This is a genomic window from Ralstonia sp. 25C (genome assembly GCF_051904805.1).
Classification (GTDB): Bacteria; Pseudomonadota; Gammaproteobacteria; order Burkholderiales; family Burkholderiaceae; genus Ralstonia.
Genome location: NZ_CP196737.1, coordinates 1,412,914 through 2,328,777, shown reverse-complemented (window position 1 = coordinate 2,328,777; position 915,864 = coordinate 1,412,914). Strand labels below are relative to the sequence as shown.

At 64.0% G+C, this 915,864-nt stretch carries 829 protein-coding genes, 12 tRNA genes, 6 rRNA genes, 6 pseudogenes and 4 riboswitches (2 of these 857 cut by a window edge); of the genes and pseudogenes, 484 read left to right on the top strand and 369 right to left on the bottom strand.

Going from position 1 to position 915,864, the window contains the following annotated elements; all coding sequences use genetic code 11:
- Positions 1–290, bottom strand: the 5' end (the start) of a protein-coding gene (locus tag ACS7SF_RS10830) for a polyphosphate kinase 2 family protein (protein WP_439889793.1). 538 nt of this gene lie to the left of the window's left edge; 290 of the gene's 828 nt are visible here — the first part of the coding sequence; the start codon lies at positions 288–290; its stop codon lies off the left edge, out of view.
- A gap of 52 nt (positions 291–342) precedes the next feature.
- Positions 343–1,221, bottom strand: a complete 879-nt coding sequence (gene dapF / locus ACS7SF_RS10825) for a diaminopimelate epimerase (RefSeq protein WP_439889792.1) — start codon at positions 1,219–1,221, stop codon at positions 343–345.
- Between the two features lie 185 nt (positions 1,222–1,406).
- Here dapF and ACS7SF_RS10820 point away from each other — a divergent pair, with 185 nt between their 5' ends.
- Positions 1,407–2,312 (top strand): 2OG-Fe(II) oxygenase, encoded by a 906-nt coding sequence (locus ACS7SF_RS10820; protein ID WP_439889791.1) that lies wholly within the window; start codon positions 1,407–1,409, stop codon positions 2,310–2,312.
- Here the strand turns inward: ACS7SF_RS10820 and ACS7SF_RS10815 are convergent.
- Positions 2,275–3,168: a lipid A biosynthesis lauroyl acyltransferase gene (locus ACS7SF_RS10815; protein ID WP_439889790.1), complete on the bottom strand. Its 894-nt coding sequence runs from the start codon at positions 3,166–3,168 to the stop codon at positions 2,275–2,277. The two genes, ACS7SF_RS10820 and ACS7SF_RS10815, sit on opposite strands and share 38 nt — an antisense overlap.
- Before the next feature lie 13 nt (positions 3,169–3,181).
- The gene (locus ACS7SF_RS10810; protein ID WP_439889789.1) at positions 3,182–4,030 is read right to left on the bottom strand and encodes a lysophospholipid acyltransferase family protein; all 849 of its coding nucleotides are present in this window, start codon (positions 4,028–4,030) and stop codon (positions 3,182–3,184) included.
- A gap of 246 nt (positions 4,031–4,276) precedes the next feature.
- Here ACS7SF_RS10810 and metK point away from each other — a divergent pair, with 246 nt between their 5' ends.
- Positions 4,277–5,467: a methionine adenosyltransferase gene (gene metK / locus ACS7SF_RS10805; protein WP_439889788.1), complete on the top strand. Its 1,191-nt coding sequence runs from the start codon at positions 4,277–4,279 to the stop codon at positions 5,465–5,467.
- A gap of 53 nt (positions 5,468–5,520) precedes the next feature.
- Here metK and ACS7SF_RS10800 read toward each other — a convergent pair whose 3' ends face one another.
- Together ACS7SF_RS10800 and ACS7SF_RS10795 are read right to left on the bottom strand one after the other, a co-directional pair.
- Positions 5,521–6,078 (bottom strand): hypothetical protein, encoded by a 558-nt coding sequence (locus ACS7SF_RS10800; protein WP_439889787.1) that lies wholly within the window; start codon positions 6,076–6,078, stop codon positions 5,521–5,523.
- The gene (locus ACS7SF_RS10795; RefSeq protein WP_439889786.1) at positions 6,075–7,151 is read right to left on the bottom strand and encodes a hypothetical protein; all 1,077 of its coding nucleotides are present in this window, start codon (positions 7,149–7,151) and stop codon (positions 6,075–6,077) included. The genes ACS7SF_RS10800 and ACS7SF_RS10795 overlap by 4 nt, the downstream gene beginning before the upstream one ends.
- Positions 7,152–7,422: 271 nt before the next feature.
- Here ACS7SF_RS10795 and ACS7SF_RS10790 point away from each other — a divergent pair, with 271 nt between their 5' ends.
- Positions 7,423–8,304, top strand: coding sequence for an AraC family transcriptional regulator (locus ACS7SF_RS10790; protein ID WP_439889785.1), 882 nt, complete (start codon positions 7,423–7,425; stop codon positions 8,302–8,304).
- A 148-nt stretch (positions 8,305–8,452) separates the two neighbouring features.
- Here ACS7SF_RS10790 and ACS7SF_RS10785 read toward each other — a convergent pair whose 3' ends face one another.
- The gene (locus ACS7SF_RS10785; protein ID WP_439889784.1) at positions 8,453–10,438 is read right to left on the bottom strand and encodes a phosphatase PAP2 family protein; all 1,986 of its coding nucleotides are present in this window, start codon (positions 10,436–10,438) and stop codon (positions 8,453–8,455) included.
- A gap of 249 nt (positions 10,439–10,687) precedes the next feature.
- Here ACS7SF_RS10785 and ACS7SF_RS10780 point away from each other — a divergent pair, with 249 nt between their 5' ends.
- The gene (locus ACS7SF_RS10780; protein ID WP_439889783.1) at positions 10,688–11,839 is read left to right on the top strand and encodes an HPP family protein; all 1,152 of its coding nucleotides are present in this window, start codon (positions 10,688–10,690) and stop codon (positions 11,837–11,839) included.
- Positions 11,840–11,844: 5 nt separating this feature from the next.
- Here the strand turns inward: ACS7SF_RS10780 and ACS7SF_RS10775 are convergent, their stop codons facing one another.
- On the bottom strand, positions 11,845–12,459 hold the full coding sequence (locus tag ACS7SF_RS10775; RefSeq protein WP_439889782.1) for a glutathione S-transferase: 615 nt from the start codon (positions 12,457–12,459) through the stop codon (positions 11,845–11,847).
- 196 nt (positions 12,460–12,655) lie between these two features.
- Here ACS7SF_RS10775 and ACS7SF_RS10770 point away from each other — a divergent pair, with 196 nt between their 5' ends.
- The 8 genes from ACS7SF_RS10770 to ACS7SF_RS10735 all read left to right on the top strand — a co-directional run bounded on the left by ACS7SF_RS10770 (position 12,656) and on the right by ACS7SF_RS10735 (position 24,520).
- On the top strand, positions 12,656–14,845 hold the full coding sequence (locus tag ACS7SF_RS10770) for a response regulator (RefSeq protein ID WP_439889781.1): 2,190 nt from the start codon (positions 12,656–12,658) through the stop codon (positions 14,843–14,845).
- 73 nt (positions 14,846–14,918) lie between these two features.
- Positions 14,919–15,818: an RNA polymerase sigma-70 factor gene (locus ACS7SF_RS10765; RefSeq protein ID WP_439889780.1), complete on the top strand. Its 900-nt coding sequence runs from the start codon at positions 14,919–14,921 to the stop codon at positions 15,816–15,818.
- Between the two features lie 140 nt (positions 15,819–15,958).
- Entirely contained in the window at positions 15,959–16,429 is a 471-nt protein-coding gene (locus ACS7SF_RS10760) for a carboxymuconolactone decarboxylase family protein (RefSeq protein ID WP_439889779.1), read from the top strand.
- A 240-nt stretch (positions 16,430–16,669) separates the two neighbouring features.
- Positions 16,670–18,181 carry a lactonase family protein gene (locus ACS7SF_RS10755; RefSeq protein ID WP_439889778.1) on the top strand — a complete coding sequence of 504 codons (1,512 nt, stop codon included), beginning with the start codon at positions 16,670–16,672 and terminating at the stop codon, positions 18,179–18,181.
- A 313-nt stretch (positions 18,182–18,494) separates the two neighbouring features.
- Positions 18,495–19,475 carry a hypothetical protein gene (locus ACS7SF_RS10750; protein WP_439889777.1) on the top strand — a complete coding sequence of 327 codons (981 nt, stop codon included), beginning with the start codon at positions 18,495–18,497 and terminating at the stop codon, positions 19,473–19,475.
- Entirely contained in the window at positions 19,468–22,608 is a 3,141-nt protein-coding gene (locus ACS7SF_RS10745) for a toxin VasX (protein ID WP_439889776.1), read from the top strand. The genes ACS7SF_RS10750 and ACS7SF_RS10745 overlap by 8 nt, the downstream gene beginning before the upstream one ends.
- 8 nt (positions 22,609–22,616) lie before the next feature.
- The gene (locus ACS7SF_RS10740) at positions 22,617–23,765 is read left to right on the top strand and encodes a hypothetical protein (protein WP_439889775.1); all 1,149 of its coding nucleotides are present in this window, start codon (positions 22,617–22,619) and stop codon (positions 23,763–23,765) included.
- 20 nt (positions 23,766–23,785) lie between these two features.
- Entirely contained in the window at positions 23,786–24,520 is a 735-nt protein-coding gene (locus ACS7SF_RS10735; protein WP_439889774.1) for a hypothetical protein, read from the top strand.
- 85 nt (positions 24,521–24,605) lie between these two features.
- Here the strand turns inward: ACS7SF_RS10735 and ACS7SF_RS10730 are convergent, their stop codons facing one another.
- From ACS7SF_RS10730 to ACS7SF_RS10695, 8 genes are all read right to left on the bottom strand, one after another.
- Positions 24,606–25,544 carry a bestrophin family protein gene (locus ACS7SF_RS10730; RefSeq protein WP_439889773.1) on the bottom strand — a complete coding sequence of 313 codons (939 nt, stop codon included), beginning with the start codon at positions 25,542–25,544 and terminating at the stop codon, positions 24,606–24,608.
- Between the two features lie 318 nt (positions 25,545–25,862).
- A complete protein-coding gene (locus ACS7SF_RS10725) occupies positions 25,863–26,135 on the bottom strand; it encodes a fucose-binding lectin protein (protein WP_439889772.1) in 273 nt (90 codons plus the stop codon).
- A gap of 366 nt (positions 26,136–26,501) precedes the next feature.
- A complete protein-coding gene (locus ACS7SF_RS10720) occupies positions 26,502–27,239 on the bottom strand; it encodes an amino acid ABC transporter ATP-binding protein (protein WP_439889771.1) in 738 nt (245 codons plus the stop codon).
- On the bottom strand, positions 27,226–27,879 hold the full coding sequence (locus tag ACS7SF_RS10715; protein ID WP_439889770.1) for an amino acid ABC transporter permease: 654 nt from the start codon (positions 27,877–27,879) through the stop codon (positions 27,226–27,228). The genes ACS7SF_RS10720 and ACS7SF_RS10715 overlap by 14 nt, the downstream gene beginning before the upstream one ends.
- Positions 27,876–28,601 carry an amino acid ABC transporter permease gene (locus ACS7SF_RS10710; RefSeq protein ID WP_439889769.1) on the bottom strand — a complete coding sequence of 242 codons (726 nt, stop codon included), beginning with the start codon at positions 28,599–28,601 and terminating at the stop codon, positions 27,876–27,878. Before ACS7SF_RS10710 ends, ACS7SF_RS10715 begins: the two co-directional genes overlap by 4 nt.
- Before the next feature lie 68 nt (positions 28,602–28,669).
- Positions 28,670–29,509, bottom strand: coding sequence for a transporter substrate-binding domain-containing protein (locus tag ACS7SF_RS10705; protein ID WP_439889768.1), 840 nt, complete (start codon positions 29,507–29,509; stop codon positions 28,670–28,672).
- On the bottom strand, positions 29,506–30,270 hold the full coding sequence (locus ACS7SF_RS10700; protein ID WP_439889767.1) for a FadR/GntR family transcriptional regulator: 765 nt from the start codon (positions 30,268–30,270) through the stop codon (positions 29,506–29,508). Before ACS7SF_RS10700 ends, ACS7SF_RS10705 begins: the two co-directional genes overlap by 4 nt.
- A gap of 308 nt (positions 30,271–30,578) precedes the next feature.
- Positions 30,579–31,328, bottom strand: coding sequence for an SDR family oxidoreductase (locus tag ACS7SF_RS10695; RefSeq protein ID WP_024977326.1), 750 nt, complete (start codon positions 31,326–31,328; stop codon positions 30,579–30,581).
- A 194-nt stretch (positions 31,329–31,522) separates the two neighbouring features.
- On the opposite strand from ACS7SF_RS10695, the gene ACS7SF_RS10690 reads away from it, so the two are divergent.
- A complete protein-coding gene (locus ACS7SF_RS10690) occupies positions 31,523–32,440 on the top strand; it encodes a LysR family transcriptional regulator (RefSeq protein ID WP_439889766.1) in 918 nt (305 codons plus the stop codon).
- A gap of 118 nt (positions 32,441–32,558) precedes the next feature.
- On the opposite strand, the gene ACS7SF_RS10685 is transcribed toward ACS7SF_RS10690, so the two are convergent.
- Entirely contained in the window at positions 32,559–33,758 is a 1,200-nt protein-coding gene (locus tag ACS7SF_RS10685; RefSeq protein WP_439889765.1) for a DUF2252 family protein, read from the bottom strand.
- Positions 33,759–34,068: 310 nt separating this feature from the next.
- Here ACS7SF_RS10685 and ACS7SF_RS10680 point away from each other — a divergent pair, with 310 nt between their 5' ends.
- Positions 34,069–36,102 carry a glycoside hydrolase family 30 beta sandwich domain-containing protein gene (locus ACS7SF_RS10680; RefSeq protein ID WP_439889764.1) on the top strand — a complete coding sequence of 678 codons (2,034 nt, stop codon included), beginning with the start codon at positions 34,069–34,071 and terminating at the stop codon, positions 36,100–36,102.
- A 75-nt stretch (positions 36,103–36,177) separates the two neighbouring features.
- Here ACS7SF_RS10680 and ACS7SF_RS10675 read toward each other — a convergent pair whose 3' ends face one another.
- Positions 36,178–36,918, bottom strand: coding sequence for a hypothetical protein (locus tag ACS7SF_RS10675; RefSeq protein ID WP_439889763.1), 741 nt, complete (start codon positions 36,916–36,918; stop codon positions 36,178–36,180).
- Between the two features lie 323 nt (positions 36,919–37,241).
- Here ACS7SF_RS10675 and ACS7SF_RS10670 point away from each other — a divergent pair, with 323 nt between their 5' ends.
- From ACS7SF_RS10670 to ACS7SF_RS10660, 3 genes are all read left to right on the top strand, one after another.
- Positions 37,242–37,913, top strand: coding sequence for a HEAT repeat domain-containing protein (locus tag ACS7SF_RS10670; protein WP_439889762.1), 672 nt, complete (start codon positions 37,242–37,244; stop codon positions 37,911–37,913).
- A gap of 40 nt (positions 37,914–37,953) precedes the next feature.
- A complete protein-coding gene (locus ACS7SF_RS10665; protein WP_439889761.1) occupies positions 37,954–38,955 on the top strand; it encodes a MerR family DNA-binding transcriptional regulator in 1,002 nt (333 codons plus the stop codon).
- 226 nt (positions 38,956–39,181) lie between these two features.
- Complete coding sequence (locus tag ACS7SF_RS10660) at positions 39,182–41,332, top strand: LamG-like jellyroll fold domain-containing protein (protein WP_439889760.1); 2,151 nt, start codon at positions 39,182–39,184, stop codon at positions 41,330–41,332.
- Positions 41,333–41,415: 83 nt separating this feature from the next.
- Here the strand turns inward: ACS7SF_RS10660 and ACS7SF_RS10655 are convergent, their stop codons facing one another.
- From ACS7SF_RS10655 to ACS7SF_RS10645, 3 genes are all read right to left on the bottom strand, one after another.
- Positions 41,416–41,901, bottom strand: a complete 486-nt coding sequence (locus ACS7SF_RS10655; protein WP_439889759.1) for a hypothetical protein — start codon at positions 41,899–41,901, stop codon at positions 41,416–41,418.
- A gap of 118 nt (positions 41,902–42,019) precedes the next feature.
- Positions 42,020–42,433, bottom strand: coding sequence for a hypothetical protein (locus ACS7SF_RS10650; protein ID WP_439889758.1), 414 nt, complete (start codon positions 42,431–42,433; stop codon positions 42,020–42,022).
- Positions 42,430–42,915 (bottom strand): hypothetical protein, encoded by a 486-nt coding sequence (locus ACS7SF_RS10645; protein ID WP_439889757.1) that lies wholly within the window; start codon positions 42,913–42,915, stop codon positions 42,430–42,432. The genes ACS7SF_RS10650 and ACS7SF_RS10645 overlap by 4 nt, the downstream gene beginning before the upstream one ends.
- A 303-nt stretch (positions 42,916–43,218) precedes the next feature.
- Between ACS7SF_RS10645 and ACS7SF_RS10640 the strand changes: the two genes are divergently transcribed.
- Complete coding sequence (locus ACS7SF_RS10640; RefSeq protein WP_439889756.1) at positions 43,219–43,587, top strand: 5-carboxymethyl-2-hydroxymuconate Delta-isomerase; 369 nt, start codon at positions 43,219–43,221, stop codon at positions 43,585–43,587.
- Between the two features lie 74 nt (positions 43,588–43,661).
- Here ACS7SF_RS10640 and ACS7SF_RS10635 read toward each other — a convergent pair whose 3' ends face one another.
- From ACS7SF_RS10635 to ACS7SF_RS10620, 4 genes are all read right to left on the bottom strand, one after another.
- Positions 43,662–45,185 (bottom strand): hypothetical protein, encoded by a 1,524-nt coding sequence (locus ACS7SF_RS10635; RefSeq protein WP_439889755.1) that lies wholly within the window; start codon positions 45,183–45,185, stop codon positions 43,662–43,664.
- Between the two features lie 153 nt (positions 45,186–45,338).
- On the bottom strand, positions 45,339–45,734 hold the full coding sequence (locus ACS7SF_RS10630; protein WP_439889754.1) for a hypothetical protein: 396 nt from the start codon (positions 45,732–45,734) through the stop codon (positions 45,339–45,341).
- A gap of 255 nt (positions 45,735–45,989) precedes the next feature.
- Positions 45,990–47,024: a hypothetical protein gene (locus tag ACS7SF_RS10625; protein ID WP_439889753.1), complete on the bottom strand. Its 1,035-nt coding sequence runs from the start codon at positions 47,022–47,024 to the stop codon at positions 45,990–45,992.
- Between the two features lie 383 nt (positions 47,025–47,407).
- Positions 47,408–47,683: a hypothetical protein gene (locus tag ACS7SF_RS10620; RefSeq protein ID WP_439889752.1), complete on the bottom strand. Its 276-nt coding sequence runs from the start codon at positions 47,681–47,683 to the stop codon at positions 47,408–47,410.
- 442 nt (positions 47,684–48,125) lie between these two features.
- On the opposite strand from ACS7SF_RS10620, the gene ACS7SF_RS10615 reads away from it, so the two are divergent.
- Together ACS7SF_RS10615 and ACS7SF_RS10610 are read left to right on the top strand one after the other, a co-directional pair.
- Entirely contained in the window at positions 48,126–49,052 is a 927-nt protein-coding gene (locus tag ACS7SF_RS10615; RefSeq protein ID WP_439889751.1) for an HNH endonuclease, read from the top strand.
- A gap of 566 nt (positions 49,053–49,618) precedes the next feature.
- Positions 49,619–50,089 carry a hypothetical protein gene (locus ACS7SF_RS10610; protein ID WP_439889750.1) on the top strand — a complete coding sequence of 157 codons (471 nt, stop codon included), beginning with the start codon at positions 49,619–49,621 and terminating at the stop codon, positions 50,087–50,089.
- A gap of 75 nt (positions 50,090–50,164) precedes the next feature.
- Here the strand turns inward: ACS7SF_RS10610 and ACS7SF_RS10605 are convergent, their stop codons facing one another.
- The 5 genes from ACS7SF_RS10605 to dnaA form a co-directional block, all read right to left on the bottom strand.
- Positions 50,165–51,265: a hypothetical protein gene (locus ACS7SF_RS10605; protein WP_439889749.1), complete on the bottom strand. Its 1,101-nt coding sequence runs from the start codon at positions 51,263–51,265 to the stop codon at positions 50,165–50,167.
- Positions 51,262–51,792, bottom strand: a complete 531-nt coding sequence (locus ACS7SF_RS10600; protein WP_439889748.1) for a hypothetical protein — start codon at positions 51,790–51,792, stop codon at positions 51,262–51,264. Before ACS7SF_RS10600 ends, ACS7SF_RS10605 begins: the two co-directional genes overlap by 4 nt.
- 230 nt (positions 51,793–52,022) lie before the next feature.
- Entirely contained in the window at positions 52,023–54,560 is a 2,538-nt protein-coding gene (gyrB, locus tag ACS7SF_RS10595) for a DNA topoisomerase (ATP-hydrolyzing) subunit B (RefSeq protein WP_439889747.1), read from the bottom strand.
- Between the two features lie 131 nt (positions 54,561–54,691).
- A complete protein-coding gene (gene dnaN / locus ACS7SF_RS10590) occupies positions 54,692–55,807 on the bottom strand; it encodes a DNA polymerase III subunit beta (RefSeq protein ID WP_439889746.1) in 1,116 nt (371 codons plus the stop codon).
- A gap of 278 nt (positions 55,808–56,085) precedes the next feature.
- A complete protein-coding gene (gene dnaA, locus ACS7SF_RS10585) occupies positions 56,086–57,705 on the bottom strand; it encodes a chromosomal replication initiator protein DnaA (RefSeq protein ID WP_439889745.1) in 1,620 nt (539 codons plus the stop codon).
- A gap of 601 nt (positions 57,706–58,306) precedes the next feature.
- On the opposite strand from dnaA, the gene rpmH reads away from it, so the two are divergent.
- Genes rpmH through yidC form a run of 4 tightly spaced genes read left to right on the top strand, consistent with a single transcriptional unit; the run spans position 58,307 to position 60,914 of the window.
- On the top strand, positions 58,307–58,441 hold the full coding sequence (rpmH, locus tag ACS7SF_RS10580) for a 50S ribosomal protein L34 (RefSeq protein ID WP_003262958.1): 135 nt from the start codon (positions 58,307–58,309) through the stop codon (positions 58,439–58,441).
- Between the two features lie 59 nt (positions 58,442–58,500).
- Positions 58,501–58,935 carry a ribonuclease P protein component gene (gene rnpA / locus ACS7SF_RS10575; protein WP_439892741.1) on the top strand — a complete coding sequence of 145 codons (435 nt, stop codon included), beginning with the start codon at positions 58,501–58,503 and terminating at the stop codon, positions 58,933–58,935.
- Complete coding sequence (gene yidD, locus ACS7SF_RS10570; RefSeq protein ID WP_439889744.1) at positions 58,932–59,246, top strand: membrane protein insertion efficiency factor YidD; 315 nt, start codon at positions 58,932–58,934, stop codon at positions 59,244–59,246. Before rnpA ends, yidD begins: the two co-directional genes overlap by 4 nt.
- A 6-nt stretch (positions 59,247–59,252) precedes the next feature.
- Positions 59,253–60,914 (top strand): membrane protein insertase YidC, encoded by a 1,662-nt coding sequence (gene yidC / locus ACS7SF_RS10565; RefSeq protein ID WP_439889743.1) that lies wholly within the window; start codon positions 59,253–59,255, stop codon positions 60,912–60,914.
- Between the two features lie 65 nt (positions 60,915–60,979).
- Here the strand turns inward: yidC and ACS7SF_RS10560 are convergent, their stop codons facing one another.
- Positions 60,980–61,378 carry a VOC family protein gene (locus ACS7SF_RS10560; protein WP_439889742.1) on the bottom strand — a complete coding sequence of 133 codons (399 nt, stop codon included), beginning with the start codon at positions 61,376–61,378 and terminating at the stop codon, positions 60,980–60,982.
- A 59-nt stretch (positions 61,379–61,437) separates the two neighbouring features.
- On the opposite strand from ACS7SF_RS10560, the gene mnmE reads away from it, so the two are divergent.
- The 6 genes from mnmE (at position 61,438) to ACS7SF_RS10530 (ending at position 66,068) form a co-directional block, all read left to right on the top strand.
- Positions 61,438–62,883 (top strand): tRNA uridine-5-carboxymethylaminomethyl(34) synthesis GTPase MnmE, encoded by a 1,446-nt coding sequence (mnmE, locus tag ACS7SF_RS10555; protein WP_439889741.1) that lies wholly within the window; start codon positions 61,438–61,440, stop codon positions 62,881–62,883.
- 200 nt (positions 62,884–63,083) lie between these two features.
- Positions 63,084–63,410 (top strand): EthD family reductase, encoded by a 327-nt coding sequence (locus ACS7SF_RS10550; protein ID WP_439889740.1) that lies wholly within the window; start codon positions 63,084–63,086, stop codon positions 63,408–63,410.
- A 230-nt stretch (positions 63,411–63,640) separates the two neighbouring features.
- On the top strand, positions 63,641–64,267 hold the full coding sequence (locus tag ACS7SF_RS10545) for a hypothetical protein (RefSeq protein ID WP_439889739.1): 627 nt from the start codon (positions 63,641–63,643) through the stop codon (positions 64,265–64,267).
- Between the two features lie 21 nt (positions 64,268–64,288).
- Positions 64,289–64,684 (top strand): NUDIX hydrolase, encoded by a 396-nt coding sequence (locus ACS7SF_RS10540; protein ID WP_439889738.1) that lies wholly within the window; start codon positions 64,289–64,291, stop codon positions 64,682–64,684.
- Positions 64,685–64,688: 4 nt separating this feature from the next.
- Positions 64,689–65,036 (top strand): low molecular weight protein tyrosine phosphatase family protein, encoded by a 348-nt coding sequence (locus ACS7SF_RS10535; protein WP_439889737.1) that lies wholly within the window; start codon positions 64,689–64,691, stop codon positions 65,034–65,036.
- A gap of 177 nt (positions 65,037–65,213) precedes the next feature.
- Positions 65,214–66,068 (top strand): metallophosphoesterase, encoded by an 855-nt coding sequence (locus ACS7SF_RS10530; RefSeq protein ID WP_439889736.1) that lies wholly within the window; start codon positions 65,214–65,216, stop codon positions 66,066–66,068.
- Positions 66,069–66,092: 24 nt separating this feature from the next.
- Here ACS7SF_RS10530 and ACS7SF_RS10525 read toward each other — a convergent pair whose 3' ends face one another.
- Entirely contained in the window at positions 66,093–66,344 is a 252-nt protein-coding gene (locus ACS7SF_RS10525) for a hypothetical protein (protein WP_439889735.1), read from the bottom strand.
- Between the two features lie 434 nt (positions 66,345–66,778).
- Positions 66,779–66,991, bottom strand: a complete 213-nt coding sequence (rpsU, locus tag ACS7SF_RS10520) for a 30S ribosomal protein S21 (protein ID WP_003262970.1) — start codon at positions 66,989–66,991, stop codon at positions 66,779–66,781.
- A gap of 225 nt (positions 66,992–67,216) precedes the next feature.
- On the opposite strand from rpsU, the gene ACS7SF_RS10515 reads away from it, so the two are divergent.
- The gene (locus ACS7SF_RS10515) at positions 67,217–68,302 is read left to right on the top strand and encodes a DNA topoisomerase IB (protein ID WP_439889734.1); all 1,086 of its coding nucleotides are present in this window, start codon (positions 67,217–67,219) and stop codon (positions 68,300–68,302) included.
- Between the two features lie 31 nt (positions 68,303–68,333).
- Here ACS7SF_RS10515 and ACS7SF_RS10510 read toward each other — a convergent pair whose 3' ends face one another.
- From ACS7SF_RS10510 to ACS7SF_RS10500, 3 genes are read right to left on the bottom strand one after another with little or no spacing between them, the layout of a single operon-like run.
- Positions 68,334–69,875, bottom strand: a complete 1,542-nt coding sequence (locus ACS7SF_RS10510) for an efflux transporter outer membrane subunit (RefSeq protein WP_439889733.1) — start codon at positions 69,873–69,875, stop codon at positions 68,334–68,336.
- A 2-nt stretch (positions 69,876–69,877) separates the two neighbouring features.
- On the bottom strand, positions 69,878–73,030 hold the full coding sequence (locus ACS7SF_RS10505; protein ID WP_439889732.1) for an efflux RND transporter permease subunit: 3,153 nt from the start codon (positions 73,028–73,030) through the stop codon (positions 69,878–69,880).
- Positions 73,031–73,045: 15 nt separating this feature from the next.
- Positions 73,046–74,305 carry an efflux RND transporter periplasmic adaptor subunit gene (locus ACS7SF_RS10500; protein WP_439889731.1) on the bottom strand — a complete coding sequence of 420 codons (1,260 nt, stop codon included), beginning with the start codon at positions 74,303–74,305 and terminating at the stop codon, positions 73,046–73,048.
- A 581-nt stretch (positions 74,306–74,886) separates the two neighbouring features.
- On the opposite strand from ACS7SF_RS10500, the gene ACS7SF_RS10495 reads away from it, so the two are divergent.
- The 4 genes from ACS7SF_RS10495 to ACS7SF_RS10480 all read left to right on the top strand — a co-directional run bounded on the left by ACS7SF_RS10495 (position 74,887) and on the right by ACS7SF_RS10480 (position 78,950).
- Positions 74,887–75,546, top strand: coding sequence for a TetR family transcriptional regulator (locus tag ACS7SF_RS10495; RefSeq protein WP_439889730.1), 660 nt, complete (start codon positions 74,887–74,889; stop codon positions 75,544–75,546).
- Entirely contained in the window at positions 75,543–76,436 is an 894-nt protein-coding gene (locus ACS7SF_RS10490; RefSeq protein ID WP_439889729.1) for a patatin-like phospholipase family protein, read from the top strand. The genes ACS7SF_RS10495 and ACS7SF_RS10490 overlap by 4 nt, the downstream gene beginning before the upstream one ends.
- Before the next feature lie 80 nt (positions 76,437–76,516).
- Complete coding sequence (locus ACS7SF_RS10485; protein WP_439889728.1) at positions 76,517–77,935, top strand: dihydrolipoyl dehydrogenase family protein; 1,419 nt, start codon at positions 76,517–76,519, stop codon at positions 77,933–77,935.
- 109 nt (positions 77,936–78,044) lie between these two features.
- A complete protein-coding gene (locus ACS7SF_RS10480) occupies positions 78,045–78,950 on the top strand; it encodes a DODA-type extradiol aromatic ring-opening family dioxygenase (RefSeq protein ID WP_439889727.1) in 906 nt (301 codons plus the stop codon).
- A 22-nt stretch (positions 78,951–78,972) separates the two neighbouring features.
- On the opposite strand, the gene ACS7SF_RS10475 is transcribed toward ACS7SF_RS10480, so the two are convergent.
- On the bottom strand, positions 78,973–80,001 hold the full coding sequence (locus tag ACS7SF_RS10475; protein ID WP_426396238.1) for a D-2-hydroxyacid dehydrogenase family protein: 1,029 nt from the start codon (positions 79,999–80,001) through the stop codon (positions 78,973–78,975).
- A 412-nt stretch (positions 80,002–80,413) separates the two neighbouring features.
- On the opposite strand from ACS7SF_RS10475, the gene ACS7SF_RS10470 reads away from it, so the two are divergent.
- The 3 genes from ACS7SF_RS10470 to ACS7SF_RS10460 all read left to right on the top strand — a co-directional run bounded on the left by ACS7SF_RS10470 (position 80,414) and on the right by ACS7SF_RS10460 (position 84,564).
- Positions 80,414–82,282: a phosphoenolpyruvate carboxykinase (GTP) gene (locus ACS7SF_RS10470; RefSeq protein ID WP_439889726.1), complete on the top strand. Its 1,869-nt coding sequence runs from the start codon at positions 80,414–80,416 to the stop codon at positions 82,280–82,282.
- Positions 82,283–83,142: 860 nt separating this feature from the next.
- Positions 83,143–83,985: a winged helix-turn-helix domain-containing protein gene (locus ACS7SF_RS10465; RefSeq protein WP_439889725.1), complete on the top strand. Its 843-nt coding sequence runs from the start codon at positions 83,143–83,145 to the stop codon at positions 83,983–83,985.
- Positions 83,986–84,057: 72 nt separating this feature from the next.
- On the top strand, positions 84,058–84,564 hold the full coding sequence (locus ACS7SF_RS10460; protein WP_439889724.1) for a DUF3617 domain-containing protein: 507 nt from the start codon (positions 84,058–84,060) through the stop codon (positions 84,562–84,564).
- Between the two features lie 70 nt (positions 84,565–84,634).
- Here the strand turns inward: ACS7SF_RS10460 and otnI are convergent, their stop codons facing one another.
- The 6 genes from otnI to ACS7SF_RS10430 form a co-directional block, all read right to left on the bottom strand.
- Entirely contained in the window at positions 84,635–85,429 is a 795-nt protein-coding gene (gene otnI / locus ACS7SF_RS10455; protein ID WP_439889723.1) for a 2-oxo-tetronate isomerase, read from the bottom strand.
- 32 nt (positions 85,430–85,461) lie between these two features.
- Positions 85,462–86,772: an MFS transporter gene (locus ACS7SF_RS10450; protein WP_439889722.1), complete on the bottom strand. Its 1,311-nt coding sequence runs from the start codon at positions 86,770–86,772 to the stop codon at positions 85,462–85,464.
- A gap of 163 nt (positions 86,773–86,935) precedes the next feature.
- Positions 86,936–87,580, bottom strand: a complete 645-nt coding sequence (otnC, locus tag ACS7SF_RS10445; protein WP_439889721.1) for a 3-oxo-tetronate 4-phosphate decarboxylase — start codon at positions 87,578–87,580, stop codon at positions 86,936–86,938.
- Positions 87,577–88,890, bottom strand: a complete 1,314-nt coding sequence (gene otnK, locus ACS7SF_RS10440; protein WP_439889720.1) for a 3-oxo-tetronate kinase — start codon at positions 88,888–88,890, stop codon at positions 87,577–87,579. The genes otnC and otnK overlap by 4 nt, the downstream gene beginning before the upstream one ends.
- Complete coding sequence (ltnD, locus tag ACS7SF_RS10435) at positions 88,887–89,798, bottom strand: L-threonate dehydrogenase (protein WP_439889719.1); 912 nt, start codon at positions 89,796–89,798, stop codon at positions 88,887–88,889. The genes otnK and ltnD overlap by 4 nt, the downstream gene beginning before the upstream one ends.
- 14 nt (positions 89,799–89,812) lie before the next feature.
- Entirely contained in the window at positions 89,813–90,529 is a 717-nt protein-coding gene (locus ACS7SF_RS10430; protein WP_439889718.1) for a FadR/GntR family transcriptional regulator, read from the bottom strand.
- Positions 90,530–90,656: 127 nt separating this feature from the next.
- Here ACS7SF_RS10430 and denD point away from each other — a divergent pair, with 127 nt between their 5' ends.
- The gene (denD, locus tag ACS7SF_RS10425) at positions 90,657–91,640 is read left to right on the top strand and encodes a D-erythronate dehydrogenase (protein WP_439889717.1); all 984 of its coding nucleotides are present in this window, start codon (positions 90,657–90,659) and stop codon (positions 91,638–91,640) included.
- Positions 91,641–91,651: 11 nt separating this feature from the next.
- Here denD and ACS7SF_RS10420 read toward each other — a convergent pair whose 3' ends face one another.
- Together ACS7SF_RS10420 and ACS7SF_RS10415 are read right to left on the bottom strand one after the other, a co-directional pair.
- The gene (locus ACS7SF_RS10420; protein ID WP_439889716.1) at positions 91,652–92,284 is read right to left on the bottom strand and encodes a response regulator; all 633 of its coding nucleotides are present in this window, start codon (positions 92,282–92,284) and stop codon (positions 91,652–91,654) included.
- A complete protein-coding gene (locus tag ACS7SF_RS10415) occupies positions 92,281–93,717 on the bottom strand; it encodes a cache domain-containing protein (RefSeq protein WP_439889715.1) in 1,437 nt (478 codons plus the stop codon). The genes ACS7SF_RS10420 and ACS7SF_RS10415 overlap by 4 nt, the downstream gene beginning before the upstream one ends.
- Before the next feature lie 337 nt (positions 93,718–94,054).
- Here ACS7SF_RS10415 and ACS7SF_RS10410 point away from each other — a divergent pair, with 337 nt between their 5' ends.
- Both ACS7SF_RS10410 and ACS7SF_RS10405 read left to right on the top strand, forming a co-directional pair.
- Positions 94,055–96,109, top strand: a complete 2,055-nt coding sequence (locus ACS7SF_RS10410; protein ID WP_439889714.1) for a carbon starvation CstA family protein — start codon at positions 94,055–94,057, stop codon at positions 96,107–96,109.
- Positions 96,110–96,117: 8 nt separating this feature from the next.
- Entirely contained in the window at positions 96,118–96,312 is a 195-nt protein-coding gene (locus ACS7SF_RS10405; RefSeq protein ID WP_439889713.1) for a YbdD/YjiX family protein, read from the top strand.
- A 90-nt stretch (positions 96,313–96,402) separates the two neighbouring features.
- On the opposite strand, the gene ACS7SF_RS10400 is transcribed toward ACS7SF_RS10405, so the two are convergent.
- The 6 genes from ACS7SF_RS10400 to gabT form a co-directional block, all read right to left on the bottom strand.
- Positions 96,403–97,116 (bottom strand): tetratricopeptide repeat protein, encoded by a 714-nt coding sequence (locus ACS7SF_RS10400; RefSeq protein WP_439889712.1) that lies wholly within the window; start codon positions 97,114–97,116, stop codon positions 96,403–96,405.
- Between the two features lie 136 nt (positions 97,117–97,252).
- The gene (metW, locus tag ACS7SF_RS10395; protein WP_439889711.1) at positions 97,253–97,900 is read right to left on the bottom strand and encodes a methionine biosynthesis protein MetW; all 648 of its coding nucleotides are present in this window, start codon (positions 97,898–97,900) and stop codon (positions 97,253–97,255) included.
- Positions 97,897–99,120: a homoserine O-succinyltransferase MetX gene (gene metX / locus ACS7SF_RS10390; RefSeq protein ID WP_439889710.1), complete on the bottom strand. Its 1,224-nt coding sequence runs from the start codon at positions 99,118–99,120 to the stop codon at positions 97,897–97,899. The genes metW and metX overlap by 4 nt, the downstream gene beginning before the upstream one ends.
- 246 nt (positions 99,121–99,366) lie before the next feature.
- Positions 99,367–100,752 carry a GABA permease gene (gene gabP / locus ACS7SF_RS10385; protein WP_439889709.1) on the bottom strand — a complete coding sequence of 462 codons (1,386 nt, stop codon included), beginning with the start codon at positions 100,750–100,752 and terminating at the stop codon, positions 99,367–99,369.
- A 110-nt stretch (positions 100,753–100,862) separates the two neighbouring features.
- Positions 100,863–102,356: an NAD-dependent succinate-semialdehyde dehydrogenase gene (locus tag ACS7SF_RS10380; RefSeq protein ID WP_439889708.1), complete on the bottom strand. Its 1,494-nt coding sequence runs from the start codon at positions 102,354–102,356 to the stop codon at positions 100,863–100,865.
- A 4-nt stretch (positions 102,357–102,360) separates the two neighbouring features.
- Positions 102,361–103,659, bottom strand: a complete 1,299-nt coding sequence (gene gabT / locus ACS7SF_RS10375) for a 4-aminobutyrate--2-oxoglutarate transaminase (RefSeq protein ID WP_439889707.1) — start codon at positions 103,657–103,659, stop codon at positions 102,361–102,363.
- Between the two features lie 165 nt (positions 103,660–103,824).
- On the opposite strand from gabT, the gene ACS7SF_RS10370 reads away from it, so the two are divergent.
- The 6 genes and pseudogenes from ACS7SF_RS10370 (at position 103,825) to ACS7SF_RS10345 (ending at position 110,619) form a co-directional block, all read left to right on the top strand.
- Positions 103,825–105,366 (top strand): PLP-dependent aminotransferase family protein, encoded by a 1,542-nt coding sequence (locus ACS7SF_RS10370; protein WP_439892740.1) that lies wholly within the window; start codon positions 103,825–103,827, stop codon positions 105,364–105,366.
- A 36-nt stretch (positions 105,367–105,402) separates the two neighbouring features.
- Positions 105,403–106,104: a two-component system response regulator CreB gene (gene creB, locus ACS7SF_RS10365; RefSeq protein ID WP_439889706.1), complete on the top strand. Its 702-nt coding sequence runs from the start codon at positions 105,403–105,405 to the stop codon at positions 106,102–106,104.
- Between the two features lie 10 nt (positions 106,105–106,114).
- Positions 106,115–107,569 (top strand): two-component system sensor histidine kinase CreC, encoded by a 1,455-nt coding sequence (creC, locus tag ACS7SF_RS10360; RefSeq protein ID WP_439889705.1) that lies wholly within the window; start codon positions 106,115–106,117, stop codon positions 107,567–107,569.
- Between the two features lie 123 nt (positions 107,570–107,692).
- Positions 107,693–109,134, top strand: a pseudogene (gene creD / locus ACS7SF_RS10355) (cell envelope integrity protein CreD).
- A 37-nt stretch (positions 109,135–109,171) separates the two neighbouring features.
- The gene (locus ACS7SF_RS10350) at positions 109,172–109,807 is read left to right on the top strand and encodes a metal-dependent hydrolase (RefSeq protein ID WP_439889704.1); all 636 of its coding nucleotides are present in this window, start codon (positions 109,172–109,174) and stop codon (positions 109,805–109,807) included.
- A 5-nt stretch (positions 109,808–109,812) separates the two neighbouring features.
- Positions 109,813–110,619, top strand: coding sequence for an N-acetylmuramoyl-L-alanine amidase family protein (locus tag ACS7SF_RS10345; protein WP_439889703.1), 807 nt, complete (start codon positions 109,813–109,815; stop codon positions 110,617–110,619).
- Between the two features lie 48 nt (positions 110,620–110,667).
- Here ACS7SF_RS10345 and slmA read toward each other — a convergent pair whose 3' ends face one another.
- From slmA to argB, 3 genes are read right to left on the bottom strand one after another with little or no spacing between them, the layout of a single operon-like run.
- Positions 110,668–111,327 carry a nucleoid occlusion factor SlmA gene (gene slmA, locus ACS7SF_RS10340; RefSeq protein ID WP_439889702.1) on the bottom strand — a complete coding sequence of 220 codons (660 nt, stop codon included), beginning with the start codon at positions 111,325–111,327 and terminating at the stop codon, positions 110,668–110,670.
- A gap of 45 nt (positions 111,328–111,372) precedes the next feature.
- On the bottom strand, positions 111,373–112,239 hold the full coding sequence (locus tag ACS7SF_RS10335; protein ID WP_439889701.1) for a pyrimidine 5'-nucleotidase: 867 nt from the start codon (positions 112,237–112,239) through the stop codon (positions 111,373–111,375).
- A complete protein-coding gene (gene argB, locus ACS7SF_RS10330) occupies positions 112,239–113,165 on the bottom strand; it encodes an acetylglutamate kinase (RefSeq protein ID WP_439889700.1) in 927 nt (308 codons plus the stop codon). Before argB ends, ACS7SF_RS10335 begins: the two co-directional genes overlap by 1 nt.
- Positions 113,166–113,338: 173 nt before the next feature.
- Here argB and ACS7SF_RS10325 point away from each other — a divergent pair, with 173 nt between their 5' ends.
- Genes ACS7SF_RS10325 through ACS7SF_RS10315 form a run of 3 tightly spaced genes read left to right on the top strand, consistent with a single transcriptional unit; the run spans position 113,339 to position 114,392 of the window.
- Positions 113,339–113,932 carry a sigma-70 family RNA polymerase sigma factor gene (locus tag ACS7SF_RS10325; protein ID WP_439889699.1) on the top strand — a complete coding sequence of 198 codons (594 nt, stop codon included), beginning with the start codon at positions 113,339–113,341 and terminating at the stop codon, positions 113,930–113,932.
- Between the two features lie 35 nt (positions 113,933–113,967).
- Entirely contained in the window at positions 113,968–114,180 is a 213-nt protein-coding gene (locus ACS7SF_RS10320; protein WP_439889698.1) for a zf-HC2 domain-containing protein, read from the top strand.
- A complete protein-coding gene (locus tag ACS7SF_RS10315; protein ID WP_439889697.1) occupies positions 114,177–114,392 on the top strand; it encodes a cysteine-rich CWC family protein in 216 nt (71 codons plus the stop codon). Before ACS7SF_RS10320 ends, ACS7SF_RS10315 begins: the two co-directional genes overlap by 4 nt.
- Before the next feature lie 9 nt (positions 114,393–114,401).
- Here the strand turns inward: ACS7SF_RS10315 and ACS7SF_RS10310 are convergent, their stop codons facing one another.
- Together ACS7SF_RS10310 and ACS7SF_RS10305 are read right to left on the bottom strand one after the other, a co-directional pair.
- A complete protein-coding gene (locus tag ACS7SF_RS10310) occupies positions 114,402–114,626 on the bottom strand; it encodes a hypothetical protein (protein WP_439889696.1) in 225 nt (74 codons plus the stop codon).
- Between the two features lie 45 nt (positions 114,627–114,671).
- The gene (locus ACS7SF_RS10305) at positions 114,672–115,184 is read right to left on the bottom strand and encodes a copper chaperone PCu(A)C (protein WP_439889695.1); all 513 of its coding nucleotides are present in this window, start codon (positions 115,182–115,184) and stop codon (positions 114,672–114,674) included.
- Between the two features lie 152 nt (positions 115,185–115,336).
- On the opposite strand from ACS7SF_RS10305, the gene ACS7SF_RS10300 reads away from it, so the two are divergent.
- Positions 115,337–116,683: an ATP-binding protein gene (locus ACS7SF_RS10300; RefSeq protein ID WP_439889694.1), complete on the top strand. Its 1,347-nt coding sequence runs from the start codon at positions 115,337–115,339 to the stop codon at positions 116,681–116,683.
- 45 nt (positions 116,684–116,728) lie between these two features.
- Positions 116,729–117,307 (top strand): response regulator transcription factor, encoded by a 579-nt coding sequence (locus ACS7SF_RS10295; RefSeq protein ID WP_426396181.1) that lies wholly within the window; start codon positions 116,729–116,731, stop codon positions 117,305–117,307.
- Between the two features lie 28 nt (positions 117,308–117,335).
- Here ACS7SF_RS10295 and ACS7SF_RS10290 read toward each other — a convergent pair whose 3' ends face one another.
- The 20 genes and pseudogenes from ACS7SF_RS10290 to gatC form a co-directional block, all read right to left on the bottom strand.
- Positions 117,336–117,539, bottom strand: coding sequence for a CsbD family protein (locus ACS7SF_RS10290; protein ID WP_426396179.1), 204 nt, complete (start codon positions 117,537–117,539; stop codon positions 117,336–117,338).
- 71 nt (positions 117,540–117,610) lie between these two features.
- Complete coding sequence (locus ACS7SF_RS10285; protein ID WP_439889693.1) at positions 117,611–118,216, bottom strand: hypothetical protein; 606 nt, start codon at positions 118,214–118,216, stop codon at positions 117,611–117,613.
- Positions 118,217–118,433: 217 nt separating this feature from the next.
- Positions 118,434–119,765: an ATP-dependent protease ATPase subunit HslU gene (gene hslU / locus ACS7SF_RS10280; RefSeq protein ID WP_426396176.1), complete on the bottom strand. Its 1,332-nt coding sequence runs from the start codon at positions 119,763–119,765 to the stop codon at positions 118,434–118,436.
- A 39-nt stretch (positions 119,766–119,804) separates the two neighbouring features.
- Positions 119,805–120,341, bottom strand: coding sequence for an ATP-dependent protease subunit HslV (hslV, locus tag ACS7SF_RS10275; RefSeq protein WP_439889692.1), 537 nt, complete (start codon positions 120,339–120,341; stop codon positions 119,805–119,807).
- A gap of 135 nt (positions 120,342–120,476) precedes the next feature.
- Positions 120,477–122,066: an ABC transporter substrate-binding protein gene (locus ACS7SF_RS10270; protein ID WP_439889691.1), complete on the bottom strand. Its 1,590-nt coding sequence runs from the start codon at positions 122,064–122,066 to the stop codon at positions 120,477–120,479.
- A 99-nt stretch (positions 122,067–122,165) separates the two neighbouring features.
- The gene (gene zigA, locus ACS7SF_RS10265) at positions 122,166–123,473 is read right to left on the bottom strand and encodes a zinc metallochaperone GTPase ZigA (RefSeq protein WP_439889690.1); all 1,308 of its coding nucleotides are present in this window, start codon (positions 123,471–123,473) and stop codon (positions 122,166–122,168) included.
- 86 nt (positions 123,474–123,559) lie between these two features.
- Positions 123,560–123,979 carry an RNA polymerase-binding protein DksA gene (dksA, locus tag ACS7SF_RS10260; RefSeq protein WP_426398888.1) on the bottom strand — a complete coding sequence of 140 codons (420 nt, stop codon included), beginning with the start codon at positions 123,977–123,979 and terminating at the stop codon, positions 123,560–123,562.
- Positions 123,980–124,400: 421 nt separating this feature from the next.
- Positions 124,401–125,480, bottom strand: coding sequence for a CobW family GTP-binding protein (locus ACS7SF_RS10255; protein ID WP_439889689.1), 1,080 nt, complete (start codon positions 125,478–125,480; stop codon positions 124,401–124,403).
- The gene (locus tag ACS7SF_RS10250) at positions 125,468–125,986 is read right to left on the bottom strand and encodes a Fur family transcriptional regulator (protein ID WP_439889688.1); all 519 of its coding nucleotides are present in this window, start codon (positions 125,984–125,986) and stop codon (positions 125,468–125,470) included. Before ACS7SF_RS10250 ends, ACS7SF_RS10255 begins: the two co-directional genes overlap by 13 nt.
- A gap of 87 nt (positions 125,987–126,073) precedes the next feature.
- Entirely contained in the window at positions 126,074–127,321 is a 1,248-nt protein-coding gene (locus tag ACS7SF_RS10245; protein ID WP_439889687.1) for a lactonase family protein, read from the bottom strand.
- Between the two features lie 14 nt (positions 127,322–127,335).
- Complete coding sequence (locus ACS7SF_RS10240; RefSeq protein WP_439889686.1) at positions 127,336–128,862, bottom strand: FAD-dependent oxidoreductase; 1,527 nt, start codon at positions 128,860–128,862, stop codon at positions 127,336–127,338.
- Positions 128,863–128,993: 131 nt separating this feature from the next.
- On the bottom strand, positions 128,994–129,512 hold the full coding sequence (locus tag ACS7SF_RS10235) for a metal-dependent hydrolase (RefSeq protein WP_439889685.1): 519 nt from the start codon (positions 129,510–129,512) through the stop codon (positions 128,994–128,996).
- A 79-nt stretch (positions 129,513–129,591) separates the two neighbouring features.
- The gene (locus ACS7SF_RS10230) at positions 129,592–130,785 is read right to left on the bottom strand and encodes a class I SAM-dependent rRNA methyltransferase (RefSeq protein WP_439889684.1); all 1,194 of its coding nucleotides are present in this window, start codon (positions 130,783–130,785) and stop codon (positions 129,592–129,594) included.
- Positions 130,786–130,824: 39 nt separating this feature from the next.
- Complete coding sequence (xerC, locus tag ACS7SF_RS10225; RefSeq protein WP_439889683.1) at positions 130,825–131,814, bottom strand: tyrosine recombinase XerC; 990 nt, start codon at positions 131,812–131,814, stop codon at positions 130,825–130,827.
- A gap of 11 nt (positions 131,815–131,825) precedes the next feature.
- Positions 131,826–132,524 carry a DUF484 family protein gene (locus ACS7SF_RS10220; RefSeq protein WP_426398887.1) on the bottom strand — a complete coding sequence of 233 codons (699 nt, stop codon included), beginning with the start codon at positions 132,522–132,524 and terminating at the stop codon, positions 131,826–131,828.
- Between the two features lie 14 nt (positions 132,525–132,538).
- Positions 132,539–134,005, bottom strand: coding sequence for an Asp-tRNA(Asn)/Glu-tRNA(Gln) amidotransferase subunit GatB (gene gatB, locus ACS7SF_RS10215; RefSeq protein ID WP_439889682.1), 1,467 nt, complete (start codon positions 134,003–134,005; stop codon positions 132,539–132,541).
- A 77-nt stretch (positions 134,006–134,082) separates the two neighbouring features.
- Positions 134,083–135,048: a dienelactone hydrolase family protein gene (locus tag ACS7SF_RS10210; protein ID WP_439889681.1), complete on the bottom strand. Its 966-nt coding sequence runs from the start codon at positions 135,046–135,048 to the stop codon at positions 134,083–134,085.
- Positions 135,048–135,561 (bottom strand): annotated as a pseudogene (locus ACS7SF_RS10205) (hypothetical protein). The gene ACS7SF_RS10210 and the pseudogene ACS7SF_RS10205 overlap by 1 nt, the downstream one beginning before the upstream one ends.
- A 24-nt stretch (positions 135,562–135,585) precedes the next feature.
- Positions 135,586–137,085, bottom strand: coding sequence for an Asp-tRNA(Asn)/Glu-tRNA(Gln) amidotransferase subunit GatA (gene gatA / locus ACS7SF_RS10200; protein ID WP_439889680.1), 1,500 nt, complete (start codon positions 137,083–137,085; stop codon positions 135,586–135,588).
- A 108-nt stretch (positions 137,086–137,193) separates the two neighbouring features.
- Positions 137,194–137,493, bottom strand: coding sequence for an Asp-tRNA(Asn)/Glu-tRNA(Gln) amidotransferase subunit GatC (gene gatC, locus ACS7SF_RS10195; protein WP_426396149.1), 300 nt, complete (start codon positions 137,491–137,493; stop codon positions 137,194–137,196).
- Positions 137,494–138,000: 507 nt separating this feature from the next.
- Here gatC and ACS7SF_RS10190 point away from each other — a divergent pair.
- The 5 genes from ACS7SF_RS10190 to rodA all read left to right on the top strand — a co-directional run bounded on the left by ACS7SF_RS10190 (position 138,001) and on the right by rodA (position 144,466).
- Complete coding sequence (locus ACS7SF_RS10190) at positions 138,001–139,044, top strand: rod shape-determining protein (RefSeq protein WP_045785428.1); 1,044 nt, start codon at positions 138,001–138,003, stop codon at positions 139,042–139,044.
- A gap of 210 nt (positions 139,045–139,254) precedes the next feature.
- Positions 139,255–140,304 (top strand): rod shape-determining protein MreC, encoded by a 1,050-nt coding sequence (gene mreC / locus ACS7SF_RS10185; protein ID WP_439889679.1) that lies wholly within the window; start codon positions 139,255–139,257, stop codon positions 140,302–140,304.
- A gap of 15 nt (positions 140,305–140,319) precedes the next feature.
- Positions 140,320–140,832: a rod shape-determining protein MreD gene (mreD, locus tag ACS7SF_RS10180; protein ID WP_439889678.1), complete on the top strand. Its 513-nt coding sequence runs from the start codon at positions 140,320–140,322 to the stop codon at positions 140,830–140,832.
- A gap of 36 nt (positions 140,833–140,868) precedes the next feature.
- Positions 140,869–143,292, top strand: a complete 2,424-nt coding sequence (gene mrdA / locus ACS7SF_RS10175) for a penicillin-binding protein 2 (protein WP_439889677.1) — start codon at positions 140,869–140,871, stop codon at positions 143,290–143,292.
- A 22-nt stretch (positions 143,293–143,314) separates the two neighbouring features.
- On the top strand, positions 143,315–144,466 hold the full coding sequence (rodA, locus tag ACS7SF_RS10170; RefSeq protein ID WP_374704190.1) for a rod shape-determining protein RodA: 1,152 nt from the start codon (positions 143,315–143,317) through the stop codon (positions 144,464–144,466).
- 46 nt (positions 144,467–144,512) lie between these two features.
- On the opposite strand, the gene ACS7SF_RS10165 is transcribed toward rodA, so the two are convergent.
- Complete coding sequence (locus ACS7SF_RS10165; RefSeq protein ID WP_439889676.1) at positions 144,513–146,201, bottom strand: AMP-binding protein; 1,689 nt, start codon at positions 146,199–146,201, stop codon at positions 144,513–144,515.
- A 452-nt stretch (positions 146,202–146,653) separates the two neighbouring features.
- Here ACS7SF_RS10165 and ACS7SF_RS10160 point away from each other — a divergent pair, with 452 nt between their 5' ends.
- Entirely contained in the window at positions 146,654–147,592 is a 939-nt protein-coding gene (locus tag ACS7SF_RS10160; RefSeq protein WP_439889675.1) for a LysR family transcriptional regulator, read from the top strand.
- 83 nt (positions 147,593–147,675) lie between these two features.
- On the opposite strand, the gene ACS7SF_RS10155 is transcribed toward ACS7SF_RS10160, so the two are convergent.
- Together ACS7SF_RS10155 and ACS7SF_RS10150 are read right to left on the bottom strand one after the other, a co-directional pair.
- Positions 147,676–150,318, bottom strand: coding sequence for a DNA topoisomerase III (locus ACS7SF_RS10155; protein WP_439889674.1), 2,643 nt, complete (start codon positions 150,316–150,318; stop codon positions 147,676–147,678).
- Positions 150,319–150,571: 253 nt separating this feature from the next.
- The gene (locus ACS7SF_RS10150; protein WP_439889673.1) at positions 150,572–150,952 is read right to left on the bottom strand and encodes a thioredoxin family protein; all 381 of its coding nucleotides are present in this window, start codon (positions 150,950–150,952) and stop codon (positions 150,572–150,574) included.
- Positions 150,953–151,254: 302 nt separating this feature from the next.
- Here ACS7SF_RS10150 and ACS7SF_RS10145 point away from each other — a divergent pair, with 302 nt between their 5' ends.
- On the top strand, positions 151,255–153,783 hold the full coding sequence (locus tag ACS7SF_RS10145) for a type VI secretion system Vgr family protein (protein WP_439892739.1): 2,529 nt from the start codon (positions 151,255–151,257) through the stop codon (positions 153,781–153,783).
- A gap of 6 nt (positions 153,784–153,789) precedes the next feature.
- Here ACS7SF_RS10145 and dprA read toward each other — a convergent pair whose 3' ends face one another.
- The gene (gene dprA / locus ACS7SF_RS10140; protein WP_439889672.1) at positions 153,790–154,998 is read right to left on the bottom strand and encodes a DNA-processing protein DprA; all 1,209 of its coding nucleotides are present in this window, start codon (positions 154,996–154,998) and stop codon (positions 153,790–153,792) included.
- Positions 154,999–155,029: 31 nt separating this feature from the next.
- Entirely contained in the window at positions 155,030–156,214 is a 1,185-nt protein-coding gene (locus tag ACS7SF_RS10135) for a LysM peptidoglycan-binding domain-containing protein (RefSeq protein ID WP_439892738.1), read from the bottom strand.
- Positions 156,215–156,466: 252 nt separating this feature from the next.
- On the opposite strand from ACS7SF_RS10135, the gene def reads away from it, so the two are divergent.
- From def to ACS7SF_RS10070, 13 genes are all read left to right on the top strand, one after another.
- The gene (def, locus tag ACS7SF_RS10130; RefSeq protein WP_439889671.1) at positions 156,467–156,982 is read left to right on the top strand and encodes a peptide deformylase; all 516 of its coding nucleotides are present in this window, start codon (positions 156,467–156,469) and stop codon (positions 156,980–156,982) included.
- A gap of 10 nt (positions 156,983–156,992) precedes the next feature.
- The gene (locus ACS7SF_RS10125; RefSeq protein ID WP_439889670.1) at positions 156,993–159,017 is read left to right on the top strand and encodes an ArnT family glycosyltransferase; all 2,025 of its coding nucleotides are present in this window, start codon (positions 156,993–156,995) and stop codon (positions 159,015–159,017) included.
- Between the two features lie 48 nt (positions 159,018–159,065).
- Entirely contained in the window at positions 159,066–160,049 is a 984-nt protein-coding gene (gene fmt / locus ACS7SF_RS10120; RefSeq protein WP_439889669.1) for a methionyl-tRNA formyltransferase, read from the top strand.
- A gap of 36 nt (positions 160,050–160,085) precedes the next feature.
- Positions 160,086–160,748, top strand: coding sequence for a LysE family translocator (locus ACS7SF_RS10115; protein ID WP_439889668.1), 663 nt, complete (start codon positions 160,086–160,088; stop codon positions 160,746–160,748).
- A gap of 119 nt (positions 160,749–160,867) precedes the next feature.
- The gene (htpX, locus tag ACS7SF_RS10110) at positions 160,868–161,728 is read left to right on the top strand and encodes a zinc metalloprotease HtpX (RefSeq protein WP_439889667.1); all 861 of its coding nucleotides are present in this window, start codon (positions 160,868–160,870) and stop codon (positions 161,726–161,728) included.
- Positions 161,729–161,827: 99 nt separating this feature from the next.
- Positions 161,828–163,183 carry a 16S rRNA (cytosine(967)-C(5))-methyltransferase RsmB gene (rsmB, locus tag ACS7SF_RS10105; RefSeq protein WP_439889666.1) on the top strand — a complete coding sequence of 452 codons (1,356 nt, stop codon included), beginning with the start codon at positions 161,828–161,830 and terminating at the stop codon, positions 163,181–163,183.
- 13 nt (positions 163,184–163,196) lie between these two features.
- On the top strand, positions 163,197–163,955 hold the full coding sequence (locus ACS7SF_RS10100) for a DUF4390 domain-containing protein (protein ID WP_439889665.1): 759 nt from the start codon (positions 163,197–163,199) through the stop codon (positions 163,953–163,955).
- Positions 163,952–166,396, top strand: coding sequence for a sensor histidine kinase (locus tag ACS7SF_RS10095; RefSeq protein WP_439889664.1), 2,445 nt, complete (start codon positions 163,952–163,954; stop codon positions 166,394–166,396). Before ACS7SF_RS10100 ends, ACS7SF_RS10095 begins: the two co-directional genes overlap by 4 nt.
- A gap of 36 nt (positions 166,397–166,432) precedes the next feature.
- The gene (locus ACS7SF_RS10090) at positions 166,433–167,146 is read left to right on the top strand and encodes a response regulator (RefSeq protein ID WP_439889663.1); all 714 of its coding nucleotides are present in this window, start codon (positions 166,433–166,435) and stop codon (positions 167,144–167,146) included.
- 67 nt (positions 167,147–167,213) lie between these two features.
- A tRNA-Phe gene (locus tag ACS7SF_RS10085) sits at positions 167,214–167,289 on the top strand.
- A 287-nt stretch (positions 167,290–167,576) separates the two neighbouring features.
- Entirely contained in the window at positions 167,577–168,326 is a 750-nt protein-coding gene (locus ACS7SF_RS10080; RefSeq protein ID WP_439889662.1) for a hypothetical protein, read from the top strand.
- Positions 168,327–168,568: 242 nt separating this feature from the next.
- Complete coding sequence (locus ACS7SF_RS10075; RefSeq protein ID WP_439889661.1) at positions 168,569–169,432, top strand: hypothetical protein; 864 nt, start codon at positions 168,569–168,571, stop codon at positions 169,430–169,432.
- A 314-nt stretch (positions 169,433–169,746) separates the two neighbouring features.
- Positions 169,747–171,117 carry a hypothetical protein gene (locus ACS7SF_RS10070; RefSeq protein ID WP_439889660.1) on the top strand — a complete coding sequence of 457 codons (1,371 nt, stop codon included), beginning with the start codon at positions 169,747–169,749 and terminating at the stop codon, positions 171,115–171,117.
- A gap of 52 nt (positions 171,118–171,169) precedes the next feature.
- Here the strand turns inward: ACS7SF_RS10070 and ACS7SF_RS10065 are convergent, their stop codons facing one another.
- Positions 171,170–171,514, bottom strand: a complete 345-nt coding sequence (locus tag ACS7SF_RS10065; protein WP_439889659.1) for an H-NS histone family protein — start codon at positions 171,512–171,514, stop codon at positions 171,170–171,172.
- 675 nt (positions 171,515–172,189) lie between these two features.
- Here ACS7SF_RS10065 and ACS7SF_RS10060 point away from each other — a divergent pair.
- Together ACS7SF_RS10060 and ACS7SF_RS10055 are read left to right on the top strand one after the other, a co-directional pair.
- The gene (locus tag ACS7SF_RS10060; protein ID WP_439889658.1) at positions 172,190–173,368 is read left to right on the top strand and encodes a hypothetical protein; all 1,179 of its coding nucleotides are present in this window, start codon (positions 172,190–172,192) and stop codon (positions 173,366–173,368) included.
- An 81-nt stretch (positions 173,369–173,449) separates the two neighbouring features.
- Positions 173,450–174,721: a hypothetical protein gene (locus ACS7SF_RS10055; protein WP_439889657.1), complete on the top strand. Its 1,272-nt coding sequence runs from the start codon at positions 173,450–173,452 to the stop codon at positions 174,719–174,721.
- A gap of 127 nt (positions 174,722–174,848) precedes the next feature.
- On the opposite strand, the gene ACS7SF_RS10050 is transcribed toward ACS7SF_RS10055, so the two are convergent.
- The 3 genes from ACS7SF_RS10050 to ACS7SF_RS10040 all read right to left on the bottom strand — a co-directional run bounded on the left by ACS7SF_RS10050 (position 174,849) and on the right by ACS7SF_RS10040 (position 176,878).
- Complete coding sequence (locus ACS7SF_RS10050) at positions 174,849–175,160, bottom strand: hypothetical protein (RefSeq protein WP_439889656.1); 312 nt, start codon at positions 175,158–175,160, stop codon at positions 174,849–174,851.
- A gap of 787 nt (positions 175,161–175,947) precedes the next feature.
- Positions 175,948–176,235 carry a hypothetical protein gene (locus ACS7SF_RS10045; protein ID WP_439889655.1) on the bottom strand — a complete coding sequence of 96 codons (288 nt, stop codon included), beginning with the start codon at positions 176,233–176,235 and terminating at the stop codon, positions 175,948–175,950.
- 217 nt (positions 176,236–176,452) lie between these two features.
- On the bottom strand, positions 176,453–176,878 hold the full coding sequence (locus ACS7SF_RS10040) for an HU family DNA-binding protein (RefSeq protein WP_439889654.1): 426 nt from the start codon (positions 176,876–176,878) through the stop codon (positions 176,453–176,455).
- A 146-nt stretch (positions 176,879–177,024) separates the two neighbouring features.
- Between ACS7SF_RS10040 and ACS7SF_RS10035 the strand changes: the two genes are divergently transcribed.
- The 3 genes from ACS7SF_RS10035 (at position 177,025) to ACS7SF_RS10025 (ending at position 179,110) form a co-directional block, all read left to right on the top strand.
- Entirely contained in the window at positions 177,025–177,576 is a 552-nt protein-coding gene (locus ACS7SF_RS10035; RefSeq protein WP_439889653.1) for a metal-dependent hydrolase, read from the top strand.
- 105 nt (positions 177,577–177,681) lie between these two features.
- Positions 177,682–178,056 carry a PHA-granule associated protein 4 gene (locus ACS7SF_RS10030; RefSeq protein WP_439889652.1) on the top strand — a complete coding sequence of 125 codons (375 nt, stop codon included), beginning with the start codon at positions 177,682–177,684 and terminating at the stop codon, positions 178,054–178,056.
- Positions 178,057–178,405: 349 nt separating this feature from the next.
- A complete protein-coding gene (locus ACS7SF_RS10025) occupies positions 178,406–179,110 on the top strand; it encodes a hypothetical protein (RefSeq protein WP_439889651.1) in 705 nt (234 codons plus the stop codon).
- A gap of 95 nt (positions 179,111–179,205) precedes the next feature.
- On the opposite strand, the gene ACS7SF_RS10020 is transcribed toward ACS7SF_RS10025, so the two are convergent.
- The 4 genes from ACS7SF_RS10020 to ACS7SF_RS10005 all read right to left on the bottom strand — a co-directional run bounded on the left by ACS7SF_RS10020 (position 179,206) and on the right by ACS7SF_RS10005 (position 183,178).
- The gene (locus ACS7SF_RS10020; protein WP_439889650.1) at positions 179,206–179,460 is read right to left on the bottom strand and encodes a hypothetical protein; all 255 of its coding nucleotides are present in this window, start codon (positions 179,458–179,460) and stop codon (positions 179,206–179,208) included.
- 197 nt (positions 179,461–179,657) lie between these two features.
- Positions 179,658–180,566, bottom strand: a complete 909-nt coding sequence (locus ACS7SF_RS10015; protein ID WP_439889649.1) for a toxin-antitoxin system YwqK family antitoxin — start codon at positions 180,564–180,566, stop codon at positions 179,658–179,660.
- Positions 180,567–180,713: 147 nt separating this feature from the next.
- Positions 180,714–182,642 (bottom strand): cell wall anchor protein, encoded by a 1,929-nt coding sequence (locus ACS7SF_RS10010; protein WP_439889648.1) that lies wholly within the window; start codon positions 182,640–182,642, stop codon positions 180,714–180,716.
- Between the two features lie 158 nt (positions 182,643–182,800).
- Positions 182,801–183,178 (bottom strand): hypothetical protein, encoded by a 378-nt coding sequence (locus tag ACS7SF_RS10005; protein WP_439889647.1) that lies wholly within the window; start codon positions 183,176–183,178, stop codon positions 182,801–182,803.
- Between the two features lie 67 nt (positions 183,179–183,245).
- Between ACS7SF_RS10005 and ACS7SF_RS10000 the strand changes: the two genes are divergently transcribed.
- A complete protein-coding gene (locus ACS7SF_RS10000) occupies positions 183,246–183,503 on the top strand; it encodes a helix-turn-helix domain-containing protein (RefSeq protein ID WP_439889646.1) in 258 nt (85 codons plus the stop codon).
- A gap of 3 nt (positions 183,504–183,506) precedes the next feature.
- Here the strand turns inward: ACS7SF_RS10000 and ACS7SF_RS09995 are convergent, their stop codons facing one another.
- The 10 genes from ACS7SF_RS09995 to ACS7SF_RS09950 all read right to left on the bottom strand — a co-directional run bounded on the left by ACS7SF_RS09995 (position 183,507) and on the right by ACS7SF_RS09950 (position 192,500).
- The gene (locus ACS7SF_RS09995; protein WP_439889645.1) at positions 183,507–183,815 is read right to left on the bottom strand and encodes a hypothetical protein; all 309 of its coding nucleotides are present in this window, start codon (positions 183,813–183,815) and stop codon (positions 183,507–183,509) included.
- 107 nt (positions 183,816–183,922) lie between these two features.
- Positions 183,923–184,732, bottom strand: coding sequence for a DUF4942 domain-containing protein (locus ACS7SF_RS09990; protein WP_439889644.1), 810 nt, complete (start codon positions 184,730–184,732; stop codon positions 183,923–183,925).
- A gap of 10 nt (positions 184,733–184,742) precedes the next feature.
- Positions 184,743–184,973, bottom strand: coding sequence for a hypothetical protein (locus ACS7SF_RS09985; RefSeq protein ID WP_439889643.1), 231 nt, complete (start codon positions 184,971–184,973; stop codon positions 184,743–184,745).
- 412 nt (positions 184,974–185,385) lie between these two features.
- A complete protein-coding gene (locus ACS7SF_RS09980) occupies positions 185,386–186,414 on the bottom strand; it encodes a hypothetical protein (RefSeq protein ID WP_439889642.1) in 1,029 nt (342 codons plus the stop codon).
- A 103-nt stretch (positions 186,415–186,517) separates the two neighbouring features.
- Positions 186,518–187,549 (bottom strand): hypothetical protein, encoded by a 1,032-nt coding sequence (locus tag ACS7SF_RS09975; protein WP_439889641.1) that lies wholly within the window; start codon positions 187,547–187,549, stop codon positions 186,518–186,520.
- A 117-nt stretch (positions 187,550–187,666) separates the two neighbouring features.
- Positions 187,667–188,701, bottom strand: coding sequence for a hypothetical protein (locus ACS7SF_RS09970; protein ID WP_439889640.1), 1,035 nt, complete (start codon positions 188,699–188,701; stop codon positions 187,667–187,669).
- A complete protein-coding gene (locus ACS7SF_RS09965) occupies positions 188,698–189,618 on the bottom strand; it encodes a recombination directionality factor (RefSeq protein ID WP_439889639.1) in 921 nt (306 codons plus the stop codon). Before ACS7SF_RS09965 ends, ACS7SF_RS09970 begins: the two co-directional genes overlap by 4 nt.
- A 12-nt stretch (positions 189,619–189,630) precedes the next feature.
- Positions 189,631–190,629, bottom strand: coding sequence for a YqaJ viral recombinase family protein (locus ACS7SF_RS09960; RefSeq protein WP_439889638.1), 999 nt, complete (start codon positions 190,627–190,629; stop codon positions 189,631–189,633).
- A 78-nt stretch (positions 190,630–190,707) separates the two neighbouring features.
- Positions 190,708–191,673 (bottom strand): DUF932 domain-containing protein, encoded by a 966-nt coding sequence (locus ACS7SF_RS09955; protein WP_439892737.1) that lies wholly within the window; start codon positions 191,671–191,673, stop codon positions 190,708–190,710.
- Between the two features lie 110 nt (positions 191,674–191,783).
- Positions 191,784–192,500: a hypothetical protein gene (locus tag ACS7SF_RS09950; protein WP_439892736.1), complete on the bottom strand. Its 717-nt coding sequence runs from the start codon at positions 192,498–192,500 to the stop codon at positions 191,784–191,786.
- 240 nt (positions 192,501–192,740) lie between these two features.
- Here ACS7SF_RS09950 and ACS7SF_RS09945 point away from each other — a divergent pair, with 240 nt between their 5' ends.
- Positions 192,741–192,890, top strand: coding sequence for a hypothetical protein (locus ACS7SF_RS09945; RefSeq protein ID WP_439889637.1), 150 nt, complete (start codon positions 192,741–192,743; stop codon positions 192,888–192,890).
- A 352-nt stretch (positions 192,891–193,242) separates the two neighbouring features.
- On the opposite strand, the gene tssE is transcribed toward ACS7SF_RS09945, so the two are convergent.
- From tssE to tssB, 8 genes are all read right to left on the bottom strand, one after another.
- Entirely contained in the window at positions 193,243–193,668 is a 426-nt protein-coding gene (gene tssE, locus ACS7SF_RS09940) for a type VI secretion system baseplate subunit TssE (RefSeq protein ID WP_439889636.1), read from the bottom strand.
- A 10-nt stretch (positions 193,669–193,678) separates the two neighbouring features.
- Positions 193,679–196,393: a type VI secretion system ATPase TssH gene (gene tssH / locus ACS7SF_RS09935; RefSeq protein ID WP_439892735.1), complete on the bottom strand. Its 2,715-nt coding sequence runs from the start codon at positions 196,391–196,393 to the stop codon at positions 193,679–193,681.
- A 139-nt stretch (positions 196,394–196,532) separates the two neighbouring features.
- The gene (locus tag ACS7SF_RS09930) at positions 196,533–197,018 is read right to left on the bottom strand and encodes an Hcp family type VI secretion system effector (RefSeq protein ID WP_021193806.1); all 486 of its coding nucleotides are present in this window, start codon (positions 197,016–197,018) and stop codon (positions 196,533–196,535) included.
- Positions 197,019–197,113: 95 nt separating this feature from the next.
- Complete coding sequence (locus tag ACS7SF_RS09925; RefSeq protein ID WP_439889635.1) at positions 197,114–198,748, bottom strand: OmpA family protein; 1,635 nt, start codon at positions 198,746–198,748, stop codon at positions 197,114–197,116.
- Positions 198,749–198,852: 104 nt separating this feature from the next.
- Positions 198,853–199,602, bottom strand: a complete 750-nt coding sequence (locus tag ACS7SF_RS09920) for a DotU family type IV/VI secretion system protein (RefSeq protein WP_439889634.1) — start codon at positions 199,600–199,602, stop codon at positions 198,853–198,855.
- On the bottom strand, positions 199,599–200,951 hold the full coding sequence (gene tssK, locus ACS7SF_RS09915; protein ID WP_439889633.1) for a type VI secretion system baseplate subunit TssK: 1,353 nt from the start codon (positions 200,949–200,951) through the stop codon (positions 199,599–199,601). Before tssK ends, ACS7SF_RS09920 begins: the two co-directional genes overlap by 4 nt.
- A gap of 151 nt (positions 200,952–201,102) precedes the next feature.
- On the bottom strand, positions 201,103–202,641 hold the full coding sequence (gene tssC / locus ACS7SF_RS09910) for a type VI secretion system contractile sheath large subunit (protein ID WP_439889632.1): 1,539 nt from the start codon (positions 202,639–202,641) through the stop codon (positions 201,103–201,105).
- Positions 202,642–202,711: 70 nt separating this feature from the next.
- Positions 202,712–203,224 (bottom strand): type VI secretion system contractile sheath small subunit, encoded by a 513-nt coding sequence (tssB, locus tag ACS7SF_RS09905; RefSeq protein ID WP_439889631.1) that lies wholly within the window; start codon positions 203,222–203,224, stop codon positions 202,712–202,714.
- Positions 203,225–203,868: 644 nt separating this feature from the next.
- Between tssB and ACS7SF_RS09900 the strand changes: the two genes are divergently transcribed.
- The 16 genes from ACS7SF_RS09900 (at position 203,869) to ACS7SF_RS09825 (ending at position 224,332) form a co-directional block, all read left to right on the top strand.
- Positions 203,869–206,220 carry a type VI secretion system Vgr family protein gene (locus ACS7SF_RS09900; RefSeq protein WP_439889630.1) on the top strand — a complete coding sequence of 784 codons (2,352 nt, stop codon included), beginning with the start codon at positions 203,869–203,871 and terminating at the stop codon, positions 206,218–206,220.
- Complete coding sequence (locus tag ACS7SF_RS09895) at positions 206,217–207,197, top strand: DUF4123 domain-containing protein (RefSeq protein WP_439889629.1); 981 nt, start codon at positions 206,217–206,219, stop codon at positions 207,195–207,197. Before ACS7SF_RS09900 ends, ACS7SF_RS09895 begins: the two co-directional genes overlap by 4 nt.
- The gene (locus ACS7SF_RS09890) at positions 207,190–208,032 is read left to right on the top strand and encodes a DUF3304 domain-containing protein (protein ID WP_439889628.1); all 843 of its coding nucleotides are present in this window, start codon (positions 207,190–207,192) and stop codon (positions 208,030–208,032) included. Before ACS7SF_RS09895 ends, ACS7SF_RS09890 begins: the two co-directional genes overlap by 8 nt.
- Positions 208,025–210,274 carry a hypothetical protein gene (locus ACS7SF_RS09885; RefSeq protein ID WP_439889627.1) on the top strand — a complete coding sequence of 750 codons (2,250 nt, stop codon included), beginning with the start codon at positions 208,025–208,027 and terminating at the stop codon, positions 210,272–210,274. The genes ACS7SF_RS09890 and ACS7SF_RS09885 overlap by 8 nt, the downstream gene beginning before the upstream one ends.
- Positions 210,275–210,322: 48 nt before the next feature.
- The gene (locus ACS7SF_RS09880) at positions 210,323–210,580 is read left to right on the top strand and encodes a PAAR domain-containing protein (RefSeq protein WP_439889626.1); all 258 of its coding nucleotides are present in this window, start codon (positions 210,323–210,325) and stop codon (positions 210,578–210,580) included.
- 3 nt (positions 210,581–210,583) lie between these two features.
- Complete coding sequence (locus ACS7SF_RS09875) at positions 210,584–211,864, top strand: hypothetical protein (protein ID WP_439889625.1); 1,281 nt, start codon at positions 210,584–210,586, stop codon at positions 211,862–211,864.
- Complete coding sequence (locus ACS7SF_RS09870; protein WP_439889624.1) at positions 211,861–215,343, top strand: ImcF-related family protein; 3,483 nt, start codon at positions 211,861–211,863, stop codon at positions 215,341–215,343. Before ACS7SF_RS09875 ends, ACS7SF_RS09870 begins: the two co-directional genes overlap by 4 nt.
- Positions 215,343–216,932 (top strand): type VI secretion system protein TssA, encoded by a 1,590-nt coding sequence (gene tssA, locus ACS7SF_RS09865; RefSeq protein WP_439889623.1) that lies wholly within the window; start codon positions 215,343–215,345, stop codon positions 216,930–216,932. Before ACS7SF_RS09870 ends, tssA begins: the two co-directional genes overlap by 1 nt.
- A complete protein-coding gene (locus ACS7SF_RS09860; RefSeq protein WP_439889622.1) occupies positions 216,929–217,507 on the top strand; it encodes a hypothetical protein in 579 nt (192 codons plus the stop codon). The genes tssA and ACS7SF_RS09860 overlap by 4 nt, the downstream gene beginning before the upstream one ends.
- A gap of 12 nt (positions 217,508–217,519) precedes the next feature.
- Complete coding sequence (gene tssF / locus ACS7SF_RS09855; RefSeq protein WP_439889621.1) at positions 217,520–219,328, top strand: type VI secretion system baseplate subunit TssF; 1,809 nt, start codon at positions 217,520–217,522, stop codon at positions 219,326–219,328.
- Entirely contained in the window at positions 219,325–220,422 is a 1,098-nt protein-coding gene (gene tssG, locus ACS7SF_RS09850) for a type VI secretion system baseplate subunit TssG (protein WP_439889620.1), read from the top strand. The genes tssF and tssG overlap by 4 nt, the downstream gene beginning before the upstream one ends.
- A 13-nt stretch (positions 220,423–220,435) precedes the next feature.
- Positions 220,436–220,969: a type VI secretion system lipoprotein TssJ gene (gene tssJ / locus ACS7SF_RS09845; RefSeq protein WP_439889619.1), complete on the top strand. Its 534-nt coding sequence runs from the start codon at positions 220,436–220,438 to the stop codon at positions 220,967–220,969.
- A 115-nt stretch (positions 220,970–221,084) separates the two neighbouring features.
- A complete protein-coding gene (locus tag ACS7SF_RS09840; RefSeq protein ID WP_439889618.1) occupies positions 221,085–221,393 on the top strand; it encodes a hypothetical protein in 309 nt (102 codons plus the stop codon).
- Between the two features lie 2 nt (positions 221,394–221,395).
- Positions 221,396–222,496: a DUF746 domain-containing protein gene (locus ACS7SF_RS09835; protein WP_439889617.1), complete on the top strand. Its 1,101-nt coding sequence runs from the start codon at positions 221,396–221,398 to the stop codon at positions 222,494–222,496.
- Positions 222,497–222,551: 55 nt separating this feature from the next.
- Complete coding sequence (locus ACS7SF_RS09830) at positions 222,552–223,322, top strand: murein hydrolase activator EnvC family protein (protein ID WP_439889616.1); 771 nt, start codon at positions 222,552–222,554, stop codon at positions 223,320–223,322.
- Positions 223,323–223,387: 65 nt separating this feature from the next.
- Positions 223,388–224,332 carry a hypothetical protein gene (locus tag ACS7SF_RS09825; protein WP_439889615.1) on the top strand — a complete coding sequence of 315 codons (945 nt, stop codon included), beginning with the start codon at positions 223,388–223,390 and terminating at the stop codon, positions 224,330–224,332.
- Between the two features lie 385 nt (positions 224,333–224,717).
- On the opposite strand, the gene ACS7SF_RS09820 is transcribed toward ACS7SF_RS09825, so the two are convergent.
- On the bottom strand, positions 224,718–226,082 hold the full coding sequence (locus ACS7SF_RS09820; RefSeq protein ID WP_439889614.1) for a tyrosine-type recombinase/integrase: 1,365 nt from the start codon (positions 226,080–226,082) through the stop codon (positions 224,718–224,720).
- Positions 226,083–226,573: 491 nt separating this feature from the next.
- On the opposite strand from ACS7SF_RS09820, the gene ACS7SF_RS09815 reads away from it, so the two are divergent.
- The 5 genes from ACS7SF_RS09815 (at position 226,574) to ACS7SF_RS09795 (ending at position 231,150) form a co-directional block, all read left to right on the top strand.
- The gene (locus tag ACS7SF_RS09815; RefSeq protein WP_439889613.1) at positions 226,574–226,879 is read left to right on the top strand and encodes a hypothetical protein; all 306 of its coding nucleotides are present in this window, start codon (positions 226,574–226,576) and stop codon (positions 226,877–226,879) included.
- 180 nt (positions 226,880–227,059) lie between these two features.
- Positions 227,060–227,968 (top strand): MurR/RpiR family transcriptional regulator, encoded by a 909-nt coding sequence (locus ACS7SF_RS09810; protein WP_439889612.1) that lies wholly within the window; start codon positions 227,060–227,062, stop codon positions 227,966–227,968.
- A 16-nt stretch (positions 227,969–227,984) separates the two neighbouring features.
- Complete coding sequence (locus tag ACS7SF_RS09805) at positions 227,985–229,337, top strand: aspartate aminotransferase family protein (protein WP_439889611.1); 1,353 nt, start codon at positions 227,985–227,987, stop codon at positions 229,335–229,337.
- Positions 229,334–230,170: a 3-keto-5-aminohexanoate cleavage protein gene (locus ACS7SF_RS09800; protein WP_439892734.1), complete on the top strand. Its 837-nt coding sequence runs from the start codon at positions 229,334–229,336 to the stop codon at positions 230,168–230,170. Before ACS7SF_RS09805 ends, ACS7SF_RS09800 begins: the two co-directional genes overlap by 4 nt.
- A gap of 83 nt (positions 230,171–230,253) precedes the next feature.
- Positions 230,254–231,150 (top strand): glutamate/aspartate ABC transporter substrate-binding protein, encoded by an 897-nt coding sequence (locus tag ACS7SF_RS09795; RefSeq protein ID WP_439889610.1) that lies wholly within the window; start codon positions 230,254–230,256, stop codon positions 231,148–231,150.
- A gap of 15 nt (positions 231,151–231,165) precedes the next feature.
- Here the strand turns inward: ACS7SF_RS09795 and ACS7SF_RS09790 are convergent, their stop codons facing one another.
- The 4 genes from ACS7SF_RS09790 to ACS7SF_RS09775 all read right to left on the bottom strand — a co-directional run bounded on the left by ACS7SF_RS09790 (position 231,166) and on the right by ACS7SF_RS09775 (position 236,507).
- The gene (locus ACS7SF_RS09790) at positions 231,166–232,398 is read right to left on the bottom strand and encodes a multifunctional CCA addition/repair protein (protein ID WP_439892733.1); all 1,233 of its coding nucleotides are present in this window, start codon (positions 232,396–232,398) and stop codon (positions 231,166–231,168) included.
- A 50-nt stretch (positions 232,399–232,448) separates the two neighbouring features.
- Positions 232,449–233,138 (bottom strand): glutathione S-transferase family protein, encoded by a 690-nt coding sequence (locus ACS7SF_RS09785; protein ID WP_439889609.1) that lies wholly within the window; start codon positions 233,136–233,138, stop codon positions 232,449–232,451.
- A gap of 224 nt (positions 233,139–233,362) precedes the next feature.
- Entirely contained in the window at positions 233,363–234,370 is a 1,008-nt protein-coding gene (locus ACS7SF_RS09780; RefSeq protein ID WP_426396103.1) for a complex I NDUFA9 subunit family protein, read from the bottom strand.
- A 172-nt stretch (positions 234,371–234,542) separates the two neighbouring features.
- On the bottom strand, positions 234,543–236,507 hold the full coding sequence (locus ACS7SF_RS09775; protein ID WP_439889608.1) for a transglycosylase SLT domain-containing protein: 1,965 nt from the start codon (positions 236,505–236,507) through the stop codon (positions 234,543–234,545).
- A gap of 45 nt (positions 236,508–236,552) precedes the next feature.
- On the opposite strand from ACS7SF_RS09775, the gene ACS7SF_RS09770 reads away from it, so the two are divergent.
- Positions 236,553–237,158, top strand: a complete 606-nt coding sequence (locus ACS7SF_RS09770; protein WP_439889607.1) for a 5-formyltetrahydrofolate cyclo-ligase — start codon at positions 236,553–236,555, stop codon at positions 237,156–237,158.
- Positions 237,159–237,176: 18 nt separating this feature from the next.
- On the top strand, positions 237,177–237,791 hold the full coding sequence (locus ACS7SF_RS09765; protein WP_439889606.1) for a pyridoxamine 5'-phosphate oxidase family protein: 615 nt from the start codon (positions 237,177–237,179) through the stop codon (positions 237,789–237,791).
- A gap of 4 nt (positions 237,792–237,795) precedes the next feature.
- Here the strand turns inward: ACS7SF_RS09765 and ACS7SF_RS09760 are convergent, their stop codons facing one another.
- The 6 genes from ACS7SF_RS09760 to ACS7SF_RS09735 form a co-directional block, all read right to left on the bottom strand.
- Positions 237,796–238,230, bottom strand: a complete 435-nt coding sequence (locus ACS7SF_RS09760; RefSeq protein WP_439889605.1) for a TfoX/Sxy family protein — start codon at positions 238,228–238,230, stop codon at positions 237,796–237,798.
- Between the two features lie 12 nt (positions 238,231–238,242).
- The gene (metF, locus tag ACS7SF_RS09755) at positions 238,243–239,073 is read right to left on the bottom strand and encodes a methylenetetrahydrofolate reductase [NAD(P)H] (protein ID WP_439889604.1); all 831 of its coding nucleotides are present in this window, start codon (positions 239,071–239,073) and stop codon (positions 238,243–238,245) included.
- A gap of 10 nt (positions 239,074–239,083) precedes the next feature.
- Positions 239,084–239,428: a phage holin family protein gene (locus ACS7SF_RS09750; protein ID WP_439889603.1), complete on the bottom strand. Its 345-nt coding sequence runs from the start codon at positions 239,426–239,428 to the stop codon at positions 239,084–239,086.
- A 64-nt stretch (positions 239,429–239,492) separates the two neighbouring features.
- Complete coding sequence (gene ahcY / locus ACS7SF_RS09745) at positions 239,493–240,917, bottom strand: adenosylhomocysteinase (protein ID WP_439889602.1); 1,425 nt, start codon at positions 240,915–240,917, stop codon at positions 239,493–239,495.
- A 123-nt stretch (positions 240,918–241,040) separates the two neighbouring features.
- A riboswitch (S-adenosyl-L-homocysteine riboswitch) is annotated at positions 241,041–241,114 on the bottom strand.
- A gap of 176 nt (positions 241,115–241,290) precedes the next feature.
- Positions 241,291–242,082, bottom strand: a complete 792-nt coding sequence (locus ACS7SF_RS09740; protein WP_439889601.1) for a hypothetical protein — start codon at positions 242,080–242,082, stop codon at positions 241,291–241,293.
- Positions 242,083–242,189: 107 nt separating this feature from the next.
- Positions 242,190–242,939, bottom strand: a complete 750-nt coding sequence (locus ACS7SF_RS09735; RefSeq protein WP_439892732.1) for an AAA family ATPase — start codon at positions 242,937–242,939, stop codon at positions 242,190–242,192.
- A gap of 147 nt (positions 242,940–243,086) precedes the next feature.
- Between ACS7SF_RS09735 and ACS7SF_RS09730 the strand changes: the two genes are divergently transcribed.
- The 8 genes from ACS7SF_RS09730 (at position 243,087) to ACS7SF_RS09695 (ending at position 250,919) form a co-directional block, all read left to right on the top strand.
- Positions 243,087–243,344 carry a metal/formaldehyde-sensitive transcriptional repressor gene (locus ACS7SF_RS09730; protein WP_439889600.1) on the top strand — a complete coding sequence of 86 codons (258 nt, stop codon included), beginning with the start codon at positions 243,087–243,089 and terminating at the stop codon, positions 243,342–243,344.
- Between the two features lie 48 nt (positions 243,345–243,392).
- Complete coding sequence (locus ACS7SF_RS09725; protein ID WP_439889599.1) at positions 243,393–244,502, top strand: S-(hydroxymethyl)glutathione dehydrogenase/class III alcohol dehydrogenase; 1,110 nt, start codon at positions 243,393–243,395, stop codon at positions 244,500–244,502.
- Positions 244,503–244,578: 76 nt separating this feature from the next.
- Entirely contained in the window at positions 244,579–245,415 is an 837-nt protein-coding gene (gene fghA / locus ACS7SF_RS09720) for an S-formylglutathione hydrolase (protein WP_439889598.1), read from the top strand.
- 156 nt (positions 245,416–245,571) lie between these two features.
- Positions 245,572–247,029 carry an alkaline phosphatase gene (locus tag ACS7SF_RS09715; protein ID WP_439889597.1) on the top strand — a complete coding sequence of 486 codons (1,458 nt, stop codon included), beginning with the start codon at positions 245,572–245,574 and terminating at the stop codon, positions 247,027–247,029.
- A 16-nt stretch (positions 247,030–247,045) separates the two neighbouring features.
- Positions 247,046–248,440 carry an alkaline phosphatase gene (locus tag ACS7SF_RS09710; protein ID WP_439889596.1) on the top strand — a complete coding sequence of 465 codons (1,395 nt, stop codon included), beginning with the start codon at positions 247,046–247,048 and terminating at the stop codon, positions 248,438–248,440.
- 75 nt (positions 248,441–248,515) lie between these two features.
- The gene (locus tag ACS7SF_RS09705) at positions 248,516–249,220 is read left to right on the top strand and encodes a hypothetical protein (protein ID WP_439889595.1); all 705 of its coding nucleotides are present in this window, start codon (positions 248,516–248,518) and stop codon (positions 249,218–249,220) included.
- A 405-nt stretch (positions 249,221–249,625) separates the two neighbouring features.
- Complete coding sequence (gene thiD, locus ACS7SF_RS09700) at positions 249,626–250,537, top strand: bifunctional hydroxymethylpyrimidine kinase/phosphomethylpyrimidine kinase (protein WP_439889594.1); 912 nt, start codon at positions 249,626–249,628, stop codon at positions 250,535–250,537.
- A 25-nt stretch (positions 250,538–250,562) separates the two neighbouring features.
- A complete protein-coding gene (locus tag ACS7SF_RS09695; RefSeq protein ID WP_439889593.1) occupies positions 250,563–250,919 on the top strand; it encodes a DUF4369 domain-containing protein in 357 nt (118 codons plus the stop codon).
- 65 nt (positions 250,920–250,984) lie between these two features.
- Here the strand turns inward: ACS7SF_RS09695 and ACS7SF_RS09690 are convergent, their stop codons facing one another.
- The 6 genes from ACS7SF_RS09690 to thiC all read right to left on the bottom strand — a co-directional run bounded on the left by ACS7SF_RS09690 (position 250,985) and on the right by thiC (position 256,862).
- Complete coding sequence (locus tag ACS7SF_RS09690) at positions 250,985–251,464, bottom strand: VOC family protein (RefSeq protein WP_439889592.1); 480 nt, start codon at positions 251,462–251,464, stop codon at positions 250,985–250,987.
- A gap of 137 nt (positions 251,465–251,601) precedes the next feature.
- Entirely contained in the window at positions 251,602–252,756 is a 1,155-nt protein-coding gene (locus ACS7SF_RS09685; RefSeq protein ID WP_439889591.1) for a thiamine phosphate synthase, read from the bottom strand.
- Positions 252,753–253,580 carry a thiazole synthase gene (locus ACS7SF_RS09680; RefSeq protein ID WP_439889590.1) on the bottom strand — a complete coding sequence of 276 codons (828 nt, stop codon included), beginning with the start codon at positions 253,578–253,580 and terminating at the stop codon, positions 252,753–252,755. The genes ACS7SF_RS09685 and ACS7SF_RS09680 overlap by 4 nt, the downstream gene beginning before the upstream one ends.
- 9 nt (positions 253,581–253,589) lie before the next feature.
- Entirely contained in the window at positions 253,590–253,805 is a 216-nt protein-coding gene (gene thiS / locus ACS7SF_RS09675) for a sulfur carrier protein ThiS (protein WP_438931101.1), read from the bottom strand.
- A complete protein-coding gene (locus ACS7SF_RS09670; protein WP_439889589.1) occupies positions 253,802–254,941 on the bottom strand; it encodes an FAD-dependent oxidoreductase in 1,140 nt (379 codons plus the stop codon). Before ACS7SF_RS09670 ends, thiS begins: the two co-directional genes overlap by 4 nt.
- Before the next feature lie 25 nt (positions 254,942–254,966).
- Complete coding sequence (thiC, locus tag ACS7SF_RS09665) at positions 254,967–256,862, bottom strand: phosphomethylpyrimidine synthase ThiC (protein WP_439889588.1); 1,896 nt, start codon at positions 256,860–256,862, stop codon at positions 254,967–254,969.
- A 91-nt stretch (positions 256,863–256,953) separates the two neighbouring features.
- Positions 256,954–257,055, bottom strand: a riboswitch (TPP riboswitch).
- A gap of 219 nt (positions 257,056–257,274) precedes the next feature.
- On the opposite strand from thiC, the gene ACS7SF_RS09660 reads away from it, so the two are divergent.
- The 3 genes from ACS7SF_RS09660 (at position 257,275) to ACS7SF_RS09650 (ending at position 261,429) form a co-directional block, all read left to right on the top strand.
- Complete coding sequence (locus ACS7SF_RS09660) at positions 257,275–258,459, top strand: NAD(P)H-dependent flavin oxidoreductase (RefSeq protein WP_439889587.1); 1,185 nt, start codon at positions 257,275–257,277, stop codon at positions 258,457–258,459.
- Positions 258,460–258,537: 78 nt separating this feature from the next.
- A complete protein-coding gene (locus tag ACS7SF_RS09655; protein ID WP_439889586.1) occupies positions 258,538–260,199 on the top strand; it encodes an acyl-CoA dehydrogenase family protein in 1,662 nt (553 codons plus the stop codon).
- A gap of 333 nt (positions 260,200–260,532) precedes the next feature.
- On the top strand, positions 260,533–261,429 hold the full coding sequence (locus tag ACS7SF_RS09650; RefSeq protein ID WP_439889585.1) for an amino acid ABC transporter substrate-binding protein: 897 nt from the start codon (positions 260,533–260,535) through the stop codon (positions 261,427–261,429).
- A 289-nt stretch (positions 261,430–261,718) separates the two neighbouring features.
- Here ACS7SF_RS09650 and ACS7SF_RS09645 read toward each other — a convergent pair whose 3' ends face one another.
- Positions 261,719–263,449, bottom strand: coding sequence for a GMC family oxidoreductase (locus ACS7SF_RS09645; protein ID WP_439889584.1), 1,731 nt, complete (start codon positions 263,447–263,449; stop codon positions 261,719–261,721).
- Positions 263,450–263,627: 178 nt separating this feature from the next.
- Here ACS7SF_RS09645 and ACS7SF_RS09640 point away from each other — a divergent pair, with 178 nt between their 5' ends.
- Positions 263,628–264,515 (top strand): LysR family transcriptional regulator, encoded by an 888-nt coding sequence (locus ACS7SF_RS09640; protein WP_439889583.1) that lies wholly within the window; start codon positions 263,628–263,630, stop codon positions 264,513–264,515.
- A 63-nt stretch (positions 264,516–264,578) separates the two neighbouring features.
- Here the strand turns inward: ACS7SF_RS09640 and ACS7SF_RS09635 are convergent, their stop codons facing one another.
- Positions 264,579–264,854, bottom strand: coding sequence for a hypothetical protein (locus tag ACS7SF_RS09635; RefSeq protein ID WP_439889582.1), 276 nt, complete (start codon positions 264,852–264,854; stop codon positions 264,579–264,581).
- Between the two features lie 685 nt (positions 264,855–265,539).
- On the opposite strand from ACS7SF_RS09635, the gene ACS7SF_RS09630 reads away from it, so the two are divergent.
- Positions 265,540–266,220, top strand: a complete 681-nt coding sequence (locus ACS7SF_RS09630; RefSeq protein ID WP_439889581.1) for a hypothetical protein — start codon at positions 265,540–265,542, stop codon at positions 266,218–266,220.
- 466 nt (positions 266,221–266,686) lie between these two features.
- Here ACS7SF_RS09630 and ACS7SF_RS09625 read toward each other — a convergent pair whose 3' ends face one another.
- From ACS7SF_RS09625 to ACS7SF_RS09615, 3 genes are all read right to left on the bottom strand, one after another.
- Positions 266,687–266,911, bottom strand: coding sequence for a hypothetical protein (locus tag ACS7SF_RS09625; RefSeq protein ID WP_439889580.1), 225 nt, complete (start codon positions 266,909–266,911; stop codon positions 266,687–266,689).
- A gap of 109 nt (positions 266,912–267,020) precedes the next feature.
- Complete coding sequence (locus ACS7SF_RS09620; RefSeq protein WP_439889579.1) at positions 267,021–267,461, bottom strand: acyl-CoA thioesterase; 441 nt, start codon at positions 267,459–267,461, stop codon at positions 267,021–267,023.
- Positions 267,462–267,528: 67 nt separating this feature from the next.
- Positions 267,529–268,326 (bottom strand): IclR family transcriptional regulator, encoded by a 798-nt coding sequence (locus ACS7SF_RS09615; protein ID WP_439889578.1) that lies wholly within the window; start codon positions 268,324–268,326, stop codon positions 267,529–267,531.
- Between the two features lie 205 nt (positions 268,327–268,531).
- On the opposite strand from ACS7SF_RS09615, the gene ACS7SF_RS09610 reads away from it, so the two are divergent.
- The 7 genes from ACS7SF_RS09610 (at position 268,532) to ACS7SF_RS09580 (ending at position 274,924) form a co-directional block, all read left to right on the top strand.
- Entirely contained in the window at positions 268,532–269,293 is a 762-nt protein-coding gene (locus ACS7SF_RS09610) for an ABC transporter substrate-binding protein (RefSeq protein WP_439889577.1), read from the top strand.
- A 14-nt stretch (positions 269,294–269,307) separates the two neighbouring features.
- Complete coding sequence (gene ehuD, locus ACS7SF_RS09605) at positions 269,308–269,979, top strand: ectoine/hydroxyectoine ABC transporter permease subunit EhuD (protein ID WP_439889576.1); 672 nt, start codon at positions 269,308–269,310, stop codon at positions 269,977–269,979.
- A gap of 2 nt (positions 269,980–269,981) precedes the next feature.
- A complete protein-coding gene (locus tag ACS7SF_RS09600) occupies positions 269,982–270,743 on the top strand; it encodes an amino acid ABC transporter ATP-binding protein (protein WP_439892731.1) in 762 nt (253 codons plus the stop codon).
- On the top strand, positions 270,740–272,050 hold the full coding sequence (locus ACS7SF_RS09595; protein ID WP_439889575.1) for an NAD(P)/FAD-dependent oxidoreductase: 1,311 nt from the start codon (positions 270,740–270,742) through the stop codon (positions 272,048–272,050). Before ACS7SF_RS09600 ends, ACS7SF_RS09595 begins: the two co-directional genes overlap by 4 nt.
- A gap of 76 nt (positions 272,051–272,126) precedes the next feature.
- Positions 272,127–272,921 carry a COG4705 family protein gene (locus ACS7SF_RS09590; protein ID WP_439889574.1) on the top strand — a complete coding sequence of 265 codons (795 nt, stop codon included), beginning with the start codon at positions 272,127–272,129 and terminating at the stop codon, positions 272,919–272,921.
- A gap of 18 nt (positions 272,922–272,939) precedes the next feature.
- Positions 272,940–273,605, top strand: coding sequence for a response regulator transcription factor (locus ACS7SF_RS09585; RefSeq protein ID WP_439889573.1), 666 nt, complete (start codon positions 272,940–272,942; stop codon positions 273,603–273,605).
- Positions 273,581–274,924 carry an ATP-binding protein gene (locus tag ACS7SF_RS09580; protein ID WP_439889572.1) on the top strand — a complete coding sequence of 448 codons (1,344 nt, stop codon included), beginning with the start codon at positions 273,581–273,583 and terminating at the stop codon, positions 274,922–274,924. The genes ACS7SF_RS09585 and ACS7SF_RS09580 overlap by 25 nt, the downstream gene beginning before the upstream one ends.
- A 10-nt stretch (positions 274,925–274,934) precedes the next feature.
- Here ACS7SF_RS09580 and ACS7SF_RS09575 read toward each other — a convergent pair whose 3' ends face one another.
- Complete coding sequence (locus ACS7SF_RS09575) at positions 274,935–275,207, bottom strand: metal/formaldehyde-sensitive transcriptional repressor (protein WP_439889571.1); 273 nt, start codon at positions 275,205–275,207, stop codon at positions 274,935–274,937.
- Positions 275,208–275,310: 103 nt separating this feature from the next.
- Here ACS7SF_RS09575 and ACS7SF_RS09570 point away from each other — a divergent pair, with 103 nt between their 5' ends.
- Together ACS7SF_RS09570 and ACS7SF_RS09565 are read left to right on the top strand one after the other, a co-directional pair.
- Positions 275,311–276,423 carry a nickel/cobalt efflux protein RcnA gene (locus ACS7SF_RS09570; protein ID WP_439889570.1) on the top strand — a complete coding sequence of 371 codons (1,113 nt, stop codon included), beginning with the start codon at positions 275,311–275,313 and terminating at the stop codon, positions 276,421–276,423.
- Positions 276,424–276,656: 233 nt separating this feature from the next.
- Positions 276,657–276,965, top strand: coding sequence for a hypothetical protein (locus ACS7SF_RS09565; RefSeq protein WP_439889569.1), 309 nt, complete (start codon positions 276,657–276,659; stop codon positions 276,963–276,965).
- Between the two features lie 62 nt (positions 276,966–277,027).
- Here ACS7SF_RS09565 and ACS7SF_RS09560 read toward each other — a convergent pair whose 3' ends face one another.
- Positions 277,028–277,924: a LysR family transcriptional regulator gene (locus ACS7SF_RS09560; protein ID WP_439889568.1), complete on the bottom strand. Its 897-nt coding sequence runs from the start codon at positions 277,922–277,924 to the stop codon at positions 277,028–277,030.
- A gap of 97 nt (positions 277,925–278,021) precedes the next feature.
- Here ACS7SF_RS09560 and tam point away from each other — a divergent pair, with 97 nt between their 5' ends.
- Positions 278,022–278,804, top strand: a complete 783-nt coding sequence (gene tam, locus ACS7SF_RS09555) for a trans-aconitate 2-methyltransferase (protein WP_439889567.1) — start codon at positions 278,022–278,024, stop codon at positions 278,802–278,804.
- Between the two features lie 11 nt (positions 278,805–278,815).
- Here the strand turns inward: tam and argC are convergent, their stop codons facing one another.
- Positions 278,816–279,742: an N-acetyl-gamma-glutamyl-phosphate reductase gene (gene argC, locus ACS7SF_RS09550; RefSeq protein ID WP_439889566.1), complete on the bottom strand. Its 927-nt coding sequence runs from the start codon at positions 279,740–279,742 to the stop codon at positions 278,816–278,818.
- A 115-nt stretch (positions 279,743–279,857) separates the two neighbouring features.
- Here argC and ACS7SF_RS09545 point away from each other — a divergent pair, with 115 nt between their 5' ends.
- The gene (locus ACS7SF_RS09545; protein WP_439889565.1) at positions 279,858–280,742 is read left to right on the top strand and encodes a LysR family transcriptional regulator; all 885 of its coding nucleotides are present in this window, start codon (positions 279,858–279,860) and stop codon (positions 280,740–280,742) included.
- Between the two features lie 15 nt (positions 280,743–280,757).
- On the opposite strand, the gene ACS7SF_RS09540 is transcribed toward ACS7SF_RS09545, so the two are convergent.
- Together ACS7SF_RS09540 and ACS7SF_RS09535 are read right to left on the bottom strand one after the other, a co-directional pair.
- Complete coding sequence (locus ACS7SF_RS09540) at positions 280,758–281,273, bottom strand: RNA polymerase sigma factor (protein ID WP_439889564.1); 516 nt, start codon at positions 281,271–281,273, stop codon at positions 280,758–280,760.
- A gap of 3 nt (positions 281,274–281,276) precedes the next feature.
- Complete coding sequence (locus tag ACS7SF_RS09535; RefSeq protein WP_439889563.1) at positions 281,277–281,507, bottom strand: YgaP family membrane protein; 231 nt, start codon at positions 281,505–281,507, stop codon at positions 281,277–281,279.
- A gap of 276 nt (positions 281,508–281,783) precedes the next feature.
- Here ACS7SF_RS09535 and ACS7SF_RS09530 point away from each other — a divergent pair, with 276 nt between their 5' ends.
- The gene (locus ACS7SF_RS09530; protein WP_439889562.1) at positions 281,784–283,076 is read left to right on the top strand and encodes an MFS transporter; all 1,293 of its coding nucleotides are present in this window, start codon (positions 281,784–281,786) and stop codon (positions 283,074–283,076) included.
- 36 nt (positions 283,077–283,112) lie between these two features.
- Here the strand turns inward: ACS7SF_RS09530 and ACS7SF_RS09525 are convergent, their stop codons facing one another.
- The 3 genes from ACS7SF_RS09525 to ACS7SF_RS09515 all read right to left on the bottom strand — a co-directional run bounded on the left by ACS7SF_RS09525 (position 283,113) and on the right by ACS7SF_RS09515 (position 285,727).
- Positions 283,113–283,541: an SRPBCC family protein gene (locus ACS7SF_RS09525; protein ID WP_439889561.1), complete on the bottom strand. Its 429-nt coding sequence runs from the start codon at positions 283,539–283,541 to the stop codon at positions 283,113–283,115.
- A 205-nt stretch (positions 283,542–283,746) separates the two neighbouring features.
- The gene (locus ACS7SF_RS09520; RefSeq protein ID WP_439889560.1) at positions 283,747–284,184 is read right to left on the bottom strand and encodes a carboxymuconolactone decarboxylase family protein; all 438 of its coding nucleotides are present in this window, start codon (positions 284,182–284,184) and stop codon (positions 283,747–283,749) included.
- Between the two features lie 85 nt (positions 284,185–284,269).
- On the bottom strand, positions 284,270–285,727 hold the full coding sequence (locus tag ACS7SF_RS09515; RefSeq protein WP_439889559.1) for a PLP-dependent aminotransferase family protein: 1,458 nt from the start codon (positions 285,725–285,727) through the stop codon (positions 284,270–284,272).
- A 233-nt stretch (positions 285,728–285,960) separates the two neighbouring features.
- Here ACS7SF_RS09515 and dinD point away from each other — a divergent pair, with 233 nt between their 5' ends.
- The 4 genes from dinD to ACS7SF_RS09495 all read left to right on the top strand — a co-directional run bounded on the left by dinD (position 285,961) and on the right by ACS7SF_RS09495 (position 289,889).
- Entirely contained in the window at positions 285,961–286,830 is an 870-nt protein-coding gene (gene dinD, locus ACS7SF_RS09510; RefSeq protein ID WP_439889558.1) for a DNA damage-inducible protein D, read from the top strand.
- A gap of 146 nt (positions 286,831–286,976) precedes the next feature.
- Positions 286,977–287,384: a DUF2795 domain-containing protein gene (locus ACS7SF_RS09505; protein WP_439889557.1), complete on the top strand. Its 408-nt coding sequence runs from the start codon at positions 286,977–286,979 to the stop codon at positions 287,382–287,384.
- 29 nt (positions 287,385–287,413) lie between these two features.
- Positions 287,414–287,956 (top strand): DUF4142 domain-containing protein, encoded by a 543-nt coding sequence (locus tag ACS7SF_RS09500; RefSeq protein ID WP_439889556.1) that lies wholly within the window; start codon positions 287,414–287,416, stop codon positions 287,954–287,956.
- 259 nt (positions 287,957–288,215) lie between these two features.
- Positions 288,216–289,889 (top strand): S-layer protein, encoded by a 1,674-nt coding sequence (locus ACS7SF_RS09495; protein WP_439889555.1) that lies wholly within the window; start codon positions 288,216–288,218, stop codon positions 289,887–289,889.
- Between the two features lie 27 nt (positions 289,890–289,916).
- On the opposite strand, the gene ACS7SF_RS09490 is transcribed toward ACS7SF_RS09495, so the two are convergent.
- Together ACS7SF_RS09490 and ACS7SF_RS09485 are read right to left on the bottom strand one after the other, a co-directional pair.
- Entirely contained in the window at positions 289,917–291,374 is a 1,458-nt protein-coding gene (locus tag ACS7SF_RS09490) for a sensor histidine kinase (protein WP_439889554.1), read from the bottom strand.
- Positions 291,352–292,032: a response regulator gene (locus ACS7SF_RS09485; RefSeq protein ID WP_439889553.1), complete on the bottom strand. Its 681-nt coding sequence runs from the start codon at positions 292,030–292,032 to the stop codon at positions 291,352–291,354. The genes ACS7SF_RS09490 and ACS7SF_RS09485 overlap by 23 nt, the downstream gene beginning before the upstream one ends.
- Before the next feature lie 157 nt (positions 292,033–292,189).
- Between ACS7SF_RS09485 and ACS7SF_RS09480 the strand changes: the two genes are divergently transcribed.
- A complete protein-coding gene (locus tag ACS7SF_RS09480; protein WP_439889552.1) occupies positions 292,190–293,251 on the top strand; it encodes an ABC transporter substrate-binding protein in 1,062 nt (353 codons plus the stop codon).
- Positions 293,252–293,260: 9 nt separating this feature from the next.
- Here the strand turns inward: ACS7SF_RS09480 and ACS7SF_RS09475 are convergent, their stop codons facing one another.
- A complete protein-coding gene (locus ACS7SF_RS09475; RefSeq protein ID WP_439889551.1) occupies positions 293,261–294,388 on the bottom strand; it encodes a porin in 1,128 nt (375 codons plus the stop codon).
- A 293-nt stretch (positions 294,389–294,681) separates the two neighbouring features.
- Here ACS7SF_RS09475 and ACS7SF_RS09470 point away from each other — a divergent pair, with 293 nt between their 5' ends.
- A complete protein-coding gene (locus ACS7SF_RS09470; RefSeq protein WP_439889550.1) occupies positions 294,682–295,116 on the top strand; it encodes a PaaI family thioesterase in 435 nt (144 codons plus the stop codon).
- A 26-nt stretch (positions 295,117–295,142) separates the two neighbouring features.
- Positions 295,143–295,733: a hydrolase gene (locus ACS7SF_RS09465; RefSeq protein WP_439889549.1), complete on the top strand. Its 591-nt coding sequence runs from the start codon at positions 295,143–295,145 to the stop codon at positions 295,731–295,733.
- Between the two features lie 11 nt (positions 295,734–295,744).
- Here ACS7SF_RS09465 and ACS7SF_RS09460 read toward each other — a convergent pair whose 3' ends face one another.
- Positions 295,745–296,590: a helix-turn-helix transcriptional regulator gene (locus ACS7SF_RS09460; RefSeq protein ID WP_439889548.1), complete on the bottom strand. Its 846-nt coding sequence runs from the start codon at positions 296,588–296,590 to the stop codon at positions 295,745–295,747.
- Positions 296,591–296,714: 124 nt separating this feature from the next.
- Between ACS7SF_RS09460 and ACS7SF_RS09455 the strand changes: the two genes are divergently transcribed.
- Together ACS7SF_RS09455 and ACS7SF_RS09450 are read left to right on the top strand one after the other, a co-directional pair.
- Positions 296,715–298,193, top strand: a complete 1,479-nt coding sequence (locus ACS7SF_RS09455) for an MFS transporter (RefSeq protein WP_439889547.1) — start codon at positions 296,715–296,717, stop codon at positions 298,191–298,193.
- Between the two features lie 134 nt (positions 298,194–298,327).
- Complete coding sequence (locus tag ACS7SF_RS09450) at positions 298,328–299,122, top strand: aquaporin (RefSeq protein WP_439889546.1); 795 nt, start codon at positions 298,328–298,330, stop codon at positions 299,120–299,122.
- A 13-nt stretch (positions 299,123–299,135) separates the two neighbouring features.
- Here the strand turns inward: ACS7SF_RS09450 and ACS7SF_RS09445 are convergent, their stop codons facing one another.
- The 22 genes from ACS7SF_RS09445 to ACS7SF_RS09340 form a co-directional block, all read right to left on the bottom strand.
- On the bottom strand, positions 299,136–299,783 hold the full coding sequence (locus ACS7SF_RS09445) for a response regulator (protein ID WP_439889545.1): 648 nt from the start codon (positions 299,781–299,783) through the stop codon (positions 299,136–299,138).
- 11 nt (positions 299,784–299,794) lie between these two features.
- Positions 299,795–299,971, bottom strand: coding sequence for a hypothetical protein (locus ACS7SF_RS09440; protein WP_439889544.1), 177 nt, complete (start codon positions 299,969–299,971; stop codon positions 299,795–299,797).
- 161 nt (positions 299,972–300,132) lie between these two features.
- The gene (locus tag ACS7SF_RS09435) at positions 300,133–301,347 is read right to left on the bottom strand and encodes an EAL domain-containing response regulator (protein ID WP_439889543.1); all 1,215 of its coding nucleotides are present in this window, start codon (positions 301,345–301,347) and stop codon (positions 300,133–300,135) included.
- A 938-nt stretch (positions 301,348–302,285) separates the two neighbouring features.
- A complete protein-coding gene (locus ACS7SF_RS09430; RefSeq protein ID WP_439889542.1) occupies positions 302,286–303,092 on the bottom strand; it encodes a MetQ/NlpA family ABC transporter substrate-binding protein in 807 nt (268 codons plus the stop codon).
- 141 nt (positions 303,093–303,233) lie between these two features.
- Positions 303,234–306,050: a DUF4118 domain-containing protein gene (locus ACS7SF_RS09425; RefSeq protein ID WP_439889541.1), complete on the bottom strand. Its 2,817-nt coding sequence runs from the start codon at positions 306,048–306,050 to the stop codon at positions 303,234–303,236.
- A gap of 600 nt (positions 306,051–306,650) precedes the next feature.
- Positions 306,651–307,265, bottom strand: a complete 615-nt coding sequence (gene kdpC / locus ACS7SF_RS09420; protein ID WP_439889540.1) for a potassium-transporting ATPase subunit KdpC — start codon at positions 307,263–307,265, stop codon at positions 306,651–306,653.
- A gap of 15 nt (positions 307,266–307,280) precedes the next feature.
- The gene (gene kdpB / locus ACS7SF_RS09415) at positions 307,281–309,476 is read right to left on the bottom strand and encodes a potassium-transporting ATPase subunit KdpB (RefSeq protein WP_439889539.1); all 2,196 of its coding nucleotides are present in this window, start codon (positions 309,474–309,476) and stop codon (positions 307,281–307,283) included.
- 34 nt (positions 309,477–309,510) lie between these two features.
- Positions 309,511–311,283 (bottom strand): potassium-transporting ATPase subunit KdpA, encoded by a 1,773-nt coding sequence (kdpA, locus tag ACS7SF_RS09410; protein WP_439889538.1) that lies wholly within the window; start codon positions 311,281–311,283, stop codon positions 309,511–309,513.
- 19 nt (positions 311,284–311,302) lie between these two features.
- Positions 311,303–311,392 carry a K(+)-transporting ATPase subunit F gene (gene kdpF / locus ACS7SF_RS09405; RefSeq protein ID WP_004628487.1) on the bottom strand — a complete coding sequence of 30 codons (90 nt, stop codon included), beginning with the start codon at positions 311,390–311,392 and terminating at the stop codon, positions 311,303–311,305.
- Positions 311,389–311,514: a hypothetical protein gene (locus ACS7SF_RS09400; RefSeq protein ID WP_439889537.1), complete on the bottom strand. Its 126-nt coding sequence runs from the start codon at positions 311,512–311,514 to the stop codon at positions 311,389–311,391. Before ACS7SF_RS09400 ends, kdpF begins: the two co-directional genes overlap by 4 nt.
- 35 nt (positions 311,515–311,549) lie before the next feature.
- Positions 311,550–312,347: a TorF family putative porin gene (locus ACS7SF_RS09395; RefSeq protein WP_439889536.1), complete on the bottom strand. Its 798-nt coding sequence runs from the start codon at positions 312,345–312,347 to the stop codon at positions 311,550–311,552.
- A 289-nt stretch (positions 312,348–312,636) separates the two neighbouring features.
- Positions 312,637–312,903 carry a hypothetical protein gene (locus tag ACS7SF_RS09390; protein ID WP_439889535.1) on the bottom strand — a complete coding sequence of 89 codons (267 nt, stop codon included), beginning with the start codon at positions 312,901–312,903 and terminating at the stop codon, positions 312,637–312,639.
- A 783-nt stretch (positions 312,904–313,686) separates the two neighbouring features.
- Entirely contained in the window at positions 313,687–314,124 is a 438-nt protein-coding gene (locus ACS7SF_RS09385) for a hypothetical protein (RefSeq protein ID WP_439889534.1), read from the bottom strand.
- Complete coding sequence (locus ACS7SF_RS09380) at positions 314,118–314,720, bottom strand: peptidoglycan recognition protein family protein (RefSeq protein ID WP_439889533.1); 603 nt, start codon at positions 314,718–314,720, stop codon at positions 314,118–314,120. Before ACS7SF_RS09380 ends, ACS7SF_RS09385 begins: the two co-directional genes overlap by 7 nt.
- A 23-nt stretch (positions 314,721–314,743) precedes the next feature.
- Positions 314,744–315,226: an Hcp family type VI secretion system effector gene (locus tag ACS7SF_RS09375; RefSeq protein WP_439889532.1), complete on the bottom strand. Its 483-nt coding sequence runs from the start codon at positions 315,224–315,226 to the stop codon at positions 314,744–314,746.
- Between the two features lie 94 nt (positions 315,227–315,320).
- Complete coding sequence (locus ACS7SF_RS09370; protein ID WP_439889531.1) at positions 315,321–315,578, bottom strand: hypothetical protein; 258 nt, start codon at positions 315,576–315,578, stop codon at positions 315,321–315,323.
- 446 nt (positions 315,579–316,024) lie between these two features.
- Entirely contained in the window at positions 316,025–316,342 is a 318-nt protein-coding gene (locus ACS7SF_RS09365) for a hypothetical protein (RefSeq protein ID WP_439889530.1), read from the bottom strand.
- A gap of 157 nt (positions 316,343–316,499) precedes the next feature.
- Positions 316,500–317,009: a pyridoxamine 5'-phosphate oxidase family protein gene (locus ACS7SF_RS09360; protein ID WP_439889529.1), complete on the bottom strand. Its 510-nt coding sequence runs from the start codon at positions 317,007–317,009 to the stop codon at positions 316,500–316,502.
- 233 nt (positions 317,010–317,242) lie between these two features.
- Positions 317,243–318,070, bottom strand: coding sequence for a hypothetical protein (locus tag ACS7SF_RS09355; RefSeq protein WP_439889528.1), 828 nt, complete (start codon positions 318,068–318,070; stop codon positions 317,243–317,245).
- 57 nt (positions 318,071–318,127) lie between these two features.
- Positions 318,128–318,529, bottom strand: coding sequence for a hypothetical protein (locus tag ACS7SF_RS09350; protein ID WP_439889527.1), 402 nt, complete (start codon positions 318,527–318,529; stop codon positions 318,128–318,130).
- A gap of 221 nt (positions 318,530–318,750) precedes the next feature.
- Positions 318,751–319,080 carry a hypothetical protein gene (locus ACS7SF_RS09345; RefSeq protein WP_439889526.1) on the bottom strand — a complete coding sequence of 110 codons (330 nt, stop codon included), beginning with the start codon at positions 319,078–319,080 and terminating at the stop codon, positions 318,751–318,753.
- Between the two features lie 64 nt (positions 319,081–319,144).
- Positions 319,145–321,118, bottom strand: coding sequence for an APC family permease (locus ACS7SF_RS09340; RefSeq protein ID WP_439889525.1), 1,974 nt, complete (start codon positions 321,116–321,118; stop codon positions 319,145–319,147).
- Positions 321,119–321,623: 505 nt separating this feature from the next.
- Here ACS7SF_RS09340 and ACS7SF_RS09335 point away from each other — a divergent pair.
- Positions 321,624–322,049, top strand: a complete 426-nt coding sequence (locus tag ACS7SF_RS09335; protein ID WP_439889524.1) for a universal stress protein — start codon at positions 321,624–321,626, stop codon at positions 322,047–322,049.
- 1 nt (position 322,050) lies between these two features.
- Here the strand turns inward: ACS7SF_RS09335 and ACS7SF_RS09330 are convergent, their stop codons facing one another.
- From ACS7SF_RS09330 to ACS7SF_RS09285, 10 genes are all read right to left on the bottom strand, one after another.
- Positions 322,051–322,605 (bottom strand): GNAT family N-acetyltransferase, encoded by a 555-nt coding sequence (locus ACS7SF_RS09330; protein WP_439889523.1) that lies wholly within the window; start codon positions 322,603–322,605, stop codon positions 322,051–322,053.
- A 133-nt stretch (positions 322,606–322,738) separates the two neighbouring features.
- Positions 322,739–323,005 (bottom strand): PAAR domain-containing protein, encoded by a 267-nt coding sequence (locus ACS7SF_RS09325; RefSeq protein WP_439889522.1) that lies wholly within the window; start codon positions 323,003–323,005, stop codon positions 322,739–322,741.
- Positions 323,006–323,028: 23 nt separating this feature from the next.
- Positions 323,029–325,290, bottom strand: coding sequence for a T6SS effector phospholipase Tle3 domain-containing protein (locus ACS7SF_RS09320; RefSeq protein ID WP_439889521.1), 2,262 nt, complete (start codon positions 325,288–325,290; stop codon positions 323,029–323,031).
- Positions 325,291–325,295: 5 nt separating this feature from the next.
- Positions 325,296–326,069, bottom strand: coding sequence for a T6SS immunity protein Tli3 family protein (locus ACS7SF_RS09315; RefSeq protein ID WP_439889520.1), 774 nt, complete (start codon positions 326,067–326,069; stop codon positions 325,296–325,298).
- Between the two features lie 4 nt (positions 326,070–326,073).
- Entirely contained in the window at positions 326,074–326,889 is an 816-nt protein-coding gene (locus ACS7SF_RS09310; protein WP_439889519.1) for a T6SS immunity protein Tli3 family protein, read from the bottom strand.
- A gap of 5 nt (positions 326,890–326,894) precedes the next feature.
- Positions 326,895–327,683: a T6SS immunity protein Tli3 family protein gene (locus ACS7SF_RS09305; RefSeq protein ID WP_439889518.1), complete on the bottom strand. Its 789-nt coding sequence runs from the start codon at positions 327,681–327,683 to the stop codon at positions 326,895–326,897.
- 39 nt (positions 327,684–327,722) lie between these two features.
- On the bottom strand, positions 327,723–330,374 hold the full coding sequence (gene vgrG / locus ACS7SF_RS09300; RefSeq protein ID WP_439889517.1) for a type VI secretion system tip protein VgrG: 2,652 nt from the start codon (positions 330,372–330,374) through the stop codon (positions 327,723–327,725).
- A 293-nt stretch (positions 330,375–330,667) separates the two neighbouring features.
- The gene (locus ACS7SF_RS09295; RefSeq protein WP_439889516.1) at positions 330,668–330,967 is read right to left on the bottom strand and encodes a hypothetical protein; all 300 of its coding nucleotides are present in this window, start codon (positions 330,965–330,967) and stop codon (positions 330,668–330,670) included.
- 8 nt (positions 330,968–330,975) lie between these two features.
- The gene (locus ACS7SF_RS09290) at positions 330,976–331,893 is read right to left on the bottom strand and encodes an alpha/beta fold hydrolase (protein ID WP_439889515.1); all 918 of its coding nucleotides are present in this window, start codon (positions 331,891–331,893) and stop codon (positions 330,976–330,978) included.
- A gap of 467 nt (positions 331,894–332,360) precedes the next feature.
- A complete protein-coding gene (locus ACS7SF_RS09285) occupies positions 332,361–332,843 on the bottom strand; it encodes a lysozyme inhibitor LprI family protein (protein WP_439889514.1) in 483 nt (160 codons plus the stop codon).
- A gap of 154 nt (positions 332,844–332,997) precedes the next feature.
- Between ACS7SF_RS09285 and ACS7SF_RS09280 the strand changes: the two genes are divergently transcribed.
- Complete coding sequence (locus ACS7SF_RS09280; RefSeq protein ID WP_439889513.1) at positions 332,998–333,990, top strand: lysozyme inhibitor LprI family protein; 993 nt, start codon at positions 332,998–333,000, stop codon at positions 333,988–333,990.
- A gap of 53 nt (positions 333,991–334,043) precedes the next feature.
- The gene (locus ACS7SF_RS09275) at positions 334,044–334,862 is read left to right on the top strand and encodes a hypothetical protein (RefSeq protein WP_439892664.1); all 819 of its coding nucleotides are present in this window, start codon (positions 334,044–334,046) and stop codon (positions 334,860–334,862) included.
- An 18-nt stretch (positions 334,863–334,880) separates the two neighbouring features.
- Here the strand turns inward: ACS7SF_RS09275 and ACS7SF_RS09270 are convergent, their stop codons facing one another.
- On the bottom strand, positions 334,881–335,279 hold the full coding sequence (locus tag ACS7SF_RS09270; RefSeq protein ID WP_439892663.1) for a nuclear transport factor 2 family protein: 399 nt from the start codon (positions 335,277–335,279) through the stop codon (positions 334,881–334,883).
- A gap of 45 nt (positions 335,280–335,324) precedes the next feature.
- On the opposite strand from ACS7SF_RS09270, the gene ACS7SF_RS09265 reads away from it, so the two are divergent.
- Together ACS7SF_RS09265 and ACS7SF_RS09260 are read left to right on the top strand one after the other, a co-directional pair.
- Positions 335,325–336,281 (top strand): LysR substrate-binding domain-containing protein, encoded by a 957-nt coding sequence (locus tag ACS7SF_RS09265; protein ID WP_439892662.1) that lies wholly within the window; start codon positions 335,325–335,327, stop codon positions 336,279–336,281.
- Positions 336,282–336,438: 157 nt separating this feature from the next.
- Entirely contained in the window at positions 336,439–336,744 is a 306-nt protein-coding gene (locus ACS7SF_RS09260; RefSeq protein WP_439892661.1) for a panthothenate synthetase, read from the top strand.
- A gap of 118 nt (positions 336,745–336,862) precedes the next feature.
- On the opposite strand, the gene ACS7SF_RS09255 is transcribed toward ACS7SF_RS09260, so the two are convergent.
- The 6 genes from ACS7SF_RS09255 to ACS7SF_RS09230 form a co-directional block, all read right to left on the bottom strand.
- Complete coding sequence (locus ACS7SF_RS09255) at positions 336,863–337,657, bottom strand: hypothetical protein (RefSeq protein WP_439892660.1); 795 nt, start codon at positions 337,655–337,657, stop codon at positions 336,863–336,865.
- Between the two features lie 57 nt (positions 337,658–337,714).
- Positions 337,715–338,587 carry a hypothetical protein gene (locus ACS7SF_RS09250; protein WP_439892659.1) on the bottom strand — a complete coding sequence of 291 codons (873 nt, stop codon included), beginning with the start codon at positions 338,585–338,587 and terminating at the stop codon, positions 337,715–337,717.
- A gap of 287 nt (positions 338,588–338,874) precedes the next feature.
- Complete coding sequence (locus tag ACS7SF_RS09245; protein ID WP_439892658.1) at positions 338,875–339,432, bottom strand: TlpA disulfide reductase family protein; 558 nt, start codon at positions 339,430–339,432, stop codon at positions 338,875–338,877.
- Positions 339,422–340,483, bottom strand: coding sequence for a transporter (locus ACS7SF_RS09240; protein WP_439892657.1), 1,062 nt, complete (start codon positions 340,481–340,483; stop codon positions 339,422–339,424). The genes ACS7SF_RS09245 and ACS7SF_RS09240 overlap by 11 nt, the downstream gene beginning before the upstream one ends.
- A 128-nt stretch (positions 340,484–340,611) precedes the next feature.
- Entirely contained in the window at positions 340,612–341,019 is a 408-nt protein-coding gene (locus ACS7SF_RS09235) for a DUF2946 domain-containing protein (protein WP_439892656.1), read from the bottom strand.
- 242 nt (positions 341,020–341,261) lie between these two features.
- Positions 341,262–342,251: a dienelactone hydrolase family protein gene (locus ACS7SF_RS09230; protein WP_439892655.1), complete on the bottom strand. Its 990-nt coding sequence runs from the start codon at positions 342,249–342,251 to the stop codon at positions 341,262–341,264.
- On the opposite strand from ACS7SF_RS09230, the gene ACS7SF_RS09225 reads away from it, so the two are divergent.
- A complete protein-coding gene (locus ACS7SF_RS09225) occupies positions 342,250–342,393 on the top strand; it encodes a hypothetical protein (protein ID WP_439892654.1) in 144 nt (47 codons plus the stop codon). The genes ACS7SF_RS09230 and ACS7SF_RS09225 overlap by 2 nt on opposite strands.
- A 25-nt stretch (positions 342,394–342,418) precedes the next feature.
- Here the strand turns inward: ACS7SF_RS09225 and ACS7SF_RS09220 are convergent, their stop codons facing one another.
- Together ACS7SF_RS09220 and ACS7SF_RS09215 are read right to left on the bottom strand one after the other, a co-directional pair.
- On the bottom strand, positions 342,419–343,381 hold the full coding sequence (locus tag ACS7SF_RS09220; RefSeq protein ID WP_439892653.1) for a mannuronate-specific alginate lyase: 963 nt from the start codon (positions 343,379–343,381) through the stop codon (positions 342,419–342,421).
- 181 nt (positions 343,382–343,562) lie between these two features.
- The gene (locus ACS7SF_RS09215; protein WP_439892652.1) at positions 343,563–345,659 is read right to left on the bottom strand and encodes a TonB-dependent receptor; all 2,097 of its coding nucleotides are present in this window, start codon (positions 345,657–345,659) and stop codon (positions 343,563–343,565) included.
- A 536-nt stretch (positions 345,660–346,195) separates the two neighbouring features.
- Here ACS7SF_RS09215 and ACS7SF_RS09210 point away from each other — a divergent pair.
- Complete coding sequence (locus tag ACS7SF_RS09210; RefSeq protein WP_439892651.1) at positions 346,196–349,483, top strand: autotransporter family protein; 3,288 nt, start codon at positions 346,196–346,198, stop codon at positions 349,481–349,483.
- A gap of 80 nt (positions 349,484–349,563) precedes the next feature.
- On the opposite strand, the gene ACS7SF_RS09205 is transcribed toward ACS7SF_RS09210, so the two are convergent.
- Together ACS7SF_RS09205 and ACS7SF_RS09200 are read right to left on the bottom strand one after the other, a co-directional pair.
- Positions 349,564–350,919, bottom strand: coding sequence for an ABC transporter ATP-binding protein (locus ACS7SF_RS09205; protein ID WP_439892650.1), 1,356 nt, complete (start codon positions 350,917–350,919; stop codon positions 349,564–349,566).
- Positions 350,920–350,954: 35 nt separating this feature from the next.
- Positions 350,955–352,730 (bottom strand): ABC transporter permease, encoded by a 1,776-nt coding sequence (locus ACS7SF_RS09200; RefSeq protein WP_439892649.1) that lies wholly within the window; start codon positions 352,728–352,730, stop codon positions 350,955–350,957.
- A gap of 304 nt (positions 352,731–353,034) precedes the next feature.
- Here ACS7SF_RS09200 and ACS7SF_RS09195 point away from each other — a divergent pair, with 304 nt between their 5' ends.
- A complete protein-coding gene (locus tag ACS7SF_RS09195; protein WP_439892648.1) occupies positions 353,035–353,322 on the top strand; it encodes an acylphosphatase in 288 nt (95 codons plus the stop codon).
- A gap of 53 nt (positions 353,323–353,375) precedes the next feature.
- Here the strand turns inward: ACS7SF_RS09195 and ppk2 are convergent, their stop codons facing one another.
- The 3 genes from ppk2 to ACS7SF_RS09180 all read right to left on the bottom strand — a co-directional run bounded on the left by ppk2 (position 353,376) and on the right by ACS7SF_RS09180 (position 355,641).
- Positions 353,376–354,278: a polyphosphate kinase 2 gene (gene ppk2, locus ACS7SF_RS09190; RefSeq protein WP_439892647.1), complete on the bottom strand. Its 903-nt coding sequence runs from the start codon at positions 354,276–354,278 to the stop codon at positions 353,376–353,378.
- A 114-nt stretch (positions 354,279–354,392) separates the two neighbouring features.
- Positions 354,393–355,103 (bottom strand): Imm52 family immunity protein, encoded by a 711-nt coding sequence (locus ACS7SF_RS09185; RefSeq protein WP_439892646.1) that lies wholly within the window; start codon positions 355,101–355,103, stop codon positions 354,393–354,395.
- A 112-nt stretch (positions 355,104–355,215) separates the two neighbouring features.
- Positions 355,216–355,641 carry a phospholipase D-like domain-containing protein gene (locus tag ACS7SF_RS09180; RefSeq protein ID WP_439892645.1) on the bottom strand — a complete coding sequence of 142 codons (426 nt, stop codon included), beginning with the start codon at positions 355,639–355,641 and terminating at the stop codon, positions 355,216–355,218.
- A 416-nt stretch (positions 355,642–356,057) separates the two neighbouring features.
- Here ACS7SF_RS09180 and ACS7SF_RS09175 point away from each other — a divergent pair, with 416 nt between their 5' ends.
- A complete protein-coding gene (locus ACS7SF_RS09175) occupies positions 356,058–357,266 on the top strand; it encodes an AVRPPHE avirulence protein (protein WP_439892644.1) in 1,209 nt (402 codons plus the stop codon).
- A gap of 27 nt (positions 357,267–357,293) precedes the next feature.
- On the opposite strand, the gene ACS7SF_RS09170 is transcribed toward ACS7SF_RS09175, so the two are convergent.
- From ACS7SF_RS09170 to minC, 5 genes are all read right to left on the bottom strand, one after another.
- Positions 357,294–358,151: a 23S rRNA (adenine(2030)-N(6))-methyltransferase RlmJ gene (locus ACS7SF_RS09170; RefSeq protein ID WP_439892643.1), complete on the bottom strand. Its 858-nt coding sequence runs from the start codon at positions 358,149–358,151 to the stop codon at positions 357,294–357,296.
- Between the two features lie 72 nt (positions 358,152–358,223).
- Positions 358,224–359,621 (bottom strand): CoA transferase, encoded by a 1,398-nt coding sequence (locus ACS7SF_RS09165; protein ID WP_439892642.1) that lies wholly within the window; start codon positions 359,619–359,621, stop codon positions 358,224–358,226.
- Between the two features lie 5 nt (positions 359,622–359,626).
- Positions 359,627–359,881, bottom strand: a complete 255-nt coding sequence (gene minE / locus ACS7SF_RS09160) for a cell division topological specificity factor MinE (protein ID WP_039598220.1) — start codon at positions 359,879–359,881, stop codon at positions 359,627–359,629.
- A 14-nt stretch (positions 359,882–359,895) separates the two neighbouring features.
- Positions 359,896–360,714 carry a septum site-determining protein MinD gene (gene minD / locus ACS7SF_RS09155; protein ID WP_439892641.1) on the bottom strand — a complete coding sequence of 273 codons (819 nt, stop codon included), beginning with the start codon at positions 360,712–360,714 and terminating at the stop codon, positions 359,896–359,898.
- 44 nt (positions 360,715–360,758) lie between these two features.
- Complete coding sequence (minC, locus tag ACS7SF_RS09150) at positions 360,759–361,535, bottom strand: septum site-determining protein MinC (RefSeq protein ID WP_439892640.1); 777 nt, start codon at positions 361,533–361,535, stop codon at positions 360,759–360,761.
- Between the two features lie 233 nt (positions 361,536–361,768).
- Between minC and plcR the strand changes: the two genes are divergently transcribed.
- The 4 genes from plcR to ACS7SF_RS09130 all read left to right on the top strand — a co-directional run bounded on the left by plcR (position 361,769) and on the right by ACS7SF_RS09130 (position 366,944).
- Complete coding sequence (plcR, locus tag ACS7SF_RS09145; RefSeq protein ID WP_439892639.1) at positions 361,769–362,404, top strand: phospholipase C accessory protein PlcR; 636 nt, start codon at positions 361,769–361,771, stop codon at positions 362,402–362,404.
- 55 nt (positions 362,405–362,459) lie between these two features.
- Positions 362,460–363,812, top strand: a complete 1,353-nt coding sequence (locus ACS7SF_RS09140) for a pectin acetylesterase-family hydrolase (protein WP_439892638.1) — start codon at positions 362,460–362,462, stop codon at positions 363,810–363,812.
- A gap of 242 nt (positions 363,813–364,054) precedes the next feature.
- Positions 364,055–366,127, top strand: coding sequence for a bifunctional 2',3'-cyclic-nucleotide 2'-phosphodiesterase/3'-nucleotidase (locus ACS7SF_RS09135; RefSeq protein ID WP_439892637.1), 2,073 nt, complete (start codon positions 364,055–364,057; stop codon positions 366,125–366,127).
- Positions 366,128–366,140: 13 nt separating this feature from the next.
- Complete coding sequence (locus ACS7SF_RS09130; RefSeq protein ID WP_439892636.1) at positions 366,141–366,944, top strand: tetratricopeptide repeat protein; 804 nt, start codon at positions 366,141–366,143, stop codon at positions 366,942–366,944.
- Positions 366,945–366,966: 22 nt separating this feature from the next.
- On the opposite strand, the gene ACS7SF_RS09125 is transcribed toward ACS7SF_RS09130, so the two are convergent.
- The 3 genes from ACS7SF_RS09125 to ACS7SF_RS09115 all read right to left on the bottom strand — a co-directional run bounded on the left by ACS7SF_RS09125 (position 366,967) and on the right by ACS7SF_RS09115 (position 369,310).
- Entirely contained in the window at positions 366,967–367,944 is a 978-nt protein-coding gene (locus tag ACS7SF_RS09125; RefSeq protein ID WP_439892635.1) for a 2-dehydropantoate 2-reductase, read from the bottom strand.
- 4 nt (positions 367,945–367,948) lie between these two features.
- Positions 367,949–368,887, bottom strand: a complete 939-nt coding sequence (locus ACS7SF_RS09120) for a DUF2272 domain-containing protein (protein WP_439892634.1) — start codon at positions 368,885–368,887, stop codon at positions 367,949–367,951.
- A gap of 144 nt (positions 368,888–369,031) precedes the next feature.
- Positions 369,032–369,310, bottom strand: a complete 279-nt coding sequence (locus ACS7SF_RS09115; RefSeq protein ID WP_004628548.1) for an HU family DNA-binding protein — start codon at positions 369,308–369,310, stop codon at positions 369,032–369,034.
- Between the two features lie 647 nt (positions 369,311–369,957).
- Here ACS7SF_RS09115 and ACS7SF_RS09110 point away from each other — a divergent pair.
- On the top strand, positions 369,958–370,503 hold the full coding sequence (locus ACS7SF_RS09110; protein WP_439892633.1) for an SET domain-containing protein: 546 nt from the start codon (positions 369,958–369,960) through the stop codon (positions 370,501–370,503).
- Between the two features lie 29 nt (positions 370,504–370,532).
- Here the strand turns inward: ACS7SF_RS09110 and ACS7SF_RS09105 are convergent, their stop codons facing one another.
- Positions 370,533–372,185 carry a sensor histidine kinase gene (locus ACS7SF_RS09105; protein WP_439892632.1) on the bottom strand — a complete coding sequence of 551 codons (1,653 nt, stop codon included), beginning with the start codon at positions 372,183–372,185 and terminating at the stop codon, positions 370,533–370,535.
- 40 nt (positions 372,186–372,225) lie between these two features.
- Complete coding sequence (locus ACS7SF_RS09100; RefSeq protein ID WP_439892631.1) at positions 372,226–372,936, bottom strand: response regulator transcription factor; 711 nt, start codon at positions 372,934–372,936, stop codon at positions 372,226–372,228.
- A gap of 86 nt (positions 372,937–373,022) precedes the next feature.
- Here ACS7SF_RS09100 and ACS7SF_RS09095 point away from each other — a divergent pair, with 86 nt between their 5' ends.
- Positions 373,023–373,250 (top strand): DUF3717 domain-containing protein, encoded by a 228-nt coding sequence (locus ACS7SF_RS09095; RefSeq protein WP_439892630.1) that lies wholly within the window; start codon positions 373,023–373,025, stop codon positions 373,248–373,250.
- An 18-nt stretch (positions 373,251–373,268) separates the two neighbouring features.
- Here ACS7SF_RS09095 and ACS7SF_RS09090 read toward each other — a convergent pair whose 3' ends face one another.
- Both ACS7SF_RS09090 and phhA read right to left on the bottom strand, forming a co-directional pair.
- Positions 373,269–373,574, bottom strand: a complete 306-nt coding sequence (locus ACS7SF_RS09090) for a 4a-hydroxytetrahydrobiopterin dehydratase (RefSeq protein WP_311529918.1) — start codon at positions 373,572–373,574, stop codon at positions 373,269–373,271.
- Between the two features lie 47 nt (positions 373,575–373,621).
- Complete coding sequence (gene phhA, locus ACS7SF_RS09085) at positions 373,622–374,566, bottom strand: phenylalanine 4-monooxygenase (RefSeq protein ID WP_439892629.1); 945 nt, start codon at positions 374,564–374,566, stop codon at positions 373,622–373,624.
- A 139-nt stretch (positions 374,567–374,705) separates the two neighbouring features.
- Here phhA and ACS7SF_RS09080 point away from each other — a divergent pair, with 139 nt between their 5' ends.
- The 4 genes from ACS7SF_RS09080 (at position 374,706) to ACS7SF_RS09065 (ending at position 378,022) form a co-directional block, all read left to right on the top strand.
- The gene (locus tag ACS7SF_RS09080) at positions 374,706–375,182 is read left to right on the top strand and encodes an Lrp/AsnC family transcriptional regulator (RefSeq protein WP_439892628.1); all 477 of its coding nucleotides are present in this window, start codon (positions 374,706–374,708) and stop codon (positions 375,180–375,182) included.
- A gap of 96 nt (positions 375,183–375,278) precedes the next feature.
- Positions 375,279–376,052: a lysoplasmalogenase gene (locus ACS7SF_RS09075; RefSeq protein ID WP_439892627.1), complete on the top strand. Its 774-nt coding sequence runs from the start codon at positions 375,279–375,281 to the stop codon at positions 376,050–376,052.
- Positions 376,053–376,087: 35 nt separating this feature from the next.
- Positions 376,088–377,089, top strand: a complete 1,002-nt coding sequence (locus ACS7SF_RS09070) for a delta(1)-pyrroline-2-carboxylate reductase family protein (RefSeq protein ID WP_439892626.1) — start codon at positions 376,088–376,090, stop codon at positions 377,087–377,089.
- 204 nt (positions 377,090–377,293) lie between these two features.
- On the top strand, positions 377,294–378,022 hold the full coding sequence (locus ACS7SF_RS09065; RefSeq protein WP_439892625.1) for an OmpW/AlkL family protein: 729 nt from the start codon (positions 377,294–377,296) through the stop codon (positions 378,020–378,022).
- A 68-nt stretch (positions 378,023–378,090) separates the two neighbouring features.
- On the opposite strand, the gene ACS7SF_RS09060 is transcribed toward ACS7SF_RS09065, so the two are convergent.
- Complete coding sequence (locus ACS7SF_RS09060; RefSeq protein WP_439892624.1) at positions 378,091–378,291, bottom strand: heavy-metal-associated domain-containing protein; 201 nt, start codon at positions 378,289–378,291, stop codon at positions 378,091–378,093.
- A 147-nt stretch (positions 378,292–378,438) separates the two neighbouring features.
- Here ACS7SF_RS09060 and ACS7SF_RS09055 point away from each other — a divergent pair, with 147 nt between their 5' ends.
- The 5 genes from ACS7SF_RS09055 to ACS7SF_RS09035 all read left to right on the top strand — a co-directional run bounded on the left by ACS7SF_RS09055 (position 378,439) and on the right by ACS7SF_RS09035 (position 384,577).
- Complete coding sequence (locus ACS7SF_RS09055; protein WP_439892623.1) at positions 378,439–380,643, top strand: heavy metal translocating P-type ATPase; 2,205 nt, start codon at positions 378,439–378,441, stop codon at positions 380,641–380,643.
- Entirely contained in the window at positions 380,640–381,074 is a 435-nt protein-coding gene (gene cueR / locus ACS7SF_RS09050) for a Cu(I)-responsive transcriptional regulator (RefSeq protein ID WP_439892622.1), read from the top strand. The genes ACS7SF_RS09055 and cueR overlap by 4 nt, the downstream gene beginning before the upstream one ends.
- 98 nt (positions 381,075–381,172) lie before the next feature.
- Positions 381,173–381,895, top strand: a complete 723-nt coding sequence (locus ACS7SF_RS09045; RefSeq protein WP_439892621.1) for a fimbria/pilus outer membrane usher protein — start codon at positions 381,173–381,175, stop codon at positions 381,893–381,895.
- Positions 381,896–382,014: 119 nt separating this feature from the next.
- A complete protein-coding gene (locus ACS7SF_RS09040; protein WP_439892620.1) occupies positions 382,015–382,896 on the top strand; it encodes an alpha/beta hydrolase in 882 nt (293 codons plus the stop codon).
- 67 nt (positions 382,897–382,963) lie between these two features.
- Positions 382,964–384,577 carry a GMC family oxidoreductase gene (locus tag ACS7SF_RS09035; RefSeq protein WP_439892619.1) on the top strand — a complete coding sequence of 538 codons (1,614 nt, stop codon included), beginning with the start codon at positions 382,964–382,966 and terminating at the stop codon, positions 384,575–384,577.
- Positions 384,578–384,611: 34 nt separating this feature from the next.
- On the opposite strand, the gene ACS7SF_RS09030 is transcribed toward ACS7SF_RS09035, so the two are convergent.
- Both ACS7SF_RS09030 and ACS7SF_RS09025 read right to left on the bottom strand, forming a co-directional pair.
- Positions 384,612–385,604 (bottom strand): hypothetical protein, encoded by a 993-nt coding sequence (locus ACS7SF_RS09030; protein WP_439892618.1) that lies wholly within the window; start codon positions 385,602–385,604, stop codon positions 384,612–384,614.
- A complete protein-coding gene (locus tag ACS7SF_RS09025) occupies positions 385,601–388,279 on the bottom strand; it encodes a hypothetical protein (RefSeq protein WP_439892617.1) in 2,679 nt (892 codons plus the stop codon). The genes ACS7SF_RS09030 and ACS7SF_RS09025 overlap by 4 nt, the downstream gene beginning before the upstream one ends.
- A 443-nt stretch (positions 388,280–388,722) precedes the next feature.
- On the opposite strand from ACS7SF_RS09025, the gene ACS7SF_RS09020 reads away from it, so the two are divergent.
- From ACS7SF_RS09020 to ACS7SF_RS09000, 5 genes are all read left to right on the top strand, one after another.
- Complete coding sequence (locus tag ACS7SF_RS09020) at positions 388,723–389,493, top strand: ABC transporter ATP-binding protein (RefSeq protein WP_439892616.1); 771 nt, start codon at positions 388,723–388,725, stop codon at positions 389,491–389,493.
- Positions 389,494–389,577: 84 nt separating this feature from the next.
- Positions 389,578–390,318 carry an ABC transporter ATP-binding protein gene (locus ACS7SF_RS09015; protein WP_439892615.1) on the top strand — a complete coding sequence of 247 codons (741 nt, stop codon included), beginning with the start codon at positions 389,578–389,580 and terminating at the stop codon, positions 390,316–390,318.
- A 75-nt stretch (positions 390,319–390,393) separates the two neighbouring features.
- Positions 390,394–391,602, top strand: coding sequence for an ABC transporter substrate-binding protein (locus ACS7SF_RS09010; protein ID WP_439892614.1), 1,209 nt, complete (start codon positions 390,394–390,396; stop codon positions 391,600–391,602).
- Between the two features lie 80 nt (positions 391,603–391,682).
- A complete protein-coding gene (locus ACS7SF_RS09005) occupies positions 391,683–392,567 on the top strand; it encodes a branched-chain amino acid ABC transporter permease (RefSeq protein ID WP_439892613.1) in 885 nt (294 codons plus the stop codon).
- A gap of 8 nt (positions 392,568–392,575) precedes the next feature.
- Positions 392,576–393,568: a branched-chain amino acid ABC transporter permease gene (locus ACS7SF_RS09000; RefSeq protein WP_439892612.1), complete on the top strand. Its 993-nt coding sequence runs from the start codon at positions 392,576–392,578 to the stop codon at positions 393,566–393,568.
- A gap of 261 nt (positions 393,569–393,829) precedes the next feature.
- On the opposite strand, the gene ACS7SF_RS08995 is transcribed toward ACS7SF_RS09000, so the two are convergent.
- The gene (locus tag ACS7SF_RS08995) at positions 393,830–394,048 is read right to left on the bottom strand and encodes a hypothetical protein (protein WP_439892611.1); all 219 of its coding nucleotides are present in this window, start codon (positions 394,046–394,048) and stop codon (positions 393,830–393,832) included.
- A 137-nt stretch (positions 394,049–394,185) separates the two neighbouring features.
- On the opposite strand from ACS7SF_RS08995, the gene ACS7SF_RS08990 reads away from it, so the two are divergent.
- Positions 394,186–394,623, top strand: a complete 438-nt coding sequence (locus ACS7SF_RS08990; protein WP_439892610.1) for a hypothetical protein — start codon at positions 394,186–394,188, stop codon at positions 394,621–394,623.
- A gap of 35 nt (positions 394,624–394,658) precedes the next feature.
- A complete protein-coding gene (locus ACS7SF_RS08985; RefSeq protein ID WP_439892609.1) occupies positions 394,659–395,417 on the top strand; it encodes a sulfite exporter TauE/SafE family protein in 759 nt (252 codons plus the stop codon).
- Here ACS7SF_RS08985 and ACS7SF_RS08980 read toward each other — a convergent pair.
- On the bottom strand, positions 395,407–395,784 hold the full coding sequence (locus ACS7SF_RS08980) for a cupin domain-containing protein (protein WP_439892608.1): 378 nt from the start codon (positions 395,782–395,784) through the stop codon (positions 395,407–395,409). The two genes, ACS7SF_RS08985 and ACS7SF_RS08980, sit on opposite strands and share 11 nt — an antisense overlap.
- A 170-nt stretch (positions 395,785–395,954) precedes the next feature.
- Between ACS7SF_RS08980 and ACS7SF_RS08975 the strand changes: the two genes are divergently transcribed.
- Positions 395,955–396,506, top strand: coding sequence for a phosphonate degradation HD-domain oxygenase (locus tag ACS7SF_RS08975; RefSeq protein ID WP_439892607.1), 552 nt, complete (start codon positions 395,955–395,957; stop codon positions 396,504–396,506).
- Here ACS7SF_RS08975 and ACS7SF_RS08970 read toward each other — a convergent pair.
- Positions 396,492–397,448: an SDR family oxidoreductase gene (locus ACS7SF_RS08970; RefSeq protein WP_439892606.1), complete on the bottom strand. Its 957-nt coding sequence runs from the start codon at positions 397,446–397,448 to the stop codon at positions 396,492–396,494. The genes ACS7SF_RS08975 and ACS7SF_RS08970 overlap by 15 nt on opposite strands.
- 103 nt (positions 397,449–397,551) lie before the next feature.
- Here ACS7SF_RS08970 and ACS7SF_RS08965 point away from each other — a divergent pair, with 103 nt between their 5' ends.
- The gene (locus ACS7SF_RS08965; RefSeq protein ID WP_439892605.1) at positions 397,552–398,451 is read left to right on the top strand and encodes a LysR family transcriptional regulator; all 900 of its coding nucleotides are present in this window, start codon (positions 397,552–397,554) and stop codon (positions 398,449–398,451) included.
- Positions 398,452–398,568: 117 nt separating this feature from the next.
- Entirely contained in the window at positions 398,569–399,069 is a 501-nt protein-coding gene (locus tag ACS7SF_RS08960) for a C39 family peptidase (RefSeq protein WP_439892604.1), read from the top strand.
- A gap of 43 nt (positions 399,070–399,112) precedes the next feature.
- On the opposite strand, the gene ACS7SF_RS08955 is transcribed toward ACS7SF_RS08960, so the two are convergent.
- The 4 genes from ACS7SF_RS08955 to crgA all read right to left on the bottom strand — a co-directional run bounded on the left by ACS7SF_RS08955 (position 399,113) and on the right by crgA (position 401,403).
- Positions 399,113–399,325 carry a DUF3820 family protein gene (locus ACS7SF_RS08955; protein WP_295496773.1) on the bottom strand — a complete coding sequence of 71 codons (213 nt, stop codon included), beginning with the start codon at positions 399,323–399,325 and terminating at the stop codon, positions 399,113–399,115.
- Positions 399,322–399,870, bottom strand: coding sequence for a hypothetical protein (locus ACS7SF_RS08950; protein ID WP_439892603.1), 549 nt, complete (start codon positions 399,868–399,870; stop codon positions 399,322–399,324). Before ACS7SF_RS08950 ends, ACS7SF_RS08955 begins: the two co-directional genes overlap by 4 nt.
- A 140-nt stretch (positions 399,871–400,010) precedes the next feature.
- A complete protein-coding gene (locus tag ACS7SF_RS08945; protein ID WP_439892602.1) occupies positions 400,011–400,433 on the bottom strand; it encodes a DUF3995 domain-containing protein in 423 nt (140 codons plus the stop codon).
- A 73-nt stretch (positions 400,434–400,506) separates the two neighbouring features.
- Positions 400,507–401,403: a LysR family transcriptional regulator CrgA gene (gene crgA, locus ACS7SF_RS08940; protein ID WP_439892601.1), complete on the bottom strand. Its 897-nt coding sequence runs from the start codon at positions 401,401–401,403 to the stop codon at positions 400,507–400,509.
- A 107-nt stretch (positions 401,404–401,510) separates the two neighbouring features.
- Here crgA and ACS7SF_RS08935 point away from each other — a divergent pair, with 107 nt between their 5' ends.
- Together ACS7SF_RS08935 and ACS7SF_RS08930 are read left to right on the top strand one after the other, a co-directional pair.
- Complete coding sequence (locus ACS7SF_RS08935) at positions 401,511–402,116, top strand: short chain dehydrogenase (RefSeq protein ID WP_439892600.1); 606 nt, start codon at positions 401,511–401,513, stop codon at positions 402,114–402,116.
- 154 nt (positions 402,117–402,270) lie between these two features.
- Positions 402,271–403,428 (top strand): ABC transporter substrate-binding protein, encoded by a 1,158-nt coding sequence (locus ACS7SF_RS08930; RefSeq protein ID WP_439892599.1) that lies wholly within the window; start codon positions 402,271–402,273, stop codon positions 403,426–403,428.
- 66 nt (positions 403,429–403,494) lie between these two features.
- Here the strand turns inward: ACS7SF_RS08930 and ACS7SF_RS08925 are convergent, their stop codons facing one another.
- Positions 403,495–404,508 carry an aldo/keto reductase gene (locus ACS7SF_RS08925; RefSeq protein ID WP_439892598.1) on the bottom strand — a complete coding sequence of 338 codons (1,014 nt, stop codon included), beginning with the start codon at positions 404,506–404,508 and terminating at the stop codon, positions 403,495–403,497.
- Positions 404,509–404,593: 85 nt separating this feature from the next.
- On the opposite strand from ACS7SF_RS08925, the gene ACS7SF_RS08920 reads away from it, so the two are divergent.
- The 14 genes from ACS7SF_RS08920 (at position 404,594) to ACS7SF_RS08855 (ending at position 418,034) form a co-directional block, all read left to right on the top strand.
- Positions 404,594–405,532, top strand: coding sequence for a LysR family transcriptional regulator (locus ACS7SF_RS08920; RefSeq protein WP_439892597.1), 939 nt, complete (start codon positions 404,594–404,596; stop codon positions 405,530–405,532).
- A gap of 172 nt (positions 405,533–405,704) precedes the next feature.
- Positions 405,705–407,654, top strand: a complete 1,950-nt coding sequence (mnmG, locus tag ACS7SF_RS08915; protein WP_439892596.1) for a tRNA uridine-5-carboxymethylaminomethyl(34) synthesis enzyme MnmG — start codon at positions 405,705–405,707, stop codon at positions 407,652–407,654.
- Complete coding sequence (gene rsmG, locus ACS7SF_RS08910) at positions 407,654–408,322, top strand: 16S rRNA (guanine(527)-N(7))-methyltransferase RsmG (RefSeq protein WP_439892595.1); 669 nt, start codon at positions 407,654–407,656, stop codon at positions 408,320–408,322. Before mnmG ends, rsmG begins: the two co-directional genes overlap by 1 nt.
- Before the next feature lie 21 nt (positions 408,323–408,343).
- Positions 408,344–409,129 carry a ParA family protein gene (locus ACS7SF_RS08905; RefSeq protein ID WP_439892594.1) on the top strand — a complete coding sequence of 262 codons (786 nt, stop codon included), beginning with the start codon at positions 408,344–408,346 and terminating at the stop codon, positions 409,127–409,129.
- Positions 409,130–409,145: 16 nt separating this feature from the next.
- Positions 409,146–410,060, top strand: coding sequence for a ParB/RepB/Spo0J family partition protein (locus ACS7SF_RS08900; RefSeq protein ID WP_439892593.1), 915 nt, complete (start codon positions 409,146–409,148; stop codon positions 410,058–410,060).
- A gap of 480 nt (positions 410,061–410,540) precedes the next feature.
- Positions 410,541–410,969, top strand: coding sequence for an ATP synthase subunit I (locus ACS7SF_RS08895; protein WP_439892592.1), 429 nt, complete (start codon positions 410,541–410,543; stop codon positions 410,967–410,969).
- Between the two features lie 225 nt (positions 410,970–411,194).
- Entirely contained in the window at positions 411,195–412,076 is an 882-nt protein-coding gene (gene atpB / locus ACS7SF_RS08890) for a F0F1 ATP synthase subunit A (RefSeq protein WP_439892591.1), read from the top strand.
- Positions 412,077–412,156: 80 nt separating this feature from the next.
- Positions 412,157–412,423 carry a F0F1 ATP synthase subunit C gene (gene atpE, locus ACS7SF_RS08885; RefSeq protein ID WP_003262709.1) on the top strand — a complete coding sequence of 89 codons (267 nt, stop codon included), beginning with the start codon at positions 412,157–412,159 and terminating at the stop codon, positions 412,421–412,423.
- Positions 412,424–412,529: 106 nt separating this feature from the next.
- Positions 412,530–413,000, top strand: a complete 471-nt coding sequence (locus tag ACS7SF_RS08880; protein WP_048935665.1) for a F0F1 ATP synthase subunit B — start codon at positions 412,530–412,532, stop codon at positions 412,998–413,000.
- 2 nt (positions 413,001–413,002) lie between these two features.
- Positions 413,003–413,539 carry a F0F1 ATP synthase subunit delta gene (locus tag ACS7SF_RS08875; RefSeq protein WP_252683590.1) on the top strand — a complete coding sequence of 179 codons (537 nt, stop codon included), beginning with the start codon at positions 413,003–413,005 and terminating at the stop codon, positions 413,537–413,539.
- Between the two features lie 61 nt (positions 413,540–413,600).
- Positions 413,601–415,142, top strand: a complete 1,542-nt coding sequence (atpA, locus tag ACS7SF_RS08870; RefSeq protein WP_439892590.1) for a F0F1 ATP synthase subunit alpha — start codon at positions 413,601–413,603, stop codon at positions 415,140–415,142.
- A gap of 64 nt (positions 415,143–415,206) precedes the next feature.
- Entirely contained in the window at positions 415,207–416,082 is an 876-nt protein-coding gene (atpG, locus tag ACS7SF_RS08865) for a F0F1 ATP synthase subunit gamma (protein WP_439892589.1), read from the top strand.
- A 42-nt stretch (positions 416,083–416,124) separates the two neighbouring features.
- On the top strand, positions 416,125–417,528 hold the full coding sequence (gene atpD / locus ACS7SF_RS08860; RefSeq protein ID WP_439892730.1) for a F0F1 ATP synthase subunit beta: 1,404 nt from the start codon (positions 416,125–416,127) through the stop codon (positions 417,526–417,528).
- Between the two features lie 89 nt (positions 417,529–417,617).
- Positions 417,618–418,034 carry a F0F1 ATP synthase subunit epsilon gene (locus tag ACS7SF_RS08855; protein WP_021197165.1) on the top strand — a complete coding sequence of 139 codons (417 nt, stop codon included), beginning with the start codon at positions 417,618–417,620 and terminating at the stop codon, positions 418,032–418,034.
- A 99-nt stretch (positions 418,035–418,133) separates the two neighbouring features.
- Here the strand turns inward: ACS7SF_RS08855 and ACS7SF_RS08850 are convergent, their stop codons facing one another.
- Positions 418,134–420,581: a DUF6600 domain-containing protein gene (locus ACS7SF_RS08850; protein ID WP_439892588.1), complete on the bottom strand. Its 2,448-nt coding sequence runs from the start codon at positions 420,579–420,581 to the stop codon at positions 418,134–418,136.
- A 560-nt stretch (positions 420,582–421,141) separates the two neighbouring features.
- Here ACS7SF_RS08850 and ACS7SF_RS08845 point away from each other — a divergent pair.
- The 4 genes from ACS7SF_RS08845 (at position 421,142) to ACS7SF_RS08830 (ending at position 424,239) form a co-directional block, all read left to right on the top strand.
- The gene (locus ACS7SF_RS08845) at positions 421,142–422,284 is read left to right on the top strand and encodes a DUF3298 domain-containing protein (RefSeq protein WP_439892587.1); all 1,143 of its coding nucleotides are present in this window, start codon (positions 421,142–421,144) and stop codon (positions 422,282–422,284) included.
- A gap of 14 nt (positions 422,285–422,298) precedes the next feature.
- Positions 422,299–422,760, top strand: a complete 462-nt coding sequence (locus ACS7SF_RS08840) for a CoA-binding protein (protein ID WP_439892586.1) — start codon at positions 422,299–422,301, stop codon at positions 422,758–422,760.
- Positions 422,761–422,839: 79 nt separating this feature from the next.
- Positions 422,840–423,244 carry a hydroxyisourate hydrolase gene (gene uraH / locus ACS7SF_RS08835; RefSeq protein WP_439892585.1) on the top strand — a complete coding sequence of 135 codons (405 nt, stop codon included), beginning with the start codon at positions 422,840–422,842 and terminating at the stop codon, positions 423,242–423,244.
- 47 nt (positions 423,245–423,291) lie between these two features.
- Positions 423,292–424,239, top strand: coding sequence for an alpha/beta hydrolase (locus tag ACS7SF_RS08830; RefSeq protein WP_439892584.1), 948 nt, complete (start codon positions 423,292–423,294; stop codon positions 424,237–424,239).
- 28 nt (positions 424,240–424,267) lie between these two features.
- Here the strand turns inward: ACS7SF_RS08830 and ACS7SF_RS08825 are convergent, their stop codons facing one another.
- Positions 424,268–424,471, bottom strand: coding sequence for a DUF3562 domain-containing protein (locus tag ACS7SF_RS08825; RefSeq protein ID WP_439892583.1), 204 nt, complete (start codon positions 424,469–424,471; stop codon positions 424,268–424,270).
- A 172-nt stretch (positions 424,472–424,643) separates the two neighbouring features.
- Entirely contained in the window at positions 424,644–425,705 is a 1,062-nt protein-coding gene (gene pstS / locus ACS7SF_RS08820) for a phosphate ABC transporter substrate-binding protein PstS (protein WP_439892582.1), read from the bottom strand.
- 174 nt (positions 425,706–425,879) lie between these two features.
- Here pstS and ACS7SF_RS08815 point away from each other — a divergent pair, with 174 nt between their 5' ends.
- Genes ACS7SF_RS08815 through ACS7SF_RS08805 form a run of 3 tightly spaced genes read left to right on the top strand, consistent with a single transcriptional unit; the run spans position 425,880 to position 427,403 of the window.
- Entirely contained in the window at positions 425,880–426,200 is a 321-nt protein-coding gene (locus tag ACS7SF_RS08815; protein ID WP_439892581.1) for an ArsR/SmtB family transcription factor, read from the top strand.
- 10 nt (positions 426,201–426,210) lie between these two features.
- A complete protein-coding gene (locus ACS7SF_RS08810) occupies positions 426,211–426,705 on the top strand; it encodes an arsenate reductase ArsC (protein ID WP_439892580.1) in 495 nt (164 codons plus the stop codon).
- 5 nt (positions 426,706–426,710) lie between these two features.
- Entirely contained in the window at positions 426,711–427,403 is a 693-nt protein-coding gene (locus ACS7SF_RS08805) for an aquaporin (RefSeq protein WP_439892579.1), read from the top strand.
- Here ACS7SF_RS08805 and gstA read toward each other — a convergent pair.
- Positions 427,392–428,021: a glutathione transferase GstA gene (gstA, locus tag ACS7SF_RS08800; RefSeq protein WP_439892578.1), complete on the bottom strand. Its 630-nt coding sequence runs from the start codon at positions 428,019–428,021 to the stop codon at positions 427,392–427,394. The genes ACS7SF_RS08805 and gstA overlap by 12 nt on opposite strands.
- 109 nt (positions 428,022–428,130) lie before the next feature.
- Here gstA and ACS7SF_RS08795 point away from each other — a divergent pair, with 109 nt between their 5' ends.
- The gene (locus ACS7SF_RS08795; protein ID WP_439892577.1) at positions 428,131–429,012 is read left to right on the top strand and encodes a LysR family transcriptional regulator; all 882 of its coding nucleotides are present in this window, start codon (positions 428,131–428,133) and stop codon (positions 429,010–429,012) included.
- A gap of 41 nt (positions 429,013–429,053) precedes the next feature.
- Here the strand turns inward: ACS7SF_RS08795 and ACS7SF_RS08790 are convergent, their stop codons facing one another.
- Positions 429,054–430,001, bottom strand: coding sequence for a sterol desaturase family protein (locus tag ACS7SF_RS08790; RefSeq protein ID WP_439892576.1), 948 nt, complete (start codon positions 429,999–430,001; stop codon positions 429,054–429,056).
- 93 nt (positions 430,002–430,094) lie between these two features.
- Positions 430,095–430,568, bottom strand: a complete 474-nt coding sequence (locus ACS7SF_RS08785; RefSeq protein ID WP_439892575.1) for a hypothetical protein — start codon at positions 430,566–430,568, stop codon at positions 430,095–430,097.
- A 182-nt stretch (positions 430,569–430,750) separates the two neighbouring features.
- Here ACS7SF_RS08785 and ACS7SF_RS08780 point away from each other — a divergent pair, with 182 nt between their 5' ends.
- The 4 genes from ACS7SF_RS08780 (at position 430,751) to ACS7SF_RS08765 (ending at position 435,997) form a co-directional block, all read left to right on the top strand.
- Entirely contained in the window at positions 430,751–432,553 is a 1,803-nt protein-coding gene (locus tag ACS7SF_RS08780; RefSeq protein WP_439892574.1) for a methyl-accepting chemotaxis protein, read from the top strand.
- A gap of 131 nt (positions 432,554–432,684) precedes the next feature.
- A complete protein-coding gene (locus ACS7SF_RS08775) occupies positions 432,685–433,842 on the top strand; it encodes an ATP-grasp domain-containing protein (RefSeq protein WP_439892573.1) in 1,158 nt (385 codons plus the stop codon).
- Complete coding sequence (locus ACS7SF_RS08770) at positions 433,839–434,966, top strand: hypothetical protein (RefSeq protein WP_439892572.1); 1,128 nt, start codon at positions 433,839–433,841, stop codon at positions 434,964–434,966. The genes ACS7SF_RS08775 and ACS7SF_RS08770 overlap by 4 nt, the downstream gene beginning before the upstream one ends.
- Positions 434,963–435,997 (top strand): Rieske 2Fe-2S domain-containing protein, encoded by a 1,035-nt coding sequence (locus tag ACS7SF_RS08765; protein WP_439892571.1) that lies wholly within the window; start codon positions 434,963–434,965, stop codon positions 435,995–435,997. Before ACS7SF_RS08770 ends, ACS7SF_RS08765 begins: the two co-directional genes overlap by 4 nt.
- 23 nt (positions 435,998–436,020) lie before the next feature.
- Here ACS7SF_RS08765 and ACS7SF_RS08760 read toward each other — a convergent pair whose 3' ends face one another.
- Complete coding sequence (locus ACS7SF_RS08760) at positions 436,021–436,368, bottom strand: GFA family protein (RefSeq protein ID WP_439892570.1); 348 nt, start codon at positions 436,366–436,368, stop codon at positions 436,021–436,023.
- A 150-nt stretch (positions 436,369–436,518) separates the two neighbouring features.
- On the opposite strand from ACS7SF_RS08760, the gene ACS7SF_RS08755 reads away from it, so the two are divergent.
- From ACS7SF_RS08755 to ACS7SF_RS08725, 7 genes are all read left to right on the top strand, one after another.
- A complete protein-coding gene (locus ACS7SF_RS08755) occupies positions 436,519–437,004 on the top strand; it encodes a cupin domain-containing protein (protein ID WP_439892569.1) in 486 nt (161 codons plus the stop codon).
- A gap of 93 nt (positions 437,005–437,097) precedes the next feature.
- Entirely contained in the window at positions 437,098–438,192 is a 1,095-nt protein-coding gene (hemE, locus tag ACS7SF_RS08750) for a uroporphyrinogen decarboxylase (protein ID WP_439892568.1), read from the top strand.
- Between the two features lie 582 nt (positions 438,193–438,774).
- Entirely contained in the window at positions 438,775–441,081 is a 2,307-nt protein-coding gene (locus ACS7SF_RS08745) for a primosomal protein N' (protein ID WP_439892567.1), read from the top strand.
- Between the two features lie 185 nt (positions 441,082–441,266).
- Positions 441,267–445,262 (top strand): trifunctional transcriptional regulator/proline dehydrogenase/L-glutamate gamma-semialdehyde dehydrogenase, encoded by a 3,996-nt coding sequence (putA, locus tag ACS7SF_RS08740; protein ID WP_439892566.1) that lies wholly within the window; start codon positions 441,267–441,269, stop codon positions 445,260–445,262.
- A 130-nt stretch (positions 445,263–445,392) separates the two neighbouring features.
- The gene (locus ACS7SF_RS08735) at positions 445,393–446,526 is read left to right on the top strand and encodes a branched-chain amino acid ABC transporter substrate-binding protein (protein ID WP_439892565.1); all 1,134 of its coding nucleotides are present in this window, start codon (positions 445,393–445,395) and stop codon (positions 446,524–446,526) included.
- Between the two features lie 197 nt (positions 446,527–446,723).
- Positions 446,724–447,947: a cation:proton antiporter gene (locus ACS7SF_RS08730; protein ID WP_439892564.1), complete on the top strand. Its 1,224-nt coding sequence runs from the start codon at positions 446,724–446,726 to the stop codon at positions 447,945–447,947.
- Between the two features lie 5 nt (positions 447,948–447,952).
- On the top strand, positions 447,953–449,086 hold the full coding sequence (locus tag ACS7SF_RS08725) for a YbdK family carboxylate-amine ligase (RefSeq protein WP_439892563.1): 1,134 nt from the start codon (positions 447,953–447,955) through the stop codon (positions 449,084–449,086).
- Between the two features lie 23 nt (positions 449,087–449,109).
- Here ACS7SF_RS08725 and ACS7SF_RS08720 read toward each other — a convergent pair whose 3' ends face one another.
- The 8 genes and pseudogenes from ACS7SF_RS08720 to ACS7SF_RS08685 all read right to left on the bottom strand — a co-directional run.
- On the bottom strand, positions 449,110–451,161 hold the full coding sequence (locus ACS7SF_RS08720) for an OPT family oligopeptide transporter (protein ID WP_439892562.1): 2,052 nt from the start codon (positions 451,159–451,161) through the stop codon (positions 449,110–449,112).
- Positions 451,162–451,836: 675 nt separating this feature from the next.
- The gene (locus ACS7SF_RS08715; protein WP_439892561.1) at positions 451,837–453,213 is read right to left on the bottom strand and encodes an L-serine ammonia-lyase; all 1,377 of its coding nucleotides are present in this window, start codon (positions 453,211–453,213) and stop codon (positions 451,837–451,839) included.
- A gap of 146 nt (positions 453,214–453,359) precedes the next feature.
- Positions 453,360–456,299, bottom strand: coding sequence for an aminomethyl-transferring glycine dehydrogenase (gene gcvP, locus ACS7SF_RS08710; RefSeq protein ID WP_439892560.1), 2,940 nt, complete (start codon positions 456,297–456,299; stop codon positions 453,360–453,362).
- Positions 456,300–456,365: 66 nt separating this feature from the next.
- A complete protein-coding gene (gene gcvH, locus ACS7SF_RS08705; RefSeq protein WP_439892559.1) occupies positions 456,366–456,746 on the bottom strand; it encodes a glycine cleavage system protein GcvH in 381 nt (126 codons plus the stop codon).
- Positions 456,747–456,790: 44 nt separating this feature from the next.
- Complete coding sequence (gcvT, locus tag ACS7SF_RS08700) at positions 456,791–457,918, bottom strand: glycine cleavage system aminomethyltransferase GcvT (RefSeq protein WP_439892558.1); 1,128 nt, start codon at positions 457,916–457,918, stop codon at positions 456,791–456,793.
- A gap of 126 nt (positions 457,919–458,044) precedes the next feature.
- A riboswitch (glycine riboswitch) is annotated at positions 458,045–458,175 on the bottom strand.
- A 13-nt stretch (positions 458,176–458,188) separates the two neighbouring features.
- Positions 458,189–458,286, bottom strand: a riboswitch (glycine riboswitch).
- A 178-nt stretch (positions 458,287–458,464) separates the two neighbouring features.
- A complete protein-coding gene (locus ACS7SF_RS08695) occupies positions 458,465–458,791 on the bottom strand; it encodes a hypothetical protein (protein ID WP_439892557.1) in 327 nt (108 codons plus the stop codon).
- A gap of 231 nt (positions 458,792–459,022) precedes the next feature.
- The gene (locus ACS7SF_RS08690; RefSeq protein ID WP_439892729.1) at positions 459,023–461,524 is read right to left on the bottom strand and encodes a YadA family autotransporter adhesin; all 2,502 of its coding nucleotides are present in this window, start codon (positions 461,522–461,524) and stop codon (positions 459,023–459,025) included.
- A gap of 219 nt (positions 461,525–461,743) precedes the next feature.
- A pseudogene (locus ACS7SF_RS08685) lies at positions 461,744–461,830 on the bottom strand (ESPR domain-containing protein); the annotation flags it as partial.
- A gap of 511 nt (positions 461,831–462,341) precedes the next feature.
- Here ACS7SF_RS08685 and ACS7SF_RS08680 point away from each other — a divergent pair.
- Together ACS7SF_RS08680 and hemN are read left to right on the top strand one after the other, a co-directional pair.
- On the top strand, positions 462,342–464,474 hold the full coding sequence (locus ACS7SF_RS08680; RefSeq protein ID WP_439892556.1) for a UvrD-helicase domain-containing protein: 2,133 nt from the start codon (positions 462,342–462,344) through the stop codon (positions 464,472–464,474).
- Positions 464,475–464,583: 109 nt separating this feature from the next.
- Entirely contained in the window at positions 464,584–466,068 is a 1,485-nt protein-coding gene (gene hemN / locus ACS7SF_RS08675) for an oxygen-independent coproporphyrinogen III oxidase (RefSeq protein WP_439892555.1), read from the top strand.
- 6 nt (positions 466,069–466,074) lie between these two features.
- Here hemN and pyk read toward each other — a convergent pair whose 3' ends face one another.
- The 5 genes from pyk to gcl all read right to left on the bottom strand — a co-directional run bounded on the left by pyk (position 466,075) and on the right by gcl (position 473,244).
- The gene (gene pyk / locus ACS7SF_RS08670; RefSeq protein ID WP_439892554.1) at positions 466,075–467,553 is read right to left on the bottom strand and encodes a pyruvate kinase; all 1,479 of its coding nucleotides are present in this window, start codon (positions 467,551–467,553) and stop codon (positions 466,075–466,077) included.
- Positions 467,554–467,733: 180 nt separating this feature from the next.
- Complete coding sequence (locus tag ACS7SF_RS08665; RefSeq protein WP_439892553.1) at positions 467,734–469,053, bottom strand: glycerate kinase type-2 family protein; 1,320 nt, start codon at positions 469,051–469,053, stop codon at positions 467,734–467,736.
- A 65-nt stretch (positions 469,054–469,118) separates the two neighbouring features.
- Positions 469,119–470,030: a 2-hydroxy-3-oxopropionate reductase gene (gene glxR / locus ACS7SF_RS08660; protein WP_439892552.1), complete on the bottom strand. Its 912-nt coding sequence runs from the start codon at positions 470,028–470,030 to the stop codon at positions 469,119–469,121.
- Between the two features lie 612 nt (positions 470,031–470,642).
- Entirely contained in the window at positions 470,643–471,425 is a 783-nt protein-coding gene (gene hyi, locus ACS7SF_RS08655; RefSeq protein ID WP_439892551.1) for a hydroxypyruvate isomerase, read from the bottom strand.
- Positions 471,426–471,468: 43 nt separating this feature from the next.
- The gene (gcl, locus tag ACS7SF_RS08650; RefSeq protein ID WP_439892550.1) at positions 471,469–473,244 is read right to left on the bottom strand and encodes a glyoxylate carboligase; all 1,776 of its coding nucleotides are present in this window, start codon (positions 473,242–473,244) and stop codon (positions 471,469–471,471) included.
- Positions 473,245–473,593: 349 nt separating this feature from the next.
- Here gcl and ACS7SF_RS08645 point away from each other — a divergent pair, with 349 nt between their 5' ends.
- The gene (locus ACS7SF_RS08645) at positions 473,594–474,505 is read left to right on the top strand and encodes a LysR family transcriptional regulator (protein ID WP_439892549.1); all 912 of its coding nucleotides are present in this window, start codon (positions 473,594–473,596) and stop codon (positions 474,503–474,505) included.
- 6 nt (positions 474,506–474,511) lie between these two features.
- On the opposite strand, the gene ACS7SF_RS08640 is transcribed toward ACS7SF_RS08645, so the two are convergent.
- The 4 genes from ACS7SF_RS08640 to ACS7SF_RS08625 all read right to left on the bottom strand — a co-directional run bounded on the left by ACS7SF_RS08640 (position 474,512) and on the right by ACS7SF_RS08625 (position 477,986).
- Positions 474,512–475,198 carry a hypothetical protein gene (locus ACS7SF_RS08640; RefSeq protein WP_439892548.1) on the bottom strand — a complete coding sequence of 229 codons (687 nt, stop codon included), beginning with the start codon at positions 475,196–475,198 and terminating at the stop codon, positions 474,512–474,514.
- 113 nt (positions 475,199–475,311) lie between these two features.
- Positions 475,312–475,896, bottom strand: coding sequence for an IMPACT family protein (locus ACS7SF_RS08635; RefSeq protein WP_439892547.1), 585 nt, complete (start codon positions 475,894–475,896; stop codon positions 475,312–475,314).
- A gap of 6 nt (positions 475,897–475,902) precedes the next feature.
- The gene (locus ACS7SF_RS08630) at positions 475,903–476,598 is read right to left on the bottom strand and encodes a GntR family transcriptional regulator (RefSeq protein ID WP_366170762.1); all 696 of its coding nucleotides are present in this window, start codon (positions 476,596–476,598) and stop codon (positions 475,903–475,905) included.
- A gap of 47 nt (positions 476,599–476,645) precedes the next feature.
- Entirely contained in the window at positions 476,646–477,986 is a 1,341-nt protein-coding gene (locus ACS7SF_RS08625; protein WP_439892546.1) for a C4-dicarboxylate transporter DctA, read from the bottom strand.
- A 334-nt stretch (positions 477,987–478,320) separates the two neighbouring features.
- On the opposite strand from ACS7SF_RS08625, the gene alc reads away from it, so the two are divergent.
- The 4 genes from alc (at position 478,321) to arsC (ending at position 481,751) form a co-directional block, all read left to right on the top strand.
- Positions 478,321–479,331: an allantoicase gene (gene alc, locus ACS7SF_RS08620; RefSeq protein WP_439892545.1), complete on the top strand. Its 1,011-nt coding sequence runs from the start codon at positions 478,321–478,323 to the stop codon at positions 479,329–479,331.
- Complete coding sequence (locus tag ACS7SF_RS08615) at positions 479,328–479,867, top strand: ureidoglycolate lyase (protein WP_439892544.1); 540 nt, start codon at positions 479,328–479,330, stop codon at positions 479,865–479,867. The genes alc and ACS7SF_RS08615 overlap by 4 nt, the downstream gene beginning before the upstream one ends.
- Before the next feature lie 94 nt (positions 479,868–479,961).
- Positions 479,962–481,239 (top strand): M20/M25/M40 family metallo-hydrolase, encoded by a 1,278-nt coding sequence (locus tag ACS7SF_RS08610; protein ID WP_439892543.1) that lies wholly within the window; start codon positions 479,962–479,964, stop codon positions 481,237–481,239.
- A gap of 161 nt (positions 481,240–481,400) precedes the next feature.
- Positions 481,401–481,751, top strand: coding sequence for an arsenate reductase (glutaredoxin) (gene arsC / locus ACS7SF_RS08605; RefSeq protein ID WP_439892542.1), 351 nt, complete (start codon positions 481,401–481,403; stop codon positions 481,749–481,751).
- Between the two features lie 129 nt (positions 481,752–481,880).
- Here the strand turns inward: arsC and ACS7SF_RS08600 are convergent, their stop codons facing one another.
- The 3 genes from ACS7SF_RS08600 to ACS7SF_RS08590 all read right to left on the bottom strand — a co-directional run bounded on the left by ACS7SF_RS08600 (position 481,881) and on the right by ACS7SF_RS08590 (position 483,843).
- A complete protein-coding gene (locus ACS7SF_RS08600; RefSeq protein WP_439892541.1) occupies positions 481,881–482,144 on the bottom strand; it encodes a hypothetical protein in 264 nt (87 codons plus the stop codon).
- 302 nt (positions 482,145–482,446) lie between these two features.
- On the bottom strand, positions 482,447–483,190 hold the full coding sequence (locus tag ACS7SF_RS08595; RefSeq protein WP_439892540.1) for an exonuclease: 744 nt from the start codon (positions 483,188–483,190) through the stop codon (positions 482,447–482,449).
- Complete coding sequence (locus ACS7SF_RS08590; RefSeq protein ID WP_439892539.1) at positions 483,187–483,843, bottom strand: MBL fold metallo-hydrolase; 657 nt, start codon at positions 483,841–483,843, stop codon at positions 483,187–483,189. The genes ACS7SF_RS08595 and ACS7SF_RS08590 overlap by 4 nt, the downstream gene beginning before the upstream one ends.
- 200 nt (positions 483,844–484,043) lie before the next feature.
- Between ACS7SF_RS08590 and ACS7SF_RS08585 the strand changes: the two genes are divergently transcribed.
- Positions 484,044–484,772, top strand: a complete 729-nt coding sequence (locus ACS7SF_RS08585; protein WP_439892538.1) for a septal ring lytic transglycosylase RlpA family protein — start codon at positions 484,044–484,046, stop codon at positions 484,770–484,772.
- A gap of 27 nt (positions 484,773–484,799) precedes the next feature.
- Here the strand turns inward: ACS7SF_RS08585 and rsmI are convergent, their stop codons facing one another.
- Complete coding sequence (gene rsmI, locus ACS7SF_RS08580) at positions 484,800–485,702, bottom strand: 16S rRNA (cytidine(1402)-2'-O)-methyltransferase (protein ID WP_439892537.1); 903 nt, start codon at positions 485,700–485,702, stop codon at positions 484,800–484,802.
- A 35-nt stretch (positions 485,703–485,737) separates the two neighbouring features.
- On the opposite strand from rsmI, the pseudogene ACS7SF_RS08575 reads away from it, so the two are divergent.
- From ACS7SF_RS08575 to ACS7SF_RS08440, 28 genes and pseudogenes are all read left to right on the top strand, one after another.
- Positions 485,738–486,135 (top strand): annotated as a pseudogene (locus ACS7SF_RS08575) (YraN family protein).
- Positions 486,136–486,197: 62 nt separating this feature from the next.
- A complete protein-coding gene (locus tag ACS7SF_RS08570) occupies positions 486,198–487,010 on the top strand; it encodes a BON domain-containing protein (protein WP_439892536.1) in 813 nt (270 codons plus the stop codon).
- 131 nt (positions 487,011–487,141) lie between these two features.
- Complete coding sequence (locus ACS7SF_RS08565; protein WP_439892535.1) at positions 487,142–487,498, top strand: c-type cytochrome; 357 nt, start codon at positions 487,142–487,144, stop codon at positions 487,496–487,498.
- Positions 487,495–488,790, top strand: a complete 1,296-nt coding sequence (locus ACS7SF_RS08560) for an FCSD flavin-binding domain-containing protein (RefSeq protein ID WP_439892534.1) — start codon at positions 487,495–487,497, stop codon at positions 488,788–488,790. Before ACS7SF_RS08565 ends, ACS7SF_RS08560 begins: the two co-directional genes overlap by 4 nt.
- 117 nt (positions 488,791–488,907) lie before the next feature.
- Positions 488,908–489,807, top strand: coding sequence for an EamA family transporter (locus ACS7SF_RS08555; RefSeq protein ID WP_439892533.1), 900 nt, complete (start codon positions 488,908–488,910; stop codon positions 489,805–489,807).
- Between the two features lie 418 nt (positions 489,808–490,225).
- Complete coding sequence (locus ACS7SF_RS08550) at positions 490,226–490,573, top strand: c-type cytochrome (RefSeq protein WP_439892532.1); 348 nt, start codon at positions 490,226–490,228, stop codon at positions 490,571–490,573.
- 8 nt (positions 490,574–490,581) lie between these two features.
- Positions 490,582–491,052, top strand: a complete 471-nt coding sequence (soxY, locus tag ACS7SF_RS08545) for a thiosulfate oxidation carrier protein SoxY (protein ID WP_439892531.1) — start codon at positions 490,582–490,584, stop codon at positions 491,050–491,052.
- A 21-nt stretch (positions 491,053–491,073) separates the two neighbouring features.
- Entirely contained in the window at positions 491,074–491,385 is a 312-nt protein-coding gene (gene soxZ / locus ACS7SF_RS08540; protein WP_439892530.1) for a thiosulfate oxidation carrier complex protein SoxZ, read from the top strand.
- 15 nt (positions 491,386–491,400) lie between these two features.
- Complete coding sequence (locus ACS7SF_RS08535) at positions 491,401–491,856, top strand: DsrE family protein (RefSeq protein WP_439892529.1); 456 nt, start codon at positions 491,401–491,403, stop codon at positions 491,854–491,856.
- Between the two features lie 85 nt (positions 491,857–491,941).
- Positions 491,942–492,706: a sulfur oxidation c-type cytochrome SoxA gene (gene soxA / locus ACS7SF_RS08530; RefSeq protein ID WP_439892728.1), complete on the top strand. Its 765-nt coding sequence runs from the start codon at positions 491,942–491,944 to the stop codon at positions 492,704–492,706.
- Between the two features lie 21 nt (positions 492,707–492,727).
- Positions 492,728–493,372 (top strand): sulfur oxidation c-type cytochrome SoxX, encoded by a 645-nt coding sequence (gene soxX, locus ACS7SF_RS08525; RefSeq protein WP_439892528.1) that lies wholly within the window; start codon positions 492,728–492,730, stop codon positions 493,370–493,372.
- Between the two features lie 4 nt (positions 493,373–493,376).
- Positions 493,377–493,886: a TlpA family protein disulfide reductase gene (locus tag ACS7SF_RS08520; RefSeq protein ID WP_439892527.1), complete on the top strand. Its 510-nt coding sequence runs from the start codon at positions 493,377–493,379 to the stop codon at positions 493,884–493,886.
- Positions 493,883–495,595 (top strand): thiosulfohydrolase SoxB, encoded by a 1,713-nt coding sequence (gene soxB, locus ACS7SF_RS08515; RefSeq protein WP_439892526.1) that lies wholly within the window; start codon positions 493,883–493,885, stop codon positions 495,593–495,595. The genes ACS7SF_RS08520 and soxB overlap by 4 nt, the downstream gene beginning before the upstream one ends.
- Before the next feature lie 47 nt (positions 495,596–495,642).
- Positions 495,643–495,718: transfer RNA gene (locus ACS7SF_RS08510), tRNA-Ala, on the top strand.
- A 173-nt stretch (positions 495,719–495,891) separates the two neighbouring features.
- Positions 495,892–497,103, top strand: coding sequence for a tyrosine-type recombinase/integrase (locus ACS7SF_RS08505; protein ID WP_439892525.1), 1,212 nt, complete (start codon positions 495,892–495,894; stop codon positions 497,101–497,103).
- A gap of 531 nt (positions 497,104–497,634) precedes the next feature.
- The gene (locus tag ACS7SF_RS08500) at positions 497,635–498,249 is read left to right on the top strand and encodes a helix-turn-helix domain-containing protein (protein WP_439892524.1); all 615 of its coding nucleotides are present in this window, start codon (positions 497,635–497,637) and stop codon (positions 498,247–498,249) included.
- 206 nt (positions 498,250–498,455) lie between these two features.
- Complete coding sequence (locus tag ACS7SF_RS08495; RefSeq protein ID WP_439892523.1) at positions 498,456–498,746, top strand: helix-turn-helix transcriptional regulator; 291 nt, start codon at positions 498,456–498,458, stop codon at positions 498,744–498,746.
- Between the two features lie 11 nt (positions 498,747–498,757).
- Positions 498,758–499,138: a hypothetical protein gene (locus tag ACS7SF_RS08490; RefSeq protein ID WP_439892522.1), complete on the top strand. Its 381-nt coding sequence runs from the start codon at positions 498,758–498,760 to the stop codon at positions 499,136–499,138.
- A gap of 12 nt (positions 499,139–499,150) precedes the next feature.
- Positions 499,151–499,432, top strand: coding sequence for a hypothetical protein (locus ACS7SF_RS08485; protein WP_439892521.1), 282 nt, complete (start codon positions 499,151–499,153; stop codon positions 499,430–499,432).
- 147 nt (positions 499,433–499,579) lie between these two features.
- Positions 499,580–501,076, top strand: coding sequence for a YfjI family protein (locus ACS7SF_RS08480; RefSeq protein WP_439892520.1), 1,497 nt, complete (start codon positions 499,580–499,582; stop codon positions 501,074–501,076).
- A 1,342-nt stretch (positions 501,077–502,418) separates the two neighbouring features.
- Entirely contained in the window at positions 502,419–503,447 is a 1,029-nt protein-coding gene (locus ACS7SF_RS08475) for a hypothetical protein (RefSeq protein WP_439892519.1), read from the top strand.
- A 46-nt stretch (positions 503,448–503,493) separates the two neighbouring features.
- Positions 503,494–505,431, top strand: a complete 1,938-nt coding sequence (locus ACS7SF_RS08470) for a hypothetical protein (protein WP_439892518.1) — start codon at positions 503,494–503,496, stop codon at positions 505,429–505,431.
- Between the two features lie 104 nt (positions 505,432–505,535).
- Complete coding sequence (locus tag ACS7SF_RS08465; protein ID WP_439892517.1) at positions 505,536–505,862, top strand: hypothetical protein; 327 nt, start codon at positions 505,536–505,538, stop codon at positions 505,860–505,862.
- Positions 505,863–505,957: 95 nt separating this feature from the next.
- The gene (locus ACS7SF_RS08460) at positions 505,958–506,923 is read left to right on the top strand and encodes a DUF932 domain-containing protein (RefSeq protein ID WP_439892516.1); all 966 of its coding nucleotides are present in this window, start codon (positions 505,958–505,960) and stop codon (positions 506,921–506,923) included.
- 77 nt (positions 506,924–507,000) lie between these two features.
- Positions 507,001–508,005, top strand: a complete 1,005-nt coding sequence (locus ACS7SF_RS08455) for a YqaJ viral recombinase family protein (protein ID WP_439892515.1) — start codon at positions 507,001–507,003, stop codon at positions 508,003–508,005.
- Positions 508,006–508,022: 17 nt separating this feature from the next.
- Positions 508,023–508,937: a recombination directionality factor gene (locus tag ACS7SF_RS08450; RefSeq protein WP_439892514.1), complete on the top strand. Its 915-nt coding sequence runs from the start codon at positions 508,023–508,025 to the stop codon at positions 508,935–508,937.
- On the top strand, positions 508,934–509,863 hold the full coding sequence (locus tag ACS7SF_RS08445; protein WP_439892513.1) for a hypothetical protein: 930 nt from the start codon (positions 508,934–508,936) through the stop codon (positions 509,861–509,863). Before ACS7SF_RS08450 ends, ACS7SF_RS08445 begins: the two co-directional genes overlap by 4 nt.
- 105 nt (positions 509,864–509,968) lie before the next feature.
- Positions 509,969–510,268, top strand: coding sequence for a hypothetical protein (locus ACS7SF_RS08440; protein ID WP_439892512.1), 300 nt, complete (start codon positions 509,969–509,971; stop codon positions 510,266–510,268).
- 14 nt (positions 510,269–510,282) lie between these two features.
- Here ACS7SF_RS08440 and ACS7SF_RS08435 read toward each other — a convergent pair whose 3' ends face one another.
- The gene (locus ACS7SF_RS08435; RefSeq protein ID WP_439892511.1) at positions 510,283–510,630 is read right to left on the bottom strand and encodes a helix-turn-helix domain-containing protein; all 348 of its coding nucleotides are present in this window, start codon (positions 510,628–510,630) and stop codon (positions 510,283–510,285) included.
- Between ACS7SF_RS08435 and ACS7SF_RS08430 the strand changes: the two genes are divergently transcribed.
- The 13 genes from ACS7SF_RS08430 (at position 510,629) to ACS7SF_RS08370 (ending at position 526,999) form a co-directional block, all read left to right on the top strand.
- The gene (locus tag ACS7SF_RS08430) at positions 510,629–511,408 is read left to right on the top strand and encodes a DUF4339 domain-containing protein (RefSeq protein WP_439892510.1); all 780 of its coding nucleotides are present in this window, start codon (positions 510,629–510,631) and stop codon (positions 511,406–511,408) included. The genes ACS7SF_RS08435 and ACS7SF_RS08430 overlap by 2 nt on opposite strands.
- An 85-nt stretch (positions 511,409–511,493) precedes the next feature.
- Entirely contained in the window at positions 511,494–511,952 is a 459-nt protein-coding gene (locus ACS7SF_RS08425; protein ID WP_439892509.1) for a hypothetical protein, read from the top strand.
- 93 nt (positions 511,953–512,045) lie between these two features.
- A complete protein-coding gene (locus ACS7SF_RS08420) occupies positions 512,046–512,390 on the top strand; it encodes a hypothetical protein (protein ID WP_439892508.1) in 345 nt (114 codons plus the stop codon).
- Positions 512,391–513,266: 876 nt separating this feature from the next.
- A complete protein-coding gene (locus ACS7SF_RS08415) occupies positions 513,267–513,659 on the top strand; it encodes a hypothetical protein (protein WP_439892507.1) in 393 nt (130 codons plus the stop codon).
- A gap of 176 nt (positions 513,660–513,835) precedes the next feature.
- Positions 513,836–514,504, top strand: coding sequence for a PIN domain-containing protein (locus tag ACS7SF_RS08410; protein WP_439892506.1), 669 nt, complete (start codon positions 513,836–513,838; stop codon positions 514,502–514,504).
- Positions 514,505–515,204: 700 nt separating this feature from the next.
- Positions 515,205–516,998, top strand: coding sequence for a DUF262 domain-containing protein (locus tag ACS7SF_RS08405; RefSeq protein ID WP_439892505.1), 1,794 nt, complete (start codon positions 515,205–515,207; stop codon positions 516,996–516,998).
- Positions 516,995–519,385: a GmrSD restriction endonuclease domain-containing protein gene (locus ACS7SF_RS08400; protein WP_439892504.1), complete on the top strand. Its 2,391-nt coding sequence runs from the start codon at positions 516,995–516,997 to the stop codon at positions 519,383–519,385. Before ACS7SF_RS08405 ends, ACS7SF_RS08400 begins: the two co-directional genes overlap by 4 nt.
- 180 nt (positions 519,386–519,565) lie before the next feature.
- Entirely contained in the window at positions 519,566–519,748 is a 183-nt protein-coding gene (locus ACS7SF_RS08395) for a hypothetical protein (RefSeq protein ID WP_439892503.1), read from the top strand.
- Positions 519,745–521,343 carry an Eco57I restriction-modification methylase domain-containing protein gene (locus ACS7SF_RS08390; RefSeq protein WP_439892502.1) on the top strand — a complete coding sequence of 533 codons (1,599 nt, stop codon included), beginning with the start codon at positions 519,745–519,747 and terminating at the stop codon, positions 521,341–521,343. The genes ACS7SF_RS08395 and ACS7SF_RS08390 overlap by 4 nt, the downstream gene beginning before the upstream one ends.
- Positions 521,340–522,257 (top strand): XamI family restriction endonuclease, encoded by a 918-nt coding sequence (locus ACS7SF_RS08385; protein ID WP_439892501.1) that lies wholly within the window; start codon positions 521,340–521,342, stop codon positions 522,255–522,257. The genes ACS7SF_RS08390 and ACS7SF_RS08385 overlap by 4 nt, the downstream gene beginning before the upstream one ends.
- Positions 522,258–522,877: 620 nt before the next feature.
- Positions 522,878–524,749 carry an ATP-dependent nuclease gene (locus ACS7SF_RS08380; protein ID WP_439892500.1) on the top strand — a complete coding sequence of 624 codons (1,872 nt, stop codon included), beginning with the start codon at positions 522,878–522,880 and terminating at the stop codon, positions 524,747–524,749.
- Positions 524,746–526,605 carry an ATP-dependent helicase gene (locus tag ACS7SF_RS08375; protein WP_439892499.1) on the top strand — a complete coding sequence of 620 codons (1,860 nt, stop codon included), beginning with the start codon at positions 524,746–524,748 and terminating at the stop codon, positions 526,603–526,605. Before ACS7SF_RS08380 ends, ACS7SF_RS08375 begins: the two co-directional genes overlap by 4 nt.
- 85 nt (positions 526,606–526,690) lie before the next feature.
- Positions 526,691–526,999: a hypothetical protein gene (locus ACS7SF_RS08370; RefSeq protein WP_439892498.1), complete on the top strand. Its 309-nt coding sequence runs from the start codon at positions 526,691–526,693 to the stop codon at positions 526,997–526,999.
- 315 nt (positions 527,000–527,314) lie between these two features.
- On the opposite strand, the gene ACS7SF_RS08365 is transcribed toward ACS7SF_RS08370, so the two are convergent.
- From ACS7SF_RS08365 to ACS7SF_RS08355, 3 genes are all read right to left on the bottom strand, one after another.
- Positions 527,315–528,130, bottom strand: a complete 816-nt coding sequence (locus tag ACS7SF_RS08365) for a hypothetical protein (protein ID WP_439892497.1) — start codon at positions 528,128–528,130, stop codon at positions 527,315–527,317.
- Positions 528,131–528,195: 65 nt separating this feature from the next.
- Positions 528,196–529,206, bottom strand: a complete 1,011-nt coding sequence (locus tag ACS7SF_RS08360) for a hypothetical protein (RefSeq protein ID WP_439892496.1) — start codon at positions 529,204–529,206, stop codon at positions 528,196–528,198.
- Positions 529,207–529,863: 657 nt separating this feature from the next.
- A complete protein-coding gene (locus ACS7SF_RS08355; RefSeq protein WP_439892495.1) occupies positions 529,864–530,901 on the bottom strand; it encodes a DUF4238 domain-containing protein in 1,038 nt (345 codons plus the stop codon).
- A gap of 139 nt (positions 530,902–531,040) precedes the next feature.
- On the opposite strand from ACS7SF_RS08355, the gene ACS7SF_RS08350 reads away from it, so the two are divergent.
- The 3 genes from ACS7SF_RS08350 to ACS7SF_RS08340 all read left to right on the top strand — a co-directional run bounded on the left by ACS7SF_RS08350 (position 531,041) and on the right by ACS7SF_RS08340 (position 534,164).
- Entirely contained in the window at positions 531,041–531,952 is a 912-nt protein-coding gene (locus ACS7SF_RS08350) for a hypothetical protein (RefSeq protein ID WP_439892494.1), read from the top strand.
- Positions 531,953–531,987: 35 nt separating this feature from the next.
- Complete coding sequence (locus tag ACS7SF_RS08345; RefSeq protein WP_439892493.1) at positions 531,988–533,271, top strand: glycine-rich domain-containing protein; 1,284 nt, start codon at positions 531,988–531,990, stop codon at positions 533,269–533,271.
- Between the two features lie 617 nt (positions 533,272–533,888).
- Positions 533,889–534,164 carry a hypothetical protein gene (locus ACS7SF_RS08340; RefSeq protein ID WP_439892492.1) on the top strand — a complete coding sequence of 92 codons (276 nt, stop codon included), beginning with the start codon at positions 533,889–533,891 and terminating at the stop codon, positions 534,162–534,164.
- Between the two features lie 534 nt (positions 534,165–534,698).
- On the opposite strand, the gene ACS7SF_RS08335 is transcribed toward ACS7SF_RS08340, so the two are convergent.
- A complete protein-coding gene (locus ACS7SF_RS08335; RefSeq protein WP_439892491.1) occupies positions 534,699–536,066 on the bottom strand; it encodes a diguanylate cyclase in 1,368 nt (455 codons plus the stop codon).
- Positions 536,067–536,369: 303 nt separating this feature from the next.
- Here ACS7SF_RS08335 and ACS7SF_RS08330 point away from each other — a divergent pair, with 303 nt between their 5' ends.
- Positions 536,370–536,969 (top strand): undecaprenyl-diphosphatase, encoded by a 600-nt coding sequence (locus tag ACS7SF_RS08330; protein ID WP_439892490.1) that lies wholly within the window; start codon positions 536,370–536,372, stop codon positions 536,967–536,969.
- A 10-nt stretch (positions 536,970–536,979) separates the two neighbouring features.
- Here ACS7SF_RS08330 and ACS7SF_RS08325 read toward each other — a convergent pair whose 3' ends face one another.
- On the bottom strand, positions 536,980–538,455 hold the full coding sequence (locus ACS7SF_RS08325) for an MFS transporter (RefSeq protein ID WP_439892489.1): 1,476 nt from the start codon (positions 538,453–538,455) through the stop codon (positions 536,980–536,982).
- A 104-nt stretch (positions 538,456–538,559) separates the two neighbouring features.
- Between ACS7SF_RS08325 and ACS7SF_RS08320 the strand changes: the two genes are divergently transcribed.
- From ACS7SF_RS08320 to ACS7SF_RS08310, 3 genes are all read left to right on the top strand, one after another.
- On the top strand, positions 538,560–539,168 hold the full coding sequence (locus ACS7SF_RS08320; RefSeq protein ID WP_439892488.1) for a TetR/AcrR family transcriptional regulator: 609 nt from the start codon (positions 538,560–538,562) through the stop codon (positions 539,166–539,168).
- A 330-nt stretch (positions 539,169–539,498) separates the two neighbouring features.
- The gene (locus ACS7SF_RS08315) at positions 539,499–540,200 is read left to right on the top strand and encodes a response regulator (protein ID WP_439892487.1); all 702 of its coding nucleotides are present in this window, start codon (positions 539,499–539,501) and stop codon (positions 540,198–540,200) included.
- The gene (locus tag ACS7SF_RS08310; RefSeq protein ID WP_439892486.1) at positions 540,197–540,913 is read left to right on the top strand and encodes a response regulator; all 717 of its coding nucleotides are present in this window, start codon (positions 540,197–540,199) and stop codon (positions 540,911–540,913) included. The genes ACS7SF_RS08315 and ACS7SF_RS08310 overlap by 4 nt, the downstream gene beginning before the upstream one ends.
- 23 nt (positions 540,914–540,936) lie before the next feature.
- Here ACS7SF_RS08310 and ACS7SF_RS08305 read toward each other — a convergent pair whose 3' ends face one another.
- Complete coding sequence (locus ACS7SF_RS08305; RefSeq protein ID WP_439892485.1) at positions 540,937–541,431, bottom strand: MarR family winged helix-turn-helix transcriptional regulator; 495 nt, start codon at positions 541,429–541,431, stop codon at positions 540,937–540,939.
- A gap of 294 nt (positions 541,432–541,725) precedes the next feature.
- Between ACS7SF_RS08305 and ACS7SF_RS08300 the strand changes: the two genes are divergently transcribed.
- The 5 genes from ACS7SF_RS08300 (at position 541,726) to ACS7SF_RS08280 (ending at position 549,640) form a co-directional block, all read left to right on the top strand.
- The gene (locus tag ACS7SF_RS08300; protein WP_439892484.1) at positions 541,726–542,514 is read left to right on the top strand and encodes an SDR family NAD(P)-dependent oxidoreductase; all 789 of its coding nucleotides are present in this window, start codon (positions 541,726–541,728) and stop codon (positions 542,512–542,514) included.
- 90 nt (positions 542,515–542,604) lie between these two features.
- Entirely contained in the window at positions 542,605–545,325 is a 2,721-nt protein-coding gene (locus ACS7SF_RS08295) for a hypothetical protein (RefSeq protein WP_439892483.1), read from the top strand.
- A gap of 99 nt (positions 545,326–545,424) precedes the next feature.
- Entirely contained in the window at positions 545,425–547,425 is a 2,001-nt protein-coding gene (locus ACS7SF_RS08290) for a methyl-accepting chemotaxis protein (protein WP_439892482.1), read from the top strand.
- A gap of 180 nt (positions 547,426–547,605) precedes the next feature.
- Positions 547,606–548,190 carry a response regulator gene (locus tag ACS7SF_RS08285; protein WP_439892481.1) on the top strand — a complete coding sequence of 195 codons (585 nt, stop codon included), beginning with the start codon at positions 547,606–547,608 and terminating at the stop codon, positions 548,188–548,190.
- A 391-nt stretch (positions 548,191–548,581) separates the two neighbouring features.
- Entirely contained in the window at positions 548,582–549,640 is a 1,059-nt protein-coding gene (locus ACS7SF_RS08280) for a porin (protein WP_439892480.1), read from the top strand.
- Between the two features lie 76 nt (positions 549,641–549,716).
- Here the strand turns inward: ACS7SF_RS08280 and ACS7SF_RS08275 are convergent, their stop codons facing one another.
- From ACS7SF_RS08275 to ACS7SF_RS08265, 3 genes are all read right to left on the bottom strand, one after another.
- Positions 549,717–550,529 (bottom strand): ferritin-like domain-containing protein, encoded by an 813-nt coding sequence (locus ACS7SF_RS08275; RefSeq protein ID WP_439892727.1) that lies wholly within the window; start codon positions 550,527–550,529, stop codon positions 549,717–549,719.
- A 184-nt stretch (positions 550,530–550,713) separates the two neighbouring features.
- Positions 550,714–551,973 (bottom strand): MFS transporter, encoded by a 1,260-nt coding sequence (locus ACS7SF_RS08270; RefSeq protein WP_439892479.1) that lies wholly within the window; start codon positions 551,971–551,973, stop codon positions 550,714–550,716.
- Positions 551,974–552,069: 96 nt separating this feature from the next.
- The gene (locus ACS7SF_RS08265; RefSeq protein ID WP_439892478.1) at positions 552,070–552,762 is read right to left on the bottom strand and encodes a Crp/Fnr family transcriptional regulator; all 693 of its coding nucleotides are present in this window, start codon (positions 552,760–552,762) and stop codon (positions 552,070–552,072) included.
- A 208-nt stretch (positions 552,763–552,970) separates the two neighbouring features.
- On the opposite strand from ACS7SF_RS08265, the gene ACS7SF_RS08260 reads away from it, so the two are divergent.
- The gene (locus tag ACS7SF_RS08260) at positions 552,971–553,594 is read left to right on the top strand and encodes an HD domain-containing protein (RefSeq protein ID WP_439892477.1); all 624 of its coding nucleotides are present in this window, start codon (positions 552,971–552,973) and stop codon (positions 553,592–553,594) included.
- On the opposite strand, the gene ACS7SF_RS08255 is transcribed toward ACS7SF_RS08260, so the two are convergent.
- A complete protein-coding gene (locus ACS7SF_RS08255) occupies positions 553,591–554,586 on the bottom strand; it encodes a 2-hydroxyacid dehydrogenase (RefSeq protein WP_439892476.1) in 996 nt (331 codons plus the stop codon). The genes ACS7SF_RS08260 and ACS7SF_RS08255 overlap by 4 nt on opposite strands.
- A 57-nt stretch (positions 554,587–554,643) precedes the next feature.
- A complete protein-coding gene (gene adhP / locus ACS7SF_RS08250; protein ID WP_439892475.1) occupies positions 554,644–555,666 on the bottom strand; it encodes an alcohol dehydrogenase AdhP in 1,023 nt (340 codons plus the stop codon).
- 156 nt (positions 555,667–555,822) lie between these two features.
- On the opposite strand from adhP, the gene sbcB reads away from it, so the two are divergent.
- A complete protein-coding gene (gene sbcB / locus ACS7SF_RS08245; protein WP_439892726.1) occupies positions 555,823–557,262 on the top strand; it encodes an exodeoxyribonuclease I in 1,440 nt (479 codons plus the stop codon).
- 68 nt (positions 557,263–557,330) lie between these two features.
- On the opposite strand, the gene ACS7SF_RS08240 is transcribed toward sbcB, so the two are convergent.
- Positions 557,331–560,891: an indolepyruvate ferredoxin oxidoreductase family protein gene (locus ACS7SF_RS08240; RefSeq protein WP_439892474.1), complete on the bottom strand. Its 3,561-nt coding sequence runs from the start codon at positions 560,889–560,891 to the stop codon at positions 557,331–557,333.
- A 679-nt stretch (positions 560,892–561,570) separates the two neighbouring features.
- On the opposite strand from ACS7SF_RS08240, the gene ACS7SF_RS08235 reads away from it, so the two are divergent.
- Positions 561,571–562,437: a hypothetical protein gene (locus tag ACS7SF_RS08235; RefSeq protein ID WP_439892473.1), complete on the top strand. Its 867-nt coding sequence runs from the start codon at positions 561,571–561,573 to the stop codon at positions 562,435–562,437.
- Positions 562,434–563,123, top strand: a complete 690-nt coding sequence (locus tag ACS7SF_RS08230) for an N-acetyltransferase (protein ID WP_439892472.1) — start codon at positions 562,434–562,436, stop codon at positions 563,121–563,123. The genes ACS7SF_RS08235 and ACS7SF_RS08230 overlap by 4 nt, the downstream gene beginning before the upstream one ends.
- On the opposite strand, the gene ACS7SF_RS08225 is transcribed toward ACS7SF_RS08230, so the two are convergent.
- Positions 563,101–564,567 (bottom strand): PLP-dependent aminotransferase family protein, encoded by a 1,467-nt coding sequence (locus ACS7SF_RS08225; protein WP_439892471.1) that lies wholly within the window; start codon positions 564,565–564,567, stop codon positions 563,101–563,103. The genes ACS7SF_RS08230 and ACS7SF_RS08225 overlap by 23 nt on opposite strands.
- Positions 564,568–564,659: 92 nt before the next feature.
- Between ACS7SF_RS08225 and ACS7SF_RS08220 the strand changes: the two genes are divergently transcribed.
- On the top strand, positions 564,660–565,343 hold the full coding sequence (locus ACS7SF_RS08220) for a pyridoxamine 5'-phosphate oxidase family protein (protein WP_439892470.1): 684 nt from the start codon (positions 564,660–564,662) through the stop codon (positions 565,341–565,343).
- A 557-nt stretch (positions 565,344–565,900) separates the two neighbouring features.
- On the opposite strand, the gene gspF is transcribed toward ACS7SF_RS08220, so the two are convergent.
- The 12 genes from gspF to gspG all read right to left on the bottom strand — a co-directional run bounded on the left by gspF (position 565,901) and on the right by gspG (position 579,183).
- Positions 565,901–567,112 (bottom strand): type II secretion system inner membrane protein GspF, encoded by a 1,212-nt coding sequence (gene gspF, locus ACS7SF_RS08215; protein WP_439892469.1) that lies wholly within the window; start codon positions 567,110–567,112, stop codon positions 565,901–565,903.
- 16 nt (positions 567,113–567,128) lie between these two features.
- Positions 567,129–568,871, bottom strand: coding sequence for a DUF4153 domain-containing protein (locus ACS7SF_RS08210; protein WP_439892468.1), 1,743 nt, complete (start codon positions 568,869–568,871; stop codon positions 567,129–567,131).
- 88 nt (positions 568,872–568,959) lie between these two features.
- Complete coding sequence (gene gspE / locus ACS7SF_RS08205) at positions 568,960–570,519, bottom strand: type II secretion system ATPase GspE (RefSeq protein ID WP_439892467.1); 1,560 nt, start codon at positions 570,517–570,519, stop codon at positions 568,960–568,962.
- 6 nt (positions 570,520–570,525) lie between these two features.
- On the bottom strand, positions 570,526–572,943 hold the full coding sequence (gene gspD, locus ACS7SF_RS08200; RefSeq protein ID WP_439892466.1) for a type II secretion system secretin GspD: 2,418 nt from the start codon (positions 572,941–572,943) through the stop codon (positions 570,526–570,528).
- Between the two features lie 36 nt (positions 572,944–572,979).
- Positions 572,980–573,840 carry a type II secretion system protein N gene (locus ACS7SF_RS08195; RefSeq protein WP_439892465.1) on the bottom strand — a complete coding sequence of 287 codons (861 nt, stop codon included), beginning with the start codon at positions 573,838–573,840 and terminating at the stop codon, positions 572,980–572,982.
- A gap of 12 nt (positions 573,841–573,852) precedes the next feature.
- Entirely contained in the window at positions 573,853–574,425 is a 573-nt protein-coding gene (gene gspM / locus ACS7SF_RS08190) for a type II secretion system protein GspM (RefSeq protein ID WP_439892464.1), read from the bottom strand.
- A gap of 10 nt (positions 574,426–574,435) precedes the next feature.
- A complete protein-coding gene (gspL, locus tag ACS7SF_RS08185; protein ID WP_439892463.1) occupies positions 574,436–575,851 on the bottom strand; it encodes a type II secretion system protein GspL in 1,416 nt (471 codons plus the stop codon).
- Positions 575,852–576,012: 161 nt separating this feature from the next.
- On the bottom strand, positions 576,013–577,083 hold the full coding sequence (gene gspK / locus ACS7SF_RS08180) for a type II secretion system minor pseudopilin GspK (protein ID WP_439892462.1): 1,071 nt from the start codon (positions 577,081–577,083) through the stop codon (positions 576,013–576,015).
- A 1-nt stretch (position 577,084) separates the two neighbouring features.
- Positions 577,085–577,813 carry a PulJ/GspJ family protein gene (locus ACS7SF_RS08175; RefSeq protein ID WP_439892461.1) on the bottom strand — a complete coding sequence of 243 codons (729 nt, stop codon included), beginning with the start codon at positions 577,811–577,813 and terminating at the stop codon, positions 577,085–577,087.
- On the bottom strand, positions 577,794–578,198 hold the full coding sequence (gspI, locus tag ACS7SF_RS08170) for a type II secretion system minor pseudopilin GspI (RefSeq protein WP_439892460.1): 405 nt from the start codon (positions 578,196–578,198) through the stop codon (positions 577,794–577,796). The genes ACS7SF_RS08175 and gspI overlap by 20 nt, the downstream gene beginning before the upstream one ends.
- The gene (locus ACS7SF_RS08165) at positions 578,195–578,683 is read right to left on the bottom strand and encodes a GspH/FimT family pseudopilin (protein WP_439892459.1); all 489 of its coding nucleotides are present in this window, start codon (positions 578,681–578,683) and stop codon (positions 578,195–578,197) included. The genes gspI and ACS7SF_RS08165 overlap by 4 nt, the downstream gene beginning before the upstream one ends.
- Before the next feature lie 29 nt (positions 578,684–578,712).
- Positions 578,713–579,183 carry a type II secretion system major pseudopilin GspG gene (gene gspG, locus ACS7SF_RS08160; RefSeq protein WP_439892458.1) on the bottom strand — a complete coding sequence of 157 codons (471 nt, stop codon included), beginning with the start codon at positions 579,181–579,183 and terminating at the stop codon, positions 578,713–578,715.
- 176 nt (positions 579,184–579,359) lie between these two features.
- Between gspG and ACS7SF_RS08155 the strand changes: the two genes are divergently transcribed.
- Both ACS7SF_RS08155 and ACS7SF_RS08150 read left to right on the top strand, forming a co-directional pair.
- Positions 579,360–580,046 (top strand): type II secretion system protein N, encoded by a 687-nt coding sequence (locus tag ACS7SF_RS08155; protein WP_439892457.1) that lies wholly within the window; start codon positions 579,360–579,362, stop codon positions 580,044–580,046.
- A 147-nt stretch (positions 580,047–580,193) separates the two neighbouring features.
- Positions 580,194–580,796, top strand: a complete 603-nt coding sequence (locus ACS7SF_RS08150) for an EF-hand domain-containing protein (protein ID WP_439892456.1) — start codon at positions 580,194–580,196, stop codon at positions 580,794–580,796.
- A gap of 126 nt (positions 580,797–580,922) precedes the next feature.
- Here the strand turns inward: ACS7SF_RS08150 and hppD are convergent, their stop codons facing one another.
- Positions 580,923–582,029, bottom strand: a complete 1,107-nt coding sequence (hppD, locus tag ACS7SF_RS08145; RefSeq protein WP_426395619.1) for a 4-hydroxyphenylpyruvate dioxygenase — start codon at positions 582,027–582,029, stop codon at positions 580,923–580,925.
- A 167-nt stretch (positions 582,030–582,196) separates the two neighbouring features.
- On the opposite strand from hppD, the gene ACS7SF_RS08140 reads away from it, so the two are divergent.
- From ACS7SF_RS08140 to ACS7SF_RS08130, 3 genes are all read left to right on the top strand, one after another.
- The gene (locus ACS7SF_RS08140) at positions 582,197–582,685 is read left to right on the top strand and encodes an Lrp/AsnC family transcriptional regulator (protein ID WP_366170931.1); all 489 of its coding nucleotides are present in this window, start codon (positions 582,197–582,199) and stop codon (positions 582,683–582,685) included.
- Positions 582,686–582,832: 147 nt separating this feature from the next.
- The gene (locus ACS7SF_RS08135; RefSeq protein ID WP_439892455.1) at positions 582,833–583,369 is read left to right on the top strand and encodes a hypothetical protein; all 537 of its coding nucleotides are present in this window, start codon (positions 582,833–582,835) and stop codon (positions 583,367–583,369) included.
- Positions 583,370–583,937: 568 nt separating this feature from the next.
- Positions 583,938–584,207: a hypothetical protein gene (locus ACS7SF_RS08130; protein ID WP_439892454.1), complete on the top strand. Its 270-nt coding sequence runs from the start codon at positions 583,938–583,940 to the stop codon at positions 584,205–584,207.
- A gap of 41 nt (positions 584,208–584,248) precedes the next feature.
- Here ACS7SF_RS08130 and ACS7SF_RS08125 read toward each other — a convergent pair whose 3' ends face one another.
- The 6 genes from ACS7SF_RS08125 to ACS7SF_RS08100 form a co-directional block, all read right to left on the bottom strand.
- A complete protein-coding gene (locus tag ACS7SF_RS08125) occupies positions 584,249–584,683 on the bottom strand; it encodes a hypothetical protein (RefSeq protein WP_439892453.1) in 435 nt (144 codons plus the stop codon).
- 268 nt (positions 584,684–584,951) lie between these two features.
- Positions 584,952–585,341 carry an SgcJ/EcaC family oxidoreductase gene (locus tag ACS7SF_RS08120; RefSeq protein WP_439892452.1) on the bottom strand — a complete coding sequence of 130 codons (390 nt, stop codon included), beginning with the start codon at positions 585,339–585,341 and terminating at the stop codon, positions 584,952–584,954.
- Between the two features lie 34 nt (positions 585,342–585,375).
- Positions 585,376–585,813 (bottom strand): hypothetical protein, encoded by a 438-nt coding sequence (locus tag ACS7SF_RS08115; protein ID WP_439892451.1) that lies wholly within the window; start codon positions 585,811–585,813, stop codon positions 585,376–585,378.
- A 32-nt stretch (positions 585,814–585,845) separates the two neighbouring features.
- Positions 585,846–586,259 (bottom strand): hypothetical protein, encoded by a 414-nt coding sequence (locus ACS7SF_RS08110; protein ID WP_439892450.1) that lies wholly within the window; start codon positions 586,257–586,259, stop codon positions 585,846–585,848.
- A 188-nt stretch (positions 586,260–586,447) separates the two neighbouring features.
- Entirely contained in the window at positions 586,448–586,951 is a 504-nt protein-coding gene (locus ACS7SF_RS08105; protein WP_439892449.1) for a cupin domain-containing protein, read from the bottom strand.
- A gap of 199 nt (positions 586,952–587,150) precedes the next feature.
- Positions 587,151–587,846, bottom strand: a complete 696-nt coding sequence (locus ACS7SF_RS08100; RefSeq protein ID WP_439892448.1) for a GNAT family N-acetyltransferase — start codon at positions 587,844–587,846, stop codon at positions 587,151–587,153.
- A gap of 412 nt (positions 587,847–588,258) precedes the next feature.
- On the opposite strand from ACS7SF_RS08100, the gene ACS7SF_RS08095 reads away from it, so the two are divergent.
- Positions 588,259–588,807 (top strand): NAD(P)H-dependent oxidoreductase, encoded by a 549-nt coding sequence (locus tag ACS7SF_RS08095; RefSeq protein ID WP_439892447.1) that lies wholly within the window; start codon positions 588,259–588,261, stop codon positions 588,805–588,807.
- A gap of 13 nt (positions 588,808–588,820) precedes the next feature.
- Positions 588,821–590,761, top strand: a complete 1,941-nt coding sequence (kefC, locus tag ACS7SF_RS08090; protein WP_439892446.1) for a glutathione-regulated potassium-efflux system protein KefC — start codon at positions 588,821–588,823, stop codon at positions 590,759–590,761.
- A 66-nt stretch (positions 590,762–590,827) separates the two neighbouring features.
- Here kefC and ACS7SF_RS08085 read toward each other — a convergent pair whose 3' ends face one another.
- The gene (locus tag ACS7SF_RS08085; RefSeq protein WP_439892445.1) at positions 590,828–591,622 is read right to left on the bottom strand and encodes a DUF1835 domain-containing protein; all 795 of its coding nucleotides are present in this window, start codon (positions 591,620–591,622) and stop codon (positions 590,828–590,830) included.
- A gap of 185 nt (positions 591,623–591,807) precedes the next feature.
- Here ACS7SF_RS08085 and ACS7SF_RS08080 point away from each other — a divergent pair, with 185 nt between their 5' ends.
- From ACS7SF_RS08080 to ACS7SF_RS08065, 4 genes are all read left to right on the top strand, one after another.
- The gene (locus ACS7SF_RS08080; RefSeq protein ID WP_439892444.1) at positions 591,808–593,118 is read left to right on the top strand and encodes a M20/M25/M40 family metallo-hydrolase; all 1,311 of its coding nucleotides are present in this window, start codon (positions 591,808–591,810) and stop codon (positions 593,116–593,118) included.
- Between the two features lie 161 nt (positions 593,119–593,279).
- The gene (locus ACS7SF_RS08075; RefSeq protein WP_439892443.1) at positions 593,280–594,032 is read left to right on the top strand and encodes a 2Fe-2S iron-sulfur cluster-binding protein; all 753 of its coding nucleotides are present in this window, start codon (positions 593,280–593,282) and stop codon (positions 594,030–594,032) included.
- Positions 594,033–594,041: 9 nt separating this feature from the next.
- Positions 594,042–595,058 (top strand): FAD binding domain-containing protein, encoded by a 1,017-nt coding sequence (locus ACS7SF_RS08070; RefSeq protein WP_439892442.1) that lies wholly within the window; start codon positions 594,042–594,044, stop codon positions 595,056–595,058.
- Entirely contained in the window at positions 595,055–597,253 is a 2,199-nt protein-coding gene (locus ACS7SF_RS08065) for a xanthine dehydrogenase family protein molybdopterin-binding subunit (protein WP_439892441.1), read from the top strand. Before ACS7SF_RS08070 ends, ACS7SF_RS08065 begins: the two co-directional genes overlap by 4 nt.
- 122 nt (positions 597,254–597,375) lie before the next feature.
- Here ACS7SF_RS08065 and ACS7SF_RS08060 read toward each other — a convergent pair whose 3' ends face one another.
- Positions 597,376–597,660 carry a hypothetical protein gene (locus ACS7SF_RS08060; RefSeq protein ID WP_439892440.1) on the bottom strand — a complete coding sequence of 95 codons (285 nt, stop codon included), beginning with the start codon at positions 597,658–597,660 and terminating at the stop codon, positions 597,376–597,378.
- 500 nt (positions 597,661–598,160) lie between these two features.
- Between ACS7SF_RS08060 and ACS7SF_RS08055 the strand changes: the two genes are divergently transcribed.
- Positions 598,161–599,291 (top strand): porin, encoded by a 1,131-nt coding sequence (locus tag ACS7SF_RS08055; RefSeq protein ID WP_439892439.1) that lies wholly within the window; start codon positions 598,161–598,163, stop codon positions 599,289–599,291.
- 121 nt (positions 599,292–599,412) lie between these two features.
- Positions 599,413–600,396, top strand: coding sequence for a Bug family tripartite tricarboxylate transporter substrate binding protein (locus ACS7SF_RS08050; RefSeq protein WP_439892438.1), 984 nt, complete (start codon positions 599,413–599,415; stop codon positions 600,394–600,396).
- A 17-nt stretch (positions 600,397–600,413) separates the two neighbouring features.
- Here ACS7SF_RS08050 and kdpE read toward each other — a convergent pair whose 3' ends face one another.
- The 4 genes from kdpE to ACS7SF_RS08030 form a co-directional block, all read right to left on the bottom strand.
- Positions 600,414–601,118: a two-component system response regulator KdpE gene (gene kdpE, locus ACS7SF_RS08045; RefSeq protein ID WP_439892437.1), complete on the bottom strand. Its 705-nt coding sequence runs from the start codon at positions 601,116–601,118 to the stop codon at positions 600,414–600,416.
- A gap of 71 nt (positions 601,119–601,189) precedes the next feature.
- Positions 601,190–601,501: a high-potential iron-sulfur protein gene (locus ACS7SF_RS08040; protein WP_147219071.1), complete on the bottom strand. Its 312-nt coding sequence runs from the start codon at positions 601,499–601,501 to the stop codon at positions 601,190–601,192.
- A gap of 269 nt (positions 601,502–601,770) precedes the next feature.
- Entirely contained in the window at positions 601,771–602,838 is a 1,068-nt protein-coding gene (gene hisC, locus ACS7SF_RS08035; RefSeq protein ID WP_439892436.1) for a histidinol-phosphate transaminase, read from the bottom strand.
- A 129-nt stretch (positions 602,839–602,967) separates the two neighbouring features.
- Positions 602,968–603,043: transfer RNA gene (locus ACS7SF_RS08030), tRNA-Arg, on the bottom strand.
- Positions 603,044–603,422: 379 nt separating this feature from the next.
- Here ACS7SF_RS08030 and ACS7SF_RS08025 point away from each other — a divergent pair.
- Positions 603,423–604,310, top strand: a complete 888-nt coding sequence (locus ACS7SF_RS08025; protein ID WP_439892435.1) for a c-type cytochrome — start codon at positions 603,423–603,425, stop codon at positions 604,308–604,310.
- 173 nt (positions 604,311–604,483) lie between these two features.
- Entirely contained in the window at positions 604,484–604,909 is a 426-nt protein-coding gene (locus tag ACS7SF_RS08020) for a surface-adhesin E family protein (protein ID WP_439892434.1), read from the top strand.
- 10 nt (positions 604,910–604,919) lie between these two features.
- Here ACS7SF_RS08020 and ACS7SF_RS08015 read toward each other — a convergent pair whose 3' ends face one another.
- Positions 604,920–605,993: a DUF2993 domain-containing protein gene (locus ACS7SF_RS08015; RefSeq protein WP_439892433.1), complete on the bottom strand. Its 1,074-nt coding sequence runs from the start codon at positions 605,991–605,993 to the stop codon at positions 604,920–604,922.
- On the bottom strand, positions 605,990–607,099 hold the full coding sequence (locus ACS7SF_RS08010) for a hypothetical protein (RefSeq protein WP_439892432.1): 1,110 nt from the start codon (positions 607,097–607,099) through the stop codon (positions 605,990–605,992). The genes ACS7SF_RS08015 and ACS7SF_RS08010 overlap by 4 nt, the downstream gene beginning before the upstream one ends.
- A gap of 377 nt (positions 607,100–607,476) precedes the next feature.
- Here ACS7SF_RS08010 and ACS7SF_RS08005 point away from each other — a divergent pair, with 377 nt between their 5' ends.
- Complete coding sequence (locus ACS7SF_RS08005) at positions 607,477–608,286, top strand: MerR family transcriptional regulator (RefSeq protein ID WP_439892431.1); 810 nt, start codon at positions 607,477–607,479, stop codon at positions 608,284–608,286.
- Positions 608,287–608,377: 91 nt separating this feature from the next.
- Here ACS7SF_RS08005 and ACS7SF_RS08000 read toward each other — a convergent pair whose 3' ends face one another.
- The 6 genes from ACS7SF_RS08000 to ACS7SF_RS07975 all read right to left on the bottom strand — a co-directional run bounded on the left by ACS7SF_RS08000 (position 608,378) and on the right by ACS7SF_RS07975 (position 618,301).
- Positions 608,378–609,274: a metal-dependent hydrolase gene (locus tag ACS7SF_RS08000; protein ID WP_439892430.1), complete on the bottom strand. Its 897-nt coding sequence runs from the start codon at positions 609,272–609,274 to the stop codon at positions 608,378–608,380.
- Positions 609,271–610,311: an alpha/beta fold hydrolase gene (locus ACS7SF_RS07995; protein WP_439892429.1), complete on the bottom strand. Its 1,041-nt coding sequence runs from the start codon at positions 610,309–610,311 to the stop codon at positions 609,271–609,273. Before ACS7SF_RS07995 ends, ACS7SF_RS08000 begins: the two co-directional genes overlap by 4 nt.
- Positions 610,312–610,321: 10 nt before the next feature.
- Positions 610,322–611,212 (bottom strand): SDR family NAD(P)-dependent oxidoreductase, encoded by an 891-nt coding sequence (locus ACS7SF_RS07990; protein ID WP_439892428.1) that lies wholly within the window; start codon positions 611,210–611,212, stop codon positions 610,322–610,324.
- 306 nt (positions 611,213–611,518) lie between these two features.
- Positions 611,519–613,126 (bottom strand): flavin-containing monooxygenase, encoded by a 1,608-nt coding sequence (locus ACS7SF_RS07985; protein ID WP_439892427.1) that lies wholly within the window; start codon positions 613,124–613,126, stop codon positions 611,519–611,521.
- A gap of 149 nt (positions 613,127–613,275) precedes the next feature.
- Entirely contained in the window at positions 613,276–617,628 is a 4,353-nt protein-coding gene (locus ACS7SF_RS07980) for an ATP-binding protein (protein WP_439892426.1), read from the bottom strand.
- Between the two features lie 4 nt (positions 617,629–617,632).
- Positions 617,633–618,301: a response regulator gene (locus ACS7SF_RS07975; protein ID WP_439892425.1), complete on the bottom strand. Its 669-nt coding sequence runs from the start codon at positions 618,299–618,301 to the stop codon at positions 617,633–617,635.
- Positions 618,302–618,531: 230 nt separating this feature from the next.
- Here ACS7SF_RS07975 and ACS7SF_RS07970 point away from each other — a divergent pair, with 230 nt between their 5' ends.
- Positions 618,532–619,680 (top strand): cation diffusion facilitator family transporter, encoded by a 1,149-nt coding sequence (locus ACS7SF_RS07970; RefSeq protein WP_439892424.1) that lies wholly within the window; start codon positions 618,532–618,534, stop codon positions 619,678–619,680.
- A 10-nt stretch (positions 619,681–619,690) separates the two neighbouring features.
- On the opposite strand, the gene ACS7SF_RS07965 is transcribed toward ACS7SF_RS07970, so the two are convergent.
- A complete protein-coding gene (locus ACS7SF_RS07965) occupies positions 619,691–620,899 on the bottom strand; it encodes a hypothetical protein (protein ID WP_439892423.1) in 1,209 nt (402 codons plus the stop codon).
- Positions 620,900–621,164: 265 nt separating this feature from the next.
- On the opposite strand from ACS7SF_RS07965, the gene ACS7SF_RS07960 reads away from it, so the two are divergent.
- The 4 genes from ACS7SF_RS07960 (at position 621,165) to ACS7SF_RS07945 (ending at position 622,846) form a co-directional block, all read left to right on the top strand.
- Positions 621,165–621,374, top strand: a complete 210-nt coding sequence (locus ACS7SF_RS07960) for a hypothetical protein (protein WP_366171005.1) — start codon at positions 621,165–621,167, stop codon at positions 621,372–621,374.
- A gap of 57 nt (positions 621,375–621,431) precedes the next feature.
- Positions 621,432–621,659 (top strand): hypothetical protein, encoded by a 228-nt coding sequence (locus ACS7SF_RS07955; RefSeq protein ID WP_439892422.1) that lies wholly within the window; start codon positions 621,432–621,434, stop codon positions 621,657–621,659.
- A gap of 350 nt (positions 621,660–622,009) precedes the next feature.
- Complete coding sequence (locus ACS7SF_RS07950) at positions 622,010–622,432, top strand: hypothetical protein (protein WP_426395548.1); 423 nt, start codon at positions 622,010–622,012, stop codon at positions 622,430–622,432.
- A gap of 39 nt (positions 622,433–622,471) precedes the next feature.
- Positions 622,472–622,846: a hypothetical protein gene (locus ACS7SF_RS07945; RefSeq protein ID WP_439892421.1), complete on the top strand. Its 375-nt coding sequence runs from the start codon at positions 622,472–622,474 to the stop codon at positions 622,844–622,846.
- Between the two features lie 42 nt (positions 622,847–622,888).
- Here ACS7SF_RS07945 and ACS7SF_RS07940 read toward each other — a convergent pair whose 3' ends face one another.
- Entirely contained in the window at positions 622,889–623,605 is a 717-nt protein-coding gene (locus tag ACS7SF_RS07940; protein ID WP_439892420.1) for a glutathione S-transferase, read from the bottom strand.
- A gap of 124 nt (positions 623,606–623,729) precedes the next feature.
- Between ACS7SF_RS07940 and ACS7SF_RS07935 the strand changes: the two genes are divergently transcribed.
- Complete coding sequence (locus ACS7SF_RS07935; RefSeq protein ID WP_439892419.1) at positions 623,730–624,980, top strand: MFS transporter; 1,251 nt, start codon at positions 623,730–623,732, stop codon at positions 624,978–624,980.
- Positions 624,981–625,095: 115 nt separating this feature from the next.
- Entirely contained in the window at positions 625,096–627,360 is a 2,265-nt protein-coding gene (locus ACS7SF_RS07930) for a mechanosensitive ion channel family protein (protein ID WP_439892418.1), read from the top strand.
- 281 nt (positions 627,361–627,641) lie between these two features.
- Here ACS7SF_RS07930 and ACS7SF_RS07925 read toward each other — a convergent pair whose 3' ends face one another.
- Positions 627,642–628,691 (bottom strand): porin, encoded by a 1,050-nt coding sequence (locus ACS7SF_RS07925; RefSeq protein ID WP_439892417.1) that lies wholly within the window; start codon positions 628,689–628,691, stop codon positions 627,642–627,644.
- Between the two features lie 265 nt (positions 628,692–628,956).
- On the opposite strand from ACS7SF_RS07925, the gene ACS7SF_RS07920 reads away from it, so the two are divergent.
- Positions 628,957–629,820, top strand: coding sequence for a MurR/RpiR family transcriptional regulator (locus ACS7SF_RS07920; RefSeq protein WP_439892416.1), 864 nt, complete (start codon positions 628,957–628,959; stop codon positions 629,818–629,820).
- A 52-nt stretch (positions 629,821–629,872) separates the two neighbouring features.
- On the opposite strand, the gene ACS7SF_RS07915 is transcribed toward ACS7SF_RS07920, so the two are convergent.
- Positions 629,873–630,625 carry a PepSY-associated TM helix domain-containing protein gene (locus ACS7SF_RS07915; RefSeq protein WP_439892415.1) on the bottom strand — a complete coding sequence of 251 codons (753 nt, stop codon included), beginning with the start codon at positions 630,623–630,625 and terminating at the stop codon, positions 629,873–629,875.
- A gap of 92 nt (positions 630,626–630,717) precedes the next feature.
- Positions 630,718–631,608 carry a helix-turn-helix domain-containing protein gene (locus ACS7SF_RS07910; RefSeq protein ID WP_439892414.1) on the bottom strand — a complete coding sequence of 297 codons (891 nt, stop codon included), beginning with the start codon at positions 631,606–631,608 and terminating at the stop codon, positions 630,718–630,720.
- A 166-nt stretch (positions 631,609–631,774) separates the two neighbouring features.
- Between ACS7SF_RS07910 and ACS7SF_RS07905 the strand changes: the two genes are divergently transcribed.
- Positions 631,775–632,719 carry an alpha/beta hydrolase family protein gene (locus ACS7SF_RS07905; protein WP_439892413.1) on the top strand — a complete coding sequence of 315 codons (945 nt, stop codon included), beginning with the start codon at positions 631,775–631,777 and terminating at the stop codon, positions 632,717–632,719.
- On the opposite strand, the gene ACS7SF_RS07900 is transcribed toward ACS7SF_RS07905, so the two are convergent.
- Positions 632,707–633,516 (bottom strand): MipA/OmpV family protein, encoded by an 810-nt coding sequence (locus ACS7SF_RS07900; RefSeq protein WP_439892412.1) that lies wholly within the window; start codon positions 633,514–633,516, stop codon positions 632,707–632,709. The genes ACS7SF_RS07905 and ACS7SF_RS07900 overlap by 13 nt on opposite strands.
- A gap of 193 nt (positions 633,517–633,709) precedes the next feature.
- Between ACS7SF_RS07900 and ACS7SF_RS07895 the strand changes: the two genes are divergently transcribed.
- Together ACS7SF_RS07895 and ACS7SF_RS07890 are read left to right on the top strand one after the other, a co-directional pair.
- Entirely contained in the window at positions 633,710–634,450 is a 741-nt protein-coding gene (locus ACS7SF_RS07895; RefSeq protein WP_439892411.1) for a response regulator, read from the top strand.
- A 3-nt stretch (positions 634,451–634,453) separates the two neighbouring features.
- On the top strand, positions 634,454–635,752 hold the full coding sequence (locus tag ACS7SF_RS07890) for an ATP-binding protein (protein WP_439892410.1): 1,299 nt from the start codon (positions 634,454–634,456) through the stop codon (positions 635,750–635,752).
- Here ACS7SF_RS07890 and ACS7SF_RS07885 read toward each other — a convergent pair.
- Positions 635,749–636,561: an AraC family transcriptional regulator gene (locus tag ACS7SF_RS07885; RefSeq protein ID WP_439892409.1), complete on the bottom strand. Its 813-nt coding sequence runs from the start codon at positions 636,559–636,561 to the stop codon at positions 635,749–635,751. The genes ACS7SF_RS07890 and ACS7SF_RS07885 overlap by 4 nt on opposite strands.
- Positions 636,562–636,782: 221 nt before the next feature.
- Here ACS7SF_RS07885 and ACS7SF_RS07880 point away from each other — a divergent pair, with 221 nt between their 5' ends.
- A complete protein-coding gene (locus ACS7SF_RS07880) occupies positions 636,783–637,946 on the top strand; it encodes an ABC transporter substrate-binding protein (protein WP_439892408.1) in 1,164 nt (387 codons plus the stop codon).
- Positions 637,947–638,510: 564 nt separating this feature from the next.
- On the opposite strand, the gene ACS7SF_RS07875 is transcribed toward ACS7SF_RS07880, so the two are convergent.
- Both ACS7SF_RS07875 and ACS7SF_RS07870 read right to left on the bottom strand, forming a co-directional pair.
- On the bottom strand, positions 638,511–639,812 hold the full coding sequence (locus ACS7SF_RS07875) for an MFS transporter (protein ID WP_439892407.1): 1,302 nt from the start codon (positions 639,810–639,812) through the stop codon (positions 638,511–638,513).
- Between the two features lie 12 nt (positions 639,813–639,824).
- The gene (locus ACS7SF_RS07870; RefSeq protein WP_439892406.1) at positions 639,825–641,075 is read right to left on the bottom strand and encodes an AGE family epimerase/isomerase; all 1,251 of its coding nucleotides are present in this window, start codon (positions 641,073–641,075) and stop codon (positions 639,825–639,827) included.
- 214 nt (positions 641,076–641,289) lie between these two features.
- Here ACS7SF_RS07870 and ACS7SF_RS07865 point away from each other — a divergent pair, with 214 nt between their 5' ends.
- Both ACS7SF_RS07865 and ACS7SF_RS07860 read left to right on the top strand, forming a co-directional pair.
- The gene (locus ACS7SF_RS07865; RefSeq protein WP_439892405.1) at positions 641,290–642,915 is read left to right on the top strand and encodes a glucan biosynthesis protein; all 1,626 of its coding nucleotides are present in this window, start codon (positions 641,290–641,292) and stop codon (positions 642,913–642,915) included.
- Between the two features lie 68 nt (positions 642,916–642,983).
- Positions 642,984–643,436, top strand: coding sequence for an ankyrin repeat domain-containing protein (locus ACS7SF_RS07860; protein WP_439892404.1), 453 nt, complete (start codon positions 642,984–642,986; stop codon positions 643,434–643,436).
- Between the two features lie 64 nt (positions 643,437–643,500).
- On the opposite strand, the gene ACS7SF_RS07855 is transcribed toward ACS7SF_RS07860, so the two are convergent.
- Positions 643,501–644,124 carry a DUF1415 domain-containing protein gene (locus ACS7SF_RS07855; protein ID WP_439892403.1) on the bottom strand — a complete coding sequence of 208 codons (624 nt, stop codon included), beginning with the start codon at positions 644,122–644,124 and terminating at the stop codon, positions 643,501–643,503.
- Positions 644,125–644,320: 196 nt separating this feature from the next.
- Between ACS7SF_RS07855 and ACS7SF_RS07850 the strand changes: the two genes are divergently transcribed.
- Positions 644,321–644,686, top strand: a complete 366-nt coding sequence (locus ACS7SF_RS07850) for a hypothetical protein (RefSeq protein WP_439892402.1) — start codon at positions 644,321–644,323, stop codon at positions 644,684–644,686.
- Between the two features lie 67 nt (positions 644,687–644,753).
- Here the strand turns inward: ACS7SF_RS07850 and glpK are convergent, their stop codons facing one another.
- From glpK to glpD, 8 genes are all read right to left on the bottom strand, one after another.
- The gene (glpK, locus tag ACS7SF_RS07845) at positions 644,754–646,250 is read right to left on the bottom strand and encodes a glycerol kinase GlpK (protein ID WP_439892401.1); all 1,497 of its coding nucleotides are present in this window, start codon (positions 646,248–646,250) and stop codon (positions 644,754–644,756) included.
- A gap of 111 nt (positions 646,251–646,361) precedes the next feature.
- Positions 646,362–648,098: an ABC transporter substrate-binding protein gene (locus ACS7SF_RS07840; protein WP_439892400.1), complete on the bottom strand. Its 1,737-nt coding sequence runs from the start codon at positions 648,096–648,098 to the stop codon at positions 646,362–646,364.
- A gap of 145 nt (positions 648,099–648,243) precedes the next feature.
- Complete coding sequence (locus ACS7SF_RS07835; protein ID WP_439892399.1) at positions 648,244–648,525, bottom strand: DUF2160 domain-containing protein; 282 nt, start codon at positions 648,523–648,525, stop codon at positions 648,244–648,246.
- Positions 648,526–648,547: 22 nt separating this feature from the next.
- Positions 648,548–649,375, bottom strand: coding sequence for a carbohydrate ABC transporter permease (locus tag ACS7SF_RS07830; protein WP_439892398.1), 828 nt, complete (start codon positions 649,373–649,375; stop codon positions 648,548–648,550).
- On the bottom strand, positions 649,368–650,258 hold the full coding sequence (locus tag ACS7SF_RS07825; protein ID WP_439892397.1) for a carbohydrate ABC transporter permease: 891 nt from the start codon (positions 650,256–650,258) through the stop codon (positions 649,368–649,370). Before ACS7SF_RS07825 ends, ACS7SF_RS07830 begins: the two co-directional genes overlap by 8 nt.
- Positions 650,255–651,364, bottom strand: coding sequence for an ABC transporter ATP-binding protein (locus tag ACS7SF_RS07820; protein ID WP_439892396.1), 1,110 nt, complete (start codon positions 651,362–651,364; stop codon positions 650,255–650,257). The genes ACS7SF_RS07825 and ACS7SF_RS07820 overlap by 4 nt, the downstream gene beginning before the upstream one ends.
- Positions 651,351–652,469: an ABC transporter ATP-binding protein gene (locus ACS7SF_RS07815; protein ID WP_439892395.1), complete on the bottom strand. Its 1,119-nt coding sequence runs from the start codon at positions 652,467–652,469 to the stop codon at positions 651,351–651,353. Before ACS7SF_RS07815 ends, ACS7SF_RS07820 begins: the two co-directional genes overlap by 14 nt.
- Positions 652,470–652,555: 86 nt before the next feature.
- The gene (gene glpD / locus ACS7SF_RS07810; protein WP_439892394.1) at positions 652,556–654,133 is read right to left on the bottom strand and encodes a glycerol-3-phosphate dehydrogenase; all 1,578 of its coding nucleotides are present in this window, start codon (positions 654,131–654,133) and stop codon (positions 652,556–652,558) included.
- 141 nt (positions 654,134–654,274) lie between these two features.
- Here glpD and ACS7SF_RS07805 point away from each other — a divergent pair, with 141 nt between their 5' ends.
- From ACS7SF_RS07805 to dsbD, 63 genes are all read left to right on the top strand, one after another.
- Complete coding sequence (locus tag ACS7SF_RS07805; protein ID WP_439892393.1) at positions 654,275–655,039, top strand: DeoR/GlpR family DNA-binding transcription regulator; 765 nt, start codon at positions 654,275–654,277, stop codon at positions 655,037–655,039.
- Between the two features lie 106 nt (positions 655,040–655,145).
- The gene (locus tag ACS7SF_RS07800) at positions 655,146–656,006 is read left to right on the top strand and encodes a CHAD domain-containing protein (protein WP_439892392.1); all 861 of its coding nucleotides are present in this window, start codon (positions 655,146–655,148) and stop codon (positions 656,004–656,006) included.
- A gap of 494 nt (positions 656,007–656,500) precedes the next feature.
- A 16S ribosomal RNA gene (locus ACS7SF_RS07795) occupies positions 656,501–658,038 on the top strand.
- 60 nt (positions 658,039–658,098) lie between these two features.
- Positions 658,099–658,175, top strand: a tRNA-Ile gene (locus tag ACS7SF_RS07790).
- A 36-nt stretch (positions 658,176–658,211) separates the two neighbouring features.
- Positions 658,212–658,287: transfer RNA gene (locus tag ACS7SF_RS07785), tRNA-Ala, on the top strand.
- Between the two features lie 266 nt (positions 658,288–658,553).
- Positions 658,554–661,432 (top strand): 23S ribosomal RNA (locus tag ACS7SF_RS07780).
- 117 nt (positions 661,433–661,549) lie between these two features.
- Positions 661,550–661,662 (top strand): 5S ribosomal RNA (gene rrf / locus ACS7SF_RS07775).
- The 16S, 23S and 5S rRNA genes sit together here with 5 tRNA genes alongside, the layout of an rRNA operon.
- Positions 661,663–662,162: 500 nt before the next feature.
- Positions 662,163–662,248: transfer RNA gene (locus ACS7SF_RS07770), tRNA-Tyr, on the top strand.
- Between the two features lie 60 nt (positions 662,249–662,308).
- A tRNA-Gly gene (locus ACS7SF_RS07765) sits at positions 662,309–662,382 on the top strand.
- A 19-nt stretch (positions 662,383–662,401) separates the two neighbouring features.
- Positions 662,402–662,476, top strand: a tRNA-Thr gene (locus ACS7SF_RS07760).
- A gap of 43 nt (positions 662,477–662,519) precedes the next feature.
- On the top strand, positions 662,520–663,728 hold the full coding sequence (tuf, locus tag ACS7SF_RS07755; RefSeq protein WP_104658052.1) for an elongation factor Tu: 1,209 nt from the start codon (positions 662,520–662,522) through the stop codon (positions 663,726–663,728).
- 89 nt (positions 663,729–663,817) lie between these two features.
- A tRNA-Trp gene (locus ACS7SF_RS07750) sits at positions 663,818–663,893 on the top strand.
- 59 nt (positions 663,894–663,952) lie between these two features.
- Positions 663,953–664,333, top strand: coding sequence for a preprotein translocase subunit SecE (secE, locus tag ACS7SF_RS07745; RefSeq protein ID WP_426395499.1), 381 nt, complete (start codon positions 663,953–663,955; stop codon positions 664,331–664,333).
- Between the two features lie 12 nt (positions 664,334–664,345).
- The gene (gene nusG, locus ACS7SF_RS07740; protein ID WP_439892391.1) at positions 664,346–664,930 is read left to right on the top strand and encodes a transcription termination/antitermination protein NusG; all 585 of its coding nucleotides are present in this window, start codon (positions 664,346–664,348) and stop codon (positions 664,928–664,930) included.
- A 184-nt stretch (positions 664,931–665,114) separates the two neighbouring features.
- A complete protein-coding gene (gene rplK, locus ACS7SF_RS07735; RefSeq protein ID WP_004634453.1) occupies positions 665,115–665,546 on the top strand; it encodes a 50S ribosomal protein L11 in 432 nt (143 codons plus the stop codon).
- Positions 665,547–665,548: 2 nt separating this feature from the next.
- Positions 665,549–666,244 carry a 50S ribosomal protein L1 gene (rplA, locus tag ACS7SF_RS07730; protein ID WP_439892390.1) on the top strand — a complete coding sequence of 232 codons (696 nt, stop codon included), beginning with the start codon at positions 665,549–665,551 and terminating at the stop codon, positions 666,242–666,244.
- A 372-nt stretch (positions 666,245–666,616) separates the two neighbouring features.
- Positions 666,617–667,123, top strand: coding sequence for a 50S ribosomal protein L10 (gene rplJ, locus ACS7SF_RS07725; protein WP_426395495.1), 507 nt, complete (start codon positions 666,617–666,619; stop codon positions 667,121–667,123).
- A gap of 75 nt (positions 667,124–667,198) precedes the next feature.
- Complete coding sequence (gene rplL, locus ACS7SF_RS07720) at positions 667,199–667,573, top strand: 50S ribosomal protein L7/L12 (RefSeq protein ID WP_426395494.1); 375 nt, start codon at positions 667,199–667,201, stop codon at positions 667,571–667,573.
- 459 nt (positions 667,574–668,032) lie between these two features.
- A complete protein-coding gene (gene rpoB, locus ACS7SF_RS07715; RefSeq protein WP_426395492.1) occupies positions 668,033–672,139 on the top strand; it encodes a DNA-directed RNA polymerase subunit beta in 4,107 nt (1,368 codons plus the stop codon).
- Between the two features lie 117 nt (positions 672,140–672,256).
- Positions 672,257–676,492, top strand: a complete 4,236-nt coding sequence (gene rpoC / locus ACS7SF_RS07710) for a DNA-directed RNA polymerase subunit beta' (protein WP_439892389.1) — start codon at positions 672,257–672,259, stop codon at positions 676,490–676,492.
- A gap of 220 nt (positions 676,493–676,712) precedes the next feature.
- The gene (locus ACS7SF_RS07705; RefSeq protein ID WP_439892388.1) at positions 676,713–678,578 is read left to right on the top strand and encodes a DUF2138 domain-containing protein; all 1,866 of its coding nucleotides are present in this window, start codon (positions 676,713–676,715) and stop codon (positions 678,576–678,578) included.
- Positions 678,575–679,279: a DUF1175 domain-containing protein gene (locus tag ACS7SF_RS07700; protein WP_439892387.1), complete on the top strand. Its 705-nt coding sequence runs from the start codon at positions 678,575–678,577 to the stop codon at positions 679,277–679,279. The genes ACS7SF_RS07705 and ACS7SF_RS07700 overlap by 4 nt, the downstream gene beginning before the upstream one ends.
- 8 nt (positions 679,280–679,287) lie before the next feature.
- Positions 679,288–684,048 carry an alpha-2-macroglobulin family protein gene (locus ACS7SF_RS07695; protein WP_439892725.1) on the top strand — a complete coding sequence of 1,587 codons (4,761 nt, stop codon included), beginning with the start codon at positions 679,288–679,290 and terminating at the stop codon, positions 684,046–684,048.
- A 17-nt stretch (positions 684,049–684,065) separates the two neighbouring features.
- Positions 684,066–685,787 carry a DUF2300 domain-containing protein gene (locus tag ACS7SF_RS07690; protein ID WP_439892724.1) on the top strand — a complete coding sequence of 574 codons (1,722 nt, stop codon included), beginning with the start codon at positions 684,066–684,068 and terminating at the stop codon, positions 685,785–685,787.
- A gap of 8 nt (positions 685,788–685,795) precedes the next feature.
- Entirely contained in the window at positions 685,796–686,587 is a 792-nt protein-coding gene (locus tag ACS7SF_RS07685; protein WP_439892386.1) for a YfaP family protein, read from the top strand.
- A 5-nt stretch (positions 686,588–686,592) separates the two neighbouring features.
- A complete protein-coding gene (locus ACS7SF_RS07680) occupies positions 686,593–687,432 on the top strand; it encodes a YfaP family protein (protein ID WP_439892385.1) in 840 nt (279 codons plus the stop codon).
- 25 nt (positions 687,433–687,457) lie between these two features.
- Positions 687,458–688,048 carry a class I SAM-dependent methyltransferase gene (locus ACS7SF_RS07675; RefSeq protein WP_439892384.1) on the top strand — a complete coding sequence of 197 codons (591 nt, stop codon included), beginning with the start codon at positions 687,458–687,460 and terminating at the stop codon, positions 688,046–688,048.
- A gap of 111 nt (positions 688,049–688,159) precedes the next feature.
- Positions 688,160–690,073, top strand: a complete 1,914-nt coding sequence (recQ, locus tag ACS7SF_RS07670) for a DNA helicase RecQ (RefSeq protein ID WP_439892723.1) — start codon at positions 688,160–688,162, stop codon at positions 690,071–690,073.
- Between the two features lie 477 nt (positions 690,074–690,550).
- Complete coding sequence (gene rpsL, locus ACS7SF_RS07665) at positions 690,551–690,928, top strand: 30S ribosomal protein S12 (RefSeq protein WP_426395468.1); 378 nt, start codon at positions 690,551–690,553, stop codon at positions 690,926–690,928.
- Positions 690,929–691,127: 199 nt separating this feature from the next.
- Positions 691,128–691,598 carry a 30S ribosomal protein S7 gene (gene rpsG, locus ACS7SF_RS07660; protein ID WP_048935976.1) on the top strand — a complete coding sequence of 157 codons (471 nt, stop codon included), beginning with the start codon at positions 691,128–691,130 and terminating at the stop codon, positions 691,596–691,598.
- Between the two features lie 113 nt (positions 691,599–691,711).
- Positions 691,712–693,838 (top strand): elongation factor G, encoded by a 2,127-nt coding sequence (gene fusA, locus ACS7SF_RS07655; RefSeq protein WP_439892383.1) that lies wholly within the window; start codon positions 691,712–691,714, stop codon positions 693,836–693,838.
- Positions 693,839–693,919: 81 nt separating this feature from the next.
- Positions 693,920–695,128, top strand: a complete 1,209-nt coding sequence (gene tuf, locus ACS7SF_RS07650; RefSeq protein WP_104658052.1) for an elongation factor Tu — start codon at positions 693,920–693,922, stop codon at positions 695,126–695,128.
- A gap of 107 nt (positions 695,129–695,235) precedes the next feature.
- Positions 695,236–695,547 (top strand): 30S ribosomal protein S10, encoded by a 312-nt coding sequence (gene rpsJ, locus ACS7SF_RS07645; protein ID WP_004634473.1) that lies wholly within the window; start codon positions 695,236–695,238, stop codon positions 695,545–695,547.
- Between the two features lie 287 nt (positions 695,548–695,834).
- The gene (gene rplC / locus ACS7SF_RS07640) at positions 695,835–696,488 is read left to right on the top strand and encodes a 50S ribosomal protein L3 (RefSeq protein WP_048935284.1); all 654 of its coding nucleotides are present in this window, start codon (positions 695,835–695,837) and stop codon (positions 696,486–696,488) included.
- 11 nt (positions 696,489–696,499) lie between these two features.
- A complete protein-coding gene (rplD, locus tag ACS7SF_RS07635) occupies positions 696,500–697,120 on the top strand; it encodes a 50S ribosomal protein L4 (RefSeq protein WP_021197584.1) in 621 nt (206 codons plus the stop codon).
- Entirely contained in the window at positions 697,117–697,431 is a 315-nt protein-coding gene (rplW, locus tag ACS7SF_RS07630) for a 50S ribosomal protein L23 (RefSeq protein ID WP_021197583.1), read from the top strand. The genes rplD and rplW overlap by 4 nt, the downstream gene beginning before the upstream one ends.
- A gap of 2 nt (positions 697,432–697,433) precedes the next feature.
- Complete coding sequence (gene rplB, locus ACS7SF_RS07625; protein ID WP_021197582.1) at positions 697,434–698,264, top strand: 50S ribosomal protein L2; 831 nt, start codon at positions 697,434–697,436, stop codon at positions 698,262–698,264.
- Positions 698,265–698,285: 21 nt separating this feature from the next.
- Positions 698,286–698,561, top strand: coding sequence for a 30S ribosomal protein S19 (gene rpsS / locus ACS7SF_RS07620; protein WP_048935285.1), 276 nt, complete (start codon positions 698,286–698,288; stop codon positions 698,559–698,561).
- A 9-nt stretch (positions 698,562–698,570) separates the two neighbouring features.
- The gene (gene rplV / locus ACS7SF_RS07615; RefSeq protein WP_004634479.1) at positions 698,571–698,900 is read left to right on the top strand and encodes a 50S ribosomal protein L22; all 330 of its coding nucleotides are present in this window, start codon (positions 698,571–698,573) and stop codon (positions 698,898–698,900) included.
- A 9-nt stretch (positions 698,901–698,909) separates the two neighbouring features.
- The gene (rpsC, locus tag ACS7SF_RS07610; protein WP_311530543.1) at positions 698,910–699,698 is read left to right on the top strand and encodes a 30S ribosomal protein S3; all 789 of its coding nucleotides are present in this window, start codon (positions 698,910–698,912) and stop codon (positions 699,696–699,698) included.
- 2 nt (positions 699,699–699,700) lie between these two features.
- The gene (gene rplP / locus ACS7SF_RS07605) at positions 699,701–700,117 is read left to right on the top strand and encodes a 50S ribosomal protein L16 (protein WP_003264123.1); all 417 of its coding nucleotides are present in this window, start codon (positions 699,701–699,703) and stop codon (positions 700,115–700,117) included.
- 12 nt (positions 700,118–700,129) lie between these two features.
- Positions 700,130–700,324: a 50S ribosomal protein L29 gene (gene rpmC, locus ACS7SF_RS07600; RefSeq protein WP_004634481.1), complete on the top strand. Its 195-nt coding sequence runs from the start codon at positions 700,130–700,132 to the stop codon at positions 700,322–700,324.
- Positions 700,321–700,590 carry a 30S ribosomal protein S17 gene (gene rpsQ, locus ACS7SF_RS07595; RefSeq protein ID WP_004634482.1) on the top strand — a complete coding sequence of 90 codons (270 nt, stop codon included), beginning with the start codon at positions 700,321–700,323 and terminating at the stop codon, positions 700,588–700,590. Before rpmC ends, rpsQ begins: the two co-directional genes overlap by 4 nt.
- A gap of 266 nt (positions 700,591–700,856) precedes the next feature.
- Positions 700,857–701,225 (top strand): 50S ribosomal protein L14, encoded by a 369-nt coding sequence (gene rplN, locus ACS7SF_RS07590; protein ID WP_003264129.1) that lies wholly within the window; start codon positions 700,857–700,859, stop codon positions 701,223–701,225.
- Positions 701,226–701,236: 11 nt separating this feature from the next.
- Complete coding sequence (gene rplX / locus ACS7SF_RS07585) at positions 701,237–701,545, top strand: 50S ribosomal protein L24 (RefSeq protein ID WP_439892382.1); 309 nt, start codon at positions 701,237–701,239, stop codon at positions 701,543–701,545.
- A gap of 26 nt (positions 701,546–701,571) precedes the next feature.
- A complete protein-coding gene (gene rplE, locus ACS7SF_RS07580; protein WP_009241894.1) occupies positions 701,572–702,114 on the top strand; it encodes a 50S ribosomal protein L5 in 543 nt (180 codons plus the stop codon).
- 9 nt (positions 702,115–702,123) lie between these two features.
- Positions 702,124–702,429 (top strand): 30S ribosomal protein S14, encoded by a 306-nt coding sequence (rpsN, locus tag ACS7SF_RS07575; protein WP_004634486.1) that lies wholly within the window; start codon positions 702,124–702,126, stop codon positions 702,427–702,429.
- A gap of 27 nt (positions 702,430–702,456) precedes the next feature.
- Complete coding sequence (rpsH, locus tag ACS7SF_RS07570; RefSeq protein WP_426395456.1) at positions 702,457–702,852, top strand: 30S ribosomal protein S8; 396 nt, start codon at positions 702,457–702,459, stop codon at positions 702,850–702,852.
- A gap of 12 nt (positions 702,853–702,864) precedes the next feature.
- On the top strand, positions 702,865–703,398 hold the full coding sequence (rplF, locus tag ACS7SF_RS07565; protein WP_252684645.1) for a 50S ribosomal protein L6: 534 nt from the start codon (positions 702,865–702,867) through the stop codon (positions 703,396–703,398).
- 10 nt (positions 703,399–703,408) lie between these two features.
- On the top strand, positions 703,409–703,765 hold the full coding sequence (gene rplR / locus ACS7SF_RS07560; protein WP_009241896.1) for a 50S ribosomal protein L18: 357 nt from the start codon (positions 703,409–703,411) through the stop codon (positions 703,763–703,765).
- 21 nt (positions 703,766–703,786) lie between these two features.
- Positions 703,787–704,305, top strand: coding sequence for a 30S ribosomal protein S5 (gene rpsE / locus ACS7SF_RS07555; protein WP_013211230.1), 519 nt, complete (start codon positions 703,787–703,789; stop codon positions 704,303–704,305).
- Between the two features lie 22 nt (positions 704,306–704,327).
- A complete protein-coding gene (rpmD, locus tag ACS7SF_RS07550; RefSeq protein ID WP_003264137.1) occupies positions 704,328–704,510 on the top strand; it encodes a 50S ribosomal protein L30 in 183 nt (60 codons plus the stop codon).
- 18 nt (positions 704,511–704,528) lie between these two features.
- Positions 704,529–704,960: a 50S ribosomal protein L15 gene (gene rplO / locus ACS7SF_RS07545; protein ID WP_426395452.1), complete on the top strand. Its 432-nt coding sequence runs from the start codon at positions 704,529–704,531 to the stop codon at positions 704,958–704,960.
- A gap of 57 nt (positions 704,961–705,017) precedes the next feature.
- Positions 705,018–706,340 carry a preprotein translocase subunit SecY gene (secY, locus tag ACS7SF_RS07540; protein ID WP_021197573.1) on the top strand — a complete coding sequence of 441 codons (1,323 nt, stop codon included), beginning with the start codon at positions 705,018–705,020 and terminating at the stop codon, positions 706,338–706,340.
- Positions 706,341–706,367: 27 nt separating this feature from the next.
- On the top strand, positions 706,368–706,586 hold the full coding sequence (gene infA / locus ACS7SF_RS07535; protein WP_003264140.1) for a translation initiation factor IF-1: 219 nt from the start codon (positions 706,368–706,370) through the stop codon (positions 706,584–706,586).
- Between the two features lie 30 nt (positions 706,587–706,616).
- A complete protein-coding gene (rpmJ, locus tag ACS7SF_RS07530) occupies positions 706,617–706,733 on the top strand; it encodes a 50S ribosomal protein L36 (RefSeq protein WP_003264141.1) in 117 nt (38 codons plus the stop codon).
- 21 nt (positions 706,734–706,754) lie between these two features.
- The gene (gene rpsM / locus ACS7SF_RS07525; RefSeq protein ID WP_045785041.1) at positions 706,755–707,120 is read left to right on the top strand and encodes a 30S ribosomal protein S13; all 366 of its coding nucleotides are present in this window, start codon (positions 706,755–706,757) and stop codon (positions 707,118–707,120) included.
- Positions 707,121–707,144: 24 nt separating this feature from the next.
- Positions 707,145–707,546, top strand: a complete 402-nt coding sequence (rpsK, locus tag ACS7SF_RS07520) for a 30S ribosomal protein S11 (protein ID WP_021197571.1) — start codon at positions 707,145–707,147, stop codon at positions 707,544–707,546.
- A 201-nt stretch (positions 707,547–707,747) separates the two neighbouring features.
- The gene (gene rpsD, locus ACS7SF_RS07515) at positions 707,748–708,371 is read left to right on the top strand and encodes a 30S ribosomal protein S4 (protein WP_439892381.1); all 624 of its coding nucleotides are present in this window, start codon (positions 707,748–707,750) and stop codon (positions 708,369–708,371) included.
- Positions 708,372–708,608: 237 nt separating this feature from the next.
- Positions 708,609–709,589: a DNA-directed RNA polymerase subunit alpha gene (locus tag ACS7SF_RS07510; protein ID WP_004634508.1), complete on the top strand. Its 981-nt coding sequence runs from the start codon at positions 708,609–708,611 to the stop codon at positions 709,587–709,589.
- 140 nt (positions 709,590–709,729) lie between these two features.
- Positions 709,730–710,128, top strand: coding sequence for a 50S ribosomal protein L17 (gene rplQ, locus ACS7SF_RS07505; RefSeq protein WP_252684657.1), 399 nt, complete (start codon positions 709,730–709,732; stop codon positions 710,126–710,128).
- 159 nt (positions 710,129–710,287) lie between these two features.
- The gene (cutA, locus tag ACS7SF_RS07500; protein ID WP_439892380.1) at positions 710,288–710,626 is read left to right on the top strand and encodes a divalent-cation tolerance protein CutA; all 339 of its coding nucleotides are present in this window, start codon (positions 710,288–710,290) and stop codon (positions 710,624–710,626) included.
- Positions 710,627–710,644: 18 nt separating this feature from the next.
- Positions 710,645–712,483 (top strand): protein-disulfide reductase DsbD, encoded by a 1,839-nt coding sequence (dsbD, locus tag ACS7SF_RS07495; RefSeq protein WP_439892379.1) that lies wholly within the window; start codon positions 710,645–710,647, stop codon positions 712,481–712,483.
- Here dsbD and hemB read toward each other — a convergent pair whose 3' ends face one another.
- Together hemB and yihA are read right to left on the bottom strand one after the other, a co-directional pair.
- Positions 712,484–713,479, bottom strand: a complete 996-nt coding sequence (hemB, locus tag ACS7SF_RS07490) for a porphobilinogen synthase (RefSeq protein ID WP_439892378.1) — start codon at positions 713,477–713,479, stop codon at positions 712,484–712,486.
- A 150-nt stretch (positions 713,480–713,629) separates the two neighbouring features.
- The gene (gene yihA / locus ACS7SF_RS07485) at positions 713,630–714,343 is read right to left on the bottom strand and encodes a ribosome biogenesis GTP-binding protein YihA/YsxC (RefSeq protein ID WP_439892377.1); all 714 of its coding nucleotides are present in this window, start codon (positions 714,341–714,343) and stop codon (positions 713,630–713,632) included.
- Positions 714,344–714,598: 255 nt separating this feature from the next.
- Here yihA and ACS7SF_RS07480 point away from each other — a divergent pair, with 255 nt between their 5' ends.
- The 8 genes from ACS7SF_RS07480 to msrQ all read left to right on the top strand — a co-directional run bounded on the left by ACS7SF_RS07480 (position 714,599) and on the right by msrQ (position 722,532).
- Positions 714,599–715,258: a c-type cytochrome gene (locus ACS7SF_RS07480; protein ID WP_439892376.1), complete on the top strand. Its 660-nt coding sequence runs from the start codon at positions 714,599–714,601 to the stop codon at positions 715,256–715,258.
- 109 nt (positions 715,259–715,367) lie between these two features.
- Positions 715,368–717,581, top strand: a complete 2,214-nt coding sequence (locus tag ACS7SF_RS07475) for a cytochrome c biogenesis protein ResB (RefSeq protein ID WP_439892375.1) — start codon at positions 715,368–715,370, stop codon at positions 717,579–717,581.
- 7 nt (positions 717,582–717,588) lie between these two features.
- Complete coding sequence (gene ccsB / locus ACS7SF_RS07470; RefSeq protein ID WP_439892374.1) at positions 717,589–718,788, top strand: c-type cytochrome biogenesis protein CcsB; 1,200 nt, start codon at positions 717,589–717,591, stop codon at positions 718,786–718,788.
- Between the two features lie 118 nt (positions 718,789–718,906).
- Positions 718,907–719,332 carry a COG4315 family predicted lipoprotein gene (locus tag ACS7SF_RS07465; RefSeq protein ID WP_439892373.1) on the top strand — a complete coding sequence of 142 codons (426 nt, stop codon included), beginning with the start codon at positions 718,907–718,909 and terminating at the stop codon, positions 719,330–719,332.
- A gap of 25 nt (positions 719,333–719,357) precedes the next feature.
- Positions 719,358–719,897, top strand: coding sequence for an RNA polymerase sigma factor (locus ACS7SF_RS07460; RefSeq protein ID WP_439892372.1), 540 nt, complete (start codon positions 719,358–719,360; stop codon positions 719,895–719,897).
- A gap of 8 nt (positions 719,898–719,905) precedes the next feature.
- Complete coding sequence (locus ACS7SF_RS07455) at positions 719,906–720,775, top strand: anti-sigma factor family protein (RefSeq protein ID WP_439892371.1); 870 nt, start codon at positions 719,906–719,908, stop codon at positions 720,773–720,775.
- 97 nt (positions 720,776–720,872) lie between these two features.
- Positions 720,873–721,868, top strand: coding sequence for a protein-methionine-sulfoxide reductase catalytic subunit MsrP (msrP, locus tag ACS7SF_RS07450; RefSeq protein WP_439892370.1), 996 nt, complete (start codon positions 720,873–720,875; stop codon positions 721,866–721,868).
- Positions 721,869–721,875: 7 nt separating this feature from the next.
- Positions 721,876–722,532, top strand: coding sequence for a protein-methionine-sulfoxide reductase heme-binding subunit MsrQ (gene msrQ, locus ACS7SF_RS07445; protein WP_439892369.1), 657 nt, complete (start codon positions 721,876–721,878; stop codon positions 722,530–722,532).
- Between the two features lie 65 nt (positions 722,533–722,597).
- Here msrQ and lysA read toward each other — a convergent pair whose 3' ends face one another.
- Entirely contained in the window at positions 722,598–723,857 is a 1,260-nt protein-coding gene (lysA, locus tag ACS7SF_RS07440) for a diaminopimelate decarboxylase (protein WP_439892368.1), read from the bottom strand.
- Positions 723,858–723,923: 66 nt separating this feature from the next.
- On the bottom strand, positions 723,924–724,154 hold the full coding sequence (gene lptM / locus ACS7SF_RS07435) for an LPS translocon maturation chaperone LptM (RefSeq protein ID WP_439892367.1): 231 nt from the start codon (positions 724,152–724,154) through the stop codon (positions 723,924–723,926).
- A gap of 114 nt (positions 724,155–724,268) precedes the next feature.
- Here lptM and cyaY point away from each other — a divergent pair, with 114 nt between their 5' ends.
- On the top strand, positions 724,269–724,613 hold the full coding sequence (gene cyaY, locus ACS7SF_RS07430) for an iron donor protein CyaY (RefSeq protein WP_439892366.1): 345 nt from the start codon (positions 724,269–724,271) through the stop codon (positions 724,611–724,613).
- A 63-nt stretch (positions 724,614–724,676) separates the two neighbouring features.
- Here cyaY and ACS7SF_RS07425 read toward each other — a convergent pair whose 3' ends face one another.
- Positions 724,677–727,094, bottom strand: coding sequence for a penicillin-binding protein 1A (locus tag ACS7SF_RS07425; protein ID WP_439892365.1), 2,418 nt, complete (start codon positions 727,092–727,094; stop codon positions 724,677–724,679).
- Positions 727,095–727,542: 448 nt separating this feature from the next.
- Between ACS7SF_RS07425 and pilM the strand changes: the two genes are divergently transcribed.
- The 9 genes from pilM (at position 727,543) to ACS7SF_RS07380 (ending at position 736,431) form a co-directional block, all read left to right on the top strand.
- Positions 727,543–728,613, top strand: coding sequence for a type IV pilus assembly protein PilM (gene pilM, locus ACS7SF_RS07420; RefSeq protein WP_439892722.1), 1,071 nt, complete (start codon positions 727,543–727,545; stop codon positions 728,611–728,613).
- Positions 728,614–728,622: 9 nt separating this feature from the next.
- Positions 728,623–729,261: a PilN domain-containing protein gene (locus tag ACS7SF_RS07415; RefSeq protein ID WP_439892364.1), complete on the top strand. Its 639-nt coding sequence runs from the start codon at positions 728,623–728,625 to the stop codon at positions 729,259–729,261.
- Positions 729,262–729,263: 2 nt separating this feature from the next.
- Positions 729,264–729,923 carry a type 4a pilus biogenesis protein PilO gene (locus ACS7SF_RS07410; RefSeq protein WP_439892363.1) on the top strand — a complete coding sequence of 220 codons (660 nt, stop codon included), beginning with the start codon at positions 729,264–729,266 and terminating at the stop codon, positions 729,921–729,923.
- A complete protein-coding gene (locus tag ACS7SF_RS07405; RefSeq protein WP_439892362.1) occupies positions 729,920–730,465 on the top strand; it encodes a pilus assembly protein PilP in 546 nt (181 codons plus the stop codon). The genes ACS7SF_RS07410 and ACS7SF_RS07405 overlap by 4 nt, the downstream gene beginning before the upstream one ends.
- 2 nt (positions 730,466–730,467) lie before the next feature.
- Positions 730,468–732,624, top strand: a complete 2,157-nt coding sequence (pilQ, locus tag ACS7SF_RS07400; protein ID WP_439892721.1) for a temperature dependent type IV pilus secretin PilQ — start codon at positions 730,468–730,470, stop codon at positions 732,622–732,624.
- 139 nt (positions 732,625–732,763) lie between these two features.
- Positions 732,764–733,336: a shikimate kinase gene (locus ACS7SF_RS07395; RefSeq protein WP_439892361.1), complete on the top strand. Its 573-nt coding sequence runs from the start codon at positions 732,764–732,766 to the stop codon at positions 733,334–733,336.
- Positions 733,333–734,439: a 3-dehydroquinate synthase gene (gene aroB / locus ACS7SF_RS07390; protein ID WP_439892360.1), complete on the top strand. Its 1,107-nt coding sequence runs from the start codon at positions 733,333–733,335 to the stop codon at positions 734,437–734,439. Before ACS7SF_RS07395 ends, aroB begins: the two co-directional genes overlap by 4 nt.
- Positions 734,440–734,458: 19 nt before the next feature.
- Positions 734,459–735,625, top strand: coding sequence for a deoxyguanosinetriphosphate triphosphohydrolase (locus ACS7SF_RS07385; protein WP_439892359.1), 1,167 nt, complete (start codon positions 734,459–734,461; stop codon positions 735,623–735,625).
- Positions 735,626–735,705: 80 nt separating this feature from the next.
- Positions 735,706–736,431 carry a carbonic anhydrase gene (locus ACS7SF_RS07380; RefSeq protein WP_439892358.1) on the top strand — a complete coding sequence of 242 codons (726 nt, stop codon included), beginning with the start codon at positions 735,706–735,708 and terminating at the stop codon, positions 736,429–736,431.
- 143 nt (positions 736,432–736,574) lie between these two features.
- Here ACS7SF_RS07380 and ACS7SF_RS07375 read toward each other — a convergent pair whose 3' ends face one another.
- Positions 736,575–737,249: an OmpW/AlkL family protein gene (locus ACS7SF_RS07375; RefSeq protein WP_439892357.1), complete on the bottom strand. Its 675-nt coding sequence runs from the start codon at positions 737,247–737,249 to the stop codon at positions 736,575–736,577.
- A gap of 271 nt (positions 737,250–737,520) precedes the next feature.
- Here ACS7SF_RS07375 and ACS7SF_RS07370 point away from each other — a divergent pair, with 271 nt between their 5' ends.
- From ACS7SF_RS07370 to tatC, 28 genes are all read left to right on the top strand, one after another.
- Positions 737,521–738,246: a transposase gene (locus tag ACS7SF_RS07370; protein WP_439892356.1), complete on the top strand. Its 726-nt coding sequence runs from the start codon at positions 737,521–737,523 to the stop codon at positions 738,244–738,246.
- Between the two features lie 260 nt (positions 738,247–738,506).
- Positions 738,507–743,228 carry a glutamate synthase-related protein gene (locus ACS7SF_RS07365; protein WP_439892355.1) on the top strand — a complete coding sequence of 1,574 codons (4,722 nt, stop codon included), beginning with the start codon at positions 738,507–738,509 and terminating at the stop codon, positions 743,226–743,228.
- A 124-nt stretch (positions 743,229–743,352) separates the two neighbouring features.
- Positions 743,353–744,816, top strand: coding sequence for a glutamate synthase subunit beta (locus ACS7SF_RS07360; RefSeq protein WP_439892354.1), 1,464 nt, complete (start codon positions 743,353–743,355; stop codon positions 744,814–744,816).
- 206 nt (positions 744,817–745,022) lie between these two features.
- Entirely contained in the window at positions 745,023–746,003 is a 981-nt protein-coding gene (locus ACS7SF_RS07355) for a tripartite tricarboxylate transporter substrate binding protein (RefSeq protein WP_439892353.1), read from the top strand.
- 230 nt (positions 746,004–746,233) lie between these two features.
- The gene (locus ACS7SF_RS07350) at positions 746,234–747,067 is read left to right on the top strand and encodes an ABC transporter ATP-binding protein (protein WP_439892352.1); all 834 of its coding nucleotides are present in this window, start codon (positions 746,234–746,236) and stop codon (positions 747,065–747,067) included.
- Positions 747,064–747,831, top strand: a complete 768-nt coding sequence (gene mlaE, locus ACS7SF_RS07345; RefSeq protein WP_366172784.1) for a lipid asymmetry maintenance ABC transporter permease subunit MlaE — start codon at positions 747,064–747,066, stop codon at positions 747,829–747,831. Before ACS7SF_RS07350 ends, mlaE begins: the two co-directional genes overlap by 4 nt.
- Positions 747,832–747,869: 38 nt before the next feature.
- Positions 747,870–748,394: an outer membrane lipid asymmetry maintenance protein MlaD gene (gene mlaD, locus ACS7SF_RS07340; protein WP_439892351.1), complete on the top strand. Its 525-nt coding sequence runs from the start codon at positions 747,870–747,872 to the stop codon at positions 748,392–748,394.
- Between the two features lie 3 nt (positions 748,395–748,397).
- Positions 748,398–749,201 (top strand): MlaA family lipoprotein, encoded by an 804-nt coding sequence (locus ACS7SF_RS07335; protein WP_439892350.1) that lies wholly within the window; start codon positions 748,398–748,400, stop codon positions 749,199–749,201.
- A gap of 156 nt (positions 749,202–749,357) precedes the next feature.
- The gene (locus tag ACS7SF_RS07330) at positions 749,358–749,993 is read left to right on the top strand and encodes an MlaC/ttg2D family ABC transporter substrate-binding protein (protein WP_439892349.1); all 636 of its coding nucleotides are present in this window, start codon (positions 749,358–749,360) and stop codon (positions 749,991–749,993) included.
- Between the two features lie 74 nt (positions 749,994–750,067).
- Complete coding sequence (locus ACS7SF_RS07325; protein WP_439892348.1) at positions 750,068–750,382, top strand: STAS domain-containing protein; 315 nt, start codon at positions 750,068–750,070, stop codon at positions 750,380–750,382.
- A 217-nt stretch (positions 750,383–750,599) separates the two neighbouring features.
- On the top strand, positions 750,600–751,556 hold the full coding sequence (locus tag ACS7SF_RS07320) for an ABC transporter ATP-binding protein (protein ID WP_048935321.1): 957 nt from the start codon (positions 750,600–750,602) through the stop codon (positions 751,554–751,556).
- Positions 751,553–752,341 carry an ABC transporter permease gene (locus ACS7SF_RS07315; RefSeq protein WP_439892347.1) on the top strand — a complete coding sequence of 263 codons (789 nt, stop codon included), beginning with the start codon at positions 751,553–751,555 and terminating at the stop codon, positions 752,339–752,341. The genes ACS7SF_RS07320 and ACS7SF_RS07315 overlap by 4 nt, the downstream gene beginning before the upstream one ends.
- 58 nt (positions 752,342–752,399) lie before the next feature.
- Positions 752,400–752,636, top strand: a complete 237-nt coding sequence (locus ACS7SF_RS07310) for a BolA family protein (protein ID WP_021197529.1) — start codon at positions 752,400–752,402, stop codon at positions 752,634–752,636.
- Positions 752,637–752,734: 98 nt separating this feature from the next.
- Positions 752,735–754,000, top strand: a complete 1,266-nt coding sequence (gene murA, locus ACS7SF_RS07305) for a UDP-N-acetylglucosamine 1-carboxyvinyltransferase (RefSeq protein ID WP_439892346.1) — start codon at positions 752,735–752,737, stop codon at positions 753,998–754,000.
- Positions 754,001–754,019: 19 nt separating this feature from the next.
- Positions 754,020–754,709, top strand: coding sequence for an ATP phosphoribosyltransferase (gene hisG, locus ACS7SF_RS07300; RefSeq protein WP_366172771.1), 690 nt, complete (start codon positions 754,020–754,022; stop codon positions 754,707–754,709).
- Positions 754,706–756,040: a histidinol dehydrogenase gene (hisD, locus tag ACS7SF_RS07295; RefSeq protein WP_439892345.1), complete on the top strand. Its 1,335-nt coding sequence runs from the start codon at positions 754,706–754,708 to the stop codon at positions 756,038–756,040. The genes hisG and hisD overlap by 4 nt, the downstream gene beginning before the upstream one ends.
- Before the next feature lie 16 nt (positions 756,041–756,056).
- Positions 756,057–757,178: a histidinol-phosphate transaminase gene (gene hisC / locus ACS7SF_RS07290; protein ID WP_439892344.1), complete on the top strand. Its 1,122-nt coding sequence runs from the start codon at positions 756,057–756,059 to the stop codon at positions 757,176–757,178.
- Positions 757,175–757,765 (top strand): imidazoleglycerol-phosphate dehydratase HisB, encoded by a 591-nt coding sequence (hisB, locus tag ACS7SF_RS07285; protein ID WP_048935327.1) that lies wholly within the window; start codon positions 757,175–757,177, stop codon positions 757,763–757,765. Before hisC (ACS7SF_RS07290) ends, hisB begins: the two co-directional genes overlap by 4 nt.
- 67 nt (positions 757,766–757,832) lie before the next feature.
- Complete coding sequence (locus ACS7SF_RS07280; protein ID WP_439892343.1) at positions 757,833–758,456, top strand: MarC family protein; 624 nt, start codon at positions 757,833–757,835, stop codon at positions 758,454–758,456.
- An 11-nt stretch (positions 758,457–758,467) separates the two neighbouring features.
- A complete protein-coding gene (gene hisH / locus ACS7SF_RS07275; protein ID WP_366172761.1) occupies positions 758,468–759,121 on the top strand; it encodes an imidazole glycerol phosphate synthase subunit HisH in 654 nt (217 codons plus the stop codon).
- Between the two features lie 86 nt (positions 759,122–759,207).
- Positions 759,208–759,951 (top strand): 1-(5-phosphoribosyl)-5-[(5-phosphoribosylamino)methylideneamino]imidazole-4-carboxamide isomerase, encoded by a 744-nt coding sequence (hisA, locus tag ACS7SF_RS07270; protein ID WP_004634607.1) that lies wholly within the window; start codon positions 759,208–759,210, stop codon positions 759,949–759,951.
- Positions 759,952–759,987: 36 nt separating this feature from the next.
- The gene (gene hisF, locus ACS7SF_RS07265) at positions 759,988–760,764 is read left to right on the top strand and encodes an imidazole glycerol phosphate synthase subunit HisF (protein WP_439892342.1); all 777 of its coding nucleotides are present in this window, start codon (positions 759,988–759,990) and stop codon (positions 760,762–760,764) included.
- Positions 760,761–761,183 (top strand): phosphoribosyl-AMP cyclohydrolase, encoded by a 423-nt coding sequence (hisI, locus tag ACS7SF_RS07260; RefSeq protein WP_027680226.1) that lies wholly within the window; start codon positions 760,761–760,763, stop codon positions 761,181–761,183. The genes hisF and hisI overlap by 4 nt, the downstream gene beginning before the upstream one ends.
- Positions 761,176–761,550: a phosphoribosyl-ATP diphosphatase gene (locus tag ACS7SF_RS07255; protein WP_439892341.1), complete on the top strand. Its 375-nt coding sequence runs from the start codon at positions 761,176–761,178 to the stop codon at positions 761,548–761,550. The genes hisI and ACS7SF_RS07255 overlap by 8 nt, the downstream gene beginning before the upstream one ends.
- A 48-nt stretch (positions 761,551–761,598) precedes the next feature.
- Positions 761,599–761,970, top strand: coding sequence for a DUF4870 family protein (locus tag ACS7SF_RS07250; RefSeq protein WP_439892340.1), 372 nt, complete (start codon positions 761,599–761,601; stop codon positions 761,968–761,970).
- A gap of 63 nt (positions 761,971–762,033) precedes the next feature.
- Complete coding sequence (tatA, locus tag ACS7SF_RS07245) at positions 762,034–762,285, top strand: Sec-independent protein translocase subunit TatA (protein ID WP_366172754.1); 252 nt, start codon at positions 762,034–762,036, stop codon at positions 762,283–762,285.
- Positions 762,286–762,305: 20 nt separating this feature from the next.
- Entirely contained in the window at positions 762,306–762,821 is a 516-nt protein-coding gene (tatB, locus tag ACS7SF_RS07240; RefSeq protein WP_439892339.1) for a Sec-independent protein translocase protein TatB, read from the top strand.
- Between the two features lie 61 nt (positions 762,822–762,882).
- Positions 762,883–763,683, top strand: coding sequence for a twin-arginine translocase subunit TatC (tatC, locus tag ACS7SF_RS07235; RefSeq protein ID WP_439892338.1), 801 nt, complete (start codon positions 762,883–762,885; stop codon positions 763,681–763,683).
- Positions 763,684–763,753: 70 nt separating this feature from the next.
- Here tatC and ACS7SF_RS07230 read toward each other — a convergent pair whose 3' ends face one another.
- From ACS7SF_RS07230 to ACS7SF_RS07210, 5 genes are all read right to left on the bottom strand, one after another.
- Positions 763,754–764,830 carry an ABC transporter ATP-binding protein gene (locus ACS7SF_RS07230; protein WP_439892337.1) on the bottom strand — a complete coding sequence of 359 codons (1,077 nt, stop codon included), beginning with the start codon at positions 764,828–764,830 and terminating at the stop codon, positions 763,754–763,756.
- Positions 764,823–766,634 carry an ABC transporter permease gene (locus ACS7SF_RS07225; protein WP_439892336.1) on the bottom strand — a complete coding sequence of 604 codons (1,812 nt, stop codon included), beginning with the start codon at positions 766,632–766,634 and terminating at the stop codon, positions 764,823–764,825. The genes ACS7SF_RS07230 and ACS7SF_RS07225 overlap by 8 nt, the downstream gene beginning before the upstream one ends.
- Positions 766,635–766,720: 86 nt before the next feature.
- Positions 766,721–767,836 carry an ABC transporter substrate-binding protein gene (locus ACS7SF_RS07220; protein WP_439892335.1) on the bottom strand — a complete coding sequence of 372 codons (1,116 nt, stop codon included), beginning with the start codon at positions 767,834–767,836 and terminating at the stop codon, positions 766,721–766,723.
- A gap of 115 nt (positions 767,837–767,951) precedes the next feature.
- The gene (locus ACS7SF_RS07215) at positions 767,952–769,496 is read right to left on the bottom strand and encodes a sensor histidine kinase (protein WP_439892334.1); all 1,545 of its coding nucleotides are present in this window, start codon (positions 769,494–769,496) and stop codon (positions 767,952–767,954) included.
- Positions 769,493–770,206 carry a response regulator gene (locus ACS7SF_RS07210; RefSeq protein ID WP_366172740.1) on the bottom strand — a complete coding sequence of 238 codons (714 nt, stop codon included), beginning with the start codon at positions 770,204–770,206 and terminating at the stop codon, positions 769,493–769,495. The genes ACS7SF_RS07215 and ACS7SF_RS07210 overlap by 4 nt, the downstream gene beginning before the upstream one ends.
- 94 nt (positions 770,207–770,300) lie before the next feature.
- Between ACS7SF_RS07210 and ACS7SF_RS07205 the strand changes: the two genes are divergently transcribed.
- Together ACS7SF_RS07205 and ACS7SF_RS07200 are read left to right on the top strand one after the other, a co-directional pair.
- Positions 770,301–771,455 (top strand): ABC transporter substrate-binding protein, encoded by a 1,155-nt coding sequence (locus tag ACS7SF_RS07205; protein WP_439892333.1) that lies wholly within the window; start codon positions 770,301–770,303, stop codon positions 771,453–771,455.
- 332 nt (positions 771,456–771,787) lie between these two features.
- Positions 771,788–772,894 (top strand): porin, encoded by a 1,107-nt coding sequence (locus ACS7SF_RS07200; RefSeq protein ID WP_426395352.1) that lies wholly within the window; start codon positions 771,788–771,790, stop codon positions 772,892–772,894.
- A 427-nt stretch (positions 772,895–773,321) separates the two neighbouring features.
- Here the strand turns inward: ACS7SF_RS07200 and ACS7SF_RS07195 are convergent, their stop codons facing one another.
- Positions 773,322–774,533 (bottom strand): Do family serine endopeptidase, encoded by a 1,212-nt coding sequence (locus ACS7SF_RS07195; RefSeq protein ID WP_439892332.1) that lies wholly within the window; start codon positions 774,531–774,533, stop codon positions 773,322–773,324.
- A gap of 19 nt (positions 774,534–774,552) precedes the next feature.
- On the opposite strand from ACS7SF_RS07195, the gene ACS7SF_RS07190 reads away from it, so the two are divergent.
- Positions 774,553–775,299, top strand: a complete 747-nt coding sequence (locus tag ACS7SF_RS07190) for a Nif3-like dinuclear metal center hexameric protein (RefSeq protein ID WP_439892331.1) — start codon at positions 774,553–774,555, stop codon at positions 775,297–775,299.
- 12 nt (positions 775,300–775,311) lie between these two features.
- Here ACS7SF_RS07190 and mscL read toward each other — a convergent pair whose 3' ends face one another.
- Positions 775,312–775,743 (bottom strand): large conductance mechanosensitive channel protein MscL, encoded by a 432-nt coding sequence (gene mscL / locus ACS7SF_RS07185; RefSeq protein WP_439892330.1) that lies wholly within the window; start codon positions 775,741–775,743, stop codon positions 775,312–775,314.
- A 245-nt stretch (positions 775,744–775,988) separates the two neighbouring features.
- On the opposite strand from mscL, the gene petA reads away from it, so the two are divergent.
- The 7 genes and pseudogenes from petA to ACS7SF_RS07150 form a co-directional block, all read left to right on the top strand.
- Entirely contained in the window at positions 775,989–776,597 is a 609-nt protein-coding gene (gene petA / locus ACS7SF_RS07180) for a ubiquinol-cytochrome c reductase iron-sulfur subunit (protein ID WP_439892329.1), read from the top strand.
- Positions 776,597–778,000 (top strand): cytochrome b, encoded by a 1,404-nt coding sequence (locus ACS7SF_RS07175; protein WP_439892720.1) that lies wholly within the window; start codon positions 776,597–776,599, stop codon positions 777,998–778,000. Before petA ends, ACS7SF_RS07175 begins: the two co-directional genes overlap by 1 nt.
- Positions 778,001–778,037: 37 nt before the next feature.
- Positions 778,038–778,790, top strand: a complete 753-nt coding sequence (locus tag ACS7SF_RS07170; RefSeq protein ID WP_439892328.1) for a cytochrome c1 — start codon at positions 778,038–778,040, stop codon at positions 778,788–778,790.
- 149 nt (positions 778,791–778,939) lie between these two features.
- Positions 778,940–779,551, top strand: coding sequence for a glutathione S-transferase N-terminal domain-containing protein (locus ACS7SF_RS07165; RefSeq protein ID WP_004634649.1), 612 nt, complete (start codon positions 778,940–778,942; stop codon positions 779,549–779,551).
- Positions 779,552–779,611: 60 nt separating this feature from the next.
- Positions 779,612–780,109, top strand: a complete 498-nt coding sequence (locus ACS7SF_RS07160) for a ClpXP protease specificity-enhancing factor (RefSeq protein ID WP_426395343.1) — start codon at positions 779,612–779,614, stop codon at positions 780,107–780,109.
- 29 nt (positions 780,110–780,138) lie between these two features.
- A tRNA-Thr gene (locus tag ACS7SF_RS07155) sits at positions 780,139–780,214 on the top strand.
- Between the two features lie 97 nt (positions 780,215–780,311).
- Positions 780,312–780,578, top strand: a pseudogene (locus ACS7SF_RS07150) (site-specific integrase); the annotation flags it as partial.
- Positions 780,579–780,637: 59 nt separating this feature from the next.
- On the opposite strand, the gene ACS7SF_RS07145 reads toward ACS7SF_RS07150, so the two are convergent.
- Both ACS7SF_RS07145 and ACS7SF_RS07140 read right to left on the bottom strand, forming a co-directional pair.
- Positions 780,638–781,636 (bottom strand): hypothetical protein, encoded by a 999-nt coding sequence (locus tag ACS7SF_RS07145; RefSeq protein ID WP_439892327.1) that lies wholly within the window; start codon positions 781,634–781,636, stop codon positions 780,638–780,640.
- Between the two features lie 71 nt (positions 781,637–781,707).
- Complete coding sequence (locus ACS7SF_RS07140) at positions 781,708–782,457, bottom strand: alpha/beta fold hydrolase (RefSeq protein WP_439892326.1); 750 nt, start codon at positions 782,455–782,457, stop codon at positions 781,708–781,710.
- A gap of 247 nt (positions 782,458–782,704) precedes the next feature.
- On the opposite strand from ACS7SF_RS07140, the gene ACS7SF_RS07135 reads away from it, so the two are divergent.
- The 20 genes from ACS7SF_RS07135 (at position 782,705) to ACS7SF_RS07040 (ending at position 810,313) form a co-directional block, all read left to right on the top strand.
- On the top strand, positions 782,705–783,319 hold the full coding sequence (locus ACS7SF_RS07135; protein ID WP_439892325.1) for an acyl-homoserine-lactone synthase: 615 nt from the start codon (positions 782,705–782,707) through the stop codon (positions 783,317–783,319).
- A gap of 7 nt (positions 783,320–783,326) precedes the next feature.
- Positions 783,327–785,510, top strand: coding sequence for an AMP-binding protein (locus ACS7SF_RS07130; RefSeq protein WP_439892324.1), 2,184 nt, complete (start codon positions 783,327–783,329; stop codon positions 785,508–785,510).
- Positions 785,497–785,775: an acyl carrier protein gene (locus ACS7SF_RS07125; RefSeq protein WP_439892323.1), complete on the top strand. Its 279-nt coding sequence runs from the start codon at positions 785,497–785,499 to the stop codon at positions 785,773–785,775. The genes ACS7SF_RS07130 and ACS7SF_RS07125 overlap by 14 nt, the downstream gene beginning before the upstream one ends.
- The gene (locus ACS7SF_RS07120; protein ID WP_439892322.1) at positions 785,772–786,875 is read left to right on the top strand and encodes a Rieske 2Fe-2S domain-containing protein; all 1,104 of its coding nucleotides are present in this window, start codon (positions 785,772–785,774) and stop codon (positions 786,873–786,875) included. Before ACS7SF_RS07125 ends, ACS7SF_RS07120 begins: the two co-directional genes overlap by 4 nt.
- Positions 786,876–786,902: 27 nt before the next feature.
- Positions 786,903–788,498, top strand: a complete 1,596-nt coding sequence (locus tag ACS7SF_RS07115; RefSeq protein WP_439892321.1) for an aminotransferase class I/II-fold pyridoxal phosphate-dependent enzyme — start codon at positions 786,903–786,905, stop codon at positions 788,496–788,498.
- An 8-nt stretch (positions 788,499–788,506) separates the two neighbouring features.
- A complete protein-coding gene (locus tag ACS7SF_RS07110) occupies positions 788,507–790,156 on the top strand; it encodes an amino acid adenylation domain-containing protein (RefSeq protein ID WP_439892320.1) in 1,650 nt (549 codons plus the stop codon).
- Positions 790,153–792,612 (top strand): polyketide synthase, encoded by a 2,460-nt coding sequence (locus ACS7SF_RS07105; RefSeq protein ID WP_439892319.1) that lies wholly within the window; start codon positions 790,153–790,155, stop codon positions 792,610–792,612. The genes ACS7SF_RS07110 and ACS7SF_RS07105 overlap by 4 nt, the downstream gene beginning before the upstream one ends.
- Before the next feature lie 9 nt (positions 792,613–792,621).
- On the top strand, positions 792,622–793,797 hold the full coding sequence (locus ACS7SF_RS07100; protein ID WP_439892318.1) for an acyl-CoA dehydrogenase family protein: 1,176 nt from the start codon (positions 792,622–792,624) through the stop codon (positions 793,795–793,797).
- A complete protein-coding gene (locus ACS7SF_RS07095; RefSeq protein ID WP_439892317.1) occupies positions 793,794–796,637 on the top strand; it encodes an aminotransferase class III-fold pyridoxal phosphate-dependent enzyme in 2,844 nt (947 codons plus the stop codon). Before ACS7SF_RS07100 ends, ACS7SF_RS07095 begins: the two co-directional genes overlap by 4 nt.
- A complete protein-coding gene (locus ACS7SF_RS07090) occupies positions 796,634–797,800 on the top strand; it encodes a hypothetical protein (protein ID WP_439892316.1) in 1,167 nt (388 codons plus the stop codon). Before ACS7SF_RS07095 ends, ACS7SF_RS07090 begins: the two co-directional genes overlap by 4 nt.
- Positions 797,801–797,811: 11 nt before the next feature.
- Complete coding sequence (locus ACS7SF_RS07085; RefSeq protein ID WP_439892315.1) at positions 797,812–798,663, top strand: outer membrane lipoprotein-sorting protein; 852 nt, start codon at positions 797,812–797,814, stop codon at positions 798,661–798,663.
- Between the two features lie 9 nt (positions 798,664–798,672).
- Positions 798,673–800,106 (top strand): ABC transporter permease, encoded by a 1,434-nt coding sequence (locus ACS7SF_RS07080; RefSeq protein ID WP_439892314.1) that lies wholly within the window; start codon positions 798,673–798,675, stop codon positions 800,104–800,106.
- Positions 800,103–801,395: an ABC transporter permease gene (locus ACS7SF_RS07075; protein WP_439892313.1), complete on the top strand. Its 1,293-nt coding sequence runs from the start codon at positions 800,103–800,105 to the stop codon at positions 801,393–801,395. The genes ACS7SF_RS07080 and ACS7SF_RS07075 overlap by 4 nt, the downstream gene beginning before the upstream one ends.
- Entirely contained in the window at positions 801,388–802,134 is a 747-nt protein-coding gene (locus ACS7SF_RS07070) for an ABC transporter ATP-binding protein (RefSeq protein ID WP_439892312.1), read from the top strand. Before ACS7SF_RS07075 ends, ACS7SF_RS07070 begins: the two co-directional genes overlap by 8 nt.
- Positions 802,135–802,402: 268 nt before the next feature.
- Entirely contained in the window at positions 802,403–803,428 is a 1,026-nt protein-coding gene (locus ACS7SF_RS07065) for a hypothetical protein (protein WP_439892311.1), read from the top strand.
- Between the two features lie 65 nt (positions 803,429–803,493).
- Positions 803,494–804,519, top strand: a complete 1,026-nt coding sequence (locus ACS7SF_RS07060; RefSeq protein ID WP_439892310.1) for a class I SAM-dependent methyltransferase — start codon at positions 803,494–803,496, stop codon at positions 804,517–804,519.
- Positions 804,520–804,576: 57 nt separating this feature from the next.
- Complete coding sequence (locus ACS7SF_RS07055) at positions 804,577–807,417, top strand: PEP/pyruvate-binding domain-containing protein (RefSeq protein ID WP_439892309.1); 2,841 nt, start codon at positions 804,577–804,579, stop codon at positions 807,415–807,417.
- A 9-nt stretch (positions 807,418–807,426) separates the two neighbouring features.
- Positions 807,427–807,741: a hypothetical protein gene (locus ACS7SF_RS07050; RefSeq protein WP_439892308.1), complete on the top strand. Its 315-nt coding sequence runs from the start codon at positions 807,427–807,429 to the stop codon at positions 807,739–807,741.
- Positions 807,742–807,772: 31 nt separating this feature from the next.
- On the top strand, positions 807,773–808,483 hold the full coding sequence (locus tag ACS7SF_RS07045) for a 4'-phosphopantetheinyl transferase family protein (protein WP_439892307.1): 711 nt from the start codon (positions 807,773–807,775) through the stop codon (positions 808,481–808,483).
- Between the two features lie 57 nt (positions 808,484–808,540).
- Positions 808,541–810,313 carry an acyl-CoA dehydrogenase family protein gene (locus ACS7SF_RS07040; RefSeq protein WP_439892306.1) on the top strand — a complete coding sequence of 591 codons (1,773 nt, stop codon included), beginning with the start codon at positions 808,541–808,543 and terminating at the stop codon, positions 810,311–810,313.
- A gap of 2 nt (positions 810,314–810,315) precedes the next feature.
- On the opposite strand, the gene ACS7SF_RS07035 is transcribed toward ACS7SF_RS07040, so the two are convergent.
- Positions 810,316–810,999 (bottom strand): autoinducer binding domain-containing protein, encoded by a 684-nt coding sequence (locus tag ACS7SF_RS07035; RefSeq protein ID WP_439892305.1) that lies wholly within the window; start codon positions 810,997–810,999, stop codon positions 810,316–810,318.
- 968 nt (positions 811,000–811,967) lie between these two features.
- Between ACS7SF_RS07035 and ACS7SF_RS07030 the strand changes: the two genes are divergently transcribed.
- The 7 genes from ACS7SF_RS07030 (at position 811,968) to ACS7SF_RS07000 (ending at position 820,178) form a co-directional block, all read left to right on the top strand.
- Positions 811,968–813,407 (top strand): carbohydrate porin, encoded by a 1,440-nt coding sequence (locus tag ACS7SF_RS07030; RefSeq protein WP_439892304.1) that lies wholly within the window; start codon positions 811,968–811,970, stop codon positions 813,405–813,407.
- Between the two features lie 236 nt (positions 813,408–813,643).
- On the top strand, positions 813,644–813,850 hold the full coding sequence (locus ACS7SF_RS07025; RefSeq protein WP_426395302.1) for a hypothetical protein: 207 nt from the start codon (positions 813,644–813,646) through the stop codon (positions 813,848–813,850).
- Positions 813,851–813,893: 43 nt separating this feature from the next.
- A complete protein-coding gene (locus ACS7SF_RS07020; RefSeq protein ID WP_439892303.1) occupies positions 813,894–815,546 on the top strand; it encodes an Nramp family divalent metal transporter in 1,653 nt (550 codons plus the stop codon).
- A 633-nt stretch (positions 815,547–816,179) separates the two neighbouring features.
- On the top strand, positions 816,180–817,166 hold the full coding sequence (cyoA, locus tag ACS7SF_RS07015) for a ubiquinol oxidase subunit II (RefSeq protein WP_439892302.1): 987 nt from the start codon (positions 816,180–816,182) through the stop codon (positions 817,164–817,166).
- A gap of 9 nt (positions 817,167–817,175) precedes the next feature.
- The gene (gene cyoB, locus ACS7SF_RS07010) at positions 817,176–819,155 is read left to right on the top strand and encodes a cytochrome o ubiquinol oxidase subunit I (protein ID WP_439892301.1); all 1,980 of its coding nucleotides are present in this window, start codon (positions 817,176–817,178) and stop codon (positions 819,153–819,155) included.
- Between the two features lie 3 nt (positions 819,156–819,158).
- A complete protein-coding gene (gene cyoC, locus ACS7SF_RS07005; RefSeq protein WP_439892300.1) occupies positions 819,159–819,809 on the top strand; it encodes a cytochrome o ubiquinol oxidase subunit III in 651 nt (216 codons plus the stop codon).
- Entirely contained in the window at positions 819,810–820,178 is a 369-nt protein-coding gene (locus tag ACS7SF_RS07000; RefSeq protein WP_439892299.1) for a cytochrome o ubiquinol oxidase subunit IV, read from the top strand.
- 162 nt (positions 820,179–820,340) lie between these two features.
- Here ACS7SF_RS07000 and ACS7SF_RS06995 read toward each other — a convergent pair whose 3' ends face one another.
- On the bottom strand, positions 820,341–823,388 hold the full coding sequence (locus ACS7SF_RS06995) for an autotransporter outer membrane beta-barrel domain-containing protein (RefSeq protein WP_439892298.1): 3,048 nt from the start codon (positions 823,386–823,388) through the stop codon (positions 820,341–820,343).
- Positions 823,389–823,648: 260 nt separating this feature from the next.
- On the opposite strand from ACS7SF_RS06995, the gene ettA reads away from it, so the two are divergent.
- Positions 823,649–825,316 (top strand): energy-dependent translational throttle protein EttA, encoded by a 1,668-nt coding sequence (gene ettA, locus ACS7SF_RS06990; protein ID WP_439892297.1) that lies wholly within the window; start codon positions 823,649–823,651, stop codon positions 825,314–825,316.
- A gap of 117 nt (positions 825,317–825,433) precedes the next feature.
- Here ettA and ACS7SF_RS06985 read toward each other — a convergent pair whose 3' ends face one another.
- From ACS7SF_RS06985 to ACS7SF_RS06965, 5 genes are all read right to left on the bottom strand, one after another.
- Complete coding sequence (locus ACS7SF_RS06985) at positions 825,434–825,655, bottom strand: CDGSH iron-sulfur domain-containing protein (RefSeq protein WP_439892296.1); 222 nt, start codon at positions 825,653–825,655, stop codon at positions 825,434–825,436.
- A 29-nt stretch (positions 825,656–825,684) separates the two neighbouring features.
- On the bottom strand, positions 825,685–826,173 hold the full coding sequence (locus ACS7SF_RS06980; protein ID WP_439892295.1) for an aminoacyl-tRNA deacylase: 489 nt from the start codon (positions 826,171–826,173) through the stop codon (positions 825,685–825,687).
- A gap of 164 nt (positions 826,174–826,337) precedes the next feature.
- Positions 826,338–826,649 (bottom strand): hypothetical protein, encoded by a 312-nt coding sequence (locus tag ACS7SF_RS06975; protein WP_426395285.1) that lies wholly within the window; start codon positions 826,647–826,649, stop codon positions 826,338–826,340.
- Positions 826,650–826,851: 202 nt separating this feature from the next.
- Complete coding sequence (gene mdoH / locus ACS7SF_RS06970; protein ID WP_439892294.1) at positions 826,852–829,422, bottom strand: glucans biosynthesis glucosyltransferase MdoH; 2,571 nt, start codon at positions 829,420–829,422, stop codon at positions 826,852–826,854.
- Positions 829,395–830,921 carry a glucan biosynthesis protein G gene (locus ACS7SF_RS06965; protein ID WP_439892293.1) on the bottom strand — a complete coding sequence of 509 codons (1,527 nt, stop codon included), beginning with the start codon at positions 830,919–830,921 and terminating at the stop codon, positions 829,395–829,397. Before ACS7SF_RS06965 ends, mdoH begins: the two co-directional genes overlap by 28 nt.
- Positions 830,922–831,286: 365 nt before the next feature.
- Here ACS7SF_RS06965 and ACS7SF_RS06960 point away from each other — a divergent pair, with 365 nt between their 5' ends.
- Together ACS7SF_RS06960 and ACS7SF_RS06955 are read left to right on the top strand one after the other, a co-directional pair.
- Positions 831,287–831,994, top strand: coding sequence for a hypothetical protein (locus ACS7SF_RS06960; protein WP_439892292.1), 708 nt, complete (start codon positions 831,287–831,289; stop codon positions 831,992–831,994).
- 121 nt (positions 831,995–832,115) lie between these two features.
- On the top strand, positions 832,116–832,286 hold the full coding sequence (locus tag ACS7SF_RS06955) for a hypothetical protein (protein WP_004634685.1): 171 nt from the start codon (positions 832,116–832,118) through the stop codon (positions 832,284–832,286).
- A gap of 12 nt (positions 832,287–832,298) precedes the next feature.
- On the opposite strand, the gene ACS7SF_RS06950 is transcribed toward ACS7SF_RS06955, so the two are convergent.
- The 6 genes from ACS7SF_RS06950 to hemA all read right to left on the bottom strand — a co-directional run bounded on the left by ACS7SF_RS06950 (position 832,299) and on the right by hemA (position 837,378).
- Positions 832,299–832,922: a UbiX family flavin prenyltransferase gene (locus tag ACS7SF_RS06950; RefSeq protein WP_439892291.1), complete on the bottom strand. Its 624-nt coding sequence runs from the start codon at positions 832,920–832,922 to the stop codon at positions 832,299–832,301.
- Positions 832,923–832,961: 39 nt separating this feature from the next.
- The gene (gene grxD / locus ACS7SF_RS06945; protein WP_439892290.1) at positions 832,962–833,273 is read right to left on the bottom strand and encodes a Grx4 family monothiol glutaredoxin; all 312 of its coding nucleotides are present in this window, start codon (positions 833,271–833,273) and stop codon (positions 832,962–832,964) included.
- Positions 833,274–833,341: 68 nt separating this feature from the next.
- Complete coding sequence (prmC, locus tag ACS7SF_RS06940) at positions 833,342–834,244, bottom strand: peptide chain release factor N(5)-glutamine methyltransferase (RefSeq protein WP_439892289.1); 903 nt, start codon at positions 834,242–834,244, stop codon at positions 833,342–833,344.
- Positions 834,245–834,341: 97 nt separating this feature from the next.
- Positions 834,342–834,710, bottom strand: a complete 369-nt coding sequence (locus tag ACS7SF_RS06935) for a hypothetical protein (RefSeq protein ID WP_439892288.1) — start codon at positions 834,708–834,710, stop codon at positions 834,342–834,344.
- A gap of 181 nt (positions 834,711–834,891) precedes the next feature.
- The gene (prfA, locus tag ACS7SF_RS06930; protein ID WP_439892287.1) at positions 834,892–835,974 is read right to left on the bottom strand and encodes a peptide chain release factor 1; all 1,083 of its coding nucleotides are present in this window, start codon (positions 835,972–835,974) and stop codon (positions 834,892–834,894) included.
- A 96-nt stretch (positions 835,975–836,070) separates the two neighbouring features.
- A complete protein-coding gene (hemA, locus tag ACS7SF_RS06925; RefSeq protein ID WP_439892286.1) occupies positions 836,071–837,378 on the bottom strand; it encodes a glutamyl-tRNA reductase in 1,308 nt (435 codons plus the stop codon).
- Between the two features lie 221 nt (positions 837,379–837,599).
- Here hemA and ACS7SF_RS06920 point away from each other — a divergent pair, with 221 nt between their 5' ends.
- Positions 837,600–837,842 carry a GlsB/YeaQ/YmgE family stress response membrane protein gene (locus ACS7SF_RS06920; RefSeq protein ID WP_439892285.1) on the top strand — a complete coding sequence of 81 codons (243 nt, stop codon included), beginning with the start codon at positions 837,600–837,602 and terminating at the stop codon, positions 837,840–837,842.
- Between the two features lie 37 nt (positions 837,843–837,879).
- Here the strand turns inward: ACS7SF_RS06920 and ACS7SF_RS06915 are convergent, their stop codons facing one another.
- The 7 genes from ACS7SF_RS06915 to ACS7SF_RS06885 all read right to left on the bottom strand — a co-directional run bounded on the left by ACS7SF_RS06915 (position 837,880) and on the right by ACS7SF_RS06885 (position 846,612).
- Entirely contained in the window at positions 837,880–839,838 is a 1,959-nt protein-coding gene (locus ACS7SF_RS06915; protein WP_439892284.1) for a response regulator, read from the bottom strand.
- A 27-nt stretch (positions 839,839–839,865) separates the two neighbouring features.
- The gene (locus ACS7SF_RS06910; protein ID WP_439892719.1) at positions 839,866–840,333 is read right to left on the bottom strand and encodes a response regulator; all 468 of its coding nucleotides are present in this window, start codon (positions 840,331–840,333) and stop codon (positions 839,866–839,868) included.
- Between the two features lie 26 nt (positions 840,334–840,359).
- Positions 840,360–842,648, bottom strand: a complete 2,289-nt coding sequence (locus ACS7SF_RS06905) for an ATP-binding protein (protein WP_439892283.1) — start codon at positions 842,646–842,648, stop codon at positions 840,360–840,362.
- Between the two features lie 444 nt (positions 842,649–843,092).
- Positions 843,093–844,187: a redox-regulated ATPase YchF gene (gene ychF, locus ACS7SF_RS06900; protein ID WP_439892282.1), complete on the bottom strand. Its 1,095-nt coding sequence runs from the start codon at positions 844,185–844,187 to the stop codon at positions 843,093–843,095.
- A gap of 93 nt (positions 844,188–844,280) precedes the next feature.
- Positions 844,281–845,114 carry a DMT family transporter gene (locus tag ACS7SF_RS06895; protein WP_439892718.1) on the bottom strand — a complete coding sequence of 278 codons (834 nt, stop codon included), beginning with the start codon at positions 845,112–845,114 and terminating at the stop codon, positions 844,281–844,283.
- Positions 845,115–845,181: 67 nt separating this feature from the next.
- The gene (locus tag ACS7SF_RS06890) at positions 845,182–845,997 is read right to left on the bottom strand and encodes a DUF2182 domain-containing protein (RefSeq protein ID WP_426395220.1); all 816 of its coding nucleotides are present in this window, start codon (positions 845,995–845,997) and stop codon (positions 845,182–845,184) included.
- A 12-nt stretch (positions 845,998–846,009) separates the two neighbouring features.
- Positions 846,010–846,612 carry a DUF1326 domain-containing protein gene (locus ACS7SF_RS06885; RefSeq protein WP_439892281.1) on the bottom strand — a complete coding sequence of 201 codons (603 nt, stop codon included), beginning with the start codon at positions 846,610–846,612 and terminating at the stop codon, positions 846,010–846,012.
- A gap of 411 nt (positions 846,613–847,023) precedes the next feature.
- On the opposite strand from ACS7SF_RS06885, the gene ACS7SF_RS06880 reads away from it, so the two are divergent.
- The gene (locus ACS7SF_RS06880; protein WP_439892280.1) at positions 847,024–847,401 is read left to right on the top strand and encodes a flagellar protein FliT; all 378 of its coding nucleotides are present in this window, start codon (positions 847,024–847,026) and stop codon (positions 847,399–847,401) included.
- A 34-nt stretch (positions 847,402–847,435) separates the two neighbouring features.
- On the opposite strand, the gene ACS7SF_RS06875 is transcribed toward ACS7SF_RS06880, so the two are convergent.
- The 3 genes from ACS7SF_RS06875 to ACS7SF_RS06865 are packed head-to-tail and all read right to left on the bottom strand — an operon-like array spanning position 847,436 to position 848,687.
- The gene (locus ACS7SF_RS06875) at positions 847,436–847,906 is read right to left on the bottom strand and encodes a lytic transglycosylase domain-containing protein (protein WP_439892279.1); all 471 of its coding nucleotides are present in this window, start codon (positions 847,904–847,906) and stop codon (positions 847,436–847,438) included.
- A gap of 27 nt (positions 847,907–847,933) precedes the next feature.
- Entirely contained in the window at positions 847,934–848,272 is a 339-nt protein-coding gene (locus ACS7SF_RS06870) for a hypothetical protein (protein WP_439892278.1), read from the bottom strand.
- 10 nt (positions 848,273–848,282) lie between these two features.
- Positions 848,283–848,687, bottom strand: coding sequence for a hypothetical protein (locus ACS7SF_RS06865; RefSeq protein WP_439892277.1), 405 nt, complete (start codon positions 848,685–848,687; stop codon positions 848,283–848,285).
- A gap of 366 nt (positions 848,688–849,053) precedes the next feature.
- On the opposite strand from ACS7SF_RS06865, the gene ACS7SF_RS06860 reads away from it, so the two are divergent.
- The 4 genes from ACS7SF_RS06860 (at position 849,054) to ACS7SF_RS06845 (ending at position 855,361) form a co-directional block, all read left to right on the top strand.
- Positions 849,054–850,337 carry a UbiH/UbiF family hydroxylase gene (locus tag ACS7SF_RS06860; RefSeq protein ID WP_439892276.1) on the top strand — a complete coding sequence of 428 codons (1,284 nt, stop codon included), beginning with the start codon at positions 849,054–849,056 and terminating at the stop codon, positions 850,335–850,337.
- 48 nt (positions 850,338–850,385) lie between these two features.
- Positions 850,386–851,132 carry a DsbC family protein gene (locus tag ACS7SF_RS06855; protein WP_439892275.1) on the top strand — a complete coding sequence of 249 codons (747 nt, stop codon included), beginning with the start codon at positions 850,386–850,388 and terminating at the stop codon, positions 851,130–851,132.
- A gap of 134 nt (positions 851,133–851,266) precedes the next feature.
- A complete protein-coding gene (locus ACS7SF_RS06850) occupies positions 851,267–853,123 on the top strand; it encodes a M61 family metallopeptidase (RefSeq protein ID WP_439892717.1) in 1,857 nt (618 codons plus the stop codon).
- Positions 853,124–853,141: 18 nt separating this feature from the next.
- Positions 853,142–855,361 (top strand): FUSC family protein, encoded by a 2,220-nt coding sequence (locus tag ACS7SF_RS06845; protein ID WP_439892274.1) that lies wholly within the window; start codon positions 853,142–853,144, stop codon positions 855,359–855,361.
- A 76-nt stretch (positions 855,362–855,437) separates the two neighbouring features.
- On the opposite strand, the gene ACS7SF_RS06840 is transcribed toward ACS7SF_RS06845, so the two are convergent.
- The 6 genes from ACS7SF_RS06840 to xapA all read right to left on the bottom strand — a co-directional run bounded on the left by ACS7SF_RS06840 (position 855,438) and on the right by xapA (position 861,767).
- Positions 855,438–856,679, bottom strand: coding sequence for a nucleoside deaminase (locus ACS7SF_RS06840; RefSeq protein WP_439892273.1), 1,242 nt, complete (start codon positions 856,677–856,679; stop codon positions 855,438–855,440).
- Positions 856,680–856,808: 129 nt separating this feature from the next.
- On the bottom strand, positions 856,809–858,092 hold the full coding sequence (locus ACS7SF_RS06835; protein ID WP_439892272.1) for a nucleoside permease: 1,284 nt from the start codon (positions 858,090–858,092) through the stop codon (positions 856,809–856,811).
- Between the two features lie 19 nt (positions 858,093–858,111).
- On the bottom strand, positions 858,112–858,855 hold the full coding sequence (locus ACS7SF_RS06830; RefSeq protein ID WP_439892271.1) for an outer membrane protein OmpK: 744 nt from the start codon (positions 858,853–858,855) through the stop codon (positions 858,112–858,114).
- Between the two features lie 54 nt (positions 858,856–858,909).
- On the bottom strand, positions 858,910–860,139 hold the full coding sequence (locus tag ACS7SF_RS06825; protein WP_439892270.1) for a phosphopentomutase: 1,230 nt from the start codon (positions 860,137–860,139) through the stop codon (positions 858,910–858,912).
- Positions 860,140–860,149: 10 nt separating this feature from the next.
- Positions 860,150–860,905 carry a deoxyribose-phosphate aldolase gene (gene deoC, locus ACS7SF_RS06820; RefSeq protein ID WP_439892269.1) on the bottom strand — a complete coding sequence of 252 codons (756 nt, stop codon included), beginning with the start codon at positions 860,903–860,905 and terminating at the stop codon, positions 860,150–860,152.
- Between the two features lie 34 nt (positions 860,906–860,939).
- Complete coding sequence (gene xapA / locus ACS7SF_RS06815; RefSeq protein WP_439892268.1) at positions 860,940–861,767, bottom strand: xanthosine phosphorylase; 828 nt, start codon at positions 861,765–861,767, stop codon at positions 860,940–860,942.
- Positions 861,768–862,075: 308 nt separating this feature from the next.
- On the opposite strand from xapA, the gene ACS7SF_RS06810 reads away from it, so the two are divergent.
- Positions 862,076–862,999, top strand: coding sequence for a LysR family transcriptional regulator (locus tag ACS7SF_RS06810; protein ID WP_439892267.1), 924 nt, complete (start codon positions 862,076–862,078; stop codon positions 862,997–862,999).
- A 19-nt stretch (positions 863,000–863,018) separates the two neighbouring features.
- Here ACS7SF_RS06810 and ACS7SF_RS06805 read toward each other — a convergent pair whose 3' ends face one another.
- The 9 genes from ACS7SF_RS06805 to rpe all read right to left on the bottom strand — a co-directional run bounded on the left by ACS7SF_RS06805 (position 863,019) and on the right by rpe (position 870,709).
- Positions 863,019–863,810 (bottom strand): uracil-DNA glycosylase, encoded by a 792-nt coding sequence (locus ACS7SF_RS06805; RefSeq protein WP_439892266.1) that lies wholly within the window; start codon positions 863,808–863,810, stop codon positions 863,019–863,021.
- Complete coding sequence (locus ACS7SF_RS06800) at positions 863,807–864,472, bottom strand: CYTH domain-containing protein (protein WP_439892716.1); 666 nt, start codon at positions 864,470–864,472, stop codon at positions 863,807–863,809. Before ACS7SF_RS06800 ends, ACS7SF_RS06805 begins: the two co-directional genes overlap by 4 nt.
- Before the next feature lie 8 nt (positions 864,473–864,480).
- Complete coding sequence (gene trpC, locus ACS7SF_RS06795) at positions 864,481–865,284, bottom strand: indole-3-glycerol phosphate synthase TrpC (protein WP_439892265.1); 804 nt, start codon at positions 865,282–865,284, stop codon at positions 864,481–864,483.
- Between the two features lie 12 nt (positions 865,285–865,296).
- A complete protein-coding gene (trpD, locus tag ACS7SF_RS06790; RefSeq protein WP_439892264.1) occupies positions 865,297–866,334 on the bottom strand; it encodes an anthranilate phosphoribosyltransferase in 1,038 nt (345 codons plus the stop codon).
- 13 nt (positions 866,335–866,347) lie between these two features.
- Complete coding sequence (locus tag ACS7SF_RS06785; protein WP_439892715.1) at positions 866,348–866,773, bottom strand: lysozyme inhibitor LprI family protein; 426 nt, start codon at positions 866,771–866,773, stop codon at positions 866,348–866,350.
- The gene (locus ACS7SF_RS06780; protein ID WP_439892263.1) at positions 866,770–867,339 is read right to left on the bottom strand and encodes an aminodeoxychorismate/anthranilate synthase component II; all 570 of its coding nucleotides are present in this window, start codon (positions 867,337–867,339) and stop codon (positions 866,770–866,772) included. Before ACS7SF_RS06780 ends, ACS7SF_RS06785 begins: the two co-directional genes overlap by 4 nt.
- A gap of 17 nt (positions 867,340–867,356) precedes the next feature.
- Entirely contained in the window at positions 867,357–868,898 is a 1,542-nt protein-coding gene (trpE, locus tag ACS7SF_RS06775) for an anthranilate synthase component I (RefSeq protein ID WP_439892262.1), read from the bottom strand.
- A 357-nt stretch (positions 868,899–869,255) separates the two neighbouring features.
- Positions 869,256–869,984, bottom strand: a complete 729-nt coding sequence (locus ACS7SF_RS06770; protein ID WP_439892261.1) for a phosphoglycolate phosphatase — start codon at positions 869,982–869,984, stop codon at positions 869,256–869,258.
- Positions 869,984–870,709 (bottom strand): ribulose-phosphate 3-epimerase, encoded by a 726-nt coding sequence (gene rpe, locus ACS7SF_RS06765; protein ID WP_439892260.1) that lies wholly within the window; start codon positions 870,707–870,709, stop codon positions 869,984–869,986. Before rpe ends, ACS7SF_RS06770 begins: the two co-directional genes overlap by 1 nt.
- 140 nt (positions 870,710–870,849) lie before the next feature.
- Here rpe and apaG point away from each other — a divergent pair, with 140 nt between their 5' ends.
- On the top strand, positions 870,850–871,224 hold the full coding sequence (gene apaG, locus ACS7SF_RS06760) for a Co2+/Mg2+ efflux protein ApaG (RefSeq protein WP_439892259.1): 375 nt from the start codon (positions 870,850–870,852) through the stop codon (positions 871,222–871,224).
- Here the strand turns inward: apaG and ACS7SF_RS06755 are convergent, their stop codons facing one another.
- On the bottom strand, positions 871,225–871,455 hold the full coding sequence (locus tag ACS7SF_RS06755) for a hypothetical protein (RefSeq protein ID WP_439892714.1): 231 nt from the start codon (positions 871,453–871,455) through the stop codon (positions 871,225–871,227).
- A gap of 99 nt (positions 871,456–871,554) precedes the next feature.
- Here ACS7SF_RS06755 and mltA point away from each other — a divergent pair, with 99 nt between their 5' ends.
- Positions 871,555–872,697, top strand: a complete 1,143-nt coding sequence (gene mltA / locus ACS7SF_RS06750; RefSeq protein WP_439892258.1) for a murein transglycosylase A — start codon at positions 871,555–871,557, stop codon at positions 872,695–872,697.
- Positions 872,698–872,706: 9 nt separating this feature from the next.
- On the opposite strand, the gene paaK is transcribed toward mltA, so the two are convergent.
- The 3 genes from paaK to paaG form a co-directional block, all read right to left on the bottom strand.
- Positions 872,707–874,011: a phenylacetate--CoA ligase PaaK gene (paaK, locus tag ACS7SF_RS06745; protein WP_439892257.1), complete on the bottom strand. Its 1,305-nt coding sequence runs from the start codon at positions 874,009–874,011 to the stop codon at positions 872,707–872,709.
- Between the two features lie 74 nt (positions 874,012–874,085).
- Positions 874,086–874,547, bottom strand: coding sequence for a hydroxyphenylacetyl-CoA thioesterase PaaI (gene paaI, locus ACS7SF_RS06740; RefSeq protein ID WP_439892256.1), 462 nt, complete (start codon positions 874,545–874,547; stop codon positions 874,086–874,088).
- Positions 874,548–874,560: 13 nt separating this feature from the next.
- The gene (gene paaG / locus ACS7SF_RS06735; protein ID WP_439892255.1) at positions 874,561–875,349 is read right to left on the bottom strand and encodes a 2-(1,2-epoxy-1,2-dihydrophenyl)acetyl-CoA isomerase PaaG; all 789 of its coding nucleotides are present in this window, start codon (positions 875,347–875,349) and stop codon (positions 874,561–874,563) included.
- Positions 875,350–875,432: 83 nt separating this feature from the next.
- Here paaG and ACS7SF_RS06730 point away from each other — a divergent pair, with 83 nt between their 5' ends.
- The 6 genes from ACS7SF_RS06730 to rrf (ACS7SF_RS06705) all read left to right on the top strand — a co-directional run bounded on the left by ACS7SF_RS06730 (position 875,433) and on the right by rrf (ACS7SF_RS06705) (position 881,982).
- Positions 875,433–876,209 (top strand): enoyl-CoA hydratase, encoded by a 777-nt coding sequence (locus ACS7SF_RS06730; protein WP_439892254.1) that lies wholly within the window; start codon positions 875,433–875,435, stop codon positions 876,207–876,209.
- A 611-nt stretch (positions 876,210–876,820) separates the two neighbouring features.
- Positions 876,821–878,358 (top strand): 16S ribosomal RNA (locus ACS7SF_RS06725).
- A 60-nt stretch (positions 878,359–878,418) separates the two neighbouring features.
- Positions 878,419–878,495 (top strand) — tRNA-Ile (locus ACS7SF_RS06720).
- Positions 878,496–878,531: 36 nt separating this feature from the next.
- Positions 878,532–878,607 (top strand) — tRNA-Ala (locus ACS7SF_RS06715).
- Positions 878,608–878,873: 266 nt separating this feature from the next.
- Positions 878,874–881,752 (top strand): 23S ribosomal RNA (locus ACS7SF_RS06710).
- Positions 881,753–881,869: 117 nt separating this feature from the next.
- A 5S ribosomal RNA gene (gene rrf / locus ACS7SF_RS06705) occupies positions 881,870–881,982 on the top strand.
- A gap of 149 nt (positions 881,983–882,131) precedes the next feature.
- Here rrf (ACS7SF_RS06705) and ACS7SF_RS06700 read toward each other — a convergent pair.
- A pseudogene (locus ACS7SF_RS06700) lies at positions 882,132–883,323 on the bottom strand (M20 aminoacylase family protein).
- A 383-nt stretch (positions 883,324–883,706) separates the two neighbouring features.
- Between ACS7SF_RS06700 and ACS7SF_RS06695 the strand changes: the two are divergent.
- The 6 genes from ACS7SF_RS06695 to argE are packed head-to-tail and all read left to right on the top strand — an operon-like array spanning position 883,707 to position 890,495.
- Entirely contained in the window at positions 883,707–885,257 is a 1,551-nt protein-coding gene (locus tag ACS7SF_RS06695) for an ABC transporter substrate-binding protein (RefSeq protein ID WP_439892713.1), read from the top strand.
- Between the two features lie 33 nt (positions 885,258–885,290).
- Complete coding sequence (locus tag ACS7SF_RS06690) at positions 885,291–886,268, top strand: ABC transporter permease (RefSeq protein WP_439892253.1); 978 nt, start codon at positions 885,291–885,293, stop codon at positions 886,266–886,268.
- A 1-nt stretch (position 886,269) separates the two neighbouring features.
- Positions 886,270–887,184: an ABC transporter permease gene (locus ACS7SF_RS06685; protein WP_439892252.1), complete on the top strand. Its 915-nt coding sequence runs from the start codon at positions 886,270–886,272 to the stop codon at positions 887,182–887,184.
- On the top strand, positions 887,181–888,200 hold the full coding sequence (locus ACS7SF_RS06680) for an ABC transporter ATP-binding protein (protein WP_439892251.1): 1,020 nt from the start codon (positions 887,181–887,183) through the stop codon (positions 888,198–888,200). Before ACS7SF_RS06685 ends, ACS7SF_RS06680 begins: the two co-directional genes overlap by 4 nt.
- On the top strand, positions 888,197–889,264 hold the full coding sequence (locus tag ACS7SF_RS06675) for an ABC transporter ATP-binding protein (protein WP_439892250.1): 1,068 nt from the start codon (positions 888,197–888,199) through the stop codon (positions 889,262–889,264). Before ACS7SF_RS06680 ends, ACS7SF_RS06675 begins: the two co-directional genes overlap by 4 nt.
- A 31-nt stretch (positions 889,265–889,295) precedes the next feature.
- Positions 889,296–890,495, top strand: coding sequence for an acetylornithine deacetylase (gene argE / locus ACS7SF_RS06670; RefSeq protein WP_439892249.1), 1,200 nt, complete (start codon positions 889,296–889,298; stop codon positions 890,493–890,495).
- A 73-nt stretch (positions 890,496–890,568) separates the two neighbouring features.
- Here the strand turns inward: argE and ACS7SF_RS06665 are convergent, their stop codons facing one another.
- The 4 genes from ACS7SF_RS06665 to ptsP all read right to left on the bottom strand — a co-directional run bounded on the left by ACS7SF_RS06665 (position 890,569) and on the right by ptsP (position 897,160).
- Positions 890,569–891,738 (bottom strand): ABC transporter substrate-binding protein, encoded by a 1,170-nt coding sequence (locus ACS7SF_RS06665; RefSeq protein WP_439892248.1) that lies wholly within the window; start codon positions 891,736–891,738, stop codon positions 890,569–890,571.
- Between the two features lie 161 nt (positions 891,739–891,899).
- Positions 891,900–893,606 carry a PTS fructose transporter subunit IIC gene (locus ACS7SF_RS06660; protein WP_439892247.1) on the bottom strand — a complete coding sequence of 569 codons (1,707 nt, stop codon included), beginning with the start codon at positions 893,604–893,606 and terminating at the stop codon, positions 891,900–891,902.
- A gap of 33 nt (positions 893,607–893,639) precedes the next feature.
- Positions 893,640–894,614, bottom strand: a complete 975-nt coding sequence (gene pfkB, locus ACS7SF_RS06655; protein ID WP_439892246.1) for a 1-phosphofructokinase — start codon at positions 894,612–894,614, stop codon at positions 893,640–893,642.
- Positions 894,611–897,160 (bottom strand): phosphoenolpyruvate--protein phosphotransferase, encoded by a 2,550-nt coding sequence (gene ptsP, locus ACS7SF_RS06650; protein ID WP_439892245.1) that lies wholly within the window; start codon positions 897,158–897,160, stop codon positions 894,611–894,613. Before ptsP ends, pfkB begins: the two co-directional genes overlap by 4 nt.
- Before the next feature lie 216 nt (positions 897,161–897,376).
- On the opposite strand from ptsP, the gene ACS7SF_RS06645 reads away from it, so the two are divergent.
- The 4 genes from ACS7SF_RS06645 to ACS7SF_RS06630 all read left to right on the top strand — a co-directional run bounded on the left by ACS7SF_RS06645 (position 897,377) and on the right by ACS7SF_RS06630 (position 903,502).
- Positions 897,377–898,366, top strand: a complete 990-nt coding sequence (locus ACS7SF_RS06645) for a LacI family DNA-binding transcriptional regulator (RefSeq protein ID WP_439892244.1) — start codon at positions 897,377–897,379, stop codon at positions 898,364–898,366.
- 70 nt (positions 898,367–898,436) lie between these two features.
- A complete protein-coding gene (locus ACS7SF_RS06640) occupies positions 898,437–900,533 on the top strand; it encodes a molybdopterin-containing oxidoreductase family protein (RefSeq protein ID WP_439892243.1) in 2,097 nt (698 codons plus the stop codon).
- Positions 900,534–900,543: 10 nt separating this feature from the next.
- Positions 900,544–901,632: an aminopeptidase gene (locus tag ACS7SF_RS06635; RefSeq protein WP_439892242.1), complete on the top strand. Its 1,089-nt coding sequence runs from the start codon at positions 900,544–900,546 to the stop codon at positions 901,630–901,632.
- Positions 901,633–901,792: 160 nt separating this feature from the next.
- Positions 901,793–903,502: a long-chain fatty acid--CoA ligase gene (locus tag ACS7SF_RS06630; RefSeq protein ID WP_439892241.1), complete on the top strand. Its 1,710-nt coding sequence runs from the start codon at positions 901,793–901,795 to the stop codon at positions 903,500–903,502.
- A gap of 48 nt (positions 903,503–903,550) precedes the next feature.
- Here the strand turns inward: ACS7SF_RS06630 and ACS7SF_RS06625 are convergent, their stop codons facing one another.
- On the bottom strand, positions 903,551–904,666 hold the full coding sequence (locus tag ACS7SF_RS06625) for a DJ-1/PfpI family protein (RefSeq protein ID WP_439892240.1): 1,116 nt from the start codon (positions 904,664–904,666) through the stop codon (positions 903,551–903,553).
- A gap of 241 nt (positions 904,667–904,907) precedes the next feature.
- On the opposite strand from ACS7SF_RS06625, the gene ACS7SF_RS06620 reads away from it, so the two are divergent.
- Positions 904,908–905,861 (top strand): GlxA family transcriptional regulator, encoded by a 954-nt coding sequence (locus tag ACS7SF_RS06620; RefSeq protein WP_439892239.1) that lies wholly within the window; start codon positions 904,908–904,910, stop codon positions 905,859–905,861.
- Between the two features lie 63 nt (positions 905,862–905,924).
- On the opposite strand, the gene trhA is transcribed toward ACS7SF_RS06620, so the two are convergent.
- The gene (trhA, locus tag ACS7SF_RS06615) at positions 905,925–906,542 is read right to left on the bottom strand and encodes a PAQR family membrane homeostasis protein TrhA (protein WP_439892238.1); all 618 of its coding nucleotides are present in this window, start codon (positions 906,540–906,542) and stop codon (positions 905,925–905,927) included.
- A gap of 59 nt (positions 906,543–906,601) precedes the next feature.
- On the opposite strand from trhA, the gene arfB reads away from it, so the two are divergent.
- Positions 906,602–907,036, top strand: coding sequence for an alternative ribosome rescue aminoacyl-tRNA hydrolase ArfB (gene arfB / locus ACS7SF_RS06610; protein WP_439892237.1), 435 nt, complete (start codon positions 906,602–906,604; stop codon positions 907,034–907,036).
- Positions 907,037–907,042: 6 nt separating this feature from the next.
- Here the strand turns inward: arfB and ACS7SF_RS06605 are convergent, their stop codons facing one another.
- Positions 907,043–908,359: an MFS transporter gene (locus ACS7SF_RS06605; protein WP_439892236.1), complete on the bottom strand. Its 1,317-nt coding sequence runs from the start codon at positions 908,357–908,359 to the stop codon at positions 907,043–907,045.
- A gap of 160 nt (positions 908,360–908,519) precedes the next feature.
- Positions 908,520–909,695, bottom strand: a complete 1,176-nt coding sequence (locus ACS7SF_RS06600; RefSeq protein WP_439892235.1) for a porin — start codon at positions 909,693–909,695, stop codon at positions 908,520–908,522.
- 387 nt (positions 909,696–910,082) lie between these two features.
- Here ACS7SF_RS06600 and coq7 point away from each other — a divergent pair, with 387 nt between their 5' ends.
- The 6 genes from coq7 to ACS7SF_RS06570 all read left to right on the top strand — a co-directional run.
- A complete protein-coding gene (gene coq7 / locus ACS7SF_RS06595) occupies positions 910,083–910,718 on the top strand; it encodes a 2-polyprenyl-3-methyl-6-methoxy-1,4-benzoquinone monooxygenase (protein ID WP_426395150.1) in 636 nt (211 codons plus the stop codon).
- Between the two features lie 372 nt (positions 910,719–911,090).
- Positions 911,091–911,519 carry a division/cell wall cluster transcriptional repressor MraZ gene (gene mraZ, locus ACS7SF_RS06590; protein WP_024979191.1) on the top strand — a complete coding sequence of 143 codons (429 nt, stop codon included), beginning with the start codon at positions 911,091–911,093 and terminating at the stop codon, positions 911,517–911,519.
- A gap of 9 nt (positions 911,520–911,528) precedes the next feature.
- Positions 911,529–912,488 (top strand): 16S rRNA (cytosine(1402)-N(4))-methyltransferase RsmH, encoded by a 960-nt coding sequence (gene rsmH, locus ACS7SF_RS06585; RefSeq protein ID WP_439892234.1) that lies wholly within the window; start codon positions 911,529–911,531, stop codon positions 912,486–912,488.
- 18 nt (positions 912,489–912,506) lie between these two features.
- Complete coding sequence (gene ftsL / locus ACS7SF_RS06580) at positions 912,507–912,839, top strand: cell division protein FtsL (protein ID WP_439892233.1); 333 nt, start codon at positions 912,507–912,509, stop codon at positions 912,837–912,839.
- A complete protein-coding gene (locus tag ACS7SF_RS06575; RefSeq protein ID WP_439892232.1) occupies positions 912,836–914,623 on the top strand; it encodes a peptidoglycan D,D-transpeptidase FtsI family protein in 1,788 nt (595 codons plus the stop codon). Before ftsL ends, ACS7SF_RS06575 begins: the two co-directional genes overlap by 4 nt.
- Positions 914,620–915,864, top strand: partial view of a UDP-N-acetylmuramoyl-L-alanyl-D-glutamate--2,6-diaminopimelate ligase gene (locus tag ACS7SF_RS06570; RefSeq protein ID WP_439892231.1) — the 5' portion only. 300 nt of this gene lie beyond the right edge of the window; only the first 1,245 of its 1,545 coding nucleotides appear in the window; the start codon lies at positions 914,620–914,622; the stop codon falls past the right edge of the window. Before ACS7SF_RS06575 ends, ACS7SF_RS06570 begins: the two co-directional genes overlap by 4 nt.

The window sequence follows — 915,864 nt, the reverse complement described above, 5'->3', positions numbered from 1 at the left end:
ACCACGCGCAGGCCTAGCGGATCCATCTCGCGGAACACGCTGCGCACGGTGCCGTCCTTGCCGGAGGTGTCCATGCCCTGCAGGACCACCAGCACCTTGCGGCGGTGCTCGGCGTAGAGAACGTCCTGCAGCGTGTCGAGCCGGGGCCCAATCTCGGCGAGCCGCTCCAAGTCGCCAGCCTTGCTGCCCGTGGAGAACGGCTTGGCCGAAGCATCGGCCTTGGCGATCTTGAATTTGCTGCTGCCGTCGTAACGCCACTCGCCAATCGAAGTCTTGCCGTTGGATGCCACGGTATCTCCTTGTTGTTGTTCTGACGGATGCGGCCACCGGCCGCGCGGTTTGTTAGTGCGAGGCGGTCAGCTTCAGCGCATCCAGATCCAGCGTGCCTTCGAAAACGGTCGTGGCGGGGCCCGTCATCATTACCGGCTGGCCCTCACCAGCCCATGCGATGGTCAGGTCGCCGCCATGCGTGGCCACCTTCACGGGCGAATCGAGCAAGCCACGGCGGATACCGGCCACCACGGCCGCGCATGCACCGGTGCCGCAAGCCAGCGTTTCACCCGCACCGCGCTCGTACACGCGCAGGCGCACGGAATGGCGATCCACGATCTGCATGAAACCCGCATTCACGCGGCGCGGAAACACGGCGTGCGATTCGATCAGCGGGCCGTCTTCCAACACCGGGAAGGCTTCGGTGTCGTCCACCACCTGCACGGCGTGCGGGTTGCCCATCGACACGGTGGACAGCCACTCGGTGCGGCCGTTGATCTGCAGGGCGTGGAGCGTATCGTCGCCTTCGGTGCGCGTGGGCAAACCTTCGGGCAGGAACGGCAGGCGTGCTGCCTCGAACACGGGCGCGCCCATGTCGACGGTGACTTGGCCATCGTCCTGCATCGTCAGCGTGGCAATGCCGTTCATGACTTCCACACGCACGGTGCGCTTGTCGGTCAAACCTCGGTCGGTGACGAACTTGACGAAGCAGCGTGCGCCGTTGCCGCAGTGCTCCACCTCGCCGCCATCGTGGTTGAAGATGCGGTAGCGGAAATCGACGTCGGGCCGCGTCGAGCGCTCGACCAGCAGGAGCTGATCTGCGCCCACGCCAAAGTGGCGGTCGGCAATGGCAGCCCATTGTTCGGGCGTGAAATCGATGGGGGTCTGGATGCCGTCGAGCACGACAAAGTCGTTGCCCGCGCCGTGCATCTTGGTGAAGTGCAGTTTCACGGTGGAAAGCCGCCGATGCTGGCATCCGGCAGCAATGTGGAATCGGAAAACGCCGATTCTAATGGTTGGGCGGCCAACCGTGGCGCCCACGCTCGGGAACGCCACCCCGCAATGCAACATTCTATGAATCTGCGGCACCCCGGGCTTCCACGATGCTCCCATCAAGCATTTGCTCGGAGCCCCTCATGCAGATCACCTCGCCACTATCTGCCGAATGGCACGCCTGGATTCTTGAAAATCTCGCGCGCGGCTGCACCCCAGAATCCATGATCGATGCCATGGTGGCGGGCCAGATCGACCCGCTGCTCGCCCGCGCCACAGCGTACGCGGCCGCGTACGCCCATGCCAGCGGTGCCAGCCCGGCCTATGAGCCGGAACCACCGCGCGTGCCAACGGTTGGCAACCACATCGACATTGACGGTCAACGCATCCGCATTGCGGCTCGACTGAATGCGCCGTGCGTCATCGTGTTCGACAACGTACTGAGCGAGGCCGAGTGCGATGGCCTGATCGCCCTGGCGCGCGAAAAAGTGCGCCGCTCGACCGTGGTCAACGATGACGACGCCACCAGCGAGGGGATGGTCCACGCGGCACGCACCAGTGCCAACACCTTCCTCGCCAATGGCCATGATCCGCTGCTCGATCGCGTCAATGCACGCCTTGCCACGCTGATGGGTCAGCCGGCCACGCACGCCGAGCCGCTCCAGGTGCTGCGCTACCAGCCAGGCGAGGAATACCAGCCGCACTTCGACTACTTTGCGGCCGACACGGCAGGCGCCAGCCGGCACCTCAATCACGGCGGCCAGCGCGTCTCTACCCTGGTGCTCTATCTGACGGATGTGGAAGCAGGCGGCGAAACGGTGTTTCCGGAAATCGGCCTGTCCGTGGCACCGCGCAAGGGGTCGGGCGTCTACTTTGAATACGCCAACAGCGCCGGCCAACTCGACCCCCGGACGCTGCATGGCGGCGCGCCGGTGCAACGCGGCGAAAAGTGGGCGGCGACCAAGTGGTTTCGCCAGGGCCCGTTCGGCACCGCAGCGAACGCAGCGGCGGTCAGTAAATCCCAGGCAGCCCCGGAGGACGGTGCTTGAAGCGCTTGTGCACCCAGTAGTACTCGGTGATGCGCGGGCGGATGGCGTCTTCAAAGAACGCGTTCATGCGGCGCGTGTCGGCAGTCAGGTCGCCGGTCGGGTAGTTCTCCCACGCGGGCAGGATGCGCAGCGCGTAGCCTTCGTAGTTCGGCAGGATCTCGGTGTACATCGGCACGACCTTGGCGCCGGTCATCGACGCCATGCGGGGGATGGCGTTGAGCGTGAGCGCTGGCACACCAAAGAACGGCACGAACTCCGAGTCGCGCTCGCCGAAATCCATGTCGGAGATGAGCTGCAGCGCCTCGCCGCGCTTGATGGTGCGCATGATCTGGCGGATGTTCTCGTTGCGCGAGACCATGGTCGCGCCAAAGCGGCTGCGCAGCGCCTTGATGGCATCGTCCAGCGCCGGGTTGGCCATGCGCGTGTACAGCGAGCAACCCGCGTTGCCAACGTTCTTGCGCAGATAGTCCGTCAGCGCCAGCGCGCCGATCTCCACACCCGACAAGTGCAGCGTCACAAGAATGTGCGGCTGACCATGCAGTGCCGGCAGATTGGCCTGGTCATCGATCTTGACCACGCGGTTCAGGCGCTTTTCCGATGCAAACCACGCAAACGAGCGCTCGGCAAAGCTGCGGAACACTTTGCGAAAGACCTCGTGCGCCATGACCTCGCGCTCGGCGTCGGACTTCTCAGGAAAGCACGCCTTCAGGTTGGCTAGCACCACGCGGCGGCGGCCATTGGGAATGCGATACAGCAGCCCGCCCAGCCCCTCGCCAAAACGCGCGACGAAACCGTACGGGAAGAAAGACAGCAGCCACAAAAAGCCGAGTCCGAGTTTGGCGGAGAAACGTTCCATAAAGGCAGCGGTGTCAGACGGCGGGCGGCGCGTCCGCGCCCTTGGGGCGCTTGTAGCGGTTATAGCCCCACAGATATTGCGTCGGCGCCACGGCAATCAACTGTTCGATGGCGGCATTGATGCGGGTGGCAGCCTGCGTTGCGTCTCCAGGCAAATCGCCGATGTCGTGCACGTGCAGGCGATAGCCGCCGCCGCGCGGCAGGCGCTCGGCAAACAAGGCGACGACGTGCGCGCCCGTCAGCCGATGCAGGCGGTGCACCAGCGTCATCGTGTAGGCGGGCTTGCCGAAAAACGGCGCCCAGACGCCTTCGCCGGCGGTGGGGGTCTGGTCAGGCAGGATGCCGACGGCCTCGCCGCGCTTGAGTGCGCGCACCAGCATGCGCACGCCACGCGGGTCGGCCGGCGCCATGGACATGTTCGGTCCCGCGCGCATGGTTTCAATCCACGTGCGCAGACTTGCCTTGCGGGGCGGCTTGAACAGCGAGGTGACGGGATGCTCACGCGCGTAGGCCTGCGGCAGCACTTCAAAGCAGCCCAGATGCGGCGTCAGAAAGATCAGGCCGCGCCCATCGGCAAGCGCGCGCTCAATGATCGGGCGGCAGGTGTTGAACAAGTGCGGAGCAACATCCGCTCCGTTCTTGCGCACCCAGAAGTACGGCATCTCGAAGACCATGCGGCCGGCGGAACGGCCCGCCTCCTTGAGCATGGCGGGCGTGGCATCGGGATACGCGTGGCGGAAGTTGGCGATGAGCCGGTCGTGATAGCGGCCGGGCACCTTGGCCGCCAGCGCCCCCAGCCAGCCGCCCAACGCCTGCAGCGCGGATAGGGGCAAGCGTGAAAACAGCCAGAACAGGAAGGTCATGCGTGCGGTCGCAGCAATGTGTTGGTCGCAGTCGACAGAGGAGCAGGGTCTTGGCAGGCCGTGCTGCGGCCCGAAAAAGTGCCGCGTATAATAGCGCGATTCGCCGAGTTAACTGACAACTTGCGGGGCGAATCCTTGTCGGGTCACAAACCTGGGCAAGGTTACTAAATACCGCTAAAGCGTCGCCGGCCGTGGCTCAAACGGATGGCGCGTAATAGCAAGTTCGCCATTCTGGAGCTTACAACCGTGTCAAACGACTTCCTCTTCACCTCGGAATCCGTCTCCGAGGGCCATCCCGACAAGGTCGCCGACCAGATTTCCGACGCCATCCTGGACGCTATCCTCGCCCAGGACAAATATGCGCGCGTCGCTGCAGAAACGCTGTGCAACACCGGTCTGGTGGTGCTCGCGGGTGAAATCACCACGACGGCCAATGTGGATTACATCCACGTGGCGCGCGAAACCATCAAGCGCATCGGCTACGACAACACCGACTACGGCATCGACTACAAGGGCTGTGCCGTGCTCGTCGCTTACGACAAGCAATCGCCGGATATCGCCCAGGGGGTCGACCGCGCCTCGGACGACTACCTGAACCAGGGCGCCGGCGACCAGGGCCTGATGTTCGGCTACGCGTGCGATGAAACGCCCGAGCTGATGCCCTTCCCGATCTACTACGCACATCGCCTGGTCGAGCGCCAGTCGCAACTGCGCCGCGACGGCCGCCTGCCCTGGCTGCGTCCGGACGCCAAGTCGCAAGTGACGGTGCGTTATGTGGACGGCAAGCCGCACAGCGTGGATACCGTGGTGCTCTCCACCCAGCACGCGCCGGAAATGTCGCAAGAGGCCATCCGCGAAGCCGTGATCGAAGAGATCATCAAGCCGGTGCTGCCCTCGCACATGCTGGCCGACACCAAGTACCTGGTGAACCCGACCGGCCGCTTCGTCATCGGCGGCCCGCAGGGTGACTGCGGCCTGACCGGCCGCAAGATCATCGTCGATACGTATGGCGGCGCAGCTCCGCACGGCGGCGGCGCGTTCTCGGGCAAGGACCCGTCGAAGGTGGACCGCTCGGCAGCGTACGCAGCGCGCTACGTGGCCAAGAACGTGGTGGCCGCTGGCTTGGCACGCCAATGCCAGGTGCAGGTGAGCTACGCGATTGGCGTGGCGCGCCCGATCAACATCACCGTGTACACGGAAGGCACCGGCGTGATCCCGGACGACCAGATCGCCAAGCTCGTGCACGAGCACTTCGACCTGCGTCCGAAGGGCATCGTGCAGATGCTGGACCTGCTGCGCCCCGTCTACGAAAAGACCGCTGCCTACGGTCACTTCGGCCGCGAAGAGCCGGAGTTCAGCTGGGAAGCCACCGACAAGGCCCTGCTGCTGCGCGAAGCGGCTGGCCTGGCGGGGGAGCCGGTGAAGGCGTTGGCCTGAGCTTGCGTTGCTGCAAAAAGAAAACCGCCCCTCGGGGCGGTTTTTTGTTGGCGCTAACGAGGGCAGCGCGCGCTGAGGTCGACGGCAATCTGCTGCTTCAGGTCATCCAGGGCTTGATGGAACGCCAGTTGGACCTCGGCCTCGCCGTTTGCCCAATTGAGGCTGTTGTCTACGCCGCGGTAGACCTTGGACCACGCCGGCTCGCCGCTCACGACAGCGTCCTGAACGCGCACGACAAGGTGGGCTGACTTCAGCGTGGTCAGGCCGTAGACATATGCTTTGAGCACGGTCACGCGCACGTGCCGGGCCGCAATGCTGTCTGCGGTCTGGCCGGGCAAACCCTTCAGGCCATCGGCCAGCCAACGCATGAAGCCATCGTCGGTGACGGTTGTGCGCCCAAGATGCCCCAGACCGGCCGCGTCGCGATGGTCGTCCACGCGATCAATCGTGAATGGACAACTGCGCATATCGGCCGTTGACATCACTACCGAGGCAGGCGTGCGCAACGGCGGTGCCGGCACCCCCGGCACGCGCCCTGGGGCGCAGCCGGTGAGGATCGCCACCAGCGCGGCACCACAAGGCAATGCCGCGCGGCGGCGGCCCGATCTCACTGCGTCGCCTTGTCTGCGACGGGTGCAGCCGGTGCGGCCGGTGCCACAGCTTGCGCAGATGCCAGGGAGGTCGCCGGTGCCTGGCGCGTTGCGTCGAAGCTCGCTACGGCGACATCGAGGTTGGCGGTAAATTGCAGCGAACCATCAGGAAAGCGCAGCAGCGACCCGGTGTCTCCCGTCGAGATTCGGCTGGCGAGGATGCCGTTATCCCCCTTGACCTGCTCGATGCCTTGCTTGGCTTCGTGCTTGCGCTGCAGATTCTCGGCCAGCAGACGGCCCATCTGCGTGATGCCGTCACGCATGGCTGCCTGCAGCAGGCGGCCATCGCCTTCCTTCCATGCGGCAACGTTCTGCGCCGCCTCTTTGCTGGGCTTCGCCAGCTTGGCGCGGTACGTGATGCTGGCTCGGTACACCGCGTTCTTCGGCGCTACGGCCAGTTCGTTGTTCGGCGTCGTCGCCTCGACAGTCTGCGGCTGCTTGGCGGCAACGCGAGCCTTGGCGCCACGTGGGAACAGCAGGCTGCGCGTCGACAAGATCAGCGTGGAAAAATCCGGCGACAGGTGATAGTCGACATTCACGAACATCACGGAGCCGGATTGCGAGGCGATGAACAGATCGTTGTAGGCCTTGTCCGTGACCTCTTTGGTCAGCTCAGTGCGCTCGACTTGCATGTCTGGCACGCCTTGAAGCGAGCGCGATACCGACTCACGCATCTGCTGGTTGAAGTCGAGATCGACCAGTTGGTCTTTGAGAGGGCGCACCGTTTCTTCCGCAGTCTTGGCAAGCGTGGCATTGATGCCGGCATCTACCGCGCCCAGGGCGCCGCCGCAGGCAGCCGCCAGCAGGATACCGATGCCGGGAATCGCACCACAGGTCGCGGCGGCAGCCTGCCCCGTTCTCGACGGAACGAAGTCCGCATACAACTCCGGTTGCTTGATGCCAACCCGGACGTTGACCGGTTGCATGGCGGTCAGGGTCTCATGCTCCACCGGCTGCGTGAGTGGCATCGGCGCACACCCGGCCAGCACCGCGAGCCCGGTGAACACGGCTGCAAAGCGTACTTTGCTCAACACGAAAACTCCGCCCGAAAACTTGCTGTTGTTGTTTTGCATACCCTGATTCTTCTTATGAGAGATTCACTCGGATACGTCAGCGCAGGCGATCGACATGTCGCCGTGCCCCCGCGGACGGTGCCCCCGATGGGGCTCGGCGATGCTATCAAAGCAGCCGCAACCTCCACGCCCCTTTGAAGTGGGGTGTTGCAACAGCACAATCGAGCAATTGCGGTCAGGCACGCATGCTATTGCCCCCGCTACCGTATCGCCACCCAGGAGCCCCTCTGAATTGACCACCGCCACCGACCACTACCTCGCCCGCATGCGCGCCGTACTGGCGCATATCGACACGCACCTGGAAGACGCGCTCGACGTGGAGCAGTTGGCGGAGGTGGCCGCATTCTCGAAGTACCACTTCCACCGCCAGTTCACGCTGCTGTTTGGCATGAATGTCGGGCGCTATGTGCAGTTGCTGCGCCTGAAGCGCGCTGCGCATCAGCTTGCGTATCGCGACGCTGCGCGCATCACTGACATTGCGCTGGCATGTGGGTACGAGGCGCCGGAAGCCTTTACGCGCGCGTTCCGCAAGCAGGCGGGGCAATCGCCGACGGATTTTCGGGTCACGCCGCAATGGGGCACCTGGGCAGCCGATCTACACGCGCTACGCGCCCTTAGGAGCCAACACATGCGCACACAACCGCAAGCCCGATCCGTCGACATCGTTGAACGCGAAGACGTGCCTGTTGCTGCCATCGAACATCATGGCGACCCGGCCGGCCTGGGCCAGACCATCCGTACGTTCATCGCCTGGCGCCGCGAGCACCGGCTGCCCCCGAGCGTTTCTGCCACGTACAACATCGTCTACAACAACCCCGACGACGTGCCGCCCGACGCGTTTCGCATGGACATTTGCGCGGCCACACGTGATGCAATTACGCCGAATGCAGCGGGCGTGCTGCCGAAGACACTGGCCGGCGGGCGCTACGCCGTGCTGCGCCACACCGGCTCCGATGACACGCTCGACCAGAGCGTCGCGTATCTGTACGCCGATTGGCTGCCCGCCAGCGGCGAGACTTTGCGCGACGCGCCGCTGCTGTTCCAGCGCGTGCGCTTCTACCCCGACGTGCCCGAGCACGAGGCCGTGACGGACGTGCTGCTGCCGCTCAAGTAAGCGCTCGGAACGTGTTCACGATCCGTAGCGAGCGGCCCTCAGCGGGGTGAAGAGCAGCGCAGGAACCGGAATGTACTCAAGTACATGAGGATTCCGAGCAGCGCATGAGCCCCGATCAGGGCCGCGCAGTAGGATCGTGAACACGTTATCAGGCGTCCAGGTGGATCTGGATACCGCTGGCCGTGTAGATGGCCGTGGCCTTGAAGCCGTCCACCACCACGGAAGAGAACTGGCGATTGCTGCCCGCGCCATCCACCACGGCGATGGTGTCGCCCACCTTTGGCGTGTAGCCGTTTGCGAAGGTCACGTGCAGCGTGCCGCCGGCAATCGTCGTCAGGCCGGCCACGCTGAGCTTGCCCTGGCCGTTCGGGCCGATCGCGAGGTTCAGCGTCGTGCCCTGCAGCTGCGTGAACTTGCCGGCAATGGCCACCGCCGTCGGTGCATTGACGGCCAGCGTGCCGGCACCCAGGTACACATCGCCCGTACCGAATGCGTTGGCGGAATCGGCTTCCAACACCCCTCCGGCGATTTGCGTGCCGCCGGCGTAGGTGTTGGCGCCCGCCAGACGCAGCGTGCCCGTGCCCTGCAGCGTGAGCTTGCCCGCGCCCGAGATGGCATTGCGCCACGTGTCTGCCGCGTTGAAACCGCCCTGGCTGGCGTCCATCGACACGACCACGTTGCCGTTGAAGGCGCCGTAACCATCAGCCGCAGCAAACAGGTTCAGGCGGCCCCAACCTTCAGCATCGTCGAGCACGGGGTAGCCAGAAGCCAACTCCGTCGTCTTGAGCACCACGCGGCGCTGGTCTGCACTCAGGTACGGGAAGCGCGTTTCCAGCAGCACCTCGGCGCCCTTGGGCACCACGGGCGCCAGGGCGCCGCTGTTGATCTGCGTGAAGCCGAACGTCATGCGGCGCGTGAAGTTGGCCTGGTTGGTGACGTAGTCGGCAAAGCGGTCGGTGGCGGGCGTGCCGGATTGCGCGAGCGCCGGAAAGCTGGTGGCGTCGGTGCCCGTCTGCGCCATCAACGCGGTGTGGGCTTGCGTAAAAGCGGTGGCCTTGAGCGTGGCGTTGGCCGGGTCGTTCAGGTTGGCGGCCACGGCGGCAATGCCGAGCATGCGCCCGGACATCACATCCAGCGGCGAATGCATGCCGGCCAGAATGCGGTTCTCGCCCAGTTCCGTGCCGCGCGTGAGCATCTGCTGGAAGCGCTCGGGCACCAGGTACGCCATCGCCACGGCATCGCGCATGGCTTCGGCGGAGTGGCCGCTGATGAAGCCACCGTCGGTGCCCGGGGTCGCGCTTTCGGCCGGCACCAGTGTCGGCACCACGACCACGCTGCTGCTCCAGCGGTACGGGCGCGCGTATTTGTAGAAGCGCTTGGCCGGCTCGGTGGAAGCGTTGTTGCCCATCGTGTTGATCAGGTCGACCACCTTGCCGAACGTGGCGTTGCCGCCCGAGGTGCCGACGCCCGTGTTGTTGCCACTGTCGTTGTAGAGCACGGTGGTGGCATCGGCCGGCACGGTGGTGACGCTGGTGGTCTGCTGCGTGAGCGTGCGCCACGCGGTGGTGAGCGGGCCCATGCCGTCGGTCACGCTGTAGCCCTTGCCGCGGCGGTCATCAAAGTAGGCGGCATCGGCCTGGGCCGGCGTGCGGTTGGTGGTGGCATTCACCACGTATTGAATGTTGGCGTTCAACACCGGCAGATTGAGCTGCGTGCCGCCCGCCGTGCCGTCGTTGGGCAGGCCCGTCCAGGTGGACGCCACCACCGCCGGAAACGCCCCATTGGCCGGCGCTGACACACCCGCATCGACGATTTCCGTCAGTGGCTGCCAGAGATCCAGAAACCGCGTGAACAGGCGCACACCGGCATTGGTGCCGAGCGTGGCGTAACGCGCATCGCCGCGCTGGTTGGTGGCGATGTTGTCGACGAACGCCGGCACGCCGGTGGCAACCCCCGCCGTGTTGACAAAGCCCGGATCTGCCGGCGGCGCCGGAATGGCCTGTGTGGTGGCCACCGGTGCGGTGGCGGTGTCATCGCCGCCGCCGCACGCGGTCAGGGCAAGCGCGCCAAACAGGGCAACGAGGCTGGCGCAAACGCGCGGGCGGGCAAGAACGGGACGGGCAAAAGCAGACATGGGGCAAGTGGGCCGAAGCCCATAGAGGCGCTGGAAAAGTCCCGCAGTCTCGGCCTGCGCCATGAAATTCGCGTGACGGTCGCGTTACAAAACGCAAACGCTTGCGCCCCATTGTTGGGCACGTCGGGCAGGCGTGTCGTGGGGAGTGCCGCGCCCTGCCGTTATGTCACAGCGTGATAGAATTCGCGCCACAATTCTTGACTCTGGTGAAGCCTCAGCCGTGTTCGCGGGCCATCGCCGTCCGTCGACATGTCCGCCCCACCGCTCCAACGCACCACCCTGCGTCGCTGGCTCCACAGCTTTGTCCCGGCCCCTGTCACCGTTCGCTGGCGCGAGCGGGTGCGCTCTGCCGCGGGCGCGCTTGTCGGCATTCTGTTGACCGGCACGATGATGAAGCTGGTACCGGGCGCATCGACGCTGATCCCGCTGCTGGTGGCGCCCATGGGCGCGTCGGCCGTGCTGCTGTTTGCGGTGCCGGCCAGTCCGCTGGCACAGCCGTGGTCGATCATCGGGGGCAACCTGGTGGCGGCCACGGTGGGCGTAACCTGCGCGCTGCTGGTACCGGACCCGGTGCTGGCCTCCGCGCTGGCCGTATCGATTGCCATTGCCGGCATGTTTGCGCTGCGCTGCGTGCACCCGCCATCGGGCGCGGTGGCGTTGACGGCGGTGATCGGCGGGCCGGCCGTGCATGCACTGGGGTATCGCTTTGTGGCCGAGCCGATCCTGATCCAGTCGGCGTTGCTGCTGGTGGGTGCGCTGGTGTACCACGCGGCCACGGGCCACCGGTATCCGCACGCACAGCGTCTGCCGGCTGCGGAGCGCCCACCCACCACCGCCGGCTTTACGCGTGCCGACATCGTCGCCGCGCTGCGCCGCCAGAGCGAACTGCTCGACATCGACCCCCAAGACATCGAAGCCGTGCTGCGCGAGATGCAGCTCCAGGTTTACACACGCACCTTCCAGGCGCTCACCTGCGCGGACATCATGTCGCAGCCGGTGATTGCTGCCACGCCAGCCACGTCGATCCCGCGTGCGTTGCAACTGCTGCGTCAGCACAGCATCAAGGCGCTGCCGGTGGTGGATGCCGGGCAGCGCGTCATCGGCATCGTCACGCGTGCGGATCTGCTCGGCCTGAACCCGCGTGACTTTCGCCAGACGCTGCACCATTGGTTCAGCATCGGCGCGCTCACCCCGCCGCGCGTGGCCGACCACATGAAGACGCATGTGCAGACCATTGCCGCCACTGCGCCCATGTCCGACCTGGTGCCGCTGTTTGCCAGCGCCGGGCACCATCACATTCCCGTGATTGACGCCGACGGCCAGTTGGCCGGCATCATCACCGAATCGGACCTGGTAGGCGGGCTGTACCGCCAGGCCACGATCGAACCGCAAGCTGCGTAGCGCCGTCAGGTTGCGTCGATGGGGGTGTTACGAAAGACGCCCAACTGTTCCGCCGCCACCGAATACGCCACCAGGCGCGGGTAGTCCGCCGCCGGCACCCGATCCGCCACCATCAGTTGGATAAAGGCCCACGCCACGGCCACCGTCACACCGGCCTGCGTCAGCTCGCCCGCCTCTACCGGCAGCGGCACGTCTTTCCACTCGGTTTCCAGCGCATCCACCGCCGCCAGCAACTGGCCTTGCACGCGGTCGAGCCACGGTGCATGCACCTTCTCCGCCGGCCGCAGGTTGTGCTCGTAGACGATCTGCACCGCCTTCTCGCACGCCGCCAGCGCCAGACCGATCGCGCGCAATTCACGTTGACGCGCGGCAATCGGCGCGGGTAGCAGACTGCGCCCGGCCACGGCCTCGGCGTAATCGATGATGAGCGTGGAATCCATCAGCACCGTGCCGTCATCGCACACCAGCGTGGGCGCCTTGACCACCGGGTTGACGGCCTGGAACTGCTCGAAATGCCGGAAAACCGACACCGACGCATGCTCGAACGGCAGGCCGAGCAGCTTGAGCGAGATGGCGGTACGGCGCACATAGGGGGAGTCGAGCATGCCGATCAACTTCATGGGGTCTCCTGGGTGAGGGCAAGGTGAGGCGCCATAGCGAGCCATGGGCGCGCGGACGTTCATGATAGTCAGCCCGCGCCGAGCGTGCAGGCGGCCTTGGGCATGTTTTCTGCGTGCCCCCGCTTGTTTGCTGGGACGCCAAACGGGCGGGCGGTTTTCTAGAATGACCAGCACCTCGGTCCACACAGGAGATCCCATGCCGTTTCTCGCGCATCACCACGACTGTTCCGGCTGGAACGGTGAGATGGCGCAGCGCATCCTCGCGTTCGACTGGTCGGCCACCGAGCTTGGGCCCGTCACCGCGTGGCCCCACAGCCTGCGGGCCGCCGTGCAAACGTTGCTGGCCTCGCCTGTGCCGCTGGTCATGCTGTGGGGGCGGCAAGGCTACATGGTCTACAACGACGCCTACGCCGAGTTTGCTGGCGGGCGGCACCCGTATCTGCTCGGCTGCCCGGTCGAACTCGGCTGGCCCGAGGTGGCGGATTTCAACCGCCACGTCATGGACACCTGCCTGGCCGGCGGCACGCTGTCGTACCGCGACAAGGGGCTCGTGCTGTTGCGCAACGGCCGCCCCGAAGACGTGTGGATGGACTTGTATTACAGCCCCCTGCCCGACGATGAGGGGACGCCGGCCGGCGTGCTCGCCATCGTGGTGGAAACCACCGAACGCGTGCAGACCGAGCGCGAACGCCAGAGCGCTGAGCGGGCCCTGCGCCAACTGACGGAAACGCTCGAGCAGCGCGTGGCCGATGCCCTCTCTGCCCGGGCCGAGGTGGAAGCGCAACTGCGTCAGGCGCAAAAGATGGAAGCCATCGGCAGCCTGACCGGCGGCGTGGCGCACGACTTCAACAACGTGCTGCAGGTGATCGCCGGCAACTTGCAGATGCTGTCTGTGGAAATGCCCGGCAACGCGCGCGCCGAGCACCGCATTGCCGCCGCCACGCGCGCGGTGCAGCGCGGCGCCACGCTGGCCGCGCAACTGCTCGCCTTTGCCCGCCGGCAGCAGTTGTCCCCCGCCGTGGTGGCACCGGCACGGCTGGTCGCCGGCATGAGCGAAATGCTGCACCGGGCGCTGGGTGAAACCATCAAGGTGGAAACCCAGCTCGCCCCCGATCTGTGGAACGTGCTGGCCGACCGCAACCAGCTCGAAAACGCGCTGCTGAATCTCGCCATCAATGCGCGCGATGCGATGCGCGGTGGCGGCAGGCTCACCATCACCGCCAACAACGTCACGCTGGATGCAACGCAGGCGCACGAGCACGACGCGCTGCCGCCGGGCGACTACCTGGTGTTTTCCGTGGCCGACACCGGGGTGGGCATGCCGCCCGAGGTGGTCGAACACGCCTTCGAGCCCTTCTTCACCACCAAGCCCGACGGGCATGGCACCGGCCTGGGCCTGAGCATGGTGTTCGGCTTCGTCAAGCAGAGCGGCGGGCATGTCAGCATCCGCAGCGCGGTCGGCCAAGGCACCACCGTGCAGCTGTACTTTCCGCGTTGCACCGAAGCCGCACCGGCCGATGCCGCCGACCTGCGCCACACCACCGCCACGCCCATCGGCGGCCGCGAGACCATCCTGGTGGTGGAAGACGACACCGACGTGCGGCTGACCGCCGTCGACATGCTGACCCAGCTCGGCTACCGCGTACTCACCGCCACCAACGGCGACGCCGCGCTAGAGCTGATCAACGGCGACACCCCCATCGACCTGCTCTTCTCCGACGTCATCATGCCCGGCACGCTCAAGGGCGGCGAACTGGCCGCGCACGCCGCCCGGCGCGTGCCACCGCTGCCGGTGCTGCTGGTGTCCGGCTACACCCGTGACGAACTCACCCATGCCGAAGGCGTGCCACCGGGCGTCGTGCTGCTGGGCAAACCGTATCGGCGTGATGATCTCGCACGCACCGTGCGCAGCGTGCTGGATCAGCATCGCAAGGCCGCCTTACCGCAGAAGACCACGCCAACCCTCACGCAGACCACCACACCGGCCAACACGCGAAGCACCGACCCCGCCAGCCTGCTGCTGGTGGAAGACGACGCCCTCTCGCGCGAAGCCATGCACGCCATGCTGACCGCCTTCGGCCTGCGCTGCACCGCCGCCGCTAACGCCGAAGATGCCCTCGCCCTGACCGGCACGCAGCGCTTTGACGTGCTGCTGACTGACCTCACGCTGCCCGGCCAGTCGGGTGCCGATCTGGCGCGCACCCTGTTGCGTGCGCAGCCGCATCTGCATGTGCTGCTCATGTCGGGCTACGGCGCGCACGCCGAGATTGGCGAACCCATTGCCGGCGCGTGCCTGCTGGGCAAGCCGATTGCGCTGCCGGCCCTGCAGCAGGCACTGGCGCCATGGCTGCGCGCCAGCACGCAGGACGTGACGCGCGCGGCATAAACTGGGCAGGTTGTCACAAACCCACCCCCGGCTCCGTCTAGAGAGATCGCCCCTCAGACGACCACTGCCCGCCATGGCCAGCGCTTCCCGCACCGATACCCAAGACGCCGCCTTCACCGCCGCGCGCCCGCGCCTGTTTGCGATTGCCTACCGCATGCTCGGCAGCCGCGCCGATGCCGAAGACGTGCTGCAAGACGCGTGGATGCGCTGGCACCAAGCCGATCAAGCCGCGTTGCAATCCGCCGAAGCGTGGCTGGTGACCGTGGTCACGCGTCTGTCCATCGACCGTCTGCGTGCCGCCAAGGCCGAGCGCGAAGCCTATGTGGGCTGGTGGCTGCCCGAACCCTTGGTCGAAATGGAGGTGGCATCCAACACGCCCACGCCCGAGGCCGCCGTGGAGTTGGCGGGCGATTTGTCGATGGCCCTGCTGTGGGTGCTGGAGCGCCTGTCGCCCGAAGAGCGTGCGGCGTTCCTGATGCGCCAAGTGTTCGACCAGGATTACGCAGACATCGCCGCGCTGCTGGGCAAAACCGAAGCCGCGTGTCGGCAGATGGTGCATCGCGCATCGGACCGCGTGCAGCAGGAGCGCCCCCGCTTTGACGTGTCGCACGATGCGCACCGCGATTTGCTGGCGCGCTTTGCCGAAGCCTCGCGCACCGGCCAGCGCGACGCCATCCGCGCCCTGCTGGCGGACGACGCACAACTGGTGGGCGACGGCGGCGGCAAGGTGCCCTCGTTCACACGCATCATTCAAGACGCCGCGCAGATCACAAAGATCTACTGCGAACTCGTCCAGCACATGGGCGAGGTGCGCTACCAGCACGCGCGCGTCAATGGCGAACCCGGCCTGCTGCGCTATGTGAATGGCGCGCTGGAGTCGGCGCAGTCGTTCGTGATCGAAGATGGGCGCATCGTCGCCATCTACGTGGTGCGCAACCCGGACAAGCTCGCCCACATCGGCAGCGGCGCGTAAAAACAAAAATATTCGGGCGCGCTGTCACAACGCGGCCACGCCGGGCGTCTTGAGGGTATGGAGCGACGCTGCACGCAACGACGCAAGCTGCGCAACGTGTGCAATCGCTCCGGATATCCCACCACCTCAAGGAGCCCATCATGTCGCACGCCCCGCGCATCGCCTATTACCAACTCGCGCCGAAGGCCTTCAACGGCCTGCTGAACCTGTCGAACAATCTGCGCAAGGATCTGCTCGGCGCGCGCCTGGTCGACCTCGTCCTGCTGCGCGTGTCGCAGATCAACGGCTGCGCGTACTGCATCGACATGCACTGGCGCGATCTCATCAAGATGGGCGAAGACCCGCGCCACCTCAACGCCGTGGCCGGCTGGCGCGAGGCGCCGTTCTTTACCGAACGCGAACGCGCCGCGCTGCGCTGGGCGGAGCTCGTCACCAACACGCCGCACAGCGACACCAGCGATGAGGAGTTCGCCCAGCTGCGCGCGCATTTCAGCGATGAAGAGATTGCCGAGCTGAGCTTCGTCATCGTCGTCATCAACAGCTGGAACCTGCTCAACGTGAGCCTGCGCAACCCGGTACCGCTCAAGGTGCCGGCCGCCGAGGCAGCATGAGCCTAGGCACGTAGGCGCGGCGCTTACACAGGCAAACGATGTCCTTGCAACGGCAGTGAACGATACCCCCACCGTTCGCCGCCGTTGCTTGCCGTATCAAGCGGTGCGCGCTGCATGTCTGCATCCATGAGGCCGAGGGCTTTGTCCGTCAATTGGCCTATGTCGGCGTGTGGGTGCGGGTTTCTATGCTTCCGGAAAACGCAGGCCACCGCTTGCGCCAATCCAGAACGAGGGGAAGCCATGGCCGAGCTGTCGATCGCCCAAGCGCCGCGTGCCGGTTGCACGCCATCACAACCGACACCCGCGCCCCTTCCCCCGCATCGGCATGGCGCCGCGCTGGTGATGGCCGCTGCGTTGTCGCTGGGGCTCACCGCGTGCGGCGGCGGCGACGATGCCGGCACCGGCACGACGCCACCCACCACCAACGTCACGCCCGCGCCGACACCAACGCCGTCCCCTTCACCGGCGCCCGCACCTGCGCCCGCACCTGCGCCCACCTACACCGTGGGCGGCACCGTCAGCGGACTTTCAACCGGCACATCCGTCACGCTGCTCGACAACGGCGGCGATGCGGTCACGGTCAGCGCCAACGGCAGCTTCCACTTCCCGACCAAACTTGCGCAAGGCAAACCCTATGCGGCCACGGTGAGCAAACGGCCTTCGGGTGAGAACTGCACTGTCACCAATGGCAGCGGTACGGTGGCCACCACCAACGTCACCACCATTGCCGTCGCGTGTGCGCCGCGCCCGCTGTTTGCGTATGCCGTCAACTCCAACGACGGCACAGTCTCGGCCTACACGCTGAACCTGACCACCGGCATGCCGACTGCCATCGGTGCAACAGCCGTGAAGGTGGGGCAAGGGCCGCTGTCGCTCACCATCGACCCGGCGGGCAAGTACGTGTACGTAGCCAATGCGGCCGACAACACCATCACCACGCTGTCGATCAACGCAGACACCGGCCTGCTGACAGTCATGGGCTCTCCCACCGGCACAGGCGTCCAGCCCTTCAGCATCACGCGCACGCCCAGCGGCAAGTTTGCGTACACGGCCAACTTTGGCGACAACACGCTGTCGGCGTTCTCGGTGAATACCGGCACCGGCGCACTCACGGCACTGGCGCCCATCACCGCAGGCAACAACCCCTACGACATCAAGCTCAACAGCGCCGGCACCTTTGCCTATGTGGTGAATGCCGACACCGCCAACGCCACCGGCACCGTCATGGCCTTCGCCGTCAACAGCAGCACCGGCGCACTCACGCAGGTGGGCAGTGCGCTCACTGCCGGCAGCGTGCCGCAGTTCATCGCGCTGAGCCCCAACGGCAGCTACGCCTACGTGGCCAACAGTGGCGACAACACGCTGGGCGTGTACAGCATCAACAGCACCACGGGCGCACTCACCGCGGCGGGTGCGGCCGTGCCCGCAGGTACCAACCCCTACGGCATGGCCATCGGACCTTCCGGCGGCTTCCTGTATGTGGCCAACATACTGGGCAACTCCGTTGACGTCTTCAGCATCAACCCGTCCAACGGCGCACTCACGAAGGTCAACACCACCGCCACCGGTGCCAACCCCGTGACGATCGTGCTCAACTTTGCGGGCACCTTTGCCTATGTGGTCACGGCCAGCGACAACACCGTCACCGCATACAGCATCAACGGCACCACCGGCAAACTGACGGCCGTACCGAGCGGCACTGCAGCCACCGGCAACATTCCGCGTGGGATGGCGGTGGTGGCGGTGCCCTGAGGCAACCGAAACCGCACAGTAGATGTGCAAAGCCCCTCGGCGAGGGGCTTTTTGCATGTCGGCGTTCACCTCGGCACTCCTCTATCAGACTCCGCCGCGCGTGAAAGGCGCATTTTCTGCGGTTTATTAACACCTCTTAATCCAGCCCGGCGCGCGATTCCAATACCATCGCCTAGCCCAGGCCGGCGGCAACTCAAAAGATGCTTCCATTTGAGGGATGCACGAGCACCGGCACAGCGTGTTCGCGATACCGCTGCCCATCTTGTTGACCCACTCGACGACATGGGAGCGACGCCCCCCAAGGAACCGTAACGTGGCCAACAGCATCCTGCAGGAACTGGCACAGAGCATGGCGGCGCGCCCGAGCCCGCAGCGCACTTTCCTGGCCGATGCCACCACGCTCCAACACCTGCGGGACCACCTGTTTGCGCAAGTCAACCCGCTGCTAGACGGCCCGCCGCGATCGTCACTGTGGGTACTGATCTGCCCGCAGATTACCGATCCGCTTGGCAACGCACGCCGGCACAGCGAAGCCGTACCACTCCCCTTCGAGCCCGACATCATGCGGCCCGAGCAACGCCCCTACCTGCTTCCGCTGGGCGATTTCGGCCGCGATGACACGATCGATTTCACGCTCGATCTCGCCTGGGCCGAAGCCACCCGCCATCCCGAGAGAGAGACACGCGGCACATCGGTTTGCGCATGGCTGGTCTTTCCCGTGGAACAGGCTCGACACATTGCGCACAAGATGGCCGCGCTCGCCAAGCACCGCTGGCCCGGATCACGCGCACGCTACCTGCGCCTGTGGGACCCACGCGTGTTTGAACTGCTCGCCGACCTGGGCGATGCCGAACTACCTGGGCACTACGCCCCCGCCTCCAATGGCGTGTGGTGGCTGAACCGTGCAGGTGCGTTGCAGCGCTACGCGGCGCCTGCGCCGAGGACTGCATTGGCCGACGCAGGATGGCCGGAGACCGCCAAGGCGATGCTGCGCAATAGCGGCACCATCAACGCCGTACTGAATGCACTACAGGACGCCGAACACAACGTAGTGCAGCCTCCGTTGGCGGCAACCATTCTGTCGTTGGTCGAGCGCGCAAGCAGCGCATGGAGCCTCACCAACGAGTTGGACCGCATCATCTACGCCTTGTACGGCGTTCTGATTTCGCCGCAGTTCGATCAAGACACCACCGTGCGCGAGGCCATGCTCGCCGCGCGTGCCCAGGGAGACTCACCCGTTGCGGCACTCGCCAGCTTCGACGCGACGTTCTGGGAACAACACAGCCATGTCTGAGCACGCCAAACTCCAAAAGGCCATCGCAGCGGCCAAAGAGAACAACCTGCCGGGCGAGCAATCCAAGTGCCCGAGTTGCGACAAGTCGGGCCTGACGATGCTTGTGACACTGTATGCCGCCCTGCCGCCGCAGTATTTCCGACCGGGAGAATCCGACTGGATACAGCAGGCCGACATGCTCGATCAGCAGGGTTACCTGGCTGGCCGACCATTGGAAGCATCGCAATACGTGCTGCGCCGCATGCGGGCTGGGTGGCTCTATGTTTACTACCCCGAAGACCCGTCGTGGGAAATCTACACCGTACAGCCCGACGGGCGTATGCAGCGCATGGCGCCCGACCTGGCCGGCGCCATGGGCGGTCATCCCGCAACATGCTCTCGCTTGGCCAACACCCCCGATGCGCTGCTGCTCACCATCGCCGAGCCCACGAAGCGCCCCACCGCCTGGGTGGGGTTTTCGGATGCACGCTGGACGAAGAGCGTGCGTGACAACGTGGCCAAGGACCCCGCCGCCTTCCATATGAAGAAGATCACGCCCAAGGCGGTGTGCGAATCGACCGTGATGGCCAACATGGGCTCGTTGAGCCAGATTGGCGACGGCGTGCTAAAGAACCAGGTGATGGGGTTTCAGCAGCGCGTTGATCGCCGCACCTTGCTCGTGGAGGCTTACAGCCGGCCCGCGCCGTGCACAGAAGCTTCGCTCATGAACGTCATGAAGCGCAACAACGCTCCGTACAAGATCGGGGGCCTCCTGTTGCCGCTGGAAGATGACATCGGCATCGCCACGCAGTTGAACTACTACCGCAACTGCGCGCTTGCCGACATCATGGGGAATACGGACGGAAAGGGAAAGCCGTACACCGATGCCGAGCGCGATCTGATGGCAACGTCGGGCTTGATTGAAGGCACGCCATTCGGCGACCAGAAAGAAAAAGTTGAAAGCAAGCTGAACAAGGACAAGTACGCCAACTACCTCTCCAAGTACCGCCGTTGCATCGACGCCGCTGCCGACTTCGACAAGCGATCCGCCGACTACGTTGCATGGATGCAGTTTCTGCCCACCCGGCGCCACCCGGAGGTGTTCGACGCCAAGGACACGACGATGGCCACGCACCTGGGCCATTGCGTTGCCAACCTGTTTGAAGGCTGCGGCATCAACAACGACGAATTCCAGAAGGTTCTGCTGCCACAACTCAAGCTGGACACCATCGATAGCCAGCGGCTTTTCTGGCGCGGCGTAGCCGCCAATCAGGAAGACTTGCTCGACAAGCTGCTGCCTCATAAAGGAAAGGTTGGTGAAGGCAGCAAGATGTACATTGAAGCGCGCGACCAGATTGCCTATCTCAAGGAAATTCGCGAACTCAAGAACGAAGCTGCACATCTGAACTCAGAAAATGCAAAGCGCCTGATGCAGGTCGTCAGTGGCCGCATGCGCCAGTTGCTCAAGGCGGACCCCAAGCTGTATCGGCAGACATTCCGGCGTATACAAGCCGTCGCATTGACCGCGGAAGACGTGGCCATCCTGCAAGTCAAGGTCAAAGGAGGTGCGGCAGGTTTCCTTGCCCACTTGCGACGCACCAACGGCGACAGCAAGGGCCTGAGTGTCGGAACGGACAAGACCGCCTACAACCGACCGCTTCCCGCAGAAACGCTGCCCGACAACCTAAAGGGCAAACCCGGCGGCAAGGTGATGACGACGGTTCCCAAAACGGCCAGGCAACTGGACGAGTACCTAGAGGTGCTCGGGGAACAATGGCCCAAGGGCAAACCTATGCCAGCGCAATTCGGCAAGGTGGCCGAACTCGCGGACGCAACGCATGCGATACCCGAGAGCGAGATCCTGAAGTTTGAGGAAGCGCCCTCGTTGAAAGGCGTCAAGGGTTACGGTGCGTTCTCTGCGGGTCTTGCCGCATTGCGAATCTCCTCGCTCGGCCAAAGCCTGAATGAGCTTGGCGTGGATATCAGCGAGGCCCAGCATGGAGACGCCAACTGGGGGCGTCTCGTCAAAGACATCTCGGAAGCCTCGGCATCTGCGGTTGCCATCTGGCAGGCGAGCTATGAGCTCAGGTATGTGGCCAGCCAGATCGCCAACAAAGGGGTAAAGACGGCGGAGTTCTACCGACTGACCGCCGCCGCAGGCCGGCTGGTGATGGCCGTCTCCATCATCGAAGGCAGCCTGGGCATCTGGGATGCCACCAAGCTCTGGAAAGATGGTGACAGCGGGGCCGCCAAGGCGAAAGCCGCCTCCGGCGTGGCTGGCATCGCAAGCGGCGTTGCCTACTACGCCTACACGCGCATGGTAGCCAAGGCCGCGTTGGAGGGCCTGGCCAAGCGCGCGGCAACCACGGCCGCAGGTGAAGTTGCCGCAGGGTTGGCTGTGGCCGGAGAAACCGCCGCAGTCGGCGCGGAAGTCTCTGCTGAAGTGCCACCGATTGCCATGTGGATCGGTATCGCCTCCGGCGTGCTGACCGTAGCGTCGTGGGGCTTCGGCTTCTGGTCGGACCACCTTGTCACCAGTCCGTTTGCGAAATGGGCCGACCGTAGTCTGCTCGGCGGCCACTCGGGCAACTGGGGCGCCGCCTATTCCAACACGCGCCAACAACTCGACGCACTGCTACGCCTGTTCTATTCGGTCAAACTTGAGAAGGCCTCGGCGTTTGGCAACCCCGACGCCATCAAGATCGAAATTCCGGTGTTTGGGGATGCCTCTGAGATGGACATTCAGATCAGGGCACCAAAGTCGTCCGGCCAAGGAGTGATTGCCCGATACCTGCTCAATGGCGCAGGGCGATCCAAAGTGACCGCCAAGGAATTCCATCTGGAAAACGTGATCCATACCGAAGCCGCCAAGCAGGTGCATGCCCGCGGAAGCGTGGAAGGCGAAGGCCTCTCAGTCCTGATCTGGTTTGGTGGCGGCGACGACTATGAAGCCGGCCGATGGAAGAATGCCATCACAGACGTCCTGGTGCCTGGCGCCGGCCTCTTCCGGACAGGTAAGGCACTGATCCAAGGCCTGCCCGACGCCGAGGTGCAGTACTGGCCCAACCGGGCCGCATACAAAGACTTTGTCGTGGACGGCCGTTCCGCCGACGAGGTTGCTGAAGCCAAAGAGAAGGAGGCCACCCATGGTTGAAAGGTGGCATGCGTAACCCGCCTCACCCGTCGCCGCATCAGCCGGCGGCCTCCAACACAGCCGGCGGCGCCGAAACGTTGCTGCAAGGCGAGTTGCCCCGACATAGCAATGCAGTGCCCGAGGCGCCCCCGCGCAGCATCGTCAAACTCGATATGCGCTCCATGGTCTGGGCCTATGACGAGATTGCGTCCGATGTGGAAGCACTCAGCCCATTCATGGCGCTCGCGCTATTGTTCGGGTTGTCCGTTCTTGTACCGATGACGGTGCTTGGCTTCTTTGACAAAAACGAACCGCTGTCCGGGCAGGTCCTCACGGGCGTGATATCGGCTGTGCTGATTCCGGGGTGCCTTGTCGGCATCGTCTACCTGCTCAGGATCAGTCTGTTCAGTCGGTACGCCAATCTGCACTTCAACCGCAAGGCGCGCAGCATCTACACGCAGGAAGGCAAGGTGGCTGTCCGGCTCGACTGGAACCATGTGCGCCCGTTTGCATCGGCCATGCCCGGCCCGTTGACGATGGGCGCGACGCTGGCCTGGGCTTTGGTGCTGGTGGAATTCAGTACCGGGCCAGCACCTCGACCGATACAACGCATGCGTGTACAGGGCATCCTGCCCAGCCGGGACGCATGCCAACGTCTATGGGAACTCATTCGCTGCTACATGGATGAGGCGCCTGACGCGTTACCCGAACTCGAGGTCGTCCCCGGAGCACGCACGTGGCAGAGCGCCTTGCTAGACTTCGGCCCGATGCGGGAAATCAGTCCCACCGATTCGTCAGAAGACATCGCAGCGGGTGTCATCGGCCGCTTGCGCAAGCGCAACTGGTGGCCGGCCATCGGGCCGTTCCGCATCTTCTGGTGGATCATTTTCTGGCCCGGCCCGCTGTCGACCATTCTGTACGAGCGATTCCGCCGCGAAGCACAGTTACCCCCAGCGTGGACAGCCGATGAAACACCCGCCGCCGATGAAGCCAATCCATATCGCATCCGCAGCAAGGCGCCCAACGAGCGCACGGGACGACGCAAGGCGACCTGGATCATCGGTATCGTCTGCACCGTATGCATTTCGCTGGGCGCGAGCGCTTGGGCATTCGCCTTCCACATTGCCTTCCAGTCGTTCCTGGTCAACATCTGGGGCGAACTCTTTCGCAAACTCTAAGAACACATACGACACGCACCATGGACGCGCTTTCCAACCCACCCTCCCGCCAACCCACGCGCCGGTATGGCGCCGTTGTCGCCCTGCTCCTCGTCATCGGCGGTCTGTGCCTCGCACTTGGCCAGTCCAAAGACATCGGTTGGTTGGCTGGACTGAACTGGCATCTTGGTTATGACGCTGCGGGTACGGCATTGCTGTGGCTGGGCGGATTGCTGATGCTGCCGCAAATCACTTATTCGCTATGGGTGACGCGCGGCCCGGGGGCGCGCGGCGTGATGTACCGGCAGGTTGGCGTTGCGCTTGCTATGGCAGTCGCGCTGCTGGTGCTGGCCATCGCGCCAGACAACGTGAGCATTGCGCACGATCACCCCAGAGACTCCGGGGCCAACACAAGCGGCGACCAGGAACCGGTTGGTACCACGGAAGAGACCACCTACGCGTTCCACGGATTCCGAGCGCTGCCCGGCGCCCGCATCGAGCGGGATGCCGCGTCCGCACCCACTCGATCCGTGGAAGGCAGGCCGAGCCGCGTTGTCTGGCGCGGCGATCACAGCGCCCTGACGGGCACGCTGGATACGTTTGAAACCTATGCACCGGACGACACCCAGCCGAAAGGGTATGAGTGTCTGACACGAACGCAGCGCTACTTCGGGCCGTTTTCGGTACTGCATCTGTCCAACGTGCGGGACACGGCAGAGGCCGCAGCACGGTTGGAATGCAAACCCATCACACATGCGGAGGAGTCTCAGCAGTAAAAACCAGACGGCCTCCCGGCCTGAGGGGGCATAGCCCCCTGCCTAGCCGCTGGGCACCACCGCCATGCAGCCCAGCGTGGCGGGGCTAATCCAGAATCACCCCCCTGCGCGCATGCGCAGGCGGCGGCAAGCTCGGCTCGCCCACCATGTCACGCACGGCATCTTCGATGATGCTGGACAGCGCATTGAGCGCGAGGTCGTTGTCTTCCGTGCCGAACGGGTCTTCCAGCTGCGAGGCAATGGCTTCGTGCGCCATGAAGGTGTAGGCCACAAACACCGAGAACACCGGCGTGAAATTGCCGATGCTTTCCACCAGCCCGAACGGCAGCGCCGCGCAGAAGAAATACACCGTGCGGTGGATCATCACCGAGTACGCAAAGGGCAACGGCGTACTGGCAATGCGTTCACACCCGCCGATGGCGTTGGAGAGCTCGTTCAGGTTGCGGTCAAACGCCAGCGCCGCCCAGTCGCCGATCGTCTTGTCATGCGTGCGCTGGCCCACCCATTCGCCCAGCCACTGCAGGAGGATGGCGGGCCGGTAGCGCGCCGCCATCACGCGGTCGAGCAACGGTGCCGGCAGACGGGCAGCGAGGTCTTCACGCGGGTCGGTATGGCGCAATTGATGGCGCAGCGCATGCGGCAGCGCGCCCAGCACGCGGACGAACGCGTGCACATCCGACTCGGACACACCGTCGCCCTGCCCGCCCCGGCGCGGCAACGTCGTGGCCTGCCGCGTGAGTGAGCGCGCAGCGATGAGTACCTGCCCCCAGAGCTTGCGCGCCTCCCAGTAGCGGTCGTAACTGGCGTTGTTGCGAAAGCCCAGAAACACCGCCAGCGCAATGCCGACGAGCGAGAACGGCGTGGTGCTGAGGTTGACGCGGATGGGCAGCCAATGCGCGTGCACCGCCAGCGCCACCATCGAGATACCGAAGATGAGGAACAGGCGTGGCAGCAACTGGGGCAACACCGAGCCGCGCCACGCAAGCAGCATGCGGAACCAGTGCAGGTGGGGGCGGACGACCATGAGGCAGACGCGTGCGCGTGTCAGGTGGGGTGCGGAATTATCGCAGACACCCTGGTGGCCCAGCGCACAACAGCACCTTGCGCGACGGTGCAAGCTGTCTACGCGAACCGAATTACCGACTGCTGGCCCGCGTTATTTCTCTTTCTTGTTGGGCCGATTTTCATTAGCACAACAAACCCACACAAGAAACAAAACGGAATAGAAATAGAAAGACAAACCCTCTCTAAAAATACAAACACAAATCGGCATAAAACGAATTGCCCCGTTTTACGCCGATTTGCGTGCGGAGCCAGAAAGCCCCGCATTGCTCAACCCGGATTAAACCGTGGTGTAAGCGCCCTTCGACCAGCCGTTGCCATCCCAGCACCACTCCGTGGTGTTGGTGCCGGTGGTGGCATACACGCGGATGTGGATGGTGTTGCCAACCAGCCAGCTGGTGACGGACACGTTATCGCCGGGCTCGGCGAACGCGCCCGTGTACCAACCTTTCCCGTCCCAGCAACGCTCGGTGATCTTGCCGCCGTTGGCCGTGTAGACGCGGATGGAAGGCACCGTGCCCCACGAAGTTGCGGCAGTCTGAACGTTCGACATGTTTTATCTCCATATGAAGTGAACGAGCTGGATCATTCTGTGATTCCAGTCTCAGCCAATCAATGCGGCATATTGTGTTGCCGCATTAACGACGCCCCGGGTTCAGGGCTTCGCTAGCATAAGCAAATAAAATTCGTGACGCCGCTGAGAGATATGAAGAGCAGATGGAGAATAAATTTACTGAACAGATTACCGATTTTCCATACACAACCATTGTGTTGAGTGCATCCGCAAAATAACCGTGACGCCATTGGCGCGGGTAATCAGGAACGGTCTACACCGAAATGGCTGCAAGTGGTGGCATAGATGCGGCCCGCCGTGGCTCGCAGGTAGGCGCCGACGGCGGGACACGTCGCGTGGGCGGGCTTACTGCACCGCGCCGATGAACGCTGCCAGCTCCGCCGTCTTGGGGTTGGCAAACACGTCCTTGGCGGGGCCGCGTTCATGGATCAGCCCCTGGTGCATGAACACGAGCTGGTCGCCCACGTCGCGGGCAAAGCGCATCTCGTGCGTGACCATGATCAGCGTCATGCCCTCGGCGGCCAGTTGCTTGACCACGGCCAGCACCTCGTTGACGAGCTCCGGGTCCAGCGCGGAGGTGATCTCGTCGCACAGCAACACCTTCGGCTGCATGGCGAGTGCACGCGCAATGGCCACGCGCTGCTGCTGGCCGCCGCTGAGCTGATCCGGATATGCGTCGAACTTATCGGCGAGGCCCACCTTGGCCATCATCTGGCGCGCGAGGTCATTGGCGTCGGCCTTCTTCATGCCCTTGACCACCACGGGCGACAGCGCGACGTTCTCGCCCGCCGTGAGGTGCGGAAACAGGTTGAACTGCTGGAACACCATGCCCACGTTCAGGCGCAGCGCACGCAGTTGCGCAGGCGTGGCCTGCGAGCCCTTGAGCACTGCGTTGTCGACCACGATCTGGCCGTCGTCGATGGCCTCGAGCCCGTTGATGGACCGCAGCAGCGTGCTCTTGCCCGAGCCGCTGCGCCCGATGATGGCGACCACCTGGCCGCTTTCGACGCGCAGGTCCACGCCCTTGAGCACATGGTTGTTGCCGTAATGCTTGTGTACGGCGCACAGATCAACGAGCGGCATAGAGCTTCTTTTCCAGATGAGAGGCACAGAGCGACAGCGGCCAGCACAGCGCAAAGTACGCAACGGCCACCAGCCCATAGATAAGGAACGGCTGGAACGTGGCATTGGCCAGCACCGAGCCCAGCTTGGACAGATCTTCAAACCCGATGATGGAGGCCACCGCCGTGCCTTTGACGATCTGCACGGAGAACCCCACCGTGGGCGCAATCGACAGGCGCACCGCCTGCGGCAGCACCACATGCCGCATCTGCTGGAAGTAGCCCATCGCCAGGCTGGAAGACGCCTCCCACTGCCCGCGCGGAATGGCTTCCACACAGCCACGCCACACCTCGGCCAGATAGGCGCTGGTGTACAGCGTCAGGCCGATGGCGGCGGCCGTCCACGGCGACATCTCGAACCCCGCCATGGACGCACCGAAGAACACGATGAACATCTGCATGAGCAGCGGCGTGTTCTGGAAGAGCTGGATGTACGCCTTGCTCACGCGCTGCAGGCCAACGTTGCGCCCCACGCGGGCAAACAGCACTATCAAGCCCGCCGTGCCGCCCAGCACAAAGGCCATGAGCGACAGCATGAGCGTGGCAAGCAGCCCTTCCCCCAGCTTGAGGAGAATCGGCAACAGAGGAATGTCGGCGATCATGCAGTGGTCTCCGCAGGCGTGGGGTTGACCGTGCGTGCAGCCGCCGATGCCACCGGCGCACGGCGGCCGACAACAAAGCGCTGCCCCACCCAGGCCAGCAACTGACGCAGCAACAGCGCGAGCGCAAAGTACAGCGCGGTGACGATCAGATAGGTTTCAAACGCGCGGAAGTTGCGCGACTGGATAAAGTTGGCCGCAAAGGTCAGATCCTGCGCGGCGATCTGCGAGACCACCGACGTGCCCAGCATCACGATCACGATCTGGCTGCTCAGCGCCGGCCACACCTTCTGCAACGCAGGCCGCAGCACCACGTGCCGGAAGATCGCCCAGCGGCTCATCGCCAGCGCGTTGGCTGCTTCCAATTGACCACGCGGCGTCTCTTGAATGCCCGCACGCACGATCTCCGTGATGTACGCGCCGAGGTTGACCACCGCCGTGAGCAGCGCGGCTTGCCATTCATTGATCTGCACACCCAGCGAGGGCAAGCCGAAGAACACGAACATCAGTTGCACCAGGAACGGCGTATTGCGGATGCCCTCCACATACACCTTGAACAGCGCGTTGAACGGCGCAATGCGCCAGGCGCGGCACACGCCCCCGGCGATGCCGATGGCACCACCGAGCACCGCGCCCGCCGCCGTGAGCGCTAGCGTAAACGCCGCGCCCTGCGCCAACTGGCCGCTGTAACTGAAGACAGCGCCAAAATCGAATTGATAAGCCATGGAGGTCATCCGTGGCCCGGCACGCCAACGTGGGTACCGGGCCTGTGTTGCGAAGGCGTGTGGGCCGCTTACAGCTTGGTAGGCAACGGCATCTTGATCCAGCGCTGCGACAAGTCGTTCAGGCGTCCGTCCGTCTTCAGCTTGGTGATGGCAGCGTTCACCTTGTCGAGCAGCGCGGGCTCGCCCTTGGCCACACCCACATAGCAAGGCGTGTCTTCCACGGGGAACTTCAGGTCCAGCTGGCGCAGCTTCGTGCGCTCGTTCACCGCGTTGGCCACGATGTTGCCCACCGTCACCAGCTGCACCTGACCGATCAGGTAGCTCTGCGCGGTGGCGTTGTTGTCTTCATAGCGCTTGATGGTGGCCGAGGCCGGTGCCACGGCCGAGAGGGCCAGGTCTTCCGTCGAGCCGCGCGTCACGCCAATCGTCTTGCCGGCCAAGTCCGCCGGCGTCTTGATCGACACATCCTTCGGGCCGTACACGCTCTTGGGGAATGGCGCATACGCCTGCGTGAAGTCGATCACCTTCGCGCGCTCGGCGTTCTTACCCAGGCTGGAGATCACGACATCCACCTTGCCCGTGGTCAGGAACGGAATGCGGTTGGTGCTGGTGACGGGCACGAGCTCGGCCTTCACACCGAGCTCCTTGGCGACGAGGTTGGCCATGTCGATGTCATAGCCCTGCAGCTTGAGGTCCGGGCCGAGCGAGCCGAACGGCGGGAAGTCGTTCGGAATCGCCACGCGGATCACGCCGGCTTTCTGGATGTTGGCCAGCGTGTCGGCGTGGGCCGCGCGGCCCGGCAACAGCGCAACCACCGCGCTGGCCGCCATGGCGGCGAGGAGGATAGTGCGGCGGGAGGTTTGGCCCAAAGTTTGGTGCAGGGCATGGCGAGCAGTGATGCGGGTCATTCAAGAACTCCTTCAGAAATCGAGACGAGGCGAAAGGAAACCGGTTCGGGTTGCATGGATTCGGATGCGGTGGGCGGGGCGTTCAGGTCGATCCCGCTGCGGCGCGCGGCCGAGAGAAGGTGGGCGCGCATGGCCTCTGCGCTGGCGGCGGCATCGCCCGCGGCAATGGCCTGCACGATGGCGTCGTGCTCGTGTGCGGGGTGGTCGTCTGCACCATTGCGGGCAAAGGGCAGGCGCAGGCTGTGACCAATGGCGTGCTCCAACTGGGCCGCCATCGCCATCAAACCCGGGTTGCCCGACTGCTGCGCCAGCAGCAGGTGGAAGTGCAAATCCGCCTCGGCCGCGCTCAGCAAGTCATTGCGTTCCAGCGCATGCGCCAACTGCTGCTGCAGCCATTGCAGGTGGCGCAGGCCGGCGGCGTGCATGCGCGCAGCGGCCAGCGCTGTCCAACCGGGCTCCAGCACCAGACGCAGCTCAATCAACTGACGCGGCGACAGCGTGCCCAGCGCCGGCGTGGCAAACGGGCGATGCATGCGCTCGGCACTGGCCTGCGGACCTCGCACCACCACGCCCCGGCTGGGCAGGATATCCACCAGGCCCAGCGTCTCCAGCACCGTCAACGCCTCGCGCAACGACGCGCGGCTCACGCCCAGGCTTTCTGCCAACTCACGCTGCGGCGGCAGGCGGCTGCCGCTGGGGTAATCGCCGCGGAGGATGCCTTGCTGGAGTGCTTGCGCAACGGAAGATGGAATGCTGTGCATGGGCCGACATGGAGAAAGACACGGTCGTGGTCTGACCGGTCGCCCACCGCTTATGCGAGTTTTGTGCCATGCAGCAATGCGCAGCGTTTTGTGGGGGTTGGAGGAGGGTTAATTGCCCTGGCGTGAGGCAGGCGCTGCCGGATGGGGCACCCATGGGGCAGCGGCAGCTTGGAGTTGGTGCGTGGTGGCACCGATTTGGGACGCCCTGGCGCGAACGCAGCAGTTGGGGCGCCCCACATGGAATGCGCAGGCACATGACTGCCCCAGGGCTGCGCTGAAGCCCCGGGTAGTGCCGAGCGCCGGCGTTGTCAGACCTGCGCCATCCCGCCGTCGACGAACAACTCGATGCCATTGATGAAGCTGGCCGCATCGGAGGCAAGAAAGGCGACGGCCTTGCCCACTTCGGCGGGCTCGCCAAGGCGACCCAGCGGCACCTGCGCGGCGAGGAAGTCGAACAGCCCCTGGCGCGTCTCATCCGAAGCCAAGCCGCCAAGACCCGGTGTGCGGATGGGACCAGGGCTCACCACATTCACGCGGATGCCGCGATCCTTCAGATCCATCACCCATGACCGGGCGAAGTTACGCACCGCCGCCTTGCTGGCGCTGTAGACGCTGAAGTTGGCTGTGCCCTGAACCGACACCGTGGACGATGTCAGGATGATCGATGCGCCGTCCGTCAGCAGCGGCAAGGCCTTCTGCACGGTGAACAGCACGCCGCGCACATTGGTCCCGAAAATGCGATCGAAATGCTCTTCAGTGATGGCGCCCAGCGGCATCATGTCGCCGCCGCCAGCATTGGCGAACAGAATGTCCAGCTTGCCGGCCACCTTTGCGATCTGTGCATAGACGGCGTCGAGGTCCGACAGCACCGACGCATCGGCCCGCAATGCGGTAGCACCAGCACCGATTTCTGCGACTGCCGCATCCAGTTCTGCCTGACGGCGCCCGGTGATGAACACCCGCGCCCCCTGGGCTGCCAGTTCCTTGGCGGCGCCAAGACCGATACCGCTGCTGCCACCGGTGACCAGGGCGATCTTGCCTTCCAGTTGCTTGCTCATGATGTGCTCCATGCTGTGATTTCAGGTTGGAATGAATGACCTTGCGACGGGCTGCTTCTTGTTCTGCGCTGCCCCATCGCGCTGGGCATGGACACACTGTAGGGCGCCGCCTATTTTCGAAAAAGCGCAGTAAATGGAATTACTATCTACAACCATAGATAATCAAAGACCGCGACCGCGGCGCGCCCATTCGGATGGATCAACTACTGGCAATGCGCTCTTTTGCGCGGGTGGTGGAGGCTGGCAGCTTTACGCGGGCGGCAGACTCGCTGGACATGCCCATTGCAACGGTCAGCAAGCAGGTGCAGGAGCTGGAGGCCCACCTGGGCGTGCGGCTGCTGCAGCGCACGACCCGACGTGTCACCGTGACGCCCGAAGGTCAGGATTACTACGCGAAGAGCACGCGCATCCTGCGTGACCTGGAAGACATCGACAGCGCGTTCAGTCTCGCGCGTGCGCGGCCGCGCGGTTCCTTGCGTATCGATGTCGGCGGCTCGACGGCGCGCGACGTGCTCATTCCCCTGCTACCGGATTTTTTGGCGCGCTATCCGGACATCAGGATCGATCTGGGCGTGTCGGACCGCTCGGTCGACCTCATTGCGGACAACGTCGACTGTGTCATCCGGGGTGGGCCCTTGGACAGTGCGTCTCTGGTTGCGCGCCGCCTGGGCGATGCACCGCTGATCACCTGCGCCGCCCCGGGGTACCTGAAGCAGTATGGAACGCCGGCCTACCCCGATGAGTTGAAGAATGGCCACCGGCTGGTGAGCTACGTTGTCAGCCAGAGTGGTCGCGCGGTGCCCTTCCGCTTTGAGCGCGATGGAGAAAAGACCGAGATCAAGGTCGAGCATCGCATCGGCGTGAACGAGAGCAATGCGCACCTGGCCGCCTGCGTAGCGGGCCTGGGCATTGTGCAGACCTTCGGTTACGCGGCTGAAGCTGCGATCAACGACGGCGCCCTGGTGGAAATCCTGAAGCCATGGCGGCCAGCGCCCTACCCCTTCCACGTCGTGTATCCGCAGACGCGCCATGTCACGCACCGCCTGCGAGTCTTCATTGACTGGCTGGTGGAATCGTTTCCGGCACGGCTTGAGCGGTGTCCGGCGAAGTAGCCCGGCACGGCATGCACCAACGGCAGAACTGCGGGGCTCTATTGCTCACCACAACGGTGACTTGGCTGCCGGGCTATCGATTGGATGGGCGCCACGGCCGCTAGGTCGAACACTGCGCCTACCGCGCCCACGCCCGGCAATGCTCCAGATACTGCCGTTCGTGCAGGCCGATCAAATCGACAATGGACGTCCAGAGCCAGAACGGCGCGTCGATGGATTTGCCGTGCCGGGCTTTCAGATCGCGGCGCCACGCCAGCGCGACATCGCGCGGCATCTGCTGCCCGTGCGCCAGGCCCACCACGTGGCCGAGGTAGGTGGCCAGCGATACGGCGTCTCGGGTGCCCAGGGTTTCGACGTCGAGCTTGAGGTCTTGCGGCAACAGCTCGCGCACGAAGAAGGTCGTGCCCAGCATGCGGACCCACGCCATGCGGTTGCCCAGCTCTGGGCAGACGTGGCGTGCGCCGGTGACCACGCGTTCACCGTTGTGCCGTGGCATGTCGGCCTTCGGTGCGCGCGGTGCGGCGGGTGCCGCGGCTTCTTTGAAATCGAGCAAACGATAGGGGCGTTCGGCGCACCCTCTTGCCGACAGCAACACGGCATAGCGCCGCTTGCCGAGCGAGCTGCAGCCCTTGACCCAATAGGCCGCATCGACGATTTCCGCATCGTCCCGATGACTGCCGTAGAGATGCCCGACCAGCTCCAGCAGGCCGGGCTGCTGCGTCAGTTGCTTCAGTGCGCGCTGCTCTTCGCGCGCGAGCGGCCAGAAGCGCTTGCCCAGCGGGATGGTCGGCGATGCATCTTCCAGCCGATCGCGGGCGAGCTGCTTCCACGTGCGGGCCGTAGCGGCCTTCATGGCGGTATGCACTGCGGAGGGCCGCTCGGGCAGCGACATGCCACCGTCCGGGTTGATGCCATCCAGGTAGCCCGTCATCAGGCCTTCCACCATGCGTGCCGTGACGATGCCGGGCAGGTCTGAGCCACGCGCCGCCGTGGCCAGCGAAACGCCCAACCGGATGAGGTCGTGCGCCGGGTTGCCGATGACCGTCTGGTCAAAATCGCGGATCTGGACGCTCGTGCTGCCCCGCATGTCGCCAATGGGGCCGAGGTTGCCGACATGGCAATCGCCGCAGATCCAGATGTCAGGCCCCTCGGGCAGCAGGTGCGGCTGCACCGCCGCCAGCCATTCATAAAACTTCTCGGTACTGCCGCGCACGTAGGCGTGCACGGACTTGGCCATCTTCGCCTGCCGCAGGCGCATGAGCACCGGGCCGCGGTCTTTGGGCTTGACGGTTTTTGCGGAGGGTTTTTGTTTGGCCATGCCTGCCTCCTGTTTTGCGACCGCAACGGTCGGTGCACGTTGGTCTGCCCATGCCCTAGCAGCAAAGAGGCCTGCCAGGTGCAAGGGCAGCCCGTCATCGGCACAAAGGCACCGACCCCACCCAGATATTCAAGAACTCTCACCAACCCCGCGCTTGCCTTGACGCGCGCAGAGGCGACATGGGATACCGCGTGTGCAACACGGCGCACCCCTCTTTCGTAGGGGGTCCTGCCGTATCCACCCATCCCAAAAAATGAGCCCAGCAATGTCGTCGACGTGGAAAAGAACAAGCGCACCGCGCGCGCGCAGCATGGTGATCGGTCTGCTGAGCCTGTGGCTGGCGGCTTGCGGCGGCGGCGCGTCCGACACGCCTGCCGACACCTCCACGACCGCAACGACCGCACCCGTGTCTGCGTCCAACCCCGGGGAGCGCCCGCCGCCGTCGCCGGCGCCCACCCCCGGGTCAAGCCCCGCTGCGCCGACCCCTGCGCCCGCTCCGACGCCAACACCAACCCCGGCGCCCGCGCCAACGCCAACTCCGGCGCCCACTCCAACGCCGACGCCCACCCCGGCACCGAGCCCCACGCCCGCCGCGACGATCAGCTGGGCCACGCCCGCATCCATCGGATGGGGCACGGCGCTCAGCACGGCGCAGTTGAACGCCACGGCCAATGTGCCCGGCACCTTCGTCTATTCGCCGGCGGTTGGGACCAAGCTTGAGGTCGGCACGCAAACGCTGTCGGTCACCTTCACCCCGCAAGACACGAGCAAGTACGCCCCCACCACCGCCGTGCGCACGCTCACCGTCAACAAGGCCGAGCCGCCGGTGCGGTGGGACCTGCCCAACGCCGTGCTGCAGGGTTCCGCCCTCACGCCCGCGCAGGTCAGCACCACGCCCTACTCGCTGTATGGCATCCAGGGCACAGTGGACCCAGCGTCGTACACCACGGCAGATGGCGCACCGCTGAGTGCCTCCACCACCAGCACGGCTGGCAGCGTCATCCTGCAGGCTACGTTTGTGCCGCGGGACAGCGCGCACTATCGGTCGGCGCTGGTCAGCACGGCGCTGACGGTCAAGCCCGCCGCCACGGCCGCCGCCATCAACTTTGGCAGCGCAAAGCAAACCATCCAGGGCTTCGGCGGATCGGCGGCCTGGTACTACAGCAAGATGGCGGACGACCGCGTGAACGCGCTGTTCGGCACCAGCCTGACCGACAGCCTGGGGTTGTCCATCCTGCGGCTGCGCGTTGCGCCCGCCGAGTGGAACACCACCACCCAGACGGCCGACACCACCCAATGGACCGCCGAGCTGGCGAACGGCGCCGCCGCCCAGGCACGCGGCGCCCTCGTCTTTGCCACGCCGTGGACGCCCCCGGCCAGCATGAAGATCGTCAACACCAGCCGCAGCAACCCGCTCTACAGCGGCCGCCTGGACCCGGCGCGCTATGCCGACTACGCCAAATACCTGAACAGCTACATCCGGTACGCCGCCACCCGCAACGTCAACCTCTACGCCATTTCCACGCAGAACGAGCCGGACTGGGACCCGGCCACCTATGAGTCCTGCCTGTGGAGTCCCGACGAAATGACCACCTGGGCCGCCGGCTATGGCGCAGCGGCCGTTGCCGGTACATCGGCCAAGCTGATGGCGCCCGAATCGTTCTACTTCTCGCAGGCTACGGTCAACACGATGCTGGGCAACACCAATGCCGCCGGCAACCTCTCCATCATTGGCGGCCACCTGTACGGCGGCGTGCCGGCCTATTCGGCCTCGGCCCGCAGGCTGGGCAAGGACGTGTGGATGACCGAACACTTCCTGGATTCCGTCAACAAGGCCGACAACAAAACGGCCTGGCAGACCAGCATCGACGATGCCATTGCCCTTGCGAAGGAAATCCACGACGGCTTTACGCTGGGGCAGTACAACGCATACGTGTACTGGTGGCTGGTCAACTCCAACGATGCCCAGCCCACCGGCCTGATCGGCTCGGACAACAAGCCCACCTACTTCGGCATCGGCCTGAAGCACTTCTCGTACTTCATCCGCCCGGGCTACGTGCGCTACGACACCACCGTGTTGCCGCAGAAAGGGGTGCGCGTTTCTGCGTTCGGCACGCCTGCGGGCGCGAGCGACAACAAGGCCGTGGTGGTGTTGGTGAACGAGAACGCTACGGACGTCACGCTCACCGCATCGATCAACCCTGCGGGCCGCGCGTTGACCAGCCTGACGCCCTACCTCACCACCGCCACGGCCACGTTTGCGCAGCAGCCGGCGCTGGGTGTGAGCGGCAATACGTTCACCGTGACGTTGCCGGCGAAGAGCATTACGACGCTGGTGAACTAAGCGCCGCGATTGCGGCATCGGGCATCGGCCGCCTTGGCGCGGCCGTCGTGGCCATGTGGTGACCACGCTTTCCCATCAGGGCTCAGCGCGCCCGTGTAGCCAACGGCGCGCCCTGGACAACCAGCCCGTGGGTGCGGGCTCGGCCAGAGGCGTCTGCGCAGGCCCCACCGCTTGGTTGGCGACGCTGATCTCCAACGCGCCACGCGCCTTCAGCGTACGCAACAGCAAGCGCGCCTCTTCGAGCTCAAGTGCACCGTGATGGGTCAGCTCATCCAGGCTGACAGCGCGCGCGGCCATGTCCTCCATCGCCACGCGAAAGCGCGGTTCCGCAAAGCGCGCATCCAGCGCGACCGGCCTCAGCAAGCGGTACGTGGGCTTGTCGTTCGCGGCGGTGTCGATATCGGCGTCGGTACGGATGAACGGGGCATCGCTGGCGTCGGGAGCGTGGGTCACGTCGGTCGGCTGCCTGCGACTGTCCATCAGCCGCAGCGCAATCAGGTCCAGTGCACCCCAGAGCATGGGTGTACTGAAGGCGCGTGGCAGCGTGAACACGTCATCGCCAAACACGTCGGGCGCGGGTTGACCCAGCCATAGCTTGAAGGGCGCTGCCGTGCGCACGTCGGCTGGCTCGCCCTCCAGCACCAGCACGTCCGCCTGGTGCGGCGCGACTTCATCCCATTGATAGAGCGAGCGTGCTGCGATCGCCCGGATGCTGGCACGCACTCGGTGCTGCTGGCGCTCATCGAGATACTGCAGCGAAATGCGGCCACGCCGGTTGTCCACCAACGGCACCGCGGATGGCGTGTGAGACTGCATGCGGCTTCCCCTTCATCACAAAGCAAAGGCCACTGACCGTGCAGGGCCAACGCAGTGCCGAGGGAGGTCCTCACACCTAGGGCGGACTGGCGATGACCCGTTCATGCCAAGCCGCGCACTGCGCTTTTTATTGTCGGCTGTGCAGGGCTTGCGCCTGACACGCCGTATCAGGCCGGAAACTACCATCTGCACGCGCGCCATCCGCGTGCCTGAGAAAAGTTGAGCATCGGCACGGTAGCCAAGCCCATGCGATTTTTCTCCTCGCCAAACCCGTTGACCTTGTCACGATGACAAGGTGTTCACTGCCGGGTGAGGAGGCGTTCATGACCCATCACACATTGACCCAAGCGCTGGCGCACCCGGATGCTTCACGGCGCCTTTCTGCGGCGCTGGGTGCCGGCATGGCGCCCGATCCGGGCAATATCGTGCCGCTGATAGAGCGTTGCCGCGCCGAGCCGGATTTCTTCGTCCGCGACATGCTCACCTGGGCCCTCACCCGGCATGCGCAGGAGCTGACCGTGCCGTTGCTGCTGGACGAGCTGCGCTCACCGCTGGCACAAGCGCGTAGCCAAGCGCTGCACACGCTCTCAAAGATTGGCGACCCGGCAACGTGGCCGGCGATCACCAGCGCGCATCTGCATGACCCTGATCCGGAAGTCGCGCGCACGGCGTGGCGTACCGCAGCAGGTCTGGTGCCGACCGGGCAACGCACGGCGTTGGCACACGAACTGGTGCGCGAGCTGGGCCGCGGCGACAAACACCTCCAGCGCAGCCTGAGCCGAGCGTTGCTCATGCTCGGAGACGACGCCGTAGCCCCGCTCGAAGCGGCCGCGGCTCACCACACGGACCCAGCAGTTCGCATTCACGCCTGCGCCAGTCTCAGGCTACTCGCCGACCCGGAGGGTGCGTTTGTGCTCGATTCGGCCGATGCCGAGCGCGCGGGTGCTCCATTGCCAGATGCCGATGCATCGGCAAGTTGCCCACCACCGCTTTGATAGAATTTTTTCGGCACCCAGACGACACCGGAGACACCTAATGCGCATCAGCGAGTTGGCCAAGCGCTCCGGCGTGAGCGCGCGCATGCTGCGGCACTACGACAGAATCGGACTGATCAGCCCATCCGGGCGTACCGAAGCGGGATACCGCGCGTATTCGGAAACCGATGCCTGGCGCCTGTTCCAAGTGGAAAGCCTGCGAGCGTTGGGCCTTGGCCTTGCCGAGGTGCGCGAGGCACTCAGCCAGCAAGCACCCCGCCCCGATGTACTCATTGGTGCGTTGATGGCACGCAGCCGCGAACGGTTGACCGCAGAGCAAGCGTTGCTTTCCCGGCTGACTGCCGTGTCCGCCGCGTCCCCCGAGGATTGGCCCGCCGTGCTTGACGTCGTGCAGTTGCTGAAAGGACTGGACTCGACGCATGCGCCTGAGCGGCAGCGTGCTGCGTTGGACGCCGTATCGAGTGATGCCCCGCTGGCAGAACTCATCGCCCACGCACTGCTGCAGGAGCAAGAGCCGAATGTCGCGGGGGCGTTGCGCTGGGCGTTGGGAAGAACCGAAGGCAGCGGCGCCAGCGTACTCGGCGCGGCGCTTCAACAGCCGGATCCGGCCATGCGCGAAAGGGCCGTCCTCGCGCTGGCGAAACTCGGCGGCGCCGACGCGGTGGCGATGTTGCGTGGCGCCTTGCGCGACCCCGCAGAGCACGTGCGATACCGCGCTGCGCGGGTGCTTGGCGAATGGGGCGTACGCGACGCCATTCCCCTGCTGATCGAGCAGGTTGTCGTCGGGGCACACGATGTTGAGGCGGCTGATGCGCTGGCCGACTTGGCGGAAGACCCGGTGATCGCGCAGCAGATTGTCGAGCGTTTCGAAGCCGCGATCTCGGACGGGCATGCCGATGCTCCGGCCCGTGTGCGCATTGGTCAGGCGCTTGCGGAGATCAACGAAGCGGCATCGGCGCTGCTTGCGCGGCTGGCTGATGATGCGGACCCGGCGGTGGTGCGCACCGCGCGTTATGTGATGGGGATTCGCAGAAACGACTGACAGGTCCACCCAACGCGCCATTTCCTCAACAATTCTCAGAATTGCAGCAGGCTCGCCCGGACTAATGGCACCGTAACCCTATTGATCTCCGCCTCGCCTAGGACGACGCGGGTCTTACGCGGTTTATGGAGCCAACTTGGACAAACCATCCCCCCCACAAACAGATTCCCTCATGCTGAAATGGCCCGAAGGTGAGGCTATTTCCCGCCGGTCCATGCTGCTTAGCATGCTGGCACTTGGCTTGTCGGCTTGCGTCGGTTCCGGTGACGGTGGCGTGGGCGGCGCCTCTGCCGGTGGCAGTGTCCCGGCCGGTGGCAGTACCGGTGGCGGTGGCGGTGCCCCGGCCGATGGCGGTACCGGTGGCAGTGGCGCCCCGGCAAATCCGGTGCGTGCGTTTGTGCATCCGGGAGGCTTTCACACCCAGGCCGACTTTGCCCGCATGAAGGAAAAAGTGGCCGCCAAGGCATCGCCCTGGATCGACAGCTGGAACTTGTTGATCGCCGACGGACGTTCCCAGCTGGGTTACACCCCGAACCCGCAAGTCGTCGTGCACCGCGGCGACCCGCCCTATGGCGACAACGTCTATTGGTTGTGTACCGATATATCCGCCGCTTACGCCTGTGCCTTGCGCTGGAAGATTTCGGGCGATCAGCACTATGCCGACAAGGCCGTGCAGATCATGAATGCCTGGTCTTCGACGCTGACCAAGATCGGCTGGAGCGACGGCCACTACGACGGCTTTCTCGCGGCGGGATTGCAGGGATACCAGTTTGCCAATGTGGGCGAGATGATGCGCGACTACCCGGGCTGGGCGGCGGCGGATTTTGCGCGCTTCCAGACCATGATGCGCAACGTGTTCTATTCTTCGATGCTCTCTGGCCTGCTGACCAATCCGAGTAGCCTGGCGGTCTATTCCAGCTGGGATCTGTGCACGATCGCAGCCATCCTGTCCATCGCCATCTTGTGCGACGACCGCGCGGTATTCGACGCCGCGATCAATTACTTCAAAACGGGTCTCGGCAACGGCGGCGTGTTCAACACCGTGAACTACATCCACCCCGGCTATCTTGGGCAAACGCAGGAATCCGGGCGCGATCAAGGCCACAACACGCTCAGTGTGGCGCTGCTTGCGACCATCTGCGAAGTGGCCTGGAACCAGGGCGAAGACTTATACGGATTCGCCAACAACCGCGTGCTGGCCGGTGTCGAATATGTTTCCAAGGGCAACCTGACCGACCCAGCAACGGGGGCGTTGTATGTGGTGCCGTTCGCCCCCTACACCAACGGCGGCGCGCCCGACACCGCGTTTGCCGTCGGCACGCAGGGCGCGCGGCGCATCGGCTGGGCATCGCTCTATCACCACTACGTCAACCGCAAGGGGCTGTCCGCGCCCTACACGGGCCAATACATGCTGGCGACCCAGCCGGAAGGCGCTTCGGTAGGCGACGAGCTCGGCTACGGCACGCTGACCTTCACACGCGACCCGATCGCCTCCGGCGTGCCGCCCAGCGGCCTGACTGCCTACGTCACCGGCGGCAGCGTGGTGCTGTCATGGTGGGGCACAGCCTATGCGACGAGCTACACCGTCAAGCGCAGCACCACCCAGGGCGGCCCCTACACCACAGTCGCCACCGGCATCGTCGATCCGCGAACGTATACCGATCCCTCTCCTGCGGCAGGAACGTACTACTACGTCGTAACCGCGACGACGCCCAGCGGCGAGACGGCGATCTCCAACGAGGCGAAAGCAATCACTGCCGTGCAACTGCACACCCACCTCGCCTTCGATGAAGGCAGCGGAACGCAGGCGGCGGACAGCAGCGGCAACCTGCACAACGCCGTGCTGGTGAACGGCGCATGGGGCGCAGGCAAAACCGGCAGCGCCGTGTCACTGAACGGCAGCAATGCCTATGTCAGCCTGCCCGACGACTTGGTGACCGACTTGGCCGACTGCACCATCGCGGCCTGGGTGTACTGGAACGGCGGCAATGCCTGGCAGCGCATCTTCGATTTCGGCGCGAGCATGGGTCGCTACATGTACCTCACGCCCGGCACCAACACCGGCACCCTGCGCTTCGCCATCACCACCAACAACGGCGTGGGGGAACAAGGCTTCACCACGTCCACGGGGCTGCCCGTCAAACAATGGGTGCATGTTGCGGTGACGCTGGCCGGAGCGACCGCCACGCTCTACGTCAATGGCGTCGCCATCGGCAGCAACAACACGATGACCACCGCCCCGTTCCGCATGGGCCCCACCAACCAGAACTGGCTCGGCCGATCGCGATACCCGAACGACCCGTATTTCAACGGCCTGATCGACGACTTCCGCATCTATCACGGTGTGCTGACGCAGGGGGAAATTGCGGCGCTTTAGATCGTGCAATAAGGGGCAGACCCAATGCTGTTCGGTTAATGTCCCATCACGGGAATGCGTCAATCAAGGGGCGGTCGGGGCAGTCAGCGATGCCCTGACACCACAGTGAACTGCCCGCTGCAGTCGCGGACGACATAGACGTGATGCGAGTCGGGTAGATCGGGCAGCACGATAGGCGTCTCGTTCCAGACATCGTCTTTCGAGAACGTCGGAGAGTCGAAGTCAAAGTCGAAGTTCGTCGAGATATCGAAGCAGGCGTCTCCAGTGCTTGGGGTCATGGTGATGCCCCATACAGCCATGCGCGCCCCTTCCCGTTGCGACATGTCGTGCTGGCGCCAGAACTCCGGAATGAGTGCTCGAGAGTGGTCCTCGGCCATGGCGACAGCGTCCGGCATTGCAGCCCATATGTGGGGCAACAACGCGTCTGCTTGATCCACACACGGTTGGCAACCGATGTGATGCCGGCAGACGACCCAGACGAGCGTGGTGCCGATTTGGTATTCCGACCGGAAATCACCATTGCGGTCGGCATAGGTGCCGAGCGGGCTTTGTTTGAGTGAAGGGTGCATGTAGGAACGGAGCCTGTAGCGTCTTAGCGCAGCCGGCTGAGCAACATGAGGTGCCGCTCTGCCGGCTCATTGAGGTGGCAGGCGCGAGCCGTATGGATGCGGTCTCGCCCTTGCATGCCTATGGTGTGATCACACACACGAGCGATGCGGGCACCAATTGCCCTTTAACAGCATGGAACCGGATGGTCGTTGATGCCACGTCCTCGCCGTTGGCATGCGTCATCGCAACCTCGCATTCTTGTCGACCTGTGTTGGCTTTGCACGCACCGCTTACCACGTTGGTTCCGTCCGACAGATACGCAAGACGGTAAGCGAAGACGTCGCCAATCTTGGCTGGCCCTTTTTGCGTGGGCGAAAACGCACCGTCGCACGATGAACCCGCTGGCACCGACTTGCCATAGGAAGCCAGCAAGATGGCCAGCGCGCCATACGTCTTGTCTGGGTCGGGGCTGTCAATCACCGTCGCGGCGTTGGCGGATGCAGCCACCATCAATGCGACAGCCAATGCGGTCTTGAGCAGATGATGCTTCATGTGGGGATGACTCCGTAGTAGAGCGATACGTCTTTATAGCGGCTGTATGCCCGCTTGAACTTCTCGTGGAAGGATTCCACCGAGGGATCGGTCACCACCTTCTTTTGCGAGTTGGAGTAGTGGTAGACCTTTCCACTTGCAAGAATGCCAACGTGCTTCTGTGGGATCGGTGACATCCGCCCGTTGTTCACTGCAGAGGCACTGAGAACAAAGACCAACACCGGCCCGGCCGGGCACGGGTTATCCGCCCATTCGCCCTTGCGGGCCAGCCCGTTATATAGCTCGTCGCATCGTATGGATGCGCCCGTCCCGCGCGTGGCGAACTTCATGTTGCCGCAGATCATGCCGATCTTGAGCCCCAACGCGTGGCTAACAAAATGGGCGCAGTGGTTCTCGTTTGGACTCGAGAAATCATTGGTGCAGACGCTGGCGATGGTTTTGCCAACGTAGCTGTCCAGCTCTTTTGTTGCGATACAGACCATGTGTGTCTCCATAACGTAGTGGGCCACAGAACCCCACATCGGCGTCGCATCTGCTCTTTGACGAGATCGCGCGCGATGATTGGCGAAGCGTCTTGCCTCGCGCAAAGGAGGGGGTAACTTAAGGCCTGAATCGCTAGGAGGCGGGAGGCTTCTCACAAAATGACATGCTGGTGACTGCTTGCGCGGGCTGCAGCCGTTCTCTGAATTCCCCACTGTGGAAATCGGCGTTGGCCCCGGGGCCTACTGCTTGCATCACAATCAGACCGCACTCATCCAACAACCGCCGTGCAGCACGGCCACGCCATGCCCCATCTCACACTGGAATACTCTGCAAACCTCCACGCCTTTGACGCCCAATCGACCCTGCTCGCCGTCAATACGGCCCTTGCCGCCACCGGGCATTTTGTTGAGGCGGACATCAAAAGCCGAAGCCACCGGTGCGATACGTTTGCCGTGGGCACCTCCAGCGAGCCGCGCGCATTCGTACACGCAGACCTCGCGATCTTGAGCGGGCGACCGCTTGAGACCCGGCGCGAACTGTCGTCAGCTGTGTTGGCGGTCTTGCAAGCGCAGTGCAGCGCGCCGGCGGGCGTGCACCTTCAGCTTTCTGTGCAAGTGCTTGAGATTGAGCGCGATTCGTATGCGAAGGTGAGCATCGAGGCGCACGCTTGATGGATGGGCACCCCGCCCGTCTCGGGGGACCGTGTTGCTGTTGTTATTGGCTTTCGCCAGCGAGCCTCCTGAACTCAGTCGTATAAGCCTTGAAGCTCCTGGAGGTTTCGGCTCCTTGCCAACTGAATAACCGTCTCATCGTACGCAAAGCTTAGATCGGCGTTATAGAAGTCTTTGAATGACTTGACTCTATCGTCGATCCAACGACCATCCTTGGCTCGAAAGCTCACTTGAATATACGGAACGGTCGCCCGGTCATCTGCAATCAGTAGGAGCGAGCCTGCAGCAGTGGTGGAATCGATCACACCGAATGCCTCGCCGACCAGGGCTGCAGAATTCATCACGACCCTCACACCAAATATTTCGCCGCGGCGTCCCTTCGTAGTGAGAGCTCGAATAAAAATTTCTGGAGGAACATTTGATGAGGATGCGGCCTTCGCCATAGCGGAAAGGAGCTTCTTGCTTCCCTCAAACAGAGACTCTGGCTGATGAAACTGAGCCTTGCCGTCAGTTTTAAATCCGACATCTACTCGAGGGTAGAAGGTATCGCTGTAGTTGAGCTTAGCCCCTTTAGAAATTGCGGAAACCATGAGATTGGAGACACGCTCAGTAATCCACGTCTGATTGGTATTATCGAAAGTCGTGAAGGAAATGCGGGAGGCTAGACTATCAGCGAGCATTACTCGAGCTTCAATCCCCTCACCCAGGCTGCTCTTCTTGGCTAGCCATTGGTCGACGAGCGACACTGCGCTCTGCTCATCGGCGAGAAATTTAACCTCCGCAACTTGAAGGGGAACGTATTGCTCCTCCGAAAGATGCGTCAACGCGTACTTCTTTGCAGCCTCCCCGAATAGATTCGACAATGCCGAAAAGGCAGCGTAACGAAGATCGTTTGGGACGTCCGGCGTCGCTAAAATGCGGTTTGCATACTGACCAGTGCCTTGATACCTCTGTAGATTCTCCAGTAGAACACGCGGCCTGTAGCTGTCCGCCTGGAAACGCGCCATCGTTTTTTCCAGCAATTCATCAAGCTTGCTATCAGCTGCAGCATAGAAGATGCCAACGTGAGCCCCAAGAATTCGTGCACCATCACGAAAATCCATCTCCGACGTGTCAGGAGCTAGCATGTAAGCCACCAGTCTGGATTTTTCCGCAACACTAAGGTCCATGTGACCCCGATATGCCCCAGAGATGCTCGATCGCGCCATTCGGGTGACGAGACCATCCAAAACCACTCGCATCCGAATATCTTCCAACGACTCTTTGAGGAGAGCCCCTTTCTTGTCAAATGAAAGCCAGTCTGTGATCTTGGTCTCGATTGTTTGTCGTGCAACAGAATAGATCTGATACGCACTAAGACCAACGAGAGCGCCCCCTAACAAAATGCATAAGCCCGCCCAAAGTCGGAACTCGGCAAATGCTTTCGACATTTTCTCTACAGCCTGATCGCCTATTTGAACTTTGGCGTCAGCGACCTGCTGAATCAAGCCGGATTTGAAGGCCTCAAGCTCGGCTCTAGCGCTTGACAACTCGCCCTTCATACGCTCGATGTCGCGCTCGTTTGACAAACGCAAAACATCTAATTTCTGTGCATCCACGATCTCAATCCCTCCGAAAATAACGAATTCCGATTTTAAAAAAGAATGCAATATAATCCGGGGGATCGATTGTTGTATGAGCCTTCTCGTGAGAACCACGTATAGGTCACCGTCGAGCCAACCTCGTTTGTCATCATCAGACAGCCGCCCCCGTCAGCGTGGTGCCGTCACGTGGCTGGGCGGCAGTTGCCGCTCGACCCACTCTCCGTCGAGCATGAAGCTCGCCACGAACACCACGATGCCCGCCACAAACGTCACCGCGACCCGTATGCGAATGGCTGGCCTGCGAACAAGCGCGAAGACAACCAACGGTAGCTGGACCATCGTGAGCGAGGCCGCGATAAACAGCGCCAATCCGGCATAGAAGATCGGCGCCCCAGTCCTGACTGAAGCCAGATCAACATGCACAAACAGCGCATAGACGAAGAACACCACGCTAGCCGCCATCAGTAAGCCGGTCAGCACATTGATTGATAGCAGCAACTTCGAACGACTCACCCCACCGATGGTGGTGCGATCGCCCACCACGGCTACTGACCGCGTTGCCAAGTCTTGCTCCTCGTTCGGTGCGAGCGCCCGCGCGCGACGCGCCGACACTTTGCAGGGCCGCACTGACATTGGCTATTCAAGCTTCTTCAGACCAGCCCTGAGAAAAATGAAGCGGGCTCAATCCTGTTGAAGTTGCCCGTCGCCACGCCAAGGGATGAGGAGCGATGTACCGGCACTACCACCCGTCATGGAAATGCGTCGGTCTAGCAATTGGCTTTCGCCAGCCCGCTCTATGGCGGCACGGCTAGCAAACGACTAGCGCAGAGGCCGGCCGATTCTGGTGTGCCGGTCAAAAGAGTAGACGTGCTCCCGTGGCTGCTCCGAACACCGCCCAATTAGCCGCCCAGGAAACTCCTTTTTTCCGTCGGCCAAGTGCACGGTCTCACCGCAGACGGCGCATTTGGCCGAGTAGCGCACCAGCCGCATCACGCGAAACGGCTCCTCATCGGCGGGCCTCTCGCGGGCGAGTTCCAGTTGAACATTGAGCTCGGTGAAGCCGACCATTACGTCCGGGGCCATGATGAGGCGAAGGTCTGCCAAGTCGGAGAACGGCTTCAAGATCGAATAGCCGATCCAAGACATCATCATTGCGAACAGCATCCAGACGGCGACGTCTTTTGCAGACGACGACACCCTGGGGTTGTTCAGCGCGATCCATGTCAGCAGGAGTACGCCGCCCACGGCTAGAAGGACGGCAACGCCAAAAGCGATAAAGGCCGTGCGTCGCCATCCCTTCAAGGGAAACCCTTTCCTGAACAGCGGACGTGCCCAGAACGCTGGCTTCAACGTTAGCTCTTGGACGTAAGTGATCTCGCCTGGGAGGGGTGTGACAACCGGGGCCTCGCCCTGGGGCAGTGGTAGAAACTCAATGCTGTATTCCGAGCTATTGCCCGCGCCTCCCGCGCCCGGGGTCTTTTTGGGCCACGCGTAGATATCGGCGCCGGCTTGCCGTGCTACGTCTTGAATGCCCCTTCGGCGCTCTTCAAGTGTTTGTTCCAGCCCCTTCCAAACCTTCGACAACCACGCCGTTGCACCATCTGGCCCCACCTTCTGCCCGACCAAGTCAGCGATATTTGCCGAGTTGTACTTGGCGATCTGATGCCCATTTTTGAGCCGCTCCAACGAGGCTTGGGCGAGAGCGCGAGCCACCGCGAGCGCCTTCGTCTCACGACCGAACTGCTGGTGGAAATCCAGAAATGCCCGAAGCGCGGCGATCTGCTCAACCGGCGCCCTTTCGCTCAACTCATTGATTTCAAAGCCGGAATTTCCCTGCGCCAGTGTTTCGTTCATGGTTGGAGAGTGTTTTTTGCGCCCGACGGCTCCTAGCCTGACCCCCGTCATTCACACGGAGGTCAACATGTTGCAAGGAAATGGGCAATGGCTGTTTTTCATTCTAGGGGTGCCTGTTCAGGCTCGGGATTTACCGCTCAATAACATGACGGTGTCCCACCCCTATAACGAAGCGGTTCGCGGGATTATCGAGCCGATTTGCAGGGGCCGAGGTTACTGGCGCGCAGAGTACAAAAACTGGCTCATCTTCGATCCATTTCGGGAGGTCGTGCTTGAAGAGCTAACGAGGGTCGAACGATCGTAGAAAGCAATTGTGTGAACCGGGGTGCTGGTGTTTCTCAAGTGCTGGCATCCCCGCCCGTCTCGGGGATACGTCAATCTAGTTATTGGCTTTCGCCAGCCCGCTCTATGGCGGAAAGGACTTCCCACGTTTCAGGGTTGATCTGACAACCCTCCAACACCATCGACACGAAGGCGCCGATGCCATCCAGAAAGCCCGCTCGATATTCCGGCGCGTGGATGCTGGTGTGTGCCAGTGCCAAGCGCAGGGTGTCGGGGCGGAGTTCACGATGGATGCGCAGATCGGCTTGCGTGCGACGAAGGTAGTCGCGCGCGGCCAGGGCGCCGGTCAGGTAGGTTCGGCGTTGGGTGGGGGTCATTGATGCTCCCCTGACGCGTGAGCAGGTGGGGGATGCTGGGGCGGGGATGGGTATGAAGCAATTGGCATGAAGCCTCCAGAGAGTGTTGGAGGCCCACCAACTTGTCGCCAGACGAGGTGGCGGGCCTGACGGCGGGGCTGGCGAACCGGTTCTCTGGAGCACCGGCAGACCCGGAGGTCTCCCCACCCGGCCCGCCATAGTGCGTGCGTGGGTGTGCAGAGCCAACGCGCGAAGCGTTGTCTCTCCAGAGCTACCAGAACAGGTCGCCAGACCCGGCTGCCGTTGGTGCGGCAGCGGTGGGGATTATACGAAATGACGCAGCAAAAACCGGTGCATTTGTTGGCACCTGAGTCGCGGCCTGCCTTGATTGCACTGGGCTGAACAGCCTAGCAAGGTGGCATAGAATGGGCACAAAAATTAACAGCCAATCCGGGGGGATTGCATGCTGCCCAATGTTGACGAAGGCGCCGCTCCGGCTGCTGATGCGCTACCAATCGAGATTCCCAACTTCGTTGTTGGGAAGTCCTACAGCCGCCGAGAAGAGATCACCGGGAAATTTGGGGGAAGCGCCCAAAGCGGCATTGCGCCATCTCGGCAATCACCGGCGATCTTCCTATTTTTCGGCAACGGTGCGCAGCACGGCTACCACGACGCGTTTGATGAGCTTGGTTATCTGAGCTATGTCGGCGAAGGCCAGCTTGGTGACATGAAGATGACCAAGGGCAACCTCGCCATCGCGTCACACGCAAAAGACGGGCGTGCGCTGCATGTCTTTGAAATGAAGGGCAAAGGCAAGCCCTGCGAATACAAAGGGGAATACTCCTGTGACTCGCACACTATCAAGCGAGGCCTAGATCGCAATGGATCGGAGCGCAACGTAATCGTGTTCCGGCTGATCCCTGTGTCGAGCACGCTGCGACGCGAACTCGACGATATGCCGGACGCGAGCGATGAATCTGCGACGACAGACAAAGCGGGGTACGCCGATTTTTCGAAACTTAGGGGAGCCGCGATTGCGGCTTGTCAGCCAGGCGCCCCCATCCCAGACCCGAAAGAGACGGTTCGTATTGCGTACCAGCGCAGTGCCCAAGTGAAACGCTACGTGCTGGCGCGTGCGCAAGGACACTGTGAGCTCTGCGAAAAGCCCGCACCGTTCAATCGCAAAAGCGACGGCTCGCCATATCTCGAACCTCACCACATCAATCGCGTCTCCGACGGGGGTTTGGACCACCCGAAGTACGTTGGAGCCATCTGCCCCACGTGCCATCGGCTCATTCACTTCGGTGTGAACGGCCGACAGCGAAACGACGAGCTCCGAGGGCGGATTGCGGCCAAGGAAGCGGGGCTCGGCGGAGAAGATTCTCTGTAGTTGCTCCGGATACGCCCTCAGTTGAATAGCAGTGGCCGATGTGTCGTGGTTTGAGACTCACGTGCGGACCTCAAACACTCGATTTCGAAACTTTGTCCGCGGCACTGCGCTCTTTGACAGCCAGAGTCGGCGCTGTGCGACCCGCATTCCGGTCTCCGACGGCCGACAAGTCGGTAGTTTCAGGGCCACCCTCCGGCATCGAACATCCGAAATCGCCAAGTCGAAACTCAAGCTCGGTCGTCAGACAATCGAAATCGTCGGTCTGAGGTCCAAACTTTCGACCTCAAACACTTGAATGCGTCGGTTTGAGGTCCGCATCCCACTCTCGACGACTTGAGCTCCGAAACCGAAAGGCCAGCTTCGAGACTTTGACGCGGGTGATTGGCTATTTCTGCTTCGCTTTCCGACCTCAAACATCGGAGCGTGGCAAGCGATCCCCGCCAAACGTGGGGGACTCGGCTTCTGTCAAAAGTGGTGTCCAGCCTTGCTATGGGTTTCGTGGCAACCCAATCTCGTCCGGTCGCGCCACCCGGCGCGATCTTGCCAACCCCTAGATAAGGATTGCAATGTCACAGAACCTGATTTCGCTTCAACTCAGCGCGACTGATCTGACTGCGGTGGATGCTGCGCTCAAGACCTTGGAAGAGAAGTTTGCTGGCCTGATCGATCTGTCGATCGAACAACGCAGCACGATCACGAAGATGGGCGACAAGTCCGAAGCGTTTTGCCGCAAGGCGGTGGAAGTGCTGAACAACAACCCCGGCGTATTGGCGGTCAACTACAACCTTGCTGAAGTTAAGCGCGACCTGGCCGCCTTTGATGCCCTGCGCCCTCGCCTGCTCCGCGTTGGAAAGCTCTACGAGAAGATGCAGGACTCGCAGATGGCGCTGGGTAGTGACTTGATGACGGCTTCGCTGGAGGGGTATGCCTTCCTTAAGGTGGCTGGCAAGGGAGAGGCGTTGGATACGGCTCGGGCGGCGTTGTCGGTGCGGTTTAGCCGGGGGCCGAGGAAGAAGGTGGAGGAAACTGCGCAGTAGGTTGATTGGTTGTTGATGGTTTGGACAAAGCCGCCCTTGGGCGGCTTTGTTTGTCTATGCGAGGAACCTCAAGACTCACTCTTTGGACTTGCCCTGCTCCCTATATAAATCGAGCATGCCAGCCTTTTCAAACGCCGCAACGCGCTGTATTCGCGTTAGAAGTGCCATTAAAACCTTGGTCGAAACGACGACATTCGGCGAGTATTCATTCAGCAGCGCAACCTCCTCCTCAATGCCGAGAGTGCTTGCGATACTTGATCCACTGCTTTTCAAAAACGATATGTTATCGCGCGACAACGGAAGCTTGTCATCCGAACTGGACGAAAGATCAGCCTTTCTCAACATATTTGAGTTTAGCAGCTGATTTATCATCCTCTCCGACTCTACTAAAGCATCTTGATTTTTTATGTAACCACTAACCGCATTAGCAATATTAACACCAACAGATTCTAGCGCCTCAATCCTTATTTCCCCAGGGGAAGCGTAGCTAATCTTCTTTATTTCAAGATCGTGCAGAGATGGGATATTCTGTTTCAGCGCCTCAAATAAATTCACTCGACTATACCCCCCTGTCCAAGGCGCAGAAAGATACCGACGCATGCGCTCCCCGATATTCCTAACAAATCGGGGCTTCGTGCAATAAAAGAATGCATAAAGCTGCGCATACACTTTGGAGAATGAGTCCAAATCGGAGAAGAACCATTTCCCATCAATAGGAACATCAAACGTTGTCGGGTTAATTTCCTTGGTGAGCGAAATATCCGGAGCCAACTCAGCATCAAAAATGGATTCTTCAGATGGAAGACAATCTGCCAGCTCGTCCAAATTTGGCAATTTCTTAACTACCCGACTCTGAGCGCGCCCGGTAAACTCACCATTGCCGTCATAAGTGTTTCGATAACTTACATCGACAGCGTATCGCTCTTCAGAAGTTAGAACTACGTCCCGAAGAGTGCTTTCCCCGGTGAGGTATGCAACCAACGCTGCTCTGGCGACAGGAAAAACTAACCAACGCTGCTTCTCCACGCCGTCGGTGTCGCACCAAAAATAGAGCCAATTCCGCCTAGCATCTCTAAAGAGGCAGAGTAGCGGCCCCTCAGCGTAAATGAGGTCGCATACATAGGCGTGCTTTTCAAGAATTGATGTGGCGACCCTGATTCCCGTAAGTTTGTTCACAGCGGCAACCTATCGTGTCGCACCACCGATTTTTGGCCGGCATATGATGTAGCCTCAAAGAAATCAAAGTGGCCGGTGGCGTTAGGGGATGTACGAACACCTTCACTTCCGGATACACCGATCTTGACGTAATGGTCACCAACCAAACGCAAAAATTTTGGATTGTTGACTAATATCTTTTTCGCCTTTCGAACCAAGTTCTCAAGCGAATCAAAAGCGGACAAGGAAAAGGCCGTGCAACATTGAGCCACGGGCCTCCCGCTAATAATTCGCTCCGGCTGAATTCGCGCAATTGGCAAATAGTTACTGGTGTGCGCGAGATCAGAAAAGGCAAAACGGAACCCCTCAAAATCTTCACTAAGGACTTCCGTGGGTGGGCAACATGCAATTGACGTGATCTCTTGCGCGTAGCGTAAGACCACGTTCGCCTGAACCCCACTGGCGGCGGAGGCGGGAGGCAGGTTAGCTGACGATTGGCTTGAGTTACTGCGACCGTCCATGTTCATAGCTTGTACGTTATCGCTCATTTCCTTCGCGGCGCACAGAAGAGATATACCCTCAATGCAAGCCTTCCCCCCGAGATGTTTCGTCTTAGTATATTAAAGTCACCTCAATAAAACAGCGCCCCTACTCTAGAGGGGCGCTTTTCATTTGTCGAGCCAACGAATGGCTCAAAATCATCCGCCCAAATGACTAGGTCAATTATTCGACGTTGCCGTTTGGCGGGCGGAATCACAAGTTTTCGAACTACCTACCCTCAAACATCAATATTCCGCGCCACCAACGCATTGCTCTCGATGAAGTTCCGGCGCGGTTCCACGTCGTCGCCCATCAGCGTGGTGAAGATCTGGTCCGCGGCAATGGCGTCTTCAATCTGCACGCGCAGCAGGCGGCGCTGGGTGACGTCCATGGTGGTTTCCCACAGCTGCTCGGGGTTCATTTCGCCCAGGCCCTTGTAGCGCTGGCGGCTTACGCCGCGCTCGGCTTCGGCCAGCAGCCACGTCATGGCGGCGTGGAAGTCGGCAACGTTCTGCTCGCGCATCTTGTCGCCGGTGCCGCGGCGTACCTTGGCGCCGTCGCCAATCAGGCCCTGGAAGGTGGCGGCGGTGCTGGATAGCGCTGCGTAGTCTGCGCCGGCCACGAAGTCGGCGTCGATGTGGCTCAGGCGCTGGTTGCCGTGCTGGCGGCGCACAACCATCACGCGGTACTTCTCGCTCTTCTCGTCGTACTGCATGAAGGCGTCTGCGGTAGCGCCGCCGTTGGCGCTGCTGGCGTTGCCTTGCATTTCCAGCAGGCGGGCCTTGAGCGTGCGGGCGCTGGCTTCTGCGGCGGCTTCGTTGCTCAGGTCCAGGGACACGCCTTCGGCAATGGCGCGCAGGGCGTCGGCGTCAATCACGCGCGAGAGGCGCTCGACCACGTTGCGGCTGAACTGGTACTGGCGTGCGAGTTCGGCCAGGGCGTCGCCGGCAATCTCGGTGCCGTCTGGGCGCACCAGCACGGCGGTGTCCAGCGCCTGGCGCACGAGGTAGGCGGCCATCTCGGTGTCGTCTTTGATGTAGCGCTCTTCCTTGCCGTGCTTGATCTTGTAGAGCGGCGGCTGGGCGATGTACACGTGGCCGCGCTCGATGATCTCGGGCATCTGGCGGTAGAAGAACGTGAGCAGCAGCGTGCGGATGTGCGAGCCGTCCACGTCAGCATCGGTCATGATGATGATGCGGTGGTAGCGCAGCTTGTCGAGGTTGTAGTCGTCCTTGCCAATGCCGGTGCCCATGGCAGTGATGAGCGTGAGCACTTCCTGGCTGGAGAGCATCTTGTCAAAGCGCGCGCGCTCGACGTTCAGGATCTTGCCCTTGAGCGGCAGGATCGCCTGGAACTTGCGGTCGCGGCCCTGCTTGGCGGAGCCGCCTGCGGAGTCACCCTCGACGATGAAGAGTTCAGACAGCGCGGGGTCTTTCTCCTGGCAGTCGGCCAGCTTGCCGGGCAGGCCCATGCCGTCGAGCACACCCTTGCGGCGCGTCATTTCGCGGGCCTTGCGGGCGGCTTCACGCGCGCGGGCGGCTTCCACGATCTTGCCGCAGATGATCTTGGCGTCGACCGGCGTTTCCAGCAGGAAGTCGGTCAGCGCCTTGGCCACGACTTCTTCCACCGGCAGGCGCACTTCGGAGGACACGAGCTTGTCCTTGGTCTGCGAGCTGAACTTGGGCTCCGGCACCTTGACCGACAGCACGCAGGTCAGGCCTTCGCGCATGTCGTCGCCCGAGGTGTTGACCTTGGCCTTCTTGGCGATCTCGTTGTCGGCGATGTACTTGTTGATGACGCGCGTCATCGCGGCGCGCAGGCCCGTGAGGTGGGTGCCGCCGTCGCGCTGCGGGATGTTGTTGGTGAAGCAGAGCACCTGCTCGTTGTAGGCGTCGTTCCACTGCATCGACACTTCCACGGCCACGCCGTCTTTCTCGCCCGCGGCAAAGAAGATGGTCGGGTGCAGCACGGTCTTGTTCTTGTTGATGTACTCAACAAAGCCCTTCACGCCGCCCGAGAAGGCGAAGTCTTCTTCCTTGCCGGTGCGCTGATCGGTCAGCTTGATGTGCACGCCGTTGTTCAGGAACGAGAGCTCGCGAATCCGCTTGGAGAGGATCTCGTAGTGGTACTCGACGTTGGTGAAGATCTCTTCGTCGGCCAGGAAGTGCACTTCGGTGCCGCGCTTGTCGGTCGTGCCCGTCACGTGCAGCGGGGATACCTCCACCATCGTGCCGTCCGGCGCTTGCACCGTTTCGATCAGGCGATTTTGCGGAATGCCCTGCGCAAACTCGATGTGGTGCACCTTGCCATTCTGGCGGACCGTCACCTTCATCCACTTCGACAGGCCGTTCACGCACGACACACCCACGCCGTGCAGGCCGCCCGACACCTTGTAGCTGTTCTGGTTGAACTTGCCACCGGCGTGCAGCTCGGTCATGGCGATCTCGGTCGCGCTGCGCTTGGGCTCGTGCTTGTCGTCAAACTTGATGCCGGTCGGGATGCCGCGGCCGTTGTCGATCACGGAGATGGAGTTGTCCGTGTGGATGGTGACCTGGATCTCGGTGCAATGCCCGGCCAGCGCCTCATCGATGGAGTTGTCCAACACCTCGAACACGAGGTGGTGCAGGCCGGTGCCGTCGGACGTGTCGCCGATGTACATGCCCGGCCGCTTGCGTACCGCCTCCAGGCCTTCCAGGATCTGGATCGAGGCGGCATCGTAGCTGTTGGAGCTGCTGGCCTCGGCGGGGGTGGATTGCGGTTTCTGCTCTTCGGTCATGTCGTTCTGCTCACTGCCATGGGCACGGAAATGGTGGCTTCAGTGCACACAGCGGGGTTGCTTAAAAACGGCGAAGGGGCGGATCGTCCCGATCCAGCCCCTCGTCTTGCTCTGGGTGCCGCGGTGCTGCGTTAAATGCGCATCGGCATGACGACGTACTTGAAGGTGTCGTCTTCGGGCAGGGTGATGAGCGCGCTCGAGTTGGAGTCGCCCAGGCTCACCTGCACCTTTTCGGCCTTGAGGTTGGCCAGCACGTCCAGCAGGTAGGTGACGTTGAAGCCGATATCCAGCGCGTCGCCCTGGTAGTCGATTTCGAGTTCTTCCTGCGCTTCTTCCTGGTCAGCGTTGGTGGAGCTGATCTTGAGGACGTTGGTGTCGAGCATGCAGCGCACGCCCTTGAACTTGTCGGTGGTCAGGATGGCCGTACGTTGCAGTGCGCTCTGCAGGAACGTGCGGTCGATCGTGAAGCTGTTGCGGTAACCCTTCGGGATCACGCGCTGGAAATCGGGGAACTTGCCCTCGACCAGCTTGGAGATCAGCTCGATATTGCCGAAGCTGAACTTGACCTGGTTCGACGCCAGTTGCACCGAGACGGGATCGTCCACGTCTTCCAGCAGGCGTTGCAGTTCAAGGATGGTCTTGCGCGGGATGATGACTTCGTGGCGGCCGCCGGCGCCTGCCGGTTGCTCGCCCGTTTCCACGCCGCAGTAAGCGAGGCGGTGGCCGTCGGTGGCGACAGCCATGACTTGCTTGCCGTCCACCACCAGGAGCATACCGTTGAGGTAGTAGCGGATGTCTTGCTGGGCCATCGCAAAGTGCACCATCGCCAGCAGGTGCTTGAGCGTCTTCTGCGGCACGGTGATGCGGGCACCGAAATCGGTCGCTTCTGCGACGGTCGGGAATTCTTCGGCGGCCAGCGTCTGCAGCGCAAAGCGGCTCTTGCCGGATTGCACCGTCATGCGCTTGTCGTTGAGCGTCAGCGCCACTTCGCCATCGGGCATCGCGCGCAGGATGTCGACCAGCTTGCGGGCGGCCACGGTGGTGGCGATATCGCCGGCGCCGGCGCCGCAATCGGCGTGCGTGGTGATCTGGATTTCGATGTCGGTGGACAGGAAGGAAACCCGTTCACCCTTCTTGGTGATGAGCAGATTGGCCAGGATGGGCAGCGTGTGACGGCGTTCCACGATGCCGCTCACGATTTGCAGCGGACGCAGCAGGTTGTCTCGCGAGGTTTTGACCAATTGCATGAAGGCGATCCTTGCAGTTTGAGGTGACACCGCGCGCGCCCCTCATGGCCTGTGCCTGCAGGAGCATTCGCGATTAACCCCAAAGTTGTTGTAAATCAAGGGGTTAATCACAAATTATACCGCAAAGAAGGGGGCGCTGGATAGCGTCGCGCGCGCGGAAAATATGTCTATTGTGCATGAAAAGACGCCCGCATTGGAGCGGGCGCCGATCAGCCGAATGAGCGAGGGTGGATTCAGAGCGAATGGCGCTGCCATGCGCTCTGGTGGCAATCCAGCCATCAACCCTTGAGCGTTTGCTCCAGCACGTGCAACTCGTGGTTGAGCTGGGCGTCCTTGGTGCGCTCGTCGGCGATCTTGCGCACGGCGTGCAGCACCGTGGTGTGATCGCGTCCGCCGAAGAGTTCGCCAATTTCCGGCAGGCTCTTCTGCGTGAGCTCCTTGGCCAGATACATGGCGATCTGGCGCGGGCGCGCGATGTTGGCCGGCCGCTTTTTGGAGTACATGTCCGCGACCTTGATGTTGTAGAAATCCGCGCAGGTCTTCTGGATGTTCTCCACCGAGATCTGGCGGTTCTGCACGGTCAGCAGATCCTTCAGCGCCTCGCGCGTGACTTCGATCGTGATCTCTTTGCCGTGGAAGTTGGAGTACGCCAGGATCTTGCGCAGCGCACCTTCCAGTTCACGCACGTTCGAACGCAGATGCTTGGCCACGAAGAAGGCCACCTCTTCCGGCACGGTCACATTCTCGGCCTGCGCCTTCTTCATCAGAATCGCGACGCGCATTTCCAACTCGGGCGGCTCGATGGCCACCGTCAGGCCGGAGTCGAAGCGCGAGATCAGGCGATCATCAATACCGGTGATCTCCTTCGGATACGTGTCGCTGGTGATGATGACCTGCGCGCGGTTGGCGATCAGCGCCTCGAACGCATAGAAGAACTCTTCCTGCGTGCGGTTCTTGCCCGAGAAGAACTGAATGTCATCGATCAGCAGCAGATCGAGCGAGTGGTAGTAGCGCTTGAAATCATCAAACGCCTTGCGCTGATACGCCTTCACCACGTCAGAAACGTACTGTTCTGCGTGGATGTAGCGAATGCGCGCACGCGGGTTCTCCATCAGCATGAAGTTGCCGATGGCGTGAATCAAGTGCGTCTTGCCCAGGCCCACGCCGCCGTACAGGTACAGCGGGTTGTACGACTTGCCCGGGTTGTTGGCGACCTGGATGGCCGCGGCGCGCGCCAGCTGGTTGGCCTTACCGGTGACGAAGTTGTCGAACGTGAGGATCTGGTTCAGGCGCGAGCGCTCGTGCACGGAGTCGTCCACAGGGGCTTGCGGCGGCGTCGCCAGGCCAGCTGCCACAGCGGGTGCCTGCTGCGGCATGCGGTACGACTGGGCGCGCACCTCGGCGGCATCCATCACGGGCACATCGATCTCGGCCACAGCATGACCCACCCCCGCCCCATGGCTGGCCGTGGCGAGCGTGGTTTCGCGGTACGCCGCAGGCGCCGGGCGCATCGCCGACGTGTCGTGCGTGATGCCGCCAGCGGCAGGCATGGCAACCGGCATGGCCGGGCGGGGCTGAATCGATTGAGATGCAGGTGCTTGCATCTGCGCCGGAGCAAATGCCGGCTGCTGGGCCGCCTGACGCTGACCGGCGGCCGGGTCGAGCACGAACTGCACGTCGACCTGCATCTCCCAGTAGTCGCACGCGAGCGACTGGATGCGGCCCGAGAACTGGCTCTTGACCCAGTCGAGCTTGAAGCGATTGGGCGCAGCGATCCGCAGCGTGCACGCCTGCTCGTCAAACGACAGCGGCGTGAGCGGCTTGATCCACGTCTTGAATTGTTGCGGCGTCAACTCACTCTCGAGCTGGGCTGATGCCGCATGCCAGAAATCCTGCATCGTTATCGTTAGGTGTTTGACCGGCGCCACACACACGTCATCGACGACGTCCCCGGGTGGGCCGGCCGCCACCGCCTCTGACACAAGCCAGAAACCGGGCGGCATTCGTTATTGGACCGGGATTGTACCCCCGACCGAAAGTTATCCACAAAGGATAAGTCTGTGGATAACCTGTGGACCTGCTGTGAGTAGCGGTGGACAACTCATTTTGACCACCTCCCGCAAACCCAGTCCCGACAAGCGTTTCCGCCGAGCGACTCAAGCCGCACAACGCGTTGGGGACAACTCGCTGCGGGGTGGATTATTGTCACCGAGCGCGTTTTATCCCCAGCCAAGGAGGCTTGACAGATTCGGCAAATATCGTTTAAATGGCGGGTTCTGCGATGCGCGGCAGGGGAGCGCACGCTGGTTCGCGTCAGACGCGGCGTCGGGAGTCATCCCGGCGCGAGTCAACCGGCTTGATGCCCAAGACCTGAACAACACAGCGCACGGCGGTCTGCGTGGGCGATTTCTCCTACTGAATCGACACCAGGCCGTGGGGCAGCCCTAGGCCCGGCGCGTGCGGCAGCGTCCGCACCACCCATTAACAAGAGAGTGCATCATGAAGCGTACCTATCAACCTTCCGTTACCCGTCGCAAGCGCACCCACGGTTTCCGTGTCCGCATGAAGACTCGCGGTGGCCGTGCCGTGCTGAACGCACGCCGCGCCAAGGGCCGCAAGCGCCTGGCCATCTAAGAGTGCCACGCCGGGTGGCGGCTCTGGCCGTTGCCCACGGCGTTAGCGGCACGCTGGCGATGGGCCCGCACGCCTACCCCAAGGCCGCAAGGCTGACAAAAACGGATGAGTTTTCATCCGTTTTTGCTTTGCGGCCAGTCCGGCGTAGTCGTCACTTCGTGCTGTATGTACGCGCCAACGGGCACCCGCAGGCGCGTCTGGGCGTGGTGATCGGCAAGAAATTCGCCAAGCGCGCCGTCGAGCGCAACCTCATCAAGCGCCAGTGCCGCGAGCTGTTCCGCCTGCGGCAACCCGTGCTGGGTGGCCGCGATGTGCTGATCCGCCTGCACAGCAAGTTCCCACGCCAGGACGTGCCCACCGTGGCCGCGTTCAAGCGTATCTGCCGTGAAGAGCTGTCTCATTTGTTTGAGATTGCGACGCGTCCGCTGCCAGCAACGCCAAAACCAGCACCCGTTACGACACCTTCCGCGCCCGCTGCCGGGAGCACGCCATGACGCGCGTGCTGCTGTTTCTGCTGCGCATCTACAAAGTGGCATTCAGCCCCTTCGTGGGCGCGCAATGCCGTTTCCTGCCCACCTGCTCCGACTATGCGCGCGACGCCGTGCTCACGCATGGGCCCGGGTACGGCAGTTATCTTGCGGCAAAACGCCTATGCCGCTGCCATCCGTTCGCACAAGGCGGGTATGATCCTGTGCCGCCCGCCGCTGGCAGCGCTGCGCCCCGCTCCACCGATCCCGCATCGACCGACGCGACCGCAGCTGACGCTCAGGCTGCGCGGCCGTCGATTCACCTTCCCAGACCGTAATCCGACATGGATATCAAACGCACCATTCTCTGGGTGATCTTCTCGCTGGCGGTTGTCCTGCTGTTCGACAACTGGCAACGCGCGAATGGCCACCAGTCGATGTTCTTCCCGACACCGCAGACGGCCACCACCGCCAGCAGCGCCCCGGGTAGCACACCCGCAGGCGATGTGCCGAAGAGCGCCGCAGCCGCAGCACCGGGTTCGCAGGCCGCTCCGGCCACGGGCGCCGCCGCGCAGGCCCCGGCTTCGGAAAAGATCGTCATCTCGACCGATGTACTGCGCGCCACCATTGACACCGACGGCGCCATCGTCACCAAGCTGGAGCTGCTCGACCAGAAAGACCACGACGGCAACCCGATGGTGCTGTTCGACCGCAGCATGGAGCGCACCTACCTCGCACGCTCGGGCATCATCGGCGGCGATTTCCCGAACCACACGACGGCGTTCACGGCATCGGCCGGCCCGCGTGATCTGGGCGCAGGCAACGACGTCTCCATCACGCTGACGGCCGACAAGGGCGGCGCCAAGCTGGCCAAGACGTATGTCTTCAAGCGCGGCAGCTACGTGATCGACACGCGCTTCGACGTGACCAACGACGGCACGGCACCGATCAACCCGACGCTGTACCTGGAACTGGCCCGCGACGGCGGCGCGATTGAGCAATCGCGCTTCTACAGCACGTTCACCGGCCCGGCCGTGTACACCGACGGCGACAAGTTCCACAAGATCACCTTCGCCGACATCGACAAGGGCAAGGCGCAAGTGCCGGCTCCGACCGACAGCGGCTGGGTGGCGATGGTGCAGCACTACTTCGCCTCGGCGTGGATTCCGGCGAACAACGTCAAGCGCGAGTACTACGTCAACCGCGTGGACACCAACTTCTACCGCATCGGCATCCAGGAGCCGCTGGGCACGATCGCACCGGGCGCCAGCGTGTCGGCCACGGCACGTCTGTTCGCCGGCCCGCAGCAAGCGCGCATGCTTGAGGCCATCACCCCGGGTCTGGATCTGGTGAAGGACTACGGCTGGCTGACCATCGTCGCCAAGCCGCTGTTCTGGCTGCTGGAGAAGATCCACGCGCTGCTGGGCAACTGGGGTTGGTCGATCGTGGCGCTCACGGTGCTGATCAAGCTGGTGTTCTTCCCGCTGTCGGCCACGAGCTACCGTTCGATGGCCAAGATGAAGGACCTGCAGCCGCGCATGACGGCCATCCGCGAACGCCACAAGGGCGATCCGCAGAAGATGAACCAGGAAATGATGACGCTGTACCGCACCGAGAAGGTCAATCCGCTCGGCGGCTGTCTGCCGATCGTGATCCAGATTCCGGTGTTCATGGCGCTGTACTGGGCGCTGCTGTCGTCGGTCGAAATGCGCGGCGCGCCGTGGATCGGCTGGGTGCACGATCTGTCCGCACCGGACCCGTTCTACATCCTGCCGGTGCTGATGGCCGTGTCGATGTTCGTGCAGACCAAGCTGAACCCGACCCCGCCGGACCCGGTGCAGGCCAAGGTGATGATGTTCATGCCGATCGCGTTCTCGGTGATGTTCTTCTTCTTCCCGGCCGGCCTGGTGCTGTACTGGGTGGTGAACAACTGCCTGTCGATCGCGCAGCAATGGTCGATCAACCGCATGCTGGGCACCAACAAGAACGCCGCGCCCGCCAAGTAAGGCGAACGCGCTTCAGCAAAAAGGGCACCTTCGGGTGCCCTTTTTTCATACCTGCTTCACGTGCTTCAAGCCGGTGTGTGGCAAACCGCCTCGATGTTGTGGCCATCCGGATCGCGCACAAAGGCACCGTAATAGCTCGGGTCGTAGTGCGCACGCAGGCCGGGCGCGCCATTGTCAGCGCCACCGGCTGCCAGGGCCGCAGCGTGGAATGCCTCCACCTCGGCACGCGACTCGACGCGAAACGCCACATGCAGCGGCGGCTTGTTCGGCGTCTGCCCAGCCATCGCGGCCGAAATCCAGAACTCCGCCTTGCCCGGCGGGCCGAAGCCGGCCACATCGGTGTGGCCCGTCACGGCCGCCGAAAACTCCAATACCTTGACGAGACCGATGGCGCCCAGCGCCTGCTCGTAGAACCGCTTGCTGGCGTCGAAGTCGCTGACGACAACGCCGGTGTGATCAATCATCCGAATCTCCTTGGTGGGAAACTGGCGCGCAACGGCGCGGCTGCCGCACAATACCGCCCATGACCGCCGCTGACCACCCCACGACCTTGCCGAACACTGCCGACGCCTCGCGCGCGCCCATCCGCACCCTCCCCATCGCGGCGATTGCGACCGCGCCGGGGCGTGGCGGCATTGGCGTGGTGCGCGTGTCGGGCCCCGATGTGCGCGCCGTCATGCAGGCCGTCTGCGGCCGTCTGCTGACGCCGCGTCAGGCGACGTATCTGCCCTTTCTCGATGCCGACGGAAACGCCATCGATCGCGGCATCGCGCTGTGGTTTCCGGCGCCGCATTCGTACACGGGCGAAGACGTGCTCGAGCTGCAGGGCCACGGCGGCCCGGTCGTGATGCAACTGCTGCTGCAGCGCTGCCTGGCGGCCGGCCGCGACATCGGCCTGCGCGTGGCCGAACCCGGCGAGTTCACACGCCGCGCGTTTCTGAATGACAAGATGGATCTGGCGCAGGCCGAAGCCGTGGCGGATTTGATCGAAGCCAGCACCGAAGCCGCCGCGCGCTCAGCGGCGCGCTCGCTCGATGGCGCCTTCTCGCAGGCGGTGCATGCGCTGGTCGAGCGCGTGATCCATCTGCGCATGCTGGTGGAAGCGACGCTGGATTTTCCTGAGGAAGAGATCGATTTTCTGGAAGCGTCCGACGCGCGTGGCCAGTTGGCTGGCATTCGCTCGGCCGTGGATGGCGTGCTGGCGCAGGCGCGCCAGGGGGCGCTGCTGCGCGAGGGGCTGCATGTGGTGTTGGCCGGGCAACCGAACGTGGGCAAGTCGTCGCTGCTCAATGCGCTGGCCGGCGCGGAACTGGCCATCGTCACACCCATCGCCGGCACCACGCGCGACAAGGTGCAGCAGACCATCCAGATCGAAGGCATCCCGCTGAACATTGTCGATACGGCCGGCCTGCGCGATACGGAAGATGAGGTGGAACGCATCGGCATCGAACGCACCTGGGCCGCCATCGCGCGTGCGGACGTGGTGCTGCATCTGCTCGATGCGGCGGACTATCGCGCCAACGGACTATCGGCCGAAGACGCCGCCATCGACGCGCGTATTGCCAGTCACGTACCGGCGGGCGTGCCGACGCTGCGCGTCGTCAACAAGATCGATCTGACGAGTGTGGGCGTCGCGGGCCGCGTGGACACCGAGCCGCCCGAAGTCTGGCTGTCGGCGCGCGACGGTGTGGGCGTTGAGTTGCTGCGCGCGGCCTTGCTGGAGATTGCCGGCTGGCAGGGCGGCGGCGAGGGCTTGTACCTGGCACGTGAGCGCCATCTTGCTGCCTTGCGCGCGGCCAAGGAACACCTGGCGCTCGCGGCCGAGCATGCGGATCAGCAAGCGCAATCGCTGGACCTGTTTGCCGAGGAACTGCGGCTGGCGCAGGAGGCGTTGAACAGCATTACGGGGGCGTTTTCGAGTGATGACTTGCTGGGGGTGATCTTCAGTCGGTTCTGCATTGGAAAATAATTGGCTACCAAGGTCACCCAGAATTGTTCGACAAGCCGTTGTTTTAAGAGGGGCACCGTGAAGACTCACCGGGTACTGATAGTCGGGAAAATGAGTACGCCGATTCTGAAAGAACCCCTGATCACGCCCTATGTCGGAGACTTCGATGTCGTCGTCGCATGCGGCGGCGTCTCAATTAACGTGCAGCAACAGGGCAATCAATGATCAAAGTCAGTGTCATGTACCCGTACGCCCCAGGCGCGCGATTCGATCACACCTACTACAGCGAGAAGCATCTGCCGATGGTGAAACATCGACTCGGCGATGCATGCCTGTACTACACAGTGGACAAGGGCGTCGCAGGTGGCGCTCCGGGAACTGACCCTGTTTACGTGGCCAAGGCCGACCTCATCTGCACTTCTGTCGAAGCGTTCGAGACAGCCCGCGCCCCGCATGCGCAGGAGATCGTGGGAGACGTAGCCAACTACACGGATATCCAACCCGTGCTGCAAATCAGTGAGGTGGTAGTGGAGCGCTCGGAAATCTGACCAAGGCTCGGATATCGCCAAGCACCACATCCGCGCATGGCGTAACAGCCCCCCCCTCACACGCCCACCCGAACCGTCATCTTGCCGACGTGCTGCCCCTGACTGCAGATAGCCATAGGCAGCCAGCACCTCATCAAAGCGGCAGACACCAGGCGCTCTCGACGAGGTGCCTCGCTTGCTGGCGCAAATCTGAGCTGCAAAACCCAACCCATTCACCCACGGAGAAACCGGTGCGCAAGTACCGCAACCGCTTGAACAACAACATCGTTCTGGGCCTAACGTTGCTCGGCCTCTCGGGCTCTGCTGCCGCGCAAGCCGGCTACACGCTGATGCCCGTGCACAACGGGGTCAACGCGCTGAAGCTGCGCGGCTACGACGCGATCGCCGTGCGCGCGTGGCGCGAGAACTTCAACGCGCACGGCTTTGATGTGGTGACCTTCTTTGTGCGCGATGGCGCGGCGGGCCGCGCGCAGCCCTGGAGCCTCGTACCGGTATTCCGCCGCGGTGAGCGTGGCGGCAATGGCGAGCAGGAGCAGTTGCACATCACAGCCAGCGGCGGCGCCGACTGTCTGCTTCACGACTTCCGGCTCATGCTCGCGCAAGGCGGCAAGCCCGCCATACTCATCCTCGCCAACCGTGAAGCCGGCACCAGCTATGCCGCCGATGCCAACGTACGTTTCGACTACTACGTGCTGACGGAGAACACCGACGGCACACCGGGTTATCCGAAGCTGTCGTTCCGCTGGCAAAAGTCGCAGCAAGCACGCGCGCAATACTGCGACGTGAACCGCGCCTTCGATCAGGAGCTGCATCTGGGCACGTCCAGCGGCACCGCCAACGTGGCGGATGGCCCCTAATCGACGCAACCGCTGATCGCCATGCCTTCCATGCCCACCTATCCTGTCTCCGTCAAAGGCGTTCTGCGCGCGCCTGGCGGCGAGGTCGTCCTGCTGCTCAACGAACGCGAAGAGTGGGAGCTGCCGGGCGGCCGTATCGAGCTGGGTGAATCGTCCACCGAATGCCTTGCCCGCGAGATTGCGGAAGAGTTGCACCTGGCCGTGCAGGTCGGCGCACCACTCGATACGTACCTGTTCGAGGTCGTGCCAGGCAAGCATGTGTTTATTGCCACATATCGCTGCACGCTGATCAGCGCGTTCGAGCCGGTGCTCAGTCATGAGCACAAGCGGCTGGGGCTGTTCCTGCCAGATGCGCTCCCGGACAACCTGCCGGCGGGATACCATGCGTCGATCGCGGCCGCATCCCGCAGCACCTGACACCATGAACGCCCTGTTTATCTGTAGCCGCAACCGGCTACGCAGCCCCACGGCGGAGACCGTGTTCGCGCAGTGGCCGGGTGTGGAGACGGACTCGTCGGGCCTCGCCCCGGACGCTGACGTACCGCTTGATGCCGAGCAGCTCGACTGGGCCGACATCATTTTCGTGATGGAGCGCAGCCACCAGCGCCGCCTGACTCAACGGTTCAGCCAGCAACTGCGCGGCAAGCGTATCGTGTACCTCGATATTCCCGATGACTATGCGTTCATGCAGCCGGAGCTCGTTACGCTGCTAGAGCGGCGCGCCGGCCCGCACTTGAAAGTGGCGCAGCACGTCGAGCGGCGCCGATAGGCCACCAGCGCGAGACGCGGTCTTCGGTCACGCCCGTCAGATCTTGCACAACATGGCGGACTCCGGTGGCGGAGTCGATAATCTGGCCATTCTGGCGGTGGACAGGCGCGGCGTGTTTTATGAGCGCAAGCGCCCCATCGGCAGTCCGCTCGCATCCTTTTCGTTCCATCTCCAACCATGGGCCGAGGCCGGTACTACACCTGGTGGCGCAAAGCAGGCGAATCTGCCGAGGCGTTCTTCTATGCAAACGGCTGGGCCGCCCGCATCGCACATGCGCTGCGGCTACAAGGTCGACTACACGTCGATCGCCGCGACGTCATGCTGCCTCTGGGCGCGTCATGGGCGCAGCCGCTGAAAATCGCGTTCGCCTCCGACTTTCACGCTGGCCCGCTCACCGACCCACGCTTGCTGGACGCCGTGCGCGATGCGATCGCAGCCTTCGCGCCGCACCTCCTGCTGCTCGGCGGCGACTTCATCTCGCTGCATCACCGTCACATCACAGGGCTCGCGGCACGCCTGCGCGAGGTGGACGCCCCCGCAGGCAAGTTCGGCGTCTTCGGCAATCACGATCTGTGGGTAGATGAGGGGTTCATCCGGACGCAGATGGAAGCCGCTGGCGTGCGGATGCTGGTCAACGAGGCGGTGCGCCTGCCCGCGCCCTACGACGCACTCCACGTCTGCGGGCTCGATGAGCCCGGCGTCGGGCACCCGGATGCCGACCGGACATTTGCTGATGCCGGGCCACGTCGGTTACTGCTCATGCATTCGCCGCTGGGGCTGCGGCACGTAACGGCCCACCCGTTCGATCTGGCGTTCTGCGGACATACGCACGGCGGACAGATCGCGCGCCCAGACGGACGCCCCATCGTGCTGCCCTCAGGCTCGGGCGATCCGCAATTCGCCAGCGGCTTCTTTGCGCTGCCAGACGGCGGTCAGCTACTCACCAGCCGGGGAGTCGGCATGAGCGATGTGCCAATCCGGTTGTTTTCGCCATCCGAGGTGCATCTGTACACCGTGCATGCCGCGCCTTAGCACGAGGACCGGGGAAGGGCTCAGTCAGCCCTTTCCCCACCGCCAGCGCGGCGGCTCGCCCTTCCACCAGCACACCAGTATCAGCAACACGCTCAAGCCTGCGACGTACAACACGAAACCCGTCGACGAACGCCCCGGGTGCAGCCCGGCGATGCCCGCCGCCAGCAGCACAGCGTAGATGGCCAGCACCACCCAGCCCTGCCAGCGCGCAGGCAAACCCCATCCCCAGCCATACCGCTTGGCGGGGAACCAGTAGTCCTTGGAATCGATTGGCATGATGGGAAGGCGCGATGCGGCAGCAGTAGAGGTACCTGCAGCGTAGGGCAACGCCCATCAAAATGGCGTAAAGAGAGGGCGACGACGCGTGTGATTGGCGTCGATGGCAGCGCGCGGGGCAGGGAAGGCCTAGCCTGGACGGCAAACGCCAACAGCCAGCCGGTCGATCACCGCTGGCGGAAGTCGTTTGCTACAGAGAGGGCGCACGCAGGCGCGCCGAAGCAGCGGAGAATGGCACTCAGGCCATCAGCCACGTCTTGCTAGCTTCTGTATCGGAGAGTGGAGCGTTGGCTGAATCCGGAAAGGGCTTCCGGGTGCGCCTGAACGGCGCAACAAGCCAAGCTCGGCGGAACGGAGATCGATTGACAGGAACCGACTCACTTCTACCGCCAACGGCAGCACCCAGTTGGTGCTACCGGAACAATCGCGCGATCTTAGTAGAGCTTCTTCGGCAGCATTTGCGAGCGCAGGCGTTTACGCGTACGCGACACGGCAGCAGCCTTCTTGCGCTTGCGCTCGGTCGTCGGCTTTTCGTAGGCGGTACGGGCGCGCAGTTCCTTGATCAGGCCGGTGCGCTCGATTTCACGGCGGAAGCGGCGCAGCGCGACTTCGACCGGCTCGTTTTCTTTCAGGCGGATGGTGGTCATCGGGTCCCTTGCTAGTATTCGGGTGGACGGCGAAACAGCGGATTATATACCGCCCAGAGGGCGTGCAGTGTAGTTGAATTGGTTTACCGATGCAAGACCATTGGTTGCCGCGGCGAAAAGCGCATTCTCTGTCACTTTTCTACGCCGCGGCGTGGCCTTGATGCGACGTTGGAGGGCTGAGGAACATCGCTTGCTCTGGGCCGGCATATCCCTTGGACTTCCGCCGTGGAACGCGCTCCCGAACCCGCCCCTGCGCCCGCCGCCGCCTGCCTACCCGCCGCCCTTGATGTGCTGCCCGAGGCGCTGCGCTACGTAGACGACACGCGTCCCGGCTACACCCGCCGCCGGTTACGTGGGCGTTTCGTCTATTTCGATACACATGGCGAGCGCATCCGCGATCCGGCTGTCATCGCGCGCATCAACAAGCTGGCGATTCCGCCCGCGTACACCGACGTGTGGATTTGCCCGCACGCCAGCGGCCACCTCCAGGCCACGGGGCGGGATGCACGCGGGCGCAAGCAGTATCGGTATCACCCGGACTGGCGCGCCTTTCGCGATGCCGACAAGTACGGCCGGCTGCTCGCTTTTGGCGCGGTGCTGCCGCGTGTGCGGGAGGCCATCACCGCGCAGTTGGCGGCGCCAGGCCTCTCGCGCGAGAAGATGCTGGCGACCGTGGTCTATCTGCTCGACGTGACGCTCGTGCGCGTGGGTAACGCCGCGTATGCACGCGAGAACCGCTCGTACGGCCTGACGACGCTGCGCAATCGGCACGTGGAGGTGCGCGGCAATACAGTGCGATTTCACTTTCGCGGCAAGAGCGGGGTGGAGCACGACGTGTCGGTGTCGGACCCGCGCCTGGCGCGCATTATTCGGCGCTGCGTGGATCTGCCGGGGCAGGAGCTGTTCCAGTACATCGACGAAACCGGGGAGCGACGCGCGGTCGATTCCACCGATGTGAATGCGTACTTGCAAACGATCACCGGGGCGGATTTCACGGCCAAGGACTACCGCACCTGGGCCGGCAGCGTGCTGGCGCTGGATCTGCTGCGCGGTCGCACGTCGAGCAGCGCGACCGAAGCACGCCGGCAGGTGGTGGAAGCGATTGCCGCGGTCGCCCAGCGCTTGGGCAACACGCCGGCGGTCTGCCGCAAGTGCTATGTACACCCCGCGGTGATCGACGCGTTCCTGGCAGGCGAGTTGATTGCGCTGCCGCCCGCCCGAGCGCGCAAGGGACTGCGGCGCGAGGAGGCTGCCTTGCTGCGCTTTCTCGAACGCGCAGCGCAGAACGCGGGCGAAAAAAAGCCCGCCTGAGTGGCGGGCTCCGGGTACCGCAAACGCGCGCTTATTTGCTCTGCGGCGTCATGTCCGGCGTGGCGGGCGCAACGCCCGGTGCAGCCGTCGGCTGGGCCTGCTGCGCGGCCACCGTGGTGCTGCGCTCCTGCATGCCGCCGCCCAGCGCCGTGTACAGATCGATGGCGTTGGTCAGGCGAGCCAAGCGCGTCTGCACCAGGGACTGGTCGGCGCTGAACAGATCGCGCTGCGCGTCGAGCACGTCGAGGAAACTTGACACGCCGTTGCGGTAGCGCTGATCCGACAACGTCAGGCGATCCGCCGTGGCATCGCGGAAGCGCTTCTGCGCAGCCACCTGCTCTTCCAGCGTGCCGCGCGCCACCAGGGCGTCAGACACTTCGCGGAAGGCCGTCTGGATCGTCTTCTCGTAGTTGGCGACCGCGATCTTCTGGTTGGCCTTGGTCAGGTCCAGATTGAAGATGTTGGTGCCCCAGTTGAAGATCGGCAGCATCAGGTTCGGCACGAACGACCACAAACCTGTACCGCTCTTGAACAGATCATGCAGCGCCGTGCTGGCCGTGCCCACATTCGACGTCAGCCCGATGCTCGGGAAGAACGCCGCACGTGCCACACCGATGTTGGCGTTGCGAGCGATCAGCTGCTGCTCGGCCTGGCGGATGTCAGGGCGCTGTTCCAGCAAGTCTGACGGCAGACCCGGCGGAATGTCCGCCACGATCTTCTCCGACGACACCGTGGTCGGCGGCGGCAGATCAGCCGGCAGCGGCGCACCCACCAGCAGCACCAGGGCGTTGGTCGCCTGGGCGTACTGGCGTGTGAGCTGTGCCACCGACACACGCACCGATTCCACCAGCGTCTCGGTCTGACGCAGATCTAGCGCCGACGAGGCACCCACGTCAAAGCGTTGCTTGGCGAGCTTGTAGTAGTCCTCGCGGCCCTTCAGGGTCTGCTGGGCCAGTTCAAGCTGCTCGGCGTAGGCGCGCTCGTTCAGATAGGCCTTGGCGACTTGCGAGATCAGGCTGATCTGCGCGGCGCGGCGGCCTTCATCGGTGGCCAGGTAGCTGGCGCGCGCCGATTGCGTGACATCGCCCACGCTGAACAGGTTGACCTGGTAGTTGCTGATGCCAACGCCCAGTTGGTACTGCTTGGTGTAGATGTCACCGCCGGTTTGCGAGATCGACGGCGGCGTATGGCTGCGCGTGTACGTGGCCGATGCGTTGACCGGCGGCAGCAGGTCGGCGACCTGCAGGCGATACTGCGCACGTGCGGCCTCGACGTTGAGCATGGCCACGCGCAGATCGCGGTTGTTCTCCAGCGCCAGGCCGATCAGCTTCTGCAAGCGCGCGTCGGGGAAGAACTCGCGCCAGCCGAGGTCGACGGCACGGGGTGCGTTTTCGCCCGGCTTCGCGCTGTCAGCCGGCACGGCATAGCCGGCCGGTGCCTGCGGATACGTACTCGTGACCGGCGCATCCGGGCGCTCGTAAGTCGGCGCCATCGAGCAGCCGGACAACACGCCGGCCGCCAGCAAGAGCGCCGGCAACAGCGCGGGGGTTCTGAAAGTCATCTTGTTCTGCATGTTCAGATTTCCTCGTCCAGCGGGCGATGTGCGGCATCCAGGCGGCGTTGACGCTCGCTGCCCTTGAAGATGCGGCGGACCACCACGAAGAACACAGGCACCAGCACCACGGCCAGCACCGTCGCGGTAATCATCCCGCCCATCACGCCGGTACCGATGGCGCGCTGGCTGGCGGAGCTGGCACCCGTGGCAATCGCCAGCGGCAGCACACCCAGGATGAACGCGAACGACGTCATGATGATCGGGCGGAACCGCAGGTGCACGGCTTCCAGCGTGGCCTCGATGAGGCCCTTGCCTTGCGCCTGCAAGTCCTTCGCGAATTCGATGATCAGAATCGCGTTCTTGGCGGATAGACCCACCACCGCAATCAGGCCGACCTTGAAGTACACGTCATCGGGCATCGCGCGCAGCGTCACGCCCAGCAGCGCGCCGAGCACGCCCAGCGGCACCACCAGAATCACCGCCGCCGGGATCGACCAGCTTTCATACAACGCCGCCAGCACCAGGAACACCGCCAGCAGCGACAGCGCATACAGCGCCGGCGCCTGCGAGCCGGAGGCCTTTTCCTGCAGCGACTGACCCGTCCACTCGTAGCCGATACCTGCCGGCAGCTTGGCGGCCAGGCGTTCCATCTCGGCCATGGCGTCACCCGAGCTGGCACCCGGCGCGGCCGCACCCGACAGGCGAACCGCCGGATAGCCGTTGTAGCGCACGAGCTGCACCGGGCCGACGATCCAATGGCCCTTCGCGAACGTCGACATCGGCACCATGTTGCCCTGCCCGTTGCGCACGTACAGGTTCATGATGTCTTCGGGCTGCATGCGGTTGATCTTGTCCGCTTGCACAATCACGCGTTGCTGACGGCCGTAGTTCGGGAAGTCGTTCGCATACGCCGAACCCAGCGCCGTCGACAGCACGGCATTGATGTCGGTGAACGACACACCCAGCGCATTGGCCTTCTCGCGGTCGATATCCACCTGGTACTGCGGCGAATCTTCCAGACCTTCCGGGCGCATGCCCGTGATGATCTTGCTTTGCGACGCCATCCCCATCAGTTGATTGCGGGCCGCGATCAGGGCGTCATGCCCAAGGCCACCACGATCCTGTAGGCGGAAGGTAAAGCCGGTGGCGTTACCCAGTTCCGGAATCGGCGGCGGGTTCAGCGGGAACACGATCGCATCACGAATGCCACCGAACAGCGCACCGAAGGCACGGCCGGCCACCGCATCGGCGGTTTGATCCTTGCCCTTACGCTCGCTCCAGTCCTTGAACGGGGTGAACACGATACCGGCGTTCGGCCCGTTGCCCGAGAAGCTGAAGCCCTGCACAGCCACGATGTTCTCGACGGCCTTTTCCTGCTTGTAGTAGTTCTCGACCTGCTTGATCACTTCCAACGTGCGGTTGGCCGATGCACCCGGCGGCAACTGGATGTTGGTCACGATGTAGCCCTGGTCTTCGGTCGGCAGGAACGAAGACGGCAGGCGCATGAACAGGAGCACCACCGCCGCGATCAGCGCTACGTAGATGACCATGTAGCGGAAGGTCTTCTTCAGCATGCGCTCCACGAAGCTTTGATAGCGGTTCGTGGTGCTCGAGAACATGCGGTTGAACCAGCCGAAGAAGCCCGTCTTCTCGTGATGCGAACCCTTCTCGATCGGCTTGAGCAGCGTCGAGCACAGTGCCGGCGTCAGCGTCAACGCCATGAGTGCCGAGAAGAAGATCGACGACACCATCGACAGCGAGAACTGGCGATAGATCGCGCCCACCGAACCCGAGAAGAAGGCCATCGGGATGAACACGGCCATCAGCACCAGCGTAATCCCGATGATGGCGCCCGTGATCTGGCCCATGGCCTTGCGGGTCGCTTCGCGCGGGGGCAAGCCCTCCTCGCTCATGATCCGCTCGACGTTTTCGACCACCACGATGGCATCGTCAACCAGGATACCGATCGCCAGCACGAGGCCGAACATCGTCAGCACATTGATCGAGAAGCCCAACGCGTTCATCACGGCAAACGCGCCCAGCAGCGAGATCGGCACCACGATCGACGGTACCAGCGTGTAGCGGATGTTCTGCAGGAACAGCAGCATCACCAGGAACACCAGCACCATGGCCTCGAACAGCGTCTTGACCACTTCTTCGATCGAGATCTGGACGAACTTCGAGGTGTCGTACGGCACCTTGTATTCCACGCCCGCCGGGAAGTACTTCGACAGTTCTTCCAGCTTGGCCTTCACGGCCTTGGCCGTGCCCAGCGCATTACCCGTGGGCGAAAGCTGCACACCAATGGCTGAGATCGGCTGGCCGTTGATGCGGGCAGATGTCGAGTAGGTCTGGCCGCCCAGCTCCAGGCGCGCCACATCCTTCACGCGCACCAGCGAGCCGTCGGGCTTGGACACCAGCACAATGTTGCCGAACTGCGCTGTGGTCGTGAGCTGGCCTTCCACCACGACCGTTGCCGCGAGCGGCTGGTCGGAGACGGACGGCAGATCGCCGATCGTACCGGCCGAGACCAGCGCGTTCTGCGCGCGGATGGCGTTGTAGACGTCGGTCGGGGTCAGCTTGTAGCCAACCAGCTTGGCCGGATCGATCCAGACGCGCATGGCGCGTTCCGTACCGAACAGCACCGCTTGACCCACACCCGGCACGCGCTTGATTTCGTTGAGCACGTTGCGCGAGATGTAGTCGCCCAGCGCCACCGGGTCCATCTTGCCGTCGGTGGAAGCCAGCGTGGCGAACAGCAGGAAGTTCGAGCGGGCCTTGTCGACCTGCACGCCTTGCTGTGTCACCTGCGAAGGCAGACGCGCTTCCACGCGCTTCAAGCGGTTCTGCACGTCCACCTGCGCCAGCGCAGGGTCCGTACCGGCCTTGAACGTCACGGTGATGGTGGCCTGGCCGTTACCGCCCTGGCTGACCGACTCCATGTAGAGCAGGCCGTCCGCGCCGTTCATTTCCTGCTCGATGATGCTGGTGACGGATTCGTCCAGCGTCTTCGCGTTCGCACCCGGATACGTTGCCGTGATGATGACCGACGGCGGCGCAATGGTCGGGTACTGCGAGATCGGCAGTTGGGTGATCGAAATCGCCCCAGCCAGGATGATGAACAGCGCGAGCACCCAGGCAAAGACTGGGCGATCGATGAAAAACTTTGCCATGCGATGGCTCCTTGTTTACTGCTTGGCTGCCGGCGAACTGGCAGCGGGGGCGCTTGCTGCTGGGGCGCTGGCCGCAGGTGCTGCGCCCTGACCTTGCTTGGCTTGGCCCTGACCTTGGCCCGGTGCCGCGCCCGGCTGCCACGGCACGGCCTTCACCGGCGCGCCCGGGCGAACCTTCTGCAGACCGTCGACGATGACCTTGTCGCCCGCCTTCAGGCCGCTGGAGACGATCCACTCCGTGCCGGTCGAGCGGTCCGCCTGAACCGGGCGCACTGCCACCTTGCCGTCGGCATCCACGATCATGACCGTGGCGCCATCCGGGTTGCGCGTCACGGCCTGCTGCGGCACGGTGATGGCCTGCTCGTCCACGGCCTGCTCCAGACGGGCACGCACGTACATGCCCGGCAGCAGCGTGCGGTCGGCGTTCGGAACAATCGCGCGCAGCGTGATCGTGCCGGTGGCCGGGTCCACCGTCAGGTCAGAGAAGTACAGCTTGCCGGGCTGCGCATAGGCGCGGCCGTCTTCCGTGACCAGCGTGACCTTGGCGGCATCGCCGCCGGCCTTGGCCAGCTTGCCGGCCTTCAGCGCTTCCTGCAGGCGCATCACCTCGGTGCTCGACTGCGTGAAGGTCAGGTAGATCGGGTCGATCTGCTGCACGGTCGTCAGCAGTGTCGCCTCACCCTGGCCGACCAGCGCGCCTTCGGTGATCTGCGCCAGGCCGGCGCGGCCCGCGATCGGCGAGGTCACGCTGGCGTAGCCGACATTCAGCTTGGCGGTTTCCACGGCGGCGCGAGCAGCGGCCACATCGGCGGTGGCCTGCTTTGCGGCGGCCACGGCATCGTCGTAGTCCTGCTTGCTGATGGCGTTGGTGGCCACCAGCGGCTTGTAGCGCTCGGCCTTGATCTTCGCCTGGCTCTGCGTGGCTTCCGAACGCGCCAGTTGCGCCTTCGCGCTGTCGAGCGACGCCTGATACTGCGCGGGGTCGATCTGGAACAGCTGCTGGCCGGCCTTCACGTCGCTGCCTTCGGCATACGTACGCTTGAGCACAATGCCCGCGACCCGCGCCCGCACCTGCGCCACACGCGTAGCTTCCAGGCGGCCCGGCAACTCGCTGGTCAGGCCAACGGCGTGCGGCTGCACGGTGACGACGCCGACTTCGGTCGGAGGCATGCCGGCGCCGCCCGGCCCTTGTGCCTGCTTGTTACCGCAGGCTGCAAGTGCCGCCACCATGAATGCGGCGGCAGCGAGTTGGTGATAACGGCGGGTGTTCGTCATAGATGACCCCATGTGGCGATAAGCGGATGCCGGCGGATACCAAGAGACCTGGCGCCACGCAAACGAATGCGGCGCCGGCAAACCGTCAGCGAAACCAAAAAAACACAAAAACGAAAACGTCCGATGCTAGCCGCATCTGGCGGCATGCGATATGGCCTGTGCGACGAAGTCGCAACAGCGCAGGCCGGAATGCTGAGAAACAGGAGCGATCGGCGAACAGTCTCCGACGTTCTGGGCGCCGACGACACGGTGTCGGCCCCAAAGCGCAAGCCCAGCCCGGATGTGGTGCGTACGACCATGGGCAAGCGACGGAGTGCGCGCTATTATAGATACGTTCACGCATGTATGTAAAAAGGGTCCTTCGCGAGCGAAGGGCCTTTATTGCAACTTTTGCGCACTTCGTTGCAATGGCGGAACGGCGCGGGATCGCGGCACTGCACAACAAATTCCGGGCCCTGTCACCGCAACGGGCAGGTGCAGCGTTGTGCAGTATGAAACACTGCGTTGCGCGTATTTGTGCATCGCACAAAAGCAAAACGAAAGAACGTCTGCGGGGTGTGCAGGCGTTCCTCTGGAACATCATGGTCAGACGAACCAAGGAAGAAGCCCTTGAAACACGCAACCGCATCCTGGATGCGGCCGAAGACGTGTTCTATGCGCGCGGGGTGGCGCGCACATCACTATCCGATATCGCTCAAGCCGCGGGGGTCACGCGCGGCGCCATCTACTGGCATTTCCGTAACAAGGCCGACGTGTTCGCCGCCATGTGCGAGCGCGTGAAATTGCCGATGGAGACGCTGTGCTCGCCGCCGGATGTGGAATCAGACGACCCGCTGGGCGAACTGCGCATGGTGGCCAACTTCGTGCTACGGCAATTGGTGGAAGACGCGCACTGGCGCAAGGTCTTCGACATCATGTTCAACAAGTGCGAGTTCGTGGAGGACACGAGCCCGATTCTCAAGCGCCAGCAAGAATCGTTTGAAGAAGGCCTGGGCCGGCTGAACAACATGATCGGCCAGGCCGCACGGCGCGGCCAACTGCCGGCTGACTTGGACGTCCCGCTGGCGGTGGCGCATTTCCACGCATCGTTTGGCGGCATCATGGGCGACTACCTGTTCTACCCGGATGCCTCCAGCCTCGCCACCAAGCGCGAGCGCTTTGTCGATGCGTGCATCGATACGCTCAAGTACTCGCCCGCCCTACGACACGCGCAACCCGAGCGCGCGGCGGTCAACGCATGACCGCGCCGATGTTCGATCAGATGGTGTTTGCCGGCGGCGGCAACCGATGCTGGTGGCAAGCCGGCTGGTGGGATGTCGTGCAGCCGGAATTGGGCCTGGCGCCGCGCGTGATTGCCGGCATCTCGGCGGGCGCATCGACGGCGTGCATGCTGCACGCATGGAACTCCGCCGACCTGATGGACTACTACGGCGAAGCCCTGCGCCACAACACCCGCAACGCCCACTGGGGCAACCTGCTGCGCGGTGAGCGCGTGTTTCCGCACTACGGCATGTATCGCACGGCGCTGCTGACCGTGTTCGGGGAAGGCCGCTTCGCACGGCTGGAGCAGGCCCCCGAGATCCGCATCGGCGTCGCGCACATTCCGCGCTGGATGGGTGCGCGGACCGCCGTGGCAGCCGGGCTGATCGCATACAACATCGAAAAGCACGTCCGCAAGACGCTGCACCCCACGTTGGGCCGGCGACTGGGCTTTACGCCCGAGTTCGTGCGCGCGCAGGATTGCGCCTCACCGGAAACGCTGGCCGATTTGCTGTTGCAATCGGCCTCCACGCCACCGTTCACGCCGGTGCTACGCCGCGCAGGGCGGCCGGTGCTGGATGGCGGCATGGTCGACAACGTACCGGTGCATGCGCTCGACCCCACGCCGGGCGATGTGCTGGTGCTGGTCACGCGGTTGTATCCGCGTCCCACCTATTTCCGCCTGGACACACCCGTGCCAGACGGCCTACAGCGCCGCTTCTACGTCCAGCCTTCGCGCAAGGTGCCGATTTCAAGCTGGGACTACACCCGCCCGGGCGCCATGCGCGACGCCTATGCGCTCGGCCGTCATGACGGCGAAACCTTCCTGCGCGAACTTCCACGCGGGTTCGCCACTCCAGCGGCTGCATAGCCATCGCCACTGCGCGGGCGGCGAGCCCGCCGGTGCGCCGCCATGGCCGTCCGGCCAACGCTTGTTTGACGGACACCGCCATGCCCGCACGCGCGACCACTCCCTTTGACCTGATCGTGATCGGCGCCGGCTCAGCCGGCCTGGCTGCCGCGCATCGCGCCGCGCAATTGGGCGCACACACCTTGCTCGTCGATCGCGCCGAGGTGGGCGGCACGCGCGTCAACCACGGTTGTGCAGCCAAGAAGCTGCTCAGCTACGGCGCAAGCTGGTCGCAGGCCGTTGCGCGCTGCCTGCGCGTTGCGCAACCCGCCGAAGCCTGGGCCGATGCCATCGCCCGCACGCGCGCCGAGGTGGCGCGACTGCGGGAAACCCATCTCGCCCACTTGGCCGCGGCGGGCGTGCAATGGTTGAGCGGCATGGCGTCATTGCGCGGGCGCGGCATCATTCGCGTGCACGGCGAGCACGGCAAAACCACGCTGCGCGGCCGGCAGATCGTGCTGGCCACCGGCGCGCATGCCACGCCGCTATCGGTGCCCGGCGGCGAACTCGCCGGCACACCAGACGACGTGTTGAGTTGGGACACGCTACCCGCCTCGCTCATCATCCTCGGCGGGGGCGCGGCGGCGGTGGAACTGGCCTCCACGCTGGCGCGCTTCGGCGTGCGCGTGACCATGGTCGTACGCGAAGCGCGGCTGCTGCCCGACTTCGATGCGGCGATGTCGGAAGCGGCAGCCCTGTCACTGGCCAACTGCGGCGTCGAACGCATCATCAACGCCGACGTGGTGCGCGTGGAGCGCGATGCCATCCACGGCGATGGTGTCGCGGTCTATGTGAGCGGACTCGGCGACGACACGCCGCGCGTGCTGCGCGCGCAGCGTGTGCTCAGTGTCGTCGGTCGTACGCCCAACACCGCTGGACTGGGTCTGGACGCGGCCGGCGTCTCGCTCGATGCGCGTGGCCGCATCGCCGTGGATCGCCACTTCCGCACGCGTGTGCGTGGCGTCCATGCCGTGGGCGACGCCAGCAGCGCCATCCAGCTCACGCCCGTGGCGGCCGCACAAGGCCGCTACGTCGCCGAACGCTTGTTCGGCAAGGGCGCCAAGCTGCCCGACATGGACACCGTGCCAATGGCGGTGTTCTGCGACCCGGCCATCGCCGCCGTGGGCCTGACCGAGACCGAAGCCCGTACGCGCTGGCCCGAGCTGGGCAAACGCGCCGCCGAGGCCGACAAACGCGCCACCGCCGAGCGCATCGACGTAGTGGTCCGCCGCTTCGTTTCGCTGGAGCAGCGGTTTGCAGGCACCGGCATGGAATCGCTGATCAAGCTGGTGTGCAACGCGCGCAGTGGGCGGGTGCTCGGCGCGCACATCGTCGACAACGCTGCACCCGAGATCATCCAAACGTTGGCCGTGGCCGTGCGCATGGGCGTGCGGCTCAAGCATTTGCGCACGACGGTCGGCCTGCACCCGACTGTGGCCGAAGAACTGCTGGGTGTTTGAGCGCCCGGGCGCACTCATTCAACTTTCCTGATGCCCATCGGCAAATCCATGCACGCTGCCTGAACGCCGCGGGCGCAGAATGATAGGCATATTCTTCAGGAAATTTGACATGCTTCCCGTGCTCTATCTTTCTCATGGGTCGCCCATGCTGGCGGTTGACCCGGGCCCCGTTGGACAGGCATTCGCCGCGCTTGGGCAGGAGATGGCTGCGCTCGCACCCCGCGCCATCGTCGTCGTGTCACCGCATTGGATGACACGCCGTCCAGCCGTCACGGCCCGCGCGCAACAGGAGGCGTGGCATGACTTTGGCGGTTTCCCGCCGCAGCTTTACGCCTTGGAATATGCCCCGCCCGGCGCGCCGGAGTTGGCCGAGCGCATTCGCGCGCTGATCGACGGCCGCGTCGTGCCCGGCCTGGAGGAACAAGCCTCCACCGTGCTCGACCCGCGCCAGCCGCTGGACCATGGCGCGTGGATTCCGCTGATGATGATGTTTCCCGAGGCGAAGATCCCCGTGGTGCAGGTGTCGCTCATGCCGGGCCTGTCGCCCGCGTGCCAGATGGGAGTGGGGCGCACGCTGGCGCCGCTGCGCGACGAGGGCGTGCTGATCGTCGGCTCGGGCAGCTTCACGCACAACCTGCGCGCACTGATGCGCGGCCCCGGCATGGCGCAACACGGCGTGCCGGTCGAGTCATGGGTCACGGCATTCCGCGAATGGATGATCGAGGCGATGACCGAAGGCATCCGCACGGGCGACTTCGCTGCCTTCTGCGACTACCGCGCTCAGGCGCCGAACGCCGCCCACGCCCACCCGACCGATGAGCACCTGATGCCGCTGTACGTGGCACTCGGCGCCGCCATGGGCCAGCCGAGCCAGGCCACGCTAGGCGGCGTGCAGGCTCAGCATGTGGTCGATACGGTAACGTACGGCTCGCTGGCGATGGACAGCTTCCGCTTTGACGGCGCGGGTGCCAATGTGGCCAACCGCGGCGAACCGCAGCACCGCGCTGCGGCTTGATCGGCAGGTATGACGGCCGGCGCTACGCGCGAATCAGCGCGGGCGCCAGTGCCGTCGGGTTGACCACGCTGTCGACATTGCCCTGCAGGACATCGAGGATGTTCTGGAACGCGACGCGGAAGTACATCTCGTAGCTGTCGCGCTCGACATAGCCGATGTGCGGCGTGCAGATGCAGTTCTCCATGCGCAGCAGGGTGTGGCCCTGCAGGATGGGTTCCGTTTCAAACACGTCGATGGCGGCCATGCCGGGGCGCCCCCGATTCAGCGACGTCACCAGGCCGTTTTCTTCCACCAGCTCGGCGCGGCTCGTGTTGACGAAGAGGGCGGTCGGCTTCATGCGCGTGAGGTCGGCCACCGTCACGATGCCGCGTGTCTCGTCATTCAGGCGCAGGTGGACGGACAGCACGTCGGACTGCTCGAACAGCGCTTCCTTCGATTCGGCCACGGCATGGCCGTCAGCACGGGCGCGCTCTTGCGAGCCCTCACGGCCCCACACCAGCACGTTCATGCCGAACGCGCGGCCGTAGCTCGCCACGAGCTGGCCGATCTTGCCGTAGCCGAAGATGCCGAGCGTCTGGCCCTTCAACACGCGGCCGATGCCGAAGTTGGGCGGCATCGTGGTCGATTTCAGCCCCGACTGCTGCCACGCGCCGTGCTTGAGGCTCGCCACGTATTGCGGAATGCGGCGCTGCGCGGCCATCACCAGCGCCCAGGTCAGTTCGGCCGGCGCGACCGGCGAGCCCTTGCCCTCCAGCACGACCACGCCCTTGTCGGTACAGGCATCCAGATCGATATGGCTGCCCGAATCGCGCGATACGCGACCGGTCTGACTGATGATCTTGAGTTTGGGCAGGCGATCGAGCAACTGACGCGTCACACGCGTGCGCTCCCGGATCAACACAATGGCTTCAACGTCCGCCACACGTGCGGCCAATTGCCCCACGCCTTTGACGGTGTTGTTGAACACTTTGACTTCGTGGTCTTGGAGCAGGCTGAAGCAATCCAGCTTGCGAACGGCGTCTTGGTAGTCGTCCAGTACGGCAATCTTCATCGACATCTCACTTCGGACAATGGTGCGCAGCAAAAAACAGCGATCCCTCGCGGTGGTATTCTTCCCATCCCTCGTCGCCCGACAATCCGCGCGACGTTCGGAATTGCCCGCCGCGGGCACGCAAATTGCGCAGCCACGCTGGTGACGAGTCCTTATTTTTAACGTCCCGTCACTTTAGCGCACGCGGCCCCCGTCGCCCGGAAAAACCCACCTTCCGGTGGCGCACCGCTTTGTAACTGAATGTGAAATCAGCACGGCTACCGTCCCTCTGCCTGCGTTGCCCCTCTCTCTGGAAATCGCGGATCCGGCGCACGCTCCTCGCGCCGTCGATCGCTTTCCAACCCGCCGCCAGGCGCGGCCGCCGTGCTGATCTGTCGCCGATTTCTTTTTCACTTCCATTGGAGTTTTGGTCATGAATCAACCCGTGATGCAGGGCGTGCCTGCATTGAACGTGCCCGAGTACGTCAAACACCCGCGCCTGATTGCGTGGGTCGGCGAGATTGCCGCGCTCACCAAGCCCGAGCGCGTGGTCTGGTGCGATGGATCGCAAGAGGAATACGACCGCCTGTGCGCCGAGATGGTCGCCGCCGGCACGATGAAGCAGCTCAACCCCGCCAAGCGCAAGAACTCGTTCCTGGCCCTGTCGGACCCGTCGGACGTGGCGCGCGTGGAAGACCGCACCTTCATCTGCTCGCAGAAGAAGGAAGACGCCGGCCCCACCAACAACTGGACCGCCCCGGCCGAGATGCGCCAGACGCTGAACGGCCTGTTTGACGGCAGCATGCGCGGCCGCACGCTGTACGTGGTGCCGTTCTCGATGGGCCCGCTGGGTTCGCCGATCGCGCACATTGGCGTGGAGCTGTCGGACAGCCCGTATGTGGCCGTCAACATGCGCATCATGACCCGCATGGGCCGCGCGGTGTACGACGTGCTGGGCACCGACGGCGACTTCGTGCCGTGCGTGCACACCGTCGGCAAGCCGCTGGCCGCTGGCGAGAAAGACGTGCCGTGGCCGTGCAACCCGACCAAGTACATCGTGCACTTCCCGGAAACGCGCGAAATCTGGTCGTTCGGCTCGGGCTACGGCGGCAATGCGCTGCTGGGCAAGAAGTGCTTCGCGCTGCGCATCGCTTCCACCATGGGCCGCGACCAGGGCTGGCTGGCTGAACACATGCTGATTCTGGGCGTGACGTCGCCGGAAGGTCAGACGTATCACGTGGCGGCGGCTTTCCCGTCGGCTTGCGGCAAGACCAACTTTGCGATGCTGATTCCGCCGGCCGGCTTCAACGGCTGGAAGGTGACGACCATCGGCGACGACATCGCCTGGATCAAGCCGCGCCAGGACGCCAACGGCCAGACCCGCCTGTACGCCATCAACCCGGAATCGGGCTTCTTTGGCGTGGCACCAGGCACGGGCGAAAAGACCAACCCCAATGCAATGGCGACGCTGAAGGAAAACGTCATCTTCACCAACGTGGCGCTGACGGACGACGGCGACGTGTGGTGGGAGGGCATGACCGACGCCATCCCCGCGCACCTGACCGACTGGCAGGGCCAAAGCTGGACGCCGGAGATTGGCAAGGAAACCGGCCGCAAGGCTGCGCATCCGAACGCCCGTTTCACGGCACCGGCGGCGCAATGCCCGTCGATCGATCCGGAATGGGACAACCCGGCCGGCGTACCCATTGATGCGTTCATCTTCGGCGGCCGCCGCTCGACCACCGTGCCGCTCGTCACCGAAGCGCGCGATTGGACTGAAGGCGTGTACATGGCCGCCACGATGGGCTCGGAAACCACCGCTGCGGCCGCTGGCCAGCAGGGCGTGGTGCGCCGCGACCCGTTCGCCATGCTGCCGTTCTGCGGCTACAACATGGCCGACTACTTCGCACACTGGCTCAAGCTGGGCGACCAGCTCGCCAAGAGCGGCGCCACGCTGCCGAAGATCTTCTGCGTGAACTGGTTCCGCAAGGACGAGAACGGCAAGTTCGTGTGGCCGGGCTTCGGCGAGAACATGCGCGTGCTGAAGTGGATGATCGATCGCCTCGAAGGCCAGGCGCAGGGCGATGCGCATGCCTTTGGCGTGTCGCCCCGCTATGAAGAACTGCGCTGGGATGGGCTGAACTTCACGGCTGAGCAGTTCGCCAAGGTGATCTCCGTCGACGCTGCCGCGTGGCAGCAGGAACTGGCGCTGCACGATCAGCTGTTCACGCAGTTGGCGCATGGCCTGCCGCAGGCGCTGCCGGAGGCGAAGGCGCGCCTGGAGGGGCGTCTGGCAGGGTGACATCTGCCCGCTAGTACAAAAAGCCCGCGTTACGCGGGCTTTTTTTCGTCCGTACGCGGCAGTCACTGCCCAAACAATGAGCAGTAATCCTAAAGTTTTAAATCGCGCGATTTACCCCTATCCACAAAACGGTCGCTTGATTTAAATGCCGCAATATTCAGCTGTAAAAAACACAAACATCAAAAACCAAGATGTCATTATGCCATCAACAACATAATGAGCGCTGAATTATGCCAACAACGAATCATCAGCGGCACCCCATCACGCCAACCCCTTGCCTGGCATAGCTTTGTGAAGCATGCATGTCAATCGAGCGTGCACGAAAAATTCGGCGTCGTCTAAATTTCCAAATTTTAAAAATCCCGCGTGACGAATTCCGGCGGGATTCTTATAATCCGGCAAAACAGAATTCCTTTTCCTTGAGCCGGAGAGGGGGTTCACTAGAGGAAACGAGAAAGGCAACAAGCCAATGCATCAAGGAAGGAGGGGTACCCCCTCTTCTCCACGGCGCTCGGGGGGGCGTCGGCTCGGTTTTGCGTGCATGCGGTGTCGAACTTTGTGCAAACGATTGCATAAATCAGGCCCCGAATCGCAGCGCCGAGGCTTGTGAACCCATCTCAACACCACACACCCTGGAGTAATCCGGGGGCTCCGCTGGGGATCGTCCGACCGGGAACGGCAGTACACGACGATCGGCGCCAGGCCTGTCCGGCCGGGCGGCAGCGCCCGCAAGAACGACATGCGAGCAAACGCGCAACGCTCGCATGGCACTCATAACAACGCGCACCGCAGACAGAAGAGCGCGGCCGCAAGGCTGCGCGCCGGAGTGTGTCGGCTGGTTAGACGGGAGGTATCACAAAGTGGGTATTCAGATCATGCTGGTCGAACAGGACCAGGCAGAGGGGGAGCGTCTGTCGTTTTCCCTGCGTGACGGTGGACACGACGTTCAACGTGTCGGCAATCCAGGGCAGGCACAGGCGGCCATCCAGGTCGCCATGCCGGAACTGCTGCTCATGGAGTGGACATGGCCCGAGCGCGAGTCGATCGATATGCTGTTGGCCTTGCGCGCCAACATGCAGACGCGCGGCCTGCCGGTCATCGTGCTGTCTCGCCACGGCGATGCGCGCGCCAAGATCGCCGCGCTTGACGCCGGTGCCGATGACTACGTCGTCAAGCCGTGCGACACGGGCGAACTGCATGCCCGCATCCGCGCGGTGCTGCGCCGCCGGGCGCCGCAGCAGCATGGCGATGACGTGCTGCAAGTCAACGGCTTGCGCCTGGATCCGCTCACCTTGGGCGTGATGGCGCAAACGGAAACCGGCCCGCGCGCCATCCCGCTCAGCCCGCTGGAATTCCGTCTGCTGCACTTCCTGGTGGCGCATCCGCAACGCGTGCATTCGCGCACGCAACTGCTGGATCGCGTGTGGGGCAATCACGTGTTCGTTGGGGAACGTACCGTTGACGTGCACGTGCGCAAGCTGCGCGTGGCACTGGCAGGCACGCCGTGCGATGGCCTGATCCAGACGGTACGCGGCGGCGGCTATCGCCTTGTGGTGGGCGCTAGCGGCGCGACGGCCGCGCACACCGCCGACACCATCAGCATGCAGCTCGAAGCCGCCACCCGCAAAGCCGAACTGCCGTCGTACGGGCCTATCCCAACGGGCCGCTCGCTGGGCAAAGGGCCGGTACATATGGGCGCCTGAGCCCCGGGTCGATCCGGCCTCATCTCGTTCTCCACCTGACGACCATCCTGCCCCGCATTGCGCGGCGATCGGATGGTCGTGCCATCTCAAGCCATCAAGGAATCGAACATGAAGCTGTGGTGCAGCGGTGTACTGCTGACCGCTCTGGCTGGATCAGCCCTGGGCGTACACGCACAGGAAGTTACGCCGGGCCTGTGGGAAAGCACAACCAGCATGACTCTGAACGGCAAGCCGTTGCCGCACGTTGACGAGCAAGGCCGCAAAGTCTCTAGCCGGCCCGAGCGCGGCTGCCTGAGTGCAAACGACGCCAGCGATATCCGGGCCACGTTCGAGCGCAATATCCGCAGAGACCACGAAAGCTGCTCGCTCACGCGCTGGAACTACGCCATGGGCACGCTGAAGGTCTCGCTGTCGTGCACAGACCCGCAGGGCGGCAAGGGCGTGCTCGAAGCCAGCGGCCCGCTCACACCCACCACGTTCAACATCACGGGCAATGGCCAGTACCAGCACCCGCAGTACGGGCCGATGAAGAGTGGCTTCCACTACCAGGGGCGCTACCTCGGCGCGTGCAAGTCGTAAGCGGGTCATCAAGCAAAAACGGCCGGACTGCAGATGCAGTGCCGGCCGTTTTTGTTTGGGGTAACGCCGATCAGCGCTGGCTGTCGCGCCAGCGCTTAAGCCAGCCCAACCCTTCACTTGTACCGGCACGCGGGCGGTATTCGCAGCCGACCCAGCCGTCGTAGCCGAGCGTGTCCATCAGCGCAAAGAGGTGCGGATAGTTCAGCTCACCTTCGTCCGGCTCATGGCGATCGGGTACGCCGGCAATCTGCACGTGGCCGACACCGCCCTCACCCACATACCGTTTGAGCTTGACCGACAGATCGCCCTCCATGATCTGCGCGTGGTACAGGTCGAATTGCACCTTCACGTTGGGCGCACCCACCTCCTTGCAGACGGCATGCGCCTGCGCCTGATGCGTGAGGAAAAAACCCGGCATATCGCGCGTGTTGATCGGCTCCAGCACGATGGTGATGCCCGCGCCAGCCGCCTCGCGTGCGGCGTAGGCGACGTTGCTCACGTAGGTCGCGTGATGGCGCGCGCGGTCGGCATCGGCGGGTAGCAGACCCGCCATCACGTGCAGACGCGTGTTGCCGAGCACCTGCGCATATTCCAGCGCCGTCGCAATGCCGCGCTTGAATTCCTCTTCACGTCCCGGCAATGACGCGATGCCGCGCTCGCCGGCGGCCCAGTCGCCCGGCGGCGCATTGAACAACGCCTGCTTGAGCCCGGCATCGTCGAGACGCGCGCGGATCTCGGCTTTGTCAAAGTCATAGGGGAAGAGAAACTCCACGCCCTCAAAGCCGTCCTTTGCCGCGGCGGCAAAGCGGTCGAGGAAGGCGTGTTCCTGGTACATCATGGACAGGTTGGCGGCAAAGCGCGGCATGTCAAACCCTCTGGAAACAGTTGCTTGGTTGCTTATTTATTGACCAGCTTGGCAGGCGTGCGCAACACGGCGATGCAGCCGAGCACCAGCACGCCGGCCAGCGCGTACATGCCCGTTGCAGTGCTGCCGGTCATGTCCTTGAGCGCACCGATCATATAGGGGCTGACGAAGCCGGCCAGGTTGCCCACCGAGTTGATGGCGGCAATGCCCGCAGCCGCAGCGGTGCCTTGCAGGAATGCGGTCGGCAACGACCAGAACAACGGCGCGCAAGTCAGCACACCAGCCGCCGCCAGCGACAGGAACACGATCGACAAGGCCACGTTGTTGCCCGCCGTGGCGACCACCGCAAAGCCGACAGCCCCCATCAGCGCCGGCACAACCAGATGCCAGCGGCGCTCTCGGCGCGCATCGGCACTGCGGCCGATCAACACCATGGTGATCGCCGCGCAGAGGTACGGAATGGCCGACAGCACGCCCACCATGAGGGTGTCCTTCACGCCGGCGTTCTTCACCAGTGTCGGCATCCAGAACGTCAGCCCGTACTGGCCCATCACAAAGGCAAAATAGATCAGGCTCATGCCCCACACGCGCAAGTCCGAGAACACCTTGCCGATGCCGGGGTGTTCGGCCTTGCCCTTGTTGTCGACGGCGATGTTGGCTTCGAGAATCTGCTTCTCGTCTTCGCTCAGCCACTTGGCTTTGCGGATGCTGTCATCGAACTTCCACAGCACCAGCAGGCCAACCAGCACGGCGGGCACAGCTTCGATCACGAACATCCACTGCCAGCCTTGCCAGCCGCCATTGTCATGGAAGGCGCTCATGATCCAGCCCGACAGCGGATTGCCGAAGATGCCCGAGATGGGAATCGCCGCCATGAACATCGCCACGATGCGCGCGCGGCGGTGCGACGGATACCAGTACGTCAGATACAGGATGATGCCGGGGTAGAAACCGGCCTCCGCCAGGCCCAACAGGAAGCGCATCACATAGAACTGCGTGGGCGTCTGCACGAAGGCGAACGCGCCCGAGATCAGCCCCCACGTGATCATGATCCGCGCGATCCAAATGCGCGCGCCGATCTTGTTCATCAGCAGGTTGCTCGGCACCTCGAAGAGGAAGTAGCCGATGAAGAAGATGCCGGCGCCCAGGCCGTACACCGTCTCGGAAAAATTCAGCGCCTGCGACATCTGCAGCTTGGCAAAACCCACGTTCACGCGATCGAGATACGCGACCACGTAACACAGCATGATGAGCGGAACGATGCGGCGCGACACGCGTGCGTAGACGCTGTCCTCCTTTGAAACGGCGTGCGAAGGCAGCGCCGCCGTGGTGGCGGTGTTCATGTGGTGGTCTCCAATCTAGGTTTTATAGGGGCCGTAGGCTTGGAACCTGTTCACGGTCCGTAGCGAGCGGCTCGAGGTTGGCCCGAGAAGCGCAGCCGTACACGGGTACGGCGAGCATCGCAGGGGCAAGATCGGGCTGCGCAGTAGGACCGTGAGCAGGTTCTTACCAGCGGGCTCCGAACGTCTGTCGCAATTCGTCGATTTGCGCATCGGACAGCGGTGCGGGCTTCGGCTCCGTCATCAGCCAAAGCTTGGCGGTTTCTTCCAGTTCTTCCAGCGCGTAGGCCGCGCTCGATACCGAGCTGTGCCACACCACGGGGCCCAGGCGATCGAGCAACACAGCGCGCACGTCTGTCGCCAGTGCGGCAATCTGTGCGGCCACATCCGGATGACCCGGGCGTTGGTATTGAATGAGCGGCACATGGCCAACCTTCATCACGTAGTACGGCGTGATCGGCGGCAGCACGTCGGCCTCGCGCCAGACACCGGCCAGCGTGAGCGCCACCAGATGCGTCGAGTGCGTGTGCACCACCGCGTGTGCCTCGGCATTGCGGTCGTAGATGCCGCGATGCAGGGCGAGCGTCTTCGATGGCTTGTCGCCGCTGACCCACTCGCCCGCCGTGCTGACCTTGGCGATGCATGCCGGGTCCAGCGTGCCGAGGCAGGCGTCGGTGGGCGTGATGAGCCAGCCGTCCGGCAAGCGCGCGCTGATATTGCCCGCTGTGCCCACCGTGTATCCACGCGCATACAGGCTCTGGCCCACGCGCGCGATTTCTTCGCGCAGCGCGTTCTCGGTGGCGGCGGTCATGCGACCGACTCCGTCGTGGCCTGCGCCAATTGCGCCAGCGCTTTCTCGAAGAAATCGACCGTGCCGAAGTTGCCGGACTTCAGCGCCAGCGCCACGGGGTCATCGCCAATAGTGGCCGTCCAAGGCACGCCCGGATCGATCTGCGGGCCGATGCGCAACGCGCGCACGTCGAGCGCCTGCACAACCGCACCCGAGGTCTCGCCGCCGGCCACGACGAAGCGGCGCACGCCATCGGCATGTAGCGCACGGGCGATGCGGCCGAGGGCTTCTTCGACCAGCTTGCCCGCGCGTTCCACGCCCAGCGTCTTCTGCACCTGGGCGACGTGTTCTGGCGCGCTCGTCGCATAGACCAGCACGGTTTGACCGGCGTGGCGCTGCACGAAGTCCAGCGCCTCGACCACCACCGGCTGGCCTTCGGCGAGTGCGAGCGGATCAATCTGAAACGCCGGACGCGACGCACGCCAGTGCGCCACCTGCGCGTTCGTCGCGCGCGAGCAACTGCCCGACAGCACGACGGCCGAATCCGCCACGGACGGCAGTTGCGCCGCGTCACCGTGCTCGGTGATGAGGCCAGCGCGGCGGTATTGCGCGGGCAGGCCGAGCGCCAAACCCGAGCCGCCCGTGAGCAGCGGCAGATCGGCAAACGCTTCGCCCAGTACGATCAGGTCGTCGTTGGAAATGGCATCCGCAATCGCCAGCTTCACGCCGTCGGCACGCAGTTTCTGCGCCTGGTCGCGCGCGGCTTGCGCGCCGCGCGTCACCGTGTCGTAACGCAGCAGGCCAACCTTGCCCACGCTCTGGCGCGCGAGCACCGGCACGAGGTTCGGATCGCGCATCGGCGTGAGCGGATGGTGTTCCATGCCCGAGGCATTGAGCAGCACGTCGCCCACGAACAGATGACCACGGAAGATCGTGCGGCCGTTCTCGGGAAACGCCGGGCAGGCCAGCGTGAAATCCGTGCCCAGTTCCGCCATCAACGCTTCAGCCACGGGGCCAATGTTGCCGTCGTCGGTGGAATCGAACGTCGAGCAGTACTTGAAGAAGAAGCGCGAGCAGCCTTGCGCCTGCAGCCAGTGCAGCGCGGCGAGCGACTGCTGTACGGCATCGGCCGCCGGAATCGTGCGCGACTTGAGTGCGACGACGATGGCGTCCGCATCGGCGGCAATCGCCTCATCGCCGGCTTGGGGCACGCCGATGGTCTGCACGGTGCGCATGCCCGCGCGCACGAGCATGTTGGCGAGGTCGGTTGCGCCCGTGAAGTCATCGGCGATACAACCGAGCACGGGGCGGGAGGTTTGCGCTGCGCTCATTTCGATTGGCCCTCCGGCAGCGTGATGCCCGGGAAGATCTTGATGACCGCGGAGTCGTCTTCCTTCGCATAACCGGCAGTGGATGCCTGCATGAACATCTGGTGCGCGGTGGCGGCCAGCGGCAGCGGAAACTTGGTCGCGCGCGCGGTATCGAGCACGAGGCCAAGGTCTTTCACGAAGATGTCGACGGCGGACAGCGGTGTGTAGTCGCCGGCCAGCACGTGGGCCATGCGGTTTTCGAACATCCAGCTATTGCCCGCGCTATTTGTGATGACTTCGTACAGCGCGTCGGCGGCCACGCCTTCGCGCAAGCCCAGTGCCATGGCTTCAGCGGCGGCGGCGATGTGCACGCCGGCCAGCAGCTGGTTGATGATCTTGACCTTGCTGCCCGCCCCGGCCTTGTCGCCCAGGCGGTAGACCTTGCCCGCCATGGCGTCGAGCACGTGCCCTGCAGCGGCATAGGCGGCGGGCGTGGCGGAGGTCATCATCGTCATCTGCCCCGAGGCGGCCTTGGCAGCGCCGCCGGAAATGGGGCCATCCACGTACAGGATGCCCTGCTGCGCCAGGCGCGCTTCCAGCGCGATCGACCAGTTCGGATCCACGGTCGAACACATGACGAAGGTGCTGCCCGGCTTCATTGCAGCGGCCGCGCCGTTCTCGCCAAACAACACGGATTCGGTCTGCGCGGCATTGACGACCACAGAGACGATCACGCCCGCACCAGCAGCTACCTCGGCTGGCGTTGCACAGGCCACGCCGCCTTCCTTGGCGAAATCTGCGGCGGCGCCGGGGCGCGCGTCGCATGCGAAAACGGTGTAGCCGTTGTGGCGTAGCGTCTTGGCGATGCCCAGGCCCATTGCGCCGAGGCCGATCACGCCAACCTTCCAGTCAGCCGTCGATTGCGTCATGAAGTGCTCCTGAATCAGTCTTGCGCAACGTCCCGGCCCTCGGCCAGGCGACGTGCGGCATTGAACATGTGGGTCTGCGCGGCGTTGCGCGCGGCCAGCGCGTCATGCGCGCGGATGGCCTCGACCATTGCGCGGTGCTCGTCGCGCACCTGGCGGGCGAAGTCTTCGCGTCGCGCTTCGTTGCTGCGCGTCACGCCAATCGCTTCTTCCAGGTACTGGCTGAAGAAGCCCAGTGCCTGCACGAGGAACGGGTTGCCGCTGGCGGCCGCAATCGCGTGGTGAAAGCGCAGGTCTTCGGCCACGCCATCCCCACCTGCAGCAACGGCCGCGTCAATGCCATCGAGCGCGGCGTCGATCTCGACCATCTGGGCGTCAGTGCGGCGCTGGGCGGCCATCGCGGCACCTTCGGCTTCCAGCGCCCGACGCAGCTCGATGATGTGCAGCACGGCATCGATTGATCCGGCCTGCGCGGCATCGATGCGCAACGGCTTCAGGCCGGCCTGCTGCGTGACGTACACGCCGCTTCCCTGGCGCGCTTCGACCACGCCCTCATGGCGCAGGCGCGAAATGGCTTCGCGGATCACGGTGCGGCTCACGCCAAATTCCTGGCCGAGCACGGTTTCCGACGGCATGCGTTCGCCGCGGCGCAGCTCGCCAGCGTCGATCTTGTCCATCAGGGTTTGGGCCACGCGGTCGGATAGGGAGGGTGCGGCGTCGAGTTTTTCAAACATGGTGTGTCGCTTGGCAAGCTTAAATTCGTCGTGTCATCATACAAGTTGAGTCGCAGAGCTTCATCCCCGTTTACCCTAGGCATCGATTAGATCGCCGGGCGATCCACGTTCGGCACAAGGAGACACCATGAACATCGTCATCACCGGCGGCGCCGGTTTTCTGGGCCAGCGCGTGCTGGCGGCATTGCTCCAGCAACCGGGCCTGCCAGTCGCGGACGGGACGGTCCAGCCGGTCAACACCTTCATCGTGCTGGATCAGGTGGCCGGCCAGATTGCCGACCCGCGCGTGCGCTATGTGACGGGCGATGCATCGGACCCCGCCCTCATCGCCCAGGTAATCGACGAAAACGTGGGCGGCGTATTCCATCTGGCCGCGGTGGTAAGCGGCACGGCCGAGGCCGATTTCGACCTCGGCATGCGCGTGAATCTGGACGGCACGCGTGCGTTGCTCGATGCGCTGCGTGCGCAGCAGGCCAAGACGGGGCGCGCGCCACGCGTGCTGTTCGCCAGCTCGGTGGCAGTGTTCGGCGGCCAACTGCCGGCGGTCGTCACCGATGACACGGCGGCCACGCCGCAAGCCTCGTACGGCGTGCAGAAGCTGATGGGCGAATTCCTAGTGGGCGAGTATTCGCGCAAGGGCTACATCGATGGCCGCGCGGTGCGCATCCCGACCGTGTCCGTGCGCCCCGGTAAGCCGAACGGCGCGGCGTCGAGTTTTGCCAGCGGCATCATCCGCGAGCCGTTGGCGGGCGAGGAGGCCATCTGCCCGGTGGAGGCCGAGACTGAGCTGTGGCTGGCCTCGCCGCGCCAGGTGGTGGCTTCGCTGTTGCATGCGTACACGCTGCCGGCATCGGCGTGGGGCAATCGCCGTTCGCTGAATCTGCCGGGCATCACGGTGCGTGTGGGCGAGATGGTGGAAGCGCTGCGCAAGGTGGCGGGCGATGCGCCGGTCTCGCGCATCCGCTGGGAGCCGGACGCGCGCATCAAGGCCATCGTGCAGAGCTGGCCCGCACGCTTCGATACCGCACGCGCGGATGCGATGGGCTTTGGCCGCGACACCTCGTTCGAGACGATGGTGCGCGAGTACGTGGACAGCGTGAAGGCGCGCTGAAGGTTGAGCGCCTAGCGCCCCTTTCCCAACTCCACCGCAAATTTCACCAGTTCCGCCTGCCCCTCGATGCCGAGCTTGCGCTTGAGGTTCAGGCGGTGCGATTCCACAGTCCGCACGGACAAGCCGAGTTCATCCGCAATGCGCTTGTTGGCGTAGCCCTTGGCAATGCCGTCGAGGATGTCGCGCTCGCGTGGTGTGAGCGCCTCCACCGGCGTGGGCATGACGGCCTGCTCGGCCATGCGCATCGCCAGTTGCGCGCTGTAGAACGGGCGGCCGACCAGCACGGCATCAATGGCTTCGACCAGTTCGCTGGCGGGCGCATCCTTGAGCACGTAGCCGCGCGCTCCGGCGCGGATCACCTGGCGCACGTACTCCAGGTTGTCGTGCATCGACAGCACCAGCACGGCGATCTCGGGAAATGCCTCGGCAAACTTTTCGGTGAGTGCGATACCGTTCATGCCGCGCATGCCGATATCCATGAGCACCAAGTCGGGCGCCAGCGTGCGCGCGGCTTCCAGCGCGCCTTGCGCATCGCCCGCTTCGCCCACCACTTCGAAATGCGGCACGGCTTCCAGCCGCACGCGCACGCCATCGCGCACCAGCGGGTGATCATCAACAAGCAGCAGTTTGACGGGCGCGTTCATACGAGTGAAGACGTGGCGGCCGAAGCCAGTTGAGCGATAACAGCATGTGGCAGCACGACGCACACTTCGGTGCCGTGCCGCGTGTCGTCCATGCTGGAAACGATGGTACAGGTGCCACCCAGCGCGGCCACGCGTTCGCGCATGTTGCGCAGGCCGATGCCGTGTTCGGGGTCCACCTGCACGGACTCGACATCGAAGCCGGGGCCGTTGTCGCGAATGGATAGCCGCACGGCATCGACATTGTTCTCCAGCAGCACGCTGATACGGGTGGCTTGCATGGCATGGCGTTCGATGTTGGAGACGGCTTCCTGCGCGATGCGGAACAGCGCCGTGTTGCAGGCGTCCGGCAACTGCACCGGCGGGCCGACACGTTCGAGTGCAATGGCAAGACCGGGCTGGCGGTCTTCATGCGCCTCGCGTGTTTCGCGTACGAGCAACTCCAGTGCCGCAGCCAAACCCAAATCATCGAGCAGCGCCGGGCGCAGGTTGTGCGACACGCGCCGCACTTCACCCAGCGCGCTGTTCAGGCGATCCAGCGCGCGGCGCAGCATGCTGGCTGCCCGTTCGATTGACACCGCCGGCGCAGATGGCGTTTCGAGATGACCGTGCGCCGTCTCAAGCAGCAGCTTGGTCAACACCAGCACCTGGCTGATCCCGTCGTGCAATTCACGCGAGACACGCGCCCGCTCGTCTTCCTGAGACCGCACCACTTGCTGCGCAAGCTGCCGCAACTTGGCGTCGGCCTCGCGGTGGTCGCTCACGTTCAGCGCCAGGCCGCTGCCGGCCACCAGTAGGATGCTGATCGCGGCAATACCCACCACCCAGGCCAGCGTCTGGTCGATATTGGCTTGCGCGCGTTGGTCGATCTCGCGCAGGGTCTGTTCGATGTCGTCCAGGTAGAGCCCGGTGCCGACCATCCAGCCCCATTGCGGAATCGGTTCCACATAGCCCAGCTTGGGTACGCTCTGGTGCGTGGAGGGCTTGTCCCACATGTAACGCACGAAGCCGCCGCCGTTCTGGGCCGCCGCCACCAGCTTCTGGATGGTGGGCTGGCCACGGGCATCGGTGAGGTCCCACAAGTCACGGCCGACAAGTTCCGGCTGACGCGGATGCATGAGATTGCGCCCGCGCAGGTCGTAGAGGAAGAAGTAGCCGTCGGTGCCGAAGTCGAGGCGGGCGAGGGTGCGCATGGCTTCGTCGCGCGTCGCCGCATCATTCTTGCCGGAGGCCAGCAGCGGGGCGATGGCGCTCTGCGCGAGCTTGACGTAGGCGCGCAGCTCCGTCTCCTTGGCTTGCAGATAGGCGGATTCCACCAACTGCCGCTCGTGCTTGGCCAGCGCAATCGACTGGTGCCGCACGGTCAGCATGATCGCCAGCATGGCGATGGTCAGCGGCGCAACGGCGAGCAGCAGGATCTTCTGGCGGAGCTTCATGGCGGAGCGCGGCATCTTGCGTTGCAACATCGCAAGGTGGGACGCAATTTCGATTGGAAGTCGCATCAACTGCGTAGTACTACGGACATGCACTGCGTAGTCCTCCGCTTGTGGCGCGGGGCAGGGCTGGCAAATACTACACGCCCCTGTCACGGGGCAGGACGTAGAGCCGCTAACCAAACTGACCTGGCTAGGCGTGCCGACGCAGACAGTACAAGTGGTACGGCAAGTCGGCGCAACGACGCCAGGGCGGTTTGGTTAGCGGCTCTTACAACAGGGATGAATCCACATCCCGCATTCAGCACATAACTTCGACCAAGGTTCGAGGAGACCGACCATGAGCTTCGTCAGGCAACACCTGATCTGGCTGGTCGTCGCCATTCTTGGCGCGTCTGCCTTTGCCACCGTTGCGCTTGCGCGCGGCGAGGCAGTCAGCGCGCTGTGGGTGGTGGTGGCCGCCGTGTGCATCTACCTGATTGCATACCGCTATTACAGCCGCTTCATTGCCGACAAGGTGCTCGGCCTGGACGGCACCCGCAAGACACCCGCCTGGGTGCACAACGACGGGCTCGACTACGTCCCGACCAACAAGAACGTGCTGTTCGGCCACCACTTCGCGGCCATTGCCGGTGCCGGCCCGCTGGTCGGCCCTGTGCTGGCCGCACAGATGGGCTATCTGCCCGGCATGCTGTGGATTCTCGCTGGCGTGGTATTTGCCGGCGCGGTGCAGGATTTCGTCGTGCTGTTCATCTCCAGCCGCCGCGACGGCCGCTCGCTGGGCGATCTGGTGAAGAGTGAGATGGGCACGGTGCCCGGCGTGATCGCGCTGTTTGGCGCGTTCCTCATCATGATCATCATCCTGGCCGTGCTGGCGCTGATCGTGGTGAAGGCACTGGTCGGCTCGCCGTGGGGCACCTTCACGGTGGCCGCGACGATTCCCATCGCGCTGTTCATGGGCGTGTACGTGCGCTACATCCGCCCGGGCCGCATCGGTGAGATCTCCATCATCGGCTTCGTGCTGCTGATGCTCGCCATCGTGGGCGGCCAGATGGTGCACGAGAACGCTGCCCTGGCGCCGCTGTTCACGTTCGACGGCAAGGCCCTCACGTGGATGCTGATCGGCTACGGCTTTGTGGCCTCGGTGCTGCCGGTGTGGCTGCTGCTGGCCCCACGCGATTACCTGTCGACGTTCCTGAAGATCGGCACGATCCTCGCGCTGGCCATCGGCATCCTGATCGTCGCGCCGCAGATGCAGATGCCGCAACTCACACAGTTTGCGGCAGGCGGTGGCCCGGTGTGGTCGGGCAACCTGTTCCCGTTCCTGTTCATCACGATTGCGTGCGGCGCGGTGTCGGGTTTCCACTCGCTGATCTCGTCGGGCACCACGCCCAAGCTGCTGGAAAACGAAACGCAGGCGCGCTTCATCGGCTACGGCGCGATGCTGATGGAATCGTTCGTCGCCATCATGGCGCTGGTAGCCGCGTCGGTCATCAACCCGGGCGTGTACTTTGCGATGAACAGCCCGGCAGCACTCGTGGGTGCCACGCCCGACGCGGTGGCGCAGACGCTGTCCACCTGGGGCTTCGTCATCACGCCGGACGTGCTGATCCAGACCGCTAAGGACGTCGGCGAGAACACTATCCTCGCCCGTGCGGGCGGCGCACCAACGCTGGCCGTCGGCATGGCGCACATCCTGCATCAGGTGGTGGGCGGCCAAGCCATGATGGCCTTCTGGTACCACTTCGCGATTCTGTTCGAGGCGCTGTTCATCCTCACCGCGGTGGATGCAGGCACGCGTGCCGGCCGCTTCATGCTGCAAGACTTGCTGGGCACGTTTGTGCCGGCACTCAAGCGCACGGATTCGCTGGTCGCCAACCTGATCGCCACGGCCGCGACCGTCGCGCTGTGGGGCTACTTCCTGTATCAGGGCGTGGTCAACCCGCTGGGCGGCATCAACACCCTGTGGCCGCTGTTCGGCATCTCCAACCAGATGCTCGCCGCGATTGCGCTCACGCTGGGCACCTGCGTGCTGGTCAAGATGAAGCGCGACCGCTACGTGTGGGTGACGCTGCTGCCAACCGCTTGGCTGCTGATCTGCACACTCACGGCCGGCTGGCAGAAGCTGTTCGATCCGGACCCGAAGATCGGCTTCCTGGCCCACGCCAACAAGTACGCCGGGGCAATCGCTGATGGCAAGCTGCTGGCGCCGGCCAAGTCGATGGCGCAGATGCAGCAGGTGGTGCTGAACGACCGCATCGATGCCTTCCTGTGCGGCCTGTTCATCCTCGTCGTGGTCAGCATCGCCTGGTACGGCGTGCGGACGGTGCTCAAGGCGCGCGCCGCCAGCCGCCCGACCGCCAACGAAACGCCGTACGAAGCGCTCGGCGCCTGAGCACCACCATGCGCGAAGAACTCGAAACCTTCGGCCGCTACCTGGGCCAGACCCTGCGCCTGATGGTGGGCGTGCCGGACTACGACACCTACGTGCGCCACATGCAGGCAACCCACCCGGATCAGCCCGTCATGACGTACGAAGACTTCTTCCGCGAACGCCAGGACGCGCGCTACGCCGGGCGCGTCGGCCGCTGCTGTTGATGCACGGCTGAATACGCTCCAAAACAAAACCGCCGGTGCATGCGAATGCCCGGCGGTTTTTTTGTTTGTGTTCGTGTGCGTGTGGACTAGCTACATGGACTGCCGTGCCGTCGAGGGCGGGTCGCCATGCTTGGCGCGGTACGTTTTCTCCACCAGCTCGCGTAGCTTGGCCAGCGCCCCCGCGTCGCCCTGCGCTGCCGCCTTGCCGTACCAGGTCTTGGCCTGCTCGATATCCTGCGGCACCACGCCGGGCTCGCCCCGCTCGTAGTAGCTGCCCACGATGTACTGCGACGGCCCATCGCCGCCCTCAGCCGCTTTCTTGTACCAGGCGAAGGCGCGCTTGTAATCGCGCGGCACGCCACGACCGGTGAAGTAGTTGGTGGCCAGCGCGCGCTGCGCCTCGACATGCCCGCCCGTGGCGGCGCGCTCGTACCACTTGTTGGCGTCTTCCAGCGAGCGCGGCACCAGCTCGCCGCGTTCGAACAATTCGCCGTAGGCAAACTGCGCGTGGGTCATCTGATTGTCGGCGGCGCGGCGCAGCCATTTGACGGCCTCTTCAGGCCGGGCGACGGTGCCCTCGCCGCGCATCAGCATCATCGCGTAGTTGAATTGCGCGAGGCGATTGCCACGCTGCGCGGCCTCGGCAAATTCGTCGAGGGCGTGGCCGAAGTCGTTGTGCTCGTAGTGCGCGATGGCGATCTGGGTGAGGGCGGCGGCATCGCCCTGAGCGTCTTTCGGTGACGGCGCGGCGAGCGCAAGCGAGGTTGCCGCGCTCATCGCAAACGCCAACATTGCCTGCAGCATGTGCGGACTTCTGCGCCGGGTCTGTCTGCTCATCGCGCGCTCCTCATCGGAAGATGGCCCAGTGTAGCGCGCCCACCTGCCGCGCGTGGGTGCGCTCAAACCGCCACACCTGAGTCGCGCATGGATGCCAAGGCAATCAGCCCGCGCGCACCCGATACACCGCCACACTGCCGCGCCAGTTGGCACCCCAGCGCACCACATCGCCATCGTGCAGCACCACGCGATCCAGAATCACCAGCCCCACCTTAGGCGCCAGCGCTTCAAAGTCGCGGATGGTCAGCACGCGCACGTTGGGCGTGTTGTACCACTCGTACGGCAGCGATTTGGACACCGGCATGCGCCCGCGGAAGATCGACAGCCGGTGCGGCCAGTAACCAAAGTTCGGGAACGACACGATGCACTCGCGGCCCACGCGCAGCATCTCGCGCAGCACTTGCGCGGTGTTGTGGATGGTCTGCAAGGTCTGCGAGAGGATGACCGTATCGAAGCTCTTGTCTTCGAACAGCGCCAGGCCGCCTTCCATGTTCTGCTGGATGACGTGCACGCCCTTTTGCGTGGAAGCAAGCACACCCGCATCGTCGATCTCGATGCCATAGGCCAGCACGTCGAGTTCATCCTGCAGCACGCGCAGCAGGCTGCCGTCGCCGCAACCCAGGTCGAGCACCGTGGAGCGCGGCTCGATCCAGCGGGCGATGGCGCGGAAGTCCGCCCGGTCCGCCAGAATGTTGGGCACCGCCGACGCAGCGGCGGGGGCGGCGATGGCGTTCAGCGTTTGCGTGGTCATACGCCAATCTCCTGGGCAATGCGTTCGTAATAGGCGCGTACCAGCGCGTGGTAGCGCGGGTCTTCCAGCAGGAAGGCGTCGTGGCCGTGCGGCGCGTCGATCTCGCCGTAGGTGACGGGCCGCTTGTTGTCGAGCAGCGCCTTGACCAGCTCGCGGCTGCGCGCGGGCGCGAAACGCCAGTCGGTCATGAAGCTGACGACAAGGTAGTTGGCCTTGGTGTGTGCAACTGCCTTCGTGAGGTCGCCGCCGTAAGCCAGCGCCGGGTCAAAGTAATCGAGCGCACGCGTGATCAGCAGATACGTGTTCGCGTCGAAGTACTCCGCAAATTTGTCGCCCTGATAGCGCAGGTAACTCTCGACCTGAAACTCGACGTCGAACGAGAAGCGGATGTCTTCGGCCTTCAGTTCGCGGCCGAATTTCTCGGCCATGTCCTCATCCGACAGATACGTGATGTGGCCGATCATGCGCGCCACGCGCAAGCCGCGCTTGGGCTTGACGTTGTGCGCGTAATAGTTGCCGCCGTGGAAGTCGGGGTCAGACAGGATCGCGCTGCGCGCCACTTCGTTGAAGGCGATGTTCTGCGCCGACAGCTTGGGCGTGGACGCCACCACCACGCAGTGCCGCAGGCGATCGGGGTACATCAGGCTCCACGCCAGCGCCTGCATGCCGCCGAGGCTGCCGCCCATCACCGCGGCGAATTGCTGGATGCCGAAGCGATCGGCCACGCGCGCTTGGGCGTTGACCCAATCCTCCACCGTCACCACGGGAAAGCGCGCGCCGTACGGTGCGCCCGTCTCCGGGTGCGGGCTCATCGGGCCAGTCGAACCGAAACATGAGCCGAGGTTGTTCACCCCGATGACGAAGAAGCGGTTGGTATCCACCGGCTTGCCGGGGCCGACCATGTTGTCCCACCAGCCGACTTCGCCTTCGGCATGCACGCCAGCCACGTGGTGCGAGGCGTTGAGCGCGTGGCAGATCAGCACGGCGTTCGAGCGATCCGCATTGAGCGTGCCGTAGGTTTCGACCATCAGGTCGTAGCCGCTGATCTGCGAGCCGTTGCGCAACTGCAGCGGCTCGGCAAAGTGCATGCGCTCGGGCACGACCAGGCCGAGGGCGTTGGCCGGCTTGGTTTTCTGTGCCGTGGAGGGAGGCCGGGTATCGGTACTGACCGTCGCCGCGGTGTCTGCGGCGACGGTGGGGTCAGCCTGGATGTCTGTCATGGCGCCAAAGAAAAAGCCCGACCGGCAACGCTGACAACGCAACCAATCGGGCTCTGTGTGGCGCACGTGGGGCGGTGACTTCTCCCAACCCCGCGTTCTGACCGAACCTCTTTAGCCGCATTTGTAATGAGAGCCCAGGGCCACATTCGTGTGACAAGGACTCCCGCGCGCCCGCAAGCCAGTCGTCAAATCGGCGCGCCAGAGATTGGAGATTATAGATCAGGCCGCGGCCGATGTGATGCTGGCCTAGGCACGGGCACCGGCAGGGTGTGGCGCCGCCATCCGTGCCCGCCTGTTCAGCCATGCCGCCGCCATGATCAACAGCGCCAGCAACGCGGTGGCGCCTACTTCCGAGCGATGGCCCGGCAGCATCATCATGGTGATCAACACACCGCAGATGAACAGGATGACCGCCCACGTCAGCCACGGAAACAGCCACATGCGCAACGGCATCGCGCTGGAGGACGCGCCCGCCTTGGCACGCATGCGCAACTGCGAAATCGCAATGACGAGATAGACCAGCAGCGCAATCGCGCCCGACGTGGCCAGCAGGAAGGCAAACACCTGCTCGGGCATCACGTAGTTGGCAACGACAGTCAGAAAGCCGAACGCGGTGGACGCCAGCACGGCCGCGCGCGGCGTGCCGCTGGCATCGGTGCGGCGCAGGGCGGCCGGCGCATCGCCGCGCACCGACAGCGAGAACAACATGCGCGACGCCGTGTACAGCGCCGAGTTCAGGCAACTCGCTACCGACACCAGCACGATCACATCGACGATGGCCTTGGCATGCGGCACGCCAATCAGCTCCAGCGTGCGCTGGTACGAACCGTGCGCGGCCAGCAGCGGATCGTTCCACGGCACCAGCGCCGTCACCACGAAGATCGAACCCAGGTAGAACAGGCAGATACGCCAGATGACGGAGTTGGTGGCACGCACGATCTGCCGCGCCGGGTCAGCCGATTCCGCCGCTGCGATGGTGACGATCTCGGTGCCGAGGAAGGTGAACATGGTGGTGAGCAATGCTGCCAGCACCGCACCGAAACCGTTGGGCATGAAGCCGCCGGTATCCATCAGCCGCGCCGCGCCCGACACACCCGAGCCTGGCAACAGCCCCAGCACCGCCGCGCCCCCGACGGCCAAGAAGATGACGATGGCCACCACCTTGATGAGCGCGAACCAGAATTCGAATTCGCCGTAATTCTTGACGGAGAACAGGTTGGTGAGCGTGAGCACGAACGTCACGCCCAACGCAAACACCCACGTGGCCACACCCGGAAACCACGTGTTGAGGATCAACGCCGCGGCGGTGGCCTCGATGGGAATCACCAGCACCCAGAACCACCAGTACAGCCAGCCGATGGTGAAGCCCGCCCAGTGCCCGATGGCCCGGTCGGCGTAGGTGGAAAACGAGCCGGTATCCGGATGCGCCACGGCCATCTCGCCCAGCATGCGCATCACCAGCACCACCAGTAAGCCGGCGATGCCGTAGGCGATGAGCGCGGCCGGCCCGGCCTTGGCAATCGCGTGCCCCGAGCCAACGAACAACCCCGCGCCGATCACGCCTGCAATCGACAGCATGGTCACGTGGCGCGGCTTCAGGCCGGAGCTGAGGCCCGTCTTTGTTCCTGTCATGTCTCTTCCTTGTTCCTGTCTTGGTGCTTCCCGCCCCCAACGGGTGCTGGAAAAAACGACGGCCGGATTCTAGGGTCCGGCCTGTCGTGAGGGGTGCAGCCTACAAGGCTTTAGCCGAGTCCGGCCATGTTGATGTACTTGATCTCCAGGTATTCGTCGATGCCGTACTTGGAACCTTCGCGGCCCAGACCCGATTGCTTGACGCCGCCAAACGGCGCTTCCGCCGTCGAGATCAGCCCCGTGTTGACGCCGACCATGCCCGACTCCAGCGCCTCCGACACGCGCCATGCGCGGCCCAGGTCGCGCGTGTAGAAGTACGCGGCGAGGCCGAACTCGGTGTCGTTGGCAGCGGCGACGGCTTCGTCTTCGGTGTCGAACGGAATGAGCGCGGCCAGCGGGCCGAAGGTTTCCTCATGTGTGAGCAGCATGCCAGGTTTCGCATCCACCACGACAGTCGGCTCGAAGAACGCGCCGCCCTGTGCGGACAGCGCGTGCGGCTTGCCACCGACCAGCACGCGTGCGCCTTGGGACACAGCGTCGTCTAGGTGTTGCTGCACCTTCTCCATCGCACGCATGTGGATCAGCGGGCCCTGCTGCACGCCGGTCTCCGTGCCGTTGCCCACGCGCAGCGCGCGCACGGCGTCAGCCAGCTTGGCGGCAAACGCGTCATAGATGCCGCGCTGCACGTAGAAGCGGTTGGCGCACACGCAGGTCTGGCCCGCGTTGCGGTACTTGGCGACCATCGCGCCTTCCACAGCCGCACCGACATCGGCATCGTCGAACACGATGAATGGCGCGTTGCCGCCGAGTTCGAGCGAGAGCTTCTTGATGTCGTCCGCGCACTGACGCATCAGCAGGCGACCGACCGCAGTGGACCCTGTGAAGCTGAGCTTGCGCACGATCGGGTTGGAGGTCAGCTCACCGCCGATCGGCTGCGAATCACCGGTGATGACGGACAGCAAGCCAGCCGGCACACCAGCACGCGCGGCCAGTTCGGCGAACGCGAGCGCGGAATAGGGCGTCTCCAACGCAGGCTTGACCACCATCGAGCAACCGGCGGCCAGCGCCGGCCCGACCTTGCGCGTCAGCATGGCGATGGGGAAATTCCACGGCGTGATGGCCGCCGTCACACCAATCGGCTCCTTCTGCACGACGATGCGGCGATCGCCCTGCGGCGAGGGGATCGTATCGCCGTAGATGCGGCGCGCCTCTTCGGCAAACCACTCGATGAACGACGCGGCATAGGCGATCTCACCCGCAGCTTCGGGCAGCGGCTTGCCTTGCTCGGCCGTGAGGATGGCGGCGAGGTCCTGCTGGTGCTCCATCATCAGGTCGGCCAGCTTGCGCAGGATCTTGGCGCGATCACGTGCCGGCACCTTGCGCCACGCGCGCTGTGCAACCTGCGCGGCTTCGATGGCGCGGCGCGTTTCAGCAGCGCCCATGCCGGGCACGGTGCCGATGGTGCGGCCCGTGGCGGGGTCGGTGACGTCGCGCGTGGCGCCGTCATCGGCATCGGCCGACGTGCCGGCGAGGAACGCCTGCGTGCGCCACAGGCCTGGGTCTTTCAATGCAATCGGTGCGCCCGGCAAATCGGTGCGGGTCATGGTGTCAGCCCTCCAGTGCGCGTTGCAGGATGGCAAGGCCCTCTTCGAAGATCGCGTCTTCAATCGTGAGCGGGAACAGGAAGCGGATCACGTTGCCGTACACGCCGCACGACAGCAGGAGCAGACCGGCTTCGAGCGCGCGTTGCTGCACGAGCTTGGTGAAGTCGGCGTCGGGCTTGCCGTCCGGCGTATTGAATTCGACAGCAACCATCGCGCCCACGCCGCGCACTTCGGCGATGCGCGGTTGCGTTGCCTTCGCAGCGTTCAATGCATCGACGAGACGTGCGCCCAGCGCGGCGGAACGCTCACACAGCTTCTCGTCGGCAATGATGTCGAGCACCGCATGTGCGGACGCAACGGCCAGCGGGTTGCCGGCGTAGGTGCCGCCCAGGCCACCCGGCGCCGGTGCGTCCATGATCTCCGCACGGCCGGTGACGGCGGACAGCGGCAGGCCGCCGGCCAGGCCCTTGGCCATCGTCATCAGGTCGGGCAGCACACCGGTGTGCTCCATGGCGAACAGCTTGCCGGTGCGGGCAAAGCCGGTCTGCACTTCGTCGGCGATCATCACGATGCCGTGCTCGTCGCACAGCGCACGCACGGCGCGCACGAAATCAGCGGGCATTTGGTAGAAGCCGCCTTCGCCCTGCACCGGCTCGAAGATGATGGCCGCGACTTGGCGCGGATCGATGTCAGCCTTGAACAGACGTTGAATCGCGTCCAGCGAATCCTGCGTGCTCACGCCATGCAGCGCGACCGGTGCCGGCACGTGATAGATGCTGCCCGGGAACGGCCCGAAGCCCGTCTTGTACGGCACCACCTTGCCCGTGAGCGACATGCCCATGAACGTGCGGCCGTGAAACGCGCCCGTGAGCGCAATCACGCCCGGGCGGCCCGTGTGCGCACGGGCGATCTTGATGGCGTTCTCGACAGCCTCGGCGCCGGTGGTGAAGAACGCGGTCTTCTTGGCGTGCGTGCCCGGCGTGATCGTGTTCAGGCGCTCGGCCAAGTCCACCGCAGAGCCGTAGGGCACGATCTGGAAGGCAGTGTGCGTGAAGTGGTCGAGCTGCTCGCGCACGGCCTGCACCAGACGCGGATGACGGTGGCCGGTGTTAACCACGGCAATGCCGGCCGCAAAGTCAATGTAGCGACGGCCTTCCACGTCCCAGAACAGCGCGTTCTCAGCACGCTCGGCGTAGCGATCGGTCATCACGCCAACGCCGCGCGGCATCGCGGCCAGGCGGCGGGCATTCCATTGGGCGTTAGCGTTTTGTTGCGGCGCTTGTTGCAGATCTCGGGCGTTCATGGCGGTGGGCTGTGTTCGGTCAAAGAAATGTGCGATGCGAGGCAGTGTGGCAGCCATTGGCCCCGTACAATGAGACCCAATCGTGTTTTTCTAATGGAGCCACTTTGGCTCTCTTTGGCTCTATCGCCCGCCATGGCCGACCATTCCCCCACCCACCGCGCCAGCATGTTGGTGGACTACCTGCAACGCCGTTTCGATCGCAGCGACAACGCCGTCCCGGGCGGCGAGCCCGATCACCGTCGCCTGTATCGCGTGCTGCAGGAAGGCATCCTGCGTGACGAACTGCAGCCCGGTACACGCCTGCCGTCATCGCGCCAGTTGGCCACCGAGTTGGGCATCGCCCGCAACACGGTCATCCACGTCTACGAACAGTTGGGCGTGGAGGGCTACGTCTCCGCAGGTGTGGGCAGTGGCACGTTCGTCGCTGATACCGCCCCGGACCGGCTCGACACAGCGCCACCCCCGAGTGCACCCGTTGCTGCGCCGATCACCGAAGCGGCCACGCCCTCCGCGCCGATGCTCTCCACGCGCGGTCGGGCGCTGGTGCGTGATGCTGGGGCCAGTTCACGCCAGTGGGGCGCCTTCATGCCGGGCGTGCCGGAGGTGCGGATGTTTCCCGCGCGGATCTGGTCGCGGCTGCATAACCGGCTGCTGCGCAAACCGTCGCCCGCGCTGCTGACGTATCCGGTGGGCGCCGGCTACCTGCCGCTGCGCACCGCGCTGGCGGATTACCTGCGCACCGCGCGCGGCGTGCGCTGCGAGCCGGAGCAGATCATCATCACCGCGGGCATCCACCCGTCGTTGCAACTCATCGCGCAATTGCTGTGCGATGCGGGCGACAGCGCGTGGATTGAAGACCCCGGCTACTGGGGCGTGCGCAGCGTGCTCACCGCGGCGGGCGTACGCACCGTACCGCTGCCGGTGGACGACGAAGGCATGCGTTTCGACGTGCCCACCACACGCGGACGTCAGCGCAGCAAACCACCAAAGCTGATGGTGGTCTCGCCCTCGCACCAGTACCCGCTCGGTTCGGTGATGAGCTTGGCGCGACGCCGCGCGCTGCTGGCCACCGCATACGCCACCGATGCGTGGATCGCTGAAGACGACTACGACAGCGAATTCCGCTACGGCAGCCGCCCGCTACCGTCGCTGCAGGGCCTGGACGAAGGCGGGCGCGTGCTCTACATGGGCACGTTCTCGAAGGTGCTGTTCCCGAGCCTGCGGATCGGCTACCTGGTCGTGCCGCCCGCGCTGGCTGATGCGTTTGCGACGGGCCTGTCGGAGATGTTCCGCGGCGGGCAGATCCTCACGCAGGCGGTGCTGGCCGACTTCATTGCGGAGGGGCACTTCGTCTCGCACATCCGGCGCATGCGCGGCGTGTATGCGGAGCGGCGCGAAACGCTGCTTGCCTCCATCGCCAAGGAGTTCGGCGATGCGCTGCCCGTGCATGACGGCGCATCGGGCCTGCATCTCGTGCTGGGATTGCCGCCTGGCACCAATGATGTGGCCGTGGTGGAACAGGCGCTGGCCAACGACGTCGTCACGCGCCCGCTCTCGCGCTATTACCAGGACGATGCGCGCCGCCAGCCTGGCCTCTTGCTCGGCTATGGCCATGTGGAAACCGACACCATTGCCGCGCGCTTTCATACGCTGGCGGAAGCCATCCGCACGCAGTGCCGCCCCGACACCGGCGCGGCACCTTTATGATGTGCAACCGCTGAGACAGCACCCGCAAGCCCCCGCATGACCACACCGCGCATCCTCGTCATTGAAGACGAACCCGCCATCGCAGACACCCTGCTCTACGCGCTGTCGACCGATGGCATGACGGCCGAGCATTGCGCCCTCGGCGGAGACGGCCTCGCCCGCCTGCGTGCGGCGGCGTTCGATCTGGTGATTCTCGATGTGGGGCTGCCCGACATCAACGGCTTCGAAGTCTGCCGTACCCTGCGCACGTTCAGCGATGTGCCGGTCATCTTCCTCACCGCGCGGCACGAAGAAATCGATCGCATCGTCGGCCTGGAGATCGGCGCCGATGACTACGTCATCAAGCCGTTTTCGCCGCGCGAGTTGGCCGCGCGTGTGCGGGTGATCCTGCGCCGCGCCGGCGCGCGTACCCCGGCACCCGCAGCAGCGCCGGCGCCCAACCCGGCCACCTCGGCCATCTTCACGCACGATGCGGAAGGTGCGCGCCTGGCGTACCTCGGCCAGTGGCTCGATCTCACGCGCTACGAATACCAGCTGCTCGCGCTGCTGCTGCGGCATCCGGGGCGCATCTACTCGCGCGCGCAACTGATGGAGCTGGTCTGGCACGACGCGGCGGACACCATCGACCGCACCGTCGACACCCACATCAAGACCGTGCGCGCCAAGCTGCGTGCCATCGATGCGCAAGCCGACCCCATCCGCACGCATCGCGGCATGGGCTACTCGCTCGAGACCTGAGCCCCGCGCCATGCACATCGGTCTGCGCATCTTCTTCGGCTTCTTTTTGATCGTCGGCCTGGCCGCCTTCCTGACACTGCGCGTGTTCGTGCAGGAGGTCAAACCCGGCGTGCGGCAAGCCATGGAAGACACGCTGGTCGATACCGCCAACGTGCTGGCCGTGCTCGCCACCGAGGACATGAAGCAAGGCCATATCGCCAATGGCGCATTCGCGCGCCGGCTCGCCAAGCTCCGCAATGCTCCCACCGAGGCCAACATCTGGGGCCTCGCCAAGCGCGACCTCGGCTACCGCGTCTACATCACCGACGCCAAAGGGATCGTGCGTTTCGACACGGCCGGCACCGCGGTGGGCAGCGATTACTCGAAGTGGAACGATGTGTACCTGACGCTGCAAGGCAAGTACGGCGCCCGCAGCACACGCGCCATCGAAGGCGATGACAGCAGCACCGTCATGCACGTGGCCGCGCCCATTCGCGATGGCGACCGCATCATCGGCGCGCTGACCGTGGCCAAGCCCAACCTGGCGATGGCGCCCTTCATCGAGCGCAGCCAGCGCAAGATTCTGCTGCATGGCTTGCTGCTGATGGGCGTGGCGTTTGCCATCGGCATCGGCTGCACGCTGTGGCTGGTGCATGGTCTGCGTCAGCTGCAGCGCTATGCACGCGCGGTGGCCGTGGGCGAGCGCGCCGAGATGCCGCTACAGGGCGCGAACGAACTGGCCGAACTGGGCCGCGCGGTGGAAACGATGCGGCTGCGGCTGGAAGACAAGCAGTACGTCGAGCACTACATCCACACGCTCACGCACGAGATGAAGAGCCCGCTGGCCGCCATTGGTGGCGCTGCCGAACTGCTGCAGGAAGACATGCCGGCCGCCGACCGCGATCGTTTCGTCACCAACATCCAGCGCCAGACGCAGCGGCTCGAACAGATGATCGGCAAGCTGCTCGCGCTGGCCAGCGTGGAGCAACGCCAGCGCCTCGAAACACGCGAGCCTGTCGCGCTGGTTCCGCTGCTGAGCCAATTGCTGCGCGAGCTGGAACCGCGCGCCCGGCAACGCGCGCTGACGTTCTCGCTTCGCCCTGGGGACGATGCCTCGTCCGCCTTTTCTGTGCAAGGCGACCCATTCCTGCTGCGACAGGCCTGCGCCAACCTGATCGAGAACGCGCTCGACTTCGCCCCGGCGGGCAGCACGATTGATGTGACGGTCACGCAAGCCGGTGATGCAGAAACGCGGGCGCTCGTCGTTGAAGTCGGCGATCGTGGCCCGGGCATTCCTGACTACGCATTGCCGCGCCTGTTCGAGCGCTTCTACTCGTTGCCGCGCCCCGAGGGTCGCGACAAGAGCACGGGGCTCGGCCTGTGCTTCGTGCGCGAAGTGGCGATGCTGCACCACGGCGCCATCGTGCTCGCCAACCGCAGCGACGGCGGCACGCTCGCCACGCTGACGCTGCCCACCACCGGCTGACGCACACTTCACACCGGCTTCACACAGGCGCGGTGCCGGCACACATTGGGCACACGGTCGCTTCGTCGTCCACACACATCGGGCACCTACGCTGGCGGCATCCACACTCTCGTGCCCGCCGCTATGAACCGAGCCTTGCTGTACAAGTCCCTGATCACCGGATTCCTGATCCTGCTGATCCTCATTCCGCTGCAGATGGTCGGCGGGCTGGTGCACGAACGCGCCAGCTACCGCGATGAAGCCGAGCAGAGCATCTGGAGGAGCTATGCCGGCCCGCAAACCCTCACCGGGCCCGTGATCGTGCTGCCGTACAAAGAGGTCACCACGCAGAAGGTCTCTGAGGGTACCGACACAGCGGCGGAAGCCAGCGCCAAGCGCGCGGGAGCCGGTGATTCGGCACGCAGCTCGGTACGCACCACCACGCAATGGACCACCACCGACCACAAGCTGCTGATCTTTCCGCAAACGCTGCACGTCAACGCGGAGGTCACGCCCAGCGAGCGCTATCGCGGCATTCACAAACGCTCGTCTACGAAATGCAGAGCCACTGGACGGGCACCATCACGCTACCCTCGTCCAATGGCCTGACGAAATCAGCAGGCCACGTCCGCTTTGAGATCGGCAAACCCTACGTTGTGCTGGGCATTGCCGATACACGCGGGATCCTCACGCCCCCGGTGCTGGAGCTTGACGGCAAACGGCTCACGCTGGAGCAAGGCTCGCAGCTGGACAGACTGCCCCAAGGGCTGCACGCCGCAGTCGACCTGTCGCCCGGCGATGACCGCACCGTACCCTTCTCGCTCACGCTGCCGCTATTGGGCGCGCAGTCACTTGCCTTCGCGCCCATCGGTGACGAGAACGATATTTCGATCCACTCTCCATGGCCGCACCCGAGTTTCGACGGCAGCTTCTTGCCGCACACCCGTACCGTGGAGGCCAGTGGCTTTCGCGCCAACTGGAAGGTCACGGCCTTCAACACGAAGGCCCCGTCCCAACTGGCCGGCAGTGCACCGATGGACACCGGCGTGATGGACACGGTTTCGGTCAAGCTGATCGATCCGGTCAACGTCTACCTGCAGACCGATCGCGCGGTGAAGTACGGCCTGCTGTTCGTGCTGCTGACCTTTGCCGGCTTCTTTGTGTTCGAACTGATCAAGCAATTGCGCATCCATCCGATCCAGTACCTGCTGGTGGGCCTGGCGCTGGCGCTGTTCTTCCTGTTGCTGCTGAGTTTGTCCGAGCGCATCGCGTTCTGGCAGGCGTACCTGGGCGCCAGTGTCGCGTGCATTGGGCTGCAGGGCTTTTATCTGTCTGCCGTGCTGCATAGCTGGCGACGCGGGCTCACGTTCGCAGCGCTGCTCTCTGCGCTGTACGGTGCCCTCTACGGCCTGCTGCTCTCGGAAGACAACGCGTTGATGCTGGGCTCGGCCCTGCTGTTTGTGATCCTGGCCGCCATCATGGTGCTGACACGCCGTATCGATTGGTATGCGGCAAGCGCCGACCTGCTGCCTACTGCCAAGACCGTGGCCACGGCGGAACCGGCGGCGCATAACCCGCAAGCGTAACGCCGCATCTACATCAACAAGACGAGAGAACCGCACCATGCCCACTTACCTCCATTGCGCGCCGCCGGTGGCCCTCGCTGCCACGCTGGGCCGCCACCGGGTGCCCGTGAGCCTGTTGTTGACCGGCGTGGTCGCCAGCGTGCTGCCCGATATAGACATGCTCAACGTCTGGTATGGCGGCGCGCGCTACGGCGCCTTGCTGGGTCACCGTGGGCTGACCCATTCGATCGGATTCGCGCTAGGGCTCGGCGTGCTGGCGGCGCTTGCCGCCCGCCGCTGTGGCTGGCGCGCCGGCATCGCGTTCCTGTTCGTGGCGGCCAGCACCGTGTCGCATCCGCTACTGGACCTATTGACCGACCGCGGTATCGGCACGGCGCTGTTCTGGCCGTTGTCTGACCAGCGCGTCACGCTGCCATGGCGCCCACTGCCCCTGACGCACGCGGGCCTGTTCGGTACAACACGGTTCTGGTTGGAGTGCCGGTGGATCGGACTACCGCTCGCGGCAATGGCTGCGATAGGCGTGTTGATACGCTGTTGGGTTGACGCAGCAACCCGATCCCAGCACGCGCGCGTATGCACGCCCTCAAACAGCCGGAGTGCATCAAAGTCCTCCTCCAACCGGCAACCCGATGCTAGATTCACGCGACCATTTCATTCTGTTGAACGTCGCTGATCCCCATGAAAACCGTCCGTTCCACCCTCATGCACGGCCGACGCGGCGCGCTGCGCCACCTGGCCAAGCTCGGCGGCCTGTTGCTCACGGTGGCGCTGCCCTGGCTGCCACCCGCGCATGCGGGTGAGGCCAGCGCGGCAGTGCCGTTGCGCATCGCAGTCGATCCTGGCCACACGCCCGCACAGGGTGGTGCCATCGGTATCCGCGGGGTGCGGGAGGTCCGCTACAACGATGCCTTTGCCGCCAGACTTTGCGCGGCGCTGGAAGCCGCCGGCTTTCCAACGCTGCTGACGCGCGCGCCGAACCAGGAGATGACCCTGGATGCGCGTGCGGCGCGGGCCAACGCCTGGCATGCCGATCTGTTTCTTGCCATCCACCACGATTCGGCACAGCCGCAGTATCTGGAGACAATCCAGGCCGGCGCGCTGGAGGCCTATCGCACGCGCCAACCCATCGCCGGCTACTCGCTGTTCGTTTCCAAGCGCAATGCCCAGTTCTCGCGCAGCTACGCGTTCGCAGAACGCCTGGGCGATGCGCTGCGCCCGCTTGGGCGAGCCCCGGCGCAGCATCACGCTGAGCCGATCCCGGGAGAGAACCGGGAATGGCTCGACCGCCAACGCGGCATCTACCGCTTTGACGACTTGGTGGTACTGCGAAAAACGGAGATGCCAGCAGTCCTGCTGGAAGTGGGGGTGATCGTCGATGCCGGGGACGAAGCCGATGTCAGCGACGACGCTCACCGGCAGCGCATGGTGGAAGCCATCGTCAAGGCGGCGCGGGCCTATGCCGCAGACGGCATCGCAAAGAAATAACGCTGCCAGTCCAGCCCTGGGCTAAACACCCGACCGGGCTGGATGACCTTACATTGCGGCGAGCAACACCCGCAGCTGCGCCTCCACACCCTCCATCGGCGACTTGCGGAAGCCGCTCTTGGCATACCGATGCCAGCGCCCCAGCACCGCGCAAACGATCAGGTTGGCACGCGAAGCAATGTCTGCATCCGCGGGCCACGCGCCCTGCGTGACGGCCACGCGCAAGCTCTGCTTGAACGACGCCTCGATGCGATCCAGGCACTGCGCCATGCGCTCAGGCAGGCGTTCGTCTTCGCCGACGAGCGCGTCGCCCACCAGCACGCGCGTCATGCCGGGATTCTTGTCGGCAAACGACAGCAGCATGTGCGCGATGGCATGCGCCTGACGCAGGCCATGTTCTTCGCGCAGGGTGATCTGGTTGATGAGGCCGAAGACAGTTTGCTCGATGAACTCGATCAGGCCCTCGTACATCTGTGCCTTGCTGGCGAAATGCCGATAGAGCGCCGCCTCCGACACATCCAGCTTGGCGGCAAGCCCAGCCGTAGTGATCTTTTCAGCACGCGGGTGTTCCAGCATGCCCGCCAGCGTTTGCAGGATCTGCACGCGGCGCTCGCCCGGGCGCGGGCGCTTGCGGACGGGTGGCGGTGCTTCCATGACGGCTTCCGCGGCCAATTCAGCCGTGGAAAACCCGGTTTGCGCGTTGCTCATGACTTCCTGGCCCCTCTCCCGTTCCAAACGCGGAGTGATTCCTGCCTAGCCGCGTCGAACAAGCCTTCGTTTTAGTTGAAGCACCGATTTTACTTTCACGCTCACATAGCCGGGCCGGTTGGCGAACAAAATCGGCGTAGCGGCCGGCGGATGTGGTGAATTTGCACGCGCGCCCATTGCGGTCGCTTGCATTGGATGCAAGGCATCTGCAGCCGGCGTCGGCAACACGCCAGAGGCCACCCTGCGCAGATAGCCCGTCACCCAGACGGTGCGGATCCCCAGGCGCCGATAGCGTTTGAGGTGAGACAGCGTGTCTTCGACGAGGATGGCCCGCGAAGGCGCAATGCGCTCACGTGCCAGCAGCCGGCGCAGCATCAGCGGATCGGGCTTGGGACGCAGACGGCGGTGCACCCACATGTGCTCAACAGCGATTTCGCGCATGAAGGCGCGCTTCAGGCCAATGAGCTTCACCACCTCGCGCGCATAGGCGACGGGCGCGTTGGTCAGCAGGATCTTGCGCCCCGGCAGGGCGCGCAGCAGCTGGGCAAGGCCGCGTTCGGCGCGCACCATGGCGCGCAGATCATCAAAGGTATGTGCGTGGGCAAGGAAGTCCGCCGGGTCCACACCGTGATGGCGCACGAGACCGAGCAGCGTTGCGCCATAGCGGCGCCAGTAATCCACACGCACCTGGCTCGCCGTGGCTTCATCGGTGCCGAGGACGCGCGCCATGTAGGCCGTCATCAGCCGATTGATCTGCGGAAAGATCGCGTGCGAAGCGTGGTGGAGGGTGTTGTCGAGATCGAATAGCCAGACCGGCTGCCGGGCGGGCGCATCAGACGATTCGCCCGCCGGCACCTCGCGCGGCCAAGTGCGCGCAGCATGGCGCACCCGGGCCGCTCGGGTATGTCGCATCAGTGCGAGCGGATCATCGTGCCGAACGCCTGTTCGGTCAGGATTTCCAGCAGCAGCGAGTGCTCGATGCGGCCATCGACGATGTGCACCGAATTGACGCCGCTCTTGGCCGCATCCAGCGCCGACGAGATCTTCGGCAGCATGCCGCCCGAGATCGTGCCGTCGGCAAACAGCTCATCGATCTCGCGCGCCGACAGGTCGGTCAGCAAGTTGCCCTGCTTGTCCATCACGCCGGGGATGTTGGTCATCATGACCAGCTTCTCGGCCTTCAGGATCTCGGCCATCTTGCCGGCCACCACATCGGCGTTGATGTTGTAGGCCTGGCCTTCGTCAGAGAAGCCGATGGGCGAGATGACGGGAATGAACGCGTCGTCCTGCAGCGCCTTCACCACGGCCGGGTTGATCGTCTCGATGTCGCCCACGAAGCCGATGTCGATGAACTGGCCCGGCTTCTCGCGGTCCGGCATCTTCAGCTTCTTGGCGCGGATCAGGCCGCCGTCCTTGCCGGTCAGGCCGACCGCCTGGCCGCCGTACTGGTTGATCAGCATGACGATGTCCTGCTGGACTTCGCCGCCGAGCACCCATTCGACCACTTCCATGGTCTCTTCATCGGTCACGCGCATGCCCTGGATGAAGGTGCCTTGCTTACCGACCTTCTTCAGGGCTTCGTCGATCTGCGGACCGCCGCCGTGCACTACCACCGGGTTCATGCCGACCAGCTTGAGCAGGATCACGTCGCGCGCGAAACCGTGCTTGAGCTTCTCTTCCGTCATGGCGTTGCCGCCGTATTTGACGACGATGGTCTTGCCGTGGAACTTGCGAATATAGGGCAGAGCCTGCGCGAGAATTTCGGCCTTCAGCGCCGGCGCAATATGCGCGAGTTCGGGGGCGAGGCCAGCAGGGTCGGGGGCAGCAGAAGCGGTCATGACGGTGACATCCGGTTGGGCAGGTATGATGGAACGCCGAATGTCGCCTGCAACACAAAAAACGAAGCAGCCCATTTTCGGCAGGCGCGATTTTACAAGAAAAGCCCGTACGGTCCTGGCCGCAGCTTGTGTGCCCGTCAAACCGTTGCAAGCGAAGAACACCCTGGGGAAACATGGCCATCGCACCCGAGCAACTCAACGCCCTGCGCCCGCATCTGCTGCGCTTTGCGCAATTACAGTTGCGCGACAGCGCCCTGGCTGAAGACACCGTCGCCGACACGATCCTGGCGGTGCTCGAACACCCCGAGCGCTTTGCCGGCAACGCGTCGCTCAAGACGTATGTGATCGGCATCCTCAAGCACAAGATCATTGATGCGATCCGCTCGGGGCGGCGTGAAGTGCGTGTCTCGTTACTCGCCGGAGGTGAATCCGATGATGCCGACCAGCGCTCGGACGAGGCCGTCTTCGACAGCTTGTTCGCCGCCGACGGCCATTACGCCAGCCCGCCCTCCGACTGGGGCAACCCGGATGCAGCGCTGTCACGGCGCGAGTTCTTCGACGTGCTGCAGATGTGCGTTGACCGCCTGCCGCCGCGCGTGGGCCGCGTGTTCATGATGCGCGAGTGGCTGGAGCTGGAGACAGACGAAATCTGTCAGGAATTGGAGATCACCGCGACCAATGCCTGGGCACTGCTTTACCGTGCCCGCATGCGACTGCGCGAGTGCCTCGACCTGCACTGGTTCGGCAATCAGCCGGCCAGCGCCTGAACCGCAGACGCCAGAGTCGCATTACCGAGACCAAGATGCCGAACCGCTGGGGATTGCCCACCTGCCGAGAAGCCCACCGCATGCTGGTGGCCAAGATGGACCGCGAACTGCCGACGGCAGAACGCCTGCGCCTGCGTCTGCACCTGTTTGCGTGCGATGCGTGCACCCGGTTCTCACACCAGATGGGCGTGTTGCGCCAGGCCATGCACAAGCTCGGCCAGGACGATGATGGAGGCGGCCGCCCGTGAGCGGGTCAGCACCGAATACGGTCTGCGCGGTCTGCGGCGCCGAGTTGCGCTGTGGCGCCATCGGTGATGGCAAGCAGCCGGACGCGACGTGCTGGTGCATGGAAGAACCGCAGCTACCTGCCGGCGCGCTGCGTCCCGGACAGGGGTGCCTCTGCCCGCGTTGCCTGCGCGAGGCAATTGCGCAGACACGTGCTACGTCCGAACCTGACTAACTAGCCCAACTAGTCTTTGTCTTCGTCCAGCTTGCGCAGTGCGCGACGGACATCGGCCCGCCCGCGCTGGCGCTCCGCATGACCGCCTTCGGTGTGGGCTCCGGCCTTGCGGCCCCGGGCCAGCGGCACGAGGAAATTGCGCGGGCGCGCGCTGCTTGTTCCCGTTCGAGCCTTCGTTGAAGGCTCCATGCGGAAGGTGAGTTTCTGGCGGGTGCCGAGCGTTTTGTTAGCCATGGAATCGTTCCTTGCGTGGCTCGCAGCAACACCCGCCGCCAGCCATCAATGTTTGTGTTCGCCGCCGCTTTGGTCATGATCGTGCTTCATGGCAGGCATGTTGCCGGCCGTCAGGTCGCGCACCTTGGCGTCAACCTTCTGCTCGACGACGCGCTTGTCGGCGAGTTCCACCTTGAGCGTGAGCGGCACGGTGGTGTCCTTGGCCAGCGGCTGCTTCAGGTCCATCAACATCACGTGGTAGCCGCCCGGCTTCAGTTGCACGGTCTGGCCCTTGGGCAGGTCGAGCGACTGGACGGCGCGCATGCGCATCACGTTGCCTTCCATCTTCATCTCGTGAATCTCCGCCGTACCGGCCACCGGCGTCGACACGCCCACCACCTTGGCGCCGTCGGCGGCTTGCAGCGTCATGAACGCGCCGCTGGCAGTCTGGCCCGGCACCGTACCCCGCACCCACGCGTCCTGTACCGTCACTTGCGCGAACGCGGCGGCGCTGGCGAGCAGGCCGGCCCCCAGCAAGGCCAGACGGACAGAAGTACGGATCGATCGGGACTGCGTCATGAGAGGGCTCCTATCGAGGACTATCGGGAAAAACGTGCTGCGCATTAAAGCACAGGGGTCTTTGGAAGGGTCGTTGGGTGCACAATTGTGCGGCTGATTGACGCATCGTACGGGCCAGAACCGCGCGGTGTGCACGTTTACACTTGTCCGCCATGCTTTCCACCCTGTCTCTTGCCGCCCCGCTGCTGGATACGTCCAGTCTACGCCGCCTGTTTTGGCTGCGATGGAGCCTGCTGGCCACGCAGCTCGTGCTGATGCTGCTGGCGCCCATGGTGTTTGGCGTGCAGCTGCCGGTGGTGCCGCTACTCAGCGTGATGGGCATGCACGCCCTGTTCAACCTCGCCACCGGCCTGCGCATGCGCAGCGAACGGCCGGTGCGCCACATCGAGATCACCATCCAGCTGCTGGTGGACTTGAGCGCGCTGTCCGCCCTGCTGTACTTCACGGGCGGTGCGACCAACCCGTTTGTCTCGTTCTACCTGCCCGCGCTGGCGATTGCTGCGGCCATGCTGCCGATCGTGCACGTGATTGGCCTGACGCTGTATGCGCTGGCCGCCTACAGCATGATGCTCGGCCACTACGTCCCGCTGAAACTGCTGAACCAAGCCGATGCGGTGCCCTATCACCTGGCCGGCATGTGGATCGACTTTGTGGCCAGCAGCGCGATGATCGCCGGCTTTACCGCACGCCTGTCCGCCGCGCTGCGCGAGCGCGACGCTCAACTGACCGAAGCCCGTGAACGCCTGCTGCGCGACCAGCGCATCGAGGCGCTGATGTCGCAAGGCGCCAGCGTCGCGCACGAAATGGGCACGCCGCTGTCGACAGTGGCGGTCATCACCGGTGAGCTGCAGCACGATGCACGGCAACCGTCGTCCCCGCTGGCACCGTACCGCGAAGATTTGCGCGCCATCGAGCAGCAACTGGAACTGTGCCGCGCCGCGCTCGCCCGCCTGCAGCGCAAGCCCAATGACGGCGCATCCGAGCCGCTGGGCCAATGGCTGCCGGAGTTCACGCAGACCTGGCAATTGCGCCATCCAGACATCCGCCTGCACACCGAGATGTCACCGGCCGCGCAGGCCGTGGAGTTGGATGCGGTCAACGTCGGCCAGATCCTGACCATCCTGCTGGATAACGCCGCCCGCAGCCAGCAGCATGCGGGGCGCGATCTGGTGCCGCTGCTGCTGAGCGCCAAGATCGACGCAACGCAGGACGTATTGCGCGATGCGCCCCCGCAGATCGTGCTGTCCGTCGTCGACACGGGCCTTGGACTGCCGGAGGATTTGCGCGCGTCGCTGGGCCGCACACCCGTGCCGAGCCGGCATGGTGGTCACGGCATCGGCGTGTACCTGGCCGCCACCACGGCGCGCCGGCTGGGCGGCACGGTCGTGCTGCGCCCCAATCCACCGCAGGGTGCCATTGCCGAACTCCGCCTGCCGCTCGGCGGTCCCAAAGAACATGCGGCGCCGCCCATCATGGGCGCACCCACCCTTTTCACATAAGCGACCGCGTGGGTCATGTCACCCCCGCGGCTCGGAGAGAACACCATGCAACAACCCGCCCCCTTCCTGATCCTCGACGACGACGATGTGTTTGCGCAGACGCTGGCGCGCGCGCTGACGCGTCGCGGCTTCGCCCCGCAGATCGCGCATACCGGCGGCGAAGCGCTGGCGCTCGCACGCCAGACGCGCTTCGCCTACGTCACCGTCGACCTGCACCTCGCCACCAGCGACAAAGGTCTGATGCCACACGGCGGCACAGATTCCGGCCTGCACTGGATCGCCCCGCTGCGCCAAGCGCTGCCCGACGCGCGCATGCTGATCCTGACGGGCTACGCAAGCATCGCAACCGCCGTGCAAGCGGTGAAGCTGGGCGCGGATGAATACTTGGCCAAGCCGGCCAACGTGGATTCGATCCTGCTGGCGCTCCAGGTGGGTGTGTCCGAAGCGGTCGCAGAACAAACGATGGAAAACCCCGCGCCATTGTCGGTCGCGAGGTTGGAGTGGGAACACATTCAGCGCGTGCTGGCCGAGCACGGCGGCAACATCTCCGCCACGGCGCGCGCGCTGAACATGCACCGGCGCACGCTGCAGCGCAAGCTGGGCAAGCGGCCGGTCGCCAAGTAAGTCTTAGTCTTCCAAGTAAGTCTTAGCCTTACCAGCGCGTATCGCGCTCCCAGGCCTTGAGTTCGTCTTCGGCGCGCTCCTTGGTGTAGCCGTAGCGCTCCTGGATCTTGCCGGCGAGCTGGTCGCGCTTGCCGCGGATCACGGTCAGGTCATCGTCGGTGAGCTTGCCCCACTGCTCCTTGACCTTGCCCTTCGCTTGATCCCATTTGCCTTCGATCTGGTCCCAGTTCATCGCGTCCTCCGTATCGTTGAGACAAAAGTGGGGCGACCCGCGGGCCGCCCGTGTGGAAATTTGCGTGCGACTTACTTCTTGTACTTGGCGGCCACGTCGTTCTGGCACTTCGTCTTGGCGTCGCCCGACATGGCATCGCAGCGCTCCTTGGCGGCCTTGTAGTTGGCGTCGTTGGTGTCCTTGACGGCATCACGGCGCGCTTCGCTCACGTCCTTGGCGTTGCCCGTGGCCTTGGCATGGCTCACCTCTTCACCACCCTTGGCGCGCGTGTAGGCGGCCTTGGCGTCCTTCACACAGGTGTCCTTGTCGTTGCCCTTGAGCGCATCGCACTTGGTCTTGGCGACGTCGTAGTCAGCTTCGGCCTTTTCCTTGGCAGCGCGGTCGCGGGCAGCCTCGGTGCCATCACGTTCGGCCTTGGCATTGGCCTTGGCGACGTTGTAATCGCCCTTGGCCTGCGCGCGGCAGACATCGCGGTCGTTGCCCTTCATGGCGTCGCACTTGTCCTTGGCGACCTTGTAATCGGAATCGGCCTGCTTGACGGCGTTGTCATACGCCGCGCGTTTGGCGTCAGGGGGTGCGGAAGCACCGGTAGGCGCAGGCGTGAGCTGAGCGTGCGCCAGCCCCAACGGGGCGCAGGCGAGCACGCAACACAGGGCCAGGCGTTGGATCGGTTTCATTCGCGTTTCTCCTTGTCGTGGTGTTGGAGTCGCGCACGCGAGGTGCGCGGCGCGCATTCTTTTGCGGCACCACGCTCTTCAGCAGATAACGGACCTGACCCGGCCGGAGCCTGAGCAAACCCTTGTCGCCATTGGCTTGGCGGGCGCCCAAACAAAACGGGCCGCATCGTTTCCGATGCGGCCCGCTGGGCGCCGTAGGGCGTTGAGGTTGTCGAGATTACAGCACGTAGCGCGACAGATCTTCGTTGCCCGACAACTCGTTCAGACGCTCGTCAACGTATGCGGCATCAATGGTCACCGTCTCACCCGACGATTTGTGCGCGTGGAACGACAGGTCTTCCAGCAAGCGCTCCATCACCGTGTACAAACGACGTGCGCCGATGTTCTCGACCTTCTCATTCACCGAACATGCAATCTCTGCCAGGCGGTGAATGCCGTCTTCCGCGAAGACGAGGTCCACACCTTCGGTCTTCATCAGCGCCTGGTACTGCTTGGTCAGGCTCGCATCCGTTTGCGTCAGGATCGCACGGAAGTCTTCCACCGACAGCGAATCCAATTCCACGCGAATCGGGAAGCGGCCCTGCAGTTCTGGGATCAGGTCGCTCGGCTTGGACAGATGGAACGCGCCCGACGCAATGAACAGGATGTGATCGGTCTTGATCATTCCGTACTTGGTGTTGACGGTCGTGCCCTCCACCAGCGGCAGCAGGTCACGCTGCACGCCCTGGCGCGACACCTCGCCGCCACCGTGTTCGCTGCGGCTGGCAATCTTGTCGATCTCGTCCAAGAACACGATGCCGTTCTGCTCAACGTTGGCCACCGCCTTTTGCTTGAGCTCGTCTTCATTCACGAGCTTGGCGGCCTCTTCGTCGATCAGCAGCTTGAACGCCTCGGCCACCTTCATCTTGCGGCGGTTCTTCTTGCCCTGGCCCAGGCCCTGGAACATCGAGCGAATCTGCTCGGTCATGTCTTCCATACCGGGCGGGCCCATGATGTCCATGCTCGGCACACCGGCCGACACTTCCAGCTCGATCTCCTTGTCGTCGAGCTGGCCTTCACGCAGCTTCTTGCGGAAGGTCTGGCGCGCGGTGGAATCCTTCTCTTCCGGCTGCGCAAAACCGATGTCGCGCGGCGGCGGGATCAGCACGTCGAGGATGCGGTCTTCCGCGGCGTCTTCCGCCTTGGCGCGCACCTTCTTCATCTCGGATTCGCGCGTCTGCTTGACGGCCATCTCGGCCAGATCGCGCACGATGGTGTCCACATCACGGCCGACGTAACCCACCTCGGTGAACTTGGTCGCCTCGATCTTGATGAACGGCGCGTCGGCCAGCTTGGCCAGGCGGCGTGCGATCTCGGTCTTGCCCACGCCGGTCGGGCCGATCATGAGGATGTTCTTGGGCGTGATTTCCTGGCGCAGCGGGTCACCCACCTGCTGGCGGCGCCAGCGGTTGCGCAGCGCCACGGCCACCGCCTTCTTGGCCTTGTGCTGGCCGATGATGTGCTTGTCGAGTTCGGAGACGATCTCCGACGGCGTCATGGTTTCAGACATGGGAATCCTGTCGATGCGAGTTTGCGAGAGACGGCGCGGTTATTCGAGCGTCTCGATCACGAAATTGGTGTTGGTGTAGATGCACAACTCGCCGGCGATGCGCAGCGATTTTTCCACCACCTCGCGCGGAGCGAGATCGGTGTTCTCCATCAGCGCCTTGGCCGCCGATTGCGCGTACGAACCGCCCGAGCCGATCGCGGCAATGCCGCCTTCCGGATCGAGCACATCGCCGTTACCCGTGATGATGAGGGTGGCTTCGCGGTCGGCAACGATCAGCATCGCTTCCAGGTGGCGCAGGGCGCGGTCGGTGCGCCAGTCTTTGGCAAGGTTGACGGCGGAGCGCAGCAGGTTGCCCTGGTGCTTTTGCAGCTTGGCCTCGAAGCGGTCGAGCAGGGAGAAGGCATCGGCGGTGGCGCCGGCAAAACCGACCAGCACCTTGCCGTCGTAAATGGCGCGCACCTTGCGGGCGGTGCCCTTCATCACGATGTTGCCCAACGTGACTTGACCGTCGCCGCCGAGCGCGACCTGGTTGCCGCGCCGCACGCTGACGATGGTGGTGCCGTGATACTGTTCCATGCGCTTGTTCCTAGGGTCCGACCGACCCAACGTGGGCCGGCCAAAGAACTTCATACTTGGCGCCAGCCCCGAGGATTTCAAGCGCGATTTCGGCGCGGCGCACTGATTTTGTGCGCCGCAAATCGCTTGGTCGTGTCAGCGCGTGACGTCAAAGGCGTACGTGCGCTCATCCAGACGCGGCGTCACCGTATACCCCTTACGGGCCGCCCACACGTTGATGTTGAAGTACAGCGGGATCACACCGTTGTCGCGCATGCCGATCTCCGTGGCTTCCTGCAAGAGTTTCTCGCGCTTGGCGTCGTCGATGGTCTGCAGCGCTTCGGTCAGCTTGGCGTCCAGCGCGGAGTTGGAATAGCGCCCACGGTTGGATGCACCCCAGCCGCGCGCCGGGTCATAGGTCGCCAGCAGGGCCTTCAGACTGGAGCTGGCTTCACCGGTATCCGCGCCCCAACCTGCCAGCATGAGCGAAAACTCCAGCTTGTTGGCACGCGTAAAGAAGGTGGCTGACGGCATGGCCTCCACCTTGGTCGCAATGCCCACGCGCGACAGCATGGACGCGACAACCTGCGCAACGCGGTCATCGTTCACGTAGCGGTTGTTGGTCGCATGCAGGGTGATAGCGAAACCGTCGGGATAGCCGGCCTGGGCCAGCAGCTTCTTGGCGGCAGCCGCATCGGCCACCGGCGCCTTGAGGCCCGGCACATGGCCGAACAGCGCGTTGTTGACGAGCTGACCGGTCGGCTCGGCGGCGCCTTCCATCACGCGGTCCACAATGGCCTGGCGCGAAATCGCCAGAGAAATCGCCTGCCGCACGCGCGGGTCCTTCAGCGGATTCTTCGCCAGCGGCTTGCCCGCCTTGTCGGTCACGAACGGCGAGACATCGCGGTTCGAATCCAGGTGCAGATACATCAATCGGAACACGGGCATCTTGAACACCGACACCGCCGGGTCACTCGACAGCTTCTTGATGTCGGAGGTCGGCACGTTCTCAATGACCTGCACATCGCCGGCCAGCAATGCAGCCACGCGCGACGGGTCGGCGGTCAGGATGCGCAGCGTTACGCGATCCCACTGCGGCTTCTTGCCCCAGTAGCCATCAAAACGCGCCAGCTCCACCCGGTCGCCCTTGGCGAACGAGACGAACTTATACGGCCCCGTCCCGACCAGCGCGCGGCCGTTGTTGAAATCGTCGGGGCCGGCTTTTTCTGCCACCTTTTTCGACACCATGTCGATGGTCGACAGATCGTTCGGCAGCAGGGGATACGGGCCGTTGGTGGTGATGCGCACGGTCAGCTTGTCGACCGCCGTCACCTCCTTGAAGCCGCGCGTGTAGATCGTGAACGGCGACGGGCTGTTCTTGATGGTGGCCGGCCGCGCCAGCGAATACACGACATCGGCCGAGGTGAACTCGCTGCCATCATGGAAATGCACGCCGGGGCGCAGCTTGACCTCCCACACCGTGTCGCTCACGGCCTTCCACGAGGTGGCGAGGCCGGGCTTCATGCGCATCTTCTCGTCCTTCGCGATCAGCGTTTCGAACATGTGCTCGGCCACATTCGAATTGGGCGTGACGTTATGGAAGTGCGGATCGAGCGAGGTGATATCGCCGGACATCCCCACGACGAGCGTGGTCGGCGTCTGAGCCTGGACGGCAACCGGCACAGTGGCCGTGAAGGACAGCACAGCGGCCACACTCGCGGCGCGCAGCAAACGCAGAACCGGCATGACAACTCCCGAAAGTTCGTGACGAAAACAAAACGTTCGGGGATTGTCCGGACCGGAGGATGCCGGTGTCAACGGCGGTGAAGCAGGGTGTTGCGATGCTCAGTGGTGGTGCCCGCAGTCGCAGTCGTCACCGTGTTGGTGATCGTGGTCGCCATCCCCGTCTTCGTCATCGTGATCATCGAAGGCCCAGGCGGGGAAGGGATCGGGCAGTGCGGCCCACGCGTCGGGGCCGGCCGCCATTTCGGCGTCGGTCAGCAGGCAGGCGTCGAGCTGCGCGATGAGCGCAGCTTCATCCAGGTCGGTGCCGATGAAGACGAGCTCCTGGCGACGGTCGCCCCACGGCGCAGGTGCACTGTTGTCGTGCAGCTTGTCCATGATGTCAGCGCGGGCTTCTTCGTCGTCCGGCCATTCGGCCTCATCGACTGCTGCCCACCACGCGCCCGCGCCGCCATGGCGCATCACGCCGCCGGCCTGGCCCCAACTGCCGGCCGTGTCCATGCGCGACGCCAGCCAAAAATAGCCCTTCGAGCGCAGCACGCGACCATGTTCGCGCAGCCATTCGGTGTGCATTAGATCCCACAGGCGCTGCGGGTGGAACGGCACGCGGCGGCGATAGACGAAGCTGCGGATGCCGAGCGCCTCCGTCTCGGGCACGTGTTCGCCGCGCAGTTCAGCCAGCCACGCGGGCGCCGCCGATGCCGCATCAAAGTCGAAGCGGTGGGTGTTCAGAATGGCGTCCAGCGGCACCTTGCCGAACGACGCCGGCACGATGTGCGCACGCGGGTTCAGCGAATGCAGAATGCCCGCCAGGCGCGCACGCTCGGCGTCGCTCACGAGATCGATCTTGTTGAGCACGATCACGTCGCAGAACTCCACCTGCTCGATCAGCAGATCGACCACGGTGCGGTCGTCGTCTTCATCGCGAGCCTGGCCGCGGTCGGACAGGAAATCCGCAGCATCGTAATCGGCCAGGAAGTGCTGGGCGTCGACCACCGTCACCATCGTGTCCAGGCGTGCAAGGTCGGACAGCACGTCGCCTTCGGCATCTTCAAACGTGAAGGTCTCGGCGATCGGCAGCGGCTCGGCCACGCCGGTGGATTCGATCAGCAGGTAGTCGAAGCGGTCTTCCCGTGCGAGGCGGGCGATCTCGTCGAGCAGGTCTTCGCGCAGCGTGCAGCAGATGCAGCCATTCGACAGCTCGACCATGCGCTCGTCGGTGCGCGAAAGCTGGGCACTGGTGGCCGTACCGTCGCCGACGAGCTGCGCGTCGATGTTGACGTCCGACAGATCGTTGACGATCACGGCCACGCGCTTGCCCTCGCGGTTGGCGAGCACGTGGTTGAGCAGCGTGGTCTTGCCGGCGCCCAGGAAGCCGGACAGCACGGTAACGGGAAGCGGACGGGACATGATCGGTGACCCTGATTTGTGGCCAAACAAAGCAAACAGCCCGGTGGGCAACCGGGCTGCAGATTCAAACAGATGCGACGCGTGCGTCAGTCACCCATCAACTTCTGGCGCTTTTCGCGGCGCTCTTGCGCCTCCAGCGACAGGTTGGCGGTGGGGCGTGCAAGCAAACGCGGAATGCCGATCGGCTCGCCGGTTTCGTCGCAGTAGCCGTAGTCGTTGGCGTCAATGCGGGCGATCGACTGTTCGACCTTCTTGAGCAGCTTGCGCTCGCGATCGCGCGTACGCAGCTCCAGCGCGTGCTCTTCCTCGATGGTGGCACGGTCAGCCGGGTCCGGCACCACGACGGTCTCGCGCAGGTCGCTGACGGTCTGGTTGGCATTCGCGAGAATTTCGTCGCGCATTTTTACAAGCCGGTCCTTGAAGAAGGCGAGCTGCGCCTCGTTCATGTAATCCTTGTCGCTCATCTTCAGGATTTCGGCTTCGGTGAGTAGTTTCTTGCTGCTCATGGTTGCTGCAGATGATCCTGGTAAATCGCGCGCCGTGTCGGCTGTCGCGTCGTCCTTGCGCGGGGATGCGTTGGACTCATTCTGGCTGGCGGCGGACTTGCCGCCTCGCGCGCCTCCTTTTGCCTCTCCCGCAGCGGCGCCCCCTGCCGCTTTTCTACGGGTGGCTGGCGCAGCCTGGGCTGCTGCCGACTCCGTTTTGGACTGCCCGGCACCGCCGTTGGCGCCGCGCCCTTCCTTGGTCTTAGTCACCATCGCCTGCTCTCCTGTCGGACGTGCTTCGGACGACGTGCTTCTGAATCGACCTATTGTAGCTGAACGATATTAACCGAACTATCGGAGAAACACGGACAGGAAATCCGGCCCGGATTCTGCCCGAAAGCGCCCGGCGAGGCCACCCGAAAGAAGGGGAAAAGCAGCCAAATCAGGCCAGACAGTTCTCCAATCCTTTCAGAATCGTTTCGCGCGGCAAGTCTACGCCGATGAACACCATGCGGTTGGAAGGGGTCTCGCCGTCCCATTTGCCGCCCACGTCGCTGCCCATGAGCTGGTGCACGCCCTGGAAGACGACCTTGCGGTCGACGCCTTCCATATACAGCACGCCCTTGTAGCGCAGCAGCTTCTCGCCGTAGATGTTCAGCACGCCGGAGAGGAACTCCTCCAGCTTGGTGTAGTTGAAGGGCCGGTCGCTGCGGAAAACGAACGAGGCGATGCGGTCCGTATGGTGGGCATGGCCGTGGTGATGGTGATGGCCGTGACCATGGTGGTCATGATCATGGTCGTGATCGCAGTCGGCCGAGCAGGCGTGGTCATGCCCGTGGTCGTGATCATGATCGTGGCCATCTTCGCGCAGGAAGTCCGGGTCGATCTCCAGCTTGGCGTTCAGGTTGAAGCCGCGCAGGTCGAAGATGGTGTCAATCGGCGCCTCGCCAAAGTTGGCGGTGCGGATCGGGGCGCGCGGGTTCATGTGCAGCAGGCGGTGGCGCAGCGCGTCCACATCGTCGGCCGACACCAGATCGCTCTTGGTGATGAAGATGGCGTCGGCAAAACCCACCTGGCGCTGTGCCTCTTCCTGCTTGTCGAGCTGCATGTTGCCGTGCTTGGCGTCGACCAGCGTGATGACGGCATCCAGCAGGTAGCGGCTGGCGATCTCGTCGTCCATGAAGAAGGTCTGCGCGACGGGGCCGGGGTTGGCCACGCCAGTGGTCTCGATGACGACGCGGTCGAACTGGACCTCGCCCTTGTCGCGGCGCGTGAGCAGGTCGGACAAGCCCTTCACCAAGTCACCGCGGATGGTGCAGCAGATGCAGCCGTTGCTCATCTGCACGATCTGCTCGTTGCCGTCCTGCACGAGGATGTCGTTGTCGATGTTTTCTTCGCCGAACTCGTTTTCGATCACGGCGATCTTCATGCCGTGGTGCTCGTTCAGGATGCGCTTGAGCAGCGTGGTCTTACCGCTGCCGAGAAAGCCCGTCAGGATGGTGACCGGGATCATTTTGGACATGGTGCGTTTCCTTGTGGCGAGCCGGCGCCGCAATCGGCGCAGCAGCCCTTGATGGTGAGTTCGGCATGGTCAGCCGCGAAGCCGGCGGGAAGGGCGGCCTTCGGCATCACAGGCGGTTCGGCCGCTTCCAAGCAGAAGTCGCGCCCGCATTGCATGCAATGAAAGTGGCTGTGCGAGCGGTGCGCCGCTTCCCGCGCGGCATCGTGCTCGGCCAGGCTGAAGCGGAAGACGCGATCGGCGCCGGCCGTCTTGTGGACGATGCCGCCGGCCACCAGCCAGTCGAGCACGCGGTAGACCGTCACGCGGTCGATACCGGAGTCGTCCGGTAACGCGTCGCAGACGGCCTGGTGCGAGAGCGGCTCGGCGCCCTCCATCAGCACGGCCAGCACGCGCACGCGGGGCTCGGTCACGCGGCTGCCCAAGCCGCGCAGGCGCGCGCGGGCCATCGCCTCGGGCGAATCGGCTTGAGATGTGATGGAGGCGTCGCGTGTAGCGGGGGTGTTCATGCGCGGGATTGTCCCACGGCCGAACGGTTACTGCAATTGAGTTGCAACTGGGCGGCCTTGCACCGCCCAGGGTTTCTGTTCTAGCGACTACGTCGCAAACACCAAACACACCGGCGTCGGCAGCTTCGCCACCACCACCGGCTGGTCCAGCTTGCCGGTCTGCCCGTCGATGCGCAGCCGCAGGATCGTGTCGCCCTTTTGGTTGAGCACGTAGAGGTAGCTGCCGTCGGCGGACATCGTCATCGCGCGCGGGAAGCGCACGCCTTCGCTCCAGTACTGAAGCGGCGCGAGTTTGCCCGAGGCGTCGACGCTGAACGCGGCGACGCTGTCGGCCAGTGGGTGGTCGGACTTCAGCTTGCGGTTGCTCGCATAGAGGAAGCGCCCGGACGGGTGCATCAGGATCTCGGCGCCGCTCTTCTGGCCCGTGTAATCCGCAGGGGTGGTGGAGATGCGCTGGCGCTCTTCCGACACATGGCCGGTGGCCGGGTCGTAACCGTGGCAGGCGACGGAGCCTTCCAGTTCGTTGATGACGTAGAGCAGCTTGCCTTGCGGATGCAGGGCCAGATGGCGCGGACCGCTACCGGGCTTGAGCTGTGCGCGGTCACGCGGGGCGAGCTTGCCGTTTTCAATGGCGAACACATTGATGCGGTCGGTGCCCAGGTCGGTGCCGATCACGTGGCCGCCGGTGGTGTCGAACAGCATCATGTGCGCGTGCGGCGCTTCCTGTTCGGGGCGTGGGCCGGAGCCGGTGTCCTTGAAGATGCCGGTCACGGTGCCGAGCTTGCCGTCCTCGCCGATCGGCAGGAGGTTGTACGCGCCGCCGCTGTAGATCGACACGCATAGGTGTCGCCCGTCCGGCGAGACCACCACATGCGCCGGGTTCGTGCCCGACAGCGACAGCGGTTGCCGGTTGAGCAGCGTCAGCTTGCCGTCGTGCGGGTCGATGGCATAGGCCTCGGCGCTGCCGTTCGGGCGGCCTTCGTAGACTTCGAGTTCGTTGATGGCGTACAGAAAACGCTGATTCGGGTGCACGGCCAAAAACGACGGGTTGGCGCTCTCGACCACCTGCACCTGCGTCCACGCATCGCCGCGCGGGGCGAGCACGTAGATACCGCGTGCGGCCGGCCCACCGGCGGTGCCGCCCGGCGCGTTGAACGTGTAAGTGCCGACATAGGCGAAGCGCGGCGGGCGCATGGCGGCAGCAGGCTGCGCGCCGGACGCGGCGGGCTGTTCACCGGCTTGCGCCAGCACGGTTTTGGGAAGAGCGCCCAGCAAGGGCAGGCTACCGGTCCACTGCATGAAGGTTCGACGCGTTGGGGATTGGCGATTGGTCATTGGGTGGCTCCTCCTCACGCACGCACGGACATCGCGTGGTGGAAGATGTTGTTCGGATCATACCGGCGCTTCACATCCTGCAGAAACGCGTACAGGTCACCACTGCCGTAGTAGAGCTGCGGCCAGAACGGGTAGGCGAGCATGTCGACGTCGGGGTAGTTGATGTAGCAGCCCTCATACCGGTCGCCGGGGTAGGGCGTGCCGCTGTGCGGGGCGGGCACGTCGGGGGCGCCGTAGACGTCGCGGTAGAAGTCGTTGATCCAGCGGAGGTGGCCGGCGTCGTCAGCAGCGGACGCCCAATAGGTCTGGTATTGCAGCTTCATGATGGACGCGCGCTGCGCCACCGCGGTATCGCCGATACGCTCTGTCTTGTTGACGGCGCCGCCGTACGAATCCACTTGCAGCAGCGATTGGCTCAGGTCCACGCCGGGCATCGTCCGCGTGAGATGCGTGTAGATGCGCTGTGCCTCGTGCGTCGTGAAGCCGCGCTTCATGTAGGCCGATTTGTACTTGCCGCGCTGATTGGCGCCCGAGCCGTTCAGGTACTGCGTGGCCGTCAGCCAGTCGTACTGCACGATGGTGTGCGGCTTGGAGCAGAGCAACTGCCCCACGCCCTGCTTGTGCGCGGGCCCATAGCCGGGCGGGCGACCCTTGACCGGCGTCGGCGCACAGGCCTGGAAGCGGCTCAAAAAATCGTTAAGGACAGAGAGATCGCGGCACGTGCCATCGAGGTTGCAGAACTGCGTGAGCAGCACGATCTGCCCGGCCGATTTGTGCGTGAGTTTGAGCAGCGAGAACATGCCCCAGGTGTCCGGGTCCTTGCCGCGCGTTTCCCAGTACTCGCCATAGATGTGCAGCAGTTCGGCAAAGCGCTGCGGTGTCATGGTGGCCCAATCGAACGCGACCGTGGCCAGTGCCACCTCCTGCGGCGCTGCGGGCAGCTTGGCGAAGGTGTAGCCGGTGATGACACCGAAATTGCCGCCGCCCGCGCCGCGGCACGCGCGAAAGAGGTCCGGATCGTGCGCCGCATCCACGGTGCGTGCAACCGCCTTGCCCGTCTTGTCGACAGTGACAATGTCCACGGCCGAAAGCCAATCCACCGTCAGCCCTTGCAGCCGCGAGAGCAGCCCATACCCGCCGCCGCAGATATGCCCGCCCGCGCCCACCGAGTAGCACGAGCCGCCGGGCAGCGTCACGTTGTGGCGCTTGTACAGCTCGAGGTAGCCGTTCCAGTTCTGCGTGCCGGCGGGAATGCGCACCGAGCCGTCGGCGCGCACCTCGGGCGTAGCGAGCAGGCTCAGATCGACAATCGTGCCGTCGGGGTTGTTGGAGACGAAGTCCTCATAGCAATGCCCGCCGCTGCGTACCGTCGGGCGCTGGCCCGCGTTGATGATGCGCTGCACGGCGGGCACCACGTCGTCGGCTTTCTCAATGAGGGCGATGCGGCCGGCGGCCTGCGCATCGGTGGCCGGCCAGCGCAGGTTGAAGCCATGTTTGAGCGTGTTGTAGCGCGGGTCCTGGCGCGTCACATCCAGTGTCATCAGCGACTCCCATGAAGGGCGTTTGCGCAAGCATTGCGCAAACAAAGTTGGGTTCGGACGTTGTGGCGTCCGGCGGTTCCAACTTAGTCGCTCGCGCGCCCGGCTTCCATTCGATGGAGCGCGATGCTGGCTCAGCGCATCTGATGCGCAAGCCACGCCACAACGCGTGCGGCTGTCGGCTCCCATAGCGGACGCACCAACCAGCCAGCGGCCACCCAGGCGAGCGCCACGACGATGAGGTCGCAGCGACCGCTCTTCCACAGGTTCAGGGAATGGCGCCCCCAGATCCAGGGCACGCCCAGGGGGTTCGGCCAATCGGCCAGCAGGTGCATCAGCCCGCCGCAGGCAAAGCCGAACAGCAGCGGCGCCCACAGGTGGCCATGGCCGAGCGCTTGATACGACAGCACCAGCGCCGCAATCCAGCCAATGCCCCAGTGCGTGGCGGTACGGTGCGTGATCCAGAGTCGTCGTGCTGGGCTCCACCACGCGACCTCCATCCAGTCAGGCGCCGTGCTGCCAGCCACCGCCGCGCAAAACGCGACGATCGGGCCGAGATGTTCGAGGGAAGTGTGGGAAGCCTGTGCGACGAAGGTGGCGGCAATCACACCCGCCGCCCAGCCCGTCGCATGATGGGCAGCGTTGGAAGCCATTGCCGTGATGCGGAAAACGAAGGGTCCGCATCTTCGCAATTGAGGCTTGCCGGGACAAGCCAAAAATTGCGACAAATTGCTAGCTGATCTGCAGCAGCAGACCCTTGAGGTATTCGCCCTCCGGGAAGCTCGTCAGCAGCGGGTGGTCCACGCCACCGGCCAGCCGGCGCTGAATGCGCGCCGTCACCTTGGCATCGGCCGCCGCACCGGCCACGATCTTCTGGAACAACTCCGCGTCGATCGCGCCCGAGCACGAATACGTGAACAGCAGACCGCCCGGTCGCAGCAGTTGCATGCCGACCAGGTTGATCTCCTTGTACGCCCGCGCCGCGCGATCCACCTGCTGCGCCGACGCCGCAAACTTGGGCGGGTCCAGCACGATCAGATCGAACTGGCGGCCTTCCGCGCGGAAGTTGCGCAGCGACTTGAAGACATCCGCATCGAGCCACTCCGCGCGGGCCGGATCGAAGCCATTCAGCGCGACGTTGCGCTCAGCCACCGCCAGCGCTTCGCCCGACGAGTCGATCGACACGACGGACTTCGCGCCACCCTTGAGCGCCGCCAGCGAAAAACCGCCGGTGTAGCAGAAGCAGTTGAGCACATCGCGGTCTTTCGCCAGCGCGCCGACGAGTGCACGGTTGTCACGCTGATCGACGTAGAAGCCGGTCTTGTGGCCCTCGCGCACATCCACGTAATAGCGCACGCCGTGCTCGGTGGCGGACAGGTCTGCGGGCGGTTCGGCGCCGGCCAGCACGCCGGTCATCTGCTCCAGGCCTTCGCGCTCGCGCACGCTCACATCGGAGCGCTCATACACGTTCGGGCAGCCGGTTTCCTTGATGAGCGCGGCGACAATCGCTTGCTTCCAGTGCTCGACACCCGCAGCGCTGAACTGGCAGACGAGCTGGCCAGTGTCGCCCGTGCCGTACTGATCGACGATCAGGCCCGGCAGGCCGTCGGCTTCGCCCATGATGAGGCGCACGGCGTCGGTGTCGTGCACCCACGCGCGGCGGTAGGCCACAGCGGCGGCGATGCGGCGCTTGAAGAAGGCGTGATCAACGGGCTCGGCTTCATCGAAGGACCACACGCGGGCGCGAATCTGCGAGACCGGGCTGAACGCGGCGCGCGCCAGAAACTGGCCGTTGGCGGCACGCACAAGCACCGTCGCGCCGGAGGCCGGCTTGCCTTCCACGCGATCGATGGCGTTGGCGAAAATCCACGGGTGCCGGCGCAGCAGCGAGCGCTCCTTGCCGGGCTTGAGAATCAGGGTTTGCATACGACTGGGGTGGGTGCGCCCGAATGGCCGGGCTGTGCGCTACTTCTTTTTTGCGCGGGGATGCGCCTGATCGTAGATCTTGGCCAGGTGCTGAAAATCGAGCGAAGTATAAACCTGCGTGCTGGCGATGCTGGCGTGCCCGAGCAGTTCCTGCACGGCACGCAGGTCACCGGACGACTGCAGCATGTGCGTTGCAAACGAGTGCCGCAGCACGTGCGGGTGCACATCGGCCGGCACACCGGCAGCGATGGCGTTGCGCTTCATGCGTAGATGAATCTGTCGCCGCCCGAGCCGTTTGCCGCGCGGCGAGATGAACAGCGCGTGCGCATCCTCCATCGCAGCATCGGGCTGCGCGAGTTGGGGCCGCGCGGCCAGCCACGCAGCCAGCGCCTCAGCGGCCTTGCTGCCCACCGGCACGCTGCGGCGCTTGTTGCCCTTGCCGAGCACCACCACCTCTCGCGCGTCCAGGTCCAGCCAGCTTGCAGATTCGTATCCGCCCGTTCTTACGTGGCGCAGGTCCAGGCTCACCAGCTCGGAAACACGCAATCCACACGAGTACAGCAGTTCGTTGACAGCACGGTCGCGAATGGTCTCGGCATCCTCACCAGGCACGTGCTCCATCAGCGCGACAGCATGTTCAACGGACAGGGCTTTCGGCAGCTTCTTGGGGCTCTTCGGCGCACGCACCCCGTCGACTGGGTTGGCGGTGACTGCCGCATCGCGTAACGCCATCCACTTGTACCAGCCGCGCCATGCCGACAGCGCGCGCGCAATGCTGCGGCCCGACAGGCCATCACCATGCAGCTGCGCCATCATGCGGCGGATGTGATGCGCCTGCAGTTGCGTGAGATCGATGCCGGCGGCGTGCTGCGCCGCCAAGCGCTGCAACACGGCCAACTCGTGCGCGTAGCTGCTCAGCGTGTGCGGCGAGAGCTGGCGCTCGAACTTCAGTGCATCAAGATAGGCCGCAATCTGCGGATGCGGCGGCGCGGGTGCGTCGCGATCCTCGTTGTGAGCAGATTGCGGCATGGGGGCTGCGCTCAGTCGCGCAGGCGGTTGAGCGCAGCAGCCGCGAGTTCGCCGATCTGCGCGAGGTAGGTCGTGCCCATACCGTCATGGAAGCGGCGGGCATCCGGCGAGCCCAGCACCAGCAGGCCGAAGGCGGGCGCGCTCGCGGCATCCGCATCGCCGCCGGATGTGGAACGAACGGGCACGCGCAGCGTGACGATCGCTACGGACTGGATCGCTTCGCCCGTCTCCGACGTATCCAGCCAACCGGCTGCCTCGAAGCCCGCGTTCTCGCCGCAATACGGTGCACGCAGCCCAGACGCAAACACGCGCACGTCTTCGCTCACGCCCTGCGCCACTTCCAGATGCGAGAACTCTTCGCCCACCTGCCAGACGCGCAGCGCCACGGCCGGCACTTCAAAAATCTCGCGCAGACCGTTCTGCACGGCATACGGCAGCGCATGCGTATCGGCCTCGCCCAGCAGGCGCGTCGTCCAGGCGTGCACGCGCTGCTGCGTGCGGTCGTTCTCGTTGCCGTGGCGCACTAGGTCCGACAGCTTGAGTTCGAGGTGCTTGTTCTTGTCGCGCAGGATTTCCATCTGGCGCTCCTGCAGCGACACCGCGCGGTGGCTGTGCGGGCTCGTCAGTTGAATGGCGGCCAGCAGCTCGGCGTGTTCTTCAAAGAAGGCCGGATGCGCTTGCAGGTAGTTGGCGACGTCTTGTGCGTTCATCGTGGAGGTGCTCATCAGGCTGCGCCGAGTTTCTTCTTCAACAGATCATTCACTTGTGCGGGGTTGGCCTTGCCGCGTGTGGCCTTCATGGCCTGGCCGACCAGCGCGTTGAACGCCTTTTCCTTACCCGCGCGGAATTCCTCGACCGACTTGGCATTGGCCGCCAGCACGTCGTCGATGATCTTCTCCAGCTCGCCGGAATCCGACATCTGCTTCAGGCCCTTCTCGGTGATGATCGCGTCGGCGTCGCCATTGCTTTCGCCGGCCCACATGGCGGGGAAGACGTCCTTCTTGGCGGTGTTGTTCGAGATCGTGCCGTCAGCAATGCGCGCGAGCAGCTTGGCCAGTTGCGCAGGCTTGACCGGTGCCGCATCGATCTCCAGATCGGCACGGTTCAGGTTCGAGGCGACCTCGCCCATGATCCAGTTGGCGGCGGCCTTGGCGTTCGCAGCACCCGCGTCGGCCACCACCGCTTCGAAGTACGCAGCCGTTGCCTTGGTGGCGGTCAGGATGCTCGCGTCGTACTTCGGCAGCCCATAGGCCGACTCGAAGCGCGCGGCCATCGCAGCGGGCAGCTCTGGCAGGGTGGCGCGCACGCGGTCGATCCAATCGTCGCCGATGACGAGCGGCAGCAGGTCGGGGTCCGGGAAGTAGCGGTAATCCTGCGCGTCTTCCTTGCTGCGCATCGAGCGCGTTTCCTTGCGGTCCGGGTCGTACAGGCGGGTTTCCTGCACCACGGTGCCGCCGTCTTCGATCAGCTCGATCTGGCGGCGCACTTCGTAGTTGATCGCCTCTTCCAGGAAGCGGAACGAGTTCAGGTTCTTGATCTCGCAGCGCGTGCCGTACGGCGCATCCGGGCCCGGGCGCACCGACACGTTGGCGTCGCAGCGGAAGCTGCCTTCCTGCATGTTGCCGTCGCAGATGCCCAGCCACATCACCAGTGCGTGCAGGGCCTTGGCGTAGGCCACGGCTTCGGCGGCGCTGCGCATGTCGGGCTCGGTCACGATTTCCAGTAGCGGCGTGCCGGCGCGGTTCAGGTCGATACCCGTCATGCCTGCGAAGTCTTCGTGCAGCGATTTGCCGGCGTCTTCTTCCAGGTGCGCGCGCGTCAGCTGCACGGTCTTCTCATACCCGGGCTGGCCGTTCTTGCCCTCCACCTGGATGGTCAGCGTGCCGCCCTGCACCACCGGAATCTCGAACTGGCTGATCTGGTAGCCCTTGGGCAGATCGGGGTAGAAGTAATTCTTACGCGCGAAGATGCTCTTGGGCGCGATCTTGGCGCCGATGGCCAAGCCGAACGTAATGGCGCGCTCAACGGCGCCCTTGTTCAGCACCGGCAGCACGCCCGGCAATGCCAGATCCACCGGCGCGGCCTGCGTGTTGGGCTCAGCACCGAATGCGGTGGAGGCGCCAGAGAAAATCTTCGAGACCGTCGAGAGCTGCGTGTGCGTTTCGAGGCCGATCACCACTTCCCATTGCATGTTGCGTGTGTCCTGTCGATTGTTGTGGTGTGAATGTCTAGGTACTCAGGTATTCAGATGTTCATGTCTTGCTGCGATCAGGGGCGCGGCGCTTGCAGCCACGCGGCCAGCTTCGTGAAAGCCGCTTCACGCGCAGCCGGGTCGCCGCCAACGGTCACAACGCCATGGCGGCGGCCATTCGGGATGCCGCTGCGCTCCTTCACCGGCGCGGTGCCATCAAAGCCGTGGTACGCGCCATCGAACAACTCCAGCGCAAAACGCGCTTGCGGCTGACGCGCCAGCACGGCGGTCTGCAACGCTTGGCAGTGGTCAACGGGCGTCCAGTCGTCGTTGGCGCCGGCCAGCAGCAGCAACGGCGTGTTCAACCGATAGTCCGGTCGCTGCTGCGCAGAGGCGCAGCCGGGATAGAACGCTACGGCACGATCTACCGTCGGTGTATCGGCGGGCCAAGGGCGGCTGCCATCCACCGTGTCCAGCACGGCTTGCGCGCCGTTCGACCACCCCAGCAGCACGATGCGGCGCGCGTCCACACCCGGTTGCGTGGCGACCCAGCGGATCGTCGCCAGCACGTCGGCGCGCCGCACGGCCCCGCTGATGTCGCGCGCGGCATAGCGTTCGGTGCAGATGCCATGCGGCTTGCCGCGCGGCCCGAAGCTGTCGGGAAACACCACCGCGTACCCGCGTGCGCCCAGCCACTGCGCATAACCGCGATACCGCGCACCCAGCGCCTTCGCATCCGCACCGGCCTGCGTGTACAAACCGCTGCAACCGTGCAGGGCGATCACGACCGGCGCACCAGCCCCTGGAGCCTTGGCCGGCGAGGTCACCCAGTAGGCGGTCAGCGTGGGCGGCGCATCTTCAGCGTCTTTCATGGCCGCGCGCGGAATCTCCACCGTTTGCACACCTAGCTCCGACGACGACGGTGCGCGCGCTGCCGGCATATCCGGCAAGCCACCTTCGGCATCCGGTGTTGGCTGGGCAAACGCGTGCAGCGCCAGCGCGGCGCAGGTCAGGGCGACCAGCGTACGAAGCGATGCACGCATCACCGGGCATTCCGGGCGCACTGGCCCGTCTGCGGATCGAACATCACCGGCCACGCTTCTTCGTAGATACCGGGCGTGCAGTGCGCCTCACAGTTGGCGTGCGCCAGGGTCACGCGACGCGGGTCCTGCCAGACCATCAACTTGCAGCTGCCATTACGCTCGCGCAACTCGATGCTCGGGCGGCGCTTGGTCTGCTCGAAGGTCGAACAGGTCAAACCTGCACGAACCGCGCCGGCCGACCCACAGCTGCCATTGCATCGCGTTGACGTTGTTGTCGGCCACCGTGAGTGTCGCCTGCTCGCGGAAGCCATCTTCCTCGGTCTGGCTGCAATAACCGTTGATATCGATGCCGCGGTCGGAAATCGGCGGCGGCTTGGTCGCGGACGGCCGTCCGAGGCCGGGAATGCCCGGCAGCGAAGGCAGCGGGATCACGCTGCAGCCAGCCAGTATCACGGCGGATAACGCCACCACCCCGCTCTTGCAGACGTGCCGTGCCATGATCGCCTCCGCCATCCCCGTTGTGCCGCCCGCAGCCCCTCAGGCGGCCGGCTGGCGGGTGTGCCAGTCGGTCGCCTGCTGGAACGCATGCGCAATCTGCAGCATGCGTGCCTCTTCAAAATAGTTGCCGATGATCTGCAAGCCAACCGGCAGACCGTTTGCGCCAAAACCGGCCGGCACGCTCATGCCCGGCAGGCCGGCCAGGCTGGTCGACAGCGTGAAGATGTCTTCCAGGTACATCTGCACCGGATCGTCGCTCTTCTCCCCCAATTTCCAGGCAACGGTGGGCGCCACCGGGCCCATGATCACGTCGCATTGACGGTTGTCGCCGGCCAGGGCGTTCTGGAAATCCTGCGCGATGATGCGGCGGATCTTCTGCGCCTGCAGGTAGTAGGCGTCGTAATAGCCATGCGACAGCACGTACGCACCCACCAGGATGCGGCGCTTGACCTCCCAGCCGAAGCCTTCAGCACGGCTCTTCTTGTACATGTCCTCCAGATCGCGGTATTCCGCCGCGCGGTGGCCATAGCGCACGCCGTCAAAGCGCGACAGGTTGGACGACGCCTCGGCCGGGGCGATCACGTAGTACGTCGGGATCGACAGCTCGGTCTTGGGCAGGCTGATATCGACCAGCGTGGCGCCGAGCTTTTCCAGCTCGGCCAGCGCGGCGCGCACCGTGGTGCGCACATCGTCGGCCAGGCCTTCGCCGAAATATTCCTTGGGCAGGCCGATGCGCAGGCCGGCCAGCGGGCGCGCAGCATCCGCGCCTTGCAGCGGCTGGCCGAGCAGACGGCTGAAATCTTCCGTATCGCCGCCGCGGCCCGGTTCCAGGCTGGTGGAATCGCGCGGGTCAAAGCCGGCCATGGCAGACAGCAGCAGGGCGCAATCCTCAGCGGTACGCGCCATCGGGCCGCCCTGGTCCAGCGACGAGGCGAAGGCGATCATGCCGTAGCGCGACACGCGCCCGTACGTCGGCTTGATGCCCGTGATGCCCGAGAACGATGCCGGCTGGCGGATCGACCCGCCCGTGTCCGTACCCGTTGCAGCGGGGGCCAGATCGCCCGCCACCGCCGCCGCCGAGCCACCCGACGAGCCGCCCGGCACGTATTCGACGTTCCACGGATTCTTGACCGGGCCAAACGCCGAGTTCTCGTTGGACGAGCCCATCGCGAACTCGTCCATGTTCGTCTTGCCCAGCGTCACCATGCCGGCGGCGCCCAGGCGTTCAACCACGGTGGCGTCGAACGGGCTGGTGTAGTTACCCAGCATCTTGGAGCCCGCCGTGGCGCGCCAGCCACGGGTGACAAACACGTCCTTGTGTGCGACCGGCACGCCGGCAAGCGGGCCCGCGTTGCCGGCCGCGATGCGCGCGTCGGCAGCCTGCGCCTGGGCAAGCGTTGCCTCGGCATCGACATGCGTGAAGGCGTTGAGGTGCGCGCCGGCCTCGATGCGCGACAGGTAGTGGCGCGCCAGTTCCACCGCCGAAACCTCACGGGCGGCGAGCTGGGCAGACAGGGCTTTGATCGTGGATGCGGTCATCGAATACGTTCGGATAGGCTGCCGGCAGCGGCCGGCGACGTCGAATAGGGTGGGCTCAAGACTGGCGCCAGCGCGCCGTTAATGCAGGTTCGCGCGAATTACCGCGGATTACTCGATCACCTTGGGCACGAGGTAGAGGCCGGCTTCGGTGGCCGGGGCGCATTGCTGGTAGTCGGCGCGGCGGTCGGGCTCGGTCACGGCATCGTCACGCAGGCGCTGGGCCTGCACCTGGACTTGCTCGATCGGGTGGGCCATCGGCTCGATGCCGGTGGTGTCCACGGCCTGCATCTGCTCGACCAGCGAAAAGAACTGGTTGAGCTGCGTGAGCGTCTGCGCGGCTTCGCCGTCGGAGACTTCGATGCGGGCCAGGTGGGCGATGCGTTTGACGTCGGAGAGTTCGAGTGCCATCGGAGTGGATCAGTGAGTGCAGCGGCGGGCGGGCAGCATGCGCGGCGGTCAAGCGACGGGTACTGCGCGCAACGCACGCGCAGGCGGGCCCCGAGTGTGCCGATTGGCCGCAAATTTGGAGGTAAACGCCCCCCGAATACCCGCAGAAAGCACGAATTATAAGGTATGATTGCCGACTAAATTTCTAAGTCAGCAGGCGACTTCGTGCAGCCACGGACCCTCTGATTAAGTGACCGGGAACCTCCCGGCTACGGCGCCGTCAGCATCTGGCGACACTTAATCAAAGGTTCCTTGGGACCGCCCCCTCCGGGCGGCTCACCGGCAGGATGGCCAGTGCCACGGCACCCCACCGCCGATCCCCACGGAGCCCGCGACACATTCCCGGGAGCGTAGTAGCAGGATCGGACCGCATGGCACTAGCCCACGCGAGGTCCGCGCATCGGTGCAGCCGTTGCACCGTGATCCGGCTGCTGGGCCGCCCATGACTCGAAAACAGGATTCAACTCGATGTTCGGCTTTCTGCGCAGCTATTTCTCCAACGATCTCGCGATCGACCTCGGCACCGCCAATACCCTGATCTACGTCCGCGACAAGGGCATCGTCCTGGATGAGCCGTCGGTGGTGGCCATTCGCCAGGAAGGCGGCCCGAGCGCCAAGAAGACCATCCAGGCCGTCGGTAAGGAAGCCAAGCAGATGCTGGGCAAGGTGCCGGGCAACATCGAAGCCATTCGCCCGATGAAAGACGGCGTGATCGCCGACTTCACCGTCACCGAGCAGATGCTCAAGCAGTTCATCAAGATGGTGCACGACAGCAAGCTGCTGCGTCCGAGCCCGCGCATCATCATCTGCGTGCCGTGCGGCTCGACCCAGGTTGAGCGCCGCGCCATCCGTGAATCGGCGCTGGGCGCCGGTGCATCGCAGGTCTACCTGATCGAAGAGCCGATGGCCGCCGCGATTGGCGCTGGCCTGCCGGTGTCGGAGCCGTCGGGCTCGATGGTGGTGGATATCGGCGGCGGCACCACCGAGGTGGGCATCATCTCGCTGGGCGGCATGGTCTACAAGGGCAGCGTGCGCGTGGGCGGCGACAAGTTCGACGAGGCCATCGTCAACTACATCCGCCGCAACTACGGCATGCTGATCGGCGAGCAGACCGCTGAAGCCATCAAGAAGGAAATCGGCTCGGCCTTCCCGGGTTCGGAAGTGCGTGAGATGGAAGTGAAGGGTCGCAACCTATCGGAAGGCATTCCGCGCGCGTTCACGGTGTCGTCCAACGAAATCCTGGAAGCGCTGACCGATCCGCTGAACCAGATCGTGTCGTCGGTGAAGATCGCGCTGGAACAGACCCCGCCGGAACTGGGCGCCGACATTGCCGAGCGCGGCATGATGCTCACGGGCGGCGGCGCGCTGCTGCGCGACCTGGACCGCCTGCTGGCCGAAGAAACCGGCCTGCCGGTGCTGGTGGCCGAAGACCCGCTGACCTGCGTGGTGCGCGGCTCGGGCATGGCGCTGGAGCGCATGGACAAGCTCGGCAGCATCTTCTCGTACGAATAACGGGACCATGCGCCACGCTCGTCAGCCGCTGTTCGCACACGTTGCTGCCACTGCGGCAGCGGTGAGCCGCTGACGATGCGTCACGCGCCGGTGCGCCGTGCTCCGCCCGCCCCGGGCACCAGCACCGCACCAGCGACACTCCCAATCTGTTACCGGCAGGCCGATCGCGTCCATCGCGCGCCTGCCGTGTCCATCTGAAGCGTCCGGGTCATGGATTACTCCCCGCCGCCCCTCTTCAAGCAGGGCCCGTCCGCCACCGCGCGGCTGGTCGCCCTGCTTGCGCTTGCGCTCATGCTGCTGGTGGTCGATGCCCGCATGTCGGTGCTCGGCGTCGTCCGGCAGGTTGTGTCGGTGGTGCTGTACCCCGTCGAGCGCGTGGTGCTGATTCCGCGCGACACGGTCCGCGCCGCGCTGGACTACACGCAATCCTCCACCAAGCTCGCCACCGACAACCGCACCCTGCGCGAATCGGCGGTTGCTCAGGCGCAGCAATCGTTGCGCGCCTCGCAGCTCGAAGTGGAAAACCGTAACCTGCGCACGCTGCTCAACCTGAAGCAGCACGCCGCCGTGCCCACCGTGCCGGCGGAAGTCCTCTACGAAGCACGCGATCCGTACACCCAGCGCATCGTGATCGACCGCGGCTCCAAGGATGGCGTGCGCGCCGGCTATCCGGTGATCGATGATCGCGGTGTGGTGGGGCAGGTGACGCGTGTGTCGCTGTTCGAATCGCAAGTCACGCTGCTGACCGACAAGGATCAGGCGATCCCCGTGGAAGTGGTGCGCAACGGCCTGCGCAGCGTGGCGTTTGGCGGAGCCCGCCCGGGCGCGCTGGACCTGCGCTTCATGGCCGCCTCGGCAGATTTGCAGCAGGGCGACCTGCTGGTGACCTCGGGCTTGGACGGCGTCTATCCGGCGGGCTTGCCGGTGGCGCGCATTTCGCAGATCGAGCGCAAGGCGGACACCGCGTTCTCGCGCGTGATCTGCGAGCCGGTAGCTGGCATCCGCAGCAACCGGCATCTGCTGATCGTGAAGTACGAATCGGGCTTCCCGCCGCCGACGGATCTGGCACCGCCGCCTGCGGCCAAGGGCAAGAACGCCGCACGTGACGCCCGCGAAGAGAAGGAACGCGCCGCGCGCGCCGCTGCCGAAGCCAATGTGCCCGCGCCCACGCCGGCCCCCGATGAGAACACCACGCCGCCGCGCCCGACTGATGCCGACGGCAATCCGCTGGATACCGCGGATGCGGCCGCCAAACGCTAAGCGAGGCCATCGACCATGAACTCGCCCCAATACCTGCTGCGCCCGGTCAACCCGGGCTTCATCGCCTTCAGCTTTGTGCTGGCGTTCCTGTTCAACCTGATGCCCTGGGGCCACATGCAGTGGATTCCCGATCTAGTGGCGCTGGTGCTGGTGTTCTGGAACATCCACCAGCCGCGCCGCGTGGGCATGGTGGTGGCCTTCCTGCTGGGCCTGCTGATGGACGTGCACGAGGCGCGCCTGCTGGGCGAGCACGCGATGGCCTACACGCTGCTGTCGTACTTTGCGATCACGATCCACCGGCGCGTGCTGTGGTTCTCGGTGCTGTCACAGGCGCTGCATGTGCTGCCGCTGCTGGTGCTGGCCCACGCAGTGCCGATCGTCATCCGCCTGCTGATGGGCGCGCACCTGCCGGACTGGCAGGTCATCCTGCCGCCGCTGATCGAAGCTGCCCTGTGGCCGTTCGCGAATGCGATTCTGCTGGCGCCGCAGCGGCGCCCGGAAAGCGTTGACGAAACCCGGCCGATTTAAGGCGCCCCATCTGATGCGCCGTCTGGGTCGTTCCGCATGACTGAAATCCGCAACGTCGAACAGGAGCTGTCGCGCTTCCGCCTGCGGCTGGCGGCGGCTGCGCTGTTCGTGGTGGTCTGCTTCGGACTGCTGTTGGCGCGCTTCTTCTGGCTGCAACAGGTCAAGCACGAGCAGTACTCGGCCAAGGCGGAAGACAACCGCATCTCGGTGGCGCCCATCGAGCCCAACCGCGGCATCATCATGGACCGCAACGGCGTGGTGCTGGCGCGCAACTACTCGGCGTACACGCTGGAGATCACGCCGTCCAAGCTGCAGGACACGCTGGACAACACCATCGACCAGCTCGCGCAGGTGGTCGACATCCAGCCGCGCGATCGCCGCCGCTTCAAGCGCCTGATGGAAGATGCGCGCAGCTTTGAAAGCCTGCCGATCCGCAGCCAGCTCACCGATCAGGAAGTCGCACGCTTTTCGGCGCAGCGCTTCCGCTTTCCGGGCGTGGATGTGCACGCGCGCTTGTTCCGCCAGTACCCGCTGGGCGAATCGGCGTCGCACGTGATCGGCTACATCGGGCGGATCTCCGAGCGCGACCTGGACCGCATCGACAACATGAGCGAGGCTAACAGCCAGCCCAATGTCACGTACGACCCGCGCAAGGACGCCAACAATTACAGCGGCACTGAATACATCGGCAAGGTCGGCATCGAGCAGAGCTACGAGACCGAGCTGCACGGCCTGACCGGCTACGAAGAGGTGGAAGTGAGCGCGGGCGGCCGACCGATCCGTACGCTCTCGACCTCGCAGGCGACGCCGGGCAACAACCTGATCCTGTCGCTCGACATCAACCTGCAGCGCTTGGCCGAGCAGCTCTTCGGCAACCGCCGCGGCGCGCTGGTGGCGATCGAACCGGAGACGGGCGACATCCTCGCCTTCGTGTCCAAGCCGACGTTCGACCCGAACATGTTCGTCGAAGGCATCGACAGCACTTCTTGGAACGAGCTGAATAACTCGCCGGACAAGCCCCTGCTGAACCGTCCGCTGCGCGGCACGTATCCGCCGGGTTCGACCTACAAGCCGTTCATGGCGCTCGCCGCGCTGGAACTTGGCAAGCGCACGCCGCAATGGGGCATGGCCGATCCGGGGTCGTTCACGCTGGGCAACCACACGTTCCGCGACGATGCCCCTGGCGGCCACGGCTGGGTCAACATGTACCGCTCCATCGTGGCGTCGTGCGACACGTACTACTACAAGCTCGCCAACGACATGGGCGTCAATGCCATCCACGACTTCATGAAGCCGCTGGGCTTCGGGCAAGTCACGGGCATCGACATTGAAGGCGAGCGCACCGGCATCCTGCCGTCCACCGAATGGAAGCGCAAAGCCTACAAGCGCCCCGAGCAGCAGAAGTGGTACGACGGTGAAACGATTTCGCTGGGTATCGGCCAGGGCTACAACAACTTCACCATCCTGCAGCTCGCGCACGCGGTGTCGACGCTGGCCAACAACGGTGTGGTGATGAAGCCCCACCTGGTGAAGGCTGTGGAGGATTCGCTGTCCAAGGCACGCGCGCTGACGGTGCCGACCGAGAGCTACCGCATTCCGCTCAAGCAGTCGAACATCGACGTGATCAAACACGCCATGGTGGGCGTGAACCAGGCGGGGACGGCGGCCAAGGCATTCATCGGTGCGCAGTATGTGTCGGCGGGCAAGACGGGGACGGCGCAGGTGTACTCGCTGGGCAAGAACGAGAAATACAGCCACCACGCGCTGCCCGAAAGCAAGCGTGACCACGCACTCTTCGAGGCGTTTGCCCCGGCCGACCATCCGAAGATCGCCCTGGCGCTGATTGTGGAAAACGCTGGTTTTGGCGCCGCGTCGGCCGCACCGATCGCACGGGCCGTCATGGATTACTACCTGACCGGCAAGTGGCCCGCGGAACTGGCCGCCACGGCACCCAAGCCGCAGCCACAACCGCCGGTGAGTACGCCGAGCGTGTTCTCGACCGGCAAGACGGCCACCATTGCCAGCGCGACCGCCACCCCGCAAGCCGCGGCGGAAGCGGCGGCACAGGCTGCGTCCGATGTCGCGGCGGCTTCGGCGGTGACGGCGTCCACCTCGAGTGGCGCGACAACCGCTTCGGCGCCCGCTGCATCGTCGGCTGCGGCCAGCACACCGCGCGCCACACCGGCCATGTCGCCGGACTTGGTGGCGCCCGCCTTGCGCGAGGCCGGCACCAGCGCGGAGGCCATCGCCCCGGCCACGCTGGATGCCCAGGTGCTGCAGGCGCTGTCGCACGCCCAGCCCGCCCCCGAACTGCCGCCGCGTGGACGCGGCAACGCCGCAGCGCCGGCCTCGACGCCCGCGACCACGCCGAAGGGCACGAAAGAGGCCAAACCCGGCAACAAACCTGCACCAAAGCCGGTGCAGAAGCCGACGCCCAAACCGGCGCCGGCCACGCCCTGATTCACGCGCTTGGAGACACCCCATGGATAAGCTGGACAAGCGCCGCATCTTCAACGTCATCAAGTCGCTATTCACCGGCTTTGACGGGCCGCTGGCGCTGATCGTCTTTCTGCTGCTGGGCACGGGGCTGATCGCGCTGTACTCGGCGGCCATCGACATGCCAGGCCGGGTGGAAGACCAGGTCCGCAACATCCTGCTGTCGTTCGTACTGATGTGGATCATCGCCAACCTGCCGCAGCAGACGCTGATGCGCTTTGCCGTGCCGCTCTATACCGTGGGTGTGGCGCTGCTGATCGGCGTGGCGGCGTTCGGGCTGATCCGCAAGGGCGCGCGGCGCTGGCTCAACATCGGCGTGGTGGTGCAGCCCTCCGAGATCATGAAGATCGCCATGCCGCTGATGCTGGCGTGGTACTTCCAGAAGCGGGAGGGGGTGATCCACTGGTATGACTACCTCGCGGCGGCCGTGCTGCTGCTGATTCCCGTGGGCCTGATCGCCAAGCAGCCGGACCTGGGCACCGCGTTGCTGGTGCTCGCGGCGGGTATCTACGTGATCTACTTTGCCGGCCTGTCGTGGCGGCTGATCGTGCCGGTGCTGGTGATTGCAGTCACGGCGATCACGCTGGTGGTGTCGTTCGAGTCGCGTATCTGTGCGCCGGGCGTGAACTGGCCCATCCTGCACGACTACCAGCAGCACCGCGTGTGCACGTTGCTGGATCCGACCACCGACCCGCTGGGCAAGGGCTTCCACACCATCCAATCGATCATCGCCATCGGCTCGGGCGGGGTGACGGGCAAGGGCTGGCTCAAGGGCACGCAAACCCACCTGGAGTTTATCCCCGAGAAGCACACCGACTTCATCTTCGCGGTGTATTCCGAAGAATTCGGCCTGGTGGGCAACGGCATCCTGCTGTTCCTGTACCTGTTGCTGATCCTGCGCGGGCTCTTCATCGCCGCCAATGCGGGCACGCTGTTCGGGCGCCTGCTGGCCGGCTCGATCACGCTGATCTTCTTTACCTATGCCTTCGTCAACATGGGCATGGTCAGTGGGATTCTGCCGGTGGTGGGGGTGCCCTTGCCGCTGATCAGTTATGGAGGGACAGCGCTGGTCACGCTGGGCATGGGCATCGGGATTCTGATGAGCATCGCCCGACAGAAACGCTTCGTGCAGACCTAGCTACCTACAACAAAGCGGCCGCCAGAACTGGGCGGCCGTTTTGTTTTCAGGCGGCGATCGCTTCTTCGCGCAGCAATCGCCGGAGCACCTTGCCCGTGGCGGTGGCGGGCAGCGCATCGTGGAATTTCACGCGCCTCGGCACCTTGTACGGCGCCATGTTGTCGCGCGACCAGGCAATCAGCTCCGCCTCCGAGAGCGTCACGCCGCTCATCGGCACCACGTGCGCGCAGACGACTTCACCCTTGTCCGGATCGGGAATCGGCGTCACGGCCACCTGGCGAATGCCGGGGTGGCGCGACAGCAGTGCCTCCACGTCTTCAGGAAACACGCTGTAGCCGGACACCTTGATCATCTCTTTGATACGGCCCTGCCATTGCAGGTACCCGTCGGGCGACACCTGCCCGATGTCGCCGGTGCGCAAAAAGCCGTTGTGGATGGCCGCACGCGTAGCGTCGTCGCGCTGCCAATAGCCGCGGAAGACGCCAGGGCTGCGAATCGTGATTTCGCCGGACTGGCCCGGCGGCAGTTCCGCGCCGGTATGCAGGTCGACGATGCGGACCTCGGTCTGCGGCACGATCCTGCCGTGCCAGCCCCAGCGCGGCGCATCGGCGGGGGTGATGGCGTCGCAGGTGTGCGTTTCCGACAGGCCATAGGCCGCTTCGTAGATGCGGCACTGCGGGCCGGCGAAGGCACGCCATTGCTCGGCAATCGCTTCGGTCAGCGTCACGCCAAAACTGGTACACGGGTTGGCGACGAGTGATTCCATGCGGTACTGCGCGGCGTCAGGGTGGGCCATCACCGCCAGGTTCATCGGCGTCATGCTGTACCAGCGGGTGACGCGGTAGCGGTCGATGGCCTGCAGCACGGCCAGCGGGTCGAAGCGGTAGAGCAGGATGGTGGGCGCGCCGGCGTACAACATCACGTTCATGCCCATCAGCATGCCCGCGATGTGCGACAGCGGCGCCACCGCCAGCATCACGTCCGACGCCTGAATGCCGCTCACCTGCACCGTTACGGCGGTCTTGTACAGCGCGTTGCGGTGCGTGAGCATGGCGCCCTTTGGGCGGCCGGTGGTGCCGGAGGTGTAGACCATCAGCGCCACCTCGTCGAGGTCGACGGGGATGGCGGTCACGGCATCGCGCTCGGCCACGTCCACGGGCTCGGCCAGCAGTTGCATCAGATCGCGCTGCGCGGCCCCCGGCTTGCTCTTGGGCGGCGGCGCCGACGAGGCGTCCGCGGCAATCAACTCCGGCGGCACAGCCAGCGCCTTGCGGCAGGCGGGCTGCGCGGGTTGAAGATCGGCATAGCGCGTGGTGATCACGTTGGCGACGGCGGTGCCAGGCCGCGCGGCCTCGACGATCGGCATGAGGTCCGCGGCGGCCACCAGCACTTTCGCACCGCAATCGGCCAGTTGGTCGCGCAGTTCATGTTGGCGCGACAGCGGCCCGCACGGCACGACGATGCCACCCAACTTGGCCGTGGCCAGATGCGCCAGGATGGCCTGCGGACAGTTGTGCAGAAACAGCGCCACGCGATCGCCGCGCGTCACGCCCAGGCGCCGCAGTTGCACCGCCAGACGCGTTGACAGCTGATCCAGCTCGCGCCAGCAGATCGTGCGGCCATACCACAGCAGGGCGATCCGCTCTGGCGTCTGTTGCGCATGGTGGGCGCAATACCGATGCAACGGCATTTCGCCCGCCAAGTAATGGACCGGGTCGCGGTTCTGGATGGTCATATGGTGTCTCCTGGGCGGTCGGCATCGCAGCGCGACGCCTTGGCCGTGATGGCAACCCTCGTGTCGGGGCGCTCATGCGGGTCGGGTTTCGTGGCATCCATCCTTCGAGTATGGCGGGGGTGCGCTGCGACCGCCGCATCGATTTGCGCAAAACCGTGTTCCACCCAAAATCCGCGCAGAACGTGACCACACGCAAGATGGAATCCACGAAAATATACCGCTCGGTATAGAGTCTCGACGCAAATCCGCTGCTGCGTCAATCGGTGAGAAGTCGGATGCCCGCTTGCGCTGACAAAACCCACAAAGTGTCGACCACAAGCGCCTCACGAGATAAGCACGTACTCACATTTAGCCGCTGCCTCAGCACAGTACATTGCTTAGACCACCATTAAATATTTGCCGTGTCCGCAGATTTGTTCTATTTTCGACAACAAATCATGTGAGAGGCTGGAATGGATCGTTTGCAGTCGATGCGGGTGTTCTCCAAGGTGGTGGAGCTCGGCAGCTTCGCCCGGGCGGCGCAGCATCTGTCGATGAGCAATGCCGTGGTCACGCGCTATGTGGCCGATCTCGAAGCGCACCTCGGCACGCGCCTGCTCAACCGCACCACGCGCAGCCTGTCGCTGACGGACGTGGGCGAAACCTACCTGCAACGCTGTGCGCAGATCCTGCTCGATATTGATGAGGCGGAATCGCTGGCCACCTCGCGCAGCCAGGCGCTGGTGGGGGGCTTGCGCATCGTCGCGCCGGTCATGTTCGGGCTGCACGTGCTGCCGATGCTGCTGGCGCGTTTCCAGCAGCTCTACCCGGAAGTCACGTTTGACGTGGCGCTGTCCGATCGCCCGATCGACATCGTGGAAGACGGCCGCGACGTCGGCATCATGGTGTCGGAGCTCGGCCTGGGCTCACACTTGGTGGCGCGCCGGATGATCTCCGCCGAGATGATCATGGCCGCCACACCGGCCTACCTGCGCCAGCACTCCACGCCACAACGCGCCGAAGACATCGCCGAGCACCGCGTGATTGCCATGTGGCACCCGCAACTGCGTCATGAATGGGAGATGTCGACGCCCGACGGCCAATCGATCGCCGTACCGGTGCAGCCGTCCCTGGTGACCAGCAATGCGGAACTGATGCACCGTGCGGTACTGGCTGACATGGGCATCGCCATTTTGTCGTCCTACATGGCGCGGCCGGATCTGGAATCGGGGCGCCTGGTGCGCGTGCTGCCGCAGTACAAGCTGCCGCACCGGTCGTTGTCGCTGGTTTACCCGAGCCGCAAGTTCCTGCCGACCAAGGTGCGCACGTTCATCGACTACATGCTGGCCCAGGCGATGGAAGTGAAGCAAAGCGAGGCCCGCGCCGGCCGGGGCTTAAGCGAAGCCGCGTAAGCCGCGACCACCGATACCGCATCGCCAAAACAAAACGGGAGGACAGTGTCCTCCCGTTTGCATTGGTGCCGATGAAACCGTGATCAGGTTTCGCTGGTGCTTTCCTCGTCGGTCTCGGCTTCAGCAGCCTTCTTGCGTGCCGGGGCTTTCTTGGCGGCGGTCTTCGTGGCGGTTTTGGCCGCAGTCTTGGCTGGCGCCTTCTTGGCAGCAGGCGTCTTGGCGGCGGCCGTCGTCTTCTTGGCTGCGGTCTTGGCGCCGGGCTTGCCCTTGCCTTCACCGCGCGGCTCGAATTCGAAGCCGATCTTGCCGTCCGGCTGCTTCACCAGGAACGCCTTGAAGTTGCGGCCCGTGCGCGCCGACTTGAAGCCGGTCAGCAGATCCGTCTTGCCGTCGGTCAGCAGCTTGCCCAGTTGCTCGCGGCTGATCTCCTGCTGCAGGATGATCTTGCCGGTGGTGAAATCGCACGTCTTGGGCTGCGCCACCGCGTTCTCGCACACGTACTTCAACCCGTGCTCGTAGACGTTGCCGTTGCACTTCGGGCAATGGCCGACGCTTTCCTGGCCGGTGAAGTCGACCGGTTCGCCGTCCTCTTCCTCGTTCTGGCCGAAGTCGAACGCCATTTTCCACTGGCCGTCTTCCTGCGCCAGCTTGAGGATGGCGGCAAACGGCCGGCCCATCTTGCTGCGGAAGCCCTGCAGCGGGCCGATGGTCTTGTTGATCAGCAGCTCTTCCACCTCGTCCAGCTCGAACTGGCGGCCGCCCGGGATCTTGCTGATCGAGAAGTCGCAGTGGCTGCAGGCGAAGCGGCGGTAGTTCTCTTTGACCACGTGACCGCACTGCGGGCACGGCGTGGCCAGCGTCGCGTAGTCGCCGGGGATGGTGTCGCTGTCGTATTCCTTGGCGCGCTTGACGATCTGCTGCGTCATCTGCGCGATTTCGCGCATGAACTCGTCGCGCTCAAGCTGGCCGCGCTCGATGAGGGAGAGCTTGTGCTCCCAGCCTCCGGTCAGCTCGGCTTGCGTCAGTTCTTCCACGCCCAGGCCGCGCAGCAGCGTCATCAGCTGGAAGGCCTTGGCCGTCGGGATCAGCTCGCGGCCTTCGCGCACGAGGTACTTTTCCGTCAGCAACCCTTCGATGATGGCCGCGCGCGTGGCAGGCGTGCCCAGGCCCTTGCCGGCCATGGCTTCGCGTAGCGCATCGTCGTCGACCAGCTTGCCGGCACCTTCCATGGCCGAGAGCAGCGTCGCTTCGTTGTAGCGTGCGGGCGGCTTGGTGGTCAGACCCACCGGCTCGACCTTGTCGGTCTTGACCTTCTCGTCCTTGGCGACCGGTACGAGGTTGGCATCCTCGCCCTGCGCTTCGCGGCCGTAGACGACCAGCCAGCCCGGGTTCACCAGCACCTTGCCTTCGGTCTTGAAGTGATGCCCGGCCACCTCGGTCACGCGCGTGGTGACCTGGTATTCGGCCGCCGGGAAGAACACCGCCAGGAAGCGGCGCACCACCAGGTCGTACAGCTTCTGCTCCGGCTCCGACAGGTTCTTCGGTGCCTGCAGCGTCGGGATGATGGCGAAGTGATCGCTGATCTTGCTGTTGTCGAAGATCCGCTTGTTGGGCTTGACCCACTGGTTGGCGAGAATCTTCTTCGCGTGCGTCAGGTAGTTGGGCGAGCTCTCGCCCAGCATGTCCAGCGTCTGCTTGACCGTGCCCATGTAGTCTTCGGGCAGCGCGCGCGAATCGGTACGAGGGTAGGTCAACACCTTGTGCTTTTCATACAGCGCCTGCGCCAGGCCCAGCGTGTTCTTGGCCGAGAAGCCGAAGCGGCCGTTGGCCTCGCGCTGCAGGCTGGTCAGGTCGAACAGCGCCGGCGACATCTGCGTCGACGGCTTGGATTCTTCGGTGACGGTGCCCGTCTTGTCGCGGCATGCGGCGACGATGCTCTTCGCCTCGGCTTCGCTCCACAGGCGCGAGTCGCGTCGCTCGGGATCGAACTCGTCCTTCTTGAACTTCGGGTCAAACCAGCGGCCTTCGTACAGGCCCGCCGCGGCGATGAACTCGGCGCGCACTTCCCAGTAGTCGCGCGGTACGAAGCGTTTGATCTTCTCTTCGCGCTCCACCACGATCGACAGCGTCGGCGTCTGCACGCGGCCCACGGTGGTCAGGAAGAAGCCGCCGCCCTTGCTGTTGAAAGCGGTCATGGCGCGCGTGCCGTTGATGCCGACCAGCCAGTCGGCCTCGGAGCGGCAGCGGGCGGCGTCGGCCAGCGGCATCATGTCTTTGTCGCTGCGCAGCTTGCCGAAACCATCGCGGATGGACTGCGGCGTCATCGACTGCAGCCACAGGCGCTGGATCGGCAGCTTGGTGTTCGCGTGTTGCGCGATGAGGCGGAAGATCAGCTCACCTTCGCGCCCCGCGTCACAGGCGTTGATCAGGCTGGTCACGTCTTTGCGCTTGATGAGGCGCGTGAGCACCTTCAGGCGCGATTCGGACTTGGCGATCGGGCGCAGATCAAAGTGCGGCGGGATCACCGGCAGATGGGCGAAGCTCCATTTGCCGCGCTTGACCTCGTATTCATCGGGGGCAGCGATTTCGACCAGGTGGCCAACCGCCGAGGAGAGGACGTAGTCGTCGCTCTCAAAGTACTCGTCGTGCTTGGTGAAGCCACCCAGCGCGCGCGCGATATCAGCGGCGACCGACGGTTTTTCGGCAATGATGAGGGCCTTGGACATGTGAGCGGATCCTGGCGATCGCAAGTAATCAGGTAAAGAAGAAGTCGCTTTCTATAGCGACCATTCGCGCGGTTTTTGTAGAGTCTTATGGCAACGCCCGCCGACTTCAAGTCCTGCGGACGCTATTCAAAACACGCGCCGAAGCGGTCGTGCAACGCGCCTGCCCCAAATTTGGCCGCCAATCATAAGCGCGGTTCCTTTTCAGGCGCAATAGAGTGGCGCATGCATCGCACGACGCTGTCAAGGCCCGCCATCAGGCCAATTCCAGCAGCCAGCTTCGCAAGTCGGGCGCCGCCGTTACGGGCCGAGCGTCGTTCAAGTCATGTGAAAGCAATCCCTCGACGACGCCCGCATGGGGCAAGACCGGGCCGAAAAACAACACATCGCCCCCCCTTTGGACCAGCAGGGTCGGGAAGTTCTCGACGTCGAAATCGCCGAGGGCGTCTGCATGGTCTTCCACGTCCACCCAGACAAAGCAGCATTCCGGGTGCCGCGCCGCCAGCTCGGTGAAGGTCGCGCGGTAGCTGCGGCACGTGCCACACCACTCGGCGCACAGGCAGGCGACCAGCAGGTGGCCGGCGTGCAGGCGCTGGTGCAGGGTGATGGCGTCGGTGTCGGGGGAGAGCAGCGGCATGGGGTCACGCGGGAATTCAGCGCGACCCATTGTAGCCAGATTGCCAAACCATGCACCGCAGCATGTGACTGGCTTAGCGTTTGCTGCCGAAACGCGCGCAAGAATTAGATTTCGCCGCATGTCCATTCGCGTCGGGACGGGCTTCAATACCCGGTCACATCCGTGACCAGGAGACCCCGATGAAACCGAAACTGCCCGTAGCGTGGCTGGACGCCGCCACCGAATCCCGCCCCGGCACTCCCGCAACCCTCGCGCGCGCCGTGGATCACCCCGACCACACCGTCACCGTGGACAGCCCTGCCATGCCGCGTCTGCTTGGCTTACCGGCGCTACGGCTGTTGCGCATGCGGGGCTCCGAGCGCCTGAGCACGCTCGACACCTACACGCTAGAGTTGCGCACCCCGGGCGACGACGTGGTACCACTCGCGGCCAGCGCAAACCTCGATCTGCGCGCACTGATCGGCCAATCATTTACCGTGTCCATCCGCCTGGACGGCATGGGCGGGGGCGTGCGCGAGATCAGCGGGCTGGTGACGGACGCCAGCTTCCTGCGGCGCGAGGCGCGCTACAACGTCTACGAAATCACGCTGCGCCCGTGGCTGTGGCTCGCCACGCAAACCACGGACTTCAAAATCTTCCAAGACAAGAGCGTCATCGAGATCATCGATGCCGTGCTGGCGGATTACCCGTTTCCGGTGGAGAAGCGGCTTGATGCCGGCAAATACGTGGCCAATGGCGACAGCCAGTACAACGAGCCGCGCGCGTTCCAGGTGCAATATGGGGAGAGCGACTTCCATTTCATCCAGCGTCTGATGGAGGAATGGGGCATCTACTGGTTCTTTGAATACAGCGACGGCAAGCAGCGGCTCGTACTGTGCGACCACGTAGGCGCGCTGCGCGGCTCGGAGAACTTCGCCTACCGCATGCTCTCGCATGCCCCGCCCGACAACCGAACCGACACCGAGACCATCCGCCGCTTCCGCGTGCGCGAGTCGCTGCACCCGGGGCGCGTGGTGGTGAATGATTTCGACTTCACCCGGCCCATCGCCAACTTGGCAGCGGCCAATCAGCAGCCTCGCGATACCGCACTCGGGCACACCGAAGTCTTCGAGTGGCCCGGCGATTACACCGACAGCCAGCACGCTGCGCACATCAGCCGCACCCGCATGGAAGAGTTGCGCGCGCCCGGTGCCCGGGCCGATGGCGATGGCAACGTGCGAGGCCTGGCCTGTGGCCAGACATTCATCCTCACGGGCCACAGCCATGAAGCCGCCAACCGCGAGTACTTCGTCATCGCGTCGCGGCTGGAGATCCGCGAAATCGGCGAAGAGAGTGGTGCCACCGACTACCGCTTCGACAACACCTTTACCGTTCAGCCGACCAGCGAGGTCTTCCGCCCGCCACGCCTGACACCCAAGCCGCGCGCCAACGGCACGCAGACGGCCATGGTGGTTGGCCCGGCCGGCCAGCAGCTCTGGACCGACGAGTTCGGCCGCGTCAAGGTCCGTTTCCACTGGGACCGCTACGCCCGCAATGATGAAACCGACTCCTGCTGGGTCCGCGTGAGCCAGGCGTGGGCCGGCTCGAACTTTGGCGGCATCTACATTCCGCGCATCGGGCAGGAGGTCATCGTCAACTTCCTGAATGGCGACCCGGATCGGCCGCTCATCATCGGCAGCCTGTACAACAACCTGACGCGTCCGCCCTGGGAACTGCCCGGCAACGCGACGCAGAGCGGACTCATCAGCCGCACCATCGGCGGCGGGACCAGCAACTACAACGGCGTGCGCTTCGAAGACCAGCCCGGCCAGGAGGAATTCCACCTGCAAGCCGAGCGCGACATGAACAGCCTCATCAAGAACGATGCCTCGACCCGCATCGGCAACGACTCCGAAACGCATGTCGGCAATGACGCCGAAACCCGCATTGGCAATGACTCGCAAACCCATATCGGCAACGATTCGGAAACCAACATCGGCAACGACGCCGTGACCACGATCGGCGGCGAGGCGGCCGTCTCGATCGCATCGAGCCTGACGTCATCGATCGGCGGCGCGCTCATCGAGACCATCGGCGGTGGCGTGAACCAGATGATCTCCGCCGGCCTGAGCCAAGCCATTGGCGCCGGCATCAAGCAGACCATCGGCGGCTCCAGCGAGAAAGAGGTCGGCGGCGGCGACAAAGCCACCGTAGGCGGCTCCAGCGAAAAGACCGTTGGCGCGGACTACAAGATCAGCGTGGCGGGCTCCAGCGAGAAGACGGTCGGCTCAGACTACAAAATCAGCGTCAACGGCTCGGGCGAAAAGACGGTGCAGCAGGACTACACGGTCAGCGCCGGCCAAACCCTGACGCTCAAATGCGGCGAAGCCTCGCTCACCCTCAAGAGCGACGGCAGCATCGAGCTCAAGGGTGTCAAGGTCAGCGTGAAGGCCGATGACCGACTCGATTTGGACGGTTCGCCCATCCACCTGAATGCCGGCAGTGGAGGTGGCGGCGAGAGTGGCGGCAAAGAGGGCGGTGGAAAGGCGGGTGGCTCGGAAGGCGGTGGCGAGGGTGGCGGCGAAGCCGGTGAAGCAGGCAAACAAGCCAGCGAAGCCATGGAGAAGGTGGCCGAGCAAATCAACGAGTCGGCTGGAGAAATGGCGAAAGCCCTCGGGGAGGTCGCCACCAGCACCGCCGCCGAAGCCGTCAAGACCGGCGTCGAAACTGGCGGTGAAGTGATCAAGACCGGCGTGGAGACTGCCTCGGAGGCGATCAAAGCTGCTCAAGAACGCGCCGCCGAGCAACGCCACGAGGAGGCACCGGCCTCCACCCCAAAAACCGGCAAGTAGGAAAGCTTACGGGAGCCGCAGGAAGCGCCCGCCGGGCTGGCGCTCGATGCGGCCGTCCAGTTCCAGTGCCAGAAGCTGGGCTGACAGTGCTGCTGCCGCCTGGCCGGTGCGCTCGCACAAGGTGTCCAGGTCGACGGGGTCGAAGCCGAGCGCATCGAGCAGCGTGGTTTCGGCAGCCGTTGGCGCTGGACGGGCAGCCGGTGCCGGCTCCACAACGGCATCCGCAGCCGGCGCGGCGCGCTGGGCGCGCGACTTGGGCGCGGCCGCTCGCCCCCAGCCCAGTTCATCGAGGATATCGGCGGCAGTTTCCACCAGCTTGGCGCCCTGCTTGATCAACAGGTGGCACCCCTTGGCTAGCGGCGAATGGATCGACCCGGGGATCGCAAACACATCGCGCCCCTGCTCAGCTGCCAACCGCGCGGTGATGAGCGAACCGGATTGCGCAGCGGCTTCCACCACCAGCAGCCCGCGCGCAAGCCCAGAAATCAGTCGATTGCGGCGCGGGAAGTTCTCCGCGCGCGCACCCATGCCTAGCGGGTATTCAGAGATGATGACGCCGGCTTCGGCAATGCGGTGCGCCAACGCGCGATTGCGCGCCGGGTAGACAATATCCAACCCCGTGCCGACGACCGCGATGGTGCTGCCCGGCCCGGCCAAGCCGCCCTCGTGTGCGGCGGCATCGATGCCAAGCGCCAGGCCAGAAACCACCGTCACGCTGGCGGCAGACAGGGCCTGCGCAAACGCTCGCGCATTGTCGATACCGGCCGCCGTAGCGCTGCGCGCGCCCACCACACCCACTGCCGCGGCACGCAGCAACGCCGCATCGCCCTTGACGTAGAGCAGCGTCGGCGGATCCGGCAGTTCGAGCAGCCGGGGTGGATAACCACGATCAGCCAACGTGAAGATGGCATTGCCGGGCTCGTTCACCCACGCCACGGTGCGGGCGATGAGGTCGGCCAGCGCTGCGTCCGGCTCGGCCAGCAGCGCACGCGCCTGCCGCTCGGGCAGCACCTTGGCGAGCGTCGCATACGGCTGGGCGAAGATGTCTTGTGGCAACCCGAAGGCTGCCAGCAACTGCCGCGCAGCCACCGGGCCAACACCTGGGGTTTCAGTCAGACGCAGCCACGCGGCCAGCTCTACGGAATCGCGTGTGCAAGAGAGGGAATCGGTGGAATCGGCCGCGGCGTGCGCCGCGACCTGTGATGCATCGGTCAAATCAGGACTGCAGGATGAACGATCTGGGCGATCAGGGTTGCGTCATGGGGTTGTTGACGGCGTCGCCAACTTCCACGGTGTTCGAGGCGTCCGTCACCAGCGCATAGGCCACGTGCGGGAACACGCGGAACACGAATGCCAGCCCATAGCGCTCTTCCGGCAACTGCACGCGCTCGTTGCCGGCAGTCGGGTCCTTGACCACGCCACCCGCACGCGAAAGCGCCAGCACATGCCCCGGCTCCAGCCCCTGTTGGCTGCCGATGTTCAGCACGACCACTTGATCCGCACCGCCAAAGCGCACGCCGCCCGTTACCTTGGCGACCACGCCGTGCACGTTACCCTCCGGCGCGTGTGGCACATAGCGCACGGGCACGCGCGGCGGCAACGGCATCAGTTGCGTGCCGACACCCATCTCTTCCTTGGAGGACAGCACCTCCATCTTGGTCACGGCTTGCGGGCCCGTGGCGGCGCGCACTACGCGCAGCGTGCCGAGGAAATCCGCTTCGTAGCCCAGCACGCGGCCGGTGACCGGGTCTTTCAGCGGTTTGACCGGACGATAGGCTTGCCACTCGGCACCTGGCGCGCCGCTGTCATCGCCCGGCAAGCCACGTGCGTAGGCGGTTTCGCCCTTGCCCAGATAAACGCGGCTCTCGGGCAGTTCAAAGATACGCGCCGGCGTGGCCAGCGTTTTCTCATCGACGACGATGGGCTGCGTGAGGAAAGGCTCGATCGCAGCCGAGGGGATGCTGGAGATGGCGTCGCCATCCTGACCCGACACGCGGGTGTGCGGCGACAAGCGCACCGTGCTGCCGTCCGCCGAAGCCGGCGAGCTCGACAGCCACGCGCGGCCGTTCGCGTGGTGCAGATACAGAACCTGCCCCGGATAGATCAGGTGCGGGTTACGGATCTGCTCGCGGTTCATGCCCCAGAGCTCGGGCCACCGATAGGGCCGCTTGAGGTATTTGCCGGAGATCGCCCACAGCGTGTCGCCACGGCGCACGGTGTATTGCGCGGGCGCGCTGGCAGCGAGCTCTGACTCGGGGATCCCCGCCTGCGCAGCCGCGCTTGCCTGCGCCTGTTGTTCGGGAGACACAGTACGCTCAGCGGCGTGTGCGGCGCCCGTACAGAACAGCGCTGCCGCGGCAACTGCCGACAGGGCGCAAACGTAAGGCTGGCGCGCTTTCGTGGCAGATTGCGTGGCGAACTTGAAGAGCATCGGTGTGTTACGATGGCGCATTATTCTTTGAAGAATCGGCGAGTGGTCCGCGTGCCTGTCCGACGCCTGACCGCCGCTGCTACGACGCGTTCTGCGTCGGAGCTGGAGGGGTAAGGCATCAAACATTCGTCAGGCTTTGTCCTAAGCCATGTGGCGGATAGCGCCCCCGATTCTGCATGACATTCCAAACGACCGCAATTGAAGGCAACCCCTCGTTGGCGTGGCCTTCCGCAACCGTTGTTGCCAAGCATCATGGCCCTACTGAATATCCTGCAATACCCTGATCCGCGGCTGCATAAAGTGGCCAAACCGGTGGCCGTCGTGGACGACCGCATCCGCAAACTTGTAGCCGACATGGCCGAGACCATGTACGAGGCACCGGGCGTGGGCCTGGCCGCCACGCAGGTCGACGTGCATGAGCGCGTGATCACCATTGACGTCTCGGAGTCGCGCGACGCGCTGCTCGTGTTCATCAACCCGGAGATTGTCTGGGCAAGTGATGAGCACAAGGTGTGGGACGAGGGCTGCCTCTCGGTGCCCGACATCTACGACAAGGTGGAGCGCCCGGACCGTGTGCGCGTGCGTGCCCTCAATGAAAAGGGCGAGACCTACGAGCTCGACGCCGACGGCCTGCTGGCCGTGTGCATTCAGCATGAGATGGATCACCTGATGGGCAAGGTGTTTGTCGAATACCTCTCGCCGCTCAAGCAGACGCGCATCCGCTCCAAGCTCAAGAAGCACCAGCGCGACGTGGCGCATCAACGTTGACCCACCCTTCATGTCTGCCGACGCCGACGCGCAAGCCGGTCCCGTCCTGCTGATGCCGCCAACCGCCCCCGCCGACGCCAGCGCGAATACCCGCACGCGCCGCCTGTCGACACTGTTGGTCCGGCATTGGCGCAGTGTCGTCGTGCTGATGCTGTGCGCGTACTTTGTAGCGGGCACGTTCTGGCGCGCGCCGTGGAAGGCGGATGAGCCGTATTCGTTCGGCGTGGTGCTCAACATCATCGAGCGCGGCGACTGGGTCATTCCGAACGTCGCCTTCGAGCCATTCGTCGAAAAGCCGCCGTTGATGTACTGGACCGGCGCGCTGGCCGCGCTGGCCCTGCCGGATATGCCGCCGCACGAAGCCGTGCGCGTGGCGGTGCTGTTCTGGATGGCGCTGACATGCTGGGCGGTCTGGCGCACAGGGCGCCTGCTGCGCACGGAAGCGCGTGACTGGCGCCTGCGCATCGGCGCCGATCTGACACGCGGACGACCCGGCCTCACGCTGGCCGCACGCCGCGAAGCCGGTCTGGATGCCGGCGGCGCTGCGCTGCGGGACTACGCCCTGGGTGCGCTGCTGCTGTTTGCCGGGTGCATCGGGCTGGTGGAGCACGTCCACAAGTTCATTGCCGATGTGCCGCAACTGGCGGGCACGGCGATGGCGCTGTATGGCCTCGTGCGCTTTGTCAAAGAGAGCGAGACCGGCGGTGCAGACGGCGTCAACGTGCTGCGCCCGGCGTTGTGGTTCGGCACCGGTATCGGCGTGGCGTTCCTCGGCAAGGGCGTGCTCGTGCCGGGGCTGTTCGCCCTGAGCGTGTTGGCGGCGATTGCGTTGCTGCCGGACTTCCGTAGCCGCCAGGCGTGGCGCTTCTACGGTCTCTCGCTACTGGTGGCGTTGCCTTGGCTGCTGATCTGGCCGGTCATTTTCTGGCGCGCGTCGCCGGACCTGTTTATCGAATGGTTCTGGGTCAACAACCTGGGCCGCTTCTTTGGCTTCTCGCACCTGGGTGGCGAAAACGGCTCGATCACGACGACGATCCGCTCGATCTTCCTGACCGGTACGCCCGCGGTGTGGCCGGCACTGGCAGTGCTGAGCGTGTCGCTCTACAAGCTCGCACGGCAACGCGGACGTGGTGCGCGCATGGCGTGGCTGTTGCCGTATCAGGGGCACCTGGTCGTGGCGCTGTTCGTGCTCGTGACGATTGCCGTGGTGCTGCGGTCCGCCGTCTTGCGCGATGTGTATCTGATGCCGCTGCAGCCCGCCCTGGCGCTGTTGGGCGCGCCGATGCTGTTGCTGGTGCCGCCGGCGTGGCGTGCACGCGCGTGGAGCGCCTCGGTGGCACTCTTCAGCGTGCTTGGGCTGGTGGTGTGGGCCGTCTGGACCGCGCTGGTCTCGGGTGGCGGAGCCTTGCTGCCAGGCTGGCTGGCCAAGATGCTGGGCCGCGTGCTTCCGCTGCCCTACGACATGCTGATCCACCCTATCGCCGTGCTGTCGGCCCTGGGCATCACGATGCTGTGGGCCGTCTGCGTCTGGCTGCGGCCGGCGCGTTCTGGCGTCGTGGCATGGGCGGCGGGGCTGGGCATGGTGTGGGGCCTGCTCGGCACACTGCTGATGCCGTGGGTGGACGATGCACGCAGCTACCGCCCGCTGTTCCAGGCGATCAAGCCGGTGCTCCAGTCTGCGCAGATCTGCGTGGCCACGCGCGGCATGGGCGAAAGCGAACGCGCGCTGATGCACTACGAAACTGGCGTGCGCCCTGTGAAGTGGCTGCTGGGCCACAGCGGCGCCGGTGAAGCGCATCGCCCGAACCCGGCCGCGCGCACCTGCGATCTGATGCTGGTGCTGGACAAATCCGCCGAACACCGCCGCAGCCCCAAGGGCCCTGACTGGGAGATGGTGTGGCGCGGCAGCCGCCCTGGCGATACCAACGAAACCTTCTCGCTGTTCCAGCGGCGCGGCAGCAGCATGACAGAGGCGCTCCCCACACCCGAGCCCATCGTCCCGCTGACCGACACCCCCCAACGCGGCCACCGTTAAGCCCGATGCGCTACGCTTGTCCGTGGCGCTTTTCTGTTTCTCCACTCCATGACGTCCACCCTTCGCGTAGCGTTTGCCGGCACGCCTGAATTCGCGCAGATCGCCTTGGCGGCGATCCACCAGGCCGGTTTTCCCATCGTTGCCGTACTCAGCCAGCCGGATCGCCCGGCGGGGCGCGGTATGCAGTTGCAAGCGAGCCCAGTCAAGCAGTACGCCATGTCGCACGACCTCGGCCCGATCCTGCAACCGCCGTCGCTGCGGCGCGCTGGCAAGTACCCGCAGGAAGCCGCCCAGGCCATCGACGCGCTGGCCGCGCAGCGCCCCGACGTGATGGTCGTAGCTGCCTACGGCCTGATCCTGCCGCAGGACGTGCTGGAACTGCCACGCTTTGGCTGCATTAACATCCACGCCTCGCTGCTGCCGCGCTGGCGTGGCGCCGCGCCCATCCACCGCGCCATTGAAGCCGGCGATGCCGAATCGGGCATCACGCTCATGCAGATGGATGCGGGCCTGGATACCGGCGACATGATCTCGATGGAGCGCGTGCCCATCGGCCTGACCGACACCACCGGCACGTTGCACGACACGTTGGCCGCGCTGGGCGGCCGCATGGTGGTGGACGCGCTGACCCAACTGGCGCAGGACGGCAAGCTCGCCGCCACGCCGCAGCCGGCCGATGGCGTCACCTACGCCGAGAAGATCGCCAAGGACGAAGCCGCGCTCGATTGGTCGCGCCAGTCCGCCGCGCTGCTGCGCCAGGTGCATGCGTTCAATCCGTTCCCGGGCGCATCGGCCGTGCTCGATGGCGTGACGATCAAGTTCTGGCAGGCGGAAGCCCTAGCCGATCGCCCAGCCGACGCTGAACCGGGTAGGGTGCTCGCCGCCAATGCCGACGGTGTCACCATCGCCTGCGGCGCCGGTGCGCTGCGGGTGACACAGTTGCAGAAGCCGGGCGGCAAGCGCCTGCCCGCACGGGAATTCCTGCAGGGGCTGGCGATCCAGCCGGGCCAGCGCTTCGACTCTCGCGCATAAACCGTCGCTCCGCCAATCTGTAGAGAGGACTTCGCCATGACTACGCTGGGCATCGTCAATCTGCCGCTCTTCATGCTGGCGGTGTTTCTGTTGAATGTGACACCGGGGCCAGACACGGCATACATCGTCGGGCGCAGCATTTCGCAGGGGCGCGCGGCGGGGTTGCTGTCGTCGTTGGGCATGTCGGCCGGGTGCTGCGTGCACGTCTTGGCCGTGGCGTTCGGGCTGACGGCGCTGCTGGCGGCATCCACCGTGGCGTTCACCGTCATCAAAGTGGTGGGCGCGGCGTATCTGATCTACCTGGGTGGCCGCATGCTGCTCGCGCCGCCTGAGCGCGATGACACCCCCGCCGATACGGAGACCGAACAAGCGGCCATTGCCAAGCGCCCGCGACCGCTCAAGTCGTTGTTTATGCAGGGATTTCTCACCAATGTGCTGAATCCGAAGGTCGTGCTGTTTTTCCTGTCCTTCTTCCCGCAATTTGTCGATCCGCACGCCAGCCACAAGGCCGCGGCGTTCTTGGCGCTGGGCGCGGTGTTCATCCTGATGTCGACGGCGTGGAACAGCCTGGTGGCGTGGGTCGCGGCCAGCGTGACGCGCCGCGTGGCGGGCAAACCCGGCATCAAGCGCTGGCTGGACCGTGTGGTCGGCACCGCTTTCATTGGGCTGGGCGCGCGGCTGGCGTTCACCACCCGCTAAGAACTCAAGCGCCAACTGCGGCGAAATATCGCGCAAGCATCGCCAACATGCTTGAATTTTCGGCGATCACCGCGATCTAAGAGACTCATAAACCCGAGACTCACAGGAGCCACGCCCCCATGTTCAACTGGATCAAGACCTTCATGTTGATGGCAGCGATCACCGCGCTGTTCATCGTCATCGGCGGCATGATCGGCGGACGCAGCGGGATGATGCTGGCGCTGCTGTTCGCGCTGGGCATGAATTTCTTCTCGTACTGGTTCTCCGACAAGATGGTCCTGCGCATGTACAACGCGCAGGAAGTCAACGAGACCAGCGCGCCGCAGTTCTACCGGATGGTGCAGGAGCTGGCGGGCCGTGCCGGCCTGCCGATGCCACGCGTCTACCTCATCCAAGAAGACCAGCCCAACGCCTTCGCCACCGGCCGCAACCCGGAGCACGCCGCCGTGGCAGCCACCACCGGCATCCTCAACATCCTGAGTGAGCGCGAATTGCGCGGCGTGATGGCGCACGAGCTGGCGCACGTGCAGCACCGCGACATCCTGATCTCCACCATCTCGGCCACCATGGCGGGTGCAATTTCGGCGCTGGCCAACTTTGCGGTGTTCTTCGGTGGGCGCGACAGCGAAGGCCGCCCGGCCAACCCGATCGCCGGGATTGCGGTGGCGATCCTCGCACCCCTGGCGGCCGCGATGATCCAGATGGCGATCTCCCGCGCGCGTGAATTTGAAGCCGACCGTGGCGGCGCCCAAATCAGCGGCGACCCGCAGGCGCTGGCGTCCGCGCTGGACAAGATCCACCGCTATGCCGCCGGTATCCCATTCGCCGCCGCCGAGGCACACCCGGCCACCGCGCAGATGATGATCATGAACCCGCTGCACGGCGGTGGCTTGGCCAACCTGTTCAGCACGCACCCGGCCACGGAAGAGCGCATTGCACGCCTGATGCACATGGCGCAAACCGGGCAGTACCCGGCCTGAGCGCGGGGCGCCGAAGCGCTTCCTTTATACTGCCGCAGTCCGCACGAGCCCGCCCATCGCGGGCTCGTTGCTTTTCACCTGCCTGATTCCTCTACGCCGATGCGCCTGCCGCCCGACTCCCTCGCCCATGCCCTATCGCTTGCAGCTGTTGCGATGGGCAAGTTGCGGCAAGGCACGGCACTGCCGCAGGCGATCGATGCCGTGTGCCAGGGCCAACCGGCACCGGTACGTGGCGCCGTGCAAGACCTCGCCTACCGCGCCACGCGTTGGCTCGGCAGCGCCGATTGGCTCATCCGCACGCTGATCCCGCGCCCGCCCGCCGAAGGCGCCGCCAATCTGCTGCGCGTCGCGCTCGCCCAGTTGCTCGACAGCCCGCCGCCGTACGCGCCCTTCACCGTGGTCGACCAGACCGTGCGTGCGGCCTCGGCCGACCCAAAGCTCGCGCACGGCAAGGGCATGATCAACGGCGTGCTGCGGCGTTTCCTGCGTGAGCAGAGCGAACTCGTCGCGGCCATGCAAGCGGACCCGGTCGCCGCTACCAACTATCCGCAGTGGTGGATCGACGCCGTGCGCAGCGCCTATCCCGACGCGTGGCAAGGCATCCTCGCCGCCGGCAACCGTCGCCCGCCAATGGTGCTGCGCGTGAACCCACGTCGCGTTGCAATCGACGCCTACCTCGCGCGACTGGCGGGAGCCGGCATCAATGCCGAGCGCATCGGCGAGCAGGCCGTGCGCCTTGCGCGCGCCGTCCCCGTAAGCGAATTGCCGGGCTTTGCCGAAGGCGATGTTTCCGTGCAGGACGCGGGCGCTCAACTGGCGGCTGCCTTGCTCGACGTGGCGCCGGGCCAGCGCGTTCTGGACGCCTGCGCCGCGCCCGGCGGCAAGACGGGCCACCTGTTGGAGCTCGCCGACAACCTGGACGTGACTGCGTTGGAATCGGATGCCACCCGCGCCATCCGCATCAACGAAAACCTCGCCCGGCTCGGTCAAACCGCTACCGTTTGCGTGGGCGATGCGGCCCGGCCTGACACGTGGTGGGATGGCCGCCCATTCGACCGCATCCTGGCCGACGTACCGTGCTCGGCCGCCGGCATCGTTCGCCGCCATCCGGACATCCGCTGGCTGCGTCGTCCAGCCGACCTCAAGGCGCTGGCGGCCCTGCAGCGCGACATCGTGCGCGCGCTATGGGCATGCCTGGCGCCCGGTGGCAAGTTGGTTTATGTCACGTGTTCGATTTTCCCGACGGAAGGCGAACAGCAGGCCGGATGGTTTGAACGCCATCTGGAAGATGCGATACGATTGCACGCGCCCGGCCAGTTGCTGCCAGCCTCGCCCGCGGCCTTGTCCGCAGTGTTGTCCGATGGGGCGCCGGTTGATGGCTTCGTCCCTGGCCCCTCATCCTTGCCGCTCGATCACGACGGCTTCTTTTACGCAGTGTTCCAGAAACGGCCTTGATGCACCGACCGTTGTGACAGCCACTCTCCGCCCATCGCTCCGGCTGATGTCCGCCCGATTCCGGCAGATGCTGCATCGGCTGATCACACTCAGCGCGCTGGGCGTGCTGTGCCTGCTGTGGCCGCTGGCGTCCTCCGCACAGACCATCGAAGTCAACCGCGCCCAACTGGAGTACGCCGAGGGCGGCTGGAACCTCTCCGCCGATTTCGATTTCGATCTGCCCAGCAACCTCGAAGATGCCGTCAACAAGGGCATCGCGCTGTACTTCTTGGTGGAGTTCGAGCTGATCCGCCCGCGCTGGTACTGGTTTGACGAACAGGCGGTGAGTGCCACGCGCGTGGTGCGCCTGTCGTACCACCCGCTCACGCGGCAGTACCGTGTGTCGACCGGCGGCCTGCAGGTCCCGTTCTCGCGCCTGAAAGACGCCGTCGATTTCATGCAGCACGTGCGCGGTTGGCGCGTGTTCGAGCAACGCGCCGTCAAGGCCGGTGAAACCGTGCAGGCCGAAGTGCGCATGCGCCTGGACGTCACGCAGTTGCCCAAGCCGTTCCAGATCAACGCCGTCAACACGCGCGACTGGAACCTCGCCTCCGACTGGAAGCGCTTCAGCCTGCTGGTGCCGAACGAACCGCCGCCCGCACCTGCACCGGCCGCGCCGCCGGCCAGCACACCGGCGTCCGCGCAACCCTCGTCGGGGACGTCATCCAATTCCGGCTGGGGCATGAGTGCCGGCCCCGGCAACGCAGCCTCGCTGCTGGCCCCCGCCAAATGATCTTCGATCGCAGCTACAAGCGGCTGCTCTATCAGGTGGTGGCTGGCACCATCGTTTTTCTGGCGATCGTGCTGGTAGGCCTGCTGGCTGCGGCATCGGCCAACACCGAGTTCTTCGACCGGTATTTCACGCTGCTCTACAAGGTCAACCTCGTCATCGGGGTGCTGCTGGTGGTCATCATCGGCGGGCTGATGCTGGCGCTGGTGCTGCGCGCGCGGCGCGGCAAATTCGGCACCCGGCTGATGACCAAGCTGGCAGTGTTCTTTGGCGTGGTGGGCGTGCTGCCGGGGGTGCTGATCTACCTCGTGTCGCTGCAATTCGTGTCGCGCAGTATCGAATCGTGGTTCGACATCAAGGTGGAATCGGCACTGGAAGCCGGCCTGAACCTCGGCCGCTCCACGATGGATGCCGCGCTGGCCGATCTGCAGAACAAGGGGCGCCTGATTGCCGATCAGCTAGGCGATAGCTCTACGTCGGCCACGGCCATCACCCTCAACCGCCTGCGCGAGCAGTTTGGCGTGCAGGAGGCCACCGTCTTCACGGCCGGCGGACGCGTGGTCGCCACGGCATCCAACACCTACGACACGCTCGTGCCGACCCTGCCGGACCAGGCAGTGCTGGAGCAAGCGCGCACGCCAGGCGGCTACGCCAGCCTGGAGGGCGGCGGCGACACCGAAGGCGACAATGGCCCGGCATCCGGCGCACGCACGAACAACCGCCACCATGACCTCTATCAATTGCGCGTAGTGGTGGCGCTTGGCACAGCCGCGCGCGATCTGCCGGGGTTGCGCCTGAGTACGCCCACCCACAAGTGGGCCGGTACCGGCCTGCTCGATCGCCCGAGCGACGGCACGGATGGCGCCTCGCGCGGCTTCGGCCTGACCGGCGACTCCGGCCGCGAAGAGCGCTTCCTGCAGCTCGTCCAACCCGTGCCGCAGGCCCTTGCGCGCAATGCCGACGCCGTCCAGCGCGCGTATCAGGAGTACCAGGAAAAAGCGCTCGGCCGCACCGGCTTGCGCAAGATGTACATCGGCACGCTCACGCTGACGCTGTTCCTGGCGGTGTTCATCGCCGTGATGCTGGCGCTGCTGCTTGGCGCCCAGCTGGCACGCCCGCTGCTAATGCTGCTGCAGGGCACGCGGGAGGTGGCCGAGGGCGATCTCTCGCCCAAGCGCGAACTGCATACGCGCGACGAGCTCGGCGTGCTCACCCAGCAGTTCAACCAGATGACGCGCCAGCTGGCCGATGCCCGCCGCGCGGTCGAACAGAATCGCGCGGCACTCGAGCAATCCAAGGCCTATCTTGAGAGCGTGCTGACCAACCTGACCGCAGGCGTCTTCGTGTTCGACCATCGCTTCGTACTACTGACCGCCAACCCTGGCGCCGAACGTATCTTCAAGCAACCGTTTGGGGCGTGGGTCGGGCAGGCGCTGACCAGCATTGGGCCGGTAGCGGCGTTCGCCCCGGTTGTCGAACAGGCATTCGCGGAACAGGACGCCAGCACTGCCGCCGGCGGTGCCACGGCCCACTGGCAAAAGCAGGTCGAGATCCCGCTCGAAGACGAAGACGAACCCCTTACGCTGCTCGTGCGCGGCACACGCCTGCCTGGTCCATCGGTCGGCGCGCACGGTACCGAGCGCGGCTACGTGGTGGTGTTCGACGATATTTCCGACGTGATCTCTGCGCAGCGCTCGGTGGCGTGGGGCGAAGTCGCGCGGCGGTTGGCGCATGAAATCAAGAATCCACTCACGCCGATCCAGCTCTCGGCCGAACGCCTGGAGATGAAGCTCTCGCCCAAGCTGACCGATGCCGATGCCGAGGTGCTGCGTCGCGGTGCCACCACCATCGTCAACCAGGTCGCCGCCATGAAACGCATGGTGGATGACTTCCGCGACTACGCCCGCACGCCGCCGGCCATGCTCCAGGAGCTGGATCTCAACGCGCTCGCCGCCGAGGTGCTGCATCTGTACGGCATCGATCACCCCGGCAAGCACGATCACCCGGTCATCGAAGTCAAGTTGGGCGAAGGACTGCCGTTGATCAAGGGCGACCCGACGCAGTTGCGCCAGGTCATCCACAACCTGCTGCAGAACGCGCAGGATGCGGTGGCCGAGAACGAAAGTGCCGGGCGGCCCGCACCGCGTGTCATGTTGCAAACTGACACGGTAGAATACGACGACGCCTCGGGCGCGCGGCGGCAGGCCGTGCGGCTTGTAATCGCGGACAACGGCGGCGGGTTTTCTTCCCGCATCCTCAACCGCGCCTTCGAGCCGTACGTCACCACCAAAGCCAAGGGCACGGGTTTGGGCTTGGCCATGGTGAAAAAGATCATGGACGAGCACGGGGCGCGCATTGAATTGCGCAACCGCCAATCCGATACAACATCAGGCGCCGACACGATCGGCGCGCAGGTTTCCATCCTGTTCGTAAAACTCGCGTAGCTTGGTGGGCAATCCCGCCGCACATAGAGGAAAAGCATGGCCACCATCCTCGTTGTCGACGACGAAATGGGTATCCGGGAGTTGCTCTCCGAAATCCTCGGAGACGAAGGACACGTTGTCGAAGTCGCCGAGAACGCGCAGCGTGCGCGGGAATACCGCGCGAACGCAACACCCGACCTCGTCCTGCTCGATATCTGGATGCCCGACACCGACGGCGTGACGCTGCTCAAGGAATGGGCATCGCAAGGCCTGCTGACCATGCCCGTCATCATGATGTCGGGCCACGCCACCATCGACACCGCCGTCGAGGCAACCAAGATTGGCGCGCTCAACTTCCTTGAGAAACCGATCGCGCTGCAAAAGCTGCTGGCAGCCGTGGAGCAGGGCTTGTCGCGCGGCAAGGAAAAGCCGCGTGCAGCTGCACCGACCGCTGTACCGGCAACCGGTATCGCTGGTGTGGCACCCAATGCCGCGATGCCAGGTGCGCCCATCACCGCCGATCGCGCCGACCTCAATGGCGCGCCCGCCCGTGCCGCAGAGGGTGGCGGTATGCAGTTTTCGTTCGACATGCCGCTGCGCGAAGCACGCGACTTGTTCGAGCGCGCCTACTTCGAATACCACCTGCAGCGCGAGGGCGGCAGCATGACGCGTGTGGCGGAGAAGACGGGTCTGGAGCGCACGCACCTGTATCGCAAGCTCAAACAACTGGGCGTCGAGCTGTCGCGCAACAAAGGCGAACCGACGGCATGATCATCAAAGTACGCAAAGACACTTGACGGCAGGGGACCAACCCTGCCATACTTGCCTTTCTTTGCTTGGCCCGGTAGCTCAGTTGGTAGAGCAGCGGATTGAAAATCCGCGTGTCGGTGGTTCGATTCCGCCCCAGGCCACCAATAAATTCAAGCACTTAGCCCAGCCTACATGGCTGGGCTTTTTGCTTTCTAGGTGTCGTGTAGGCGCTGTGTAGGCGTTTTGAGTCAACGCGAATCCATGTCAATCCACATAGATTCATCGCTTCACGGAGCCGTTGACCGCGATTGAGTAGTGTTGCGAACACGCGACAGATGCCGTGCAGGCTCATCGGCACCGGCTGCCCACGGATGGGATGGGGAGTCCTCTCGCATAATAGAGTCCGTTGAGCCGGGCGCACTTTGTCCTCGGCAACCCGAGTGGACCGACGATGGCCGACGAACTCTCTCCACAAGAACGTATTGCTGCCGCAAGGCAGCTTTATGCCGTCCTGCGACAATACCTGGAGCGCCCGACTTGGACCCCTATTGAGGGGGCGCTGATCCTGTCGGGCATCCATCCGCCTCCCAATTGCACAGAGATTCCCTCCAGCGGCACCGGACTAGACGGCACGATTGCTGGCAGCCGTCTCTTTGAGGCTAGCGAGATCTGGAAAAAATGGGGTTGGCGTTGCGAGGACGATCAGAAAGACGGCGTGGTCACCCCGACCGAGCTTTCTCCGTACGAGTTCTTGCGCTGGTGCGAGGACTGGCCGATTGAGACCGAGTGGCTCCTGCTGTATCGGAATCTTCTTGGCTATGGACGCGAAGCCGCTCAGGTCGACATGATCCCCTTGCCGGTTGTCGAATATGCGACCCGCACCGCAAAAGCCGTCGATGTCCTCATGGATCAGTTGGGCACCATTGAGCCCGCCGATGCAGCCGGCGAAAAAAAGAAGAAATCCTCGCGCCGTTCGCCGATGCCCGTGCCGATGAACCGGGATTTTCTGACGACGGAAGAGTTCGCTGCTGTTCTGGCCATTGAGCCGCAGTCCCTGCACAAGCGTTATTCAGCGACGGGTAGCTATCACGGTGTGCGCCCCAAGAAGCTTCCCAATGGGCGGCTACACTGGCCCGTAGAGCAGGTGAAGGCACTGCTCAATGGTGAGATCAATGCCGCGCCAGAAGAAAACGACGACTGACTGAACTCAAGCGAGGAATCAGTTTGACGAGCGCTTTTGATCCATCGTGCCATTGGCGGCGGGCAATGCGGAAAGGGATTTGACCACCAGCCTTGTCCTTCGTATTCGGTCGCTCAAAAAGGGAAAAGAGACAGTCTTCTCACGGCTCATTTGTTACCTGGTCAATCTGGCCGACTTGAATTCCCACGGTAATGATGGTCTGGAATATGAAGGGCGCCGCTACAGGGCGATGGCTTAGGTTCATGAAGCAATTTTCACAGAGTGGTACCACCAAGGATCTTCTGGCGTTCTACGAACGAGTCGAGCCGATTTTGTCCAAATGGCTCGCCAAGCCGGCGTGGACGGCGAGAGAAACGGCCGCGTTGTGTGCCGGCTATATTCCAGAAAACCGGGATTCAATGGTTGGTGATTTGCAGGGCGAAACATCAAGTTGCTCCCCCATCGATCCACTCGAATACCTGCAATCCGATCCATCGCTCTACAGAGGCTATCTCCGTCTGTTGGGCAACAGAGCACCAGCGCCTCCGTGCGATATGGTGAGCCGACTTCGCCCAATGCTATCGACCGCCTATATCGGCAGCGACAATGAGGGAGAAGCCCAATGGATTGAAGTGCGGCGGCGACTCAGCACCGAATCGCTCAATGAGTTGCGATGGCTTCTCATTATCGGGAATGCAGTGGGCTTGCACTTGCCGACTCTTGTGCCTTTCGGCCTACTCAATGAGCTGCGGGCCAGTCTGAATGGTCAGTGCGTGAATCCCTCGGCCGCAGCTCGGCCGGTTGTTACCGACATCCCGCCGAAAACGGAATCGGTATCTCAGGAAGAGGCAAAAGCCACGCGCCAGGGGCTCCGAGAAAGTCAGCTCCCGCCCATGACGGCGGAGCAGCGGGGTTATTACACGACGGCAGAAGTCGCGGGGCTCACCAGGTTGTTGCCCGATACGCTGAACAAATATGCCCGGGAGGGACGGCTTGTGGACGGTTTTACGCCCTTCAAGCGTCAGAATGGGAAACCCTGGCAATGGCGAGACACACAGCAACAAGCAGCATACGAGGCTGGCGTTATTGCACCTTACCCGCACGCTGGTCCAAATAGTCGGCGCTAGGCAGCGGTTGGCCGCTGGTGCCTACGCCGCCGACGCGCTCGAAAGCCTAGCGCGGCATCTTCTTCACCCCCTTTCGTAGAGTTCAGCGCCCGAGGCTCGTCGGACTTCGCTGCTGCTCCACTTCCTTCCGTGCAAATCCGCCACACCGGTGGCCGGTCATTCGCCAACGTCACAGACTTATGCGCACCAGACTTATGGAAAATTGAGATAGACAAAAGAATATTGGCCGCCTATCCTCACCAGACCGAGCCGATACGTCAGCGTCACGTGTCCGCTCTAGATTGAGCGCGCGCCACTAGCATGAGGAGTTGAGGATGGGGCGAACAGCTAAGGCTTTCGGCAACGGCATCTTGTTTCGGAACGTGTACGAATACGCCGAAAGCGTTGAAGATCAAGGCTGGGAAGAATTCGTTCAGATGCTCAAGACACCGCGCAGCGATCTAGAGCGGGAATACCTGAAGCAGCCTCCGAAGATTACGCTGGCAATGGTCGATCTCGCGGTTGCCGAGATTGCACAACACCCTAGAGCCCCTAGCGCCAGGTTTTCGTTTGTCGACTGGCCGAGCGAAGAGATCCCCTTCGAAGATGTCGGCCGGGAGAAGCTTCTTAGTGAAAATGCCCGCGCCTTTAGGTTCTATGCCATATTGCGGGCGTTTTACGGCTTACTCTTCCACCCTGAGTATCGGGCACTGAACTATTGCGCCAGCATTGAAGCCGCACGGCAAGCGCTTCTGGCGGTCTATGGGAGCCAGTTCGAGCATATCCCCGACACCGAATTTCCGTTACGCGATGGGGTAACGGCAGTCGATTTGCGCAAGGCGATCACGCAATTGGCGGGTGCGGCGGCTCAACGTTTCAATCGCGTTGTAGATATCATCGCAGCCATGGTTTGCAGCCGCGAGTATCGGCACAAGGTCACGAAGGAGAGAAACACCGTAGGCCGGCGCATCCAAAGCGTGACCACGCTGATTAACGGGCTGCTGGCCCATCACGGGCAACTGACCGTCGTTGCGGTGCGGCTATCCATTCGTGAACGTGATGGCCTCCATTTCTTCGGGGAGAAGCGGCGCAAGGCGTGGAATTGCCTCATCGGCGATCGTCGCAATGACGTATTGCTGGACAGTGCCGTTGGATTCTTTTGGGTTCTACACGAACGCGTGAAATTCGGTTTGCATGAGCGATTGCCAACGATTCGCCAGCGCAATGCCGAGGGTACAGGTGTTGCGTTGCACTACGATTTGGTCATGTTCTTCGACTCAACGCGTAGTCGCGAGGTGGATGCCATCGCCAAACACATTGGAACGTGCTGGAGAGTTGTGACCGATGGTGCGGGTTTCCACAAAGCGTTGCACGGAAAGAGCTTGATTCCGGCACCGGTGTCTTGGTGGCTCAAAGAAGGTGAGCCACCCCCGGTGCTTTGGGATGCCGACTTCGTGGGACTCGTTGAGCGGAATACGCGCGAGTATGACGTGCTGCAGAAAGTCGTAAGCATGATGGTGGCCTCGGCAACCTTATGCAAGCCGTTGGTCAAGGACAAATCCAGAAGACTAGGCAAAAGTGATCTGCTGACCGGTTGCGGTTTGGGAAAACCAGGCCGTGGTGCGAAATCGGACCACCCGGACACGAAGCACCAAAGGCCGCGCCGCCCGAGATACGTGCCGGAACTCAAATCGCGGTGGGAGTAATGCGGGCGGCTGTCGCCTGCAACCGGGCCCGGTAGCGAACCTCTTTTCTCGCCTATTTCTCAATCAAGAATTGTTCTCGCCCTTTCTTATCGAAGCGGGCTATCCAGCCAGGCGGTTTGCCGTGACCTGTCCAAGTCGCCCCAGTCTCTGCGTTCCGGTATTTGGGCTTGCCGACGGCCCCTTTCAGAGCTTTGGCGGGATGAACTCTGTTCCCCCTGGGCGCACCTGGGAACGTAAGCTCCTGGGCGGTAATGTGGTGTTCAGCAATAAGCCCATTGATTTGGCCGATGATGAGATTTTTCTCCTGTAATCGCTGAGCATCCGCAGCCTTTCTCGCTTCTTCTAGTTGCCGTTCGAGTTCTGCTACCTTGGCGTCCAGTTCCTGGCTCGTCGTCATCTGCCTTGCCTATTGGTGAGGGTATGTAGAAGGATGAAATGACATTGTAGGGGCAATCTTGCCCTGCGCGTAGCCTCGACGCTAACTTGAGGGCAGCGAGAGGCTGCCATCATTCTGCCGAAGCCATCGTCTTCACCTTGGTTCTCTCAGCCATCGTAGCGAGTGGAGAGGCGCCTATGAAATGTGCCGGACCGGGAATCGCACAATTCGCATGCTACCTTGCAGGACCCGCCGACTGAGAAAGCGTAAGCGGATTTGGCCCGCTTCTTTCGGGATAACTCTGCGCCGTCAAATAGACGACAATTCCCGCTATTCGCGAGATGTTTTGCCCATAAGTTTCGATACCCCCAGCGCTCTCGCCCCTCCGTATTCCTGCGGCTTCTATATTAAGATTGTCTGCAGTATTTATTAACCAATAATCATCATCAATAACCCCCATCAACAACCATCATAAACAACCAAGAACAGATCATCAACAACCGCTACGAATAGAACAACAAGAACCTACCCCTACAACCAACTTAGATCCTCCACTCAAACGACATAGCTTCCTCCTACACACACGCTCATGCAACGCATGAGTGAGCGGTGAGGTAGGTATTCGTTAGTGGCGTTTACTAGATTAAAAATTACATCACTCATTCATCTCTTGACAGAACGAAACAGGAGATGAACATGAGCGGTGGATTTGGTAGGGGTAATGAAGAAGTAGGGGGAATCCCTCCCACAGCTTGCATGGGTGCGTACGGCGTAGCTGGTAATGCGCAACGGTATTGGGCGCTTGGGGAGTACAGTGAGCTTTATCAGCAGCTTGTGGACTTCATCACGAGCGTGCTGGAGGGAGACCAGATTCCGTTCGAGATTCGCTGTGATCGGGGTCGAAAGGTTGCTGTCCGTAACGTTGCTGCCCGAGGTTTGAGAAACCTCACCAGCTATTTCGATCAGTGCAGGACGTTGATGGACCTGTACTGGCCTGACTACGCATACACGGCTGATTTCCAGCTCTTTTTCGACTGCTACCGCATGCACCGGTTTGGTCAGTGGAGGCTGGGTGATGATCCGAATGTGCTGTACGAGGGCGATTTGCTTGCTGCGGAGGTCTTTAACGATTTCGTGGCGTGCCTTCGTAGCCAGGCGATTGCACGTGGGGTTCGCAAGCAGCTATGGGAATGGAAGCGGCGGGGATTGGAGGACCAGGCTGACGCGATAAGCGCTTGGTTTCGATCTGACGTTCTTAAGGGCTCTCGGCTACTGCCGATTCGAGTGGATTTACTGTATCCACAGACTGGTGTCGTCGATCAGGATGTCATGCCGCGTATGGGCTGGGAACTGGGGGCGACTGGCGACTGGGTACAGGTTCCGTCTACAGCCAAGACGCGCAATGGCGTGGCTGAATATCGATCCCGCATTGACGTGCGCGCAGCACTGCAGGATCGGGAGGCCTTCTTCGAAAACCGACGTGGAGCTGATGCCGAACTGTTTGACGGTCTGGTCAACTACCTTTGCAAGGTGGAGATGGGTGGCAGGCATCATGCCTATCACCAGCACGCGCTGTTCCTCTTCGATGCAGTCAAGGGGCGAGACGTTGACCGGTGGGCTAATTTGATTTACCAACGCTGGTTGCGTATCACGGGCGGGCAGGGCTTGATGTTCTGTTCGAATTCGAGGCCGGACAAGCGCGCATTGGAGGAGCAGGGATTGTGGGCACTTGATCCGCTGGAGCGAGGCGAAGTTGACCAGTTGGCGAAGCTGGAACACTACGTCTTAGCCTACTTCGCCAAAGATGAGCAGATGCCGCGCGTGAAGCCGACAGCCAAGTCGCGCATGCTGACCATGGGGCGCATACGGAAATAGGCGTGCCGGGTAGTCGCGTGCTCACCCAGGCGGGCGATGGCGGTGACTACCCGTACGGTGCTGGGAAAATATCTGGAGTGAATGTTGATTCGAATGCTTGAGAGGGTATATCGCAAGATCGTTGCTTCGACGCCAGGGGCGAAGCGCCATCAGGGAAAGGTCGATGCGCTCTTCGCGCTGATCGCAGCCGTGGCGCCGGCGACGTCGGCAGACAAGGAATGGCTGGCAAAGATGCACAAGCGCGCATGTCAGCAGCGGCAGGGATGGCGACTACAGCTCGACGCATACCTGGCTGGGCTGGCTACAGGTGGGGCAGCAGGCCCAGAAGCAATTGCACTGGTGCGCACAAAGCTGGAGGACTACCGAGATAGTGGACTGGGTGTCACCGACGTACTCCTGCCGCTGCTTTGGATTCCGACTATCTCAGCGACGGCTGTAAGCGGACTCAAACTCGCGCGGCGGTTGGAGTACCCACCTGGACTCATGCTGATGATTGCCGCGTGTGCCCTGCTTTGGGTATGGAGTCGGCCCTTTCTAAACCGCGAGCAAAATCCAGTCATGGGGCGCTTTGGACAGGCCGTAGGAATCTTCGGCTGCTCAATGTGCCTGGTCTTCGCGATCTGCTTGTTGGCGCCGGCCGTTAGCATGGGTGTCAAGGAAAGTTCGGTCAGAGCCTTTCGGGCGGATCGGGAGCGATTCCTCGCAGACCCCAAGGGCTTTCCGATGTTGCAGCAGTTTGCCAAGTCGAACTACGGGATAGACGTTGTGCTGGGGGATGTCGACGAAAGCTGGGCTTCCACCACCGCTAACCTACCTGGATCGTCCATCGCGTCAATGATACTGGTATCCGGCTATTGTCGAATGAGCATGTACCGTGGCCATTTGGCGGAGAACTTTCCGCCTGCACCTGATGTAGACATGGTTTCCTGGTCGCATGGGGTGATGATGCATGAGTTTGCGCACTGCCTGGACGAGTACCGGGACCTCCCAGGAGGAACAGGGAAGCCAGCAGGAACGCGTTCACTGGCGCCGAGTGATGCGAAGGGCGTCAACACCATAGCGACTTACCTCAAGGCGACCGAAGCGCATTCGACGGTCCTGTGGCGCGAAGCTCTTGCAGATATCTTCGCCGTAGGCTATTGGCGTCTTACCGTGGCGCCGGCCGACGCGGCAAAGATGGTCGCAAGCTTGCGCACCATACGAGCTGGTCGCGCAGGTGAAGACGCAGTGCACGCCACGGCGTGCTGGATCGATCGTGCTGCCCAGGCGCCGATGCCGGCGTCTTATCGGGAGCTATTGCACTGGGCTGACGCGCTTCGATCTAGCGCTACATGTTCATTGGCTGTGCGGTAAAGCGCGTCGCGTCCAAACACGAAGAACTGCACTAGGTAGCGGGGATGCCATGCGCTGCCCCTCGCTATCCGTGCAAGCGTGAGACCGGCGGGCAGATTGCCTGCGACGGTCTCTACTGCTCTCTAGGTCAAAGGCTGTTGAGGTCGAATTTCGACGCTTGTGCACATTGAACAAGCTTGTCGAGGTAGGTGACGGCTTCGTTGCCTTTCTTGTCGATGATGCTTGCGTATTCCGCGCGGTCGATGTGGTCTGTCAACGAACGGTTGAGCGTGGCGTCGGGGAGCAGTGATGTTTTGTTCAGATGATCGCGGCCCAAGTAGATCGCGCAGATGAGCTGTTCCTGAACGTTGGCAGGCAAGGTGTCGAGGAATTGCTGAGCACCGGCCTCGCTCATGGGGACAATATTCTTGAGGTTTTGAATCGCGTTATAGATCGGCATCGGAGAAGCTTGAGGTGAGCGGGCAGGTATAGTGGCAGAGGCTTGCGCGGCTGTGCAAGACGTTGTGTATGGCATGCAGACCGTCACCACGCACGGTTATTTGGCGGCTCACCGGACAGTGCAAGAAATCTCTGGCCGCAGCCTCACCACGTGATTGGTAACTGGGGCAGCCTTGCCAAGGACAAGCTGGAGAACCGCCTACACACGCTGGTATGTCACCGCAGGCTGCCCCTGGCCAAATCGCACAAAAGTCTGGTTAGGCGACCCACTTTGACGATCGTCGATCAGATTTTGTTTCCGTCGCGATCGTACGTCGCATGGGCATCCTTATAGCCCGACTCTAGCCCGAAGCGTTGATTGCATGTCCGGACGAGCTTTGATGTCATCATAGCCAATCTGAAACACCTTGCCGCCATTGCTTACGGTGCCTCCGTTGAACTGAGATCGCCTGTTTGTCGATAGGGCGATTTAATATCCAGTTTACGTGTCGCCCGATGCTCCTGCACCGCAGCGTCGACGACCATGTCCGCGATGCGATTCTTCGGGTATCAACCGGACTTTGGTTTGGGCGTGCATACCCGGCTATTTCGCTTTCGGTTTATGCGGGCGGCGTTTGGGCGGTGACAGAACGTCGACGAACAGGATCTGCATTCCGCGAGGCTCGTGCTTGGTCGAAGCCTTTGGCAAGCTGTCCTGCCAACGCACATAGCCTTGATACGCGTCAGGAGGTCGTTGGCAGTGTGGGGGGCACCAATTGCGGTCCTGGTCGAGTGTCCCTAAGGAGTCGTCACTGCATGCCGATGACGGATGAAGCGGTACTAAGAACGACAGCGATAGCTGTCAGACTCGCTGCGATGGTGTTCAGGCGACCGACCTCTTGATTCGCGCGGAACTGGGCCGCCAGCCATGCAAGCTGCCCGAGTTCTGGCACAGCCGGCATGATCGCGTTGGGATCGCCATTCAGCGGATCGATTGGTACCCGTGTTGACCTGAACCAGTACCACGCTGCTATCAGGCCGAAAATCAGACCACCGATGGCGAGCCAGAGTGCGATGCACTTCGTTGTGACGGTCATGGGCTAGTGATTTGCTTGAGCGCTCGGGCAACGGCGTTCAATTCGCGCCAGATTGCACGTGCATCAGCCAGCGATAGCAGTGACGTTGCGGTGTTGACGGCGGCTTCAAGTTCAGCAAGGCGAAGCAACGCGCTGCCAGGTGGTTCGACAGTAGTGCCTTGTTCGAGATTTAGCATGCAAAAAAAGGGAGCCGAGGCTCCCTTTGCATTTTCCTGCGTTACCCGTTCAGGGCGGCGTCTTTGACCTTCTTCAGGGCGCGTACCTTGACGCGCACGGTGGCCGGTTTGGCCTCGAACCACTGCTCCTGGCCCGTAAAGGGATTCTTGCCGAAGCGTTTTTTCGTCGCCGGTACCTTCACGGCCATCACCTTGAAGAGCCCCGGCAGCGTGAATTCACCGGCGCCCTTCTTGTGCAGCGCGCCCACGATGGTGTGCTCCAAATGCTGCAGCACGGCCTTGACCGCCTTGGCTTCGACTTCGGCTTGTTCGGCCAGGTGAGTGATGAGACCAGCCTTGGTGAAGGCGCTCTTCAACGGTTTCACGGGCGCCGCAGCGGCGGCCTTTTTTACAGGCGCTGCTTTTTTCGCCGGCGCTGCCTTCTTGGGAGCGACCTTCGTTGCAGGTGTCTTTGCTTTGGTTGCCATAGAGAATTTGTGTCGCAGTGGAATGGTCCATCAAGGATCGGCGGTTTTAAGCTGATCCGCTGAGCGCGAGCATAGCAAAACCAGCCCCAAGCGCAATCAGACCTGCGGTCTGTATCATCAGGATTGGTCAATGGGGAAGGGAAGCCGTGCCATCCATCATCACACATGCTGCTGTGCCTCTAATGCTCGGGGCGGCCGCAGGGCGCCGGCGCATCAGCGGCCGGCTTCTGTTGGCGGGTGCCGTTGCGGCGATGCTGCCGGATCTCGATGTCGCCGCGTTCAAACTCGGCATCCGTTATCAAGACGTCTTTGGTCATCGTGGCGCCACGCACTCGATTGTGTTTGCGCTCGCTCTGGCGATATCAGCGGCTTTGGCGCATCGTTGGCTCAATACCAGCGCTTGGCGCAGCGCGATCTTTGTTGGGCTCGCCGCGCTATCTCATCCGCTGCTCGATGCGTGCACCAATGGCGGGATGGGCGTCGCGCTTTTGTGGCCGTTCAGTGAACATCGGTGGTTCTTTCCGTTTAGACCCATTGCAGTGTCGCCGCTCGGCGTATCCCGGTTCATGGGGAGTCGTGGCCTTACGGGCATGGCGTCGGAGCTGTGCTGGGTGTGGCTGGCGACCGCGTTGTTCTCACTGACCTTTCTTCTGGGGCGGCGGAGTGTGGAAGAATCAAACTCCAACGAGGAACCCTGAGCTATGCGTGCCGATGCGTTTGGGTGGCTCCGGTCCACCCCTAGCTACAATGAGGCGAGAGCAAAGTGCGGTCTGTAGCCGCTCGAGAATCGAGTAGGGGATGGGATGACAACAGCGCGTGCCGGTACGCGGGAAGAGGCGCTGCGATTGCTAGACACCAGCGGAATCGCAGTCATCGAACTCGACTACGAAACCGGCTGGCAAGACGCCGTTGAATTGGGCCGCATGGGCCAGAAGGTGGGGGTTCGCGTGGAGTTTCGCGGCCACGAAAGCGTTGCCGTCCAATCGCTGATCGCTTTGATGGTTGGGCTCTCGCGCCCCAAGCTGACGTTTCGCCAACGCAACCTGTACTGCCAGTTCGATTTGGACGCGCTGCCAGCCGGCGAGCTGGCGAAGCTGGAAGCCAGGGCGACTGCGCAGGGCGACTACATTCTTGCCGGCCACTTATTGCGTGACGTGGACAGTCGCTGGGGCGAGTAGCGTATCGCGGGCGATGTCCTGTGAGCGAGGGTAGCGAATCCAAGCTCAACCTCAATCCTATGCATAGCAGACGGAGCTGCGGCCCGATGATGGCCAGGCTCCGGTCTTCGTGCTTCCTGCTACGCAACCTTGCAACCCGCGAGCGGTACGGCGCCGTCCTGACGCAAGTCGCACGTTGCACTGCCATCGCAATCTTGGCGAGCCCGGTCTGTCCTTCGATGAGACCGGGCTTTTTTCTTTTATGCCGTCGCGGTCGTTGTGGTGCAGTGGGGCGTACGTGGAACCGGGCTCGCCCCAGTGAGAGGACACCTCCATCTTGTGTGTTCCTTCACTTTGAGGTGTATGTGCGATGACTCCACAAGAACAGTTTTCCGCGATGCTTGCCGCGCTCAATGATGCGGTCAGCGGACTCGCTGCGCCGCTCCAAGCTACCGCCAGCACGGCCAAGGCCGCGATTCCGAAGTCCCAGGAAGGCACGGGCCCGGGCGACGTGATCGTGCTCGATGCGCAAGGCCGGCTGCCTCCAGTGGACGGCAGTCAGCTAACGAACCTACCACTTCCTCATGGGGTGTCACCAGTATTGGCGATCGAACTGGGCCATTCCGCACAAGCCAATGGCGGGCGCGGCATCGACCAAGGCAACTGGTATCAGCTCGATTTCCGCATCGGTGTTCAAAGCTACAATGGCTTTCAGTACACCGCAAACAATGACGGCACAATCACCATCCCATCAGGTGTCTACCTTGTTAGCGGCAGCGCCAAGATCCTCGCGCTGACCACCGACACTTACCAGCTTCCTGTCCAGATGGCGTTCGCCGCCGGCCAGAACGTCGAGTACCCAGGCATTTACCAGTATGCCGTGCAGCAATACCCAGACGCGCCGATTACCATTGCGCCGGTTTCGGGCGTGATCGGCATGCTGCGGGTGGGCGGCGTGCAGGGAAGTTGGAACAGCAACTCCCCACTCTGGATGGGCTTCGCCAAGGTCCTCGGCACGCAAAACCAAACGCCGCTAGCTCTGCAGGGCTACATGTCGATCATCAAGATCGGCTAAGTGAGGGTACGCATGTGCTGGAAGAACGCTGGGGAATAGCTGCAGGTTGCGCAATATCTGGCCACGGCGCATACGCAGCCGGGCGCTGATGTCAGCTATTTCGCCGCAGCTCGACACGTCGGCGTCGAGCCTAATGTGTAGTAGGCAAACAGGTGGCCGGCGACGATGCTCAACGTGGCCAGCACGACCCAACCCAGTACCAGCTTGCTGCTTCGCCGCAGGTCAGGCTGTTCGATTGGCGCGAGGCAATCAGCCGGGTCCGGCAAAACCTTGGTGCAGAGAACGACAGAGAAAACCGTGCAGCCGATCAAGCATGCGGCAACCCTCAGTCCCTGAGAATGGATGTCCATGATGTACTCGCAGGTTGAACTGGCGGCTCCCTTCGACGGCTCATGAAGGCGATTGCCGTGCCAAGTCTAGCTAGCATGCTCACGTGCAATGGCGCCGTATGACGCTCACTTGCCATTGAGCAAAAAAATAGTGCCGGCGTGGCTCCTCCTTTGCAGAGGGGCCACACTCGGTAAAGGTGGCTGGAGGCGCCACACCACTACTTCGGTTCTTTTCCGGCGCGGCATTGGTCCACCCAGTCCCACGCTTGCTGGGAACTCACGGGAGTGTCTTCACCGTTTGCTTTTGTGAAGGCTGCTGACCAGCGCTCGGTGCAGGCATTGCTTTCCGTAGGCCAATCGTTGCGATTGTCCGTGGTGGTTGATTTTGCTGTGGCCGTATCAAGGTCCGCCGAAGTGGCTGCCGGCGGCGTGTCGATTCGTTTGTTCGCCGCGTAGCGCGCGTCTTCCACCACGTTTCCGTTGGCGTCGTAGGTTCGATAGACGCCATCCATCTTGCCGTCCTTCCAGTCGAGCTGTGCGATGAGTTTGCCTGTGCCCGGATCGAAACCTTCCTCTCTGCCCTGCATGACGCCGCTCTCCCATGGGATCACGTGCACGAGCTTGTGGGTGTCCAACGTATAGAGGCGTTGCTTGCCGTTGGGCTGGCCATCCTTGAAATCGACCTCGGAGAAAACGTCGTCGCCGTTCGGTGCGTTGAGCTTGAACGATCCATCCAGCGTGCCGTTGCTGAACGAGAATTGCGCACGAACGATGTCCGATCGCGCCTGCTTGCACGTGACCTTGCCATCCGGCAAACCGTCGCTCACGGGAACCTCACAGAGCGACGTGAGCCCCATGCTTCCGATTGGCGTAACAGGAAAGTACAGGCCGAGGACGTGGAATATCTTGTTGAAACCCGTCTGACCCGAGGTGGCGGTCATCAGCGGGACATTGGCGACTTTCCCGGAGAAGGGTGAGTCGGCCCCCTTTGCGTAGACCTTGCCGTTGACGATCTCGGCGTTGCGGTAGTCCAGGGTGGGATTGCCGCAGGCGTTCAGGAGCAGTGCGCCAGTGGCGAGAGCGCACAGGGCCAGCACGCGACGTGCTGAATGCAGAATGGTATTCATGCGTAGATTCCTTGGAGTGAGAGTGATGGGTTCGGTGTTGGTGACGGTGGCCGTAAAAAAGCCGCGCCTGAGAAACAGACACGGCCCAAGCGCTCCCCGTCACGGTTGCCCGCCTCTTGAGGGCGGGTTGCCGTTCTGCGTCATGCTTCAGTTGTTGAATTGCCAGGAATTGCTGAGGTAGAGCCCACCGGCTTGCCAGCCCAGTTGCACCTGCTGGACGTTGACCGCGCCGCAGCTCGCGGTTGCCGTCAGGCCGCCACGGGCATTGGCGATGACCGAGGACAACGAGCCATCGCTATTGGTGGTTGGCGCGGCTGAGTTGATCGCCACGGCGGATTCCAGTGCCGAGGGCACGCCGTTGACAACGGATCGCGGGAAGGACGAAGCAAAGGCCGCCCACAGGTTCGGATAGGCCGGCGCATTGGCCGGGTTGGTCCACGTCACCGTAGCGGGGTTGCCTTGGCATCCCGGCCCCGTAGTGCTGGCTGTCAGGTAATTGCCGATCGTCGTGTTGCTCAGTGTCTGCCACGGTGCATGGATGCCCGCTGCGGCTGCCGCGTTGGGGCCGACATTGAGCACCTTCTGCGGCGTGCCGATGGCTGTCCCGGTCGCGTCGTACAGCGTGACGGTGTAGACGCCGTACTGCGCAATGCTGGAGACATCCCCCGGCTGCGATGCATACTCAGCCAGCCCGTTGGGTGCGTAGGCGCTGTTTCCACCCGACAGCGATGCCCAGGACCACTTGTACTGCGTCGACATGCCGATGTCAGGCCTGGGCACCGGACCGTTGACGACAAACGGCGCCGTCAATGCTGGCGTGGGGAACGTCAGGCGCGGATTGAACTGCGGATCGATGTTCGTCAGGTAGATTCCGCCGGCCGGAAGGCCAGGGCCTTGCACCGAGGCCGATGTGATGGTGGTGGTCGTGCTGCCCGCAGTGAAGGTCGCGGGAATCCGAATATCCAACCCCGATTCGAGACGCCCGTTGCCAGTGTCAGCCGCGTTGAGGAACTGCTTGCGGCCCAGGAACGAAGCGATGTACAGGTTGAATTGCTCCTGGTTGCCGATGATGTCCCAGGTGCCATCGGAGCGCTGCTGCACGATGTCGCTGGCGAAGTTCGCCACGCCCGTCGCGTCGGTGAACAGGAAATACACCAGTGCGGCATTCCCGGTGATGTTCGGCAGCGTGTTGGGCTTGAGGAACGTTACCGTCTTCACGCCCGTCAGCTTCGAACCCGCTGCCGAGATGCCGGGATGGCGCGCCTGAAAGGTAGCGAAGCCCTGGTTCAAGTAGCTCGCATCAATGGCTGTGGAGCAAGCCGAGACCGTACCGGCCAAGCATTGGCCCAGTTGCGAAACCAGCGTCGCCAGATAATTGGCTGGCTGTGGCGGCACCGTGAGGGTCGCAGTAGACGTGGCGTTTTGGCTCAACTGGATTGCCGTGTTCGGGTCCGCCACGCTGGAGAGCTGCAAGCCGCTGCCCGTGGTCGATTGCGTGATGGTGACTGCATCGATGACAGCATCAGCGCCCGTCTGGTTCGGCGTGAAGGCGCCTCCAATGGGATCGAACGAGCCGGCATCCACCCCCCTGGCAGCCAGGATGGCCGACAGCGCGGCATTGAGCTTCGCCACCGAGGCAGCGATGGCAGAAGCAGACACGCCGGCCAGCGCAGAAGACGTTGCCAAGCCTCCCGGATTGCCATCGGCGGTGAGCTGCGCGGTGACGGCCGTGGTCAGTGGCGTCACGTTGGCAACGACCGGTGCGGAACTGCCCGTCGCCGTACTGGCGACCACTGAATACAGCGGCAGCGAGATACCGGCCGGGTCATTGACGGTAATCAGCAGCGGAGCAGTGAGGCCCGAGAGCGGCACCGTGTAGCTGCCGTTGGTGTCACTGGTGGTCGATGCGGTGTTGCCCTTGGCGTCAACAACGACAACCTTGGCGTTTGCCAACGCCGTGCCGACTGCCACGGTGCCCGTCAGGCTTTGCGGACTGGCGGCCGGCGACGTCGCAGCGCCGGTGCTTGTAGTGCTACCACCATCTCCGCCGCCGCACGCTGCGAGGACGGCGGACATCACGACGCTCAATGCGAGCTTGGAAATCCCCAGGTTTCGATTGGTGTTCAATTTGTAGACCCCCTTGTTGTGTTGTGCGGAGTGAATGCCCGGCTCGGAGGGCTCTCCGGCTAGGCACTCCCGCGGACGCGTGTTGCTTGGCTTGGTTGCGTTGCCTCTTACATGGCCTGGTCGGTGTCCTCCTCGGTCGTTACATGCAGCGGATCTGTGGCTTCCGCATCCAGCTCAGCCAGGCATGCCCGGAAGATCGGCGTGCCCAACACACCGCTGCGCTCCAGCGCGATCAGCCGTTCGCGGCGCACGTGAGCGGGTTGGTGTGCATCCCCGACGAGCGCCCAGGCCGCCTCGATCAGCGCACGCCGCACACTGCGGCGCTGGAGCAAATAAACCGCGCCAGCGACTGGCCCGATGCACGCGGATGCGAAGACCCAGCCCGCAGCCGGGAGACCGACGCGATTGGCCCGCAACCGGCGCATGTCGAAGACGATGCCGAGCGCTGTCACGGCGACGCCGGACAGCCAGACGATTTGAAACATGTGAATCTCCCTGAATATAGCGTATACGGATAAAGAATATCGCGTATGTGTATCTAGAATGTTTGGCATGACCCACCCGATCCACGACCCTCGCTATCAGCGGATTGCGAAACTGCTCACTGACCTGCGCAAGCAGCGCGGGTGGCTGCAGCAGGACGTTGCCGATCGGATCGGGCGGCCCCAAGCCTTCGTGTCCAAGGTCGAGAGTGGCGCCCGCCGCCTGGACGTGGTGGAACTGCTCGATTTCCTGCGAGTGTTGGAAGCCGACCCGCACGCCTTCCTCGATACCCTTCTGGATACGCCGATGACGGCGCTGCCGCGCTGACGGCTAGTAGTCCTCCGGCAACAGAACGGTCGTCACGCGCTGGTCCTGATCCCCCTCGGTGATGATCCACACCTTGAGCCCCTTGCCCAACGGGTAACTGGACAGCACGCGCTGGCCGTTGGCGGCAGCTTGGTCGTTTTGTTGGCGGTCTTCGTCAGAGAGGTCGCCCCAATCATGTCGGGCGTGGCGGTTTAACAGTTTGAAGACCGAGACGCCGGCTACGCCTAAGGCGGCAACGGCGGCGGGTGTCGCCAGCAGATGCCCGAGCGGCAAGCGTGGCGGGATCACAGTGGGTACGGATGGCTCCGTCATGGTGTTCTCCTGAAGGTGGACGAACGCTGGCCTCCGGTCAAAGCCGGATGCAAGGTCGCGGATGAAAAAGGGGAGGAAAGAAGCCGGACGCAGGACGCGCCCGGGCATTAGCGCGCCCGGGAGGGCAGCGCGTTGGGGTAGTGCTTGGCCAAGATCATGTTCACCTTGTTGACCAGATCTGGCCGTTTGAAGCTTAGGTGCCCGTTGCCGTTCTTGAACCAGCGCAGGTGTAGATAGTCGTTCTCAGCCTCGGTCTGCCGTTGCCCTCGCGCGTGGCTGATCAGGTAGTAGACGCCGGCACGGTGATCGGCTTCCGGTTTGCCGTCGAGCACGTGAAACACGCGCAACAGGTCGTCGAGTTCGTTCGTGCCGTTGTGGTTCAAAGAGCCGTAGCTGAAGAGCGACTTGAGGATGATGCGTTTGCCGAACTTGAAAGGCTGGTTGGTCTTGTAGTTCCACGACAGCCTGCGGAAGCACTCCAGTACGCCGCGCTCAAACATGTCGCCACGGGCGCTGTGAAGCTCGGTGAAGGTCGCTTCGATGTTCGCCGCCGTCAGCTCGGGAACCTCGCCATCGGCAATCTGCTGCTGCCACTGTGCGCGAGCACGGGCATCCATGAAGGTGCGCAGGCCCGATTCACAGAGCAGGTAGTTCCACCCCTGGGCATCGATGGTGTGCAGCATGGCCTGTTCGGCTTCAGCACGCTTGGCATAGTCGCCCGTCACCGTGATGGAGCCCCGGTGCGCATAGCTGCTGTCCAGGACCAGCCTCGGGAAGCCAAGGTGGGCTGCTTTGGCGAGGTCTTGTGCCTCGCAGAGCAGGTCCAGCGCCTGACGCACGCGTTCGACGACGGCCGTGCGCTGGTTGGCAAGGTTCGTGATGCTGATGCTCGGGACGAGTTCGGTGGTGGTGTTCATGAGAATCCTGTCAGTCGTAAGGAAGCGGGGCATACAGCCCAGCAATGAGCGGCAGATAGGTCGTGTCCTGAAAGCGATGTTTCGTGCGCACACGCCAGGTGCTGACGGTGTTGCCGCGCTCGCTCTGGACGTAGGCCATCACGACCATCGGCGTGGTGATTCCGGACGGCAGGGTGCGTTCGACGGCCGTGCCGATGCCCGGCATGCGGCGATATGCCTTGCGGCGTTGCCGGCTGTTCATGGGGTTGCCCTCGTTTCGGGGACTGCGGAGGCGGCCCCGGCCTCGCGCAGCGCATTGAGCAGGACGGTGCGGTTGTGCGACAGCACGGGGTTGGTGGTTTCCCTATCGGACATGACATGTCTCCGGGTGGGTTATCGGTGAGAGCGGTGCTGGGACAGCGCCATTGCAGGTGAGGGCTTCGCTGCGGTGAGCGCGCAGACCTGACGCGCGGGCGCCGGCCGTGGAGTCGGACTGGACACGGTGGCCGGTGGGCCGTGATGGATCAGCAGGACGGGCAACGGACGAACGGAAACGCACATGGTGGAGAACTCCGGTAAAACGGCGTGCGCAGGCCTGCGGCAGACGCGCATACGCAAGTCGTGATGGAGGGGAAAGAAGAGGGCCGGGTGCAGACTGGCTGCGTGCCCGGCCGTTATGCCGCGCTGACGGGCTTGGGGGAGATTCCGGTGATCGACGCTTCGTCCCAGACCAGTTGTGCAGGGCTGAGCGACTGCAGATCCCACACGCCGCCGATACGCCGGATGTCACCTAGGGTGACACTGACGGCGGCGTCCTGATTGACGCCCAGCGCCATGGCCAGCGCCATCGCGCGTTCGAGTTGCCAGGGTCGTGTGTCGGGCGCGTCCCCCAGGCGCAACGTCAAGCGGGTCGCATCCGGCAATCTCGGGGCCGCCGTGCAGGCATCCCGGAACTTGCGGATCAGAGCGCCAGCGACCCCCGTGCGTTGCAGTTCAAGCGGATAGACGTACCGGAGCATGAAATTGCCCACCGCGCGGTATTCCCAGCCCAGCACCTCAACGGGTTCGCCGCCAACGCTGCCAACCCGTACGTTCTCATCCAGCGCCCACACCTCGAAGGCCGGCGGCACCACCTGCTGGGTGGCAGCGGGCGGCGCCAGCTCCGCCATGGGAACCGTCAACGCTTGCTCGGCCGTGACCGCGTGCCAGGACGAGCCCGGGCCGCCTGCGCCATACAGCGCCACGACCAGATCGATGTCCGCGTGGAGCGCCAGCGTGATCGCCCGGTCGGACTGGAACCCATCGGCCAGATCCGGCCGACCCTGAGCGCCCAGTACCGAATAGACCTGCGCCTGGTATTGGGCGTTCTCGTCGTCAGAGGCGTAGGGCAGTGTGGTTCGCACGGGTACCGGGACGTCCGGCATGGTGACCGGTGCGCGCAACTCGCGCTGCCAGCGCTGGAGGAAGCGCTCGGGGATCAAGGTGCGCGTGCGTGCCCGAAGCGAGCCGCCCTCGCAGGCAGCGGCGCCTTCAAAGATGCGCTTGAGCACGTCCTCATAGGCCCCGATGGCGACGCAGGACCAGCGCGGCGTGTGCGGGTACAGGTTCTTCTCGTAGGTGTGCTCGAACAGAAGGTACGTGACGCGACCGTCTGGCCGACGAAAGGCAGCGGCCTTCATGCCGATGATGATGGTTGCCCCCATGGGGAACTCCTTGAAGGGTGGGCGAGCGCGTGCCTGCCGGGCACACCGGGGCCGTGCTCGGCGGTGAGGAAAGAAGGGAATCTGCCGGGCCTGTGCCCGGCGCTTATGCCGCTGCGGCGAGCGCACCGCCGGTCTGCGTGCGGCAAGGGAGGGAAGCCTCATCCCACTGCAGTTGCCCGGCACTGAGCAACCACAGATCGCACAGCGCAGCGACGCGCCGCAACTCGCCCAGCGTGACGGTGACGTCCGTTCCGGGGGCTGCGCCGAGTGCAGCAGCGATCTGGTGCGCGACTTCCCACTGCTGCGCACGCGCGATGACGGTTCCACTGCAGCGGATCGTGAGTCGCACCGAATCGGGCAGATCAGGCGCCGCTTGGTACGCTTGGCGGAAGCCCCGGATCAGGCCCGCCGAGACGCCCGTGCGCCGCAGCTCCAGCGGGTAGACGTGTTGGCACAGGAAGTCCCTGACAGCGTTGTACTTGGCGTCCAGGAGGCCCAGTGGCTGAGCGCCAATCCTGCCGACGCGCATGTACCCATCCAGTGCCCACATCACCACCTCGGGCAGGGCGCCCCGCCCGGCCTTCTTCGGCGGCGCCAGTTCCGGGGCGGCAGGCGCCTGCGCTTGCTCCAGCCGCACGGCATGCCAGGGCGGGATGGCGCCACCCGGACCGTGCAGTGCCTGCACTACATCGAGGTCCGCCACGAGCCCCAGCGTGAAGGACTGCCCGGCTGTCCATAGCGTCTTGAGATCCGGGCGTCCGTGGCGGTCCAGCACCGCAGCCGCGTCGGCACGATACCGGCCCCACGCCCCGTCCTGCGCGTCAGGCCGGGCTGGCTCCACCCGCACCGGGACATCCCGCATGGTGAGCGGGGTGCGTAAGGCACGTTGCCCGCGTGCAATGAGCGTTTCTGGCAGAAGGCCGGGTTCGTGGAATGCGCCGACTTCGCACAGGGCGGCGCTTTGGAAGATCCGGAACAGCACCTGCTCGTAGGAACCCATGGCGATGCAGCGCCAGTCGGGGTCGTCCGGGTACAGGTTCTTCTCGTGCGTGTTCTCGAACAGAAAGTAGACGACTTGACCATTGGAGCGGCGTAAGGCCGCTGCCTTCATGTCAACCATCGCGGTGTCATCCATGACAACTCCAGCAAGAAAATGGGCGTGCGCCGGCCTCCGGGCCAACCGGAACCGGGCACGCCCAAGTGAATAAAGGGAAAGAAACGGAACAACAGACGCTGGGCGGCAAGCCCGGCGCTATGCCGCTGGGGAACGCACGGCGAGCTGGCGACGCAGCGCAATGGCCCGGGCCTGGGAGCAGCCGAGGAATTGGCGGATACCGGTGACGGTGGGACGGACACGCCCGGCCGCGACGGCCTGCGCGAGCTGCGTCACGTCGGCGTCGTGTGAGGCGTCGGTGAGTAGTCCGGTGACTGGATCGTCGTGCGGTACGTGACGCTCTGCCGCTTCCGTGTGACGCTGTGCGACGGCAGGCGTGGGCTCCAGCGTCACGTCAGTCGCGTCAGCGGCCGTGGCGAGTAACGCGTTTCCCTGCGCGACCACGGGCGCGTGACTGCCCGTGACGACGCTATGACTGGCGGCTTCTGGAGGCTGTGGCCCCAAAGCCAGCGTCCACAGCAGGCAGGCGACGCCCTCCAGGACCGCCGCAAAGGCGAGCGCGCTCAGCAACTCCATGCGGGCGGCAGTCGTGCCCAGTAGCGCCGCGAGTCGCGCCGTGACCGGATCGGCCAGTCGCGCGTCGCGCTCAGTCGTTGCGCGGTCGCGTTCGGCCATCTGGCGTCGCACGTCCAGCGCTTCGGCATCCAGCGCATCGAGCCTGGCTGTCAGCGTGACCCGACGCGCTTCCAGCGTCGTGCAGTTGCCGGCACAACGCTGCGCCGTGACCGTCGCCAGCCGTGCCACGACGTCGGCCCGCTCTGCCATGACGGCCGTGAGACTGCGACCAGCCGGTGCCGCCTCTGCCACTGGAACAGCCGAAGCCCGCAGCTCCCCGGCATGTCGCTGCGCCAGCAGGAAGACAGTCGCGTGCCCGAACCCCGCAGCGGCCATGCAGGCCAGCCACAGGACAAGCGCCGCGCTGCGTATACCAATTGACGCCTGCCGAACCAGCGCCGGCAGCAGATGCGCGCAAGCGACCAACACCATTCCGATCGCGATCCACACTAGCCGCTCGGCCAAGGTTCCGCCGCGCTGCCAGCCGGCGAGCACCGACAGACACAGCGCGGTGCCGGTCGCCGTGAACGCCAGCACCCAGCCGGCGCCCCGGCTCATGCCGCCGATCCACCCAGCAGCGCTGCCTTGCGGTCCAGCTTGTCGCGCAGGGTTGGGGCTGGCCCGGGCGTTTCGTTGGCGGCGCAGTCCGCGCCCGGCTGCGGATCGCCCTGTGCCGGCTCGGGATAGAACTCCTCCGCGATGGCTGCCGCTTCCTCCGGGCTGTCTTCGAAGGTGCCGTTGGCAAAGCCCATCTTGGCCGCTGCATCCAAGGCGGTCTGATCGAACCCGCTGGCCTTGCGGCGGGCATCCAGTTCCCTCGCTTCGGTGATCGTTGCTTCCAGTGTCATCCCCGCGCGAACACTCAGATCAACGTAATAGATCGCCGCGCGGTAGCTTTGCGTGGTGGACTTGCCCCTGATTTTCAGTTCGAGCGACAGGCAGGCCAGCAGGTTGCCCGACACCGCACTGAAGTAATGCAGCCGTGCCGCTAGCGTGCGGATTGAGTTATACGAGGTGGTGCGGAAAATGAAGCTACCCATCTCGTCTTCATCACCCACGATGACGTTCAGGCGTCCATACGGTTTGCAGCCGCCTGGGCCACCAAACTGGCAACCATCTGGCGATGGACACGGCAGGATCGCAATCCCGCCTTCCTCCGCGCGCTTGCACCGCTCGCCGTTGCCCACACAGACAGGACGCCCGGTCTCCCGATCGAACAACGTGTACTCGGCACGCAGGTTCAGATCCGGATCGTTGAACAGCAGCCGAACCGGGATCGCGCGCAGCTTGCCCGGTGCGGCTTTGCGCAACGCCTCATTGAGCGGGTGCAATACCCAATCCCCCCTGTTCTGCACCTGGGTGGTTAACGTGAACTGGTCGTCCTTCTCCGGCAGACGCTTGCCGTTCTTCTCGACCACGCGGCCGATGGAAATCCGCCCAATGACGGGCGGCGTGAGTGCGAGTCCTTTCAACATTGGGAAACTCCGTTAGGGATACATGAGGAAGCGGCGCGAGCCGGCTTTGGGGATGGCGTACTGCTGCGCCAGCGTTGGGTGATCGGCCAGCAGCCGTTCGAGATCGATCCCCGTGCCGTCCTTGCTGCGCTTGAAGGTCACTTCACCGGTCTCAAACAGCGCCCGGGAGGCGTCGCCCATGGCGGACTGGATGGTTTGCTTGAGCCGGGCGGCGGCGATTTCCTGGGCTTCGATCTGCTCACGCACGGCCACCAGATCGGCGAACACCGCGCTCAACTGGCGATCGCCCGAGAAGTCGATCGTGCCGCCGTGGTCGGCCGGGTACAGACAACGCAGTGCACGGTCGGCGGACTCGGAGCCGTCGCCCGGTGGTGGAACATCCTTCTCGACGTAGCGCCAGAATTCGGCTTCCAGAGCGATGAGGTTGGCGATCAACGCGTCATCGCGCTCGATGCGGTAGACAGCCAACTGCTGGCCGCACAGCAGCACCGCCACGTCAGCCGCTTGCTTGCCCGTGACTGCCAACTGGTGTTGGACTTGGAGAACGACATACTCCGGGGGACCGTCCCCCCAGTGACGCGCACCGAACTGCCCTGCGGTCTTGCACTCCAAAATCTGCACCCCTGGCACACCGATGACTTCGCGGTCCAGGTTGGCGAGCATGAAGGGCACCGTGGGGTGGCGCAGCACGGCGTTGACGCGACGCACACGGTTGCCCGTCTGTTTGGAATACGCAGCGGCCACGATGGGCTCGAGCAACGTGCCCCAATACACGGGCTCGGTGGTGTCGTTGGGATCGGGCTTGGGCAGGTCGGCATCGCGGCCGGTCTTCTCCAGCCAAAGCTCCGTTTGCGACTTAAACGGATTCAAGCCAACCGCAGCGGCAGCATCCGATCCACCGATGCCGGTTCGACGGACTTCCAGCCAGTCGGCGCGGGACAGCTCGGTGGTCTTGACCAGCTTGAGCGCGGGGCGTCGGGGTCTGGGCGGGATGGTTTCGAGGGCACTCATACAGCCTCCAGAAAGAAACAAGGCCCGGTGAGCGAACTCGACCGGGCCGGTAGATGAGGAAGGAGAAGCGGACGACAGCTACACCACGAGCCGGAGCGCTTCGTCCCATGCTTTCTGTTTCAGGGTGGCGCCTTGGCCGAACCAGGCCGCATCAAGGCGGTGGTCTTCACTGCGCGCGCGGCGGTGGTGGTCGGTGTACTCGGTGATGGCATTGACCAAGCCCCAGGCTGTACCGGCAGCAGAGGGCAACTGCGCACCCTTGCCGCGACCCGCGTAAAGCTGCTCGACCGCCTTGATCGCCCGTTCGTTGACGGCGAGCGCGGCACGGTCGGACGAATTGGTGGTCGGATATGTCAACACGCGCCGGAAGAATGCTTGCGCAGCGGAATCGGTCACCTTGCGTTCGGCCAGCGCCTTGGTACGGGCCATGAAAGCGTCCCAGGACGACACGGCGATACCGAGCTGGCGCTTGACCGCCTGCGCATCGAACTGGCTGCGGTGCGGCACCTTGACGACGCCTGTACCGTTGCCCAACGCGATCTGCAGCGTGTTGTTACAGACGACGCGGATCGACGTGAACTGCGCGGTGGTCGCCAACGTGCCATCGCAGGCCGTGGCGAGCAGCAGGTAGCCATTGATCGTGTCTTTGCCCTTGAGCGTGCCGGTCTGGCCGGTCTTGGCGAGCGCCCAAAACTTGCGGCCCTCCTTGAGCACGCCGGCCGTCTCCAGCTCGAAGCCGCCGACCTCGGTCAGGTCCCGGTAGAAGTCCAGAACCTCCAACGGCTGTACAACCTGATAGCGCGCGGAGACGACAGAAAGAGGCGCCTTGGTGTCGGATCGGTAAAGCACCTTCTGGTCAGGGTAGGCGTGGATGGCGCCCAGTGTGCCGTTGCCGGTGACGAAGCGAACCTCGGACGATTCGATGGTCCAATTCATACCGGCACGTTCGGCCCACACCTCAACGGGTTGATTGGGAGTGAGTTGGTTGCCAAGGCCGTGCCAGGGCTGCTGGCCTACATAGGCCATGGAAGAGACAAGATGCATGGTGGATTCCTGTAAGCAGATCGATCCGGCATAAAGCCCGGCCACGGCCAGGCGGTTGCGGATCGTTTGGAAAGAGGGAACGCGAGGTAGGAAGCCGGACGATGCGCGGCTCATTCCTGATGGATGTTGAAGGCGTGGCCGCATGCGCGACACAGGTGGTTCTGAAGCACGTTGTCATCGATCGCAGCACCGACAGCGGAGCCCGCAGCGCACCCGGCGGCGCTGCCCACCAGGCCGGCAATCACCGCGCCTGCCAGGCCTCCAAAAATCGAACCAATAGGGCCACCAACGGCACCCACCGTCGCGCCCATTTCGGCGCCCGATATCGCCATCGCCACGCCGCTCGTCGCCCCGGCGACGCTGCCGATCGTACTGCCCGCCTTGCGGGCAAGGTTGAGCGCTTCGACGCGCGTGGAGCGGCAGTGCGGACAACGGACTTGCGTGCTGCCCGGCTCCTCGGAGGCTGGCGGCGAGGGGGTGGGGTAGCTCTCCTGCTGCGACGCTTTCCACAAATCCTCCTCTTCGGGGGCTTCCTGGTCGGGTTGCCGGGCATCGAAGCGCGCATCGTTGTGTGAGGGAGGAAAGGCGGCTGCATGCCGGCCAACCCGCCCGAACGCATGCGCCTGGTGTACGGCGCGTGTAACGTGCTCTGGGTAGGGCGCCAATGATTCCCACTCATCGCCGTACGGATCGAATGAACGGGGGTCGGGCCGCCAAGCGGCTTCAGGCGGGCGCGTTGGGGGGTGTCGCGGTTTGTCTTTGCGAAACTTCCACCAGTACACGCCCAGCGCGAGGAGGGCAAGAAGGACGACGGTCAAGCAAACCACGAGCGTGGTTGAAAATGAGGAATTCACGGGATCTCCCGAGCGGTGCGCCCACGCGGAATTGCATGGGCGAAGCCGGACTCTTGCAGGCTCGGGAGAGTGATATATGGCCAAAAAATTCTAGGATCTCAGCTCCCCTTTATCTTGCAGTCACGAAGCGAAGGCAGTGAGGCGCCTGCCGAGAATCCAGTACGGCGGCAATGGAAGACGATCCTCGGTCGAATAGACGACTGGCTTCGGCACGTGTTGGCCGACAAAGACCCGACGCAGAATCACGAGAGCTACGGTCAACTGCAAAACGACGCGAGCGACGATGACACGGGCGGATTGATCGAATTCATGATTTCTCAAGCGGTTGATGTCGTCAGCAGCTTGGATGATGACGGCACCTGACGGACGGTCATCGAGGGCGCCAGATGTCTGGATGGCAGCGATGCCCAGTTCCTGAGGGGCGGCGCGCTAGAGCGAAATTGCAATTTCAACACGCCGGTGATGATGAAAAACAAAGTTGTATAGCCATGCCTTGATTTCACGGCAGTTTTCACTTCTCGCAGGTCAGCGCCTACCAAAGTTGTATAGTGCCGCCGTTGATTTATAAGGAAAAAATCGTGAAAAACGATATGTGAATTCGCGAATTTCCTTGTGTGCCAGGTTGCGAGCGAGCTTACGGAAGGTGTGGCCATTTCCAGCGGGTAACGACCCGTCGCGGGTGACAGAACTCTGTAATCCCGCCGGAAGACCAGCGCTACCAGCGCCCCTGCCGCAACTGCTGCACCCGCATGCGCCCCGGCGGCTCGAACACCGTGCCGAACCGCACCAGCCCGGCCTTCTTGAGGTGGCAGGTCAGCACGAAGCTGACCAGCAGCCCGGGATCGGGCGATTCGTCGATTTCGACGTTGACCGCCCGGATACGCGGTTCGTAAGCGAGCAGCGCGCCCTCCATCTGACGTTTGAGGTCGTGCAGCGACGCCGGCAGGTTGCGGTAGATCTCCGTGAGGTCGGTCAGCCCATAGTCCGGCACGTGCTTGAGCGCGCCCGCGCGGGTATTGAGGATGCGGCGGATATTCGCCTGTACGCTCAGGATTTCGAGGGTCTTGTCGTCGTAGGCACCGAGCGGCGTGCCGTCGATGTGGCCGAGCAGCACGTCGTACAGCGAAGGGCCGGTGGGCATGGTGTGGGCCTCACGAAGCCAGCGCTGGGGGCGCGGCTGCAGCATGATCCGGTGCCTCGTGGTGGTCCACGAAGTCGATGACGAGGTTGCCATTGGCGTCCATCGACAGCACCACTTGCGCGGGGGTGGTTCCGTCAGCCATGCGCGAGAGCAGTTCGCGCGAGACGGCGGGCAGGATCTTCTGGTTCAGGAACGCATCGACGTTGCGCGCGCCCGAATCGCGCGCCACACACAGCTCGGCCAGAGCGCCGACCAGCGCGTCATCGCTGGCCAGCACAACGCCATGCTGGCGCTGCAGCCGTTCGGCCACCTTGGCCAGCTTCAAGCGCACGATTGACGCGATCGCTTCCGCCCCAAGCGGGCGGTACACCAGCGTCTGGAAGCGGGCGAGCAGGGCCGGCTGGAAGTGCGCCACCAGCTCTGGATGAATGGTCTCAAGCAACGCTGCCTGCGAGATGGCGGGGTCCTCGGCCGTGGCCTCATCAATCCGAGCGCTGCCCAGGTTCGAAGTCATCAGGATCACGCAATTGCGGAAATCGATGTCGCGCCCTTCGCCATCGCGCATCTCGCCGCGATCGAAGACCTGGTAGAACAGGTCCAGTACATCCCGGTGGGCCTTCTCTACCTCGTCGAGCAGCACCACGCTGTACGGGCGCTGGCGCACCGCTTCAGTGAGCACGCCACCGCGGCCATAGCCCACATACCCTGGAGGCGAGCCTTTCAACTGCGACACCGTGTGCGCTTCCTGGTATTCGGACATGTTGATGACGGTTAGCGCCGCCTGTCCGCCGAAGAGCACATCGGCCAGCGCCAGGGCAGTCTCTGTCTTGCCCACGCCCGAGGGGCCCGCGAACAGGAACACCCCCAGCGGCGCGTGCTCGTTCTTGAGTCCGGCGCGGGCGGTGCGCAGCCCCTCGGCGAGTGCTGCCATGGCGTCATCCTGCGCAACCACGCGCTCAGCGAGTCGTGCTTCCAGCGAGAGCAGGCTGCGCAGCTCATCCTCGACCAGGTTGCCGACGGGCACGCCCGTCCATTCGGCCACTACGCGCGCAACTGCGCGTGCGTCCACATCCGCAAAGACCAGTGGCACTTTGCCCTGCGCCTGGGCCAGCGCCTGTTTCGCGTCCGCAAGCGCTTGCGCGGAGGGGGTCTCGCCGTCGCGTTGCATGTGCAGCGCCGTGACGAGCATCCGTTCTCGGGCGTAGCGCTCTTCAAGCGCGGCCAGCTTTTGCTTGGCATCGGCAATGGCGGACTCGAGCGCCGCGCGCCGTGCTGGCGCCGGGTCCTCACCAGCATGCTGGTCGGCGTCGAGCGTGGTGCGCTCCAGCTCCAATGCTGCAAGCGCGGCACGGGCGCGCTGCAGCGGCGCCGGGGGCGATTCCAGCCCCATGCGTACACGCGCGGCGGCCGTGTCGATCAGGTCCACGGCCTTGTCGGGCAACTGACGGGCAGGGATGTAGCGGCGTGAGAGCTTGACGGCCGCCACCAAGGCCTCGTCGCGGATGTGAACGTTGTGGTACGTCGCATAGCGGGTGGCCAGCCCGCGCAGCATCAAGCAGGCCGCCTCATCATCAGGCTCATCGACCTTGATAAGCTGGAAGCGCCGCTCGAGCGCCGCATCGCGCTCGAAATATTCCTTGTACTCGGACCACGTGGTGGCGGCGATGGTGCGCAGCTCGCCGCGCGCCAGCGCCGGCTTGAGCAGGTTGGCCGCATCCGCGCCACCGGCAGCGTTCCCCGCGCCAATCAACGTGTGCGCTTCGTCGATGAAGAGCAGGATCGGCACGGGCGAGGCCTGCACCTCGTCGATCACGTTCTTGAGGCGCTGCTCGAATTCACCCTTGACGCCGGCCCCCGCCTGCAGCAGTCCCAAATCCAGCGTCAGGATGCGCACGTCGCGGATCACCTTGGGCACCGACCTCTCGGCCACGCGTAGCGCCAGCCCCTCGACGAGCGCCGTTTTGCCGACGCCCGGATCGCCCACCAGGATCGGATTGTTCTTGCGCCGGCGCGCAAGTACGTCGACGACTTGTTGGATTTCGGTGTCCCGCCCGAAGACGGGGTCGATTTGTCCGCGCTGGGCCTTGTCAGTCAGATCGATGGTGAACCGCTCAAGGGCTTCGCCCTGCTGCGAGCGGGCCGCAGGAGCGGTGTCCTTGCCGGTGCTGGCGCGTGGTGCCGGCGATGGCGATCGGTCGGCTGTGGTCGACGCCGGCGCAAGAGCCTCTTCGATGGGCGGCAGCGTGCTTGCGGCTTCGCATGTCAGGTGGTCCAGCCGTGGCAGGAGGTGGCGGATCTGGGCGCTGGAGACGGACAGCAATGGCCAGGCATTGCGCGCGCGCAGCACGTGGGGCGCATCCACAATCGCCTGCAGCAGGTTGCCCGAGCGGATGGGGCCATCCAGCTTGTCCGAAGACGCCCAGGTTGCGGCATCGGCCAGGACGGTGGCGAGCTGCATGGACAGTGCAGGCTTGCCGCGCGCCGTGCGCGGTGCGTGGTTGATGGTCTCAATCAGCGCATCCCAGAGTGGGGCGGAGTCGATCTCATAGTGACGCAGGATCGCCGGGATATCACCATCGCCCGCCTCGAGCAGCTTGAGTAGCCAATGCTCGATGGAGATTTCATCGGCCAGCCGGGTCTGGCACAGGCTCGCGGCCGCTTCGAGCGCGGCGGCGCAGTGCGGGTTGAGCCGGCGAAGCAGGGAAGTGGTGTCGCGCGATGCCATGGTCATGCCAGATGCAGGAATAGGGGAGATTGCCCAAAACAGAACAGTCCATGCGGAGATGCACAGACGCACTCAAGGCAGACGGGCCGGAGTATTCGCGGGAGGAGGTGCGAGCTGGAAACCGGCCCGGGAATTGGCGTCAGGAGCGCTCGTTCCAGGTGTCCTTGTGGATGATATTGCCGTCCTTGTAGGACCATGTGACGGTCTCGTAGCGCAACTCGACCTCTTCGAGGTGATTGTGCTTCTCGTAGTCAGGGTTCTTAATGTCGAGCATCTTGGGGCGCACGGCCACGATCTTGACGTTCTCGAGCTTGGTGTTGAAGTACTCCTTCTCCTTGCCCGCGTCATCGATCTTGTACCACTTGATCTCGACCGATTTGAGCGTCTGGCCGCTGGTGACGGCCTTGTACAGGTACGGCGTCGATGCGTCGGTTTCCTTGGTCAGCGTAATCGGCTTGTGCACGCGGGTACCCGTCAGCTTGCCGGTGTTGCCATCGGTCGGGATGTGCACGCCGTGATCGAACGCGACGATCTCGACGCTGCCTTCGCGTCCCTGCACTGACACCGAACCCTTGATGTCGGCGCCGCCGTCGTCCTTGAGCCACATATAGGCTGGAATTGCCATGCTGCTTCTCCTTCTTCGTACTGCTTAAAGCGCTCGGAGCCAATCCCCGAGCTTCCCAGTCCCGAAGCACAAGGCTTCGAGGGCTAAACAGGCTGCTAGGGCTGCGCGGTGTCCGGGATCAGCGTGATCTCCACCCGCCGATTGCGGGCTCGCCCTTCTGGCGTGCCGTTGTCCGCCACGGGCCGAGTGTCGCCCATCCCCTGGATCGCAAAGCGCGTGGCCGCGATGCCGGAGGCATCCACTAACCAGTCGCGCACGGCGCCCGCACGCGCGGTTGACAGGGTCAGGTTGCTCCGGGCGTCGCCTACGTTGTCGGTGTGGCCGGCAACGAGAATGCGTTTGTCCGGATGGGCCTTGATCATCTCGAGCGCGCCCACCAGGGCCCGGTTCGAGCCGGCCTTGAGCTGCGCGCGGCCGCTGTCGAAGAGCGACATGCTGTCAAGCGTCACGATCGCCGGCGGCGCGGGCGGCGGCTGGTACGAGGCGATCGCGGCATTCAGCGCTGGGACCAACGCTGCGCCCCGGTACATCCCGAAAGACAGGCGCAGCGGCACGCCCGTGCGCACATACCGCTCCAGCTGATCGCGGTCGGCCACGAGCGTGGCCAGGGCATTGCGCCGGGCCGTATCGTTCGTGGAGGGAATGGCCCTGTATTGCGCCAGATCGGTGCCCACGCGCGCGAGCAGTCCCTCGTTGTTTTTCGCGGCACCCCAGGTCGCTGCGGCCAGCGCACAAGCCGTAAGTGCCACGGCGTGAGCGAAGGCGGCCAAACGCGGTGACACCCACGGTCGCCGGGGGATTGCCTCGATGAGCGGCTGCGGCAAGGGCCATGGCAGCGGTGAGTGAGTCAGCGGCGCAGGGGCAACGCGCGTGCGCAGTTCGATATCGCGTTCCCAGGGCCCGCCAGACAGGCTGGTGGGACCGCAGTCGATCCAGCCGATACCGTACAGGGGCCAGGGCCTGGCGGGCTGCCGACGGTCCTGCAGCGCGCCGATGATGACCTGCTGGGTCCAATCCGCAAGGGACGCCAGTGTTGCGGCACGAGCAGCGCAGAAACGATCCTCGGGTGAGCGTTGGACGTTGGACTCGGCGGCCTGGACCACGGCTTCGAAGCGTTCAGCACCGGTGATGGGAACCGCTGACGACACCCCCGCCCATTGCAGCGACGCCAGGGGTACCAAAACACGCCGCTGGTAGACCGCCACATAGCCGGGCAGCTTCACGCCAAGCAGCCGGGAGGCATCGGATGCCGCTTGACGGATCAGGCGCAGCTTCTGCGCGAGCACCTCGGCATCGGCTTGCAGGTCCGGCGCTACTGCCAGCACGATGCCGTCCGGCGCACGGCCGTCGCGCCACTGGCGCAGGGCAGCGGCCAACTGCGGCAGGCGCTGGGGCTGATCGGCCCGCACCCAGATGGCGCCATCGCCCACGTGAACGAGACGGGCTTGCGCACCTCGGTTGAACATGGCTGGCAGGCCGTCGCCCGTGACCAGCACGAGCGGCATGCGCGCGCGCAGGTCCAGCGGCAGGTCCGTAGCGGCGGCGCCCAGCGCGGCGAGGACGTTCGCGCTTTGCTCGCGTGCGATGCGGCGCCCGCGCGTATGCAGCCAAACCAACACGGCGGCGGCCGTTAGGATCAGGACCGTGAGCAGCCACGCGAGACCGGTGCCGACAGGCAGCACCAGCCACAGCACTGCCAGCGCGAGCGCCGTGCCCAGCGTGACGATCATCGTCAGCGGATACCCCAGTCCATGGAGCGTGGGTGAGCTCGCCGTGGGGGACAAGCGGCCGGCCTCATGGGCCGCGGCCTGCTCAGCGACCTGTGGGTCGGACTTCACGGCCGGGCGGCTTGGGAGGCCAGGTGCGCGAGCTGCGCGTCCAGCGCGGCGCTGCAGACCAGCCAGAGCAGTGCAGCCGCCAGGCAGGCGAGGCCGGCCAAGCCCCAAGGCGAGAGGGCGCTCAGCCGGTCGGCCAGGCGCAGCTTGGGCCGGTCGATCACAAAGGTCGGGGCGGTTGCCGGGCTCAGTTGCTCCAGTTTGGCCGCGAGTGCGGCCTTAAGCGCGGTCAGCTTGGTTTCGCCCTCGCGCGCATAGCGCCCGATGAATCCCAGCCCCAGAATGGCGGCATAGAACTGCAGCAGCTCGACGTGCGGCGCGGCTTCACGCATGCGTTCACCCAGCCGGTCGAACACACGTTCGCCCGCGTCATGCTGCTCGAACAGTTCGACCTGCAGCGGAGCCGCTTCCCAGGCGGCCTTCTGCTCCGCAGGGAGGTGTCGCAGCGCCGTCTCATCGAGTAGCCCGCATTGGGCGATGGCGATTTCCTGTCGCACGTCCGCTGGCAGGCCAAGCAAATCCAGTGCCGCGTGGAAGTCCGAGATCAGCTTGAGGCAATGTGTGCGCAGATCGGGACCATTGGCCGTTTTGCCGCCACCGCTAAGCGTGGTGACCTCGAGTGCCGTATCGCGCAACAGGTCGCGCAGGCCGATGCCCGTCGGGTGGGAGACGGCAGCATCATTGGCCAGCAGTGGGCTTCCAGCAAGGGTGCTGTGAGGGGCGCTGGGAAGAGGGAGCGCGGCTTTCATGAGCGCAGCACCGCGTAGAGTTCCAGCGTGGCCTCGGGCACCGAGGCGGGCAGGTAGATTTCGCAGGCCCGGGCGGCGAGCATGCGCGCGTGCGCCGGGTCGCCCGCGTCCAGAGCAAAGTAATGGTTGTCCAGGCGCACGGGGATGGCGGCAGGCACACGCTGCACGGCCGAGAGCGGTATACCGGTGAGCGCCGAGTTGACGATGTGCTCGATGTCGTCGGGCGCGCCGACCTTGCACAGCCGTGGGAAGTGCTTGACCAGATCGAACGCCGGCATCGCCGCGTTGACCGACAGATACCAGTCGGCCGCGCCCTCGACAATGCGCTCGTCGAGGAACTGACCCGCCCACAGGGTCGGCGTCTTGCGGGTGAGGCCAATCGACACGACGCGCGATGGGATGATCGCGTCGAGCAGCGTGCGGATCAGGGTCTCCAGCTTGGCGAAGACCTCATCGGCGTGCGCGTGGTCGTAGGCGGGGATGTCCGTGAGCTGCGCGCTGGTCGAGAAGGTCGTCAGCGCACTGGCCAACTGCGCCAGCACGCCATACAGCCGCTCGGGTGGCTGGTTGGGGTGGGAGGCAAGGAACCGCAACTGCGGCCACGCCGCGTGAATGCAGTGCAGCAGCCAGAAGAGTTGCACGTCGGCCACTCCGTATTCGGCGACCTGCTCGATGCGCTCACTGCGCCGCGCGCCCAATGCCGCGCTCTTGGCGGCCAGGATATCGGCTAGACGCGTGATGCGCTCCAGGTGCAAAGGGTGACCGACGAGCGTCAGACAGGGCGGCACATAGCGCGCATCGACCTGGAACTGGCCGCTCGCTGTGCGCTTCAGACGCGCCACCGCGCAGACGGTGTCGTCCGCGTGCGGCTCGAAATCGAACAGCAGGCGCAGCGCGTGCCGGCCGGCGGCGACCTCGGCCTCGCCCGTGCCGTGCAGATCGGTGACCTTGACGAACTCGCGGTAGAAGCGCCGTGGCCGAGCCAGAGTCGTTTCGTCGAAGCGGCAGTTGTTGCCGTTTGCGTCCGGTAACGCGAGCGCCACCAGCACGCCCACGCTCTGCAGATCGGCCGGCAGCCCTTGTGTGAGATCGCGCGCCGCCGGCAAGGCGTCGGCCACCGTCGTGTCGATCGGCGTGCCATCGGGCAGGCGGACCTTCAAGCGCGAGAGTTTGAGGCGTCCGGCCGCGAGCGCTTCCTCATCAACCTCGACGGCAAGCGTCCCCCACGGCTCGGTCAGTGCCGCCGCGGCAAGTTGATGCTGGGCGAACGCATTCCAGCGCTCCTGCTGCTGGAAGTGCTGCTGCGTCAGGATCAGGCCTTCGTGCCAGAGCGGTTTATCGATCCGCATGCTTTGGAGGGGAGTGACTTGTTTCTGAATCTCGACGGGTTACACGCCCCGTCGCCTACGACGAAAAACCGGCCAGAGGCCGGCTGGTGGAATCTGCCGGTGGCCACCACTGCGGCTTGCAGCAGGGGATCACACAGCCGTCACCACCGTGTCAGCTCTTGGCCTTGGGCATCTGCGAGACCAGCGACAGCCCGATGTCCATGCCTTCGACTTGGAAGTGCGGGATGATGAAAAGCTTGATGCGGAAGAAGCCCGGGTTGTCCTCGATGTCCTCCACCATGACCTTGGCTTCGCGCAGCGGGTGCGACGCCTGCAGCTCGTCGCCCGGGTCCTTCATCTCGGTCACCAGCCCCTTGATCCAGTTGTTGAGTTCGATCTCGAGCAAGCGCCGGTCTTTGGTCGTGCCGATGTTCTCGCGCTGGATCAGCTTCAGGTAGTGCGCAATGCGCGAGAGCAGGAAGATGTACGGCAGGCGCGCATTGATGCGGCTGTTGGCCGTGGCTTCCTTGGTCTCGTAGAGCGCAGGCTTCTGTGAGGAGTTAGCCGAGAAGAAGCAAGCGAAGTCGTGATTCTTGTAGAACGACAGCGGAATGAAGCCCAGGTTGGCGAACTCGAACTCGCGCGTCTCGGGGATCAGCACCTCGGTCGGGATCTTGGGCTGCGCGCCGGTGCCCAGGTCGTACAGGTGCACCGGCAGGTCTTCGACCTTGCCGCCGGCCTGCGGGCCGCGGATCTGCACGCACCAGCCGTTTGAGACGAAGCTGCGCACCATGTTCGCGGCGAACGCGAAGGAAGCATTGACCCACAGGTACTTGTCGTGATCGGGGCCCTTGACCGCTTCGTCATAGTTGAAGGCGCGCACTGGCGTGGTGTCTTTGCCGTACGGCAGGCGGCCCAACACGCGCGGCATGGTCAGGCCCACGTAGCGGGCATCATCGGTGTCGCGGAAGCTCTTCCACTTGATGTATTCGGCACGGTCGAAGTAGTTGCCGATGTCCTGGATGGCAGCGACTTCCTCCATCGACTGCTTGCCGAAGAACGCCGCGCCGACCGAGCCGATGAACGGCATGTGGGCGGCGGCGGCGACCTTCGACACATTGCGCAGCAGCGCCACGTCCTGCGGTGAGTTGTCGAACTCGAAATCGCTGATCAGCGCGCTGATCGGCTGGCCGCCCGGGGTGTCGTATTCCTCGATGTAGGTCAGGCGGTACAGGCCGCTCTGGATGATCTCGGGCGTGTCCTCAAAGTCGCGCTGCAGCCCATCTTTGGACACATCGAGCACCTCGATGCGGGCGTTGCGGCGAAAGTCGGTGCGCGAGACCAGCATCTTGAGGCCACGCCAGCGGCCTTCGAGCGCCTGGAATTCCGGGTGGTGCATGACCGCGTCGAGCTGGCGGCTGATCTGCCGGTCGATCTGCCCGATGTGGAAGTCAAGCAGCGATTTGTCCAGACGCTCGACCGGCTGACTAGCCTTGGAGACCAGTTCCAGAAAGGCGCCCATGCCGCGCGCGATGCGCTCGTCAGCGGAGGCATCCGACAGCATGTCGTTGTCGCGGAACGCCTCCAGCGGGCGCGCCTCGGTCACGGGCTTCAGATTGATCTTGTTGCACAGCGACGCGTAGACGCTGTCGTTGCTGTCCAGAACGACGGTCTCGGTCGCCGCGGCTTGGCTTGATTCGGTGTGCTTCATTTGCTGTTCCGTTGTCGATGCAGTTGCCCAGTTACGAAAGGCAGTCAAGGCTCCCTTGGCGCGGCCGCGCTCAGGCATGGCCCTCGGGCTGCGTGGCGGAGGTGGCAAGCTGAGCCAGTTCGCTGCGCAGGCGATCGGACAAACGCTTGTCCTTGAGCACCTTTTCGAATTCGCGGCGGAACGTACCGTTATCGAGCAGGTTCGATTTGAGGTCGCGCAGCAGGTTGCGCATGGCGAGCAGCGCCTGCAACTCAGGGATCTGGCGTGCGACCTGCTCCGGCTCGAAGTCCTTCAGCGCGCGGAACGACAGGTTGACCGGCAACTCCGAGCCGTCGCCCGCGAGCGTGTTGTCGGCGGCCAGCTTGAGGTCGGGAGCAAAGTCGGCGAGCACCGCATCGAAGTTGTTCTTGTTGATGTCGACCTTCTTGCGCTCGGCTAGCGGCGCTTGCTCGCGGCCCGCGCTGAAGTCGCCCGCGACGAGCAGCTTAAGCGGCAGCTCGACCTTTTTCTGCGCCCCGCCCGTGTGCAAATCCAGGGTAATAGAAACGCGACTTTTAGGGATCTCTCGCTGGAAGCTGTCCATCGGTACTCAGTACTCCAATCGGTTCAAGATTTCCGCCAGGCCATGATGCAGTTGAGCTGCTGACAGGCCATAGCAACATGTGCCAATCACGTTTCCTGCCACAGAAGAGCGGAGTATGAATGGCTGATTTTCCAAGCAGACGGCTATTGGCCGGATTGCATCAAAATCGACAGTGAAGGCGACGGGTGCGAATTAAAGCAGGTTTACACGGCGGAAGTCAAAAAGTTCGTCGATGGACGAAATGTCACGAAAATTAACAATTAGATCGTGGTCACGCCATCGATTTGCGGATGGCGTCAGAGGGCACTCATTCCTGCGAGGTTGATATGTCTATAGATCGGCCATGGTCGCGGCTTTGCGTGATAATTGATAAATTCTCATATCGGATGTTATTGATTCTGATATCCCTAACATTGACTTCCGGTCAACGGGCGGAATTGTCAAATATTGCAAATTCGATCGTGACAAATCTTTGCAATTGCGTGGCAATCTAGACTTGCGGGTGCTGGTCACTATACGAGATATAAGTCCTCCATATAGAATCCGAACTCGCGCCGCTTCCAATTCAAGCAAGCCGCCGGGTCAGTTCGTTGAGCCGGCGTTGTCGTCTTTAGTGCGCAACGCGTTCCACGGAGCATTTACGCATGTCGATGGTTCAGTTTTCGCAAGCCTATGAGTTGAAGCTTGCGCCGCACCCAGCGCCGTTCTCTGTGCTCCGGTTCAAGGGGCGGGATGCGCTGTGCGAGCTCTACCGCTACGAGATCGAGTTCACCTCGCCCGTCGCCGGCATTGCGATGGACGCGGTGCTGGGCCGTCCGGCCAAGTTCATCATCGACCCGATCGACCCGAACATGGCTCTCCTGCGCAGGATGCATGGGGACCGGGCCGAGCAGTTCAGCGACAAGCCGGCCGCCCGCACGATCCACGGCGTCATCACCCGGTTTGACGAATACGAGACGTCGGCTGACGAGACACGCTACAAGGTGGTGCTCGAACCGCAGCTGGCTGACCTCAACCGCGGGGTGACGAGCCGGCTGTTCCAGAGGCAGTCGGTCCAGGAGATCATCACCGACACGCTGCGCCACTACGGCTACCGGGCCGCCGTGGATTTCCAGTTCCAACTGCGGGCGCAGTACAAGCGGCACGAATACATCACGCAGTACCACGAGACGACCTTCGCTTTCCTGCGTCGCATCGCGGCCGAGGAGGGCATCTGGTTCCGCTTCGAACAGAAGAAGGACCACGCGGTCATCGTCTTTGGGGATGATCTGGACGCCTATGCGCGCAACCAGCGCGTGGTTCCATTGCGCCGCGACGCGGGGCTGGAGAGCGCGGGCATGGAGTCGATCAAGACGCTGGAGCGACACATGCTGCGGGTGCCGGAAGCGGTCAGGCTGCACGACTACAACCACCGCCAGGCCGATGTGTCGCTGTTGGTCGAAGACAACGCCGCGCGCGAGGACAAGACAACCGACGCGGTCGACTACCAGTGGGGCGAGCACTACGAGACCCCGGACGAGGGTAAGCGCATCGCGCGCCTGCGCCATGAGGCGTATCTAGCCGGGCAGGTGACCTACCAGGGCACGGGCAACCCGTTCTCGCTCGAAGCGGGCGAGGTAATGCGGATGGAGCCGAAACTGGAGGAGGCCCCGCACGGACTGTTCATCACGGCAGTGGAGTCCAGTGGCGGACGCCGCGACAGTTACTGGCTGAGTTTCGAGGCCATCCCCTCGCACCGCATCTGGCGTCCCAAGGTCAACCCGGCCCAGCGCCCGAGCATCGACGGCATTCTGCCGGCGCGCATCACGTCGCCCGGCAACTACAAATATGCCTACCTGACCGAGCAAGGCTGGTATGTGATCAAGCTGCCGTTCGATCTGGACGAGTGGAGCCCAGGTGGCACCAGCCGGCCGGTGCGTTTCGCCAAACCGTACAGCGGCGACACCTACGGCCACCACTTCCCGCTGATCGATGGGGCGGAGGTGGCGCTGGTCTTCACGCAGGGCAACCCCGACCGGCCAGTGATCATCGGCGCGATGCACGACAGTCTGCACCCCGATCTGGTCAACAACCTGAACCACACCCGCAACCTGATCCGCACGGCGGCGCAGAACGAGTTGCGGATGGAGGATAAGGAAGGCATCGAACACATCCACCTGACCACGCCGTTCAAGACCAGTGAGCTCAATCTGGGCCACATGGTGGACGGCAGCCGCAAGGAGCGGGGGCAGGGGGCGGAGCTGCGCACGGATGGGCATCTCGCCGCCCGCGCCGACAAGGGCATGCTGCTAAGCACAGAAGGTCAGACGGGGGCGTCAGGGACGCAGCTCGACATGAAGGGCGCGCAAGAGCAGTTGCTGCGCGCCATCGAGCGTATGGAGTCGCTTTCTGAAGCTGTGCGGGCCGCCGAGGCCACCGTAGCGGAATTGAAGCAGCAAAAGGCGCTGTATGAGCAGACGCTGGACGGCCTGAAGCGCGCCGCCATCCTGATCAGCGCGCCGTCAGGCATCGGACTGACCTCGGGCGAACACCTGCAGGTCAACGCGGATCAAAACCTGATCGCGACAGCAGGCGGCAACATCGATGTCGGAACGATGCACAGCTTCACAGTTGCCGCAGGGCGGAAGGTCGCGCTGTTTGCGCAGGCTCAGGGCATGCATTTTACTGCGGCGAAGCAGGATATCGTGATGCAGGCGCGCACCGGCGCGATGTCACTTGCTGCCTCGAAGAACATACAGTTCACCAGCATCGATGGGGCCATCACTGCGGTGTCCAAGGGCGCGCTAACGCTGTCGAGCGGTGGAGCCTACATCAAGATCGAGGGCGGGAACATTGAACTGGGCTGCCCGGGCGGCATCAGCCTCAAATGCGGAAGCTTTCATTGGACGGGCCCGGCCAGCCAGACCCTGCCACTTCCGGCGATGCCGATCGGCCCGTGCAAGGAGTGTCTGCTGGACGCCCATCGTGGTGTGGAAGCCATGACGGAGGTCGCGTGACGGTCGATTCGGGAGGTTTGGTTCTGGCTCAGAACCTGGAACCCGCGTGGGAACAGTGGCGCGAGCGCTTGCTGGCTCAGTTCGAACCGTCGTTCGACCATGAAGCGCCCACGCACCTGTATGTTCTTGCGGACACGCGAGGCAACCCAGGAGTTGACACGCTGCTTCCCCAGGTCCCGGGGCTTGCTTGGTCTTCGCTTTGGAGCGGGTCCGTGCTTGAGTCCTATGTGGATATCTCGCCTTACCTGATTCGGATCGATCGGCTTGCGCTGGCGGACCCACGCGATCTTCAAACACGTCTGGTTCGGCGCTTATGGAAGGAAGGGCACGGACTGCACATGCTGACCTGGATCTGGTCGCCGTTGGCGCTGGAAATCCTGAGTGAGCATCTGCGGCACTACACCCAGTACGAGACGCCTGACCAGCGCGCGTATTTTCTGCACTTCTACGATAACCGCATCCTCGAGCGGCTGCGTGCTGTCTGGACGCCAGAGCAAGCCCAGGCGTTCATTTCGTCGTGCACTGAGCTTTGGTACCGCGATCGGGATATGAACGTGGTTTCCTGGCATAACGATGCACCCCCTGCGCACATTGCTGATGACGGTGGGCAGCGTTTGACCGCTGAACAGCATGCTGAACTGCTTCGGCTTGGGCATGCCGACAAGCTAGCGATGCAGTTGCGGGCGATGTACGGGGCCGCCCTTGATAAATTCTCTGATGCGGCGCTGTATCGACGCGTATCCAAGCAACTTGAGCGTGCCGCCCGGCACCGCGTAACAGGTGACGACGCTCTCTTGAGCTACGTCTCGAAAGGCGTGCTCGTGTCCGCCACGTTTGACGAGCATCCTGTGATCGCGGAGCGCCTGACTCGCGCAAGACAAGGGAGTCTTAGCCACAGTGAAGCGCTGAGTCAGATCAATCGTGACGTGCTGCGCGAGGCTTCGCGCGGCCAGTCACCAGGGGGCCAGCATGGCTGATCCGACACGACTCGAATTCAAGAATTGGGGAGCGACGCACATGATGAAACGGCTGGTTCCGCTGTTGTTTGTAACGCTGGCCCTGGCGGGGTGCGATGCGTTTTCGTCGGAGCCGACGTATCGCGGATTCAGCGTCGCGGGGATGAACTATACCCCCTACAACTTGAGCGAATTCAAGATCCACGACAAGTACGGCAACACGGCCAGCGGCGGCGGAGACCTGATGCCAGGAGCAGGGGAGGGAAGCACGACCTGCTGCTACAAACTCAAGGGGACGGACTTTACCGTCGATTGGGAGGTGTATGACGCAGACGAAGCCATTAAGGAGATAGATGCGCAAAAGCCAATTCAGACAATCCACAAAACGACCTCGGTCCATTTCCCGCCCACCAAAGTCGAAGGAGGCGCAGGGGACGCCATGCTGGCTGTGCATTTCTACCCGGACGATCACATCGAGTTCGAGTTTCGGCACGATTTGAGAGGTTCAAGAATTGCCTACGATGATGTGTGGGATTGGATGCGTAAAACTCACGATCAGCTCCTCAACCCGAACGACGAGGATGATTCCGTCGTCTTCAGGCGTACAGCAAGAATCGCTGCCCAAGGGTGGTTGAAGTATCGATTTTCCGACACGAGCGATTTGCAGCAGTACAGCTATTTTTTCCTGCTCAATCCCAAATTCGACCAGCACCCCGCAGTGCAAAGCATCCTGCAAGAAACGAAGGGCCAGCCCGGTGCATTCGGTGCCGCCATGCAGAAGCTGCCCGATGCCGTTGTGCGGGAAATCAAGACCAATCGCTTCGACCATGTGCTGACAGGAGCCCAACATGGCTGATTCCACTCAACTCGACCCCGCTGACCAGACGCCACTAGCGGTGCGCGTGGCCATGGGGGAGAACCACAAAGCCTACCCTAGCGACGCATGCATACCCTGTGGCGCAGTGGTGCACATGGGTTTTTTCTTCGATGGCTTCGGGCGCAATCGGGATCAGGACGACAAGCAGACCTCGCTTTACTCCAATATCTGCCGTCTCTGGGAAGCGCATCGGGAGAATCGAGACGCACGAAAGAAAGATTTCCCAAACCAGTTTTGGTACCGCTTTTACTACTCGGGTTTAGGCACGGAGCTCAATGAGGAGGCACGTGAAGGTCAGGTTGTCTCCGCGCTTGGCAAGCTCGGCAAGGAAGCCGCCAAATCTGCGGAAAAGAAATCCCTCAGCGTTGGCAAGAAAGTAGCCGGTGTGGACCGGTTGATCGTCAAGCCACTAAGCGCGCTTTCGGATGCTGCCAAGAAGGGCCTTGAGGATTTTTCGTACCGACCGGTGGTCACGTCCTTTGACGATCTGACCAAGAAAGTTGTTGCTGCACCTGGCAATGCCGCGCGTGCCTTGCGCTTGGCCGAAGAGGATCGGTGGGTCCGGCGCGGCCGCGCGGCCGCGCGAGCGATTCTCTACGATGCCGCGAAGAACCCGCTGAAGGTGGGCTGGGATGTCGCAAAGGAGGTCTTGGTCGGCGTCGCGCTGGATTCGATTCCCTGGTTTCGCGACAACCGGGCGATTGCGCTGGTCATGGGAACTGGCGTCGAGGACCGCCTCGCTGCTGCGAAGAAGCAGTTTGAGAAAGCCATCGAAGACGTGAAGATCAAGATGCCGAAGATCCAACGGATTCAGGTCTCGATCTTTGGCGCAGACCGGGGTGGCGTTCTGGCGCGGGCGCTGGCCAATGAGCTGACGGAGCGATACCGCCATCCGAGCGAAGAGAAGCTGGCGTTCGTAGATCCCAAAGACCCCAACGGCACGGCTGTGCCGATCGAGATCAAATTTCTGGGTCTGCTCGATGCAGTGTCGTCGCTGATGGAGGACAACAAGCTGCTGGGCATGGTGCCTGTTCTGAACATGGTCAAACAGAACTACGGCGATCAGAAGCTTGCCGTGCCCGGATCGGTGCAGCGGTGTGTGCATTTCGCGGCGGCCCATGAGCTGCGGTTTTACCAGCGGCTGGACAGCTTGGAGCAGACCCGCGGGCTTCAGTACCTCTACCCTGGCACGAGCGAGGACATTACGGGAGGCGCGCCACCTGGAACGCTGGGCGCGCGCGCCGAACTGCAGCGCGTCGTGCTACGCGACATGCTGAACGAGGCCGTCACGTATGGGGTGATGCTGGATACGATGGAAGACATGCGGAAGTGGAATCCGAAAGCATACGAAAAATTCACCCTCGCGCAGCCTATCTCCGACGGCAAGACCACTTACAAGATTTGGGAGTTGATCGGGGCCTACCGACAGGCCGTGCCTTACGTTGCGCGGCTGAATTTTCTTGAGCACATGCAGGTGTTCTTGCGCTGGATGGCGGTGCGCTACCAGTCTCCAGCGTTTCGCGCCACGCTAACGAGTCAGGCTGATGAAGTGACTGCCCGGCATCGCGCGCTCCTCAAGCAGCGTGAAGAGGCCAAGGCTGCCTACGACGCGCAGCGCAGTCAACGGCCAGTCAATCTTGCTGCGCAAGGCGAGGCCCATGCGCGCTGGGTGAAAGCGGACGCTGCCGTGCAGGCATCGGTGCAAGACGTGGTCGCAGCAAGGAGCCACCAGTCCGTCAGCATTTGGGAGCGTATCCAGGAGGAATCCCAGAACCTGATGCGGCGCGAATCGGCCCAAGCCGGTTTGCGGCGTTCGGCGAATGGGCTGCACGACCAGGCGAAAAACACCGTGCAGCCGTGGGATGCCGACCCCGAGTTCAGTGCGCAGATGGTCGAAGCGGCCATGTTGACGCCTGAGCAGGAGTCGCTGATCCAGGCGTGGAAGATGGGGATGAGTGGCACCAACCCGCTGCCTCCCAAAGTGATGGCGTTGTTTGACCTCCTTGTGCACGACACGATGCTGACGAGTTGGCACGACCACATGCTGTCGTCCAGCCTCTATTTCCAGACACGGGCCACCGACGCGTTCGGCAAGAGCGATTACGTCAAGGAAGACAAGCAGAGGAAGGATGACGAGGGTCTTGCGGAGCGTATCGAGAAGCAGCGCAAGCAGCAGGAAGAGTGGCAGAGGCGAGCGGGTGGCACGCCATCGCTGCACTAGCGCGGCGGGATTTCTTTATGGTTTCGGTTCTTTTTGTTGCGGATTGAGATGTCTGGAATCATTCGAGTAGGTGACCGCCATACGGGGGGCGGCGTGGTGGTGGTGGGCTCGCCCACGTGCATCTTCATGGAGCGTGCCGTTGCGCGTCTCTTTGACCCTGTCACGTGTCCCAAGCATGGCGACAACCGAATCGCGACGGCGACATCTGGAGCGTTCGACAACGGAATCGAGATCGCCCAGGATGGCGATCGGTGCGAGTGTGGCTGCTGTCTGATTTCTTCGCTGCCCAACAGCGGCCGGCGCTGACTGATGGCGCTGGATTTTTCGAAGCTGCCCCCGGAGGAGGAGCCTCCTGAGCCACCGTCCCGCTTTGTATGGACGGTGGTGTTTTTCGTGATCACGCTGCTTGGCATTCTGGCCGTGCTGATGCTCTGGCCGGCAGGTGAGCCGACAAACGGGGCTTGGTTTTGGACCTGCGTCGCGCTATTTCCACCGGGTATCGCAGCGTTTGTGGTGTCGCGGCGCTACAGCGTGTATGAAGGCCGGCGCCTTGATGCCCAAGCTTGGAATGATGCACGCGAGCGATACAACACGCAGGCGTTCGCACGAGAAAGTATCCCCGTGCTGGTCGTCGGCGCCGCGATTCGCGTGACGGAAAACGACACCGAGAACGATGTCCGGAGCATCATGGATCGTAGCTTGACGCTGGCTGCGCAAGCTTCTCCGCACGAGGAGAACGAATCCATTGTCACGCGCTGGCTACAACCTGTTGAGGCGCGACTTGCAGCCGATGACGCGGAGCGGCACGAGTTCATTCTGGACTGGCTCTACGGTTGTTTGCTGAAGGATCTGAGCGCTGCGATTGGCGCTTTGCCGCCGGACCTGCCACTTCGTGTGGTGATTGATCTCTCGGGATACCTGGGTGGCGTTGATCCGGTTGCTCTCTGGCAGGGGAGATGGACGGGGCTTGATATGCGGATCGCTCGCGCCGAAAGAGCGGCCGAGCCTCTTGACACGATGGTCCTGGATGCCTGGCTCGATGATCGAACCAGTCTGCTGAGCAAATCCGCACTGCTTCTGATTTCGGTATCACTGAGTCAGGTCATCGAGGGCACGCCGTTGGAAGGGACGGCAGAGGCCGGGGTTGGCCTGCTTCTAGTGTCAACGACGCTTGGTCGCGAATACAAGCTTGCGCCGGTCGCTGCCATCCATCGCCCTGTGCGGGCGGATCACGATCAAGTGGACCACGCCCTGACCCATGCGCTTCGCTGGGGGGGAACTGAGCCAAAGTTGCTGGAAAACGTGTGGACGACTGGATTCGATGGTGAGTCCGTCGGTCCCCTGAATTCGGCACTGAGCCAAACGGGCGCCACCTCCGGGCAGGAAAGTGAGATCAAGGCGTGTGATCTCGATCAGACGGTGGGGCACGCAGGAGCGTCGGCGGGGTGGCTTGCCACGGCGTGTGCGGTTCACGCGATGCAGCAGTCGGCGGCGGGCCAGCTTGTCGTCGAGTATCACCTTGACCATACGGTCGCAGCGGTCGTGGCCGCAGCGCGCAAAGAATCAACGAAATCGAATACTGGCGCATGAACCGGAAATTCAGACTCGACCTGTTTGGCACCCTTGTCTTAGTTGTTATACCGGGCCTGTTCGTTTGGTATCGACCCCACTGGGTTGGCCTTGCGCCCGAAAACAGGGGGCTTGCGCTGGTTGTCTTGTGTGGCATTTTTCTAGTGCTGCTGCTGGCGTTCAGCTTCAGCGACTCGTCGCGGCCAGCAGTCGCGTGGCGTGCCTTGAAGCAGTGGGTCTTGAAGCACGGCAATCGAGAGTCTTCCACATCGGCGGCGGATCACCCGAATGAAGCGCAGACGCGTGCCATGGCGCTCAGGAATCTGCTGGCGGAGCGCCACGGCTGGCGTTGGCGCTACCGTGATCGCTGGGTTCTTGTCGCGGGCGATCTGCCGCTCGTCAAGAGTCTGGCACCCGGCCTGATCGACACGGGTTACGCGATCAGCGGCGGTACGGTTCTGCTGTACGCAAAGCAGTCAGGCGACGCACTCGATGCCGCCTGGCTCGACCAGATCCGCCGTTTGCGGCGTCGCCGTCCGGTGGACGCCATCGTTGCCGTGGTACGCGACCGCAGCCGGGTCGATGCCCCGTTTGACGCCGACAGCGTGGCGCACCGGCTCGCTCGCCATGCCCGCGCCTTGCGCTGGGCAGCCCCCGCCTATCTGCTCAACGCAACCCTGTTCGCAAACAACGCATCGAATCCAGATGAGGTGTTCGGCTTCACCTGGCAGAATCCCCGCATCCAACCTCACGAGGTTGATGTATCCCTGCACCAGCTCGTCGGCACCCTCGCCGATGCAGGGGTGGTGCGCTTGTCCCAAAACAAGCACGACCGCTACCCGGCCGAACTGTCACGACACCTGCAGCGGCTGCGCATCGGTCTGATTGATCTGGTGACGCGAGTCGGTCAATCAGGGCGAAGGGGCGGCCAGGTGCACGGGGTGCTGTTCGCGCCGCTGCACGGACCGGCTGTGGTGCCCACCCCTGACGCGCAATCGGACGGGGACGACACCCTCTCATTCCAACTGCCCGGCTTCTGGCAAACCGTCGCCGATCACAGCCGCACGGTCTACGGCCGCAGGGTTGGGTTTTCGTTGTCCACAACGGCGGCCTGGGTCACGACGGCGCTCGTCGCCTGTTGGATTGCCGGTACCGGGCTCTCCGCCTACCAGAACCGCGCCACGATTCAATCGGCGGGCAGCACGCTGACCAAGCTTTCGACGGCACGCGACAGCACGCAAGCTCTGCTTGCGCTGGACACTCTGGACAAACAGATCGACGCGCTCGAAGTCCACCAGCACGATGGTGCACCCTGGAGCACACGCTTTGGCCTGAACCGCGACCGCGCGTTGCTTGATGCACTGTGGCCAGAGTACGCGAGCGCCGCCGCACGGATCGTGGCCACGCCGATCCGCCGCAACCTGGAGGAACGGCTGCACGATCTTGCCTCGCTTACCGACGCGCAAATCGCGGGCAGCGGCAAGGACCAAGTACAAGCGGCCTACGACACGCTCAAGACGTACCTGATGCTCGCCAAGCCCGAACGGGCCAGCACAGCGTTCCTGACACCGCATCTGTTGGCAAGCGGCGCACCTGCGCGCCCCCGAAACTCGGAGTTGACCCCGGGGACGTGGGAAGACGTGCGCTCGCACGTGATCGCCTTTTACGTCGACCATATCGGACACGCGGTTCCCGCACCGGGTTCGCCTCAAAGCTCCAGCGCAGATCCAGCCCTGGTTGCGGCCGCGCGCCAGACCATCATCAGCGTGCGCGGCATCCAGAACTCAACCGAAGCGGTCTATCAGCAGATCCTCGAGGAGGCGAGCCCTAAATACCCGCCGCTGTCCCTCGCCACCCTACTGGGCGAGGCCGCCGGACAGGGAGCCATTGGGGGTGCCAGCAGCAGTGGCCTGTTCAGCACGACGGAAACCGTGCCGGGCATTTTTACGCGCGCGGCCTGGGATGAGCGGATTGGCAAAGCGATCAATGACGCAGACACCCAGCGCAACGTGAGCGGCGATTGGGTGTTGACCGACAACGCCCGCGCCGATGCTGCACCGTCCGCGCTCAAGGCCGAGTTGCGCCAGCGCTATTTTGACGACTACGCGCGGGCCTGGGAGCGGTTCCTCAACAGCCTGCGCTGGCAAAGTGCCGCGACGTTGTCGGGTACGGTCGATCAATTGACGTTGCTAGGCGACCCACGCCGCTCGCCGCTGGTGGCGCTGATGAGCGCCATCACGTATCAGGCCGGAGCGGGCGCGGCTACGCAGTCGCTGTCCGACACCCTGATCAACAAGGCCCAGCAGTTGGTCGGCGCAGCGGAGAAAGACCCGACGAAGCAAAGCCAGCCCCAGAGCGCGCCGCTTGCGGCTGTCTTCGGGCCGATCCTGCATTTGACGGGCGCTGATCTCTCACCTGGAACGTCTGCGAACGGCAAACCGGCTGCACCCGTTGCCGCGACCACCGACCTGAGCCTGCCGCGCTATCTCGAACGGGTCACGGCCATGCGTCTGAAGACCCAGCAGATCGTCGGTGGCGCCGACCCGGATGCCATGTCGCGCATCGCGGCGCAGGCCGTGCTGCAGGGCAGGACCTCGGACATTGCCGAGAGCCGGGATTACGCCAGCCGCGTTGCCGCCAGCCTCGGGGAGGAGTGGGCTGGCTTTGGCGACCTGTTCCGCGCGCCGCTGGACCAGACGTGGTCGGTCGTGGTCCAGCCCGCGGCAGCGAGCCTCAACGACATGTGGCGCACGGCCATCGTGGCGGACTGGAACAAGTCATTTGGTGGCCGCTATCCGTTCGCAGATTCCGACAACGATGCGTCGCTACCAGAAATGGCACGCTTTCTGCGGCCGGACAATGGCGCCATCGCGCAGTTCGTGGGCACGCAACTGGCCGGTGTGGTCGAGCGCCAAGGGGATCGCTGGGTGCCGGCGCAGGGCGCAGAGCACGGCACGCTCACCGTCGATCCGGCGTTTCTGGCAGGACTGAACCGCCTCACGCGCGTGGCGACGGTGCTGTTCCCCGCCGGCGACGCGCGCGTGCGCTACGAGCTGCGGGCGGTGCCGACACCGGGCGTGACCGAGATGCGGTTCGTGTTGTCCGGGCGTGAGCTGCGCTACTTCAACCAGCAGGAGGAGTGGACTCCGTTCCTGTGGCCAGGCGATGCGCTGGAGAACCTTTCGCACATCGAGTGGCAGACTGAGGTGGGGGGCTTGCGCTCTGCGCTCGACGCGCAGGGGCGCTTCGGGCTGATCCGGCTGCTGGAGCGTGCGCGTGTGTCTCAGCAGGACAACGCCCGCTATCTGCTGTCCTGGCAACCTGACACGAGCCTTGGGACGCCCCTGCGCGTGCAGATGCGGGGGGAGGCCGGGTCGGGGCCGCTGGAGGTGCTGCAACTGCGGCATTTTGAGCTGCCCAATCGTATCTTTGTGGCGGGGCCGACTGGCGATACGCAAAAGAGTGGCCCGTCGGCACGTACCGCAATGGGGGCTCGCTGATGTTGACGGGGCTCCTTAAAACTCTCTTTCCGTCGCGTGACGCCCAGCAACTGGCCAAAGCCCGCAGCGACACGTGGGACGCCTGGCTGCAGCCGCTGGGAGGTGAGCAAGGTGTCGGCCGCGACCCAGGTTATGAGGATGCGTTCTTTGCGCTGAAGGACGAAGCGAGCAAGCTCTCGGGCATCGATGATGACCTCATTGTTCGCTCGTGCGAGCAACTGACGAAGGAAGTCGGCAAGGACTTGCGCCTGGCGGCCTACTACGCCTTTGCTCGACTGCGCCAGAGCGGGCCGGCAGGCTTTGCGGATGGACTGGAACTGGCGGCAGCCCTGGTTGACCGGTTCGGCCCGGCGGTGCTGCCCGCGCGTGCGGAGGCGAAAAAGGGAGCGCTCGAGATGCTTGCGACAACGCGCATGCTGGAGCTGCTGGACAGCCGTGGCGCGTTCGGCCCTGCCGATCTGGAGCGCATGATCGCGGCCCTGGATGGGCTGGTGGCGAGCACCACCACGTGGCCGGAGGCCGCGCGCCCAAACCTGCGGCCGCTGGTCGCTCGCTTTGAGCGCAAGGAAGAGCCCGTGCGCGATGCCCAGCCCGACGTAGCGGCGCGGCCGACTACACCGGGGGCGCCGACGGCCGGCAGCACGATTGCCTCCACACGCGACCTGCTCGATCAGGCCCGCGCGATGGCAGCCTGGCTGCGCGATCAGGAGAATGGCTACTTGCCCGCGGTGCGCCTGGTGCGCAGCGTACGCTGGGACTCGTTGCACGAGGTGCCGCCGGCGGACGCGGGTGGCCACACGCGCCTGATGCCGCCGCGCGGCGAGCTGCGCGCCCAGATGAAGCGGCTTGTGCTGCAGAAACAATGGCATGAGCTGCTGGAACGCGTCGAAGGCGCCTTCATGGAAGGCGTCAATCACCTGTGGTTCGACCTGCAGGTGTTCCAGCAGACCGCGCTGGATCACGTTGGCGCCCCGTACAGCGTGTGGCGGGAGTTGCTGCGTTCGGATTTTGCGTTGTTCCTGGAGCGCTTGCCCGGCATCGAACGGCTGAGCTTCAGTGACGGCACGCCGTTTGCCGACGATGTCACGCTTGAATGGATTGCCCGCCACGCAGTGGTGCGCGACATCGAGGCGGGCGAGGGCGTTGCGCCGCTGCCGATCTCAGCCGACACCGAAGGGGGAACGGCCGGTGACTGGCCCGAGATCGAGGCGCAGGGGCGTGATATCGCCGCCCGCGAGGGGCTGGAAGCGGCGTTCACTTGGCTCGACGCATTGCCCGGCCTCAGAACAGACAAGCATCGTTTCCTGCAGCGCCTGGTGATGGCGCGGCTGGCCGACCACCAGGGGCGCGCCGATGCCGCCCTGGCGCTCTTGGCCGAACTGGATGCCGGCGCCCGCACACTGCCGCTGCTGCGCTGGGAGCCCGGTCTGGTCTTTGAGGTCAAGCACCAGTTAATGCGGGCTTTGAAGGCCGCAGCGACCCGCAAGGACGCCGACAAACAGGCACTGGCGCGCCGTATCGCTGACCTGCATGCAGATCTGACCGTACTCGATCCTGCCCGCGCGCTAACCCTACCGCTGCAATCATGAAAAAAACCTCCCAACTGTGCACGGTCTTTGGCGTCGCGTATGCGCTCGCGATCTTCGAAGCGTATTTCACCGCAGGGTTCGATCACTCGGCGGGCTTGAATCCGCTCGAAACCTTGGTTGCCGCGCTGGTGGGAGCGGTGGGGGCGGCAATCGGCCGCGCTGCTGGTCAACGCATGCTGGCTTCACGCCCGGATTCGGATCGCTGGCAGTTCGATGTTCGCCGCTGGAGCATTCCGTTTGGCTTGGCGCTGGTGATGCCGCCGCTCGCGGGGCAGGCCATTCTCTATCTGATGGCGGGGAATCCGGCCTTGGTCCTGCTTCTGACGGTGGCGAACTTTGTGCTGACACCGGTTCTCTTCGCGTTGTTGGCCATGAAGCTCGAGCGCGACAGACTTGCGCACGTGTGCTTCTCCGCCTTGGCGATATGGGCCATCCAGTTGCCGTTTTCTCTCATGGCCAAGCAACCGCTTCAACTGTGGTTTGCGGCGTTTACATCGATGGGCTTGCTGGCGATAGCGGGTTATCTGATTGCACAAGGTGTGAATGCGGTACGTAGCCGGGCTGTGGCCCTGTAACCGGCGAGCGATATGGAACACGATCCGATCCTGCGATATTACGAAGCCGAGATGCGCTATCTGCGCGAGTCCGGCCGCGAATTCGCCCGTGCACACCCTGATCGCGCCCGCATGCTCAACCTCGACCGCGTCGGCGACCGCGATCCCTATGTCGAACGGCTCTATGAGGGGTTCGCGTTCCTGACTGGGCGCCTGCGGCAGAAGCTCGATGACGAGTTGCCGGAGTTGACTGAGGGGCTGGTGAGCCTGCTGTGGCCGCACTACCTGCGCATGATTCCGTCGCTCTCGGTGGTGGAGTTGATCCCGCTGGCCGAGAAGCTGCAGCGTACCGAGCGGGTGCCGGCAGGCGTTCCGGTGCGCTCGGCGCCGATCGCCGTGCCTACAGCCGAGACAGAAGGGGCGGCGCCCAAGACCGTGCAGTGCCTGTACCGGACGACGCAACCCGTGACTCTGCAGCCGATCTCCATCAGGCATGCGGGGCCGACGGTGCGGCACGACGGCCGTTCGGTGATCCGACTTGGCTTCGAACTCCAGCATTCGGCGCGCCGCGAGGAGGTCGATTTGTCCCGGCTGCGCCTACACCTGAGCGCGGATCTGCCCACGGCCTTCGCGATGCACCTGGCACTGACCCGGCAGGTCGAAGCGATCCACTGGCGCGTGCCGGAAATCCGCGATGGTGAAGCGCTGCCGCTGGAGGGCGTCACCATCGAGCCTGCGGGGTTTTCAACCGAAGAGCGCCTGTGGCCCAAGGCGGAGGCGGCATTCTCCGGCTATCAGTTGCTGCTGGAGTATTTCACGTTCCGCGAGAAGTTCCTCTTCGTGGACCTGTGCGGGCTCGATGTCGCGAGGCTCCCCGCGCAGACGACGCGCTTCGAGCTGGAGCTTGTCCTCAAACAGTCCTATCCGGCCGACCAGCGCTTCACGGCCGAGAACGTACGGCTGTTCTGCTCCCCGGCCATCAACCTGTTCGAACTCGATGCCGAACCCATCGCCATCGACCACCACGAGACGGAATATCGCGTGGTGCCGGCGGGGCACCAGGGCGAGCACGTCCAGACGTATGCGGTCGATGCGATCGCCGCATTCCACCACGATACCGCCGAGCGTTATGAGTACGTGCCGTTCGCGACCTTCCGGCACCGTGGCGGGATGCTGCGACATGAGGCGCCAGAGCGGTATTTCCATACGCGCGTGCGCCCGGGCGTCACCGGCCTGAATGAGACCTGGGTGATCCTGGGCGGCCACGCCTGGGAGAACGTACAGGACCTGCCCGAGGAGAGCCTGTCGCTGCGCGTGACCGGCACCAATGGACTGCTGCCCAGAAAGGGCCTGCGTGAAGCCAGCCTGTCCGAGCTCGCGGCGAGCACGCCCAATGTGGTCGGCGTGCGCAACCTCGTCGCCCCGACCCTGCCGCTCTACCCGCCGACGGGCGACCGGTTTCAGTGGCGAGTGCTGTCGCACCTGGCGCCGAACTTCCTGTCGATGATGGATGCGGAGGTGTTGCGCGGGGCGCTGGCCCTCTATGACTGGACCGACGACGAACTGAATCGCCGACGCCTGGCCGGCATCCTGCACGTGTCGCAAGAACTCGCCGAGGACGTCACCGGCGGGTCGGTCGAGCGCGGCGTCCTGATCGAGGTGACGCTCGACTCCCACGCGTTCGCGGGCGAGGGCGACGTGATGCTGTTTGGCGAGTTGCTGCACCGTTTCTTCGCCCTGTACGCGGACATCAACCTGTTTACCAAGCTGGCCATCGTGAGCTTGCCAACGCGTGAGCGCATCGTCTGGCCGCGCAGCAAAGCGCAGCGCGCACCGCTATGAAGCTCCACGATCTGCCCAACCTCGAACCGCTGGTCGCCTCGCTGCTGGCGCGCGCACCGCGCATGAACTTCATGCAGCTGTGCAGGCTGCTTGAGGTGCGTGCCTCCGCCCAGCCTGGCTTGGGGGCCAGCGACACAGCGGAGCACGAGCCGGTCCGCTTCCGGCCGCGGCCTGGGGCCGGGTTCCCTGCCGGCGAGATTGCCGCGGTCGAATTCGACCGGGAGCAGCCCGATGCGCCGCCGACCGTGCGCACGACGTTCCTGGGGCTGTACGGTGTCGACGCGGCGATGCCTCCGCACCTGATCGATGACATTGTCCTGCGTGAAGAGGGGCACGAGGCCGTTGAAGCGTTTCTTGACCAGTTCAACCACCGGCTGGTCACCCTGCTGTACCGCGCTTGGAAGAAGTACCGGTATCCGGAGAGCTTCCAGACCGGCGCTGCCGACGCGCACTCGCGCCAGTTACTGTGCCTGGCCGGATTTGGCTGGGGAGAGAAGCCCGCGCGTGCGGGGTTGCCCGACTCGCGCTTGTTAGCGCTGCTGGGGTTGCTGATCCAGCGCACGCGCACCCCCGAGGGGCTAGCGGGCGTGGTGGCGCTGGCGGTGCCGGGTGCCGGGGTGCGGGTCGACGAATTCTGGCCGGTGCCCAAGCAAGCGGGAGCGCCGCAGCCGCTCACGTCATCCCCTGCACTGACCGACACACCGGAATCCGGCCGCCGTCGGGGGCTTGGCGGCGGCTACGTGCTGGGCAACCGGCTCTTTTACCGCAGCCGCGCGGTGCGCCTGACTGTGTGCCCGGCCGATGCGCAGCAAGCCCAGGACTTGCTGCCGGGCGCGGAGCTGCACCGCGAGCTGATGGCGTTCGTACGGCTCTACATTGGCACCAAGGCCGACGTGCATCTACGCATGGAAGTGACCTCGCGTCTGGCGCCGGTGCCGACCGTGGGTGCCGTGCCCGCCATGACGGCGCCACGCCTCGGCTGGACCACGGTACTGCCCTCGGACGAGGAGCGTGTCATCGCCATTGCGCTCGGTGTCTGCGAAGCCTTCCCGGCGCCCGGGCCGAACCCGTTTCTTCTGCCGCACGCGGCATGATTGTGGAGCCAGTATGTTCAATCGATTGACCGCCGCCACCCTTGCATCAGCGCTCCTGCTCTCGGGGTGTGGTGCGTGGCAGACCGTGTCTGATGCGAGCGTGGGTGCGTATCACGCGGTGTTTTACAAGCAGGTGAAAGTGCTCAACATTGATCTGAGCGCGCGTGCATCGATCAATCCGGATGAGGCCAAGCGGCCGTGCTCGGTGGCCGTACGGGTCTATCAACTCAAGGACCGCAAGCTGTTCGATGGCGCGTCCTATGCCGATTTGCTGAAGAACGACAAGACTGTGCTCGGCCAGGACCTGCAGGCCAGCGTAGCAACCGTCGTCAACCCGGGCGGCTCGGCGAGCCTGTCTCAGCCCATGCAGGCTGATACGGAGTATGTCGCGGTGGTGGCGTTCTACCGGGATGTGTCGGGGACGCCGGCGTGGCGGCGCGTGGTGACGAAGAAAGTGTTGTCTCCGGATGCGCCGCTGCGGGTCGAGTTGGTCGACACCGATGTGATGATCGCCGGGGACGCGCCGAAAGAGCGGCCTGCGCAATAGCCGCTTGGCAAGCCGGTATCGCACCCGGCTGTAGCTTCAATATAGCGCGGCTGAAGAAGGAAAAGCTGCGGCGGAGGATGCGGCATAGTGGGGGCCGCCACGCCGAAATGAAGCCATGGCATTCCACACGAAACGAAATAGCGCCCAAAAAGCACGAGAATCAAATGACGGATGGAGTGAATTGAGAAACAACAAATCTCTTAGACGCGTGCGAGAACCTTGGCTGATAGGTGGCGTCGTGGTCGCAACAGCAGCATTTTTTGGCACCAGATTCATGTTGCCGCGACACGACCTGAGCAAGAGCAAGATCGACGAGATTTTGAAAGTCGCGCTTACAGACAAAGACATGGTTCCAATTCTCTTCGAGCAGGACGACAGTGGGCATTGGGGCCTTGGTGCCAATCTATACATCATCCGGTGGTAGAGATGCGCGCCGTCATGATGCACGGGGTGCGGGCCAAACAAGCGGTGTCCGGTACCGAGGGCGAGACGCTGCAGGCCTTCCTGCAACGGCACCTCGACCGCCTGATGTCACCCGACTCCGATCCGGTTCCGCCGTGTCCCCAATGCCATGGCACACACATCCGCAAGGACGGGTATGCCCGATCCCAAGTCGCCGGCGGGTGCCTTCCCAATTTCAAATGCGTTGGCTGCGGTCATGTCTACAGCCGGCTGAGCGGAACGCCGTTTTCGAAGCGCCGTCAACGTAAGCAGATCGACGCCTGGATCGCGTTGTTGGGCGAGGAGCTGGGATGCGCAGAAGCCGCGCGCCGACTCGGCGTCCGCAACCCGACGGTATATGCCACCGTCCGTCTGTTTCGGCGCTGGTTGCTCGAACTCGATCCCAGTGGTCACTACGAGCAGTGCGTGAGGCTGGGTGGCCGGATGACGGCGGTCCACGTCGCGTCGCCCGCCGGTGACGGAGAGGGTGTCACCGTGCGTGAGGATCTGGAGCTGAGCGCCACGCTGTTGGCGGATTTCGATGCACTGTACTCTCGGCTTCCTCTCCCGATACCCGACTGCCCGGGCTGCGGCAGTGGCGACGTCAACGCGAAAGGCAGTCATCGCGGCATGCCGCGCTTCCTGTGCAAGAACTGCGGCAAGCAATTCAACCGCCGCACGGGTACGCCCTTCGCCAGGGATCGGAAGTTGAGTGAGCAGCGCGCGTTGGTCCGCTATCTTGGGTTACCGCTGCCGATAACTCAATTGGCCGACATTCTCCAGGTAGACAAAGCCGATCCGGCGCGCTATCTGCGCAAGTTTCGCGCACGCTGCAACCAGATCGACCCATCCGGCACATTGTCCCGTCGCATTCGCGCAGGCGTGCGACCCAGCGAGAAAACATTGTGTGTCCGATGCGGGGCGCATCGGGTGCTCTTTGACGCCGTCGCCCTTGGTAAGTGCGGTAATTGTGGTTGGATTGTTTCGATGCGCCGGGATTTGGTCGAACGTGGCGGCGTGCTGGAAGTGGGACTGGTCCGGTTGGTACCGTTTGGCGAAGCCCCAGGGCTACCTGACTTCAAATAAACGTTACACGCTGTCCGCTCAGGCGGCGCTACGATTTCGAGGGAAAGGAGTGAAGATGTTTGTCGGTGAGCATGGACCCATCTTTGGGGTGCGATTTCGTCTGCAATGTGCAAGCAGGAAGCGATCGACATGTCTGCGCTGGATAGGCACGGTAGTGTGGGCGGCGTCGCTCAGTGCCTGCACGTTGACGCCATGGTCAACCAAGCTGGAAACCAGTGCGCACGTGTCAGCAGGGTATTACCAAGTCAATGCTGGAGATACGTTGGCCTCAGTTGCCGCTGCGTTTGGGCGGCGGCCGGCGGAGATTGCGGCATGGAACGGCTTGGGTGGGCAGCAAGATCTCCAGACAGGTCAAGTGTTGCGTGTTGCGCCGAACCTGCAAGCAGGGGCGGTATCGCCGGCGAAGGCGGGGTCAATGCACGACCAGCACGGTGACCAGCCAGGGTGGGTCTGGCCTACGTCTGGAGCCATTGTTGAACCGTATTCGGCAGGCAAATCGGGAGGTATTTTGATCCGAGGTACGCCAGGCGAGGCTGTGAAGGCGGTTGCAGCGGGCCGCGTAGTGTACGTTGGTTCGGCACTCAAGAAGTACGGGTTGGTTGTGATCATCAAACACGACAACGACTTCGTGACCGCTTACGGCGGCACCGGCAAACTGTTTGTGAAAGAGGGTGAGACCGTGCAGCGGGGGCAGCAGATTGCAGAGATGGGTTCTGACGGCAAGACCAAAGGGGTGCTGCGGTTTGAGGTGCGCAAGGATGGTAAGCCGATTGATCCATTGACAGTGCTGCCCAAGCCCGATGTGATGGATGTCGTGCGCCCGTGAACTGGCGAGTGGCTTGCGCGTCATCGTGATACGCAATCGCCCTCTGAGCTCAGATGACAAAATCATTGCGTGACCTGCTGCTTGAGTTGGATGACATCAACCGCACGATCCATCGCGTTCGTCTGGCAGAGATCAGTGCCGAGACGATGGCCGCCCGCTTTCCACACGCTTCTTCAGCGACACGGAAGCAATTGCAGAGATTACTAGCTGCACCGCCCCAGCGGCGCGGGATCAGCGCATCGGAGCATCGCGCGCAGTTGGCGGCGTGGGTGTGTAAGCTGGCGCAAGCGTGGGGCGGGGTCTGTCTGACGCCAGACTACCAAGGGCGACACGTACCGTATCAGTTCAAGTGCGAGGCCAGACACTCATTCTCTATGAGCATGCATAGCCTTCGGCTCGGTGCTTGGTGTCGGACGTGTGCGTATGACCGAGCCGGGTACACGCTTGAGCACGCCCGCGCTGCGGCGATGGAGCGCGGTGGGCGATGCCTCTCAGAACGTTATGACAATGGGCGCGAGCCATTGCGCTGGTCCTGCGAAGCGGGACACTCGTGGTCGGCAAGCTTTGAGCGGGTCCTGCGCGGCAACTGGTGCCCGGCCTGCCACGACGAGCGTATCAAGCCACGACAGGAGGACATTGAGCGGGTGGCGGCCAAACGCGGTGGGCGTTGCTTGTCGGTCTATATCGACAAGGCAACACCGCTACAATGGCATTGCGCCGAAGGCCATACTTGGGAGGCCCCGTGGTTTCGCATCAAGAAAGGGCAATGGTGTCACCGCTGCGCGGTCAAGGCGCGGACGCGCACCATCGAACAGATGCAGGAGTTGGCGTGTTCGCGTGGTGGGCGCTGCCTTTCGACGACCTACTCAGGCGCCCACGGCAAGCTCGAATGGGCGTGTTCACGTGGCCATGTCTGGTGGGCGACAGCCAACAGCGTTTGGCGTGGTCACTGGTGCCCGGTGTGCGCAAGGGAGAACCCGCGCACGGTTCGCACGCAAACGGGTGACTGAACATTGTCCACCAAATAGGTGGTGTAGTCCGGAGCGCGGTTTAACATCCGTGTAAGCCGTCAGTGCTTGGTCGGTCAGGTTTTGCTGCCGCGTTATGCGAACCAATGAGAAGTCTTCCGCCCAGCAGCATCGACTAACCACGGATTCCGGCTACGTATGAGACCGTTGGTCGCGCAGAAGGGACAGGGGCGACCTGTCGTTGGAGCCGAGGCGGCTCATCGTGAGCCGTGGGCAATTGGACGGCGACCAGCCCGGTCAGTGTGAACGCTATAAATCGCATGCTCCCCTCGCTGCCACATCAGTGCGGCTATGTGTCAATGCGCGTGGTAGCAGCCTACGCAGCTCGACGGTATGTCGAGCCGTGGGAAGGATTATATTCGCCGGGTCATGTGACAGGCTTGGTTGAGGCGGGCAACGGCCCGTATTTGACCCCAGCCTGTTCCAGCATCCATGCCTCAATGCGATCGTGCCACATGCGGAGCAGATCCAGAGGGCGACGGCGGTAGTGCTTCTCAGCGATTGCCGACGGCTTGTGTCCCTGGATTTGTGCGACCACCCCAACCGGAACCTCGACCCATTCAGAGAGAGTGCCGAAGGAGCGACGCAGACCATGGAGCGTGATATGCGGTAGTCCGGCGGCTTCGAGTGCCTTGGTATGAGAACTACGCGGTTCGGCAATCTTGCCGTCCTCTGACGTCTTGCTGGCGAACACCCATGGCGAAGGCTCCCACGCTTCCCCCTTCCCAGCCAAGCGAGTTGCTTGACGCTTATTGGGTGGTGTCTCGTTTAGTTGTTTCAGGTTCCACAGCAAGGTGGCCAAGTATGGCGTCAGTGGAATAGTGCGGCCACCAGTTCCTTCAACTTTGTCGTCGAGCACGACACTCCGCCAGCGGAAATCGACATCCTCCCATCGCAAGCCCGCCCACTCTTCTCTGCGAGCACCCGTAATCAGCAGGCCCTGTAAATAGGCGCTGCCGACTGGATTGGAGATACTGCGGACGCCATCAAACCACGCTGCCAATTGTTCTCGCTGGAGCGAGTCGCCATCTCTGGCTCTCACGCGAGGGACTGCGTCCTTCACGTCGCGTGCGCGATACGCGTTCTCGGGGATCAGGCCGGCATAGCTCGGAGTGTCAGCCGCCCAACGGATAAAGCTCCGTAGCAGTCGAAACGACAAAGCCGCCATCGTTGCCCGCTCAACGCTTTCCCTTGTTAGCCAATCCGCAATGTATTCTCCCGTCAGCTCGGGGAGTTTGATCGGTCGCAATGCGGCCAGCGGCCCAGCCACTGTCAGACTTTTAGCGCGCTTTCGCTGGATGCCCCCGGCGCTCGCATGTTGGATATGGTCGCGGTAGTGTCGTTCGCTCCAGAACGGTCTCCGAGACTCGACATACTCGTCCCACACTTCGCCAAACGTCACCTCACGACGGCGCGCTTCCACACGCCGCGCTTCATGCGCCGCCTGCTGCTCCGCCCGCACTTCGCGGGGGTCTTTACCGTCATCTATGAGCGTTTTTAGTCGCGCGGCCTCCGTGCGTGCGCGCCCCAAGTCCCACGCTCGGACGTCACCGACCGTTAGCCGGATGGTCTTGCCAAACAAGCGCGACTCGAAAATATAGGCGCGAGCACCGGCAGCCGTGACCCGCAGTCCGAAGCCGGGCGTCTTGGCGTCCCAGTAGATCGTTTGTGATTTGCCCGGTTCGCATTGAAAGCTATCGACGCGCGCCGCAGTGAAGTTCTGCTTACTCATGCTCTCCCCGTGTAGGCATCATGTAGGCAAATGCTAGGGAGGGTGATCCATCCGAGTCAAATAGAAATCCGCGTATGATGGCGGGAAACCTTGATGCGAAGCCAGTTTCCGGCGCCTACATGGATGTGCTTCAAGACGCGAGAATGTGGTATTGTTTGGATTGAAAATCCGCGTGTCGGTGGTTCGATTCCGCCCCAGGCCACCAAAATTCTTCGTTCCGCAAGGTCAATCGATTTTGCGGAGCAACAAAAAAGACCTCCTCGCGAGGTCTTTTTTCATTTCTGCGCGCCCGTTCGGATGCGCGCCCACCTCCGGCTTTGCCGCATCCACCGCCGATCTGTGGCGAAGTGTCGCGGAGACAAAAAATATACCCAAGCCTCTTGACGCGCCGCAGCTTAGGGTATACCTAGCGGCGCGAAGTGCGCCAAACTGTCGCAGGTCTCGGTATAGTGATTCAACGCTATCAAGCGGCACGCACAAGGAGACTCTCCATGGCACTCGTTGGCACCGGTCACCACCACTTCCATTTCCACGCTTTCGACGGCATCAGCCGCAAGACGCGGTTGACGTGGTTGCGCAATGCCGCAGCGCTAACGTGCCTGATGGCGCTGATCGCTGCCATGTGGGTCGGCGGCAACCTGTCGGCGCTCATGCATACGCCGCTGATGAGCGGTGTGTCGCCGCTGGGCGCGGTGATGATCCTGGCGTGCACCTGCATGGCGCTGAGCCTGCTGGGCTTGATCGCCGCCGGATTCTTCCAGTTCCGCATGGAACAACTGGACGCCCCCGCCACCTGAAACGCTCACGTCACACCCACACAACGGAGGCTTCGGCCTCCGTTTTTGTTTGCCGCCACGGCCGCGTTCCCCCTCGGGACACGGCCGTTTTGCTTTGGCGAGCCCAGCCGCTAACGCGACATTGACTCAATTGTTTCAATAGTCTAGTTTACGAAACAGTTGAATCACAGCGATCACCTCATGACGTTTGACGGACTCATCCAGACGCTGCGCGACCGCGCCGGCGATCTGTCTCCTCAATTGCAGCGCGCGGCCGTGTTGCTGGAGACGCACCAGCACGACATCGCCTTGCTCTCCATGCGCGACCTGGCGCGCCGCTGCGATCTACCGCCGGCCACGTTCTCACGCCTGGCGCGGGCATTGGGCTTCGAAGACTTTGCCGCGCTGCGAGAGGTCTGCGTGAACCAGTTGCGCCAACAGGCCGATGGTTTCGCCGGCCGGGCCAGCGCGTTACAGGGCGACGACACTGCCGGTGCATCCGAGGCGGAGCGCATCGGCATGGCCATCGGCATGCATGTGCAGGCGGCGTTTTCGCCCGCCAATCTTGCGGCGCTGGACACGGTGGCCGCCGCTTTACGCAAGGCGCGCCGCGTCTACTTGCTGGGCGCGCGCAGTTGCCTCTCGCTCACGCATGCGTTCGGCTATGCGGCGCAGTTGTTCGACGACAAGGTCACGCTGTGCACCGGTAGCGGCAATACGCTGGCGGACCCACTGCGCTTCTGCGGCACGGACGACATCGTGATCGCCGTCACATTCGACCCGTACACCCGCGAGGTCATCGAGGCGATGCAGTACGCGCATGCGCGCGGGGCGCGCCTGGTCTACGTGACCGACAGCGCCATCGCTCCCGGCGCGGACCTAGCGTGGCAGCAGCTTGTCGCGCCCGTCGCCATTCCGTCGTTCTTCCATTCGCTGGCCGCGCCGCTGGCACTGCTCGACGCGCTGCTGATGACGTGGTTCCGCCACGCCGGCCCCACCGCGCTCGCGCACCTGGCCGACAGCGACGCCCAACTCAAGCAACAACACGCCTACGTGCGCAGCGCCCGTCGCAGTGAAGCGGCGGTCGCGGTGCCACCCGCTCAACGCTGAACCCGCCGGATTGACCATGACACCGTCCACTACCGCTGTCTTCCATCGTGACCCGCGCAAGACGCTGCCGACCGCCGTCGGTGGCGAGGGCATGACCCTCATTGATTCCGATGGCAAGCGCTATCTAGACGCCTGCGGCGGCGCTGCCGTCTCGTGCCTCGGCCACGGTCATCCGCGCGTGGTCGACGCCATCTGCAAGCAGGTGCGCGCGCTGGCGTATGCGCACACGTCGTTCTTCACGACCGCCGCAGCGGAGGAGTTGGCCGCGCGCCTGACCGCTGCCGCGCCGGGCGATCTGGACCACGTGTACTTCGTCTCCGGCGGTTCGGAGGCGATTGAGGCCGCGCTGAAGCTGGCACGCCAGTACTTCGTCGAGATCAGCCAGCCGCAGCGCCAGTACTTCATCGCGCGGCGCCAGAGCTATCACGGCAACACGCTGGGCGCGCTGGCGATTGGCGGTAACGCATGGCGCCGCGAGCCGTTCCTGCCGCTGCTGGTACCGGCGTACCATGTATCGCCGTGCTATGCGTATCGCGAGCGCCTGGATGGCGAGAGCGATGCGCAATACGTGCAGCGCCTGGCCGACGAGTTGGACGCGAAGATCGTTGAACTCGGGGCGGACAACGTCGCCGCCTTCGTCGCCGAGACGGTGGTGGGCGCCACGGCCGGCGCGGTGCCGCCGGTGGGCGATTACTTCCGCAAGATCCGCGCGGTGTGCGACCGCCACGGCGTGCTGCTGCTGCTCGACGAGGTGATGTCCGGCATGGGGCGCACCGGCTATCTGTTTGCCTGCGAGGAAGACGGCGTGGTGCCCGACATGATCGCCATCGCCAAGGGCCTGGGCGGCGGCTATCAGCCGATCGGCGCGACGCTGGTCAGCCGCCGCATCTACGACGCCATCACGGGCGGCAGCGGTTTCTTCCAGCATGGCCACACCTACATCGGCCATGCCACGGCGTGCGCGGCGGCGCTGGAAGTGCAGAAGGTGATTACCGAAGAGAACCTGCTCGCCAATGTGCAGGCACGCGGCGAGCAACTGCGCGCGGCGCTGCGTGCGCGCTTTGCCGACCACGCGCACGTGGGTGACGTGCGCGGCCGCGGGCTGTTCGTGGGCGTGGAGTTGGTGGCCGATCGCGCCACCAAGGCGCCGCTGCCGCCCGCGCGCAAGACGCACGCTCGCGTGAAGGCTGAAGCCATGCAGCGCGGCCTGATGGTGTACCCGATGGGCGGCACGATCGACGGTCAGCGCGGCGACCACATCCTCCTTGCACCGCCGTTCATTGCCACCGCGCAGGACATCGACGCCATCGTCGAACGCCTGGGCGATGCCGTGGACGCGGCTACCGCCAACGCACTGGAGGCCGCATAGTGACGCAGGCCATCGCCATTGCGGTTGCGCCCAACGGGGCGCGCAAGACGCACGTCGACCACCCCGCGCTGCCGATCACGCCCGATGAGCTGGCCGCCTGCGCACGCCAATGCGTGGAGGCAGGTGCCGCGATGCTGCATCTGCATGTACGGCGCCCCGACGGCACGCACAGCCTGGAGCCCGACGACTACCGCCCGGCCATCGCCGCTGTGCAGCAGGCGGTGGGCGATGCGCTGGTGATTCAGATCACCACCGAAGCCGTCGGCATCTACACGCCCGCGCAGCAGATGGCCTCGGTGCGCGCGCTGCAGCCAGAGGCAATCTCCGCCGCGCTGCGCGAGCTGGTGCCCGATGTTGCGCACGAAGCCGAAGCCGCGCGTTTCTTCGGCGAACTCGCTGCGGCGCGCACGGCCATCCAATACATCCTCTATTCCGCCGACGACGTGGTGCGCTACCGCGACCTGCGTGCGCGCGGCATATTGCCCGACGCCCCGCACTGGGTGTTGTTCGTGCTCGGCCGCTATTCGGCGGGCCAGCGCTCCGACCCGACCGACCTGCTGCCGTTCCTACAAGCCTGGGCAGACGGTGGCGACATCACCGCCAACGTGCCGTGGGCGATGTGCGCATTCGGCCCGCGCGAAGCGGAATGCGCACTCACGGCAGCCCTGCTGGGCGGCCACGCGCGCCTGGGGTTCGAGAACAACATGGCGCTGCCTGACGGCAGCATCGCGCCCGACAACGCCGCACTGGTCACCAACCTACGCCGGCATATGGACGCGCTGCATCGGCCGCTGGCCAGCGCCGCCGAGCTGCGCACCTGGTTCCACCGCTAGGACGCTCCACATTCATCACCACGAAGCCAAAGCATAGACGGCCGCAACACAACAGGCCGCGCACCACAACTCTTGGAGGAAGTATGCGTTTCACCCTGCGTTGCATCCCGCTGGCCCTGGCCGGCTTGTTCGCGACCCTCGTGCACGCCGAGGCGCTCGACGGCACACTGAAAAAGATTCAGGACAGCAACACCATCCTGATCGGCGTGCGCGAATCGTCGATTCCATTTTCGTATCGCGACAGCAAGAACCAGATCATCGGCTTCTCGGCTGACCTGTGTTCGCGCGTGATCGACGCGGTGAAGAAGAAGACCGGCAAGCCCGATCTGCAGGTCCAGCAAATTCCGGTGACATCGCAGAACCGGACGTCGCTGGTGCAGAACGGCTCCGTGGATCTGGAATGCGGCGTGACCACGCATCTGAAATCGCGGGAGCAGCAGACGGCGTTTTCGACCACCTTCTTCATTGCCGGCACGCGCCTGCTGACTGGTGTGAAATCGGGCGTGAAGGACTTCCCCGATCTGGCAGGCAAGTCGGTCATTACCAATGCGGGCACCACGTCGGAGCGCATCCTGCGCAAGATGAACGACGAGAAGAAGATGAACATGATCGTCGTCAGCGGCAAGGATTACGGCGAATCGTTCCTCACGCTGCAAAGCGGCCGCGTGGCGGCGTTCATGATGGATGACGTGCTGCTGGCCGGTGCGCGCACGCTGGCACAGAAGCCCGACGACTGGGTGGTGACCGGCACGCCGCAATCGTTCGAGGCGTACGGCTTCATGCTGCGCAAGGACGATCCGCAGTTCAAGAAGCTGGTGGACGACACGATGGTCGGCGTGATGAAGAGCGGCGAGATCAAGACGCTCTACGCCAAGTGGTTCGAGAAACCCGTGCCGCCCAAGAACCTGAACTTCAACTTCCCGATGAACGATCAGTTGAAGGCGCTGTACGCCAACCCGAACGACACGCCGTTCGAGTAAGCGCCCTAGGCCGGCTTAGATGCCGGCCTGCACGACGGCCTCGATGCGGGCCTGATGTACGGCCTGTTTGATGTGCGCGGGGTTGTCGGCATAGCGCTTGGCGACGGCACCCGCGTCAATGGATGACGCGGCCTGCAATGCATGCAGCAGGCGTTCCGTTTGCGGATACGCACGGTCTTCAAACCCGAGGCGTCCGCGTGCATCGGCCTCGCAGGCCTGCAGCGCCTGGCGGAAACGATCGGGCTTGCGCAATGCGTCGCAGCGTTCCAACAAACGGACGAGCGCTGCGGCATCAAAGCCATCGCTGCGGTGGATGTTGCCGTGCTCGCGCGCAACCACGAGTGCCAGTTCGCGGCAGTCGGTCGGCACACGCAGGCGCTGGCAGACGTCTTCGATCATCGGCACGCTGCGTTCTTCGTGGCCGATGTGGCGCGGCAGGACATCCTCCGGCGTGGTGCCTTTGCCCAGGTCATGCACCAACGCGGAAAAGCGCACCGGCAGCGATGTCCCCATCGCCGCGGCCGTCTCGATGACCATCATGGTGTGCACGCCGGTATCGACTTCGGGGTGGTAATCCGCGCGCTGCGGCACACCCCACAGGCGGTCGAGCTCGGGCAGCAGACGCACCAGTGCACCGCACTCGCGCAGCACGGCAAACATGCGCTGCGGATGCGCTTCCATGAGCCCGCGTGCGATCTCCTGCCACACGCGCTCGGGCACCAGCGCATCCACCTCACCGGCCTGCACCATGCGCTGCATCAGTGCGTTGGTTTCCGGTGCGACATGGAAATCGGCAAAGCGCGCCGCAAAACGCGCCAGGCGCAAGATGCGCACCGGATCTTCCACGAATGCATCCGACACATGCCGGAACGTGCGCGACGCCAGATCCGCCTGGCCGCCGTACGGATCGATGACGGGGCCCACCAGCGCGCCGTCTTCCGCCACGCGCTGCGCCATCGCATTGATGGTCAGGTCACGGCGGATGAGGTCGTCTTCGAGCGTGACGTCGGGCGAGTAATAGACCGAGAAGCCTTTGTAGCCGGCAGCCGTCTTGCGCTCGGTGCGGGCGAGCGCGTACTCGGCCTGTGTGACCGGGTGCAGGAAGACGGGGAAGTCCTTGCCCACCGCACGAAAGCCACGGGCCTCCATGGCTTCCGGCGTAGCGCCGACAACAACGTAGTCCCGATCCTGCACGGGCAGCCCGAGCAGCGCGTCACGAATGGCGCCGCCCACGGCATACACATCCAGCCCGTGCGTGGCCGGATCAACGATGGTTTCCGCCTGTGTTGCGCGTTCCGTCATTGATTGGCGGCGACCAACGTGTCTTCGTCCGGCGCAGTGCGGTAGGGCTCGTCGTCGGCGAGGAAGTCATGCTCGGCGCGCGCACCATCAACCCACTCCTGCATCGCGGGCAGGTTGAGGATGTGGTCTGCATAAGCCTTCGCAGCTTCAGGCAGGCGTACGCCGTACGTGGCGAAGCGGCTGACCACCGGCGCATAGAACGCGTCCGCCACCGTGAAGTGGCCGAACAGGAACGGGCCTTCTGCCGCGTACTTCTGGCGCAGTTCGGTCCACATGGTGGCAATGCGGTCGATGTCACGCTGCACGGCCACGTTCCAGCCCATGCCGGGCAGCACGGCAGTCACGTTCATCGGCATGTTGTTGCGCAGGTTGGTGAAGCCGGAGTGCATCTCCGCGCAGATCGAGCGGGCGTGCGCGCGGGCTTTCGGGTCCGCCGGCCACAGTTGCGCACGCGGAAAGCGCTCGGCCAGCGTCTCGCAGATGGCGAGCGAATCCCACACGTTCATGTCGCCGTCAACCAGTACCGGCACGCGGCCGGCCGGCGAATGGCGCGCAACGTCGGCGGCAAAGGTCTCGCTCAGCAGACGCACGCGAATCTCTTCGAACGGAATGCCGGCCTGCTTGGCCAGCAGCCAGGGCCGCAACGACCACGACGAATAGTTCTTGTTGCCGATGACCAGTTTCATGATTCCCGTCCTTGGAGAGTGCACAGCATTGTTGTGTGGGAGCTCGCCTGCTTCGCGCGGGCATGCCGAAGCGCTCTAAGTCTTGTTGTATCGGAAGGCAGCAGACGGCAAGCGGCAGCGCGGGGCGAACGAATCATTCTAGCCTTGCGCTGCACCGCGACAAAATGAAACCCATTCGCCACCGTTGCTAAGGCGGCTCACAAGCACACGCAAGGTGCGTTCCGCTACCGATGCATGCGCATGCGCGCGGCGCGCATGCCGCGGTCGGGGCCGAAGCCAGCCAGCGCGGGCAGCATCACCGCTTCCATGCCGAGCGGGTGGATGCCGAGTTCGGGCGCCACCGGCTCCATGCTGACGTTGTCTACACGCATGGAATCGAGGTTGTCGCGCGAAATAGGCGCGCCCGGCAGATGCTCGAACAATGCCGCCTGCATGCGGCCCAGTCCTTCAGGCAGCGGCACGATCCAGCGCGGGTGGCCGCTGGCGCGGCCGGCAAACCGCATCAACTCGGCCAGCGTGTACACCCGTGGCCCCACCAGCGGATACGCGTGCCGGATGGTGGCCGGGTTGTCGAGCGCATTGATGAACGCGGCCGCCACATCATCAACATAGACGGGCTGGAAGCGGGCATCGGCACACGCCAGCGGCACGAAGAACGGCGCCATGCGTTGGATACGCGCGAACAGGTTCAGGAAATGATCTTGCGGGCCGAACACCACGGACGGGCGAAACACCGTCCAGTCCAACTCGCTGTTCATGACCACGCGTTCGCCATCGCCTTTGCTGCGCTGGTACATCGACGGGCCTGCGGGGTCCGCACCGAGTGCGCTCATGTGCAGCAGCCGGTTCACGCCATGGCGGCGGCACGCGGCCACAATGCGGCGCGGCAGGTCGACATGGACGCGCTGGAAGTTCGGGCCATACGGCATCTCGCGCGCATCGTGCAGCGTACCGACGAGGTTGATGACCGCGCAGTGCTGGCCGCCGCGCTCGGTGAGCGCCATGAACAACGCGTCGAGCGCATCGTCGGCGTAGATGTCGGCGTCCATCACGTCGACACGTGGCAGCAGCGTGAGATTGTGCGCGCGGGCGGATTCAGCGTCGCGCGTGGGCACGATCACCCGACCCTCGGGTAAGCCGGGCGCGGCAAAGGTTTCCGTCACCAGCCGCGACAGCAACTGCGTGCCGATGAAACCGGTACCGCCAAAGACGAGCAGATTGGAGGATTGCATGGTGCATCTCCAGACGGGGTAGGGGGCTCCACCACAATAGAACCCGAATGCGTTTGCCCCCAAGGCCAGGCCCGATTGGCGTGCGCCCGGCACCACCACTGTGACGCACGCGACGCCCCCAACAATGCAAACGCCCGCGTTGCAGCGGGCGTTTGCATGATCGTGAGATCGCTTACGGCAGGTCGTCCGGCGTCACCGCTTCGGGGGCGACCTTGCCCAGGCGGTCCTTCAGCGACTGCGGGCGGCCAGTCAGCAGCGCGCTGTAGTACGTCGCATTCGACAGCACGTTCTTCACATACGTGCGTGTCTCGTTAAAGGGAATCGTCTCGGCGAAGATCGCGCCTTCCACCGGGCGCGTCAGCGTGGAACGCCAGCGCTTCGGGCGGCCCGGGCCTGCGTTGTAGCCGGCCGTGGCCAGCGTCATCGAGCTTTCCAGGTTGGTCAGGATCATCGACAGGTACGCCGTGCCCAGCAGCACGTTGGTGTCGATGTCGCTCATCTGCGAAACGCGGAAGCCCGGCAGGCCGATCTTCTTGGCGATGTGCTTGGCGGTTTCGGGCATCACCTGCATCAGGCCCGAGGCCCCCACCGATGAACGCGCATCCATGATGAAGCGCGATTCCTGGCGAATCAGCCCATATGTCCAGGCCACGTCCAACCCCACGGCATCGGCATTGCGCTGCACCACGTTCAGGTACGGCGTCGGGAAGCGCAGCGAGAAATCGTGCTCCGTCTTGGTCTTGTCGGCCGAGTTGACGGTGCGATCGAGCAGACCGAGCTTGCGGCCGTATTCCGCGGCTGCCAGCAGCTCGCGGTCGCTCATATTGCGCAGCTCCCAGTTCCACTCGCGGTTGCCCTCGAAACGCAGGTTCAGGTCGTACAACCGCTTGGCACGCGCAAAGCCCGGATGGTTGCGGCCCATCACGTCGATCTCGGCGTCGGCCACCGTCGTCTTGGGCGGCACGGTGATGCGCTGGCCGAGCTCTTCCTGTGCGAGCTGGCCGTAGAAGTTGAACTGCCCGGCGATCGATTGGAACTGCTGCTTGGCCTCGTCGTTGCGGTTATCGGCCTTCAGCGCGCGGCCATACCAGTACGCCCATGCCGGATCGCGATCACGCAGGGTGGAGCGCATTTTTTCGATGGACTGGCGCACCATCTTCCAATCCCCGGCGCGCAACGCAGTGCGCACGCGCCATTCCTGCGACTCGTCGGATAACAACGCATCGCCACCGAGGCTGATTTGACGGCGGTACGCGTCCAGCGCATCGGGCGTCTGCTTCTTGGCCGCGTACTGGCCGATCACGCCCCAGCCCGCACCTTGCTCTTCGCGCGACAAGCCGCCGCCTTGCGACTGCAGATACGCCGTCGCCTGCGACGGGTCATTGCGCGCCATGCGCGTCACGTTGGCCAGCGTGTCGTTGTCCACACGGTCGCCTTCGGGCAACACCGCGGCAATGCGCGATGCCTGCGTGACGAGGTTCTGCTCCAGCGACAGCCGCGCCGCGAACGCCACGTCGGCACGCGTGAACTGCTTCGACTGCGCCAGGTAGCCGATCAGGTCGACGCAGCCTTCGCCATAGCCCTTCGGATCGCTCAACGTGTTGCGCGCGTCGGCGGCCACGCCGGTTGCCGCACTTCCGCCCTTCATCGCACGAGAGAGCAGGGCATAGCACTCGACCTGGGTATCGTCCTTCAGCACGAAGTTGGGGTACTCGGCATCGAAGGTTGCCCAGTCGCGCTTCTTGCCGAGCACGAGCAGCCAGTCGTTGCGCAAACGGTCTGCAATCGCCTCGCCCTTGTAGCGCTGCAGGAACGAGCGGATCTCATCTTCCGGTGCATCGGTGCGCGCATAACCGCTGGCGTCAAACAGCTGCGGCTTGATGCGGAAATACTGCACGTACGATTGGATCGGGTAATCCGACAGGCTATCGGCCAGCTCCCAGCTACGCGAGACATCGTTGCGGCGCGCGGCGTTGCGCAGCTCGACAAACGCATCGTCCGGATTGGCCGGAATGCCTTGCGGCGCCTGCCGCTTGGCGGCCACTGCCATGGGTGTCGAGCCGGCTACGCCCATGCCGATCACCCCTGCAAAAGCCAGCGCAACCGCGCGATATACTGCCTTGGCCTTCAATGTCATCTCCTGCCCCATCCAATCATCACTGTTCAGTCCCTGAATTATCCCATGTCAGCCTTAGGCAACCCGCACGATCCGGCCAATCCAACCACGCCGATCGAGTCACGCCGCACGCTGCGCGCCATGCTGCTCGACGCGCGCGCCACGTTGCCTGAGCGTGTTGCACATGACGCCGCACTCGCGCGCCACTTGGCTGATCTGCTGCAGACACTGTCGGCACAACGCTTGGCGGCCTACTGGCCAACGCAGGGCGAGTTCGATGCGTTGACCGTACTCGGCCATTGGCTGGCCGCCGATGCCAATCGCCATGCGCTGCTGCCCGTGGTGACAGACAAGTTTTCGCCCTTGCAGTTTCGGCGATGGACGCCCGAATGTGAAATGACGCCGGGCGCCTACAACATCCCCATCCCCCGCACGGGTGAGATGGAAACGCCCGATGCGCTGCTGATCCCGTGCGTGGGGTTCGATGCGCAGCGCTATCGCATCGGCTACGGCGGCGGGTTCTATGACCGCACGCTCGCTGCGCTGCATGCTGCGGGGCACCGTCCGCGCACCATCGGCATCGCCTACGAAGTGAACCGGCTGGAATCCATCGCCCCGCAATCGCACGACATCGCGCTTGACTGCATCGTCACCGAGCGCGGCGTCCTCTAACCCGCCTCAGGAACGCTCATGCCCCACACGCTGAAGACCGTTGCCGACCTCGAAGCCGTCTACGGCGCGCCCAACCCACGCTCACTGCTCAAAGAGATCGACCACCTGAACGCCGACTACCGCGCGTTCGTGGAAGCGTCGCCGTTCATCGTGCTCTCATCGGTGGGGACGGCGGGTACGGATGCTTCGCCCAAAGGGGACGCGCCGGGTTTCGTGCGCATTGTCGATGAACGCACGCTGATGATTCCCGATCGGCCCGGCAACAACCGCATCGACAATCTGCGCAACATCGTCGAAGACGGGCGCGTGTCGGTGCTGTTTATGGTGCCGGGGGTGGGGGAGACGCTGCGCGTGAACGGCACGGCCACCATCTCGGCCGATCCGGAATTGCTCGCCACCTTCGCGGTCAAGGACAAGCTGCCGCGCAGCGTGATCGTCGTGCAGGTACAGACGGTGTACTTCCATTGCTCGAAGGCGCTGGTGCGCTCGAAACTTTGGGAACGTGGCGCGCAGGACATCACACCCGCGCTACCCACCGCAGGCAAGATCCTGCAGCGCATCAGCGGCGGTGCGTTTGATGGGGATGCGTATGACCGCGAACTGCCCGAGCGCCTGAAGACAACGCTGTATTGAGCGTTCAGCGTTGGGTGGTGGTTTTCTTGGCGGCGGTCTTTTTGGTCGCCGTTGTCTTTTTGGCGACGCGCTTCGGTTTGGCGGCCTTGGCATTCGCTTCACGCAGTGCGGCTTCGATGGCCAGGCGTACCCAGTCGCGCAACGGCTGTCCACCGTCGAGTGCATCCGCCGGCGCACTCAGGTAACCGCTCATGCTGATGGTCCGGCCATCCCGGTCATAGCTGAACGGCACTGATTTTTCTGCGAGGAAGCGCGCGCGCGTGAGGTCGTCTACGCGCAGGTAGCACGTGCTGCGAATCACCAGCGCGAAGACGATGTCGTCGTAATACAGCGCCGCGCCGCCGAACATCCGGCGCGCGCGGATGGCCCCGATCTGCGCAGCCAGCGGCTGGAGTTCATCCAGCAGCCACGCAATGAGCGGATCGGGTGCGGCGGCCACGTCGTTGCCCGGTTACAAGCCCAGGCGCTGCCAAATGGCGCGCGTGGCGCCGGCCGCGTTGAGCGTGTAGAAGTGCAGCCCCGGCGCGCCGCCTTGCAGCAGGCGATCGCACAACGCCGTCACCACGTCTAGGCCGAAGGCGCGGATCGATTCGCGATCATCGCCAAAGCTCTCCAGACGCTTGGCGACCCAACGCGGGATCTCTGCGCCGCACATCTCGGAAAAGCGCATCAGCTGCGACGAATTCGTGATCGGCATGATGCCCGGCACGATGGGCACCTCCACGCCGAGCTTGCGCACGTCGCTCACGTACTGGAAGTACGCATCCGCATTGAAGAAGTACTGCGTGATGGCGGAATCCGCACCGGCCTTCACCTTGCGGGCGAAGTTCTCCAGATCGTGCTTGGGCGAGCGCGACTGCGGGTGGTATTCCGGGTACGCGGCCACCTCGATGTGGAACGTGTCGCCGGTTTCCTGGCGGATGAACTCGACCAGTTCGTTGGCGAAGCGGAATTCGCCGATCTCGCCCATGCCCGAGGGCATGTCGCCGCGCAGCGCGACGATGCGGCGGATGCCGTTCTCGCGATACGTGTTGAGGATGCCGCGAATGCTCTCGCGCGACGAGCCCACGCACGACAGGTGCGGCGCGGCCTCGATGCCTTCGCGCTGGATTTCCACCACGGCATCGAGCGTGCCCTGTTGCGTGGTGCCGCCCGCGCCAAACGTCACGGAAATAAAGCGCGGCTTGAGCGGGGAGAGCTGTGCGCGTGTGTTGCGCAGCTTCTCGGCACCTTCCGCCGTCTTGGGCGGGAAGAATTCGAAACTGAATTGACGGTCTTGCATGACAGAAACCTTAAGCCTCGCGCAGCAGCAGGCTCGAGAGCAGCCACGAGATCACGCTGTACAGGATGGAGCCTAGCAACGCCGCACCAAAGCTGGCCACCTGGAAGCCCGACAGCAGATTGCCGACAAACAGGAACAGCAGCGCGTTGATGATGAAGATGAACAGCCCAAGCGTGAGCAGCGTCACCGGCAGGGTGAGGATCACCAAGATCGGGCGCACGAGCGTATTGACGAGACCCAGCACCAGCGCGGCGATCAGCGCGGAGCCAAAGCCGTTCACGTGAATGCCTTGGAGCAGGTAGGCAACAAGGAGCAACGCCAGCGCGTTGATGACCCAGACAGCGAGCAATCTCATGGGGAGTCCTCGGTTGAAACCGCCACCGGCGCGGGATGCACCAGTGACGGATACAGCGTGCAGCTTAGTAGCGGTAGTGGTCAGCCTTGTACGGGCCTTGCTTGCTCACACCAATGTACGCAGCTTGTTGGTCGGTCAGCTCGGTCAATTGCGCATTCAGCTTCTTCAGCTGCAGGCGCGCGACCTTCTCGTCCAGGTGCTTGGGCAGCGTGTACACGCCCACCGGGTACTTGTTCGAGCCCTTCACCGCTTCAGTCCACAGTTCGATCTGCGCGATGGTCTGGTTGGCAAACGAGCTGCTCATCACGTACGACGGGTGGCCCGTAGCGCAGCCCAGGTTCACCAGGCGGCCCTTGGCCAGGATGATGATCTTCTTGCCGTCCGGGAAGATCACATGATCGACCTGCGGCTTGATCTCTTCCCACTGGTACTTCTCAACGGAGGCGATGTCGATCTCGTTGTCGAAGTGGCCGATGTTGCAGACGATGGCCTGGTCCTTCATCTTGGCCATGTGGTCGTGCGTGATGACGTGGTAGTTGCCCGTGCAGGTCACGAAGATGTCGCCGTGCTCGGCAGCGTAGTCCATGGTCACCACGCGGTAGCCTTCCATCGCAGCTTGCAGCGCGCAGATCGGGTCGATTTCCGTCACCCACACTTGTGCGGACAGCGCGCGCAGTGCCTGTGCCGAGCCCTTGCCCACGTCACCGTAGCCGGCCACGATCGCCACCTTGCCGGCGATCATCACGTCGGTCGCGCGCTTGATGCCGTCGACCAGCGATTCACGGCAGCCGTAGAGGTTGTCGAACTTGCTCTTGGTGACCGAGTCGTTCACGTTGATGGCCGGGAAGCGCAGTTCGCCGCGCTGAGCCATCTGGTACAGGCGGTGCACGCCCGTGGTGGTTTCTTCGGTCACGCCCTTGATGGCGTCGAGGTTGCGGCTGTAGAAGGTCGCGTCCTTGGCCAGCTTGTCCTTGATGGCGGCGAACAGGAAGGTCTCTTCTTCGCTGGTCGGCTTGCTGATGACGGAAGCGTCCTGCTCAGCCTTGGCACCCAGGTGCAGCAGCAGCGTGGCGTCGCCGCCGTCATCCAGGATCATGTTCGGCGTGCCGCCGTCGGCCCATTCGAAGATGCGGTGCGTGAAGTCCCAGTATTCCTTGAGCGACTCGCCCTTGAACGCAAACACCGGCGTACCCGATGCAGCGATCGCGGCAGCGGCATGGTCCTGCGTTGAGAAGATGTTGCACGAGGCCCAGCGCACGTCGGCGCCGAGTGCCTTGAGCGTCTCGATCAGCACGGCGGTCTGGATGGTCATGTGCAGCGAGCCGGCAATGCGCGCGCCCTTGAGCGGCTGGCTGGCAGCGAACTCGTCGCGGATCGCCATCAGGCCGGGCATTTCGGTCTCGGCAATGGCGATTTCCTTGCGGCCCCAGTCGGCCAGCTTGATGTCGGCGACGAGGTAGTCGTTCTTGAGGTCGGTCACAGCGTTCATTGGATCACTCCGAAAAGATGAGGGTGACCGCACGCTGGAGAGATAACTGCTGAGTCGGAGCGCCCACGCGCTTCAATGCGCCGGACCCCGGATAGATGCGTTCTCGCCATCGTGTCAGCCACGATACTGCGAGCGCCGTTTGAACTTCCGAGCCTGGCGGTCAGGCTGTGCCGACCGTTGCAACGCTCCTCGGAATGGGCTGGATTGTAGCGGATTCGTTCCCGCTGCGGCAGGTCAACGCGCGCTTGCCGTGTGATGCATGAGGCCACCGATCAACGAAAACGAGGCCGGTCAAGGCTTTCGCCCGGACCGGCCTCGCTTTCAGCGTCGCGATTTCGCCACCTCGGTCGTCAACGACGGCCCTGTGGGGCGATCAGCCTTTCCTGTACTCGGGTGGGCTGGCAAAGCGCGGATCGTCGCCCGACTTGTCGTCGCCCGGGAATGCACTCGGGCCTTCTGCTGGCGACGGTTTGCGCTTCTTGTTCGGGTCGTACAACTCAAACACGGCGGTACCGATGACGCCAACATTGCTGGCCGCCCCGTTCTTGCTGTTAGCCGCGTAGGCATCGTCCACCTCAGCAAAACGGAACGCGGCCACTTCCTTCCGGCTCTTGCGGAATCCTTCCACCTGCAGGGTTTCACCCGGCTTCAGAACATAGCCGTTGTTTCGGATGCTGCCTGCCCGGCCATTCATCACGTCCAGGCCATCCACCGTGGTGACGATTTCGTAGATGGTCTGCTTCGAGTAATTCTGATACTGCAGCACATAGCGCTCCCCCTTCTTCCCTTGAAGGTGGCCGTTCGCGCCATCCAGATAAATCGACCAGGGCTCGTTCCCGTCACGAAGCACGGTCAATCCGATTCGGCCTTTGGCGAGCATGATTTCGCGGACGGCTCGGCCGTTTCCGCTTGCTTCGGAATAAGACAGCGTGTGCTGAATCACCGGCTCGCTGCTCACACGCCGGAGATCCACCGTTTGCAGGCGCGATTCAATCCCTTCGCCCCACTGCGTGCCGAGTTGCGCAGAATCCGCGCGCTTGTCCAACGCCATGGGTTGTTGCGCGCATCCGGCGACAACCATCACGCCCAAGGCTGCCATGAGGCTGGCCCACATCCATCGCATTTTTGTGAGTTTCATTGCTTCGCGTTCAATTGCGGTGCTCAATAGCCGCCGGCGCATTGGGTGGCCCGGCCTCGGCGGCATTATCCACGGCCAAAATCGGCGGCACGTTACTGAATCAACACAAACGCCAATCACGGAACATTCGAGCCTCAGTCATCCAACAACATCGCCAGCATCCGCTGCGGATTCGCCAGAAAATCCCGTGTCACCTGAAAGTGCTCAGTCTCCTCATAGGTAATGCGCCGGATGCCGTCACCATCGCACTGGTAGATCCACGCATCGGGATAGGCCATCAAGATCGGCGAGTGCGTGGCGATGACGAACTGGCTCTCCGCCTTCACCAGATCGTGCAGACGCGTGAGCACCGCCAGTTGCCGCTGCGGCGAGAGCGCAGCCTCGGGTTCGTCGAGTAAGTACAGGCCGTTGGGCCCGAAGCGGTTCATCAGCAGCGCGAGGAACGACTCGCCATGCGACTGCGCATGCAATGACTTGCCGCCGTACGAGTCGATCACGCGGCCGCCCAGGCCGGGCTCGTCGTCCATCTGCTGAATGTTGGTGGCCACGTTGAAGAAGCTTTCGGCACGCAGGAAGAACTCGGTGCGCGGCTTGCGAAAGCCCCGGGCGATACGCAGATGGGCGTGCAGCTCGGAGTGCGACGCGTGCGTGCTGAAGCGGAAGTTGCGCGAGCCGCCTTCGGCGTTGAAGCCCAGCGCCACGGCAATCGCTTCCATAAGCGTGGATTTGCCGGAGCCGTTTTCACCGACGAGGAAGGTGACCTTGGGGTGCAGCTCCAGCGTATCGAGCGCGCGCACGGCGGGCAGGCTGAACGGATACGCGTCGAAGGCGGTGATGGTGTCGCGCCGCAGCGTAACGTGGCTGACGAACTGGCGGGTGAGCATGGGCATGCGCGATAGCAGACGATGGCGGCCATCCTACCGCGCAGCCCCGCGCGCACACCGCAACGCTTCAGAATGTGTGCCGTCCCCTTGAGAGCGGCTACCGGCGTTCATATACTGTACCCCACTATACCTAGCCGGAGAAATGTCGTGCCCAGCAGCCCCGAGGATAAAAAGCGCGTACTGATGCGCGTCCGGCGTATCACTGGCCAGTGCCAAGCCTTGGAGCGCGCCCTTGAAGAGGGGGTCAGTTGCGCTGCATTGCTACAGCAGATTGCATCCGCGCGAGGCGCCATCAATGGCCTCATGACCGAGGTGCTGGAAACACACATCCGCGAGGAATTTGGGGGCGCCAGCGACACCAAGTCCCGAGAGTTGCTGAGCTTCGTCCGCAACTACATGAAGTGATGCGCCTTGAGCGCATCTCCACCTGAAATTCAAACCAAGGACTATCCGATGAAATCCCGTGCCGCCGTTGCATTTGCCGCAGGCCAACCGCTTGAGATTGTTGAAATCGACGTCGCCCCGCCCAAGGCCGGCGAAGTGCTCATTCGCATTACCGATACCGGCGTGTGCCATACCGATGCGTTCACCCTGTCTGGTGACGACCCGGAAGGCCTGTTCCCGGTGGTGCTGGGCCACGAGGGTGCCGGTATCGTGGTCGAGGTCGGGGAGGGCGTAACCAGCGTCGTACCTGGCGATCATGTGATCCCCCTCTACACCGCCGAGTGCGGCAAGTGCGAGTTCTGCACCTCGGGCAAAACCAATCTGTGCGTGGCCGTGCGTGCCACTCAGGGCAAGGGTGTGATGCCCGACGGCACGACGCGCTTTTCGTACAACGGGCAACCGCTGTACCACTACATGGGCTGCTCGACCTTCTCGGAATACACGGTGGTGGCCGAGGTTTCGCTGGCCAAGATCAACCCGAAGGCCAATCACGAGCACGTCTGCCTGCTGGGCTGCGGCGTGACCACCGGCATCGGCGCCGTTCACAACACGGCCAAGGTGCAGGCAGGGGACTCCGTTGCCGTGTTCGGGCTGGGCGGTATTGGGCTGGCGGTCATCCAGGGCGCACGCCACGCCAAGGCTGGCCGCATCATCGCGATCGACACCAATCCGGCCAAGTTTGAATTGGCCAAGCAATTTGGCGCCACCGATTTCGTCAACCCCAAGGATCATGACAAGCCGATCCAGCAAGTCATTATCGAAATGACGGGCTGGGGGGTAGACCACTCGTTCGAGTGCATCGGCAACGTCAACGTGATGCGGGCCGCGTTGGAGTGCGCGCATCGCGGCTGGGGGCAGTCGATCATCATTGGCGTGGCCGGTGCGGGCCAAGAGATCTCGACCCGCCCCTTCCAGTTGGTGACCGGGCGCCGTTGGCTGGGCTCCGCCTTTGGCGGCGTGAAGGGGCGCACCCAACTGCCCGGCATGGTGGAAAGTGCGATGAAGGGCGAGATTGAGCTGGCACCGTTCGTCACGCACACCATGGGCCTGGAAGACATCAACAAGGCGTTTGATTTGATGCACGAAGGCAAGTCGATCCGCAGCGTGATCAAGTACTAAGCGGCACGCTCTCACACAACATCACGCAAAAAGGCGGCCCCATCGCGGGCCGTTCCCTTTCCAAACCCGAGAAGACATGGAACGTATCGAGCAGCACGCCTGCTTTGGCGGCACACAAAGCGTATGGCGGCACCACTCACCAACGCTGGGCTGTGACATGAACGTTGCCGTTTTCGTACCCAAGCACGATGACGGCGAAACACTACCGGTGATCTACTGGCTCTCGGGCCTGACCTGCACCGAGCAGAACGTCATCACCAAGGCTGGCGCACAGCGCTATGCCGCCGAGCACAAGGTGATTGTCGTGGCCCCCGACACCAGCCCTCGCGGCCAAGGCATCCCCGATGACGCGGCTTACGATCTCGGACAAGGCGCGGGCTTTTATGTCAATGCCACGCAAGCGCCGTGGGCCGCGAATTTCCGCATGTACGACTACGTCAACACGGAATTGCCAGCCCTCATCGAAGCGCACTTCCCGGCCAATGACCGCCGCTCGATCATGGGACATTCCATGGGCGGGCATGGTGCGCTCGTGATTGCCTTGCGCAATCCGGGGCGTTATGCCGCCGTTTCGGCGTTCTCGCCCATTGTTGCGCCCAGCCAGGTGCCGTGGGGCGAGAAGGCATTCAGCGCCTATCTGGGGCCGGATCGCGCAACGTGGAATGCATGGGATGCGTGCGCCCTGTTGGCCACCGCACCGGAGCGTCTGCCGATCCTGGTCGATCAGGGCGATGCGGATGACTTTCTGGAAACGCAGCTACAGCCATGGCGCCTGGTGCAAGAAGCGCAGCGCCATCAGCACCCGCTCACGCTGCGGCGTCATGCGGGCTATGACCACAGCTACTACTTCATCGCCAGCTTCATCGGCGAGCACATCGCACACCATGCGCAAGCGTTGAATCGCCGCAGCTAACCCTCCCGGATCGGTGGCGCATAGCGGGCATCACGCAGCCATGTCAATGCGCCGTCACACCACAACCTTGCGATCCGATTAGCAATCACCGCGCACGCATCACGCCCCTGCAACACGCCGCCACCACAGTGCCGGGCATCGTTCAGGGAGCCAACGATGCACAACCATAAACTTACGAAGTACGCCGCCGCCGCGGCAGCCGCGCTGGCCATGGCCGCCTGCGGCAGCGACGGCACATCTACCACCGGCAACGCCACGCCAGATGCCGGCACACCCACCACCACGCCCACCAAGAACGTCGTGTTCTTCCTGGGCGACGGCATGGGCCTGACCACCATGACCGCCGCGCGCATCTACAAGGTGGGCGAAGACGGCGAGCTGACCATGGACACGCTGCCGGAAACCGGCTTCGTGCGCACCTTCTCGAACAACGCACAGGTGACCGACTCGGCGCCGTCGATGTCGGCCTACATGACCGGCGTGAAGATGAACAACGAGGTCATCTCCATGTCACCGGACACCAGCGCCTTTGACGCGGGCGGCAAGGACTACCTGTCGGGCGCCGACAGCACCTGCCCGAGCGGCAACGGCAAGCCCGTCACCACGCTGCTCGAACTGATGAAGGCTGCAGGCTACGGCACGGGCGTGGTCACCACCACGCGCATCACGCATGCCACGCCGGCTGCAACGTATTCGCACATCTGCCACCGTGATGGCGAAAACACCATCGCCGCGCAACTCACGCCCGCAGGCAAGGGTTTCAACAGCGCACTGGGCGACGGCGTGGACGTGGTCTTCGGCGGCGGCCGCAAGCACTTCCAGCCGACTGCTGCAGGCGGCGCGCGCACAGATGGCCGCGACCTGATCGCCGAACTCAAGGCCGGCGGCTACCGCTACGCCAGCAACAAGGCCGAGTTCGACACGCTGCAAGCCACCGACAACAAGGTTGTGGGCCTCTTCACCAGCAGCCACATGTCGTACGACCTGGACCGCGACGCCACCAAGGAACCGAGCCTGGGCGAGATGACCAACAAGGCCATCGACGTGCTCGCCGCCAAGAAGAAGGGCTTCTTCCTGATGGTGGAAGGCGGCCGTATCGACCACGCGCTGCACGAAACCACCGCCCGCAAGGCGCTGCAGGACACGGTGGCGTTCGACTCCGCCATCCGCGGCGCGATCGACAAGCTCAACACGATCGACCCGGGCCTGAAGAACACGCTGATCGTCGTGACCGCTGACCACGACCACACGCTGGTGCTCAACGGCTACGCCAAGCGCACGGGCCCGACCAGCGACAGCAACCCCGGCGTGCTGGGCCTGCTCAAGAGCTACGTGAACGGCAACAACGCCACCGACGCGGCGGGCAATCCGTTCACCATCATCGGCTTCGGTACGGGTGAGAACCGCCCCGCCACGCGCGGTGCGCTGACTGACGCGGCCGTCTACGACAAGACCTATCACCAGGAAGCCGTGATCCCGGTTGCGCCGGGCGGCGAAACGCATGGTGGCACCGATGTCTTCATCGGCGCGCGCGGCCTGGGCGCCGAGCGCTTTACCGGCACGATGGACAACACCGAGGTCTTCGGCCTCATCAAGCAGGCCGTGGGTCTGTAAGAGGGAGAGGGCAATCATGAACAAGCAATCGAACCGCATCTTCCGCGCTGGCCTGCTGGCGCTTGCCGCCGGTGCCGCGTGTCAGGCACACGCCGCTGGCGAAGCCAAGAACGTGATCTTCTTCCTGGGCGACGGCATGGGCCCGACCACCGTCACCGCCACGCGCATCTACAAGGTGGGCGAGAGCGGCAAACTGACGATGGAAACGCTCAAGCGCACGGCGCGTATCAAGACGTATTCCAACGATGCGCAGACCACCGACAGCGCCCCGTCGATGTCGGCCTACATGACCGGCGTGAAGATGAACAACGAAGTCATCTCCATGTCGCAGGACACCAAGGCCAGCGACAGCACCGGCAAGGGTTATGTGACGGGCTCGGACAGCACCTGCCAGCCCGGCAACGGCACGCCGGCCGTCACGCTGCTGGAACTGGCCAAGGCTGCCGGCAAGTCGGTCGGCGCCGTCACCACCACGCGCCTGACACACGCCACGCCGGCTGCCACGTACTCGCACATCTGCCACCGCGACGGCGAAAACCAGATCGCCGCGCAAGGCGCGCCGGGCAACGCGCTGTTCAACGCCGCGCTCAAGGACGGCGTGGACGTGCTGCTGGGCGGTGGCCGCCGCCACTACCTGCCGCAAGGCACCACGGGCAGCAAGCGCACCGACACCACCGACCTGATCGGCCAGTTCACGGCGGCCAACTACACGTATGTGTCGACCGGTACGCAACTCGCGGCCGTGGACCCGACGAGCACCAACAAGCTGCTCGGCCTGTTCAACCTGGATCACATGAACTACGAGCTGGACCGCAAGAAGAACAGCGTGGACGAGCCCAGCCTGGCCGACATGACCGAGAAGGCCATCCGCGTGCTGCAGAAGAACGGCAAGGGCTACTTCCTGATGGTGGAGGGCGGGCGCATCGACCACGCGCTGCACGGCACCAACGCCAAGCGCGCACTGGAAGACGCCGGTGCGTTTGATGAAGCCATCAAGCGCGCGCTGGGCACGGCCGACTTGTCGAACACGCTGATCGTCGTCACGGCCGACCACGACCACACGATGACGATCAACGGTTACCCGCGCAAGGGCAACCCGATCCTGGGCGTGTCGAACGACATCAAGACCGGTCAGCCGCAACTGGCCGCCGACGGCCTGCCGTACACCACGCTGGTCTTCGGCAACGGCGGCACGCCGCGCAAGGCCACGCGCGACAACGTGGCCGGAGTCGATACGACGGCAGACGACTACCTGCAAGAAGTGGGCGTGCAGCTCGGCACGCCTGGTTCGGAAACGCACGGCGGCGGGGATGTGATGCTGTTCTCCTCTGGTCCGGGCAGCGCACCGCTGAAGGGCACGCTGGACAACACGAAAGTGTTCGGCGTGGTCAAGACGGCCATGGGCCTCTGATTCCGGCGTTTCCTTTCGCGCGCATGCCGAGGGGATCGGCATGCGCTTTTTTCGTTTTGGCTGCATCCAATTCGTATGACCCGATCTGCCCGCTTTCTCCTGACCTTCGCCTTCTCCGCGCTCGCTGCCACGGCACAGGCCGCAGGCCCTGCATCGTCGAGCGCATCGACGCCGCTGACTGCACTGCGCGTCGAGCACCAGCTCTCGTCGCTCGGCACCGACGGTATCCAGCGCGACGTCCGCTTTACCGAGCGCGTCTACCGCCAGGGCGACCGCGTCTGGATCGCGCGCGAGCTGCCGCCCGCCTCCGCACACGCGGAGCACGACGCCACCAACACCCACGCCGGCCACAAACACGCCGACACCGACACCGCCCCGCGCTGGATCGAACGCGATGCCAAGGGCGCGCTGACCGTACGCGTGGTCAGCGAATCGCAGCAGAAGAACTACGCCGTGGAACCCGCCGAGTACGCCAACATCGGCTTCGACGGCTCGTGGGCCACGGCCTACCACCTGCTCGATCCGGCCGCGCTCAAGGGCATGCGCGCCGACGGCACCGTGCGCAATGGCGTTCAGACCTACAGCGCCAAGCAGGGCGAGCGCACTGTCACGGTGGATTGGGATGTGGCCGGCCAATACCCGCGCCGCGTGGAATCGCGCAACGCCAGCGGCTCGCAGCGCAAGCTCACGCGGGTGACGGCGCTGCCTGCGCCGGCTGCAGCGCCGTGGGTGCGTGCCCAGCGCTTTGCCGCTGCGGACTACACCGATCTCATGGATTGACCCAGGATGGCCATGAACGTTGGGCGGAGAGCCGTTGATGCTCAACAAAGCAGCATCAACGGCAGTGCAAGATGCGCTCATGCATAAAAAAGCAGCGTTCACGGCTGCCTGAGATGCGTGAACGCCAGTCCAAGGGGCGTTAATGCCTAAAAAAGCAGCATTCACGACCGTCTGAGGAGCGTTAACGTCAGTCCGAGGTCCGTCAATGCCTAAAAAGGCGGCATTCACGGCAGTCTGTGCGGCGTGAACGCCGGTCTGAGGTGCGTTCACGTCTAAAAAATCGGCATGGACGGCCGTGCAAGCACCGTGCGCGCCGTCGTTACCGGCATCTGCGGCCAAGCATGAGCACCAGCCCCGTCATGCTGGCGCTATAGTGCGAACACTCCCCCAACGCTCGCGCTTGCCATGACGATCACCGACCCGACCCTCGCCGCGTTTGCCGCTCCCGCCTCGCACGTGCCGCGCGTGCTCACCATCGCCGGTTCGGACAGCGGCGGCGGGGCGGGCATCCAGGCCGACCTGAAGACGTTTGCCGCACTCGGCTGCTACGGCATGTCGGCCATCACGGCCATCACCGCGCAGAACACGCTGGGCGTGACGGCGGTGGAATCGCTCACGCCAGACATCGTGGCGGCGCAGATCGATGCCGTGACAAGCGACATCGGCGTGGACGCCGCCAAGACTGGCATGCTCGGCACGCCGCAGGTGGTGGAAGCTATCCTCTCCGCTCTGGACCGCCACCCGATCGCCAACCTCGTCGTCGATCCGGTCATGGTCAGCACCAGCGGCGCGCAGCTCGGCAGCGATGCCACCGTGCAGGCCATGGCGAAATGGCTGTTCCCGCGCGCACTGGTGGTCACACCCAACCTGCCGGAAGCCAGCGCACTGCTCGGCCGCATCGTCCGCACCGCCGACGACATGCTGCCCGCCGCGCGTGACCTGCTCGCACTCGGCCCGCGCGCCGTGCTGCTCAAGGGCGGGCATCTGGCCGATGTGTCCACGGCGGGGGAAGACGGTGTGCTGCAGGACGTGCTCGTCACCGCCGAGGGCGTGGAGCGCACCTACGCCCACACCTACATCGACACGCCGCACACGCACGGCACGGGTTGCACGCTGTCCGCCGCCATTGCCGCACACCTCGCACGCGGCGATATGCTTGAAGCCGCCATCGAAGCCTCGCTCGATTACCTGCTGCACGCCATCGGCGCCGGCCGCCACCTGGCGCTCGGGCGCGGCAACGGCCCGCTGAACCACGGGTTCGCGCCGCGTCCGCTGGCGGCACCGCGCGCGCTGGAAGTGGACATCGACGAAGACTGAGCCCTGACGCCAAGGAGTTGCCGCCATGCAGCGCCTGCCCATCACGCTGGTCCTCCGCTGCCTTCCCGTGGCCGCGCTATGCGGGCTGCTGAGTGCATGCAATGCGAGCTTTGTCGCGGACTTCGGCAGCAACTTTTCGATCGGCGGCACGGTGAGCGGGCTGCCGGATGGGCAGTCGATCGTGCTGCTCAACAACGGCCGTGACAGCCTGACGATCGCGGCCAACGGCAGGTTTGTGTTCGGCGGGCTGGTGCCGTTCAACGGCAGCTATCTAGTGACGATCAGTTCGCAGCCGGCGTCGGCCAACTGCACAGTGGCCAACGGCAGCGGCACCGTCAATGGCGATGTGAACAACGTACAGGTGACCTGCCAGCCGCGCTAGGCAACACACGCGGACAACAAAAAGCGCGGATCACGGTCCGCGCTTTGTCTTTTCTGCTGACCGCTTCAGGCCGATGTGCCGGCCTGCTCCTTGGTCCACTTCTCCATGCGCTTGGCCATCTCATCGGGCGCGACGTCTTCCACATGCGTGGACACGGTCCACACGTGGCCGAACGGGTCTTTGAGCGTGCCGGAACGGTCGCCGTAGAACTGGTCCACCACCGGGCGGACCTCGATGCCGCCGGCCTGGATGGCATTGGCAAATACGGCATCGACATTGGGCACATAGATCATCAGCCCGACCGACGTGTTCTGCAGCGTGGTGGGGCTGGCGCAGGCCATGTTCGGGACTTCATCCGACATCATGATGGCCGAATCGCCGATGCGGATTTCAGCGTGCGCGATGGTGCCGTTCGGGCCATCCATGCGAAGGAGTTCGGTGGCGCCGAAGGCCTGCTTGTAGAAATCGATCGCCTTTGCGGCGCCTTTGATGCTCAGGTACGGGGTGACGCTGTGGTAACCCTCGGGGATGGGCTGGACCGCCATGTCTGTCTCCTGCAGCGTGGTTTTGAAAACCGCCGCAGTCGGGGTCACCCCCAAAAGCCGCAGCGGCGCACGAACAGGATAGGTCAGGCCCATGACGCCTGCGCGGCGAAGCCCGCAGGACGTGCTGGCCGCGATGCTCAGGCGCGCACGTGCGCGGCGAACGTCGCTTGCAGTGTGTCGACGGCGGCCGGCACATCCTCCGCCTGGGTGATGGCACGCACCACGGCCACGGAGCCCACACCCGACTCCAGCACGCGCGGCATCGCGGCCAGGTCGATGCCACCAATCGCCACCAACGGGGGGGGCGGCACGCGCGTACGCATGGCAGCGGCATAGGCGAACAGCCGGCCCAGGCCCTGCGGCACGGTCGGCATGGTCTTGGTGGGCGTGGCGAACACGGCGCCGAGTGCGAGGTAGCTGGGGTTCAGCGGGGCGACGCGCAACATCTCGGCGAAACCGTGCGTGCTGATGCCCAGGCGCAAACCTGCCGAGCGGATCGCCACGAGGTTGGCGTCGTCGATGTCTTCCTGGCCCAGGTGGATGCCGTAGATGCCGCTGTTGGGCACGCTTGCATGCACGTCGAATGCCACCTGCCAGTGATCGTTGATGAACAAGCGCGTGGCGCTGCCGCGTGCAGCGGCTTCTGCGCGGCGCACCTGATCGGCCACGGCTTGCGCGTCGTCCGACTTGAAGCGCAACTGCACGGTCGGCACCTTGAGCGCAACGAGGCGTGCCACCCATTCCGCATCCGGCACCACGGCGTAGATGCCGAGTTGCGTCGGGCACGGTGCAAAGGCGAGGTCCGGTGCGGTCGGGCACGGCAGCGCGGGTTCGAGCACGCGGGGCAGGGCGTCGAAGCTGGTCGGCCAGGCCAATGCATCGGCATTGGCTTCGCTGATCCACGCGCGCGCCACGCACAGCGCATCGCGCGGCTCGAAGGCCAGCGCGAGTGCGGCACCGAAGATGGCGACGAAACGTGCGTCAAGCGCATCGCCCGTTGCGGCAGACGTGAAGCGATATGTGCCGAGGCGATCGTGCACGGTGTCGATGCGCTCAGCGCCGTGCGTCTCGCTGAGTACGACAGCAGCACCGGCAGCACGCGCACGTTCAGCTCGTGCAACGTCAGTGGTCAGTAGGACGGTCGTGGCGGTGGTCGCTTCATCGGCGCGGTCGGTCACGCTCCAGGCGTGCGGCGCGCGGCCGAAGGCTTCGACATGGCGATCGATGATCTGCGCAGCAAGCGCGGCGGCTTCCGGCCATGCAGCGGCGAAATGCAGTGCGGACATGCTCATGCGCTTTTCTCTTCCGCATGCCAGAAAGGTAGACCCACAACCGGCGTGCTCGCCTGAGCGACATCACGCTCGGGCATCGGACCCGACAGGCGCGCGAGGCGACCGGCCTGCGTGGCCATCGCAAACGCGAGCGCCATCGCCACCGGATCACCGGCTTGGGCAACAGCGGTATTCAGCAACACCGCGTCGTAACCCCACTCCATCACCTGCGTAGCGTGCGACGGCACACCCAGGCCCGCATCGACGATCAGCGGCACGTTGGGCAGGCGCTCGCGCAGCAGGCGCAGGCCGTACGGGTTGGTGGGCCCGCGGCCGGTGCCGATGGGCGCGGCCCACGGCATCAGCGCCTGGCAGCCGACGTCGAGCAGGCGGCGGCACAGCACGAGGTCTTCGGTGCAATACGGCAGCACCTTGAAGCCGTCGCGGATCAGGCGCTCGGCAGCGGCCGGCAGCGCGAGCGTGTCGGGCTGCAGCGTGTAGTCGTCGCCGATGACTTCGAGCTTGATCCAATCCGTCTCGAACACTTCACGCGACATCTGCGCGAGGGTGTAGGCCTCGTCGGCGGAATAGCAGCCGGCGGTATTCGGCAGCACCGGCACGCCGAGTTCGCGCAGCATCTTCCAGAAGCCGGCGCCGCCCTCGGGCGAGCCCGCGCTCTGGCGGCGCAGCGCCACCGTCAGCATGGCCGGGTTGGACACGCGCACCGCGTCTTCCAGCGATTGCGGCGACGGGTAGCGCGCGGTGCCCAGCAGCAGGCGCGAGGCGAAGGTCTCGTCGTACAGGCGCAGCGGGTCAGCGAGCGCGGAGAGATTCGTAGTGGTCATCAAGAACTCCTAGCCGCCCACGACAGGCTGTACGAGTGCAATGCGATCGCCTGTGTTGAGCGCGTGCTGCGCGTGGCGCGTCTTGGGCACGAAATCGCCATTCACGGACGCGGCAAACGGCGGCGCGATCTGCAACTGCGGCGCGGCGGCACCAATGGCGTCGGCCAGCGTGCTGCCGGCGGGCAGTGCGAGCGACAGGTCGTTGAGGGTGACGTTCAGCGTCATGACAAAACAGGTTCGGGTGATACGCTTGCAGCAAATAGCGCGGGCCATTCGCTCGCGTGCGCATCGATGGCACGGCCGTCAAGCAGATCACGCGCAACCGCCACCGCAGCTTGCGTGACGGCGGGCGCGATCATGTAGCCGTGCCGGTACAGGCCATTCACCGACAGCGTGCCCGCGCCATCCCAGCGCAGGGCTGGCCGGTGGTCAGGCAGGGTCGGGCGGCACTGCGTGTTCAGTTCCAGCACGCGCGCCTCGCCAAAGGCGGGGTGCACGGCATAAGCAGCAGACAGCAGCTCCAGCGTGGACCGCACACTAGCCGGCGACATGTCGTCGGATTCGATTTCCGTCGCGCCGATCACGTAGACGTTGCCCGGCTTGGGCGCGATATACAGCGGGTAGCGTGGATGCAGCATGCGCACTGGCCGCGTGAGCGACACGTCGGGCGCGTGGATGCGCGCCACCTCGCCACGCAGACCACGCAAGCGCGGCCACTGTGGCTTGGCACCGAGACCACGGCAGTCGAGCACGAGACGTGCGCCGAGGCCGTTCGCCGCGAGCGCTTCCGGGCGCGGATCGGCAATCTCCGTGTTCCAGCGCAGTTGCACGCCGAGGGCTTCCAGTTCCGTCGCCAGCGCGTCGAGCAAGGTGCGGTTATCAAGCTGGCCTTCGCCCGCCAGATAGAGCCCCTGCGTGAAGCGTTGTGCGAGCAGCGGTTCCAGCGTGCCGATCCCTGCAGCATCGACCGCGCGCAGATCAGCAGCCACACGCTCGGGCGGTGCGATCGCGCGCACGCGGTTGGCAAACAATGCTGCCTCACCACGGTCCGCCGCATGCCACACCACCAGCGTGCCGGCCTCTTGGAAGAACACCGGCGTACTCAGCTTCGGCAACCAATCGCGCCACAGCGCCAGGCTTGCCAACCCCAAGTCAACGACAAAACGATCCGCCACGGCGGCTTCGGCCAATGGCGCCAGCATGGCCGCGGCCACGTACGCAGCAGCACCGCTGCCGTCGCGCGTGCCGCGCTCCACCACGGCAATGCGTGCAGCCGGTACACCGGCCTGCACGAGTTGCCAGGCACACAGGCGGCCCGCGAGGCCGCCGCCGAGGATCGTTACGTCGAATGGGGTTGGCATTGCGCCGGCTCGGTTGCCAATTGCGTTAGCTGTAGATCTTGCTGCCCGTCTTGCGGAACTCGATCGACTTCTCTTCCATGCCCTGCGTTGCGGCCGTGGCGTTGGCGTCGAGCGTGGCCGCGTAGTCGCGCACTTCCTGCGTGATCTTCATCGAGCAGAACTTCGGACCGCACATCGAGCAGAAGTGCGCAATCTTCGCGCCTTCAGCCGGCAGCGTTTCGTCGTGGAAGGCGCGTGCCTTTTCCGGATCGAGACCGAGGTTGAACTGGTCTTCCCAGCGGAACTCGAAGCGCGCCTTGGACAGTGCGTTGTCACGCAGCTGTGCACCCGGCCAGCCCTTCGCCAAGTCCGCAGCATGCGCAGCGATCTTGTAGGTGATGATGCCTTCGCGCACGTCTTCCTTGTCCGGCAGACCCAGGTGTTCCTTGGGCGTGACGTAGCAGAGCATGGCCGTGCCGTACCAGCCGATGTTGGCTGCACCGATGCCGCTGGTGATGTGGTCGTAGCCGGGGGCGATGTCCGTCACCAGCGGGCCCAGCGTGTAGAACGGGGCTTCGAAGCAATGCTTCAGCTCTTCGTCCATGTTGGCCTGCACGCGCTGCAGCGGCACGTGGCCCGGGCCTTCGATCATCACCTGCACGTCGTGCTCCCACGCCTTCTTGGTCAGCTCGCCCAGCGTGTGCAGCTCGCCGAACTGCGCGGCGTCGTTCGAGTCGGCAATGCAACCCGGGCGCAGGCCATCACCCAGGCTGAACGACACGTCGTACGCCTTCATGATTTCGCAGATCTCGTCGAAGTGCGTGTACAGGAAGTTTTCCTTGTGATGCGCCAGGCACCACTTGGCCATGATCGAACCACCGCGCGAGACGATGCCCGTGATGCGGTCGGCCGTGAGCGGCACATAGCGCAGCAGCACGCCGGCGTGGATGGTGAAGTAGTCGACGCCTTGTTCGGCCTGCTCGATGAGCGTGTCGCGGAACATCTCCCACGTCAGGTCTTCGGCCACGCCGCCGATCTTGTCCAGCGCCTGGTAGATGGGCACCGTGCCGATGGGCACCGGCGAGTTGCGCAGGATCCATTCGCGCGTCTCATGAATGTGCTTGCCGGTGGACAAGTCCATGATCGTGTCGGCACCCCAGCGGATCGCCCACACCATCTTTTCCACTTCCTCGGCCAGCGACGAGGTGACCGCCGAGTTGCCGAGGTTGCCGTTGATCTTCACGCGGAAGTTGCGGCCGATGGCCATCGGCTCCAGTTCCGTGTGGTTGATGTTGGCGGGGATGATCGCGCGGCCGGCGGCGATTTCCGCGCGCACGAATTCCGGCGTAATGTCTTCCGGACGCTGCGGCAGGTTCGCGCCGTACGAAAAGCCCGGATGCTGCTTGAGCAGTTGGCGGTACTCGGGCTTGTCTTGCAGCGCTTGCAGGTTCAGCGATTCGCGCAGCGCGACGTATTCCATTTCCGGCGTGATGATGCCGCGGCGCGCGTAGTGCATCTGGCTCACGTTGGCGCCCGGCTTGGCACGGCGCGGGTTCGTCAGCTGTGCAAAGCGCAGGTGGGCCGTGGCCGGGTCATTGGCACGCGTGCGGCCGTATTCGGACGACAGGCCGGAGAGGATTTCCGTATCGCCACGCTCGTCGATCCACTTGGCGCGCAGCGGGGCGAGACCGGCCTTCAGGTCGATGTGCACGTCCGGATCCGAGTACGGGCCCGAGGTGTCGTACACAGGCACGGGCGGGTTCAGCATCTCGCCCTTGTCGGTACGCGTGGCGGTCTGCTTGATGGTGCGCATCGGCACGCGGATGTCCGGGCGGCTGCCGGCGATGTAGGTTTTGCTGGAAGCCGGGTAGGCGAACTTCTGATCGAGCTCGGACTGCAGCGAGTCGAACGATGCGGCGGGGGCGTTTTTGGCTTGGGGCATGGTCTCGTCCTTGATTCTGTGGCCTGGTGGAGCAGGCTGTGGACGAAACCGGGAGAGGTGGCGTGACCAGTAAGGGTGGCTGCCAGAGACTACGCGGTGTTCTGAAACTTCCCACGCCGGTACGAACCGGATCGGGTGCGAAGGGACTCTCTCAGCCGCACGGCCCATCCGTACGGCACCCCTGTTTCATCCAACGAGGCTGAATTTAAGCACAGGGCTGCCAGCGTTGCCAGCAGGAATTCCCGCCGGGTGACGGTTGCCCCGTCATTTCAGTCCAAACCCCTGCGCAATGTGCATCGGGGCGCACGGACCCCGCTTGCCTTGATCTGGCGCAATCCGGCCCCGTTTCACCTATGCGACGCTCGAACCCATTTTCTATTGCATTGCGGCACAGCCGCAGAGGGGAGTTGTCATGCTGGAGCGTCGGTTCACACTCGCGGGGCGCAGCCTCGTGCCCATCGTGCAGGGCGGGATGGGCGTGGGTATTTCGGCGCACCGGCTGGCTGGTGCCGTGGCGCGCGAAGGCGGCGTGGGCACCATCGCCAGCATCGACTTGCGGCATCACCATGCAGACCTCATCGCCACGACAGAGAAGTCGCATGACAAGGAGGCCATCAACGCCGCCAACCTCGTTGCGCTGGACCGGGAAATTCGCGCTGCGCGTGAAGGTAGCCAGGGCAACGGCCTGATCGCCGTGAACGTGATGAAGGCGGTGGAGTCGCACCCTGCGCTGGTGCGGCAGGCGTGCGAGAGCGGCGCGGATGCCATCGTCATGGGCGCGGGGTTGCCGCTCGATCTGCCGGAGATGACGGCGGGGTATCCGAAGGTGGCGCTCATTCCGATTCTTTCCGACTCGCGCGGCGTGGGGGTGGTGCTCAAGCGGTGGATGAAAAAGGCGCGGCTGCCGGATGCAGTGGTGATCGAGCATCCGTCGCATGCCGGTGGGCACCTAGGCGCGGCGCGCATTGAAGACCTGCACGACGAGCGGTTCTCGTTCGCACGCGTGCTGGACGAATGCCGCGAGCTGTTCGTCAAGCTGGGGCTGGCCGCAGAGCAGATCCCGATCATCCTGGCCGGCGGCATCGATTCACATGCCAAGGTGAAGCATTGGCTCGACAAGGGCGCTGCGGCTGTGCAACTCGGCACGGCGTTTGCCGTGACCGAAGAGGGCGATGCACACGAGCGTTTCAAGCGTGTGCTGACCGGTGCGGAGCAGGGCGATATCGGCGAGTTCGTCAGCGTGGCGGGGTTGCCGGCGCGGGCAGTGATGACGCCCTGGTTGTCGCGCTATCTATCGCGTGAGAGTGCACTGCAGGCCAAGGCCAAGGTGCGCGATTGCCTGCAAGGGTTCGATTGCCTGCAGACGTGCGGCCTGCGGGACGGCATCGGCAAGGTGGGGCAGTTCTGCATCGACCTGAAGCTGGCGCAGGCGCTGCGGGGAGATGTGGAGCGGGGGCTGTTCTTCCGTGGCGCAGGCAAGCTACCGTTTGGGGAGGCGATTCGGCCGGTGCGGGAGTTGATGCACTACCTGCTGACGGGGGAGAAACCGGTACTCACGGCGGCTGAAACGCATGCGGAAGCTGCCACCGCCGTATAGAAACCCGCCTCCAGCCGCGCAAACCATCGGTGGTCTACCATGGGCTCACAACAAACGTGACACACCAGGAGACCTTCCATGCCCACCGAGGCCACGCACCGCGTCTTCAACCAGGTCCCGGACCTGACCGGCTTCAACCCGTTCACGTCCGACACCACGCTGCAAAGCGCCCTCGAACGCCTGGGTGGCGGCTGGAACGCTGGCGCGCTGCAAGCCTTCGGTGACCAGCTCGGCGCACCTGAAACCCTGCGGTGGGCCGCCGAGGCCAACCAATACCACCCCGAACTGCACACCCACAGCCGCACCGGCGAGCGCATCGACGCCATCCGCTTTGACCCCGCCTGGCACGCGCTGCTGGGGCTGATGCGCAGCCAGGGCCTGCAGGCCCTGCCATTTGCCGAGCCGCGCCCTGGCGCCTGGGCGGCACGCACGGCCGGCTACTTCATGCAGGCGCAGATCGAATCCGGCTCGCTGTGCCCGGCGACCATGACCTTCGCCAGCATCCCCGTGCTGCAGAAAGAAGCGGCGCTCTTTGCCGACCTGGGGCCGCGCCTCTACGCCCGCGAACACGACGCGCGTGACCTGCCGTGGCGTCAGAAGACCGCCATCCTCATCGGCATGGGCATGACGGAGAAACAAGGCGGGTCGGACGTGCGCAGCAACACCACGGTGGCGATGCCCCTGCGTGGCGAGGGACGCGGTGCCACGTACGCCATCACCGGGCACAAGTGGTTCTTCTCCGCACCGATGTGCGATGCGCACTTGGTGGTCGCGCGCATGGGCGCCGAGGACGGCCCGCTGTCGTGCTTCTTCGTGCCGCGCTTTCGCGACGACGGCAGCAAGAACCCGATCCAGATCCAGCGCCTGAAGGACAAGCTCGGCAACCGCTCCAACGCCAGCAGCGAGGTGGAGTTCCGCGGCGCGGAGGGCATCCTGATCGGCGAGGAGGGGCGCGGCATTCCGACCATCATCGAGATGGCGACGCACACGCGGCTCGATTGCGTGATCGGCAGCGCAGGCATCCTGCGCCACGCGCTGATGCAGGCGCTGCACCACGCCCGGCATCGCATGGCGTTCGGCCGGCTGCTGGCCGATCAGCCACTCATGCGCAACGTACTGGCCGATCTCGCGCTCGAATCGCAAGCCGCGACCTTGCTGATGATGGAACTCGGCAGCGCCTTCGAGCGGGCGGAGGCCGACCCACTGGCCGCCGCGTGGAAACGCATCGTCACGCCCGCCGCCAAGTTCTGGGTCTGCAAGCGCGCCATCGAAGCCACGGGCGAGGCGATGGAAGTCTGGGGCGGCAACGGCTACGTGGAAGAGGGCCCGATGGCGCGCCTGTACCGCGAGGCGCCCGTCAATTCCATTTGGGAGGGCTCGGGCAACGTGATGTGCCTGGACGTGCTGCGTGCCATCGGCCGCACGCCGGACGATGCCCTGCGCCTGCTGCACGACATCGGCGAGCGCGCGCAGGGCCATCGCACTGTGCGTGCGGAGCTGGCAGCGCTGCAGGCGATGCTGCATCAGCCGGGCGACATCCAGGAGACCTCCGCACGCCGCATCGCGCAAGGGTTAGCGCTCACTGCGCAGGCGGCGCTCATGCTGGCGCATGCCCACCCGGACGACGCCGAGCGCTTTATCGCCAGCCGTTTCCATCATCAGCATGGCCGCGTGTTTGGCACGTTGGATGGCCACGCGCAGGAATTGGGGGCAGTACTGCAGCGCGCCTGGCCGGTGTAGGGCGGCGCAACCACAACGCCAAACTCGGGGGGAGGCCCCGCGGCGGGACCCCGGCCCGACAAGGTGGCGGACGGATCCCGCACGGTGTGTGGGCTTTCTCCCACGCCGTTTGAGGGTATACCCGTAAATAGCGGATAATGCGCGCCCATGGCGGCGCGTGACATTGCTTGAGGTCGGGCATCCCGGGGGGGATGACGGCGCGCCCAGCCAGCGCTGCGCAGCCGGGCGGACACTGTTCCGCAATCGGGTGCGCAGAGGGCCGCGTCGAGAGGGCACCCGACGCGGTCCGGTACCTACCAATAGAAGCCCAGTTCTCTTCTAGGATCGTCAACCATGCTGTTCCCTGCGCGCACGTGGCTGCTGGCCGCGCTTGCCGTTCCCGCCGCTGTTTCCGCTTCCCTTGCCACCGCCGCCTCGCCCACGCTCGATCGCATCCGCGACACCGGCACGGTGCGCCTGGCCTATCGGGAAGATTCGGTTCCGTTTTCGTACATCGACAACAACAGGCCGGTCGGCTACACGATCGACATCTGCTCACGGCTGGTCGATTCGATCAAGACTTCGCTCAAGCGGTCCGACCTGAAGGTGCAGTACGTGCCGGTCACGGCCGTCACACGTATGGACGTGGTTGCCTCGGGCAAGGCCGACCTGGAATGCGGCTCGACCAACAACTCGCCTGAGCGCCGCCAAAAGGTCGCTTTCACGGTGCCGCACTACATCACCAAGGGCCGCATGCTGGTGAGGGCCAGCTCGTCCATCCAGCAATGGGAAGACCTGAACGGCAAGACCGTGGTGGCCGCACGCGGCTCGACCAATGCAGACGTGGCTCGCAAGCTGAACGACACCGGCATGACCGTGAATGTGGTCGATGCCAACGACCTGCGCAGCGCTTTCGCCATGCTGGCGGATGGCCGCGCAAATGCGTTTGCCGGTGACGACATCCTGCTCGCCGGCATGCGTGCCACGAGCAAGAACCCGGCGGACTTCCGCGTGACGGGCAAGACGCAGTTGGTGTCGTCGTACGCGATCATGCTGAGCAAGCAGGACCCCGAGTTCAAGAAGCTGATCGATCAGTCGATGACGCGCTTGATCGTCGATGGTGAGGTGCCGAAGCTTTACAAGAAGTGGTTCCAGCAGCCGATTCCGCCCAATGGGGTGAATTTGGAAGTGCCGATGAGCTATTTGTTGCGGGATTCGTTTAATACGCCGACTGACAGCGCAGGCAACTAACGCTGCTGGGCAGGGATGGATGCTGTTGGTCCATCCCTTGTTTCATCCCCTGCCGGGGCTGACTCACTTTCTTTGTCTTGCCAAAGAAAGTAAGCAAAGAAAGGCGCGCCCGAGATGGCGACCCATCCCTTGAATTTCTGTCGCAGGGAGGGAAGGGAGGCAAACTCGCTTCGCTCAAACAGGCCTCCCTTCTTTTTCCTCCCTACAACAAAAATTCAAGGCGCCATCAAGGGCATCAACGGCCAAACCATTGGTGTGCGGGTGTTAGCGCCAAGGCGTCTCTTGCTGCTTAGTGCACCTCGGCCGGCGTCGCTTGTGCCGAGCTGCCGGCCACCACATTCAGCGTGGTGCGCGCGCCTTGGCGGATCAGGTCTGCCGCGCGTTCGGCAATCATGATGATTGGCGCGTTGGTGTTGCCGCCGATCAGCGTCGGCATGACGGAGCCGTCGATCACGCGCAAGCCGGTGACGCCGCGCACGCGCAGTTCTGGGTCCACTACCGCCATTGCATCGTCTGCGCTACCCATCTTGCAGGTGCCGACGGGGTGGTAGATGGTGTCCGCGTGCTGGCGGATCAGCGCGCGCACGGCTTCGTCGTCGGAGCCGTCTCCACGGATATTTCCCGAATACAACTCACGCCCGCCCAGGTCGGCCAGCGGCCGCTGCGCGAAGATGCGCTTCACGGCGCGGAAGCCGGCGAGCATGCCGTTCATGTCGTCGGGGTCGGAGAGGAAGCGCGGGTCGATCAGCGGCGCCTCGCGTGTGTCGGCGGAGGCGAGGCGCACTTCGCCGCGGCTCTTCGGGCGCAGTACGCAGACGTGGCACGAGTAGCCATGGCCGTAGTTGAACGTGCGGTTGTGGTTGTCGGCCATGGCGACCACGAAGTGCAGTTGCAGGTCGGGTTCGGCCAGATCGGAGCGGCTCTTGATGAAGCCACCGGCTTCGGCAAAGTTGGTGGCCAGCATGCCGCGCCGCTCGCGCCGGTAGCGCAGGATCTCGCCCAGCATGTGGGCGCTGCCGCGCAGGGAGTAGCCAATCAGGTCGAGGTTGAAGACCTTCTTGTGCAGGATGATGTCGAGGTGGTCCTGCAGGTTCTGGCCGACGCCGGGCAGGTCCTGCACAACGGGAATACCGAGCGAGCGCAGATGCTCCGCAGGCCCTACGCCCGAGGCCATCAGCAACTGCGGCGAGCCGAACGCACCGGATGACACGATCACCTCACGGCGCGCTTTCAGCGTTTCAGTACGACCGCTGCGATCCACCACCACGCCCGTCGCGCGCTTGCCATCAAAGACGATGCGCAGGGCCTGCGTTTCGGGCAGTACCGTCAACTGGCGGCGGTTGCCGCTGAGGGTGGTGTCGCGCTTGTCGCCACCATGCAAATAGGCGCGTGCAGCGTTCCAGCGTTCGCCGTTGTGTTGCGTGACCTGGTACGGGCCGACGCCTTCCTGGTCGGGGCCGTTGAAATCGTTGTTGCGACGATAGCCTGCGGCCACGCCCGCATCGACAAAGCGTTGCGCGATGGGGTTGCCGGTGCGTAGGTCGCTCACGTGCAGCGGGCCGGTGCCGCCGTGCAGTGCGTCGTCATCGCGGCCGGCAAAGCGCTCGTTGCCTTCGGAGCGCTTGAAGTAGGGCAGCACGTCGCTCCAACCCCAGCCGGTGCAGCCGAGCGAGGCCCAGTGGTTGTAGTCGTTGGGCGTGCCGCGGATGTAGATCATCGCGTTGAGCGACGAGCTGCCACCCAACCCGCGCCCGCGCGGCTGATAGCCCTGGCGCCCGCCCAGCCCCGGCTGCGGCACGGTCAGAAAGCCGTAGTTGCGCTTGTTCTTGAACGGCAGCGACGCCGCGCACCCCGCCGGCACCCATACCGAGAGGTGATGGTCATGCGGCCCCGCTTCGAGCAGTGCGACGGTCACGTCCGGGTCTTCGGTCAGCCGGCTGGCGAGCGCACAACCGGCCGAACCGGCACCGACGATGACGTAGTCGAAGGTGAGGGCGGACGTGGACAAATCGGTGGCCATGGGTGTCTCCGGAGCGGTCTTTTTTGGACTCGACCTCACATCGTAGGCGCCATGGGTTGTTTCAAACGGTGGGGGTTACCCCGCATTAGAGGCATCGCTCGATGGCAGGCTGCGCACCGGCAAACCATTAGCAACCGCAATGTTTTGGTGTCGATGCATTAGCACCTAGAATGCTTCGATGGCCAAGAACCTCGACATCACCCTCGTCCGCACCTTCGTTGCCGTGGCGGAAAACGCCAGCATGACGGTGGCCGCCAACGCGCTGCACCTCACGCAGGGCGCCGTCAGCCAGCAGATCAAGCGCCTCGAAGACGCCTTCGAGTGCCGACTGTTCGAGCGCGACGGCCGCCGGCTCGAACTCACCCACGCGGGTGAACGCTTCCTCGGCCGCGCCAAGCGCCTGCTGGCGCTCAACGACGAAATCTGGGCCGACATGGCCGCCCGCCCGCTGCAGGGTCCGGTGCGCCTGGGCGTGCCGTATGACCTGGTCGGCACCGTCTTCCCGCCCATCTTCAAGGCTTTTACCGAGGCGTGGCCGTCGGTGGAACTCACCATCGTCTGCGGCACGTCGCCCGAACTGGCGGAAGGTATTGCGCGCGGCGAACTCGACGTCGCCGTGGTCGAAGCCCCGGTGGACGAAGCGACCGGCGAATGCCTCTGCGTGGAGCGGCTGGTGTGGGTGGGCGCGCGCGGCGGCAACGTGCATGCGAAGCGCCCGCTGCCGCTGTCGATGGTGGACGAGAGCTGCGCCTTCCGCGCCCGCGTGCTCAAGGCGCTGGGCGAACACGGCATCGAATGGCGTACGGTGTTTGAGAGCGGCAACATTGAAGCGACCACCGCCACGGTGCGCACTGGCTTGGCCGTCACCGCGTGGCTCACGCCAACTGTGCCGGCGGATCTGGACATCCTCGGGCCGGAAGCCAGGTTGCCGGAATTGCCAATGTTTGCGATCAGTCTGCTATTGCCCGCGCAGGGGGCGAGTGCGGCGGCGCAGGCGTTGGGGCAGTGTATTCGGGAGGGGTTTTCGGTGCGGCAGAGCGCTGGGGAGCGCAAGCGCGCGGCTTAATGAGTAAAGCGATTCGATTCGCTTGGCATCCCCGCCCGTCTCGGGGATACGTCCTTCTAGGTCTTACCGGCTCTCGCCAGCCCGCTCTACGGCGGTGAGCACTTCCCACGTTTCAGGATTCACCTGACAGCCTTCCAACGTCATCAGCACATACGCGCCGATGGCATCGAGAAAGCCGGCCCGGTACTCGGGCGGGTGGATGCCCGAATTCGCCAACTCCCAGCGCAGCACGTTCGGCTCGTACCGTTGATGCTGGTGCAGGTCGGATTGCGTGCGGCAGAGGAAGTCTCGCGCCGCCAGCGCGCCGGTCAGGTAGATGCGGCGTTTGCTGGGCGTCACGGGCGGCCTCCCGCAGTGGGATGCGCTGAACGCCGAGGGGGTGGGGAAGGATAAGACGCGGGGCGATACCCGCTGAGTGCGGTAGCCATGTGGCCTCCATCGTGATGTTGAGGCCCTGCCGCTCGCTGCTAAACGAGGGGTGGCGGGCCTGACGACAGGGTTAGCAGACCGGCCATCACGACACCGGCAGGCCCGAAGGCCTCCCTGCCCGGCCCGCCAAGGTATAGGCGTGCGCAAGCACCCGGACGTAAAAAAACCGCCGCCGGCGGTTCGTCCAGTCGTGATGTTGGATGGGCTGCTAAACCCGGTCACCGCAAAGGCGGTAACACGGCAATTATAGCGACCACGCACAAGCAGAAGCGCCCCTCCAAACAAACCCAGAAAGTGCCCCAAACATCATTTACACACGCATACGAAACGACGATCAGTAATTTGAAAAGAATGAATTACCTCACACAAGCCAGTACAAAATAGAAGTAAGCATTTGTTTATAAACGTTTTTTGCACAACAAAGAAGATTCAAAGTCTACAAAGACCTGGCAAGCGCGACCGCATACCGATTGCCTTTACTTATTCCCGGTGCTAGAGTGGCGCACATTGAGTACTGGAGGTGATGATGGACACCCCTCGAAAGAAGAGCCCTCGCGCGCCCTCAATCGCTTTGGATGAAGCAATCGAGCGCGCAATGAAGGTCTATGACAAGGAGCGACGCCATCCTGCGCCCTCTGACGTGGTAGCGCAGGCCCTCGGCTACAAAGGTGCCGCTAACGGCGCAGCCGCGGCTACGCTCGCGTCGCTTCGGTATTACGGACTGATTGAGCGGCCGAAAGACGGCTTTTTGGCCGCCAGCAAGGACCTGGAAGCATTTAAGTTCGCGCCGACGGAAGAGGTGCGGCGGGCGCTGATCCATAAATGGCTGAAGACGCCACAAATCTTCTCGGACATGCTCGCGCAGTATGGAGAGCACCTACCATCTGACGCGAACATCCGATACGACTTGATCCAGCGCGGATTCATGCCTGCGGCGGCCGAGAACTTTGTTGGCGTGTTTCGCCGGTCGGTGGAGTATGCCGGCCCCGTACACATGACGGGCGCCCCGCAGACACAGCCGGAAGAATCAGCAGAAGACACCTCTTCAGAGGTAATTCAACCGAGTCCGGAGGCACAGCAGCGCAGCGACAAAGCTAGCTCAGAACTCAATCGAGGTCAGACCGCAGCAATTGATCTCCGAGAGGACGTCGTAAGAGTCCCGATTCGATTACCTCAAGGGCGATTCGCATGGCTGGAACTTCCAGTGCCGTTTTTTGAAGCCGACAAAGAGCGCATAAAAGCGCACATTGATCTACAACTCACGGACGACGAGTAGCCCCAAAAGAAAAGCCTTGTGTAGCGCCAACTACACAAGGCTCGTCATCTCCTCGGGCAAGGGAGTTGCCCTCAAGGAGGCCGGGAACAATCCCAAGTATGCGCGCGGATTATATTCTGCGGAGGATTGCCGGTGTCAAGTAGCTCCCGCTTTTGGAGGATTAGTGCATGGCACCGATCGACCGCCCGGCTCCGCCGGGGTACCGCTGGGTTTGCTGCAAGAGCGTCAAGCATTGGCGTACCGGGAAGCAGATTTACCCCAAGAACGCTGACTGCTTCATGTTCTTGGTTCGTGCCCGCTAACGCAGGCGCGAATTTGGCGCAGAGTTGCCGAGCCCTGTGACTTCGATCGCAGGGCTTTTTTTTGCAGCGTTGGCTCTTCGCTCAGATTCAATAGGCAAACCCCAAAAAACAAAAACCCCGCCAACCGGCGGGGTCCCCCAAATCCTTTTGAGCCTGCAAGCGCATCAAGCCTGCGGCGCAGCCCCATCTTCCGGAGCGGCCTCGGCGCCTTCGGCCTTGGTTTCGTCTTCCTTCTTTTCCAGCATGCCTTCCAGCGCGCCCGCGCCCTTGAAGCCGGCCACGGCGGCAACAGCCTTGGTCAGCAGGCCGGCATCCGGATCGACTTTCTCGGCGGCTTCGACGGCGGCGACGGCGCCGGCAATCTTGCCCACTTCATCCAACAGTCCCATGGACACCTCCGCGTGATTGAACGGGAGAGCCATCTTCCCACCGGCAAGTGACAGAAGCGCAAACAAAGTTAAAAATTTTTCGCCGGCGTTCGTTTGCGTACGTCGCGCATCACTCCGCTTCGGCGCCGGCCGGGGCGATGGTGAGGGCGGCGAGGCGCTGGCGTGCGCTATCGCTAATCGGCGCCGATTGGCGCGTGCTGACGTCGATCTGCACGATCACCGATTGCGAGGTGGCGGCGCAGCGGCCGTTCTGGAAGATGGCCTGTTCGAGCTTGACGGAGCTGCGCCCCACATTCGCCACGCGCGTGCCGATCTGCACAGAGCCGGGCCAGAGGATTTCGTTGCGGAAGTCGAGCACGAGCTGCGCGATGACGAACTCGCAGCCGGGTGCGGCGAGCGGGTTGTCCGGTGTGAACAGCATCTCGACGCGACCCGTTTCCAGGTACGTGGCGAAGACGGCGTTGTTGATATGGCCCTGGCGGTCGGTGTCGCCGTAGCGGAGCTTGTCGGTGGACAGCAGCGGGAAGTCGGTGATCGACGGGAGCGTCATGGCGATGTGGGGTGAGGCGAGGGTGTGGGCATTGTGCCGGGCTTTGCCGGCTGGCGCAGATGGCACCTCACCCCAACGCCCGCACCGACGTACTGATCGCCCGCGCACATTGCAGCAGCGCGGGGCCGAGCTTGGTTTCCATTTCTTCCGGCGTCCACCGCCCGGTGGGGGCGACCAGGTGAATCGCGCCCAGCGCGCGCCCATTGCTGCTGACGATGGGCGCGGCGATGGTCATGTCGCCGAGGAACAGCTCTTCGCAGTTGACGGCGTAACCACGCTGGCGCGCCTGGCGCAGCGTTTCCATGATGTCGGCCACGTCGGTGCGCGTGTGCATGGTGTGCTCCACTCGCTGCGAGGCTTCGACGATGGCCTGCGCCTCGGGTATCGGTAGCGCGCTCAGGTAGGCCCGGCCCGATGCCGTGCAGTACATCGGGATGCGGCTGCCGATAGGCATGTGCACCGGCACGAAATGCGCGCTCACAAAGCGGGCGACATACACCATCTCGTTCTGATCGGGCTCGGTCAGGCACGAGGTTTCGGTGGTCAGCTTGGTGAGTTCGGCCAGGAAGGGGTTGGCCACGTCGATGAGCGTGTCGGCGGCGAGGTAGTTGAAGCCGATCTTCATGACCGCCGGGGTGAGCTGGTAGCGCCGCGTTTGCGGATGCTTGCGCAGGTAGCCGAGCTGTTCGAGCGTGTAGACCATGCGCTGCGCCGAGCTTTTGTTGATGCCGGCGGCGGCGGCCACTTCGGCAATCGTCATGGTGCGGCGCTGCGCGTTGAAGGCGCCCAGCACGGCCAGCCCTTTCTCCAGCGACTGGTTGAACAGCAGGTCGGGCGAGTCAGCGGTATCGGCAGCTTCGGTCATGACAAGTGGCGCCTAAGTGGCGCTTCCAGGGCAAATCAACGCGTGAAGAATCGCATATCGATTCATATACGTCGATTAGTGGTTTTCCATAGTTATATATCGATGCAATGCATTCGAATATTGGCACAAGCATTGCATCACATTGAGCCAGTCCCCGTGCATGCGCGTTCGGGGTGCGTCTTTTTCCGTTGCCTGGAGGATTGCCATGTCTGTCGTCACCACTTTCCGTCGCGCTGCACTGGCCTTGTGCATGGTCGGCACCGCATCGTTCGCGTGGGCCCAGTCCACGCCCACCTACAACGTGGGTGCCACGGCGACCGGCGTGCCGTTCACCTTCTTGGATGTGAAGACGAATTCCATCCAAGGGATGATGGTCGACACCGTCACGGCCGTGGGTAAGGCGGGCGGCTTCAATGTGAACGTGCAGCAGACGGTGTTCTCGGCGCTCATCCCATCGCTCACGTCCAACAAGATCGACATCATCTCGGCGGCGATGCTCAAGACGCCGGCACGCGCGCAGGTGGTGGACTTTTCCGACCCGGTGTACTCGTACGGCGAGGGCCTGATCGTCAAAGCGGACGACGCCAAGAACTACGCCACGCTCGATGACCTGAAGGGCGAAGTGGTGGGCGCGCAGGTGGGCACAGTGTTCCTCGACATGCTCAACAAGAAGGGCATCTTCAAGGAAGTGCGCAGCTACGACTCGGTGGCCGACATGACGCGCGACCTGACGCTGAGCCGCATCAAGGCCGGCCTGGGGGATCAACCCATCATCGCGTACCAGATCCGCCAGCACACCTTCCAAGGCGTGAAGCTCGCGCCAAACTACAAACCGGCCAACGTGGGCGACGTCTGCCTGGTGGTGCGTAAGGGCGATACCGAAACGCTCAACCGCATCAACAAGGCCATCGCCAAGATCAAGGCCGACGGCACGCTCGATGCCATCGTGAAGAAGTGGGGCATCTGAGCGGGTAGCGTGCGATGAGTCTGGCAACGTTTCTTGAGAGTGCGCAGGACTTCCTGCCGATCCTGCTGAAGGGCGCGGTGGTCACGGTGGAAGTGACCGTGCTGTCGTTCCTGCTCAGCAGTGTGATCGGCCTGGGGCTGGCGCTGATGCGGTTGTCGCCCATCAAGGCTGTATCCACGGCGGGGGCGACCATCGTCAATATCATTCGCGGGCTGCCGATCATCGTGCAGCTCTTCTACATCTACTTCGTGCTGCCGGACATCGGCATTCAGCTCACGGCATTTCAGGCGGGCGTGATCGGGCTGGGCATTGCGTATTCGGCGTATCAGGCCGAGAACTTCCGCGCCGGCATCGAGGCGGTGGACCCTGGCCAGCGTGAAGCCGCGCAGGCGATGGGCATGCGCGGCGCGCTGATCATGCGGCGCGTGATCCTGCCGCAGGCGTTTCGCATTGCGCTGCCGCCGTACGGCAACACGCTGGTGATGATGCTCAAGGATTCATCACTGGTGTCCACCATCACGGTGGCGGAGATGACGCGCGCGGGGCAGCTCATCGCGTCGTCCACCTTCCAGAACATGACGGTCTACACGCTGGTGGCGCTGCTGTATCTGGTGATGAGCCTGCCGCTGGTGTTCGGCCTGCGCCGGCTGGAACGCCACATGGGTGCGGGGAGGGCCCAACGATGACGATGATCGAGATCCGTGACTTGCAGAAGCACTTTAGCGACCACCACGTGCTGCGCGGCGTGAGCCTGCATGTGAACAAGGGCGAGGTCGTCTGCCTGATCGGCCCATCGGGCTCGGGCAAATCGACCGTCCTGCGTTGCATCAACGGGCTGGAGTCGTATGACGGCGGCGAGATCCGCGCCTTTGGCGAACGCGTCGATCAGCACAACAAAGGCATCCACACCTTGCGCAGCCGCATGGGCATGGTGTTCCAGCGTTTCAACCTGTTCCCACACCGCAGCGTGCTGGAAAACGTGATGGAAGGCCCCGTCTACGTGAAGGGCGAACGCCCGGAAGCGGCACGTGCGAAGGCGCTGGCGTTACTGGAAAAGGTGGGCCTCGCTGCCAAGGCACAGGCTTACCCCGCGCAACTCTCTGGCGGCCAGCAGCAGCGCGTGGCGATTGCCCGTGCGCTGGCGATGGAGCCCGAGGCGATGCTGTTCGACGAGCCCACCTCTGCACTCGACCCCGAACTCGTCGGCGATGTGCTGGAGGTGATGCGCGCCCTCGCTCGCGAGGGCATGACGATGATCGTCGTCACGCACGAGATGGGCTTTGCGCGCGAGGTGGCCGACCGCGTGTGCTTCCTGCACAGCGGCACGATCGTCGAAGAAGGGCCGGCCGCGCAGGTGCTGGGCGCACCGCGTCAGCCGCGCACGCAAGATTTTCTGCGCCGCGTGCTGCACAAACCCGTGGATGCGCCTGCGGGAGACCTCGTGCCATGACGCAGCCGCATCTCGACATGGCTACCGGCGGTGAGCCGCTGCCGCCGTCGCTGTGGGCGGCCACCGCGCCCGCAGCACCGCCCACGCCACCGCTGCTGGAATCGATCACCACCGACGTGCTCGTCATCGGCGGTGGCTACACGGGGCTATCGACCGCACTGCATCTGGCTGAACGCGGCACCCAGGTCACCGTGCTGGAAGCCAACGATCCAGGCTGGGGCGCCTCCGGGCGCAACGGCGGGCAGGTCAATCCGACGCTCAAGCACGACCCGGATGAGCTGGTGAGCCTGTTCGGTGCCGCGCGTGCGGAGCCGCTGATCGATGCCGTTTCACGCTCCGCCGATCTGGTGTTCGATCTGATTGAGCGCCACCACATCGACTGCCAACCCGCGCGCGCGGGCTGGCTGCAGCTCTCGTATTCCGACAAGGCGGTGCCGGCGCTACATGCGCGCGCGCGGCAGTGGGAAAAGCGCGGCGTGCCGGTGGAAGTGCTGGATCGCGCGGCGGTCGCCAAGCGCGTCGGCACCGAGGCATTTGCGGGCGCGTGGCTCGACGGCCGTGCCGGCGCCATCCAGCCGATGGCGTATGCGCGCGGGTTGGTGCGCGCCGCACAACAAGCGGGCGCCGCTGTGCATGGCAACACCACTGTCACGGCGCTGGAACGCCAAGGTACGCAATGGGTTGCTGCCACCAGCACGGGCGCCAGAGTGCGTGCGCAGCGCGTGGTGATCGGCACCAACGGCTACACCGGCCCGCTGTGGCCAGGGCTGGCACAGACCGTGCTCTCTGCCAACAGCTTCATCGTCGCCACCAAGCCGCTCAAGACGGCGGATGCGCAGCGCATCCTGGCACGCGGCGAGACGGCTTCCACCTCGCAACGGCTGCTGCTGTATTTCCGTAAAGACGCAGCCGGGCGCCTGCTCATGGGTGGGCGCGGCTTCTTTACCGAGCCGCGCGATGCGCAGGATTTTGCACACCTTGAACGCTCGCTGGAGTTGTTGTTTCCGCAGTTGGGGCCCTTGGAATATGAATACCGCTGGAGCGGCCGCATCGCCATCACGCGGGATTTCATGCCGCACATTCACGAGCCCGCGCCGGGCCTGACGATGGCGCTTGGCTGCAATGGACGCGGCATCGCGCTATGCACCGGCCTGGGCCAGCATATTGCTGCACGGCTTGCAGGCACTGGCGAGGCGTTTCCGTATCCCGTGTCGCCCATCACGCCGATCCCGCTGCATGGGCTGCAGCGCTTCTACATTGCGGCGGGCGTGGCGTGGTACAGCCTGCTCGACAAGCTGAGCGGCTAGCACGCCGCTATGGGTGACCTAAGTCTGCCCCGGCAGACTCATGCGGAATCTCCCTCCATTCTCCAGGAGAATCCGCATGGCCCTTTCCGCACAGGCACACGCCTCCTCCACACCGGCGCGCAGCAAGCTGCCGGAGATCACCCTGGCGTTCTGGATCATGAAGATCTGCGCCACCACGCTGGGCGAAACCGCGGGCGATCTGCTCTCGATGACACTCAAGATCGGCTATGCCGCCAGCTCGGTGCTGCTGATCGGCGCCTTCCTGGTCGCCCTGACCGCACAACTGCGCAGCAAGGCGTATCACCCGCTGCTGTACTGGGCAGTGATCCTCGCCACCAGCACGGCCGGCACCACGCTGTCGGACTTCATGGACCGCACGCTCGGCCTGGGGTACGCCACGGGTTCGGCCATCCTGGCGAGCCTGCTGTGCGCGGTGCTTGTCTATTGGAAGCTCACGCAGAAGTCGCTGTCGGTCACGCAGGTGCGCGGCGGCGGGCAGGAGTTGCTGTACTGGGGCGCCATCCTCGTATCCAACACGCTGGGCACGGCGCTGGGCGATTTCCTGGCCGATTCGTCGGGGCTGGGTTTTGCGGGCGGCGCGCTGCTCATTGCCGGTGCGATTGCGCTGATTGCGGCGGCGTATTATCTGACCGGCATTTCGCGCGTGGCGCTGTTCTGGATGGCCTTTGTGTTGACGCGGCCGCTCGGTGCCACAGGCGGCGACCTGCTGACCAAGCCCATCAGCGCTGGCGGCCTGAACCTTGGCACGGCGGGCGCATCGGCGGTGCTGCTGGCGATCCTGCTTTTCACCATCGGCTATACGAGCTGGCAGGCGCGGCGCCGCAATAGCGATACGCTGCAATCGGCATAGCAACTCAATACCAACCGCATGCGAGTGCTCCTCGTTGAAGACGACCCGATGATCGGCGCGGCCGTGGAAGCCGCGCTGCAAGACGCCGCCTATGCGGTGGACTGGGTACGCAACGGCCAGACCGCGCTGGACGTGGCCGCACACCAGCACTACGACGTGCTGCTGCTCGACCTCGGCCTGCCCGGCAAAGACGGCCATGCGGTACTCAACAGCCTGCGCACCCGCGACAACCCCGTGCCGGTGCTGATCCTGACGGCGCGCGATGCCGTGGATGAGCGTGTACGCGGCCTCGACGGCGGCGCGGACGACTACATCCTCAAGCCCTTCGAGATGGTCGAACTGCTCGCCCGCATGCGCGCCGTCCTACGCCGCAAGGGTGGGGCAGCGAGCCCCGTGCTGAGCAACGGCGTGCTGACGCTCGACCCTGCCGCACACGAAGCGCGCATGGGTGACGCCGAACCGGTGCAGCTGTCCGCGCGCGAATTTGCGTTGCTGCAGGCGCTCATGCTGCGCCCGGGCGCCATCCTCTCGCGCATGGAGCTGGAAGAGCGCATCTACGGCTGGGGCCACGAGGTGGCGAGTAACGCCGTCGAATTCCTCATCCATGCGTTGCGCAAGAAGCTCGGCGCCGAGGCCATCAAGAATGTGAGGGGCGTGGGATGGATGGTGCCGAGGGGTCAATGACAGCACCTGCTTCCACGGCTGCTTCCGTGCAGCGGCGGCTGTCGGTGTGGCTGTCGGTGATCATCGTGGTGGTGGCGGTGCTGGCCGGCGGCTTTGCGTTTGCGTCAGCGTTCCGCGAAGCGTATGAGCTGCAGGACGACGTGTTGCGCCAGGTTGGGGCGATGTTCGACCCCACGCATCTGCCCGCACCAGACAACCCGGCCGATGCGCCCAAGGTCTCGGACAAGGAGGCACGCGTGATCGTGCGGGTGCTTCCGCCGGCCGATAGCGCGCGCACGACCGACCTGCCCGCGCTGGCCGACGGCATGCAGACCGCGCGCCTGGGCAAGCACGACTACCGCGTGTGGGTCCGCACGCTCGCCAACGGCCAGCGTATCGCCGTCGCGCAGGAAACCGCCGTGCGGGACGAAACCGCCCGCGACAGCGCCATCCGCACCTTGATGCCGTTCCTGATCCTCGTGCCGATCTTGCTGGTGGCCGTCGCCCACGTGCTGCGCAAGATGTTTGCGCCCATCAAGCGCCTCGCGCACGAGGTCGACCAGCGTGACGAACGCCAGTTGCACGCCATCGCCCCCGAAGCCGTGCCCGAAGAAGTGCGGCCGTTCGTGGTGGCGATCAATCGCCTGCTGGCGCGCGTGCAGCAATCGATGGACGCGCAGCACCGCTTCGTCGCCGATGCTGCGCACGAACTACGGACGCCACTGACCGCGCTGTCGCTGCAGGCTGAACGCCTCGCGCAGGCCTCGATGTCGGACGAGGCACAGATGCGCCTGACCACACTGCGCCAAGGGATTGAACGCAACCGCGCTCTGCTTGAGCAGTTGCTCACCCTGGCCCGTGCACAAGAAACCGTGGGGGCACCAACAGGCACTGTGTCCGTACAGCGAGTGTTCCGCCGTGTGCTGGAAGACTTGATGCCGCTGGCCGACGCCAAGCAGCTCGACGTGGGCGTCACCACCGAAGCCGATGCGCAGGTCCGCGCCAATGAGCTGGACCTCTTCGTCGTGGTACGCAATCTGGTGGACAACGCCATCCGCTACACGCCAGAGGGTGGGAGCATCGACCTGTCCGTCATCAGCACGGGCAGCATGGTGTCGATTGCTGTGCAGGACACCGGCCCCGGCATCCCGGCTGATGAACGCGCGCGCGTGTTCGACCCGTTCTACCGTGTGCTGGGCAATGGCGCCACGGGCTCTGGGCTGGGCTTGTCGATTGTGAGTACGGTGGTGCAGCGCCTGGGCGGAGAGACCGTGTTGGGCGAGGCCGATCGCGGTGCCAGCGGATTGCGGGTGACAGTCCGCCTGCCTAAGGCGGATTGAAGGCGTCGCCTTACTTCAAATACGACTTGATCACCTGCATCACGGCATCCAGGTCTTCCTGGCGCTGCGCTTCGGCAGGTTCCTTGACCACGTGATCGGTCAGGTGGCCTTCGATCACGGCGGCCATCAGCCCGTTGACCGCACCGCGAATCGCAGCGATCTGCTGCAGCACGGCCGTGCAATCCCCCTCATCGGCGAGTTGTTTTTCCAGAGCGACCGTCTGCCCCTGAATGCGCCGTACGCGCGCCAGGAGCTTGGCTTTGTCGCGGATGGTGTGGGCCATGGTTCGGGTGGTTTGCGGGTTGCAGAGTCGCCGGAGGGTAGCATGCAGATACTAGGGGGGAGTATACTGCACCGACTTGGAAACCGCCACGGATGGCCCACCCATGACCGCATTCGCCACCCTGTTGCAGCAAGGCAATGCCTGGCTGTTCTTCCCCAGCGCCATCCTGCTGGGCGCATTGCATGGCCTGGAGCCTGGGCATTCCAAGACAATGATGGCGGCGTTCATCGTCGCCATTCGGGGCACGCTGGCGCAGGCGGTGCTGCTGGGGCTGTCGGCCACGGTGTCGCACACCGCGGTGGTGTGGGCGGTGGCCATGGCGGGGCTGTACTTCGGCCGCAATTGGAACGCGGAGACCACCGAGCCGTACTTCCAGGTGGCATCGGCCGTGCTGATCGTGGCCGTGGCAGCCTGGATGATGTGGCGCACGTGGCGCAGCACGCGCGGGCATGACCACGATCACGCGCACAACCATGACGAAGCCAAGCACATCGACACCGGCCACGGCACGGTCCGGCTTGAGGTGTTTGAAGACGGCGTGCCACCACGCTTCCGGCTCACGCGCGAAGGCACACGCGGCCACGCATGGACCGCCGACCAGGTACAGATCATCACTGAGCGACCCGACGGCAGCCGGCAGACGTTTGCGTTCGTGCAGCGCGACGGCTTTCTGGAATCTACCCAGACCATTCCCGAGCCGCACGCCTTCGTGGCGCGGCTGTCGCTTGGGCATGAACACCATCGGCATGATTACGACGTGGATTTCGTTGAACACGACCACGCGCATGCCGACCACGACCACGGTGGGCTGGACGTGTCGTCCGGCGGTTACCAGGACGCCCACGAACGCGCGCACGCCAACGACATCCGCCGCCGCTTCGCCAACCGCGAGGTAACCACCGCGCAGATCATCGTGTTCGGGCTGACCGGCGGGTTGATCCCGTGCCCCGCATCGATCACCGTGCTGCTGCTGTGCCTGCAACTCAAGCAGGTGACGTTGGGCGCCGCGCTGGTGCTGTGCTTCAGCATTGGGCTGGCGTTGACGCTGGTCGCGTCCGGTGCGCTCGCGGCGCTCAGCGTGAAGCACGTATCCAAGCGCTGGAGCGGCTTTGGCGAGTTCGCCAGCAAGGCGCCTTATCTGTCGGGCGTGTTAATTACGCTGGTGGGGCTCTACGTCGGGTGGCAGGGCGTGCACGGCTTGATGCAGCTGGCGTAACCAGCAGCCGACGCGAGCTCCGCCACGCGCACATTTTCTCCGTACTGCATCCACTGCCGGATGCGCTGCTTATCTGTGGGTACAGGGCGGCGCGGAATGATTCTTCACCGATGCAGTGTCAGGTTTGCATGACTACCGCGACCAACCTGTGAGGTTGAGACGGCCAAGCGCCGTCAACGACCTGATGGCGTGCCATGTTGGATGGCACACGTTCACCGCACCAGGAGTTCATCATGCACACCCGCCGCCTCTCGCTGGCATGGCTTGCCACGCTTTCCGCTTCTGCCGCGCTGTTCGCAGCGCTTCCGGCCTCGGCCACGCAACCCAAGTTCGATCCCTATACGCAAGGCGCCGTCGACAAGACGGACCCGTTCACGCAGGGCGCGGATCGCCAAGCCGACACCCGTGGCACGCTGTCGTGGAAGTACGATCGCTTTGACCCGTACGGGCAAGGCGCGGATCGCCAAACCAGCGCACATGACCTGCTTGCATGGCGTGGGGATACACGCTATCCGAGCAGTGCAGAGGGGGCTCGCGGCTGACGGGTCATGTGCGAGGGGAGAGGGCCGGTACGCAGGCGCGGACCGGCTTCCTCGCCACGGCATCAGTTCGTGGGCGTGGCGCCCTCGGCAATGCGGTCATACAACGCACGCGCCGCTGGCGACAACTGCGCCGCCTTGCGCGTCACCAACACCAGCGTGCGCGAGACCACCGGCTCCACCAGTTCAATCGTGCGGATCATCGGGTACGCATTCTTCTGGATGGCGAGCTTTGGCACCACCGCCGCACCCAGCCCCTCGGCGACTAGGCCCAGCGCGGTGGAGCTGCGCTGCACTTCGTAGAACGAATGCAGCGTCACGCCACTGTTTTTGAGCGCGCCGTCCAGCAGGCTGCGGTTGCCGCTGACCTCGCCAGCAAAGATGAGCGGATGCGGTTGTAGCGCCGCCCATCGGATACGCCGCCGCTTGGCCAGCGCATGATCGTCGCGGCAGACCAGCACATACGGGTCGCTCGTCAACGGCACGCTCACGAGTTCTGGGTGCTGATCGCCCGCAATGCTGATACCGAATTCCGCCTCGCGCCGCAGCACCGCTTGCAGTACCGACGCAGAGGCGTGGTCGAGAATCTTCACGCGATCATGCGGACGGTGCTCGGAGAACGCGCGCAGGATGCGCGGCAGGTATTGCACGCCCACCGTCGGCACACACGCAATGGTGATGTCGCCACGCTGGCTCAGGCCCGTCTCGCGAATCTCCGTCAGCGCATCGGACAACTCACCCAACAGCCGCCGCGCCTGCGGCAGAAAACGCTGACCGATTTCCGTCAGCTCCGTGCGGCGCGTGGTGCGCTCCACCAACGCCACGCCCAGAAAAGCTTCCAGTTTGCGCAAGCGCTGCGTGATGGCGGTCTGCGTGACATGCAGCGTATCGGCGGCTTGCGTAAAGCTTCCGCACTCCGCAATCGCCACAAAAGCCTGCACGCCCAGCGTATCGATTTTCATCAGTATTTTGAATCAATCTGGAAATTGAATTCATTTTACTGATGGGTTGTCGCCCTACACAATCCAGCGTCAGGCAAACAACGACAAGGAGCACATCGTGACGACCCCACACGATTGGTACGCCAAGCAATACGTGCAATTTGAAGACGAACGCTCGCGGCCCATCCGCGACTTGCTGGCCGCCGTGCCGCCCACGCCCATCCACGTGGCCATCGACATCGGCTGCGGCCCCGGCAACTCCACCGAAGCCCTGATCGCGCGCGCGCCCGCTGCAGCCGTGCGCGGCATCGACGCTTCCGCCGACATGATCCAGGCCGCACGCAAGCGCCTGCCGGAGGTGCGGTTCGACATCGTCGACATTGCAACGTGGGACGAACCCGGTGCGTATGACCTGATCCTCGCCAATGCGGTGCTGCAGTGGCTGCCCGCGCACGACACGCTGTTTCCGAAGCTGGTCAGCAAGCTCACGGCGGGTGGCCACCTGGCAGTGCAGATGCCGGACAACTTGGACGAGCCCGCACACCGCCTGATGCGCGAAGTGGCCGCCTCAGGGCCCTGGGCAAACAAGCTCAAGGGCGTGGAGCGGACGGAGCGGTTTGATCCGCGCCACTACTACGGGCTGCTCGCCCCGCTGTGCGCGCGCGTGGACGTGTGGCGCACCACGTATCACCACCCGCTGCGCGGCGGCGCCGATGCGGTGGTCGAATGGTTCAAGGGCAGTGCGCTACGTCCGTTCCTCGCTGCGTTGGATGACGACGCCGAACGCAACGCCTTCCTCACGCGCTACCGCGATGCCGTGGCGCAAGGCTACCCAGCACAGGATGACGGCACGGTGCTGCTGCCGTTCCCGCGCTTGTTCATCGTGGCGACGCGCACGTGAGGAGGGCCGCGTCAGCACGCTGCCAACATCAGCCCGAGGTTCTGCACTGCCGCGCCCGACGCCCCTTTGCCGAGGTTGTCGAACACGGCACTCAGTAGGACTTGCCCGTGGTCATTGGCGAAGACGCTCAGGCGCATGTCGTTGGTGCCGTTGAGCGCTTGGGGGTCCAGATGCGACAGCGCTGATGCGTCAGCCAGCGGCATGACTTCAACGTGATCCGCGCCCGCGTAGTGACGCTGCAGGCACGCGTGCAGCGTGGCCGCATCGGTGCGGGGCGCCAGCAGGCGCAACTCGAGTGGCACCGTCAGCACAATGCCCTGGCGATACGCGCCGTACGCAGGCACGAACATCGGGCGCTGCGTGAGGCCGGCGTGCTGCTGAATCTCCGGCGTGTGCTTGTGCGCCAAACCCAACCCATACACCTGAAACGGCAGCGCGTTGCTGGCACCGGGCCCCTCGTAAGCCTCCACCGCCGCGCGACCACCACCGGAATAGCCCGACACCGCGTGAATGCCCACGGGGTAGTCCGTTGGCAACAAACCGGCCTTCACCAGCGGACGCAACAAGCCGATCGCCCCAGTCGGGTAGCAGCCCGGATTGGTCACGCGCGAAGCTGTGGCAACACGCTGCGACTGTTCGGCGGCCATCTCCGGAAACCCATACGTCCAACCCGGCATGGTGCGATGCGCGGAGCTGGCATCGATCACCCGCACGCTTGGGTTGACGATGGACGCCACCGCCTCGCGCGCCGCCGTATCGGGCAAACACAGGATGGCGATATCGCACGCGTTGATGGCCTCGGCACGGCGGTGCGGATCTTTGCGTGCATCCGCAGGCAGCGTCAGCAGTTGCAGATCCGTGCGGCCACGCAGGCGTTCGTGAATCTGCAAGCCGGTAGTGCCTTGGTCACCGTCGATAAAGAGGAGGGGCGTGGACATGGCGGAGTCCTCTGCAGTCGGTGTGTGTGAGCGATGTGTGAGCCGCCATCTTCGGCTGCCGCCTAGAATATGAAAAGTTGAATTTCCCAACCACCACATTCAGCGTTTCTGAACCATGCGAGAAATCAGCCTCGACCGTCTGCGCACCCTGGTGGAAGTGGCCGACCGCAGCTCCTTTGCCGAAGCGGCCCGCGCGCTGCATCTGGCGCCGCCCACCGTGAGCATGCACATCGCCGAGCTGGAAGGCCGCGTGGGCGCGCCGCTGCTCTCGCGCAAGCGCGGGCAGGTGCAGCCGACCGCCATCGGGCAGGTGATGGTGGAACGCGCCCGCAAGCTGCTGGCCGATGCCGAACAGGCCCTGGACGACATCCAACGCCAAGTGCAAGGCCTGAGCGGGCGCGTGCGGCTGGGGGCCTCCACTGGTGCGATCGCCCACCTGCTGCCACAGGCGCTGGACGCGCTGCGGCAAGACCACCCCGGCATCGACGTGCAGGTGGCGGTGCTGACCTCGCAGGAAACACTGAGCAAGCTGGCGGAAGGTGCGCTGGATGTCGGCCTGGTGGCATTGCCGCAATCGCAGGTGGCGGGGCTCAGCATCAAGCCATGGCGTCGCGATCCCGTCATGGCTTTTTTGCCCGCACACTGGACAAGCCCCACCCGCATCACGCCTGCATGGCTCGCAGCGCAGCCGTTGATCCTGAACGACACCACCACGCGGCTCTCGCGCCAGACCATGGAGTGGTTTGCCGCCGACGGCCACCACCCCGTGCCGCGCATCCAGCTCAACTACAACGACGCCATCAAGAGCCTCGTCGCCGCGGGCTACGGTGCGACGCTGTTGCCGCACGAAGCCTCCGCCGCACCGGCAGACACGCGCATCATCATGCGGCCCCTGCGGCCTGCCTTGTGGCGCGAACTCGGCGTCGCGCATCGCGCCGGGCATGTTGAGCGATCGACGCAGCACGTGTTGGACGCACTGTGGGCACTGCGGGCAAAGTAGTCCGGCCCGCCACCTTCAGCCAAGCAAGTACTCGCGCGTGAGCTGCCGTGCCCGGTGCAGGCGGCTCTTCACTGCCGCGCGGGTCTCGTGCAGTTGGTCGGCAATCTCGCCGATGGTCATCTCGTTCAGATCGCGCAGCACGATGATCTCGCGATAGTGCGCGGGCAGGGATTCCAGCGCGGCGGCGATGTCGTGACGCAGGTCGTCGACGGGTTGGCGTGCAAGCCAGGCCTCCACCTTGTCGTCATCCCAGGGGTCGGTGGAAAGCGCCTTGCGCGCCATGCGGTGGCACTCGCGGCGCACGATGGCAAACAGCCAGCTGGAGAACGCCGCCGCCGCGCGCAGCGAGCCCACCTTGCGTGACAGCACCAGCAGGCTTTCCTGCACAGCGTCATCCACGTCGGAGATCAGGCAGTTGCGCTGCGCATAGCGGCGAATATCGGGCTGGCAGACGGCCAGCAGGCGCTCGATGGCCGATACGTCACCCGCGCGGGCGGCATCGAGCAGGGGCTGGTGACGGACCAGATCCATAGCTCAGTTCCGCGGGGGTTGTTGCAGCTTGCGGCCGACCAGCGCACATGCCGGGCAGAAGCCGACCACACCCGTCAGGCCAAACCCGGCACCGGCGGCGGCCAACAGCCAGTTCCACGGCGCGGCGGCCAAGGCCAGCCCGCCAGCAATCACGGCCAACGCCAGCACGATGCGCACGGCGCGCTCCCAGTTCGGCACGTTTTTCACATACAGCGCAGTTTTCAGAAACGACATGATGTTCTCCAAAAGGGGGCGGACGAAAGGTGAGGGAAGTCCTCGCCCCCTAAGAGGCGCCAGCACGCCAAACGGATTCGCATCCGCGAAAAAATTTCGAGGGCCGGCGCAAACACGCGCACGATGACCTGCCTTCCAGGCTGGTTATGCAGATTCGAGTTTGACTTCTTGTGTCGCGACAACTATCGTAAGATATGTTTTCAGACACAACACGGTGTGCCGCCCAGCCAGCCCGGCAGTCTGGGCATGCTGTCTCCTCGCTCTCTTCTCACCCTCATGCCCCTACTTGAACCCACCCGCGAGCGCCGCCTGCTCTGGCTGCTGGCGCTCACGCAGTTCACCGTCATCATGGATTTCATGGTGATGATGCCGCTTGGCCCGCAGATCATGCACACGTTTGGCATTGGTCCGGCGGCGTTTGCCACGGCCGTGTCGGTGTATTCGCTGTGCTCCGGCGCCTCCGGCCTGCTGGCCGCCACCTACACCGACCGCTTCGACCGGCGCCGCCTGCTGCTGGCCGTCTATGGCCTCTTCACCCTGGCCAACCTGGCCTGCGCGCTGTCCAACAGCTACGCCATGCTGCTGTTTGCGCGTGCGTTTGCAGGCGTCACGGGCGGCGTGCTCGGCTCGATCATCATGGCAGTGCTGTCGGATGTGATTCCGCCCGCGCGGCGCGGTGCGGCGACCGGTGTGGTGATGTCGTCGTTTGCGCTGGCCGCCATGGCCGGCGTGCCAGTGGGCGTGGCCCTCGGTGCGCACCTCGGCTGGACGGCACCGTTCTTCCTGCTGACGGCGCTGACGGTGCTGATCTGGCTGGGCGCACGCCAAACGGTGCCGCCCCTGACCGCTCACCTGACTGGCGCCAGCCAGACACCGCGCGAGATCCTCACCGGCCTGTGGCAGTTGCTGACCCACCCGCGCCATCTGCGTGCCTTCCTGCTGACCTTCGTGATGATGGGTTCGCACATGCTGGTGATTCCGTTCATCTCGCCGGTGCTGGTGGCCAACCACGGCGTGGCACCGCAAGACTTGGCCTGGCTGTATGTGGCGGGCGGGGCGGCGTCGTTCTTCAGCTCGCGCGCAGTCGGCAAGCTGGCCGATCGCTACGGCCGCCGCCGCGTGTTCGTGGCGGCTGCGCTGCTGGCGTTCATTCCGGTGCTGGTGATGACGCATCTGCCCGACTGGCCGTTCATCGGCATGCTGCTGTTCTTCCCGTGCTTCATGGTGGTGCTGTCCAGCCGCATGGTCCCAATGCAGGCGCTGATGACCACTGTGCCCAACCCGCAGGTGCGCGGCGCGTTTCTGTCGGCCAACAGTGCGGTCATGTCGGTGGGAACGGGCGTGGGCGCGTGGGTCGGTGGGCTGCTGCTCAGCAACGGCGCGGGCGGCCACATTGAAGGCTACGGGCTCAACGGCTGGCTGGCCGTGGCGGCGGGGCTGTTCTCCGTGTTCTGGGTGAGCCAGGTGAAGGGGTCTGACGAACGCGGTGATCCGTCGCTTGCCACGCCTGCGGCTCCGCAATCGGTGCCACATGCCGTGCCGCAAGCGGCGCAGCGCGATAAGGTGTAAGGCTGGGTCTAAGCGCGGTCTAACGCGCACGCACGCCTATTCCGCTTCAAGCACCGTCTTGAGTTTCACCAGGTCACGCTGCACCCACTCGGCATCGGCGTCGAACTGCGCGTCGTCCATGTTGGGCTGCTGAAACAGCGTGAGCGAGACAGTGGTGCCCGCGCCGTTGCGCACCACGCGCAGCGGCACGTAGACCACACTGCCATCGGGCAAACGCACCCAGTGGTCGGCAATGCCAAAGGTGTTGGGCGGGCTGAAGCGGATAAACACGGCGCCTTCATCGCTGCCCGGCGCACTGGCAATCCATTCGTCAGGCGCCGCGCCCGAGCCCTGTGTGCCGGATGCGAGCCCATCCGGCAGACCCGTCGCCCAGATCGGAAAGTTCAGGGGCTCGGCCAGGAAGGCGGCCACGTCATCAAAGTGACGTTCCACATTGATGCTGAGGGTGCGGACGTTGTGCAGCATGAGGCCTCCGTGTGCGGCGCGCGCCAATGCTGCGGAGTATAGGTGCCACTCAGAACCTGTTCACGATCCTACTGCGCGCCCCGGGGTGGGCCACATGCGGGAGCTCATGCGCTGCTCGGAATCCTCATGGACTTGAGTCCATTCCGGTTCCTGCGCTGCTCTTCACCCCGCTGAGGGCCGCTCGCTACGGATCGTGAACAGGTTCTCAACTCGGCAGCTTGCGGAAGCTGATCGCCAACCGATTCCACGTGTTGATGGTGCACACCAGCAGGGTCAGGTCAACCAGCTCTGCATCAGAGAACTGCGCGCGCACGGCCTGCCATACGTCATCCGGCACGCGGGTTTCGCTGACCAGCGTGACGGCTTCCGTCCACGCCAGCGCGGCGCGTTCGCGGTCGGTAAAGAACGGCGTTTCGTGCCAGACGGAGACGGTGGCCAGGCGCCGGCTGTCTTCGCCGGCCTTGCGCGCGTCGGCGGTGTGCAGGTCGATGCAGTAAGCGCAGCCGTTGATTTGCGACGCGCGCAGGCGCACGAGTTCGGTCAGCGGTTTTTCGAGCGTGCTTTTGCTCAGCGCCTTTTCGAGGCCGAGGACGGCCTGCATGGCAGCGGGGTTGCTCTTGTTGTAATCGAGGCGGGGTTCCACGGGCGGCTCCAACGTTTTTGGGGTAGCAGATGTCCCCAGCGTAGGCCCTTAGGTGGCCCCGGAACAGCGCCAATCCTCGCAACTTTCAGGTAGCCACATTACCGAGCGCTTCGGCCAGCCGCGTGAGGCCGGCGTCGATCTCTGCCGCATTCACGTGACCATAGCCGAGCAGCAGGCCGGGCTGCGGCGGCTGCGCCACATACATGCGACCCGTGCCGTAGAGGCCCACGCCAACGCGCTGCGCCGCCTGCACGACCGTCGCCTCCGACAGCGGCGCACGCAACTGCGCTGCCATGTGGATACCCGCCGCAGACGGCAGCGGCGCCATCCATGCGCCAAGCGGCCCACGCAGATGCCGCAGCAGTGCATTGCGGCGCGCGGCGTATTCCTTGTGCATGCGACGCAGATACTTGGCGAAATCGCCATCGAGCATGAACTTCGCCAGGGCCGCCTGCATAAGCGATTCGCTATGCCAATCGGCCACCTGCTTGGCGCGCCGCAACGGCACCAGCAACGAGACCGGCGGCACCACGTAGCCGATGCGCAGCTCAGGGAAGATCGTCTTGGAGAACGTGCCCACGTAGGCGACATAGCCCGCGGTATCCAGGCTCTTGAGCGATTCCATCGGCCGGCCGTCGAAGCGGAATTCGCTGTCGTAATCGTCTTCGACGATCAGCGCATCGTGGCGCCGCGCCCAGTCGAGCAATTGCGCGCGGCGCGCGAGGCTCATCGGCATGCCGAGCGGAAACTGGTGCGACGGCGTCACGTAGACCAGCTTGGCGTGCGGCGGCAGCGCATCGACGATGAGCCCCTCGGCATCCACCGGCACCGGCACCACGTTGGCACCGAGCGCCTGCAGCGCGATGCGCGCGGGCGGATACCCGGGGTCTTCGACGGCCACCGTCTCGCCCGGGCGCACGACCACGCGTGCGAGCAGGTCGATAGCTTGCTGCGCCCCCTGCGTGACAACGATATCGGCCCATGCACACACCACCGCACGGCTGAACGCCAGATAACGCGCGATGGCCAGCCGCAACGACTGATCGCCCGCCGGGTCGTGATAGCCGCCGCGCCCGCGTGCCTGCTGCCGCAACGCATGGGCCACGCAGCGGCGCCACGTATCAAACGGGAACAGGCGCTTCTCCGTCACGCCGCCGACGAAGTCGTAGTCCACGCCCGCGCGCGGCATCGGCAACACGTCGGGCAGGTCATTCCACGGCGTGGGGAATGCGTGCGCAGGTGGTGTGGGCGCAGCGAGTTTTTCTGCGCGCGAGACTGCGGGCGTCCGCCCACACAGCCCTTCAGCAGCCTGCGCCACGAAGGTGCCCGAGCCAGCGCGCGACTGCAGATAGCCCTCGGCGATCAGGCGTTCAAACACATCAAGCGTGGTCTTGCGCGACACGCCGATCTGCAAGGCCAGATCGCGCGTGGAAGGCAGCCGCTCTCCCGACACGAGGCGGCCCTCCAAGATGGCGGTGCGGAGCTGTCGGTAAAGCTGGCCGGCAAGATCGTGCCGACCGTGGATCGTCAGGTGGACATCCATCGTGGGCGCAGTGGGCGGTGGGGCTGCGCCATTCTACGGAAGCCGTGGAGGCAGGCTGTCACTCCTGCATGCTCCGCCGCACCACAACCATCGCAACGCCATTCACAACGTTTGACAGCGTCTGTACCTGACGGCCCCTAGATTGTTTGCTCCGCAAACTTTTGGTGCCCAGGTTCGACGTCGCCGACCTCCCATCGGCGGTCTCCCAGGTACCACCAACACTTGGGAGCAACATGGCCAGCACACCCGTCCACCACTCGCATCATCAAACGTTCGAAGGAATCAAGCTGTTGAATGACGACGGTTCGGAATTCTGGTTAGCGCGCGACTTAGCGCCGCTGCTGGACTACCCACATTGGCACAACTTCGTGCGGCTGATCGAAAAGGCCAAAATCGCCTGCGAGCGCTCGGGTCAGCAGGTGGCGGACCATTTTAACGAGACCGTTAAAATGGTCAACCTTGGCTTTGGCGCGCAACGCGCGGTATCGGACTACCAGCTCACTCGATACGCCTGCTACCTCATCGTCCAGAACGGCGACCCATCCAAACCCGTCATCGCCAATGGGCAAACGTACTTTGCTATCCAGACCCGCCGTCAGGAACTCGCAGACGATGGGCCCCTCCGCAGCGTTTCCGAAGACGCTCGCCGCCTCATGCTCCGGGGCGAACTGGCCGAGCACAACAAGGCATTGACCAGCGCTGCCAAAAAGGCCGGCGTGGAATCGGGTCTGGACTACGCCATCTTTCAGGACCACGGCTACAAAGGCCTTTACGGTGGCCTGGGCGCCAAGGACATCCACACAACCAAGGGCTTGAAGAAGAGCCAGAAAATTCTGGACCACATGGGCAGCACCGAGCTGGCTGCCAACCTGTTCCGCACAACACAAACGGAAGACAAGCTGCGGCGAGACAACGTGCGCGGCAAGCGCCAGGCGAATGAGACGCATCGCGAGGTCGGCGCCAAAGTCCGCCAGACCATTGCCGAGATCGGCGGCACCATGCCCGAAAAGCTGCCCACACCGGCTAAGAGCATCAAGCAGATCGCGAAGGAACAACAAGCGCTGAGGAGTGAAATCGAGCCTTCAGAACCACAAGACGGTTGATGTCGGGTAGCTGAAACCACACTTGCCCGTGGCTCAACCCACCATCGCTTTGGTTCACCAACCCGCAGGCATGTTCACTGCTGCAAAAGCGTTGTCGGCCGCGCCACTTCCTGGCGCGGCCTCTTCAACCGGCCTGCGGAGGTGTCATGAAATCGACTCGCGACAAGCGCGCCAGCAGTGCGCACAAACACGCCCCATCCCAATCGACGTCGCATAGCCACGCCACCGGTGGCGGCAAGCACGACAGTCCATCCAAGACGAAGCAACACAGCGGACGCGCCGAGCACGGCGGGCACGGCTCGACCGAACGCTCAGGTGCCAAGTCGCATGAGCGCGGCACGCACAGCGGCGGGCAGGAGCATGCGACGCATTCGCCTATCGGCATCCAGAAAGCCTTGAAGGGCGCGTCGTATCCGGCCAAGAAGCAAGATCTGCTCGATACCGCGCAGGCCAACGGTGCCGACGACAGCACCCTGCAGACCCTGGGCGATTTGCCCGACGACGAGTACGACACGCCGGCCGCGGTGTCCAAGGCCATCGGCAAGGAAATGTGATGACCGCCAAGCACTGGAGGACGATTCCCATGCAACACCAACGATCCAACCATCGTTTCAGCATGCGCCGCGTTGCCGCGCTCTGCCTAGCTGGCGGACTGGGCTTTTTTGGCGCACTCAATGCTGCCACCGCCGCTGCCGACAAAGCCGATACCACCTACGTCACCAAGGCCGCCGCCGCGGGCATGATGGAAGTCCAGGCCAGCCAGGTGGCCATCACGCGTGCGAGCAACCCCGACGTGCGCGCCTTCGCACAGCGCATGGTGAAGGACCACACGGCCGTCGGCGACGAACTAAAAACGCTGGCCGGCCAGAAGGGCATCACCGTGCCCGACAGCCTGCCCGCCGACGAGCGAGCCAAGGTCGACAAACTCAATGCGCTGGAAGGCGCGAAGTTCGACAAGACCTACGCCGATGAGGTGGGCGTCAAGGCGCACAAGGAGGCCGTTTCGCTGTTTGACCAAGCTTCGAAGAACGCCAAGGACCCCGACATCAAGGCGTTTTTCGCACACAACCTGCCGGCGCTGCGCGAGCATCTGCAGATGGCGCAGCAGCTCAAGCCGGCCAAGTAACTCAGCACCTTCCATGATTGGGCCCCGCAATGGGGCCAAGGGGGGGCCGTTTCATTGCGCGCGGTCGGGCAATCCGAACGGTTCGGCGCGCGCGCCATCGTTTCGCCTCTTGTTTCGCCTTTCCTGTCGCGGATTCACTAGATCGTCATCGTCGGCCGCCAAGATGCGGGCGCGCAAACGTTGACTTACGCAAGAACCGTCCACACGCATGGGCGGTCGGCGAGCGTTTGCTCGACCCACCATCTGATAGGAAACCACCATGCTTTCAACCAAGAAGACGCTGCTCGCGATGGCAGTGCCGGCATGCTTGACCCTCGGCCTGTACGCCTGCGGCGGCGGCAGCGACGCGCCCACCACCACGACGAGCACCGACACCGCGCCTGCGCCCACCACACCGAATACGCCAAACCCGCCCGCCAAGCCGCAAGGCGTGTGGACCACCGGCGACCTCCACGTGCACACGGCAGAATCCGCCGATGCCGTCACGCCGCTGGCGACGGTGCTCGACCACGCCTTCAACCTCAACAGCCTGGACTGGATGGCGGTGTCGAACCACCTGCGTCCCTCGCCGCGCGATGCGACCGGTGCCACGCTCACGGGCGGCTCGATTGCGGCATCGGCCGGCATCATGCAGTACGAAATGCCGGCCATTGCGCAAGCCCAAGCCGCAGGCAAATACGCAGGCAAGCTGATCTTCTCGGCCGCCGAGTGGGACATGCCCACGCACGACCACCTGAACGTCGGCATCTTCGATGGCACCGACACGCTGCAAACCTCGGGCAAGGGTCTGAACAAGTTCGAGTACTTCTTCACGCAGCAGTCCGCCTCGCTGTTCGACCCGAACGACGTAACCGCGTGGCAGCAGGAAGGCCCGCGCGCCGGCACCACGCATGCGGATGTGGTCAACGCGTTCAAGTGGCTCAGGACGAACTACCCGAACACCAGCTACGGGCTGATCAACCACCCGTCGCGCAACCCGGGCAAGTACACGGTGGCGGATTTCCGCGAGTTCAACGACACCGCGCCCGACATCATGTTCGGCATCGAAGGCATGGTCGGCAACCAGATGGAGCCCGACCGCGGCGGCTACACCAGCGCCTACATCGACGCCAACCTGAAGAACCGCACCTACGGCGGCGTCGATTACGTGGTCGCGCAGGTAGGCGGCGTGTGGGATGCGCTGCTTGGCGAAGGCCGCCGCATCTGGAACTTTGCCGATTCCGACCACCATTTCGAAGTCGACGCCACGCAGCAGTTCAGCAGCGGCTACTACCCCGGCGAATACGCGAAGACCTACCTCTGGCTGCCGGGCACCCCGGGTGCCACCTCCAACCTGAAAACGCTGCTGGGCGCCATGCGCTCCGGCAAATCGTTCGGCGTGTTTGGCGACCTGATCAACGCGCTGGACTTCCACGCCGACACCGCCGCCGCCACGGCCGACATGGGCGGCACGCTCACCGCAAAGGCGGGCGACAAGGTGACGATCACCATCCGCTTCAAGAGCCCCGATCACAACAACTACGAGTTCCCGCTGGGCAGCGGCTTGAAGGCCAACATGCGCCCGGTGGTCGATCACGTGGATCTGATCGCCGGGGATGTCACCGCCAAAGCGGCGCCCGGCACGCCGGAATACGCGAAGGCCACCAACGACTCCACCAAGGTCGTCGCCACCTTCACGAAGACCGACTGGAAGGTCGATGCGGATGGCTACAACAGCATCACGTTCACCACCACGGCCACCAAGAACCAGTACTTCCGACTGCGCGGCACCAACCTCGGCATGAACGTGTCGGGCGAGACCAGCAACGGCAACCCGCTGCCCGATCAGAAAACGGTGGTGACGGAAAACGTGGCGCGCTTCAACGCCATCAATGACCGCAACTACAACGACCTGTGGTTCTACTCGAACCCGGTGTTCGTGTCGGTGCAGTAACGCAACAGCGGAAGTACCGGCGGGGACTCATGCGGCGGCCGGCGCGTCCGTCCGACGCAGCCACACCGTCACGGCGAGGCCCTCGCCGCCGGGCCCCGGCGCCAGCGCAATCTGCCCGCCCATGCGATCGACGATCTGCCGCACGATCGCCAGACCCAGGCCGCTGCCCTGCGTGTGGGCCGCGAGGCGCGTGAACCGCTCAAACACGCGCGCATAGGCCTCCGGCGGAATGCCAGGGCCATTGTCAGTCACCGTCAGCATGGTCCAGCCGTCATCCGCCGACACGTGCACCGTCACGCGGCCGCCTTCGTGCGTGTAGCGCACCGCGTTGTCGACGAGGTTGAACAGCAAGGCCGCCACCAGCGTGCGGTTGCCGGAGGTCCACACGGGGTGGTCGGCCGGCTCCATGCCGAGGTCGATGGCGCGACCGTCGGCCAGCAGGGCGAGGTCTTCCAGCACGGTGCGGGCCACATGGGTGAGGTCCACCGCCTCGCTCGTGGCAGGCGACGCTTCCGCCTGCGAGAGCAACAACAGATCGTTGATCAGGTCCGCCAGATTGCGTGTGCTGGTGCGCGCAGCCGTGAGCACTTCATGCAACGCGGCATCCGCATTGGTTTGCGCGGCCACCTGCATCTGCGTGTTGAGGATCGCCAGCGGCGTGCGCATCTGGTGCGCGGCATCGGCAATGAAGCGCTTCTGCGTGAGCGCGTTGTCGGCAATGCGCTGCAGGTACTGGTTGAACGCACCGGCAATCGGTTGCAGCTCGCGCTGCAGGCCCGTCGGGTCCAGCGGCGCGAGGTCCGTCGGTTCGCGCGCCGACACATTGCCGGCCAGCCGCAAGATCGGCCGCAACTCCAGCGTCAGGCCGATGAGGATCATCGCCAGCGCCAACCCCACCAGCGAGAGCTGCCGCACGGTGGCGGGCCACCACAGCTGGCGGATCATCGCGTCGCGGCCGTTCATGGTTTGCGCGACGCGCGTGACGACGCGCTCAGTACGGCCGGCGTCGTACATGGTGCGTACCACGGCGGCCACGTGCACGGGCTGGCCTTCCATGGTGTCGGTATAGGTACCGGCGTCGGGCTGGCCGGCGGCATCAAACGCGGGGCGTGTGCCGAAATCCAGACGCCCAGCCAGCAGGCGGCCATGCTCGGTGCTCACTTGGTACGCCACCTGATCGCGCACGGGTGTCTCTGGCGCAGCAAACACGGCCAGCGCGGCAGGCGGGACCGATACACGCAGGCGGCCTTCGTCCCACTCCACTTGGCCGTTGATCATCTGCGCAGCGGTATCCAGCGCGTGAAAGTGCACGAGATCGGCGTTGTGACGCGCCGCAGCCAGGTCGAGCCAGCCATCCGCCGCCACATAGACGACCAACGGCAGCGCCAGCCACAGCACCAGCCGCGCACGCAGGCTGCGTGCACGCACGGGCGCGACCGCCTGTACGGCCTGCGCCGGCTGGTCAGGATTGGGTGGCTGAGGCATCGCGCAGCAAGTAACCGAGGCCGCGCAGCGTGACGATGGTGGCGGACGAATGCTCCAACTTCTTGCGCAGGCGGTGGATGTAGATTTCGATCGCCTCAGGGCTGGCTTCATCGTCCAGCCCGAACACGCCGTTGACCAACGCCGGCTTGGACACCGTCCGCCCCAGCTTCTGCATGAGGATTTCCAGCACGGCGTGCTCGCGCGCCGGCAATACCAACGGTTGGCCGGCCAACGTGAAGGTACGGCCGCCAGTGTGATACGTCAGGTCCCCGCACTGCAGCTCAACGGACTGATCAGGCGTGCTGCGCCGCATCAACACTTGGATGCGCGCAATCAACTCACGGATCTCGAACGGCTTGACGAGATAGTCGTCGGCGCCCGCACCCAGGCAGGCGACCTTGTCGTCGATCCCGCCACTGGCCGTGAGAATCAGCACCGGCACCGGATTGCGTCGGGCGCGCAAACGTTGCAATACGCCTTGCCCCGACAGCGTGGGCAATTGCAGGTCCAGCAGCACTACGTCGTAGTGTTGCGTGAGCAACAACGTATCTGCGGATTCCCCATCGGTGGCATGATCCACCGTGAAGTGCGCGCGGCGCAGTGCTTCCGACAGCCAGTGCGCAAGGGGGGCGTTGTCTTCGATCAGGAGCAGCTTCATACGAGGGCCACGCCGGGCGGGCCAGTCACCCAATGAAAGCGATTTGTGGGTTGCCGCTTCCTAGAATGGGGGCGGCTGCCTACGCGCGCCGGATGCATCACTGCGTGCATTCGGACGACGCGATACCGATATCTACAAAAGAGCCGGAGACAACTCAATGGGTGTTTTTACCTGCAGGAGCGCGCGCGCACGCGGCCTCCGGGGCTGGATCACAGCGTTGCCGAGGTGGGTTACCGCGGCCTGCCTTGCAGTGGCAACCTCGCACGCCCTCGCACAAGACCCGACGCACCTGACCCTCATGGTGAGCGGCACGGCCAAGATGATCTACCTGCCGGCCACGCTGGCACAGCGCCTGGGGTATTTCCGCGATGAGGGGTTGGACGTGGAACTGCTCTCGCAACCCGCCGGCGTGGATGCCGAAAGCGAACTGCTCACCGGTTTCGCGCAGGGGGTGGTCGGCTTTTATGACCACACGATCGACCTGCAGGCCAAGGGCAAAGAAGTGCGCGCCATCGTTGTATTCAGCCAGGTGCCCGGCGAGGCGGAGGTGGTTTCCACGCGCGTGGCCGCCACGGTGCAGAGCCTACCGGATCTGCGCGGGCGCACGCTGGGCGTGACAGGGCTGGGATCGTCCACCAGCTTTCTCACGCGTTACCTGATGGCGCAGCAGGGTCTGTCGGCGGCGGATTACACCATGCTGCCGGTCGGCGCGGAACAGAGCTTTGTCAGCGCACTGCGCAACGGCCGCATCGATGCCGGCATGACCACCGACCCGACGGCATCGCGCCTGGTACGCAATGGCGAAGCCCGCATCCTGCTCGATCTGCGCACGCTGGAGAGCACGCGCGCCGCGCTCGGCGGCCCGTACCCGGCGGCGTGCCTGTACCTGCAGACCGAGTGGCTCGAAGCCCATCCGGATGTGGCCGCCAAGCTGGCCCGCGCCTTCGTGCGGACCTTGCGCTACCTGCACACGCACTCGGCAGACGCGATCGCCGCACACATGCCGGCTGAATTCCGGCGCGATCATCCCGAGCTATACGTCAAAACGCTTGCCGCCGCGTTGCCCACCTTCAGCACCGACGGACGCATGCCGGACGACGGCCCACCCACCGTCCTGCGCGTCCTCGCCGCCAGCAATGCCAACGCGCGCGACAAGCACATTGATCTCTCGCGCACCTATACCAACAAGTTTGTCGATCAGGCGCGCGAGCGTCGCTAAGCGCCCAGATCAGAAGCGCGTACGCATGCCGAGACCAAACTCCGTCTGGCTGTTGTGGCCGCTGGTGCTGCCCACGATGTACTGGTCCTTCAGCTTCATGTAGTCGGCCGCCACGTAGAACTCGGTGCGCTTGGACACGTGGTAGAACACCGAGCCATACAGCGTGTTCTTGCGGCCGCTTCCGGATGCCGTGGCGTTCGCCACGTTGGAGTAGGCGTTGAGCGTGCTGCCGTCGGCCCCAAAGGCTGCGTTGCCGGCCTTCATGATCTGATAGCCGATTTCGTAGTCGAAGGCGCCTTGCGGAGCGATCTTCAGCGACACGGTGTAGGCGTCATCCTTCCGGTTGCCCAGCGCGGCCGGTTGCTCGCCGGTGTAGTGGAAGTAGCCGGCGTTCACGCGGAACATGCCGAAGATCACGTTGCCGCCCACCGAGTACGAGCGGTCCATGAAACCGTTGACCTTGGCTTGTTGCGCGAAGCCTGCGAGGTGGAAGTTGTCGCCGTTGTAGCCCAGCGCCAGCGATTCGGTGGTGCCTTGCGTGAACTGGCCCGGCACTTCGCCAAACTGATAGGCCAAGCCGGTGAAGAAGCGGCCATCCCACAGTTTCTTCCACACCACGCCGTTGTTCAGGCGCGTGCCCGTGGCGCTGCCTGCGTAGAAGATCAGTTGCTTGAAGTTGTTGACGTTGGTGTAGCCGCCTTCGTCCAGCGTCACCTTCTCGCTGGTGTACGGGTCACCGTAGATGCCCGACACATCGCGCGCAATCGCGTTCTGGCGGCCGAAGGTCAGCTTACCGAGCGACTCGCTCGACAGACCCACCCACGCATCGCGGTTGAACAGCACCCCCGGGGTGTCCATGTTGCCGGTGGGCGTCTCAAACTCCGATTCCAGCTTGAAGATGGCCGACGTGCCGCCGCCCAGGTCTTCCTTGCCGGTCAGGCCCCAGCGGCTGCCCGAGAACCAGGGCACCTGGAAGCCGGTCAGGCGCGAGCCCGCGGCATTGGCGTTGCTGACGGTGCTGATGGTGGTGTCGATCAGGCCGTAGAGCGTCACGTTCGACGACTGGGCGTGGGCGCCGGTGGCCAGGGTGGCCGCGGCAGCTGCAGTTGCCGCGAGGGCAAACTTGATGCGGGACATTGAAGTCTCCTTCCTTGTGGGTAATGGTGTCCGGTCATGGCGCCGGCTTGGAAAACGCGCAAGCGTGGTTGGTCAAGCCACTCGATGCAATCGCTGAGCGAGCGTAGAAGGGGGCACCTTTCTGGAGCCTTTCGCGTCGGCGTACGCGCAACGAGGGTTGACCCGCATTGGCGGCGTGATTGAGGGCGTTGTCGGGGGCGTTGTTGCGCGGCCCGCTGCAACGCATTGCAGTCGTAGAAACCCTGCGCGCGGTAGAGTGTGGCGTCGTCCAACCCCACACCATCCGCCCCACCATGCACCCATCCCAAATGACCGGTCTGCAATTGCTGCAGGCCATGTCGCGCGGTGAGCTGCCACGCGCGTCCATCAGCGAAACCATCCCGATGACGATGGAAGCCATCGACGCGGGCGCCGTGCGCTTTATCGCCACGGCAGACAAGCGCCACCTCAACCCGCTGGGCGGCGTGCATGGCGGCTTTGCGGCCACGGTGCTCGATTCGGTGACGGGCTGCGCGGTGCATTCCACGCTCGAAGCCGGCGCCGGCTACGGCACGGTCGATCTGAACGTGAAGATGGTGAAGCCGGTGCCGGTGGATACGCCGCTGGTGGCCGAAGGCCGCGTGCTGCACGTCTCGCGCACGATCGGCGTATCGGAAGGCACGCTCAAGACGCAGGACGGCACCTTGCTGGCCCATGCCACAGCAACGTGTGTCATCCGCCGTCCGTAAGCTCGTCGCGTTGATAGGAGTCTTTGATGTCTGAACCGCTGCAAACCCTGTCCGCCAAAACCACTGCCTTGGTACTGATTGACCTGCAACGCGGCATCCTGCCGTTTGCGCAGGGGCCGTATTCGGCGGAGCAGGTCTTGGGCACATCGGCCAAGCTGGCGAAACGTTTTCGTGCGCTGGGCGCACCCGTGGTGCTGGTGCGCGTGGGCTGGGCACCGGACTACGCCGACGCACCGCGCCAGCCGGTCGATCGCCCCACGCCGATCCAACCGGGCGGCCTGCCGCCGCAATGGTGGGAGCAGCCCGCAGAACTGGAAGTCGCCCCTACCGATATCCAGATCACCAAGCGCCAGTGGGGCGCGTTCTACGGCACGGAACTGGACTTGCAACTGCGCCGACGCGGCATCACCACCATCGTGCTAGGCGGTATCTCGACGCACGTGGGGGTGGAATCGACCGCGCGCGCCGCGTGGGAACACGGCTACGCGCTGGTGCTGGCCGAGGATGCGATGAGCTCGAACGATGCAGCGCTGCACCGCTCATCGGTAGAAAACGTCTTCCCGCGTCTGGGCCGCGTGCGCGACACGGAGACCATCCTCGCCGCGCTGACGGCCTAAGCCCTGACCGCTTACGTGCCGTCTTCCATCGGCACGTACATCACCAGGCGCAGCCGCGGGTCTTCCATCACCGGCAGGCCGATGTAGTCGTAGCGGACGACCTTGCCGCCGGGCGTGCGGATCAGCTTGTGCTCGGCGCGGGCAGCGCGTACCTCGTGCTGACGCCACCAGGTGTCGAACTCGCGGCTCTCGGTGCGCAGCCGGTCGACCAGCGCAACGAGGACGCGGTCGTCCGCATGCGGGTCATATACCGCGCGGAACTTCGCCAGCATGCGGCGCGCCTCGCTCTCCCATTCGACAAAGCGCTCGCGCGCATTGGCATACAGGAACATGTAGACCAGCGCGTTGCGGTCTTCCGGCGGCATCGTGCCGAAATCCATGAAGAGCTGCGAAGCGGCATCGTTCCAGCACAGCAGGTCGGTGCGGTAGCTGCGCACGTGCGCGGGCAGGGCCATGCCGGCGACGGCGCGGCGCAACACGTCGGGCACCGCGTCCGCGGCGGACTGCCCCGGCGCCGCCGGGAATACCGCTTCCGCCCGTGCCAGACCCCGCATGTGCGCACGTTCATCCGATGACAGCTTCAATGCCCGGCCAATTGCCTCGATGGTCGCCACCGATGGCCGCACATCGCGCCCCTGCTCAATGCGCACATACCAGTCGATGCTGATGTTGGCGAGCTGCGCGACTTCCTCCCGGCGCAGGCCGGCCGTGCGGCGTCGCCCGCTGCCTTCGGGCAGGCCGACATCCTGGGGGCGCAACTGGCCGCGGCGGCTGCGCAGGAACTCGCCAAGCTCGTTGCGGGGCGCGGCGGCGGAGTCAGCAGGAAAAGGGGCCAGGTCTGCAGTGAAATCGTCCATGGGTGCATTACACACAACGGCGCGCAAGGGTGGGAGGGACAACGCAATCCTAGGTTAATCCTAGCTCTGCATCGAATCGGCTTGGGTGCCTACGCTGCGCTCATCCCTCTTTCCGGAGCCGATCGTGACCCACGTTTCTTCGACCTCAACGACATCCGAACCGCGCCGCTGGCTCGCCTTTGGTGTGATGGTGACAGCGCAATTCATGTTCATCGTCGATGCGTTCATCGCAAATGTGGCGATCCCGAGCATCCGCACCAGCCTGCACGCAACGCCCGCGCAACTGGAGGCCGTGCTGGCGGTGTACCAGCTCGGCTATGCCATTTTGCTGATCACCGGCGGCCGGCTGGGCGATCTGTTCGGGCGGCGGCGCGTGTTCCTGCTCGGCCTGGTGGCCTTTACCGCCACCTCGGCCGGCTGCGGGCTGGCGGGCAGCGCGGCGGCCCTCATCGCATGGCGATTTGCGCAAGGGCTGTCCGCCGCGATGCTGGTGCCGCAGGTGCTAGCGAGCGTGCAGGCGCTCTTTGCCGGCGCCGAGCGCGACCGCGCGCTGTCGATCTTCGGCTTGGTGATGGGCACCGGCGGCGCGGCCGGACTGCTGGTGGGCGGCGCGCTCACCAGCGCAGACATTGCAGGACTGGGCTGGCGCTCGGCCTTCCTGATCAACGTGCCGGTGGGGCTGACAGCAGCGCTGCTCGGCTGGCGCTGGATTCCACGCCCGACGCCCAACGCTGCGAACGTCCATCTCGACACCGCCGGCGTGGCGTGGATGGCCATCAGCGTGGCGGCCGTACTGGTGCCGCTGCTGTTCGGCCGCGAGCTGCATTGGCCGGTGTGGAGTCTCGCGCTGCTGACCGTGGGCCTGCTTGGCATGGCGACGTTCCAGCAGCTTGAAGCGCGCGTCGACCGCGCAGGCGGTACGCCGTTGCTGCCGCCCGCCTTGCTGCAGCATCGCGCCTTCATGACGGGCCTGACCGCGTCGGCGCTGCATTACATCGGGATGATGGCGTTCTTCCTCGTGCTGACGCTGTATCTGCAGAACGGGCGGCATCTCTCGGCGCTGCACATGGGGGTGGTGATCCTGCCGCTGGCGGTTGCGTTCCTTGTCACCTCACGCCTGGCCAATGCGCTGGTGCGGCGGTTTGGCGTACGTGCGCTGCTGGGTGGCCTCGGCCTGATGGCGCTCGGGCTGCTGGTGCTGCTGTCGGGCTTCGGCACACCTTTCGGCACCAACTGGGCGCACCCCGCCACCCCGGACATGACGCGCATCCGCATTGCCGTCACGCTGTACGGCGCGGGGCAAGGGCTGGTCGTCGTTCCGTTGATTGGCCTGGTGCTAACCGGCGTGGCACGCACGCAGGCCGGCGCGGCGGCAGGGCTGCTGATCACGGCGCAGCAATTGGCGGGCGCGCTGGGCGTGGCGAGCATCGGCGGGTTGTACTTCATGTTTGCCGGGGACGGCAGCGCCGCTGGCATGGCACACGGCACGATGGCCGGATGCCTGGCCATGCTGGCCGCGCTGGGTGCCGCAGCCGTAGGCTTCGCACGGCTGGGCGCGCAGCAACGCCACATGGCGGCAACCGGCGCCGTGAGTGCCGCCTAAACGCCCGTCCCGTCATTCGATACCGCGGCGTGCGACACAAGCGCGCCGCGGTGCATTGATCGGCCAGCACAGAGATCCCACACTCGCCCGCGTGATGCGCTTGGCATCGATCCCTCTCTGCTCTCTGCTTGCGCATGGCCACTGTCTCCCCGCTTCGCCCCTCCGTGTCACTGACCGCCGATGCATCCTCCACCGTGCCGCTCGCACGCCGCCTCGTCGCGGAAGGGCTGGGTACGGCGTTGCTGATTGCGGTGGTAATCGGCACGGGTGTCCACGCCAGCCGTCTCTCCGGCGGCGATGCCACGTGGACACTACTGGCGCAATCGCTTGCGGGTGGCGCGGGGTTGTTTGCGCTGCTGACGATGTTCGGGCCGATATCGGGTGCGCATCTGAACCCGGCGGTCACGCTGTCGGCAGTGCTGCGAGGCAGCCTGCGCAGGCGCGAAGCGTTGGCCTATCTGGTGGCCCAATCCGTGGGGACCGCGCTGGGTGTGGCCGCCGCCCATGCCATGTACGGCATGCCGGTGTGGGCGGCAGGTACACATGTCGCTACGGGGCCCGCGCTATGGTTGAGCGAGGCGCTGGCCACGTTCGGGCTGATTGGCGTGGGGATGACGTGTGGGCGGCATGCGCCCCGGCAACTGCCACTGGCCGTGGCCGCCTATATGGCGGCGGGGTATTGGTTCACCGCTTCGTCGTCGCAGGCCAATCCGGCGTTGGCGCTGGCCTGTGCATTGACCGACGGCCCCTCGGGCATTCGCCCCGCCGATGTGCCGGGCTACGTGCTCGCACAATTGGTGGGCACCCTGCTGGCAACGCCGCTGTTTCATTGGCTGATGGGCTCGGAAGCGTCGCAACCGTCGAACACCTCGCATGCTGCTGCGACCGAGCCCACACTGCGCATGCCCCTGAGCCGCCGCGCCGGCTAACGCAGGTGCCCGATCAGCGGAGAAAGGTCAGCCCGCTGGTACGTGCGTAGTGGAACAGTTCCGTCTCGCGAACGAGGCCGAGCTTGCGCAGTGCCGTCGTCTTCTGCGTGCTGACGGTCTTGATGCTGGAGCCGAGCCGCTGCGCGATGTCCGACACCGCCATGCCACTCGCGTAGAGGCGGACCACCTCACGCTCGCGCGCGCTCAAGGCCTGGACGGCCTCACGCTCGTTGATATGAAAACCGGCCTCTTCAAGAATGCGCGGGCTGAAGTACTGCACCCCGCGCGAGACCGCTGAGACGGCGTGACCGACATGGGCCAGGTCGTCGCTCTTGCTCACGATGCCCAACACGCCGATCTGCCGCATGGTGCGCAGCAGCGCCGGATTGTTGACCATGGTGCAGACCACGATCGGGCGTTTCGGATACCGCTTACGCAAGCGCACCAGCAATTGCATGCAGTCGTAGGCGGGCTCGCCGTTCAGGTTGTAGTCCGTCACGATGACATCGCAGTCGACATGCTTGAGCACCTGCATCAATTCGCGGCCATCCTGCGCCTGCGCGACGATGCGCTGCTGCGGAAACTGCGCAATGGCGGACGTCAATCCCATCAGGATCACCGGATGGTCGTCAGCCACCACGATCGACAAGACAGCTGGCATGCCGCGCGCCCTCACGTGAGCGCAGCCTGTGGGTGGCCTTGTGCAAGGCGCCGCCAGTCGTTGACGAGTGCGCGTCGCTGGTTCGGGGAGGCGAAGACGAAATGATCGATCTGCGAAAGCAACGTCGCCTGGGACGCCGCATCCAGCTTGGCGAGCATCAACAGAATGGAATAGATCGGGGCCGACATGAGAGGGGGGGAGGACCAACAGAAAGTTGGCCCGTACCATACGCACCCAACGTCACCTCGGGCATCAGACGTTTCTTAGTTTCGACGTCTCGTAACCTTTCGGGGCAGAAGCTATTTCAATCAGTGCTGCGGAAAACTAAACGGCTCCGCAGCATTGCTTGCTAGGCGGCCGCCTGCACGTGCGCCAAGAACGCCGTTGTGGACAGGGGCGCCGCCCACAGGTAGCCCTGTCCCGTCGCACAGCCGAGTGTGCGTAGGGTCTGGCGCTGCGCGTCGGTCTCCACGCCTTCGGCAATGCACTCGAGATGCAGCGTGCGCGCCAGTTCGATCATGGTGCGGCAGATCACGCCGCGCTGGCTGGTCTGGTCTACCGCCGCCGTAAATGAGCGGTCGATCTTGAGGATGTTGAAAGGCAGGTCTGCCAGCAGCTTGAGCGTGGCGATGCCCACGCCAAAGTCGTCGATGGCCAGCGGATGGCCCAGCAAACGCAGACGGTTGAGCACGATGGCGAGCTGCGTGGCATCGGGCACCGGTGAATCTTCCGTCAGCTCAATGGCGATGGCGGCGGGCGAGATGCGCGCCTCGCGCACGGTCGCCTCGATGCGCTCGATGGTGCCGGGGCGGCTGAGCGTCGCGGCCGAGGCATTCACGCCAATCGCCACCGGATGCGCATGCGCGGTCAAGGCGTGCTGCACGCGCACGCAATGCTCCAGCACATGGAAGAACAGGCCATCGGCCAGCCCAAGCGCCTCCAAGCGCGGCACGAACGCCGCCGGCGATACGCGCCCGTGCACTGGATGCATCCACCGGCACAGCGCCTCGGCGCCAACGATCTGGTTGCTGGCGAGATCATGCTGCGGCTGCAAAACGACCTCGATCTGCTCCGGCGTGTCGCCGATTAGCGCGGCGAGTTCGTCATCGGAAAAATGCGGCGCGCTTGCCTGCGCGGTGGGCACCGATTCGCGCGCATGCGCGGCGGCTTCCTCCAGCAGCGGCAGCACGTGCGCGGGGCGCAGCGGTTTGTGGATGCCATGGGGGCTCGCTAGGCCAATCGCGTCAGCCAGGCTCACGTGCGATTCGACAATCGGCGCATCCATCGCGCTGACCCACGCCCACACGGGCGCCTGCCGCGGAAAGACCTGGCCGGCGCGCAGCCGCATCTGCTCCATCAGTTCGGGGCCGTTCATGCCGGGCATGTCGATGTCACACAGGACAAGGTCGACATGGCAGAGCTGGAGCAGGTAGAGCGCCTCGCGGCCGTCGCAGGCGGTCAGGATCTGCTGGACACCCAGCGTGTGGAGCAGTTGCCGGGCAGCGGCCCGTTGCACGGGGTGGTCGTCCACCACCAGCACGGCGAGTTGCGCGAAGCCTTCCATCGGCCAGTCCTTATTCTTGTTGGTATGGGGCGGAGCGCATCCCGTTTGCGTTTCGTGACATCCGCCCGTGAGCCGACATTGAAACACCGTGCGCGAGCGTTGTCAGGGTGTCTGGCAGCGCGCCGAGCGCGGCGCCAGAAAAAACAAAGCCCGCGCAGCTTTTCAACTGCGCGGGCCTTGAGATTCCCCCAACCTTTTGAGCTTTCCGGCGCCGGTGTCGACGGCGTCGGGATGTCAGAAATCGTGCCCGAAAAAAATGAAGCCCGCAACAGGGGCGGGCTCAAAAGGGGGGGAGTGCTCTCTAAAGAGAGAGCAAGGTGAAGTTTAGTGAAGGTTGGTTTGTCGGACTGTCCGGGCTTCGCCGAATCGCTTGTAGGACAAAGGCTGACGCAGATCCGCGATGTTAGCGGCATAAAGCATGGGGTTGCGCACACATCCGCCACAGGGGCGTGATTCAAACGACGCTTTGAAGGTTGTCCATCACCCAGCGCGGATATGCTGGAAAAACCACCCAAAACGCATGCTTGAAAAAAATGCACGTTGCGATCCGGCAACGTGGCGATCTGTCAGAGCAGAGGAAATCAGCGTAGCCGGAATCGGCTAGGAGGCAAGGCCGCGCCATCGAGATGCAATCGGGCGCGCCAAAGAAAAAAGCCCGAGCACCAGGTGCTCGGGCCACAATCCACCAAGGAGGGTGGAGGAGACAGTTCCCACTATAGCGAATCGTTTGCTGCGATGCAATAAGGTAGAACTACTTAATGTAACGAGAGACTACAAGCGTTGCCAGGGCGCCACGCTCGCGAAAACGATTGCAAGGGCAACGGGATGACGCAACGCAACAAAACGACGCGGCGCGCCCGGAAGTTCCTCACTCCCGTGGCGCGCCGCGCGCAGTTTCCGAAGATTAGCGTAAGTATCCGCTTACTTTTTAGGCAACATTAAAACGCCGGCAGGATCGCGCCCTTGAACTGCGTGTCGATGAACTTACGCACCTCTTCCGACTGGTACGCGTGCACCAGCGTCTTCACCCAGGGCTGGTTCTTGTCTTTCTCGCGCACGGCGATCAGGTTGGCGTACGGGCCTTGGCGGTCTTCCAGCGCAATCGCGTCCTTGGTGGGCGACAGGTTGTTCTTGACCGCGTAGTCCGTGTTGATGGAAGCGGCGTCTAGGTCATCCAGCGAGCGCGGCAGCTGGGCCGAATCCAGCTCGATCAGCTTGATCTTCTTCGGGTTCTCGACCACGTCGCGCGGGGTGGCGTTGTTGCCGTTGGTGCCCGCGCCGGCCTTGAGCTTGATCACGCCGGCCTTCTGCAGCAGGAGCAGCGCGCGGTTGCCGTTGGACGGGTCGTTCTGAATGCCGACCTTGGCGCCTTCCTTGAGCTGCGCCAGCGACTTGATCTTCTTCGAGTAGAAGCCCATCGGCGCCACGTAAGTCAGGCCCACATTGACGATCTTGTAGTGGCGCGCCTGGATCTGGCTGTCGAGGAAGGGCTGGTGCTGGAAGCCGTTGGCGTCCAGATCACCCGAATCGAGCGCGGGGTTGGGCTGGGCGTAGTCGTTGAACTCGATGACCTTGAGGTCCAGGCCGTCCTTCTTGGCGACCTTCTGCACGACTTCCCAGATCTGCGCGTCGGGGCCGCTCATGGTGCCGAGCTTGATCTGTTTGGTGTCGGCGTTGGCAGCGGTGGCAACGGCAAGGGCGATGGCCGGTACGGCAAGGCGGGCCAGGCGGGAGAACAAAGACATGGAGAAACCTCGTGGATTTATCGTGGATTGGAACGAAATCCGCCCGCGGGTAGCGGGCGGTGTGACGCAATCCTGTCATACGAGGTGCACGTAACAGAACGACTTTTTCGGCATGTCCATATGCCCCGCAACAGTGCGGGGTTAAGCCGTGAGCGCGCCATCCTCCACACGCGGCGGCTCGGCGGCGGGCAGGGCGACGACGAAGCACGCCCCGCCATCAACGGGTGCCTCCACCCAGATGCGACCGTGATGCGCGTCGACGATGGCCTCGCACACTGCCAGCCCCAGACCGACGCCGGTGGTTGCCGATTCCTTCTCGCCCCGCGTGAATTTCTCGAAGATCGTCCGCACCGCGCCCGCCGGCACGCCGGGGCCGTGATCGCGCACGCGCAGGTGCAGTTCGTTGCCGCGGGTGTCATTGGAAACGATCTCGCCGGAGATGTGGACCTCCGTGCCGGTGGGCGCGAACTTGCCGGCGTTCTCCAGCAGGTTCGACAGCACGCGCTCCATCAGCGGCCCATCGCAGCGGATAAGCGGAAGCGCGGCGAGGTCATCGACCACCACGCGGTGATCAGGCAGCGGGATGGCCTGTAGTGCCGCGCCGACGAGTTCCTCCATCGACTGCCACTCCAGCCGCAGCTTGACGTCCTGGTTCTGCAGCCGCGCCATGTCGAGCAGGTTGGTGACCATCGTGCGCATGCGCTGCGCTTGCTGGCCGATGGCGGCGGCGGCCTCGGCCTGGAGCGCGGGCAAAGGCGGCTGGGTACGCAGCAGCGTCTCCGCCATCCCCACGAGCCCCGTGAGCGGCGTGCGCAAATCGTGCGACACGGCGGCCAGCAGCGAATTGCGCAGCCGCTCCGATTCCATGCGCACCAGGGCATCACGTGCCACCTCCACGTAATGCACACGCTCGATGGCGATGGCGATGAGCGTGGCGCAGGCGTCGATCTGGCGGCGGTTGTCGGGCTGGGTGAGCACCTGGAAGGTTTCAGGCTCCACCGCCAGCACGCCGCGAATGGCCATCGGCGCCTTCAGCGGCAGATACAGCACCGAGCCCGATGGCAGCGTGTGCGTGCCGGTGCCGGCGGGCTGGCCGTGCTGATAAGTCCAATCGGCCAGTACGCGGTCGAGGTTCGACATGCCCGTGGGGGTATCGACAGCGCCTTCGGGCCTGGCGATCTGCGGCGCGCCCAGGCGGCCATCCAAGCCGACGAAAAAGAACGCGCAGCGCCCGCCAAACGTGGCGTTAACGAAGCGACCGCCAATGCTGACGATCTGGTCCAGCGTGAGCGCGGCGGACAGCTCGCGCGCCGCCTCGTACAGCGCATGCGCGGCGGCCTCGCGCTGCACGGCCACTTCGGCCTGTTCACGCAGGCCGGCGGTGAGCTGGCCCACCAGCATGCCCACCGCCAGCATCACCGCGAACGTCAGCAGGTATTGCACATCGCTCACGGCAAACGAGAAGCGCGGTGGCACAAAGAAGAAATCGAACAGCGCCACCGACAGCACCGACGCCAGCGCCGCCGGCCCGCGTCCGTGGCGCATCGCCACCGCCACCACGGCCGCCAGGAAGACCATGACGATGTTGGCGAGGTCGAACACCGGCCGTACCAGGCTGGACAGCACCGTCGCCAAGCCCACGTAAACGCATGCGGCCACGTAGCCCGGCTTGAACACGACGGCCTGCGCGTCGGCGGCGCGTTGGGCGTCGCTGCGCACATCGGCACGGCCGACCTCTGCGGCACGCGGTGTGAGCTGGATATGCGCCGGATCCGCCGCCGCGCGGATCACGTCCACCTCGGGGCAATGCCGCGCCAGCGCTTCCGCAAAGTCGCCGCTGGGCAAGCGCCGCTCCAGCCCGATGGCCAACCGCAGTGCCACGACAACCGCACGCGGGGAGCGCCAGCGCTTCTGCGGCGGACGCCCGATCACCGCCTTGGTGATGTTGTGGCGGCGGATGTAGCCGGTGATGGCCTCCACCGCATTGGTGCCCGCCAGCGTTTCCACCTTCGCACCCGCGTCTTCGGCCAGCTTGAGCAACGCGTGCAAGCGCTCGGTGCGCGCATCGGCGGCGCGCAGATGCGGCATCACCACGGCGACGGCATGCCAATCGCATTCGAGCTGTGCGGCTAGGCGCGCGGCACTGCGGATCACCTGTTCGCTGTCGCCCTGCGGGTCGAGGCACGCGACGATGGTTTCGCGCGTACGCCAGACGTTTTCGATGCGGCGCGCGCGGCGGTAGGCCTGCACGTCATCGTCGACGCGGTCGGCGGTGCGGCGCAGGGCCAACTCGCGCAGGGCGATGAGGTTGCCCTTGCGGAAGAAGTTGCGCGCCGCGTGCTGGGCCTGTTCGGGCATGTAGACCTTGCCCTCAGCCAGGCGGCGCAGCAGTTCATCGGCAGGTAGGTCGACGAGGATGACTTCATTGGCACTGTCGAACACCGCGTCGGGCACGGTCTCCCACACGCGGATGCCGGTGATGCTGCCGACGGCCTCGTTCAGGCTGTCGAGGTGCTGGACGTTGACGGTGGTCCAGACGTCGATGCCGGCGGCGAGCAGGTCTTCGATGTCTTGCCAGCGCTTCGGGTGGCGGGAGCCTGCCACGTTGGAGTGGGCAAGCTCGTCGACGAGGATGAGGGCGGGCTTGCGGGCGAGCGCGGCGTCGAGGTCGAACTCGGGGAGGGTGCGGCCTTTGTATTCGATCTGGCGGGTGGGGAGGTGCTCCAGGTCTGCGACCAGCGCGGCGGTTTCTGATCGGCCGTGGGTTTCGACTAGGCCGATGATGGTGTCGATGCCTTGTGCACGTGCTGCCTTTGCTGCGGACAGCATGGCGTAGGTTTTGCCTACGCCTGCGGAGGCGCCGAAATAAATGCGCAGCTTGCCGCGGGCGGCTTGCTCTTTGCCGGATTGGAGTTCGGCTAGGAGTGCGTCTGGGTTCGGGCGTTGGGCTTCTTGCATGCGTCTATTTTGGTTGTTTTTGTGCCCGTGGTGCATCCCCCGTTTCATCCCCTGCCGGGGCTGACTCACTTTCTTTGTCTTGCCAAAGAAAGTAAGCAAAGAAAGGCGCACCCAAGATGGCGAAAGACTCCTTGAATTTATGTCGCAGAGAGGGGAAGGGAAAAACTCGCTTCGCTCAAACAGTTTCCCTTCCTTTTTCCTCTCTGCAACAGAAATTCAAGGCGCCATCTAGGGCAGGGGTACAGCACACCATCGATTGCCAGTGCGCTACTTCGTCTTGCACGCAGCTGCCATCAGCGCCCTATAACCACTCGCCTTTTCGCTCGCGCTGGTGCCCCGCCGGTTTGGCCTTTGACGTTCCTGCCCTTGATGGCGCCTTGGATTTTTGTTGCGAGGAGGATAAAGAGGGGAGGCTTGTCTGAGCGCAGCGAGTTTGCCTCCCCTCCCTCCTCGCGACAAAAATCCAAGGAGGGGGTCGCCATCTCGGGCGCGCCTTTCTTTTGCTTACTTTTCTTTGGCAAGACAAAGAAAAGTGAGTCGGTCCCGGCAGGGAACGAAAGGGGGGTGGACCACCAGCATCAAAGCCGGTGGTCCACACAATCACTTCAAATCATCCAACGCCAGATTCAGTTCCAACACATTGACCGTCGCCTCACCAAACAGCCCAAGAATCGCCCCCTTGGTGTTTTCAGCCACCACCTTCCGAACCGTCTCGACCGGCATGTTGCGCGCCTTCGCCACACGCTCAACTTGGTACGCCGCAGCCGCCGGGCTGATATGCGGGTCCAGGCCACTGCCCGAAGCCGTTACAAGGTCCGCCGGAATCGGCGCCGTATTCGTCGGGTCCGCTTCCTTCAGCGCCGCAATGCGCGCCTTGGCCGCTTCCGTCAACGCCGGGTTGCTCGGGCCGAGGTTGGAACCGCCAGAAGCCTGCGCGTTATACGGGTTCGGCGCGGTAGCCGAGATGCGCCCCCAGAAATACTGCGGCGACTCAAAGTTCTGCCCGATCAACGAAGACCCGACGGCCTTGCCATGACGCTCAATAATCGAGCCCCCGGCCTGCGCCGGAAACAGCGCCTTGCCAACACCCGTCACCACCACCGGATACAGCACCCCGGTAATCAGCGACAGCCCAACAAACACCACCAGCGCCGCGCGCAACAGCCCACCTTGTTGCGGCACATCCGCCTGAACAGTTTGAGTTGTGGTTGCCATGAATGCACTCCTTCCTTACACCCAGCCCATCGCGGCCAGGAACATGTCGATGATCTTGATGCCCGGGAACGGCAGCAGCAGCCCGCCCAACCCATAGACCAACAGATTGCGCCGCAGCAGCGAGGCTGCTCCCAGCGCGCGGTACTTCACGCCCTTGAGCGCCAGCGGAATCAGAAACACGATGATCAGCGCGTTGAAGATCACCGCACTCATCACGGCCGATGCCGGCGTGGCCAGATGCATCACGTTCAGCGCCGCCAGCTGCGGATACGTGGTCGCAAACGCGGCCGGGATGATGGCGAAGTACTTGGCCACATCGTTGGCGATCGAGAACGTGGTCAGCGAGCCGCGCGTCATCAGCATCTGCTTGCCGATCTCGACAATCTGGATCAGCTTGGTCGGGCTGGAATCCAGGTCGACCATGTTGCCGGCCTCCTTGGCGGCCTGCGTGCCGCTGTTCATGGCGACGGCGACGTCGGCCTGTGCGAGGGCAGGGGCATCGTTGGTGCCGTCACCCGTCATGGCGACGAGGCGACCTTGCGCTTGTTGCTCACGGATGAGCGCGAGCTTGGTCTCGGGCGTGGCCTCGGCGATGAAATCATCGACACCGGCTTCGGCGGCGATGGACGCGGCGGTGAGGCGGTTGTCGCCGGTGATCATCACCGTCTTGATGCCCATCTGGCGCAGCTCGGCAAAGCGCTCGCGGATGCCGGCCTTCACGATGTCCTTCAGCTCCACCACGCCGAGCACGCGGTCGTTGTCGGACACCACCAGCGGCGTGCCGCCTGCGCGGGCCACGTCATCCACAGCGGTGGACACGGCTTCGGGAAACTTGCCAGCGAGCAGCGTGACGTGCGTACGAATGGCATCGGCTGCGCCCTTGCGGATCTGGCGTGCCTCGCCGTTGTGCCCAACGTTGATACCGCTCATGCGCGTTTGCGCGGAGAAGGCGACGTACACAGGCTGCGTCTTCGACAGCGCTGCCTCATCGATGGACGCTTCGCCCAGGTTGCGTGCGAGTGTGACGATGCTGCGGCCTTCCGGCGTTTCATCGGCCAGCGACGACAGCCATGCCGCTTCGGCCAACTGCTTCGCCGTGACACCGGGTGCGGGAATGAAGCGCGACGCCTGACGGTTGCCGTGCGTGATCGTGCCGGTCTTGTCGAGCAGCAGGACATCCACGTCACCGGCGGCTTCCACCGCGCGGCCCGAGGTGGCGATCACGTTGGCCTGCATCATGCGGCTCATGCCGGCCACGCCAATCGCGGAGAGCAAGCCGCCGATGGTGGTCGGGATGAGGCACACCAGCAGCGCGACGAGCACCGTGATCGTGATCGGCGAGCCTGCCTTCATCGCTTCCACCGAGAACAGCGAGTAGGGCAGCAGCGTGACGGTGGCCAGCATCAGGATGATGGTCAGGCTCACCAGCAGAATCGTCAGCGCGAGTTCGTTGGGCGTCTTCTGGCGCTTGGCGCCTTCCACCATCGAGATCATGCGGTCGAGGAAGCTCTCGCCCGGATTGGCGGTGATGCGCACGATGATCCAGTCCGACAGCACGCGCGTGCCACCCGTCACCGACGAGAAGTCGCCGCCCGATTCGCGGATGACCGGAGCGGATTCGCCCGTGATGGCGCTTTCATCGACCGAGGCGACGCCTTCGATCACTTCGCCGTCGCCGGGGACCATGTCGCCGGCTTCGATGAGGACGATGTCGCCACGGCGCAGGGCGGTGGCGGCGCGCGATTCAACGCGGTCACGGCGGCGCGCATCAGACAACACCTTCGCCTGCACCGTGGTCTTGATGCCGCGCAGCGATGCTGCCTGCTGCTTGCTGCGGCCTTCGGCCAGGGCTTCCGCAAAGTTGGCGAACAGCACGGTGAACCACAGCCACACCGATACGGCGAGGATGAAGCCCGCAGGGGCCTCCGCCTGGCCGCGCAGCGCCATGGCCCACAGGATGGTGGTGAGGATGCTGCCGATGTAGACAACGAACATCACTGGGTTCTTGGCCTGCGCGCGCGGCGACAGCTTGCGGAAGCTGTCGACAATGGCGGGCTTGACCAGCGCCGACGAGAACATCGACAGCTTGCGCACCTCCTTGGCAGACAGCGGTGCGTGCGGCGTCGCGACGGTCGTGGTGGCCGTGCTCGGTTCAAGCTTGTGCTTGACCGTGCGCACAGCCGGTTCAGATTCTGGATAACGGATAGCCATAAGGCACCTGTTGATATGGAGTTTGCAGCGCGCGTTAGCGTGCGAGGTGTTCTGCGATGGGGCCGAGTGCGAGCGCCGGGATATACGTGAGCGCGCCCACCAGCAGCACCGAGCCGATCAGCAGCACGACAAACAGCGGCCCATGCGTGGGCAGCGTGCCGGCGGTCACGGGCAAGCGCTTCTTGGCGGCAAACGTGCCCGCCATGGCCAGCACCGGCACGATGATCCAGAAGCGGCCCAGCCACATCGCAATGCCCAGCGCGATGTTGTAGAACGGCGTGTTGGCAGACAGGCCCGCAAACGCGCTGCCGTTGTTGTTGGCGGCGGACGAGAAGGCGTAGAGCACTTCCGAGAAGCCGTGCGTGCCGGGGTTGAAGATGCCGGCCTTGCCCTGCGTGACCACCACGGCGATGGCCGTGCCCACCAGCACCAGCAGCGGCGTGACGAGAATGGCGATGGACGTCATCTTCATCTCGAACACCTCGATCTTCTTGCCGAGGTATTCCGGCGTACGGCCGATCATCAGGCCCGCAATGAACACGGCCAGGATGGCGTACACCAGCATGCCGTACAGGCCCGAGCCCACACCACCGAACACCACTTCGCCCAGTTGCATCAGGAACATCGGCACGAAGCCGCCCAGCGCGGTCAGCGAGTCATGCATCGCGTTGACTGCGCCGCACGATGCCGCCGTAGTGATGGTGGCAAACAGCGCCGACGCCACGACGCCGAAGCGCGTTTCCTTGCCTTCCATGTTGCCCACGGCCTGATCGATGCCGAGGTTGGCGAGCATCGGGTTGGCGTGCAGCTCTGCCCACGCCAGGAAGACGGCGAGCACCACAAACAGCACCGTCATGGCGGCGAGCACGGCCCAGCCTTGGCGGCCATCGCCCACCATGCCGCCGAACGTAAAGCACAGCGCCGCCGGGATGATGAAGATCGCCAGCATCTGCACGAAGTTCGTCAGCGCGTTCGGGTTCTCATACGGGTGCGCGGAGTTGGCATTGAAGAAGCCACCGCCGTTGGTGCCGATCATCTTGATCGCCTCTTGCGACGCGACCGGGCCCATCGGCAAGGTCTGCGTTTGCGTGGTGGCTTTCTCGGTGACGGGGTTGCCTTGGGCATCCTTGATCGGCTGACCGCTGGCGTCCATCTTCGGGTTGTCGTACGTGGTGGCGGTGACGGTGGTCACCTCCTTGTAGCCATCGAAGTTCTGGATCACGCCCTGGCTCACGAAGAACACCGACACGATGATCGACAACGGCAGCAGCACGTAGACCGTCGAGCGCGTGAAGTCGACCCAGAAGTTGCCGATGGTCTTGGCCGAGTGGCGCGCAAAACCGCGGATGAGCGCAATCACCACCGCAATGCCCGTCGCTGCGGACAAGAAGTTCTGCACCGCCAGGCCGAGCATCTGCGTGAGATAGCTCATCGTGCTTTCGCCCGAATAGCCCTGCCAGTTGGTGTTGCTCACAAAGCTGACCGCCGTGTTGAACGACGAATCCGGCGTGACCGCACCAAAGCCTTGCGGGTTGAGCGGCAGCCACTGCTGCGCGCGTTGCAGTGCATACACCGCCAGCGCGCCCAGCACGTTGACGACGATGACGGCGGCGGCATAGCGCTTCCAGCCCATCTCTGCCTGCGGGTTGACGCCTGCCACGCGATAGAACAAACGCTCGATGGGGCCGAGCCAGTGCGTGCGCGACGGTTTGTCACCAAACACGCCGGTCATATACGCGCCCAGCGGTTTGGCCAGAACCAGCAGCACGACCAAGTAGATCGCCAGCTGGAGGAGGAACGCATTCATGGTGTGCCTCGCGTTGTTGTTAGAAGCGTTCGGGCCACAAGAGGGCCACAAACAAATAGACGAGCAGGACCACCGTGATGGCCCCGGACAGCACATAGAGCCAGGTCATTGCTGTTTCTCCATCGCGTGCGTGGTGGGTTGGTCTTTGGTGGCAAGCCGGCCAGAGAGGGCGAGCAATCCGCCCACTGCCGAGGCCAGCACCGCGAGGCCGGCGAGATAAACGAAGTCCATATGCGCTCCCCTTGTCAGTCAGTTGCGGGTGATGGTCAGAACGTCTTGGTCACGGCCAGCAGCGCCGTGGCCTTGCCCATGTAGTTGCCGCGCGTGTTGGTGTAGGCCAGGCGCGAAGCATTGGTGTCGAGGTACGCCAGCGACGCCGTCCAACCGCTGCCGAAGTCCTTCGTCACGCCCACCTTCCAGTCGGCATACGACGTGCGCACTGCTTGATGCGGCACCTGTTGATAACCCGCGTGCAGATTCAGCGTCAGGCCCCAGAAGCCGGTGTCGAAATTGCCCGACAGATCGAAGTACTGGCTGTGATGGCTATCCGCAAAACCGAACAGGTTGGAGAACGCGTGCGAGTACTTGACCGTCACCGGCCCGTAGCCGATCTGTGCATAACCCTCGGTGGTATGCGGGCGCGTGTAATCGCTGGGGTAGCTGCCCGGGTACCAGTACTGCAGCACGCCCACATCAATGGGCACGTCCTTCATCAGCTCGGTCTTGTAGCCGCCGTAGAAATCCATCTCGATGGGCGCCGACACGTTGGGGTTGGAATCCCCCAGCCAGCTGATCGACGAGTTCCAGTTGCCGACGTAGAAACCGTTGGGCAATGCGTAGTCCACACCACCCTGAATGGCGGGCTTGTTGTTGGTCTGCATGAGACCGCGATAGCGGTACTGGCTGGCCAGCGTGACGTTGGCCGTGAGCGGGCTGGCGGGTGCAGCGGCGGGCGCTGGAGCGGCGTCAGTGGACTGCGCAAAAGCGGCCGCGCTGGACAGTGCTGCGGTACAGAAGACAACGCCACCGATGACGGTGGCGTGCAAAGAAACCTTGGCTTGCATGGACCTTTCCCTTGTTGTTTTGGGTGCCGCATGGCCCGGCGCGCGTATGCGCCAACTCGGGCCGGATGCGGCTTGCAGGCAGGCTCCCGTCACAGGGCCTGCGTGCAGTGCAACAGTAGGGAAAGAGGGGTAAAAACGGGGTAAAGGTTGGGGGGAGGGGTGTAAACGGGGTGTAAAAATGCGCTGTTGCGGAAGAACCCGCCGTGATCTCTAGCCGCCTTTCAAGCATGCGCAAAATCACCGGCGGCATTCGCAGGACACCGACGACTTTCTTTTCAGTCCGAAATCGTCAGACTCCGCTGATCATTTTCGCCAAACCGACCACGTTGTCGACCCGGTCCTTAATAGCCGTGACGAGCTCTTCAGGTGCTTTCGGATCTGAGTAAGCATTTCTCAGAGAGTGATGCACCGATTGACTGAACGAATCCATAGTTTCTGCGTCTGCTTTGCAGAAACTGGCCACCAACGTACTCAATATCGCGAGGTCCGCAATTTCGATTCCCACTTGGGTTTCAGGCTTCCTGCTGATGTGAGCTTGAATTTCCTCTGTTGACATATCTATTCTCCTACAAAGATATACGGGCAGTGCCGTAGAAAAAAGTCTGGATTCGTTAGTTACACCGCTTCATTGCACCGGGATTTTCTGAAGGCGGGGTAAGTGCAAACTAAAGGAGGATGGTTGATCGGGGACACCACTAGAAACAGTAGTGCCGTGCTTCATTGGCTACCGTCCCTATCAGCACTCGAGCTCATCACTAAGGCCGTACGTGCAGGCAAATGGGTCGTACCACTTGTTAGCTTTCCGCATTAGATGAACCCCATCCCCAGCATCCCAAGACAGCACGGCTGTTCCGCTTGAGTACAGTCTCCAGCTTCCAAAACTCTTGTTGTCGTTGAACGATATCGTTCCCTCTGCATAGCACGGTGAATATCTGTCGTGGTTCATAAAAACACTCGGAACCGGATAAGACTTTAAGAAAAAATCCCGCAAGCTCTTCTCTGACGGTCGAAACTTAGGACATAAATTGGCTGCCACTACGTCGTTCTTGTCCAAGTTCTGACCTACCTTCTCGATAGTTATTTTTCTTATTGATCGCTCGCCCTTCGCTCCAGCATAGCCGAGCTGAGACACCATTAAGAGTGCCATAATCACGCCCCCTTTTAGAGGACGCGTCTGTGGCCTTAATTTCATTTTTCTGTACTCCCTTCGGTAACGTTCTTTCGACCAATTTCGAAGTGTCGATAGATCTCTTCCATCGACACTCCAAGGCGGAGATAGGCTCGGCAACAACGGCACCCCAAAAGCTTTGGCACCGCAACCGGCTATCAGCCGAACCGGTCAGCACTCGCCCTCATCGCTAAGGCCGTAGCTACAAGCGAACGGGTCGTACCACTTGTTGTGCTTGTAGAACAAGTCAACGTAGTCCCCTCTTGTCCATGTAATCCCGCTGGTTCCACTCGACTTTAGCCGCCATACCCCTTTGCTGTTATCGCTGAACTCAATCGTTCCTGTTGCGTAACAATCAGAGTACCGTTCGGTTGTGCCGATATAGCTTTCTACGGGATAGGCGTTGTTGAAGTACCTGTGCAGCTGCTTTATCGTTGGCCGGAATCTCTTACAAGCACTGACAATCGCCTCGTCTTTTTGGTTGACGCTCTTTCCAACCTCTGTAATGGTGATCTTCTTCACCGTTCTGGCATAGCCGTGCTGAGCAGCGGTCAGCGTAGCGAAAAGAAATAGCGCCTTAATCGCATATCGCAATTTTCTTTTTACCATTTTGCACTACTCGCTTCAGTTATATTCTTCCGACCAATTTCCGAGTGCTTATAGATTTCTTGCGAAGAAATATTCAGCACGGAGGTCAGCTCTTGAATTAGCCATCGCAACGAAGCATTCTGCTTGTCTGTCACAGATTCGTAGACCTTTTCCTTTCCCGGTGCCGGCTCAATAGCCAGGCCGACAAGCTCGATCCCAATGGAATCATTGTTGGAAGGAAATCTGGCCGGAAAATCTTTTTGCATCTCGTGCCTCGTTAGAGCACTTGGATTTCTGGAAGCAGAGAATGCGGACTTGATTTCAGCAGGAGTGCATTTCTTTGTCACAAGACACCGCGACTGCATCTTCCCAACGTGGTTGGTTCTCCTATAAAGAGAAGCTGTTTGATAGACGGTACCGTCTTTGTCAATCAGGAAGTGCGCTCCGTTTGCTCCCTTTCCTTGATAACTATTGAACGTGCTGTTCGCGGTGGAGCTATCTGTCTGATGAACAACAATCCCATTCACCTTACTCATCCGGCTTCGCTCGATATTCGGAAAGATCCTCACCTTGATCCGCTCATCATCCACAATCCCGTGCTCTGAAATAAAAAGCATGTCGCCTGTCTCCGCTGTCGTCGTTAGATGGCCTTGTTCGCCTTGATGTCGTACCCCACGCTCACGGCGCCTGCGCTTCCGCCCTGGGCGTTTTGAATGACGTACTCCTGTTTGACGCGGGCAAATGACAGACTGACTTGTTCGCGCGGTGCCCTCATGTTGGTGTTGCACACCGTCTTCACACGGGAAACCAACACGTCTTCCATCGTGATTTTCAGAAACTCCAGGGGCGTGCCACCGGCCTTTCTCGCGACAAGCACGGCTTCGCTAACGTGCTTACCGGTCAGGCAGTGTTGAACGAGGTTGGGTGTCGCGCGATCAACGTAGTGCTCGATCACCAGATCGTGGACAGTGCACTTGCCCGCGCCTCCGCCGGTGCCGGCGTGCATGCTGGACGGCTGCGTGACGTCCCAATTCCAGCTTAAGACGTCGATTTCGTTGGGATGGCGTGAATCCATTGCCTCTCCCTCGATACCGGTCAATTTAAGAAAGATGTCCTGCGCCATTTCATCTCCACTCTGTTTTTTATTTCGGGAGAAGCAACGTAGCAGGAAGGAAAAGCCCGGTTTGCAAAGATTTGCTGCTCGAAGAAGCAGCTTTTCATTCGGAGAGAAGAGCGGACTCAGCGCTGCGTGTTTCGATTTCATCCTGAACCGTGAGCGCCCGATATGCGCCTTCGGCATAGTCCAAACAGGTCCACAGATATTCCGCCTGCCGTGTTTCGTCGAGTGAGCGAAAGTGCTCGAACCCATCGGCGTACAACATGCTCAAAAACGCCCGCAGCTTCGATAGCTTGTCGAACAACTCAGCATGCGCCTCATAGCGGCGAATATCGGGAACGGCTTGGGAATCTGTCATGGCGATGTCTCCGTCGAACTGAGGAAACTCGCCACCCGGGGGGAGGGGTGGGCGAGCACTGACAAGGTTGGAACCCGAGTATCGTCACTCGATCGGCGCGAAGCCGTCCCTGCCAGGCTCGCCCATAAAGGGGGAGCGGCCACGGGAGATTGACGACAAGGACCTATGCTCGGTCCCTGCCGGACGATACCGAGGGTTCCAATCCTCGGCCGCTTTCTCTCATGGCACGAAAGCGGCACCGGGAGCATAGGGGCCGCCTTCCAATGAAGCAATGCAGAACGGGACAAATCAGACTTTGCTGATGCGCTGCGTCCCGTGGAGCACGAGGCGCGCATTATCGCGCAGCGGCTGTAACGTTGCGCGCCACTTGGCTCAGTTTTGCGCACCGCTTGGCACAACGTAGGGCATAAAAAACTGCCCTTTCGGGCGGTCCGCTTCCTCTAGGGTCAGCTCGATTCGAGGCCGACTGACTTCACCGGCATCCCCCTGCGTATCCACTCCTCATACTCGACCAGAATGTTGGTGTCGATGGCCCAGACGACTACCAACACGTTCAGAGCAGCGATCACGGCGACAGCCCATAGCCCCCGACGCTCAAGGCGGAACACGAGCGCCAACAGAACAGACACAACCGCCGGCACGTCGAGATAGTGCGGCGTCAGACCCACGTGGTTCACGTCAACAAAGAACACGCGATACGCCACGTACAGAATCGACATTAAGGCGGGCAGCGCGGCGATCAGGGTGAGTATCTTCGCCTTCATCTTGATGGGTTAAAAGTCAGATCAGGGTATGCCGAGCCGGCACCAAGTTGACCGTTCTTGCCTGAGTGGTAAGGGTGCAGATACTCGGCCTTCCGCGTCTCAGGATGCACCGTCGGTCGGTGGTGAATCGTCGGTCTCGCTGCCGCGATGCCGGTTGTCAGAACGGCGCTGGTTCACCGTCGGTGGGAAACGTTTGATGTGCTTGCCAGCCGTCGTCCTTTCGCGTCAGTCGAACTGAATTGAGGCCCAAAGGCGCTGGGGCGACCCCTCGCTTGAGCGACCACAGTTCAATCCAGACAGGTGCGCAGGTCACAGCGACCGCATGGGGGTCGTCCGGCCCATTGGGAAACCACCTGCGCAGTGACTCTTTCCAGATGCGTTGCTTCAGTGCGGTCTCCCCAGAGACTGTCGGGGCAGTTCCGATGGTGACGTATCCCGCGTCGGCCATGCTGAGGAAGGACAGGCTGATCGTCTTCCCTTGGCGAATCTCCGACGCTTTGCGCGTTCTCGAATCCGTCATGAACCGAATAGAGAGGTCTTGCTCGATCTCCAAGATCTCGACGACTCTGGAGTTGATCTGACCAGAAGCATCGATTGAGGACACAAAACAGAAGCTGCAATTGCTAACGATCTCGTGTGCGTGCTGAAGGAGCTGACTGGCATTCATGATTGAATCGCCCCGGCTTTCGAGGAGGCTGGTTGGTTTGAGTTGAGACCGTTGCGGTGGTCTCGCTGGCAAGTTGCCGCCAGCAGTTTGCCCCAGCTTCTGCCGGCCGGATGTACCCGATGGGCCAAACCGTCGGATGTGATTAAACCAATGCGCCCATTGCACGGCGCCCTGAAATCGGGATGGATCGGAGGCGGTAGCGCGACAACGAAGCGCGAATACCCGACGCGGGGTTATTTTCTCGGTGGCTCGAGCTCGGAGCTCGGCTCGCGGAGCTTTCTTCTCAGCAATCCGTGGCAGAGGCCTAGGTTGTCGAGCAGGCCAATCATGTCATCAAGCAGCCTGCGGTCTTCTGCGTCGCTGAGTTTCGCGCGATCCGCTTCGAGCTTCTGGCGAAGCTCTTCTTTGTAGAACGGTTGGAATGCCCGCTTGAGGGTCGGCAGCGTGTCGGCCATGGCCTTGAGCACCAGTGATCTGCCTGCTGCAGAAAAGCCGTGTTCCGCGGTGAGCATGACTTCGGCATCCCCCAATGTTGACGAGTAAGCGGTTTGCATATCCTTCATGCTGGCGACTCGGGTTGCGTACTTCTCATCTCTCGGGACGGTGGATATCAATGCGTCCACCAGGCCTAGGCCCGCGACGGCGACGTGAAGCCGGTAGGCCACGATCGCGGCGGTTTCAAGCTGCGTCTTCCCAGCGCGGTCGCGAGGCGAATCCAGGTACATCGTCATCAGCGTATTGATGCCGATGGAAAGGGCGAGGTAGTCCCCAAACTGCGTCTCCAGCGGCACCGAGGGATCGCGGTAGAAGTCCAGGTTTTCCACGGCCGTCATGCGGTTGAGCACCGCCGCCCCATTGCTATCCGAGAAGCGGGGAAGGGGCGCGGCACCCGACTCCAAGACATTCACGGCTTGGGTGTAGTCGGCACCGGTCCATACGCGCGAGGGCGTGGGGATGCCGGCTTTGATGTAGAGCGAGGGGGTATCGCTCTTGTCGGTCTGGGCGATTGCCGGCTGGGCAAGGCTGAGTGCGAGGGCGGCGAGGAGGGTGGTGAGGCGCATTGCGTGATGGGTGTCGGTGCGGGGTCAGTTGTGCTGGTTATTTGCACAACATTTCACTTAAGTGGAGAGCAGGCTCGCGACGACCTGCTCGGCTGCTTGCCGTGCAGCGTCCGCAACCTCCTTCGGTAACGGCCACTCGGTGCACGGCACGGTTTGTTCATCGACGTATGTCTGCGTCGCCAGCATCACCGAAGACGTCACTTGCACGACATCAATGCAGTGCCCCGACGCAATATCGAGGCTCGCTTTCGCCCGTGCCATTTCGTCCAACACGTGGGTCGCATCTTCAAAGTCGGTGGTTGGCCTCACCGCCAACGAGGCGGCCAGCGCGAGCCCGTAGGCTCCAATCTGTCTTCGGGTTTCAGGGCGCTGATAGCGCGGGATGAGGTCTTGAATATCGGCCAGCGAAGCACATGCGATGGTTTCGCCAGGCACTTGAATATGGACTACGTGTGTCATGTAGAGGGTGTCGTTACTGACCGGATGCGCGCACGAGAGGATACACATGCAATCCCGAACGCCATCGGGCCCTTGTAGACCGAGTCGGCAGGAACGCTCCGCGCGAGAGTGTCAGTATTTCCGTGTTCGGGGCGGGGGGGGGTGTGATTCACACGGACGGTCGAACGAATCGCTCCCTGCGCCGGACCTCGTCATTCGCGGCGCAGAGGACCAGCAAAGCCTCAACCCTTCGACACCGGCTTCAACTCCCACATCGGCAGGTAATTCATGATCGGCCGCTCAAACGTGCCGCCCTTGTCGATAAAAGGCTTGCCCGAATCGAGCATCGGCTGGAACGTATTCAGTTGCTTGGCCGCGTCCAGGTCGGTCCACAAGCTCACGTTCGATAGCGACGAGGTCGCCTCGTCTTCACCCACATAGAAGGCGATCAATCCGCGCATCGCCTCGATACCGGGCCGGAGCACCGGTTCGAGGTCGTTCATCATCTGCCGCATCTCGGCAAACTTGTCCGGGGGGCATCGAAGAATCGAGACTCTGACGACTGGCTGCATGGGAAAGTCCTCTCGTTGAACTGCGTGGAAAGACAGATTGGCAAATAGCGTATCCCTGCCTCAATTACCCCACGTTCATCGGCAACAGCACCATCTGCTTGCCCTGCACGTGTAGCCGCGTCTGGATCTCAAGCGGCGTCTGGTTGTGTAACCAGGCGGTCAGGAAGTTGACCTGTTTGAAGATGAGTTTGCTGGCAAAGCACACGCTGTTCGGGAAGTCGTTCATCGTGGTTTCGGCCAGGCGCGTGAATTCCGCAATCGGGTGCGTGCCGAAGGCGATGCGGTAGTCCGCAGCCATGCCGTGGCGCCGGCAGTGCGCCACGTAGTACGCCAACGATGTGCTAATGGTCTGGCGCAGGTGGTCCAGATGTTCCGCGCCTTCATAGCTCTGTGCGTCCACCTCACCCACGGCCAGGAAGATCACGTTCTTGAAGTGGCCGGGAAACAGCCGGTTCACCCACAGCAGCGCGTGCATGCTCGCCCCACGATGCTTGCCGACCAGCAGGATGGCCGTCGGCTGTGAAGGGTCTGGCTTGGCCGGGGCACTGCTTTCGTCCACCGCAGGGGGCGCTCCGCCAAACAACGCATCTTCCTTGGCGATCAGTGCGCGCGTTTCGTCGTAGTGCCGCCGGATCAGGAAGCACAGCGCCACGACCGCACTCGTGACCAGCACCGTCAGCCAGCCACCCGCCGTGAATTTCTCGACCAGCGTGATGACCAGCACCGTGCTGGTGACCGACAGGCCCAGGGCAGACAGCGCGAAGTGCTTGAGCCAGTTGCCGCTGTCCTTGCGGCGGCGCCACCAGTACGTGCACAGGCCCAGCAGCGAGAGGCTGAACGTGAGGAACACGTTGATGCTGTACAGCACCACCAGCACGGCCACCTCGCCGTGTGTCCACAGCAGGATGATGACGCTGGCCACGCCCATCACGATGATGCCGTTCTGCCGCACCAGCCGCGTCAACAGGTCACGGAAATGGCGCGGCACCCAGGAGTCTTGCGCCATGTTCGACAGCACGGCGGGGCCATCCAGAAACCCCGTCTGCGCCCCCACCAGCAGCAAGCCCGCCTCGAACGCCAGCACGGCGGCCAGCAGCCCACTGCGCGCAAGCGTGGAGTCGAGCCCCATGTGGTTGATCACGCTGCCAAACACCACCGCGTTGAGCGTCTGGCCCTCCACCGGCTTGGCCTGCCACAGCATGTACAGCAGGATGATGCCGCCCGCCGTAAAGGCCAGCGACGTCGCCATGTACAGCATAGTGCGCTTGCCGGCGGGCACGCGCGGCTCGGCCAGCATGTTGACGTTGTTCGAGACGGCTTCCAGGCCGGTATAGGTACCGCCGCCCATCGAGAACGCACGCATCAGCAAAGCGAGCATCACCAGCGGCCCAAGCGCCTGCGACATGCCATGCGCCTCGTTGACGGCATCGGGCACGACCGTGACCAGATGATCGCCATGCACGGCCACGCCATAGACGATCAGCCCGAGATGCAGCACCACGAAGCCGATGAAGATCGGCAGCAACACCAGGATGGATTCCCGCATGCCCCGGAAGTTGAGCCCGGTCATCAACACGACCAGCACGATTTCCGTGCCGAGCTTGAACGCTTGCGCGCTCACGGGCAGCAAGCTGAAGAACGCGTCCACGCCGCTGGCCAAGGAGGTGGCGACGGTCAACACGTAGTCCACCAGCAGCGCCGCCCCGGACACCAAACCCGGACGCGGCCCAAGCAGTGCCGTGGCTACCCGGTAGCCGCCCCCGCCGGTCGGAAACAGCTCGATCACCTGGTTGTAGCCCAGCGCGATGATGAACACCGTGGCAGCCGTGGCCAGCGCGAGGAATAGCGCCAGCGGCGTGTGCTGGCCCAGCGCCAGAAAGGCTTCTTCCGGGCCGTAGCAGGAGGAAGACAACCCATCCGCCCCCAGCCCGACCCACGCCAGCAACGGCGTCACCGCAATGGCATGGCGTGTGCGCGGGTCCAGTGGGTCCAGTGGCTTGCCGACCAGCAGTTGCCACATCTTGGTCATGGTCGCCATGGCGTCTCCGTGCAGCGGATGGTCTTGTGGGGCCGGGTTGGTTGTACTGCTCAATCTAGAGCAGCCCCCGCACAAATGCCACCAATGCCTGCTAAGGCGGCCTTTGCTCGTGAACTGGCTTGAACAGGGCATCCATGGTGGATTGTTTACGCGATTTTTTCACGCGCAGGTGATCTCTCTACACGTTTTTGACGGTCGGCTGGCTACGCTTCAGATGTCACCACTACCCAGGCGCGGTGCGCCATCACCGAAATGGAAATCCTATCCAGATGGTTGCTCGGCATCGGAGCCATGGTCGCCGTCATCGCATTGTTCGTCGCTGTCTACCTCACGGATCGGCGCGCGGAGGAACGCTATGGTCGCGCGATCGACCAGCATGGGGCCTCGGACTCGAACACGGCGGACCTGTCTTGACGAAGCGCTCAGAGCCCAACTTATCCCGGCACCAGCAGGCGATCACCCGACTCACCCTGCCGCCGGCCGATCAACGTGATCAGACTTCGCAATGCTGAAACTTCTCGTGCCAGTTAACGGCTCCCGCCACGCGCTGGATGCAGTGCGCCACGCTGCCTTCCTCTGCCAGGACCGCTGCGCGTCAGACATCGTGCTGCTGAATGTGCAGTCGCCAATCGAAGGCAGTCGCGCCAGCGCTTACCACTCGTTGGAAGCGCTGCGCCAGCTTGAAGAACAGGACGGAGAGGTCGCGCTTCGACAAGCGCGCGCCATCCTGGACGACGCCGGGGCGCGCTACGTGGCGCAAGTCCGAGTCGGCCGCATTGCCGAAACCATCGTGCAAACCGCAGCCGCCAACCAATGCGACATGATCGTGATGGGTTCGGCAGCGCGCACACTCCTGGGCTCTCTGATGAGGGCGAGGCTGTCGAATCAGCTGGTACGCCTGTCGCGCATTCCGGTGACGCTGGTGCGGTGAGTCAGCGTGGTGGGGTAGAGCGCGTCGGCGGATTCGATGAGGTCTCTGCCTGGCGAACAAATCGCGCCATAGAGACATCCGCGATATATGACCCGTCCGGCAACCGTATGCGGCGCTCAAACCGGCCTTCTTCTACGAATCCAAAGCGTTGGTACAAGGCAATCGCGCGAGCGTTGGTTGCCCGGACGCGAAGCTCCACCTTTTCGACATGCGGTTGGCTTGCCGCCCAGTCCATGAGTGCCGTCATGAGCGCCGTGCCAATTCCGCGCTCCAGGTGTCCGGGGTGAACGACGATCGTGAGGCTAACGACATGAGAGAGCGCGATCAGCGTCATCGGCTCCAGCAGCGCGTGGCCCACCGGCGCACCGCCGCGTTCGGCCACGAGATACACGCCGCCTTGCTGGACGAACTCGATCTTTCGTTCGAATGCCTCAACCTGCAGCTCGTGGGGCCGTGATATCAGCAACCCTGGCGTGAGGGCGGTGGCTTGTTCTGCGGCGCAGAGCATGGCGGCGTCGCTTTTCACTGCGCTGCGGAGGGTGGTGTGTTCTGTCATGTTGACGTGAAGGGGAAGGAGACCAGCCCTCTGGAGGCACGTAGGGTATGTTTACGAAAGGCTACGCCTTCTGCCAAATGCGACATGCCAAAGAAGCGAGTCCATTGGCACCGCTGCCGCAACGCCGGCGAGTTCACGCTTTGCCAAAGCCGCTCACGGTCGCAATCAACGTCGCGCCACAAGATGTTTTGTGGCCCTCAAAGGCAACGGGCACACCGTCCACCTTGAAATTCTCATCGCCTTCGACGATGACGCAATCGTCATGACCCGCGTGCGGGCAAGAGCACCGATCGCCCTTGCGCGCGACCGGTACACCATAGACCTTGAACTGAGGGGCGGAGGTTTCGATGACCTTGCCGCCGTGGTCGGTGGGATCACCAAGGCGAATGATTTGGGGCATAGCGTGTCGGGTAAAGGAGGGTGTTAAGACAGACTCGTGCCGCCACGGCTGCCGTCGGTTGCAAACGCATCCGCATTGGCAGCGTGCGGTGCCTGCTCGGTACTGGCCAGACGCCACACCGTGGCGGTATTCCAGACCGGCTGCTCGCCCTTGACGCGTTGCCACAGTGAAGGCTCACCCGCCACCGCCACCTTGGGCATGATTTGCCCCTCGCGGATGAACTGGCGCCGCTCGCCGGCGACGGCGCCGGCTTCGTCGCATTGCCACCAGCCCGTTTGCGGGCAGGCGTAGCCGGTGACAACCGGTTCTGCGGAGGCGACAGACGTGTCCCGCTGCGGGTAGGCCAGCGTGCGATCTACACCAGGCGGCGGCTCGCCCGGCTCGGGCTGGTGGCCCTCATCGTTTTGCAAGAAATACGGGTCGCTGCATTTCCAGTCCGCCAGGGCCTTGAGATAGGCCCAATAGGCTTTATCGGTGTAACTCTGGTTCAGGCCCAGCGCCAGGTCCCACGCCATCACGCCGCGCACGACGAATTCGTTTTTGGGCAAGGTGCTGTGGTTGGTCAGGTTGTGCTTGGTCTTGACAAAAGCGTCTTCCGCCTCGGTGATCGTCTTGTAGACCGGGTAACGTTTCCCATACACGTTGACCTCCATGCGCACCACTTCGTAGTTCGGGCCGTAGACCTGGTCGTAGGCTTCCACGTCGCGGGCATCGCCGCCGTCGACTTTCGGACGTAGAAAGCCCCGGTATTCGTGGAAGTCCTTGAGGCGTCCGTCCCATCCCGCCAGATTTTTCCAAGCGGGCTGTCCATCCGACCTCATAGCCTGCTCCATGTGCTCGCGCAGCGCGGCATCGGTCAGCCACGGCACGGTCGGCGCATTGATGTAGACGGTTTCCTCGTCGTCTTCCGGAGGGGAATAGAGGCCATAGACGCCGGCCGCTTTTTCTGACGGCGGAATCCAGAATTCCGTGCGCTCCCTGCCGATTTCTTCGCCCTCGTCATTTTTGGTGATGGCAAAGCTCTTGGCACAGGCGGCGTACGAGCATTCACCTTTGCCCGCTTCGATGTTCTCCGCGAACATGCGCACGCGCAGATTGGAAGCGCCCACGCGGCTCCGCTCGGCCTGCGTGAGTGCGCGCCAGCCGATGGAGCGGAGCACGCTGGCACCCATCACCCGGTCGTGCGGGTTGGCGTAGACGTAGAACTTGCCGAACGCCTCTCGGTCGAGCAGCGGTGCGCGTGCTGGCGTGCAGAGGCACTGCGCCTGCTGGTTGGCTTCGCTAAATGCGTCAGCGTGCTCGCCTGCTTCCTTGATTGCATCGGCCACGGCCTTGAGCGTCGCGAAGCGCGCCGGCTGGCTGACCACGTAGTCATTGCCAAACTGCAAGCACTCCATCAGGCCACCAGGTTCGTTCAGGCTGAAGGGGCTGTTGCAAACGAATAGCGCTTCCGGTCCGCGCACACCCTGCTCCTTGAGCATGAGCGTGGCCAACATCGACACCATGGTTCCTTGGCTGTGGCTGACGATGTTGATGGTCTCGTGCGGACTGTTGCGACGCACAGTGGCGACCAGGTTGGCCAACCGGCGCGCAGCGTGCACGTAGTACGTGCGCGGTGGGGCCTTGGTCAGGTAGCGGTCGGTAATGGGGTTCAGGCGCTGGAGATCCTGCGTGAAGCCCTTGTCCTTGCGGTACATGTGCCACAGCCCCGAGGTGCCGTTCTGGAAGGGGCCGCCGCCCCAGGCGTCGTCTTCGTCCAGCGCCACCGGGTAGGCACGCAGTTCGGGGTGATGTGTGTCTTGATAGTCGTGCGCGCTCGGTCTGCCGTAGTCGCCCTTGCGGGATTTGAAGCCCCAATAGAAGCGGATCACCGGGGAACGTGTGACCAGATAGTCAGAGTTGGCCGCAGTCTGGCCCACTTCAAAGTGGGGGCGTGTGCGTTGCATCGGGCGGTCGAGGCTGTAGGTGTAGTTGGGGTCCTCTCTTTTTTCGACAGCCGGTTGTAATTCGACGGCGGTCCCCCAACGCCCTAGCCGGTCATTGAGGCCGGCGCAGATATGTCGTTCGGCGTCGTAGTACCACTCGCCCTCACTGTTGACGCCGTGCACGAAGATCACCAGGCACGGTAGCGGGTTACGCTGGCGGGCCACGGGCTTACCCTCATGCTCGGGGCCATCAATGCCGCAACCAAGTTCGAGTGTGAGCGGGGTGGACTCGTACTTGAGCGGCACTTCCGCGAGCGTATCGACCTTGGGGGCGAATTGCTGGAATTGGGGGGCTTTCACGGGCTTTAGTTCACGTTAGCGGTGGACGGGTTCTGCTGTTGTTGCTTCAGCAACTGGCGCTCACGGTTGATCGAGGGACGCCGAGGAAGATCTCTTCTGCAAGTGAAATAGTCGGACTGACTCAATGGGAAAGTGAATTGTGCGCGGGCGAGTTTGCGAATTCGATCGCCTTCGGACTCATGGGACTGCTCTCGATACTTGAGCGTGATTTCCTGCTTAGCGGGATCAATAACAAACCACAAAGCCCCCTGCCGTGGGAGAAAGGCTCCATTTGGCCCTTCATCGCCTCCGCCACCCACATATATGTCATTGCCGACCACAACAACGTCGCTTCCGCCGCTGACCTGTGGACGAAGCGATTTGAACGTTCGCCCTTGATCAAAGGAGACATAGACGGCCATGTCATTGCGGGCAATCACGTAGGGCGAGTTAACTACCTTGAAAACGCCCTCTGGATTGCCATGCTTGTTTCCATCAACTTCCGTACGGATGCCAAGCGCCGCATCCACATAGAACAACTCTCCCTGACACGGCAGGTTGTACCCCGGCTCCGGATTGTTCTCGATGTATCGGTGGTCATCGAAGCGGTACACAACCTGTATGGGCGGGCGCGCGATGCTGTTCAACGTCTTGTCGCTGATCGTGTCGCCAAAGCCGATCGCTGCTGCGGCTGGATCGACAGGCGAAAGGCTGCAGCCGGCCAGCGACAGAAGCAGTGCGGTGACAGTTAGAAGCGCGCTGCGCATGGGGGCAAATTGCTTGAACTTGAGGGCTGTCACGGGTTTAGCTCGCGTTGGCGGTGGAAAGGGTCTGCTGTTGTTGTTTCTGCAACTGGCGTTCACGGTTGATCGAGGGGCGCCAAGGCAAATCCCTCTTGCATGAGAAGAACTGCGTCGAGTCTTGATGGGTGCTGCGCATATTCACGTGCTCGCGCGCGGCTTTTTTTAGCTCCGCATAGCGCGGGTCTGGTTCTGGCACCGGAAATCCTGAGGCCGCAAATCGATGAATCTGATAGGGATCATCAATAGGTTTTTGTGCGGTGTACTGAAGCTCGATCTTCTGCGTGTCCGGTTTGATGACGTATAAGTCGATGGAACCTTCAGTGAATCCGTCGCTACCCATGTAGATCCGGTCGCCTACGACGACGACATCGACGCCGCCGGGAACATCGGGGACAGTTTTAAAAGTTCGCCCCTTGTCAAACGAGACATAGATGGCCATGTCGTTGCGGGCCACCACATAAGGTGAATCGACCACCTTGAATATCTCCCTGGGATTGCCGTGCTTGTTTCCCGAGGTCTGCGTGCGGATGCCCAGCGCTTCATCCACGTAGAACAACTCTCCCTGACACGGCAGGTTGAACCCCGGCCCCGGATCGTTCTCGATGTAACGGTGGTCATCGAAGCGATACACAACCTGTATGGGTGGGCGCGCGATGCTGTACAACGCCTTGTCGCTGATCGTGTCGCCAAAGCCGATCGCTGCTGCGGCTGGATCGACGGGCGAAAGGCTGCAGCCGGCCAGCGACAGCAGCAGGGTGGTGGCGGTTAGAAGCGCGCTGCGCATAGGAGCAAATTGCTTGAACTTGTGGGCTGTCACGGGTTTTAGCTCGCGTTGGCAGTGGACGGGTTCTGCCGCTGTTGCTTCTGCAACTGGCGTTCACGGTTGATTGAGGGCCGCCAAGGCAGGTCTCTCTTACACGTGAAATACTGCTCCGGGTCTTGATACCGGCTGTTGACCACATGGTCGCGGGCGAGCTTGCGAATACGGTCACCCTCGGATTCCCGAGACTCCTCTCGATATTTGAGCGTGATTTCTTGCTTGGCGGGATCTATTACGAACCATCTGGCTCCTTCCCATTCGCTAAATGCGCCACGTGGCCCTCTTTCGCCTCCACCTCCGGCATAGATGTTGTTGCCGACTACAACAACGTCGGCTCCGCCACTCACCTGTATTCGCAACGATTTGAACGTTCGCCCTTTGTCAAAGGAAACATAGATATTCATGTCATTGCGGGCAATCACATAGGGGGAATTGACCACCTTGAACAGCCCATCTGGATTGCCGTGTTTGTTTCCATCAACTTCCGTGCGGATACCAAGCGCGTCATCCACATAGAACAACTCTCCCTGACACGGCAGGTTGAACCCCGGCTCCGGATTGTTCTCGATGTACCGATGGTCATCGAAGCGATACACGACCTGTATGGGTGGGCGAGCGATGCTGTTCAACGTCTTGTCGCTGATCGTGTCTCCAAAGCCGATCGCTGCTGCGGCTGGATCGGCAGGCGAAAGGCTGCAACCGGCCAGCGACAACAGTGCGATGGCAGCGGGGAGTGTGCATCGCAGGGCAACACGTTGATGCCATGCGAGAGGGTGATGCGTGTGTTTCAACGAAGTCTCCTTGAAGCGTGTTGGGCGGGCGCGCATAGGTCAACCCTGCGGGCGCCGCCAGCGCCGCAGCACATGATGATTGAGCGCTGCCTCGGGGTCGATCTTTCCGCCCGCGATGGCTGTGCGCGTTTCGTTCTGACCCGGTCGCACGATGACCGGGCTGTCCGGGATTTTGTTGCCGAGCGCATCGACCACGTGCACGGGCTCGTCGGGCTTGAGCGCGGATGTCACCGCATGCGGCACCACAGGCCGGCTGTCGGGGCCGACAAATGCATAGTTGGCCGAGTGCACTTGGAATGCGCCATTCGTGCCGTGTGTAATCCCGCCCTGGCTCAACTCGATGTAGCTGCCGCCACCGTTGATGCGCACACCATCCGTGCCGTTGATGGTGACTCGCTGGCCCTCCATCTTGATTTCCAGCTTGGCCAGGAGGTTGATGCCGTTCTTGAGCGCCTGCAGGTCAATGTCACCGCTGGCAGCCACGAGCTTGAGGCCAAGTTGATAGGCGAACAGCCGGATTGCATCTTTAGCGCTGGCGAGGAAGCTGCGCCCGGTGGCAACGCTGGTGTGCCCGCCGCTGGTGATGGCGTGGTGTGCGTTGCTCTGCTGGTGCGTGCTACCGGCCGTGCTGCTCTCGATGCCCGCTGGGCTGGCCAGCACCAGGTGGGGTTGCGCGAATTCGGGGAAGTGTCCCTGTGCAGGATCGCCGCCGCTACCTTTCAGGCTGGTGTTCTGCTCATGCAGTTGCTTGGCCACCTCGCCCTGATCGTCCGCTTGCTGCGCTCCCGCTGTACGCGCCGCCTCCGACAACCGGTCGTGCATATCGTGGGCCACCGTGAGCCGCGCCAGCGGTGCACCCACCTCCATCATGTTCCCGCCGCCATTGAGGGCTTCGGTGGTCAGCTGCATGCCCGCAGCGGCACGGTGTGCGCCGTGCCCTTCGGTATCCAGCGCGAAGCCTTGGCCGCGCGGGTTCTGGCGGCCAGTGGTGCCGTCGATCCGCGTGATGTGCCCGAGGCTCAGTGTGCTGTTGAGGTGATCACTCTTGACCTGCGCCTGGATCTTTCCCGCCGTGTCGTCCAGGATCAGATGGTTGCTGCGGCCATCGGGCGTGTTGCCGCCTTCCGGGGTCAGCTCCCGACTGCGGATGCCCATCAAAGCCTTCTGCGCCGGCAACTGCCACGGCGGCATGCGCTCAGCGTTATGCACAACGCCAACGGCCAGGAAGTGATCGGGGTTGCCGTCCAGCGCAACCACCCATACCTCACTGCCCGCACGCGGCCACGACACCATGCCGGTTTCGCCGCCCGCCCAGTTTGAGGCGACCCGCACGCGCGCGCTGAATTTGCCTTCCCGATCCCAATGAAACTGGATCAGGATGCGGCCGTGCTCGTCCACGTCCAGCGCACCCAGCCCGCCCGCCGCAACCACCGTTGCGGTCTGGTGGCTGTCCACGCGTATGTCGGCGCTGTTCCTGCCCCGGCCAGGCCGCCACGGCACCGCGCGCTTGATTGCGGTGAAGCGGTTGCTGTATTCGCCTTTGCGGCCGACCAGCGGGGCAGCTTCGTGCCCGCCCTGTCGCCCACGTTCCGCCAGGTAGTTGTTGGTCGCGCTGTGGCTGGCCTCCACGATGAGGTATTGGTTGTCCTCTTCGCGCTCGGTGTTGCTGAAGTGCCCGGACAACGCAAACCACTGGCCAGTCGCCACGCTGCTGTTATTGCCTTCGGCTTGGTACTGCTCGGCCTGCGCTTGCACTTCCTCGCGGCGCAGGCTCACCAGCGCCGCGCCCGAGGCGTCTTCCTTGGTGAAGCCGTAGTGCCCCACGTATTCGTGGGCCTCGAGCTCTGGCACGCTGCCCTGCTTGCGCTGGGCAGGTTCCGTCTGATGCTGCGGCGTCGGATGCTTGAAATCGATGGCGCTGGCCGCGAACAGCGAGGCTGCCGCCGTCTGCACAGGCGTCCAGCGGTGGATGGCGTCTTCCTCTTGCGGGCCACCCTGGGCTTGGAAGGGGATGCTCTGATCGCCCTCCACAGGCGGGCACTGGCTGCTGTTGCCGAAGATGATCAGCCGATGGCCAGTCGCATCGTGCTCATAACGGCTGCTCCAGCCCCGTGCCTCCAATCGGCGGTAGATGTAGTTATGGTCGCTCTCGCCCCGTCCCCCGCCTTGCACAGCCATGGTGAAGGGCGCATCTTGACCGTTGACCTCCCAGCGCCACTGCGCCCAGTCACCATAGCCCTGCAGGATCTCCGCGAACTGGTCGTACAGACTGCGGTCCCGGAAGATACGGTTGTTGATGCGATGTCTGGCGAACCACAACCACGGCCGCAGCACAGCCCGGTAGGTCGCCACGCCGGGGTCACTGCCCACCAATGAGAATTCCGCCACGTGCCCCGTGTACCAGCGCAGGGAGCCATCCGGCTTGACTAAGGACACCGCGAGCAACTTGCCGAGCATGTCCGCCAGTACGAGGCTGACGCTGTCGGCCAACAGGGTCAGCTCAAACCGGAAGTCTTGGCCAAGGCCCTCATGAGCCTCCAAGCGCTCCACGACCATTTGTACAGGGACGGCGCGGCCCCACACGTCGGTGGCGGTGGGGGTGTCGTCCTTTGGGAACGAGAGCCCCAGCAGGCGCTTGTCCTGCTGAAAGAAGAGGTCTTGCAGATGCAGCGTCCGGTCGGACTCGGCCATGGTCTACAGATACGAAAGTTCGGAAGAAGCGAGCGTGGCCACACCCATCCTGGGCGCGGTTGGAGATGCGGTACAACGGCGCAGAGAAAATGCCGAACCGGCAGCGGTGGCGAGATATCTGAATTACCGAACAGAGATAGTCGGTAAATTTGGATCGCGCATTTTTGAAATGACACGCCCGTTTAACAATCCGGTGAACTGCGACGCTTTTATAGCGGCGCAGGATAGCGAGTTGTCACAACTGGGCACAAGAGTACTTTCGTACCTATTTCGCGGCGCGCTATTGCTCGCACCTATGTGCCTATCCGTCCCAGGCTGCCCAAGGCGCTCACAAAGATAAGCCACACAAAAAACAAACCGACGGCCGCGTAAGCGATGAAAAACCGAATGGGTGATTCAGCCTTGAATATGACGCCACCGCGAACGTCCACCCGCTCCTCCGTCAAATAGCTCGATATCGTCGCAATCAACCCGGCCACTGACGCGAACAGGGTTCCGATCCATCCAAGGTGAATAGCACTGGTCGGATACAGAGCGCACGCCCCCCAGAACAGCGCGGCTACCGTAAGGAGCACCCAGACGGCTTTCTTCATGCTTCGAGCTACTGAGCCAGAAACTTCACGATCGCGCCCACCGTCGCCTGCGTCTGCTCCTCCATCAACCAATGCCCCGCATCGGGAATCACCAGCTCTTGCACGTTGCTGGCGGCATTGCGCATGACGATGGCTTCGTTCTCGCCGAAAGACTTGGCGCCGCCGATGGCCAGCACCGGCATGGGCAGTTTGGTGGCGAGGGTTTTCTGGTTGTCCTCCGCGTCTTGCGGGATCGACAGGAATTGCGCAAACGCAGAATGCATGGCGCCCGGCTTGGCGTAGAGGCGAGCGTAGTGGACGCGCGTGGCTTCGTTGACCTTGGCGGGGTTGCCGGCAAACTCATTCCAGAACCGGTCGAGGTAGATGCGCTCGCGGCCTTTGACGAGCCGCTCGGCATCGGGGCCGCCAAACGAGAAGTGCCACAGCTTGGGTGAGCGGACGATCTGTTCCCACGGCGGCACGCCCGGCACGGGGGCATCCATCACCACCAGGCGCGTCGTCTTGTCCGGATAGCGCGCCGCGTAGGCGAAGGCCACCATGGTGCCGATGTCGTGGCCGACCACGTCGGCTTGGTCGATATTCAGCTGGGTCAGCACGGCGCGGATGTCGGCAGCCTGGGTGCGCTTGTCATAGCCGCCTTCGGGGTGCGATGACAAACCCATGCCGCGCAGATCCGGCACCACCACGGTGTGGGTGCGTGCCAGCTCGGCGGCCAGCGGCGCCCACATGTCGCCCGTGTCGCCAAAGCCGTGCAGCAAGACCACCGCCGGCCCGCTGCCGCCCACACGCACATACAGCGTGGCGCCGTCGGTCTGGATGTTCTGGTGGCGGAAACCCGGCGGATACGGCTTCACCTGGGCTTGCACAGCTTGCACAAAGGGCGTCATGGCCAGCAGGAGCGCAACGGCGGCAATGAGGGTTCGCATGGCGTGTTCTCGGTGGGGGCGGAGGGGTCGGCCGGGGCCGATGGGACGCGGCCCGCTCACTTTGGTCGGGCCGCATGACAGGGTGCTGCACGGACTCGTCAAGCGTAGTACGCGCCACGCGGGGTGCAAGGGTGAAGGCGAGGGGTGCCCGCAGCCGATATGCATCCGGCCTGCCCGGCGGCTCGCCCCATCGCGGGTTGATCGGTCGGCTTCCTTACGCACAGACAGCTGTGGATAAGCCCTGTGGATAGGTGCAAAAAACGCTTTTGCATCAAGGGATTGCAGAACGGACAACCTCTCGGGCACGGTGCGCGGTTGGGCGGTTGAGGCGGAGGGATGGCGACGCTCCCGTTCGAGCGCTGTAGACAAGCCCCTCCGCAGAGCCACCGCGTTTTCCACAGGAGTTATCCACAGCGGCGGATGGGGTTATCCACATCGGGGGAGGGGCGGTTGGGAGCCCGGCCCGACTAGTGCGGGTAGTACTCCAGCTCGGCAATGCGCGCGCGGATGGCTTCGACGTTCAGCCCTTCAATGTCGGGGCTCGCCATGGAGCCGCGATCGGCGCGCCACGGTGCGTTGTCGGCCGCCTTCTGGGCATTTCGATAGGCCAGCCAGGCACGTTGGGCGTTGCGGATGGCCTCGCGCGATGCGGGGTCGGCGGTGCGCAGTACGGCTTGATAGAGCGTGTTCATCTGCCGGTCGTAGGCCTGGTAAGCGGTGTGCGTGCACTCGGTCATGCCGGCCGTCGTCTCGCCGCGCGGGGTCTTCAGGCATTGCTCAAGCGCGGTGTCGATGGGGTCGGCAGCCCAGGCCGCCGAGGGCAGCAGCGCGGCCGCCAGCGAGAGTGCTAGCGCGCGTACGATTTGGCGCGCACCCAGGGCGGCAGCGCGTGGTTGGCGGGTGGGGTGGTTGGGCATTGGCAGGGCCATGGCGTACCTCAGGGTGGTCATCGCGGGGGTGCTTGCCATGGTAGGAAAAGTCTTCCCGTGCCGCACCGGCGCAGGGGGGGCGACAGTGACCCTGTGTGGATAAAGCGCACCGCGCGGCTTGGTTACCGAGCACAATGCCGCACACGCTCCCACTCGGTACTCAAGAGGTCATCCAATGACGCCATTTCGCGGCATCGCCGCCATCGCCTTTGCCCTCGTCTTGCTGCCCACCGTGGCGCAGGCCGCCAGCTTTGATTGCAGCGCGGCACGTAGCCCGATCGAACACGCCATCTGCAATGACGCGCAGCTCTCGGCGCTGGATAGTGAACTGGCGGATGCGTATCGTGCAGCGCTCGCCAACCAGGGCGACGCGGCAAACGAACTGAAGGCGGCTCAGCGTGCGTGGTTGAAGCAACGGGCGCCGTCGGGTCAGATCGACGTGGCCGTGTTGAAAGAGGCCTATCGCACGCGCATCGCCGAGCTGCAAGCGCTGCCCGTCTTCCCAAGCCCCAGCGAGGCAGTGGAAGGTCCGGTCTTTCCGTTAAAGACGATCGCGAAACAACACGATTTCGTGCTTCGCCTGCTGCAGGCGTGCTCGGACGAGGGGGCAGATCAAGATTCGAGGTGTGAAGGTCCGGGCCAGTTGCTGATCTACGGCAAGGGCGAATCGGCGGTACGTCAGGTCATGAATTTTCCCAACGTGGTGGTGACGCTGCCCAAAGGGCACGGAGAGCCGCTGGTGAATGCAGCACCGCTCTATGGCTATCAGGGGGTCATCAACGTTGGCGACTTCAACTTTGACGGCCGGGAAGATTTCGGCATTCAGACGGGCAACAACGGCAGCTACGGCGGGCCGAGCTATGACGTGTATCTGTTCAATACGAAGGCGCAGCGCTTCGTGCTCAATCCGTCGATGACGCAGTTGATTGTCGAGACACTCGGGTTCTTCCAGGTCGATGCCGTGCACAAACGTCTGCGTACGTGGGCAAAGAGTGGCTGCTGCTATCACGAGCGCACCGTGTACACCGTCGACGGCGATGAGCCTGTCGCCATCGAACGCCGCATTGACGATGCGCAGGGCCCTGGTGACAAGATGAAAGTCACCGAAGAGAAAGTCGTCAACGGCAGATGGCGCACCAAGGTGCACTACGAGCCGATGCCGAATTGAGCCAATGCAATCCAACGCATGCCACCGCTTGCCCTGAAACCTTATCCAACACCATGAAGCACTACCACCTCACCCCTCTGCTGTGCATTGCCGGCCTACTGCTGGCCGCCCAAACCACCCACGCCGCTGAAGACGCCTGCGCTACGCAAGTGGAGCGCGCGATCAAGCGGGCGTATCCATCAGCAAAGCGAACGGGCGACGATTACAAGATCAATGGCGCGCGCATCCAGTTGTCGGAAGCGGCCAGCCCACATGCGGTGGTGTGCCGCACGTGGCCCGCGCATCCGGAACTCACGCTCATGGCCGTGCCCCTGATACAGAAAGAGGATGCCAGCGACAACGAAGGCGACCTGGAACTGTTCGTGCTCGACAGCAACAACGCGACCATCCGCCAACGACTGCGCCTGCCCGGCCGCATGTCGGACGATGCGGTACGCATCTCCTCCATCGCGTTCGATACCGCGCGCTACCAGGTGGCACCAGGCCAGACCGCATTCGGGCTTCGCATCACGAAGGAAGGCAGCTCGCGCCCCAATCCGTTCGGCGAAACCGATCTGTGGCTCTATACCTTCGAGGGCAATCAATTGAAGCCGGTCTTGAACGGCATCGTTGTGGATTCCAACGGCGGGGAGTGGGATACCAATTGCGCCGGCACGTTCAGCCAGACCAAGCGCACGCTGGGCATGGCATCGGCCACACACAACGGCTATGCGAATATCACCGTGACGGAGACGACATCGTCATCCACCAACGTGGTCGACAAGGCTGGCGAATGCCAGTCACGCGATGCGAAGCCTCAGCGCACGACGTACCGGCTGGCGTATGACGGCAAACAGTACGTGGTGCCCAAGGCAATGGCGCCGTTGGAGTGAGCGGCGCAGCGTGCCTCGCTATGCGTACTTGTCCCCCACCGCGCTGCGGATCGGATACGTGTCATAGACGATCACCATCCGTTCAATGCGCGCCGCCGCGTCAAACTCAAATACGTCAACACATTCAAAACGGGCGGCCGAGCCGTCTTTGAATCCCCAGTCGTAGATGAAGTAACCGGTGGCACGCGGGGCGCCCAACGCGCTTGTGCAAATGTCGATGGGCGTGATTTTGCTGGTGCCCGATGCTTCGCTCACTTTTGCAAAGAACGGGGCTGGCGTCATCCACCCCAGGAAGGGCGAGAAGATCTGCGCGTCAGGGGTGAACAGCGCGCAGATTTCGGCCACGTCGCCGCGCTCGAGGGCCTGCAGATAAGCCTGGATTTGCCGCGTGTATAGTGCTTGCGCCGATGCGTCCATGATCGCTCTCCATGCGTGGGATACCGGCACGATAGCGATGCAGCCATGACCACACCATCGAATTCTTCGCAAGCAGGGTATGCGGCCGATGCATATACGCTGGCGGATTTGACGCGCCCGCTGCCCTCGCTCACGGCGTACCAGGCGTTTGTGACGGCGGCGCAGCTGGGCAGCGTCAGCAAAGCGGCGGACCACCTGTGCCGCACGCAGGGCGCGGTCAGCCGCCAGATCCAGCAGTTGGAGGCGCACTATCGGTGCGCGCTGTTTGTGCGCCATGCATCGGGGTTGATGCTTACGGCGGAGGGGCAGGCGCTGCTTCCCGTGGTGGTGGATGCGCTCACGCGGTTGGTGCAGCAGGCAGACGCGCTGGCGGGAACAAAGTCGGTCCTCACGCTCCGGTTGCCGTCCACCTTTGCCGTGCGGTGGCTGCTCCCCCGCCTGCCGGAGATTCATGCGTCGCTGAGCGGCACGGAGTTGCGTATTTCAACCTCAGCCGACGACACGCCGGAGTTCGGCGCCGCCGACATCGACGCCATGGTGGTGCGCGGGGTGGGGCAGTGGCCTGGGCTGGAATCTGTGCCGCTCTTTGCAGAAACGCTGACGCCGATGTGCGCGCCCAACATCGCTGCATCGCTCCAGTCGGTGGCTGACCTTGCACATGCCACGTTGCTGCATCCGGGTGCTCGCCATCATGAATGGCGATGCTGGCTGAACAGCGTGGGGTCCGCACAGCTCGATGCCGCCGCGGGGCTCGTGTTCGATACGCTCGAACTCACGCTCACCGCTGCAGCGCAGGGGCACGGGGTCGCCATCGGTGATCCGCGCATGGCCATGAGCCGGTTGCAGGACGGCACGCTCGTCGCCCCGTTCCAGCACTGGGCGCACAGTGGCCTGGGCTACTTTCTCGTCTATCCGCCGCAACGTGCGGCGCAACCCAAGATTCGCGCGCTGGCCGACGCTCTGGTCAAGCTGGCGCAAGCGGAGCCGGTGCCGCTCGGCTGAGGCCCTCTATAGCCAGCGAAATACCAAAAAAGGCGGGCCCTCATCCCCGCATATCCGCCATCTCGCCTAGCCGGAAGCCGATTTCGCAAACGCATCGCGCGTCCTATACCTACGGTGTCCGGCGATGCATCTGTCCGGCCCACCTCAGGAGAACGCCATGCGCATGCTCGTCAACGTGCGGATTCCGCACGAACCCTTCAACACCTACGTGCGCGACGGCTCCATCGCCGAGCTGATCCCGCGCGTGATGGCCGAGACCAAGCCCGAAGCCGTGTACTTCACCGAGCAGAACGGCCACCGCGGCGCGGTGCTGATCGTCAACGTGGAATCGGCCTCGCACATTCCCGCGCTGGCCGAGCCGTGGTTCCTGCTGTTCAACGCCGATTGCGAGTTCCGCATCGTGATGAGCCCGGAAGATCTGCAGAAGGCGGGGTTGGGGGAGATTGGATCGAAGTGGAAGTAGGGCAGGCCCAACAGTAACGGGGGATAGTGCGCTAAGCGCTGCTGCCTAGTGCATCTGTTCCCGGCCATCGGGACGCAGCGCCAGCAGCCCCGCCACGTTGACCTAAAGCCGGTCGCAACTACGCATCCTTGTAGCGCGGCGGCGGGCTCGTCGGTTTCTTTGGTGCGCCTTCCAGTTCTTTCAACATCGCGTCAATGCGGGCGCGGTCTTCTGCGCCGTCCCCCTTCTCGCGGGCGGCCACGAGTTTTTGACGCAACTCTTCGCGGTCGTCGGCGGTTAACACGGCCGTCAGGGTGGGCAAGGTTTCAGACAACGCCTTGAGCACCACCGAGCGATCCGCCGCAGAGAACGTGTTCCCCTGGATGAACCACTTCACCGCGCCGGCAATGGCGGTCTTGAAGCCGGCCTCGCTGCGCTTGACGGCCTCTGCGCGAGTCGCGTAGCTGTTGTCCTTGGGCTGCTGGGCAAGCCACTCTTTTTGCACTTGCAGGAACGATGTCTTTGCAAACAACCCATAGGCGGCGAGGGTGGCAGCTTCCGGCTGTGCCTGTCCAACAGCATTGGCGGGGATCGTGACGTAATACAGGCCGATGATGCGGCTCACGTTGCCCGAGATCGCCAGGCACGCGTCGTACCGCTCCAGGATAGCGATGCCCGCGTCATAGCAGAGGGCGAGGTTTTCCGTCGCGGTCATCCGGCTCAGGATTGCAGCGCCATCGTGGTCGGCAAAACGGGGCAGGGCGATCGTGCCCGCCTGCAGCACGCGCAAAGCTTGCGCGTAGTCGTCTCCGCCCCATACGCGTGATGGTGCCGGCATGCCTGCCTTGACGTAAGACGACGCTTGCTCCGTTTCGGCGATGGCCGGTTGAGCGATACCGAGCACGAGAGCGGCGATCAATGTGGTGACGCGCATGGTGGGATTGGGGTGAGGTAACGATCGGTTGGAACTGCGCGTGAAGGCTCGATGCACTCAACGCTTACGGGCGTTGATCGGCGGGTGCTGATACTTCTTCCACCACCCGTCGCTGCCGGCTTTGCCCGGGAGCGATGGCACATCGACGTAACGCTCGGGTTGGCCGCGCAGCTTCCATGGGTCGCCGACGTCGCCGGTTAACGTCGCAATCATGTCGTTGAGGCGGGAGCGGTCTTCAGCACTGGTAAAGCTCGCACGAGCGTCCGCGAGCTTGCGCGCGAGTTTCCGTTGATCGTCGGACGAGAACACGCGCTTGTAGGTCCGGAACGTATCCGACATGGCTTTGAGGATCACCGACTTGTCGGCGGTAGTGCCGTCTTTCATGCTGAGCATCGCCGTGTAGTCAAAGAAGACACCGGCGGCCCGAGCGTCAAGCGCCGCCCTTTGCGCCGCAAATTGCGCTTCGTCCTTGATCAGTGCGAGTGGCACGCTGTGCAGCGCCTCCACGATCGCGCCGCCGATACGAAGCGCGTAGGCGGCCAGGGCGATCTCCTCCGGTGCCGATTGCTGCCCGCTGTTGGGTGGCAAAGCGGCGAGATACAACGTCAGCAGCTCTTGGACGCTGGTGACGATGACCCGACAGTTGTCGATGCCCTCAACACTCGGGCTGCTTTGATCGCGACAGCGCTCGAGGTTTTCCGTGGCCGTCATGCGGTTCAGGACGGCCGCGCCGTCACCGTCGGAAAAGCGCGGCAGCGATACGGTGTTGGTCTTGAGCACGCTGACCGCCTGGGCATAGTCCTCACCCAGCCACACGCGCGACGGGGAGGGCATTCCGGCTTTCACGTAAGCAGACGGTTGATCGGCCTGCGCCATTGCCGGCGAAGCGAAGCCGAGCACGAGAGCCGCCATCAATAGGGGGACGCGCATGGTTGTTTTGATTGGATCTTGGGTGACGTCGCGTTTCCGGGTGTGGCTGGCTCGCCTGCCTGCAAACGGAGATCCATTCTTTCATATGGGCCTCGTCGTTGCATCCCCACTTTGGATCGATAGCGGGCACCCGCCAAGCAGGCTGGCTCGCGCATTCCCACCCTGGCCGGGCCGGGGCGTTTCTGTTCAACGCTGGGCGCGAGTTCTACCTTGCGATGAGTGCGGAGGTTCTGCCGCCGGCGAGGTGGGGAACATGACCCAATCCAGCCCAACGCAGTCAGCGCGCATTAACGCAACAGCGGCGTGACCACCCGCTCAAGGCGCTCGGCGGTCCAGGCGGGCTCACGCGAATCCCAGCCGTTGTCGGCCAGCAGGCCATTGCGGTCGATCGTGAAGTTGACCGGAATCCGCCACACGCGGCCGTAGCCGCCTGCGTACGCGCTGCCGAGCAACCCGACGGGGAAGCTCCAGTCCGCTGCCATCTTGCGCACATCGGCAAGCGAGCCGGGCTCATCCAGGCTGAAGCCCAGCACGCGCAGGCCCCGATGCGCGTGCTTTGCCGCGTAATCAGAGAGCAACGGCAGCTCCTGATGGCACGGCCCACACCAGGTCGCCCAGAAGGTCAGGATCACGACATGGCCGTGCAGGTCTTCTGTAGAGATGGTGCGGCCATCGATGGTGTGCAGCACCAGCGGCGGTGCTGGCCGGCCGACTTCAAGGCTTGCGGCATGCGCATCATGGGCGCGACTGCCCAGCCCGGCGCCCACCGCTGCGGTGCCTGCAGCCTGCAACCACGCACGTCTCGACCATGTGCGTGGTGAACGACCCTCGGTATCAGAACGCATAGCTGGCCCCCACGGTGCCCGACCAGCGCGGGAAGAGTTGATAACCCTGCAGGTTGCTGTACAGCGCCTTCTGCAGGAACGCGTAGATCTGCACGTTGTGCGCCACGCTCACCGTCACGCCCGGTGAGAGATAGACCACCGTACCAGCAGTGTTGGTGGTATCGGCCAGCGCGCCTTTGTCAGCGTTCTTGCGTGTCACGTTGAACTGCAACTGCGGCACGATGTGCGGATTGGCTTCGTAGCGCAGGCCCACGCTCATGGTGGCGAGGTTGCCAGGGCGAAAGTCCGCGCCCGTTTCGTTCAGCCGCTGGTGCACGGCGGCCTGGAATTGGCCATTGATGAAGGCGTCGAAATCCTGGCTGACCGGCTGGTAGTAGTAGGCCCCCAGGATCACATCGGTGCTGCCGGTACCGGGCTGCAGGCTGGTATCCAGCGCTTGCCCGCCCGCCGCATTCGGCCCGCTGTTGAAGAACACCGGGTTGCGCCCGACGGTGTTGCCGGTCAGCACGTTCTGCCCACCGTAGCGGCCGGTCGGCAGCTTCACGCCCAGTTGCACGCCCAGGTTGTGCGTGGGCAAAAAGCCTTGGTAGTTGGCAATCAGCTTGACGTCTCCCAAGCCACTGGCGGTGGCACCGCTGACGTTGTCTGGCGTGAGCTGGTCGGACGTGGCCGCGCCGTAGGTCGTGTGGCTGCGATCGACGTACGGCACGATCGCGCTGAAGTTCCAGCTGCTGTTCGGGCTGTAGCTGATGCCGAGGTTGATGTAGCGGTTGATGGTCTGGCGCTCGACTTCCTGATTGCCGCCCGCATCGTTGATGGCCGCAGCCTGTGACGGCGAGACGGCGTGCGTGCCACTGCGCAGTTGGTTCTGCGGCAGGTAGGTGTAGTCGAAGCTGATGCGCCAGCCCGGGATGGCTGAGTAGCCCATCGCGGCGTCGGTGCTGAGCGCACAGCCGCAGGTGGCACATGCCTGAGCAGCAATCGGTGCAAACATGCCGGCAGCGCAGGCGGCCCACACCGCGCGTCGCATGCGGTTGGATGGCGTTGTCATGAAGATTCCTCACTCTGATGGGTGCGTGCGCGGCCCAAGCGGTGATGGGTGCGTCGCACGATGTCTGGTCTGAAGCGGTGGCAGGCGGGTGCGATTGCGACGCACGCTCGCTGTACCGGTCAACGGGGTCAGATGAGGAAGGGGGAATCGCGTGGCCGTCCGGCGTGGCGCGCTTGGTGCGCGGCCAGACGGCTGGGTTCCGGAGCCCATGCAGCGGTGTGGACGGGGGCCGGCGTCGCCATCGGCGGGATAGTGGTCGGCGCCAGGACGTGTTCGGCCAGCAGATCGCAATAGCCGCAGGCCGCTTGATGGCCTGCTGGGTGGCCAGCGGGCATGTCGTGCCCGATGGGTACAGTGGCCGCATCGGCACCGGCGGCGGCCGATAGCTTTGCTTCGCACAGCGGCATGGTCTGCTCGAACGCCCACAGTTCATGGCGTTCCAGCGCCTGGCTCACCATGGGCGCAAACAGCACGAGCGCCATCGCCGCCAGGCCAAGCCAGGCAGTCAATCTCTTGCGGGTGCGGGCGAAATGCATGGTGGGTCGTGGGGCTGCCGGGCGGCGCCGGCCCGTGCGGATGCAGGGTATTACATCGTAAAAAGACGTCAACATCCAGCGCCGCGCGAGGAGGATGTTGCTCGCGGTGTGGCCGCGCGCCTGTCGAAGATCCTCCGCTTTCTGGCAGGATCATCCACCCGCTGTTTTCGCGGTGTTGTCTGCCAGGGCAGGCTGTGGTGCCTTCTGCGTTGGCTCGACTGCGGTCAGCGTATGACGGGGCGCTATAAACCCAGCGCCTTCGTCAAAAACGCTTTCACATCCGCTTCCGCGCGTTGGGCCTGCCCCAGGTTGGCGCCGGTGGAGACGCCACGGGCCATGCAGCGCGCGTATTCGGCCTGCATGGCCTGCAGGCTGGCGTACTTCTCGCCCGTTTGCAGGTGGTAATAGGCATCGTGCTGCACGTCGAGCATGGCCTGCGGGCAGTTACGCACCGTGGTCGCACCGGGGGCGTACTTGAAGTAGGCACGCGTGTTGTCGAAGTCGTGGTACGCGCCGGGGTAGACGTGCGCCTCAACGGCTTGGCCGTCGCGGCGCATGGTGTCTGCGGCGTTGAGGCACAACTGCGCCGGCGTGTAGTCGTCTTTCTCGCCCAGTGCGAGCATCAGCGGGGCGCCCGTCAGCGGGGGCGGCGGCACCTCCCACCAGAGTTGCGCGCAGCTCGGATAGAAGCCGATGAGTGCGGCAAACCGCGTGTCGTCATCGATGACGCCCTTGCGAAACGCGTCGAGCGTCATGTCCAGTGCCACGCCACCACCGCGCGAAAACCCGATCTGCCCGATGCGCTTCGGGTCGATGCGAGGGTCGGTGCTCAGCAGCTTCAGCGCGAACAGGGCATCCGCATCGTTGGCGGCGGGGCTGAGTTGCGCCTGGTTATCCATCGTGTTGCTGATGCCGCGCGGGCCAAACGAATCCACCACGAAGGCGGCAACGCCCATCTGGTTGAACACGCGCACCCAGCGTTCGACATCTTTGGGCTGCGGCCCCGCCGAGCCGTGCGAAATGACCATGGCCGGCACGCGGCCCTGCACGTTCTCGGGCAGAGTCAACGTCCCCCAGATGGGCGTGGGCGTCTTGTCGTACTTACGGTGCACCAGTTCCCATTTGCTCTTGGGGGTGACACTGTTGAAGTGGATGCGGCCGGTCGGTGTTGACGAGAGATCGCTGACGATTGCTTGCGCAAACGCGGGCAGCGCCAGTGCGAGAACTACCATGCCAACCATCCACGCCACGATCGGCATCCAAAGCCATGCTGGCATGCGCCAGAAATCTTTCCTGTCTCGGGAAAGGAAGTGGCTTCTCGATTGTTCTTTCATCGGCTTCGAATGGGCCATCGCTGGAATCCTGAATGGGTAGTGGTTCTCACCCTGTGCGGCGCCTATCAGTGCGCTGGCAAACTCGCGCCCCATGCCGCCGTCACGTCGCCGCCGAGCCGCCATTCGGAAAACGGCCGGCGCGGTGCGATCAAGGCGGGCAGGCGCGCATCGCGCGTGCGGGCGTAATACGGCTCCATCCAGCACAGCTCGTCCTGAAACGTCCACGGAAACAGGTCTTGCTTGATAGGCGTGATTTTCTTGAAGCGCTCAGGGTCGTTGACGGCGTCGATCACCAGATTGGCCAGTTGACCAATGGCGTGACCATTCTCCTGATACAGGTCGATATTGCGGCGCCTGACGAGCTCTGCGGCAAACACCAGCGGAATGAGCGCGAACGTGTGGTAGTGCAGTGCGCGGTTACCGCGCTTCACTTCGCGCTCAAGCGCACCGTCCTGGCCGATGTCACGGATGCCTTCGCGCACGCGCAGCAGGCCCGAGTTGATCAGGTCGCCGTTGTTGATGGCCGTGCCGATGGCGATCAGGTTGAGGCCGGCCCAGTACACCAGGTTGTTATGGAGATGGTTGATCGCTTCGGCGTTGCGCGTGGCGATGGCGATGCGCTCGAGCCAGGGTGCGATGGCGTCAAGCTGCGCCTGGTGCCGCTGGCGAATGTCGGCCGGCATGCGCAAGAGCACCATGGCGAAGTCCGTGCCCGCCCATGACCGCTCATAGTGGCCCTGGTAACCGGAAATCTTGCCCATCAATGCATCGGCCTCGGCCCATGCCTGAAGCTGATTGAGCGCGCAGGTCCAATCGCCCTTGTCCGCCGCCGCGTTGAGGTGCGCGATGAAGTTGCGCATCGGTTTGACGTCACGCGCATAGCCGGCCGCGTCGTCATAAAAGCCGGACGGGTCAATGGTGGGCACGGGGGCGGGGATGTCGCAGGCGTAAGCGGCATGGATGGCACCCAAGCCAGCGCCGACCGCAAGCAGCACGGCAGACAGTGTTCGACGGCAAGCACGACGCATGTGGACCTCCGGGGCGGGGGCAACAGAAGGCTGCTGGCTAGGGCGCGATGGTGGCGTGCGCTCATGCAAAACGCAGTGGGTTTAGGCGGCGTTGACGGCGTTACAACTATGAAAGATGCGGGTACACCACGCGTGCTGTCCAGACGACATCCAGAGCGGCGACGCTTATTCCAGTTCAGCCCTAGAAAAACCACGTCACGCCCGCCCGCAGCGTACGCGGCTCGGCCGGATGGACGTGATGATCGTTGATGCCGGTGGCGACACCGTTGGCATCCAGTGGCGACGTTTCGCCTTTGAGTTGCGAGGCGTAGTAGTAGTCGATGTCGTTCACCTTCTTGTTGAATGCGTTCAGCACTTCAACAAACACGCGCACGTTCTTCCGCACCCGATAGCCGAGCTTGAAGTTGACCAGGAATGACGATGCCGAGCGCACGCTGTTGTCTTCGGCGAGCGGACGCGGTCCAAAGTAGCGAAGCCGTGCACCCAGCGTCCAGCGGTCGTGGGTCCACGATACGCCCGCGGATGCCGTGGTCTGGATGGCCTCGGGGATGTAGCTCCCTGCAGGATCACTGTCACGAAAACGCGCGCGCGAGAATGCCGCATCCGCGTCCAGGATCAGTTCGGGCACTGGCGTGTAGTACGCCGCGAGCTCTACGCCCGTGCGCCGGCTCGGGCGGCTGGGTTCGGTGCTGCCGCTATCGCCGGAAAAGACCAGTTCGGAGCCGATGTCCAGGCGCCATAGCGATGCAGAGAGTTGCAAGTTGGGAGCGAGCGCGCGCGTACGCACGCCAATCTCGTAGCCGGTGGTCGGCACGAGCGCTTGCACCTTCTGCACCGGGTCGCCGGTGATGGGATCGACGGTGGTCGTCGCACCGCGCACGTCGTTGCTGTGGTAGCCCCGGCCCCAGTTCACGAACACGTCGGTGTGCGCCGCGGGCGATAGCACCACACTCAGCTTGGGGCTGACGATGTGGTCCGATCCATTGCCGGAATTGAGCGGGTTGCTGCTGGCAACGCTGTACCAGAACTGGTCTGCGCGCACGCCGGCAATGGTGCGCAGCCAGGGCAGCCACTGCGTACTGTTGCGCGCGTAGAGCGCGGTGCTGGTTTCGTTCACGGTATCGCTGCGCACCAGCGCATACGCTTGTCGCGCCTGTGTGTTGACCAGGCCGACCGGGTCAAGCCGGTCAAAGCGCGTTTGCGAGCCGATTTCCGTTTCGCTCTCACGCCCGGCGAAGGTACCCAGCCATGTGCGCGATGCATTCACGCCAGTGGTGAGGCGGTTTTCGAACTGCTCGAATTGGTCGCCCTGTTCCGGGTTGTTGAGTGCATACGTGAAGTTGGAAAACAGCTGCAAGCGGCTCTTGATGACATACGCGTTGGCTTTGAATTGCCCGTCCGCCAGCGGCCGCACCCAATCGGCCGACAGGCTGTAACGGGAGGCAGCGCCGCCGTCGGTCGGGTCGATGGCGCCAAAGCGCGAGATGAGCCCGGCGTTGATCGCGCGCTGCGGCACCTGGTCGGTCGACTGCCATGCGTTCTTGTATGCCATGCCGGTCACGCTGATGCGCTCGCCGCCGCCCAGCGGCACGGTATAGCGCAACACGCCGTTGAGCTTGTGCACGCCTTCCGACACCGCCCATGGGCCGTTCTCGCCCAGCCACTCGAAGCCATACAGCAGCGTGCCCGGTCCGGCCGTGCTGGAACCGGCCAACAAGCCACGCCGGTAGCTGTGCTCGCCCAGTTCGATTTGCGCGATACCCTGCGGCAGGTGATCGACGTAGTCCATGTGGACAGCGCCAGCCGCAGAGAAATCGCCCTCCTCCGCAAAATACGGCCCCTTCTTGTAGCCGATGCCGCTCACCAGCTCCGGAATGACGAAGTTGAGGTCGGTGTAGCCCTGGCCATGCGCGTGCGTGCGCATGTTGACCGGCATGCCCGCCACGGTGGTGGCAAGGTCTGTCCCATGGTCGAGGTTGAAACCGCGCAGGAAGTACTGATTGGCTTTGCCGTCGCCGCTGTGCTGCGTGACGATCAAACCGGGCACGGTTTCCAGCAGTTCGCCGGGCCGCAGCAGGGGGCGGCTATCCAATTGGCTGCGTGGCACGTAACCCTGGTTGGCCGCTTCACCGGTAGCGGACGCCGCTGCTGCCGAGCCGCTGACCGTCGTGGCCTCAAGCTGAACTTCCGGCTGTTGCAGGCCGCCCGCATGCGCGCTGCCGACACTGCAACCCAGACCGAAGAGTGCTCCGATCGACCATGCACCACGTCCCCACATACCGCCTTCCCCCTGACCCTGATGTTGTTTGTGAAGTCCTGGGCAAATTCATACCACATGCGGGTTCGCAGCAGAACGAGCGTCGGCAATTGTCGGATAAGCAAGGGCCTTGCCATTTCCCGATTTCTGATTGGGAACCCATTGCTAAAAATAAGCGCGCACGGCTTGGTTTTTTAAGAAACCAAAACAAATCACGATGTAAGGAATACACGCATTCTCAAATCTCGGTGAGATTTACATTCTTTTTAAATCAGGTGCCAATCGCTTTCCTAGAATCACGCCGTTCGCACCGATTTGCATGCCTCGGCATCCAGCGGCGCGGACTGGGCGGATGCTCGCATTGACGGGTCAATCCGGCTTGTTCTTCGCCAATCCATTGGCGCCATTGGACAAAGCCGCTGCGAGCCATTCGCTTATCGGGGAAGTTGAACTCACACCATTGAAAAGAAAAAGGGGGAGTTCGCGCCATTCGCGCTACGTCCATCCGGGAGGATGGACGTAGCGGCTTCTATCGCGGTGCGCGCGAACGAAAACGTATGTCTACGCTATTGTTCCAGCGCCGCCGTGGGCGGCTTCAATTCATCTCCATCGCACTGGTCGCTTCACCTCTGGCACTGTTTGGGGCGCTTGCGCACGCAGCGTGTACCACAACCGGGCAGACCACGGTCTGCGATACGGCGGCACCCAATCCCACCAGCGCCACCGTCGGCACCGGCAATGTGGCGGCGGAAGACAACCGCGTGGTGACGGTGCAGAACGGCAGCACGCTGGCGGTAGGAGATACCAGCGCCATCGCCGTGCGCGACAACGCCAACATCACGGTGCAGACGGGCGGTACGGTCAGCGCCAACGCGGTGTTGACGCCAGGCTTTTACGGTACGGGCGGCAACGCGATCGACTTCCGCAACAACAGCACGCTGACGGTGGAGCAAGGCGCGCAAGTGCTGGCCAACGGCACGCAGCTCAGCGGCGAGGCGGTCAACCCGGAAGGCACGGGCAACACCATCATCAACAATGGCCTGATCAAATCGGCGCACGGGGCGGCGATCTGGTTTCAGAACGTTTCGGGTGGCAACACCGTGGTCAACAACGCCACGGGCATCATCCAGACCGACGTGGTTGGCGGCAACGTGTTGGGTGCCTCGGGCAATGGGTCGGTGGATTTCACCAACCGCGGGCGGGTAATCGGCAACCTCATTTTTGCCGGTGGCAATGACGCGCTGCACCTCTATACCGGCTCGTCGGTGAGCGGCAATATCAATGGCGGGGGCGGCGCCAACGTCATCACGCTGAACGGCACGGGCAGCGACACCCTGGGCACCATCACGAACTTCCAGACCCTGCGGAAACAGGACAGCGGCACGTGGACGCTCTCCAAGACCCTGGCGAGCATGGGCGTGACCAATGCCGAGGTGCAGCAGGGCACGCTGATCCTGCAGGGCAACAACGGCACGTACACCGGCACGATGCAAGTAGATGCCGGCGGCACGCTGCAGGGCGACGCGCTGAGCATGACGAAGGCCGTGACGAACAATGGCCTGGTGCGCTTCCAGCAGGATGTGGATGGCAGCTATGCCGGCCAGATCGTCGGTGCAGGCGCGCTGGAAAAGACAGGCACCGGCACGCTCACGCTGGGTGCGGGCAATACGTACACCGGCGGCACGACCATCACGCAGGGCACGCTGGCCATCGGTGCGGATAGCGCCCTGGGTGGCACGTCAGGTTCGCTCACATTCAACGGCGGCACGCTGCAACTGACGGGCAATGTGGATGTGGCGGCCACGCGCGCCATCAGCATCACCGCGGCCAACGGCACCATCGATACACAGGGCTTTACGTCGACCGTGAGCCAGGGTGTGACGGGCGCAGGCGGGCTCACCAAGGCGGGTAGCGGCACGCTGGTGCTGACGGCTGACAACACGTACCAGGGTGGCACCACCATCTCCGCCGGCACGCTGCAGTTGGGCAACGGCGGTACGTCGGGCAGCGTGGCAGGCAACGTCGCCAACAACGGCACGCTGGTGTTCAACCGTGCGGACGTGTTCACCTTTGGCGGCACCATCTCGGGCACGGGCGGCGTCACGCAGGCCGGCACGGGCACCACGGTGCTGACGGCCAACAACACGTACCTGGGCAATACCGTAGTCAGCAGCGGCGCGCTGGCAGTGGGCGACGCGGCGCACGCGGGTGCAGCGCTCTATGGCGGATCGGGGTCCCGCGCACCAGAAAGCCTGCGCACGATGGCAACGGGCAGCGGCACGGTGCAGGTGGCCGCCAATGCCACGCTGGGCGGCTATGGCACGGTCGGCGGTGCCGTCACCAACAACGGCACGGTGGCGGTGGCCGATGCGCTGGCCGCATTTGCCAACACGGGCAGCGGCAGCCTGACGATCAACGGGTCCCTCACGAACGCCGGTACGGTGCAGATCGGCGGTGCAGGCGTGGGCAACAAGCTGGTGGTCAATGGCAACTACGTCGGCAATGGCGGTGTGCTGGCCATCAACACCAAGCTGGGCACCGACAACTCGCCGACGGACAAGCTCGTCATCTCGGGCGGCACGGCCAGTGGCAATACATCGGTGCGCGTCACCAATGCGGGCGGTGCCGGCGCGCGTACCACGGGCGATGGCATTGAAGTCGTGAGCGCCATCAATGGCGCGACCACGCAGGCCAACGCCTTCGCACTCGCCAACCGCGTCGTTGCCGGCCCGTATGAGTACACGCTGCAACGCGGCGGTTCGGCCAGCGCAGACAGCTGGTATCTGCGGACCTTGCAGACGTTGACCCAGGGCACCAACGCCGGCACGCCCGACGCGAACAACGCAGGCACCACGCAGCCGGCGCTGCGCCCGGAGGTCTCGCTCTACACCGCCATTCCGCAACTGACGTTGCTGTACGGCCGTGCGCTGCTCGACACGCTGCACGAGCGCGTGGGCGAAGAGAGCAACCAGGCTGCAGCACCCGCAGGTGCATCGCCCGTGCTGCGCAGTGGTTGGGCACGCGTCATCGCGCAGAAGGGCAGCCGCATGTCGGATGGCAACGGTGTCTACGGCAGCCAGGGCCCGGCGTTCAGCTACGACTTTGGTGGCGTGCAGGTCGGCGCGGATGTGTACCAGCGCCAGCGCGAAGACGGCAGCCATGATCACGCCGGCGGTTACTTCGCCACTGGCCGCATCGCCGCAGACGTCACGCACGCCGATGGCGCAGACGCCGGCCGCGACAGCGTCAACGCCAACACGGTCGGCCTGTACTGGACGCACTTCGGTCCGTCGGGCTGGTATCTGGATGGCGTGGTGCAGGGCACGCGCTACGACGCCGATGCCACGCCGCACGGCGTGAACGGCCTGAAGACGCATGCACTCGGCTATGCCGCGTCGCTGGAAGCCGGCTACCCCGTCGCGCTGTCAGACCAATGGCGTGTCGAACCGCAGGCGCAGCTCGTGTATCAGCGTTCCGCTTTTGCCGATGCAAACGATGGCGCCGCTGATGTGCAGTTCAACTCGGTGAACTCGATGCTGGGTCGCCTGGGTGTGCGCGTGAGCAAGCGCTGGGGCGAATCGCCAGACCGTCAGCACACCGCGTGGGTGCGCGCCAACGTGTGGCACGAGTTCCGCGGCGAGACTGGCACGCAGATGTCGTCGCCGGACGGTGGCTTCGTGCCGTTCACCTCGGAGCTGCCGCGTACGACGCTGGAGCTCACGGGCGGGCTGACCGCGCAGGTGGCCAAGAACGGCGTGTTCTATGCCAGCGTGGGGTATCAGGTCAGCGCGGATCGTCGCTTGCACGGCGTGAACGGCAAGGCGGGGGTGCGCTGGGGGTGGTGATGAGGCGTCGCTGATCCAACGCTTGAACGCAAAAGAGCCGCTTGATGCGGCTCTTTTTGTTTCGGCGTCACGCGTGGTCGTTACTGCGCTTGATCCCCACCTTCCTGCGCCTCACGCTCCTCGCGTTCCTCGCGCTCTTCACGGGGCAGGGTCAGCATGCCGGTGTTGTACACGTACTCATACACCTCGCCATAGCGGCCCCATTCAATGCCGATCTTGAGCACGCGCTCGGCTTCTTCAGGCTTGAGGTAGGCCTCCAGCTCCCGGAGCACGTGTTCTTCACGGATCTCGCCGTCTTCATTGGCCTCCAGCTCGGCGCGAATGTGCGCGGCCAGGGCCACGCGCTCCAGCAGCTTCTGGCCGAACAGCACCTTGCGCTCGGGCGGCTCGGTTTCCATGTAGGTCTTGCCGAACGGCGTGACGATGATGTCGCCACGCTCGATGGTGGCGAGCTGCAGCAGCGACAACGCTTCGCAGGCGGGCAGCAGGTCGTCGTCGGTCACGCCGGCTTCTTCGGCCAGGTGCGGCAGGTCGGCGCGGCCGTTGAACGGCGCTTCGACCAGCAGGTCGAGAATGGCCTCCATCTGGCCGATCTCGGCGTCGGGCAGACGGTAGGCGAGCTGTTCGGCGGCGGGCTCCACGCCCACGTGCACGCCCACGCGTTGCGGTGAGGTCATCAGCCCGTACACCTCGTCGATGAGGTTGCGCACAGCAGCGGAGTCACGGTTGCGCGGGCGCGGGAACGGCACGCGCACCTCGGCGCGGATACGCCCCGGGTCGCTGGAGAGGATGACGATGCGGTCGGCCATCATCACCGCCTCTTCAATGTTGTGCGAGACGATCAGGATGCTCTTGATGTTGGTGCGGCGGTCTTCCCACAGGTCGAGCATTTCGTCGCGCAGGTTCTCGCCGGTCAGCACGTCGAGCGCTGAGAACGCTTCGTCCATCAGCAACAGATCGGGCTCGGTGACGAGCGCGCGCGCGATACCGACGCGTTGGCGCATGCCGCCCGAGAGTTCGCGCGGCAGGGCGCTGTTGAAACCCGACAGGCCGATCAGGTCGATGGCCTGCTCGGCGCGTTCTTCGCGTTCGGCCTTGGGCACGCCTTGCGCTTCCAAACCCAGTTCGACGTTCTGCTGCACCGTCAGCCACGGGAACAGCGCGAACGACTGGAACACCATCGCAATGCCCTGCACCGGGCCGGTGTACTCCCGCCCACGAAACAGCACTTGGCCGCGGTCAGCACGCACCAGGCCCGCCATGATGCGCAGCAGGGTCGACTTGCCCGAACCCGATTTGCCCAGCATGGCGACGATCTCGCCCTGGCGCAGGTTGAGGTCCACGCCTTCGAGCACGGCGCGGTCGGTGTGGTCTGCGGTGCGGAAGATTTTCGAGACGCCGCGCAGCTCGATGACAGATTCGCCAGTGGTAGCCATGTTGATGCTCTCTGCTAAATAAGGTCGCGTTCGTCTTAGAGGCGGGTGCGCTCTTGCGCGATGTCGTACAGCCGGTTCCACAGCAAGCGGTTGAAGCCGACCACGAACAGGCTCATCACCACAATGCCCAGCGCGATGCGCGGGAAGTCACCCTTCGATGTCATCTCGGCGATGTAGCTGCCCAGGCCCGTGGCCACCAGCGTGCGGTCGCCCCACGTCACGTACTCGGACACGATGCTGGCGTTCCACGAACCGCCGGCGGCCGTCACCAGCCCCGTGAGCAGGTTGGGGAACACGGCCGGGATCAGGAAGCGCTTCCACATCAGCCAGCCGCGCAAGCCGAAGTTGCGCGCGGCCAACTTCAGCTCGGTCGGGATGCCCGTCGCGCCGGCAATCACGTTGAACAGGATGTACCACTGCGTACCGAAAATCATCAGCGGGCTCAACCAGATCTCGGGGTTGAGCGCAAAGCGCGCGATGAGCATCACCGCGAGCGGGAACATCAGGTTGGCCGGGAACGCCGCCAGGAACTGCGCCACCGGCTGAGCGATGCGCGCCACATTCGGATTCAGGCCGATGCGGATGCCGATCGGCACCCACACCAGCGCAGCCAAGGCAATCAGCAGGATCACGCGCGTCATGGTCAGGAAACCGAGCCACAGTACGTGGCCTACTTCGGCCCAACCGACCTCGGAGCGCACGAACTGCAGCACGTGTGCCATCGCCGCCAGCGCTGCCAGGATGATGATGACGTCGGCCACACGGTGCGACCACGGGAAGCGCGGGAGGAAACCGTTGCCGCCGGCCGCCGTGGGGCGCGTGCGCTCAGCGCCCCAGGCCAGCGTGCGCTCGGCCAGCGCGGCGCCGCGCTCGAGCAGTGCCTTGACCCACTCGGAGCGGCGCAGCAGGTCCAGCAGCCACGATTGCGGCTCGCGCTCGGACGACATCGCATCGAAGCGGAAGCGATCTGCCCAGGCAATCAGCGGGCGGAACAGCAGTTGGTCATACAGCAGGATGCCGATCAGCATGGCGAGGATCGCCCAGCCGATGGCCGGCAGGTTCTGCTGCTGGATCGCCAGCGAGATATACGAACCGATGCCCGGCAGCTTGATGTCGTGGCCCGACACGGAAATCGCTTCCGATGCCACCACGAAGAACCAGCCACCCGACATCGACATCATCATGTTCCACAGCAGGCCCGGCATGGCGAACGGCACTTCCAAGCGCCAGAAGCGCTGCCACTTGGACAGGCGGAACACCGTGGCCGCCTCTTCCAGGTCGGTCGGGATGGTGCGAAACGATTGGTACAGCGAGAACGCCATGTTCCACGCCTGCGACGTGAAGATGGCGAAGATGGCCGCGCATTCCACGCCCACCAGGTTGCCCGGGAACAGCGCAATGAAGCCCGTGACGGTAATCGACAGGAAACCCAGCACCGGAATCGATTGCAGGATGTCCAGCGCCGGCACCATCACCTTCTCGGCCGTACGGTTCTTCGATGCAATGGCCGCGAACGCAAACGAGAACGCCAGCGACGCACCCAGCGCCAGCAGCATGCGGATGCTGGTGCGCAGCAGGTAGTAGGGCAGTTGCGCCACGTCAAGGCTGACGTCCAGTTGCGTCTCACCGGGCGTGTAGGGCACGTTCATCTGCTTGGCGGCATACGCCACGAGCACGATGGCGGCCAGGATGATCGGCAGCAGGGCTAGGTCAAACCGGTTGGGCGGCGCGGTCAGCAGATTGCTGAAGTTGACGCTCAGGTTCGTTCCAAAGCGGCCCCGGATGGTGGTTTCGTTGTCGTTCTGCTGCATTCTGGATACCGGGACTGAAGACCGAGCCCAAAGGCGCGGGATGGAAATCGCGGAGTCAAATCGCGGGTCGGGCGTGGCGCGGTACGTGGCGTCATTGGCAGGGCAGCTTGCTTTTGCAAACGCTGCTTGGCACCCGGCGGCAAGCCGCCTAGTTTACCTTGCGTAACATCCAATGCCGCCGCACTGTGACAAGTCTGACAACGTCACATTCCAGAAATGTGACAGAGATACGACAGAGCTGGCTTGTCATGTTTTGCCCAACACATCGCCGGCCCATCGTCGGCTGTTTGCCCGGGAGGCCGCCATGTCCGCCATTGCACAAGTGATCGTCACCGTACAGGGCCGGGTCCAGGGCGTGGGCTATCGCGCGGCCTGTGCGGACCGTGCCCGCCTGCTCGGCCTGCGCGGCTGGGTGCGCAACCGCCGCGATGGGGCCGTCGAAGCCTATTTGGCGGGGCCCGAAGTGAACGTGCTGCGCATGCGCGAATGGATGTGGGAGGGGCCGGACAGCGCGCAGGTCGCGCACCTGGTGGTCGCGCCGGGCGAGCAAGAGGCCGTGCCGCCGGGCTTCGAGATCCGGGCAACGGTGTAATTTCCGGCCATCACCGGACACGGCTTCGATACGAAATCGTCACCTCGCGCCGATCAGTACACGTTCGGAACGATCATCTCGTCCGGCACGGGGTGGCGGATGTATTCCGCGTGGTGCACGCGCTCGGGCAGCACCACCGCCGGACGCGGCACGGGTTGGTAGGGCACCTGCGCCAGCAAGTGGTGGATGCAGTTCAGTCGCGCGCGCTTCTTGTCGTCGGCCTGCACCACCCACCATGGCGATTCGGGGATGTGCGAGCGCTCCAGCATCGCCTCCTTGGCGCGCGTGTAGTCTTCCCAGCGGCGGCGGCTTTCCAGATCCATCGGGCTCAACTTCCACTGCTTGAGCGGATCGTCGATGCGGCTCTGGAATCGCACTTCCTGCTCTTCGTCCGTCACCGAGAACCAGTACTTGACGATCTGGATGCCCGAGCGGACCAGCATCTTCTCGAACTCGGGCACGGAGCGGAAGAACTCCTCGTATTCCTCGTCGGTGCAGAAGCCCATGACGCGTTCCACGCCGGCGCGGTTGTACCAGCTGCGGTCGAACAGCACGATCTCGCCGGCGGCCGGCAGGTGCGCCACGTAGCGCTGGAAATACCACTGCGTGCGTTCGCGGCTGGTGGGGGCGGGCAGGGCGGCCACGCGGCATGCGCGCGGGTTCAGCCGTTGCGTGATGCGTTTGATGGCGCCACCCTTGCCAGCGGCATCGCGCCCTTCAAAGATGACGACGAGCCGGTGGCCCGTCTCGATCACCCAGTCCTGCAGCTTGACGAGTTCGCCCTGCAGGCGAAACAGCTCGCGGAAGTACATGCGCCGCGTGTCGCGAGCCTCCTGGCTCACACCGGCCTCACCGTCGAGCAGGCGATCGTCGATCTCCATTTCCAGCTCCTCGTCCAGCGTATCGAGGAGGTCTTCGTGCAGGCGTGCCTGCCGCGCTGCGTCGCGTTCGCTCATGGTGTGTTGCTCCTGCCAATCCTGATGATGGGGCGCTGCGCAGGGGCGGCGCAATGCCAGTCTAAGCCCGACTAGGTAGCACGAACGTGTGGCAGGGCAGTGACATGCGTGTCTTCAGCCCACCGGAGGCGGCAGCCAGTTCGCATCCCGCAGCCGCTGCTTGACGGCGTCACTTTTGTCTCGATGGGCGGGCATTGTGCGGTCGTACCGTTCGCGCGTCGTCACGATGTACGTGCCCAGCGAATCGATCGCATGAACCTCGGCAGGCTCTGGCAACGAAGGCACGCTCTCCTCTGGCTTGTTGCCATAGAGAAACCAATACACCGGTGGTATCGAACGGTCCTTGTCGTTGATATCGGTGTAGTCGATCCAGGCCCAATCCGGCTTCCAGCACTTCACGGTGGCGACGAACAGTCGCTCAAGCGTGGAAGCGTTGAGAATCGCTTCGGCGATTGGACCTTTGGTGGGGAAATCAATACTTACACTATTCAAAAGATCCTCGCCTAGCTTCCCTAAAGAAGCCAAGATCGCGGCGCAATTGTTCTTGGCACTCACAAGCAGCGCACTAAATCCCACCGGGTACGTTCTATCCAAGGGAACGCCTTTACGATCACCATTTCCGGGAGAGATCACCTTTTTATTAATCTCCGATATATCGCCAGGAAATTCAAACAACCTTGCGCGATAGTCCCCATAATACCAATCAAATTCAGGAACAATTGCACGTTCAACACTTACAAAATCTTTTAACAGAGTTGCACACTCTCCGGCACTTTGTATTCTGTCTCGCCAAATACATTTAATTCTATAATTTTCGAATTTCATATTTTAACTTAACAATTAAAACGACCCAGATGAATTTGAACCTCTTTTGAGTGCATCTTCTACCTCTTTACTGGGTAGCACAACTGAAATAGGTATCTTGAACTCTAGAACCTCATCGAAAGCCATTTTCATTGCCTGACTGGGAACAATCCATTGAAGCGTCATCCCAGCCGCCGACCTCGTCAATCGAGAGATCGATCCAGTTGCGGTTGTAGTCGTTGTCCATCACGACTCTGACCATCACGCCGCGCTGTTTAGCATCCACTAGTGCGCGCGCAATGTTCGGAAGCGTTAACCCCATCACGGCCACATCAATGCTGCTTCTGGCCCGTGCGATTTGCCCAATGATGACGCGCTCGAAGTCATCCCCGTTGCGGGTAATGCCTCGATACGGCTCTGTGAATTGTTGATTGGCGCGCTGATTGAAATACGCGGTAATCGCCCTTTCCGTGGCAGGATTGGATTGCGCATGCGATGCGTAAGGCGAAAAAATCAAGGCAAAAAGAAGTCCCGCCTTGATTAACAAGGTTGTTTTCATAAGACGAATTTGAGTGGATTCGATCCGGCGGAATGCTCGGAAACGAAGAATCAAAGATGACTTACATCTCGAGGAATGTTAGATCCGATCTCCTATAGTTTTATTTATGGGATCCAACGTTAGGTCTTATGAAACCGGCCTTCCGTCAAAGGTTGTTAATTGGCACGGAACGCTACCCTGCCTTCTGACCATCGCGCCGAACAACGGGCACACCGCCCCGGCGACCGGGGCGCTAAACCAATAGATGCGGCAAGCGATAGCTAGATGCGGCACGCACGGCCGCCCATGTAACTCTGACGGCATCACCGGGCCGCTTCGCCCGTCGCATCTCAGCTTCGCGCCGCAGCATTCGTTGTGCGCCATCGCGCCCTAAGCTGCTTCCGCCCCTGCGTGTCTGGCAATCATTGGAGCCGCCCATGCCTTCCCCACTGCGATCGATACTCGGCTGCTTCCGCCCGACGCGGCCCACAGAAGAATCCACCGCGTCCACTTCAACGAGTCATGCCGCTGACACGGCGGAAGCACGCGCACCTCGCCGTGCTTCCGTAACATTGCAAGGTCTGGCGACTTTCCAAGGCCAACGTATTCGCGAGCGGCAGGTCGAGATCAGCGCCTTGGCGCCCGACACGCGCAAGGCGCTGTCCGATGGCGAATGCCAACTGGGCGGCTATGTGCAGTGCCGCCAGATCGTCGGCCGGCCGGTGGAAGGCGCTCAACTCGATCGGCTCAAGCGTGCGAACGAGACCGTCATGGAAACCCGCCAGGCATTGGCGTATGGCCGCGGCAATGTCGTCGTCGATATCAATGACAGCAACGGCCAGAGCGCGATCCGCGCGCAGGCAGGCCGCTTCGTAAAGCGGCAGCTTCCACCCGACTACCCTAAGGGCATGCGCATCGTCGCAGGCGCCATGGCTGCGCAGGCCGGCAATTGCGGCGAGCACGCCAACGTGGCCGCCTTCCTGCACGCGGCCAAACTGGACAGCGGCGAATACGCATACGCGGTGGGTAGCACAACGACGGACCACCGCTGGGCGCAATGGCACAGCAGCAATGCGCGTGACCCGGAGCACGACATCGTCATGGACCCTTGGGGCAAGGGCCCGGCCATCTTCGCGGTGGACGGTGCGTTTGCCGGCGGCGAATACGACGTCGGGATCGAGCGCCAGTACAACCGGAGGACCGGCGCCCAGGCCCACGCGGAGATGGCCGAATTGCTGCACGATCAGCACGAACAGATGCAAACGAATCTGCACGCGGCAATGGAGCATTGGGGGCGTAATTTCTCGCGCGCAAACACTGTGGTCTACGCGGCCACGCCGGTCATCTCCACCCGCTTTGCACAGCACGTTCAACATCAGATGTCCGAACCGCCGGACGCCACCAAGTTGGCACCGAAGCGGCGTGGCGCCCAAGCGCGGCAGGCCGCCGAACGGGTACGTGCCGGTGAACGCCTGATGGCGCCGTTACGCCAGCAGATTCACGCCACGCAAACGGCGCGGAACCTGGGCGCCATTGGCGTGCGAGAGGTCACGCAAGCGGCCAAACGCATCGCCCAGGTGGCTGAGGATTTGGAGAGGTACCCGCTGGCGTCGCACCCAGCGCAGAACGCGCCGGACGATCTCTAGAGACACGGCTTAGCTAAGACGACTGCCTTAGCTCGACTCGCCTTCCAGCATGAACTTGGCGCCGTCGTCCTGGCCGAGCAGGCGCACCAGCGTGGGCATGGCTTCCTGCAGTTGCGCCTTCAGCGTCCACGGCGGGTTGACGATGAACATGCCGCTACCGTGCAGGCCCAGGCCGCCCTCCACCGGGTGCTTCACGGTGAGCGTGACATGCACCCAATCCGTCAGTCGCAGCTGCTTCAAGCGCGCGGGAAATTGCGCGGCTTCGCGCCGCTGCACCAGCGGATACCAGATCGCATACATGCCGGTGGCAAAGCGTTGCAGGCTGTCTTGCAGCGCCTGCACGGTGCGCGCGTAGTCGTGCTTGTCTTCGAACGACGGGTCGATCAGCACCAGCGCGCGGCGCGGTGGGGGCGGCAGGATCGCCTTGATGCCGGCAAAGCCATCGCCGTCATACAGCATGACCTTGCGACCCGCACCGCGGAAGTTGTTCGACAGCACCTTGATCTCGCTGCTGTGCAGCTCGAACAGACGCAGGCGATCGGCATCGCGCAGCATCTGCCATGCCAGCCACGGCGAGCCGGGGTAGTGCTTGAGCTCGCCCTTCGGGTTCAGTTCGCGCACCTGGTCCAAATACGCATCGAGCAGCGGCGGTAGCGTCTCGCCGGCTTCTGCCGCGCGCCACAACGGGCCGATGCCGGTCTCAAACTCAGACTTCTTCTGCGACCACTCGTGGTCGAGCGCGTAGAGCCCCGCGCCCGCGTGCGTGTCGATGTACCAGAACGGCTTGTCCTTCTGCGTCAGGTAGTCGAGCAACTGCACCACGATGGCGTGTTTGAGGACATCGGCGTGGTTGCCGGCGTGGAAGGCGTGACGGTAGCTGAGCATCGGCGGGCCATGTGCGCCCGGAGTATCAGGCGCAGGCAGAGAAAACGGTAGGCGCGCATCCTACCACTGCGGCTACCACCGCGCGGGGTGTGTCCCCAGCTGCACGGTCGGCAGTGTCCAGTGCGGCGGCGTGTCGGAAAGCTGGCCCGCGTGGCGCAATGCCGTGAGTGCGCCAAAGCCGGAGGGCGACGTTTCGAGGTACGTACCGATGTCTTCATAACGCGGGTCAGCCGCGTCGAAGCCGTTGGCCAGGCGGCCGAAGCTGCGCAGCCAGTGCGCCGTCTGCGCGAGCGAAACACGCACATGCCAGCTGCCGCCTTCGGTCATGCGGCGCGCGAGGGCGGTCATCGCGCCGGCCGCCATCAGGTAGCCCGCGCCGTGATCCAGCGCTTGCGCGGGCAGTGGGTGCGGCTTGTCCTTGCCGGCCGCTTCCGCTTCGGCCCAGTTGAAACCGCTGGCGGTCTGCACGAGAGAATCGAAACCGCGCCGATTGGCCCACGGTCCTTCGTAGCCGTACGCGCACAGGCTCACATAGACGATGCCGGGGCGCAGTGCCGCAACACGCTCGGGGCTGAAGTCGAGGGCAGCCAAGCCGCCCGGCCGATAGCCCTGCACGAAGATGTCCGCATCGCGCAGCAGCGTGCGCAGTTGCTCGGCGCCGGCCGCATCGCGCAAGTCGAGTTGCGCGGAGCGCTTGCCGCGCCCGGTATCGATCACCAGTGGCGGAATCGCCGGCAGATGCGGCCCGGTAACGAGCAGCACATCTGCGCCATGCGCCGCGAGCGTACGCCCGCAGACGGGCCCCGCAATCACGCGCGTGAGATCGAGCACGCGTACGCCTGATAGCGGTCGGCCATCGGCATGCGCGGGCAAGGGCTGCGCGGGCGCATCGCCGATGCGTTCGATCGTCATCAGCGGCTGACGGGCCACGGCCATGCCTTGCGGATGGCAATCCCACTCGTCAAACGTGCGGGCCGCGGTGACGACCATACCCGCCTGCGCGGCGGCGTCTTCAAACGCTTCCGCCTTCCACTGACTCAGCGCGGCAGCGACGGACTCTCGGTCATACGCGCAGCCGAGCAGCTTGAGCACGCCGTCACGGTGATGCGGAAAATTGGTATGCAGGCGCACCCAGCGGCCATCGCCGCAGCGGTACAGCCCGGCGATCTTGTCCCACGGTTCGGGCGGCAGTTGGCCGTCGACACGAAAGTAGCGCTCGGAGCGGAATTCCAGCGCGGCGTGGTGCATGTCGACCGACACCGTCTGCTCGCGGCCGGTGCGCAGCGTATCGACCTGCGCCGCAGCCAATGCGGCGGCAGCAATGGTGCTCTGCGCGAGCGTGCCCACCGCAAACGACGACGGCAGCGCGGGCTCCGTCCCGGTGAGTTCGACGCGCGAAAGCGCATCAGCCGGCTGGCCGAGTGCCGCCCAGACATGCGCAAGTGCATCCGTGGGCGGCAGGGTGGGCATGGTGATCAGGCCTGCGGAATCTCGATCTTCACCTCCAGCACCTCCAGGTTGTCCTGGCGCTCGAGGTTGACCTTGATGTCGTCGTTGCCGATCTTCACGTACTTCGAGATCACAGCCACCAGCTCGCGCTGCAGCGCGGGCAGGTAGTCGGCAGGGGCACCGGTAGCGGTGCGTTCATGGGCGAGGATGATCTGCAGGCGTTCCTTGGCGACGCTGGCAGTCTTCTTCTTCTCGCCCAGCAGGAAAGACAGAATCGACATGGGTGTGCGTCTCCTTATTTTCCGCCGCCGAACAGGCGTTGCAGGAAGCCCGGCTTGTTGTATTCGACGTAGCGCAGTTCCTTTTCCTTGCCCAGGAAGCGGTCGATCACGTCGTGGTAGGCGTTGGCCACATCGGAGCCTTCCAGGTGGATGGCGGGCAGGCCCTGGTTGGAGGCCTGCAGCACGGCTTCCGATTCCGGAATCACACCGATCAGCTTGATGCGCAGGATCTCCTGAATATCGGAGAGCGACAGCATCTCGCCTTCGGACACACGCTTCGGGTTGTAACGCGTGAGCAGCAGGTGTTCCTTGATCGGCTCCTCGCTACGCTCGGCACGGCGCGACTTGGACGACAGGATGCCCAGGATGCGGTCGGAATCGCGCACGGAAGACACTTCCGGGTTCGTCACGACAATCGCTTCGTCGGCAAAGTACATCGCCATCAGCGCGCCCGATTCGATACCGGCCGGCGAATCGCAGACGATGTATTCGAAGCCCATTTCCTTCAGGCCTTCGATCACCTTCTCGACGCCGTCACGCGTGAGTGCATCCTTGTCGCGCGTTTGCGAGGCGGGGAGGATGAACAGGTTCTCGCACTTCTTGTCCTTGATGAGGGCCTGGTTCAGGTTGGCCTCACCGTGGATCACGTTGATCAGGTCATACACCACGCGGCGCTCGCAACCCATGATGAGGTCGAGGTTGCGCAGGCCGACGTCGAAGTCGATGACGGCGGTCTTGTGACCGCGCAGCGCAAGGCCGGCGGAAAACGCCGCACTGGTGGTCGTCTTGCCGACGCCGCCCTTGCCGGAGGTGACTACGATGATCTTGGTCATGGCTCGTATATCTGTGAGTTAAATCGCTCGGCGCACGGGGTGCGTCACTTCATCCGCAACGGTTCGAAAACCAGCGTGTTGTCCGCGAGCCGGACCTGCGCAGGCTTGCTGGCGTAGGCGTCGGGCCACGGGGTTTCGCCGGTGCGGTAGATGCCGGCGATGGAAATCAGTTGAGGCTCCAGGCACGTGCAGAAAATGCGCGCATCCAGGTTGCCCTTCACGCCCGCCAACGCGCGGCCGCGCAGCGAGGCATACACGTAGATGTTGCCCTCGGCGATCACCTCGGCGCCGTCGCTCACGATGTCGAGGACGACCAGGTCGCCGCGCGCATAGATGCGCTGGCCGGAACGCAGGGGGCGATCGATGATCATCGTGCCGGGCTGCATGGCCGCAGCATCAACGGGAGGAACGGCGGGAGTCGGGGCCGGCGCTTCGGCCGCCTGGGCGTGCTCGGGCGCGTCCAGGGCTTCGCCGTTGTCCTTGGCGTTCTCACCACGCGGGCGGCGGCCGTGGCTATCCAGCAGCGGCAAGCCAAACGCCTGGGCCCACTCAGCCTGCTCGGGGCTGGCGACCACGCCGATCGCGCGGGCACGCAGCGCGGTCAGGGTCTCCACCAAACGGTCGATGGGCAGGCGCTCATCGTCGGCCAGTCGGCGCACGTCGATGGCGATCACGTCGTTGGAGAAAAACTCCGGCGTGTCGGCAAAGCGTCGCGTGAGTTCGGCGGCCAGCGCGTCCATGTCGGCGGTGCGCGGCGACAGCAGCAGGGCATCGACGGTGCCGCTGCGAATCTCGAACAACGGCGCTTTCTTCTGAGACATAGAACGGCTACGCGGAAAAATGGGCTCATTCTAACGTTGTTGACGAAACGCCTTGAATTTTTTGGCCTCGCCAATCGACTGGCCGATGGAGACGCGCTTCAGGCGCGCATCTTGCGGCGCAGACGGCGGTGCATGCGCCGTGCGCGAGGCGGTCCGCATGCGATTCAACACTGCCCTGCAGCGCATGCAGATCGGCATGCGGCTGCGGAGCATCGGGCGAGCGCGGAGACGTCATGAGAACGGCTTGGTGGATCGTGGCAGGCGCGGCATTGGTTGCCGGCATCAGCGTGTATACGGCGAAGGCCGACCGGGCCGCACCCGAAGTGGTTGCGCAGACGCCATCGACAACCGTCTCGCATCGACCCACGGGATTGCCAAGCGATAGGGCGCACCCGCAGCCAGGCGCGACGAGCGACAGCCGCGCTGATCCGGCTGCCATCGCCTATGAGCGCTTTCGCACCGAACTGACCAGCTACACCGCTGCGCGCGACACCCTGCCCAACACTGAGCGCGAACGCCGCGCCCGCGCGCTGCTGCAAGCGTTGCCCGCACGCTTGCACGACGACCAGATCCTGCCTGCGGAAGCCTTGGTCCTCACCGCCATGCTGGCGCAAGACGCCAGCGCCAACACCGCGACACGCGAAGCCCTCGTCGCCGGGTTGCGCGCGCAGATTGAGCAATACGCGGCGCAGCGTGTCGGGCCCTCTCCAGCAGACGACCCGCGCCACACGCGCTATGCACAGGAAAGCGTGCGGATTGCCACGGAAGTCGAACAGCGTGTGCCGGCACCGCAGCGCCAAGCGGTGTTGAGCACGCGCCTGCAGCAGCTGCGCGCGCAGCTGTACGACGGTGCACCGGCCGAGCCTTGAAGCGCCCGACCGCTTGCGTTCCGACTCACTCCTTCAAGCAGACACGGAGACGATCATGCGATGGCACATGAATCTGCGGCTGGCACTCTTGTGGACGACGGCCATGCTGGTCAGCAGCGTGGCAACGGCGGCCGCTTACCGATGGGAAGAAATCACGCTGCCTGCAGCGTCGGGCGCGACCTGTGGTAACGGCACGCCCTATCGGTTCTATGTCAACCGTGCCCCTGCGCCCAACGACCGGAACCTGCTGATCGCCTATGAGTTTGGCGGTGCATGCACGGACTACGGCAGCTGCACGGGCGAGGGCGGTGCCATCAGCGCGAAGAATCCGGATGGCATCCCCGCAGGGTATCTGTGGTCCATTCCAGCGCAGGGGTGGGTCAACCAGATTGCCTCACCGGTCATGAGCGCCATCACGGGCAACATTCCGTGGCTGGCCGGCTCCAGCGACGGCAAGCTGCCGCCCACCGCCAACTGGACCAAGGTCTTCCTGCCGTATTGCACGGGCGACGTCCACGCCGGCAGCGCGATCCGCAGTTACGTTTCCGCCGACAGTGCGCACACATTGCTGCAGCACTTCGCGGGGTTGGCCAACACGCGTGCCGCCCTGGCCTGGATGAACAGCAACGGCCTGGGCAAACCCAACAGGATGCTGGCCTGGGGCCTGAGCGCGGGCGGCTATGGCGCCATGGCGAATTACGCCTTCCTGCGCAGCACGCTGCAGCCCCGGCAGAGCGCGCTGCTGGATGACGGCGGGCCGTTGTTCCCGGTGAATCTGGACGGCGATGGCAGCGACAGCTACGCGTACCGCATGTATTCCGTCGCCTTCCAGGACTGGGGCATGCTGGGTGCCGACGGCCTCTTGGACCGTCTGCGTCGCGACACGCCCGTCGGCGGCTCCAGCGCCAATCTGCGAACGCTCGGAAACCTATACGGCGCGCTGGCGCGTGCGTTCCCGCAGGACCGACTCGGCCTGTCCGACACGTTGCATGACGCCACCATTGCGCGCTTCAGCTACGCCGGCCGTTATCCCGAGGTGGACACGCTACCGACCGCGCAGCGCGATGCGGCGCGCATGGCCATGTTCGAGCACGATAGCCAGGCGCTCATCACGACCCTGCGCGGACAGTCGCCCAACCTGGGCTATTTCTTCCCGTGGGACCACTACGGCATCGCCAGCAACCACACGGCAACCGCGGTGACGTTTCTCGGCACCGAAATCGACAGCGCCGGCATCAACGTGGGTGCGTTCGTGACCGACCTGGTATCGGGTGACGATCCGTCGCAACGCCCAGTCCTGCAGATGTCGGCGACACGGCCACCATCGCCCTCGCTGGCGGCGGCCATTGCCGAGCAGATCCAGGCCATCGTCCAGACCGTGCGGCAGCTTGTTGGCGGGGGCGCGTAGCGGAGGCAACGCACGGCCGCGCGTCACCCAGCGCTCGCGCAACTGTCATCCGATCGTCACAGCGTCGTCACGCGCGCTTTTGATACTTCTCCGCTTCTGTGCCCCCCGGCCCAGTCGGCAGTTCTCTCGCGTTGCGCAAACGGTTACCCGCGTGTTCACACACGCTCGCGTACACGCACCTCGGTAGTTCGTTGTCTGCAGTCAGCAGTACGCATACCAAAAAGATCTTCAGGGAGAAGTCCATGCGAGTCCGACCGTTGTGTCCGGCGGCGTTGCCGCTTGCTGTGTTTCTGTCGATGTCGTTGGCTGCCTGCGGTGGCGGCGACGATTCCACGACCACCGGTTCGACCGGTAATACGACCCCGGCAGCCGCGGCCCCGACCGGCACCAAGGCCACGCTGGCCGTGCTGGAGACGACCGACCTGCACACCAACGTGCTGTCGTACGACTACTTCAAACTCGCGGCCGACAACTCGCTCGGCTTCGAGCGCGTGGCGACGCTCATCAACCAGGCGCGCACGCAATTCCCGAACACGCTGCTGCTGGATAACGGCGACACCATCCAGGGCACCGCGCTGTCGGACTATCAGGCGATGGTGAGCCCCATCCCCTGCAATCAGACGCTGGCGATCTACAAGGTGATGAACGCGGCCAAGTACGACGGCGGCGGCATCGGTAACCACGAGTTCAACTACGGCCTGCCGTATCTATCGCAAGTCACGGGCAACACGTTCAACGTGACGGGCATGCCGGATCCGTCTGCGCAAACCAAATGCGCGGGGCCGAGCTTTCCGCAGGTGCTGGCCAACGTGATGAGCGCAAAGACCAACGCGCCGCTGTTCCAGCCCTACACCATCATCACCAAAACGGTGACGGCCACGGCGCCGGACGGCAGCACCGTCAGCGCACCGGTCAAGGTCGGCATCATCAGCTTTACACCGCCGACCATCACGAGCTGGGACAAGCGTTGGCTCGACGGCAAGGTCTACACGGTCGGTATCAAGGAGACGGCGGCCAAGTACATCCCCGAGATGCGCGCGAAGGGCGCCGACCTGGTGGTCGCCATCTCGCACGGCGGGCTGGATAACTCGACGTATTCGCCGACGATGGAAAACGGCAGCTGGTGGCTCTCCACCGTGCCGGGTATCGACGCGATGTTGATCGGCCATTCGCACCAGCTCTTCCCCGATGCGAAGAGCACCGTGAGCCAGTTCAACCTGCCGGGTGTGGATAAGGTGGCCGGCACTGTGAACGGCGTGCCGACCGTGATGGCCAACTACTGGGGCAAGCACCTGGGCGTGATCAAGCTCGGCCTGACGTTCAACGGGTCGAACTGGACCGTCGACAAGACGCAGACCACGGTGGAAGCGCGCTCAATCCAAAACGCCGACAAGACCTACGTGGCCGCAGACCCAACTGTCTCGGCCGCCATCGCCACCGAGCACCAAGCCACGATCAACTACGTGAAGACGCCGGTGGGCAGCACCGACTTCAACATGAGCACGTACTTTGCCGATGTGGGCGACCCGGGCGCGATCGAGATCGTCAACCAGGCGCAGGCGGATTACGTGTCGGCGTACATCCAGGCGAACCTGCCGCAATACGCGTCGCTGCCGGTGCTGTCGGTGAGCGCGCCGTTCAAGAGCGGCTTTGGTGGAGGCACGGACTTCACCGATGTGGCCGCCGGCCCGCTGGCGATCAACAACGCGGCCGATCTTTACCTGTATCCGAACACGGTCTACGCGGTGAAGGTAGCGGGCTCCGACATCAAGAACTGGCTGGAAACCGCAGCCAAGCGCTTCAACACCATCGACCCGACCAGCGCGACGGTGCAGAAGCTGGTGAGCACGTTCCCGGGCTACAACTTCGACATGTTCACCGACCCGAACCTGACGTATGAGATCGACGTGACGCAACCGGTGGGTAGCCGCATCAAGAACCTGCAATACAAGGGCGCGACAATTGATCCGGCAGGCCAGTTCATCGTGGCCACCAACAACTACCGCGCAAGCGGTGGCGGCAACTTCCCAGGGCTGGATGGCAGCAAGACGATCTATGCCTCGCCGGATGCCAACCGCGATGTGCTGATCGCGTACATCAAGAAGATCGGCAGTGTGCAGCGCGCGACTAACGGCTCGCAACGTAGCTGGCGCTTTACGAAGCTGGCGAGCTCGGTGGCGCAGGTGCAGTTCACCTCAGCGCCCAACAAGCTGGCCAGCGCCACGGCCGCCGGCATCACCAACGTCACGCAAGTGACCGCGGATGACGGCTCGGGTAAGGGCCTGGCGGTGTATCAAATCGACCTGACGCAATAAGCCGGAGTCAGCTATGCCATCTCTTCGTTCCGCGTGGGCCGGTGCGCCGACTTTTGAATCGCCGCGCCAGTCGGTGCCGATGCTGACCGTAGCTGCCGCGTTGGCGATTGCCGTGACAGTCGGCGGGTGGCTGTCGCACGCACGCCAGGCCCCGACGGTGGACGCCACACAGTTGGAGTCCTGGCGCGCGATGGTCGTGCAGGCGATGGAACCGGAAGCGCTGCAGCAGTTGCGTCAACTCGCACGCAGCGGCTCGGTGTCGGCACAGTCGGCGTTGGGTGAAGCCCTGCTCAGCGCGCACGACGGCTCACTGCGCAATGAGGGGATGCGTTGGTTGGAGACGGCTGCGCCGAGCGATGCACATGCGCAGTTGTCGCTCGGTAAGGCGTTGCTGCTCGGTACTGGCGGTGTGGCCCGCGACTATCCGCGTGCGCTGCATTTGCTGCGTCTGTCGGCTGACAAGGGTGATGCAGCGGCCGCGTACTACCTCGGTCTGATGTATCGCAGCGGCTACGGCACGGCCATCGACACGACGCAGGCTGCACACTGGTTCGATCGCGCAGCGCGCCACGAGATTCCGGCCGCGATGTTCATGCTGGCGAATGCGTATCGCGAAGGCGATGGCGTGCCGCGCGATGAAGCCCGCGCACTGGCGTTGTACCAGGATGCTGCCGAGCACGAATTGCCCGAAGCCGTGCAAGCCCTGGCGATGGCGTATCAGAACGGTGAACTCGGCCTCAAACGCGACGATGCCGCGTACCACCAGCAGTGGATCGAAACGGCGCACGCACTGAAGCACCCGGCGCTCGCTCCGTAATCGTGCCGTTCCAGTTGGTCTTTCAGTAAAGCCCTCGGGTCTGGGCGTGCAAGCGCACCAGACCCAACAGGGCATCGATCTGCGGTGTCGGCACGCCAACGTGCTGACCAATCTCGCGCACGGATGCCACCAGCGCGTCGATCTCCAACGGGCCGCGTCCGGCCTCTGCATCCTGCAGCATCGAGGTCTTGAACGCGCCGAGTTGGCGTGTCACCGCGCAACGTTCTTCACCGCTCTGGTCGATCGGGCAACCGATACGCGCGCCGATTGCTTTCGCTTCTTCCATGATTGCGAGGCAGAACGCCGCCACCTGCGGATCATCAAGGATGCGATCACACGTCGCGCCGGTCAGTACCGACACCGGGTTCATCGTCATGTTGCCCCACAGCTTGAACCAGATGTCGCGCTGGATGGCTTCGCTGCGTTCGATCTGCAGGCCGGCACGTTCGAAGAGGGCGCAGACCGCATCCAAGCGCGGTGAGGCACCACCGGCTGGCTCACCGAGGATCAATCGCTTGCCAAACCCATGCACAACGTGTGCGGGTGCACGGGTCGAGCACGTCAAGTGCACCACGCAACCGAGGACGTTCTTCGTGGGAATCGATTCGGCAATCCGGCCATGCGGATCGATGGATTGCAAACGCAACCCTTCCAGCGGGCCGGGCCGATCGAAGAACCACCACGGCACGCCGTTCATCGCCACCACCACGCAGGTCTCGGGGCCAATGAGGGGAGCGATGCTTTGCGCAACGCTTTCCATGGCCGGCGCCTTGACGGCCACGATCACGACATCCTGTACACCAAGGGCGTGCGCATCCTCGCTCGCGTGTACCGGTACGGATTGCGTGGCGCCGTCTTCGGTCAGCTGCAGGCCTGCTGTCTGCAGTGCTTCCAGCGTGGCACCGCGTGCCAGTACGTTGATCGGCGACTGGGCTTGCGCCAGCTTCGCGCCAAGGTAACCGCCGACGGCGCCGGCGCCAACGATGCAAAGTCGTGTCATCACACTAAGGCAGTTGATTGCGTAGGACCACCAGCCACTGCATGACCGAGTTGGTGTACGGGTCGATCTGGTTGGCGTCGTTCAGCTCGATAAGACTCATCGAGGCGGATTGCTGCACGTTGCCGCCGATCGCCTTGGCCTCGTGGCGCACCGTGTCCACTTCGACCACCAGGTCACAGTGCATCGGCGTCATGCCCGAGCGGATCTCCGCCGGGTCGGACATGAAGCGATCCGCACCGCGTGCGGTGCAGATGAGATCGCCGGGACGGGGCACAGCGGGGGTACGTTCGAGCACAAAGGCCGGATGCTTGAGCAGATGGTCACGCGCATCGGTCACGTATTCGGCGTGCGTGGCGCCCGTGAGGAACTGGTCGTTCTGCAAACCGGCCTTGCGCATCACCCACGAAATGAACACCGCTGACCACGCCCAGCCGCCAGTGGTTAGTTGCTGGCACGTTGGCGTCTTGCCGACGATGCCCCAATAGCGTTTGGCCAGCTTGCAGCCGCGCGCCGTAGCCTCGCCACCGGTACCGTCGGGATAGCGCAGGCAGGGTGTTGCCGGGGATGTCGATGCCGCAGGATTGGCTTTTGGCACCGACATGTCGCCGCCGGCTTCTTCATCGGAAGGGGCGGGGGTCGGATCGTCGGCCGTCAACCAGCGACCTTGCGGTTGATCCGGAAAACCACCGCCAGCCACGCAATACGTATCGTCACGCCCCACGCGCACGGTCTGGCGTCCCCAGCGATCCCATTCGGTCAGTGCGATCTCGATCATCTTCTGGCGCGTTGTGGCGCCGGGCGTGGTCTGTACAACTTCGTTGTCGGGCAACGGCTCGGCCTGCGGGCGCGCAGGGGGCGTTGTACAGCCAGCAAACCAGAAGGCCGGCGCAATCAGAACAATCGGGAGAACCGTGCGCAGAACGCGCTGGAAGGGGCGGGACATGGGAGAAGAGGGGCAGGATGGCCTGACGGGGAGACAGGCCTTCCGACGTGGTACGCCAGCACAGCGGGCTGGTCACGCATGCAAAGGCATGCCACGTCGTTGGCGCGGGCCGGGCAATCCGGTCACGCCAGGGTCGTCATCACCTTAGGCGTTGACAGCGTCCTTGAACTTCTGGCCGGCCTTGAACTTGACCGTCTTGGCCGCTTCAACCTTGATTTCTTCGCCGGTGCGCGGGTTGCGGGCCATGCGCTCGGCACGCTCGCCTTGGCTGAAGGTACCAAAGCCGATGAGGCTGACCGCATCGCCCTTGCCAACGGATTCCATGATGGCTTGCAGCGTCACGTTCAGTGCCTGCTCGGCCTTGGCCTTGGTCAGACCGTCTACGCCGCTGGCGATGGCGTCGATCAGTTCGGTTTTCGTCATTGCTTGACTCCCTTCTAGAGTAGATAAAACAGACAACAGAGCGTCCGGGGGATGGCTCCAAGGGCGACATGATACCGGCATGCGAACAGCGCCGGCATGTGAGCTTTGTAACCGCGCATGGCACATGGGTTCCGCAAAGCCGCATGGGGCCTGGGTTGCGCGATGGCCGCATCACATCAGCACGGTGTTTCGGAAAGTAGGTTTGGCCTGGCGGGTTCGCTTGTCGATAGGAACGACGCAAGTCGATCGATGGGTTTACCTTTTTCTTTATGTATACAGATAGTAGTAGTAGATAACGGTGGATATCTTCTGTGGATAACTACCAAAAGCGCTTTGGATTCAAAGGCTTGCCGAAAGCAAAACCGATAGCACAGTGTGTGTCCCGGCGTGGATAGCTTGCCGGTTTCGTTCCATCGCCTGTCGACCCTCGCCACACTTGTGCCCACACCGTCGACAGGGCAGCCACAGACAGCCAACAGGCTTTGCTGGGGGTTATCCACAGCGGTAAGCCGAGTTATCCACAGCGGCTATCCACAAGAGCTATCCACAGGCAGGGTGGAGGGCGTGCCGCACGTGTCGAGATGCCATGCTTTTGGTGTAGGCTCTCGGCTTCGCTGATCGACGTTCCTGTTTTGTTGCCGCCGCCCATGACACGCTTGCCTTCCGACGCCCAACCCGTTCAGGCCGACTTGTCGCCAACAAAGCAAGAGGCGCCGGCCAAACTGCGCCGCCGTGATCGCATCGAGGTGCGTGAATCGGGCGTGCACGGGCGCGGCGTGTATGCGGTGGCGCGCATTGCCAAGGGCAAGAAGATCATCGAATACAAGGGCGAGCACATCTCGTGGAAAGAGGCGCTGCGTCGCCATCCGCACGATCCGTCCGACCCGAACCACACGTTCTATTTCAGCCTGGAAGACGGCAGCGTGATTGACGCCAAGTTCGGCGGCAACCGCGCCCGCTGGATCAACCACGCCTGCAAGCCCAACTGCGAAGCGCGCGAAGCCGATGGCCGCGTGTTCATCCACGCGCTGCGCGACATCGAACCCGGTGAAGAGCTGTTCTACGACTACGGCCTCGTCATCGAAGGCCGCCAGACCAAGGCGCTGAAGGAACAGTTTGCGTGCCGCTGCGGTGCTAAGAAATGCCGCGGCACGATGCTGGCGCCGCCGGAAAAGAAGACCAAGAAGAAGTAAGCCCGCCCGGGCGCCGCTTAGAGCGGCACTTAGGCGTTGGGGTCTGTCAGCGGCAGACGCAGCACGAAGCGCATCACGCGGCTGCCATCTCTGGCAACGGCGTCGTCAATGGCGACGGTGCCGCCATGCAAGCGCACGATGTCGTGCACGATGGCCAGGCCCAGACCGCTGCCCTGCGGTTGGCCAGGCTGATGATCCGCATCCCCACGGAAGAAGCGCTCGAACACCTCGGCGCGCCGCTCGGCAGGAATCCCCGGGCCGTTGTCTTCCACACTCACCACGCCCCACCAGCGCGACGCACCATCGGCTTCCATGCCGGCACGCAAGGTCACGCGCCCACCGGAGGGGACGTACTTGATGGCGTTGTCGAGCAGGTTGTTGATGGCCTCGCGCAGCAGCAGCGCGTTCGCCAGCACGGGGGCTTGCAAGGTACCCGGTGAGGTGCCTTCCTGGGGCCACGCCTCAAAGCCCAGATCGAGTCCGCGTGCCAGGGCGCGCGGCACCCATTCCGCGCCGGTATCGAACGCCAGCGACACGAGATCCACCCGCATCGGCGGCCCGAGTTGATCGAGCGTCATGCCCGGTTCGGCACGCGCGAGTGTCAGCAATTGGTTAGACAGGCGCACGGCACGGTTGGCGCCGGACTGCAACTCCAGCAGCGCGGGTCGAGCGTCTTCCAGTGTGTTGGCTTCGATGGCGCGATCGGCGTGCAGCTTCAATGCTGTGAGCGGTGTGCGGAGTTGATGGGCCGCGTCGGCGATGAAGGTGCGCTGCGCTTCCAGTGCATCGCGCAGGCGGGCCAGCAGCGCATTCATCGCGTTGATGAGCGGTTGCAACTCGGCGGGCACACGCTGTGCGGATTCAGGCGGCAGCGGCGTCACCGATTGCGCGCTCTGCTTGTTGAGCGTGTCGGCCAGCGTCTGCAGCGGCTGCAGTTCTTCCTTGAGCACCAGCGAGAGAATCAAGCCGCCCACAGCCAGCAGCACGATCAACGGAATCGACACCGACAGCAGCACTTCCTTGGCGGCCAAGTCGCGGTGGTCGAGCAACTCAGCCACTTCCACGACGAGGCCATCTTCGGGGGGCACGGCATCGGGCAAGGTGAGGGGATTGGCAGCGGGCGCGGTCTGCGCCTGCGTGGGAGCGAGGGCAGGGCGCGTGGCATCGCCCCCAGGTGCGGGCGGCACCGGCTGGCGGGGCGATTGCGGCTTGGGCGCTTCGGCACGCATGCCCGGCAGCAGCAGATGCACGGCGCGCACCTGCTTGCCGTCGATCCAGCTATAGAACACGCGTGCCTCGCCAATGCGCACCTGGCCCGAGCCATAACCCAGCGGCGTGTCGCGCCCGACCAGCGTGCCGCTGGGGCCGGCAATGCGCCAATAGATGCGGTCCTCGCCGCTGTTCTGCACCAGCGTCTGCGCGGTGAGTGCGATGTCATACAGCTTGGCCGCCGGCACGTGCGGACCGGCCAGGCGCAATTGCTCGGCCAGCGTATTGGCCACGCCCACCAGTGCACGGTCGAACACCTGTGCGGTGTAGTGCGCCGCCAGCCAATACGACAGCGCACCGGTCCCCAAGATCAAGCCGAACAGCGGCGTCGCCAATGCGCGCAGCAGATGCAGGCGCAGGCTGACCGCACCATTGGCGGGCGCGGAGGTGGCGGGCCGGTGGCGCTTGAACATGGGATCAGGCAGCTAGGAGGTGGAGGCTCGGGTGTGGCGTTTATTGCGCGGCGCGCGCCTGCAGCAGATAACCAAAGCCGCGCACGGTGACGATCTCCGCTTCTGACTGCTCAATCTTGCGGCGCACACGGTGCACGTAAACCTCGATGGCCGTGTCGCCGACCACATCGTGGCTGGCTTCACCGATGGCGTGGCCGAAACTGGCGAGGTGGTCTTGCAATTGCACCTTGCTCACCACGCGCCCCTGCCGCAGCATCAGCAGCTCCAGCACGGCAAATTCGCGTGGCGACAATTCCAGTGGCGCGGCATCCACGAAGATGCGGCGCTCGACGCCACTCATGCGCAGCCGGCCGACGAGAATGTCGGGGCGTGCAGCCGGTTCTGCCGAATCACTGCGTCGGCGCAGCAGGGCGCCCACGCGCGCGACCAGCTCCAGCATCTCGAACGGCTTGAGCAGATAGTCATCGGCGCCGGCATTGAGGCCGTTTACTTTGTCGAGCAGACCATCGCGCGCGGTCAAGATCAACACAGGCGTGGCGCGGTCACGTGCGCGGAACTGCGACAGCAGCGTCATGCCATCGATGCCGGGTAGACCCAGATCCAGGATCACCAAGTCGTGCGTTTGCCGCGCCAGCTGCTCGGTCGCGAAGACACCATCGTGCACGACATGCACGCGGTGTCCGGCCTGGGTGAGCCCGGCATGGATGCCACTGGCGATGGCGCGGTCGTCTTCAATCAGCAGGATGCGCATGCGATGCGGTCCGGAATGCGGAGCGGAAAAGGGGGCATGGGGGGATCCGGAGGATCGGTGCGGTTTGGCAGCGCTACAATGCCCCGATGACCGATGCCCTGCTCACCATCACCGACCTGGAGGCCGCCATCAATTACTGGCGCGCCCGTTCGCCTTCGGAAGGCGAGGAGTTGCGCCTGTGTGCCGAGGCGTCGGCGCTGGCCAAGCCGTATGCGCTGATGATTGTACAAGGCGCCACCCGCATCGCTCCGGAGCAATTGAGCGACACCGCGCGGGCGGCGTATGAGGCGTGGCGCATAGCCGTCGGAGGCTGAGCGCCAGCATTGAGGTGGCTACTTCGCGCCGGTGGTCTTTGCGGCCTGCTCGATGAAGCGCGCGAGATCGGCATCACGGTGCGTGAGGCCGTTCGCATCGTGCGTGGACAAGGTGATGTCCACGCGATTCCACACGTTGAACCACTCGGGGTGGTGATTCATCTGCTCGGCTTTGATCGCCACGCGCGTCATGAAGCCGAACGCGGCGTTGAAATCGGCAAACGTAAACGTCTTCTGGATGGCATCGCGGTCGCTCTGCAGCGTCCAGCCGGGCACTTCGGCAAACAGGGCCTTGCGTTGGTCTTCGTTCAGGGTCGGCATCATGGTGTTCAGCGGAAGTTGCGTGTGAATGCGCGCAGTATAGTCAGCGCTCAAATATCCGCCGTATCTGCCCAACCTTCGCGATTGCCGACGTTCAGCACGAGGTCCCCATCCACCACATCACCCGCACCGAACGTCGGTAGCGCGGCGAGTTCTTCATACAGCGGCGTGAAATCCGGGCGCGTGGCGTCGAATAACTGCTCGAAGCTGTCGATGGTGAAGTAGGTCTTCTGGAAGGTGTCGATGCGATAACGCGTGCGCATGATGCGGCGCACGTCAAAGCCGATGCGGTTCGGGCTGGCGGAATCCAACGCGTACACCGATTCGCTCTTGCTCGACACGATGCCCGCGCCGTAGATGCGCAGTCCGGCCGGCGTACGGATCAGGCCGAACTCCACCGTGTACCAGTACAGGCGCGCCAGCATGTCGAGTTGGCCCAGCTTGGCTGCCTTCAGGCCGCCCTTGCCGTAGGCCTCCATGTAGTCGGCAAAGATCGGGTTAATCAGCAGCGGCACGTGGCCGAAGATGTCGTGAAAGCAGTCCGGCTCTTGCAGGTAATCAAGCTGGTCTGGGCGACGCATCCACCAGCTGGCAGGAAAGCGGCGGTTGGCGAGGTGATCGAAGAACACCTCGTCCGGCACCAGACCTGGCACGGCAACGATCTGCCAACCGGTCGCGCGCATCAGCGTCTCGTTGAGTTGGTCGAAGGACGGCACACCATCGCGGCGCATGCCCAGCGTCGACAGGCCTTGCAGGAATTCATCGCACACGCGGCCCGGCAGCAGCGCTTCCTGACGGTCGTACAGCGTGCGCCACGTGGCGTGGTCCGCCGCGGTGTAGCGGTGCACCGGCTGCTCAATGGTGAAATCCGGGCGCAGCGTCTGGCCGTCGAGGCCTTCTGCGAATTGCTCGCGCAGTTTGTCCGTCAGGGTGCCCGTAAAGCCGGCGGGCGCGGCGTTTGCGGTGGCAGCGGGGGCGTTGGTTGCGATGGCCATGGTCAGGTTGGGCTCGAGTGCAATCAGAATCCGCCTAGTGTATGGACGTGCCTCTGCGGATTGGCCGCAAAACCATCGCCTAATCTGCTGGGTGTGCGGAATTCATGCACAATCAAGCCTGTCAACGCAGGAGTTTTGCATGATTTCCCTCGATGCCTTCGATCTGGCCTTATTGGAGGCGCTACAGCGCGACGGTCGCGCCACGCATCAACAGCTCTCGGAGCAGGTACACCTGTCGGCCAGCCAGGTTGGCCGGCGCTTGGCCCGGCTGGAGGCGGAAGGCGTGATCGAGGGCTATCGGGTGGTGCTCTCGCCGACGGGGCTGGGGCTGGGCGTGACGGTGTTCGCCAGCGTCAAGCTCGCTCATCACGGCGATGCCATCGTCGAGCGCTTTCGCGAAGAGATCCTGCTGCTGGACGCGGTGCAGGAATGTTTTTCCGTGGCAGGTGATGCGGACTACATGCTGCGCGTGGTGGTGCCGGATCTGCCGGCGCTGTCTGAATTCGTCATGCGTAAGCTGATGCGTGTGCCAGGTGTGGACAATGTGCGCTCCAATATCGTGCTGACCGCGTTGAAGCGGGACGGCGCGTTACCGCTATCCCACCTGGGTGGGTAACCCCGCGCCTTGCGCCAGGGTGCGCGGCGTGTCACGCTGCACACCGATATGACTTTGTTGCACAGACGCTCGACCCCTCTTGAGCGGGAGACCACCATGGTTGAAGGACACCCCACGCATCCGGTGCACGCACCGGCGCATCGTACTGGCGGCTACGGCATGCCGGCACGGGTTCGCGCGTGGTGGGTGGCCGCTGCGGTGGCGGGTGTCACCTACGGCGGCATGCTGACCATGGTGGCCGTGGATGTGCCACCGGGCACGCCACTGGCGGGGCGCATCGTCGCGCAGCCGCTATGGAAGATGCTGATGGCGCTGTTGTTGGCACGCGCGGCATCCCTGCACGAGGTGCCGCGTGAACGTCGCTGGCTGATCGGCGCCATGGTGTTCTCCGCGCTGGGCGATCTGTGGCTGGCGCTGCCGTGGCTGTCGTTCTCGTTCATTGCCGGCCTGGGCTGCTTCCTGCTCGCCCACGTGTGCTACCTGCGGGTGCTGGTGAGCCTGCGTGGCGCGTCATCGCCCATCCGCATGTTGGGGGTGGGGGCGATGATAGGCGTGTCGATCGGCATGTTGATCTGGTACTGGCCGGGCCTCGGCGAGCTGAAAGGCCCGGTCATCGCCTACATGATTGTGCTGTCGTCGATGGTGTGCGCGGCCTTTATGGCTCGCCTGCCCGGGCCGCTGACCGCCTGGGGTGCGCTGGCGTTTGCCGCGTCCGACGCGATGATCGGCATCAGCGTGTTTGTGTTTCCCTTTACCGACCATGAGCTGGCCATCTGGTGGAGTTATGCCGCTGCCCAGCTTCTCATCAGCGCGGGGCTGCTGACGCGCCGCGTCGCGCCGCCTCCGCGCCGGATCGTTTCGGCGGCATAGCCGGCTTCCGCCCCCCTTCGCTGCAGGAGCTCCCGATGCTGCAGACCCTCGACGCCGCGAGCACGGCGGCCTGCCTGCCATACGCCGCGTTGGCCGATGCCATTGCCCAGGTGCTGCGAGATGCACGTTCCGGGCATGCTCAGGCGCCGGCCCGCCTGGTTATGCCTGTGCCTAGCGGGGGCAGCTTGCTTCTGATGCCGGCCTCCAATGCCGACATCGCCATCACCAAAATGATTACGGTGCATCCGCACAACGCCGGGCGCGGCCTGCCAGCCATTCACGGTGAGGTGGTGGTGATGGACGCACACACCGGCGTGCGCCGTTTGTTACTCGATGGCCCGACCGTGACGGCGCATCGCACTGCGGCGGTCTCGCTGTTGGCCGCGCGGTTGCTGGCACCGGAGCCAGCCGGGGATCTGCTGCTGATCGGGGCGGGTGCGCAGGCAAGGGCGCATTTGGAGGCCTTTCGCGTTGGGCTTGGTACGCGGCGCGTGACGATCATCGCGCGCACGGCTGCCAGTGCCGAGGGGCTGGCTGCCCACGCTCGCGCGTTGGGCATGGACGCCATCGCGCTGGTCGGCGGGGATGCGGCTGGCGTGGCGCAAGTTGCGCGCGGGGTCCTTCCGCACGTCTCTCTGGTCATTACCGCGACACCCTCGTCGCAACCGGTGCTGCCGGATCAGGCCGAGCCAGGCCATCCCGCCGGCGAAACTTGGCGCCCACATCACTTCATTGCCGCAGTGGGCGCCTTCCGGCCCGACATGGCGGAGTTGCCGCCACGCCTGTGTGTGCATGCCGCCACAGTGGATCGGCTCTATGCCGACACTCTGGTCAACCTCGAAGCCGAAGCTGGTGACCTGCTCCAAGCCGGCATTCCGTGGTCACGTGTGCGGCCGTTGCAACAGTGCGTCGATGCGGCGCCCGACACACTTACACAGGCGCCACCGGCCTCGCCAGTGGTGTTCAAGAGTGTCGGCAGCGCATTGTGGGATCTGGCTGCATGCGCGCTGGCCCTGTCGAAGCAGCCCGCCGTTTAAAAAACCGCATCGTGCTCAAAACGCGCCTGCTGAGCGCGTTTGTATTGCCGCTTGTAACAGGAAACCTCTAGAAAAGGGGTACTAGCCACAGCAATCACACGGGATAATGGCCATCCCTTCCGCCTGGGAGGAGACTGAGAACGCACCGCAAACGATCCAATCGTGGTTAACTCGGATGCGTCTGACACAGGAGCACATACACAGATGGCCTATAAGAAAGCACTGGCGGCTGCCGCCGGGATGATCCTTGCCACCGCCGCGCATGCACAGGCTGCCGGCAGCAACGTTGTCAGCCTCGGCTGGTTCCGCGTGATGCCGAACAGCTCGAGCGACCCGCTGTTCGTCAAGAGCGTTGGCGGCGCGCCCGTCAATCAATCGGTGCCGAACACCGGTGCGAAGATCCAGGAAGCCGATACCGTTGGTCTCGCCTTCATGCACTTCTTCACCGACAACATCGCCGTGGAACTGGTCGGTGGTATTCCGCCGCGCCACAAAATTGAAGGCACGGGCTCGTTTTCCAGCTACGGTGAAATTGGTTCGGCCAAGCAATGGAGCCCGGCCGTGCTGGCCAAGTGGTACTTCTTCGGCGCCGACACCAAGTTCCGTCCGTACGTGGGTGCGGGCCTGAACTACACCTGGTTCTCCGACGAGAAGATCACCAACAGTGCGTTCCAGAATCAAGTCCTGGGCCGCGGCACGCCGGGCAGCACCAGCACCGTCTCGACTGACAGCTCGCTCAACCCGGTGCTGAACGTGGGCGCGACCTATGCCATCACCAAGGACTGGTTCCTTGGCCTGTCGGTGTCGTATCTGCCGCTGAAGACCACCGCCAAGATCGACACCACGCTGATCAACGGCGTGCACATCCAGAGCGAAGCGAAGATCAAGATCAACCCGATCGTGACCTACTTGAACATCGGCTATCGTTTCTAAGCTGCGTTTGCGCAAGCAAAAAGGCGTGCCACTGCGGCACGCCTTTTTTCTTTGGTGCGTGTGAAGCCCTATGCGACTGCCTTGACCGGGTAGCCGGCCTGTTCGATGGCGGCCTTCACGGTATCGGTGGGGGCGCCGGTCGTGACCGCCACGATTTGCTTGGATAGATCCACCTGCACATTGGCAGTGGCGTCGATTTGCTGCACGGCGCGCGTGACAGCCGATACGCAATGGCCGCAGCTCATGCCTTCAACGGAAAACGTCGTCATGGTGTGCTCCTGAGAAGAGGGAAGAGAGAATCACCGCAGCAGTATGAACCTTCCCACTGTGGGAAGCGCAAGCGTAAGATCAACGCTTGACCTTGCCAAGATGGGAAGGTCTACGCTGACGTCATCTTCTTCAGAACGAATGCTTCCATGACTGCCGCATCACTTGATCTCGACATCAGCGGAATGACGTGCGCGGCCTGTGCTGGCCGTGTTGAACGTGCCTTGCGGGCCGTACCCGGTGTGACGGAGGCCAGCGTCAATCTGGCCACGGAGCGCGCGCGGGTGCAGGGCGGGGCGACGGGTGAAGCGCTGGTCGCTGCCGTCACCGCCGCCGGCTACGAGGCGCACGTCGCTTCCGATGAAACTGCCACCCCCGAAGCTGCGCAACCCGATTTCTGGGAAGGGCCCGGGCCGGTGTGGATTGCCGCCGCGTTGTCTGTGCCGCTGGTGGTGCCGATGATCGCCGGCTGGTTTGGGGCCGAATGGATGCTGCCCGCATGGGTCCAGTGGCTGCTGGCAACGCCGGTGCAGTTCGTGATCGGGGCGCGTTTCTACAAGGCGGGCTGGAAGGCGCTGCGTGCGGGCGCCGGCAATATGGATCTGCTGGTCGCGCTGGGTACATCGGCGGCGTATGGCCTGTCATTGTGGCTGTGGTGGCGCGCAGGGGCGGAGGGGATGCACCATGCGCCGCACCTGTACTTCGAGAGCGCGGCTGTGGTCATCACGCTCGTGCGCCTGGGCAAGTGGCTGGAGGTGCGCGCCAAGCGCCAGACCGCCCAGGCCATCCGCGCGCTGCAGGCGCTGCGCCCGGACACCGCTCGCGTGCGTGCCGCGGATGGCACGCTGCGCGATACGCCCATCGCCCGCGTTCGTGTTGGGGATGTGGTGTCCGTGCGTGCTGGCGAGCGCATCCCCGTGGATGCGCTCGTGCTGGAAGGCGCCAGCCACGTCGATGAATCCATGCTCACCGGCGAAAGCCTGCCCGTGCCCAAGCGCGAAGGTGACCGCGTGACGGCCGGCGCCATCGCCACCGACGGCGTGCTGCTGGTGCGCACCACGGCCATCGGCGCGGACACGATGCTCTCGCGCATCATCCGGCTCGTGGAAGACGCCCAGGCTGCCAAGCCGCCCATCCAGCAACTCGTGGATCGGGTGAGCGCGATCTTCGTGCCGGCAGTGCTGGTGGCGGCACTGCTGACGCTCGTCGGCTGGGCGATCGCTGGGGCGGAATGGGAAACCGCTATCGTCAACGCGGTGGCCGTGCTGGTGATTGCATGCCCGTGTGCACTCGGGTTGGCAACACCGTCGGCGATCATGGCCGGCACCGGTGCCGGTGCGCGGCGCGGCATCTTGATTGCCGATGCGCAGGCGCTGGAGCGTGCGCAGCAGGTGGATTTTGTCGTCTTCGACAAGACCGGCACGCTCACCGTGGGTCAGCCGCGCGTGATGGCGGTGGAGGCTGCGCCCGGTGTCGATGCTGATGCGCTGCTCGATCAACTCGCCGCGCTGCAGGCCGAGAACACACACCCGCTGGCGCACGCCACGCGCGAATACGCGGCTACCCAAGGGCGCACCATCACACCCGCGCACGCTCCTGAAGTGCTGGCCGGACGCGGCACGCGCGGCATGGTGGAGGGCGTATCGCTGCAGCTCGGCAACGCACGGTGGATGGACGAACTGGGGCTTGATCGCAGTGCATTGTTGGCGCGCGCGCAGGCGTTGGAGGGGCAGGGCAATACGGTCTCGTGGCTCGCGCAGAGTGGGGCGGGGGGTACGCAATTGCGTGGGCTGATCGCCTTCGGTGATGCGCTCAAGCCGGGCGCCAAGGACGCGGTGGCCGAACTGCGCCGACGCGGCATCCGCACCGCACTCGTGACGGGCGACAACGCGGGTGCGGCGCACAGCGTGGCCGAGGCCCTCGGTATCGATGAAGTGGCCGCGCAGGTGTTGCCGCAAGACAAGGCCGCACGCGTGTCGGCCTGGCAGCAGGGTGGTCATGTGGTGGCGATGGTGGGCGATGGCATCAACGATGCACCGGCGCTGGCTGCGGCTGACGTCGGCATCGCCATGGCCACCGGCACAGACGTGGCGATGCAGGCGGCCGGCATCACGCTCATGCGTGGAGAACCCAGATTGGTGAGCGACGCGCTAGACCTTTCGCGCCGCACCGTCGCCAAGATCCGGCAGAACCTGTTCTGGGCGTTTATCTACAACGTGGTGGGCATTCCACTGGCGGCATTCGGTTTGCTGAATCCCACCTTTGCCGGCGCGGCGATGGCGTTCTCCAGCGTGAGCGTCGTCACCAATGCGCTGATGCTGCGCCGCTGGCGCGCTTCCGGAGAGCAAGCATGACGCAAGGCCCGGTCAATATCGGCGAGGCAGCGAAGGCCAGTGGTGTATCGGCCAAGATGATTCGCTATTACGAGAGCATCGGCCTGCTGCCGCCGAGCCCGCGCACGGAGGGCAACTACCGCATGTATGACGCGCGCGCGGTGCACGTGCTGCGCTTTATCCACCGGTCGCGCTCGCTGGGGTTCGCGCTGGAAGAGATTCGCACGCTGCTGTCCCTCTGGAACGACCGCGAGCGCGCCAGCGCCGACGTGAAGGCCATTACGCTGCGTCACGTCGCCGATCTCGACGCGCGCATCCGCGAGTTGCAAGGCATGCGCGACACGCTGATGTCGCTGGCCAATGCGTGCCATGGGGATGACCGGCCCGACTGTCCGATCCTCGAAGGCGTGGCCGGAGATGTAGCCGGTTGCTGCCACGCAAAGCCAAGCTAGGCGACTGGCGGTAATCAGATTGCTCTGATCTTCATGGCTGGCGATAGCTGCAACAATCCTGGGCTCTCCACAAAACCTCTGCCTACGGGTTGCCTGCCATGACTTCCATCGATGCTGGTTTGTCCCAATCGCCGTGCCGCGCACGTTCGTCCGTGTTGTCGTGCAAGACGCTGCTGTGGTCCGCCGCCACGGTGGCCGCGGGCACGCATGCCGGTCACGCGGCCGCGCAGACAGCCACCCAGGCCGATGCGCTGGACCAACTGATCGCGCAACTCATGGTGCCCGCACAACCGGGGGTGGCGTTGGCGGATGCCTCCTGGCCTGGCGCAGCGCGCACCAAGCGGACCCAGCCCGTAGAGGGCGCCGTGGAAGGCGACGCGCAAGCCCCTGCGCGGGTGGAAGTGCGACAGGGCGATCGCACGCTTGCTTCCACCATCGTGCCCGCTGGGCCGTTCCGCCTGGAGCGCCTGATGCTCGCCGATGCCGAGGCGGATATCGTCGTCACCGTGCACGAGAATGGCGGCACCTTGCAGCGCTTTATCGTGACCGCGCACATGGCGCGCGACCCCGGCAGCCTGATGGAGCCCGCCCAGGGGCAGCGGCTCTACGTCTACAACGCCCGTGACCCGATCTGGCAGGATGCCTCTGCCTCGGTCATGGCCGCCGCGCCTGCGGAGCCGGCCGTGTCGACCGCACCTGCCGCGACCCTCTTGCAACCCGGCGTCATTAGCCGCTCGCAAGTGAAACCACCGCGTACGTCGGCACGCGTATCGACCAACGTGGCTTACGCCATGTATGGGTCGCCTCCATCGGCGCGGTAAGCCTGCTGGGCCGCACCTCCCGGCCTGACTTTCAAGCGCCTCAGGCCATCGCCTGATCGCCTCTGCGCCCCGGGCGGCGTCTATGCCACAATCTGTGGCAATTCAAGGAGGAGACGCCGATGACGCAAGCCCCCGCCCAGGCCGTACCCGTTCAAGCACTGGAAACCCGCCAGCGCATGAAGGACGGCACGGAATTGCTGGTCCGCACGTGGTTGCCCGCGCCCGGCATTGGTGCCGACAGCGGCGAGCCACGCGGCAGCGTCATCCTCGTGCATGGCATGGCCGAGCACAGTGGGCGTTACCACCATGTCGCCAAGGTGCTCACCGACCTGGGCTTGCGCGTACGCGCCTTCGACCTGCGCGGCCACGGCAAAAGCGGCGGCCCGCGCATGGCGCTCGATGCGCCAGACAACTACCTCACCGACCTCGCAGAAATTGTCGATGCTGTCGTCGCGGACTGGCATGAGATGCCGTTCGTGCTCGGGCACAGCATGGGCGGGCTGATCGTCGCGCGATTCACGACAGCGCGTATCCGGCCGGTGCGCGGCGTGCTGCTGTCATCGCCCGCGCTGCGCGTGAAGCTGCCGCCAGGGGCAGGGATTGTGCGCGGCATTCTGTCTGCCGTGGCGCCGCGTTTGCCGGTGCCGAATCCTGTGGATCCTTCCAAGCTGTCGCATGACCCGAGTGTTGCGGCTGCGTATCGCGCGGATGCGCTGGTGCAGAGCACGATCAGTGCGTCGGTGCTGGAGTTCATGCTCAACGCGATCACGCAGGCGCAGCAGGATGCGCCGCGCCTGGAAGCGCCGATGCTGCTGATGGCGGGTGGGGCGGATTCGATTGTCGACCCGTCTGGTAGTCGGGATTTTTATGCGAATGCGCCGGAGGATTTGCGCACGCTGGCCTGGTTTGATAGCGGCTATCACGAGATCTTTAACGAAGCCGAACCGCTGCGCAGCGAGGTGTTTGGGAAGATGACGGAGTGGCTTTCCTCGCGGATTTGATGTGCAGTGAATTGGTTGAACCACAAGAACAAAAACCAATAACACCAAGGAAAAGAAGCACGGAGACATGGAAACCTACGACTACATCATCATCGGCGCAGGCTCCGCGGGCTGCGTCCTCGCCAACCGCCTGACGCAAGACCCCGACGTCTCCGTGCTGTTGCTGGAAGCCGGCGGCAAGGACGACTACCACTGGATCCATATCCCCGTCGGCTATCTGTATTGCATTGGCAACCCGCGCACCGACTGGCTCTATCGCACGCGTGAAGAACCGGGGCTGAACGGCCGCTCGCTCGGCTACCCGCGTGGCCGCGTGCTCGGTGGGTGCTCGTCGATTAACGGCATGATCTACATGCGCGGCCAGCGCGAAGACTACGACGGCTGGGCCACCATCACCGGGGATGACTCGTGGAAGTGGGATGCCGTGCTGCCGCTCTTTAAGGCGAGCGAAAACCACCACGCCGGTGCCAACGAATGGCACGGCGCGAACGGCGAGTGGCGCGTGGAGCCACAACGCCTGCACTGGCAGGTGCTGGAAACCTTCATCGAAGCGGCAGTGCAGGCGGGCATCCCGCGCACGAGCGATTTCAACCGTGGGGATAACTTCGGCGTCGGCTATTTCGAGGTCAACCAGAAACGCGGCATCCGCTGGAACACGGCCAAGGGCTTTCTGCGCCCGGCATCGCAACGGCCGAATCTGACCATCATCACCGGGGCGCAGGTGCGTGCGCTGACGTTTGACGGTAAGCGCTGTACGGGCGTGACGTATCGCGGAGGCGGTCAGGACCACACGGTGGCCGCGCGTGAGGAGGTGATTCTCTCGGCGGGCGCAATCAACTCGCCGCAACTGCTGGAGCTGGCGGGCATCGGCCAGCCGGAGCGCCTGCAGGCACTGGGCATTCCGGTGCGCCAGGCGCTACCGGGCGTGGGCGAGAACCTGCAGGACCATCTGCAGTTGCGCAGCGTGGTGAAGGTGAATGGTGTGCCGACGCTCAATACGCGCGCTGCCAACTGGTGGGGCAAGGCGCTCATCGGCATGCAATACGCGTTCAACCAGAGCGGACCGATGAGCATGGCGCCGTCGCAGTTGGGCGTGTTCGCGCGCTCGAATCCGCAAGTGTCGCGGCCGGATGTGGAGTACCACGTGCAGCCGCTCTCGCTCGATAAGTTTGGTGATCCGCTGCACGCGTTCAATGCGTTCACGGCGAGCGTGTGCAATCTGCGGCCGACTTCGCGCGGCACGGTGCATGTCACCTCGGCCGATCCATTTGCCGCGCCGACCATCGCGCCCAACTACTTGTCCACAGACGAAGACCGCAAGGTGGCGGCCGATTCCCTGCGCCTCACGCGCCGCATCTTTGCGCAGCCTGCATTGGCCAAGTACAAGCCAGAGGAATACCTGCCTGGCGCGAACTATCAGACTGACGAAGACCTCGCCCGCGCGGCCGGTGAAATCGGCACGACCATTTTCCATCCGGTCGGCACGTGCCGCATGGGGCGTGCAGATGATGCAAACGCGGTGGTCGACGCGCAGTTGCGCGTGCACGGCATCGAGGGCCTGCGCGTGGTGGATGCGTCTGTCATGCCGACCATCACTTCGGGCAACACCAACTCGCCGACGATCATGATTGCGGAGAAGGCGGGGGAGATGATTCGGGCTGCGCGCAAGGCGCGGGCGTGACGCGTCTTGGGGTGGCCCTGATTTGACGGGCCAGTCAGGGTGATGAATTCGTTTCATCTGGAGACCCGACACTCTTCTCGTTAATCCACTTTCGTACAACTTGGCCATTACTTTTCAAATAATCTACTTCAAGCCACCCAGTTTGAGATCGGTTTACTACCGTAACGAAATCTCCTTTAATTAGATACATTTTTGTCTTTGTTTTAGGATTAGGGGAGTCGTAAAGCCATGCTCGATTTTTGTTAACCCTGAGTCGCGTGTCAATCACGCCGGGTTCTTCTGCATGCACGGAAAATTTGGATTTGATGTATGCGGCCTCAGAAACCATTTTCTCATCTTCAAGCTGCCGTGCAATCGCCAAGTAACTGTGGCGATTGGTATCTTTTGGGGGGTCGCATGCCACCAGATTAGACACTCCCATGTTGCTAATGATGACATCTCGGAGATTTAGGCGGACGGTAGAATTGGAAAAATTCCTCCATAGTTCATCCGCACTCGGAGTGGTTTTTTCTGTCATTTCATTTGTGCGATCGACATTTCCAACCAGCCATTTGTCTCCTTTGGGCGACCATTCTCCGCCGCATATTTCTCCTGTCGGCATGGAGAGAATGCACCCTGTTGTCGTTTCGATCGTCGGGCAATACTCCCTTCCCTCGATATGTGGTTTTTTTCCTGCGATCTCTAGTGTTCCTTGCCGGACTAACGGTAAAACAACATAGCGCCCACTGGCAGACACGCCTCTTTGGTCAAAATCTTCGAATACGATCCCGCCGTTCTTGGTCAATTTTTCATCGGAAAACAACCGAAGTCGATGACCATCCCTGGCTACAAAAAATGCGCTAGACCAGCCATTCCCAAAGCGGGATTTTATATCGCCATTTAAAGGGTCATTCAGTTCGATTGATTGACCACCGGGAAGGGTCGTTTGCGATCCTAGGGCTATATCGGGTGCGCCTGAAAAAAGAAGGAATGACGACGCAAATATAATGGCAGGATTTTTTATTCCTAATAAACGGACGTTTTTCATGACAATTGATTCCTTAGGTGCGCGAATCTAGGGTGACGGTCATTCATACTTCTGTTTTCCCCGTAGAAGGCAAGTATCTCTGACTCGTATGCTGCATGAGATGCCCCCCACGTTGAGGGGTTTCTTGGCACGGATGGATGCGTGTGAAAGAAATTGTCCAATGCTCTCCCGACGTCTCTCACGACATTGTTGGGACGATTGACGTGCTGATCGAGTGCAGTCGCATGGCCAAGATCGCTTAAAAAATAGTCGGCAATTGAATGGGTATAGCCAACAGGGATGAGCGTGCGTACCAGCCGCAGACGAACCACAAAGTCCTTCACCTGCTTTTCCTGAAATGCGTCATCCACTATTGCGTGTGCAATAACGGCTAGCGGCTTTTGTCTAATGCTTTGACCGAATGTGGCTGCATTGCAACCCTCCCGCAATTTCGCATGTAGTTGGCTACCAGTTATTTTCTCGCCAGAAGTGATTTCCGGATCTTGGTAGTACATTTTTGTACTTCCGTTCGTTTCAACCGTCCAACCACACCGTGCAAAGAGACGTTGGTATGCTTCCTCGTTGTCAGTTCTGAACTGAGCAACTTGAATCGGAAATTCACCTGAACCCGTTGGATTAACGGTCTTTTGACAGGCTCCCGCGGTAAATATCTCGCTGTCGTATGCTTGGACATCATCAATATTCCCTTCGTTTTGGGACATAGCGGAAAGTACGCGATATTCCCGGACTGTCATTTGGCCGCTATCAAGGAACCGTTGCATGGCAGGTGAATTTTTCAATGACAAACCGCCTCTATACAGAGGGCCATAGTGGACTACCTGCCCATTCCAACGTGTCACCTTGAACTTATTTTCTAAGCAGCACCCGCACTCGCAATCATCCGTGCTACCTGGATTTTGGAAATTCCCCGCCAGAGCAATCGGGTGGATATGAAAGACCTCCGGACTGTCCGGAAACGGTCCCTTTACAGCGTTCTTCACTTCATTCCACCACACGAGTTTCTTGAGCCGCTCGACTTCCGCCTTGTGATACGGCTCCTCGTCAATGCGAGTGAGCACCCTCTCGAAGAAGCTTTCGTACTCGCTCTGGCTGGCCCATTCACTGCGGTGCTTCGGCATCAACCGTGACGCCCGGAGCTGCAGCCATTTGTTAGCCTTCAGTGCGCGCAGTTCATCCGCGGCCCGTGCTTCGTTGCGCATGGGCGATAGCGCGCGGTAGAAGTTGCAGGCCAGCGGCTTGAGATTGTGGATGTCGCCCGTCGCCGGTTTGTCTTCGTTCAGCGCGTAATCCAGATAGCCGTCTACGGTGCGGCACATGGTGGGGTTGCCCCCGTCGTCACCGATGACGGTTTCGAAGTCGATCCACGCGTGCGGCGATTCGCGCGTGACGCCACCGTTGGGTGGCATCTGCCGGTTGCGGACCCAACCGCTGATGTCTTCGTGGCGGCTGTTTGCACTGGTCACGAACCACCATGGTTGGCCAGGGCCTGGGCCATTGTCTTTCGGCCCCTTGTGTTCAGCGGGAAACGCATCGAGCGCGGCTTGGCTGTAGATTTGAACGACAGCTGTTTGCGGAGCGTCGGCGCCTTCTTCGTAAATAGTGTGGCCCTGACCGTCCGTCTTCTTAACCTGGAAGAGCTTGACGCCCTTATCGATGTGCAGCAGGGGGAGTTTGCTTAGATCGATGATGTCCTTGGCGGCTGCGCGAGTCTTTGCCAGGAAATCGGGCAGATCGCTTCCACAGAACACTTCGATATGGACCATCCTGTGTTCCTGGCCGGGGTGATCCTGCAGCCAGTATTGCCCCAGGTGGCCGATCAGGTCATTCGCGTTGATGCGGATGGGTGTGGCGGGCACGATGACTTCATCGCTTTGCGCTTGGGAGATGATGGGCTTGAGCAGTTGGTGCCCGTACTCCTTGCCGAGGAATACCCATCCTTCGTCGGCACCTTCGCGGACATAGCTTGCCACTTCGGGCGGCAGGATGGTGCCGGACTCGATGGCTTCAATTTTTCCCCAGAGCCCTTTCTTGCGCGTTTCTCCAATACGCACTTGCGCGCCACGGGGCAGGATGCCCAGCATCGTAAGGCTTCCCGGTTCCGTGTGGATGTTCAGGCCGATGTGTTCGTCTGGGATAGGGGTGTTTGCACTGGCTTTGGGCTTGTCCGCAGCATGCTCGGTGACTTCATAGGCGCGTGCCCAATAGGTTGGAGGTTGCACGCCCATTTGCTCGTACTCAGCAACGCTTTGCAGGTGCATGTACAGGCTGAAGAATGCAAGCCGATTGCCCGCCGGATATTCCAGCGTGTGCCGTACAAGGGTGAAGGCCGAACTGTAGTGGCCGGTCAGAGTCGTGCCGGGCTGATCGTCTCCCGCTGCGATCTCGCTGATGAGCGGCGTGCGGTTCATGCGGTAAGCGATGATTTCGCCCGCTGCGATGCAGCGCACGCCGTGTACTAGATCAAGATGTTGCCCCGCGCCGTTCGCGGAGACGTGAATGCCGCCGTGCCACATGCCCGAGCTGCTGACGGCAAAATTGCCAGTGCTTTCGCTGCTGAGCCATTCGTAGACGGTGTGTTCGTCGACGAGGGCTTTGCCATCTTTGGCGCGGAAGGGAAAAGCAAAGACCGGAGGTGGGGGCTCAGGAACCACTGGGGGATTGGGTTGATTCGGCATGAAAGCGCTGTCTGAATACTGCGAATTGAACAACTACGTTCAGTTAAACGGCGCTTTAAATCATCCCCGGAACTCAGCATCGATCGCTGTCAAATTATGTTGATGCCGGATTGTCCAGAAGCATTCACGGGATAACGCGCAAAGGTGCGGAACCCTGTGAGAAAGGGATTTCCCGTGATTTCGGGAGTCACGCGAGGGAATGTGGTCGAGGCATTGACACGGCCCTGACACAACCCCGCGTCATATCGATACGCAATCCGCATCACCCCCATACGTAACTCTACGTAACCCCTTCTTGGTGCGCCGAAAAACCAATACCGGTGCGGGTTTCCGGGCGGTAAGGGCGTTGTCATCCTCTCGGTAAAAACCCCGATGTTTTGCAACGCAACAGCCGTTGACAATCATCCGCTACATAAGAAAACGGCGGGAGACCAGAGGGAATCATGGCGCAGGACATCATTCTCGAAACGCGCGGACTGACCAAGGCCTTCAAAGGCTTTACCGCCGTGTCCGACGTCAACCTGCGTGTGCAGCGCGGGTCGATCCACGCGCTCATCGGCCCGAACGGCGCCGGCAAGACGACCTGCTTCAACCTGCTGACCAAATTCCTGGTGCCCACGCGCGGCACCATTCTGTTCAACGGCGTCGATATCACCGCGGAAAAGCCGGCGCAGATTGCGCGGCGCGGCGTGATTCGCTCGTTCCAGATCTCCGCCGTGTTTCCGCATCTGACGGTGATGGAAAACGTTCGCGTTGGACTGCAGCGCCAACTCGGTACGGCATACGCGTTCTGGCAAAGCGAGCAATCGCTCAATGTCTTGAATGACCGCGCGATGGAGCTGCTCGAACAGGTGGGGCTGACGCAGTTCGCGCACACCGTGACGGTGGAGCTGCCGTACGGCCGCAAGCGCGCGCTGGAGATTGCCACCACGCTGGCGATGGAGCCCGAGCTGATGCTGCTCGACGAGCCCACGCAGGGCATGGGCCACGAAGATGTGGACCGCGTGACGGAGCTGATCAAGCGCGTCGCACAGGGCCGCACCATTCTGATGGTCGAACACAACATGAACGTGGTCTCGTCCATCGCCGACAAGATCACGGTGCTGCAGCGCGGCCAGATCCTTGCCGAAGGCCCGTACGAAGAAGTGTCGAAGAACCCGCAGGTGATGGAAGCCTATATGGGCACCGCCGATGCGGCGCTGGAAGGCCACTGATCGACGCTGATCGATCATGCGACGCGGCTGTAAGACGATCAGCCGTGTCACCGAACGCTTGACCCGAACACACGAGAACACTGCATGAGCACGCCCGCGCTCCAGATCAAGGACCTGCACGCCTGGTACGGTGAATCGCACATCCTGCATGGTGTCGACCTGACCGTGAACCGCGGCGAGGTCGTTACGCTGCTCGGCCGCAACGGCGCGGGCCGCACCACCACGCTGCGCGCCATCATGGGCCTGGTGGGCTCGCGCAAGGGCTCGATCGTCGTGCACGACGCGAGCGGCCAGGGCATCGAGACCATCGACCTGCCGACGCACAAGATTGCCCACTGCGGCATCGGCTATTGCCCGGAAGAGCGCGGCATCTTCTCGAGCCTGTCGTGCGAAGAGAACCTGATGCTGCCGCCGGTGTTGAAAGGCCAGGTGGCTAAGTCCGGCAATACCGGCATGAGCATCGACGAGATCTACGCGATGTTCCCCAACCTGAAGGAGCGCCGTCAGAGCCAGGGCACGCGCCTGTCGGGCGGTGAGCAGCAGATGCTGGCGGTCGGGCGCATCCTGCGCACGGGCGCAAACCTGCTGTTGTTGGATGAGATTTCCGAAGGGCTGGCCCCGGTGATCGTGCAGGCGCTGGCCCGCATGATCCTGATGCTCAAGAAGCGCGGCTACACGGTGGTGATGGTGGAGCAGAACTTCCGCTTTGCCGCGCCGCTGGCCGATCGCTTTTATGTGATGGAACACGGCCGCATCGTCGAGCGTTTCGAGGCGGCGCAGTTGCAGGACAAGATGCCGGTGCTGCACGAGCTGCTCGGCGTTTAAGACGATTTCCCCATCGATTTGCAAGACCCATGCGCCAGCGCGATCCGCGGCGCGCACGACACAGGAGACAAGACCATGACACTCAAGAAGCTGGCTGGTGCATTGATGGCGGCAGGGCTGGGCGTTGCAGCATTCGGTGCACACGCGCAGGTGAGCGGTGACAAGGTGAAGATCGGCTACATCACTGATCTGTCGGGTCTGTATGCCGACATCGACGGGCAGGGCGGTGTCGAGGCGGTCAAGATGGCGATCGAAGACGCGGGTGGCAAGGTGCTCGGCAAGCCGATCGAACTGGTCACGGCCGACCACCAGAACAAGGCTGACATCGCCGCTTCCAAGGCGCGCGAGTGGATGGACCAGCAGGGCATCGACATGCTGCTGGGTGGCACCAACTCCGCCACGTCGCTGGCGATGAGCAAGGTGGCGGCCGAGAAGAAGAAGGTGTTCATCGGCATCGGCGCCGGCACCGCCCGCCTGACCAACGAGGAGTGCACGCCGTACACGATTCACTACGCATATGACACGGTGGCGCTGGCCAAGGGCACCGGCAGCGCGGTGGTCAAGCAGGGCGGCAAGTCGTGGTTCTTCCTGACCGCCGACTACGCCTTTGGTCACTCGCTGGAGAACGACACCGCTGCCGTGGTCAAGGCCAACGGCGGCACGGTGGTGGGCTCGGTCAAGCATCCGTTGTCGGCCTCGGACTTCTCGTCGTACCTGCTGCAGGCGCAATCGTCCAAAGCGCAGATCCTGGGCTTGGCCAACGCGGGTGGCGACACGATCAACTCGATCAAGGCGGCCAAGGAATTTGGCATCACCAAGTCGATGAAGATCGCTGGCCTGCTGATGTTCATCAACGATGTGCACAGCCTGGGCCTGCAAACCGCCGAAGGCCTGCTGATGACCGACAGCTGGTACTGGGACAAGGACGACGCCAGCCGCAAGTTCGCCAATCGCTACTTCGGCAAGATGAAGAAGATGCCGAGCAGCTTGCAGGCCGCCGACTACTCGGCCGTGTCGAACTACATCAAGGCGGTGGCGGCCGCCGGCACGGATGATCCGGACAAGGTGATCGCGCAGCTCAAGAAGACGAAGATCGACGACTTCTACACCAAGGGCTACATCCGCCAGGACGGTCGTGGCATCCACGACATGTACCTGCTGCAGGTGAAGACGCCGGCGGAATCGAAGAAGCCATGGGATTACCTGAAGGTGGTGGCAACGATTCCGGGCGAGCAGGCCTTCGCCACGCAGGCGGAATCGAAGTGCGCGCTGTGGAAGAAGTAAGCGTGTAAGCACCGGCGCCGCTGTCCAATGGAAGGCGGCGCCGTCAATCGTGTTGGTGTGGTGTTCTCTTCCTGACCGCAATGGAAATCTTCGGCGTTCCGCTACCGGCCATGCTCAGCCAGCTACTGCTGGGCCTGGTCAACGGTTCCTTTTATGCGATGTTGAGCCTGGGCCTTGCGGTCATCTTCGGGCTGCTCAACGTCATCAATTTCGCGCACGGGGCGCTGTTCATGCTGGGCGCGGTGCTCACGTGGATGGGCTTCTCGTACCTGGGCGTGCCGTACTGGGCAATGCTGGTGCTCTCGCCACTGGTGATCGGCCTGCTGGGCGTGGTGATCGAGCGTACGCTGCTGCGCTTCATCTACAAGCTCGACCATCTGTACGGTTTGCTGCTGACCTTGGGCGTGACGCTCGTCATCGAAGGCGTATTCCGCGCCATCTACGGTGTGTCGGGCCTGCCGTACAACACGCCGGAGCTGCTGCAGGGCGCGACTGATCTCGGCTTCATGATGCTGCCCAACTACCGCGCGTGGGTGGTGGTGGCTTCGCTGGCGGTGTGCTTCGCCACGTGGTTCATGATCGAGAAGACGAAGCTGGGCGCGTATCTGCGCGCCGGCACCGAGAACCCGAAGCTGGTGGAAGCCTTCGGCGTGAACGTGCCGTTGATGGTCACGCTCACCTACGGTTTTGGCGTGGCGCTGGCGGCGTTTGCCGGTGTGCTGGCGGCACCCGTCATCCAGATCTCGCCGCTGATGGGGCAGAGCATGATCATCACCGTGTTTGCTGTGGTGGTGATCGGCGGGATGGGGTCGATCCTCGGTTCGATCGTCACCGGCCTCGGTCTGGGCGTGATCGAGGGGCTGACCAAGGTGTTTTATCCACAGGCGTCGTCCACAGTGGTGTTCGTGATCATGGTGCTGGTGCTGCTGGTGCGTCCGGCTGGCCTGTTCGGTAAAGAGAAATAAGCAGCGCTATGCAAAACACCTCTTCCTCTTCCCTCAAATACGCGCTGTACGGCTTGCTGCTGGTGGCGCTGATTGCCGCGCCGCTGGTGGGCGCCTACCCGGTGTTCGTCGCCAAGCTGCTGTGCTTTGCGCTGTTTGCGTCGGCCTTCAACCTGCTGCTGGGGTATACCGGGCTGCTGTCGTTCGGGCACGCGGCGTTTTTTGGCGGCGCAGGCTACGTGGCCGGCTATATGATGCGCGACCTGAACGTCACGCCGGAGCTGGGCCTGTTGGCCGGCACCGCCGCCGGGGCGTTCATCGGCCTGATCGTCGGTCTGCTGGCCATCCGCCGCCAGGGCATCTACTTCGCGATGATCACGCTGGCGCTGGCGCAGATGCTGTACTTCTTTTGCCTGCAGGTGCCGTTCACCGGCGGTGAGGACGGCCTGCAAGGTGTGCCGCGCGGCAAGCTGTTCGGCGTGCTGGACCTGACGGATGACCGGACGCTGTACTACGTCGTGCTCGCCATCGTGGCGCTGGCCTTCCTGCTGATCGTGCGCACGATCCACTCGCCGTTCGGGCAGATCCTCAAGGCCATCAAGGAGAACGAGCCGCGCGCCATCTCCCTTGGCTACGATACCGATCGCTTCAAGCTGCTGGCCTTCGTGCTGTCGGCCGCGCTCACCGGCCTGGCCGGTTCGCTCAAGACGCTGGTGCTCGGCTTCGAGACGCTGACGGACGTGCATTGGTCGATGTCCGGCTCGGTGATCCTGATGACGCTGGTGGGCGGCCTGGGGATCCTGTCGGGCCCGTTGCTGGGCGCGGCACTGGTGATTGCGCTGGAAAACAAGCTCGGCGACATCGGCAGCTTCCTGGCGGGTGCCACGGGCGTCGACGGCTTCAACGTGCTGGGCGAATCGGTGACGACCGTCACGGGCGCGATCTTCGTGATCTGTGTGCTGACCTTCCGACGCGGCATCATGGGCGAGATTGCCGCGCGCGTGCCGTGGCTGCGGCGTTGACGCCACAATGGCAGAAGATGGCGGCAAGTTTCGGCCGAACGGCTGATCTTGGTGCTTAATGCACCGTAAGGGTTTGCTCTAGTTGCTGCATTGCGGTGCATCTTTTACAGTCTCGTTACGGTTTTCGCACGAGATAAATGAGGCGGGAGCGAGGAGACGACAGCACACACCGCACGAAACGGTGGAGATGCTAAATAGAACAGAGGCCCTGCTGGGTGATCCCCGGCAGGGCCTTTTTGTTTGTGGCGTTCGCCAGCGCAGTTAGGCGCCGGCCGCCAGCAGGGCCCGGCCCCGGGCGCTGACGGTCACCAAATGTGTATCGGGCGCGCAGTCCACCAGCCCATCGATGCGCGCATCTTCCCAGATCGACAAACGTGGACATGACGTCCGCCACGTCTCCAAGACCTCCGCATACGGCCTGGGCCGCTCGGCCAGTGACTGCAGCAATTGCAGGGTGAGGGCACGGGTGGGGTCGGTCATGGCGGGCTCCGTTTTCGGGTTATCCACATATCCACATATGCACAGTCTCGTCGGCGCTGGCGCACAAGAGAAATGCATTCGGAGTCGACGCCTATGCGGCCAGTGCATGACAATGGCGCCTTCGCTTCGAGCCGCCCATGACCCTGTCCACCCGCCTTGCCACGCCGGATGACCGGCCGCGCCTGTTGGCCGCCATCGCATCGAGCGCCCCACCGCTGCAATTGGCACATGCCGTTGATACGCTGCTGGCTCACCCGAGCGTGCATCCATGCTTCCTCGTCGAGGAAGACGGAGCCTTGGTCGGCGTCACGCCGATCACGCTGGTGCCGCACTTGGCGCTCGGTGGGTTGGTGGCGTGGCTGCCGGTCGGCGTGATGCTGTTTTCCGATGACGTGGCCACGCGTGATGCCGCCTTGGCCGCCGTCAATGAGTACGCCCGCGCACATGGCATACTCCACGTCCTGCTGCCGCCCGCGGCGCTTGCCGCGTATGACGCCACCGCGCTCGGCTTTGCGCCGGATGCATCCGGTTGCTGGCGCCGCAGCGCGCGTCCTTCGCCCAAGTCGCTGGGCTAGTCCTTCCCGCTCACCCGCCTGTTTCTGTTTCCCTGATGGAATTCGCTTTGCTTGCCGTGGCCGGTTTTCTGGCCGGCCTGATCGATGCCGTGGCCGGTGGCGGCGGCCTGGTGCAGATTCCCGCGCTGTTCTCGGCGTACCCGAACATCGCACCCGCCACGCTCATTGGCACCAACAAGGTCGCGTCGATGTCGGGCACGGCCACCGCGGCGGTGCGTTACGGCCGCACGGTGCGCATCTACTGGGGCGCGACGGCGCCGGCGGTGGTCACGGCGTTTGCGTTTTCACTGCTCGGCGCGTGGGCGCTCACGCATATCCCGGCTGAGCCGCTGCGCCGCGCGCTGCCGTTTGTGCTGGCGGTGCTGCTGATCTACACAGTGGCCAAGAAGAATCTGGGTGCGGAGCACGCCCCGAGCCTCAAGGGCTGGCGCGAGCGCGCGGCGGCACTGCTGGCCGGTGCCGTCATCGGCTTCTACGACGGCGTGTTTGGTCCGGGCACCGGCAGCTTTCTGATGATCGTATTCGTGCGCGTGTTCGGCTACGATTTCCTGCACGCATCCGCGTCCACCAAGATCGTCAATCTGGCGACCAACGTGGCAGCCTTGCTGCTGCTGGCCGCCAAGGGCCATGTGTGGTGGCAGCTTGGCTTGGTGATGGCGGTGGCCAATGTGGCCGGCAATCAGGTCGGCAGCCACCTCGCGCTGCGGCACGGCAGCCGCTTCGTGCGCAAGGTGTTCATCGTGGTGGTGCTGGCGCTGATCTTGAAGACGGCTTACGACGCCTTCATCCGTTGAGTTGCGTGTCGAGCGCCACGGTGCGCTCGGCGACGATATCGCCCGTGTGCTGCGTGGTCACGGTTTCAATGAGCATGATTCCGCATTCCTCCTCCGCGACGGGGAAGTGCCGCACGCCGCGCGGCACCACGCAGAATGCGCCCGGGCCGAGATGCACATCGGCGCGGTCTTCGAAGGCAATCTTCAGGTGGCCGTAGACGACGAAGAACAGCTCGTCTTCATTCGGGTGGTCGTGCCAGACGAACTCGCCTTTGAGCTTGGCCACCTTGATGTACTGATCATTGACCTGGCCGACGATGCGCGGTGACCAGTAGTCCGTCACCTGTTCCAGCGCCTGTGTGACCTGTACGGCGTGTCCTGCGAGCATGATGGGCTCCGATGTGTGGGGAGGCCCAGAAGATAAGGGCGCGCACCGCGCATGCCCAACCAAACTTTCTAATCGGGCCGATCACGCACGCTAATGCGTGAGGCGTTGTCACTGGTTTGACGTACTGCGGGCCTACGCTGCAAGGTTTCGCGTTCCCCGTCCGCAGACCTATGGCGCTGAGCCTCGACGACATCCGCACGCTATTCGCGCGCCACGGCGATATCGCTTACAGCGGCGAACCCGTCACCCAGCTCGAACATGCGCTACAGACAGCGGCGCTGGCGGAGGCGGCCGGGGCGTCGGATGCGCTGGTCACCGCAGCGCTGCTGCACGATCTCGGCCACCTGCTGAATCTGCAGGGTGATACCCCGACCGCCCACGGCATCGACGATCAGCACCAATACTTCGCGCTGCCGTTCCTGCGCGCGGTGTTTCCAGATGCGGTGCTCGAGCCGATCCGCCTGCACGTGGATGCCAAGCGCTGTCTGTGCGCGATGGACGCGCATTACTACGCGCGCTTGTCAGCCGATTCCGTGCGCAGTCTTGCGTTGCAAGGCGGCGTGTTTTCAGCGGAGGAGGCCGAGGTCTTCATGCAACGCCCCTACGCAACGGACGCGCTGCAACTGCGTCGCTGGGATGACCTTGCCAAGGTGGCCGGCCAGTCGACGCCCGATCTTGCGCACTTCCTCGCCACGGCGGCGCGGGTGTCAGTGGCAGCCTAGGCTACGCAGGGTCGCGCCCACGGCTTCGTCCCACGGCGTATGCGGTTCGGCGCCGAGTGCCTGCACGAGTTTGGCGTTGTCCATGCGCGCCGGGTGCTGCCACAGGTAACGCATCTCGCGCATCTCACGCAGCATCTCGGAAAACGGCGACAGCACCGGCAGCGCCCACCACGGGAATGCGCGCGTCTTGACCGGCCGGCCCACCGCGCGCCCGATCGACGCGGCCATCTGCGTGCCGTCGGCATCCCAGTGGCCGCGCATGTGGTAGACCGCAAAGTCGGGCAGGCGGTCGCCCAGTTCGATCAGGCGCAGCATCGTCTCGGCCACATCCGGCAGATAGGCCCACTGGTGACCTACGCCGCGAGCGCCCGGATAGGTGAGGGTACCTACTGGCTTGCCCGGCTTGACCAGTGCGCCGGCAAACCAGGTATTGCCGGTCTGCGGCCCGAAGAAATCGCCCGCTCGCACGATCAGGCTGCGCACGCCGTCCGCGCTGGCGGCCTGCATGCGGCGCTCCAATTCCACGCGGATTTTGCCCTTGCGGGTGAGCGGCGCCTGCGCCGTGGTTTCACGCAGCACCGGGAACGTCTCGGGTGCAAAGTTGTACACCGTGCCCGGCAGCACGATGCGCGCACCCGAAGCGCGGGCAGCGGCGATGGTGTTGTCGATCATCGGCAGCACCTGGCCGGCCCAGTTCTTGTAGCCCGGCGGGTTGACGGCGTGGACGATCAGTTCCGCGCCCTGCGCCGCGCTGACCACGTCCTCGCGCACCATGGCGTCGCCGCGCATCCATTCGAATGCCGTGTTCCGGTTGGCGAGCGTATCGGGATTGCGCTGCAGCGCGCGTACATGCCAGCCGCGGGCCACCAGCCGGCGCGCGACTTCGCCACCGATGCCGCCCGTGGCGCCCAGTACCAATGCGATGCGTTTTGCCCGTTCCATGTTCGTGCTCCTAGCTGTGTGAGCGTTGCAATGGAAGGCATTCTGGCGGCGACTGTGCTTCAATGGAATTGTTGATGATGAGCGTACAGCTATACGAATTTGTATGACCGTAAAACCAGAACCGGGCTGGGAGCTGTATCGGACCTTTCTTGCCGTCGTGCGAGAGGGCTCGCTGTCGGGGGCGGCACGCGCGCTGGGGCTGACGCAGCCCACGGTCGGGCGTCATGTCGACGCGCTCGAACAGGCGCTGGGCATGTCGCTGTTCATCCGCACGCAACAGGGACTGAGCCCGACCGAGGCCGCGTTGTCGCTGCGGCCGTTTGCGGAATCGCTGGAGGCCACCAGTGCCGCCTTGCTGCGCGCCGCCTCCAGTCAGGGGGAGGGCGTGCGCGGCACCGTGCGCATCACCGCCAGCGAGGTGGTGGCGGTGGAGGTGCTGCCGCCCATCCTCGCGGATCTGCACGCCGCCTATCCGGAGCTGACGCTCGAATTGGTGCCCTCGAATCGCATGGAAGACCTGCTGCGCCGCGAAGCCGATATCGCCGTGCGCATGCAGCCGCCGAGCCAGAGCGTGCTCGTCGCGCGCCATCTCGGCGGTATCGAGCTGGGCGTGTTTGCGCACAAGCGCTATCTGGCGCAACGGGGCACGCCTTCCACGCTGGAAGATCTCGCCGCCCATACATTGATCGGCTACGACAAGGAGAACGCCTTCCTGCGCAGCGTGCGTGCGCAATTGCCGTGGATTCAGCGCAGCCGCTTTGCGTTACGTACCGACAGCGATCTCGCCGCAATTGCCGCGCTGCGGGCAGGTTTTGGGGTGGGCTTCTGCCAGATCGGTTTGGCGCGGCACAACCCCGATCTCGTGCGCCTGTTTGCGGGGCAGGTGTCGATCACGCTCGACACGTGGCTCGCCATGCACGAAGACTTGCGTGACAACCCGCGCTGCCGTGTCGTGTTTGATGCGCTGGCCACAGGGCTGCTGCGCTACATCAACGGTGAGTGATCGATTGGCCTGGGCCGGCGTCCCCTGTCTTCCGCTGCATGGTCGGCGTCGCGGCGGGTTGGGATAGTGACGGCACATCGGCAGATGCCGGTGCATCTCGTTTCAGGAGAACACATCATGACCCGAACCCAACCCGCCGTGCTGCATGCCCAGCAGCCACTGAGCGACATCTGCTGGGCAACCTGCGTGAAGATGGTGCTCGAAGTGCGACGCGGCAAGGTGAACCCGGATATCACCGCCGACAGCATCAGCCGCCGTGTGCTGTACGCCCCAAAGGGTGGAGAAAACACGGCGCTGCCCGATCACGTGATCAAAGCCGCGCTCGAAGCCTATGGGTGCCCGTACACGCTGCTCAATCGCCAGCTCACCTGGGATGAAGTGACGGCCCAGATCGGCAAGAACCACCCGGTCGTGCTCGGTATTGGCTGGCGTGGCACGAAGAGCGGGCACGCCATTGTGGTGGGCGGTTATGACGTGGATGCCGCCAACAAGCGCTGGCTGCTGATCAACGACCCGGGTCTGGCGGCGGAAAGCCGCGTGGCCTTCGATGACGTGGTGGCAGGCCGATACGGTGCGCATGCCAATGGGGAGTGGCAAACCTCGTTGATCGAGCCCTGATCGACGTACCGCACGCCGGGGAACGTGCCATGCGTCCGGCGTGTCAGCCCTTGCGCAGCGGGTCGAGCAGGCCCTTTAGGCCGTTGTGATCCAGCTCCTGCATCAGCGCCAGCAAGCGACCGATCTGCCCCGGCGGAAAACCCTCACGCGCGAACCAGTTCAGGTAGTGGCCCGGCAGGTCGGCGATGAGGCGGCCCTTGTACTTGCCGAAGGGCATTTGCGTGGTGACGAGGCGTTGGAGGTCTTCGGGGTTCATGGCGCTGCAACGGTGCTGAGCTGTAGTTGGATGGATTCGCCGATGCTCAGCTCACCGACTGCATGATGATTGAACGGAGTTCGTTCCGCGAGCGCATCCAGCGTGCAGCTATGGAGGGAGACGCGTGCAGCATCGTTTCGGCGCAGTGCACTCCAGAGGACAGACATCGTTAGCGATTCCTCTTCCGGGAGAGTCTGTCCAGGGAGTACGGAACTGTCGGGGGCAACGTACTTGAACGTGTACTCGCCGCGTAAGATGGGACGCTTCTTCAGCTCGGCGACCATTTCGGATACCGTGGGCATCTGCTCATAGTCGAACGGCTCCCGCGATTCTCCATCCGATAATTCTCGATTGGTCTTCCCCGGGTGCGTGGTCGTGCCTTGATCGAGCAGGGATACCGTAATTGTCTGGCCTGCCCGGAGTTGCATCCGATCAATCCACGTGAGGTACGTACTCTCACCCCCCTCGGGATAGATGCCACCGCCGAGATTCAATGTCGCGAAATCTTCGTCGATCCGTGAGCCGCTCACGTGAAGACTGAGCATGTTGTATCCATCCTCGCTTGAGACTGTCGCGAGAAGCTGGCCATCTACAGAAACTGAAAGCGAAGGCATGGCGGGGCAGAAGGGTAACTAAGCAGACTAGCTTAGCCGACGCGTCAACCTGAAAGGTGATCGCCGTCTTGCTACTGCACAGACGCCGCAATCAGCGCCGCCAACACCACACACAACGGCGAATACACCCACGTGTCCCGCTGCGCAAACACACTGCCGCGCACCCGCTTGAAGAAGCCGACATAGCGGAAATCCCCCACGGCACGCAGCGCAAAGATGACGGCAAGCAGAAGGGCGCCAACGCGCAGCACGCCGTGCGGAACCGGCGTTGCGAGATTGCCGGATGCCGCAGCCACCCAGGCCGCCATGGCGAGCAGGATCACCGCGACCAACGCCGTGCCAATCACGCTCGGTCGGAACAGCGGCGCGCCCCCGACCGATGGCACGGCGGCCTGTTTGCCGGCGGTGCCGCCCACCGCCCAGTACAGATGCGTCGAGCCGAGGAAGGTAAGCACTGCACAAGCGATGCGACCTGCAACGAGGGCGAAGAACATGATGGTGGCTCAGGGGAAGGTGGCCCGAGTGTAGTCGGCCATGTTGCTTGTTGCGATGGCCACGGTGTCGCACCTAAGCCGGCACCCGCGCACCGACCTGCTCCAGCAAATGCGCCACAAAACTGGAAAGCTTCGGCAGCGGACTGCGATCCTGCCGATACACGATATGAATCGGCCGCGGCTCGGGTGCATAGGCTTGCAGCACGCGCACGAGCCGGCCATTCGCCAGGTCTTCGGCAACGAGCACTTCCGGTTGCAGCAGCAGGCCGGCCCCTGCAATTGCCGCCATGCGCAGGCCATGTCCGTCGTTGCACGTGAAGGCCGGATCGTCGCGCCACGGCGTGCCCCCATCCCAACCCGCGAGCTGCCAGGCATTGCGGTTGTTCCACACCATGTGCGAGAGACAGCGATGCTGCGGCAGGTCTGCCGGTGTCTCAGGGCGCCCGTGCCGCGCGAGGTAATCCGGCGATGCGCAGATGACCATGCGATACACGCACAACGGCTTGGCCACCAGATCCGCATCACCCAGCGGCCCGATGCGGATGGCGAGGTCGAACCCTTCGTCGACGAGGTCGACCATGCTGTTGCTCAGATTCAGTTCCACGCGCACTTGCGGATGCGCTTGCTGGAACGTCGCCGCCAGCGGCGCGACGACACATGCGCCAAAGGTGGTCGGCGCGCTGACCTTGAGCGTGCCCGATGGCGACGCGCGTAACCGCTCGACGGAGGTTTCTGCCCAGCGGACTTGTTCGAGCACGCGCTTGGCATCTTCGTAGAACACGCGGCCGGCATCGGTGAGGCTCTGGCGGCGCGTGCTGCGCTGGAGCAGACGCGCGCCCAGTTGCGCTTCTAGCGCGTTCACGTACTTGCCGACCATCACCGCTGACATCTCCAGCCGCGCCGCCGCCTCGGTGAAGTTGCCGCCCTCGACCACGGCGACGAAGGTTTCCATGCTGCGCAGCTTATCCATATTCCGAACTAATGATTAGGAATATATGAATCTATCACGGCTTTATCACACATTGGGTTCGGCGAAGAATGCATACCATTCCAACCGAATCAGCACAGGAGTTCAGCATGAAGATCGTCGTGATTGGCGCCAGCGGCACGCTTGGCCGCGCCGTGGTGGCGGAACTGGAGCAGGGCGGGGCGCACCAAATCATTCGCGTCGGGCGCACGCAGGGCCAGCATCAAGTCGACATCACCAATGCCGACAGCGTGGCTGCGCTGTTCGACAAGCTGGGCCGTGTGGATGCCATCGTCTCCACCACCGGCAACCTGTTCTTCGGCAAGCTGACCGAGATGACCGCCGCAGACTTCAACATCGGCCTGCAAGACAAGCTGCTGGGGCAGGTGCGCCTGGCGCTGGTCGGTCAGCACTATCTGAACGACGGCGGCTCGATCACGCTCACCACCGGCATCGTCGGCCAGGAGCCGATTGCGCAAGGCGCCAATGCAACCGCAGTGAACTCGGCGGTGGAGGGGTTCGTACGTGCTGCCGCATGCGAGCTGCCGCGCGGCATCCGCATCAACGCCGTGAGCCCAACGGTGCTGACCGAATCGATGGATGTATTTGGCCCGTTCTTCCCTGGCTTTGAGCCCGTGCCGGCGGCGCGCGCGGCGTTGGCGTATCGGCGCAGCGTAGAAGGCGTGCAGAGCGGTCGGGTGTATCGGGTGGGCTAAGCCAGGTGAAGATGCCGCGCAGAGCAAGGTTCGGGGAATGTCCCCCTTGCTCGGGCCGCGTGACTCCTTCTAGACTCCTTCATCCCCGACCCGGCGGTCGGTCAATCTCAGACGCAGGGCGGGCGCAGGCCCGTCGCACACTCCAGGAGACGGCATGAAGGTTTCGCGCGCTACCCCGATCGCAAAGGCGGCACTCGTCGCGACGGCGCTGTTGGCCGGCACAGCATTCGCCCAGGTCAAGGTCGGCATCACGGTGTCGGCGACGGGGCCGGCAGCATCGCTGGGGATTCCCGAAAAGAACACCGTGGCGCTGCTGCCCAAAGAGATCGCGGGCAAGAAGATCGAATACATCGTGCTCGACGATGCGACGGACTCCACCACCGCCGTCAAGAACACGCGCAAGCTCATCACCGAAGACAAGGTCGACCTGGTGATCGGCTCCACCGTCACGCCCAACTCGCTGGCGATGGTGGATGTGGCGGCCGAGAACGAGACGCCGATGATCGCGCTGGCCGCCTCTGCACGCATTGTCGAACCGGTGGATGCCAAGCGTGCGTGGGTTTTCAAGACGCCGCAGAACGATTCGCACATGGCCACCGCCATTGCCGAACACATGGCCAATCACGGCGTGAAGACCGTCGCGCTGATCGGCTTTGCCGATGCCTATGGCGATTCGTGGGCGCAGGAGTTCGACAAGGTGGCGACGCTGCGCAAGCTGAAGATCGTTGCCAACGAGCGCTTTGCACGTACCGATACGTCGGTGACGGGGCAGGTGCTGAAGATCGTGTCGGCCAATCCGGATGCCGTGCTGATCGCAGGCTCGGGTACGCCGGCTGCATTGCCCGAGCGTGCGCTGAAGGAGCGCGGCTACAAGGGGAAGCTGTACCAGACGCACGGTGTGGCCAATGCGGATTTCCTGCGCGTGTGCGGCAAGGATTGCGAAGGCACGTTCCTGCCGGCCGGCCCCATCCTCGTGGCCGAGCAATTGCCCGACAGCAACCCGGTGAAGAAGCCGGCGCTGGCCTACAAGACCGCGTATGAGAAGGCGTATGGCGGCCAGGTTTCCACCTTCGGCGGCCACATGTGGGACGCAGGTCTGTTGCTCGCCAACGCGATGCCGGCCGCGCTGAAGAAGGGGCAGCCGGGAACGCCGGCTTTCCGCAAAGGCCTGCGGGATGCGCTGGAAGCGACGACCAATCTGGCGATTTCGCATGGCGTGATGAACATGAACCCGAAGGATCACCTGGGCCTGGACCAACGCTCGCGCGTGATGGTCGAGATCAAAGACGGCAAGTGGAAGCTGCAGAACTGATCGCGCTGCGCCTTCATCGCCCCGCGCAAAACGCACGGTTCACGCCGTGCGTTTTGCTTTTGGGGCTCAGGCTTCGACCACGCTTTGCGGTACCGGCGCCGCGTTGCCTTCGGGCAGGGCGGCTTGAATCTCGGCGAGATCCGCGTCGCTCAGCTTCAGGTCTGCGGCCCCGAGCAGGCCATCGAGCTGATCCGGCCGCCGTACACCGACGATGGCGCCCGTGACCACCGGCTTGCGCAGCGTCCACGCGATGGCGACTTCCGCTGGCGTCTTGCCGTACCGTGCGCCCACGCTACGCAGCACTTCCACCAGCGCCAAATTGCGCGTCAGGTTGGGCTCCTGGAATTCGGGGCTGCGCTGCGCGCGCCAGTCGTTGGCGGGCAGCGCGGCGATGCGCTCGCGCGTCATGCGGCCCGACAGCAGCCCCGATTGCAGGGGTGAATAGACGATGTTGCCGATGCCATGGGCCGCCGTGTACGGCAGGATCGACGCTTCAATGCCGCGCATCAGCAGCGAGTAGGGCGGCTGCAGGGACGCAATCGGCGCCACCGAGCGCGCGCGTTCCAGCTGTGCCGCATCGAAGTTCGACACGCCGATGTGGCGAATCTTGCCCGCCTTGCGCACCGCATCCAGCGCCGCGATGGCAGCTTCGATCGATTGCTCCGGCGCGCCGGGCGGGAAGGCCGGCCAGTGGATCTGGTACAGGTCGATCGTGTCCACCTGCAGGCGGCGCAAGCTCTCGTCGATTTCACGTGAAAGCGATGCGGGGTCGAGCGAATGCGAAATCCGCCCCTGTGCATCCCACACCAGCGAACCCTTGGTGAACACGTACGGGCGCAGGTCTGCGGGCAGTTCGCGCAGCGCGCGTCCGACCACCGTTTCCGCGTGGCCCAGCCCATAGGCGGCAGCCGTGTCGATCCAGTTGATGCCGGCGTGCGCTGCGGCTGCGATGGCGCGGATGGTGTCGTTGTCATCCTGCGCGCCCCAGCCGTATTCCCAGTTGCTGCCGCCCGAGGCCCACGTGCCGAAACCCAAGGGGGAAATGTGCAGATCGGACTGACCGAGTTGTCGTGTTTGCATGGCGATGTCCTTGTGAGATGAGGAGAGGAGTCGCCAGTCTAGGCAGCGTCGCCGTGCGGATTAAGTGGATAGAATCGGATGCACTATGAAGAGCACATTCACAATCGATCCGGACCTGCTGCCAGCGCTGGATGCGCTGCGGCGCGTGGCCGAGGCCGGCAGCTTTACGCATGCCGCGGCAGCGTTGGACGTGTCGACATCGGCGTTGTCGCAGACGATCCGGCGGTTGGAATCGGCGCTGGGGGCGCAGCTACTTGCGCGCACCACGCGACAGGTGAGCGTGACAGAGGCGGGGGAGGCGTTGCTCGCGGTGGCGCGGCCAGGTCTCGATGCGCTGTACGGCGCCATGGCGGAAGTGAGCGAACGCGCCACCGAGCCGCGCGGCATCTTGCGCGTGACGGCGTCGCGGGTGGCGTACCAAGCCGTGCTGGAGCCGGCGCTGGCGGCGTTTCTGTCGCGTTATCCGCGTATCGAGCTCGAGGTGTCAGTCGACGACGGTCTGTCCGCCCTCGTTGCCGACCGATTCGATGTCGGCATCCGCTTTGGTGAGCGTGTGGAGCGCGACATGGTCAGCGTGCCGATCGGGCCGGCGCGGCGCATTGCGGTGGTCGGCAGCCCGGCGTATCTCCAGTCGCACGGCACACCAAAGACACCGGATGCGCTGCGTGAGCATCGCTGCATCCGCTACCGCTTTCCGAGCAGCGGCGCGTTATACGCGTGGGAGTTTGGCGAGCCCGGGCCAGGCGGGGCGATCCAGACCGTGGATGTGGCGGGCGGCCTCGTGACCAACGACGTGCTGGCGATGGTCGGGGCGGCGCGGCAGGGTATCGGCCTGGCGCACGTGCTGGAAGACCTCGTCGCCGAGGATCTGGCGGCGGGTCGGCTCGTCCGTGTGCTCGAAGCGTGGTGCCCGGCCATGTACCGTTTTCATCTCTATTTCCCGCGTACGCCGCAGATGCCGGGCAAGCTGCGCACCTTCATCGACTTCCTCCGCGCCCGCTCGGGCGATCCGCCATCGCTTTGATGTGTTTCACGTGAAACACAAACCGTGCGGAACAAGCGCCGCATGTTTCACGTGAAACACGAAATGCGGCTGAATTTCGCCTCGATTGCCGCATCGTCGAACTGCGGGGTAGCTGCGCGACTTATAATTCCGCTTCTCCAAATTTCCGATGCCTCCACGTGAGGAGGAAGCCATGCTGTATCCAATTGAATTCGATGTGATCGTGGTGGGCGGCGGACACGCCGGCACCGAGGCCGCCCTGGCGGCGGCACGCATGGGCTGCCAGACCCTGCTGCTGACGCACAACATCGAGACGCTGGGGCAGATGAGCTGCAACCCGTCCATCGGCGGCATTGGCAAGGGCCATCTGGTCAAGGAAGTGGATGCGCTGGGCGGGGCGATGGCCATTGCCACGGACGAGGGCGGGATCCAGTTCCGTATCCTCAATTCCAGCAAGGGACCGGCCGTGCGTGCCACCCGTGCTCAGGCGGACCGCGTGCTGTACAAAGCGGCCATCCGCCATCGCCTGGAGAATCAGCCGAACCTGATGCTGTTCCAGCAGGCGGTCGAAGACTTGCTCGTGGAAGGCGACCGTGTGGTTGGGGCGGTGACGCAGGTCGGCGTGCAGTTCCGGGCACGTGCGGTGGTGCTGACAGCGGGGACGTTCCTCGACGGCAAGATCCACGTGGGCCTGAACAACTACACCGGTGGCCGCGCGGGTGATCCGGCGGCGGTGTCGCTGTCGGCGCGCCTGAAGGAATTGAAGCTGCCGCAAGGGCGCTTGAAGACCGGTACGCCGCCCCGGATCGATGGCCGATCGATCAATTTTTCGGTGCTGGAAGAGCAGCCGGGCGATCTGGACCCGGTGCCGGTGTTCTCGTTCATGGGCCGTGCAGACATGCACCCGCGCCAAGTACCGTGCTGGGTCACGCACACGAATGAGCGCACGCACGACATCATCCGCGCCGGGCTGGACCGCTCGCCGATGTACACCGGTGTGATCGAAGGAGTAGGGCCGCGCTACTGCCCGAGCATCGAAGACAAGATTCACCGCTTCGCCAGCAAGGACAGCCACCAGATTTTCCTGGAGCCCGAAGGCCTGGCGACCAACGAGTTCTACCCGAATGGCGTGTCGACCAGCCTGCCGTTTGACGTGCAGCTCGACCTGATTCACTCGATGCGTGGCCTGGAAAACGCCCACATCCTGCGCCCCGGTTATGCCATTGAGTACGACTATTTCGACCCGCGCGGGCTGAAGGCCTCGCTGGAATCGAAGGCAATTTCCGGCCTGTTCTTCGCTGGCCAGATCAACGGGACGACCGGCTATGAAGAAGCTGCAGCGCAAGGTCTGCTCGCCGGCATCAATGCGGGTCTGCAAGTGCAGGGCAAGGACGCCTGGACGCCGCGCCGCGACCAAGCCTATCTGGGCGTGCTCGTGGACGACCTCATCACCCGAGGCGTGACCGAGCCGTACCGCATGTTCACCAGCCGCGCCGAATTCCGCCTGAGCCTGCGCGAAGACAACGCCGACATGCGCCTGACCGAAGCCGGCCGCCAGCTTGGTGTGGTCGACGATGCACGTTGGGATGCATTCAACCGCAAGCGCGACGCTGTTTCACGTGAAACAGAGCGGCTGAAGTCGACGTGGGTGAATCCGGCCACGCTGCCGTTGGCGGACGCCGAGCCGGTGCTGGGGAAGGGCATCGAGCGCGAATATGCGTTGGCCGACCTGCTGCGCCGCCCGAACGTGACGTACGGATCGCTGATGGGCATGCAGAGCGGCAAATACGCGCCCGAAGCGCCGTTAGCCGACGACCCGCTTGAAGTCGAGCTGATCCGCGAGCAAGTCGAGATCGGCATCAAGTACCACGGCTACATTGCTCGCCAGGCCGATGAGGTTGAGCGCCTGGGTGCGAATGAGAACACGCGTTTGCCGGCCGATTTTGACTACTCGCAGGTGCGTGGCTTGTCGATCGAAGTGCAGCAAAAACTGGCAAAGCACAAGCCCGAAACCATCGGACAGGCTTCGCGTATCTCCGGCATCACGCCGGCAGCGGTGTCGCTGCTGCTGGTGCATCTGAAGAAGGGTGTGCTGCGCGGCCAAGTCGGCCCGCGTGCTACGGAAGAGGGCGAGGCCGCTTGATGGCGAATGCACCCACCGACGCCCGATCGGAACTGGAAGCGGGCGCCCGAGCACTCGGCCTGTCGCTCGACGATGTGCAGCTGGACCGCCTGCTGGCGTACCAAGGGCTGCTCGCCAAATGGAACCGCGTCTATAACCTGACCGCCATCCGCGATGCGGGCGACATGCTCACGCATCACCTGCTGGATTCGCTGTCGGCCGTGTCACGCATTGCCGAGTTGGCGCGCCGTGCGCAGCCCGACGCACCGCGCGTGCTGGACGTCGGCTCGGGCGGCGGCCTGCCCGGTATCCCGCTCGCCATCGCCTTCCCGGATGTGAGCGTCACGATGGTCGACATCGTGCAGAAGAAAACCGCCTTCCTGACGCAATGCCGGGCCGAACTCGGTCTGACGAATGCCCAATCGCATTGGGGCCACGTGGAAAAGCTGGCCGATGCGACTGGCTACGGCGTGATCACGTCGCGCGCGTTTGCTGAGCTGGTCGATTTCGTGAATCTGGCTGGCCACCTGTTGGCGCCGGGCGGCCGCATGGTCGCCATGAAGGGGGTGCGCCCGGATGCCGAAATCGAGCGCTTGCCCGCCGGCTGGACCGTCGAAGCCATTGAACGCCTGACCGTGCCGGGGCTGCCGGCCGAGCGTCATCTGGTCATCCTTGCGCCGTCGGCGTGAGTCATTCACCGCAGAGGAGTCATGTCGAATATTTTCGTGATCGCCAACCAGAAGGGTGGGGTCGGCAAGACCACCACCACGGTGAACCTCGCCGCAGGCCTGGCTGCGCAAGGGCAGCGCGTACTGCTGGTCGACCTGGACCCGCAGGGCAACGCCTCGATGGGTTCCGGCATCGATAAGCACACGCTGGAATTCAGCGTGTATCAGGTGCTGGTCGGCCTGGCGACGATCCCGCAGGCGCGCCAACGCTCCGAAGCTGGCCGCTATGACGTACTGCCCGCCAACCGCGACCTGGCCGGTGCCGAGGTTGAGCTGGTCGACCTGGAGCATCGCGAAAACCGCCTCAAGCTTGCGTTGGCCGAGGTGGATGCCGAATACGACTTTGTCCTCATCGATTGCCCGCCGTCGCTGTCGCTGCTGACGTTGAATGGCCTATGCGCGGCGCACGGCGTGGTCGTGCCGATGCAGTGCGAGTACTTCGCGCTCGAAGGGCTGTCCGATCTCGTCAATACGATCAAGCAGGTACACGCCAACCTGAACCGCGATCTCAAGGTGATCGGTCTGCTGCGCGTGATGTTCGACCCGCGCGTGACGCTGCAGCAGCAGGTGTCTGCGCAGTTGGAGTCGCACTTTGGTGACAAGGTCTTCAAGACGATGATCCCGCGCAACGTGCGCCTGGCCGAGGCGCCGTCGTATGGCATGCCGGGCGTGGCGTTCGACCCTGCGTCGAAGGGCGCCAAGGCCTACCTGGATTTCGGCGCGGAGATGATCGCGCGCGTGCGGCACATGGCCGAGCTGCCAGCCTGAGCGCAAGAGGAACAACATGAGCACGATGAAAAAAAAGGGATTGGGCCGCGGCCTCGAAGCGCTGCTGGGCAGTCCCGCTGAGATTGTTGAAACCGTCAAGCAAGAGGGCACGCCGACCGTGCTGAAGCTTGAGCAGATGCAGCCGGGCAAGTACCAGCCGCGCACCCGCATGGATGAGGGCGCGTTGCAGGAGCTGGCCGCGAGCATTCGCGCGCAAGGTCTGATGCAGCCGATCTTGGTGCGCAAGGTCGAGTCCGACGGCCCGAAGCCCAAGTATGAAATCATCGCCGGTGAGCGTCGCTTCCGCGCTTCGCGCCTGGCCGGCCTGACCGAAGTGCCGGTGCTGGTGAAGGACGTGCCGGACGAGTCGGCTGCCGCCATGGCGCTGATCGAAAACATTCAGCGCGAAGACCTCAATCCGCTGGAAGAAGCGCAGGGCATTGCGCGCCTGGTGCGTGAATTCCAGTTCACGCATGAGCAGGCCGCGGAATCGGTGGGACGTTCGCGCAGTGCCGTGTCGAATCTGCTGCGCTTGCTCAACCTCGCCCAGCCCGTGCAGACCATGCTGATGGCCGGCGACATCGACATGGGTCACGCCCGTGCGCTGCTTGCCGTGGATAGCGCAACGCAAATCCTGTTGGCCAACCAGATCGTCAACAAGCGCCTGTCGGTGCGTGAAACGGAGAAGCTCGTCGCCTTGACGCTCAAGCCGTTCGAGCTGAAATCGCTCAAGCAGAAGGGCGGCCACCAGGCTGGCCGAGATGTCGCCCGCTTGGAAGAAGAGTTGGCAGACACGCTGGGCTTGGGCGTGCAGATCAAGCTGGCGGCCAAAGGGCGCGGCCAATTGACTGTGCAGTTCGCCAGCCTCGATGAGTTCGACGGCCTGCTCGCGCGTTTGCGCCCGGACGGCGACGACGAAGCTGTAGCTTGAGGCGATGCGCAGCCTGCGACAGTTTGTCGCAGGCCGGGTAATCCGCGTGGCTGCGCCATCTCCAAGCACTGATCTGCACCGGCATGGTGCGATTACCTTCCACGTCATCGACGCTGTGAGCGGTCAACGCCATCATGGAATCGACGGGGTACCGCCGTAATCAGGCGGATTCGGTGCCCCGCCAACAGCACGTCATTGCAGTCCGAGCGAGGAACGCAACCACTGAAAGTGCTGTCGAAGGCGCCCGCACGACCGTTCGCTTGCGCGTTGACTGGCGAACACCATGTCCCGTAAAATCGTGCGGTTTTAAATCCGCCTGACCCAAAGCGGTGCGGCATGATGAAAGACCATTCTTCCATGCAGCCAGCCAACCGTCGACGGTCCGATTCTTACGCTTCGTTAGAAGCCGCCCGACCTCAGTCGGCGCAGGCTCCGAAGCCTGCTGATTGGGACGACGACGCAGAGAAGGCGGAACCGCCGGTGCATGTGCTTTCGCATGACGAAGCGGTCGCCATGTTCGGCGAACAGGCGCTGCGGGCTTCGCGTATCACGCCGCTTTCCATCGTGCTCGGCCAACTGGCTATCACACTGCTGTGTGCGCTCGGGTGGTATGTCGGCAGTTGGTTCGCAGGCACGGGCGCTGCGTCAGCCGGCGAGGCTGCGCTCTCGGCCCTGTTGGGCGGTGGCGTGTGTGTGGTGCCTTCGGCATGGTTCGCGATGCGACTGTCGACGGCCAAGGGATTCGAGTCCATCGCCCGCCTAGTGGTGGGCGAAGCGATCAAGGTGCTCGGCACGGTCGCCCTGCTGGTGGTCGTGGTGGTGGTGTTCAAGGGGCTGCATTGGCCGCCCTTGCTGATCACCCTGATCCTGGCGCTCAAGATGTACTGGGTTGGTCTCGCATTGCGATGACAGAGCCCAAAGCCTGCCGCCATGCAGCAGGCGCAAGGGAGGTGTCGGAAGATGGCAAAGCCGTGCGGCAGGAGAGGCCCCGGTTCATTGCGCTGACACTCCGCAAGAATAAGGTGGCATGTTCAGGCCGCGTGCAGTCCGCGATCTCCGGGGCAACCTGTGGAGCATCGGGCGCGAGTCGGAACAGGGCACGAAGAATGTTTCGCAATATTGGACTGAATCATCATGGCAACTGAAGTCGCAGAAGCCGCCGGCCACGCCGCCGAGCACGCTCTCACGCCTTCCGCGTATATCGCGGAGCATTTGCAGAATTTCAATAGCGTCGGCGGCAAGCAGATGTCGGTCGTCGACTTCTCCGTCATCAACTGGGACACGATGTTCTGGTCCGTGTTGATGGGCGCCATCGGCATCATCTTCCTCGGCATGGCTGCGCGCCGTGTCACCTCCGGCGTTCCGGGCCGTTTCCAAGCGTTTGTTGAACTGGTTGTCGAGATGGTCGACGACCAAGCCAAGGGCATCATCCACGGCGATCGCTCCTGGATCGCTCCGCTGGCCCTGATGGTCTTCGTGTGGGTCACGCTGATGAACGCGGTCAACTTGATCCCGGTGGACTGGGTCACGGGCGTCAACCACCTTCTCGGCACCTTCGGCGTGCACGTGCCGCACCATCGCGCAGTGGCCACGGCTGACCTGAACGGCACCTTCGGCATGTCGTTCGCTGTGTTGATCCTGATGATCTACTACAGCCTCAAGATCAAGGGCGCGGGCGGCTTCGCGCACGAACTGCTGTCCGCCCCGTTCGGCGCCAAGTGGTATCTCGCGCCGTTCAACCTGATCCTCAACATCATCGAATTCCTCGCCAAGGCTGTGTCGCTGGGCATGCGGTTGTTCGGCAACATGTACGCGGGCGAACTGGTGTTCCTGTTGATCGCGCTGCTTGGCTCGATCTGGACGTTCGGTGCCGACACCTCGGCGCTGGGTTTCGTGGGTCACGTGGTGGCCGGTGCAGTCTGGGCGATCTTCCACATCCTGATCGTTCTGCTGCAAGCGTTCATTTTCATGATGCTGACGCTGGTGTATATCGGCCAGGCACATGATCACCACTAAGTAGCGGTTCAGGTTCTCCGGTTCCGTTTGGTTTTTTCAAGTTCTCAAGTTCTTAGTCTTTCACGTAAAAGGGAGTCATCATGCAAGCATTTCTCGCCAACATCCAAGGTCTGACCGCCATCGGTATCGGCATCATCATCGGCCTGGGTGCCATCGGCGCCTGCCTCGGCATCGCACTGATGGGCGGCAAGTACATCGAAGCCTGCGCACGTCAGCCTGAGCTGATGAACCCGCTGCAAACCAAGATGTTCCTGCTGGCTGGCCTGATCGACGCGGCATTCCTGATCGGCGTTGGTGTGGCCATGCTGTTCGCGTTCGCCAACCCGCTGCTGTCGGTCATCAAGTAATTCTTTTCGGTCTGCATGATGCCGGAGGCGGCCAGGGTGAGCGCAACGCGTGACCCTCGCCGCTTCGTGCATTGATCCGTAGTCTCAATACCGAAAGGAACACACCATGAACCTGAACGCCACACTCGTCGCGCAGATGGTCGTGTTCTTCATCCTGTGGTGGGTTGTTGCCAAGTTCATTTGGCCGCCCCTGGTGAAGGCGCTCGACGAACGCGCGAAGAAAATTGCCGATGGCTTGGCCGCTGCCGATAAGGGCAAGGCTGAGCTGGAGCTGGCCAACAAGCGGGTCGAGCAGGCACTGACCGAAGCGCGCAATGAAGGCGCGCAGCGCATCGCGGACGCCGAAAAGCGTGCCCAGATGAGCGCCGACGAGATCAAGCAAAACGCCCAAGCTGAAGCCGCGCGCATCATCGCGCAAGCCAAGGCTGAAGCCGAGCAGCAAACCGTGCGCGCGCGTGAATCGCTGCGTGACCAGGTTGCCACGCTGGCTGTGAAGGGTGCCGAGCAGATCCTCAAGCGTGAAGTCAATGCGCAGGTCCACGCTGATCTGCTCAATCAACTCAAGGCTGAGCTGTAATCATGGCAGAACTCGCAACCGTTGCCCGTCCGTACGCAGAGGCGCTGTTTCGCGTAGCGAAGGCCGGCAATCTGGGTGCATGGTCTGAGCTCGTGTCGGAAATGGGGCAAATCGCCGCCGTGCCCGACATGAAGGCAGTCGCCGATGATCCGAAGCTCTCCAAAGCCGATGTGGCGGGGATCTTCCTGTCGGCGTTGAAATCTCCGGCATCGCACGAAGCGAAGGAACTGGTTGGCCTGCTGGTGGCCAACAAGCGCCTGTCGCTGCTGCCGGAAATTGCCGCGCAATTCCATGTGCTGCGGAATGCCAGCGAAGGCGCCGCCGACGTCGAGATCACCAGTGCGTTCCCGCTTGAGGGCGCGCCCCTGACCGAACTGGTCGCCACGCTCGAACGCAAGTTCGGCAAGAAGCTGCAGGCTCACGTGAGCGTCGATCCTTCGTTGATCGGCGGCGTGCGCGTGCAGATTGGCGACGAAGTGCTCGACACCTCGGTGCGCGCGCGCCTGACGCAGATGCAGTCTGCGCTGACCGCCGCGTAATGCTGTTCGTCGCGGCTCGGATAAGCAGCCCGCGAACAGATTGAAGAATTAGGAGCATTCGATGCAACTGAACCCCTCCGAGATCAGCGACCTGATCAAGACCCGTATCGAGGGCTTGAAGGCTGGCGCTGACGCAAAGAACACCGGCACGGTTATCTCCGTGACGGACGGTATCTGCCGCATTCATGGCCTGTCGGGCGTGATGCAAGGCGAAATGCTGGAATTCCCGGGCAACACGTTCGGCCTCGCGCTGAACCTCGAGCGCGACTCCGTCGGCGCCGTGATCCTGGGTGACTACGAGCACATTTCCGAAGGCCAGGAAGTCAAGTGCACGGGCCGTATTCTGGAAGTGCCGGTTGGTCCGGAACTGCTGGGCCGCGTGGTCAACGCACTGGGCCAGCCGATCGACGGCAAGGGCCCGATCAACGCCAAAAAGACGGACGTGATCGAGAAGGTCGCTCCGGGCGTGATCGCACGTCAGTCGGTGAGCCAGCCGGTGCAGACCGGCCTGAAGTCGATCGACGCGATGGTGCCGATCGGCCGTGGCCAGCGTGAGCTGATCATTGGCGACCGCCAGACCGGCAAGACCGCCGTCGCCGTCAACGCCATCATCAACCAGAAGGGCAAGGGTATCTTCTGCGTGTACGTGGCAATCGGCCAGAAGGCTTCGACGATCGCCAACGTGGTGCGCAAGCTGGAAGAGCACGGCGCGCTGGAATACACGATCGTGGTGGCTGCTGCCGCTTCGGACTCGGCCGCTATGCAGTACCTGTCGGCCTACGCCGGCTGCACGATGGGCGAATACTTCCGCGACCGCGGCGAAGACGCCCTGATCGTGTACGACGATCTGACCAAGCAAGCTTGGGCGTACCGTCAGGTTTCGCTGCTGCTGCGCCGTCCGCCGGGCCGTGAAGCTTACCCGGGCGACGTGTTCTACCTGCACTCGCGTCTGCTGGAGCGTGCTGCCCGTGTGAACGCCGACCACATCGAGAAGATCACCAACGGTGAAGTCAAGGGCAAGACCGGTTCGCTGACCGCACTGCCCGTGATCGAAACGCAGGCCGGCGACGTGTCCGCGTTCGTTCCGACCAACGTGATCTCGATTACCGACGGCCAGATCTTCCTGGAAACCGACCTGTTCAACGCAGGCGTGCGCCCCGCTATCAACGCCGGTATTTCGGTGTCGCGTGTGGGTGGTGCCGCTCAGACGAAGGTCGTGAAGAAGCTGTCCGGTGGTATCCGTACCGACTTGGCCCAGTACCGTGAACTGGCTGCGTTCGCGCAGTTTGCTTCCGACCTGGACGAAGCGACCCGCAAGCAGCTCGAGCGCGGCCGCCGCGTGACCGAACTGCTCAAGCAGCCGCAATACCAGCCGCTGCAAGTGTGGCAGCTGGCCGCGTCGCTGTACGCAGCCAACAACGGCTTCCTCGACAACGTGGACGTGAAGGACATCCTGGCTTTCGAAAAGGGTCTGCACGACACGCTGAAGACGAAGTACGCCGATCTCATCAACCGCATCGAAGATACGAAGGATCTGTCGAAGGACGATGAGGCCGCTCTGCGTGCCGCGATCGAGGATTTCAAGAAGTCCGCCGCGTTCTAACCGCGTCATTCCTGGAGCTGACCACGCTTAGCCTGCGTGGTCAGGTCTGAACGGAGAGAGTGAAATGGCCGGAACAAAAGAAATCCGCACCAAGATCAAGAGCGTGCAAAACACGCGCAAGATCACCAAGGCGATGGAAATGGTCGCCGCATCCAAGATGCGCAAGGCGCAGGAGCGGATGCGTGCTGCCCGCCCGTACGCCGAGAAGATCCGCAACGTGGCTGCGCACATGGCGCTGGCCAATCCGGAGTACAAGCACCCGTTCATGGTGGAGCGCGAAGTCAAGCGTGCCGGCCTGATCGTGGTGACGACGGACAAGGGCCTGTGCGGTGGCTTGAACACCAACGTGCTGCGTGCCGTGACCAACCAGTTGCGCGACCTGCAGAACAAGGGCGTTGAGACGCAAGCGACCGCCATCGGTACCAAGGGTACGCAGTTCCTGGGCCGCATCGGTGCAAAGGTTGTGTCCAACGTCATGCATCTGGGCGATACGCCGCATCTGGAAAAGCTGATCGGCGCGATCAAGGTCCAGCTCGACGCGTTCAACGCTGGCGAGATCGACGCTGTGTATCTCGCATACACCCGCTTCATCAACACGATGAAGCAGGAGCCGGTGGTCGAACAGCTGTTGCCGTTGACTGCTGACAAGCTGACGCAGAGCGACGCCGAAAAGCAAGCCTACTCGTGGGACTACATCTACGAGCCGGACGCGCAGACGGTGGTTGACGAGCTGCTGATCCGCTACGTCGAGGCGCTGGTGTACCAGGCGGTGGCCGAGAACATGGCCTCCGAGCAATCGGCCCGGATGGTGGCGATGAAGGCGGCTTCGGACAACGCGAAGAACGTGATCGGCGAACTGCAACTGGTCTACAACAAGACCCGTCAGGCAGCGATCACGAAGGAACTGTCCGAAATCGTCAGCGGCGCAGCGGCAGTCTGATAGCCACGGCAAAGAATCAAGTTATTGGAGATACAAATGAGTATCGCAAACGGAAATATCGTGCAGTGCATCGGCGCCGTGGTGGACATTCAGTTCCCGCGCGACGCGATGCCGAAGGTCTACGACGCGCTGGTGCTGGATGACAGCAACGACGCCTCGTTCGCCGAGAAGGGCCTGACCTTCGAAGTGCAACAACAACTGGGCGACGGCGTGGTGCGTACCATTGCGCTGGGTTCGTCCGACGGTCTGCGTCGCGGCATGCGCGTGAGCAACTCCGGTGCACCGATCTCGGTGCCGGTGGGCCACGGCACGCTGGGCCGCATCATGGACGTGCTGGGTCGTCCGATTGACGAAGCCGGCCCGATCGCCTGCGACGAAAAGCGCGCGATTCACCAGAAGGCCCCGAAGTTCGACGAACTGTCGCCGTCGGTTGACCTGCTGGAAACCGGCATCAAGGTGATCGACTTGGTCTGCCCGTTCGCCAAGGGCGGTAAGGTGGGTCTGTTCGGTGGCGCCGGCGTCGGCAAGACCGTGAACATGATGGAGCTGATCAACAACATCGCCAAGCAGCACTCGGGCTTGTCGGTGTTTGCTGGCGTGGGCGAGCGTACCCGTGAGGGCAACGACTTCTACCACGAAATGAAGGACTCCAACGTGCTCGACAAGGTGGCCATGGTGTTCGGCCAGATGAACGAGCCGCCGGGCAACCGTCTGCGCGTGGCGCTGACCGGCCTGACGATGGCCGAGCGCTTCCGTGACGAAGGCCGTGACATCCTGTTCTTCGTCGACAACATCTACCGCTACACGCTGGCCGGTACCGAAGTGTCGGCACTGCTGGGCCGTATGCCTTCCGCCGTGGGCTATCAGCCGACGCTGGCTGAAGAAATGGGCAAGCTGCAGGAGCGTATTACGTCGACCAAGACCGGCTCGATCACGTCGATCCAGGCCGTGTACGTGCCTGCCGATGACTTGACCGACCCGTCGCCGGCAACGACCTTCCTGCACCTGGACTCGACCGTCGTGCTGTCGCGTGACATCGCTGCACTGGGTATCTACCCCGCAGTGGATCCGCTCGACTCGACCTCGCGCCAGCTCGACCCGCAAGTCGTGGGCCAGGAGCACTACGAAGTCGCCGACCGCGTGAAGAAGACGCTGCAGCGCTACAAGGAACTGCGCGACATCATCGCGATTCTGGGCATGGACGAACTGTCGCCGGAAGACAAGCTGGCTGTGGGCCGCGCCCGTAAGATCCAGCGTTTCCTGTCGCAGCCGTTCCACGTTGCAGAAGTGTTCACGGGTTCGCCGGGCAAGTACGTGCCGCTGAAGGAAACCATCCGCGGCTTCAAGATGCTGGTGGACGGCGAGTGCGATCACCTGCCGGAACAAGCGTTCTACATGGTCGGCTCGATCGACGAAGCCTTCGAAAAGGCCAAGAAGCTCCAGTAAGAGCAACGTCTGGCCCTGTGCGCAAGCCGGGGCCAGTACTGGCTTTCTGACATTCTCGGAGAGCCGCTTTTCTGAGCAAAGGAATCGAGATGGCAACCATTCATGTAGACGTCGTCAGCGCTGAGCACGAGATCTTCTCCGGCAATGCCAAGTTCGTGGCACTGCCGGGCGAGGCTGGTGAGCTGGGCATTCTGCCCGGTCACACGCCGCTGATCACGCGCATCAAGCCGGGCGCCGTGCGCATCGAGAAGGAAGATGGCGGCGAAGAGTTCGTGTTCGTTGCCGGTGGCATTCTCGAAGTGCAGCCGAAGAAGGTGACCGTGCTGGCCGATACCGCAATCCGCGGTCACGACCTGGACGAAGCCAAGGCGAACGAAGCCAAGCGTGCGGCCGAAGAGGCGCTGCAGAATCAAAGCAGCGACATCGATCTGGCCCGTGCACAAGGCGAACTGGCGGTCGCGGCTGCGCAGTTGGCAGCAATCGCCCGCCTGCGTCGCAAGCGCTAAGGCAGTGTGTACCGGTTGGTGTCATCGACCGGTCCAGACGAAAAAGCAGCCCCGAAGGGCTGCTTTTTTTCGCCCGCCCGCGGGTGACGGGCGGGTGTGTCAACGGTGCTCGCCTTCGCGTTTCTCTTCACCGCGATTGCCGCCTGGTGGATGCGGTTGGCCCTCGTGATGCTCCTGCCGAGGCGGTTGCGCCTGGGGTTGCTGCGGTTGGGGCGGCCGGGCTTCTGGCGGACGCTGTTGAGGCTGCGGTTGCGGCGGGTGGAATTCCGGCGCGCGCGGCTGGGGTTGCGGTGGGCGCATCTCCACAACGTGTGGCTGCGGCGCCGGACGCGGGGCTTCCATGCGTGGCTCAGGCGGACGCTGCTGAGGCTCGGGGCGTGCGCGCATCTGCGGCGGCTCGTTGTGCGGGCGTTCTTGCATCGTCGGGGCCGGATTGCCGGTAAAACGATTCGGTTCCTGGCCTCCGCGCTGCGATTGCGGTTGAGTTTGGGGTGCCGGCGTGGTGGCCTGCGGCAGTTGCGGGCGCGGCTCGAAGGCGCGGCGTTCGTCACGCGGTGTACCCGGTGCGCCTTCGTGTTGCGGTGGGCGCGTCGTCATCCCGGCCGGGCCTTGCGGTGCCTGTCCGCCTTGCGGTTGCCCGGGGCGCTCCTGCGATGCGGCTGCGCCGGGCAGCGGGCGTGGGCGATTGATCTCGCCGGGCGCCATCAGCGCCTGCGGAGCGGTGCCCGGCTGAGCGCCGTGCGGTGCCTGTGCACCTTGCGGGTTCGGCGAACCCATCAGCCCCTGCGGACCATTCGGGCTATTCATACCGCTCGGACCGTGCTGCTCCGCTGGACGACCCGGTTCGTTGCCGGCGCGTGCCGGCCCATTGGACACGGCACGCGTCAAGCGTAGGCCCGCTGCCTGCGCAGCTGCTGGCGCGGGCAGTGTTGCTTCGTTGGGCTGGCCACGCACCGGTGCAACGCGCGCGCCTGCGTTGCCGCCGGTCCATGCTGGGCCCGCGCCCGGCAGCGCTCCGCCTTGCGAGTGGAAACGCTCGGCCAAGGCGTCATGCCCACCCGCGGGTGCCTGCGGTGCGCGCACGGCAATGGCTTGACGCGAGAACACCTGCGCTGGCGGCAACGGATGCGCCCCGTTGGCTGCGGCCGCGCCCACCAGGCTTGCCTTCACCGGTGCCAGCGCAGGCGTTGACACAATCTGCGCGTGCGCGAGTTGCGCGCGCATCTGCTCGGGGCGCAGCGTCGTCATCGCGGGGCCGACCGGCTGACCGCTCACGAAGGTCTTGGCGGGCACGGCCGTCAGCGCGGCGGGGTTGTTGGCGTTGACGTACGTCACCCGATTCACGTTGGTGACGTTGGTCACGTTGTTGTTGATGATGGTCTTGTTGACCGTGACGTTGTTCACCACCACCGTCTTGTTGATGTTGGTGACATAGGTGGGGCTGGCGGCATACACGGGGCGATACGCCTCGCCCGGCGCCAGCGGGAACCACGCGACGCCCGGAGAGCCGATCGAGATGTGGATCCCCCAGCTGACTCCGCCGCCACCGCCTCCGCCCACAAAACCGACCAGCGCCGGCGCATACACCGGGCGCGGTACCACCGGCCCCGGCACCCAGCACCACGTCGCGCCGACATAGGCCCAGCGGCCGTAGTGGAACGGCGCGAAGCCCCACGGTTGATCGTCAACCCAGGTCCAGCCCCACGGTGCAACCCACGCCCAATGGCCCGTGCGATAGGGCGCCCAGCCGGCTGGTATCGCGCTCGGCACCCATACGGCGCCGTAGCCGTCTTCTTCACGCCATGAGCCGTAGCCGTCCAGGGCTTCGTAGCCGGTCATTTCGCGGCCGACGTAGCGGGCCGAGATGGAGGCATCTTCGCGCGCGTCGCGCGATTCGGCCCAGCGATCGAAGCCGTCGCGGCCGGGGTTGTCCATGCCGCCGGCCTCGGCCAAGTCGGTGCCGCCAAAGCGGATCTGCTGGCCAGCGCCCAGCGGGGTCGAACGGTCATCGCCGTAGGCCGTGCCCTGACCGTGCCAGACGGTCACGGTGGTGCTGGAACCATCGGGTGCCACGTCGAGGCGGTACTCGCCCGGCGCTTGCGGTCTGAACGCGAGGTTAGGCGTGTCGATCTCGATGGTCTGGTCGGGCGGCAGTGCCCGCACACGCACCGACAACGCGCCTTGCGTCAGCTTGACCTGCGTGTTGCGGTCATCCAGGTCGACCAGCGTGGCGCCGGTGTTTTGCCCCAGGCGCAGCGCGGTGGAGCCAACGTGCAACTCGCTGCGGCTGCCCTGATCGGACCACAGGCGGTCGCCGGTCGTGAACGGGCGGTTGAGCGTGGCGCCGGCCCAGTCGTCGGAGCCGGCAGGCGCGAAGCTGACCGCGCCAGAGAAATCGGACAGCCGCGCCACACGCGAGGCAGGATCGGCGGCCAGCGCGGCTTGCGAGCCGCATACCAGCAACACCGCAGCAACACCAACGGCACGCAGGACATGCGGCAATCGCAGGCCAGCCAGACGCACAGCACGACGGGAAGGAGCGGACATGATGAGCCCTCGTTTTTATGGCGGCGTGTGCCGCGTGGATGTCTCCATTAAACGCAGCAGCGGGCGTCATGCCGACTTGGCTTTGTAAGAGCGTGTTTCGCGGGAGGTCGTCAGGTAAGCGCCGCAGACGGAACGTCGGGCGCGCAAATTGCGCAGGCAAAAAAAAGCGCGCGGGCCGGGGAGCGCCGCGCGGACGGGAAATCCCTTCGAGGGGTCAATTCGAAAGGAGGGGTAACTTGGCATTGCCGTGGTGCCCGCGCGCGAATGTCGGGTGGGGTGCCCGTCTGGCGCACAACAATTGGACACAACTGCAAGGTGCGAAGGCATTGTGGGCGACGAGGTAAGCCGTGGACGTAACAAAGTGTGTCGGATTGCAATCGAATGCAAGTGTTGCAAACGGCCTGTTGGCGTGACGCAAAAGGCGCTTAGCGAGGCATCTGCGGGAACGTCTGCTGCACCTGCTCAGTCCCACCACTTTGTCTCGAAGGCCGGCAAACCGCATGGAGAGTGGGGCTCGGGGGCACGACATAGGCTAGGGTGTTGGTTTCTAGGAGGGAGGCATGCAGCAGCACGCGGCGGGTCAGGCCGGGCTGGCGTCGGTGGGCGCTGGCGTTTTTGTTACCTTGATGGCGACACTTGGCGGGGTGGGCGCTGCACATGCGGGCACGGAAGCGCCTTCGGCAGCGCCTCAGGCGCCCACAAGTGCGCCTGCCGCCTCCACACCTGTTGCGTCTGCGCCAACGGCGGCGCTTGCCAAATCCAAGATGCCGCGCGAACGCCACGCTGGCACGTTTTGGCAGGGTGCGATCGGCAATGGCGCCGAAAGCCCGGGGTGGACCGTCTGGCTGAGCGTGTACGACCCGCCGCCAGCCGATCAAGACAAGGATAAGGACCCCATCGCCGACACGCTCACCGGCGAGGCCTACGACGACCGCCCCCAAGGTCGCACCCTCTGGACCATCGAAGGCCGCAATGCGCCGGAGCGCCGCTTCATCTGGCGCGAACGCGCGGACGCCATGGATGGCAGCGGCCGGCCCGTCGCACGTGAGGGCGGCACGCTCTCCGGTGCCTTCTCGGCGGACGGCAGCAGCGCCACCGGCACGTGGAGCGACGGCGGCCGCAGCCAGCCCTTCACGCTCAAGCGCATGGCGCGCTATCGCGAAGTCACCGGCACGGCAGGGCAGGCGACGCTCACCGAGCGCTATCCGGTGACGGGCGATGCGGCCATCGACGCGTTGGTGCAATCGTTACGCGTCAACCGCTGCGATCAATACGACACCGAATGCGTTGTCCGCATCAGCGCTGTCGGCGTGGGCGACACCGTTAGCCTGTTGCGCATGGTGTGGGCCTATAGCGGGGGCGCACACGGCAACTACAGCTTCACCGCCGGCAACTGGCGACGCGCTGCGCAGGGCTTCCAGCCCATCACCCTGGCTGACGTGCTGAACCCGACGCCAACGTGCCTGCAAAGCTTCAACGCGCAGATCGTCGATGCGCTCAAGCGCGAAGGCGCACCCGATGCCGCCCGCGGCGCCCTCAAGGAGAAGGACCTGCGTAACGCCACGTTTCCGTTTACGCTGCAAGGCAACCGCATCGTCGTGCACTACGGGCCGTATGAGGTGGGCCCGTATGCATCGGGCGCATTTCGTGCGGCGGTGCGTCTGGATGATCTCGGCGCCGTGTGTAAGCGGCCCACTACCTGAATCGACTGCTCACCATGTCTGCCAATCCTTCCTACGTCGACGAACAAGCCACCATGCGCCGGCTGCTGTCGGGCAAGACCATCGCCGTGGTTGGGCTATCGCCACGCCCCACGCGGCCGAGCTATGACGTGGCGCGCTATCTGCAACAGGCCGGCTATCGCATCGTGCCCGTCAACCCGCAACACGCCGGCGAAGACGTACTCGGCGAGCCCTGCTATGCCACGCTTGCCGAGGCGGCGACCACACTGGCAGCCGCAGGCCAGCGCATCGACCTGGTCGATATCTTTCGCCGTGCCGAACACGTGCTGCCCGTCGTGCAGGAAGCGATTGCCGTGGGGGCGGGTGGCATCTGGGTGCAGCTTGGCATCGTCAACGATGAAGCGATGGCGTTGGCATGTGCCGCGGGCATTCCAGCCGTGCAGGACCGCTGTACCAAGATCGAGCACTGGCGGCTCGGCATCGGGCAGCACAACTAACGTCGCACATCACCACTTTTGACGGTCGGCAGCAGGCGTTGCTCCTAGGCTTTGTGCTCCCCACTTTTGAGGAGCACTCATGTCTTTCCGACACTGCATCTTGGCGGCAGCACTGACCGCCTCATCATCGTTAGCCATGGCGCAAGGCCGCCTGAGCGTGCACGTGCTGGATCAGCAGACAGGCACGCCCGCCGCAGCAGTGCGTGTCACGCTGGAAGCGCGCACGGACGGCGCCTGGCGCACCATCGGCAGCGGCACGACGGATACCGATGGCCGCATCAAGGCGCTGGAGACCGGCGCACAGCCCTTCACTACCGGCGACTACCGCGTGACTTTCCACACCGGCGATTACTACAGCGCACGCCATACGCCCACGTTCTTCCCCGAAGTGCCGGTGGTTTTTCACGTGCAGGACGCCGGGCAGCACTATCACATTCCACTGCTGCTCAGCCCGTTCGGTTTCTCGACGTATCGCGGTAGCTGACGCGCTACACTTCGGCGGTCATTGAACCTTGCTCGTACCTCCGCACCATGGCCGTCGATCCGCAGATCCTGCAGTTCTATCAACGTATTGCCGAGCGCTTTGGCGCCTTGCCACCACCGGAAGATCCGCCGGCGCAGCGTGCGCGTTTCGAGGCGATTGCCGCGCTATCGAACCATCCTGATCCCGAGGGCGTGGAAGCCTCCGACCTGAGCTTGCCGCTGCCCGGCCGCACGCTCGATGCGATCGTCTTCCGGCCCAAGCATGTAGTGAAGCCGCGCCTGCTGGTGTGGTTTCACGGGGGAGGGTGGGTGGTCGGCGCGCCGCGTACCACGCACCGCCTGCTGGCCGCATTGCTTGCTCAAGACACGGGTTGTGCCGTCGTGAGCGTGGATTACCGCCTCGCGCCGGAGCACTCGTTTCCGATTCCGGCCGACGATGCACGCGATGCGTTGGCCTATCTCGCAGAACAGCGCGAGCAGCTTGGCTTCGATCCGGCGTTCCTCGCCGTGGGTGGCGATAGCGCGGGTGGGCACCTTGCTGCACAGGCTACGCAGGTGGTGCGGCCAGGGCTCGTCAGCGCGCAGTTGCTCGTCTATCCCGTCACCACGCCGGCATTCGGCAGCGAAAGCTATAACGCCTTCGCGCAGGGTCCTGGCCTCACGCGTGACGAGATGCGCTGGTATTGGACGCAGTTCATCGGCGCCGAAGCGCTGGACCGGCTGTCGTCCGAGCACGATCCGCGCATCGACCTGATGGCGCAGCCGCCGGCGCACACGCCGCCCGATACGGTCGTCATCGTGGCGGCGCACGACGTGCTGCGCGATGACGGTCTGCGCTACGCCGACTACCTCGTCGAGCATGGCGCCCAGGTCGTCACCATCGAGGCCTCTGGCATGACGCACGGCTTTGCGCGCATGCAGTTCGAGGCCGAGCGCGCACGCGAATGGATGCGCCGCGCGGCACACGCCTTCGTGGGGATGATCAGCGAGGAATAAGCGGGCGAAGCGAGAAGTCCGCCGAGGCTCAGCGCGGCGGTGTGCGGCGCGGGCGGAGCGCTGCCATCACGCGCCGCGTGACGAACAGCGAGAGGTAGTCCTGCACGCGGGCATCGGCAGCCAGCATGCGTAGCGTTTCCTGATATTGAGCACGAACGAGATCGGCAGGTGCGCCGGTGTCGTGTGCGATTTTGTCGATCTGCTCGTCCTGGTCTGCGATGGCGGTGGCCATGATTGCTTCCCGTTGTTGCGTTGCCAGTGACACGCAAGGCTGGCTTGCGCGGCGCGTGACCACTATAGGTAACGCGCAGGAACAATCCAGCCTTGTTGCAAAGCTTTCAGCAGACCACTTGCCTCGCATCAAAACGGTGCGACTGCCTGTGCAGAGACTGCACCGGCAACCATCATTTGCCCCAATTTGCGGGCATGCTCTGCAGGCCGATGGCGGCACCGGATGTATCCGTCACGCGCGCCAGTTCACGATATGCAATGGCCTGCACGCGCTCGGGCAGCGGCACAAACTTTGCGCGCGCGGCGAGTTCATCACCGTGGAAATAGCCCCACGTCAAAAACTTCAATGCGGCCAAGGTGCGCGGGCCGGAAGGACTCACGGCCGGCACCACGATGAAGGTGCCCATCGTGATCGGCCACGTATCCGCGCCGGGCAGGTTGACGAGCGGTGCGGTGAAGTCGCCTTTGCGGTTCCATGCGCTTTGCACCACGGCTTCGCGGAAGCCACTCACCTGCGCGCTGACGAAGCGGCCTGCCGCGTTGCGCAACTGCACGGCGTTGAGGTCGTTGTCGAGCACGTAGTTGTAGTCGACATAGCCGATCGCGCCGGGCGTGGCCTGCACGGTCTTGACGACGTCGCCGCTGCCCTTGGCGGCAAGCGTATCCGCCGGCCACGCGATGGAGGATTTGGTGCCGTAGGCGGTCTTCCACTCAGGGCTGACGGCGCTCAGATAGTCGGAGAAGTGGTACGTGGTGCCCGAACCGTCCGCGCGCACTACCGGGCGGATCTTCAGCTTGGGCAGCGTCACGCCGGGGTTGAGCGCGCGCAGTTCGGGGGCGTCCCAGCTTTCCACCTTGCCGAGGAAGATGTGCGCGAGCACTTCACCCGTCAGCTTGAGCTGCCCGCGCGCCACGCCCGGCACGTTGATGAACGGCACCGCGCCTGTCACTACAGACGGTACGCACACCAGGCCCGCCTTGGCGGCATCGGCGCTCGACAGCGGCACGTCAGACGCACCGAAATCCACCGACCCCGCGCGGATACGCTTGAGCCCCTCGCCCGAACCCACCGCGTCATAGTTAAGCGTGACACCCGACGATGCGGCATACCCCGCTGACCAGACGCGATACACCGGCGCAGCGGCGGTCGACCCTGCGCCGCGCACTTGCGCGTGGGCGAGAACGGGCAGGCCCGCAACGGTAACCGCCAGGGCAAAAACAACGTGCTTGAACATGGAAAGACCAGCGAACAGCGGTGGGAGCGAAGCCGGCGATTGTAGCGATGCATGCGTGACAGCACCGTATGTGGGCCTATGCGACCCCTCTATTGCGGGGGGCGAGCGTTGTAATCCGTTCCGCAAACGTTGGGCGGATTAGGTGCCCTCCAATATTTCCAATATAGTGGAAATATGGAAGAAAACGACATCATCCGCGCCCTTGCGGCACTCGCACACAACCTGCGCCTGCGCGTGTTCCGCATGCTCGTCGTCGCCGGCCCGGCGGGGCTGACGCCGGGGGCGATCGCCGAGCTGCTCGACGTGCCCGGTGCGACGCTTTCGTTCCACCTCAAGGAACTGATGCACGCGCAGCTCGTGACGCAGGAGCGCGATGGCCGCAACCTCATCTACCGCGCCGCGTTCGATCACATGCAAGGGGTGCTGGCCTTCCTGACTGAAAACTGCTGCCAGGGCGAGCCCTGCGGCGTGGATGGCGCCGCCTGCCCGTGCTGACTTTGCACCCATGACCACCACCGTTCTGATCCTCTGCACCCACAACTCCGCGCGCAGCGTGCTGGCCGAGGGCATGCTGAACCACTGGGCGCAGCAGTTGGGCAAGGACGTGCGCGCCTACAGCGCCGGCAGTGCACCCAGCGGCCGCCTGAACCCGTTCGCGCTGGAGGTGCTCGCCAATGCCGGCGTCGACACCACGGGCTACCACAGCAAAAGCTGGGACGCGTTCGCGGTCGAGGGCGCGCCGCCGATGCGCATCGTCATCACCGTCTGCGACAGCGCGGCTGCTGAGGCCTGCCCGTACTGGCCCGGCAGTCCGGTGAAGGTGCATTGGGGCTACCCCGATCCGTCCAACGCATTGGGCGGCGATGCGGGCAAGCGCCAGGCGTTCGAGCTGACGCGCCAGGCCATCGGCTACCGGATGCTGCAGTTGCTGATGCTGCCGCTCGATACGCTGAGCCATGCCGAGCTGCAGGCCCATCTCGAACGCATTGCACGCACCTGAACACCATGGCGGATTGGCGCAACCGATGGCTGGCCGAAGCGCTGGGTACGGCCTTGCTGCTGGCAGTCGTCATCGGCTCGGGGATCATGGCCGAGCGGCTGGCTGGCGGGAACGTGGCGTTGGCGCTGCTCGCCAATACGGCCGCCACGGTAGGTGGGCTGTATGTGCTGATCGAAGTGTTCGGGCCCGTGAGCGGGGCGCATTTCAACCCCGTGGTGTCGGCAGTGATGGCGGTGCGAGCGGAGTTGCCGGGCGGCGCGCTGGTGCTCTACATCACTGCACAGCTGGTAGGTGCGGTGTTGGGTGCGTGGCTGGCGCACGCCATGTTCGACATGACGCTGCTGCAGTTTTCCACCAAGGTACGCAGCGGCGCAGGGCAGTGGATTGCCGAAGCCGTGGCGACCGCCGGTTTGGTGCTGGTGATCCTGCGCGCGCCGAGCCGGCGTGCCGCTTCGCTGGTGGCCGCGTATATCGGGGCGGCGTACTGGTTCACGGCGTCCACCTCGTTCGCCAACCCGGCGGCGGCGTTCGGGCGCATGTTCAGCGATAGCTTTGCCGGCATCGCCCCGGCCAGCGTGCCGGGTTTCATCGTCGCCGAGTGTGTTGGCGCGGCGATCGGGCTGGGCGTACACCTCGCGCTGCAGCCGCGCAAAGGCGGCAGCACCCAGCCCAATGTCATCGAACGCTCAGGCGACTGAACTGGCGGCTTCTTCCTTCACCAAGCCTTCTGCGCGCAACGCGGCTTGCACGGCCGGGCGAGCCGCCACGCGGTCCATGTACGCCTGCACATGCGGGTACGCCGTCATGGGCAGCGACAGGAAATTCGTCCAGTTCAGCACGGTGAAGGCATATGCGTCGGCCACGCTGTAGTCGCCGGCCAGATAGGGCTGCTTGGCGAGGCGCGCGTCGAGCTCGGCAAAACGCTTGGCGAGCTTGTCCTTGGCGCCTTGGCGGGTGGCCTCGGGCGTGTCCTTGTACCAGAGCGGCCCAAAACCCTTGTGCAGCTCGGTGCTGACAAAGGTCAGCCATTCGATCACCGACAGACGGTGCGTGCTGCCGGCCTTGCCGATCAAGGCCTGTGCCGGGTCCAGGTCGGCCACGTATTGCAGCAGCGCGGCGGCCTCGGTGTGGCGGGAGCCGTTGGCCAATTCCAGCAGCGGCACGTAGCCACGGGGCGAGATCGTGTAGTAATCCGTGCCGTCCGCGGTGAGGTGCTGGGCCAGATTGACGGCAGTCAGGTCAAACTGCGCGCCCACTTCACGCAGGGCGATATGGACGGCCAGCGAGCACGCGCCGGCGGAGTAATAGAGCTTCATGGTCGTTCGATCTCCAGGTTGGAACAGCCACTGCGCACGCAGGCAGCAGCGGCACTGGCGACACTGTAGGATTGCGTCCACGCCAATGGAATAAGCGCCAAGGAAAGTCATGCTTGCACAAACGCAATACCGCCTGAGCGCGGCCGACCTGGAAGTGGTGCTGGCGATGGCGCGTACGGGCACGCTGGCGGCAGCGGGGGAGCGGCTGGGCGTGGATGCGTCCACGGTGTTCCGCGCGGTGCAGCGCATCGAACGCGGGCTCGGGCAGCGGCTGTTCGCGCGCTCGCGCACGGGCTATCTCGCCAACGAGCTGGCGCTGTCGCTGGCCGAACGCGCGGAGCAGGTGGAAGCCGCGCTGGAATCGGCGCGGACGGTGGTCAATGCGGCGCCCGATCAGGTCTCGGGCACGGTGCGCATCACCACCACGGACACCATCCTCCTGGGCCTGGTTGCGCCCGCGCTGCAGGCCTTGCGCGCCGAGCACCCGAATCTCGCCTACGACCTGCGCGCCAACAACGAGCTGGCCAGTCTCACGCGCCGCGATGCCGATATCGCCGTGCGTGCCACGCGGCGCCCGCCGCAGCATCTGGTGGGCAAGCACCTCGGTTCCATCCGCGTGGCGCTGTATGCGGCGCAGGGTAGCGGCACGACCTACGCCGATGTGGAAGCGGGCCGCACGCCGTGGCTGGCCATTGACGACGCGATTCCCGAGCACCCTTCCGTGGCTTGGCGCAAGCGGCATTTCCCCAAGGTCATGCCCACGTATTTCGTGAACAGCCTGCAGATCGTGGCCGAGATGGTGGCGATGGGCATGGGGGTCGGCATCCTGCCCGTGCTGATGGCCCAGGCGCGTACCGACCTGGTGCAGTTGCGGGATCTGCACGACGCCAATCAGTCGGAGCTGTGGCTGCTGACCCATCCTGAGTCCCGCCATTTGCGGCGCGTGGCCGTGGTGTATGGGCATCTGGCGCAGACGTTGCGGCTGCCGTAACCGCTTAGCGGACGACTCCCTGTACCTGCAGGTGTGCGGGGTTATGACGAAACGACAGGCCGCTCATCTGGTGTGGGCTCGTCAAAGCGCAAACGGGTAGCGACGAGCGCGGCACGGCGGCGCAGGTCTTCAGTGGTCTCGCCATTGCCGTCGGGCCGCCAGCCGGGCGGGCGCAGCAGATATCCGAACACTTCACCCGCCGAGCGTGCCGTCTTCAGGTCTTGCCACAGGGCGCGCCAGTGGCTGAACTCGATGGTCAGCAGGTTGTATGTGCGCATCGGGTGCACGAGGCCGTAGCGGCAGGGCACGTCTTTGCGTTCGGGGATGTAGGTACCGAACAGCCGGTCGAAGAGGATCAGCACGCCGCCGTAGTTGCCATCGAGGTATTCGAGATTGGCGGCGTGATGCACGCGGTGCGCCGACGGCGTGTTCAGCACCCACTCCAGCGGGCCGAGGCGCGGAATCCACGTGGCGTGAATCCAGAACTGGTACAGCAGGTTTAGCGACAGCAGCATCAGCACGATGCGCGGCGGCATGCCCAGCAGCGGCGCCAACGCGAAGAAGGCGAGGGTGCCGGTCAGCTTGCCCGTCCACCCGAAGCGATAGGCGGCCGACAGGTTCAGGTCATTCGGCGAATGGTGGATGGCGTGGGTGCACCAGAACCAGCGCACGCGGTGCGCGGCGCGGTGGTACCAGTAGTAGCAAAACTCCTGGCCGAGAAAACAGGCAGCCCAGCCGGTCCAATGGTCCATCGGCAGGGTCCACAGCCGGTGCTGGTAGATCCATTCCAGGCCCTGTGTCCAGAACGCTAGCGGCAGCAGCCAGCGCAGTGGGTACTCGCGCACGAGGAAATCGATCACCGATACGCCGGCAGCCTTCCAGTCATAGCTGGCCCAGCCGTTTCTCAGTGACAGCACGATCGCCTCGGCCAGCGATGACACCAGCACGATGACGACGGCGATCTTGAGGATGGTCAGCAGCACGGCCATGGCGCTGGGCTCCGGTGAGGGGTGCCGGCGACGGTACTGCAAACCGTGCCAGGGCGGCAATTGGGAGCGGTGCCGGTGTGCGTTACAGCATATTCACCGCGCCCAGGTGTTGTTCCGGTTGTGCAGAAAGACATGCACACCACCACTCTTGTCTTGCGCCACGCCCGCGCTGCCCCATGGGTAGTCCGTCAGCCCGCCGGGGTCTTGGCCCAGCTTGCTGGTAATCCAGCGGCGGTGCCGCTGTTCCACCACGTCGATGTCGTCGTACGAGACGGCCTGCTCCATTTGAAAGAACACGCTGACGAGCGCGCCGCGTTCAAACCGCAGGCTGACAGTCACGGGTGTGGCGGCGTCCAGTACGGTCATGGTGGCGAACTGGCAAGGCACCTCCTCGCCGCAGACGCTTACCAGTCGGATGGGCCCAACGGTAAAGCGGCTCGGGAGTGCCTCCGCGCGTGTTTCGGGGGTGATGCGGAAATCGGCGAGTCCGACTTCGCCGTTGGTCGGGTCAATGTGGAGGGTGTTGTGCATGCGCGTGGTTTGACGAAAGCGAAGCGCCTGGGCCATCAGCGGGCAGGTCCTTGTTATAGCAGCGACCCCCTCGGAAGGGCGGGTTTTACCGGCTCAAGTTCCCCCAGCCGCTGCCGTAGCAGCTTGAGTGGCCCCGACAGCCGGCAATCAATCTGGAGGGCGCTACGGTCATACCCGTACGCAGACTGATTCACGCAGGACGTTCACTAAGAAGAATCATGATCTCCTCTCTCCGCACCCGCATCCTCCTGATTTCATCGGCCACTGTGATCGGCGCCCTGGCCCTGTCCGGCGCCGCCACCTATTCCATTGTGCGCAGCAACACGATGGAATCGATTGACCAGAACCTCGCCGCCATCGCCAGCGGCAACACGCTTGCCATCGACAAATGGGTCGCGGCCAAGGCGCAGGCCGTGAAGGCCACCGCCAGCGTGATCGAACATGGTGACCCGCAAGGCTTCGGCAAGCACATGGGCGATGCCAACGGCTTCCCGATCATCACGGTCGGGTGGACGGACAAGTCGTTCATCTCCACCAGCGCGACCACGCCGAAGGACTACGACCCGACGGCTCGCCCCTGGTACAAGCAGGCGATTGCCGCAGGCCAGCTGCTCGTCACCAAGCCCTACGGCGACGTGTTGACCGGTGTGCCGTATGTGTCGTTTGCCGCGCCGATGGTGAAGAACGGCGAAACCACGGGTGCGCTGTCGGGCGCCGTGCCGCTCGATGGCGTGCGCGAAGTGGTGTCCGCCGTGCACCCGACGCCGTCGAGCCTGGCGTTTGTGGTCGCCAAGGACGGCCAGGTGATCGCCCACCCCGACGCCAAACTGATGCTCAAGTCGGCCACCGACGTGGCGGCCGCACTCAACGCCGATGCGCTCGCCAAGCTGGCCACCGCCACGGCCCCGCTGGAACTGGAACTGGCCGGCGCGCCCAAGCTGCTTAAGGCGCAGGCCGTGCAGGGCACCGACTGGTATCTGGTGATCGCGCTGGACAAGGCCGAGGCCACCGCCGGTTTGCGCAACGTCGTCAAGGCGCTGGCCGTGGCCATGGTGCTGCTGACGCTGGCCGCCGTGGGCATCGCCGCGTTCTTTACCTCGCAATCGTTTCGCCGTCTTTCCCAGGTGCGCGATGCCATGGACACCATCGGTGCCGGCGGCGGTGACCTCACGCATCGCCTGCCCGTGGTCGGCAACGATGAAGTCGCGCAGATCAGCGCATCGTTCAATACCTTCATCGACAAGATTGGCGAGGTGCTGCTGGAAGTGCGGGCCAGTGTCGACAGCATGAAGTCGGCTACCGGCGAGATCGAAATGGGCAACCGCGATCTGTCCAACCGCACCGAGGTGTCGGCGAGCAACCTGCAGGAAACCTCTGCCGCACTGACGCAGTTGACGACCAGCGTGAAGAACTCCGCCGACGCGGCCGTGCAGGCCACGCGCCTGGCCAGCGAGGCCAGCGATGCCGCCACGCGCGGCGGCGAGGTCGTGTCGAGCGCCGTGAGCACGATGGACGAGATCGGCAAATCGTCTGCGCGCATTACCGAGATCATTGGCGTGATCGACAGCATCGCGTTCCAGACCAACATCCTCGCGCTGAACGCTGCCGTGGAAGCTGCCCGCGCTGGCGAGAACGGCCGCGGCTTTGCCGTGGTGGCCGGCGAGGTGCGTACCCTGGCTCAACGCAGTGCTACGGCCGCGCGCGAGATCAAGGACTTGATCCAGGCTTCGGAAGCCAGCGTGCAGACCGGCGCGCAACGCGTGCAAGCCGCCGGCGCGACGATGCAGGAGATTGTGCAGGGCATCGAGCGCGTCGCTCGCATCATCGGTGAGATTGACGGCGCGATGCACGAGCAAAGCGCCGGCATCAGCCAGATCGACCGCAGCGTCGCCGAGATGGACCAGGCCACGCAGCAGAACGCAGCGCTGGTGGAGCAGTCGACAGCGGCATCGGCGATGCTCAATGAGCAGGCGCAGGGTCTGGCGCGCACGGTGGGCTTGTTCAAGCTGCGCGCCCGCTAAATCCGCAAGCACAGTACCCCTCTTCATCGCGCCCGGGCCGGGTGCTCCTGTGCCTAGAATGGAGCCCCCGGCAACATCCCCCGCGCCTCTCGCTTTCGGCGGACGTTGCCTGATCTCAACGCTCCGCCCGTATGCCCAATGTGCTGATCCTCGGTGGCCGTGCGCCTGTCGCGCTCGACCACGCCCGCCGTTTTGCCCACCAAGGGTGGACGGTCTGCATTGCCGACAGCATTCCGTGCCAGATCAGCGGGGCGTCCAAGGCGGTGACGTCGACGTTGCGCATGGCTTCACCGCGCTATGCGCCAGCGCAATTTGTGGCGGACCTTGCGCGCATCGTGCGTGAGCACCGCATCGATCTGGTGGTGCCGACGTGCGAGGAAGTCTTCTACGTGTCGCGCTATCGGCATCACCTGCCGGGCTGCGTACGCGTGTTGGCCGACGACTTCAGCAAACTGCGCGCGGTGCATAGCAAATGGCAATTCCTTGAACTTGCGCAGGATTGCGGCGCCGATGTGCCGGTCTCCGCGCGCGTGCAGTCGCTGGACGAAGCGCGCGCCTGGGCGGCGGGCCGGCCCGTGGTGCTCAAGCCCGAGTACTCGCGCTTTGGCGTGCATGTGCGCCTGTATCGCAACGGCATCCCCGACGATGCGCCGCCACTGGCTGATCTGGGCGCGTGGGTAGTGCAGACGCTGGTAGCAGGGCAGGAGTTCTGCTCGTACAGCGTGGCCGATCGAGGCCGGCTGGTGGCGCATGCGCTGTATCGCCCGGATTGGCGCATGTTGACCAGCGCGAGCTTCTACTTCGCGCCTGCGCGCATCGATGCCGTGCGCGGTTTCGTCACCAACTTCGCGCGCAAGCTCGACTTCACAGGGCAGCTCTCGTTCGACTGGATCCAGCAGGCCAATGGCCGCGTGAGCCCGCTCGAATGCAACCCACGTGCGACCAGCGGTAGCCACTTGTTTGGTATCGATGACGCGTTGCCCGCCGCATTGGCCGGCACGCTCGATGGCTGCATCGAACCCTCATCCGGCGTGCCGCGTATGGCGGCGGCAGTCATGGCGTCGGTCGGGCTGTTTGAGGCACTCCGGCGCGGCAAGCTGACCCAATGGCGCCGCGACTGGCATGCCGCCACCGACGTCCTCGGCACCCCGGGCGACCGCGGTCCGCTGTGGGGCGGCGTGCGTAATCTCGCTGCGTATGCGCGCCTGGCTATCGCCCAGGGCTGCAACATGCGCGAAGCCGCCACACAGGACATCGAATGGGACGGCCAGGAGCTGCCCGAGGTATGAACGCGCCTGGCGCCGTGCCACATGCGTGTTTTGCCGACAAGGCGGCTGCGTTTCTGCACGTGCATCGCGGGCAGGCGTCGCTGCCGTTCGTGGCCAATCTCGTCACGCAAGTCGACGTGGTGGAGGCGGGTGGCTTGCCCTTGCCGGTCACCGTCAACGGAAGCGAGGATCGCGTCGGTCATGCCGACAACGCCTGGATCTGCTCGCCCATCACCACCTACGGCCGCTATGCGGCGGAAGAATCCGAGCGCCTGATGCCGCGTGTGCTCCGGCCGGTGTTGCGTGGCGCGATCGGCTTGGCCGATGCATGGATGCGGCATGCGCAGTTGGACCGCGCCGTCGCCGTCAACAACTGGCTGGTGAGCACGAACCTGTACCCATCGGCAGCGGCGTTCGACCTCGAAGCGCTGGTGCGCACGTGCCTTGAGCGCTGGCCGGATCGCGCCATCTGGCTGCGTTCGCTCAACACGGTGCAGCATGCCGACTGGTTGCGTGCTACTGCGGCGGCGGGCTTCGACCTGATCCCCACGCGGCAGGTCTACGTGTTCCGCGATCTGCATAACACACGCCAGCACCAGAACCTGCGGCGCGACCTGCGCTGGCTCGACAAGACGCCGCTGACGTTCGTGCCGCACGGCGCCTTTGTCGATGCCGATTTCGCGCAGGCCGAGCGGCTGTATGCGCAGCTCTATCTCGACAAGTACTCCGCGTTGAACCCGCGCTACACAGCGGCGTTTCTGCGGGCATGGCACGCGGCGGGGCTGCTCGACTGCGCGGGCTTTCGTGATGCGCAGGGCGTGCTGCGCGCGGTGGTCGGCGTGTTTGGGCAGGGGCCGCTGCTGACCGCACCCATCGTCGGTTACGACACGACGTGGCCGCCGTCAGCCGGCCTGTATCGCCTGCTGATGGCGCACGTGCTGCGCCTGACGATGAAGCGCGATGCCGAGTTGAACCTCAGCGCCGGCGCCGCCCACTTCAAGCGCCTGCGCGGTGGCGTGCCGGCCATCGAGATGAGCGCGGTCTACACCCAGCACTTGCCATCTGCCACGCGCCGCGCGATCGGTGTGTTGCGCAGCCTTACCACCCGGATCGGGGTACCCATCATGCAACGCTTTCAGCTATGACGGCCGCTGTCTGGAACCCCACGCTGCTGCGCGGTTGGTATCCCGTGGCCGAGGCGCACCGCCTGCGAGCCACGCCGATGCGCGTGACGCTGTTCGGTCGCGCGGTGGTGCTGGCCCGTTTGCCATCCGGCAAGCTGCTCGCGCTGGACGACCGCTGCCCACATCGGCAGGTACCGCTGTCGGATGGCGCACTCGTTGGCGAGACGCTGCAATGCAAATACCACGGCTGGACGTTCGGGGCCGACGGCCGATGCACCGCCATACCCGGTCTGTGCCCGAGCGCCGCCGTACCTGCCGTGCAGGTCCATGCATGGCACGTCTTTGAGCACGATGGGCTGATCTGGTTGAGTGCGCGACCACCCGGCGAAGCCGGCCCCGCTGCGCTCCCGGCGTTCCTGAATCGCCTACCGCCCGGCAGCCGGCGCTTTCTGTGGAGCACGCTCTGGCAGGCGCGCCCGGTGGACGCGCTGGAGAACTTTCTCGACCCGCTGCATACGCATCTTGTGCATCCGGGTCTCGTGCGCAGCCACGGTGCGCGCCAGCCGGTGACGGTTGCCGTCACGCAATCCGCCGATGGCATGCAGGTGGACTACACCGGCCAGCCGCAGCAGAGCGGGTTGCTGTACCGGTTGTTCGAATCGCCACGGACGGTGGAACGCGCGCATTTCGGTACGGCCGCCCCCGCGACGGCCCAGCTCGAGTACCGCTACGCCAACGGCAGCGCGCTGGTTTTCACGCTGCATTTCACGCCCGAAGACGAGATGCGCACGCGCGTATTCGCCACGCTGCATGTGGAGAACCGCTGGGCGCCGGCCTGGGCGGTGCGCTGGCTCGTGTGGCCGTTTCTCTATCGCGTGGCAGAGCAGGATCGCCGCATCGTCGAAGCCCAGGCCGCGAACAGCGTGCGCTTTGGGCGGCAGGATGGCATCTCCACCGAACTCGATCTCGTGCGGCCGATGCTCGATGCGGTGTGGATGCCGAATGGCGAGCCGGTGAGGGCAGGGCAGCGGGTCGTGCAGATGTGGCTGTAGCGCCGTAACTGGCTTAGTGGTGCTTACCGCGACCGCCCGTCGAAATGCGTGACCGGCACGCTATCCAGATCAATGTCTTCCAGGCAGCGCACGTTCACTGCAATCATCGGCGTGCCATCTGGCATGGCGCCCTCGGCATACGGGTGGATCCCGCAAGTCGGGCAGAAGCGGTGGTTGATCACGTGCTTGTGGAAAACGTAGGTGCGGGCGTTGCCCTCGGGCGTGAGCAGCCTCACCTTGTCGCGCGGCACGAACCACAGCAGCGACCCCTTGCGCTGGCAGATCGAACAGTTGCACGCCATGGCGCTGTCCGGATGGCCTTCGACCTCGAAGGCGATGTGTCCGCAGTGGCAACTTCCCTTGTGTGTCATGCCGGTCTCCTGTTCGGGCGGGGATGGGTGCCGTCCACTATAGGCAAACCGCAGGGCGACGGACGATGCGCCCTTGGGAGTCGCCCTAGTCTCCGCGCCCGCGTACCGATGCGACAATCGCCGCCATCGCGCCACACAGGAGGAGATGCCATGCGCCACCATCGTTCTGTTGCCGTCTTGCGGGCGGTTTGCCTTGTCGCCGGCTTCTGCGGATGTGCCGGTGCGTTTGCGCAAGCGTCGGCGCCGATGGCTGCGCCCGCCACACCGGCCGCACCGCCGCTTGCGGCGCAGCTCATCAACATGGGCAGCATGACGCCGGATGAAATCGGCCCCGTCATCGCCGAGATGGGCACGCTGCGCACCAAGACACTGGTGAGCACCACCAACGGCACGGTGGGCATCCAGGTGGGCACCGTGGCCAAGCACACGCACACCTATTCGGACGAGATCCAGTACGTCATGTCCGGCACGGCCACCGTCTGGCTCGACAACGGCCCGCGCGAGGTCAGGGCGGGCGATCTGCTGGTCATTCCGCATGGCGTGGTGCACGGCACGCTGACCACCAGCACGGACTTCAAGGCCATGGCGATCAAGCTGCCGCCGCAGCGCGCGGGCGATACGCACAAGGTGCCGTGAAGTGTGTTCTGACCTGCGCAGAGGTTGGCGTGGATCAGGCCGGGGCGGAAACACCTTCCCTTACAATGGCGCCCTCATCCAGAGTCCTCCGCCATGTCCGCACCGCTCGCCAACGACACCTTCCTGCGCGCTCTGCGCCGCCAGCCGACTGAGTACACACCGCTGTGGCTGATGCGCCAGGCGGGCCGTTACCTGCCCGAGTACAACGCCACGCGCGCGCGCGCCGGCAGCTTCCTCGGCCTGGCCAAGTCGCCGGCGTATGCAACGGAGGTGACGCTGCAGCCGCTGGACCGCTATCCGCTGGACGCGGCCATCCTGTTCTCCGACATCCTGACCGTGCCCGACGCCATGGGGCTGGGCCTGTCGTTCGCGCAGGGCGAGGGCCCGCGCTTTGCCAAGCCGGTGCGCACGGAGGCTGACGTGGCGGCGCTGTCGGTGCCGGACATGTCGCAATTGCAATACGTATTTGATGCCGTGGCCGAAATCCGCCGCGCGCTGGTGCAGGACGGCCGCCAGCGCGTGCCGCTCATCGGTTTCTCGGGCAGTCCGTGGACGCTGGCCTGCTACATGGTCGAAGGCGCTGGCTCGGACGACTTCCGCACCGTCAAGTCGATGCTCTATGCGCGTCCGGACCTGATGCACCGCATCCTCGAGATCAACGCGCAGGCCGTCATCGACTACCTGAACGCGCAGATCGAAGCCGGTGCGCAGGCTGTGCAGGTGTTCGATACCTGGGGTGGGGCACTGGCAGACGGTATTTATCAAGAGTTCTCGCTGGCTTACATGCGGCGTGTGGTGCAAGGCATCCGTGCCGGGGCCGATGGCCAGCGCGTGCCGGTCATCCTGTTCACCAAGGGCGGCGGCCTGTGGCTTGAAGCCATGGCCGAAACCGGCGCCGACGCGTTGGGCGTGGACTGGACGGTCAACCTGCAGCGGGCTCGCCAGCGCACCGGCGGCCGCGTTGCCCTGCAAGGCAACCTGGACCCGACCGTGCTGTTTGCCGAGCCCGAAGCGATCCGCACCCAGGTGCGCCGTGTGCTGGATGACTACGCTGCCGGCGGCGGTGGGGACGGCCACATCTTCAACCTCGGCCACGGCATTTCGCAGTTCACGCCGCCCGAAGCGGTGACGGTGCTGGTGGACGAGGTGCACAGCTACAGCCGCACGTTGCGCGCGAACGCCAAGTAACAGATCAATGTTGCAGTGCGATAGCGCTTGAATCGACCTGCTACGGTGCGTGCAGCCGACGGCACGAGTGGAATCATCGCCGCTTTGGTGCAGCTAGGGTGAGTGTCCACTCGCGTGCGGGTGGCCCAAGCTGGGCCAGAACCCCTGTCAAGCGATTTATTTCGCACGTTTTTGTGCAGACTTAAGCTGTCAAGACTTGACTTATGCACAAAGCTGTCTCGGCTGGTTTTTTTCGCGGCGCAGCAGTGGACGCTTCGCTCACACATCGCATAAGTGTTTGATTTTTCTGAGATAAAAGCGAACGTGCGGAAATCGTGCAAGCCAGAAAACCGCTGTGTTGACGGCCTTCCACGAGCAGAACCAGCGACTTTTCAACAAAGTTATCCACAGCCTGTGTGGACAGATCAAAAATGCGCCATCGATCAGGGCGCCAAGACGCAAACCTCAAGTAATACTTGAGCATTGGCAGCGCGGCGGGCTCACTGCGCCGGCAAGGGGCGACGGGCCAGCCGCTTTTTCCAGGTGCGCGATAGATCGCCGCAACGCAACAAACTCTTTGCAATTCAACCGTTTGCGCTTCGCATGACCACCACCCACGTCGACGCCGCGTTTTCTGATGCCCCGGTGTCGGCCGCCATCGCGCGGGTGGTGATTGATACGCCGCTCGATGCGGTGTTCGATTACCGGTGCGCGCAGCCGGTGTTGCCGGGGCAACTGGTGGTCGTGCCCTTCGGCAACCGCCGCGTGGTAGCACTCGTGGTCGAGACCGCCACCACCACCGACGTGCCGCAAGAGAAGCTGCGCGAGGTCGAGCGCGTGCTCGATTGGGTGCCGCCGCTCGATGCCGAATGGCGCGCCCTGGCCGAATTTGCCGCCGGTTACTACCACCGCGCGCTGGGCGAGGTGACCTTGCCGGCGCTGCCGCCGCTCTGGCGCACGCCGGGTAGCTGGGACAACCTCGCGCGCCAGGCCACCGAAACCGTCTACGTGATGGCCGAGCCGGCCTCCACACACGCCGCCGCATTGCTCGACAGCGTGCCCAAACGCGCCACCGGCGCCATGCGCCTGGCCGAAGCGATCACCGGTGACGGCGAGTTATCCACCAGCGCCGCCGTCGCGCTGCATGGACAGGCCGTGGCCAAGCTGCGCGACTGGACCGCTGTTGGCTGGCTGCGCGCAGAACTGCGGCCGAAAGCGCTGCTGCCGCAACCGCTCGAACTGCCTGAGCCTTCCGTCGCGCCCGCGCTCAATGATGAACAAGCCACTGCCGTGGCGGCTATCGCCCAGGCTGGAGCGGCCGGCTCGTTCAGCCCGTTCCTGCTCTACGGTGTGACGGGTAGCGGCAAGACCGAGGTTTATCTGCACGCCATCGCCGACGCCCTGGCGCGCGACCCGGCTGCGCAGGTGCTGATGCTGGTGCCTGAAATCAACCTCACGCCGCAGCTCGAAGCGCGCATCGCGGCGCGTTTTCCGGGCGTACCCATGGCGGCGCTGCACAGCGGCCTGGCCGAACAGCCGCGCGCGCTGAACTGGCTCGCGGCGCACCAGGGCGAGGCGCGCATCGTGCTCGGCACGCGGCTGGCGATGCTGGCGTCGCTGCCCAATCTGGCGCTCATCCTCGTCGACGAAGAGCACGATACGTCCTACAAGCAGCAGGAAGGCCTGCGCTATTCCGCACGCGATCTGGCGCTGTGGCGCGCCAAGCAACGCAACATCCCCGTCGTGCTGGGGTCGGCGACGCCCTCGCTGGAAACCTGGTGGCGGGCGGAGCAGAGCGCCACCACGCGCCTGACGCTGTCCCAGCGCGCGCAGGCCGAAGCGGTGCTGCCGCGCGTGTCGCTCATCGACCTGAATCTGGAGCGGCGTGCTGGGCGGGAGATTCGTGATGGGCTCTCCAAGCCGCTGGTCGACGCGATTGCCGATCGTCTGGCGCGTGGCGAACAGAGCCTGCTGTTCCTCAACCGCCGGGGCTACGCGCCGGTGTTGTCGTGCGATTCTTGCGGATGGCTGTCAGGGTGCCCGCGATGCTCGGCTTACCTGGTGCTGCACAAGCCCGAACACCGCCTGCGGTGCCACCACTGCGGCTATGAATCGCGCATTCCGCATCACTGCCCCGACTGCGGCAACGTTGACATCGCCCCGCTCGGGCGCGGCACGCAGCGCATCGAAGAGACGCTGGGCGCACTGTTTCCCGAGGCACGCGTCGCCCGCATCGATGCCGATTCCACCCGCCGCAAGGGCAGCGCCGAAGCGCTGTTCGACACCGTGCACGAAGGCAGCGTCGACATCCTGATCGGCACACAGATGGTCGCCAAGGGGCACGACTTCCAGCGGGTGACGCTGGTGGGGGTGGTGGCTCCGGATCCTTCGCTCTTCTCCCATGACTTCCGCGCCGGTGAGCACCTGTTTGCCTCGCTGATGCAGGTGGCGGGGCGTGCTGGCCGGGCTGGCCTTGCCGGTGAGGTGCTGATTCAGACGCGCTACCCCGATGCGCCGGCGCTGCAGGCGCTGGTGCGCCATGACTATGGCGGGTTTGCGCGTCAGCTTTTGCGTGAGCGCAAACAGGCTGGGTTGCCGCCGTTTGCCTACCAGGCGTTGCTGACCACCGAACACAAAGAAGTGACGCGGGCACTGGAGTTCTTGAAGGCGGCACGGGACATGGGCGAAACCCTGGTTGCTGAATCGGGTGCGCCGGTGTTCTTGCACGATCCTGTGCCGATGACCATGGTGCGGCTGGCCAACCGCGAGCGGGCGCAGTTGCTGGTAGAAAGTGGCTCTCGGGCGGCCTTGCAGAAGCTTCTGTCCGCCTGGACGGAGGGATTTGCCAGCATCAGCAAGACCGTGAAAGGGGTGCGCTGGCAGTTGGAGATTGATCCCCTGCGGATCTAGCCGGCGCCGTCTTACCCCCAACACTTGGGGAAACCAAGCTTCCATCACGTGCGGTTGCACCAAAACTTACCCCTTTCGTAGCAAGGGGTTGTACTAGGTTGCACCTTCCAAATCGCCAGGCGTATGATCCGCTCCAATTTGCCGGCCACAAGCTTTGGCAATGGCAGCTACGGATAGGAACCCACATGGCTACAACCACCCTCGGGGTCAAGCTGGACGATGCTTCGCGTGAACGCCTCAAGCGCGTTGCGCAGTCCATTGACCGCACGCCGCACTGGCTGATCAAGCAGGCGATCTTCACGTATCTGGATCAAGTGGAGCGGGGGCAGCTGCCGAATGACGTAAGAGCAGACGCAAACGGCCCGGCGGCGGATGGCCTCCTGTCCGCCGCCGCAGCCGTCTCGGACGTGCACGAGGGCGTGGGTGACGACGCTGCGCCCGCGGTGCAACCGTTCCTCGAATTCGCACAGAGCGTGCAACCGCAATCGGTGCTGCGCGCCGCCATTACCGCCGCATACCGCCGGCCGGAAACCGAAGCCATTCCGATGCTGCTGGAGCAGGCCCGCCTGCCGGCCGCGCTCGCCTCGGAAGCCAAGCAGCTCGCCCGCGACCTCGCCGGCAAGCTCCGCACGCAAAAGGTCGGCACCGGTCGCGAAGGTCTGGTCCAGGGCCTGATCCAGGAGTTCTCCCTGTCGAGCCAGGAAGGCGTGGCGCTGATGTGCCTGGCCGAAGCGCTGCTGCGCATTCCCGACAAGGCTACGCGCGACGCGCTCATCCGCGACAAGATCAGCAACGGCAACTGGTATTCGCACGTCGGCCAAAGCCCGTCGCTGTTCGTGAACGCCGCCACCTGGGGCCTGTTGCTGACGGGCAAGCTGGTCGCCACGCACAACGAAGCCGGTCTGTCGAAGGCGCTCACGCGCATCATCGGCAAGAGCGGCGAGCCGCTGATCCGCAAGGGCGTGGACATGGCGATGCGCCTGATGGGCGAGCAGTTCGTCACCGGCGAAACCATTTCCGAAGCACTGGCCAACGCGCGTAAGTTCGAGGCCGAAGGCTTCCGCTACTCCTACGACATGCTCGGCGAGGCCGCCATGACGGAGGAAGACGCGCAGCGCTACCTCGCGTCGTACGAGCAGGCCATCCGCGCGATCGGCCAAGCCTCGGGCGGGCGCGGCATCTACGAGGGGCCGGGCATCTCGATCAAGCTGTCGGCGCTGCACCCGCGCTACAGCCGCGCGCAGTACGACCGCACGATCAACGAGCTGTACCCGCGCGTGAAGGCGCTGGCGATGCTGGCGCGTGAATACGACATCGGCATCAACATCGATGCGGAAGAGGCCGACCGTCTGGAGCTGTCGCTCGATCTGCTGGAGCGCCTGTGCTTTGCGCCTGAGCTCGCTGGCTGGAACGGCATCGGCTTCGTGGTGCAGGGCTACCAGAAGCGCTGCCCGTTCGTGCTCGACTTCATCATCGACCTGGCACGCCGCAGCAAGCACCGCCTGATGATCCGCCTGGTGAAGGGCGCCTACTGGGACAGCGAGGTCAAGCGCGCCCAGGTCGAGGGCTTGGAGGGCTACCCGGTCTACACGCGCAAGGTCTACACCGATGTGTCATACCTGGCCTGCGCGCGCAAGCTGCTGGCCGCGCCCGAGGCGATCTTCCCGCAGTTCGCCACGCACAACGCGCACACGCTGGCCGCGATCTACCAGATGGCTGGCCAGAACTATTACCCCGGCCAGTACGAATTCCAGTGCCTGCACGGCATGGGCGAGCCGCTCTATGAGCAGGTCGTCGGCAACAAGCCCGGCAAGCTGAACCGCCCGTGCCGCATCTACGCGCCGGTCGGTACGCACGAAACGCTGCTGGCTTACCTGGTGCGCCGTCTGCTGGAAAACGGCGCGAACACTTCGTTCGTGAACCGCATTGCGGACGAGTCGATTCCGCTGGACGACCTCGTCGCCGATCCGGTGGCGGTGGTGGAGAAGATGCACGCCGAGGAAGGCACGCTCGGCCTACCGCATCCGAAGATTCCGCTGCCGCGCGACCTCTACGGCGACGTCCGCGCCAACTCGTCGGGCATTGACCTGGCGAACGAGCAGCGCCTGGCGTCGTTGTCGTCCGCCCTTCTTGCCGGCACCAGCACGGTCTGGACGGCCGAACCGACCATCGGCGATGCGCCGTACGCCGGTGGCACCGCTCAACCGGTGCGCAACCCGTCAGACCTGCGTGACATCGTTGGTCACGTGACCGAAGCCAACGAAGCCGATGTCGACGCCGCACTCGCTGCCGCCGCTGCCGCTGCGCCGATCTGGCAGGCCACGCCGCCAGAAGCGCGCGCCGCACTGCTCGACCGCGCGGCCGACCTGATGGAAGGCGAGATGCAGCACCTGATGGGGCTGATCATCCGCGAGGCAGGCAAGACGCTGTCCAACGCCATCGCCGAAGTGCGTGAGGCTGTCGACTTCCTGCGCTACTACGCAGCGCAGGTGCGCGGCGGGTTCTCGAACGACACGCACCGCCCGCTGGGCCCGGTGGTCTGCATCAGCCCGTGGAACTTCCCGCTGGCGATCTTCACCGGCCAGGTGAGCGCAGCGCTCGCTGCTGGCAATCCGGTGCTGGCCAAGCCTGCCGAGCAGACCCCGCTGATCGCCGCCCAGGCCGTGCGCATCCTGCGCGAAGCCGGTGTACCGGCCGGCGCCGTGCAACTGCTGCCGGGCCGCGGCGAGACTGTGGGTGCCGCGCTGGTCAAGGACGTGCGCACCAAGGGCGTGATGTTCACTGGCTCGACCGAAGTCGCGCGCATTCTGCAACGCACGCTGGCTGGCCGCCTGGATGCTAACGGCGCGCCGATCCCGCTGATTGCCGAAACCGGTGGCCAGAACGCGATGATCGTGGATTCGTCTGCGCTGGCCGAGCAGGTGGTGGCCGATGTGCTGTCGTCCGCGTTCGATTCGGCAGGCCAGCGTTGCTCGGCACTGCGCGTGCTGTGCGTGCAGGACGACGTGGCCGACCGCGTGCTGACGATGCTCAAGGGCGGCATGGCCGAGCTGGCGATGGGCAACTCGGATCGCCTGTCCACCGACGTGGGCCCGGTAATCGACGCCGAAGCACGCGACAACATCGTCGGCCATATCGAAGCGATGCGCGCCAAGGGCCGCCGCGTGCATCAGGCACCCGTGCCCGATGCGTGCGCCCACGGCACCTTCGTGCCGCCGACGGTGATCGAACTCGACAGCCTGTCGGACCTGACGCGTGAAATCTTCGGCCCGGTGCTCCACGTGGTGCGCTGGAAGCGCTCGGCGGACAACACCGGCCTGACCAAGCTGATCGAGCAGATCAACGGTACGGGCTACGGCCTCACGCTGGGCATCCACACGCGCATCGACGAGACCATCGCGCATGTCGTGGACCGCGCCCACGTCGGCAACCTGTATGTGAACCGCAATATTGTGGGCGCCGTGGTGGGCGTGCAGCCGTTCGGCGGCGAAGGCCTCTCGGGCACCGGCCCGAAGGCGGGCGGGCCGCTGTATCTGCTGCGTCTGCTGTTGACGTGTCCGCAGGACGGCATGCGCACCGCGCTGCAGCTGACCGCAGGCGCGGGTACGGAAGTCGATACCGATGCACGCCGCGCGCTGCTGGCGCCGTTCGACGCACTGGCCGACTGGGCGCGCAAGCAATCGCCCGAACTGGCTGCACTGTGCGAACGCCTGGCCGCTGCCTCAGCCACCGGTGCCACGGCCACGCTGCCCGGCCCGACCGGCGAACGCAACACCTACACGCTGCTGCCACGCGAAGCGGTGCTGTGTGTGGCCGCCGATCCGGCCGATTGGCTGCGCCAACTGGCGGCCGTGCTGGCGGTTGGCAGTACGGCTGTCGTGCAGGAAAACCCTGCCATCGAAGCGGTGCTGCGCACGCTGCCGGCGGCAGTACAATCGCGCGTCCGTGTGGTCGGGTTGACCGACGAAGCGGCGTTTGATGCGGTGCTGCACCACGGCGATTCGGATCATCTGCGCGCTATCTGCGAAGGGCTGGCACGACGTGCAGGCCCGATCGTCGGCGTGCAAGGCCTGCCGCATGGTGGGGAAGGGCTGGCGCTGGAGCGCCTGCTGATCGAGCGTTCGCTGTCGGTCAATACGGCCGCGGCGGGTGGTAACGCCAGCCTGATGACCATCGGCTGACGGGGAGCACGAGCAGGATTCGCGGTTTCACCCCCACGACGGGTGCGGGTGGAATGCGAAGCGGGAGGAGGGCGATGGTGATCCCGTCGCGCTATTGATCCAAATTGCGTTTGAACTAGGAGACGCACAAATGAAATTGAAGCAACTGTGTCTGGCAGCCGCACTGTGCGCGCTGGGTGGTGCCGCATCGGCCCAGGAAGTCATCAAGCTGGGCTTTGCCGCCCCGATGTCGGGTCCGCAAGCGCAATACGGCACGGACATGAAGAACGGTGCGACCCTGGCCGTTGAAGAGTTCAACGCCACGCACCCGAAGATCGCCGGTAAGGAAGTCAAGTTCCAGCTCCTGGCCGAAGACGACCAGGCTGACCCGAAGACGGGCACTGCCGTCGCACAGAAGCTGGTGGATAGCGGCATCAAGGGCATGATTGGCCACTTCAACTCGGGCACCAGCATCCCGGCGTCGCGCGTGTACAACCAGGCCGGCATCGCGCAGATCGCCATGGCGACGGCCCCGGAATACACCAAGCAAGGCTACAAGACGACCTTCCGCATGATGACCTCCGACACCCAGCAGGGTTCGGTGGTCGGCTCGTTCGCCGTCAAGAAGCTGGGCTACAAGAACATCGCCATCATTGACGACCGCACCGCCTACGGCCAAGGTCTGGCGGACGAGTTCGAGAAGGCTGCCAAGGCTTCCGGCGCCACGATCGTGCGTCGTGAGTACACCAACGACAAGGCCAGCGACTTCAAGGCCATCCTGACGCAGATCAAGAGCAAGAACCCGGACGCCGTGTTCTACGGTGGCGCCGAAGGCCAATCCGCACCGCTGCTCAAGCAGATGCGTGAACTGGGCATCAAGTCCACGCTGATGTCGGGCGAAATGTCCAAGACCGACGAATTCATCAAGCTGGCCGGCCCGCAAGCGGCCGAAGGCATGGTGGCATCGCTGGCTGGCCTGCCGCTGGAGCAGATGCCGGGCGGCGCAGGCTACAAGGCCCGCTATGAGAAGCGCTTCGGCACGCCGGTGGCGACGTACTCGCCGTACGCCTACGACGGCGCGATGGCCCTGATGAAGGCCATGGTGGCTGCCGGCTCGTCGGATCCGGCCAAGTACCTGCCGATCCTGGCCGCGACCAACGCGCAAGGCGTGACCGCCAAGCACTACGCCTACGACGACAAGGGCGACCTGAAGGATGGTGGCATTACCGTCTACAAGGTCACCGGTGGCAAGTGGGCACCGCTGGAGAGCGTCGGCGGCAAGTAAGCCGATCGGTTTCCTCCATTCGCAGGATGAAAACCGCCCTCCGGGGCGGTTTTTCTTTGGCCGCGACGCGCCCCTCCAAACACAGAGTTGCTGGCATCTGCATCGAAAATCTTCGATCTATTATTAAATATCGTGTAACACGGTCTTATCGCGTGTCAGTGCTTGACTGACTTTTCCGGCGGAGGCCTTCGGGTACCATGTCGGCCATGACAGGACTTCACGATCTCTTCCCTGCGTGGCCGCCCGCTCCTGGCGGCCTGTTCTGGATCGGGCTGGCGCTGGTGGGTGCGGCGCTGTGCGGCGAGTTTGCGCGCGTCGCATTCAAGTTGCCACGCATCGTGGGCTACGCGGTGGCGGGCCTGGCGGCGGGTGTGCTCGGCCGCCCGCTGATCGACGCCGACATGCTCGACCAGACCCACATCCTGATCGAGATGGCGCTCGCGCTTGCGCTGTTCGAGTTGGGGCATCGGCTCTCATTCGAGTGGCTGCGTGCCAATCGTTGGCTGTTGCTGACCAGCGGCTTCGAAAGCCTGCTGACCTGGGGCCTCGTCACCTGGATACTCCAGGCGATTGGCGTGGCCGTACCGGTGGCGGTGGCCGCGGGCGCCATTGCCGTGGCCACCTCGCCCACCGTGCTTCTGCAACTGAAGAACGAACTGCGCGCCGAAGGCCAGGTGACGGAACGGCTGCTCTCGCTCGGCGCGCTCAACAGCATCTACGCCAGCGTGCTGGTGCCGCTGACGGCCGGGTGGCTGCACAGCGAGTACGGGCATTGGGGCGCCGCACTGCTGCATCCGCTCTACCTGCTGGTCGGCTCCGTTGCGCTGGCCTGGGTGGTCGGCAAGGTGGGCCACGCGCTGTACCACCGCATGGCGGGCGATGACCACTATGCCTTCCTGGTGCTGGTCGGCCTCGTGCTGTTTGCCTTGGCGCTGGCCAAATTGCTGAAGCTCTCGGTGCCGCTCACGCTGCTGCTGGCCGGCGTGGTCTTCAAGCATCAGGACGATCACCCGCGTGTGTGGCCGTCGCACTTCGGCAGCGCGGGCAGCATTCTGATTGTGGTGATGATCGTGTCGCTCGGCCTGCCGCTCAAGGCGTCGGATTGGGCGATCGGCGGCGTGGCGGCCGTGGCGCTGGTGCTGGCGCGCTTTATCGCCAAGCTGGCCGGCACCACCGCGCTGGGCTCGTTCTCGGGCCTGTCGATGCGCCAGAGCGTGGCGCTGGGCCTGGCGCTGGGGCCGATGTCGGGATTGTCATGGTTGCTGATGCACGATACGGCGGCGCTGTACCCGCAAACCGGTGGGCCGCTGGCGGCCATCATCCTGTGCACGCTGGCGATCCAGCAAATCGTCGCCCCCATCCTGACCGCGCGTTCGCTGCGCTGGGCGGGTGAAGTGCGACAAGACGAAGGGAGGCGTTGAGCCCCATGTCCCTCGAACCGTTCTCGAAATCCGAAGCCCTGACGTTTGGCGTTGAGCTGGAACTGCAGCTCGTCAATCGTCATGACTATGACTTGGCCTCGGCGTCGCCCGATTTGCTGCGCATGCTCAAGGGCAAGGAGCACCCCGGCGACATCAAGCCGGAGATCACCGATTCGATGATCGAGATCTCCACCGGCATCTGCCACAGCCACGACGAGGCGCTGTGGCAACTGCGCGAAATGCGCGACCGCATGGCCGAAGCGGCCACAGCGCTGAACATCGGCATCTGCGGGGGCGGCACGCATCCGTTCCAGCAGTGGAGCCAGCGGCAGATTTCGCAGTCGCCGCGCTATCAGTACATCTCGGATCTGTACGGCTATCTGGCCAAGCAGTTCACCGTGTTCGGGCAGCACGTGCACATTGGCTGTCCGAACCCGGACGACGCGCTGTACCTGCTGCACGCCATGTCGCGCTACGTGCCGCACTTCATTGCGCTGGCGGCGTCGTCGCCGTTCGTGCAGGGCGTGGATACCGGGTTTGCCTCCGCACGCATGAACTCGGTCAGCGCCTTCCCGATGTCGGGCCGCGCGCCGTTCGTGCTGACGTGGGACGCCTTCATCGCGTACTTCGACAAGATGCATGCCACGGGCGTGATCGAAAGCATGAAGGACTTCTACTGGGACATCCGCCCGAAGCCCGAATTCGGCACGATCGAAGTGCGCGTGATGGACACCCCGCTCACCGTTGAGCGCGCCGCCGCCATTGCTGCCTATATCCAGGCGCTGGGCCGCTGGCTCCTGCTTGATCGCCCATTCACGCCGGTGGAAGACGATTACCTCGTCTACACGTTCAACCGCTTTCAGGCATGCCGCTTCGGGCTGGCGGGCGAATACGTTGACCCGACCACGGGCAACCGCGGGGCGCTGGCCGATCACATCCTGGAAACGAGCAAGGTGCTGTCAACGCACGCCGAGGCGCTGTCGTCCGAAGGCGCACTCGACATGGTGCGCGAGGTGGTCGAGGCGCGCGATACGGATGCCGAGTGGATCCGCCGCGCCCAAAATGAAACCCGCAACCTGCACGAAACCGTGCGACGGGGTTGCGGGCGTTGGACGCAGGCCTTGGTGCAGCCTGCGTAGTTGCCGATCCGTTAGTTAGTGCGTTAGTACGTGGGGCGCACCGCCAGCACGCGGCGCGCAAAGGCCCAGCACACCAGCGCGAACACGATCAGCCCCAACCACTGCGCCGTGCCTTCAAACGACGCGCCGACGATCGCCAGCGGCGCATCCTTGCCCGTGCCGCCGATAACAGCCGCCATCAGCACGCCGACCAGGCTTTCGCCCACGATCAGGCCCGACGCCAGCAGCACGCCGTGGCGGTTCGGCACTTCGGCATAGCGCGCGTAGGGCACGCCGGCCGCTTGCGCGCGCTTGGCCAGAATCTTCTCGATGATCCACGCCAGCACCGCGCCCGTCACCAGCACCGTGCTGATCGTCGGCGGCAGGTAGATGCCGATGCCAACCGCCAGCACGGGCAGACGAGCGACACCGCCACGCTGCTTGAGCGCCCAGTCGATGGCGATCAGGATCACGCCGATGACGATGCCGGCAATCACCATGTTCCATTCGAGCTGGTGCGTGAAGATGCCGGTGGCAATCGCCGTCATGAGCGTGGCCTGCGGCGCGGACAGCGCCTGTGCGGCATCCATGCCCGCGCGAGGCAGCGCACCGGGGAAGCCGTACGCGTTGTAGAGCAGCTCCAGCACGGGCGAGATGACCGCCGCACCCGCCACGCAGCCGATCAGCAGGGCCACCTGCTGGCGCCACGGCGTGGCCCCGACCAGCCAGCCGGTCTTCAGATCCTGCAGGTTGTCGTTGGAGATGGTCGCCACGGCCACCACGGCCGAGGTGGTAAAGATCGCCAGCGCAATGCCGAGCTTGCTCGCTTCCGGCGAGCCCATCAGCCCATTGTCCGCGCCAATGGCCAACAACAGCAGCGACACCAAGGTGATGGCGATGATGCCGATGCCCGAAATCGGGCTCGACGACGACCCGATGAGCCCGGCCATGTAGCCGCACGCCGCGGCCACCAGAAAGCCGAACACCACCGCGAAGATCACCGCGCAGGTAATCAGCGTCCAGCGCGAACCGGCCGACAGCATGGTCGGCGCCAAGAAGGCCGCGAAAGTAATCACCAGCACCACCACCATCGCCAGCGTAACGAGCAGAATCCAGCGCGGCGCCATGTCTTGCTCGGTGCGCTGTTTGGCATCGCCTTGCGGGCGCAGGCTGCCGAACGAGCGCTTCACGCCTTGCACCACCGGGCCGATCAGCGTGGCCAGCGTCCACACGGCCGCCACCGCAATCACGCCTGCCCCGATGAAGCGCACCTGCGTACGCCAGATGTCCGTACCGAACGCAGAGAGCGCCTTGCCTGCCGGCATCGGTGTGATGGACGTCAGGTACGGCACGGCGATGCCCCAGGCGATGACTAGGCCCACCAGCATCGCGAGCCCGGCCACCAGGCCAATCAGGTAACCCGCACCCAGCAGCGCCGTCGAAAAACCGAGCGGCAAGCGCACCACTGCGGCACCTGCAGCGAACCACCAGCTCGCGCCTTCACCGAGCAGCCGGAGGCCACTGGTCGCAAACGCGACGATGGCCGCAACGATGCCGCCCGCCGCCAGGTCGCGCATGCCGGTGGCTGCGGGTACGGCGTCTTCCGTTGCGTCTGCGCCGTCCTCCGAGTGGCCACTGCCTACGCGGAGGATTTCCGCCGCCGCCACGCCTTCGGGGTAGGGCAGATCACTTTGCACCACCATCGCGTGACGCAGCGGAATCGTGAACACCACACCCAGCATACCGCCGGCCATGCAGACGCCAAACGTTTGCCAGAACGGGAAGCCTTGCCAGTGCCCGATCATCACCAGGCCGGGCAGGATAAAGATGATGGAAGACAGCGTCCCCGCCGCAGACGCCTGCGTCTGCACCATGTTGTTCTCGAGGATGTTGGTGCCGCCGAGCATGCGCAGCACCGCCATCGAGATCACTGCCGCCGGAATCGCTGAAGAAAACGTCAGGCCGACTTTCAGGCCGAGGTACACGTTCGACGCCGTGAAGATCACGGTGATGACGGCACCGAGGATCATGCCGCGCAGTGTCAACTCCGGCAGGGTGGCTGCCGGCACGTGCTTGGGGGGATGGAGGGATTGCATCCGCGGGTCTCCTAAGAGGGGGCTTATCGCGCGGATTATAGGAGGGGGGCGAGGCGGCGGCTTGTTGGTTTTTGTTTGGTGTTTGCTCTAATTTTTTGCTTGTGGGGCATCGGTTGTTTCGTTCCCTGCCGGGGTGGGCCTTGGTGGTGCATCCCCTGTTTCATCCCCTGCCGGGGCTGACTCACTTTCTTTGGTCTTGCCCAAAGAAAGTAAGCAAAGAAAGGCGCGCCCGAGATGGCGACCCATCCCTTGAATTTCTGTAACCGGGCGGAGATGGGGAAACTCGCTTCGCTCAGACAGTTCCCCATCTTTTTTCCGCCCGCTTACAGAAATTCAAGGCGCCATCAAGGGCAGAACGTCAAAAGACAAAGGCCAACCCCTCGTGAGGTTGGCCTTGTCGTTTCGGGCTGGTGGCCCGAGGGTTTGGCTTGTGTCCTTTGACTTTCCTGCCCTATGCGGCGCCTTGAATTTCTGTTGCAAGGAGGAAAAAGAGGGGAGGCTTGTCTGAGCGCAGCGAGTTTGCCTCCCCTCCCTCCTTGCGACATAAATTCAAGGAGTCTTTCGCCGCATCGGGCGCGCCTTTCTTTGCTTACTTTCTTTGGCAAGACAAAGAAAGTGAGTCAGCCCCGGCAGGGGATGAAACAAGGGGCAAACCACCCACATCAAACCAAAGAATCAGCACTCAACAATATTGACCGCCAAGCCGCCGCGAGCGGTCTCCTTGTACTTCGTCTTCATATCCGCGCCGGTTTCACGCATGGTCTTGATGACGGAGTCGAGCGACACATAGTGCGTGCCATCGCCGCGCAACGCCATGCGCGCCGCATTGACCGCCTTCACCGACGCCATCGCATTGCGCTCGATGCACGGAATCTGCACCAGCCCGCCGACCGGGTCGCACGTCAGGCCGAGGTTGTGCTCCATGCCGATCTCGGCAGCGTTCTCCACCTGCGCAGGCGTGCCGCCCAGCACCGCAGCCAGCGCCCCGGCGGCCATGGAACAGGCCACGCCCACTTCACCCTGGCAGCCCACCTCCGCACCGGAGATGGACGCATTCATCTTGTAAAGCATGCCGATTGCGCCCGCGGTGAGGAGGAAATCCACGATGCCGTTGTCATTCGCGCCAGGCACGAAGCGGTCGTAGTAGTGCATCACCGCTGGGATGATGCCAGCCGCGCCGTTGGTCGGCGCCGTGACGACGCGCCCGCCAGCGGCGTTCTCTTCATTGACGGCGATGGCATAGAGGTTCACCCAGTCGATCACCGACAGCGGATCGGACAGCGTGCGCTCCGCCTGACCGGTGAGCCGTGTGTACAGCTCGGCCGCGCGACGGCGCACGTGAAACGGTCCCGGCAGTTCGCCTTCGGTACGGCAGCCGCGCGCCACGCACGCCTGCATCACGTGCCAGATGTTGAGCAGACCGGTGCGCACTTCCGCTTCCGTGCGCCACGTCAGTTCGTTCTCCAGCATCAGGCGGGCAATGGATTTGCCCGTCGATGCGCACATCGCCAGCAGTTCCTTGCCGCTGCGGAACGGATGCGGCAACTGGTCGTGTGCAGACAGCACCTGCGTATTCGCCGCGCCAGCCGTGACGACAAAGCCACCGCCCACCGACAGGTAGCGCGCTTCGCGCAGGCGCTCGCCGGCCGCATCGAAGGCGTGGAACTTCATGCCGTTCGGATGCTCGGCCATCGCCTCGCGGCGATAGAAGGCGATGTGCTCCTTCTCGGTAAAGCGCACGGCATGGCGACCCAGCAGCGACAGGGACTGCGATTTACGCAACTCGGCCAGCTTCGCTTCAATCGTGTCGGGGTCGATGGTGTCCGGCGCCTCGCCCATCAGGCCCAGGATCACGCCACGATCGGTGCCGTGGCCCTTGCCGGTAGCGCCAAGCGAGCCGTACAGCTCCACGCGCACGCTGGCCACTTTGGCCATCAGCCCATCGGCTTCGAGGCCGGAGGCGAACATCAGCGCAGCGCGCATCGGCCCAACGGTGTGTGAGCTGGACGGGCCAATGCCGATCTTGAAGAGGTCGAAAACGGAAACAGCCATGGGGTAGGGCTCCGGGGGTGTTTTGCAAAAGGGGCGGGCGGCTTGTGGCCACCGCGCACGGGGTATTCAGATGCAAACGGCCGCCCCGTGGTGCGAGGCGGCCGCCTGTGGCGCAGCGCGACCACGGTCGCGCCGGGATTGCCGGCTTAGTCTTGCGCGTACTCGCTCATCGGCACGCAAGCGCAGAACAGGTTGCGGTCGCCGTAGACGTTGTCGGCACGGCCAACCGGCGGCCAGTACTTCTGCTTGCGCAGCGAGGCCACCGGGTAGGCGGCCTGCTCACGCGTGTACTTGTGCGACCAGTCATCGGCCATCACCACGTTGGCGGTATGCGGGGCGTGCTTGAGCGGATTGTCCTCGCGGTCGAATTCGCCCGAGATCACCTTGTCGACTTCGCCACGGATGGCGATCATCGCGTCGATGAAGCGGTCGAGTTCCACCTTCGGCTCGCTTTCGGTCGGCTCGATCATCAGCGTGCCGGGCACCGGAAAGCTCATCGTCGGTGCGTGGAAGCCGAAGTCCATCAGGCGCTTGGCGATGTCTTCATTGCTGATGCCCGATTCCTTCTGCAGCGGACGGATGTCGAGAATGCACTCGTGCGCCACCAGGTCGTGCGCGCCCGTGTACAGCACCGGGTAGTACGGCGCCAGACGCTTGGCCACGTAGTTGGCCGACAGGATGGCCGTCTCGGTGGCGGCGGTCAGACCGGCCGCGCCCATCATGGCGATGTACATCCACGAGATCGGCAGGATCGACGCCGAACCAAATGCGGCGGCCGACACGTTGCCGATGTTCTGGCTGGCGTCTTCACCCGAAGCGGCGCGACCCGGCAGGAACGGTGCGAGGTGCGCACCGACGGCCACCGGACCGACGCCCGGGCCGCCACCGCCGTGCGGAATGCAGAACGTCTTGTGCAGGTTCAGGTGCGAGACGTCGCCGCCGAAGTGGCCCGGCGCAGCGGTGCCGACCATGGCGTTCATGTTGGCGCCATCGACATACACCTGGCCACCGTGGCTGTGCACGATCTCGCAGACGCGCTTCACGCCTTCCTCGAACACGCCGTGCGTGGACGGGTAGGTGATCATGATCGCCGCGAGGTTCTTGCTGTGCTCGGCGGCCTTCTTTTCCAGGTCAGCCAGGTCGACGTTGCCGCGCTCATCGCAGGCAACCACGACGACCTGCATGCCGGCCATCTGTGCCGATGCCGGGTTCGTGCCGTGCGCCGACGACGGGATCAGGCACACGTTGCGGTGCCCTTCGCCACGGCTGGCGTGGTACGCGTGGATGATCAGCAGGCCGGCGTACTCACCTTGCGAGCCGGCATTCGGTTGCAGGCTCACGGCGGCGTAGCCGGTGGCGGCGCACAGCATCTGTTCGAGCTGGTCGATCATCTCGCGGTAGCCCACGGTCTGGTCGGCCGGCGCGAACGGGTGGATGTTCGAGAACTCGGGCCACGTCACCGGCAGCATCTCGGCGGTGGCGTTGAGCTTCATCGTGCACGAGCCCAGCGGGATCATCGTACGGTCGAGCGCCAGGTCCTTGTCGGCGAGGCTGCGCAGGTAGCGCAGCATTTCGTGCTCGGAGTGGTGCGCGTTGAACACCGGGTGCGTGAGGTACGCGCTTTGGCGCACCAGTGATGCCGGATACGCATCGGCGACAGCCCCTTCGGTCTTGTCGAAGTCCGGTGCGGCAGCGTGAGCGGCGTGTGCGAAGACATCCCACAGCGCGACCACATCAGCACGCGTGACGGTCTCGTCCAGCGAGATGCCCAGACGTGCGTCGTCGATCTGGCGCAAGTTGATGCCGTGCGCCTGTGCGGCGATGTGCAGGTTGGCGGTGCGCGGGCCGGTGGCGACCGTCAGCGTGTCGAAGAAGGCGTCCGATTCCAGCGTGTAGCCGACCGCGCGCAGGCCGGCGGCCAGCGTGGCGGTCAGGCGGTGCACGCGCTGGGCGATGCGCTTGAGGCCTTGCGGGCCGTGGTAGACGGCGTACATCGACGCCATCACGCCCAGCAGCACCTGCGCGGTACAGATGTTCGAGGTGGCCTTTTCACGGCGGATGTGCTGCTCGCGCGTTTGCAGTGCGAGGCGGTAGGCCGAGTTGCCTTGCGCATCGACCGTCACGCCAACCAGGCGGCCCGGCATCGAACGCTTGAACGCATCACGCACGGCCATGTAGCCGGCGTGCGGGCCGCCGAAACCGAACGGCACGCCAAAGCGCTGCGTGTTGCCGATGACCACATCGGCACCCCATTCGCCCGGGGCAGCCAGCAGCGTGAGCGCCAGCAGATCGGCAGCGGCGACGACCAGACCGCCCGCAGCGTGCACGGCGTCGGTCAGTGCCTTGTAGGTCGCCAGATCGCCCAGCAGCGCACCGTTGGCGCCTGGGTATTGCAGCAGTACGCCAAAGGCGTCGTGCTTGGCGGCATCTGCGGCGGGGCCCGTCACCACTTGCACGCCGATCGGCTCGGCGCGCGTGCGCACGACTTCCAGCGTTTGCGGCAGCACGTCGTCGGCCACGAAGAAGACGGTCGACTTCGACTTGCCAATGCGCTGCAGCAGCGTCATGGCCTCAGCGGCGGCGGTGGCTTCGTCCAGCATCGACGCGTTGGCGATGTCCATTGCCGTCAGGTCGATCACCATCTGCTGGAAGTTCAGCATCGCTTCCAGGCGGCCCTGCGAGATTTCCGGCTGATACGGCGTGTAAGCCGTGTACCAGGCCGGGTTCTCCAGGATGTTGCGCAGGATGACGCCCGGCGTGTGCGTGCCGTAGTAGCCCTGGCCGATCAGGCTTTTGACCACGCGGTTCTGCCCGGCGATGCCGCGCAGCTTGGCCAGCGCCGCCTCTTCAGTCAGCGGCTGCGTGAATTCACCCAGCGGCATGCCGTCCTGGCGGCGGATGGCGGGCGGGATCACGGCGTCGATCAGCGCGGCGCGGCTGTCGTAGCCGAGCGTGCCGAGCATCTGGGCCTGCTCGTCGGCAGACGGGCCGATGTGGCGGTGCGAGAAGGCGTCGCGCGCCTCCAGGTCAGCCAGGGAAGGGCGTTCGGCAGACAGCGCCGAGGAAGCGGGGTGCGGAGCGTTCATGGCAAGGGCTCGAATCAAACAGAAAAAGCCGATGCGCAGGTGAGGCGCATCGGCTTGAGGTGTGGCTTAGCCTTTCGTGGCAGCGTACTGCTCGGCCGACATCAGGGCATTCACGTCGTCGGCGTTGGTCGGCTTGATCTTGAACAGCCACGCCGCGTAGGCATCGGCGTTGACGGATTCGGGAGCACCCGAAGCTGCCTCGTTGTTGGCGATGATCTCGCCCGACACCGGTGCGTAGATGTCGGAAGCGGCCTTCACCGATTCCACCACGGCAATCGCTTCGTCCTTGGCGACGGCGCGGCCGGCTTCCGGTAGATCCAGAAAGACGATGTCGCCGAGCGCATCTTGCGCGAAATCGGTGATGCCGATGGTCAGCGTGCCGTCGGCCTCAACGCGGACCCACTCGTCGTGTTCGGTGTACTTCAGATCAGCAGGAAAGTTGCTCATGAAAGGTTTCTCCGGAAGATTGGAATGATTGGAATTCGGGGGACTCAGCTGACCAGCGCCTTGCCATTGCGCACGAACGGCAGTTTAACCACAGTCGCGGTCAACTTGCGGTCGCGGATTTCGACCTGCACGTCGGTGCCGATCGCCACGTCTTTGGGCAAGCGCGCCAGCGCGATGGACAGGGTCAGGCTCGGGCTGAAGGTGCCGCTGGTGATCTCGCCGTCACCGGCGGGGGTGATGACCTTCTGATGGGCGCGCAACACGCCGCCCTTGTCACGCAGGATCAGGCCGACGAACTGCTCGCGCTGACCGCCGGCTTGCAGCGCAGCCTTGCCGGTGAAATCGCGTTCGCTTTGCAGGTCGACCGTCCAAGCCAGGCCCGCGTCGAGTGGCGAGACGTGCTCGTCCATGTCTTGGCCGTAGAGGTTCATGCCGGCTTCCAGGCGCAGCGTGTCGCGTGCGCCAAGGCCAGCCGGGCGCACGCCGGCTTGCAGCAGGCGTTCCCACACGCCGGCGATCTGCGCGGCGGGCACGACCAGCTCGAAGCCGTCTTCCCCGGTGTAGCCGGTACGCGCGACCATGATCTCACCCACGCCATCCACGGTAACGAAGCCCGCGTTGAACGGCTTGAGCGCGTCGCCTACCGCCTGCGTGCCGGGCAGCGCGGCGTAGGTCTTGGCGCGCGCGTTCGGGCCCTGCACGGCGACGATGCCCAGCGGCTCGGCGCCAGCGTTGTTGTCGGAGCGGTGCGGCGTGATGGTCACGTTGGTGCCAGCAGCGGCGTTCTGCGCGACGATCCATTCCAGGTCGGTCGGAGCGGTGCCGGCGTTGACCACCAGGCGGAACCAGTCTTCACGGAAGAAGTAGACGATCAGGTCGTCGATCACGCCGCCCTTCGGGTTGAGCATGCAGCTATAGAGCGCCTTGCCCGGGGTTTGCAGCTTGTCGACGTTGTTGGCCAGCAGCCCACGCAGGAAATCGCGCACGCGCGCGCCGGTGAGGTTGACCACGCACATGTGCGAGACGTCGAAGATGCCGGCGTCTTGCCGCACGGCGTGGTGTTCTTCGATCTGGGAGCCGTAGTTGACGGGCATGTCCCAGCCGCCAAAGTCGACCATGCGGGCGCCCAGCGAGCGATGGATGGCGTTGAGCGGCGTGTGTTGGAGCGTCATGGAATCTCTCGGCTTGGGCGCCGCCGGTGGCCTCGGCGTAGCGCGTTATTCGGGACCAGAAAAGCAAAAAGGCCACCTGCGCAGCCTGATGCCTCATGGTGACGCCATGAAGATGCAAGCCGCGCAGATGGCCCCTCTGTCCTTGGTACCTGAGAGATTGCGAGGCGCGGTGCACATAGCGGTGTGCGCCGGCTCGTGAGCCCCTTCGGTGGGCGCCCGCAGTGGTCGTGCGGCGCCAGCTCTCCAGAGTGCGGTCAGACGCATGTCTGGCCGATCCACCCGGTCCTGGATGCCTGAGAGTTTTCGGGTGCTACCCCTTCGGCGGCGACAGGCCTGATGTGGCTGACGCGCTCTCCCGGATGGATGCGCGGAATGTACGGAAGGGGGCTGGGATTGTCAATCAGGACAAATCGGCGGCGCTTTTTGGCGGTCACGCGGCCCAAAAAACTGGCCGCACCTCGCGCAGCGCGGCGATATCGCCTAGCCCCGGGGTGCGGCCGATCGCGGGTCGTCGGAAACGCGGCGCAGTTGCCGCTCACTTGCCCGTTACTTGCCGATCTGGCGGCTGACCTTGTTCTCTTGCTGGTTCAGCGTGCGCTGTTCCTGCTTGGTGATGTGGCCACCGTTCTGGGCGGCCATGTCGCGCTCTTCCTGGCGGATCTGGCGGTCTTCCTTGTGCAGCGCCTTGGCCTGGCTCTTGGTGATCTCGCCTTCCTTCACCTCGTTATGGATGCGCTTGTTCTGGTTGGCGAGGCGGTGGTTGACCTCGGCGCGGCGCGGGTGATCCTTCTGCCATTGCGTCTGCGCGAAGGCGCCCGTGGTGGCGGACAGGGCGACGGCAGTGACAGCCAGGACTTTGACGATGCGGTTCATGAGCTTTCCTCCGGTGGGCGGCTGACCGATTCAGCCGCCGTCCTGCCTATAACGAACCGTTTCGGCGCAAAGCTGACGGCGGTCGTGTAACGGCGCGTAAGCCGTGTAACCCCAACGGAGAAAGCGAGGGGCACAAACGATTGCGTGCGACGTGCAAGTCGGCGTGCAAACAAAAACGGACGCGCCCGTGAGGTACGCGTCCGCCAACTTCAAACAATCAACGCTGTTGGGTTACCAGCCGAAACCAGCGCCCACGCCCACGTTGTACTCCTTGCCGCCAGCGGTGGAGCCGCCGATCGTCACCGTGGCGCGCGAGCCGATCTTGCGCTGGTAGCCGATCGCCAGTGCCGTTTCACCGCGATACAGGCCCGTGCCGATCGCCATGCGGTTGTCGGTCTGCAGACCGGCAGCGCTGGCAATCATGGTGGACATGGCCGCGTTCATGGCGCCAACGCGGTTGACCTTGCTGTCGATCTGGCTGACTTGGCTTTGCAGGTTGCCGACGGTGCTCTGAACGTCCGCAACCTTTGCGTCCACGCGATCCAGCTGAGCTTTGTTGACGGCGTCGGTGGCTTGTGTGCCTTCGGCCACATTGGTGATGGCGCGCTCTTTCCCGGCCGAACCAACGGATACCGTGTTGGCGCGATCAGCCACCGAGTCGGCGCCCAGAGCGACGCTGCTTTCAGCGCTGGCAACGGCATTGGCACCCGTTGCCGTGGAACTCTTGCCGCTGGCCACCGCATTGGCGCCGGATGCCGTGGCGTAGTTGCCCGTGGCCTGCGCCTCTTCCTTCTTGGTCGTATCGCCGTTGTTCGCACCGCTACCGGCAAACTTGTCGTTAGCACCGCTACCGATGCTGCCGCCACCTTCCAGCGTGCCGACGCGGCTATCCAGATTGCTGAGGGCATCGCCAACGTTCTTATGCACAGAGCCATCGCCAAACGTGTAGGTTGGCCCGGTCCATACGCCGCCGGCATAGGAAGCACCCCCACCCAGGGCGGTGGCAACGTTATTGAGTTGCCCGAGGTTAACCGCATCATTCGTGCTCACACCGTCGGCTACGTTCGAGACCTTAACCGGCGTACCCGCGTTACCCAGCTGCACGGCGCTCTTGGTCGCATCGGTGTAGGTCACGACGTTGGCCAGCGTGCCGTCGTCGCCCACCACGCCTGCATCCTTGAGCTGCCTGACGTTCACGGCGTCGTTGTCATCCGTGCCTGCCTTCACGTTCTTGATCTGCACGGGGCCGGCGGCACCTGTCGGGTTCGTGAGGGTGATAGTGTCACCAGCGGCATCGTACTGGACGGAGTTGTTTGCCTTGGCGGCAGCTTGATCGGCCACGGTCTTGACGTCGCCAAGTTGACCGACGTTGACAGCATCATTCTTGGCGACGCCGTCGGCTACGTTTGAAACCTTGACCGGCGTACCTGCGTTACCCAGCTGCACGGCGCTCTTGGTCGCATCGGTGTAGGTCACGACGTTGGCGATCTTCCCGTCGTCGCCAACCACACCCGCGTCCTTGAGCTGCTTGACGTTCGCGGCGTCGTTGTCGTCCGTGCCTGCCTTCAGGTTCTTGATCTGCACGGGGCCAGCGGCACCTGTCGGGTTCGTGAGGGTAATGGTGTCACCAGCGGCGTCGTACTGGACGGAGTTGGCTGCGGCCTGTGCGGCTTGGTCGGCCACGGTCTTGACGTCGAACAGTTGACCACCGTTGACGGCGTCCTTGCTGTCCGCAGCCACCGTGCCATTGGCCACGTTCGAGAGCTTGACCGGCGTACCCGCGTTACCCAGCGTGACGCTGTCCTTGGCTGCGCTGTCGTACTGCACGGCGTTGTCGGCCACGGCCTTGACGCTGTCGAGCTGGCCCTTGTTCACAGCGTCGCTGGCGAGCGTACCGTCGGCCACGTTCTTGATCTGCACAGGGCCAACGGCACCCGTCGGGTTCGTGAGGGTGATGGTGTTGCCGGCTGCGTCGTACTGGACGGAGTTGCTCGCCTTGGAGGCAGCCTGGTCAGCCACGGTCTTGACGTCGAACAGTTGACCACCGTTGACGGCGTCCTTGCTGTCCGCAGCCACGGCGCCATCGGCCACGTTCGAGAGCTTGACCGGCGTACCCGCGTTACCCAGCGTGACGCTGTCCTTGGCTGCGCTGTCGTACTGCACGGCGTTGTCGGCCACGGCCTTGACGCTGTCGAGCTGGCCCTTGTTCACAGCGTCGCTGGCGAGCGTACCGTCGGCCACGTTCTTGATCTGCACAGGGCCAACGGCACCCGTCGGGTTCGTGAGGGTGATGGTGTCGCCGGCTGCGTCGTACTGGACGGAGTTGCTCGCCTTGGTGGCAGCTTGATCGGCCACGGTCTTGACGTCGAACAGTTGACCACCGTTGACGGCGTCCTTGCTGTCCACAGCCACTGCGCCATCGGCCACGTTCGAGAGCTTGACCGGCGTACCCGCGTTACCCAGCGTGACGCTGTCCTTGGCTGCGCTGTCGTACTTGACGGCCAGTGCGTCAAGATTGGCAATGCTCGTGGTATTTGTGGCGATGCTCGCAGTGTTGCCTTTGATCCGATCATCCACGTTGCCTAGTGCGCCGGCTACGGTGTTGTACGTGGTGCTACCCGTGCTATCCGCGCCAAGCGTGTAGGTTGGCGCGACAACAGCGCCTGTCACGGTATTGAGGCGGGCGCCCCCACCCAGTGCAGTGAGCGCACCGTTGAGTTGATTGACTGTCACAGCATCGGTTGTTCCAACGCCGTTCTCGATGCCCGTGAGGCGGCGGTTTTGCCCTGCCACATTGGCGAAATTGATCGTAGCGCCGGTAACGCTACTACCAATGTTGATCGGCCCATCAGCGTCAGGCTGCTCAATCAAGACTTGAGCAATCGCCCCAGGCGCAGAAAGCAAAGCTGCGACCGCGATTAGTGCAGAGCCAACCGCTTTCACCGCAGTCCGCCCCTTCCCGCGCCCACGCGCAATTTCAGAAACCGCTGCCCATACGCCGGTCGCTTTGTTGAAAACGACGCGATATGCCTTGTTCATTTCAATACCTCTGCAGAGATAAAAGTGGAATTCCGTGCCAATCCAAGACGATGAATGGCGGCTGCAGAGTTTGTAGAAATCAATGAATCAATTTTTCAAGTTTTTGCGACAATAGCAATAAATTGTGTAATTTCCAAGATCAGAATAGTCTTAGAAGAAAGTCGGGAGACGACGCCGAGATGTGCGCCGTGACGACATGTGTACGGCATGTTAGCCACGAATCACCTCAACAATAAATTTCAAACATTGGGGAATTCTTATTCCAATATTTGACGCCGATCAATCATTTGCACCCATACACGGAATTTCATTCATCATGCAATTGGAAAACGCCGCATTTGTCAGCCGACCGGCCGATCTTTTGCTAAGAATGAATAAGAAAATGCTGATCCACCCCTGCGCTTGAGATGGTGCAATCTGCGGCGGACCGAGGTGTTCAGGGCGACGCCCCACGCGTGCTACCATCGCCTTCCGCTGTACGTTCCCGCCTGATTTCCTCCCGGCTGTTCCCATGTCTTCCAGTCTCGCCCACGGGCTCAATGCGGCCCAATCCGAAGGTGTGCACTACCTCGACGGCCCATGCCTGGTGCTGGCCGGGGCGGGCTCGGGCAAGACCCGCGTGATCACGCAGAAGATCGCGCACCTGATCCTCGACAAGGGGTTCGAGCCGCGTCACATCGCCGCCGTCACGTTCACCAACAAGGCGGCCAAGGAAATGCAGGAGCGCGTGGCTAAGCTGATGGAGGGCCAGACACGCGCAGACGGCAAGCGCATCCCCATCAAGCAGCTGACGGTGTGTACGTTCCACTCGCTGGGGGTGCAGATCCTGCGGGCCGAGGCCGAACATGTGGGCCTCAAGCCACGCTTCTCGATCATGGATTCGGATGATTGCTTCGGCATGATCCAGGAGCAGCTGGCGACCACCGACAAGCAACTGATCCGCCGCGTGCAGAGCACGATCTCGTTGTGGAAGAACGGTCTCGTCGATCCGGAAACCGCGATTGCCGAGGCGCTCGCCAACAACAACGTCGACGACCACCAGGCCGCGCTGGTCTACCGCAACTACGTCGCTACGCTGCATGCGTATCAGGCGGTGGACTTTGACGACCTGATCCGCATTCCCGCCGAGCTGTTTGCGCGCAACGAGGAAGTGCGGCTGAAGTGGCAGAACCGCCTGCGCTACTTCCTCGTCGATGAATATCAAGACACCAACGCTTGCCAGTACCAGCTCCTGAAGCTGCTGGCGGGCGGCTCGCATTTGCGCGCGCCGGCCTTCACGGCCGTGGGCGACGACGACCAGGCCATCTACGGCTGGCGCGGCGCCACGCTCGACAACCTCAAGCTGCTGCAGACGGATTTCCCGAACCTGAAGGTGATCAAGCTGGAGCAGAACTACCGCTCCACGGTGCGCATTCTGAACGCCGCCAACGCGGTGATCGCGCAGAACCCGAAGCTGTTCGAGAAGACGCTGTGGAGCGAGCACGGCATGGGCGACGCCATCAACGTCACCAGCGCCAATGATGAAGAGCACGAAGCCGAAAGCGTGGTCTTCAAGCTCTCCGCGCACAAGTTCGAGCGCCGCGCGCAGTTCCGGGATTACGCGATCCTGTATCGCGGCAATTTCCAGGCGCGGCTGTTCGAGCAGATCCTGCGCCGCGAGCGCATTCCGTATGTGCTCTCGGGCGGGCAGAGCTTTTTCGACAAGGCGGAGATCAAGGACTTGTGCGCGTACCTGCGCCTGATTGCCAATGCCGATGACGACCCCGCGTTCATCCGCGCCATCACCACGCCCAAGCGCGGGGTGGGCAATGCGACGCTGGAAGTGCTGGGTTCGTTCGCGGGGCAGGCGAAGGTGTCGCTGTTCGAGGCGGCGATGATGGGCGGCATTGAAGCGCAGCTCGCGCCGCGCCAGTTGGAGCCGCTGCGGGTGTTCTGCGAATTCATCGTGCGGCTGTCGGACCGCGCTGCAAAGGAACCCGCCGCCACGCTGCTCGACGAGATGATGGAAGGCATCCACTACGAGGCCTACCTGTACGACACCTACGACGAGCGCCAGGCCCAGAACAAGTGGACCAACGTGCTGGAGTTTGTCGACTGGCTCAAGCGCAAGGGCACCAAGCCCGAGAAACAGGACAGCGAAGGTGACGACAATGCGGCCACCGGTTTCGACAATGCCGATGGTTTGATGGACGAAGGCAAGAACTTGCTCGAACTCACGCAGACCATCGCGCTGATCAGCATGCTCGAAGGCAGGGAAGAGGACCCGGATGCGGTGCGCCTGTCTACGCTGCATGCGAGCAAAGGGCTGGAGTACCCGCACGTGTTCCTGGTGGGCGTGGAGGAGGGCATCCTCCCGCACTGCCGTGAAGACGATGACCTGACCGACGAGAAGATCGAGGAAGAGCGCCGGTTGATGTATGTGGGCATCACACGCGCCCAACGTAGCCTGCATATCAGCTGGTGCAAGAAGCGCAAGCGCGCGCGGGAGACGGTGGTGTGCGAGCCCTCGCGCTACATCGCGGAGATGAAGCTGGGCGACGATGCGGGCCCCACGCCTGAAGACACCATGCCCGCCATGTCGCCCAAGGACCGGCTCGGTGCGCTGAAGGGGCTGCTGGCCGCCAAGAAGCCGGTGGCGACGTAGCAGCGCGGGTGGCGCATCCGCTAGCGCGTTGACCAACGTTGACGCATATCAACGCGACGCCCAGGGGGGCGTTTTACGATGAAACATCGCCCCCATACCGCTCGCACCCATGTTTCCGTTTGCCAAGCCGGCTGACGCTCCGTCTGCCGCAAACGACGCGGCTTTTCGCTGGTCTGCGCCGCAAGTGCGTGACCTTGCCCAGCGTTTTGATACGCACGGCCCGCGCTACACCTCGTACCCCACAGCAGACCGTTTCCACAACGGCTTTGACAACGCCGACTACCTCGACGCGTTGCACCGGCGTGCGGCGATCGCGCCCGCACTGCATGCGCCGCTGTCGCTGTACATGCATCTGCCGTTCTGCGCGAACCTTTGCTACTACTGCGGCTGCAACAAGGTCATCACGAAAGATCACGCGCGCAGCGCACGGTACGTGCAGACGCTGGCGCGCGAGATGGCCCTGGTGGCCGAGCACATTGGCCCGCTGCGGCGCGTCAAGCAATTGCACTGGGGCGGCGGCACACCCACGTTCCTCGCCCATGATGAGATGCGCGCCGTCATGGCCGCCACGCGCGCGCATTTCGATTTGACTAGCGATGCGGAAATTTCCGTCGAACTCGACCCGCGCCACGCCGACGACGTCACGCTCGCCGTGCTGGCCGAGATCGGTTTCAACCGCGCGAGCCTCGGCATCCAGGACTTTGACGAAGACGTGCAGCGCGCTGTCCACCGCATGCAGAGCGTGGAAGAGACGCGTCGCGTGGTCGACACTGCGCGCCGCCTGGGCTTCGAGTCGATCAGCTTTGATTTGATCTACGGTCTGCCGCATCAGCGCACCGAGACCTTCAACACCACGCTGGACCGCGTGCTAGAGATGGCGCCGGATCGCCTGTCCGTCTACAGCTATGCGCACCTGCCACACCTCTTCAAGCCGCAGCGCCGGATCGATCTACTCGCGTTGCCCACTGCCGATGAAAAGCTCGACCTGCTCGCCATGACGGTCGAGCGCCTCGTCGCCGAGGGCTATGTCTACATCGGCATGGACCACTTTGCGCGCCCTGACGACGCGCTGGCCATTGCGCAGCGCGAAGGCCGGCTGCAACGCAATTTCCAGGGCTACTCCACGCACGCTGATTGCGACATGCTGGCCTTTGGCGTGTCCGCCATCAGCCGCGTGGGCGATGTGTATGCGCAGAACGAGAAGGATCTCGACGCGTACTACGCGCGCATTGATGCGGGGGAACTCGCGGTGCTGCGTGGCATGTCACTGACGCCGGACGATCACGTGCGCCGCGCATTGATCGGTGAGCTGATGTGCGGGTTCGCGTTGGACATGCGCGGCTTTGGCGAACGCCACGGCTTGGATTTCAAGCGCACCTTTGCCAATGAGTTGAAGGCGCTCGCGCCGTTGGAAGCTGCCGGGCTTGTGAAGGTGGGCGATGAGCGCATCGCCATCTCGCCGCAGGGGCGCTTGCTGGTGCGGCGCATCGCCATGGTGTTCGATGCGCACCTGCAAACCGCTGGCACCGAGCGCGCGGTCGAGGCCGAGGGCAAGCCCGTGGCCGTCGTCCCGCGCTACTCCAAGGTGGTCTGACCTGCGTCAGACCGTTGCCGGTTCAGGCTGCAGCGTGGCGGTTTCCGTTTGTGCGCTCACCAGCGTCTGCGGCCAGATCTCCGCCAGGCGCAGCAGGTTGGTGGAGCCCGCCTGGCCAAACGGCATGCCCGCCGTAATGGCGATCTGATCGCCCGACACGGCAAAGCCTTCACGTGCAGCGGCACGGCACGCCGCATCCACCATCTCATCCACGCTCGTCACATCCGCGCTGACGGTGCTATGCACGCCCCACGCGATTGCCAGACGGCGTGCCGTGTCCAGACGCGGCGTGATGCTGACGATCGGCGCCAGCGGACGCTCGCGTGCGGCGCGCAGGCTCGTCTTGCCGCTTGACGTATAGGTGACTGTCGCCACTGCCCCCAGGATGTGCGTGACATCGCGCAGCGCGGCGCAGATTGCATCCTGGCGTGTCGGCAGGGGCGCCTGGTGCTGCGCGTCGATCAGATTGCGGTACAGCGGGTCGCGCTCGGTCTCAGCAATGATGCGGTTCATGATGCTGACCGCCGCCACCGGGTGCTTGCCGCTGGCCGATTCGGCCGAGAGCATCACGGCATCGGTGCCGTCGTACACGGCGGTGGCCACGTCGGACGCTTCCGCACGTGTCGGCACCGGGGATTCGATCATCGATTCCAGCATCTGCGTGGCCACGACCACCGGTTTGCCGTGCTGACGCGCAATGCGCAGGATGCGCTTCTGCACGCCGGGCACGCGCTCGGGCGGCAGCTCCACGCCCAGGTCGCCACGCGCCACCATCAGCGCGTCGGAGGCCTGCACGATGTCTTCCAGGTGCAGCAGCGCGGCAGGCTTCTCGATCTTGGAGAGCAGGCCGGCGCGGTCACCGATGATCTCGCGCGCGGCGATCACGTCTTCGGCGCGCTGCACGAATGACAGCGCGATCCAGTCCACACCCAGCGACAGTGCGAAGTCCAGGTCGCGCAGGTCCTTCTCGGTGAGGGCGGGGATGGGGATCACGGCGTCGGGCACGTTCACGCCCTTGCGGTCCGACAGCGGGCCGCCGTCGACCACACGGGTGACGATGGCGGTTGGGTCGGCGGCTTCCACGGCCAGGCGAATCTTGCCATCGTCGAGCAGTAGCGATTGGCCGGGCGCGGCCGCTGCGTACAGCTCGGGGTGCGGCAGGTGTACGCGGGTGACATCGCCCGGCGTCGGGTCGCGGTCGAGTACGAAGCGCTCACCGTTCTTGAGCACGACGCGGCCCTCGGCGAATGTGCCGATGCGTAGCTTCGGGCCTTGCATGTCAGCGAGGATGCCGATGGGGCGGCCGGTCTCGGCTTCGACTTCGCGCACGGTGTCGTAGCGCTTGCGGTGGTCGTCGTGCGAGCCGTGGCTGAAGTTCAGGCGGAAGACGTCTGCTCCTGCATCGAACAGGGCGCGGATGGTTTCCTTGTCGCTGCTGGCGGGGCCGAGGGTGGCGAGGATTTTGGTGTTGCGGAAGCGGCGCACTTTTTTTGCTCCGGTGGGGTTGTTTGGTTGGGCCTTGGTGGTCCACTCCCTTTCACCCCCTGCCGGGGGCGACTCACTTTCTTTGTCTTGCCAAAGAAAGTAAGCAAAGAAAGTGAGTCAGCCCCGGCAGGGGATGAAACAAGGGATGAACCAAAAACATCAACTCATCCCTCATCCAACTTACCCAGTAATCAAAATCGCCCGAAAATCATTCACATTGGTCCGAGTCGGCTTGGTGACAATCAAATCGCCAAGCGCATCAAAGAACCCATACCCATCGTTGTTGCCGAGCAGCTGCTTCGGCTTCAACCCAAGCGCCTCGGCACGGGCCAGGCTATCCGGCGAGAGCATCGCGCCAGCGTTGTCTTCCGAGCCATCGATACCATCGGTATCACAAGCAATCGCGTACACGCCCGGCAGGCCATCGAGCGCGACGCCCAGCGCGAGCAGGAACTCGGCATTACGACCGCCACGGCCCGTACCGCGCACCGTCACCGTCGTCTCACCGCCCGAGAGAATCACGCACGGTTTATTGAATGGCTGGTTGCGCGCCACGATCTGCCGCACGATGCCGGCATGCACTTCCGCCACATCGCGTGCCTCACCTTCGATGCTGTCCGACAGGATGTGCGCCTCATAACCGAGTGCGCGTGCCTGTGCAGCAGCAGCTTCCAGCGCGTCCTGCGCCGTCGCGATGACGTGATTGCGATGGCCTTCAAAGCGTGCATCACCAGGCTTGGGCGTTTCACCTGCGCCGGTTTCCAGATGACGGCGCACCGCTTCCGGCACGTCGATGCCGTACTTGCGGATCACGGCCAGAGCATCCGCACAGGTAGTCGCGTCGGGCAGCGTCGGGCCGCTGGCGATGAGCGTCGGATCATCGCCGGGAATATCGGAGATGAGCAGCGTCTCCACGCGCGCCGGTGCGCAGGCCAGTGCCAAACGCCCGCCCTTGATCGACGACAGGTGCTTGCGCACGCAGTTCATCTCGCCGATGCTCGCGCCGCTCTTGAGCAGTGCGCGGTTGACCGCCTGCTTGTCGGCCAGCGTCAGGCCTTCGGCCGGTGCGGCCAGCAGCGCCGACCCACCGCCCGAAATCAGGCACAGCACGAGGTCGTCTTCGGTCAGGTCTTCGAGCAAGCCGACCATGCGCTGCGCTGCGCGTTGACCGGCGGCGTCCGGCACGGGGTGCGAGGCTTCAACGACTTCGATGCGGCCGCTCGTACCGGGCGCACGGCCATGTTCATAACGCGTGACGACCAAGCCCGACAGTTCGCCTTGCCAATGTTGTTCAACCGCTTCCGCCATGGCAGCAGCGCCCTTGCCCGCGCCAATGACGATCGTGCGGCCGCGCGGCGGTTCGGGCAGATACGCAGGCAGGCATTGCGCAGCACTGACCGCAGCCACCGCGGTATCAAACAAACCGTGCAGCAGCGCGCGCGGCGATGGGGTCGGCAAGGCGGCACGCAAGGCGGCCTGGGCGGAGGAGTCGTTGTGCATGGCAGAAAGCATTGAGACGGCAAAAAGAACTGCCGCCACCCGAAGGCAGCGACAGTGCACACAACTTAGGCGATCTCGTGGTTCGACATGATCTCGATCGCGCGGCACAGCGCGGAGTGATCTTGCTTACCCAAACCGTTCGCGGCGCACGTGTTGAACAGCTCTTGCGCAGTCGCCGTGTTGGGCAATGCCACGCCCAAAGCCTTGGCACCTTGCAGGGCCAGGTTCAGATCCTTCTGGTGCAGTTCGATACGGAAGCCCGGGTCGAACGTGCGCTTGACCATGCGCTCGCCGTGCACTTCCAGAATGCGCGAGTTGGCGAAGCCGCCCATCAGCGCTTGGCGGACCTTTGCGGGGTCGGCGCCAGCCTTCGATGCAAACAGCAGGGCTTCCGACACGGCCTGGATGTTCAGCGCCACGATGATCTGGTTGGCCACCTTGGTGGTCTGGCCGTCGCCGTTGCCGCCCACCAGCGTGATGTTCTTGCCCATCAGTTGGAACAGCGGCAGCGCGCGGTCGAATGCAGCTTGTTCGCCGCCGACCATGATCGTCAGCGAGGCCGCCTTCGCGCCCACTTCGCCACCCGACACCGGAGCGTCGAGGTATTGCGCGCCAGTCTTGTTGATGCGTGCAGCGAAGTCCTTCGTCGCGATCGGCGAGATCGAGCTCATGTCGACCACGATCTTGTTGGCAGCCGCGTCCTTGCCTGCATCCTTCAGTGCCTTGGCGACGCCCTTCTCGCTGAACAGCACAGCCTCAACGTGCGGGGTGTCCGGCACCATGATGAAGATGATGTCGGCGCGCTTAGCGACTTCTTCTGCGCTCGTGCAGACCGTCACGCCGGCGTCCACCAGCGCGGCCGGAGCCGGGTTCACGTCGTGCACGAACAGCGTGTGCCCGGCTGCGCGCAGGTGACCTGCCATGGGGGCGCCCATGATGCCGAGGCCGATGAAACCGAGATTCAGTGCGTTTGCCATGGTGAGGGATCTCCTTGGTGTTAATGGTTTGTGCTGAATGGGCCTTGGTTGTCCACTCCCTTTCACCCCCTGCCGGGGGCGACTCACTTTCTTTGTCTTGCCAAAGAAAGTAAGCAAAGAAAGGCGCGCCCAAGATGGCGACACCCTCCTTGGATTTTCGTAACCGGGCGGAGACGGGGAAAACTCGCTGCGCTCAGACAGTTCCCCGTCTTTTTTCCGCCCGCTTACAAAAATCCAAGGCGCCATCTAGGGCAGAGGAAAAGCAAACCGTTGGTCTGCGTGCCCTAGTGGCTCTTGTGTTTGCTGCTACTTGGTCCTGCTTGTGTACTTCACTACTGCGGTTGTGCTGCGACGGTTTGGTCTTTGACTTTCCTGCCCTTGATGGCGCCTTGAATTTCTGTTGCAAGGAGGAAAAAGGAAGGGGAACTGTCTGAGCGCAGCGAGTTTTCCCCTTCCCCTCCTTGCGACATAAATTCAAGGGGAAGTCGCCATCTCGGGCGCGCATTTCTTTGCTTACTTTCTTTGGGCAAGACCAAAGAAAGTGAGTCAGCCCCGGCAGGGGATGAAACAGGGGATGGACCGCCCCGCCGGAACAAAGAGCGAACCAAAAAATCAAGCAACGTTGTGAGCAGCCCGCCAGCCCAGACCTTCAACAGTCCCAGCCTTAGGCTTGTACTCACACCCAATCCAGCCTTGGTAGCCAATCTCATCCAGCCACTTGAACAAGAACTGGTAGTTGATCTCGCCCGTGCCGGGTTCGTTACGACCAGGGTTGTCCGCCAACTGCACATGCTTGATCTTGTCCAGATGGCGCTTCAGCGTGTTCGCCACTTCGCCTTCCATCCGTTGCATGTGATAGATGTCGTACTGCACATACAGGTTGGACGCATCCACATCGTTGATCAGGTCCAGCGCCTGCTGCGTACGGCTCAGGTAGAAGCCCGGAATATCGAACGTGTTGATCGGCTCGATCAGCAGATCAATCTTCTCGGCCTTCAGTGCCTTCGCTGCAAACTTCAGGTTCTCCACCAGCGTCTTGCGCGCAGCGTCTTCGCTCACGCTTTCCGGGCGAATCCCCACCAGGCAGTTGAGCTGCTTCACGCCGAGCACCTTGGCGTACTTGATGGCTTCGCCCACGCCTTCCTGAAACTCACCCACGCGATCCGGCAGCACGGCGATACCGCGCTCGCCGCCGTCCCAGTTACCGGCCGGCAGGTTGTGCAGGACCAGGTCGAGCTGGAAGCGGTTCAGACGATCCGCAATCTGATCTGCGTGGAACGCATAGGGGAACAGGAACTCCACGCCGCGGAAGCCCGCACGCGCGGCGGCTTCAAAGCGATCGAGGAAGGCCTGCTCGTTGAAGAGCATGGTCAGGTTGGCTGCCAGCTTTGTCATGGTTTCTCCTGTTATCGGACGGTGAGGGAATAGCGCGCCGTCTTTATGCGGTGACGCCTTCGGCTTCCGTGAGGGTGTCTTCCAGGTCGAGCACTTCTTCAAACTCGACCACGTTGTCGATCTCGGTGCCCATGGCGATGTTCGTCACGCGCTCGAGGATCACTTCCACCATCACCGGCACCGAGAACTCGGCCATCAGCTTGCGAGCCTGTGCGAAGGCCGGTTCGATGTCTTCCGGCTTGAACACGCGGATCGCCTTGCAACCCAGGCCTTCCACGACCTTCACGTGGTCGACGCCGTAGCCGTTCAGCTCAGGGGCGTTGACGTTGTCGAAGGCGAGCTGGACGCAGTAGTCCATGTCGAAGTTGCGCTGTGCTTGGCGGATCAGGCCCAGGTACGAGTTGTTCACCACCACGTGGATGTACGGCACCTTGAACTGCGCGGCCACCGCCATTTCTTCGATCATGAACTGGAAGTCGTAGTCACCCGAGATGGCCACCACGTCGCTGTTGGGCGAGGCCACCTTCACGCCGATCGCGGCGGGAATCGTCCAGCCCAGCGGGCCGGCCTGGCCGCAGTTGATCCAGTGACGCGGCTGGTTGACCGACAGGAACTGCGCAGCAGCAATCTGCGACAGGCCGATCGTGCTCACGTAACGCACGTCGCGCGGGAAGTACTGGTTCATCTCGCGGTACACGCGCTGCGGCTTGACCGGCACGTTGTCGAAGTCCGAGCGACGCAGCATCGTGCGCTTGCGCTTCTGCACGTCGGCGTTCCACGACTTGCGGCACGGCAGCTTGCCGGCGGCCTTCAGCTCGCGGGCGACTTCAATGAACTTCTCCAGCGCGGCGCCAGCGTCCGACACGATGCCCAGGTCCGGACCGAACACGCGGCCGATCTGGGTCGGTTCGATATCAACGTGGATGAACTTGCGGCCCTTCGTGTAGACGTCGACGCTGCCCGTGTGACGGTTGGCCCAGCGGTTGCCGATACCGAACACGAAGTCCGATGCCAGCAGCGTGGCGTTGCCGTAGCGGTGCGACGTTTGCAGACCGACCATGCCGGCGTTGAGCGGGTGGTCATCGGCCAGCACGCCCCAGCCCATCAGGGTCGGGACCACGGGCACGTTCACCAGCTCGGCAAACTCGACCATCAGCTTGGCCGCATCGGCGTTGATCACGCCGCCGCCGCACACCAGCAGCGGGCGCTCGGCCTGGCACAGCATCTCGATGGCGCGCTCAGCCTGGGCACGCGTAGCCGCGGGCTTGTAGACCGGCATCGGGCTGTAGGTGTCGATGTCGAATTCGATCTCAGCGACTTGCACGTCGAACGGCAGATCGATCAGCACGGGGCCCGGGCGGCCCGAGCGCATCAGGTGGAACGCTTGCTGGAACACGCGCGGCACCAGCGCCGGCTCGCGCACGGTGACGGCCCACTTGGTGACCGGCTTAGCAATCGACTCGATGTCGACGGCCTGGAAGTCTTCCTTGTACAGGCGGGCGCGCGGCGCTTGGCCGGTGATGCAGAGGATGGGAATCGAATCCGCCCAGGCCGAGTACAGGCCGGTGATCATGTCCGTGCCCGCCGGGCCCGAGGTGCCGATGCACACGCCGATGTTGCCGGGTTCGGCACGGGTGTAGCCCTCGGCCATGTGCGAGGCGCCTTCAACGTGGCGGGCCAGCACGTGGTCAATGTTGCCGGCCTTGCGCAGGGCCGAGTACAACGGGTTGATGGCGGCACCAGGCACGCCGAAGGCGGTGGTGATGCCTTCTTTTTCCATCACCGCAACGGCGGCATCGATCGCTCTCATCTTCGGCATGGGTGTCTCCAAGAAGGGGGGGGAAGGTGGGAATCCGTTGGGGCTGATCCTATTCCCGCATGCCGATGCCGATAAACGCAGCTTTCGTCAGTTGATTGCGAACCTCACATATCGAATGAGTTTGCGTGCCGCAGCAATCCGCGGTCTCGAAGGCGGCGCAGAAGCCGCGTGGATATGCCATCGAAGGGCGATTTGGTGCGGCGCGAAAAAACCGCCATGCAACGAAGCATCGATCACATCACTCCGCGTTATTTCAGTCATTCGTCACAGGTGAGTTGCGCTGGATAGCGGCAATCCGCGTACTGAATCCTCCCTACACTGTTCCGACATTGCTGACTGGAATGATGGAATGGACAAGCTCAAGCAGATCGAGGCGTTCATCGCCGTGGTGGAGCACGGCAGCATGGCCGCCGCTGCGCTCACGCAGGACGTGACGCCGGTGATGATTGGCCGGCGCATCAACGCGCTGGAGGCCCGCCTGGGCGTGAAGCTGCTGCACCGGTCCACGCGCCGCATTGCCGTGACGGAGCAGGGCGCGGTGTTCATGGAACAGTGCAAGAAGGCACTGGGCGAACTGGACCGCGCCGAGCTGCTGGTGGCCGAAGGCCGCCACAAGGCGACGGGCCACCTGATTGTGTCCGCGCCGGCTGCGTTTGGCCGCAAGCACGTCGCGCCGCATGCACCGGACTTCCTGCGTGCCAACCCGGACGTGCGCATCTCGTTCAACCTGACCGACCGCGTGGTCGACCTCGTGCGCGAGGGCTACGACGTGGGCATCCGCATCGGCGGGGCGATCGACCCGAACTTCGTGGCGATCCGCCTGGCGTCGAACAAACGCGTGGTGTGCGGCACGCCCGCGTACTTTGCCAAGCACGGCGTGCCACGCACGCTGGACGATCTGGCCAAGCACAACTGCCTAGCCTTCAACCTGCAGGGTGGTCAACAGCGCGGCTGGTACTTCCAGCAGAACGGCAAGGCCGTCACCGTGAAGGTGAACGGCAACCTCGATTGCAACGACGGTGAATTGCTGCACCGCTGGATGGGCGAAGGCCTGGGCCTCGGCTGGCGTTCCACATGGGAGATCCAGCCCGAGCTGGAATCCGGTGCGCTGATGACGGTGCTCGACGACTACGCGCTGCCCGACTACGACATCCTCGCCGTGTACCCGCAGCAGCGGCCGGTACCAGCGAAGATCCGCTTCTTTATCGAGCACCTCAAGACGGTGTTTGCGCAACCGGGGTATTGGTCGCGCGTGGGCTGAGCCGGTTTACCGCTTGGGGTCGGGCATCGGGTGGGGCAGCGTGTCCTTGGCCTCGACAAGGGTCAACTCGTAGTCGACCCAGGATTTGGCGAGGCTGCCGGCGCCATCACCTTGATCACGCAAGCGGAGAAAGCGCGCCTTGGCCGCGTCGAACTTGCCCAGGCGGCGCTCCAGTTCGCCGGCCACCAGCTGGAACGTCAGCACGTTGTCGAGATTGATATCCGGTTGTGCGAGCAGTGCTTCCAACGCGGCCAGCGTTTCGGCCGCGTATTGCTTGTACTGCGCTTCGCCTTGCGCTTCCCAGGTGGCTTGCAGCAGCGTGTAGGCGACCTCGTCCGCTGGCCGGTCCAGCTTGCGCTGGAGTTGCGCGGCCAGGTAGTAGTTGGTGTGCTTGTCCTTGAGCGCCACGTACTCCGGCGAGTTGACGTAAAGCGTCAGCTTTGCCAGGTTTGCGTCGGACAGATGATGCGAGAACATCACGAAGCCATTGGACGGACACTTTGGCAGAGGCGTGGGGGCTGCGATTGCACCGTACGGCCGCAGATCCAGTTCACGCCCCAAGATCGTGCCGGACATGGCCTGCTGGGCGTGGAACCGCTCTTTGCCGATGGGACAGACGAATTCGGTATCCCGCATCGTCATGGCGTTCGCCATGATGGGAAGGGCCAGCACGAGGCCGAGAGCAAGGCGCATAGAGAATTCCTGCGTGATGAAAAGGCGCAATTGAAGCACAGCCGTGTGATGGCGATGTGATCGTCTGCGCGGCGCGACAGCCGGCCCGAATCGGGCCGAACCCCGGGCCGAACTCAGCGCACCACGATGCGGCCTTGCGTCAGATCCCGCAGCGTGTCCCGCGCTACAGCCTCGTCCGTCACAGGCAGCCGCACGGTCAGCGTGACGCCCGCATCGTAGGCGGCATCGAGCAGCGCATAGCCGTGGTCGTCGATCCACCGCCGGATGCGCGCCTCATCAGCGTAGTCGGTGGCGAGGGTGAGGGTGGTGTTGGCGATGCGCTCCACGCGTTCGGCTTGTGTGAGCGCAGTGGCGATGGCATCGGTGTAGGCGCGTACGAGGCCGCCCGCGCCGAGCTTCACGCCGCCGAAGTAGCGCACGACCACGCCCAAAGTGCTGTCGAGGTCGTGATGGCGCAGCACTTCCAGAATCGGTCGGCCGGCCGTGCCAGAGGGCTCGCCATCGTCCGACATGCCGGACTGGCCGCCGGCCAGCAGTGCCCAGCAGACGTGCGTGGCCGTCGGGTGCTCCGCGCGCAGGCGGGCGACGACGTCCATGGCGGCAGCCCGGTCTTCGACCGGCACAGCCAATCCGATAAAGCGGCTTTTCTTGATGTCGAGCTCGGCCGAGACCGGCGCGCGCAGTGTGTACGTCGCCACGCGTGCTCAGGCGAGGAGGGCAGCCACGAGGTCCGTCGCGCGGCCACCCGGCGATTCGAACTTGAGCGAGCTCTCGGTGTGCGCCATGTGCTCTTCCATGAGCGCGATGGCGCCTTCCACGTCACCACGCTTGGCGGCTTCCAGAAACGCGGTGTGCTCGTCGGAGGAGCGCACTGCGTCATACGTGGACTGATACAGCATCGTGATGACCGAGCTACGCGCAGACAGCTCGCGCAGCATCTCCTTGAGCACGCTGTTGCCAACCACATCGGCCATCAACAGGTGGAAATCGGCCATCAGGCGATTGCGGCGCGGCACGTCGGCGACGTTGCCACTGGCGGCTACCTTGTGCTCTTCCGCCAGGTGCTTCTCGAGCCGCGCATAGTCGGCCGGCGTGGCCTTGGCGATGAACTCGCGCGCCAGCGCCACCTCCAGCACGCGGCGCACCGCAAATACCTCGCGCGCCTCGGTCTCGTCCGGCTTGGCCACGAAGGCGCCGCGGTCCGGCTCCATGCGGATCAGCTTGTCCTTGGCCAGCATCAGCAGCGCCGCGCGGATCTTCGTGCGGCTGACGCCGTACACCTTCGCCAGCGCCTCTTCGCGCAGCTTGGTGCCCGGCGGCAGACGGTGCGCGACGATCGCCTGGGCGATGTCGTCGGCAATGCCTTCGGAGGAGATGTCGGCGGCGGTGGTTTCAGTCATGGGGCCAATTTTACCGCCGTCCAGGAACGGGAAAACAAAGGGCCGCCTCAGGCATGCGGCAGCGTGTGGGCGGCCGATGCGGCCATCCCCTGGCCGTGGGCAATCGCTTCGCCTTCTTCCGTGATGTCGATCTTGCCGTCCAGCACCGCGTTGGCACGCACGCGATCGATGTCCTTCTCCCACGCGGCGATCACCACAGTGGCGACGCAGTTGCCGATCAGGTTGCCCAGCGCGCGGGCAATGCCGATGAACCAGTCGACGGAGAGCACCAGCACCAAGCCGATGGCCGGAATGGCCGGAATCACCGACAGCGTGGCCGCCAGGATCACGATGGCCGAACCCGGAATGCCGTGCGCACCCTTGGAGGTCACCAGCGCCACACCCAGGATCAGCAGCAAGTCTTGGAACGCCAGCGGCGTGTTGGTCGCCTGGGCGATGAAGACGGCCGCGAGCGTCAGGTAGATCGAGAAGGCATCGAGGTTGAACGAGTAGCCGGTCGGGATGACGAGACCCACCACCGAGCGCTTGATGCCCATCTTCTCGAGCTTGTTCATGATGGACGGCAGCACCGCATCGGACGATGCCGTGCCCAGCACCACCAGCAACTCGGCGCGCAGGAAGCGGATCAGCTTGAAAATGTTGAAACCCGCCAGCTTCAGGATGCCGCCCAGCACCACCACCACGAAGATCGCCACCGCCGCATAGAACAGCAGCACCAGGAAGCCCAACTGCTTGAGTGAACCCGCGCCGTACTTGCCCACCGTGAAGGCCACCGCGCCCAGCACGCCCAGCGGCGCCAGGCGGATGATCACGGCCATCATGCGAAACAGCACGTGCGAGAGCTGATCGATGAACGAGACCAGCGGCTTGGTACGCTCACCCAGCAGCGACAGCGAGCAGCCAAACAAGATCGACACGAGCAGCACCTGCAGGATGTCGCCCTTCACAAAGCCGCTCACGAACGTATCCGGAATCAGCTTGAGGAAGAACGCGGCCACGCCGGTCGATTCCACTTGCTTGGCCGTCGTCATGTACGACGCCATGGCGGCCGGGTCGAGCGATTTCGGGTCCACATTCATGCCGTGCCCGGGCCCGAACACGTAGGCCAGCCCGATGCCCAGCGCCAGCGCAATCGTCGTGACGATCTCGAAGTAGATGACGGCCTTGCCGCCCACGCGCCCAACCTTCTTCAGCTCACCCGCACCGCAAATCCCCACCACCACCACCGAGAACACGATCGGCGCAATCAGCATCTTGATGAGCTTCAGAAAGCCGTCGCCGAGCGGTTGCAGTTTCTGCGCAAATTCAGGCGCCCAGATGCCCAGCGCGATGCCTACCGCCAGGGCAATCAAAACCTGCCCAAACAAGGGGCGCGTAAAGCGTTGCATGGTGAATCCTCCTTTGGATTTCAAATGTCATGAGCCTCCTCGTTCGTCTATCGCGATTGTCGGAAAAGCCCTGTCACGCTCGCTGAGTTGCAACAAATTGTTGTCGCGAATTGTTGAGCGGTGACGGCATCATAGGCGATACATTTTTTGTATGCAATTCTTGAATTCACGTGCTAGGATCGGTCCATGCAGTCCTGCGAAGCCTTGTGCTTCCGCCCTCTACGCTGCACTTCCCGGCGTTCCCATCGCCACAGTTTCGACTGTTCTGACGCGCTGCTTTGTTCGATGGGCCTGCCGTATAACATCCAGAGACAAATACCAAGGAGCTTTTCCCATGGCGCTGCCTACGCTCGATCCGAACGCCCCAGAATTCACCCGCCGTTACCCGAACTTGGCCGACCCACGCCTGGGCGCCGAAGCCCTGTTCGCGACCGACGAATTCTTCGCACCGAAAGACCGCATGCTCAACCCCGAGCCGGCGGTGTTCATCCCGGGCAAGTACGACGATCACGGCAAGTGGATGGACGGCTGGGAAACGCGCCGTCGCCGCAACGGCGGTTATGACCACTGCATCGTCAAGCTGGCCCGTTCGGGCGTTATCAAGGGCGTGGATATCGACACCAGCCACTTCACGGGCAACTTCCCGCCGGCCGCGTCCATTGAAGCCGCCTACCTGCCGGATGGCGAGCCGACCGATGCCACGCAGTGGACCGAAATCGTTCCGTCGACCACGCTGCAAGGCAACAGCCACGCTTACGTGGCCGTCACCAACACGGGCGCCTATACGCACCTGCGCGTGAACATCTTCCCGGACGGCGGCATCGCACGCCTGCGCGTGTATGGCCAGCCGCAAGTCGACTGGAAGGGCGCAGACCGCACCAAGCTGTTCGACCTGGCCGCCATGGAAAACGGCGCCTACGTGGTCGAAGCCAACAACGAACACTTCGGGCCGGCCTCGCGCATGCTGATGCCGGGCCGCGGCGTGAACATGGGCGACGGCTGGGAAACGCGCCGCCGCCGCGAGCCGGGCAACGACTGGTGCGTGATCGCCCTGGCGCACCCGGGCCGCATCCGCAAGATCGAAGTGGACACTGCGCACTTCAAGGGCAACTTTGCCGACCGCGTGTCCATCCAGGCCGCGCGCGTGGTGGGCGGCACGGACAGCTCGCTGAAGACGCAAGCGATGTTCTGGCAGACGCTGCTGCCCGAGCAAAAGCTGCAGATGGATCTGCAGCACTACTACGAAGCCGAAATCGCCGACCTGGGCCTCGTTACCCACGTGCGTTTCAACATGTTCCCGGATGGCGGCGTGTCGCGTCTGCGCCTGTGGGGAGTGCTTGAATGAGTGAAGACACCGCAGTGGTTGCCACCCCCCGTATTGCGCTGACCATCGAGCCGCTCACGCGCGAAGCCTTCGCCCCGTTTGGCGACGTGATCGAGCTGGAGGGGTGCAAGCAGTTCCCCATCAACCAGGGCACGACCACGCGCTTTCACGATCTCGCCAACGTGGATGTGGGCGAGGGCGGCCGAGCGCTGATCAACCTGTTCCGTGGCCAGCCGCGCGCGCTGCCGTTCGAGGTGAAGATGCTGGAGCGCCACCCGCGTGGCAGCCAGGCGTTCATTCCGCTGAACGACAAGCCGTACCTCGTGGTGGTGGCGCCGCCCGGTGAGCTGGACCCGACCAAGCTGCGCGCGTTTGTCTCGCGCGGCTGGCAGGGCGTGAACTACGCGCGCGGCGTGTGGCACCACCCGCTGCTGGCGCTGGGCGAGGTGAGCGACTTCATCGTCGTTGACCGTGGTGGCGAAGGCCATAACTGCGATGAGCAGGACTTGCCCGAATCGGTGTGGTTGACCGAAGCGGCCATGCAAGTGGCCAAGTAACCCGACACTTCATCGGTGCGAACTCTGGGCCCCCGCACAACGGGGGCTCAGTCACTTTCGAACCCCCTCCAACAACAACCCGGGAGACATCGACATGACACAGGCTCAACTCACCACCGCCGGCATCGACGCAGACATCCGCGCGTTTGTCGCGGCCGCGCATCCCCAACAAATCGCGTTTCTGCGCGAGCTGGTGAAGGTGCCGTCGGACAACCCGTCCGGCGACTGCGCCCCGCACGCCGCGCGCGCCAAGGCGTTGCTGGAAGCGCTGGGCCTGACGGTCGAGGCGCACGTCGTACCGGAAGCGCAGGTGCGCGCCGTCGGCATGGTCAGCGCCACGAACCTGATCGTGCGCCACACCTTCGGCAGCGGCGGCCCGACGGTCGCCATGAACGCCCACGGTGATGTGGTTCCGCCCGGCCTGGGCTGGACGCATGACCCCTACGGCGGCGAGATCGTCGAGACCGAACACGGCCCGACCATGTACGGCCGCGGCGTGGCGGTCTCCAAGTCGGATTTCGCTACGTACACGTGGGCGCTGCTTGCGCTGATGGAGGCTGAGAAGCGTGGCGCCAAGCTCAACGGCACCGTTGAACTGCACTTCACGTACGACGAAGAAACCGGCGGTGACATCGGCCCCAAGTGGCTGCTGGACCAGGGCCTGAGCAAACCGGACTACGCCATCTCAGCGGGCTTTGCATATGGCATCACCTCGGCGCACAACGGTTGCCTGCACGTGCAGGTGACGGTGCGCGGCAAGCAGGCGCACGCTGCCATGCCGCATACCGGTATCGATGCCATTGAAGCGGCCACGCACATCCTCCACGCCGTGTATGCGTATCGCGCGGAACTGGCGACGCGCAAATCCGCCGTGTCGGGCATTGACCATGCGACGCTGAATGTCGGCTTGATCCAGGGCGGCATCAACACCAACGTGGTGCCCGATCTGGTGACCTTCCGTATCGACCGCCGGATGATTCCCGAAGAAGCTGGGCGCGATGCCGAAGGCGAACTGCGTGCCGTGATCGAACGCGCCGCCGCCGAAAGGCCGGGCATTGCCGTGTCGGTCGAGCGCATTCTGCTGGCCGAGCCGCTGGCCGAATTGCCAGGTGTGCAAACGCTGATCGGCGCACTGCGTCGCAACGCGTTGGCTGTGTTTGGCGGCGAGGTGCCTGTGCACGGCGTGCCGCTGTATACCGATGCCCGGCATTACACGGCGAAGGGCGTGCCCACGGTGCTGTATGGCGCCGGCCCGCGCACCTTGATGGAAGCACGCGGCCACAACACCGACGAGAACTTGCGCCTCAACGATCTGCACGGTGCCACGGTGGTGGTGGGCTGTGCCGTTGCGGAGTTGCTCGGCGGCGCTTGATCATCGCCGTTGCGTTGTGGATTGGGCTGGCGTTTGCCAGCCCTTTTGCTTTGGGGCGTCAGGGTGAACCTCGACGAATCCCCTCTTAGCGAGAGGCGAAATCCTCCACCACACCAACCCATTAAGATGGCACCCCCAAGCACCCGTCAGCCATCTCGACCATGCAGATCTATCACAACCCCCGCTGCTCCAAATCGCGCACCGCGCTTGAACAGGCTGAGGCCTTTGCCGAAAAGCAGGGCGAATCGCTCGAAGTCATCGAGTACCTGAAGACCCCGCCCACGCTGGCCGAGTTGAAGACCCTCGCCAAGCAGCTCGACACCCCGTTGCGCAGCCTCGTGCGTGAAAACGAAGACGAATACGCGCAACTCAACCTGGCCGCCGCCTCGGATGACGCGCTGCTCAAGGCGATTGCCGAGCACCCGAAGCTGCTGCAGCGCCCGGTGCTCGTGCGCGATGGCAAGGCCACCATCGGCCGGTCGCCCGAAGCGCTCGATGCGTTCCTGAAGTAACGCAAAAGGCCGCCGCCCCCAAAAGTTGAACGGCCTGCCGATTTCCATCGGACAGGCCGTTCAGGGTTGGCCGTGTCGCCTTGCGCGAGGGCCGGGGCTGCGTCCGTCAAGACGCGCACGGGCACTGGTCTATTCCAGGCCCATCAATCGGGCCATTTCTGACCCGAATCCGATTGCCAGCAGGGCGGCAAGCACCACTGCCAGCGCCACCGCAGTCGACACCACGGTGACTTTCATCACTTCCGCGTCGTCGCTCTCGCTGCTGTGCGGACGATGCAACTGCGCGCGCATGCTCAGCGGGACAGCCTTCGCGGATGATTTGCGATGCCAATGCAAGCGCTCCGTCATCGCTCGCAAGTGTTGCGTATCAAACGCGTCACGGGAAAAGCGCATCGCAGTACCTCCCGTCGTTGGCTAGCGAATAGCCGACGCCGGCACGCACCGGCGTCGGGGGTACGTGCGGCCCGAAAACGATACGGCAAGCAAATGGCGTATGCGAGTGGCTTTGCTTGTCGGCGCCGGGTGGCGCAGTCGTCTGGTCGCCTCGCACAAGCCCAGCGTAGACGCGGGTTTGCAGTGCCGCAAGTTGCGTTGCGTCATGGTGCGCGGATCACGCGGGCAAGACGCAAACGGTGTGCGGCTCTTCGCGAAATGCGTGATGCCTTCGACGCCCCACCAGACGTCCAATCCGGCGCTCAATCCTGAGCGGTTTGGTCGGACACTTGTGCGGCGCGCGCGGCGGCCTGTTGCGCTTCGCGCTCAGTTGCCCGTTTATGCAACTCAGCGAGCATGTTGCAGAAGAGGGCGCCTTGCTCCTTTGCATCATCCAGGGCGATGTGCGTGTGGGGCAGCGGGTCGTGCCATTGCGCAGGGAAGGCCGCCTTGACGTTGCGTCGATACGGCAAGCCCGTCAGCGCAAAAGCCAGCGTCTTGATGTCGAGCGCCGCCCAGCCAAACGGCGAGCGCCCGGCAAACCGCATCATGTACCAGAACATGAACGTGAAATCGAACCCCGCCGGAAACGCCACGAACACCGGCTTGCCCGGCAGGCTCTCGACCCATTCCACGTAGCGCGGCAGGGCCACTTCCGGGGCTTCGAGGTTGCTGCGGCACGCGGCCCAGGCCTCGGGCTGGGTTTGCCACCATTGCATCTGGACCGGGTGGCCCTCTGCGCCGGGCAGCGTTTCCAGGTTCGCTTCAAAGGTGCCGACGAGGGTCTTGTCCGCCAGATACGCCGCGCTCGCAAAGCTCAGCATCGAATGCGGGCCAGGGATGGGGCCATCGGCTTCGACATCGGTGCTGACGTAGATTTCGGGCCGTGTGTCCGGCGGCTGGTTACCGCGTTTGCGGCGCGGTTTGTCTGCCGGTGCGGGCGCGGCAGGCGCGGTGTCGGCGAAAGGGTCGTCGCTGTCGCTCGTATCGCTGGGGATGTCGCTCATGATGTGCCTTCGTTGGCGAACAGACGATCGGCAACGTACGGGTTGGTCGCGCGCTCATCGCCAAAGGTGGACACCGGGCCATGCCCCGGCACAAACGTGACATCGTCGCCGAGCGGCCACAGCTTAGTGCGGATCGCGTGGATCAAGTCTGCATGGTTGCCACGCGGGAAATCGGTGCGGCCGATCGAGCCGGCAAACAGCACATCGCCGACGATCGCCACGCGGTCTTCCGGGCTGAAGAAGACGACGTGGCCGGGCGTATGGCCGGGGCAGTGAAAGACCTGCAGCGTGCGGCCGGCAGCCTCCACGGTATCGCCGTCTTCCAGCCACCGGTCGGGCACGAAGGCCTTGGCCGGCGGAAAGCCGAAGCGCTGGCTTTGCGTCGGTAGTTGGTCGATCCAGAACGCTTCATCCTTCTGCGGCCCCTCGATCGGCACGCCGAGCTGCGTGCGCAGCGCATCGGCGGCGGCGCAGTGGTCGACATGGCCATGCGTGAGGAGGATTTTTTCGATGCGCGCGCCATGTTGCTCAGCAGCCGCCAAGATGCGATCGATATCGCCACCCGGATCGGTGACGGCAGCCGCGCCATCGTCGCCGATCAGCAGCGTGCAGTTCTGTTCAAACGGCGTAACGGGAATGACGACGACTTTCATGTGATGTTTCGCGCATGTATCGCGTAAGAGGGGATGGGCAATTGTATCGGCCCGAGCCCGCGCCAGCATTGGATTCGCGGGGCGCGCGGTTACATCGGAAAGAAAATATTACAAAAATGACGCGAGATGCCCGCATGATGCGGTCGTTTTAATAGGAAATGTAAATAGTCGCCGGAATCTTGCGTGGTAGACTCGCGCCCATGCCAAAGTTGACCCACCCGTTCTCCCGCCTGCCGGCTGGCCGCACGCTGCGTGCCTGGCTGACGCACGGCACCGCGCTGCTGGTGCTGGCGGGCTGTGCCGCCGTCCCCGGCGAGCCGCCCACGACGGGGCACACTGGCCCGCAGGCCAACAAGCCCGCCGCACCCACCGCCAAGCTGGCCGACCCGCGCGACAACCCCGATGCCTGGGGCACGCTGTCGTTTCGCGGCGTGCCGGAATCCAGCGGCCTGAAGCTCGAAGATGCCAATACCGAACCCGGCCTGCGCGCTGATCTCGGCACGTTCGAGCAGCGTGGCGTGGCCTCGTGGTACGGGCGTGGGTTCCATGGCCGCCGCACCGCCAGCGGCGAGCGCTTCGATATGAATGCCTTCACGGTGGCGCACCCGTCGCTGCCGCTGCAGAGCTGGGTGCTGGTGCGCAACCTGTCCAACGACCGCGTGGTCGTCGCCAAGGTGACGGATCGCGGCCCGTACCACGGCAAGCGCATCCTCGATATGTCGTTTGCCGCCGCCAAGCGGCTCGACTTCGTCAAACGTGGCTCCACGCAGGTGGAGATTCGCCGACTGTCGCGCGCGGAAGTCGAAGCCCTGCGCCCGGAACTCACGCAAACGGATCTCGCCAGCAATGACGGCGACGCCGATGTGGGTGCCGACGAACCGGCACCGGTCAAGAAAGCCGTCAAGCATCGCGCGAAACGCCGCCGTTAATTTGGCGGCGGCTGACGCGCGTCAGTGTCAGTCCTTCCCTTCGTTCTTCAGTGCCAGCGCGCTTTGATACAGCGCGTCGACCGGCGCCCCGGTAATCGCCCCGGCCAGCTTGGCCGCCCGCTTGGCTGGCAACTCGGCCAACAGCAGGCGGAGGACTTGATCCGCCGCCATGGCGGTCGGCGCCGCGTCCTGCGCACCCGCGCCTTCCACCACCAGCACAAACTCGCCCTTGGCGTGCGTTGCATCGGCAGCCAGCCAAGCAGGCGCCTCGGCGGCCGGCAACACGACGATTTGCTCAAACAGCTTGGTCAGCTCGCGGCCGATCAGGATGCGCCGCGCGGGCAGGTGCTCGGCCAGCGCGGCGAGTGTGGCGTCAATGCGATGCGGCGCTTCGTACAGCACCCACGCCGGCCCATGTGCGGCCCACTGGCGGATGGCGGTGTCGCGCGCGCCCGCTTTGGTGGGCAGAAAGCCGGCAAAGGTGAATTGCCCATCGGACGTCGCGAGCAGCTCGCCCGCTGCGGAGAGCGCCGTCACCACCGCGCTCGCGCCCGGCAGCGGGATCACCCGATGGCCCGCCGCACGCACGGCCTCGACAATGCGCGCGCCCGGGTCCGACACGCCCGGCGTGCCGGCATCGGACACATAGGCGATGCGCTCGCCCTGCGCCAGACGCGCGACGATGCGCTCAGCGGCTTCGCGCTCGTTGTGTTCGTGCGCCGCCAGCATCGGTCGAGACAGGCCCAGGCGATTGAGCAACTGCCCGGTGTTGCGCGTGTCTTCGCAAGCCACGGCGTTGACCAGGCCAAGCACGCGGCGCGCGCGCAGGGACACGTCGGCGGCGTTCCCGATGGGGGTGGCCACCACATATAATGCGCCGGCGGGATAGTGCTGGTCGTGCGCCAGCAGGGTCCAGTCAGGATCACTCACGAGAACTTCTCTTAGTCAGTCGGTTCAAACCGCCAATGCACGCGCCGCAGCCCGTACCTCCCCAGCCCACCACCACCGCCGCCACTGGCGAGGCCGGTGAAGACCGCGCGCTGCGGTATCTGCAGGCACGTGGGTTGGGTCTGGTCAGCCGCAATTATCGCTGCAAGGGCGGCGAGATCGATCTGGTGATGCGCGATGCGGCCGGCGTGCTGGTGTTACCATTGAGGTGCGTGCCCGCGTGGCGCGCTCCACGCAACGCTTCGGTGGTGCCGCCGCCAGTGTCACGCCCGCCAAGCAGCGCCGCCTGATTGCCGCGGCCGAAGATTTTCTCGCACGGCAGGCCGACGACGTGCCTGCCTGCCGTTTTGACGTCATCGCCATCGACGGCAACCGCATCGAATGGATGCGCGATGCCTTCGGTGTCGAAGCATGAGCTTGGCATGAGCGCGGCATGAACCTCGCTCTTCTTTCTTCCGGACTTCATTCAAGGACAGCATGAAACTCTCGTCGCCACCGTCTGCCCGCTTCCGTCACACGATCAAGCGCACCGTTGTGCTGGCCGCCCTGGCTGGTATCACCGCTACGCAGTTGACCGCGTGCTTCCCGCTGTTTGCCGGCGCCGTGGCCGGCGGTGTGGCACTGGCCACCGACCGTCGCCCGACCGCCACGCAGACCATCGACCGCGGCTTGCAGATGGAAGCCGAAAACACGCTGATCTCGCGCTACGACGGTCGCGCGCACGTCAACGTGACGGTCTACAACCGCAAGGTGCTGCTGACCGGCGAGGCCGGCACCGAGCAGACCAAGCAGGAGATCGGCCAGTACGCGCAGAAACTGCAGAACGCGCGTGAGGTGGTCAACGAGATCGTGGTGACGCCGATGTCGAGCACGTTCGGCTCGCGCACCAACGACACCTACATCACCACCAAGGTGAAGAGCGTGCTGGCCGGCACGGAGGGCGTGCCCTGGAACTCCATCAAGGTGACGACCGAAGCGCAGACCGTCTTCCTGATGGGCGTGGTGACCGAGGCCGAAGGCAACAAGGCCACCGAGGCCGTGCGTACCGTGGGCGGCGTGAACAAGGTGGTGAAGGTGTTCGACTACGTGAGCGAAGACGAGCGCAAGCGCTTGGATACGAACGCCACGTCAACCAATCCGTCGACCGCGCCCGATGCATCGCAGGGCACGCCGGTGCAAGGTACGCCGACAGCCACGCAAGCACCGGCGCCCGTGACCTCGGCATCGCCGGGGGTGACGGTGTCACCGACGACCTCGCCAGCGCTGCCGCCGGGCAAGCAACTGCCCTGAGCCAGGGGCACAACAACGCAAAGAACGCAGCCACCGCGCTGCGTTTTTTGTTGGCCGCACGCATCACACACAGGCACATGGCAAGCGGTGCGTGCTAGCGTATGACGCTTGCCCGACTCCGCAGCTCCCCAATGCCTGTCGCCCACCGTCTTGCCGCCGCGGCCCTGCTTGCGGCGCTGCCACTGGCCTATTCGGCCCACTCGGCCCATGCCGCCGATCGCCCGCCTTCCAATCTGCAGGCCCGCACGTGGGCGGCATCGTGTGCCAGTTGTCATCACGGCGATACCGCACCGGGTGCCAAGCGCACCGCGCAGACGTTGCCCCCGCTTGAGGGCCGCTCGCAGGCGGAGCTGATCGACACGCTGCAAGCCTTCCGCAACGGCACGCGCCCCTCCACGGTGATGGGGCAGATCGCACGCGGTTACGACGACACGCAGATCGCCGCCATTGCCGGCTGGCTGTCGCGCCAACAGCAGGTGGCCCCATGACGGCATCCACGTTTGCAAAGGACCGACGCACCGTATTGCGGGCGCTTGGGGCGACCGCGCTGGCAGGGCCGCTGGCCGCATGCGCTCCCCTATCGGGCACGCGTAATGCCAAGGTCGTCGTGGTCGGTGGCGGCTATGGCGGTGCGACTGCAGCCAAGTACGTACGCGTGTTTTCCGGCGGCCGCGTCAACGTGACACTGGTGGAGCCCAACGCGGCCTTCGTCTCGTGCCCGCTGTCGAATCTCGTGCTGTCGGGCGACCGTGACATGGCGTCGATCACCGTGCCGTATGACGCGCTGGTCGAGCGCCACGGCGTGCGCTGGGTGCGCGACCGCGCCTCGGCCATCGACATCGACGCCAGGCAGGTGCGACTGGCCGGGGGCGGCACGCTGGAATACGACCGGCTCATCCTCTCGCCCGGCATTGATGTTGTGCCCGGCGCGATTCCCGGTCTCGCCAATGCGGCCACCGCCGCCCAAGCGCCGCACGCCTGGAAGGCCGGCACGCAGACCCTCGCGCTGCGCCATCGGCTCGAAGCCATGCCCAATGGCGGCACGGTGGCGATCAGCATTCCGCTGGCGCCGTACCGCTGCCCGCCCGCGCCGTACGAGCGCGCGTGCCTGATCGCCCACTGGCTGCAACGCGCCAAGCCGGATTCACGCGTGCTGATCCTCGATGCGAATGACGACGTGACCTCCAAGGGCGCGCTGTTCAAGCGCGTCTGGGCGGAACGTTATCCACAGCACATCGAATATCGCCCGCAATACAACGCCGTCGACATCGATGCCACCGGCCGCGTGCTCAAGTTCGACGTGCAGGACGACGTGCAGGCGGATGTGGTCAACCTGATTCCGCCGCAGCGCGCCGGGGCCATTGCCGTGCAGGCCGGGCTGGCGACGGCCAACGGGCGCTGGTGCGAGGTGGATTTCCTGTCATTCGAATCAAAGGTGGCGCCGGGCGTGCATGTGATTGGCGATGCCATCCAGACCGCGCCGCTGATGCCCAAATCCGGCCACATGGCCAACCAGCACGGCAAGGTGGCCGCCGCCGCCGTGGTGACGATACTGGCCGGCCACGCGCCCGATGCGTCGCCGCTGTACGCCAACACCTGTTACAGCTTCACCACGCCCGACGAGGCGATGCATGTGGCGACCGTCCACCGCTACGACGCGGCCGAGCACACCATGGTGACGGTGCCCGGCGCCGGCGGGCTCTCCGATGCGCCTTCCGCCGCCGAAGGCAAGCTCGCGCAGGGCTGGAGCCGGGCGATCTGGTCGGACATGCTTGGCTAGGCACATCGGTCTCTGGGCGGCACGAACAATGCGCAAGATTGTGCAAGTCGCACGCGCTGCCCAGGCCTAGAGTGCGTCATAGGGCCGCGCGGGCGGCCCCTGACTTTGCCAATCATCATGTCTCCCAAGGATCTGCTGCTGGCCCTGCTCGTCGTGCTGGTGTGGGGCGTCAACTTCGTCGTTATCAAGGTGGGCCTGCACGGCGTGCCGCCCATGCTGCTGGGTGCGCTGCGCTTTGCGCTGGTCGCGTTCCCGGCGGTGCTGTTCGTGCCGCGCCCCAAGATTCCGCTCAAGTGGCTGGTGGCTTACGGCGCCACGATCAGCTTCGGGCAGTTCGCGTTCTTGTTCTCGGCCATGTACGTGGGCATGCCGGCAGGGCTGGCGTCGCTGGTGCTGCAGTCGCAGGCGTTCTTTACGCTGACGATTGCGGCGCTGGTGCTGCGCGAGCCGATCCGCTGGTTCCACCTGGCAGGCATGGCAGTGGCGGCGTGCGGGCTGGGCATCATCGGCATGGCGGGCAATGCTTCGGCCACAGGCATGACCACGGCGGGCTTCCTGCTGACGCTGTGCGCGGCGCTCTCGTGGGCCAGCGGCAACATCGTCACCAAACGGATTGGGACGATGTCCGGGCCGGTGAATGTCGTCAGTCTGGTGGTGTGGGGCGCCGTCATCCCGCCGATTCCGTTTGCGTTGCTGTCGCTCTGGCTGGAGGGGCCGGAGCAGATCGCGCATAGCTTGGCGAACATCAGCGCGTCGAGCATCGGGGCGATCGTCTACCTGTCGTTTGGCGCCACCATCTTCGGCTACAGCCTGTGGAGCAAGTTGCTGGCGCGCTATGCGGCCAGCCGGGTGGCGCCGCTGTCGCTGCTGGTGCCGGTGGTGGGGCTGGTGTCGGCCGCCGTGCTGTTGGGCGAGCGACTGGCGCCCGCGCAGTGGCTGGGCGGCGTCGTGGTGATGGCGGGCCTGCTGCTGAATGTATTCGGCGGCCGGCTGGCGGTGCGCCGGGCGATGGCCTGAGTCAAAGCGCCAGCGTTGGACCTAAAAGGTCCGGCAATGACCCTCAAAGGTTCACCGTCGAACCTCAAACCTCCGACGTTGGACCTAAAACACCCGACGTTGACCCTCGCAGGGTTCACGCACGCCCCAAATAGGGGCATCGCTGCTGAAAAAAGCATCAACGGCGGAGCAAAAAGACTCGCCAGTGAGGCTCTCGGGCCTCAATGCTGCTGCTTTTTTCAGCAGCGATGCCGCTTTTTTATGCACCCATGACTGTCCAAGCCTCGACGTTGATGCTTTTTGCCTCAACGCCGGGGCTTTTTGCTTGGCGCCTGGCTGCCTGACCGGCACAGGCGCGCCTAGCCGAAGCGCTTCGGGCACAATATCGGCGCAAGCGGCCCGCAACGACATGCGGGCCGCCCCTTTTTCCGGAGACCCCATGAAGTTCGCCCCCACGCTCGCCGCCGGCGCGGTGCTGGCCGGCCTGGCGCTGTCCGCCGTGCCTGCACAGGCCGCCGTTGATGCCGCCCGCGCGCAATCCCTCGCCAACCAGAACGCCTGCATGGGCTGTCACGCTGTGGACCGCAAGCTCGTCGGCCCGGCGTACCAGGATGTCGCCGCCAAGTACAAGGGCGATGCCGGCGCGCAAGCCAAGCTCATCAAGAAAGTGCGCGAAGGCGGCATGGGCAACTGGGGCCAGATCCCGATGCCGGCCAACCCGAAGATCGCCGATGCCGATCTGAAAACCGTGATCGACTGGGTGCTCGTGGGCGCCCCGGCCAAGTGAGGGACGTGATGTCGGATCCCGTGAATCTTTCCCGCCGCGACGTGTTGCGCGCGGGCGCCATGATGGCGCTGCTGGTGTCCGCCGGCATTGCCACGCCGGCACAGGCGGCGGAGTGGAACAAGGCCGCGTTCTCGGTCAAGGGCGTGAACGAGGTGCTCAAGCAACTGGGCGGCGGCGCTGTGGATAAGGCTGGTGCGGGCGTACATCTAACCGCCCCGGACATCGCCGAAAACGGCGCCGTGGTGCCGCTGGTGGCGACCAGCACGCTGCCGGGCACCGACATGATCGCCATCCTGGTGGAAAAGAACCCGAACACGCTGGCTGCCACGTTCGGCATTCCCGCCGGTACCGAGCCCTTCGTGAGTACGCGCGTGAAGATGGGCGAGACCTCGGTGGTCTACGCTGCTGTGCGCGCCAACGGCAAGTGGGTGCTGGCGAGCAAGGAAGTCAAAGTCACCCTCGGTGGCTGCGGCGGTTGAACATCAGGAAAGGAGCACACCATGGCAGACCCGATGCGCATTCGCGCAATGGAAAACGGCGGCACGACCGACGTGAAGATCCTGATGAAGCACGACATGGAAACCGGCCAGCGCAAGGATGCCGCCGGCAAACTGGTGCCGGCCTGGCACATCACCAACGTGACCGTGCAGCACAACGGCAAGACGGTGCTGGACGCGCAGTTCGGCACCGCCGTGTCGAAGGACCCGTTCCTCAATTTCAAGTTCAAGGGCGCCGCCAAGGGCGACAAGGTGACGGTCACCTGGGTCGACAACCACGGCGACAAGCGCACCGACGAAACGGCAATCCAATAAGCCCAGGAGGCCGAGATGCGACGCAGCTTTTTTCGTGTGACCGCCGCGCTGGCGGCACTGGGCGTGGCCGGCAAGGCCGCCGCGCAAACCGCGCCCCGCACAGGTGGTACGGGTGCCCGCTACAAGGTGGTCTATCAACTCAGTGAAGGCATCGACCAGGCCGTGCGCGCGATCGGCAACCTGCGCAACCACCTCAACGGCGCACCGGGCACGAAGATCGTGGTGGTGGCGCTGGGGCGTGGCATCGACTTCCTCGTCGAAGGGGCCAAGGATGCGCAGGGCCGCACGTTTGACGCGCCGGTCGCCGCGCTGGCCAGCATGGGCGTGGAGTTTCGCGTGTGCCACAACTCGCTGATGGCCTTCAAGGTGCCGGAAGACAAGCTGCTGCTCGAAGCCAAGGTGGTGCCCGCCGGCGTGGTGGAAATCACCCGCTTGCAGCAGGAAGAAGGTTTCGCTTACCTCAAACCGTAAGCGGCCCACGGAGGGGATGGTGAAACGACTCACATCGATCGCATCGATCACCGCAGCAGCGGCGGTCCTCGCAGCGGGCGCCAGCATGGTGGCCAGCGCACAGGATCAAAAAGACAGCACCGCCGCCGGCATCGCGCAGTACCGCGAGATGCTGGCCGACGGCAACCCGGCCGAGCTCTGGGAAGCCGCCGGCGAAGAACTCTGGAAGAAGCCCGCCGGCCCGAAGCAGGCCTCGCTCGAAGCGTGCGACCTGGGCCTGGGCCCCGGCGTGGTGAAGGGCGCGTACGCCAAGCTGCCGCGCTTCTTCAACGACACCGGCCGCGTGATGGACGCAGAACAGCGCCTCATGTACTGCCGCATGACGCTGCAAGGGCTGACGAAGGAGCAGGCGTCGGCCAATCCGTTCTCGTCGCCGGGCAAGCCGTCGGACATCGAACGGCTCATGGCGTACATCACCTCGGAATCGCGCGGCGCGGCCATCGATATTCCGCTCGCGCATCCTGAAGAAAAGCGCACGTACGAACTCGGCCGCCGCATGTTCTTCTACCGTGGCGGCGCGTACGACTTTGCGTGCGCGACGTGCCACGCGCAGCCGGGCCAGCGCATCCGCCTGCAGGAACTGCCCGACTTGCTGACCGCCGACGGCGCGCGCTTTGCGTATTCCACGTGGCCCGGCTACCGCGTCTCGCAAGGCGAGGTCCGCACGATGCAGCACCGCCTGTACGACTGCCTGCGCCAGCAACGCTTTCCGGAACCGCTCTACGGCAGCGAGGTGATTACCGCGCTGGAGCTGTTCCTCGCCCGCAACGCCAACGGCGGCAAGATGGACGCGCCGTCGATCAAACGCTGAGGTCAACCGACCATGCCACACATGATCCGACTGACCCTCATTGCGTTGGCACTCATTGCTGGTACCGCACACGCTGCGGATGCCGCCAAGGCCATCACCGCGCCCAAGCCCGATGCGAAGGCCGACGCGGCACTCGCCAAGGTCATCCACGAGAGCTTTGTCTCCAAGGGCCCGGCCACCGTGGAAGGCGTAACCGAGCGCGACGACGTGCAGAAGACCTGCAGCCAGTACGCGGACCGCAACGCCGTGCCCGCCGCCGTCGCAAAGACGCTGGAAGACGGCCAGATGAAGACCATCCATTACCCCACCGACGGCAAGTGGCTGGGCGATTGGAAGGAAGGCGAGAAGACAGCACAGAGCGGCCGTGGCATGCAGTTCTCCGACCCGGCTGGCGGGGCCAACGGTGCCAACTGCTACGCGTGTCATCGCCTGTCGAAGGATGAGGTGTCGTACGGCACCATCGGCCCGTCGCTGTATCAGTACGGCAAGCTGCGCGGCGATTCGGAGGCGATCCTGCGCTACACGTGGGGCAAGATCTACAACTCCAACGCCTACGCCGCGTGCTCGAACATGCCGCGTTTTGGGCACAAGGGCATCCTCACCGAGCAGCAGATCCGCGATGTGATGGCGCTGTTGTTGGACCCGGCCTCGCCAGTGAATCAATAACGCCATGCCAGCCATTCGACGGTTCGTAATGTGGGCAGCAGCGGCGATGATGCTCGCTGTTGGTGCTGCACAGGCCGTCGAAGTCGGCGATGTGGTGACGATGCCCGATGTGCAATTGCTCGACGGCACGCGTGTGCCGGGCGAGTCGTGGCGCGGGCATCCGGTCATCATCGCGACGTGGGCATCGTGGTGCCCGTTCTGCGCGCTGCAGAACCCGCGCCTGCAGAAGCTGGTCGACGCCACGCGCGGCACCGACCTGCGCATCCTTACCATCAGCATCGACGCCAACCCGCAGCTCGCGAAGGATTACGTTGCCAAGCGCGGCTTCACCTTCCCGGTGACGATGGAATCTGACGCCCTGTGCGCCGCCACCGGCCCGCGCAAGGGTTTGCCGGAGCTGCTCGTGCTCGACGCCAATGGCCGCGTGGTGCGCAAGGAAGTCGGCGAGATGCTCGAAGACGATGTGGCCGACCTCGCGCAGTACGCCCACCCGGCCCACAGCCAAAAGAAATGAACCGCCGCGAATTCGTCCAAGCCCTGGCGATTGCCGCAGCCGCCGGCCTGCGCCTGACCGACGCCCACGCCGAGTCCATCGCCTATAACGTGCCGCGTTTCGGCAACGTTCACCTGCTGCACTTCACCGACTGCCACGCGCAGTTGCTGCCCATCGAATACCGCGAGCCCAGCGTCAACCTGGGCGTGGGGCAATGGGCGGGGCAGCCGCCGCATCTGGTGGGCAACGCGCTGCTCAAGCGTTACGGCATCGCACCGGGCTCGCACACCGCACACGCGTTCACCTCGCTCGACTTCACCGAAGCCGCGCGCCGCTACGGCCGCATGGGCGGCTTTGCGCATCTGGCCACGCTCATCAAGCACCTGCGCGCCACGCGCCCCAATGCGTTGCTGCTCGACGGCGGCGACACGTGGCAGGGCTCGGCCACCTCACTGTGGACCAACGGGCAGGACATGGTCGACGCGGCCCTCACGCTGGGCGTCGACGTCATGACCCCGCACTGGGAGATGACCTACGGCGCCGACCGCGTGCGCCACGTGGTCGACCACGACTTCAAGAACAAGGTCGCCTTCGTCGCGCAGAACATCCAGACGGCGGATTTCGGCGACCCGGTGTTCGACCCTTACGTGCTGCGCGAGCTGAACGGCGTGCCGGTCGCCATCATCGGCCAGGCCTTCCCGTACACGCCCGTCGCGCACCCGGCGGACTTCACGCCCGACTGGACCTTTGGCATCCAGGAAGAACGGCTGCAGAAGATGATCGACGAGGCGCGAGGGAAGGGCGCCAAAGTGGTCGTGCTGCTGTCGCACAACGGCATGGATGTCGACCTGAAGCTGGCCTCGCGCGTGCGCGGGTTGGATGCCATCCTCGGCGGCCACACGCACGATGCGGTGCCGGCGCCGATCAAGGTCAGCAACCCGGGCGGCGTGACGCTCGTCACCAACGCGGGCGCCAACGGCAAGTTCGTCGGCGTGCTCGATCTCGATGTGCGCGGCGGTGCCGTGCAGGACATTCGCTACACGCTGCTGCCCGTGTTCGCCGATCTGCTGCCGCCCGATCCGACCATGACCGCGCTCATCGAACGTGCGCGCGCGCCGTACCGAGACAGGCTCGGTGAGACGCTCGCCACGAACCGCGGCCTGCTGTACCGGCGCGGCAACTTCAACGGCACGTTCGACCAGCTCATCGTCGATGGCCTGATGCAGGCGCAGGGCGCCGAGATCGCCTTCTCGCCCGGCTTCCGCTGGGGCACCACGCTGCTGCCCGGCGAGGCCGTCACCATGGAAGCACTGATGGCCCAGACCGCCATCACGTACCCCGCTACCACGCTCACCGAGATGACCGGCGCCACCATCAAGACCGTGCTCGAAGACGTGGCCGACAACCTGTTCAACCCCGACCCGTACTACCAGCAGGGCGGCGACATGGTGCGCACCGGTGGCCTGCGCTACACCATCGACCCGATGAAACCGATGGGCCAGCGCATCACCGACATGCGCCTGGGTGACAAGCCCATCGACGCCGACCGCCGCTACAAGGTGGCCGGCTGGGCTGCGGTGTCGCCCGAAGCACGCAAGGCCGGCGGCCGCCCCGTGTGGGATGTGCTGGCCGACTGGCTGCGCGACCAGCGCGAAGTGACGGCGCGGCCGCTGAATACGCCGCGCATCGTTGGCATGGAAGGCAACCCCGGCATGGAAAACGCGGGTTGACCCGCGATTGAAGGCGCGCCGGGACTTCGGGTAGACTTATTTTTCACGGGCCGATAGCTCAGCTGGGAGAGCGCCGCGTTCGCAATGCGGAGGTCGGAAGTTCGATCCTCCTTCGGTCCACCAAGAACACATCCAGCAGCATCTGAGATAGTCTGAAAACCCCGCAAAAATCAAGGTTTGCGGGGTTTTTTGTTTCCAGCGACGTCTGACTGGATTGATTGACATCCGGGGGCATGTGGGGGCATCGTAGGGGGCACTTTGAATGCCCCGCAGACTGATGCCCCCATGGAGATCGAATGGCCCTGACCGATGTTGAAATCCGCAACGCGCGGCCACGCGATAAGACTTACCGGCTGGCGGACGGGGCAGGCATGTACCTGGAGATATCCCCGGCAGGCGGCAAATACTGGCGACTCAAGTACCGGTTTGCCGGCAAGGAGAAACGGCTGGCGCTTGGTGTCTATCCGGAGATCAGTGCGAAGGAGGCCCGAGGGCGCCGCGATGCGGCTCGCAGGCTGCTCTTGGATGGCATCGATCCGGGTATCGAGCGCAAGGTGCAGAAGGCGGCAACGGTAGAGCGTGCCGCCAACAGCTTTGAGGCGGTGGCACGTGAGTGGTTTGCGCGACAGTCGCCGAACTGGGCAGCAAGCCATGCTGAGAAGATCATTGCCCGCCTTGAGAAGGACGTTTTTCCTTGGCTCGGTGGTCGAGCGATCGCGGAAATCAAAGCGCCTGAAGTGCTGTCGGTTCTGCGTAGGGTCGAGGCGCGAGGCGCGGTGGATACAGCGCACCGCGTCCACCAGAACTGCGGCCAAGTGCTCCGCTACGCCGTCGCTACCGGGCGTGCAGAGCGCGATGTAACTGGGGATCTTCGCGGCGCATTGCCGGTCGCTCGCCACACGCACTTCGCTTCTATCACGGATCCAACCGAGGTGGCAGGACTTCTGAGAGCGCTTGATGGCTTTAAGGGAACGTTTGTTGTCCAGTGCGCGTTGCGCCTTGCGCCCCTATTGTTTGTTCGACCAGGCGAACTTCGGACGGCGAAGTGGGCCCAATTCGATCTCGACAAAGCCCAATGGCGCTACACCGTATCCAAGACAAGGACAGAGCATCTCGTACCGCTGGCCAGTCAAGCTGTCGAGATCCTGCGAGATCTGCAAGCGCTGAGCGGGCATCTGCAGTACGTCTTCCCGGGGCGCGATCCGAAAAAACCGATGAGTGGTGCCGCCATCAACGCAGCACTGCGGCGGATGGGCTTTGATACTAAGACGGAGATCACAGGGCACGGTTTTCGTGCGATGGCGCGCACCATCCTTCATGAGCAGTTGCGCTTTCCGAGTGAGGTCATTGAGCATCAGCTCGCGCACAAGGTGCCGGATGCCTTGGGTACTGCGTACAACCGGACCAAGTTCATTGATGACCGGATCAAGATGATGCAGAAGTGGGCCGATTATCTGGATAAGCTGAAGGCTGGCGCAAAGATTATTCCTATAAACGCCGTAGGATGAGTGTCATTGGCGATGACCTGCTGATCTGGAACAAAAGGCCCGCCGCTGTCCGTCACTCGTGGCTACGGCGTGAAACTATCCGGTGTGCCCATATCGACACTGGCCTCGGTCACTCGTACCGTGTGACGACGTGTATTTCCGTCCTTATACTCAGTAAAACTGACGACACTGACATAAGGCGTACAAGTGCAAGCTCGCGTTCAGCTCCCGCCCGGCCCGCTCATCGAGTATTGGAGTTTCTGCAGGGCCATCGCCCAAGCGGTCTGCCCGGCTGGCGAACACGGTCTCGAGGGTATTGACTGCATCGTCGGAAAGTCGGCCAAGCCGAAGATGCTGAGCACGTTCAGTTCCGGAGACGGTCGCATTGTCGATCGGATCATTCCGAGTCAGGCATTCCTGAATTGGGCAAGGGTGTCGTCTGACGTTCCCCCTCTGGATGCCGAGAACGGGGCAAGGGCGTCTAAAGCTTCCTCTTCTGATGCGGAAGTTTGGTTTCCCCCCTCTAAATTGGACGGAAACGACAGGAACGTCTTGGAAGCCATGTTGCGTGACTTGCCGCCGCTGCGCTACCCGATTTCCGAGGGGGAGGCAGCGGCATTCATGGAGGCTTACCGCGATCTGCCGGAAGGGCCGTCCTGGGACCCGATCTTGGTGAAGGCGGAGGATATCGAGGAACGAAAAAGGGGGCAAGCGAGGGCCTTCGAGCGCCATCAACGAGCGCTGCAGAAGTGGTTTCGTGATGGTCGCCTGGAGGCTGTTGACACCCACCATGCTCCTGTTCCAGCACTGATAACCGGTACTTTTATTCCTCGGCATCAAGCTGTTGCATACCTAGAGCGGTGTGGCCTTGAACATTCCGATATGCGATCGAGCAAGGGTGGCAGCGATGCGGTTTCCCACGAGGACAGCCAGTCCGAACCCTCTACCGACAAACGGGCTGTCGGTGTCCCAAAGTACAGCGAAAGCAAACAAAAGCAAATTGTGGAAGAGTGTCGGCGCCTGCAGGAGAAAAAGGAGCCAGGTTTCGCCAAGAAGATCGCAAAGAAATACGGCTATAGCGAGAAGCAGCTTTACAACCTAAGAAAGAAATTTGAACAAGAAGGGCGAGAGCTGCAATCTGCTAGCAGGAGGGTCGTGAGGCCGTAGTAGTTCTGCACATTTCCGTCCCATTTCCGTCCAATTTCCGACCTGAACGTCGGCAGGCGTTGCCAGCCACGGGCAGGCGAGCATCGACAACAAGGGCTTGCTCGGAAATGCGTTTCCGATCGGACTATCTCCATCACTTTCGGCACCAGCTGGAAGCGGTGGGCGGGCTGATAGACCCGTCCATCTCAACTTTGATGGAGGACGCGATGTCTAATCAGCCTTACGAAGCCGCACAGCGGCATCCTTCCCACAAGCACTCGCCAGCGCCCGGCAACGCGTGCCAGAGCGCCCGTCAGCCCGACAAGGCGTCGCGCATTCTGCGCGTCAAGCAATTGGTCGAACGTGTGAGCCTTTCACGCGCAACGGTTTACGTGCTGATGGCGACCGACCCGACGTTCCCACGCAAAGTAAAGCTCACGGCACGTTCGATCGGATTCCTCGAATCAGACGTGGACGCCTGGATCGCCTCCCGCGCACAACTGTGCGCATCGGCGTAAGGAGGCCTGCGATGCGTAAAGCAAAAAACTCCATTTCCAACGCCTCAACCGATGTATTCGCCGACATCCTCGGCAAACTGGCTGTTCCGCCCAAGCAGACAAATGCCGAAGCAACCGGTGACGGTCAGCGCAGTGAAGGAGATGGGGCAAGCCAGCAGCAATTGATTGATGCAATCGGGGCTTGCGTCGAAGAGATTATTGACGACCAGCGCTACAGGTTCCAGCGCTGGCTCGAGGAGCATAAGGTTGAGGAGGGATTGCGCTACATGGTCATCGAGCCGCAGATACGCGCATGCGCGACGCTTCTTCAGGCTATCTTGGACCATATGCGCAATCCCAGCGGCGCTGACCAGGTGACGGCGATGAAGCGTCGTCCCCGCACGGCATCGTAAGGGGGGACCGGAATGACAACCAACGCAAACAAGCCCTCCGATCCGCTCGACCAGTTTGATGCTGAGCACATCGGCCGTGAACTCGCCGCGCTCCAGCCAAACGCACAGCAACTGAAGCGAGCGCGCTTCCTTGCTCTGTTTCCTGACATCCAGGCCGCAAAAGAACGTGGCGTGCCGGCCAAGCAGATCCTGACGAGGCTCGCGTCGAACGGGCTGAAGCTTAGCGCCGCGACATTCGGGAAGCTCTACGAAGAAGCATCGCGAGAGTCTGCGGCGACTCCACCGGCAGAGTAAGCCGATCTACCGATTGTGCATCCCGATGCAGCGTAGCGCTGCATCGGCGCTATGCCGTCGCCATCCACATTCGGCCGGCGTGTGCCTGCGGCAAAGCAGTGCACATCGCCATGCCGGCCAATTCAAACGTTATTACCGAATCCAACGATGACCGTCCCTAACCTGGCGCTTTCGAGCGCACCAGCGGTGAATACACTGCCGCCCAACCTCGCGCCATATCCGCTTGATGCATTTCATCTGGTTACCCGCAACGCCGCAGTTGAGGTTTGCGATCACGTTAAGGCGCCGCACGCCATGATCGCCCTATCGTTCCTGACAGCCATGTCGGTGGCGTGCATGGGTCTCATTAGTGTTCGCTTGCCTACCGGGCAGATACGAACCGTATCGCTCAACGCATTGACCGTTGCTGACTCCGGTGAGCGTAAGACCGCTACCGATAATCTCGTGATGGGCAAGGTGGTAGAGCGCGACGAATTGCGGACCAAAAAGTATGTGCAAGATCTTGCTGACTACGAAGCCGAAAAAACGGTGTGGGACACGGTAAAAGCCGTGTACACGGGCGACATCGCCAAAGCGATACGCAATGGTGAGTCCACCGACCTGCTTCGCGCTCGCTTGACCGACCATATCAAGTCAAAGCCCATCAAACCACGCGAGCGCCGCCTCATTCGTCAAGACATTACGGGGCGCGCCATCATCAATGCGATCGAAGGCGACCATGAACTCATCGCCTTATTGAGCAACGAGGGCGACATCGTCTTGCGCAGCAATGCAATGAAGCAAGTGGGCTTGCTCAATTCGCTTTGGGACGCTGCACCCGTCATCTCGTACGACCGTGTGCAGCAGGGGAGCATCGTCGCACGCAACGCACGAGGGACGGTATCGCTGATGGTGCAGGAACAGGTTCTCCAGGACTTCATTGAACGGCACGGCAAAGTCGTGCGCGGTTCCGGTCACTGGGCGCGTTACCTGGTTGCATGGCCGACATCGACACAGGGTTACCGCTTCATGTCGCTCTACGATTCAGCGTGGGTGCACTTACCAAAATTTCAGGAACGGATGGTCGAACTTCTTGACGAGTACGATCGTCGCCGCGAAGCCGGCAAGCTGGAGCCCGACATCATCGAATTTGCGGAAGAGGTGCGGGAGGAATGGGTCGCCGTAGCAAACACTATTGAAGGTCAACTTCAGCCGTTGCAATACTTGAGCGACGTGAAAGACTTCGCGTCCAAAGCGATGGAGATCACGGGCCGCGTTGCAGCCTTGCTTCACAAGTTCTCCGGGCAGGAAGGCAAGATTTCAATCGATACGTTCAGGCGTGCGTGCCAGATCGTGAATTGGCACCTCCACGAATTCAAACGCATCTTCGCGCCGCAGCAAGTGGTATCGCAGATTCAGGTCGATGCACGAGCGCTTGGAGACTACCTTGCGCGCACCTATGCATCGATAGGGTGGGGGCTAGCGAAAAGAAACGACGTCTTGCGAGAAGGTCCCATCCGTCCACTACGCCGCTTCGCGCTCGCCTTGAAGCACCTTGAAGTGATGGGGCACGTAACTGTGGCCAAAAATGGGACGGCGAAGAAGGCGCCTTGGCATATCTACCTCAACCCATCGGTCTTCCAAATCCGTAGCGTGCAAGCGTAAGGGGATGCCATGCTAGTCGACAAAAAGGATGGCTGGCATCTTCTTCTGTAGCACCGCAACCGCAGTTTCAGGTAATGCACGACGGGGACGAACAGTCCCCGTTCCTCATTGGTCTGTTCAATTAACGGCGATGGCAGTGCCGAGCACGTCGATGTACGGACAAATCAGGCGTCTTCCGCCGCATTCACCGTGATGCAACGAGGGGTTGTTCTCGGCAGCGCAAGGGAGCCGCGACACCGCTCAGTGAATTCTCCGCCCAGGTGTGGTCGCGCTGGCGGCATAGACGCGGCACGGCCCACAAGCCATGCCCGCGACACTGGCTGATCCTCCGCCAAACCTTTTAACCATGCTGCTGATATGCGATTCGTGCGACAAATCGCACGAATCGCATATTCCTAGGGGCTCATCTGCCTGCCGCAGCTTCAGGTCTGCCATTTTGACAGCGGAGGCGAGGGCCGTCCGCAGGGTACGACAGGGGGGGGCGCTGCGGCGCAAGGTCGGCCAGAGCGGACAGGCGGGCGGGGCTGAAAAAAAACACGTGCACGCCCTGTTGAGTTGGCGTCTCCGGCATGCATCTGTTCTCACGCTTCATCGCCGAACACGGTGTTGGTGCGATCTGCATCTTCACGTAGGCGATGACTGCGAGCATCGCCGTTGCCCCATCGTGCATGCCGTGCATCTGCGTGCTGCTGGGCTACTTGTCATGGTTGACGTATTCAGAAGGACGCATTCGCCTCAGTTGTGGTTCTTCTTCGCCCGATGGTCGGTGCACCCAGTGACAGCGTCTTCCAGCCACGCGTAGTGCGTGCTACTTGTTGCTTGTGACAGCATTGATTCCGATGCTGCTACTCACTCGAATAACATCGCAGCATTCCGGATAACTCTGTAACTATCACTTCACTCGGATATCCCGTATCTGTAGGGGTTCTGTATTACTGGGCTCTGTATTTGTAGGGCTTACCTCTGTCTCTTATCTCTTCTTCTAATATAAGATTATCTTTTGATATTTTAAGTGTATTTAATATATAAAAACGATGTATTGGATAAGAACATCAAAGGAGAGACCACCAAGGTCTCTCCTGTATCCCCTCACGAAGCTCACCTGCGTCGCGACAGTGACAAGCAGCGTGAAGAGTGACCTCCCCCCCAGAATACGTATACGTTAACGACATCAAATTTCACATGACTGCCTCATCTCTTGACTCCACAAGACCGAGGTATCGTCATGTCAGAACTCTTCAAGAATGCTACACACAGCGTTGTAGCGCTTCCCTCTCCAATCACAACGAGATACTGGGAGGTTGGTGAATACCAACACCTCCACGACTTGCTCACGTGCTTCATGCAAGCCGTACTCGAAGGGGATCAGATTCCCTTTGAGATTCGCCCAACTCAGAGGAGAGCAGCCGTACGTACCGTTCGTGCTGATGGCCAGGTGAACCTCGTGCACTTCTTCAGCAAGTGCCGACAGATGATGGACCTGTGCTGGCCTGGCTATGCCTGCAGTCCCGACTTCCAGCTCTTCTTTGATGGCTACCGTGAACACCTGTTTGGTCACCTAGGGTTGGGGGATTCGCCTCTTCACATGCTTCCGAACGGCATGCTGGCGGCTGAGGTGTTCAATGACTTCATCTTGCATCTGCGCAAGGAAGCCGTTGCCCGTAAGGTCAAGAAAGCGATGTGGAGTACCAGGAAAGAAGGACTCAAATACCAAGGGCAGACGATTGACCAGTGGATTCGATTCGGTATGCCTAGCGACTGTGCTGTGCTGCCGTTTCGAGTCGAGCTATTGTTCCCTGAGACTGCGCTTGTCGAGGCGGAGAAGGTGCCGCGTGTCAGTTGGCGGTATAGCGCTGCAGGCCAGTGGGTGTTGGGGCCTTGTACCGAGCCTTCGCTGAACGGGAGTGCGGAATACCGCTCCCGCATTGACGTCCGTGCAGCCTTTCAAGATCGAGAGGCGTTCTTTGGTAATCGTCGTGGTGCCGATGCAGAGTTGTTCGACGCTGTACCGACGTACCTGTGCAAAGCCGAGCGTGGCGATGAGTTTGGCGCGTTGCACTTTCACGTCGTCTTGATGGTCGATATCCGAAAGCGCCGTAGTCTGGAATGGATACTGGACCGAGCCAGTGCCCGCTGGGCGCGTATCACTGGCGGTCGTGGGTACGTCTTCAATTCCAATACGATGAGCGACCGTGCTTCTCTGCAAGCGAAAGGATTGTGGGCGCTGGACGTGCTGACACCCGGGGATACTACGCAGCGGGATAAGCTGCAACGCTACATCACGGGTTACTTTGCCAAGGATGAGCAGGGACTGAGCGTTAAGCCAGCGGAACGCTCTCGTACGCTCACCAAGGGGAGTCTGCTCAAGTAGACACTCACATCGCTCTTGGCAGCGCAGAATGTGGTGACCAGAAAACGTGCGGGACAAGAACAGGTGCACTATCCTGCTTCCCGTTTTCCATGTGGGGGATACGGTGGATAAAACGAATGATCCGGGGCAGGATCGTCAAGACGGGGCTACGCCGGAAGCCTACGCGTCCGTCGATGAGGCAGTACGGGCGATCACTGCGAATGGTTTCAGGCAGATGTGCTCATTTCTTGATGGCAGTGCGCCGGTGTTGAACTGCCAAGCGGCGGCGAGCATTATCTCGGAGCATGCTGATGTACTGTCGCTTGATGGAGAGCACTACTTCCAGCTTGAGCGGGCGACCCAGGCGATGCCTGATCACGATGCCCAGCAAGCCGTATTGCGCACGCTACGGAAGTGGGCAGACGCAAATTGGCCTGTGGTTGTAAAGACCGCCCGTTCGCACGCCCACAAGCAGTTTTGTGGCAGCAGGTACTTTTCCTCTCACAACGAATTTTGTACGTTCATCGAACGCTGGCCGCGCCTGCGTAGCGATGCTCCGCTGCGAGATCTCCTGCTGGAAGCCATGGAGCAGGGGCGTTGTTCACTCGCCTGTAGCGTGCAGTACTTGCGGTATCTGGACGGGGACCTTGCTGGCGCGCACACGGTGTTGGCCATCGTAATGAAGAAGATGTCGCGATCGGTCGAGAGGGGTTTTCCAAAGGACGCATTTGCAGCGCTGATGGCCCAATGGGCTGGCGATAGCACGTGGGGCCAACTACAGCACGCGCTTTGGCAGGAAGGCGAAGCAGAGTACGCGCACGTCCGGACTGCTCTTGAAGCGTTGCCGAGCAACATTGTTCGTGTGTGTGCGCTGTTACACGAATTCGGCATCACCATCGTCACGAATCCCGATTACGCTCTGTCCGAGCTTTCCCCTGAAACGCGGGCCTCTTGGCGGCGCGAGCTGAAATCCGTTATCGGTGAGGACGAGGCACTTCGCGCGGCGGCGACTGAAGCGCTGCTTTGGTTCGGTCCGACATGGCTCGATCGGGCGATTCTGTTCGCTGTCCTGGAGCTAAACGCCGGGAGCTTGGACAGTTCGCTTCAGCCGTTCGAAGCGCATCCGGATGGCTTGGTGCGGCGACGTGCGCACGCTGTCATGGGCATGGCCCGGCCGGAACCTGATCTTGTCGATCTATTGACTCGTCGGCGAGAGACGGCCGGTTCGGCTGCGGAGGTGCCACTTCCAGCCGTACGCACCTGGATCGGCGACGCACGTATCGAACGGCTGATTGAGTCGACGCTTGATGAGGTGGCGCAAGAGGCTGGGGCTGTGATCGGCAAGACGCTGCACAGCGGCGAGGAAGCCCACGTGATGCTCGTGTTTGAGCGCTTGCGCGCGGCTTTCTCCCTGATAACAGAGCGATTGGCCTTGCTCGCGTCGGAAACGCACGCCAATGAACGGCTCACTTTGCGGCTCGATTATCGTGTGGTCGGCAAGCAGGAAGAAGGCGACGCTGGTGTTGGCACTGACCGTTTTTCGACCGACATCTGTCTGATTTTCGAGGCCCGTGAAGCCGGGCAACGCTTTGCTCGTCGAGCCTCGCTATTGCAGGCCAAACGTCTCTATCGCAACAAGAACTCTCCTGCAGTTGGCTACTACCCCATCAAAGCTGACCAACTTGGAGATTTGGCCGGACAGACGATGGCCAGCTTTCTTCTGCTGCTCGGACCCACTTGCGAGGGGACCGCGATTCCGGTGATTCCAGCGCGTCTCGTCCTTGATCTGATTGAGCGCGGTGAGCCCTCTACGCAGATGGCACCTGCTCAGGCGTCGCGTCTGGGCAAGGCGATCGGCACGTGGTTGGTCGAGGACATCATTGGCTTGTGGACCGGAGACTGGGACGACAAGATCATTGCCCGTGCTCAGGGCGGTCCGGATCGTGAACCGTATCTCCTGGTTGAGGTTATCGTTGATCGGGTGCAGCGAGACGGGGATGGCTAGCGGGAGCGATGCATCAGGATTCCAGATTTATTGGGTCACATATCACTCTCTTGAAGCGGTCACGGTGTGCCCGCCCGCGTCTCCAAACGCTACAAGGAGTTTTGATGACCATCCCCTGTCCTCGCTGTCAATCCACTCGAACTGACATCCTCAGCCGCGCAACCAAGGTCGGCGGCACGGTCGGCGCCATCGCGGGCGCTGCCGGCGGTATCGCCATGGCCGTCTCCGGCGCGGAAGCCGGGGCCACCGTCGGCATAATTGCCGGTCCTGTCGGAGTTGCTCTCGGCGGCATTGCTGGCGCCATTCTCGGCGGCCTCATCGGTGGCACTACCGGCTGCGCCGCCGGAGCCGCGCTCGGTGACGCCGTCGATACCCAAATACTCGACAACCATCACTGTCTCGACTGCGGTCACACCTTCAACAATCGCTGATCTGGTCAGCGGTTCGCTTTCCCTTCCCCTTTCCACTCGCCCTAGAGCCCGGCTTCAGCCGGGCTTTATGCATTTGTCTTTCCAAGGAGCATTCCATGCATCTGGTTCAAACCATGGCCTATGTTGGTCAAACGCCGTGGCACGGCCTCGGCAATCAGTTGTCCCCCCGCCAGCCCGTCGAGGTCTGGGCCAAGCAAGCTGGTATGAACTGGCAGATCGAAGAGACCGAAGTCCGCTTCGTCTCGGGTAACGCCGGCTCCAACCTCGGCTCGATCCACGCCTTCCCCGACCAGAAGGTGCTGTACAGGTCCGACACAAAGACCCCGCTTTCGGTTGTTTCGGCTCGCTACCAAGTTGTGCAACCCGCTGAGATCCTGGAGTTCTATCGGGATCTGACGGAAGTCGGTGGCTTCGAGCTGGAAACCGCTGGCGTCCTTAAGGAAGGCCGTAAGTTCTGGGCCCTTGCCAAGACCGGCCAGACTGGCCTGCTGAGGGGCAAAGACAAGGTGGATGGCTACCTACTCCTGGCGACTGCCTGTGACGGGACGCTCGCCACCACTGCCCAGTTCACTTCCGTGCGTGTGGTCTGTAACAACACGCTGCAAATCGCACTGGGCGACGGTACCGGCGTGGTCAAGGTCCCTCACAGGTCGCAATTCGATGCTGCTGCAGTCAAGCGCCAACTAGGCATTGCGGTCTCATCCTGGGATAGCTTCATGGCGCGCACCAAGGCACTGGCCGACCGCAAAGTCACTGATTCGGCGGCAGAAGCATTCTTCCGCCGTGTCCTGACCTACCCGACGACGAATTTGGCCGAGCGCGTGGTCGTCAATGAGCGCGCCATCAAGACAGTGGGCGAGCTCTATGCCGGCAGCGGCAAAGGTGCGGATCTGCCGTCTGCGGCTGGTACGGCGTGGGGCCTGGTCAACAGCATCACGGAGTTCGTCGACCACCATCGCCGCGCACGCAGCGACGATCACCGGCTCGATGCAGCCTGGTTCGGCCAGGGTGCCTCCCTCAAGCAGAAGGCCTGGGATGAGGCGCTCAAGCTGGTCGTCTGACTCCCACTTCTCTTCTCACATATGGCCTGGTCGAACTTCGGTTCACCAGGCTTTTGTGCTTCTAAGGAGGTACCGCTATGTCCGACGCCTTTCAGACCGTACATGGTAAGGAGCGGGGCCGGCCCGCGCTTCGCCTGGTAGAGACCAGGCAACTGAGCCGATCCGACTGGCTGTCCGTCCGCAAAACGGGAATCGGTGGGTCGGATGCCGCCGCTGCAGTCGGTCTGAGCCCCTACAAGAGCCAACTTGAACTGTGGCTGGAGAAGACCGGTCGGGATGCCGACCTTCCTAAACCCGATCCCAGCGACACCAAGCACCCCGTCTACTGGGGCACGCTGCTGGAACCCATTGTCGCGGCTGCCTACACGCAGCAGACCGGACACCGCGTGCGCAAGGTCAATGCCGTCCTGCAACACCCGACCATCCCATTCATGCTCGCCAATCTGGACCGGGAAGTCGTCGGTGTGCCTGATGTCCAGATTCTTGAGTGCAAGACGGCGGGCGAATTCGGCGCCCGTCACTGGCAAGACGGCGTACCCGAATACGTGCAGTTGCAGGTGCAGCACCAGTTGGCGGTAACTGGCAAGCGTGCTGCCGATGTGGCTGTGCTGCTGTGCGGCCAGCAATTGGCCGTACATCGCATCGAGCGGGACGACGACCTGATCGCGCGGTTAATCCCGCTCGAAGCGCAGTTCTGGCACTACGTCGAGACTGACACGCCACCACCGGGAGACGGATCAGAGTCGGCTGACCGAGCACTGCGGTGCCTGTATCCGAAGGACAGCGGCGGTACGGTGGATTTCTCGGACGACCGTCAGTTGTCCACCGCCTTTGCTGATCTCGTGGCCGTCCGGGCCGAGATCGAGACTCACCAGCAACTCGAAGCAAAGCTCAAGCAGACCCTTCAGCAGGCCATGGGCGAAGCCTCGCGGGCGCTGTTTGACACCGGCGAAGTCACCTTCAAGCGCAGTAAAGACGGCACCGCCATCGATCTGGACCGCCTACGCACCGAGAACCCGGATCTCGTTCAGCAGTACGCCATCCCGAAAGCTGGCTCGCGCCGCTTCCTCATTTACCCCTGATATCAGGAGCCACCCTCATGCTCAAAGGACTCGCTATTACCCCGCCCGTTATCGGGCGCATCTCCATTGGCCGCGTGGTCGAGAAGAACGGCAAGCGTCTGCCGGAGAAGGATGACCAGTTCACCCTGACCACCCAGGTGCAGAACCGCGATGGGTGGATGCTCCATCCGCTCAATGAGTCGCTGCGCAAGACGACACCGGGCAAGTTGCGCTCGATTCCCATGCGGCTGCTGTTCAACGATCCGGACCTCAACCTCCGTGCCGAATACTGTCTTTTCGACCGCGACACCGGGCGCCCGATCTGTGTCGGCAATGGAGAGCGTTGCAAACGCGTCGAGCAAGACGGCATTGTCATCCTGCCTTGTCCGTCGCCGGAAGGTTGTCAGTTCGGCGGTCCTGGCGGCTGCAAGCCGTATGGGCGGCTCAACGCCATTGTGGGGGACGAGGATGAGATGGGGTCGTTCATCTTCCGGACGACTTCGTTCAACTCGATCCGCACCTTGGCCGCACGGCTGAGCTACTTCAGTGCTGTGTCCGGCAATTTACTGGCCTGCATGGGGTTGGAGCTCAAACTACGGGGGAAGTTGACCACGCAGAGCTACCGGACAGCCATCTACTACGTCGATTTAGGTGTTCGGGCGGGAAAGACGCTGGAGGGCACCATCACTGAGGCGCGCGAACTGGACGCACGCCGCAAGGCAAGTGGGTTCGACCAGGCGGCCTTGGATGCTGCTGCCAAGGTGGGGCTTGCTAACGGTGCCTTCGAAGATAGCCCCGAAGAAGCGACGGCAGTCATGGAGGAGTTCTGTCCCGGAACCGCTGGAGACAGGCAGGAGTCTGTCAGCGGTGGGGAGACCGGTGAACCTGGGAGATCAAGCCTGCGCGACAAGCTGGACCGCAAGGCGGCACTGCTGGGCGGGACGGCAGCATGATCCGGCTGACCGGCTGGGTATTGTCGCTCGGGGCAACCGGCACCGCGATCTGCTTATCGGTCCTGGCCGGCTGGCAGCGTGGCGGGTCGTTGGCTGAGCGTCTGGTGTGGGTGGCGATCAGTGTTGTCTTGGTCGTCAGCGCGCATCTATTGCCTGCCTTGGTCCGAGCGTCGTCGTACCAGGTGCGTACGGTCGCCGGCGTGTTGTGGCTGGCCTGTATGGCAGCTGCATGCTTCGGGCACTTGAGCTTCTTTGTGCTAGCCCAACGGCATGCGGGGGAGCTCAGGGCTGCAGCGATTCCGATGGCCGAGTCTGCATCGGCTGGTCGCAACCTCACGATAGTCATGGCAGAACGTGCTGCCATCATCGGGCAACTGGCGACGGCCAATACCCGTCATTGCCTGCGTGGTTGTCCGATGCTGGAAGCCCGTCGCACCACGCTGACCGCCCAGCTCGAGGCGCTGGAGGCCGAGGCCAGCGAGGTCCGGCGTCGGCAAATGGCGGGGGATCTGGTGGAAACACGGCGCGATGCTCTGGTGACGGATCCAGTCACAGTGCGACTGGCCGCGTTACTGAGCACGACCGTGACTCGCATCGATCTGCTGATAGGCCTAATCTTCGCTGCGGTACTGGAGAGTGTTGCCTGCCTGCTGTGGACCGTCACGCTACTGCATAGAGCTGCGGCACCAGTAACCACGGCAGACCCGGAGCCTGTCGCAGTCAGTTATCCGCCAGTCAGGACGAGTCACGAAGCGGTTGGCAACCCGGTCGCGCTGTCCAATCCTGACCTGACTCGGCTCGTACAAGACGTGGATGCGGGCCGCGTGCGGGTCACCGTCGCTGACATTCGCCGTCACCTCGGATGCTCGCAGGCCCGAGCTATTGCCCTGCGCCGTCAGCTCGCCACGCTCACTCCTACGGCATAAGCCGGGCTTCCGCCCGGCTGCTTTTCCTTCCTCTTTTCCTACCCGACGTGTCCCCATCCGGTTTCTTCGGAGGTCGGCGCACGTCCCCATTTCAGGAAACCCACCATGCAACAACCCGATATCGATTACACCAAGCCGCGTTTCGAACTCGGCGTCACCCTGGTCACCCCAGCCGCTCTCGCGGCGCTCGAAGCCGCCCACCTACCGGAAGTACTGTTGTTGGCCCGACACGTCCACGGTGATTGGGGTGAGTTGTCTGAAGACGACCGCCTGCAGAATGAACTGGCGGTGCTTTTGGGGCTGCGCATCCTGTCCAGCTATCCAATCCCGACAGGCGGCAAGGTCTGGATCATCACTGAGGCAGACCGATCTGCCACCACGGTTCTGCTGCCGGATGATTATTGAGTGCCTGCGGAAAATCAGCGGCGCGCCAAACGCCCAGCCAGACGCTCGACGATATCGATCACCATGGACCGATCGTTGTTGCTGAGTTTGGACAGCAACCGGGTCAGGTAGCTAGCCTGATCGCTGGAGCGATTGCTCACTTCGGTGAGCAAATCCGGCAAATCGCACTGGAAGATGTCAGCCAGTTCCGCCAAGCGGGCCACGGTTGGCATGACCACGCCTCGCTCCATCCGCGAAACCGCTTCATTACCGATACCCAATCGTTCTGCGACTTGCTCCTGGGTAAGGCTGCTCGCGACTCGGTTTCTCGCGATTGCCCGTCCCACCATTTCCGCAAGTCGGTCCATGTCGGCTACCGCCATGCGCCCTCCTTTCTACCTCGATGGTTGGGTATCGCCCGAGCAGAATGAAGGGTTTTCAAGGTTGAATATCAACCTTTTGAGATGTGAGACGTTATATTCGATGGAAGCGGGGGACGGGTGTGTTTGGCGCTGCGAGTATTCGCACGGCGCCCGTGATACGCAGCAAGGGGAAATGCAGACCACTACCCGCGCAATCGCACGGCGGGTCCTGTTCAACAATAAAAAGGGAACCAAGATGAACGATTGGTACTACGAAAAGAACGGTCAACGCCTCGGCGGAATACCGGATGCGGAAATCGCCACACTAATTCAGCAGCGCGCCGTCACCGGCGAGACGCTTGTCTGGAGGCAAGGCTTGGCAACCTGGACGCCGGTGGCGCAGACAGAGCTTGCGACACACCTCACCGCAGCAGACGTACCTCCGATCTTGCCCGCCACACACATCAGCAACCTGGTTGTTTGGTTCATTGCGGCCGCGCCATTCCTTGGCAGCTTCCTGCAAGGCGTGCTCGCGTATTTCTTGAACTATCACAACGAATGGCTGGCACAGAACGCCTTGGCTTCCGGGAAGTATTGGTGGGTGACCGTCGTGCTGAATGTTGGTCTCTGCCTGCTGGATGAGCGCCGACTAAAGGCCGCTGGTATCGATACCTCCGCGTTTGGGAAGCTCGTGTTCATCGTACCGGTCTACCTGTGGAAACGCGCCCGTTCGCTCAAGCAAAGCCCAGCCTATTTCTGGACGTGGATCGCCGTGTTCGTTCTCAACATTCTGTTCTAGCTTTAACCGCTCACAGCCCAGTTTGCACAACTGCAGCCGGTCATGCCGGCGGCCAGCCCCAACACTCATCAAGCTCTCCAAGACCATGAAAGTCATCGCACGCATTGCCATCGCAGCCGCTTGCGCCACAACCCTTGCCTCGACCGCTCACGCCTTTGGTGAAGTGGGCCGATGGACCAGTGGTTGGGGTCAAGGCACCGCTGAATACACCGTAGTCGATACCAAACATAACGCGCTCTACATCGCTTGCAGCGAAGACCGGCCGGTATCCATGAGTTTGACCGTAGCCGGCAAGGAATACGGCAGCTACGCGAAGCGGGAGTTCAGCCTGATCATCGATGGCAACGAGATCAGCACGCCCTATGCAACCGACTCTCGCGTCGGCGCCAACAACTTCCTCTATGCGTGGGACGCACTGCGCAAAGCAAAGAGCCTTCAGGCGAAAACTGTGGACGGAAAGATTGTCACGTTTCCGCTGGCTGGGGCTGCGAAAACGCTACCGAGCAGCAAGTCGCGTGACTTTGCTTGCAGGACTGAGTTCTAACCGCTCGGTGGCGGGCACGGGGCACCGTACATCACGAGGGTCGCGCCGGGTGGCGCGGCCCGCTTTTTTCACTAGATTCTTTTTTTGTTCCTTATGTCGATCGATATTCAGAAATTCACTGCCGATGAACTTGACTCGGAGAAGCTGGACTGGCTGATCTTGGGCAACCACTCGTTCCAGGTCGTCGCAGTCGGTGATATCAGCGCTGTCGTCTCGAAGATCGAGGGACGGATCGAGAAGTTGGGGCGGCGGTGCCGGGTCTATACCGAGTACCGGGCCACGGCTATGGCAGGTTCGTTGTTCTCGGGCGTTGCTAGCGTTGTCGGCGTGGCTTCGGCCGTTGGTATCGCTGCGCACAATCTGGCGACCCTCAACCCCGATTTCGAAATCGGCAAGAACAAGCTGGCTAGCACCGTGACGGTCAAATACGTGAAATGATCGGGGCTTGCTCAACCTGATAGCGGTCTGTTCCTAGACCACAGGCTCACGCGATCCGTGACCTCACGGCGCCTTTACTCCGCCGAGGGCTGCGTTCATCCGTATTCCAGCCTTCCCCCAACAGTGCGGACGCCGGGCCCGCTCTGCATGTTGCCCGGCAGCAGCAGACCGACTCAGAAGGCGGAGCCACTTCCTCACCTCTGCCCACTGCGGACAGGCACCGTCCTGGTGTGGCTTACGCCAGTGGAACAGCAGATTCGGATTCCATCCGACTCACTTCTTTTCATGTGCGCCGGGCAGCGTCAATCGTCTCGAAATCGCCCCCAAAGCTTCGTCGTTGCCCAGACACAGCCGACTGTGAGAAGGCAGGCCAAGCCGCCGACCAGCGCAGCCATGCCAGGACTGACGTCGGCACCTTGAATCGGAACGTGATCCTCAGACGTCGTATTTGATTCCGGAGGCGCATCATAGTCGGTCTGCATCGGCCCAAGACGCGAATCCGCATTCGGCCCCCAATAAGCTCTCTCCAGATAGTCCGCCACGACAACACCTCCGTTGTTGAAGTTCGTTGAGAGTAGCATGCAGAGATTGACGTAGAGGGGGCAAATATGTCACTGCTGCGAACCGAAAGTAGGCCTGTCCTGCCCTGTATGGGCGGTCACAGGCCAGCGCGTGAAGCAATTACATTTGTTGACATTCAGCGGGGCGGACAGATTGGATGGGGGGCTTGAATGGCGACCGAATTGCTGGCCATTGTCGAAGTAGACCGAGATGACCGCGTAACGTGTCAAGCCCCCGGCTGTGGTCACGCTGTCTACAAGCGCATCCATGTGGTGCGCCACGATGGTAAGTTGGGCGTTTACGGCTCAGACTGCTTTGGTTCGACTCTTCGGCGACCTCGGGCGGAGCGCGGCGCCGAACTACGGCAGTGGCGTTGGGCGTCTTCTCACCACGGAAGAGCGGCTGATGCTCGTGCAGAACACCGAGCGGCTGATTGCCCAATTCGATGCCGAGCGACAACAGGCGATTGAACGGGCGCGCTTGCAAGAACGAGCACCCCAGCAGCGGCAACAAGTCACGTGGCAACGACAGCGGGCAACGCAAACCAATGTCGCACCCCAGCGGCAACCAGGCCCGACTCAGGCCGAGCTGGCTTCGGTCGAGGCCGAAGCGAAGCGCATGGTGCGCGCAAAGTACGACGTGGATCCAGATGCGCCAGGGTGGCGCGGTCTTGTGATGGCGTGCCAGCGGGAATTACTGGGCCGTTGAGCTGGGAGACAACACTGCAGCGGTGCCGGCAGGCAAAGCGCCCTGCCACGAGGCCGCCACAGCGACCGATAGTCATCTCAAATCCGTGCACCAGTGAGATACATGGCGATCTTCCCGGAGCCGAACGCCAGCGCGACATTGCATAACTCTATTGGACAGTTTCTCCACTCCCTCACATGACCAAGAAGCTCTTGCTAGTGGACTACGAGAACGTCCACAAGATTGACCTCTCGCTTTTGGATGAGAGCTTCCGCGCCATCATCTTCGTGGGCGCCAAACAAAACCCACCGAAGGCCGCAAGCAAGCCGGCGACCGCCCACAGGTTTCAGCGGGTGGACTTCCAGAAGATCGAAGGCAATGGCAAAAATGCCCTGGATTTCCACATCGCCTTTCAACTCGGGCGAACGATTGAAACGGCGCCCGACACCGAATGCTTTGTTCTCTCTAGGGACAAAGGCTTCGATCCCTTGCTCGCGCACCTCAACAAGAGCGGATTGAAGTGTCTCCGTTTGGAGCGCCTTGAAGACTTGGTGTGCGAGCCCGTTGGCACACCATCGATTGCTGCCGTGGTTTGTCGGCGATGCCACAGGGCTAGCACCATCGAACACCACGGCGGCCAGTGGTGCACGAACTGTGGTTGCTTTGCGAGCCAGCCTGATCCGAGCCAACTCCCGTCCAATCAACCTGGATTTCATCGGGCGCGCCCGCGTTCCATCAGCTTAGCGCGTGACCGAGGAATCATGGCTCAATGCGGCTGGTGCGGCAACCGAGGCGATATGACTGGCGGCATCTACGACGATGGCGAGTGGATGTGTGGGCACTGTGTTGCCCAACACGCGCGCTGACCGGTTAGCGACCAATTGGTGCCTTGGGGCCGACGTAGCGTTTGTATGCCGTGATCCAATTGCGCGTCATCTCCCACTGGGCCCGCGCCAAGGAAATCTTGCGGTGGCACACAAGCGTGTGCAAGCGGTCCTCCAGCTTGTCCTTGGCAAGACTGCCCCAGTTACCGATCACGTGCCTAGGCTGCGGCTAGAAATTCCTCGCACTATCTGGTGAGCCACCAATCTCCAGTGCAACAAGATGGTCTTCCTCGTAGTCCCGTAGTCGCTTGTCAGCGTAGCTGTACAGCCGGACCTGCCGCACTTTTAGGTCATGCGTGAATTGCAGCGGTTGACGTACGGTCTTGGTGTAGCCGCGGACGCAGATCGTCTCGCGGATGTTGGCTTGCGCCACACGCTGATCGACGGCCCCCCGAGTCAGTCTGGGATTATTGGGGCGTGCCCGCACAACAGGCGCGACGGCTGCATACGCTCCTGCGACATCGTGGAGACTACTCTTGCTTCTTCGCGCGTGCGCCGGATGCGCAGCGCGACAAACAACTAAGTATGCCGCGTTTGCACACCTACCCCTTGATGAACATCGAGGGGGCATTGTACTTTTCACACACACGCCCTTGCAGACCACGGGCCTCCGCAAGATAACGGTTGACAGTCGATGTTGCAGTGTTTTGAACAGCATCCCTAATACAGTAGGCGGTCGCTCGTGGACGCGACTGATGAGGAAGGAAAAACGATGGCGGCGCAACTATCCCTTAGGCCCATTAGCGACCTGCTGGGTGAAAGATTTTTTATACCTGCCTACCAGCGAGGTTACCGTTGGACCAAGCGTCAGGTAACTGAGCTTCTGGACGACATATGGGAATTCCAAGCCTTGGCGGATGCCGGTAAGAGCGCCTTCTACTGCTTGCAACCCATTGTGGTGAAACGGCACGCCGAGTCGGGCGACTGGGAATTGGTGGACGGCCAGCAACGCCTAACCACCATTCACCTTGTGCTGACCTTCCTGAATGACCTTATGCAGGCTCTGGATCAGGATCAGTTTCGGCTCATCTATGAAACGCGCAAGGACAGCGAGGCTTTTCTTCAGCGGATCGACTCTGCCCAGGCCGACAAGAATATCGATTACTTCCATATCTGTAACGCCTATGCCGCCATTGAATCCTGGTTCCAGGGCCGACATGGCAGCCACCGAATGAAGGTCCTACAGGCCCTGGTCAACGACGACAAGGCAGGGAAGAACGTGAAGGTCATCTGGTACGAACTGCAGGAGGCGCAGGCCGCGATCCCGGCGTTCACCCGGCTCAACGTGGGCAAAATCCCGCTGACAAACTCGGAACTGGTGCGCGCCCTTTTTCTGCGCTCCGGCAATTTCGCGGCGTCCACCGTCTCTCAGGAACAACTGCGCATTGCGCAGGAATGGGACACCATTGAAAAGGTGCTTCAGTCGGATCAGTTCTGGTACTTCATGCATAGCGGCACTGGGACACCGCAGAACAGGATCGAGTACCTTTTCGACCTCCACGCCCGAAGGGAAGGCTGGCAGACCGAGCCGGGGGACCCCTACAGCACCTTCCATTTCTTCCACCGTAGGCTGCTGGAGGAGAAGCGACCAGCGGATGAAGAGTGGCTGCGGGTGAAGCAGTCGTTCATGTCCCTAGAGGAGTGGTTCAACGACCGCGTTCTCTACCACTTGGTCGGATTCCTGGTCCAGGAGGGGGAGGATATCCAGGGGCTCCAAATCTTGGCGCAGGGCGCAGCGAAGGGAGCCTTCCGGGCCAGATTGCGCGAGCGGATTGCGCGCAAGGTTGGCCTCGCCTGCGACTGGGCCGACTCGGATGCTGTGCGCAAGTCCATCGAAGAACATTTGGCAGACTTGGAGTACGGACGCGATTCGCGCCGGATTAGGGCCATCCTGCTGTTGTTCAACGTTGCAACCTTGCTGGCTAACCCGCGTTCCAACCTTCGGTTCCCGTTCGATGCGTTCAAGAAGGAGGCGTGGGACATTGAGCATGTGAAAGCGGTCGCCTCGGATCGACCGGGCAAGGCTGATGCTCAGCGGCTCTGGCTGAACAACGTCGCTGGCTACTTCGCACACCGTCCCGAGGACCAGGACCTTAGCATTCGCATCCATGCCCAGTTGGCCGAGGAGGGTAGCCACGGGCAGGAATTCGACGCGCTATATGACGACATCCTGCGGCGGGTGGGCGAAGCCAACGACCCCGATGTGGATAACGGGATCGGCAACCTGGCGCTGTTGGACAAAGGTACGAACCGCGCTTATAAGAACGCCATATTCCCGGTCAAGCGCCGGTGGATCCTGAAGTTGGACGAGGCGGGCACCTTCGTGCCGCTATGCACTCGCAACGTCTTTCTCAAATGCTACAGCGAGGACATCGCCAACATGTTGTTCTGGTCGCCGCGTGACTCGGATAGCTACCGCACGAAGATAGCCTCCACTCTTTCGAGATTTTTTACCGTTGACAAGGAGACGGTATGAGCGTCGGGGAAAGACTAAGTTTCGCGGCGCTATTTGAGCGCCATCCCGAGGTGTGCATTCCCATTCTGCAGCGGGACTATGCCCAAGGTCGAGCTGCCGAGGCCGAAGTGCGCGCGGCCTTCTTGCAAGCTTTGCGGGATGCACTGGACAAGCCGGAGGACGATCACTCGTTGCCTCTAGATTTGGACTTCGTCTACGGAAGCCTCGACAGCAGAGGTTCATTCGCGCCGCTGGATGGGCAACAGCGGTTGACGACACTGCTGCTGCTGCACTGGTATCTCGCCGCGAAAGACGGGTATGTGCCCGATTTCATGCGGAGGGAGTCGCCAGCGCGCGGTGCGAGATTCACCTACGCGGTACGTCCCAGCAGTCGCGAGTTCTTCGATGCACTATTGGATTGGCAGCCGGAGCAGAGGCGGAACACGAAGCTCTCTGCCGATATCGCCGATCAGCCGTGGTTCTTCCGGTCCTGGACGATGGACCCGACTATCCAATCGGCGCTGACAATGCTGGACGAGATCGACGCGCGCTTTGCCGATGCCAAGGGCCTCTATGAGCGGCTGACGAGCCGAGATCGGCCCGCAATTACATTTCAGTTGCTTGACCTGCAAGACTTTGGCCTGTCGGACGATCTTTACATCAAGATGAACGCACGCGGCAAGCCGTTGACCAGCTTTGAAACCTTCAAGGCCCGTCTGGAACATCACGTCGACTCAGTGGTGCCGGACGCTCGTTTCGAGATGCACGACCGACAGGTGGGCGCAAGCGAGTACATCAGCCACCGGATTGATACCGCGTGGGCCGACGTGTTGTGGCACTACCGCGACCGACAGACAGCGCTGTTCGACGATAGGTTTATGAACCTTGTGCGTGCTGTTGTGATGGTAACTCGCCGCCCAGATGAGAGGTCGCACGATGCCTTGATGTACGCGCTGCGCGATGGCCAGCAGGCATTCTCATTCGTCCGCTATCAGCAGGCTGGGTGCCTAGACGAGCCGTTCGCGCGCACTTTTGTGGCGTTGCTGGACGCATGGTCTGGCCACGAAGCCGGCATTCGGCCCTTACTGCCCAAGGGCTGCGCCTTTGATGAACAGGCGTTTATCGAGCGGTTGCTCAAGGATGCTCCGCGACTTAGCTATGCGGAATTGGTGCAGTTCAGAGCCTACTGCGGATTCCTCACCAGCCATCCCCACGGCGGCGCTCCGGCGTTCGGAGAGTGGATGAGGGTGGTGGTCAATCTCAGTTCGAATACGCCCTACGATCGTCTGGACGACTTCACCCGCAGCTCGCAGTCGGTAGACGAACTATTGGAGCACGCGACAGAAATCTTGTCGTATTTGGCCGCTCCTACCGGAAAATTGGTGAGGGGCTTTTACGGGCAGCAGGTGCGAGAAGAACGTATTAAGGCATCCCTAATGCTCCGCGACGAGGACTGGCGGGGCACCATCGAATCTGCCGAGCGGCACGGTTACTTTGCAGGGCAAATCGAATTCCTACTAGATTTCTCTGGCGTGCTTGAGGACTGGAATGAACTAACTGGCTTCACCTGGTCCCCAGATCAGGAGGTCGATCGCCTCGTTCAGTTCACCAGCTATCGGGACAAAGCCTTCGCCGTTTTCGCGGACGATGGGTTACGCGCGCTCCCGCAATACCTGTGGGAGCGCGCGCTGCTCGTGCATGGGGACTACCTATTGCACGTGGGCCGCAACCATAGCTTCTTGCACAACGCCGAGCGTGACGAGAGCTGGAAGCGCTTACTGCGCGCTGGCCAGGGCGATGAGGCCTGGGCCAAGCGCAAGCTGGTGCAGGCAGTGCTCGACGACATAGACGTGAGCCGGGGTGTGGAGGCGTCGCTCGCCGAGCTCGTGCAGGTTCAAACCCCGGAAGAACCCTGGCGCGCCTTGCTTGTGCAGCACCCAGAGGCGATTGCCTATTGTGGACGGCGCAACATGCGCCGGGGAGTGGCGGGCCGCGTGTACCTACTGCGCAAGACTCGGATGAGCGGCGAGCACGCCGAGCTACTCACCTATGTGCTCTATCGCCGCTTGTTGGCTGCGGTGAAGACGGGTGATCTCATCTATTACGTCAGCGTCTCGTCCGATGAGGTGGAGCCCTTCGTCTCCGGATTGTTCGCGGGTAGGCATGGCCGCTTGTCGGTCCGGGTGGAGCGCGACGAGCAGGGGCTGTTGATCACCGTGGGTCCGCCTGACACCGAAGCAGCCAACTGGCTGCCGCAGGGTTTCGTGGATGAATTGGCAGTACAAGGCTTTGGTTTCGCCGGGGGGCGGTTGGTAGCTAGAGCCTCACTTCCAACGGCCGAGCAAATGCTGATCGACATGGCTGCGCGCGCTAAGGCGTGGGACTTCGAGCCGGTGCCAAAAGCGTAAAACCGACCTTCTTCCAGAAGCTTTGGCTGGTCTGTTGGGCGCCTTCATTTGGCAATCTTTGGAGAGAAGGTCGCCGGTGGGTGGTTGCGAGTCGGCTCGAACCTTGTAAGAGGCAAATGATCCCGAGCTGTCGATTGCATCAGCTATACTGTCGACTAGTCGACGATGATCGAGGGAAGCATGATGCCAGCAAAACCCGTCCAGAAACGCACCAAGAACGATGGCAAGACACAGATTGTCGGTATTCGCATGACTCCGGCGCTTGCTCAGGAGGTCAAGATAGAAGCAACTAAGCGGGGCGTTACACTGAAAGTCCTCTTCGCTGAGTTGTGGGAAAGTCATAAGCAGCGCGCTCAGTCATGAAGCGCATACAAACGGAAAGCGACCTGATCGCCGTCGCCGCGGCACTGGTCGGGACCTCGGCTGCGCTTTCTTCTGGCGAAAAGGCACTGCGAAGGAAAGTGTCTCGGCTAGTCATTGAGCCAGCCTTTGTGGACGCTATTCGCGACGACATTCGCGCCGGAAGCGATCCACTGGGCAATGCGTTTGCTGCTGTTCGTTCTTCCGTCGAGCGCCGTGCAGTTGGGGCTGTTTACACGCCCGCGCCAATCGTTCGCTCGATGATGGCTTGGTTAGCCACTCAAGGCACTCCCGCTCGCATCGTCGATCCGGGTGCTGGTTCGGGGCGCTTCATCTTGGCCGCAGGCGAGGCCTTCCCCAAAGCGCAACTCGTCGCTGTGGAAGTGGATCCCCTGGCAGCACTGATGCTGCGCGCAAACCTGAGTGCTCGCGGCTGGACTGACCGGGCGACGGTGCTGGTGAAGGACTATCGCGAGGTAAAGCTGCCGCGCTGCGCTGGCATGACAGCCTTCATCGGAAATCCGCCCTATGTGCGGCATCACGATATCGCCGAGGACTGGAAAGCCTGGTATGCCTCCACCTTCGCTGCCCTCGGCATCAAGGCCAGTGCTTTGGCGGGTCTGCACCTGCACTTCTTCTTGCAAACGCGCTTGCTAGCCAGGGCGGGTGATGTGGGCGCATTCATCACCTCCGCCGAGTGGATGGATGTGAACTATGGTGCTGCGCTGCGCCGCCTCCTGCTCGATGAGCTAGGCGGGATTGCTCTGCACGTGCTTGAGCCGACCATCGAAGCTTTCCCTGGCACGGCGACAACGGCTGCGATCACGTGCTTCCGCGTCGGTGAGACAGCTGAACCGATGCGCGTGCGCGCCGTTGACGAGTTGAAGCAACTTAACGGCCTAACCAAGGGAACCGACATCCCGCGCGAGCGACTGCATGCCGCACCACGCTGGTCGATCATCGTCCGTCCGTCCGAGGTGTCCGAGCTACACACAGCTGGCGATATCGAGCTCGGCGAACTGTTCCGCGTGCATCGTGGCCAAGTCACCGGCGCAAACGGCATTTGGATAGCTGGCGAGCATGCGAAGGACCTGCCCGATCGCGTTAAGCTGCCAGCTGTGACCAAGGCCAAAGATTTGATCGAGGCTGGTGCGCATCTGCGCTCAGCTGACGTTCTACGCCGTGTCATCGATTTGCCGGCTGAACTGGACGATTTCAGCAAGGCAGAGCGCCGACGTATCAGCGCCTTCCTGTCCTGGGCGAAGCTCAACGGCGCAGATCAGAGCTATATCGCACAGCATCGCAAAGCCTGGTGGTCTGTGGGCCTAAAAGCTCCAGCCCCGATTCTGTGCACTTATATGGCCCGCCGGCCGCCTCAGTTCACGCTCAACGCATGCGATGCGCGACATATCAACATCGCCCACGGCCTCTATCCGCGCCAGCCGCTGGCTGATAATGTGATGGCCCGCCTAGTGACGTGGCTCAATACAAACATAAACACGGGGAGCGGCAGGACTTATGCCGGTGGCTTGACCAAGTTTGAGCCCAAGGAGATCGAGCGCCTGCGTATCCCGAGTCTGGAAATACTCCTCGCATGATAAGCGCACCACCTCGTTGGACCGCTGCCGAGCTCGCGGAAGATGCTGCAACTTCTGCCGGGCAGTTCCGGGCTGAGCGTTTGGCTGTCACTGACTCCTGGGAAACCCACTATAAGCAGGCGCGGAAAAAGTTCGAACTGCTTTTCGAGAAGCTGAGCGACCTAAACCCTGGAGCGATCACCGGTGACAACCTCGCCGAGGCCTATGGCCTGGGCCTTGGTGAAGCGCTGCGTTACTTGGCTGGTCCGCCGATCTCTGATGACGATCTACAAGTCATCGCCGACGTCGATTCGATCGCTCCCGGCATCCTGACGAAAGACCCGGAGGCGCTGCGCAAGGTATTCGGGGTTATTGAGCGCGTGATCGACCCTCACCGCTTCCCCTGGCTGGACGGTGGCATCGCACCGACCACCCAGCAGCGTGAGGCGGCCTTGCTGGCGTCGTCCGTGCTCTTGGCAGCGCAGCGCATCGCGACCGAGCGGCGCAACGAGGGCAAGGACACCCAAGAGACGATGGTGAAGGACTACCTTCGTGGTCTCGGCTTCACTGAGGTTCCTGCTGTGGCTATCAATACGATCGTCAAAGGGCCGCAGGCCATGCAGTTCTGTGCCGAGTGCCAGCTCGGCGAGCGCAAGGCCGATGTCGTCGTGCGTCTGCACGACACGCGCCTCATGGCAATCGAGTGCAAGGTGTCGAACAGCGCGACCAACAGCGTTAAGCGTTTGAATAACGACGCTGCCGTCAAGGCCGAATACTGGATCAAGCAGTTCGGCACAGCGCAGGTCGTGCCGGCTGCTGTGCTGGCCGGCGTTTTTAAGGTGAAGAACCTCGAGCAGGCGCAGGTGCGTGGCCTCTCCCTTTTCTGGTCGCACGATCTCGACAAGCTCGGTGCATTTATCGGCTCCACTAGGTGAGAGAGCGCAGGCCGCTCGGACGAGTCCCGCGGCACGATCTTTTCCCTGCCACCCGCCGGCGTGTGGACGGGCAGCAGTTCAAGCTGACAAAATGGCTTACGACTACTGGGAGGCCGCATATGACGCGGAGCGTGATCAGCGAGGACACACGCGTTTTTGCATTTGCGGTCCCAAAGAAAATTGCCGCAGCCCTGGATCTCGCATGGGTCTTCGTTGCAGAGCCTACACTTGATCAAGTGTAGCTTCGCTTGAACGACAGACGAGCAAGGAACGAGGCATCGTTCTTTGCTTTGTGTTAGCCGGTTGGGTGTAGATGTGAATTAGTGCCCCGAGTGCGCACAAGGCTAGGACGCGGTGGAAGGTGGCCGGCTTGGATCGTCAGTGCTACTACCATGCGCGAAGGCGTGCTTGGAGTCGGCATCCCGGCCCCTGGTTGGGAGAAAGCCATCAACTTCAACTCGCCCGACACCTGCTTGATCTAGGCTTCACGCTGAATCTCCATTCAAAATGGCGTGGCGGCTAAAGGCATCGGGCAAGACGCAGCACTTTCGAACTAGACCGACGGCGAGGGCCCGGTATTGTGCGAGTGTTCACTTGCAATGCGAATTTGAGAGAGACCCATGCCAATCTACGCGCCCGAAAGCGGCGTTGCCATAACCGATGTTCGCGTAAGCAATTTTCGCTCGTTGGCCAACATCGAGGTTGAACTCAATGATTTGACCGTGCTCATTGGGGCAAACAATGCAGGGAAAACGAGTTTTCTTGACGCGATGTTTGCGGCAATTGGCTCTGGGCGTAAGCTGCTAGGACAAGACGACATCCGCTTGATGCACGGTGAGGCGATGCCGCCAAAAGATCGACGGGTAGTCATCGACATTCGGATTCGCCCTGTCGATGAAATCGGAAAGGTCGTGGAGAAATTCCCGGAGGGCAGTTTTTGGACGGCTCTGTGGGGGTCGGGCATCGTGCTGGATGATCATGATTTTGACGAGTTCATGGCCTTTCGCACAACGCTGACTTGGCGCGTGGAAAAAGCGGACTACGTCGTCGAACGGCTCTTTCTCAAGGAGTGGAGGTCGTTTGAAGAGTGGATCGAAACACCGACGCAAGACAAACAGCTCTCTGCGACTCAGCTTGAACCGGTTGCCTTGCATTACATCGATGCCAAGCGAGACTTGGAGGATGATTTCCGTCGTCAGGGATCGTTTTGGCGGCGGATGACTGAGGACCTCGGCTTATCTGGGGACGACGTGACCGAGTTAGAGGCTACCTTAACCGGGATCAACCAACAGATCGTTGACAAGAGCTCGATGCTCCAACGTCTGAAAACGAACTTGTCGGATTTGCAGGTCGTAGTGTCTGCTGATAGCGCGGGGATTGACATCGCCCCCGTCGCACGAAAACTGCGTGACCTTTCGAAAGGCGTCGATGTGTCGTTTTCGACGGCAGGTGCGCAGTCGTTTCCGCTTGCGCGTCATGGGATGGGAACGCGGAGCTTAGCTTCGCTGCTTGTCTTTCGGGCGTTCACGGCCTGGCGTGGCGATGTTGCAGCCGATAACGGAGACAAACTGCATTCTGTCCTGGCATTGGAAGAGCCTGAGTCCCATCTCCACCCTCAGGCACAAAGATCGTTGTTTGCCCACATCAAGAAAATCAAGGGACAGCGTGTCGTTAGTACCCATTCGCCTTACTTTGCCGGGCAGGCGCAACTAGAGGACCTTCGATTGTTCATCAAGCGAGCAGGCGACACGAGCGCCCGCAAGCTCGATTTATCAAAACTTGAAAAGGCCGACGACATTCGAAAACTGCAGGAGACGGTCATTGAGTCCAGAGGGGACATCCTCTTTGCGAGGGCCGTGGTCCTGTTTGAGGGGCAGACAGAAGAGCAGGCTTTGCCGATATGGGCTGAGGCTTACTGGGGTGCGTCAATTCATGAATTGGGGTTCAGCTTCGTGCGTGCGAACGGAACCGACTACTTCCCGTTTATCTGGCTTGCGAAGAGCCTTGAAATTCCTTGGTATGTCATGGGGGATGGGGAGCAGAACGCGATCAACGACCTGGAGGCGGCCTTGAAGAAGGCGGACCAACCCAACATCGCCTCGTCTCCCAATGTTGTCGTCGTGTCCGCAGGCAAAAACTTTGAGACACAGCTGTTGGAGGATGGTTATTTGGCTGAAATTGAAGTCGCGCTGGATGAAGCGCATGGCCAGAAATCGTTCTTGGACGCGTATATCGATAAGCATCATGGTCTCGATTTGGGGAAAGGGAAGGGCACGCGAGACTACAAGAGTGACGGTGGCAGAATTCGTGCTGCAGCCGACGCAATGAAAGCTGCGAAGACGCGTCTTGCTAAGCCCCTGGCTCGGACGATCTCCGGTCTGAAAGACTTGGAGAGGCGTTTTCCGCGACATATCGAAAAGCTGTTTTCTACCATTGGCACTGACCACGGAATTCAAAAACTAGCGGCAAAGGCGGAGGCCAAGGAGCAATGAGCAATTCAACCAAGTTGCGCTTGTCGCCCCGGCAGGCAGAGGTTGTCGCACATGTCGACGGCGCGTTGTTGGTGGTGGCGGGCCCAGGTTCTGGCAAAACTCGCGTCCTTACGGAGCGCGTTCGCTCTCTCCTCACGAACGTCGCTGGTCACTTTCGCGTGTTGGCGCTTACGTTCACCAACAAAGCTGCCGACGAGATGCGTGATCGCCTTTCGGATTTGGGTGAGAACCGGCAACGCGCTTTCATTGGCACCATTCACAGCTTTTGCCTGGAAATGCTCGCCGAACGAGGAAGGCTCGTAGGCGTGGAAGGGGAGCCGCACATCTTTGAGCAGCACAAGGACCGCAAGGAAATCTTGTTGGAAGCGATACGGCAAGACCCTGTCCTTGACGAAGAAATCGGACAGATCGCCGACAGCAAGGAGCGCAACAAGCAGATCGATAGTTGGCTCCAGATGATCTCGCGCATCAAAACACACCCAATTACGTGTGCCGTACTCAACGACGAACTCGATCGGCGTGTTCTGGATGCCTACGACGCTGGACTGCGTGCGTGCGGTGCCTACGATTTCGACGATCTTTTGCTGCTTGGTTATCGGCTGCTAACCAACAATCCAAAGTTAGCCGACTTCTATCGGAGACTCTATCGATTCGTGTGCGTTGACGAGGCTCAAGACTTGAACGAGGCGCAATATGCGCTGCTTTGCGCCCTCTGTGGTGACTCGTACAAGAACATCATGATGGTTGGGGATCCGAAGCAGTCGATTTTCGGGTTCAACACCTCAAGTCCGGAATATATGGAGAGGTTTCGGGTTGAGTTTGGGGCAAAGTTGATTGAGTTGACTGAGAACTTTCGTTCATCGCAAGCGGTGGTCGATGTCGCGCGATCCCTGGATCCCAATTATCTTGTTGACACGCAGCTCCCTATCAAAGGCGACGCTCGTGTGCTGGTGGGGGACGATGAGGCGCACGAGGCGAGGTTGATCGTCGATGAGCTCGAGTTCTTATCTGAGCATGGACACCCTGATGTTGAGGGAAGCGTTGAACCGTCGAAGTGTGCGATTCTGGGTCGGACCCGGTTTGCGTTGCTCGCAATAGAAAAAGAACTGCGTCATCGCGATGTCCCGTTCTATAAGCGGTTGACTGCCAACCACGAGAATGAGTCTGAGCTGGTTGACGAGTTTTTGTTGTCACTGCGAGTCGTTGCGAACCCCAAGGACCGACTGCATTTGGCGGCGCTGGCCACCAAATGGAAAGTGCAACAGCCCCAAGTGGGAAACGACGCCGTGGCCGCCCTATCCCGAATGGCGCAACATTCTACCGAGCCTAGAGCCAAGGCAGTGGTAGAGGCGATCGCTTCGGTTGCTCAGAATATGGCCCGCTTGGATCTAATGCCAGCATTCAAGCTGATGCGGGATCACGCCGACACCCTGGACGAGACGGCGCGGCGGGCCATCTACGAGGACACGGCAGTTTTCCAGCAGGAGTGGGATCAATATCTTCGCTCTGACGGCCCATCAAGGACACTGTCTGGGTTCATGAGCAGTAAGGCGCTGGGTGCTACTCAAAAGGCCCACCGTGATGGGCTGGCACTGCTGACTGTTCACTCTGCGAAAGGCCTTGAATTTGATGTGGTGTTTGTTGCAGGCATGGCCGAGGGTACGTTCCCGGACTATCGAGCAACTGGCCGTACGCGAGAGATGGCCGAGGAAAGTCGCAACGCCTTTGTGGCAGTTACCCGGTCGAAGCGTCTGCTGTATTTGTCTTATCCGCGCGTCAAACTCATGCCCTGGGGCGACTATCGGACTCAACAACCATCTCGATTTGTTTCTAAATCCGGAATCGGCGGTAGATAAGCAGCGCCCGCCTAGGTGCCTGCCAGCTAAATGAAAACCAACGCGCAATAGCCAATAACACTGTGGCCCAGAAGCGTTTCATACCTTGGATCAATCCAACGTCACTCAACGTCAGCGAGCAGCGGCAATGAAAAGAGTCATCGCCTTCGTCGGCACCGCAGTTGTCTTCTATACGCTTGGTTTGTTTACTCCCAACTGGATCGCACTATACGAACACAAGCGAGATATTCGGGGAATTGCTGACCACTGCAACAAACTGTCTTCGGAGCAAACGGGGGATGCTGCGACGACCGTCTTCCGAGAATGTTTCAACCAAAATATCGCCGTTATGGCTGAGGCAGCCGAAACGTCTGCTGCGCGACATGCAGGGGATCTTGCAAGAAGGCTTGACTAGTACTGTCTGGTGGCCAGGCTGGTGCCATCGGCGCGACATGAGGCTTTGTCCCCGTTCTGCAGAGCATGCAAGAACTGGATCAGCCGGAGGCCTTTGGGGCCGCGATCACAGCCCCCGCATAGTGCTGGCCGGATGCGACAGAGGCCTGAGGAGACTCGGGCGGGGCTTGGCTCCGACAGCAGTCCCTCAACGACCTGAACGCTGCCGTCCGCAGCCATAACCTGCCGTTCAGCGAGTTGGGAAACCTACCGTTGGGTGGATAGCACTAGCTCACGCCGGCTTGGAACGGCGCGAACTGGCATCGACCGCCGCCGATTACATGAGCTCGAACGGAGACAACACGCCTGCAAGGTGTAACTGGTCCTTTCCGTCGACGCAAATCGACTCGACGACGAGCCAGAGGGAGGGGCCGTTTTGCCCCGGCGTAGCAGTAAGCGGCTTGTTCGTCGAGTCTGTAGCGCGAAGGATCGTTTCTGCGGGGACGGCTTTCAATTCCAGCCCATCTTTGACAGCGACATCAATTGATTTTCCTAGGCGTTCCGCCTTCTGACCGGCGCCAACGTTCAGATATCGAGCGAGGCCAAGCTCCGATATGAGAGACCAAGTGCCGTCGAGCCGCACAGGCAGGAATGAGAAAGAGTGCATGAGCATCAACTGTCTTGCGTGCGCCACGGGCTGCCATGGCTCGACGGTGATTGGCGACTTGACCATTACGTCGCCCACAGCAAGTTTACCGTTTGTCATCAAGGCTTCTTCAAGTCCAATGCACAGCTCAATGGCTGCTTCAGTTGCGTGTCGAGCATAGGCCCCGGTATGCATCGCATCGTTACGGGCCTGTTTGACTGTCCGATATAGCGCGTCGAACGTCTTGAAGACCCCCGGAAACGTCTGGGGCAACAGTCCAAACAGCGGCGAAGCCTGCGCACACTCTGCGATCCGATCCTTGTAATCCCCCATGGCTTCCTGTCTGCCAAATAGACGTAATCCGAGCGCTTCGATGGCAAAGCAGATTTCCGTAAAACTTTCCGAGTCCGCGAGCGCAGCATAGCGGGCGGCTCGCAGCTCGTCACGATAATAAACGCGCTCTTCTGGTCTGAGTGGGCGCAACGGCGGTGGCGACTTTTTTGCCATCGATACACGTGTCTTTAGTTAAAAAATAGGCTGTCGTATTGCTGTGCCAATGAGTCGCGGCGTCCCTAGGCGGTAATGAATGCCAGCGGGGCCCTTCGACGCCAGTTGGGCGGCCGTGGGCGGGAAGCGGGTGCGGCCATCGGGATGCCGAAGCCCAGGTTAGCCAACCCCGAGCGCACGTGGGTTAGGTGAAAGTCGATGTGGGCGTTGCGACCCTCACTAGGGTGCGCGACTGGCAGATACCTGTACGCATGGCCACCGGTTCGCAGCTCAAGGATCTCTCCGGCGAGTTGTTCAGTGGCTTCCATAATCGTTCCGGGGCGACGAACCAGCGTGCGCTGCTTCAGTAGATTCCAGGGCATCGCCCCCCAGGAAATGATCGTCACGTCGTCTGCCCTGTAGTGGGGGCGAGTGGCCGCCAGCAACGCCTCAAATCCTTCCAGGCACCCGTCGTAGCCGGCCTTCACCTTTCCAGTCGTGCTCTCTTCGGGCTCACGGTAGTCAGGATAGATGTTCACGAACAAGAGCGTGCCGAGCTCCCCGGACAACAGGGGGGCGGTCACGGCTGCGAAGTAGCGCTCAGCGCGCCCGGGATGAGCTTCGGGCATGCGATGCAGGCCATCTTGGCGCATGGGCCAGCTCAAGCTGTGCGGCTCCCGTGCACGTTTCGGCACGATGGGGTACCAGTCGTGTCCGACGATGACGATCAAGCGCCGGCCGGTCGCCCTTCCATACGTGCGGTGCAAAGCATGGTCGGTCCACGGACAGACGCCGAAGCTGAAGCCGAGGTCATACGCTTTGCACAAGGCGATCATCCGCGCGGCTAGTTCCGCTGCTGGCATGGAGTGATTCTTGAGCGCCTCGCCCTCAAGTTTCTCTACGGCTATGCTGAAGGCTTCATACTCATTCAGGGCGGCACGGTGGAAATCCGAGGTCAGGTAGCCCCACGGACGTGTTCGCCCGAAGTCCAAATAGCGGGCCAGTTCCGGCGTGATGCGCGGAAAGATCTCGCGATAAGCCTCGATGATCCTTTGGGCCTCTTGGCGCTCATAAGGAACTATGTTGGAGGGAGACATGCTTGCCGGTGGGGCCATAAGGGTATGCCTATTTTGTGCGATTCGCAGCTTTAGAGTTCATCATCCTGGCATTCGCGTAGCCTTTGTGAGGGGCGTTTCAGATTTTATTCTTGTTGACCCACCCCACCTCTCTTGAGCAAGAGGTTTTCTTCATACAGGAGAACACCAACGTCGGCTTCAAGTTAGTTTGGGTCGAATCAGATTAGGGATATGCGCAGTAGGTTTGGAGTCTGGTCAATGTCCGCGTCAGGTCGGAATGCGCCGATCGAGCAACGCGGCCATGGTCTTTTTGTGATGCAGCAAAACACGACGAACGGCATCAACCGTGAAGCCCGGATACCCCAAAAACAGAGCCTAGGCAGTTGCCGGACAGGGCCGCAGGACTGGGGGCACATTCGGGGGCATCTTCCAGAAATTAACTTGATTGTTCTTTGTGTGTACTGGAGTTATGCCAGAAGTTCGATTGTCCTTCGGCCACCAACTTACCGGCAAAGCTTGCCAAGCGATGCCAAGAAACCCGCTAGCCACAAGGCTTTGCGGGTTTTTTGTTGCTAGCGTTGCCCAAGTTTTGCCGTTGGCACCCGGGGGGCAAGTGGGAGCAAATTGGGGGACAAGTCAACGCCACTGTAGCGCTTGGTTGCCATGATCCGACTGGAATCACGTGCCGGAGCTGTGTCGAGACAAACTCGACTCGGCCTCGCTTTGCTCCCGATGCCAATTTCTCCAAGCATCTTGCTCGTTCAAACACTGCTCCAAGCTGACAACTCTGGGGCGCACGACTTGAACATCGCTCTTCTTCTTTTCGAAGACATAGCGGTCGGCATGCTCGATGATAATTTTTCGAATAAGTGTTGCCAGTGGCTTCTCAAGTACGGTGCCTCTCGGCCAACTCCTCTGGCCTATAGCGTTGTGTAGAAGGTGCTTGGGACTAAGGGGCAGAAATATGTCGCACCTTGGAACACCCCAAGCTCCGTTGAAATCATAGTTATTAGCGTCGTGAAAGTTGAGCTTGATGACAGGGTTGTCCGTCGTTGGCCAAGACACCCCCTCTGGTGCGTGTACGATGGTCCAACGGCTATGAGTGATTTTTTTTATGGTGTTTGTTAGCAGATGTCTAACACTCCACAGCCATAGCTTTCTTCCCACAACGGTTCTGGTTTCTATTGCACCGTTACCATCTGAAGTCTTGGAAATCGACACCTGAAGAGGAAAGATGTTGGCGGGATCAGCGTCTTGCTTGAGGAGTCTGGTCCCCGTCTTAGCGGCGTCTTGGAGAGACCTAACTGTGTCCCCCAGGGTCTCGTTCATCAACGGTTGTAGGGACTCTCGTTGCCGGGCAAGGAACGCTAATAGGTTTGCTGGGGTGCGCACATCTTGCGCAACTGCAAAGCGGATTAGAGCTCTCCAGTGTTCTGAGGACATTCGTTCATCCTTGACCGCCAGTCCGATGGCTTCCTCCGCAGGGTGTTCAAACTCTCGACCAAGCCAGTGTTCAAATTCATCCGTCTCCTCTAGGCCCACAGAGTAGGTGTATAGATGCTGATGGAAGGCTATCCCGCGAAGCGAGTGCTCTTTCCATAAAGGGACGTCCTCGTGCGGAACTAGTAGCCGATAGGTCAGAATCTTTCCGTTTGTGGACCACTGCTTTAGATAGAGTTGTGGTACGTAGTGGTTGTCTCTATGAAGCTGCCGCATTTCGGTTATTGCCCTGTCGTTGAAACGGTGGTGGCGAGGCTAGCAGCCCCTTTGCAGACTCCACACGATACCCCCTGACACCTCAAGCCGACGACATCTAGCGATGATTGCCTCGAAGCGACTTGCCCACCTAGCATGTATGTTCGTCGCAATTTCGACGACATCATTGTGCTTCGGTTCTCCACCACGTCAAAAGGCAGAAGCACGGCCCATAGCAGAGGGAAAACCGGCGGCCGTACAAAGCGAGGTGGAAATCGGCACTGAGCGCCATCCACTCGTTGTCACGACCATCACGTCTACGGAAGATCAAGCCGAAAAGTCAGTCATATCGGCACGTGATGAACGAAACGCGCACAACGGCCTGCTGACGACAATTTTTACTGGAATCAGCGCGAGCGCCGCACTGCTTCAACTCGTACTGTTCGCGTGGCAGCTCAGGCTAATGCGCAGGTCGCTTGAGGATACACATGCATCCGCTGACGCGGCGAGGGTAGCTGCAAGGGCGGCAGAGCTAAATGCACGCGCTGCTATCGGTATCGAGTTACCCGTTCTTCGGGTTCGACCGCCCGATGACATAATTCAGACAGACGGCCTAATCGACGATGACCATGCGTACGGTGGGACGGTGAACGACGGCCCCTTAACGCAATTTTCCGCAATTGGTCTTTTAAAGGTCGAGAATCACGGGCGTACTCCCGCTTTCCCAAATTCGATCTCAGTTGGATGGCAAGTCGCACATGAACTACCGGAAACCCCTAACTATAAGCTTACAGCTCGCCTGAATCACTCGGTTGTTGTTAAACCCGACGACGAAATTACTTTTGATCAGCACTACGGCATTGAATTAACTGAACAAGAGATCGCATCCTGCGCAGCTGGAACTTCATGGCTATGGTTTTACGGCGAACTCACGTATCGCGATTTTCTTTACGAGGAACACAAACATCGTTTCTGTTGGCGACACGCCGATAGAAACCCTCCAGATGGCCCCGCTTTCTTCTTCTTTTCTAGCGACGGGGAGCCGCCCCCCGCGTACATCAGGAGCGTTTAGGCGAGCGGGTACGGCGAACGTCTGGGAAAAGAAAGATGACAAACCGTTGGGACGAAACGTGGCACCGGCTTCGCGAATGGACGAACGGGCAAGCTCTATCGGAGCGCCTTGCCGCACAAATTTTGATTAGCGAAGGTTTTTCTAACATCGACCCCAGTCACCCATTGGGTGGCAAGGATGGCGGTCGGGATGGCGCATGCACGCGGGACGGCAAGCCGTGGATCATGGCGGTTTACTTCCCTCGCGGCCAGCAGGCTATCAAGCACTTTCGAAAGAAGCTAAAGGGCGATCTGGCGAAGGTTCCCACGGGTCAAGCCGTAGGCGTCGCATTTGTTACAAACCAAGAGCTGACGCTTTCTGAGAGACAGCGATTCATCGAAGAGGCGCGTCCCCTAGGTCTAGAAATATTCCACCTCGAAAGAATTACGGCGATTTTGGACAAGCCGAGCATGGGGGCCGTAAGGAAGCAGTTTCTGGGCATCGATGCCGATTCGGACATCGTAAATTATCTCGGTGGACATGGCGGCAGCGCGCCCGGTGCGGGAGGCGGAGGAGGGGGCGCGATAGGGGAAAACGCGCAAGGTGGCGATGGCGGCCCCGGAGGGAAAACCATACACCTTCACGGATTGGACGCAACTGCACCGGGCGCGGGCGGTGGGGGTGCTGGAGCTACTGGTCCGGGTTCGAAAGGGGGAGGCGGTGGAGGGGGTGGTGAGCACGTAATTGCTACCGATGTGCGCCTTGCACCCGGCCAAAAGATTCCGATCAAGATTGGTAAAGGCGGCAGACCAAACCTTGCTGGGGGCGACGGCGAGGACGGCGAAGATTCCGAGTTTGGCGACCTTATACGAGCCAAAGGTGGAAAAGGCGGCAAAGCGGGATTCAACTCATTCGAAGAGCGGGAAGTGACTGAGGCAGATCGAGCCAAAGGCCTTCGCGTTAGCTCGCTGATTGCTGCAGAAGTCGTTCACATGCGAGACGGCCTCTGCAACTTACTTGCCGCCGGAATTGAACACTTTTCGTTTCAAGAGCTTCCTAACGAGTGGACCTTTCCGTTATTCGGGACGCTATCGATAGGCAACGCTGCAGCAAATACGATGTTCAAGTTCGCGGCGACAATATTTGGGCCAGACGGCGGGGTGGTTTCGGAGCAAACATTCACGGTCTTTAGCGGTAACTCGCGTGCAGTTTCACGCCCCATGTTCTGCCTTGTCATCGGCTTTCCAGTTGACCGCGAAGGAGTCTGGACCGTTTCGATTCAGTCCGGCGGTTTCGAGTTCGAACGCTTGCCAATCGAGTTCAGGCTCGCGAAAACTTGAAGATACGTAACTTGCACAGAATAATCGAGTGTGCAACGCAGATTGCTAGGGGGCAAGTTATGGATGGTGAGCGGACGATTGGCTTAACCACAAGGCTTTCTTAACGTTGTTCGGTGGCCCTTCGGACCGTGAACAATTCGAAGTCGTCTAAAAACCCCGCAGACTTGATGCCTGCGGGGTTTTTTGTTGCGGGCACGGCCGCTTCATCCGAGCGCCAGGTTCATTGAATCGACATTGACGCAATGCCCCCGAGCCTTCGGCATTCCGGGTGCGGACGAAGAATCGGATTCCTCAACCAACCCCCATCGCTATAATTCACTCGCTGCCGCACCAACGGCAGTCGGGTTTGGCGACCCGACATACTCACAACGAGCGTCCGCTTGGCGGATTCGCTCGCGCACACTCGCGCAATGCCTCCATGGCGGGCCGGGTGGGGAGACCTCCGGGTCTGCCGGTTGCCGTGAGTACCGGTTCGCCAACCTCGCCGTCGGGCCCGCCACCTCGTTTGGCGACGATGGGCGGGCCTCCACCTCTACTCACGGAGGCTTCATGCCAATCGCTTCATACCCATCCCCACCTCAGCATCCCCCACCAGCTCGCGCACCAGGGGAGGTCCAATGACCCCCACCCAACGCCGCACCTACCTAACCGGCGCCCTGGCCGCGCGCGACTACCTCTGTCGCACGCAAACCGATCTGCGCATCCACCGCCAGCTCCGGCCAGACACGCTGCGCTGGGCACTGGCCCACGCGGCCAAGCACCCGCCGGAATATCGCGCGGGCTTTCTGGATGGCATCGGCGCCTTCGTGTCGATGGTGTTGGAGGGCTGTCAGATCAACCCTGAAACGTGGGAAGTGCTCTCCGCCATAGAGCGGGCTGGTGAAAGCCAATAACAACAGCAAGACGGCTCCCCGAGACGGGCGGGGATCCCTGTGCGGATGCTGTGGAGTGAAAAGCCGGCCGATACCCGTGCCGGAATACGCAAACGCGGATGTACACGATCTGTCCGGCGATCACGGCGAAGAGAGCCGCCAGCGTGACTCGCCACTGCGAGCCTGACGTGCTTGGGTGTGACTGTGGTCTGGCGCAATTGCCCCCATTGTGGATAACCCCCACCTCCTTTTGTGGATAACTTGTCGGACAAGCGTGTTGGTTTTGCGGGGGTGGAATGTCGATGGTGCGCGAACAACTTGTCCGCACGCAGAGGGCCGTGGATGCGAGTGACCCCACTCATCCACACCGGCACACATTCGCTCCGATGGGTTGTGCGTGCTGCAAGCCTTTGACGCTAAAGGGCTTTTTGGGGATATCCACAGAAACTATCCACCGTTATCTACTACTACTATCTTTATATATACAAAGACGTAAACAGAAACAAACAGCAGGCAGATTTGTGCCGCCTCATTTTGAAGCGCGGCCGAATTGCACTACGTCATGGCAGTGGCCATCGCCTGGGCGCTGATCACGAGGTTGCGTCCGGCGGCCTTGGCTTGGTAGAGCGCGGCGTCGGCGGCTTCTACCAGCGCGTCGGCGTTGATCGGTTCTGCGCCGGGCACCACCGTGGCACAGCCGGCGCTGACGGTGACGTAACGCGACGGCGCGGCGGTTTCGATGCGCAGGCGCAGCACGGCTTCGCGGGCACGTTCGGCGAGCGACTGCGCATCGGCTGCGTTCGTTTCCGGTAGAACGATGACGAACTCCTCACCACCGTAGCGCGCGATGAAGTCCGCCGGCCGACGCACCACGCCGGCCAGCGCAGCGGCCACCGCCACGAGGCAGGCGTCGCCGCGCAGGTGGCCGAAGGCGTCGTTGTAGCGCTTGAAATGGTCCACATCCATCATCACCAGCGAGAGCGGGCGTCCGCTGCGTTGCGCAGCACGCAGGTGGTTGCCGATCCGCTCGTTGAAGACGCTGCGGTTGTACACGCCGGTCAGGGGATCGTGCATGGACGTCTGCCGCAACGACACGTGCGCCTCGAACAGCTGCCGGTACAACATGGTGACTTGCCACACCAGCACGCAGACCAACACCCCGGGCGCGAACATGCTGAACAGGCGCGCGACATACCAGCCGACGGTAAAGCGGTCGGGGCTGAGCAGATTCAGGGTGGTGTCCGTCAGGCAGGCGAGTGCGGCAATGGCCAGCCAGACATCGAGCACGGCGCGCAAGCGGCCGCTGGCGACGACGGCCAGTACGGCGATGACGTTGATTGTCCGCAGGGCGGCGGCCACCGGGTTGCCGGCATTGGTTTGGCCCAGCGGAGGCGGCAGGTTGGCCAGCAACGCCACGCCGCACAGCAAGCCGCCCACGGCCACCGGCCCGCCAATCAGCAGCCAGGCCCATTGGTGGATCTGGCCTGCGCGAATGGCGTCTTGCGACACGCGCTCGCGCACCAGCACCGCCACGATCACAAACCACGGAAAGCCGCCATGCCAGAAGACCCACATCCACACCGCGCTGGCGGGCCGTGCGCCCAGCAGGCCAGTGGGCGAGAACAGGCCCGGAAACATCAGCAGTTGCAGGGCAACGGCCAGCGCCGTAAAGGCATAGGCCCCGCCGAGCGCTGCCAGCATCGGCTGCCGCGTGACGGTGAACTGCGCGCCCAGCAAGAATGCCGCGATGACGGCCGTGGTGAAGACGGTCAACGCGCACATCGGCATGAACGGTGGGATGGCGGGCCAGGGCAGACTGGCATTTGGCGCGCAGAGCCCCAGCGTCAGAACGATCAGCAGCGCGACAGTGCCGGCCATGACCAACTGTCCGCGCGTCGTCGGCTGGATCAGCAAGCTTTCCATCTATACCCCCCGGGGCTCGTTGTGGTCTTGCGTATGTGATTCGCCAAGGGGCTGCTGTGACTCCGGCAGCGCCCGGTCATGCCATGCTGGGTGCCCTGGCGGCGCGTTGACGTGTCTCCATCATAGGCAGCCGCTGGCGGAGGGAAAAGCCTAGGCAGGGATCAGGGTTGCTGTGCCCCGCCTAAGTCTGGCGGCATAGGCTTGCGCGCAGCCCGGCTCCAAGGCAATTGAAGGGAACGCCCGGTACGGTGCGCCGGACAAACCGTCGCAATCGAAATGACGCCAGCCTCTGGCCTATGTCGTATGGAATCGCTAAATCACACCCTGTTTCTCTGGATCAACGCGCCGGCGAACCCGTCGCCCGCCATCGTCTGGCTGGCCATGGCGTTTGCCGAATACGCCATCTGGCTGGTGCCGCTCACCCTCGTGGCGGGCTGGCTATGGGGCGAGCCGACCACGCGCCGGCAAGCTTTGCAGACCGGGGTGGCCGCGGCGCTGGCGTTACTCATCAACGTGGGCCTGGGCCTGCTGTGGTATCACCCGCGCCCGTTTGCGATCGGCCTGGGCACGAACCTGTTGCCGCATGTGCCGGATTCTTCCTTCCCCAGTGATCACCTGACGGCGTTGTGGACCGTGGCGTTTAGCCTGACGTGGAACGCGCGTCTGCTCCGCGTGGGCGTGTTGCTGGCGCTGCTGGGTTTGCCGATGGCGTGGGCGCGCATCTACCTGGGCGTGCACTATCCGTTCGACATGCTGGGGGCAGCGGCCGTGTCGGCGTTTAGCGCGTGGCTGTGCAGCGGGCGCGTGGCGCATACGCTGTCGGAGCCGTTGCACCGCCTTGGGTTGGCGGTGCATGGCGTGGTGCTGGCGCCGTGCGTGCGGCGTGGCTGGGTGCGCCGGTAGCGTTGGGCGTTCACCCATGCCGGCGCCACGCGCGCCAGAACAGTACGAGGGCGACCACCGTGGCCGCCACGTTGTACAGCATCGCGAAGGCAAAGGCGTGGTCGTAATGGGCAGCGTGGGTTGCGGGGGTGACGGCACTTGCGCCATTTGCGGCGTCGACACCGTCCGTACCCAGCAGCGAGAACAGCAGCACGCCCACCACCGTCACGCCCACCGCATTGCCGACTGCCTGCATGGTGGTGACCGTGCCGGCGCCCATGCCGGCCTGGGCGGTGTCCACACTGCTCAGGATGGTGTTGAGCGACAGCGGTAGCACCATGCCCTGGCCGAAACCGCCAATCACCAGTGGCACGAGCAGCCATGCATGGCTTGCACCGGCCTGCGCCATCGTTGCCAGCAGGGCGAGGCCGCCGGCAAACAGCGCCATCCCGAGCCATAACGCGCGCTGTCCGATGCGCTCGGCCAGGCGGGGCGCGATCAGCGAGCCGGAAAAATAGGCAACTGCCGCCGGCGTAAACACCAGCCCCGCCATCAACGGCGACAACCCACGCCCAAACTGCAGCAGGATCGTCAGCGCCAGAAAATACGAGCTGATGGCCGTGTAGAACAAAAAGATCGCCAGCACGCCCAGCACGAAGCTGCGGTTGCGGAACAAGGCCATCTCGATGATCGGCACGCCGCCCGCGGCCGACAGCGCGCGCTCCACGCGGACAAAGTGCCGGAACACCACCAGCGACGCCAGCGGCACGGCCCAGGACCACCATGGCCAACCAGACTCGCGACCCTGCATGATGGGCACCAGCAGCATGCCCAGCGCCACCGCGCCGGCCACGGCACCGCGCACATCGAGCCGCGCCGCCACCGGCGCCCGCGACTCCGCAACAAAGGCACGCGCGGCCAGCAACGCCGCAATGCCGATCGGCACGTTCACCAGGAACACGGCCCGCCAGCCGGCAGCATGCGCGGCCAGCGGATGTGCGATCAGCAAGCCCCCGATGATCTGCGAGACCGATGCCGCCACGCCCTGCACCGCGCCCATGGTGCCGAACGCGCGGCGCCGTGCATCGCCGTCAAACAGCACACGCACCGAAGCCATCACCTGCGGCATCAGAATCGCTGCGCCCAGGCCCTGGCCGACGCGCATGGCAATCAGCATCCACGGTGTCGTCGCCAGCCCGCACAGCGCCGAGGCCAGCGTGAACACCGCCATGCCCGCCAGAAACATGCGCTTGCGCCCGAACAGGTCGCCCAGGCGCGCACCGTTGAGCAGGAACACCCCATACGCCGCGCTGTAGCCCACCATCACGAGTTGGATCTGCGCAAAGCTGGCGTGCAGGCTCGCGCGGATGTCCGGGATCGCCACGTTGACGATGAACAGGTCGAGGATGGTGACGAAGTTGCCGGTGAGCAGCGCGGCCAGCGCCGGCCAATGCCGTGTAGCAGCAGGCGTGACGAGGCGGCCGCCGGAAAGCGATTCCGTTGACATGGAGGGACTCGGTAATTAATATACGTTCGTACGTATACTAAAGGTGAATCGGCTTACGTCAAGGACCGATTGCGGAGGCCCCACTTGTCCACAGGGTATTTGCCATGAATGAAACCGACGGCCGCCGCCTGCGTGGCGAACGCGCGCGCGCCCAGGTGCTCGAACACGCCACCACCATCGCCTCCACCGACGGGCTCGAGGGCTTGACCATCGGCCGCGTGGCCACGGATGCGGGCGTAGGCAAGGGCAACATCCAGGCGCTCTTCGGCGACAAGGAAACGCTACAACTCGCCACGCTCAATGCCGGTGTTGAGCATTACTTCGCAACAGTGGTGGAACCGGCGATGGCGCTGGACAGCCCGCTGGCCCGCCTGCACGCGCTGACTGAGGGCTGGTTCGACTACGTGGCGAGCGGGCAATCACCGGGCGGGTGCTTTGTCTGCGCGGCCAGCTACGAATACCGCGCCCGCCCCGGCGCCATCCAGGACCGCGTGCGCAGCCACCGCCAGGCGGTGCGTGCGCGTTTTCGTGACGTGATTACGGCGGGCATGGCTGCGGGCGAATTGCGCGCGGATCTGGATATCGATCAACTCATCTTTGAAATCGAGTCGTTTCGCTCCAACGCCAACGTCGCATTTTTGATGGACGACATGACGGTGTTTGAACGCGCCCGCCGCAGCACGCAAGCGTGCATCAATGCCGCCGTCGCTTAAACCGGCTCGGTTGCCGGAGCTGCGCCCCGCATAGCGGCGAACGCCGCACCGCGTCGTGGTGTACGGAACGTTATGGCCATGGCCCTCTCTATGTCCGGGCTGGCCACAACACTCGGTATCTATTTAGTGGCGTTCAGCACAGTCCACAAAGCCATTAATATGCGGCCTTTTCTGATGCGCAGAATGGAGGGGCGGCGTGATACCGGGGTGCCCGCGCAATCTGACCTAAAATGTGTGCCGCAACGTTAATTCTTGCGGCGACGTTGTGGCACATTGGAGCCAGTTTTATTTGCAGCCGTCTCAAAACAAGTCGAATAGGAACCTGCCAACATGAACTGGACCGCGACCCGACCGATCCGCGTGGTCGTGCTCGATGACCATGCGGTCGTCCGTCACGGCCTGGCTGCGCGCCTGAAGCAAGAGGCCGACATCGAGGTGACCGGGATGTTCGCATCGGGCCGGGAAATCGTGCAGGCCCTCAAGGACAACACCGTCGACGTGGATGTCCTGCTGATGGACTACTCGCTGGGACCAGCCGAAATCGACGGGCTCAATCTGATCCGGCTGATCCGTGTGCGGTACCCGGACCTGAAGATCCTGGTGGCCTCGGCACACCACAACAAGGCCACCGTCGGGATGGTCATGCATGCGGGGGCCCGCGGGTTTGTCGGTAAGGAAGAGGAACTGTCAGAACTGGTCCGGGCGATTCGCACCGTGGCCGCCGGCGGCAAACGCTTGAATGCCGCATTGGCGGCCGAGATGGAGGGCGATGCGCTGGCCGACACGCCGGCAGCCGCGCCGGTCACCGATGCCGCACAACTTTCCGCCCTTGTTGACCGCCCCGAACTGAGCCCGCGCGAACGCGAGGTGCTGCGTTGCTGCCTCGACGGCATGTCGGTGACGGAGATTGCGGAAAAATTTGCACGCAGCATCAAGACCATCAGCTCGCAAAAGCAATCCGCCTATCGCAAGCTGGGCATCCGTACCGATACCGAGCTCTTCAAGATCAAGCACGAGCTGGTGGGGCAATGAGCGCTGGTGGATCGGCTCGGTCTCGCCCGCGCGTGTTGGTGGTGGATGACCAACCGGCCAATCTGCTGATCCTCCAGCACCAACTGCTTGCGCTCGATTGCGATGTCGAGCTGGCCGCCGATGGCGCCCAGGCGCTGGAGAAGGCCGCCGCTGAGTTGTTCCAGCTGGTCCTGCTCGACTGCCAGTTGCCCGACATTGACGGCTACACCGTCGCCGAGCGCATCCGCGCACGCGAATCCGCCGCCGGCGCCCACACGCCCATCCTCTCCATCTCCTCCGCCACCGACGACGAGCACCAGCAACGCGTGATGGCCAGCGGCATGGACGGCATGCTGACTAAGCCGATTCGCGACGACGTGCTGCGTGACCTGATCGCGCTGTGGTGTGACAGCGGGGATGCCGTGCCAGTGCGTGCGCCGGTTGCCGCCAATGCCGGGCAGGATCTGTGGCGCGTCTATCTGGATTCGCTCGATGACGATCTGGAGCGCCTGGCGCGCGCGATGGCCGCAGGCGATCTGGAAGCGACGCGCCATGCGGCGCATCGCCTCAAGGGCGCGGCGCTGGCGGTCGAGCAAAGCGTGATCGCGCAGCGTGCCGCTGCACTGGAGGCGGTGCTGAAGCAGACCGCCGCCATCCCTGCCGACGCGCAGGACACGCTGGCCGAACTGCGCCGCCAGCGCGACGCACTGCACGCCGGCAGCAACGCCGGCTGACCGCCACTGAACGCCTGAGCAGCTCAGGCGTTATGCAGCACGCGCAGCAGCAGGTTCTCCAACTGCTTGACCTCGGCTTGCGAGAACCCGCGCAACAAATGGTTCAGCACGTCGATGATCAAGGGCCGGATTTCCGGATACAGCGCACGCCCTTGCTCGGTGAGTGAGACCACCACCGAGCGGCGGTCCGCATCGCTGGGCGCGCGCTTGACGATGTTCTTCTTCTCCAGCCGATCGATCAGCCGCGTCATCGCACCCGGATCGTAGTGCAGCAGGCGCGAAAGCTCGGCCGGTGTGCTGGCCAGGTCTTCGGCCAGGTAGATGACCACCGTCCACTGCGCGGCGGTCAGATCCAGCGACGCCAGGGCGCTGTCGATGTTCGTCACCAACGCATGCCGGACCCGGTGCACGAGCCGGCCGATGTTGGTGTCGCGATCCATGGTGTCAAGCTGGTAGGCGCCCTCGGTGATGGTGCTCGCGGTGGCGGCCTCTGGTGGTGTCTGTACGTCAATACTCATGATGGTGCTCCCCGTTCTACCGGTGATCCGGCTTGTCAGGCGCGCCTTGCGTTTCCTGTCTGCCCCGGTTGCGCGGGCGTGCTTCATTGCACACTAATCTTCGCTTGCCCAGGCCGTCAAGCCGGGATCGACACCAACGCACATCATCAAATTCCATTGGATACCGCTCCAAAACGATTGCGGCTGCCAAGGGGTGAGCGGGTTCGTATCATGGTTGAAACGCCGGTGCCGCACGTGGTGCAGAGCATGTGGCGCGATGTGCCTTTCCTCCTCCAAATTCCCTTTTTCAGTGCCATGAACCTCCACCTTCAGAACAAGCTCGCCCTCGTCAGCGGGTCCACCAAGGGCATCGGCTATGCCATTGCTGTAGCACTGGCCGCCGAGGGCGCCCGCGTCATCGTGAATGGGCGCACCGAAGCGTCCGTGACCGACGCCGTCGCACGCGTGCAGGCCGATGTGCCCGGCGCGCAAGTCGAAGCGTTTGCCGGCGATTTGTCCGACCCGGCCCAGGTCGATGCCCTGGTCAGCCGCTTTCCCAAGGTCGACATCCTCATCAACAACCTCGGCATCTTTGACCCGCAACCGTTCGAAGCCATCGACGATGCGCAGTGGCTGCACTTCTTCAACGTGAACGTGATGAGCGGCGTGCGCCTGTCCCGCGCGTACCTGCCCGGCATGCGTGCGCAGAACTGGGGCCGCATCGTGTTTCTCAGCAGCGAGAGCGGCGTGCAGATTCCGGCCGAGATGGTCCATTACGGCGTGACGAAGACCGCGCTGCTGGGGCTCTCGCGCGGGCTGGCGGAAGTGACCGCGGGCACGGCCATCACCGTGAACGCTGTGTTGCCGGGGCCGACGCGTTCGGAAGGCGTGGATGAGTTTGTCGGCAAGCTCTCGGGTGGCCAGAGTTTTGAGGCCTTCGAGAAGACCTTCTTCGAGACCGCCCGGCCGACCTCGCTCATCAAGCGCTTTGCCACGCCGCAGGAAGTGGCCAATCTGGTGGCGTATGTGGCGAGCCCGCTGTCGTCGGCGACCACGGGCGCTGCGCTGCGGGTGGATGGCGGGGTGGTGAAATCGGCGTTCTAGGTGCGCCGAGGTTGGCTCTGCGCCCGCCAAGCATTGCAATTGGCTGCCTGACCGGCACAATGCGAGCCTGAACGGCTTTTGAGGACCCCGATGCAACTGCGTTGGACGATGTGGGTGGCGGCAGCAACGCTGGCGCTGGTGGGCTTACGTGCGCAGGCTCAGCCGGCTGCCCCCGAGGTGGAACCGCAAATCGCGTTCTACTACGGGCACGATGTGCCAGTTCCAGAACTGCAAGCGTTCGACTGGGTTGTGCTCGACCCGGCCAGTGCCGGTGCGTTTGACCCGAAGCAGCCATCGCCCACGACATGGTTCGCGCGGGTCGATCTTGCACAGCAGGCCGATGCAATGCGCAGGGCCAACTGGCCCGCCGACGTGCTCGATACGGTGTTTGCTCCGCTGCTGGCTCAGGGCTACCAGGGCTTCCTGCTCGACGGGCTCGATACGCTGCAGCGCGCTGTCCCGGATGCCGGCAACGCTGTGGCCGCTTTGTTGCAGGCGCTGCACAGTCGCGCGCCTCAGACGAAGGTGCTGGCCGGCGGCACCGCATGGCTGGATCGGCTTGCTCCGCAACTGGCGGGCGTGGTCACCCCCGGGCTCGTACGCGAGCGGGCGGGCGACGCGAGTTTGCGGGACGTGTCCGAGGCTGATCGCGCTGCCCGCATCGCCGCGCTGCGCAGCATCGGCACGCAGTATCACCTGCCTGCTGTCGCGCTCGATTACTGCGCCAGCTACACCCGCGCGTGCTTGCGCGACACCGCCAACGTGGCGCGCACTGCGGGCGTCACCGCCTACGCCACCACGCCCGCTGTCGATGTCATCGGGATCGGCCGGCTGGAGGTGATGCCGCGTCGCGTGCTGCTGGTCGAGCCGCAAGAGCCGGGCACCAGCACCAATACGCTGCCCTCGGTGCTGTACCTCGCCATGCCCCTCAACTACCTCGGCTACCGGGTCGAGGTGGCCGATGCGTACCAGCCGTTGCCCACCGTCACGCCGGATCGCTACGCCGGTGTCGTCACCTGGTTCGATGCCAATGCGCCGCACCCGGGTGTCTGGGCGGCATGGCTGAGGCGCGTGATGGGGGCTGGGGTGCGCGTCGCGATGTTCAATCAGTTTGGCTTACGCGTGGACGCCGCCATGGCGCAGACGCTGGGTTTGGAAGTGGTGCCCGGGACACCGCCGGAGGCGCTGTCGATCGTCTCGCGTGATCCCATGGTCGGGTTCGAGCTGCAACCGCACCCCGACCGACGCAGCACCGTGGGCGTCAAGGTGGGCCGGGGCACGCCGGGCGCGAAATCGCTGTTGCGCTTATCGGCGGGAAGCTATGTGGTGGACGCGGCGGCCATCATGCCGTGGGGCGGTTATGTGCTGCAGCCCTTTGGCGTGTTTCGCATGCCCGATGTGGACCAGGCGCGCTGGGTGATCCAGCCATTGGCGTTTCTGCGCGAGGCGCTGGCATTGCCCGCCATGCCCATCCCCGACACCACGACCGAAAACGGCCGCCGCCTGATGACGGTGCATATCGACGGCGACGGTTTTGCCTCGCGCACGGAGTTTCCGCCGGGCGAGTTTTCGGGGCAGGCGCTGCAGCGCGAGATCTTTGCGCGGTACAAGGTGCCGACCACGGTCTCCATCATCGAAGGGGAGGTGGCCGCCAACGGTATGTACCCCAAGCTCACGCCGCAGCTGGAGCCGATTGCGCGCAGCATCTTTGCGCTGCCGTATGTTGAGCTGGCGAGCCACACGTTCTCCCACCCCTTCAACTGGCTGCGGACGGTCAACCCACCCGAAGAGGCGGTCACGCCCACGGCAGGTGCTGCCGATTCCTTCTCGCTCAGGATCCCCAACTATCGCTTCAACCTCGACCGCGAGGTGGCCGGCTCGATCGACTACATCAACACCCGCCTGGCCCCGCCGGACAAGCGCGTGAAGGTGCTGCTGTGGAGCGGCAACGGCCAGGTGCCTCCGGCCGCCGTGCAAGCGGCCAACCAGGCCGGCGTCTTCAGCATGAACGGCGGCGACACGTACATCACGCGTTCCAACCCGAGCTGGACGGCGGTGGCGCCGCTGGGTGTCGACAAGGGTAGTGGCCTGTTCCAGGTCTTTGCGCCCGCGCAGAATGAGAACATCTACACCAACCTCTGGCAGGGCCCGTATTACGGCTTCCGGCGCGCCGTCGAGACCTTCGAACTGACCGACAAGCCCTATCGCTTCAAGCCGATCGGCATCTACTACCACATGTATTCGGGCACCAAGCTGGCGTCGTTGACGGCGCTGCGGCAGGTGTACGACTGGGCACTCGCGCAGCCGGTCATGCCGGTGTACGCGTCAGACTACATCCGCAAGGTGCTTGATTTCCGCAGCGTGGCCGTCGCCCGTGACGGTGACGCCTGGGTTGTCCGGGGCGCAGGCGACTTGCGTACCGTACGTTGGAGCGCCGACGGTGTGCCGCACCTGGCCGACGCACGCGATGTGGCCGGTTATCAGGCTGGCCCGGGCGGCACGTATATCCACCTGACGAGCGGCGCCGCGCGCTTCTCGATCGACAGTGCCCCCCAGGCGTTGCCCTACGTGCGCGAGGCCAGCGGACGACTGTCCAACTGGCATCGCGCGAGCGATGGCCGTTCGCTGGCGGTGGAGGTGGCTGGCTATGTGCACCCGTTCATTCGCTTCGCCAACGCGCAGGGGTGCCGGGCCACCGTGGACGGCCGCGATGCCGGCGCCGCGACCGGCGCAGATTGGCGGCTCGATCTAGGCGCTGGCGACCCGGCGAAACTGATACCCAGGCACGTGGAGCTGCGCTGCAGCCGCTGATGCAGCGTTGAAATGCTCAGAAAGCGCGCAGATAAACGTTTGCGCTCAAGCTTTTTCCAGGCGATCCGTTGTTAACCCGACTGACCCTGAGGAGCAAGCATGCGAGCGTCTGCGCCCCAACGCCAATCTTCTGAACGCACCACGAGTCTGGGCACGCGGCTGGCCGTGATCGGCCTGGTCGCGCTGGTACTCGTGTTCGGCCTTTTTGCGCTGGCGATTTCGCAATCGAGCCTGCGCACGCTCGAAGCCAACATGCAGTCCGCCATGCACGATCAGGAAGCCGCCATGCGCGACATGATCGCGCTGTTCGACGGCACCATGCGCACCGAGGCCGACCGCTTCCTCACTGCCTTTGCCGACGCCGCGCCCGGCCCGTACATGGTTGACCCGGCGCACACCGTGGAGGTGGCTGGCAAACCAACGCCCACGTTCAAGAGCGGCACGAAGGGCGAGGAAGTGGTGTTGAACCTCAACTTCACCGTGCCCGACAAGTTCTTCGCGCGCACCGGCGGCACCATCGCCACCGTGTTCGCCCGCACCGGTGATGATTTCGTGCGCGTGACCACCTCGCTCAAGAAGGAAAACGGCGAACGCGCCGTCGGCACGCTGCTCGATCGCGCACACCCGAGCTACAAGGCGCTGATGGCCGGCGAGCCGTTCCGCGGCCTGGCGTGGCTCTTCGGCGTGCCCTACATGAGCAAGTACGAGCCCGTCCGTGACGCCTCGGGCAAGGTCATTGGCGCGCTGTACGTGGGCGTGGACGTGCGCTCGGAACTCGCGCTGCTCAAGGACAAGATCCGCGCGCACGGCATCGGCCAGACGGGCGGCTACTTCGTCATCGACGGCAAGCCGGGCGCGGATCAAGGCAAGGTGCTGATCGACCGCAACACCGCGCGTGAAGGCAGGAACCTGCTCGACGCCAAAGACGCCGATGGTCTGGCCTGGGTGCGCGAGATGATCGAACGCAAGGACGGCACGCTGCGCCATACGCTCGCCGACGCCGATGGCGGTACCACGCGTGAACGCTTCACCGTGTTCACGCAATACCCGGATTGGAAGCTGGTGATTGCCGGCACGGCCTATGTGGATGAGCTGGAAGCCGACCTGGTTTCCGCGCGCAACCGCTTCCTGCTCCTGGGCCTGGCCCTGGGCGCACTGCTGGCCGGCGGCCTGTACTGGATGCTGCGCCGCGCCGTGAGTACGCCGCTGGCCGAGGTGGTGAACGTGGCCCAGCGCGTGGCCGCTGGCGATCTCACGCATCGCCTGCCCGCTGCCCGCCGCGACGAAATCGGTCAGCTCATGCGCGCCGTGAACGGCGTCGGCGACGGCCTTACGGGCATCGTCGACAAGGTCCGCACCAGTGCCTCCACCATCGCTTCGAGCACCGGCCAGATCGCCGCCGGCAATGCCGACCTGTCTGCCCGCACGGAAGCCCAGGCCGGCAGCCTGGAGCGCACAGCTTCGAGCATCGAAGAATTGGCCGCCACCGTGCGCCAGAACGCCGACAGCGCCCAGCATGCGCACGATATGGTGCAGTCTGCCAGCGAGGCGGCCAACGCCGGCGGGCAGACGGTCGAGCGGCTGGTCGGCACCATGTCAGGCATCCACGCGACGGCGCAGAAGATTGCCGATATCACCGGCATCATCGATGGCATCGCCTTCCAGACCAACATCCTCGCGCTGAATGCTGCGGTGGAAGCGGCGCGTGCCGGAGAGCAGGGCCGCGGCTTTGCTGTCGTGGCCGGCGAAGTGCGCAGCCTTGCCCAGCGCAGCGCGGCGGCCGCCAAGGAGATCAAGGAATTGACCAACCGCTCGGTGGAGGAAGTGCAGGCCGGCAACGAAGCCGCGCGCGGTGCGGGCGACGCCATGCAGGACATCGTCACGCGCGTGGAACGCATCGCCGGCCTGATGGGCGAGATCAGCCACGCCTCCCGTGAGCAGTCGCAGGGCATCGAAGAGGTCAACCGCGCGGTGACGTCGATGGATGAAGTGACGCAGCAGAATGCTGCGCTGGTGGAGGAGGCCGCCGCTGCCGCGGAGAGCCTTCGTCAGCAAGCCCAGGAATTGCGTGGCGCGGTGGATGTCTTTCGGCTGACATGAGGCGGTTGCGGCACGGATCGTTGACACCGTGTAGCAATTGCCCCCGATCGAGCAGTCAATCTGTGCAAAGCTGTACCGGATGGAACTGCGGCGGTGCCGGGGCGCTCGCACCAGGCTATCCGCCGGTTCTTTTTGCAACGGAACGTGGCGGGCGACCCACCAGCTCAAGCGCCAACGTCCATGTCATCTGTCGGTCACGCCTTTCATTCCGTCGTCGCCATCGACGACCACCCCATCGTCCTGGAGTCCATCCAGGCGTTGCTTGCGGGTTCACCGCACCTGCAACTCGTCGCCACCGCCGCTGATGGCGCGCAGGGCCTGCAACTGATCCGCTCGGCGCGGCCCAAGCTGGCCATCGTCGACATGAACCTGCCCGGCCTGGATGGCCTTGAACTCGTGCGCCGCGTGCGCGCCCAGCAGCAAGACATCGGCCTGGTGATGACCTCCGCCGAGACCACCGGCAACGAGGCGCGCCTTGCCTTCCTCGCCGGCGCCAACGCTTACGTTCCCAAATCCGAAGCGACGTCCGTGTTGACAGCGGCGCTCCTGCTGGCCGCGCGCGGCTACCTGTCGTTCCCGACTTCCGCGATGGGCTCGTCGGAAGGCGCCGGCCTCGCCACGCTCACCAAGCGCGAAATGCGCGTGAACCAACTCGTCGCAGAAGGCCATCGGAACACCGCGATCGCCAAGCGTCTGGGCATCTCGCCCAAGACGGTGTCCACCTTCAAACACCGCATCACCAAGAAGATCGGCCCCTCTGCCTGATCGACCGGCATTCGAGCAAAAAAAAAAAGACCGCTGTTGGGCGGTCTCTTAAAGTCGATATGAAGCTGTGAAACTGTCATTCAAGCTTCGGACCGCATCATAAGCGAAAACAGTGCTCCCTCAAGACTTCAATTTTTATCGTCAATCGACTTATTTTGATAAGCGAACGGCTTACACTTTGTAAGCCGACGGATTCTGTTCTTGTGGGGTCTGCTTAATGTTGGGGAAATTGTTATGTAAGTCTTTGATTCACAAGATAAATATTTGATTGGCATATTGGGTTTCATATTTACCACAGCGTGATCTCGTTCATTGTTTGATCTGCGGTGTCGGCATACATAATGGCCGCCGATCGCAAATCCTTGCGATAGTGTTTTTCAAGGAAAACGATATGAAGATCAAGCTGTTTGCGGCCGCTGCCGCAGCCCTGGTTTCCGCAGGCGCATTTGCACAATCGAGCGTGTCCCTGTACGGCGTGGCTGACGCTGGTGTCGAGTGGGTCAACAAGGCCCCGGGCAGTGGCGATTCGCGCGTTGCACTGCAGTCGGGCAACATGTCGGGTTCGCGTTGGGGCCTGCGTGGCGTTGAAGACCTGGGCGGCGGCCTGAAGGGCATCTTCAACCTGGAAAGCGGCTTCAACATCGACGATGGCCGTTCGGCGCAAGGCAATCGCCTGTTCGGCCGCGCCGCTTACGTTGGTTTGCAAGGCCAGTGGGGTCAATTGACCCTGGGTCGTCAGACGAACCTGCTGTTTGACTTCGCGCTGCAGTACGACCCGATGGCCATCGCCTCGCGTTACTCGATCGCTTCGCAAGACGCTGCTCTGGCTGGTCGCGCTGACAACGCCGTGAAGTACGTCGGTACGTTCGGTGGTCTGACGGCTTCGGCGCTGTACTCGACGCGTTCCGATGGCCAAGAGGTTGCCGGCAATAACAAGCTGGGCCGTGAGTGGAGCGCCGGCTTGAACTATGCTAGCGGCCCGTTCGCAGTTGGTGCTGTGTATGACCAAGTGAACGGTAACTCGGACGCACTGGCTAACGCCAAGACGCAACGCGCTACCGTTGCCGGCACGTACGCCTTTGGGCCGGCCAAGCTGTACGCGGGCTACCGCTGGCGCAATGCCAGCCACCTGCTGGCTGCTGACCAGTCGTCTTCGCGCTCGAACCTGTACTGGCTGGGCGCTGGCTACCAAGTGACCCCGGCGCTGTCGTTGACGGGCACCGCGTACTACCAAAACTTCAAGACGGCCGGTACGGGCAACCCGTGGCTGTTCGTTGTGGGTAGCGACTACGCACTGTCCAAGCGCACCGATGCCTACCTGAACCTGGCCTACGCCAAGAACAGCAACGGTACGAATCTGGGTGTGGCTGGCTTCGGCGACGTGGATTCGGCGCCGGGCAATAACAACAACCAAATGGGCGCCGTGGTTGGCCTGCGCCACAAGTTCTAATCGACGCTTCGTCGGCTAGATAAGAGAACCCGGGCTTCGGCCCGGGTTTTTTGTTGGCCCATCGCGCACGGTGCGTTCAGTGCAGAATCACCCGCCGCACCAGCGCGACCAACGGCGGCCGGATCGAGCGCTCCAACCCCGGGCGCAGCCGCAGCGGTTTGAGCAGCATCTTGGCTGCCATGTCGATCGGCAGGTGCGCCCGCACCATCGCGCTCACGCTGGAGTTGAGCGCGCGCACGTCGGCTTCGGGCACGTTTTCCTCGCCGCGTTCGATGCGCAGCACGTTGCGCAGGGCGATCATCGAATCTTCGTTCTTGATCTCGCGCAGGCGCGAGGCAAGTGCCTTGAGCACCCGCATACGGCCGACGCCTTCGCGTGCGTTGCAGGCGTTGAAGAAACGGAAGAAGTGTTTGTAATGCCGGACCTCGTCGGCCGAGATGCGGCTGGCGAGATCGCGCAGCACGGGCTCGTCGGCCTCGGCGGCGGCCTGGGCGATGGCTCGGTAGAAGGTGGCGGTGCCCATCTCGACCACGCAGCGCGCCACCATTTCCAGTGCCTGCGTCGGCTCGAACTGGTCGACGGAACAGGTGACGGAGTATTCCTCGAAGAAGCGGGCGTAGCCGTGTTTCCAGTCGAACTCGGGCCAGACGGTTTCGACGTAGCGGCGCAGCGCGCGGCCATGCTGCAGCTCTTCGCGCTCCCAGTGGTGCGTCAGCCAGTGTGCGGCTTCGGGCTGGTCGGCGTAGTACTGGGCGAGGTTGCCGGCGTAGAGGTCGGAGCCGCTTTCCACGAAGGAAGCGCAGACCACCAGGTAGAAGAGCGTGCGGTTCTCGCGCACGCGCGCGACGTTGATGCCGCCGTAGTCGATTTCCTGCATCGACCACGGCATCGGCTGGCTTGCGGGTGATGTTGCTTGATGAGCCTGTGACACGGCGCGTCCTCCGTTGGCGGTGCCGCAAAAAGCGGACCGCTTCTAACATGAGAATGAAACATCACGTCTCGTGTTTCAATGACAGATTCGCGTCAGCAAAGGTTCCTAATAGTAATCTTCCGCGGTTTAAGTGACGATATCGTCATGGCGTCGGCGTCGCTTCGGCGGGCTGTGCACCATCCGGCGCCGTACGCGTGTGCGCGTGCCGGAGCCCATACGTGAAGGCGCACAGGGCGACGAGCGCGCAGGCCACCATCGCCCATTCCACGGCTGCGTAGCCGCCGGTCGCTTTCCACAGCAGCGCGCCGAGCCAGGGAGCACTGGCCTGGGCCAGCAGTACGGGCGTCATCATCAGGCCGTTGAGGGTGGCGTACTGGTTGCGCGACACCAGCTCCGGCATGGCGATCGCGCGCAGCATGGTGTTGATGCCGTTGGCGGCACCGTAGATGAGCGCGAAAGCCAGCAACAGCGGCCCGCTGGAGAGCGCCAGCAGAACGAGCGCCACGGCCATTGCAGCATACGTGGCCGGGGCGACGCGAACGGGGTGCGCCAAGCGAAAACGCATCATCGCCAGCCGGCCGAGGACTTGCGCCGGGCCAATGAGCGCCGCGATCAGCAATTGGCGGCCCGTCGGCACGCCCTTTTCGGAGAGCAGCGGAATCAGATGGGCGCCGAGCACCGTGGCGATCAGGCTGATGGCCACGAAGGCCAGCACCACGGCCCAGAACACGGGCAGGCGCAACACCATGCGCCATGCCGAGGTGTGCGAGGTGGGGATCCGCGCGGGATCATCGACGGTATTCGCTGATGCCTGCTGGGGCGGCTGCACGCGCAATCGCAGATGCACTGGCAGGCAGATCAGCACCTGCGCCAGGGCAAACACCTGCAGCGTATGCCGCCAGCCGATGTGCTCCACCCCCCATTGCGCCAGCGGAATACAGATCGTGCTGGAGAACCCTGCGATCAGCGTGAGCCCGATGATGGGCCGCTGATAGGCATCGCCAAACGCCTGGCGCAGCACGACGAAGGCGGGGTCGTACAGCGTGGTGGCCATGGCCACGCCTATCGGCAGCCAGAGCAATAGGAACGCGGTTGGATGGGAGACCAGCGACCACGCCAACAGGCTCCCCGCCGCCAGCATCGTGCCGGTGCCCATCACGCGGCGCGCGGGCCAGCGATCCAGCGCGCGCCCCACCCAGAACGAGCACAGCGCCCACACCAGCAGCCCCAGCGAGAACCCGCCCGCCAGAAACGGCCGTGCCCAGCCGAGCGTGTCATGCATCGGCGCCAGGAAGACGGTGAAGGTGAAATACAGCGTGCCCCACGAGACCGTTTGCGCGAGGCCAAGCAGCAACACAAGGCGCCGGCCTTCGGGCGAGGCCGGCGAGAGCGGGGAGGTCATGGAGGCGGAAGCGAAGGGGCGGTGGGCCTGCGTAGCGTGTGGGAAATTCTAGCGGCGTGTGCTGAATCGCGCGTGCCCGATCGACGGAGTGCTCGGCTAGTGGCGGCCCGCGAGCGCGCGCAGTGCCGGCGTATCGACAATGTCCACCGTTCTGTAGTGGCAACGAATCCACCCGGCGCGCTGCCACGCCTGCAGGTATTTGGAGATGGTCTGCCGCGAGCGCGCCAGCATGCGGCCCAGCTCTTCATTGCTGGCGGCCACGGTATGGCCGTCACCGGCGCGAGCGAGTTGCAGCAGGCGCTGGGCGAGGCGCGCATCGGCGGGCATTTCGCTGGCGTGCTCGAACTCGTCGAAGATCAGCCGGATCCGCTGGCAGAGCTGCTGCATCAGCGCCCACATGCCGGCCGGATAGGCGGACACCACGCGCGCAAATGCCGCGGTGCCCAGCAGGATCAGGGTGGTCGGCCCTTGGGCGTGGGCACTGTGCGTGCGGCCGCCGCCGTCGATGAGGGCGATCTCACCAAACCACTCGCCGGCCCGCAGCACGCCGTAGACCAGCTCGCTGCCGCCGTCCGTCGTCCGGCTGATGCGTACGCGGCCGCGCACGATCAGGAACATGCCCTGGGCCGGTCCGCCGTGCGGGTGGATGCACTCGCCGTCGGGGTAGGTGATGAGACGCGCGGTGGGCGCAATCTCGGCCAGCAACGCGGCAGGGGCATCGCGCAGCCAGCCCTGGGCCAGTTGCCCCGGCGTCGGGGCGGAAGCGGTATGGGAGGCGTCTGGGGGCATGACGGCAGGATGCGGCAAGGGCGGTGCGGCCATTGTCAAACGCTTGACAGTCTGCCGGCAAGGCCTGGGCAGACAATGCTTCCGAGTTATTCACAAGGGTTATCCACAGCAGTTGTCCACAGTGGTTATCCACAGCAATAACGCCCACCAAGCTGCGCACCCATGACGCGGCATTCCAGACCCGTTCAGGCGACGAAGGAGACACCCCATGACGCACGACACCGCCGCACGCGCGACGTTTTCCCACATGGAGCGCGGCACGCGCGAGGACTGGGCCGCCATCTCGGCCGAGTTCATGCCCTACGCCCGCGCACTGCCTGACCGCGTGCTCGCGCACCTGAAGCTGCTCGACGGCGACTGCGGCGGCTTCCCGATCGACCGGCTCGCACACTCCCTGCAAACCGCCACGCTGGCCCATCGCGATGGCCGCGACGAGGAATACGTGGTCTGTGCGCTGCTGCACGACATTGGCGACACGCTGGGCAGCTTCAACCACCCGGACATCGCTGCGGCCATCCTCAAGCCCTTCGTCAGCCCCGAGAACCTGTGGATGGTCGAGAAGCACGGCATCTTCCAGGGCTACTACTTCTTCCACCACCTGGGCCTGGACCGCAACCTGCGCGAGCAATACCGCAGCCAGCCCGCGCTGTTCGAGCGCACCGCCGAGTTTTGCGCCAAGTACGATGCTGCCGCGTTCATGCCGGACTACGACAACCTGCCCCTGTCGTTCTTCGAGCCGATGGTGCGCCGCGTGCTGGCCAAGCCGCGCAACTCCATCTATGTGAAAGAGGGCGAGAGCGAGTTGTCCCGGCCGAAAGCGGACGTCGCCTAGGCTTTCACCACGTTGACGGGCGCGCCGGCCGCCCACGCCGCCACGTTGGCGAGCGTGGTGTCGGCAATACCCGCCAGCGCCTCGCGCGTGAAGAACGCCTGGTGCGCCGTGACGATGACGTTGGGAAACGTCAGCAGCCGCGCCAGCACGTCGTCTTGCAGCACGTCGGCGGAGCGGTCTTCGAAGAACAGGTCGGCTTCTTCCTCGTACACATCCAGCCCGAGGTGGCCGAGCTGGCCGGTCTTGAGCGCATGGATCAGGGCGGGGCTGTCGACCAGGCCGCCGCGGCTCGTGTTGATGAGCATCGCACCGGTCTTCATGCTGGCGATCGCACCGGCGTCGATCAGGTGGTGTGTGTCCGCATTGAGCGGGCAGTGCAGGCTCACGATGTCGGACTGCGCCAGCAACGCCGGCAGCGGTAGATACGTCACCCCTAGCGCCGTCAGCGAGGCCAGAGGAAACGGATCGGACGCCAGCACCCGGCAGCCGAAGCCGGTCATGATGCGTGCGAACACCTGCCCGATCTGCCCGGTGCCGACCACGCCGACCGTCTTACCGTGCAGGTCGAAGCCGAGCAGGCCATCCAGCGAAAAGTCGCCCTCGCGCGTGCGATTGCAAGCGCGATGCAGGCGCCGGTTGAGCGTGAGGATCATGCCGACCGCGTGCTCGGCCACCGCGTGCGGCGAATAGGCCGGCACGCGCACCACCGTCAGCCCCAGGCGCTGTGCGGCCGCCAGATCAACGTGGTTGAACCCCGCCGAGCGCAACGCGATCAGCCGCGTGCCCGCCGCAGCGAGCGCGGCCAGCACATCGGCGTTGAGGCAATCATTGACGAACGGGCATACCACCTCGAACCCCGCCGCCAGCGGCGCAGTGTGCGCGTCCAGATGGGTGCGCTGGAAGACCAGATCGAAGGGCTGACCACCCCGCGCCATGGCGGCGCGGAAGCTGTCTTCGTCATAACGGTGGCTGCTGAAGAAGAGGATGCGCATGGCGGTGCGGTAGAGAATGTGATGCTGACAGCTTACGCGCCCGGCCACCGTGTCGCTTCAGAGTGTGAGCACGATGCGGCCATCCACCTTGCCGGCCTTCAGATCGGCGAACACCTGGTTGATGTTGTCGAGCTTGTCACGGTGGATGTGGGCGCGTACCAGGCCTTCGGCGGCAAACTGTAGCGATTCCTGCAAGTCGCGCCGCGTGCCGACAATCGAGCCGCGCACCGTGATGCCGTTGAGCACGGTGGAGAAAATCGGCAACGGAAAATCCCCCGGCGGCAGCCCGTTGAGCGAAATCGTACCGCCGCGCCGCACCATGCCCGGCGCCTGCGCAAACGCGCTGCGCGACACGGCCGTTACCAGCACGCCGTGCACCCCGCCCACCTCCTTCTGGATGACGGCTGCCGGGTCCTGCTGAGATGCATCGACGATCAGTTTGGCGCCCAGTTCGCGTGCCAGTGCCAGCTTGTCGGGCGCCACGTCCACGGCCACCACATGCAGGCCCATGGCAATCGCGTACTGCACCGCCACGTGCCCCAGCCCGCCGATGCCCGAGATGGCGATCCACTGGCCGGGCCGTGTATCCGTCATGCGGATGCCCTTGTAGACCGTCACCCCCGCGCAGAGGATCGGCGCGATCTCTTCAAAGCTGACTTGCGCCGGGAGGTGGCCGACGTAGTTCGGGCCGGCCAATACGTATTCGGCATACCCGCCGTTGACGGAGTAGCCGGTGTTCTGTTGCTCGTGGCAGAGGGTCTCCCAGCCGGAGAGGCAGTGCTCGCAATGGCCGCACGCGGTGTAGAGCCAGGGCACGCCCACGCGGTCGCCTTCCTTGACGTTGGTGACGCCTTCGCCCACGGCCGCTACGTAGCCCACGCCCTCGTGCCCGGGGATGAACGGCAGGCTTGGCTTGACCGGCCAGTCGCCGTCGGCGGCGTGCAAGTCGGTATGGCAGACGCCCGAGGCCGCGATTTTGACGAGAATCTGCCCGCGCCCAGGTGTTGGAACCGGCACTTCCTCAATGCGCAAGGGTTCGCCAAAGGCGTGGACAACTGCCGCTTTCATCGACCGGGCCATGAGACATCTCCAGGAGAGGGGGGAGTTGCTACCAGTCTGGTCAACGCCCGCCGGATGCGGGTTGATGTGCATCAACGGCTGGCTGGCTGCCGGACGCCATCGGCAAGGCTGTTAGCATGCCGGCATCTCTGGCCATTTTTCTTGCGAGCCACCGCTTTGCCTGTCACGCCCACCTTCCTCTGGCACGACTACGAAACCTTCGGCGCTGTGCCACGCCGCGATCGCCCGGCGCAGTTCGCGGGTATCCGCACCGATGCCGAACTCAACGAAATCGGCGAGCCCGTGGAGCTGTTCTGCCAGCCCTCCAACGACTGGCTACCGGACCCCGTGTCGTGCCTGATCACCGGCATCACGCCGCAGCAGTGCGCCAAGCAGGGCGTGCCGGAATACCAATTCGCGCAGGCCATCGAGCGCGAACTGGGCGCGCCCGGCACCATCGGCGTCGGCTACAACACCATCCGCTTTGACGACGAGGTCACGCGCCACCTGTTCTGGCGCAACCTGATCGACCCGTATGCTCGCGAGTGGCAGAACGAATGCGGCCGGTGGGACCTGCTCGACGTGGTGCGTACCACGTGGGCACTTCGCCCCGAAGGCATCCAGTGGCCGAAGCACGAAGACGGCAAGCCGAGCTTCAAGTTGGAGCATCTCTCGCAAGCCAACGGGCTCGTACATGAGGCTGCACACGACGCCGTGTCCGACGTGCGCGCGACGATTGCACTGGCGCGCCTGATCCGCAACGCCCAGCCGCGCCTGTTCGACTTCTGCCTGGCACTGCGCAAGAAAGACCGCGTGGTCGCCGAGATTGGCGATGCGCCGCGCCCGCTGCTGCACATTTCCGGCATGTACGGCGTGGAGCGCGGCTGCATGGCCGTCGTCTGGCCGCTGGGTGGGCACCCGACCAACAAGAACGAGCTGATCGTGTGGGACTTGGCGTTCGATCCGTCGGAGCTGTTCGACATGGACGTCGCCACCATCCGCGAGCGCATGTTCACGCGCACCGCCGACCTGGCTGAAGGCACCACACGCCTGCCGATCAAGACGATCCACATCAACAAGTCGCCCATCGTCATTAGCAACATGAAGACGCTGCAGCCGGCGCAGGCGGAGCGTTGGGGCATCGACTTCGCCACCATCGAACGCCACGCCGGCATCGCCCAGAGTGCGCCCGACCTGCGCGAAACGTGGCGCCAGGTCTACGCCCGTGAGCTGGAACCGATCGAAGATGTCGACCAGAATCTCTACGGCGGCTTCGTCAGTAACGACGATCGCCGCACGCTGAACGAACTGCGCACCCTGTCCGGCGAACAACTCGCGCGCCTGCACCCCGAGTTTGCTGATGCGCGCCTGCCGGAGCTGCTGTTTCACTACCGCGCACGCAACTTCCCCGACACGCTGTCCGAGGACGAATACGAGCAGTGGGAGCAGTTGCGTGCCGAGCGGCTGTTTGAAGGCGTCGGCGGCTATCTCACCTTCGAAGCCTTCGGTGAGCGGCTGCAGCAATTGGGCGCGGAAGCTACAGAGAAAGGCGATGCGCGCGCGCAGAACATTCTGCAAGACCTGTACGACTACGCGCAGCAGATCGTGCCGGGCTAATTATCCACATGCGCAAAGAAAAACGGAGGCCGAAGCCTCCGTTTTTTCATGGCGATGCCTAAAGCCGATCAGGCTGCGCGCTGCGCTGCCGCCGGGTCACGCCACTGCGCGAGCAGCTTGTTCCAGCGGATGCGTGCTGCTGCCAGGTTGGCTTCCTTCACGTGGCCGAAGCCGCGGATGTCTTCCGGCAGGCGGGCCAGTTCCACGGCCTGCGCCAGCTTCTGCGCCGACAGCCCCTTCACCAGTTCATCCACCAGCGCACGGTATTCGCCGATCAGCGCGCGCTCGGTGCGGCGCTCTTCGGTCTTGCCGAACACATCGAACGCCGTGCCGCGCAGGCCCTTGAGCTTGGTCAGCAGCTTGAACAGGCGCATCGTGTTCGGGCCGAAGCGCTGCTTGATCAAGTGGCCCTTCTCGTCACGCTTGGCCGTTACGGGCGGCGCGAGCCAGAAGTTGAGCTGGTAGTCGCGACCGGGTTCGCCTTCGAACTGTGCGCGCAGCTTGTCGAGGAAGGCCGGGTCGGTGTACAGGCGGGCGACTTCGTATTCGTCCTTGTACGCCATCAGCTTGGACAGGTTGCGCACCACAGCTTCGGTCAGGGCGAGCGTTTGGCCAGCGCCAACCACCGCCGTTTCGGCTGCACGCACACGCTCGACAACCGCGCGGAACTCGGCAGCGTAGGCAGCGTTCTGGTACGCAGTCAGCAGATCGACACGGCGGGCGATCAGCGTGTCCAGCGAGGGCAGGGCGATGACGTCCGCCTTGGCACGCGGCGCATCGTCGGCCAGCTTCAGCACCGCATCGCGGTCTTGCGCGAGGTGGCGGCCCCATTCGAACGCGGTCTTGTTCTTCTCGACGGCCACGCCGTTGAGTTCGATCGCTCGCAGCAGCGCGTCGTACGTCAGCGGAATCCAGCCCTTCTGCCACGCGAAGCCCAGCACCAGTGGGTTGGTGAAGATCGCATCGCCCAGCAGGCGTACGGCCAGCGTGTTGGCATCTTCAAACGCGCAGGCATCACCGATGGCGGCGCGGATGTCGGCTTCCGCCGAGCTGCCCGGGAAGCGCCAGTTCGGGTTCTTGATGAAGTCGGCCGTGGGGGAGGCCGTGCTGTTGATGATGGCGCGCGTCTGGCCGTGCTGCACTTTCGACAGCACTTCGTCCGACGCCGAGACGATCGCATCACAGCCGATCACGAGGTCCGCTTCGCCCATGGCGATGCGCGTGGCGTGGATCGAATCCGGACGCTCACCGATCTGCACGTGCGAGAGCACGGCGCCGCCTTTCTGCGCCAGGCCCGCCATGTCGAGCACGGTCACGCCCTTGCCCTCGATGTGCGCGGCCATGCCGAGCAGGCCACCAATGGTCACCACGCCCGTGCCGCCCACGCCGGTCACCAGCACGCCGTATGCGCGCTGGATGGCGGGCAGTTCAGGATGCGGCAGCAGCGGCAGGCCGCTCATCGACACACCGTGCGATTCGGGCTTGCGCACCTGCGCACCTTCAGCCGTCACAAAGCTCGGGCAGAAGCCATTCACGCACGAGAAATCCTTGTTGCACGACGACTGGTTGATCTTGCGCTTGGTGCCCAGCTCCGTTTCCAGCGGCTCGACGGATAAGCAATTCGACTTGACCGAGCAGTCGCCGCAGCCTTCGCACACCGCGTCATTGATGAACGCGCGGCGTGCCGGGTCCACCATCGTGCCGCGCTTGCGGCGACGGCGCTTCTCGGTGGCGCAGGTCTGGTCGTAGATCAGCACGCTGGTGCCTTGCACTTCGCGCAGCTCGCGCTGAATCGCATCGAGACGATCGCGGTGATGCACGGTCACGCCTTCCGGCAGCTTGATCGCCGCGTTGTACTTCTCCGGCTCGTCCGTAACGATGACGATGCGCGACGTGCCTTCGGCATGCACCTGCGCGGCAATCTGCGGCACCGACAGCGGGCCGTCCACCGGCTGGCCGCCCGTCATGGCCACGGCGTCGTTGTAGAGGATCTTGTAGGTGATGTTCACCTTGGCCGCAATCGACGCGCGAATCGCCAGCAGGCCCGAGTGGTAGTACGTGCCGTCGCCCAGGTTGGCGAACACGTGCTGGTCGCCCGAGAAGGGCATCTGGCCGATCCACGCCACGCCTTCACCACCCATCTGGCTGAAGGTGTCGGTGCGGCGGTCCATCCACACGGTCATGTAGTGGCAGCCGATGCCGGCCAGCGCGCGCGAGCCTTCCGGTACGTTGGTCGACGTGTTGTGCGGGCAGCCCGAGCAGAACCACGGCTTGCGCTCGGCGGTGATGCGCGGCTTGGCGAGCGCCTTCTCTTTGGCGTCGATGATGGCGATGCGCGAGGCAATGCGTGCGCGCACGTCCGATGGCAGCTCGAACTTCTCCAGCCGCGTGGCGATGGCGCGGGCGATCAGCGCGGGCGACAGCTCGTAGTGCGCCGGCAGCAGCCAGTTGGCCATCGGCACCGACCATTCGCCGCCGGCGTTGTCGCGCTCGTCAAACTTGCCGTACACGCGCGGGCGCACGTCGTCGCGGTAGTTGTACAGCTCTTCCTTGAGCTGGTATTCGAGGATCTGGCGCTTCTCTTCTACCACCAGAATCTCTTGCAGCCCTTCGGCAAAGGCGCGTGCGCCGTGCGCTTCCAGCGGCCACACGCAGCCGACCTTGTACAGGCGGATGCCGATGCGGCGGCAGGTTTCCTCGTCGAGGCCGAGGTCGACCAGCGCCTGGCGCACGTCCAGGTACGCCTTGCCGGCGGTCATGATGCCGAAGCGTGCCTGCGGCGAATCCATCACCACGCGGTCGAGCTTGTTGGCACGCACGTACGACAGGCCGGCGTACCACTTGTAGTCGAGCAGACGGGCTTCCTGCACCAGCGGCGGATCGGGCCAGCGGATGTTCAGGCCGCCCTGCGGCATGATGAAATCTTCGGGCAGGATGATCTCGGCGCGATGCGGGTCGACGTCAACCGAGGCGGACGATTCCACCACGTCCGTCACGCACTTCATCGATACCCACAGGCCGGAGTAGCGGCTCATCGCCCAGCCGTGCAGGCCGTAATCGAGGTATTCCTGCACGTTGGACGGATACAGCACCGGAATGCCGGCCGCCTTGAAGACGTGCTCCGACTGGTGCGCCAGCGTGGACGACTTGGCGGCGTGGTCATCGCCCGCCAGCACCAGCACCCCGCCATGCGCGGACGAGCCGGCCGAGTTGGCGTGCTTGAACACGTCGATCGTGCGGTCCACACCTGGACCCTTGCCGTACCACATGCCGAACACGCCGCTGAACTTGGCGTTCGGATACAGATTCACCTGCTGCGAGCCCCAGACCGCCGTGGCGGCCAGGTCTTCATTGAGCCCCGCTTGGAAGACGATGTTGTGCCCGGCCAGATGCTTCTTGGCCTTCCACAAGGCCTGGTCCAGCGCGCCCAGCGGCGAGCCGCGATAGCCGGAGATGAAACCTGCCGTATTGAGCCCAGCGGCGCGGTCGCGCTCCTGCTGCAGCATCGGCAGACGCACCAGTGCCTGCGTGCCGCTGATATAGATGCGGCCACGCTCAAGCGTGTATTTGTCGTCCAGGGAAACGGTTTCGAGCGCGCGGCGTAGCGCGTCGTTCAGAGGGGCATTCATGCGTGCTCCGGGTGGGGTGTGTCGGGATCACCGACAGCAGGTCTCTTTTGATGCTGCCCGCGCCGCTTCTTGTGGAAACTGGCAGACAGCTTTGGGTCGGGGCATCGTAGCATCGCGTGACATTCCGAACACCGTGCAACGCAGCAAGAATGGGGGTGGGTTTTCCCGAGGTTGTAGCGTCTCGTGCACGCGTGCGTAGCGTTGGCGTGTCTGTGGACGAAAGTTGTGCGGTGCATGCAACGTTGACGGCCGAATCGGCAAACTTGCGTCAACAAGCCAAGGTTGGAGCACTCGTCGTCTGGACATTGCCGCACGACGTCGCCATCCTCCGCGGTTATCTCTGCATTTCCCTCATTCGATCCGCATCATGTTGTTCGGCACCACTTCCCTCCACGCACAGCCCCGGCACACGCTGCCGGCCGGCTGCACGCGCGTGTGCAGCGGGGTGTCGCATGACATGCCCGGCACGCACGTAGCCCTCCGGCACTTCCTGCTCGCCCGGCTTTCGTAAGCCGTGCGGGGCACCGCCCATCTGGCGCCTCTGCCCCGTACGGCCACTTCCACTCAGTCTCATCTCTTAACGCTGGTTCGACACCACCCGTGTCGGCACCAGTCCGTCCGCCATCTGCTGGTTGATCGCTGATCGTTGATCGCTAGGTTGCCGGGCGCAGGAACTGCCATGGAACTCACCCAGAACTTCATCAAGGCTAAGCAGCCTTGCGCGGCTGGCTATCGCTGGTACATCCGCAACCGCCATAACGGCACCGATTACCAACACCTGCTCGACAGCCTCGTGCGCGAGGGCCGTATCACCGATGCCATCTGGCTGCTCGACAACTTTGGCCCGACCGACGCCGTGCTCGAAGCCGATGACATCGAGGCGGATGCGCTGGTTTTTGCGGGCACGATTGTTGTACGTGGCGGCATCCACGTGGATGGCGTGTTGCGCGCGGGCCAAGCGATCCGTGCTGGCGGTGGTGTGCGCGCCGGCGAATCGATCACCACCGGCGGCGATCTCGAAGCCAAGGCCGGCCTTTACTGCGATGGCACCGTCCACGTGGGCGGTGACCTGCGCGTCGGCTGGAGCGTGGCGACCACTGGCGCATTGCATGTTGGTGGCGTCGCGCGCGTGCATCGTGATCTGCATTGCGATGCCGACATCGACGTGGCCGACGACTTGCTGATCGGCGAGGCGCTGGCTGCGTGCGGCAACGTGCGTTGTGGCAAGGGCCTGCGCGCCGGCGGGGAGGTGAGCAGCGAGGCATCCATCGTGAGTGCGCACGGCATTTTGGCGGGGGCGGATTTGCGTGCGGGCTCGCACATTGAAGCGGGCTGGGGCATCAAGGCCTGGGGCGATATCGAGGCCAGCGGCGCCATCCGCGCGGGCGAGGGCGTGGAGGCGGGCGGTGCCATCGTCGCGGGGCCAGGCTACGGCATTCACGCGGGCCTGAACGTGCGCATGGACGACTGGCCGGCCAGTGCGCGTATCCGCGCGGCCGAGCCACCCGCACGGCTCATCAGCGGCTACTGGGCGGAGGCAGCATGAACGCCACGTTGACATTCCCCATGCCGCCACCGGTTTTGCCGACGTTGGCATCGATGGTGCAGTCGCTGCGTCGGTGGGTTGCGCCGCTCGGCCTGCGCACCGACGTCGACTTCAACAACGAAGACATCGAACGCGAACTCGACGCGCTGTATGAACGCATGCAAACGCCCGGCACGCCGCTGCATGGCATGACGTTGGACGACAATACCTTGCCGGGCTTCCGCATTCACACGCGCGAAGCCGATGGCGAGATCTACGTCTATATCGAAGACGTGGCGGCGCGGCGCCTCGCCGGCTACACGGTCTTCAACCGCTTGATCGAGCTGGACAAGCGCGCCGATCCCCATCTGCGGTCGCCGCACTCGAAGTACGCGTTGGCGTACCAGCGGCGCGGGTTGGCCTCGACCGTATTCCGGCGCGCGCTCGACAGTGGGATGTGTCTGATGAGCGGCGCGCGGCAGTCCGTCGGCGTGCATGGGGTGTGGCAGTCGCTCGCGAAGCGCTACCCATCGGGGTATGTGGAGGTGCGCGACAAGCGCCTGCGCTACCTGGGCGAGCAGGTGGACGATGTCGTGCTGCTGGAGGACTTGCACACGCGGCGCGTGCTGCTGGGCGCGGGCTGGAACCTGCCCGAACTGGCCGCCGCCACGAGGATGGCCATGATCAGCCGGTCAAGGTTTCGATGACGTTGCGGATGCGCACGACCAGCTCGTCCATCATGCTGGCCGGCACGTTGCCGTAACCCAGCACAAGGCCGTTGTACTGCGGGGTGAATGTGCCCGGCAGGCAGAAACGCGACAGCGGCCGTAGCACCATCCCGTGCGCGCGGGCCGCGGTGCTCACATCCACGTCGCGCACCGGCGCGTCGAGCCGTGCGGACAAGTGCATGCCACCCGCGCCGCCGGACACCGTCACCATGCCGGTCAGATGGCGCTCGATGGCGGCTTGCAATGCATCGCGGCGCTCGCCGTACAGGCGCCGCATGCGCCGCAGGTGCCGCGTGAAATGCCCCGCCTCAATGAACTCCGCCAGTGCGAGTTGCTCGGCGACACGCCCACGCAGCATCATCGCGCCGGCTGCCTTGCGCAGCACGGGCGCCAGGGCCGGCGGCACGACCATGTAGCCAAGCCGCAGCGCCGGAAACAACATCTTGCTGAACGTGCCCAGGTAGATGACGGGCGCATCGGCGGTGAGCCCCTGCACGGCCGATAGCGGCGCACCGGTGTGGCGGAATTCGCTGTCGTAGTCGTCTTCGATGATCCACGCGCCGGCTGCGCGCGCTTGCTGAATCAACGCTAGACGCCGCTCCAGACTCATCACCGCGCCGAGCGGGTATTGGTGTGAGGGCGTGATGTAGACCAGTTTTGGCGGGTGCTCGCACCAGTCGTCTGCGGTTGGGGCGAGGCCATCGGCATCCACGCCGATCGGCACCAGGCGCAGGTCTGCCGCTTGCAGGGCCGCGCGCGCGCCGTAGTAGCCGGGGTTCTCGATCCAGGCGGTATCGCCCGCGTCGGCCAGCGCACGGGCGCACATGTCCAGGCTGTTCTGCGTGCCATCAGTGATGAACACCTGCGCCGCGTCACAACGTACGCCGCGTGAGACGCGCAGGTACTCGGCCACCGCCTGACGCAGCGCCACGTTGCCTTCCACCGAGCCGTAGCCCATCTGGCCCGGGCCGATGCGGCGCCATCCACGCTCCACGCAACGGCGCCATTGCGCCAGCGGAAACTCATCCAATGCGGGCGTGCCGGGCAGGAAGGGCAGCAGGTCGCTCATCTCGCCGCTGGGTCGCTCCAGTCCGGTAACGCGGCGGGATAGCACCGGCGCGGGTTGCGGTGCCAGCGCCGGTGTTTGCTGCAGGCCGACACGCGCCACCACCGTGCCTTGCCGACGGCTCACCACAAAGCCTTCGGCCGCGAGTTGCTCATAGGCGTACAGCACCGAGTTGCGCGCGATGCCCAGTTCTTCAGCCAGCGAGCGCGTCGGTGCCAGTTGTGTGCCTTCTTCAATCTGACCGCTCAGGATGGCCGTGCGCAGGCAGGCGTAGAGGCGATGTTGCTGCGAGGCACGTGCACCCGCTTCGTGCGCAGCCGTGCGCTCGTAGTTCGATAGCAAGACGCCATAGTCCATCGTGGCTCCAAGATTGTGTGTTTTGGTGGGTCTACGCATGGTGCCACGGTTTTTCTATCGTCGGCACGTTGATTGCCCATCCGGAGCCGCGCATGTCCACCGTTGAAGCCACCCCGTCCACCGACCGCACCCGTGTCCGCCGTGTCGCGCACCGGGCGCACTACGACCGCACCACGCTGCACGCCATCCTCGACGAGGCCTACGTCTGCCACATCGCCTTCGCCGATGCACACGGCGTGCACTGCATCCCCACGGCTTGCTGGCGCGAGGGCAATCACCTGTACATCCACGGCTCCAATGGCAGTCGCATGCTCAAGCTGGCGGGCAGTGGTGCGCAGGTCTGCGTGACCATCACGCACATCGACGGCTTGGTGCTCGCGCGCTCGGCGTTCAACCATTCGATGAACTACCGCTCGGCTGTCATCTATGGCGCGTTTGAAGTTGTGCCTGACGCGCAGAAGCCTGCGGTGTTGGATGCCTTCATGGAAGTTCTCGCGCCCGGTCGTTCAAGGCAGGCGCGACCCGGCAATGCGAAGGAGCTGGCTGCCACTACCGTGCTGTGTATTCCGCTGGATGAAGCGGCGTGCAAGGTCCGCGTGGGTGGTCCGAAGGATGACGCTGAAGATCTGGATCTGCCGGTGTGGGCTGGGGTGCTGCCGATGGCGTTGTTGCCGCTACCGCCCGTGGTTGAAGCCGCGCCTGCTGGCACGCCGGATTACGTGCTGGAGTGGAGGGACAGTGCTCGGCTTCCTATCGATGAAGCGGTGGCGCTATGAGCGGGGTTGTTGTGTGTTGACGTGGTTTTTGTGTTGGTGGTCCATCCCCGTTTCGTTCCCTGCCGGGACCGACTCACTTTTCTTTGTCTTGCCAAAGAAAAGTAAGCAAAAGAAAGGCGCGCCCGAGATGGCGACTTCCCCTTGAATTTGTGTGACCGTGCGGGGAAGGAGGCAAACTCGCTTCGCTCAAACAGCCTCCTTCCTTTTTCCGCCCGCTCACAAAAATTCAAGGCGCCATCAAGGGCTCAACGTCAAAGGACAAAAACAAAGGCCAACCCGTCGCGAGGTTGGCCTTGTCGTTTGGGCTGGTGTGCCGATGGTTGGCTTTTGACTTTCCTGCCCTAGATGGCGCCTTGAATTTCTGTTGCAGAGAGGAAAAAGAGAGGAGGCTGTTTGAGCGAAGCGAGTTTGCCTTCTCTCCCTCTCTGCGACATAAATTCAAGGCGTGTTTCGCCATCTCGGGCGCGCCTTTCTTTGCTTACTTTCTTTGGCAAGACAAAGAAAGTGAGTCAGCCCCGGCAGGGGATGAAACAAGGGATGCACCACAAACAAAAAACTCAGTGCACCAGCTGATTAATCTCAATGATCGGCATGAGCACGGCCAAGACGATAAGCAACACCACAACCCCCATCGTCAAGATCAAAGCCGGCTCCAGCAAACCAGTCAAGAACAGCGTACGACGCTCCAGTTCCTGCGCCTCACCTTGAGCTGCCCGTTCCAACATCGCAGGCAAATTCCCAGTCGCCTCACCAGAGCGAATCAAATGCACCAACACCGGCGGAAACTGATTCTGTGCCGCCAACGCGCGCGCCAATGACGTCCCTTCCCGCACCCGCGTCGACGCATCCTCTACGTTGGTCTTCAACGCGACGTTGTTCAACGTCTCTCCGGCAGCCTGTAGCCCACGCAAAATCGGCACACCCGCGCTGGTCAGAATCGCCAGCGTGCTGGCAAAGCGCGCCGTGTTGTACCCGCGGACCAGCTTGCCGAACAGCGGCGCGGTCAACAACCACTTGTGCCACGACAGCCGCAACGCCGGCTGCTTGAGCAGATTGCGGATCAGCAAGCCCAACCCCACCAGCACGATCGCGGCCAGCCACCCCCAGTTCCGCACGAAGTCCGACAGCCACAGCATGATGATCGTGAGCGTCGGCAGCTTCTGCTTGGTGTTGGCAAACACGCTCACCACCTGCGGCACCACGTACGACAGCAGGAAGATCACGATGGCAAACGCCACCACCGTGACGATGGCCGGGTACGTGAATGCCAGCTTGATCTTGGAGGTGAGCGCGTTGCGGCTCTCGATGTAGTCGGCCAGGCGCGTGAGCACGAGGCCCAGGTTGCCTGAGTGCTCGCCGGCGGAAACCAGCGCGCGATAGATGTCCGGAAAATCCTTCGGATGCTGCGCCAGTGCCACCGACAGCGAGCTGCCGCCCACCACTTCCGCGCGGATGGCGGCGAGGAGTTCGCCCACGTACGCACGTTCGGCCTGATCGGCCAGTGCGGCGAGCGCTTCATCGAGCGGTAGGCCTGCCACCAACAAGCTGGCAAGCTGGCGCGTCACGAGCGCGTTCTCCTGCGCGGAGAGCCGCTTGCCGAAGCCCGAACCACCTCGCTTGGTGGCCTGCGCCCCGAGTGCGTCGACGACCAGCGGCGTTAGCCCACGTGCCCGCAGGACGGTACGCGCTTGGCGTGCGCTGTCGGCTTCGATGACGCCCTTGTCGGTCTTGCCGGTAGCGTCGGCGGCTTCGTAGCGGAAGGCTGGCATGGCAAATCGTGTTCGGTCAGGGCTTCTTGTTGGTGGCGCAATCGGCAGCGCGGTCGGGGATGACCATCCAGCGCTCCTTGCCGATGAGCAGGTCATTCCAGAGCGGCTTGGCAGCCGTGGCTGTTGCGGCGTCCGCGGCGGTGGTGTCGTGGCGGCAGCCGCGCAAGGAGATTTCCAGGTAGCCAATCGTCTGCCAACCGGCGGACGTGCGTGCGTAGATCTGCGGACGGTACTGCGGCACAGCGGGCAGGATCTCGGGCTGGCCGTCACCGTCGAGGTCCAGCACGATCAGGCCACAGTCGGCTGCGTCATTCATCCTGCATGCGAGCGAGATGAAGTTGTCGTGGTGTGCTCGGGCGTAGTCGATGAACCCGCCAGGCAGGGTGGCGCCCGTCGGGTAGATCTTGGTGCTGGCGAGCACGGCATCGAAGTCAACGCCCTTGGCGCCGTTGCCCCAGCGCTGCGTCTTGGCCAGTGCCAGCGTGGCGCGCCGGTTGATCTCGGCATGGTTGGCGAGCGTGGTGTCGGCAGCGAGCTTGGCCAGTGCCGCTCGGCCCGGGCGGCCCATGTCGAAGCGCAGGGCGTCGTAGTCGAACTTCTCGGCGGTGACCTTGCCGGCGGTCAGGCGCGCGAGCTGGCTGTTCAGCGCCAGGCGATGTTGCTCCAGCACCGGGCTGGCGAGCAAGGCAATCGCCACCAGCAGGCCAATCGCCACCGCCACGTTCACGCGGCCGATGCCGCCCAGCCACGCGCCCCCGCGCAAGGCAGCCAGCGCGTAGCCCAGCGCATACACGCAGCCGGTAAGCGCGACCAGCACGCCCCAGATGCGCTCGATGGTCAGGCCATGCTGCTGGATGCGCAGCCATAACGCGGTCAGCGCCAGCCCGGCGAGCACCGGCAGCGCCAGCGTGAACAGGCGCAGCAAGGCGGCCAGCCAGCGTGGGTAGCCTGGCGCTTCGCTGCCGTCGCCATATGCGGCGTTGATGAAGAGCACCGACACCGCCAGCAGCCACAGCAGCAGCGTGGCCGCATAGCGGGTGGCCCACAGCGTCTTCAGGCCCGTAAACGGCAGCGCCAGCACAAAGCCCGCGCCAATCAGCAGTGTGAGCGGCAGCAGCCACTTGCACGCCGACAGCGCGTGCCGCTGGATCGACTCCACCATCACCGCGTGGCGTCGGCACAGTTGCACTGCGTAGGCAAAGCACACTGTGGTGGCCGGCCAGGCAAAGGCGGGCTTCTGGATCAGCTCACGGAAGAAGCTCAGCCCGATGATGTGGAACAACTGCGCACCCAGGAACAGCACGGCCCAGAAGATGCCGGTGAAGACGGCAGCGTCGATGACCAGGATGGCGTCGCGCCAGCTTGCGCGGAAGAGGGCGGGGTAGTCGGTCAGCGCATGGCCATCGGCGCGTAGCTGGATCAGCGGCAGCGCCAGTACCCACAGCACGACCGATACCATCTGCACGCGGCCAAAGCTCGTGAAGCGTTCAGGCGTCGCCCCGGTCTGCCCCACCCAGTGGCCATAGCCGGCCAATACGGCGATCAGCACAGCAGCGATAACCAGCAGGGCAATCTGGCGGCGTGGTGCAGTCGTGCGATCACATAGGTAGTACGCGGTGGGGCCGAAGGCCAGAAACGTGAAGGCGGTGGCCAGCAGAGCCTGTTGCGTGTCGGCCATGTGCGCGCTGGACAACCGCCCGCACAGGTACAGCCCTACGCCCTGCACGAGGGCAATCAGCATCAACCGCAACGACGGCATCTATGAGGGCTCCACGGGTCAACAGGCCCTAGCAGTGCAGCCGGGGCCGGGTCTATGAATGGCGCGCCAGCCGCGCACTAGTCGCGCCTTAATCGCGCGTCACGCGCAACACTTCTTCCAGCGACGTAGCGCCCGTGTCGATCCAGCGCTGCGCGTCCATGCGCATGGTCTGCATGCCCTGGCCGATGGCGAACGCCTTGATCTCGGATTCGGCGGCCTGGCGGTGGATCATGGTTTGGATCTCCGGCGTGACGGTCAGCAGCTCGTACACGCCGGTACGGCCCTGGTAGCCGGAGTTGCTGCAGCGTTCACACCCGACGTGATGCCACACCGATTTGCGCGCCGGGGTGGCTGGTGCCACACCCTCCGCCACCGGCGTGCCGGCCACGGCTTCCACTTCCGCGGGCGTGAGTTCGAGCACTTCCTCGCGGCGGCAGTGCACGCACAGGCGGCGTACCAGCCGCTGCGCCAGCACCCCCAGCAGCGACGACGACAGCAGGAACGGTTCGATCCCCATGTCGATCAGGCGCGTCACGGCGGAAGCGGAGTCGTTCGTGTGCAGCGTCGCCAGCACCAAGTGACCGGTCAGCGAGGCCTGCACGGCAATCTGCGCGGTTTCCAGGTCGCGGATTTCCCCGATCATCACCACGTCCGGGTCCTGGCGCAGGATGGCGCGCAGGGCCTTGGCGAAGGTCATGTCGATCTTCGGGTTGACCTGCGTCTGGCCGATGCCGTCGAGGTCGTATTCGATCGGGTCTTCCACCGTCATGATGTTGGTGGAAGACGCATCCAGCCGCGATAGCGCTGCGTACAGCGTGGTCGTCTTACCGGAACCCGTCGGGCCGGTGACGAGCACAATGCCGTGCGGTTGGTTGATCAGGTGGTCGAAGCGCGCCAGTGTGCCGGCGCCCATGCCGAGCTTGCCGAGGTCGAGCCGGCCGGCTTCCTTGTCGAGCAGACGCAGCACCGCGCGTTCACCATGGCCGGTGGGCAGCGTGCTCACGCGCACGTCCACCGGGCGGCCGCCGACACGCAGCGTGATGCGGCCATCTTGCGGCAAGCGTTTTTCGGCAATGTCGAGCTGCGCCATGATCTTGATGCGCGAGATCAACGCGCCGTGCAGCGCCTTCTTCGGGCGCACCACGTCACGCAGCGTGCCATCCACGCGGAAGCGCACGACAGACGCGTTCTCGAACGGCTCGATATGGATATCCGATGCGCCTTCGCGTGCGGCCTGCGTGAGCAGCGCGTTGATCATACGGATGATGGGCGCGTCGTCTTCGGATTCGAGCAGGTCTTCCACGGCGGGAATGTCCTGCATCAGGCGCGACAGGTCGACCTCACCTTCCACTTCGCCGACCACTTGCGCGGCGCTGCCGTCCTGCGCGTTGTAGGCGGTTTGCGTGGCGGTGGACAGCGCCGCTGTCTCCAGCGTGACCAGATGCAGCGCGCCGAACACGCGGCCGAGTTCGGCCAGTGCGGTGCGCGAGGTGTCCGGGCACACCCAGACTTCGAGCGTGTCGACGTCCTGGCGGGCGACGAGCAGCTTGGCGTCGCGCGCAAACGCGTACGGCACCAGCCGCACGGCCGACTGCGAGGGGGCCTCGAGCGTGCGGGCGTCGGCGATGGGAGCTTGCGTCGTGGCCATGGGTCTTTAACCGCCCTTGCGCGGCGCGTTGCTGTCGTAGCCGCCGGAAGTGGGCGGCGCGAACTCTTGCTGGCGCGGCTGGCTGCGCGTGGTCGATTGCGGCATCGGCATCGGGGCGCCCGGGGGCACCTGCACGCCTGCGGGGCCCTTCGGCACGATCGACACGTCGCCGTAGTTGTCGGCCGGTCGCACCGCTTCGGGCGCGGGCAGCACCGGGGTGTCCTTATCCGACGTGGTCGGCAGCATGTTCGGCGAGACAAAGCCCTGCTGCGTATCGCGCATGTAGTTGTAGCGGTTGTCCGACAGCGCGCCGGTGGCATCGGCCGTACGCAGGATGATCGGGCGCAGGAAGACGAGCAGGTTGGTCTTCACACGCGTCTTGTTCTCCGAGCGGAACAGCGCACCGAGGATGGGGATGTCGCCCAGGCCCGGCACTTTTTGTTCGCCGTCCTGATAGTTGTCTTCCAGCAGGCCACCCAGCACGACGACCTGGCCGTCGTTCGCCAGCACATTCGTTTCGATGGACCGCACATTGGTGGTCGGGCCTTGCGTCGCATTCTGCGTGCCAGGCACCACCGCCGACGATTCCTGGAAGATCTGCAGCTTCACCAGCCCACCGTCGGTGATCTGCGGCTTGACGCGCAGCGTGATACCGACGTCCTTGCGGTCGAACGTCTGGAACGGCGTAACGGACGCCGCCGTGCCGGTCTGCGCGTACGAGCCGGTGGTGATCGGCACGTTCTGGCCGATCAGGATCTTGGCTTCTTCGTTGTCCAGCGTGATCAGGTTGGGCGTGGAGAGCACGTTGACCGAGCCATCCGAGCCCAGCGCCGACAGAAGTACGCCCAGCCCCGACGCCTTGTTGAACACGCCAAACTGGCCGCCGTTGAGCTGGCCGACGTTCACGCTGCCGAGCGCCGTCTGTGCGGCCGAGCTGCCGATGCCGCCTGAGGTGATGGTGGCAATCGTGCCGGCCAGCGTGAGCAGGTTGCCCGAGCCGGTGCCGAAGTTGGTACCGCCGCCGCCGTAGGTATTCGGGCCGCCCGCGCCCACCATCCACTGGATGCCGAGCTGCGACGCCTTGGTCGCGGTTACTTCCACGATCATCGATTCGATGTAGACCTGCGCACGGCGCGCGTCCAGATCGTCGATCACGGCGCGCAGGTTGCGGTAGACCGGTTCGCTGGCGGTGATGATGAGTGCGTTGGTGGCCGGGTCGGCCTGGATGATGCCGCCGGTGGTGGGCGTGTTGTTCTGCCCGAACGAGGCGCGGAACGATGAGCTGCCGCTACCCGAGCCACTGCCCGAGCCGGAGCCGCTGCCGTAATTGGTGTTCTGCGTGTTCTGGTTGAACTGCGAGCCCGCTGCACCGCCTGCCGGTTGCGAGGTGGCGCCTTGCGCCGCGCTCTGGCCGCCCGGGCCCGTCGATTGCGCGGCGGACAGCGTGGCATCGGCTGCCACGATCGCGCGCAGCGTGGTGGCCAGCTGCACAGCGTTGGCGTTCTTGAGCGGCACCACCCAGATGTTGCCGGGGCGTGCGTTGGGCACATCCAGCTTGGCGATCAGTTGTTTGGCCTGCGCCAGACGCGCAGCGCTCGAAGCGCGGACCATCACGCTGTTCGAGCGCGGCTCGGCCACCACAGAGGTCCGCAGGCTCGGGTCCGACAGCGCCGCGCCGGCACCTGCGCCTGCTGCACCGCCGCCCGACGGGTCGAGCAGCTTTTGCAGCGTGGCCGCCACGTCGATGGCCACCGCGTTCTTCAGCGGAATCAGCTCGGTCTCACCCGCTGCCGGCGTATCGATCGACGCGATGATGCGGCCGATGCGGCGCAGGTTGTCGGCGTAGTCGGTAATGACCAGCGTGTTGTTGGCCGGGTACGCGGTGATGGTGTTGTTGGGCGCGATCATCGGCCGCAGCACCGGTACCAGGTTGTTGGCCGATTCGTGCTGCAGGCGGAAGACCTGCGTGACGACCTGCTCGCCGCCGCGTGCACCGGCTGCGCCCACGCTCGTCGGCGAGCCTTGCAGTTTGGCGTCGGCTTCCGGCACCACCTTGGTAAAGCCGTTGCCCTCGACGATCGCATAGCCCTGCATGCGCAGGATCGAGCCGAGGGATTCCAGCGCCTGCGAGCGCGTGACCGGCTTCTCGGTGACGAGGTTGACGGTGCCCTTCACGCGCGGGTCGACGATGAAGTTCTTGCCGGTGGCCTGGCCGACGGCCTTCACCACCGATTCGAGATCGGCATTGACGAAATTGAGCGAGACCTCGTCCCCCGGATTGCCGCTCTGGGCGGACGTTGCGCTCGGTGGGGCGGCAAGGGCTGACGTCGCGGGCATCGAGCCGGCCACCATTGTTGCGCAGCATGCCAGGACGATGGCGCGAACGGTGAGTCGGGAAGCGGCGTTTTGCATGGTCTCGTTCATGGTTGTCGGCGCGCTGGCTCGCGCACCGGCTGGGAATCAAAAGCGTAGTCGATGGTGCGACCCGTCGCGCGGGCCCAGCAGGCTCAACAGGCCAATCAATTGGGGTTCCGACTCCGGCGTGGCACTCGCCACCCCGTCAAAATGCGCGCCCTGGCCGAGGGTGCCCTGGCCTTGCAGTGTCAACGGCCCGGCCAGCGTTGACAAGGCCAGTTGGGCTGTTGGTCGATCATTCGCGCCACCCGCACCACCAAACGACACGACGGCCTGATAGCTGCCCAGCGGCCGCACCCGACTGAGGCTGGATGATACCTGCTCAAGCATGACGGTCAGCGCGCCCTGGACGGTGCCCGGACGGCCCTGGCCGTGGCCAAAATCCCCCGACAGCGGCGTCCACCGCGCGCTCAACCGGCCGTCCAGCTTGAGCGTGTTGAACGGCGCGCCAATGCCCTCCAGCAATGAGGCCGGCAACGTCATCGCGCCGGGCTCGGCCTGCCAGCGCGCGGGCGACACCGTCAGCGTGACCGGCTGTTCGAGCGCGCGGTCATGCGTGATGTGGGCGCGCAGCGTGCCCGTCAGCAGCGGCAGGACATCCACCGACCACGACAGCCGCCCAGGCAGCACGGTCGCATCGGCACCGCCCGTGCCGGCCGTGAGTGCCAGCGTGGCGCTGCCGTGCCAGATACTGCCCTGGCTATCAGCCAGCAGCACGCGGTGTCCGGTCGCCTGGGCGATGCGCTCGGCGGCCCAGGCGGCCGGATATTGCGATACCACCGTCACGCCCACCGCCAGCAACGCGACGACACACCACAGCACGCGCCGGCCGATGCCGGGCCGTTCGTCGGCATCGGCACGACGGCGCAGGCGCAGCGGCGGCAGTGATTCAATCCCGATCGGCACGGCGCGGTCCCGTCAGTGGCCAGCGGCGGCGGGGCCTTGCAGCGTTGCCGTCACGTTGACCAGGGCGGTCGCGCCCACGTACTTGATGCTCGCGTCAATCACCTTCATGCGCTGGGCCTGGCGCACTTCCTGCAGCCACTCGGCTACGGCGCCAAAGGGCACTTTGTCCAGTTGCACTTGCACGCTTTCGCCCGACATCGCCATCCGCGTGGCTTTCAGGCCGTGGTTGGTGAGGCTCGTGGTGAGCGCTTGTTGCAGCTCGGCGCCGCGCGGCACGGGGGCGGCCGCAATGGCGGACAGCCCGCGCGCCTCCTGGCCCAGCGTTTCCATTTCGGCCAGTTGGGTGCGCATCTGGGGCAGGGCTTTTTCGATGCGGCGTTGGCCCTCGAACGCCGGCTCCCACAGCAGCAGGTACACGATCACGAGTAACAGGGTCACGCCGCCCCCGGCCAGGATGCGCCGTTCACGCGGTTCGCGCTGCATCCAGAACGTGGTGGCCGCATCGCGCACCGAGTCCGGCACGCCGATGCGCGGCAAGCGGCGTGATGCGGATGTGCCCGAAGCGGAGGAGGGAGAAGTCGCCATGTCGAATGCGTTATTGGGCGATGGAGACCGTCCAGCGCGAGCCAGGTACGGTGGCTTCGGCGCCGCGCGGGGCCTCCGCGGTGTCCATGTTCAGGCCGATGTTGCGGGCAGCCGTGCGCAGGGCCGCGGTGTCGGTGCCCTCCTTGAGCGTGATCGTCAACGCGCGGCCGTGGTAATCGAGCGCGAGCAGCGCATCGGGCGCGAGGCCTGTGGCGGCTTGGGCAAAGCGATCGGCCAGCGGCAGGAAATCTTCTGGCGCGGATTTACCGGCGGCCAGGCGCAACTGCTCGACCTGGCGGCGCATCTGCGCGGGCGGGTCGAGGATCACCGGCGTGTTCGGGAAGGCGGTCTGCAGTTGCGTGCGCATGGCGGCATCGAGCCGCTTCTGCTCGGCGCGCAGCGTGAGCCAGCGCGCGTTCATGCCGATGAGCTGTACCACCACGATCAGCACCGCCAGTGCGATCGGCAGGCGCCAGCGCCGCCAGTCCACGCCGGCCATGCCGCCGTTGGCGAAATCGAACTGGCACAGATCGGCCTCGCCGGACGCCAATGCAGTGCGCGCGCCCGCGGCCCAGGTGGCCCAATCCAGCGTGGCAGCGGCCGGGTCGGTCGATAGGGTCGGCGCCAATTCGCGCAACGCGGGGGAGACCATCAGCCTGGCCGGTGCCGGGGCGATGGCGAGCCAGTTGCCGACGTTGGCCGGCATCAGGCGCAGGCCGTAGCCATCGGCCGGGCCGGTGCGCACGGTGATGTCAACGGCAGCGGGTGCGTCCGGGTCGGACGGCGGCGCGGCATCGAGTGCGATGGTAGCGGCGGCCACGGCCGTTTCTGCCACCGCCACCGCAGGTTCGGCTGGCGCATCGAGTGAGGGCTCGGCGCGCTCCGCGTCGTTGGCGGCCTCCGCGCGCGGTACGGCTGTCGCTGGCGCTTCAAACGGCAGGCAAAGCTGGGCCGGCAGCAGATGGCAAGTGCGATGCTTGTGCGCGCCAAAGGTGTCCAGAATGAAGCGGACCCACGCGCGGTCGGCAATCATCAGCGCGCGCGATTGCGGCTCGCGCGGGGCACGCCAGCCACGGGCCGGAGCAGCACCCAGGCGTGGGCCCAGGGCGATATGGCATTGCTGCGCGTCCTGCACGAGGCGGTCTTCCACCAGGTTCGGCAGGGCCAGACGCAGCTTGGGCAACGCCAGCGGCGGCACGTTGGCCGGCACCAGCAGCACATCGGCGGCGGGCAGCAGGAGGATGAGGCGATCGGCGGCAGGCAGCTCGTCGGTGCGCGACGTGCCTTCACGCAGAATGCGTTGCGACCCTTGCGCGCCTTCCTCGCGCACCAGCGCAAACGGCACGGAAGCGAGCGCACCCGCCTGCCAGCGCTCGGGCGATTGAATGGGCCGGTGCGGCAGGCGCACGTACAGGGAGGTCGTCAAACCGCTCCTCTATTGATCTTGAGAGTGTGGATGCGGGCTACCAACGGAGCCGCCGGATTGCGCAAGACCCGCGATGCTGAACGATGCGGATGACAATACGGCGAAGGCTGGGGTCTGTCTACTTGCGGAACCTACGCATAGGCAGGGGTGTTGCGGCGCCGTCATGACGGAATGGCATCCGCGCGGCGGACCCAGACGATGCGGGTGGCGTTATTGTTGACCGGATCGCCACGTGAAACAAGCGCCACTTCGCCGATCCGCGCCCGCTCATGGCGGGCCATGCCGTAGACCAGGAAATAGTGCGTCTGCACATCCAGCAGGTTGGCGGCGGCGGTGGTATCGGCCCCCGGGGCGATGCCGCGCAACTGGTTGGTGACGTCGCCGATGTTGCGGAAGTACGCCCGGTCGCGCGCCTGCACCAGCGCGCGGGCACGGTCCAGGCTCAGGTTGGGGATGACGGCGGCTAGCACTTCGGCGCTGGCGGTGTTGGCGTTGATCTGCGTGCGGGTGGGCAGCACGATCACGTAGGGGCGCAGCTTGCTGATGGTGTCGGCGGTGTACCCGGGGATGGTGAGCAGGCTGTCGACATCGTCCAGCGGGCGAGGGCTGTTGCCGCCGCCACTCCCGCCGGCGTCTTGGCTGCCGCCTGGCTGACCGCCTTGGCTGCCCTCCGCCGATTGGAAGCCGCCCAGCATCTGCGCCAGGTACGTCGCCGTGACGTTGGCCAGGCTCGGGTCGAGGTTGAGCGATTGCAGCAGCAGGCCGTAGGCCTTGATGCCGTCCTTGTCGCGGCCGGTGACGATGGTGCGCGAGCCCAGGGTCTGCATCGTCAGCAGGTTCATCAGGTTGAAGCGTGCCTGGGCATCGAAGATCCGGCCTGATAGATACGACTCTTCGCCGGCAGCGTCCGTGCGCAGCGAACTGCCGAGAAAGTCCGACAGCTTGGTCTCCTGGATGGGCACGGCCCAGATTTCGCCGAGGTGGTCGACGGCGCCGGTGCGGCGCTGGTCGTCGCGCAGGATCAGGCGTGCCCAGTCGATGCCGGCGCGCGCGATCCAAGAGGCCTGCGCCTTGAGCCGCTGGTTCTCCACGGCGCGGATTTCCACCTGCTGGCGCCACAGCATGCCCGAGACGATCACCACCGCCAGCGTGACCACCAAGAGCGCCATGATGATGGCCGCACCACGCTGGCGCGCAGTACCTTGAGCGAATCGACGGGAGCATCGCGCCATGTCAGAGCCCCGTCATGCAGATGCGCGTGAAGCGCTGCGGCGCGCCCTGCGGCGTCATGCGTACGAGCAGGGCCAGTTCCACCGCACGCACCGAGGCCGCTGGCACCACTACGCCAGTGTTGGCCGCCGCGCCCGATGCGGCGGGTGTGGAGGCGGCCGGCAGGTCCGTCAGCGTGGTCGTATTGCTGCCGGCCGGAAACAGCGCTGCCGACAGGGCGCCGGCGTTGTCCATCCAGCCGCCCGGTTCGATCCAGGCGCGCGCGCTGATGCCGTCGACGTTGTTGGCGAGCAGATAGCGCGCCGCATTGCCGCCACCCTGGCGCAGGTTGTCCAGTGCGTTGCGGAGGTCGCTGCGGTTGGTAATGGACGGGCTCTGCAGGCGCTCTAGGCGGCCATCGATGGTGCGGTAGAGCACCACTTGCCATGCCGGCGGTTGGCCATCGTCGCGGCGGTCGCGCACCAGCAGCACGCGATTGGCATCCACCTCCACCGGGGAGCGCGATAGCGTGTTGGGGTCGGCGAGCTGCGTGCAGTCGGCGTCGAACTGGGCGTAGGCGGTTTTGAGCGCTTCGATGCGTTCGTCGCGCTGGGCCAGTGCTTCGTGGGTGCGCGTCATGCTGTCGAGCCCGCGCCAGGCGATGACGGCCAGGATGGCCAGCAGCGTGATCGCCACCAGTAGTTCAAGCAGGGTGAAGCCGCGCGCGCGGTGCTTAGAAGACATTGCGCGCATCGTTGGGGAGCAGGGTGACGAGCCACGCCAAGCGCACGGATTTGGTGGCGTCCGGATAGACCGCCACCTCCACACGGCGGAAGACCGGATTGGGCGTGCTGGCGATGGTCTCTTCGCACCAGAGCTGCGTATCGCCCTGCGGACACGCAAAGCCACGCGAGCCCGGGTCGGGGAAGGTGCGTGCGAGCCGGAGGTTGGCCAAGTGGTTCTCGGCACTCCAGGTGGCGATCATGCGGGTTTGCAGAGAATCGCTGGCAGTGGTCATGCCGCCCATGGCGCGCATCGTGGCGGTAAGCGCCACGGCCACGATGGTCAGCGCCACCAGCACTTCGAGCAGGGTGAAACCACGGGCGCGGGCGCGTGGGATGGAGCGGGCCGGGCTCATTGCAATTCCGTCAGCACGCGCGGGCCGCCGTCGGACAGCACATCCACGCGGGAACCCTGCGAGGACAGCGCCACGCGCCACGGCAGCCCGATCGCCTCGCGGCCAAAGACCAGCCGCTGCGGTGCCCCTGGGGCCACGGCTGCCCCGGCGACGATCTGCACGTTGTCCATGCCCTGGCGCCAGTGCCCCGGGGCCAGCACGTCACGGTTGAGCAGGCGCCAGCCGTTGGGTGTCGATTCATAAAAGCGCCAGCCCTGCGTGTCGCCTTCCCATGCGACGGGCAGCGAGGTGAGTTGTGCCTCTTCCTGCGCGAGTTCGATCAGGCGGGCCAGCTTTTGTGCGTCGTCGGCCAGTTGTGAGCGCGGGTTAGGCGTGGCATTCACGGCCACCACGCCCAGCACGATGCCGATGATGACCACCACCACGAGCAGTTCCAGCAGCGTAAAGCCGCGCAGGTGCCGGCGATGGCGAGGTTGGCCGAGCATGGCGAGCAGGGTCCGCGCGGGCGTGGAGCTTAGTTGTCCCAGTTGCCGATGTCGGCGTCGTTGCCCGTGCCGCCGGCTTGGCCGTCGGCGCCAAAGCTGAAGATGTCCACTTCACCGCGTACGCCCGGGTTCAGATATTGGTACGGGTGGCCCCACGGATCTTTGGGCAGGCGTTCCAGATAGCCGCCGGCCTTCCAGTTGTTGGGGATCGGTTCGGTGGTTGGCTTGGTGACCAGTGCGCCGATGCCCTGTTCGGTGGTCGGGTAGCGGCCGTTGTCCAGGCGGTAGAGCTTGAGCGCCTGCGAGATGGACGCGATGTCCTGCTTGGCGGCAATGATGCGCGCCTCGTCTGGGCGGCTCATGATCTTCGGCACCACCAGCGCGGCAAGAATGCCCAGGATCACCACCACCACCATGATCTCGATCAGAGTAAAGCCGCGCGCCGCATGGCGACCCAGTGCGCGTTGCCGGAAAGATGAGCGAAGTTGGCCTTGCATCATGGCGAGAGAGTTGGCAATAGGAGGAAGGAACACAGTATATCTGTGACATATGACCATAGAACGCCCGCTGGGGTCCTGCGGTTTCGGCGGGGAGAGGCGGCCGTCCACGCGCTTCACCGAATCGGCATGAAGGGCGGATAGAATCGACAAATTCCTCCGGTGTTTCGCCAATATTCATGAATGCTCAACAGTCGTCTCGCCTGCTCAGTCTCGTACTGTTTGCTGCCCTGTGTGCGCTGTTGACGCATTGGGTGCTGACGCTGTCGTCGCTGCGCTCGCTGAGCGTGCCGCGTGAAGCGCGCGTGGCGCAGACGGATGCGCTGGAAACCGGCGCCGCCGTCACGCTGTTCGGCGGCGGCCCGCAAAGCGGCCCGCGCGACGTGCAGGTGATGGGCGTGGTGGCCGACCTGACGGACGGCTCCGGCGCGGCGATCGTTTCCGTCAACGGCGGCCCGCCGCAGGCTGTGCGTGCCGGCAAATCACTGTCGTCCAACCTGAAGCTGGTGGAAATCAAGGCGCGCGCGGTGGTGATCGAACGCAATGGGGCGCGCCAGGAGATTCCGCTGCCGGCGAGTGCCATCGCAGGGGTGTCTCAAGGCGGTCGCAATGCACCGCCGTCCATGCCGTTGCCGCCTTCCGGCGCAGCAGCCCCGCTGGCCACCCCGGCGATGCCGCCCCCGGCCGTACCCAACAACCCGGCCAACACGGCAATGCCGGGCGCCATGCTGCCCATCGCGCCGCCGCAGATCAATACGGGCGATGAGGCTGCCCCCGGTCAAAGCGGTGGCATGGCCGGCCCACGCCATCGTGCCGCTGCGGCTGCACGCAAGGGCGACGTCGCCCCGCAGCCGTCTCAGGAGTAGGCCTGTCCTGGCCCGCTGTGACGCGGCGGGCCGATATTACAGGGCATGTCATCGGGGTAACAGCGTGTAAAACACGGCAACATGCCGGCATTGTCGGGTTCTAATCGGCATCACAGTCCTGTGAGTCCATGTGAAAAGGAGCTGACCATGACCAACAAACGTGCTGTCCACGCCTTCCTCGCCACCTCGGCCCTGTTTCTGGCCATGTCTGGCATGAACGCCCGTGCGCAGGATGCCAGCGCACCCGCCGCCCAGGCGCCGGCTGCCGCCCAAGCCCCGCAGAACACCGCCCGCGCCGCCAAGCCCGGCCACCACGGTGGTTTCAAGGCCCTCGATACCAACGGTGACGGCCAGATCTCCCGCGACGAGGCCAAGGGCCACGCCTGGCTGGAAAAGAACTTCGACCAGATCGATACCAACCACGACGGCCAACTCAGCAAGGATGAACTGGCCGCCTGGCACAAGGCGCACAAAGGCGAAATGCGCGAAAAGATGGCGGAACGCTTCGACGCCAAGTTCAAGGCCGCTGACAAGGACGGCGACGGCGCCCTGACCAAGGAAGAAGCGCAAGCCGGCATGCCGCACCTGGCCAAGAACTTCGACCAGATCGACGCCAACCACGACGGCAAGGTCACCGAAGACGAGATCCGCGCCTACATGAAGGCCCGCCACGACGCGCGCAAGGCGCAGAAAAACACCCCAGCCGCGGCGGCCATGCCGGGCGGCCCGTCGGCCACCAAGGGCGAATAAGCCTCAGAGCCTTTCCGCAGTTGCAACACACGGCGCCTTCGGGCGCCGTTTTTCATGCGCGCAAAAAAACACCCCGATGGCGAACCACCGGGGTGCGGGTACAGCTTGCCTGAAGTTTGAGGGTCTTCAGGCCGGCTGATCGTCGGCCTTGAGCACGCCGCGGCGCATCTGGTCGAGCTCGATCGACTCGAACAGCGCCTTGAAGTTGCCCTCGCCAAAACCCTGGTTGCCCTTGCGCTGGATGAACTCGAAGAAGATCGGGCCGAGTTGGTTTTCCGAGAAGATCTGCAGCAGCAGGTCGCCCGGGGCGCCATCGATCAGGATCTTGCGCTTCTTCAGTTCCGCCACGTTTTCGCCATGGCCGGGGATGCGCTTGTCGACCAGTTCGTAATACGTGTCGATGGTGTCGAGCAGCTTGATGCCGCTGGCGCGCAGCGCGTCTACCGTGGCGGACAGATTGGTCGAACCCAGCGCGATGTGCTGGATGCCTTCACCGTGGTACATGTCCAGGTACTCCTGGATCTGGCCGGCCTTCTCCGTTCCTTCCTCGTTGATGGGAATGCGGATGTTGCCGCACGGGCTCGTCATCGCCTTGCTCTTCACGCCCGTGACCTGGCCTTCGATGTCGAAGTAGCGCACTTCACGGAAGTTGAAGAAGCGTTCGTAAAACTCGGCCCATTCCTTCATGCGGCCACGGTAGACGTTGTGCGTCAGGTGGTCGATGTAGGTCAGGCCGTGCCCGGTGGGGTTCGGGTTGGCGCCCGCGATGGGCACGAAATCCACGTCATAGATGCTGATGTTGCCGATGTCGCCGGCCTTGGCGTCGTTCTTGCCGGTCCAGCGGTCCACCAGGTAGATCAGCGAATCGCCGATGCCCTTGATGGCCGGAATGTTCAGCTCCATCGGGCCGCTGTGGGTGTCGAAGCCCCACGCGCCCAGCTCCAGCGCGCGCTTGTAGGCGAACGCGGCGTCTTGCACGCGGAACGCGATCGCGCAGATCGACGGACCGTGCAGACGCGCAAAGCGCTGTGCAAACGAATCGGGTTCGGCGTTGATGATGAAGTTGATCTCGCCCTGGCGATACAGCGTCACGTTCTTGTGGCGGTGCTTCGCAATGGCGGTGAAGCCCATGTTCTCGAACAGCTTGCCCATGGCAACGGGGTCCGGCGCGGCGTATTCGATGAACTCGAAGCCGGCGGTGCCCATCGGGTTTTCCCAAGGCGTGAATTGCATAGCGATCTCCTACAGGGCGGGCGCCGCGTGGAGTATTCCCGGGCGCTCAGGTCTTTGACGATCCTCGCAGTGTAGAAGTGTCACGCAAAGCAAAAATTGCGAAGTTGTGCCCGCCTTGCTAAATTTGCGCAAGAAAATTGCCGAATTAATTGGTGCGGAGCAACAAAATGAGCAAGGTGGAACTCGACAAGATCGACCGCAAGATCCTGGAAGTCCTCCAGAACAACGGCCGCCTCACCAACCTGGAAGTCGCCGAGCGGGTGAACCTGTCACCCAGCCCGTGTTTGCGACGCATCCGCCGCCTGGAGGAGAGCGGCGTGATCCGCCAGTACGCCGCGCTGCTCGACCCGACCAAGATCGGGCTGGGGTTGTCGGCGTACATCAATGTGCGGCTGGAAAAGCAGGGCGGGGCGCCCAAGGGCAAGGGGCCGTCCGATATCTTCCGCGCCGCCGTGGCGACGTGGCCCGAGGTGGTCACCTGCTATGCCATGACCGGCGAGATGGACTACCTGCTCAAGGTGTTCGTGGAAGACATGGAGCACTTCGCGCGCTTCATCCGCGACCAACTGCTCGCGCACCCGGCGGTGATTGATGTGAAGAGCAGCTTTGCGTTGGAGCGGATCAAGGATACGACGGCGTTGCCGGTGGTGGTTTGAGGGGCGTGCGGAAGGAATATGTGCTACACGCTCCTTTTGGAATGCAATGGGGAGGAGTAAATGTCAGTTTGCGCGTACTGCAAGCGTTCTGGGACTATGACACGCGAGCATATTATTCCCTCCTTCTTGTGCGTGTTTCAGAAAGAGTTGTCGCCATCGATCCTGGGCTGGAATGAGCGCGCAGAAAAAATGATCTCTGGGGAAGCAAAGATCAGAGACGTTTGTGATGTTTGCAATAGCGGGGTCCTATCCGAGCTGGATTCGTATGGGAGAGAGGTTCTCGTTGCGTCAAAAGTTTTGGTAAGAAATTACACAAAATTGAATTTGGCGCTCCGGTATGAATACGATCGTCTGGTTCGCTGGCTTTTGAAGCTATCTTTCAATTCAAGTCGTGTAGATCAGGCGCATAGTTATCTCTTCGAGCCATTCATTCCATTTATTCTCGGGGAGGCAGCTTCGCCCGTTCGTTCAAAGATTGCCGTCCTGGCTTATCTTGCCGAACCTGTGATTCTGAGCGACGAGCAATTGCATCGGGCGCCGTATATTGATATCACGGCTGGTTCCGTACGGCTTAATCCATTTTTAGTTCGTATCTGCTACGGCGCTGTTTCCGGGGCAAAAGGCTACGTTCTCCGATTAAATGTATTTGGTCCACTAGTTTTTTTTTGCGCTGATGTTCAATGATGGAGTGCTTCCCGGACATGCAGCATCTGCTATTCGACATTTTTGCAAGGCGTTGCCGGGTGCCGTGGAACTCAGTCCTAAGTTGAAACTTGCAGAACTGCGAACAGGGCGGAGAACTTGGCTCGATCTGTATCAGCAACAAGCAGTGCGCCAGATGGACTCAGTTATTGCGACTTGATCTCGTGCTATCTGATTTCCGAAAATCAAAAATGTCGACGTGCTTGTATTCGGCTAGCTCGTTATAATTCCTGCCGCCGTCACTGCCGTGATGGCACGGGTTTGGCGACCCACCAGCTAGGACGGCGAACGCATCAAGCGCTCGCCGCGCTCGCGCACGTCGTGTCTCATACGGCGGGCCGGGTGGGGAGACCTTCGGGTCTGCCGGGTCCTAGCTCCGGTTCGCCAACCCCGCCGTCTGGCCCGCCACCCTCGTTTGGCGACGAGGGAGGCCGCCGGTTCTTCAACCGTCGCTAGGAGACACTATGTTGTTCGCACCCAGCGGGCATCGCCCCGCGTCGTATCCATCCCCACCTCGCACCTCTGAGTACACCGCTCACGGAGGTGCCCAATGACCCACCGCAGACGCCAATACCTCGCCGGCGCCCTGGCCGCGCGGGAATTCCTGCGTCGCACGCAATCCGATTTGCGCGTGCACCGGAAATTCCAGCCGAGCGCTTTGCGTTGGGAGTTTGCGTCCGCCGTCGGGTTGCATTCGCCCGAATATCGCGCCGGTTTTCTCGATGCGATTGGTGCGTGCGTGTTGACCACGCTGGAGGGTGTGCTGGTCGATCCGTATCGGTGGGAAGTGCTGGACCTGCTTGAGCGGGCAGAGAACTAAAACAGCGGGAAGGCTTCCCCGAGACGGGCGGGGATGCTGAGTCAGGCGGGCTCTAGCGAGCCATCGCCGAATACTAGCGGCGGATGTTCCGTGGGGTCCCATGATTGCAATGCAGCGCCCAAGCGGTTGATTTCCGCAGCCTCAACTGAAACAGCAAAGCGGGCTGCCTCGCGATTCAGCCGATCACCGCGCTTCTCATAGTCGATCTCTAGTGCCGTTGCGCCAGCGTCGTTCACCACAAACGCGCGGATAGCCAGCCAGAGATTGGTGTTGTCCCCCTTCGCACCTCTTTCGAACGTTGCCTCGTCGCTGATGCTGGCCGGGAATGCCGCCAATCGTGCGCCCCACGCAGTCACGCTTGGCGCGTAATCATAGAAGTCGACTGCGACGGATTGCGTTGCGCTCTGGAGCGATAGCCGTAGTTCGAGCATGCTGTCGTCGGGGTCGCGCCAGATGAGTTCGAGAGAGAGTCGCATGAGGGAAGGGGTCTAGGTCGACGTCCGCTGCTCTACCCAAATGGGCTCGCCTGGATGGTGCTCCGCGATCGTATCGACCGCACCTTGTAGCGCTTCGGCGGAGGCGCTACTCAGTGGATAGACAAACCGCAAGACGTTGCGTCCAGCGAGTTTGCTGTAGTCAGCATCGGATACGGAGTCCGATCCGCACCAGATCGGCAGACCGGTATCGCCTGCTAGTTGTAGCGCGCGCTGCAAACCTTGCGGGGTGATGGCTAGGAAGACCATGTTATGTCGCGGCCTCAGCCATCACCAAATTCGCATCCCGCACCAATCGCCACTTCCCATCGGCTTCCTTGCGCAAGATGGTGAGCGTCTGCCCCGAGCGCCGCGCCACTTTCCCATCCGGCATCGTGATGACGATACGCAGCGCGTTGCGCAGATAAGCGATCTCGCCAAACACCTGCACCTCCTGAATATCGCTCGTGCCGTCGACGTGCACGCCCTTCATGCCCTCGGACATCTTGGCGAAGGCTTCCTTGCCGAAAGGCGCTTGGCCGGGCGTGAGGAAGAGCACGCCATCGCTCATCAGGCCCAGCACCGTATCCAGGTCGCCTGCCTTGCTGGCAGCGAGCCAGGTGTCCACTACGTTGCGGATGGCGCGTTCGTCGTCGGTCATGGCGGGGTGGGCGTTGGTGAACGAGCCGTTCACTTTACACCGCAGGTTCGACCGGTGGCGCCACACGGCGCTTGATGAAGACAGCGGGCGACAACACCGGGATGTGCCGCGCGCGCAGCGTGACCAGCCAATCGCCGGCGACGTCCTTGCAGGTGAGCCGAAGTTGATTCGCGTCGATCCATTCCACGTCTTCCAGCCAGAACGTGTAGTACGCCGCGCCGATGGTGCCGGTGCTGATGGCGCGTGAGAGGTCGGGCGCGACCAGCGTGATGGAGACGGCTTCTTCAAACGGGCAGTCGTACTCGGTGATGAGCACGAAGCCGAGGTCGGTCTGGTACTGCCGCAGCAGTTCGTAGCCGGGGATGGCGAGCGTGGGATGTGGCACGCCATCGACGATCACACGCGTGCGCGCCGGCCACCGTTCATACGGGCCGCTGTGTTTCTCCAGGGCGAAGCGTTGGAGCGGCTGCATGGTGATGATGGGGGCGGCGCTGGGTTATTCCTTTATTCCTTGCGCATGCCGCACAGGGCGACCTGCCGCGCAGGGTTGGCTGCGTCCTTCCAGCCGGGCTCTTCGCGCTTCTTGTATGCCTCTAGGGTTGGATAACCTTTCACGTTCCAGAACGTATCGTTGTAGCGGTAGACCTCGATGACGACCAGGCCGCAGCGCTTGCGGGGGTCTTCAATCTTGAACGCCGCGCGCGAATGGTCGCCCGACAGGTCCTGCTCGATTACCTTGTAACGCGTTGGGCCGCATGTGAAGAAGCTGGCATTCCACTCGATGGTCTTGGGCCGTACGAACAGCGCGCCGAAGCACGCACGGCCGTCACCACGGAAGGTTCCGGTCAGGGGTTCTGCAGCCATGGCCGGTTGCGCGGCCAGCAACGCCGCGGCGACGAGACTGCGACTTACTTGCATGCAGCGGTTCCGTTCTTCGGGCTAAGCGTGAGCACGTAATCGAGTTTCCGGATGCTTGGCGTGTGGAAGAGCATGGTAGCCAGCGTGCGCCGGCCACGTGTTAAGGGGCGTTTATCTAGCTTGCCGACCGCTGGTTGAGAGCAATGGCTGCCCCGGTGGCCTTGCGGAGCAGCCATTGATGCGGCGTGTCACTGCTTCGCCGTCGGATCATCCTTCGGATCGACGTACTTCACATCCAGCGGCCCTGTGCCGTGAATCTGCACCACCGTCGTCGTCTTGGTGAAGGCGTAGTGGTGCATGCCTCCGGGCAGGTTGTGGAAACCGCCGGTTTTGAGCGCGTGCGCGGCGCCCATGTCCATGGTGTCGCCGCTGCCCAGGTAGAGCGTGCCCGAGATCACCGTCAGGTTTTCGGTTTGCGTGTGCCAGTGCGGGGGCACCTTGTAGCCGCCCGGCGCTTTCAGGCGGATGACGTAGGGGCCGTCCTTGCCGGGGTCGCCGTAGAGCACGGCGAGCTTCACCCCCTTGGGCAGACCCGGCGGCGGGTCGACCCATTTGAGATCGGACGGATTGGCCATCGTCATGTCGGCCATGGCGCTGTCCTGGGTCTTGTCCTGGGCGCTGGCGGGCAGATTGCCCAGGCACAGCAGTATGGTGGTCGCGAGTAGCGGCCATTGCGCGGAAGGTGTCTTCATTGTTGTCTCCTTCTTGCCGCGGCACGGGCTCGCGGGCGACGTGGGTGGCCGCCACTGGAGGGCGAGCGGTGCCTCATCGTCATCGTAGAGAGGGCACCCGCGAGGCTGACAAGCACACAATTGCTCTAGGCGATGACCCTTGTGGAGCAGAATGAAAAACGCCCGGTCAGAGCCGGGCGTTTTCGTGTGTGCGGTGCGATCAGACCGTGCGCTTTTGCGGCACCAGCGAGCGCCAGAAGCGCTGGCCGAAGCGGCGCACGTCGCGCAGGTTGCGCTTGAGCATGTAGTCGAGATCGGCGACCTGTTCGTCGATGGCCTCGGTCAGCAGGCTCATCGTGTCGGCGGGCGGCAGTTCCAGGTAGGCATCGGCCTCGCCGTAGGCGTACTGCACGCGCATGCCGGCCTTCTTGGCGATGTGCATCATGGCCGAATTGCGCGACAGGCAGTGCATGTACAACGTGCGCACTTTGGTGTTCTGGCCATGCATGGCGGCACGCTGGAACAGCGCACTGCCCACGCCCTTGCCACGCGCCGATTCCGACACCGACACGCCAAACTCCGCCACACGCCCTTGCGGGTTGTCGCGCAGATAGGCGAGGTGGCCGACGCCGATCAGCGTCAGGCGCTCGTCATACACGCCGAAGACCTTGTCGTGGTCGAAGTCGATGCTGTCGACGTAGGCCTCGATGACGTGATCGCCCACCACCTGGCCGAAACGCAGCAGGCGGTCTTCCTGGCCCAGGGCCAGCAGGTGTTTGAGCAGGCGCGACCGGTGGTGCGCAGCAAGCTCGCGCACCAGCACGGTGGAGCGCGGCGCGCCTTGCGCCGCCTCGGTCTTGTCAATGTCGTCCTGAGTGACGACGCCGATGGCCTTGCTCAGTTCGAGCGGGTTCACGACAACGTTTCCTATGCGGATTGCCCCCGTTCATGCGCGGGCAAAAGTGATCGGATGCAGAGGCGGATAGCGCCTGCGCAGGCACACAGTGGGGTGCAACTGGGTGTTGTGCAATGCACCATGCTATTGTAGGGTAATCAGGGATTTCCCGTAAGGCTGGCGTCAGTCTCGCGCCGGAATTTCTCGTCAAATCATTGATTTACCGCAGTGGAACGCGCTCTCCAGCCTTGTGGTACATCAACAACGCGCGTTGTTGCGTTGCGCAAAAAGAGGTGTCGGCGTCGCTTGTTTTGCGCAAATGCTGCTTGCGGCCAGCAATGAACGGCGGGGCGGTTGTAACGCTGCTCCACATTAGCCGTGCGAAGATGCGCGTTCAAGGCACCCCCGCCTCCTGATTTTCCCTTTCTCGTCCATGCAGCCTTCGCGCATTCTTGTGATCTACGCGCACCCTGCGCCGCGCCGCTCGCGTGCCAACAAACCGCTGGCGCGCGCGCTGGCTAGTCTGCCGGGTGTGGCCATGCACGATCTGTACTGGCACTACCCGGATTTCGACATCGACGTGCGCCTGGAGCAGGAAGCGGTAGAGGCGGCTGAGTTGATCGTCTTCCAGTTTCCGGTGCAGTGGTACGCCACGCCGTCGCTGCTCAAGGAGTGGATCGACGTGGTGTTGGAGATGGGCTGGGCGTACGGCCCGGGCGGTACGGCGCTGCGTGGCAAGCACATGATGGTGCTGGCCACCACCGGTGGCCGCGCCCACGCCTACAGCCAGGATGGCACCCACGGCCACGCGTTCGACATGTTCCTGTTGCCGCTGCAGCAGACGGCCGCGTTGTGCGGCATGCAATGGGAGCCGCCGCATGTGCTGCACGACGCCGACGACGCCACGCCCGAGATGATCGCTGCCCATATCGACGGCGTCCGCGCCGCCCTGCAGCCGTGGCTGCCGGTTGAACCTGACTGATCCGCCTTCGTTCATGCAATCGCACGACCTGCTCGTCAATTTCGTCATCTATCTGGCAGCCGCTGTGGCGGCGGTGCCGCTGGCGCGCCGGTTGGGGCTGGGCTCGGTGCTCGGCTATCTGCTTGCCGGGGTGATCGTCGGGCCGTGGGGGCTGCGGCTCATCACCAATGTGCAGTCGATTCTGGATTTCTCGGAATTCGGCGTCGTGCTGATGATGTTCGTGATCGGGCTGGAGCTGGAGCCGGCACGGCTGTGGTCGCTGCGGCGCAGCATCTTCGGCTACGGCGGGCTGCAGCTGGTGGTGTGCGCGCTGATGGTCGGGCTGGCGGTGATGGCGGTGGGCCATCCGTGGCGCGCAGCGGTGGTGGCGGGGTTGGGGCTGGCGCTCTCCTCCACGGCGATCGCGCTGGCGACGCTCTCAGAGCGCAACCTGATGCGTACGCCGGCGGGTACGGCGAGCTTCGGCATCCTGCTCTTCCAGGACATTGCGGCCATCCCGATGATTGCGCTGCTGCCGTTGCTGGCCCCAGAGCCCAGCGATGCCGCGGCCGGCAGCCATTGGGTGGCGGCGGCCAAGGCCGTGGGTGTCGTGGCGGCGGTCATCTTTGGCGGACGCACCTTGCTGCGACCGGTGCTGCGTGCCATCGCCCGCACCAACATGCGCGAGATGTTCACCTCGTTCTCGCTGCTGCTGGTGGTGGGCATTGCGCTGCTGATGCACAGCGTGGGCTTGTCGATGGCGCTGGGCGCCTTCATTGCTGGCGTACTGCTGGCCGATTCCGAATACCGCCACGCGCTGGAAACCGACATCGAGCCGTTCAAGGGCCTGCTGCTGGGGCTCTTCTTCCTGGCCGTCGGCATGTCGATCGACTTTGGCGTGCTGATGCGCCAGCCGCTGGCGGTGATTGGCCTGGTAGCCGTGTTCCTGGCGGTGAAGATCGGCGCGCTGCGCCTGCTGGCCACGCGCTTTGGCATTGCGCGCGGACAGGCGTGGCTGTTTGCGTTCCTGCTCTCGCAGGGCGGTGAGTTTGCGTTTGTGGTGTTCGGCCCCGGCGTGGCGGGCGATGTGCTCGGCGCAGAAACGGCCGCCGCGCTGAATTTGGTGGTGGCACTGTCGATGGCTGCTACGCCCTTGCTGCTGCTCTTCCACGACAAGGTGCTCGTGCCCCGCCTGATGGACGGCAAGAAGCGCGCGCCCGATGCCATTGATCCGCAGGACAACCAAGTCATCATCGCCGGCTTTGGTCGCTTCGGGCAGATCGTCGGCCGCCTGCTCTACAGCCAGGGCTACCGCGCCACCGTGCTGGACCATGATCCGGACCAGATCGACATGCTGCGCCGCTTCGGCTTCAAGGTCTTCTACGGCGACGCTACGCGTATGGACCTGCTGGAAACCGCTGGTGCCGACAAGGCCCGCATGATGGTCGTCGCCATCGACGACATGGAGACGAGCCTGGAAGTGGTCGACCGCGTGCGCGAGCGCTTTCCGCACCTGAAGCTGTACGTACGGGCGCGCAACGTGTCGCACGTGTACCAGTTGCGCGACCGCGGCGTGGAGGTGATCGAGCGCGAGATGTTCGAGGGTTCGCTCATGATGGGCCGCCGCGTGCTGGAAGGCCTCGGCAAGGAGCCGTACGAGGCGCACCGCATCGCCCAGACGTTCCGCCGCCACACGCTCAACTCCATGGAACAGGTCTACCCCGTCTACCGCGACCAGAAGAAGCTCGTTTCGCTCGCGCAGCAAGGCCGGGATGAGTTGGCCGAGATGTTCCAGCGCGACCGCACGCAGCGCAAGCGCCTGCGTGAATCCGGTCTGCCATGGGGCGAGGGCGATGCGCACAGCGATGCCGAAAATGCGCAGCCTGATGCTGACCTCGCCAACGAAGTCGATGGAGGGGAACCCGGCACGCCTATTGACTGCCCGGCGCGCGCCGGCCTGCGCCGGGAAGGCTGATTCGGAACGGGAAAGAAAAAAGGAGCGCTTTGGCGCTCCTTTTTCGTGTTGGCATGAACAGTGGCGCTAGACCGCCACGCTCACATTCCGCCGCAGTTCGCAGGTGGCGAGCGAATCCGCCTCGCCGCGCAGCAACAGTTGGCCGTTGCCCACTAACTCGCGGCAGCGCCAGAACACGAACCAGTCGCTGGCGAGCAGGCCATCGATGGCGCCCATGATGCTGCCGACCACGTCGCGGGCGCTGGCCCAATCGGTCGGCACGTGCTCGAGAATCACCTCATCGACCGTGCCATACGACACAGGCACCAGCGTGTTGCCCTTCCACAGCCGCACGTCGGCGTTCTCGCGCACGGTCTGCTGCCATTCGTACGCCAAGCGACCGATACGCAACACCGACACCGGCGCGATGGTCGAAAACCGCCGTGCCAGCCGCGCGCCCGAATACATGCCGACGGTCGTGAGCGGGCCCTGGCCGTTGGGGGCCTCAAGTTCACGCACATCCATGCCGACTTCATTGATGCGCTGGGGCGATTGGCACAGGTAATAGGCGACCCGGCGCAGCATGAGCTGATCCGACGCGCTCTGCCCGTGCCAGATGGCCACTTCGGTCGTGGCATCTCGCAGATCGGCCAGCGAGGCCAGGCCGTTGCGCATTTCGGCGGCGAAGTCGATGTTGCTGTTCGGGGCGACACGCTGCCAGAAACCCGAGCGCGCCATCGCCACGCTGTCGACGTCAGCCAGCGGCCCGACGGCGAGATCGTCGCGCAGTACGACTACGGAATCGGGGCGGCCAGCCTGTGCGAGCGCCTGCTTGAGCGTGGCGCCGGCAACATCGCCGTTGACGACATGGATGTATTGCATGGCAGCAATTGTAGCGACAGTGTCAGCGTTGCGCTGTCGTTTTGCGCATGTCTGTCGGGATTCCTTTGCGTTGTGTCATGGCGCCCGGCGCAACGGAGAAATGGGATGCAGGCAACGCTCAGATGCCCATGCGAAAATCGCCGCTTTGCTGCAAACCATAACGAAAAACAGGTGAGGAAACAGGTATGAGAGCCCAATCGTTTGCCCGGGGAGCACGACCGGCAGTGCTGGCCGTGCTGGCCATGGTCGGCGCGCTGGCCGCGGGTCAGGCCGCCGCCGTGCCGCCCGCGGAAATCTACAAGCGCGCCCAGCAGGAAAAGCCGGCGCTGATCGACACCATGAAGACGCTGGTGTCGATTGAGTCGGGCAGCAAGGACATCGAGGGCCTGGACAAGATTGCCGGCGTGATTGCCGAGCGCCTGCGCGGCCTGGGCGGCGACGTCAAGCTGATCGACCCGAGCGACCACGCCTACCGCATGGCGGACACGCCTGAGAAGGTCGGCAAGATGGTGCTGGCGCGTTTCAAGGGCGAGGGCAAGCGCAACATCATGCTGATCGCGCACATGGATACGGTGTACCTGAAGGGCATGCTCGCGCAGCAGCCGTTCCGCATCGACGGGGACCGCGCCTACGGCCTGGGCATTGCCGATGACAAGAACGGCGTGGCGGTCATCCTGCACACGGTGTCGATCCTGCAGGCGGTCAACTTCAAGCAGTACGGCACGCTCACCGTGCTGATCAACGGCGATGAAGAGATCAGCTCGCCGGGTGCACGCGCCATGCAGGCCAAGCTGGGCGCCGAGCAGGACGCCGTGTTCTCGTGCGAAGGCACGCGTGTGACGTCGGACAAGCTGTCGCTGGCCACCAGCGGCATCGGCGCGATCCTGCTGGATGTGAAGGGCAAGGCCTCGCACGCGGGCGGCGCGCCGGAGCAGGGGCGCAACGCCCTGTATGAGCTGTCGCACCAGGTGCTGCAGATGCGGGATCTGTCCAAGCCGGAGACCGGCCTGAAGGTGAACTGGACGGTGGCGCAGGCGGGCACCAACCGCAACGTGATCCCGGCGGTGGCCAGCGCCCAGGCCGACGTGCGCCTGCTGCGCGCAGTCGATGCCGACAAGCTGGAAGAGACCGTCAACGAGCGCATCAAGAACAAGCTGATTCCGGACACGCAGGTCACGGCCAAGTTCGAGCGCCGCCGCCCGCCGCTGGAAGCCACGCCGGCTTCGCGCGCGCTGGCCGAGCATGCCCAGAAGATCTACGGCGAACTCGGCAAGACGCTGGAGATTGACGACAAGGCCGAAGGCGGTGGTACCGATGCCGCCTTTGCCGCGTCGAAGACCAAGGCGCCGGTCATTGAGCGCTTCGGCCTGGCGAGCTTTGGCGCGCACTCGAACGACGCCGAGTACGTCGACCTGAACTCCATCGTGCCGCGCCTGTATCTGCTGACGCGCATGGTGATGGACGTGTCGCGCGATCGCGTCGGCACGGCCAAGTAACCGCACTGCAACGCGGCGCGTAAGCCTTACACGCGCCGCAGCCAATCTCCTGCGCGACGCCGCTGCTCTGCGGCTTCCACCTACCCGGGTGCCGGGTATTCCGCTTGCTTTCCCCTGACGCATGTCCTCGTTGCGGCCGCGTGGCCGGTGGAGCCTGCGTGATGTCAGAAGAGCGTTCCGAACCTTTCACCGCTGCACCGGGTGGTTCCGATCATGGATCGGACGGGTCACCCGCACGACCGAGCCGGCGCGGCTTTCTGCAGAGCGCCGCGGCGGCGGCCACGGCATTGGCGCTGCCGCATGAGGCGGCCGGTGCCTCGGCTTCCGCTTACGCACCCGCGCGTCCGGCGGCATTGGCACCAGCGCGGCCGGTGTCACTCAATATCAACGGCAAGCCGTATGCGTTGTCCCTGGAGCCGCGCGTGACGCTGCTTGATGCGCTACGCGAAGTGCTCGGCCTGACCGGGACCAAGAAGGGCTGCGACCGCGGCCAATGCGGCGCGTGTACCGTGCTCGTCAACGGCCGGCGCATCAACAGTTGCCTGACCCTGGCGATCATGCACGAGGGCGACACCATTACCACTGTGGAAGGGCTGGCCCACGGGCATGACGGCGTGATCGACCGCGCTGTGCTGCACCCGATGCAGGCGGCGTTTCTTGAGCACGACGCGTTTCAGTGTGGGTATTGCACGCCGGGGCAGATCTGCTCGGCGGTGGCGGTGCTCGACGAAGCTCGGCGGGGCATGCCGAGCACGGTGACCCCGCCTGCAGCGCTGGGCAACGACGGCCCGGTCGGCCTGACCGAAGATGAGATCCGCGAACGCATGAGCGGCAACCTCTGCCGCTGCGGTGCGTACCCCAACATCGTGGCGGCGATTCGTGTGGTGGCTGCCAAGTCCGGCAACACCGTCTGAGGAGCCGCCATGCAATCGATTGCCTATGACCGCGCCTCCTCTGTCGAGGCTGCCGTGCGCCTGGGCCGCGAGCCAGGCGCGCGCTATATCGGTGGCGGAACGAATCTGCTGGACCTGATGAAGGGCGGCGTCGAGCAGCCGCTGCGGCTGGTGGATGTGAGCCGGCTGCCCTTGGCAGAGATCCGGGCGTTGCCCGATGGCAGCCTGCGCCTGGGTGCGATGGCGCGCAATGCCGATACGGCGGCGCATCCGCTGGTGCGCACGCGCTATCCGTTGCTGACGGAGGCGATTGTCTCGGGCGCCTCGGGCCAGTTGCGCAACATGGCCACCAACGGCGGCAACCTGATGCAGCGCACGCGCTGCCACTACTTCTACGACACGGCATACCTCGCCTGCAACAAGCGGCAGCCCGGTTCTGGCTGCGCCGCGCGCGAGGGGTTCAACCGCATGCACGCCATCCTTGGCGCCAGTGAGGCTTGCGTGGCGACGCATCCGTCTGACATGGCCGTCGCACTGGCTGCGCTGGATGCCACCGTGGTGGTCCACAGCGCGCACGGCGAGCGGCGCATTCCCATCGAGGCGTTTCATCGGCTGCCGGAAGCGCATCCTGATGTCGATACGACGCTGGAACCCGGCGAGTTGATCGTCGCGATTGATCTGCCACCGCCCGCATTCGGCATGCACGTGCACTACCTGAAGGTGCGTGACCGCGCGAGCTATGCGTTTGCGTTGGTATCGGTGGCGGCGGCGCTGGCGTTGCAGGCGGACGGCCGGACCATCCGTGAGGCGCGCATCGCGCTGGGCGGCGTGGCGCACAAGCCGTGGCGCGCGCATGCGGCGGAGCAGATGTTGGCGGGCCAGGCGGTGGATACACAGTTGTTTGCCCAGGCCGGTGCACTCGCCGTGCAAGGCGCGCAACCGCTGCGCGATAACGGCTTCAAGGTGCCGCTGGCCCAGCGGGCGGTCGCGCGGGCGCTGACGGTGGCGGCCAGACTGGCACAGGACGCGACAGGAGGTGTGGCATGAGCAATGTCGGTCAAGCGCTGGACCGCACCGATGGGCTGCTGAAGGTCACGGGGCAGGCGCGCTATGCGGCGGAGTTTCAGGTGCCGCATCTGGCGCATGCCGTGCTGGTGCAAAGCGCCGTGCCCGCTGGACGGATCACGCGCGTCGACACGCATGTCGCGCAGGCCATGCCCGGCGTGCTGCTGGTGATGACCCACGAGAACGCCCCGCGCCTGCCCAATGGCGGCAAGCCCGCGCTGGAGCCACCGGCCGGCCGCATGCTGTCGTTGCTGCAGGACGACCAGGTGCACTACAACGGGCAGCCGGTTGCGCTGGTGGTGGGCGACACGCTGGAGCACGCGCAGGCCGCCGCGCGCATGGTGCGATTGGAGGTCACGCAGCAGCCGGCGCGGCTCGACTTTGAGAGCGCCCGGGCGGATGCGCATTCGCCCGGCAAGGTGCAGACGCAATCGGCCGACACCACGCGCGGCGACGTGGCCGCCGGCATGGCGCAGGCCGCGCAGCGCATCGAAGCCGTGTACGGCACGCCCATGGAAACGCACAACCCCATGGAGCCGCACGCCACCATCGCCGTGTGGGATGGCGATGCGCTCACGCTGTACGACAGCACGCAGTACGTCTCCGGCGTGCGGCGCACCGTCGCCAAGACGCTGGGCCTGTCGCCCGATAAGCTGCGCGTGGTGTGCCCGTTTGTGGGCGGCGGGTTTGGCTGCAAGGGCTCGGTGTGGTCGCACGTGGTGCTGGCAGCGATGGCGGCGCGGCAGGTAGGGCGGCCCGTCAAGATCGTGCTGGAGCGCCCGCAGATGTTCGGCCCCGTCGGTGGCCGCCCGCGTACCGAACAGCGCATCGCCTTGGGTGCCACCCGCGACGGCCGCTTCACCGCCATCTCGCACGACTCGTTGACCACCACGTCGATGATCGAAGACTGGACCGAGCCCTGCGCGATCGTCACGCGCATGCTGTACGAGACGCCCAACCAGCGGACCACGCACCGGCTGGCGCGGCTCAATGTCGGCACGCCAACGTTCCAGCGCGCACCGGGCGAGGCCACCGGCACCTTCGCGCTGGAAGTTGCACTGGATGAGATGGCCTACGCGCTGGGCATCGACCCCGTGGAGCTGCGCCTGCGCAACGACGCCGCACAAGACCCCGAAAAGCACATCCCGTGGTCGAGCAAATCGCTGGCGGCATGCTATCGCACCGGGGCTGAGCGCTTTGGCTGGGCGCGCCGCAATCCGCAGCCGGGCAGCATGCGCGAGGGCAACACGCGCATCGGCTGGGGCATGGCGACGGCCACGTACCCGGCCAACCGCAGCCCGGCCGGCGCCACGGCGCGCTACCTGCCGGACGGCACGGCCCAGGTCGAATCCGGCTCGCAAGACCTGGGCACCGGCACCTACACGGTGATGACGCAGGTGGCGGCCGATGCCATGGGCATGCCCGTCGAGCGCGTGCACTTCAGCCTGGGTGACACGCGCATGCCCGAGGCGCCGGTCTCGGGCGGCTCGCAGAGCGCCGCCAGTGTGTCGCCCGCCGTGCAGGCCGCTGGCGCCCAGGCGCGTGATGCGTTGATTGCCGCGGCCATTGCCGATGCAAGTTCGCCGCTGCATGGGCTGGCTGCTCGCGACATCACCGTGGCCGATGGCGTGCTGAGCGCCCGCAGCGGTGCGCGCGAGCCGGTGGCGGCGGTCGTTGCGCGCCACGGCAGGCCAATCGAGGCGACCGCCAAGGTGCAGCCCGGCGAAGAGAAGCAGAAGTTCTCGATGCACTCGTTTGGCGCGGTGTTTGCCGAAGTGCATGTCGATGCGGACCTGGGCGTGATCCGCGTTTCGCGCATCGTGGGGAGCTATGGGGTGGGGCGGTTGCTCAATGCCAAGACGGGCCGTAGCCAGCTCATGGGCGGCATCGTCTGGGGCATGGGCATGGCGTTATTCGAAGAGAGCCTGCTCGACCCGCGCTACGGCCGCATCGTCAACAACAACCTGGCGGAGTACCACGTGCCCGTCAACGCCGATGTGCCCGACATCGACATCCTCGTGCTCGACGAGGTGGACCCGTACATCAACCCGCTGGGCGCGAAGGGCATTGGCGAGATCGGCATCACCGGCGTGCCGGCGGCCATCGCCAACGCGGTCTATCACGCCACCGGCCGGCGCGTGCGCGAGCTGCCGATCACGCTCGACAAGCTCATTTGACCGTAAAGCCGATCGCATGAAAAAGCCCCGCTGGCGCAATGCCAGCGGAGCCTGAGTGGGCCAAAGGCGGGAACGGAGGATGCCTGGAGACCGGCCCGTAAGCGCTTGCCCCGGTCAGGGCATCAATTCGGTACGGGAGTCCCGTAGACCGTGCCGCCGCCTTCACGCGCGCGGCCCGCCGGGTCAATGCGCATGCCTTCCGCGTACGGATCAAACCGCCCGCTGCGTGCGCCTTCTGTATACGTATCGAAACGTCCGGTGCGGGCACCGTCGCTATACACGTCAAAACGCTCGGCCCGTGCGGCCTGGCCGAACACTTCCACGCGGCTGGCCTGCGCCCAAGCGCCGCCCGCCGCCAGGGCGCCAGCCGCCAACAGCGCGGCCATTCCAATCTGCTTGAGTCGCATGGCGAACTCCTTCTTCAACTGATTTTCGGTGCTGTTTTTTTAAGCGTGGTCTTGTGATGTCCTGCCACGGTCTACAGCCTAGGTCAGGGGGCATGGCGTATCCACGGTGGTGCGACGAACGGTTTGTTGTCGGCGCCGAAATGATGCGAGCCAGCGTGAATCGCGCCAGAAAACGCTTCGCTGGCGTAATGGCGCGGCCAGCCGTTCCACCTTTTTGCTTAATCAGCAGGATGCTTGGGACACTAACCCCAGCATTGATGCACCACAGCAGGGCGCAACGAGCCGGCAAGCCTTGCCGGAGGCCACTTTGGTGCGGTGCACGAAAAGCGATGCGCGCTTACCACACTTCGCAGAATGATTCTGTGAATTGCTTTGCCCGCCATAAGGGCTTTTGTTAAATTTGCGCGGCACTTCCGACACGGAAGTAAAGGAACGGAGGAGCCCAACCTCATGCACACGGGGGCGGGCGGTTTGAGACAACTTTTTATTTACGAGCCCACATGAAAAAGTCTGCCATTCTGGTTGCAGTCGGCGCCCTGTTCGCAGGTTCGGCCTATGCCCAATCGAGCGTGACGCTGTACGGTATTGTCGATACCAGCATTCACTACATCAACAACGCGAACCAAGCTGGCAACAGCGTGACCCAGATGGAAAGCGGTGCTGTGTCGAACAGCCGCTGGGGCCTGAAGGGCTCGGAAGACCTGGGCGGTGGTAACAAGGCGCTGTTCGTGCTGGAAAGCGGCTTTAACTCGGACTCCGGCCGTCAAAGCAGCGCAGGCGTGCTGTTCAATCGTCAGTCGTTCGTGGGCCTGTCCAACAAGGACCTGGGCACCATCACGCTGGGCCGTCAATACAACTTCGGCTTCACGACCGGTGGCAACTTCGACCCGCTGGGCGTGGGTAACTACGACGGCAACTCGTGGATGTACTACGGCCTGACCGGCCTGCGCGAATCCAACATGCTGAAGTACGAAGGCAAGTGGGCCGGTCTGTCGGTCGGCCTGGCCTACGGCTTCGGCGAAGTGGCAGGCAGCACGAGCCAAAACTCGTACGTTGGCGGCACGGTGGCCTATGAATTCGGCCCGGCCTACATCGGCGCCTTCGCACAACAGCACAAGGACGTTGCTGGCAACAAGCAAACCGTGTGGGGTATCGGCGGTAACTACACCATCGCCGCAGCCAAGCTGTTCGCAGGCTACATCGACAGCAGCGACGCCACGGGTTGCGTGAACAGCTCGTCGAACTGCGTTGGCGGCAGCGCCTTCGGCCTGAACATCTACGGCAACGCCACCACGGGTGCTGGCCTGACCCCGGGCGCCACGAAGCGTCGTGACCACGTCGGCATCCTGGGTGTGACGTACAACGTTACGCCGGCACTGGCTCTGACGGGCGCGTTCTACTACGACAGCATCAGCAACGCTGCACTGACCGCCGGCAACGACGGCAAGCGCTACACCGGCGTTCTGCTGGCCGAGTACGCCCTGTCCAAGCGCACGCAAGTGTATGGCACGGTCGACTACAACAAGGTCAAGGACGCAGCTCTGCCGGAACTGTCGGGCGGCGGCAACACGACCGGCACTGGCAAGTCGAACCAGACCAGCGTTGGCGTGGGTATCCGCCACATCTTCTAATCGACGCAGTCACTCGATTGGGAACGGAAAGGCGCCTTCGGGCGCCTTTTCTTTTGCCTGCGAGCTTGCCTTGGCATCCGCCTACAATGTCAGCATTTGTGTCTTCTCTGACTGCTGAGCCATGCGTCTTGCCTGTACTTCCCGTCGCGCGCTGATTGCCGTTGCCGCATTACTGTGCGCGGGTGTCCTACCCGCCCAGGCCCAGGACTATCCTGCCAAGCCGATCCACATCATCGTCGCGTACCCGACCGGTGGTATTTCCGACAACGTGGCGCGTGCGCTGGGCGAGAAGCTTTCTGCCCAACTCGGCCAGCCGGTGGTGGTGGAAAACCGCGCCGGTGCGGGTGGCAGCATCGGCATGGATGCGGTGGCCAAGGCGGCGCCCGATGGCTACACGCTGGGCTTTTCTTCCGTCAGCCCGCTGACCCTCAATCCGTATTTCGGCAAGCTGCCGTACGACCCGCTCAAGGACATCGCGCCCGTGGCCAACGTCATGTACGCGCCGATGATCCTGTTGGGTACACCGTCATTCACGGGGAAGAGCTTTGCCGACATGCTGAGCCAGTCGCGCACCAAGCCGGGCTCGATCCGCTGGTCGACGTCGGGCGTTGGCACGGTGGGGCACTTGGCGCTGGAGCAGGTCAAGGCGCAGGCGCGTGTGGACATCACGCTGATTCCATACAAGGGCGGTGGCCAGCAACTGACCGATGCCCTGGGCGGCCAGGTGGAGGTGATGTCGACCAACGTCGGCCCCACGCTCATGCAGCACATCACCAGTGGCAAGCTGCGCCCGCTGGCGGTGGGTGCGCCGCACCGGCTGGATGCACTGCCCAACGTGCCCACCTTCACCGAGCTGGGTTACGCCAAGGCCAACATGGCGTCGACGTTCGGTGTATTCGCGCCGGCCAAGACGCCTGCGCCGGTCATCACACGGCTGAACGCGGAGATCAACAAAGCGCTGTCCGCGCCTGACCTGCGCGATCGGCTCACGCAGGCTGCCGTGGTGCCGGTGGGCGGCACACCGCAGCAGTTCGCCGCCGCCATCCGCGCGGAATACGACAGCAACGGCCGCATCGTGCGCGCCGCCGGTATCAAGGAGCAGTGAACCGCGCTTGCGTTGGCTTAAGCAGTGAAGCGGTAGCCGACGCCGACTTCGGTCAGCAGATGCTCCGGCCGCGCCGGATCGCGCTCAAGCTTGTGGCGTAGGTGGCCCATGTAGATGCGCAGATAGTGGCTGCTGTCGGAGTGCGCGGGGCCCCAGACTTCGCGCAGCAGCTCGCGGTGCGTCATCACCGTGCCGCGTCGGCCGAGCAGCACGGCCAGCAGCCGATACTCGATGGGCGTGAGGTGTATCGCCTCGCCGTTGCGCGTGACCAGACGGCGCGCCAGGTTGACCTGCACCTCGCCGAAGCGGATGATGCTGCCGCCGTCTTCGCCGCGTTTGGCGTGTCGCCGTAGCAGGACGCGCAGGCGCGCAATCAGCTCGCCCACGCCGAAGGGCTTGGTGAGGTAGTCGTCGGCGCCGGCATCGAGGGCGGCGATCTTGTCGCGCTCGTCCACGCGCGCGGAGAGCACCAACACCGGCACCTCCGTCCACGTGCGCAACTCGCGGATCAGCTGCATGCCGTCGCCATCGGGCAGGCCGAGATCGAGGATGACCGCATCGGGCTGGCGCGTGCCGGCTTCGATCAGTCCGCGCTCGACGCGGTCGGCTTCATGGACTTCGCAGCCTTCTGCCTCCAGCGCAGCGCGGACGAAGCGGCGGATGTGCGGCTCGTCGTCGATGACAAGGACGGTGGGCGTGAATGTGAACGGCATGGCACGCATTGTAGAGCGAGCGCCCATGAGAAAACGGACCCCGTGGGGTCCGTTCTGCTTGGTGCGAAAGCAAGTATCGCTTAGGCCTTCTTCGCCCAGGCGCTGCACCAGCCCTTGTTGGCGACATCCTTGCCGGCGAACAGCGGGCAGCCACCCTGCGCTGCCGTGCCACCCTGGTACAGGGCGCAGTTGCCGCAGTGCTGATCCGGCGTGTGCTTGGGGAACTTGGCCTTGTCGGCCTTGGTGGTGTCGGCCACGTAGCCCAGGGCTTTGGCTTGCGGGTCGCTTTCAGCAACCATCGGAGCTGCCAGTGCCAGATCCGACATCGACATGACGGCGCCTGCGGCGGCCACGATGGGGATGCTCTTCAGGAATTGACGACGATTGGACATGCTGATTCCTTTTGTGGGAGTGTGTTGTGTGGCGTCCCGTGCCGCGCCCGTGCCAGACACCGGCGCGCCCTGGGGGACTGCGGACGGCGTCGGCGCGCCGCTTTCCGCTCGTGCATTCTGGCACAGCCATCGCCGGGCAGCATCTGCGCGTGGTCAATGTTCCCCATACCTGGATGCAGCAATCACTCACTTTCGGTGGAGGCAAGCCGCGTGCGGTCGCGTTGGCCACTCCCCATCCCGCTAGCAGCCGATGACAATTTGCCGCAGGGTCAGGCCAGCAGCGTGCGCAGTGCCCCAATCAGTGCGTCGCATTCGTCATCGGTCCCGACGGTGATGCGCAAATGCTGGTCGATGCGCGGCAGCTTGAAGTGGCGCACGAAGATCTCCTGCGCTTTGAGATGCGCCGCGAGCGTGGCCGCGTCGTGCGCCGGATGCCGCGCGAAGATGAAGTTGGCCGCCGATGGCACGACGTCGAAACCCAGCGTCTGCAGGCTCTGCGTCAGCCGCTCGCGGGTCGCACCGACACGTTGGCACGTGGCACGGAAGTACGCGTCGTCTTCGTAAGCGGCCTGGGCGGCAGCCTGAGCGAGGCGATCCAGCGGATACGAGTTGAAGCTGTCCTTCACCCGGTTGAGCGCCTCGATGAGCGCCACGTGCCCAAACGCAAAGCCCACGCGCATCCCTGCAAGCGAGCGCGACTTGGACGTCGTGTGCACGACGAGCAGGTTCGGATAGCGGTCAATCAGCGCGATGGCCGACTGCGCGCCGAAATCGACATACGCCTCGTCGATCACGACCACCGACGACGGATTGGCTGCGACGATGCGCTCGATGTCCGCCAGGGGCAGGGCGCGCCCGGTGGGGGCATTCGGGTTGGGAAACAGGACGCCGCCCGCATCGCCGAGGTAATCGTCGGCATTGATGGAGAAGTCGTCTGCCAGCGGCACCACGTCATACTGCACGCCGTACAGGCGCGCGTAGGTCGGATAGAAGCTGTACGAGATGTCGGGAAAGCGCAGCGGCTTGTCGTGCTTGAGCAGCGCCTGGAACACGTGTGCCAGCACTTCGTCCGAGCCATTGCCGGCAAAGACCTGCTCGGGTTGCAAACCATGATGGGCGGCCACCGTTTCGCGCAACCGGCGCGACAGCGGGTCGGGATAGCGACGCAGGCTGTCGCCGGCGGTGCCCAATTCATGAGCAATCGCCTCGGCCACGCGCGGCGACGGGGGATACGGGTTCTCGTTGGTGTTCAGCTTGATGGGGTGTGCGAGCGCCGGCTGTTCGCCGGGCACATACGGCACAAGTTGCTGAACCACATCGCTCCAGTAACGGCTCACTGCTTGACTCCTGATCGGGCAAGGGGCGCGTGACTGCGCGAGGCCGTATTGGGCAGGGGAGCAGCATGTTGCAGCACCCTGCAGTTCGGGCGCAGGAGCGTCCCTAAAACGCCTCAAAACGTGGATTCTTGGCGCGCCCGGCTGGGATCGAACCAGCAACCCCTGCCTTCGGAGGGCAGTACTCTATCCATTGAGCTACGGGCGCACGTCGGCACAGAACATGCCGAAAGGAAGCCACGCAGAATAGCGTATTTGTTGCCGGGCGTCCATCGCGCCCAGGTGAAGGCGCGCGGCGCAACGCCGTTTTCAGGGGTTTTTGACCCAGGTCGAAAAGCGCTGCCTAGGGCTCTCCCGCGTGTCAATGGCCTGGGCAATACGGCTATAATCGCCCGACATTTGCCAAGAAATAATGCGGGGACAGGTCTGTTTGGGCCAATCGGCAATCAGCGAAGCGGCGATTGCCAGGGTCTTCCTGCCCTCATCGTGACCCAACGCGGCCCCACGCACTGTCGGCAGAGCTCGTGACTCATGCCGGTGGCGCTCGGAGGCCTCCGAGAGCGGTTCCACCATCCTGAGAGTTGAGCATGAGCGACGCGCAACACGACGAACACGAGCCCCTGATCAAGACCCCGAAGCAGTTGATCATCGCGGTGGTTGCCGCGTTTGCCGTTCCGATTCTCGTCATCATTTTGCTGGCCAATTATGTTGGCCTGGGCGCCAAGGAAGGCGCCGGCAGTTCCAGCACATCGGAAGAGGCCGCCAACGACCGCATCAAGCCGGTTGCGCACCTCGAGCTGAAAGACCCGAATGCGCCGCGCGTCTTCAAGACGGGCGAGCAACTCTATAAGGAAGTCTGCGCAACTTGCCACGCGGCCGGTGTGGCCGGCGCGCCCAAGTTTGGCGATGCGGCAAGCTGGGGCCCGCGTCTGTCACAAGGTCTGGACGGCATGACCAAGGTGGCGCTGGCCGGCAAGGGTGGCATGCCCGCGCGTGGCGGCACGTCGCCGGATGACGTGAGCGACTACGAAATCCAACGTGCCATCGTCTACATGGCGAACTCTGGCGGCGGCAAGTTCCAGGAGCCGGCTGCCCCGGCGGCTGGTGCGGCGGCTCCCGCGGCTGCATCGGCATCGGAGGCCGCTGCGCCTGCTGCCGCGCCGGCCGCTGCTCCGGCGCCGGCTGCTGCCGCACCAGCAGCGCCTGCCGCGGCTGCAGCTCCGCAGGCGTCGACGGGCGATGTTGGCAAGAAGGTCTACGACTCGACCTGCCAGATGTGTCATGCCGCTGGCGTGGCTGGCGCCCCCAAGTTTGGCGACAAAGCCGCCTGGGCACCGCGCATTGCCGAAGGCAAAGCCAAGATGTATGACATCGCATTGCACGGCAAGGGCGCGATGCCGCCCAAGGGCACGTACGCCGGCTCGGACGATGATGTCAAAGCGGCCGTCGACTACATGGCCGCTGCCGCCAAGTAAGTCGTCACGCCCCGCCTGAAGAAGCCCGCCCCGTGCGGGCTTTTTGCTGCCTGCCCACGCAACGTTGCAAGCGCGGCATACCGATTGCTACTCCGTTTTTTGATGTGCGGAACGCGATGCAGCCGCGCTGCGATCGCCCGTACATGCCCAGGATGATGCGAACGGAGGTAGCCATGCGAAGGAATCGAACAACAGTGGCCAATTGGGCAGCAAGCGGGGCGATATGCGCCCTGATGACTTGCAGTGCAGCCGCCCTGGCCGCCGACAACTGGGTGAAGCTGACCCCCTTGGCCGACAACGCCGGCACGCTCTACCTGGACAAGGATTCCATCGAGCGCAACAACGACGGCACGGTACGCGCCACCTCGCGTGATGCCTATGACGCGCCGCGCAAACTCGCCGATGGCAAGGCGTATCAATACGATTCACGCACGTCGGTTTACGACTGCAAGAACGATCGCATCCTGCCGGTCAGCGCGCTGATCCAGGACAGCCAGCACGCCACGCTGCTGGCTCGCACCATCGACGGCCCGCGCTGGGAAGGTGTGGTGCCGAACTCCGAGGGCGAAGCCGTACTGCGTGCCGTCTGCCAGAAGTAGGGTTGGAGCGTCATTGCACGGCGGCGGCCGGGGCCAAGTCCACGCGTAGCGTGCCGTCGGCATCCATGCGCGTGGTGCCGCGCGCGGCGGCTTCACGGTAGTGGTAGAGGTCGAAACGCAGCGGCCCTTTCGTCGATGTGTCCGTCACGAGCACGCGGCTGTTGGTGACCAGCACGTTGTACATCTTCAGATCGCCGGACTGGATCCAGATGCGGCTGGCGGCAGTGGTCGGGGCAGGTGCACACGCAGCCGGCGCGGGGCCGAAACCGAGCACCAGCCCATCGGGCGTCACGCGCGCCGTCTTCATCTGGCCGATCAGGCGCGGCGGCGGGAACACCGTGTATTGATCCAGCACCATGTCGTTGCCTGCGAGCTTGGCGCCAGGGCGATCCAGCGGCGCGAGCTGCGAGAGCTGGAGCCCCATCGCCTTGAGCAGCGCAAGCGTCTGGATGCCCATGACGCGCGCCTCGGTGGGGGTGTAGACGAGGTAGCGCGATTCCTTGAGTTGTAGCGTGCCGCGCATGCCGAACGGCAGCCACACGCCGGGAAAATGGTCGCGCAGCTTGAGCCCGCCCGACACATCGAGCACGCCGTCGCCCGGCGTGAGCGACAGCGCATCGAGGGAGCGCGGCGAGTAGTCCAGCAGATACGTGTTAAAGAGCGCATCCAGCGAATCCTTCGGTACGGTGACTTCTCCGCCGAGAATGCGGATGTCGAACTGGCCGGGGTCGTCCATGTTGACGGCTTGGCCTGGCGTATGCGGCACGAGCTGCGCCGTGAGCTGGTGAACGTGGAAGCCGATGCTGCCGGTGATGCGGAAATCCACATCGCGCATCTGCACCACGGGCGGGGCGGTGCCGGAGTTGCGCGGCGTGGCGGCATCGCTGGCGCTGGCGGCACCGGAGCTTGGGTCGCAGCGCTGCGTCCACTGCTGGCGGGCGGTGCTCCACGCCTTGCGCTGGGCACCGGCCATCGGCGGTTCTGCGGCGCGGGATAGCGCACTGGCCATGATGCCAGCCAACCCCAGCGCCACCATCGCGAGGCGAAGCGCGAACACGGCAAATGCGAGGGCGGGGGCGATCATGGCGCGGTCCTCTTGGCGAGTTGCACGGTGGGCTTGGCAGTCTTCGCCGCAGTTAGCGTGTCGAACGACGGCATCAGCACGCGGATCCCCCCATCCGGCGAGAAGCGCAACGACCCCGCCACGAGCTGATCCCGATAGCGATACAGGTTGAACACGAACGGCTTCGCTGGATCGGCGACGACGATATCGATGCGCGCATTCATCGGCATCGAGCGCAGGAAGCGGATATCGCCTCCGCGGAAGAGGATGTACGGGCGCTGCGCATCAGCGGCATTGGCCAGCGGCGGCATCTGCGGCTGGCCATCGCCGATCTGCATGAACAGCCCATCGCGTGTGACGCGGATGGCGGAGAGCTTTAAATCCAGCGCGGGCGGCGGAAACAGCTTGGGCACCTGCATGACGATTTCGCTGCCATTGAGCTGCACCGACGGTGTGGACACCGGCAGCAAATCCGCCAACTCGATATGCGCAGCGCCCATCAGCGCACCGGCGTTCTGGCCTTGCACCTTGACCACGTTCGGGCGAAACACGATGGTCTGCGGATCGCGCAGCACCAGCGGGCCGCGCAGCTCGATCGGCACCCACGCGCCGCGCCGACGCATCTCGGCGTGCATATCGAGCGTGCCATCGTCGAGCGAGAAGCTGAAGTTGCGCAGCGGCGGATCGCTGCTCGGACCCCGCGCAAACACCACGGTATTGAACAGCGCCGCCATGCTCTCAGCCGTCACGCGCACGTTGCCGCTCACCGGTTGCAGCGTGTACGACGACACATCATCCAGCCACACCGGATCGCCCGGCGCACGCGGCACCATGCGCAACGCCAACTGATCGATCACGAAGCCGACGCCGCCGTCAAAGCGAAAGTCGACATGCCGCAGATACGAGATCGCATCAGGCTGCCCCGAATCGCGCAACGTAACCGGCCGCACCTCGCGCGTAGCGAGAGCACCAGCCTGAAACGGCGCCCGCGCCTGCGCACGGGCGTCTTCTAGCTGTTTGGCTTTCTCCGCCTCGATGCCGCCATGGTTGTCCCCCGCACTGGCACAGCTCTGCAGCAACAACGCCGCCATCAACGTACCAGCAGCGCGAAGCCAGGGAGTTCGCACACGCACGCCGATGGTGTGGCCGTACCCTGCCCTAGATGGCGCCTTGAATTTTTGTAAGCGGGCGGAAACAAGACGGGGAACTGTCTGAGCGCAGCGAGTTTTCCCCGTCTCCGCCCGGTTACGAAAATTCAAGGGGAAGTCGCCATCTCGGGCGCGCCTTTCTTTGCTTACCTTTCTTTGGCAAGACAAAGAAAGTAAGTCGGCCCCGCCAGGGGACGAAACCCTGGTCCTGTGACGAGCCCGAGCCCCAGCCCGCACGCAAGCCAAAATCGATTCCCACATCGACGTGTCTCCTCGTCGTGAGTACCGGAACGGTTCCGGCAAGTGGCGCGGTCATCTCGGTCAGCCCGACTGCCGCGCTCGTGTAAAATTTTTTCATGCCCGCCCGCAAACCAACCGGCGACGCCGGTCCGCCTGCCGCTCCATCCGCCCGTGAGTTCACCATCGACGAACTCGCGCGCGCGGCCGACACCACCGTCCGCAACGTCCGCTCCTACCAAGACCGCGGCCTGATCGACCCGCCCGAGCGGCGCGGCCGCGTGGGCATCTACACGCAGGCACACCTCGGACGGCTCAAGCTCATCAATCACCTGCTGGCGCGCGGCTACACGCTCGCCAACATCCAGGAACTGCTCAAGGCCATCGTCGAAGGCCACGACCTGCGCTCCATCCTCGGGCTCGAATCCGCCATCGCCAGCCCGTGGTCGGATGAATCGCCCAAGCACTATTCGTTGCTGGCGCTGGCCAAGCTGTTCGGCAAATCCATGTCGCGTCAGGCGCTGGCGCGGGCCATTTCGCTCGGCCTGCTCGAACCCGATGGCCTCGGCTATCTGGCGCGCAGCCCGAAGGCATTGCTGGCTGGCGCGCAGATGGCCAAGGCCGGTTTCCCGCTCGTCGAAGTGCTCGATATCATCGAGCGTGCCCGGCCGCATACGCAGGCGGTGGCCGATGATCTCGTCTCCATGGTCGTACGCGAACTCGACAAGTACGGCAGCGACCTGCCGCCGGTCGAAGACGTGCCGCGTCTGGTCGACGTGATCTGGCGCATCCGCCCGCTGGCACTGGTGGCGGTCGAGGCTGAACTGATGCGTGCGCTCGAAACTGCCGCCAACAAATACCTGGGCGACCGCGTAGCGCAAGTCATCGAGCACCTGCACGAGCCACCAAGCTCGCCGGACAAGGGTTAGTGTCTCCGGCGCGCCCATGCGTGGGGCGCGCTTTCTCTATTTCTAGTTTGATCCTGATGCGGCTGGTGCTGCAGGCGTTTTGAATGCCTGCTCAGGATCCGGCTGCACCTGCGGTCGACAGCTTGCGGCGGATCGACGGCGACGGCGCTTCGCCATTGGCGGCGGCGTACGCTTCGATCTCCGAGATCAGCTTGGGCAAGCGTTCCAGTGCGGCGCGGTTGTCCTCATCCCACGGATGGAACGACGGCCGGAAGAAATCGAAGAACTCCGGAATGATCTTGCGCAGCGGCGCCGGGTAGATCCACAGGTAGTGGAACACCTTGCCCAGCCCCAGGAATTTGCGCTTGCAGGTGCGGTCCGCAAAGATCAGCCGCATGTGCACGTAGAACACCATCGACCAGAACAGCACCGTGGTGCTCAGCATCACGGACGTGCGCAGGATGTAGCTGCGCAGGCCCGGTTTGACGGCGAGGTTCCACACGTCGTAGCTGACCGCCTTGTGCTCGGTCTCTTCCATCGCATGCCACATCCAGACCTGGCGATAGCCGGGTTGCGAGTTGCGGCCCAGGCCGTCTTCATGGGCGAGGACCTGACCGGCCAGCATGGCCGTGTAGTGCTCCAGCGCGACCGTTACGGCCAGCTGGTGCTTCTTGGGCGTGTACTTGCGCAGCACGTTGAGGAACTTGCCGACAAAGCGGTCGATGCGCGAAGCGGGGAGGCCGGCGCGGTCGAGCAGATCGTTGTACAGCACGTGTTCGCGCGTGTGCATGGCTTCCTGGCCGATGAAGCCGGCCACGGCCTGCTTGAGTTCGGGATCGGTCACCAGATGGCGGTAGTTGCGCACGCTGTCCATGAAGAAGCGCTCACCGGTCGGGAAGAAGATCGACAGCGCGTTCAGGAAGTGGGTGACGTGGTGGCCTCGCTCGTGCCAGTTGCTGATGCGATCAGCCGGCAGGTGAGGATGCACGTCGCGGCGGACTGGCATCATGGGCTGTTCTCCTGGAATGTGGTTTCTGTGGCGCGCGCTGTGGCAGGCGTTGTGGCGCGCCCTTGATCGAGGAATGCGCAGAGGTCAGTGCCCACGCGCACGGGGTCTTCCTCCATCGGGATATGGCCGAGCGCCGGATACATGCGCAGCGTGGCGCCGGGAATGCGGCGGGCAAATTCACCAGCATGCGCGGGCGGGATCCATCGGTCGCGCTGGCCCCACACAATGAGCGTGGGCACTCGGATCGAGGCCAGCCCGCTGGTATCGACATCGTCAAAGCGGAACTTCGGCACCATCTTGCCGATGGCCTGGCGTGCCCCTTCGGCGTAGAAGAAATCGGTGTAGCGGCGCAGCGTGGGTTCGGACACGCGCGACGGGTCGCCGTACACATCCCGCGTGGCGGCGCGGATGATGCCCTCGGGCAGCATCCACGGCGACGTCAGCCGCACGCTCAGGTGATTGAACAGATCGATGTAGATCGGCAACTGCATCGGGAAGCCGGCCGAGTCGATCAGCACGAGCTTCTCCACACGGCCCGGGTGGCGCACCGCAAAGTCCCACGACACCATGCCGCCGAGCGAGTTGCCGATCAGCGTGAGCTTGGACAGGCCGAGCGAATCGACAAACGCGTCGATGAAGTCGCGGTACAGCGGCAGCTCCATCGTGCGCGGGCGGCCTTGCGCATCGCGCAGCGGCCCGGTGATGCCGAACGGCGGCAGGTCCAGCCGGATCACGCGATAGCGGCGCGTGAGTTGCGGCAGCACGCCATCCCACGTGTGCAGCGACGCGCCAAAGCCGTGGATCAGCAGCAGCGTGCCTTCTGCGTTGGCGGCGCCTTCATCGGTGTAATGCACGCGCGTGCCCATCAGCGGCAGGTAGCGCGATTGCGGCTTGGCGTAACGGGCGATCAGCACGTCGCGGCCGATGCTGCGCAGGCCGAGGCGGCCCGGGCGCAGCATGGCGCGTGCGACGTTCAGCAGGTTCGCGCGCGGGGGGCTGGCGAATTCGTGGAGTTCAGCGGTGGTGGCCGGGTTCATCGGTGGCCTCCTATTTGGCGCGGGCGGTGGCGGGCGCGGTGTCTTCGCGCAACGCCTTCTTGCGCGTACGGCGGGCTTCGCGCACGACCAGCGCTTGATACGCGGCAGGCAGCACGCGGGCCATCACGTCGGCGGCGTGGGCGTCGGGGCCGATCAGCACGCGGCGCTTGTTCTTGCGCACGCCATCGAGGATCACTTCGGCAGCCTTCTCGGCGGTGGTGATGAAGAACTTCTCGAACTCGGCTTTGCCTTGCTGTTCGTCGCGGACCAAGAAGCCGTTCATGCTCGGCGATACGCGGCTCGACTTCGCGATGTTGGTTTTGATGCCGCCGGGGTGCACGCACGTGGCGGAGACGCCGCAGTTCATCAAATCCAGTTCTTGGCGCAGGGCTTCGGTGTAGCCGCGCACGGCGTACTTGCTGGCGTTGTAAGCGCCCATGCCCGGCTGCGCGAAGATGCCGAAGATGCTCGACGTGTTGATGATGTGTCCATCGCCTGTGGCCTTGAGCAGCGGCAGGAACGCCTTGGTGCCATGTACGACGCCCCAGAAGTTGATGTTCATGATCCAGGCCAACTCGTCGTCGTCCATGCCTTCGATCGTGCTGGAGAGCGCCACGCCTGCGTTGTTGAAGATCAGGTTGACCTTGCCGTGAACAGCGTGCGCTTCTTCGGCCCAGCGGTAGACGGCGGCGCGGTCGGCTACATCGACGGCATGCGTGGTCACGCGGATGCGGTCGCCTTCATGTGCGCGTACCAGTTGCAGGGTCTGCGCGAGGGCGGCCTCGTTGCGATCGGCGAGCGCGAGGTGGCAGCCTTCGCGTGCCAACTGCAGTGCCAGTGCACGCCCCATGCCTGACGCGGCGCCGGTGATGGCGGCGACCTGGTTGTTGAATGACTTCATGGCGGGGTCTCCTGGTTTTCTTGCTTGTCTTGTATGGGCTGGTGGTGCATCCCTTGTTTCTCCCCCTGCCGGGGGCGACTCACTTTCTTTGTCTTGCCAAAGAAAGTAAGCAAAGAAAGGCGCGCCCGAGATGGCGACTTCCTCCTTGAATTTCTGTCGCAGGGAGGGAAGGGAGGCAAACTCGCTGCGCTCAAACAGGCCTCCCTTCTTTTTCCTCCCTGCAACAGAAATTCAAGGCGCCATCTAGGGCAGGGAACGGCCAAACCATCGGGGCGCTTGCGTTTGCGGCAATGCGTGGATGGGGTCTTAAGCACGATCTAGCGCTTCTTCGTTGGGGGTGTTCTGGGTGGGGGCGGGCACCGTGCGTGCAGGCACGCGCGCTGGCCCAATCTTGGGCACGGGCATCGGGCGCGTGCGGTAATCGGCCAGGCGGAAATGCGCGGTGGCTCGGCGGAACTGCCACGTGAATCCAGGCCAGAGCGTGGTGTTCTTGCCGGTCTTCGGATCGAGGTACCAGCTCGCGCAGCCGCCGGCCGACCAGATCGCGTTCGACAGCCGCTTCTGGATGCCGTCGTTGAAGCGGCGTTGTACGTCAAGGCGCACGTCGATGGTCGCCACGTTGTGTGTGCGCATCGACTTGAGCGCATCGATGATGTACGCCACCTGCGACTCGATCATGTACACCATCGACGAGTGGCCGAGCCCCGTGTTCGGGCCCACCACCATGAAGAAATTCGGGAAGCCCGACACCGTGGTGCCCAGATAGGCCTCGGCACCGCGCTTGTTCCAGGCATCGACAATGTCCACGCCCTGGCTGCCGAGCAGCACGCCGCGCGGGAACGGGTCGGTGGCGTGGAAGCCCGTGCCGAAGATCAGGCAATCGACTTCGCGCCGCGTGCCGTCGGTGGTGACGATGGCGTTGGGCTCCACGCGCGCGATGCCGGTGGTGATGACGTCGACGTTCTCGCGCGTGAGCGCCGGGTAGTAGTCGTTCGAGATCAGGATGCGCTTGCAGCCGATGGTGTAGTCGGGCGTGACCTTCTCGCGCAGCACCGGATCGGCAATGCGGCGCTTGATGTGGCTGCGCGCCATGCGCTCCACGGCCTTCATCAGCTTGGGATGCACCACGAAGCCGAGCACGCGCGATTCGAGCATCCAATAGATGCTGGTGCGCATCAGCTTTTGCGTGAAGGGCAGATGGCGGAACAGCCAGTGCTCCAGGCGCGAAACCTTGCGGTCGGGCTTGGGCAGGATCCACGGCGGGGTGCGTTGGTACAGATCAACGCGGCCGGCCTTGGGCGCGATCTGTGGGACGAACTGGATGGCCGAGGCGCCCGTGCCGATCACGGCGACGCGTTTGCCGCACAGGTCGTAGTCGTGTTCCCACAGCTGCGAGTGGAAGGCCTTGCCCTGGAAGGTTTCGATGCCGGGAATGTTCGGCCACGACGGGCGGCTCAGGCCACCCATGCCGGAGATGAGCACGCGGGCGCGGTAGCGGCGGCCGTCGGCCATGTCCAGGTTCCACACGCCGGCGGCATCGTCGAAAGCCGCGCGGGCCAGCTCATGATGGAAGCGCACATGCTGGCGCACGCCAAACTCGTCGGTACAGCGCTCCAGATACGCGCGGATTTCCGGCTGCGGCGAGTACATGCGCGACCAGTCGGGGTTCGGCGCGAACGAAAACGAGTACAGGTGCGATTGCACATCGCACGCGCAGCCCGGGTAATGGTTGTCGCGCCACGTGCCGCCCACCGAGCCGGCCTTCTCGAAGACGAGGAAGTTGTCGAGGCCGTGCTGCTTGAGCTGGATCGCCATGCCCAGGCCGGCAAAGCCCGTGCCGATGATGGCGACATCGATCAGGGCTGGGGCCTCGATGCTTGGGTCGGGGCGATGGAATTCAGACCGTGCGTTCACGTGGCGTCTCCGTGGGCACCACATGATGGGCGCCTCTTAATGTGACATTGATCGATGTCATCGTAGGAGGCGCCGCACGAGCGAGTCAATCGCCCGATTGGAGTTGAACTTCTAGAAGCGGCGTATGCACCGCTTGAAACGGATTTCCCTTACGAATCCGCGACTTGCGTGCGGTGCACGGCGCTCTCGCACGTCGTTTTGAGGGCGCCCAGCAGCTGCCTGATGTGTGCGAGGAGACGGACGACTTGGGCACCGGTAGCGCGGATGTCGCTGTCCGTACCGCCGTGGATGGCATGGCGGAAGGCTTCCGTTTCGGCATCCACAGCGGCGCTGCGCAGCAACGCTAGGGCGCCGCTGGTTCGGTGTGTCCATTTGCGCAGGGCAGGGCGGTCGAGGCTGTCGAGCAGGGGGCGCAGCCGCTCGGCATCGTCGTCCAGCGAGGACAGGAAGACCTGCGCCAGGCTCGCAGCTGCCGGGCCCGTGCCTAGGGTACGGCGCAAGTCTTCGAGCGAGAGTGGGAAGGCGTTGTCGTCCGCTGCCGCGGCATCCGGGGCGGTGCCGGGCGGTGGCAGTGCGTTGGTCCACAGCGCAGACAAGGCTTCTTGCAGCGTGGCCAGGGTGGTCGGCTTGAGCAGGCAGGCGTCCATGCCGACTGCGCGGGCGCGGGCGTGTTCCTCGGCCAAGGTGGTGGCGGTGATGGCAACGATGGGCAAGCGGCGGCCCCCCACCTGCTCTTGCTGGCGAATCTGCTGAGCCAGGTCGAAGCCGTCCATGCGCGGCATGTGGCAGTCGGTGAGCAGGGCGTCGAAGCGGCCCTCGCGCAGGCGTTCGAGCGCGACGACGCCGTCTTCCGCCAGCGTGACGCGGTAGCCGAGCAACCGCAGTTGCTTGGCGATCAGTTCGCGGTTGATGGGGTGGTCTTCCGCCACCAGGATGTGCGCGCCGAGCGCTTCGCTGGCGGGCGCGGGTACCACGGGGCGCGCCGGCGCGCTCGGTGCCTGGGCGGTTTCCGGCCGCGGCAAGGCACGCTCGCAGGCGCGCACGAAGGCGTACCAGCTCAGCGGGTTGGTGCTCAACGCGGCGCCGCGCTCGGCGTAGCCCACTTCGCTGGTGATGTGGATGGCGCCGGGATGTTTGCGCGCGGCGGTGGTGAAGACCAGATCAGCATCCTCGCCCGATGCCGCACGCAACCCGGCCGCCATGGCGAACTGGGTGAGGCTGTGCCGGTCTGCCGCATCATCCACCACGATGGCGACACTGCGCCCCGCCAGCTGCGGCAGCGCATAACGCGCATGGATGATCGGTACAGGCAGCCGCAGCGTGATGGTCGTGCCCATGCCGGGCGCGCTGTCCATCGACAGCGTGCCGCCCATCAGGCCGGCGAGCTGGCGCGAGATGGCCAGACCCAGCCCGGTGCCGCCGTAGCGACGCGTCGTGGAGCGCTCGGCCTGCACGAACGGCGCGAACAGCGTCTTTTGCACATCAGATGCGATGCCGATGCCCGTATCGCTGACGTGTATCGCCAGGTGCGCCTTGTCGCCGTCGATAGCGCTGCATTCCGCCGTGACGCGCACGCTGCCGCGCTCGGTGAACTTGATCGCGTTGGAGAGCAGGTTGAACAGAATCTGCCGCACACGCACGCTGTCCACCGACACGATGGCCGGCACGTCGGCGGCCACGTCCACGCGCACCGCGAGCGACTTTTCATGCGCGCGACTGGCCAGCAACCCCACCGTGCCGTCGAACAGTTCCCGCAGATCGGTATCCACGGGGGAGATGTCCAGGCGCCCGGCTTCGATCTTCGCGTAGTCGAGGATGTCGTCGAGGATATGCAGCAGCGCTCGGCCCGAGTCCTGCACCAGCGACACCATCTGCTTCTGCTCGCCCTCCAGCCGCGTTTGCTGCAGGAGTTCAACCAGGCCCAGCACGCCGTTCATGGGCGTGCGGATTTCGTGGCTCATCATCGCCAGGAAACGGTCCTTGGCCAGCAGCGCCGATTCCGCTGCGTTCTTGGCCGCTTCCAGCGCGTCGGCCTGCTCACGCTCCACGGTAGCGTCGCTCAGGTAGCCATTCCAGACCGTGCGGCCGTCTGATGTGCGCTGCGGAATCGAACGCGCGTGCAGCCAGCGGATCGAGCCGTCGTCGCACAGATGCCGGAACTGCTGATCAAACGGCGTCAGTTGCGCGGCGGAGACGCGCACCGCTTCGAGCACGCGTTCGCGGTCGTCTTCGTAAATCAGCAGCTCGGGCGTGGAGAGATACGTCAACAGATCGTCGGGTTGCCCGCCCAGGGTTTCGTGCGCCTTGCCGGCCACGTACGTCATCCGACCCAGCGCTTGACCCGGAAGCAGCTCAAATTGATAGACCAGCGCCGGCAACGATTCGGTGACCTGGCGCAAGCGTTGCTCCAGGCGTTCGGCGCGCGACTGCGCTTCGCGGATCTCGCTGATGTCGACCAGCGATGCCACCGTGCCAGCCGGTTGCCCATCGGGCAGATGGAACGGCTCGATCCAGTACAGCACGTTGCGTGCTTGCCCGTCGGGCGTGACGATGTGCAGTTCTTCGCGCGTGCTTTCGCTCAGGTCCACCGCGTGCTGGTTGATCTCCGACAGGTGCGCGACGTTCTCTGCCGAAAACAGCCCCAGCTCTTGCGGCGTACGGCCCAGCAGCGACTTGCGCGACAGGCCGAACATATTGCAGAACGCGGCGTTCACGGCCATGTAGCGGTGCTCGGCATCCTTGGCGACCAGCGGAAACGGCACCGCTTCCATCAGTGCACGCTGAAAACTCAACTGCTGCGCCAGGGTTTGTTCCGCCAGCCGCCGCTGATGGTTTTCGCGACGCAGCTGCATCTGCTTGATGAACAGCGCCACCAGCGCCACCAGCACCAGCGCCGCTGCAGGCCCGAACTTGGTGAGCACCGCCGAAGCCGTCGGCCCCAACTGATAGCTGACCGACAGCCACTTGTTGCGGATGCTGACCTGCTCCCCTTCCGGCATGGCGAAGAGTGCCCGGTTGATGAGGGGCACCAACGCGGCATACTGCGCCGACACGCCCACGCCGATGCGCTCAACCGTATTGGCCGAACCCGTGACCTTCAACTCCCCCGGAAAGTGATGACGAATCAGCGCGTCGGCCACCGGCAGGTTGGTGATGGTGAAGTCGGCGTCTCCGCGTGCCACCATGGCCAGCGCTTCGTTGACCGAAATGGCCGACAGGATGCGGATCTTGGGCACGTTCTGGTGCAGCAGGCTGGTGAGGGATTCGCTCGTCGCCAGCGCCACCGTCTTGCCGGAAAGCTCGGATAACGACGCCACCGTGATCGCATCGCTGCGCCCTACGATCACCATTGGCGTGGCATCGATCGGTTGACTGAGTGTGAAACCGGGTGGCCGCGAATCCTGATCGGACATCCCGAGCAGGATGTCGAGTTCACCACTGCGGGCCTTTGCAAGTGCGTCGGACCAGTCGTGCACGTTCACGCGCTCGAAGTGCAGGCCGAGCGTGCGCGAAAGATAGCTCTGGTACTCCGGCAGGATGCCGAGCACCTCGCCGCGCACCCCATTGAAGGTGTACGGCATGTAGTCGGGGTCGGCGGCATAGCGCAGCGGAGGCAGCGATGCCAGCATGGCGCGCTCTTTGGCGGAGAGCTGCAGACCGACGCTGCTCGCGCCACCTTGCGTGATCCAGCGCGCGCGCAGTTCACTCATGGCGGCGTCGGACAATTGCGCGAGGTGTCGATCGAGATAGCGGATGAGCATGGCGCGATCGCGTGGTGCGGCAAAGTGCAGCGCGTTGACCTGCTGGTTCACCAGTTGCACGATCGAGAGGCGCACATAGCGCGGCTGCGCCAGCAACTCGCGTGTGGGGTAGGTCACGCCCACGTAGGCATCCGCGGTGTCCTGCAGCACCGCGTCCAGTGCATCGGCGGCTGTGGGAAAGCTGACCAGGTGAATGGTGGGGTACTGGTGCGCCAGTTCTTCTTCGAGCGAGGAGCCTTGCTCCACCGCGATGCGCGTGCCTGAGGCAAACGGGTTCTGGGCTACCCGTGCGTTGTCGCTGCGCGCGACCACCGCAGTGGGGCGCTCGAGGTAAGGCGCGGAATATTCAAGGCAGCGCTCGTATTGCGAGCGCGGCGCCACGCTCATCACGATGTCGACGTCGCCCCGGCAAGCGGCCTTGAGCAGTTCATCACGGCGCGTGAACACACGCGGCACGATACGCACCTGGTCTTGCGGAATCAGATGCCTGAGCAGATCGCCCGAGAAGCCGCTGAGCCGGTCGGCTTCCACGCCTTCGAGCGGCATCATCGCGTCGCCGATCACGCCAACGGTCAGCTGGGTCGGCAGCGATGTCATGCGCTGGACGGTGCTCGCGGCGTCCTCCGCATCGGCGTTGCGCGTGCCGCCCAGCCAGGCCAGGATCGCCACGCAGACTAGCAAGCCTGCGCCGATGCCGATGCGCAGGCGGACCCGGGTGGAGAGCTTGGCGCGCGCTTTCATTGCGTCAGACCTCGCTATGGCCGAGCAGCCCGTGCCGCACCGCAAAGTCGAACAGTGCGGCTTCGGTATCGAGCTTGAGCTTGCGCATGGCGGCCTGCTTTTGCGCGCTGATGGTCTTGACGCTGCGGTTGAGCTGCACGGCAATCTCGCTGACCGTCTTGCCCGTCACATACATGCGCAGGACTTCGAGCTCGCGCTTGCCGAGCAGGCGGATGGGGTCGTCTTCGTCGGGCTCGGGCACTTCGATGCGGCGGATCAGCTTGGCGTCGAGCTGAGGTGACAGATAGATGCGGTTGTTCAGCGCCGCCTGCACGCCCTCGAGAATGTGTTCCGGCTCGTCCGACTTGCTGACGATGACCTTGACTCCCGCACGCAGGATGTTGCTCATCAGCGCGCGCGTCTCGAGCATGGTCAGGACCATGACGCGCAGGTCAGGGTGGCGGCGCATGAGGAATTCGAGCATGACGATGCCGTCGCCGTAGCGGCTGCCGGGCATGGCGTAGTCGGTGATGGCGATGTCGCAGCGCACGCGGCCAAGCAGGGCGAGGAGTTCGTCGGCGTCGCCCGCCTCGCCCACCACTTCAAAGCCGTCGACCGCGGAGACGAGGTGACGCACGGCGGCCACCACACCGGGGTGATCATCCGCAATGACGAGTTGAATGGGGGGCTGCATGTCGACGGGTCTCCGGAAGCGCGTAACGTGCGGCAACCTGTTTGCCGCATTGCTGAGAATCGCCGATGCCGCAAGCGTCGAAAATCGGAAAAGTCTTATTAATAGGGGGGTATCTGCGCTCTTCTGGTGCAAATTTGTCCAAACATGTTGCCTCTGTCGTGCCGCGTCCGAAATCGGAACCGACATGACCGCGTGGCACAATGCTGGCGATTTCCTGCGTGCCCATCTCCATGACATCCCATCAGCCCATCGCTTCTTCCGTCGCCACGCGCCAGCAGAGCGCCGAGCGCTCCACGCTTGTGAGCGCGGGCGTCAATTGCGTGCTGTCCGTGGGGCAGATCGCGGCGGGGGTGTGGTCGCATTCGCAGGGTCTGGTGGCCGACGGGCTGCATACGCTGTCGGACTTGATTGCCGATGGCATCGTCTTCATCGCCAACCGCAACAGCCACAAGGGGCCGGATGAAGACCACCAGTACGGCCACGCGCGCTATGAGAACGCCGCATCGCTCGGGCTCGGGCTGCTGCTGATCGGCGCAGGCGCCGGCATGATCTGGGCCGCGGTGGAAAGCCTGCGCTCACCGCAGGGGCCGACGCCGGTGCACGGCCTGGCACTGGTGGTGGCGCTGATCGCGCTGGTGGCCAAGGAAGGCCTGTTCCGCTACATGCTGGCGGTGGCCAAGCGCATCGGCTCGCGCATGCTGATCGCCAATGCATGGCATGCGCGTTCGGACGCGATTTCATCGTTGGTGGCGGCCGTGGGTGTGGCCGGCAACCTGATGGGCTATCACTGGCTGGACCCCGTAGCCGCCTGCGTGGTGGGCGCGATGATCGGCCGGGTGGGGCTGCGCTTCGGCTGGGAGGCGCTCAACGATTTGATGGACCGCGCGCTGCCGCCGTCGCAGGTGCAGGCCATTCGCGCGAGCCTGGCGGGCACGCCGGGTGTGATCAGCGTGCATGACCTGCGCACGCGCGTCACGGGCGACCAAGCCCTCGTCGATGCGCATATCGAAGTGGACCCGCGTGTGTCCGTGAGCGAAGGCCACGCGATTGCCGTGCGTGCCCGCGCCAACGCGCTCGCCGCGCACACCGCGATGGCGGTGCTCGATGTGCAGATCCACGTAGACCCGAGCGAGCGTATCGCGACCGACCCGCTACCGCTGCCCGACCGCGATGCGCTGGTGGCCGTGCTCACCCCGCTGCTGCCGATCGGCACGCCGCTGGATGCGCGCCACTGCGTGCTGCATTACGTGGATGGCGTGGTCGAGATGGACCTGATCGTGCCGGCCGCGCTGGCCGCAGAACCTGCGCGTATTACCGACGCCATCCACGCGAAGTGGAATGGCCTGGTGCGCTTGCGCGTGCTGGCTTCGGGCACGTGAACTCCCCGCGCTAACGGCATTGGTCCGCCGCGTTGGCCGGCTGGGCTTTCTCGGGGTCGAAGCGTAGCGGTTCCAACCCTTTTTCCGTGAGCGAGAGCCAGTCGAGCGCGCCCGACGTGCGCAGCAGGCCGACGCTGCCCACTGGGCGCCAGTGCACCGGTTTCCCCTCGGTGTTAATCAACGTGCCGGACAGCGTGAGGGAGTCCGGGCCCGCCTGCAGTTGCAGCAGGCGGCCATCCGCGGCGGGCGTGTAGGCCGTGCGCTGGTTGACGGCGATACCGGCCTCGCGCACGGTGGCCGGCATGCACGGAATGGACGCGCGCACGTTGCCCGCACTGTCGATCAGATCGGCAAAGCCGTTGCCCTTTGCTACACCCACCAGCAGAAAGCGCTCCACCGCCGGCAGCCACGCCACGCTGTAGGTGTAGTACTGCAGATGCTTGTGCAGGACCTGCTCGCCGGTGACACGGCCGCTCGCCGGGTCCAAGATGGCGATCTTCAGGTTGGCCTCCGTCTGCCCCGGCACGAACTGCTGCCAGACGAGCAGCGCTTGCGTGGCACCACCTGCCACGAGTGGCCACCACTCGCGGCGTTCATGCGCCACGTTGACACTGCGCAGCAGCTTGCCGCGCCCGTCATAGACCTTCACGTAGACGCCGTTGCCGCTGCCCAGGTTGTCGACCCCGCCGCCGTTGACCCAGCCATCGGAATAGAACACCACGAAGCGATCGCCCACGGCCGTGATGTGGCCGGAGTGCCCGCCCGATTCCACCTGCTGCGGATACGGCTTGATGGGCCGCAGCGCCGCGTCGTAGATGCCATAGCGCTGCGTGACGTTTTCCGGCGCATTCCAGCCATCTTCAAACGACACCATCACCTGGCCCGCGCGGTTGCGCGCCACCGTCACCGGCTCCTGCGCCTCGGGCTTCTGGATGAAGATGCGCGGGGTATCCAGCGTGCCGGTGTCCGCATGCCATTGCGCGACATACACATCGTGCGGCCAGCTGCCGCTGCGGTCGGCGCCGCGCGGCGGCAGGCCCGAGGCACTGAAGAACACGTTGAACGTGTTGACGGCCGTGGCGGGCACCGCACTGATGCCGTGCATGTACTGGCGCGGGTCAGGGCCGCCCGCCGTGGCGATGGCCGGCGCGGCCAGCGTGTAGGCGACTGCACAGGCCAGTGTCAGAAAGGGTGGGCGCAGGAAGGACGATCGGGCCACGCAATGCTCCATCTTGGTGTCAGTTCCGGAACCGATTGGGCCACACGCACGCGCTGAAGTTGCTGCGCGAATGGGGGAGCCCGTTTGGTGGAGGCCAGGGAACGGGCCCTGGAGGTTTACCCCTCCTCGACGCAATCAAGTTTCGGTGCGGTGTGCCGTTCTCCATCAGCAAGAGCGGAAGCCATTCCGCCGAACCCCTTCCCAGCACGGCCAGAGCGGGCACAAGCCTGCCGACCCTCCGTGCCCGACCCAGACCGATAACAACATGAACCAGCGACTCGACGCCCGATGGCGCAGCGAAGTGACGGAGGCTCTACGTACCGTGGAGGCGCAGTTCGGTGTGGCACCGCAAAGCCTGCCACGCGACGCACTGCTCGCCGCCCTGACGGATGCCATCTGGGCCCAGCGCGCCGCCTATGCGCGGGTGCGCCAGACGCTGGTGGTGTCGCCGGAGCTGGCTGACGAATCCATGTAAGGCGCGATGTGGTGTGCGAGCACCCGTGCCGCGCCGATGTTTTTTGAAGGTGATGTGATGCGGTACTGCGGTTCGCTCGATCTGGAACATCTGCTGCACCAGCCGTTTGCCGAACTCGGCCGGCTCGTGCGTGATCAAGCCACGGGGCAGGCCCTGCCGCCCGTTGAAGTGGCCGCGCGCGCGGTGTTGCTGCGCGCCGCCGGCTACGAAGTGATGCCGATGTGCGCGCATCACGACCCACGCGGCTTCTGCCTGGGCCACGCAGACGAGATCATCGGGATGTAAGCGCCGCGCCTACGACGCGCAATTCACCTGCGCGCAGGGCAGCGCACACACCGTTGCGTAGGCGCATCACACGTCGGAAAACGATGCTCGCCGCGTGAGGTCTTCAGCACCCGTAAAGCGTTGACTGGCGCACCTTTCCGGGCGATTCGTTGCCAAAAAGCAAACGGTAAAAATGACTTACATTCCCGTGCTTTTTCGGCCCATGGTTCTGGTGCATCCTGAACCAAGATAGGTCGTACGGAAGGCCTGTCGCGCGATGTTGGAGCGGATGTCAGACCGGACGTTGAAAGCGAGTTGGGCGAATCAAGCGAATCGGCGGCGAGTGCACACCTGGGGTCAGGGGAAAGAACATGAAAACGCAATATCTCAGCAAACAAGAAATCTACGATGGCGCGGTTCGCCATCTGTTCGACCAGGGCGGCGCTGCCATCCTGCCGCGTGGCGGTGCGGCGTACCACGGCCAGGGCGGCCGCTGCTGCCCCATCGGCAACCTGATCGGCGTGCGTGACTACACCACGTCGATGGAAAGCGTGCCGGTGCGCTACATCCTCAAGCCCGCCAACGAGATCCCGCGCTACATGGATGCCGGCGTCATCGCGCTGCGCCGTGCACTCAAGAAAGCCCGCATCGACGTGGACGACCAGGACACCGTTGAGCTGCTCTCCAAGCTGCAGAACGCGCACGACGTATTCGGCACGTGGGAGTGGAAGGAGCGTCTGCACTCGATCGCCCGCCAGTTCGGCCTGAACGGCGCGGTTGTCGATACGTTCTAAGCCGCTGATTGAACAGATCACCAACGATAAGGTGACGCTATGGAAGGGAAGGGGACGTTCCTCGCCATCGAGGACATTTTTGACCGCGTGCGCACGCACCTGCTAGCGCAGCACTGCCGCTCCGAAGACGCCGATGGCGAGCCGCGTTATCGCGGGCTGGACAACCGCCGCTGCGGTGTCGGCATTCTGATCAACGATGCGTGTTACAGCGCAGACATCGAGCGCCTGGGCGTCAGCCTGCTGCGCGTGCCCGGCGACGATGCGCTGGCGCGTGCGCTGCGCTGCTCCGGCGTGAATGTCGATGATGACCGCGTGGTCGAGTTGCTGATCGACCTGCAGGACATCCACGACCTGGCGGCCATCGACAGCTGGCCGACCGCGCTGGAAGACATCCGGCGGCGGTTCCCCGCCTGAAGTGTCCGCAGCCCACCCAGACCCGGCCTTGCGCCGGGTTTGTCATTTCAGCGCATCCAGTTCCGGATAGTGGCGGAAGATGCCCATGGTGTTGAACGGAATACGGCGCGGCGACTGCAGATACGCGGCGATGTTCGGCAGCGCGGCCACGCGATCGTGCAACGCGGCCAAGTGGGGAAGCTCGCGCTCGTAACGCTGCATGTGATACGGAAACGCATAGCGCAGCCCGGCCACGATCTGGAACAGCGACAAGTCCACATACGTCAGCGCATTGCGCACCGCCCACGTGGGGCCAGCGGGGTTGCGATCGAGCACGCGCTCAAAGTAGCGCAGGAACTTGGGTGCACGGTGCGCGAGGAAATCCTGTGTGCGCCGTTTGGCCTCGGCCAACTGGTCTTCGTAATAGTCGCCCGAGGCAATGGGGTGGTGCGTATCGTGAATCTCCACCACGAAGTCGGCAATCGTGAGTTGCAGGCCATGCGTCCACAGACCGCCGGCTTCGTCGTGCGGCGCCAGGCCGTAATGCTGGCCGAGGTAGAGCAGGATGTTGGCCGTCTGCGGAATCACCAATGTGCCGACCACCAGAAACGGCGGGGCGAACGGTGGCGTGGTGATGCCCGCATCGTCGAGAAACGCTTCGATGGCGGCAGCATCCTCGCGGCCGAGGTCGATGTAGGGCACGGCGGCCTGTTCCAACGCGAGGCGGACGAACTCGCCGCGACCTTGGATTTCGGGCCAGTAGTAGAGCGTGGTCTGCATGATGGGTGGGCAAGGGCGGATGCGTAGGGCGACGCAAGACCGATGCCGCGCGGGGCTCCGCAGCGGGCACGGCGGCTGCGAACGATAATAGGCGGCCTCCCTCGAACCTCCAGCCGTGAACGCTGTGTCCACTTCCGTATCCGCTGCCTCCATTGAACCTGCCGACCCTGCACACTGGTTGGTGCGCGGCTCTCCCGGGTATCTGCGCGCCAATCTGGCGCTGTTTGCGGCCGGCTTTTCCACCTTCTCGCTGCTGTATTGCGTGCAGCCGTTGATGCCGCTGCTGGCGCACGACTTTGGCCTCACGCCTGCGCAGACGAGTCTGGTGCTGTCGGTGTCCACGCTGCTGCTGGCCTTTGCGATTCTGTTTGCGGGGCTGCTGTCGGAGTCGATCCATCGCAAGACGCTGATGGGCGTGTCGCTGGTGTTGTCGTCAGCGCTCACGCTGGCGGCGGCCGTGCTGCCGGGCTGGCATGGGCTGCTGGTCACGCGGGCGTTGCTGGGCATCGTGCTGGGTGGGGTGCCGGCTGTGGCGATGGCGTATCTGGCCGAAGAGGTGCATCCACAGGGCTTGGGATTGGCGATGGGCCTGTATATCGGCGGCACGGCGTTCGGCGGGATGGCGGGGCGAGTGCTGACCGGCGCCGTGGCCGACCACCTTGGCTGGCGCGCGGCCATTGGCGTGACGGGCGCGCTGGGCTTGCTGGCGGCGTTGGCTTTCCTGTGGCTGCTTCCGCCGTCGCGCCGCTTTGTGCCGCGCAAGGGCGTGGCGCTGGGCGATCTGTTCGACACGCTGGGCGCGCATCTGCGCGAGCCGGGCTTGCGGGCGGTCTTCGCCATGGGCTTCTTGCTGATGGGCGGCTTCGTCACCGTCTACAACTACGCCAGCTTTCATCTGCTCGATGCGCCGTACGCGCTCAGCCAGACGGCGGTGGGCGGCATCTTCATGGTGTATCTGGTCGGCATTGGCGCCTCCGCGTGGTTCGGGCGACTGGCCGATCGCCACGGCCGGGGCCGCATGCTGCTGCTGGGCACGGCGTTGATGTCGACGGGGGTGCTGTTGACCCTGGCCACGCCACTGGCGCTGGTGATTGGCGGCATTGCGTTGCTCACCTTCGGGTTCTTTGGCGCGCATGCGGTGGCCAGCGGCTGGGTCGGGCGTCGCGCGCAGCGGGCCAAGGGACAAGCCGCGGCGCTGTATCTGCTGGCGTACTACCTGGGCTCCAGCCTGGTCGGCACCACGGGCGGCAAGCTCTATGCACCGTGGGGCTGGCCCGGCGTGGTGGCGCTGGTGATAGCGTGCATGGTGTGCGCGCTGGGTACGGCGGCCTGGCTGTGGCGCCGCGCGCCGCTGCCTGCGGGCACCAAGCGCTGAGGTCGGCCGCTGCGCGAAATCGCCCCTACGGAAATTCGCCACCCACGGGAATTCGCCCCCCACGGGAATTCGCGTATTGTGCCGTGATCGCTTTTTGCACGATCGCTTTCCCGTCATGCGTACTCGTTCCTTCTTCTGGATGCGGCGGCTGTGGCCGGTTGCGTGGTTCCTGCTGACGCTGGGCATCGCCCATCTGGCGGAGGCCGCGCCGGTGTCGTTTGCCAAACTGGCCGGGCTGCCGTCGTCCACTGCCAGCGCATCGGCGCCCGCCGCCACGCCCGCGCAGACGCGTCAATCGCTCGACGCCGTCATCACGTTGCTCGACAACGATCAGCAACGCGCCGCGCTCGTCACCGAACTCAAGCAGCTGCGCGATGGTGTGGCCGCGCAGCAAACCGCGCAAGCCGAGCAGGCGCCCGGTTTGCTCGGCGCGGTGGCGTCGCTGATCGAGCACGGTTCTGTCGAAGCCGATGTGGAAGCCGGTGCACCACGCTACTGGCTGCGTCGCCTGGATGCCGCCATCGACAACGCCAGCCTGCTCACCGCGCCGGGCAAACGCATGCCGCTGGCCACCGACTTTGCGAGCACCGTCGCCATCTGGGCCGCGATTGCCGGTGGGCTGCTCGGCCTGGGCTGGCTGCTCCGGCGCGTGTTCGGCCTCAAGGCCGGGCTCGGACCCCATCCGACCACACGTGCGCTCTTTATCGATGCGCTGCGCAAGATCGGCCCGTGGGCCGTGTCATTTGCGGTGATCATGCGCGTCTCGCACGACGCCACGCCCGGCTTTGTGCTGGCGCTGGTGCTGGCCTACGCCATCGTGTGGGGGGCGATCATCACCGCGGCGGTGGCGATGCTGTTCTCGTTGTTTGCCGGCAGCGCGCACCGACGTGTGGCGGTGGAGTACCTGCTCAAGCACGGCATGTGGCCGATCTTCCTGACTGCCACGCTCGGCGCGTGCGGCGATGCGCTGCTGGACCCGCGTGTTGCGCTGGTGCTTGGCGGTTCGCTCAGCCTGTTGCTCTCTACGGTGTGCAACGCGGTCTCGTCGGTGATGCTGGCGGTGGGCGCGCTGTGGGCGCGTCGCCCGGTCGGCCAGTTGATTGCCAATCGGCCGCTGGAGACGCGTCAGGGTGAGCATGCCGGCAACCAGGTCCGCCATGTGATTGCCGCGTTGTGGCCGGTGCCCGTGCTGGTATTGGCGGGCGTGACGGTGCTGGCCACATTGACCATGCCCGACAACGTCGACGTGGTCTCGCGCCGTGCAGTGATGACCTCACTGCTGCTGGTGGCGGCGCTCTTTCTGACGGCGGTGGTGCGGCCGCGCAAGAGCTGGCGTCGGCATTTGCGACTCGCGCGCAGCTCGCCGTACGTGGAGCGGCTTAAGCATTTCTTCACGGCGCTGGTGCAGCTCGGCATCTGGGTCGTCTTTGTCGAGCTGGTGCTGCGCGTGTGGGGACACACGCTGGTGGAGGTGACGCACAGCTCGGTCAACGGCAAGCGCATTGCCGATGCGCTGGTCGGCCTGATCGGCACCGTGTTTGCCACGTGGCTGGCGTGGATCCTGCTGGACACGGCGATCCTGCGGGCGTTGTCGCCGGCCTCGGCGCGCGCGCAGCCCAGCACGCGTGCGCTCACCATCCTGCCGCTGCTGCGCAATGGCCTGAAGGTGACGCTGGTGGTGACGGCCAGCATCGGCGTGCTTGCCAACCTGGGGGTGAATGTGACGCCGCTGGTGGCGGGCGCCGGGGTGGTCGGCCTGGCAGTGGGGTTTGGTGCGCAGTCGCTGGCGCAGGATCTGATTACCGGCATCTTCATCCTCATGGAAGACACCATCAGCGTGGGCGATACGGTGGATGTGGGGGTGGCGACCGGTACGGTGGTCAACCTGACCATCCGCACCGTGCGGCTGCGCGATGGCACGGGGGCGGTGCTGTCGATCCCGTTCAGCCAGATCAAGACGGTGCGGAACCTCTCGCGCGATTACTCGTTTGCTGATTTTGAAGTGCGCGTGGCGATGGATGCTGAGCCGCAGCGGGCGATCGATCTTGTGCGCAAGGCCGCCGACCAGATTGCTGGTGAGCCGCGCTTTGCGTACACGTTGCTTGGTGGCGCGGAGGTGTTTGGGCTGGATCGCTTTGAAGGCGGGGCGATGGTGGTCAAGGGGCGGTTCCGGACGCGGCCGCAGAAGCAGGCGGATGTGTTGCGGGCGTTCAATGTGGTGTTGAAGGACGCGTTTGATCAGGCCCACGTGCCGCTGGCGACGCCGGGGACGGTGTTGCGGACTTCTCCGGCGTTTGAAGAGTGGATGACGCGGGTTTCGCCGGGTGGGGAGAAGGTGCAGCCGGAATCTGGAAAACCGCCTAGCGCTGCGCCTGCTTAGGAGCGTTGGTGGTTTGCTGCTGTTTCGTCCCCTGCCGGGGCCGACTCACTTTCTCTGTCTTGCCAGAGAAAGTAAGCAAAGAGAGGCGCGCCCGAGATGGCGAAAGCCTCCTTGAATTTCTGTCGCAGAGAGGGGGAGGGGAAAACTCGCTGCGCTCAAACAGTTCCCCTTCCTTGTTCCTCTCTGCAACAGAAATTCAAGGCGCCATCTAGGGCAGGGTACGGCCACACCGTCTGAGCGCGGGTCTTTACGCCCAGTGTTGGGGTGGCCGTATTGCCGGGTCAGAACCCGTGGCGCATGCTGACCATGACGCCGGTCTGCGAGGACTTCGGTAGCGCTGCGGCCAGGACGGTGCCGGCGTCTTTCTGGTGGGTGTAGTCCAGGCCGACGTATAGCCAGGTGCGCTTGCTGACCACGTAATTCATGATCGCGTAGCCGGTGTAGCGCAGCCCGTCGGGATCGCGCTGGCGGGTGGCCATGCCCCCTACGACCAAGTTGTATTGGCTGCTGAAATCGTATTTCACGCCGCCGAGGATGAGATCGTTCTTGGTGGGAGTGCCGTCGCGGTAGTTGATGTAGCCGAGCATCAGCTTGGCGGGGCCGACTTGCACGCTGCCGCCGGTGGTCCACGTACGGGTGCCGACGGATTGCAGGTCTTTCTGCTGTTCCCACGCGCCGCCGAAGGTGAATGGGCCGTTGGCGTAGTTGAGCGACAGCGCGCCGTAGTTGCCCGCCGAGAACGCGCCGGCCTGTTCGCCCATGCCGACCATCACGCCGGGGCGCCAGCCGTTGAAATCGCCCACGTATTTGACTGCGTTGTCGATACGCACGCCGGTGGCGGTGACGTGCCAGGCCGTGGCGCCCAGGTTGCCGATGGAAAGCGCGTCGTATTGGCCAGCCGTGTTGAAGACGAGGTTCTCTTGCCGGCCGAACGTCAGGGCGCCGAAGCCGCCTTCCAGCCCGACGTACGCCTGACGCCCGAACAGGCGCGACGAAGCGGGCGTGGTGGGCTTGTAGCCACCCAGGCCCATGTCGTTCGTGGAGCCCACGCCGGTGTCCGGTGCGAAACCGCTGACGAGGTGGAACACCGCTTTCAGCCCGTTGCCGAGGTCTTCCGAGCCGCGCAGGCCGAAGCGGCTGCCGCTGTAGTAGCCGCCGGCCATCTCGGCCTTGCCGTGGCCGGCGGCGTCATTGTTGGTGCTGTAGCGCAGGCCGGTTTCCATCACGCCGTATAGCGTAACGCTCGATTGCGCGTGCGCCGCGCTGCAGGCAAGCAGTGCCGCCAGCGCAGCGGCTGACAGTGGAATGGAACGGATCGAAACGGTGGTCATGTGGCTCCCCTCTTGTCGTATTGGCCGGAATGGATTTCCGGAGTGGCTCGGGGGCCGACTCTCGATCAAGTTGTGCGTGTAAGGGTTGAAGTTACGCGTGCACCGGCAAAGCGCCGCACACGCCGCGCCGGACTGGGCGGCGCACGCGGTGGGTGCATCGCGCGTAAACCGCGCATTTACAGATTTTTGGGGGTTTTCCCTCGGCCGGCGTGGCAGGGGCGCGCCGCTACACTGGCGAACGCTCCTGACTGTCCTCCGTCGCCCCATGCCTTCGCCTTCCGTTCCCGTGCTCAACGCCTTGCGTGACAAGCTGTCCGCGCTCTCGCCGGCGCAGCAGGGGGTGGCGCGGCTGATCCTGGAGGCGCCGGAGCTGTCGCTGGAGCAGTCGGTGGAAACGCTGGCCGTGCGCGCGGGCGTGTCGATGCCGACCATCGTGCGGATGTGCCAGGCGCTCGGTTTCGAGGGCCTGCGCGAATTCAAGGCCACGCTGGCTGCGGAGTTGGCGCACGCGCAGCCGACCTTGCCGGGCCACGTCGGCCGGGCGGACCCGCCGGCGCTGGTGGCCAGCAAGGTCATCGACGGCGCCACGCGGGCGCTGGCCAAGCTGCGCGAATCCTTGTCGACTACGCAGGTGGACGCCGCCGCCGAGCGTATCGCCCGTGCGCGCCGGGTCGATTGCTATGCCGCCGGTGCCGCCTCGTCGTTCATGGCGAACGACATGCAGGCGCGGCTGATGCGGCTGGGGCTGGCGTCCAACGCCTACTTTGATGCGCACCTGCAGCTCGTCTCGGCAGCGATGCTCGGCGCGTCGGATGTGGTGGTGGCGTTCTCCCACGTGGGGCGCATGCCGTATCTGCTGGAGTCGATTGCCTATGCGGCGGAGCAGGGCGCTTGCGTCATCGCCATCACCCAGGCGGGCACGCCGCTGGCCGAACGCGCGCACGTCGCGCTCGCGGTGGATGTGCCCGAAGATGCGGTGATGCGCGTGGGCACCGAGGCCTACCTTGTGCACCTGACCGTCATCGAGATCTTGATGACGTGCGTGGCGCAGCGCCGCGACGAGATGGTGCGCGCGCGCATGCGGGCGATCCAGCGCCTGCTCACCGAGCGCAGCGTCGACCGGCCGTAAAACGCAGGCAAAAAAGGCGCCACGCGGGCGCCTTCTGCAGCAGATGCGGTGCTCAGAGCCGCGAGACCGCCAACCCGATCGCCAGCAAACTCCCCAGCCCGAAGATCGTCCAGCCGACCGTGCGGCGCTTGGTGGTCATCACCCACAGGCACAGGCCCGAGAGCGACAGGAAGATCAAACAGCCGGCCAGCGTATCCACCAGCAGAATCCACGGCACCGTCATGCCTGTGCCCTTGTGCAGATTCATCAGCGTGCCGAGGAAACCGTTGTCCGTTTGCCGGATCGACACCGAGCGGTTGCCGGCCCAGTACTCGGCCTGGATCTGCCGGGTGGCGCCGCCAAAGTTGAAGGTCCACTGCTCGGGCTGCATCAGGGGTTTGGCGCTGCCTGCCTCGCCTTTCTCGTTGCTCGTCTCGTCGCCCTTGGCCGGGCGCTCGGCCCACGCGACCGGTTTGGCTTTTTCCACGCGCACGCGGTTGGCGGGTTCCGACAGGCTCAATGCCTGCTGCAGCCAGGTGTTCATGGCTTCAGGCGTGGCGGGCAGCGGATCGGGCAGGGCGATCTGCGTGTTGGTGCGCTCCTGCGCCACGGGCAGCTTCAGCACCGCGCGATGGTTCAGCCAGATGCCCGACACGCCGAAGATCAGCCCCATCACCGCGCCCCACAACCCGAACCAGCCGTGCGTCTTGCGCAGCCACCGCACTGCTGTGGCACGGCGGTTGACCGGGTGCTGGGCAGGGGCTCGCGCAGGGCGAGCGGGTGTGGCGGGCTCGGCTGAACGTGGGGGCTGGGACAGGTCGGTCATGAAGCACAAGGCGGCGCGGGGGGCCGCAGGCTGAAGGGCAAATCGGCCGGCCAATATAAGTGAGAATGATTCTCGTTGCAACGCGGACTCCGTTACAACGTAATACGCTCCAGCGCACCCCGCGATGCCTCATCCGCCGGATAGAAGCACTCGATGCGCATCTCCTGTAGCCCCGCGTCGCGCGGGGTGCCCAGCGTGGTGAGCGTGGTGAACAGCGAGATCGTCACGCCATCGCGCTGCAGCGTGACGGGCAGCAGGGGCGGCGGATCGTCCGCGTCGTGCACGGGCGGGGTGGGCGCGGCGAATTCACTGGCGTCGAAGAGGGCTGGCTGCAGCGCGCGAATGTCGTGCAGCAATCGTTGCGTGGCGAGGTCGATGGTGTGCAGGGCCAGTTCCTGCCGTACGCGCCGGGCGAGGTAGCGGCCGACGGCGTCGCGGTTGACGATCGCCGGCCACAGCCCGGTCGGGTCGAACACCAGTTTCATCATATTGACGGCGCCCGGCGTTCCTTCGGCCCGGTCATCGCCGATGGCCCAGCGCATCAGGCGACGGTGGGCAGCATTGGCGTCGAGCACGTGCCAGAAGCGGTCGAGCACGATGGCCGGATAGGGTGCCTGCTTGTCGAGGATCAGCTTGACCGCGTGGCGGACCGCTTGCCGCATGGGGGACGCCTCGTCGGCCGGTGCGCTCAAGCCATGCTCTGAGTATGCGGGGGCAAAGCCGGCCGCCAGCAGCATCTGGTTGCGGTGGCGCAGCGGCACGCTCAGCTCCTCGGCCAACTGCAGGATCATGTTGCGGCTGGGCGCGGCGCGTGCCGACTCCAGAAAACTCACGTGCCGCTGCGACACGCCCGCCGCCAGCGCCAGGGCCAGTTGGCTGTAGCCGCGGCGCGTGCGCCAGAAGCGCAGCAATTGCGGGAAGCGAGATCGGGCGGCTTCGGGCGGCTCACCGGCCACCTGGGCGGTATCGGCTTCATCAAGCATGGGCAACTCGGCGGGTTGGGCGTGTCTTACGTCATCCATCGCATCATCGATTACGACATCTATTGAAGCAGAGCGAGGTAGGTGCGGCGATTACCTGTGGCGTTATTGTGAGCCTGCCGGCCGCCGCCAATACTGCCTCCATCCCGACACCGCAGCGGAGTGCCTCATGCAGCGCGAGCCGATCGATTACCCCGCCGACGCCCTCCCCACCCGCGAAGACCACGTACGCACCGCCGACGGCTGGACGCTGCCCGTTACGGTCACCAGCCCCGGCTTGGGCTCGCACGGCACGGTGGTGATCTGCTCCGCGCTGGGCGTGCCGCGCCAGTTCTACGCCGCCTTTGCGCGGGCGCTGTGCCTAGCGGGCTGGCGCACCGTCACGTTCGACTATCGCGGCATTGGCGAGGCACAGGCCAGCGGCCCGGGCACCCCGCGCTTTGCCGACTGGGGCCGGCAGGACATCGACGCGGTGCTGAAGTGGGTTCACGACACGCTCGTCCCCGAAGGTTGCGACGGTCGCAAGCTGGTGGTGCTCGGGCACAGCGCGGGTGGGCAACTGGCCGGGCTGGCGCCGCATATCGTGCATGCGGATGCACTGGTGCAGGTGGCGTCGCCGCTGGCGAACGTACGCGGATGGCCGTGGCAGGGCGCCTTGGGGCGGCTGCCGTTTGCGTGGCTGCTGCATGTGCGCATTCCCCTGGCGGTGGCACGCGTGCGCGGCGGCATGCTGCCGCTGGCGGACGTGGGCATGGGGCCGATGTCGATTCCCGCGCGCATCCTCGGCGATTGGGCGGCCTTGGCTCGCCGACGCGGCTATCTGTTTGCGCCACGCGCCGGGCTGGACACCCGCCGTTATGCGCGCCTCAACGTGCCGCTGCTCGCCTGGGGGTTTGACGATGACCCGCTGGCGCCAGCGCAAGCCATCGACGCGCTGGTGGCGCGCTTTCCTGCCGCGCGCATCACGCGGCGGCAGATCGGCGGCGCCGCGCTGGGCAGCAAGGGTGTCGGTCACATGGGCTTTTTCCGATCGTCGTTCGGGGCGCCGTGGTGGCGCGAAACCGTGGCGTGGCTCGACACCGGCGTCCGCACGCAGAACGCTCAGAACGTATAGGCGATGCCTGTGCCGACGAAGTAGCCCTGCTTGTTCTGCACGATCGGGCTCTTGGCGGCATTGCCGAGCAGGCGCGATGTGCCGACGGACGTGCGCAATGCCCAGTGGCTTGAGAAGGTGTGGGTCCACGCCATCGTCACGGACGCGGCCTGCAGGCCACCGTTGGTCGAATACTCCGCAAAACCGCTGTTGGCCGATTGGTCAGCCGTCACGCCAAAGTACGTCTGCATGTACTTGCGCGAACCGAAATGCAGGCTCGGGTTCACGGTGATCTTGTCGGTGCCCCAGCTGACCACCGGCGTGTTCAGGTCAATGTGGCCGGACCAGCCGCGCTCGCGGTGGGTGAGCGGCACTTCCAGCGTGGCGCTGGCGGTGGTCTCGCCGACGATCTTGCTGCCCAGCGTGAAGACGCCCAGCAGCGAGCCCTTGACGTTGCCCATGCCCTTCAGGTGGTCGGAGCCCGGACGGCCGAAGACGTTGTGGTCGGCCCGGCCGGGGTCGTAAGACAGCGCGCCCGAGGCGAACATGCCGTTCAGAAAGCGGATGGAATATCCCGCGCCGCCCTGAAATGGGTCAATGAACCAGCCGTTGCCGAAATCCGCCCGCAGGCCGGGGCCGCCGCTAAAGGTGGTCTCTTTGCTGCCGGCATAGCGCGGGCGAGCGCCCACATTGAGTGACACCGTGTACGAAGCCTCCTCGGCATACGCCGCAGAAGGCGACCCCCACAACGCAGAGAGCAGGGTGAGAGACAAAACCGTCAGGCGTGGAGCCAGACGCAGGGGGAGACGTAGATGCACGTTGGACCTCTTGTTGGATCTCTGGAGAGAGAGCCCGCAGTCTGGCGAGGTCCGCCACGCACGTCTGTCTGGAAATTGCCGGGAAGTTGTGCGCAATTGTGCGCGAGTGTTTTCAAGTTTCTGCACCACACCCATTGGCAAGCCAGTGCGCATACACTGCGCGCCATCAGAAAAACAACGGGGCGAATGGACGATGACGGCGATCACCGATGGGACGCTCAAGACCAAGGTGCTGCTGATCGAAGACGACGACCGCCTTGCGCAGCTCGTCAGCGAATACCTGGGCAACTACGAATTTGCCGTGGAAGTGGTGCGCCGTGGCGACATTGCCGTGGCTGCCGTGCGCGAGCACCAGCCGGCGCTGGTGATCCTGGACCTGATGCTGCCCCACATGGATGGCATGGAAGTGTGTCGGCGCATCCGCGCGTTTTCGCGCGTGCCGGTGCTGATCCTGACCGCGCGGGTGGATACGTACGACCAGGTGGCGGGCCTCGAGATCGGCGCCGACGACTACGTGCTCAAGCCCATCGAGCCGCGCCTGCTGGTGGCGCGCGCCCGAGCGCTGTTGCGTCGTGCCTCGCCGACCCTGTCGACGTCGGAGCCGGACCTGCCGCGGGACGACTCGCTCGTCTTTGGCGAGCTCACCATCTCGCCGCCGAACCGCGCCGTGACATGGCGCGGGCAGTCGGTCGATCTCAAGACGGCCGAGTTCAACCTGCTGGTGATCCTCGCGCGTGCCGCCGGCACCGTGCTCAGCCGCGACGACATCCTCAAGCAACTGCGCGGCATCGAATTCGATGGGCTGGACCGTACGGTCGATTCCGGCATCTCGCGCCTGCGCCGCCGCTTTGGCGACGCCTCGCCCGAGCCACACAAGATCAAGACGATTTGGGGCCGCGGCTATCTCTTCAGCCCATCGGCGTGGGAAGACTGAACGATGATCCGCTCCCTGATCAAGCTCTACGTGATGGTGCTGCTGGCCGCTGCGCTGGCGGTGTTCGCCGTCAACCGATCGTTTGTCTGGATGTTCCACGACACCGTCACGCAGGGCGAGCGCGAGGTGCGCAAGGGCTATGCCTTCGTGTTGCAGGACTATCTGGATCGTGCCCCCGGTGGGGACCGTGCCGCCGCCGTCGCGCGCCTGAACCAGAACGCCTGGGAGCGATTCGATTTCGTCGAGCCGGCCGCGGTGCCCACGCTGTCGGCCGAGCAGCGTGACGACCTGGCCCACGGAAAGATGGTGTTGCAGACCAATGGGCGGGATTACTACCTGCCCCTGCATGACGGCAGCGTGTTGCACGCCTACAGCGCCGAGATTGACTACGGCCGCATCCGCGCCATTGCCTATGCGCTGATCGCCATCGCCGCGCTGGTGCCGCTGCTGCTGTGGGTATGGCTGCACTGGCGTGATCTGCGCACGCTGGAAGACGCCGCACGTGGCTTTGGCGCGGGCAAGCTGGCTACGCGGGCGCGCCTGAGCAAGCGTTCCAACGTGTACGGCCTGGCGCGCCAGTTCAACGAGATGGCCGAGCGCATTCAGGGCTCGATCCAGCACCAGCGCGAGATGATGAACGGTATCTCGCACGAGCTCAAAACGCCGATTGCGCGGCTGGAGTTCGGCATTGCACTGCTGCAGACGCCGGTGCCAGACGCGCAGCGTGCCACCCGTCTGGATGCCCTGCGCAGTGACGTACGCGAGCTGGATGAACTCGTGAGCGAACTGTTGGCCCTGAGCCGCCTGGAGCAGGGCGCCACCCATCTCGTGCTGATGCGCGTGGCGGTGGGGGAGTGGCTCGACAGCGTGGTCGCCAGCGTGGCCAACGACGTGGCCGACCGCCAGCTCAGCCTGACCGTGCAGACCGATGCAGCGCCTGCGTACCACGTGTGCGATCCACGCCTGCTGGCACGCGCGCTGCTCAACCTGATCCGCAATGCCGCGCGCTATGCGAGCAACACCATCACCCTGCGGGTTGAAGCCGGCCAAGCGGGTGCGCTTTGCGTGGTGGTGGAAGACGACGGCCCCGGCATCCCCGTGCCGGACCGTGCCCGCGTGTTTGAGCCCTTCCTGCGCTTGGATGCCAGCCGCGACCGGCACACCGGCGGGTTTGGCCTGGGCCTGGCGATTGTGCGGCGCATTGCGCTCGTACACGGCGGCGAAGTCCTGCTGGATGCGGCGCCCAGCGGCGGCGCACGCTTTACGGTATCGCTGCCTGCGATGCCCCTACCGCTGCTCTAGGGCGCTGCAGCCAAGGCGTTCTCCGCGCCCGGCCGATGCAGGAACGCGCTCGGGCTTTGCCCAAACGCCCGCCGGAACATCGCCGAAAACGCGCTCTGGCTGTTGTAGCCCAGCGTTTGCGCCACCTGCGCCAGCGGCATCCCCTGCGACATCATCGGGATGGCGCTGGCCAGCACCGCCTGCTGGCGCCATTGTGAAAAGCTCACGCCCAGCTCGTCGCGAAAACGCCGCGCCAGCGTGCGCGTGCTCGCGCCCACGTCACGCGCCAGATCGTCGAAGGTGAGCGCCGAGCCTGGGTCGGCCATCACGCGTTCGCACAGGGTGCGCAGGCGTTTGTCGGCGGGCATGGGCAGATCGAGCGGCAGCGGGGCGCTGCGGCGCAGCTCGTCCAGGATGAGCGCGGCCAGCGCCTGCTCGCGCTCGGGCGGCAGTGGCTGGCGCACGTCCATCGCGGCAATCAGTTCGCGCAGCAGCGGCGAGACCTCCATGACCCGGCATTCAGCCAGCGTGCCCGTCACCACGGACGGATCGGCATATAGCGTGCGCAGAAACGCGGCCTCCACCACCCACACCTCGTGCTCGATGCCGGGCGGAATCCAGATCGCCCGCGAGGGTGGCACCACCCAGGCCGTGTCGCCGGCTTGCACGCGCAGCACGCTGTTGTGGCTGTACGCCACCTGTGCCCACGGGTGCGTGTGACGCGGAAAGCGCGTGTTGGCCTCCATCTGGCGCGTGTACAGCCGCACGGGGTGCGCGAGCGATGGCGGCGTGCGGCCTTCAACATCGGAGGGCAGAATGCGCTGCGACATGGTGGCAAGGGGGTGGCGTGGGAGGTTTGCGACAGAACGATCGAGCGAGTCTAAAACGCCCCCGCCAGGACTTGTCGAAGCCCCTGCCCGATGGCAGGCTATCGACCTCGCGGGGCAATGTCTCGCGCGATCAGAACAACAAAAGTGAGCCGCCATTGGCACAGCCGGGCGGTTTCGACAAAACGCCGCCGCCCACGAGGCCGCGGTGAAGGGTGCTAGGAATGCAAACGGGAAATCACGCGCGCTGCCGGGATGCGCGCTGGCGCCGGCCTCTGGCTGCCGCATTGACGCTCTGCGCCGTGCTTGCGGCGCCGGCCGTCCGCGCCGATATCAGCATCATCCAGTCATTGCCGCTGACGGGCTCGCAGGCCGCCACGGGGCGCGCGCTCAATGCCGGCGCGCGGCTGTACTTCGACTGGCTCAATCTCGACGGCGGCATCAACGGCGAAACCATCCGCCTGGTCGCCCGCGACGACGAGCAGAAAGTCGAGCAGACCCTGCGCAACGTGCGCGACATGGCCAAGATCGACAACCCCGTGGCCGTACTGACCGTGGTCGGTACCGCCAACGTGGAAGCGCTGATGCGCAATGGCGTGCTGGCCGAAGCCGGTCTGCCGCTGGTCGGCCCCGCCACGGGCGCCTCCAGCATGACGAGCGACCCGCTGGTCTTCCCCATCAAGGCCAGCTACCAGCAGGAGATCGACAAGATGGTCGGCGCGCTGGTCACCATTGGCGTGACGCGTATCGGCGTGCTGTATCAGGACGATGCGCTGGGTAAGGAGGCGCTGGGCGGCGTGGACCGCACGCTCAAGGCACACAAGCTGGCCATTGCTGCCACGGCTTCGTACCCACGCAACACGGCAGCGGTTGGGCCGGCGGTGGACAAACTGCTCGGCGCCGATGTACAGGCGGTCTTTCTGGGCGCCACGGCGGAGCCGGCCGCGCAGTTCGTCAAGCAATACCGGGCGCGCGGTGGCGGTGCGCAATTGCTGGGGCTGTCGTCGATCGACCCCACCATCCTGCTCAAAGTGGCTGGCATTGATGCCGTGCGCGGCTACTCGCTGGCGATGGTGATGCCCAACCCCGGCAAGAGCGTGAACCCCGTCATCCGCGAATTCAACCGGGCGCGTACCGCCGTGGGGGCCAAGGACGTGGAGTTGTCGTTCCGCGCGATCGAAGGGTTTGTCGCCGCCAAGGTGCTGGCGGAAGCCGTGCGCCGCGCTGGCCCCAAGCCCACGCGCGAGCAGGTGCGCCGTGAGCTTGCCCACCTGCGCAACTTTGATGTGGGGGGCGGGTTTATGGTCGACTTCTCTGATCGGACGCGGCCGGGCTCGCACTATGTGGAGTTGGGGGTGGTGGGGCCGAATGGGTTGGTGATTCAGTAACGCGGTGGGGCTGCGTTTGTTTTGGTTTTGGCCCAGGTGGTCCATCCCTTGTTTCATCCCCTGCCGGGGCTGAGTCACTTTCTTTGGTCTTGCCCAAAGAAAGTAACCAAAGAAATGCGCGCCCGAGATGGCGACCCATCCCTTGAATTTCCGTAACCGGGCGGAGATGGGGAAAACTCGCTTCGCTCAGACAGTTCCCCATCTTTTTTCCGCCCGCTTACGAAAATTCAAGGCGCCATCAAGGGCAGGAACGTCAAAAGAAAAAGGCCAACCCATCGTGAGGTTGGCCTTGTCGTTTGGGCTGGTGCTCCGAGGGTTTGGCTTTTGTCCTTTGACTTTCCCTGCCCTATGCGGCGCCTTTCTTTGCTTACTTTCTTTGGCAAGACAAAGAAAGTGAGTCGCCCCCGGCAGGGGGTGAAAAGGAAGTGCACCACCAAGCCCCGCCCCGGCAGGGGATGAAACAAGGGATGCACCACCGCAAAAAAAATCCCTCCAGAAAGCCCAAAGCAAAACGCCCCTCAGAGGAAACCCTCCGAGAGGCGTTCATTCATACAAGAGGCTTAGTTAAGCAGCGCGAGCAGCATCCGCACCATGCACATGCTTGCCGGCCGGCTTGACGATGGCCAGCGTGGCCACCAGACCGCACAGCGCGGCAAACGACACCCACACGCCCGGCATCGCCTTGTTGCCCGTCTCGTGGATCAGCCACGTGGCAATCGCGGGGGTGAAGCCGCCGAAGATGGCCGTGGCCAGGCTGTACGCCAGCGAGAAGCCGGTGGTGCGCACTTCCGGCGGCATGATCTCGGTGAGCGTGACGACCATCGCGCCGTTGTAGCTGCCGTACAGGAACGACAGCCACAGCAGCACGATCAGCATGTGGGAGAACGACGGCGCCGCCACCAGCCACTGCATGGCCGGGTAGGCCGTCAGCAGCATCAGCACGGTAAAGAGAATCAGCAGCGGTTGACGGCCGACACGGTCAGACACCGCGCCCATCACCGGCAGCCAGAAGAAGTTGGAGGCACCCACGCACAGCGTGACGATCAGGCTGTCGAAATCCGACAGGTGCAGCACGCTCTTGCCGAAGGTCGGCGTGTAGGCGGTGATCAGGTAGAACGACACCGTGGTCATCACCACCATCAGCGTGCCGGCGCCCACCAGGCGCCAGTTCTGGCCCATCGAGCGGAACACGGCGGCCAGGTCCGGACGGTGCTTGCGCTTCTGGAACTCTTCCGTCTCTTGCAGCGAGCGGCGGATGATGAACAGGAACGGCACGATCAGGCAGCCGACGAGGAACGGCACGCGCCAGCCCCAGGCGCTCATCTCAGACGGCGGCAGCAGCGACGACATCAGCACGCCCAGCAGCGCGGCAAACATCACCGCCACCTGCTGGCTGGCCGATTGCCAGCTCACGAAGAAGCCCTTCTTGCCCGGGGTGGAAATCTCCGCCAGGTAGACCGACACCCCGCCCAGTTCCACGCCGGCCGAGAAGCCCTGCAGCAACCGGCCGATCAGCACCAGCAGCGGTGCCGCCAGCCCGATGGTGGCGTAGCCCGGCACCAGCGCGATCAGCAAGGTGCCGCACGCCATCAGCGCCAGCGTGACGATCAGGCCCACGCGTCGGCCGTGACGGTCGATGTAGGCGCCCAGGAAGATCGCGCCCAGCGGCCGCATCAGGAAGCCGGCGCCAAAGGTCACCAGCGACAGCATCAGCGAGAGGAACTCGTTGCCGGCCGGGAAGAAGGTGTCGGCAATGGCCTTGGCGTAGTAGCCGTAGACCATGAAGTCGTACATCTCCAGGAAGTTGCCGCTGACCACCCGGAAGATGGCGCGGGCCTTGGATTCGTTGGGGTTGTGGTTATGCATGATGTGTCTCACTCAACAGCTTGGGGTATTGCATGAAGATGAGGCGGACAGCGTTGCGCGGGCTGCCTCATAGAACGTGGTGATGTGGTACGGGGTGCTCGACGGCATGTCGGTGCGCAGGCGCTGGCCGGTGGCGTCGATGACTTCATGCCAGCCGTGGGCGTGCAGGAAGCGCGCCGACCACGCTGGCAGCAGGCGCGCCAGCATGGCGCCCTGTGTTTCGGTGCACAGCGCGAGTGCGCGGCCGTATTCGGTCTGGGCCCAGATGCGCTGGGTGGTGTCGCGCGGCGTGCCGTCCAGGTTCAGCGACAGGCAGACGCCTTGCGTCTCGGCATCCACGCCCAGGCGGCAGGCAGCATCCACCGCCCGGCCGAGGGTCTCGGCCAGTTGGCGGCCGGCGTCCGAGCGGGTGAACACGTCGGCATGTGCACGCACGAGGTAGAACCACTCGAACTGGTGGCCGGGCTCGATGCGGTTGTCCGCACTCGACTCGTCGATGGGTAATTCAGTGATGCTGCCCGTGCGCGGCTCGATGAAGCGCGCCAGGATGCCCTCGGCCAGGGTACGCACGCCGGCCTCGGCCCAGGCGGGCGGTTCGTCCAGCGCGGCGGCGGCCAGGTAGGCCTCAGTCAGGTGCATCACTGGGTTCTGCGCGACACCGCCCCGGGTCTCGGTAAAGGTGGCGTCCATCGCGGCCACCGGCAGCGGTGTTGTGCCCGATTCACCAGCGGCGCGCACAAAGCGCTGCGCGATCACATTGTGTGCGTCGTGCATGAGCGCGGCGGCGCGTGGGTCGTCGCTGACGGCCAGCCAGTGCGCAGCAGCAAACAGCACGAAGGCGTGGGTATACAGGTCTTTGCTGGTGTCTTGGGGCGCCAGGGCGCTGTCGATCGAGAACACCCAGCCGCCGTGGATGGTGTCGCGAAAACGTGTGTCCAGCGCATGGCACAGCGCAGCAGCGCGCTCGGCACAGAGATCGCGGTGTTTGGCGGAAAGCTGCGTCGCGCGGGCAAATGTATACAGCTGCCGGGCGCAGGCCATGGCCCGGTAGCGGGTCGTGGAGGCGGGCACCAGCGCGTCGTTTTCCACGACGAGTGCCTCATAGCAGAGACCCGCCTGCGCGTTCCAGCCCGGCCCGAGCCACATGGGCAGCAGGACGTCGTCGTAATAGCGGTCGAACGCCTCCAGGGCCGTGGCCGCCGCTGTCGCGGGGGACGGTTCGGCAACGCCGGCAAGCGGTAGCGTGGAAGACAGTGGAAGCATGTGCGCCGTGAGAATCGTGGCGGAGTGGGCCTGAATCTTAGGCCCCAGGCCCGGTAGGGCGTAGATTGTGCGCCAATTGAAGGATAGGCGCCACGCGGGGTGCGTGGAATCCCAATTGCGCCGCAGGGTTGTGGGTCCAATGAAAGCTTTCTGTCGGATGCTGCCTGGGCGGGGGATGTGCCACACTGCATGGACTCTGGCTCCGCCTTGATCCATGCATCGTCGCGACCTGCTCAAGCAGTTGGCCGCCGGGCTGCTCGCCCTGGCGCCCGGTGTCCCCCGTTGCGCCACGCCCGGCGCCACCCCCCGCGCCACGCCCGGCGTGCCGGAACCCTTTGATGAGACCCGCCTGCTAGCGCGCGCCCGGGCCCTGGCGGATCGGCCATATCGCCGCCGCAGCACGCAGTTGCCGCCACCGCTAGCCGCGCTCGACTGGGACGGCTATCAATCCATCGGCTACCGCGCCGATCACGCCTTGTGGGCCGGGCAGCACCTGCCGTTCGAGGCCCGCTTCTTCCACCTGGGGCTGTTCTTCAAATCGCCGGTGCGCATGCACGAAGTCGTGGACGGGCAGGCGCGCCTGATCGCCTACGACCCGGCCATGTTCGACTACGGCCGCAGCGGGCTGGACCACCAGTCGCTGCCGGCCGATCTCGGCTTTGCGGGCTTTCGGCTGACCACCAAGGCTGATCCGACGCGCGATGTGGCCGCGTTCCTGGGCGCGAGCTACTTCCGCGCGGTGGGCGGGCAGTGGCAATACGGCATGTCGGCGCGCGGGTTGGCGATCGACACGGGGCTGCCACGCGCGGAAGAGTTTCCCGATTTCACCGAATTCTGGTTGGTGCGCCCGCCGGCGGATGCCGAGGTGTTGCGCGTCTATGCCTTGCTCGATTCGCCCAGCGTGGCGGGCGTCTACCGCTTTGACATCCGCCCGGGCGACACGCTGGTGATGGACGTGCGCACCACGCTCTACGTGCGCAAGCCGATTGAGCGGCTAGGCATCGCGCCGCTGACCAGCATGTTCCTCTACGGCGAAAACGACCGCACCGACCGCGCCGGAGATCGCCGCAGCGCGGCCCGACGCTGGCATGCGTCGGACTGGCGCCCGGAAATTCACGATTCGGATGGACTGGCCATCTGGCGCGGGTCGGGCGAGTGGATCTGGCGGCCGCTCGCCAACCCGCCCGCGCTGCGCAGCCAGCGTTTTGCCGACGACAGCCCGCGCGGCTTCGGCCTGCTGCAGCGCGACCGCAATCCCGATCACTATCAAGACGACGGCGTGTTCTACGAGAAGCGCCCCAGCGTCTGGGTCGAGCCCACGCATGACTGGGGCGAGGGTGCGGTCGAACTGGTCGAACTGTCGGCCAATGACGAGACGTTCGACAACATCGTTGCGTTCTGGCGGCCGGCGGTGGCGCCGCGTGCGGGGCAGGAACTGGCGTTCGGCTATCGGCTGACGTGGGGGGCGCAGCCTGCTGCGGCTTCGCCGCTGGCACGTGTTGTCGCCACGCGCACGGGGATCGGCGGTGTTGTCGGGCAGCCCCGCAAATATTTCTCCTGGCGGTTTGTGGTGGATTTTGCGGGTGGGGAGTTGTCGCGCTTGGGGCGTAGTACCGCAGGTTCCACCGTGGAGCCGGTCATTCGCGCCTCGCGGGGGCGGGTGGAGATTGCTTCGGCGCGGCCGCTAGTCAGTATTGATGGCGTGCGGGCGATGTTTGATGTGGTGCCGGATGCGAGCAATGCGCCGATTGAGTTGTCGCTGACGTTGCAGTCTGGGGAAAGGTTGCTTTCGGAGACGTGGGTGTATCAGTGGACGCCGCCGGGGGATCGGGCGGTTTGAACGTTACTGATTCAGTAGCCTGAGATGCCAGCGAGATTAAGAAAAAGCCTTTGTACAAGTGAGGTCTTGTGATTGATCGGGTGTTGAACAGATATTCCCGCCACGTCGAATTTCTCGGAGATGAGCTGAGGGACGTCGCACAAATAGGCGCATTTGGATCGCAAGTCCTGCACTTAGCCTCCTTCGCCAATCGCTGCGAGGATATTGATGAGCTCATCCAAGCTGGTGCGGATGTCAATGCGATAGGTGATCTCGGCCTCAGACCGCTCCACTATGCGGTCCTAGGGGGAGGTCCAGAGGCTATTCACGTTCTTCTGCTTAAAGGCGCAGACATATGCGCTGAGAATGAATACGGTGAGACGCCAGCGCAAATGGCCCACGCGATGGGGCAGATGAGTATCGAACGCTTGATCTTGGGCGCGTGCGGGCAGCCTGTGTATGGTTTTGACGGGAGTAGCAGAGCAGGAGAGCGCTGGCAGGAGTTCAAGCTAATTCAGGAGCGCAATTTCTGGACTGACTAGTTGCTACGTATCTCAATCGAATCACATCAAGCAGGGAGCGATGCTGCGATCGCTTAGGAGTTGCTCAATCGAGCGACTTCTCGCTGAACTTCTCCGCCATCGCTGCCCAACCTTCTGGGCCTAGCTTCTCCATCGTCGCGATATTCCGTTCGTAGATGTCCGCTGCATCGGGTACGGCGGCTGCGGCGCGGGCGATGCTGTCTTCGCGCAGCAGGTGCAGGATGGGCGCGGGGGCGCGGTTGGTGGCGTTGGCGATGTCGCCTGGGTCGGCATCGGCAAAGACGAAGTCGGGGTGGAAGCTGGCGAGTTGCAATTCGCCTTCGTAGCCGGCTTTGGCGAGCAACGCCTCTGCACGCTCGGTCAGCGTATGGAAATCGAAGAAGTCGGCCAGGGCGGGGACGATCAGCAGGGTGGTGTCGATTTCGCTGGCGGGGGTGGTGTGCAGCAGGTCGGCTTCGGCACGCAGGTGGTCGAGTACGTCGCCGTCCATGGTGGCGCGGCTGACGACATAGCGGACCTGGCGTTTGACGTGGACGGCCTTGGCGAAGGGGCACAGGTTCAGGCCGATGACTGCGTCTTCGAGCCAGCGCTGCACGCGGGCGACGTGGGCGGCGGCGGCGTTCTCGCTGAGGGGTAGGGCGTCGGCGGACGGGTCGAGCAGGGTGAAATCGGGGGTGGAATCAGGCACGGCGCAGCATCCTGGGAGAAACAGCGCGCAGTGTAGTGCATGGCCCGGGAGCGCTTCTTGCGCCACCAAAGGTGTTGTCTCTTGCAACGCTCCGGCACGTGATCTTTGATGCGCGCCGAGACCGTTTTTGTGGTGCGTTGCGCGCCGCTTGAGTGGTCAGACATTCCCGTGACTGTGTAAAAGAAGGAGCCCAACCATGATTGAACCGCGCCTGAAAACCGCCCTCGCCGTGGCCGCCACGCTTGCTGCGTCGGCTGCTTTCGCACAGATGACGCCGGCGCCGCAGACTTCGCCGCAGACGACCGGCACCGTGCAGGCCGCACCGCAAGGTGGACCGGCCACTTCGTCGTCCGACCCACTGGTGCAGAAGCGCATCGAGGACAAGGCGGCCAGCGATGAATACAAGGCCCGCAAGTCCGACGCCAAGGCTGCGTACAAGGAAGAAAAGAAGGCCGCGAAGGCCAACCGGAAGGCTGAACGGAAGGAGGCCCGTGCCGAGCGCAAGGAAGCCATGAAGGAACAAGGCGGCCCTGCGCAGACGCCGAATAGCGAAGGCAAGTAAGCCGTTCGCTGCACCATGAAGAAAGGTGACCCGAGGGCCGCCTTTTTTCTGGCTGCTACGTTGGGCTTCAGTGCCCGCGCATGGTCGGCAGGCGGACCTGCGCGACGGCCATTTCCCACTGGGCGATGCGGTGCGCGGCTTCGTCCCGGCTGATGACCGGGTGGAAGGTGCGCGAGGCGCGCCATTGCTGCGCGACCTCCGCTTCATCGCGGTAGAAGCCGGTGGCGATGCCGGCCAGGTACGCGGCACCCAGTGCCGTGGTCTCGATGATCTCTGGGCGCACGACTGGGATGCCTAGGAGATCCGCCTGGAACTGCAGCAGCAGGTTGTTGGCCGAGGCACCGCCATCCACGCGCAGTTCCGAGATGGTGGAGACGGCATCGCGCGTCATGGCCTGCAGCAGCGCGGTGCTTTGGAACGCGATCGACTCCAGCGCGGCCCGTGCGATGTGGCCGATGGTCGTGCCGCGCGACAGGCCGACGATGGCGCCTTGCGCGGTCGGGTCCCAGTACGGTGCGCCCAGGCCGGTGAAGGAGGGCACGAACACCACGCCGCCAGAATCGGGCACCGAGGCGGCCAAGCCTTCCACATCCGCCGAGCGCTGGATGGCGCGCAGGCCGTCGCGCAGCCACTGCACCACCGCGCCGCCGACGAACACGCTGCCTTCCAGCGCATAGCTGCGCTTGGTGCTGCTCTGGCAGGCGGCTGTGCTGATCAGGCCGTTGTGCGATTGCACCGCCTTGTCGCCCGTGTTGAGCAACATGAAGCAGCCGGTGCCGTAGGTGTTCTTAGCCATGCCGGGCTTGAAGCAGGCCTGGCCGAACAGGGCCGATTGCTGGTCGCCCGCAATGCCGCCAATGGTGAGCGAGGCACCGAGCCAGTCGGCATCGGTCTGCCCGAATTGATACGCCGACGGATGCACCTCAGGCAGCAAGCTCGGGTGGATGTCGAGCGCGCGCATGAGGTCTTCATCCCACTGGCCGGTGTGGATGTTCCACAGCATCGTGCGCGACGCGTTGGACACGTCGGTCACGTGCAGGCGGCCGCGCGTGAGTTGCCACACGATCCAGCTGTCGACGGTGCCGAAGGCGAGTTCGCCACGGGCGGCGCGCTCACGGGCGCCATCGACGTGGTCAAGAATCCAGCGCAGCTTGGTGGCGGAGAAGTAGGGGTCGATGACCAGGCCGGTGCGCTTGCGCACTTCGTCTTCCAGGCCTTCGGCGCGCAGGCGTTCGCAGATGCTCTCGGTGCGGCGGTCCTGCCACACGATCGCGTTGAAGATGGGTTTGCCGGTGGCGCGCTCCCACACCACGGTGGTTTCGCGCTGGTTGGTGATGCCCAGCGCGGCCATGTCGGCAGCGGTCAGCTTGGCTTGTTCGAGTGCGGCGCGGCAGGTGGCGAGCTGGCTGTTCCAGATGTCGAACGGGTCATGCTCGACCCAGCCGGGCTGCGGAAAATGCTGCGGAAACTCCTGCTGGGCACTGGCGACGATCTGGCCGGCGTGGTTGAAGACGATGGCGCGTGAGCTGGACGTGCCCTGGTCGAGTGCGAGGAGGTATTCCATAAGGCAGAAAAGAGTGACCGCCAGGCAAGACGAACTGGCCCGGCGGTAAGTGAAACGAATGCAGGCATGGTAGCCCGCCGGTCCCCTGTTGGCGACCGGCGGACACGCGAATTAACGCACCTTGCCAGCCTTCCAGGCGGCCAGCAGCTTGTCGTAAGCCACCGTCTCACCCTTCGGACGCTCGTTGTCGAGCTTCTTCCACGGGGCGTGCTCGGTCGACAGCCACTTGTTCGGATCGCTTTCCGGGTTCAGCTTGGGCGCGCAGTTCTTCATGCCGGCGCGCTGCAGGCGACCCATCACCTGGTCCATTTCCTTGGCCAAGTTGTCCATGGCGGCTTGCGGGGTCTTCTCCGCGGTCACGGCCGTGGCGACGTTTTTCCACCAGAGCTGGGCCAGCTTCGGATAGTCGGGCACGTTGTTGCCGGTCGGCGTCCAGGCCACGCGGGCCGGGCTGCGGTAGAACTCGATCAGGCCGCCGTACTTGGCTGCGTTCTTGGTGAAGTAGTCGCTGTGGATGTCCGAATCACGAATGAACGTGAGGCCAGTGATCGACTTCTTGAGCGACACCGTCTTCGACGTGACGAATTGGGCGTACAGCCACGCAGCCGAGCGGCGCTCGAACGGGGTGGACTTGAAGAACGTCCACGAACCGACGTCCTGGTAGCCGTTCTGCATGCCGTCCTTCCAGTACGGGCCGTGCGGCGACGGGGCCATGCGCCACTTGGGCGAGCCGTCGGTGTTCACGACCGGGCCCGGCTTGGTCATCGGCGCGGTGAAGGCGCTGTACCAGAACACCTGCTGGGCGATGTGGCCTTGCGCGGGCACCGGGCCGGCTTCGTTGAAGGTCATGCCGGTCGCCTCGGGCGGGGCGTACTTCTTCATCCAGTCGATGTACTTGGTGAGCGCGTACACGGCGGCCGGGCTGTTGGTGGCACCGCCACGCGAGACCGATGCGCCCACCGGCGCGCAGTTTTCCGCACGGATGCCCCATTCGTCGACCGGCAGGCCGTTCGGGATGCCCTTGTCGGCGGAGCCGGCCATCGACAGCCACGCATCGGTAAAGCGCCAGCCCAGCGACGGGTCCTTCTTGCCGTAGTCCATGTGGCCGTAGACCTTCTTGCCGTCGAGCTCCTTCACGTCGTTGGTGAAGAAGTTGGCGATGTCTTCATAGGCCGTCCAGTTGACGGGCACACCCAGGTCGTAGCCGTACTTGGCCTTGAACTTGTCTTGCAGGTCCTTGCGGGCGAACCAGTCGGCGCGGAACCAGTACAGATTGGCGAACTGCTGGTCGGGCAGCTGATACAGCTTGCCGTCCGATGCGGTGGTGAAGCTGGTGCCGATAAAGTCTTTCAGATCCAGGCCCGGGTTGGTGAACTCCTTGCCTTCGCCGGTCATGTAGTCCGACAGCGGCATGATCACGCCGTAGCGGTAGTGCGTGCCGATCAGGTCGGAGTCGGAGATCCAGCCGTCGTAGATGCTCTTGCCGGATTGCATCGAGGTCTGCAGTTTTTCGACGACATCGCCTTCCTGCATGATGTCGTGCTTGACCTTGATGCCGGTGATCTCTTCAAACGCCTTGGCCAGCGTCTTCGATTCATAGGCATGCGTGTCGAGCGTTTCCGACACGACGTGGATCTCGGTCACGCCCTTGGCCTTGAGCTTGGCCGCGGCGTCGATGAACCACTTCATTTCCGCCAGTTGCTTGTCTTGCGACAGCGTGCTGGGCTGGAATTCGCTGCTGATCCACTTCTTGGCTTCGGCTTCGCCGGCGTGTGCTGCGCCGACAGCCAGGGCGCTTGCCAGTGCGATGGCACTGAACTGAAGCGTCATGCGCCAGGATGTTTTCATCGGTATCTCCTCGTGCTTTTGTTCTCCCCGCAGCGAAAACATCCGACATTCCGACGCGGGGAGCGTGGTGGAATGCGTGTGCCCGTCTGGGCGTGGAAGCGTCAACCCGTACTGACGCCCCCGGACCTACGAAACCGATTGCGCGTCAACCGCGCCACATGATCAGAACCAACACCACCATTGAGGCGATGAAGCCGCCCCAGGCACCGGTCTCTTCCGACGTGAGCCCGACCCACGCCAGGTTGATGTAGGCAGCGGTCAGCAGCCCGATGAAGAGGCGATCGCCGCGCGTGGTGGCAATGGGCAGAAAGCCCTTGCGCTCCACCGTCGGGCGGGTCACTTCCCACACCGTCATGCTGGCCAGCATCAAGGCGATGCAGCCAAAGAAAGTCGCCACTTCGGGCGTCCAGGCCATCCAGCTGAACATGGCTGTGTCTCCCGTTGTTCTTTTAGACGCGGCCCATCGCAAAACCCTTTGCGATGTAGTTCCGCACAAACCAGATCACCAGCGCGCCGGGAATGATCGTCAGCACACCGGCTGCCGCCAGCACGCCCCAGTCCATGCCCGAGGCCGATACCGTGCGCGTCATCACCGCCGTGATGGGTTTGGCATCGACCGAGGTGAGCGTGCGCGCCAGCAGCAGCTCCACCCAGCTGAACATGAAGCAGAAGAACGCCGTCACGCCCACGCCGGCCTTGATCAGCGGCAGGAAGATCTTCAGGAAGAACGCGGGGAAGCTGTAGCCGTCGATGTAGGCCGTTTCGTCGATCTCGCGCGGGATCCCCGACATGAAGCCTTCCAGAATCCACACCGCCAGCGGCACGTTGAACAGCATGTGCGCCAGCGCCACGCCCAGGTGGGTGTCCATCAGGCCGACCGTCGAATACAACTGGAAGAACGGCAGCAGGAACACCGCGGGCGGCGTCATCCGGTTGGTCAGCAGCCAGAAGAACATGTGCTTGTCGCCCAGGAAGCGGTAGCGCGAGAAGGCGTAGGCCGCCGGCAGCGCCACCACGGTCGAGAGCACCGTGTTCATCGTCACGTAGAGGATGGAGTTGATGTAACCCCAGTACCACGACGGGTCGGTGAAGATGATCTTGTAGTTGTCGAACGTGACGAGCTTCGGCCAGATCGAGAAGCCGGCCAGCGTCTCCTCGTTGGTCTTGAGCGACATGCTCAGCATCCAGTACAGCGGCAGCACGGCAAAGGCCACGTACACGACGAGCGTGATGGCGCGCGCGATCTTGCGCTGGCGTTCGCTTTGTTGATTACGCATGGTCGTCTCCCACGGCCGTGCTGGCACTGCCCATGCGCTGCATCCAGTTGTAGAGGACGAAGCAGAACAGCAGGATGATGAGGAAGTACACGATCGAGAACGCTGCTGCCGGGCCCAGATCGAACTGGCCGACCGCCTTCTGCGTCAGGTACTGCGACAGGAAGGTCGTGGCATTGCCGGGGCCGCCGCCGGTGAGCACGAACGGCTCGGTGTAGATCATGAAGCTGTCCATGAAGCGCAGCAGCACGCCGATCATCAGCACACCGCGCATCTTCGGTAGCTGGATGTAGCGGAACACGGCCAGGCGGCTCGCGCCGTCAATCTCGGCCGCCTGGTAGAACGCATCGGGAATCGAGCGCAGGCCGGCATACGCCAGCAGCGCCACCAGCGGCGTCCAGTGCCACACGTCCATGATCAGCACCGTGATCCACGCGTCGGACGAATGCGACGTGTAGTTGTAGTCAATGCCCAGTTGGTTGAGCCAGTAGCCGGCCAGACCGATGTCCGAGCGCCCGAAGATCTGCCAGATCGTGCCGACCACGTTCCAGGGAATCAGCAGCGGCATGGCGAGCACCACCAGCGCCGCCGACGCCTTCCAGCCCTTGGACGGCATTGACAGCGCCAGGCCGATGCCGAGCGGAATCTCCACTGCCAGCACGCACAGCGAGAAGATCAGCTGGCGGGTGAGGGCGTCCTGCAGATCGCCATCACGCAGGATCTGGCGGAACCAGTCCACGCCCACGAACACGTGCTGCTCGGGGCTGATGATGTCTTGCACCGAGTAGTTCACCACCGTCATCAGCGGCAGGATGGCGGAGAACGCCACGCACAGGAACACCGGCAGGATCAGGAACCACGCCTTGTTGTTGAGCGGCTTGTTCATCGGCCGATCCTCTCGTCGTCGGAGTAATACAGCGTCTGCGGCGCATCCAGGCGCAGCCACACGCGCGATTCGGTCACGCTCACTTCGTTGGGCAGCTTCGCCTTGATGGGCAAACCGACCGTGCCGTCGCCATTGCCGCCCAGACTGGCCGTCAGTAACTGGTGCGTACCCAGTTGCTGCACCTGATGCACATCTGCCGCCACGGTGCCGACTTCGCCCGGCGCGGCCAGTTGCACAAACTCCGGGCGGATGCCGAGCTTGAGCGAACCGTTTGCGTTCTTGAGCGTGGCCAGCGTGTCAGTGCTCACGGACAAGCGTTGGTCGCCCAGCGCAATTACGTCACCATCCACCGTCACCGGGTAGAGGTTCATGCCCGGGCTGCCGATGAAGTAGCCGACGAAGGTGTGGTCCGGCCGCTCGAACAGCGCTTCCGGCCCGCCTTGCTGCACGACCTTGCCTTCGGTCATGACGACCACTTCATCGGCAAAGGTCAGTGCTTCCACCTGATCGTGCGTCACGTAGATCAGCGTGAGCTTGAGTTGCTGGTGAATCTTCTTGAGCTGGCGGCGCAGTTGCCACTTCAGGTGCGGATCAATGACGGTGAGCGGCTCGTCGAACAGGATGGCCGCCACGTCCTTGCGCACCAGGCCGCGGCCCAGCGAGATCTTCTGCTTGGCATCTGCCGCCAGGCCGGAGGCGCGGCGCTTGAGTGCGTGTTGCAGCTCGAGGATCTCGGCCACTTCTTCCACGCGCTTCTTCACTTCGGCTTCCGGCGTCTTGCGGTTGCGCAGCGGGAAGGCGAGGTTGTCGAACACGGTCATCGTGTCGTAGATGACCGGAAACTGGAACACCTGGGCGATGTTGCGTTCGCGCGGGCTGGCGTGTGTCACGTCCTGGCCGTCAAACAGCACCTGACCCTCAGACGGAACCAGCAACCCCGAGATGATGTTCAGCAGCGTGGACTTGCCGCAACCCGACGGGCCCAGCAGTGCGTATGCCCCGCCGTCGCGCCACGTCATGTTCATCGGCTGCAGCGCGTAGTCCGACAGGTTTTGCGGATTGGGGCGGTAGCTGTGCCCCAGGTTGCGGAATTCAATGCGCGCCATGGGCACCTCCCTGCTTGGGCGCGCTCACCAGCTTGCCCGCTTCATCGAACAGGAACAGCTCGGCCGGATCGACAAACACGTCCAGCGCCGCACCCAGTTCGAACTCATGCACGCCCGGCAGCTGCGCGACCAGGCCGATGCTGTTCGACTGGCCGGCGGCATGCGCGCGCACGTGCAGATACGTCTCGGAACCCGACAGCTCGGCCAGTTCCACCGTGCCCGGCAGGGCAACGGCGCCACCGTTGCGCGGCGCCAGGCGGATATGGCTCGGGCGCAGGCCGATGCGGCAACGCGTGCCGGCCGCCATCGGTAGCGGGCGCGTCCACGGCACATCGATCCCTTGCGGAAGGCGGATGTGGTTGCCTTCCGTCACCGTGGCATCCAGCACGTTCATCGGCGGATCGTTGAAGATGGCCGCCGCGTTGACCGACACCGGCACTTCATACATGTCGAGCGTCGGGCCGTCCTGGAGCACGCGGCCTTCATGCATGACGACGGTGTGGCCGCCCAGGAGCAGCGCTTCCTGCGGCTCGGTGGTGGCGTACACCACGGTCGTGCCGCCATCGGCAAATAGCGACGCCAGCTCGGCCCGCAGTTCTTCGCGCAGCTTGTAGTCGAGGTTGACCAGCGGCTCGTCCAGCAGCACCAGCGGCGCACGCTTGACCAGCGCCCGCGCCAGCGCGCAACGTTGCTGTTGGCCGCCCGACAGCTCGGCTGGCAGGCGTTGCAGCAGGTGTTCGATATGCAGCTTGGCAGCCACGGCGCGCACGCGCGTATCGATCTCGCCCTTGTTGGTGCCCTGCAGACGCAGCGGCGACGCGATGTTGTCGTACACCGTCATCGCCGGGTAGTTGATGAATTGCTGGTACACCATCGCCAGATTGCGATCGCGTACGCCTACGCCCGTCACATCCTTGCCGTCGACCAGTACGCGGCCGGTGGTCGGCCGGTCCAGCCCGGCCATGATGCGCATCAGCGTGGTCTTGCCGGCCTGCGTCGGCCCGAGCAGCACGTTGATCGCGCCGGGCGCCAGCCGCAGGCTGGTCGGGTACAGATGTGTCTGCGCCCCGACCATGGCCGTAACCTGGTCCAGTTCCAGAATCAATTGTGTCTCCCGTCTTTGTACTTCTCTACAGCTTGATCTTTCGGGCCCCCCGGCCCGTGCGCTGCTTTGTCGCCAACCTCTGAGGATCAGGGGGCTTGCTCTGCGGCCGGGGCGGCTTCGTTGTCCGGCTGATGCCGCATCAGCCAGCCCTCCAGCCGGCTGCGATCGGCATCGCTCGCATGCAACCCCAGCTTGGTCCGCCGCCACAGGATGTCCTGCGCCGTGCGGGCCCATTCGTGTTCGACCAGGTAGCGGATTTCCGCTTCATACAGGCCGGGCGTGACTTCGGTGCCGAGTTCTTCCAGGCGCGTCGCGCCGGCCAGCAACGTGTTCACGCGCGTGCCGTACTGGTGCGCATAGCGCGTGGCTAGCTTGGTGGGTAGCCACGGCAAACGTTTTTGCAGGCGCGCCACAAAATCGTCGAAGGTGTATTCGGCAACGAGTTGCCCCGGCGCCTCCAAGTCGCCGCCCGGTAGCGATGCGGTGGCCGTCCACGACGGCTTGCCGGCGGCGGGCAGATGGGGCGCCAACTGGTCCAGCGCTTCTTCGGCCAGCTTGCGGTAGGTCGTGATCTTGCCGCCCCACACGTTGATGAGCGGCGCGCTGTTGCCGTCGGCGCCGGTCTCGCACTCGACCAGGTAGTCGCGCGTGATGGCCGAGGCGTTGGCGGCGCTGTCATCCAGCAGCGGGCGCACGCCCGAGTACGTCCACACCACATCGGCTGGTGTGAGTTGCTGCTCGAAATAGCGGCTGGCCATTTCGCACAGATATTGGATCTCGCCGGCATCGATGGCCACTTGGTCGACCGAGCCCTTGTATTCCAGATCGGTCGTGCCGATCAGCGTGAATTCGTTCTGGTACGGAATCGCAAACACGATCCGCCCGTCCGGGTTCTGGAAGATATAGGCGAACGGGTGATCGAACATCCGCCGCACCACGATATGGCTGCCCTTGATGAGGCGCAGGCCACGCGTGCTCGGCAGCGCGTGCGCCGAGCGGGCAAATTCCGCCGCCCACGGCCCGGCCGCATTGACCACCGCCTTGGCACGCACCGAGCGGATACCGTCCGGCCCCGCCAGCGAGGCATGCCAGCCGTCGGCGCGGCGCTCCGCGTTCAGGCAGCGCGTGCGGGTGAGAATGTGCGCGCCGCGGTCAGCGGCGTCACGTGCGTTGAGCACCACCAGGCGGGCGTCGTCGACCCAGCCATCGGAATAGACGAAGCCACGCGTGTAACCGGGCTTGAGCGGCTTGCCTGCCGGATGCCGCCCCAGCTTGATCGACTCCGAGCCCGGCAGAAAACGCCGGCGCGCCAGATGGTCATATAAGAAGAGGCCCGCGCGGATCATCCACGCCGGCCGTTGCGCGGCATCGTGCGGCATCACGAAGCGCAGCGGCCACATGATGTGCGGCGCCATGCGCAGCAGCACTTCCCGCTCCTGGAGCGCCTTGCGCACGAGGCTGAATTCGTAATATTCGAGGTAGCGCAGGCCGCCGTGGATCAGCTTGGTCGAGGCCGAGGAGGTGTGCTGGGCCAAGTCGTCCTTTTCACACAGGACGACCGACAGGCCCCGCCCGACAGCATCGCGCGCAATGCCGACGCCGTTGATGCCGCCTCCGACCACCAGCAGATCACAGTCCAGATGCGACGCATCGGTGTGTTGCATGGGTTTGGGTTGGATTCTGTTGGTTTGCGCGCCTTTTCTTGCGAACCGCAACGCGTTCGCGGATAGTGTAGTGAAAGGTGAAAATAAAGCAACGTAGGGAATCGCCTAATTCGATCATATGTGTTCGTTTGTGTTCATTTGATGCTTCCGCGACACCGCCAAATTCTTGAGTACGTTCGCCAGCACGGCGATGCCTCCGTCGATGCGCTCGCCCGCGTGCTCGGCGTCACCACCCAGACCATCCGCCGAGACATCCGCCAGCTCGAAGACGAGCGGCTGCTCGCGCGCTATCACGGCGGCGTTGGCCTGCCGTCCTCGGTCGAGAACATCGACTACGACCAGCGCCAGGTCCTGCACATCGACGCCAAGCGCCGCATTGCCGAAGTCGTCGCCCGCCACGTCGAGCCAGGTCGCTCCCTCATCATCAATATTGGGACGACCACCGAAGAGATCTCCAAGGCACTCGTTGGCCGCAAGGGGCTGCGCGTCATCACCAACAACCTGAACGTGGCGTCGATCCTGTCGGGCAGCCCGGATGCCGAAGTCATCGTCGCCGGCGGCCTGGTGCGCAACCGCGACCGCGGCATCGTCGGCGAGGCCACGATCGACTTCATGAAGCAGTTCCGCGTCGACATTGGCATCATCGGCGTCTCCAGCATCGACGAAGACGGCACGCTGCTCGATTACGACTACCGCGAGGTGCGTGTGGCGCAGGCCATCATCGAGCAGTCGCGCGAAGTCTGGCTGGCCGCCGATCACTCCAAGTTCGGCCGCCGCGCCGTGGTGCGCCTGGGGCACGTCTCCCAGATCGACAAATTCTTCACCGACATCCCCGTGCCCGAAGCCATGACGGAAGTCTTCCGCGCGGCCGAGGTCGACGTCGTTGTCGCCAGCGAAGCGCGCTAAAGCTGGATCGGCCCCGCCAAAGTTTCTTCCCCGTCGCCTACAGTGAAATGCAGGGCGTGCACCTTGCGTGCCTGTTGGCTATCGGATCAATCCAACGGGGAGCATCGTGAGCCAGCACTCACATGCCGAAATTCTTTCTGTCTTCGCCAACATCGTCACTGAGCACGTCGCGGCACTGCGCGATGCGCTCACTAAGCTGGGGCGGCCCGGTGCGAGTGACGAGGACCTCCATCAATTCCGCGTGACGCTGCGGCGGCTGCGGTCCGCGTGGGTGACGTTCGCCCCAGTGCTACCGCGCGCGTTCATCACCGAATGGAAGCCGCGCCTGCGCACGCTGGCGGGCTCGACGGGCCCCGTGCGTGAATGGGACGTCTTGCTCACAGACTGGCTCCCGGCCGCCCAGGCCGCGCTTACAGAAGACGATGAGAGGGGCCGTGCATGGCTCGCGGCCGCCATTGAGCGGGCAAAGCAGGCTCGCCATCTCGCTTGGCAAACACTGCGTGTAGAGTTGGCGTCACCCAGTGTCATGAATGCGCTGACGGAGTTAGAGAGCGGCGTGGCTGCGTTCCGCTTGCCCGGTAAGCCCCCACGGCTTGCAGGCTTCGCACATGCACGAGCCGCCGCTCTCCGGAAGAAGGTGCTGCGCCGCGGGCGCCATCCCAAGCGGGCCACGGCGGCACGTTTGCACCGCGCACGCATTGCGGCCAAGCAATGGCGCTATTTATATGAAGCGTTCTACCCCGCCCTAGGGGCCCGTGCCGCCAAGCGCTACCGAAAGCACCTGCGCAAGCTCCAGGACGCCTTGGGCGAGATCCATGACGCCAGTGTCTCTTTAGAGCGGGTTGTCTCGCTTGTGAACGAGGCTCCGCCAGCGTCCATAGTGAATGCCTTTCACATGCGAGCGCGGGCGGCCAGAGTGCGCACCGCGAAAGGGCTGCATTGGATGCGTGGTCACGCAGCGGTCTGATCATAAAATGCCTCAAAAAACCCTACGAACAGAAAGGACTTGCCAAGTCCGACAAAGATGCCTATAGTTCGCCCCTCGCTGCACGACACAGCGCCGAAACGAAGGTTGAGGCGGTGGAGTTGAAGTGGCGGAGAAGTAAGAGTGGTGCGGGTTTGCGGGTTGTTGAGTGGTTGGCGACGGCTCGAAGTTGCAGTGAAGTTAGCGACGCGTTGAACGATAAAAATTCTTCAGCAAGTTGTTGACAGCGACGAAAAAGCTCTGCATAATCTCGTTTCTCTGCTGCAGCAAACGCAGCGACGCGGTGAACAAAGTTGATCGCGCAGTTCTTTAACAAGCAAACAGCCGATAAGTGTGGGCGCTTAATACTGGATGCGACGGATTCGTCCGTTAGCTAACAAGTAATGAAGTGCTCGCACAGAAGTAAGGTTTGAACGAAAGTTCAAGTCAGATTCTGAGAGTGAGCGACCGCTCGTAAAGAGCGAAAACAGCAGATTGAACTGAAGAGTTTGATCCTGGCTCAGATTGAACGCTGGCGGCATGCCTTACACATGCAAGTCGAACGGCAGCATGATCTAGCTTGCTAGATTGATGGCGAGTGGCGAACGGGTGAGTAATACATCGGAACGTGCCCTGTAGTGGGGGATAACTAGTCGAAAGATTAGCTAATACCGCATACGACCTGAGGGTGAAAGTGGGGGACCGCAAGGCCTCATGCTATAGGAGCGGCCGATGTCTGATTAGCTAGTTGGTGAGGTAAAGGCTCACCAAGGCGACGATCAGTAGCTGGTCTGAGAGGACGATCAGCCACACTGGGACTGAGACACGGCCCAGACTCCTACGGGAGGCAGCAGTGGGGAATTTTGGACAATGGGCGAAAGCCTGATCCAGCAATGCCGCGTGTGTGAAGAAGGCCTTCGGGTTGTAAAGCACTTTTGTCCGGAAAGAAATCGCACTTAATAATACTAGGTGTGGATGACGGTACCGGAAGAATAAGGACCGGCTAACTACGTGCCAGCAGCCGCGGTAATACGTAGGGTCCAAGCGTTAATCGGAATTACTGGGCGTAAAGCGTGCGCAGGCGGTTGTGCAAGACCGATGTGAAATCCCCGAGCTTAACTTGGGAATTGCATTGGTGACTGCACGGCTAGAGTGTGTCAGAGGGGGGTAGAATTCCACGTGTAGCAGTGAAATGCGTAGAGATGTGGAGGAATACCGATGGCGAAGGCAGCCCCCTGGGATAACACTGACGCTCATGCACGAAAGCGTGGGGAGCAAACAGGATTAGATACCCTGGTAGTCCACGCCCTAAACGATGTCAACTAGTTGTTGGGGATTCATTTCCTTAGTAACGTAGCTAACGCGTGAAGTTGACCGCCTGGGGAGTACGGTCGCAAGATTAAAACTCAAAGGAATTGACGGGGACCCGCACAAGCGGTGGATGATGTGGATTAATTCGATGCAACGCGAAAAACCTTACCTACCCTTGACATGCCACTAACGAAGCAGAGATGCATTAGGTGCTCGAAAGAGAAAGTGGACACAGGTGCTGCATGGCTGTCGTCAGCTCGTGTCGTGAGATGTTGGGTTAAGTCCCGCAACGAGCGCAACCCTTGTCTCTAGTTGCTACGAAAGGGCACTCTAGAGAGACTGCCGGTGACAAACCGGAGGAAGGTGGGGATGACGTCAAGTCCTCATGGCCCTTATGGGTAGGGCTTCACACGTCATACAATGGTGCATACAGAGGGTTGCCAAGCCGCGAGGTGGAGCTAATCCCAGAAAATGCATCGTAGTCCGGATCGTAGTCTGCAACTCGACTACGTGAAGCTGGAATCGCTAGTAATCGCGGATCAGCATGCCGCGGTGAATACGTTCCCGGGTCTTGTACACACCGCCCGTCACACCATGGGAGTGGGTTTTGCCAGAAGTAGTTAGCCTAACCGTAAGGAGGGCGATTACCACGGCAGGGTTCATGACTGGGGTGAAGTCGTAACAAGGTAGCCGTATCGGAAGGTGCGGCTGGATCACCTCCTTTAAGAGCGTGCATCCGACGTTAGGCGTCCACACTTATCGGTTTGTTTGATGTTACAGCCAAGGGTCTGTAGCTCAGGTGGTTAGAGCACCGTCTTGATAAGGCGGGGGTCGTAGGTTCAAGTCCTACCAGACCCACCAAGTTACGGACGGTGGAAGTTGTACTCTGCCGTGACTGGGGGATTAGCTCAGCTGGGAGAGCACCTGCTTTGCAAGCAGGGGGTCGTCGGTTCGATCCCGTCATCCTCCACCATTACCTTTTGGTTACCAAACGCAAGCATCGACGCGATGTCGATGGTGTTTGCGTTTGGCCTAGCCAAGACGAGCGTAAAAGTTCGGCTGTTCTTTAACAATATGGAATGTAGTAAAGGTGTCGCGGAGCATTGATGAGATGCTCGGTAGTTACGCGACACTGGGTTGTGATTGTATCAACCAGTATTACCAGAGCAATCGATGAGATTGTCTTGGAATACGGCACAACGCGAGAACTCAGCCTATAGCGAGACATACTCGTTATAGGGTCAAGCGAATAAGTGCATGTGGTGGATGCCTTGGCGATTACAGGCGATGAAGGACGTAGTAGCCTGCGAAAAGCTGCGGGGAGCTGGCAAACAAGCTTTGATCCGCAGATGTCCGAATGGGGAAACCCGGCCCGCATGGGTCATCTGTTACTGAATACATAGGTAACAGAAGCGAACGCAGTGAACTGAAACATCTAAGTAGCTGCAGGAACAGAAATCAACCGAGATTCCCAAAGTAGTGGCGAGCGAAATGGGATCAGCCTTGTACTCTTTAGCAGTATTGCTAGCAGAACGGAATGGAAAGTCCGGCCATAGTGGGTGATAGCCCCGTATGCGAAAGCAGTATTGTGGAACTAGGTGTACGACAAGTAGGGCGGGACACGTGAAATCCTGTCTGAAGATGGGGGGACCATCCTCCAAGGCTAAATACTCGTAATCGACCGATAGTGAACCAGTACCGTGAGGGAAAGGCGAAAAGAACCCCGGGAGGGGAGTGAAATAGATCCTGAAACCGCATGCATACAAACAGTCGGAGCCTGGAAACGGGTGACGGCGTACCTTTTGTATAATGGGTCAGCGACTTACATTCAGTGGCAAGCTTAACCGATTAGGGAAGGCGTAGCGAAAGCGAGTCCGAATAGGGCGTTCAGTCGCTGGGTGTAGACCCGAAACCAAGTGATCTATCCATGGCCAGGTTGAAGGTGCGGTAACACGTACTGGAGGACCGAACCCACTAACGTTGAAAAGTTAGGGGATGAGCTGTGGATAGGGGTGAAAGGCTAAACAAACTTGGAAATAGCTGGTTCTCTCCGAAAACTATTTAGGTAGTGCCTCGTGTCTCACCTTCGGGGGTAGAGCACTGTCATGGTTGGGGGGTCTATTGCTGATTACCCCGCCATAGCAAACTCCGAATACCGAAGAGTGCAATCACGGGAGACAGACATCGGGTGCTAACGTCCGGTGTCAAGAGGGAAACAACCCAGACCGCCAGCTAAGGTCCCTAAATATTGCTAAGTGGGAAACGAAGTGGGAAGGCTAAAACAGTCAGGAGGTTGGCTTAGAAGCAGCCACCCTTTAAAGAAAGCGTAATAGCTCACTGATCGAGTCGTCCTGCGCGGAAGATGTAACGGGGCTAAGCAATATACCGAAGCTGCGGATGCACGTAAGTGCATGGTAGGAGAGCGTTCTGTAAGCCTGTGAAGGTGTCTTGTAAAGGATGCTGGAGGTATCAGAAGTGCGAATGCTGACATGAGTAGCGATAAAGGGGGTGAAAGGCCCCCTCGCCGTAAGCCCAAGGTTTCCTACGCAACGTTCATCGGCGTAGGGTGAGTCGGCCCCTAAGGCGAGGCAGAGATGCGTAGCTGATGGGAAGCAGGTTAATATTCCTGCACCGTCGTATGATGCGATGGGGGGACGGATCGCGGAAGGTTGTCCGGGTGTTGGATGTCCCGGTCCCTGCATTGGAGATGGCACTTAGGCAAATCCGGGTGCGTAATTCAAGGGTGTGGGGCGAGCGACTTTAGGTCGCGAAGCAATTGGAAGTGGTTCCAAGAAAAGCCTCTAAGCTTCAGTCATACGAGACCGTACCGCAAACCGACACAGGTGGGCGAGATGAGTATTCTAAGGCGCTTGAGAGAACTCGGGAGAAGGAACTCGGCAAATTGGTACCGTAACTTCGGGATAAGGTACGCCCTTGTAGTTTGACTGGCTCGCGCCAGAAGGACGAAGGGGTTGCAATAAAATGGTGGCTGCGACTGTTTAATAAAAACACAGCACTCTGCAAACACGAAAGTGGACGTATAGGGTGTGACGCCTGCCCGGTGCCGGAAGATTAAATGATGGGGTGCAAGCTCTTGATTGAAGTCCCGGTAAACGGCGGCCGTAACTATAACGGTCCTAAGGTAGCGAAATTCCTTGTCGGGTAAGTTCCGACCTGCACGAATGGCGTAACGATGGCCACACTGTCTCCTCCCGAGACTCAGCGAAGTTGAAGTGTTTGTGATGATGCAATCTCCCCGCGGCTAGACGGAAAGACCCCATGAACCTTTACTGTAGCTTTGCATTGGACTTTGAACCGATCTGTGTAGGATAGGTGGGAGGCTTTGAAACCGGGACGCTAGTTTCGGTGGAGCCGACCTTGAAATACCACCCTGGTTTGTTTGAGGTTCTAACCTTGGCCCGTGAATCCGGGTCGGGGACAGTGCATGGTAGGCAGTTTGACTGGGGCGGTCTCCTCCCAAAGTGTAACGGAGGAGTTCGAAGGTACGCTTGGTACGGTCGGACATCGTACCTAAAGTGCAATGGCAAAAGCGTGCTTAACTGCGAGACCGACAAGTCGAGCAGGTGCGAAAGCAGGACATAGTGATCCGGTGGTTCTGTATGGAAGGGCCATCGCTCAACGGATAAAAGGTACTCTGGGGATAACAGGCTGATACCGCCCAAGAGTTCATATCGACGGCGGTGTTTGGCACCTCGATGTCGGCTCATCTCATCCTGGGGCTGTAGCCGGTCCCAAGGGTATGGCTGTTCGCCATTTAAAGAGGTACGTGAGCTGGGTTTAAAACGTCGTGAGACAGTTTGGTCCCTATCTGCCGTGGGCGTTGGAATCTTGACGGGGGCTGCTCCTAGTACGAGAGGACCGGAGTGGACGTACCGCTGGTGTACCTGTTGTCTCGCCAGAGGCATCGCAGGGTAGCTATGTACGGAAGAGATAACCGCTGAAAGCATCTAAGCGGGAAACTTGCCTGAAGATGAGGATTCCCTGCAGACTTGATCTGCCTGAAGGGTCGTTCGAGACCAGGACGTTGATAGGCTGGGTGTGGAAGCGCAGTAATGCGTTCAGCTAACCAGTACTAATTGCCCGTGCGGCTTGATCCTATAACCGGTATGTTTCCGGCTGGGTCTGCCTTGTGCCTGATACAAATCAAACACAACCCCAACACTACATTCCCATATTGGTCCCGTTGACCACGTCAACGTGACGACAAGTCATAGCCTGGTGACCATAGCGAGTCGGTACCACCCCTTCCCATCCCGAACAGGACCGTGAAACGACTCCGCGCCGATGATAGTGCGGATTCCCGTGTGAAAGTAGGTCATCGCCAGGCTCTCCCATAAAACACCCCAGCCCTCATCCGGCTGGGGTGTTTGCTTTTACGCGTCCTCAAACGCGAATCCCTTGAGCTCAGCTCACTCCAAAACAAAAGCCACCGAACACGGTGGCTTTTACGCTTCCACAGCACACACCCTGGCGGCTCAGGCTCGCGCTAGGTACTTCTCCACCAACCGTACCCAGTACGTCGCACCCAGCGGTAGCAACTCGTCGTTGGTAGCTTGCGAGACATGTATCTGCGCTGAAGCGCATACGCGGAGTTGCTCTCCGGATCTCGCGGTGTGAGGCGATGAGAAGAGGGTTTTTGTTTGAATGCGCAAGGGCCGTGCTGTGTGGCGTCCTGCCCAGATCCATTTGTGACGCCACCCGTTGATTGCGGCTCGCTTTACCGACCGGCGGCTAACGGGATGGAGCATCGGCGCGAGAAATCTCGAGATTTCATCAAGCAATGCTTGACAAGATGGTTTGATGGTCCCATAATCGCAAGTTCTCTTCGGAGAGGTGCCCGAGTGGCTAAAGGGGGCAGACTGTAAATCTGTTGGCTTACGCCTACGCTGGTTCGAATCCAGCCCTCTCCACCAGAATTAAGCAGTGAGTTCGGTCCTTAGCCGGGGCCGGCGGCAAGGGAAGAAGTAACCCGGGCGGGTGTAGCTCAATGGTAGAGCAGAAGCCTTCCAAGCTTACGACGAGGGTTCGATTCCCTTCACCCGCTCCATTCACTGTTCGCAAGTTTTGCCCATGTGGCTCAGTGGTAGAGCACTCCCTTGGTAAGGGAGAGGTCGGCAGTTCGATCCTGCCCATGGGCACCACGCATCCACCAACGCAAATCGCTACCGAGACAGGAGTCGCGACATGGCAAAGGAAAAGTTCGAGCGGACCAAGCCGCACGTGAACGTTGGGACGATTGGTCACGTTGACCACGGCAAGACGACGCTGACTGCAGCGATCGCAACCGTGCTGTCCGCCAAGTTTGGTGGCGAAGCGAAGAAGTACGACGAAATCGACGCTGCACCGGAAGAAAAGGCACGCGGCATCACGATCAACACCGCGCACATCGAGTACGAAACGGCCAACCGCCACTACGCACACGTTGACTGCCCGGGCCACGCCGACTACGTCAAGAACATGATCACCGGTGCCGCTCAGATGGACGGCGCCATCCTGGTGTGCTCGGCCGCTGACGGCCCGATGCCGCAAACGCGTGAGCACATCCTGCTGGCCCGCCAAGTGGGCGTGCCGTACATCATCGTCTTCCTGAACAAGTGCGACATGGTGGACGACGCTGAGCTGCTGGAACTGGTCGAGATGGAAGTGCGTGAGCTTCTGTCGAAGTACGACTTCCCGGGCGACGACACCCCGATCATCAAGGGTTCGGCCAAGCTGGCGCTGGAAGGCGACAAGGGCGAGCTGGGCGAAGTGGCCATCATGAACCTGGCCGACGCACTGGACACCTACATCCCGACGCCGGAGCGCGCTGTTGACGGCACGTTCCTGATGCCGGTGGAAGACGTGTTCTCGATCTCGGGTCGCGGCACCGTGGTGACCGGCCGTATCGAGCGCGGCGTGATCAAGGTCGGCGAAGAAATCGAAATCGTCGGTATCGCGATGGACGGCGACAAGCCGAAGATCGACAAGACGACCTGCACGGGCGTGGAAATGTTCCGCAAGCTGCTGGACCAAGGTCAAGCAGGCGACAACGTCGGTATTCTGTTGCGCGGCACGAAGCGTGAAGACGTTCAGCGTGGCCAAGTGCTGGCCAAGCCGGGCTCGATCAAGCCGCACACGGAATTCACGGGCGAGGTCTACATCCTGTCGAAGGACGAAGGTGGTCGTCACACCCCGTTCTTCAACAACTACCGCCCGCAGTTCTACTTCCGTACGACGGACGTGACTGGCTCGATCGCCCTGCCGGAAGGCAAGGAAATGGTCATGCCGGGTGACAACGTGTCGATCACCGTCAAGCTGATCGCCCCGATCGCCATGGAAGAAGGCCTGCGCTTCGCAATCCGCGAAGGCGGCCGTACCGTGGGTGCTGGCGTCGTTGCCAAGATCCTGAAGTAAAAGCTGTAACTCTTCCGTGCGGCTGCCAACCGGCCGCACGTGAAGTGCCAGAGTGGGGTTGACCAAAGTGGCAACCCCAATGCTGTTTTAGGGGTATAGCTCAACTGGCAGAGCGTCGGTCTCCAAAACCGAAGGTTGGGGGTTCGATTCCCTCTGCCCCTGCCAATTCATCAGCCGCGTCGCGCAGGAAAACGCGCCACGCGGCTTAGTCTCGTTTGGGAAACATGGCCAATCCGAACGTCGAAACCGTCAACACCGCCAGCGGCAAGTGGCTGCTGGTCGTGGCGTTCCTGCTGGTGGTCGCCGGGGTGATCGGTTTTTACCTGCTGGCGCAACAGCCGAGTTACGTCCGTGCCGCCTCGCTGATCGGCGGGCTGGTGCTGGGTGCGGGTGCCGCACTGGTGTCTGCTCCGGGGCAGAGCTTCATCGAGTTCGCGCGCGAGTCGTACCGCGAAGTTCGCAAGGTGGTGTGGCCGACGCGCAAGGAAGCTGGTCAGATGACCGGTCTGGTGTTTGCGTTCGTGGTGATCATGGCCTTGTTCCTGTGGTCTGCAGACAAGCTCATCGAGTGGGTAATTTTCTCGCTCGTGCTGGGCTGGAAATAATCGGGTGAAGCCATGACGGATAACGTAGCGAACGATACGTCCACGGATTCGTCCGCGCCGGCCTCTAAGAAGCGCTGGTATATCGTGCATGCCTACTCGGGCATGGAAAAAAGCGTGCAACGCGCGCTGCAGGAACGCATCGAGCGTGAAGCCCTGCAACATCTGTTCGGCGAAATTCTGGTGCCGTCGGAAGAAGTGATGGAGAGCAAGAACGGAACCAAGAAGGTGACCGAGCGTCGCCTTTACCCCGGTTACGTTTTTGTTGAGATGGAGATGACCGACGAAACCTGGCACTTGGTGAAGAACACCCCCAAGGTGACCGGGTTCATCGGTGGTACGGCTAACAGGCCGGCCCCCATGTCCAGCCGCGAAGTCGAAGGGCTTAAGGCGCAGATCCAGGAAGGGATCGAGAAGCCGCGTCCGAAGACGCTATTCGAAGTGGGTGAAATGGTGCGTGTGAAGGAAGGTCCGTTCACCGACTTCAATGGCAACGTCGAGGAAGTGAACTACGAGAAATCGCGCTTGCGCGTCTCCGTGACCATCTTCGGGCGTGCAACGCCGGTCGAACTCGAGTTTGGTCAGGTCGAGAAGGTGTAAGGAATTCGGTGTGGCGGTGCAAGCTGTCGCGCCAGTCGCCCGGTCCATTGGACTTGGCGGGCAACGGTGGCGCAAGGAATTGCGCGCCCGCGCCAACAGAGGAGCGTCAGCCTCGAGCTGATGCGTTACCACTCAATAGGATTGCCATAGTTGCTGAAGCAGGGCAATCCGGATTGGAGTCAAGATGGCCAAGAAAATTATTGGCTTTATCAAGCTGCAAATTCCGGCTGGTAAAGCAAATCCGTCCCCGCCCGTCGGCCCGGCCCTGGGTCAGCGCGGTCTGAACATCATGGAGTTCTGCAAGGCGTTCAACGCGCAGACTCAAGGCATGGAACCGGGCCTGCCGGTGCCGGTGGTGATCACCGCCTTCGCCGACAAGAGCTTCACCTTCGTGATGAAGTCGCCGCCGGCGACCGTGCTCATCAAGAAGGCCGCCGGTATCCAGAAGGGTTCCGCCAAGCCGCATACCGACAAGGTCGGCAAGATCACCCGTGCCCAGGCTGAAGAAATCGCCAAGGCAAAGAACGCTGACCTGACCGCAGCCGATCTGGACGCCGCTGTGCGTACGATCGCCGGTAGCGCCCGTTCGATGGGTATCACGGTGGAGGGCCTGTAATCATGGCAAAGATTTCGAAGCGTGTGGCCGCGAACAAGGCCAAGGTCGAGCGCACCAAGTTCTACCCCATCGACGAAGCCCTGAGCCTCGTTAAGGAATGCGCCAGCGCCAAGTTCGATGAGTCCATCGACGTGTCCGTGCAACTGGGCATCGATGCAAAGAAGTCGGACCAAGTGGTTCGTGGTTCGGTGGTGCTGCCTGCCGGTACCGGTAAGTCGGTGCGTGTGGCCGTGTTCGCCCAAGGCGACAAGGCTGAGCAAGCCAAGGCTGCTGGCGCTGAGATCGTCGGCATGGAAGACCTGGCCGAGCAGATCAAGGCCGGCAAGATGGACTTCGACGTCGTGATCGCTTCGCCGGACACGATGCGCGTCGTCGGTACGCTGGGTCAGATCCTGGGCCCGCGTGGCCTGATGCCGAACCCGAAGGTCGGCACCGTGACGCCGGACGTCGCTACGGCTGTGAAGAACGCCAAGGCTGGTCAGGTGCAATTCCGTGTGGACAAGGCTGGTATCGTCCACGCCACCATCGGCCGCCGTTCGTTCGAACCGGCAGCGCTGAAGAGCAACCTGGCTGCACTGCTGGACGCGCTGACCAAGGCCAAGCCGGCATCGAGCAAGGGCGTGTACCTGCGCAAGGTCGCCGTCTCGTCGACGATGGGCGTGGGCGTACGCGTGGACCAGGCAACCCTGGCTGCCTGATCGTTTTCGGTCATTCGCGCTGGGTGGCCCGATAACCATCCCGGCGTTTGCAGTTTTCTCTCGCGTGGCCTCGGCCGCGCGAACCCTTGAAGCTTGAGGGACAGACTTTGGGCAGTGGCGGACGTTTGCGTAAGCAGGCCGATGCCGCTGGTTATCAAAGACCGTTGGCGGTGGAGGGCTCCTCGGAGCCAACACCTTAATCGCAGCGCCATCCGGCAACGGAGTGCGCCGGCCAACGCAGATGGCGCCCCCGAAGGGAATAAGTGACTTTGGTATTGCCGAAGTGATTTGTGCCAATCGGACGCCGTACTTTTGGACTGACCGAGGTAAGCGCAGCATCTGCGCAAGCCAAAGTCGTTTTGGAGCTTAACCGTGGCACTCAATCTCGAAGATAAGAAGGCCGTCGTGGCCGAGGTAACGGCGCAAGTCGCCAAGGCCTCGACCATCGTCGTTGCTGAATATCGCGGTATCACGGTTGGCGATCTGACCAAGCTGCGCGCACAAGCGCGCCAGCAAGGCGTCTACCTGCGCGTTCTGAAGAACACGCTGGCACGCCGCGCTGTGGAAGGCACGCCGTTTGCCGAACTCGCCGAGCAACTGACCGGTCCGCTGATCTACGGTATTTCCGAAGACGCAGTGGCCTCGGCCAAGGTGCTGAACGATTTCGCCAAGGGCAATGACAAGCTGGTGCTGCGCGCTGGTTCGTACGACGGTAAGGTTCTCGATGTCAACGGCGTGAAGGCCCTGGCAACGATCCCGAGCCGCGAAGAACTGCTCAGCAAGCTGCTGTTCGTCATGCAGGCACCGGTGTCGGGCTTTGCCCGCGCCCTGGGTGCCCTGGCTGCCAAGCAAGGCGAAGGCGAGGCGGCTGCAGCCTAATCGGCTGCCGTCCGTCCCCCCTGCGCCCGTACAGATCGCACGATCGATACCGAATCACATTCTGGAGTTATTCAAATGGCAATCACCAAAGACGACATCCTCGAAGCCGTTGGCGCGATGTCCGTGATGGAACTGAACGACCTGGTCAAGGCGTTCGAAGAGAAGTTTGGCGTGTCGGCAGCTGCTGTTGCAGTGGCTGGCCCGGCTGCTGGCGGCGCTGCTGCCGCTGCTGAAGAGCAAACCGAATTCACCGTGACGCTGAAGAGCGCCGGCGCGAACAAGGTTGGCGTCATCAAGGCCGTGCGTGAAATCACCGGCCTGGGCCTGAAGGAAGCCAAGGACCTGGTCGATGGCGCACCGAAGCCCGTGAAGGAAGGCGTCGACAAGAAGACCGCCGACGAGCTGGTGAAGAAGCTGGTGGAAGCCGGCGCGGAAGCCGAAGCCAAGTAAGTGCAGGTCTCGCGTGCCGTGCTCGGTACGCGATAGAGGCTGGCAAAGGGAGATTTCCCGGCGCCAGCCTTTTTGCGCTTGTGGGACCGGTTGTTGAGCGATCCCGCAATCACGCAGCTATGACGTAGTAAGTATCGTTATCGTCTCTTCGCCGGATTTTTCCGGCAGCCGGCCGAGTCAAGGCCAGCAGAGGCCAAACATCAGTGGCACACTAGGCAGTTCGCAGTCCGCTGATGTTTGTCTTCTGAACCGACTGCAGAAGGCAAGTTTGGTCGGGTACTCCCCCGTCCGTGGCATGGGCTCCATGGGCTCATGTGCGGGCGGCGCGCGCAGTACCGTCAGCCAGAGGTTGGTAGCGGCCAACCGCCAAATCCCGTCACCAGTCGCTGAACACCTCAAGTGCCAGGCGTGGCTTTTCGCCCAGCGCGTCGCGCGTACTTGCGATGATTCGGAGATCCCATGGCGTACAGCTTTACCGAGAAAAAGCGTATTCGCAAGAGTTTCGCGAAACGCGCAACGGTTCATCAGGTTCCCTTCCTGCTTGCTACCCAGATTCAATCGTATACCCAGTTCTTGCAGGAAAACGTGCCTGTGGCACAACGCAAGACCGAAGGTCTGCAAGCGGCGTTCAACGCCATTTTCCCCATCGTGTCGCACAACGGGCTGGCACGCATGGAGTTCGTGTCGTACCACCTGTCCCACCCGCCGTTTGACGTCAAGGAATGTCAGCAGCGTGGTTTGACCTTCCACTCGGCGCTGCGCGCAAAAGTGCGCTTGATCATCAACGACCGCGAGAACCCCACCAAGGTCAAGGAGATCAAGGAGCAGGAAGTCTACATGGGCGAAATTCCGCTCATGACCTCCACCGGTTCGTTCGTGATCAACGGTACGGAACGTGTGATCGTGTCCCAGCTGCACCGCTCGCCGGGCGTGTTCTTCGAGCACGACAAGGGCAAGACGCACAGCTCGGGCAAGCTGCTGTTCTCGGCGCGGATCATTCCGTACCGCGGCTCGTGGCTCGACTTCGAATTCGATCCGAAGGACATCCTGTACTTCCGCGTCGACCGCCGCCGCAAGATGCCGGTGACGATCCTGCTGAAGTCAATTGGCCTGACGCCGGAACAGATCCTGGCGCACTTCTTCGTGTTCGACAACTTCACGCTCAAGAGCGAAGGCGCACTGATGGAATTCGTGCCCGAGCGCCTGCGTGGTGAAGTCGCGCGCTTCGACATTGCCGACAAGAACGGCAAGGTCGTCGTCGAGAAGGACAAGCGCATCAACGCCAAGCACATCCGCGACCTGGACTCGGCTGGCACCAAGTTGATCAGCGTGCCGGAAGACTACCTGCTGGGCCGCGTGCTGGCGAAGAACATCGTCGACCCGGATACCGGTGAAGTGCTGGCCAACGCCAACGAGGAACTGACCGAAGGCGTGCTCGAGAAGCTGCGCGACGCCGACGTGAAGGAAATCCAAACGCTGTACACGAACGACCTGGATCAAGGTCCGTACATCTCGTCGACGCTGCGTACCGACGACACGGCTGACCAGACCGCCGCGCGTATCGCGATCTATCGCATGATGCGCCCCGGCGAGCCGCCGACCGAAGACGCCGTCGAAGCGCTGTTCCAACGCCTGTTCTACAGCGAAGACTCGTACGACCTGTCGCGCGTGGGCCGCATGAAGGTCAACAGCCGCCTGAACCGCTCGGAAGGTACGGGCCCGATGGTGCTGACGGATGACGACATCCTCGACACGATCAAGCTGCTGGTGAACCTGCGTAACGGCAAGGGCGAAGTGGACGATATCGACCACCTCGGCAACCGTCGCGTGCGTTGCGTCGGCGAACTGGCGGAAAACCAATTCCGTGCCGGTCTGTCGCGCGTTGAGCGTGCTGTGAAGGAACGTCTGGGCCAAGCCGAGACAGAAAACCTGATGCCGCACGACCTGATCAACTCGAAGCCGATTTCGTCGGCGATTCGCGAGTTCTTCGGTTCGTCGCAGCTGTCGCAGTTCATGGACCAGACCAACCCGCTGTCGGAAGTCACGCACAAGCGTCGTATTTCGGCACTGGGCCCGGGCGGTCTGACGCGCGAGCGCGCGGGCTTTGAAGTCCGCGACGTGCACCCGACCCACTATGGCCGTGTGTGCCCGATCGAAACGCCGGAAGGCCCGAACATTGGTCTGATCAACTCGCTGGCACTGTACGCACAGCTGAACGACTACGGCTTCCTGGAAACGCCGTACCGCAAGGTTGAGAACAGCAAGCTGACCGACGAAGTGCACTACCTGTCGGCCATCGAAGAAGGCAAGTACGTGGTGGCGCAGGCCAACGCGACGGTGGACAAGGACGGCAACCTGATTGACGAACTGGTCTCCGCACGTGAAGGCAGCGAGCGTGAAACGCGTATGGTCACGCCGGACCGCGTGCAGTACATCGACGTGGCGCCGTCGCAGATCGTGTCGGCTGCAGCTTCGCTGGTGCCGTTCCTCGAGCACGATGATGCAAACCGTGCACTGATGGGCGCCAACATGCAGCGTCAGGCCGTGCCTTGCCTGCGTGCAGACAAGCCGCTGGTGGGTACCGGCGTCGAGCGCACCGTGGCAGTGGACTCGGGTACGGCTGTGCAGGCCACCCGTGGCGGCGTGGTCGACTATGTCGACGCGAACCGCGTGGTGATCCGCGTGAACGACGACGAAGCCGTTGCCGGTGAAGTTGGCGTCGACATCTACAACCTGATCAAGTACACGCGTTCGAACCAGAACACGAACATCAACCAGCGTCCGATGGTCAAGGTGGGCGATATCGTTGCCCGCGGCGACGTGATCGCTGACGGCGCCTCGACCGACATGGGCGAGCTCGCGCTCGGCCAGAACATGCTGGTCGCGTTCATGCCCTGGAACGGCTACAACTTCGAGGATTCGATCCTGATCTCGGAGCGCGTGGTGGCTGAAGACCGCTATACCTCGATCCACATCGAGGAACTGTCGGTCGTGGCCCGTGACACGAAGCTCGGACCGGAAGAAATCACGCGCGACATCTCGAACCTGGCCGAAGCCCAACTGGCTCGTCTGGACGAGTCGGGCATCACGTACATCGGCGCAGAAGTGGAAGCCGGCGACGTGCTGGTTGGCAAGGTCACGCCGAAGGGCGAGACCCAGCTGACGCCGGAAGAGAAGCTGCTGCGTGCGATCTTCGGGGAGAAGGCGTCCGACGTGAAGGACACCTCGCTGCGCGTGCCCTCGGGCATGACCGGTACCGTGATCGACGTGCAGGTCTTCACGCGTGAAGGCGTGACGCGCGACAAGCGCGCCCAGTCGATCATCGACGAAGAACTGAAGCGCTACCGTCTGGACCTGAACGACCAGCTGCGTATCGTGGAAGGCGATGCCTTCCAGCGTCTGGAGCGTCTGCTGGTGGGCAAGGTTGCCAACGGCGGTCCGAAGAAGCTGGCCAAGGGCACGGCGCTGACGAAGGAATACCTGGACGACCTCGACAAGTGGCACTGGTTCGACATCCGCCCGTCGGATGACGAAGTGGCCACGCAGCTCGAAGCCGTGAAGGAAGCCATCGAGCAGAAGCGTCACGAGTTCGACCTCGCGTTCGAAGAGAAGCGCAAGAAGCTCACGCAAGGCGACGAACTGCCGCCGGGCGTGATCAAGATGGTCAAGGTGTACCTGGCCGTGAAGCGCCGCCTGCAGCCTGGCGACAAGATGGCCGGTCGTCACGGTAACAAGGGTGTGGTGTCGAAGATCACCCCGATCGAAGACATGCCGTACATGGCTGACGGTACGCCGGCAGACATCGTGCTGAACCCGCTGGGCGTGCCTTCGCGGATGAACGTGGGTCAGATTCTCGAAACCCACCTGGGCTGGGCCGCGCGCGGTCTGGGCGAGCGCATCGGCAACATGCTCAAGGCGCAAGCCAAGGCAGCCGAAGTGCGCAAGCTGCTGGGTCAGATCTACAACGAGAGCGGCAAGATCGAAGATCTGGACAGCCTGTCCGACGCCGAGATCCTGGAACTGGCCGAGAACCTGAAGAAGGGCGTGCCGTTCGCGACGCCGGTGTTCGATGGTGCGCATGAGGACGAAATCCGCCGCATGCTGGACCTCGCTTATCCGGAAGACATCGCGAAGGAGAAGGGCCTGACCGCTTCCAAGCAGCAGGTCACGCTGTTCGACGGCCGCACCGGTGAAGCCTTCGAGCGTCCGGTCACGCTGGGCGTGATGCACATGCTGAAGCTGCACCACTTGGTCGACGACAAGATGCACGCGCGTTCGACCGGTCCGTACTCGCTGGTGACGCAGCAGCCGCTGGGCGGTAAGGCCCAGTTCGGTGGCCAGCGTTTCGGTGAAATGGAAGTGTGGGCGCTGGAAGCGTACGGCGCGTCCTACGTGCTGCAGGAAATGCTGACCGTGAAGTCCGATGACGTGAACGGCCGGACCAAGGTGTACGAGAACATCGTCAAGGGCGAGCACTCGATCGATGCCGGCATGCCGGAATCGTTCAACGTGCTGGTGAAGGAAATCCGCTCGCTGGGTATCGACATCGACCTCGAGCGCAACTAAGCGCGAGTGCGATGGGAGCGTGGCAGGCAACTCGCCACGCTCCGGTAACAGCAGCAGCCATTGACGAAGATTTAGGGCCGGTGCCCAGGCACCAGCCTCAAACTCAAGGAGTTTGGAATGAAAGCATTGCTCGACCTATTCCGTCAGGTACAGCAAGAAGAGCAGTTTGACGCGATCAAGATCGGCCTCGCGTCGCCGGAGAAAATCCGTTCGTGGTCGTACGGCGAAGTCAAGAAGCCCGAGACCATCAACTACCGTACGTTCAAGCCTGAGCGTGACGGCCTGTTCTGCGCCAAGATCTTCGGCCCGATCAAGGACTACGAGTGCCTGTGCGGCAAGTACAAGCGCCTGAAGCACCGTGGCGTGATCTGCGAGAAGTGCGGCGTGGAAGTGACGCTGGCCAAGGTGCGCCGTGAGCGCATGGGCCACATCGAACTGGCTGCGCCGACCGCGCACATCTGGTTCCTGAAGTCGCTGCCGTCGCGTCTGGGCATGGTGCTCGACATGACGCTGCGCGACATCGAGCGCGTGCTGTACTTCGAAGCATTCGTCGTGGTTGAGCCGGGCATGACCCCGCTCAAGAAGAGCCAGATCATGTCGGAAGACGACTACCTGGCCAAGTGCGACGAGTACGGCGAAGGCGAATTCGTCGCCATGATGGGCGCCGAAGGCATTCGCGAGCTGCTGCGCGGCATCGACATCGAGAAGCAGATCGAGACGATCCGCGCCGAGCTGCAGGCCACGGGTTCGGAAGCCAAGATCAAGAAGTTCGCCAAGCGCCTGAAGGTGCTCGAGGCCTTCCAACGTTCGGGCATCAAGCCGGACTGGATGATCCTGGAAGTGCTGCCGGTGCTGCCGCCGGAACTGCGTCCGCTGGTGCCGCTGGACGGCGGCCGTTTCGCCACGTCGGACCTGAACGACCTGTATCGCCGCGTGATCAACCGGAACAACCGTCTGAAGCGTCTGCTCGAGCTGAAGGCGCCGGAGATCATCGTGCGCAACGAAAAGCGCATGCTGCAGGAAGCGGTGGACTCGCTGCTGGACAACGGCCGTCGCGGTAAGGCGATGACCGGCGCCAACAAGCGTCCGCTGAAGTCGCTGGCTGAAATGATCAAGGGTAAGGGCGGCCGTTTCCGTCAGAACCTGCTGGGCAAGCGCGTGGACTACTCGGGCCGTTCGGTCATCGTGGTGGGCCCGACGCTCAAGCTGCACCAGTGCGGCCTGCCCAAGCTGATGGCGCTCGAGCTGTTCAAGCCGTTCATCTTCCACAAGCTGGAAACGATGGGCATCGCCACCACGATCAAGGCGGCGAAGAAGGAAGTCGAAAGCCAGACGCCGGTGGTGTGGGACATCTTGGAAGAGGTGATCCGCGAACACCCGGTGATGCTGAACCGCGCACCGACGCTGCACCGTCTGGGTATCCAGGCGTTCGAGCCGGTCCTGATCGAAGGCAAGGCCATCCAGCTGCACCCGCTGGTCTGCGCGGCGTTCAACGCCGACTTCGACGGTGACCAGATGGCTGTTCACGTTCCGCTGTCGCTCGAAGCGCAGATGGAAGCGCGCACGCTGATGCTGGCGTCGAACAACGTGCTGTTCCCGGCCAACGGCGATCCGTCGATCGTGCCGTCGCAAGACGTGGTGCTGGGTCTGTACTACACGACCCGCGACAAGATCAACGGCAAGGGTGAAGGCATGACCTTCGCCGACATCTCGGAAGTGATCCGCGCCTACGAGAACAAGGAAGTCGAACTGGCTTCGCGCGTGAACGTGCGGATTACCGAGTATGAGTTGGTCAACCCGGAAGCCGACGGCGACGCCCGCTTCGCACCGAAGATCACGCTGCAATCGACCACGATTGGCCGCGCGATCCTGTCGGAGATCCTGCCGAAGGGTCTGCCGTTCTCGGTGCTGAACAAGCCGCTGAAGAAGAAGGAAATCTCGCGCCTGATCAACACGGCGTTCCGCAAGTGCGGTCTGCGCGAAACGGTGATCTTCGCTGACAAGCTGCTGCAGTCGGGCTTCCGCCTGGCAACGCGCGCTGGTATCTCGATCGCCATCGACGACATGCTGGTGCCGCCGGCCAAGGAGAAGATCATCTCCGAGGCCGCCGCCAAGGTGAAGGAATACGACAAGCAGTACATGTCGGGTCTGGTGACGGACCAGGAGCGTTACAACAACGTCGTGGACATCTGGGGCGCCGCTGGCGACCAGGTGGGCAAGGCGATGATGGAGCAGCTCCAGACCGAAGACGTGATCGACCGCAACGGCAACACCGTCAAGCAAGAGTCGTTCAACTCCATCTACATGATGGCCGACTCGGGCGCACGGGGTTCCGCAGCGCAGATCCGTCAGCTCGCTGGTATGCGTGGCCTGATGGCCAAGCCGGACGGCTCGATTATCGAAACGCCGATTACCGCGAACTTCCGCGAAGGCCTGAACGTTCTGCAGTACTTCATCTCGACCCACGGTGCACGTAAGGGTCTGGCAGATACGGCACTGAAGACCGCAAACTCGGGTTACCTGACCCGTCGTCTGGTCGACGTGACGCAGGATCTGGTTGTGGTGGAAGACGATTGCGGCACCACCAACGGCGTGCTGATGAAGGCGCTGGTGGAAGGCGGTGAAGTGATCGAAGCCCTGCGCGACCGTATCCTGGGCCGCGTGGTCATTGGCGACGTGGTGAACCCGGAGACGCAGGAAACTGCGATCGAAAACGGCACGCTGCTGGACGAAGACCTGGTCGAGCTGATCGATTCGATCGGCGTGGACGAAGTCAAGGTCCGCACGCCGCTGACCTGCGACACGCGCTACGGCCTGTGCGCCAAGTGCTACGGCCGTGACCTTGGCCGCGGTGTGCTGGTGAACTCCGGCGAAGCGGTGGGTGTGATTGCCGCGCAGTCGATCGGTGAGCCGGGCACGCAGCTGACGATGCGTACGTTCCACATCGGTGGTGCGGCATCGCGTGCGGCAGTGGCATCGAGCGTGGAAGCGAAGGCAACCGGTACCGTGCGTTTCACGGCGACCATGCGTTACGTCACCAACGCGAAGGGCGAGCAGATCGTCATCTCGCGTTCGGGCGAAGCGCTGATCACCGACGACCACGGCCGTGAGCGCGAGCGCCACAAGATCGTCTACGGTGCAACGCTGCTGGTGAAGGATGGCCAGGCCATCAAGGCCGGCACGCAGCTCGCCACGTGGGATCCGCTGACGCGTCCGATCATCTCGGAGTACTCGGGCACCATCAAGTTCGAGAACGTCGAAGAAGGCGTGACCGTTGCCAAGCAGATGGACGAAGTGACCGGTCTGTCGACGCTGGTGGTGATCGATGCCAAGCGTCGTACCACAGCTTCGAAGGGCATCCGTCCGCAAGTGAAGCTGCTCGACTCGTCGGGCGCCGAAGTGAAGATCCCGGGCACGGACCACTCCGTGACCATCGGCTTCCAGGTGGGCGCGCTGATCACCGTGAAGGACGGTCAGCAAGTGCACGTGGGTGAAGTGCTGGCACGTATCCCGACCGAATCGCAGAAGACGCGTGACATTACCGGTGGTCTGCCGCGTGTGGCCGAGCTGTTCGAAGCGCGTTCGCCGAAGGACGCCGCCGTGCTGGCGGAAGTCACCGGTACGACTTCGTTCGGTAAGGACACCAAGGGCAAGCAGCGCCTGGTGATTACGGACCTCGACGGCAATGCCCACGAGTTCCTGATCGCCAAGGAAAAGCAGGTGCTGGTGCACGACGGCCAGGTGGTCAACAAGGGCGAAATGATCGTCGAAGGCCCGGCCGACCCGCACGACATCCTGCGCCTGAAGGGCGTGGAAGAGCTGGCGACGTACATCGTCGACGAAGTGCAGGACGTGTATCGTCTGCAAGGCGTGAAGATCAACGACAAGCACATCGAAGTGATTGTTCGTCAGATGCTGCGCCGCGTGCAGATCGTGGACACGGGCGACACCAAGTTCATCCCGGGTGAACAGGTGGAGCGCTCGGAGCTGCTCGACGAGAACGACCGCGTGATCGCGGAAGGCAAGCGTCCGGCAACCTACGAGAACCTGCTGCTGGGTATCACGAAGGCATCGTTGTCGACCGACAGCTTCATCTCGGCGGCATCGTTCCAGGAAACCACGCGCGTGCTGACCGAAGCCGCCATCATGGGCAAGGTCGACGACCTGCGTGGTCTGAAGGAAAACGTCATCGTCGGCCGTCTGATCCCGGCTGGTACCGGTCTGGCTTACCACCGTGCCCGCAAGGCCAAGGAAGCCGCCGACCGCGACCGCGCCGCAGCGATTGCCGAAGAAGAAGCCGCTTCGATCTTCGAGACGCCTGTCGTCCACCAAGAGGAAGGCGGCGCCGCCTGAAGCTAGGCAGCGTCCTTCGCATCAAAACCCGGCCCCTCAGGGGTGCCGGGTTTTTTTTCGCCCGCCCACTGGAGCCGGTGCGTTGATGCCCCTCGTCAGCGTGTTCTGATTTTCTCCAAACGTTAACCCGTCTTAACATGCCAAACGCTATGATCTCGCGGTTATAGACCGGCAATTTCTACAAATCGCCGGCTCCCTCTCCAGTCTTGCCGACGATTCCATGAAGCTCACACGCAAGCAGATCGCCATTGGCGCGGTCGCCCTGGTGGCGGCCGGCGCGGCCGTGGTGCAGATGGTCTGGCACCCCTTTCACCTGTTTGGCCGCACGCGTGCCTTGCACGCCCGCCAGGTCCAGCTCGACCTCACGTACCCCGATGCCCTGATCGACAGCCAGAGCCTGTCGCAACTGCCGCGCGACGTGCTGCGCGTGCCGTTGCTGCGCGACGTGCTGACCGAAGACTTCGTCGCCTACTACGAGGGCAACGAAGACCGCCTCTCGGTGGCCGGCGCGCTGCGTCGTCTCGCCTATGAGCAGAAGCTGGACCTCGCTGAGACCGTGCTCAAGCACGTGTTCGACGAGCCGGCCCGCGTGATGCTGTGGCGCGGCGCCGACGACAAGCTGCGCTACTGGGTGCTCTCCATGCAGCGCAACGGCCTGGCGAAGGCGCTCGAAGCGGTGGCCACCGTGGCCACGAGCGACACGCAGCTCACCAAGGTCGCTGATGCGCTGGGTGATTCCGGCGCGCCGGTCTACGCGCTGCGGTTGTCGGCCACGCGCTCTATCCTGATTGCCAGCAAGGGGGACCGGCTGATCGCGTTGTCGGAGCCGGGCATCCTGCTGGACAAGGACGGCAAGCCCGTCTCCAAGCAGGCAAACGCGCTCGCCGCACTCCTGTCGGATGATGCCGGCAAGCGCAATGTGCAGGGCAACGCGTATTCGCTGCCGACTGCAGAGACCACGGGCCACCACGTTGTGGTGAGTGCCAACTATCTATCGTTTGGCTATCAGCAGTATTTCCCTGGGATCGAGGCGTTGCGCTTCGATTTCGGTGCAGGTGCGTCCGGCAACGGCTGGCAGAGCGCTGCGCTGATCGATCCGGCGCGCCTGTCCGGCAAATGGGATAACGCTGCGTTGTGGCACGCATTGCCCGCGGACCCCGCTGCCTGCGCCACGTTGCCGATCGACTGGAAGGCCGCCGGCGCGCTGCTGCGCAATGTGGCAGGCGACGCCAAGGAAGTGACCGAAGCCGCTGCGCATGTTGGCGACGCGTTTGCCGGCCCGGCCGCCGCGTGTTGGTATGGCAAGTCATCGCTGGTGGCGCCGCTGTTCGTTGCCAAGCTGTCTTCGCCTGCGCAAGCTGAGGCTGTGAAGCCGGCGCTTGGTGCGCTGTTCGGCCAGATCGTCGGTTCCTATGAGGCCAAGGCGAAGGCCGATGACAAAGCCGGTCTCTACAAGCGCCTGCCCGTGACCACGAAGTCTGGCCCCGCCAACGCCACGCTGTGGCAGCGCCCGGTGAGCGCGCGCTACGGCACGGCGCAGTCGGCCGGCGCGCCGTTCGCGGCGCAACTCTCGTCGGATCGCTACTTCCCGGTCACGCTGGCGATTGCGGGCGATGTGGTGGTGTTCTCGCCCGACGCTCGCCTCGTTGACGATGCGCTGGCCGTGCTCGCCAAGCGCTTCCCGGCGGTGGCCGACAACCTGCCGCGTGACAAGACCGGGCGCGTTGTGCTGACCATGACGCCCGCATCGCTGGCGCCGCTGGTTCGTCGCGAAGCGGGCGCCGCGCTGCCCGCCGACCAAGAGGCTGTGTTCCTGAACGCCGCGCAGACGCATCTGTTCCCGAAGCTCAAAGCGCTGGCACGGTATGCGCCGGTGTCGCTCGCGCTGGATGGCGGTGTGCCGTCGGCACGCGGCTGGGTGCCCGTGACATGGCTGTCGAGCGGACGCGGCTTGCCTGCCGGTGGCGATGGCACGCCCCCGCCCGCGGACACGGCTGAAGCACCGGTTGCACCGGCCGTGCCCGCCGAGGCGCCGGCCACGGAGGCCGCTGCGCCCGTTCCCGCGGACAACACCAGCACGCAATGACGCTGCATACCCAGGCTGCTGCGCTGAACCGCCGCCGTTGGTTGGCGGCGGCCGGCGCCTGCCTGCTCGTTCCGCGGGCTTACGCCTTGTCGGGCTGGGCCGATGCCGCACCGGCCGACCCTGATGCGCTCACGCCGGATCAATCGAGCGTGTTTCGCGCGTGGTTCGTGCGCATCGTCAACGAGCAGCTCCGCCAGGGCCCCACGCCGCGCTGGACGCATCGCGATTGCGCCGGCCTCGTGCGCTTTGCCGCCGGCGAGGCCTTGCGCACGCACGACGCCCGCTGGCTGCGCGCCAACGGCATGCGCGACGCAGAATCCGCACGCCAACTGCCGCCCGAGCTGAACCTCACGCCCGCGCAGCGCACGCTCACGCAGCGGTGGGCACGCATTGATGGCAGCACTGGCGCGTATGTCTCTGCGCTCGGGCTCATTCAGCAAAACAGCCGCTTCATCGCCAAGGACGTCAACCAGGCACTCCCCGGCGATCTGCTCTTCTTCGATCAAGGCGACGACCAGCATCTGATGATCTGGATGGATCGCTATATCGCTTACCACACCGGTACCGTCACCCGCACCGACAACGGCCTGCGCGCGGTCCCCGTCTCTGAACTGATGCAATGGAAAGACTCGCGCTGGCAGCCGCAGAGCGGCAACCCCAACTTCATCGGCGTGTTTCGTCTGGCCTTTTTGACACGGTAAAAAACATGATGTCCAACCGCTGGCGTTCGTTCAATCTGGTCGCTGCCGTCTGCCTGACGGTGCTGGCGCTGGTCGGCCACGCACGGGCCGCAGATGCGCCTGAAGCGCCGAACCCAACGCTGTTCGATGTGCCCGCCAGCGGCTATGAGCCGTTCAAGGGCCAGCCGTTCTTCCTGCTGTCGGACGCCAGCTACGGCACCGATCAGGAAGCGATGGTCCGCCTGGAAGCGCCGGGCCGCGAATACAAGGACGAGCTCTCCCGCTACGGCGGTGCGGACATCCTCGTCTACCGCGTGCCGCAGCCGCTCGAATTCCTGAAGGCGCAGAAGAACCTGCACCGTATCGACGTCAAGGCCAACTACACCGGCGAAGGCCTTTCCAACACGTTGGCCTATCTGTGGGACAACTGGACGCGTCAGGCCCGCCGTGCCTGGCAGCGCGTGCTGTCGTTCGCTACGCGCACCAAGGCCGTGGAGACCGCGCCGCAATTCAGCATGGGCGATCAGATGACCGCGCCCACGCGCTTCTCGAACAACCCGCAGTACGCGCCGCTCAAGGGCTACGAACTGCTGGGCCGCTTCCGCTACCCGATCTGGGATGCCAAGCCGATCGCGCCGCCCAAGGACGTAAAGCTCGAAGGCAGCAGCAGCGAGTGGATGCCGCAGAACGCCGGCAACGTGATGGTTCCCGTGGGCAAGCTGCCGGCGGGTTTGTACATCGTGGAAGCCGTGATTGGCGCGTACCGTGCGCACACGCTGCTGTTCGTGTCGGACACCGTGGCCGTGACCAAAGGCACCTCGCAGGGGATGATGGTCTGGACTGCCGAGCGCAAGAGCGGCAAGCCGGTGAGCGGCGCATCCGTGAGCTGGACCGACGGTGTCGGCGTGCTGGCTTCCGGCACCACCGAGGCTGACGGTACGGCCGACTTGCGCCATGTCTCGCCGGAACGCAGCTACGTGATCGGCAGCGACCGTGCGGGTGGCGTGTTTATCTCTGAGAATTTCTATTACGACAGCGAGATCTACAACACCAAGCTGTACGCCGTGACCGATCGCCCGCTGTATCGCCCGGGCGACGAAGTGAACGTCAAGTTCATTGGCCGCAACTTCAAGAATGCGACCGAATCGACGGTGCCCGCTGCGGGCGACATCAAGCTGCAGGTGCTCGATCCGAACGGCGCGCCGGTCGCCACGACCACGACGCGCCTGGCCGGTGAGACCGGTGCGGACACGCGCTTCACGCTGCCCGCCAATGCGCCGGCCGGGGGCTACTCGCTGCGCTTCGACTACAACGGCGGCACCTACGGCGGCGCTTTCCGCGTGGCCGAATACATCAAGCCGCACTTTGACGTGAACCTGTCGCTGGACAAGGCCAGCTACGGCACGGGCGAAGCGGTCAAGGGCAAGATCAGCCTGCGCTATCCGGACGGCAAGCCGGTCAAGGACGGCAAGGTGTCGGTCAGCCTGCGTGCACAGCAGGTGACGATGGTGGAGGGCGAGCTGCGCTATGCGGGCCTCTTCCCCGTCAAGCTGGAGCAGCAGGAGCTGACCACCGACGGCGACGGCAACGCCAAGCTGGAACTGCCGGCCGCCAAGGAGCCGAGCCGCTACGTGGTGACGGTGTTCGCCAACGACGGCGCGGCCTACCGCGTGAAGGTCACGCGCGAACTGTTGATCGCGCGTGGCGCCACGCCGTACAAGCTGTCGACCACGTCGAACTTCACGACGCCGGGGCAGAACGTATCGTTCACCCTCACGCCGATGCCGGTGGTGGCAGGCGCGACCGGGCCGACGGCACCGCCGGCCAAGTGGGACCTTGTTCGCCTGGAGACGCGCACCCGTACCGAAGGCACGCTGGCGCCGGATGCCAAGGGCAACGCCACGTTCCCGGTCAAGTTTGACCAGCCCGGTTCGTACACGCTGTCGGTGCGCGATGCAGCGGGCAACCTGCTCGCCGCATCGAGCCACTGGGTGGCGGGCGATGGCGTGCAGACCGTGCCGGGTAACATCGAAATGGTGTTCGACCGCGACCGCTATCAAATCGGCGACACGGCTGAAGCGCTGATCACCTTCCCGCAGCCGGTGGATGACGCGCTGCTCACGCTGGAGCGCGACAAGGTGGAGCACCACGCGCTGCTCACGCGCGGCGGCGAATGGCTCAGCTTGCAGAAAGTCACGCCGTCGCAGTACCGCGCGCGCATCAAGATCGGTGCGGAGTTCGCGCCGAACATGACGTTCTCGGTGCTCTACGTGCGCGATGGCGACATGGTGTTCCAGAACGCCGGCATCGTCGTCACGCAACCGACGCTGGACCTGACTGTGCATGCTGACAAAGCCGTCTATGCACCGGGCGAGACCGTCACGCTGGACCTGACCAGCGCGCTGGCGGGTAAGGCCGTGCCGGCCAATCTGACCGTGTCGGTGGTCGACGAGATGATCTACGTGCTGCAGCCCGAGGTGGCGCCCAGCATCGTCGACTTCTTCTATCACCCGCGCCGCAACAGCGTACGCACCACGTCGAGCCAGAGCTTCATCAGCTACGACTTGGCTCTCGCATCGCTGCCAGGCAAACCGGGCGGTACGTACGGCCGCCACAACGAACGCGGCGTGAAGGTGCTGGAACGCCCGCGTCGTGACGAGAAGGACACCGCTGCCTGGGTCGCGAACCTGCAGACTGGCGCCGATGGCCGCGCACGCATGACGTTCAAGATGCCGGATTCTCTGGCGCGCTGGCGCATCACGGTGCGTGCTGTGTCCACCACGGGCGCATCGGACGGCATCGTCGGCCAGCGTACGGCCAACATTCGCTCCGACAAGCCGCTGTACCTGAAGTGGACCGGCCCGCAGCGCTTCCGCGAGACCGACCAGCCGCGCCTGGACATGGTCGCCTTCAACCAGACTGACAAGGACATCACCGCCGACTGGATCGTCTCGGGCGCTGGCCTGAACATCAACCAGCGCGTGACGCTCAAGCGCGGCGCCAACTACCTGCGTGCGCCTGTCACGGCGTTGCAGGCAGGCGTGGTTAATGCCGAGCTGAAGCAGGGCGATGTGGTATCGGACCGCCTGCAGACCACGCTCAAGCTGGATGCCACCGGTTGGCTGGCGGATCGCGAAAACGTCGTCCCGCTCACGCAGTTGCAAGGCACGCGCCTGCCGCTGGGTCTGCCCGCCGATGCGCGTGACGTGCGTCTGCGCGTCGTCGGCAACACGGCCAGCCAGTTCGCCCGCGTGGCCGATGACCTGATCGAATATCCGTACGGTTGTGCCGAACAGACCGCTAGCCGACTGATCCCGCTGGCCCTCGCGCAGCAGAGCCTGGCTGCCACGGGCGCGCGCCTGGGCGATGGCGGTCCGGCCGGTACGCAAGGCGTCGACGCGCTGCTGCGCACGCAGCGCCAGCGTCTGGCGCTGCTGGCCGGCACCAACGGCACCTTCGGCTGGTGGGGCGAGCTGACCACCAGCAGCGCGCTGATCACGTCGTATGCGTATTACGCGGATTGGCTCGCCAGCCGCTCGGTCGGCATCAGCCTGCCGGCCGACAACTGGAAGCAAGTGCTCGAAGCGTACAAGCGCACCAGCGCCAACGAACCGCTGCTGCACCGCGCGCTGGCACTGTGGTTTGCCAACGAGATGGGCTTGCCGGTGGCAACGCCGCTGTCGGGCGTGGCCAACGAGCTGGCTCGCAACGCCAAGGCCCCGGCCGACGCCGAGCCCGCTGCCGGCGACAGCCTGATCTTCGTCGCGCCGGACTCCCCGCGCGGTCGCCAAGTGGCGACGGTGCTGACTGCGCAATTGATGCGTCAGATCGGCCAGCCGGTGCCGGAAGCGCTGGTTTCCGCCGACATCGCCGCACGCAATGCGCTGGCTGCCGACAACTCGCCGCTGGTGCAGAGCCTACTGCTGATGGGCGGTGGCCGCTCGGCTGCCGACCCGGCGCCGCTGCTGGCCCGCGCCAGCGCATCGATGCCGACGATGGACCGCGCCGTTGCGCTGGTCTGGCTGCAGAAGGGCCTGGGCGGCCTGCAAGGTGCGAGCGTTGCGGCCATCCAACCGGCCATTTCTACGGGCGGCTGGCAGGTGACGCGCTCGCCGGTGGGCGTGCCGACGTGGCGCTGGACAGGTGCTCAGGTGCCCGCCGCGCTGGACTTGACGACCGCCCCGACGGACGTGACCACGCAGTCGGCCATCGTGTCGTACCGTAGCCGCGCACCGGAAGCGTCCAAGCTGCCGATTACCGTGGAGCGCAAGCTGTACCGTCTGGAGCCGATTGAATCCACGCCGGCCAAGCCCGATCCGAAGGCGCCCAAGCAGCCGGCATCTGATACCAGCAGCGGCATTGCCTTCACGGCCAAGCTGGTCAAGCCAGGCTCCACCCTGGACAGCAACGCACTCTACGTCGACGAGGTGGTGCTGACGCCGCGCCAGGGCACGTACCGCTACGGCCTGGTTGAGGTGCCGCTGCCCCCGGGTGCCGAAGTGGAGGCCACCACGTGGGGTATCCAGATCGACGGCCTGAAGGGTGAGCCGAACGAAGGCAACGGCCCGCAGGCGTTCGAGCGCAAGGCGGCCTTCGAGATGGGCCAGCTCTCGTACAACCAGCCGGTGCCGACGCTGGAGCGCCCGACCGTGCTGCGCCAGCTGGTGCGCTTCTCGCTGCCGGGCCGCTTTGCTCTGCCGCCGGTGCGTTACTTCCGCATGTACCAGCCGGAAGCCAAGGCGTTCCAGGGTGATGGCAAGACGGCCAGCTATCCGTTCAAGGTGGAGTGAGGTGCAGTGATATGGCGATGCGTTCCCGCCTGCTCGCGCGAGGTCTGCTGACCGGCCTGTTGTCGGCCGTCAGCGTGCTCGCGTTCGTTGGGCAGGCTGGGCACGCCATCGCCGCGCCCGCTACAGAGCCACTGCGCTATGCCGTGCTGCAGGGGGATGAAGCCAGGCTCTGGCAATTCAGTGCCGACCCAGCCGGCGGCACGCCACAAGCCACCGCACTGCCGCGCGACACCGAAACGCCGCTGGGCAGCGTGTGGAAGCTCTTCGTCTACAGCTACCTCGTCTCGCGCCGTATCAGCACGCCCGATTACACGTGCCACGGCAACGACCCGGAAGAGGTCTACTGCTGCACCGCCGGCAACAGCATCGACCGCGAGCGCGCACTCATCCAATCGTGCGGCCGCTATTTCGAGCCCGCACGTCTGGGCCTGGACCGTGCAGATTGGCGCCGTTTCTGGCAGCAGACCGGATCGCCCACATGGCTGCGCGACCTGCGCGCGATGCAGCCGACGCAGCGGGTTCCTGTCGCCGAGCTGCTCACCGCGTTGCGCACCGTGCCCGTTGATGGCCGCGAGACCGCCGCGCAAACGCTCATTTCCGTACTGACCGTTGGCCGAGGGGAGGGCACGGTCTCGAACTTTGGGGGCCTGCTGCGCGCCAAGACCTGGACCATGCCCGACCCGCAGCGGCCCGGTGCATCGATTGGCGGTGCGGCGGGGTGGCTGGCGGATGGCTCGCCCGTGTGGCTGGGCGGCGCCGGTTCGAGCAACCAGGTGCTGGCCGCCGCCGCGCCGCGCCTGACCCCGCTGATCGAGCAGACCCCCGTGCCCGACGATGATGCTTGCGTGGCGGTCGATTTCTTCGCGCGCTATCCCATCCGCGAGGTGCGCGACGCCAGCGGCAAGGCGGTCGCGCCGGGTCGCCTCGACGGCCGCTATACCGTGCGCTTCGTCAACGGCAACGCCCTGCCGATCGAGAGTAAGGGCGAATTGACGTTGGCCCGCACGAACAACGCACCGGTCATCACCGGCCGGCTGGGCATGAACGACTACGTGGCCCGCGTGGCGGAGCGCGAAGGCGACCTCTCCGAACCGCAAGCCGCGCGCGCGCTGGCGGTGGCGGCACGCAGCTATCTGGTGCAGCACGCCGCACGGGACAAGGGTTGCTACCGCATCGCTGATAGTTCTCGCACACAGCGTGTACTGCCGCGCCCACCGGCCGCCGCCGCACGCAACGCCGCCGAATTCACCGACACGCTGGTGCTGACCGGCGCGGCCGTGCAATACCACGGCACGATCAGCGCCAGCGGCCAGATGAGCTGGACGGCTGCGCGCGCCGCCGCCCAGCGCGGCCAAGGTTTTGACGCCATCCTCGCGCAGTGGTGGCCGCAGGCGACGCTCGCCTCGTTCCAGAGCGCGGTGGCGGGCGATTGTTCACCGGTGGCGGGTGCGCAGCAGTGGTTGCAGGCACAGGCACCACGCTGGTCTGCGCGCTTGGGCGCCGAGCCCGGCTTTGAGGTGCCGCCGCTGCCCGCCGTGTGCGTCGTGCACGAAGGCCGGCCGTACGCCGATGCGCGCCGCAACCGGCTCTACGTCCACCGTCTCGCCACCGATGAAGACCGCATTGCGCTGACGCACGAATATCTGCACCTGGCCTTTGCTCGGCACCCGCGCGGGCAGGACGAACAGTTTGTCGAGGCGACGGCGCGCCGCCTGATCCGAGGGGAGGGTTTGTTGTGAAGAAAGGGATGACGCGCTTGGGGCTGGGCGCCGCTGCGTTGCTGCTGGCCGCTTCGGCGCTGGCGGAGCCGGTGGCGGACCTTGAAGGCCCGATCGGCGGCTGGCGTAACAGCAAGCTGACCAACGAACTCGAGCAGTACACCGCAGCGTATCCGAAGCCGCCCGTGGATCGCGGCGCGCAGAAATACCGCACGCTCATCGCCGGGCGCATTCGTGCTGCAGGCAAGCAGCGCCGTCCGCCGGTGCTGGTCGTCAACGGCAACGCCATGCCGCTGTATGGCGACAGTGAGGGCCGATTTGCGCGTCCGTGGGCATTCGGGCCGGGTTCGAACAGCGTGGAGATCGTCAGCCCCGACGGCCAGTCGCGGCAGCGCCTGCAGTTCTACGAGGCGGACACCACCAAGACGTCGGCCAAGCTGCGCGCCATCCTCACGTGGGACGATCCACGCGCCGAAGTCGACATGCACGTCATCTCGCCGATCGGCGATCACGCGTTCTGGGCGCAACCGCTGCTGTCCGACGGTGGCGGGCTCGACGTGGACAGCGTCGATGGCGCCGGCCCCGAGATTTTCTCCACCGCCGCCCCGCGCCCCGGCGTGTGGCTGTTCTACGTGAACTACTGGGGCAACTTCAACGCCGGCGGCTACAACTTCGACGAAAAGGCGCATGACCGCGATCTCATCACCGCGCAACTGACGCTCATTTATAACGAGAACACGCCCAACGAGCGGCGCGAATTCGTCACCGTTCCGCTGCGCAAGATTGGCGAGCTGGCGCTGATGAAGTCGATCCGCTTCTGACCACCATGACGCACGCTTTCCACCGCCTCGCGCTCGCCATTCCCCTCGCTTTGGGCGCGGCGAGCGGCGCGCTGGCCCAAACTGATTCCAGCAATATCGAGATCACGACGCCGATCAACGGCTGGCGCAACTCCGCCGGTGATGATTCGCGCTACACGCAAGACGTGCACTACCCGGCCGTGTCGGTCTCGACACCGCAAGGGCAGGGCATTGCCTCGATGATCGCCGGGCGCATCCGCAACACCCCCAAGGCGGCTGCACCTGCAGACGACACCAAGCCGCGCCGCCGCCGCGGGGCGGATGGTTCGTCGGTCGGCACGCTGGTCGTCAACGGGGTGGCGATGCCGCAGCGCATCGAAGCCGACGGCACGTTCTCGCGCCCGTACGCATTCGGCGCGGGCAGCAACAGCGTCGAAGTGCGCAGTGCGCGCGGCGACGCCAAGCGCGTCCAGTTTTACGACAGCTACACCGGCAAGCAGCGTCCGCGCTTGCGCGTGGTGCTCTCCTGGGACACCGACGGCACCGACCTCGACCTGCACGTCATCTCGCCCGACGGCCAGCACGCCTGGTTCGGCAACCGCGTGGCACAGAACGGCGGTGCGCTCGACGTGGACGTCACCACCGGCTATGGCCCCGAGATCTACTCGAACCCCGCACCCGTGCCCGGCACGTACCTCGTCTACGTCAACTACTACGGCAGCGGTAGCGACAACAGCATCATCACCACCGCCACCGTCAGCATCATCACCGACGAGAACACGCCATCCGAGCGCCAGCAGACGTTTGTCGTGCCGATGCGCAAGGCTGGTGATCTGACGTTGTTGCGTAGTTTTACGGTGAAGTAGCCCCCGCCCTTTTTTTGGAGCCGCCATGGACACGCAAACCGTCGCTGCTTACGACGCCCTTGCCGAAACCTTCGCGCAGGAGTGGCGCGAGCAACCGGCGCCGGAAGACCTGTATGCGTTGTTCCGGCGCGAGCTCAAGGCGGGCGGGGCGACGGCTGATATCGGTTGCGGTGCTGGGCGGGAGGTCGCCTGGCTCAACGCCAACGGCTACCCGGCGGTCGGCTACGACGCCTCGGCGGGGTTGCTGGAAGCGGCGCGTTCGCAGTATCCGGGGCTGTCCTTCCGGCAAGCACTGTTGCCAGAACTGGTTGGCCTCGCCGAGGGCGCCTTCGACAACGTGGTCTGCGAGACCGTCATCATGCATCTGCCGCCCGAGCAGATCGGCGCGGCGGTGCAGCGGCTGGTGTCGTTGCTGCGCCAGGGCGGCACGCTGTACCTGAGCTGGCGCGTCACGCCGGAGGCAGATCAGCGCGATGGGCGCGGCCGGCTGTTTACGTCATTCGATGCAGCGTCTGTGCGCGAGGCACTGGCCGGGACAGAACTCGTTTTCGACGAGGCGGCGGTCAGCCAATCATCGGGCCGGACGATTCATCGCATCGTCGCGCGCAAGGTCTGACGACACCACGGCACACAATCCGACTGTCCTGATTGACCACCCCTCGGCGGGGTTTGTCACAATAGCGGTTTCGCCCAGCCCCGCGTGACACTACGCGCACCCGTCGCCCCGATGTACGACTCCCCCGCCATAGACCACGCGCTGCAGGCGCTGCCCGAGGACACCGCCGCCGCCACGCGTGCCGTGCTGCACGACGTGTTCGGCTACAGCGCGTTCCGCGGCCCGCAGGCGGAGATCGTTGCTCACGTGGCTGATGGCGGCGATTGCCTGGTGCTGATGCCCACCGGTGGCGGCAAATCCCTGTGCTACCAGATCCCGGCGCTCGTGCGGCACCGGCGGGGGCAGGGCGCGGGCATTGTCGTGTCGCCGCTGATTGCGTTGATGCAGGACCAGGTCGCCGCGCTGGAAGAAGCCGGCGTGCGCGCCGCCTACCTGAACTCCGCGCTGACGGGTGCCGAGGCCGCACAGGTGGAGCGCGATCTGGCAGCAGGCCGCCTGGACCTCGTCTACGTCGCGCCCGAGCGCCTGATGACGCCGCGCTTTCTCGACTTGCTCGAGCGCTCGCGCATCGGCCTGTTCGCCATCGACGAGGCGCACTGCGTGTCGCAATGGGGGCACGATTTCCGGCCGGAGTACATCCAGCTTTCCGTGCTGCATGAGCGCTTTCCGGATGTGCCGCGCATCGCGCTTACTGCCACGGCCGACGCGGTTACGCGCGACGAGATCATCGAGCGGCTGGCGCTCACAGGCTCGCGCGTCTTCCTCTCCAGCTTCGACCGCCCGAACATCCGCTACACCATCGTTGAGAAGGACAGCGCGCGCAACCAGCTCCTGCGCTTCATCCGCGCTGAGCACATGGACGGCGACACGTGCGACGCGGGCATCGTCTACTGCCTCTCGCGCAAGAAGGTGGAAGAGACCGCGCAGTGGCTGGCCGAGCAGGGCATCCGCGCGCTGCCGTACCACGCTGGCATGGATTCCGAGGTCCGCGCACGCCATCAGGCCATCTTCCGCAAGGAGGAGGGCGTAGTGATGGTGGCGACCATCGCTTTCGGCATGGGCATCGACAAGCCGGACGTGCGCTTCGTTGCACATCTGGATTTGCCGAAGAGCCTAGAGGGCTACTACCAGGAAACGGGCCGCGCCGGCCGCGACGGCATGCCTGCGAATGCGTGGATGGCGTACGGCCTGGCTGATGTCGTGCAGCAGCGCCGCATGATCGACGAGTCCGATGCTGATGACGTGCATAAGCGCGTCTCCACCGCCAAGCTCGAGGCGCTGCTCGGCCTGTGCGAAGCGGCAAGTTGCCGCCGCGTCGCGTTGCTGGCCTACTTTGGCGAGAGCAGCGAGCCGTGCGGCAACTGCGATACGTGTCTCACACCCCCGCAAACCTGGGACGCCACGCGCGAGGCGCAGATGGCGCTCTCCTGCGCCTACCGCGTGCAGCAGGCCAGCCGTGTGAGCTTTGGCGCCGGGCAGCTGATCGACATCCTGCGCGGTAACGCCACCGAACGCGTGAAGCAGTGGCATCACGAAACGCTCTCGACCTTCGGCATCGGCAGCGAACTGTCGGAAACCGCATGGCGAAGCGTGTTTCGCCAGTTGGTGGCGCAGGGTCTGTTTGCGGTCGACCACGGCGGCCATGGGGCGCTGATCCTCACCGATGCGGCGCGCCCCGTGCTCAAGGGCGCGCAACCGGTGATCCTGCGTCGTCAGGCGGATAAGGTGCGTGGCACCTCGTCATCGTCGGGCAAGAAGGAGCGCCGTGCCGATCCGGCGGCGGATCTGTCGGTCGAGGCGCAGACGCGCTGGCAGGCGCTGCGGGCGTGGCGTGCGCAGATGGCGAAGGAGCATAGCGTGCCCGCTTACGTGATCTTCCACGACAGCACGTTGGCGCGGATCGCCGAAACCGATCCGGACTCGCTCCACGTGTTGGGGGAGCTGCCGGGTATTGGGATGGCGAAGCTGGATCGCTATGGGCAGGCGCTGCTCGACGTCTTGGAGAAGTGCCGGGAGCAAGCGTAGTTCGGCTTAACTCGGCAGCGGGCCCTTGACGCCGGCGCGCGCCAGGTGGTCGCGAAGGAAGTCCACAAACGCCCGTACCTTCGGTCATTGCGCTCGGGTTTGTTGTGGCCGCTGCACTCGTTTTCTCTGGGCCCGGCACGGTCTCACGTGCCATCCGCGCCACACCGCGTCGCTGCTGACCCGCGCTGTGCGTCGCCAGAGGGGCGGCGCGCTTGACGCTTGCCGGGCACCTCGCTATAGTGCCAGATTCGAGTTTTTGGCTTCTGGTTTTGCACGTCCATACTCGGCCAAGCGCCGTGTGCGGCATCTAAACCGGGCGGGCTCGCGCTCTTTGGTCTCGATCTGTTCCCGCAGATCTTCTCTTCAGAGCGTTCTGCTCGCCACTTCCATAAAACCCGATTGCGCCGATCGCCTCACTTGTGAGGCTGCCACATCACGTGGTCCGGCGATTTTTCAAAAACCAAGCTGGATTGAACAATGCCAACTATCAATCAATTGGTTCGCAAGCCCCGCGTCTCGGAAAAGCTGAAAAGCAAGAGCCCGGCGCTTGAGAACTGCCCGCAGCGTCGCGGCGTGTGCACCCGTGTGTACACCACGACGCCGAAGAAGCCGAACTCGGCACTGCGTAAGGTCGCCAAGGTGCGCCTGACCAACGGTTTCGAAGTCATTTCGTACATCGGCGGTGAAGGCCACAACCTGCAAGAACACAGCGTCGTGCTGATCCGCGGCGGCCGTGTGAAGGACTTGCCGGGTGTGCGTTACCACATCGTGCGCGGCTCCCTTGACCTGCAAGGCGTCAAGGACCGTAAGCAAGCACGCTCGAAGTACGGCGCGAAGCGTCCGAAGAAGAGCTAAGTCGTCAGTGAGATCGGTCCGCGCGTGTTGTGCGAATGCGGGGTCACGGTCTTGTCATGAGCAGGCGGTACAACGGTGCGTTTTTTGACCGCACTGGCACCGTCGAGTAAGTGGTCACCCGGCTCAGATTGTTGAAAAGCAAGCTAGTTGGTGGCCGGAGAACCGAAGCGGTTCTCAACTGAACAGAGAAGGAAAGAAGATGCCACGTCGTCGTGAAGTCCCCAAGCGGGAAATTCTGCCGGACCCGAAGTTCGGCAATGTGGAAGTCGCCAAGTTCATGAACGTCCTGATGCTGGACGGCAAGAAGTCGGTGGCTGAGCGTATCGTCTACGGTGCGTTCGACCAGATCGAGAAGAAAGCAGGCAAGGCACCCATCGAGGTGTTTTCGGTTGCCATCAACAACATCAAGCCGGTGGTGGAAGTGAAGAGCCGCCGCGTTGGTGGTGCCAACTATCAGGTGCCGGTCGAAGTCCGGCCGTCGCGTCGTCTGGCATTGGCGATGCGTTGGCTGCGGGAAGCTGCGAAGAAGCGCAGCGAGAAGTCGATGGCCCTGCGTCTGGCTGGTGAACTGCTCGAGGCCTCGGAAGGCCGCGGCGGCGCCATGAAGAAGCGCGACGAAGTGCACCGCATGGCTGAAGCCAACAAGGCGTTCTCGCACTTCCGCTTCTAAGCGACGCGACACGTTGTTGGTTGCTGGGCGGGCTGTGTGCGCACATCTCGCCCATTTGTATTAGGGGCGCTTGCCATTTGGCAGCGCCCCGTTGACGAATCAGAGGATTAACCGTGGCTCGTAAGACCCCCATTGAGCGCTACCGTAACATCGGTATTTCCGCTCACATCGACGCCGGCAAGACCACCACGACCGAGCGGATCCTGTTCTACACCGGTGTGAACCACAAGATCGGTGAAGTGCATGATGGCGCCGCCACCATGGACTGGATGGAGCAGGAGCAAGAGCGCGGCATCACCATCACGTCCGCTGCGACCACCGCCTTCTGGAAGGGCATGGGCGGCAACTACCCCGAGCACCGCTTCAACATCATCGACACCCCGGGCCACGTGGACTTCACCATCGAGGTGGAGCGTTCCATGCGTGTGCTGGACGGCGCGTGCATGGTGTACTGCGCAGTGGGTGGCGTGCAGCCTCAGTCGGAAACCGTCTGGCGCCAGGCCAACAAGTACAAGGTGCCGCGTCTGGCGTTCGTCAACAAGATGGACCGTACCGGCGCGAACTTCTTCAAGGTCTACGACCAGCTGAAGACCCGCCTGAAGGCCAACCCGGTGCCCGTCGTGGTGCCGATCGGTGCTGAAGACGGCTTCCAAGGCGTCGTCGATCTGCTGGAAATGAAGGCGATCATTTGGGACGAAGCCAGCCAGGGCGTGAAGTTCGAGTACCAGGACATCCCGGCCAATCTGGTGGACGTTGCCAACGAATGGCGCGAGAAGATGGTCGAGTCGGCTGCTGAAGCCAGCGAAGCCCTGATGGAAAAGTACCTGGGCGGCGAAGAGCTGACCCGTGCTGAGATCGTCAAGGCGCTACGCGACCGTACCATCGCCTGCGAAATCCAGCCGATGCTGTGCGGCACTGCGTTCAAGAACAAGGGCGTGCAGCGCATGCTCGACGCCGTGATCGACTTCCTGCCGTCGCCGGTCAACATTCCGCCGGTTCAGGGCACCGACGAAAGCGACAACGAGAAGAAGCTCGAGCGCAAGGCTGACGACAACGAAAAGTTCTCGGCACTGGCGTTCAAGATCATGACCGACCCGTTCGTGGGTCAGCTGATCTTCTTCCGCGTCTACTCGGGCAAGATCAATTCGGGCGACACCGTGTACAACCCGGTGAAGCAGAAGAAGGAGCGTCTGGGCCGTATTCTGCAGATGCACGCCAACCAGCGCGAAGAAATCAAGGAAGTGCTGGCCGGTGACATCGCTGCTGCGGTGGGCCTGAAGGACGCCACCACGGGCGACACGCTGTGCGATCCGGCTGCCCCGATCGTGCTCGAGCGCATGGTGTTCCCGGAGCCGGTGATCTCGCAGGCTGTCGAGCCGAAGACCAAGGCTGACCAGGAAAAGATGGGCATCGCCCTGAACCGCCTGGCCGCTGAAGATCCGTCGTTCCGCGTGCGTACCGATGAAGAATCGGGCCAGACCATCATTTCGGGTATGGGCGAGCTCCACCTCGAAATTCTGGTCGACCGCATGAAGCGCGAATTCGGCGTGGAAGCCAACATCGGCGCGCCGCAAGTTGCCTACCGCGAAACCATCCGCAAGAAGGTTGAAGACGTCGAAGGCAAGTTCGTCAAGCAGTCGGGCGGCCGCGGTCAGTACGGTCACGCTGTGATCACGCTGGAACCGGCAGACGACGAGGCGAAGAAGGCAGGCAAGAACTTCGAATTCGTCGACGCCATCAAGGGCGGTGTGATTCCTCGCGAATACATCCCGGCGGTCGAGAAGGGTATCGTCGACACGCTGCCGGCCGGTATTCTGGCGGGCTTCCCGGTGGTGGACGTGAAGGTCACGCTGACGTTCGGTTCGTACCACGACGTGGACTCGAACGAAAACGCGTTCCGCATGGCCGGCTCGATGGCTTTCAAGGAAGCCATGCGCCGCGCCACGCCGGTTCTGCTCGAGCCGATGATGGCTGTGGAAGTGGAAACGCCGGAAGACTACACGGGTACCGTGATGGGCGACTTGTCGTCCCGCCGCGGCATCGTGCAGGGCATGGACGACATGGTGGGCGGCGGCAAGATCATCAAGGCCGAAGTCCCGCTGTCGGAAATGTTCGGTTATTCGACGTCGCTGCGCTCGCAAACGCAAGGCCGCGCCACGTACACCATGGAATTCAAGCAATACGCTGAGGCACCGAAGAACATCGCCGAAGCTGTGATGGCCGCCAAGGGTACGAAGTAATCAACGTGTTTGGGCATGCGCATGTGCGTGTCGCCCGCATCCAAATCTAGTAATTAGCCGATTCCGAATTGAGGAGCTGACATGGCAAAGGAAAAGTTCGAGCGGACCAAGCCGCACGTGAACGTTGGGACGATTGGTCACGTTGACCACGGCAAGACGACGCTGACTGCAGCGATCGCGACCGTGCTGTCCGCCAAGTTTGGTGGCGAAGCGAAGAAGTACGACGAAATCGACGCTGCACCGGAAGAAAAAGCACGCGGCATCACGATCAACACCGCGCACATCGAGTACGAAACGGCCAACCGCCACTACGCACACGTTGACTGCCCGGGCCACGCCGACTACGTCAAGAACATGATCACCGGTGCCGCTCAGATGGACGGCGCCATCCTGGTGTGCTCGGCCGCTGACGGCCCGATGCCGCAAACGCGTGAGCACATCCTGCTGGCCCGCCAAGTGGGCGTGCCGTACATCATCGTCTTCCTGAACAAGTGCGACATGGTGGACGACGCTGAGCTGCTGGAACTGGTCGAGATGGAAGTGCGTGAACTTCTGTCGAAGTACGACTTCCCGGGCGACGACACCCCGATCATCAAGGGTTCGGCCAAGCTGGCGCTGGAAGGCGACAAGGGCGAGCTGGGCGAAGTGGCCATCATGAACCTGGCCGACGCACTGGACACCTACATCCCGACGCCGGAGCGCGCTGTTGACGGCACGTTCCTGATGCCGGTGGAAGACGTGTTCTCGATCTCGGGTCGCGGCACCGTGGTGACCGGCCGTATCGAGCGCGGCGTGATCAAGGTCGGCGAAGAAATCGAAATCGTCGGTATCGCGATGGACGGCGACAAGCCGAAGATCGACAAGACGACCTGCACGGGCGTGGAAATGTTCCGCAAGCTGCTGGACCAAGGTCAAGCAGGCGACAACGTCGGTATTCTGTTGCGCGGCACGAAGCGTGAAGACGTTCAGCGTGGCCAAGTGCTGGCCAAGCCGGGCTCGATCAAGCCGCACACGGAATTCACGGGCGAGGTCTACATCCTGTCGAAGGACGAAGGTGGTCGTCACACCCCGTTCTTCAACAACTACCGCCCGCAGTTCTACTTCCGTACGACGGACGTGACTGGCTCGATCGCCCTGCCGGAAGGCAAGGAAATGGTCATGCCGGGTGACAACGTGTCGATCACCGTCAAGCTGATCGCCCCGATCGCCATGGAAGAAGGCCTGCGCTTCGCAATCCGCGAAGGCGGCCGTACCGTGGGTGCTGGCGTCGTTGCCAAGATCCTGAAGTAAAAGGCGGATCGATGCGCTGTTCCTCGTAAGGGGCGCGGCGCATCGCCTGTTGCATCGCTCTTTCAATTTCCCGGCGGCCCAGCCGCCATGCTCTTTAAGGAAACATCATGCAGAACCAAAAGATCCGTATCCGCCTGAAGGCTTTCGACTATCGCCTGATCGACCAGTCGGCCGCTGAAATCGTCGAAACCGCTAAGCGCACCGGCGCGATCGTCAAGGGCCCGGTGCCCCTGCCGACCCGTATCCAGCGTTTCGACGTTCTGCGTTCGCCGCACGTCAACAAGACCAGCCGCGACCAGTTCGAAATCCGCACGCACCAGCGCCTGATGGACATCGTCGATCCGACGGACAAGACCGTCGACGCGCTGATGAAGCTGGACCTGCCGGCTGGCGTGGACGTCGAGATCAAGCTGCAGTAAGCAAGACAACGCTGCCGGATCACTCCGGTAACGGGCAAACGGCGAGCCAAGTGCTCGCCGTTTTGCTTTTTGACGACGGATGTTGCGCTGCACGCCACGCCCGGTCGCGCATTCCACGACTGTGCTTGCAGATTGTCCGCAACCGGGATATAGTGTAGGGCTACCCCTTTAGTCAAGGGGAGTGGGCTGGCCATTTTGGCCGCGCGCTGTCTCTTTAGGCGCAGTCCAGTTCAAGATTCGTAGTATCAATCAGCCCCGGCCAATCGCAGCTGGGAATGGAGCAAACCATGAGCCTTGGCCTTGTAGGTCGCAAGGTTGGCATGACCCGTATTTTCACGGACGACGGCGATTCGATTCCCGTCACCGTGCTCGAGGTCGGCGACAACCGCGTGACGCAAATCAAGACGGACGAGACCGACGGTTATACCGCGGTTCAAGTCACCTTCGGCACCCGACGCGCCAGCCGCGTCACCAAGCCGCTGGCGGGTCATCTCGCCAAAGCCGGCGTGGAAGCGGGCGAAGTTATCAAAGAATTCCGAGTGGATGCCGCTCGTGCCGCTGAATTCCAGCCTGGCGCGAACATCAGCGTTGACCTGTTCGAAGTCGGTCAAAAGGTCGACGTTCAAGGTGTGACGATTGGTAAGGGCTACGCCGGTACGATCAAGCGTTACAACTTCTCATCGGGCCGCGCCACGCACGGTAACTCGCGCTCGCACAATGTGCCGGGCTCGATCGGTATGGCGCAGGATCCGGGTCGCGTGTTCCCGGGTAAGCGCATGACCGGCCACATGGGTGACGTCACCCGTACCGTTCAGAATCTGGAAATCGCCAAGATCGACGCAGAGCGCAAGCTGCTGCTGGTCAAGGGTGCGATCCCGGGCGCCAAGAACGGTCAAGTCATCGTCACGCCGGCCGTGAAGGCTCGCGCTAAGAAGGCATAAGGAGCAAACGCATGGAACTGAAGCTGCTCCAGGACAACGGTCAACTCGGCGCTGGCGTTGCTGCCTCGCCGGAAGTGTTCGGCCGTGACTACAACGAAGCCCTCGTTCATCAGATCGTCGTCGCTTACCAGGCCAACGCTCGCAGCGGTAACCGTAAGCAGAAGGATCGTGAAGAGGTCAAGCACACGACCAAGAAGCCGTGGCGCCAAAAGGGTACGGGCCGCGCCCGTGCAGGTATGAGCTCCTCCCCGCTGTGGCGCGGGGGTGGTCGTATCTTCCCGAATAGCCCGGAAGAAAACTTCTCGCAGAAGGTCAACAAGAAGATGTACCGCGCCGGCATGCGCTCGATCTATTCGCAGCTTGCCCGTGAAGGTCGCATCAACGTCGTTGACAGCCTGTCCGTCGAAGCCCCGAAGACCAAGCTCCTGGCCGACAAGCTCGGCGCCATGGGCCTGGACTCGGTGCTCGTGATTACCGATAACCTGGACGAAAACCTCTTCCTGGCATCGCGCAACCTGGCGCACGTGCTCGTGGTTGAGCCGCGTCACGCTGACCCCCTGTCGCTCGTGCACTACAAGAAGGTGCTCGTGACGAAGGGTGCCGTCGCGCAGATCGAGGAGTTGCTGAAATGACGCAAGTTGCCAAGAACGACCATCGCCTGATGCAGGTGCTGCTGGCGCCTGTGGTGTCTGAAAAGGCAACCCTGGTGGCCGAGAAGAACGAACAGGTTGTGTTCGAAGTGGCTCCCGACGCCAACAAGATCGAAGTGAAGGCTGCCGTCGAACTGCTGTTCAAGGTGGAAGTCGCTGCCGTCCAGATCCTGAACCGCAAGGGCAAGCAAAAGCGCTTCGGTCGCTTCATGGGTCGTCGTAACCACGTGAAGATGGCCTATGTTTCGCTGAAGCCGGGCCAGGAAATCAATTTTGAAGCGGAGGCCAAGTAATCATGGCACTCGTCAAAACCAAGCCGACATCGCCGGGCCGCCGCTCGATGGTGAAGGTCGTCAACCCCGACCTTCACAAGGGTGCGCCGCACGCTCCGCTGCTGGAAAAGCAATTCCAGAAGTCGGGTCGTAACAACAACGGCCACATCACCACCCGTCACAAGGGCGGTGGTCATAAGCATCACTATCGCATCGTCGATTTCAAGCGTAACGACAAGGACGGTATCCCGGCCAAGATCGAACGCCTGGAATACGATCCGAACCGTAGCGCCAACATCGCGCTCGTGCTGTTCGCCGACGGCGAGCGCCGCTACATCATCGCCCCGAAGGGCGCTGTGGTTGGCCAAGCCATCGCCAACGGCTCGGAAGCGCCGATCAAGGCCGGTAACAACCTGCCGATCCGCAACATCCCCGTCGGTACGACGATCCACTGCGTGGAAATCCTGCCGGGCAAGGGCGCTCAAGTGGCCCGTTCGGCTGGCACGTCCGCTGTGCTGCTGGCTCGCGAAGGCATCTACGCTCAAGTGCGTCTGCGCTCGGGTGAAGTGCGCCGCGTGCACATCGAGTGCCGCGCGACCATCGGTGAAGTCGGCAACGAAGAGCACAGCCTGCGCCAGATCGGCAAGGCCGGTGCAACCCGTTGGCGCGGTATTCGCCCGACCGTTCGCGGTGTGGTGATGAACCCGGTGGATCACCCGCACGGTGGTGGTGAAGGTAAGACCGCAGCTGGTCGTGATCCGGTGTCCCCGTGGGGCACGCCGACCAAGGGCTACCGCACCCGTCGTAACAAGCGCACGGACAGCATGATCGTCCAACGCCGTCACAAGCGTTAATCGGTAGGTAGGAGCTAAGAAATGACTCGTTCCGTAAAGAAAGGTCCGTTCATCGACGCCCACCTGCTGAAGAAGGTGGAAACGGCGGTGCAGACGAAGGACAAGAAGCCCATCAAGACTTGGTCGCGTCGTTCGACCATTCTGCCGGACTTCATCGGCCTGACGATCGCCGTTCACAACGGCCGTCAGCACGTCCCCGTGTACGTCACGGAAAACATGGTTGGCCACAAGCTCGGCGAATTTGCGCTCACGCGCACGTTCAAGGGCCACGCTGCCGACAAGAAAGCGAAGCGATAAGGGGCAATCATGGAAGTTAAAGCGATTCATCGCGGCGCCCGTATCTCCGCACAGAAGACGCGCCTGGTTGCTGACCAGATCCGCGGCCTGTCGATCGAGCGCGCACTCAACGTGCTGACGTTCAGCCCGAAGAAGGCGGCTGGCATCGTGAAGAAGGTGGTTGAGTCCGCCATCGCGAACGCCGAGCACAACGAAGGCGCCGATATCGACGAGCTGAAGGTCAAGTCGATCTACATCGACAAGGCAACGTCGCTCAAGCGCTTCACCGCGCGTGCGAAGGGCCGTGGCAACCGCATCGAGAAACAAACCTGTCACATCACTGTGACGCTGGGCAACTAAGGGGTCACGATGGGACAGAAGATTCATCCGACTGGCTTCCGTCTGGCTGTCAGCCGTAATTGGGCATCGCGTTGGTACGCGAGCAACACCCAGTTTGCGGGCATGCTCAAGGAAGACATCGAAGTTCGCGAGTTTCTGAAGAAGAAGCTGAAGAACGCTTCGGTGGGCCGCGTGGTCATCGAGCGTCCGGCCAAGAATGCACGTATCACCATTTACAGCTCGCGTCCGGGCGTGGTGATCGGCAAGAAGGGCGAGGACATCGAACTGCTGAAGGCTGAACTGCAGCGTCGCATGGGCGTGCCCGTGCACGTGAACATCGAAGAAATCCGCAAGCCGGAAGTCGATGCTCAGCTGATCGCCGATTCGATCACGCAGCAGCTCGAGCGCCGCATCATGTTCCGTCGCGCAATGAAGCGCGCGATGCAGAACGCGATGCGTCTGGGTGCCCAAGGCATCAAGATCATGAGCTCGGGCCGTCTGAACGGTATCGAAATCGCCCGTACCGAGTGGTACCGCGAAGGCCGTGTGCCCCTGCACACGCTGCGCGCCGATATCGACTACGGCTTCTCCGAAGCGGAAACCACCTACGGCATCATCGGTGTCAAGGTGTGGGTGTACAAGGGTGACCACCTCGGTCGCAACGACGCACCCGTCGTGGAAGAGCCGAAGGAAGATGAGCGCCGCCGCCGCCCGGGTCGCCCGGAAGGCCGTCGCCGTGAAGGCGATCGCCCGGCCGGTCAGCGCCGCGGTGCTGGTGCAGGTGCCCGTCGTGGCGCCGACGCCAAGACTGGAGAATAAGCATGCTGCAACCTAAGCGCAGGAAGTACCGCAAGGAGCAGAAGGGCCGCAACACCGGTATCGCCACGCGCGGTAACGCCGTGTCGTTCGGCGAATTCGGCCTGAAGGCGATGGGCCGCGGCCGTCTGACCGCACGTCAGATTGAGTCGGCCCGTCGTGCGATGACCCGTCACATCAAGCGTGGCGGCCGCATTTGGATCCGGATTTTCCCGGACAAGCCGATCTCGAAGAAGCCTGCCGAAGTCCGTATGGGTAACGGTAAGGGCAACCCGGAATACTACGTGGCTGAAATTCAGCCGGGCAAGATGCTGTACGAAATGGACGGCGTTGGCGAAGAACTGGCACGCGAGGCATTCCGCCTGGCCGCTGCTAAGCTGCCGATCGCGACCAGCTTCGTGGTGCGTCAGGTCGGAACGTAAGGAGCACACACCATGAAAGCATCCGAACTGCGCGACAAAGATGTCGCCGGGCTGAACCAGGAGCTCTCCGAGCTGCTGAAGGCTCAATTTGGCCTGCGCATGCAAAAAGCGACGCAACAGCTGCAGAACACCAGCCAGCTGAAGAAGGTGCGTCGTGACATCGCACGCGTCCGCACCGTGCTGGGCCAGAAGGGGAACCAGAAATGACTGAAGCCGCAACGTCCCTGAAGCGCACGCTCGTCGGTCGCGTTGTCAGCAACAAGATGGACAAGACCGTCACGGTCCTGATCGAAAACCGCGTCAAGCATCCGCTGTACGGCAAGTACGTGGTGCGCTCGAAGAAGTACCACGCGCACGACGAAGCCAATCAGTACAACGAAGGCGACAAGGTTGAGATCACGGAATCGCGTCCGCTGTCCCGCACCAAGTCGTGGGTGGTGTCGCGTCTGCTTGAAGCTGCACGCGTGATCTAAAACAACAGCGGAGTAGTTTGCTGTTGCAAGACCGAGATTATGTGATATAGTCTCGGTCTTTCCCTTTGAGAGAGTTGCTAGCGGATAAGCTGGTGACGCGGCAAGGGGAAAGGCGAATGGGCCAGGCGGCAATCGCCGTCGGGCAGCTACCGACTTCAAGTTGATCAACCCAATCGCAGTTGGCGCAATGCCAGCAGCCGGCGGGACCAAGACTGATCGCCTCTGCGCATTGTGCGTTTGGCGAATTAAGTTGGGACGAGAACACCATGATTCAGACAGAAAGCCGGCTCGAAGTGGCCGATAACACGGGTGCGCGTGAAGTCATGTGCATCAAGGTGCTGGGCGGTTCGAAGCGCCGCTACGCCAGCGTCGGCGACATCATCAAGGTCAGCGTCAAGGATGCTGCCCCGCGTGGTCGCGTGAAGAAGGGCGATATCTACAACGCCGTGGTGGTGCGTACCGCCAAGGGCGTGCGCCGTCCTGACGGCTCGCTCATCAAGTTCGACGGCAATGCCGCCGTGCTGCTGAACACCAAGCTTGAGCCGATCGGCACCCGTATCTTCGGGCCGGTCACTCGCGAACTCCGTACCGAGCGCTTCATGAAGATCGTGTCGCTCGCGCCGGAAGTGCTGTAATCGGAGGCCGCATGAACAAGATTCGCAAGGGCGATCGCGTCATCGTCCGTACCGGTAAAGACAAGGGTAAGCAAGGTACCGTGCTGTCCGTGCTCGCTGAGCACGTGACGGTGGAAGGTGTGAACGTTGCCAAGAAGCACGTGCGCCCGAATCCGATGCTGGGTACCTCGGGTGGTGTGGTCAACAAGGTCATGCCCATCCATATTTCGAACGTTGCGCTCGTGGATGCCAATGGCAAGCCGTCGCGCGTCGGCATCAAGGTTGAAGGCGGCGTGAAGACGCGCGTGCTGAAGACCACCGGTGCTGCCGTCGGCGCTTGATTCTGGGCAATAGAGAGGAGTTGAGCATGACTGCGCGTCTGCAAGAGTTTTACAAAGAGAAGGTTGTGCCGGAACTGATCAAGCAGTTCGGTTACAAGTCCGTGATGGAAGTGCCGCGCATCACCAAGATCACCCTGAACATGGGTCTTGGCGAAGCGATCAATGACAAGAAGGTCATCGAGCACGCCACCGGCGACCTGATCAAGATCGCTGGCCAGAAGCCCATCGTGACGAAGGCCCGCAAGGCTATCGCCGGCTTCAAGATTCGCCAGGGTTACCCGATCGGCACGATGGTCACGCTGCGTGGCCAACGCATGTACGAATTCCTGGACCGCTTCATCACCGTGTCGCTGCCGCGCGTGCGTGACTTCCGCGGTGTGTCGGGCAAGGCGTTCGACGGTCGTGGCAACTACAACATCGGTGTGAAAGAGCAGATCATTTTCCCCGAAATCGAGTACGACAAGATCGACGCACTCCGTGGTCTGAACATCAGCATCACGACGACTGCGAAGAACGACGAGGAAGCGAAGGCGCTCCTCAATGCGTTCAAGTTCCCGTTCCGTAATTAAGGGGTTACCGTGGCTAAATTGTCTCTGATCGAACGCGAGAAGAAGCGTGCCAAGCTCGTGGCCAAGTACGCTGAAAAGCGCGCCGCTCTCGAAGCCATCGTGGCAGACCAAAGCAAGTCGGAAGAAGAGCGTTACGAAGCGCGTCTGAAGTTGCAAGCACTGCCGCGCAACGCGAACCCGACTCGTCAGCGCAACCGCTGCTCGATCACCGGTCGTCCCCGCGGTACGTTCCGTAAGTTCGGCCTGGCGCGTAACAAGCTCCGTGAAATCGCCTTCAAGGGCGAAATCCCGGGTCTGACGAAAGCCAGCTGGTAATCACGCACAGGCTACAGGAGAAACAGTATGAGCATGAGCGATCCGATCGCCGATATGCTGACGCGTATCCGCAACGCGCAAGCGGTGGAAAAAGCGTCGGTGGTCATGCCGTCGTCGAAGCTGAAGGTGGCAATCGCCACCGTCCTGAAGGACGAAGGCTACATCGACGAATTCGCCGTGACCGAGCAGGGTGGCAAGTCCACGCTGACGATTGGTCTGAAGTACTACGCCGGCCGTCCGGTCATCGAGCGCCTGGAGCGCGTCTCGAAGCCTGGTCTGCGTGTGTACAAGGGCCGTAATGAAATCCCGCAAGTGATGAACGGCCTGGGTGTCGCCATCATCTCGACCCCTCAGGGTCTGATGACGGACCGCCGCGCCCGCGCAACCGGTGTCGGTGGCGAAGTCATTTGCTACGTCGCCTAAGGGAGGGGAACCATGTCTCGCGTAGGTAAGGCTCCCATCGCGCTGCCTAAGGGCGCCGAAGTCAATTTCGCTGGTGGTCTGCTGACCGTCAAGGGCCCGCTGGGCACGCTGACGCAGCCGATTCACCAGCTGGTCAAGGTCAACACCGACAACGGCACGATCACGTTCGAGCCGGCAGATGAGTCGCGTGAAGCCAATGCGCTGCAAGGTACGATGCGCGCCCTGACGGCCAACATGGTCAAGGGTGTGACGACGGGCTTCGAGCGCAAGCTGAACCTGGTCGGCGTGGGTTACCGTGCGTCGCTTCAAGGTACCGCCCTGAAGCTGCAACTCGGTTTCTCGCACGACGTGATCCATGAGATGCCGGAAGGCGTGAAGGCGGAAACGCCGACGCAGACCGAAATCATCATCAAGGGTTCGGACAAGCAGAAAGTTGGTCAGGTCGCCGCTGAAGTGCGTGGCTATCGTCCGCCTGAGCCCTACAAGGGCAAGGGTGTGCGCTACGCAGATGAGCGTGTGATCCTGAAGGAAACCAAGAAGAAGTAAGGTGCACATCATGAACAAAAATGACTCGCGTCTGCGCCGTGCACGTCAGACCCGCCTGAAGATCGCGGAACTGAACGTCGCCCGTCTGGCTGTGCACCGTACCAACCTGCACATTTATGCGCAGGTCTTCTCGGAAGACGGCACCAAGGTCTTGGCCTCGGCCTCGACGGCGGAAGCCGAAGTCCGCAAGGAACTGAACGGCAACGGTGGCAACACCGCTGCTGCGACCCTGGTGGGTAAGCGCATCGCCGAAAAGGCGAAGGCTGCCGGCATCGAAGCTGTGGCGTTCGATCGCTCGGGTTTCCGTTATCACGGTCGCGTGAAGGCTTTGGCCGACGCGGCTCGCGAAGCTGGCCTGAAGTTCTAAGCCGGCATAGAGGATATCGTCATGGCAAAAATTCAACCTAAGGTCCAAGGGGACGAACGCGACGACGGTCTTCGCGAGAAGATGATCGCGGTCAACCGCGTGACCAAGGTGGTCAAGGGCGGCCGTATTCTTGGCTTCGCCGCTCTGACCGTGGTCGGCGACGGCGACGGCCGTATCGGCATGGGCAAGGGCAAGGCGAAGGAAGTGCCCGTGGCCGTGCAGAAGGCAATGGACGAAGCCCGTCGCAAGATGGTCAAGGTCCCGCTGAAGAACGGTACGCTGCAACACGAAGTGGTTGGCAAGCATGGCGCCGCCAAGGTGCAAATGATGCCCGCGAAGGACGGTACTGGCGTGATCGCCGGTGGCCCGATGCGCGCCATCTTCGAAGTGATGGGCGTGACGAACATCGTGACCAAGTCGCACGGTTCGACCAATCCTTACAACATGGTGCGCGCAACGCTGGACGGCCTGCGCAAGATGAGCACCCCGGCTGAGATTGCCGCCAAGCGTGGCAAGTCGGTCGAAGAGATCCTCGGCTAAGCCGAAGGGATAGGTGAACGATATGTCGCAGAAAACCGTGAAAGTCCAACTCGTGCGTAGCCTGATCGGTACGCGCGAAGACCACCGCGCTACGGTGCGTGGCCTGGGCCTGCGCCGCATGAACTCGGTGTCCGAATTGCAGGACACGCCGGCAGTGCGCGGCATGATCAACAAGGTGTCCTACCTGGTCAAGGTCATCGGCTAAGGCAAGACGGAGAAGAACATGCAACTGAATAACCTGAAGCCGGCAGCCGGCGCCAAGCACGCCAAGCGCCGCGTCGGTCGCGGTATTGGTTCGGGCCTGGGCAAGACGGCTGGTCGTGGTCACAAGGGTCAGAAGTCGCGTTCGGGTGGTTTCCACAAGGTCGGCTTTGAAGGCGGCCAGATGCCCCTGCATCGTCGTCTGCCCAAGCGTGGTTTCACCTCGCTGACCAAGGAATTCACCGCTGAAGTGCGTCTGGGCGACTTGGCGGGCCTGCCGATCGAAGAAATCGATCTGCTGTCCCTCAAGCAAGCCGGCCTGGTGGGCGAAATGGTCCGCAGCGCGAAGGTGATCCTGTCGGGTGAAATCGACAAGAAGGTGACCCTGAAGGGTATCGGCGCGACGGCTGGGGCGAAGGCCGCAATCGAAGCGGCTGGTGGCTCGCTGGCCTAATAGCCTGCTGTTTCACACTGACGGAGCATCCGTTTGGCCACGGCGAAACCTAATGTGATGGCCCAGGCCAAGAACACGGCCAAGTACGGCGATCTTCGCCGTCGGCTGGTGTTCCTGGTTCTGGCACTGCTGGTGTATCGGATCGGTGCGCACATTCCTGTGCCTGGCATCGATCCGGATCAACTGGCGCAGCTTTTCCAACGGCAGTCGGGCGGCATCCTCGGGATGTTCAACCTGTTCTCCGGTGGCGCGCTGTCGCGGTTCACGGTGTTTGCGCTGGGGATCATGCCGTACATCTCGGCGTCGATCATCATGCAACTGCTGACGATCGTGCTGCCGCAGCTGGAATCGCTCAAGAAGGAAGGCCAAGCCGGTCAGCGCAAGATTACGCAGTACACGCGCTACGGTACGGTCCTCCTGGCGACGTTCCAGGCGCTTGGGATTGCAGTGGCACTCGAAGCACAGCCGGGTCTGGTTCTGGATCCGGGCTTGATGTTCCGAGCGACCGCAGTGATCACGCTGGTGACGGGCACGATGTTCCTGATGTGGCTGGGTGAGCAGATTACCGAGCGCGGTCTGGGCAACGGTATCTCGATCATCATCTTTGGCGGGATTGCAGCAGGTCTGCCTAACGCCATCGGCGGGCTGTTCGAGCTGGTGCGTACGGGTTCGATGGGGATTTTCTCCGCGATCCTGGTGGTGGCGATCATTGGCGCGGTGACTTTCGTGGTGGTGTTCATTGAACGCGGCCAGCGCAAGATCCTCGTCAACTACGCCAAGCGGCAGGTTGGTAACAAGATTTATGGCGGTCAGTCGTCGCATTTGCCGCTGAAGTTGAACATGGCTGGGGTGATTCCGCCGATCTTTGCATCGTCGATCATTCTGTTCCCGGCCACGATCGCGGGCTGGTTTACAGCCGGCAACTCGACGAATCCGGTCACCCGCTTCGTCAAGGACCTGGCAGCAACGCTGTCGCCGGGTCAGCCGGTGTACATCCTGCTGTATGCGGCAGCGATCATCTTCTTCTGTTTCTTCTACACGGCGCTGGTCTATAACAGCCGCGAAGTGGCGGATAACCTGAAGAAGAGTGGTGCGTTCATTCCGGGCATCCGTCCGGGCGAGCAAACCACGCGGTATATCGACAAGATTCTGGTGCGTTTAACCCTGGCGGGTGCGATCTACATCACGCTGGTGTGTCTGTTGCCGGAGTTCTTGGTGCTGCGCTGGAACGTGCCGTTCTACTTTGGTGGAACGTCGCTGTTGATCATCGTGGTTGTCACGATGGACTTCATGGCGCAAGTGCAGTCCTACGTGATGTCTCAGCAGTACGAGTCTTTGATGAAGAAGGCGAATTTCAAGGGAAACCTGACGCTCCGTTAAAAGAGCGGTCGCACGAAGCTAAAAGACATGGCTAAAGACGACGTGATCCAGATGCAGGGTGAGGTGCTGGAAAACCTTCCCAACGCAACGTTTCGCGTCAAGCTAGAGAACGGCCACGTAGTGTTAGGCCATATTTCCGGCAAGATGCGCATGCATTACATCCGCATCTTGCCCGGGGACAAGGTGACGGTCGAATTGACCCCGTATGATCTGTCCCGCGCGCGCATCGTATTCCGGGCGAAGTGAGCGGACTGGAATTGAAGGAAGAGGAAAATCATGAAAGTGCTGGCTTCTGTTAAGCGCATTTGCCGCAACTGCAAAATCATCAAGCGCAAGGGCGTGGTGCGTGTGATCTGCTCGTCGGACCCGCGTCATAAGCAGCGCCAAGGCTAATTTCGCAAAGAGGATTGACGAATGGCACGTATCGCAGGGGTCAACATCCCCAACCACCAACATACCGTGATCGGCCTGACGGCTGTCTATGGTATTGGCCGCTCGCGCGCTCAGAAGATTTGCGAGGTGACCGGTGTCCCGACCGACAAGAAGGTCAAGGACCTGACGGACGCTGACCTGGAAAAGCTGCGTGACGAAGTCAACAAGTTCACCGTCGAAGGCGATCTGCGCCGTGAAACGACGATGAACATCAAGCGCCTGATGGATCTGGGTTGCTATCGTGGCGTGCGCCATCGCAAGGGCCTGCCGATGCGTGGTCAGCGTACCCGCACGAATGCCCGTACCCGTAAGGGTCCGCGCAAGGCCGGCGTCGCGCTCAAGAAGTAATCCGTCGGGTAAAGGATAGGAACTATGGCAAAAGCAGCGAATACCGCCGCCCAGCGCGCGCGTAAGAAGGTTCGCAAGAACGTCGCCGACGGCATCGCGCACGTTCACGCGTCGTTCAACAACACGATCATCACGATCACCGACCGTCAGGGCAACGCCCTGTCGTGGGCGACGTCGGGCGGCCAAGGCTTCAAGGGCTCGCGTAAATCGACGCCGTTCGCGGCTCAGGTCGCTGCTGAAAGTGCTGGCCGCGTGGCGCAGGACCAAGGCATCAAGAACCTGGAAGTGCGCATCAAGGGCCCGGGCCCGGGTCGTGAGTCGGCCGTGCGTGCTCTGAACAACCTGGGTATCAAGATCGCCGTGATCGAAGACGTGACGCCGGTGCCGCACAACGGCTGCCGTCCGCCGAAGCGTCGTCGCATCTAAGTGACTCGACCGGCCGCGCCAGTTGCTGGCGAGGTCGGTCTGCGGGTGCTATACTTGCCCGCTTGCCTGTCTTCCGGGTTTCCCGGAAGGCGGGTTTCGTCTTTTCATAAGCCCACTGTTCGTCACGATTCCATTGGGAACCTGGTGATGAACCATCCGCGGAGTTTGTGCTGCGGATGACTGACAACAAAGGAACGCAACGTGGCACGCTATACCGGCCCCAAGGCGAAACTGTCTCGCCGCGAAGGTACTGACCTTTTTCTGAAGAGCGCACGTCGCTCGCTCGCCGACAAGTGCAAGCTGGACAGCAAGCCTGGTCAGCACGGCCGCACCTCCGGCGCTCGCACCTCCGATTACGGCAACCAACTGCGTGAAAAGCAGAAGGTCAAGCGTATCTACGGCGTGCTCGAGCGTCAATTCCGCCGCTACTTCGCTGAAGCCGACCGCCGCAAGGGCAACACGGGTGAAACCCTGCTGCAACTGCTGGAATCGCGCCTGGACAACGTCGTCTACCGCATGGGCTTCGGCTCGACCCGTGCTGAAGCACGCCAGCTGGTGTCGCACAAGGCGATCCTGGTGAACGGTCAAGCCCTGAACGTGCCGTCGGCTCAGATCAAGTCGGGCGACGTGATTGCCATCCGCGAAAAGTCGAAGAAGCAAGTTCGCATCGCTGAATCGCTCACGCTGGCTGAGCAGACCGGCTTCCCGACCTGGGTGGCTGTGGATGCCAAGAAGATGGAAGGCACGTTCAAGCAAGTCCCGGATCGTGCAGATATCGCCGGCGACATCAACGAAAGCCTGATCGTCGAATTGTATTCGCGTTAATGACGAAGCCCGTGCCGCAAGGTGCGGGCTCGTGCGCCTTTTGGGGACGCTCATCGTCTACGACATTGTGTTCGCGCGCTGGGCATCGCTGGGGCGTAGATCCAATCCGAATCGTTACGTGCCGCAACGCGATTGCGGCACGCGCGTCTTCCGTCATGCGTTTCGTGGCGGATTCTTTTTAGTCCCCGTCAGCCTTATCGGTGTAACGAGCCGAGGGTATTGAAATAGGACAACCTAATGCAAACAGCACTCCTGAAGCCCAAAATTATTGCGGTTGAGCCGCTTGGCGATCATCACGCGAAGGTCGTCATGGAACCGTTCGAGCGCGGCTACGGCCACACGCTCGGTAACGCGCTGCGCCGCGTGCTGCTGTCTTCGATGGTTGGCTATGCGCCGACCGAAGTCACGATCGCTGGGGTCGTCCACGAATATTCCACCATCGACGGCGTGCAGGAAGACGTCGTCAACCTGCTGCTGAATCTGAAGGGCGTGGTGTTCAAGCTGCACAATCGTGATGAAGTCACGGTGTCGCTGCGCAAGGAAGGCGAAGGTGTGGTGACCGCTGCCGATATCGAGCTGCCGCACGATGTCGAGATCATCAACCCGGGTCACGTGATCGCCAACCTGTCGGCTGGTGGCAAGCTGGATCTGCAACTGAAGGTCGAGCAAGGCCGTGGCTACGTGCCGGGCAACGTGCGCAAGTTCGGCGACGAGTCGAGCAAGGTCATCGGCCGCATCGTGCTGGATGCGTCGTTCGCGCCGGTGCGCCGCGTGTCGTACGCCGTTGAGTCCGCGCGCGTGGAGCAGCGTACCGACCTCGACAAGCTGGTGATGAACATCGAGACCAACGGTGTGATCTCGCCGGAAGAAGCGATCCGCCAGTCGGCTCGCATCCTGGTGGACCAACTGTCGGTGTTCGCTGCCCTGGAAGGCACCGAGAGCGCTGCCGAAGCCGCCGCCGCCCGCGCACCGCAGATCGATCCGATCCTGCTGCGCCCGGTCGACGATCTGGAGCTGACGGTGCGTTCGGCCAACTGCCTGAAGGCCGAAAACATCTACTACATCGGCGACCTGATCCAGCGTACCGAGAACGAACTGCTCAAGACCCCGAACCTGGGTCGCAAGTCGCTCAACGAGATCAAGGAAGTCCTCGCTTCGCGTGGCCTGACGCTCGGCATGAAGCTCGAGAACTGGCCGCCCGCAGGTCTCGAGAAGTAATTGCAGTTGTCGGCCGGTGCGTGGGCATCGGCCGGTTTTCCCGCCGTTGCTGTGTGAGCGGCCTATTGTTAAAGCTACCGGCCCGCGCCTCGCAAGGGGTGATAGAAGAGCTGGTCAAACACTCTTAAGAAGGAATCATCATGCGTCACCGTCATGGTCTGCGGAAACTGAACCGCACCTCGTCGCACCGTCTCGCGATGCTGCGCAACATGTCCAACTCGCTGCTGCAGCACGAGCTGATCAAGACCACCCTGCCGAAGGCCAAGGAACTGCGCAAGGTTGTCGAGCCGCTGATCACGCTGGCCAAGAAGGACACCGTTGCTAACCGCCGTCTGGCATTCGCCCGCCTGCGCGACCGCGACATGGTCACCAAGCTGTTCACGGAACTGGGCCCGCGTTTCGCGACCCGTCCGGGCGGCTACACTCGTATCCTGAAGTTCGGCTTCCGCCAGGGCGACAATGCGCCGATGGCACTGGTCGAGCTGCTGGACCGTCCGGAAGTTGCTGAAGCGGTCGACGCCGAAGCTGCCGCCGAATAAGGTCAGCCTAGGTTTCCTGGTGTGACACGACGTCGCGCCGGGTGAACCGCCAAATGCGTGTTTCCATGCGCATTACAATGAAGCCAGGATTCGCATCCTGGCTTTTTTGTTATCTGCGTCGGGTTTTCTTTCAGCCCTGGGCGCGTGTGTGGAGAAGGGATGTCTGACGGAACCGATGTGCTGCTCGTCTTGACCAACGTGCCAGATGCTGCCAGTGCCGACCGGGTTACCCAACTCGTGTTGGAATCGCGTGCGGCGGCCTGTGTCAATCGCTTGCCGGAGTGCGCTTCGACGTACTGGTGGAACGGTGTGTTGGAGCACACAACCGAGATCCCCTTGCTGATCAAGACCACACGAGCTGCCTACCCAGCGCTAGAGGCCGCGGTGCGCCAGACGCATCCGTATGAGGTGCCTGAAATCATCGCTGTGCCAGCGGTGGCCGGTTTGCCGGCCTATCTTGCGTGGGTGGCTGGTGAAACGCGCCCCGCTTCTGTTTGATGTCCGATTGCCGTTGATATGACTTCCTCTTCGTTTCCGTCGATGCGGCGCGTGCTGCAACTGCTGATGTTGCTGATGGCTGTAGCGATGCTGCGGGCACCTGCCTACGCCGGAGATGAGTTCCTGCCACCCGAGCAGGCTTTCCGCTTTTCCGCCACGCAGGTGGACGGGCAGACCGTTGAGGTCAAGTTCGGCATCGCTGACGGCTACTACATGTATCGCGAGCGGCTGGCGGTCGCTGCGGATCCGGCAACCGTCACATTCGCGCCGCTCGAGCTCCCTGCGGGCAAGATCAAACATGACGAGAACTTCGGCAAAGAGGTGGAAACCTATCGCCACGAACTCGTCTTCCACGTGAAGGCGCAGAACGCCTCCACGCCGTTCACGCTGATCGTCACTTCGCAAGGCTGCGCGGATCAGGGGCTGTGCTATCCGCCGATGAAGAGCCGGTTCCAGGTGCGTCCCGTGTCTGCTTCAGCCGTACCGGTGGCTCCGGCCGCCACGACGGCGGATAGCATCAAGCCTGAAGGCAAGCAAGGACGGATTGCCAGCACACTCGACAGTGGCAACCTCGGCGCGATTGCTGCGCTGTTCTTTGGTCTGGGCTTGCTGCTGACCTTTACGCCGTGTGTGCTGCCGATGCTGCCGATCGTGTCGGCCATTGTGGTGGGGGAGCACGCCACGCGCATGCGGGCGGCACTCGTGTCGGTGGCCTACGTGCTCGGCATGGCCATCGTTTATACAGCGCTTGGCGTGGCCGCTGGGCTGGCAGGCCAAGGGCTGCAGGCGGCGCTGCAGAATGCCTGGGTGCTGGGTGCCTTTGCGTTGCTGATTGCGCTGCTGTCGTTGTCGATGTTCGGCTTGTACGAGCTGCAGTTGCCGGCGGCGTGGCATCACCACCTGACGCAAGCGTCCAACAAGCTCAGTGGTGGTCAGGTGGTGGGTGCTGCCGTCATGGGCGCGCTGTCTGCCTTGATTGTGTCGCCGTGCGTGACCGCACCGCTGGCGGGGGCGCTTGTGTATATCTCGCAGACGGGCAACGCCGCGGTGGGTGGGACGGCGCTGTTCGCGCTATCCATGGGGATGGGTGTTCCGCTGATTCTCGTCGGCGTGGGCGCCGGCAATCTGCTGCCGCGTTCGGGGCATTGGCTGGTGGTGACCAAGGCGGTCTTCGGCTTCATCCTGCTGGCGGTGGCCTGGTACATCGTGCAGCCAGTGTTGCCCGCGTGGGTGGCGATGGTGGGCTGGGGTGCGTTGCTGATCGGCGCGGCCGTGTTTCTGCGGACGTTCGACTCACTGCCCGATGGCGCAGGCAACGTGCAGCGCTTGGGTAAGGTGATCGGCGTAGTGCTAGCGCTGGCTGGCGCGGCGCAGCTGGTCGGCGTGGCCGCAGGCGGGCGCGATCCGCTGCAGCCGTTGGCGGGTGTGCTGCGCGCATCGACGATGACGAGTGCATCCACGTTGACCTTCAAGCGCGTGAAGAGCGTGATTGAGCTCGATGCTGAGGTGCGCAACGCCAGCGCGGCGGGCAAACCTGTGATGCTCGATTTCTACGCCGACTGGTGCGTGAGTTGCAAGGAGATGGAGCACCTGACGTTTGCCGATGCGCGTGTACGCTCGGCGCTCGCCGATGTGGTGTTGCTGCAGGCCGACGTGACCGCCAACAATGCAGATGACCAGGCGCTGCTCAAGCGCTTCGGCCTGTTCGGCCCGCCGGGCACGGTCTTCTTTGATGCGCAGGGTCGCGAGGTTCAGGCCCGCGTGATCGGCTTTGAGCGTGCCGACACGTTCCTCGCAAGCCTGCGCCGCGCGCTCGGTGCAAGCGGCGCAGCACAGACGGCGAAGGCTTCCATCTGATCAACCGCGCAGCAGGCGGGCGGCGTCCAGTGCGAAGTACGTCAGGATGCCATTTGCCCCGGCGCGCTTGAACGCCAGCAGCGATTCCAGCACCACCTTGTCGTGATCCAGCCAGCCGTTCTGCGCGGCGGCCTTCAGCATCGCGTATTCACCGCTGACTTGGTACACGTAGGTCGGGAAGCGGAACTCATCCTTCACGCGGCGCACGATGTCGAGGTACGGCATGCCGGGCTTGACCATCACCATATCGGCGCCCTCGGCGATGTCGAGCGCCACTTCGCGCAGCGCTTCATCCGAGTTGGCCGGGTCCATCTGGTAGGTCATCTTGTTGCCCTTGCCCAGGTTGGCCGCCGAACCCACCGCATCGCGGAACGGGCCGTAGAACGCCGACGCGTACTTGGCCGCATAGGCCATGATGCGCGTATAGATGTGGTCTTCGTGTTCGAGTGCCAGGCGGATCGCGCCGATGCGGCCGTCCATCATGTCGGAGGGTGCGACGATGTCTACGCCAGCCGCGGCTTGTACCAATGCCTGCGCGGTGAGGATCTCCACCGTCTCTTCGTTCAGCACATAGCCGTTGGCATCGAGCACGCCATCCTGGCCGTGACTCGTGTACGGATCGAGCGCCACATCCGTCAGGATGCCCAGCTCGGGAAAGCGCGCCTTGAGTGCCTTTACCGCGCGCGGGATCAGGCCGTCCGGGTTGGTGGCTTCAATGCCGTCGGGCGTCTTGATCGACGGCTCGATCACCGGGAACAGCGCCAGCACCGGAATGCCCAGTTGCACACACTGCTCGGCCACGCCCAGCAGCACATCGACCGACACGCGTTCGACGCCCGGCATCGACGGCACGGCCTGGCGCACGTTGGTGCCTTCAAGGATGAAGACGGGGTAGATCAGATTGTCGGGGGTGAGGCGCGACTCGCGCATCATGCGGCGGGAGAAATCGTCGCGGCGCATGCGGCGCGGACGATGATCGGGGAAGCTCGAGATCATTTCAGCAGACCCTAAGAACACACTGTGAACTTTGAAAACTTTCTTGGCGATTATCCCTCTTACGCTCGGACAATGCGCCAGCGACGCTGATGCAGCGTCCCCCGCGGCTCCTCCCTGACGCGGGTTCCCATCGATGGCTCGATGGGGTCGTTACCCCCGTTGCGCGTTTGGCGACGGGGTTTTTTTTGCCGGTTCGGCAGATGGTGCGGACTGCGGCGCCGACTCCAATGCCTCGGGCAGACACAGCCAGCCTGCGACAATCCGCTGCGCCTCTTCGATGCCACGACGCTTCAGGCTCGAGAACAGCTGCACCGTGAGCGAGACATCACCATCGATCTGCGCACGGTAATCGGCCAGCACCTTGCGTGCCGCCATCAGCGCGCGCGAGGCATCGTTGTTGGTCAGCTTGTCGGCCTTCGTGAGCAGCACGTGGATCGGCTTGCCCGTCGGCAGGAACCACTCGACCATCTGGCAATCGAGGTCGGTGAAGGGGCGGCGCGCGTCCATCATGATGACCAGGCCAGCGAGTTGCTGCCGCGCCTTGACGTAGTCGCCCAGCAGGTGGACCCAGTGCGACTTGGTCTCACCCGGCGCTTCGGCATAACCGTAGCCGGGCAAATCGACCAGGAAGCCGAGCGGGTCTTCAGCCTTGGCCGGCATCACCGAGAAATAGTTGATGTGCTGCGTGCGACCGGGCGTCTTGCTGGAGAAGGCCAGCCGCTTCTGGTTGCACAGGATGTTGATCGCGGTGGATTTGCCTGCGTTGGAGCGGCCCGCAAACGCGACTTCCGGCACAGCGGTTGCCGGTAAATCACGCAAATGATTGACGGTGATGAAGAAACGGGCTTGATGCAGGAGCGACATGCGCGGCAGTACCTGTAGACTGCAGTTCAGAACTGCGTGGTTGCTGCGCCGCGAGGTCGCATTGCAGAGGCGTTATTGTACAATACGCCGGTTTACGGACGTCCCCACCAGATCCGTCGCAGGACCGCCCCGAGGCCCGGGCCGGTCCGTTTTCATGCACGGTTCCGGTACGAGGAGAAGGGGATGCCCGGCGCCGCAGGGTCCGGCATGAGGCGGCGCACGCAGCATTCGAAAACAATCTAACAAGGTGTGCGAATGAACCGCATCGCGAACGTTTTGGCTGTTGCAGCGCTGTCCCTGGCATCGGCTTTCTCCGTGGCCCATGCCGAAGAACATAAAGTCGCCAAGGCGGATGCGGCGCGCGGCGAAACGATTTTCAACACCGGTGTTCCTGCCAACGGCGTGCCCGCGTGTACCAGCTGCCACGGTGCCGGCGGCAACAGCGCGATGAACGTCAACCCCAAGCTCGCGGGCCAGCACGCCGAGTACATCGAAAAGCAACTCAAGGATTTCAAGGCCAAGACCGAGCGCAACCAGCCGGTCATGTCGCTGTACGCCAGCGCACTGTCCGATCAGGATATGAAGGACATCGGCGCTTATCTGGGCAAGCAGGCTGCCTGGAAACCGGGCTCGGCCAAGAACAAGGACACCATCGAGCTGGGCCAGAAGCTGTATCGCGGCGGTGATGCCAAGCGTGGTATCGCAGCGTGTGCGGCCTGCCATGGCCCGACCGGTGCCGGCATCCCGGCGCAGTATCCGCGTATCGCCGGCCAGTTTGCCGAATACACCGAGGCGCAACTGGTGGCGTTCCAGAACGGCACGCGCAAGAACAGTGTGCAGATGCATGATCTGGCTGGGCGCATGACGTCCGATCAGATCAAGGCCGTGGCGGACTACATCGCCGGTCTGCGCTAATCCGCCGCACCCGACCGTCGTTTGACGGTCGCACAATCAACAAGAAAACAGGGTGGCAATGCGCCTGGCATCGCCACCCTGTTTTCGTTTCTGAATAGCGTTGTCCCGCATGTCTTCTGCCTCCACTTCCGGCGTTCAGATCCGCACCCGTCGCCACGCGCTGCGCGAGACGGTCGAGCTGCTGTCGTCGATGCGCTTTGCGATCAGCCTGCTGACAGTGATCGCCATTGCCAGCGTGATCGGCACGGTGCTTAAGCAGAACGAGCCGTATCCGAACTACGTCAACCAGTTCGGGCCGTTCTGGGCCGATGTGTTCCGCTCGCTGACACTGCCTACCGTCTACAGCGCGTGGTGGTTCCTGCTGATCCTGGCGTTCCTGGTGGTGTCGACCTCGCTGTGCATCGTGCGCAACGCGCCGAAGATGCTGGCCGACATGCGTACCTGGCGCGAGAACGTGCGCGAGGGCAGCCTGCGTGCGTTCCACCACAAGGACGAATTCGACACGCAAGCCGACGCTGCCACTGTGACGGCGCGCCTGGCGGCGCTTGCGCAGAACCGAGGCTTCCGCATCAAGGCGTTTGCCCGCGACGGCGGCGCGACGCTGATTACGGCGAAAGCGGGTTCCGGCAACAAGATCGGCTACATCCTGGCGCACACGGCCATCGTCGTGATCTGCATTGGCGGCCTGCTCGACGGCGACATGATGATCCGCGCGCAGATGTGGTTTGGCGGCAAGTCGCCGATCAAGGGCAATGCGGTCATCAGCGAAATCGGGCCGGAGCATCGCCTGTCGACGTCCAATCCCGGCTTTCGAGGCAACGCCTTCGTGCCGGAGGGCGCGACCGTCAGCACGGCGATCCTGAACATTGCCGATGGCGCGCTGATCCAGGACCTGCCGTTCACGATCACGCTCAAGAAGTTCACGGTGGAGCATTACTCGACCGGCATGCCCAAGCTGTTCGCCAGCGATATCGTCGTGACGGACCGCCGCACCGGCAAGCAGACCGATGCGCGTGTCGAGGTGAACAAGCCGTTTGTGGTTGACGGCGTGGCGATCTACCAGTCGAGCTTTGAAGACGGCGGCTCCCGGCTCAAGCTGATGGGCTTCCCGATGCAGGGTGCCGACGCGAAGACCTTCGCGCTGTCTGGCGCGGTGGGGCAAAACACCAAGCTGACCGGCCACGGCGCCGACTACACCGTTGAGTTCAGTGATTTCCGTCTTATGAACATCGAGACGGTGACGGACGCCTCCGGCAAGCCCGATGCGCGTGGCGTCGGCAAGAAGGGTGGTGCGGACAGCGGCCTCCGGGCTGAACTCGGCAACATCACGAAGATGACGCAGGATCGCGATCTGCGTAACGTCGGGCCGTCTGTGCAGTACAAGCTGCGCGATGCCAACGGTCAGGCGCGCGAGTTCAGCAACTACATGCTGCCGATCACGCTGGACGGGCAGTCGGTGTTTCTCGCCGGCGTGCGCACGCAGCCCGATGAACCGTTCCGCTATCTGCGCATTCCCGCGGATACGCAAGGCACCGTGAACGAGTGGATGCGCCTGCGCGCCGCGCTGCAGAACCCGGCGCTGCGAGCCGAGGCGGCGCGCCGCTTTGCGCGGCTCTCCATGCCGGGCGATGAACGCGCCACGCTGCGCCAGCAATTGACGGAAAGCGCCCAACGCGCCCTGGACCTGTTTGCCGGCGCCGCCGCCGCGAAAGACAGCCCTGCCGATGTGCAAGGCGGTTTTGCCGCCCTAGCCACGTTCCTGCAGAAATCCGTGCCCGAAGGCGAACGCGAGAAAGCGGCCGACGTGCTGATGAAGATCATCAACAGTTCGATGTGGGAGTTGTGGCAACTGGCGCGCGCGCAAGATGGCTTGCCTGCGCCCGCTGTCGATGCTGCCAGCAGCCAGTGGCTGCAGAGCGCAATCAACTCCATCTCCGACAGTTTCTTCTACGGCGCCCCCGTGTATCTGGAGCTCACCGACTTCCAGCAGGTGCAGGCCAGCGTGTTCCAGCTCACACGTGCGCCGGGTAAAAACATCGTGTATCTTGGGTCGTTGCTGCTGGTGCTGGGCGTGTTCTCGATGTTCTACGTGCGGGAGCGCCGCTGGTGGCTGTGGGTCCGCCCGCACTCCGGCGAGTCCACCGACAACACCCTCGCCACCCCCGGCGCCCATGTGCTGACCGCCATGTCGACCACACGCCGCACGCTCGACTTCGACCGCGAGTTCGAGCGCCTCAAGCACGATGTCCGCGCCGCCGCGGGCGCCACTGACACACGCAGCGACGCCGCCGCGGCAGACGCCGCCCCAAAATCAACGAAGTGAGCAGGTGATGGACGCGACCAATCCTCCCAAACTATCCACCGCGACCGTGGGGACCGCTGATCTGGGTGCGTTGGAGCGCCCGTCGTACTTCCGCCGCCTGGGCTGGTTCGACTGGCTCTTCGCTGCACTGCTGGCGGCCGGCGCGGGGTATGCCTTCTCGCGCTACGGCGCCTATATGGATGGCTACGAGCGCGGCATCCTCGTTGCCGCCGTGCCGGCCTTCGCGTGGCTGGGCTGGACGTGGAAGCCGGTGCGTATGCTGATGATCGGCATCGCCGTGCTGGCGTTGTTTGGCGTCTCGCAGTACAGCGGCGCCAATGGCCCCGACCTTGCCCGCGCCGAGCAAGCGTTCTTCCTCAAGTATTTCCTCGCCAGCCAGTCGGCCATCCTGTGGATGAGCGCGCTGATCTTCCTGTCCACGCTGTTCTTCTGGATGGGGCTGGTGCTGCGCTGGGAGGCGGGCAGCTCGATCGGCAGCGCGATGTGCTGGGCGGCGGTGGTGCTGGGCCTGACCGGCATGCTGGTGCGCTGGTACGAGTCGTACCTCGTGGGGGCGGACATTGGCCACATCCCCATCTCAAATCTGTATGAGGTGTTCATCCTCTTTACGCTGATCACCTCGTTGTTCTATCTGTACTACGAGCAGCGCTACAAGACGCGCGCGCTGGGGCCGTTCGTGATGCTGGTGGTGTCGGCGGCGGTGGGCTTTCTGCTGTGGTACACGGTGTCGCGCGGCGCGCAGGAGATCCGGCCCCTGGTGCCGGCGTTGCAGAGCTGGTGGATGAAGATCCACGTGCCGGCCAATTTCATCGGCTACGGCACCTTCGCGCTGGCGGCCATGGTGGGCGCGGCTTACCTGCTCAAGGAGCACGGCATGCTGGTCGATCGCCTGCCCTCGCTCGAAGTGCTGGACGATGTGATGTACAAGGCCATCGCCGTCGGCTTTGCGTTCTTTACCGTCGCGACGATCCTCGGTGCGCTCTGGGCGGCTGACGCCTGGGGCGGCTACTGGAGCTGGGACCCGAAGGAAACCTGGGCGCTGATCGTCTGGTTGAACTATGCGGCGTGGCTGCACATGCGGCTGATGAAGGGGCTGCGTGGGCGCATGGCGGCATGGTGGGCGCTGGTCGGGCTCCTGGTGACGACGTTCGCTTTTCTGGGCGTGAACATGTTCCTGTCGGGCCTGCACAGCTACGGCGAGCTGTAATTCGCCGATCACAAAAAATCTTCGGCGGACTGGAATAAAGACGCGCCCAGCGTGTTTACTGCTCTGTGAGGGCACCTCGTTTTCCCCTTCCCGTGCCCCTCCACCCAAGGAGAACAAGATGAGCCAGTCTGCAGCTTCCACCAAGTCGTTCCATCCACGCATGGCGTTGGCCGGTGCCGTCGTGCTCGCCGCCCTCGGTTTGGCGGGCTGCAGCAGCATGGGCATGGGGGCGTCCACGCCGTCGGCCGTCAAAGTCACCAACGGCACCCTCACCGACCAGCACGGCATGACGCTGTACACGTTCGATCGTGACGCCGCCGCCGGCAAGAGCGCCTGCAACGGCAAGTGCACCGACAACTGGCCGCCGCTGGCCGCCAATGACGCCGACCAACCTTCCGGCGACTACACCATCATCACCCGCGACGACGGCAAGAAGCAGTGGGCTTACCACGGCAAGCCGCTCTATCTGTGGAGCAAGGACAAGATGCCCGGCGACCAGACCGGTGATGGCTTCATGAACGTCTGGCACATCGCCAAACCGTAAGCGCGCCGCCCTCGCTCGCGCCGACATGTCCGATCTGGCGAGCCGGCTGGTTGCGCTCACACCACGTCTGCGCCGGCACGCGCGCGGTCTGGTACACGACGTCAGTCGCGCCGACGACCTCGTCCAGGACACACTGGAACGCGCCTGGCGCTACCGCTGGCGCTTCCAGTTCCGGCCTCGGCTGGGCGGTATGGGCGAGGGCGACGGCCTGTTCGCGTGGTTGCTGACCATCATGCATCGCTTGCACCTCAATGCCGTGCGTCGGCCCGACCGGATCGAGTTGACTGACGCACCGCCCGACATCCCCTTCGAAGAGGACCCAGGCCTGCGGCGTGACCTGCTGCGCGCGCTGGCGACGCTGCCCGAAGACCAGCGCGCTGTGCTGCTGCTCGTGGGCCTGGAGCAGTTCGCCTACCAGGAAGCCGCTGATGTGTTGGGCGTGCCGCTGGGCACGGTGATGTCGCGGCTGTCGCGCGCACGCGAGCGCATGCGGGTGGCGCTCGGCGGTGCGTCCGCGCCCCGTTCCTCCGGTGATAGCAGCCCCGCGCTGCACCGCGTGAAGTGAGGCCGACCATGTCTGCCGATATCCACATCGACGAACTCCACGCCTATGCCGACGGCCGCCTACCGGCCGCACGCCGTGCCGCCGTGGAGGCGTACCTAGCTGCGCACCCTGGCGCGGCTGCCGAGGTGGCCGCGTGGCGCGAGGCCGATATGCAGTTGCATCGCGCGCTGGATCCGCTGCTGAACGAGCCCGTGCCGCAGCGCCGCATTCCTGCGGCGATCCTCGCGGCTGCGCAGCGCCCGGCAAGAGCGGGGTTTGGCGCGATGCGGGGCTGGGGCGTGTTGGCAGCTGGCGTCGCGTGCCTCGCCCTCGGCACTGGAGCAGGTTGGTTAGGTCGAGGCGCCCTGGAGCGCACGGTGCCGATGCAACGCTTTGCCAACGACGCCCTCGTATCGCACGTTGTCTTCTCCCCTGAGTCGAAACACATGGTGGAGGTGCCGGCCAATGAAGAGGCACACCTCGTCACTTGGCTGTCGCGCCGGTTGGATGCGCAACTGCACATTCCTGACCTGACGCCGCTCGGCTACCGGCTGGTGGGTGGGCGCCAAACCGTATCGGCGGATATGCCCACGGCCATGCTGATGTACGAAGGGCCGGGCGGCACGCGCCTCTCCGTGCAATTGCGGCGCATGCCAAACAACCGCGACACCGGTTTCCGGCTGGAGACCTTGGCACCGGACAACCGCGTGCTGCAGGCGATCCACCCGGCTGCCGATCACCCGCCGCCGATGGCGTTCTACTGGGCCGATCACGGCCTGGGGTTTGCGGTCTCGGGGCCGCTGTCGCGCGCGCAGCTGCTGGAAGTGGCGCAGGTGGTCTACCGGCAGTACGGCGAATTCACCGCGCCAGCGTCGGTACACAGCGCCAAGAAGGAATAGCGCCACAGAATTTTTTTTGCCCGCGCTGTCAGGTTGGCGGGGCGGGCACGACCAACGCACATGGGACAGCGTTCCCGCACAACGAGGACCACCGATCATGCTGATCAAGACCGACCGCTGGCTGCACGGCGAAGACATCCCCGCCAGCGAGATCACGCCCCAGCACATCTTTGAGCAGCGCCGCCGCTTCCTGGCCGCAGCCGCCATGGGCGCCGCCGGTGCGGCACTCACGCCGTGGGCGTCGCGCGAAGCGTTTGCTGCCAATGCGCCGCTGGCCAAGCTGGCCGCCAAGCCCAACCCCGCTTACACGACGGTTGAGAAGGCCACGCCGTACGACCAGGTCACCACGTACAACAACTTCTACGAGTTCGGCACCGACAAGTCCGACCCCGCGCGCTACGCGGGCACGCTGCGTCCGCACCCGTGGCAGGTCAGCGTGGAAGGGCTGGTGAAGACACCCAAGACGTACGATCTGGACGACCTGATGAAGCTCGCGCCGATGGAGGAGCGCGTCTATCGTCTGCGTTGCGTCGAGGGCTGGTCGATGGTGATTCCATGGGTGGGTTTTCCGCTGGCCGAGCTGATCAAGCGGGTCGAGCCGCAGGGCAGCGCCAAGTACATCCAATTCATCTCGCTGGCCGACAAGCGCCAGATGCCGGGCATCAGCAGCCCGGTGCTGGAGTGGCCCTACAGCGAAGGCCTGCGCCTGGATGAGGCGATGCACCCGCTGGCGCTGCTGACCTTCGGCCTCTACGGCCAGGTGCTGCCGAACCAGAACGGCGCGCCGGTGCGCGTGATCGTGCCGTGGAAGTACGGTTTCAAAAGCGCCAAGTCCATCGTCAAGATCCGCTTTGTCGACAAGCAGCCGCCCACCAGCTGGAACATTGCCGCGGCCAACGAATACGGCTTCTACTCCAACGTGAATCCGACCGTGGATCACCCGCGCTGGAGCCAGGCGACCGAGCGCCGCATCGGCGAAGACAAGGGCGGCTTCGGCGGCCTGTTCGCGCCCAAGCGCAAGACGCTGATGTTCAACGGCTACGACCAGGTGGCGCCGCTGTATGCGGGCATGGACCTGCGCAAGAACTTCTGAGGCCGAGATGACACGTCTGCCGTCCATGCTCTCGCCCAAGGTGCTGCGCGTCGTGAAGATTGCCGTGTGGTTGGTGGCGCTCGTGCCGTTTCTGCGCATCGTCTTCCTGGGCGCGACCGACCAGTTCGGGCCGAACCCGCTGGAGTTCGTCACGCGCTCGACCGGCACGTGGACGCTGGTGCTGCTGTGCTGCACGCTGGCCGTTACGCCGCTGCGCCGGCTCACGGGTATGAACTGGCTCATCCGCCTGCGCCGCATGTTGGGGCTCTACACGTTCTTCTACGGCACGATCCACTTCCTGATCTGGCTGCTGGTGGATCGTGGGCTCGATCCGGCGTCGATGCTGAAAGACATCGTCAAGCGGCCGTTCATTACCGTGGGCTTTGCGGCGTTCGTGCTGATGATCCCGCTCGCTGCCACGTCCACCAACGCGATGGTGCGGCGCCTCGGCGGCAAGCGCTGGCAGTGGCTGCATCGTCTCGTGTACGTGACGGGCGTGCTCGGCATCCTGCATTACTGGTGGCACAAGGCCGGCAAGCATGACTTTGCCGAGGTGTCGATCTACGCGGCGGTGATGGCGGTGCTGCTGGGGCTGCGCGTGTGGTGGGCGTGGCGCGAATCGCGGCAGAGCGCCCTGCCACGTGGGATGCCGGCGCGTGATTGAGCCGCATGCGACGCGCATGAAAAAGCCGCGAATGTTCGCGGCTTTTTTTGTGCGATGAGGCTGGTTTATACCGGCAGCAGACGCTCGCCGCGGATCAAGTCTTCGAAGCGCTCGCGCTCGCGCACCAGGTGCACCTTGTCGCCATCCACGATGACTTCCGCCGCACGATTGCGCGTGTTGTAGTTCGAGCTCATCGTGAAGCCATACGCGCCGGCCGACAACACGGCCAGCAGGTCACCGGCCTGGACCGCCAGCGAGCGATCACGGCCAAGCCAGTCACCCGATTCGCACACCGGACCGACCACGTCGTAGACGACTGGCGCGCTCTGACCCTCGCGCACCGGCACGATGTGGTGGTACGCCTCATACATTGCGGGGCGCGCCAGATCGTTCATGGCCGCATCGACGATGCAGAAGTTCTTGCTGGCACCCGGCTTGAGGTATTCGACACGCGTGAGCAGCAAGCCGGCGTTACCGACCAGCGAGCGGCCCGGCTCGAACAGCACGGTGCGGTCGCCAAAGCCGCGCTGCTCGACGCGATCCAGCAGCGTGCGCGCAAAAGCGGTGATGTCCGGCGGCGTCTCATCCGTGTACGTGATACCCAGGCCGCCGCCCACGTCGATGTGCGATAGGCGGATGCCCTCGGCGTCCAGCTTGGTCACCACGTCGAGCACCTTGTCCAGTGCATCGAGGTACGGCGACACCTCGGTGATTTGCGAGCCGATATGGCAATCGATGCCGACCACGCGCAGATGGGGCATCGCAGCGGCTGCACGGTAGGTCGGCAGCACCTCGTCAAACGCCACGCCAAACTTGTTGCCCTTCAGGCCCGTCGAGATATACGGGTGGGTCTTCGCATCCACGTCGGGGTTGACGCGCAGCGATACCGGCGCGGTCTTGCCCATCGAAGCGGCCACGTCGTTCAGGCGGTGCAGCTCGGGAATCGACTCCACGTTGAAGCACGCCACGCCGACTTCCAGCGCGAAGCGCATTTCGTCTGCGCTCTTGCCCACGCCCGAGAACACGACCTTCGATGCCGGCGCGTCAGCCGCCAGCACGCGCTTGAGTTCACCGGCGGAAACGATGTCGAAACCCGCACCCAGCTGCGCGAACACTTGCAGCACGGCAAGGTTCGAGTTTGCTTTCACGGCGTACTGCACGTGCGCGTTGCGACCCTCGCACGCGGCGGCATAGGCGCGATAGTTTGCTGTGAGCGCAGCGCGCGAATACACGTACGTAGGCGTGCCGAACTGTGCGGCAATCGCGTCGAGCGTGACGCCTTCCATCATCAGCGCGCCTTGCTGGCGGATCAGGGACTCGGACATGAGCGGGAACATTCAAGGCGCCACGTCAGGATTGGTGCGTGGCGCCGGTTGAGCAAAAGGGCGGGATCAGCGATTGGCGGGCACCGCGCTGGCGGCGTCCGCGGCGGGTTTGGTGCCCGGCACCGGGGGCTGCGGCACGGCGTTCGGGCCGGCGATGCCTGGGTCGGTTGTTTCGGGTGCGGTCGGTGCAGACGGCACCTTGGGCATGTACAGCGGCCCGCGAATCCCGCAGCCGGATAGGCCTGCGACCGTCAGGGTCAGGCCGACAATGGCTACAATGGCGGCGGTTCGTATCATCGGATGATGGTGCGGAAAGAGCCCAAGGCTGCGGCCTTGCGGCGATGTGAGTCACATGAGAGGCGAGGCGCTCGCGGGCCAGAACGGCCGCCGCGCAAGATTTTGGAGTGTAGCATGCCCCCCCTGAGCGAATCGGAGTTCCTGGCCCTGGCCGATGCCGAACTCACCCGCATCGAAAGCATTGTTGAAATTGCCGCCGACGAGGCGGATGCCGACATCGAAGTCACCCGTACTGGCAATGTGCTGACGCTCGAATTCGACGATGGCTCGAAGATCATCGTCAACAGCCAGGCGCCCATGCAGGAACTGTGGGTGGCGGCGCGCGCGGGCGGGTTCCACTTCCGCCGCGGTGATGATGGCCGCTGGCTCGATACGCGTAGCCAGGAAGAGCTATACGTCGCGCTGTCGCGCTATGTCAGCCAACAGTCCGACGTGGATGTGACGCTGGCCGCCAACTGAGCGCAGCGTTCACGCCAAAAGAAAAGCCGCCCCGAAGGGCGGCTTTTTCGTGCGCAGCCGGTTTTAGTTGCCGCGGAACATATCGAGAATCTTCTGTTTCTCCTGCTCCGGCGTCGGTGCCAGATTGATGCCCGGCTGCTGCGGTTGCTGGTCGCCGCCCGGTGCTTGTGCACCCGGCAGTGCGTCACCCAGGCCGACAGACGCCACGCCCTGGCCATTGGCGTATTCCTCGTAGGCCCAGTCGCCGGCCATCTGCACCACGCCTTCCGGCGGCTGGCGATCGGTCTCGGGCTGGCCCTTGAGGGCGTAGCTCATGTAGTTGATCCAGACCGGCAAGGCCAGGCCGCCACCGGTTTCGCGATCACCCAGGCTGCGCGGGTTGTCGTAGCCCATCCACGCAATCCCAACCAGCTTGGGCGTGTAGCCGCAGAACCAGGCGTCGAACGAGTCGTTGGTGGTGCCGGTCTTGCCGGCCATGTCGCTGCGGCCGAGCTTCTGCTTGGCGAGGTAGCCCGTGCCATTCGCCACCACGCTGCGCAGCAGCGAATCCATGATGAAGTCGTTGCGCGGGTCGATCACGCGCACGGCATCCTTGTTGGCCGTCATCGGATGGGCTTGCTGGATGACGGTGCCGCGCGCGTCCACCACGCGATCGATGATGTACGGGTTCACGCGGTAGCCACCGTTGGCAAACACCGAATACGCGCCCGCCATCTGCAGCATCGTCACCGAGCCGGCGCCCAGCGCCATTGGCAGGTAGGCCGGGTGCTTGTCCGCCTCAAAGCCGAAACGGGTGATGTACTGCTGCGCATATTGCGTGCCGATCGAACGCAGGATGCGCACCGACACCAGGTTCTTCGACTTCTGCAGCGCGCGGCGCATCGTCATCGGACCGTCGTAGCCGCCGCCGTAGTTCTTGGGCTCCCACACCTGGCCGCCGGTGTCACCGGTCGGGATCGATAGCGGCGCATCGTTGATCACCGTGGACGGCGAGAAGCCCTTGTCCACCGCCGCCGAATAGATGAACGGCTTGAAGCTCGAACCCGGCTGGCGCCAGGCTTGCGTCACGTGGTTGAACTTGCTGCGGTTGAAGTCGAAGCCGCCGACCATCGAGTAGATCGCGCCCGTCTGCGGGTCCACAGAGATGAAGCCCGAGGCCACTTCTGGCAACTGCGTGATCGACCACTTCTGCGTCTTGGTGTCCTGGATCACGCGGATCACGGCGCCCGGACGCAGCTTGATCTTCGGCTGCGCGTTCGCTGCCAGCGCCGCCTGGGCAAAGCGCAGGCCGTCCCCCGCCAGGTCGATCGTTTCGCCCGAGAGCATGGTCGCGCGCACCAGCTTGGGCGCCACGCTCACCACCACGGCCGATTGCAGATCGTCGCTGCCCGGATGTTCGAGGAGCACGTCGTCAATCGCCTGTTCCCGCTCATCGGCATCGCTGGGGAGGTCGATGAACGCCTCCGGCCCGCGATAACCATGGCGGCGCTCGTAGTCCAGAATGCCGCGACGCACGGATTGATAGGCCACGTCCTGATCGCCCTTGCGCAGCGTGGTGTAGACGGTCAGGCCGCGCGTGTAGGTCTCTTCGTGGTACTGCGTGTACATGAGCTGGCGCACCATTTCGGCGACGTACTCGGCGTGCACGTCGAACTCGTGGCCTTCGCTGCGTACCGGCAGTTGCTCATGGATGGCCTGGTCGTACTGTTCCGGCGTGATGTAGTGCAGGTCGCGCATGCGCTGCAGGATGTACTCCTGGCGCACCTTGGCGCGCTTCGGGTTCACCACCGGGTTGTATGCCGACGGCGCCTTGGGCAAGCCAGCCAGCATGGCGGCCTCGGCCAGGGTGATGTCCTTGATGTTCTTGCCGAAGTAGATCTGTTCGGCGCTGGCAAAGCCGTACGCACGCTGGCCGAGGTAGATCTGGTTCATGTACAGCTCGAGAATCTGGTCCTTCGTCAGGCTCGCCTCGATCTTGTACGAGAGCAGCATCTCGTAGAGCTTGCGCGTGTACGTTTTCTCGCTCGACAGGAAGAAGTTGCGCGCCACCTGCATGGTGATGGTCGACGCGCCTTGCGACATGCTGCCGCGCAGGTTCGCGAGCCCCGCACGCAGCACGCCAATGAAATCCACGCCGCCGTGCTCATAGAAGCGATCATCTTCGATGGCCAGCACGGCGCGCTTCATCACGTCGGGTATCTGCGTGATCGGCACGAAGCTGCGGCGCTCTTCGCCAAATTCGCCGATGAGGACGTTGTCGGCGGTGTACACGCGCAGCGGAATCTTCGGGCGGTAATCGGTGATGGCGTCCAGCGACGGCAGGTTGGGCGCGGCCACCAGCAGGGCGTAGCCCACCAGCAGCGCCCCGACGACCCCCAGGGCAACGAGCAGGCCGAGCATCCAGAGAAGCAGGCGCGCCCACAACGGGCGTCGGGCTTTGGGCGGCTTGGGCGAAGCGGGGGTGGTTTGGGCAGTAGCCATTACAGGGGCACCGGGGGTGTCAGTCAGCGTGGCCGCGATTATATCGTCGGGACTCGTGCCCTCCGGACGTGCGGGCGTAACAGCGCGTAACCGCTGTCACGCCAGCAGCGCCAGGGCCACTTATGCGGCGCATGCGGCACGCTGGCGCGCGAGGCGTGCGCTTGGGGCCCCAAGATTCAAGGTGGCCAAGAATCCGCCGTTAAAAGTAGACGAAGCGGAAAGCAAGTCAGACGAAAGGGGTATCCCCCGACCGTGGGGTTTTGACAACGCTTTACGAATCGGCGCCTGCGAAATGCTTCGCGGCCAGTCGGAGCGTTTGCCTGTTCTAAAGGATTTTGTGAGAATCCAGCAGCAAATCCATGCAGGCTAAGGCGCACGTTGGACGTAGATCGGGCGCCTGGGTTCAAAAATATATAAACGGTGGGGTGTCTCTGTGCGACGGGGTTTGTTGTCCGGCCTGCTGCGCCGCAATATCGTCGGGATAGATATCGGGTCTTCCAGCGTCAAGGTGGTGGAGTTGTCCGCCAACGGCAAGCAGGGGGATTTCCGACTCGAGAAATGCGCAAGCGAGCTCATTGAACGCAGTGCCGTCGCTGACGGCAATCTGGTCAATATCGATGCGGTGGGCAGTGCGCTCAAGCGTGCCATTGCCAAGGCCGGTATCCGCAGCAAGGATGCCGTGCTCGCCATTCCGTCCAGTCTGACGGAATCGCAGACCGTCAGCCTGCCCGACAACCTGACCGAAGACGAGCTCTTCGTGCAGGTCGAGAGCGAGGCCAATCGGCTGTTTCCGCCCTCGCAGAACGTCAATTTCGACTACGTCGTGATCGGCCCGTCCGAAACCGAAGGCGGGGTCGGCGTGCGCGTGACGGCCACTGTGGCCGAGCGCGTGACGGAGCGCGTGACGGCAGCCGAGATGGCCGGCCTTAAGCCGATCGTCATGGATGTGGAAGAGAACGCCATTCAGCGCGCCATGACCCACATGCTGGCGGTCAAGCCGGACGCCACCGAGACCGAAATGCGCGACATGCCTGTGGTGGCGATGTTCCACCTGGGTGGCGCACATTCGCATGCGTTGTTCTATCAAGGCTGGAAGGAACTGTACGAGCAGCCGCTCTCCGGCTCGGGCGACCAGCTTACGCAAAGCATCTCGCGCCTGTTCTCGCTCGACTTGCTCAAGGCCGAGGTGAAGAAGCGCAAGAACACGCTGCCGGACGAGTACCGCAGCCAATTGCTCAAGCCGTCGCTCGAAACACTGGCGATGGAAATCAGCCAGGCGATCCAGAACTTCATGTCGACCTCGAGCGTTGGCCGGGTCGACGAGATCGTGCTCTCCGGCGGCCATGCGTCGCTGCTGGGCGTGCAGACCGCCATCCAACAGCAGACGCAGATCAATACGACGCTGGCCAATCCGTTCGCCAATATGGGCGCGGCCAAGAACGTCAACGCGCGCTATCTGCAGCGTGATCTGCCGGCGTACATCGTCAGCGCGGGCCTGGCCCTGCGCGGGCTGCAATAAGGAGGCGCCATGGCGAACGAAAGCGCGACTGCCGTGAATGCACTCCCCAGCGTCAACCTGTTGCCGTATCACGCCGAGCGGCGTGCGGGTAAGCGCAAGAAAGTCTTTATGAGCCTCGGTGCCGCAGCTGCGGCTGGCGCCGTGGTGGTGTTCCTGGGCGGCATGGTGATCGATCACCAGACCGAAGAGGCGCAGCGCATCAACGGCATCCTCACGCAGAAGAACGCGGAGATGGATAAGCAGATCACCGAGGTCAACACCCTCAAGAAGGACATCGAAGATCTGCTGCAGCGTCAACACGCTGTGGAGAGCCTGCAGAATCAGCGCAACCGCCCCGTTCAGCTGCTGGAAGAGCTGGTGCGCCAAGTGCCGGACGGCATTTATCTGACGTCGCTCAAGCAGGAAGGCGACCGTTACACCGTATCCGGTGTCGCGCAGTCCAACGAACGCGTGTCGGACCTGCTGCGTAACCTTGGCGCGGTGCCCTGGCTGGACTCGGCGGAACTCGGCGAGTCGGTGGCCACCACCATGACGAACAACCTGAAGGAACAACGTCGCTTGTTCAACTTCACCATCCGCTTCCAGTGGAAAGCCGAGGTGGAAACGCCGGCCAAGCCGGGTGCGGCCAGCGCAGTGGCGGGGAAATAACCATGGCTCTCTCGACCGAAATCTCGCTGGAAGACCTGGTCAGCCAGTTCCGTGGCCTGAACCTGAACGAGCCGGAAACCTGGCCGACCGCTCCGCGCATCCTGTTCATGATCCTGGCCGCTGTGCTGGTGATCGGGCTGGGCTGGCAACTGTATTGGAGCGGCAAGTTTGACGAACGCGATGCCAAGCGCAGCGAGCAGGAAACCCTGAAAAGCGCCTACCAGACCAAGCTGGCCCAGGTGGTGAACCTCGAAGCGCTGCGCAAGCAGAAGGCCGAGGTGGAGCAGCGCGTGGCCAAGCTCGAACTGCAACTGCCGAACAAGACCGAAATGGACGCGCTGCTGGCCGACGTCAACCACGCCGGCATTGCGCGCGGCCTGACGTTCGATCTGTTCCGCCCCGCCGGTGCCGTGATCAAGCCGTACTACGCGGAGATCCCGGTGGCGGTGAAGGTCAACGGCCGCTACCACGACATGGCGCTGTTTGCGGCCGACGTTGCCGCGCTGTCGCGGATCGTCACGCTGCAGAACATCGCCCTGACCGGCAACAAGGACGGCAGCATGGTGATGGAAGCCCGTGCCGAGGCCTACCGCGCGCTCGACGCCGATGAGCAAGCCGCCCAACGCAAGGCCAATGCCGCCGGCAAGGGAGGCGCCAAATGAAGGGCCGCACCATGAGTCGCCGCCGGATGTCGCATCTCGTGCGCTTGTCACCGCTGTGCTTGGCTGCCGTGTTGACGGCCTGCGGCGCGAGCGCAGACGACGAGCTGCAGCAATGGATGCAGGAGGCGCGCCAGCACGTGAGTACGACCGTGCAGCCGCTGCCGCAGCCCAAGCCTTACGCGCCGCGTGAATACACGACCACCAAGCAGACTGACCCGTTCAGCGTGCAGAAGGTGGCTGAACTTTCGCGCGCCCAGAACGAATCACCGGAGCCCAATCGCCGTCGCGAACCGCTGGAAGACTATCCGCTGGAAGCCTTCAAGCTGCTCGGGACGATGAAGCGCAACGGCGAGGCGGAAGCCGTCCTGTCTGTCGGGGACAAGACGCAGCATGTGCATGTGGGGCAGTACATCGGACAAAACTATGGCCGCATCGTCCGCATCGGAGACCAGGAACTCACCCTGCGTGAACTGGTGCGCGAAGGCACGGCCGAATGGAAAGAAAAAATGACTACCCTGAAAGTTCAGGAGAGCGCGCAATGACGATGCGTCTTGTGAAGGGCGGCCTCGCGCAGGCAAGCCGAGTGGCCCGGGGGGGCGCAGCCGCATGGCTTTCGCTGTGCATGTTCATCATGGCCGGTCAGGCGATCGCGCAGCAGGCTGCGACGACGGCCGTGGCAGCGACCGGCAACGCGATCGAAAAGGTGGAGCAGGCCTCGGCCGGCGAATCCACCGTCGTGACGATCACGCTGAAGAGTGCGCCCGCCCAGAAGCCGGTGGAGTTCAGTACGCAGCAGCCTGCCCGCATCGCCATCGACTTCTTTGGCGCTGGCTTTGCCCAGGGCCGCGCAAACTATCAATACGGCGGCAAGCTGCTGCGCTCGGCCAACGTGGTGCAGATCGGTGATCGCACCCGCGTCGTGCTCGATCTGGCGCGCCAGACGCAGTACAAGTCCGAAGTGCGCGGCAACCAGTATGTGCTGACGCTGGAAGCGGCCCCGGTTGCCGCCGCCGTGGCAGCGCCGACCTTCTCCGCGCCCACGCCGGTGGCTGGCGCAGAGCGTCCGGCCGTGCGCAACGTGGATTTCCGCCGCGGCGATGATCTGGCCGGTCGTGTGGTGGTCGACCTGTCGACGGCCAACTCGGCCATCAACATCGCGCAGCAAGGTCAGAACCTCGTAGTCGATTTCGTTGGCGCCACGCTGCCGCAATCGCTGCGCCGCCGCTATGACGTGAGCGATTTCGGTACGCCCGTGCAATCCATGCGGGCCACCGACAATGGCACCGGCGCACGCCTGATCATCGAGCCGCGCGGCAACTGGCAATACAGCTCGTATCAGACCGACACGCAGTTTGTGGTGGAAGTCCGCCCGACCAAGGAAGACCCGAACAAGCTGATCTCGGGCCCGGGTTACCGCGGTGAGCGCCTGTCGCTCAACTTCCAGAACATCGACGTGCGCTCGCTGCTGCAGGTCTTTGCCGATTTCACCAACCTGAACATCGTCACCAGCGATAGCGTGACGGGGACCCTGTCGCTGCGTCTCAAGGACGTGCCATGGGATCAGGCGCTGCAGATCGTGCTCGATTCGAAGGGCCTGGCATCGCGCCGCAACGGTAACGTGCTGTGGGTCGCACCGCGTGGTGAGTTGGCCACGAAGGAAAAGGCCGAGCTCGAGTCGCAGCAGCAAGTCACCGAACTGGAGCCGCTGCGCAGCCAAGTGTTCCGCCTGAACTATCAACGTGCGGATGACGTGCGCAACATGCTGCTGGGTACCGGTGGCGCAGCCGGGGGTGGTGGTGCTGGTGGGGCTGCGTCGCGCGTTCTGTCCAAGCGTGGTTCGCTGACGTCGGACGCCCGTACCAACCAGCTGTTCGTGTCGGATATCCCCAGCAAGCTGGAGGAAGTGCAGGCCTTTATCCAGAAGATCGACATCCCGGTTCGTCAGGTGATGATTGAGGCGCGTATCGTCGAGGCGGATGACACGTTCAGCCGTAACCTTGGCGCCAAGCTGGGCTTTGCGTCCAAGACCAACGGTGCTGGCTACGGCAATACGTACTCCAACGTCCTGTCGCCCGTGACGAAAGACGCAACGTGGGACAACAGCCCGGCGCTCAGCTTCCCGGCCAACGGCATCAACGGTGTGAATGCTGCCAGCGTGGCAGTGAGCCTGTTCAATGCCGGTGCTGGCCGCTTCCTGGCGCTGGAGTTGTCGGCGCTGGAGGCTGACGGCCGCGGCAAGATCGTCTCCAGCCCACGCGTTGTGACCGCTGACAACGTCAAGGCACTGATCGAACAAGGTACCGAAATCCCGTATCAGCAGGCAACGTCTTCTGGCGCCACTTCGGTGTCGTTCAAGAAGGCCAACCTGAAGCTGGAGGTGACGCCCAAGATCACGCCGGATGGCAACATCTTCCTGGATGTGGACGTCAACAAGGACAGCGTCGGCATTCAAACCACCAACGGCTTTGCCATCAACACCAAGCACGTGCAGACACAGGTGCTGGTTGAGAATGGCGGTACGGTTGTCATCGGCGGTATCTACACGCAGAACGAACGGACCGACGTGAACAAGGTACCGCTGTTGGGTGATATCCCGGTGCTGGGCAACCTGTTCAAGAGCACGAATAAGATCAACGACCGCACCGAGTTGCTGGTCTTCCTGACGCCGCGCGTGCTGTCCGACCAGCTCTCGCTGAAGTAATCGGCGCCCGGAGTTTGCTCCGTCAAGCCCGGCCTCCTGTGTGGAGCGCCGGGCTTTTTTGTGTCCTGCGGTCCGGTTTGTGCGGGATGGTGTGCAAATGCCACTACAATCAGGCTCAAACTCCTGATTCCACGCGATTTTGTCTGTTCCCAACGTTTTTTTCGTCGGCCTGATGGGCGCCGGCAAGACCACGGTTGGCCGGGCCATTGCCCGCCGGCTCGATCTGCCGTTTTTCGACTCCGACCACGAGATCGAAGCGCGTTGCGGCGTTCGCATACCGGTCATCTTCGAGCACGAAGGCGAAAAGGGTTTCCGTGATCGGGAAACCCACATCATTGACGAGCTGACCGCGCGTAACGGCGCAGTCGTAGCGACCGGCGGCGGCGCCGTGTTGCGGCCCGAGAATCGCGCCTTCCTGCGCGAACGGGGCACGGTCATCTATCTGCGTGCCAATCCGCATGACCTCTACCTGCGCACGCGCCACGACAAGAACCGACCGCTGTTGCAGACCGAAAACCCGCGTGCCCGGCTCGAGGAGCTGCACGCAATCCGTGATCCGCTATACCGCGAGGTGGCGCACTTCGTCATCGAAACCGGCAAGCCCACCGTCGCCCAGCTTGTTAATATGGTGCTGATGCAACTCGAGATGGCCGGCATTGTGGCGCCACCCGCAGGTTCCTCCACCTCCTCGCAAGTCTCCCCCCAGTCATGATTACCGTTGATGTCGACCTCGGCGATCGCGCCTATCCGATCCATATCGGGTCGAGGCTGCTGACCCAGGCTGCGCTGTTTGCTCCCCATATTCGCGGTGCGCGTGCCGTGATCGTCACCAACGAGACCGTTGCGCCGTTGTATGCGGCCAAGGTCGAAGAGACCATCCGCTCGCTGGGCAAGGCCGTCGACACGGTTGTGCTGCCCGATGGCGAGTCGTTCAAGAAGTGGGACACGCTCAATCGCATCTTCGACGCGCTGTTAACGGCGGGTGCGGACCGCAAGACCACGCTCGTCGCGTTGGGCGGCGGCGTGATTGGCGACATGACCGGCTTTGCCGCAGCCTGCTATATGCGCGGCGTGCCGTTCATCCAGGTACCAACGACGCTGCTTTCGCAAGTCGATTCGTCGGTGGGTGGCAAGACAGGTATCAACCACCCGCTGGGCAAGAACATGATCGGCGCGTTTCACCAGCCGCAAGCGGTGCTGGCCGACATCGACACGCTGCGTACCTTGCCCCCGCGCGAACTGGCGGCCGGCATGGCAGAGGTGATCAAGCATGGCGCCATTGCCGATGCGGATTACTTTGCGTGGATTGAACAGAACATCGCCGGCCTCAACAACTGCGATACCGATCTGATGGCCGAGGCCGTGCGCGGTTCGGTGCGTATCAAGGCGTCGGTCGTTGCGCAGGACGAACGTGAATCCGGCTTGCGCGCGATTCTGAATTTCGGCCACACCTTCGGCCACGCCATCGAGGCGGGCCTGGGCTACGGCGCGTGGCTGCACGGCGAGGCCGTCGGCTGCGGCATGGTGATGGCGGCCGATTTGTCGCATCGCCTGGGCTTTATTGACATCGATACGCGCAATCGCATCACCGCGCTCACGCGTGCGGCCAACCTGCCGACGGTGGCGCCGGATTTGGGCGTCGATCGCTTCATCGACCTGATGCGCGTTGACAAGAAAGCCGAAGCTGGCGAGATCAAATTCGTGCTGCTGCGCAAGCTGGGCGAAGCCTTTGTGACCACGGTGCCCGACGCAGACTTGCGCTCCACCTTGCAGCACGCCGTGCTGCGTCCCCCGACCGAAGCCCCTGTCGCCTGACACCAGAAGAGATGGCCCGATGAACGATCGACTCGATTTGCCGCCTGCACCGTTCGATCTTGAGGGCCATCTTGCGCCGTATGCCGCGCACGCGGCGCAGACACGCGGCCGCGTGCATGCCGAGCCGCCGTCAACTTCTCGCACCGAGTTCCAGCGCGACCGCGATCGCATCATCCACAGCACCGCATTCCGCCGGCTCGAATACAAGACGCAGGTCTTCGTGAACCACGAGGGCGACCTGTTTCGCACGCGGCTCACGCACAGCCTGGAAGTCGCGCAGATCGCCCGTTCGATTGCGCGCAGCCTGCGCTTGAATGAAGACCTCGTCGAGGCGATCTCGCTCGCGCATGACCTCGGGCACACGCCGTTCGGCCACGCCGGGCAGGATGCGCTTAACGATTGCATGAAGCCCTACGGCGGTTTCGAGCATAACCTGCAGAGCCTGCTGGTGGTTGATCGGCTGGAAGAGCGCTACGGCGGTTTCGACGGCTTGAACCTCACGTTCGAGACGCGCGAGGGCATCCTCAAACATTGTTCGCGTAACAACGCCGCCACGCTTGGCGACCTGGGCCGGCGCTTTCTCGAAGGGCAGCAACCCTCGCTGGAGGCGCAGCTCGCCAACCTCGCCGATGAGGTGGCCTACAACAACCACGATATCGACGACGGCCTGCGTTCCGGCTTGATCACGCTAGAGCAATTGGAGGACGTGCCGCTGTGGGCGATCCACCGGCGCGACGCCGAAGCCGCCTTCCCGGATGTGGGTGGCCGGCGCCTCATCAACGAAACCATCCGCCGCATCATCAATGCGCTGATCGTCGACCTGATTGCCACCACGCGCACCAATATCGGCGAGGTGGCGCCGCAGCGCATCGATGACGTACGTGCAGCGCCCGCGCTCGTCGCCTTTTCCGAGTCGATGCGCGAAGAGGCGCGCGTGCTCAAGCGCTTCCTGTTCGACAACCTTTATCGGCACTACCTCGTGATGCGGATGTCCACCAAGGCGCGGCGCATCATCGATGACTTGTTCTGCGCGTTTCTTGATGATCCCCGCTTGTTGCCGCCGCAGTATCAGGCGAAGGCCAGTCCTGATGAGCAGCCGCGCTGGATCGCGCATTACATCGCCGGCATGACCGATCGCTATGCCATCAAGGAGCATCGCCGCATCTTTGCGGTCGATGCGGTGTGAGTCGGATATCGGACCATTCTGAGTGACGCTGCCCTGGGGGCGAACCTACGATGGCGAGGTTCATTTCCCGGGGTCAATTGATGTCGCGTCTTCTCTCTGCATTGCTGGCCGCATTTGCGTTTAGCGCCCACGCCGCCAGCCCGGCCGATCACTTCGACTATCAGCACCAGGCGGAATGGCACGCAGTGCACGATGCCTTCCAGTCGCCCATCGACATCCGCCCGGCCGACGCCGTGGCCGCCGATGAGGATGAGCCGGACGTTATTCAACAGCGCTATGGCTCGGTCACGGCCACCGCGGTCGACACGGGCCATGCACTGCAGGTGAACGTGCCCGGCGGTGACATCAAGATCCGCGGCCGCCACTTCACGCTGCGCCAATTCCATTTCCACGCGCACAGCGAGCACACCATCAACGGCAAGTCGTATCCGGCGGAAGTGCACCTGGTGCACACCGCAAAGGACGGTCGCATGGCCGTGATTGGCGTGATGCTGGAGCCGGGCGCAGCCAACCCCGCGCTCGAAGCCGTGCTGCGGGCCGCGCGCAAGGGCGAGGCACACGATGTGTCGTCCGTGGATGCCGGCGCGCTGCTGCCCGCGAGCGACGCCTACTATCACTACCTTGGCTCGCTGACCACGCCGCCGCTGACGGAAAACGTTGAGTGGTACGTGCTCAAGCAACCGATCACCGCATCGCCCGAGCAACTCGAAGCGCTGCGCGGTTTCTATGCCGACAACTTCCGCAAGCCGCAGCCGCTGGAAGGCCGAGTTGTCATGCAGTTCGATCCGGCGCACCTCGCAAAGTAAGCGCCCAAAAAAAATGCCCGGCCGCCCCAACGCATGCCGGGCCGAACGTGCCAACCACCGTCGACGAGCGCCCCCGCCGTCGACGACCCCTGCGGCACGTCGGAAAGTCGATCAGAAGACGTTTGTTTTGCTGATCGTCTCCCTCAGAAGCGGTAGCCCACGCCGATACCCAGCAGCCACGGGTCAACCTTGACCTTGCTGATGGTCTGTCCGGCCAGCTTCACGTCGGCGCTGATCCAGGTCTTTTTCAGGTCAAGGTTGAAGTAAAGGTGTTCGGTCAGGCGGTAGTCGAAGCCGACCTGCAGCGCCGGGCCAAAGCTGTTCTTGCTCATTTCCAGCGGGCCGACGCCCGGCACCTGCAAGTCCACGTTCGAAATGCGCGTGTAGTTGATCCCCGCGCCCACGTACGGCTTAAAGCGCTTTTCGGGCGTGAAGTGGTATTGCAGCGTGAGCGTCGGCGGCAGGTGGCGGAAGCTGCCGATCTTGGTCGCGCCGCCAAGCGCGCTTTGCGTGACGGTCACGTCGTGCTGCTGCGGGTACGTCAGGATCAGTTCCGTGGCGATGTTCGGCGTGAAGAAGTACGAGATATCCAGTTCAGGGAAGGCCTTGTTGTTGATCTGGATGGCGTCGTCCGGGATAGCAAGCGCGGGCACCGCATCGGACTTGTTGGCGGCGGTCAGATTGACGGCGCGCAGGCGCACCATCCAGTTGCCCGTTGGCGCTGGCAGATCGTTGCTCTGCGCAAAGGCGGTTGGGCTGACAGTGGCTGCCAGAAACCCGGCGGCTGCGGCTACGGCGGCTAGGCGAACAAAAGCCATGAAACGCTCCCTGTGTTGTTGTCTCGTGGATGTGATGGGAGCCAGTCTCGCGGGGAAGTCGCCCGGTCGATTTGCGCCGGATCAAGTTCGCGGTGACGCATAGCGACTTCGCGGCCGCCAATTTGACGGCACGCAAATCCGCCGGGGAACACGGCCGATTCTCGTTGCAACTCGACGACAGCGGTCCCGCAACCGTTTGCTTCTAAAGTAAATGGGGACAGAAAAGATGTGGCCGCGATAGGATGAGTGCTTTCTATCTCTGTTTTTGCCCATGGCTCGCTTGCCCCGCCTCAGTCCTGTTGATGTTCCTGTGCACGTGTTGCAGCGCGGCAACAATCGGCAGGCGGTTTTCCGCGCCGATGAGGACTACGCGTTCTACCTGGACACGCTGCGCATGGCCGCGCGCGAACACGATTTCGCCATTCACGCGTTCGCCTTGATGCCGAATCACGTGCACCTGGTTGGCACGCCGAAAGTCGCGGACAGCCTGTCACGCACGCTGCAGACGGTGGGGCGGCGCTATACGCGGTATTTCAACGCGGCCGCTGAGCGCAGCGGCACGCTCTGGGAAGGGCGTTTCCGCTCGACCGTGCTGGACCCGGCGGAATGGGTGCTGCCGATGTTGCTATACGTCGAAGCCAACGCGGTTCGCGGCGGCGTGGTCGCCACTCCGGAAGAGGATCGGTGGAGTACGTATCGCCATCACGTCGGCATCCAATCCATCCCGTGGGTGAGTGACCACTACTGCTACTGGCGGCTTGGAAACACGCCGTTCGAGCGCCAGTCCCGCTATCGGACGCTCTGGCATGAAGGTCTCGGGTCAGACCAGCTCGAGACGATTCGCCAGCATGTGCACAGCGGCTGGCCGCTGGGTAGTGAGGCTTTCTTGGCAACGCTGGCGCGTACTGGTGGTCGGCGAGTCGCGCCCCTGCCGAAAGGCCGGCCCCCGCGCAAAACCGCAGAAGTGGGGGCGGAGGACGCGGCAGCGGTGGGGTAGCCGGGTGTCAGGGCGTTGGATCGCAGGTGCGTCGGTCCGCACCAAATTGATCTGTCCCCACTTATAAACCCGCACTACAAACGTGCATTTGTTAATTGACTCCGACCCCATTTAAAACCTTTTGCGTGTTATGGAACGCTCTTTTATATTCGTTTCACCCCGCATTCATGGTGCGGCGCGCCATTGGTTGTTTTGCCTGCATCCGCACCACTGCGAGGGCTTTCTACGGCGCGCTGTACCGACAACATCGGAAGATCGCCGTGGAACAACACTCTTTCCCCACCCAGCCGTCGGCGCCGTCGGCCCAGGGTCTGTACGACCCGACCAATGAACACGACGCTTGCGGCGTCGGCTTCGTCGCCCACATCAAGGGCAAGAAGAGCCACGAGATCGTCCAGCAAGGCTTGCGCATCCTGCACAACCTCGACCACCGGGGAGCCGTCGGCGCCGACCCGCTGATGGGCGACGGCGCAGGCATCCTGCTGCAGATTCCCGATCAGTTCTTCCGTGAAGAGATGGCCAAGCAGGGCATCAACCTGCCGCCGGCTGGCGAATACGGCGTCGGCATGATCTTCCTGCCGAAGGAACACGCCTCGCGTCTGGCTTGCGAACAAGAACTGGAGCGCACCGTGCGCCTGGAAGGCCAGGTCGTGCTGGGCTGGCGCGACGTGCCGGTCGACAAGACCATGCCGATGTCGCCCACGGTGCAGAAGACCGAGCCGGTGATCCGCCAGATCTTCATCGGGCGCGGCCGCGACATCATGACCACCGACGCCCTGGAGCGGAAGCTGTATGTGATCCGCAAGACCGCCAGCCACGCGATTCAGGCGCTCAAGCTCAAGCACGGCAAGGAATACTTCGTGCCGTCGATGTCGGCGCGCACGATCGTCTACAAGGGCCTGCTGCTGTGCGAACAAGTTGGCCGCTACTACCAAGACCTGGCTGACCCGCGCACGGTATCGGCGCTGGCGCTGGTGCACCAGCGTTTCTCGACCAACACGTTCCCGGCCTGGGAACTGGCGCACCCGTACCGCATGGTTGCGCACAACGGCGAAATCAACACCGTCAAGGGCAACGTCAACTGGATCAACGCACGTACGGGCGGTATCTCGTCGCCGGTGCTGGGTGCGGATCTGCCGAAGCTCTGGCCGCTGATCTATCCGGGCCAATCGGATACGGCATCGTTCGACAACTGCCTCGAACTGCTGACGATGGCCGGCTACCCGCTGGCCCAGGCGATGATGATGATGATTCCGGAAGCGTGGGAACAGCACACGCTGATGGACGACAACCGTCGCGCTTTCTACGAATACCACGCTGCGATGATGGAGCCGTGGGACGGCCCCGCCGCCATCTGTTTCACCGATGGCCGCCAGATCGGCGCAACGCTCGACCGTAACGGCCTGCGCCCGGCACGCTACTACGTGACCGACGACGATATGGTCGTGATGGCGTCGGAAGCCGGCGTGCTGCCGATTCCCGAGTCGCGCATCGTCAAGAAGTGGCGCCTGCAGCCGGGCAAGATGTTCCTGATCGACATGGAGCAGGGCCGCATCATCGACGACAAGGAGCTCAAGGACAACCTGGCCAACGCCAAGCCGTACAAGAGCTGGATCGACGCCGTGCGCATCAAGCTCGACGAGCTGGAAGCCAAGCCGGAAGACGTGGCCGCCGAAACCAAGCCGGCCGCCAAGCTGCTCGACCGTCAACAGTCGTTCGGCTACACGCAGGAAGACGTCAAGTTCCTGATGGCGCCGATGGCCGCCAACGGTGAAGAAGCCGCCGGCTCCATGGGCAACGACAGCCCATTGGCCGTGCTGTCGAGCAAGAACAAGACGCTGTACAACTACTTCAAGCAGCTGTTCGCGCAGGTCACGAACCCGCCGATCGACCCGATCCGCGAAAACGTGGTGATGTCGCTCGTCTCGTTCATCGGGCCGAAGCCGAACCTGCTCGAGCTGAACAACATCAACCCGCCGATGCGTCTTGAAGTGAGCCAGCCCGTGCTGGACTTCAAGGACATGGCGAAGATCCGCAACATCGAGCACTACACCGGCGGCAAGTTCATGGCTTACGAGCTGAACATCTGCTACCCGGTGGCCTGGGGCAAGGAGGGCATCGAAGCACGCCTGGCCTCGCTGTGCGCCGAGGCTGTCGATGCGGTCAAGTCGGGCTACAACATCCTGATCGTGTCGGACCGCGCGGTCGACGAAAAGCAAGCCGCCATTCCGGCACTGCTGGCCACGTCCGCTATCCACCATCACCTGGTGGATGCGGGCCTGCGCACGAGCACCGGTCTGGTGGTCGAAACGGGTTCGGCGCGTGAAGTGCACCACTTCGCGCTGCTGGCGGGCTACGGCGCGGAAGCCGTGCACCCATACCTGGCGATGGAAACGCTGGCTGAGCTGGCTCCGAGCCTGGGCGTGACGGCAGACAAGGCGGTCTACAACTTCACCAAGGCAATCGGCAAGGGCCTGCACAAGGTGATGTCCAAGATGGGCATCTCGACGTACATGTCGTACACCGGCGCGCAGATCTTCGAAGCGATCGGCCTGTCGCGCGAGCTGGTGGACAAGTACTTCCACGGCACGGCATCGAACGTGGGCGGCATCGGCATCTTCGAGGTGGCCGAAGAAGCCCTGCGCCTGCACCGCGACGCCTTTGGCGATGCACCGGTGCTGGCCAACATGCTGGACGCCGGCGGCGAATACGCGTACCGCGTCCGCGGCGAAGAGCACATGTGGACCCCGGATTCGATCGCCAAGCTGCAGCACGCCACGCGCGCGAATTCGTACCAGACGTACAAGGAATACGCCAACCTGATCAACGACCAGAGCAAGCGCCACATGACGCTGCGTGGTCTGTTCGAGTTCAAGGTGGACCCGGTGCGCGCGATTCCGCTGGAAGAAGTGGAATCCGCCAAGGAGATCGTCAAGCGTTTCGCGACCGGCGCCATGTCGCTGGGCTCGATTTCGACCGAGGCGCACACCACGCTGGCCGTGGCGATGAACCGCATCGGCGGCAAGTCGAACACGGGTGAAGGTGGTGAAGACGAGCGCCGCTATCGCAACGAACTGCGCGGCATTCCCATCAAGCAGGGCACCAAGCTGTCGGACGTGATCGGCCGCGAAGTGGTCGAGCGCGATCTGGAACTGCAAGAAGGCGATTCGCTGCGCTCCAAGATCAAGCAGGTGGCGTCGGGCCGTTTCGGCGTGACCGCTGAATACCTGGCTTCGGCAGACCAGATCCAGATCAAGATGGCCCAGGGCGCCAAGCCCGGTGAAGGCGGTCAGCTGCCCGGCCACAAGGTCACGGACTACATCGGCAAGCTGCGTTACGCTGTGCCGGGCGTGGGTCTGATCTCGCCGCCGCCGCACCACGATATCTACTCGATCGAAGATCTGGCGCAGCTGATCCACGACCTGAAGAACGTGAACCCGCGTTCGGACGTGTCGGTCAAGCTGGTGTCGGAAGTGGGCGTGGGCACAGTGGCCGCAGGTGTCGCCAAGGCCAAGGCCGATCACGTGGTGATCGCCGGTCATGACGGCGGTACGGGCGCTTCGCCGTGGTCGTCGATCAAGCATGCCGGCACGCCGTGGGAACTGGGCCTGGCCGAGACGCAGCAGACGCTGATGCTCAACGGCCTGCGCAACCGCATCCGCGTGCAGGCTGATGGTCAGATGAAAACCGGCCGCGACGTTGTGATCGGCGCGCTGCTGGGCGCAGACGAGTTCGGCTTCGCCACCGCACCGCTGGTGGTCGAGGGCTGCATCATGATGCGCAAGTGCCACCTGAACACCTGCCCGGTGGGCGTGGCGACGCAGGATCCGGTGCTGCGCAAGAAGTTCTCGGGCAAGCCCGAGCACGTGGTGAACTACTTCTTCTTCGTGGCTGAGGAAGTGCGCGAGATCATGGCGCAGCTGGGCATCCGCTCGTTCAACGAGCTGATCGGCCGCGCAGATTTGCTCGACACCAAGGCCGGCATCGAACACTGGAAGGCACGCGGTCTGGACTTCGCGCGCATCTTCTACCAGCCGGCCAAGAAGGAAGGCGAGCCGTGCTACCAGGTCGACGTGCAAGACCACGGTCTGGACCGCGCGCTGGATCACCAGCTCATCGAGAAGGCCAAGGCTGCAATCGAGAAGGGCGAGCGCGTCTCGTTCATCCAGCCGGTGCGCAACGTCAACCGCACCGTGGGCGCGATGCTCTCGGGCGAGGTGGCCAAGCGCTACGGCCACGAAGGTCTGCCGGATGATTCGATCCATGTGCAGATGCAGGGCACGGCGGGTCAGTCGTTCGCGGCGTTCCTGGCGCACGGCGTGACACTGGACTTGGTGGGCGACGGCAACGACTACGTGGGCAAGGGCCTGTCGGGCGGCCGCGTGATCGTGCGTCCGCCGCATGAGTTCCGCGGCGAGCCGACCAACAACATCATCGTCGGCAACACCGTGCTGTACGGCGCGCTGGCCGGTGAGGCGTTCTTCAACGGCGTGGCCGGCGAGCGCTTCGCGGTGCGCAACTCCGGCGCCACCACGGTGGTGGAAGGCACGGGCGACCACGGCTGCGAGTACATGACCGGCGGCACCGTCGTCGTGCTGGGCACCACCGGCCGCAACTTTGCGGCAGGCATGTCGGGTGGCGTGGCCTACGTCTATGACGAAGACGGCCTGTTCGACAAGCGCTGCAACACCGCGCAGGTCGCGCTGGAATCCGTGCTGTCGGCGGCAGACCAGGAGAAGGCGCACACGCAGGCGACCTGGCACAAGGTCGATGGCGAGCGCGTGCTCGACGAGCAACTGCTCAAGGCGCTGGTGGAAAAGCACTTCCGCTACACCGGCTCCGAGCGCGCCAAGGAACTGCTGGCCGACTGGAGCAATGCACGCCGCCGCTTCGTCAAGGTCTTCCCGACCGAGTACAAGCGCGCGCTGACCGAGATGTACGAGCGCGAACAGGAAGCCGGCCGCGAGCAGATCGCCGCCTGAACCTGATCCAAGCGACTTGGCGGGTTGTCGATCGATGATCGGCACCCGCCGCACCGAATACAACGAACCACACAAGACACGCTCGATGCCCCTGTGCAGGTGGCATCGGGCGAGGAAGGACACCATGGGCAAGGCGACCGGTTTTCTCGAATTTCCCCGCCAGAACGAGGGATACGAAGCGCCCGAAGCGCGCGTGAAGCATTACAAGGAGTTCGTGTTCGCACTGGCGGACAACGAAGCCAAGATCCAGGGCGCACGCTGCATGGACTGCGGCATTCCGTTCTGCAACAACGGCTGCCCGGTCAACAACATCATCCCGGACTTCAACGACCTGGTGTACCGCCAGGACTGGAAGACCGCGATCGAAGTGCTGCACTCGACGAACAACTTCCCCGAGTTCACGGGCCGTATCTGCCCGGCACCGTGCGAAGCAGCTTGCACGCTGGGCATCAATGAGCTGCCGGTCGGCATCAAGTCGATCGAGCACGCCATCATCGACAAGGCCTGGGAAGAGGGCTGGGTCGCCCCGCAAGTGCCGAAGCACAAGACCGGCAAGACCGTGGCCGTGGTCGGCTCCGGCCCCGCTGGCATGGCCGCTGCGCAGCAACTGGCACGCGCCGGCCACGACGTGACGCTGTTTGAGAAGAACGACCGCATCGGCGGCCTGCTGCGTTACGGCATCCCCGACTTCAAGCTGGAGAAGGCGCAGATCGACCGCCGCATGCAGCAGATGGAAGCCGAGGGCGTGACGTTCCGCACCGGCGTGATGGTGGGCGACAAGACGGTGCCGGCCGGCATCGTCAACGACGCACGCGAGGTGATCTCCGCCGACGACATCCTCAAGCAGTTCGACGCCGTTGTGCTGACGGGCGGTTCGGAAGTGCCGCGCGATCTGCCGGTGCCGGGCCGTGACCTGGACGGCGTGCACTACGCGCTCGAATTCCTGATCCCGCAGAACAAGGAAGTGGCCGGCGATGCACCGAACCCGATCCGCGCGGACGGCAAGCACGTTATCGTGATCGGCGGTGGCGATACGGGTTCGGACTGCGTGGGCACGTCCAACCGCCATGGCGCAGCATCGGTCACGCAGTTCGAACTGCTGCCGCGTCCGCCGGAAGAAGAGAATAAGCCGCTGGTGTGGCCGTACTGGCCGATCAAGATGCGCACGTCGTCGTCGCATGATGAGGGCTGCGAGCGCGACTGGTCGGTTGCCACCAAGGAACTCATCGGCGAGAACGGTCGCGTGACCGGCCTCAAGGCTGTGCGCCTGGAGTGGAAGGACGGCAAGATGAGCGAAGTCGAAGGCAGCGAATTCACGCTCAAGGCCGACCTCGTGCTGCTGGCGATGGGCTTTACCAACCCGGTCGGCGGTGTGCTCGATGCCTTCGGCGTGACCAAGGATGCGCGCAACAACGCGCGTGCTTCCACCGAGGGTGACAACGCCTACGCCACCAACGTGCCGAAGGTGTTTGCCGCCGGCGACGTACGCCGCGGCCAATCGCTGGTCGTCTGGGCCATCCGCGAGGGCCGCCAGGCTGCCCGCTCGGTGGACGCGTTTCTTATGGGCCATTCGGAACTGCCGCGCTGACCACGCGGTTGACTGTCTGACCCAGGGCTCGCTTCGGCGAGCCTTTTTCTTTGGGGCCGGCCGCCGCTTCATGGTTTACATCGACATGGTTTACATGAGTGCAGGGCGGATGGGCGGATTTCTAGAATGAGATTTCCCCGAGACCCCCCACCCCCATGCAAGCCTGCGCCAGCAATGTGCCCGCAGATGTTCCCGACGCGCCGGACATGCGCCGACGCCGCACCATAGTGTGGCTCGCAGCGTTGCCGGTCGCATTGGCTCTGCCGGCCCGCGCCGAACTGCTGGGCTATGCGTCGCAGCCGCTGCGCCTCGTTGTGCCGGCCGCGGAGGGCAGCGTATTTGATGCGCTGGCCCGAGCGCTGGCCGTGCAGCTACAGCTGCAACTCGGCCGCCCAGTCAATGTCGAGGATCGCCCCGCCGCCAATGGCATGGCGGCCGGCGAATCGGTCGCGCGCGCCGCATCCGACGGCCACACCTGGTTGCTCCACCAAACCACGTTCGTCACACAGCCCGCGCTGGAGCCCGCGCCCTACGACCCGCTGCGCGACTTCCTGCCCGTTGCCATGGTGGCGACGCTGCCGCTTTTTCTGGCCGTCGACGCCCGCCTGCCGATTGGCTCCGTCACCGATCTGGTTGCCATGGCGCGTGCGGAATCGGTCAGCGTCAATTGCGGTTCGGAGGCGCTTGGCACGTGGTCGCACCTCGTCGCCGAGCAGTTCGTCCGCGATTACGCGATCCACGCGCCGCATGTCTCGCTCAAGGGTGAAGCCGGGGTCGTGCAACAGGTGTTGGCCGGGCGCATGACGGCGTGCTTCGCCAGCTATCCGAGTCTGGCGATGGGCGTGGCGAGCGGGCAGTTGCGCTTGCTGGGCGTGACCGGCGCCGCGCGTTCTCCCTTCGCGCCGGATGTGCCCACCTTGCGCGAAGCCGGGTTGGTGGGGTTCGACCGCAGTGCCTGGGTGGGGGTGTTCATGCCGGCACGCACGCCGAAGGTCCTGTCGATCCGTGCGGCCGGCGAGTTGCGCCGCGCGCTGACTGCAAGCGATGTCCGCGCCACTTTGCGCGCCGGCGGCTTCGAGCCCGAGTGGGATGCCCCGGAGACCTTCGCCCAAGCCATCCGTCGAGATGCCAACCACTGGCAGACGCTGGTCCACCAAGCCGATCTGCGCCTGAGCCGCGGCGAATAGCTTGTCGCGGGGTGCGCGTGTGCAGGCTTTTCAGCGGTTCGCAAGGCATGGCGCCGCGGCGCAGCGCTTCAGCCACACAAACTGTAGGTAAGCATGGCGTGACTGACGGGCTACGCGGGTTTCCACCTATAATGGCGGCCCGTACCAAATCGGTACGACTAGCGAACACAATAAGACGCGGCACGCATCCCGCCGTGAGATAACCGAGCTTCCCGTACCCAAACGCCACCGTGTCCACCCAGCCTTCCACTGCCGTTGTCGAGCTCGACCAGGTCGATTTCGCCTACCAGCCGGGTGAACGGCGGATTCTGTCCGGCCTGTGCATGCGCGTGCCCAAGGGCAGCGTGGTGGCCGTCATGGGCGGTTCGGGCTGCGGCAAGACGACGATCCTGCGCCTCATTGGCGGGCAGGTCGGTGCCGCGGCAGGCACGGTCCGCGTACTGGGCCAGGATATTGGCGCCATGGACAAGCCCGCGTTGTATGCAGCGCGCCGCCAGATGGGCATGCTGTTCCAGTTCGGCGCGCTGTTTACCGACATGTCCGTGTTCGACAACGTCGCCTTTCCGCTGCGCGAACATACCGAACTGCCCGAGCCGCTGATCCGCGACCTAGTGCTGATGAAGCTCAACGCCGTTGGCCTGCGCGGCGCACGTGATCTCATGCCGTCGCAGATTTCCGGCGGCATGGCCCGGCGCGTGGCGCTGGCACGTGCCATTGCGCTGGACCCGTCGCTCATTCTCTACGACGAGCCATTCGCTGGGCTGGACCCGATCTCCCTCGGTCTGACCGCCTCACTCATCCGCAAGCTGAACGACGCGCTGGGTGCGACCAGCATCATCGTCTCGCACGATGTGCAGGAAACGTTCCATATTGCGGATTACGTCTATTTCATCGCCAACGGTGGTATCGCCGCCGAGGGCGCACCGGCAGACCTCATGGCCTCCACCGACCCGTTCGTGCGCCAGTTCGTGCACGGCGAGGCGGACGGCCCCGTGCCGTTCCACTATCCGGGCGCATCGCTGGCGGATGATTTCGGCTTGGGCAAGAACGGGGGTGCGCAATGATCTCGACGATCGGCTCCCTGGTGCGCTCGCTCATTGGCCGCCTTGGCTATGGCGCGCGCATGCTGGCCACGCTGTTTGCGGCCTCGGGCGACGTGCTGCGTCGTCCGCGCCTGGTGATCGAGCAACTGCGTTTCATCGGCAACGATTCGTTCATCATCATCGCGGTGTCGGGGCTGTTCGTCGGGTTCGTGCTGGGCCTGCAGGGCTATTACACGCTCAACCGCTATGGTTCCGAGCAGGCGCTGGGTCTGCTGGTGGCGCTGTCGCTGGTGCGTGAACTGGGGCCGGTAGTGACCGCACTGCTCTTTGCTGGCCGCGCTGGCACGTCGCTCACCGCCGAGATCGGCCTGATGAAGGCCGGCGAACAATTGATCGCCATGGAAATGATGGCGGTCGATCCGCTGGCCCGTGTGCTGGCGCCGCGTTTCTGGGCGGGCTTGATCGCCATGCCGTTGCTGGCCGCCATTTTCAGCGCCGTCGGTATTCTGGGCGGATACTTCGTCGGTGTTGGCCTGATCGGGGTGGACCCCGGCGCGTTCTGGTCGCAGATGCAGGCCGGCGTGGACGTGATGGACGACGTCGTCAACGGCGTCATCAAGAGTGTGGTGTTTGGCGTGGCCGTGACCTTCATCGCGCTGTTCCAGGGCTATGAGGCCAAGGCGACGCCCGAGGGCGTGTCGCGCGCCACCACGCGCACGGTGGTGATTGCGTCGCTGGCCGTGCTGGCGCTGGATTTTGTGCTGACGGCGTTGATGTTCAGCTGAACATCATCCCTCTGGCTGTCGTTCAAAGAGAAAAGATCATGCGTAAGAGCCTCCTCGATTTCTGGGTCGGACTGTTCGTGCTGGTGGGCATCGTGGCGTTGCTGTTCCTGGCGCTCAAGGCCGGCAACATGAGCGCGTTCTCGTTTGCCAAGACCTACCAGGTGAAGGCCGCCTTCGACAACATCGGCGGCCTGAAGGTGCGTGCGCCGGTCAAGAGTGCCGGCGTGGTGGTGGGGCGCGTGTCGCAGATCCTGTTTGACGACAAGACCTACCAGGCGACCGTCGTGCTCGACATGGATCAGCGCTACCAGTTTCCGAAAGACAGCTCGGCCAAGATCCTGACGTCGGGGCTGCTGGGCGAGCAGTACGTTGGCCTGGAGCCGGGTGGCGATTCGGCCATGCTGGCCGGTGGCAGCAAGATCACCATGACGCAGTCGGCGGTGGTGCTGGAGAACCTGATCAGCCAGTTCCTCTACAGCAAGGCGGCCGATGCCGGCGCCGGCAGCAGCAATGGCGGCAGTGCCAGCGGCGCCAAGCCCGCTGGGGGCAGTGGGAGTCAATAAACCATGAAAACAACAACATCCATCCGAACGCTGCGCGGCTTAGCACTGGCCGTGGCTGCGGGCGCATCGTTACTGGCAGGTTGCGCCACGGGGCCGAATGCCAATCCGGCCGACCCGATCGAGCCGTTCAACCGCGAAGTCTTCCGCATCAACGAAGACCTCGATAAGGGCGTGCTGAAGCCGGTGGCGCAAACCTATGTTGACGTCGTGCCGTCGCCCGCGCGCACGGCCGTGTCGAACTTCTTCTCCAACGCGGGCGACGTCTATTCGGCCGTTAACAACCTGCTGCAGCTGAAGGGCACCGCCGCGCTGGAAGACACCATGCGCGTGGCGATCAACACCGTGCTGGGCCTGGGTGGCCTGATCGACATCGCCTCGGACGCCGGCTTGCCCAAGCACAAGGAAGATTTCGGCCAGACCCTGGGTGTGTGGGGCGTGCCGGCTGGCCCGTACATCGTGTGGCCGCTGCTGGGCCCGAGCACGGTGCGTGATACCGCGGGCTTCCTGGTCAACTGGCAGATGGATCCGCTCACGTATTTCAACGACAGTGCGATCACGTATTCGCTGGCCGCCCTGCGGGTGGTGGACGTGCGGGCGAACCTGCTCGGCGCCAGTAATGTGTTCGAGCAGGCAGCTGTCGATAAGTACACCTTCATGCGTGATGCTTATCTCCAGCGTCGCCGCTATCTGATCTATGACGGCAATCTGCCGGAAGACCAGGACGGCAAGACCCCCTCGGACACGGGTGACGCGACGGTCTCGCCGTACCACCGCTTTACGCCCAATTGGCCGGTGTTCCGCCGCTGATGGGTCGTTCGTAACAACGTTGCCTCAACGGTGACAAGGCGTAAAACAGGGCTCTGATTCGCGAACTTGAGCGCGGATGCCCCGTTCTAACAGCCACCCAATCATCGCAGCGGCACGGCCGTATGCGAACCAAGAACCACATAAGAAGGACGCGATATGTTGAAGAATGTTCTCCGTTCCGTGTTTGCTGGCCTGGCACTGACTGCCGCTGTGGCGGCGGCTCCGGTCCAGGCCCAAGAGGCTGATGCGCAATCGACCGTCAAGGCGGCCGTGGACGATGTGCTCACCACCATCAAGGGTGATCCGGAGCTGCGCGGCGGCAATATGACGAAGGTGTATCAGCTGGTCGACCAGAAGATCGTGCCGCGTGCCGATTTCAAGCGCACCACGCAGATCGCCATGGGCCGCTTCTGGAGCCAGGCGACGCCCGAGCAGCAACAACAGATTCAAGACGGTTTCAAGACGTTGCTGGTCCGCACCTACGCCGGCGCGCTGTCGAACGTGAAGAACCAGACCGTGTCGTACAAGCCGTTCCGTGCCGCAGCCGACGACACCGATGTGGTGGTGCGTTCGACCGTGAACAACAACGGCGAGCCGGTGGCGCTGGACTATCGCATGGAAAAGACGGGCAATGGCTGGAAGGTGTACGACATCAACATCAGCGGCCTGTGGCTGTCGGAAACGTACAAGAACCAGTTTGCTGACGTCATCAGCAAGCGTGGTGGCGTTGCCGGGCTGGTCAGCTTCCTGAACGAGCGCAACGCGCAGCTCGAGAAGGGCCCGGCAAAGTAAGCGGCCTTCCGGTAGAATCAACGCAGCGGTCGACTCTGGCCGCTGTTTCTTTTTCTGACGCATCCCCCCTCGCCATGTTGACCTTGTCCGGCCCGCTGACCCAGCTTGAAGCGCCGCGCGTGCTGCGCGAGGGCGAGGCTCAGCTTAGCCAGGCGCGTGGAGCGGGCGTTGCCACACTGCGCGTGGATTGCGCGGGCTTGTCGCGGGTCGATTCCTCCGCGCTGGCAGTGCTGCTGTCCTGGCAGCGCACGGCGCAGACGGCTGGCATCGCGCTGGATATCGCAGGTGCCCCGCAGGCGCTGTCCAACCTCGCCACGCTGTACGGCGTGGAATCCCTGCTGGCGATTGCGCCGGCGTCTCCCGCAGCTCCCCATCACGCACGACATTGAGGCGGCGTCCGGTGCGGGGCGGTTTGCCCCACCATCGCGATGCCGCGCTCACAGTGGCGTTGGCACGGCGCCGCAAGCCGGTGCCGACGTCGGTTGGTGCAGTTCCCCTATAATTCTGGGTTTGTCGCTCTGCCGCCGCCATGCGCGGCGTCCGGGGCCGCCTTGATCATGTCGATCCGCGGTCACGAGATGCGCAGGGTAGTTCACTTTGTCGGCCATGAAAGCCATCGAAATCGCTGACGTCCGCAAGCGCTACAAGTCGTTGCAAGCGCTCAAGGGCGTGAGCCTGTCTGTCGAGCAGGGCGAGTTTTTCGGCCTGCTGGGCCCCAACGGCGCGGGCAAGACCACGCTGATCTCCATCCTCGCGGGCCTGAATCGTGCCGATTCCGGCAGCGTGCGCGTGCTCGGCCACGACGTGGTCTCCGATTACCGTACGGCGCGCCGCAAGCTCGGCGTGGTGCCGCAGGAACTGGTGTTCGATCCGTTCTTTACGGTGCGCGAAACGCTGCGCCTGCAGTCGGGCTATTTCGGCCTGACCAAGAACGACGACTGGATCGACGAGGTCATGGCCAACCTGGACCTGACCAACAAGGCCGATGCCAACATGCGCGCGCTGTCGGGTGGCATGAAGCGCCGCGTGCTCGTCGCGCAGGCGTTGGTACACCGCCCGCCGGTGATCGTGCTGGACGAGCCGACCGCTGGTGTGGACGTCGAACTGCGCCAGACGCTGTGGAAGTTCATCTCGCGCCTGAACCGCGAAGGCCACACCGTCGTGCTGACCACGCACTACCTGGAAGAAGCCGAATCCCTGTGCGACCGCATCGCCATGCTGAAGTTTGGCGAGGTGGTGGCGCTGGATCGCACGGCCAATCTGCTGTCGCAATTTGCGGGGCTGCAGCTCGTGCTGAGCTTCTCGAACGGGACCTTGCCAGCGTCGCTGGAAGGTCTGCGGCAGCCGGGTAATCACGGCGAGCGCAGCGTGCGCCTGCGTCTGTCGGGCTACGGCGAGGTCGAGCAGATTCTCTCCACGTGCCGCCAGGCCGGCTGCGAAATCGACGACATGGAGATCGCCAAGGCTGATCTAGAAGACGTGTTCGTGCAGATCATGCGCCGCGAGGGCGGTATCTCCGCCGTACCGCAAACACCCGAGACTGCGCTGGAGCCTGCCGCATGAACGCCATTCCGGAAACGCTGCCGGGCCGCTGGGTCGGTTTTCGCACGCTGCTGTACAAGGAAGTGCTGCGCTTCTGGAAGGTCAGCTTCCAGACCGTGGCAGCGCCGGTGCTGACCGCGCTGCTGTACCTGCTGATCTTCGGCCACGTGCTGGAAGATCGCGTGAAGGTGTTCGATCAACTCAGCTACACCGCTTTCCTGGTGCCCGGCCTGGTGATGATGAGCGTGCTGCAGAACGCGTTTGCGAATAGCTCGTCGTCGCTTATTCAATCGAAGATCACCGGCAACCTAGTGTTCATCATGCTGCCGCCGTTGTCGCACTGGGAGATGTTTGGCGCCTATGTGTGCGCCTCCATCATCCGCGGTCTGGCCGTGGGCACGGGCGTGCTGATCGTGACGACGCTGTTTGCGCATCTGCATTTTGCGCAGCCGCTGTGGATCATCGTGTTTGCCGTGCTGGGCGCGGCGGTGCTCGGTACGCTGGGGCTGATTGCCGGCATCTGGGCCGAGAAGTTCGACCAGCTCGCGGCGTTCCAGAACTTTCTGATCGTGCCGGCCACCTTCCTGGCGGGCGTGTTCTATTCGATTCATTCACTGCCGCCGTTCTGGCAGGCGGTGTCCCACGCCAACCCGTTCTTCTACATGATCGATGGCTTCCGCTACGGCTTCTTCGGCGTGTCCGATGTGCCGGTGGCGACGAGCCTCGGCGTGATGCTGATCGCGCTGGTCGTGGTGGGGGGGATTGCCCTGCAGATGCTGCGCACGGGCTACAAGCTGCGCCATTGATGCGTCCATAAAACCAACACGACGCACCACCCTAACGTTTTGCAGGAGAGGGAAGGCCATGTTGCCCACACCCGAACAAGTCAAGCAGTACATCGAAACCGGCCTGCCGTGCCAGCACCTCGAAGTCGAGGGCGACGGCCAGCATTTCTTTGCCACCATCGTCAGCGCGCAGTTTGAAGGCAAGCGGTTGATCCAGCGTCACCAGCTCGTCTACGCCGCATTGGGTGATCGCATGCGCGCGGAGATTCACGCGCTGTCGATGAAGACGCTCACCCCGGCGGAGTGGCAATCCTGATGGCCGAGCTTGATCCCACTGTTGTTACCGCTGAACCCGATTCCGACCTAGCGCTCGCTGAGCGCCCCACCCAACGTGATCGACGAGACGTCTCGCTCATGGACAAACTGCTGATTGAAGGCAACGGCCCGCTGTCGGGCGAAATCCGCGTGTCTGGCGCCAAGAACGCCGCGCTGCCCATCCTGTGCGCCGCGCTGCTGACGCCTGAGCCGCTGGTGCTGCACAACGTGCCCAATCTGCAGGACGTGCGCACGATGCTCAAGCTGCTGCGCCAGATGGGCGTGGAGGGCACGCTGAACGGCCACGAGGTCACGCTGGGCGCCGCTGTCATCCACTCGCCGGAAGCGTCGTACGACCTGGTGAAGACCATGCGGGCGTCGATTCTGGTGCTGGGCCCGCTGCTGGCGCGCTTCGGCCATGCGCGTGTGTCGCTGCCGGGCGGCTGCGGCATCGGCGCGCGTCCGGTCGACCAGCACATCAAGGGCCTGCAGCTGATGGGCGCCGAGATCGTCATCGAGCACGGCTACATCGAAGCGAAGCTCGCCGATGGCGCCAAGCGTCTGCGCGGCGCACGCATCGTCACCGACATGGTGACGGTGACCGGCACCGAAAACCTGCTGATGGCGGCCGCGCTGGCCGACGGCGAGACCGTGCTGGAAAACGCCGCACGCGAGCCGGAAGTGACCGATCTGGCGAACCTGCTCGTCAAAATGGGCGCGCGCATCGAAGGCATCGGTACGGACCGCCTGGTGATCCAGGGCGTGGAAGCGCTGCACGGCGCGGAACACACCGTGATCGCCGACCGCATCGAAGCCGGCACCTTCCTGTGTGCCGTGGCCGCGGCCGGCGGCGACGTGACGCTGCGCGGCGTGCCGCCGGGCATCCTTGACGCGGTGCTCGACAAGCTGCGCGAAGCTGGCGTGACGCTCACCACGGGCGACGACTGGATCCGCGTGCAGATGACCGGACGCCCGAAGGCCGTCAGCTTCCGCACGTCGGAGTACCCAGCGTTCCCGACCGACATGCAGGCGCAGTTCATGATGCTCAACGCCATCGCCGAGGGCTCGGCCACGGTGACGGAGACCATCTTCGAAAACCGCTTCATGCACGTGCAGGAACTCAACCGCCTCGGCGCCAACATCGTCATCGACGGCAAGACGGCCGTGGTGACCGGTGTCGAGCACTTGTCGGGTGCGACCGTCATGGCGACCGACCTGCGGGCGTCCGCCAGCCTCGTCATTGCCGGCCTGATTGCGCAGGGTGAGACGCTGGTCGACCGCATCTATCACCTCGACCGCGGCTACGACCGCATCGAAGACAAGCTCTCCGCTGTCGGCGCCAAGATCCGCCGCATCCAAGCGTAAGGTAAGGAACCTGCAGGCCATGAACGCATTCCAGTCCGCCTCCAACCAGCTCACGCTGGCGCTGTCCAAGGGCCGCATCTTTGAAGAGACGCTGCCGCTCCTGAAGGCCGCCGGCATCGAGGTGACCGAAGATCCGGAAACCTCGCGCAAGCTGATCCTGCCGACGTCGGACCCGGCGCTGCGCGTGATCATCGTGCGCGCCTCCGACGTGCCGACGTATGTGCAGTACGGCGCGGCGGACTTCGGCGTGGCCGGCCGCGACGTGCTGATGGAGCACGGCATGGCGGGCCTGTATGCGCCCATCGATCTGAACATCGCCCGCTGCCGCATGTCGGTGGCGGTGCCCAAGGGCTTCGATTACGCCAACGCGGTGCGCCAGGGCGCGCGCCTGTCGGTGGCGACGAAGTATCTGAACACCGCGCGCGAACACTTCGCCAAGAAGGGCGTGCACGTCGACCTGATCAAGCTGTACGGTTCGATGGAACTGGGCCCGCTGGTGGGCCTGGCCGATGCCATCGTCGACCTGGTCAGCACCGGCGGCACACTGCGCGCGAACAACCTCGTCGAGGTGGAAGAGATCGTGCAGATCTCGTCCCGATTGGTCGTCAACCAGGCTGCGCTGAAGCTCAAGCGCGAGCGGCTGGCGCCGATCCTCGACGCTTTCGAGCGCGCTTCCGCCAAGGATGCGCTTGTTGGGGAACCCGCATGAGCTTGAGTATCCGTAAGCTGGATTCGGCTGACGCCGGATTCGCGGCGCAACTGCGCCAGGTGCTCGCTTTCGAGGCGAGCGAAGACGAAGCCATCGACCGCGCCGCCGCGCAGATCCTGGCCGACGTGAAAGCCCGCGGCGACGCCGCCGTGCTGGAAGCGACGCAGCGCTTTGACCGTATCGAAGCCGACAGCGTGGCCGCGCTGGAACTGTCGCCGACCGTACTGCAAGCCGCGCTGGACGGTCTGGAGCCCAAGCGTCGCGCCGCCCTGGAAGCGGCCGCCGCCCGCGTGCGTGCGTATCACGAGAAGCAGAAGATCGAGTGCGGCACGCACAGCTGGGAATACGCGGAAGCCGATGGCACCGTGCTCGGCCAGAAGGTCACGCCGCTGGATCGCGTCGGCATCTACGTGCCGGGTGGCAAGGCAGCGTATCCGTCGTCGGTGCTGATGAACGCGATTCCGGCACGCGTGGCCGGCGTCAAGGAAATCATCATGGTCGTGCCCACGCCGGGCGGCGTGCGTAACGAACTGGTGCTGGCTGCCGCCTGCATCGCCGGGGTGGACCGCGTGTTCACCATCGGCGGCGCGCAGGCTGTCGGTGCACTCGCTTACGGCACGGACACCGTTCCCGCCGTCGACAAGATCGTCGGCCCGGGCAACGCCTATGTGGCGGCCGCCAAGCGCCGCGTGTTTGGCACGGTCGGCATCGACATGATTGCGGGGCCGTCGGAAATCCTCGTCATCTGCGATGGCACGACCGATCCGGACTGGGTGGCGATGGACCTGTTCTCGCAGGCCGAGCACGACGAACTGGCGCAGTCGATCCTGCTGTGCCCGAACGCCGAGTTCATCGCGCAGGTGGAAGCCAGCATCAACCGCCAGCTTGAAGAGATGCCGCGCCGGAACGTGATTGCCGAGTCGCTGTCGGGCCGCGGTGCGCTGGTCAAGGTGCGCGACATGGAAGAGGCGTGCGAGATCGCCAACGACATCGTGCCGGAGCATCTGGAAATCTCCGCCGAGAACCCGCGCCAATGGGCCGAGCGTATCCGCCACGCGGGCGCGATCTTCCTCGGCAAGTACACCAGCGAATCGCTGGGCGACTACTGCGCGGGTCCGAACCACGTGCTGCCGACCTCGCGCACGGCGCGTTTCTCGTCGCCGCTGGGCGTGTACGACTTCATCAAGCGTTCGAGCCTGATCGAGGTGAGCGAAGCCGGCGCGCAGATGCTGGGCGAGATTGCCGCCGAGCTGGCCTATGGCGAAGGCCTGCAAGCGCATGCCCGCAGTGCGGAATACCGCCTGACCCCCAAGTCCGCCAAATCCGAATAACGCCCGCCGCACCGCAATGACCGCCGCTCCAGCCCAGCCTTCGCTTGACGACCTGCTCGCCCGTATCGTGCGCGACGACGTGCGTGCAATGGGCGCGTACCACGTGCCCGACGCCACCGGCATGGTCAAGCTGGACGCGATGGAGAACCCGTACCCGCTGCCGGCCATGCTGCGCGACGCCCTGGGCAAGCGCCTGGCCGACGTGGCGCTCAACCGCTACCCGGTGCCCACCGCCGATGCGCTCAAGGCGCAGCTCAAGCGCGTGATGCACGTGCCGGCTGGTGCCGAGGTGCTGCTGGGCAACGGCTCGGACGAGATCATCAGCCTGATCGCCATTGCCGCAGCCAAGCCGGGTGCGACCGTGCTGGCGCCGGTGCCGGGCTTTGTGATGTACGCGATGTCGGCGCAGTTGCTGGGCCTGAAGTTCGTCGGCGTGCCGCTCAAGGCGGACCTGACGCTGGACCGCGAAGCGATGCTCGCCGCCATGGCCGAGCACCAGCCTGCCGTCATCTACCTGGCTTATCCGAACAACCCGACCGGCAATCTGTTCGACGCCGCCGACATGGACGCCATCATCCGCGCCGCACGCGGCCCGGTGTGCCAGAGCCTGGTAGTGGTCGATGAGGCCTACCAGCCGTTCGCGCAGCACAGCTGGATGCCGCGCCTGCGCGACTTCGACCACCTGCTGGTAATGCGCACCGTCTCCAAGCTGGGCCTGGCGGGTATCCGCCTGGGCTACGTGGCCGGCCACCCGAAATGGATCGCCGAGCTGGACAAGGTGCGCCCGCCGTACAACATCAATGTGCTGACCGAGGCCACCGCCCAGTTCGTGCTCGATCATGTCGATGTGCTCGATGCCCAGGCAGCGACTCTGCGGGCCGAGCGCGCCAAGCTGATCGACGCGCTGGCTGCGCTGCCGGGTGTTGAAGTCTTCCCGAGCGCCGCCAACTTCATCCTATTGCGCGTACCCGATGCAGCGGGAATGTTCGATCGCCTGCTAAAACGGCGGGTTCTCATCAAAAACGTCAGTAAAATGCACCCGTTGCTGGCCAACTGTCTGCGCGTGACGGTCAGCAATCCCGAAGAAAACGCGCAATTTCTCGATGCCTTTGCCGCATCGCTGCAGGAAGCCCCATGAGCCGCCGTGCCGAGGTCACTCGCAACACCTCTGAAACGCAAATCCGCGTCGCCCTTGATTTGGACGGCACGGGCAAGCAGACGCTGAACACCGGCGTCCCGTTCCTCGACCACATGCTCGACCAGATTGCCCGCCACGGCCTGATCGATCTGGACGTTTCGGCCACCGGCGACACGCATATCGACGATCACCACACCGTGGAAGACGTCGGCATCACGTTGGGCCAGGCCGTCGCCAAGGCTGTCGGCGACAAGAAGGGCATCGTGCGCTACGGCCACAGCTACGTGCCGCTGGACGAAGCCCTGTCGCGCGTGGTGATCGACTTCTCGGGCCGCCCGGGCCTGGAGTTCCACGTGCCGTTCACGCGTGCGCGCGTCGGCAATTTTGATGTGGACCTGTCCATCGAATTCTTCCGCGGGTTCGTCAACCATGCCGGCGTGACGCTGCATATCGACAACCTGCGCGGCGTCAACGCACATCACCAGATCGAAACCGTGTTCAAGGCCTTTGGCCGCGCACTGCGCATGGCGGTTGAGCTGGACCCGCGTGCTGCCGGCACCATTCCGTCGACCAAGGGCGCGCTCTGATCCACCGCATCGGCCTGGCCGAGCGTTTCTGACTCCCGCTTCTGATTCCTGCCCGGCCACCGATCCCATGGATCTGACCAAGAGCTTTTTCTCGCTGCTCGCGCTGATCAACCCGATCGGCGCGATCCCGTTCTTCATCAGTCTGACTGAGAGCCAGACGGATGAAGAGAAGCGCCGCACCATCAAGGTCGCGTCGATTTCGGTGGCGATCGTGATTGGCCTGTCGGCGCTGCTCGGCGAGCAGATCATCGGCTTTTTCGGTTTTTCGGTCGGCTCGCTGCAGGTGGGCGGCGGGATCATCATGATCATGATCGCGCTGAACATGCTGAACGCGCAGACCAGCCGTACCAAGGCGACGCCCGAAGAAGAGGACGAGGCCGGTGCCAAGGCCAGCATCGCCGTCGTGCCGCTGGCGATTCCGCTGCTCACGGGCCCCGGCTCGATCAGCACGGTGATCGTCTATGCGGGCAAGACCAAGCACTGGTGGGAGCTGCTGCTCCTGGCTGGCGTGGGCGTGGCGATTGCCGCTGTGGTATGGATCGTGCTCCGCGCCGCCGAGCCGATCGCCCGGGTCATCGGCCGTACCGGCATCAACGTCGGTACGCGGTTGATGGGGCTGATCCTGGCGGCGCTGGCCGTGGAATTCATTGTTGACGGGCTGAAAACCCTGTTGCCCGTCCTTCGGGCTTAATAAGTGAAGTCATGACTAAGATCGCAATCGTCGATTACGGCATGGGCAATCTGCGCTCGGTGGCGCAGGCTCTGATGGCCGTCGCTCCCCAGGCCGATGTGCGCATCAGTGCGCAAGCCGACGAGATCCGCGCGGCAGACCGCGTGGTGCTGCCGGGCCAGGGCGCCATGCCCGACTGCATGGCCGCCTTCGACCAATCCGGCCTGCGCGAAGCCGTGCTGGAGGCCTCCCGCACCAAGCCAATGCTGGGCGTGTGCGTGGGTGAGCAAATGCTGCTGGAGCGCAGTACCGAGGCGCGGGTTGGTCAGCAATACACCCCCGGCCTGGGCCTGATCAAGGGCGAGGTCATTCGTTTTGACCTCGACGGCCAGTTGCAACCGGACGGTTCCCGGTACAAAGTGCCTCAGATGGGCTGGAACCGCGTGCACCAGAGCCGGGCTCACGCCCTCTGGGAAGGCGTGCCCGATCAGAGCTACTTTTATTTCGTGCACAGTTACTACGCACGCCCCGCCAATCCCGAAGAATCGGTTGGCGAGACCGAATACGGCGTGCGGTTTACCTGCGCCATCGCCCGGGATAATATTTTTGCCACACAGTTTCACCCGGAAAAAAGTGCGCAGGCCGGCCTGCAGATCTACCGGAATTTCGTGCACTGGAACCCGTGAACTCGGCCTCACAGTCGCAACCGAATCCTTTTTTGCCCGCTTCTTTTCCCATTTAACCCCACCCCCTCAACTTTGTCGTTACGACTATGCTGCTCATCCCGGCCATCGACCTGAAGGACGGTCAGTGTGTGCGCCTCAAGCAAGGCGATATGGATCAAGCCACCGTGTTCTCGGAAGACCCCGCTGCCATGGCGCGGCATTGGGTCGAGCAGGGCGCGCGCCGCTTGCACCTCGTCGACCTGAATGGGGCTTTCGCGGGCAAGCCGCGTAACGAGGCGGCCGTCAAGGCGATCCTCGCCGAAGTGGGCGACGAGATCCCCGTGCAACTCGGCGGCGGCATCCGCGACCTGGGCACCATCGAGCGCTGGCTCGACGATGGTTTGTCGTACGTGATCATCGGCACGGCGGCGGTCAAGGATCCGGGCTTTCTGCGGGACGCATGCACGGCATTTGGCGGCCACATCATCGTCGGGCTCGATGCCAAGGACGGCAAGGTGGCGACGGACGGCTGGAGCAAGCTCTCCGGCCACGAAGTCGTAGACCTCGCCAAGAAGTACGAGGACTACGGCGTCGAAGGCATCATCTACACCGACATCGGCCGCGACGGCATGCTGCAGGGCATCAACATCGATGCCACCGTCAAGTTGGCACAGTCGGTGAAGATTCCGGTCATCGCCAGCGGCGGCCTGTCGAACCTGAAGGACATCGACCACCTCTGCGCGGTCGAAGAGCATGGCGTGGAAGGCGTGATCTGCGGCCGCGCCATCTACTCGGGCGACCTGAACTTTAAGGAAGCGCAAGCCCTCGCGGACAAACTCGGCGCGGCCTAAGCCGCGCTCAACGGGTGCTGCGGCACCCGACTCATCATGCTAGCCAAACGAATCATCCCCTGCCTGGACGTGACCAACGGCCGGGTGGTCAAGGGCGTCAACTTCGTCGAATTGCGCGACGCGGGCGACCCCGTTGAAATCGCGCGCCGTTACGACGAGCAGGGCGCCGACGAAATCACCTTCCTCGACATCACGGCCACGTCTGACGGGCGTGACCTGATGCTGAACATCATCGAGGCGGTGGCGTCGCAGGTCTTCATTCCGCTGACGGTGGGTGGTGGTGTGCGTGCGTTGGAAGACGTGCGCCGACTGCTCAATGCCGGTGCGGACAAGATCAGCATGAACTCGTCGGCCGTCTCGAACCCGCAGCTGGTGTCGGACGCCAGTGCCCGCCATGGCGCGCAGTGCATCGTCGTGGCCATCGACGCCAAGAAGGTGTCGGCCGAAGGCGAAGCGCCGCGCTGGGAGGTCTTCACGCATGGTGGCCGCAAGGGCACGGGCCTGGACGCCGTGGCCTGGGCGCGCGAAATGGCGCAGCGCGGCGCCGGCGAAATCCTGCTCACCAGCATGGACCGCGACGGCACCAAGGCCGGCTTCGACCTCGAACTTACGCGTGCTGTGTCGGATGCCGTGCCGGTGCCGGTCATCGCCTCCGGCGGCGTCGGCAACCTGCAGCATCTGGCAGACGGCATCCAGCAAGGCCACGCCGATGCGGTGCTGGCCGCCAGCATCTTCCACTACGGTGAGTACACCGTCGGCCAGGCCAAGCAATTCATGGCTGAGCAAGGCATTCCAGTACGGATCGGACTATGAGCAAGAAGTGGCTGAACAAGGTCCACTGGGACGACAACGGCCTGGTGCCGGTGATCGTGCAGGAGCAGGGCAGCAACGACGTTTTGATGTTCGCCTTCATGAACCGCGAGGCGCTGCAGAAGACCGTGGAAACCGGCGAGGCCGTTTTCTGGTCGCGTTCGCGCAAGCGTCTGTGGCACAAGGGCGAGGAATCCGGGCACATTCAAAAGGTGCACGAAATCCGCCTCGACTGCGATGAAGACGTGGTCTTGCTCCGTGTCACACAAGTCGGCGGGATCGCCTGCCATACTGGCCGCCACGCATGTTTCTTCCAGAAGTTCGAAGGCAACGTGGAAGACGGCGATTGGCACACCGTCGAGCCCGTCCTCAAGAATCCTGACGATATCTACGCCGGCAAGCCCGGCCACAACCATGAGTGACACCCTGCGCCGCCTGGGCGAGGTGCTTGAATCCCGCAAGCTCGCCAACGGCGGCGACCCGGACAAGAGCTACATCGCCCGCCTGTTCAACAAGGGCGACGACGCCATCCTCAAGAAGATCGGCGAAGAGGCCACCGAGACGGTCATGGCCGCCAAGGACGCCCGCGCCGCCGGCATGACGGACGAGGCGCGCAGCAAGGTCGTCTACGAAGTGGCCGACCTGTGGTTCCACACCATGGTGCTGCTGTCGCACTTTGATCTGACGCCGGACGACGTCGTCAATGAGTTGGCACGCCGCGAAGGGCTCTCCGGGCTGGAAGAGAAAGCGTTGCGCAAGTCGCAGGCGCGCGATGCGGCAGGTGAATAGGGCCGCCGGTGACTGACCAACGATGACGCATCGTCGCAGGGAGGCAGCGTGGACAAATACGGAGCGGCAATGGTGGTGACGGATGACGCAGAGCGCCTGACCGGACTGCGGCGCCTGACGCATATTCTGTATGCGCTGTACGCCATTTACTGGCTGACATTCGGCTGCACCGCTCTGGTCGCCATCATCATCAACTACGTGAAGCTCGATGATGTGCGTGGCACGCTGTATGAGTCGCACTTCCGCTGGCAGATCCGATCGTTCTGGTGGTCCGTATTGTGGGGAGCCATCGGTCTTCTGCTGGCATTCTTCCTGATCGGCTTTGCCATCCTGTGGGTTCTGGGCATTTGGATGCTGTATCGTATTGTGAAAGGCTGGCTGTATTTGAACGACGGCAAGCCGATGTACGCCAACCAGTAACATCAACCAATGGTGCTGCCACCGCTGCGGCGCCACTCGCTGTATTTCACGTGGGAGTAGGACATGGGTTCCTTTAGCATTTGGCACTGGCTGATCGTGCTGGTGATCGTCATGATGGTGTTCGGCACGAAGAAGCTGCGTAACATCGGTTCGGACCTCGGTGGTGCTGTGAAGGGCTTCAAGGACGGCATGAAGGAAGGCGCCGCGGACGACAAGCCGGCCGCCCCGCAACAGACCGCCGGCCAGCCGCCGCGCGAACTGCACGACTCGACGACGATCGACGTCGAAGCGCGCGACAAGTCCAAGCAAGGCTGAGCACCGGCGCACGCTGACCGATGATCGATCTCGGTATTTCCAAGCTGGCGTTGATTGGCATGGTGGCGCTCGTCGTCATCGGGCCGGAGCGTCTGCCCAAGGTGGCGCGCACGGCCGGTGCTTTGCTGGGCCGCGCGCAGCGTTACATCGCCGATGTGAAGGCCGAGGTGAGCCGCGAGATTGAACTCGAAGAACTGCGCAAGATGCGCACCGACTTCGAGCAGGCCGCGCGCAATGTCGAGCAGACCATCCACCAGGAGGTCAGCAAGCACACGAGCGAGATCAACGAGCGCCTGAATGAGGCGTTGGGCGATCCGTCTGCGCAGACAGCCACCTCCACGCCCGACTGGCGCCCCGCGCCGGGCAAGTCGCGCAACGGCCGCAACAGCTGGCGCAACAAGCAGCTCTCGATGCCCAAGTGGTACCGCCAGAAGCAGGGCGTGCGCATGTGGGCGCAATCGGGCGCGGCGCGCGTCAAGCGTCACCGTCCGCCCATCGTTGCCGCGCAGTCGCGCGGGCGTTCCTTTTTCGAATGATTTTCTTGGCGCCGCCCCGCTTTGTGGTGCGGCGCTTTGATCGCATCCCCCTTCAGCCGACATGAGTGCCGCTCCGCTCGATCCGCAATCGCCCGAGGACGGCGCGCAGGAAACCTTCATCTCGCACCTGGTCGAGTTGCGCGAGCGCATCGTCAAGGCCGGCGCGGGTGTGCTGCTGATCTTCCTGGGCTTGGTCTACTGGGCGCCGGACATTTTCAACCTGTTCTCGCGGCCGCTCATTCAGGCGCTGCCCAAGAACGGTCACATGATCGTGACGGACGTCACCGGCTCGTTCTTCGTGCCGATGAAGGTGACGCTGCTGGCCGCCTTCCTGATCGCGCTGCCTTGGGTGCTGTACCAGATCTGGCGCTTCGTGGCGCCGGGGCTGTACGCGCACGAAAAGCGCATGATCATGCCGCTGGTGGTGAGCACCTACGTGCTGTTCCTCTGCGGCGTGGCATTCGCGTATTTCCTCGTCTTTCCGACGGTGTTCAAGGTGATGGCGCACTACAACGCGCCATTGGGTGCCGAGATGTCGACCGACATCGACAAGTACCTCAGCTTTGCCATGACCACGTTCCTCGCCTTCGGCATCACTTTCGAGGTGCCGGTGGTGGTGATGGTGCTGGTGCGCTTTGGCATCGTCAGCCTGGACAAGCTGCGCCAAGCGCGGCCGTACGTGGTGGTGGGCGCGTTCATCATTGCCGCGGTGGTGACGCCGCCGGATGTGATGTCGCAGTTGCTGCTGGCCGTGCCGCTGTGGCTGCTGTATGAACTGGGGCTGATTCTGGCGGCGATCTTCCTGCGCAAGACCGCGGCGCCCGAGGCCGATCCGGAACACCTGCCGGTGGTGAAGGACTGATCGGAGGATCGCAAAAAGAAAAGGCAGCCGAGGCTGCCTTTTTTATTGCCGTTGAAACCGCTGAAGCTGCTTACGCCGCGTACAACCAGAACTGCTCGCGCGGGAAGGTCAGCGCGTACTGGCCGTCGGTCGGCGCGCTGCTAGCGTAGGCGCGCAGGCCCGTGCCCGTGGCGCCGCTGGCGCGGAACAGGCATTCCCAGCGGTCGCCCAGGTACATGCGGGTCGCCAGCGGCAGGCGGATGGTGTTGTCGGCGTTATCCACGCCTACGCGCACCTGCTCCAGGCGGATCACGCCATGCGCTGACGCACCCGGCTTCAGATCACCACGTGCCACACCCCACAGCGACCAGCCGCCTGCCTCATCCACCAGACGCGCCATGCCATCGCGCACCTCGGCGATCTTGCCGTTGACGCGGTTGTTGCTGCCCATGAACTCGGCGGTGAAAAGCGTCTCGGGCGCGCCGTACATCTGCTCGGGCGTGCCTTGCTGTTCGATCACGCCGTTGTTCAGCAGCAGGATGCGGTCGGACATGGCCATCGCTTCGCTCTGGTCGTGGGTGACCATCAACGCGGAGAGCCCCAGGCGCACGATCAGCTCGCGCAGGAAGGCGCGGGCCTCTTCGCGCAGCTTGGCATCGAGGTTCGAGAGCGGCTCGTCGAGCAGGATCACGGGCGGGTTGTAGACCAGCGCACGGGCAATCGCCACGCGCTGCTGCTGGCCGCCGGAGAGCTGGCTCGGGAAGCGCTCGCCCAGATGACCGAGGCCCAGTTGCTGCAGCACGGCCTGCACGCGTTCCTTGATCTGCGCGGACGGCGTCTTGCGCAGCTTGAGCGGGTAGGCGACGTTCTCGGCCACGGTCTTGTGCGGCCACAGCGCGTAGGACTGGAATACCAGGCCCAGGTTGCGCCCCTCGGCTGGCACATCCAACTTCTTGGTGCCGTCGAACATGACGCGGTCGCCGATCTGGACGGTGCCCTGGCTGGCTTGTTCCAGGCCGGCGACGGCGCGCAGCAGCGTGGTCTTGCCCGAGCCCGACGGGCCCAGCAGCGAGACGACCTCGCCCTTCTGCAGCTGCATCGAGACACCCTTGAGCACCGGGTTGTTGCCGTATTGCAGGTGCAGGTCGTTGACAGTGAGTTCAATCATGGAGCTTTACCCCGAAACGCAGTGCGATGCCGAGGCCGACGGCCACCAGCACGATATTGACGAAGGACAGCGCGGCGACGATATCGATGGCGCCGCCCGCCCACAGGGAAACCAGCATCGAGCCGATCGTCTCGGTGCCCGGCGAGAGCAGGTACACACCGGTTGAGTACTCGCGCTCGAAAATCAGGAAGATCAGCAGCCAGGCGCCGAGCAGGCCGTAGCGCGTGAGCGGCACGGTGACGTCGCGCGTGGTGCGGGCGCGGGTGGCACCCACCGAGCGCGCGGCTTCTTCCAGTTCTGGGCCGACCTGCAGCAGCGCGGCCGAGATCAGGCGCAGGCCGTAGGCCATCCACACCACCGTGTACGCGATCCACACGCTGAAGATCGTGCTGCGCAGGTCGCGCAGGCTCGGCACGACGTGCTCGATGATCCAGTTGGCGAACGGCACGCTGCTGTCGGTCAGGGCGGTCTCGACCCAGTTCGGCACGAACAGGAACACCCACAGGAAGGCCAGACCGGCCAGCAGACCCGGAATGGCGCGGGGCACCAGCACGCTGTAGTCGAGGAAGCGCGTCCAACCGTCGGGCTTGCGGTGCATGGCCAGGCCGATGCAGGTGTAGCAGGCCACGGCGATGGCGCCGCCGATCACGCCGATCAGCACCGTGTTGACCATCGCGCGCAGGAACTGCGGCTGATCGAAGATCTGGTGGAACGCGGTGAGCGACACGGCTTGCGTCAGCGACACGCCTTCGCCCCAGTTCGACACGAATGCGCGCAGTGCAATGCCCGACAGCGGCACCACCACCGAGACGAAGAACCAGAACACCACGATCGCCCAGGCGGGCCAGCGCCACTTGCCTAGCGGCAGCGGGCGGCTGCGCGTGACCTTGCCCTTGACCGTGACGAAGCGGTTGGCCGAGCGCAGCATGTAGCGTTGCAGCAGCACCAGCGGGAACGTCACCATCACCAGGCAGACCGCCACGGCCGCCATCAGGTGATAGGCCGGCGTGCCGAGCTTGTTGGTCAGCTTGTACAGGTACGTGGCCAGCACCAAGTGGCCTTCCGGATCGCCCAACACGAGCACCAGACCGAACACCTCGAAGCCCAGGAAGATCACCAGCACGGCCGCGTACAGCAGCGCGGGGCGCACCATCGGCAGGCTCACGTTGAGCGCCACCGACAGCGGCGATGCACCCGCAATGCGCGCGGCTTCTTCCACATCCGAACCGAGGCTGCGCAGCGCCGATGAGACATACAGATACACGTGCGGCACGTGCGTCAGACCCGCAATGATTATGATGCTGGTGAACGAATACACGTTCCACGGCGCGCCACCGAAGAGTTGCTTGAACCAGATCGTGTAGAAGCCGACCGGGCCGGCCGACACCACATAGCCGAACGCCAGCACCATCGGCGAGACGAACACAGGGATCATCAGCAGCGGCTCGATGATGCGGCGGCCCGGCAGGTCAGAGCGCACCATCAGGAACGCCAGGATGCCGCCCAGCGGCACCGAGATCACCGCCAAGCCGAGGGCCAGCGCGGCGGACTTTTCGAACGCGTGCCAGAAGTCCGGATCATCGAAGATGAAGCGGTACGCATCGAGCCCCGCCAGTGCGTCCGGCATGAAGAACGGCGCAGAGAGAAAGCTCTGGTAGAAGATCAGCGCCAGCGGCGTGAAAATCGCCAGCGCGGTAAGCAGGATGACCACACCGCGCGGCAAAGCCTGTCCCACACGCGTCCAGGGCGAGCGCTTGGGGAGGGCTTGGGCAGCGGCGGCACGGTCTTGCGCTAGGGAACGCATGGTGCCTCCAGGAGGGGCCGGCGCCTGATACGGGCGGCGCCGGAGTTTGGTCAGATGAAGTGAGTCGTGATCAGCAAGTCAGCAGATCAGCGGCCGGCGGCGGTGCGCCATTGCTTGATGAAGTCCAGGCGCTTCTTCGGCTCCAAGAAGGTCAGGATCGACTCATCCACCGGAATCGGCTTGATGGTGTTGCCGAGAATCTTCTTCAGGCCAGCGGCGGTGGCTTCGCCCGTCACGTCGTCGCGCAGCGAGTGCAGGTCCGACTTGTTGGCGAGGATGTCCTGGCCGCGCTTGGACAGGATGTAATCGAGCCACAGCTTGGCGGCGTTCGGGTTCTTCGCCTTCTTGGCGATCATCGCCACGCGCGAGACCACCAGCGTGTAGTCCTTCGGATACACGATGCCGATCGACGGGTCCTTCTTGGCGCGCGCCAGCGCGTACGAGCCGAGGATGTTGTAGGCGATCAGGTTTTCGCCCGAGGCCACGCGCTCCATCATCGTGCCGGTGGACGACTGCAGCACCAGGTTGGGCCCCACCGCCTTGATGAAGTCGAAGTACTGCGGCGAATCCTGGTTGTCCTGCGCCGCCATCATGAAGCCCACGGCGGACTTCTCGATGTCGTACGTCGTGACCTTGTTCTTGAAGCGGTCGCCCTGGCTGCCGACCAGCTTGGCGAGGTCGGCGTGCGTCTGCGGGACTTCGCTGTCCTTGATCAGGCGCTTGTTGTACAGGAACACAGCCGGCTCGTACGTCGTGCCGTAGGCTAGGCCCTTGTAGATGGCCCACTTCGGCAGGCTTGGGACTTCGGGCGAGTCGTACTTCAGGGCGTAGGTCTGCGCGAGCTTGAGCTGCGAGTCCATCGACGAGTTCCACATCATGTCAGCCGAGGCGCCGCCGGCGGCCTGCTCGCTGATGAAGCGGTTGTACAGCTCGCTGCTGTTCATGTCGTTGTACTCGACCTTCACGCCAGGGTAGAGCGACTCAAAATCCTTGATCAGCGGGTCCGCAGCCTTGGTGTCGGTCGTGGCGTAGACGACGACCTTGCCTTCCTTCTTGGCGGCGGCGATGGTGTCGGCGTAGTTGGCCGGGTAGCCAGCCGGAACTTGGGCGAAGGCAGCGTTGCTGAGGGTCAGCGCGGCAGCGGCAATGGAAGCGAGGGCGGTCTGCGCGATGGGCGCAGGCAGAAAGCGGCCACGAAGCATGGGTTTGTCTCCTGTTTGCTTGTGATGGTGTGGGGCCGACTGCTTATGGTGTGCAGTTCAGACGGAGGGCCCCAGGTGCGGCGCAGTATAGAAGTCGCGCGCTTTCGTCACGCTTTCATTGTGGCTGCTGCGTTGCAGCATGCTGAGGGGCGGCAATTGAGGCCGTCAGCGGCACGCGAATGCGCGCTGACAGGCCCACGCCGCCGTGGTCATTGGGCTCGCCATCGGCCAGTTCGATCTGCCCCCCGCTGCGTGCGGCATACGCGCGCGCGATGGCTAGGCCGAGGCCCGAGCCCTCGGCGGCGTAACGGCCATCTTTGGGGCCATCCTTGGGCGCATTTTTCAACTTCGCCGGGCGATTTCCGCCCTCGTGCGCACGGCGAAAGCGCTGGAACGCATGGGTGCGTTCGTCGGCACTCATGCCTGGGCCGGTGTCGTCCACGCAGACGAGCGCGGCATCGCCATCGGCCGTTGCGCGCACGGTGATGCGCCCGCCGGCCGGCGTATAGCGGATCGCGTTATGCACGAGGTTGGAGAGCGCCTCGCGCAGGAAGGCCGGGTAGCCGGTCACGGTGAGGCGCGCTTCGTGGCTGCCATGGCCGCCGTCATCCCAGCCGAGGTCTTGCTGTTTCTCGCGCGCCAGGGGCAGCGCATCGAGCACTACGTCGCGCGCCAGTTCGCTCAGGTCGAAGGTTTCGGGCGGCGTGTCCTGCCCCGCGTGGCGCGCGCGGGCGAGCGCCAGCAATTGCGTGGTCAGCCGGTTGGTCGACTGCAGCCGCGCGATGATGGCGGACAGGCTTTCGCGCACGCGCATTGGATCGGTCTCGCGCAGGGCGTATTCCGCCTGGGTCAGCAACACGGCCAGCGGCGTGCGTAACTGGTGCGAGGCATCGGCAAGGAACTGGCTCTGCGCCTCGGCAAGCTCCTCATAGCGATGGATGTGATGGTTGATCGCTTCCACCAGCGGGCGAACCTCGGTGGGCACGTCGGTGGCGTCGAGCGGGCGGAGGTCATCCGAGGCGCGTACGCCAATGCTGCGCGCCAGGCGATTGAGCGGCCGCAGCGCGACCGTCACGCCCAGCCACAACAGCGCCGCACTCACGGCCACCAAAGCCGCATCGCGCAACAGCGTGCCGCGCCAGACCGCCTGCTGCAGCGCCCGCCGCGTTTCGATGGTCTCGGCCACCTGAATGACGATGCGTGCCGGTAGCCCCGGCTGGTACAGCGGCTTGGCCACGGCGGCGATGCGTACTGGCTCGCCGTGATACGTCGCGTCGTAGAAGAACTCGGTGTCGTTCTCCAGGCGTGTGGTGGGCAGCGGGAGGTCGTCATAGCCGGTGAGCGCGGCTTCTGTGGGTTTACCCGGCGCGGGTTCGAACGCAACGCGGTAGTAAACGCTGCTCTGCGCAGTCGATTCGAACATGGAAAGCGCCACGTACGGCACGTTGACCTGCACCTGTCCGCGCTCGATCGTCACGCCGTTCTCGATGGCACGTACCGAGCCGAGCAGGGCGCGGTCGTACGCGCGGTCAGTCGCACCGCGCAGCGCCTGGAATGCGGAAACGATATCGATGGCCAGCACGCCGACCAGCCCCGGTAACAGCAGCCACAGCAGTGTCAGTTTCAGGCTGCGCGGCAGCCGGGCGAAGCGTCGCATCATGCGGGGGTGCTGTCGGCGGTGGCGCCGGCATCGCCCGCATCACTGGCGCCGGCTTCGAGCATGTAGCCCAGGCCGCGCACGGTGATGATCTGCACACCGGTGCCCGCCAGCTTCTTGCGCAGCCGGTGCACGACCACCTCGACCGCGTCGGGGCTCGAATCGCTGTCGAGGTTGAAGACCTTGTCGAACAAGTGCACCTTGGCGATCGGCTGACCGGTCTTGTGCAGCAGCGCCGACAATGCAGCGTGTTCGCGCGGCGTGAGCGACAGCGGCTCGCCTGACAGCAGAAACGCCTTGCGCCCGGTGTCGAACTCCAGCGGCCCGCAACGCAAGCGCGGGAAGGCCCGGCCGCGGCTGCGGCGGATCAGTGCCATCAGCCGCGCCTCCAACTCGGACAGCGCGAACGGCTTGGTGAGGAAATCGTCCGCCCCCGCGTTCAAGCCGCGCACACGCTCATCCAGCGCGCCCTGCGCGGTGAGGATCAACACCGGCGTGCGATCGTCGCGCGCCCGCATGTCGGCCAATACCGCAAAGCCATCCTTGCGCGGCAGGCGCAGGTCCAGCACCACCGCATCAAATTCTCCGGAGCCGAGAAACGCCTCGGCCAACACGCCATCGGCGGCGCGCTCCACCACGAAACCGCTTTGCGCCAGCGCGCGCGCCAGCCACGCCGCCAATTCTTCCTCGTCCTCCACCAGCAAAATCCGCATCGGGTGTCTCTCAATATCGTTCGATCCGCTTTTTCATGATAATGCGTGGCGCCCGCATCCCGATCCCCTTCCTATTCGATGCGGCCTGAGCTCCATGTCGTCCATTTCGAATTCCCGTCGCCGCTGGCTTGGTCAGACTGCCGCGTTGCTGGCCGCAAGCGGCGCCATATCGTTTGGCGCGCGGCAGGCGAGCGCACAGTGGTTGGGCCGTCCGGCGCCCGAATTGCCTTCGTACTATCCACACGACTACGGCGCCATGGTCAACGCCGCGCGCAAGGAAGGCCGCGTCACGGTCTACTCGACGACGGACTTTTCTGCCGCGCACCCGCTCATCCGCGCATTTGAGACCCGCTACCCCGGCATCACCGTCGACTACCGCGAGCAGAACAGCGACGACATCTACCGCCGCTTCCTCGCCGAACTTGGCGCCAAGTCGCCGGGCGCCGATGTGGTCTGGAGCTCGGCGATGCCCGAGCAATTCAAGCTGGTGAACGACGGACACGCGCTGCCGTATGCCTCCCCGGAGCGCCCCTATCTGCCCTCATGGGCGATCTGGAAGAACGAAGCGTACGGCACAAGCTACGAGCCGATCGTCTTTGTGTACAACGCGCGCCAATTGCCAGCGGAGTTGATCCCGTCCACCCACGCCGACTTCGCCCGCATTCTCAACAGCCATCGCGACTTTCTGCGCGGCCGCGTGGCGTCGTACGACATCGAGCACTCCGGCTCCGCCTTCCTGTTCGCCGCCGAAGATGCGCGCACCACGCCCGTGTTCTGGGAGGTTGCCAAGGCACTGGGTGGCGTCAACGTCAACTTGTACATCACCACGGCCGCCATGCTCGAGCGCGTCGCCTCCGGCGAAAGCCTGCTCGCCTATGACGTGATCGGCTCCTATGCCGCCCGCTACGCCGATCGTAATCCGGCGCTCGCCGTCAAAATGCCGACCGACTACACCTTGGTCGCCACGCGTGTCGCCTTCATTGCCCGCAGGGCCGCCCGGCCAAACGCCGCACGCCTCTGGCTGGACTTCATGCTCTCCCGCGATGGCCAAAGCGTGATGGCGGACCGGGCATTTCTGTTCTCCCTGCGCCAAGACGTCGAAACCGGCCTGACCGCCAAGCGCCTGCTCGCCGAGCTCGGCAATACACACCGTCCGATTCCTGTCGGGCCGGGTTTACTTGCCCATCAAGATCAGCTTCGCCGTGCCGATTTCCTAAAACGATGGCACGCGTCGCTGGGTCGTCCATAAAGAGACTTATTAATCGCTTTTTAAACGGTGGCGTGGCCGGAAGGCGACAATTTGGGACTGTCACAAAGCGCCAAATTTGTTGCGCGGAAGCGCCTCGCAATCGCCCGCTAACCCCCGCGCCATCGCGCAAAAAGCTGGTCGAGACCCCCGCTTGAGGGGGCGTTTTGCCTGTTGCCCATGAGCAACAACTTGGCCGCAAATCGCGTCCCAGAGCCAAAAAGGGTTTCCGGAATCCGTCAACGCTGGCACATAATGCGGTCAGACGTGAGGTATCTGCGTCGTCCATAAGGACAGTCAAGATTTCCCAATCAGTTGACAAGGAAAGTGTCGATATGAAGATGAAACTGTTTGCAGCTGCTGTTGCAGCTCTGGCCGCCAGCGGCGCCTATGCACAATCCTCCGTGACCCTGTACGGCGTGGTCGACGCTGGTCTGACGTACGCAAACAAGGTGCCGAACACCACCGGTGGTGGCAGCTCGCGTTTCGGCCTGGATTCGGGCGGCCTGTCGGGCTCGCGTTGGGGCCTGCGTGGCGTTGAAGACCTGGGCGGTGGCCTGAAGGGTATCTTCAACCTGGAAAGCGGCTTCAACCTGGACACCGGCGCGTCGGGTCAAGGTGGTCGTCTGTTCGGCCGTAACGCTTACGTTGGTCTGCAAGGCCAGTGGGGTCAACTGACCCTGGGTCGTCAGCAAAACCTGCTGTACGACTTCTCGCTGATCTATGACCCGATGGCAATCGCCACGCGTTACTCGCTGGCTTCGCAAGACCAGTACTTCTCGGGTCGCGCTGACAATGCCGTTAAGTACGTTGGCACGTTCGGTGGCCTGGGCGTTTCGGCTCTGTACTCGTTCAACCGCGATGGCAACGAGCAAGCTGGCCTGAACAAGCTGGGTCGTGAGTGGAGCCTGGGCGCTAACTACGCTGGCGGCCCGTTCGGCGTGGGCGTTGTGTACGACCAGTCGAACAACACGACGGCTGCTCTGGTTGATAACAAGGAACAACGCGCCACGATCGCTGGCACGTACGCCTTCGGCCCGGCCAAGCTGTACGCTGGCTACCGTTGGTACAAGGCTAACTACGCACAAGCTGGTCAATCCGGCAACCTGCGTTCGAACCTGTACTGGGCAGGCGTTGGCTACCAAGCTACCCCGGCTCTGTCGCTCACCGGCACGGCTTACTACCAACAGTTCAAGAACAGCGCAACGGGCAACCCGTGGCTGTTCGTGGTCGGCACCGACTACGCTCTGTCGAAGCGCACCGACGCCTACTTCAACGTGGCCTATGCTAAGAACAGCGGCGGCTCGGGTCTGGGCGTGATGGGCCTGAACGACGCTAGCTACGCTGGCACGACGCTGACGAACGGCAACCAAGTGTTCTCGAACAGCGCCAACAGCAACAACCAGATCGGCGCTACCGTCGGTCTGCGTCACAAGTTCTAATTTGACGCGCTCGTAAGAGCGCATCGAATTAAACGGTTAAACGCCGATCCCGAAAGGGGTCGGCGTTTTTCTTTGTGCTGCATGTTATTCGAGATGTTTCCGCGGGGAGGGGAGCGATCTGTGCTGCTGCATCGTTGCTAAACGTCCAGTGATCGCATGGCCGCGGCGGCAATGTGGAGACGGGGGGGATGTAGCCTCGAGCGTTGCTTGCGGCTTCCGAAGCGCGCCGAGCGGAACTAGATGTGTTTGGCAGAGGACGGAGGTCGGCCTGCGCTCACAGGGCGCTGGGGCTGGCGTTCGTTTGGCTGCGTTCCATGGTGGCTTCGGCGATCGCATGGTCCCCGAAGGCGCCGACGTGGTCCCGTGTGCGCACCCAATAACAACGGCGGCTCATCTGGCCGCCGTTTGTGTGTTCCGAACCCTTCGCTTACTGTTCCTCTTCGTCCGGGGAAGGCATCGGTACGTTGCGTCGCGTCGGCGGTGGGCGCTTGCCGACAAGGATCGTCAGTTCGACAGCCTTGCCCTTGCGCGACACCGTGACCTTGGCTTCTGCACCCGGCTTGAGCTGCGCGATGCTATTGAGCAGCGCCGTCGTGTCGAGAATCGATTCGCCGTTGACGCTGGTCAGGATGTCGCCCGGGCGCAGGCCTGCGCGATCCGCTGGCCCGCCCTGGACCACTGCGGCAATCAGCGCGCCATCCTTGCGAGACAGGCCGAACGACTCCGCAATCTCTGGGGTTATGTCTTGCGGTTCAACGCCGATCCAGCCGCGCACCACGCTGCCGGTCGAGATGATCGACTCCATCACCTGCTTGGCCAGCGACACCGGAATCGCAAAGCCGATGCCAAGCGAGCCGCCCGAGCGTGAATAGATGGCCGTATTGATGCCCAGCAGGTTGCCGTCGGCGTCGACCAGTGCGCCGCCCGAATTGCCCGGGTTGATCGCGGCATCGGTCTGGATGAAGTTCTCGAAGGTGTTGATGCCCAGGTGGCTGCGGCCCAGCGCGGAGACGATACCCATCGTCACGGTTTGGCCCACGCCGAACGGGTTGCCGATGGCGAGTACGACGTCACCGACGCGCACATTCTCAAGCCGGCCCAGGGTGATGGCCGGCAGGTTCGGCAGGTTGATCTTGAGGACGGCCAGGTCGGTTTCTGGGTCGGAGCCGACCACCTTGGCGTTGGCCTTGCGGCCGTCGGTCAGGGCGACTTCGATTTCATCCGCACCGTCGACCACATGGTGGTTCGTTAGAATGTAGCCTTCCGAGCTGACGATCACACCGGAGCCCAGGCTGGCCGTGGGTTCTTGGCGCTGTTCAGGCGCGCGATCGCCAAAAAAGAAGCGGAACCACGGATCTGCGCTGGCTTGTGGGTTGCTGCCGCGTTTAGGCGCATTCTTGCTGCTGAAGATGTTGACCACCGCCGGCATCGCCACCTTGGCGGCTTCCGCGTAGGAGTTGCTGGAGGTGCCGCCATGGCCGATCGGCGCGACTTCCTTGAGCGCAACGATGGGCGAGCCGGACTGCACTGCCAGCTTGCCGCGCTGCAGCCACTCGGGCTTGAGCGTGGCGATCACAAACCAGACGGCCAGCACGACCGTGACGGCTTGCGCGAAAAACAGCCAAAAGCGGCGCAACATAGGGCGAAATTGAGTCGAAATGGATCGAAAAGAACTTGAATTGTACTTGAACGACCTGTTGCAGGCGGCCCGTTTTCGGGACTACTGCCCCAATGGTCTGCAGGTGCAGGGGCGCGAAACTGTCGCCCATATCGTGACCGGTGTCACCGCCAGTCTCGCGTTGATCGAGGCGGCCATTGACGTGCAGGCCGACGCCATCCTCGTGCATCACGGCTATTTCTGGAAGGGCGAGGACGGCCGCGTTGTGGGCCAGAAGCATGCGCGCCTGAAGCAGCTTCTCGTGCATGACCTGAACCTGTTCGCGTATCACTTACCGCTGGACGCCCATCCCGAGCTGGGCAACAACGCGCAGTTGGGCGCCTTGCTGGGCATCGAGCCGCAAGGCCGGTTTGGCGACGATGAACTGGGCTGGATTGGCGTACTGCCCGAGGCCACTACGTTGGGCGCTTTCGCAGAAACCGTGACGGCTCGGCTGGATCGGGTGCCGCTGGTGATTGGCGGGCTGGATCGCCCGGTGCGGACGGTGGGTTGGTGTACGGGCGGCGCGCAAGGCTGGTTTGACGCGGCGGTAGCCGCCGGCGTGGACGTCTACCTGAGTGGCGAGGCCTCCGAGCAGACCACGCATCTGGCGCGCGAATCGGGTGTTGTCTACATCGGGGCCGGTCACCATGCCACCGAGCGTGGCGGCGTCCGGGCGCTCGGCAACCACCTCGCCGAGCGCTTTGGGGTGCGTCACACCTTCATTGACATTCCGAATCCGGTGTGACACCGCTTCCGGTTACTGCTTGTTCTTCAGGCTGTCGCGAATCTCGCGCAGCAGCACAATGTCTTCTGGCGTTGCAGGGGCGGCTTCGGGTGCCTTGTTGGATTCGGTCACGCGCGTGATGGCGCGCACCATCAGAAACACGATAAACGCCAGGATCAGGAAATTGACCGCCACGGTAATGAAGTTGCCGTAGGCGAAGACTGGCACACCCGCCTTCTTCAGGTCTGCCAGCGTGTTCGGCACCCCCGGGGGCACGTCGGCTAGGGCGACGAACAGATTCGAGAAATCGAGCTTGCCGATCACGCGCCCGATCAGCGGCATGATCAAATCGTTGACCAGTGAATCGACGATTTTGCCGAATGCCGCGCCGATGATCACACCCACCGCCAGGTCGATCACGTTGCCGCGCATCGCAAACTTCTTGAAGTCTTCTATCAGTGCCATCGGTTTTCTCCGGATTGTTTGATTCGACACAAACGGTCAAGCTACTGATTGGTTGACCTGAATTGTAGAAAGCGCGTTTCTGGGAGACACTCCGAAGCCGCGCCGGCTAAGGGCTGGCGGGAGATCGGTGCGTCAACTATATCCGCAAGCAGTGTGCCCCGCGACCGGTATTGTTGGCCAGGTACGCTCGGGTATAATTTTTGGTTGACGCGAACCGATCTTGATTTCTCACGCTGGGGTCTTGAATGAGTGAGCAGCAAAACGTGGACAAGGGGCGCCGTAATCTGTTGATTGCGACGTCCGTGGCTGGTGGTGTGGGAGGGGTTGCAGTTGCGGCCCCTTTCGTTTGTACATTCGCACCCTCTGAGAAGGCCCGCGCAGCGGGCGCGCCCGTCGAGGCAGACGTGAGCGATTTGGCGCCTGGCCAGATGAAGGTGGTGGAATGGCGCGGCAAGCCGGTCTGGCTGCTCAAGCGCACGCCCGAGATGCTGGAATCGCTCAAGAAGACCGACCCCGAAGTCGCCGACCCGAAGTCCGACGTGCCCTTCACCATGAAGACGCCGGACTACTGCAAGAACGAAACCCGCTCCCGCACCGAACACAAAGACCTGCTGGTCGTGGTCGGCATCTGCTCTCACCTCGGTTGTTCTCCGTCTGGTCCGTTCCCGGCTGGTGCCAACGTGCAACTGGCTGGCGATCCGGGCTTCGTCTGCCCGTGCCATGGTTCTACGTTTGACCTGGCCGGTCGCGTGTTCAAGAACAAGCCCGCGCCGCAGAACCTGGACGTTCCGCCGTACATGTTCCTGTCGGACACGAAGCTGCTGATCGGTAAAGACGAGAAAGGAGAGGCTTGATCATGGCCGAGAAGAAGGTGGAGACAACCGGGCTGCTGGGCTGGATCGACGCACGCTTCCCGGCATCGGAGCTGTGGAAGGCGCATCTGTCGGAGTACTACGCGCCGAAGAATTTCAACTTCTGGTATTTCTTTGGTTCGCTGGCACTGCTGGTGCTGGTGATCCAGATCGTCACCGGCATCTTCCTGGTGATGAACTACAAGCCGGACGGCACGCTCAACGCCGCCGGCATCCCCGTCGCCTATGCGAGCGTGGAGTTCATCATGCGCGAAGTGCCGTGGGGCTGGCTGGTGCGCTACATGCACTCGACCGGCGCGTCGGCGTTCTTCATCGTCGTGTATCTGCACATGTTCCGCGGCATGCTGTACGGCTCGTACCGCAAGCCGCGCGAGCTGGTCTGGATCTTCGGCTGCCTGATCTTCCTGTGCCTGATGGCCGAAGCCTTCATGGGCTATCTGCTGCCGTGGGGCCAGATGTCGTACTGGGGCGCGCAGGTCATCGTGAACCTGTTCTCCGCCATCCCGCTGATCGGCCCGGACCTGTCGCTGTGGATTCGCGGTGACTACGTGGTATCCGACGCCACGCTGAACCGCTTCTTCTCGTTTCACGTGATTGCCGTGCCGCTGGTGCTGCTGGGCCTGGTGGTCGCGCACATCATCGCGCTGCACGAAGTGGGCTCGAACAACCCGGACGGCGTGGAGATCAAGGCCAAGAAGGACGCGCGCGGCATCCCGCTCGACGGCATTCCGTTCCACCCGTACTACTCGGTGCACGACATCGTGGGCGTGGCGGTGTTCCTGTTCATCTTCAGCGCGATCGTGTTCTTCGCGCCGGAAATGGGCGGCTACTTCCTGGAAGCCAACAACTTCATCCCAGCAGACTCGCTGAAGACGCCGCCGCACATCGCGCCGGTCTGGTACTTCACGCCGTTCTACTCGATGCTGCGCGCGACCACGTCGGACTTCCTGCCGTGGCTGTGGGGGTTCATCGCGATCATGCTGGGTCTGCTGTTTGCCCGCACGAAGAGCATGAACGTGAAGATCGTGGCCGTGGTTGTGGCCGTGATTCTGGCGCTGGGGTTCAAGTTCATCGACGCCAAGTTCTGGGGCGTGGTGGTGATGGGCGGCTCGGTGGTGATCTTCTTCTTCCTGCCGTGGCTGGACCAATCGCCGGTCAAGTCGATCCGCTATCGCCCGGGCTTCCACAAGACGCTGCTGATCCTCTTCGTGATCGCCTTTGCGGTGCTGGGCTACCTGGGCATCCAGCCGCCGAGCCCGATCGGTTCGATCATTTCGCAGATCGGCACCATTCTGTACTTCGCGTTCTTCCTCGCGATGCCGATCTGGAGCCAGATCGGGACGTTCAAGCCAGTGCCTGAGCGCGTCACGTTCACGCCGCACTGATTCGAGCCGAGCACAAGGACATAGGAAGGACACAAGAATGAAAAAGCTGCTTGCGATTTTCGCCTTGGCCGGTCTCGTGTTTGCCGCGCCCATTTCGCCGGTCATGGCCAATGAGGGCGGCGTGCCGCTCGATCCGGCGCCCAATCAATCCAGCGACACGTCCGCGTTGCAGCGCGGCGCCAAGCTGTTCGTCAACTACTGCTTGAACTGCCACGGCGCCAGCGCCATGCGCTACAACCGCCTGCGCGACATCGGCCTGACCGAAGACCAGATCAAGCAGAACCTGCTGTTCACGTCGGACAAGGTCGGCGACACGATGCACATCGCCATGGATCGCGAAGACGCCAAGAAGTGGTTTGGCGTCGTTCCACCGGACCTGTCGGTGATCGCCCGTGCGCGCGGCAGCGACTGGCTCTACACCTACCTGCGCACCTTCTACCGCGACGACACGCGTCCGACCGGCTGGAATAACCTGGTGTTCGACAAGGTGGGCATGCCGCACGTGCTGTGGGAACTACAGGGCGAGCGCGTGTTGAAGGCGGAGCCGGCCGCGAAGTCCGAACATGGCGAAGGCGAGCATAAGCCTGTGTTGGAGCAGGTCAAACCGGGCAAGCTGAGCAACGTCGAATACGACCAGGCAGTCGCCGATCTCGTCACGTATCTGGACTGGATGGCCGAGCCCGCCGGCAATCTGCGCAAGCGCCTCGGCGTGTGGGTGCTGTTGTTCATTGGCGTGTTCTTCGTGCTCGCCTGGCGCCTGAATGCGGCCTATTGGAAGGACATCAAGTAAAATCGCTGTTTTCCGGGCAAGGGCTAGGCCGGTGAAGAACTGGTCCTAGCCCTTTGCCTTTTCGCTTTTTTGCCGTGGCGGCGCCATTTGCTGCTGCGGTTGTACCGTCATCGGGCCGCCCCCGGCCCATGCGCCAAGGAACTACAACCATGATGGTCTTGTACTCGGGCACGACTTGCCCGTTCTCGCAGCGTTGCCGCCTCGTCCTGTTCGAAAAGGGCATGGATTTCGAGATCCGCGACGTCGATCTCTTCAACAAGCCGGAAGACATCGCGGTGATGAACCCGTACGGCCAGGTGCCCATTCTGGTTGAGCGCGATCTGATCCTGTATGAGTCGAACATCATCAACGAGTACATCGATGAGCGCTTCCCGCACCCGCAGCTGATGCCGGCTGACCCGGTGCAGCGCGCCCGCGCTCGCCTGTTCCTGTTCAACTTCGAAAAGGAACTCTTCACGCACGTGTCCGTGCTGGAAAACGAGAAGGGCAAGGCCGCCGAGAAGAATCACGAGAAGGCACGCGCTGCCATTCGTGACCGCCTCACGCAACTGGCCCCGATCTTCCTGAAGAACAAGTACATGCTGGGCGAAGAGTTCTCGATGCTCGACGTGGCGATTGCGCCGCTGCTGTGGCGCCTGGACCACTACGGCATTGAGGTCTCGAAGAACGCTGCCCCGCTGATGAAATACGCCGAGCGTATCTTCAGCCGTCCGGCGTATATTGAAGCGCTGACGCCGTCGGAAAAGGTCATGCGCCGCTGATTGCCGCCGGGTTGTGGGCCATGCACCAGCATGGCCGCACCCGCGGTTACTGATTTCATCATGTCGGAAACCTCCACCAAGCCCTATCTGATCCGGGCCATTTACGAATGGTGCACGGACAACGGCTTCACGCCGTACATCGCTGTCTTCGTCGACAACAGCACCAACGTGCCGCGCGAATTCGTCAAGAACGACGAGATCGTGCTGAACGTGAGCTTTGACGCGACCAGCCAGCTCGACATGGGCAACGAGTGGATTTCGTTCCACGCGCGCTTCTCGGGCGTGTCGCGCAAGATCGAGGTGCCTGTGGAAAACGTGCTCGCGGTGTATGCGCGTGAGAACGGGCAGGGCATGGCGTTCCCGGTGGAGCGCAGCGTGCCGACCACGCAGGCCGCCACGGAGCGCGAGAACAACCCGCCGCCCAAGCTGGCGGCGGTGGATGCTGAATCGGCACCGACGCCCGTTGCCGCAGAAGCGGAAGGCGGCCCGGACGACGAGCCGACGCCGCCGAATGTGCCACGAATTGGTGGCAAGCCCGCTTTGAAGGTCGTCAAGTAACGCGTGTTAGGTTAGAATCGCGTTTCTTTGCCGGCTTAGCTCATCTGGTAGAGCAGTTGATTTGTAATCATCAGGTGGCGGGTTCGAGTCCTGCAGCCGGCACCAATAAAGACAAGGGGTCGCGTGAATTTCACGTGACCCCTTGTGCTTTCTGGGCGTTGAAAAGTACATCTTCGGTACAGTCGGCTCTCAGAACAGGTCCATGGCGACCGTCGTCAAGACGCCTTCCGGCACGTGGAAGGCCGTCATCCGCAAGATTGGCTGGTTGACCATAGCCAAGACTTTCCGCACGAAATGAGATGCCGAGGACTGGGCGCTCCGGACCGAAGACGAGATGGTCCGAGGTGTCTATCTTTCGCGTGCATCCTCAGAAAAGCTCACGGCTGCAGCCGCGTTGCAGCGCTACATGGAAGAGGTAACTGTTACCAAGAAGCCGACCACGCAGCGCAGTGAGCGCTTTACCTCGGAGCCCCCCCATCGTGGGTAACGTTGTAGGTGCGAAGGTAACGGCCGAGGCATTGACCGGCGCTATCGCCTCACGGCGTTCTTGAGTGCTTCCTCGCTGAATGGCCTGCAGCTATATAACTGCGGCAACTTCTGCTGGCTACCGAACAGCGAGAGATGGAATTCCGTCTCGCTATAGAGGCAGAGGACCGACGGAAGCTGATCGCGAGGAAGGAAGCGCTCGAATGTGAGGGTATCCATCTCGAACGGCGTCTTCGGCAAGATGATGTGGCCCAGCGTGATGCGCCGACGAGGCTCGCCTTTTATCGCACTCTCCGTGCTTACGACCCTACGTGCCGATCTGTAATCGGCCGCGTCTCTTGTTTTGACGTCGTCATAGAAAAGCATCATCGGCTGCTTCAACAGGTCGCTGGAAACATCACCGCTGAACCGAAACAGATCGGCGGGAACGTACAGGTCCGCCGTATCCTGCTTGCCGACTGCGCTGGCGAATATCCACATGCGCTCCGAATCGAACAGGATCAGCTTGATTTCCCCTACGTTTTCGTAGTCGAGGTAACGCAGCAGGTTGTGCCAGATATCGGTGCCGCGCACCCGGACAGGCGCGACACCTCGTTCGGCATCTCCGTATTTGTCAGTGGCCGCCTTGCTAATCACGTAGATACCGCTTTCCTTTGCCGGTTGTCCCGGCCGTGGAAGCACCATGCCCAAGAGGCGATCGTCAGTGTCGGTGTGCGCAGATAGCGGCCGCACCAAGCCGTTACGTACATCCCTAACGACGCCTCCTAGGTCGAACTGGTCCTTGCGGAGAACGCGCGGCCAGTCGGGCTGAACGCCTTGATCAAAAGCTGTCAGCGTCCATCCATCGCAAGGCTCCCTTCGCAGAACGTAGACGTAGCAATTGCGCCAGGCATAGAGATCGAGCCCATTGTCCAGACGCAGCCAGGGCCCTTCGTCGGTCGCTGGTAGAACAAAAGCCGTATCCCACGTTTCCGATTCGATATGCGGGAAAAAGAAGGGCGGCACGCAGCCACCAAGGAGCAGCGCGATTGCTCCCGCCACGCCCCATCTCAATACCCGCAATAACGTCCCACGCATATGAAATTTCCTATCTGAATGAACGCAAACTCGCCTTAGCCAGTGGCATCAACGCTCAACTGACTCAAGTCTGCAGCACTATTCCTTGAAGCAACAAACGCGGTGATGACGCGGGCAGCTTCCCGAGGGGCCGCTTGCAGAAGGCAATGCGGTCCATCGATCTCGACTACGCGCGTTCCTGGTCGAACTTGCTGAATAAGCGCGGTCACCGAACGGGGCACAACGTTGTCTGCCGTCGCCCGAAGATAGAGGGTTGGCAGTTCTACCGCAGCCAGTTTGTCAGTGACATCCACGTCAAGTACTGACCGAAGTCGCGCCCGAAAAACAGCCGGTGTCACCGTGCTTACGGCTTGATGGAACATGTCGCGCAAAGCCTTGGTCGAGAATCGACCCAACAACGCTCGGCTGCCAATGCTTGTGATGAGGGTGTTGAACGGCAGCATGTTGATCGCGGGCCCGAGCCACCGCAGCGCCGGATGCGGGTTGCATGCAAAAGTGCAGCAAAGTATCAGGCCCCTCAAGCCGTGCGGACGAGAGGCTGCAATTTCGATTGCCAGTGGCCCCGAGAATGATTCCCCAAGAATGACATACGGCCCATCTAGGGACCGTAGCGTCGACTGGATGATCGGGATCAGCGCTTGGTATCCAAGGGGCTCGGATTCCGGGTATGTGACCACCCGTGTGACGATGCGATTCCCGATTTCAGAAACGAGCGGCTGAAACAATCGTCCGGTCCCATCCATGCCGGGAAGGAGAACCAGCGTTACCGGCGTCTTCTGACTCATTTGACTCACAAACGGCGGATGGCTGCGGGGTCGTGAGCATGCCTCGGATTGCGGGCTCTAGCAATGTCCGCTGCGCGTTCTCTCGACTATCCGTGCGCGAATTGTCATGCGTACGGTGCCGTTGTCGAAAGTACAACCGTGGAAAATCGGGCCAGCCCCCCGGGCCCACAGATCCACCACTTCTGGTAGTTACCAGACCCACAGTGCCCATTGTTCAATCTAACCCTTTCATCGAGAGGGGAATGAGTTGGACATCGTTTCGGGAACCGCGCGGGAACTTGGGTCGGGGCTGATGCAGCGTATCGGCTGCTACCGGCACAAGGTCTTTATCGAGCAGCTTGGCTGGCGTCTGCCCGGCGGCACCGATGGCATGGAGCTCGATCAGTTCGACCTGCCCGATACCCTCTACGTGGTGGCACAGGTGCGCGGCGAGATGGCTGGCATTGCCCGCCTGTTGCCCACGACACGTCCCTACCTGCTCAGCGAAATCTTTCCGCAGTTGCTCGATGGCGAAGCGCCGCCGGCATCGGCGCACGTGTGGGAACTCTCACGCTTCGCGGCCACGCCGCCGGACGGCGCGCAGGCTGGCCATGCGTTCGGCCACCTTTCCTCTCCCCTGGCTGTGCGCCTGCTTGCCGAGTCGCTCGCCGCCGCAGCCGGGCGCGGCGCGGCGCACGTGATCACGGTCTCGCCGCTCGGCGTCGAACGCCTGCTGCGCAAAGCCGGCTTCAGCGCACGGCGCGTTGGCGTGCCAGTGGTCTCGGGCAGCGACCACCTGATCGCCTGCCAGATCGATGCCCACGCGCTGCCGCCCGCATGGACCGGGCACGAAGCGCTGACCGAGCACCTCGAACCGGCCTGACACCCGCTTGCACGGCACGCGCCGCAGCGATCCCTACGACCTCTTGCGCTTTCGCCTTCCGCCCATGGACCGCATACCGACCGAACTTCTGACCCCCGCCGCCGACGTCCGGTATCCGGAGCACTGGACCTTCGTCGATGCCATCCGGCGCAACGCCGACGAACAGCCGGACGCGCTGGCCTATCACTTCCTGCACGCCGACGACGGCGACGAGGAGCTTGTTACCCACGGCGAACTCGCACGCTGCGTGGCCCGCTACGCGCAGGCGTTCCGCGCACTGGCGCCGCACGCCAACGCGCAGCAGAAGATCGTGATCGCAGTGCCGCAGGGCAAGGCGTTCGCGGCTGCGTTCTACGGCTGTCTCGCGGCTGGCGCGATCGCGGTGCCGACCTTCCCGCCCGCCAACACGCTCCAGGCTGACCGCATCCGCCTCATCCTGCAGGACCTGCGCGATTGCACGGTGCTGGCCGACCGCGAGTGCCTCGACACCGCGCTCGCCCCGCTGCGGCAGGACAGCACGCTCGCGCACGTGCGCTGGTGCGCGCTCTCCGATCTCGACACGGCACCCGACGCGAGCCTCGATACGTGCACGCCCGATGCGTCCGATATTGCGATGCTGCAGTACACGTCCGGCTCCACCGGCCGGCCCAAGGGCGTGATGGTCAGCCACCGCAATCTCGTCGAGAACTCGACGCTGATCGCTGAGTGTTTCAACCACCGCCGTGGCGAGAGCCGCTCGGTGATCTGGCTGCCGCCCTATCACGACATGGGGCTCGTTGGCGGCGTGCTGCAGCCCACCCACGTCGGCTTTCCCGCGCTCCTGATGCCGACCAGCCTGCTCGTGCGCAATCCGTTCCGCTGGCTCGACGCCATCAGCCGCTTCCGCGGCACGAGCAGCGGGGGGCCGAACTTCGCGTTCCAGTTGTGCGTGAACTATGTGCGTGAGCGCGACCTAGCGAAGCTCGACCTGTCGAGCTGGAACATCGCGTTCTGCGGCGCGGAGCCGATCAGCCACCGCACGATGACCGAGTTCTCCACCCGCTTCGCGGCTGCGGGCTTCCGGCCTGAGGCGATCTATCCGTGCTACGGCATGGCAGAAACCACGCTGATGGTCTCGGGCAAGCCGCATGCCGAGGCGCCGCGCGCGATGCACGTCGATGCGCGCGCGCTGGCCCGCGGTCTCGTGCGCGAGCAGGATGCCGAGGCCAGCGGCACGCAATCGGTCGTCAGCTGCGGCCGGGTGCATCCGAGTCTCGACCTGCGCATCGTCGAACCCGAAGCGGGCCGCGAGCGCATGCCGCGCGAGATTGGCGAGATCTGGGTCAGCGGCCCGAGCGTCGCGCAGGGCTACCTCAACGACCCCGACAGCACGCAGCAGACGTTCCACCGGACGCTCGCCGGCAGCGACCGCCACTACCTGCGCACGGGTGACCTCGGCTTCGTCGATGGCGGCGAACTCTACGTGACCGGCCGCGCGAAGGAACTGCTGATCATCCGTGGCGCCAACTACTACCCGCAGGACATCGAGCAGACCGCAGCGCTCGCGGCGCCGGAACTCGTCAACTGCCGCTTCGCCGCGTTTCCGCTGACGGTGGACGGCGCCGAGGTGGCGGCCATCGCGGTCGAATGCCCACGCACGCTCGCCAACCACAACGACGTGGCGCGCCGCATCAACGCCAGCCTCATCGATCGTTTCGGCATCAAGGCCGAGGTCATCCTGTTCGTGCCGCGCAAGACGATCCGCGTCACGTCCTCGGGCAAGCTCCAGCGCATGGCGATTCGCCGCGACTTCCTGGCGGGCGACCTACTCGTCTGGCACCGCTGCGATGACCGGCGCGACCTGAACGCGGCGCCCGCGCCGGAACCCGCCGCCGCCGCGCTTGGAGCGGGCGCCTGGACCGTTGCCGATGTGTGCGCGTGGCTCGTCTCCCAGATCGGCCGCATCACGCGGGCTGACCCCGCGCAGATCCGGCCCGATGACAGCTTCGCGGCGCTGGCGCTCGATTCGGTCGCCTCGCTCGAGATCCTGTCCGAACTCGACCAGACGCACGGCATCGGCGTGGCTCCCGATTCGCTCTACCTCCACAACACGCCAGAGCTGCTCGCACGCGAGATTCACCGGCTCTGGCACCTGAAGCAAACCTCACAACACTCGCAAACCTCGCAGGGAGTCTGCCATGGCATCGCCTGACAACGTGTGCGCGGCGCTGATCGCGTTCATCAGCGACAGCTTTCTCGGCGACGGCACACGCATCGCTGCCGACACGCCGCTGCTGGAACTCAACATCCTGGACTCGGCCGCGCTGTTCGACGTGGTCAACTTCGTTCACCGCCAGTTCGATATCGCCATCCCGGTCACGGAGGTCCATCCGGACAACTTCGCGAACGTCTCGATGCTCGCGCGCCTGGTCGGGCGCCTGCAGGCCGGCCTTCAACCTGTCGAGGTCATGCAATGATCCCAAACCAGTGGTACGCCATCCTGCGCAGCGAGGACGTGCGCAAGAAGCCCGTCGGCATCACCCGCTTCTCGAAGCGCCTGGTGGTCTATCGCGACACCAGCGGCAAGGCGGTCTGCCTGGACGACCGCTGCCCGCACAAGGGCATTCCGCTCTCCCATGGCAAGCAGCACGGCGATCTCATTGCCTGCCCCTACCACGGCTTCCAGTTCAACCAGGAGGGTAAGTGCGTGCACATGCCGGTGCTGGGCCGCAACGGCACGGTGCCCAAGGCGATGTGCGTGCGCTCGTATACGCTGCGCGAGCAGCACGGGCTGATCTGGTTCTGGACGGGCACCGCCGAGGACCCGCAGGCCTTGCCCGAGGTGCCGATGTTCGAGAACTTCAGCCAGTACAAGGGTTTCACGTCCCGCTACGGCTGGGAGGCGCCCGTGCACTACACGCGCTACGTGGAGAGCGTGTGCGAGGTCTATCACGTGCCGTTCGTGCACAAGGGCTCGGCCCTCAACATCTGGGACCCGAAGGGCGGCCGCATCGACGACTTCCGCTGCGAGGTCAACGGCACGCTGATCAGCAGCAACTTCGTGCTGCGCGCGGACGACGAACGCACGGCGGAGGAGACGTTGCACGCGATGCTGCCGTGGAAGCGCGGCTGGCGCATCGGTGTGGACGTGCAGATGCCGAACATGGTGCAGATCCGCAACGACGTGTTCGACGTGTACCTGATCGCCACGCCCGTGGACGACGACAACTGCTGGGTCTGCGTCTGCTACCAGGAGCCCAAGCGCGACCTGCTGCTGCCGATGATCAAGCCGCTGCCGATTCCCGGGTGGCGCCGCGTGCGGCCCTGGCTCATGTGCCGCATGGAGCGGTACATCCAGCAGGCCAAGGACATGAAGGCGATCCGCGGCCAGGAACCCCGCATCTCGCACCTGCAGGCCAACAAGCTGATTCCGCTCGACAAGGTCAACGCCTACTACCTGAAGATGCGCGACAGCCTGACCCGCGATGCGATGCGCACGAATACCGGACACGCCGTCATCCGCCCCGTCGTCGAGACGGCCGTGCCGGACTCCGCGACTCCCGCCACCGTCAACTGACGTCACCACCGATCCGCGAAAGGCCCCATGAATAACGCCGAATTCCTTGATAGCGCCCGCAAAGCCGCCGTGGTGCGCGATGTGGTGCGCACGCACTCGCAGTATGCCGAGTCCGATCTCGATCCCGATGCGCTGCTGCAGGAGGAACTTGGCATCGACTCGATCATGCTGGCCGAGATCGTCGCCGACCTGAAGAAAGTGTTCCGCGGCGCTGGCCATGTCAGCGCGGACCAGTTCGACACGCTCGGTGCGCTGCTGAACGGGTTCGCCGCGTTCGAGCTCGACGCGGCGGTGCCTGCCCCGCGCGAACCCAACGGCGCGCACGCCGATGCCGTGCAGCCGCAGGCGTGCAACGGTCATGCACCGGAGGCGGCGAGCCTCACGATGCGCGACTTCATCGCCTCGGGCGAGTCCGACCTCTTTGCCAAGACACGGCGCTTCGGACGCTTCCTGCGCGAGCGCGAGACGGCCGGCGAGTTCTGGTACGGCATGGCGTCGAACGGCATCTGTACGAACCGCGCGCGCATCTTCGACCGCCTGATGGGCCGCGAGCGCGAGTTCCTGCTGTTCGCCTCGAACAATTACCTGGGTCTCGCCAACGATCCGCGCGTGCTGGACGCGATGGCGCAAGCGGTGCGCGAATACGGCGCCACCAACACCGGCAGCCGGTTGATCGGCGGCACCACAGACCTGCACCTGCAACTCGAGCGGCGCCTGGCGCGCTTCAAGGGCCGCGAGGACTGCATCGTGTTCCCGTCGGGCTACTCGGCCAACCTTGGCACGATCTCCGCGCTGCTCGGCGCCAACGATGTCGCGATCACCGACGCGTACAACCATATGAGCATCCAGGACGGCTGCAAGCTGTCCGGCGCTGCGCGCAAGATCTACGCGCACAACGACATGGAAGCGCTCGAGGCCGTGCTGCAGCGCTGCGACGACCGCCCGGGCGGCCGGCTCATCGTGGCCGACGGCGTGTTCAGCATGCATGGCGACGTGGTCGACCTGCCCGGCATCGCGGCGCTTGCGCGCAAGTACGGCGCCAGGCTGCTGATCGATGACGCGCACTCGACTGGCGTGCTCGGCGCCACAGGGTCGGGCACGGCTGAGCATTTCGGCATGAAGGGCGCCGTCGATCTCGAGGTTGGCACGATGAGCAAGGCGCTCGGGGGGCAGGGCGGCTTCGTTGTCGGCGACAAGGAGGTGATCGACTACCTGCGCTTCTACGCCAACGCCTACGTCTTTGCGGCGACGATTCCCGCAGCCATCGCCGCGGGCCTGATCGCCGCGCTGGATGTGCTCGAGGCCGAGCCGCAGCGGCTTACACGGCTGTGGGACAACGTCCGCTATCTCAAGGGGGCGCTGGACGCGCTCGGCTTCGATACCGAGCAGTCGGCGAGCGCGATCATACCGATCGTGATCGGCGACGAGCGCCGCGCGATGGCGATGGGCCGCTCCGTGCGCCGGCGTGGCATGTTCTGCCAGACCGTCGTGTTCCCGGGTGTGGCGGTGGGCGACGCGCGCCTGCGCATCAGCGTGCTCGAATCGCACACGCGCGCGGACCTCGACGAGGCGATCGGGATCCTCACGGAATCCGCACACGAGAACGGCCTGCTCTCGCAATGACCGCCGCAATGACCGCACCACGCATCGCGACGGCCATGACCGCGCCCGATCCCGACCGCTTCGTGCATCACGCGCTGCTGCGCCACGCCGACGAGCGCCCCGACGCGCCGTTCCTGCTCGGCGGCGCGGGCGTGCGCTATGGCGAAGCCGCGCGCTGGGTAGCGCGGCTGGCTGCGAGCGGCCTGCTGCCGGCGCCAGGTGAGCCCGTGGCGATCTGGATGGACAAGGGCAACGGCTACGCGCTGGCGATCCTCGCAGCGCTCTTTGCCGGCAACCGCTACGTGCCGCTCGACGGCGCGCAGCCCGTGGAGCGCGCGGACACGATCGTCGGTGATGCGGGTGCCACGGTGCTCATCACCGACAGCGCGCACGCGGCGCGTTGGCTCTCACACGCCACGACGGCACCGCTCTCGCGCCTGCTCGTCGTCGACGATGCGCCGCTCGAGATTCCGCCGCAGGCCATGAGCGCCGCGCGCGGTCTCGTCCTGCAGTTCAGGGCCGACCTCGCGGACCTGGCGGACCTGCGCGGCGGGGCGGATGACCTCGCAGCCATCGCCGCCCCGAGCGAGGACGACGACGTGGCGGCCATGCTGTACACGTCCGGCTCCACGGGCCTGCCCAAGGGCGTGCAACTCAGTCACCGCAACCTCGCGAACTTCGTTGGCTGGAGCGCGGACACGCTCGGTCTCACGGCGGCCGACCGCCTGCTGAACTTCGCGAGCTTCAACTTCGACCTCAGCACGTTCGACCTCTTCGCGAGCCTGCGCGCGGGCGCGGCGCTCTACGTGACCAGCGAAGCGCAGACGCGCCAGGTGGCGCAGGTGGCCGGGCTGATCGCGCAGCACGGCATCACCACGATGTACAGCGTGCCGTCGATGCTCGCGCTGCTCAACCGGGCGGACGCGTGGCGCGGCATCGCGCCGTGCGCGCTACGCAATGTCGTGTTCGCGGGCGAGGTTATGCCCAAGCCGCAGCTGCGCGCGATGGCGGCGCAGTTGCCGGCCGACTGCGCGTTTTACAACTTCTACGGACCGACCGAGACGAACGTCTGCCTGTACCACCGCGTCACGGAGGCCGACCTCCACAACGACGCGCCGCTGCCGATCGGCATGCCGATTAGTGCGACGGAGGTCTGGCTGCGCGACGACAACGGGCAGCCGGTGACCACCCCCGGCGAGATCGGCGAGATCTGGGTGCGCGGTGCGTGCGTCACGCCCGGCTACTGGCGGCGCGACATCGATCCCAATACGGCCAATCACCGCGCGGGCATGCACGCGACCGGCGACCACGGCGAGATCGTCGATGGCGTGCTCGTCTACCGTGGCCGCAAGGACCGCATGCTCAAGCTCAACGGTTATCGCGTGGAGCTGGGCGAGATCGAAGCCGCGCTTGCGCGTCATCCGTCCGTGCATGAGGTGGCGGTGCTCGCCCATGCGGACGAGGCGGGCGCGGCCGCGCGCCTCTTCGCGTGGTATGTGCCGCGCGGCACGGGCGAGGCCGTCGCGCCGCTCGCGCTACGGCGCTTCTGCGCGGACCTGCTGCCGGCCTACATGATTCCGCACCACATCGCGCGACGCGACGCGCTGCCGCGCACGCCCAACGGCAAGATCGACTATCGCGCGCTGCAGGGGGAACTGTCGCAGCGAGGCGGGCAATGAACGCCGCCGCGCGCACGGGCACCGCACTGGCGATCACCGGCATGGCCTGCCGCTATCCGCACGCGGACGGCATCGAGGCGCTGTGGCGGTGCATGCAGGGGCCGCAGGCACCCATGGCCTCGCACCGGCTCGGGCCATCGTCGGCCGATCCGGGCGCCTTCGGCATTCCGCCGATCTACCGCCATTCCATCAACGACGTGCAGCTCGATCTGCTGGCGCTGTCGCGCGATGCGCTGGCGCAGGCCGGACTCGATGCCGATGCGATCGATCGCGAGCGCACCGACGTGATTTTCTGCCACGCACTCGGCATGAACCGGCAGTACGAGAACTACGCGCGCATTGCCGCAGTCGCGTGGGCGGAGCCGGTCTGGGCCAATGCGGGTGACGGTGCCAATGCCGAGCGGGCGCGTGCGGCGTGGAAGCGCAAGCTCGACGCGCTGTTCCGTGCCACCAGCCACGACAAGGTTGGCGAGATGGCGAGCACCATGCCGGCGCGCGTGGCGTCGCACTTTCGGCTGCGTGGCCGGGCGCTCGCGCTCGAAGCGCAAGAGCGCAGCGCCATCGAAGGACTGCTCGCCGCCTGGGATGCGATCGCCACCGGCCGCGCGCAGACGGTGCTGCTGCTCGGCGCCCAGAGTCTGGCGTCGCCGTCGCTCGAGGCATTGCTGCGCGAGCGCCTGCCTGCGCCGCTGGCGGACGCGTTGTGCGAAGGCGCCTGCGCGCTCGTGCTGCAGGATGCCGATCTGGCCGGCACGCGCGCCATCGCGTGCATCGATGCAATCGACGTCGATGACAACGTCGGTGGCGGGCCGCAAGCACCGGTACGGGTGCAGGTGCTCGACGGTGTGGACGCCGTTGCCGTTACCGGTGAAGCGGCGGCGGACGTGGTCGTGCAGGCGCATCAGGCGTGTGGCTACGGCTATGCGGTGCAGCCGCTGACGGCACTGCTGCAGGCCGCGCTGATCCAGCAACGCGGCGGGCCATCCTGCACGCCGCCGGTTGCGCCGGACGGACTGAGCGTGACGGTGCAGGGCGCTGCAACGGACGGCAACCCATACTGGATTGCCCTGCGCTCGGCACACGTGACGAACGTGGCGCACGAGACGAAGCGCCCGTACGACGACGCCATGCCGGCACCCGTTGCGGTCGTCGCGATGGGCGCGCGCTTTGGCGACGGCCAGGACATGGCGGACTACTTGGAGGCACTACGCTCTCCCACGCACCGCTTCCGTCCGCTACCGGCCACGCGCCCGGGCCATGCGGCCTACTACAGCGCCGATCCCCAGGCGCCGCTCAGTTACTACATCGATCAGGCGAGCTACTGCGAGCCTGCGGAACCATCGCGCGCGCAAGCGTTCGATCTCGCATGCGCGGCCGGCGGGGAGGCCATCGCCAGACTGCCGCAAGGGCTGGCTGGCGAGGCGGGCCCGGTGCTCGTCGTCACCGCCTCGAACCTCACGCCGGCGCCACTGCGCCACGTGGCGGTGCGCCATGAATTGCCGCGCATCGAGGCCGCGCTCGCGGCGCTGGCGCGCGAATTCGGCATGGACGAAGCCGCCGCGGTGGCAACACTGCGCGAGCAGGCGCACCGCGAGCAGTCCGCCACTGCCGCATGGGATGCCTTGAGCGCCAGCGGCATCAGCCGCGCGCTGGCCGGCATGCTGCAAGCGCCGGCGCGCTGCGTCGCCGTCGAGGCTGCGTGCGCGGGCTCGCTGGCAGCGCTGGACCTGGCCGTGAACAGCCTGCGCAGCGGACGCTGCCGGATCGCCGTGGTGGCAGGCGTGGAAACTCCAGTCAACACCGCCGACCTCGTGCTCTGCGCGTCGCAACGGATGCTGGCCACGGGCCTCATCGCGAGTTTCACCGAGGCTGCCACGGGCTTCACGCCCGGCGACGGCGCAGGCGTGCTCGTGCTGTGTGCCGACGAAGACGCCGCGCGTTGGGGGCTGCCTGCACTGGCGCTGATCCGTGCCTCGGCGTCGTGCACGCAGAGCAAGTCGATGGTGGCGCCCAACGCGGACGGGCAGGTCAAGTCGATGCGGCGTGCATTCGAGCAGGTCGAATTCGGCCCCGATGCCGTGGACTTCGTCGAGACCCATGGCACCGGCACGCTGATCGGCGACGAGGTCGAGATCAGCTCGCTCGCGCAGGTCTACGGCCCGCGCACGCGGCCGCTTCGCCTGGGGGCGCTGAAGTCGCGCTTCGGTCATTGCTTCGCGGCCGCGGGCATCGCAGGGGTCATCAAGACGGTGCTCGCACTGCGCGCCGAGTCGATGCCCGCCAACTATTTCGGCGCGCCGGTCAAGGCCGGCCTGCGGCTGGCCGAGCACGGCTTCGATCCGCTCGCACAGGCCGCGGACTGGCCAGCCGGCCCGGCGACCCGGCGCGCCGCCGTCAATGCATTCGGCACGGGCGGCGTCAATTACCACGTATTGCTCGAAGAGAGCAGGACCTGAACTGAATCCATGGACTTTTCCACCAGTGCCCGACACCGGGACATCGCCGTGCGCATGGCTGCCCTTGGGCGCGACCTGCACGATTCCGGACTCGCCGCGCGCGACCGCGAGGGCCGCTTCTGCGCTGAGCGCTGGAAGATCCTGGCGGCGCAGCGCGTGCATGCGCTGACGGTACCGATCGCCCAGGGCGGCGCGGGTTACGGCGCGCTCGATCTCGTCTACGCGCTCGAGGCGCTCTCCGAGCATTGCGAGGACACGGGGCTGCTGTTCGCGCTCGCCGCGCACCTGTGCGCATGCGTGCATCCGCTGGTGGCGTTCGGCGACGCCGCGCTGCACGAGCGCTGGCTGGCGGCCATCGTGGAAGAAGGCCGGATCGGCGCGCACGCAATCACCGAGGCGCAGGCCGGCTCCGATATCAGCGCGATGCAATGCACGGCCACGCGCGAAGGCGACGGCTACCGGCTGCACGGCGAGAAGCGCTACATCACCAACGCGCCCGTGTGCGACTTCATTGTCGTGCACACGCGCACCGGCAACAGCGGCGGCTTTCTCGACTACAGCGCGTTCGTGCTCGACAGCCGCAGCGTCGGCGTGCAGATCAGCGCCAAGCCACACGAGAAGGTCGGCCTGCGCACCACGGCGATGGGCGACATCCGCTTCGACGGCACGTGGGTGGACGCCTCGCAGCGGATCGGCGCGGAAGGTTCGGGCGGCCCGATCTTCCAGGCCAGCATGGAATGGGAGCGCAGCTGCCTGTTCGCGATCTATCTCGGCGCGATGCGGCGGCAGCTGCGCCGCACGTGGCAGCACGCGCGTACGCGTGTGCAGTTCGGCCAACCGCTCCTTGCCAACCAGGCGCTCGCGCACCGGATCGCGGACATGCACGTGCGGCTAGAAAGCGCGCGTCTCGCGTGCCTGCACGCGGCATGGAAGCTGGACGAGAAACTGCCCGCGCAGGATACGGCGGCCATTGCGAAGCTGCTGGTGTCCGAAGCGAGCGTGCAGAACGGCCTGGACGCCCTGCATATCCATGGTGCGAGCGGCGTGATCGAAGGCGACATCGAGCGGCAGTTGCGCAACGCGCTGCCGTCGACGCTGTTCTCGGGCGGCAACGAGGTGCTCAAGGATCAACTGCTGCGGCAGCTCGGCCGCGTATTCCAATCTTCGGCAGGACAAGCATCATGAAGACGCAAGCCAGCGTGGGACAAGCCGGGCTCGGCAAGGAAGACCTGCTCACCGCCGCAGGCGTGTACGTGGAGTACACGCGCGCCGAGGGCGACTACCTCTACATGCGCGACGAGGACGGCGAGGAAGTGCCGGTGCTCGACATGGTGGGCGGGTTCGGCGCATCGCTGCTCGGCCACTATCACCCTGAGATCACGGCCGTGCAGCAGGACTGCATCGCGCACCGGCGGCCGTTCCTCGCGCAGGGCTCGTGCCGAAAGCGCTCGCTCGACCTCAAGGAAGCGCTGGCCGATTACCTGCACCGGCATACCGGCACGGACTACAGCGTCGCGCTCTATAGCACGGGCACCGAGGCCGTGGAGGCCGCGCTCAAGCACGCGCGCTACGCGTTTGGGCAGCGCGTGGGCGCACTCGCCGATGCGTGCAACGCCAATGTGCGCGAACTGCTGACGCGGCTCGAGCGCGGCGAGGTGCGCATCGACGAGGCGTTCCTGCATGATTGCGAGCGCCTGCTTGGCCAGGAGCCGCTGGAAGGACTCGACGATCTGCTGGGCGCCGTGGCGGCCGCCAACCAGCAGGCGTTCAACGCGCAGCCCGTGATCGCGGCCTTTCCGCGCGCGTTCCACGGCAAGACCCTGGGCTCGCTCGCGCATACCTGGAACCGCGACGCACGCCTGCCGTTCATCCGCAATCACGGCGCGGCGGTCTTCATCGAGTCGCCGCAGGACTTTTTGGAGGAGGTGGAGCGCCGCAGCGTCGCGTACTTCCGCTTCGAATTTGCGCCGTTGCGGCTGGTCCGCTGCACGACGCCGACGCTCGCGGCCGTGATCTACGAACCGTTGCGCGGCGAGGGCGGCGTGCTCGAACTCGAGGCCGCGGACAAGACGCTGCTGCGCGAGCTGCGCGCGCGTCATCCGCAGGTGGCGCTGATCGCCGACGAGATCCAGTGCGGGCTCGGCCGGACCGGCAATGCGGTGGAGAGCCTCGCTTGCGAGCTGCCGGCCGACTACCTGACGTTTGCCAAGTCGCTCGGCGGCGGGCTGGCCAAGATCTCGGCGCTCGCTGTGCGCAAGGATCTTTACTACGCCGAATTCAGCATGCTGCACAGCTCGACCTTCGCCGAGGACGATATGTCTTCGATGATCGCGAAGCGTAGCCTGGAAGTCATCGAGCGCGACAACCTGGCCGGCCGCAGCGCGCAGCTCGGCCAGACGCTGCTCGGCGAGCTGCGCGCGCTGCAACAGCGCTGGCCGCGCGTGATCGCCGACGTGCGCGGCCGCGGCTGCATGCTGGGGATCGAACTGCAGGACTATGCCGATCACCCGTCGGCCGTGCTCTCGAGCCTCGCGCAGCAGCAGATGCTCGGCATGCTCGCCGCGGGCTACCTGCTGCATCGCCATCGCGTGCGTGTGCTGCCGTCGCTGGGGCGCCGCCGCGTGCTGAGGCTACAGCCGTCGGCGTATCTCGGTAGCGCCGAGGTCGGGCGCGTTTGCGAGGCGCTCGACCAGCTGTGCGCGGTGCTCGACGCGGGCGATGCCGCCACGTTGCTGCGCCACTTGTCGGGGCCCGGCGAGACCGAAGCCGAGGCCGACGGCGATGCACCAGCCGCATGGGCGGACGCTGCCGCCTCGCAAGCCGATGCCGCGCCCGCCGCGAACGCCTGCGAGCGGGTCGGCTTCATCGCGCACCTGATCGATACGGAAAGCATGCGCGCGTGGGACCCCGCCGTGGCGGCGCTCTCCGACGACCAGCTCGGCGAGCTGCGCGGACACATGCAGCGCGCGCTCGAGCCGCAGCGCGTGGCCCGCCGCCGCGTGCGCTCGGCGCTCGGACACGAGGTGGAACTGCTGCTCTACGCGATCCTGATGGATGCCGAAGCCATCGAGCTCGACATGCGCTTCAACAAGTCCGGGCAGATCCGCGCGCAGGTCCATCACGCGTACCGGCAGGCGCGCGAGGACGGTTGCAGCCTCGTGGGATTCGGCGGCTATACGTCGATCGTCACGGCCAACTGCACGGACTTCGACCACGACCACCCGGCGGTGACCACGGGCAACGCGCTGACCGTGGCCACGAGCATGTCCGCGCTGCGCGACGCCGCGCGCGCGTCGAACATCCGGCTCGCATCCGCGCATGTGGCCGTGGTCGGCGCGGCCGGCAACATCGGGCAGACGCACGCGGCCTTGCTCGCGCGCGAGTGCGGCAGCTTGCTGCTGCTTGGCCGCCCGGGCTCGCTCGGACGGCTGCGCGCTGCCGCCACGGCGGTGGCCGCCGAATTGCGCGACGCGCTGCGCAGCCCGTGGGGCGCGGTGGATGCCGCGGACCACCAGGCCGGCGAAGGCGAGCTGATGGCCAGCGTGCGGCGCGCTTGGGACGGCGAGTCGCCGCCCGACGCCGAGTCGCTCGCGGCATGGTTGCTGGGCGAAGGACTGATCCGCCTCGGCGAGGCCGTGGAGCAGTGCCGGCTGGCGGACATCGTGGTGAGCGCGTCGAACAGCGCGCAGGCGGTGCTCAATGCCGCGTGCTTCGCCACCGACCGACCGGTGCTTGTCTGCGACGTGGCGGTGCCCGGTGATGTCGACGCCGCGTCGCTCGCCGTGCATGAGAACGTGCGCGTGATCCGCGGCGGTGTTGTCAACCTGCCGATGGCGCCGGACTTCGGCCTGCCCGGCATGCAGCTCGCGCCGGGCAAGGTCTATGCGTGTGCCGGCGAGACGCTGCTGCTGGGGCTCGCAGGCGTGCGGCGCGACTTCAGCAAGGCGGCCATCACGACCGCACAGGTGCGCGAGATCGGCGCACTCGCGCGCCTGCATGGCTTCGAGCTGGTGCAGAAACAATGAGCGACGCGCAGGCGCATACGCCGCATACGCGCACACCGCCCCCGCGGACATCGCTGGCCGATCTGCTGGCGCTCGCCGCGCTGGCGCCGTCGTCGCACAACTGCCAGCCATGGCATGTGAGCCTGCTGGATGCCGAAGGGCGTCCAGCGAGCGGGTCCGACACGCCGATCCGGCTCGTGATCAGCATCGACCGGCGCCGTGCGCTGGACGCGCTGCCCGCGCTGCGCACGGAGATGTCGATCAGCGCCGGCGGCTTTGCGGTGATCCTGCTGAACCTGTTGCGCCTCGCCGGCTGGCAGGCGGAGGCGGCGCTGTTGCCCGCGCCTTGCGATGTGCCGGACGGCAGCCTCTCGCCGCTCGTCCGCATCGAGTTGGGCGGCTTCCACCCCGGGCGGGTATCGCCGCTGCTGGCACGGCTCGCCGCGGCTCTGCGTCACCGCCACACCGATCGGGGGGAATACGGCGGCACGTTCGATCTCTACGCGCTCGCACGCACCAACCTGCTGCCGTACAGCCTCGGGGGCGCGGCGGACGGCCTGCGCTGGCGCGTGGTGCAACCGGGCGAACGCTACGAGCGCCTGTGCGCGTTCTACCGGCGTCACGCGGCGCGCGACTTCGTGCATCGGGCCGCGTGGCGCGAGACGTACCGCCACCTCGTGTTCAGCGATGCGCAGTCGGTGCCGGACGGAATCGGCATCAACATCCAGAGCCTGTTTGGCCCGATGCCCGCGTGGCGCCGCCAGCTGCATCGCGTGCTGCTGCATCCGGCGCTGCTCGCGGCGTTCGGTCCCGTGGGTGCGTCGGCGCGCATCGGCGTGCATCTCGAACGCCTGATTCGCGGCAGTCCGGCCGTGGTGGTGCTGAGCGCGGCGGAGAGTTGCCCGCTCGCGAGCCGCGACGTGCTCGCGGGGGAGGCCATCGTTCGCCTGTGGCTCGCCGCTGCCGCGCAAGGACTCAGCCTGCATCCGCTCTCGGTCGCGCTGCAGCACCCGGACCTGCGCGCAACGCTCGGCCGGTTGCTCGGCTGCGAGGAGCCGTTGCTGTTCATCGCCCGCGTGGGCGCGCCGCTGCAGGCGAGCGGCCCGAGCCGCCGCTACCGGCGCGAGCCCGCACTGTTCTGTTCGCCGCCGCCGGCAGCGGACGCCCCTGTTTTTACGCAATGACCCGAATGCCCATGCCTCACACATCGATCCTGACCCTCGGCCTTGTCGCCGTGTGCCTCGCGTGCGCTGCGCCCGTCGTGGCCTCCGCCGCTCAGCCACCTTCGTCCTCGCAGGCAGCGGCGCCCGCGCGCGTCCAGCCTGATGCGCAGATGCTTGCACAGTGGATCCACGGCGCCGAGCACATCCTGCGCGGCCAGACCTCGGCCGCCGTCATGAGCATGAAGATCAAGAAGACGAGCTTCGAGCGCGAGTACGACCTGATGGTGATGACGGACGACCGCAACCCCGCCTCGAAGGTGCTGCTGCGCATGCTGGGCCCCGCGCTGTGGCGCGACAACGCCACGCTCAAGGTCGGCGACAAGATCAGCTTCTACGATCCGCGCACGAACCGCATCACGGTGATGGGCAATTCGATGCTCGGCGACAACTGGATGGGCAGCCACTTCACCAACGACGACCTCATGCGAGAGACCGATCTCTCGCGCCACTACAGCTATGTGCTGGTTGCCGGCGCGGCGGGGAAGGACGCCGCGGGTCAGCCCGTGGATGACTACACGATCTCGCTCTCGCCGCTGCCGACGGCGCCGGTCTCGTGGGGCAAGGTGATCTACCGGCTCTATGTGGGCGGTGATGGCCAAGCCTATCCGCAGCGCGTGGAGTACTTCCGGCGCGCGGGCGACGACAAGCCCGTGCGCGCGCTCGTCTACGAGGAGGTGCGCGTGATGGACGGCAAGGCCGTGCCGACGCGCCTGACCATGAACGTGCTCGACCAGCCCGGCGAGTACACCCGCATCGACTACAAGCGCATTCGCTTCGGCCTCGACCTCAAGGCCGACGAGTTCACCGAGCGCGCGTTCCGCTGAAGACGCCCGATGACGAGCTCTACTCTCAAGATGGCGTGGCGGAACCTGCGCCGCAACCGCAAGCGCAGCATCGTCGCCGGTGCCGGCATCGCGCTGGCCATGTCGCTGTGCATGGCCACGCTCGGCATCATGGACGGCCTGAGCCTGGACCTGATCCGTGGCACCGTCGACGGCGAGGTTGGCCATATCCAGGTCCATCATCCTGACTACCTTGCCACGCGCCAGGTGCTCAAGACGGTACCGGCGGGCGCCGATGATCTCGCGCGGCTGCGCGAGCCGCCGCAGGTCGAGCAGGCCACCCGGCGGCTGTACGCGTGGGGCTACCTAAGCAATGGCCAGCGCTCGAGCGGCGTGCAGCTGATGGGCATCGACCCCGCCACCGAGCGCGTGGTCACCACGATCCACCGTACGCTCGAGCGCGGCGCGTTCGTGCCCGAGCAGCCCACGCCGTGGAAAACCGCGAAGCCGCTGTCGGTCGCGCAGGCCGAGCAGGACCGGCGCCTGACCGAGGCCGCGGTGGATGACGCGTTCGCGCGCCTGGAGCATGGCTCGCGTCGGGCCACGGACCCCCATGCCGCGCGCCGCGCGAACGCGTCGGCCGCGATTGCCGAACAGCTGGCGCCGCGCCCCGAGCGGCCGCCCGGCGTGGTGCTCGGCAGCAAGCTCGCGAGCAACCTCGGCGCGGAGCCCGGCGATCGTGTGAGCCTGCTCTACGAGAACACGCTTGGTGCGCAGTTGACGCTCGATCTCGAAGTCGCCGGCATCTCGCGATCGGGACTCGACGCCACAGACCGCTCGCGCGTGCTGATGCAGGCGGACGATCTGCAGAAGATGCTGCTGCTCGAAGCGCAGGCGCACGAAATTGCGATCCGCGTGCGTGATCCGCGGGATGCGGTCGACGTGGCCGCCACGCTCGGCCGCGCGCTGTCGGCGCCGGGCGGTGCGCCGCAGCTCGTGCAGGCGTGGTCGCAGTTGCGGCCGGACATCATGGCGCTGATCGCATCCAACCGGGCGCTGATGGGCACGCTCGTGTTCATCGTGTTCCTCGTTGCCGGCATCGGCGTGCTCAACACCATGCTCGTCGGCGTGCTCGAGCGCCAGCACGAAATCAGCCTGCTCAAGGCGCTCGGCCAGGCGCCGCGCCACATCATGGGCCTCGTGATGCTGGAGACCTTCTGGCTCACGGCCCTTGCGTGCCTGGTCGGGCTTGGGCTCGGCTACGTCGCGCAGGGATGGCTGCATACGCACGGCCTGGACGTGTCGGCGTTCGGCGAGTTCTCGATGTCGGGCGTGAGCGTGGCGCCGGTGCTGCGCGCGAGCCTGTCGCCGGAGAGCGCGCTGATCCCGCTCGTGTGCCTGTTCTTCATCAATTTGCTGGCGGCGCTGGTACCGGCCGCGGTGGCCACGCGCATTCCCGCCGCGCAAGGATTGTCCGTCAAATGACCATGGAACACAGACTCGCGCTGCGCAACCTGCTGCGCAACCGTCGCCGCAGCGTGCTGACGGCCCTGATCGTCGTCGCCACTGTCGCGTTGATGACGATTTTCCAGGGGCTCTCGGAAGGCGGGCACAAGGCGATGATCGACGTTGGCGTGCGCATGGGCCTCGGCCATCTGCTCGTGTCCGAGCGCGGCTATGCCGACAACCCGGGGCTGGACCGGCTCGTCGCGAATGGCGAGGACCTCGCCGCACGCCTGCGTGCGACGCTGCCACAGGCGAGCCACGTGGTGCCGCGCCTGCGCCTGAACGCGATGGTGCAGTCGGGCGGCAATACGGTGGCCGTCACCGCGTCCGGCGTGGTGCCCGGGCTCGAGACGCAGGTGTCGGGCATCGCCGACCACAAGGCCATCGTGCAGGGCGCGCCGCTGGACGCGAGCGCGGCGCACACGCCCGCCGGCCAGCTGCCGCCTGTCGTGATCGGCTCGCGCCTGGCTCGCGCGCTCGGCGTGGGGCTCGACGACCGCGTGACGCTGACGGTCAAGCCCGCCACGGGCCAGGACTTCGCGCGCGCGGCGTTCCGCGTGGCCGGGATCTTCCACACGGGCATGGTCGAGCTCGATGCGTTCTGGGTTGAGCTGCCGCTTGCGGAGGCGCAGCGTCTCGCGCGCGCGGGCGACGGGGTCAGCGAGATCGCGCTCTACCTGCACGATCAGTCGGGGCTTGACGCGGCGCTCGATTCGACCGCCGCCGCGCTGCGCACGCTGCTGCCCGTCGAAGCGAAGGGACAGGCGCTGCAGGTGCGCCGCTGGAACGAGGCGGCGCCGGAGCTGTACTCGGCCGTGATGCTGGACGCCGCCGGCATGTACCTGCTGATGGTGATCGTCATGATCGTCGTCGCGGCCGGCATCCTCAACACGATCGTGATGTCCGTGATGAAGCGCGCGCGCGAGTTCAGCGTGATGCTCGCGCTCGGGGCGAGTCCGTTGCTCGTCACGCGCGTGGTGCTGCGCGAGGCGCTGTATCTGGCGGCGCTCAGCGTCGTGCTCGGGCTCGCACTCGGTTATGCCGCGCATCTGCATTTCGCTACCGAGGGCCTGAACTTCCGCGAGATCTTCGGCACGAGCCTCGAAGCGGGCGGCGTGCTGCTGCCTGATCGCTTCTATTCGTACCTGCAGCCGAAAAAGCTGTTCGCCGGCGCGGGCTTCGTGTTTCTGCTGACCGTCGTCGTCACGGTCTACCCGGCTTACCGTGCCGGGCGGCTTTCTCCACTTCAATCGAGTCAACATGGCTGAGCAAGACGCCTTCGCGCCCATCGTGCAGCTTCGCGGCATCGGCAAGGTCTTTCGCCGCAAGCAACAGTCGGTCAGTGCGCTTTCCGACATCAACCTAGACATTCGCCATGGCGACTTCGCCGTGATCGCGGGGCCGTCCGGCTCCGGCAAGACGACGCTGCTGAACATCATCGGCCTGCTCGACACCGCCACGGCCGGCGAACTGACGTTCAACCAGCGGCCGTTGTCGCAGGCGTCGATGACCGAGCTCGCGCGCATCCGGCGCGACGAGATCGGCTTCGTGTTCCAGGCGTACAACCTGATGCCCGTACTGACCGCGGCCGAGAACACCGAGATGGTCATGGAGTTCCAGGGCCGCCCGCCCGCCGAGCGCCGCCGTGTGTCGCGCGAGGTGCTGGGGCAGCTTGGCCTGGGCGAGCTCGCGGACCGCTTTCCCGACCAGCTGAGCGGCGGCCAGCAGCAGCGCGTGGCAGTTGCGCGCGCGATCGCCAGCCGCCCGCGGCTCGTGATCGCCGATGAGCCCACGGCCAACCTCGATTCGAAATCGGCCAAGAACCTGATGGACCTGATGGTGCGGCTGAACGAAGAGGAGGGCGTCACGTTCGTGTTCAGCTCGCACGATCCGCAGGTCATCGAGCGGGGCCGGCGCGTGATCTCACTGCGCGACGGCAAGATCGTCACCGATACACAGCCCCTGCAGACCCCACAGACCATGCAGCGGATCGATGCGCTGGCCTAGCATCCTGGGCCGGCTCGCGCGCGGTGGCGTGGTGATGCTGCCGCTCATGCTCGGCGGCATAGGCCCCGCCGCCGCGCAACAGGATGCGGCGGTGCTCGACGCGCTCGGGCTTTCCGGCAACGGCGGGCCAGAGGGTGCCGACGTGGGCCGCCCAGAGGGTGCCGGTGCGGCCCGCCCGGCCCGGCCCGAGATCGACTGGGGCGGCGTGTTCCAGTACCGCGCGGTCGCCAGCCGGCCGGGCGACGAGGACCGCGCCGGCTACGCGAGCATGGCGACGCTGCGTCTCACGTCGGAGGCCACCTACGGCGCGCTGCGCGGGGTCGCGCACGTGAACGTGGAAGACTGGCGCACCTCGCGGCCATGGCTCATGCAGTCGCTCGTGGAGAACCAGGGCCAGGCCGACCGTATCCGCAGCCTCACGCTGCGCGAGCGCGACGGTAAGTCGCTGCAGTCGATGGGCATGGACTGGCTGTATGCGCAGGCGAGCTTCTCGCGCGCGCGCGTGACGGTCGGGCGCCAGCCGGTGAGCCTCACGCTCTCGCGGCTGTGGTCGCCGGCCGATACCTACGCGCCATTTCTTCCCGGCGATGTGGAGCGTCTCTACAAGGCCGGCGTGGACGCGGCGCGGCTCGACTATTACGTGACCGACCGCGTGAGCACGCAGAGCATCGTGAGCGCAAGCCAGGACGGCGGCGGCGCCACGCGCGCGAAGTGGCTGCAGCGGATCGAGTATGGCGGCGAGACGAGCAAGTCGTTCTTCTCTGTCGGCCAGCGCCGCAACTGCGATCTCGCGGCGGCGGGTGCGCTCGTCACGGGCGTGGCCGACGTGGACTGGTATGGCGAGGGGCTGGCGTTCCGCGGCCGCGACAGCCGCGCGGACAGCTGCTCGGGCGGCGGAGAGGACAACGTGCGCGGCGGCTGGGGCCACCGCGTGGTGCTCGGGGCCAGCCGAAAACTCGCGCCCAACACGATCGGCACGCTTGAGTACCTTCACCAGACGCCGGTCAGCCGCCAGGCCGACCTGCCGTGGCTGGGCTCGGGCAGGCAATACCTCGGGGCCTCGATCTCTTACGAGGCGCATCCGCTCGTGCACGTGGACGGCCTGTGGTTCACAAACCTGACCGACCACGGCCAGCAGCTCACGCTGGCGATGCGCTACACGCCGCAGCGCAACGTTGTGCTGCGCGCGAGCGTGGCCGGCCCGCTTACGGGCACCGGGCGGCGCAACGGCGTCGCGAGCGAGTACTGGCGCCAGGGGCGCATCGCGCAGCTCGGTCTCGACTGGTACTTCTGATTGTTCCGCCTGACTCGCACGCCGATGCCCTCGGCTGACCCCACTCATCGACAGACAACGACACCATGAACCTGGCCACGCTGCGCAAGCTGATCTTCGAAAAAAACCTGCCCGCCATGCTGCGCCTGGGCGGACAGGCCAATCATCTCTATCGCAGTGCGTTTGCCACGTCGGCAGGCGCGAACGGCGTGCTCGCGCTGCTGGCGCGCGAGCCGAGCGGCGTCGAGGCCATCGCGCGCCACATGGCGCTCGGTCCAGGCCAGTTGCCGGCCGTGGAAGCGTGGCTGGAGTGCGGCGTCAAGGCGGGCGAGATCGCGCGTCGCGACGGCCGCTACCGGCTCCGCGGACGCTTGTCGCGGATGCTCGCGCACAGCGGCAACGCCACGCTCGGCGCGCTGTTCGAGGAGGTGAGCCGCTATCACTACGACGCGATCCTGCAGGCGCCGCAGCGGCTGCGCGAGTCGCGCCCCTATACGCTGGCCGACCAGGACGGCGACCTGATCGCGCGTGCCTCGCGCATCCTCGAGCCGCTCGTCGAGGAGGCGATCGACTGGGCGTTCGAGACGATGCCTGCCACGGACGCCTCGGTACTCGAGATCGGCTGCGGCGCGGGCCACTACGTCGGCTACATGCTGTCGCGGCAACCCGCGCTGCACGTGGTCGCGCTCGACTACCAGGCCGAGGTCGCCGACGCGGCCCGGCGCAACCTCACTGCGAACGGGTACCGTGGCGCGGATTTGCGCATCGAACACGCGGACATCCTCGGCTTCGAGACGTCCGAGCGGTTCGACCTGATCACGCTGCACAACAACATCTACTACTTCAGCGGCCAGCGCCGCGCGGCGCTGCTGCGCAAGGTGCGGGCGCTGCTGCGGCCGCAGGGGCGCCTGCTGCTGACCACGAGCTGCCGCGGTGGCAGCGCCGCGATTGCCGCGCTGCATCTGTGGTGGGCGCTCTCCGAAACCGAGGACGGCCTGCCGCAGCGCGAGACGCTCACCCGGCTGCTGCGCGAACACGGCTTTGCCAACGTGCAGGACAGGCGCGTGCTGCCCGGCGAGAGCTATTACGCCTTTCTCGCGAGCGTTGCGTGACGCGCCGCGACACCCCCGCGACACCTTTTTGCCGAACCTTCTCCACCGGAGCGCCCCATGGATACGCTGACCCTCGAACCCTTGCCACGCCCTTGCAACGGCCCGGACGACCCGGTGCGCGAGGCGTTGCCCGCGCGTGATGTGCGTGATGCTGGTGGGGCGGGCGGTGCCGCTGTCGGCGGCATCTGGGCGCTCGGCTTCGACACGGCGCTGGCGCTTGGTGCGGACGCGTTGGGTGGAAAGGGATGGAGTCTGGCCCGTATGCACGCGGCGGGCCTGCCGGTGCCGGCCGGGTTCTGCATTCCCGCCGCCGCCTTCGGGCGTTTTCTTGCCCACAACGATCTCGATCTGGCGCAGGCATGGGCGCGCGGCGACGAAGCGGCGCTCGCCGATATCGCGCAGCGCATCCGCCGCGCCGCGTTTCCGCCGGGCGCGGCGGAACAGATCCTGCAGGCGCATGCCGCGCTGGGCGCCGCGCCGGTGGCCGTGCGCTCGTCGGCGCTCGGCGAGGATTCGGTGGCGCACTCGTTCGCGGGTCAGTACGCCACGTTCCTCTACGTGCGCGGCGCCGACAGCGTGCTGGACAGCGTGCGCGACTGCTGGGCGTCGCTGCTGAACGCCGGCGCACTGGCATACCGCCGCGAGCGCGGCGCGGCGGCGGCCGGCGAGGCGCTCGCGATGGCGGTCGTCGTGCAGACGATGGTGCCGGCCGAACGCGCGGGCGTCGCGTTTGCGCACGATCCGGTGAGCGGGCGCGACGATGCCTGGGTCGTTGAGGCCTGCTACGGGCTCGGCGAGGGACTGGTGTCGGGGCGCGTGAGCTCGGACCTCTACCGGATCGACGCCGCCGGGCTCGGCATCGTGGAGCGGGCGATCCGGCCCAAGCCATCGGCGGTGCAGTGGGATGCCGGCGCGGCGCGGGTGGTGGAGCAGGACGTACCGCCGGCGCTGCGCGAGGCACCGGTGCTGGACGCCACGCGCGCCCGCGCGGTCGGCTTGCTGCTGCAGCGCTGCAACGTGCTCTTCGGCGGCCCGCAGGACATCGAATGGGCGCAGCACGGCGACACCACGTGGCTGCTGCAAAGCCGGCCGATCACGAGCGTGGCGGAGCCGGCCACGCCGCATCAGGGCCGGCCCGCGCCTGATGTGGCGCAACGCGCGCTGTGGTCGCGCATGGATATCGGCGAGATCTTCACGGGGCGCATGACGCCGCTCGGCATCTCGTTCGCGCGTCACTACCAGTACAAGGTGCACCGGGCGTGCGGTACGGGCATCGGGCTGCTGGACCTGGGCGATCCTGACGAGTACATGGGTTACTACAAGGGCCACGTCTACCTCAACGTTGCCTACACGGCGTACCTGCTTTCGCAGACCCCGGCGGGGCTCGACCAGCGGCCGTTCCTGGCCCGCTTCGCGAGCGAGGACGTGGATCTCACCGGCTACCGCAATCCGTACGGGGACCGCCATCGCGGCTCGCGGCTGCGCTCGTGCGCGTACTGGGTCTGGAAAACGCTCGGCGAGCTGGCGGGGGCGAAGGCGCGCGCCGCGCGGATGGTCGCGTCGCGCTATCGCGAGTTCGATCGCGCGGCGGCGCAGGACCTCACGGCGATGGGCCTCGACCAGCTGCGCGAGGAACTGACGCACGCGCTCGACTACTTCCGCGCGATGCATATCGGCTACCTGCCGTTCTACATCAACGCGTTCGCCACGTATGGCCTGCTCGAGGAACTCTGTCACGCATGGCTGCCGGGCGTGGGCACGCATCTGCAGAATCGGCTCAAGGGCGATATGTCGAACCTGCGCACGATCCGCAGCGCGCAAGACATCTGGACGCTGCGCCAGTCGCTGGAGCGCTATCCGCGCGTCGAGGCGATGATCCGCGCGTTGCCGGCCGGCGAACTGCATGCGGCGCTGGGCCGGGGCGCCGAGGGCGCCATCTTCCTGCGCGCGGAGCTCGCGCCGTTCCTGCGCGAGAACGGCGTGCGCGCACGGCAAGAGATGGAGCTCTCCCACCCGCGCTGGATCGACGATCCGACCTACGTGTTCCAGATCCTCAAGATCTACCTCGAGCGCGGCAACACCGTCGAAGACCGCCTGACTGCCGCGACAGAGGCGGCCGCTGGCGGCGAGGACACCGAGGCATTGCTGCGTCGGTTACCGGTGTGGAAGCGCGCCGTGGTGCGCCGTGTGATCCGTCTCTATTGCGGCTGCAGCGAGCTGCGCGAGGAGACGCGCATGAGCATGATCACCTCGATCTGGCTTGTGCGCCGCGTGCTCGTCGAGCTGGCCCGCCGCCTTGGGGCGGAAGGCGTGCTGCACGACGCGCGCGAGTTCGCGTACCTCGATTTCGCCGACCTGTGCGCGTACGCAAACGGCGACGCGAGCGCGGCCGAGTGTTTCCCGCGCGCGCGCATCGATGCCGCACGCCGGCTGCACGAGGCGCGCGTGCGCGACGACGAACCGCCGCTCACGTTCTTCGGTCAGGCGAGTGCGCGGCCGCGTGGCGCGCAGGCAGACGGAGACGGCACCGTGCAAGGCGCGCTGGCTGGCCTCGGCACGTCGCGCGGGCGCGTGCGCGCGAAGGCGCGCGTGATCCACGACGTCGACGCGCAGGCGGGCGAATTGCAGAAGGGCGAGATCATCGTGACGCGCTTCACCGATGCCTCCTGGACACCGCTCTTTGCGCTGGCCGGCGGCATCGTCACGGACGTGGGCTCGATGCTCTCGCACAGCTCGATCGTCGCCCGCGAGTTCGGCCTGCCATGCGTGGTCAACACGGGCAACGCCACCGCGCGCATCCGCACGGGCGACTGGGTGTCGCTCGACGGCGAATCGGGCGCGGTCGAGATCGAGCCCGCCCGCGCGCAGTCCGATACGCAATCCGATCCCCGCCACTGAAACCACATCATGCCAATCCTGATCGACCGCATCCGCCTGCTGGACCCATCCCACCGCGAAGCATTCATCGCCTGGGTCAGGGACGTCGACTATGCCGCCTGCCGCGACCTGCCGAGCGTGCTGCGCTTTCACGTGTACGAGGCGGCCGAGGGGGCGGACTGCGACTTCTTCGAGATCGTCCACGTGAGCAGCCTGGCGGACTTCGAGCGCGACATGCAACTGCCGCTCTTTCGCAGCCTGCAGGCGCGCTTCGGACGCATGGCGACCGTCGCGAGCCAGCTCGCGGGCGTGCCGGTGCCGCCGGGCTTCGAGCGCAATGCCTGAGCCGCCGGCGAGCCTTGGCGCGGCGCCCGGCATGGCGCAGGGCAACGCGCTGTGCAGCTGGCGCATCGACCTCGAGGCGCTGGCGGCCGACTGCCCGGGCCAGGACTGCGAGCGCTGGCACGCGAGCGAGTGGCTCGACGCGGGCGAGCTCGCGCGGCTGCAGGGCTTTGCGCTGCGCAAGCGCCGTATCGAATGGCTCGGTGGACGTCTTGCCGCCAAGCACGCGCTGCGCCTGTTGCTCGCGCGCCTGACACCGCGCGCGGCGCCGCCCGCGTCCACGTGGACGATCGTCAACGACGAGGAAGGACGCCCCGAGTTCCACGGCCTGCCGCTCTATGTGTCGATCACCCACAGCCGGCGCCTGGCCATGGCGGCCGTCGGCGCGATGCCGGTCGGGGTCGACCTCGAGGGCTTCGAGGCGTTGCGCGCGCGCAGCCTCGAGGCGCTGTTGCGGCCCGCCGAGGTGCGCGTTGTCCAGCAGGCGCTGTCCGGTCCGCCGGAAGCGGCGCGCGCCTATCTCTGGTGCCTGAAGGAGGCGCTCTTCAAGGCGATGGGCGAGGGCAGCTTTGCGCGCTTTGCCGAGGCGCTGCACCTTGCGGGCTGGCAGGCGCCAGATCGTCCGCTGTGGCGCGCGGGGCCGGAGGGCGGCGCGCTGCCGGCGCGGGTGGCCGGCGCCAACCGCTGGCGCGCGCTGTGCGCGGCCGACGCCGGCACGGCCCACGTACTCGTCTTACCGGCATGAGCGGCCCCCAACCCTGCCTTTCGACAAAGGTGTTCCCCTGATGCAAGGAGAGTTTTGATGGACCCCAAGGCAATACAGTCCGGCGAGGCATTGGAGGCCGCGCTGGGCAGCCCGTTGCAGGCGCACGCGGCGATCCGCTTCGACAGCGCGCTCGCGCTCGACGAGCAAGAGGCGTTTCCGCAGCCGCATCTTGAGCGGCTGCACGCGCTGGGCTGCTTTGAGCAGCTGATTCCGGAGCCGTTCGGCGGTGCGCTGCGCGAGCTGGAAGAGGCGATGCTGATGTCGCGCCTCATCTCGCGGCGCGATCTCACCACGGCGATCGCGTTCGGGCAGGCGTTCCTCGGCAGCATTCCGGTCTGGCTCGCCGGCAGCGCCGCGCAGCAGCGCGACGCGGCGGCGTTGCTGAGAGAGGGCCGGCTAGCGTGCCTCGCGCTGACCGAGAAAGAGCACGGCAGCGATATTCTGTCCACGGGCTTTCGGCTTCGCGCACAGGGGCAGGGCTTCGTGGCCGACGGCACCAAATGGCTCATCAACAATGCCACGCGCGGCGCCTGCCTGACCGTGCTGTGCCGCGTCGAACGCGAGGACGGCGGCGCCGGGCTCGGCCTGCTGTGGTTGCGCCAGCCAGATGGCACGGACGGCGCGGATGGCACGAATGCGCCGGGGTGGCAGCCGCTCGACAAGATCCGCACGCTTGGCATCCGCGGCGCGGATATCAGCGGGCTGCGGCTGGAAGCGTATCCATGCGGCGCGGACGCGCTGCTGCCGTGCCCCGAAGGCGCGCTGCCGACCGTGCTCAAGACGCTGCAGATCTCGCGGGTGCTGTGCGCGGGCTTTTCGCTCGGCGCGGTCGATACGATGTTCCGCCTGACGTTCCGCTTCGCGCGCACGCGCGAGCTCTACGGCAAGCTTGCGATCGACATCCCGGCCGTGCGGGCGCGGCTCGCCCGCTGCTATGCGGGCATTCTCGTCGCCGACGTCGTGGCCCAGGTGGCCTGCCGTGCGATCACGGCTCGGCCCGCCGAGCTCAGTGTGCTGTCGGCCGTGGCGAAGTTCTACGTACCGAGCGAGACCGAGGCGATCGGCCGCGAACTGGCGCTCGTGCTCGGCGCACGCCACTACGTGCGCAGCGAATATCCGTGGGGCATGTTCCAGAAGCAGATGCGCGACAGCCAGGTCGTGAGCCTGTTCGACGGCAGCACGCAGGTCAACCTGAGCCTGATCGCCGGGCAACTGCGCGCGCTTTGCACGAAGCTGCGCGAGCGGCTGGCCGAAGGGCCCGGCGCGGGCTGGCTCGACAAGGCCGCCGTGCTGCTGTGGCGCGACGGCAGTTGCAAGGGCTGGCCGGCGCAGTCCGACCTTCGTCTTGGCGCCGGCGGAGAGGATTGCCTGCTGCCGGCGTTCTTCGCGATGCGCGAGGCCATGCGCAAAACCTCGCCCGGGATGCCGAGTGAGATGCCGCCGGCCGTGGCACAGGCACTGTCGGCGCTCGAGACAGCTGTGCGGACCTGGCTTGCCGACTGCGATGCCGCGATGGCGCAGTCTGCGCTTGCGCCCGACACCGTGACGGCCATGCAACTGGGCGAGCGCTACATCACGCTGCTGGCCTGCGCGTGCGCGGCGCTGGCATGGCATCTGCACAGCGGCGTGATTCCGGACTACCGGCTCGACGACGCCGTGCTGCTGGAGTATCTGGCCGGCAAGCTGCCCGAGGCGGGCATCGCGGTGAGCGACTCGCACCGGCAGGCGCTTGTCGAGGCTGCGGGCTCGCTCGTCAGCGGGCAGCGGCTGCTTTCAGTGACCGACGTGCGCCTGGCCGACTCGGCGTGAGTTCAGGAGTGCAGCAGACCGAGCATGGCCGCGCGCACGACCGCGCCGGTCTTGTTCGGCGCGTTGAGCTTGCGCACGGCGTTCTTCGTGTGGAAGTTCACGGTGTCCACGGACAGGTGCAGGATGTCGGCGATGTCGATCGATGTCTTGCCGTCCGCCGCCCAGCGCAGGACCTCGGTCTCGCGGCGGGACAGCTTTTCAGGGGGGGCGGCGGACGAGCCGGCGCCGAGCAGGCGCGAAAACACCATGTGGTTCACGCTGACGAGCGTGCGCATCCTGAGCTCCTGGCTTTCGAGCTCGCTCGCCGAGACCGGCCCGGCGCTGCGCGCGAGCGTGAGCATGCTGCCCATGCCGTCGGCGCCGAAGCAGGACTGGCACCAGCCCACGCGCAAGCCGGCCGACTGCGCCTCCTCCCAGAACTCGGGCGTGTTCGCGAACACGCTGTCGGACCACACCAGCGGCACCGTCGTGCGCCGTCCGTGCGCGACCGTGGGATCGATCTCGAGATAGTTGGCCTCCTGGTAGCGCGCCTGCCAGGCCGACGGGAAATTGCTGAGTATGGTGGTGCGCGGCCGCGACAGCGGCAACGGCATGCGCACACCGTATGCGCACAGGTCGAAGCCAAGCGCGTGCGCCGCACGCTCCACGCGCTGGAATGCCTCGCGCGCGCACAATAGCTTGTTCATGTCCGCAAGCAGATCTTCCTGCCACCTGGTTGTGTCCATATTGTCACCATTATGGTTTGCGCCCGCGCAAAATCCGGATCAAATACCTAGCGGTAAATGACGATCCGGCCGAACGCGCCTGGCAGGCAGGCGGCATCGCATGCGCAATTCGACGGCACGTCATTCACCGCTCGCGAATGGGCCGAGGGCGCAAGTGTGAGGACGAGGATCTGAAAAGCCCTGAGGACGACCGGGGAGCCCGTACTGGCGCCAGTTGCCTGGCATGCCGTGGGATAGGCCGGCGCGGTTTCACCCGCGGAAAACCGGTCGCGGCGCAAGTCTGGCATGGCTCGATTTTTAATTCCATTGAAAGTTTTTTAATTCGTTTTATTCCGCCAAAGGTCGGCGCCGGATTAATGGAATGAAGATCAATCCACCATTTGGATAGGTAACCGATTGCGCCGTGCAAAAATAGGGGTGCTAGACATAATGCTGTAAAAGTGATGATGGCCAAGGCAGCATATTGGGGTTTTCCATTATCAAATAATCGGCGGTCCGGCTTGGACGACCGTCGCTATCGCCTGTGTTGCCATCGGGGCATCGCGAAACGGCCTTCCTCTCGAGGCCGTTTTCTTTGGGCCGCACGCCGCCAAAAAGCGCTTGCCGATTCCAACCACACTTTGCTACTCTGCGCCCCGTCATAGCTACGGAGATGTTCTCCATGGACAGTTGTTCTAGTCGATCTTCGATCGCACATTGAACGGCTAGACAGTCTCGGCGCGTCGCTTTCGCGCCTCACCACTGCCTAGCCGCATTGCACGGCGGGTAGTGGCACTTGCGTGGGTTCTCCGCGCAAGTCGCTTCCCTCAATTCGATTGCTTTACCGACACGGCCATGTGGCTGCGTGCGCCTTTGCGTGCGTGGTTTCCTGGGAGGGCTGTGGTCGGCTCATGCCTACGTTCGTCATAGAAGCGAACGGGGGAGGTGTCATGTTGTTTCTCTCAATGCTGCAATACGCTTGGGTCGCAGTACGTCCGCTGGTTCTGGTACGCGCCGCTGCGCTTCGCCGTCCGGCGTTGTTGGCTGTGATCACACTGCTGTCGGTTTGTGCACAGGCTGCCCGCGCGGAAGAGGCCCCGGCTGCCGATGCGCCGCTGATCGCCGGGGGTGAGTTGGGCGACCGCTTCGGGTTCCATGGCCAGTCCACCTGGGTCTGGCAAGCCAAGCCGGCATTCAACGCGCCATACAGCGGTGACAACAGCCTGACACCGGGCCGCGCCACCAGCTATTCCTTCAGTACGACCCTGGACTTGGGGATGCGGCTGTGGAAGGGCGCGGAGTTCCACTTCAACCCGGAAGTGGTGATGGGCAAGGCGTTCTCCGATCTGCATGGCCTGGGCGGCCCAACCAACGGGGAGTTGGCGAAGGTGACGGGCACTGATCCGACGCTGTACCGCGCCCGCGTTTTCATGCGTCAGACCTGGGGGCTGGGTGGTAGCGGTGACGGCGGGGAAAAGATCGACGCTGACTTCAACCAGTTTGCCGACGTGGTCGACAAGCGTCGCGTGGTGCTAACGGTAGGCAACCTGCCGGTGCTCGATGTGTTCGATGCCGTGGAGTATGCGCACGATCCCCGCACGCAGTTTCTGAACTGGTCGTTCATGACGCATCCGTCGTTCGACTATGCGGCCGATGCGCGTGGCTATAGCTGGGGTGTCGCGCTGGAATACATCGACAGCGAACTCGGCTGGGCGGTCCGCGCCGGCCGATTCCTGCAACCGCTGGAGTCCAACGGCTTGCCCCTCGACACGCGCTTTCTCAAGCATTACGGCGACATGCTGGAGCTTGAAAAGCGCTACACGCTGTTCGGCCAGGAGGGCAAGGTGCGCTTGCTCGGCTGGCGCAATGTCGCGCGCATGGGCCGTTTTGACGATGCGATGGCGCTCGGCCAGTCCACGGGCAGCACGCCCGATCTGAGCCTGGTGCGCCGTGAGCATGCCAAGGTGGGTGTGGGTTTGTCCTTCGAGCAAAAGGTGGGTGAAAACCTGGGCCTGTTCACCCGTTTGAACTGGTCGGATGACAAGACGGAGACCTATGCTTTTACGGAGGCCGGCCGCAATGTGTCGTTCGGTGGCCTGCTCAAGGGTGCATCGTGGGGGCGACCTGACGACGTGGTCGGCGCGGCCTTTTCGCTGAACATGCTCGGGCCGGATCACCGGGCGTATCTGGCGGCCGGTGGCAGCGGCGCATTCCTGGGCGACGGCGCGTTGAACTATGGCCACGAACGCATCATCGAAGTGTTTTACAGCTTTCAACCGGCCAAGGGCATCACGCTCAGCCCCGATTTTCAGTTGATCCAGAACCCCGGTTACAACCGGGACCGCGGGCCTGCCAAGTTCTTTGGCATTCGCGCCCACGCGGAGTTCTAAGACGCACGGAGGACCCATATGGACAGTCCGAGTCGACCTTACCCGACATCTTCATCGGTATCCCACTAGGCGAGTCCGCCGCACGGTTTTCCCTGCTGCTGACTTGCCGCCTAGGCAAGGCAGCGGTGTCTGCATCGCTCCTTGATTGTTTGAATCTGCCGCCAGGGTAAGACGACCCCTGTGCGGCGATTGCCGCATGCCGCGCACCTGTTGCGCCCATGTGGCGAGGAGTTTCCATGCGCAAATTCAACATTCCCGCCCGCCGTTTCTCGGCCATCGCGCTGCCGTTCAGCTCGCCGTTCGTGCAGGCCCGCGCCGGTGCGCCCGAGCGTGCCAATGCTGTGCCGACCACGTCCAACCGCCGCGCCGGCGACGGCGGCCAAGCGCTCTCCAGCCACGGCTATGCCGCTGCCGCCATCCGGCTGTCGCGCACCTACTGGTAACCGGCAGGTCGTCCCACCACCCAATAACAAATCGGAGGTCGCTATGACCCAACTGACTTCGGGCATCGACACACCACCCCGTCATGCCGCTCTTGATAGCGCCCATGTGGGCGACATCCGTGGCGCGCTTGGCACCATCGCGCACCACGACACTGGCGCACGCGATAGCTGGCGCGCGCGCCTGCGCACCTTGCTGGCCATCCTTGGCCCCGGCCTGATCGTCACGGTCGGCGACAACGATGCCGGCGCCTTCGGCACCTACACGCAGGCCGGGCAAAACTACGGCACCACGCTGCTGTGGACGCTGTTGCTGCTGATCCCCGTGCTCTACGTGAACCAGGAGATGGTGCTGCGCCTGGGCGCCGTCACGCGCGTCGGCCATGCGCGGCTGATCTTTGCGCGCTTCGGCAAGTTCTGGGGCAGCTTCTCCGTCATCGATTTGTTCCTGGTGAACGCGCTGACGCTGGTGACAGAGTTCATCGGCATCAGCCTGGCGCTGGAGTACCTCGGCATCCCGCGCCATTGGGGTGTGTGCGCGGCGGCGGCGCTGGTGATGCTGGCGGCGTCCACCGGAGATTTCCGCCGTTTCGAGCGCTTTGCGCTGGCGCTGGTGGCGGGCAGCCTCACGCTCATTCCCGTGTTCGTGATGGTGCATCCGCCGATGGGGCAGGTGGCGCGCGATTTCTTCGTACCTGCGCTCCCGGCCGGTGCGCCGCTGGCCGAGGTGATGTTGCTGATCATCGCCATCGTGGGGACGACGGTGGCGCCGTGGCAGTTGTTCTTCCAGCAGAGCTACGTGATCGACAAGCGCATCACCGCGCGCTTCATCCGCTATGAGCGAGCGGACCTGTGGCTGGGCATCGTGCTGGTGATTGCCGGTGCGGTGGCGATGATCGCGTTCAGCGCCCAGGCCTTCCAAGGCACGCCCGCGTTCGGCAACTACACCAATGCGCTCGGCACGGCCAAAGGGCTGGAGGCCCATTCGGGCCGCTGGGCCGGCGTGCTGTTTGCAATTGCGCTGCTGGACGCCAGCATCATCGGCGCGTGCGCGGTGTCGTTGTCGACGGCGTATGCGATTGGCGATGTGTTTGCCGTGCGGCACTCGCTGCATCGCAAGCCGACGGAGGCCAAGGGTTTTTACGCGATCTACTTCGGGCTGACCTTGTTGGCTGCGGGATTGGTGCTGACGCCCGGCGTGCCGCTCGGGCTGCTGACCAACGCGGTGCAATCGCTGGCGGGCGTGCTGTTGCCGAGCGCGACGGTGTTTCTGCTGCTGTTGTGCAATGACAAGGCCGTGCTCGGCCCGTGGACGAACGGCCGCGCGATGAACATCTTCACCGGCGGCGTGGTGGCGGTGCTGGTGATGCTCTCCGTCATCCTGACGGCGGCGGTGCTGTTTCCGGGGATTGGCGAGTTCGAGATCGGCGCGATCCTGATCGGCGGTTCGCTCATCGCCATCGTCATGTCGTCGGTGCTTTGGCGCATCGAGCAGCGAGGTCGGCAATCGCGCCGGCCGCGGCACCCGCAGCGTGTGAGCGTGCTGGATCGTGATCGCTGGACCATGCCGCCGCTGGAGCAACTCACCCCAGCCCGCTGGACGCCGCTCAAGCGCACATGGATGTTTGTGCTGCGCGGTTACCTTGTGGTGGCGGCTGGGCTGGTGTTGGTGCGAATCGCCGGATTGTTGACCCAATAACCGAGGGAGGGCCGCCGGGACGGCCCCACCCCGCAACAGTCGGCAACGATGCGCGCGACGCTTCTCTTTACGCCGAACTGGGGCGCAGATTTGGGGCCGGCGTCGGGTGCGCGCCACTGTGGCTGATTGTCGCAGTGCAACAACAGGCACTTTCGATTGGCTTACCCGCAAAGCCGCGTAAACCCTTGTCGGACGGCGCGGGCGTCACTTGTCAATTGGCCCGGATTTCTATTTGCCTGAGCAAATTGCGCGTTCCCGAGCGCCGTCTGGCGGTAAGATCGCGCCCGCATTCCACTCCCAACCGCGCTCGCCCCAACGGGCGCATGACGTAGTGCCTGCTCCGACTCCATTCGCGCCCCCTCGGTCGTCCATCGCTTTGTGCGATGCGGCGGCGTTTGGCTTCGCTCATGCCAGCCATGAGCGCAGCCCGCCTAGCCATAGGGGCGCGCTGGTTTCAGCTTCTCCCTGACCGGCGCCTGATGTGATCAAAGATCCGCTGCAGTACCCCGGCAAGTCCCGAGGTGTCGGTAGCACGGTCTTTCTCATTTCCTGCGTTTTTCCGCCTGCGGCTGCCATCTTGGCCGCGTGGCTCTCGTGATGGCCGGAAGCATCGCCGGCGCAATTGTGCAAGACATGAAGAACACACTCGTTCCACATATGAAGCGGCTCCTGGCCGCAAGCCTCCCGCTCCTGCTTGCGGGCTGCAACCTGACGGTCCTCGACCCGAAGGGGATGATCGCGGCGGAGGAGAAGACGCTGATCCTGGTGGCAACCGGCTTGATGCTGCTGGTGGTCATTCCCGTGATCGTGCTGACGCTGGTGTTTGCGTGGAAGTACCGCTCCACCAATACCAAGGCGCGCTACGAGCCGGACTGGTCGCACTCCAACGCCATCGAGGCGGTGGTGTGGCTGATCCCGTGCCTGATCATCGTTGTGCTGGGCTGGATCACCTACAAGTCCACGCATGCGCTGGATCCGTACAAGCCCATCCAATCGGACGTGAAGCCGATCACCGTCGAGGCCGTCTCGCTCGACTGGAAGTGGCTGTTCATCTATCCGGAACTGAAGATCGCGACGGTCAACCAGCTCGCGTTCCCGGCCAACACGCCGATCAACTTCAAGATCACGTCCGACACGGTGATGAACGCGTTCTTCATCCCGCAGCTCGGTAGCCAGGTGTACGCCATGGCGGGCATGCAGACCAAGCTGCACCTGATCGCCAACGAGACCGGCGTGTTTGACGGCATGTCGTCCAACTACTCGGGCTCGGGCTTCACGGGCATGAAGTTCAAGGCGACGGCGATGACGAACGAAGAGTTCGACGCCTGGGTCAAGCAGGTCCGTGCCTCGTCGCAGAACCTGACTAAGGAAGGCTACGCCGAGCTGTCCAAGCCGAGCGAGAAGGTGCCGCCGGCGGCATACGCCAACGTGGACCCGACGCTGTATCACAGCATCCTGCACAAATACATGGGCGAGTCGGACAAGGTTCTGACGCTCGATGAGGCCATTGGTGGTGCCAGCTGCACCGTCGAGACGGCCGACGCGATTTCCGCTCCGGCCCCGGTGCAGTCCGCCCTGCCGGTGCCCGCCGCTGCCACCGCAGTGCGCACGAATTCCTAGGAGTTGACGATGTTTGGCAAGTTGAGTCTGGAGGCCATCCCGCTGCACGAGCCCATCGTGGTCGTGACGGTGTCGGCCATTCTGCTGGGTGGCGCAGGCCTGTTTGGCCTGATCACCTATCTCAAGAAGTGGACCTACCTCTGGAATGAGTGGATCACCTCGGTCGATCACAAGAAGATCGGCGTGATGTACTGCATTCTGGCCATCGTGATGCTGCTGCGCGGCTTTGCCGACGCCATCATGATGCGCTCGCAACTGGCGGTCGCCTCGGGCGGCGGTGCCGGCTATCTGCCGCCTGAGCACTACGACCAGATCTTCACCGCGCACGGCGTGATCATGATCTTCTTCATGGCCATGCCGCTGATGACGGGCCTGATCAACCTGATCGTGCCGCTGCAGATTGGTGCGCGTGACGTGGCGTTCCCGTTCCTGAACACGCTGTCGTTCTGGCTGGCCGCTGCCGGTGTGGTGCTGATCAACGTGTCGCTGGGCGTGGGTGAGTTCGCAAAGACCGGCTGGCTGGCGTACCCGCCGCTGTCGGAGCTGGCTTACAGCCCGGGCGTGGGGGTCGACTACTACATCTGGGCCTTGCAGATATCCGGCCTGGGCACCTTGCTGACCGGCGTGAACTTCGTCGCGACCATCTTCAAGATGCGCGCGCCGGGCATGACGCTGATGCGCATGCCGATCTTCACGTGGACGTCGCTGTGCGCAATGATCCTGGTGGTGGCTGCCTTCCCGGTGCTGACCGTGGCGCTGGCACTGCTGGGCGCTGACCGCTATCTGGACATGCACTTCTTCACGAACGAGCTGGGCGGCAACGCCATGCTGTACGTGAACCTGATCTGGATCTGGGGCCACCCCGAGGTGTACATCCTGATCCTGCCGGCGTTCGGCATGTTCTCGGAAATCGTCTCGACGTTCTCGCGCAAGAAGCTGTTCGGCTACACGTCGATGGTGTGGGCAACCGCCGGCATCACCGTGCTGTCGTTCCTGGTGTGGCTGCACCACTTCTTCACCATGGGCTCGGGTGCGAACGTCAACGCGTTCTTCGGTATCGCGACGATGATCATCTCGATCCCGACGGGCGTGAAGATCTTCAACTGGCTGTTCACGATGTACCGCGGCCGCGTCGAGCTGAACTCGATGATGCTGTGGACGATCGGCTTCATGATCACCTTCGTGATCGGCGGCATGACCGGCGTGCTGCTGGCCGTGCCGGGCGCCGACTTCCTGCTGCACAACAGCCTGTTCCTGATCGCTCACTTCCACAACACCATCATCGGTGGCGTGGTATTCGGTTACCTGGCCGGTATCACGTACTGGTTCCCGAAGGCCTTCGGCTTCAAGCTGGACGAGAAGTGGGGCAAGCGCGCCTTCTGGTGCTGGTTCGTGGGCTTCTACACCGCCTTCATGCCGCTGTACGTGCTGGGCTTCATGGGCATGACGCGTCGTCTGAACCATACCGACAATCCGGCATGGCAGCCGTGGCTGATCGTCGCCGTGATCGGCGCTGCGATCATCGCCTGCGGTATCGCTTCGCAGCTGATCCAGATCTTCGTCAGCATCCGCAACCGTCATGCGCTGGCTGACCTGACGGGCGACCCGTGGGGTGGCCGTACGTTGGAGTGGGCGACGTCGTCGCCGCCGGCGCACTACAACTTCCCGGTCCTGCCGGTGGTGCGCGACATCGACGCCTTCGCCGACATGAAGGCGCGCGGTGAGGTGCCGACGCAGGTGGCGGCCAGCTACGAGAAGATCCACATGCCGAAGAACACCGGCGCCGGCTTCTTCATCGGCATGTTCTCGATCGTGCTGGGCTTCGCGCTGATCTGGCACATCTGGTGGATGGCCGTGCTGGGTCTGGTCGGCATGATCGGCAGCTTCATCCTCCGCAGTAACGACGATGACGTCGATTACTACGTGCCCGCTCACGAGGTCCACGAGACCGAGTCGGCCTACTTCCAACGTATCGGTTCGCAGGCTTAAACCATGGCTTCCAATGTTCTAGACGGTCGCACTGGCCACTCGGCGCACGCTCACGCGCACGGCCACGACCACGCGCATGACCATGCGCACCACCACGACGTCGCAGACACCAAGGTCTTCGGCTTCTGGGTGTACCTGATGAGCGACTTGATCATCTTCGCGTCGTTGTTCGCCACGTTCTGCGTGCTGCGCAACGCGACCGCAGGTGGTCCGAACGGCAAGGAGCTGTTCGACCTGTCGTTCGTGGCGGTGGAAACCGGCATCCTGCTGGTGTCGTCGATCACCTACGGCATGGTGATGGTCAGCCTGCAGAACGGCCGCAAGGACCTGGTCCTGACGTGGCTGGGCATCACCTTCCTGCTGGGCGCCGCGTTCGTTGGCATGGAACTGTATGAATTCCACCACCTGATTGCCGAAGGTGCGGGTCCGAACCGCAGCGCGTTCCTGTCGTCGTTCTTCACGCTGGTCGGCACCCACGGCCTGCACGTGGCGAGCGGCCTGCTGTGGATTGTCGTGATGATGTGGCAGATCAGCAAGAAGGGCCTGACGCAGACCCAATCGACCCGTCTGGCGTGTCTGTCGCTGTTCTGGCACTTCTTGGACGTGGTGTGGATCGGCGTGTTTACCGTCGTGTATCTGCTGGGAGCGATGTAAATGGAACAGACCAACGTTGCGGCTCACGCCGCGCATGACGAGGCTCACGGTCACGCCGCTGGCGGCGCCGGCCATGCCACCGTCAAGGGCTACTTGATCGGCTTCGTGCTGGCGGTGATCCTGACGGCCATCCCGTTCAAGATGGTGATGGACGGCGGCTACTCGCACGGCACCGTGCTGGTGACGGTGATGGCCCTGGCGGTCGTGCAGATCGTCGTGCACCTGATCTATTTCCTGCACTTGGATGGCTCGTCCGCCCAGCGCTGGAACGTGATGGCTTTCCTGTTCACGCTGCTGATCCTGGCGATTGTGATCGTCGGTTCGCTGTGGGTCATGCACAACATGAACGCCAACATGATGACGATGTAACGAGGATTGCTTCTCGCTGCATCGGAAGGGCGCCCCTGGTGGGCGCCTTTTCTTTTGTGCTTGTTCCGATGACCAACAGGCAGCAGAAAGAACAACGCCCCGGCTGCTCGAAAACAACCAGGGCGTTAGTGAATACCCCGCACGCTGGCGGGGCGCGTTACATCAATGCCAGGTGTATTTGGCGGAGATCTGGCCCTTCAGCGCGGCATAGCCGCCCAGGTCGCTCTCCACACCGCCTGTGATCGTTGCCGACCAGCGCTTGGTCAACTGGCCTTGCACGCCGACTTTGAGCTCCAACCGGTTACGCCCCACGTCCAGGTCGAACCGATTGCCGTCGATGGTCTGGGTTTGTGCCGCACGCCCATGCCACCAGTTGGCTTCTGCAAAGGGGTGCATCTCTGCCATGGGGCCATCTGGGCTGATGCCATGCAGCCGCACACCCACGCGCGTGAGCACGTTGCTTGCATTCTGGCGGCCGACCAGCCCGGCCGGTGCGCGGTGCTCGCCGGCACGGTAGTTCGAGTACACGACCTGCGCCTGCGGCTCGATGACCACGCGCGTGTCGTCCTGCTCGAACAGCGGGAATGCGTAACCCGTTTCGATCGAGCCCGTCAGCGTGCGCGATCGGTACGAATCGGTCGCCAGCCCGCCATTGACGTTGCCGCCCACCGTGTTCTTGTAGGTGCCGGCCATCAGCCACGTGTCCACGTAAGGGCCAGCCTGGCGGTCGGCGTTGCCGAACCACGTGCCGTACACGCCAGCGTTGACGCCATCTACGCTACCGCGCGACTGTGCCGCTTCGGTACGGTTGGTCTGCGGGTTCCACAGTTGGCGTGTCGCCCAGTTGGTGTTGCTGCCATACATGCCCATGACGCCGAGGCGAATGTTGCCGTTGCCGCCGTCATTGAGTCGCAGCACGTCGGTGCCGACATGCAGGGTCAGGCCATTGCCAGACAAGGTTTGGCCGCCAGCGGTGCTGCTGTTCAGCCAGGAGGCCGTGCCCTCAACACGCGCCCAAGTCACGTCGTCGATGCCGGAGGCGGTATGGCTCTGGGCCACCTTCGATGCTTCCCCTTGGCGCTGGCGCAGGGTGTGCACAGACATCCAAGTGGCGTTCATGGCGTTGCTCAGGTAAGCATCGGGCTCGGGGGCCTGTGGGGCAATCGGTGGGAGTCGATCCGCTGGGTTGACTGGCCTGTTCGGATCGCCATCCGGGTCAACCGGCGAAACGGCCGACACGAGGTACCAGTCGTCGGGGTTGCCACCGTTGCCGCCGCGATTGAGCATGTAGTCGTAACCGCCAGACGACAACGTGCCGAATCCTTGACGATAGCCGCTCGATGCGGGATCGAGGCTGAATGCCCCCAGATCGGTGGTCGCATCGTTCAGCGTCTCCACGACCTGAATGCCCTTGTTGGTCTGCACGCCCGGGCTGGTGGAAGTGTTGTTCACCCGCAGCGACGTGGTGCCCGACGCCTTGCCACCGTCAATGACCAGTTTGTCGGTGGGGGAGTCGTCCCCGCCAAGGGCCACATTCATGGTCAGGACACCGTTCTCGCCGATGTAGTTGGCCGTGGTGAGCACGGTCCCGGGGGACGTGCCTGCGCCCAGATTGATCACCCCGGCGTTTTTCAGATCCGTGACGTTCGAGTTGCCCGTCACCGTCCAGCGCGCGCCATTCGTGAGCGTGATGTTGGAGATCGAGCCGGAGGCAATGTCGGTCACAGCGCGTCCCGTCAAGGCCGAAGCATCGGCCACGAGATTGAGCGTGCCGCCGTTCGCGGTTTGCAGCAGTGCGCCACCGCCGCTGACCGTCGAGCGTGTCAGGGTGGCGTTCAGCGTGGTGCCACTCGTGAGGATGCCGGCCCCCTGTTCGGAGGTGAGCGTGCTGTCAGTGACCGTTGCCGTGCTGGCATGGGTGTCGAAGGCCGCTGAGTACAGCGCTGCCGCGCCGGCGCCTGTGGTTGTGATGCGGCTGCCGCCCTGGAGGACGAGCTCGGAGCCGCCACGAACGGCTGCACCATTTGCGTTCTCGCCGGACGTGGTGACTGCTACACCATCGGCGATCAGCAAGGCGCCATTTTCTCCTGCTCGGCCAACGGAAAGCAGGCCCGTGGCGCGTGCACCGGTGGTCGTGACCGTACCTTCCTTCATGTAGAGGCGGCTTCCAAGTTGCGCCGAAGCTCCTGTGCTGCCGGCGCCTGTGGTCTCGATATCGACGCCATCCGCCGTCATGGCGCTGGCCCCCGTCGCATACAGACCAAGAGACCCGTCCCCAGTTGTCTTGATCGTGCCACCGGTGACGCTCATTTGACTCGCGTTGTCTACCGCAGCCCCATGCGCGCTGGTGCCCGAAGTGGTAATCGCGACGTCGCTCAGCGCCATCTGCCCCAGTAGCGCATAGGCACCGACAGCCCCTTGTCCTGATGTCCGCACCGTGGTTTTCGCGGCCGTCAGTGTTGCTCCGGAGCCAATGGCATACAGGCCATGGTTGCGTACGCCCGTGGTTGCGACCGAACCGCCAGTGAACGTGACCGACCCATCGTGGTTGGCCTGGACGCCGGACCCATCCGTTCCGTCGGCAAAGACGGCGACATTGTTTGCATGGATCGTCGCGCCGCCCGCAAACGCAAAGACGCCCTGGCTGCTTCCACTGACACTGACCGACCCACCTTCGAGGTTGATCTTGCCGCCTTGAAATGCGTAGACCCCGTAGGGGCCGCCGCCTGAAATTGCAGTGTTCACGGCGGTGATGGTCGAAGCTTGGCCGCCGGTGCCGGTGCCGGTGCCGGTGCCCGTGGCGTTGAGCCCGTATCCGTTGCCTGTCGTGGTGATGGAGGAGCCGGCGCCAATCGTGATTTGGCCGCCGCTCTCGGCATAGGCCCCGTGGGCAAGCGCGCCGGCGGTATGCACGATCAACAAGCCGGCACTGTCGATGGTGCCGTTGTTGCGTGCATACAGGGCGTGGCCCGTGGGGGTTGATGCCGTTCCTGTATCGATGACGCCGCTGGCGGTTCGCTTGGTACCGTCAGCGACGATCTGCTGTGCCTGGGCCGCCATGGACATGGACAGCGTCGGCAGCGCGGCCAGCATGGCCAATTGGCGCACCGTCTGGCCCGATTTCGATTTGCCGCGCCCACGAGCGAATTCCGACGCCGCGACCCACGTACCAGCCGCCGTGTTCCAGATGACGCGATATACCTTGTTCAACACTCACTCCAGTCAGAGAAACAAATGACGGGAGGGATTCTTTCGTGGTCGTCGCCCGGAAGACCATCCTTGTCGAAATTTGATGGTTCTGGTGGCGAATGAGCGCCTAGATCAACACTTTTTGATGCCTGATCGCGGTAGTTGTCGCTTAAGCGTGATTGAGCCTGTTCTGGCTGCCGTCTTGTTCGGTGGGTGACGCGATCGCGCTTTGTTAAACTCCGCGGGTTCCCCAATTCCAGCGTTTTCCTTCGCTTCCAGCCATGTCACAGTACGTTTTCACCATGAACCGCGTGGGCAAGATCGTTCCGCCCAAGCGCCAGATTCTCAAGGACATCTCGCTGTCCTTCTTCCCCGGCGCCAAGATCGGCGTGCTGGGCCTGAACGGTTCGGGCAAGTCGACCGTGCTCAAGATCATGGCCGGCCTCGACAAGGACATCGAAGGCGAAGCCACGCCGATGCCCAATCTGAACATCGGCTACCTGCCGCAGGAGCCGCAGCTCGATCCCGCCAAGACCGTGCGCGAGGAAGTCGAGAGCGGCCTGGGTGAGGTGATGGACGCACAGAAGCAGCTCGAAGTCGTCTACGCTGCCTACGCCGAGGAGGGCGCCGACTTCGACAAGCTGGCCGAAGAACAGGCGCGCCTCGAAGCCATCATCGCCGCCGGTGCCGGCGACAACGTCGAGCTGCAGCTGGAAATCGCCGCCGACGCACTGCGTCTGCCGCCGTGGGACGCCAAGATCGAGCACCTCTCGGGCGGTGAAAAGCGCCGCGTCGCGCTGTGCAAGCTGCTGCTCTCGCGCCCCGACATGCTGCTGCTGGACGAGCCGACCAACCACTTGGATGCGGAATCGGTGGACTGGCTCGAACAGTTCCTCACGCGCTTCCCGGGCACCGTGGTGGCCGTCACCCACGATCGCTACTTCCTCGACAACGCCGCCGAGTGGATTCTCGAACTGGACCGTGGCCACGGCATTCCCTGGAAGGGCAACTACAGCTCGTGGCTCGACCAGAAAGAGACCCGCCTGAAGCAGGAAGAGTCGAGCGAATCGGCCCGCCAGAAGGCGCTGAAGAAGGAACTGGAATGGGTGCGCCAGAACCCCAAGGGCCGTCAGGCCAAGTCGAAGGCGCGTCTGGCGCGCTTTGACGAGCTGAACAGCCAGGAATATCAAAAGCGCAACGAAACGCAGGAAATCTTCATCCCGGCCGGTGAGCGTCTGGGCAATGAAGTGATCGAGTTCACCAACGTCAGCAAGAGCTACGGTGACCGCCTGCTGATCGACGACCTGAGTTTCACGATTCCCCCGGGCGCCATCGTCGGCATCATCGGCCCGAACGGTGCAGGTAAGTCGACGCTGTTCCGCATGCTCACGGGCAAGGAGCAGCCGGACTCGGGCACCATCAAGATCGGCCCGACCGTCAAGCTGGCCTATGTGGACCAAAGCCGCGATGCGCTGTCCGCCGACAAGACCGTCTTCGAAGAAATTTCGGGCGGCTCCGACATCCTGACGGTGGGCCGCTACGAGACGCCGTCGCGTGCCTACATCGGCCGCTTCAACTTCAAGGGCGGCGATCAGCAGAAGCACGTCGGCACACTGTCGGGCGGTGAGCGCGGGCGCCTGCACCTGGCCAAGACGCTCATTTCCGGCGGCAACGTGCTGCTGCTGGATGAACCGTCAAACGACCTCGATGTGGAAACGCTGCGTGCGCTGGAAGACGCGCTGCTGGAATTCGCGGGCTGCGTGATGGTGATCTCGCACGACCGTTGGTTCCTCGACCGCATCGCCACGCACATCATCGCGTTCGAAGGCGACTCGCACGTTGAATTCTTCCCTGGCAACTACCAGGAATACGAAGCCGACAAGAAGAAGCGTCTGGGCGAAGAAGGTGCCAAGCCTAAGCGTATCCGCTACAAGCCGGTCACCCGATAGGACGGCTCGCAGGCCTACTGCGCGACCCGATCTCGGTCCTGCGATGCTCGCCGTACGCATGTACGGCTGCGCTTCTCGAACCGACCTCGGGCCGCTCGCTACGGCCTTCAAACCATCCTATGGCGCGTCAGGCGCAGGTGCGTCGAGGTTGTTGTCAAACTCGACGCGCTTGTGCGAGCCGTCACAGAACGGTTTGTTCAACGAGTGCCCACAGCGGCACAGCCACGCCTGGCCTTCCTCCACCGGCAGCTCGCGCCCGTTCTGGGTGACGATGCGGAAATTCCCCTTGATGTGATACGGCCCGTTGTTGCGCGCCGTGATGATGACCTCGTCGGCCATGGTGGCCTCCTTCGCACGATGCAGCGCAGTCAGAACAGGCTGCCCTGCATCCGATAGGCGAAGTGCGCGGTTTTGGCATCGCGCATCAGCGCCATGAACTGGTCCATGTCCATGTGGACCACGTTTTCGTGGTCGCCGGCTTCAAAGTAGACGTCGCGGTGGGTCATCAGGCTGCTGTCGAGATAGGTGGGCATGCCATAGGCCATGCCCACCGGTGGCACGGCGCCCGCGTCGCAGTCCTTGAAGACTTCACGCAGTTCCGATTCATCGGCCAGGGTCAGGTCGTAGCGGCCGGATTCCTTTTGCAGTTCCGATAGGTGCAGGTGATACGTCGATGGCAACACGGCCGCGACATAGCCGAGCTTGTCTTCGAGCAAGAGCGTCTTGGCCAGACGGTCGCCCGGGACATGCGCCGACTGTGCGGTTTCGGTGCTGGTGTTGGTATGCGGATGACGAATCACCTCGTACAGGCAGCCTTTGTTGCGCAGGCAGCCGTCGAGGGTGCTGGCGATCGACATGGCGTCCTCCCGTGTGCGGTGCGGCCCGCGGCGGGATTGCAGGGGCCGCTACGTCAGCATAGGTCGGTTTGCAGTTTGCGCAGGTGTTGGCACGCACAAAAGCAACGGGCCGCTCGTGTGAGCGGCCCGTGCGGGGCGACTGTTGATGGCGCTGGGACTCGGTATCAGCGGTCCCAGCCGCGGTGCCAGCCATGGTCGTGGCGCCATTCACGCTCGCGCCACTCATGACGGCGCCATTCACGTTCGCGCCAGTCGTCGCGATCCCGCCAGTAGCCGCCACCGTAATACACGGGTGCCGGCGCATACACCGGTGCCGGGCGGTACACCACCGGGGGCGGGGCATAGACCGGTGCCGGTGCCACGTAGACCGGCGCAGGCACGCCGATGGCCACGCCGACATCCACATGCGCCAGCGCTGCCGTCGAGGCGCACAGCGCGGCGCCACCCAGAACGAATGCGAGCAGTGTGCGTTTCATGATGCTTCTCCTTGGCAAGTTGCGAGGCCGTTGCGGGATGGTTGCGTGGGCTTCGTGCGTCAAATCGTTGAGGTCATTCTATGAACGCCAAGCCCAGTCAGGTGATACCTAATTCCTACCGATGTAACGGAAAGTAAAACGCCCCACCGGCCAGAAGCGGGTGGGGCGTCGCATGTGCGGCAACCTCAACCTTAGCGGCGATTCAGCTTTCCGCGGCTTGCCACGCGGCACGTTGTTCCGGTGACGACCACACCGCCAGGTGCAGCGCCGACAGCGAGAACGGATCCGACAGCAGCACGAGCTTTTGCTTGCCGGTCAGCTTGTCGGGGCCGACTTCCAGCGCGTGACGCACGGTCGCCTCGCGCACGGCAATCAGACGTCGATCCTGCGGAAAGCGCGTTGTGCCGATCGCGCACATCAGCGCATTGGTGACGGGGTCCACCACGGCCTGGCGGAAATCCGGCATCGGCGGCGCATTGCGCAGGTGCTTGCGCGTGGCGCGCAGCTCGCGCGGCGGGCGCACTTCCTCGGGGATCATGAACAGGCGCCAGCGGCGCATGCGTCGGCCCAGGCTCACGCGGCTCGAGAACACCGACAGCGGAATCGACACGATCAGCGCGCCCACCACCGGCGACAGCCACCACAGGAAGCTCGGGTTCAGCCAATACACAATCGCCGCCCAGACGATGCCGATGACCGTATGCAGGCCATGGCGGCGCACAGCGTCGCCCCAATGCGTTTGTGCATCTTCACGCGGTGGCGACTTCCAGTGCACCTTCCAGCCAAGGAACGCGGCCGTCACGAAGCGTGTGTGGAACAGCATGCGCACCGGCGCGGCCAGCACCGAGAACGCCGCCTCGATCGCCATCGACAGGGCCAGGTGGATCGCGCCACCGAAGCGCTTCGGCCCTTGTGCCCACAGCACAAGCACGCTCAGGATCTTCGGCAGGAACAGCACGGTGGCGGTGGCCGAGAACAGCGCGGCCGCCTTCTCCGGATGCCACTCCGGCCAGATCGGGAAAATCTGGTGCGGCTGGGTGAAGTACTCCGGCGCGATCAGCGTGTGCTTGGCCAGCAGCGCCGTGGAAAGCAGCAGGAACAGGAACCACAGCGGCGCCGACAGATAGGCCATCACGCCCGTGATGAACACCGCACGGTGCACGCGGTGGAAGCCCGGCGTGCCAAACAGGCGGAAGTTCATCAGGTTGCCGTGGCACCAGCGGCGGTCGCGACCGAGCTCGTCGAGCAGGTTGGGCGGCATCTCTTCATAGCTGCCATCCAGGTCATAGGCGATCCACACGGCCCAGCCGGCGCGGCGCATCAGCGCGGCTTCGACAAAGTCGTGCGACATGATCTCGCCCGACAGTGAGCCCTTGCCCGGAATGGGCGCCAGCGCGCAGTGCTTGATGAATGGGTCGAGCCGGATGATGGCGTTGTGGCCCCAGTAGTGCGATTCACCGAGTTGCCAGTAGTGCAGGCCGGCGGTGAACAGCGGGCCGTACACACGCGTGGCGAACTGCTGAATACGCGCGTACAGCGTGTCGCGGCCAGCAGCGCGCGGTGCGGTCTGGATGATGCCCGCGCTCGGTGCGCCTTCCATCAATTGGACGAGGCGCGTCAGGCAGTCGCCGCTCATCACGCTGTCGGCGTCGAGCACGATCATGTAGCGGTACTTGCCGCCCCAGCGCCGGCAGAAATCGTCGATGTTGCCGCTCTTGCGCTTCACACGGTGACGGCGCCAGCGGTAGAAGATGCGGCCGAAGCCATCGAGTGCGCGGCAGATGTGCAGCCAGGCGTCGGCCTCTGCGGTACGGATGTCGGGGTCGCCCGAGTCCGACAGCACGAAGAAGTCGAAGTGCTCCAGATGGCCCGTGCGCTGCAGCGATTCATACGTCGCGCGCAGCCCCGCGAACACGCGCTGCACATCCTCGTTGCAGATCGGCATGACGATGGCGGTACGCGCATCGTCCGGGATCACCGCATCGGGAGAGGCGCGGCGCGAGATGACGAAGCGATCGCCATGGAAGGCCAGCAGCAGGAAGCCGGTGATGGCCGTCCAGAAGCCCGCCGACACCCAGCAGAACAGCACCGCAAACAGCACGATGATGATGGCTTCGAGCCAGTCGGCGCCGTGGTACGGCAGCACCGTGCTCATCGCCCAGGTGGCGCCGATGGTTTGCGCGATCATCAGCGCGAGCAACGTCAGGCGGCGGCGCGCACCGACAAACCGCCAGATGCCCTTTGGGTCCGGCGAATCGGGTTTCTCGTAGGGCACGGGCGCCTTGCCGCCGCTGTTCCACCGCTCGATAGCCTTGCGTGCTCGCCAGATCGGCCCGAGCACCCACGGCCACGGCACCATGGAGCGACGGGCTGGCGTGGGGCCGGTATCCAGATGGATGCGGCCTTCGCTGTCGTGTTCGAATGGAGGGGCGGGTTCCGCCGCCGGTTCGGTCGATGCAGCATCCACGCGCGTGGCGCCATACGCGGCATCCAGGCGCGACCCGACGGATGCGTAAGCCGGTGCATTGGCTTCGAGCGACGTCGTCTGCGCCGGGTCGAGCTTGGCGAGCGCGCGGTGCAGCTTGGCGAACGCCGCCGCATCGTCGTCGTCGGGCACGATGCCCGCGTCGCGCAGCAGCGCGGCACGTGCGTCGGCCGCCAGCGGCAGCGCTTCCAGGTAGTGATCGGCTACCGACTCGGGAGAGGGCGCCGCGGCAGGGCCGCCAGTCTGGGCTGTCATCGCGTTCAGCCCGGAGGTAACAGGTAGCTCCACGTCTCAGAAAGTCCGGTACCGCCGCTGCGCAGGTAGCCGCGCAGTTCGACGGGTTTGTCGTCGTCGACCCGCTTGAGGCGCACGGTCACGCGCCAGCCGCCGGTCGCGGTGTTGGGTTGGCCGAAGATCGATTCGATCTTGCCGTTGGCGTCTGCCGAGAACACCGGCTCCACCGGTGCATTCGGTGCCAGCTTGGCCAGCGCCGGGCCCTCAAAGTCGACCACGAAGGCGATCGTGTCGTCAGGCTTGCGCTCATCCGGGCGCTTGGTGGTCCAGCCGTGCGAGCGGCGCGTCTGCGTGACCCAGGCCAGCGCGGGCTTCTTGTCGCCGTCCTTCTGCCACAGCATGCGGTATTCGAGGTTGAACGGCTGCTGCGGCTTGGGCGGGTTTTCCGGCACCCAATAGGCGACCACGTTGTCGTTGGTTTCGTCCGGCGTCGGAATCTGCACGAGTTCCACGCGGCCGGCGCCCCATTTGCCGACCGGTTCCACCCAGGCGCTGGGGCGCTGCTCATAGCGGTCACCGATCTCCTCGTAGCTGGAGAACGCGCGATCACGCTGCATCAGGCCAAAGCCGCCCGGATTGGTGGTGGAGAAGGAGCTGACCAGCAGGCGCTTCGGATTCGTCAGCGGGCGCCAGATCCACTCGCCCGTACCGGACAGCAGCGACAGGCCGTCGGAATCGTGCACCTCGGGGCGGAAGTCCAGGTTCGCGGCCGGCTGGTTCTCGCCAAAGAAGAACATGCTGGTGAGCGGTGCGATCGCCAGCTTGCTGACGTTCTCGCGCATGAAGACCTGTGCCTTCACGTCGACCACCGTATCGGTCCCCGGCTTGATGACGAAGCGGTAGGCACCCGTGGCACGGCGCGAATTCAGCAACGCATAGATCGTCAGCTCCTTCGCGTTGGCGGCAGGGCGTTCGATCCAGAAATCGGAAAAGCGCGGGAATTCCTCACCCGAGTTGAGTGCCGTGTCGATCGCCAGGCCGCGTGCGGACAAGCCATAGACTTGGTTCTTGCCGATCGCGCGGAAGTACGACGCGCCCAGGAAGACGATCACTTCGTCCTTGTACTTGGGCGTGTTCATCGCGTAGTGCACGCGGAAGCCGGCAAAGCCCAACTTCTGCAACTGCTTCGGGTCGAGCTTGACGGGGCCGTAGTCGAACAGGCGCGGGTCGAAGCGGATTTCGCGCACGCCGGCCGGCGACACCTCGTTGATCTTCACCGGCTGGTCGTAGTACGAGCCTTCGTGGAAGAAGCCGAGCTCGAACGGCAGCTTGTCTTTGCGCCAGTAGGCCTGATCCGATTTGAAGCGGATCTCGCGGTACTGGTCGTAGCGCAGCTCACGCAGCTGGCGCGGCAGGGTCTCGCCCGGTGCCTGGTACGGCTTGGCGGCCAACTGCTTGGCGTGCAGCGCCACATCGTTGAAACCGAAGGCCAATGCGGCCTGCGCGGACGCCAGGGCCAGCAGGCCCACAGCCAACCTCGCGAGGCCGGCCACCGACCGCGCACGAGGTGCCGGCTGGGTGGCGGAGGAATGGGGAGGAACAGCGTAGGGGATGTTCAAAATGAGATCGCATCTATGCGGCGCGCCCGAGGAAGGTGATGCTTTGGGGCCCGCCGGTCATTCGTCTGTGCCGCGGAGATTCTACCCGCCTGACCTTTACGAGATCAAAACCGGCAACATTTTGATAATGTTTCCGGCCGGCATCCGTCCAGCAACCACGTCAATTGACGTGTAAACCTACGCGTTTTGGTGCATCCATCGTCCGGGGGAGGGGAACGCCCGCCCCGCAGCCGGGTCAGAACCGCTTCGTTCGTGCCTGCGTGGCACACTCTCGGCTCTTGTCTTTCCTTGGAGTTCGCATGACTTGCTGGACGCGCCGCACCGTAGCGCTTGCTGTTTCGACCGTGCTACTCGCGCCCGCGGCATTCGCCGCTACTGCCGCCAAAGAGGCACCCAAGGCCGCCGCCCCTGCCAAGGCAGAGCGTGACCCCGGTGATGTCGCGGTGCTGCTCGATGCTTTCCCGCTAGGCAAGCCGTTGCCCAAGCTGCCTTCGTGCGAGGACGTGCGCGCGAATGGCGGCAAGGATGTCGCCGAATACTGCTCCGATGCGCTGGAATCCCACGGCCGCACGCGCTCGCTGGGCGTGCCGCAGGCCAAGCGCCCCGCATTGATGGATGGTCCGCAAGCGGTGCTGCTGATCGACCAGGGCAAGGTCGCCGGCTTGTTTGTGCCGACGCGCGGCGTGGATACCGAACAGCGCGTTTTCCAGGCGCTGTCCGATCGTTACGGCAAGCCCGCACAAGAGGGCAAGGCACCGCTCAAGCTGAAGTCGGGCAAGACAGTCGATTCGCTGCGTGCGCGCTGGGCGGGCCCCCAGACCATCGTGACGATGTACGCGATTCCCGAAGAGCCGCAGAACGGCACGGTGGAATTCCTCTGGGCGCCGCGCGCCGGGGCCGTGATGGACCAGATGCGCGCGGAAGTGGACCCGAACGCCCCCAAGCCGGCTTCCGGTGTGGCGGCATCTGCGCCTGGTGCGGCCGGCAAGCCGGCGTCACAACAGTGAGCTTACGGACACACGTTCGTAGCCTTCCGTTACATCCCTTACAGACGCATGACCCCGGCGTCGCCCGGCGGCGCTTATAACGTCCGCATGGCCCCATTGGAGGGGCCGAAGGACGGCAATCATGAAAATCGTGGCTCTGGCCCTGTTGGCCGCGACGCTTGGGGGTTGTGCGGTGTATCCGGCACCGGTGGCCGTGGCGCCTGCACCGGTCTATGCGGCACCGGCTTATCCGGCTTACTACGGCGGTTATTGGGGCGGACCGTCGGTGTACTTCAACTACCACCACCGTTAATGGCGTGAGCGCTTAGTCCGCTGGACGCAGCCCCGGCCAGCCCGGTGCCAGCGTCTGCGGTAAGCCGAGCAAGTCGAGCACGCGCCCGACGGTGTGGTCGACTAGGTCGTCGATGGTCTTGGGACGTTGGTAGAAGCCCGGCACGGGCGGGAAGACGATGCCGCCCATCTCGGTCACGGCCGTCATGTTGCGCAGATGCGCCAGATTCAGCGGCGTTTCGCGCACCATCAGGATCAGGCGGCGGCGCTCCTTGAGCGTGACGTCCGCCGCGCGGCCGATGAGGTTGTCCGACAGGCCATGCGCCACGGCCGCCAGCGTCTTCATCGAGCACGGCGCAATCACCATCGCTTCCGCCGCAAACGACCCGCTGGCGATGGTGGCGCCGATATCACGCACGTTGTGCACCACGTGCGCCAGCGCTTCCACTTCCTCGCGCGCCATATGCAGCTCGTGCTGCACGTTCATGAGCCCTGCCGGCGACATCAGCAGGTGTGATTCCACTCCTGCCGATTCTCGCAACTCCTGCAGAACCTGCAGCAGCCGCACGCCATAGATGGCACCCGACGCCCCCGTGATCGCCACGATGATGCGGCGCGCACGTTGCACTTCGGATGGTGCGATGGAGGGGCCGGTCACGCTGAAAAGAGGACGCGTTTGGCGATCATTGATCGACGATCAGGCAGCCAGCAGCGGCTGCAGTTCGCCGCTCTGGTACATCTCCATCATGATGTCCGAGCCGCCGACGAATTCGCCCTTGATATAGAGCTGCGGAATGGTCGGCCAGTTGGCGTAGTCCTTGATGCCCTGGCGGATTTCATCGTCTTCCAGCACGTTGACGGTGTGCGGCTTGTCCACACCGCAGGCCTTCAGGATCTGGATGGCGCGGCCCGAGAAGCCGCACATCGGAAATTGCGCCGTGCCCTTCATGAAGAGGACGACGGGGTGACCTTTGACGATCTGGTCGATTTTTTCGTGCGTGGTGCTCATGGGAGACTCGATTCGATTGGGGTGCGATTGGGGAGCAGCGGGCGCCGCATCCGCATTGGAAAACCTGTCTATTTTAGCGAGGAACGCGCGCCGGCGTTTTGATCCGGCCACTGGCCGCCGCTGCAGCGGTCGTTGCCACCGAGATCCTGCGCAGTGAACACGCTGGCGAACCCCGCGTGTGCGAGCAGCGCGCGCACGGCCTCGCCCTGGTCGTAGCCGTGCTCGAGGAGCAGCCAGCCGCCTGCAGCCAGCCGCATGGGCGCGCCCGCAATGATGGTGCGTACATGCCGCAGGCCGTCGTCGTGGTCGGTGAGGGCACTGGCCGGCTCGAAGCGCAGGTCGCCTTGGCTCAAATGTTCATCCGCTGCCGCGATATAGGGCGGGTTGCTGGCGATGAGGTCGAACACTGCCGGGGCATCGGCTTCGGCCAGGGCGCCGTACCAGTCGCCCAGCGCCCAGCGCACGTTGGTGGCGCCCAGCGTCTGGGCGTTGTCCGTCGCCACGGCCAGCGCATCGGCCGATGCATCGGTCGCCCATACGCGCGCATCCGGGCGCGCAAGGGCGATGGTGATGGCGATGATGCCGCTGCCCGTGCCCATGTCCAGCACGGCCGGGGCGTCGCGGTCTTCGAGGCGGTCCAGCGCCAGCTCGACCAGCACTTCGGTATCCGGGCGCGGAATCAGCACGGCTGGCGTCACCTTGAACGTGCGCCCGAAGAATTCGCGCTCGCCCAGCAGATACGCCATCGGCTCGCCAGCCAAGCGGCGCGTGGCGAGGTCGCTGATCTGCGCGCGCGTGGCCTCGTCGATGGCGTAGGTATCTTGCGTGATGAGCTGCACGCGCGACAGGCCCGTTACCTGCGAGACCAGCATGCGCGCCTCCAGCGCAGGCAACCCGGCACGTGCGAGCGCCGCCAGCGCATCGGCCACGCGAGCGAGGGTTTCGGGCGAAATGACGGGGGCAGGCGACACGGCGACAGGTCAGCAACAAAGATCGGGCGCACAAAATAACACGGGCCCGGCCGATATGGCGCGGGCCCGCGAGCGGGTCGATGCGAGGTTGGGGCGCTTACTGCTTCGTCGCGTCCTTGACCTTGTTGGCCGCGTCCTTGGTCGCGGCGGCAGTCTTGTCCGCGGCAACCTTGGCGGCATCGGCGGTCTTGTCAGCGGCTTCCTTGGCAGCGTCCTTGGCTTGCGACAGCACGCCCGAGGCGGAGACTTGCGCATCCGATGCGGCTTGCGAGAGCTCCACCTTGGCCGCGTCGGCAGCCTTGCTCACGGCGGTGCCGGCGTTGTCGAGTGCCTGCTTGGCAGCGTCTTTCGATTGCTCCATCGAGGTCTTGGCAGCTTGGTCGGCGGCGTCGTCTTTCTTGCCGCAGGCGGCGAGGCCAAGGGCGAGGGTGGTAGCGACGGTGATGGCCAGCAGTTGGGTACGCATTGCGATTCTCCTAATCGTGATGTTGCCGCGCTTGTTGGTGAGTGCGTCCCGGATGCGACCGGCGATGCACTCGGCGTGATCGAAGTCGATTATAGGAACGGGTGGCCGGCCTGCCACCGCGCAAAGCTGTATCAAACGCAAGCGGATGTTACGGCGCGCGCGCTTTTTAACGATTGGGGGATCAGGTGTCTTCGCCCAGCGCGGCGAGCTGTTCGGCCTGATGCTCAGCCGCCAGCGCGCCAACCAGTTCGTCCAGATCGCCGTCCATGATCGCGTCGATCTTGTACAGCGTCAGGTTGATGCGGTGGTCGGTCACCCGGCCCTGCGGGAAGTTGTACGTGCGGATGCGGTCGGAGCGGTCACCCGAGCCGATCAGGCTCTTGCGGGCGCTGGCTTCCTTGGCCTGGGCCTCGCGCTCCTGGCGGTCTTTCAGGCGCGCGGCCAGGACCTGCATGGCGCGGTCCTTGTTGCGGTGCTGGCTGCGGTCGTCCTGGCACTCCACCACCAGGCCGGTCGGCAGGTGGGTGATGCGCACGGCCGAATCCGTTTTGTTGATGTGCTGACCGCCCGCGCCGGACGCGCGGAAAGTGTCGATGCGCAAATCCGCCGGATTGATCTGGATGTCGGCCAGCGCATCGGCCTCGGGCATGATCGCCACGGTGCAGGCGGATGTGTGGATGCGCCCCTGCGCCTCGGTGGCCGGCACGCGCTGCACGCGGTGGCCGCCCGACTCGAACTTCAGCCGCGAATACGCGCCTTCGCCCACCAGCCGGGCGATCACTTCCTTATAGCCGCCCAGGTCGGACGCCGATTCGCTCACGATCTCCACCTGCCAGCGTTGGCGCTCGGCAAAGCGCGTGTACATGCGCAGCAGGTCGCCGGCGAAGAGGGCGGACTCGTCACCGCCCGTACCCGCGCGGATTTCCACGAAGATGTTGCGATGGTCGTTGGGGTCCTTCGGCAGCAGCAGGCGCTGCAGGTCGCCTTCGAGCACTTCCATGCGCTCGCGCGCGGCACGGAGTTCGTCCTCGGCAAACGCCTTCATGTCCGGATCGGCCGCCAGTTCCTGCGCGGTGGCGATGTCTTCCTCCGTCTGCTTCCATGCGGCGAATTGCGCGACCACGGGCTCCAGTTCGGCGTGCTCGCGTGTGAGCTTGCGGTATTGGTCGAGGTTGGCGGTGGCGTCTTCGCGTGCGAGCAGCGCGTTGATTTCGATGATGCGCTCGGCCAGTTGGTCGAGCTTGGACAGCATGCTGGGCTTCATTCGGGGGACCGCAGAAGAAAACGCTAGAGGGCGGGGCGGCGCAGACGGTTGCGCCGGAATGTGCGCCACGGATGGGCGCGTGCGGACAAGGCGCCGCTAGCGCTCGGAGTGGCTGGACTGGCGGAACAGCGCCGGCAGCAAGTCGATGAGCTGTTCGCGGCCCTCGCCCTGCGCGTGGTTGAGCGCATGGGTCGGGCCGTGGAGGAATTTCTTGGTGAGCGCCTGCGACAGCGCTTCGAGTACCAGTGCCGGATCGTCGCCGCGCGCGAGCATGCGCTGCGCGCGCTCCAACTCACCCTGGCGCAGGGTTTCAGCCTGCGCGTGCAGATCGCGGATGATGGGCACCACACTGCGCGCATCGATCCAGTGCATGAAGTTCTGCACGCGCGTCTCGATGATGGCCTCGGCCTGCGCCACGGCGGCCTGCCGCAGTGCGTTGCCTTCGCGCACGATGGCGCCTAGGTCGTCCACGGTATAGAGGAACACGTCGGACAGGCGCGCGACTTCGGGCTCGATATCGCGCGGCACGGCCAGGTCGACCATGAACATCGGGCGATGGCGGCGCTGCTTGATGGCGCGCTCAACGGCGCCCAGGCCGATGATGGGCAGCGTGCTGGCCGTGCACGAGACGACGATGTCGAAGTCGGCCAGCTTGGTCGGCAGTTCGGCCAAGCGCACGGCGCGGGCGTTCAGGCCCTGGTTCGACAGCGATTCGGCGAGCTTTTCGCCGCGCTCCAGCGTGCGGTTGGCGATGACGACCTCGCGCGGCATCTGCGCGGCGAAGTGCGTGGCGCACAGCTCGATCATCTCGCCGGCGCCGATGAACAGCACGCGCTGCTCGGCAATCGATTCAAAGATGCGCTGGGCCAGTCGCACGGCGGCAGCGGCCATCGACACGGAATGCGCGCCGATTTCCGTCGTGCCGCGCACTTCCTTGGCAACCGCAAAGGTGCGCTGGAATAGCTGATTCAGGTACGTGCCCAGGGCGCCCGCTTCGGTGGCGGTGCGCACGGCGTCTTTCATCTGGCCGAGGATCTGCGTCTCGCCCAGCACCATGGAATCGAGCCCGCTGGCCACGCGAAACGCGTGACGCACGGCCAGCGATTGGCCCAGTGAATACACATGGGGCGCCAGTTCACCCGGGTCGATGTTGTGGTGCTGTGCCAGCCAGCGGATGGCGTGCTCGTGCGCGGTCGCTTCGGGCAGGTTGCCGTCGGTGGCGCAGTAGATCTCGGTGCGGTTGCAGGTGGAGAGGATGGCCGCTTCGGCCGTGCTCTTCAGGTGCGGCAGATGCTGACGCAGCGTGCCCAGTGCGGGCCCGACCTGCTCGAGCGGAAACGCCACCTTCTCGCGCAGGGAAAGCGGCGCCGTGTGGTGGTTGATTCCGAGGGTCAGCAACTGCATGTGGGGCGGCCGGTTGGATGGGGACGGCACGAATTTTGAGCCGGGTGAATTATAACGCCGGCCCTCCACCTCGACAGGAGGCAGGTCAAACGCGGTGCGGGTGAATCGGCGAATGTAGGTTATGCATCACGCGACGCGGCGCCGCCCTGCCGTGGCCTTCCGCGCCGCCTTGCGCTAAGGTACGCGTCCATTACGTGGATACAGCGTTACGGAGAATGGCAATGGGGTGGTTCGGGCCGCTTTGGATCGGGCTGGCGGTGGGCGTGGCAGCACGGTGGCTACATCCGGCTGGCATGCGCCTGGGGTGGCTGGCGGCGCTGCTGACGGGCGCGATTGGCGCGTTGGTTGGCTACTACGCCGGCCAGTTCGCGCACCTCTACGCCGATGGGCAGATCATGGCGTGGACCGCCGCCGTGGTGGGCGCCATGCTGGTCCCCGCGGCTTGGGGTTTGTTGCGTCGCTAGGGATCGTGGTTGCGGTGCGGCATTCTGGCGCGCCGCGTCAGCTGGCACTGGCCTGGGTCGCGCCGGCATCGCGGGCGGCCAGGTAGCCGACCAGCAGCCGTTCAAGGCGCTTGAAGTCCACGGGTTTGGTCAGGTGATCCGTGAAGCCCGCCTCCCGGCAGCGGGCGATGTCTTCTTCCATGCCGTAGCCCGTAATGGCGATCGACGGTGCTGCCTGGCGCTCGGCAAAGACACGCACCACGTCTAGGCCGCTGCCGTCCGGCAGGCCGATATCGCTGATGAGGAGGTCGAAGGTCCCGGATTCGGCGGCCTGCATGGCGGTCTGTGCGCCATTGGCCACGGTGACGGTATGACCCAGCAGTTCCAGCACTTGCCCCATGGCTTCCGCGGTGTCGGCGTTGTCTTCCACCAGCAACACGTGTAGCCCGCGCGTGGCTTGGGTACGCGGCATAGGGGGCGCCGGCGGGGTTTCCGGCTGGGTCAGTTCGGCCGCCACCGGCAGCATGAGCGTGAAGGTCGCGCCCTGGTGCCGGCCCGCGCTTTCGGCAGTGAGCGTGCCATCGTGTTTCTGCACCAGCGCATGGGCAATCGCCAGGCCCAATCCCAGTCCGCCAAAGCGTTGTGTGATTGACGCATCGGCCTGTTCGAACGCCGAGAAAATGCGTGGCAGCGCTTCCGGTTCGATGCCGATGCCGGTGTCCTTGACGGCCACCGCCACGGTGGTGGGCCCCGGGTTCCACACCCGCACTTCGATGGCGCCGCCAGCCGGCGTGAACTTCACCGCATTGCGCACCAGGTTCCAGATCACCTGCTGGATGCGCGCGCCATCGGCAAACAGCCGGCTGCGCCGCGCTTCGAACCGTGTCTTGAGCGACAGACGCTTGATCTGCATGTCGCTGCGGGACATCTCCAGCGTACTTTCCAGCAGCGGGTACAGATCGACCGGCGCAAAGCTCACGGCCAGCTTGCCGTGCGCAATGCCGGTGATGTCGAGCAGGTCGTCGATCAGGCGCGCTTCCAACTCTGCGTTGCGGCGGACGACTTCCAGTTGCGCCACCACCGTCGCCGGCAGATCCTGGCGCAGCTCGAGCAGATGCACGGCTGTCAGGATGGGTGTGAGCGGCGTGCGCAGCTCGTGCGAGAGCACGGCGAGGAAGTGGTCCTTGGCGTGGTTGGCGGTCTCGGCTTCTTCCTTGGCGCGGCGCAGGGCGTCGGCGGCCATGCGTTCTTCGGTGGCGTCGCGGATGATCTTGGAGAAGCCGATCAACTGGCCCGCCTCGTTGTGGATGGCGGTGACCACGCTGGACGCAAAGAACGGTGTGCCGTCCTTGCGCAGCATCCAGCGGTCGTCGCTGATGCTGCCTTCCTGCCGCACGCGCTCGAGCTTGCGCCGGAAGTCACCCGCTTCGCGCGCAGCCTGCGGGTACAGGATCTCGGCCGACTTGCCGAGGATGTCTTCGCGCGCATAACCCAGGATGCCGTGCGAGGCCGCGTTCCACGTGCGCACGATGCCTTGCGGGTCGAGCGACAGCACGGCGTGCTCCTTGAGCGCGTTGATCAGCAGACGGAAGTGCGTTTCCGTTTCGCGCAGGGCGGCTTCGGCGGCAATGCGCTGGCGCCGTTCGGCGGCTTCGGCCAGGGCGCGTAGCAGCACCACCGGCAAGCGTTGCAGGCGTTGCTTGATCACGTAGTCGGTGGCGCCGCGCTTGAGCATGTCGACGGCGTGCTCCTCACCCAGGGCGCCTGACACGAAGATGAACGGCGTCTGTGGCGCCATGCGTCGCGCAATGTCCAGCGCCTCCGCGCCGGTGAACTGCGGCAGCATGTAGTCGGCCAGGATGGCGTCGAAGGTGCGCCCGCTGAGTTGGGCGATGAAGTCGGTTTCGTTGTCGACCAGGACCGTGTCGGCGGGCAGGTTGGCGGTCTCCAGCCGCGCGCGGGTGAGTTCCGCATCGAGCGGGTTGTCTTCGACCAGCAGCAATTGCAGGTTGGGCATGACGGCGAGGGGCTCCAGAGGGGCGGGCTAGCCCGCGGCCTGTGCGGCGCGGCGGGTGCGCGTGGACCCCGGCGGTGGTTCGTTGAGTACCGCCCAGAACACCCCCAGGTCGGCAATGGCGTCCACAAACGCGCGGAATTCCACCGGTTTGACCACATAGGCGTTGACGCCCAGTTCGTAGCTGCGCAGCAAGTCGGTCTCTTCGCGTGACGAGGTGAGCATGACCACCGGCAGGCTCTTGAGCGAAGGCGTGGCGCGGATGTTGGCCAGCACCTCTAGCCCGTCCACCTTGGGCAGCTTCAAGTCGAGCAGCACGACGGCAGGGTTGCCGGGGACGCGGCCTGCGTAGGTACTGCGCGCATGCAGGTAGTCCAGCGCCTCGGCGCCATCGCGGGTGACGACCACATCGTTGGCAAGCTGGCTGCGCTCCAGCGCCAGCAGGGTCAGCTCGAGGTCGTTCGGGTTGTCTTCAACGAGCAGGATGGGTTTGAGCATGATGGCTTTTGGCATGGAAAGAGCGATCAGGCGGCTGGGGTGATGGGGGTGACGAGGGTGCGGGCACCGGCGTCGACCGGCCCTTGCTGCGCGGGCGTGCGCGGGAGGGCGAAGTAGAACGTGGCGCCGCGGCCAAGCTCGCCTTCGGCCCAGGCGCGCCCGCCATGGCGCTCGACAATGCGCCGCACATTGGCCAGGCCGATGCCGGTGCCTTCGAATTCCTCCATGCGGTGCAGCCGCTGGAACACGCCGAACAGCTTGCCCACGTATTCCATCGAGAACCCCACACCGTTGTCGGCAATGCGCACGATGGTTTCACTGGGGCTTTGCTCGGCATCGATGCGGATATGCGCCGGGACACGGTCGCGCGTGTATTTGACGGCGTTGGAGAGCAGGTTGCGCACCGCCAGTTGCAGGAAGGCTGGGTCGGCCCGTACCACCGGCAGGGTGGCGATGTCCCATTCGATCTGGCGGTCTTGCGCCTCGGCGGAAAGATCACGCGCGAGGCCGCGTACGAGCTGGCTGAGGTCAACGTCAGCCAGACGCAAGGCCCCTCGGCCCATTTGCGAGAAGGTCAGCAAGTCGTCCACCAGCTTGCCGGCAAAGCGTGACGAATCGGAAATCGTTTGCAGGAAGTGCCGCCCGCGCGCGGATACATGGTCACCCTCCATCTCGCCCAGCAACTCCGCATAGCCGGCAATGTGGCGCAGCGGTGCGCGCAGATCGTGCGAGACTGAGTACGAAAAGGCCTCCAGCTCGCGATTGGCGCGGCGCAGTTCGCCAGCGAGTTCGGCGGCTTCCTCGGCGCGGCGCAGCACGATGTTTTGGACGGCGTAGCGGAATTCGGCGACCGTCTCCAGCTCGCTCGGCCGCCACGGGCGCGAGGTGTGCGCGATGTGTTCTTGCCAGTGATGCGTGCCGCCGAGCACCGGCGCGGCGTGATGGTCAACGGCGGGCCCGGGAGTGCCACCCGCCCAGCGCACGGTGTGCGGGGCTTCAGGGCGGAACCACAGCACGTAATGCCGGTGCAGTTGCGACACCTGCACGGCCAGCACGCCTCCCGCCTGCGGCAACAGCGCCGCGCCGCCCGGGTACACGGCGGACAACCGGTTGGTGTGGAAGATCTCGCGCGGGTGTTCGCGTGCCAGCCATTCGGTCAGGCGGAGGATGCTGTCGGCGTCGGGGGTGGCGCCCACGCGCGTGCATTCGCCGCGCCGCACGATGGCCACGCCGCTGGCCGAGGCAAAACGCAGCAGATCGGCCGGATGTTCCAGCAAGCCATCCTGGAAATTGTCGCGATCCGCCATCGCCGCGAGCAGCCGCACCAGGATGCGCCGCAGTTCCAGCCGGTGGGCGATCTCCTCCCGGTCCTCCTTGGCCTCGATCTGCAGCGACAAGATCTGCGCGAGGTGCTCACACGCCAGGCGCACCTCGAACGACAGCGTGCGCGGTGTGGCGTGATGGCCGGCGACCAAGCCCCAGAGCCGGCCGCGCACGGTCAGCGCCAAGGTGAGCGAAGCCATGGCGCCCATGCGGCGCATGGTCTCCCGCTGACTGTTGGATGCGGCGCGCAGGCCGGCATAGGACAGATCGGTGGCTCGCCCCGAGATAGGCTCCCGGGCCGGGACGAGCCGCACCGGCGCATCGTCGATGTCCGCCACGAGGCGCAACGGGTTGCGGCCGTACATGTCGCGGATCTCGGGCGTCAGGTCCGTGCCGGGCAGGTGCACGCCGAGCAGCGAGTCATACGTCGCGTCGCGGGCTTCGGCCAGCACACGCACCGAGCCATCGGCATCAAAGCGATAGACCGCCACGCGGCCAAAGCCGGTCAGGCGGTGCACCTCGCGGGCAGCCAGCTCCGCCAACGTGTCGACCCGGCTGACGGCCTGCAGGCTGCTGACAAAGGTCCGCACCAGCGGATACATCGAAGCAAAGGCGCCGTCCGCCGGCTGTGTGGTCGGCTCCAGCTCGAGAATCAGCACGCCGCGATGCCGGTGGATGACGGCATCGAGCGCCTGGCCGCGCGGGGTTTGCAAGGTGCCAAAATACAAGGGGAGGTTGTCGATGCGGTGCCCGCCCAAGGCACGTGCCAGCACCTGCCGGCCAGCCGCACCGATCACCTGTTCGACGGGTGCATACAACGCCTGCGCGAGCGGCGTGCCGAGCGCAGATTCCAGGTTTTCGCTGGCCTGGCGGACGCACAGGTCAGGCTCGGAGAGGCACAGCAGTACGCCGCGCGACTGGATGGTGGCATCGCGGTCGAGCTGCTCGGCGGAGGCATCGACGTCGGCGATCATGGGCGGAAACTGACTCATGGTGGAAGGCGGGAGGCGCCGAACTGGCGCGCTGCGCCCATCGGGGCGGCACAGCGTATCTCCCGCTTACGCAGCAAGCGGCGTGCCCGCCCCTTGTGATTGGCGGCGGGGCGCATGCCGCAGGCCGACCTCGCTCCCCTCGTCGACCGGCTTGGCGTGTAAAAAAGTGATGCTCGGTAGCGCGTACGTTGCAACGGCCGTTGGCGCGCGGGGCGTGGGTTTTCGCCCGGTTTGGCGCTGAGTCGGTGGCGTGTTTCGATGGTCCTGGGGGGAGCCGGCCGGCGCTTTTCCAAAGGCGGCTGAGGGCGATCAACCGCCTTTCTCTTTCTCGTCATGCCCCCGACGCATGAGCGCACGCGAGAGTTTTTGTGCAAGGTGTTATAGAGGCCGCCGCCCATGAAAAAGCCCCGCACTGCGGGGCTTTTTTTTGTTGCGCTCGCCTGATCAGACGTTGAACAGGAAGTGCAACACATCGCCATCCTTGACGATGTATTCCTTGCCTTCGGCGCGCATCTTGCCGGCTTCCTTGGCGCCTTGTTCGCCCTTGTATTGGATGAAGTCGTCGTACGAAATCGTCTGGGCGCGGATGAAGCCGCGTTCAAAGTCGGTATGGATGGCGGCCGCAGCGCGCGGGGCGGTGTCGCCGATGTGGATCGTCCAGGCGCGCACTTCCTTCACGCCGGCCGTGAAGTAGGTCTGCAGGCCCAGCAGCTTGAACGCCGCGCGAATCACGCGATTCAGGCCCGGCTCTTCCATGCCGATGTCGGCCAGGAATTCCGCCTTGTCAGCGTCATCCAGATCCGCGATTTCGGCTTCGATGGCGGCGCACACGGCCACCACCGGCGAATTCGTCTGCGCAGCGTAGTTGCGCACGGCGTCCAGATGCGGGTTGTTCTCGAAGCCGTCTTCGCGCACGTTGGCGACGTACATGGTCGGCTTGGCGGTGATCAGGCACAGCGGCTTGATCGTCGCCCATTCCTCGTCGGTCAGGTTCAGGCCGCGCACGGGCTTGGCTTCGTCCAGCACCTTCTGGGCCTTTTCCAGCACGGCGACCAGCTTGGCGGCTTCCTTGTCGTTGCCCGACTTGGCGGCCTTGGTGTAGCGCTGCAGCGCTTTTTCCACCGTAGCCAGGTCAGCGAGTGCGAGTTCGGTGTTGATGACTTCGATGTCGGCGATCGGGTCGACCTTGCCGGCCACGTGGATCACGTTTTCATCTTCGAAACAACGTACGACGTGGGTGATGGCGTCTGTTTCACGGATGTTGGCGAGGAACTGGTTGCCCAGGCCTTCACCCTTGGATGCGCCTGCCACCAAGCCTGCAATGTCGACGAACTCGACCACCGCCGGCAGCACGCGCTCGGGTTTGACGATCTCGGACAGCGCGGCCAAGCGCGCGTCCGGCACCTCCACCACGCCCACGTTGGGTTCGATCGTGCAGAACGGGTAGTTCTCGGCGGCGATGCCGGCTTTGGTCAGGGCATTGAACAGGGTCGACTTGCCGACGTTCGGCAGACCGACGATGCCGCATTGGAGGCTCATGGTAAAGGCTTTGGAATCAAGGAGTTGGCCCCGTCACGCACCATCGGGCAGGCAGGGCTGGAAACCCGTGATTGTAACCGCTCCGGGGTGCGCTTAGCCCTGGGATGCGGCCTCGGCGCGCTTGCGCTGCGTGCGGCTCGCCAGCACCAGGGCGATGCCGCCGAGGATTGCCGCCGATGCCGCCGCCAAGCGTGGCGTCAACGGCTCGCCCAGGAACAGCACCGCCCCGAACGCTGCAATGGGCGGCACCGACAACTGCACCGCCGCCGCGCGGATCGCTGTCAGCCCCTTGAGCGCCGCGTACCAGATCACGTAGCCGATGCCCGAGGTGACCGCGCCGGAGGCCAGCGCCAGCAGGATGCCGGCCGGGCTGGCATGGGCTTGGTTGTAGAGCACCACGCTCAAGGCGAGCGCCATGGGTGCGGCATGCAGGAAGTTGCCCGCTGTGGCGCCCAGCGGATTGTCGAGCCCCCGCCCGCGCAGCGAATACACGCCCCAGGCCACGCCGGCCACGGTCATTAGCGCGGCGCCCAGCGGTGTCGGCGCCGTCACGCCGGGCGACACCAGGTAGACAAGCCCACCCAGCGCCAGCGCAAAGCCCAGCCAGCCCAGCGGCTCGAACCGCTCGCCCGCAGCCAGGCCCGCGCCCAGCATGGTGAGCTGCACTGCGCCGAACAGGATCAGCGCGCCCGTGGCCGCGCTCAAGGTGAGATACGCAAACGAGAAGAATGCGACGTAGGCGAACAGCATGGCAGCGGCAAGCCAGTCCACCCGTGCCTTTGGCGCTTTGGCCGAGCCGGCCCGCACGAGGATTGCCAGCATGACTGCGCCCGATACCAGCCGGATGCTGGAAAAGCTCGCCGCATCGATGGCCGCGTGCTGCAACGCCAGTCGGCACAGCAGCGAGTTGGAGGCAAACGCCACCATCGTGATGCTGGTGAGCAGCACTGTGCGCAGGGCGAGTTGGCTGTTGGGGGGCGGGTCCAAGGTGGTTTCAGGTGATGGGTGCGCTGCCCCAAAGATGGGTAGCGGCGAGCAAGGCTGCCCCGGCCAGCAAGGCCACACCGAGCGGCGCGGACACCTGTCTCCCCCATGAAACATTCTTCTCGATGGCCATGGCGGCCGCCAGCACCAGCATCCAGCCGAGGCTGCCCGCGCCCACCACGAACATCAGCAGCATCAAGGCCCAGCAGCACCCCACGCAGAAGAGGCCGTGGCGCAAGCCCAGCATGAACGCCTGCCGCTGCGGCGCGGGGCCGTGCCAATGGCTGATGACGAAGCTCAGCGGCGAACGGCACTGGTCCAGGCATCGATACTTCAGTGCGCTGAACTGAAACGCGCCCGCCCCCGCCAGCGTGGCCGCGCCGATCAGCCAGCCATGCCAGCCCAGCAGCGGCACCCGCGCCACCCCCGCGAGCAGCACTGCGTGTAGTCCGTGCGCCAGCAGACCGAACGCGCTCCAGGCAGCCAGATAGCCCACGCCCAGCCAGGTCAGCAGACGCTGGCGATCCGGCCGCCCCGCAACCACGCGGTCAAAGGCCTGGAACAGCGGCAACGTGGTCGGCAGCATCATCGCCAGGATCATCAGCGACCAGGCCAGCGCGGAGAGCGCCGCCGGCACCACGAGCGAACCCGCCGGCACGGCCCGGCACAACCATGCCGCCGGGCCGGACGCTGTCCAGTCGCCATGATCGAGATAGCGGCCATAGGGGCTGCGCGCCCACAGCCACAACGTGAGCCAGGCCAGCGTCACCAGGCCGGCCAGCACCGGCAGGAAGACGTGTTGATGGCGGGATGCTGCGACGCGCATGGCCGCCGCCGCTCAGGCGTCGAACAAGAAGGTGCTCTGCAGCGCGTTGTGGTTCTGGATGTCGACGTTGATGCCGATATCCGCGTTCTTCGAGCGGTAGACCGGCGCCTTGCCCACGAACACCGGCGCGCCGGGCACGGTGGAGAACACCGTATCCGACAGCGTGGTCTGCTGGCCGGTCGGGCCGACGTACGGTTCAAGTTCGGCGTAGTAGTCGGCCCCGATCTTGAGCGTGCCCTTGGCGCCGACGATGTCGAACGTGATGGGCGCGCGCTCGACCGAAACCACCTTGCCGATCAGCTTGGCGAGCTCCGCAATCGGGCCGCCGGCCTGGCCCGTATAGACCTTGAGCAGCGCCTTCTCCTGCTCGTCGGTGGCACTGTCGTTGAGGAAGATCGCGGCCGTCCAGTTGCCTTCCAGGATGTTGCCGGGCACGTGCGCGACAGCGGCGATGGTGCAGCCGGACACATCGACGCCGTCGATGGTGCCGCGGTCCATGTGCCACGCGACGATGGTGTCGCAGGTGCCGAAATCCGGGTCTTCACCGATCCAGCACGGGCAGAGGACGCGGCAATTGCAGACTTCCAGCAAGCGGCCTTCCAGGTGATAGCTCATCGTTGCCTCCATGGGGTTGCAGTGGGCGAGGGCGCCACAGGGCTGTGCCCGGATGGAGGTACGGAAGATGTCAGCCGTATCGATGACAAGCGGACAGCCCACTTCTGCATGGCAGGAGCGGCGCTATGTCCTCATTCTAGAAAGCGTCTTCCGAGAGGCAAGGCAGTTGCGGCGTGTGTGCGCGAGGGCGTAACGGACGCGTTACGCGTTACGTTCCAGAAACGTAACAACTTCGTTCGCAGCGGCGGTTTTTCGGGTGGATAGCGGGGGGCTGACGGCATCGCTCCGTATTCTGCGAAGCCAAGCCGGCAAAGGCTTGGCCGCCATTTTGCGACCGAGCGAAGCGGCTGCGCATGGGCCGGGCATGCCTATTGCAGGGTTCTGGCAAACAACAAGATTCTGGAGCACAGCATGTCCTGGACCGTCGCCACCGCCGCCCGCTCGATCGATACGGTTTCCGACAACGCCGGCCTGTTCGCCTGCTACGAGGCGATCGCCAGCTTGTCGGAAGAGATGGTCGACGCCGCGGAGATGGGCGACTGGGACGGCGTGAGCGCGCTGGAACGTGAATGCGCGGCCTATATGGAGCGGCTGGGCCATGGCCAGCGTTCGGCCCTGTCGCCAGAGGAGCTGCAGCGCAAGCGCGATCTGATGATGCGCATCCTGGCCAACGACGCCCGTGTACGCGCGCTGGTCTGCCCGCGCCAGGATGCGTTGACCCGCCTGGCCAGCGGCCCGCGCCGCTCCATTGGTGCGCGCCAGGCGTACGCGACGGTTTCCTACTACTGATCCGCCAATCCGCCGGTCAGGGGCCGAACCCAGTTCAGCGGTCGGCCCGCAATTCTCCCCACGACAGCAGCACGCGCTGGATGCTGCGCGCATAGGCGTCGCGGTGCGCGGGCGTCTCGGAGTGGTAGGCGCCGATGGCCCGCCACGTGTTTCCATGACGCACCATCTTTTGCTTGAGCAGCCACGCCGCCACGAACACGTTCACGCACGCGTCGGTCAACGCGTGGCGTGGCACGCCGTAGCGCGCCAGCGTGCTGAAGTGGATCGAGTTGATCTGCGCCTGCCCGATGTCGACTGAGCCGTCGGCGTTGCGGTGCACTGCGCTGGCATTGCCCTTCGATTCAAACCACACGATCGCGCGTAGCACCGTCGGGTTCACGCCCTGGTAGCCGCCGGCCTGCTCGAAGCAATCGCCTGCCGCCGCATGCGCAGCCAGACTGCCAAGTGCCAGCATCAATGCCACGCCAAGTTGGCGCCAGTTGCGGTGGATGTGGGCGATGGGCATGGCGGTTCCGGCGGGCAAGTTGTGGGATTACTTCTGTATGGCCACTTCGAGCTGGCGCTCGATGCCGGCCAGATACGTGTGCGATGCCTCCGACACCACCATGCGCGGCACCGGCTCGGTCGCCTTGCGCCACTGGGTGGTCACGACCTTGCGTTTGCTGCCGCGTGCGTGGGCCGCAGGCGCGGCTTCGACCTCTGCGCCGCCGCCTGGCGGCAGCATCGCCAGTGTGGGCAGGGGCGGATAGACCTTGTCGGGCGCAGCGGCTGTCGCCGGCATCAATGCTTCGGGCGGCGCGGCGAATGCCGAGGCGGCCGGTACCGCCAGCAGGCCGACGGTGAGCGGGAAGAGCAGATGGGTCATACGCATGACGTTCCTCTTAATCCTGCGTGCGGATCGTCACGCTGTAGGGCTGGCTGGCGCTGACGGTCAGGTTTTCCAGGCGAACGTAGTTGGCGCGCTGCGCCGGCACGCCATTCCACAGCGCCTGGTTCAGGTAGCGGAAATCCTGCGTAAGCGCCGCCACCTGGATCGTTGCTGGGCGCTTTTGCGCGGCGGCCAGCGCGCCGGCCTTGGTCAGCACGCTCGTCAGCTGCGGGTCGTGCGCGCCCAGCGCGTCGGGCGGGATGGTGAAGCTCATCACCTCGCTGGTGGGCGCGGTGCGGGCGGCGGAGGTCGCCGGCATCTGGGTGTGCAATTGCGCGCAGCCTGTCACAGCGAGCAGCGCAACGAGCGAGAGCGGGAGAGACAGCGATGCGCCGGCGCGTTCAGAAAAGGTCCACATGACGATGGAAAAAGCGTGGATCGAACCCGCACTGTATCGGCGGGCCACCCGGGTCAAAACGTCGAATTACCCCATTTTTATCGTCCATCCCGCGCGATGACTTGAGCGCTCGCCCGAAGGTGAAAATGGCGTCACTTCGCGGGTTTGCGGCCAAGCGAAGGGGGTGGCACTTATGCGATGCGGATGGCACTTCGGCGGCCCGAATATGCGCTCAGCGCAGCAAAGGGTTCGCGTGATGCATGCATCGCGCACGAGGCCAGGTAGGGGTCAACACTAAGCGGTGAATGCGGCCGTTACGTGTCTGTCGCGACACATTTGCGCCGACACAAAGCCGCAATACCCCCCGCCGCTATAATCGGCCCCACCATGAATACACCCGCGTTTTCCTCTTCCAAGGCAGCCCCGGCCTACCACCTGGCCGTGGTGGGCGGCGGTATCGTCGGGCGTGCCTGCGCCCTGCGTCTGGCGCAGATCGGCTTGCGGGTCGCGCACATTGCGCCCCCCGCGCCGGCGTCGGCACTCGTCGGCCCGGACGCCTGGGATGCGCGCGTCTACGCGTTTTCGTCCAGCTCGCAGGCGCTGCTGGAGCAATTGCGCATCTGGCCCGCGCTCGACATGACGCGCGTACAGCCCGTGCAGGACATGCGTATCTTCGGCGACGACGCAGCCGCCCGCGGCGAGCACGCTCAGCCCGATCTGCATTTCTCCGCCTACGCCGCCGGCGCGCCACAACTGGCCTGGATCGCCGAGTCGTCGCTGGTCGAACGCGCGCTGGAAACCGCGCTGCGCTTCGCCCACACCGTGCAGACCTTCCCGCACGCCGCCACCGGCTTCGAAATGGAGGCCGACGCTGTGCGCCTCACCCTGGCCGATGGGCAGGTGATCCGCGCCGAATGCGTGGTCGGCGCCGACGGCAAGCACTCTTGGGTACGCGAGCAGGCCGGCATCCAGGCCGAGGCCAAGCCGTATCGCCAACTGGGCGTGGTCGCCAACTTCCAGGCCGAGCACTGGCATCAGGACACCGCGTGGCAGTGGTTCCTCGGCACTTCAGCCGCAGATGTGGCCGCCGCCGATGACAACACCCCGGCGCGCGGCGAAATCCTCGCCATGCTGCCGCTGCCCGACCGCCGCGTCTCGATGGTGTGGTCGGCCGATGAGGCGCACGCCCGCGAACTGCTTGCGTTGTCGCCCGATGCGCTGTGCCGTGCCGTGGAAGCTGCCGCAGGTGGCGCAATCGCCGCGCGGTTTGGGCGCCTGTCGAACATCACGCCCGCGCAGGGTTTCCCGCTTGTGCTGCAGCACGCCAGCCGAGTGGTTGCGCCGCGCGTGGCGCTGGTGGGCGATGCGGCCCATGTGATCCATCCGCTGGCCGGGCAGGGCATGAACCTGGGTCTTAGGGATGTGTCCGAAATCGGCAAGGTAATGGCGGAACGTGAAACCATGCGCGATCATGGCGATCTGAGGTTGCTGCGCCGTTACGAGCGTGCCCGCCGCGAAGACCTGCTTTCGCTCACGGCCGCCACCGATGGTCTGCACAAGCTGTTCGCCCTGCCGGGCGCGCTGCCCCGCACGGTACGCAACGCGGGCTTGGCGCTGGTGGGCATGACGCCATTCATCAAACGCTTACTCATCAAGCACGCGCTGGGCTGAGGCATTTCTCGGGCATCATCAGCGTTTTCTGGGGTTTCAGGAGTTGTTATGTCGTTTCGTATTCGGGTGGCGGCCATCGCCTCTGCGGTGGCTGTGGCAGCGATTGGTGCGGGTTATGTACTGAGCGCCGGTGCCGCCGAGCCCGCCCTGGAGAAGGTCAAGGCCAGCGTGCAGAAGGCCCTGGGCCCCAATGTCGACATCAAGGGCGTTGCTAAGTCCCCGCTGGCTGGCCTGTACGAGATCAACCTCGGCAGCCAGGTCGTCTACACCGATGCCACCGGCCGCTACGTCCTGAACGGCGACCTGCTCGACACGCAGACCGCCACCAACCTCACGCAAGAGCGCCTGGCCGAGATCAACCGCGTGAAGTGGGCCGACCTGCCGCTGGACCGCGCCGTGAAATGGGTCAAGGGCAATGGCGCACGCAAGATCGCCGTGTTCTCCGACCCGAACTGCCCGTACTGCCACAAGCTCGAGCAGATGCTGACGCAGGTCGACAACATCACCGTCTATACCTTCCTGTTCCCGATCCTGTCGGAAGACTCCAACACCAAGGCCAAGCAGATCTGGTGTTCCGCCGACCGTGCCAAGGCCTGGCGCGACTGGATGACCGCCAAGACCGCCCCGGGTGGCGCCGGCACCTGCGATACGCCGCTGGAAGCCAACCTGAAGCTCGGCCAGCAACTCAACGTGACGGGCACGCCGGCCATCATCTTTCCGGATGGTTCCCGTGCGCCGGGGCTGATCGATGCGGCCACGCTGGAGCGTAAGTTCGCCGCGATGAAGAAGTCGTAAATCAGAGGTCGTCAATCGCACACAGAAAGCGCCGGTTCATCCGGCGCTTTTTTCTTGCGGCGCTCGCTCAACCCGTCGGCTGGCGGCCCGATTTGGCTGCGGCACCGTGCGACGGCAACGCTACAATGTCCGCCATGAAGCCGATCCGCTACACCATCGCCCCCGCCGCGCCCGAGGCGCATGTGTTCACCGTCACCGTCACGGTGGATTCGCCTGACAGCCAAGGCCAGCGTTTCTCCTTGCCGGCGTGGATTCCCGGCAGCTACATGATTCGCGAGTTCGCACGCAACATCGTGCGGATCGAGGCCGCATCCGCTGACCGGCCGGTGCGCCTGACCAAGGTCGACAAGCACACGTGGTGGGCCGCCCCATGCACCGGGCCGCTGACGGTTTCATACGACGTCTATGCGTGGGATTTGTCGGTGCGCGCCGCGCATCTGGACGCCACGCACGGCTTCTTCAACGGCACGTCGGTCTTCCTGCGGGTGGACGGCGCGGAAGACCAGCGTTGCCTGGTCGACATCCAGCCGCCCGCCGGCGATGCCCACAAGGGCTGGCGTGTCGCCACCGCACTGCGCGAAGCCACGGGCCGCATCAACGGAAAGGCCGGCGCCAAGCGCTACGGCTTCGGTTGGTATGAAGCGGCCGACTACGACGAGTTGATCGATCACCCCGTCGAGATGGGTGCGTTCGAGCTGGTCTCGTTCGAGGCCTGCGGCGCGCAGCATGACGCCGTGTTCACCGGCCGTGTGCCGAACCTCGACCTAGAACGCATCGCGCGCGACTTCAAGCGCATCTGCGAAGCGCAGATCCGCCTGTTCGAGCCGCAGACGGCCACCGCGCCGTTCCTCGACAGCAACCGACGCTACGTCTTCATGACGATGGTGACGACCGACGGCTACGGCGGCCTGGAGCACCGCGCCAGCACCGCGCTGATGTGCGCGCGCGGCGATCTGCCCGTGACCGGCCGCGACGAGACCACCGAGGGCTACCGCACCTTCCTCGGCCTCGTCAGCCACGAGTATTTCCACACCTGGAACGTCAAGCGCATCAAGCCGGCCACCTTCGTGCCGTACGCGCTCGACCGCGAGGTGCACACGCCGCTGCTGTGGTTGTTCGAAGGTTTCACCAGCTACTACGACGACCTGATGCTGGTGCGCTCGGGCCTGATCTCCGAGGCGCAGTATCTGGAGATGCTCGCCAAGACGTGGAATGGCGTGCTGCGCGGCAGCGGACGCCTGAAGCAGAGCGTGGCCGAAAGCTCGTTCGACGCGTGGACCAAGTACTACCGCCAGGACGAGAACGCCCCCAACGCCATCGTCAGCTACTACACCAAGGGCTCGCTCGTGGCGCTGGCGCTGGACCTGACGATCCGCACGCAAACCGACGGCGAACGCTCACTCGATGACGTGATGCGCGCCCTGTGGGTCACCTACGGCCGCGATTTCTATGCCGCTGGTCACACGCAGCGCGGCGTGACCGAAGCCGGGCTGATCACCCTGATGGAAGAGACCACCGGTGTGCGCCTGCGCACGCTGGTGCGCCAACTGACCGAAGGGCGGGATGATCTGCCGCTGCCGGCGCTCTTCAAGGCGATGGGCGTGAGCGCCACGCGCAAGGCCGCCGAGTCGGCGCTCGCGTTGGGCGTCAAGACCGGCACCGAGAACGGTTTCGTCAAGCTGCAGCAGGTGTTCGACGGCAGCCCGGCGCAGCGCGGCGGCTTGTCTGCCGGCGACCTGATCGTCGCAGTGGACGGCTTGCGTGTACCGGCTGGCCAACTCGACAAGACGCTCACGCGCCATCGCGCCGGCGATACCGTGTCCGTGCATGTGTTCCGCCGCGACGAGCTGATGCAACTGGACGTGACGCTCGCCACCGACACCACGCCGCAGTTCACGCTGGCGCTGGCCTCGGAGCCGTCGCCGCTGCGTTCAGCGTGGTTGGGCAAGCGGGCGGCGGCGCGCAAAGTGGCGCGCGGCAAGTCGGCGTGACTCGCGTAGCCTGATCCGATGGATTACGTCCACGATCCACGCACCTTCCTGTATAGCCATTACGTCTCGCGCGGCATCCGCACCGCCACCGGCGTGATCGGCCTGACGCTGCTCGCACTGCGGGTGATGGACCTGCAGGGCGCGATGGTGGTGTCGATCGGTGCGCTGTGTACCAGCCAGATGGACTTGCCCAGTCCACCGCGGCACAAGTTCAACGAGATGCTGGCGTGCGTGCTGCTGACGACTGTCATCACCTTTATCGTGGCCGTGGTCACCCCATACACCACGATCCTGCCGGTGGTGATCGTGCTGGTCACCTTCCTGGCCGGCATGATGGTGGCCTACGGCAACAAGACGATGCCGCTGCAATTTGCAGCGTTGTTCGTCATGACGCTCACCTTTACGGAGGAATTCGCTTTCCGCGAGGCGGTTGAGCACACGCTGCAGTTCTTCCTGGGCGCCATCGGCTATATGGCGTTTGCGCTGGCGCTGGCCTGGGCGCAGCGGCGCCGCATCAAGGAGCAGGTGCTGGCCGAGTGCCTGTACGAACTGGCCGTCTACGTCGAGCGCAAGGCTGGCTTCTACGATGCCTCCAAGGATTTCGACGAGCAGTTCAACCTGCTCGTGCGCCAGCAGATTTCGGTGGCCGACAAGCAGCAGGTGGCGCGCGATTTTGTCTTCCGCGACAACCGCACCGCCAGCGACGGGCGCCTCGTGCAGATCCACATGCGGATGCTCGATATCTACGAGTACCTGCTGTCGTCCAACACCGATTACCCGCTGCTGCGCCAATACCTGGCCGACGCCGAGATCTTGCGCCTGCTGCATGGCGTGATCGAAAAGATGCGGCTGGATATCGAAGCCGTGGCCTATGCCGTCGGGCGCGATCGACCATCGCCCACGCCGATGTCGTATGAGCAGGAGATGAGCGCCATCGACACGGCGCTCGACGAGCTGCAGCACGGGCACCACGCCGTTCCTCTGGAAGCCTTTGCCGCGCTGGAGGAGTCTGTGGCCACCGTGCGCGGCGCGATCCGGCTGCTGGCGCAGCTGCATGCCGCCACGGCCACGCCGGTGGAGCTGTCGCAGGTGCTGCTGCGCCCCGACATGACGCCGTTCCTCACGCGCCAGAAGTACGAACTGCGGCTGGTGCTGGAAGAGCTGACGTGGCGCTCGCCGGTGCTGCGCTTTGCGCTGCGCATCTCGATGGCGGTCGCCGCCGGGCTCTGGATTGCCGACCACCTGCCGTATGCATCGCACGGCTACTGGGTGTTGCTGACCATCGTCGTGATCCTCAAGCCGACGTTCAGCATGACGCGCCAGCGCAATTTCGACCGGGTGCTGGGTACGCTCATCGGCTGCGTGATTGCGGCGGTGATTCTGCGCTTCATCCATTCCACGTGGATTCTGATGGGCGTTCTCTACCTGTTGACCGCGGCCAGCGCGGCGTTCGTCACGGTGCGCTATCGCTACACGGCCATCGCGGCGTGCGTGCAGGTGCTCATCCAGATCAACCTGCTGCTGCCGGGCAGTAAAGATGCCATCGGCGAGCGGCTGGTCGATACGCTGATCGGCGCGGCCATCGCCACCGCCTTCAGCTACGTGCTGCCGAGCTGGGAATACCGCAACCTGCCCAAGCTGGTGGACGACGTGCTGCGCACCAACCGGCGCTTTATCGAAGCCGCGCGCGAACTGCTGCTCGGCACGCTCAAAGATGACTTCGCCTACCGCGTGCAGCGCAAGCAGTACATGGAATCGCTGACCGGGTTGATCTCCGCCTTCGCGCGCATGCTGGACGAGCCCAAGAGCCGCCACCGCGCTGTGGATAACTTGAACCGCTTCATCGTCCAGAACTACCTGGTGGCCGCGCATGTTGCAGCGGTCCGTATTCTGGTGCGCCAGCGCGCGCAGGAACTGGACGAAGCCGACACCCGCGCCCTGGTCGAACAGACCGCCGAAGCCGCGCTGGAGAGTCTCACTCGTGCCAAGGAACGTTTCGACCAGGCCGTGCACGAAGGCGGTTGGGGCGTGCGCCCGCGTGATACGCAGGAACTCGGCGCCGCCGACTTTGCCGATCAGGCGGCGCGTTCACGCATGGTCGACGCGGCGACGGAAGCGGATTCGCTGTCCGCCATGCACCTGCTGGAGCGGCGTCTGCAGGCGCTGCGGGCGGATACGGCCAAGATTGCGCTGCGGTGTGGGGCGTTGGGGCGGGCGTTGCGGGTGGCGCGGGATTGATAGCTCGTTTGAGAATTTACGGATGCCGGGCCGGCTTGATCTGAATGCCAGCCCGGTTGTTGCCCGCAGTGGGTGACTATCGCAACAATGCGTTGGTCATGGCTTCGATCAACGCCGTGCTTTCCACCTGCCTGGGCCTGACAACAACGGATGCGCTATAGAGCGGGGGAAGCTTCTGGCAATAAGCGGTCAATGCCGTTGGCTCCATTGTCGGAATCACATATTGGAAAGGAATCGGGTTTTCGGGTGGTACCGGTCCTTCCATCGTTGATCCATAGGCGCCCAGATCAACCAGACTCTGCGAGGAATCATCCGGGCCGTTGATGAAAACAAAGACGCCATACTTTGGGTGCCCCAGATACTGCCGGGTCTTTTGTTCGCCAACGGATGGATTCTTGATCAATCGCTCGCGCAATTGTGCATACGCCCGGGTCGTCTGCATGAAGGCTGTCAGGATGGGAGAACGCGACAGGTTGCCTGGAAGGCACATCAGCAGATTTCCAAACCAATCCAGCATGGCAACAGCATTGCCGTTTCCGCCTTGCGCGATATCCAGTCGGGCCGTATCCAGTAGGTACCGTGCAAGCCCTTCGTCCGGCGTGCCGCGTGACGGTGCAACATACTTCAATGCATCCGGATAGATATCTCGGAGTGCCACCACCAGAGGATCCGTGTCTTCCAGATCGGCCGGGTCCCGCAACTCATGTTGGGGGAGATCGGTATTGATCGTCTCCTTGACACTGCCGACGGTGGCCTCGAACAGGGTCTTGCACAGTGCCACATTGTGCTGTGACACGGTCTGATCGGTGAAGAACTCTGGTAACGATGCGCCCGTTGCTGGTCGGGAAAAACACTTGTCTCCATCGACTTCGGGGTAGCTGAAGGTTGCCCTGGCCTTTGCCTGGAGTTCTGGTGATAGCGATGGGAACTCAGCCCGAAAATCGTAGTTGATGCCGGCGTAGTCATCATAGGCGCCCACCACCGCGCGGAATCCGGCAGTTAGGATCGAGCCCGTACACATACAGCACGGGTCGAGCGACGTCACGATCGTGATGTCCTCCGGTGGCGGCATTAGGGTCCCATTGGCGACCTGCTCGTAATACCAGTCCACAAGCTGGCGTTCACCGTGGGCGGTCGGGTCGTGCGTGATGCCGTCGACGACAACGGTGTTGTGCAGGGCGTGCAACTCATCGCCACGGGCATCGAGCATGTTTCCGCCAACGCTGAATGTCCCCTGGCAATACGCGCTGGTTGCCATGTCCGATGCTCGGTCCATGGCGCGATCCACATCGGTGAAAGTTCCCTTGATATCAGACATGCAGATTTTCCTTTGGGCGTTAGTCGGATCGCGTGAGATTGGCAGATCAATTTTCTGTGCCATACCCACGCGTTCCAACGCTAGTTCAAGCGACGACCAAAGCCAAAACAGGCTGCCTAATCGGAGATATCAATGTGCTGCAGGTGGTCTGCCTGGTGCCAACCCCAGCGCGTTGCCGTGTGGCACATGCCTGTAGCGGAACAAAACGAAGAAGGCCACTGCCAGGATCAGCGTGTAGGCCGCAAACACAGACCAGATGGCCGACCAGTTCCGCACGCCGCTGTTGGCGTAGCTGTCCACCACGATGCCGCTGATCCTTGCACCCACGAATGCGCCAATGCCATTGACCGTGGTGATGAACAGCCCCTGCGCGCTACCTCGGATGGCGCTGCCCACTTCCTTTTCAATGAAGATGGAACCCGAGATATTGAAGAAATCAAATGCGCAGCCATACGCCACCATCGACAGCACCAGTAGCACGGTGCCAGTGGCCGATGGATCGCCTAGCGCAAAAAAGCCAAAGCGCAATGTCCAGGCCAGCATGCTGATGATCATGACGGTCTTGATGCCGAACTTTCTGAGGAAGAACGGAATCGTCAGGATGAAGACGATCTCCGAAAACTGCGAGATCGACAGCAGCATCGACGGATACTGCACGACCAGGCTGCCTTGGTAGAGCGGGTTGCGCGCGAAGTCGTGCAGGAACGGATTGCCAAAGGTATTGGTGATTTGCAGGACCGCGCCCAGCAGCATGGCAAACAGGAAGAACACCGCCATCTTGGGCTGACGGAACAGCACGAGCGCATCCAACCCCAGCTTGCTGGCCAGCGTTGTTTGGCCTGCGCGCGCGCGGGCTGCCACCGGAACACGCGGTAGGAACATCAGCCCGTACAGCGCCAGCAGTAAGGAGGCCCCGGAAGCGATATAAAGCTGCACGCTGCTTAGTTCAAACCTGAGCAGGCTGATGGCCCACATTGCCATGATGAACCCCGCCGTGCCGAATACCCGGATGCGGGGAAAGTTAGTCACCGTGTCGAGCCCATTCTTCTCCAGGCAGTAATAGGAGATGGTATTGAGCAGGGACATGGTCGGCATGAATGCCATCATGTTGATCAGCATGACCCAGAACATGGTGGTTGGATCCCCCGTGCCCGCAGCAATAAAGAGCGTGGCGGCACTGGCCAGATGGCAAGCCACATACAACCAGTTTGCGGGGATGAGCCTGTCGGCAACAATGCCAAGCAAGCCCGGCATGATGATGGCCGCAATGCCCTTGGTGCTGTAGACGCTACCCACCTGGGTGCCATTGAAACCCAGTGTGTTGATCATGTAGGAGCCCAGCGTGACGACCCAGCTTCCCCACACGAAATACTGCATGAACGACAGAAACTTCAGCCGGTTCCTGATATGCATGATCGCTCTCCGTGCCTAGTCAGAAGTTGTAGCGCAGGGTGGCGATATAGGCATCGGTTAAGCCTTCAGCGCCGAGGGTGTTCCATGCATACCGATACTTCGCACCGACCGCCCAGTTCTTCGTCACATTCCACGTCAGCGCCAGTGCGCCATTTAGGCTGTAGTGAGGGGATTTTCCGGGGCGATAGGCCTGCTTTCTGGCGAAGTCGTATTCATTCCAGTTGGAAAGGCTGAACGATTTGCTGGCCACCTGGAAAGGCCAGATTGCCGCCCAGCCAAGCTGATAACCGTTCCAGCCGGCAAAGCCTGAACTGGCGTTGGTGTAGAGCGCCCCGATAAACGGTCTGAATCGGACTGGGCCGACGTCCATGTTGTAACCCACGCCGAACACATTGCTGTATTCGTGAAACCTTTTGGCAGCGGGCGCCTTGACCTGTGCAAACAGGTTCCAGCCGTTGCCCTTTTCGTTGTTGTTCAGGTAGTACCGAATCTGCCCCTTGGGATAGATCGAATAGCGATCACCGGATTTCTCAACGTTTTCAAGGTCGATAAATCCGTACAACTCGCCCCAGTTATAGGTGCTGCCGCCTTCCAGTTCGACATAGACGAAGTCGTCGCGGGAAAAACTCGGTGTGTGGTTCCAGGCCAGATAATTGACGCTGATATTGGCAAAGCCGGAGCGCTGCTCCGCCTGTGCCGGGCTGGTCGCTAGAAGCGCAGCCGGAACCGATGCCAAATAGGCGATGCTCCTGATGTTGCGCACGTCTCTCTCCTCCGTTGGGGATTCTTGTTTTTGATTGTTGTGGTCAGTACGACTTCAAGCGGTGCATGCAGCGAGTAGGCACCGCCCATGGTCTATCGGGGGCAATTTCAGCCATGTCGCCACGGTTTGTCCGATGTCCGCAAAAGAATCCAGAACCCTAAGCGAACCGGGGGCGATGCGTTGCCCGAACAGCAACACCGGGACGTGCTCGCGGGTGTGATCCGATCCGGGCCAGGACGGGTCGCAGCCATGGTCTGCGGTGAGAATCAGCAGGTCATCCTCGCGCAAGGCCGCCAGTAGGCGGGGAAGCAGCCCGTCCAGGAACTCCAGCTCTCGCGCATAGCCGGCAATGTCTCGGCGGTGCCCGAAGCTCTGATCAAAATCCACAAAGTTGGTCATGACGAGGCTGCGCTCGGGGGCCTGTGCGACCTGCTCCAGCGTTGCAGAAAAGAGGCCATCCGTGCCATACGCCTTGATGGTCTGGCTGATGCCCTGGTGAGCGAAGATGTCGGCAATTTTTCCGATGCCGACAACATGACCGCCCGCTGCGCAGAGTGTGTCCAGCACAGTGGGTGAGGGCGGAGGGGTGGTGTAGTCGCGGCGGTTGTGGGTACGTTGAAACGTCTCAGCGCCATCGCCGGCAAACGGCCTGGCGATCACGCGCCCAACCCGCCAAGGGTCGATTTCTTCGCGGATGATCTCGCACAGCGCGTACAGCCGTTCCAGCCCGAACGTGTCTTCGTGACACGCCACCTGAAAGACCGAATCCGCCGAGGTGTAGACGATGGGCCAGCCGGTTTGCATGTGCTGCTCGCCAAGCCGTCGGATGATGTCTGTGCCCGATGCGTGGCAATCGCCCAGCCAGCCGTTGATCCCGGTGCGGGTGGCGATCCGCTCCATCAGCGCTTGGGGGAAGCAGCGTCCGTCCGCGCCTTGCTCAAAGACACCCCACTCGAAGGTGACGGGAACGCCGGCCATTTCCCAGTGGCCGGAAGGTGTGTCCTTGCCGCGACTGACTTCTCGGGCTGCCGCCCATGCGCCGATGGCCGGGCCATCTTCTCCGCAAAGCGATGCGCCGCTGGCCAGGCGCAGCGCGTGCCCCAACCCTAGTTGACGCAACACTGGAATTTGTAGCGGGCCGTCGCGTCCGGTATTGGCGTGGCCGTTGGCGCAATGCTGATCGATGTGCAGCAGCGTGTTGGCGCCGGTGTCGCCGAATTTGTCGGCATCCGGCAAGGCGCCGATGCCCAATGAATCCAGCACCAGGATGAATGCGCGTGCCATGGTGCTGCCCTCAATAGCCGGCGGTTGACGAACCTTCAGTCGATGCCAGCAAGTTGGCCAGCAGGCTCGATGTGCCGAAGCGGAAGTGCTCGGGATTCACCCAGTCCATGCCGAGCGCCTGTTCTGCCAGATCGAGGTACACCTCGGCCTCGGCCTGATTGCGCACGCCGCCTGCCGCCTTGAAACCGCAGTCGCGGTTATGGTTGGCAATGACATCCAGCATGATGGCGGCAGCTTCCGGCGTAGCGTGTACGGAGGCCTTTCCCGTGGAGGTCTTGAGGAAATCCGCGCCGCCTTCGATTGCAATGACGGAGGCCTGCCGGATCAGATTGGGCAATGCCAGCTCGCCCGATTCGATGATGACTTTCAATACACGGTCGCCGCAGGCCTGCTTGCAGGCGCGTACCAGTTGTGCGCCCGTGCGGGTATCTCCCGCCTGCAATGCCCGCCACGGAAAGACCACATCGACTTCATCTGCGCCCAGCGCAATGGCCTGCTCGGTCTGTGCGGCAGCGGCTTCGATATCGGCGGCCCCGTGCGGAAAATTCGTGACGGTGGCAATCCGCACCTGTGTCAGCGACTGCGATGCCAGACATGCACGGGCGGTCGCAATGAACTGCGGGTAGATACAGACCGCCGCCGGCGCACCGAGTGGCGTGGCCGCCTGCCGGCACAGGGTCTGGATGCTGTCGTCGGTATCCTCGTCGCGCAGCGAGGTCAGATCCATCAGGGCGATGATGCGGGCAATGCGGTCAGTCTGGTTCATGGGGCGATGGGAAGAGGGCGGGTCGATTGGCGATTCAGCGTGCGCTCATGTCGGCAAAGAAAGCGCGGATCAGCCGCATGAAATCTTCGGTGGCCAGTGCCGCGCAACGCAGCGTCTGCTCGTGCGACAGCGGTGTGTCGGACAGGCCTTCCGCAAGATTGGTAATGGCGGAAACGGCGACAACCTTCAGCCCGCAATGACGTGCGGAAATGACCTCAGGCACAACCGACATGCCCACCACATCGCAGCCCAGCGTCTGCATCATGCGGATCTCAGCGGGGGTCTCAAAATTGGGGCCGGTATAGGCGGCAAATACGCCTTCGGCGAGGTCAATACCGATGCTGCTGGCGACCTTCTTCAGGTGCTCGCGCAGCTCTAGGTCGTACGCATTGGCGAGACTGAAGAACCGCGGCCCGAAGCGCTCGTCGTTGGCCCCGACCATGGGGGACTCCGGCATGAAGTTGATGTGATCGGTCAGGCAGACCAGTCTGCCTGGTGCAACCTCCCGGCGCATGGAGCCTGCTGCATTGGTGACCAGCAAGAATTCACAATCGAGCAGCCGGAAGGTGCGTACCGCATCGGTCATCACCTGCATGCCGTGGCCTTCGTAAAAATGGCCGCGGCCTTTCATGCTGAGCACGGGCACGTCTTCGAGCCATCCGGCCACCAGTTCGCCCGCGTGGCCTGCCACGCCGCTTGCCGGGAACCCGGGCAAATCAGCGTAAGAAATGGTGACGGCATCTCGCATTGAATCGGCCAGCACGCCCAGGCCAGAACCCAGAATGAGTGCAGCGCGCGGGGCAAAGCCAGGGATGCGTTGGCGGATGATGTCGGCGGCGATCGCGGGGTTGGTTTGAGTCATGGGACGATCCTGATGGTGAGGGTTTCCATTGGCGAAAATCGATCCTAGAGTCGCGCTCACATGCGAGTCCAATACATTCAGTGGGTCTTTTTATATAGAGCTTGTATGGATGCAGGCGCCGCGCCATGGCGGCCACCCTCTGTAACGCCGCCTCTGCAGTCGGTGCCACTGTCGCGCACAACAATCGACAATTCATCCGACGGGTGGGCACGGGAATGCACACGTCGTGAAGTCAAATCCCTTGTCACGACGGTGCTGAACGGGGAGGGCAACTTAAAATCGGCGCATTGCTGTTCTTTGCATACGCCATGAATGCATCTCGCCAGCTAGCCCCCGACTTGACCCGGATCAATCTGCGGTTGCTTCGCTATTTTCAAGTGGTCGCGCAGGAGCTGAGCTTTAGCAAGGCGGCGCTGCGCTTGAACATGTCGCAGCCGCCGCTCAGCCTGCATATCCGAGAGTTGGAAGAGATCCTGCAAACACAGTTGCTGGTGCGTACCACCCGGTCGGTTGGTCTGACCCCGGCGGGCCGCCTCTTGCTGGATGAAGTGGACAGGATTCTCGAAAACATTGACGACTCGTTGCGCCAGGTGAGTCAGCTCGGGCGTGCTGAGGCGGAGCACATCCAGTTGGGTGTCGTTGGCACGGCGGTGTGGGGTGTTCTGCTATCGACGTTGCGCCGGTTTGTTGCCGCATCTCCGCAAGTGACATGGTCGCTCACCGAACTGTCGCCTGCCCAGCAAATCAACGCATTGCAGCACCATCACATTGATCTGGGTGTTTGCCGGACGGACCACATCACCCTTCCGCCAGGGCTGACCAGCCAGTTGATCGGCCGGGAGGAGATTGTGCTTGCTGTGTCAGCGGAACACGCGCTGGCTGGCCAGTCCGTCGTCGCGCTGGAGGATCTTGCCGCCGAGGATTTTGTATCGCTGTCGGTGCAGGAATCCAGTCTGGGGGCCTTTGTGTACGCCGCCTGTCTTGAGCGCGGGTTGTCGCCACGACTGGTCCATCAGGTAGCAGAGCCACAGACTGCGCTTGCCTTGGTTGCCGATGGCTACGGTATTGCGCTGCTGCCGGCAAGCTGTGCCCGCATTGCGTGGCCGGGTGTCGGGTTCTGTGCGCTGCGAGAGCGGCTGGCGGCCGACCTCTACGCGGTGTATGACCCCTGTCAGCGATCGCCTGCAGTGAGTGCGTTTCTGCAACTGCTGCAGGCGAGTCAGTCGGGCTGATGGTGATGTGGTGCCAGCCTCAGCCCACCTGCGGCTTCAACCAATCAATCGCCGGCTGATGTTGCGCCCCCAGCCAGTCATTCGCCGCCTTGAAGTGCCCACACCCCAAAAACCCCCGATGCGCCGACAACGGCGACGGGTGCGGCGCTTCCAGCACCAGATGCCCCTCCGGCAGCAGCGCGCGCTTGGCCTGCGCATGGCTGCCCCACAGCATGAAGACGCGCTTGTGGCCAACGCGTGCCAACTGCTCCAGCAGGCAATCGGTAATGCGCTCCCAGCCGCGCTTGGCGTGGCTCGCGGCCTGGCCTTGCTCGACGGTCAGTACGGTGTTGAGCAGCAGCACGCCTTGCCGCGCCCAGCCTTCGAGATTGCCCGAGGCGCTCGGCAGCTTGCAGGCGTATTCCGCTTCAATTTCCTTGTAGATGTTGCGCAGGCTGGGCGGCACGCGCACGCCGGCCGGCACCGAGAACGCCAGCCCATGCGCCTGCGGAATCTCGCGGCCATCGACGGTGCCCGTGCCGTGATACGGGTCCTGCCCGAGGATGACGACGCGCACGTCGTCCACCGACGTCAAATGCAGCGCGCGAAAGACATCCGTTGGAAAGATCGGCTTGCCCGCTGCGCGTTCGCCATCGACGAACGCGCACAACGCTGGCCAATTGGTCTGCGCGATGCAGGGCGTCAGGAGGGCTTTCCAGTCGGCGGGCAGCGCATCGAATTGCTCGGCCAGCGGGGTGAAACCTTCGTTCGAAGCGTCGGCGACGGGCTCATCGAAGAGAGCGGCTTGCGCGGGATTCACGCGACGCGTCATGCCTTGCCCCCGATGGCTTTCGCGCGCAACTGATAGCCGCGCTGCGCCTTGCTGATGTCGAGCGGCGACAGGCCGGGCACGGCGGCGCGCAGCGTTTGTGTCCAGGCGTGCAAGCGCTCGGCGATGGTGTCTTCGCTGAGCGTGCTGCCGGCGGCCGGTTTCCACTCCAGTTCCAGCTCGTCGATCGGCTCGCGCGCTTGCGTGCCGGGGATGAGGATGGCGCCGGCATCCAGTGCGATCTCGATCTCACCGCCGTCAGCCGTCACGTGCCAGAGGCGGCGCGTGAAGTCGGTGCGAAAGAGCGGGGCGAGTGCCGCCGCGTGTGGGCGAACGTAGTCGGCGGCTTCGGCGGCGTGATGAGCGGCGAACGCGTCGACCGACAGCGTGTCGTCGTTCAGCGGCACTTCCCATTCGTGGCGTGCCGACAGACCGCCTTTGGCGCCGGCTTCACCGGCAGTCTTCAAGGTTTGCAGCCACTGCTTGCCCTGTCGGCGCACGCGCAGCGCGGCGCGCTGGCGGGCGAGTGCCTGGTCCGGCGTGTCGTAGTAGACGTTGGCCAATTCCACCGAGCCGGCGGGCTGGGCGTTCGCATCCAACCAGCCGACCAGCGCGTCGTGTGTGCCGGCGGATACGGCCAGCTTCAGTTCAATCTCGCGGCCCATGGTATCGGTCAAGCAAACAGGCGAGCCAGTTCAGCACCCGGGTCGTCCGCGCGCATGAACGCTTCGCCGACGAGGAAGGCGTTGACGGCGGCGGCGCGCAGCTTGCGTACATCGTCCTGCGTGCGGATGCCCGATTCGGTCACGACGATGCGGTCGTCCGGCATGTGCTTGAGCAGGCCGATCGTGGTGTCGAGCGTGGTTTCGAACGTGCGCAGGTTGCGGTTGTTCACGCCCACCAGCGGCGTTTGCAGACGCAGGGCGCGGTCCAGCTCGTGGCCGTCGTGCACTTCCACCAGCACGTCGAGACCGAGTTCCAGCGCGCAGGCTTCGAGTTCGACCATCAGCCCCTGGTCCAGCGCGGCGACGATCAGCAGGATGCAGTCCGCACCCCATGAGCGCGCTTCATACACCTGGTACAGGTCGACCATGAAGTCCTTGCGCAGGACAGGCAATGTGCAGGCGGCGCGGGCTTCCCGCAGGTAATCGGCATGGCCCTGGAAGAACTGCTCGTCGGTCAGCACGGAGAGGCACGCGGCGCCGTGCTCGGCATAGCTGCGAGCGATCTCGGCGGGCTTGAAGTTGGGGCGCAGCAGACCCTTGGAGGGCGAGGCCTTTTTCACCTCGGCGATGACGGCGGCGTGGCCGGCGGCGATCTTGTCGCGCATCGACTTGGCAAAGCCGCGCGGGGCGAGGGTGCTGTCGGTGCGGTTGGCTTCGGCCTCGGCGCGCACGCTGGCCAAGTCACGATGCTTGCGCGCGGCAGCCACTTCTTCGGCCTTCACGGCCAGGATTTTGTTCAGGATGTCGGACATGAGTGAACAGGCTTAGGCTTTGAATTGGTTGGTGACGCGCACGAGTTCGTCGAGCTTGGCACGTGCGGCGCCGCTGGCAATGGCCTCGCGCGCAAGCTTCATGCCGTCGCCGATGGAGCCGGCAATGTTGGCCGCATACAGCGCCGCGCCCGCGTTGAGCGAAACGATCTCGCGCGGCGTGCCGGGCTTGTTGTCGAGCGCATCGATCAGCATGGCTTTGGATTCTTCCGCGTCGGCCACCTTCAGGCTGCGGTTGGAGACCATTTGCAGGCCGAAGTCTTCGGGGTGAATTTCGTACTCGGTCACCACGCCATCTTTCAACTCGCCGACCAGCGTGGCGGCGCCCAGCGACACCTCGTCCATGCCGTCCTTGCCGTAGACCACCACGGCGTGCTTCGCGCCCAGGCGTTGCATCACGCGCACCTGAATGCCGACCAGGTCCGGATGGAACACGCCCATCAGGATGTTCGGCGCGCCGGCCGGGTTAGTCAGCGGCCCGAGGATGTTGAAGATCGTGCGCACGCCCAGTTCCTTGCGGATTGGGGCGACGTTCTTCATGGCGGGGTGGTGGTTGGGCGCGAACATGAAGCCGATGCCCGCTGTCTCGATCGATTCGGCCACCTGCTCGGGCGTGAGCATGATGTTCACGCCCAGCGCTTCGAGCACATCGGCGCTGCCCGACTTGGAGCTGACGCCGCGTCCGCCATGCTTGGCAATGCGCGCGCCGGCCGCAGCCGCCACGAACATCGACGCGGTGGAGATGTTGAACGTGTTCGCACCGTCGCCGCCCGTGCCGACGATGTCGACAAAGTGATCCGACACCCCGGCCGGCACTTCGACCTTGGTGGCGAACTCGCGCATGACGGTCGCAGCGGCCGCGATTTCGCCGATGGTCTCTTTTTTTACGCGCAGCCCCATCGTGAGGGCGGCGGCCATGACGGGCGACATCTCGCCGCGCATGATCAGCCGCATCAGGTGCAGCATTTCGTCGTGGAAAATTTCGCGGTGCTCAATGCAGCGGACGAGCGCTTCTTGCGGAGTGATGGGCATGGTCGTTCCGGATTCAGTTGGGGGCCGCCGGGGCCGGGGTCGCCGGTCCGGCTTCACGCAGGGCGCCGATGCGCTCGCGCAAGAGGTCGGCCTCGCACGCGCCTTCAGCCAGGTCGGCATCGGGCGTGTTGCGGGCCAGGCGGCGGCGCAGGTCACATTCGGCCTGCCGATAGAGTTGGTGCGCGCGCACGGTGCGGTCGAAGGCCATGGCGGCGCCCTTGTCCGTTCCCGCGTTGGCGGTGATGCGGGCACGCAGTGCGTTGCGGCGCGTTGACTCCGCCCAGGCCAGTTCAGCCTGCGCTGCCTTGCGCGCGGTCTGCACGCATTGGGCGACATTGCCGGCTTCGGGTTGGGCGGCGCGACAGGCTTCCAGCGTACCGGCCATGGCCGGCAGGCTCGCCATCATTGCAACGATGACCGCACACGCGCGGCGCATCAGACGCGTTCCTTCAGGAAGTTGCCGAGCAGCGCGTGGCCGTGTTCCGACAGGATCGATTCCGGGTGGAATTGCACGCCTTCCACGGGCAGCGTCTTGTGGCGCACGCCCATGATTTCGCCGTCGGCCGTCCAGGCGGTCACTTCGAGGCAGTCGGGCAACGTTTCGCGCTCGATCGCCAGCGAGTGGTAGCGCGTCACCTTGAAGTGGCGCGGCAGATTCGCGAACACGCCCACGCCGGTGTTTTCAATGGTGTCGACCTTGCCGTGCATCACCTTCTGTGCGCGGATCACCCGGCCACCGAATGCATCGGCAATCGCTTGGTGGCCGAGGCACACGCCCAGGATGGGCACGCGCCCTGCAAAGTGCTTGAGCGCCGGCACCAGAATGCCGGCTTCCATCGGCGTGCACGGCCCGGGCGACAGGCAGATGCGTTCCGGGTTCAGCTTCTCGATCTCTTCGATCGTGATTTCGTCATTGCGCACGGTGCGCACATCCTGACCCAGCTCACCGAAGTACTGGACGATGTTGTAGGTGAAGGAGTCGTAGTTATCGAGCATCAACAGCATGGTGGTCTCCTTACCTCTCAGAAATCGGCGTCGAGGCCGTCTTGCACTTGCTCGGCGGCACGCAGCACGGCGCGGGCCTTGTGTTCGGTTTCCCTCCATTCGGCATCCGGGTCCGAATCGGCCACCACGCCGGCCGCGGCCTGCACGTACAGGTTGCCGTCCTTGATGATGCCGGTGCGGATGGCGATGGCCAGATCCATCTCACCCGAGAAGGAGAGATACCCCACCGCGCCGCCATAGATGCCGCGCTTGACGGGCTCCAGCTCGTCGATGATCTCCATCGCCCGCACCTTGGGCGCGCCCGACAGCGTGCCGGCGGGGAAGGTCGCGCGCAGCACGTCCATGTTGGTTATGCCGGGCTTCAGGCGCCCCTCGACCGAACTCACGATGTGCTGCACGTGCGAATACTTTTCGATGACCATCTGGTCGGTCACCTTCACCGAACCGATCTCGGCAATGCGGCCGATGTCGTTGCGCGCCAGGTCGATCAGCATGACGTGCTCGGCGATTTCCTTCGGGTCGTTGAGCAGTTCGGTCGCCAGTTCGGCGTCGCGCTCGGGCGTGCTGCCGCGCGGGCGTGTGCCGGCCAGCGGGCGGATCGTCACGATGCGGGCGGATTCGTCGGCGCCGTTGCCGCCGTTTTCACCATTCGCGCTGGCAGGCACGCGACGTTCCTCTTGGCGCACCAAAATTTCCGGCGAGGCTCCGACGATCTGCATATCGCCGAAGTTGTAGAAGTACATGTATGGCGACGGGTTCAGCGAGCGCAGCGCGCGGTACAGCGACAGCGGCGCATCGCGGAACGGCTTGACCAGGCGCTGGCCGACCTGCACCTGCATCATGTCGCCGGCGGCGATGTACTCCTTGGCCTTGAGCACAGCGGTGATGTAGTCCGCCTTGTCGAACTCGCGGATCGTCTCGGTGCGCACCGACGACGACGTCACCGGCACGTCCACCGGCTGATGCAGCTTGGTGCGCAGCGCACGCAGACGCTGCTTGGCGCGCGAGTAGGCCTCGGGCTTGGACGGATCGGCGTAGACGATCAGGTAGAGCTTGCCCGACAGGTTGTCGATCACGGCCAGCTCTTCGCACAGCATGAGCTGGATGTCGGGCAGTTGCAGGTCGTCCGGCGGGGTGGTTTCAGCCAGACGCGGCTCGATGAAGCGCACAGCGTCGTAGCCGAAGTAGCCGGCCAGGCCACCGCAGAAGCGCGGCAGGCCTGGGCGCAGCGCCACTTTCTGGCGGCGCTCGAAGGCGGCGATGAAGTCCAGCGGGTTGCCCTCGTGCGTCTCGACGACCTTGCCGTCGGTCACGACTTCGGTGTGGTTGCCCTTCACGCGCAGCAGCGTGTGCGCATGCAGGCCGATGAAGGAGTAACGCCCGAAGCGCTCGCCGCCCACCACCGATTCCAGCAGGAAGGTGTGCGTGCCACGGTCGTGCGATTGCGCCAGCTTCAGGTACAGCGAAAGCGGCGTCTCCAGATCGGCCAGTGCCTCGGCAATCAGCGGGATGCGGTTGTAGCCCTGGTCGGCCAGCGATTTGAATTCGAGTTCGGTCATGAGCGGTCAGATCGATTCGCCGGCACGTTGTATCGCCCGCACCGGCATGCGTTCGCTCCACGGCAAACGCGATTGCGCCGTCGGAACGTTAGCAGAACATCAGGGGTGGGAACGCGAAAAACCGTGCGGTCCCGCAAAGGTCATCCGCAAGCCAAAGGCCACGGAAGACCGGCGGGCGGTCAGCGTTTGGGGCAGGAGATACAGCGGTGGTTCAGGCAGAGTGCGCCGAAACCGGGGGAGAACGATCAGCAGCCGTGCAAACGCTTACGCCCGAGCGAGGGCGTGCCAGGGTCGCCAGGGCCAGGCCCCCCGGTCACCACGAGCGAAGATGCGTTTGCGATTCAGGAACATGGATCGTCAGTTGGAAGCGGCAGATGTTGCGTTGTGTGGCTCAGCGTAGGGCTGAATCAGCTGCGCTGCCGCAAAAAGTGTGTCGACTATAGCATCGGCTCCCGCGTGCTGTATAGGCTGGCCGTGGTTGTACCCATATGGCACCGCCAGCACGCGCATGCCAGCGGCGCGGGCCGCGCGGGCGTCGTTTTCTGAGTCACCGATCGCTACGACTTCGGCTGGCTGCACGCCAAACGCTTCCGCCACCCGCAGCATGGGGTACGGATCGGGCTTGCGGTACGGAAAGGCGTCGCCGGGGTAGACGAGGTCGAAATAGTCGGCCAAGCCGAGCTGTGCCAGCAGCGGCTGCGTGAAATCGTGTGGCTTGTTCGTCACGCACGCGAGGGCGAGGCCCATGTCGCGCAATGCCGCCAGCCCTTCGCGCACGCCGTCATAGACATTCACGAACTGGCCGTTGATGGCGATGTAGGCGCGCTGGTAGGCGTCCAGTGCCTCGGCGAAGCGGCTGTTGGCCTGGGCGGGTGGCAGACGCGCGTCGAGCACGCGCCGCACGAGGTTCTCCGAGCCCTTGCCGACATAGCCGACGATTTCCTCGGCCGACATGTCCGGCACCGCGCCGAGCGCCTCCAGCATCTTGTTGATGGCGGCGTGGAAGTCGCCCGCTGTGTCGACCATCGTCCCGTCCAGGTCGATGATGACGGCGCGGACAGGGCCGCTCGGCAAGGTGCCCGTCATCACGACAGGCTGGCCAGGGCTTGGCGCAGCGCGCCCACGGTGCCGCGGTAGCCGCCGTCTGCATCCGGCTTGCCGAACACGGCCGAACCGGCGACGAAGGTGTCCGCACCTGCCTTGGCAATCTCGGCGATGTTGTCGGCCTTCACGCCACCGTCGATCTCCAGCAGGATCTTCCGGCCGGTCTTTTCCTGGTAGGCATCCAGCTTGTGGCGCACGAGGCGCAGCTTGTTCAGCGCTTCCGGAATGAACGACTGGCCGCCAAAGCCCGGGTTGACCGACATGATCAGCACCATGTCCAGGCGATCCATCACGTGGTCGAGGTAGTGCAGCGGCGTGGCCGGGTTGAACACGAGACCGGCCTTGCAGCCGTTGTCGCGGATCAGCGCGAGCGAGCGGTCGATGTGCTCGGACGCTTCCGGGTGGAAGGTGATCAAATCAGCGCCGGCCTTGGCAAAGTCGGGAATGATGCGATCGACCGGGCTCACCATCAGGTGCACGTCGATCGGCACCGGCTTGCCCTCCTTCACCGCGTGCGGGCGGATGGCTTCGCACACCAGCGGGCCGACGGTCAGGTTCGGCACGTAGTGGTTGTCCATCACATCGAAGTGGATCCAGTCGGCGCCCGATTCGAGCACGCGGCGCACTTCCTCGCCCAGGCGGGCAAAGTCGGCGGACAGGATGGACGGGGCAATGCGGAAACCGGACGGATCGATGGCTGCGGGCATGATGGGAGGCAAAAAAGGCGCGGATGCGAGAAGAAGACCGCTATTTTAGCCGGGATCAGCCAGCCGGCCGTGTCCCCCTCGTCCCTTGTGGCTGCCCCAGCCATGCCGCACAATGGGCGCCATTCTTATTGTGGATCGTCATGCCGAGCTACGAACTCACCGTCCAGGTCCGGGCGCGCTACCTGCCGGAGCAATCCGAGCCCGAGCAGGGCAATTACGCCTTTGCCTACACCATCACCATCCGCAACACCGGCGATGTGCCGAGCCAGTTGATCTCGCGTCACTGGGTGATCACCGACGCCGAAGAGCAGGTGCAGGAAGTGAACGGCCTGGGCGTGGTCGGCCACCAGCCGCTGCTGCCGCCGGGCGAATCGTTTGAGTACACGAGCTGGGCGACCATCAAGACGCCCGTGGGCACGATGCGCGGCGAGTACTTCTGCGTGGCCGAGGACGGTCACCGCTTCGAGGCGCCGATCCCCGAATTTGCGCTGGTGATGCCGCGCATGCTGCACTGATTAGGATGACGCCTTCGGCGGCTGCGAATCTTTTGGCGCGGTTCCGGTCGATTCCGAAGGTTGGGCGGTCCCTGCTTGGCGCGAAGGATGGTCGGGCGGAGCGCGCAGTGGACGCGGGTGCTTCTTGGCTCCCGACATCGTCCACGCCACGATGAAGATCAGCAGGAACAGCGCCACGCCGGCCTCCAGGCCGAACAGCATCATCGGATGGTTTTCAAAGAATTGGCTCATGGTCGACGACGAGAGGCGCGGATTTGCAGCGCAGATAGCAGCGCGGATGCGGGGCATTGTAGCCAAGCCCGCCGCCTCTTCGGACAGGATGGAACAGGCATGACAGCAGCAACCTTGGACGCATTGACACACGCTCGTACCGCCAATTTTCGTCGATGGGCGGGGCTGGCCACGGCCCTGGTTGCCGCCTTGCTGACCGCGTGTACCAGCGGGCCCCCGCCGCGCGTCGAAACGTCGCAACCGCCTACGGCAACGCTGGGCGGGCATCTGGCCCCAGCCACCTGGGCGGATGTGACCGGCTGGACCGCCGACGATCTGGCCTCCGCGTGGCCCGCGCTGCAATCGAACTGTCAGGCCATGAAACGCCGCACCGATTGGTCGCGCGTCTGTTCCGCAGGCCTGATGATCGATGCCGGTGACCCGATCGCCATGCGTGTCTTCTTTGAAGACAACTTCACGCCGTACCGCGTCGTTAAAGACGACGGCACCGACAGCGGCCTGATCACCGGCTACTACGAACCGCTGCTGCGCGGCTCGCGGACTCGCCACGGCATCTATCAGACGCCGCTGTATCGCATGCCTGCCGTCTGGCGCGGCAAGACGCTGCCGGCACGTGCCCAGTTGATCCACAGCCCAGCACTGCAGGGGCAGGAAGTCGTGTGGGTGGACGATCCGGTGGAAGCGGCGTTCCTGCAAATTCAGGGCTCGGGCCAGGTTCAACTGGAAGAGGGCGGCATCATGCGCCTGGGCGTGGGCGGCACGAACAATCAGCCGTTCCGCTCGTTTGCACGCTGGCTGCTCGACCAGGGCGAGATCACGCCCGTGCAGGCGACCATGCAAGGCATCAAGGCCTGGGCGCGCGCCAACCCCAGCCGCGTGGAAGAGATGCTCAACATCAACCCGCGCTACGTGTTCTTTGCCGAAACGCCCGGTAACACGGGTGGCCCTATCGGCAAACTGGGTGTGCCACTCACCGATGAGCGCTCGATTGCGGTGGACCCGTCGTACATTCCGCTCGGCTCACCGGTGTTCCTGTTGACCACCAAGCCGCTGTCCACGGAGCCGATCCAGAAGCTGGTGTTCGCGCAAGACGTGGGCTCGGCCATTCGCGGTGCAGTACGCGCCGACTATTACTTCGGCCATGGTGATAACGCTGGCGATCTGGCGGGGCGGATGAAGCAAGCCGGTCGTCTGTGGGTTCTCGTACCGAAGGGCGGCAGCATCGGCGTCGCCACCCGTTAATCACGCGGACTAACCGCGCCGCAAATCCACCACGCGGCGCGCCTTGCCGACCGAACGTTCGATCCCGCCGGTCGCCAGAATCTCAATCGCCGCCGTCACGCCGATCATCGTCTTGATGTCGTGCGCCAGTTGGGTGCTTGCCGCGCTGGCGTTCTCCGCCGACGCGCCCAGCGCTGCCTCGATCCGCACCGTCAGCGTATCCAGCGGCCCTTCCTTGCCCAGCACGCATTGGTAATGTGGTGACAGCGCCGCATGCTGCAGGATCAATTCCTCAATCTGCGACGGGAACACGTTCACACCGCGCACGATCATCATGTCGTCGCAGCGGCCGGTGATCTTTTCCATGCGGCGGAAGCCAGGGCGTGCCGTGCCCGGCAGCAGGCGCGTCAGGTCGCGGGTGCGGTAGCGCACCACCGGCATCGCTTCCTTGGTCAGCGAGGTGAAGACCAGTTCGCCGAATTCGCCGTCGGGCAGCACCTCGCCGGTGTTCGGGTCGATGATCTCGGGGTAGAAGTGGTCTTCCCAGATGGTCGGGCCGTCCTTGGTTTCGGCGCATTCGCTGGCCACGCCTGGGCCCATCACTTCTGACAGACCGTAGATGTCCACAGCCGACAGCCCCATGCGCGCCTCGATTGCATTGCGCATCTCTGGGGTCCAGGGCTCGGCGCCGAAGATGCCGATCTGCAGACTGGAGGCGGCCGGGTCCATGCCCTGGCGCTCGAATTCGTCGGCAATCGCCAGCATGTAGCTGGGCGTGACCATGATGATCTGCGGCTGGAAATCGCGGATGAGCTGCACTTGGCGCTCGGTCTGGCCGCCGCCGAACGGGATCACCGTCAGCCCCGCGCGCTCGGCGCCGTAGTGCGCGCCCAGGCCGCCTGTGAAGAGGCCGTAGCCGTAGCTCACGTGGACCTTGTCCCCACTCCGTGCCCCCGCCGCACGAATCGAGCGCGCCACCAGCCCAGCCCAGGTATCGATATCGCCCAGCGTGTAACCCACCACCGTGGGTTTGCCCGTGGTGCCCGAGGATGCGTGGATGCGCGCAATCCGATCCTGCGGCACGGCAAACATGCCGAACGGATAGTTGTCGCGCAGATCGCTCTTGGTCGTGAACGGAAACTTCGCCAGATCGGCCAGCGACTTTAGGTCCGACGGGTGCACGCCCACCGCGTCGAACTTAGCCCGGTAAGCGGCAACGTTTTCATACGCGTGGGTCAGGCTGCGTTTCAGACGTTCGAGCTGCAGCGCCTGGATAGCATCACGGCTGGCGGTCTCGATCGGGTCGAGCGGCAGATCGGTCGAGCGGGGGCGCATGCGGGTCTCCTCTTCGGGGCGCCGTCGTGCGGCGTCCTCTTGTGGCGCAATCGGGGCTCTATATAGAGGGCGAACTAGCTTTCTGCTTTGTCCGGATCAGGAATGACGTGGCCGCGAATCTGCGCAGACTTGCCGCGGAACATGGCGACCACCTCGCCGGTTTGATTGGACACGCGCACGTCGTACACGCCGTGTCGGCCAGACAGGATTTGCTCGGTCGCCTCAGCGGTCAGCACGTCACCGCCGTGCGCCGGGCGCAGAAATTCGACGCTGCAGCCGGCCGCCACCGTGTTGTGGTTATGGCTGTTGCAGGCAAACGCAAAGGCCGAATCGGCCAGCGTAAAGATCAATCCGCCATGGCACGTGCGGTGGCCGTTGAGGAATTCGGGCCGCACCGTCATCGAGAGACGGGCGTAGCCGGGTGCGACCACCTCCACGCGCATGCCGAGCCAGCGGGTGCAGGCATCGGCGTCAAACATGCTTTTGCAGGCAGCTTCGGCCAGCGCTTGCGCATCGTGGAGGACGGTCTCGGTCATGCCGTGGTGTTCCTTACTCGCCCGTGAAGTGGGCCACGCGCTTGTGGAGGAAGGCGTTCACGCCCTCGGCGTAGTCGTGGGAGTTGCCCAGCTCGCGCTGCAGATCGCGCTCCAGATCCAGCTGCGCATCGAGCGATTGCGTGGGCGCCGCATGCATGGCCCGTTTGATGGCGGCCAGCGCCCGGGTCGGCTGCTTGGCCAGGTGGTCGGCCATCGCCTGCACTTCAGTCATGAGGATCTTGGCATCGTGATAGACGCCCCAGATCAGGCCCCAGGCGAGCGCGGTCTTGGCGTCGAGCTTCTCGCCGAGCATCGCCAGCCCCATCGCCCGCGCCACGCCAATGCGCTGCGGTAGAAACCACGTGCCGCCCGAATCCGGCAGTAAGCCAATCTTCACGAACGCCTGCAGAAAGCACGCGTTTTCCGCCGCCATCACGATGTCGCACGCCAGCGCCAGGTTGGCGCCCGCGCCGGCGGCTACGCCATTCACCGCGGCAATCACCGGCAGGGGGAGGGCGCGCAGACGGCGCACCAGCGGGTTGAACTGCTCGTCGATGAGTTGACCCAGGTCCGTCATCTGCCCGGGCGTGAAATTGAGTTCGGAGAGATCCTGCCCCGCACAGAAACCGCGTCCGGCACCGGTCAGGATCAGCGCTCGGGCGCGCTGGCGTTCCACCTTGTCCAGCGCGTCGCGCAGTTCCCGGTGCATGCCAGCCGTAAAGCTGTTGAGCTGGTCGGGCCGGTTCAGCGTGATGGTCGCCACGTGATCGTGCCAGTCAAGCAGAATGGTCGGGCTCGTCATCTTGTCTCCTCCTCGGTCATCGGCTAATTCATTAACCGACCGGTTGGTCGGCTAATATTACATCCATTCCAACTGGAGCTTCCATGTCCTACGAAAACATTCTGGTCGAAACGCGCGGTCGTGTTGGTCTTGTTACGTTGAACCGTCCGAAGGCGCTCAACGCGCTCAACGATGCACTCATGGATGAACTGGGCGCCGCGCTGCTCTCCTTCGATGGCGACGCCAACATCGGCGCCATCGTCATCACCGGCAGCGAAAAGGCGTTTGCCGCGGGTGCAGACATCGGTGCCATGGCCGACTACGACTTCGCCACCGTCTATAAGAACGAATACATCACCCGCAATTGGGAAACCATCCGCCGCATCCGCAAGCCGGTGATCGCCGCGGTGGCCGGCTACGCGCTGGGCGGTGGCTGTGAACTGGCCATGATGTGCGACATCATCCTCGCCGCCGACACTGCCAAGTTCGGCCAGCCCGAAATCAAGCTCGGCACCATGCCAGGCGCCGGCGGCACCCAGCGCCTGCCGCGCGCCGTCTCCAAGGCCAAGGCCATGGACCTCTGCCTGACCGCCCGCATGATGGGCGCAGAAGAAGCCGAGCGCGCGGGCCTTGTCTCCCGCGTCATCCCCGCTGACAAGCTGCTCGACGAAGCCATCCAAGCCGCGGAAACCATCGCCGGCTTTTCCTTGCCCGCCGTCATGATGATCAAGGAGTCGATCAACGCCGCCTACGAAACCTCGCTCTCCGACGGCGTGCATCTGGAACGGCGCCTCTTCCACGCCACTTTTGCCACGGAAGACCAGAAAGAAGGCATGCGCGCCTTCCTGGAGAAGCGGGCGCCGACGTTCAAGCACCAGTAAGAGGGCGCTGGCCGAGTGATCTAGGGAATACCCGAGTAATCATCTCGGGTATCCTTCGGGTCATTTTGCAGCTGCTTTTGACCGGCAATCGTAGGCGCAGACTGGGCTGGCGGTGATTCTTCATCGGTTCGTCATCAACCCGTCACGACAAAGGTGTTGCCAACCTCCAGGAACCCGCCTATAGTTCGCCCCTCGCTGCACGACACAGCGCCGAAACGAAGGTTGAGGCGGTGGAGTTGAAGTGGCGGAGAAGTAAGAGTGGTGCGGGTTTGCGGGTTGTTGAGTGGTTGGCGGCGGCTCGAAGTTGCAGTGAAGTTAGCGACGCGTTGAACGATAAAAATTCTTCAGCAAGTTGTTGACAGCGACGAAAAAGCTCTGCATAATCTCGTTTCTCTGCTGCAGCAAACGCAGCGACGCGGTGAACAAAGTTGATCGCGCAGTTCTTTAACAAGCAAACAGCCGATAAGTGTGGGCGCTTAATACTGGATGCGACGGATTCGTCCGTTAGCTAACAAGTAATGAAGTGCTCGCACAGAAGTAAGGTTTGAACGAAAGTTCAAGTCAGATTCTGAGAGTGAGCGACCGCTCGTAAAGAGCGAAAACAGCAGATTGAACTGAAGAGTTTGATCCTGGCTCAGATTGAACGCTGGCGGCATGCCTTACACATGCAAGTCGAACGGCAGCATGATCTAGCTTGCTAGATTGATGGCGAGTGGCGAACGGGTGAGTAATACATCGGAACGTGCCCTGTAGTGGGGGATAACTAGTCGAAAGATTAGCTAATACCGCATACGACCTGAGGGTGAAAGTGGGGGACCGCAAGGCCTCATGCTATAGGAGCGGCCGATGTCTGATTAGCTAGTTGGTGAGGTAAAGGCTCACCAAGGCGACGATCAGTAGCTGGTCTGAGAGGACGATCAGCCACACTGGGACTGAGACACGGCCCAGACTCCTACGGGAGGCAGCAGTGGGGAATTTTGGACAATGGGCGAAAGCCTGATCCAGCAATGCCGCGTGTGTGAAGAAGGCCTTCGGGTTGTAAAGCACTTTTGTCCGGAAAGAAATCGCACTTAATAATACTAGGTGTGGATGACGGTACCGGAAGAATAAGGACCGGCTAACTACGTGCCAGCAGCCGCGGTAATACGTAGGGTCCAAGCGTTAATCGGAATTACTGGGCGTAAAGCGTGCGCAGGCGGTTGTGCAAGACCGATGTGAAATCCCCGAGCTTAACTTGGGAATTGCATTGGTGACTGCACGGCTAGAGTGTGTCAGAGGGGGGTAGAATTCCACGTGTAGCAGTGAAATGCGTAGAGATGTGGAGGAATACCGATGGCGAAGGCAGCCCCCTGGGATAACACTGACGCTCATGCACGAAAGCGTGGGGAGCAAACAGGATTAGATACCCTGGTAGTCCACGCCCTAAACGATGTCAACTAGTTGTTGGGGATTCATTTCCTTAGTAACGTAGCTAACGCGTGAAGTTGACCGCCTGGGGAGTACGGTCGCAAGATTAAAACTCAAAGGAATTGACGGGGACCCGCACAAGCGGTGGATGATGTGGATTAATTCGATGCAACGCGAAAAACCTTACCTACCCTTGACATGCCACTAACGAAGCAGAGATGCATTAGGTGCTCGAAAGAGAAAGTGGACACAGGTGCTGCATGGCTGTCGTCAGCTCGTGTCGTGAGATGTTGGGTTAAGTCCCGCAACGAGCGCAACCCTTGTCTCTAGTTGCTACGAAAGGGCACTCTAGAGAGACTGCCGGTGACAAACCGGAGGAAGGTGGGGATGACGTCAAGTCCTCATGGCCCTTATGGGTAGGGCTTCACACGTCATACAATGGTGCATACAGAGGGTTGCCAAGCCGCGAGGTGGAGCTAATCCCAGAAAATGCATCGTAGTCCGGATCGTAGTCTGCAACTCGACTACGTGAAGCTGGAATCGCTAGTAATCGCGGATCAGCATGCCGCGGTGAATACGTTCCCGGGTCTTGTACACACCGCCCGTCACACCATGGGAGTGGGTTTTGCCAGAAGTAGTTAGCCTAACCGTAAGGAGGGCGATTACCACGGCAGGGTTCATGACTGGGGTGAAGTCGTAACAAGGTAGCCGTATCGGAAGGTGCGGCTGGATCACCTCCTTTAAGAGCGTGCATCCGACGTTAGGCGTCCACACTTATCGGTTTGTTTGATGTTACAGCCAAGGGTCTGTAGCTCAGGTGGTTAGAGCACCGTCTTGATAAGGCGGGGGTCGTAGGTTCAAGTCCTACCAGACCCACCAAGTTACGGACGGTGGAAGTTGTACTCTGCCGTGACTGGGGGATTAGCTCAGCTGGGAGAGCACCTGCTTTGCAAGCAGGGGGTCGTCGGTTCGATCCCGTCATCCTCCACCATTACCTTTTGGTTACCAAACGCAAGCATCGACGCGATGTCGATGGTGTTTGCGTTTGGCCTAGCCAAGACGAGCGTAAAAGTTCGGCTGTTCTTTAACAATATGGAATGTAGTAAAGGTGTCGCGGAGCATTGATGAGATGCTCGGTAGTTACGCGACACTGGGTTGTGATTGTATCAACCAGTATTACCAGAGCAATCGATGAGATTGTCTTGGAATACGGCACAACGCGAGAACTCAGCCTATAGCGAGACATACTCGTTATAGGGTCAAGCGAATAAGTGCATGTGGTGGATGCCTTGGCGATTACAGGCGATGAAGGACGTAGTAGCCTGCGAAAAGCTGCGGGGAGCTGGCAAACAAGCTTTGATCCGCAGATGTCCGAATGGGGAAACCCGGCCCGCATGGGTCATCTGTTACTGAATACATAGGTAACAGAAGCGAACGCAGTGAACTGAAACATCTAAGTAGCTGCAGGAACAGAAATCAACCGAGATTCCCAAAGTAGTGGCGAGCGAAATGGGATCAGCCTTGTACTCTTTAGCAGTATTGCTAGCAGAACGGAATGGAAAGTCCGGCCATAGTGGGTGATAGCCCCGTATGCGAAAGCAGTATTGTGGAACTAGGTGTACGACAAGTAGGGCGGGACACGTGAAATCCTGTCTGAAGATGGGGGGACCATCCTCCAAGGCTAAATACTCGTAATCGACCGATAGTGAACCAGTACCGTGAGGGAAAGGCGAAAAGAACCCCGGGAGGGGAGTGAAATAGATCCTGAAACCGCATGCATACAAACAGTCGGAGCCTGGAAACGGGTGACGGCGTACCTTTTGTATAATGGGTCAGCGACTTACATTCAGTGGCAAGCTTAACCGATTAGGGAAGGCGTAGCGAAAGCGAGTCCGAATAGGGCGTTCAGTCGCTGGGTGTAGACCCGAAACCAAGTGATCTATCCATGGCCAGGTTGAAGGTGCGGTAACACGTACTGGAGGACCGAACCCACTAACGTTGAAAAGTTAGGGGATGAGCTGTGGATAGGGGTGAAAGGCTAAACAAACTTGGAAATAGCTGGTTCTCTCCGAAAACTATTTAGGTAGTGCCTCGTGTCTCACCTTCGGGGGTAGAGCACTGTCATGGTTGGGGGGTCTATTGCTGATTACCCCGCCATAGCAAACTCCGAATACCGAAGAGTGCAATCACGGGAGACAGACATCGGGTGCTAACGTCCGGTGTCAAGAGGGAAACAACCCAGACCGCCAGCTAAGGTCCCTAAATATTGCTAAGTGGGAAACGAAGTGGGAAGGCTAAAACAGTCAGGAGGTTGGCTTAGAAGCAGCCACCCTTTAAAGAAAGCGTAATAGCTCACTGATCGAGTCGTCCTGCGCGGAAGATGTAACGGGGCTAAGCAATATACCGAAGCTGCGGATGCACGTAAGTGCATGGTAGGAGAGCGTTCTGTAAGCCTGTGAAGGTGTCTTGTAAAGGATGCTGGAGGTATCAGAAGTGCGAATGCTGACATGAGTAGCGATAAAGGGGGTGAAAGGCCCCCTCGCCGTAAGCCCAAGGTTTCCTACGCAACGTTCATCGGCGTAGGGTGAGTCGGCCCCTAAGGCGAGGCAGAGATGCGTAGCTGATGGGAAGCAGGTTAATATTCCTGCACCGTCGTATGATGCGATGGGGGGACGGATCGCGGAAGGTTGTCCGGGTGTTGGATGTCCCGGTCCCTGCATTGGAGATGGCACTTAGGCAAATCCGGGTGCGTAATTCAAGGGTGTGGGGCGAGCGACTTTAGGTCGCGAAGCAATTGGAAGTGGTTCCAAGAAAAGCCTCTAAGCTTCAGTCATACGAGACCGTACCGCAAACCGACACAGGTGGGCGAGATGAGTATTCTAAGGCGCTTGAGAGAACTCGGGAGAAGGAACTCGGCAAATTGGTACCGTAACTTCGGGATAAGGTACGCCCTTGTAGTTTGACTGGCTCGCGCCAGAAGGACGAAGGGGTTGCAATAAAATGGTGGCTGCGACTGTTTAATAAAAACACAGCACTCTGCAAACACGAAAGTGGACGTATAGGGTGTGACGCCTGCCCGGTGCCGGAAGATTAAATGATGGGGTGCAAGCTCTTGATTGAAGTCCCGGTAAACGGCGGCCGTAACTATAACGGTCCTAAGGTAGCGAAATTCCTTGTCGGGTAAGTTCCGACCTGCACGAATGGCGTAACGATGGCCACACTGTCTCCTCCCGAGACTCAGCGAAGTTGAAGTGTTTGTGATGATGCAATCTCCCCGCGGCTAGACGGAAAGACCCCATGAACCTTTACTGTAGCTTTGCATTGGACTTTGAACCGATCTGTGTAGGATAGGTGGGAGGCTTTGAAACCGGGACGCTAGTTTCGGTGGAGCCGACCTTGAAATACCACCCTGGTTTGTTTGAGGTTCTAACCTTGGCCCGTGAATCCGGGTCGGGGACAGTGCATGGTAGGCAGTTTGACTGGGGCGGTCTCCTCCCAAAGTGTAACGGAGGAGTTCGAAGGTACGCTTGGTACGGTCGGACATCGTACCTAAAGTGCAATGGCAAAAGCGTGCTTAACTGCGAGACCGACAAGTCGAGCAGGTGCGAAAGCAGGACATAGTGATCCGGTGGTTCTGTATGGAAGGGCCATCGCTCAACGGATAAAAGGTACTCTGGGGATAACAGGCTGATACCGCCCAAGAGTTCATATCGACGGCGGTGTTTGGCACCTCGATGTCGGCTCATCTCATCCTGGGGCTGTAGCCGGTCCCAAGGGTATGGCTGTTCGCCATTTAAAGAGGTACGTGAGCTGGGTTTAAAACGTCGTGAGACAGTTTGGTCCCTATCTGCCGTGGGCGTTGGAATCTTGACGGGGGCTGCTCCTAGTACGAGAGGACCGGAGTGGACGTACCGCTGGTGTACCTGTTGTCTCGCCAGAGGCATCGCAGGGTAGCTATGTACGGAAGAGATAACCGCTGAAAGCATCTAAGCGGGAAACTTGCCTGAAGATGAGGATTCCCTGCAGACTTGATCTGCCTGAAGGGTCGTTCGAGACCAGGACGTTGATAGGCTGGGTGTGGAAGCGCAGTAATGCGTTCAGCTAACCAGTACTAATTGCCCGTGCGGCTTGATCCTATAACCGGTATGTTTCCGGCTGGGTCTGCCTTGTGCCTGATACAAATCAAACACAACCCCAACACTACATTCCCATATTGGTCCCGTTGACCACGTCAACGTGACGACAAGTCATAGCCTGGTGACCATAGCGAGTCGGTACCACCCCTTCCCATCCCGAACAGGACCGTGAAACGACTCCGCGCCGATGATAGTGCGGATTCCCGTGTGAAAGTAGGTCATCGCCAGGCTCTCCCATAAAACACCCCAGCTCCATACCGAGCTGGGGTGTTTGCTTTTACGCATCCACAAACGCGAATCCCTTGAGCTCAGCTCACTCCAAAACAAAAGCCACCGAACACGGTGGCTTTTACGCTTCCACAGTACACACCCTGGCGGCTCAGGCTCGTGCTAGGTACTTCTCCACCAACCGTACCCAGTACGTCGCACCCAGCGGTAGCAACTCGTCGTTGAAGTCGTAGCTCGGATTGTGCAGCATGCATGGGCCCAAACCATGGCCTTGCTCTCGGTGATCGCCATCACCGTTGCCGATGAACGCGAAGCACCCAGGCTTCTCGATCAGCATGAAGGAGAAATCCTCCGCACCCATGGTCGGGTCGATGTTGGCGTTGACATTGTCTGCGCCCACGAGTTCGCGCATGACTTCCGCCGCGAACTGCGTTTCCGCCTCGGTGTTGACTGTCGGCGGGTAGTTGCGGTGGAAAGCGAAATCGACCGTGCAGTCATATGCAGCGGCGATGGCTTTCGAGACTTCCTCCATGCGGCGCTCGATCAAGTCGAGGACTTCGGTAGAAAACGTGCGTACCGTACCGCCAATCCAGGCTTCATTCGGGATGATGTTCGTGGCGTCGCCGGCGTGGAACTGCGTGACAGACAGAACGGCCGTGTCGATCGGGCGCTTGTTGCGCGTGATGATGCCTTGCAGCGCCGACACCACCTGCGCGCCGACGAATACCGGATCATTGCCGTTATGCGGCAGCGCGGCGTGCGCGCCCTTACCTTGGATCGTGATGCGGAATTCGTTGCTCGACGCCATCAGCGCGCCGACGCGTGTACCGAATGATCCGACCGGCACGCCGGGCCAGTTGTGCATGCCAAACACGGCATCGCACGGGAAGCTTCTCAAACAGACCGTCCTTGATCATCTCGCGCGCACCGCCGCCGCCTTCTTCTGCTGGTTGGAAGATGAGGTGCACGGTGCCATTGAAGTTGCGGTGCTTGGCCAAGTAACGCGCGGCCCCGAGCAGCATCGCCGTATGGCCGTCGTGGCCACACGCGTGCATCCTGCCGTCGTGCTGCGAGCGGTGCTCGAACTCGTTCGCCTCGGCGAGCGGGAGAGCGTCCATGTCAGCGCGCAGGCCGATGCGCTTGCCTTCACCGTTGCGGATGACGCCCACCAGCCCGGTCTTCCCAAGGCCGCGATGCACTTCGATGCCCCATTCGGCTAGCTTGGCGGCGACCAAGTCAGAAGTGCGCTGTTCTTCGAAGCAGAGTTCGGGGTGGGCGTGGATGTCGCGTCGCAGCGCCTGGATCTCGGGCTGCGCGGCTTGGATTTCTGGAATCAGCTTCATGGGGATGCGGTCGTGTTCTGACGGAAAGTTCGCAATCACGTCCGATGATACGCCGAAGGGCGATTCCGGGCCGGCCAGAACCGATGCCGCTCGCATGCTCGCTGGCGCAGCATGCGCGTTCGACATGGAATGCTTCCTGCTTTTCACCCCCGCCCGCGCGGCGATAGCGCCGTTTTCCGGCGCCGATCGTGCGGGTATGCACCAATTTGTGGCGTTGCGCATTGCCGGGCATAAAGAGGCGTCGCGACAGGGACGTCACCATCATCGGTGTGAGCGTTCTTCAGAAGTGCCGCCGCGCCGTGAGCGAAATCGATTCGCCGATTCCTTATTTGGGGAGAAGAGCCGTGACCATGATTCGGACTTTGCGGCGCGTGGCCGCAGTGATGTGCGTGGCAGGATGTGTGATGGTGGGCGCGAACCCGCAGGCGGTGGCGGCAGATCTGAAGATCGGCATGAGTTCGCCGCCGACTTCGATGGACCCGCACTTCTATAACCTGTTCTCCAACATCAACGTGTCGGAGCACATGTTCGAGTGCCTGGTGAAGATGGATCCGGACAGCCACATCATTCCGGGCCTGGCCGAGTCGTGGAAGATGGTCAACAACCTCACGTGGGAGTTCAAGCTGCGCCCCGGCGTGAAGTTCCATGATGGCAGTGAGCTGACCGCCGAAGACGTGGCCTGGTCGATCGACCGGCCTGCCACCATCGTCAACAGCCCTGGCAAGTTCGACACCTATACCAAGGCGATCATCAACAAGAAGATCGTCGACAAGTACACGATCCAATTCACTACGTCGCAGCCGTATCCGTTGATTCTGTCGGACCTGACGTCGGTGTTTATCGTGCAGAAGAAGGCGACGCAGGGGCTGTCGAGCGATGACTTTGCGCAAGGCAAGGGCATGGTCGGCACGGGGCCGTTCAAGTTCGTGAGCTATGCGCGTGATGACCGGGTCGAGCTGGTGCGCAACGATCAATATTGGGGCCCGAAGCCCGCGTGGGACCACGTGACGCTGCGCTTCATCCCGAACGGTGCGACGCGCATTGCGGCGCTGCTCTCCGGCGACCTGCAGGCCATCGAGAACGTGCCGACCCCCGATCTGGCGCGCGTGCGCGGCGATGCGTCGCTGAACTTCTTCTCGAAGATCTCGCACCGCGTGATCTATCTGTACACCGACGACAAGCGCGACCCGACGCCGGAGGTAACGGGCAAGGATGGCAAGCCGCTCGACAAGAACCCGCTGAAGGATCCGCGCGTGCGCCGCGCGATGAGCATGGCCATCAACCGCCAGGGTATCAAGGACCGCATCATGGAAGGCCTGTCGGAGCCGACCAACAACCTCGTGCCGCCGTCGCTGTTCGGTCATAACCCGAACCTGAAGACGCTCAAGTACGACCCGGACGGCGCGAAGAAGCTGCTGGCCGAGGCGGGCTATCCCGATGGCTTCGGTGTCACGCTGCACACGCCGAACAACCGCTACGTGAACGACGAGAAGATTGCGCAGACCATCGCGCAAAACCTCACGCGCGTGGGCATCGCGACGCGCGTGGAAGGTGCGCCGATGGCGACCCATTCCGCCAAGGGCGGCCATCACGAGTATTCGTTCGGGCTGGTGGGGTGGGGCGCGCAGACGGGCGAAGTCAGCTCACCGCTGCGGGCGCTGGTGGCGTGCGAGGATTCCAAGAAGGGCTACGGCGCCGTCAACTGGGGGCAGTACTGCAACCCGAAGATGGACGCCGTGCTGGACAAGGCGCTGTACACCATGGACGACAAGGAGCGCTCCAAGCTGCTGCAAGAGGCGACCGCGATTGTGGTGGAGGACGGCGGTATCATCCCCATCCATTTCCAGGTGACGACGTGGGCGTCGCGCAAGGGCATCAGCTACACGCCGCGCACGGATGAGCGCACGTACGCGCACGGCTTCAAGCCGCAATAACGCCCCCCAAACGAGTGAGCGAGTGAGCCCCAGATGCTGGTATTCCTGATCCGAAGGCTGCTGGAATCCGTTGCCGTGTTGCTGGTGATGTCGATCCTGGTGTTCCTGGGCGTGTACGCCATCGGCAACCCGGTCGACATCCTCATCAACCCGCAGGCCGACCAGCAGGACATCGCGCGCACGATTGCCGCGCTGGGGCTCGACAAGCCGTTGTGGGAGCAATACCTGTACTTCCTGAGCGGCGCGCTGCACGGCAACCTCGGCACGTCGTTCGCGCATGGCACGCCGGCGCTCAAGCTGATTTTCGAGCGCATGCCAGCGACGTTCGAGCTGGCGATCTTCGCCATCCTGCTGGCGATCGTGCTGGGCATTCCGCTCGGGCTGTGGGCCGGGTTGCGCCCGAATGGGGTGGCCAACCGCACCATCATGACGATCTCGATTCTCGGCTTTTCGCTGCCGACGTTCTGGGTCGGGCTGATGCTCATCATGGTGTTTGCGGTACAGCTTGGGTGGCTGCCGTCGAACGGACGCGGCGAGACGCGCTTGCTGTTCGGTATCCCCGTGAGCTTCCTCACGCTGGATGGCATCCGCCACCTGATCCTGCCGGGCGTGACGCTGTCGCTGCTGAACATTGCGATGGTCATCCGCCTCACGCGTGCCGGAACGCAAGAGGCGATGCTGCAGGACTACGTGAAATTCGCGCGCGCGAAGGGCTTGTCCAACACGCGCATCGTTGGCGTGCATGTGCTCAAGAACATCCTGATTCCGATCGTGACGGTGGTGGGCTTGCAGTTTGGCTCGGTCATCGCGTTCTCGATCGTCACCGAGTCGATCTACGCGTGGCCGGGCATGGGCAAGCTGATCATCGATTCGATCCAGTTGCTTGATCGCCCGGTGATCGTCGCGTACCTGCTGGTGATCGTGGCGCTGTTCATCCTCATCAACCTGGTGGTCGATCTCGTCTATGGCGTGCTCGACCCGCGCGTGCGCCTGTCTGAGAGCCGGGGCTGACATGACGACTTCCGCTGCAACCCCGGCCAAACCGGCCGCCGAAGAAACCCCGCTGCGCCGCTTCGTGCGCCAGTTCTGCGCCAGCCGCATCGCCGTGATTGGCGTGATCGTGCTGGCCATCATCATCATCGTGGCGATCTTTGCCCCGTGGATTGCGCCGCAAAACCCGTACGACCTCGCCAAGCTGGACGTGCTCGATTCGCGCCTCGCACCCGGAGAGAAATCCGGCGAGGGGATGACCTTCCTGCTCGGCTCCGATGACCAGGGCCGCGACATCCTCTCCGCCATCCTGTATGGCCTGCGCATCAGCGTGGGCGTGGGCGTGGTGAGCACAGTGTTTGCGCTGGTACTCGGCACGGTGCTCGGGCTGATCGCCGGCTTTGCGGGGGGGCGCATCGAGTCGCTCATCATGCGCGTGGCCGATCTGCAGCTGTCGTTTCCGCCGATCTTGCTGGCGCTGATCCTGCTCGCGCTGCTCAAGCCGGGCATCACCAACATCGTGATCGCACTGGTGGCGGTGCAGTGGGCGTACTACGCACGCACCACGCGCAGCGCCGCGCTCGTCGAGCGCCGGCGCGAGTACATCGAGGCGGCGCAGGTGCTGGGCCTGCCGCCGTCGCGCATCATGTTCCGCCACCTGCTGCCGAACTGCCTGCCGCCGCTGATCGTGATTGCTGCGCTGCAGGTCGCATCCGCCATCACGCTGGAGGCGACGCTGTCCTTCCTCGGCCTGGGCGTGCCGATCACGCAGCCGTCGCTCGGCCTGCTGATCGCCAACGGCTTTCAATACATGCTGTCGGGCAAGTACTGGATCAGTTTCTTCCCGGGGCTGGCGCTGCTGCTGACCATCGTGTCGATGAATCTGGTGTCGGACCAGCTTCGCGACGTGCTCAACCCACGCCTGCAAACGCTATGACGACGCCCGCTTCTAGCAAACCGACGCTCGTCGTCGAGGGCCTGAAAACCGAGTTCGCCACACGCGGCGGCATTGCCCGTGCGGTGGACGACGTGTCGTTCACCGTCGGCCGCGGCGAGATCATGGGCCTGGTCGGTGAATCCGGCTCCGGCAAATCGATGACGGGCTATTCGATCATGGGCCTGGTGGACACACCGGGCCGCGTGGTGGGTGGCCGAATCGAACTGACGGGCCGCGATGGCAAGACGCACGATCTGCGCAAGCTCTCCGCCGGCCAGATGCGCGACATGCGCGGCAACCGCATCGCCATGATCTTTCAGGACCCGATGATGACGCTGAACCCGGTCCTGCGCGTGGATACGCAGATGATCGAGGCGGTGCTTGCCCACCAGCGCGTGAGCAAAGCACAGGCACGCGAGATGTCGCGCGAGGCGTTGGCGCGGGTCGGCATTCCGTCGCCGGACGAACGGCTGACAGCGTATCCGCACCAGTTCTCGGGCGGCATGCGCCAGCGTGTGGCGATTGCCATTGCGCTGCTCAACAAGCCCGATCTGATCATCGCCGACGAGCCGACCACGGCGCTGGACGTCACCATCCAGGGCCAGATCCTGGCCGAGGTCCAGACCCTGTGCCGTGAGAGCGGCACCGCGCTGATCTGGATCACGCATGACCTGTCCGTGGTGGCCGGCCTGGCCGACAGCGTGTGCGTAATGTACGCCGGCCGCATCGTGGAACAGGGCAGCGTGCAGCAGGTGCTGGAGGCGCCGCGCCATCCGTACACGTTCGGGCTGATCGCCTCGGCGCCGTCGCGCAACCCGCGTGGCGCACCGCTGCGGCAGATTCCCGGCATGACGCCGTCGCTGCTGGCGCTGCCCACGGGCTGTGCGTTCCGCGAGCGCTGTGCCTTCGCCACCGACATCTGCAAGCAGACGCCCTCACTCGATGTGCTCGACGATGGCCGCGCACTGCGCTGCTTCCACCCCGTAACCGTCCGCCCCGAGGAGGCCACCGCATGAACGCCAAGCATCCCGAACACGATGCGGCTGTGCGCATGGGGACCAGCGAGGCAACGTCCACGGAACCGCTAGTGCCGATCCTCTCGCTGCAAGGCATGTCGAAGCGCTTCGTGAAAGGGCTCGACCTTTCCGCGCGCATCGCTAACTGGTTTGGCGCGGGCGTGCAGGAAGAGGTGGTGCACGCGGTGGATCATGTGGATCTCGATATTGCTGCCGGCGAAGTCGTTGGCCTGGTCGGCGAATCCGGCTGCGGCAAATCCACACTCGGCCGCCTGGCCGTGGGCCTGCACAAGCCGACCGCCGGCACGCGCCTGTGGAAGGGCGTAGACCTCGACCGCCTGCCGCCCGAGCGCCGCCGTGAAAAGCAGCTCGCCATCCAGATGATTTTTCAGGACCCGTACGCGTCGCTCAACCCGCGCATGCGCGTGCAGGACATCGTCGGCGAGGCGCCGGTCGTGCACGGCATGGTCGATGCCGCTGCGCAGCGTGATTACGTGGCCGATGTGCTCACCCGCGTCGGCCTGGACCCGACCGTGATGCGCCGCTTTCCGCATCAGTTTTCGGGTGGACAACGCGCGCGTATCGGCATTGCCCGAGCGCTGGCGGTCAAGCCGGAATTCCTCGTCTGCGATGAATCGGTGGCGGCGCTCGATGTGTCGATCCAAGCCCAGGTGCTGAACCTGTTCATCCGCCTGCGCGAGCAGTTGAACCTCACGTACCTCTTCATCAGCCACGACCTGGGCGTGGTCAAGCACGTGAGCGATCGCGTGGTCATCATGTACCTCGGCCGGGTGGTGGAGTCCGCGCCCACGGAGGCGATCTTCGCGTCGCCCAACCACCCGTACACGCAGGCGCTGTTGGCCGAAGCGCCTACACTGGAAGTCCGCAAGAAGACCTACGTGGCGATCTCGGGCGAGATTCCCTCGCCGCTGCATCCGCCCCCCGGCTGCCATTTCCATCCGCGCTGCCCGCATGCCATGCCGCGCTGCAAAACGGAGCAGCCGGTGCTCAAGGAGATTGCACCACTGCGGTTTTCAGCCTGCCATCTGAACGATCAAGCCTGAACGATCCAGCCCAAATCGCGCGCTCACCACCATGTCCATCGCCATCCAACAGCCGTCCGATGAGGTTCTGCAACTGATCCGTACGCTGGTGGCGTTTGACACCGTCAGCCGCAACTCCAACCTTGGCCTGATCGAATGGGTGCGCGACCGCCTGCGCGCCCAAGGTGCCGAGTGCCGCCTGACGTACGACGCGACCGGCGGCAAGGCCAACCTGTTCGCTACGCTCTCACCGGGGCGCAAGCCGGGTCTGGTGCTCTCTGGCCATACCGACGTGGTCCCTGTCGACGGCCAGCCGTGGGACACCAACCCCTTCGACGCACAACTGCGCGATGGCCGCCTGTACGGGCGTGGCACTGCCGACATGAAGAGCTTCATTGCCGTTGCACTCGCGCACGTGCCTGACTTCATGGCGGCAGGGGAGCGAGGGGGTGACGCCAGCTTTCACTTGTCGCTGTCGTACGACGAAGAGATCGGCTGCGTCGGCGTGCGCGGCCTGCTGCGCGATCTGGAAGCCAACGGCATCAGGCCTGCCGGCTGCATCGTCGGCGAGCCCACCTCGATGCGCGCCATCGTCGCGCACAAAGGCAAACGCGAATACCGCTGCTGCGTGCGCGGCAAGGAGGCGCATTCGGCGCTGACGCCACAGGGCGTGAATGCCATCGAATTTGCTGCGCTGCTGATCGCGCATCTGCGCACCATTGCCGCGCGGCTTGAAGCGGAGGAGGCACGCGACGGTGCCTTTGTCGTTCCGCATACCACGCTCAATACCGGCACGATCCAAGGCGGTATCGCCACCAATGTGGTGCCGCGCGATTGCGAATTCACCTTCGACTTCCGCTATCTGCCCGGCACCGATCCGGACCAGCTCTTTAGCGAAATCGAGCGCTACGCCCACGACACGCTGCTGCCGCAAATGCGCCGTATCGCCAGCGATGCCGACATCAGCTTCGCCATCAAAGCCAACACACCGGGCCTATCGATTGCGCCCTCACACGAACTCGTTGCGCTGGCGCAAGCGTTGGCCGACAACCGGGGCTCAGCAGGCAAAGTCGACTATGGCACCGAGGCCGGCCTGTTCTCCCGCGCGGGCATCCCCACGGTGGTCTGCGGCCCCGGCAATATCGAACAGGCCCACAAGCCCAACGAGTACATCGAGCTCACGCAGATCGCCCAATGCGAGGCGTTCATGCGGCGGCTGGCACAGCGGCAACCGCAGTTGCAGCCGGCGTAGGCGCAAAAAAACCGGGCACGTGGCCCGGTTCTTTTTTGCGGCGATTTGGAGGCGATTTTGAGTCGATTCACACTCAGCGAATCACCTGCCCACTCGAATTGATGATCGTCATCTCGACGAACTTCGACCCGACGTGGTTGCTCGGCGAGAAGTTGACGTTGAACCCGCCCACGTCGTAATTGCCCATCGACTCCAGCGCCCCGATGAACTTCTCGCGCGTGAGGTCGCGTCCTGCGCGCTTGAGACCTTCCACAAACACGCGCGCGGCGACATAGCCCTCGATGCTGCCGTAGTCGAAATCGGTGATGCCCTCGGCCTTCAGCAGCTTTTGGTAATCGCGCACCACCGGCGATGCGCCGCTATACGGATACGGCATCACCTGCGAGATGACCACGCCGCCGCCGGCCTTGCCCAGTGTGTCGGCCAGAGCCTTGGTGCCCACAAACGACACGTTGTAGAACTGGCCCGCATAGCCCTGTTCCTGCGCACTCTTCACGAGCGCGGCCACGGTCTGGTAAGCGCTGATGACGACGACGGCGTCCGGCTTTTGCGCCAGCACGTTGCTGATGGCCGCCTTCACGTCCGTGGTGTTGCGCGCCACGGTGGCTTGCGCGACCAGCGCCACGCCCTGTCCGGCGGGGAGCTTGAGTGCACGTTGCACGCCATCGATGCCGGCCTTGCCGTAGGCATCGTCGTTGTAGACCACGGCAATGCGCTTGAGACCGGTCGTGCGGATCTGCTGGACGATGGCAGCAGTCTCGTCGTTGTAGCTGGCACGCACGTGGAACACGTTGTGCGCGAACGGCTCGCGCAGCGCCGAGGCCCCCGAATACGGCGCAAAGAACGGCACGCCCGCCGGGTTCGCCACCTTGAGCGCGGCCAGGCTGGTGGGCGTGCCCACGTAGCCGAACAGGGCGAAAACCTTGGTGTCGTCGATCAGCGTCTTGGTATTGCGCGCGGCGGCGTCGGGCTCGTAGAAGTCGTCGAGCACCTTGAGCTCGATCTTGCGGCCGTTGACGCCGCCTGCCGCGTTGACGGCGTTGAAGTACAGCTTGGCGCCGCGGTTCATCTGCTGGCCGAGCTGGGCGGCCGGACCGCTCATCGGCGCGGATTGGCCGACGACGATGGTGTCGTTGGTGACGCCGGTTTCTGCTTGTGCCGGACTTGCGGCTGCCATTGTTGTGATGCCGATGGCGCTGACTGCGAACGCCGCCAGCCGCCGCGTGATGCTGCGTGCCTGCATGGCTCTTCCCCCGAAGAAAGTTACATTTGTATTGCCGGCATCATAGCGAAACAGGCTGGGCTGGCAAACCAAATCGGGGCGTTTACGGCAGTTTTGAGCGTTTTTGAGACACAAAAGCCGCGTGATGTGCGCGGCTCCTTTCAGCAACAGGCGATGGCGCGTCAGCTTGCCTCGGCAACGCGGCGCTTCATCACCGCCAGCAGCACCGCGGTGATGACGGTGCCGGCTACCAGCGCGATCACGTAGCCGCCCAGGTGCGTGACGGCATTCGGAATCGGCAGCACGAAGGCGCCGCCGTGCGGTACGCGCAACTCCACACCGAACAGCATCGACAGCGCCCCGGTGCACGCCGAGCCGACCACCAGGGCGGGAATCACGCGCAGCGGGTCACGTGCCGCATAGGGGATCGCGCCCTCGCTGATGAATGCGAGGCCGAGCACGGCGGTGGCGCGGGCGGCTTGGCGCTCATCGCTGGTAAAGCGCGAGGGGAACAGCCATGCCGCCAGCGCAATGCCCAGCGGCGGGGTCATGCCGGCGGCCATGGTGGCGGCCATCGGCGTGTAGACCTGGGCGCCGATCAGGCCCGTGCTGAAGGCATAGGCCGCCTTGTTGATGGGGCCACCCATGTCGAATGCCATCATGCCGCCCAGCAGCGCCCCCAGCGGGACGGCGTTCGCGCCCTGCATGCCGCGCAGCCAGTTGGTGAGCGAACCCAGCAATGCCGCCACCGGCGCACCCACTACGTACAGCATCACCAGGCCGGTGAGCAGGCAGCCCAGCACCGGCAGGATCAGCACGGGCTTGAGGCCTTCCAGATTGCGCGGCAGCTTCAGCCAGCGGTTGAGCGCGTCCGTGCCGTAGCCGGCCACGAAGCCCGCCACGATGCCGCCAATGAAACCCGCCCCCAGACTGGCCGCCAGCATGCCGCCGACCATGCCCGGAGCAATGCCGGGCCGGCTGGCGATCGAATAGGCGATGTAGCCGGCCAGCGCCGGCACCATCAATGCAAAGGCCGACTTGGCGCCGATCTGGAACAGGGCGCCGCCCAGCGTGCCGCTTGCCGAAGCCTCGGTCACGTAGATGCCGCCGAGCGCAAAGGACAGCGCAATCAAGATGCCGCCCGCCACCACGAAGGGCAGCATGAACGACACGCCGGTCATCAGGTGCTTGTACGGGCCGGTGCGCTGTTGTTCGGCGGGGGCGGCGGCGTTGGCCGACCCGGTGGCAGCGGCTTCCGCCTTGGCCTCGTCCAGCGCGCGGCGGATCAGCGTCTGTCCGTCGTGGATGGCCGCCTTGGTGCCGGCCCGGAAGACGCGCTTGCCGCCAAAGCGCGACGCGTCGACCTGCGTGTCCGCGGCAATCAAGACGAGGTCGGCATCCGCAATGGCTTCGGCAGACAGCGTGTTCTGTGCCCCCACCGAGCCTTGCGTTTCCACGTGGATGGTGTGGCCCAGCGCGGCAGCGGCTTGCGTCAACGCTTCGGCCGCCATGAAGGTATGCGCGATCCCGGTCGGGCACGAGGTGATGGCGACGATGCGCTTCGGCGTTGCCTGGGCGGCGGGCGCCGGCGCGCCGTGGACCATGCGTTCGAGCACGGCGCGCGCATTGTCGAGCACCTCGTCGATCGTGACCTCGATCGTGCGCGGGTTGGCCTGGCGCGCGGCGTTGTCCGGGGAGACGCCCGCCCACACGACGGCATCGGCAGTCGACAGCGCCTTGGTATCGACCGAGGGCAGCGTGTCCGGGCCGCGTACATCTACGTCGAGCTTGCAGCCGGATTCGCGTGCGGCGTGGCGCAGGGCGGCTCCGGCGAGCATGGCGCGGGTGGTGCGGCCGTCCGCGCCGAGAATTGCCAACAGGTTTGCCATGGTTGGCTCCTTGATGTAGTTGACTGCGGGCGCTCAGGCCACGCGTTGCATGCGGACTGCGGCGGCGTGTTCGCGCACCTGCGCGGGTGCCGGCAGGTGGGGCCCAAGGCGCTGCAGCTTGCAGGCGGCAAAGGCCACGGACAGGCGCACGGTGTCTTCGGTGCTCGCGCCGGCATGCCAGCCGGCCAGCACGCCGGCCACCATGGCATCGCCTGCGCCGACGGTGCTGGCGGCGCGCACGGGCGGCAGGCTGGCCTGCCACGTGCCGTCTTCGCTGACGAACAGCGCGCCGTCTTCACCCAGCGAGACGATGACCTGTGCGACCCCGCGCGCATGGATGCCGCGTGCCGCGTCTACGACGTCTGTCAGCGTGGGCAGCGTGGTGCCGGCCCACAGTTCCAGCTCGTGCCGGTTCGGCTTGACCGCCGTCGGCAGGGCATTGCGTGGCGCCGCCAGCGCCTGCGCGAGCGGTGCACCGCTGGTGTCGAGCAGGGTGCGCAGGCCGCGTTGGTTCAACCGCGCAAGCAACTGTGCATAGGTATCGGCGGGCAGCCCGCCCGGCAGGCTGCCGCACAGCGCAACGCCTGCCACGTCAGCAACCGCGTCGATGCGTCTGCACAGCGCTTCCACATCCGCCGGCGTGGCATCGATGCCGGGGAGGTTGATGTCGGTGGTCTGCCCGTCGGAGGCGTCGCTGATCTTGATGTTGGTGCGGTTGCTGCCCGGCACGCGGCAGAAGCCATCCAGCACGCCCTTGCGCGCGAACAGCGCTTCGAACAACTCCGCGTTGGCGTCGCCCAGCAGGCCGGTGGCTACCACGGGCACGTGCCAGTCGGCCAGGCAGCCGGCCACGTTGACGCCCTTGCCGCCGGCCTGGTGCGTGACGCTGCGGCCGAGGTTGACGCGGCCGCGTTCGAGGTGGTCCAGCCCCACTGTCATGTCGATGGCCGGATTGAGGGTCACGGTGACGATGCGTGCGCTTGCGCTTGTACTTGTCTTCGTACTCATGCTGCGGCCTGCTCCTTGCCGATGGCCTTGGGCATGGCTGCTTCCAGTGCGCGCACGTCCTGGGCGGACGCGCAGGCGAGGGCACGGTTGGCCAGTGCGCTGAGCGCGGTGAAATCCGCTTCGCGCAGCCGCGCCTTGACGGGCGGAATGTCGCGCGGGCTCATCGACAGCTCGTGCACGCCCAGGCCGGTCAGCAGCAACGCGCCGAACGGATCGCCCGCCAGGCCGCCGCACACGCCCACCCAGCGTTTCTGGCGCGCTGCACCTTGCACAGTCTGTTGGATCAGGCGCAGCACGGCGGGGTGCAGGCTATCGGCCTCGGCGGCGAGATCCGGGTGCTGGCGGTCGATCGCCAGCGTGTATTGCGTGAGGTCGTTGGTGCCGATGGAGAAGAAGTTGACATGCTCGGCCAGCCGGTCGGCGAGGAGCGCGGCGGCCGGCACCTCCACCATGATGCCCAGCGGCACGTGGGGCGCGTTCACTTGCGTGCGGATGCGCTCGCATGCGGCGCGCAGGGCGATGACTTCGCTCTCCGAGGTGATCATCGGGAACATGATCGACAGGGCGCTGCTGTCGCCATGCTCGCCGGCATCACGCGCGGCGCGATACAGCGCACGCAACTGCGGCTCCATCAGGTCGGGCCGGCGCAGCAGCAGGCGCGCGCCGCGCACACCGAGGAAGGGGTTTTCCTCCGTGGGCAGGTTCAGGTGAGGCACCTGCTTGTCGCCACCGATGTCGAGCGTGCGCACGATCAGCGGACGGCCGTTCAGGGCCTTGAGCATCTCGGCGTAGACGGCGTATTGGGTGTCTTCGTCGGGCGTGTGGTCGCGTTCGAGGAAGAGGAATTCCGTGCGCATCAGGCCCACGCCTTCCGCGCCCAGCGTAATGGCTTCGGCGGCCTGCGCGGGCAGGTTGACGTTGGCGGCAATCTCCACCGTGTGGCCGTCGCGGGTACGGGCGGGCAGGCTGCGTTCAGCCTGTTCGCGTTGCGTGCGTGCGGCGTCTTCCTGCAGCCAGGCGCGCGCGCTGGCGACGGTGGCGGCGTCCGGGTCCAGCACCATCCGGCCGCCGGTGCCATCCACGATAACCTGCGTGCCAGGAGCCACATCCAGTACAGCGGGACCGGCGGCCACGACGGCGGGAATGCCCAGCGTGCGCGTCAGGATGGCGGTGTGCGAGGTCGGCCCGCCTTGCGCGGTGACGATGCCGAGGATGCGGCGCGTATCCAGCGCGGCGGTGTCCGATGGCGACAGGTCAGCCGCAACGAGGATGCACGGCGTGTCCGGCAGCGTCTGCGACGTGCCCCGCAACGCTGGATCGATGTGCCCCAGCACGCGCCGCCCTACGTCGCGCAGGTCAGCCGCACGCGCGGCCAGCAACGGGTTGCCCAGCGCAGCCAGCCGCTCGGCCAGCCGCTCCACCGCCTGATGCCACGACCAGGCCACGCCGTGGCCTTCGACCATGGCCTGGCAGGTCAGCGTCATCAGGTCGGTGTCGCCGAGTAATTCCGCTTGGGCCTTGAAGATACCGGCTTCGGCCTCGCCAATGCGCGTGGCGGTGTCGTGGGCGAGGGCGGCCAGTTCGGTGCGTGTGTCGGCCAGGGCCTTGTCCAGCAGGTCGCCGCCCGTGCTCAGTGCGACGGGGTGATCGGGCACCGTGGCCGCGCCATGCTGCAGCACGTGGACCGGCCCGATCGCCAGCCCCGGGCTTGCCGCAATGCCACCGATGGCGGGCGCGGCGGCGTCGGCTTGCCAGCCGTGCGCGGTCTGGCGTGCGCGGGCGGCTTGCGTATCGCGCGCGGCCTGGGCCCGTTCCTGCGTGGTCAGGCCGCGGATGGTGTGCTGCAGGCTGTCGAGCGCGGCGGCCGCGTCCGGACCTTCGGCGGACAGCGTCAGCGTGCTGCCAGCGGCGAGCCCCAATTGAAGCAGCGCGACGAGGTTCTTGGCATCGGCCGTCTCATCACCATGGCGGACCTGGATGCGTGCAGCAAACCGGCGCGCGGCTTCCACCCACTGCGCGGCGGGTCGGGCGTGCAGGCCGCTGGGGTACTCCAGCACGAGCGTGCGCTGCTCGGCGAGGTCCGTGCCCGGGGCGCTTGCCACCGGGGGCGGCACGTCGTTCGAGAGCGCGGCGACGATCTCTTCAGCGTTGCGCGTGGTGAAGAGCTGCCGCAGTCGCACGTCATCGTTGAGCAGGCGCGTCAGCCGGCGCAGCAGTGCGATGTGCTCATCCGACTGCGCGGCAATGGCGAAGACCAGATGCGTCGTTTGCCCGGGGTGCCATTCCAGCCCCTCGGGAAACTGCAGCACGGCAATGCCCGTCTGGCGGATCAGGTGACGGTCTTCGCCCATGCCGTGCGGGATGGCGACGCCGTGGCCGAGGAAGGTGTTGGCCACGGTTTCGCGGCGCAAGAGGCTGTCGATATAGGCGGGGTCGATGCAGCCGGAATCGGCCAGCAACTGGCCGGCGGCGCGGATGGCGCTGGCCTTGTCGGTGGCGTGCTGCTGCAAGCGGATGCGTTCGGCGCTGATCAGGGCGGAAGCCATGCGGCGGAGTCTCCTGCGGCTGCCGGGCTCGTACGGCCCGGCATACATGTCATCAATGATGGCGAATTGAAATCGATTACAGTTGGGGTGTCAATGTGCACTGCCGCGTAAAGTGACGGCTATTCCGCTGTTTACGGGGTTTTCCCTGAGAGGCGCCAACATTGGTCGCGGTGTCGCCTTTCGCTATCATGAGGTTTTTGTGGAAACGATTTCAGCATGACGGTTCGGATCAAGGACGTGGCGGCGGCGGCGGGCGTGTCGGTGGCGACCGTGTCGCGCGCGCTGGCCGGCGGCCCTGTGAGCGTGGAGCTGCGCAAGCGCGTGGATGCGGCGGTGGCGGCGTCGGGATACCGGCCGAACCTGTCGGCGCGGCGGCTGCGCTCCCAGCAGGCGCAGACGGTCGGGCTGATCGTGTCGGACATCCGCAACCCGTTCTTCACCAGCGTCAGCCGCGCGGTGGAGGACGCCGCCTACGCCGCTGGCCTGCGTGTGATCCTCTGCAACTCCGATGAAGACCCGGAGAAGGAAGCGATGTACCTGCGCCTGATGGCGGAGGAGCGTGTGACCGGGGTGATCCTTTCCCCAACGCGCAGCATTGCCGAGGCGCAGCAACCGGTGGACCTGGGTTACCCGGTGGTGCTGATCGACCGCGCCGGCCCGGCATGTGGCGTGGATGCCGTGGTGCTCGACAACCAGCAGGCCGCGCAGGGGTTAGCTGAGCACTTGGCATCGCAGGGCTATCGCCGCATCGGCGGGCTGTTCGGGCGCACCAGCAGCACCGGCGCCGAGCGCCAAGCCGGGTTTGCCTCCGCACTGGCGCGCAATGGGCTGACGGCTGAGACGCGCTTCATCCTGCCCACCGCCGAGGCGGCCGAGGCCGAAACGCTGGCGTGGCTCTCCAGCGGTGAGCGGCCCGACGCGCTGGTCGCCAGTAACGCGCAATCGCTGCTGGGCGTGCTACGGGCGCTGCGCCGCCTGTCGCTGGAGGTTCCGCGCGACATCGCCGTGGCAGGCTTCGATAACGAGCCGTGGACGGAACTGGCCGGCCCCGGCATCACCGTGATCGAGCAGCCGGTGTACGACATCGGCCGCATGGCGATGGCGATGTTGCAGGATCGCCTTGCACAGCCTGATTTGCCAACGCGCCGTGTCTTGCTGACCGGGCGTTTGGTCACACGAGGTTCCACGCCCCAGCGTGGCGTGTAGCGCGCGATTACAATTTCCGGATCATCGCGGCCGCATCGGTTATCGGGCCGCCACTACTCCGGAGTCCCCGATGTCCACCCAAGTCATCCGTGCCGCCTGCCCGCACGACTGCCCTGACACCTGCGCCTTGCTCGTCACCGTGGAAGACGGCCGCGCCACCCGCGTGCAGGGGGACCCGGACCACCCGACCACGGCCGGCGTGCTCTGCACCAAGGTCAACCGCTACACCGAACGCACGTATCACCCGAACCGCCTGCTTACGCCGATGAAGCGCGTGGGTGCCAAGGGCGAGGGCAAGTTCGAACCCATCACCTGGGACGAGGCGCTCGACACCATCGCCGCGCGCCTGGGCGACATTGCGGCGCGCAACCCGGAAGGCATCCTCCCGTACAGCTATGCCGGCACCATGGGGTTGGTGCAGGGCGAGAGCATGGCCGCGCGCTTTTTCCACAAGCTGGGGGCATCGCTGCTCGATCGCACGATCTGCGCGTCGGCCGGTGCGACGGCGCTGCGCTACACGTACGGGGCGAGCCTCGGCATGGACATCGAGCACGTGCAGGACGCCAAGCTGATCCTGATCTGGGGCGCCAACCCGATCGCCTCGAACCTGCATTTCTGGACGCGCGCGCAGGAAGCCAAGCGGCGCGGCGCCACGCTGGTGGCGATTGACCCATACCGCTCGCTGACGGCCGAGAAGTGCCATCGCCATCTGGCTGTGCGCCCCGGCACCGATGCGGCGCTGGCGCTGGCGATGATCCACGTGCTGATCCGCGACGACTTGCTCGACCACGATTACATCGCCAACCACACGCTCGGCTTCGACGCGCTGCGCGAGCGCGCGCAGCAATACACGCCGGAATACGCGGCCACGCTGTGCGGCATCGACGCGGCGGACATCGAGTGGCTCGCCACGCTGTACGGCACGACGGTGGTGCGCGACAAGCAACCGGCCGCCATCCGCCTGAACTACGGTATGCAGCGCGCGCACGGCGGCGGGCAGGGCGTGCGTGCGGTGGCGTGTCTCCCGTCGCTGGTGGGGGCGTGGCGCGATGCGGCGGGCGGGCTGCAGCTGTTGACGTCGGGCTTCTTCCCGGTCGACAACGCGAAGCTGCAGCGCCCGGACCTGCTGCCAACTTGGCCGAACATGCCGCGCACCATCAACATGAGCACCATCGGCGATGCGCTGCTGCATGCGGGCGATGCATCGTTCGGCCCGAAGGTGGAGTCGGTGGTCGTCTACAACAGCAACCCGGTGGCTGTGGCGCCGGACTCGCGCAAGGTCGCGGCCGGCTTTGCGCGCGAAGACCTGTTCACCGTGGTGCTGGAGCACTTCCAGACCGACACCGCCGATTACGCCGACATCCTTCTGCCCGCCACCACGCAGCTTGAACACGTGGATGTGCACAAGGCTTACGGCCATACCTACGTGCTGGCCAACAACGCCGCCATCGCCCCGATGGGGCAGTCGCTGCCGAACACCGAGATCTTCCGCCGCATCGCGCAACGCATGGGCTTTACCGAGGCGTGCTTTGCCGATTCCGACGACGACATCGCCGCCCAGGCCATCCGCCGTGACGACCCGGCCGCCGCGCATATCGACTGGGAAACGCTCAAGCGCGAGGGCTGGCAGAAGCTGGCGCACCCCGCCGCGCCACTCGCGCGTGGCGGCTATCGCACGCCGTCCGGCCGCTGCGAGTTCTATTCCGAGCAGATGGCCAAGGACGGCCTCGATCCGCTACCCGGCTACGTGCCGCCGTACGAATCGGCCATCAGCACGCCGGAGCTGGCCAAGCGTTACCCGCTGTCGATGATCTCGCCGCCGGCGCGCAATTTCCTGAACTCGACCTTCGTCAACGTCGACAGCCTGCGCAGCACCGAAGGCGAGCCGCACCTCGACATCCACCCTGACGATGCACTGCCGCGCGGCGTGGTCGACGGCGAACTGGTCCGCATCTTCAACGACCGCGGCACCATGCAGGCGCGCGCCCGCGTGACGGATCGCGCGCGGCGCGGCGTGGTCGTCGGCCTGTCGATCTGGTGGAAGAAGCTGGCGCCCGACGGCACCAACGCCAACGAGCTGACGAGCCAGCGCCTGACCGACATGGGCCGGGCGCCTACCTTCTACGACTGCCTGGTCGAGGTCGCGCCCGTCGCGCAGGCCGCCTGACGAGGCCGCGATGCGTGGCGTTCGCGCGCTGTGCGTGGTGTTGTCGCTGGCCGGTTTTGCACTGCTGACCGGTTGCGACACTCTCGGCTATTACTACCAGTCGGTCACCGGGCACCTTTCGTTGATGGCGCAGCGCGAGCCGATCGACAAGGCTATCGAAGACGCCCGCACCGTGCATAACGACAAGCTCGCCAAGCGGCTGGAGGATGCCCGCAGCATCCGCATCTACGCCTCGCGCGAGTTGGCGCTGCCAGATAACGGCAGCTACCGCGTCTACGCCAACCTGAAGCGCCCGTTCGCGGTGTGGAACGTGTTTGCCGCGCCGGAGCTCTCGGTCAAGCTCAAGGAGTGGTGCTTCCTCATCGTCGGCTGTGTGACCTATCGCGGCTACTACGACCGCAATGCCGCAGAGGCCTATGCCGACACGCTGCGCGCGCAGGGTTTGGACGTGGATGTGGCCGGCATTCCTGCGTATTCCACACTGGGTTATTTCGATGACCCGCTGCTCAACACCTTCGTCGGCCTGCCCGAGGGCGAGCTGGCGCGTCTGATTTTTCATGAGCTGGCGCACCAGGTGGCCTACGCCAAGGGCGATACCGCGTTCAACGAATCCTTCGCCACCACGGTCGAGACGATTGGCGTCGAGCGCTGGCTGGCCGATGCCGCCACCCCGGAAACGCGCGCGGAATACGCCACATACGACGCCCGCCGCGTACAATTCCGCGCCCTGCTGCTGGCGTACCGCGATCGGCTGGAAGCGCTGTACGCGAGTTCACTGTCCGACGAGGAGAAACGAACGGCCAAGCGCGCCACCTTCGCGAGCCTGCAGACGGATTACGCCAAGCTGAAGGCAAGCTGGGGCGGCTACACCGGCTACGACCGCTGGTTTGCGCAGCCGCTGTCGAACGCGCACTTGGGCGCCGTGGCGAGCTACCTGGAATGGGTGCCCGCCTTCACGGCGCTGTACCACCGCGACGGCGGCGACTGGGCGCGCTTCTATGCCGACGTCAAAGCACTGGCGCGCGAGCCGAAACCCCAGCGGGACGCCGCATTGCGCGCCTTGGCGCCCACAGCGGGAAGTGATGCAAAAGGCGGTTGATGCACCCGTTTTTAAGCGGCCTCAAGGGCCCGAGGGAACTGTCTAAGTTATTGTTTTGACAAAAACATCCGCGTAGGATGCCGAAAAAAACGAACGACCATTCGCAAAATTCGCGAGTTCGCAAATTCGAATAATCGACAATCGCCCAGGAGACACACCCATGGATAAACCGTGGCTGAAGCAGTACCCCGCTGGGGTGCCGGCCGACATCGATGCGTCGCAGTATCGATCGCTGGCCCATCTGCTTGAGGATTCGTTTCAGAAGAACCGCAACCGCCGTGCGTTTGAATGCATGGGCAAGGTGCTGACCTACGGCGAGATCGATACGCACTCGCGCCAACTGGCGGCGTGGCTGCAATCGCGGGGCCTGGCACCCGGCGCCCGCGTTGCGCTGATGATGCCGAACGTGCTGCAGTATCCGGTGGCGTTGGCCGCCGTGCTGCGTGCGGGCTATGTGGTCGTCAACGTCAACCCGCTCTACACCCCGCGCGAACTGGAACACCAGCTCAAGGACAGCGGCGCCGAAGCCATCATCATCCTGGAGAACTTCGCGACGACGCTGCAGCAGGTGCTGCCCAACACGCCGGTCAAGCACATCGTCGTGGCCAGCATGGGCGACATGCTTGGCGGCCTCAAGGGCATGCTGGTCAACTTCGTCGTACGCAGCGTCAAGAAGATGGTGCCGGCGTGGGAGTTGCCCAACTGCATCCGCTTCAACACCGCGCTGGAAGAGGGCGCCAAGCAGACGCTCAAGCCCACCTCCGTCGGCCCCGACGACGTGGCCTTCCTGCAGTACACCGGCGGCACGACCGGCGTGTCAAAGGGCGCGACACTGCTGCACCGGAACATCGTCGCCAACGTGCTGCAGTCCGAAGCGTGGATGAACCCGGCGCTCACCAAGCCGGGCCGCGATGGTCGCATGCTGGCTGCGGACGAAGAGATCGTCACCATCACCGCGCTGCCGCTGTATCACATCTTCGCGCTGACGGTGTGCTGCCTGCTGTCGATGCGCAAGGGCGGGCTGGCGGTGCTGATCCCGAACCCGCGCGACATCCCGGGCTTCATCAAGGTGCTCAAGCAGTACCGCTTCCACATGTTCCCGGCCGTGAACACGCTGTACAACGCGCTGCTGAACAACCCCGAGTTCAAGAACGTCGATTGCTCCAACCTGCGCGTGGCCAACGGCGGCGGCATGGCGGTGCAGGAAGCCGTGGCCAAGAAGTGGCTCGAGGTGACGGGCTGTCCGATCATTGAAGGTTATGGCCTGTCGGAAACCTCACCGTCGGCCATCTGCAACCCGACCAATACCGACACCTTCTCGGGCACGGTCGGCCTGCCGATTCCGGGCACGGAAATCGCCATCCGCGACGACGAGGGGCACGACCTGCCGATCGGCCAAGCGGGCGAGATCTGCATCCGCGGCCCGCAGGTCATGGCCGGCTACTGGAAGCGCCCCGACGAAACCGCCAAGGTCATGTACGCCGACGGCTTCTTCAAGACCGGCGACGTGGGCGTGATGGACGAGCGCGGCTACACCAAGATCGTCGATCGCAAGAAGGACATGATCCTGGTGTCGGGCTTCAACGTGTACCCGAACGAGGTCGAGGGCGTGGTGGCGATGTGTCCGGGCGTGCTGGAAGTGGCCGCCGTGGGCGTGCCGGACGTGCACTCGGGCGAGGTCGTCAAACTGTTCGTGGTGCGCCGCGATCCGACGCTCACCGAAGAGAAGCTGCAGGAGTTCTGCAAGGAGCAGCTCACCGGCTATAAGCGCCCGAAGTTCATCGAGTTCCGCAACGAGCTGCCGAAGACCAACGTTGGCAAGATCCTGCGCCGTGAGCTGCGCGACGAGGCGATGAAGAAGCGTGCCTGAGTCTGCGTAAGTGCAAGGAAAAAGCCGCGAGAGATCGCGGCTTTTTTTTCATCGCGCCCCTGCCACGGGCCACGGGTATTCGAGCTGAAGTGCCACGAATGCGGCCGTGTCGCTGCCGTGTCGTTGCGCGATGCGCGTCAGCGCCGTGTTCAGCGCAACGACTGGCGGCTGGGCCGGCGTTGCGCCCATCAGCGGCTGCAGGGCCTGCGCGTCGGCATTGGTGCGATCTGGCAAGAATACGAGGCCGCTCGCCATGCGCACGCCAGTCAAGGTATCAGCGGTGCCCAGCACGCGTGTGAAGTATGTGCGGGCATGGGCGTCCGCCACCAGCGCCAGGGCGACATCGTCGTCGCCGGGGCGTAGCGCGGCACCCAGGCTCTCGCGCTGCCAGAGCGCCACCATGTTGTGAGCGGCCGTATACACGTGGCGCGGGCTGAGCCGGAAAGCCGCGCTTGCATGCGCGCTGGACCAGTTTGGCGCACCGACTGCGTTGGCCACCACCTGCGCGCGCTCCGCACCGCCGAGCGTTTCGACCAGCGCTAGCGACACGGGCACTGACGCCGTGACGCCGGTGGTGGTGACGATGCGGTCATCGACCACATAGCGTTGCCCCGAGACCCATTCGGTCTGGGGAAATTGCCGCACGAGCGCCTGACGCGCATACCAATGGGACGTCGCACGACGACCCGTCAGCAGACCGGCACGCGCGAGCACCCAGACGCCATCGCACACGCCGATGATGGTGGCGCCCTTATCCCATTGCTGGCGAACCCAGGCGAGCAAGGCCGGGTCGTCGTCTTCGTGCACCGCCGGAACCACCACGTAGTCGGCGCCTTCCGGAAAACGGGCGTCGATCGCGGCAACATCGACATCGGGCTGGACACGAAAGGCCGGGAACAGCTGGATCGGTCCGGCTTCCATGCCGACGGCATAGACATCCGCCACGTCTGCGCGCTTGAGGATGCCGTAGGGCACCACGAAGTCCGTCAGCTCGGTGTTGGCGTTGTGTCCGATGACCGCCACCAGCGGTCGTGCGCGCCCAGGGTGACTTCGGTTAGCGGGGATGGCCGTTCGCACGGCGTGCGCTGCCGCGGTATCCGGCGCTGCCGGCACGCCGCCCGGGTCGCGGTGCACTTGCTGCGCAAAGCAGGTCGCCAACCCCACGAGTAAAACGCACAAGACCCTGCCGATCATTTTTGTGATTGGAGCCTTGCGTGGATAGGGGCGGGGCATGGAATCGGTGTCCGAATCGAAGAAGGCGCAGGGTAGCTTGACCCCTCCGGTGGCAGCAATGACAATTCCTTGCCGATTTCTGCCACTTCCAGATGCGCCATTCCGCTTTGTGATCCACGCCCACGCAACTTCAACATCCGGTGGGGATGCCCGCCCGTCATCTCCGCGGGTTGTGGCCGTACTCGCCTATCCCCACGTGCAGATGCTGGACGTGGCTGGCCCCGCCGACGTGTTCGCCATGGCCAATGCCTTCCATGCGGAGCCGGCCTACCGGGTGGTGCCGGTTTCCTCAGAGGGCGGCCTCGTGCGCTCCTCCAACGGCATCGCGCTGGAGACGGAACCGCTGGCGGCGCTGCCCCCTGCGGACGTCGATACCTTGATCATTGCCGGCGGCGAACGCGACGGGCTGGTTGCGGCCGCCACCGACGCGCCGCTGGCCCAGTGGGCACGCGATACCTGTGCGTTGGCGCGGCGTTTCGGTTCGGTGTGCACCGGCGCGTTCGTGCTGGCGCAGTGGGGTTTGCTCGACACGCATCGCGCCACCACGCATTGGGCGTCGGCGCATTTGCTGGCGCGGCACTACGCTGACGTGGCCGTCGAGCCAGATGCGCTCTACGTGCAGGACGGCAAGGTGTGGACCTCGGGCGGCGTGACGGCCGGCATTGATATGTGCCTGTCGATGGTCGACCAGGATCTCGGGCGCTGGGTGGCCGCGCGGGTGGCCAAGCAGCTCATCCTGTCCGTACGGCGGATGGGCAACCAATCGCAGTATTCACTGACGCTGGAAGCGCAATCTGGCCAGTACGCCGAACTGATCGACTGGCTGCGTGCTCACCTGCACGAGCCGATCGACGTGGAGCGCATGGCCGAGACCGCCGGCGAGGTTCCGCGCAGCTTTCACCGTCGCTTCCTCAAGGAAACCGGCATGACGCCGCGCGCATTTCTCGAGACCTTGCGGCTGCAAGCGGCCAAGGCGCGACTCGAAGCCGGGGAGTCCGTCAAACGTGCCGCGCGCGATACCGGCTTCGGCTCGGAGGCCCATTTGGCCAAGGCGTTTCGGCGCCGGTTTGCGCTGACGCCTTCGCTGTACCGGGCACAGTTCGGGCACGGAGTGCAGGCCGGATGAGCCTGCGAAGCTGAGATGCGTGAACGCGGCGAGGCGTTGCGCCGCGCTCGCAGATGCCGCGCCTTAGCCCACGTACAGCAGGATGCTCACAAACTGGCACGCACTGCCCGCCAGCACAAACAAATGCCAGATGCCGTGAAAGTGCCGCACGCGCTCGTCAAAGACAAAGAAGCCGATGCCTGCGGTATAGAGCGCTCCGCCTGCCACCAGCCACCACAGGCCCGGCGCGGGCAGGGCGGCCGCTAGCGGCCCCATGGCAATCAGCACCAGCCAACCCATCACCACGTAGATCAGTAGCGAGATAACGCGCGTGCGGCGGCCGATCCAGAGTTCCTGCGCAATGCCGATGGCCGCCAGCGCCCAGTTGACGCCGAACAGCGTCCAGCCCCAGGGGCCGCGCAGCGTCACCAGTGCAAACGGCGTGTAGCTGCCGGCAATCAGCAGGTAGATGGCGCAATAGTCCAGCCGCTGGAAGATGCCTTTAGCTGGCCCGCGCAGGCTGTGATACAGCGTCGAGATGGTGTAGAGCAAGACCAGCGTGGTGCCGTAGACCACGGAGCTGACCACCTTCCAGGCATCGTGGTGCAGCGCCGAGGCTGTCACCAGCACCGCCATGCCGGCGGCGGCGAGGATGGCTCCCACCAAGTGGCTGAAGCCGTTGAAACGTTCTCCGTGATACATGCGTTGATCTCTCCAGTCGAACTCGGTGGATGGGCATTCCGGCGAACTACAATCCCGCCATGCCTACCACCGACCTCAAAATCACACCCCATTTGTCCATTCCGGAATCGGAACTGGTCGAGCGCTTCGTGCGCGCAAGCGGGGCCGGTGGGCAGAACATTAACAAGGTATCGACGGCGGTGGAACTGCGCTTTGACATCGCCCAATCGCCTTCGTTGCCGGAAGCGGTGCGCGCTCGCCTGTTGGCAAAGCGCGATCGACGCTTGACCGACGAGGGCGTCTTCGTGATCGACGCGCAGCGCTTCCGGACCCAAGACCGCAACCGCCAGGATGCTCGTGAGCGGTTGGCGGCGTTCATCGCGACTGGGCTGTCGGTGCCCAAGTCGCGCATTGCTACCAAGCCCACGCGCGCATCCAAGATCCGCCGTTTGGAGGGCAAGCGCGCGCGTAGCGATATCAAGCGCGGGCGCTCCGGCGGCAGTTCGTGGGACTGACGCGGCTTACATCAAGCTCGCGTCGCGCGTCTCACGCATGCACAGCACGCCGATCAGGCTGACGGCCGCCGCCGTCGATACATACATCCCCACCCAGCTCAAGCCCCCCTGTGCCGCCAGCACCTGCGCGATATACGGCGCAATCGACGCGCCCAGAATGCCGCCCAGGTTGTACGACACCCCCGCGCCCGTATAGCGCACGTGGGTCGGGAACAGCTCCGGCAGCAGCGCACCCATCGGCGCGAAGGTCACGCCCATCAGGAACAGTTCGATGATGAGGAACAGCGCCACCAGCGGCGTCTGCCCGCTACCCAGCAGCGGCGCCATCGTGAAGCCCGACAGAATGGCCGCGATGATGCCGACGATCAGCACCGGCTTACGCCCGAAGCGGTCCGACGCCCATGCGGAAAGCGGCGTCGCCAGCCCCATGAACACCACCGCCAGGCAAAGCAAGCCCAGGAAGCTTGGCCGCGAGAAGTGCAGCGTGCTCACGCCGTACGACAGCGAGAACACGGTCGAGATATAGAACAGCGTGTAGCAGACCACCATGGCGAGCGCGCCCAAGAGCGTCGGCCACCAGTGGCGCGCCAGCAATTCCGCGATGGGCACCTTCACACGCTCTTGCCGATCGATGGCGGCCTGGAAGGCGGGCGTCTCGGCGATCTTCAAGCGCACATACAGGCCCAGCGCCACCAGCACCGCGCTCACCAGGAACGGCACGCGCCAGCCCCAGCTGCGGAACTGCTCATCCGACAGGGCGATCGCCAGTCCGAAGAACAACCCGTTCGACGCCAGGAAACCCACCGAGGGCCCCAACTGCGGAAACATGCCGAACCACGCGCGCTTGCCTGCTGGCGCATTCTCGGTAGCGAGCAGCGCTGCGCCGCCCCATTCACCGCCCAGGCCGATGCCCTGGCCGAAGCGCAATACACACAGCAGGACGGGCGCGAGCGTGCCGATGCTGTCATACCCCGGCACCAGCCCGATCAGGGTGGTCAACACCCCCATCACCAGCAGTGACGCGACCAAGGTCGATTTGCGCCCGATGCGATCGCCAAAGTGGCCAAACAGGAACGAGCCGATCGGCCGCGCAATAAAGGCGATGCCGAACGTGACGAACGCCGACAGCGCCTGCGCCGTGGCCGAGCCGTGCGGGAAGAACACCGGCCCGATCACCAGCGCGGCGGCTGTCGCATAGACGTAGAAATCGTAGAACTCGATGGCCGTGCCGATGAACGCCGCAAACACGATGCGCGAGCGGCTGGTCTGGCCTGCTGCCTCAGTGGCGGGCGCGGCCAGGGTTGGCGAAGTCGAAGAGGACATAGGGGTCTCCGGTGGGATTCGCATTGTTGTGGTGATGAAGGCCGCTCATTTTGCGCCGGGCCGGGGGCTCGCTCAACGGCGGCCCATGCAAAAAGGCACCCGAAGGTGCCTTCCTGCGCCCGCCAAGGAGAGGGGCGGCGGGCAAAAACAAAACTGCGCGTCAGAACTTGTGGCGAATACCGACGGCCGCGCCCAGCTGGCTGTTCGACTCCGGCGTGATGAAGTACGTCTGCGACGCCGCCGGCAGATAGCCGATCGACTGCTGGCCCGCGGCCGTCGGCGCATAGCCGATCGAATCCCAGTTAAGCGACGCATTGCGCGAGTAAGCCGCCGTGAAATACACGTCGGTACGCTTGGACAGGTTGTAGTCCGCAATGAAGTTCCACTGCTGCGGCTTGCGCGGGTTGACCACCGTGGTGCCGACGGTCGCTTCCTTGATGTTGTCGTAGTAGTACGACAGCGTCAGGCCCAGTGCGTTGGTTGCCTGGTAGTTCACGCCCAGCCAGTACAGATCGTCGCGGTGCGGCAGCAGCGCCGACACGGCGCCCGTCGACTGGGTTTGCGTGTTGCCGTAGCGGTAGCCGCCCATCACCTTGACCGGGCCGACCGTGTAGCTGGCGGCAATCGCCGCGCGCTTGTCGCGTGCGTAGTCGTTGCCGCCCGACAGGCCCAGTGCTTCCGCCGCCGTCAGCACCTTCACTTCGTCATACGCCACGCCCAAACCGAACGGGCCGGCAAAGTAGTTCGCGCCGATACCGTAGGCCGAGTTGGCGGTCTGGCTGCCTGCGCGCTCGCCGAATGCCCAGTGGCCTTCCACCGTCAGCGGGCCGAACGTGCCGTTGTACTTGATCACGTTGTCTTCGCGGAAGTTCGCGCCCAGCAGGCCAACCACCGGCTCCCACTGCGTGCCATAACCGCTTGGCGAGAAGTTCGCCATCATGTCGAAGATCGTGGTGTATTGCCGGCCCAGCGTGATCTTGCCCCAGTTGCCCTGCAGGCCCACAAACGCCTGCCGGCCGAACAGGCGACCGCCTTGCTGCGACTTGCCGTCATCCATCGAGAAGCCCGACTCCAGCACGAACAGGCCCTTGAGCCCGCCGCCGATGTCTTCAACGCCGCGCAAGCCCCAACGGTTGGAAGACAGACCGCCCGCCTGCATCGCCAGGCGCGAACCGCTGCTGCCCGGAATGGCGACGCCCGCCGCCGTTACGTTCTGCTCATGGTTGACGTATTCGACGTTGGCGTCGACCACGCCATACAGCGTCACACTCGACTGCGCCTGCGCAACACCCGCAAACGTGCCCAGCACTGCCAATGCCAGCAGCGATTTCTTCATCGGTCGGTCTCCAGATCTTATGTATTGAGTTCGGTGGCAGGCAGACCCTCCGTTCCCGTCTTCCCGCCCCATGACTTTCAAACGAAGCCGCTAACTAATGTAGCAACGCGTTACAGGGCTCGGTCGAAATTTGCGAACGAATGTTCGTAAACGCGCGTTTGCTGTCTGATCCGGACAACAGGCTGTTTCCGAATCGGAAATAGAAGCCCGATGTGCGCCGGCGATTCCTCACGGTTTTGGATGCGATCCACGTACCAACAGGGTTATCCCGTACAGTTGTGTTTGGTCGCCACGGATCTGATCGCGAGCAAAGCCGCGACCGGCGGCGGCCTTACAATGACGTCTGCGCCGCACCGTTGCCGCGGCGCGTTCTCAGGCTCGATCCGCATGCTCGATCATTTCCTCCCCGAATTCGACCGCGCCCTGCGCGCCGTGGCCGGCGTCACCCGCGCCAGCCGTCCGAACCCCGCCGATGCCGTCGTCTCCCAAATGGACGATGCCGCCAAGCTTTCCGAGGCCGATCGCCGCCATGCCGCCGGCCTGATGCGCGTGAACCATGTAGGCGAGGTCTGTGCCCAGGCGCTGTACCAAGGGCAAGCGCTGTTCGCGCGCGACCCTGCCATCCGCGCTCAACTCGACGAAGCCGCGCGGGAAGAGGAAGACCACCTTGCCTGGTGCGCCCAGCGCTTGCAAGAACTGAACGACCGCCCAAGCCTGCTCAACCCGCTGTGGTATGCCGGGGCGTTCGCTATCGGTGCCGTAGCCGGCCGCCTGGGCGACAAGATCAGCCTGGGCTTCGTTGCCGAGACCGAGCGCCAAGTCGAGCACCACCTCGACGGCCATCTCGACAAACTGCCCGAACAGGACACCCGCTCGCGCGCCATCGTCGCCCAGATGCGCGACGACGAAATCCGCCACGGCGACAACGCGCGCCAGGCCGGCGGCATCGATCTCCCGGCGCCCATCCGCCAAGCCATGCGTGCCGCGTCACGCGTCATGACCAGCACCGCCTACCGCATTTGATGCCCGTGCTGCGTCGCTTGACGGCGCACCACGCTCCCCCGTTCGCAGGAGTCAACCCGTTGCGGCGTTTTGTGCGCCGCGCGGGTGCTGGCTGCCCGGCGTTCTCTCACGTGGTTTCTCCATAATCCACGCTATCTCCTTCATTTGATTGGGAAAAGTCGTGTGAGCCTGTTTCGGGGTCGCGCTAAGTCATTGTTCTGATTGCAAATTTTCCCTCTCGCAGGCCGCCACAAGCCTTGACCGCCCAAAATCGTTCCTCTAAAGTGGGAAACAGTGTCAGAAAGTGTAGTTTTGTGGTTTGAAGAGGCCGTTTTGTGGCCCAGTTGACGGCGCGATCGTGAACGTCGCGGCTGTCCGGAGAGAGAATCCAACGTGTTCCAGGGTGCGTCGGCGCTGACGCTGGATGCCAAAGGGCGGATGTCCATTCCGTCGCGGCACCGCGAAGCGCTTCAGCTGCAGGCCGAGGGCCGGGTGACTGTGACCAAGCACCCGGACGGATGCCTCATGCTGTTTCCGCGCCCGGAGTGGGAACGCTTTCGCGAGCGCATTGCCGCGCTGCCGATGGAAGCCCACTGGTGGAAGCGGATCTTCCTGGGCAGCGCCGCTGATGTTGAGCTTGATACCGCCGGCCGTGTCCTCATCACCCCGGAACTGCGCACCGCGGCTTCCCTTGAACGCGATGTGATGCTGCTCGGCATGGGCAGCCATTTCGAAGTCTGGGACGCCGCCACGTACACCGCGAAGGAGCAAGCCGCCATGGCGCAAGGCATGCCCGACGCCCTCAAGAATTTCTCCTTTTGATGACGCGAGATGACAACCCAAGCCAGTACGGGACTGCGCCATCAAACGGTGCTCTTAGACGAAGCGGTCGATGCGCTGATCTGGCGCGACGACGGTATCTATATAGATGGAACCTTTGGGAGGGGCGGGCACAGCCGGCTCATCCTGGAACGGCTGGGGCCCGGCGGCAGACTTGTCGCCTTCGACAAGGACCCGGCAGCAATCACCGAAGCGGGCACCGTAGAGGATGCCCGCTTCGCTATTGAGCATGACAGCTTCGCGCAGATGGCCCAGTGCCTGGATGCGCGCGGCATTGAACGGGTGGCCGGTGTGCTGCTCGATCTGGGCATCAGCTCGCCGCAGATCGACGAAGGCGCACGTGGCTTCTCGTTCCGGATGGATGGCCCGCTCGACATGCGGATGGACACCACGCGCGGCATCACCGCAGCCCAATGGCTGGCCGAGGCTGACGAGCGCGACATTGCGAGGGTGATACGGGACTATGGGGAAGAACGGTTTGCTGTACAGATTGCAAAGGCGATTGTTGCTCGCCGGGGCCAATCCGGGGATCGAGGTCCTCTCGATCGCACATCCGAGCTTGCCGCGCTCGTGGCGCAAGCCGTCAAGACACGCGAGAAGGGTCAAGACCCTGCGACCCGCACCTTTCAAGCTTTACGGATTCACGTCAATCAAGAGCTTGCGGACCTCGAAACCGGTCTGAAGGCCGCCTTTGATCGCCTGGAAATTGGGGGACGTCTCGTCGTGATCAGCTTCCATTCGCTGGAAGACCGCATCGTCAAGCGCTTCATGCAGGCCCTGGCGCGCCCGGAGCAATCCGCCGCACCGGAACTGCGTCGGGCGCCGCTGCGTGCGCATGAGCTGCCGGCGCCGCAGTTGCGCCTGCTGGGCCGTGTGAAGCCGTCGGAGGCCGAGGTGTCGGCCAACCCGCGTGCGCGCTCGGCCATCATGCGCGTGGCTGAGCGCTGCTGATCGACAAGGCCGCCGGATATGAACCGCCTGAACATGTTCCTGCTGACCGCGCTGGTGCTGTGTGCACTGTCGCTGGTCAACGCACAGCATCAGGCGCGACAACTGTTTGTCGCGCTCGATCGCGCGCAGGCGGAAGAAAAGCAACTGAATATCGACTGGTCGCGCCTGCAATATGAGCAGAGCGCACTGGGCAAGAGCGCTCGCATTGCCGACATTGCGAGCAAGCAATTGAAGATGTCGCCCGCGCAGGCGGGCCGCACGCAGTATCTGCAGGGGTTTGCCGATTTGCCGTCGATGGAGGCTTCCTCCGCCGCAGCTAGTGCGCCCACGGCTTCTGGAGTTCAGCCATGAGCGCAGCACGCAAACCAAACGGCACCACGGCGCGCGCACGCCCGGGCCAGTTCTCGGCCAGCCCGGTGCTCGGGCTGCGCCTGCCGATGTGGCGCTCGAAGCTGGTCGTGTTCCTGATGTTTGCGGCGTTCGTGGCGCTCATCGGTCGCGCGCTGTGGATTCAGGGCCCGGGCAACCGCTTCTATGAAGCCGAGGGCAAGAAGCGCTTCCAGCGCACGCTGGAACTGCCGGCCACGCGCGGCAAGATTCTCGATCGCAATGGCCTGGTGCTGGCGACCAGCCTGCCGGTAAAGGCCATCTGGGCCGTGCCGGAAGACGTGCCCGACAACGTGCCCAGCGGCGAGATGCAGAAGCTTGCCAAGCTGCTCGGCATGAACGGCAAGGAGCTGGCCGCCAGGCTGGGCGAAGACAAGGGCTTCGTCTACCTCAAGCGCCAAGTGCTGCCGGATGTGGCCGACCAGATTGCCGCGCTCAAGATCGACGGCATCTATCAGACGCGTGAGTACAAGCGCTTCTACCCGGAAGGGGAGGCGATGGCGCACATCGTCGGCTTCACCAATGTCGAGGACAAGGGCCAGGAAGGCATGGAGCTGGCGCGCGAGTTGGATCTCGCCGGTGCGGCTGGCCAGCGTCAGGTGATCAAGGACCGCCTGGGCCGCGTGGTGGAAGACGTGGGCGTGCTCAAGGCGCCGCGCGATGGGCATGACCAGACGCTGTCCATCGACGCCAAGATCCAGTACCTGACCTTCAACGAGATCAAGGCCGCGGTGGAGCGCACCAAGGCCAAGGCCGCCAGCGCCATCGTGCTGGACGCCCAGACCGGCGAGGTGCTGGCGCTGGCCAACTACCCGACCTACAACCCGAATGACCGCAGCCGCCTGTCGGGCGAGCAGTTGCGCAACCGCGTGCTGACCGACACCTTCGAGCCCGGCTCGATGATGAAGCCGATCACCATCAGTCTGGCGCTGCAGCTCAAGCGTGTGACGCCGACCACGCTGGTGCAGACCAACGGCAAATACAGCTTTGAAGGCGCCACCATTTCCGATACCGGCAACTACGGCACGTTGACGGTCGCGCAGGTCATCCAGCACTCGAGCAACATCGGTACGACCAAGATTGCGATGACGCTCAAGCCGCAGGAAATGTGGGACATGTTCACCAGCGTCGGCCTGGGCCAGGCGCCCAAGATCGGCTTCCCTGGCGCGGTGGCTGGGCGGCTGCGGCCGGCCAACAAATGGCGCCGCATCGAGCAGGCGACCATGTCGTACGGCTACGGCCTGTCCGTATCGCTGTTCCAGATTGCGCATGCGTACACGATCTTTGCGCACGACGGCGAGTTAATCCCCATCACGATGTACCGCACCAATGGCCAGCCGCCGCAGGGCGAGCGCGTGATCTCGCCGGAGGTGGCGCGGCAAGTCCGTCAGATGCTGGAAACCGTGACGGCACCCGGCGGCACCGCGCCCCAGGCGCAGGTGATGGGCTACCGCGTGGGCGGCAAGACCGGTACCGCCTGGAAGCACACCGGCCGCGGCTATGACCGCTCCAAGTACCGCGCCTCGTTTATTGGTCTGGCACCGATGTCGAACCCGCGCATCATCGTGGCGGTGAGTGTGGATGAGCCCACGGTGGGCAACCGCTACGGCGGCGGGGCGGCCGGCCCGGTGTTCTCGCAAATCACCGGTGGCACCCTGCGCGCATTGAACGTGCCGCCGGATTCGCCCGTACGTCAGCTCGTGATGACGCCGGATGTGCCGGAAGAACCGGTGGGGGGCTTGCAATGACAGCCAAGCCGACGTCCGCTCGTCCGTCCATCGCCGCGCGCCTTGCGCCCGTGGTGGATTGGCTGCGCGCGCAAGTGCCGGCTGGGGCTGATCTCACCAGCGACACGCGCAAGCTCAAGACCGGCGACGTGTTTGTCGCCTACGTGCTCGGCAACGTGCGCCAGCGTGGCGATGGTCGTCCGCACATTCCGCAGGCCATCGCGGCCGGGGCCTCCGCCATATTGGCCGAGGCCCACGGCTATGCGATGCCGGCCGATGCGCCTGTCCGCATTCTTCCTGTGGATGGCCTGGTCGAACTGGCGGGGCCTTTGGCGGCGCAGTGGTACGGCGTGCCGGGGCCGGAGGCGCTGCGCGTGATTGGTGTGACGGGGACCAACGGTAAGACGTCGTGCTCGCAGTGGATTGCGCAAGCGCTGACCAAGCAAGGTGAGCGCTGCGCAGTGGTGGGTACGCTTGGCACCGGCTTTGTCGACGCATTGCAAGTGACCGGATTCACCACGCCAGACGCCATCCAGCTGCAGCACAGCCTGGCCGATCTGCACCGCGCCGGCGCTCGCGCCATCGCCATGGAAGTGTCGTCGCACGGCCTGGAGCAGGGGCGCGTGGACGGCACGCGCTTCGACATTGCGGTGTTCACCAACCTCACGCAAGACCACCTCGACTACCACGGCACCATGGCCGAGTACGAGCTCGCCAAGGCGCGCCTGTTCGGCTGGCCGGGGCTGCGTGCGGCGGTCATCAACCGCGACGACGCGGCCGGCGTGCGCTTGCTGCAGAACGCCCGCGCCGATGTCGAGACCATCGAATACGGCATTGATGGCCAAGCTGCCGCGCAGCACGGCGCCAAGCAATGGCTGCGCGCGATCAACGTGCGCGCACATCGCACCGGCACGACCTTCGATGTGGACGGCAGCTTCGGCCAAGCGACCGTGCATGCGCCGACCGTCGGCCTGTTCAACGTGTCGAATCTGCTAGCGGTGCTGGGTGCGTTGCTGGCCGCCGGTGTGCCGTGGCAAGACGCCATCGCGCGCCTGGAAAAGCTGCAGCCCGTGAGCGGCCGCATGGAACGCTTCGGCGGCGAAGACGGCCCGCTGGTGGTGGTCGACTACGCCCACACGCCCGATGCGCTGGAGCAGACGCTGCGCGCGCTTGCGCCGATCACCGAAGCGCGCGGCGGCAAGCTGTGGGCGGTGTTCGGTTGCGGCGGCGACCGCGACCCGGGCAAGCGCCCGCAGATGGGC

Bases quoted from the DNA above. Each gene is read 5' to 3' on its own strand.
- ACS7SF_RS10310 (WP_439889696.1), bottom strand. From the start codon at position 114,626: ATGGCTAACAAAACGCTCGGCACCCGCCAGAAACTCACCTTCCGCATG.
- ACS7SF_RS08815 (WP_439892581.1), top strand. From the start codon at position 425,880: ATGGAAGAAAACGACATCATCCGCGCCCTTGCGGCACTCGCACACAAC.
- ACS7SF_RS07095 (WP_439892317.1), top strand. From the start codon at position 793,794: ATGAAGACGCAAGCCAGCGTGGGACAAGCCGGGCTCGGCAAGGAAGAC.
- ACS7SF_RS07255 (WP_439892341.1), top strand. From the start codon at position 761,176: ATGAGTGACACCCTGCGCCGCCTGGGCGAGGTGCTTGAATCCCGCAAG.
- ehuD (WP_439889576.1), top strand. From the start codon at position 269,308: ATGAGTCTGGCAACGTTTCTTGAGAGTGCGCAGGACTTCCTGCCGATC.
- ACS7SF_RS08555 (WP_439892533.1), top strand. From the start codon at position 488,908: ATGTCTCCCAAGGATCTGCTGCTGGCCCTGCTCGTCGTGCTGGTGTGG.
- argC (WP_439889566.1), bottom strand. From the start codon at position 279,742: ATGTCCACGCCCCTCCTCTTTATCGACGGTGACCAAGGCACTACCGGC.
- ACS7SF_RS10080 (WP_439889662.1), top strand. From the start codon at position 167,577: ATGGCCGACGAACTCTCTCCACAAGAACGTATTGCTGCCGCAAGGCAG.
- rpsM (WP_045785041.1), top strand. From the start codon at position 706,755: ATGGCACGTATCGCAGGGGTCAACATCCCCAACCACCAACATACCGTG.
- ACS7SF_RS10700 (WP_439889767.1), bottom strand. From the start codon at position 30,270: ATGCACAGCATTCCATCTTCCGTTGCGCAAGCACTCCAGCAAGGCATC.
- paaG (WP_439892255.1), bottom strand. From the start codon at position 875,349: ATGACGAGCCCGACCATTCTGCTTGACTGGCACGATCACGTGGCGACC.
- ACS7SF_RS08375 (WP_439892499.1), top strand. From the start codon at position 524,746: ATGAGCAATTCAACCAAGTTGCGCTTGTCGCCCCGGCAGGCAGAGGTT.
- ACS7SF_RS08850 (WP_439892588.1), bottom strand. From the start codon at position 420,581: ATGTCCGCTCCTTCCCGTCGTGCTGTGCGTCTGGCTGGCCTGCGATTG.
- ACS7SF_RS10770 (WP_439889781.1), top strand. From the start codon at position 12,656: ATGCCGTTTCTCGCGCATCACCACGACTGTTCCGGCTGGAACGGTGAG.
- yihA (WP_439892377.1), bottom strand. From the start codon at position 714,343: ATGTCGCTCCTGCATCAAGCCCGTTTCTTCATCACCGTCAATCATTTG.
- ACS7SF_RS10510 (WP_439889733.1), bottom strand. From the start codon at position 69,875: ATGCAGAACAAGATGACTTTCAGAACCCCCGCGCTGTTGCCGGCGCTC.
- ACS7SF_RS07310 (WP_021197529.1), top strand. From the start codon at position 752,400: ATGTTGCCCACACCCGAACAAGTCAAGCAGTACATCGAAACCGGCCTG.
- ACS7SF_RS08485 (WP_439892521.1), top strand. From the start codon at position 499,151: ATGACAACCAACGCAAACAAGCCCTCCGATCCGCTCGACCAGTTTGAT.
- ACS7SF_RS07225 (WP_439892336.1), bottom strand. From the start codon at position 766,634: ATGCGTTCCCTAGCGCAAGACCGTGCCGCCGCTGCCCAAGCCCTCCCC.
- ACS7SF_RS07160 (WP_426395343.1), top strand. From the start codon at position 779,612: ATGTCGGAAACCTCCACCAAGCCCTATCTGATCCGGGCCATTTACGAA.
- ACS7SF_RS09375 (WP_439889532.1), bottom strand. From the start codon at position 315,226: ATGGCGCAGGACATCTTTCTTAAATTGACCGGTATCGAGGGAGAGGCA.
- ACS7SF_RS08385 (WP_439892501.1), top strand. From the start codon at position 521,340: ATGATAAGCGCACCACCTCGTTGGACCGCTGCCGAGCTCGCGGAAGAT.
- ACS7SF_RS08995 (WP_439892611.1), bottom strand. From the start codon at position 394,048: ATGACCGACCCCACCCGTGCCCTCACCCTGCAATTGCTGCAGTCACTG.
- rsmG (WP_439892595.1), top strand. From the start codon at position 407,654: ATGGCGAATGCACCCACCGACGCCCGATCGGAACTGGAAGCGGGCGCC.
- ACS7SF_RS07945 (WP_439892421.1), top strand. From the start codon at position 622,472: ATGGAAGGGAAGGGGACGTTCCTCGCCATCGAGGACATTTTTGACCGC.
- glxR (WP_439892552.1), bottom strand. From the start codon at position 470,030: ATGGCAAACGCACTGAATCTCGGTTTCATCGGCCTCGGCATCATGGGC.
- ACS7SF_RS07080 (WP_439892314.1), top strand. From the start codon at position 798,673: ATGACGAGCTCTACTCTCAAGATGGCGTGGCGGAACCTGCGCCGCAAC.
- ACS7SF_RS07910 (WP_439892414.1), bottom strand. From the start codon at position 631,608: ATGCTTGATGAAGCCGATACCGCCCAGGTGGCCGGTGAGCCGCCCGAA.
- vgrG (WP_439889517.1), bottom strand. From the start codon at position 330,374: ATGGCCGAGTCCGACCGGACGCTGCATCTGCAAGACCTCTTCTTTCAG.
- mltA (WP_439892258.1), top strand. From the start codon at position 871,555: ATGACAGCAGCAACCTTGGACGCATTGACACACGCTCGTACCGCCAAT.
- ACS7SF_RS07700 (WP_439892387.1), top strand. From the start codon at position 678,575: ATGACGCTGCATACCCAGGCTGCTGCGCTGAACCGCCGCCGTTGGTTG.
- ACS7SF_RS07220 (WP_439892335.1), bottom strand. From the start codon at position 767,836: ATGCTTCGTGGCCGCTTTCTGCCTGCGCCCATCGCGCAGACCGCCCTC.
- ACS7SF_RS09225 (WP_439892654.1), top strand. From the start codon at position 342,250: ATGCCAACCATCCACGCCACGATCGGCATCCAAAGCCATGCTGGCATG.
- ACS7SF_RS09340 (WP_439889525.1), bottom strand. From the start codon at position 321,118: ATGGCGACCATGACCAAGATGTGGCAACTGCTGGTCGGCAAGCCACTG.
- ACS7SF_RS09640 (WP_439889583.1), top strand. From the start codon at position 263,628: ATGGCCAAGAACCTCGACATCACCCTCGTCCGCACCTTCGTTGCCGTG.
- thiS (WP_438931101.1), bottom strand. From the start codon at position 253,805: ATGACGCTGAACGTCACCCTCAACGACCTGTCGCTCGCACTGCCCGCC.
- ACS7SF_RS09360 (WP_439889529.1), bottom strand. From the start codon at position 317,009: ATGAATGCCAGTCAGCTCCTTCAGCACGCACACGAGATCGTTAGCAAT.
- ACS7SF_RS09440 (WP_439889544.1), bottom strand. From the start codon at position 299,971: ATGTCGGCCCCGATCTATTCCATTCTGTTGATGCTCGCCAAGCTGGAT.
- ACS7SF_RS07000 (WP_439892299.1), top strand. From the start codon at position 819,810: ATGGAACAGACCAACGTTGCGGCTCACGCCGCGCATGACGAGGCTCAC.
- ACS7SF_RS10720 (WP_439889771.1), bottom strand. From the start codon at position 27,239: ATGCCGCTCGTTGATCTGTGCGCCGTACACAAGCATTACGGCAACAAC.
- ACS7SF_RS08810 (WP_439892580.1), top strand. From the start codon at position 426,211: ATGACCACCACCGTTCTGATCCTCTGCACCCACAACTCCGCGCGCAGC.
- ACS7SF_RS10070 (WP_439889660.1), top strand. From the start codon at position 169,747: ATGGGGCGAACAGCTAAGGCTTTCGGCAACGGCATCTTGTTTCGGAAC.
- ACS7SF_RS08950 (WP_439892603.1), bottom strand. From the start codon at position 399,870: ATGCTCAGTCTTCACGTGAGCGGCTCACGGATCGACGAAGATTTCGCG.
- ACS7SF_RS06860 (WP_439892276.1), top strand. From the start codon at position 849,054: ATGAATACACCCGCGTTTTCCTCTTCCAAGGCAGCCCCGGCCTACCAC.
- paaI (WP_439892256.1), bottom strand. From the start codon at position 874,547: ATGACCGAGACCGTCCTCCACGATGCGCAAGCGCTGGCCGAAGCTGCC.
- soxA (WP_439892728.1), top strand. From the start codon at position 491,942: ATGGTGGCCAGCGCACAGGATCAAAAAGACAGCACCGCCGCCGGCATC.
- ACS7SF_RS09840 (WP_439889618.1), top strand. From the start codon at position 221,085: ATGGCATTCCACACGAAACGAAATAGCGCCCAAAAAGCACGAGAATCA.
- ACS7SF_RS09115 (WP_004628548.1), bottom strand. From the start codon at position 369,310: ATGACGAAAACCGAACTGATCGACGCCATCGCCAGCGGCGTAGACGGT.
- ACS7SF_RS08080 (WP_439892444.1), top strand. From the start codon at position 591,808: ATGAGAGCCCAATCGTTTGCCCGGGGAGCACGACCGGCAGTGCTGGCC.
- ACS7SF_RS09575 (WP_439889571.1), bottom strand. From the start codon at position 275,207: ATGGCCCACACCATCCGCGACAAAGCCAAGCTCCTGGCGCGCGTACGG.
- ACS7SF_RS10380 (WP_439889708.1), bottom strand. From the start codon at position 102,356: ATGACCCGCACCGATTTGCCGGGCGCACCGATTGCATTGAAAGACCCA.
- ACS7SF_RS10690 (WP_439889766.1), top strand. From the start codon at position 31,523: ATGGATCAACTACTGGCAATGCGCTCTTTTGCGCGGGTGGTGGAGGCT.
- ACS7SF_RS09435 (WP_439889543.1), bottom strand. From the start codon at position 301,347: ATGGAAGGCTTCGCGCAACTCGCCGTGCTGGTGGTGGACGACCACCCC.
- ACS7SF_RS07325 (WP_439892348.1), top strand. From the start codon at position 750,068: ATGTTGACCTTGTCCGGCCCGCTGACCCAGCTTGAAGCGCCGCGCGTG.
- rpsS (WP_048935285.1), top strand. From the start codon at position 698,286: ATGACTCGTTCCGTAAAGAAAGGTCCGTTCATCGACGCCCACCTGCTG.
- ACS7SF_RS07705 (WP_439892388.1), top strand. From the start codon at position 676,713: ATGAAGCTCACACGCAAGCAGATCGCCATTGGCGCGGTCGCCCTGGTG.
- ACS7SF_RS06985 (WP_439892296.1), bottom strand. From the start codon at position 825,655: ATGGCCGACGAGGTCATCATCACGGCGCGCAACAACGGGCCGTATCAC.
- ACS7SF_RS07205 (WP_439892333.1), top strand. From the start codon at position 770,301: ATGTCGTCCATTTCGAATTCCCGTCGCCGCTGGCTTGGTCAGACTGCC.
- phhA (WP_439892629.1), bottom strand. From the start codon at position 374,566: ATGGCCATCGCAACCAACGCCCCCGCTGCCACCGCAAACGCCGCGCCC.
- ACS7SF_RS09805 (WP_439889611.1), top strand. From the start codon at position 227,985: ATGACACCGTCCACTACCGCTGTCTTCCATCGTGACCCGCGCAAGACG.
- ACS7SF_RS07045 (WP_439892307.1), top strand. From the start codon at position 807,773: ATGGCGCAGGGCAACGCGCTGTGCAGCTGGCGCATCGACCTCGAGGCG.
- ACS7SF_RS10245 (WP_439889687.1), bottom strand. From the start codon at position 127,321: ATGACCAATCGCCAATCCCCAACGCGTCGAACCTTCATGCAGTGGACC.
- creC (WP_439889705.1), top strand. From the start codon at position 106,115: ATGCACATCGGTCTGCGCATCTTCTTCGGCTTCTTTTTGATCGTCGGC.
- ACS7SF_RS09705 (WP_439889595.1), top strand. From the start codon at position 248,516: ATGACCCGATCTGCCCGCTTTCTCCTGACCTTCGCCTTCTCCGCGCTC.
- ACS7SF_RS08315 (WP_439892487.1), top strand. From the start codon at position 539,499: ATGAACTGGACCGCGACCCGACCGATCCGCGTGGTCGTGCTCGATGAC.
- rpsK (WP_021197571.1), top strand. From the start codon at position 707,145: ATGGCAAAAGCAGCGAATACCGCCGCCCAGCGCGCGCGTAAGAAGGTT.
- ACS7SF_RS09600 (WP_439892731.1), top strand. From the start codon at position 269,982: ATGATCGAGATCCGTGACTTGCAGAAGCACTTTAGCGACCACCACGTG.
- ACS7SF_RS09105 (WP_439892632.1), bottom strand. From the start codon at position 372,185: ATGTTCAAGCGCCACCGGCCCGCCACCTCCGCGCCCGCCAATGGTGCG.
- ACS7SF_RS10640 (WP_439889756.1), top strand. From the start codon at position 43,219: ATGCCCCATCTCACACTGGAATACTCTGCAAACCTCCACGCCTTTGAC.
- ACS7SF_RS06630 (WP_439892241.1), top strand. From the start codon at position 901,793: ATGGATAAACCGTGGCTGAAGCAGTACCCCGCTGGGGTGCCGGCCGAC.
- otnK (WP_439889720.1), bottom strand. From the start codon at position 88,890: ATGAGCGCAGCGCAAACCTCCCGCCCCGTGCTCGGTTGTATCGCCGAT.
- ACS7SF_RS07065 (WP_439892311.1), top strand. From the start codon at position 802,403: ATGGCGACGCTGCGTCTCACGTCGGAGGCCACCTACGGCGCGCTGCGC.
- ACS7SF_RS08855 (WP_021197165.1), top strand. From the start codon at position 417,618: ATGGCAACCATTCATGTAGACGTCGTCAGCGCTGAGCACGAGATCTTC.
- ACS7SF_RS09955 (WP_439892737.1), bottom strand. From the start codon at position 191,673: ATGCATCTTGTCTCTTCCATGGCCTATGTAGGCCAGCAGCCCTGGCAC.
- ACS7SF_RS09960 (WP_439889638.1), bottom strand. From the start codon at position 190,629: ATGAGTGCCCTCGAAACCATCCCGCCCAGACCCCGACGCCCCGCGCTC.
- rsmH (WP_439892234.1), top strand. From the start codon at position 911,529: ATGACAACCCAAGCCAGTACGGGACTGCGCCATCAAACGGTGCTCTTA.
- ACS7SF_RS06975 (WP_426395285.1), bottom strand. From the start codon at position 826,649: ATGAAACGCACACTGCTCGCATTCGTTCTGGGTGGCGCCGCGCTGTGC.
- ACS7SF_RS08980 (WP_439892608.1), bottom strand. From the start codon at position 395,784: ATGCTCGCAGGACACGCCGTACAGGTCACACAGGCGCTGGAACAGGTG.
- ACS7SF_RS10115 (WP_439889668.1), top strand. From the start codon at position 160,086: ATGACTACGCTGGGCATCGTCAATCTGCCGCTCTTCATGCTGGCGGTG.
- ACS7SF_RS08105 (WP_439892449.1), bottom strand. From the start codon at position 586,951: ATGAAGACACCTTCCGCGCAATGGCCGCTACTCGCGACCACCATACTG.
- ACS7SF_RS10755 (WP_439889778.1), top strand. From the start codon at position 16,670: ATGGCCGAGCTGTCGATCGCCCAAGCGCCGCGTGCCGGTTGCACGCCA.
- ACS7SF_RS09560 (WP_439889568.1), bottom strand. From the start codon at position 277,924: ATGAAAATCGATACGCTGGGCGTGCAGGCTTTTGTGGCGATTGCGGAG.
- ACS7SF_RS08970 (WP_439892606.1), bottom strand. From the start codon at position 397,448: ATGGAACGGGCAAAACGCATCGCATTGGTACTGGGCGCCACGGGCGGC.
- trpD (WP_439892264.1), bottom strand. From the start codon at position 866,334: ATGCCCATCACTCCGCAAGAAGCGCTCGTCCGCTGCATTGAGCACCGC.
- rpsG (WP_048935976.1), top strand. From the start codon at position 691,128: ATGCCACGTCGTCGTGAAGTCCCCAAGCGGGAAATTCTGCCGGACCCG.
- ACS7SF_RS10810 (WP_439889789.1), bottom strand. From the start codon at position 4,030: ATGACCTTCCTGTTCTGGCTGTTTTCACGCTTGCCCCTATCCGCGCTG.
- ACS7SF_RS07870 (WP_439892406.1), bottom strand. From the start codon at position 641,075: ATGCTTCCACTGTCTTCCACGCTACCGCTTGCCGGCGTTGCCGAACCG.
- ACS7SF_RS08120 (WP_439892452.1), bottom strand. From the start codon at position 585,341: ATGACCGACGACGAACGCGCCATCCGCAACGTAGTGGACACCTGGCTC.
- ACS7SF_RS10600 (WP_439889748.1), bottom strand. From the start codon at position 51,792: ATGAGCGATAACGTACAAGCTATGAACATGGACGGTCGCAGTAACTCA.
- tssE (WP_439889636.1), bottom strand. From the start codon at position 193,668: ATGCCCACCGGCCCTTCGCTGTACGACGTGCTGCTCGGCCACATCGAC.
- cyaY (WP_439892366.1), top strand. From the start codon at position 724,269: ATGCCCCCCCTGAGCGAATCGGAGTTCCTGGCCCTGGCCGATGCCGAA.
- ACS7SF_RS09750 (WP_439889603.1), bottom strand. From the start codon at position 239,428: ATGAGATTGCTCGCTGTCTGGGTCATCAACGCGCTGGCGTTGCTCCTT.
- plcR (WP_439892639.1), top strand. From the start codon at position 361,769: ATGAGAACGGCTTGGTGGATCGTGGCAGGCGCGGCATTGGTTGCCGGC.
- tuf (WP_104658052.1), top strand. From the start codon at position 693,920: ATGGCAAAGGAAAAGTTCGAGCGGACCAAGCCGCACGTGAACGTTGGG.
- ACS7SF_RS07685 (WP_439892386.1), top strand. From the start codon at position 685,796: ATGACGCGCTTGGGGCTGGGCGCCGCTGCGTTGCTGCTGGCCGCTTCG.
- ACS7SF_RS09035 (WP_439892619.1), top strand. From the start codon at position 382,964: ATGGAAACCTACGACTACATCATCATCGGCGCAGGCTCCGCGGGCTGC.
- ACS7SF_RS08210 (WP_439892468.1), bottom strand. From the start codon at position 568,871: ATGCCGTCGTTGCGGTTGATGCTGATTGCCCTCGTGCAGGGCGTAGGG.
- fghA (WP_439889598.1), top strand. From the start codon at position 244,579: ATGGAACGTATCGAGCAGCACGCCTGCTTTGGCGGCACACAAAGCGTA.
- ACS7SF_RS08645 (WP_439892549.1), top strand. From the start codon at position 473,594: ATGGACAAGCTCAAGCAGATCGAGGCGTTCATCGCCGTGGTGGAGCAC.
- ACS7SF_RS08140 (WP_366170931.1), top strand. From the start codon at position 582,197: ATGAGCAAGGTGGAACTCGACAAGATCGACCGCAAGATCCTGGAAGTC.
- gcvT (WP_439892558.1), bottom strand. From the start codon at position 457,918: ATGACGCTCCAACACACGCCGCTCAACGCCATCCATCGCTCGCTGGGC.
- ACS7SF_RS08550 (WP_439892532.1), top strand. From the start codon at position 490,226: ATGAAGTTCGCCCCCACGCTCGCCGCCGGCGCGGTGCTGGCCGGCCTG.
- ACS7SF_RS10010 (WP_439889648.1), bottom strand. From the start codon at position 182,642: ATGTCCGCCGTCCTCGCAGCGTGCGGCGGCGGAGATGGTGGTAGCACT.
- ACS7SF_RS09920 (WP_439889634.1), bottom strand. From the start codon at position 199,602: ATGAAAGCCGCGCTCCCTCTTCCCAGCGCCCCTCACAGCACCCTTGCT.
- ACS7SF_RS08905 (WP_439892594.1), top strand. From the start codon at position 408,344: ATGTCGAATATTTTCGTGATCGCCAACCAGAAGGGTGGGGTCGGCAAG.
- metX (WP_439889710.1), bottom strand. From the start codon at position 99,120: ATGACAGACATCCAGGCTGACCCCACCGTCGCCGCAGACACCGCGGCG.
- ACS7SF_RS08460 (WP_439892516.1), top strand. From the start codon at position 505,958: ATGCATCTGGTTCAAACCATGGCCTATGTTGGTCAAACGCCGTGGCAC.
- ACS7SF_RS10000 (WP_439889646.1), top strand. From the start codon at position 183,246: ATGACCCACCCGATCCACGACCCTCGCTATCAGCGGATTGCGAAACTG.
- metF (WP_439889604.1), bottom strand. From the start codon at position 239,073: ATGCAAGACCGTCAATTCAGTTTCGAATTCTTCCCGCCCAAGACGGCG.
- ACS7SF_RS10400 (WP_439889712.1), bottom strand. From the start codon at position 97,116: ATGCTGCAGGCAATGTTGGCGTTTGCGATGAGCGCGGCAACCTCGCTT.
- nusG (WP_439892391.1), top strand. From the start codon at position 664,346: ATGACGGATAACGTAGCGAACGATACGTCCACGGATTCGTCCGCGCCG.
- soxX (WP_439892528.1), top strand. From the start codon at position 492,728: ATGATCCGACTGACCCTCATTGCGTTGGCACTCATTGCTGGTACCGCA.
- ACS7SF_RS09500 (WP_439889556.1), top strand. From the start codon at position 287,414: ATGCAACACCAACGATCCAACCATCGTTTCAGCATGCGCCGCGTTGCC.
- putA (WP_439892566.1), top strand. From the start codon at position 441,267: ATGGCTACAACCACCCTCGGGGTCAAGCTGGACGATGCTTCGCGTGAA.
- ACS7SF_RS09515 (WP_439889559.1), bottom strand. From the start codon at position 285,727: ATGGATGTCCACCTGACGATCCACGGTCGGCACGATCTTGCCGGCCAG.
- ACS7SF_RS09355 (WP_439889528.1), bottom strand. From the start codon at position 318,070: ATGCGCCTCACCACCCTCCTCGCCGCCCTCGCACTCAGCCTTGCCCAG.
- secE (WP_426395499.1), top strand. From the start codon at position 663,953: ATGGCCAATCCGAACGTCGAAACCGTCAACACCGCCAGCGGCAAGTGG.
- ACS7SF_RS08320 (WP_439892488.1), top strand. From the start codon at position 538,560: ATGAATGAAACCGACGGCCGCCGCCTGCGTGGCGAACGCGCGCGCGCC.
- ACS7SF_RS08595 (WP_439892540.1), bottom strand. From the start codon at position 483,190: ATGAGCGACATCCCCAGCGATACGAGCGACAGCGACGACCCTTTCGCC.
- ACS7SF_RS06955 (WP_004634685.1), top strand. From the start codon at position 832,116: ATGAAAATCGTGGCTCTGGCCCTGTTGGCCGCGACGCTTGGGGGTTGT.
- ACS7SF_RS07875 (WP_439892407.1), bottom strand. From the start codon at position 639,812: ATGCATAACCACAACCCCAACGAATCCAAGGCCCGCGCCATCTTCCGG.
- tssC (WP_439889632.1), bottom strand. From the start codon at position 202,641: ATGAAGCACACCGAATCAAGCCAAGCCGCGGCGACCGAGACCGTCGTT.
- ACS7SF_RS09270 (WP_439892663.1), bottom strand. From the start codon at position 335,279: ATGGACGCATCGGCGCAAGCACTATACACGCGGCAAATCCAGGCTTAT.
- ACS7SF_RS10145 (WP_439892739.1), top strand. From the start codon at position 151,255: ATGCCGCGTCTGCTTGGCTTACCGGCGCTACGGCTGTTGCGCATGCGG.
- ACS7SF_RS09565 (WP_439889569.1), top strand. From the start codon at position 276,657: ATGCACACCCGCCGCCTCTCGCTGGCATGGCTTGCCACGCTTTCCGCT.
- ACS7SF_RS09450 (WP_439889546.1), top strand. From the start codon at position 298,328: ATGGCCACTGTCTCCCCGCTTCGCCCCTCCGTGTCACTGACCGCCGAT.
- ACS7SF_RS10075 (WP_439889661.1), top strand. From the start codon at position 168,569: ATGAAGCAATTTTCACAGAGTGGTACCACCAAGGATCTTCTGGCGTTC.
- gspM (WP_439892464.1), bottom strand. From the start codon at position 574,425: ATGGCGACTTCTCCCTCCTCCGCTTCGGGCACATCCGCATCACGCCGC.
- ACS7SF_RS08695 (WP_439892557.1), bottom strand. From the start codon at position 458,791: ATGAACCGCATCGTCAAAGTCCTGGCTGTCACTGCCGTCGCCCTGTCC.
- ACS7SF_RS07040 (WP_439892306.1), top strand. From the start codon at position 808,541: ATGGACCCCAAGGCAATACAGTCCGGCGAGGCATTGGAGGCCGCGCTG.
- ACS7SF_RS06920 (WP_439892285.1), top strand. From the start codon at position 837,600: ATGGGGTGGTTCGGGCCGCTTTGGATCGGGCTGGCGGTGGGCGTGGCA.
- ACS7SF_RS10775 (WP_439889782.1), bottom strand. From the start codon at position 12,459: ATGAAGTTGATCGGCATGCTCGACTCCCCCTATGTGCGCCGTACCGCC.
- cueR (WP_439892622.1), top strand. From the start codon at position 380,640: ATGACGCAAGGCCCGGTCAATATCGGCGAGGCAGCGAAGGCCAGTGGT.
- ACS7SF_RS06840 (WP_439892273.1), bottom strand. From the start codon at position 856,679: ATGTCTGATATCAAGGGAACTTTCACCGATGTGGATCGCGCCATGGAC.
- creB (WP_439889706.1), top strand. From the start codon at position 105,403: ATGACCACACCGCGCATCCTCGTCATTGAAGACGAACCCGCCATCGCA.
- ACS7SF_RS07980 (WP_439892426.1), bottom strand. From the start codon at position 617,628: ATGAAAGCGCGCGCCAAGCTCTCCACCCGGGTCCGCCTGCGCATCGGC.
- ACS7SF_RS08005 (WP_439892431.1), top strand. From the start codon at position 607,477: ATGCCCGCCCGCAAACCAACCGGCGACGCCGGTCCGCCTGCCGCTCCA.
- ACS7SF_RS10210 (WP_439889681.1), bottom strand. From the start codon at position 135,048: ATGCGTGCATCGCTTCGTACGCTGGTCGCCCTGACCTGCGCCGCGCTG.
- ACS7SF_RS06810 (WP_439892267.1), top strand. From the start codon at position 862,076: ATGAATGCATCTCGCCAGCTAGCCCCCGACTTGACCCGGATCAATCTG.
- ACS7SF_RS09545 (WP_439889565.1), top strand. From the start codon at position 279,858: ATGCGAGAAATCAGCCTCGACCGTCTGCGCACCCTGGTGGAAGTGGCC.
- ACS7SF_RS08230 (WP_439892472.1), top strand. From the start codon at position 562,434: ATGAACGCCACGTTGACATTCCCCATGCCGCCACCGGTTTTGCCGACG.
- ACS7SF_RS08075 (WP_439892443.1), top strand. From the start codon at position 593,280: ATGTCAGAAGAGCGTTCCGAACCTTTCACCGCTGCACCGGGTGGTTCC.
- ACS7SF_RS08380 (WP_439892500.1), top strand. From the start codon at position 522,878: ATGCCAATCTACGCGCCCGAAAGCGGCGTTGCCATAACCGATGTTCGC.
- ACS7SF_RS07370 (WP_439892356.1), top strand. From the start codon at position 737,521: ATGGCTCGCTTGCCCCGCCTCAGTCCTGTTGATGTTCCTGTGCACGTG.
- ACS7SF_RS07925 (WP_439892417.1), bottom strand. From the start codon at position 628,691: ATGACCACCGTTTCGATCCGTTCCATTCCACTGTCAGCCGCTGCGCTG.
- ACS7SF_RS09930 (WP_021193806.1), bottom strand. From the start codon at position 197,018: ATGGCAATTCCAGCCTATATGTGGCTCAAGGACGACGGCGGCGCCGAC.
- ACS7SF_RS09460 (WP_439889548.1), bottom strand. From the start codon at position 296,590: ATGGACGATTTCACTGCAGACCTGGCCCCTTTTCCTGCTGACTCCGCC.
- ACS7SF_RS09810 (WP_439889612.1), top strand. From the start codon at position 227,060: ATGACGTTTGACGGACTCATCCAGACGCTGCGCGACCGCGCCGGCGAT.
- ACS7SF_RS07920 (WP_439892416.1), top strand. From the start codon at position 628,957: ATGCCTTCGCCTTCCGTTCCCGTGCTCAACGCCTTGCGTGACAAGCTG.
- ACS7SF_RS09495 (WP_439889555.1), top strand. From the start codon at position 288,216: ATGCTTTCAACCAAGAAGACGCTGCTCGCGATGGCAGTGCCGGCATGC.
- ACS7SF_RS06680 (WP_439892251.1), top strand. From the start codon at position 887,181: ATGACGACGCCCGCTTCTAGCAAACCGACGCTCGTCGTCGAGGGCCTG.
- ACS7SF_RS09250 (WP_439892659.1), bottom strand. From the start codon at position 338,587: ATGCGCGTCCCCCTATTGATGGCGGCTCTCGTGCTCGGCTTCGCTTCG.
- ACS7SF_RS10405 (WP_439889713.1), top strand. From the start codon at position 96,118: ATGCGCGAAGAACTCGAAACCTTCGGCCGCTACCTGGGCCAGACCCTG.
- hisD (WP_439892345.1), top strand. From the start codon at position 754,706: ATGAGCTTGAGTATCCGTAAGCTGGATTCGGCTGACGCCGGATTCGCG.
- ACS7SF_RS10675 (WP_439889763.1), bottom strand. From the start codon at position 36,918: ATGCAGTCTCACACGCCATCCGCGGTGCCGTTGGTGGACAACCGGCGT.
- ACS7SF_RS06850 (WP_439892717.1), top strand. From the start codon at position 851,267: ATGAAGCCGATCCGCTACACCATCGCCCCCGCCGCGCCCGAGGCGCAT.
- ACS7SF_RS10530 (WP_439889736.1), top strand. From the start codon at position 65,214: ATGGGCCGAGGCCGGTACTACACCTGGTGGCGCAAAGCAGGCGAATCT.
- ACS7SF_RS09030 (WP_439892618.1), bottom strand. From the start codon at position 385,604: ATGAAAAACGTCCGTTTATTAGGAATAAAAAATCCTGCCATTATATTT.
- ACS7SF_RS07170 (WP_439892328.1), top strand. From the start codon at position 778,038: ATGAAAAAGCTGCTTGCGATTTTCGCCTTGGCCGGTCTCGTGTTTGCC.
- ACS7SF_RS08965 (WP_439892605.1), top strand. From the start codon at position 397,552: ATGACCGTAAAACCAGAACCGGGCTGGGAGCTGTATCGGACCTTTCTT.
- ACS7SF_RS08040 (WP_147219071.1), bottom strand. From the start codon at position 601,501: ATGTCCAATCGTCGTCAATTCCTGAAGAGCATCCCCATCGTGGCCGCC.
- rplN (WP_003264129.1), top strand. From the start codon at position 700,857: ATGATTCAGACAGAAAGCCGGCTCGAAGTGGCCGATAACACGGGTGCG.
- ACS7SF_RS10740 (WP_439889775.1), top strand. From the start codon at position 22,617: ATGCGTAACCCGCCTCACCCGTCGCCGCATCAGCCGGCGGCCTCCAAC.
- ACS7SF_RS09095 (WP_439892630.1), top strand. From the start codon at position 373,023: ATGACCGATGCCCTGCTCACCATCACCGACCTGGAGGCCGCCATCAAT.
- ACS7SF_RS09385 (WP_439889534.1), bottom strand. From the start codon at position 314,124: ATGGTAAAAAGAAAATTGCGATATGCGATTAAGGCGCTATTTCTTTTC.
- ACS7SF_RS08535 (WP_439892529.1), top strand. From the start codon at position 491,401: ATGCGACGCAGCTTTTTTCGTGTGACCGCCGCGCTGGCGGCACTGGGC.
- ACS7SF_RS06895 (WP_439892718.1), bottom strand. From the start codon at position 845,114: ATGGTGGCGTTTGCCTCCAACTCGCTGCTGTGCCGACTGGCGTTGCAG.
- mlaD (WP_439892351.1), top strand. From the start codon at position 747,870: ATGCGTAAGAGCCTCCTCGATTTCTGGGTCGGACTGTTCGTGCTGGTG.
- rpsQ (WP_004634482.1), top strand. From the start codon at position 700,321: ATGACTGAAGCCGCAACGTCCCTGAAGCGCACGCTCGTCGGTCGCGTT.
- fmt (WP_439889669.1), top strand. From the start codon at position 159,066: ATGACGTCCACCCTTCGCGTAGCGTTTGCCGGCACGCCTGAATTCGCG.
- ACS7SF_RS08240 (WP_439892474.1), bottom strand. From the start codon at position 560,891: ATGAATGCCCCTCTGAACGACGCGCTACGCCGCGCGCTCGAAACCGTT.
- ACS7SF_RS09615 (WP_439889578.1), bottom strand. From the start codon at position 268,326: ATGACCGAAGCTGCCGATACCGCTGACTCGCCCGACCTGCTGTTCAAC.
- ACS7SF_RS09205 (WP_439892650.1), bottom strand. From the start codon at position 350,919: ATGGCTACCACTGGCGAATCTGTCATCGAGCTGCGCGGCGTCTCGAAA.
- ACS7SF_RS08110 (WP_439892450.1), bottom strand. From the start codon at position 586,259: ATGCAAGTAAGTCGCAGTCTCGTCGCCGCGGCGTTGCTGGCCGCGCAA.
- ACS7SF_RS10495 (WP_439889730.1), top strand. From the start codon at position 74,887: ATGGTCAGACGAACCAAGGAAGAAGCCCTTGAAACACGCAACCGCATC.
- kdpE (WP_439892437.1), bottom strand. From the start codon at position 601,118: ATGCGTGCCATGCCGTTCACATTCACGCCCACCGTCCTTGTCATCGAC.
- ACS7SF_RS06855 (WP_439892275.1), top strand. From the start codon at position 850,386: ATGTCGTTTCGTATTCGGGTGGCGGCCATCGCCTCTGCGGTGGCTGTG.
- ACS7SF_RS10655 (WP_439889759.1), bottom strand. From the start codon at position 41,901: ATGCACCCTTCACTCAAACAAAGCCCGCTCGGCACCTATGCCGACCGC.
- ACS7SF_RS06870 (WP_439892278.1), bottom strand. From the start codon at position 848,272: ATGCGTATGACCCATCTGCTCTTCCCGCTCACCGTCGGCCTGCTGGCG.
- ACS7SF_RS09185 (WP_439892646.1), bottom strand. From the start codon at position 355,103: ATGAAATTCGAAAATTATAGAATTAAATGTATTTGGCGAGACAGAATA.
- ACS7SF_RS10020 (WP_439889650.1), bottom strand. From the start codon at position 179,460: ATGGACATCCATTCTCAGGGACTGAGGGTTGCCGCATGCTTGATCGGC.
- ACS7SF_RS08175 (WP_439892461.1), bottom strand. From the start codon at position 577,813: ATGCGCGCAATGTCTTCTAAGCACCGCGCGCGCGGCTTCACCCTGCTT.
- rpmJ (WP_003264141.1), top strand. From the start codon at position 706,617: ATGAAAGTGCTGGCTTCTGTTAAGCGCATTTGCCGCAACTGCAAAATC.
- ACS7SF_RS07805 (WP_439892393.1), top strand. From the start codon at position 654,275: ATGCTTCCGCGACACCGCCAAATTCTTGAGTACGTTCGCCAGCACGGC.
- ACS7SF_RS08785 (WP_439892575.1), bottom strand. From the start codon at position 430,568: ATGGCCCAGGCGCTTCGCTTTCGTCAAACCACGCGCATGCACAACACC.
- secY (WP_021197573.1), top strand. From the start codon at position 705,018: ATGGCCCAGGCCAAGAACACGGCCAAGTACGGCGATCTTCGCCGTCGG.
- hisH (WP_366172761.1), top strand. From the start codon at position 758,468: ATGACTAAGATCGCAATCGTCGATTACGGCATGGGCAATCTGCGCTCG.
- ACS7SF_RS08305 (WP_439892485.1), bottom strand. From the start codon at position 541,431: ATGAGTATTGACGTACAGACACCACCAGAGGCCGCCACCGCGAGCACC.
- ACS7SF_RS07405 (WP_439892362.1), top strand. From the start codon at position 729,920: ATGAAGGGCCGCACCATGAGTCGCCGCCGGATGTCGCATCTCGTGCGC.
- ACS7SF_RS09650 (WP_439889585.1), top strand. From the start codon at position 260,533: ATGCTGTTCCCTGCGCGCACGTGGCTGCTGGCCGCGCTTGCCGTTCCC.
- ftsL (WP_439892233.1), top strand. From the start codon at position 912,507: ATGAACCGCCTGAACATGTTCCTGCTGACCGCGCTGGTGCTGTGTGCA.
- rplP (WP_003264123.1), top strand. From the start codon at position 699,701: ATGCTGCAACCTAAGCGCAGGAAGTACCGCAAGGAGCAGAAGGGCCGC.
- ACS7SF_RS06890 (WP_426395220.1), bottom strand. From the start codon at position 845,997: ATGCGCGTCGCAGCATCCCGCCATCAACACGTCTTCCTGCCGGTGCTG.
- ACS7SF_RS09890 (WP_439889628.1), top strand. From the start codon at position 207,190: ATGGCTGATCCGACACGACTCGAATTCAAGAATTGGGGAGCGACGCAC.
- ACS7SF_RS08730 (WP_439892564.1), top strand. From the start codon at position 446,724: ATGTCGGCCATGACAGGACTTCACGATCTCTTCCCTGCGTGGCCGCCC.
- ACS7SF_RS08420 (WP_439892508.1), top strand. From the start codon at position 512,046: ATGTCGATCGATATTCAGAAATTCACTGCCGATGAACTTGACTCGGAG.
- ACS7SF_RS07060 (WP_439892310.1), top strand. From the start codon at position 803,494: ATGAACCTGGCCACGCTGCGCAAGCTGATCTTCGAAAAAAACCTGCCC.
- ACS7SF_RS10320 (WP_439889698.1), top strand. From the start codon at position 113,968: ATGCCGAACCGCTGGGGATTGCCCACCTGCCGAGAAGCCCACCGCATG.
- ACS7SF_RS06905 (WP_439892283.1), bottom strand. From the start codon at position 842,648: ATGAGTCAGTTTCCGCCCATGATCGCCGACGTCGATGCCTCCGCCGAG.
- ACS7SF_RS06660 (WP_439892247.1), bottom strand. From the start codon at position 893,606: ATGGCAAACCTGTTGGCAATTCTCGGCGCGGACGGCCGCACCACCCGC.
- atpG (WP_439892589.1), top strand. From the start codon at position 415,207: ATGGCCGGAACAAAAGAAATCCGCACCAAGATCAAGAGCGTGCAAAAC.
- ACS7SF_RS09245 (WP_439892658.1), bottom strand. From the start codon at position 339,432: ATGCGTTCTGATACCGAGGGTCGTTCACCACGCACATGGTCGAGACGT.
- rplW (WP_021197583.1), top strand. From the start codon at position 697,117: ATGACGCAAGTTGCCAAGAACGACCATCGCCTGATGCAGGTGCTGCTG.
- ACS7SF_RS06800 (WP_439892716.1), bottom strand. From the start codon at position 864,472: ATGGGCCGCGAGATTGAACTGAAGCTGGCCGTATCCGCCGGCACACAC.
- gatC (WP_426396149.1), bottom strand. From the start codon at position 137,493: ATGGCACTCGAACTCTCCGACGTCAAACGCATCGCCCACCTGGCCCGC.
- ACS7SF_RS08295 (WP_439892483.1), top strand. From the start codon at position 542,605: ATGCAACTGCGTTGGACGATGTGGGTGGCGGCAGCAACGCTGGCGCTG.
- ACS7SF_RS07950 (WP_426395548.1), top strand. From the start codon at position 622,010: ATGAAAACGCAATATCTCAGCAAACAAGAAATCTACGATGGCGCGGTT.
- ACS7SF_RS09110 (WP_439892633.1), top strand. From the start codon at position 369,958: ATGACACGCTTGCCTTCCGACGCCCAACCCGTTCAGGCCGACTTGTCG.
- ACS7SF_RS09235 (WP_439892656.1), bottom strand. From the start codon at position 341,019: ATGCATTTCGCCCGCACCCGCAAGAGATTGACTGCCTGGCTTGGCCTG.
- tatB (WP_439892339.1), top strand. From the start codon at position 762,306: ATGATCGATCTCGGTATTTCCAAGCTGGCGTTGATTGGCATGGTGGCG.
- rpoC (WP_439892389.1), top strand. From the start codon at position 672,257: ATGAAAGCATTGCTCGACCTATTCCGTCAGGTACAGCAAGAAGAGCAG.
- thiD (WP_439889594.1), top strand. From the start codon at position 249,626: ATGACGATCACCGACCCGACCCTCGCCGCGTTTGCCGCTCCCGCCTCG.
- ACS7SF_RS08310 (WP_439892486.1), top strand. From the start codon at position 540,197: ATGAGCGCTGGTGGATCGGCTCGGTCTCGCCCGCGCGTGTTGGTGGTG.
- ACS7SF_RS06665 (WP_439892248.1), bottom strand. From the start codon at position 891,738: ATGCAGGCACGCAGCATCACGCGGCGGCTGGCGGCGTTCGCAGTCAGC.
- ACS7SF_RS06645 (WP_439892244.1), top strand. From the start codon at position 897,377: ATGACGGTTCGGATCAAGGACGTGGCGGCGGCGGCGGGCGTGTCGGTG.
- ACS7SF_RS10680 (WP_439889764.1), top strand. From the start codon at position 34,069: ATGGTGATCGGTCTGCTGAGCCTGTGGCTGGCGGCTTGCGGCGGCGGC.
- rplV (WP_004634479.1), top strand. From the start codon at position 698,571: ATGGAAGTTAAAGCGATTCATCGCGGCGCCCGTATCTCCGCACAGAAG.
- ACS7SF_RS09570 (WP_439889570.1), top strand. From the start codon at position 275,311: ATGACCGCATTCGCCACCCTGTTGCAGCAAGGCAATGCCTGGCTGTTC.
- tssB (WP_439889631.1), bottom strand. From the start codon at position 203,224: ATGGACAGCTTCCAGCGAGAGATCCCTAAAAGTCGCGTTTCTATTACC.
- ACS7SF_RS06780 (WP_439892263.1), bottom strand. From the start codon at position 867,339: ATGCTGTTGATGCTCGATAACTACGACTCCTTCACCTACAACATCGTC.
- ACS7SF_RS08875 (WP_252683590.1), top strand. From the start codon at position 413,003: ATGGCAGAACTCGCAACCGTTGCCCGTCCGTACGCAGAGGCGCTGTTT.
- ACS7SF_RS08780 (WP_439892574.1), top strand. From the start codon at position 430,751: ATGATCTCCTCTCTCCGCACCCGCATCCTCCTGATTTCATCGGCCACT.
- rodA (WP_374704190.1), top strand. From the start codon at position 143,315: ATGGATAAGCTGGACAAGCGCCGCATCTTCAACGTCATCAAGTCGCTA.
- ACS7SF_RS09985 (WP_439889643.1), bottom strand. From the start codon at position 184,973: ATGAACAGCCGGCAACGCCGCAAGGCATATCGCCGCATGCCGGGCATC.
- coq7 (WP_426395150.1), top strand. From the start codon at position 910,083: ATGCTCGATCATTTCCTCCCCGAATTCGACCGCGCCCTGCGCGCCGTG.
- ACS7SF_RS09585 (WP_439889573.1), top strand. From the start codon at position 272,940: ATGCGAGTGCTCCTCGTTGAAGACGACCCGATGATCGGCGCGGCCGTG.
- ACS7SF_RS09380 (WP_439889533.1), bottom strand. From the start codon at position 314,720: ATGCTTTTTATTTCAGAGCACGGGATTGTGGATGATGAGCGGATCAAG.
- ACS7SF_RS08615 (WP_439892544.1), top strand. From the start codon at position 479,328: ATGAGTGAAGACACCGCAGTGGTTGCCACCCCCCGTATTGCGCTGACC.
- gspD (WP_439892466.1), bottom strand. From the start codon at position 572,943: ATGAACGAGACCATGCAAAACGCCGCTTCCCGACTCACCGTTCGCGCC.
- ACS7SF_RS10785 (WP_439889784.1), bottom strand. From the start codon at position 10,438: ATGTCTGCTTTTGCCCGTCCCGTTCTTGCCCGCCCGCGCGTTTGCGCC.
- argE (WP_439892249.1), top strand. From the start codon at position 889,296: ATGTCCATCGCCATCCAACAGCCGTCCGATGAGGTTCTGCAACTGATC.
- ACS7SF_RS09130 (WP_439892636.1), top strand. From the start codon at position 366,141: ATGCCATCTCTTCGTTCCGCGTGGGCCGGTGCGCCGACTTTTGAATCG.
- hisF (WP_439892342.1), top strand. From the start codon at position 759,988: ATGCTAGCCAAACGAATCATCCCCTGCCTGGACGTGACCAACGGCCGG.
- ACS7SF_RS06695 (WP_439892713.1), top strand. From the start codon at position 883,707: ATGTGCGTGGCAGGATGTGTGATGGTGGGCGCGAACCCGCAGGCGGTG.
- ACS7SF_RS09775 (WP_439889608.1), bottom strand. From the start codon at position 236,507: ATGACATTGAAGGCCAAGGCAGTATATCGCGCGGTTGCGCTGGCTTTT.
- prfA (WP_439892287.1), bottom strand. From the start codon at position 835,974: ATGAAGCCCAGCATGCTGTCCAAGCTCGACCAACTGGCCGAGCGCATC.
- ACS7SF_RS10015 (WP_439889649.1), bottom strand. From the start codon at position 180,566: ATGAATACCATTCTGCATTCAGCACGTCGCGTGCTGGCCCTGTGCGCT.
- ACS7SF_RS08975 (WP_439892607.1), top strand. From the start codon at position 395,955: ATGGCGCTGAGCCTCGACGACATCCGCACGCTATTCGCGCGCCACGGC.
- ACS7SF_RS09965 (WP_439889639.1), bottom strand. From the start codon at position 189,618: ATGTTGAAAGGACTCGCACTCACGCCGCCCGTCATTGGGCGGATTTCC.
- mreC (WP_439889679.1), top strand. From the start codon at position 139,255: ATGGATTACTCCCCGCCGCCCCTCTTCAAGCAGGGCCCGTCCGCCACC.
- apaG (WP_439892259.1), top strand. From the start codon at position 870,850: ATGCCGAGCTACGAACTCACCGTCCAGGTCCGGGCGCGCTACCTGCCG.
- ACS7SF_RS09025 (WP_439892617.1), bottom strand. From the start codon at position 388,279: ATGCCGAATCAACCCAATCCCCCAGTGGTTCCTGAGCCCCCACCTCCG.
- dsbD (WP_439892379.1), top strand. From the start codon at position 710,645: ATGACTTCCTCTTCGTTTCCGTCGATGCGGCGCGTGCTGCAACTGCTG.
- lysA (WP_439892368.1), bottom strand. From the start codon at position 723,857: ATGTCCGAGTCCCTGATCCGCCAGCAAGGCGCGCTGATGATGGAAGGC.
- ACS7SF_RS10735 (WP_439889774.1), top strand. From the start codon at position 23,786: ATGGACGCGCTTTCCAACCCACCCTCCCGCCAACCCACGCGCCGGTAT.
- ACS7SF_RS06980 (WP_439892295.1), bottom strand. From the start codon at position 826,173: ATGTCGATCGCCAGCACCCTCGACGGCTGCCTGCGCAACAAAGGCTGC.
- ACS7SF_RS07190 (WP_439892331.1), top strand. From the start codon at position 774,553: ATGGATCGAAAAGAACTTGAATTGTACTTGAACGACCTGTTGCAGGCG.
- rplF (WP_252684645.1), top strand. From the start codon at position 702,865: ATGTCTCGCGTAGGTAAGGCTCCCATCGCGCTGCCTAAGGGCGCCGAA.
- ACS7SF_RS08345 (WP_439892493.1), top strand. From the start codon at position 531,988: ATGACAAACCGTTGGGACGAAACGTGGCACCGGCTTCGCGAATGGACG.
- ACS7SF_RS08355 (WP_439892495.1), bottom strand. From the start codon at position 530,901: ATGCGGCAGCTTCATAGAGACAACCACTACGTACCACAACTCTATCTA.
- ACS7SF_RS10270 (WP_439889691.1), bottom strand. From the start codon at position 122,066: ATGCCGGTTCTGCGTTTGCTGCGCGCCGCGAGTGTGGCCGCTGTGCTG.
- minC (WP_439892640.1), bottom strand. From the start codon at position 361,535: ATGTCTCAGAAGAAAGCGCCGTTGTTCGAGATTCGCAGCGGCACCGTC.
- ACS7SF_RS08455 (WP_439892515.1), top strand. From the start codon at position 507,001: ATGTCCGACGCCTTTCAGACCGTACATGGTAAGGAGCGGGGCCGGCCC.
- rpsL (WP_426395468.1), top strand. From the start codon at position 690,551: ATGCCAACTATCAATCAATTGGTTCGCAAGCCCCGCGTCTCGGAAAAG.
- ACS7SF_RS09780 (WP_426396103.1), bottom strand. From the start codon at position 234,370: ATGCAATCCTCCAATCTGCTCGTCTTTGGCGGTACCGGTTTCATCGGC.
- ACS7SF_RS10535 (WP_439889737.1), top strand. From the start codon at position 64,689: ATGAACGCCCTGTTTATCTGTAGCCGCAACCGGCTACGCAGCCCCACG.
- ACS7SF_RS08900 (WP_439892593.1), top strand. From the start codon at position 409,146: ATGAGCACGATGAAAAAAAAGGGATTGGGCCGCGGCCTCGAAGCGCTG.
- ACS7SF_RS10325 (WP_439889699.1), top strand. From the start codon at position 113,339: ATGGCCATCGCACCCGAGCAACTCAACGCCCTGCGCCCGCATCTGCTG.
- ACS7SF_RS10350 (WP_439889704.1), top strand. From the start codon at position 109,172: ATGCCCACTTACCTCCATTGCGCGCCGCCGGTGGCCCTCGCTGCCACG.
- ACS7SF_RS09975 (WP_439889641.1), bottom strand. From the start codon at position 187,549: ATGGATGACACCGCGATGGTTGACATGAAGGCAGCGGCCTTACGCCGC.
- ACS7SF_RS08300 (WP_439892484.1), top strand. From the start codon at position 541,726: ATGAACCTCCACCTTCAGAACAAGCTCGCCCTCGTCAGCGGGTCCACC.
- ACS7SF_RS09610 (WP_439889577.1), top strand. From the start codon at position 268,532: ATGTCTGTCGTCACCACTTTCCGTCGCGCTGCACTGGCCTTGTGCATG.
- ACS7SF_RS10025 (WP_439889651.1), top strand. From the start codon at position 178,406: ATGACTCCACAAGAACAGTTTTCCGCGATGCTTGCCGCGCTCAATGAT.
- ACS7SF_RS08490 (WP_439892522.1), top strand. From the start codon at position 498,758: ATGCGTAAAGCAAAAAACTCCATTTCCAACGCCTCAACCGATGTATTC.
- argB (WP_439889700.1), bottom strand. From the start codon at position 113,165: ATGACCGCTTCTGCTGCCCCCGACCCTGCTGGCCTCGCCCCCGAACTC.
- ACS7SF_RS08130 (WP_439892454.1), top strand. From the start codon at position 583,938: ATGACCCACCGCAGACGCCAATACCTCGCCGGCGCCCTGGCCGCGCGG.
- ACS7SF_RS10230 (WP_439889684.1), bottom strand. From the start codon at position 130,785: ATGCAAACCCTGATTCTCAAGCCCGGCAAGGAGCGCTCGCTGCTGCGC.
- ACS7SF_RS06575 (WP_439892232.1), top strand. From the start codon at position 912,836: ATGAGCGCAGCACGCAAACCAAACGGCACCACGGCGCGCGCACGCCCG.
- ACS7SF_RS09200 (WP_439892649.1), bottom strand. From the start codon at position 352,730: ATGCAGCAGAACGACAACGAAACCACCATCCGGGGCCGCTTTGGAACG.
- ahcY (WP_439889602.1), bottom strand. From the start codon at position 240,917: ATGAACGCTGTGACCGACCTCAAGAACGACTACCTCGTCGCCGACATC.
- ACS7SF_RS08495 (WP_439892523.1), top strand. From the start codon at position 498,456: ATGTCTAATCAGCCTTACGAAGCCGCACAGCGGCATCCTTCCCACAAG.
- gspF (WP_439892469.1), bottom strand. From the start codon at position 567,112: ATGCCAGCCTTCCGCTACGAAGCCGCCGACGCTACCGGCAAGACCGAC.
- ACS7SF_RS09970 (WP_439889640.1), bottom strand. From the start codon at position 188,701: ATGAGCCGGGGCGCCGGCTGGGTGCTGGCGTTCACGGCGACCGGCACC.
- ACS7SF_RS10815 (WP_439889790.1), bottom strand. From the start codon at position 3,168: ATGGAACGTTTCTCCGCCAAACTCGGACTCGGCTTTTTGTGGCTGCTG.
- hisC (WP_439892344.1), top strand. From the start codon at position 756,057: ATGACCGCCGCTCCAGCCCAGCCTTCGCTTGACGACCTGCTCGCCCGT.
- ACS7SF_RS10290 (WP_426396179.1), bottom strand. From the start codon at position 117,539: ATGAACTGGGACCAGATCGAAGGCAAATGGGATCAAGCGAAGGGCAAG.
- tssG (WP_439889620.1), top strand. From the start codon at position 219,325: ATGAAGCTCCACGATCTGCCCAACCTCGAACCGCTGGTCGCCTCGCTG.
- ACS7SF_RS08400 (WP_439892504.1), top strand. From the start codon at position 516,995: ATGAGCGTCGGGGAAAGACTAAGTTTCGCGGCGCTATTTGAGCGCCAT.
- ACS7SF_RS10415 (WP_439889715.1), bottom strand. From the start codon at position 93,717: ATGAAGCTCCGCCAGAAGATCCTGCTGCTCGCCGTTGCGCCGCTGACC.
- ACS7SF_RS07460 (WP_439892372.1), top strand. From the start codon at position 719,358: ATGTCCGATCTGGCGAGCCGGCTGGTTGCGCTCACACCACGTCTGCGC.
- ACS7SF_RS07880 (WP_439892408.1), top strand. From the start codon at position 636,783: ATGCAAACGGGAAATCACGCGCGCTGCCGGGATGCGCGCTGGCGCCGG.
- ACS7SF_RS07890 (WP_439892410.1), top strand. From the start codon at position 634,454: ATGATCCGCTCCCTGATCAAGCTCTACGTGATGGTGCTGCTGGCCGCT.
- ettA (WP_439892297.1), top strand. From the start codon at position 823,649: ATGTCACAGTACGTTTTCACCATGAACCGCGTGGGCAAGATCGTTCCG.
- ACS7SF_RS09525 (WP_439889561.1), bottom strand. From the start codon at position 283,541: ATGCTGCACAACGTCCGCACCCTCAGCATCAATGTGGAACGTCACTTT.
- ACS7SF_RS10155 (WP_439889674.1), bottom strand. From the start codon at position 150,318: ATGTCCAAGGCCCTCATCATTGCCGAAAAACCGTCGGTCGCCGCTGAT.
- ACS7SF_RS08270 (WP_439892479.1), bottom strand. From the start codon at position 551,973: ATGACCTCCCCGCTCTCGCCGGCCTCGCCCGAAGGCCGGCGCCTTGTG.
- pfkB (WP_439892246.1), bottom strand. From the start codon at position 894,614: ATGAGTACGAAGACAAGTACAAGCGCAAGCGCACGCATCGTCACCGTG.
- ACS7SF_RS09100 (WP_439892631.1), bottom strand. From the start codon at position 372,936: ATGCGCATCCTGCTGATTGAAGACGACCGCGCCATCGCCAGTGGCATC.
- ACS7SF_RS10470 (WP_439889726.1), top strand. From the start codon at position 80,414: ATGAATCAACCCGTGATGCAGGGCGTGCCTGCATTGAACGTGCCCGAG.
- ACS7SF_RS10550 (WP_439889740.1), top strand. From the start codon at position 63,084: ATGATCAAAGTCAGTGTCATGTACCCGTACGCCCCAGGCGCGCGATTC.
- ACS7SF_RS09175 (WP_439892644.1), top strand. From the start codon at position 356,058: ATGCCTTCCCCACTGCGATCGATACTCGGCTGCTTCCGCCCGACGCGG.
- ACS7SF_RS08115 (WP_439892451.1), bottom strand. From the start codon at position 585,813: ATGCAGCCGCTCCAACGCTTCGCCCTGGAGAAACACAGCGGCCCGTAT.
- ACS7SF_RS09210 (WP_439892651.1), top strand. From the start codon at position 346,196: ATGTCTACGCTATTGTTCCAGCGCCGCCGTGGGCGGCTTCAATTCATC.
- ACS7SF_RS06605 (WP_439892236.1), bottom strand. From the start codon at position 908,359: ATGTCCTCTTCGACTTCGCCAACCCTGGCCGCGCCCGCCACTGAGGCA.
- glpD (WP_439892394.1), bottom strand. From the start codon at position 654,133: ATGCAACACACCGATGCGTCGCATCTGGACTGTGATCTGCTGGTGGTC.
- ACS7SF_RS08015 (WP_439892433.1), bottom strand. From the start codon at position 605,993: ATGATCGCCCCCGCCCTCGCATTTGCCGTGTTCGCGCTTCGCCTCGCG.
- zigA (WP_439889690.1), bottom strand. From the start codon at position 123,473: ATGTCCCGTCCGCTTCCCGTTACCGTGCTGTCCGGCTTCCTGGGCGCC.
- ACS7SF_RS09535 (WP_439889563.1), bottom strand. From the start codon at position 281,507: ATGTCGTTTCTGAAAACTGCGCTGTATGTGAAAAACGTGCCGAACTGG.
- deoC (WP_439892269.1), bottom strand. From the start codon at position 860,905: ATGAACCAGACTGACCGCATTGCCCGCATCATCGCCCTGATGGATCTG.
- ACS7SF_RS07125 (WP_439892323.1), top strand. From the start codon at position 785,497: ATGGCATCGCCTGACAACGTGTGCGCGGCGCTGATCGCGTTCATCAGC.
- ACS7SF_RS10055 (WP_439889657.1), top strand. From the start codon at position 173,450: ATGTTGATTCGAATGCTTGAGAGGGTATATCGCAAGATCGTTGCTTCG.
- ACS7SF_RS10480 (WP_439889727.1), top strand. From the start codon at position 78,045: ATGCTTCCCGTGCTCTATCTTTCTCATGGGTCGCCCATGCTGGCGGTT.
- ACS7SF_RS09065 (WP_439892625.1), top strand. From the start codon at position 377,294: ATGGCCTATAAGAAAGCACTGGCGGCTGCCGCCGGGATGATCCTTGCC.
- ACS7SF_RS10715 (WP_439889770.1), bottom strand. From the start codon at position 27,879: ATGATCGCCGACATTCCTCTGTTGCCGATTCTCCTCAAGCTGGGGGAA.
- hisI (WP_027680226.1), top strand. From the start codon at position 760,761: ATGAGCAAGAAGTGGCTGAACAAGGTCCACTGGGACGACAACGGCCTG.
- ACS7SF_RS08720 (WP_439892562.1), bottom strand. From the start codon at position 451,161: ATGCAATCCCTCCATCCCCCCAAGCACGTGCCGGCAGCCACCCTGCCG.
- ACS7SF_RS10525 (WP_439889735.1), bottom strand. From the start codon at position 66,344: ATGCCAATCGATTCCAAGGACTACTGGTTCCCCGCCAAGCGGTATGGC.
- ACS7SF_RS07475 (WP_439892375.1), top strand. From the start codon at position 715,368: ATGTCTTCTGCCTCCACTTCCGGCGTTCAGATCCGCACCCGTCGCCAC.
- ACS7SF_RS09480 (WP_439889552.1), top strand. From the start codon at position 292,190: ATGGGTGTTTTTACCTGCAGGAGCGCGCGCGCACGCGGCCTCCGGGGC.
- ACS7SF_RS07200 (WP_426395352.1), top strand. From the start codon at position 771,788: ATGAAGATGAAACTGTTTGCAGCTGCTGTTGCAGCTCTGGCCGCCAGC.
- ACS7SF_RS08790 (WP_439892576.1), bottom strand. From the start codon at position 430,001: ATGGCCGTGCTGCTGACCATCCTCAAGATCGCCGTCGTCATCGTGCTG.
- ACS7SF_RS10500 (WP_439889731.1), bottom strand. From the start codon at position 74,305: ATGACGAACACCCGCCGTTATCACCAACTCGCTGCCGCCGCATTCATG.
- lptM (WP_439892367.1), bottom strand. From the start codon at position 724,154: ATGATACGAACCGCCGCCATTGTAGCCATTGTCGGCCTGACCCTGACG.
- ACS7SF_RS08225 (WP_439892471.1), bottom strand. From the start codon at position 564,567: ATGGACTATGGCGTCTTGCTATCGAACTACGAGCGCACGGCTGCGCAC.
- ACS7SF_RS10345 (WP_439889703.1), top strand. From the start codon at position 109,813: ATGAAAACCGTCCGTTCCACCCTCATGCACGGCCGACGCGGCGCGCTG.
- ACS7SF_RS07990 (WP_439892428.1), bottom strand. From the start codon at position 611,212: ATGAAGTCATTCAACAACCAGGTCGCCGCCATCACCGGCGCCGCGTCA.
- rplQ (WP_252684657.1), top strand. From the start codon at position 709,730: ATGCGTCACCGTCATGGTCTGCGGAAACTGAACCGCACCTCGTCGCAC.
- rplR (WP_009241896.1), top strand. From the start codon at position 703,409: ATGAACAAAAATGACTCGCGTCTGCGCCGTGCACGTCAGACCCGCCTG.
- ACS7SF_RS07020 (WP_439892303.1), top strand. From the start codon at position 813,894: ATGACCCAACTGACTTCGGGCATCGACACACCACCCCGTCATGCCGCT.
- ACS7SF_RS08725 (WP_439892563.1), top strand. From the start codon at position 447,953: ATGTCCCTCGAACCGTTCTCGAAATCCGAAGCCCTGACGTTTGGCGTT.
- ACS7SF_RS09140 (WP_439892638.1), top strand. From the start codon at position 362,460: ATGCGATGGCACATGAATCTGCGGCTGGCACTCTTGTGGACGACGGCC.
- ACS7SF_RS10005 (WP_439889647.1), bottom strand. From the start codon at position 183,178: ATGTTTCAAATCGTCTGGCTGTCCGGCGTCGCCGTGACAGCGCTCGGC.
- ACS7SF_RS06730 (WP_439892254.1), top strand. From the start codon at position 875,433: ATGTCCTACGAAAACATTCTGGTCGAAACGCGCGGTCGTGTTGGTCTT.
- ACS7SF_RS08265 (WP_439892478.1), bottom strand. From the start codon at position 552,762: ATGCCCCCAGACGCCTCCCATACCGCTTCCGCCCCGACGCCGGGGCAA.
- ACS7SF_RS09040 (WP_439892620.1), top strand. From the start codon at position 382,015: ATGACGCAAGCCCCCGCCCAGGCCGTACCCGTTCAAGCACTGGAAACC.
- ACS7SF_RS09055 (WP_439892623.1), top strand. From the start codon at position 378,439: ATGACTGCCGCATCACTTGATCTCGACATCAGCGGAATGACGTGCGCG.
- gspK (WP_439892462.1), bottom strand. From the start codon at position 577,083: ATGGCGCGATGCTCCCGTCGATTCGCTCAAGGTACTGCGCGCCAGCGT.
- ACS7SF_RS09285 (WP_439889514.1), bottom strand. From the start codon at position 332,843: ATGACCACCCTGAGGTACGCCATGGCCCTGCCAATGCCCAACCACCCC.
- ACS7SF_RS08765 (WP_439892571.1), top strand. From the start codon at position 434,963: ATGACGGCCGCTGTCTGGAACCCCACGCTGCTGCGCGGTTGGTATCCC.
- ACS7SF_RS09590 (WP_439889574.1), top strand. From the start codon at position 272,127: ATGGCCCTTTCCGCACAGGCACACGCCTCCTCCACACCGGCGCGCAGC.
- ACS7SF_RS08480 (WP_439892520.1), top strand. From the start codon at position 499,580: ATGACCGTCCCTAACCTGGCGCTTTCGAGCGCACCAGCGGTGAATACA.
- ptsP (WP_439892245.1), bottom strand. From the start codon at position 897,160: ATGGCTTCCGCCCTGATCAGCGCCGAACGCATCCGCTTGCAGCAGCAC.
- ACS7SF_RS08280 (WP_439892480.1), top strand. From the start codon at position 548,582: ATGAAGATCAAGCTGTTTGCGGCCGCTGCCGCAGCCCTGGTTTCCGCA.
- ACS7SF_RS07480 (WP_439892376.1), top strand. From the start codon at position 714,599: ATGAACCGCATCGCGAACGTTTTGGCTGTTGCAGCGCTGTCCCTGGCA.
- ACS7SF_RS07215 (WP_439892334.1), bottom strand. From the start codon at position 769,496: ATGATGCGACGCTTCGCCCGGCTGCCGCGCAGCCTGAAACTGACACTG.
- gatB (WP_439889682.1), bottom strand. From the start codon at position 134,005: ATGCAATGGGAAGTGGTGATCGGCCTCGAAACGCACACGCAGCTCTCG.
- ACS7SF_RS08565 (WP_439892535.1), top strand. From the start codon at position 487,142: ATGCCTGTCGCCCACCGTCTTGCCGCCGCGGCCCTGCTTGCGGCGCTG.
- arfB (WP_439892237.1), top strand. From the start codon at position 906,602: ATGCCTACCACCGACCTCAAAATCACACCCCATTTGTCCATTCCGGAA.
- ACS7SF_RS07315 (WP_439892347.1), top strand. From the start codon at position 751,553: ATGAACGCCATTCCGGAAACGCTGCCGGGCCGCTGGGTCGGTTTTCGC.
- ACS7SF_RS09090 (WP_311529918.1), bottom strand. From the start codon at position 373,574: ATGATGCCGACCCTGAACGAAGACCAACGCAAGGCCCTGTTTGCCGAA.
- ACS7SF_RS07995 (WP_439892429.1), bottom strand. From the start codon at position 610,311: ATGAACCCGGCCACCACCGCTGAACTCCACGAATTCGCCAGCCCCCCG.
- paaK (WP_439892257.1), bottom strand. From the start codon at position 874,011: ATGCGCCCCCGCTCGACCGATCTGCCGCTCGACCCGATCGAGACCGCC.
- ACS7SF_RS09735 (WP_439892732.1), bottom strand. From the start codon at position 242,939: ATGCTCACCCGCCAGTTCGTCAGCCACGTTACGCTGCGGCGCGACACC.
- gspI (WP_439892460.1), bottom strand. From the start codon at position 578,198: ATGAGCCCGGCCCGCTCCATCCCACGCGCCCGCGCCCGTGGTTTCACC.
- ACS7SF_RS10625 (WP_439889753.1), bottom strand. From the start codon at position 47,024: ATGAACGAAACACTGGCGCAGGGAAATTCCGGCTTTGAAATCAATGAG.
- ACS7SF_RS09465 (WP_439889549.1), top strand. From the start codon at position 295,143: ATGTCTGAACCGCTGCAAACCCTGTCCGCCAAAACCACTGCCTTGGTA.
- ACS7SF_RS10420 (WP_439889716.1), bottom strand. From the start codon at position 92,284: ATGAACGCGCCCGTCAAACTGCTGCTTGTTGATGATCACCCGCTGGTG.
- kdpC (WP_439889540.1), bottom strand. From the start codon at position 307,265: ATGGCAACCACAACTCAAACTGTTCAGGCGGATGTGCCGCAACAAGGT.
- ACS7SF_RS08065 (WP_439892441.1), top strand. From the start codon at position 595,055: ATGAGCAATGTCGGTCAAGCGCTGGACCGCACCGATGGGCTGCTGAAG.
- ACS7SF_RS09540 (WP_439889564.1), bottom strand. From the start codon at position 281,273: ATGGATCTGGTCCGTCACCAGCCCCTGCTCGATGCCGCCCGCGCGGGT.
- gspE (WP_439892467.1), bottom strand. From the start codon at position 570,519: ATGGCCACGACGCAAGCTCCCATCGCCGACGCCCGCACGCTCGAGGCC.
- cutA (WP_439892380.1), top strand. From the start codon at position 710,288: ATGTCTGACGGAACCGATGTGCTGCTCGTCTTGACCAACGTGCCAGAT.
- ACS7SF_RS09170 (WP_439892643.1), bottom strand. From the start codon at position 358,151: ATGCTCAGCTACCGTCACGCCTTCCACGCCGGCAACCACGCCGATGTC.
- ACS7SF_RS07100 (WP_439892318.1), top strand. From the start codon at position 792,622: ATGGACTTTTCCACCAGTGCCCGACACCGGGACATCGCCGTGCGCATG.
- ACS7SF_RS07110 (WP_439892320.1), top strand. From the start codon at position 788,507: ATGACCGCACCACGCATCGCGACGGCCATGACCGCGCCCGATCCCGAC.
- ACS7SF_RS06960 (WP_439892292.1), top strand. From the start codon at position 831,287: ATGACTTGCTGGACGCGCCGCACCGTAGCGCTTGCTGTTTCGACCGTG.
- hyi (WP_439892551.1), bottom strand. From the start codon at position 471,425: ATGACAAAGCTGGCAGCCAACCTGACCATGCTCTTCAACGAGCAGGCC.
- rpe (WP_439892260.1), bottom strand. From the start codon at position 870,709: ATGCCCGCAGCCATCGATCCGTCCGGTTTCCGCATTGCCCCGTCCATC.
- ACS7SF_RS07915 (WP_439892415.1), bottom strand. From the start codon at position 630,625: ATGACCGACCTGTCCCAGCCCCCACGTTCAGCCGAGCCCGCCACACCC.
- ACS7SF_RS07360 (WP_439892354.1), top strand. From the start codon at position 743,353: ATGGGCAAGGCGACCGGTTTTCTCGAATTTCCCCGCCAGAACGAGGGA.
- tuf (WP_104658052.1), top strand. From the start codon at position 662,520: ATGGCAAAGGAAAAGTTCGAGCGGACCAAGCCGCACGTGAACGTTGGG.
- rsmB (WP_439889666.1), top strand. From the start codon at position 161,828: ATGCGCCTGCCGCCCGACTCCCTCGCCCATGCCCTATCGCTTGCAGCT.
- ACS7SF_RS06880 (WP_439892280.1), top strand. From the start codon at position 847,024: ATGTCCTGGACCGTCGCCACCGCCGCCCGCTCGATCGATACGGTTTCC.
- ACS7SF_RS10705 (WP_439889768.1), bottom strand. From the start codon at position 29,509: ATGACCCGCATCACTGCTCGCCATGCCCTGCACCAAACTTTGGGCCAA.
- recQ (WP_439892723.1), top strand. From the start codon at position 688,160: ATGTACGACTCCCCCGCCATAGACCACGCGCTGCAGGCGCTGCCCGAG.
- ACS7SF_RS08025 (WP_439892435.1), top strand. From the start codon at position 603,423: ATGAGCGACGCGCAACACGACGAACACGAGCCCCTGATCAAGACCCCG.
- ACS7SF_RS08055 (WP_439892439.1), top strand. From the start codon at position 598,161: ATGAAAAAGTCTGCCATTCTGGTTGCAGTCGGCGCCCTGTTCGCAGGT.
- ACS7SF_RS09215 (WP_439892652.1), bottom strand. From the start codon at position 345,659: ATGTGGGGACGTGGTGCATGGTCGATCGGAGCACTCTTCGGTCTGGGT.
- ACS7SF_RS10765 (WP_439889780.1), top strand. From the start codon at position 14,919: ATGGCCAGCGCTTCCCGCACCGATACCCAAGACGCCGCCTTCACCGCC.
- ACS7SF_RS08625 (WP_439892546.1), bottom strand. From the start codon at position 477,986: ATGCAACGCTTTACGCGCCCCTTGTTTGGGCAGGTTTTGATTGCCCTG.
- ACS7SF_RS07885 (WP_439892409.1), bottom strand. From the start codon at position 636,561: ATGTCGCAGCGCATTCTGCCCTCCGATGTTGAAGGCCGCACGCCGCCA.
- ACS7SF_RS07835 (WP_439892399.1), bottom strand. From the start codon at position 648,525: ATGTTCAGCTGGATGGCCTGGACGCCCGAAGTGGCGACTTTCTTTGGC.
- atpB (WP_439892591.1), top strand. From the start codon at position 411,195: ATGGCAACTGAAGTCGCAGAAGCCGCCGGCCACGCCGCCGAGCACGCT.
- ACS7SF_RS09655 (WP_439889586.1), top strand. From the start codon at position 258,538: ATGCCCACCGAGGCCACGCACCGCGTCTTCAACCAGGTCCCGGACCTG.
- ACS7SF_RS10335 (WP_439889701.1), bottom strand. From the start codon at position 112,239: ATGCGACATACCCGAGCGGCCCGGGTGCGCCATGCTGCGCGCACTTGG.
- rpsH (WP_426395456.1), top strand. From the start codon at position 702,457: ATGAGCATGAGCGATCCGATCGCCGATATGCTGACGCGTATCCGCAAC.
- mlaE (WP_366172784.1), top strand. From the start codon at position 747,064: ATGATCTCGACGATCGGCTCCCTGGTGCGCTCGCTCATTGGCCGCCTT.
- ACS7SF_RS08560 (WP_439892534.1), top strand. From the start codon at position 487,495: ATGACGGCATCCACGTTTGCAAAGGACCGACGCACCGTATTGCGGGCG.
- rpsJ (WP_004634473.1), top strand. From the start codon at position 695,236: ATGCAGAACCAAAAGATCCGTATCCGCCTGAAGGCTTTCGACTATCGC.
- ACS7SF_RS08425 (WP_439892509.1), top strand. From the start codon at position 511,494: ATGAAAGTCATCGCACGCATTGCCATCGCAGCCGCTTGCGCCACAACC.
- aroB (WP_439892360.1), top strand. From the start codon at position 733,333: ATGATTACCGTTGATGTCGACCTCGGCGATCGCGCCTATCCGATCCAT.
- ACS7SF_RS09815 (WP_439889613.1), top strand. From the start codon at position 226,574: ATGGCACTCGTTGGCACCGGTCACCACCACTTCCATTTCCACGCTTTC.
- ACS7SF_RS08755 (WP_439892569.1), top strand. From the start codon at position 436,519: ATGCGCCACCATCGTTCTGTTGCCGTCTTGCGGGCGGTTTGCCTTGTC.
- ACS7SF_RS10295 (WP_426396181.1), top strand. From the start codon at position 116,729: ATGCAACAACCCGCCCCCTTCCTGATCCTCGACGACGACGATGTGTTT.
- ACS7SF_RS09060 (WP_439892624.1), bottom strand. From the start codon at position 378,291: ATGACGACGTTTTCCGTTGAAGGCATGAGCTGCGGCCATTGCGTATCG.
- ACS7SF_RS07415 (WP_439892364.1), top strand. From the start codon at position 728,623: ATGGCGAACGAAAGCGCGACTGCCGTGAATGCACTCCCCAGCGTCAAC.
- uraH (WP_439892585.1), top strand. From the start codon at position 422,840: ATGTCTTTCCGACACTGCATCTTGGCGGCAGCACTGACCGCCTCATCA.
- ACS7SF_RS09530 (WP_439889562.1), top strand. From the start codon at position 281,784: ATGCCCCTACTTGAACCCACCCGCGAGCGCCGCCTGCTCTGGCTGCTG.
- ACS7SF_RS08255 (WP_439892476.1), bottom strand. From the start codon at position 554,586: ATGCGCATCCTCTTCTTCAGCAGCCACCGTTATGACGAAGACAGCTTC.
- rpmD (WP_003264137.1), top strand. From the start codon at position 704,328: ATGTCGCAGAAAACCGTGAAAGTCCAACTCGTGCGTAGCCTGATCGGT.
- ACS7SF_RS08745 (WP_439892567.1), top strand. From the start codon at position 438,775: ATGACCACCACCCACGTCGACGCCGCGTTTTCTGATGCCCCGGTGTCG.
- atpA (WP_439892590.1), top strand. From the start codon at position 413,601: ATGCAACTGAACCCCTCCGAGATCAGCGACCTGATCAAGACCCGTATC.
- rpoB (WP_426395492.1), top strand. From the start codon at position 668,033: ATGGCGTACAGCTTTACCGAGAAAAAGCGTATTCGCAAGAGTTTCGCG.
- ACS7SF_RS09835 (WP_439889617.1), top strand. From the start codon at position 221,396: ATGCGCGCCGTCATGATGCACGGGGTGCGGGCCAAACAAGCGGTGTCC.
- tssK (WP_439889633.1), bottom strand. From the start codon at position 200,951: ATGCGGATCGATAAACCGCTCTGGCACGAAGGCCTGATCCTGACGCAG.
- trpE (WP_439892262.1), bottom strand. From the start codon at position 868,898: ATGACCGAACTCGAATTCAAATCGCTGGCCGACCAGGGCTACAACCGC.
- cyoA (WP_439892302.1), top strand. From the start codon at position 816,180: ATGAAGAACACACTCGTTCCACATATGAAGCGGCTCCTGGCCGCAAGC.
- ACS7SF_RS09425 (WP_439889541.1), bottom strand. From the start codon at position 306,050: ATGCAAGAAGCCCAACGCCCGAACCCAGACGCACTCCTAGCCGAACTC.
- rpsU (WP_003262970.1), bottom strand. From the start codon at position 66,991: ATGACCACCATCCGCCTGAAAGAAAACGAGCCGGTCGAAGTCGCGCTG.
- ACS7SF_RS07280 (WP_439892343.1), top strand. From the start codon at position 757,833: ATGGATCTGACCAAGAGCTTTTTCTCGCTGCTCGCGCTGATCAACCCG.
- ACS7SF_RS08365 (WP_439892497.1), bottom strand. From the start codon at position 528,130: ATGGCAAAAAAGTCGCCACCGCCGTTGCGCCCACTCAGACCAGAAGAG.
- ACS7SF_RS08845 (WP_439892587.1), top strand. From the start codon at position 421,142: ATGCAGCAGCACGCGGCGGGTCAGGCCGGGCTGGCGTCGGTGGGCGCT.
- thiC (WP_439889588.1), bottom strand. From the start codon at position 256,862: ATGCCCCAAGCCAAAAACGCCCCCGCCGCATCGTTCGACTCGCTGCAG.
- ACS7SF_RS07840 (WP_439892400.1), bottom strand. From the start codon at position 648,098: ATGAAAACATCCTGGCGCATGACGCTTCAGTTCAGTGCCATCGCACTG.
- ACS7SF_RS07105 (WP_439892319.1), top strand. From the start codon at position 790,153: ATGAACGCCGCCGCGCGCACGGGCACCGCACTGGCGATCACCGGCATG.
- ACS7SF_RS09345 (WP_439889526.1), bottom strand. From the start codon at position 319,080: ATGCAGCCAGTCGTCAGAGTCTCGATTCTTCGATGCCCCCCGGACAAG.
- rplB (WP_021197582.1), top strand. From the start codon at position 697,434: ATGGCACTCGTCAAAACCAAGCCGACATCGCCGGGCCGCCGCTCGATG.
- gcl (WP_439892550.1), bottom strand. From the start codon at position 473,244: ATGCCGAAGATGAGAGCGATCGATGCCGCCGTTGCGGTGATGGAAAAA.
- ACS7SF_RS08920 (WP_439892597.1), top strand. From the start codon at position 404,594: ATGAAGAGCACATTCACAATCGATCCGGACCTGCTGCCAGCGCTGGAT.
- dinD (WP_439889558.1), top strand. From the start codon at position 285,961: ATGGCCAGCACACCCGTCCACCACTCGCATCATCAAACGTTCGAAGGA.
- ACS7SF_RS08000 (WP_439892430.1), bottom strand. From the start codon at position 609,274: ATGATGCCAGTCCGCCGCGACGTGCATCCTCACCTGCCGGCTGATCGC.
- ACS7SF_RS10090 (WP_439889663.1), top strand. From the start codon at position 166,433: ATGGCCACCATCCTCGTTGTCGACGACGAAATGGGTATCCGGGAGTTG.
- ACS7SF_RS09445 (WP_439889545.1), bottom strand. From the start codon at position 299,783: ATGCCAGCTGTCTTGTCGATCGTGGTGGCTGACGACCATCCGGTGATC.
- ACS7SF_RS07465 (WP_439892373.1), top strand. From the start codon at position 718,907: ATGAGCCAGTCTGCAGCTTCCACCAAGTCGTTCCATCCACGCATGGCG.
- gcvH (WP_439892559.1), bottom strand. From the start codon at position 456,746: ATGAGCAACTTTCCTGCTGATCTGAAGTACACCGAACACGACGAGTGG.
- ACS7SF_RS10135 (WP_439892738.1), bottom strand. From the start codon at position 156,214: ATGCTCTTCAAGTTCGCCACGCAATCTGCCACGAAAGCGCGCCAGCCT.
- ACS7SF_RS09660 (WP_439889587.1), top strand. From the start codon at position 257,275: ATGCTGGAGCGTCGGTTCACACTCGCGGGGCGCAGCCTCGTGCCCATC.
- ACS7SF_RS10095 (WP_439889664.1), top strand. From the start codon at position 163,952: ATGATCTTCGATCGCAGCTACAAGCGGCTGCTCTATCAGGTGGTGGCT.
- ACS7SF_RS09885 (WP_439889627.1), top strand. From the start codon at position 208,025: ATGGCTGATTCCACTCAACTCGACCCCGCTGACCAGACGCCACTAGCG.
- ACS7SF_RS10240 (WP_439889686.1), bottom strand. From the start codon at position 128,862: ATGACACTGGATGTGACGCGCCAGGACCCGCGCTACAACACGCTCAAA.
- msrP (WP_439892370.1), top strand. From the start codon at position 720,873: ATGCTGATCAAGACCGACCGCTGGCTGCACGGCGAAGACATCCCCGCC.
- crgA (WP_439892601.1), bottom strand. From the start codon at position 401,403: ATGGATAAGCTGCGCAGCATGGAAACCTTCGTCGCCGTGGTCGAGGGC.
- ACS7SF_RS10710 (WP_439889769.1), bottom strand. From the start codon at position 28,601: ATGGCTTATCAATTCGATTTTGGCGCTGTCTTCAGTTACAGCGGCCAG.
- ACS7SF_RS10725 (WP_439889772.1), bottom strand. From the start codon at position 26,135: ATGTCGAACGTTCAGACTGCCGCAACTTCGTGGGGCACGGTGCCTTCC.
- ACS7SF_RS09770 (WP_439889607.1), top strand. From the start codon at position 236,553: ATGTCAGCCTTAGGCAACCCGCACGATCCGGCCAATCCAACCACGCCG.
- ACS7SF_RS08360 (WP_439892496.1), bottom strand. From the start codon at position 529,206: ATGTCTCCCTCCAACATAGTTCCTTATGAGCGCCAAGAGGCCCAAAGG.
- ACS7SF_RS10560 (WP_439889742.1), bottom strand. From the start codon at position 61,378: ATGATTGATCACACCGGCGTTGTCGTCAGCGACTTCGACGCCAGCAAG.
- soxY (WP_439892531.1), top strand. From the start codon at position 490,582: ATGTCGGATCCCGTGAATCTTTCCCGCCGCGACGTGTTGCGCGCGGGC.
- ACS7SF_RS09005 (WP_439892613.1), top strand. From the start codon at position 391,683: ATGGAAATCTTCGGCGTTCCGCTACCGGCCATGCTCAGCCAGCTACTG.
- ACS7SF_RS10760 (WP_439889779.1), top strand. From the start codon at position 15,959: ATGTCGCACGCCCCGCGCATCGCCTATTACCAACTCGCGCCGAAGGCC.
- ACS7SF_RS10220 (WP_426398887.1), bottom strand. From the start codon at position 132,524: ATGAACGCACAAGACGTCGCCAACTACCTGCAAGCGCATCCGGCCTTC.
- ACS7SF_RS07955 (WP_439892422.1), top strand. From the start codon at position 621,432: ATGCGGTACTGCGGTTCGCTCGATCTGGAACATCTGCTGCACCAGCCG.
- ACS7SF_RS08285 (WP_439892481.1), top strand. From the start codon at position 547,606: ATGTCATCTGTCGGTCACGCCTTTCATTCCGTCGTCGCCATCGACGAC.
- ACS7SF_RS08880 (WP_048935665.1), top strand. From the start codon at position 412,530: ATGAACCTGAACGCCACACTCGTCGCGCAGATGGTCGTGTTCTTCATC.
- ACS7SF_RS09430 (WP_439889542.1), bottom strand. From the start codon at position 303,092: ATGTCTTTGTTCTCCCGCCTGGCCCGCCTTGCCGTACCGGCCATCGCC.
- ACS7SF_RS10165 (WP_439889676.1), bottom strand. From the start codon at position 146,201: ATGACCATCCAGAACCGCGACCCGGTCCATTACTTGGCGGGCGAAATG.
- ACS7SF_RS08945 (WP_439892602.1), bottom strand. From the start codon at position 400,433: ATGTTCTTCGCCCTCGTTGCAGGTCGCATCGCTTGTGCAGTGCTTACC.
- ACS7SF_RS10370 (WP_439892740.1), top strand. From the start codon at position 103,825: ATGTTGGTGGACTACCTGCAACGCCGTTTCGATCGCAGCGACAACGCC.
- ACS7SF_RS09680 (WP_439889590.1), bottom strand. From the start codon at position 253,580: ATGACCACTACGAATCTCTCCGCGCTCGCTGACCCGCTGCGCCTGTAC.
- ACS7SF_RS08450 (WP_439892514.1), top strand. From the start codon at position 508,023: ATGCTCAAAGGACTCGCTATTACCCCGCCCGTTATCGGGCGCATCTCC.
- trpC (WP_439892265.1), bottom strand. From the start codon at position 865,284: ATGTCCGACATCCTGAACAAAATCCTGGCCGTGAAGGCCGAAGAAGTG.
- ACS7SF_RS09120 (WP_439892634.1), bottom strand. From the start codon at position 368,887: ATGTCCCGCCCCTTCCAGCGCGTTCTGCGCACGGTTCTCCCGATTGTT.
- ACS7SF_RS09830 (WP_439889616.1), top strand. From the start codon at position 222,552: ATGTTTGTCGGTGAGCATGGACCCATCTTTGGGGTGCGATTTCGTCTG.
- ACS7SF_RS08775 (WP_439892573.1), top strand. From the start codon at position 432,685: ATGCCCAATGTGCTGATCCTCGGTGGCCGTGCGCCTGTCGCGCTCGAC.
- ACS7SF_RS09180 (WP_439892645.1), bottom strand. From the start codon at position 355,641: ATGAAAACAACCTTGTTAATCAAGGCGGGACTTCTTTTTGCCTTGATT.
- ACS7SF_RS10150 (WP_439889673.1), bottom strand. From the start codon at position 150,952: ATGCCGCTGCTCTCCCCCGACACCGACGCCATCACCCTGCACCAGCGC.
- minE (WP_039598220.1), bottom strand. From the start codon at position 359,881: ATGTCGATTCTGTCTTTCCTGCTGGGCGAGAAGAAGAAGACTGCCAGC.
- ACS7SF_RS08955 (WP_295496773.1), bottom strand. From the start codon at position 399,325: ATGAACCCCGAAGACCTCCAACGCCTCGTCACCACGCAAATGCCCTTC.
- ACS7SF_RS06675 (WP_439892250.1), top strand. From the start codon at position 888,197: ATGAACGCCAAGCATCCCGAACACGATGCGGCTGTGCGCATGGGGACC.
- ACS7SF_RS10040 (WP_439889654.1), bottom strand. From the start codon at position 176,878: ATGGCAACCAAAGCAAAGACACCTGCAACGAAGGTCGCTCCCAAGAAG.
- ACS7SF_RS06805 (WP_439892266.1), bottom strand. From the start codon at position 863,810: ATGACGCGTCGCGTGAATCCCGCGCAAGCCGCTCTCTTCGATGAGCCC.
- ACS7SF_RS07895 (WP_439892411.1), top strand. From the start codon at position 633,710: ATGACGGCGATCACCGATGGGACGCTCAAGACCAAGGTGCTGCTGATC.
- ACS7SF_RS09370 (WP_439889531.1), bottom strand. From the start codon at position 315,578: ATGACAGATTCCCAAGCCGTTCCCGATATTCGCCGCTATGAGGCGCAT.
- rplL (WP_426395494.1), top strand. From the start codon at position 667,199: ATGGCAATCACCAAAGACGACATCCTCGAAGCCGTTGGCGCGATGTCC.
- ACS7SF_RS09645 (WP_439889584.1), bottom strand. From the start codon at position 263,449: ATGGCCACCGATTTGTCCACGTCCGCCCTCACCTTCGACTACGTCATC.
- ACS7SF_RS09685 (WP_439889591.1), bottom strand. From the start codon at position 252,756: ATGAGCATGTCCGCACTGCATTTCGCCGCTGCATGGCCGGAAGCCGCC.
- ACS7SF_RS08165 (WP_439892459.1), bottom strand. From the start codon at position 578,683: ATGCTCGGCCAACCTCGCCATCGCCGGCACCTGCGCGGCTTTACGCTG.
- atpE (WP_003262709.1), top strand. From the start codon at position 412,157: ATGCAAGCATTTCTCGCCAACATCCAAGGTCTGACCGCCATCGGTATC.
- ACS7SF_RS09015 (WP_439892615.1), top strand. From the start codon at position 389,578: ATGAGCACGCCCGCGCTCCAGATCAAGGACCTGCACGCCTGGTACGGT.
- ACS7SF_RS08020 (WP_439892434.1), top strand. From the start codon at position 604,484: ATGCGAAGGAATCGAACAACAGTGGCCAATTGGGCAGCAAGCGGGGCG.
- ACS7SF_RS09795 (WP_439889610.1), top strand. From the start codon at position 230,254: ATGCGTTTCACCCTGCGTTGCATCCCGCTGGCCCTGGCCGGCTTGTTC.
- gatA (WP_439889680.1), bottom strand. From the start codon at position 137,085: ATGACCGCATCCACGATCAAAGCCCTGTCTGCCCAGCTCGCCGCCCGT.
- ACS7SF_RS08325 (WP_439892489.1), bottom strand. From the start codon at position 538,455: ATGTCAACGGAATCGCTTTCCGGCGGCCGCCTCGTCACGCCTGCTGCT.
- ACS7SF_RS08805 (WP_439892579.1), top strand. From the start codon at position 426,711: ATGGCGGATTGGCGCAACCGATGGCTGGCCGAAGCGCTGGGTACGGCC.
- ACS7SF_RS10125 (WP_439889670.1), top strand. From the start codon at position 156,993: ATGTCTGCCGACGCCGACGCGCAAGCCGGTCCCGTCCTGCTGATGCCG.
- ACS7SF_RS09325 (WP_439889522.1), bottom strand. From the start codon at position 323,005: ATGCCCCAAATCATTCGCCTTGGTGATCCCACCGACCACGGCGGCAAG.
- gstA (WP_439892578.1), bottom strand. From the start codon at position 428,021: ATGAAGCTCTATTACTCCGCCGGCGCGTGCTCGCTGGCCGTCCATATC.
- ACS7SF_RS08840 (WP_439892586.1), top strand. From the start codon at position 422,299: ATGTCTGCCAATCCTTCCTACGTCGACGAACAAGCCACCATGCGCCGG.
- ACS7SF_RS10650 (WP_439889758.1), bottom strand. From the start codon at position 42,433: ATGAAGCATCATCTGCTCAAGACCGCATTGGCTGTCGCATTGATGGTG.
- ACS7SF_RS07905 (WP_439892413.1), top strand. From the start codon at position 631,775: ATGCAGCGCGAGCCGATCGATTACCCCGCCGACGCCCTCCCCACCCGC.
- ACS7SF_RS10505 (WP_439889732.1), bottom strand. From the start codon at position 73,030: ATGGCAAAGTTTTTCATCGATCGCCCAGTCTTTGCCTGGGTGCTCGCG.
- ACS7SF_RS10610 (WP_439889750.1), top strand. From the start codon at position 49,619: ATGTCACAGAACCTGATTTCGCTTCAACTCAGCGCGACTGATCTGACT.
- ACS7SF_RS07055 (WP_439892309.1), top strand. From the start codon at position 804,577: ATGGATACGCTGACCCTCGAACCCTTGCCACGCCCTTGCAACGGCCCG.
- ACS7SF_RS06875 (WP_439892279.1), bottom strand. From the start codon at position 847,906: ATGCCCATCGCCCACATCCACCGCAACTGGCGCCAACTTGGCGTGGCA.
- ACS7SF_RS10045 (WP_439889655.1), bottom strand. From the start codon at position 176,235: ATGACCGTCACAACGAAGTGCATCGCACTCTGGCTCGCCATCGGTGGT.
- ACS7SF_RS10060 (WP_439889658.1), top strand. From the start codon at position 172,190: ATGAGCGGTGGATTTGGTAGGGGTAATGAAGAAGTAGGGGGAATCCCT.
- ACS7SF_RS09670 (WP_439889589.1), bottom strand. From the start codon at position 254,941: ATGCCAACCCCATTCGACGTAACGATCCTCGGCGGCGGCCTCGCGGGC.
- ACS7SF_RS07960 (WP_366171005.1), top strand. From the start codon at position 621,165: ATGAACCAGCGACTCGACGCCCGATGGCGCAGCGAAGTGACGGAGGCT.
- ACS7SF_RS07380 (WP_439892358.1), top strand. From the start codon at position 735,706: ATGTCGCGTCTTCTCTCTGCATTGCTGGCCGCATTTGCGTTTAGCGCC.
- ACS7SF_RS07050 (WP_439892308.1), top strand. From the start codon at position 807,427: ATGCCAATCCTGATCGACCGCATCCGCCTGCTGGACCCATCCCACCGC.
- kdpB (WP_439889539.1), bottom strand. From the start codon at position 309,476: ATGGCTATCCGTTATCCAGAATCTGAACCGGCTGTGCGCACGGTCAAG.
- hisB (WP_048935327.1), top strand. From the start codon at position 757,175: ATGAGCCGCCGTGCCGAGGTCACTCGCAACACCTCTGAAACGCAAATC.
- tatA (WP_366172754.1), top strand. From the start codon at position 762,034: ATGGGTTCCTTTAGCATTTGGCACTGGCTGATCGTGCTGGTGATCGTC.
- ACS7SF_RS10305 (WP_439889695.1), bottom strand. From the start codon at position 115,184: ATGACGCAGTCCCGATCGATCCGTACTTCTGTCCGTCTGGCCTTGCTG.
- rnpA (WP_439892741.1), top strand. From the start codon at position 58,501: ATGGGCCCGCACGCCTACCCCAAGGCCGCAAGGCTGACAAAAACGGAT.
- hslV (WP_439889692.1), bottom strand. From the start codon at position 120,341: ATGGAACAGTATCACGGCACCACCATCGTCAGCGTGCGGCGCGGCAAC.
- ACS7SF_RS08600 (WP_439892541.1), bottom strand. From the start codon at position 482,144: ATGCGCTTTTCCCGTGACGCGTTTGATACGCAACACTTGCGAGCGATG.
- ACS7SF_RS10160 (WP_439889675.1), top strand. From the start codon at position 146,654: ATGGATCGTTTGCAGTCGATGCGGGTGTTCTCCAAGGTGGTGGAGCTC.
- ACS7SF_RS09870 (WP_439889624.1), top strand. From the start codon at position 211,861: ATGAACCGGAAATTCAGACTCGACCTGTTTGGCACCCTTGTCTTAGTT.
- ACS7SF_RS07165 (WP_004634649.1), top strand. From the start codon at position 778,940: ATGATGGTCTTGTACTCGGGCACGACTTGCCCGTTCTCGCAGCGTTGC.
- petA (WP_439892329.1), top strand. From the start codon at position 775,989: ATGAGTGAGCAGCAAAACGTGGACAAGGGGCGCCGTAATCTGTTGATT.
- ACS7SF_RS08930 (WP_439892599.1), top strand. From the start codon at position 402,271: ATGAAGGTTTCGCGCGCTACCCCGATCGCAAAGGCGGCACTCGTCGCG.
- gcvP (WP_439892560.1), bottom strand. From the start codon at position 456,299: ATGAACGCTCCGCACCCCGCTTCCTCGGCGCTGTCTGCCGAACGCCCT.
- hisA (WP_004634607.1), top strand. From the start codon at position 759,208: ATGCTGCTCATCCCGGCCATCGACCTGAAGGACGGTCAGTGTGTGCGC.
- ACS7SF_RS07970 (WP_439892424.1), top strand. From the start codon at position 618,532: ATGACATCCCATCAGCCCATCGCTTCTTCCGTCGCCACGCGCCAGCAG.
- ACS7SF_RS07085 (WP_439892315.1), top strand. From the start codon at position 797,812: ATGCCTCACACATCGATCCTGACCCTCGGCCTTGTCGCCGTGTGCCTC.
- ACS7SF_RS09290 (WP_439889515.1), bottom strand. From the start codon at position 331,893: ATGCGAACCCTCATTGCCGCCGTTGCGCTCCTGCTGGCCATGACGCCC.
- ACS7SF_RS10490 (WP_439889729.1), top strand. From the start codon at position 75,543: ATGACCGCGCCGATGTTCGATCAGATGGTGTTTGCCGGCGGCGGCAAC.
- cyoB (WP_439892301.1), top strand. From the start codon at position 817,176: ATGTTTGGCAAGTTGAGTCTGGAGGCCATCCCGCTGCACGAGCCCATC.
- ACS7SF_RS07090 (WP_439892316.1), top strand. From the start codon at position 796,634: ATGAGCGACGCGCAGGCGCATACGCCGCATACGCGCACACCGCCCCCG.
- rpmC (WP_004634481.1), top strand. From the start codon at position 700,130: ATGAAAGCATCCGAACTGCGCGACAAAGATGTCGCCGGGCTGAACCAG.
- ACS7SF_RS08275 (WP_439892727.1), bottom strand. From the start codon at position 550,529: ATGCCGTGGTCGATGCAGGAAATCGACTACGGCGGCATCAACGTCGCG.
- ACS7SF_RS08390 (WP_439892502.1), top strand. From the start codon at position 519,745: ATGAAGCGCATACAAACGGAAAGCGACCTGATCGCCGTCGCCGCGGCA.
- ACS7SF_RS08435 (WP_439892511.1), bottom strand. From the start codon at position 510,630: ATGGCGGTAGCCGACATGGACCGACTTGCGGAAATGGTGGGACGGGCA.
- ACS7SF_RS07930 (WP_439892418.1), top strand. From the start codon at position 625,096: ATGCGTACTCGTTCCTTCTTCTGGATGCGGCGGCTGTGGCCGGTTGCG.
- ACS7SF_RS10745 (WP_439889776.1), top strand. From the start codon at position 19,468: ATGTCTGAGCACGCCAAACTCCAAAAGGCCATCGCAGCGGCCAAAGAG.
- ACS7SF_RS07330 (WP_439892349.1), top strand. From the start codon at position 749,358: ATGTTGAAGAATGTTCTCCGTTCCGTGTTTGCTGGCCTGGCACTGACT.
- ACS7SF_RS07335 (WP_439892350.1), top strand. From the start codon at position 748,398: ATGAAAACAACAACATCCATCCGAACGCTGCGCGGCTTAGCACTGGCC.
- ACS7SF_RS06910 (WP_439892719.1), bottom strand. From the start codon at position 840,333: ATGCTCAAACCCATCCTGCTCGTTGAAGACAACCCGAACGACCTCGAG.
- ACS7SF_RS09470 (WP_439889550.1), top strand. From the start codon at position 294,682: ATGCACCCATCCCAAATGACCGGTCTGCAATTGCTGCAGGCCATGTCG.
- ACS7SF_RS09350 (WP_439889527.1), bottom strand. From the start codon at position 318,529: ATGACACACGTAGTCCATATTCAAGTGCCTGGCGAAACCATCGCATGT.
- gabT (WP_439889707.1), bottom strand. From the start codon at position 103,659: ATGAACGCCCGAGATCTGCAACAAGCGCCGCAACAAAACGCTAACGCC.
- minD (WP_439892641.1), bottom strand. From the start codon at position 360,714: ATGACCAAGATCATCGTAGTCACCTCCGGCAAGGGCGGCGTCGGCAAG.
- ACS7SF_RS10190 (WP_045785428.1), top strand. From the start codon at position 138,001: ATGTTCGGCTTTCTGCGCAGCTATTTCTCCAACGATCTCGCGATCGAC.
- ACS7SF_RS10820 (WP_439889791.1), top strand. From the start codon at position 1,407: ATGCAGATCACCTCGCCACTATCTGCCGAATGGCACGCCTGGATTCTT.
- mscL (WP_439892330.1), bottom strand. From the start codon at position 775,743: ATGGCACTGATAGAAGACTTCAAGAAGTTTGCGATGCGCGGCAACGTG.
- ACS7SF_RS08935 (WP_439892600.1), top strand. From the start codon at position 401,511: ATGAAGATCGTCGTGATTGGCGCCAGCGGCACGCTTGGCCGCGCCGTG.
- tssA (WP_439889623.1), top strand. From the start codon at position 215,343: ATGTTGACGGGGCTCCTTAAAACTCTCTTTCCGTCGCGTGACGCCCAG.
- ACS7SF_RS06915 (WP_439892284.1), bottom strand. From the start codon at position 839,838: ATGCCCAACCTGCAATTGCTGCTGGTCGAAGACAACCCGCTCGATGCG.
- ACS7SF_RS09390 (WP_439889535.1), bottom strand. From the start codon at position 312,903: ATGTCAACAGAGGAAATTCAAGCTCACATCAGCAGGAAGCCTGAAACC.
- ACS7SF_RS08825 (WP_439892583.1), bottom strand. From the start codon at position 424,471: ATGGCCACCGCCATCGCAGACCAGGACGAGCAGATCGACAAAATCGCA.
- ACS7SF_RS09860 (WP_439889622.1), top strand. From the start codon at position 216,929: ATGAAAAAAACCTCCCAACTGTGCACGGTCTTTGGCGTCGCGTATGCG.
- xapA (WP_439892268.1), bottom strand. From the start codon at position 861,767: ATGACTCAAACCAACCCCGCGATCGCCGCCGACATCATCCGCCAACGC.
- ACS7SF_RS10410 (WP_439889714.1), top strand. From the start codon at position 94,055: ATGAGCTTCGTCAGGCAACACCTGATCTGGCTGGTCGTCGCCATTCTT.
- ACS7SF_RS07140 (WP_439892326.1), bottom strand. From the start codon at position 782,457: ATGAGTCAGAAGACGCCGGTAACGCTGGTTCTCCTTCCCGGCATGGAT.
- ACS7SF_RS10540 (WP_439889738.1), top strand. From the start codon at position 64,289: ATGCCTTCCATGCCCACCTATCCTGTCTCCGTCAAAGGCGTTCTGCGC.
- ACS7SF_RS07510 (WP_004634508.1), top strand. From the start codon at position 708,609: ATGCAAACAGCACTCCTGAAGCCCAAAATTATTGCGGTTGAGCCGCTT.
- ACS7SF_RS06635 (WP_439892242.1), top strand. From the start codon at position 900,544: ATGCGTGGCGTTCGCGCGCTGTGCGTGGTGTTGTCGCTGGCCGGTTTT.
- ltnD (WP_439889719.1), bottom strand. From the start codon at position 89,798: ATGACGCAATCGACGGCTGACTGGAAGGTTGGCGTGATCGGCCTCGGC.
- rpsC (WP_311530543.1), top strand. From the start codon at position 698,910: ATGGGACAGAAGATTCATCCGACTGGCTTCCGTCTGGCTGTCAGCCGT.
- ACS7SF_RS09875 (WP_439889625.1), top strand. From the start codon at position 210,584: ATGGCGCTGGATTTTTCGAAGCTGCCCCCGGAGGAGGAGCCTCCTGAG.
- mnmE (WP_439889741.1), top strand. From the start codon at position 61,438: ATGACCGCCGCTGACCACCCCACGACCTTGCCGAACACTGCCGACGCC.
- ACS7SF_RS07455 (WP_439892371.1), top strand. From the start codon at position 719,906: ATGTCTGCCGATATCCACATCGACGAACTCCACGCCTATGCCGACGGC.
- ACS7SF_RS09880 (WP_439889626.1), top strand. From the start codon at position 210,323: ATGTCTGGAATCATTCGAGTAGGTGACCGCCATACGGGGGGCGGCGTG.
- ACS7SF_RS09820 (WP_439889614.1), bottom strand. From the start codon at position 226,082: ATGAGTAAGCAGAACTTCACTGCGGCGCGCGTCGATAGCTTTCAATGC.
- ACS7SF_RS08925 (WP_439892598.1), bottom strand. From the start codon at position 404,508: ATGCAAACACGACAACTCGGTCAGTCCGATCTGCACATTTCCCCCTTG.
- infA (WP_003264140.1), top strand. From the start codon at position 706,368: ATGGCTAAAGACGACGTGATCCAGATGCAGGGTGAGGTGCTGGAAAAC.
- ACS7SF_RS10730 (WP_439889773.1), bottom strand. From the start codon at position 25,544: ATGGTCGTCCGCCCCCACCTGCACTGGTTCCGCATGCTGCTTGCGTGG.
- ACS7SF_RS10430 (WP_439889718.1), bottom strand. From the start codon at position 90,529: ATGTTTGAAAAACTCGACGCCGCACCCTCCCTATCCGACCGCGTGGCC.
- arsC (WP_439892542.1), top strand. From the start codon at position 481,401: ATGCAGATCTATCACAACCCCCGCTGCTCCAAATCGCGCACCGCGCTT.
- ACS7SF_RS07210 (WP_366172740.1), bottom strand. From the start codon at position 770,206: ATGCGGATTTTGCTGGTGGAGGACGAGGAAGAATTGGCGGCGTGGCTG.
- ACS7SF_RS06640 (WP_439892243.1), top strand. From the start codon at position 898,437: ATGTCCACCCAAGTCATCCGTGCCGCCTGCCCGCACGACTGCCCTGAC.
- glpK (WP_439892401.1), bottom strand. From the start codon at position 646,250: ATGGAATACCTCCTCGCACTCGACCAGGGCACGTCCAGCTCACGCGCC.
- ACS7SF_RS08715 (WP_439892561.1), bottom strand. From the start codon at position 453,213: ATGGCTGTTTCCGTTTTCGACCTCTTCAAGATCGGCATTGGCCCGTCC.
- rpmH (WP_003262958.1), top strand. From the start codon at position 58,307: ATGAAGCGTACCTATCAACCTTCCGTTACCCGTCGCAAGCGCACCCAC.
- ACS7SF_RS07690 (WP_439892724.1), top strand. From the start codon at position 684,066: ATGCGTTCCCGCCTGCTCGCGCGAGGTCTGCTGACCGGCCTGTTGTCG.
- ACS7SF_RS08640 (WP_439892548.1), bottom strand. From the start codon at position 475,198: ATGCGCCTTGCTCTCGGCCTCGTGCTGGCCCTTCCCATCATGGCGAAC.
- ACS7SF_RS07070 (WP_439892312.1), top strand. From the start codon at position 801,388: ATGGCTGAGCAAGACGCCTTCGCGCCCATCGTGCAGCTTCGCGGCATC.
- tatC (WP_439892338.1), top strand. From the start codon at position 762,883: ATGAGTGCCGCTCCGCTCGATCCGCAATCGCCCGAGGACGGCGCGCAG.
- ACS7SF_RS09365 (WP_439889530.1), bottom strand. From the start codon at position 316,342: ATGAAGGCGAAGATACTCACCCTGATCGCCGCGCTGCCCGCCTTAATG.
- ACS7SF_RS08395 (WP_439892503.1), top strand. From the start codon at position 519,566: ATGATGCCAGCAAAACCCGTCCAGAAACGCACCAAGAACGATGGCAAG.
- ACS7SF_RS06865 (WP_439892277.1), bottom strand. From the start codon at position 848,687: ATGTGGACCTTTTCTGAACGCGCCGGCGCATCGCTGTCTCTCCCGCTC.
- rplE (WP_009241894.1), top strand. From the start codon at position 701,572: ATGACTGCGCGTCTGCAAGAGTTTTACAAAGAGAAGGTTGTGCCGGAA.
- ACS7SF_RS09400 (WP_439889537.1), bottom strand. From the start codon at position 311,514: ATGGACTTCGTTTATCTCGCCGGCCTCGCGGTGCTGGCCTCGGCAGTG.
- ACS7SF_RS09260 (WP_439892661.1), top strand. From the start codon at position 336,439: ATGCGCATGCTCGTCAACGTGCGGATTCCGCACGAACCCTTCAACACC.
- ccsB (WP_439892374.1), top strand. From the start codon at position 717,589: ATGGACGCGACCAATCCTCCCAAACTATCCACCGCGACCGTGGGGACC.
- ACS7SF_RS07075 (WP_439892313.1), top strand. From the start codon at position 800,103: ATGACCATGGAACACAGACTCGCGCTGCGCAACCTGCTGCGCAACCGT.
- ppk2 (WP_439892647.1), bottom strand. From the start codon at position 354,278: ATGAGCGAACGCGACGCAGCGCGGCAGGCACGCCTGCACGAAGACCTC.
- mreD (WP_439889678.1), top strand. From the start codon at position 140,320: ATGAACTCGCCCCAATACCTGCTGCGCCCGGTCAACCCGGGCTTCATC.
- ACS7SF_RS07385 (WP_439892359.1), top strand. From the start codon at position 734,459: ATGAACGATCGACTCGATTTGCCGCCTGCACCGTTCGATCTTGAGGGC.
- trhA (WP_439892238.1), bottom strand. From the start codon at position 906,542: ATGTATCACGGAGAACGTTTCAACGGCTTCAGCCACTTGGTGGGAGCC.
- ACS7SF_RS06685 (WP_439892252.1), top strand. From the start codon at position 886,270: ATGACGACTTCCGCTGCAACCCCGGCCAAACCGGCCGCCGAAGAAACC.
- alc (WP_439892545.1), top strand. From the start codon at position 478,321: ATGGCGCTGCCTACGCTCGATCCGAACGCCCCAGAATTCACCCGCCGT.
- ACS7SF_RS06755 (WP_439892714.1), bottom strand. From the start codon at position 871,455: ATGAGCCAATTCTTTGAAAACCATCCGATGATGCTGTTCGGCCTGGAG.
- xerC (WP_439889683.1), bottom strand. From the start codon at position 131,814: ATGCCGCAATCTGCTCACAACGAGGATCGCGACGCACCCGCGCCGCCG.
- ACS7SF_RS09625 (WP_439889580.1), bottom strand. From the start codon at position 266,911: ATGGGACTGTTGGATGAAGTGGGCAAGATTGCCGGCGCCGTCGCCGCC.
- dnaN (WP_439889746.1), bottom strand. From the start codon at position 55,807: ATGCAATTGGTCAAAACCTCGCGAGACAACCTGCTGCGTCCGCTGCAA.
- ACS7SF_RS09135 (WP_439892637.1), top strand. From the start codon at position 364,055: ATGCGAGTCCGACCGTTGTGTCCGGCGGCGTTGCCGCTTGCTGTGTTT.
- tssH (WP_439892735.1), bottom strand. From the start codon at position 196,393: ATGGCATCGCGCGACACCACTTCCCTGCTTCGCCGGCTCAACCCGCAC.
- ACS7SF_RS10685 (WP_439889765.1), bottom strand. From the start codon at position 33,758: ATGGCCAAACAAAAACCCTCCGCAAAAACCGTCAAGCCCAAAGACCGC.
- ACS7SF_RS08590 (WP_439892539.1), bottom strand. From the start codon at position 483,843: ATGAAAGTCGTCGTCATTCCCGTTACGCCGTTTGAACAGAACTGCACG.
- ACS7SF_RS08505 (WP_439892525.1), top strand. From the start codon at position 495,892: ATGGCCCTGACCGATGTTGAAATCCGCAACGCGCGGCCACGCGATAAG.
- cyoC (WP_439892300.1), top strand. From the start codon at position 819,159: ATGGCTTCCAATGTTCTAGACGGTCGCACTGGCCACTCGGCGCACGCT.
- ACS7SF_RS08155 (WP_439892457.1), top strand. From the start codon at position 579,360: ATGAATGCTCAACAGTCGTCTCGCCTGCTCAGTCTCGTACTGTTTGCT.
- ACS7SF_RS08050 (WP_439892438.1), top strand. From the start codon at position 599,413: ATGCGTCTTGCCTGTACTTCCCGTCGCGCGCTGATTGCCGTTGCCGCA.
- ACS7SF_RS08465 (WP_439892517.1), top strand. From the start codon at position 505,536: ATGACCATCCCCTGTCCTCGCTGTCAATCCACTCGAACTGACATCCTC.
- denD (WP_439889717.1), top strand. From the start codon at position 90,657: ATGAACATCGTCATCACCGGCGGCGCCGGTTTTCTGGGCCAGCGCGTG.
- ACS7SF_RS08985 (WP_439892609.1), top strand. From the start codon at position 394,659: ATGGAATTCGCTTTGCTTGCCGTGGCCGGTTTTCTGGCCGGCCTGATC.
- ACS7SF_RS10030 (WP_439889652.1), top strand. From the start codon at position 177,682: ATGACAACAGCGCGTGCCGGTACGCGGGAAGAGGCGCTGCGATTGCTA.
- ACS7SF_RS07975 (WP_439892425.1), bottom strand. From the start codon at position 618,301: ATGCAGCCCCCCATTCAACTCGTCATTGCGGATGATCACCCCGGTGTG.
- ACS7SF_RS08475 (WP_439892519.1), top strand. From the start codon at position 502,419: ATGCAAGCCGTACTCGAAGGGGATCAGATTCCCTTTGAGATTCGCCCA.
- ACS7SF_RS06835 (WP_439892272.1), bottom strand. From the start codon at position 858,092: ATGCATATCAGGAACCGGCTGAAGTTTCTGTCGTTCATGCAGTATTTC.
- ACS7SF_RS07820 (WP_439892396.1), bottom strand. From the start codon at position 651,364: ATGGCGCGCATTGAATTCCGCAACCTGGGGCACAGCTACCGCCCCAAT.
- ACS7SF_RS09690 (WP_439889592.1), bottom strand. From the start codon at position 251,464: ATGGCGGTCCAGCCCATCCCCGAGGGTTACCACAGCGTCACCCCGTAC.
- ACS7SF_RS09580 (WP_439889572.1), top strand. From the start codon at position 273,581: ATGGATGGTGCCGAGGGGTCAATGACAGCACCTGCTTCCACGGCTGCT.
- ACS7SF_RS09265 (WP_439892662.1), top strand. From the start codon at position 335,325: ATGACCACACCATCGAATTCTTCGCAAGCAGGGTATGCGGCCGATGCA.
- ACS7SF_RS07035 (WP_439892305.1), bottom strand. From the start codon at position 810,999: ATGAACAAGCTATTGTGCGCGCGCGAGGCATTCCAGCGCGTGGAGCGT.
- hemN (WP_439892555.1), top strand. From the start codon at position 464,584: ATGTTTCCGTTTGCCAAGCCGGCTGACGCTCCGTCTGCCGCAAACGAC.
- kdpF (WP_004628487.1), bottom strand. From the start codon at position 311,392: ATGACCTGGCTCTATGTGCTGTCCGGGGCCATCACGGTGGTCCTGCTC.
- ACS7SF_RS09395 (WP_439889536.1), bottom strand. From the start codon at position 312,347: ATGCAAGCCAAGGTTTCTTTGCACGCCACCGTCATCGGTGGCGTTGTC.
- ACS7SF_RS09695 (WP_439889593.1), top strand. From the start codon at position 250,563: ATGCAGCGCCTGCCCATCACGCTGGTCCTCCGCTGCCTTCCCGTGGCC.
- ychF (WP_439892282.1), bottom strand. From the start codon at position 844,187: ATGAGCCTCCAATGCGGCATCGTCGGTCTGCCGAACGTCGGCAAGTCG.
- hslU (WP_426396176.1), bottom strand. From the start codon at position 119,765: ATGTCTGAAACCATGACGCCGTCGGAGATCGTCTCCGAACTCGACAAG.
- ACS7SF_RS07230 (WP_439892337.1), bottom strand. From the start codon at position 764,830: ATGATTGAACTCACTGTCAACGACCTGCACCTGCAATACGGCAACAAC.
- ACS7SF_RS08630 (WP_366170762.1), bottom strand. From the start codon at position 476,598: ATGACTGAAACCACCGCCGCCGACATCTCCTCCGAAGGCATTGCCGAC.
- ACS7SF_RS10695 (WP_024977326.1), bottom strand. From the start codon at position 31,328: ATGAGCAAGCAACTGGAAGGCAAGATCGCCCTGGTCACCGGTGGCAGC.
- gabP (WP_439889709.1), bottom strand. From the start codon at position 100,752: ATGACAGGAACAAAGACGGGCCTCAGCTCCGGCCTGAAGCCGCGCCAC.
- mnmG (WP_439892596.1), top strand. From the start codon at position 405,705: ATGCTGTATCCAATTGAATTCGATGTGATCGTGGTGGGCGGCGGACAC.
- hisG (WP_366172771.1), top strand. From the start codon at position 754,020: ATGAACGCATTCCAGTCCGCCTCCAACCAGCTCACGCTGGCGCTGTCC.
- ACS7SF_RS10670 (WP_439889762.1), top strand. From the start codon at position 37,242: ATGACCCATCACACATTGACCCAAGCGCTGGCGCACCCGGATGCTTCA.
- rplX (WP_439892382.1), top strand. From the start codon at position 701,237: ATGAACAAGATTCGCAAGGGCGATCGCGTCATCGTCCGTACCGGTAAA.
- otnC (WP_439889721.1), bottom strand. From the start codon at position 87,580: ATGACCGCCGCCACCGAGAACGCGCTGCGCGAAGAAATCGCGCGCGTG.
- ACS7SF_RS09230 (WP_439892655.1), bottom strand. From the start codon at position 342,251: ATGGTAGTTCTCGCACTGGCGCTGCCCGCGTTTGCGCAAGCAATCGTC.
- ACS7SF_RS09045 (WP_439892621.1), top strand. From the start codon at position 381,173: ATGACTTCCATCGATGCTGGTTTGTCCCAATCGCCGTGCCGCGCACGT.
- ACS7SF_RS06600 (WP_439892235.1), bottom strand. From the start codon at position 909,695: ATGAAGAAATCGCTGCTGGCATTGGCAGTGCTGGGCACGTTTGCGGGT.
- ACS7SF_RS10255 (WP_439889689.1), bottom strand. From the start codon at position 125,480: ATGTCCAAAATGATCCCGGTCACCATCCTGACGGGCTTTCTCGGCAGC.
- ACS7SF_RS08085 (WP_439892445.1), bottom strand. From the start codon at position 591,622: ATGCAATACATCCATGTCGTCAACGGCGATGTTGCCGGCGCCACGCTC.
- ACS7SF_RS08520 (WP_439892527.1), top strand. From the start codon at position 493,377: ATGCCAGCCATTCGACGGTTCGTAATGTGGGCAGCAGCGGCGATGATG.
- ACS7SF_RS08735 (WP_439892565.1), top strand. From the start codon at position 445,393: ATGAAATTGAAGCAACTGTGTCTGGCAGCCGCACTGTGCGCGCTGGGT.
- ACS7SF_RS09335 (WP_439889524.1), top strand. From the start codon at position 321,624: ATGCTGAAACTTCTCGTGCCAGTTAACGGCTCCCGCCACGCGCTGGAT.
- ACS7SF_RS08680 (WP_439892556.1), top strand. From the start codon at position 462,342: ATGTCTTCCAGTCTCGCCCACGGGCTCAATGCGGCCCAATCCGAAGGT.
- ACS7SF_RS09900 (WP_439889630.1), top strand. From the start codon at position 203,869: ATGTCGATGGTTCAGTTTTCGCAAGCCTATGAGTTGAAGCTTGCGCCG.
- ACS7SF_RS10665 (WP_439889761.1), top strand. From the start codon at position 37,954: ATGCGCATCAGCGAGTTGGCCAAGCGCTCCGGCGTGAGCGCGCGCATG.
- msrQ (WP_439892369.1), top strand. From the start codon at position 721,876: ATGACACGTCTGCCGTCCATGCTCTCGCCCAAGGTGCTGCGCGTCGTG.
- ACS7SF_RS07830 (WP_439892398.1), bottom strand. From the start codon at position 649,375: ATGCGTAATCAACAAAGCGAACGCCAGCGCAAGATCGCGCGCGCCATC.
- ACS7SF_RS07355 (WP_439892353.1), top strand. From the start codon at position 745,023: ATGCGCCGACGCCGCACCATAGTGTGGCTCGCAGCGTTGCCGGTCGCA.
- ACS7SF_RS07940 (WP_439892420.1), bottom strand. From the start codon at position 623,605: ATGCAGACCACGCTCTACTACTGGCCCGAAATCCAAGGTCGCGGCGAG.
- ACS7SF_RS08350 (WP_439892494.1), top strand. From the start codon at position 531,041: ATGTTCGTCGCAATTTCGACGACATCATTGTGCTTCGGTTCTCCACCA.
- ACS7SF_RS08570 (WP_439892536.1), top strand. From the start codon at position 486,198: ATGAAACTCTCGTCGCCACCGTCTGCCCGCTTCCGTCACACGATCAAG.
- ACS7SF_RS07825 (WP_439892397.1), bottom strand. From the start codon at position 650,258: ATGAACAAGCCGCTCAACAACAAGGCGTGGTTCCTGATCCTGCCGGTG.
- ACS7SF_RS09020 (WP_439892616.1), top strand. From the start codon at position 388,723: ATGGCGCAGGACATCATTCTCGAAACGCGCGGACTGACCAAGGCCTTC.
- ACS7SF_RS09505 (WP_439889557.1), top strand. From the start codon at position 286,977: ATGAAATCGACTCGCGACAAGCGCGCCAGCAGTGCGCACAAACACGCC.
- ACS7SF_RS06885 (WP_439892281.1), bottom strand. From the start codon at position 846,612: ATGAGCTATCACCTGGAAGGCCGCTTGCTGGAAGTCTGCAATTGCCGC.
- ACS7SF_RS09475 (WP_439889551.1), bottom strand. From the start codon at position 294,388: ATGTCCCGCATCAAGTTTGCCCTCGCGGCAACTGCAGCTGCCGCGGCC.
- tssJ (WP_439889619.1), top strand. From the start codon at position 220,436: ATGTTCAATCGATTGACCGCCGCCACCCTTGCATCAGCGCTCCTGCTC.
- ACS7SF_RS09070 (WP_439892626.1), top strand. From the start codon at position 376,088: ATGCTGCAGACCCTCGACGCCGCGAGCACGGCGGCCTGCCTGCCATAC.
- ACS7SF_RS07320 (WP_048935321.1), top strand. From the start codon at position 750,600: ATGAAAGCCATCGAAATCGCTGACGTCCGCAAGCGCTACAAGTCGTTG.
- ACS7SF_RS08830 (WP_439892584.1), top strand. From the start codon at position 423,292: ATGGCCGTCGATCCGCAGATCCTGCAGTTCTATCAACGTATTGCCGAG.
- ACS7SF_RS08445 (WP_439892513.1), top strand. From the start codon at position 508,934: ATGATCCGGCTGACCGGCTGGGTATTGTCGCTCGGGGCAACCGGCACC.
- ACS7SF_RS09330 (WP_439889523.1), bottom strand. From the start codon at position 322,605: ATGACAGAACACACCACCCTCCGCAGCGCAGTGAAAAGCGACGCCGCC.
- ACS7SF_RS09195 (WP_439892648.1), top strand. From the start codon at position 353,035: ATGTCCGCCATTGCACAAGTGATCGTCACCGTACAGGGCCGGGTCCAG.
- ACS7SF_RS09080 (WP_439892628.1), top strand. From the start codon at position 374,706: ATGATTTCCCTCGATGCCTTCGATCTGGCCTTATTGGAGGCGCTACAG.
- pilQ (WP_439892721.1), top strand. From the start codon at position 730,468: ATGCGTCTTGTGAAGGGCGGCCTCGCGCAGGCAAGCCGAGTGGCCCGG.
- ACS7SF_RS10235 (WP_439889685.1), bottom strand. From the start codon at position 129,512: ATGGCTTCCAACGCTGCCCATCATGCGACGGGCTGGGCGGCGGGTGTG.
- ACS7SF_RS08960 (WP_439892604.1), top strand. From the start codon at position 398,569: ATGACCCGAACCCAACCCGCCGTGCTGCATGCCCAGCAGCCACTGAGC.
- hppD (WP_426395619.1), bottom strand. From the start codon at position 582,029: ATGCAATTCACGCCTTGGGAAAACCCGATGGGCACCGCCGGCTTCGAG.
- ACS7SF_RS09620 (WP_439889579.1), bottom strand. From the start codon at position 267,461: ATGACGCTCCCGTCGATCACCGACTTCCCGCTGCTGTCCACCGACAAG.
- hemA (WP_439892286.1), bottom strand. From the start codon at position 837,378: ATGCAGTTGCTGACCCTCGGAATCAACCACCACACGGCGCCGCTTTCC.
- ACS7SF_RS09220 (WP_439892653.1), bottom strand. From the start codon at position 343,381: ATGCGTCGTGCTTGCCGTCGAACACTGTCTGCCGTGCTGCTTGCGGTC.
- ACS7SF_RS06935 (WP_439892288.1), bottom strand. From the start codon at position 834,710: ATGCGTACCCAACTGCTGGCCATCACCGTCGCTACCACCCTCGCCCTT.
- ACS7SF_RS08330 (WP_439892490.1), top strand. From the start codon at position 536,370: ATGGAATCGCTAAATCACACCCTGTTTCTCTGGATCAACGCGCCGGCG.
- ACS7SF_RS09710 (WP_439889596.1), top strand. From the start codon at position 247,046: ATGAACAAGCAATCGAACCGCATCTTCCGCGCTGGCCTGCTGGCGCTT.
- ACS7SF_RS10780 (WP_439889783.1), top strand. From the start codon at position 10,688: ATGTCCGCCCCACCGCTCCAACGCACCACCCTGCGTCGCTGGCTCCAC.
- ACS7SF_RS09165 (WP_439892642.1), bottom strand. From the start codon at position 359,621: ATGCCCACCCTGCCGCCCACGGATGCACTTGCGCATGTCTGGGCGGCA.
- ACS7SF_RS10460 (WP_439889724.1), top strand. From the start codon at position 84,058: ATGGTCGTGCCATCTCAAGCCATCAAGGAATCGAACATGAAGCTGTGG.
- ACS7SF_RS09485 (WP_439889553.1), bottom strand. From the start codon at position 292,032: ATGAAGCTGCTCCTGATCGAAGACAACGCCCCCCTTGCGCACTGGCTG.
- ACS7SF_RS09765 (WP_439889606.1), top strand. From the start codon at position 237,177: ATGCCCCACACGCTGAAGACCGTTGCCGACCTCGAAGCCGTCTACGGC.
- ACS7SF_RS06845 (WP_439892274.1), top strand. From the start codon at position 853,142: ATGGATTACGTCCACGATCCACGCACCTTCCTGTATAGCCATTACGTC.
- ACS7SF_RS09995 (WP_439889645.1), bottom strand. From the start codon at position 183,815: ATGACGGAGCCATCCGTACCCACTGTGATCCCGCCACGCTTGCCGCTC.
- ACS7SF_RS09010 (WP_439892614.1), top strand. From the start codon at position 390,394: ATGACACTCAAGAAGCTGGCTGGTGCATTGATGGCGGCAGGGCTGGGC.
- ACS7SF_RS08760 (WP_439892570.1), bottom strand. From the start codon at position 436,368: ATGACACACAAGGGAAGTTGCCACTGCGGACACATCGCCTTCGAGGTC.
- ACS7SF_RS08795 (WP_439892577.1), top strand. From the start codon at position 428,131: ATGCTTGCACAAACGCAATACCGCCTGAGCGCGGCCGACCTGGAAGTG.
- ACS7SF_RS08585 (WP_439892538.1), top strand. From the start codon at position 484,044: ATGCCAAAGTTGACCCACCCGTTCTCCCGCCTGCCGGCTGGCCGCACG.
- ACS7SF_RS08060 (WP_439892440.1), bottom strand. From the start codon at position 597,660: ATGCGACTCAAGCAGATTGGAATGGCCGCGCTGTTGGCGGCTGGCGCC.
- ACS7SF_RS08150 (WP_439892456.1), top strand. From the start codon at position 580,194: ATGACCAACAAACGTGCTGTCCACGCCTTCCTCGCCACCTCGGCCCTG.
- tssF (WP_439889621.1), top strand. From the start codon at position 217,520: ATGGAACACGATCCGATCCTGCGATATTACGAAGCCGAGATGCGCTAT.
- ACS7SF_RS08260 (WP_439892477.1), top strand. From the start codon at position 552,971: ATGACGCACGACACCGCCGCACGCGCGACGTTTTCCCACATGGAGCGC.
- ACS7SF_RS10250 (WP_439889688.1), bottom strand. From the start codon at position 125,986: ATGAACACCCCCGCTACACGCGACGCCTCCATCACATCTCAAGCCGAT.
- rplD (WP_021197584.1), top strand. From the start codon at position 696,500: ATGGAACTGAAGCTGCTCCAGGACAACGGTCAACTCGGCGCTGGCGTT.
- yidC (WP_439889743.1), top strand. From the start codon at position 59,253: ATGGATATCAAACGCACCATTCTCTGGGTGATCTTCTCGCTGGCGGTT.
- murA (WP_439892346.1), top strand. From the start codon at position 752,735: ATGGACAAACTGCTGATTGAAGGCAACGGCCCGCTGTCGGGCGAAATC.
- hemE (WP_439892568.1), top strand. From the start codon at position 437,098: ATGTCCGCACCGCTCGCCAACGACACCTTCCTGCGCGCTCTGCGCCGC.
- ACS7SF_RS08095 (WP_439892447.1), top strand. From the start codon at position 588,259: ATGCAGCCTTCGCGCATTCTTGTGATCTACGCGCACCCTGCGCCGCGC.
- metW (WP_439889711.1), bottom strand. From the start codon at position 97,900: ATGACCACGCAAACGCTGAACGCCATCGCCGCCCCCGCCGCTGCGTCG.
- ACS7SF_RS09630 (WP_439889581.1), top strand. From the start codon at position 265,540: ATGAAGGTCTATGACAAGGAGCGACGCCATCCTGCGCCCTCTGACGTG.
- soxB (WP_439892526.1), top strand. From the start codon at position 493,883: ATGAACCGCCGCGAATTCGTCCAAGCCCTGGCGATTGCCGCAGCCGCC.
- hemB (WP_439892378.1), bottom strand. From the start codon at position 713,479: ATGATCTCGAGCTTCCCCGATCATCGTCCGCGCCGCATGCGCCGCGAC.
- ACS7SF_RS08125 (WP_439892453.1), bottom strand. From the start codon at position 584,683: ATGCGACTCTCTCTCGAACTCATCTGGCGCGACCCCGACGACAGCATG.
- ACS7SF_RS09595 (WP_439889575.1), top strand. From the start codon at position 270,740: ATGACGCAGCCGCATCTCGACATGGCTACCGGCGGTGAGCCGCTGCCG.
- mrdA (WP_439889677.1), top strand. From the start codon at position 140,869: ATGACTGAAATCCGCAACGTCGAACAGGAGCTGTCGCGCTTCCGCCTG.
- ACS7SF_RS07195 (WP_439892332.1), bottom strand. From the start codon at position 774,533: ATGTTGCGCCGCTTTTGGCTGTTTTTCGCGCAAGCCGTCACGGTCGTG.
- ACS7SF_RS08070 (WP_439892442.1), top strand. From the start codon at position 594,042: ATGCAATCGATTGCCTATGACCGCGCCTCCTCTGTCGAGGCTGCCGTG.
- ACS7SF_RS07030 (WP_439892304.1), top strand. From the start codon at position 811,968: ATGTTGTTTCTCTCAATGCTGCAATACGCTTGGGTCGCAGTACGTCCG.
- ACS7SF_RS08990 (WP_439892610.1), top strand. From the start codon at position 394,186: ATGACCCTGTCCACCCGCCTTGCCACGCCGGATGACCGGCCGCGCCTG.
- rplK (WP_004634453.1), top strand. From the start codon at position 665,115: ATGGCCAAGAAAATTATTGGCTTTATCAAGCTGCAAATTCCGGCTGGT.
- rplC (WP_048935284.1), top strand. From the start codon at position 695,835: ATGAGCCTTGGCCTTGTAGGTCGCAAGGTTGGCATGACCCGTATTTTC.
- rplA (WP_439892390.1), top strand. From the start codon at position 665,549: ATGGCAAAGATTTCGAAGCGTGTGGCCGCGAACAAGGCCAAGGTCGAG.
- ACS7SF_RS10475 (WP_426396238.1), bottom strand. From the start codon at position 80,001: ATGAAGATTGCCGTACTGGACGACTACCAAGACGCCGTTCGCAAGCTG.
- ACS7SF_RS10620 (WP_439889752.1), bottom strand. From the start codon at position 47,683: ATGACCCCCACCCAACGCCGAACCTACCTGACCGGCGCCCTGGCCGCG.
- ACS7SF_RS09275 (WP_439892664.1), top strand. From the start codon at position 334,044: ATGAAGCACTACCACCTCACCCCTCTGCTGTGCATTGCCGGCCTACTG.
- gyrB (WP_439889747.1), bottom strand. From the start codon at position 54,560: ATGACCGAAGAGCAGAAACCGCAATCCACCCCCGCCGAGGCCAGCAGC.
- ACS7SF_RS09925 (WP_439889635.1), bottom strand. From the start codon at position 198,748: ATGATCGTCACGCTGGGCACGGCGCTCGCGCTGGCAGTGCTGTGGCTG.
- ACS7SF_RS09725 (WP_439889599.1), top strand. From the start codon at position 243,393: ATGAAATCCCGTGCCGCCGTTGCATTTGCCGCAGGCCAACCGCTTGAG.
- ACS7SF_RS08430 (WP_439892510.1), top strand. From the start codon at position 510,629: ATGCGCCCTCCTTTCTACCTCGATGGTTGGGTATCGCCCGAGCAGAAT.
- ACS7SF_RS08665 (WP_439892553.1), bottom strand. From the start codon at position 469,053: ATGCACAACGACTCCTCCGCCCAGGCCGCCTTGCGTGCCGCCTTGCCG.
- gspG (WP_439892458.1), bottom strand. From the start codon at position 579,183: ATGATGCAAGGCCAACTTCGCTCATCTTTCCGGCAACGCGCACTGGGT.
- ACS7SF_RS08335 (WP_439892491.1), bottom strand. From the start codon at position 536,066: ATGGAAAGCTTGCTGATCCAGCCGACGACGCGCGGACAGTTGGTCATG.
- kdpA (WP_439889538.1), bottom strand. From the start codon at position 311,283: ATGAATGCGTTCCTCCTCCAGCTGGCGATCTACTTGGTCGTGCTGCTG.
- ACS7SF_RS08770 (WP_439892572.1), top strand. From the start codon at position 433,839: ATGAACGCGCCTGGCGCCGTGCCACATGCGTGTTTTGCCGACAAGGCG.
- ACS7SF_RS08610 (WP_439892543.1), top strand. From the start codon at position 479,962: ATGACACAGGCTCAACTCACCACCGCCGGCATCGACGCAGACATCCGC.
- ACS7SF_RS08340 (WP_439892492.1), top strand. From the start codon at position 533,889: ATGACCCCCACCCAACGCCGCACCTACCTAACCGGCGCCCTGGCCGCG.
- ACS7SF_RS07695 (WP_439892725.1), top strand. From the start codon at position 679,288: ATGTCCAACCGCTGGCGTTCGTTCAATCTGGTCGCTGCCGTCTGCCTG.
- def (WP_439889671.1), top strand. From the start codon at position 156,467: ATGGCCCTACTGAATATCCTGCAATACCCTGATCCGCGGCTGCATAAA.
- ACS7SF_RS06770 (WP_439892261.1), bottom strand. From the start codon at position 869,984: ATGACGGGCACCTTGCCGAGCGGCCCTGTCCGCGCCGTCATCATCGAC.
- ACS7SF_RS10485 (WP_439889728.1), top strand. From the start codon at position 76,517: ATGCCCGCACGCGCGACCACTCCCTTTGACCTGATCGTGATCGGCGCC.
- ACS7SF_RS07115 (WP_439892321.1), top strand. From the start codon at position 786,903: ATGAATAACGCCGAATTCCTTGATAGCGCCCGCAAAGCCGCCGTGGTG.
- adhP (WP_439892475.1), bottom strand. From the start codon at position 555,666: ATGGCCCGGTCGATGAAAGCGGCAGTTGTCCACGCCTTTGGCGAACCC.
- ACS7SF_RS06825 (WP_439892270.1), bottom strand. From the start codon at position 860,139: ATGGCACGCGCATTCATCCTGGTGCTGGATTCATTGGGCATCGGCGCC.
- soxZ (WP_439892530.1), top strand. From the start codon at position 491,074: ATGGCAGACCCGATGCGCATTCGCGCAATGGAAAACGGCGGCACGACC.
- ACS7SF_RS07025 (WP_426395302.1), top strand. From the start codon at position 813,644: ATGCGCAAATTCAACATTCCCGCCCGCCGTTTCTCGGCCATCGCGCTG.
- slmA (WP_439889702.1), bottom strand. From the start codon at position 111,327: ATGAGCAACGCGCAAACCGGGTTTTCCACGGCTGAATTGGCCGCGGAA.
- ACS7SF_RS08235 (WP_439892473.1), top strand. From the start codon at position 561,571: ATGGAACTCACCCAGAACTTCATCAAGGCTAAGCAGCCTTGCGCGGCT.
- dnaA (WP_439889745.1), bottom strand. From the start codon at position 57,705: ATGCAGGATTTCTGGCATGCGGCATCAGCCCAGCTCGAGAGTGAGTTG.
- ACS7SF_RS09785 (WP_439889609.1), bottom strand. From the start codon at position 233,138: ATGAAACTGGTCATCGGCAACAAGAACTATTCGTCGTGGTCGTTGCGG.
- ACS7SF_RS07850 (WP_439892402.1), top strand. From the start codon at position 644,321: ATGATTGAACCGCGCCTGAAAACCGCCCTCGCCGTGGCCGCCACGCTT.
- ACS7SF_RS06690 (WP_439892253.1), top strand. From the start codon at position 885,291: ATGCTGGTATTCCTGATCCGAAGGCTGCTGGAATCCGTTGCCGTGTTG.
- ACS7SF_RS08290 (WP_439892482.1), top strand. From the start codon at position 545,425: ATGCGAGCGTCTGCGCCCCAACGCCAATCTTCTGAACGCACCACGAGT.
- ACS7SF_RS09000 (WP_439892612.1), top strand. From the start codon at position 392,576: ATGCAAAACACCTCTTCCTCTTCCCTCAAATACGCGCTGTACGGCTTG.
- ACS7SF_RS08220 (WP_439892470.1), top strand. From the start codon at position 564,660: ATGTCCACCGTTGAAGCCACCCCGTCCACCGACCGCACCCGTGTCCGC.
- ACS7SF_RS09255 (WP_439892660.1), bottom strand. From the start codon at position 337,657: ATGCGCGTCACCACATTGATCGCCGCTCTCGTGCTCGGTATCGCTCAA.
- ACS7SF_RS10050 (WP_439889656.1), bottom strand. From the start codon at position 175,160: ATGCCGATCTATAACGCGATTCAAAACCTCAAGAATATTGTCCCCATG.
- ACS7SF_RS07680 (WP_439892385.1), top strand. From the start codon at position 686,593: ATGACGCACGCTTTCCACCGCCTCGCGCTCGCCATTCCCCTCGCTTTG.
- ACS7SF_RS07120 (WP_439892322.1), top strand. From the start codon at position 785,772: ATGATCCCAAACCAGTGGTACGCCATCCTGCGCAGCGAGGACGTGCGC.
- dksA (WP_426398888.1), bottom strand. From the start codon at position 123,979: ATGAGCAGCAAGAAACTACTCACCGAAGCCGAAATCCTGAAGATGAGC.
- ACS7SF_RS10300 (WP_439889694.1), top strand. From the start codon at position 115,337: ATGCTTTCCACCCTGTCTCTTGCCGCCCCGCTGCTGGATACGTCCAGT.
- ACS7SF_RS10660 (WP_439889760.1), top strand. From the start codon at position 39,182: ATGCTGGCACTTGGCTTGTCGGCTTGCGTCGGTTCCGGTGACGGTGGC.
- ACS7SF_RS09490 (WP_439889554.1), bottom strand. From the start codon at position 291,374: ATGCCTCAGCCACCCAATCCTGACCAGCCGGCGCAGGCCGTACAGGCG.
- ACS7SF_RS08410 (WP_439892506.1), top strand. From the start codon at position 513,836: ATGACCAAGAAGCTCTTGCTAGTGGACTACGAGAACGTCCACAAGATT.
- ACS7SF_RS09075 (WP_439892627.1), top strand. From the start codon at position 375,279: ATGGTTGAAGGACACCCCACGCATCCGGTGCACGCACCGGCGCATCGT.
- ACS7SF_RS09715 (WP_439889597.1), top strand. From the start codon at position 245,572: ATGCACAACCATAAACTTACGAAGTACGCCGCCGCCGCGGCAGCCGCG.
- ACS7SF_RS07375 (WP_439892357.1), bottom strand. From the start codon at position 737,249: ATGGCTTTTGTTCGCCTAGCCGCCGTAGCCGCAGCCGCCGGGTTTCTG.
- ACS7SF_RS09990 (WP_439889644.1), bottom strand. From the start codon at position 184,732: ATGAACACCACCACCGAACTCGTCCCGAGCATCAGCATCACGAACCTT.
- ACS7SF_RS10450 (WP_439889722.1), bottom strand. From the start codon at position 86,772: ATGAACACCGCCACCACGGCGGCGCTGCCTTCGCACGCCGTTTCAAAG.
- ACS7SF_RS09240 (WP_439892657.1), bottom strand. From the start codon at position 340,483: ATGACAACGCCATCCAACCGCATGCGACGCGCGGTGTGGGCCGCCTGC.
- ACS7SF_RS10285 (WP_439889693.1), bottom strand. From the start codon at position 118,216: ATGAAACCGATCCAACGCCTGGCCCTGTGTTGCGTGCTCGCCTGCGCC.
- kefC (WP_439892446.1), top strand. From the start codon at position 588,821: ATGCAATCGCACGACCTGCTCGTCAATTTCGTCATCTATCTGGCAGCC.
- rplO (WP_426395452.1), top strand. From the start codon at position 704,529: ATGCAACTGAATAACCTGAAGCCGGCAGCCGGCGCCAAGCACGCCAAG.
- ACS7SF_RS07425 (WP_439892365.1), bottom strand. From the start codon at position 727,094: ATGGCTACTGCCCAAACCACCCCCGCTTCGCCCAAGCCGCCCAAAGCC.
- ACS7SF_RS08440 (WP_439892512.1), top strand. From the start codon at position 509,969: ATGCAACAACCCGATATCGATTACACCAAGCCGCGTTTCGAACTCGGC.
- grxD (WP_439892290.1), bottom strand. From the start codon at position 833,273: ATGAGCACCACGCACGAAAAAATCGACCAGATCGTCAAAGGTCACCCC.
- ACS7SF_RS10065 (WP_439889659.1), bottom strand. From the start codon at position 171,514: ATGACGACGAGCCAGGAACTGGACGCCAAGGTAGCAGAACTCGAACGG.
- rpsE (WP_013211230.1), top strand. From the start codon at position 703,787: ATGGCAAAAATTCAACCTAAGGTCCAAGGGGACGAACGCGACGACGGT.
- ACS7SF_RS09125 (WP_439892635.1), bottom strand. From the start codon at position 367,944: ATGACACGACTTTGCATCGTTGGCGCCGGCGCCGTCGGCGGTTACCTT.
- ACS7SF_RS09980 (WP_439889642.1), bottom strand. From the start codon at position 186,414: ATGGGGGCAACCATCATCATCGGCATGAAGGCCGCTGCCTTTCGTCGG.
- yidD (WP_439889744.1), top strand. From the start codon at position 58,932: ATGACGCGCGTGCTGCTGTTTCTGCTGCGCATCTACAAAGTGGCATTC.
- ACS7SF_RS09295 (WP_439889516.1), bottom strand. From the start codon at position 330,967: ATGAAGAAAGCCGTCTGGGTGCTCCTTACGGTAGCCGCGCTGTTCTGG.
- ACS7SF_RS07410 (WP_439892363.1), top strand. From the start codon at position 729,264: ATGGCTCTCTCGACCGAAATCTCGCTGGAAGACCTGGTCAGCCAGTTC.
- htpX (WP_439889667.1), top strand. From the start codon at position 160,868: ATGTTCAACTGGATCAAGACCTTCATGTTGATGGCAGCGATCACCGCG.
- ACS7SF_RS07675 (WP_439892384.1), top strand. From the start codon at position 687,458: ATGGACACGCAAACCGTCGCTGCTTACGACGCCCTTGCCGAAACCTTC.
- ACS7SF_RS10615 (WP_439889751.1), top strand. From the start codon at position 48,126: ATGCTGCCCAATGTTGACGAAGGCGCCGCTCCGGCTGCTGATGCGCTA.
- otnI (WP_439889723.1), bottom strand. From the start codon at position 85,429: ATGCCGCGCTTTGCCGCCAACCTGTCCATGATGTACCAGGAACACGCC.
- ACS7SF_RS07865 (WP_439892405.1), top strand. From the start codon at position 641,290: ATGCATCGTCGCGACCTGCTCAAGCAGTTGGCCGCCGGGCTGCTCGCC.
- ACS7SF_RS09280 (WP_439889513.1), top strand. From the start codon at position 332,998: ATGACGCCATTTCGCGGCATCGCCGCCATCGCCTTTGCCCTCGTCTTG.
- pstS (WP_439892582.1), bottom strand. From the start codon at position 425,705: ATGTTCAAGCACGTTGTTTTTGCCCTGGCGGTTACCGTTGCGGGCCTG.
- ACS7SF_RS10645 (WP_439889757.1), bottom strand. From the start codon at position 42,915: ATGGTCTGTATCGCAACAAAAGAGCTGGACAGCTACGTTGGCAAAACC.